Annotated in this window: 828 protein-coding genes, 13 tRNA genes, 3 rRNA genes, 1 other RNA gene, 12 pseudogenes and 3 riboswitches (2 of these 860 running past the window's edge); of the genes and pseudogenes, 518 read left to right on the top strand and 339 right to left on the bottom strand. The window is 73.5% G+C overall.

Annotation, left to right across the window (positions count from 1 at the left end; translation table 11 throughout):
• From ACQP12_RS32550 to ACQP12_RS32510, 9 genes are all read right to left on the bottom strand, one after another.
• Positions 1-1,774, bottom strand: partial view of a malectin domain-containing carbohydrate-binding protein gene (locus ACQP12_RS32550; RefSeq protein ID WP_433283887.1) — the 5' portion only. Its footprint begins 1,268 nt before the window's first position; only the first 1,774 of its 3,042 coding nucleotides appear in the window; it begins with the start codon at positions 1,772-1,774; the stop codon falls past the left edge of the window.
• Positions 1,775-1,991: 217 nt separating this feature from the next.
• Positions 1,992-3,041, bottom strand: a complete 1,050-nt coding sequence (locus ACQP12_RS32545) for a glycoside hydrolase family 26 protein (protein ID WP_433283885.1) — start codon at positions 3,039-3,041, stop codon at positions 1,992-1,994.
• A 145-nt stretch (positions 3,042-3,186) separates the two neighbouring features.
• Positions 3,187-4,119: a sulfotransferase family protein gene (locus ACQP12_RS32540; RefSeq protein ID WP_433283883.1), complete on the bottom strand. Its 933-nt coding sequence runs from the start codon at positions 4,117-4,119 to the stop codon at positions 3,187-3,189.
• A 28-nt stretch (positions 4,120-4,147) separates the two neighbouring features.
• On the bottom strand, positions 4,148-5,755 hold the full coding sequence (locus tag ACQP12_RS32535) for a polysaccharide biosynthesis C-terminal domain-containing protein (protein ID WP_433283881.1): 1,608 nt from the start codon (positions 5,753-5,755) through the stop codon (positions 4,148-4,150).
• Positions 5,725-6,588, bottom strand: coding sequence for a sulfotransferase domain-containing protein (locus ACQP12_RS32530; RefSeq protein ID WP_357944424.1), 864 nt, complete (start codon positions 6,586-6,588; stop codon positions 5,725-5,727). Before ACQP12_RS32530 ends, ACQP12_RS32535 begins: the two co-directional genes overlap by 31 nt.
• Before the next feature lie 17 nt (positions 6,589-6,605).
• Positions 6,606-7,811 carry a hypothetical protein gene (locus tag ACQP12_RS32525; protein ID WP_433283879.1) on the bottom strand — a complete coding sequence of 402 codons (1,206 nt, stop codon included), beginning with the start codon at positions 7,809-7,811 and terminating at the stop codon, positions 6,606-6,608.
• The gene (locus ACQP12_RS32520) at positions 7,811-9,298 is read right to left on the bottom strand and encodes an O-antigen ligase family protein (protein ID WP_433283877.1); all 1,488 of its coding nucleotides are present in this window, start codon (positions 9,296-9,298) and stop codon (positions 7,811-7,813) included. The genes ACQP12_RS32525 and ACQP12_RS32520 overlap by 1 nt, the downstream gene beginning before the upstream one ends.
• Positions 9,295-10,296 carry a DUF3048 domain-containing protein gene (locus tag ACQP12_RS32515; protein ID WP_433283875.1) on the bottom strand — a complete coding sequence of 334 codons (1,002 nt, stop codon included), beginning with the start codon at positions 10,294-10,296 and terminating at the stop codon, positions 9,295-9,297. The genes ACQP12_RS32520 and ACQP12_RS32515 overlap by 4 nt, the downstream gene beginning before the upstream one ends.
• Positions 10,293-12,092, bottom strand: coding sequence for a Wzz/FepE/Etk N-terminal domain-containing protein (locus ACQP12_RS32510; protein ID WP_433283873.1), 1,800 nt, complete (start codon positions 12,090-12,092; stop codon positions 10,293-10,295). Before ACQP12_RS32510 ends, ACQP12_RS32515 begins: the two co-directional genes overlap by 4 nt.
• Before the next feature lie 499 nt (positions 12,093-12,591).
• Here ACQP12_RS32510 and ACQP12_RS32505 point away from each other — a divergent pair, with 499 nt between their 5' ends.
• From ACQP12_RS32505 to ACQP12_RS32490, 4 genes are read left to right on the top strand one after another with little or no spacing between them, the layout of a single operon-like run.
• Positions 12,592-13,068: a UDP-N-acetylglucosamine--LPS N-acetylglucosamine transferase gene (locus ACQP12_RS32505; protein ID WP_091265599.1), complete on the top strand. Its 477-nt coding sequence runs from the start codon at positions 12,592-12,594 to the stop codon at positions 13,066-13,068.
• Between the two features lie 55 nt (positions 13,069-13,123).
• Positions 13,124-13,705, top strand: coding sequence for a glycosyltransferase (locus ACQP12_RS32500; RefSeq protein WP_433283871.1), 582 nt, complete (start codon positions 13,124-13,126; stop codon positions 13,703-13,705).
• Positions 13,702-14,784 (top strand): sulfotransferase family protein, encoded by a 1,083-nt coding sequence (locus ACQP12_RS32495; protein ID WP_433283869.1) that lies wholly within the window; start codon positions 13,702-13,704, stop codon positions 14,782-14,784. The genes ACQP12_RS32500 and ACQP12_RS32495 overlap by 4 nt, the downstream gene beginning before the upstream one ends.
• Positions 14,781-15,695 carry a glycosyltransferase family 2 protein gene (locus tag ACQP12_RS32490; protein WP_355636656.1) on the top strand — a complete coding sequence of 305 codons (915 nt, stop codon included), beginning with the start codon at positions 14,781-14,783 and terminating at the stop codon, positions 15,693-15,695. The genes ACQP12_RS32495 and ACQP12_RS32490 overlap by 4 nt, the downstream gene beginning before the upstream one ends.
• 58 nt (positions 15,696-15,753) lie before the next feature.
• On the opposite strand, the gene ACQP12_RS32485 is transcribed toward ACQP12_RS32490, so the two are convergent.
• Both ACQP12_RS32485 and ACQP12_RS32480 read right to left on the bottom strand, forming a co-directional pair.
• Positions 15,754-17,409: a hypothetical protein gene (locus ACQP12_RS32485; protein WP_433283866.1), complete on the bottom strand. Its 1,656-nt coding sequence runs from the start codon at positions 17,407-17,409 to the stop codon at positions 15,754-15,756.
• A 103-nt stretch (positions 17,410-17,512) separates the two neighbouring features.
• Positions 17,513-18,391, bottom strand: coding sequence for a 3'(2'),5'-bisphosphate nucleotidase CysQ (locus ACQP12_RS32480; protein WP_357944445.1), 879 nt, complete (start codon positions 18,389-18,391; stop codon positions 17,513-17,515).
• A gap of 199 nt (positions 18,392-18,590) precedes the next feature.
• Here ACQP12_RS32480 and ACQP12_RS32475 point away from each other — a divergent pair, with 199 nt between their 5' ends.
• Both ACQP12_RS32475 and corA read left to right on the top strand, forming a co-directional pair.
• Positions 18,591-19,685, top strand: coding sequence for a PLP-dependent aminotransferase family protein (locus ACQP12_RS32475; protein WP_433283864.1), 1,095 nt, complete (start codon positions 18,591-18,593; stop codon positions 19,683-19,685).
• A gap of 370 nt (positions 19,686-20,055) precedes the next feature.
• Positions 20,056-21,204: a magnesium/cobalt transporter CorA gene (gene corA / locus ACQP12_RS32470; RefSeq protein WP_433283862.1), complete on the top strand. Its 1,149-nt coding sequence runs from the start codon at positions 20,056-20,058 to the stop codon at positions 21,202-21,204.
• Between the two features lie 67 nt (positions 21,205-21,271).
• On the opposite strand, the gene ACQP12_RS32465 is transcribed toward corA, so the two are convergent.
• Positions 21,272-22,075, bottom strand: coding sequence for a hypothetical protein (locus ACQP12_RS32465; RefSeq protein WP_433283860.1), 804 nt, complete (start codon positions 22,073-22,075; stop codon positions 21,272-21,274).
• An 84-nt stretch (positions 22,076-22,159) separates the two neighbouring features.
• Here ACQP12_RS32465 and ACQP12_RS32460 point away from each other — a divergent pair, with 84 nt between their 5' ends.
• Entirely contained in the window at positions 22,160-22,690 is a 531-nt protein-coding gene (locus ACQP12_RS32460) for a peptidylprolyl isomerase (protein WP_151465136.1), read from the top strand.
• A gap of 25 nt (positions 22,691-22,715) precedes the next feature.
• Positions 22,716-23,663: a rhomboid family intramembrane serine protease gene (locus ACQP12_RS32455; protein ID WP_433283858.1), complete on the top strand. Its 948-nt coding sequence runs from the start codon at positions 22,716-22,718 to the stop codon at positions 23,661-23,663.
• 31 nt (positions 23,664-23,694) lie between these two features.
• On the opposite strand, the gene ACQP12_RS32450 is transcribed toward ACQP12_RS32455, so the two are convergent.
• On the bottom strand, positions 23,695-24,129 hold the full coding sequence (locus ACQP12_RS32450; protein WP_357944458.1) for a PH domain-containing protein: 435 nt from the start codon (positions 24,127-24,129) through the stop codon (positions 23,695-23,697).
• Between the two features lie 100 nt (positions 24,130-24,229).
• Here ACQP12_RS32450 and ACQP12_RS32445 point away from each other — a divergent pair, with 100 nt between their 5' ends.
• The 6 genes from ACQP12_RS32445 to ACQP12_RS32420 all read left to right on the top strand — a co-directional run bounded on the left by ACQP12_RS32445 (position 24,230) and on the right by ACQP12_RS32420 (position 29,916).
• Positions 24,230-25,402, top strand: coding sequence for a thiolase family protein (locus tag ACQP12_RS32445; protein ID WP_357944460.1), 1,173 nt, complete (start codon positions 24,230-24,232; stop codon positions 25,400-25,402).
• Positions 25,403-25,444: 42 nt separating this feature from the next.
• Positions 25,445-26,422: a phosphotransferase gene (locus tag ACQP12_RS32440; protein WP_433283855.1), complete on the top strand. Its 978-nt coding sequence runs from the start codon at positions 25,445-25,447 to the stop codon at positions 26,420-26,422.
• 116 nt (positions 26,423-26,538) lie between these two features.
• The gene (locus ACQP12_RS32435) at positions 26,539-27,051 is read left to right on the top strand and encodes a hypothetical protein (RefSeq protein ID WP_433283853.1); all 513 of its coding nucleotides are present in this window, start codon (positions 26,539-26,541) and stop codon (positions 27,049-27,051) included.
• Positions 27,052-27,120: 69 nt separating this feature from the next.
• On the top strand, positions 27,121-27,813 hold the full coding sequence (locus ACQP12_RS32430) for a response regulator (protein ID WP_433283851.1): 693 nt from the start codon (positions 27,121-27,123) through the stop codon (positions 27,811-27,813).
• A complete protein-coding gene (locus ACQP12_RS32425; protein ID WP_433283849.1) occupies positions 27,806-29,251 on the top strand; it encodes a sensor histidine kinase in 1,446 nt (481 codons plus the stop codon). Before ACQP12_RS32430 ends, ACQP12_RS32425 begins: the two co-directional genes overlap by 8 nt.
• Positions 29,252-29,307: 56 nt before the next feature.
• Entirely contained in the window at positions 29,308-29,916 is a 609-nt protein-coding gene (locus ACQP12_RS32420; RefSeq protein WP_433283847.1) for a hypothetical protein, read from the top strand.
• 49 nt (positions 29,917-29,965) lie between these two features.
• On the opposite strand, the gene ACQP12_RS32415 is transcribed toward ACQP12_RS32420, so the two are convergent.
• Positions 29,966-31,564 (bottom strand): ricin-type beta-trefoil lectin domain protein, encoded by a 1,599-nt coding sequence (locus ACQP12_RS32415; protein ID WP_433283845.1) that lies wholly within the window; start codon positions 31,562-31,564, stop codon positions 29,966-29,968.
• A gap of 241 nt (positions 31,565-31,805) precedes the next feature.
• Between ACQP12_RS32415 and ACQP12_RS32410 the strand changes: the two genes are divergently transcribed.
• A complete protein-coding gene (locus tag ACQP12_RS32410) occupies positions 31,806-32,513 on the top strand; it encodes a glycosyltransferase family 2 protein (protein WP_091316602.1) in 708 nt (235 codons plus the stop codon).
• 70 nt (positions 32,514-32,583) lie between these two features.
• Here the strand turns inward: ACQP12_RS32410 and ACQP12_RS32405 are convergent, their stop codons facing one another.
• Both ACQP12_RS32405 and ACQP12_RS32400 read right to left on the bottom strand, forming a co-directional pair.
• Entirely contained in the window at positions 32,584-33,477 is an 894-nt protein-coding gene (locus ACQP12_RS32405) for a transketolase family protein (protein ID WP_433289558.1), read from the bottom strand.
• A gap of 2 nt (positions 33,478-33,479) precedes the next feature.
• Entirely contained in the window at positions 33,480-34,178 is a 699-nt protein-coding gene (locus ACQP12_RS32400; protein WP_433283842.1) for a transketolase, read from the bottom strand.
• A 46-nt stretch (positions 34,179-34,224) separates the two neighbouring features.
• On the opposite strand from ACQP12_RS32400, the gene soxR reads away from it, so the two are divergent.
• The gene (gene soxR, locus ACQP12_RS32395) at positions 34,225-34,683 is read left to right on the top strand and encodes a redox-sensitive transcriptional activator SoxR (protein ID WP_357944485.1); all 459 of its coding nucleotides are present in this window, start codon (positions 34,225-34,227) and stop codon (positions 34,681-34,683) included.
• Between the two features lie 4 nt (positions 34,684-34,687).
• On the opposite strand, the gene ACQP12_RS32390 is transcribed toward soxR, so the two are convergent.
• Positions 34,688-35,662 (bottom strand): NAD(P)H-quinone oxidoreductase, encoded by a 975-nt coding sequence (locus ACQP12_RS32390; RefSeq protein WP_433283839.1) that lies wholly within the window; start codon positions 35,660-35,662, stop codon positions 34,688-34,690.
• Positions 35,663-35,671: 9 nt separating this feature from the next.
• A complete protein-coding gene (locus ACQP12_RS32385; protein ID WP_433283837.1) occupies positions 35,672-36,211 on the bottom strand; it encodes an AAA family ATPase in 540 nt (179 codons plus the stop codon).
• 97 nt (positions 36,212-36,308) lie between these two features.
• On the opposite strand from ACQP12_RS32385, the gene ACQP12_RS32380 reads away from it, so the two are divergent.
• Positions 36,309-36,397 (top strand) — tRNA-Ser (locus ACQP12_RS32380).
• Positions 36,398-36,618: 221 nt separating this feature from the next.
• On the opposite strand, the gene ACQP12_RS32375 is transcribed toward ACQP12_RS32380, so the two are convergent.
• Positions 36,619-37,068 carry a hypothetical protein gene (locus ACQP12_RS32375; protein WP_433283835.1) on the bottom strand — a complete coding sequence of 150 codons (450 nt, stop codon included), beginning with the start codon at positions 37,066-37,068 and terminating at the stop codon, positions 36,619-36,621.
• Between the two features lie 127 nt (positions 37,069-37,195).
• Between ACQP12_RS32375 and ACQP12_RS32370 the strand changes: the two genes are divergently transcribed.
• Positions 37,196-37,729: a YbhB/YbcL family Raf kinase inhibitor-like protein gene (locus tag ACQP12_RS32370; protein ID WP_357944494.1), complete on the top strand. Its 534-nt coding sequence runs from the start codon at positions 37,196-37,198 to the stop codon at positions 37,727-37,729.
• 39 nt (positions 37,730-37,768) lie between these two features.
• Here ACQP12_RS32370 and ACQP12_RS32365 read toward each other — a convergent pair whose 3' ends face one another.
• Positions 37,769-38,479: a class I SAM-dependent methyltransferase gene (locus tag ACQP12_RS32365; protein WP_357944497.1), complete on the bottom strand. Its 711-nt coding sequence runs from the start codon at positions 38,477-38,479 to the stop codon at positions 37,769-37,771.
• Positions 38,480-38,689: 210 nt separating this feature from the next.
• Between ACQP12_RS32365 and ACQP12_RS32360 the strand changes: the two genes are divergently transcribed.
• Positions 38,690-40,501, top strand: coding sequence for a hypothetical protein (locus ACQP12_RS32360; protein ID WP_433283832.1), 1,812 nt, complete (start codon positions 38,690-38,692; stop codon positions 40,499-40,501).
• 12 nt (positions 40,502-40,513) lie between these two features.
• Here the strand turns inward: ACQP12_RS32360 and ACQP12_RS32355 are convergent, their stop codons facing one another.
• Positions 40,514-41,239, bottom strand: a complete 726-nt coding sequence (locus ACQP12_RS32355; protein WP_433289556.1) for a hypothetical protein — start codon at positions 41,237-41,239, stop codon at positions 40,514-40,516.
• Between the two features lie 379 nt (positions 41,240-41,618).
• Here ACQP12_RS32355 and ACQP12_RS32350 point away from each other — a divergent pair, with 379 nt between their 5' ends.
• Positions 41,619-43,148, top strand: a complete 1,530-nt coding sequence (locus tag ACQP12_RS32350) for a peptide deformylase (protein ID WP_357944502.1) — start codon at positions 41,619-41,621, stop codon at positions 43,146-43,148.
• Between the two features lie 119 nt (positions 43,149-43,267).
• Here ACQP12_RS32350 and ACQP12_RS32345 read toward each other — a convergent pair whose 3' ends face one another.
• Positions 43,268-44,389 carry a globin domain-containing protein gene (locus tag ACQP12_RS32345; RefSeq protein WP_433283830.1) on the bottom strand — a complete coding sequence of 374 codons (1,122 nt, stop codon included), beginning with the start codon at positions 44,387-44,389 and terminating at the stop codon, positions 43,268-43,270.
• A gap of 144 nt (positions 44,390-44,533) precedes the next feature.
• Here ACQP12_RS32345 and ACQP12_RS32340 point away from each other — a divergent pair, with 144 nt between their 5' ends.
• Complete coding sequence (locus ACQP12_RS32340; RefSeq protein ID WP_357944506.1) at positions 44,534-45,307, top strand: CPBP family intramembrane glutamic endopeptidase; 774 nt, start codon at positions 44,534-44,536, stop codon at positions 45,305-45,307.
• Positions 45,308-45,344: 37 nt separating this feature from the next.
• Here ACQP12_RS32340 and ACQP12_RS32335 read toward each other — a convergent pair whose 3' ends face one another.
• Positions 45,345-46,910 (bottom strand): hypothetical protein, encoded by a 1,566-nt coding sequence (locus tag ACQP12_RS32335; protein ID WP_433283827.1) that lies wholly within the window; start codon positions 46,908-46,910, stop codon positions 45,345-45,347.
• 133 nt (positions 46,911-47,043) lie between these two features.
• On the opposite strand from ACQP12_RS32335, the gene ACQP12_RS32330 reads away from it, so the two are divergent.
• The 3 genes from ACQP12_RS32330 (at position 47,044) to ACQP12_RS32320 (ending at position 48,908) form a co-directional block, all read left to right on the top strand.
• Positions 47,044-47,134: transfer RNA gene (locus ACQP12_RS32330), tRNA-Ser, on the top strand.
• Positions 47,135-47,169: 35 nt separating this feature from the next.
• Positions 47,170-47,242, top strand: a tRNA-Arg gene (locus ACQP12_RS32325).
• Between the two features lie 445 nt (positions 47,243-47,687).
• Complete coding sequence (locus tag ACQP12_RS32320) at positions 47,688-48,908, top strand: low temperature requirement protein A (RefSeq protein WP_433283825.1); 1,221 nt, start codon at positions 47,688-47,690, stop codon at positions 48,906-48,908.
• A 208-nt stretch (positions 48,909-49,116) separates the two neighbouring features.
• Here the strand turns inward: ACQP12_RS32320 and ACQP12_RS32315 are convergent, their stop codons facing one another.
• The gene (locus ACQP12_RS32315) at positions 49,117-49,824 is read right to left on the bottom strand and encodes a helix-turn-helix transcriptional regulator (protein ID WP_433283823.1); all 708 of its coding nucleotides are present in this window, start codon (positions 49,822-49,824) and stop codon (positions 49,117-49,119) included.
• Between the two features lie 50 nt (positions 49,825-49,874).
• Between ACQP12_RS32315 and ACQP12_RS32310 the strand changes: the two genes are divergently transcribed.
• Both ACQP12_RS32310 and ACQP12_RS32305 read left to right on the top strand, forming a co-directional pair.
• Entirely contained in the window at positions 49,875-50,567 is a 693-nt protein-coding gene (locus ACQP12_RS32310; RefSeq protein ID WP_433283821.1) for an alpha/beta fold hydrolase, read from the top strand.
• A gap of 56 nt (positions 50,568-50,623) precedes the next feature.
• Positions 50,624-51,244: a hypothetical protein gene (locus ACQP12_RS32305; protein ID WP_433283819.1), complete on the top strand. Its 621-nt coding sequence runs from the start codon at positions 50,624-50,626 to the stop codon at positions 51,242-51,244.
• 56 nt (positions 51,245-51,300) lie between these two features.
• On the opposite strand, the gene ACQP12_RS32300 is transcribed toward ACQP12_RS32305, so the two are convergent.
• A complete protein-coding gene (locus tag ACQP12_RS32300; RefSeq protein ID WP_433283817.1) occupies positions 51,301-51,828 on the bottom strand; it encodes an SRPBCC family protein in 528 nt (175 codons plus the stop codon).
• A 27-nt stretch (positions 51,829-51,855) separates the two neighbouring features.
• Positions 51,856-52,458, bottom strand: coding sequence for a hypothetical protein (locus ACQP12_RS32295; RefSeq protein ID WP_433283815.1), 603 nt, complete (start codon positions 52,456-52,458; stop codon positions 51,856-51,858).
• A 141-nt stretch (positions 52,459-52,599) separates the two neighbouring features.
• On the opposite strand from ACQP12_RS32295, the gene ACQP12_RS32290 reads away from it, so the two are divergent.
• From ACQP12_RS32290 to ACQP12_RS32260, 7 genes are all read left to right on the top strand, one after another.
• Positions 52,600-53,592: an ABC transporter permease subunit gene (locus ACQP12_RS32290; RefSeq protein ID WP_433283813.1), complete on the top strand. Its 993-nt coding sequence runs from the start codon at positions 52,600-52,602 to the stop codon at positions 53,590-53,592.
• A 141-nt stretch (positions 53,593-53,733) separates the two neighbouring features.
• On the top strand, positions 53,734-54,651 hold the full coding sequence (locus ACQP12_RS32285) for an ABC transporter ATP-binding protein (RefSeq protein WP_433283811.1): 918 nt from the start codon (positions 53,734-53,736) through the stop codon (positions 54,649-54,651).
• A complete protein-coding gene (locus tag ACQP12_RS32280; protein ID WP_433283809.1) occupies positions 54,648-55,667 on the top strand; it encodes an ABC transporter permease in 1,020 nt (339 codons plus the stop codon). Before ACQP12_RS32285 ends, ACQP12_RS32280 begins: the two co-directional genes overlap by 4 nt.
• A gap of 60 nt (positions 55,668-55,727) precedes the next feature.
• On the top strand, positions 55,728-56,747 hold the full coding sequence (locus ACQP12_RS32275; protein ID WP_433283807.1) for an ATP-binding cassette domain-containing protein: 1,020 nt from the start codon (positions 55,728-55,730) through the stop codon (positions 56,745-56,747).
• Positions 56,744-57,553, top strand: coding sequence for an ABC transporter permease (locus tag ACQP12_RS32270; protein WP_433283805.1), 810 nt, complete (start codon positions 56,744-56,746; stop codon positions 57,551-57,553). The genes ACQP12_RS32275 and ACQP12_RS32270 overlap by 4 nt, the downstream gene beginning before the upstream one ends.
• Positions 57,554-57,619: 66 nt before the next feature.
• A complete protein-coding gene (locus tag ACQP12_RS32265) occupies positions 57,620-57,964 on the top strand; it encodes an ArsR/SmtB family transcription factor (RefSeq protein ID WP_357944543.1) in 345 nt (114 codons plus the stop codon).
• Positions 57,961-58,401 (top strand): SRPBCC family protein, encoded by a 441-nt coding sequence (locus ACQP12_RS32260; RefSeq protein ID WP_433283803.1) that lies wholly within the window; start codon positions 57,961-57,963, stop codon positions 58,399-58,401. Before ACQP12_RS32265 ends, ACQP12_RS32260 begins: the two co-directional genes overlap by 4 nt.
• Before the next feature lie 24 nt (positions 58,402-58,425).
• Here the strand turns inward: ACQP12_RS32260 and argS are convergent, their stop codons facing one another.
• From argS to ACQP12_RS32245, 3 genes are all read right to left on the bottom strand, one after another.
• Positions 58,426-60,144: an arginine--tRNA ligase gene (argS, locus tag ACQP12_RS32255; RefSeq protein ID WP_433283801.1), complete on the bottom strand. Its 1,719-nt coding sequence runs from the start codon at positions 60,142-60,144 to the stop codon at positions 58,426-58,428.
• A gap of 282 nt (positions 60,145-60,426) precedes the next feature.
• On the bottom strand, positions 60,427-61,485 hold the full coding sequence (trpS, locus tag ACQP12_RS32250; RefSeq protein ID WP_357944551.1) for a tryptophan--tRNA ligase: 1,059 nt from the start codon (positions 61,483-61,485) through the stop codon (positions 60,427-60,429).
• A gap of 89 nt (positions 61,486-61,574) precedes the next feature.
• A complete protein-coding gene (locus ACQP12_RS32245) occupies positions 61,575-61,742 on the bottom strand; it encodes a hypothetical protein (RefSeq protein WP_167364291.1) in 168 nt (55 codons plus the stop codon).
• A 339-nt stretch (positions 61,743-62,081) separates the two neighbouring features.
• Here ACQP12_RS32245 and ACQP12_RS32240 point away from each other — a divergent pair, with 339 nt between their 5' ends.
• From ACQP12_RS32240 to ACQP12_RS32210, 7 genes are all read left to right on the top strand, one after another.
• Positions 62,082-62,549 carry a hypothetical protein gene (locus ACQP12_RS32240; protein ID WP_433283798.1) on the top strand — a complete coding sequence of 156 codons (468 nt, stop codon included), beginning with the start codon at positions 62,082-62,084 and terminating at the stop codon, positions 62,547-62,549.
• Positions 62,550-62,619: 70 nt separating this feature from the next.
• A complete protein-coding gene (locus ACQP12_RS32235; protein ID WP_433289554.1) occupies positions 62,620-63,180 on the top strand; it encodes an alpha-ketoglutarate-dependent dioxygenase AlkB in 561 nt (186 codons plus the stop codon).
• 40 nt (positions 63,181-63,220) lie between these two features.
• Entirely contained in the window at positions 63,221-63,475 is a 255-nt protein-coding gene (locus tag ACQP12_RS32230) for an SCO4848 family membrane protein (protein WP_433283796.1), read from the top strand.
• Between the two features lie 812 nt (positions 63,476-64,287).
• Positions 64,288-65,802: ribosomal RNA gene (locus tag ACQP12_RS32225) — 16S ribosomal RNA — on the top strand.
• A 375-nt stretch (positions 65,803-66,177) separates the two neighbouring features.
• Positions 66,178-69,286 (top strand): 23S ribosomal RNA (locus tag ACQP12_RS32220).
• Positions 69,287-69,361: 75 nt separating this feature from the next.
• A 5S ribosomal RNA gene (rrf, locus tag ACQP12_RS32215) occupies positions 69,362-69,478 on the top strand.
• The 16S, 23S and 5S rRNA genes sit together here, the layout of an rRNA operon.
• A 249-nt stretch (positions 69,479-69,727) precedes the next feature.
• Positions 69,728-70,354, top strand: a complete 627-nt coding sequence (locus ACQP12_RS32210) for an NADPH-dependent F420 reductase (protein WP_433283794.1) — start codon at positions 69,728-69,730, stop codon at positions 70,352-70,354.
• Between the two features lie 76 nt (positions 70,355-70,430).
• Here the strand turns inward: ACQP12_RS32210 and ACQP12_RS32205 are convergent, their stop codons facing one another.
• On the bottom strand, positions 70,431-72,245 hold the full coding sequence (locus ACQP12_RS32205; protein WP_433283792.1) for a VanW family protein: 1,815 nt from the start codon (positions 72,243-72,245) through the stop codon (positions 70,431-70,433).
• 193 nt (positions 72,246-72,438) lie between these two features.
• Here ACQP12_RS32205 and nudC (ACQP12_RS32200) point away from each other — a divergent pair, with 193 nt between their 5' ends.
• The 3 genes from nudC (ACQP12_RS32200) (at position 72,439) to ACQP12_RS32190 (ending at position 76,018) form a co-directional block, all read left to right on the top strand.
• A complete protein-coding gene (gene nudC, locus ACQP12_RS32200) occupies positions 72,439-73,362 on the top strand; it encodes an NAD(+) diphosphatase (RefSeq protein WP_433283790.1) in 924 nt (307 codons plus the stop codon).
• 452 nt (positions 73,363-73,814) lie between these two features.
• Positions 73,815-74,366 carry a DUF6230 family protein gene (locus ACQP12_RS32195; protein WP_357942017.1) on the top strand — a complete coding sequence of 184 codons (552 nt, stop codon included), beginning with the start codon at positions 73,815-73,817 and terminating at the stop codon, positions 74,364-74,366.
• Positions 74,367-74,446: 80 nt separating this feature from the next.
• On the top strand, positions 74,447-76,018 hold the full coding sequence (locus ACQP12_RS32190) for a DUF6114 domain-containing protein (RefSeq protein WP_433283788.1): 1,572 nt from the start codon (positions 74,447-74,449) through the stop codon (positions 76,016-76,018).
• A gap of 72 nt (positions 76,019-76,090) precedes the next feature.
• On the opposite strand, the gene ACQP12_RS32185 is transcribed toward ACQP12_RS32190, so the two are convergent.
• Positions 76,091-77,761, bottom strand: a complete 1,671-nt coding sequence (locus ACQP12_RS32185) for a DUF885 domain-containing protein (protein WP_433283786.1) — start codon at positions 77,759-77,761, stop codon at positions 76,091-76,093.
• Between the two features lie 151 nt (positions 77,762-77,912).
• On the opposite strand from ACQP12_RS32185, the pseudogene ACQP12_RS32180 reads away from it, so the two are divergent.
• Positions 77,913-79,066, top strand: a pseudogene (locus ACQP12_RS32180) (DMT family transporter); the annotation flags it as partial.
• Here ACQP12_RS32180 and ACQP12_RS32175 read toward each other — a convergent pair.
• On the bottom strand, positions 78,949-80,019 hold the full coding sequence (locus ACQP12_RS32175; RefSeq protein ID WP_433283784.1) for a PHP domain-containing protein: 1,071 nt from the start codon (positions 80,017-80,019) through the stop codon (positions 78,949-78,951). The pseudogene ACQP12_RS32180 and the gene ACQP12_RS32175 sit on opposite strands and share 118 nt — an antisense overlap.
• 70 nt (positions 80,020-80,089) lie before the next feature.
• Positions 80,090-80,842, bottom strand: coding sequence for a M23 family metallopeptidase (locus ACQP12_RS32170; RefSeq protein WP_433283782.1), 753 nt, complete (start codon positions 80,840-80,842; stop codon positions 80,090-80,092).
• A gap of 209 nt (positions 80,843-81,051) precedes the next feature.
• Here ACQP12_RS32170 and ACQP12_RS32165 point away from each other — a divergent pair, with 209 nt between their 5' ends.
• The 4 genes from ACQP12_RS32165 (at position 81,052) to ACQP12_RS32150 (ending at position 82,869) form a co-directional block, all read left to right on the top strand.
• Positions 81,052-81,348 carry a hypothetical protein gene (locus ACQP12_RS32165; RefSeq protein WP_433289552.1) on the top strand — a complete coding sequence of 99 codons (297 nt, stop codon included), beginning with the start codon at positions 81,052-81,054 and terminating at the stop codon, positions 81,346-81,348.
• Between the two features lie 72 nt (positions 81,349-81,420).
• Positions 81,421-81,594, top strand: coding sequence for a hypothetical protein (locus tag ACQP12_RS32160; protein ID WP_167364313.1), 174 nt, complete (start codon positions 81,421-81,423; stop codon positions 81,592-81,594).
• Between the two features lie 119 nt (positions 81,595-81,713).
• Complete coding sequence (locus ACQP12_RS32155; protein ID WP_433283779.1) at positions 81,714-82,241, top strand: tRNA adenosine deaminase-associated protein; 528 nt, start codon at positions 81,714-81,716, stop codon at positions 82,239-82,241.
• Positions 82,242-82,419: 178 nt separating this feature from the next.
• Positions 82,420-82,869, top strand: coding sequence for a nucleoside deaminase (locus tag ACQP12_RS32150; RefSeq protein WP_192580001.1), 450 nt, complete (start codon positions 82,420-82,422; stop codon positions 82,867-82,869).
• A gap of 10 nt (positions 82,870-82,879) precedes the next feature.
• Here ACQP12_RS32150 and ACQP12_RS32145 read toward each other — a convergent pair whose 3' ends face one another.
• From ACQP12_RS32145 to deoD, 3 genes are all read right to left on the bottom strand, one after another.
• Positions 82,880-83,332 (bottom strand): acyl-CoA thioesterase, encoded by a 453-nt coding sequence (locus ACQP12_RS32145; RefSeq protein ID WP_433283777.1) that lies wholly within the window; start codon positions 83,330-83,332, stop codon positions 82,880-82,882.
• A complete protein-coding gene (locus ACQP12_RS32140; protein WP_433283775.1) occupies positions 83,329-83,967 on the bottom strand; it encodes a TetR/AcrR family transcriptional regulator in 639 nt (212 codons plus the stop codon). The genes ACQP12_RS32145 and ACQP12_RS32140 overlap by 4 nt, the downstream gene beginning before the upstream one ends.
• A gap of 112 nt (positions 83,968-84,079) precedes the next feature.
• Positions 84,080-84,787, bottom strand: coding sequence for a purine-nucleoside phosphorylase (deoD, locus tag ACQP12_RS32135; protein WP_357941931.1), 708 nt, complete (start codon positions 84,785-84,787; stop codon positions 84,080-84,082).
• Between the two features lie 75 nt (positions 84,788-84,862).
• Here deoD and ACQP12_RS32130 point away from each other — a divergent pair.
• Positions 84,863-84,952, top strand: a tRNA-Ser gene (locus ACQP12_RS32130).
• Here the strand turns inward: ACQP12_RS32130 and ACQP12_RS32125 are convergent.
• Genes ACQP12_RS32125 through ACQP12_RS32110 form a run of 4 tightly spaced genes read right to left on the bottom strand, consistent with a single transcriptional unit; the run spans position 84,931 to position 88,857 of the window.
• Positions 84,931-87,081, bottom strand: coding sequence for an NACHT domain-containing protein (locus tag ACQP12_RS32125; RefSeq protein ID WP_433283773.1), 2,151 nt, complete (start codon positions 87,079-87,081; stop codon positions 84,931-84,933). The genes ACQP12_RS32130 and ACQP12_RS32125 overlap by 22 nt on opposite strands.
• Positions 87,082-87,140: 59 nt before the next feature.
• The gene (locus ACQP12_RS32120; protein ID WP_357942012.1) at positions 87,141-87,635 is read right to left on the bottom strand and encodes a hypothetical protein; all 495 of its coding nucleotides are present in this window, start codon (positions 87,633-87,635) and stop codon (positions 87,141-87,143) included.
• Between the two features lie 32 nt (positions 87,636-87,667).
• Positions 87,668-88,282, bottom strand: coding sequence for a hypothetical protein (locus ACQP12_RS32115; protein WP_433283771.1), 615 nt, complete (start codon positions 88,280-88,282; stop codon positions 87,668-87,670).
• Positions 88,283-88,335: 53 nt separating this feature from the next.
• Positions 88,336-88,857: an ArsR/SmtB family transcription factor gene (locus tag ACQP12_RS32110; protein WP_433283769.1), complete on the bottom strand. Its 522-nt coding sequence runs from the start codon at positions 88,855-88,857 to the stop codon at positions 88,336-88,338.
• Positions 88,858-88,953: 96 nt separating this feature from the next.
• Here ACQP12_RS32110 and ACQP12_RS32105 point away from each other — a divergent pair, with 96 nt between their 5' ends.
• On the top strand, positions 88,954-90,183 hold the full coding sequence (locus tag ACQP12_RS32105; RefSeq protein ID WP_433283767.1) for an MFS transporter: 1,230 nt from the start codon (positions 88,954-88,956) through the stop codon (positions 90,181-90,183).
• On the opposite strand, the gene ACQP12_RS32100 is transcribed toward ACQP12_RS32105, so the two are convergent.
• Positions 90,173-90,916, bottom strand: coding sequence for an SDR family NAD(P)-dependent oxidoreductase (locus ACQP12_RS32100; RefSeq protein WP_433283765.1), 744 nt, complete (start codon positions 90,914-90,916; stop codon positions 90,173-90,175). The genes ACQP12_RS32105 and ACQP12_RS32100 overlap by 11 nt on opposite strands.
• A gap of 114 nt (positions 90,917-91,030) precedes the next feature.
• Positions 91,031-91,115: transfer RNA gene (locus ACQP12_RS32095), tRNA-Ser, on the bottom strand.
• An 82-nt stretch (positions 91,116-91,197) separates the two neighbouring features.
• Here ACQP12_RS32095 and ffs point away from each other — a divergent pair.
• From ffs to ACQP12_RS32050, 9 genes are all read left to right on the top strand, one after another.
• An RNA gene (gene ffs / locus ACQP12_RS32090) (signal recognition particle sRNA small type) lies at positions 91,198-91,288 on the top strand.
• A gap of 107 nt (positions 91,289-91,395) precedes the next feature.
• Positions 91,396-94,245 (top strand): DNA polymerase III subunit gamma and tau, encoded by a 2,850-nt coding sequence (locus ACQP12_RS32085; RefSeq protein WP_433283763.1) that lies wholly within the window; start codon positions 91,396-91,398, stop codon positions 94,243-94,245.
• Between the two features lie 108 nt (positions 94,246-94,353).
• On the top strand, positions 94,354-94,662 hold the full coding sequence (locus tag ACQP12_RS32080) for a YbaB/EbfC family nucleoid-associated protein (RefSeq protein WP_357942010.1): 309 nt from the start codon (positions 94,354-94,356) through the stop codon (positions 94,660-94,662).
• Positions 94,663-94,670: 8 nt separating this feature from the next.
• The gene (recR, locus tag ACQP12_RS32075) at positions 94,671-95,264 is read left to right on the top strand and encodes a recombination mediator RecR (RefSeq protein ID WP_091316841.1); all 594 of its coding nucleotides are present in this window, start codon (positions 94,671-94,673) and stop codon (positions 95,262-95,264) included.
• A 334-nt stretch (positions 95,265-95,598) separates the two neighbouring features.
• Complete coding sequence (locus tag ACQP12_RS32070; RefSeq protein WP_357941913.1) at positions 95,599-97,269, top strand: ABC transporter substrate-binding protein; 1,671 nt, start codon at positions 95,599-95,601, stop codon at positions 97,267-97,269.
• Positions 97,270-97,371: 102 nt separating this feature from the next.
• Positions 97,372-98,379: an ABC transporter permease gene (locus ACQP12_RS32065; RefSeq protein ID WP_357941911.1), complete on the top strand. Its 1,008-nt coding sequence runs from the start codon at positions 97,372-97,374 to the stop codon at positions 98,377-98,379.
• Complete coding sequence (locus tag ACQP12_RS32060) at positions 98,376-99,416, top strand: ABC transporter permease (protein ID WP_433283760.1); 1,041 nt, start codon at positions 98,376-98,378, stop codon at positions 99,414-99,416. The genes ACQP12_RS32065 and ACQP12_RS32060 overlap by 4 nt, the downstream gene beginning before the upstream one ends.
• A 43-nt stretch (positions 99,417-99,459) precedes the next feature.
• A complete protein-coding gene (locus ACQP12_RS32055; RefSeq protein ID WP_433283758.1) occupies positions 99,460-100,446 on the top strand; it encodes an ABC transporter ATP-binding protein in 987 nt (328 codons plus the stop codon).
• Complete coding sequence (locus tag ACQP12_RS32050; protein ID WP_151462318.1) at positions 100,443-101,549, top strand: ABC transporter ATP-binding protein; 1,107 nt, start codon at positions 100,443-100,445, stop codon at positions 101,547-101,549. The genes ACQP12_RS32055 and ACQP12_RS32050 overlap by 4 nt, the downstream gene beginning before the upstream one ends.
• A gap of 102 nt (positions 101,550-101,651) precedes the next feature.
• Here ACQP12_RS32050 and ACQP12_RS32045 read toward each other — a convergent pair whose 3' ends face one another.
• Together ACQP12_RS32045 and ACQP12_RS32040 are read right to left on the bottom strand one after the other, a co-directional pair.
• On the bottom strand, positions 101,652-102,131 hold the full coding sequence (locus tag ACQP12_RS32045) for a hypothetical protein (protein ID WP_357941904.1): 480 nt from the start codon (positions 102,129-102,131) through the stop codon (positions 101,652-101,654).
• On the bottom strand, positions 102,113-102,739 hold the full coding sequence (locus tag ACQP12_RS32040) for an HNH endonuclease family protein (protein ID WP_357942006.1): 627 nt from the start codon (positions 102,737-102,739) through the stop codon (positions 102,113-102,115). The genes ACQP12_RS32045 and ACQP12_RS32040 overlap by 19 nt, the downstream gene beginning before the upstream one ends.
• A 139-nt stretch (positions 102,740-102,878) precedes the next feature.
• On the opposite strand from ACQP12_RS32040, the gene ACQP12_RS32035 reads away from it, so the two are divergent.
• Positions 102,879-104,357 (top strand): MFS transporter, encoded by a 1,479-nt coding sequence (locus tag ACQP12_RS32035; protein WP_433283755.1) that lies wholly within the window; start codon positions 102,879-102,881, stop codon positions 104,355-104,357.
• Between the two features lie 39 nt (positions 104,358-104,396).
• On the opposite strand, the gene leuA is transcribed toward ACQP12_RS32035, so the two are convergent.
• Together leuA and ACQP12_RS32025 are read right to left on the bottom strand one after the other, a co-directional pair.
• Positions 104,397-106,148: a 2-isopropylmalate synthase gene (leuA, locus tag ACQP12_RS32030; RefSeq protein WP_433283753.1), complete on the bottom strand. Its 1,752-nt coding sequence runs from the start codon at positions 106,146-106,148 to the stop codon at positions 104,397-104,399.
• Positions 106,149-106,386: 238 nt separating this feature from the next.
• Positions 106,387-107,658 (bottom strand): MFS transporter, encoded by a 1,272-nt coding sequence (locus tag ACQP12_RS32025; RefSeq protein ID WP_433283751.1) that lies wholly within the window; start codon positions 107,656-107,658, stop codon positions 106,387-106,389.
• A 78-nt stretch (positions 107,659-107,736) separates the two neighbouring features.
• Here ACQP12_RS32025 and ACQP12_RS32020 point away from each other — a divergent pair, with 78 nt between their 5' ends.
• A complete protein-coding gene (locus tag ACQP12_RS32020; protein ID WP_433283749.1) occupies positions 107,737-108,723 on the top strand; it encodes an ArsR family transcriptional regulator in 987 nt (328 codons plus the stop codon).
• A 24-nt stretch (positions 108,724-108,747) separates the two neighbouring features.
• On the opposite strand, the gene ACQP12_RS32015 is transcribed toward ACQP12_RS32020, so the two are convergent.
• Positions 108,748-109,278: a nitroreductase family protein gene (locus ACQP12_RS32015; RefSeq protein ID WP_433283747.1), complete on the bottom strand. Its 531-nt coding sequence runs from the start codon at positions 109,276-109,278 to the stop codon at positions 108,748-108,750.
• A gap of 85 nt (positions 109,279-109,363) precedes the next feature.
• Positions 109,364-110,146, bottom strand: a complete 783-nt coding sequence (locus tag ACQP12_RS32010) for a hypothetical protein (protein WP_433283745.1) — start codon at positions 110,144-110,146, stop codon at positions 109,364-109,366.
• A gap of 240 nt (positions 110,147-110,386) precedes the next feature.
• On the opposite strand from ACQP12_RS32010, the gene ACQP12_RS32005 reads away from it, so the two are divergent.
• On the top strand, positions 110,387-111,652 hold the full coding sequence (locus ACQP12_RS32005; RefSeq protein ID WP_151462326.1) for an aspartate kinase: 1,266 nt from the start codon (positions 110,387-110,389) through the stop codon (positions 111,650-111,652).
• Positions 111,653-111,657: 5 nt separating this feature from the next.
• Complete coding sequence (locus tag ACQP12_RS32000) at positions 111,658-112,716, top strand: aspartate-semialdehyde dehydrogenase (protein ID WP_433283743.1); 1,059 nt, start codon at positions 111,658-111,660, stop codon at positions 112,714-112,716.
• Positions 112,717-112,765: 49 nt separating this feature from the next.
• On the opposite strand, the gene ACQP12_RS31995 is transcribed toward ACQP12_RS32000, so the two are convergent.
• The gene (locus ACQP12_RS31995) at positions 112,766-114,184 is read right to left on the bottom strand and encodes a diguanylate cyclase (protein WP_433289549.1); all 1,419 of its coding nucleotides are present in this window, start codon (positions 114,182-114,184) and stop codon (positions 112,766-112,768) included.
• A 218-nt stretch (positions 114,185-114,402) separates the two neighbouring features.
• On the opposite strand from ACQP12_RS31995, the gene ACQP12_RS31990 reads away from it, so the two are divergent.
• On the top strand, positions 114,403-115,182 hold the full coding sequence (locus tag ACQP12_RS31990; protein WP_433283741.1) for a phosphodiesterase: 780 nt from the start codon (positions 114,403-114,405) through the stop codon (positions 115,180-115,182).
• Between the two features lie 305 nt (positions 115,183-115,487).
• Here ACQP12_RS31990 and ACQP12_RS31985 read toward each other — a convergent pair whose 3' ends face one another.
• Complete coding sequence (locus tag ACQP12_RS31985) at positions 115,488-116,291, bottom strand: alpha/beta fold hydrolase (RefSeq protein ID WP_433283739.1); 804 nt, start codon at positions 116,289-116,291, stop codon at positions 115,488-115,490.
• 285 nt (positions 116,292-116,576) lie between these two features.
• Between ACQP12_RS31985 and ACQP12_RS31980 the strand changes: the two genes are divergently transcribed.
• A complete protein-coding gene (locus ACQP12_RS31980) occupies positions 116,577-118,319 on the top strand; it encodes a bifunctional metallophosphatase/5'-nucleotidase (protein WP_433283737.1) in 1,743 nt (580 codons plus the stop codon).
• 71 nt (positions 118,320-118,390) lie between these two features.
• On the opposite strand, the gene ACQP12_RS31975 is transcribed toward ACQP12_RS31980, so the two are convergent.
• From ACQP12_RS31975 to ACQP12_RS31965, 3 genes are all read right to left on the bottom strand, one after another.
• Positions 118,391-119,671 carry an MFS transporter gene (locus ACQP12_RS31975; RefSeq protein WP_357941876.1) on the bottom strand — a complete coding sequence of 427 codons (1,281 nt, stop codon included), beginning with the start codon at positions 119,669-119,671 and terminating at the stop codon, positions 118,391-118,393.
• Between the two features lie 88 nt (positions 119,672-119,759).
• Positions 119,760-122,270, bottom strand: coding sequence for a hypothetical protein (locus ACQP12_RS31970; protein WP_433283734.1), 2,511 nt, complete (start codon positions 122,268-122,270; stop codon positions 119,760-119,762).
• Positions 122,271-122,274: 4 nt separating this feature from the next.
• Positions 122,275-122,964, bottom strand: coding sequence for a hypothetical protein (locus ACQP12_RS31965; protein ID WP_357941872.1), 690 nt, complete (start codon positions 122,962-122,964; stop codon positions 122,275-122,277).
• 217 nt (positions 122,965-123,181) lie between these two features.
• Between ACQP12_RS31965 and ACQP12_RS31960 the strand changes: the two genes are divergently transcribed.
• A complete protein-coding gene (locus ACQP12_RS31960) occupies positions 123,182-123,655 on the top strand; it encodes a hypothetical protein (RefSeq protein WP_433283732.1) in 474 nt (157 codons plus the stop codon).
• Positions 123,656-123,722: 67 nt separating this feature from the next.
• Here ACQP12_RS31960 and ACQP12_RS31955 read toward each other — a convergent pair whose 3' ends face one another.
• The 3 genes from ACQP12_RS31955 to ACQP12_RS31945 form a co-directional block, all read right to left on the bottom strand.
• Positions 123,723-124,823 carry a calcium:proton antiporter gene (locus ACQP12_RS31955; RefSeq protein WP_357942004.1) on the bottom strand — a complete coding sequence of 367 codons (1,101 nt, stop codon included), beginning with the start codon at positions 124,821-124,823 and terminating at the stop codon, positions 123,723-123,725.
• Between the two features lie 289 nt (positions 124,824-125,112).
• Positions 125,113-125,189, bottom strand: a tRNA-Pro gene (locus tag ACQP12_RS31950).
• Between the two features lie 134 nt (positions 125,190-125,323).
• Entirely contained in the window at positions 125,324-126,217 is an 894-nt protein-coding gene (locus ACQP12_RS31945; RefSeq protein ID WP_433283730.1) for a metallophosphoesterase, read from the bottom strand.
• A gap of 25 nt (positions 126,218-126,242) precedes the next feature.
• Here ACQP12_RS31945 and ACQP12_RS31940 point away from each other — a divergent pair, with 25 nt between their 5' ends.
• Complete coding sequence (locus ACQP12_RS31940) at positions 126,243-126,698, top strand: GatB/YqeY domain-containing protein (RefSeq protein WP_357941867.1); 456 nt, start codon at positions 126,243-126,245, stop codon at positions 126,696-126,698.
• 67 nt (positions 126,699-126,765) lie between these two features.
• Here the strand turns inward: ACQP12_RS31940 and ACQP12_RS31935 are convergent, their stop codons facing one another.
• On the bottom strand, positions 126,766-129,216 hold the full coding sequence (locus ACQP12_RS31935; protein WP_433283728.1) for a penicillin-binding protein: 2,451 nt from the start codon (positions 129,214-129,216) through the stop codon (positions 126,766-126,768).
• Between the two features lie 402 nt (positions 129,217-129,618).
• Between ACQP12_RS31935 and ACQP12_RS31930 the strand changes: the two genes are divergently transcribed.
• Positions 129,619-129,939: a WhiB family transcriptional regulator gene (locus ACQP12_RS31930; protein ID WP_091266889.1), complete on the top strand. Its 321-nt coding sequence runs from the start codon at positions 129,619-129,621 to the stop codon at positions 129,937-129,939.
• A gap of 25 nt (positions 129,940-129,964) precedes the next feature.
• Here the strand turns inward: ACQP12_RS31930 and ACQP12_RS31925 are convergent, their stop codons facing one another.
• The 3 genes from ACQP12_RS31925 to ACQP12_RS31915 are packed head-to-tail and all read right to left on the bottom strand — an operon-like array spanning position 129,965 to position 132,759.
• Entirely contained in the window at positions 129,965-131,116 is a 1,152-nt protein-coding gene (locus tag ACQP12_RS31925; protein ID WP_433283725.1) for an ArsA family ATPase, read from the bottom strand.
• Between the two features lie 54 nt (positions 131,117-131,170).
• Positions 131,171-132,145 carry an ArsA-related P-loop ATPase gene (locus tag ACQP12_RS31920; protein WP_357941861.1) on the bottom strand — a complete coding sequence of 325 codons (975 nt, stop codon included), beginning with the start codon at positions 132,143-132,145 and terminating at the stop codon, positions 131,171-131,173.
• A gap of 26 nt (positions 132,146-132,171) precedes the next feature.
• Complete coding sequence (locus tag ACQP12_RS31915; RefSeq protein ID WP_433283723.1) at positions 132,172-132,759, bottom strand: Rv0361 family membrane protein; 588 nt, start codon at positions 132,757-132,759, stop codon at positions 132,172-132,174.
• Between the two features lie 344 nt (positions 132,760-133,103).
• Here ACQP12_RS31915 and ACQP12_RS31910 point away from each other — a divergent pair, with 344 nt between their 5' ends.
• The 7 genes from ACQP12_RS31910 (at position 133,104) to ACQP12_RS31880 (ending at position 140,896) form a co-directional block, all read left to right on the top strand.
• Complete coding sequence (locus tag ACQP12_RS31910) at positions 133,104-133,550, top strand: hypothetical protein (protein ID WP_433289546.1); 447 nt, start codon at positions 133,104-133,106, stop codon at positions 133,548-133,550.
• Positions 133,551-133,612: 62 nt separating this feature from the next.
• The gene (locus ACQP12_RS31905) at positions 133,613-133,777 is read left to right on the top strand and encodes a hypothetical protein (RefSeq protein ID WP_357941855.1); all 165 of its coding nucleotides are present in this window, start codon (positions 133,613-133,615) and stop codon (positions 133,775-133,777) included.
• Positions 133,774-134,235 (top strand): RidA family protein, encoded by a 462-nt coding sequence (locus ACQP12_RS31900; RefSeq protein ID WP_357941853.1) that lies wholly within the window; start codon positions 133,774-133,776, stop codon positions 134,233-134,235. The genes ACQP12_RS31905 and ACQP12_RS31900 overlap by 4 nt, the downstream gene beginning before the upstream one ends.
• A gap of 118 nt (positions 134,236-134,353) precedes the next feature.
• Positions 134,354-135,181, top strand: coding sequence for an MBL fold metallo-hydrolase (locus ACQP12_RS31895; RefSeq protein ID WP_433283720.1), 828 nt, complete (start codon positions 134,354-134,356; stop codon positions 135,179-135,181).
• The gene (locus tag ACQP12_RS31890; protein WP_433283718.1) at positions 135,178-138,759 is read left to right on the top strand and encodes an adenylate/guanylate cyclase domain-containing protein; all 3,582 of its coding nucleotides are present in this window, start codon (positions 135,178-135,180) and stop codon (positions 138,757-138,759) included. The genes ACQP12_RS31895 and ACQP12_RS31890 overlap by 4 nt, the downstream gene beginning before the upstream one ends.
• 109 nt (positions 138,760-138,868) lie before the next feature.
• Positions 138,869-139,351, top strand: a complete 483-nt coding sequence (locus ACQP12_RS31885) for a hypothetical protein (protein ID WP_433283716.1) — start codon at positions 138,869-138,871, stop codon at positions 139,349-139,351.
• A gap of 30 nt (positions 139,352-139,381) precedes the next feature.
• Positions 139,382-140,896 carry a serine/threonine-protein kinase gene (locus ACQP12_RS31880; protein WP_433283714.1) on the top strand — a complete coding sequence of 505 codons (1,515 nt, stop codon included), beginning with the start codon at positions 139,382-139,384 and terminating at the stop codon, positions 140,894-140,896.
• Here ACQP12_RS31880 and ACQP12_RS31875 read toward each other — a convergent pair.
• Positions 140,883-141,350 carry a hypothetical protein gene (locus ACQP12_RS31875; RefSeq protein WP_357941843.1) on the bottom strand — a complete coding sequence of 156 codons (468 nt, stop codon included), beginning with the start codon at positions 141,348-141,350 and terminating at the stop codon, positions 140,883-140,885. The two genes, ACQP12_RS31880 and ACQP12_RS31875, sit on opposite strands and share 14 nt — an antisense overlap.
• A 410-nt stretch (positions 141,351-141,760) precedes the next feature.
• Between ACQP12_RS31875 and ACQP12_RS31870 the strand changes: the two genes are divergently transcribed.
• Both ACQP12_RS31870 and ACQP12_RS31865 read left to right on the top strand, forming a co-directional pair.
• Positions 141,761-143,392, top strand: a complete 1,632-nt coding sequence (locus ACQP12_RS31870; RefSeq protein ID WP_433283711.1) for an alpha/beta hydrolase — start codon at positions 141,761-141,763, stop codon at positions 143,390-143,392.
• A 243-nt stretch (positions 143,393-143,635) separates the two neighbouring features.
• Entirely contained in the window at positions 143,636-144,838 is a 1,203-nt protein-coding gene (locus ACQP12_RS31865) for a GH25 family lysozyme (protein WP_433283709.1), read from the top strand.
• A 51-nt stretch (positions 144,839-144,889) separates the two neighbouring features.
• Here ACQP12_RS31865 and ACQP12_RS31860 read toward each other — a convergent pair whose 3' ends face one another.
• Genes ACQP12_RS31860 through ACQP12_RS31830 form a run of 7 tightly spaced genes read right to left on the bottom strand, consistent with a single transcriptional unit; the run spans position 144,890 to position 153,967 of the window.
• Entirely contained in the window at positions 144,890-146,053 is a 1,164-nt protein-coding gene (locus tag ACQP12_RS31860) for an acyl-CoA dehydrogenase family protein (RefSeq protein ID WP_433283707.1), read from the bottom strand.
• Positions 146,050-148,083, bottom strand: coding sequence for a biotin carboxylase N-terminal domain-containing protein (locus tag ACQP12_RS31855; protein ID WP_433283705.1), 2,034 nt, complete (start codon positions 148,081-148,083; stop codon positions 146,050-146,052). Before ACQP12_RS31855 ends, ACQP12_RS31860 begins: the two co-directional genes overlap by 4 nt.
• An 11-nt stretch (positions 148,084-148,094) precedes the next feature.
• Positions 148,095-149,696, bottom strand: coding sequence for an acyl-CoA carboxylase subunit beta (locus ACQP12_RS31850; protein WP_433283703.1), 1,602 nt, complete (start codon positions 149,694-149,696; stop codon positions 148,095-148,097).
• Positions 149,693-150,832, bottom strand: a complete 1,140-nt coding sequence (locus ACQP12_RS31845) for an acyl-CoA dehydrogenase family protein (protein ID WP_357941831.1) — start codon at positions 150,830-150,832, stop codon at positions 149,693-149,695. Before ACQP12_RS31845 ends, ACQP12_RS31850 begins: the two co-directional genes overlap by 4 nt.
• The gene (locus tag ACQP12_RS31840) at positions 150,829-152,514 is read right to left on the bottom strand and encodes an acyclic terpene utilization AtuA family protein (RefSeq protein WP_433283701.1); all 1,686 of its coding nucleotides are present in this window, start codon (positions 152,512-152,514) and stop codon (positions 150,829-150,831) included. Before ACQP12_RS31840 ends, ACQP12_RS31845 begins: the two co-directional genes overlap by 4 nt.
• A complete protein-coding gene (locus ACQP12_RS31835; RefSeq protein ID WP_433283699.1) occupies positions 152,511-153,305 on the bottom strand; it encodes a TIGR03084 family metal-binding protein in 795 nt (264 codons plus the stop codon). The genes ACQP12_RS31840 and ACQP12_RS31835 overlap by 4 nt, the downstream gene beginning before the upstream one ends.
• Positions 153,306-153,322: 17 nt before the next feature.
• Positions 153,323-153,967 carry a TetR/AcrR family transcriptional regulator gene (locus ACQP12_RS31830; RefSeq protein ID WP_357941825.1) on the bottom strand — a complete coding sequence of 215 codons (645 nt, stop codon included), beginning with the start codon at positions 153,965-153,967 and terminating at the stop codon, positions 153,323-153,325.
• 148 nt (positions 153,968-154,115) lie between these two features.
• Here ACQP12_RS31830 and ACQP12_RS31825 point away from each other — a divergent pair, with 148 nt between their 5' ends.
• Positions 154,116-155,555 carry an APC family permease gene (locus tag ACQP12_RS31825; protein ID WP_433283696.1) on the top strand — a complete coding sequence of 480 codons (1,440 nt, stop codon included), beginning with the start codon at positions 154,116-154,118 and terminating at the stop codon, positions 155,553-155,555.
• A complete protein-coding gene (locus ACQP12_RS31820; RefSeq protein WP_433283694.1) occupies positions 155,552-156,568 on the top strand; it encodes an acetamidase/formamidase family protein in 1,017 nt (338 codons plus the stop codon). Before ACQP12_RS31825 ends, ACQP12_RS31820 begins: the two co-directional genes overlap by 4 nt.
• A 104-nt stretch (positions 156,569-156,672) precedes the next feature.
• Here ACQP12_RS31820 and ACQP12_RS31815 read toward each other — a convergent pair whose 3' ends face one another.
• Entirely contained in the window at positions 156,673-157,416 is a 744-nt protein-coding gene (locus ACQP12_RS31815) for a metallophosphoesterase family protein (RefSeq protein WP_357941818.1), read from the bottom strand.
• A gap of 151 nt (positions 157,417-157,567) precedes the next feature.
• Positions 157,568-158,245 (bottom strand): Crp/Fnr family transcriptional regulator, encoded by a 678-nt coding sequence (locus ACQP12_RS31810; RefSeq protein ID WP_007073398.1) that lies wholly within the window; start codon positions 158,243-158,245, stop codon positions 157,568-157,570.
• Positions 158,246-158,464: 219 nt separating this feature from the next.
• Here ACQP12_RS31810 and ACQP12_RS31805 point away from each other — a divergent pair, with 219 nt between their 5' ends.
• The 6 genes from ACQP12_RS31805 (at position 158,465) to ACQP12_RS31780 (ending at position 163,811) form a co-directional block, all read left to right on the top strand.
• Positions 158,465-159,127, top strand: coding sequence for an adenosylcobinamide amidohydrolase (locus ACQP12_RS31805; protein ID WP_433289544.1), 663 nt, complete (start codon positions 158,465-158,467; stop codon positions 159,125-159,127).
• 85 nt (positions 159,128-159,212) lie between these two features.
• On the top strand, positions 159,213-160,415 hold the full coding sequence (locus ACQP12_RS31800; RefSeq protein ID WP_433283692.1) for a CapA family protein: 1,203 nt from the start codon (positions 159,213-159,215) through the stop codon (positions 160,413-160,415).
• A gap of 62 nt (positions 160,416-160,477) precedes the next feature.
• Positions 160,478-161,257: an endonuclease III gene (gene nth, locus ACQP12_RS31795; protein ID WP_433283690.1), complete on the top strand. Its 780-nt coding sequence runs from the start codon at positions 160,478-160,480 to the stop codon at positions 161,255-161,257.
• A complete protein-coding gene (locus tag ACQP12_RS31790) occupies positions 161,254-161,856 on the top strand; it encodes a TlpA family protein disulfide reductase (RefSeq protein WP_433283688.1) in 603 nt (200 codons plus the stop codon). Before nth ends, ACQP12_RS31790 begins: the two co-directional genes overlap by 4 nt.
• The gene (locus ACQP12_RS31785; RefSeq protein ID WP_357941808.1) at positions 161,853-162,545 is read left to right on the top strand and encodes an NUDIX hydrolase; all 693 of its coding nucleotides are present in this window, start codon (positions 161,853-161,855) and stop codon (positions 162,543-162,545) included. The genes ACQP12_RS31790 and ACQP12_RS31785 overlap by 4 nt, the downstream gene beginning before the upstream one ends.
• An 87-nt stretch (positions 162,546-162,632) precedes the next feature.
• On the top strand, positions 162,633-163,811 hold the full coding sequence (locus ACQP12_RS31780) for a MarP family serine protease (RefSeq protein WP_357941806.1): 1,179 nt from the start codon (positions 162,633-162,635) through the stop codon (positions 163,809-163,811).
• A gap of 11 nt (positions 163,812-163,822) precedes the next feature.
• Here the strand turns inward: ACQP12_RS31780 and ACQP12_RS31775 are convergent, their stop codons facing one another.
• The 4 genes from ACQP12_RS31775 to eccCa form a co-directional block, all read right to left on the bottom strand.
• The gene (locus ACQP12_RS31775) at positions 163,823-164,545 is read right to left on the bottom strand and encodes a phosphatase PAP2 family protein (RefSeq protein WP_433283685.1); all 723 of its coding nucleotides are present in this window, start codon (positions 164,543-164,545) and stop codon (positions 163,823-163,825) included.
• Positions 164,546-164,575: 30 nt separating this feature from the next.
• A complete protein-coding gene (locus ACQP12_RS31770) occupies positions 164,576-165,373 on the bottom strand; it encodes a phosphatase PAP2 family protein (RefSeq protein ID WP_433283683.1) in 798 nt (265 codons plus the stop codon).
• Positions 165,374-165,473: 100 nt separating this feature from the next.
• A complete protein-coding gene (mycP, locus tag ACQP12_RS31765) occupies positions 165,474-166,808 on the bottom strand; it encodes a type VII secretion-associated serine protease mycosin (RefSeq protein WP_433283681.1) in 1,335 nt (444 codons plus the stop codon).
• Between the two features lie 62 nt (positions 166,809-166,870).
• Positions 166,871-170,824 (bottom strand): type VII secretion protein EccCa, encoded by a 3,954-nt coding sequence (eccCa, locus tag ACQP12_RS31760; RefSeq protein WP_433283679.1) that lies wholly within the window; start codon positions 170,822-170,824, stop codon positions 166,871-166,873.
• A gap of 100 nt (positions 170,825-170,924) precedes the next feature.
• Here eccCa and eccD point away from each other — a divergent pair, with 100 nt between their 5' ends.
• Complete coding sequence (eccD, locus tag ACQP12_RS31755; protein WP_433283677.1) at positions 170,925-172,322, top strand: type VII secretion integral membrane protein EccD; 1,398 nt, start codon at positions 170,925-170,927, stop codon at positions 172,320-172,322.
• A 63-nt stretch (positions 172,323-172,385) separates the two neighbouring features.
• On the opposite strand, the gene ACQP12_RS31750 is transcribed toward eccD, so the two are convergent.
• Positions 172,386-172,892 carry an inorganic diphosphatase gene (locus ACQP12_RS31750; protein WP_091266984.1) on the bottom strand — a complete coding sequence of 169 codons (507 nt, stop codon included), beginning with the start codon at positions 172,890-172,892 and terminating at the stop codon, positions 172,386-172,388.
• A 582-nt stretch (positions 172,893-173,474) separates the two neighbouring features.
• Between ACQP12_RS31750 and dacB the strand changes: the two genes are divergently transcribed.
• From dacB to ACQP12_RS31730, 4 genes are all read left to right on the top strand, one after another.
• Complete coding sequence (gene dacB / locus ACQP12_RS31745) at positions 173,475-174,983, top strand: D-alanyl-D-alanine carboxypeptidase/D-alanyl-D-alanine endopeptidase (protein WP_433289542.1); 1,509 nt, start codon at positions 173,475-173,477, stop codon at positions 174,981-174,983.
• An 80-nt stretch (positions 174,984-175,063) separates the two neighbouring features.
• Entirely contained in the window at positions 175,064-176,131 is a 1,068-nt protein-coding gene (locus ACQP12_RS31740; RefSeq protein WP_357941794.1) for a zinc-dependent metalloprotease, read from the top strand.
• Between the two features lie 5 nt (positions 176,132-176,136).
• Positions 176,137-177,117, top strand: coding sequence for a tRNA lysidine(34) synthetase TilS (gene tilS, locus ACQP12_RS31735; protein WP_433283674.1), 981 nt, complete (start codon positions 176,137-176,139; stop codon positions 177,115-177,117).
• A 210-nt stretch (positions 177,118-177,327) separates the two neighbouring features.
• A complete protein-coding gene (locus ACQP12_RS31730) occupies positions 177,328-178,956 on the top strand; it encodes a gamma-glutamyltransferase family protein (RefSeq protein WP_433283673.1) in 1,629 nt (542 codons plus the stop codon).
• Here the strand turns inward: ACQP12_RS31730 and ACQP12_RS31725 are convergent, their stop codons facing one another.
• On the bottom strand, positions 178,957-179,919 hold the full coding sequence (locus tag ACQP12_RS31725) for a GlxA family transcriptional regulator (RefSeq protein WP_433283672.1): 963 nt from the start codon (positions 179,917-179,919) through the stop codon (positions 178,957-178,959). It abuts the gene before it with no gap.
• Positions 179,920-180,069: 150 nt separating this feature from the next.
• Between ACQP12_RS31725 and ACQP12_RS31720 the strand changes: the two genes are divergently transcribed.
• The 4 genes from ACQP12_RS31720 to folE all read left to right on the top strand — a co-directional run bounded on the left by ACQP12_RS31720 (position 180,070) and on the right by folE (position 183,971).
• The gene (locus ACQP12_RS31720) at positions 180,070-180,207 is read left to right on the top strand and encodes a hypothetical protein (protein WP_357941786.1); all 138 of its coding nucleotides are present in this window, start codon (positions 180,070-180,072) and stop codon (positions 180,205-180,207) included.
• A 99-nt stretch (positions 180,208-180,306) separates the two neighbouring features.
• Positions 180,307-180,882, top strand: coding sequence for a hypoxanthine phosphoribosyltransferase (gene hpt, locus ACQP12_RS31715; RefSeq protein ID WP_357941784.1), 576 nt, complete (start codon positions 180,307-180,309; stop codon positions 180,880-180,882).
• 378 nt (positions 180,883-181,260) lie between these two features.
• Complete coding sequence (gene ftsH / locus ACQP12_RS31710; protein WP_091267614.1) at positions 181,261-183,270, top strand: ATP-dependent zinc metalloprotease FtsH; 2,010 nt, start codon at positions 181,261-181,263, stop codon at positions 183,268-183,270.
• A 35-nt stretch (positions 183,271-183,305) separates the two neighbouring features.
• Positions 183,306-183,971, top strand: a complete 666-nt coding sequence (gene folE, locus ACQP12_RS31705) for a GTP cyclohydrolase I FolE (RefSeq protein WP_357941998.1) — start codon at positions 183,306-183,308, stop codon at positions 183,969-183,971.
• 57 nt (positions 183,972-184,028) lie between these two features.
• Here the strand turns inward: folE and ACQP12_RS31700 are convergent, their stop codons facing one another.
• Together ACQP12_RS31700 and ACQP12_RS31695 are read right to left on the bottom strand one after the other, a co-directional pair.
• Entirely contained in the window at positions 184,029-184,730 is a 702-nt protein-coding gene (locus tag ACQP12_RS31700; RefSeq protein WP_433283671.1) for a hypothetical protein, read from the bottom strand.
• Between the two features lie 49 nt (positions 184,731-184,779).
• Entirely contained in the window at positions 184,780-187,290 is a 2,511-nt protein-coding gene (locus ACQP12_RS31695; protein ID WP_433283670.1) for an FtsK/SpoIIIE domain-containing protein, read from the bottom strand.
• Between the two features lie 257 nt (positions 187,291-187,547).
• Between ACQP12_RS31695 and ACQP12_RS31690 the strand changes: the two genes are divergently transcribed.
• Positions 187,548-188,105 (top strand): hypothetical protein, encoded by a 558-nt coding sequence (locus ACQP12_RS31690; RefSeq protein WP_433289540.1) that lies wholly within the window; start codon positions 187,548-187,550, stop codon positions 188,103-188,105.
• Positions 188,106-188,109: 4 nt separating this feature from the next.
• Here the strand turns inward: ACQP12_RS31690 and ACQP12_RS31685 are convergent, their stop codons facing one another.
• Genes ACQP12_RS31685 through ACQP12_RS31655 form a run of 7 tightly spaced genes read right to left on the bottom strand, consistent with a single transcriptional unit; the run spans position 188,110 to position 196,679 of the window.
• Positions 188,110-188,709 (bottom strand): hypothetical protein, encoded by a 600-nt coding sequence (locus tag ACQP12_RS31685; RefSeq protein ID WP_433283669.1) that lies wholly within the window; start codon positions 188,707-188,709, stop codon positions 188,110-188,112.
• Positions 188,710-188,722: 13 nt separating this feature from the next.
• Positions 188,723-189,898 carry a M23 family metallopeptidase gene (locus tag ACQP12_RS31680; protein ID WP_433283668.1) on the bottom strand — a complete coding sequence of 392 codons (1,176 nt, stop codon included), beginning with the start codon at positions 189,896-189,898 and terminating at the stop codon, positions 188,723-188,725.
• The gene (locus ACQP12_RS31675) at positions 189,895-190,455 is read right to left on the bottom strand and encodes a hypothetical protein (protein WP_433283667.1); all 561 of its coding nucleotides are present in this window, start codon (positions 190,453-190,455) and stop codon (positions 189,895-189,897) included. Before ACQP12_RS31675 ends, ACQP12_RS31680 begins: the two co-directional genes overlap by 4 nt.
• Positions 190,452-192,386, bottom strand: a complete 1,935-nt coding sequence (locus tag ACQP12_RS31670) for an MFS transporter (protein ID WP_433283666.1) — start codon at positions 192,384-192,386, stop codon at positions 190,452-190,454. The genes ACQP12_RS31675 and ACQP12_RS31670 overlap by 4 nt, the downstream gene beginning before the upstream one ends.
• Position 192,387: 1 nt before the next feature.
• The gene (locus tag ACQP12_RS31665; RefSeq protein WP_433283665.1) at positions 192,388-195,939 is read right to left on the bottom strand and encodes an ATP-binding protein; all 3,552 of its coding nucleotides are present in this window, start codon (positions 195,937-195,939) and stop codon (positions 192,388-192,390) included.
• Between the two features lie 49 nt (positions 195,940-195,988).
• The gene (locus ACQP12_RS31660; RefSeq protein WP_091317037.1) at positions 195,989-196,351 is read right to left on the bottom strand and encodes a hypothetical protein; all 363 of its coding nucleotides are present in this window, start codon (positions 196,349-196,351) and stop codon (positions 195,989-195,991) included.
• A 13-nt stretch (positions 196,352-196,364) separates the two neighbouring features.
• On the bottom strand, positions 196,365-196,679 hold the full coding sequence (locus ACQP12_RS31655) for a hypothetical protein (protein WP_151465372.1): 315 nt from the start codon (positions 196,677-196,679) through the stop codon (positions 196,365-196,367).
• Between the two features lie 362 nt (positions 196,680-197,041).
• Here ACQP12_RS31655 and folP point away from each other — a divergent pair, with 362 nt between their 5' ends.
• The 7 genes from folP to ACQP12_RS31620 all read left to right on the top strand — a co-directional run bounded on the left by folP (position 197,042) and on the right by ACQP12_RS31620 (position 201,643).
• Positions 197,042-197,908 (top strand): dihydropteroate synthase, encoded by an 867-nt coding sequence (gene folP / locus ACQP12_RS31650; protein ID WP_433283664.1) that lies wholly within the window; start codon positions 197,042-197,044, stop codon positions 197,906-197,908.
• Positions 197,905-198,264: a dihydroneopterin aldolase gene (gene folB, locus ACQP12_RS31645; RefSeq protein WP_433283663.1), complete on the top strand. Its 360-nt coding sequence runs from the start codon at positions 197,905-197,907 to the stop codon at positions 198,262-198,264. Before folP ends, folB begins: the two co-directional genes overlap by 4 nt.
• Positions 198,261-198,788 carry a 2-amino-4-hydroxy-6-hydroxymethyldihydropteridine diphosphokinase gene (gene folK, locus ACQP12_RS31640; protein WP_357941763.1) on the top strand — a complete coding sequence of 176 codons (528 nt, stop codon included), beginning with the start codon at positions 198,261-198,263 and terminating at the stop codon, positions 198,786-198,788. The genes folB and folK overlap by 4 nt, the downstream gene beginning before the upstream one ends.
• Positions 198,789-198,849: 61 nt before the next feature.
• Positions 198,850-199,335 (top strand): DUF3180 domain-containing protein, encoded by a 486-nt coding sequence (locus ACQP12_RS31635; protein WP_433283662.1) that lies wholly within the window; start codon positions 198,850-198,852, stop codon positions 199,333-199,335.
• Between the two features lie 119 nt (positions 199,336-199,454).
• Positions 199,455-200,684: an ABC transporter permease gene (locus ACQP12_RS31630; protein ID WP_433283661.1), complete on the top strand. Its 1,230-nt coding sequence runs from the start codon at positions 199,455-199,457 to the stop codon at positions 200,682-200,684.
• A 68-nt stretch (positions 200,685-200,752) separates the two neighbouring features.
• Positions 200,753-201,061, top strand: coding sequence for a hypothetical protein (locus ACQP12_RS31625; RefSeq protein WP_151465377.1), 309 nt, complete (start codon positions 200,753-200,755; stop codon positions 201,059-201,061).
• An 81-nt stretch (positions 201,062-201,142) separates the two neighbouring features.
• The gene (locus ACQP12_RS31620; RefSeq protein WP_357941756.1) at positions 201,143-201,643 is read left to right on the top strand and encodes a hypothetical protein; all 501 of its coding nucleotides are present in this window, start codon (positions 201,143-201,145) and stop codon (positions 201,641-201,643) included.
• A gap of 58 nt (positions 201,644-201,701) precedes the next feature.
• Here ACQP12_RS31620 and ACQP12_RS31615 read toward each other — a convergent pair whose 3' ends face one another.
• Positions 201,702-202,688 carry an ABC transporter ATP-binding protein gene (locus ACQP12_RS31615; protein WP_433283660.1) on the bottom strand — a complete coding sequence of 329 codons (987 nt, stop codon included), beginning with the start codon at positions 202,686-202,688 and terminating at the stop codon, positions 201,702-201,704.
• Between the two features lie 2 nt (positions 202,689-202,690).
• On the opposite strand from ACQP12_RS31615, the gene ACQP12_RS31610 reads away from it, so the two are divergent.
• The 4 genes from ACQP12_RS31610 to ACQP12_RS31595 all read left to right on the top strand — a co-directional run bounded on the left by ACQP12_RS31610 (position 202,691) and on the right by ACQP12_RS31595 (position 207,433).
• Positions 202,691-203,377: an ABC transporter permease gene (locus ACQP12_RS31610; RefSeq protein ID WP_357941752.1), complete on the top strand. Its 687-nt coding sequence runs from the start codon at positions 202,691-202,693 to the stop codon at positions 203,375-203,377.
• Positions 203,374-204,096 carry an ABC transporter permease gene (locus ACQP12_RS31605; protein WP_357941750.1) on the top strand — a complete coding sequence of 241 codons (723 nt, stop codon included), beginning with the start codon at positions 203,374-203,376 and terminating at the stop codon, positions 204,094-204,096. The genes ACQP12_RS31610 and ACQP12_RS31605 overlap by 4 nt, the downstream gene beginning before the upstream one ends.
• A gap of 157 nt (positions 204,097-204,253) precedes the next feature.
• Positions 204,254-205,258: a glycine betaine ABC transporter substrate-binding protein gene (locus ACQP12_RS31600; protein WP_357941748.1), complete on the top strand. Its 1,005-nt coding sequence runs from the start codon at positions 204,254-204,256 to the stop codon at positions 205,256-205,258.
• A gap of 147 nt (positions 205,259-205,405) precedes the next feature.
• Positions 205,406-207,433 carry a hypothetical protein gene (locus tag ACQP12_RS31595; RefSeq protein WP_433283659.1) on the top strand — a complete coding sequence of 676 codons (2,028 nt, stop codon included), beginning with the start codon at positions 205,406-205,408 and terminating at the stop codon, positions 207,431-207,433.
• Positions 207,434-207,441: 8 nt separating this feature from the next.
• Here the strand turns inward: ACQP12_RS31595 and ACQP12_RS31590 are convergent, their stop codons facing one another.
• The gene (locus ACQP12_RS31590; protein WP_357941744.1) at positions 207,442-208,611 is read right to left on the bottom strand and encodes an NADH-quinone oxidoreductase subunit D; all 1,170 of its coding nucleotides are present in this window, start codon (positions 208,609-208,611) and stop codon (positions 207,442-207,444) included.
• 98 nt (positions 208,612-208,709) lie between these two features.
• Positions 208,710-209,858 (bottom strand): SAM-dependent methyltransferase, encoded by a 1,149-nt coding sequence (locus ACQP12_RS31585; RefSeq protein ID WP_433289538.1) that lies wholly within the window; start codon positions 209,856-209,858, stop codon positions 208,710-208,712.
• Between the two features lie 225 nt (positions 209,859-210,083).
• Here ACQP12_RS31585 and ACQP12_RS31580 point away from each other — a divergent pair, with 225 nt between their 5' ends.
• The 6 genes from ACQP12_RS31580 to nadC all read left to right on the top strand — a co-directional run bounded on the left by ACQP12_RS31580 (position 210,084) and on the right by nadC (position 216,087).
• Positions 210,084-211,031 carry a Rossmann-like and DUF2520 domain-containing protein gene (locus tag ACQP12_RS31580; protein WP_433283658.1) on the top strand — a complete coding sequence of 316 codons (948 nt, stop codon included), beginning with the start codon at positions 210,084-210,086 and terminating at the stop codon, positions 211,029-211,031.
• 56 nt (positions 211,032-211,087) lie between these two features.
• Positions 211,088-211,936 carry a pantoate--beta-alanine ligase gene (gene panC / locus ACQP12_RS31575; protein ID WP_433283657.1) on the top strand — a complete coding sequence of 283 codons (849 nt, stop codon included), beginning with the start codon at positions 211,088-211,090 and terminating at the stop codon, positions 211,934-211,936.
• A gap of 30 nt (positions 211,937-211,966) precedes the next feature.
• Positions 211,967-212,395, top strand: coding sequence for an aspartate 1-decarboxylase (gene panD / locus ACQP12_RS31570; RefSeq protein ID WP_433283656.1), 429 nt, complete (start codon positions 211,967-211,969; stop codon positions 212,393-212,395).
• A 96-nt stretch (positions 212,396-212,491) separates the two neighbouring features.
• On the top strand, positions 212,492-213,385 hold the full coding sequence (locus ACQP12_RS31565) for a septum formation family protein (protein WP_433283655.1): 894 nt from the start codon (positions 212,492-212,494) through the stop codon (positions 213,383-213,385).
• Between the two features lie 61 nt (positions 213,386-213,446).
• On the top strand, positions 213,447-215,135 hold the full coding sequence (locus tag ACQP12_RS31560) for an L-aspartate oxidase (protein WP_357941734.1): 1,689 nt from the start codon (positions 213,447-213,449) through the stop codon (positions 215,133-215,135).
• Positions 215,136-215,190: 55 nt separating this feature from the next.
• Complete coding sequence (gene nadC, locus ACQP12_RS31555) at positions 215,191-216,087, top strand: carboxylating nicotinate-nucleotide diphosphorylase (RefSeq protein ID WP_433283654.1); 897 nt, start codon at positions 215,191-215,193, stop codon at positions 216,085-216,087.
• 3 nt (positions 216,088-216,090) lie between these two features.
• On the opposite strand, the gene ACQP12_RS31550 is transcribed toward nadC, so the two are convergent.
• On the bottom strand, positions 216,091-217,194 hold the full coding sequence (locus tag ACQP12_RS31550) for a hypothetical protein (protein ID WP_433283653.1): 1,104 nt from the start codon (positions 217,192-217,194) through the stop codon (positions 216,091-216,093).
• A 118-nt stretch (positions 217,195-217,312) separates the two neighbouring features.
• Between ACQP12_RS31550 and ACQP12_RS31545 the strand changes: the two genes are divergently transcribed.
• Entirely contained in the window at positions 217,313-218,071 is a 759-nt protein-coding gene (locus ACQP12_RS31545; protein WP_357941728.1) for a type III pantothenate kinase, read from the top strand.
• A 3-nt stretch (positions 218,072-218,074) separates the two neighbouring features.
• Here ACQP12_RS31545 and ACQP12_RS31540 read toward each other — a convergent pair whose 3' ends face one another.
• On the bottom strand, positions 218,075-218,815 hold the full coding sequence (locus ACQP12_RS31540; RefSeq protein WP_357941726.1) for a class I SAM-dependent methyltransferase: 741 nt from the start codon (positions 218,813-218,815) through the stop codon (positions 218,075-218,077).
• Between the two features lie 121 nt (positions 218,816-218,936).
• The gene (locus ACQP12_RS31535; protein WP_433283652.1) at positions 218,937-219,677 is read right to left on the bottom strand and encodes a class I SAM-dependent methyltransferase; all 741 of its coding nucleotides are present in this window, start codon (positions 219,675-219,677) and stop codon (positions 218,937-218,939) included.
• A gap of 91 nt (positions 219,678-219,768) precedes the next feature.
• Between ACQP12_RS31535 and lysS the strand changes: the two genes are divergently transcribed.
• The 3 genes from lysS to ACQP12_RS31520 all read left to right on the top strand — a co-directional run bounded on the left by lysS (position 219,769) and on the right by ACQP12_RS31520 (position 224,761).
• Positions 219,769-221,277: a lysine--tRNA ligase gene (gene lysS, locus ACQP12_RS31530; protein ID WP_433283651.1), complete on the top strand. Its 1,509-nt coding sequence runs from the start codon at positions 219,769-219,771 to the stop codon at positions 221,275-221,277.
• Positions 221,278-221,389: 112 nt separating this feature from the next.
• Positions 221,390-221,740, top strand: coding sequence for a histone-like nucleoid-structuring protein Lsr2 (locus ACQP12_RS31525; protein ID WP_433283650.1), 351 nt, complete (start codon positions 221,390-221,392; stop codon positions 221,738-221,740).
• Between the two features lie 483 nt (positions 221,741-222,223).
• A complete protein-coding gene (locus tag ACQP12_RS31520) occupies positions 222,224-224,761 on the top strand; it encodes an ATP-dependent Clp protease ATP-binding subunit (RefSeq protein ID WP_151462168.1) in 2,538 nt (845 codons plus the stop codon).
• A 216-nt stretch (positions 224,762-224,977) separates the two neighbouring features.
• Here ACQP12_RS31520 and ACQP12_RS31515 read toward each other — a convergent pair whose 3' ends face one another.
• Entirely contained in the window at positions 224,978-225,883 is a 906-nt protein-coding gene (locus ACQP12_RS31515) for an A/G-specific adenine glycosylase (RefSeq protein WP_357941718.1), read from the bottom strand.
• 96 nt (positions 225,884-225,979) lie between these two features.
• On the opposite strand from ACQP12_RS31515, the gene ACQP12_RS31510 reads away from it, so the two are divergent.
• From ACQP12_RS31510 to ACQP12_RS31500, 3 genes are all read left to right on the top strand, one after another.
• Positions 225,980-226,492: a glycine cleavage system protein R gene (locus ACQP12_RS31510; protein ID WP_357941716.1), complete on the top strand. Its 513-nt coding sequence runs from the start codon at positions 225,980-225,982 to the stop codon at positions 226,490-226,492.
• Positions 226,489-227,052: a peptide deformylase gene (locus ACQP12_RS31505; RefSeq protein ID WP_433283649.1), complete on the top strand. Its 564-nt coding sequence runs from the start codon at positions 226,489-226,491 to the stop codon at positions 227,050-227,052. The genes ACQP12_RS31510 and ACQP12_RS31505 overlap by 4 nt, the downstream gene beginning before the upstream one ends.
• A 130-nt stretch (positions 227,053-227,182) precedes the next feature.
• Positions 227,183-227,938, top strand: a complete 756-nt coding sequence (locus ACQP12_RS31500; protein ID WP_433283648.1) for a hypothetical protein — start codon at positions 227,183-227,185, stop codon at positions 227,936-227,938.
• A 6-nt stretch (positions 227,939-227,944) separates the two neighbouring features.
• Here ACQP12_RS31500 and disA read toward each other — a convergent pair whose 3' ends face one another.
• The 4 genes from disA to ACQP12_RS31480 form a co-directional block, all read right to left on the bottom strand.
• Complete coding sequence (disA, locus tag ACQP12_RS31495; protein ID WP_091267634.1) at positions 227,945-229,129, bottom strand: DNA integrity scanning diadenylate cyclase DisA; 1,185 nt, start codon at positions 229,127-229,129, stop codon at positions 227,945-227,947.
• Between the two features lie 142 nt (positions 229,130-229,271).
• Complete coding sequence (gene radA, locus ACQP12_RS31490) at positions 229,272-230,723, bottom strand: DNA repair protein RadA (protein WP_357941708.1); 1,452 nt, start codon at positions 230,721-230,723, stop codon at positions 229,272-229,274.
• 106 nt (positions 230,724-230,829) lie between these two features.
• Positions 230,830-231,636, bottom strand: coding sequence for a hypothetical protein (locus ACQP12_RS31485; RefSeq protein ID WP_433283647.1), 807 nt, complete (start codon positions 231,634-231,636; stop codon positions 230,830-230,832).
• Positions 231,637-231,777: 141 nt separating this feature from the next.
• On the bottom strand, positions 231,778-232,617 hold the full coding sequence (locus ACQP12_RS31480; RefSeq protein ID WP_433283646.1) for a UbiA family prenyltransferase: 840 nt from the start codon (positions 232,615-232,617) through the stop codon (positions 231,778-231,780).
• Between the two features lie 45 nt (positions 232,618-232,662).
• Here ACQP12_RS31480 and ACQP12_RS31475 point away from each other — a divergent pair, with 45 nt between their 5' ends.
• From ACQP12_RS31475 to ACQP12_RS31460, 4 genes are all read left to right on the top strand, one after another.
• Positions 232,663-233,418 (top strand): methyltransferase domain-containing protein, encoded by a 756-nt coding sequence (locus tag ACQP12_RS31475; protein WP_433283645.1) that lies wholly within the window; start codon positions 232,663-232,665, stop codon positions 233,416-233,418.
• A 43-nt stretch (positions 233,419-233,461) separates the two neighbouring features.
• Entirely contained in the window at positions 233,462-234,628 is a 1,167-nt protein-coding gene (locus tag ACQP12_RS31470; protein WP_433283644.1) for an acyl-CoA dehydrogenase family protein, read from the top strand.
• Positions 234,629-234,767: 139 nt separating this feature from the next.
• Positions 234,768-235,817, top strand: a complete 1,050-nt coding sequence (locus ACQP12_RS31465; protein WP_433283643.1) for a type III polyketide synthase — start codon at positions 234,768-234,770, stop codon at positions 235,815-235,817.
• A 40-nt stretch (positions 235,818-235,857) separates the two neighbouring features.
• Positions 235,858-236,430 carry a hypothetical protein gene (locus tag ACQP12_RS31460; RefSeq protein ID WP_433283642.1) on the top strand — a complete coding sequence of 191 codons (573 nt, stop codon included), beginning with the start codon at positions 235,858-235,860 and terminating at the stop codon, positions 236,428-236,430.
• A gap of 7 nt (positions 236,431-236,437) precedes the next feature.
• Here ACQP12_RS31460 and ACQP12_RS31455 read toward each other — a convergent pair whose 3' ends face one another.
• Positions 236,438-237,139 carry a hypothetical protein gene (locus tag ACQP12_RS31455; protein ID WP_433283641.1) on the bottom strand — a complete coding sequence of 234 codons (702 nt, stop codon included), beginning with the start codon at positions 237,137-237,139 and terminating at the stop codon, positions 236,438-236,440.
• A 327-nt stretch (positions 237,140-237,466) separates the two neighbouring features.
• Here ACQP12_RS31455 and ACQP12_RS31450 point away from each other — a divergent pair, with 327 nt between their 5' ends.
• Entirely contained in the window at positions 237,467-237,952 is a 486-nt protein-coding gene (locus ACQP12_RS31450) for a CarD family transcriptional regulator (RefSeq protein ID WP_007073334.1), read from the top strand.
• Positions 237,953-238,005: 53 nt separating this feature from the next.
• On the top strand, positions 238,006-238,701 hold the full coding sequence (gene ispD / locus ACQP12_RS31445; RefSeq protein ID WP_433283640.1) for a 2-C-methyl-D-erythritol 4-phosphate cytidylyltransferase: 696 nt from the start codon (positions 238,006-238,008) through the stop codon (positions 238,699-238,701).
• A gap of 15 nt (positions 238,702-238,716) precedes the next feature.
• On the opposite strand, the gene ACQP12_RS31440 is transcribed toward ispD, so the two are convergent.
• A complete protein-coding gene (locus ACQP12_RS31440) occupies positions 238,717-239,823 on the bottom strand; it encodes a hypothetical protein (RefSeq protein WP_433283639.1) in 1,107 nt (368 codons plus the stop codon).
• Positions 239,824-240,006: 183 nt separating this feature from the next.
• Between ACQP12_RS31440 and ispF the strand changes: the two genes are divergently transcribed.
• Positions 240,007-240,489 carry a 2-C-methyl-D-erythritol 2,4-cyclodiphosphate synthase gene (ispF, locus tag ACQP12_RS31435; RefSeq protein WP_357941687.1) on the top strand — a complete coding sequence of 161 codons (483 nt, stop codon included), beginning with the start codon at positions 240,007-240,009 and terminating at the stop codon, positions 240,487-240,489.
• 35 nt (positions 240,490-240,524) lie between these two features.
• Here ispF and ACQP12_RS31430 read toward each other — a convergent pair whose 3' ends face one another.
• The gene (locus tag ACQP12_RS31430; protein ID WP_433283638.1) at positions 240,525-241,052 is read right to left on the bottom strand and encodes a hypothetical protein; all 528 of its coding nucleotides are present in this window, start codon (positions 241,050-241,052) and stop codon (positions 240,525-240,527) included.
• 187 nt (positions 241,053-241,239) lie between these two features.
• Here ACQP12_RS31430 and ACQP12_RS31425 point away from each other — a divergent pair, with 187 nt between their 5' ends.
• Both ACQP12_RS31425 and ACQP12_RS31420 read left to right on the top strand, forming a co-directional pair.
• Complete coding sequence (locus ACQP12_RS31425) at positions 241,240-242,595, top strand: BTAD domain-containing putative transcriptional regulator (protein WP_433283637.1); 1,356 nt, start codon at positions 241,240-241,242, stop codon at positions 242,593-242,595.
• 53 nt (positions 242,596-242,648) lie between these two features.
• Complete coding sequence (locus ACQP12_RS31420; protein WP_433283636.1) at positions 242,649-243,686, top strand: tetratricopeptide repeat protein; 1,038 nt, start codon at positions 242,649-242,651, stop codon at positions 243,684-243,686.
• Here ACQP12_RS31420 and ACQP12_RS31415 read toward each other — a convergent pair.
• Positions 243,683-244,849, bottom strand: coding sequence for a homogentisate 1,2-dioxygenase (locus tag ACQP12_RS31415; RefSeq protein WP_433283635.1), 1,167 nt, complete (start codon positions 244,847-244,849; stop codon positions 243,683-243,685). The genes ACQP12_RS31420 and ACQP12_RS31415 overlap by 4 nt on opposite strands.
• A 94-nt stretch (positions 244,850-244,943) precedes the next feature.
• On the opposite strand from ACQP12_RS31415, the gene ACQP12_RS31410 reads away from it, so the two are divergent.
• The 5 genes from ACQP12_RS31410 to ACQP12_RS31390 all read left to right on the top strand — a co-directional run bounded on the left by ACQP12_RS31410 (position 244,944) and on the right by ACQP12_RS31390 (position 249,331).
• Positions 244,944-245,801, top strand: a complete 858-nt coding sequence (locus ACQP12_RS31410; RefSeq protein ID WP_433283634.1) for a hypothetical protein — start codon at positions 244,944-244,946, stop codon at positions 245,799-245,801.
• Positions 245,798-246,997 (top strand): fumarylacetoacetase, encoded by a 1,200-nt coding sequence (gene fahA, locus ACQP12_RS31405; RefSeq protein WP_433283633.1) that lies wholly within the window; start codon positions 245,798-245,800, stop codon positions 246,995-246,997. Before ACQP12_RS31410 ends, fahA begins: the two co-directional genes overlap by 4 nt.
• A gap of 142 nt (positions 246,998-247,139) precedes the next feature.
• On the top strand, positions 247,140-247,349 hold the full coding sequence (locus ACQP12_RS31400; RefSeq protein ID WP_357941673.1) for a DUF397 domain-containing protein: 210 nt from the start codon (positions 247,140-247,142) through the stop codon (positions 247,347-247,349).
• A 111-nt stretch (positions 247,350-247,460) separates the two neighbouring features.
• The gene (locus tag ACQP12_RS31395) at positions 247,461-247,943 is read left to right on the top strand and encodes an SRPBCC family protein (protein ID WP_433283632.1); all 483 of its coding nucleotides are present in this window, start codon (positions 247,461-247,463) and stop codon (positions 247,941-247,943) included.
• A 134-nt stretch (positions 247,944-248,077) separates the two neighbouring features.
• On the top strand, positions 248,078-249,331 hold the full coding sequence (locus tag ACQP12_RS31390; protein ID WP_433283631.1) for a PQQ-binding-like beta-propeller repeat protein: 1,254 nt from the start codon (positions 248,078-248,080) through the stop codon (positions 249,329-249,331).
• Positions 249,332-249,447: 116 nt separating this feature from the next.
• On the opposite strand, the gene hisC is transcribed toward ACQP12_RS31390, so the two are convergent.
• The 4 genes from hisC to hppD are packed head-to-tail and all read right to left on the bottom strand — an operon-like array spanning position 249,448 to position 253,522.
• Positions 249,448-250,551, bottom strand: a complete 1,104-nt coding sequence (gene hisC / locus ACQP12_RS31385; protein ID WP_355346367.1) for a histidinol-phosphate transaminase — start codon at positions 250,549-250,551, stop codon at positions 249,448-249,450.
• Positions 250,548-251,573, bottom strand: a complete 1,026-nt coding sequence (locus ACQP12_RS31380; RefSeq protein WP_433283630.1) for an RDD family protein — start codon at positions 251,571-251,573, stop codon at positions 250,548-250,550. The genes hisC and ACQP12_RS31380 overlap by 4 nt, the downstream gene beginning before the upstream one ends.
• 19 nt (positions 251,574-251,592) lie before the next feature.
• A complete protein-coding gene (locus tag ACQP12_RS31375; RefSeq protein ID WP_433283629.1) occupies positions 251,593-252,306 on the bottom strand; it encodes an RDD family protein in 714 nt (237 codons plus the stop codon).
• Between the two features lie 10 nt (positions 252,307-252,316).
• Positions 252,317-253,522: a 4-hydroxyphenylpyruvate dioxygenase gene (gene hppD / locus ACQP12_RS31370; protein ID WP_366648716.1), complete on the bottom strand. Its 1,206-nt coding sequence runs from the start codon at positions 253,520-253,522 to the stop codon at positions 252,317-252,319.
• Positions 253,523-253,662: 140 nt separating this feature from the next.
• On the opposite strand from hppD, the gene ACQP12_RS31365 reads away from it, so the two are divergent.
• The 3 genes from ACQP12_RS31365 (at position 253,663) to ACQP12_RS31355 (ending at position 257,405) form a co-directional block, all read left to right on the top strand.
• Positions 253,663-254,154, top strand: coding sequence for an Lrp/AsnC family transcriptional regulator (locus ACQP12_RS31365; protein WP_262282752.1), 492 nt, complete (start codon positions 253,663-253,665; stop codon positions 254,152-254,154).
• A gap of 72 nt (positions 254,155-254,226) precedes the next feature.
• The gene (locus ACQP12_RS31360) at positions 254,227-255,660 is read left to right on the top strand and encodes a hypothetical protein (RefSeq protein ID WP_433283628.1); all 1,434 of its coding nucleotides are present in this window, start codon (positions 254,227-254,229) and stop codon (positions 255,658-255,660) included.
• Between the two features lie 77 nt (positions 255,661-255,737).
• A complete protein-coding gene (locus ACQP12_RS31355) occupies positions 255,738-257,405 on the top strand; it encodes a fumarate hydratase (RefSeq protein WP_433283627.1) in 1,668 nt (555 codons plus the stop codon).
• Between the two features lie 66 nt (positions 257,406-257,471).
• On the opposite strand, the gene ACQP12_RS31350 is transcribed toward ACQP12_RS31355, so the two are convergent.
• Complete coding sequence (locus ACQP12_RS31350; RefSeq protein ID WP_433283626.1) at positions 257,472-259,868, bottom strand: hypothetical protein; 2,397 nt, start codon at positions 259,866-259,868, stop codon at positions 257,472-257,474.
• A gap of 317 nt (positions 259,869-260,185) precedes the next feature.
• On the opposite strand from ACQP12_RS31350, the gene ACQP12_RS31345 reads away from it, so the two are divergent.
• The 3 genes from ACQP12_RS31345 (at position 260,186) to ACQP12_RS31335 (ending at position 265,149) form a co-directional block, all read left to right on the top strand.
• The gene (locus ACQP12_RS31345; protein WP_433283625.1) at positions 260,186-263,029 is read left to right on the top strand and encodes a BTAD domain-containing putative transcriptional regulator; all 2,844 of its coding nucleotides are present in this window, start codon (positions 260,186-260,188) and stop codon (positions 263,027-263,029) included.
• 52 nt (positions 263,030-263,081) lie between these two features.
• Positions 263,082-264,491 (top strand): class II fumarate hydratase, encoded by a 1,410-nt coding sequence (locus tag ACQP12_RS31340; protein ID WP_433283624.1) that lies wholly within the window; start codon positions 263,082-263,084, stop codon positions 264,489-264,491.
• Positions 264,492-264,552: 61 nt separating this feature from the next.
• Positions 264,553-265,149, top strand: a complete 597-nt coding sequence (locus ACQP12_RS31335) for a GNAT family N-acetyltransferase (RefSeq protein WP_433283623.1) — start codon at positions 264,553-264,555, stop codon at positions 265,147-265,149.
• On the opposite strand, the gene ACQP12_RS31330 is transcribed toward ACQP12_RS31335, so the two are convergent.
• On the bottom strand, positions 265,116-265,661 hold the full coding sequence (locus ACQP12_RS31330; protein ID WP_433283622.1) for a CGNR zinc finger domain-containing protein: 546 nt from the start codon (positions 265,659-265,661) through the stop codon (positions 265,116-265,118). The two genes, ACQP12_RS31335 and ACQP12_RS31330, sit on opposite strands and share 34 nt — an antisense overlap.
• An 82-nt stretch (positions 265,662-265,743) precedes the next feature.
• On the opposite strand from ACQP12_RS31330, the gene ACQP12_RS31325 reads away from it, so the two are divergent.
• Both ACQP12_RS31325 and ACQP12_RS31320 read left to right on the top strand, forming a co-directional pair.
• Positions 265,744-266,706, top strand: a complete 963-nt coding sequence (locus ACQP12_RS31325) for an EamA family transporter (protein ID WP_433283621.1) — start codon at positions 265,744-265,746, stop codon at positions 266,704-266,706.
• Positions 266,703-267,401: an HAD family hydrolase gene (locus ACQP12_RS31320; protein ID WP_433283620.1), complete on the top strand. Its 699-nt coding sequence runs from the start codon at positions 266,703-266,705 to the stop codon at positions 267,399-267,401. Before ACQP12_RS31325 ends, ACQP12_RS31320 begins: the two co-directional genes overlap by 4 nt.
• A gap of 219 nt (positions 267,402-267,620) precedes the next feature.
• Here ACQP12_RS31320 and ACQP12_RS31315 read toward each other — a convergent pair whose 3' ends face one another.
• Both ACQP12_RS31315 and ACQP12_RS31310 read right to left on the bottom strand, forming a co-directional pair.
• Positions 267,621-268,799, bottom strand: coding sequence for an endonuclease domain-containing protein (locus ACQP12_RS31315; RefSeq protein ID WP_433283619.1), 1,179 nt, complete (start codon positions 268,797-268,799; stop codon positions 267,621-267,623).
• Between the two features lie 337 nt (positions 268,800-269,136).
• Positions 269,137-269,784 (bottom strand): IclR family transcriptional regulator, encoded by a 648-nt coding sequence (locus tag ACQP12_RS31310; protein WP_357941637.1) that lies wholly within the window; start codon positions 269,782-269,784, stop codon positions 269,137-269,139.
• A gap of 62 nt (positions 269,785-269,846) precedes the next feature.
• Between ACQP12_RS31310 and cysS the strand changes: the two genes are divergently transcribed.
• Positions 269,847-271,262, top strand: a complete 1,416-nt coding sequence (gene cysS, locus ACQP12_RS31305) for a cysteine--tRNA ligase (protein WP_433283618.1) — start codon at positions 269,847-269,849, stop codon at positions 271,260-271,262.
• A complete protein-coding gene (gene rlmB, locus ACQP12_RS31300; RefSeq protein WP_357941633.1) occupies positions 271,262-272,383 on the top strand; it encodes a 23S rRNA (guanosine(2251)-2'-O)-methyltransferase RlmB in 1,122 nt (373 codons plus the stop codon). The genes cysS and rlmB overlap by 1 nt, the downstream gene beginning before the upstream one ends.
• 58 nt (positions 272,384-272,441) lie before the next feature.
• On the opposite strand, the gene ACQP12_RS31295 is transcribed toward rlmB, so the two are convergent.
• Positions 272,442-273,533 carry an ABC transporter ATP-binding protein gene (locus ACQP12_RS31295; RefSeq protein WP_357941631.1) on the bottom strand — a complete coding sequence of 364 codons (1,092 nt, stop codon included), beginning with the start codon at positions 273,531-273,533 and terminating at the stop codon, positions 272,442-272,444.
• A gap of 365 nt (positions 273,534-273,898) precedes the next feature.
• On the opposite strand from ACQP12_RS31295, the gene ACQP12_RS31290 reads away from it, so the two are divergent.
• Positions 273,899-273,975: transfer RNA gene (locus ACQP12_RS31290), tRNA-Thr, on the top strand.
• Between the two features lie 26 nt (positions 273,976-274,001).
• Here ACQP12_RS31290 and ACQP12_RS31285 read toward each other — a convergent pair.
• The gene (locus ACQP12_RS31285) at positions 274,002-274,502 is read right to left on the bottom strand and encodes an HIT family protein (RefSeq protein ID WP_433283617.1); all 501 of its coding nucleotides are present in this window, start codon (positions 274,500-274,502) and stop codon (positions 274,002-274,004) included.
• Between the two features lie 9 nt (positions 274,503-274,511).
• The gene (locus tag ACQP12_RS31280) at positions 274,512-275,150 is read right to left on the bottom strand and encodes a TetR/AcrR family transcriptional regulator (RefSeq protein WP_433283616.1); all 639 of its coding nucleotides are present in this window, start codon (positions 275,148-275,150) and stop codon (positions 274,512-274,514) included.
• A gap of 140 nt (positions 275,151-275,290) precedes the next feature.
• Between ACQP12_RS31280 and ACQP12_RS31275 the strand changes: the two genes are divergently transcribed.
• Positions 275,291-276,028: an SDR family NAD(P)-dependent oxidoreductase gene (locus ACQP12_RS31275; protein ID WP_433283615.1), complete on the top strand. Its 738-nt coding sequence runs from the start codon at positions 275,291-275,293 to the stop codon at positions 276,026-276,028.
• 69 nt (positions 276,029-276,097) lie between these two features.
• Positions 276,098-276,784, top strand: a complete 687-nt coding sequence (locus ACQP12_RS31270) for a TMEM175 family protein (RefSeq protein WP_433283614.1) — start codon at positions 276,098-276,100, stop codon at positions 276,782-276,784.
• An 89-nt stretch (positions 276,785-276,873) separates the two neighbouring features.
• Here the strand turns inward: ACQP12_RS31270 and ACQP12_RS31265 are convergent, their stop codons facing one another.
• Positions 276,874-277,338, bottom strand: a complete 465-nt coding sequence (locus tag ACQP12_RS31265) for a carboxymuconolactone decarboxylase family protein (protein ID WP_357941605.1) — start codon at positions 277,336-277,338, stop codon at positions 276,874-276,876.
• Between the two features lie 142 nt (positions 277,339-277,480).
• Here ACQP12_RS31265 and ACQP12_RS31260 point away from each other — a divergent pair, with 142 nt between their 5' ends.
• The 4 genes from ACQP12_RS31260 to ACQP12_RS31245 all read left to right on the top strand — a co-directional run bounded on the left by ACQP12_RS31260 (position 277,481) and on the right by ACQP12_RS31245 (position 279,888).
• A complete protein-coding gene (locus tag ACQP12_RS31260; protein ID WP_433283613.1) occupies positions 277,481-278,332 on the top strand; it encodes a sigma-70 family RNA polymerase sigma factor in 852 nt (283 codons plus the stop codon).
• Positions 278,329-278,751: a helix-turn-helix domain-containing protein gene (locus tag ACQP12_RS31255; protein ID WP_433283612.1), complete on the top strand. Its 423-nt coding sequence runs from the start codon at positions 278,329-278,331 to the stop codon at positions 278,749-278,751. Before ACQP12_RS31260 ends, ACQP12_RS31255 begins: the two co-directional genes overlap by 4 nt.
• Positions 278,752-278,786: 35 nt before the next feature.
• Positions 278,787-279,206, top strand: a complete 420-nt coding sequence (locus ACQP12_RS31250; protein ID WP_357941599.1) for a VOC family protein — start codon at positions 278,787-278,789, stop codon at positions 279,204-279,206.
• A 70-nt stretch (positions 279,207-279,276) separates the two neighbouring features.
• Positions 279,277-279,888, top strand: a complete 612-nt coding sequence (locus ACQP12_RS31245; RefSeq protein ID WP_433283611.1) for a histidine phosphatase family protein — start codon at positions 279,277-279,279, stop codon at positions 279,886-279,888.
• Positions 279,889-279,975: 87 nt separating this feature from the next.
• On the opposite strand, the gene ACQP12_RS31240 is transcribed toward ACQP12_RS31245, so the two are convergent.
• Positions 279,976-280,428 (bottom strand): protealysin inhibitor emfourin, encoded by a 453-nt coding sequence (locus tag ACQP12_RS31240; protein WP_433283610.1) that lies wholly within the window; start codon positions 280,426-280,428, stop codon positions 279,976-279,978.
• Between the two features lie 169 nt (positions 280,429-280,597).
• Here ACQP12_RS31240 and ACQP12_RS31235 point away from each other — a divergent pair, with 169 nt between their 5' ends.
• Both ACQP12_RS31235 and ACQP12_RS31230 read left to right on the top strand, forming a co-directional pair.
• Positions 280,598-283,000 carry a M4 family metallopeptidase gene (locus ACQP12_RS31235; RefSeq protein ID WP_433283609.1) on the top strand — a complete coding sequence of 801 codons (2,403 nt, stop codon included), beginning with the start codon at positions 280,598-280,600 and terminating at the stop codon, positions 282,998-283,000.
• A 99-nt stretch (positions 283,001-283,099) separates the two neighbouring features.
• The gene (locus ACQP12_RS31230; RefSeq protein ID WP_433283608.1) at positions 283,100-283,867 is read left to right on the top strand and encodes an enoyl-CoA hydratase/isomerase family protein; all 768 of its coding nucleotides are present in this window, start codon (positions 283,100-283,102) and stop codon (positions 283,865-283,867) included.
• A 69-nt stretch (positions 283,868-283,936) separates the two neighbouring features.
• On the opposite strand, the gene ACQP12_RS31225 is transcribed toward ACQP12_RS31230, so the two are convergent.
• From ACQP12_RS31225 to ACQP12_RS31215, 3 genes are all read right to left on the bottom strand, one after another.
• Entirely contained in the window at positions 283,937-284,377 is a 441-nt protein-coding gene (locus ACQP12_RS31225; protein ID WP_313724169.1) for an HNH endonuclease, read from the bottom strand.
• A gap of 312 nt (positions 284,378-284,689) precedes the next feature.
• On the bottom strand, positions 284,690-286,216 hold the full coding sequence (locus ACQP12_RS31220; RefSeq protein WP_433283607.1) for an FAD-dependent oxidoreductase: 1,527 nt from the start codon (positions 286,214-286,216) through the stop codon (positions 284,690-284,692).
• Positions 286,217-286,255: 39 nt separating this feature from the next.
• On the bottom strand, positions 286,256-286,747 hold the full coding sequence (locus ACQP12_RS31215) for an MSMEG_6728 family protein (protein ID WP_433283606.1): 492 nt from the start codon (positions 286,745-286,747) through the stop codon (positions 286,256-286,258).
• 141 nt (positions 286,748-286,888) lie between these two features.
• Between ACQP12_RS31215 and ACQP12_RS31210 the strand changes: the two genes are divergently transcribed.
• Positions 286,889-288,619 carry an NAD-binding protein gene (locus ACQP12_RS31210; protein WP_433289536.1) on the top strand — a complete coding sequence of 577 codons (1,731 nt, stop codon included), beginning with the start codon at positions 286,889-286,891 and terminating at the stop codon, positions 288,617-288,619.
• Positions 288,620-288,625: 6 nt separating this feature from the next.
• On the opposite strand, the gene ACQP12_RS31205 is transcribed toward ACQP12_RS31210, so the two are convergent.
• Positions 288,626-289,807, bottom strand: coding sequence for an APC family permease (locus ACQP12_RS31205; protein WP_433289534.1), 1,182 nt, complete (start codon positions 289,805-289,807; stop codon positions 288,626-288,628).
• A 69-nt stretch (positions 289,808-289,876) separates the two neighbouring features.
• Positions 289,877-290,644, bottom strand: a complete 768-nt coding sequence (locus ACQP12_RS31200; protein ID WP_433283605.1) for a phosphatase PAP2 family protein — start codon at positions 290,642-290,644, stop codon at positions 289,877-289,879.
• Positions 290,645-290,748: 104 nt separating this feature from the next.
• Between ACQP12_RS31200 and ACQP12_RS31195 the strand changes: the two genes are divergently transcribed.
• The gene (locus tag ACQP12_RS31195) at positions 290,749-291,966 is read left to right on the top strand and encodes a DUF4032 domain-containing protein (RefSeq protein ID WP_433283604.1); all 1,218 of its coding nucleotides are present in this window, start codon (positions 290,749-290,751) and stop codon (positions 291,964-291,966) included.
• Positions 291,967-292,091: 125 nt separating this feature from the next.
• Here ACQP12_RS31195 and ACQP12_RS31190 read toward each other — a convergent pair whose 3' ends face one another.
• Positions 292,092-292,607, bottom strand: coding sequence for a hypothetical protein (locus ACQP12_RS31190; RefSeq protein WP_433283603.1), 516 nt, complete (start codon positions 292,605-292,607; stop codon positions 292,092-292,094).
• Positions 292,608-292,780: 173 nt separating this feature from the next.
• Between ACQP12_RS31190 and ACQP12_RS31185 the strand changes: the two genes are divergently transcribed.
• Positions 292,781-293,767: an ArsR/SmtB family transcription factor gene (locus ACQP12_RS31185; protein WP_357941577.1), complete on the top strand. Its 987-nt coding sequence runs from the start codon at positions 292,781-292,783 to the stop codon at positions 293,765-293,767.
• Between the two features lie 38 nt (positions 293,768-293,805).
• Here ACQP12_RS31185 and nagA read toward each other — a convergent pair whose 3' ends face one another.
• From nagA to ACQP12_RS31170, 3 genes are read right to left on the bottom strand one after another with little or no spacing between them, the layout of a single operon-like run.
• The gene (gene nagA, locus ACQP12_RS31180) at positions 293,806-294,915 is read right to left on the bottom strand and encodes an N-acetylglucosamine-6-phosphate deacetylase (protein ID WP_433283602.1); all 1,110 of its coding nucleotides are present in this window, start codon (positions 294,913-294,915) and stop codon (positions 293,806-293,808) included.
• Positions 294,912-295,844 (bottom strand): ROK family protein, encoded by a 933-nt coding sequence (locus ACQP12_RS31175; protein ID WP_433283601.1) that lies wholly within the window; start codon positions 295,842-295,844, stop codon positions 294,912-294,914. The genes nagA and ACQP12_RS31175 overlap by 4 nt, the downstream gene beginning before the upstream one ends.
• Entirely contained in the window at positions 295,841-296,770 is a 930-nt protein-coding gene (locus ACQP12_RS31170) for an SIS domain-containing protein (RefSeq protein WP_433283600.1), read from the bottom strand. Before ACQP12_RS31170 ends, ACQP12_RS31175 begins: the two co-directional genes overlap by 4 nt.
• Before the next feature lie 199 nt (positions 296,771-296,969).
• Between ACQP12_RS31170 and ACQP12_RS31165 the strand changes: the two genes are divergently transcribed.
• The 16 genes from ACQP12_RS31165 (at position 296,970) to ACQP12_RS31090 (ending at position 307,683) form a co-directional block, all read left to right on the top strand.
• On the top strand, positions 296,970-297,755 hold the full coding sequence (locus ACQP12_RS31165) for a DeoR/GlpR family DNA-binding transcription regulator (RefSeq protein WP_357941569.1): 786 nt from the start codon (positions 296,970-296,972) through the stop codon (positions 297,753-297,755).
• 229 nt (positions 297,756-297,984) lie between these two features.
• Entirely contained in the window at positions 297,985-298,905 is a 921-nt protein-coding gene (locus ACQP12_RS31160) for an ATP-binding cassette domain-containing protein (RefSeq protein WP_433289532.1), read from the top strand.
• Entirely contained in the window at positions 298,902-299,918 is a 1,017-nt protein-coding gene (locus tag ACQP12_RS31155) for an ABC transporter permease subunit (RefSeq protein WP_433283599.1), read from the top strand. The genes ACQP12_RS31160 and ACQP12_RS31155 overlap by 4 nt, the downstream gene beginning before the upstream one ends.
• Positions 299,919-300,024: 106 nt before the next feature.
• Positions 300,025-300,435, top strand: a complete 411-nt coding sequence (locus tag ACQP12_RS31150; protein WP_433283598.1) for a DUF3263 domain-containing protein — start codon at positions 300,025-300,027, stop codon at positions 300,433-300,435.
• Between the two features lie 88 nt (positions 300,436-300,523).
• The gene (locus tag ACQP12_RS31145) at positions 300,524-301,426 is read left to right on the top strand and encodes a hypothetical protein (RefSeq protein ID WP_433283597.1); all 903 of its coding nucleotides are present in this window, start codon (positions 300,524-300,526) and stop codon (positions 301,424-301,426) included.
• A 151-nt stretch (positions 301,427-301,577) separates the two neighbouring features.
• Positions 301,578-302,087 carry a GNAT family N-acetyltransferase gene (locus ACQP12_RS31140; protein WP_357941559.1) on the top strand — a complete coding sequence of 170 codons (510 nt, stop codon included), beginning with the start codon at positions 301,578-301,580 and terminating at the stop codon, positions 302,085-302,087.
• Positions 302,088-302,375: 288 nt separating this feature from the next.
• The gene (locus ACQP12_RS31135; RefSeq protein WP_357941557.1) at positions 302,376-302,840 is read left to right on the top strand and encodes a hypothetical protein; all 465 of its coding nucleotides are present in this window, start codon (positions 302,376-302,378) and stop codon (positions 302,838-302,840) included.
• Positions 302,841-302,842: 2 nt separating this feature from the next.
• The gene (locus tag ACQP12_RS31130; RefSeq protein WP_433283596.1) at positions 302,843-304,084 is read left to right on the top strand and encodes an SRPBCC family protein; all 1,242 of its coding nucleotides are present in this window, start codon (positions 302,843-302,845) and stop codon (positions 304,082-304,084) included.
• Entirely contained in the window at positions 304,081-304,509 is a 429-nt protein-coding gene (gene gvpJ, locus ACQP12_RS31125) for a gas vesicle protein GvpJ (protein WP_433283595.1), read from the top strand. The genes ACQP12_RS31130 and gvpJ overlap by 4 nt, the downstream gene beginning before the upstream one ends.
• A 1-nt stretch (position 304,510) precedes the next feature.
• Positions 304,511-305,266 (top strand): GvpL/GvpF family gas vesicle protein, encoded by a 756-nt coding sequence (locus ACQP12_RS31120; RefSeq protein WP_357941553.1) that lies wholly within the window; start codon positions 304,511-304,513, stop codon positions 305,264-305,266.
• Between the two features lie 3 nt (positions 305,267-305,269).
• Positions 305,270-305,614: a gas vesicle protein GvpG gene (locus ACQP12_RS31115; RefSeq protein ID WP_433283594.1), complete on the top strand. Its 345-nt coding sequence runs from the start codon at positions 305,270-305,272 to the stop codon at positions 305,612-305,614.
• A complete protein-coding gene (locus ACQP12_RS31110; protein WP_357941549.1) occupies positions 305,611-305,958 on the top strand; it encodes a gas vesicle protein in 348 nt (115 codons plus the stop codon). Before ACQP12_RS31115 ends, ACQP12_RS31110 begins: the two co-directional genes overlap by 4 nt.
• Position 305,959: 1 nt before the next feature.
• The gene (locus ACQP12_RS31105; protein ID WP_433283593.1) at positions 305,960-306,337 is read left to right on the top strand and encodes a gas vesicle protein; all 378 of its coding nucleotides are present in this window, start codon (positions 305,960-305,962) and stop codon (positions 306,335-306,337) included.
• On the top strand, positions 306,321-307,121 hold the full coding sequence (locus ACQP12_RS31100; RefSeq protein WP_433283592.1) for a GvpL/GvpF family gas vesicle protein: 801 nt from the start codon (positions 306,321-306,323) through the stop codon (positions 307,119-307,121). Before ACQP12_RS31105 ends, ACQP12_RS31100 begins: the two co-directional genes overlap by 17 nt.
• A complete protein-coding gene (locus ACQP12_RS31095; protein WP_433283591.1) occupies positions 307,112-307,333 on the top strand; it encodes a gas vesicle protein in 222 nt (73 codons plus the stop codon). The genes ACQP12_RS31100 and ACQP12_RS31095 overlap by 10 nt, the downstream gene beginning before the upstream one ends.
• Positions 307,330-307,683: a gas vesicle protein K gene (locus ACQP12_RS31090; protein ID WP_355665971.1), complete on the top strand. Its 354-nt coding sequence runs from the start codon at positions 307,330-307,332 to the stop codon at positions 307,681-307,683. Before ACQP12_RS31095 ends, ACQP12_RS31090 begins: the two co-directional genes overlap by 4 nt.
• A 6-nt stretch (positions 307,684-307,689) precedes the next feature.
• On the opposite strand, the gene ACQP12_RS31085 is transcribed toward ACQP12_RS31090, so the two are convergent.
• Genes ACQP12_RS31085 through ACQP12_RS31055 form a run of 7 tightly spaced genes read right to left on the bottom strand, consistent with a single transcriptional unit; the run spans position 307,690 to position 316,074 of the window.
• Entirely contained in the window at positions 307,690-309,912 is a 2,223-nt protein-coding gene (locus tag ACQP12_RS31085) for an AAA family ATPase (protein ID WP_357941541.1), read from the bottom strand.
• Positions 309,913-309,956: 44 nt separating this feature from the next.
• On the bottom strand, positions 309,957-310,430 hold the full coding sequence (locus ACQP12_RS31080) for a hypothetical protein (RefSeq protein ID WP_433283590.1): 474 nt from the start codon (positions 310,428-310,430) through the stop codon (positions 309,957-309,959).
• Positions 310,431-310,473: 43 nt separating this feature from the next.
• Entirely contained in the window at positions 310,474-311,241 is a 768-nt protein-coding gene (locus ACQP12_RS31075; RefSeq protein ID WP_433283589.1) for a GTP-binding protein, read from the bottom strand.
• The gene (locus ACQP12_RS31070) at positions 311,219-311,668 is read right to left on the bottom strand and encodes a DUF742 domain-containing protein (RefSeq protein ID WP_357941535.1); all 450 of its coding nucleotides are present in this window, start codon (positions 311,666-311,668) and stop codon (positions 311,219-311,221) included. Before ACQP12_RS31070 ends, ACQP12_RS31075 begins: the two co-directional genes overlap by 23 nt.
• Entirely contained in the window at positions 311,665-312,129 is a 465-nt protein-coding gene (locus ACQP12_RS31065) for a roadblock/LC7 domain-containing protein (RefSeq protein ID WP_151463027.1), read from the bottom strand. Before ACQP12_RS31065 ends, ACQP12_RS31070 begins: the two co-directional genes overlap by 4 nt.
• Positions 312,126-314,909, bottom strand: coding sequence for a nitrate- and nitrite sensing domain-containing protein (locus ACQP12_RS31060; protein WP_433283588.1), 2,784 nt, complete (start codon positions 314,907-314,909; stop codon positions 312,126-312,128). The genes ACQP12_RS31065 and ACQP12_RS31060 overlap by 4 nt, the downstream gene beginning before the upstream one ends.
• Complete coding sequence (locus tag ACQP12_RS31055; protein ID WP_433283587.1) at positions 314,896-316,074, bottom strand: hypothetical protein; 1,179 nt, start codon at positions 316,072-316,074, stop codon at positions 314,896-314,898. The genes ACQP12_RS31060 and ACQP12_RS31055 overlap by 14 nt, the downstream gene beginning before the upstream one ends.
• Before the next feature lie 376 nt (positions 316,075-316,450).
• On the opposite strand from ACQP12_RS31055, the gene ACQP12_RS31050 reads away from it, so the two are divergent.
• The 3 genes from ACQP12_RS31050 (at position 316,451) to ACQP12_RS31040 (ending at position 320,761) form a co-directional block, all read left to right on the top strand.
• A complete protein-coding gene (locus ACQP12_RS31050) occupies positions 316,451-319,321 on the top strand; it encodes an alpha/beta fold hydrolase (RefSeq protein ID WP_433283586.1) in 2,871 nt (956 codons plus the stop codon).
• Positions 319,321-320,199: an ABC transporter permease gene (locus tag ACQP12_RS31045; protein WP_433283585.1), complete on the top strand. Its 879-nt coding sequence runs from the start codon at positions 319,321-319,323 to the stop codon at positions 320,197-320,199. Before ACQP12_RS31050 ends, ACQP12_RS31045 begins: the two co-directional genes overlap by 1 nt.
• A 118-nt stretch (positions 320,200-320,317) precedes the next feature.
• On the top strand, positions 320,318-320,761 hold the full coding sequence (locus tag ACQP12_RS31040; protein WP_433283584.1) for a DoxX family protein: 444 nt from the start codon (positions 320,318-320,320) through the stop codon (positions 320,759-320,761).
• 80 nt (positions 320,762-320,841) lie between these two features.
• Here the strand turns inward: ACQP12_RS31040 and ACQP12_RS31035 are convergent, their stop codons facing one another.
• Together ACQP12_RS31035 and ACQP12_RS31030 are read right to left on the bottom strand one after the other, a co-directional pair.
• Complete coding sequence (locus ACQP12_RS31035; RefSeq protein ID WP_433283583.1) at positions 320,842-321,492, bottom strand: DUF4232 domain-containing protein; 651 nt, start codon at positions 321,490-321,492, stop codon at positions 320,842-320,844.
• A gap of 52 nt (positions 321,493-321,544) precedes the next feature.
• Positions 321,545-321,850: an ArsR/SmtB family transcription factor gene (locus ACQP12_RS31030; RefSeq protein ID WP_357941521.1), complete on the bottom strand. Its 306-nt coding sequence runs from the start codon at positions 321,848-321,850 to the stop codon at positions 321,545-321,547.
• A gap of 90 nt (positions 321,851-321,940) precedes the next feature.
• Here ACQP12_RS31030 and ACQP12_RS31025 point away from each other — a divergent pair, with 90 nt between their 5' ends.
• The 4 genes from ACQP12_RS31025 to paaN all read left to right on the top strand — a co-directional run bounded on the left by ACQP12_RS31025 (position 321,941) and on the right by paaN (position 327,474).
• Complete coding sequence (locus ACQP12_RS31025) at positions 321,941-322,906, top strand: DMT family transporter (protein ID WP_433283582.1); 966 nt, start codon at positions 321,941-321,943, stop codon at positions 322,904-322,906.
• Between the two features lie 91 nt (positions 322,907-322,997).
• A riboswitch (SAM riboswitch) is annotated at positions 322,998-323,130 on the top strand.
• Positions 323,131-323,142: 12 nt separating this feature from the next.
• On the top strand, positions 323,143-324,432 hold the full coding sequence (gene thrC, locus ACQP12_RS31020) for a threonine synthase (RefSeq protein ID WP_433283581.1): 1,290 nt from the start codon (positions 323,143-323,145) through the stop codon (positions 324,430-324,432).
• Positions 324,433-324,728: 296 nt separating this feature from the next.
• Complete coding sequence (locus ACQP12_RS31015) at positions 324,729-325,748, top strand: N-acetyltransferase family protein (protein WP_433283580.1); 1,020 nt, start codon at positions 324,729-324,731, stop codon at positions 325,746-325,748.
• A 52-nt stretch (positions 325,749-325,800) separates the two neighbouring features.
• Complete coding sequence (gene paaN, locus ACQP12_RS31010; RefSeq protein WP_433283579.1) at positions 325,801-327,474, top strand: phenylacetic acid degradation protein PaaN; 1,674 nt, start codon at positions 325,801-325,803, stop codon at positions 327,472-327,474.
• Between the two features lie 60 nt (positions 327,475-327,534).
• On the opposite strand, the gene ACQP12_RS31005 is transcribed toward paaN, so the two are convergent.
• On the bottom strand, positions 327,535-328,053 hold the full coding sequence (locus ACQP12_RS31005; RefSeq protein WP_357941511.1) for a GNAT family N-acetyltransferase: 519 nt from the start codon (positions 328,051-328,053) through the stop codon (positions 327,535-327,537).
• Positions 328,054-328,277: 224 nt separating this feature from the next.
• Between ACQP12_RS31005 and ACQP12_RS31000 the strand changes: the two genes are divergently transcribed.
• The 3 genes from ACQP12_RS31000 to groL (ACQP12_RS30990) all read left to right on the top strand — a co-directional run bounded on the left by ACQP12_RS31000 (position 328,278) and on the right by groL (ACQP12_RS30990) (position 332,000).
• Positions 328,278-328,481: a cold-shock protein gene (locus ACQP12_RS31000; RefSeq protein WP_067305333.1), complete on the top strand. Its 204-nt coding sequence runs from the start codon at positions 328,278-328,280 to the stop codon at positions 328,479-328,481.
• 116 nt (positions 328,482-328,597) lie between these two features.
• The gene (locus ACQP12_RS30995; RefSeq protein ID WP_433283578.1) at positions 328,598-330,103 is read left to right on the top strand and encodes a hypothetical protein; all 1,506 of its coding nucleotides are present in this window, start codon (positions 328,598-328,600) and stop codon (positions 330,101-330,103) included.
• A gap of 274 nt (positions 330,104-330,377) precedes the next feature.
• Positions 330,378-332,000: a chaperonin GroEL gene (gene groL, locus ACQP12_RS30990; RefSeq protein WP_091317388.1), complete on the top strand. Its 1,623-nt coding sequence runs from the start codon at positions 330,378-330,380 to the stop codon at positions 331,998-332,000.
• Between the two features lie 67 nt (positions 332,001-332,067).
• Here the strand turns inward: groL (ACQP12_RS30990) and ACQP12_RS30985 are convergent, their stop codons facing one another.
• The 3 genes from ACQP12_RS30985 to ACQP12_RS30975 all read right to left on the bottom strand — a co-directional run bounded on the left by ACQP12_RS30985 (position 332,068) and on the right by ACQP12_RS30975 (position 335,960).
• Complete coding sequence (locus ACQP12_RS30985) at positions 332,068-332,310, bottom strand: hypothetical protein (protein ID WP_433283577.1); 243 nt, start codon at positions 332,308-332,310, stop codon at positions 332,068-332,070.
• Positions 332,311-332,395: 85 nt separating this feature from the next.
• Positions 332,396-333,325, bottom strand: a complete 930-nt coding sequence (locus ACQP12_RS30980; protein ID WP_433283576.1) for a GNAT family N-acetyltransferase — start codon at positions 333,323-333,325, stop codon at positions 332,396-332,398.
• Between the two features lie 43 nt (positions 333,326-333,368).
• Positions 333,369-335,960, bottom strand: a complete 2,592-nt coding sequence (locus tag ACQP12_RS30975; RefSeq protein ID WP_433283575.1) for a S8 family serine peptidase — start codon at positions 335,958-335,960, stop codon at positions 333,369-333,371.
• A gap of 79 nt (positions 335,961-336,039) precedes the next feature.
• Here ACQP12_RS30975 and ACQP12_RS30970 point away from each other — a divergent pair, with 79 nt between their 5' ends.
• A complete protein-coding gene (locus ACQP12_RS30970; RefSeq protein ID WP_433289530.1) occupies positions 336,040-337,851 on the top strand; it encodes a glycerol-3-phosphate dehydrogenase/oxidase in 1,812 nt (603 codons plus the stop codon).
• A 62-nt stretch (positions 337,852-337,913) separates the two neighbouring features.
• On the top strand, positions 337,914-338,423 hold the full coding sequence (locus ACQP12_RS30965; protein WP_433283574.1) for a hypothetical protein: 510 nt from the start codon (positions 337,914-337,916) through the stop codon (positions 338,421-338,423).
• A 3-nt stretch (positions 338,424-338,426) separates the two neighbouring features.
• Here the strand turns inward: ACQP12_RS30965 and ACQP12_RS30960 are convergent, their stop codons facing one another.
• A complete protein-coding gene (locus ACQP12_RS30960; RefSeq protein ID WP_433283573.1) occupies positions 338,427-339,827 on the bottom strand; it encodes an FAD-binding oxidoreductase in 1,401 nt (466 codons plus the stop codon).
• Positions 339,828-339,884: 57 nt separating this feature from the next.
• Here ACQP12_RS30960 and ACQP12_RS30955 point away from each other — a divergent pair, with 57 nt between their 5' ends.
• Positions 339,885-340,223 carry a DUF4031 domain-containing protein gene (locus ACQP12_RS30955; protein ID WP_357941499.1) on the top strand — a complete coding sequence of 113 codons (339 nt, stop codon included), beginning with the start codon at positions 339,885-339,887 and terminating at the stop codon, positions 340,221-340,223.
• Here ACQP12_RS30955 and ACQP12_RS30950 read toward each other — a convergent pair.
• Positions 340,195-340,830 (bottom strand): HD domain-containing protein, encoded by a 636-nt coding sequence (locus ACQP12_RS30950; RefSeq protein ID WP_433283572.1) that lies wholly within the window; start codon positions 340,828-340,830, stop codon positions 340,195-340,197. The two genes, ACQP12_RS30955 and ACQP12_RS30950, sit on opposite strands and share 29 nt — an antisense overlap.
• A 74-nt stretch (positions 340,831-340,904) precedes the next feature.
• Here ACQP12_RS30950 and ACQP12_RS30945 point away from each other — a divergent pair, with 74 nt between their 5' ends.
• Positions 340,905-342,164: an FUSC family protein gene (locus ACQP12_RS30945; RefSeq protein ID WP_433289528.1), complete on the top strand. Its 1,260-nt coding sequence runs from the start codon at positions 340,905-340,907 to the stop codon at positions 342,162-342,164.
• Between the two features lie 7 nt (positions 342,165-342,171).
• Here the strand turns inward: ACQP12_RS30945 and ACQP12_RS30940 are convergent, their stop codons facing one another.
• Complete coding sequence (locus tag ACQP12_RS30940) at positions 342,172-343,434, bottom strand: aminotransferase class V-fold PLP-dependent enzyme (RefSeq protein WP_433283571.1); 1,263 nt, start codon at positions 343,432-343,434, stop codon at positions 342,172-342,174.
• Positions 343,435-343,486: 52 nt separating this feature from the next.
• Positions 343,487-343,607, bottom strand: a riboswitch (SAM riboswitch).
• A 23-nt stretch (positions 343,608-343,630) separates the two neighbouring features.
• Here ACQP12_RS30940 and ACQP12_RS30935 point away from each other — a divergent pair.
• Positions 343,631-345,115, top strand: a complete 1,485-nt coding sequence (locus ACQP12_RS30935) for a PrsW family intramembrane metalloprotease (protein WP_357941493.1) — start codon at positions 343,631-343,633, stop codon at positions 345,113-345,115.
• Positions 345,116-345,136: 21 nt separating this feature from the next.
• Here ACQP12_RS30935 and ACQP12_RS30930 read toward each other — a convergent pair whose 3' ends face one another.
• A complete protein-coding gene (locus ACQP12_RS30930) occupies positions 345,137-345,304 on the bottom strand; it encodes a hypothetical protein (RefSeq protein WP_262282836.1) in 168 nt (55 codons plus the stop codon).
• Between the two features lie 70 nt (positions 345,305-345,374).
• Complete coding sequence (locus tag ACQP12_RS30925) at positions 345,375-345,722, bottom strand: GroES family chaperonin (protein WP_357941490.1); 348 nt, start codon at positions 345,720-345,722, stop codon at positions 345,375-345,377.
• A gap of 170 nt (positions 345,723-345,892) precedes the next feature.
• Between ACQP12_RS30925 and ACQP12_RS30920 the strand changes: the two genes are divergently transcribed.
• Entirely contained in the window at positions 345,893-347,158 is a 1,266-nt protein-coding gene (locus ACQP12_RS30920) for an AI-2E family transporter (RefSeq protein ID WP_433289525.1), read from the top strand.
• A 53-nt stretch (positions 347,159-347,211) separates the two neighbouring features.
• Here ACQP12_RS30920 and ACQP12_RS30915 read toward each other — a convergent pair whose 3' ends face one another.
• Positions 347,212-349,350 (bottom strand): ATP-dependent DNA helicase, encoded by a 2,139-nt coding sequence (locus tag ACQP12_RS30915; RefSeq protein WP_433283570.1) that lies wholly within the window; start codon positions 349,348-349,350, stop codon positions 347,212-347,214.
• 124 nt (positions 349,351-349,474) lie between these two features.
• On the opposite strand from ACQP12_RS30915, the gene ACQP12_RS30910 reads away from it, so the two are divergent.
• Positions 349,475-349,981, top strand: a complete 507-nt coding sequence (locus ACQP12_RS30910) for a DUF402 domain-containing protein (protein ID WP_151463380.1) — start codon at positions 349,475-349,477, stop codon at positions 349,979-349,981.
• Between the two features lie 9 nt (positions 349,982-349,990).
• Here the strand turns inward: ACQP12_RS30910 and sigJ are convergent, their stop codons facing one another.
• Positions 349,991-350,944, bottom strand: a complete 954-nt coding sequence (gene sigJ / locus ACQP12_RS30905; RefSeq protein ID WP_433283569.1) for an RNA polymerase sigma factor SigJ — start codon at positions 350,942-350,944, stop codon at positions 349,991-349,993.
• Positions 350,945-351,060: 116 nt separating this feature from the next.
• On the opposite strand from sigJ, the gene ACQP12_RS30900 reads away from it, so the two are divergent.
• From ACQP12_RS30900 to ACQP12_RS30890, 3 genes are all read left to right on the top strand, one after another.
• Entirely contained in the window at positions 351,061-352,050 is a 990-nt protein-coding gene (locus tag ACQP12_RS30900; RefSeq protein WP_433283568.1) for a PPK2 family polyphosphate kinase, read from the top strand.
• 120 nt (positions 352,051-352,170) lie between these two features.
• On the top strand, positions 352,171-352,797 hold the full coding sequence (locus tag ACQP12_RS30895; protein WP_387108511.1) for a DUF47 domain-containing protein: 627 nt from the start codon (positions 352,171-352,173) through the stop codon (positions 352,795-352,797).
• A 4-nt stretch (positions 352,798-352,801) separates the two neighbouring features.
• Positions 352,802-353,806: an inorganic phosphate transporter gene (locus ACQP12_RS30890; protein ID WP_357941481.1), complete on the top strand. Its 1,005-nt coding sequence runs from the start codon at positions 352,802-352,804 to the stop codon at positions 353,804-353,806.
• 42 nt (positions 353,807-353,848) lie between these two features.
• Here the strand turns inward: ACQP12_RS30890 and ACQP12_RS30885 are convergent, their stop codons facing one another.
• Positions 353,849-354,817 carry a Gfo/Idh/MocA family protein gene (locus tag ACQP12_RS30885; RefSeq protein ID WP_433283567.1) on the bottom strand — a complete coding sequence of 323 codons (969 nt, stop codon included), beginning with the start codon at positions 354,815-354,817 and terminating at the stop codon, positions 353,849-353,851.
• A 59-nt stretch (positions 354,818-354,876) separates the two neighbouring features.
• Positions 354,877-355,464: a DinB family protein gene (locus tag ACQP12_RS30880; RefSeq protein ID WP_433283566.1), complete on the bottom strand. Its 588-nt coding sequence runs from the start codon at positions 355,462-355,464 to the stop codon at positions 354,877-354,879.
• A 217-nt stretch (positions 355,465-355,681) separates the two neighbouring features.
• Here ACQP12_RS30880 and ACQP12_RS30875 point away from each other — a divergent pair, with 217 nt between their 5' ends.
• Positions 355,682-356,509, top strand: a complete 828-nt coding sequence (locus tag ACQP12_RS30875) for an NUDIX hydrolase (RefSeq protein ID WP_433283565.1) — start codon at positions 355,682-355,684, stop codon at positions 356,507-356,509.
• 51 nt (positions 356,510-356,560) lie between these two features.
• Here ACQP12_RS30875 and ACQP12_RS30870 read toward each other — a convergent pair whose 3' ends face one another.
• Complete coding sequence (locus ACQP12_RS30870) at positions 356,561-357,517, bottom strand: helix-turn-helix transcriptional regulator (protein ID WP_433283564.1); 957 nt, start codon at positions 357,515-357,517, stop codon at positions 356,561-356,563.
• A 63-nt stretch (positions 357,518-357,580) separates the two neighbouring features.
• On the opposite strand from ACQP12_RS30870, the gene ACQP12_RS30865 reads away from it, so the two are divergent.
• Positions 357,581-358,771: an epoxide hydrolase family protein gene (locus tag ACQP12_RS30865; protein ID WP_433283563.1), complete on the top strand. Its 1,191-nt coding sequence runs from the start codon at positions 357,581-357,583 to the stop codon at positions 358,769-358,771.
• 77 nt (positions 358,772-358,848) lie between these two features.
• Here the strand turns inward: ACQP12_RS30865 and pstB are convergent, their stop codons facing one another.
• The 7 genes from pstB to ACQP12_RS30830 form a co-directional block, all read right to left on the bottom strand.
• The gene (gene pstB / locus ACQP12_RS30860; protein ID WP_433283562.1) at positions 358,849-359,625 is read right to left on the bottom strand and encodes a phosphate ABC transporter ATP-binding protein PstB; all 777 of its coding nucleotides are present in this window, start codon (positions 359,623-359,625) and stop codon (positions 358,849-358,851) included.
• A gap of 20 nt (positions 359,626-359,645) precedes the next feature.
• Positions 359,646-360,734, bottom strand: coding sequence for a phosphate ABC transporter permease PstA (pstA, locus tag ACQP12_RS30855; protein ID WP_433283561.1), 1,089 nt, complete (start codon positions 360,732-360,734; stop codon positions 359,646-359,648).
• The gene (gene pstC, locus ACQP12_RS30850; protein WP_433283560.1) at positions 360,731-361,816 is read right to left on the bottom strand and encodes a phosphate ABC transporter permease subunit PstC; all 1,086 of its coding nucleotides are present in this window, start codon (positions 361,814-361,816) and stop codon (positions 360,731-360,733) included. The genes pstA and pstC overlap by 4 nt, the downstream gene beginning before the upstream one ends.
• Before the next feature lie 41 nt (positions 361,817-361,857).
• Positions 361,858-362,961 (bottom strand): phosphate ABC transporter substrate-binding protein PstS, encoded by a 1,104-nt coding sequence (gene pstS / locus ACQP12_RS30845; protein ID WP_433283559.1) that lies wholly within the window; start codon positions 362,959-362,961, stop codon positions 361,858-361,860.
• Positions 362,962-363,259: 298 nt separating this feature from the next.
• The gene (gene mshD, locus ACQP12_RS30840) at positions 363,260-364,186 is read right to left on the bottom strand and encodes a mycothiol synthase (RefSeq protein WP_433283558.1); all 927 of its coding nucleotides are present in this window, start codon (positions 364,184-364,186) and stop codon (positions 363,260-363,262) included.
• Positions 364,187-364,252: 66 nt separating this feature from the next.
• A complete protein-coding gene (locus ACQP12_RS30835; RefSeq protein WP_433283557.1) occupies positions 364,253-365,122 on the bottom strand; it encodes a polysaccharide deacetylase family protein in 870 nt (289 codons plus the stop codon).
• A 156-nt stretch (positions 365,123-365,278) separates the two neighbouring features.
• Positions 365,279-365,992, bottom strand: a complete 714-nt coding sequence (locus ACQP12_RS30830) for a winged helix-turn-helix transcriptional regulator (RefSeq protein WP_091267462.1) — start codon at positions 365,990-365,992, stop codon at positions 365,279-365,281.
• A 251-nt stretch (positions 365,993-366,243) separates the two neighbouring features.
• Between ACQP12_RS30830 and ACQP12_RS30825 the strand changes: the two genes are divergently transcribed.
• The 6 genes from ACQP12_RS30825 (at position 366,244) to ACQP12_RS30800 (ending at position 370,699) form a co-directional block, all read left to right on the top strand.
• On the top strand, positions 366,244-367,284 hold the full coding sequence (locus ACQP12_RS30825) for a hypothetical protein (RefSeq protein WP_433283556.1): 1,041 nt from the start codon (positions 366,244-366,246) through the stop codon (positions 367,282-367,284).
• Positions 367,285-367,355: 71 nt separating this feature from the next.
• On the top strand, positions 367,356-368,141 hold the full coding sequence (locus ACQP12_RS30820; RefSeq protein ID WP_433283555.1) for an LmeA family phospholipid-binding protein: 786 nt from the start codon (positions 367,356-367,358) through the stop codon (positions 368,139-368,141).
• Between the two features lie 71 nt (positions 368,142-368,212).
• Positions 368,213-368,290, top strand: coding sequence for an Ms5788A family Cys-rich leader peptide (locus ACQP12_RS30815; protein ID WP_311202345.1), 78 nt, complete (start codon positions 368,213-368,215; stop codon positions 368,288-368,290).
• Positions 368,291-368,495: 205 nt separating this feature from the next.
• Complete coding sequence (locus tag ACQP12_RS30810; protein ID WP_433283554.1) at positions 368,496-369,371, top strand: sulfurtransferase; 876 nt, start codon at positions 368,496-368,498, stop codon at positions 369,369-369,371.
• A 5-nt stretch (positions 369,372-369,376) separates the two neighbouring features.
• Positions 369,377-369,700, top strand: coding sequence for a DUF1416 domain-containing protein (locus tag ACQP12_RS30805; RefSeq protein WP_357941451.1), 324 nt, complete (start codon positions 369,377-369,379; stop codon positions 369,698-369,700).
• 135 nt (positions 369,701-369,835) lie between these two features.
• Positions 369,836-370,699, top strand: a complete 864-nt coding sequence (locus ACQP12_RS30800) for a hypothetical protein (protein WP_433283553.1) — start codon at positions 369,836-369,838, stop codon at positions 370,697-370,699.
• Between the two features lie 9 nt (positions 370,700-370,708).
• Here the strand turns inward: ACQP12_RS30800 and ACQP12_RS30795 are convergent, their stop codons facing one another.
• The 3 genes from ACQP12_RS30795 to ACQP12_RS30785 form a co-directional block, all read right to left on the bottom strand.
• A complete protein-coding gene (locus ACQP12_RS30795) occupies positions 370,709-372,763 on the bottom strand; it encodes an amylo-alpha-1,6-glucosidase (protein WP_433283552.1) in 2,055 nt (684 codons plus the stop codon).
• Positions 372,760-373,140, bottom strand: a complete 381-nt coding sequence (locus ACQP12_RS30790) for an SCP2 sterol-binding domain-containing protein (protein ID WP_433283551.1) — start codon at positions 373,138-373,140, stop codon at positions 372,760-372,762. The genes ACQP12_RS30795 and ACQP12_RS30790 overlap by 4 nt, the downstream gene beginning before the upstream one ends.
• 85 nt (positions 373,141-373,225) lie before the next feature.
• On the bottom strand, positions 373,226-373,600 hold the full coding sequence (locus ACQP12_RS30785; RefSeq protein WP_357941443.1) for a DsrE family protein: 375 nt from the start codon (positions 373,598-373,600) through the stop codon (positions 373,226-373,228).
• Between the two features lie 12 nt (positions 373,601-373,612).
• Between ACQP12_RS30785 and mtfM the strand changes: the two genes are divergently transcribed.
• Together mtfM and ACQP12_RS30775 are read left to right on the top strand one after the other, a co-directional pair.
• Positions 373,613-373,717: a small membrane protein MtfM gene (gene mtfM, locus ACQP12_RS30780; RefSeq protein ID WP_046570768.1), complete on the top strand. Its 105-nt coding sequence runs from the start codon at positions 373,613-373,615 to the stop codon at positions 373,715-373,717.
• A gap of 114 nt (positions 373,718-373,831) precedes the next feature.
• Positions 373,832-374,419 carry an FABP family protein gene (locus ACQP12_RS30775; RefSeq protein WP_433283550.1) on the top strand — a complete coding sequence of 196 codons (588 nt, stop codon included), beginning with the start codon at positions 373,832-373,834 and terminating at the stop codon, positions 374,417-374,419.
• 175 nt (positions 374,420-374,594) lie between these two features.
• On the opposite strand, the gene ACQP12_RS30770 is transcribed toward ACQP12_RS30775, so the two are convergent.
• Positions 374,595-375,443, bottom strand: coding sequence for an aminotransferase class IV (locus ACQP12_RS30770; RefSeq protein ID WP_433283549.1), 849 nt, complete (start codon positions 375,441-375,443; stop codon positions 374,595-374,597).
• Positions 375,444-375,510: 67 nt separating this feature from the next.
• Here ACQP12_RS30770 and ACQP12_RS30765 point away from each other — a divergent pair, with 67 nt between their 5' ends.
• The 4 genes from ACQP12_RS30765 (at position 375,511) to ACQP12_RS30750 (ending at position 379,047) form a co-directional block, all read left to right on the top strand.
• The gene (locus ACQP12_RS30765; RefSeq protein ID WP_262282865.1) at positions 375,511-375,939 is read left to right on the top strand and encodes a Fur family transcriptional regulator; all 429 of its coding nucleotides are present in this window, start codon (positions 375,511-375,513) and stop codon (positions 375,937-375,939) included.
• On the top strand, positions 375,936-377,048 hold the full coding sequence (locus ACQP12_RS30760) for a YgfZ/GcvT domain-containing protein (protein ID WP_357941437.1): 1,113 nt from the start codon (positions 375,936-375,938) through the stop codon (positions 377,046-377,048). Before ACQP12_RS30765 ends, ACQP12_RS30760 begins: the two co-directional genes overlap by 4 nt.
• A gap of 117 nt (positions 377,049-377,165) precedes the next feature.
• Positions 377,166-377,993: a 3-keto-5-aminohexanoate cleavage protein gene (locus tag ACQP12_RS30755; protein ID WP_357941436.1), complete on the top strand. Its 828-nt coding sequence runs from the start codon at positions 377,166-377,168 to the stop codon at positions 377,991-377,993.
• Between the two features lie 94 nt (positions 377,994-378,087).
• Complete coding sequence (locus ACQP12_RS30750; protein ID WP_433283548.1) at positions 378,088-379,047, top strand: asparaginase; 960 nt, start codon at positions 378,088-378,090, stop codon at positions 379,045-379,047.
• 9 nt (positions 379,048-379,056) lie between these two features.
• Here ACQP12_RS30750 and ACQP12_RS30745 read toward each other — a convergent pair whose 3' ends face one another.
• Positions 379,057-379,854, bottom strand: coding sequence for an alpha/beta fold hydrolase (locus ACQP12_RS30745; protein WP_433283547.1), 798 nt, complete (start codon positions 379,852-379,854; stop codon positions 379,057-379,059).
• A gap of 111 nt (positions 379,855-379,965) precedes the next feature.
• Here ACQP12_RS30745 and ACQP12_RS30740 point away from each other — a divergent pair, with 111 nt between their 5' ends.
• The 6 genes from ACQP12_RS30740 (at position 379,966) to ACQP12_RS30715 (ending at position 384,273) form a co-directional block, all read left to right on the top strand.
• The gene (locus tag ACQP12_RS30740) at positions 379,966-380,580 is read left to right on the top strand and encodes a helix-turn-helix domain-containing protein (protein ID WP_433283546.1); all 615 of its coding nucleotides are present in this window, start codon (positions 379,966-379,968) and stop codon (positions 380,578-380,580) included.
• A complete protein-coding gene (locus ACQP12_RS30735; RefSeq protein WP_433283545.1) occupies positions 380,577-381,254 on the top strand; it encodes a hypothetical protein in 678 nt (225 codons plus the stop codon). Before ACQP12_RS30740 ends, ACQP12_RS30735 begins: the two co-directional genes overlap by 4 nt.
• Before the next feature lie 72 nt (positions 381,255-381,326).
• Complete coding sequence (locus tag ACQP12_RS30730) at positions 381,327-381,647, top strand: DUF2516 family protein (RefSeq protein WP_357941426.1); 321 nt, start codon at positions 381,327-381,329, stop codon at positions 381,645-381,647.
• Positions 381,644-382,531, top strand: a complete 888-nt coding sequence (locus ACQP12_RS30725) for an alpha/beta fold hydrolase (RefSeq protein ID WP_357941424.1) — start codon at positions 381,644-381,646, stop codon at positions 382,529-382,531. Before ACQP12_RS30730 ends, ACQP12_RS30725 begins: the two co-directional genes overlap by 4 nt.
• Before the next feature lie 11 nt (positions 382,532-382,542).
• Positions 382,543-383,280 (top strand): alanyl-tRNA editing protein, encoded by a 738-nt coding sequence (locus ACQP12_RS30720; RefSeq protein ID WP_433283544.1) that lies wholly within the window; start codon positions 382,543-382,545, stop codon positions 383,278-383,280.
• Positions 383,281-383,358: 78 nt separating this feature from the next.
• Complete coding sequence (locus ACQP12_RS30715; protein WP_357941420.1) at positions 383,359-384,273, top strand: SDR family oxidoreductase; 915 nt, start codon at positions 383,359-383,361, stop codon at positions 384,271-384,273.
• On the opposite strand, the gene ACQP12_RS30710 is transcribed toward ACQP12_RS30715, so the two are convergent.
• Positions 384,264-385,253 (bottom strand): helix-turn-helix transcriptional regulator, encoded by a 990-nt coding sequence (locus tag ACQP12_RS30710; RefSeq protein WP_433283543.1) that lies wholly within the window; start codon positions 385,251-385,253, stop codon positions 384,264-384,266. The genes ACQP12_RS30715 and ACQP12_RS30710 overlap by 10 nt on opposite strands.
• 65 nt (positions 385,254-385,318) lie before the next feature.
• On the opposite strand from ACQP12_RS30710, the gene ACQP12_RS30705 reads away from it, so the two are divergent.
• On the top strand, positions 385,319-386,113 hold the full coding sequence (locus tag ACQP12_RS30705) for an EI24 domain-containing protein (protein WP_433283542.1): 795 nt from the start codon (positions 385,319-385,321) through the stop codon (positions 386,111-386,113).
• A 1-nt stretch (position 386,114) separates the two neighbouring features.
• On the top strand, positions 386,115-386,630 hold the full coding sequence (locus ACQP12_RS30700; protein WP_433283541.1) for an O-acetyl-ADP-ribose deacetylase: 516 nt from the start codon (positions 386,115-386,117) through the stop codon (positions 386,628-386,630).
• On the opposite strand, the gene ACQP12_RS30695 is transcribed toward ACQP12_RS30700, so the two are convergent.
• From ACQP12_RS30695 to ACQP12_RS30660, 8 genes and pseudogenes are all read right to left on the bottom strand, one after another.
• Positions 386,627-387,532 carry a GNAT family N-acetyltransferase gene (locus ACQP12_RS30695; protein ID WP_433283540.1) on the bottom strand — a complete coding sequence of 302 codons (906 nt, stop codon included), beginning with the start codon at positions 387,530-387,532 and terminating at the stop codon, positions 386,627-386,629. The genes ACQP12_RS30700 and ACQP12_RS30695 overlap by 4 nt on opposite strands.
• 41 nt (positions 387,533-387,573) lie before the next feature.
• Positions 387,574-387,978, bottom strand: coding sequence for a RidA family protein (locus tag ACQP12_RS30690; protein WP_433283539.1), 405 nt, complete (start codon positions 387,976-387,978; stop codon positions 387,574-387,576).
• 59 nt (positions 387,979-388,037) lie between these two features.
• Positions 388,038-389,045: a LacI family DNA-binding transcriptional regulator gene (locus tag ACQP12_RS30685; protein ID WP_357941410.1), complete on the bottom strand. Its 1,008-nt coding sequence runs from the start codon at positions 389,043-389,045 to the stop codon at positions 388,038-388,040.
• 19 nt (positions 389,046-389,064) lie between these two features.
• Positions 389,065-390,430, bottom strand: a pseudogene (locus ACQP12_RS30680) (GH1 family beta-glucosidase).
• Positions 390,427-391,260: a carbohydrate ABC transporter permease gene (locus ACQP12_RS30675; protein ID WP_357941406.1), complete on the bottom strand. Its 834-nt coding sequence runs from the start codon at positions 391,258-391,260 to the stop codon at positions 390,427-390,429. Before ACQP12_RS30675 ends, ACQP12_RS30680 begins: the two are co-directional and overlap by 4 nt.
• Complete coding sequence (locus ACQP12_RS30670) at positions 391,257-392,246, bottom strand: carbohydrate ABC transporter permease (RefSeq protein WP_433283538.1); 990 nt, start codon at positions 392,244-392,246, stop codon at positions 391,257-391,259. Before ACQP12_RS30670 ends, ACQP12_RS30675 begins: the two co-directional genes overlap by 4 nt.
• 70 nt (positions 392,247-392,316) lie before the next feature.
• Positions 392,317-393,627, bottom strand: a complete 1,311-nt coding sequence (locus ACQP12_RS30665) for an ABC transporter substrate-binding protein (protein WP_433283537.1) — start codon at positions 393,625-393,627, stop codon at positions 392,317-392,319.
• 198 nt (positions 393,628-393,825) lie between these two features.
• Entirely contained in the window at positions 393,826-394,581 is a 756-nt protein-coding gene (locus tag ACQP12_RS30660) for a maleylpyruvate isomerase family mycothiol-dependent enzyme (protein ID WP_433283536.1), read from the bottom strand.
• A 127-nt stretch (positions 394,582-394,708) separates the two neighbouring features.
• Here ACQP12_RS30660 and ACQP12_RS30655 point away from each other — a divergent pair, with 127 nt between their 5' ends.
• Positions 394,709-395,743 (top strand): UDP-N-acetylmuramate dehydrogenase, encoded by a 1,035-nt coding sequence (locus ACQP12_RS30655; RefSeq protein WP_433289523.1) that lies wholly within the window; start codon positions 394,709-394,711, stop codon positions 395,741-395,743.
• Between the two features lie 198 nt (positions 395,744-395,941).
• Here the strand turns inward: ACQP12_RS30655 and ACQP12_RS30650 are convergent, their stop codons facing one another.
• Together ACQP12_RS30650 and ACQP12_RS30645 are read right to left on the bottom strand one after the other, a co-directional pair.
• Positions 395,942-396,724: a class I SAM-dependent methyltransferase gene (locus tag ACQP12_RS30650; RefSeq protein ID WP_433283535.1), complete on the bottom strand. Its 783-nt coding sequence runs from the start codon at positions 396,722-396,724 to the stop codon at positions 395,942-395,944.
• 56 nt (positions 396,725-396,780) lie between these two features.
• On the bottom strand, positions 396,781-397,545 hold the full coding sequence (locus ACQP12_RS30645) for an SDR family oxidoreductase (RefSeq protein WP_357941394.1): 765 nt from the start codon (positions 397,543-397,545) through the stop codon (positions 396,781-396,783).
• 171 nt (positions 397,546-397,716) lie between these two features.
• Between ACQP12_RS30645 and mshA the strand changes: the two genes are divergently transcribed.
• Both mshA and ACQP12_RS30635 read left to right on the top strand, forming a co-directional pair.
• Positions 397,717-399,078, top strand: coding sequence for a D-inositol-3-phosphate glycosyltransferase (gene mshA, locus ACQP12_RS30640; RefSeq protein WP_433283534.1), 1,362 nt, complete (start codon positions 397,717-397,719; stop codon positions 399,076-399,078).
• Positions 399,079-399,127: 49 nt separating this feature from the next.
• Positions 399,128-399,661 carry a YbjN domain-containing protein gene (locus ACQP12_RS30635; RefSeq protein WP_357941390.1) on the top strand — a complete coding sequence of 178 codons (534 nt, stop codon included), beginning with the start codon at positions 399,128-399,130 and terminating at the stop codon, positions 399,659-399,661.
• A gap of 81 nt (positions 399,662-399,742) precedes the next feature.
• Here the strand turns inward: ACQP12_RS30635 and ACQP12_RS30630 are convergent, their stop codons facing one another.
• Positions 399,743-400,549 carry a hypothetical protein gene (locus ACQP12_RS30630; protein WP_433289585.1) on the bottom strand — a complete coding sequence of 269 codons (807 nt, stop codon included), beginning with the start codon at positions 400,547-400,549 and terminating at the stop codon, positions 399,743-399,745.
• Between ACQP12_RS30630 and ACQP12_RS30625 the strand changes: the two are divergent.
• Positions 400,506-400,865, top strand: a pseudogene (locus ACQP12_RS30625) (hypothetical protein); the annotation flags it as partial. The gene ACQP12_RS30630 and the pseudogene ACQP12_RS30625 sit on opposite strands and share 44 nt — an antisense overlap.
• Positions 400,866-401,245: 380 nt before the next feature.
• Here the strand turns inward: ACQP12_RS30625 and ACQP12_RS30620 are convergent.
• Both ACQP12_RS30620 and ACQP12_RS30615 read right to left on the bottom strand, forming a co-directional pair.
• Positions 401,246-402,502, bottom strand: a complete 1,257-nt coding sequence (locus tag ACQP12_RS30620) for an MFS transporter (protein WP_433283533.1) — start codon at positions 402,500-402,502, stop codon at positions 401,246-401,248.
• 104 nt (positions 402,503-402,606) lie between these two features.
• Positions 402,607-403,932: an MDR family MFS transporter gene (locus ACQP12_RS30615; RefSeq protein ID WP_357941386.1), complete on the bottom strand. Its 1,326-nt coding sequence runs from the start codon at positions 403,930-403,932 to the stop codon at positions 402,607-402,609.
• 151 nt (positions 403,933-404,083) lie between these two features.
• Between ACQP12_RS30615 and ACQP12_RS30610 the strand changes: the two genes are divergently transcribed.
• Positions 404,084-404,851, top strand: a complete 768-nt coding sequence (locus ACQP12_RS30610; protein ID WP_357941384.1) for a phosphoglyceromutase — start codon at positions 404,084-404,086, stop codon at positions 404,849-404,851.
• A gap of 49 nt (positions 404,852-404,900) precedes the next feature.
• On the opposite strand, the gene phoU is transcribed toward ACQP12_RS30610, so the two are convergent.
• Complete coding sequence (phoU, locus tag ACQP12_RS30605; RefSeq protein WP_262282901.1) at positions 404,901-405,554, bottom strand: phosphate signaling complex protein PhoU; 654 nt, start codon at positions 405,552-405,554, stop codon at positions 404,901-404,903.
• Between the two features lie 210 nt (positions 405,555-405,764).
• Here phoU and ACQP12_RS30600 point away from each other — a divergent pair, with 210 nt between their 5' ends.
• The 3 genes from ACQP12_RS30600 to ACQP12_RS30590 all read left to right on the top strand — a co-directional run bounded on the left by ACQP12_RS30600 (position 405,765) and on the right by ACQP12_RS30590 (position 409,155).
• On the top strand, positions 405,765-407,057 hold the full coding sequence (locus ACQP12_RS30600) for a sensor histidine kinase (protein ID WP_433283532.1): 1,293 nt from the start codon (positions 405,765-405,767) through the stop codon (positions 407,055-407,057).
• Between the two features lie 23 nt (positions 407,058-407,080).
• Positions 407,081-407,764 carry a response regulator transcription factor gene (locus tag ACQP12_RS30595; RefSeq protein ID WP_357941378.1) on the top strand — a complete coding sequence of 228 codons (684 nt, stop codon included), beginning with the start codon at positions 407,081-407,083 and terminating at the stop codon, positions 407,762-407,764.
• 842 nt (positions 407,765-408,606) lie between these two features.
• A complete protein-coding gene (locus ACQP12_RS30590; protein WP_433283531.1) occupies positions 408,607-409,155 on the top strand; it encodes a hypothetical protein in 549 nt (182 codons plus the stop codon).
• 122 nt (positions 409,156-409,277) lie between these two features.
• Here the strand turns inward: ACQP12_RS30590 and ACQP12_RS30585 are convergent, their stop codons facing one another.
• On the bottom strand, positions 409,278-409,931 hold the full coding sequence (locus ACQP12_RS30585; protein ID WP_433283530.1) for an NADPH-dependent F420 reductase: 654 nt from the start codon (positions 409,929-409,931) through the stop codon (positions 409,278-409,280).
• A gap of 173 nt (positions 409,932-410,104) precedes the next feature.
• Between ACQP12_RS30585 and ACQP12_RS30580 the strand changes: the two genes are divergently transcribed.
• A complete protein-coding gene (locus ACQP12_RS30580; protein WP_433283529.1) occupies positions 410,105-410,677 on the top strand; it encodes a TetR/AcrR family transcriptional regulator in 573 nt (190 codons plus the stop codon).
• Between the two features lie 27 nt (positions 410,678-410,704).
• Here ACQP12_RS30580 and ACQP12_RS30575 read toward each other — a convergent pair whose 3' ends face one another.
• Positions 410,705-411,379 (bottom strand): response regulator, encoded by a 675-nt coding sequence (locus tag ACQP12_RS30575; protein WP_357939051.1) that lies wholly within the window; start codon positions 411,377-411,379, stop codon positions 410,705-410,707.
• Positions 411,376-413,022 carry a sensor histidine kinase gene (locus ACQP12_RS30570; protein WP_357939049.1) on the bottom strand — a complete coding sequence of 549 codons (1,647 nt, stop codon included), beginning with the start codon at positions 413,020-413,022 and terminating at the stop codon, positions 411,376-411,378. Before ACQP12_RS30570 ends, ACQP12_RS30575 begins: the two co-directional genes overlap by 4 nt.
• A 99-nt stretch (positions 413,023-413,121) precedes the next feature.
• Between ACQP12_RS30570 and ACQP12_RS30565 the strand changes: the two genes are divergently transcribed.
• Genes ACQP12_RS30565 through rraA form a run of 6 tightly spaced genes read left to right on the top strand, consistent with a single transcriptional unit; the run spans position 413,122 to position 418,306 of the window.
• A complete protein-coding gene (locus ACQP12_RS30565) occupies positions 413,122-414,129 on the top strand; it encodes a Bug family tripartite tricarboxylate transporter substrate binding protein (RefSeq protein ID WP_433283528.1) in 1,008 nt (335 codons plus the stop codon).
• Positions 414,126-414,734 (top strand): tripartite tricarboxylate transporter TctB family protein, encoded by a 609-nt coding sequence (locus ACQP12_RS30560; protein ID WP_357939045.1) that lies wholly within the window; start codon positions 414,126-414,128, stop codon positions 414,732-414,734. The genes ACQP12_RS30565 and ACQP12_RS30560 overlap by 4 nt, the downstream gene beginning before the upstream one ends.
• On the top strand, positions 414,735-416,237 hold the full coding sequence (locus tag ACQP12_RS30555; RefSeq protein WP_433283527.1) for a tripartite tricarboxylate transporter permease: 1,503 nt from the start codon (positions 414,735-414,737) through the stop codon (positions 416,235-416,237). It abuts the gene before it with no gap.
• A complete protein-coding gene (locus ACQP12_RS30550; RefSeq protein ID WP_148430790.1) occupies positions 416,234-416,626 on the top strand; it encodes a universal stress protein in 393 nt (130 codons plus the stop codon). Before ACQP12_RS30555 ends, ACQP12_RS30550 begins: the two co-directional genes overlap by 4 nt.
• Entirely contained in the window at positions 416,627-417,811 is a 1,185-nt protein-coding gene (locus ACQP12_RS30545; RefSeq protein WP_357939041.1) for an MFS transporter, read from the top strand. It abuts the gene before it with no gap.
• Between the two features lie 18 nt (positions 417,812-417,829).
• Entirely contained in the window at positions 417,830-418,306 is a 477-nt protein-coding gene (gene rraA, locus ACQP12_RS30540) for a ribonuclease E activity regulator RraA (protein WP_433283526.1), read from the top strand.
• On the opposite strand, the gene ACQP12_RS30535 is transcribed toward rraA, so the two are convergent.
• Entirely contained in the window at positions 418,307-419,116 is an 810-nt protein-coding gene (locus ACQP12_RS30535; RefSeq protein WP_151460874.1) for a hypothetical protein, read from the bottom strand.
• A gap of 74 nt (positions 419,117-419,190) precedes the next feature.
• On the opposite strand from ACQP12_RS30535, the gene ACQP12_RS30530 reads away from it, so the two are divergent.
• Together ACQP12_RS30530 and ACQP12_RS30525 are read left to right on the top strand one after the other, a co-directional pair.
• Entirely contained in the window at positions 419,191-420,135 is a 945-nt protein-coding gene (locus ACQP12_RS30530) for a Ppx/GppA phosphatase family protein (protein WP_433283525.1), read from the top strand.
• A gap of 75 nt (positions 420,136-420,210) precedes the next feature.
• A complete protein-coding gene (locus ACQP12_RS30525; RefSeq protein WP_433283524.1) occupies positions 420,211-421,017 on the top strand; it encodes a sugar phosphate isomerase/epimerase family protein in 807 nt (268 codons plus the stop codon).
• Positions 421,018-421,036: 19 nt separating this feature from the next.
• On the opposite strand, the gene ACQP12_RS30520 is transcribed toward ACQP12_RS30525, so the two are convergent.
• The 3 genes from ACQP12_RS30520 to ACQP12_RS30510 are packed head-to-tail and all read right to left on the bottom strand — an operon-like array spanning position 421,037 to position 423,072.
• Positions 421,037-421,612: a CGNR zinc finger domain-containing protein gene (locus ACQP12_RS30520; protein WP_151460872.1), complete on the bottom strand. Its 576-nt coding sequence runs from the start codon at positions 421,610-421,612 to the stop codon at positions 421,037-421,039.
• A gap of 19 nt (positions 421,613-421,631) precedes the next feature.
• A complete protein-coding gene (locus ACQP12_RS30515) occupies positions 421,632-422,798 on the bottom strand; it encodes a glutathionylspermidine synthase family protein (protein WP_433283523.1) in 1,167 nt (388 codons plus the stop codon).
• A 1-nt stretch (position 422,799) separates the two neighbouring features.
• On the bottom strand, positions 422,800-423,072 hold the full coding sequence (locus ACQP12_RS30510) for a hypothetical protein (protein WP_357939029.1): 273 nt from the start codon (positions 423,070-423,072) through the stop codon (positions 422,800-422,802).
• A 118-nt stretch (positions 423,073-423,190) separates the two neighbouring features.
• On the opposite strand from ACQP12_RS30510, the gene ACQP12_RS30505 reads away from it, so the two are divergent.
• On the top strand, positions 423,191-424,111 hold the full coding sequence (locus ACQP12_RS30505; protein ID WP_357939027.1) for a proline dehydrogenase family protein: 921 nt from the start codon (positions 423,191-423,193) through the stop codon (positions 424,109-424,111).
• A 1-nt stretch (position 424,112) separates the two neighbouring features.
• Here ACQP12_RS30505 and ACQP12_RS30500 read toward each other — a convergent pair whose 3' ends face one another.
• Complete coding sequence (locus ACQP12_RS30500) at positions 424,113-424,517, bottom strand: VOC family protein (protein WP_433283522.1); 405 nt, start codon at positions 424,515-424,517, stop codon at positions 424,113-424,115.
• 77 nt (positions 424,518-424,594) lie between these two features.
• On the opposite strand from ACQP12_RS30500, the gene ACQP12_RS30495 reads away from it, so the two are divergent.
• The 11 genes from ACQP12_RS30495 to ACQP12_RS30445 all read left to right on the top strand — a co-directional run bounded on the left by ACQP12_RS30495 (position 424,595) and on the right by ACQP12_RS30445 (position 434,482).
• Positions 424,595-425,389, top strand: coding sequence for an alpha/beta fold hydrolase (locus tag ACQP12_RS30495; RefSeq protein WP_433283521.1), 795 nt, complete (start codon positions 424,595-424,597; stop codon positions 425,387-425,389).
• On the top strand, positions 425,382-425,951 hold the full coding sequence (locus tag ACQP12_RS30490) for a TetR-like C-terminal domain-containing protein (protein WP_357939021.1): 570 nt from the start codon (positions 425,382-425,384) through the stop codon (positions 425,949-425,951). The genes ACQP12_RS30495 and ACQP12_RS30490 overlap by 8 nt, the downstream gene beginning before the upstream one ends.
• Positions 425,948-426,283, top strand: coding sequence for a YrdB family protein (locus ACQP12_RS30485; RefSeq protein WP_433283520.1), 336 nt, complete (start codon positions 425,948-425,950; stop codon positions 426,281-426,283). The genes ACQP12_RS30490 and ACQP12_RS30485 overlap by 4 nt, the downstream gene beginning before the upstream one ends.
• Before the next feature lie 131 nt (positions 426,284-426,414).
• Complete coding sequence (locus ACQP12_RS30480) at positions 426,415-427,896, top strand: hypothetical protein (protein ID WP_433283519.1); 1,482 nt, start codon at positions 426,415-426,417, stop codon at positions 427,894-427,896.
• Between the two features lie 29 nt (positions 427,897-427,925).
• Complete coding sequence (locus tag ACQP12_RS30475) at positions 427,926-429,320, top strand: efflux RND transporter periplasmic adaptor subunit (protein WP_433283518.1); 1,395 nt, start codon at positions 427,926-427,928, stop codon at positions 429,318-429,320.
• The gene (locus tag ACQP12_RS30470; protein ID WP_433283517.1) at positions 429,317-430,186 is read left to right on the top strand and encodes an ABC transporter ATP-binding protein; all 870 of its coding nucleotides are present in this window, start codon (positions 429,317-429,319) and stop codon (positions 430,184-430,186) included. Before ACQP12_RS30475 ends, ACQP12_RS30470 begins: the two co-directional genes overlap by 4 nt.
• Positions 430,183-431,367 carry an ABC transporter permease gene (locus ACQP12_RS30465; protein ID WP_357939011.1) on the top strand — a complete coding sequence of 395 codons (1,185 nt, stop codon included), beginning with the start codon at positions 430,183-430,185 and terminating at the stop codon, positions 431,365-431,367. The genes ACQP12_RS30470 and ACQP12_RS30465 overlap by 4 nt, the downstream gene beginning before the upstream one ends.
• Positions 431,368-431,566: 199 nt before the next feature.
• Positions 431,567-431,776 carry a helix-turn-helix domain-containing protein gene (locus ACQP12_RS30460; protein WP_046564428.1) on the top strand — a complete coding sequence of 70 codons (210 nt, stop codon included), beginning with the start codon at positions 431,567-431,569 and terminating at the stop codon, positions 431,774-431,776.
• A 220-nt stretch (positions 431,777-431,996) separates the two neighbouring features.
• A complete protein-coding gene (locus ACQP12_RS30455; protein ID WP_007465623.1) occupies positions 431,997-432,098 on the top strand; it encodes a 30S ribosomal protein bS22 in 102 nt (33 codons plus the stop codon).
• Between the two features lie 120 nt (positions 432,099-432,218).
• Complete coding sequence (locus ACQP12_RS30450) at positions 432,219-433,292, top strand: NAD-dependent epimerase/dehydratase family protein (protein ID WP_433283516.1); 1,074 nt, start codon at positions 432,219-432,221, stop codon at positions 433,290-433,292.
• A gap of 332 nt (positions 433,293-433,624) precedes the next feature.
• Entirely contained in the window at positions 433,625-434,482 is an 858-nt protein-coding gene (locus tag ACQP12_RS30445; protein WP_433289521.1) for a lysophospholipid acyltransferase family protein, read from the top strand.
• Positions 434,483-434,502: 20 nt separating this feature from the next.
• Here the strand turns inward: ACQP12_RS30445 and ACQP12_RS30440 are convergent, their stop codons facing one another.
• The 3 genes from ACQP12_RS30440 to ACQP12_RS30430 form a co-directional block, all read right to left on the bottom strand.
• Positions 434,503-435,435 (bottom strand): HAD family hydrolase, encoded by a 933-nt coding sequence (locus tag ACQP12_RS30440; RefSeq protein ID WP_433289519.1) that lies wholly within the window; start codon positions 435,433-435,435, stop codon positions 434,503-434,505.
• 57 nt (positions 435,436-435,492) lie between these two features.
• Positions 435,493-436,353, bottom strand: coding sequence for a DUF5667 domain-containing protein (locus ACQP12_RS30435; RefSeq protein WP_357939005.1), 861 nt, complete (start codon positions 436,351-436,353; stop codon positions 435,493-435,495).
• 291 nt (positions 436,354-436,644) lie between these two features.
• Positions 436,645-437,625: an ECF subfamily RNA polymerase sigma factor, BldN family gene (locus ACQP12_RS30430; protein WP_433283515.1), complete on the bottom strand. Its 981-nt coding sequence runs from the start codon at positions 437,623-437,625 to the stop codon at positions 436,645-436,647.
• A 616-nt stretch (positions 437,626-438,241) separates the two neighbouring features.
• Between ACQP12_RS30430 and ACQP12_RS30425 the strand changes: the two genes are divergently transcribed.
• From ACQP12_RS30425 to ACQP12_RS30415, 3 genes are read left to right on the top strand one after another with little or no spacing between them, the layout of a single operon-like run.
• The gene (locus ACQP12_RS30425) at positions 438,242-439,873 is read left to right on the top strand and encodes an AMP-binding protein (RefSeq protein WP_433283514.1); all 1,632 of its coding nucleotides are present in this window, start codon (positions 438,242-438,244) and stop codon (positions 439,871-439,873) included.
• The gene (locus ACQP12_RS30420; RefSeq protein ID WP_433283513.1) at positions 439,863-440,117 is read left to right on the top strand and encodes a glutaredoxin family protein; all 255 of its coding nucleotides are present in this window, start codon (positions 439,863-439,865) and stop codon (positions 440,115-440,117) included. Before ACQP12_RS30425 ends, ACQP12_RS30420 begins: the two co-directional genes overlap by 11 nt.
• Positions 440,118-440,138: 21 nt before the next feature.
• On the top strand, positions 440,139-440,786 hold the full coding sequence (locus ACQP12_RS30415) for an HAD family hydrolase (RefSeq protein ID WP_433283512.1): 648 nt from the start codon (positions 440,139-440,141) through the stop codon (positions 440,784-440,786).
• 15 nt (positions 440,787-440,801) lie between these two features.
• Here ACQP12_RS30415 and ACQP12_RS30410 read toward each other — a convergent pair whose 3' ends face one another.
• Positions 440,802-441,464 (bottom strand): response regulator transcription factor, encoded by a 663-nt coding sequence (locus ACQP12_RS30410; protein WP_357938995.1) that lies wholly within the window; start codon positions 441,462-441,464, stop codon positions 440,802-440,804.
• A 98-nt stretch (positions 441,465-441,562) separates the two neighbouring features.
• Positions 441,563-442,867: a sensor histidine kinase gene (locus ACQP12_RS30405; protein ID WP_433283511.1), complete on the bottom strand. Its 1,305-nt coding sequence runs from the start codon at positions 442,865-442,867 to the stop codon at positions 441,563-441,565.
• Positions 442,868-443,257: 390 nt separating this feature from the next.
• On the opposite strand from ACQP12_RS30405, the gene ACQP12_RS30400 reads away from it, so the two are divergent.
• Genes ACQP12_RS30400 through hemB form a run of 5 tightly spaced genes read left to right on the top strand, consistent with a single transcriptional unit; the run spans position 443,258 to position 448,892 of the window.
• Entirely contained in the window at positions 443,258-443,995 is a 738-nt protein-coding gene (locus ACQP12_RS30400; RefSeq protein ID WP_357938991.1) for a redox-sensing transcriptional repressor Rex, read from the top strand.
• A complete protein-coding gene (locus tag ACQP12_RS30395) occupies positions 443,992-445,353 on the top strand; it encodes a glutamyl-tRNA reductase (RefSeq protein ID WP_433283510.1) in 1,362 nt (453 codons plus the stop codon). The genes ACQP12_RS30400 and ACQP12_RS30395 overlap by 4 nt, the downstream gene beginning before the upstream one ends.
• Complete coding sequence (hemC, locus tag ACQP12_RS30390) at positions 445,350-446,318, top strand: hydroxymethylbilane synthase (RefSeq protein WP_433283509.1); 969 nt, start codon at positions 445,350-445,352, stop codon at positions 446,316-446,318. Before ACQP12_RS30395 ends, hemC begins: the two co-directional genes overlap by 4 nt.
• Positions 446,315-447,895: a uroporphyrinogen-III synthase gene (locus tag ACQP12_RS30385; protein WP_433283508.1), complete on the top strand. Its 1,581-nt coding sequence runs from the start codon at positions 446,315-446,317 to the stop codon at positions 447,893-447,895. Before hemC ends, ACQP12_RS30385 begins: the two co-directional genes overlap by 4 nt.
• A 13-nt stretch (positions 447,896-447,908) precedes the next feature.
• Positions 447,909-448,892 (top strand): porphobilinogen synthase, encoded by a 984-nt coding sequence (gene hemB, locus ACQP12_RS30380; RefSeq protein WP_357938983.1) that lies wholly within the window; start codon positions 447,909-447,911, stop codon positions 448,890-448,892.
• Here hemB and ACQP12_RS30375 read toward each other — a convergent pair.
• Both ACQP12_RS30375 and ACQP12_RS30370 read right to left on the bottom strand, forming a co-directional pair.
• Positions 448,886-450,070 (bottom strand): hypothetical protein, encoded by a 1,185-nt coding sequence (locus ACQP12_RS30375; protein ID WP_433283507.1) that lies wholly within the window; start codon positions 450,068-450,070, stop codon positions 448,886-448,888. The genes hemB and ACQP12_RS30375 overlap by 7 nt on opposite strands.
• Before the next feature lie 2 nt (positions 450,071-450,072).
• Positions 450,073-450,606, bottom strand: coding sequence for an RNA polymerase sigma factor (locus ACQP12_RS30370; RefSeq protein WP_357938979.1), 534 nt, complete (start codon positions 450,604-450,606; stop codon positions 450,073-450,075).
• A gap of 568 nt (positions 450,607-451,174) precedes the next feature.
• Here ACQP12_RS30370 and ACQP12_RS30365 point away from each other — a divergent pair.
• Positions 451,175-451,747, top strand: a complete 573-nt coding sequence (locus ACQP12_RS30365; protein ID WP_357938977.1) for a helix-turn-helix transcriptional regulator — start codon at positions 451,175-451,177, stop codon at positions 451,745-451,747.
• A 32-nt stretch (positions 451,748-451,779) separates the two neighbouring features.
• On the opposite strand, the gene ACQP12_RS30360 is transcribed toward ACQP12_RS30365, so the two are convergent.
• The 3 genes from ACQP12_RS30360 to ACQP12_RS30350 all read right to left on the bottom strand — a co-directional run bounded on the left by ACQP12_RS30360 (position 451,780) and on the right by ACQP12_RS30350 (position 457,540).
• Entirely contained in the window at positions 451,780-455,052 is a 3,273-nt protein-coding gene (locus tag ACQP12_RS30360) for a lamin tail domain-containing protein (protein ID WP_433283506.1), read from the bottom strand.
• 94 nt (positions 455,053-455,146) lie between these two features.
• On the bottom strand, positions 455,147-456,163 hold the full coding sequence (locus tag ACQP12_RS30355) for a GNAT family N-acetyltransferase (protein ID WP_357939107.1): 1,017 nt from the start codon (positions 456,161-456,163) through the stop codon (positions 455,147-455,149).
• A gap of 72 nt (positions 456,164-456,235) precedes the next feature.
• Positions 456,236-457,540, bottom strand: coding sequence for a lytic murein transglycosylase (locus tag ACQP12_RS30350; protein WP_433283505.1), 1,305 nt, complete (start codon positions 457,538-457,540; stop codon positions 456,236-456,238).
• Positions 457,541-457,578: 38 nt separating this feature from the next.
• Here ACQP12_RS30350 and ACQP12_RS30345 point away from each other — a divergent pair, with 38 nt between their 5' ends.
• On the top strand, positions 457,579-457,800 hold the full coding sequence (locus tag ACQP12_RS30345) for an FmdB family zinc ribbon protein (protein WP_357938970.1): 222 nt from the start codon (positions 457,579-457,581) through the stop codon (positions 457,798-457,800).
• Between the two features lie 156 nt (positions 457,801-457,956).
• Positions 457,957-460,755 (top strand): ATP-binding protein, encoded by a 2,799-nt coding sequence (locus ACQP12_RS30340; RefSeq protein ID WP_433283504.1) that lies wholly within the window; start codon positions 457,957-457,959, stop codon positions 460,753-460,755.
• 69 nt (positions 460,756-460,824) lie between these two features.
• Here the strand turns inward: ACQP12_RS30340 and ACQP12_RS30335 are convergent, their stop codons facing one another.
• Together ACQP12_RS30335 and ACQP12_RS30330 are read right to left on the bottom strand one after the other, a co-directional pair.
• A complete protein-coding gene (locus ACQP12_RS30335; RefSeq protein WP_357938966.1) occupies positions 460,825-461,364 on the bottom strand; it encodes a phospholipase in 540 nt (179 codons plus the stop codon).
• Positions 461,365-461,599: 235 nt separating this feature from the next.
• Positions 461,600-463,258, bottom strand: a complete 1,659-nt coding sequence (locus tag ACQP12_RS30330) for a glycoside hydrolase family 10 protein (protein ID WP_433283503.1) — start codon at positions 463,256-463,258, stop codon at positions 461,600-461,602.
• 296 nt (positions 463,259-463,554) lie between these two features.
• Between ACQP12_RS30330 and ACQP12_RS30325 the strand changes: the two genes are divergently transcribed.
• Positions 463,555-465,048 carry an amino acid permease gene (locus ACQP12_RS30325; RefSeq protein ID WP_433283502.1) on the top strand — a complete coding sequence of 498 codons (1,494 nt, stop codon included), beginning with the start codon at positions 463,555-463,557 and terminating at the stop codon, positions 465,046-465,048.
• Positions 465,049-465,115: 67 nt separating this feature from the next.
• Here ACQP12_RS30325 and ACQP12_RS30320 read toward each other — a convergent pair whose 3' ends face one another.
• Genes ACQP12_RS30320 through ACQP12_RS30300 form a run of 5 tightly spaced genes read right to left on the bottom strand, consistent with a single transcriptional unit; the run spans position 465,116 to position 470,810 of the window.
• Complete coding sequence (locus tag ACQP12_RS30320; RefSeq protein WP_433283501.1) at positions 465,116-466,129, bottom strand: glycoside hydrolase family 43 protein; 1,014 nt, start codon at positions 466,127-466,129, stop codon at positions 465,116-465,118.
• Positions 466,126-466,950 carry a carbohydrate ABC transporter permease gene (locus tag ACQP12_RS30315; RefSeq protein ID WP_433283500.1) on the bottom strand — a complete coding sequence of 275 codons (825 nt, stop codon included), beginning with the start codon at positions 466,948-466,950 and terminating at the stop codon, positions 466,126-466,128. The genes ACQP12_RS30320 and ACQP12_RS30315 overlap by 4 nt, the downstream gene beginning before the upstream one ends.
• Before the next feature lie 10 nt (positions 466,951-466,960).
• Positions 466,961-467,923, bottom strand: a complete 963-nt coding sequence (locus ACQP12_RS30310; RefSeq protein WP_357938956.1) for a carbohydrate ABC transporter permease — start codon at positions 467,921-467,923, stop codon at positions 466,961-466,963.
• 6 nt (positions 467,924-467,929) lie between these two features.
• Positions 467,930-469,261 (bottom strand): ABC transporter substrate-binding protein, encoded by a 1,332-nt coding sequence (locus tag ACQP12_RS30305; RefSeq protein ID WP_433283499.1) that lies wholly within the window; start codon positions 469,259-469,261, stop codon positions 467,930-467,932.
• Between the two features lie 37 nt (positions 469,262-469,298).
• On the bottom strand, positions 469,299-470,810 hold the full coding sequence (locus ACQP12_RS30300; protein ID WP_433289517.1) for an alpha-N-arabinofuranosidase: 1,512 nt from the start codon (positions 470,808-470,810) through the stop codon (positions 469,299-469,301).
• Positions 470,811-470,959: 149 nt separating this feature from the next.
• Between ACQP12_RS30300 and ACQP12_RS30295 the strand changes: the two genes are divergently transcribed.
• A complete protein-coding gene (locus ACQP12_RS30295; protein WP_433283498.1) occupies positions 470,960-471,961 on the top strand; it encodes a LacI family DNA-binding transcriptional regulator in 1,002 nt (333 codons plus the stop codon).
• Between the two features lie 121 nt (positions 471,962-472,082).
• Here ACQP12_RS30295 and ACQP12_RS30290 read toward each other — a convergent pair whose 3' ends face one another.
• From ACQP12_RS30290 to ACQP12_RS30280, 3 genes are all read right to left on the bottom strand, one after another.
• Complete coding sequence (locus ACQP12_RS30290) at positions 472,083-472,808, bottom strand: methyltransferase domain-containing protein (protein WP_433283497.1); 726 nt, start codon at positions 472,806-472,808, stop codon at positions 472,083-472,085.
• Between the two features lie 161 nt (positions 472,809-472,969).
• Entirely contained in the window at positions 472,970-473,287 is a 318-nt protein-coding gene (locus ACQP12_RS30285) for a hypothetical protein (RefSeq protein ID WP_433283496.1), read from the bottom strand.
• 38 nt (positions 473,288-473,325) lie between these two features.
• Positions 473,326-474,963 (bottom strand): ABC-F family ATP-binding cassette domain-containing protein, encoded by a 1,638-nt coding sequence (locus tag ACQP12_RS30280; RefSeq protein ID WP_433283495.1) that lies wholly within the window; start codon positions 474,961-474,963, stop codon positions 473,326-473,328.
• A gap of 79 nt (positions 474,964-475,042) precedes the next feature.
• On the opposite strand from ACQP12_RS30280, the gene ACQP12_RS30275 reads away from it, so the two are divergent.
• The 4 genes from ACQP12_RS30275 (at position 475,043) to ACQP12_RS30260 (ending at position 477,753) form a co-directional block, all read left to right on the top strand.
• Complete coding sequence (locus ACQP12_RS30275; RefSeq protein ID WP_151465423.1) at positions 475,043-475,813, top strand: ROK family protein; 771 nt, start codon at positions 475,043-475,045, stop codon at positions 475,811-475,813.
• Between the two features lie 91 nt (positions 475,814-475,904).
• A complete protein-coding gene (locus tag ACQP12_RS30270; protein ID WP_151465422.1) occupies positions 475,905-476,270 on the top strand; it encodes a tetratricopeptide repeat protein in 366 nt (121 codons plus the stop codon).
• A gap of 59 nt (positions 476,271-476,329) precedes the next feature.
• Positions 476,330-476,584 (top strand): Smr/MutS family protein, encoded by a 255-nt coding sequence (locus tag ACQP12_RS30265; protein WP_046564396.1) that lies wholly within the window; start codon positions 476,330-476,332, stop codon positions 476,582-476,584.
• An 83-nt stretch (positions 476,585-476,667) separates the two neighbouring features.
• Positions 476,668-477,753 carry an acyltransferase family protein gene (locus tag ACQP12_RS30260; RefSeq protein WP_433283494.1) on the top strand — a complete coding sequence of 362 codons (1,086 nt, stop codon included), beginning with the start codon at positions 476,668-476,670 and terminating at the stop codon, positions 477,751-477,753.
• A gap of 480 nt (positions 477,754-478,233) precedes the next feature.
• On the opposite strand, the gene ACQP12_RS30255 is transcribed toward ACQP12_RS30260, so the two are convergent.
• Positions 478,234-478,941: a DUF4386 domain-containing protein gene (locus ACQP12_RS30255; RefSeq protein ID WP_433283493.1), complete on the bottom strand. Its 708-nt coding sequence runs from the start codon at positions 478,939-478,941 to the stop codon at positions 478,234-478,236.
• A gap of 213 nt (positions 478,942-479,154) precedes the next feature.
• Between ACQP12_RS30255 and ACQP12_RS30250 the strand changes: the two genes are divergently transcribed.
• Both ACQP12_RS30250 and ACQP12_RS30245 read left to right on the top strand, forming a co-directional pair.
• Positions 479,155-480,330 carry a low temperature requirement protein A gene (locus tag ACQP12_RS30250; protein WP_433283492.1) on the top strand — a complete coding sequence of 392 codons (1,176 nt, stop codon included), beginning with the start codon at positions 479,155-479,157 and terminating at the stop codon, positions 480,328-480,330.
• 299 nt (positions 480,331-480,629) lie between these two features.
• Entirely contained in the window at positions 480,630-481,040 is a 411-nt protein-coding gene (locus tag ACQP12_RS30245) for an FxLYD domain-containing protein (protein WP_357938936.1), read from the top strand.
• A gap of 93 nt (positions 481,041-481,133) precedes the next feature.
• Here ACQP12_RS30245 and ACQP12_RS30240 read toward each other — a convergent pair whose 3' ends face one another.
• On the bottom strand, positions 481,134-483,557 hold the full coding sequence (locus ACQP12_RS30240; protein ID WP_433283491.1) for a M28 family peptidase: 2,424 nt from the start codon (positions 483,555-483,557) through the stop codon (positions 481,134-481,136).
• A 268-nt stretch (positions 483,558-483,825) separates the two neighbouring features.
• Here ACQP12_RS30240 and ACQP12_RS30235 point away from each other — a divergent pair, with 268 nt between their 5' ends.
• The 7 genes from ACQP12_RS30235 to ACQP12_RS30205 all read left to right on the top strand — a co-directional run bounded on the left by ACQP12_RS30235 (position 483,826) and on the right by ACQP12_RS30205 (position 492,565).
• A complete protein-coding gene (locus ACQP12_RS30235; protein ID WP_433283490.1) occupies positions 483,826-485,064 on the top strand; it encodes a PP2C family protein-serine/threonine phosphatase in 1,239 nt (412 codons plus the stop codon).
• On the top strand, positions 485,061-486,800 hold the full coding sequence (locus ACQP12_RS30230; RefSeq protein ID WP_433283489.1) for a sensor histidine kinase: 1,740 nt from the start codon (positions 485,061-485,063) through the stop codon (positions 486,798-486,800). The genes ACQP12_RS30235 and ACQP12_RS30230 overlap by 4 nt, the downstream gene beginning before the upstream one ends.
• Positions 486,797-487,249, top strand: a complete 453-nt coding sequence (locus tag ACQP12_RS30225; protein ID WP_433283488.1) for a response regulator — start codon at positions 486,797-486,799, stop codon at positions 487,247-487,249. The genes ACQP12_RS30230 and ACQP12_RS30225 overlap by 4 nt, the downstream gene beginning before the upstream one ends.
• Entirely contained in the window at positions 487,242-488,051 is an 810-nt protein-coding gene (locus ACQP12_RS30220) for an inositol monophosphatase family protein (RefSeq protein WP_357938926.1), read from the top strand. Before ACQP12_RS30225 ends, ACQP12_RS30220 begins: the two co-directional genes overlap by 8 nt.
• 192 nt (positions 488,052-488,243) lie before the next feature.
• Positions 488,244-489,284, top strand: coding sequence for a coiled-coil domain-containing protein (locus tag ACQP12_RS30215; protein WP_433283487.1), 1,041 nt, complete (start codon positions 488,244-488,246; stop codon positions 489,282-489,284).
• Between the two features lie 36 nt (positions 489,285-489,320).
• Positions 489,321-490,874 carry a fused MFS/spermidine synthase gene (locus ACQP12_RS30210; RefSeq protein WP_433283486.1) on the top strand — a complete coding sequence of 518 codons (1,554 nt, stop codon included), beginning with the start codon at positions 489,321-489,323 and terminating at the stop codon, positions 490,872-490,874.
• A 71-nt stretch (positions 490,875-490,945) separates the two neighbouring features.
• Positions 490,946-492,565 (top strand): serine/threonine-protein kinase, encoded by a 1,620-nt coding sequence (locus ACQP12_RS30205; protein WP_357938920.1) that lies wholly within the window; start codon positions 490,946-490,948, stop codon positions 492,563-492,565.
• 47 nt (positions 492,566-492,612) lie between these two features.
• Here ACQP12_RS30205 and ACQP12_RS30200 read toward each other — a convergent pair whose 3' ends face one another.
• Complete coding sequence (locus ACQP12_RS30200) at positions 492,613-493,281, bottom strand: potassium channel family protein (protein ID WP_433283485.1); 669 nt, start codon at positions 493,279-493,281, stop codon at positions 492,613-492,615.
• A complete protein-coding gene (locus ACQP12_RS30195) occupies positions 493,271-494,605 on the bottom strand; it encodes a TrkH family potassium uptake protein (RefSeq protein WP_357938917.1) in 1,335 nt (444 codons plus the stop codon). The genes ACQP12_RS30200 and ACQP12_RS30195 overlap by 11 nt, the downstream gene beginning before the upstream one ends.
• A gap of 107 nt (positions 494,606-494,712) precedes the next feature.
• On the opposite strand from ACQP12_RS30195, the gene ACQP12_RS30190 reads away from it, so the two are divergent.
• Complete coding sequence (locus tag ACQP12_RS30190; RefSeq protein WP_433283484.1) at positions 494,713-495,828, top strand: glycerophosphodiester phosphodiesterase; 1,116 nt, start codon at positions 494,713-494,715, stop codon at positions 495,826-495,828.
• A gap of 737 nt (positions 495,829-496,565) precedes the next feature.
• On the opposite strand, the gene ACQP12_RS30185 is transcribed toward ACQP12_RS30190, so the two are convergent.
• Positions 496,566-496,796: a GntR family transcriptional regulator gene (locus tag ACQP12_RS30185; protein WP_433283483.1), complete on the bottom strand. Its 231-nt coding sequence runs from the start codon at positions 496,794-496,796 to the stop codon at positions 496,566-496,568.
• Positions 496,797-496,984: 188 nt separating this feature from the next.
• On the opposite strand from ACQP12_RS30185, the gene ACQP12_RS30180 reads away from it, so the two are divergent.
• The 8 genes from ACQP12_RS30180 to ACQP12_RS30145 all read left to right on the top strand — a co-directional run bounded on the left by ACQP12_RS30180 (position 496,985) and on the right by ACQP12_RS30145 (position 504,472).
• The gene (locus ACQP12_RS30180) at positions 496,985-497,239 is read left to right on the top strand and encodes a hypothetical protein (RefSeq protein WP_433283482.1); all 255 of its coding nucleotides are present in this window, start codon (positions 496,985-496,987) and stop codon (positions 497,237-497,239) included.
• 139 nt (positions 497,240-497,378) lie between these two features.
• Positions 497,379-498,632, top strand: a complete 1,254-nt coding sequence (locus ACQP12_RS30175) for a DUF7507 domain-containing protein (RefSeq protein ID WP_433283481.1) — start codon at positions 497,379-497,381, stop codon at positions 498,630-498,632.
• Between the two features lie 276 nt (positions 498,633-498,908).
• The gene (locus tag ACQP12_RS30170; RefSeq protein ID WP_433283480.1) at positions 498,909-500,111 is read left to right on the top strand and encodes a substrate-binding domain-containing protein; all 1,203 of its coding nucleotides are present in this window, start codon (positions 498,909-498,911) and stop codon (positions 500,109-500,111) included.
• A 3-nt stretch (positions 500,112-500,114) separates the two neighbouring features.
• On the top strand, positions 500,115-500,858 hold the full coding sequence (locus tag ACQP12_RS30165) for an ABC transporter ATP-binding protein (RefSeq protein WP_357938905.1): 744 nt from the start codon (positions 500,115-500,117) through the stop codon (positions 500,856-500,858).
• On the top strand, positions 500,855-501,583 hold the full coding sequence (locus ACQP12_RS30160; RefSeq protein WP_433283479.1) for an ABC transporter ATP-binding protein: 729 nt from the start codon (positions 500,855-500,857) through the stop codon (positions 501,581-501,583). The genes ACQP12_RS30165 and ACQP12_RS30160 overlap by 4 nt, the downstream gene beginning before the upstream one ends.
• On the top strand, positions 501,580-502,470 hold the full coding sequence (locus ACQP12_RS30155; RefSeq protein WP_357938901.1) for a branched-chain amino acid ABC transporter permease: 891 nt from the start codon (positions 501,580-501,582) through the stop codon (positions 502,468-502,470). Before ACQP12_RS30160 ends, ACQP12_RS30155 begins: the two co-directional genes overlap by 4 nt.
• Positions 502,467-503,588 (top strand): branched-chain amino acid ABC transporter permease, encoded by a 1,122-nt coding sequence (locus ACQP12_RS30150; RefSeq protein WP_433283478.1) that lies wholly within the window; start codon positions 502,467-502,469, stop codon positions 503,586-503,588. The genes ACQP12_RS30155 and ACQP12_RS30150 overlap by 4 nt, the downstream gene beginning before the upstream one ends.
• A gap of 134 nt (positions 503,589-503,722) precedes the next feature.
• Positions 503,723-504,472, top strand: coding sequence for an SDR family NAD(P)-dependent oxidoreductase (locus ACQP12_RS30145; RefSeq protein ID WP_433283477.1), 750 nt, complete (start codon positions 503,723-503,725; stop codon positions 504,470-504,472).
• Between the two features lie 91 nt (positions 504,473-504,563).
• Here ACQP12_RS30145 and ACQP12_RS30140 read toward each other — a convergent pair whose 3' ends face one another.
• On the bottom strand, positions 504,564-505,385 hold the full coding sequence (locus ACQP12_RS30140; RefSeq protein ID WP_433283476.1) for a hypothetical protein: 822 nt from the start codon (positions 505,383-505,385) through the stop codon (positions 504,564-504,566).
• Between the two features lie 142 nt (positions 505,386-505,527).
• On the opposite strand from ACQP12_RS30140, the gene ACQP12_RS30135 reads away from it, so the two are divergent.
• From ACQP12_RS30135 to ACQP12_RS30120, 4 genes are all read left to right on the top strand, one after another.
• Positions 505,528-507,528, top strand: coding sequence for a BTAD domain-containing putative transcriptional regulator (locus tag ACQP12_RS30135; RefSeq protein WP_433283475.1), 2,001 nt, complete (start codon positions 505,528-505,530; stop codon positions 507,526-507,528).
• 239 nt (positions 507,529-507,767) lie between these two features.
• Positions 507,768-509,888, top strand: a complete 2,121-nt coding sequence (locus ACQP12_RS30130) for a RecQ family ATP-dependent DNA helicase (protein WP_433283474.1) — start codon at positions 507,768-507,770, stop codon at positions 509,886-509,888.
• Between the two features lie 109 nt (positions 509,889-509,997).
• Positions 509,998-510,228, top strand: a complete 231-nt coding sequence (locus tag ACQP12_RS30125) for a heavy-metal-associated domain-containing protein (protein WP_433283473.1) — start codon at positions 509,998-510,000, stop codon at positions 510,226-510,228.
• Complete coding sequence (locus ACQP12_RS30120; RefSeq protein WP_433283472.1) at positions 510,221-511,237, top strand: hypothetical protein; 1,017 nt, start codon at positions 510,221-510,223, stop codon at positions 511,235-511,237. The genes ACQP12_RS30125 and ACQP12_RS30120 overlap by 8 nt, the downstream gene beginning before the upstream one ends.
• 8 nt (positions 511,238-511,245) lie before the next feature.
• On the opposite strand, the gene ACQP12_RS30115 is transcribed toward ACQP12_RS30120, so the two are convergent.
• On the bottom strand, positions 511,246-511,665 hold the full coding sequence (locus ACQP12_RS30115) for a helix-turn-helix domain-containing protein (protein ID WP_151465319.1): 420 nt from the start codon (positions 511,663-511,665) through the stop codon (positions 511,246-511,248).
• A gap of 194 nt (positions 511,666-511,859) precedes the next feature.
• Between ACQP12_RS30115 and ACQP12_RS30110 the strand changes: the two genes are divergently transcribed.
• Positions 511,860-512,291: a hypothetical protein gene (locus tag ACQP12_RS30110; RefSeq protein WP_433283471.1), complete on the top strand. Its 432-nt coding sequence runs from the start codon at positions 511,860-511,862 to the stop codon at positions 512,289-512,291.
• On the opposite strand, the gene ACQP12_RS30105 is transcribed toward ACQP12_RS30110, so the two are convergent.
• Both ACQP12_RS30105 and ACQP12_RS30100 read right to left on the bottom strand, forming a co-directional pair.
• The gene (locus tag ACQP12_RS30105; protein WP_433283470.1) at positions 512,288-513,436 is read right to left on the bottom strand and encodes a class I SAM-dependent methyltransferase; all 1,149 of its coding nucleotides are present in this window, start codon (positions 513,434-513,436) and stop codon (positions 512,288-512,290) included. The genes ACQP12_RS30110 and ACQP12_RS30105 overlap by 4 nt on opposite strands.
• 101 nt (positions 513,437-513,537) lie before the next feature.
• Positions 513,538-515,217, bottom strand: a complete 1,680-nt coding sequence (locus ACQP12_RS30100; RefSeq protein WP_433283469.1) for a DEAD/DEAH box helicase — start codon at positions 515,215-515,217, stop codon at positions 513,538-513,540.
• A 297-nt stretch (positions 515,218-515,514) separates the two neighbouring features.
• Here ACQP12_RS30100 and ACQP12_RS30095 point away from each other — a divergent pair, with 297 nt between their 5' ends.
• Positions 515,515-516,156 (top strand): ferritin-like fold-containing protein, encoded by a 642-nt coding sequence (locus ACQP12_RS30095; RefSeq protein WP_433283468.1) that lies wholly within the window; start codon positions 515,515-515,517, stop codon positions 516,154-516,156.
• Between the two features lie 81 nt (positions 516,157-516,237).
• Here the strand turns inward: ACQP12_RS30095 and ACQP12_RS30090 are convergent, their stop codons facing one another.
• Positions 516,238-516,465 (bottom strand): DUF3107 domain-containing protein, encoded by a 228-nt coding sequence (locus ACQP12_RS30090; RefSeq protein WP_091317774.1) that lies wholly within the window; start codon positions 516,463-516,465, stop codon positions 516,238-516,240.
• A 65-nt stretch (positions 516,466-516,530) separates the two neighbouring features.
• Positions 516,531-517,169: a TetR/AcrR family transcriptional regulator gene (locus tag ACQP12_RS30085; protein ID WP_262282994.1), complete on the bottom strand. Its 639-nt coding sequence runs from the start codon at positions 517,167-517,169 to the stop codon at positions 516,531-516,533.
• A gap of 149 nt (positions 517,170-517,318) precedes the next feature.
• Between ACQP12_RS30085 and ACQP12_RS30080 the strand changes: the two genes are divergently transcribed.
• The 6 genes and pseudogenes from ACQP12_RS30080 to ACQP12_RS30055 form a co-directional block, all read left to right on the top strand.
• Positions 517,319-520,348: a hypothetical protein gene (locus ACQP12_RS30080; protein WP_433283467.1), complete on the top strand. Its 3,030-nt coding sequence runs from the start codon at positions 517,319-517,321 to the stop codon at positions 520,346-520,348.
• A 39-nt stretch (positions 520,349-520,387) separates the two neighbouring features.
• The gene (locus ACQP12_RS30075; protein ID WP_433283466.1) at positions 520,388-521,431 is read left to right on the top strand and encodes an alpha/beta fold hydrolase; all 1,044 of its coding nucleotides are present in this window, start codon (positions 520,388-520,390) and stop codon (positions 521,429-521,431) included.
• A gap of 5 nt (positions 521,432-521,436) precedes the next feature.
• Positions 521,437-522,306, top strand: a complete 870-nt coding sequence (locus ACQP12_RS30070) for a DUF3152 domain-containing protein (RefSeq protein ID WP_433283465.1) — start codon at positions 521,437-521,439, stop codon at positions 522,304-522,306.
• Positions 522,307-522,393: 87 nt separating this feature from the next.
• The gene (locus ACQP12_RS30065) at positions 522,394-523,278 is read left to right on the top strand and encodes a DUF3152 domain-containing protein (protein ID WP_433283464.1); all 885 of its coding nucleotides are present in this window, start codon (positions 522,394-522,396) and stop codon (positions 523,276-523,278) included.
• Between the two features lie 41 nt (positions 523,279-523,319).
• On the top strand, positions 523,320-524,567 hold the full coding sequence (gene moeZ, locus ACQP12_RS30060) for an adenylyltransferase/sulfurtransferase MoeZ (protein ID WP_433289515.1): 1,248 nt from the start codon (positions 523,320-523,322) through the stop codon (positions 524,565-524,567).
• A 71-nt stretch (positions 524,568-524,638) separates the two neighbouring features.
• Positions 524,639-525,508: pseudogene (locus ACQP12_RS30055) on the top strand (hypothetical protein); the annotation flags it as partial.
• Between the two features lie 211 nt (positions 525,509-525,719).
• Here the strand turns inward: ACQP12_RS30055 and ACQP12_RS30050 are convergent.
• Both ACQP12_RS30050 and proB read right to left on the bottom strand, forming a co-directional pair.
• Positions 525,720-526,961, bottom strand: a complete 1,242-nt coding sequence (locus tag ACQP12_RS30050; RefSeq protein ID WP_433283463.1) for a glutamate-5-semialdehyde dehydrogenase — start codon at positions 526,959-526,961, stop codon at positions 525,720-525,722.
• A 10-nt stretch (positions 526,962-526,971) separates the two neighbouring features.
• Entirely contained in the window at positions 526,972-528,129 is a 1,158-nt protein-coding gene (gene proB / locus ACQP12_RS30045; RefSeq protein ID WP_433283462.1) for a glutamate 5-kinase, read from the bottom strand.
• Between the two features lie 13 nt (positions 528,130-528,142).
• On the opposite strand from proB, the gene ACQP12_RS30040 reads away from it, so the two are divergent.
• Genes ACQP12_RS30040 through ACQP12_RS30020 form a run of 5 tightly spaced genes read left to right on the top strand, consistent with a single transcriptional unit; the run spans position 528,143 to position 533,368 of the window.
• The gene (locus ACQP12_RS30040; RefSeq protein WP_357938865.1) at positions 528,143-528,454 is read left to right on the top strand and encodes an MGMT family protein; all 312 of its coding nucleotides are present in this window, start codon (positions 528,143-528,145) and stop codon (positions 528,452-528,454) included.
• A 32-nt stretch (positions 528,455-528,486) separates the two neighbouring features.
• Positions 528,487-529,857 (top strand): MFS transporter, encoded by a 1,371-nt coding sequence (locus tag ACQP12_RS30035; RefSeq protein ID WP_433283461.1) that lies wholly within the window; start codon positions 528,487-528,489, stop codon positions 529,855-529,857.
• Positions 529,858-529,908: 51 nt separating this feature from the next.
• Positions 529,909-531,381, top strand: coding sequence for a pyridoxal phosphate-dependent decarboxylase family protein (locus ACQP12_RS30030; RefSeq protein WP_433283460.1), 1,473 nt, complete (start codon positions 529,909-529,911; stop codon positions 531,379-531,381).
• 59 nt (positions 531,382-531,440) lie between these two features.
• The gene (locus ACQP12_RS30025) at positions 531,441-532,016 is read left to right on the top strand and encodes an NADH-quinone oxidoreductase subunit B (protein ID WP_433283459.1); all 576 of its coding nucleotides are present in this window, start codon (positions 531,441-531,443) and stop codon (positions 532,014-532,016) included.
• Between the two features lie 35 nt (positions 532,017-532,051).
• On the top strand, positions 532,052-533,368 hold the full coding sequence (locus ACQP12_RS30020; protein ID WP_433283458.1) for a DUF2252 domain-containing protein: 1,317 nt from the start codon (positions 532,052-532,054) through the stop codon (positions 533,366-533,368).
• A 39-nt stretch (positions 533,369-533,407) separates the two neighbouring features.
• On the opposite strand, the gene ACQP12_RS30015 is transcribed toward ACQP12_RS30020, so the two are convergent.
• Positions 533,408-534,454 carry a glucose 1-dehydrogenase gene (locus ACQP12_RS30015; RefSeq protein ID WP_433283457.1) on the bottom strand — a complete coding sequence of 349 codons (1,047 nt, stop codon included), beginning with the start codon at positions 534,452-534,454 and terminating at the stop codon, positions 533,408-533,410.
• A 114-nt stretch (positions 534,455-534,568) separates the two neighbouring features.
• Between ACQP12_RS30015 and ACQP12_RS30010 the strand changes: the two are divergent.
• A pseudogene (locus ACQP12_RS30010) lies at positions 534,569-535,192 on the top strand (NADH-quinone oxidoreductase subunit C); the annotation flags it as partial.
• Positions 535,193-535,527: 335 nt separating this feature from the next.
• Positions 535,528-536,490, top strand: coding sequence for an NADH-quinone oxidoreductase subunit NuoH (gene nuoH, locus ACQP12_RS30005; protein ID WP_357938853.1), 963 nt, complete (start codon positions 535,528-535,530; stop codon positions 536,488-536,490).
• 12 nt (positions 536,491-536,502) lie between these two features.
• Here nuoH and ACQP12_RS30000 read toward each other — a convergent pair whose 3' ends face one another.
• Positions 536,503-537,558 carry a glutathione S-transferase family protein gene (locus tag ACQP12_RS30000; protein WP_433283456.1) on the bottom strand — a complete coding sequence of 352 codons (1,056 nt, stop codon included), beginning with the start codon at positions 537,556-537,558 and terminating at the stop codon, positions 536,503-536,505.
• A 95-nt stretch (positions 537,559-537,653) separates the two neighbouring features.
• On the opposite strand from ACQP12_RS30000, the gene ACQP12_RS29995 reads away from it, so the two are divergent.
• The 8 genes from ACQP12_RS29995 to htpX all read left to right on the top strand — a co-directional run bounded on the left by ACQP12_RS29995 (position 537,654) and on the right by htpX (position 545,577).
• Positions 537,654-538,076: an ester cyclase gene (locus tag ACQP12_RS29995; RefSeq protein WP_433283455.1), complete on the top strand. Its 423-nt coding sequence runs from the start codon at positions 537,654-537,656 to the stop codon at positions 538,074-538,076.
• Between the two features lie 78 nt (positions 538,077-538,154).
• On the top strand, positions 538,155-538,739 hold the full coding sequence (locus tag ACQP12_RS29990) for a NuoI/complex I 23 kDa subunit family protein (RefSeq protein WP_433283454.1): 585 nt from the start codon (positions 538,155-538,157) through the stop codon (positions 538,737-538,739).
• The gene (locus ACQP12_RS29985; protein ID WP_357938845.1) at positions 538,736-539,317 is read left to right on the top strand and encodes an NADH-quinone oxidoreductase subunit J family protein; all 582 of its coding nucleotides are present in this window, start codon (positions 538,736-538,738) and stop codon (positions 539,315-539,317) included. The genes ACQP12_RS29990 and ACQP12_RS29985 overlap by 4 nt, the downstream gene beginning before the upstream one ends.
• Positions 539,314-539,661: an NADH-quinone oxidoreductase subunit NuoK gene (nuoK, locus tag ACQP12_RS29980; protein ID WP_357938843.1), complete on the top strand. Its 348-nt coding sequence runs from the start codon at positions 539,314-539,316 to the stop codon at positions 539,659-539,661. The genes ACQP12_RS29985 and nuoK overlap by 4 nt, the downstream gene beginning before the upstream one ends.
• Complete coding sequence (locus ACQP12_RS29975) at positions 539,658-541,583, top strand: NADH-quinone oxidoreductase subunit 5 family protein (RefSeq protein WP_433283453.1); 1,926 nt, start codon at positions 539,658-539,660, stop codon at positions 541,581-541,583. The genes nuoK and ACQP12_RS29975 overlap by 4 nt, the downstream gene beginning before the upstream one ends.
• Positions 541,580-543,088: a complex I subunit 4 family protein gene (locus ACQP12_RS29970; protein ID WP_433283452.1), complete on the top strand. Its 1,509-nt coding sequence runs from the start codon at positions 541,580-541,582 to the stop codon at positions 543,086-543,088. The genes ACQP12_RS29975 and ACQP12_RS29970 overlap by 4 nt, the downstream gene beginning before the upstream one ends.
• Entirely contained in the window at positions 543,085-544,551 is a 1,467-nt protein-coding gene (locus ACQP12_RS29965; RefSeq protein WP_433283451.1) for an NADH-quinone oxidoreductase subunit N, read from the top strand. The genes ACQP12_RS29970 and ACQP12_RS29965 overlap by 4 nt, the downstream gene beginning before the upstream one ends.
• 147 nt (positions 544,552-544,698) lie before the next feature.
• Positions 544,699-545,577: a zinc metalloprotease HtpX gene (htpX, locus tag ACQP12_RS29960; RefSeq protein ID WP_433283450.1), complete on the top strand. Its 879-nt coding sequence runs from the start codon at positions 544,699-544,701 to the stop codon at positions 545,575-545,577.
• A gap of 51 nt (positions 545,578-545,628) precedes the next feature.
• On the opposite strand, the gene ACQP12_RS29955 is transcribed toward htpX, so the two are convergent.
• Positions 545,629-546,825 (bottom strand): MFS transporter, encoded by a 1,197-nt coding sequence (locus ACQP12_RS29955; protein ID WP_433283449.1) that lies wholly within the window; start codon positions 546,823-546,825, stop codon positions 545,629-545,631.
• Positions 546,825-547,664 carry a DUF6065 family protein gene (locus ACQP12_RS29950; RefSeq protein ID WP_357938831.1) on the bottom strand — a complete coding sequence of 280 codons (840 nt, stop codon included), beginning with the start codon at positions 547,662-547,664 and terminating at the stop codon, positions 546,825-546,827. The genes ACQP12_RS29955 and ACQP12_RS29950 overlap by 1 nt, the downstream gene beginning before the upstream one ends.
• A gap of 199 nt (positions 547,665-547,863) precedes the next feature.
• Between ACQP12_RS29950 and ACQP12_RS29945 the strand changes: the two genes are divergently transcribed.
• A complete protein-coding gene (locus tag ACQP12_RS29945; RefSeq protein WP_433283448.1) occupies positions 547,864-549,123 on the top strand; it encodes an MFS transporter in 1,260 nt (419 codons plus the stop codon).
• A 150-nt stretch (positions 549,124-549,273) separates the two neighbouring features.
• Here ACQP12_RS29945 and ACQP12_RS29940 read toward each other — a convergent pair whose 3' ends face one another.
• Together ACQP12_RS29940 and ACQP12_RS29935 are read right to left on the bottom strand one after the other, a co-directional pair.
• On the bottom strand, positions 549,274-549,573 hold the full coding sequence (locus tag ACQP12_RS29940; protein WP_357938827.1) for a putative quinol monooxygenase: 300 nt from the start codon (positions 549,571-549,573) through the stop codon (positions 549,274-549,276).
• Between the two features lie 70 nt (positions 549,574-549,643).
• Positions 549,644-550,138 carry a YajQ family cyclic di-GMP-binding protein gene (locus ACQP12_RS29935; protein ID WP_357938825.1) on the bottom strand — a complete coding sequence of 165 codons (495 nt, stop codon included), beginning with the start codon at positions 550,136-550,138 and terminating at the stop codon, positions 549,644-549,646.
• Between the two features lie 147 nt (positions 550,139-550,285).
• On the opposite strand from ACQP12_RS29935, the gene ACQP12_RS29930 reads away from it, so the two are divergent.
• The 3 genes from ACQP12_RS29930 (at position 550,286) to ACQP12_RS29920 (ending at position 551,866) form a co-directional block, all read left to right on the top strand.
• Positions 550,286-550,369: transfer RNA gene (locus ACQP12_RS29930), tRNA-Tyr, on the top strand.
• 129 nt (positions 550,370-550,498) lie between these two features.
• Entirely contained in the window at positions 550,499-550,996 is a 498-nt protein-coding gene (locus tag ACQP12_RS29925; protein ID WP_433283447.1) for a hypothetical protein, read from the top strand.
• Positions 550,997-551,218: 222 nt separating this feature from the next.
• Positions 551,219-551,866: a class I SAM-dependent methyltransferase gene (locus ACQP12_RS29920; RefSeq protein WP_433283446.1), complete on the top strand. Its 648-nt coding sequence runs from the start codon at positions 551,219-551,221 to the stop codon at positions 551,864-551,866.
• Between the two features lie 12 nt (positions 551,867-551,878).
• On the opposite strand, the gene ACQP12_RS29915 is transcribed toward ACQP12_RS29920, so the two are convergent.
• A complete protein-coding gene (locus ACQP12_RS29915) occupies positions 551,879-552,259 on the bottom strand; it encodes a VOC family protein (protein WP_357938819.1) in 381 nt (126 codons plus the stop codon).
• A 64-nt stretch (positions 552,260-552,323) separates the two neighbouring features.
• Here ACQP12_RS29915 and ACQP12_RS29910 point away from each other — a divergent pair.
• From ACQP12_RS29910 to truA, 58 genes and pseudogenes are all read left to right on the top strand, one after another.
• Positions 552,324-552,476 (top strand): annotated as a pseudogene (locus ACQP12_RS29910) (epoxide hydrolase); the annotation flags it as partial.
• A 459-nt stretch (positions 552,477-552,935) separates the two neighbouring features.
• The gene (locus ACQP12_RS29905; protein ID WP_192579813.1) at positions 552,936-553,079 is read left to right on the top strand and encodes a hypothetical protein; all 144 of its coding nucleotides are present in this window, start codon (positions 552,936-552,938) and stop codon (positions 553,077-553,079) included.
• 49 nt (positions 553,080-553,128) lie between these two features.
• Positions 553,129-555,657, top strand: a complete 2,529-nt coding sequence (locus tag ACQP12_RS29900) for a putative bifunctional diguanylate cyclase/phosphodiesterase (RefSeq protein WP_433283445.1) — start codon at positions 553,129-553,131, stop codon at positions 555,655-555,657.
• 96 nt (positions 555,658-555,753) lie between these two features.
• Positions 555,754-555,826 (top strand) — tRNA-Thr (locus ACQP12_RS29895).
• Positions 555,827-555,851: 25 nt separating this feature from the next.
• A tRNA-Met gene (locus ACQP12_RS29890) sits at positions 555,852-555,924 on the top strand.
• Between the two features lie 131 nt (positions 555,925-556,055).
• Positions 556,056-556,223: a 50S ribosomal protein L33 gene (gene rpmG / locus ACQP12_RS29885; RefSeq protein WP_067301359.1), complete on the top strand. Its 168-nt coding sequence runs from the start codon at positions 556,056-556,058 to the stop codon at positions 556,221-556,223.
• A 119-nt stretch (positions 556,224-556,342) separates the two neighbouring features.
• Positions 556,343-556,789: a MaoC family dehydratase N-terminal domain-containing protein gene (locus ACQP12_RS29880; protein WP_357938813.1), complete on the top strand. Its 447-nt coding sequence runs from the start codon at positions 556,343-556,345 to the stop codon at positions 556,787-556,789.
• Between the two features lie 3 nt (positions 556,790-556,792).
• Positions 556,793-557,185, top strand: coding sequence for a MaoC/PaaZ C-terminal domain-containing protein (locus tag ACQP12_RS29875; RefSeq protein WP_357938811.1), 393 nt, complete (start codon positions 556,793-556,795; stop codon positions 557,183-557,185).
• A 127-nt stretch (positions 557,186-557,312) separates the two neighbouring features.
• A tRNA-Trp gene (locus tag ACQP12_RS29870) sits at positions 557,313-557,385 on the top strand.
• 214 nt (positions 557,386-557,599) lie between these two features.
• Positions 557,600-557,992: a preprotein translocase subunit SecE gene (secE, locus tag ACQP12_RS29865; RefSeq protein ID WP_357938809.1), complete on the top strand. Its 393-nt coding sequence runs from the start codon at positions 557,600-557,602 to the stop codon at positions 557,990-557,992.
• A gap of 35 nt (positions 557,993-558,027) precedes the next feature.
• Positions 558,028-558,750 (top strand): transcription termination/antitermination protein NusG, encoded by a 723-nt coding sequence (gene nusG / locus ACQP12_RS29860; protein WP_357938807.1) that lies wholly within the window; start codon positions 558,028-558,030, stop codon positions 558,748-558,750.
• A gap of 186 nt (positions 558,751-558,936) precedes the next feature.
• Positions 558,937-559,368 (top strand): 50S ribosomal protein L11, encoded by a 432-nt coding sequence (gene rplK / locus ACQP12_RS29855; protein WP_091570017.1) that lies wholly within the window; start codon positions 558,937-558,939, stop codon positions 559,366-559,368.
• An 85-nt stretch (positions 559,369-559,453) separates the two neighbouring features.
• A complete protein-coding gene (rplA, locus tag ACQP12_RS29850; RefSeq protein WP_433283444.1) occupies positions 559,454-560,170 on the top strand; it encodes a 50S ribosomal protein L1 in 717 nt (238 codons plus the stop codon).
• A 78-nt stretch (positions 560,171-560,248) separates the two neighbouring features.
• Positions 560,249-561,274 (top strand): ATP-binding cassette domain-containing protein, encoded by a 1,026-nt coding sequence (locus ACQP12_RS29845; RefSeq protein WP_433283443.1) that lies wholly within the window; start codon positions 560,249-560,251, stop codon positions 561,272-561,274.
• Positions 561,271-561,960: a hypothetical protein gene (locus ACQP12_RS29840; protein WP_433283442.1), complete on the top strand. Its 690-nt coding sequence runs from the start codon at positions 561,271-561,273 to the stop codon at positions 561,958-561,960. The genes ACQP12_RS29845 and ACQP12_RS29840 overlap by 4 nt, the downstream gene beginning before the upstream one ends.
• Before the next feature lie 311 nt (positions 561,961-562,271).
• Positions 562,272-562,817, top strand: coding sequence for a 50S ribosomal protein L10 (rplJ, locus tag ACQP12_RS29835; RefSeq protein ID WP_091198320.1), 546 nt, complete (start codon positions 562,272-562,274; stop codon positions 562,815-562,817).
• A gap of 54 nt (positions 562,818-562,871) precedes the next feature.
• The gene (rplL, locus tag ACQP12_RS29830; protein WP_357938798.1) at positions 562,872-563,258 is read left to right on the top strand and encodes a 50S ribosomal protein L7/L12; all 387 of its coding nucleotides are present in this window, start codon (positions 562,872-562,874) and stop codon (positions 563,256-563,258) included.
• Between the two features lie 573 nt (positions 563,259-563,831).
• On the top strand, positions 563,832-567,263 hold the full coding sequence (locus ACQP12_RS29825) for a DNA-directed RNA polymerase subunit beta (RefSeq protein WP_357938796.1): 3,432 nt from the start codon (positions 563,832-563,834) through the stop codon (positions 567,261-567,263).
• A gap of 81 nt (positions 567,264-567,344) precedes the next feature.
• Positions 567,345-571,232: a DNA-directed RNA polymerase subunit beta' gene (locus tag ACQP12_RS29820; protein ID WP_357938794.1), complete on the top strand. Its 3,888-nt coding sequence runs from the start codon at positions 567,345-567,347 to the stop codon at positions 571,230-571,232.
• A 110-nt stretch (positions 571,233-571,342) separates the two neighbouring features.
• On the top strand, positions 571,343-571,711 hold the full coding sequence (locus ACQP12_RS29815; protein ID WP_357938792.1) for a hypothetical protein: 369 nt from the start codon (positions 571,343-571,345) through the stop codon (positions 571,709-571,711).
• Positions 571,712-572,232: 521 nt separating this feature from the next.
• Positions 572,233-572,655: a hypothetical protein gene (locus tag ACQP12_RS29810; RefSeq protein WP_357939101.1), complete on the top strand. Its 423-nt coding sequence runs from the start codon at positions 572,233-572,235 to the stop codon at positions 572,653-572,655.
• A gap of 537 nt (positions 572,656-573,192) precedes the next feature.
• Positions 573,193-573,567, top strand: coding sequence for a 30S ribosomal protein S12 (rpsL, locus tag ACQP12_RS29805; protein WP_007465318.1), 375 nt, complete (start codon positions 573,193-573,195; stop codon positions 573,565-573,567).
• Position 573,568: 1 nt separating this feature from the next.
• Complete coding sequence (gene rpsG / locus ACQP12_RS29800) at positions 573,569-574,039, top strand: 30S ribosomal protein S7 (RefSeq protein WP_088647009.1); 471 nt, start codon at positions 573,569-573,571, stop codon at positions 574,037-574,039.
• A gap of 75 nt (positions 574,040-574,114) precedes the next feature.
• Positions 574,115-576,211: an elongation factor G gene (gene fusA / locus ACQP12_RS29795; RefSeq protein ID WP_357938790.1), complete on the top strand. Its 2,097-nt coding sequence runs from the start codon at positions 574,115-574,117 to the stop codon at positions 576,209-576,211.
• Between the two features lie 222 nt (positions 576,212-576,433).
• The gene (tuf, locus tag ACQP12_RS29790) at positions 576,434-577,627 is read left to right on the top strand and encodes an elongation factor Tu (RefSeq protein WP_433283441.1); all 1,194 of its coding nucleotides are present in this window, start codon (positions 576,434-576,436) and stop codon (positions 577,625-577,627) included.
• Positions 577,628-577,980: 353 nt separating this feature from the next.
• A complete protein-coding gene (gene rpsJ / locus ACQP12_RS29785) occupies positions 577,981-578,289 on the top strand; it encodes a 30S ribosomal protein S10 (RefSeq protein WP_007073037.1) in 309 nt (102 codons plus the stop codon).
• 11 nt (positions 578,290-578,300) lie between these two features.
• Positions 578,301-578,966 carry a 50S ribosomal protein L3 gene (rplC, locus tag ACQP12_RS29780; RefSeq protein WP_433283440.1) on the top strand — a complete coding sequence of 222 codons (666 nt, stop codon included), beginning with the start codon at positions 578,301-578,303 and terminating at the stop codon, positions 578,964-578,966.
• Positions 578,963-579,613 carry a 50S ribosomal protein L4 gene (rplD, locus tag ACQP12_RS29775; protein ID WP_355638003.1) on the top strand — a complete coding sequence of 217 codons (651 nt, stop codon included), beginning with the start codon at positions 578,963-578,965 and terminating at the stop codon, positions 579,611-579,613. The genes rplC and rplD overlap by 4 nt, the downstream gene beginning before the upstream one ends.
• Positions 579,610-579,912, top strand: a complete 303-nt coding sequence (rplW, locus tag ACQP12_RS29770; protein ID WP_091317975.1) for a 50S ribosomal protein L23 — start codon at positions 579,610-579,612, stop codon at positions 579,910-579,912. Before rplD ends, rplW begins: the two co-directional genes overlap by 4 nt.
• A gap of 12 nt (positions 579,913-579,924) precedes the next feature.
• Positions 579,925-580,764 carry a 50S ribosomal protein L2 gene (rplB, locus tag ACQP12_RS29765; protein WP_088976123.1) on the top strand — a complete coding sequence of 280 codons (840 nt, stop codon included), beginning with the start codon at positions 579,925-579,927 and terminating at the stop codon, positions 580,762-580,764.
• Positions 580,765-580,776: 12 nt separating this feature from the next.
• The gene (gene rpsS, locus ACQP12_RS29760) at positions 580,777-581,058 is read left to right on the top strand and encodes a 30S ribosomal protein S19 (protein WP_007073032.1); all 282 of its coding nucleotides are present in this window, start codon (positions 580,777-580,779) and stop codon (positions 581,056-581,058) included.
• 40 nt (positions 581,059-581,098) lie between these two features.
• The gene (rplV, locus tag ACQP12_RS29755; protein ID WP_073834929.1) at positions 581,099-581,554 is read left to right on the top strand and encodes a 50S ribosomal protein L22; all 456 of its coding nucleotides are present in this window, start codon (positions 581,099-581,101) and stop codon (positions 581,552-581,554) included.
• Positions 581,554-582,426, top strand: a complete 873-nt coding sequence (gene rpsC / locus ACQP12_RS29750; RefSeq protein WP_091262800.1) for a 30S ribosomal protein S3 — start codon at positions 581,554-581,556, stop codon at positions 582,424-582,426. Before rplV ends, rpsC begins: the two co-directional genes overlap by 1 nt.
• Before the next feature lie 3 nt (positions 582,427-582,429).
• Positions 582,430-582,855, top strand: a complete 426-nt coding sequence (gene rplP, locus ACQP12_RS29745; RefSeq protein ID WP_073834927.1) for a 50S ribosomal protein L16 — start codon at positions 582,430-582,432, stop codon at positions 582,853-582,855.
• On the top strand, positions 582,855-583,091 hold the full coding sequence (gene rpmC / locus ACQP12_RS29740; RefSeq protein ID WP_013288628.1) for a 50S ribosomal protein L29: 237 nt from the start codon (positions 582,855-582,857) through the stop codon (positions 583,089-583,091). Before rplP ends, rpmC begins: the two co-directional genes overlap by 1 nt.
• The gene (gene rpsQ / locus ACQP12_RS29735; RefSeq protein WP_091262798.1) at positions 583,088-583,363 is read left to right on the top strand and encodes a 30S ribosomal protein S17; all 276 of its coding nucleotides are present in this window, start codon (positions 583,088-583,090) and stop codon (positions 583,361-583,363) included. Before rpmC ends, rpsQ begins: the two co-directional genes overlap by 4 nt.
• Positions 583,364-583,461: 98 nt before the next feature.
• Entirely contained in the window at positions 583,462-583,830 is a 369-nt protein-coding gene (rplN, locus tag ACQP12_RS29730) for a 50S ribosomal protein L14 (protein ID WP_007073026.1), read from the top strand.
• Entirely contained in the window at positions 583,827-584,147 is a 321-nt protein-coding gene (gene rplX / locus ACQP12_RS29725; protein ID WP_192579888.1) for a 50S ribosomal protein L24, read from the top strand. The genes rplN and rplX overlap by 4 nt, the downstream gene beginning before the upstream one ends.
• A complete protein-coding gene (gene rplE, locus ACQP12_RS29720; RefSeq protein WP_357938785.1) occupies positions 584,147-584,716 on the top strand; it encodes a 50S ribosomal protein L5 in 570 nt (189 codons plus the stop codon). Before rplX ends, rplE begins: the two co-directional genes overlap by 1 nt.
• A gap of 1 nt (position 584,717) precedes the next feature.
• On the top strand, positions 584,718-584,903 hold the full coding sequence (locus ACQP12_RS29715; RefSeq protein ID WP_007073023.1) for a type Z 30S ribosomal protein S14: 186 nt from the start codon (positions 584,718-584,720) through the stop codon (positions 584,901-584,903).
• A 96-nt stretch (positions 584,904-584,999) separates the two neighbouring features.
• Positions 585,000-585,407, top strand: coding sequence for a 30S ribosomal protein S8 (rpsH, locus tag ACQP12_RS29710; protein WP_013288624.1), 408 nt, complete (start codon positions 585,000-585,002; stop codon positions 585,405-585,407).
• Positions 585,408-585,423: 16 nt separating this feature from the next.
• A complete protein-coding gene (gene rplF, locus ACQP12_RS29705) occupies positions 585,424-585,966 on the top strand; it encodes a 50S ribosomal protein L6 (protein WP_357938783.1) in 543 nt (180 codons plus the stop codon).
• Positions 585,963-586,352, top strand: a complete 390-nt coding sequence (gene rplR / locus ACQP12_RS29700) for a 50S ribosomal protein L18 (protein ID WP_151463669.1) — start codon at positions 585,963-585,965, stop codon at positions 586,350-586,352. Before rplF ends, rplR begins: the two co-directional genes overlap by 4 nt.
• Before the next feature lie 33 nt (positions 586,353-586,385).
• Positions 586,386-587,000 carry a 30S ribosomal protein S5 gene (rpsE, locus tag ACQP12_RS29695; RefSeq protein WP_091262790.1) on the top strand — a complete coding sequence of 205 codons (615 nt, stop codon included), beginning with the start codon at positions 586,386-586,388 and terminating at the stop codon, positions 586,998-587,000.
• Complete coding sequence (gene rpmD, locus ACQP12_RS29690) at positions 587,000-587,182, top strand: 50S ribosomal protein L30 (protein WP_013473693.1); 183 nt, start codon at positions 587,000-587,002, stop codon at positions 587,180-587,182. Before rpsE ends, rpmD begins: the two co-directional genes overlap by 1 nt.
• Complete coding sequence (gene rplO / locus ACQP12_RS29685) at positions 587,182-587,625, top strand: 50S ribosomal protein L15 (protein ID WP_355347940.1); 444 nt, start codon at positions 587,182-587,184, stop codon at positions 587,623-587,625. Before rpmD ends, rplO begins: the two co-directional genes overlap by 1 nt.
• 235 nt (positions 587,626-587,860) lie before the next feature.
• Positions 587,861-589,186: a preprotein translocase subunit SecY gene (gene secY / locus ACQP12_RS29680; RefSeq protein WP_357938781.1), complete on the top strand. Its 1,326-nt coding sequence runs from the start codon at positions 587,861-587,863 to the stop codon at positions 589,184-589,186.
• Positions 589,187-589,840, top strand: coding sequence for an adenylate kinase (locus ACQP12_RS29675; protein WP_357938779.1), 654 nt, complete (start codon positions 589,187-589,189; stop codon positions 589,838-589,840).
• A 90-nt stretch (positions 589,841-589,930) separates the two neighbouring features.
• On the top strand, positions 589,931-590,782 hold the full coding sequence (gene map, locus ACQP12_RS29670; protein WP_357938777.1) for a type I methionyl aminopeptidase: 852 nt from the start codon (positions 589,931-589,933) through the stop codon (positions 590,780-590,782).
• A gap of 166 nt (positions 590,783-590,948) precedes the next feature.
• Positions 590,949-591,467, top strand: coding sequence for a DUF1707 SHOCT-like domain-containing protein (locus ACQP12_RS29665; RefSeq protein WP_357938775.1), 519 nt, complete (start codon positions 590,949-590,951; stop codon positions 591,465-591,467).
• Between the two features lie 274 nt (positions 591,468-591,741).
• Positions 591,742-591,963 carry a translation initiation factor IF-1 gene (gene infA, locus ACQP12_RS29660; protein ID WP_007073013.1) on the top strand — a complete coding sequence of 74 codons (222 nt, stop codon included), beginning with the start codon at positions 591,742-591,744 and terminating at the stop codon, positions 591,961-591,963.
• A 92-nt stretch (positions 591,964-592,055) separates the two neighbouring features.
• Positions 592,056-592,169 carry a 50S ribosomal protein L36 gene (gene rpmJ, locus ACQP12_RS29655; protein ID WP_043965539.1) on the top strand — a complete coding sequence of 38 codons (114 nt, stop codon included), beginning with the start codon at positions 592,056-592,058 and terminating at the stop codon, positions 592,167-592,169.
• A gap of 263 nt (positions 592,170-592,432) precedes the next feature.
• Positions 592,433-592,813 (top strand): 30S ribosomal protein S13, encoded by a 381-nt coding sequence (rpsM, locus tag ACQP12_RS29650; RefSeq protein ID WP_154228713.1) that lies wholly within the window; start codon positions 592,433-592,435, stop codon positions 592,811-592,813.
• A gap of 18 nt (positions 592,814-592,831) precedes the next feature.
• Positions 592,832-593,239: a 30S ribosomal protein S11 gene (gene rpsK / locus ACQP12_RS29645; protein WP_148430066.1), complete on the top strand. Its 408-nt coding sequence runs from the start codon at positions 592,832-592,834 to the stop codon at positions 593,237-593,239.
• A gap of 13 nt (positions 593,240-593,252) precedes the next feature.
• Positions 593,253-593,879, top strand: a complete 627-nt coding sequence (rpsD, locus tag ACQP12_RS29640; RefSeq protein WP_262283046.1) for a 30S ribosomal protein S4 — start codon at positions 593,253-593,255, stop codon at positions 593,877-593,879.
• Positions 593,880-593,975: 96 nt separating this feature from the next.
• On the top strand, positions 593,976-594,998 hold the full coding sequence (locus ACQP12_RS29635; RefSeq protein ID WP_007073009.1) for a DNA-directed RNA polymerase subunit alpha: 1,023 nt from the start codon (positions 593,976-593,978) through the stop codon (positions 594,996-594,998).
• A 34-nt stretch (positions 594,999-595,032) separates the two neighbouring features.
• Entirely contained in the window at positions 595,033-595,599 is a 567-nt protein-coding gene (gene rplQ / locus ACQP12_RS29630; RefSeq protein ID WP_357938773.1) for a 50S ribosomal protein L17, read from the top strand.
• Positions 595,600-595,666: 67 nt separating this feature from the next.
• Positions 595,667-596,500, top strand: coding sequence for a tRNA pseudouridine(38-40) synthase TruA (truA, locus tag ACQP12_RS29625; protein ID WP_433283439.1), 834 nt, complete (start codon positions 595,667-595,669; stop codon positions 596,498-596,500).
• 57 nt (positions 596,501-596,557) lie between these two features.
• Here truA and ACQP12_RS29620 read toward each other — a convergent pair whose 3' ends face one another.
• Positions 596,558-597,772 carry a hypothetical protein gene (locus tag ACQP12_RS29620; RefSeq protein WP_433283438.1) on the bottom strand — a complete coding sequence of 405 codons (1,215 nt, stop codon included), beginning with the start codon at positions 597,770-597,772 and terminating at the stop codon, positions 596,558-596,560.
• Between the two features lie 126 nt (positions 597,773-597,898).
• Between ACQP12_RS29620 and ACQP12_RS29615 the strand changes: the two genes are divergently transcribed.
• The 10 genes from ACQP12_RS29615 to thiC all read left to right on the top strand — a co-directional run bounded on the left by ACQP12_RS29615 (position 597,899) and on the right by thiC (position 607,541).
• On the top strand, positions 597,899-598,504 hold the full coding sequence (locus tag ACQP12_RS29615; RefSeq protein WP_357939099.1) for a class I SAM-dependent methyltransferase: 606 nt from the start codon (positions 597,899-597,901) through the stop codon (positions 598,502-598,504).
• A 41-nt stretch (positions 598,505-598,545) separates the two neighbouring features.
• Complete coding sequence (locus tag ACQP12_RS29610; RefSeq protein WP_433283437.1) at positions 598,546-600,225, top strand: ABC-F family ATP-binding cassette domain-containing protein; 1,680 nt, start codon at positions 598,546-598,548, stop codon at positions 600,223-600,225.
• Positions 600,226-600,246: 21 nt separating this feature from the next.
• Positions 600,247-601,209 carry an aldo/keto reductase gene (locus ACQP12_RS29605; protein WP_433283436.1) on the top strand — a complete coding sequence of 321 codons (963 nt, stop codon included), beginning with the start codon at positions 600,247-600,249 and terminating at the stop codon, positions 601,207-601,209.
• A gap of 410 nt (positions 601,210-601,619) precedes the next feature.
• A riboswitch (TPP riboswitch) is annotated at positions 601,620-601,730 on the top strand.
• Positions 601,725-602,351 (top strand): thiamine phosphate synthase, encoded by a 627-nt coding sequence (gene thiE / locus ACQP12_RS29600; RefSeq protein WP_433283435.1) that lies wholly within the window; start codon positions 601,725-601,727, stop codon positions 602,349-602,351. It overlaps the preceding riboswitch by 6 nt.
• A complete protein-coding gene (gene thiO / locus ACQP12_RS29595) occupies positions 602,345-603,433 on the top strand; it encodes a glycine oxidase ThiO (RefSeq protein ID WP_433283434.1) in 1,089 nt (362 codons plus the stop codon). Before thiE ends, thiO begins: the two co-directional genes overlap by 7 nt.
• A complete protein-coding gene (gene thiS, locus ACQP12_RS29590) occupies positions 603,424-603,624 on the top strand; it encodes a sulfur carrier protein ThiS (protein WP_433283433.1) in 201 nt (66 codons plus the stop codon). Before thiO ends, thiS begins: the two co-directional genes overlap by 10 nt.
• A complete protein-coding gene (locus tag ACQP12_RS29585) occupies positions 603,621-604,400 on the top strand; it encodes a thiazole synthase (protein ID WP_433283432.1) in 780 nt (259 codons plus the stop codon). The genes thiS and ACQP12_RS29585 overlap by 4 nt, the downstream gene beginning before the upstream one ends.
• A 140-nt stretch (positions 604,401-604,540) precedes the next feature.
• On the top strand, positions 604,541-605,146 hold the full coding sequence (locus ACQP12_RS29580) for a thiamine phosphate synthase (RefSeq protein ID WP_433283431.1): 606 nt from the start codon (positions 604,541-604,543) through the stop codon (positions 605,144-605,146).
• Positions 605,143-605,931: a bifunctional hydroxymethylpyrimidine kinase/phosphomethylpyrimidine kinase gene (gene thiD, locus ACQP12_RS29575; protein WP_433283430.1), complete on the top strand. Its 789-nt coding sequence runs from the start codon at positions 605,143-605,145 to the stop codon at positions 605,929-605,931. The genes ACQP12_RS29580 and thiD overlap by 4 nt, the downstream gene beginning before the upstream one ends.
• Positions 605,932-605,948: 17 nt before the next feature.
• The gene (thiC, locus tag ACQP12_RS29570; protein ID WP_433283429.1) at positions 605,949-607,541 is read left to right on the top strand and encodes a phosphomethylpyrimidine synthase ThiC; all 1,593 of its coding nucleotides are present in this window, start codon (positions 605,949-605,951) and stop codon (positions 607,539-607,541) included.
• A gap of 45 nt (positions 607,542-607,586) precedes the next feature.
• On the opposite strand, the gene ACQP12_RS29565 is transcribed toward thiC, so the two are convergent.
• From ACQP12_RS29565 to ACQP12_RS29550, 4 genes are all read right to left on the bottom strand, one after another.
• Positions 607,587-611,186: a hypothetical protein gene (locus ACQP12_RS29565; protein WP_433283428.1), complete on the bottom strand. Its 3,600-nt coding sequence runs from the start codon at positions 611,184-611,186 to the stop codon at positions 607,587-607,589.
• A gap of 75 nt (positions 611,187-611,261) precedes the next feature.
• Complete coding sequence (locus ACQP12_RS29560; RefSeq protein WP_357938748.1) at positions 611,262-611,570, bottom strand: cupin; 309 nt, start codon at positions 611,568-611,570, stop codon at positions 611,262-611,264.
• Entirely contained in the window at positions 611,567-612,517 is a 951-nt protein-coding gene (locus tag ACQP12_RS29555) for an LLM class F420-dependent oxidoreductase (protein ID WP_433283427.1), read from the bottom strand. Before ACQP12_RS29555 ends, ACQP12_RS29560 begins: the two co-directional genes overlap by 4 nt.
• 2 nt (positions 612,518-612,519) lie before the next feature.
• Positions 612,520-613,302, bottom strand: coding sequence for an ABC transporter ATP-binding protein (locus ACQP12_RS29550; protein WP_357938744.1), 783 nt, complete (start codon positions 613,300-613,302; stop codon positions 612,520-612,522).
• A 287-nt stretch (positions 613,303-613,589) separates the two neighbouring features.
• On the opposite strand from ACQP12_RS29550, the gene ACQP12_RS29545 reads away from it, so the two are divergent.
• Both ACQP12_RS29545 and ACQP12_RS29540 read left to right on the top strand, forming a co-directional pair.
• Positions 613,590-614,618 (top strand): ABC transporter substrate-binding protein, encoded by a 1,029-nt coding sequence (locus ACQP12_RS29545; RefSeq protein ID WP_357938742.1) that lies wholly within the window; start codon positions 613,590-613,592, stop codon positions 614,616-614,618.
• A gap of 142 nt (positions 614,619-614,760) precedes the next feature.
• Complete coding sequence (locus ACQP12_RS29540; RefSeq protein WP_433289512.1) at positions 614,761-615,558, top strand: ABC transporter permease; 798 nt, start codon at positions 614,761-614,763, stop codon at positions 615,556-615,558.
• A 55-nt stretch (positions 615,559-615,613) separates the two neighbouring features.
• Here the strand turns inward: ACQP12_RS29540 and ACQP12_RS29535 are convergent, their stop codons facing one another.
• Complete coding sequence (locus ACQP12_RS29535) at positions 615,614-616,795, bottom strand: ABC transporter substrate-binding protein (protein WP_433283426.1); 1,182 nt, start codon at positions 616,793-616,795, stop codon at positions 615,614-615,616.
• Positions 616,796-617,242: 447 nt separating this feature from the next.
• Between ACQP12_RS29535 and ACQP12_RS29530 the strand changes: the two genes are divergently transcribed.
• The 4 genes from ACQP12_RS29530 (at position 617,243) to ACQP12_RS29515 (ending at position 621,703) form a co-directional block, all read left to right on the top strand.
• Positions 617,243-620,272: a nitrate- and nitrite sensing domain-containing protein gene (locus ACQP12_RS29530; RefSeq protein ID WP_433283425.1), complete on the top strand. Its 3,030-nt coding sequence runs from the start codon at positions 617,243-617,245 to the stop codon at positions 620,270-620,272.
• Entirely contained in the window at positions 620,269-620,676 is a 408-nt protein-coding gene (locus ACQP12_RS29525) for a roadblock/LC7 domain-containing protein (RefSeq protein WP_151463699.1), read from the top strand. Before ACQP12_RS29530 ends, ACQP12_RS29525 begins: the two co-directional genes overlap by 4 nt.
• A gap of 66 nt (positions 620,677-620,742) precedes the next feature.
• Complete coding sequence (locus ACQP12_RS29520) at positions 620,743-621,105, top strand: DUF742 domain-containing protein (protein WP_433283424.1); 363 nt, start codon at positions 620,743-620,745, stop codon at positions 621,103-621,105.
• Positions 621,086-621,703: a GTP-binding protein gene (locus ACQP12_RS29515; RefSeq protein WP_151463698.1), complete on the top strand. Its 618-nt coding sequence runs from the start codon at positions 621,086-621,088 to the stop codon at positions 621,701-621,703. The genes ACQP12_RS29520 and ACQP12_RS29515 overlap by 20 nt, the downstream gene beginning before the upstream one ends.
• A 19-nt stretch (positions 621,704-621,722) precedes the next feature.
• Here ACQP12_RS29515 and ACQP12_RS29510 read toward each other — a convergent pair whose 3' ends face one another.
• The 5 genes from ACQP12_RS29510 to ACQP12_RS29490 all read right to left on the bottom strand — a co-directional run bounded on the left by ACQP12_RS29510 (position 621,723) and on the right by ACQP12_RS29490 (position 629,331).
• Positions 621,723-622,811: a uroporphyrinogen-III synthase gene (locus ACQP12_RS29510; RefSeq protein WP_357938735.1), complete on the bottom strand. Its 1,089-nt coding sequence runs from the start codon at positions 622,809-622,811 to the stop codon at positions 621,723-621,725.
• The gene (gene nirD / locus ACQP12_RS29505) at positions 622,811-623,158 is read right to left on the bottom strand and encodes a nitrite reductase small subunit NirD (RefSeq protein ID WP_433283423.1); all 348 of its coding nucleotides are present in this window, start codon (positions 623,156-623,158) and stop codon (positions 622,811-622,813) included. Before nirD ends, ACQP12_RS29510 begins: the two co-directional genes overlap by 1 nt.
• Positions 623,155-625,668, bottom strand: a complete 2,514-nt coding sequence (gene nirB, locus ACQP12_RS29500) for a nitrite reductase large subunit NirB (RefSeq protein ID WP_433283422.1) — start codon at positions 625,666-625,668, stop codon at positions 623,155-623,157. Before nirB ends, nirD begins: the two co-directional genes overlap by 4 nt.
• Before the next feature lie 67 nt (positions 625,669-625,735).
• Complete coding sequence (locus ACQP12_RS29495; protein ID WP_433283421.1) at positions 625,736-627,226, bottom strand: FAD-dependent oxidoreductase; 1,491 nt, start codon at positions 627,224-627,226, stop codon at positions 625,736-625,738.
• Positions 627,223-629,331 (bottom strand): molybdopterin oxidoreductase family protein, encoded by a 2,109-nt coding sequence (locus ACQP12_RS29490; RefSeq protein ID WP_433283420.1) that lies wholly within the window; start codon positions 629,329-629,331, stop codon positions 627,223-627,225. The genes ACQP12_RS29495 and ACQP12_RS29490 overlap by 4 nt, the downstream gene beginning before the upstream one ends.
• A gap of 146 nt (positions 629,332-629,477) precedes the next feature.
• On the opposite strand from ACQP12_RS29490, the gene ACQP12_RS29485 reads away from it, so the two are divergent.
• From ACQP12_RS29485 to glmM, 8 genes are all read left to right on the top strand, one after another.
• Positions 629,478-630,173, top strand: coding sequence for a class I SAM-dependent methyltransferase (locus tag ACQP12_RS29485; RefSeq protein WP_433283419.1), 696 nt, complete (start codon positions 629,478-629,480; stop codon positions 630,171-630,173).
• Positions 630,174-630,251: 78 nt separating this feature from the next.
• Positions 630,252-630,512 (top strand): DUF6364 family protein, encoded by a 261-nt coding sequence (locus ACQP12_RS29480; protein WP_355348026.1) that lies wholly within the window; start codon positions 630,252-630,254, stop codon positions 630,510-630,512.
• On the top strand, positions 630,502-630,795 hold the full coding sequence (locus ACQP12_RS29475; protein ID WP_357938722.1) for a hypothetical protein: 294 nt from the start codon (positions 630,502-630,504) through the stop codon (positions 630,793-630,795). The genes ACQP12_RS29480 and ACQP12_RS29475 overlap by 11 nt, the downstream gene beginning before the upstream one ends.
• Before the next feature lie 81 nt (positions 630,796-630,876).
• Positions 630,877-631,833, top strand: coding sequence for a sulfotransferase family protein (locus ACQP12_RS29470; protein ID WP_433283418.1), 957 nt, complete (start codon positions 630,877-630,879; stop codon positions 631,831-631,833).
• 139 nt (positions 631,834-631,972) lie between these two features.
• Positions 631,973-633,346: a nitrate/nitrite transporter gene (locus ACQP12_RS29465; RefSeq protein WP_433283417.1), complete on the top strand. Its 1,374-nt coding sequence runs from the start codon at positions 631,973-631,975 to the stop codon at positions 633,344-633,346.
• 191 nt (positions 633,347-633,537) lie between these two features.
• Positions 633,538-633,981, top strand: coding sequence for a 50S ribosomal protein L13 (gene rplM / locus ACQP12_RS29460; RefSeq protein ID WP_357938716.1), 444 nt, complete (start codon positions 633,538-633,540; stop codon positions 633,979-633,981).
• 20 nt (positions 633,982-634,001) lie between these two features.
• Complete coding sequence (rpsI, locus tag ACQP12_RS29455; protein ID WP_088991922.1) at positions 634,002-634,466, top strand: 30S ribosomal protein S9; 465 nt, start codon at positions 634,002-634,004, stop codon at positions 634,464-634,466.
• Between the two features lie 116 nt (positions 634,467-634,582).
• Positions 634,583-635,938: a phosphoglucosamine mutase gene (gene glmM, locus ACQP12_RS29450; protein WP_357938714.1), complete on the top strand. Its 1,356-nt coding sequence runs from the start codon at positions 634,583-634,585 to the stop codon at positions 635,936-635,938.
• Between the two features lie 60 nt (positions 635,939-635,998).
• On the opposite strand, the gene ACQP12_RS29445 is transcribed toward glmM, so the two are convergent.
• Positions 635,999-636,748, bottom strand: coding sequence for an ABC transporter ATP-binding protein (locus tag ACQP12_RS29445; RefSeq protein WP_433283416.1), 750 nt, complete (start codon positions 636,746-636,748; stop codon positions 635,999-636,001).
• Positions 636,749-636,753: 5 nt separating this feature from the next.
• On the bottom strand, positions 636,754-639,579 hold the full coding sequence (locus tag ACQP12_RS29440; RefSeq protein WP_433283415.1) for an FtsX-like permease family protein: 2,826 nt from the start codon (positions 639,577-639,579) through the stop codon (positions 636,754-636,756).
• 98 nt (positions 639,580-639,677) lie between these two features.
• On the opposite strand from ACQP12_RS29440, the gene ACQP12_RS29435 reads away from it, so the two are divergent.
• Positions 639,678-640,283, top strand: coding sequence for a helix-turn-helix transcriptional regulator (locus ACQP12_RS29435; RefSeq protein ID WP_433283414.1), 606 nt, complete (start codon positions 639,678-639,680; stop codon positions 640,281-640,283).
• Between the two features lie 163 nt (positions 640,284-640,446).
• On the opposite strand, the gene ACQP12_RS29430 is transcribed toward ACQP12_RS29435, so the two are convergent.
• The 3 genes from ACQP12_RS29430 to ACQP12_RS29420 are packed head-to-tail and all read right to left on the bottom strand — an operon-like array spanning position 640,447 to position 643,859.
• Positions 640,447-641,556 carry a threonine aldolase family protein gene (locus tag ACQP12_RS29430; RefSeq protein ID WP_433283413.1) on the bottom strand — a complete coding sequence of 370 codons (1,110 nt, stop codon included), beginning with the start codon at positions 641,554-641,556 and terminating at the stop codon, positions 640,447-640,449.
• Complete coding sequence (locus tag ACQP12_RS29425; RefSeq protein ID WP_433283412.1) at positions 641,553-642,740, bottom strand: pyridoxal phosphate-dependent aminotransferase; 1,188 nt, start codon at positions 642,738-642,740, stop codon at positions 641,553-641,555. Before ACQP12_RS29425 ends, ACQP12_RS29430 begins: the two co-directional genes overlap by 4 nt.
• A 60-nt stretch (positions 642,741-642,800) precedes the next feature.
• Positions 642,801-643,859, bottom strand: coding sequence for an MmpS family transport accessory protein (locus ACQP12_RS29420; RefSeq protein WP_433283411.1), 1,059 nt, complete (start codon positions 643,857-643,859; stop codon positions 642,801-642,803).
• Between the two features lie 279 nt (positions 643,860-644,138).
• On the opposite strand from ACQP12_RS29420, the gene glmS reads away from it, so the two are divergent.
• Positions 644,139-646,052, top strand: coding sequence for a glutamine--fructose-6-phosphate transaminase (isomerizing) (glmS, locus tag ACQP12_RS29415; RefSeq protein ID WP_357938700.1), 1,914 nt, complete (start codon positions 644,139-644,141; stop codon positions 646,050-646,052).
• Between the two features lie 65 nt (positions 646,053-646,117).
• Here the strand turns inward: glmS and ACQP12_RS29410 are convergent, their stop codons facing one another.
• Together ACQP12_RS29410 and ACQP12_RS29405 are read right to left on the bottom strand one after the other, a co-directional pair.
• Positions 646,118-647,752, bottom strand: coding sequence for an alpha/beta hydrolase (locus ACQP12_RS29410; RefSeq protein WP_433283410.1), 1,635 nt, complete (start codon positions 647,750-647,752; stop codon positions 646,118-646,120).
• A 149-nt stretch (positions 647,753-647,901) separates the two neighbouring features.
• On the bottom strand, positions 647,902-648,198 hold the full coding sequence (locus tag ACQP12_RS29405; protein WP_433283409.1) for a type VII secretion target: 297 nt from the start codon (positions 648,196-648,198) through the stop codon (positions 647,902-647,904).
• A gap of 163 nt (positions 648,199-648,361) precedes the next feature.
• Between ACQP12_RS29405 and ACQP12_RS29400 the strand changes: the two genes are divergently transcribed.
• The 12 genes from ACQP12_RS29400 to ACQP12_RS29345 all read left to right on the top strand — a co-directional run bounded on the left by ACQP12_RS29400 (position 648,362) and on the right by ACQP12_RS29345 (position 660,237).
• Positions 648,362-648,730, top strand: a complete 369-nt coding sequence (locus ACQP12_RS29400; RefSeq protein WP_357938694.1) for a holo-ACP synthase — start codon at positions 648,362-648,364, stop codon at positions 648,728-648,730.
• Between the two features lie 64 nt (positions 648,731-648,794).
• Positions 648,795-650,264, top strand: coding sequence for an NAD(P)H-hydrate dehydratase (locus ACQP12_RS29395; RefSeq protein ID WP_433283408.1), 1,470 nt, complete (start codon positions 648,795-648,797; stop codon positions 650,262-650,264).
• A gap of 72 nt (positions 650,265-650,336) precedes the next feature.
• The gene (gene alr, locus ACQP12_RS29390) at positions 650,337-651,455 is read left to right on the top strand and encodes an alanine racemase (protein ID WP_433283407.1); all 1,119 of its coding nucleotides are present in this window, start codon (positions 650,337-650,339) and stop codon (positions 651,453-651,455) included.
• Between the two features lie 224 nt (positions 651,456-651,679).
• Positions 651,680-652,771: an alpha/beta fold hydrolase gene (locus tag ACQP12_RS29385; protein ID WP_433283406.1), complete on the top strand. Its 1,092-nt coding sequence runs from the start codon at positions 651,680-651,682 to the stop codon at positions 652,769-652,771.
• Between the two features lie 26 nt (positions 652,772-652,797).
• Positions 652,798-653,280, top strand: a complete 483-nt coding sequence (gene tsaE / locus ACQP12_RS29380) for a tRNA (adenosine(37)-N6)-threonylcarbamoyltransferase complex ATPase subunit type 1 TsaE (protein WP_357939093.1) — start codon at positions 652,798-652,800, stop codon at positions 653,278-653,280.
• A 62-nt stretch (positions 653,281-653,342) separates the two neighbouring features.
• Positions 653,343-654,044: a uracil-DNA glycosylase gene (ung, locus tag ACQP12_RS29375; protein ID WP_433283405.1), complete on the top strand. Its 702-nt coding sequence runs from the start codon at positions 653,343-653,345 to the stop codon at positions 654,042-654,044.
• 212 nt (positions 654,045-654,256) lie between these two features.
• Positions 654,257-654,934: a tRNA (adenosine(37)-N6)-threonylcarbamoyltransferase complex dimerization subunit type 1 TsaB gene (gene tsaB / locus ACQP12_RS29370; RefSeq protein ID WP_433283404.1), complete on the top strand. Its 678-nt coding sequence runs from the start codon at positions 654,257-654,259 to the stop codon at positions 654,932-654,934.
• Positions 654,931-655,383 carry a ribosomal protein S18-alanine N-acetyltransferase gene (gene rimI, locus ACQP12_RS29365; protein WP_355348082.1) on the top strand — a complete coding sequence of 151 codons (453 nt, stop codon included), beginning with the start codon at positions 654,931-654,933 and terminating at the stop codon, positions 655,381-655,383. Before tsaB ends, rimI begins: the two co-directional genes overlap by 4 nt.
• 5 nt (positions 655,384-655,388) lie before the next feature.
• Positions 655,389-656,435: a tRNA (adenosine(37)-N6)-threonylcarbamoyltransferase complex transferase subunit TsaD gene (gene tsaD, locus ACQP12_RS29360; RefSeq protein WP_433283403.1), complete on the top strand. Its 1,047-nt coding sequence runs from the start codon at positions 655,389-655,391 to the stop codon at positions 656,433-656,435.
• A gap of 17 nt (positions 656,436-656,452) precedes the next feature.
• On the top strand, positions 656,453-656,707 hold the full coding sequence (locus ACQP12_RS29355) for a hypothetical protein (protein WP_151464624.1): 255 nt from the start codon (positions 656,453-656,455) through the stop codon (positions 656,705-656,707).
• 72 nt (positions 656,708-656,779) lie between these two features.
• Entirely contained in the window at positions 656,780-658,486 is a 1,707-nt protein-coding gene (locus ACQP12_RS29350; protein WP_433283402.1) for an ABC transporter ATP-binding protein, read from the top strand.
• Positions 658,483-660,237 carry an ABC transporter ATP-binding protein gene (locus ACQP12_RS29345; protein ID WP_433283401.1) on the top strand — a complete coding sequence of 585 codons (1,755 nt, stop codon included), beginning with the start codon at positions 658,483-658,485 and terminating at the stop codon, positions 660,235-660,237. Before ACQP12_RS29350 ends, ACQP12_RS29345 begins: the two co-directional genes overlap by 4 nt.
• 51 nt (positions 660,238-660,288) lie before the next feature.
• Here the strand turns inward: ACQP12_RS29345 and ACQP12_RS29340 are convergent, their stop codons facing one another.
• From ACQP12_RS29340 to map (ACQP12_RS29310), 7 genes are all read right to left on the bottom strand, one after another.
• Entirely contained in the window at positions 660,289-661,026 is a 738-nt protein-coding gene (locus ACQP12_RS29340; RefSeq protein WP_433283400.1) for a DUF4142 domain-containing protein, read from the bottom strand.
• Between the two features lie 124 nt (positions 661,027-661,150).
• Complete coding sequence (locus tag ACQP12_RS29335) at positions 661,151-662,332, bottom strand: ROK family protein (RefSeq protein ID WP_433283399.1); 1,182 nt, start codon at positions 662,330-662,332, stop codon at positions 661,151-661,153.
• A gap of 26 nt (positions 662,333-662,358) precedes the next feature.
• A complete protein-coding gene (locus ACQP12_RS29330; RefSeq protein WP_433283398.1) occupies positions 662,359-663,618 on the bottom strand; it encodes a sugar ABC transporter permease in 1,260 nt (419 codons plus the stop codon).
• Positions 663,615-664,430: an ATP-binding cassette domain-containing protein gene (locus ACQP12_RS29325; RefSeq protein ID WP_357938668.1), complete on the bottom strand. Its 816-nt coding sequence runs from the start codon at positions 664,428-664,430 to the stop codon at positions 663,615-663,617. Before ACQP12_RS29325 ends, ACQP12_RS29330 begins: the two co-directional genes overlap by 4 nt.
• A 107-nt stretch (positions 664,431-664,537) precedes the next feature.
• Complete coding sequence (locus tag ACQP12_RS29320) at positions 664,538-665,638, bottom strand: sugar ABC transporter substrate-binding protein (protein ID WP_433283397.1); 1,101 nt, start codon at positions 665,636-665,638, stop codon at positions 664,538-664,540.
• A 222-nt stretch (positions 665,639-665,860) separates the two neighbouring features.
• Positions 665,861-666,340 carry a Cys-tRNA(Pro) deacylase gene (gene ybaK / locus ACQP12_RS29315; RefSeq protein ID WP_433283396.1) on the bottom strand — a complete coding sequence of 160 codons (480 nt, stop codon included), beginning with the start codon at positions 666,338-666,340 and terminating at the stop codon, positions 665,861-665,863.
• 10 nt (positions 666,341-666,350) lie between these two features.
• Entirely contained in the window at positions 666,351-667,166 is an 816-nt protein-coding gene (gene map, locus ACQP12_RS29310) for a type I methionyl aminopeptidase (protein WP_433283395.1), read from the bottom strand.
• 64 nt (positions 667,167-667,230) lie between these two features.
• On the opposite strand from map (ACQP12_RS29310), the gene ACQP12_RS29305 reads away from it, so the two are divergent.
• The gene (locus ACQP12_RS29305; RefSeq protein ID WP_433283394.1) at positions 667,231-667,497 is read left to right on the top strand and encodes a helix-turn-helix domain-containing protein; all 267 of its coding nucleotides are present in this window, start codon (positions 667,231-667,233) and stop codon (positions 667,495-667,497) included.
• Between the two features lies 1 nt (position 667,498).
• Here ACQP12_RS29305 and ACQP12_RS29300 read toward each other — a convergent pair whose 3' ends face one another.
• Entirely contained in the window at positions 667,499-668,725 is a 1,227-nt protein-coding gene (locus ACQP12_RS29300; protein ID WP_433283393.1) for a THUMP-like domain-containing protein, read from the bottom strand.
• A 312-nt stretch (positions 668,726-669,037) separates the two neighbouring features.
• Between ACQP12_RS29300 and groES the strand changes: the two genes are divergently transcribed.
• The 3 genes from groES to ACQP12_RS29285 all read left to right on the top strand — a co-directional run bounded on the left by groES (position 669,038) and on the right by ACQP12_RS29285 (position 672,867).
• On the top strand, positions 669,038-669,352 hold the full coding sequence (gene groES, locus ACQP12_RS29295) for a co-chaperone GroES (RefSeq protein WP_018222648.1): 315 nt from the start codon (positions 669,038-669,040) through the stop codon (positions 669,350-669,352).
• Positions 669,353-669,422: 70 nt separating this feature from the next.
• The gene (groL, locus tag ACQP12_RS29290) at positions 669,423-671,066 is read left to right on the top strand and encodes a chaperonin GroEL (RefSeq protein WP_433283392.1); all 1,644 of its coding nucleotides are present in this window, start codon (positions 669,423-669,425) and stop codon (positions 671,064-671,066) included.
• Positions 671,067-671,190: 124 nt separating this feature from the next.
• Entirely contained in the window at positions 671,191-672,867 is a 1,677-nt protein-coding gene (locus tag ACQP12_RS29285) for a molybdopterin-dependent oxidoreductase (RefSeq protein WP_433283391.1), read from the top strand.
• A gap of 366 nt (positions 672,868-673,233) precedes the next feature.
• Here the strand turns inward: ACQP12_RS29285 and ACQP12_RS29280 are convergent, their stop codons facing one another.
• A complete protein-coding gene (locus ACQP12_RS29280; protein WP_357938651.1) occupies positions 673,234-673,617 on the bottom strand; it encodes a WhiB family transcriptional regulator in 384 nt (127 codons plus the stop codon).
• A 256-nt stretch (positions 673,618-673,873) separates the two neighbouring features.
• Between ACQP12_RS29280 and ACQP12_RS29275 the strand changes: the two genes are divergently transcribed.
• Positions 673,874-674,689: a helix-turn-helix transcriptional regulator gene (locus tag ACQP12_RS29275; RefSeq protein ID WP_357938649.1), complete on the top strand. Its 816-nt coding sequence runs from the start codon at positions 673,874-673,876 to the stop codon at positions 674,687-674,689.
• Between the two features lie 9 nt (positions 674,690-674,698).
• On the opposite strand, the gene ACQP12_RS29270 is transcribed toward ACQP12_RS29275, so the two are convergent.
• Complete coding sequence (locus ACQP12_RS29270; RefSeq protein ID WP_357938647.1) at positions 674,699-675,103, bottom strand: DUF5319 domain-containing protein; 405 nt, start codon at positions 675,101-675,103, stop codon at positions 674,699-674,701.
• Positions 675,104-675,300: 197 nt separating this feature from the next.
• Between ACQP12_RS29270 and guaB the strand changes: the two genes are divergently transcribed.
• The 4 genes from guaB (at position 675,301) to ACQP12_RS29250 (ending at position 681,029) form a co-directional block, all read left to right on the top strand.
• Positions 675,301-676,863 carry an IMP dehydrogenase gene (gene guaB / locus ACQP12_RS29265; RefSeq protein ID WP_357938644.1) on the top strand — a complete coding sequence of 521 codons (1,563 nt, stop codon included), beginning with the start codon at positions 675,301-675,303 and terminating at the stop codon, positions 676,861-676,863.
• 30 nt (positions 676,864-676,893) lie between these two features.
• Positions 676,894-678,012, top strand: coding sequence for a GuaB3 family IMP dehydrogenase-related protein (locus ACQP12_RS29260; protein WP_357938642.1), 1,119 nt, complete (start codon positions 676,894-676,896; stop codon positions 678,010-678,012).
• Positions 678,013-678,085: 73 nt separating this feature from the next.
• Complete coding sequence (locus ACQP12_RS29255; protein WP_433283390.1) at positions 678,086-679,480, top strand: M1 family metallopeptidase; 1,395 nt, start codon at positions 678,086-678,088, stop codon at positions 679,478-679,480.
• 91 nt (positions 679,481-679,571) lie between these two features.
• A complete protein-coding gene (locus ACQP12_RS29250) occupies positions 679,572-681,029 on the top strand; it encodes a M1 family metallopeptidase (protein ID WP_433283389.1) in 1,458 nt (485 codons plus the stop codon).
• Position 681,030: 1 nt separating this feature from the next.
• On the opposite strand, the gene ACQP12_RS29245 is transcribed toward ACQP12_RS29250, so the two are convergent.
• Complete coding sequence (locus tag ACQP12_RS29245; RefSeq protein WP_433283388.1) at positions 681,031-682,143, bottom strand: LCP family protein; 1,113 nt, start codon at positions 682,141-682,143, stop codon at positions 681,031-681,033.
• 142 nt (positions 682,144-682,285) lie between these two features.
• Between ACQP12_RS29245 and ACQP12_RS29240 the strand changes: the two genes are divergently transcribed.
• Both ACQP12_RS29240 and guaA read left to right on the top strand, forming a co-directional pair.
• Positions 682,286-683,983 carry an FAD-dependent oxidoreductase gene (locus tag ACQP12_RS29240; RefSeq protein WP_433283387.1) on the top strand — a complete coding sequence of 566 codons (1,698 nt, stop codon included), beginning with the start codon at positions 682,286-682,288 and terminating at the stop codon, positions 683,981-683,983.
• 68 nt (positions 683,984-684,051) lie between these two features.
• A complete protein-coding gene (guaA, locus tag ACQP12_RS29235; protein WP_433283386.1) occupies positions 684,052-685,605 on the top strand; it encodes a glutamine-hydrolyzing GMP synthase in 1,554 nt (517 codons plus the stop codon).
• 7 nt (positions 685,606-685,612) lie between these two features.
• Here guaA and ACQP12_RS29230 read toward each other — a convergent pair whose 3' ends face one another.
• A complete protein-coding gene (locus ACQP12_RS29230; protein WP_433283385.1) occupies positions 685,613-685,993 on the bottom strand; it encodes a PspC domain-containing protein in 381 nt (126 codons plus the stop codon).
• A 144-nt stretch (positions 685,994-686,137) separates the two neighbouring features.
• Between ACQP12_RS29230 and ACQP12_RS29225 the strand changes: the two genes are divergently transcribed.
• From ACQP12_RS29225 to ACQP12_RS29215, 3 genes are all read left to right on the top strand, one after another.
• Positions 686,138-687,085: an NUDIX hydrolase gene (locus tag ACQP12_RS29225; protein ID WP_433283384.1), complete on the top strand. Its 948-nt coding sequence runs from the start codon at positions 686,138-686,140 to the stop codon at positions 687,083-687,085.
• Positions 687,086-687,230: 145 nt separating this feature from the next.
• Positions 687,231-688,142 carry an NUDIX domain-containing protein gene (locus ACQP12_RS29220; RefSeq protein ID WP_433289509.1) on the top strand — a complete coding sequence of 304 codons (912 nt, stop codon included), beginning with the start codon at positions 687,231-687,233 and terminating at the stop codon, positions 688,140-688,142.
• Positions 688,143-688,487: 345 nt separating this feature from the next.
• Positions 688,488-689,426, top strand: a complete 939-nt coding sequence (locus tag ACQP12_RS29215) for a CDP-alcohol phosphatidyltransferase family protein (RefSeq protein ID WP_433283383.1) — start codon at positions 688,488-688,490, stop codon at positions 689,424-689,426.
• 57 nt (positions 689,427-689,483) lie between these two features.
• Here ACQP12_RS29215 and ACQP12_RS29210 read toward each other — a convergent pair whose 3' ends face one another.
• The 3 genes and pseudogenes from ACQP12_RS29210 to ACQP12_RS29200 form a co-directional block, all read right to left on the bottom strand.
• Complete coding sequence (locus tag ACQP12_RS29210; protein ID WP_357938624.1) at positions 689,484-690,731, bottom strand: phosphatidylserine decarboxylase; 1,248 nt, start codon at positions 690,729-690,731, stop codon at positions 689,484-689,486.
• 663 nt (positions 690,732-691,394) lie between these two features.
• Positions 691,395-691,578, bottom strand: a pseudogene (locus ACQP12_RS29205) (hypothetical protein); the annotation flags it as partial.
• Positions 691,575-693,386 carry a PspC domain-containing protein gene (locus ACQP12_RS29200; protein WP_433283382.1) on the bottom strand — a complete coding sequence of 604 codons (1,812 nt, stop codon included), beginning with the start codon at positions 693,384-693,386 and terminating at the stop codon, positions 691,575-691,577. The gene ACQP12_RS29200 and the pseudogene ACQP12_RS29205, both read right to left, overlap by 4 nt.
• 189 nt (positions 693,387-693,575) lie before the next feature.
• Here ACQP12_RS29200 and ACQP12_RS29195 point away from each other — a divergent pair, with 189 nt between their 5' ends.
• Positions 693,576-694,817, top strand: a complete 1,242-nt coding sequence (locus ACQP12_RS29195) for a PspC domain-containing protein (protein WP_357938620.1) — start codon at positions 693,576-693,578, stop codon at positions 694,815-694,817.
• Between the two features lie 2 nt (positions 694,818-694,819).
• Positions 694,820-695,500, top strand: a complete 681-nt coding sequence (locus ACQP12_RS29190; protein WP_357938618.1) for a response regulator transcription factor — start codon at positions 694,820-694,822, stop codon at positions 695,498-695,500.
• Between the two features lie 21 nt (positions 695,501-695,521).
• On the opposite strand, the gene ACQP12_RS29185 is transcribed toward ACQP12_RS29190, so the two are convergent.
• Entirely contained in the window at positions 695,522-696,256 is a 735-nt protein-coding gene (locus tag ACQP12_RS29185) for a PIG-L deacetylase family protein (protein ID WP_433283381.1), read from the bottom strand.
• Between the two features lie 431 nt (positions 696,257-696,687).
• Between ACQP12_RS29185 and ACQP12_RS29180 the strand changes: the two genes are divergently transcribed.
• The 5 genes from ACQP12_RS29180 (at position 696,688) to ACQP12_RS29160 (ending at position 702,448) form a co-directional block, all read left to right on the top strand.
• Entirely contained in the window at positions 696,688-698,331 is a 1,644-nt protein-coding gene (locus ACQP12_RS29180; RefSeq protein WP_433283380.1) for a peptide ABC transporter substrate-binding protein, read from the top strand.
• 148 nt (positions 698,332-698,479) lie between these two features.
• The gene (locus ACQP12_RS29175) at positions 698,480-699,406 is read left to right on the top strand and encodes an ABC transporter permease (RefSeq protein WP_433283379.1); all 927 of its coding nucleotides are present in this window, start codon (positions 698,480-698,482) and stop codon (positions 699,404-699,406) included.
• Positions 699,399-700,385 (top strand): ABC transporter permease, encoded by a 987-nt coding sequence (locus ACQP12_RS29170; protein WP_433283378.1) that lies wholly within the window; start codon positions 699,399-699,401, stop codon positions 700,383-700,385. Before ACQP12_RS29175 ends, ACQP12_RS29170 begins: the two co-directional genes overlap by 8 nt.
• 25 nt (positions 700,386-700,410) lie before the next feature.
• Positions 700,411-701,439, top strand: coding sequence for an ABC transporter ATP-binding protein (locus ACQP12_RS29165; protein WP_433289507.1), 1,029 nt, complete (start codon positions 700,411-700,413; stop codon positions 701,437-701,439).
• Positions 701,432-702,448 (top strand): ABC transporter ATP-binding protein, encoded by a 1,017-nt coding sequence (locus tag ACQP12_RS29160; RefSeq protein ID WP_433283377.1) that lies wholly within the window; start codon positions 701,432-701,434, stop codon positions 702,446-702,448. The genes ACQP12_RS29165 and ACQP12_RS29160 overlap by 8 nt, the downstream gene beginning before the upstream one ends.
• Positions 702,449-702,531: 83 nt before the next feature.
• Here ACQP12_RS29160 and ACQP12_RS29155 read toward each other — a convergent pair whose 3' ends face one another.
• The gene (locus ACQP12_RS29155) at positions 702,532-702,885 is read right to left on the bottom strand and encodes a chorismate mutase (RefSeq protein ID WP_433283376.1); all 354 of its coding nucleotides are present in this window, start codon (positions 702,883-702,885) and stop codon (positions 702,532-702,534) included.
• A 289-nt stretch (positions 702,886-703,174) separates the two neighbouring features.
• Between ACQP12_RS29155 and pcrA the strand changes: the two genes are divergently transcribed.
• Complete coding sequence (gene pcrA, locus ACQP12_RS29150) at positions 703,175-705,619, top strand: DNA helicase PcrA (protein WP_433283375.1); 2,445 nt, start codon at positions 703,175-703,177, stop codon at positions 705,617-705,619.
• Positions 705,620-705,680: 61 nt separating this feature from the next.
• On the opposite strand, the gene ACQP12_RS29145 is transcribed toward pcrA, so the two are convergent.
• Positions 705,681-706,457, bottom strand: a complete 777-nt coding sequence (locus ACQP12_RS29145) for a M23 family metallopeptidase (RefSeq protein ID WP_433283374.1) — start codon at positions 706,455-706,457, stop codon at positions 705,681-705,683.
• A 250-nt stretch (positions 706,458-706,707) separates the two neighbouring features.
• A complete protein-coding gene (locus ACQP12_RS29140) occupies positions 706,708-707,418 on the bottom strand; it encodes a M23 family metallopeptidase (RefSeq protein WP_357938602.1) in 711 nt (236 codons plus the stop codon).
• A gap of 386 nt (positions 707,419-707,804) precedes the next feature.
• On the opposite strand from ACQP12_RS29140, the gene ACQP12_RS29135 reads away from it, so the two are divergent.
• The 3 genes from ACQP12_RS29135 (at position 707,805) to sucD (ending at position 711,565) form a co-directional block, all read left to right on the top strand.
• Complete coding sequence (locus tag ACQP12_RS29135; RefSeq protein WP_357938600.1) at positions 707,805-708,209, top strand: cobalamin B12-binding domain-containing protein; 405 nt, start codon at positions 707,805-707,807, stop codon at positions 708,207-708,209.
• A 1,287-nt stretch (positions 708,210-709,496) separates the two neighbouring features.
• Positions 709,497-710,675, top strand: a complete 1,179-nt coding sequence (sucC, locus tag ACQP12_RS29130) for an ADP-forming succinate--CoA ligase subunit beta (RefSeq protein ID WP_151465740.1) — start codon at positions 709,497-709,499, stop codon at positions 710,673-710,675.
• Between the two features lie 2 nt (positions 710,676-710,677).
• The gene (sucD, locus tag ACQP12_RS29125) at positions 710,678-711,565 is read left to right on the top strand and encodes a succinate--CoA ligase subunit alpha (protein WP_357938598.1); all 888 of its coding nucleotides are present in this window, start codon (positions 710,678-710,680) and stop codon (positions 711,563-711,565) included.
• A gap of 57 nt (positions 711,566-711,622) precedes the next feature.
• On the opposite strand, the gene ACQP12_RS29120 is transcribed toward sucD, so the two are convergent.
• Entirely contained in the window at positions 711,623-711,892 is a 270-nt protein-coding gene (locus ACQP12_RS29120; protein ID WP_357938596.1) for a DUF4190 domain-containing protein, read from the bottom strand.
• Between the two features lie 159 nt (positions 711,893-712,051).
• On the opposite strand from ACQP12_RS29120, the gene ACQP12_RS29115 reads away from it, so the two are divergent.
• Positions 712,052-713,380 (top strand): cell division protein PerM, encoded by a 1,329-nt coding sequence (locus ACQP12_RS29115; protein ID WP_433283373.1) that lies wholly within the window; start codon positions 712,052-712,054, stop codon positions 713,378-713,380.
• Positions 713,381-713,440: 60 nt separating this feature from the next.
• Here ACQP12_RS29115 and ACQP12_RS29110 read toward each other — a convergent pair whose 3' ends face one another.
• The gene (locus ACQP12_RS29110) at positions 713,441-714,025 is read right to left on the bottom strand and encodes a DUF4190 domain-containing protein (RefSeq protein WP_357938592.1); all 585 of its coding nucleotides are present in this window, start codon (positions 714,023-714,025) and stop codon (positions 713,441-713,443) included.
• A gap of 250 nt (positions 714,026-714,275) precedes the next feature.
• On the opposite strand from ACQP12_RS29110, the gene purN reads away from it, so the two are divergent.
• The 4 genes from purN to ACQP12_RS29090 all read left to right on the top strand — a co-directional run bounded on the left by purN (position 714,276) and on the right by ACQP12_RS29090 (position 719,921).
• Positions 714,276-714,896, top strand: a complete 621-nt coding sequence (purN, locus tag ACQP12_RS29105; protein WP_433283372.1) for a phosphoribosylglycinamide formyltransferase — start codon at positions 714,276-714,278, stop codon at positions 714,894-714,896.
• Positions 714,893-716,464, top strand: coding sequence for a bifunctional phosphoribosylaminoimidazolecarboxamide formyltransferase/IMP cyclohydrolase (gene purH / locus ACQP12_RS29100; RefSeq protein WP_433283371.1), 1,572 nt, complete (start codon positions 714,893-714,895; stop codon positions 716,462-716,464). Before purN ends, purH begins: the two co-directional genes overlap by 4 nt.
• Before the next feature lie 255 nt (positions 716,465-716,719).
• A complete protein-coding gene (locus ACQP12_RS29095) occupies positions 716,720-717,109 on the top strand; it encodes a hypothetical protein (RefSeq protein ID WP_433283370.1) in 390 nt (129 codons plus the stop codon).
• Positions 717,110-717,287: 178 nt separating this feature from the next.
• On the top strand, positions 717,288-719,921 hold the full coding sequence (locus tag ACQP12_RS29090) for a glycosyl hydrolase (RefSeq protein ID WP_433283369.1): 2,634 nt from the start codon (positions 717,288-717,290) through the stop codon (positions 719,919-719,921).
• 69 nt (positions 719,922-719,990) lie between these two features.
• Here ACQP12_RS29090 and ACQP12_RS29085 read toward each other — a convergent pair whose 3' ends face one another.
• The 5 genes from ACQP12_RS29085 to ACQP12_RS29065 form a co-directional block, all read right to left on the bottom strand.
• Positions 719,991-721,019, bottom strand: a complete 1,029-nt coding sequence (locus ACQP12_RS29085; RefSeq protein ID WP_433283368.1) for an ABC transporter ATP-binding protein — start codon at positions 721,017-721,019, stop codon at positions 719,991-719,993.
• Positions 721,003-722,040, bottom strand: a complete 1,038-nt coding sequence (locus ACQP12_RS29080; protein WP_433283367.1) for an ABC transporter ATP-binding protein — start codon at positions 722,038-722,040, stop codon at positions 721,003-721,005. Before ACQP12_RS29080 ends, ACQP12_RS29085 begins: the two co-directional genes overlap by 17 nt.
• A 7-nt stretch (positions 722,041-722,047) precedes the next feature.
• The gene (locus ACQP12_RS29075) at positions 722,048-723,004 is read right to left on the bottom strand and encodes an ABC transporter permease (protein ID WP_357938578.1); all 957 of its coding nucleotides are present in this window, start codon (positions 723,002-723,004) and stop codon (positions 722,048-722,050) included.
• Positions 722,997-723,935 carry an ABC transporter permease gene (locus tag ACQP12_RS29070; RefSeq protein WP_433283366.1) on the bottom strand — a complete coding sequence of 313 codons (939 nt, stop codon included), beginning with the start codon at positions 723,933-723,935 and terminating at the stop codon, positions 722,997-722,999. Before ACQP12_RS29070 ends, ACQP12_RS29075 begins: the two co-directional genes overlap by 8 nt.
• Positions 723,936-724,081: 146 nt before the next feature.
• Complete coding sequence (locus ACQP12_RS29065; RefSeq protein WP_357938574.1) at positions 724,082-725,689, bottom strand: peptide ABC transporter substrate-binding protein; 1,608 nt, start codon at positions 725,687-725,689, stop codon at positions 724,082-724,084.
• Positions 725,690-726,100: 411 nt separating this feature from the next.
• On the opposite strand from ACQP12_RS29065, the gene ACQP12_RS29060 reads away from it, so the two are divergent.
• Positions 726,101-726,964, top strand: coding sequence for a bifunctional methylenetetrahydrofolate dehydrogenase/methenyltetrahydrofolate cyclohydrolase (locus ACQP12_RS29060; RefSeq protein WP_357938572.1), 864 nt, complete (start codon positions 726,101-726,103; stop codon positions 726,962-726,964).
• A gap of 100 nt (positions 726,965-727,064) precedes the next feature.
• Positions 727,065-728,015, top strand: a complete 951-nt coding sequence (mdh, locus tag ACQP12_RS29055; protein ID WP_433283365.1) for a malate dehydrogenase — start codon at positions 727,065-727,067, stop codon at positions 728,013-728,015.
• A gap of 136 nt (positions 728,016-728,151) precedes the next feature.
• Here the strand turns inward: mdh and ACQP12_RS29050 are convergent, their stop codons facing one another.
• The gene (locus ACQP12_RS29050; protein ID WP_433283364.1) at positions 728,152-728,967 is read right to left on the bottom strand and encodes an MBL fold metallo-hydrolase; all 816 of its coding nucleotides are present in this window, start codon (positions 728,965-728,967) and stop codon (positions 728,152-728,154) included.
• A 135-nt stretch (positions 728,968-729,102) separates the two neighbouring features.
• Between ACQP12_RS29050 and ACQP12_RS29045 the strand changes: the two genes are divergently transcribed.
• Complete coding sequence (locus tag ACQP12_RS29045) at positions 729,103-730,320, top strand: NADP-dependent isocitrate dehydrogenase (protein WP_151464737.1); 1,218 nt, start codon at positions 729,103-729,105, stop codon at positions 730,318-730,320.
• Positions 730,321-730,579: 259 nt separating this feature from the next.
• On the opposite strand, the gene galT is transcribed toward ACQP12_RS29045, so the two are convergent.
• From galT to cysC, 3 genes are all read right to left on the bottom strand, one after another.
• Complete coding sequence (gene galT, locus ACQP12_RS29040; RefSeq protein WP_357938565.1) at positions 730,580-731,653, bottom strand: galactose-1-phosphate uridylyltransferase; 1,074 nt, start codon at positions 731,651-731,653, stop codon at positions 730,580-730,582.
• On the bottom strand, positions 731,650-732,438 hold the full coding sequence (locus tag ACQP12_RS29035) for a DeoR/GlpR family DNA-binding transcription regulator (RefSeq protein WP_433283363.1): 789 nt from the start codon (positions 732,436-732,438) through the stop codon (positions 731,650-731,652). Before ACQP12_RS29035 ends, galT begins: the two co-directional genes overlap by 4 nt.
• Positions 732,439-732,588: 150 nt before the next feature.
• Positions 732,589-734,118 carry an adenylyl-sulfate kinase gene (gene cysC, locus ACQP12_RS29030; RefSeq protein ID WP_357938561.1) on the bottom strand — a complete coding sequence of 510 codons (1,530 nt, stop codon included), beginning with the start codon at positions 734,116-734,118 and terminating at the stop codon, positions 732,589-732,591.
• A gap of 250 nt (positions 734,119-734,368) precedes the next feature.
• On the opposite strand from cysC, the gene ACQP12_RS29025 reads away from it, so the two are divergent.
• From ACQP12_RS29025 to ACQP12_RS29005, 5 genes are all read left to right on the top strand, one after another.
• Positions 734,369-735,283 (top strand): ABC transporter ATP-binding protein, encoded by a 915-nt coding sequence (locus ACQP12_RS29025; RefSeq protein WP_151464732.1) that lies wholly within the window; start codon positions 734,369-734,371, stop codon positions 735,281-735,283.
• Positions 735,276-736,157, top strand: a complete 882-nt coding sequence (locus ACQP12_RS29020; protein ID WP_355330078.1) for an ABC transporter permease — start codon at positions 735,276-735,278, stop codon at positions 736,155-736,157. Before ACQP12_RS29025 ends, ACQP12_RS29020 begins: the two co-directional genes overlap by 8 nt.
• On the top strand, positions 736,154-737,107 hold the full coding sequence (locus tag ACQP12_RS29015) for an ABC transporter ATP-binding protein (protein WP_433283362.1): 954 nt from the start codon (positions 736,154-736,156) through the stop codon (positions 737,105-737,107). The genes ACQP12_RS29020 and ACQP12_RS29015 overlap by 4 nt, the downstream gene beginning before the upstream one ends.
• A gap of 67 nt (positions 737,108-737,174) precedes the next feature.
• A complete protein-coding gene (locus ACQP12_RS29010) occupies positions 737,175-737,885 on the top strand; it encodes an ABC transporter permease (RefSeq protein WP_433283361.1) in 711 nt (236 codons plus the stop codon).
• Between the two features lie 171 nt (positions 737,886-738,056).
• Positions 738,057-738,533: a hypothetical protein gene (locus tag ACQP12_RS29005; protein WP_433283360.1), complete on the top strand. Its 477-nt coding sequence runs from the start codon at positions 738,057-738,059 to the stop codon at positions 738,531-738,533.
• Between the two features lie 78 nt (positions 738,534-738,611).
• Here ACQP12_RS29005 and valS read toward each other — a convergent pair whose 3' ends face one another.
• On the bottom strand, positions 738,612-741,176 hold the full coding sequence (gene valS / locus ACQP12_RS29000; RefSeq protein ID WP_357938551.1) for a valine--tRNA ligase: 2,565 nt from the start codon (positions 741,174-741,176) through the stop codon (positions 738,612-738,614).
• Positions 741,177-741,321: 145 nt separating this feature from the next.
• Here valS and ACQP12_RS28995 point away from each other — a divergent pair, with 145 nt between their 5' ends.
• Positions 741,322-743,106: a hypothetical protein gene (locus ACQP12_RS28995; RefSeq protein WP_433283359.1), complete on the top strand. Its 1,785-nt coding sequence runs from the start codon at positions 741,322-741,324 to the stop codon at positions 743,104-743,106.
• 124 nt (positions 743,107-743,230) lie between these two features.
• On the opposite strand, the gene ACQP12_RS28990 is transcribed toward ACQP12_RS28995, so the two are convergent.
• The 6 genes from ACQP12_RS28990 to ACQP12_RS28965 form a co-directional block, all read right to left on the bottom strand.
• Positions 743,231-745,177, bottom strand: coding sequence for an ABC transporter ATP-binding protein (locus tag ACQP12_RS28990; protein WP_433283358.1), 1,947 nt, complete (start codon positions 745,175-745,177; stop codon positions 743,231-743,233).
• Positions 745,174-746,988: an ABC transporter ATP-binding protein gene (locus tag ACQP12_RS28985; RefSeq protein WP_433283357.1), complete on the bottom strand. Its 1,815-nt coding sequence runs from the start codon at positions 746,986-746,988 to the stop codon at positions 745,174-745,176. Before ACQP12_RS28985 ends, ACQP12_RS28990 begins: the two co-directional genes overlap by 4 nt.
• A 37-nt stretch (positions 746,989-747,025) precedes the next feature.
• Complete coding sequence (locus tag ACQP12_RS28980) at positions 747,026-747,538, bottom strand: methylated-DNA--[protein]-cysteine S-methyltransferase (RefSeq protein ID WP_433283356.1); 513 nt, start codon at positions 747,536-747,538, stop codon at positions 747,026-747,028.
• Positions 747,535-749,022: an AlkA N-terminal domain-containing protein gene (locus ACQP12_RS28975; RefSeq protein ID WP_433283355.1), complete on the bottom strand. Its 1,488-nt coding sequence runs from the start codon at positions 749,020-749,022 to the stop codon at positions 747,535-747,537. The genes ACQP12_RS28980 and ACQP12_RS28975 overlap by 4 nt, the downstream gene beginning before the upstream one ends.
• 378 nt (positions 749,023-749,400) lie before the next feature.
• On the bottom strand, positions 749,401-749,895 hold the full coding sequence (locus ACQP12_RS28970; RefSeq protein ID WP_433283354.1) for a hypothetical protein: 495 nt from the start codon (positions 749,893-749,895) through the stop codon (positions 749,401-749,403).
• Positions 749,892-750,401, bottom strand: a complete 510-nt coding sequence (locus tag ACQP12_RS28965; RefSeq protein WP_433283353.1) for a SigE family RNA polymerase sigma factor — start codon at positions 750,399-750,401, stop codon at positions 749,892-749,894. The genes ACQP12_RS28970 and ACQP12_RS28965 overlap by 4 nt, the downstream gene beginning before the upstream one ends.
• Before the next feature lie 175 nt (positions 750,402-750,576).
• Here ACQP12_RS28965 and ACQP12_RS28960 point away from each other — a divergent pair, with 175 nt between their 5' ends.
• Positions 750,577-751,041, top strand: a complete 465-nt coding sequence (locus ACQP12_RS28960) for a hypothetical protein (RefSeq protein ID WP_433283352.1) — start codon at positions 750,577-750,579, stop codon at positions 751,039-751,041.
• Between the two features lie 215 nt (positions 751,042-751,256).
• Here the strand turns inward: ACQP12_RS28960 and ACQP12_RS28955 are convergent.
• A pseudogene (locus tag ACQP12_RS28955) lies at positions 751,257-751,982 on the bottom strand (EamA family transporter); the annotation flags it as partial.
• Positions 751,983-752,124: 142 nt separating this feature from the next.
• On the opposite strand from ACQP12_RS28955, the gene ACQP12_RS28950 reads away from it, so the two are divergent.
• From ACQP12_RS28950 to ychF, 3 genes are read left to right on the top strand one after another with little or no spacing between them, the layout of a single operon-like run.
• Positions 752,125-752,637: a MarR family winged helix-turn-helix transcriptional regulator gene (locus tag ACQP12_RS28950; protein WP_357938535.1), complete on the top strand. Its 513-nt coding sequence runs from the start codon at positions 752,125-752,127 to the stop codon at positions 752,635-752,637.
• Between the two features lie 30 nt (positions 752,638-752,667).
• A complete protein-coding gene (locus tag ACQP12_RS28945; protein WP_433283351.1) occupies positions 752,668-753,414 on the top strand; it encodes a Type 1 glutamine amidotransferase-like domain-containing protein in 747 nt (248 codons plus the stop codon).
• A gap of 36 nt (positions 753,415-753,450) precedes the next feature.
• Positions 753,451-754,536 (top strand): redox-regulated ATPase YchF, encoded by a 1,086-nt coding sequence (ychF, locus tag ACQP12_RS28940; protein ID WP_357938531.1) that lies wholly within the window; start codon positions 753,451-753,453, stop codon positions 754,534-754,536.
• A 32-nt stretch (positions 754,537-754,568) separates the two neighbouring features.
• Here the strand turns inward: ychF and ACQP12_RS28935 are convergent, their stop codons facing one another.
• A complete protein-coding gene (locus ACQP12_RS28935) occupies positions 754,569-755,600 on the bottom strand; it encodes a tyrosine-type recombinase/integrase (RefSeq protein ID WP_433283350.1) in 1,032 nt (343 codons plus the stop codon).
• A 117-nt stretch (positions 755,601-755,717) separates the two neighbouring features.
• Positions 755,718-756,242 (bottom strand): hypothetical protein, encoded by a 525-nt coding sequence (locus tag ACQP12_RS28930; RefSeq protein ID WP_433283349.1) that lies wholly within the window; start codon positions 756,240-756,242, stop codon positions 755,718-755,720.
• A 156-nt stretch (positions 756,243-756,398) separates the two neighbouring features.
• On the opposite strand from ACQP12_RS28930, the gene ACQP12_RS28925 reads away from it, so the two are divergent.
• The 6 genes from ACQP12_RS28925 to ACQP12_RS28900 all read left to right on the top strand — a co-directional run bounded on the left by ACQP12_RS28925 (position 756,399) and on the right by ACQP12_RS28900 (position 764,436).
• Entirely contained in the window at positions 756,399-756,602 is a 204-nt protein-coding gene (locus ACQP12_RS28925; RefSeq protein WP_433283348.1) for a helix-turn-helix domain-containing protein, read from the top strand.
• Positions 756,599-756,772 carry a hypothetical protein gene (locus tag ACQP12_RS28920; RefSeq protein ID WP_433283347.1) on the top strand — a complete coding sequence of 58 codons (174 nt, stop codon included), beginning with the start codon at positions 756,599-756,601 and terminating at the stop codon, positions 756,770-756,772. Before ACQP12_RS28925 ends, ACQP12_RS28920 begins: the two co-directional genes overlap by 4 nt.
• Positions 756,769-757,851 (top strand): hypothetical protein, encoded by a 1,083-nt coding sequence (locus tag ACQP12_RS28915; protein ID WP_433283346.1) that lies wholly within the window; start codon positions 756,769-756,771, stop codon positions 757,849-757,851. The genes ACQP12_RS28920 and ACQP12_RS28915 overlap by 4 nt, the downstream gene beginning before the upstream one ends.
• A gap of 1,358 nt (positions 757,852-759,209) precedes the next feature.
• The gene (locus ACQP12_RS28910) at positions 759,210-762,548 is read left to right on the top strand and encodes a type ISP restriction/modification enzyme (protein ID WP_433283345.1); all 3,339 of its coding nucleotides are present in this window, start codon (positions 759,210-759,212) and stop codon (positions 762,546-762,548) included.
• 211 nt (positions 762,549-762,759) lie between these two features.
• On the top strand, positions 762,760-764,232 hold the full coding sequence (locus ACQP12_RS28905) for a phage major capsid protein (RefSeq protein WP_433283344.1): 1,473 nt from the start codon (positions 762,760-762,762) through the stop codon (positions 764,230-764,232).
• A gap of 12 nt (positions 764,233-764,244) precedes the next feature.
• Complete coding sequence (locus tag ACQP12_RS28900; RefSeq protein ID WP_433283343.1) at positions 764,245-764,436, top strand: hypothetical protein; 192 nt, start codon at positions 764,245-764,247, stop codon at positions 764,434-764,436.
• Positions 764,437-764,855: 419 nt separating this feature from the next.
• Here ACQP12_RS28900 and ACQP12_RS28895 read toward each other — a convergent pair whose 3' ends face one another.
• From ACQP12_RS28895 to ACQP12_RS28880, 4 genes are all read right to left on the bottom strand, one after another.
• Complete coding sequence (locus ACQP12_RS28895) at positions 764,856-765,374, bottom strand: hypothetical protein (protein ID WP_433283342.1); 519 nt, start codon at positions 765,372-765,374, stop codon at positions 764,856-764,858.
• A 303-nt stretch (positions 765,375-765,677) separates the two neighbouring features.
• Positions 765,678-766,241, bottom strand: a complete 564-nt coding sequence (locus ACQP12_RS28890; protein ID WP_433283341.1) for a dihydrofolate reductase family protein — start codon at positions 766,239-766,241, stop codon at positions 765,678-765,680.
• 195 nt (positions 766,242-766,436) lie between these two features.
• Entirely contained in the window at positions 766,437-766,895 is a 459-nt protein-coding gene (locus ACQP12_RS28885) for a hypothetical protein (RefSeq protein WP_433283340.1), read from the bottom strand.
• 150 nt (positions 766,896-767,045) lie between these two features.
• Entirely contained in the window at positions 767,046-768,011 is a 966-nt protein-coding gene (locus ACQP12_RS28880; protein WP_433283339.1) for a phosphotransferase enzyme family protein, read from the bottom strand.
• Positions 768,012-768,149: 138 nt separating this feature from the next.
• Between ACQP12_RS28880 and ACQP12_RS28875 the strand changes: the two genes are divergently transcribed.
• Positions 768,150-768,935, top strand: coding sequence for a pentapeptide repeat-containing protein (locus ACQP12_RS28875; protein WP_433283338.1), 786 nt, complete (start codon positions 768,150-768,152; stop codon positions 768,933-768,935).
• On the opposite strand, the gene ACQP12_RS28870 is transcribed toward ACQP12_RS28875, so the two are convergent.
• The 4 genes from ACQP12_RS28870 to ACQP12_RS28855 are packed head-to-tail and all read right to left on the bottom strand — an operon-like array spanning position 768,927 to position 771,629.
• The gene (locus tag ACQP12_RS28870) at positions 768,927-769,862 is read right to left on the bottom strand and encodes a hypothetical protein (protein WP_433283337.1); all 936 of its coding nucleotides are present in this window, start codon (positions 769,860-769,862) and stop codon (positions 768,927-768,929) included. The two genes, ACQP12_RS28875 and ACQP12_RS28870, sit on opposite strands and share 9 nt — an antisense overlap.
• Positions 769,863-769,911: 49 nt before the next feature.
• Positions 769,912-770,460 (bottom strand): GNAT family N-acetyltransferase, encoded by a 549-nt coding sequence (locus ACQP12_RS28865; protein WP_433283336.1) that lies wholly within the window; start codon positions 770,458-770,460, stop codon positions 769,912-769,914.
• Positions 770,461-770,509: 49 nt separating this feature from the next.
• On the bottom strand, positions 770,510-770,878 hold the full coding sequence (locus tag ACQP12_RS28860) for a hypothetical protein (RefSeq protein WP_433283335.1): 369 nt from the start codon (positions 770,876-770,878) through the stop codon (positions 770,510-770,512).
• A gap of 34 nt (positions 770,879-770,912) precedes the next feature.
• Positions 770,913-771,629 (bottom strand): SanA/YdcF family protein, encoded by a 717-nt coding sequence (locus ACQP12_RS28855; protein WP_433283334.1) that lies wholly within the window; start codon positions 771,627-771,629, stop codon positions 770,913-770,915.
• Positions 771,630-771,689: 60 nt separating this feature from the next.
• Between ACQP12_RS28855 and ACQP12_RS28850 the strand changes: the two genes are divergently transcribed.
• The gene (locus ACQP12_RS28850; protein WP_433283333.1) at positions 771,690-772,145 is read left to right on the top strand and encodes a hypothetical protein; all 456 of its coding nucleotides are present in this window, start codon (positions 771,690-771,692) and stop codon (positions 772,143-772,145) included.
• 12 nt (positions 772,146-772,157) lie between these two features.
• Here ACQP12_RS28850 and ACQP12_RS28845 read toward each other — a convergent pair whose 3' ends face one another.
• The 4 genes from ACQP12_RS28845 to ACQP12_RS28830 all read right to left on the bottom strand — a co-directional run bounded on the left by ACQP12_RS28845 (position 772,158) and on the right by ACQP12_RS28830 (position 774,117).
• Positions 772,158-772,883 carry a class I SAM-dependent methyltransferase gene (locus ACQP12_RS28845; protein WP_433283332.1) on the bottom strand — a complete coding sequence of 242 codons (726 nt, stop codon included), beginning with the start codon at positions 772,881-772,883 and terminating at the stop codon, positions 772,158-772,160.
• Position 772,884: 1 nt separating this feature from the next.
• A complete protein-coding gene (locus ACQP12_RS28840; protein WP_357938509.1) occupies positions 772,885-773,247 on the bottom strand; it encodes a PH domain-containing protein in 363 nt (120 codons plus the stop codon).
• Between the two features lie 97 nt (positions 773,248-773,344).
• Complete coding sequence (locus ACQP12_RS28835) at positions 773,345-773,677, bottom strand: hypothetical protein (protein ID WP_433283331.1); 333 nt, start codon at positions 773,675-773,677, stop codon at positions 773,345-773,347.
• A gap of 131 nt (positions 773,678-773,808) precedes the next feature.
• A complete protein-coding gene (locus ACQP12_RS28830; RefSeq protein ID WP_433283330.1) occupies positions 773,809-774,117 on the bottom strand; it encodes a 4a-hydroxytetrahydrobiopterin dehydratase in 309 nt (102 codons plus the stop codon).
• Between the two features lie 184 nt (positions 774,118-774,301).
• Here ACQP12_RS28830 and ACQP12_RS28825 point away from each other — a divergent pair, with 184 nt between their 5' ends.
• A complete protein-coding gene (locus ACQP12_RS28825; protein ID WP_433283329.1) occupies positions 774,302-774,739 on the top strand; it encodes a (deoxy)nucleoside triphosphate pyrophosphohydrolase in 438 nt (145 codons plus the stop codon).
• 143 nt (positions 774,740-774,882) lie between these two features.
• Here the strand turns inward: ACQP12_RS28825 and ACQP12_RS28820 are convergent, their stop codons facing one another.
• From ACQP12_RS28820 to ACQP12_RS28795, 6 genes are all read right to left on the bottom strand, one after another.
• On the bottom strand, positions 774,883-775,986 hold the full coding sequence (locus ACQP12_RS28820; protein ID WP_357938501.1) for a succinate dehydrogenase/fumarate reductase iron-sulfur subunit: 1,104 nt from the start codon (positions 775,984-775,986) through the stop codon (positions 774,883-774,885).
• A gap of 3 nt (positions 775,987-775,989) precedes the next feature.
• Positions 775,990-777,900 carry a fumarate reductase/succinate dehydrogenase flavoprotein subunit gene (locus tag ACQP12_RS28815; RefSeq protein ID WP_433283328.1) on the bottom strand — a complete coding sequence of 637 codons (1,911 nt, stop codon included), beginning with the start codon at positions 777,898-777,900 and terminating at the stop codon, positions 775,990-775,992.
• 11 nt (positions 777,901-777,911) lie between these two features.
• Complete coding sequence (locus ACQP12_RS28810; RefSeq protein WP_357938497.1) at positions 777,912-778,718, bottom strand: hypothetical protein; 807 nt, start codon at positions 778,716-778,718, stop codon at positions 777,912-777,914.
• 241 nt (positions 778,719-778,959) lie between these two features.
• On the bottom strand, positions 778,960-780,354 hold the full coding sequence (locus tag ACQP12_RS28805; protein ID WP_433283327.1) for a TldD/PmbA family protein: 1,395 nt from the start codon (positions 780,352-780,354) through the stop codon (positions 778,960-778,962).
• On the bottom strand, positions 780,351-781,787 hold the full coding sequence (locus ACQP12_RS28800; protein ID WP_433283326.1) for a TldD/PmbA family protein: 1,437 nt from the start codon (positions 781,785-781,787) through the stop codon (positions 780,351-780,353). Before ACQP12_RS28800 ends, ACQP12_RS28805 begins: the two co-directional genes overlap by 4 nt.
• A 33-nt stretch (positions 781,788-781,820) precedes the next feature.
• Positions 781,821-782,369 (bottom strand): Uma2 family endonuclease, encoded by a 549-nt coding sequence (locus tag ACQP12_RS28795; RefSeq protein ID WP_433283325.1) that lies wholly within the window; start codon positions 782,367-782,369, stop codon positions 781,821-781,823.
• A 237-nt stretch (positions 782,370-782,606) separates the two neighbouring features.
• On the opposite strand from ACQP12_RS28795, the gene ACQP12_RS28790 reads away from it, so the two are divergent.
• The 5 genes from ACQP12_RS28790 (at position 782,607) to ACQP12_RS28770 (ending at position 788,578) form a co-directional block, all read left to right on the top strand.
• Entirely contained in the window at positions 782,607-783,710 is a 1,104-nt protein-coding gene (locus tag ACQP12_RS28790) for an ABC transporter ATP-binding protein (RefSeq protein ID WP_433283324.1), read from the top strand.
• On the top strand, positions 783,707-784,741 hold the full coding sequence (locus tag ACQP12_RS28785; RefSeq protein WP_433283323.1) for an ABC transporter ATP-binding protein: 1,035 nt from the start codon (positions 783,707-783,709) through the stop codon (positions 784,739-784,741). The genes ACQP12_RS28790 and ACQP12_RS28785 overlap by 4 nt, the downstream gene beginning before the upstream one ends.
• Complete coding sequence (locus ACQP12_RS28780; RefSeq protein ID WP_357938487.1) at positions 784,738-785,739, top strand: ABC transporter permease; 1,002 nt, start codon at positions 784,738-784,740, stop codon at positions 785,737-785,739. Before ACQP12_RS28785 ends, ACQP12_RS28780 begins: the two co-directional genes overlap by 4 nt.
• A 13-nt stretch (positions 785,740-785,752) precedes the next feature.
• Positions 785,753-786,739 (top strand): ABC transporter permease, encoded by a 987-nt coding sequence (locus ACQP12_RS28775; RefSeq protein WP_357938485.1) that lies wholly within the window; start codon positions 785,753-785,755, stop codon positions 786,737-786,739.
• Between the two features lie 93 nt (positions 786,740-786,832).
• Positions 786,833-788,578 (top strand): ABC transporter substrate-binding protein, encoded by a 1,746-nt coding sequence (locus ACQP12_RS28770; protein WP_357938483.1) that lies wholly within the window; start codon positions 786,833-786,835, stop codon positions 788,576-788,578.
• Between the two features lie 70 nt (positions 788,579-788,648).
• On the opposite strand, the gene ACQP12_RS28765 is transcribed toward ACQP12_RS28770, so the two are convergent.
• On the bottom strand, positions 788,649-790,793 hold the full coding sequence (locus ACQP12_RS28765; RefSeq protein WP_433283322.1) for a prolyl oligopeptidase family serine peptidase: 2,145 nt from the start codon (positions 790,791-790,793) through the stop codon (positions 788,649-788,651).
• 87 nt (positions 790,794-790,880) lie between these two features.
• On the opposite strand from ACQP12_RS28765, the gene mshB reads away from it, so the two are divergent.
• The 3 genes from mshB to ACQP12_RS28750 all read left to right on the top strand — a co-directional run bounded on the left by mshB (position 790,881) and on the right by ACQP12_RS28750 (position 792,850).
• Entirely contained in the window at positions 790,881-791,807 is a 927-nt protein-coding gene (gene mshB, locus ACQP12_RS28760) for an N-acetyl-1-D-myo-inositol-2-amino-2-deoxy-alpha-D-glucopyranoside deacetylase (protein WP_433283321.1), read from the top strand.
• A gap of 17 nt (positions 791,808-791,824) precedes the next feature.
• On the top strand, positions 791,825-792,298 hold the full coding sequence (locus ACQP12_RS28755; RefSeq protein WP_433283320.1) for a hypothetical protein: 474 nt from the start codon (positions 791,825-791,827) through the stop codon (positions 792,296-792,298).
• 87 nt (positions 792,299-792,385) lie between these two features.
• Positions 792,386-792,850: a hypothetical protein gene (locus ACQP12_RS28750; protein ID WP_357938475.1), complete on the top strand. Its 465-nt coding sequence runs from the start codon at positions 792,386-792,388 to the stop codon at positions 792,848-792,850.
• A gap of 117 nt (positions 792,851-792,967) precedes the next feature.
• Here ACQP12_RS28750 and ACQP12_RS28745 read toward each other — a convergent pair whose 3' ends face one another.
• Together ACQP12_RS28745 and ACQP12_RS28740 are read right to left on the bottom strand one after the other, a co-directional pair.
• Positions 792,968-794,005, bottom strand: coding sequence for a hypothetical protein (locus ACQP12_RS28745; protein WP_433283319.1), 1,038 nt, complete (start codon positions 794,003-794,005; stop codon positions 792,968-792,970).
• Between the two features lie 67 nt (positions 794,006-794,072).
• Entirely contained in the window at positions 794,073-795,023 is a 951-nt protein-coding gene (locus tag ACQP12_RS28740; RefSeq protein ID WP_433283318.1) for a GNAT family N-acetyltransferase, read from the bottom strand.
• Positions 795,024-795,101: 78 nt separating this feature from the next.
• On the opposite strand from ACQP12_RS28740, the gene fdxA reads away from it, so the two are divergent.
• Both fdxA and dapC read left to right on the top strand, forming a co-directional pair.
• Positions 795,102-795,428: a ferredoxin gene (gene fdxA / locus ACQP12_RS28735; protein WP_007464872.1), complete on the top strand. Its 327-nt coding sequence runs from the start codon at positions 795,102-795,104 to the stop codon at positions 795,426-795,428.
• A complete protein-coding gene (gene dapC / locus ACQP12_RS28730) occupies positions 795,425-796,534 on the top strand; it encodes a succinyldiaminopimelate transaminase (protein WP_357939080.1) in 1,110 nt (369 codons plus the stop codon). The genes fdxA and dapC overlap by 4 nt, the downstream gene beginning before the upstream one ends.
• Positions 796,535-796,585: 51 nt before the next feature.
• Here dapC and ACQP12_RS28725 read toward each other — a convergent pair whose 3' ends face one another.
• A complete protein-coding gene (locus ACQP12_RS28725; protein ID WP_433283317.1) occupies positions 796,586-798,427 on the bottom strand; it encodes a M48 family metallopeptidase in 1,842 nt (613 codons plus the stop codon).
• A 147-nt stretch (positions 798,428-798,574) separates the two neighbouring features.
• On the opposite strand from ACQP12_RS28725, the gene ACQP12_RS28720 reads away from it, so the two are divergent.
• The 4 genes from ACQP12_RS28720 to ACQP12_RS28705 all read left to right on the top strand — a co-directional run bounded on the left by ACQP12_RS28720 (position 798,575) and on the right by ACQP12_RS28705 (position 801,940).
• Positions 798,575-799,543: a DUF4034 domain-containing protein gene (locus ACQP12_RS28720; RefSeq protein WP_433283316.1), complete on the top strand. Its 969-nt coding sequence runs from the start codon at positions 798,575-798,577 to the stop codon at positions 799,541-799,543.
• Positions 799,544-799,620: 77 nt separating this feature from the next.
• On the top strand, positions 799,621-800,646 hold the full coding sequence (locus ACQP12_RS28715) for a prephenate dehydrogenase (RefSeq protein WP_433283315.1): 1,026 nt from the start codon (positions 799,621-799,623) through the stop codon (positions 800,644-800,646).
• A 5-nt stretch (positions 800,647-800,651) separates the two neighbouring features.
• Positions 800,652-801,293, top strand: coding sequence for an SIMPL domain-containing protein (locus tag ACQP12_RS28710; protein WP_433283314.1), 642 nt, complete (start codon positions 800,652-800,654; stop codon positions 801,291-801,293).
• A complete protein-coding gene (locus ACQP12_RS28705; RefSeq protein ID WP_433283313.1) occupies positions 801,293-801,940 on the top strand; it encodes a nucleoside/nucleotide kinase family protein in 648 nt (215 codons plus the stop codon). Before ACQP12_RS28710 ends, ACQP12_RS28705 begins: the two co-directional genes overlap by 1 nt.
• Here the strand turns inward: ACQP12_RS28705 and ACQP12_RS28700 are convergent.
• Together ACQP12_RS28700 and ACQP12_RS28695 are read right to left on the bottom strand one after the other, a co-directional pair.
• On the bottom strand, positions 801,917-804,505 hold the full coding sequence (locus ACQP12_RS28700; RefSeq protein ID WP_433283312.1) for a hypothetical protein: 2,589 nt from the start codon (positions 804,503-804,505) through the stop codon (positions 801,917-801,919). The genes ACQP12_RS28705 and ACQP12_RS28700 overlap by 24 nt on opposite strands.
• 85 nt (positions 804,506-804,590) lie before the next feature.
• Positions 804,591-805,157 carry a sugar O-acetyltransferase gene (locus ACQP12_RS28695; RefSeq protein WP_433283311.1) on the bottom strand — a complete coding sequence of 189 codons (567 nt, stop codon included), beginning with the start codon at positions 805,155-805,157 and terminating at the stop codon, positions 804,591-804,593.
• Positions 805,158-805,299: 142 nt separating this feature from the next.
• On the opposite strand from ACQP12_RS28695, the gene ACQP12_RS28690 reads away from it, so the two are divergent.
• Positions 805,300-808,647, top strand: a complete 3,348-nt coding sequence (locus ACQP12_RS28690) for a S8 family serine peptidase (protein ID WP_433283310.1) — start codon at positions 805,300-805,302, stop codon at positions 808,645-808,647.
• Between the two features lie 89 nt (positions 808,648-808,736).
• On the opposite strand, the gene dapD is transcribed toward ACQP12_RS28690, so the two are convergent.
• Positions 808,737-809,696 (bottom strand): 2,3,4,5-tetrahydropyridine-2,6-dicarboxylate N-succinyltransferase, encoded by a 960-nt coding sequence (gene dapD / locus ACQP12_RS28685; RefSeq protein WP_433283309.1) that lies wholly within the window; start codon positions 809,694-809,696, stop codon positions 808,737-808,739.
• 24 nt (positions 809,697-809,720) lie between these two features.
• Between dapD and dapE the strand changes: the two genes are divergently transcribed.
• Positions 809,721-810,794: a succinyl-diaminopimelate desuccinylase gene (gene dapE, locus ACQP12_RS28680; protein ID WP_357938451.1), complete on the top strand. Its 1,074-nt coding sequence runs from the start codon at positions 809,721-809,723 to the stop codon at positions 810,792-810,794.
• 50 nt (positions 810,795-810,844) lie between these two features.
• On the opposite strand, the gene ACQP12_RS28675 is transcribed toward dapE, so the two are convergent.
• A complete protein-coding gene (locus ACQP12_RS28675; protein ID WP_357938449.1) occupies positions 810,845-811,006 on the bottom strand; it encodes a hypothetical protein in 162 nt (53 codons plus the stop codon).
• A 156-nt stretch (positions 811,007-811,162) separates the two neighbouring features.
• Between ACQP12_RS28675 and ACQP12_RS28670 the strand changes: the two genes are divergently transcribed.
• From ACQP12_RS28670 to ACQP12_RS28645, 6 genes and pseudogenes are all read left to right on the top strand, one after another.
• Positions 811,163-812,029 carry a TIGR00730 family Rossman fold protein gene (locus ACQP12_RS28670; RefSeq protein ID WP_357938446.1) on the top strand — a complete coding sequence of 289 codons (867 nt, stop codon included), beginning with the start codon at positions 811,163-811,165 and terminating at the stop codon, positions 812,027-812,029.
• A 2-nt stretch (positions 812,030-812,031) separates the two neighbouring features.
• Positions 812,032-812,577, top strand: coding sequence for a TIGR00730 family Rossman fold protein (locus ACQP12_RS28665; protein ID WP_433283308.1), 546 nt, complete (start codon positions 812,032-812,034; stop codon positions 812,575-812,577).
• Positions 812,578-812,728: 151 nt separating this feature from the next.
• Positions 812,729-816,340, top strand: a complete 3,612-nt coding sequence (locus ACQP12_RS28660; protein ID WP_433283307.1) for an ATP-dependent helicase — start codon at positions 812,729-812,731, stop codon at positions 816,338-816,340.
• Positions 816,337-819,933 carry a UvrD-helicase domain-containing protein gene (locus ACQP12_RS28655; protein WP_433283306.1) on the top strand — a complete coding sequence of 1,199 codons (3,597 nt, stop codon included), beginning with the start codon at positions 816,337-816,339 and terminating at the stop codon, positions 819,931-819,933. Before ACQP12_RS28660 ends, ACQP12_RS28655 begins: the two co-directional genes overlap by 4 nt.
• Positions 819,934-820,133: 200 nt before the next feature.
• A complete protein-coding gene (gene cspE / locus ACQP12_RS28650; protein ID WP_013288421.1) occupies positions 820,134-820,337 on the top strand; it encodes a transcription antiterminator/RNA stability regulator CspE in 204 nt (67 codons plus the stop codon).
• A 211-nt stretch (positions 820,338-820,548) separates the two neighbouring features.
• Positions 820,549-821,947: pseudogene (locus ACQP12_RS28645) on the top strand (DEAD/DEAH box helicase); the annotation flags it as partial.
• Here ACQP12_RS28645 and ACQP12_RS28640 read toward each other — a convergent pair.
• From ACQP12_RS28640 to ACQP12_RS28625, 4 genes are read right to left on the bottom strand one after another with little or no spacing between them, the layout of a single operon-like run.
• Positions 821,921-822,364, bottom strand: a complete 444-nt coding sequence (locus ACQP12_RS28640; RefSeq protein ID WP_357938435.1) for an RrF2 family transcriptional regulator — start codon at positions 822,362-822,364, stop codon at positions 821,921-821,923. The pseudogene ACQP12_RS28645 and the gene ACQP12_RS28640 sit on opposite strands and share 27 nt — an antisense overlap.
• A gap of 4 nt (positions 822,365-822,368) precedes the next feature.
• Positions 822,369-823,253 carry an ABC transporter permease gene (locus tag ACQP12_RS28635; RefSeq protein WP_357938433.1) on the bottom strand — a complete coding sequence of 295 codons (885 nt, stop codon included), beginning with the start codon at positions 823,251-823,253 and terminating at the stop codon, positions 822,369-822,371.
• The gene (locus ACQP12_RS28630; protein WP_433283305.1) at positions 823,243-824,022 is read right to left on the bottom strand and encodes an ABC transporter ATP-binding protein; all 780 of its coding nucleotides are present in this window, start codon (positions 824,020-824,022) and stop codon (positions 823,243-823,245) included. Before ACQP12_RS28630 ends, ACQP12_RS28635 begins: the two co-directional genes overlap by 11 nt.
• Positions 824,019-825,083 carry an ABC transporter substrate-binding protein gene (locus ACQP12_RS28625; protein ID WP_357938429.1) on the bottom strand — a complete coding sequence of 355 codons (1,065 nt, stop codon included), beginning with the start codon at positions 825,081-825,083 and terminating at the stop codon, positions 824,019-824,021. The genes ACQP12_RS28630 and ACQP12_RS28625 overlap by 4 nt, the downstream gene beginning before the upstream one ends.
• Positions 825,084-825,312: 229 nt before the next feature.
• Here ACQP12_RS28625 and ACQP12_RS28620 point away from each other — a divergent pair, with 229 nt between their 5' ends.
• From ACQP12_RS28620 to nudC (ACQP12_RS28610), 3 genes are all read left to right on the top strand, one after another.
• Positions 825,313-826,623, top strand: coding sequence for a M16 family metallopeptidase (locus ACQP12_RS28620; RefSeq protein WP_433283304.1), 1,311 nt, complete (start codon positions 825,313-825,315; stop codon positions 826,621-826,623).
• A 175-nt stretch (positions 826,624-826,798) separates the two neighbouring features.
• Positions 826,799-828,136, top strand: coding sequence for a M16 family metallopeptidase (locus ACQP12_RS28615; protein ID WP_433283303.1), 1,338 nt, complete (start codon positions 826,799-826,801; stop codon positions 828,134-828,136).
• Complete coding sequence (gene nudC / locus ACQP12_RS28610) at positions 828,133-829,080, top strand: NAD(+) diphosphatase (RefSeq protein ID WP_433283302.1); 948 nt, start codon at positions 828,133-828,135, stop codon at positions 829,078-829,080. Before ACQP12_RS28615 ends, nudC (ACQP12_RS28610) begins: the two co-directional genes overlap by 4 nt.
• A gap of 241 nt (positions 829,081-829,321) precedes the next feature.
• Here nudC (ACQP12_RS28610) and ACQP12_RS28605 read toward each other — a convergent pair whose 3' ends face one another.
• The 3 genes from ACQP12_RS28605 to ACQP12_RS28595 all read right to left on the bottom strand — a co-directional run bounded on the left by ACQP12_RS28605 (position 829,322) and on the right by ACQP12_RS28595 (position 831,081).
• Entirely contained in the window at positions 829,322-829,591 is a 270-nt protein-coding gene (locus ACQP12_RS28605) for a hypothetical protein (RefSeq protein ID WP_357938420.1), read from the bottom strand.
• Positions 829,592-829,800: 209 nt separating this feature from the next.
• Positions 829,801-830,031 (bottom strand): DUF397 domain-containing protein, encoded by a 231-nt coding sequence (locus ACQP12_RS28600; RefSeq protein WP_357938418.1) that lies wholly within the window; start codon positions 830,029-830,031, stop codon positions 829,801-829,803.
• 69 nt (positions 830,032-830,100) lie between these two features.
• A complete protein-coding gene (locus ACQP12_RS28595) occupies positions 830,101-831,081 on the bottom strand; it encodes a helix-turn-helix domain-containing protein (protein ID WP_433283301.1) in 981 nt (326 codons plus the stop codon).
• Positions 831,082-831,223: 142 nt separating this feature from the next.
• Here ACQP12_RS28595 and ACQP12_RS28590 point away from each other — a divergent pair, with 142 nt between their 5' ends.
• The gene (locus tag ACQP12_RS28590) at positions 831,224-832,489 is read left to right on the top strand and encodes an MFS transporter (RefSeq protein ID WP_433283300.1); all 1,266 of its coding nucleotides are present in this window, start codon (positions 831,224-831,226) and stop codon (positions 832,487-832,489) included.
• Between the two features lie 58 nt (positions 832,490-832,547).
• Here the strand turns inward: ACQP12_RS28590 and ACQP12_RS28585 are convergent, their stop codons facing one another.
• A complete protein-coding gene (locus ACQP12_RS28585; RefSeq protein WP_433283299.1) occupies positions 832,548-832,790 on the bottom strand; it encodes a mycoredoxin in 243 nt (80 codons plus the stop codon).
• A gap of 91 nt (positions 832,791-832,881) precedes the next feature.
• Between ACQP12_RS28585 and ACQP12_RS28580 the strand changes: the two genes are divergently transcribed.
• The 3 genes from ACQP12_RS28580 (at position 832,882) to ACQP12_RS28570 (ending at position 835,927) form a co-directional block, all read left to right on the top strand.
• Positions 832,882-835,041, top strand: coding sequence for an ATP-dependent DNA helicase UvrD2 (locus ACQP12_RS28580; RefSeq protein ID WP_433283298.1), 2,160 nt, complete (start codon positions 832,882-832,884; stop codon positions 835,039-835,041).
• Positions 835,042-835,172: 131 nt separating this feature from the next.
• On the top strand, positions 835,173-835,427 hold the full coding sequence (locus ACQP12_RS28575; protein WP_357938408.1) for a hypothetical protein: 255 nt from the start codon (positions 835,173-835,175) through the stop codon (positions 835,425-835,427).
• A gap of 134 nt (positions 835,428-835,561) precedes the next feature.
• A complete protein-coding gene (locus tag ACQP12_RS28570) occupies positions 835,562-835,927 on the top strand; it encodes a WhiB family transcriptional regulator (protein WP_357938406.1) in 366 nt (121 codons plus the stop codon).
• Positions 835,928-836,222: 295 nt separating this feature from the next.
• Here ACQP12_RS28570 and ACQP12_RS28565 read toward each other — a convergent pair whose 3' ends face one another.
• From ACQP12_RS28565 to ACQP12_RS28555, 3 genes are all read right to left on the bottom strand, one after another.
• Complete coding sequence (locus ACQP12_RS28565) at positions 836,223-837,569, bottom strand: ABC1 kinase family protein (protein WP_433283297.1); 1,347 nt, start codon at positions 837,567-837,569, stop codon at positions 836,223-836,225.
• 10 nt (positions 837,570-837,579) lie between these two features.
• Positions 837,580-838,692 carry a TOMM precursor leader peptide-binding protein gene (locus ACQP12_RS28560; protein ID WP_433283296.1) on the bottom strand — a complete coding sequence of 371 codons (1,113 nt, stop codon included), beginning with the start codon at positions 838,690-838,692 and terminating at the stop codon, positions 837,580-837,582.
• A 180-nt stretch (positions 838,693-838,872) separates the two neighbouring features.
• Positions 838,873-839,040, bottom strand: coding sequence for a DUF5679 domain-containing protein (locus ACQP12_RS28555; protein WP_012014940.1), 168 nt, complete (start codon positions 839,038-839,040; stop codon positions 838,873-838,875).
• Between the two features lie 478 nt (positions 839,041-839,518).
• Between ACQP12_RS28555 and ACQP12_RS28550 the strand changes: the two genes are divergently transcribed.
• Positions 839,519-840,049 (top strand): M48 metallopeptidase family protein, encoded by a 531-nt coding sequence (locus ACQP12_RS28550; RefSeq protein WP_357938400.1) that lies wholly within the window; start codon positions 839,519-839,521, stop codon positions 840,047-840,049.
• A gap of 370 nt (positions 840,050-840,419) precedes the next feature.
• Positions 840,420-841,022 (top strand): hypothetical protein, encoded by a 603-nt coding sequence (locus ACQP12_RS28545; protein WP_433283295.1) that lies wholly within the window; start codon positions 840,420-840,422, stop codon positions 841,020-841,022.
• Positions 841,023-841,275: 253 nt separating this feature from the next.
• On the opposite strand, the gene ACQP12_RS28540 is transcribed toward ACQP12_RS28545, so the two are convergent.
• Positions 841,276-842,478 carry a zinc-dependent metalloprotease gene (locus ACQP12_RS28540; protein ID WP_357939078.1) on the bottom strand — a complete coding sequence of 401 codons (1,203 nt, stop codon included), beginning with the start codon at positions 842,476-842,478 and terminating at the stop codon, positions 841,276-841,278.
• Between the two features lie 184 nt (positions 842,479-842,662).
• Between ACQP12_RS28540 and ACQP12_RS28535 the strand changes: the two genes are divergently transcribed.
• The 7 genes from ACQP12_RS28535 to ACQP12_RS28505 all read left to right on the top strand — a co-directional run bounded on the left by ACQP12_RS28535 (position 842,663) and on the right by ACQP12_RS28505 (position 849,045).
• The gene (locus tag ACQP12_RS28535; protein WP_433283294.1) at positions 842,663-843,676 is read left to right on the top strand and encodes a YlbL family protein; all 1,014 of its coding nucleotides are present in this window, start codon (positions 842,663-842,665) and stop codon (positions 843,674-843,676) included.
• A 123-nt stretch (positions 843,677-843,799) separates the two neighbouring features.
• Positions 843,800-846,787 carry a UPF0182 family membrane protein gene (locus tag ACQP12_RS28530; protein WP_433283293.1) on the top strand — a complete coding sequence of 996 codons (2,988 nt, stop codon included), beginning with the start codon at positions 843,800-843,802 and terminating at the stop codon, positions 846,785-846,787.
• A 151-nt stretch (positions 846,788-846,938) separates the two neighbouring features.
• Positions 846,939-847,448 (top strand): SigE family RNA polymerase sigma factor, encoded by a 510-nt coding sequence (locus tag ACQP12_RS28525; RefSeq protein WP_433283292.1) that lies wholly within the window; start codon positions 846,939-846,941, stop codon positions 847,446-847,448.
• Positions 847,438-848,355: a hypothetical protein gene (locus ACQP12_RS28520; protein WP_433283291.1), complete on the top strand. Its 918-nt coding sequence runs from the start codon at positions 847,438-847,440 to the stop codon at positions 848,353-848,355. Before ACQP12_RS28525 ends, ACQP12_RS28520 begins: the two co-directional genes overlap by 11 nt.
• 59 nt (positions 848,356-848,414) lie before the next feature.
• Positions 848,415-848,488: transfer RNA gene (locus tag ACQP12_RS28515), tRNA-Met, on the top strand.
• Between the two features lie 125 nt (positions 848,489-848,613).
• A tRNA-Met gene (locus ACQP12_RS28510) sits at positions 848,614-848,687 on the top strand.
• 109 nt (positions 848,688-848,796) lie between these two features.
• A complete protein-coding gene (locus ACQP12_RS28505; protein WP_357938388.1) occupies positions 848,797-849,045 on the top strand; it encodes a hypothetical protein in 249 nt (82 codons plus the stop codon).
• Positions 849,046-849,090: 45 nt separating this feature from the next.
• On the opposite strand, the gene ACQP12_RS28500 is transcribed toward ACQP12_RS28505, so the two are convergent.
• Complete coding sequence (locus tag ACQP12_RS28500) at positions 849,091-850,410, bottom strand: ABC transporter substrate-binding protein (RefSeq protein WP_433283290.1); 1,320 nt, start codon at positions 850,408-850,410, stop codon at positions 849,091-849,093.
• Positions 850,411-850,547: 137 nt separating this feature from the next.
• Between ACQP12_RS28500 and ACQP12_RS28495 the strand changes: the two genes are divergently transcribed.
• Entirely contained in the window at positions 850,548-851,381 is an 834-nt protein-coding gene (locus ACQP12_RS28495) for a phosphoribosylaminoimidazolesuccinocarboxamide synthase (RefSeq protein ID WP_357938382.1), read from the top strand.
• A gap of 53 nt (positions 851,382-851,434) precedes the next feature.
• The gene (locus ACQP12_RS28490; protein WP_357938380.1) at positions 851,435-852,373 is read left to right on the top strand and encodes a ribose-phosphate diphosphokinase; all 939 of its coding nucleotides are present in this window, start codon (positions 851,435-851,437) and stop codon (positions 852,371-852,373) included.
• 21 nt (positions 852,374-852,394) lie between these two features.
• Here ACQP12_RS28490 and ACQP12_RS28485 read toward each other — a convergent pair whose 3' ends face one another.
• Positions 852,395-852,859 carry an ATP-binding protein gene (locus ACQP12_RS28485; RefSeq protein ID WP_433283289.1) on the bottom strand — a complete coding sequence of 155 codons (465 nt, stop codon included), beginning with the start codon at positions 852,857-852,859 and terminating at the stop codon, positions 852,395-852,397.
• Positions 852,860-852,974: 115 nt separating this feature from the next.
• On the opposite strand from ACQP12_RS28485, the gene macS reads away from it, so the two are divergent.
• Together macS and ACQP12_RS28475 are read left to right on the top strand one after the other, a co-directional pair.
• The gene (gene macS, locus ACQP12_RS28480) at positions 852,975-854,099 is read left to right on the top strand and encodes a MacS family sensor histidine kinase (RefSeq protein ID WP_433283288.1); all 1,125 of its coding nucleotides are present in this window, start codon (positions 852,975-852,977) and stop codon (positions 854,097-854,099) included.
• Between the two features lie 11 nt (positions 854,100-854,110).
• On the top strand, positions 854,111-854,743 hold the full coding sequence (locus ACQP12_RS28475) for a response regulator (protein WP_433283287.1): 633 nt from the start codon (positions 854,111-854,113) through the stop codon (positions 854,741-854,743).
• A gap of 3 nt (positions 854,744-854,746) precedes the next feature.
• Here the strand turns inward: ACQP12_RS28475 and ACQP12_RS28470 are convergent, their stop codons facing one another.
• From ACQP12_RS28470 to ACQP12_RS28460, 3 genes are all read right to left on the bottom strand, one after another.
• Positions 854,747-855,319 (bottom strand): DUF5709 domain-containing protein, encoded by a 573-nt coding sequence (locus ACQP12_RS28470; RefSeq protein WP_433283286.1) that lies wholly within the window; start codon positions 855,317-855,319, stop codon positions 854,747-854,749.
• Positions 855,320-855,399: 80 nt separating this feature from the next.
• Positions 855,400-856,128 carry an ATP-binding protein gene (locus ACQP12_RS28465; RefSeq protein ID WP_433283285.1) on the bottom strand — a complete coding sequence of 243 codons (729 nt, stop codon included), beginning with the start codon at positions 856,126-856,128 and terminating at the stop codon, positions 855,400-855,402.
• A gap of 59 nt (positions 856,129-856,187) precedes the next feature.
• Positions 856,188-857,186: an SDR family oxidoreductase gene (locus ACQP12_RS28460; protein ID WP_433283284.1), complete on the bottom strand. Its 999-nt coding sequence runs from the start codon at positions 857,184-857,186 to the stop codon at positions 856,188-856,190.
• A gap of 235 nt (positions 857,187-857,421) precedes the next feature.
• On the opposite strand from ACQP12_RS28460, the gene ACQP12_RS28455 reads away from it, so the two are divergent.
• The gene (locus ACQP12_RS28455) at positions 857,422-858,675 is read left to right on the top strand and encodes a glycosyltransferase (protein WP_357938366.1); all 1,254 of its coding nucleotides are present in this window, start codon (positions 857,422-857,424) and stop codon (positions 858,673-858,675) included.
• On the opposite strand, the pseudogene ACQP12_RS28450 reads toward ACQP12_RS28455, so the two are convergent.
• The 4 genes and pseudogenes from ACQP12_RS28450 to aroA form a co-directional block, all read right to left on the bottom strand.
• A pseudogene (locus ACQP12_RS28450) lies at positions 858,570-859,543 on the bottom strand (hypothetical protein). The gene ACQP12_RS28455 and the pseudogene ACQP12_RS28450 overlap by 106 nt on opposite strands.
• 60 nt (positions 859,544-859,603) lie before the next feature.
• The gene (gene hisN / locus ACQP12_RS28445) at positions 859,604-860,422 is read right to left on the bottom strand and encodes a histidinol-phosphatase (protein ID WP_433283283.1); all 819 of its coding nucleotides are present in this window, start codon (positions 860,420-860,422) and stop codon (positions 859,604-859,606) included.
• Positions 860,423-860,482: 60 nt separating this feature from the next.
• On the bottom strand, positions 860,483-861,418 hold the full coding sequence (gene rsgA / locus ACQP12_RS28440) for a ribosome small subunit-dependent GTPase A (protein WP_433289505.1): 936 nt from the start codon (positions 861,416-861,418) through the stop codon (positions 860,483-860,485).
• 162 nt (positions 861,419-861,580) lie between these two features.
• A complete protein-coding gene (gene aroA, locus ACQP12_RS28435; RefSeq protein ID WP_433283282.1) occupies positions 861,581-862,882 on the bottom strand; it encodes a 3-phosphoshikimate 1-carboxyvinyltransferase in 1,302 nt (433 codons plus the stop codon).
• 102 nt (positions 862,883-862,984) lie between these two features.
• Here aroA and ACQP12_RS28430 point away from each other — a divergent pair, with 102 nt between their 5' ends.
• The 5 genes and pseudogenes from ACQP12_RS28430 to rsrA all read left to right on the top strand — a co-directional run bounded on the left by ACQP12_RS28430 (position 862,985) and on the right by rsrA (position 866,371).
• Positions 862,985-863,692 (top strand): SOS response-associated peptidase, encoded by a 708-nt coding sequence (locus ACQP12_RS28430; protein WP_433283281.1) that lies wholly within the window; start codon positions 862,985-862,987, stop codon positions 863,690-863,692.
• 209 nt (positions 863,693-863,901) lie between these two features.
• Positions 863,902-864,294, top strand: a complete 393-nt coding sequence (locus ACQP12_RS28425) for a WhiB family transcriptional regulator (RefSeq protein ID WP_357938358.1) — start codon at positions 863,902-863,904, stop codon at positions 864,292-864,294.
• Positions 864,295-864,394: 100 nt separating this feature from the next.
• Positions 864,395-865,037 (top strand): annotated as a pseudogene (locus tag ACQP12_RS28420) (alpha/beta hydrolase family protein); the annotation flags it as partial.
• Positions 865,038-865,274: 237 nt separating this feature from the next.
• Positions 865,275-866,081, top strand: a complete 807-nt coding sequence (locus ACQP12_RS28415) for a sigma-70 family RNA polymerase sigma factor (RefSeq protein ID WP_357938354.1) — start codon at positions 865,275-865,277, stop codon at positions 866,079-866,081.
• A 2-nt stretch (positions 866,082-866,083) separates the two neighbouring features.
• On the top strand, positions 866,084-866,371 hold the full coding sequence (gene rsrA / locus ACQP12_RS28410) for a mycothiol system anti-sigma-R factor (RefSeq protein WP_357938352.1): 288 nt from the start codon (positions 866,084-866,086) through the stop codon (positions 866,369-866,371).
• 104 nt (positions 866,372-866,475) lie between these two features.
• On the opposite strand, the gene ACQP12_RS28405 is transcribed toward rsrA, so the two are convergent.
• Positions 866,476-866,550: a 50S ribosomal protein bL37 gene (locus tag ACQP12_RS28405; protein ID WP_369700219.1), complete on the bottom strand. Its 75-nt coding sequence runs from the start codon at positions 866,548-866,550 to the stop codon at positions 866,476-866,478.
• Positions 866,551-866,778: 228 nt separating this feature from the next.
• Between ACQP12_RS28405 and ACQP12_RS28400 the strand changes: the two genes are divergently transcribed.
• Positions 866,779-866,994, top strand: a complete 216-nt coding sequence (locus ACQP12_RS28400) for a biotin/lipoyl-binding carrier protein (protein WP_089012714.1) — start codon at positions 866,779-866,781, stop codon at positions 866,992-866,994.
• Positions 866,991-867,503: a GNAT family N-acetyltransferase gene (locus tag ACQP12_RS28395; protein WP_433283280.1), complete on the top strand. Its 513-nt coding sequence runs from the start codon at positions 866,991-866,993 to the stop codon at positions 867,501-867,503. The genes ACQP12_RS28400 and ACQP12_RS28395 overlap by 4 nt, the downstream gene beginning before the upstream one ends.
• Here the strand turns inward: ACQP12_RS28395 and ACQP12_RS28390 are convergent.
• Positions 867,401-868,113 (bottom strand): annotated as a pseudogene (locus ACQP12_RS28390) (TetR/AcrR family transcriptional regulator). The gene ACQP12_RS28395 and the pseudogene ACQP12_RS28390 sit on opposite strands and share 103 nt — an antisense overlap.
• Before the next feature lie 113 nt (positions 868,114-868,226).
• On the opposite strand from ACQP12_RS28390, the gene ACQP12_RS28385 reads away from it, so the two are divergent.
• Positions 868,227-869,813 carry an MDR family MFS transporter gene (locus tag ACQP12_RS28385; protein ID WP_433283279.1) on the top strand — a complete coding sequence of 529 codons (1,587 nt, stop codon included), beginning with the start codon at positions 868,227-868,229 and terminating at the stop codon, positions 869,811-869,813.
• Between the two features lie 57 nt (positions 869,814-869,870).
• On the opposite strand, the gene ACQP12_RS28380 is transcribed toward ACQP12_RS28385, so the two are convergent.
• Positions 869,871-871,580, bottom strand: a complete 1,710-nt coding sequence (locus ACQP12_RS28380; RefSeq protein ID WP_433283278.1) for a tetratricopeptide repeat protein — start codon at positions 871,578-871,580, stop codon at positions 869,871-869,873.
• Positions 871,581-871,764: 184 nt separating this feature from the next.
• On the opposite strand from ACQP12_RS28380, the gene ACQP12_RS28375 reads away from it, so the two are divergent.
• Both ACQP12_RS28375 and ACQP12_RS28370 read left to right on the top strand, forming a co-directional pair.
• Complete coding sequence (locus ACQP12_RS28375; RefSeq protein ID WP_433289502.1) at positions 871,765-872,796, top strand: SIS domain-containing protein; 1,032 nt, start codon at positions 871,765-871,767, stop codon at positions 872,794-872,796.
• 25 nt (positions 872,797-872,821) lie between these two features.
• Positions 872,822-874,369 carry a histidine kinase N-terminal domain-containing protein gene (locus ACQP12_RS28370; protein ID WP_433283277.1) on the top strand — a complete coding sequence of 516 codons (1,548 nt, stop codon included), beginning with the start codon at positions 872,822-872,824 and terminating at the stop codon, positions 874,367-874,369.
• A 16-nt stretch (positions 874,370-874,385) separates the two neighbouring features.
• On the opposite strand, the gene ACQP12_RS28365 is transcribed toward ACQP12_RS28370, so the two are convergent.
• A complete protein-coding gene (locus ACQP12_RS28365; RefSeq protein WP_433289500.1) occupies positions 874,386-875,888 on the bottom strand; it encodes a glycosyltransferase family 39 protein in 1,503 nt (500 codons plus the stop codon).
• Between the two features lie 420 nt (positions 875,889-876,308).
• Between ACQP12_RS28365 and ACQP12_RS28360 the strand changes: the two genes are divergently transcribed.
• From ACQP12_RS28360 to ACQP12_RS28345, 4 genes are read left to right on the top strand one after another with little or no spacing between them, the layout of a single operon-like run.
• A complete protein-coding gene (locus ACQP12_RS28360; RefSeq protein WP_357938340.1) occupies positions 876,309-878,021 on the top strand; it encodes a nitrite/sulfite reductase in 1,713 nt (570 codons plus the stop codon).
• Positions 878,018-878,176, top strand: coding sequence for a hypothetical protein (locus ACQP12_RS28355; protein WP_357938337.1), 159 nt, complete (start codon positions 878,018-878,020; stop codon positions 878,174-878,176). Before ACQP12_RS28360 ends, ACQP12_RS28355 begins: the two co-directional genes overlap by 4 nt.
• Complete coding sequence (locus ACQP12_RS28350) at positions 878,173-878,937, top strand: phosphoadenylyl-sulfate reductase (RefSeq protein WP_433283276.1); 765 nt, start codon at positions 878,173-878,175, stop codon at positions 878,935-878,937. Before ACQP12_RS28355 ends, ACQP12_RS28350 begins: the two co-directional genes overlap by 4 nt.
• Positions 878,919-879,680: a sirohydrochlorin chelatase gene (locus ACQP12_RS28345; protein WP_433283275.1), complete on the top strand. Its 762-nt coding sequence runs from the start codon at positions 878,919-878,921 to the stop codon at positions 879,678-879,680. The genes ACQP12_RS28350 and ACQP12_RS28345 overlap by 19 nt, the downstream gene beginning before the upstream one ends.
• Positions 879,681-879,792: 112 nt before the next feature.
• On the opposite strand, the gene ACQP12_RS28340 is transcribed toward ACQP12_RS28345, so the two are convergent.
• On the bottom strand, positions 879,793-880,050 hold the full coding sequence (locus ACQP12_RS28340; protein WP_088975879.1) for a WhiB family transcriptional regulator: 258 nt from the start codon (positions 880,048-880,050) through the stop codon (positions 879,793-879,795).
• Positions 880,051-880,499: 449 nt separating this feature from the next.
• Entirely contained in the window at positions 880,500-881,450 is a 951-nt protein-coding gene (locus tag ACQP12_RS28335; protein WP_433283273.1) for a diacylglycerol/lipid kinase family protein, read from the bottom strand.
• A 43-nt stretch (positions 881,451-881,493) separates the two neighbouring features.
• Here ACQP12_RS28335 and ACQP12_RS28330 point away from each other — a divergent pair, with 43 nt between their 5' ends.
• A complete protein-coding gene (locus ACQP12_RS28330; protein WP_357938329.1) occupies positions 881,494-881,883 on the top strand; it encodes a hypothetical protein in 390 nt (129 codons plus the stop codon).
• Between the two features lie 20 nt (positions 881,884-881,903).
• On the opposite strand, the gene ACQP12_RS28325 is transcribed toward ACQP12_RS28330, so the two are convergent.
• From ACQP12_RS28325 to sodN, 3 genes are read right to left on the bottom strand one after another with little or no spacing between them, the layout of a single operon-like run.
• Positions 881,904-882,311 carry an ATP-binding protein gene (locus ACQP12_RS28325; RefSeq protein ID WP_357938327.1) on the bottom strand — a complete coding sequence of 136 codons (408 nt, stop codon included), beginning with the start codon at positions 882,309-882,311 and terminating at the stop codon, positions 881,904-881,906.
• Between the two features lie 24 nt (positions 882,312-882,335).
• Positions 882,336-882,923: an N-acetyltransferase family protein gene (locus ACQP12_RS28320; protein WP_433283272.1), complete on the bottom strand. Its 588-nt coding sequence runs from the start codon at positions 882,921-882,923 to the stop codon at positions 882,336-882,338.
• Entirely contained in the window at positions 882,920-883,324 is a 405-nt protein-coding gene (sodN, locus tag ACQP12_RS28315) for a superoxide dismutase, Ni (protein WP_151464170.1), read from the bottom strand. Before sodN ends, ACQP12_RS28320 begins: the two co-directional genes overlap by 4 nt.
• A gap of 84 nt (positions 883,325-883,408) precedes the next feature.
• On the opposite strand from sodN, the gene ACQP12_RS28310 reads away from it, so the two are divergent.
• The 3 genes from ACQP12_RS28310 to ACQP12_RS28300 all read left to right on the top strand — a co-directional run bounded on the left by ACQP12_RS28310 (position 883,409) and on the right by ACQP12_RS28300 (position 886,107).
• Positions 883,409-883,753 (top strand): S24 family peptidase, encoded by a 345-nt coding sequence (locus tag ACQP12_RS28310; protein WP_433283270.1) that lies wholly within the window; start codon positions 883,409-883,411, stop codon positions 883,751-883,753.
• A 140-nt stretch (positions 883,754-883,893) separates the two neighbouring features.
• Positions 883,894-885,069: an NAD(P)-dependent malic enzyme gene (locus tag ACQP12_RS28305; RefSeq protein ID WP_355635328.1), complete on the top strand. Its 1,176-nt coding sequence runs from the start codon at positions 883,894-883,896 to the stop codon at positions 885,067-885,069.
• 75 nt (positions 885,070-885,144) lie between these two features.
• A complete protein-coding gene (locus tag ACQP12_RS28300; RefSeq protein WP_357938323.1) occupies positions 885,145-886,107 on the top strand; it encodes a zinc-binding dehydrogenase in 963 nt (320 codons plus the stop codon).
• Positions 886,108-886,133: 26 nt separating this feature from the next.
• Here the strand turns inward: ACQP12_RS28300 and ACQP12_RS28295 are convergent, their stop codons facing one another.
• From ACQP12_RS28295 to ACQP12_RS28285, 3 genes are all read right to left on the bottom strand, one after another.
• Positions 886,134-887,099: an alpha/beta hydrolase family protein gene (locus tag ACQP12_RS28295; protein ID WP_433283268.1), complete on the bottom strand. Its 966-nt coding sequence runs from the start codon at positions 887,097-887,099 to the stop codon at positions 886,134-886,136.
• A 66-nt stretch (positions 887,100-887,165) separates the two neighbouring features.
• Positions 887,166-887,693, bottom strand: coding sequence for a nucleotidyltransferase domain-containing protein (locus ACQP12_RS28290; RefSeq protein WP_433283267.1), 528 nt, complete (start codon positions 887,691-887,693; stop codon positions 887,166-887,168).
• Positions 887,694-887,733: 40 nt separating this feature from the next.
• Positions 887,734-888,711: an alpha/beta hydrolase family protein gene (locus ACQP12_RS28285; protein ID WP_433283265.1), complete on the bottom strand. Its 978-nt coding sequence runs from the start codon at positions 888,709-888,711 to the stop codon at positions 887,734-887,736.
• A gap of 137 nt (positions 888,712-888,848) precedes the next feature.
• Between ACQP12_RS28285 and ACQP12_RS28280 the strand changes: the two genes are divergently transcribed.
• Positions 888,849-889,025: a hypothetical protein gene (locus tag ACQP12_RS28280; protein WP_433283263.1), complete on the top strand. Its 177-nt coding sequence runs from the start codon at positions 888,849-888,851 to the stop codon at positions 889,023-889,025.
• A gap of 111 nt (positions 889,026-889,136) precedes the next feature.
• Here the strand turns inward: ACQP12_RS28280 and ACQP12_RS28275 are convergent, their stop codons facing one another.
• Both ACQP12_RS28275 and pta read right to left on the bottom strand, forming a co-directional pair.
• Entirely contained in the window at positions 889,137-890,249 is a 1,113-nt protein-coding gene (locus tag ACQP12_RS28275; RefSeq protein WP_433283262.1) for an acetate/propionate family kinase, read from the bottom strand.
• Positions 890,246-892,019, bottom strand: partial view of a phosphate acetyltransferase gene (gene pta / locus ACQP12_RS28270; RefSeq protein ID WP_433283260.1) — the 3' portion only. It continues 293 nt past the right edge of the window; only the last 1,774 of its 2,067 coding nucleotides appear in the window; its start codon lies beyond the right edge, outside the window — the gene reads right to left on this strand; its stop codon occupies positions 890,246-890,248. Before pta ends, ACQP12_RS28275 begins: the two co-directional genes overlap by 4 nt.

Genomic DNA, 892,019 nt, shown 5'->3' with positions numbered 1-892,019 from the left:
CGCGGTCGGTGCCGCCGGCGCTGGCCACCGGGTCGAAGTCGTTCAGCTTGAGCACGCCGTCGATGCTGACGTCGAACTTGCGTGCGCCGACCACGCCGGTCCTGGCGTACCGGTTGGCCAGGTAGAGGCGCACGTCGACGCGGGTGCCCGCGGCGATCGGGATGTCCCACTGCATGTCCGGGGCGGTCGCCGCGTCCCAGCGCTCGGCGTTGAACAGAGTCGCCGGGGTGCTCGCCGGCACCGTGGCGTCGAACGTCGCGTTCGTCGGGTAGGTCGAGACGCTGTTGCCGGTGTTGTGGTGCGGGCTGGGCGCGGCGGCGGTGTCGCCGGCCCAGTCCGGGCCGCCGTCGGTCGCCGGGATGGCCGGACCGCCGGCGTTGACCCGGTAGAGGACCTCGCTCTGCGCCGCGCGGCCGGCCTGGTAGACGTTGCCGGGCAGGCCCTTGGTGCTGGTGGAGTGCGGGGTGGCGCCGTCGCTCAGCGGGAAGAAGGCGAGCCGCTTCCGCTGGTAGTCGAAGTCGCCGATGTATTCCTGGTCGCTGCCCAGCCAGAGGCCCTGCGGGGTCACCAGCATCTCGGTGACGCCGTAGCCGCGGGGGTGGCGGCCCGGGTTCCAGGACAGGGGCAGGCCGCTGACCGGGTCGAGGGCCGCGATGCTGGCCCGCGGCACCGCGCCGGGGCCCGCCTTGTCCCGCGCGAGCGGGTTGTTCGACCAGCGGAAGTGGCCGCCGACGTAGATGGCCTCCTCGCTGATCCCGGTGGAGAGGAAGGTGTCGCCGCCGCTGTAGTTGACCCAGGTCGGCTGCTGGCCGTCGCCGCTGGCGCTGGTCTCCCAGCGGGCCGCCGAGTCGCAGAGCGTTCCCGGGTACGACGCGCCGGTGGTCACCACGACGAAGTACTTGCCGTTCGGGGAGAACTGCACGTCCCGCACGTACGAGTCGAACGAGGTGTACTTGCAGGCCGCCGAGTAGCGGTCGGTGTTCCAGTCGGCGATGGTCGCCGCGCTCTCGCCCAGGTCGATCCGGACGATCTGGTCGTGGACGACGCCGTCGGCCTTCTTGAAGTTGCCGATGACCACGAGGTGCTTGCCGTCCGGCGAGACGGTCAGCTTCTCCACACCGACGCCGGCCTTGGCGCCGCCGTTGGTGCTGGTCCAGTTGTGGTTCTCGGTCAGCGGCACGGTGAGGTAGTCGGTCACCGCGCCGGTGGTCGGGTTCAGCGAGGCCAGCCCGTTACGGGTGGTGCCGAGCACCGTGCTGAAGATGCCGCCCACCAGGAGGTGGCCGTCGACCAGGGCGATGTCGGTGACCGTGCCGTTGAACGCCTGATTCTTGAAGGTGTCCACCGGCGTGCCGTCCGCGATGTTCAGCAGGACCAGCTTCCGGAAGTTCTTGTCGCCGACCTTGTTGAAGGTGCCGGCCACGTAGACCGTGCCCGGCGTCGGCCCGGCGATCACCGCGGTCACATCGCCGTCGAGCACCGGGGCGAAGGAGTCGTCGAGCTTGCCGGTGGCCTTGTCGAAGGCCAGCACTCCCCTGCGCGCGACCTCGGTGGTCGCGGAGCCGCGGTTCTGCGCCTTGGTGAACGAACCACCGACGATCACCTTGCTGCCGGCGTCGTAGATGGCCACGACGTTGCCGTCGTTGATGTTCGGCGTCTTGTCCGTCGGCACCTCGCTGACCAGCGTGGTGTGGTCCGGGGCGGGTGCGGCGAGCGCGGGTACGGGGGTGAAAAGGGTGGCGATGCCGAGCACGGCGGCGCCGAGAGCGGACACCGAGCGGTGTCTCAGGATCGAGGAAGGCACAGGCTACTCCGGGGGAAACGTCGGAGGCGCTGCGGTGATGGCCGGTGCCGGCGCGAGGTGGGGCGCCGCACGGCCGACCGCAGACGTGAGAGCAATACCTTCTCGCATCCGGCCGTCGCCCGTCCACCCGGGATCGGCGTTTTTGACCGAGCAAACGCACCAGGTCACACGAAAAGACGAGGGAAGATCATCGACCCGGTACGGAGGGTGGTGTCGAGGAGACACTGAGGTCCGGCGGCGGCGGGTTGAAGTACGGGTCGGTGGCCATCTCGCGGAACACCGCCTCGCTCTCCGGGTCGTTGCCGAAGGTGCTGTCGTACAGGGGTTTCGTGGTCTGCCGGGCGGCGAAGTAGACGGCGGCCTTGATCTGCGGGTGCTTCTTCAGGTACGGCCCGACCTCGCGCATCCAGTCGGCCCGCTGGCCGGGCCGGCCCTCCTGGGTGAGCCCGAACTCCCCGATCACCACGGGCCGCGGGTGCTTCTGGGCGAAGGCCATGAAGTGGTCCATCCGGTCGGTGAAGCTGTTCCACTCCGGGCCGGGGTAGACGTCGGCGCAGAGCCAGTCGACCTGGTCGTCACCGGGGTAGTAGGCGGCGGCGTCCCGGTCGGGCTCGGCGAAGCCGTCCGCGTGCGGGCACCACACCCAGGCCGCGTTGGTGACGCCGGCCTCGGTGAAGATGGCCCGCACGTGCTTCCAGGCGGCGACGTAGTCCTCCGGGGAGTGCATGCTGGCGGCCAGGTTGGGCCGGTCCATCTCCCACCGGTAGCGCAGGAGCACCGGCACCCCGAACGCCTTGACGTCGGCGGCCCGCTGCCGGATCAGGGTGTCGTAGACGCCGCTGACCGTCGACCGGGTGTCGGTGCCCTGCCAGGAGATCATCTGGAGCTTCCCCTGGGACTGGAAGGCCCGCTCCGTGGCGCCCGGGAAGGCCTCGTTCCACTCGTGGAACATGTGCGCGATGGCCAGTTCGCCGCCGGCCGCGCGGTTGAACTCGTCGAACGCGGCGGCCCGCCCGGTGGCGTTGTGGAACTGCGGCTTGACCCAGGCGCCCACCCAGGCGCCCTTCTCCGGCAGCTCCGGCCCGCGCCCGGTGGTCCGGACCGGGCCGGTCCGGGGCGTCACCGTGGGTGGGGGCGGCGCCGCCGCCGTCGTCGCATCGTCCGGCCCGTCCGTGGAGCCGAAGTCACAGCCGGCCACCGCCGGCACGAGACAGGCCAGGGCGAACACGGACGCCATCGTCCGTCGTAACCGTCGTACCACCGCAACCTCTCCCCAGGATGGTCGCCGGCCCCACGGTCGTCGGCCCCGGCGGCCCCGCGTCAGCGGAGCGGCGCGCCGGGACGGGCGGGCGACCCCTGGCACTCTACCGCTGCGACGGACCTCACGCGGTGTAGCCGAGGTCCCTGAGCAGCGGCCCAGCCTCGGCGAGCACGTCGGCCAGGTCCTGTTCGGTCAGTCGCTGCCGCCAGCGGCCGACCGAGTTCGGCCGGGCCTTGGCGAACCGGGCGTGCAGCGCCTGCCGGCCGGCCGGGTCGTCGACCGCCAGGAAATCGGCGACCACCTCGGCCGCCTCGGCCGGCCGGTTGACGATGTCCTCGTAGCGGAGGTGCCGGACGCGCTCCGCCGGCACCTCGGCGAGCTGGGCCAGCGCGCTGCCGGTGAAGCGGCGCCACATCCACGCGGACCGGCCCAGGTCGGAGACCCGGCTGAACTCGTCGCGCCGCTCCGGCTCCACCCAGAACCGGGGTGCGGCGCCCCACGGCGTGCCGCCGCGGCCGCTCTGTCCGCTGCCCGTCGAGGCCGCGTTCAGCCACGGCTGCTCGGCGTGCGACACCGCGACGTCCCGGCCGTCCCGGTAGACGTGCAGGAAGACCGCGTCCGGGAAGACCTCGGTCAGGAACGGCACGATGAAGCAGTTCTCCGGGTCCTTCTCGGCGAACCGCAGCCCGCCGTGGCCGGAGGCGGCGAGCAGCGCCCCGTAGTAGCCGCGGAAGTAGCGGGCCGCCCGCTGCGGGGTCCAGCTTCCCTCGTACACACAGCGGGCCACGGCCTTGGTGAGCCGGGGCTCGAAGTGGTACGACACGTCCGGCAGCGCGCCCACGCAGCTGCCCAGGAACGTGGTGCCGGAGCGGGGCGCGCCGAGAATGAAGATCGGCCGCTCGACCTTCAGGCTGAGCTTGCGGTTCGCGGCCTCCACCGGCCGCTCCAGCTCCCGGCGTTCCTTCCGGTCCGCCAGCAGGCCGACGGCGGCGAGCTTCGCGGCCTTCACGGTCGACAGGCCGGAGTGCGGGGAGAGGGGCGTGCTGCTGGTCATCGGGGTCCCATCGGTACGCAGGAACGGGTCAGGCCGGGTTCGCGCCGGCGCGGTTGCGGCCCCGCCGCAGCGCGCGCAGCGCGTCGAGGTGCAGGGTGGTCCGCCAGCGCCAGGCGCCGGCCAGGTACGCCGCCGCGCCGCCGACCGCCACCAGCGCGAGCACCGGCGCCGGGGCGTCGAGCAGGCTGGCCAGCCCGAGCGGCAGGCCGAACGCGGCGACGGCCAACGCCATCGCGGCGCGGGTGCCGGCCCCGAACGGGTGCAGCCGCATCGACCACCAGAGCTGGGTCAACGGCACCAGGTTGGTCAGGAGGATGGAGACCGTCCAGGCCAGGGCCGCGCCGAGGATGCCGTAGCGCGGGATGAGCAGGACGTTGGCGACCACGTTGAGCACCGTGCCGGCCATCGCGTTGTAGAACGTCCAGGCGGTCCGGCCGGCCATGTTCAGCACCATGTCGACCATGCCGCAGCCGGTGGCGACCAGCATGGTCAGCGCGAGCAGCACCACCACCCGGTGACCGTCGCCGTAGCCGGAGCCGAACAGCGCCAGCATCGGCGTGGCGAACGCCGCGAACACCAGGTAGGCCGGCCAGGAGAGCAGCACCAGCCACCCGGTGGCGGCCTGGTAGAGCTGCCGCGCCTCGGCGCGGTCGTCACGGGCGAAGGCGGCGGCCAGCCGGTGCTGCACCGAGCTGGAGAGCGCGACGCTGGAGAGCTGGCCCAGCGCCAGGAACCGGGTCGCCGCCGTGTAGACAGCCGCGTCGGCCGGGCCGCGCAGGGCGCTGAGCAGCACGATGTCCAGCCGCTGCACCACGATGGCGGCCAGGCTGCTGACGGCGCGCGGCCCGGTGAACCGCCAGAACGGCCCGACCAGCTCGCCCGCGGGCACCGGCCGGGTCACGTTCCGGCCGGCACGGCGGACCAGCTTGCCCAGCCAGGCCAGGGCGACCGCCGCGGCGATCAGGTAGGGCACCACCCAGGCCAGCGGCAGGGCGACGGTGGCGGAGAGCCCGAGCCAGGCGGCCACCGCCACGGCCAGGAACTGCACCAGCGTGCGGCCGAGCCGTTCCACGGTGAGCAACGGCCGCATCTGGCCGAACCCGCGGCAGGCGGCGAGCGCGTAATCGTTCAGCGCGGCCAGCGGCACGAAGGCCAGCAGGATGCGCAGCGCGGTCACCGCGCCCGGACCGGCCTCCGGCATGGTGGCCTCGGCCAGCGCCGGGGCGGCCAGCCAGCCGGCCAGGCCGAGCAGCACGCCCACCGCCAGCACCGGCAGCAGCCCGGCGAGGATCGTGCCGCGGATCCGGTCCCGCTCGTCGAGGGTCCGGTGCCGGCTGACGAAGTAGACGGTCCCCACGTCGGTGCCGAGCCGGGCCGCCGAGGCGGCGATCATGAAGGCGCTGGTCGCCGCGAAGAACATGCCGGCCTCGCGGACCGACCAGCCCCGGGCGATGACGATGTTCAGGCCGAAGCCGGCCACCGCGGCAAGGCCCACCCCGACCAGGTTGGCGAAGCCCTGCCGGGCCGCGCCGCCCAGGCCCGCGCCCGCACCGGGGCCGCCGGCCGGTGCGGTCAGCGTCGGGGTGGCGCCGGCGTCCGCCCGGGTCACCGCCGCCACGACGGCACGCGTCCCCACCAGGAGGCCAGCCGCTCGTCGTACGGTGCGAAGTGGTCCTCCAGCCGGGCCCGCAGCTCGGCCGACATGGGCGAGCGGGACCGCGAGTTGTGCTTGCCGAAGGCGATGTCCGCCCACCGGGGCAGGCCGAGGAAGTCGCAGACCGCGTCGAAGGACGGGCGCGGATCGGCGAAGAAGTCGTCGCTGTCGATCACGTGCAGCCGCTCCCGGCCGACCAGCGCCTCCAGCCGCTCCACCTGCTCGATGTAGCGCCCGCGGGCCAGGTAGGCGTTGTGCTGCAGGTGGTGGCTCGAGTACGTCGGGTCGGCGGTCATCCGCTCCCGCTCACCGGCCGTCCGCTGCTCCTCCAGCGCCAGCGCCCGCTCGAAGTCCCGCTCGGTCTCGTAGCCCCGGGCCAGCTCGTGCGAGTGCGCCGAGTAGGCCCGCTCCACCGGGTCGCGAAGCAGCACCAGCAGCTTCACCGAGGGCAGGTCCCGGGCGATCCGCTGCGCGGCCAGCGGGTGGAACATGTAGTAGGGGCTCGACTCGCCGGTGATCCCGCGTACGCCGAGCTGCGCCTTCACCGCCTCCGCCTTGCCGGTGGTGGGGAAGTGCCCGAGGTACCAGCTCATCCCCCGGTGGTAGTCCATGTCGAAGTAGTGCACGCCCTTGTGGTAGGCGGGCGGCAGCATCCCCGGATGCTGCGAGAGCGTCTTGAACAGCGAGGTGGTGCCGCAGCGCTGCGCCCCCACGATCAGGAATCCCGGCACCATCCGCGACCCGGCGGTCAACCGACCGACCGTCCGGCTCACCGACTTCACCGCGCGGAGCGCCTGCTCCTTGGCCAGCGTCACGTCCCCACTCCTCACTCTCACCGGGCCCGACGGGCCAGGTGCTCCTCCACGGCGGGCAGCAGCCAGGTGTCGACGTGCCCCAGTCGCGCACCCGCCTCCGCCTGCCGGTCCCGCAGATAGCGTGCCGCCAGCTCCACGAGGTAGAGCACGGCGACCAGGTCGGCGTCCCGGCCGTCGGCGTCGAACGGCGCCAGGTTCCGCTCCGCCCCGGCGATCAGCGCCCGCGCGGCCTCGGTCGGCTCCACCCCGTCGTTGCCGATCGCGGTCTGCACCACCCGGTGCAGCGCGTCGTAGCCGACCGGCACGTCCGCCTCGAACCGCTCCCAGTCCCAGACCAGCACCCGGCCGTCGGCCAGCACCGCGCTGTTGCCGCCGTTCCAGTCGCCGTGCCAGGCGCCGAACGCGACCGTCGGGTCCAGGTCCGCGACCGTCTTCAGCACCGCGCGCAGCCGCCCGGCCTCCGGGCGCGCGCCGAGCGCGTCCACCGCGTCGGCCAGCCGGGCCGCGTGGTCGCTCCCGGCCCAGGACCGCCGGCGTACGCCCAGACAGCCGGCGACCGCCACCATGGCCGCCCGCTCGGCCGCCTCGGCGGCGGCCGGGGTGGCCCGGGGCAGCCGCACCGGCAGCGCCTCCTGCACCAGCAGCGCGTGCCCGTGCCAGTCGCCGTGGTGGCGTACCCCGGCCACGGTCACCGGGCCGAGCGGCAGGCCGGCAAGCCGGGCCAGCGCGGCGGCCTCCGCGTCGACCAGCGCGCGGGTCAGCGGGTCGACGCCCAGCTTCGCGTACCCGAGGGCCCGGCCGTCCGGGGCGAGCAGTTGCAGCACCGGCTTGCGGTTCGCCCGGGCCGGCCCGATGTGCAGGCTGACCAGCGCCCGCTCGCCCAGCACCTCGGCCAGGTACGCGTCCAGCCCACCGCCGGTCACCACCAGCCGGTCGCGGAACACGAGCGGCCCCAGCCCGAGCCGGAACGCGGTGGCCAGGCCCTGCCGGACCAGCCTGGCCTTGCGGCCGACCGCCTCGGTGGAGTGCCGGACGGCGCTCGCCGCGGCGCGGCCGGAGCCCGTCGGGACCAGCAGCCGGGGGCGGGACGCCGACGGCACCACCACCCAGCCGGCGCCGCCCCTGCGCAGGGCGGGTTCCGCCGGCTCCGGCCAGATCAGCCCGGCCAGCTCACCGAGGTAGGCGGAGCGGCCGTCGCCGTCCGGGGGTACGCGGAACACCATCAGCGGTCACCGGCTGCTTCCAGTCGGGCCCGTAGCCCGGCCACGGTGCCCCGGGGCGGCGCCGGCGCGAGCGCCCGGCGGAGCCGGTCGTTGCGGGCGAGCAGGGCGACCGAGATCAGGCCGTAGGCGAGGGTGGCTTCCAGTGCGCCGTAGGTGAACTGGAAGAAGAGCATGAGGATGAGCACGAGACTGCCGGCGATCCCGATGGCGCTGTGGTCGCGCCGGTAACGCCAGAGGCAGTAGAGGAAGAAGCCGTTGTAGGCGATCGCGCCCACGTAGCCCTGGCCGACCAGCAGCGCCCAGAGCTGGCCGTTGCTGCCCAGCTCCCGGTTGCCGCACTGCTTGCAGTCGTCGGACTTGCCGATGGCGATCGACCGGTTGCTGCCGATCAGCGCCCGGTTGCCGCCGTAGCCGAGGATCGGTGAGTGGTTCGCCGCGGTGACCGCACCCTCGGAGAGGGTGGTGCGGATGTCGTCGCTGTGCCCGTTCTGGAGTCGCTCGTCGAAGGTGCGGCCCAGCGGTGTGGCGACGATCAGCACCCCGATCAGACCGACCGCCAGGGCGAGCCCGCCGAGGACCACCATCCGGCCGCGCAGGGCGAGCCGGATCGCCACGTAGACCGCGGAGATGCCGAGGCCGATCCAGAGGCCGCGGTTGAGCGAGTAGATGATCGGGAAGATCGCGGCCAGCGCGATGGCCACGCCGGCCACCCGGCGCAGCGGCTTGCCCAGCACCACCCAGCCGACGATCAGCCAGACGAGCAGGATCGCCGTGTTCTCGCCCCAGGAGTTCGTGTAGGTGAACGGCGCGGACGGCCGGGGCGAGCTGGCCTCGCCCTCGATCACCTGCTGGACCTGGGCGAACTTCACGTCCATGAGCGAGGCCACGAAGGGCTGGCTGGCGATCGAGTGCGGCAGGATGAACCGCAGCGGCGCGACGAAGCCGAGGGTCGGGAAGAGCGAGCCGAGCCAGCCGCCGATCACCACGACCACGCCCATGAACCCGAAGAGCCGGACGACCCGGCGCCGGGACAGCTCCCGCTCGCCCAGGTTGTAGACGTAGAGCATGACCACGGTCATGCTGACGAAGTTGGCCAGCCGGATGGCCCAGCCGATGTACCGGCCGCCGCCGCCGGGCGGCAGCGTGTTCGGCGCCGTGAGGCCGAGCATCGCGGCGGAGAGAACCAGCCAGAGCAGCAGGAGCAGCCAGATCCCGAAGCCCGGAGGCACCCGGAGCGGGCCCCGGCGGACCATCTGCACCAGCATCGGCACCGCGAAGATGACGAAGACGAAGCTGGACACCCCGAGCGCCCACCACAGCGGGTAGAGCACGAAGAGCGCGATCAGCGGCCACGCCGTGGGCAACCGCAGCGACCAGCCCTTCGGCCGCACCGCGGCCGGCGGGAGCCGGTTCCCGGCGGGCGGCGGTCCCGCCGCGTCGACCGGGGCCGACCCGCGCGCCGGGCGGGGCGGGGTGACGGTGCTCATTTCACGGTGACCTTGGCGGTGGTCGGCGCGTAGATCACCCAGGCGTTGCCGGGCTGCGGGTGCAGGAGGTCGCCGCCGGCGTCGGCGAGGGTGCAGACCATCCCCAGACCCGGCTTGCGCCACCGGCCCTTCGCGCTGGACGGCCCGGAGACCGCCACCACCGCGCCCTCACCGAAGACGTTCGCCGACGGGAGCGACCGCGGCGACGGGTTCCGGACGTCGAGGGTCCGGTATTCCATGGTCAGCACGATCACCGACGCGGCGGTCACCTTCGCGGTGCCCACCTTGCCCACCCAGAGCGACTTCTGCTGGTCGTACCGCCAGACCATGGGCGGGCCGCCGGAGACGGTGACCGACAGCTCGGTGGCCGGGACGAGGTCCCGCCCGGCGAGTACGGCGCCGTCGGTGGCGTGGTCGAGGGGTGGCGTGGGCGGCTGGCCGCCCTTCGGCGCGGCCTTGAGCAGCGCGGCCGTCGAGGTGTACCCGTCGTCGATGGCGTCGCCGTCGTCCGGGGTGATCCCGGCCAGCCCGGACTTCTCGAACTGGGTCAGGAAGCCGGTGGGGCCGCCGGCGTAGCCGACGACCGGGCGCAGCACGGCGACCGACCGGATGTCGACCGGGCGGATCTCGGCGACCGGGCCGACCTTGGCGGCGTCACGGGAGTGGAACACCGCGGTCAGGTGCAGCGTGTCGGACTCGGCGAACTCGGCGTAGACCAGGTCGGCCGCGTCCAGCCCGGCCGGGGTCGTCGAGGGGCTGACCCGCAGCGGCACGGCGACCGCCTGGCGGCCGGCCAGCGGCGCCGCGCTCACCGGCGCGCCGGTCAGCGGGCCGGCGGGCAGGCTCGGGGTCGGGCTCGGCGCGGGCGTCGCCGGGGCGTTGCCCGGGTCGACCACGTCGACGCTGCCCGCCTCGGGCTGGGGCTCGCTGCAGGCCGTGCCGAGGCCGACCACGAAGGCCGGGGCGAGGGCGGCGCGAAGCAACTGCCGACGCTTCACCCCAGGTCCTCGCCGGAGTCGAGGGCGTAGCTGCGACCGTCGCCGTCACCCCGGGACCGGTAGGTGCCGCCGCTGCCGTTGACCGGCAGCGGCTTGCCCGGCGCGGGCGGCTTGACCGACGCCTTGCCCGGGGCCGGCGGTTTCGCCGACCCGGAACCGGATCCGGCGGAGGCGCCCGACGCGGACGGGTGCATGCGGGGCAGCACCATCGTGGACTCGGCGGACGGGCCGGGGCTCGGCCGCGGCTTGGGCCGGTTGGCCGGGGCCGCCGGGCGGGTGGCGCCGGGGGTCGGTGCGGGCAGGCGCGGGGCCAGCACGGCGCCGATCACCGGTGCGTTGACCTGCTCGAACTGCTGGAGCGCGGCGGTGATCTCGCCGCTGCGGGTGCGCCCGCTCTCGGCCACCACGATCACCGCGTCGACGTGCCGGCCCAGCGCCTGCGCCTCCACGGCGAGGGTCGGCTGGGCGGTCTCGATGATCACGTGGTCGAAGCGCGCGGACAGCTCGCGGAGGATCTCCAGCAGGCCGGAGACCGGCAGCTCGACCTCGGCGTCCAGGTCACCCGGGACGAGCACCCGGAGCTGGCCGAGGCCGGGCAACGGGGCCAGCGCCTTGAGCGCCGGCACGTCCCGGCGGAGCACCGACGCCAGGCTGTGCCGCCCCTCGGCCACCCCGGTGATGCTGCTCAGCGCCGAGTCCGGCTTGGTGGTGATCAGCGCGACCTGCTGGCCGGTGCGGGCGTACGCGGCGGCCAGGTTGGCGGCGACGAACCCGGCGGCCGTGCCGGCCGAGCCGTCGCAGAGCAGCAACTGGCGCCCCCGGCCGGCCTGCGCCGGCTCCGGCACCGCGGAGAGCAGCACGTTGCGCAGCCGGCCCAACTCGCGGGAGATCTTGTGGGTGGCCGGCAGCACCGTCAGCGACGGGGTGCGCGCGGGCAGCTCCTGCAGCAGCGGCAGGCCGACCCGGTCGGAGATGTCGCGCCCCCGGCGGATGCGGGTGTCCAGCCGGTCCAGAACCAGCGCCAGCACGATGCCGAGCAGCAGGCCGGCGCCCATGCCGCTGGCCAGGTTCAAGGTCCGGTTGGGCGAGCTGGGGCTCTCCGGCAACCGGGCGTCCGAGATGATCTCGCCCGGGTCGCTGTCGGCGGAGAGCAGCGGGCTGAGCCGGTTGTTCAGCGAGGTGAGCTGGTTGGTCAGCACGCTCCGGTCGGCCTCGGCGCGTTCCCGCTCGGGGCTGTTGGCCGGCGCCGCGGCGATCCGCCCGGCGACCGCGCTGAGCTGCTTGTTCACGTCGGTGATCTGCTGCTTGAGCGCGGTGGTCTCGTTGTCCAGCGCCTTCTGCGCGGTGGCCTTGCGCAGGTCGAGGTAGGCCTGCGCGAAGGCGTGCGACCCGGACTGCGCCTGGGTAGGGCTGTCGGCCTCGTAGGCCACCTGGAGGATCTGGCTGTTCGGCGGGACGGTGACCGTCACCGACTTCACCAGCTGGTCGGCTCCGGTGTCGACCTTCATCAGGCCCTTGGCCCGCTCGGCCACGACCAGCGAACGGATCACCTGCGCCTCGGTGTCGAGGTTCACCTTGGCGTTGGGGTTGCTCTCCGCGCCGGCGCTGAGCGGGCGCACCAGCAGCGACGTGCCCGACGTGTAGCGCGCATGCTGGAGCTGGCTCACCGCCAGGCCGCCGGCCAGACCGAGAACCGCGGCGAGGAGCAGGATCCACCAACGGCGGCGCAGCCAGCCCAGGTAGGCCATCAGGGCAAGCCCGTCGGAGTCGCTCTCGGCCAAATGGGGTGAGGGCATCAGAGTCTGTCGCTCCCTTTCGACCGAGCCGGGCAGTCCACGGCACAGCTGGACCTGACCGTGACCTTGAGTGTCCCCGATCCGAACGATGAGGGAAAGTCTGCTCACGTTCCGGTAAGCCTGCCCAGGTGTAGGCAGCCCGCGTAGATATGGCCGATCGGCGCTGGCCATTCGGCGGGTTTCCCGGTGTCGGGCCCGACCTGCCCCCGGGGTCGGCGTCGCCGTCGGCCCTCGTGCGGAGCGGTGACGGAATCCTGACACATCATCGGCCGGCGCGGTTGGCCCGGCCCGCCACGGCGGTCGTACGCGGCCTGACCTCGGTCCTCGCGGCCTCCGCCGGATCCCGTTCACGGGAATCCCCGGGTGACCCGACCGGCCGGTGGGGATCCGTCCAACGGCCCCTTCAGTTGTCCACCCCTGCGCCAGTAGGTTGTCATGACGCGTCCGAGGGTCATTCACGAAAATCCGGACGTGGTCGCGGCGTACGGGGAGGAACATTCTGGTGAGCGGGTCAATCGACGACTCGGGGCAGGTCCTGCTGGTCGGCTCCAGTGGCGGGCATCTGGCCCAGCTCCTGGCGCTGGAGCCGTGGTACCGGGAGCGGCGTCGGGCGTGGGTCACCTTCGACACCCCGGACGCGCGCTCGCTGCTCGACGGCGAGGACGTGGTCTGGGCCCACCACCCCACCACCCGGAACGTCCGGAACCTGGTCCGCAACGCCTTCCTGGCGCTGAAGGTGATCCGCCGGCGCCGGGTCGACGCCGTGGTCACCACCGGCGCCGGGGTCGCCCTGCCGTTCGTGGTCGCGGCCCGGCTGCGCCGGATCCCGACGGTCTACATCGAGGTCTACGACCGGATCGACAGCGCGACGCTGACCGCCCGGCTCTGCCGTCCGTTCCTCTCCGCGATGCTCGTGCAGTGGGAGGAGCAGCGCCGCATGTACCCGGAGGCGACCGTCGTGGGGAACCTCCTGTGAGCGCGAGGAGTGAGCCGGTTCTGCGAGCCCCGCAGTCGCGAACGAAGGTGGTGCTGTGAGCGCCCAGTTGCCCCGGCAGCGTGACGGGCGGACGGCGCCGTACGTGCTGGTCGTCGTCGGCACCGACGTGCACCGGTTCGACCGGCTGGTGGGCTGGCTGGAGCGGTGGCACGCCGGCCGGCCCGGCGTCCGGCTCGTCCTCCAGTACGGCCACAGCCGCCCACCGGCGCTGCCCGAGGCCACCGCGTTCCTCGGCCACGAGGAACTCCAGCTGGCGATGGCCGAGGCGACGCTCGTGGTGAGCCACGGCGGCCCGGCCACCATCACCGAGGCCCGGCGCACCGGCCACCTGCCGATCGTGGTGCCCCGCGACCCGGCCCACGACGAGCACGTCGACAACCACCAGCAGCTGTTCTCCCGGCGGCTGGGCGCGGCCGGCATGGTCCACCTGTGCGAGTCCGAGGCCGCGCTGGTCGCCGCCCTCGACGAGGGCCTCGCCGACCCGGCCCGGTTCGTCCTGGCCGCGGACCCGGACCGGCCCGATCCGCGCGCCGAGGCGGTGGCCCGGGTGGGCGCGGTGATCGACGGCCTGGTGGCCCGCCGGGTGCACCAGCGCGCCGGCGGGCGGCGCCGGTGAGCGCCCCGGAGCCGGCCGAGCCCCGCGTCCTCTTCGTCGGCGGCCTCGGCCGCAGCGGCTCGACGCTGCTGGAGCTGCTGCTCGCGCAGAGCGCCGACGTCTGCGCGGTCGGTGAGGTCGTGCACCTCTGGGAGCGCGCGCTCGGCGCCGACGAGCGGTGCGGCTGCGGCGAACGCTTCACCGCCTGCCCGTTCTGGCAGCAGGTGGGCGAGCACGCCTTCGGCGGCTGGTCCGCCGTCGACCGGGACGACGTGCTGGCCCTCAAGGACCGGGTCGACCGGACCCGGCACATCCCCCGGCTGGCCAAGAACTCGCTCTCCGCCGAGCAGCTCGCCGATGTCCGCCGCTACGCCGACCTCTACACCCGCATCTACCGGGCCGCCCTCGCGGCGACCGGCGCCCGGGTGGTGGTCGACTCCAGCAAGCACGCCTCGCTCGCCTTCGCGCTGCGCTGGGCGGAGGGGCTCGACCTGCGGGTGCTGCACCTGGTCCGGGACAGCCGGGCGGTGGCGTACTCCTGGGGCAAGCAGGTGCGCCGGCCGGAGGTGGTCGACGGCGAGGACTTCATGCCGACCTTCTCGCCGTTCGAGGTGAGCAAGCTGTGGACCGCGCAGAACGCCGCGTTCCACCTGCTCGCCGCCCGGGCACAGGTGCTCCGGCTGCGCTACGAGGACTTCACCGCCGACCCGGCCGGCACGGTCCGCCGGCTGCGCGAGTTCGCCGGCCTGCCGGACGACCCCGAGGCGCTGCGCATCCTCACCTCCGACCACTCCAGCTCGGCGCGTCTGACGCCGCGCCCCGACCTGGAGCGGTCGTCCGACGAGTCCAGCTCGGCGCGTCCGACGCCGCACCCCGACCTGGAACCGTCGCCCCCCGCCGCCCCGTTCCGGGCGCACAGCGTCGCCGGCAACCCGCTGCGGTTCAGCGGCGGGCCGTTGACCGTGCGGCGGGACGAGGCGTGGCGGGATCGCCTGCCGCGCCGCAGCCGGGCCGTGGTCAGCCTGGCCACGCTGCCCTTCCGAGTCCGCTACGGCTACCTGGGCCAGCGGGGTTCCGACGAGTCCGTGGAGAAAGCATGAGTGGGCCGAGCATCTCGGTCGTCGTACCGACGCGGGACCGTCCGGAGCTGCTGCGCGCGGCACTCGACGCGATCCTCAGCCAGGCGCATCCCGGCCTGATCGAGGCCGTCGTGGTCTACGACCAGTCCGAGCCGGACCGCTCGCTGGAGCTGGACCGGGGCGACCGGCGGGTCCGGGTCATCACCAACACCCGCAGCCCGGGGCTGGCCGGGGCGCGCAACACCGGCATCGAGGCGGCCACCGGCGACCTCGTCGCGTTCTGCGACGACGACGACGAGTGGCTGCCGGGCAAGCTCGCCGCCCAGCTCGGCGCGCTCGACGTGCACCCGGACGGCGCGCTGGTCAGCTGCGGCATCCGGGTCAGCTACGACGACCGCACGGTGGACCGGTCGCTGGACCGGTCCCGGGTGTCGCTGGAGGCGCTGCTCCGCGACCGGCTCACCGAGCTGCACCCGTCCACGTTCCTGATCCGCCGGGCCGCCCTGCTCGACGCGATCGGGCTGGTCGACGAGCAGATCCCGGGCAGCTACGCCGAGGACTACGAGTTCCTGCTCCGGGCCGCCCGGTACGCGCCGCTGGTCAACGTCGAGAGCCCTTACGTGCTGGTGCGCTGGCACAAGCGCTCGTACTTCGCGCAGCGCTGGGAGACCATCTCGACCGCGTTGCAGTGGCTGCTGCGCCGCTACCCGGAGTTCGCCACGGTGCCGCACGGCGAGGCGCGGGTGGCCGGCCAGATCGCCTTCGCCCAGGCGGCCATGGGCAACCGGCGGGACGCGGTGCGCTGGGCCCGGCGCACCCTCGCCCGCAACCCGCGGGAGCCGCGCGCCTACCTGGCGCTGGCGGTGGCGAGCCGGGCCGTGCAGGCCGACCGGGTGCTGCGCACCCTGCACAAGCGCGGCCGGGGCATCTGAGCCGTACGCGGAACGGGCGGGCGACCAGCCGGTCGCCCGCCCGTTTCCCTGCGCGGGGTCAGGCCACGCAGAAGGACTTCCACGCCTGGATGCTCGGCTGGTCGAGCAGCCGGAAGTCGCCCTGGCTGACCACCTGGTTGTAGTAGGCCACGAACTCCGGCCGCTGGCCGTTGAGGAAGCCGGTCATCGAGCGGATCCAGGTCGCCCGCCCGCTGCCCGAGTCGCCCGGCACCAGGTCACTGCCGGTCTCGGCGACGCCCCAGGGCTTGCCCAGCGCCTTGGACTTGCTGATCATCTCGCCGTAGATCTCCTGCGGCGAGGCGTACCGCTTCCACTTGGCGCCCCAGTTGTAGCAGTCCCAACCGAGGGTCTCGATCACGTCGCCGCCGGGATAGAAGGCGTCGAAGCTGCGCCCGGACTTCGGGTCGAGCGTCCAGCACATCAGGATCAGCGTGTTGATCAGCTTGGGGTTGCCGGCCCGGTTCGCCAGCCCGGCGACCCGCTTCCACGCCGTCCGGTACGCCGCCGTGGTGAACGCGCCGCGCTCGACGTCGTCCTCAGGCTCGTGGAAGTAGGACCAGTACACGTTGTGCTCGCGCGGGATCGAGGCGAACCAGGAGGCGAGCCGCGAGTCGTACTTGCCGGAGTTGATGTCCTGCGGCGAGGCCTTGAAGGAGACGACCACGGTCCGGTCCACGACGTCGGCCCGGCTGCCGTTCCAGGCCGGCGGCAGCCCGGGGAAGAACACGCGGGCCATCCGCAGCTTGCCGAAGGTGCGGTCGGAGCGGCTGAGCGCCTGGCCGAAGCTCTCCCCGTTCTGCACGCCGATCGACGCGCCCGGGAGGGTCAGCCGGGTGCCGGCGAAGCCCGGTGTGGTGCCGGCGGAGGTCGACGGCGACACGGCTGGCTTGCCGCCGAGGCCCTGTTCGGCGCTCGGGGTGGCGGCGCCGGGCGTTGCCGCGCCGCTCGGGCCGGCCGACTGCGCCGGCCCGCCGGTCCGCGGCGCCTCGCCGGCCTGCCGGGTCTCGTCGGGGCGGAGGGTCGCCACGGCGACGCCGCCGCCCGCGACGGCGAGCACGAGGGCCGCGGCGAGGGCGACCCGCCAGCGCCGGCGGGAACCCCCGGGCGGCGTCGGGGTCGGCGCGACCGGCGGCGGTGGCGGCTGGTCGGCGCCACCGGCGCCCGGCCCGGTCCAGGCGCCCTCCGGGGGCGGCCCGGGCAGGGTGGCCGTGGCGGCCGGCGCGCCCTCGGCCCAACGGGCCTCCGGGCCGGTCCCGGCGGGCGGCGGTCCCCAGCCGCCGTGCCCGGCCCGGTCGGTGTCCCCGCCCTGTGGCGGCCAGTCGTGCTCCCCGCCCGGTGGCGGCCAGTCGTGATCCCCGCCCCGCGGGGGCCAGTCGTGCTCCCCGCCGTGTGGCGGCCAGTCGGCGTCCGCCGCCTGAGGTGCCGGGTCGGCGTCGGGATGTCCAGCCGGGGCGGCCTGCCGCGCCGGCCAGGCGGGTCCCCGGTCGGCGCCGGCCCACCGGGGGTCGGCGTGGCCGGCGTCCGGCCCGGTCTCCGGCCAGGGCAGGCCGGATCGGGCCTCGGCCGGTGGCACCGGCGGCGCGGCCTCTGGCCAGGGCAGGCCCGGCGCGCCCTGCTGGCGCGGGACGTCCTGCCCCGGCCAGAGGCCGGTCGGCTGTCCGAAGGCGTTGTGCTGGTCTCGCTCGGCCGGCATGACCCTCCCTGGCTGGCGGTGGCCCGTCTCTCGGGGCTCAGGTCGGACGTGCATTCCGACCGACGATATCCTCCGGTCACCTGAGCCGTGCGTACCGCAACACTCAGCCGAACGCCCCACCCGGGGTGTCGGTGACGGTTGAAGCGGGCATCTCGACCCCGGTGCGGGCGATCGCGTCGAGCAGCCGGTCGGCCAACTCGGGGCGGCAGACCAGCAGATCCGGCAGGCGCGGGTCGGCCCGGTTGTAGCGCAGCGGCGACCCGTCGACCCGGGACGCGTGCATCCCGGCGCCCAGGGCCACCGCCACCGGGGCGGCGCTGTCCCACTCGTACTGGCCGCCCGCGTGGACGTACGCGTCGACCTCGCCGGTCACCACGGCGCACACCTTGACCCCGGCGGAGCCCATCGGCACGGCCTGCGCGCCGAGCAGCTCGACCAGCTCGCCGACGAACGCCGGTGGGCGGCTGCGGCTCACCGCGATCCGGATCGGCCCGTCGACCGCCTTCGGGGTCGGGCAGGCGGTGCCGAGGATCAGCTGGTCACCGTCCACCGTGGTCCGGGCCGGCATGCCCACGGCGCCGGCGACCAGGGCGCCGTCGGGCGCGGCCGACCGCTGCCAGAGCGCCACGTGCACCGCCCAGTCGTCCCGCCCGGCCTCGGAGAACTCCCGGGTGCCGTCCAGCGGGTCGATGATCCAGACCCGGTCGGCGTCGTGCCGGGGCGCCCGCTCGCCGTCCGCCCAGGCCCGGCGCGAGTCGGCCTCCTCCTCGGAGAGCACCGCGTCGGCGGGCCGCCAGCGGGCCAGCGCGGCGGTCATGAGCTCGTGCGACGCGCGGTCGCCGGCGTCCTTGAGCGCCTTCGGGTCGGCGAAGCCCTGCCGGTCCCGCAGCGCGGTGAGCGCCTCGCCCGCCCGGCCGGCCAGCCACTGCGCGAACTGCTGGTCGTCGAGCCGTCCGGCGTCGTCCTCGGTCACGAGCCTCACCACCTGTCTCCCCGGGCCTGCCGCGACCCGCAATCCTTCGGCGGCCGGTGGTCCCGGCGCCAGCTTCCGGTCGGATGGTAGACAGCCGTGAAATCGTTTCGAATCCGCGTCGGCCCTGGTGGACGGAGCGGCCGCCCGCATGTTGAACTTCGCGTGTATGGCGGTCGGACCCGGCGGGCCAGGCCCTAGGCTCGTGCGCATGACCGCCGAGCAGCTGATCTCCTTCGCCCGTGGGGCTCCCTCGCTGGACATCATCGATGTCGAGGGGCTCAAGGCCGCCGCCGTCCGCGCCTTCGACGCCGACCCCGCCGGGATCACGGCGTACGGCACCTCCGTCGGTTACCCGCCCCTGCGGAAGTGGATCGCGGCGAAGCACGGCGTCGAGGCCGACCAGGTACTGATCACCAACGGCTCGCTCCAGGCCGACGCGTTCCTCTTCGACCACCTGGTCCGCCGGGGCGACGCGGTGGTGGTCGAGCGCCCGACGTACGACCGGACGCTGCTCAACCTCCAGCAGATGGGCAGCGAGATCCACGGCGTGACGATCCAGCCGGACGGCCTGGACACCGCCGAGCTGCGCAAGCTGCTGGAGTCGGGGGTCCGGCCGCGGCTGGCCCACGTCATCCCGAACTACCAGAACCCGGCCGGGGTGACCCTCTCCCTGGAGAAGCGTCGCGAGCTGCTCGACCTGGCGGCCGAGTACGACTTCACGATCTTCGAGGACGACCCGTACGCGGACATCCGGTTCCGGGGTGAGCCGCTGCCCTCGATGCTGTCGATGGACACGCGGGGCGTGGTGGTGCACGCCTCCAGCTTCACCAAGACGGTCTGCCCGGGCGTCCGGGTCGGCTACCTGGTGGGTCCGGCCGACGTGATCGCGAAGATCGCCAAGCGGGCCACGAACCTCTACATCTCGCCGGGCATGGTCTCCGAGGCGATCGTGCACCAGTTCTGCGTCTCCGGCGAGATCGACCGGTCGATCCAGACGGTGCGCACGGCGCTCGGCGAGCGCGCCGTGGTGCTGGCCGAGTCGCTGCGCCGGCACATCCCCGAGGCCCGGTTCGTGGAGCCGGACGGCGGTTACTTCCTCTGGATCGAGCTCCCCGAGGACGTGGAGGTCGACCGGCTCGCCCCGGCGGCGGCGGAGCGCGGCGTCGCGGTGGTCAAGGGCAGCGACTTCATGATCGACGGTGGTCGGCACGCGCTGCGGCTGGCCTTCTCCGCGGTGACGGCCGACCGGATCGACGAGGGCGTCCGGCGGCTCGCCGAGGCGATGGCGGCCGTCCGAGGCTAGCTGTCTGTCGGGTTTCCGACAGAAAGGCGATACCGACCGGTCCGGCTCTCCCGCTGGGCCGGTCGGCGACCCACAATGCTGCGAGCGCCGCTCACCTTTCCTCGGTGACCGGTCCGCCGACCGGGGAGCCACGGGCTGCCCCGTCCGGGCCGTCGGCGCGCACAGCACAACTCCCGCCCCCAATGGGTGCCGGGTGGGCCGTGTCGCCCCTCACCCCCCTGACGCGGCCGGCCCGCCCGGCGCCGTCACCGCTCTCTCGACCTGGCGTGACGCGGATCGCAGTCCGGCCGCCCGCCCCGTGCTCGCCCGCGCTGCGCCTCGTCCCGACCGGCGTAACCTGCAAGCCGCAGCTTCGTGGAGAGGGGGCGAGATGACGGACCGGGTGGCACGCGACCGCGGCGCCGCGCAGAACAGCGACCGGGCGCCCAGACCACGGGCCTGGGCGGCGCCGGTACGCGCCATGTCCCGCATCCTCAACGCCGACGGCTCCCCGCGTACGACGATGCCGGCCGACCGGGGCCGGAGCGGGATCGTCGACTGCGGTCTCTACGTCGACGGCGAGCGCCGGCCCGGCGAGTGGACCTACGCCGACGCCCTGACCGCCGCCCGCCAGGAGCGGAACGGGTTCGTCTGGCTCGGCCTGCACGAACCGGAGCTGGACGAGATGACCGCGATCGCGGCCACCTTCGGCCTGCACGAGCTGGCCGTCGAGGACGCGGTCAAGGCCGAGCAACGCCCGAAGCTGGAGCGCTTCGGCGACGTGGCCTTCCTGGTGCTGCGCACCGCCCGCTACTGCGAGCACACCGAGCTGACCGAGAACTCCGAGGTGGTGGAGACCGGCCAGGTGATGCTCTTCATCGGGCCGAACTTCCTGATCAGCGTCCGGCACGGGGACGCCTGCCGGCTGTCGCCGGTCCGGGCCGACCTGGAGGCGAAGCGGGACCTGCTGCTGCACGGCCCCTGGGCCGTCGCGTACGCGGTCACCGACCGGGTGGTGGACCTCTACCTGGAGGTGGCCGACCGGCTGGAGGACGACCTCGACGTGCTGGAGGCGGACGTCTTCGACCGGCAGGGCAGCGGCCGGATCCAGCGGATCTACCAGATGAAGCGGGAGCTGGTGGAGTTCAAGCGGGCCGTGGTGCCGTTGCAGCGGCCGCTGCTCACCCTCACGTCGCAGGTCAACCGGGAGGTGCCGCAGGAGGTGCGGCGCTACTTCCGGGACGTGCAGGACCACCTGAGCCGCACCGTCGAGCAGGTGAACTCCTACGACGACCTGCTCAACTCGATCCTCCAGGCGCGGCTGGCCCAGGTCACCGTCGACCAGAACAACGACATGCGCAAGATCGCGGCCTGGGCCGCCATCGGTGCGGTGTGGACCGCCATCGCGGGCATCTACGGCATGAACTTCAAGAACATGCCGGAGCTGGGCTGGACCTACGGCTACCCGGGCGTGTGGGCACTGATGCTGATCTCGTCGTTCACGCTCTACCGGCTGTTCCGCCGCAACGGCTGGCTCTGACCGGCAGACGGAAGCGCCGGCCACGCGGGGTTATCCCCGCACGCCGGCGCTGTCCGTGACCGTCGGGTCAGCGGCGACCGCTGGACTTGGCGGTGCTCCGGCCGTTCTGCGTGGCCTTGGTGACGTCGTCCGCCGGGCGGCCGGAGACGTCCTTGGCGCCCTCGGCGACCGAGGGGACCTTGTCGGTCGGCTGGATCACCGGCTGGCTGCTCGACGTGGCGGTCGAGGCGCTGCCGCTGCCGGCCACCGCCGAGCTGCCGGCGCCGGTCGGGCCGGCCTGGGTGACCTTCGCGGTCGCGTCGGGGGTCTCCACCACGATCGTGTCCACGTCCTCCCGCATCGGCTCCAGCTTGCCGGTCGGGTCGTACTCGGCCCATTCCTGCTGCTCGCGGCGGCGGCGCATGGCCATCGCGCCGGCCAGGCCGGCGACGGTCCCGGCGACCAGCAGGCCGGTCGTCATGCCGCGGGACCTCTTCCGCTTCTTCTTCGCGGCCTTCATGTTCTTCGCCTTCACCTTCTTGCTCGTCGCGGCCTGCTTGGCGGCGGCGGCCTTCCGGCCGGTCAGGGCCTTGCCGGCGGCCTCGGCCTGGGCATTGCGCATCGCCATGAGCAGCGGCGCGAGTGCGGCGACCGTCGACGCGACGCCGCTCGACGCCCGGTCCCGGACGACGATCGCGGTGGGCGCGACGGCGCCCCGGGCTGCCTGGACGCGCGGGCCGACCGTGGCGCCGGCACCCTTCGCCGCGTGCGCGGCGGCCTGCCTCAGGTGACCGATGCCCTGGTTCAGCTCGACCTTCGCGAGCTGCCCCTGGGTCTTGCGCCGCCCGATTCCAAACACGGTCCCACCTCCTGGGAGTTGTTCCTCCGTCATCCTCCACCTTCGGATGCCTCCGCATGACCAGATCGGGCACATGGGAGGATCCGCATGGAACTGACCAACGAGTGAGGAGTACCCGTGGCCGAGGCTGTCTACGCCACCTTGCACACCAACGCTGGCCCGATCCGGTTGGAGCTCTTCCCGAACCACGCGCCGAAGACCGTCCGCAACTTCGTGGAGCTGGCCGAGGGCACCCGGGAGTACATCGACCCGCGCACCGGCCAGCCGGGCAGCGGGCCGTACTACGACGGCACCATCTCGCACCGCGTGATCAGCGGCTTCATGGTCCAGATGGGTGACCCGACCGGCACCGGTCGCGGTGGCCCGGGCTACAAGTTCGGCGACGAGTTCCACCCGGAGCTGCGCTTCGACCGGCCGTACCTGCTGGCGATGGCGAACGCGGGGCCGGGCACCAACGGCTCCCAGTTCTTCATCACGGTGGGCCCGACGCCGCACCTGAACAACCGGCACACCATCTTCGGTCAGGTCGCGGACGAGCAGTCGGCGAAGGTCGTCGACTCGATCGCGAACACCCCGACCGGCCCGAGCGACCGGCCGCTCCAGGACGTGGTCATCGAGCGCGTCGAGATCGAGCGCAAGCCGGCCTGAGCGCGACGCGGGTACCTTTGCTCGCATGACTGAGCGCTCCGGGCAGGCAGGCGACGCCACCGGCGGGCCGGCGCCGACCACTCCGGTCTGCTACCGGCACCCCGATCGGGAGACGTACGTCCGGTGCACCCGCTGTGACCGGCCGATCTGCCCGGAGTGCATGCGCGACGCCTCCGTCGGCCACCAGTGCCCGGAGTGCGTCAGCGAGGGACGCCGCAGTGTGCGGCCGGCGCGTACCGCCTTCGGGGGCGGTGCCGCCGGCCGCCAGGGCTATGTCACCAAGACCCTGATCGCGCTGAACGTGTTGGTGATGGTGCTTTCCATCGCCTCCGACCGGGGTGGGGACGCCGCCGCCGGCGGGTCCGGCTTCGGCGGCCTCATGGGCGGCTCGACGCCGCTGACCAACTGGGGCGCGGTGCTGGGCTACGCCCCGTATGCCGCCTTCGGCGAGCCGCACGGCGTCGCCGCCGGTGAGTGGTACCGGCTGGTCACCGCGATGTTCCTGCACTACGGCGTGGTGCACCTGCTGCTCAACATGTGGGCGCTCTGGGTGCTCGGCCGGACCCTGGAGGCGGTGCTCGGCCCGCTGCGGTTCCTGGCGCTCTACCTGATCGCCGGGCTGGGCGGCAACGTCGCGGTCTACCTGTTCAGCGCCCCCAACCAGCCCGCGGTCGGGGCGTCGACGGCCATCTTCGGCCTCTTCGCCGCGATCTTCGTGATCATGCGCCGGCTGGGCCGGGACACCTCGGCCATCGTGCCGATCCTGGTGATCAACCTGATCTTCACGTTCACCGTGCCGGGCATCTCGGTGGCCGGGCACCTCGGCGGGCTGGTGATCGGCGCGCTGATGGCCCTGGTCCTGGCGTACGCCCCGCGGATGCGGCGCACCGCCTTCCAGGTGGCCGGCGGGGCGATCCTGCTGGTGGCGCTGCTCGGAATGGTCCTCGTCCGCACGGCCGCGCTGACCGGCTGACCGGGCGCGGCGGGCTCAGCCGGCGGCCGGCTCAGCGCGCGGCGGCGCGGGCGGCCTCCAGGGCGGCGGCGACCTCCTCGGGCGGCGCGTCCAGGTCGTAGCGGCCGAACAGGTGCAGCGACTCGCCCGCGTCGATCTCCAGCGTCTCGGCGGTGAGCCCGCGCCGGGTCCGCCGTTCCACCCGGACCGCCTCCACGGCCGCCCAGGGCAGCCGCCGCCGGCCGGCGTAGCCGTGGATCACGGTGATCCCCTCCCCGTCGGCGGCCAGCCGGACCGGCGCGACCAGGTCGCGCAGCGCCCAGCCGAGCAGCGCGGCGGCGGCCAGCGCGGCGAGCACCAGCTGGACCCGGTCCTCGGCGGCGAAGAGCAGGCCGAGAGCGACCAGGACGAGCGCGCCGAGCGCCTTGACCGCCGGCAGCACCGGCGACACCCGCCACTGGCGGGCCGGGGACGACTGTGGAGTCACCGCCCCAGCATGCCAGCCGGGCGGGCCCGGAACCGGGGGGAGGACGACCGGCCGGGTCAGCACGTAGGATCGGGGCAAGCCAGGTTACCGGGGAGTAGACATGAGTGACGCGGTCATCGTCGGTGCGGTACGGACCCCGGTCGGGCGGCGCAAGGGCAGCCTCGCCGGCGTCCACCCGGTCGACCTCTCGGCGCACGTGCTGCGGGCCCTCGCCGAGCGGACCGGCATCGACCCCGAGCAGGTCGACGACGTGGTCTGGGGCTGCGTGTCGCAGGTCGGCGAGCAGTCGTGGAACGTGGCGCGCAACGCCGTCCTGGCCGCCGGCTGGCCCGAGTCGGTCCCCGGCACCACGCTCGACCGGCAGTGCGGGTCCAGCCAGCAGGCGCTGCACTTCGCCGCCGCCACCGTCCTGTCCGGCCAGGCCGACCTGGTGGTCGCCGGTGGCGTCGAGTCGATGACCCGGGTGCCGATGGGCTCCAGCGTGGCGGGCGGGATGCCGTTCAGCGCCGCGATCCTGGAGCGCTACCGCGGCGTCGAGGGCGTCGCTGAGGACAGCCCCCTCCCGTTCAACCAGGGCGTCGGGGCCGAGCTGATCGCCCAGCGGTGGCGCTTCTCGCGCACCCAGCTCGACGAGTTCGCCCTCGCCAGCCACGAGAAGGCGGCCGCCGCGCAGGACGCCGGGGCGTTCGACCCGGAGCTGGCCCCGGTGGCGCTGGCCGACGGCGGCAAGTTCACCGCCGACGAGGGCATCCGGCGGGACACGTCGCTCGCCAAGCTCGGTGAGCTGCCCACCCCGTTCAGGGCCGACGGCGTCGTCACCGCCGGGTCCGCGTCGCAGATCTCCGACGGGGCCGCGGCGCTCGCGGTCACCACGAGCGAGTGGGCCAGCAGGCACGGCCTGCGACCGTTGGCCAGGGTGCACACCGCCGTGGTCGCCGCCGACGACCCGGTCACCATGCTCACCGCCCCCATCCCGGCCACCGCGAAGGCGCTGCGCCGCGCCGGGCTGGGCATCGAGGAGATCGGGGTGTACGAGGTGAACGAGGCGTTCGCCCCGGTGCCGCTGGCCTGGCTGGCGGAGACCGAGGCGGACCCGGAGCGGCTGAACCCGCGCGGCGGGGCGATCGCGCTCGGCCACCCGCTCGGCGGGTCCGGCGCCCGGATCATGACCACGATGCTCCAGCACATGCGGGACAACGGGATCCGTTACGGCCTGCAGACCATGTGCGAGGGCGGCGGCATGGCCAACGCCACCATCGTCGAGCTGCTCTGAAATCGCTGGCCGCTGTCCGGGGCAGCGCCTAGCGTCCCGACCGTGACGACACCCGACTGGTCCGATCCGCTGTGGCGGGACGCCGCGCTGGCCTGGATCGCTGACGCGCTGGGCCGGCACGGCCGCCGGGTGGCCGGCCCGGTGGAGCCCCGGGTGCGCCCGTGGTCGCTGGTCTGGCGGGTGCCCACCGACGCCGGCCCGGTCTGGTTCAAGGCCAACAACGCGGGCACCCGCTTCGAGGCGGCGCTCCTGGCCGAGCTGGCCCGGCTCGCCCCGGGGGCGGTGCTCGACCCGCTCGCCGTGGACGCCGCGCGCGGCTGGTCGCTGCTGCCCGACGGTGGCCCGAGCCTGCGCGACGTGCTCGCCGGAGACCTGACGCGCTGGGAGCGGGTGCTGCCCGCGTACGCGGCGGTGCAGATCGCGGTCGCGCCACGGGTCGACCGGCTGCTCGCCGCCGGGGTGCACGATCACCGGCCGGAGCTGATGCCGGAGCTCCTCGACGGGCTGCTCGACGACTCCGACGCCCTGCTGCTCGGCGAGCCGAACGGGCTGACCCCGGAGCTGCACGCGCGGCTGCGCGCGTACCGACCGGAGTTCGCGGCGACCTGCCGGCGGCTGGCGGAGTTCGGCGTCCCGGCCAGCGTCCAGCACGACGACCTGCACGACGGGAACGTCTTCGTCACCGACGCCGGCTACCGCTTCTTCGACTGGGGGGACGCCTCGGTGGCCCACCCGTTCGCCACCCTGCTGGTGACGCTCAACTCGGTGGCGCACGGCGCCGGCCTGCCGCCGGGCGACCCGGTGCTGGGCCGGTTGCGGGACGCCTACCTGGAGGCGTGGACCGACCGGCACGACCGGGCCGCCCTGCGGGAGGCCGCCGGCCTGGCCATGACGGTCGCCACGGTGAGCCGGTCGCTGTCCTGGCGGCGGGCGCTGGCCACGCCCGACCCGGCCCGGGCCGAGTACGCGGCCGCGGTTCCCGGCTGGCTCGGCGAGGTGTTCGCCGCCCCGCCGGCCTGACGGGAGCCGCAGGGCCGGAGCGGATGTCGCACCGGCGGTGCGATTTGCACGGGTGGAAGTTCCAGAAATCGGGAGTGACCCATATCACCCCTGCTCGCCTGCTCGTTGCATCTTGCATGGACGTGTTCTCGCGAACGTTCCTTCCGGCCGCCGCCGAGACCGGCCTGGCGACCCAGACCGTCAGCCGGCACATGCCGGTCTTCCGCCGGTGCGTCGGCTCCGGCGACGCGACCATCCTGGTCACCCGCTGCAGCCGCCCGGACCACCCGATCGGCGGCGACTACCTCATGCTGCTCACCCACCGCCGCCTGGTGGTCACCCAGCAGACCCGGGTGCTGCACCGACTGCGCCTGCACCTCAACACCGAGCTGCGCGAGCTGAGCAACGTCACCTGGAGCCCCGACCCGCGGTCGCACAGCCTGGAGCTGGCGGCCACGGCGATCGACGGGGTCCGGGAGCGGTTCCTCATCCGGACCCACCACCCGAAGCAGGTGTGGCAGCTCGACACCCTGCTCAACCACGCCTTCCGGACCCGGCTCCGGACGCCCGCGGAGCGGCTGGTCGCCACCATCGGCCAGCCGCCGGCCGCCACCCGCACGGCCGTGCTGCGTCCCGCGACGGTCCGCTGACCGGCTCCTTACCGAACCCGAACATTCCGCCGGCCGCCCGACCGGCCCCCGGTCGGTAATCATGGGCCGGTGACCGCCGACGCCGCGCCGCGCGGGCTCGTCCTCGTGGTGGAGGACGAGCCGGCCATCGCCGACCTGGTCCGGCTCTACCTGACCCGGGACGGGTTCGGCGTACACCTGGAACGGGACGGGGCGGCCGGGCTGGCCGCCGCGCGGCGGCTGCGCCCGGTGGCCTGCGTGCTCGACATCGCCCTGCCCGGCCTGGCCGGCACCGAGGTGTGCCGGCGGCTGCGCGAGGCCGGCGACTGGACGCCGGTCATCTTCCTCACCGCCCGCGACGACGAGGTGGACCGGATCGTCGGCCTGGAGCTGGGCGCCGACGACTACGTGACCAAGCCGTTCAGCCCGCGCGAGCTGGTCGCCCGGGTCCGGGCCGTGCTGCGCCGCACCGCCGGCGCGCCCGCCGCGGCCGAGCAGCCCCGGGTGATCGGCGCGGTCACCCTCGACCCGGCCCGCCGCACGGTCACCGCCGCCGGCGCCCCGGTGCAGCTCACCTCCACCGAGTTCGACCTGCTCGCCCACCTGATGGCCCGGCCCGGCCGGGTCTTCACCCGGGAGGAGCTGCTGGCCGGCGTCTGGGGGTACGCGGCACACGCCGGCACCCGGACCGTCGACGTGCACGTGGCGCAGGTCCGGGCCAAGCTCGGCCCGGCCAGCGTCATCCGCACCCACCGCGGCGTCGGGTACGCGGCCGATGCCTGAACAGCCCACGGTCGCGCTGCCGGTCATCGGGTCCGGGCCGCCGGCACCACCCCGGCGGCGGTTCGCGCACACCCTGACCGCCCGCGCGGTGCTGGTCACCTGCGCGGTGGCGCTGGTGTCGGTGCTGGTCACCGCGCTGGTCGCGGTGCCCCTCGCGGTGCGCGGGGCGGAGCGGCGCGACCAGGAGGCCCTGGCCGCCCAGGCCCGGCTCGCCGCCGACGTGCTCCGGGTCCGCGCGGTGCGCCAACGGGACAATGCCGGGGACCGGCTCATCCGCCAGCTCCGCCAGCAGCAGATCCAGGTGTACCTGATCCGGGCCGGTCAGGCCGACCACGCCGGCCTGCCCCCGCAGGTGGTGAAGCGGGTGGCGGCCGGCCGGGACGTCTCCGGCCGCCGGCTGGTCGGCGGCGAACGGGCCCTGGTCGAGGGGCGCGCGCTGCCCGGCGGGGACGGTGTCGTGCTGGCCCGGCCGACCCGGAACGGGCCATGGCGGCAGGTGCTGCTCAGCCTCTGGCTGCCGATGCTCGCCGGGCTCGCCGCCGGGGTGGCCGCCGGCCTGCTGCTGGCCCGCCGGCTGGCCCGGCCGATCCGGAGCGCGGCCACCGCCGCCGCGCGGCTGCGCGCCGGGGATCGGGCGGTCCGCGTGCCGGTCGAACCGCCCGACGAGGTGGCCGACCTGGCGTACGCGCTGAACGGGCTGGCCGCCGCGCTGGCCACGAGCGAGGGACGGCAGCGCGAGTTCCTGCTCTCCGTCTCGCACGAGCTGCGGACCCCGCTCACCGCCATCCGCGGCTACGCCGAGGCGCTGGCCGACGGGGTGATCGACGCCGACGGGGTGCCGGCCACCGGCCGGACCGTGCTCGCCGAGGCCGAGCACCTGGACCGGCTGGTCAGCGACCTGCTGGCGCTGGCCCGGCTGGAGGCCGCCGACTTCCCCCTGGAACCCGGGCCGGTCGACCTGACCCGGCTCGCCGCCGACGCGGCCCGCACCTGGTCCGACCGGTGCGCGGCGGTCGGCGTGCCGTTCCGGGTGGAAGCGCCGGACGGGCCGGTGCCCGCGTACACCGATCCGGGGCGGATCCGGCAGGTGGTGGACGGGCTGCTGGAGAACGCGCTGCGGGTCGTACCCCCGGGGGCGCCCGTGGTGCTCGCGGTCCGGCCGGCCGGCGCGGACCCGGCGGCGGGCGGCCTCGTCGAGGTCCGGGACGGCGGACCCGGCTTCACCGACGACGACCTGGCGGTGGCGTTCGAGCGCGGCGCGCTGCACCAGCGGTACCGGGGGGTCCGCAAGGTGGGCAGCGGCCTGGGACTGGCGCTCGCCGCCGGGCTGGTCCGGCGGCTCGGCGGCGACATCACGGCCGGGCACGCCCCGGAGGGCGGCGCGGCCTTCACGGTCCGGCTGCCCGGCGATCCTTACCTGACCCGAACATCGGCCTGACGATCCGCTCGCGTGCGCGGGGGAGGCTGACGGCACCACGGACGAGAGGAACACTGATGGCACGTCAGGGAATCGTCACCGGCGTCACCGCGCTGCTCGCCGCAGCCGCGCTCGGGCTCGCCGGATGCGGCCCGGCCCAGGTCGCCCAGGACTCGGCCAAGGAGACCGCCGTCGAGGTGGCCGCCGCCCTCGGCGCGGACGGCCAGGCGCTGGCCGCGCTCGGCGTCGACGCCGGCGACCTGGACGTCGACCCGGTCGCCGCCCCGGCGCCCTCGGCCTCCGGCGCGCCCGGCGAGCAGGCCGGCCCGCAGGGCAAGCGGGGCGAGCGGGCGCAGGAGTGGCGCAAGCGGCACCGCGCCCGGGTGCTGCTGCGGAAGAACACCCTGCACGGCGAGGTCGTGGTGCAGACCAAGGACGGCGGGACGAAGACCGTCGCGGTGCAGCGCGGCCAGGTGACCGCGATCGACGCGAAGTCGATGACCGTGAAGTCGACCGACGGCTTCTCGATGACGTGGACCTTCGACGAGAAGCTCCGGGTGGTCGAGCGGCGCACCACCGTGCAGTCCAGCGACATCAAGGTCGGTACGACGGTCGGCGTGGCCGGCGCGAAGGACGGCGACAACGGGGTGGCCCGGCTGATCGTGGTCCCGTTCAAGCAGAAGTGAGGCGGGAGCACCGGGGCCGGCGCCACCGCGCCGGCCCCGGTGCCGTTCCTCAGTAGACGCGGGACCCGATGAAGTCGTCGTGGCCGTAGCCGACCGGGTTCGCGAAGGACCGGGACTCGAAGGACCACTGCTGGCGTGTGCTCGACGAGCAGGTTGCCAGCCGCAGCCGCGGGGTGCCCAGCCAGGGGTTGTCGAAGGCGACGCAGAGGTTGGTCGCGCCGGCCGGCTTGAGCTGGTTGCCGGCGAAGACGAACCTCTGGTCGGCCCCGCCGTGGCAGTCGTAGATGTTGACCGCGGTGTTGGCGGTGAGGCTGCCGCCGCTCACGTCCAGGCAGCGGTCGTGGGACAGCTCGGAGTGCAGCGACTGCCGGGCCGGGTCGTACCAGAAGCCCTGGTTGCGGCCGCCGTGACAGGCGTACGACTGCTGGACCGTGCCGTTGCGGGAGTCGTAGCCCTTACCGTCCACACAGGTCCCGGTGGCCGCGTTGCGCAGTTGCCGGAACTCCAGCAGCCCGTCGACCAGGCCGCCCTGCCCGGTGCTGGCCGGGTCGACGCAGGTGGCCCGCTGGGCGCCCGCGTTCCAGAACTGGGTGACGCACTGGGCGAACATGCCGTGCCCGCGGTAGTTGGGGTGGAACGACTGCCGGGCCGCGTTCTCGTCCCAGATCCCGACCTCGATGTAGAGGCCGCGGACCGAGGTGTTGTCGGTGCACACCTCGTGGCCGTGGAAGAGCCGGCTGGCGTCCAGGTAGCGGGTGCCGGTGTTGGTGGCGGCGGCCCGCAGCGCCGACTCGAACATCGGCACCGCCTTGTTGCGCGCGAACGCCATGTCGGCCAGGTAGAGCAGGCAGCCACCCGAGTACCAGCCGGGGAAGTTCGGGTTGTCCTCCACGTCCGGGCTGCCCGGGCTCGGGTAGGACATGAGGACCAGTTCGTAGTCGGAGCGCAGGTAGCCGGCGGCGGTCATGGTCTGCCGGATCGAGTTCAGGGCGGCCTCCACCGCGAGGCGGCTGCCGTCGGTGCGGATGGTCCACTGGTCGGTGTAGGTGGGCCAGCACGCCCCCTGGAAGAAGACCCGGCGGATCGCGCAGTCGGTGGCCACCGGCCCGAACTGGATGGTGCCGTCGCCGTTCGCGCCGACCACCACCCAGATGAGCCGGACGTGCGTGTTGCGCGCCTTGATCGCCAACTGGTCGCCCTGGTTCAGCTCGTTGTGCTGGGTCGGGCCGCCGGCGATCAGGTTCCACGGGGTCGCCCCCGAGCAGGCCAGGTTGTATTTCTGGTCGGCCGGGATGCCGGTGCGGAAGACCGCCTGGTCGTACGAGCGGTCGCACCAGTTTCCGTCGGTGTGGGTGCCGGGCACGTAGTTGCCGACGCCCTCACCGGAGATCTCGCTGTCGCCCATCGTGATCAGGGCGGTGCGCCGCTGGTCGAGCGGCCGGATGTCGGGGGAGCCGTAGAGGGCGGTGGCCTCGGCGGCGCGGACGGTCTCCAGCGCGGCGGGGAGCGGCTGGACGGCGGGCCGGTCGGCGGCGGCCGCGGTGGCGGCCGGTCCGACCAGCATCGGCAGGGCGAGGGCGGCGGCGGACAGGACAGCCAGGCTGCGGCGTCGGGTCGTCCGTGCGCGCCTGGTGGGGGTACCAGACATCGACGCACTCCTTTCGCCTCAATCGCGGGGTGTCGATTGAGTTACCAGAAGGTAACCGCCGCGTCGCAGGATGTGAATGCGTCTCGGAAACGTTGCGGCCGGGTGCGGAAGGGCACTTGTCCGGCAGATCGGGCGGGCGGCGCCGGGGTGTCCGGCCAGGCCGGGGGCAGGCTGTGGTGACCTCGGCGAGCAGCCGGGTTAGGCTAGGCCCGACTTGCCGTCGCCACCGTGGAGAACCCCCGTGAAGCTCTCGATCCTCATGCCGGTCTACAACGAGGAAGAACGCATCGCGGATGCCCTCAAGCAGGCACTGGCGGTGGACTACCCGTGCGAGATCGAACTCGTCGTCGTGGACGACGGCAGCCGCGACGGCACGGGCGAGGTGCTCGGCCGGGTGGACGACGCCCGGCTACGGGTGATCACCCACCAGCGCAACGCCGGCAAGGGCGCCGCCATCAAGACCGCCGTCGACAACGCCGAGGGTGAGTACATGGTCATCCTCGACGCCGACCTCGAGTACGACCCGCAGGACATCCCGCGGCTGCTCGAGCCGGTGCTCGACGGGCGGGCCACCGTGGTCTACGGCAACCGCACCTTCGGCAGCCACAGCTCCTACAGCTTCTGGTACGTGATGGGCAACAAGGGCGTGACGCTCGCCGCCAACGTGCTCTACAACTCGTACATCGGCGACCTGGAGACCTGCTTCAAGCTGATGCCGCTGGAGCTCTACCGCTCGCTGCAGGTCCGCTCGCGCGGCTTCGGCATGGAGGCCGAGGTCACCGGCAAGCTGCTCCGCCAGCGCATCCGCCCCTACGAGGTCCCGATCAGCTACCGCGCCCGGGGCCGCGAGGAGGGCAAGAAGATCACCTGGAAGGACGGCGTCGAGGCGATCTGGATCCTGGCCCGCGAGCGCGCCCGGCGCCGCCCGGTCGGCCCCGCCGCCCGCTGACGCCCCCGCACGACACGGACCCCGCACCCCCGGCCCAGGCCGGCGAGGCGGGGTCCCGTCGTTTCCTCGGTCAGGCGGCGGCCCGGGCCGGGGTGAGGAACGCGTCGATCGAGCGGCGCAGGCCGGCAGCGTCCAGGCCGTGCCAGCGGTCGTGGTCCTCGGGAGTGCCGTAGCGGCGCAGGTCCGACCGCCCCACCCCGAGGGTCAGCAGCCGGTGCGGCCGGTCCGCCAGCGCTGCGCCCACCACCCGGGCCGAGGTGCCCGCCAGGTACGGCTCCACCAGGATCACCTCGGTGCCGGCGAGCGCCCGCAGCCCGGCCGTGTCGAACGGGCGCGGCCGGTGGGTCCAGGCCACCGTGACCGGCCGGTCGGCCACCGCCGCGAGGGCCGCGTCCAGCAGCGGCCCGACCGCCACCAGCAGCGGCGCGCCCGGCCCGGCGTCCCGCATCACCCGCAGGTCACCCGCCTCGGGGTACGCCCGGGCGTTGGTCTGCGTGGACAGCCGCAGGTAGGCCGATCCCCGCCCGCACACGGCGTCGCGCAGCAGCCCCCGCACCTCGTCCGGGTGGCCGGGCACGTGCACCGTCCAGTCGTTCAAGGTGTCGATCAACGTCACGTCGGCCGGGGCGAGATGGGTCCGCCCCGCCGCCGCCCGGTCGTACGACGCGCCGACGCTGACCAGCACCGCGCCGACCCCCTGGTGGTCGAGATCCAGCTTGATCTGCTCGTACGCCCGCTCCACGAGGAACGGCGCGTAGCTGTGCACGATCGGCCGCTGCCCGGCCAGCGCCAGCCCACCGGCAACGCCCACCATCAACTGCTCCCGGATGCCGACGTTGACGACCCGGCCCGGGTAGCGCGCGGCGGCCGGGGCGAACGCGGCGGCCGAGATGTCGGCGAGCACGACCGTGGTACGGGGGTCGGCCAGCACCTCCTCGGCCGCGGTCACGAAGGTCTCGCGCATGGTCATGCCCACTCCCCGTCGGTGACGACCGCGACGACGACGTGCGGCCGGTGGTGGTCGTGCCCGGACAGGGCGGTGTGCAGGGCCTCGTGGTCCCGGCCGTCGACGGTCGCGGCGGTCCACCCGTTGACGGTGAACCGGCTCGCCGCGCCGCCCGGCCAGCCGTGGCTCGCCGACCGGTTGTCCAGCACGATCGCCGTCAGGTTGCCGAGGCCGGTGGCGCCCGCGTACGCGATCGCCTCGTGATTCGAGCCCTCGTCCAGCTCGGCGTCGCCGAGCAGCACGTACACCCGGGGGCCGGTGCGGCCCTGGGCCCGCAGGCCCAGCGCGGTGCCCACGCCCAGGCCGAGGCCGTGGCCGAGCGACCCCGAGCCGATCTCCACCCCGGGCACCAGCAGCCGGTCCGGGTGGTCGCCGAGCCGGCTCTCCGGGCCGCCCTGGCCGTCCAGCCAGGCCACCGAAACGAAGCCCCGGGCGGCGAGCAGCGCGTAGTAGCCGGCGACCGCGTGCCCCTTGGAGAGCAGGAATCGGTCGCGGTCCGGGTCGTCCACGGTCTCCGGGGTGATCCGGAACACCCGGTCGTAGAGCACCTGGAGCACGTCCAGCGTCGAGTACACGTTGGGGCCGAACTCGCGACCGGCGCGTACCCGGTCGAGCAGTGCCCGCAGCACGGCGGGGTCGGTGGCGGTCGTCGTCGTCATGCGGATAGCCTCGGAGTTGAAGCGCACTTCAACTCAAGGCCCTGTGATGCATGAAGCAACCCTGACCATCGGCCAGCTCGCCGACCGCAGCGGCGTGGCGCCCTCGGCGCTGCGCTACTACGAGCGTCTCGGGCTGATCCGCGCCGAGCGGACCGGCGGCAACCAGCGCCGCTACGCCCGCACCGAGCTGCGCCGGGTGGCCTTCATCCGGATCTCCCAGCAGGTCGGCGTCTCCCTGGAGGAGATCCGGGAGGCGCTGGAGTCGCTGCCGTCGGGGCGGACGCCCACCCCGGACGACTGGGCCGCCCTCTCCCGCGCCTGGCGGAGCCGGCTGGACGAGAAGATCCGGCTGCTCGGCAAGCTCCGCGACGACCTCGACGGCTGCATCGGCTGCGGCTGCCTGTCGTTGCAGCGCTGCACCCTCTACAACCCGGGGGACGCGCTCGCCGCCGAGGGCTCCGGCGCCCGGCTCATGCTTCCCCGCCCCGGGACGGGCACCGCCTGACCGGTCAGCGGACCAGCAGCACCTTGCCCACGTGGTCGCTGGTCTCCACCAGCCGGTGCGCGTCGGAGGCGTCGGCCATCTTCGCCCGGGCGTGGATGATCGGCCGGACCTTCCCCGACTCGACCAGCGGCCACACCTGCTCGCGGACACCCCGCACGATCTCCGCCTTCTCCGCCAGCGGGCGGGAACGCAGCGCCGTCGCGTGCACCGAGGCGCGCTTCGCCAGCAGCATCCCCAGGTCCAGCTCGCCCTTGCGGCCACCCTGCATGCCGATCACCACGAGCCGGCCGCCCGTGGCCAGCGCCGCCACGTTGCCCGGCAGGTAGGCCGCGCCGATGATGTCCAGGATCACGTCGGCGCCCCGGCCGTCGGTGAACCGGCGCACCTCCTCGGCGAAGTCCTGCTCCGCGTAGTCGATCGTGTGGGCGGCGCCCAGCTCGCGCAGCCGCTCGTGCTTCGCGCCCCGCGCGGTCACCACCACGGTCGCGCCGAGCGCCACCCCGAGCTGGATGGCGAACGTGCCGATCCCGCTGCCGCCGCCGTGCACCAGCAGCGTCTCGCCCTCGGCCAGCCGGGCGAGCTGCACCACGTTCGACCAGACCGTGCAGGCCACCTCGGGCAGCGCCGCCGCGTCGACCAGGTCCACCCCCGCCGGCACCGGCAGCAACTGGCCGGCTGGCACCGCGACCCGCTCGGCGTACCCGCCGCCGGCCAGCAGCGCGCAGACCTCGTCGCCGACCGCCCAGCCGGTCACCTCCGGCCCGACCGCGGCGACAACCCCGGCGCACTCCAAACCGGGGTACGCCGGCGCGCCCGGCGGCGGCGGGTAGTGCCCCTGCCGTTGCAGCAGGTCGGCCCGGTTCACCGCGCTGGAGCACACCTCGACCACCACCTCACCCGGGCCGGGCTCCGGGTCGGGCACCGCCGCCCAGACGAGCGCCTCGGGTCCACCGGGTTTCGGGATCGTGATCGCGTGCATGAACCAGTCTTACCCGATCCGGCCGGCCGTCCACGCCCGGGCCACGATCTCGTCCACCGTCTCCTCCGGGGTCTGCGCCGAGGTGTCCAGCCAGAGCCCGATCCGCGGCGTGGTGGCCCGGAAGTCCGCGTCCAGGTCGGCCACCGGCCAGTCGCCGTACCCCTGCTTGGGTCGGTCCCGCTCCCGCGCGGCGACCACGTCGGCGCGGGGCGCGAGCACCACCACGGCCAGCGGCCGGTGCCGGATCCGCTCGACCAGCGCCGGCAGCTCCGGACCGAGCACCACGTCCTGGAGCACCACGGTGAAACCCGCGGCGGCGTAGCGGTCGGCCGCCGACGCGGCGAGGTCGTAGCGGAGCCGGAGCTGCCGCCACGCCTCGTCGGTGAGTTCAGCGGTCATCTGCGCCCGTCCGCTGACGATCATGCGGCGGAACACGTCACCGCGCAGGTGCACCGCGCGGGACAGCCGCCGGGCCAGCAGCTCGGCCACAGTGGACTTGCCGGCCGCCATGATTCCACTGATCAGCACCACCGCCGGGGTTTCCCACACGGGAGCATCCTGACAGCAGGGGTGGGACGGCGGCTCGCCGGTTTCACCGGCCGTGGCAGACTAGGCACGGCCGCGTACCCCGTCGGGGACGTGGCAGGGAGGGTTCGCCTAGTGGCCGATGGCGCTGGTCTTGAAAACCGGTAAGGGCAGCGATGTCCTTCGTGGGTTCGAATCCCACACCCTCCGCCCCTGACCGGCCGCTCACCCCTCGGTCGAGCCAGGTCACACCGTCCGGCCCGGGCAGTCGCTTCGCGGCGAGCATCGAGTCGAGCGCGGACGCCAACCGGACCAGGCCGGCACGGGTCCGGGGGAAGCGCCGCGCCGAGACGAAGCGAGCACGTCGTGGCCCTGGTCCCGCAACCTGCGGGCCAGTGCCGGTGGATACATCTCGTCGAGAAGCAGTCGCGTCATGCCGGCGGGCGCCCGAGCAGGCCCTGCTCCGCCTGCCAGAGTCGTTCCTCCCGCTCAGCGGCTTCGTGGTTCGCTCTGACGAGCAGGTCGATCTCCGCCGAGTAGGTGGCGTAGTAGCGAAGCGCCGTCCCGATCTGCTCGCGGCCGAGCCCGGTGACCTCCATTAGCTCCGCGGCCAGCTCCTCGCCCTGCAGGTCGGGGGATTCAGCGCGCACCGCGTGCAGGGCGTCGATCACCTCCCAGACGTCGGGGCCGCCGTTCAGGGCGGCGCGCCGGCCGGCCGGCCCCGCCCGGAAGACCACCCCGGGATGTTCGTAGGTGCGGAGCGACTCGTCGACGAACATGTTCGCCACCGCCGAGGACGAGGAGCCGGGATGCTCGCGCACGTAGCGGTCCAGGCGAGCGAGGACGCCCTCGTCGAAGCGGACACTCCGTGGACTAGTCATGACTACAGTGTAGTCACGGTCGGCGGGGGCCGGTGGGACCGGACACCGGGCGCTTCCGGTTCGATCCGGGCCGCGGAGGGGGTATGAAGGTGCAGGACATTCGCGCGCACCCGGAAGGACCGTTTCGATGAGCCTGGAACGACCGATCGCCCCGGACCCGTACGAGCTGCTGCCGACGGTGCCGTCGTTCAACCTGACCAGTGACGACGTGCACAACGGCGAGCCGATGGATGCCCGGTACGCGCACGGCAGCGCCGGCGGCGAGAACGTCTCCCCGCACCTGGCCTGGTCGGGCTTCCCGGACGAGACCAAGAGCTTCGTGGTCACCTGCTTCGACCCGGACGCGCCGACCGGCAGCGGCTTCTGGCACTGGGTGCTGGTGGACGTGCCCGCCTCGGTCACCGAGCTGCCGACCGCGGTCGCGGAGGGCGACCTCGGGGGTGCGTTCAGCATCCGCAACGACTACGGCGACACCGGCTACGGCGGCGCCGCCCCGCCGGCCGGCGACCGTCCGCACCGCTACGTCTTCGCGGTGCACGCCGTGGACGTGGAGCGGCTCGACGTGGGCAGGGGCGCCAGCCCCGCGTACGTCGGGTTCAACCTGGCCTTCCACACGCTGGCCCGGGCGGTCATCCGCCCGACGTACCAGATCAAGGAGTGAGGTGACGGGGCCTCCGCACCCGCGGAGGCCCCGTTCCGGTCAGTTCGGGACGCGGGCGACCGCGAAGACCGACTGGCCGAACGGCGGCCGGAGCCGCTGCTCGGCGGCCTTGGTGGCCGGGAGGACAAGGGTGTCGTAGACCTTCACCATGGGGCCCTCCTTCGGCATGAGCCGGAAGACCTTGGTGGCCATGAAGTAGCCGATCAGGCCGAGCGCGTTCGCATAGTGGATCTTCTCCACGGCGAGGCCGGCCTCGGTCATCGCCGCGGCCAGGCTCTTCTTGGTGTAGCGCCGGACGTGGCCGGTGGCGATGTCCGCCGGGCTCATCGCGAACTGGAACGCGGGCACGATGATGATCACCGCGCCGCCAGGGCGGACCAGGTCGCGCATGCTGCGCAGCGCGCCCACGTGGTCGTCGATGTGCTCCAGCACGTTGTACGAGACGGCCGCGCTGTAGTCGCCGCGCTCGGAGTGCGGCAGCAGCATCTGCCGGACCTCGATGGCCGGGTGCTCGGCGAGCCGCTCCTTGAGCCGGACCAGCCGGTCCGGGTCCGCCTCCGTGGCCGTGATCCGGGGCAGGTGCTCGGCCCACTCGAGGGCGTAGTCGCCCAGCCCGCTGCCGATCTCGATGGGGTTGTCACCGAGGTAGGGCACGGCGAGCTCGACGAACCAGCGACGGTGGTTGACGGCCGTCGCGAGGCCCTCGAGCACCTCCGACTGGACGCGCTGATCCCCAGTGATATCTGCCATGCGTCGATTCCTCACGATATGACTGACCCGCGCCTGGACCGACAGAGTCAACCATCCGGATGGACGGCGGGGGAATCGGGGCACCGGGGGTGGCCGAATTGCGGTCGGGGGTGGGCACGTGATCGGCGGTCGGCGAACCCGGCACATAGTACGCCAGTACCCCGAAACATGTCACGGCCCTGCCATACCCTGACTACGCTCTGAATTGTCATGACTACTCCTGAATCGGACGCCGCCCCGAGTGGTGCCACCGAGGACGGGCCCGACGAGGGCGGACGGCCGGGGCTGGGCAGGTGGGTCGACGTCGTCGCCGTGCTCAGTTTCGTGCTGCTCGCCTTCTGGATCACCGCCCGGCTCTGGCTGGACCCGGCCAACGGGGTCCGGGACAACCGCACCGATCAGGCGCAGTTCGAGTGGATGATGGCGCACGGTGCGCGAGTCGTGACCGATTTCGCCTATCCGTTCACCTCGGACCGGATGAATGTTCCGGACGGCGTCAATTTGATGGCCAATACGTCCGTATTATCCATTTCCCTGCCAATGACGCCGGTCACCGTCCTGTTCGGGCCACGCTGGTCGTTCCTGCTCTTTCTCACCCTCGGAATGGCCGCCACCGGCGCCGCCTGGTATTTCGTCCTCTCCCGGGTGCTGATCCGCGCCCGCGGCCCGGCCTGGCTCGGGGCCGGCTTCTGCGCGTTCGCGCCGGCCATGGTCTCCCACGCCAACGCCCACCCGAACATCGTCAGCCAGTTCGTGGTGCCGCTGATCGTGTGGCGGACGCTGCGCCTCACCGAGCCGGGCCGCTGGCTGCGCAACGGCCTGCTGCTCGGCGTGCTGATCGTCTGGCAGGCCTTCCTCAACCTGGAGATCCTGCTGATGACCGCCATCGGCCTGGGCGTCGTGGTGCTCGCGCTCGCCCTGGGCCGGCCCGAACTGCGTGCGGCGGCCCGACCCTTCGTCGCCGGGCTCGCGGTGGCCGCCGTGCTCTCCGGGGTGCTGCTGGCGTACCCGCTCGCCGTGCAGTTCTTCGGGCCCGGCGCCTACCGGGGGCTCTCCACGCTGATCCGGGGCTACCGCACCGACCTGGCCTCCTACGTCGCCTGGTCCCGGGAGTCCCTGGCCGGCGACGCGCGCGGCAGCGTCTGGCTGGCCAAGAACGCCACCGAGGAGAACGCCTTCTTCGGCTGGCCGCTCGCCGTCCTGGCGGTCGCGCTGGTCTGGTGGCTGCGCCGCAACGTCGTGGTGCTCGGCCTGGCCGCCGTCGGCGCGGTCTTCGTGCTGTTCTCGCTCGGCCGGGAGATCCGCTTCGACGGGCGGGACACCGGCATCCCCGGCCCCTGGGCGGCGCTGGAGCACCTGCCGATCCTGCACTCGGTGGTGCCCACCCGGTGGTCGCTGGCGCTCACCCCCATCGTCGGCATCCTGCTCGCGCTCGGCGCCGAGCACGTCCGGCGGCTGGCCGGGCGGCACCCGGCCTCCCGGAGGCAGATCCGGTTCGCCACCGCCACGGTGCTCACCATGGCGCTGCTGCCGCTCCTGCCCACCCCGCTGCCCTCGGTACGCCTCGACCCGACCCCGACCTTCGTCACCTCCGGCGCCTGGCGGCCCTACGTGGCCGGCGGGCGCAGCATCGTCACGCTCCCACTGCCCGACACCACGTACGCCGTCCCGCTGCGCTGGTCCGCCGAGACCCGGCTGGACATGCCACTGGCCCGCGGCTACTTCCTCTATCCGGACACCCGGCCCGGCGCCGGCCGGGTCGCCCTCTTCACCGCACCACCCCGCCCCACCAGCACCTTCTTCACCACCATCCGGAAGACCGACGGGGTGCCGCCGATCACCCCGCAGGACCGGGTGGCCGCTGTCGACGACCTGCGGTACTGGCGGGCGGGCGCCGTGGTCCTCGACCCGCGGCTGGCGCAGGCCGGCTCGCTCTACCGGGGGATGACCGAGCTGACCGGGATCACACCGACCTTCACCGGCGGCGTCTGGCTCTGGGACGTACGTCCCCTTGTCGACTGAACCGGGGGCGGTTCAGGCCTGGCGGACGCAGCAGCCCTGGCAGACCTTCGGCCGGGGCAGGGTGAAGGCCAGGCAGCAGGTGCGCCGCTGCACGGTCGGCTCGCCCGCCGGGCCCGGCACCAGCTCGACCAGATCGCTCAGGTCGAGAGCGTCGAGCAGCGTGGTGATGGTCGCGGTGGAGGAGCCGGGCAGCGCGTCGGAGGCACGCAGGATGCCGTGCGCGATGCCGGAGGCGACCGAGCCGAGCAGGGTACGGGTGCCGATCCGGACCTCGCCCTGGATGGCCGCGATCAGCGGGGCGAAGTGGGCGTCGAGCAGCGTGGCGCGCAGCGCGTCGAGCAGCGCGGCCTCGTCGTCGACCACGCGGACGCCCGGGTCGCCGGCCAGCGCCAGCGGGTCGCCGGGGAGCACCGCGACCCTGGTCGAGCTGCGCAGGCCGAGGGTGAGCAGCTGGTGGTGATCCTCGAAGTGGACCAGCACGTCGGCCGGGTCGAGCAGCGGCACCCGCCGGGCCGAGGCCCAGCCGAGCACGGCCGGCAGCGCCGTCCAGTAGCTGTAGGACTTCCAGGCCAGCGCCGCGCAGGCGTGCGGGGTGCCGCCCCAGCGCCGGCCCGCCGCCCGCAGGAAATCGGGAAGCAGGGTGCCGTCGACCAGCCGGGTGGCCGGGATCCAGCGGGGCGCGCCGTCGGTGACCAGCAGGCCCGGCGCGAGACCGGGCAGGTCGTCGGTGCCGAACATGGCGCGCAGGGTCGCCGTGACCGGGGCGAACGGGGTGGCGACGTCCCGCCCCGGCAGCACCGCAGTCACCTGGTCGTCCCCTGTCTGGTCGCCCCACCGGCCGCCGTCCGCCGCCGATCCGAACTAAGGCTAGCCTAACCACAGATCCCCGGTGAGGGGAAGTGGGTCCGTGGGCTCCGGGGAGAGGTCCCGCTCACTCCGACGCCGCTCGCGTACTACCCGGCGGGATGGGCGGAAAACGCCGCCGAGCGGGGCGGCGGGCCGCGCAAGCATCGACGGATGCCGCTGAATTGTCAAGGTGAGTGTCGAATACGAGGCAGTTTCCGTACACGTTCGGCCACTGAACGTGAAAATGGTCTTCCCGCGTACGAGGAAGCCGATGACGACCTCACCCATCGAGCGTGCCGCCGACTCGTTCGCGGCCGAACTCGCCCGGCACCGCACCGGCCGAGGGCTGTCCAAGAAGCAGTTGGCGACGCTGATGGGCTTCGACCCGTCGTACGTCAGCCACGTCGAGGGGCGCCGGCACCGGCCCACCGAGGACTTCGCTCGCCGCGCCGAGGCCGTCCTGGAGGCCAGCGGCGCGATCTGGCAGCGCTTCCGGGAGTACGACGAGCTGCGGCACGGCCGCTCCGGCGGCGCACACCGGGACCCGCCCGTGCCCGGCCAGTGGCTGCCGCCCGGCACCGGGCTGGTGGTCGAGCGCGAGATCGCCACCCTCACCCACAGCGAGGACGGCTACCACTGCGCGATCCGGCGCGAGCTGTACAACGCGGGCACCGAACCGGTCACCCGCTACCTGGTCCGCGTCGCCGTCGACCGCTACCCCAACGACCCGGGCCGCTCCAACCGGCACCACCGGGAGCACCCGCTGACCTTCGCCGAGCTGCAACTCACGGCCTACCGGGACGACGGGGGCGCGCGGGAGCCGATGCACTGGCGGGCCAAGCACGACCGGGACGCGTTCAAGGAGATCTGGCTGCTCTTCGAGAACGACGAGGGGCGCTTCCCGCTCTACCCCGGCGACCGGGTCACCATCGAGTACGCGTACCGGGTCGGGCGGGACAAGTGGGGCCCCTGGTTCCAGCGCGCCGTACGCCTGCCCACCCGGCACCTCGCCGTCCGCCTCGACCTCCCCGCCGACCTCGACCCCAAGGTGTGGGGCGCGGAGACCTCGCTCTCCGCCGAGGAGGGGCCGCTGCGTACCCCGATCCAGCGCGGCGACGACGGTGGCCGGGCCATCTTCGAATGGGCGACCGACGACCCGCCACTGAACGCCCGCTACCGGATGCAGTGGCGGTTCCGCAGCCAGCCGCCCGACGTCGAGCCCGAAGGCCCGGCACCCGGCACCCGGATCCGGGCCAGCGACCGGATGCGTGCCGTCGGCATCGTGCAGCGCGGCGACGACCTGCTCCGGCAGCAGGCCCGCCCGTTCGACCTGCCGCGCGAGGAACAACTCGCCCGGGACGTGGTCGACCGGCTCTCCGGCCTGCTGGCCCGCCTCGACGAGCTGCACCCGTTCAGCAAGGGCGTCGGCATCGCCGCGCCGCAGCTCGGGCTCGGCTGGGCCGCCGCCCTGGTCCGCCCCGCCGACCGCGTGGCCGAACCCGTCGTGCTGCTCAACCCCCGGGTGGTGGACAGCTCCCCCGACACCGACGAGCAGTACGAGGGGTGCCTCTCCTTCTTCGACCACCGTGGCCTGGTGCCCCGACCGCTGCGGATCGACGTGGAGCACGCCCAGTGGGACGGCAGCCGGGTCATCACCTCCTTCGAGTACGCGATGGCACGGCTGGTTGCCCACGAGATCGACCACCTGGAGGGGCGCCTCTACGCCGACCGGATGGCCCCCGGCGTGCCGCTGGTGCCCGTCGAGGAATACCGGGAGAGCGGCAACCCCTGGCGCTACTGACCCGCGGGGACTCCGGTACGCGGGCCGGTTGCCGGCCCGACCCGCGTACCGGTGAACGGGGGCCGGGTCGCGTGCCCCAGGGGGCAGGGGCACGCGACCCGGCTCGGGGGGAGCAAGGTCTACAGGTTGCCGAAGGTGTCGTAGCGGACGTTGTCCGGCGGCACGTCGTCGGCGGCCAGCGCGCGCAGGGTCGCCCGGACCATCGCCGCCGAGCCGGAGACGTAGCAGTCGTGCGTGGTCCACGGGCCGTACCGGGTGACCACGTCGGAGATGTCGCCCAGCTCGCCGTCGAAATCCGGGTCGTCGCTGCACGCCGGGGTCACCGACAGCCACGGATGCGCGGCCACCAGCTTCTCCAGGCCCGGCAGCGCGTACAGCTCCGCGGGCCGGCGGGCCCCGTAGAAGACGTGCACCCAGCGCGTCCGGTTGACCCGGGTCAGCTCCTCCACCAGCGCCTTGATCGGCGCCAGGCCGACGCCGCCGGCCACACAGAGGATGTCCCGGGTGGAGGCCCGGTCCAGGGTCATCGAACCCATCGGCGCGGCCACCCGCAGCAGATCCCCCGGCCTGGTCCGGCGGACCAGCGCACCGGACACCCAGCCCGCCGCCCCGGCCGGCGTCCGCACGTGGAACTCCAGCACGTTCTCCTCGTTCGGGGCGTTCGCCACCGAGTACGTCCGCCACACCCGTGGGTGGTAGCGGGGCGTCTCGATGCTCACGTACTGGCCGGCCCGCCACGTCATGGGGTGCTGGAGGGCGCGCACGGTCAACACCGCGGTGTCCGGGCCGTGCCGCTCGTGGGTGAGCACCTCGGCATGCCAGAACGGCGGGTTGTCGTCGGCCGCCGCACCGGCGAGCATCCGCTCACTGATGCTGGCGTACGCCTCCCGCCACGCCTGGTCGTACTCCAGGTTCCAGCCGTCCCCCGCGGTGCTGCGCAGCGCGTCCAGCAGGGCGACGCCCATGGTCTCGTAGTGGCTCGCCTCGACATGGAACTTCCGGTGCTCCCGGCCCAGCGCGCGCAGGTACTCGTCGAAGCTCTCCGGGTCGTCCACCGTCTGGGTGGCCGTGACGATCGCCTCCAGGATCCGGTCGCCCTGGCCGTTCATCTGCACCGGGAAGAGCATGCGCAGCGCCGGGTCGAGGAGGAACAGCCGGGCGTAGAAGTGACCGCTGAGCCGCTCCCGGTCCTCCTCGACCAGGGTCCAGCTCTCCTTCAGTAACCGCGCGAAGTTCTCCACAGGGGCACGCTCCTTCTCCGGACGGGCGGATCGGCCCCCATAGAATCTCCACGGAGCGTGCCGGCCGGTCGCACAGAATGTGCGATCGGCTCACCTGGCCGCAGGCGCGTGCCGACCGCCCTCCGAGTGGGGCACAGTGGTCCGGTGACGGTTGACGAGCTCACCCGCCCGGTCTCCCGCCGGACCCTGGGCACCGAGACGTTGCTGGTGCTCGGCCTCTCCCTCGGCCAGTCGGCCGTGTACGCCCTGGTCTCGCTGGTCGCCAAGCTGACCGCCACGGGCGGGCTGTCGAAGCAGACCGCCGCGCTGAACACCTCCGTGTCGGCCCGGCCGTACCTCGACCTGGCGTACCAACTCCTCGGGATCCTCTTCGCGCTGCTGCCGGTGCTCCTCGCCGTACACCTGCTGGCGCGCGACCCCGGCGACCCGGCGCGGACCCTCGGCGCCGACCTCACCCGACCCGGATCGGACCTGGCCCGGGGCGCCGGTCTGGCCGCGCTGATCGGCCTGCCGGGGCTGGCCCTGTTCTGGGTGGCCGCCCACCTCGGGATCAACGCCACCCTCGTCCCGGCCGCCCTGCCGCACCTCTGGTGGGCGGTGCCCGTGCTGATCCTGGCCGCCGTGCAGAACGCCGTGCTGGAGGAGGTGATCGTGGTCGGCTACCTGGTCACCCGGCTGCGGCAGCTCCAGTGGCGGCTCGGCGCGGTGCTCGCGGCGAGCGCCGTGCTGCGCGGGTCCTACCACCTCTACCAGGGCTTCGGCGCGTTCCTCGGCAACGCCGTGATGGGCGTGATCTTCGGCCTGTTCTACCTGCGTACCCGGCGGGTGGGGCCGCTGATCGTGGCGCACACCCTGCTCGACGTGGTCGCCTTCGTCGGCTACGCCCTCCTGCCGAAGTCCTGGTTCGGCTGGCTCTGACCGGGCGCCCCACCGCCGCCTGCAGGGAGTAGGTGAATCACCGGCGGGGCGGGCGGTAGAGGCTCGTCGCGCGGGCGGCCAGGCGCTCGGCAGCGGTGGCGTCGCCGGTCGCCGCGGCGAGCGCCGCCGCGCCGGGGAGCAGCCGCGCGGCGAGCCGCAGGCCCAGCCAGCCGGCGGCCTGCGCGGCCAGCGGAGTCGCCAGCCGCCACGCCGCCTCGGCCGCCCGGGACAACGAACCCTCCGCCGGAGCGCCGGCCGAGCGCACCCCGTCCAGCGCGGCGCGGGCCGTCCCGGCGTCCGGATGCACCTGGGTCAGCACCAGCAGCTCGACCACCCGGTCCGGATGAGCCGGATCCCGGCCGTAGACGGCGGCCAGGTGCAGCACCAGGTTGGCCTGGGTCCACAGCACCGCCGTGAGCTCCGCCACCGGCGCGAACAGCCCGGCACCAGCCGCGAGCGCGCCACCCGTGCCGGCCAGCCGGACGAACCGCCGGGTCACCAGCCGGGCCAGCCCGTCGGCGTCGGCGTCCGGGTAGGCGTCGCGGGTCCGCTGCACCCAGTCCGCGGCGCGCGGCCCGAGCGCGTCCACCGCCGCGAGGGCCAGCAACTCCGGCGCGAAGCCCGGGTGTTCGAGTACGCGTACGCCGACCGCCCGCCAGTCCTGCGCCTCCACCGGCCGGCCGACGTGAGCGGCCGGCGCGGGAACGACCTCCCCGGCGACGGCCGATCGGGCGGCGGACCCGGTCGCGGCCGCCTCGACCTCGGCCTGCGGATCGGGTGGGCCGACCTGCGCGGCGGATGCCCGCTTCGCCGGGGCGGTCTTGTCCGCCGGGGCGGCCCTGGTGCTCTTCCGCGTCCGTCCGGTCCGCGCCGCCGTGACGGTCTCCGCCGCCGGCGCGGCCGGCTCGGCCGACCCCGGCTCGGGCCCGACCGTCCCGGCCGCCTCGGTGCCCGCGGGTGCGGTGGTTCCGAGCGCCGCCGGAGCCTCGGGCGCCGTCCTGGGCTTCCGCGCTGCCGGCGCTTGGGTCGCGGTCGTGGGCTTCCGTGTCGTCGGCGCTTGGGTCGCGGTCGTGGGCTTCTGCGCTGCCGGAGCTTGGGTCGCGGTCGTGGGCTTCCGTGCTGTCGGGGCTTGGGTCGCGGTCGTGGGCTTCCGTGCTGCCGGGGCTTCGGGCGCCGTCGTCGGCTTCCGCGCCGCCGGGGTGGCCTTCTTCGGCGGGGTGGCCTTCTTCGCGGCCGGAGCACGGCGGGCCCGCTTCGGGGGCTCCTCGATCACCGGCTCGTCGGCGGGAGCCGTGGCCGGCGGCGGCGCGGCGGCCGGCGTACCCGGATCGGTCGTGGTGGCGATCTCGGCAGGCGGGCGCGGGCCCGGGGTCGCCGGAGCGCCGGCGGCGGACGGGGTGGGCTGCACGGGGTCGGGTGGCTGGAACAGGACGCTCGGTGCGGCCTTGGCCCGCCGGGGCCGCGGTGGTGTGCCGTCGGCCACCTCGACCGGGGCGGGCTCCGGCGTGGGTGGCGGGGTGAAGGTCGGGCGGGGGGAGCGGCTCCGCCGGCCCTGGGCGGCGGGCTCGCGACGGGGCTGATCGCTCGGCGGCTGCTCCTGCATATCGATGGAGCGTAGACCCGAGCGTGACATGGCACACGACGAAAACGCGGGGGGTGGGAGCTTCCCGGTAGTCGCTTTGCCCCGGGTGGGTGTGGGCCTGTATCCTCGGGCGCGGTGGTCTCCGGGCCACCAGGGAGACTTCGCCTAGTCTGGTCTATGGCGCCGCACTGCTAATGCGGTTGGGGTTTTAAAGCCCCTCCCGGGTTCGAATCCCGGAGTCTCCGCGCGAAAGCCGGTGTGTAGACTGGCCGAGCAGCAAGCGCCCGTAGCTCAATGGATAGAGCATCTGACTACGGATCAGAAGGTTAGGGGTTCGAGTCCCTTCGGGCGCACATAGGTAAACACTCAGGGCCGGTCGCTTGCGACCGGCCCTGAGTGCAACCGGTGACTACCACGTCATTTCTTGGGCTCCTCATCAAGGCGGCCCGCCCGGTCCGGCTCCCGCCTGCTGGCGACCTCCGGCCGACATCGGCCCGGCCGGCCGGCCCGGATTCATGACGACGAGGGCTCCGAAGACCTCGGGGCTTCGGCCCGAACCCCGGTCCTCAGAGAGGCCGCCGCGGATCACCTCGCCGGGCACCACGAGGTCTGGTTGGGTCCACGACTGCCCGACGGGGAGATCCGTATTCAGCAGAGCTCGGCGCCCACAAACGCAGACAGATCGGCACAGGTGTAATCCGTGTCTGGCTCGCGCCAGCGTCTACCGCCGTCACCGCCTAGGTCGATGGGACGGCCAAATCGGTGCGCGCGGGGCAATGCTCTGGCGAGCATGGTGGGATGGGGCGACCATCGAAGCCGGCGCAGGCTGGGGGCATCCTGCGTGGCGAGGAGGACGCCCAGCAGGTCAGCTTCCTGGAGCTGTTCTTCGACCTGGCGTTGGTCTTCGCCCTGGTCGGGGTCGTCAGCCGGATGGTGCCGGACCTGCTCTCCCCCAACCTGGGCCTGCGCTGGCGGTCGCTGCTGTACACGGTCGTCTTGGCCCTGCCGTTGCTCTGGCTGTGGACGACCACCACGTACATAACCAGCCGGTTCGACTTCCGCAACCGCTGGATTCAGCTGCTGGTCCTGGTCAGCGCGTTCGGCCTGCTGATCATGGCGACGTCCCTGCCGTACGAGTTCGAGCCACGCGGCGCCACCTTCGCCGTGGTGTACGTGGTGCTGCATGTCGGACGCCCTTTGCTGCTCCGGCCGTTGTTACGGGAGCACGACGAGGTACGGGCGCTCTACACCCGCCTGGCCATCTGGGCCAGCGTCTCCGGCGTAATCTGGCTGGCCGGGGCGGTGATGCGCGGAAACTTCCGGGTCGTGCTGTGGTTGATCGCCATCACTGTGGACCTGGTCGCGGCGCGGTTCAAATGGCCGATACCCGGCATCCACCGAGCGCCCACCAGCGCGTGGGCGATGGCCAGCAGCCGACACCTGCCCGAGCGCTACCAGCAACTGTTGCTGATCGCGCTCGGCGAGACGGTGCTGTCCATCGGCCTCACGTACACCAAACACCCGGCCACGTTCGCCGCAACGGCGGCCCTGGTGATCACGTTCCTGTCGTCCGTGCTGATGTGGCGGATCTACTTCTATCGCGCTGGCGAGGTGCTGGCCGAGGCGGTCGAGATGTCGTCGAACCGGGCGGCTGCCGGTGGGATCGTCGGCGTGGCCCATCTGCTCATGGTGCTCGGCATCACCGCCGTCGCGGCTGGCGCGGAGGTCGTGCTGGCGCATCCCTCCGGGTCCTCCGTGCCGGCCTGGCTCTTCGTCATCCTCGGCGGGCCGGCGATCTTCCTGTTCGGCCGCAGTCGGTTGGAACGGGTCGTCTTCAACCGGCTCGCCGTGCGCCGGCTCGTCGGCATCGCCGCCCTGGTGCTGCTGGCGCCGCCGCTGTTCTTCGCTCCGCCGTTGCTCGCCGCCATCGCCGCTGCCGTCGTGCTGCTCGGCGTCGCCGCTGCGGACGCTCGACGCGCCGCCGGCCGCCCACCCGAGGCCCCGTCCCCGTCCGCCTAGCGGTGGCGGTCCGCATCCACGCACATGCCGTCGGAGCGGGCCGGGCGGTAGCTTGCCTCCGTGCGTGCGGAGGTGCGGTACGTCCGGTTCCCGGACCTCGAAACTGCCCAATCCTGCGATAACAAGGTGCAGCTCGCCGAGGTGTACGTCGGCGTCGTTGGCGAGCCGGGCGAGGAGCGGAGCGAGCCTCGCACCTCCCTCGTCGGGATCACATCGCAAGTCGTACTCGGACGGAGGCCGCCGTCGAGGGAGGTGTGCCCAGCTCTTCGACGGGCATGTCGATGGCAGGTTGAGTGGTGAGACTTGCGCGCTCGATCCGGTCGAGGCGGAACCACCGGATCGCCTCGCGGCGGTGACAGCGCGCCACGAGGAACCAGTGGCCGGCCGTGAACGCGAGTAGTTGGGGGTCAACCCGGCGGGTTGTCGGCGCACCGTGGCGATCGCGGTAGTGCAGCACCAGGACCTTGCGCTCCTGAAGGGCATGTTCGATCGCGCTGCGCCGGCGCGGATCAGCTGCTTCGGTGGGGCTCTGGTCGATCCAGACGCGCTCGGTCAAGCCGTCCGCGTGCCGCCGCGCCTGCGGGTCCATCACCGCCAGCACCTTCACCAGGGCGGCTCGGGCCTGCCTGTCGAATGGTTGTCCACGGTGTGCTGCGATCGCCGCGGCGAGCGCGGAAGCTTCGGCGGCGGTGAAGTTCACCGGCGGCAAGGTGGCGGCATGGTCGACGACGTATCCGCCGATCCGGCCCGTGCGCGCCCAGACGGGGAACCCGCCCTGTTGCAGAGCGGAGATGTCGCGCTTGACGGTGCGGACACTGATCTCGAACGTGGCGGCGAGCTGTTCCGCGGTGCGGCCTCGGGGACCGGCACGGCGGAGATCTTCCCGGATCGCATAGAGCCGGTCGGTGCGGTTCATGCGTGAACGGTGCCATAACGGTGACATCCAGCGCGTCCACAATCCGGCGCATGACACAGTCGCAGGAACCCATCCTGTTGTTGAGCGGCGCCGGTCTTCCCACCTGGATCTGGGATCAGGTGCGCGAAGAACTGGCCCCGTCGCACCGGACGGTGGTCGCTGAGCGACCGCGTCATGATCGCGCTTCGCTCACGGAGTACGCCACTGCGGCACTGGATTCGGCACCGTGGGAGCGTTTCGCGGTCGTGGCGCACTCCAGTGGCGGGACTGTCGCAGCGGAACTCGTCACCCGCGCACCTGACCGGGTGGGCGCGTTCCTGGCGGTCACGGCGGTCGTGCCGAAGCCGGGACGCAGCTTCCTCGCCTCGATGCCGTTGCCGAACCGGGTCGTGCTGAGCCTGGCCATGCGGCTGGCTGGCACCCGACCGCCCGATGCCGCCATCCGGCGAGGCGTGGCCAGCCGGGTTGACACGGAGACGGCCGATCGCCTCGTGGCGGAGTTCAACCCCGAGTCCGTGCGCCTCTACCGGGACGCGCCGGAAGGCGGCGGCTTTCCCGAACGTCGGGGCTACCTCTCCGCCAGCCGGGACGCTGCACTCCCGATCGGACTGCAGCAGCGATTCGCGCGCAACCTCGACACGAGCTGGAATGAATCTTTCGACAGCGGACACCTACCCATGCTCGAAGCGCCCGACGCTCTCGCCCGGCGAATCAAGAGCTTCCTCGCCAACAGACCCAGTTGACCGCAGTCGGCTACTGCGGACGGACCGGATCACGTCCCCTGGCTAAGCTCTCCGCAATGCAGGCCGAGCAACAGCCGCAGGTCGGATCTGTCCAGGCGCGGAACAACCAGCCGGGGGACGCCCAGGTCGCCTACGCGACCGGGTCAGCGCCCTCGGCACCCCGCCGTCGACCGTGGCGGCGCCCGTTCCTGATGGCGGCCATTGTCCTCGCGGTCCTGGCAGCCGCCGCGGCCGTGCTCACCTACGTTCGGGGCGGCTTCAACGACGACGGTCGTTTCCGCGCGGTGCCACCGCCGTGCGCGGCGCTCGAGCCGAGTGTGCATCTGCTCGGCACCACCTACACCTTGCAGCAGGCCGGCTCCAACAATTGCCAGCTCATGCTTCCGCAAAATCATCCCGACTACGTCGCGGCTCCCAAGATCGAGGTCTACTACAAAATCATCACCTCCCCCGGGAAGGATGCGCCGGATGCCGCCAGCCGGGAACTACGGCGGGTGATGAGGGAGCCCCGGCCACTGCCCGGCGTGGGCGACGAGGCGTACCGCTGGAGCGGGGGCCTTGCCCTGCGGGTGAGCAACCTCGTGGTGGGCATCGTGGTCTACCCACGGCAAGCCAGCACGGAGGGCCAAATCCAGGCCTTCGCCGCCGACCTTGCTGACCGCCTGGGCGAAAGCTGAGTTGTCAGCGGCGGAGCCGCGTACCCGGAAGCGATCTTGGGTTCGCGCGGCCCTGGTCAGTCGGGGTGGTGGTGATCGCCGACGGATCTCCGCCCGAACTTGCCGGCGACCGCGTGCGCGGTGTCGGTGACCTCCCCTGTCTCCAGGAGTTGCTTCAGCCGGCGCAGGTTCGCCGCGACCTCCGCGGCGGGTGGCTTCCCGGCCAGGGTCAGCGCGATGCGGCCCAGTCTCCCGAAGGGTGTCTCCAGCACCTCGTGAACCTCGGTCCGGCCCGGGTCGGACCCGGGGGCGAACCGCACCGTCCAGTGACTTCTCATCCCGGGCGCGGCAGTGGTCTCGTACCGGAGCAATGTGTTCGTGCGCTCCTCGGTGAGCCTTACCGTGGAGCGGAGTCTCACGCCGAGGGGTCCCCGAATTGCCCATCGGAACGTTGCCGGCCTGATCTGTTCACAGGCCATGACGTCGCCCAGGAAGCGGGGCAGGTTCCGGAAGTCGCGGTAGAAGTCGAAGACGTCCGCCACCCGGCGCTCTATCGTCACTCTCGCCTCGGCCGGGTGGTCGCGGCGCGGTGGTGAGTGGCGCATCGCTGCCTCCCGCGGATGCTTCGCATGTCAGCCCTGCTGCGATCCACGCCGCTTGCCCGAGTGCCCGTCCACTAAACCCCGGCTCGGGTCCCACTGCCGGTTGGCCTCCTCCGCCGCCCGTCGGCGCTTGTCGGCGACACGCCTGCCCGCGTCGAGTCCGCGCATCGACGCGCCGACCGTCACGGCGGCGAGCCAGGCAAGGGTGCCCAGCACCGCGACGGCCCGGAAGCCGCCGGTCACCCAGCAGGCGAGGATGACGGCGAGCCCGCCGGCCGCGATGCCCCGGCCCGGTGTGGCGGGCAGGTGTCGCAGCGCCGAGCCGATGAGCACGGCCAGCGCCAACGAGGCGATGGGGCTGGGCTCCTGCGGCAGGTCGGCGACCTGCGAGCCGAGGACCGCCATCGCGACCACGGCCAGGCCGGCGACGGCCGTCCAGGTCCGGTTGATCCGGCGACCCAGCGCGAGCAGGGACACCACCGCGGCCACGGCGGTGTCGGGGACCGCGTAGCCGCCGCCCCAGCTGTCGCTGATCATGTACGCGGTGAAGGCGGTGCCCAGTAGGGCCGCCACGGCGAAGGCGACGTCGAAGGCCATTGCAGCCCCGCGGGCCGACCGGTCCGAAGTGTCCATGCGACGGACGCTAGGTAGTCGCCGGGGGCCGCCGAACCGGTCAAAAGTACGGTCCGAGGCGCGTCGAGCCGTGCTTTGGGCCGATGTTGCCGGGGGACCGCCTCCCGAGGATGGGCTCATGCCTACCGAAGAGATGCCGCGATGCTCTGGTTGAGTTGGCGGCAGTTCCGCACCCAGGCCCTCGTCGGCGTCGTCGCGCTCGCGCCGCTGGCGGCCCTTCTCCTGTTCACCGGTCTGGACATCCGGCAGGCCTACGACCGTTACCGGTCGCGGTGCGCGGTCGCCGACCGGTGCCTGGACGCGATGAGCCAGTTCCAGGACGACTACCGGACCCGGCTGCTCCTTCTCGCCCTGCTGCTGGCGGTCCTCCCGGCCGTGCTGGGCGTGTTCTGGGGCGCGCCGCTGATCGCCCGGGAGTTGGAGACGGGCACCCAGCGGCTGGTCTGGAACCAGAGCGTCACGCGGCGCCGCTGGCTGGCGGTCAAGCTGCTCGTCGTCGGGTTGGGCAGCGTGCTGGTCGCGGCCCTGGCCAGCCTGCTGCTGACCTGGGCGGCGAGCCCTTACGACGAGGTGTCGGGGGAGCGGTTCGGCGCGCTGGCGTTCGGCGCCCGCAACCTGACGCCGGTCGCGTACGCGGCGCTGGCCTTCGTGCTCGGCGCGGTCGCCGGGCTGCTGGTCCGGCGGACGGTGCCGGCCATGGCGTTGACCGTCCTCGCCTTCACGCTGCTCCAGCTCCTGATGCCGAACCTGGTGCGGCCGCACCTGGTGGCGCCGGTCACCGTGACCAGGCCGATGACCGCCGGCGCGTTCCGCGAGCTGCGCGGGGTAGGCGCCGATGCCACGGTGAAGGGTCTGAGCGTCCCCGACGCCTGGGTCACCGGCACCAGCAAGCTGCTCACGGCCGGCGGACGGCCGGTCGACGCCAGGACGGTGGACACCTGCCTGACCCGGCCGCCGCGGGGCGCCGGCGACACGGCGGACTGCCTCGGCGCGTTGAACCTGCACGTCACGGTCGCCTACCAGCCCGACAGCCGCTACTGGTCGTTCCAGTGGATCGAGTCGGCGGGCTGTCTCGCGCTCGCGGGGCTGCTGGCGGGCTTCGGCCTGTGGCGGATCCAACGGCAGGTCTGCTGATCGCCGCCCGCCGGGGCGGTGCCGGGGAACCGCGGCCGCCGCGCGCCGTCCGGAAAACCGGTCAAAAGTACGGTGACCGGAAGCGCCCGACCCGACTTTGGACCGATGCCGCGGCACACCCCGATCCGCAGGATCGATGCCATGCCATCGGAGAACCCCTTTCCCGCACTCCAGGCCGAGGGCCTGACGAAGCAGTACGGCAAGCGGCCGGCGCTGGCCGACTGCGACCTCGACGTCCCCCGCGGACGGGTCGTCGGCCTGGTCGGGCCGAACGGCGCCGGCAAGTCCACGTTGCTGAACCTCGCCTGCGGCCTGATCACGCCGACGGCCGGGACCCTGCGGGTGCTCGGTTCGCCCCCGGCGGCGGACGCCGCACACCTGGCCAGGGTCGGGTCCGTCGCCCAGGACACCCCGGTCTACGGCGCGTTCACCGTGGCGGACCACCTGCGGATGGGCGCGAAGCTGAACCCGTCCTGGGACCGGTCCCTGGCGGACCGGCGCATCGCGCAGGTCGGGCTCAACCCCAAGCAGAAGGCGGGCCGGCTCTCCGGCGGCCAGCGCGCCCAGCTGGCGCTGACCATCGCCGCCGCGAAGCGCCCCGAGCTGCTGATCCTCGACGAGCCGGCCGCCGCGCTGGACCCGCTGGCGCGGGACGGGTTCATGCAGAACCTCATGGAGTTCGTCGCCGAACTCGGCGCCAGCGCGATCCTCTCCTCGCATCTGCTCGGTGACGTGGAGCGGGTCTGCGACTACCTGATCGTGCTCTGCGCCTCCCGGGTGCAGGTCGCCGGCGAGGTGAGGGACCTGCTGGCCCGGCACCACCGGCTGGTCGCCCCGCGCCACGAGCTGGACCGGCTGCCGGCCGGGGTGGAGGTCATCCGGGTGCGGCACACCGACGAGCGCAGCGAGGCGGTGGTGCGGGTGGCCGGGACGCTGCCGCGTACGCCCTGGAGCGTCGAGCCGGTCTCGCTGGAGGACCTGGTCCTCGCCTACATGACCCGGGCGGCCGGGGTTCCCGCCGGCCCGGCCGGCGCCCCGGCGGGGGAGGTCGTGCGGTGATCTGGTTGACCTGGCGGCAGTTCCGCGGGCCGGCCCTGGCCGGCGTCGTCGCCCTGGCCCTGCTCGCCGCGTACCTTCTCCATCTCGGGTTCGACATCCGGGAGTCCTACGACAACCACCGGGCACAGTGCGCCGGCCTGGCCGACTGCGGTCCGCAGCTGAGCCGGTTCAGCGCCGACCACGAGAACAACCTGCTCTACCTGGCCGCGGTGCTCGGGCTCATCCCGGGGCTGGTCGGCATGTTCTGGGGCGCGCCGCTGGTGGCCCGGGAGGTGGAGGCCGGGACCCAACGGCTGGTCTGGAGCCAGAGCGTGACCCGGCGGCACTGGCTGGCGGTCAAGCTGGCCCTGGTGGGGCTGGCCGGCATGGTGCTGACCGGCGCGGCCAGTCTGCTGCTGACCTGGGCGGCCGGCCCGGTCGACCAGGTGGCCGACAACCGGTTCAGCACCATCCTGTTCGGTGCCCGGAACGTCGCGCCGATCGCGTACGCGGCCTTCGCCCTCGTGCTCGGGACGATCATCGGGCTGCTGGTGCGCCGGACGGTGCCGGCCATGGCGCTGACCATCCTGACCTTCGTCGTCGTCCAGTTCCTGGTGCCCAACGTGATCCGGCCGCACTTCCTGCCGCCGGAGCACCGGACCGTGCCGATGACCGCGCAGGCCATCAACCAGGCCCGCAGCCTGGGCAGCATCACCGGCGCTCCGGTGGTGAAGGGCCTGACCGTGCCGGACGCCTGGGTCACCGACGTCAGCGAACTGCTCACGAGGACCGGCGAGCCGCTGGACGAGGGGATCTTCGACGGGTGCTTCACCGACGCGCCGGAGACCGGCACGGCCGAGGGCCCGTACGGGGACACCGCGGTGTGCCTGGCGGAGCACGACCTGCACGTGACGGTCGCGTACCAGCCGGACAGCCGGTACTGGTCCTTCCAGTGGCTGGAGTCGGCGTTCTACCTGCTGCTCGCGGGGCTGCTGGCCGGCTTCGGGTTCTGGCGGCTCCAGCGCCGTCCGAGCTGAGCGCCGGACTTGACCGGTAGGAATTTCCCTACCTATTATCGTCGCCATGGGAGAGCGCCGATGCCACTGATGATCGAGGCCGTGGGCCTCAGCAGGTCCTTCGGAAAGGTCGCCGCCCTCAACGGGCTCGACGTGCGCCTGGAGTCCGGCCAGGTCGCCGCGGTCCTCGGACCCAACGGCGCCGGCAAGACCACCTTCCTGCGCATGATCTCCACGCTCGTTCGGCCGGACGCCGGCACGCTGCGGGTCTGTGGCGTCGACGTGACCGCCGAGCCGGCCCGGGTCCGCCAGCTGATCGGCCTCGCCGGGCAGCACGCCACGGTCGAGCCCGCGCTGACCGGGCGGGAGAACCTTCAGCTGATCGCCCGGCTGTTCGGGCAGGACCGGCGCAGCGCCCGGGCCAACGCCGAGGAGATGCTGGAGCGGCTGCGCCTCGGCGAGGCCGGCGACCGGCTGGTCCGCACCTACTCCGGCGGCATGCGGCGGCGCCTCGACCTGGGCGCCAGCCTGGTCGGCCGTCCGCAGGTCCTGCTGCTCGACGAGCCCACCACCGGACTCGACCCGCGGAGCCGGATCGAGCTGTGGGACACCATTCGCACGCTCACCACCGACGGCACCGACGTCCTGCTCACCACGCAGTACCTGGAGGAGGCGGACCGCCTCGCCGACACCATCCTGATCATCGACCATGGGCAGGTGGTCGCCTCCGGCACGGCCAAGGAGCTCAAGAGCCGGGCCGGCCGCGACATCGTGGAGATCCACGTCCGCGACCGTGCGGATCTCGATCCGGCCGTGCGGGCGCTGGCCCGGATCGGCGCCGAGACGCCGGTGGTCGACCAGGGCTCGCTGATGGCCTCGGTGGCGGTCGACGCCGGCCCGGAGCGGCTCCGCGAGGCGTTGCGGCAGGTCGGTGAGCTGGGCGTGCACGTCGAGGAGGTGGGCCTGCGCCGGCCCACGCTCGACGAGGTGTTCCTGTCGCTGACCGGGCCGGCCGAGCCCCGTGGCGGCGAGCCGCAGCCGCCCGGGTCCTCCGCGGGCACCGAGCCCGAGCCCGAGACCGTGTCGAGGAGTGCCCGATGACCGCCGTGACCGCGCCGCACCCGGCCAACAACGCCCGCCTGCTGCCCAGCGTCGGTGTGCTCACCGGGCGCGCCCTGCGCATCTACCGGCGTACGCCCCAGCTGCTGTTCCTGCGGATCGTGCAGTCGGTGGCGTTCCTGCTGATCTTCCGGTACGTCTTCGGCGGCGCGATCGGCACCGGCACGATGCGCTACGTCGACTTCATGGCGCCCGGGCTGCTCACGGTGGGCATCATGTTCGCCACCATCGGCACCGCGCTCGGGGTGGCCGAGGACCACGTCGGGGGCCTCTTCGACCGGCTGCGGTCGCTGCCCATGCCGCGCAGCGCGGTGCTCACCGGGCGCGTGCTGGCGGACCTCGCCATGACCGTCGCGGTGCTCGTCCCGACCATCGTGATCGCGTTCGCGGTGGGGATGCGGGTGCACACCGGCTGGGCGTCCGCGCTCGGCGCGCTGGGCCTCCTGGTGCTGTTCGGGTTCGCCTTCGTCTGGGTCTTCGTGGCGGTCGGGCTGCTGGCCGGCAGCGTCCAGGCGGCGCAGGGCATCTCGTTCATCGTGATGCCGATCAGCTTCGCGTCCAGCGCCTTCGTGCCCACGTCCAGCATGCCGGGCTGGCTCCAGGCGTTCACCGAGCACCAGCCGGTGACGGTGGTGGTCGACGCGGTCCGCACCCTCACCCAGGGCGCGCCCGCCGAGGCGCTGCTCGGCCACGGCACCGGCTACTACGTCACCCGGGCGTTGATCTGGATCATCATGCTGACCGTGGTCTTCGCGGGCCTGGCCATCGCTCGCTACCGGAGCCGCTGACCGGCGGCTATCGTTCCGGTGCCGGGTCGCACCGGTTTCCGGGCCAGGTGACCTCCAGGGGGTGCGGTGTCCTCCGCCACGGGAGTGGACGTCTTCGCGGCGCTGGCCAGCCCGGTCCGCCGCGACCTCATCCGGCTGCTGCGCGACGGCGGCCCGCAGTCGGTGCAGGATCTGGCCGCCTCGTTCGACATGCGCCGGCCCAGCGTCTCCGAGCACCTCAAGGTGCTCCGCGACGCCGGCCTGGTGACCGAGCGCCGTAGTGGCCGCAAGCGGCTCTACCGGCTGGAGCCGGAGCCGCTCATGGACCTGCGCGACTGGCTCACCCCCTACGAACGGTTCTGGCGCGAGCGGATGAGCGACTTCGCCGCGCTGGTGGCCGAGGAGTCCGCAACCGAGGGGGAGCCGGAGTGAATGAACCGGACAAGATCGAGGTCGACCAGTTCCTGCCGTATCCGCCGGCGCAGGTGTGGCGGATCCTGGTCGACCCCGATCTGATGGCCCGCTGGCTGATGCCCAACGACTTCAAGCCGGTGGTCGGCCACCGGTTCACCTTCCAGGGCAGGCCCATGCCGGCGTTGCGCTTCGCCGGCACCATCCACTGCGAGGTCCTCGCCGTCGAGCCGGAACGGCTGCTCCGGATCACCTGGGTGGACCGCGGCGGCAGCGGCCTCGACTCGGTCGTCACCTGGCGCCTGGAGCCCGAGGGCCGGGGCACCCGGATGCTGATGGAGCACTCCGGGTTCGACCTCGACAGCCCGTTCCAGTCGGTCGCCCACCGCACCATGGGCAGCGGCTGGCGCTCCTCGGTGGTGCGCTCCATGCTCACGGTGCTGGAGCAGGAGGCCTGACGGCCCGCGGGCGCCGCCCCGCCCTTACAGCCGCTCCGGGGTGCGGATGCCGAGCAGGTGGAGGCCCTGCCGGAGCACCCGCGCGGTCAGGTCGCAGAGCACGAGCCGGCTCTCCCGGACCGGCTCGTCGGCCCGCAGCACGGGGCAACGCTCGTAGAAGGCGCTGAAGGCGGCGGCGAGCCGGGACAGATAGCCGGTCAGGTGGTGGAACTCCAGGTTCTCCGCCACCTCGCCGACCATCGGGCCGAAGCCGACCAGCTCGAAGGCGAGCGCCCGCTCGGCCGGCTCGGCCAGCGAGATCCCCGCCTCCGGCCGCGCCGCCACCCCGGCCCGCCGGAAGATCGACCGGATCCGGGAGTACGCGTACTGGAGGTAGGGCGCGGTGTTGCCGTCCAGGGACAGCATCCGCTCCCAGTCGAGCACGTAGTCCTTCTGCCGGTCGCTGGACAGGTCGGCGTACTTGATCGCGCCGATGCCGACCGCCCGGCCCACCTCGGCCGACTCCGCCTCGCCCAGCTCCGGGTTCCGCTCCCGGGCCAGCGCGGTGGCGCGGGCCACCGCCTCCTCCAGGAGCCCGACCAGCTTCACCGACCCGCCGGCCCGGCTGCGCAGCATCCGCCCGTCCGGCCCGAGGATCGAGCCGAACCCGACATGCTCGGCCCGGGCGGGCGGGGCCAGCCAACCGGCCTGCGCGGCGGCGGCGTAGACCATCTCGAAGTGCCGCCGCTGCGGCAGCCCGACCACATAGAGCAGTCGGGTCGCGCCCAGCGTGCCGGTCCGGTGCCGGATTGCCGCGAGGTCGGTCGCCGGATAGCCGTACCCGCCGTCGGACTTGCGCACGATCAGCGGCAGCGGCTCGCCGTCCCGGCCCACCGAGCCGGGCGGGAACACGCAGGCCGCGCCGTCGCTGGACCGCAGCAGCCCGAGCCGGTCCAGCTCATCGACCACCGGGCCGAGCAGGTCGTTGTAGCTGCTCTCGCCGTGGAAGTCCCGCTCGGTGAGGGTGACGTCGAGCAGGTCGTAGACGGTGAGGAAGTAGCGCTCGGACTGCTCCACGAGCAGCCGCCACAGCCGCAGCGTCGACGGGTCCCCGCCCTGCAACGCCACCACGCGCAGCCGGGACCGCTCGCGGAACGCCTCGTCCGCGTCGAACTTGGCCCGGGCCGCCTTGTAGAACGAGTCCAGGTCGCCCATCGACAGCTCCCGCGCCGCCTCGGTCTCGCCCAGGTCGGCCAGGTGCTCGATCAGCATGCCGAAGGGGGTGCCCCAGTCGCCCAGGTGGTTGGCCCGCAGCACCCGGTGCCCCAACCACTCCAGCAGCCGGGCCGCGGCGTCGCCGATCACGGTCGAGCGCAGGTGCCCGACGTGCATCTCCTTCGCCACGTTGGGCGCCGAGTAGTCGATCACCACGGTCTCCGGGGCGGTGGTCGCCGGCACCCCGAGCCGCGGGTCGGTGGCCAGCGCGGAGACCAGCCCGGCCAGGACCTCGTCGGCGACGGTCAGGTTGAGGAAACCCGGACCGGACACCTCCGCCACGCTGCACAGGTCGGCCAGTTCCGCGCGCTCCAGCACCTCGGTGGCGACGGCCCGCGGCGGCCGGCCGATCCGCCGGGCCAGCGCCAGCGCCGCGTCGGACTGGAAGTCCGCCCGCTGGGAGCGCCGCACGACCGGGTCGACCGGCACGCCGGCCACCGTCGCGAACGCCGGCGCCAGCCGGTCGGTCAGCAGTTTCTCCAGATCCATGGGTACGCCGATCTCGCTCGGATCCGCCGCAGGCGGATCACCGGACGGGGATGCGGGCGGACCGAGGACGATCGGCGATGACCGGCGGCTCGATCCGCCGGTCGCAGTGAGGAATGCTCAGCGCAGGCGGTCGCGGGACCGCCGGCGTCGCAGCGCGCCGAACAGGACGTCGGAAGACGCCGTCGGGTACGCGTGCGAGCTGGTCATGCCGGCAGCCTAGCCGGTCGGCCCGGGGGCGGCGCAAGGCCGTTCCCGGGCCGACCGGCCGGCGTACCCGGGAACTCAGGCCGGCGTGCCGGCGGTCTTGCGGTAGCGCTCGGCCCGCCGCCGCACCTGGGTGTACGCGCTGGTCAGACCCATCGCCCGGCGGACCTCGACAAGGGTGCGGCGCACCTCGGCGCGGGTCCGCTCGGTGCCCGCGACGATCAGCTCGTCGACCAGGCCGGGTTGCCCCTCGAACCGGGCCCGCCGCTCGCGGACCGGGTCGAGGAACCGGTTGAGCGCGCCCGCCAGTTCCTCCTTGACCTCGACGTCACCGACCCGGCCGGCCCGGTAGCGCGTCTTCAATTCCTCGACGGTCGCCCGGTCCGGGTGGAACACGTCGAGGTACGCGAAGACCGGGTTCCCCTCGACCGTGCCCGGCACGTCGGCGCGGATCCGGTTCGGGTCGGTGTACATGCCCAGCACCTTGCGCCGCACCGTGGCCGGGTCGTCGGAGAGCGCGATGGCGTTCCCCTTGCTCTTGCTCATCTTCCCGGCGCCGTCGGTGCCGACCAGGTTGGGCGTCTCCGACATGATCATTTCGGGTACGGGGAAGACCTCGCCGTAGAGGTGGTTGAAGCGCCTTGCGATCTCCCGGGTCACCTCCACGTGCGCGGCGTTGTCCTTGCCCACTGGCACGACCTGCCCCTTCACGCAGAGGATGTCGGCGGCCTGGAGGACCGGATACCCGAGCAGCCCGTACGGCATCTCCTCCTTGCCGGCGTCGCGGCTCATCTCCTTGAGCGACGGGACCCGTTCCAGCCGGGGCACGGTGATCAGGTTCTGGAACAGGGTGTTCAGGTCGCCGACCTCGGGGATCGCCGACTGGAGGTAGAAGGTGGCCCGGTCCGGCTCGACACCGGCGGCGAGGATGTCGGTGACCATCTCGCGGGCGTTGCGGGAGACCTGCTCGATGTCCTCGCGGCTGTTCCGCGTGGTGAGCATGTGCAGGTCGGCGATGATGAAGAAGCTCTCGTAGCGCTGGTGCAGCTTCACCCGGTTGGCGATGCTGCCGACGTAGTGGCCCAGGTGCAGCCGCCCGGTCGGGCGGTCACCGGTGAGCATCCGTGCTGAGGACATGGTCGTACGCCTCTCGTGGCTGTGCGGTGAAGGACGCGCGGGCGCGCGGAAGAGACCCGGGGTGTGCCCGGATCAGTGGGGTTGGCTCGTCAGTGCGAGCGCCGCCATCGCCCGCCGGCGCGGAACCGCAGCCCACCGGCACGGAGGACGTCGAGGATCTGCTCCCGACCGTCGTCGACGCGGGCCGGGAGAACCGGAGCGGCAGCCGCCGGGAGACCGTCGAGGGTCTCCGGGGCGCAGGTGCTCGGCCGGACCATGCCTGACACGGTAGCCGGTCCCCGGCCCACCGCGCAGACCGGAACGGCCTGCTCAGTCCCGCCGGTAGCTCTGGGCGTAGTAGTCGCCGACAGTTCCCGGTCGGCGAATCGGGGGAAACACGAATGCAATTCCGAATTCACGTGGGATCGGTTCTGCGAGATACCTCATAATCGACTTCCACCCATCGACCGGACCACTCCCGCGCAGGTGGGAGGCGGTGTCGCGGTCGTCCGGCACACCGGAGCGCGGACCGGAGTGTCCAGCGCGCACATTCGGTGGGGCCGCCGTCCACACCATTCTGATCCCGCATCCGATCGGCATCAGGAAAGGGAATTCACATGCAGCGAGCCATTGGACGAATCGGGATGGTGGCGGCCGGGGCGGCCGTGCTGGTGGCGGTGGCGGGCACCGGCGCGGGGGCCGCCGTGGTCAACCCGTACACCCCGCAGGCGCTCTGCGGGCTCGGCTTCACCGCCGTGGACCAGGACCCGATCCACGACGCCGCCACCGGCGCGCGGCTCGGCACCGTCCACCTCCTCCGCAATCCCCTCACGGGGTACGGCTGCACGGTCACCCTGAAGTCCGCGTACGTCGGCACGCTCACCGGGACCAGCGTCTACCTGGACCCGGAGTGGACGACCCACCGGGCGGACGAGGGCAACCGCCTCTACGCCGCCGGCCCGGTCCACCTCTATGTCGGCACCGGCTGCGCGATCTGGGGCGGCTCGATGACCGACCCGGCGGGTGTCGTCCACCGCCACGACCGGGCGAACCCGGCGATCGGCGGGGCGGTCACCTGCTTCTGACCATCGAGCGGTGGGCCGGATTCGCGCGGCGCGTGGGCCGGCCCGCCGTTACGGTCGCCGGGTGGGCAGGATGCGGGGAATCCACGAGCGGCCGGTGGGGCTCACCTACCAGCCGGACCTGGTCGACGACGACGAGGAGCGTTCCCTGGTCGCCACCCTCGACGCGCTCGACTTCCGCGAGGTCCGCATGCACGGGCAGATCGCGCGGCGCACCGTCCGGCACTTCGGCTACGACTACGACTACGGCTCCTTCCAGCTCACGGCCACCGAGGCGCTGCCGGTGGCGCTGCGCTGGGTGCGCGAGCGGTGCGCGGCGCTCGCCGGGGTCGAGCCCGAGGCGCTCGCCCAGACGCTCGTCACCCGCTATCCACCGGGCTCCGTCATCGGCTGGCACCGCGACGCACCCGCCTTCGGGCCGACCGTCGTCGGCCTCTCGCTGGGCTCCGCGTGCCTGCTGCGGTTTCAGCGCGGCACCGGAGAGAACCGCCGGGTGTACGAGCTGGAGCTCGGGCCCCGCTCCGGGTACGCGCTCACCGGGGCGGCCCGGACCGCGTGGCAGCACAGCATCCCGCCGGTGCCGGCGCTGCGGTACTCGCTGACCTTCCGCATGCTCCGGTCCTCGGGCTCCTGACCCGACCTGCGGCGACCTGCCGCTGGCATACTGGCCAGCCATGGTGCTGTCGCGCGGCTGGTCGCTGTTCCTGGTCGGGGTCGGGGTCTGGACCTGGGTGATCTGGCCGCGGTTCGCGGTCGCCATCTGGAACGACCCGCGGGCGTGGTCGGCCGGCGCGGTCGGCGAGGGCAGCCCGACCAGCTTCCTCTGGGTGCACGCGCTGCTCATCGCGGCGTCGCTGGTCATCGGTACGACCGTCGGAGTGCTCGGCATCCGGGGCTGGCTCGCGGCCCGCCGCCGGCCGACCGCCTGAGCGTCGCCTCCCGACGCCGCCGGTCCAGGGCGGGATGTCCGCGGCTGCTCGGGAATGGAGCGGCGCCCAGGAGCGCTGTGTCCCCGGTACGCGGGCCGCCCGGCCCTGGCCGGGAGCGGGGGAACCTTCGCCGCGGCGTCGTTGAGCAGGGAAGATAGCCCTGCGGTGATGATGTGACGCGGGACGCTACCCCTGGATTTGACGATCAAACCCGAATCCGCGTAACTTTCTCTCTGCCAGCGCGGAACGGGGCAAACGGGACGAAGGTCCTGGGGCCCGGAACCGGGACTGGCGCCGGCGCCGACGAGGTTCTACCTCCACGGAGCTGGACCCGGGTGGGGCTCGCCGAAAACGCCGCAGGGCGGATTTGGCGCAGCGGAACCGACCGGGTAAGGTTGACGACCGGCAGGGCACCGGGCGAGCTGGCGGGAAACCGCAAGCGGCCGGCCTGCCAAATCCGATGACCAAGCACAGCGGTCCGCCGCTGCGCGTGTTCAACGGCGCCGACCCGTACGAAGCGTGACAGACCGGGACACACGGTTTGACACGGCAGAGACGGTGAGGTAACGTAGTAAAAGTGCCCGGCGCGAGAGCGGCGGGTGTGGTGCAACGAAATGCCCCGGACGGGGGCTCCACGGTGTGGGGTTTCTGGACGGTGTGTGGTTGTTCTTTGAGAACTCAACAGGGTGCTTGATAAGCCAGTGCCAAATTGATTTATACCCCGGACTGGCAGCTCTTCTTTGGGAGGGTTTGCTGGTTGGGATTCCTTTGGCAACACTTTTGTTGTCAGGATGATTGTTCAACAAAGATTTTTGTTGGAGAGTTTGATCCTGGCTCAGGACGAACGCTGGCGGCGTGCTTAACACATGCAAGTCGAGCGGAAAGGCCCTTCGGGGTACTCGAGCGGCGAACGGGTGAGTAACACGTGAGCAACCTGCCCTAGGCTTTGGGATAACCCCGGGAAACCGGGGCTAATACCGAATATGACCTTTCCTCGCATGAGGTTTGGTGGAAAGTTTTTCGGCCTGGGATGGGCTCGCGGCCTATCAGCTTGTTGGTGGGGTGATGGCCTACCAAGGCGACGACGGGTAGCCGGCCTGAGAGGGCGACCGGCCACACTGGGACTGAGACACGGCCCAGACTCCTACGGGAGGCAGCAGTGGGGAATATTGCACAATGGGCGGAAGCCTGATGCAGCGACGCCGCGTGAGGGATGACGGCCTTCGGGTTGTAAACCTCTTTCAGCAGGGACGAAGCGTAAGTGACGGTACCTGCAGAAGAAGCGCCGGCCAACTACGTGCCAGCAGCCGCGGTAAGACGTAGGGCGCGAGCGTTGTCCGGATTTATTGGGCGTAAAGAGCTCGTAGGCGGCTTGTCGCGTCGACTGTGAAAACCCGCAGCTCAACTGCGGGCCTGCAGTCGATACGGGCAGGCTAGAGTTCGGTAGGGGAGACTGGAATTCCTGGTGTAGCGGTGAAATGCGCAGATATCAGGAGGAACACCGGTGGCGAAGGCGGGTCTCTGGGCCGATACTGACGCTGAGGAGCGAAAGCGTGGGGAGCGAACAGGATTAGATACCCTGGTAGTCCACGCTGTAAACGTTGGGCGCTAGGTGTGGGGGGCCTCTCCGGTTCCCTGTGCCGCAGCTAACGCATTAAGCGCCCCGCCTGGGGAGTACGGCCGCAAGGCTAAAACTCAAAGGAATTGACGGGGGCCCGCACAAGCGGCGGAGCATGCGGATTAATTCGATGCAACGCGAAGAACCTTACCTGGGTTTGACATGGCCGCAAAACTGTCAGAGATGGCAGGTCCTTCGGGGGCGGTCACAGGTGGTGCATGGCTGTCGTCAGCTCGTGTCGTGAGATGTTGGGTTAAGTCCCGCAACGAGCGCAACCCTCGTTCGATGTTGCCAGCGCGTTATGGCGGGGACTCATCGAAGACTGCCGGGGTCAACTCGGAGGAAGGTGGGGATGACGTCAAGTCATCATGCCCCTTATGTCCAGGGCTTCACGCATGCTACAATGGCCGGTACAATGGGCTGCGATACCGCGAGGTGGAGCGAATCCCAAAAAGCCGGTCTCAGTTCGGATCGGGGTCTGCAACTCGACCCCGTGAAGTCGGAGTCGCTAGTAATCGCAGATCAGCAACGCTGCGGTGAATACGTTCCCGGGCCTTGTACACACCGCCCGTCACGTCACGAAAGTCGGCAACACCCGAAGCCGGTGGCCCAACCCTTGTGGAGGGAGCCGTCGAAGGTGGGGCTGGCGATTGGGACGAAGTCGTAACAAGGTAGCCGTACCGGAAGGTGCGGCTGGATCACCTCCTTTCTAAGGAGCACCATCCGTCGAAAGACGGTATGGAGCCCGCACTGCCCGAATGTGGTGGTGGGGTGCTCAATGGCGGAGACACTGGCGAGTCCTTTCCCTGGCAACGGCCGGGTTCCTTCTAGTACGGCCACCTTCGCGGGTGGTGTGGAACGAAGTCCTGGTGCGGCTGGGGAGGATGGAGAGCACCCTGTTGGGTCCTGAAGGAACAACCACTGGTTGTCTTTCAGAGCCTTGGAGGCGGGCGTGAGCTCGTCGAGGCGCCAGGCATGGCCTGGCCTCGCATACCGCCGGCGGATGTCGGGTTTGGTGTGGGGCGTGTCGGGTTGTGGGTTGGTCGTTTGTTGAGAATTGCACAGTGGACGCGAGCATCTTTGTGGTCAAGTTGTCAAGGGCGAACGGTGGATGCCTTGGCACCAGGAGCCGATGAAGGACGTGGGAGGCCGCGATAGGCCTGGGGGAGCTGTCAACCAAGCTGTGATCCCAGGGTGTCCGAATGGGGAAACCCGGCACCAGTCATGTGGTGTCACCCACACCTGAACACATAGGGTGTGTGGAGGGAACGCGGGGAAGTGAAACATCTCAGTACCCGTAGGAAGAGAAAACAACAAGTGATTCCGTGAGTAGTGGCGAGCGAAAGCGGATTGAGGCTAAACCGGCTGCGTGTGATACCTGTCAGGGGTTGCGTGGTCGGGGTTGTGGGACCCTGCTGAGTGTGCTGACACACGCTCGAGAAGTTACAAAGTCAGTGGCTAGTCGAACAGTCTGGAAAGGCTGACCGTAGACGGTGATAGTCCGGTAGGTGAAAGTTGCTGACCTTCTGTGGGTGTTCCCGAGTAGCGGCGGACCCCTGAAATCTGCCGTGAATCTGCCAGGACCACCTGGTAAGCCTAAATACTTCCTGGTGACCGATAGCGGACGAGTACCGTGAGGGAATGGTGAAAAGTACCCCGGGAGGGGAGTGAAATAGTACCTGAAACCGTTCGCCTACAATCCGTCGGAGCCTTGCGGGGTGACGGCGTGCCTTTTGAAGAATGAGCCTGCGAGTTAGTGGCATGTGGCGAGGTTAACCCGTGTGGGGGAGCCGTAGCGAAAGCGAGTCTGAATAGGGCGTATTCAGTCGCATGCTCTAGACCCGAAGCGGAGTGATCTAGCCATGGGCAGGCTGAAGCGCGGGTAAGACCGCGTGGAGGGCCGAACCCACCAACGTTGAAAAGTTGGGGGATGACCTGTGGTTAGGGGTGAAAGGCCAATCAAACTCCGTGATAGCTGGTTCTCCCCGAAATGCATTTAGGTGCAGCGTCGCGTGTTTCTTGCCGGAGGTAGAGCACTGGATGGTCTAGGGGGCCCACAAGCTTACCGAAATCAGCCAAACTCCGAATGCCGGTAAGTGAGAGCGCGGCAGTGAGACTGCGGGGGATAAGCTTCGTAGTCGAGAGGGAAACAGCCCAGATCACCAGCTAAGGCCCCTAAGCGTGTGCTAAGTGGAAAAGGATGTGGGGTCGCATAGACAACCAGGAGGTTGGCTTAGAAGCAGCCACCCTTTAAAGAGTGCGTAATAGCTCACTGGTCAAGTGGTTCCGCGCCGACAATGTAGCGGGGCTCAAGCACACCGCCGAAGCTGTGGCATTCACATTTTAACCTCGCTTGGACTTGATTCCTTGTGCAGGTGTGTGGATGGGTAGGGGAGCGTCGTGCCGCGAGTGAAGCAACGGGGTGACCTAGTTGTGGACGCGGCACGAGTGAGAATGCAGGCATGAGTAGCGAAAGAAGGGTGAGAAACCCTTCCGCCGGATGACCAAGGGTTCCAGGGCCAGGCTAATCCGCCCTGGGTGAGTCGGGACCTAAGGCGAGGCCGAGAGGCGTAGTCGATGGACAACGGGTTGATATTCCCGTACCCGCGAAAGAGCGACCCTGACGAACCTCGTTGTGCTAACCACCCGAACCTCGGGAGGTCTTCGGACCGAACGAGGCGAGCGTGGGAACCTGGCGGGTAGTAGTCAAGCGATGGGGTGACGCAGGAAGGTAGCTGAGCCCGGCCGGTGGTTGTGCCGGGGTAAGCGTGTAGGCCGTGCCGTAGGCAAATCCGCGGCGCATGAAGGCTGAGACGTGATGCCGAGCCGATTCAGGTGAAGTCAGTGATCCTATGCTGCCGAGAAAAGCCTCTAGCGAGTTCTTAGCGGCCCGTACCCCAAACCGACACAGGTGGTCAGGTAGAGAATACCGAGGCGATCGGGCGAACTGTGGTTAAGGAACTCGGCAAATTGCCCCCGTAACTTAGGGAGAAGGGGGGCCGGAGACGTGAAGCCCCGCGCGGGTGGAGCGTTGTATGGCCGCAGAGAGCAGGGGGAAGCGACTGTTTACTAAAAACACAGGTCCATGCGAAGAAGTAATTCGATGTATATGGACTGACGCCTGCCCGGTGCTGGAACGTTAAGGGGACCTGTTAGCTCTTCGGGGCGAAGCGGAGAACTTAAGCGCCAGTAAACGGCGGTGGTAACTATAACCATCCTAAGGTAGCGAAATTCCTTGTCGGGTAAGTTCCGACCTGCACGAATGGCGTAACGACTTCCCCACTGTCTCAACCACAGGCCCGGCGAAATTGCACTACGAGTAAAGATGCTCGTTACGCGCGGCAGGACGGAAAGACCCCGGGACCTTTACTATAGCTTGACATTGGTACTTGAGTTAGCTTGTGTAGGATAGGTGGGAGCCGGTGAAGTCCATACGCCAGTATGGGTGGAGGCAATCTTGAAATACCACTCTGGTTGATTTGGGTATCTAACTTCGGACCGTTATCCGGTTCAGGGACAGTGTCTGGTGGGTAGTTTAACTGGGGCGGTTGCCTCCTAAAGGGTAACGGAGGCGCCCAAAGGTTCCCTCAGCCTGGTTGGCAATCAGGTGTTGAGTGCAAGTGCACAAGGGAGCTTGACTGTGAGACTGACAGGTCGAGCAGGGACGAAAGTCGGGACTAGTGATCCGGCACTGGCATGTGGAAGCGGTGTCGCTCAACGGATAAAAGGTACCCCGGGGATAACAGGCTGATCTTCCCCAAGAGTCCATATCGACGGGATGGTTTGGCACCTCGATGTCGGCTCGTCGCATCCTGGGGCTGTAGCAGGTCCCAAGGGTTGGGCTGTTCGCCCATTAAAGCGGTACGCGAGCTGGGTTTAGAACGTCGTGAGACAGTTCGGTCCCTATCCGCCGTGCGCGTAGGATACTTGAGAAGGGCTGTCCCTAGTACGAGAGGACCGGGACGGACGAACCTCTGGTGTGCCAGTTGTCCCGCCAGGGGCACGGCTGGTTAGCTACGTTCGGAAGGGATAACCGCTGAAAGCATCTAAGCGGGAAGCTCGCTTCAAGATGAGGTATCCCACCCACTTTGTGGGGTAAGGCCCCCAGCTAGACGACTGGGTTGATAGGCCGGAAATGTAAGCCCGGTAACGGGTTCAGTTGACCGGTACTAATAGGCCGAGGACTTGACTACCAAGCTGCTACGCGTCCACTGTGCAACTCTGAACGAGCGAACAACCTGTTGGTTGTTTTGACATGTTCATAGAGTTACGGCGGTCATGGCGGAGGGGAAACGCCCGGTCACATTCCGAACCCGGAAGCTAAGCCCTCCAGCGCCGATGGTACTGCACTCGGGAGGGTGTGGGAGAGTAGGACACCGCCGGACAATCTTCCAGTCAGGGCCACCCTTCGGGGTGGCCCTGACTGCGTTTGTGGCCCGCTTCGGTGAATCGCCCCGAGCACGCCGCCGCGTCTCGTACCGTCGGTGCGGGAACCGCCCGCGCCTGCCCCGTCAGGCGGGCGGAAAACGTGACGTGGTGTACCCGCCGTCCATGATCGGGACGGACCGCTGGGGGTACCTGCTGATGGTTCGGCCGGAACTGACCGCCAGGCGCTGGCGGAGGCAGGAGTGGTCATGAAGATCGGAATCATCGGGTCGGGGCACATCGGAGGCACCCTCACCCGGCGGCTGCGCACCCTGGGCCACGACGTCACGGTGGCGAACTCGCGCGGACCGCAGAGCCTGACCGACCTCGCCGCGGAGTCCGGTGCCACGGCCGGCACCCTGGAGGAGGCCGTCCAGGGCGCGGAGCTGGTCGTCATCGCCATCCCGCTCAAGGCCGTGCCGGAGCTGCCGGCGGCGCTCTTCGACGGCAAGCTGGTCGTCGACGCGGACAACTACTACCCCGAGCGGGACGGCGACATCCCCGAGCTGCTCGACCGCAGCCTCAGCTCCAGCCGCTGGACCGCGGACCACCTCAAGGGCGCCCGCGTCGTGAAGGTCTTCAACAACATCCAGGCCGCGTACCTGATGGACGGCGGCAAGCCGGCGGGCATGCCGGACCGCATCGCGTTGCCGGTGGCCGGGGACGACGCCGAGGCCAAGCGGATGGTCATGGAACTTGTGGACGAGCTGGGGTTCGACCCGGTCGACGCCGGCACGCTCGACGAGAGCTGGCGGCAGCAGCCGGGCACCCCGGTCTACGGCACCGACCGCGACGCGGACGGCGTACGGCAGGGATTGGCCGCGGCGCGGCCCTGAGCGGGCGTACGACAGGAAAAAGCCCCGCTGGCCAGGTGGCCGGCGGGGCTTTCCCGTGCGTGCGCTCGGCGGGCCGTCAGGCGGGCGGCTTGGCGCAGATGAAGCGCGGCTCGGGGTCGTAGCGCCAGCTGAACTTCTCCCGCTTCACCACCTTGCCGTCCTTCTTGATGACCCGGTAGGCGTCCTGGGCGAAGCCGACGCTTCCCGCGGCGGAGATGCAGCTCGGGCCGGGATCGAGGTAGACGGTCTTCGGCTGGGTGATGTTCCGGCGCGGCCCGTACTCCGTCTTGACGCTGTCGTAAATCTTGGTGCTCCACATCGACACGGTGATCGTGCTGGAGGTGTAGGACGTGTCGATCAGGACGCCGTGCGGGGTGTTGTTGCGGAACTTGAAGTCCAACTGCGGCCAGAAGATGGTCGACTCGATGACCGCGGGGTAGCGGCTGAAGTAGAACGAGTGCGGCTTGTGCTCGACGTCCTGCAGCCCGGCGTAGTAGCTGGCGTTGAAGAGCGTCGTGGTGAACTGAGAGACCCCGCCGCCCACGCCGGGCACCAGCTTGCCGCCGACGATGGTCGGCGCGTCCTTGTAGCCCTGGTCGTAGCCGCGCTCGCCGGTGTGGCCGTTGAGCGAGAAGGTCTCCCCCGGCCGCACGATGGTGCCGTCCACGTCCTTGGCGGCCTGGACGATGTTCTGGCTGCGCGGCGAGGAGAGACCGCCGGGGAACCGGGTGGTGAAGGTGGAGACCCGCTCCTTGATGCCCAGCTCGGCGAGCTTGGCCTCGGTCAGCTCGGGCTCGGCCGGCTTCAGCGCGGCGGTCACCGTGCGACCGTCCGCCCTGGGCAGCACGGCGAGCAGGTCCCGGCCGAGCGCCGCGGCGTCGACCTGCCGGCCGGCCCGGCCGGGCACCACCTTCGGCTTGCCGCCGCTGATGGTCAGCCCGGCGTCCTTCGGCGCGACCTCCAGCTTCGCCAGCCCGTCGCCCAGCGCGGTCCGCAGCCGCTTGACGTCGACGCGGGGGGTCAGCTTGCCGGTGTCGTCGGCGGCGAAGCGCAGGCCCCGGGCGATGGCGGTGGGCGGGATGGTGACCTTGCCGCCGTCGGTGGTGAGCGTGACGGGCGCCGCGACGGCCGGCCGGGCCAGCTCGGCGACGAGCCGGTCGACCTCCTCCCGGCTGGTCGCCGGCCACTTCTCGACCAGCGGCACGGTCACCGGCTCGCCGGCCAGCCAGCCGGCCTTCACGACGTGGGCCGCGCCGGCCGCGTCGACGGTCAGCGCCGGCTTCGGGTAGACCGGCTTGGGGGTGGTGCCGGTGAAGATGATGGCCGGCATGGTCATCTCGCGGCCCTGGTCGCCCATCGCCGTGCGCAGCGCGGTCTCCAGGCGGGCGGTGTCGACGGTCACCACCGGCTCGACCGTGCGGGAGCCGACGAGGCGGCTCACCGGGCGCGCCTCGGCGGCGGCCGCGGCCGCCACGGTGGCGTCCACGTCGATGGCGAGCCCGATCTCGGCCGGCTTCAGCTCGGCCTTCTTCTCCCCCACGGTGACGGTGACCGGTGCGTTCAGCGTCGCGGCGCGGCGCGCCAGCTCGGCGTGGAGCGCCCGGGCCGCCTCGGCCCGGCTCCGACCGCCCAGCTCGGCGCCGAGGACCGTGGTGCCCCGGGGGACGTCGCCGGCGTACGCGTAGGCGCCCAGACCGGTGCCGGCGGCCAGCACGGCGGCGACGATCCCGCCGGCGAGCAGCATCCGCCCCCGGGACCGCCCCGACTTCCCGGGCCCGCCCGCGGCGGGTGCGGCGGCCGGTTCCGGCTCGACGTCCGGCCAGCTCACCGCGGCCACCTTCACGGTGGGCCGGTCGTCGGCGGAAGGCACTTTTTCGCCGTACAGCGTCACAGCAACCTCGATCGGAAGTACCACGTGGGGACCGCTTCCCCCACGGGAGACACCTACGGTAACCAACGCCCGAGCCGGCCGGGAGTCTCCGCCCCGGGGGTCGTCGGGACCGTGCCGTCCGCCGCTCCCGGGTGTCGCGGTCATCACCCCTGGCCGGGCCCCGCTCCGGTCCGGATCGTGGGACGGTGGCCGGGTGCGGACGGATGAGCGGACCCTGGCGTACGGCGGTGGCTGGCTGGACCGGGCGAGCGCGCTGCGCGCCGACCCGGGGTGGGTCGCCGCGCGGCTGACCGACCCGGAGAGCGCGCTGCTGCCGCTGTGGCGGGACCGCTGCCTGGTCTCGGCCGACCGGGTGCCGGTGCGCCGCTCCGTGGCCGAGGCGGCCGCGCTGGTCGCCGCGGCCGACGAGACGGTGTTCCTCGGGCTGGACGCCGGCCGGGCGGTGTTCGCCGTGGACGTTTCCGGCCGGGGTGAGGCCGAGGCGTGCGACCTGGCCGGCGCGGCCGGGGCGGTGGACGTCCGGGCGCTGGTGGGCGGCCTGGCGCCAGCCGAGGCGGCCGTCCAGGCGTACGCGAAGGGGTTGCTGCACTGGCACCGGGGTCAGCGGTTCTGCGGCGGCTGCGGGGCGGCCACGGTGGCGGGCGACGGCGGGCACACCCGGTCCTGCACCGGCCCCGGTTGCGGCCGGCTGCTCTTCCCCCGGATCGAGCCGGCGGTCATCGTGCTGGTCGAGGCGCCCGGTGAGCCGGAGCGCTGCCTGCTGGCCCGGCACCGGGGCGCGGCGGAGGACTCCTGGTCGACCCTGGCGGGCTTTGTGGAGGTCGGCGAGAGCCTGGAGGACGCGGTCCGCCGGGAGTTGGCCGAGGAGGCCGGGGTGGCGGTGGTCGACGTGGCGTACCAGGGCTCGCAGGCCTGGCCGTTCCCGGCCGGGCTCATGGTGGGCTTCCGCGCGACGGCGGCCTCGACGGAGGTGCGGGTCGACGGCGAGGAGCTGGTGGACGCGCGCTGGTTCACCCGGGCGGAGCTGCGGGAGCGGGTGGCGGCGGGGCGCCCGCTGGGTCGGATCGACTCGATCGACCACCATCTGCTCGGGTCCTGGTTGGACGGCCGGAGCTGACCGGCCGCCGGACGGTCAGCCGGGCCGGCCGGACGGGTGAGCGGCGCATCACCCTCAGCGGTCTGTCAGCTCTCCGTTACCGAACTGTGACGTAGGTCCGTGATGGCTACCACAGGTGAAACGTCTCTGTCTTCCTGTCGTAATAGGGCCGTTTTGCCCTGAGCCCCTTGCTGTCGGGATGTTAACCGATGGTAACCGTGGGCGATCTTGATACCACGGCTGTGTTACCCGTCAGTAGCAAGGGGCTTGTGAGGTCTGTCGCTTCGCGAGAGCATCCAATCCGCGTACCGCGCAGTCCGTCGGCACAACGGGCCCGCGCCGCCCCGCAGCTTTCCCCCGTCCCGCGTCGCGTCCCGCGCCGGTGACGCACCCCCGTCGAGGAGGACCTTGTGAGTGAATCGGAGAACCGCCAGCTGAGTGGCGGCACCCGCTGGCGTCGTTTCGCCGCCGTGATGGTGCCCGCCACCGTCGTGGCCGGCGGCATCGTGCTGGGCATGGCCAACGGCGCCATCGCGGCCTCGTTCGCCGTCTCGGGCTCGACCTTCAAGGTCGGCGCCTCGAAGCTGGAGGGCAACGGCTTCAAGCAGTACGGCGGCCTGGTCAAGGAGAGCGACGGCACCCAGCACCCGGTGGCCGTCTCCGAGATCGCCGACGCCAAGCTCTACGACCTCTGCCAGTCGGTCAACGCCAGCCTTCCGGGCATCCCGATCGTGCTGACCATCAACGCCGGTGGCAACGGCAAGCCGGCGACCGCCACCGACCTGCTGATCGACATGGACTCGCTCGAGGGTGACGCCACGTTCGAGAAGATCAAGATCGGCCGCGACGCGGGCGACATGAACCCGGCGCAGCCCGTCCTGCCCAAGTCCTTCGGGCAGAGTGCGGACAAGGTGACCATCACCGACCTGGAGCAGGTGGCGCGGTCCACCAGCGCCGGCGTCTTCACCCTCAACGGCCTGAAGCTGAAGGTCAACGTGGGCAAGGACGCCAAGGAATGCTTCTGATCTGATGTCGAGGCCCGCGGAGGGCGCCCTCCGCGGGCCTCGTCCTTGTCTCACGCCGTCAGCACCGCCAGGAGGAGTACGTGACAACCGCCGAGACGCAGCAGGCCGAGCCCGGTCGGGCCGGCCAGGCGTGGCGTAACTTCCGCCGGTGGCGGCGGACGCGGCCGTTCTGGGGCGGGCTCTTCACCGCGCTGGCCGGTCTCGAGATCTTCGGCACCACCCAGATGAGCCTCCACGGCCTCACCTTCCAGATGGGGCCCACCGGCTTCCTGTCCTGGCTGATCCCGGTCATCCTCTTCACCTGCGGCATGCTGCTCTGGTTCAGCCCCCCGCAGCGCATGTTCTACGCGGTGGTCGCCGCGGTCACCGCGCTCTACTCGATGATCGGGGTGAACCTCGGCGGCTTCTTCATCGGCCTGCTGCTCGGCATGGTCGGCAGCGCCCTCGGCTTCGCCTGGGTGCCGCAGAAGCAGCCGGCCGCCGAGCCCGTCGCGCCGGTGGAGCCGGCGGAGGAGGACGACGCGACCGGGGAGCCGGAGCCGGCCCTCGTCGACGAGCTGCTGCCCCGGCAGCGCGAGGACGAGACGACGGGCGTCCTGACCGACACCCTGCCCGAGCCGCGTAACCCGCTGCGCGAGGCCGCCCCGGCGGACCCGCCCGGCGCCACCGACAGCACCCAGGTGCTGCCGGCCGTCGGACCGGACACGCCGCAGGGCGGCAGCCACCGGGACCCCAGGGCGTACGCGATCCTGTTCGTGGTCGCCACCGTCTCCGCGGCCGGCCTGTTCGCGCTCCGCGGTCAGGAGCCGGCGGTCGCCGCGCCGTCCGCCTGCCCGACCGCCACGGCCCCGGCCCCGAGCGCGTCGGCCTCCGCCTCCGCCTCGGCGTCGCCGTCGGCCACCCCGAGCACCCCGCCGGCCGAGGAGAAGAAGGACTCGGACGGCAACCTGCTGACCGACATCGTCGACGGCATCACCAACCTGTTCACCGGGGGCGACGACCCCGAGCCGTCGCCCAGCCCGAGCACCTCGTCCGCCCCGGCCGCGGCCGAGGCGCCGGCGGCTGCCCCGACCGGGAGCGCCACCGCCACGCCGAAGCCGAGCGGCAGCGCCACGACGAAGCCGTCCGCCCCGGCGAAGCCGGACGCCGACTGCGACAAGCCGGCGCCGACCAAGCCGAAGCCGGTCGAGGAGGGCAAGCCGCTGCCGAAGCTGGCCGCCGACCCGGACCAGCCGATCGTCGCGGACCCGCCCTCCAAGCTCACCGGCTCCAAGGTGACCATGACCGGGCTGCGGTTCGAGGGGATCGTCGAGCTGCCCACCCGGGACGGCACGCTCAAGTGCCTGAAATTCACCATGGACAAGGCCGTGACGGACGACTTCACCCTCCTGGCCAGCGGTCCGGCGGGCAAGCACCAGCGGTACGTCACCGACCGGCTCACCGTCGAGGGCGACGTCGCCTTCTACGCCACCCGCTTCGTCGGGCACCTGCTCGGCATCAAGATCACGCTCACCCCGGACCTGCCGTTCCCCGACGGCCTCCCGATCACCTCGCCGATCCCGATCAGCTTCACCGACCCGGTGATCGATCTGGCCTACGAGAACTCCAAGTCGCTCACCGCCCGGCCGGTGCTCAAGCTTGACCTGACCTGACCTGACCCGGACAGACAAGCGAAACGGCCGGGAGCCGGAGGATCCCCTCCGACTCCCGGCCGTCGTCGTCGTTCAGAGCCGGGCCAGCGCCCGGCGCAGCGGGTCGAGCCCCAGCGAGCCCAGGTCGAGTGCCTGGCGGTGGAACTCCTTGAGGTCGAAGTCGGCACCCTTGCGGGCCTTCGCCTCCTCTCGGGCCTGCAACCAGATCCGCTCGCCCACCTTGTACGAGGGCGCCTGCCCCGGCCAGCCCAGGTAGCGGTTCAGCTCGAAGCGCAGGTTCTCGTCCGGCACCCGGCAGTGCGCGCGCATGAACTCCCAGCCCAGCTCCGGCGTCCAGCGCTCGCCCGGGTGGAAGCCGAACGGGTTGTCGGCGGGGATCTCCAGCTCCAGGTGCATGCCGATGTCGACGATCACCCGGGCGGCCCGGAACGCCTGCCCGTCGAGCATGCCGAGCTTGTCGCCCGGGTCCTCCAGGTAGCCCAGCTCGTCCATGAGCCGCTCGGAGTAGAGCGCCCAACCCTCACCGTGCCCGGAGACCCAGCAGAGCAGCCGCTGCCAGCGGTTGAGCAGGTCGGCCCGGACGGCGGTCTGGGCGACCTGGAGGTGATGGCCCGGCACACCCTCGTGGTAGACCGTGGTCACCTCGCGCCAGGTGGAGAAGTCGGTGATGCCCTGCGGCACCGCCCACCACATCCGCCCGGGCCGCGAGAAGTCCTCGCTCGGGCCGGTGTAGTAGATGGCGCCGTCGCTGGTGGGGGCGAGGCAGCACTCGATCCGGCGGACCTGCTCCGGGATGTCGAAGTGGGTGCCGTGCAGCTCGCTCATCGCCTTCTCGGCGAGCGCCTGCATCCAGTCCCGGAACGCCTCCTTGCCCTGGATGGTCCGGGCCGGGTCCGCGTCCAGCGCGCGCACGGCCTCATCGACCGTGGCGCCCGGACCCACGATGCGCCCGGCGACCGTCCGCATCTCACTCTCCAGGCGGGCCAGCTCGGCGAAACCCCAGGCGTACGTCTCGTCGAGGTCGACCCGGGCGCCGAGGAAGTACTGCGAGGCCAGCTCGTAGCGCTCGCGGCCGGCGGCCTGCTTCTGCCGGCCCCGCGGGGCCAACTCGGTGCGGAGGAACTGCCCGAACTCGGCGGTGGCGGCCGTCGCGGCGGCCGCGCCCTTGCGCAGCTCCGCACCGAGCGCGCCCTCGGCGCCGAGCCGCTCGGCCAGGCCGTGGAAGAAGTTGTCGCCGTTCGGGTCGACCCAGATGTCGCACTGCTTGGCGACCTCGACCAGCTGCACCTGCGAGCTGACCTGGCCGGCCGCCGCGGCCTCGCGCAGCGTGCGCTTGTAGCCCTCCAGCGCGCCGGCGAAGCGGTTGAGCCGGGCGGCCACGTTCGCCTTGGCGTCGTCGCCCTCCGTCGGCATGAGGTCGAAGACCATCCGCAGGTCGTGCAGCCCGCTGGCGATCACGTTGACCTCGCTGCCGGTCTCGCCGGCCTCGTAGCGCGCGAGCTCCAGGCCGAGGCGCTCCTGCATCGCCTCCTTGGCGGTCCGCTCCGCCTCCGTGTCCGGCTCGGTCACGTCGAGGTCGGCCAGGGTGCGCCGGGTCAGGTCGGCGCGGGCCGTGTAGCCCTCCGGGGAGAGGTCGTCGAGCTGGTCGTCGTAGCCGGCGATGCCGACGTAGGTGGCCCCGGTCGGGCTCAGCGGAGCCCAGTCGGCCACGTATCGGTTGGCGAGGTCATCGATTCGTCCCACCAGGCGACCCTACGTGACCGCACCACCCCGTTGTCGACGCTGTTCACCGAGTTCGAGGGGAGCAGTCCGGTGTGGTCGGGCGGCTGTGGCGGTCGACACGGCGTCCGAATTTCGCGGGACTTCGTCGTACCCCTGCGGCAGAGTGTCAGGGGTGACAGCGGATATCACTCCTGACCGGGCACCTCTGCGGAGTTGGCTGCCCGGATTCGTCGCACTCGGCGTGATCTGGGGTTCCAGCTTCCTCTTCATCAAGGTGGGAGTGGCCGAGCTGCACCCGCTGCACCTCACCCTCTACCGGGTGGCCACCGGTGCGGTGACGCTGCTGGTGGTGCTGGCCGTGCTGCGCGATCGGCTGCCCCGCGAGCCCCGGGTCTGGGCGCACCTGCTGGTGGTGGCAGCCTTCGGCGTCGCGCTGCCGTTCACCCTGTTCGGCTTCGGTGAGCAGCGGGTCGAGTCGATGCTCGCCGGGATCTGGAACGCCACCACGCCGCTGATCGTGCTGCCGCTGGCGGTGCTGGTGTTCCGCACCGAGCGGCTGACCGTGCGGCGCGCGGTCGGGCTGGGGCTGGGCTTCGCCGGTGTGCTCGTGGTGCTCGGCGTCTGGGAGGGCGTGGGCGGCTCGCACTTCACCGGCCAGCTCATGTGCCTCGGTGCGGCGGCCTGCTACGGGGTGGCGATCCCGTACCAGAAGAAGTTCATCGCGGGCAGTTCGTACTCCGGGCTGTCGCTGTCGGCGGCGCAGCTGCTGGTGGCGGCGGCGCAGCTCGCGGTGGTCGCGCCGCTGGTGGCGGGCGCGCCGCCGGCGCCCACCGGGCTCTCCGCGAAGGTCGTGGGCTCCGTGCTGGCGCTCGGCGCGCTCGGCACCGGGCTGGCCTTCGTGATCAACCTGCGCAACATCCGCGTGGCGGGAGCGAGCACGGCGTCCACCGTCACGTACCTGATCCCGGTGTTCGCGGTGCTGGTCGGCGCGGTGGTGCTCGGCGAGCGGATGAACTGGCACCAGCCGGCGGGCGCCCTGGTCGTGCTGCTCGGCGTGGCCGTCGCGCAGGGCATGCTGGGCCGGCGCCGGCCCGCGCGGACCCCCGCCGCGGCCACCCGTCCGGCGGTGCCGGCGGGCCGCTGAGCGCCGGATCGGCGAGCTGGCGGGGTCCGGGGCTCCCCGATGCCGCCACCACGGCGAGGGGCGTTCAGCCGCGGCCGGCCGTCCACTTCACCAGGCGGTCGGCCTTCCAGGTGTTGACCACCCGGTCCGCCGGCACCCCGCAGAGCGCCGCGCGTTCGCAGCCGAAGCGCTGCCAGTCGAGCTGGCCGGGGGCGTGCGCGTCGGTGTTGACGGCGAACCGGCAGCCGGCCTCCAGGGCGCGGCGGATCAGCCGCTTCGGCGGGTCCTGCCGCTCCGGCCGGGAGTTGATCTCGACGGCCACGTCGTGCTCCGCGCAGGCCGCGAAGACCGCCTCGGCGTCGAAGTCGCTCTCCTTGCGGGTACGCGCCCGGTGCCCCCGGTCGCCCGGGCCGGTCACCCCGGCCGGCCGGGAGGAGACCATCCGCCCGGTGCAGTGCCCGAGGATGTCCAGGTGCGGGTTGGCGATCGCGGCCAGCATCCGGCGGGTCATCTTCGCCCGGTCGTCGCTGAGGCCGCTGTGCACCGAGCCGACCACCACGTCGAGCCGGGCAAGCAGCTTCTCGTCCTGGTCCAGCGAGCCGTCGGCCAGGATGTCCACCTCGATGCCGGTGAGGATGCGGAAGCCCTTCGGCAGCGCCTCGTTCACCGCGGCCACGTGGTCGAGCTGCTTGCGCAGCCGGTCCGCCGTGAGCCCCCGGGCCACCTTCAGCCGGGGCGAGTGGTCGGTGAGCACCACGTACTCGTGCCCCAGCTCGACGGCCGCCAGGGCCATCTCCTCGATCGGTGAGCCGCCGTCGGACCAGTCCGAGTGGGTGTGGCAGTCCCCGCGCAGCGCGTCCCGCAGCTTCGCGGCGGCCTCGTCCAGGTCGGTGCCCTCGGTGGCGACCAGCCGGCGCAGGTAGACCGGCTCCTCGCCGGCCAGCGACTCGGCCACGCAGCGGGCCGTGACGTCGCCGACCCCGGACAGCTCGGTGAGCTTGCCGGTGCGCGCCCGCTCGGCCACCTCGCCGGCCGGCAGAGCGCCGAGCGCGTTGGCCGCCGACCGGAACGCCCGGACCCGGTAGGTGGCCTCGTTCGCCCGTTCCAGCAGGAACGCGATCCGCCGCAGGTCGGCGATGGGGTCCCGGGCAGTCATGCCCTGCAACCTACGCGCCCGCGTCGTCCGCCGCGCGGTGTCGCCCGGGGGTGTCGGGAGTGGACGCCGGTCAGCCGGCGGCCGCGGAGCCGCTCGGCGCCTTCGGGCAGCCGTGCCGGCGCTGCCAGGCGGTCACCTCGGCGGCCGGCGCCCGGTTGCCCCGCTTGCGCCACGAGTCGAGGTACTTCGCCGGCCAGACGACACCCCGCCGGATCCACCAGTCGTCGTGGCCCGTGCACTTCGGGGACAGCCCGAAGTGCAGGTGGCAGACGTTGTTGGCGTTGCCGGTGTGGCCCACCTTCCCGAGTTGCTGGCCGGCCCGGACGCGGACGCCGGCGTCGACGCCGGTGGCGATCGCGCTCAGGTGCGAGCCGTAGTAGCGGACCCCGTCGTCGCCGAGCAGCGACACCGACAGTCCGCCGTTGTTCGGCCCGAGCGGCCCCCGCTTGCTGAACCGGTCCACCCGGCTCACCTCCAGGATCACGCCGTCGGTGACCGCCACCACCGGCTCGCCGCAGTCGGCGAAGATGTCCGTCCCCGGGTACGCGGAGTGGGTCGGGTGGTAGTCGACGTTGCCGGCGCGGACCGGGAAGACGTGCCGCGACGCGGCGCGGCTCGGTGACGGGGACGGCGTGGGCGGGGCGGCCGACGTGGCGGGACCGGTCGGCTGGGACCCCGTGGCCGGCGCGCTCGGGCTCTGCCACGAGTTGCCCGGCGCCGCGGTGGGGCCGGCGTCCGTGGCGCAGCCGGCGGCCAGCGCCGCCACGAGCAGCAGGACCGGGTACGCCGGGCGCGCGCGGCGTCCGATCGATGACGAGCGCATCCGGTCATCCTGGCAGACCACTACCGTAGGGACGAACGCTGCGACGGCTCGGTCCGGGTCCGTCGCTCTGCGTGACCTCGGTACGTCTACGGTCCGTGAAGGGGGCAGCGGTGACGAACGGGTGGCACGACGTGGCCGGTGAGCCCGGCGCGGGTCCGGTGCGCCCGCTGCCGCGGACGCCGTCGGGGCTCTTCCCGTCCGGTGCGCCGATGCGGCCGAGTTACCGCGAGCCGCACCCGGTGACCGGCGCCGGTGTCGCGACCGGCGCGGCGACCGCGTTCGTCTGGTTGCTGCTGTTCGGCCTGCTCGGGCGGGACGTACCCGGCTACGCCTGGTGGACGCTGCTCGCCGGCGGGCTGGCCTGGCTGGCCGCCGCGGTGCTGGTCCGCCACGGCGACCGGGGGGTGGCCACGGGGGTCGCGATCGTCACGGCGGGTGGCTGGAGCATCGCCGCCGCGATCGTCGCGGTGCGCTGGGCGCAGAGTGGCGACTGGCCGCTCTGGTGACGGTGAGTGCCGGTTTCGCTGCGTAGCGAAGACCGTCTTGACGTACGCGCGGTGACGGTCCACGCTCGCCGTATGGCCTGGATCACCCCGCCGCGGCTCGACCCGGAACGGAGCCGCCGCCGCCTGCAACTCCTCGCCGAGTTGGCCGGTGCCCGCACGGTCCGGCAGCGCGAACGGCCGCAGCAGCGGGCCCGCTCCGAGCGCCTCCGCGAACTCATCGCGACCCGCCGGCGCATCGCCGGCTGACCGACTTTCTCCAGGTTCGACCGGCCCTTCGGGGCGTTGACCGGTCGCCTGCCGACCCGACCGGTTAACGTGCATCGCGTGACGAGTCGGCGTGCTGCCGAGGCCAATTTGGGGGGACCGTGTCGTACTTCGCTGCTGCCGTGGCGCGCGTCGAGGGCGCCTGGACCGCCGACGAGGTGAACCTGCGGGGGGTCACCGACATCGAGGAGGTGGCCGACCGGCTGCGCGACGTCGAGCCGGACGCCGACCTCTCCCTGCTGTTCGTCGAGGCCGACGACACGTACCTGGTGATCCTGCGCCTGGACGAGGGGGAGGACCTGCGGGTCTTCGGCTCCGACTCGGCGTACGCGGAGGAGTCCCGGCTGGGCGCGCTGCTGGTCGGGGACCTGAAGACCTCGGTCACCGGGTTGGAGGACGCCGACGAGCCGCGGCCGGCCACCGGTGGCGACGAGGAGAGCGAGCAGCCGGCCGTGGACCCGGAGGCCGACCCCGTGGGCGACGCGGACCTCCTCGCCGACCTGGGCATCCCCGCGCCGAAGCTGCTCGCGCTGTGCGGGCACGAGGGGATGATGCCGGCCGACGTCACCGCCGAGATCTGCCAGGTGCTCGGTTGCGCCGACGAGGTCGAGGAGCTGCGTGAGGTCTGAGCCGCCCGGCCCGCAGTGGACCGGCGGGGCGGAGCCGGCCGACGCCACCGACCCGGCCCTGGAGACCGTACGCCCGGGGCAGCCCACCCCCGGCCGCCCGGCACGGGTCGGACCCGGCGCGGACGAGGGCCTGGCCGACCCGGGCGGCGTGGGCCGCCGGCAGCGGCACGAGCTGTGGATGCGCCGGGCCCTGGAGGTCGCGGTGACCGGTCCGGACGGGGTCCCCGGGGACGGCGAGGACGCGGTCGAGGACGTCCCGGTCGGCGCCGTGGTCTACGGCCCGGACGGCGCCGAGCTGGCGATCGGCCGCAACGAGCGGGAGCTGACCGGCGACCCCACGGCGCACGCCGAGGTGCTGGCGCTGCGCCGGGCCGCCGAACGGCTGGGCCGCTGGCGGCTGGAGGGGTGCACCCTGGTGGTGTCCCTGGAGCCGTGCACGATGTGCGCGGGCGCGATCGCGCTGGCCCGGATCTCGACGGTGGTCTTCGGCGCGTGGGAGCCGAAGACGGGCGCCGTCGGCTCGCTCTGGGACGTGCTGCGCGACCGCCGCCTCACGCACCGCCCCGAGGTGTACGGCGGGGTGCGGGAGGCGGAGAGCGCCGCCCTGCTGCGCGCGTTCTTCCGCTGACCGTCTCCGCTCAGACCGGGGCCGGTGCCGGGCGCAGCAGCGTCGCGGCCACCGCCCGGGCCGCCTCGGTCCACGCGGTCGGGCGCAGGGTGGCGGGGTCCAGCCGGACGATTGACCGGGTGCCGTCGGCGTGCAGGACCGTGCCGTCGATCGAGCGGAACTCGAAGGCGTAGCGGGCGCTGCTGGTGCCGAAGTGGTCCAGCCAGAAGTGCACGGCCACCGGGCCGACCCCGGTGACCGGGGCGCGGTAGGTGATGGTGAACTCCCGGACGGCGTGGAACACGTCGGGGGCGGCGTGCACGTCGCCGCGGAAGGCGACGCCGCGCTCGGCCCAGTACGGCGTCAGGGCGCGCTCCAGCAGCACCGCGTAGCGGGCGTTGTGCAGGATGCCCATGGCGTCGAGGTCGTCGAAGTGCACCGGGACGTGCTCGACGTGCCCGAACTCGACGGTGGTCTGGCTCATGACGGGCCTTCCGGTAGCAGGGTCGGGTCGGGGCAGAGTGCCCGCAGCCGGTTCAGCAGGCCCTGGCGGGCGTGCCGGTAGGTGACGTCCGGGTCGAGCAGCCGGGACCGCATGGCCGCGCTGATCCCCAGCGCGTCGATCTCGTACGCCAGCAGCGGCACGTCCAGGTCGGCGGGGAGTTCGCCGAGCTCGACGGCCTCCCGGACGAGGCGTTCGAGGAACGTGCTCCACCGGCTGAACGCCTCGGCGAGCCGGTCCCGGACCGGGCCGGGGCGGGCGTTGTACTCGAACTCGGTGTTGGCGAAGAAGCAGCCGCCGGGGAGGACCCGCGCGGCGTAGAACCCGATGCGTGCCTCGTGCAGCGCGCGCAGCCGGCGGACGCCCCGGGGAGCGCGCAGGGCGGGGGCGACGATCAGCTCCTCCCACTGCGTGACGGCGCGGTCGACGGTGGCGAGTTGCAGCGCCTCCTTGGAGCGCCAGTGCGCGAAGAGGCCGGACTTGCTGACCCCGAGCCGCTCGGCGAGCTGGGCGAGGGAGAGCCCGTCCAGGCCGACCTCGGTGGCCAGCGACACGGCGGTGTCCAGCACCGCGGTGCGGGTGCGGTCGCCGCGGGCGACGCGGCCGTCGGAGGTCATGCGGGCAGCGTAACGAAAATAAGAACGACCGGTCGTATTTATTGATGTGACCCCGGTAACGCCGACCGCCCCGCCACCGAACGGTGACGGGGCGGTCGTGGATCGGGTCGGGTCAGGCGACGGCGGTGTCGAGGGCGATCTCGACCATCTGGCCGAACGTCTGCTCGCGCTCCTGCGACGTGGTCTTCTCGCCGGTCTTGATGTGGTCGCTGACGGTCAGGACGGTCAGCGCGCGGGCCTTGAACCGGGCCGCGATGGTGTAGAGCGCCGCCGACTCCATCTCCACCGCGAGCACGCCGTAGTCGGCGAGGGCGTCGTAGAGATCCGGCCGGTCGGTGTAGAAGGCGTCCGCCGCCAGGATCGGACCGACCCGCATGGTGATGCCCCGCCGCTCGGCCACCTCGACCGCCGTGCGCAGCAGCCCGAAGTCGGCCACGGGGGCGTAGTCGATCAACCCGTCGAACCGCATCCGGTTCATGTTCGAGTCGGTGGACGAGCCGATCGCCGCCACCACGTCGCGCAGCTGGAGGTCCTCGGTCAGGGCGCCGCAGGAACCGACCCGGATCAGCGTCTTCACGCCGTACTCGTTGATCAGCTCGTGGGCGTAGATGGAGGCGGACGGCATGCCCATGCCGGAGCCCTGGACGGAGACCTCGACGCCGTTCCAGCGGCCGGTGAAGCCCAGCATGCCGCGAACCGTCGTGTAGCAGCGGGCATCCTCGAGGTAGGTCTCCGCGATCCACTTGGCCCGCAGCGGGTCACCCGGCATCAGGACCCGCTCGGCGATCTCTCCCGGCTCAGCGCCGATGTGCGTACTCATGGCAAGGATCCTGCCAGGCCGGGCACGGGGATACCGGTTCGGCGTCCAGACCCGGGGTCCTGTACCCTACTCGGCGGTGGCGTGTCCGAGTGGCCTAAGGAGCACGCCTCGAAAGCGTGTGAGGGTTTACGCCCTCCGCGGGTTCAAATCCCGCCGCCACCGCCAACCGTCGAAGCGCCCGGGAGGTCCCGGGCGCTTCGCCGTATCTGCCCCCTCCGGACCCGCGCGGTAGCGCCGGACCGCAGCAGCGGCACGTCGCCCTCCGCGCGCTCGGCGAAGTGGTCGAGCAGTTGCCGGTGCACGAAGATGTAGCCGTCGCCGACCTGGCGCAGGAAGAGGCACTGCGCCGCGTGGTCGAGGAACGGCAGCAGCGGGTAGGGCACCAAACCCTCCCGGGCGAGTCGCCGCCGGACCAGGGCCTGCTCGATCATCGGGGCGAACGCGACCACGGTGAACAGCAGGAGTGCGGTGCCGCCACCGAGCAGCACCGCGAAGCGGAGCGCCTCGGCCGCGCCCCGGGCCAGCGCGACCGGCACGAAGCCGAGCACGCCGACAATCACGCCGAGCGTGACGAGATCGGCCGCCATGACGGTCAACCGTTGCCGCAGCAGCGGGCTCGGCAGCTCGCGGCGGCCCGTCCGGGGCGGCAGCGGTCGGAAGCCGAGCCGCACCTGGGCGCTGTCGAGGCCGATCAGGGCGACCACCGTGGCGAGGAAGAACCCGGCGCCGTAGCCGAGGCCGGCGGTCCAGCTCGGCCCGCCGGGGCTGAACCAGCCGGTGAGCCCGCCGACGGCCACGCCGGCGACGAGCGCCGAGACCTGGATGAGCCGTTCCAGCTCCGCGACGCTCGTGGTCCAGGCGGCCACCCAGCTCTCCGGGGGCCGGTCGTCGCGGTCGCGGATGGTCGAGGTCAGCTCGAAAAGGCCGTCGTATTTGACGGCGTACATGAGCACGGCCAGCGCCAGCAGGCCGCCGGCGACCACCACGCCGGCCACCGAGCCCAGCGCCCAGCCCGCCGCGCCGAACACCGCGGCGAGGGCGGCGCAGCCGAGCAGCCGGGCGAGCGCCGTCGAGGTCCACGGCGCGGCTGGACGCCGGGCCGACCAGGACTCATCGATCATGTCCAGCACGAAGACCGTCTGGTCGCGCAGGCGCAGCATCCGGGCGAGGGTGGCGAGGTGGCCCGCGGTGCGCTCGGGGCGGTACCGGGGATGCGGCCGGCGCCGCAGCATGGTGTCGACGTAGCGGGTGAAGAGCCGTTCGCGTCCGGAGCCGGCGCGGGCCGGGGTGGCTCCGGCGTCGCCCGGGTCCGCGTACGCCAGGGCCATGATGCTGAGCATCAGCGGCGAGTCGGCGAGCTGCCACAGCTCGGGGTCGGCGTCGAGCCCGTCCCGCAGCCCACTCAGCCCCGGCCGGTCGAGGTACCGCTCGATCTGGGACCGGTCCAGGGGCTGGATGGCGACGCTGCCGTAGAGGGGCAGTTCCGACCGGAGCCGGGCGTACTCCGCCTGGCGGCAGCAGACGGCGATCGGGGTGAGCGGCTGCCGGTGGTGGAACGCGGCGATCGCCTCCGCGCACTCGTCGCGGTGCTGCTCGCCGACCTCGTCGAGGCCGTCCAGCAACGGCAGGATCTCCCCGGCCGCCACCCACGCGTCCGCCTGCTCCGCCGGGATGCCGTACCGCTCGGTGAGCTGCTCGACGAGCCACCGGTCGAGGGGCCGGCGGAGGGTCGCCCAGGAGGACAGGTTGAACACGGCCGGGATCGGGGCGTCCGGGTCGCCGTCGGCGCGGTCGAGCAGGTCCCGGGCGAGTTCGAGCAGGGTTGTCGTCTTGCCGGCGCCCGGTGCGCCGACGATGACCACCGCCTGGTCGAGCTGGTCGAACAGGGCCGACATCGAGGTCCGCTCGTCCAGCGAGCCGGTGAAGCCGTCCCGGTGGCTGGCCCGCAGGCTCCACGGGTGCCGGCGGTCGTCGGCGGTCGCGGCGATGCCCAGCTCGATCCGCGCCTCCTCGTACAGGGACCGGTCCAGGACGCTGGTCACCCAGTAGCGGCGGACCCGCTCCAGCAGCACCTTCCGGGCCCGCGCCGCGCCGGCGGTCCCGGCCCGCCGCGGCTCCCGGCCGCGGTGCACCTCGATGGCCACGAGGACCGCCACCAGCAGCAGCACCAGCGGCCAGGCCAGCCAGAGGTACGGGGACCAGCGCGTGGGCAGCGCCCCGGTGGCGACGTTCGTGGCCACGCCGAGCAGGGCCACGACGATCACCGACAGGCAGATCATGACCACCCGACGCATGCGTCGTCTCTACCGTCCCACCCGGGGGCCGCACAACCCGCGTCCGGTGGGCGGGCCGGTCAGCAGGGGCCGTAGCCCTCGTCGAAGAGGCGGCGGGCCCAGTCCGCGTACCCGGCGATGATCTTCCGGACCGTGGCGCCGTCGTGCAGGAAGAGGTACGCCCGGTCGCCGCTGCGGGCGAGCAGCCCGTCGAACCGGTGCATCTCCTGTGGAGCGTCGAGCGGGACCACCTCCGGGTACGCCGCGTGCACGGCGTCGACGGGGGTGCCGACCGTGATCCCCTCCGGGGTGCTCATCGGGTCGTCGAGCCAGAGCAGGACGAGCCGGTCGTCGACGAAGATCGGGCTGACGGCGCCGTGCCCGGCCAGCGTCGGCCCGCACGCGTCCTCGTCGGTGCGCAGCACGCCGCGGCGGGTCAGGTCCTCCTCGGTGGCGCCGAACTCGGCGTTGCCCAGCCCGTGGAGGCTGACCACCTCGGCGGCCCCGACCGGCCGCGCCGGCACGTCCGGCCCCTGTGGACGGACGCCGCTGCCGGCGATCGAGGCGGCCGTCATCAGCGCGGCGATGAATCGGAATTGTCGCAGTTTCATGCAATCCCCCAGTCCCCAACGGGACCGGGGCGTTTGGGTTGCTGGTGCTGGTCGGATTGGCGCAGTTCCCATTCCTCCGCCAGCTCGTCCCAGTAGTCGGCGGACAGCCCGCGCCGCCCGTGCGCCAGCCAGCCGGCCGTGTCGCGCTCCAGGTGCAGGCCCAGTTCGGCGAACGGGTCGATCCACGGCCCCGGCTCGGCGCCCAGCCGGGCGAGCGCCGCGTTGATCGGCCACTCGGCGCGCGGGCGGTCCAGCCGGTCGTCGAAGCAGGGCCCCCAGCTCGGCCCGCCGCCCAGCCAGACCGCCGCGGCCTGGTGGCCCAGCCCGCCGGCGAACTCCGCCTCCAGGTAGGCCACCGGCCCCCGCCGGGACCAGCGGGCCAGCAGCTCGTCCAGAGCCGGTGCCAGGACGAGCTGGAACGGGTGCTCCGCCGACGGCTCCCCGGTGGCGAAGTCGGGCAGCCGGCCGGTCAGCTCCTCGACCAGCTGCGGGGTGACCGGCAGCAGCGCGAAGTCCTGGCGGAGCGCGGCGAGCACCGCGTGGTCCAGCCCGGCGGTCTGCTCGCGCAGCAGCTCGACGTCGGCGACCACCGCGCTGAGCTGGTAACTCATCCGATCCCCTCGGCGTCCACAGGCTGTGGATGGAACATGTGTACGACGGTCGGTCAGTCCTCGGCGGCCGGCGTCGGGTCGGTCATCTCGAAGGCCATGAGGGTGGCGCCCACCCGGACCGTACCGGGAGCGTGCGGCGGCTGGGCGGCGTCGTGCAGCTCGGTCATGATCGCGTGCAGCCGCCGGCGCGCCGCCGCCCACGCGTCGGGGGACACCCACAGCTCGGCGTCGGTGGTGACGCCGGACGTCCCGGGGGCGCGACCGGCCACCCGGTCGAGCAGGTTGCGGGCCAGCGACTCGGCGAGCAGCGGCTGCCCCTCCTGCTGCTCGGTGAGCCAGGGGCCGCGCACCGCGCGGTAGCGGCGTTCCCGGCCGCCGCGCCGGGCGCGCACGTCGGCCAGCTCGACCAGGCCGGCCGCGTCCAGCCGGCGCAGGTGCTGGCTGGCCAGGGCGTGCGAGATGGCCAGCTCCCGGGCCAGCGCGGCGGCGGAGAGCGGCGCGCTCCACAGCAGCGAGAGCATGCGCAGTCGTACCGGGTGGGCCAGCGCGCGCAGGCGTGGATCGGTGGTGCTCACGGCCGCCATTGAACCGCACCCACCCATCGCGCCCACCCCCAAGCATTGACTTGGGGGTCGGGTGTGGACAGAATCGCACCGCACGGGGGAGGTGCCATGAGCTGGGGTACGACCAGGGTGCTGGGCAACCGCGACGCCGGCCGCTACCTGGCCGGCGTGCTGGTGTCCGGCTTCGGCACGGCCGCCATGCTCCTGGTGGCCGGCATCTGGGTGAAGGACCTGACCGGGTCGAGCAGCCTCGCCGGGCTGGTCACCCTCGGCACCTGGGGGCCCACCCTGGTCGCCCCGCTCATCGGGGTGCTCGCCGACCGGTTCCGCCGCCGGCCGCTGCTGATCGCCCTGCACCTGGCCATGGCCGCCCTGCTGCCGGTGCTGCTGCTCGTCGACTCCGCCGCCCGGGTCTGGCTGATCTTCGCGGTGATGGTCGCGTACGGGGTGAGCTTCGTGCTGATCGACTCGGCCGAGGCGGCGCTCGTGCCGGCCGTGGTCCCGGGCGAGCTGCTCGGCGACTTCAACGGGCTCCGGACGACGGTCAACGAGGGCATGAAGCTGGTCGCCCCGCTGGCCGGCGCCGGCCTCTTCGCCGCGTACGGCGGGCCGCCCGTGGTGCTGCTCGACGCCGCCACCTTCGCCCTCGCCGCGCTGCTGCTCGCCCTCCTCCGGGTACGCGAGGCGCCCCCACCGCCGCCCGAACCCTGGACCCGCCAGCTCGCCGAAGGACTCGGGCACCTACGCCGGCACGCGGCCCTGCGCCACCTCGTCGCCTGCGCCGGCGCGACGCTGCTGCTGACCGGGATCAACGGTGCCGTCGCGTACGCCGTCGTGGACGCCGGCCTGCACCGGCCGCCGGAGTTCAACGGGGTGCTCGCCACCGTGCAGGGCGTCGGGGCCCTGGCCGGTGGCCTGGCCGCCGGGACGCTGCTGCGCCGGCTCGGCGACCGCCGTCTGACCGCGGTGGCGGTCGCGGCCCTCGCCGCCGGGCTGGCGCTGCGTGCGGTGCCCGCCCTCGTGCCGGTGGCCGCCGGCACCCTGGCGGTCGGGTTCGGGGTGCCGCTCGTGCTGATCACCGTCTGGACCGCCGTGCAGCGGGAGACGCCGAACGTGCTGGTCGGGCGGGTATCCGCGACGGTGAACACACTGACCTTCGGCCCCGGCACGCTCGCCGTCCTGGCCGGCGCCGGCCTGCTGGAACTGGTCGACCACCGGGTGGTCCTGTCGGCCGCGGCGGCCGGCGCGGTGCTGGTCGCCGGCTGGGCGCTGCGCGTACCCCGGCAGGGGCCGGCCGAGGTGGAGCCGGCCCCTGCCGCGACGCCGGTCAGCTCGTGAAGCCGCCGTCCGCGTTGATCGTCGCGCCGGTCACGTACCCGCCGTCCGGCCCGGCCAGGAAGGCCACGACGGCGGCGATCTCGGCCGGGGCGGCGTAGCGGCCCAGGGCCGTGAAGCCCCGGATCGCCTCCGCGTTCGGCCCGTCCGCCGGGTTCGCGTCGGTGTCGGTCGGCCCGGGGTTGACCAGGTTCGCGGTGATCCCCCGGCCGCCCAGCTCCCGGGCGAGGCCCCGGGTCAGGCCGAGCAGGGCGGTCTTGCTCATCGAGTAGAGCGCGAGACCGGGGAAGATCGCCCGCTCGGCCACGTTGCTGCCGATGTTCACGATCCGCCCGCCGTCGGTCATGTGTGGGACCGCCGCCTGGGCGAACACGAACGGCGCCCGCACGTTGACCGCGATCGTCCGCTCGACCTCGTCCGTGCCCAGCTCGCCCAGCGGGCCGGTCAGGAACACCCCGGCGTTGTTGACCAGCACGTCCAGCCGGCCGAACTCCCCGGCCACGCGGTCGACCGCCGCCCGCACCGCCGCCGGGTCGGCGCTGTCGGCCGGCACCGCCAGGGCGCGCCGGCCCACCGCCTTGATCTGCTCCACCAGCTCGGCCGCCCGGTCGGCGCGCCGCTCGTAGGTCAGCGCCACGTCGGCGCCCTCCCGGGCGAGCCGTAGCGCCACCGCCGCCCCGATACCCCGGCTGCCGCCGGTCACCAATGCCACTTTTCCGTCCAGAACTCCGTTCATGCCACAAGCCTGGTCGGCGGCGGACGGAGAGTCTGGCGGCGATCAGACGCCGCGTTGGGCGACCGGGAAACGGCGAAGGGCCAGCCCTGAGCGGGGCCGGCCCTTCGTCGACGGCGGAGGATACGAGATTCGAACTCGTGAGGGTGTTAACCCAACACGCTTTCCAAGCGTGCGCCCTAGGCCTCTAGGCGAATCCTCCGCGAGCCAGGATACAGGTCTCCGACCGGCGAGCCACCCCACCACCCCCTGAAGATCCACCCCGCGTCGGGTAGGCTTGGCGGCACCCCCCGTGCGGCGTGCATCTCGTGAACCTCCCCAGGGCCGGAAGGCAGCAAGGATAAGCGGGCTCTGACGGGTGCACGGGGGGCCTTTCTGTCTCCGGGTCCCGGTAACGTCGCTGCGGGTCGGGTCACGGGGTGGTGGGTGGTCACCCGGGGCCGACCGGCGCAGAATGGCTCGGTCGAGAGGAGGCGGGACGGGTGGCACTGGCCCTTTACCGCAAGTACCGGCCGCGTACGTTCGCCGAGATGATCGGCCAGGAGCAGGTCACCGAGCCGCTGTCACAGGCGCTGCGCAGCGGCCGGCTCAACCACGCCTACCTCTTCTCCGGTCCGAGAGGCTGCGGCAAGACCTCCAGCGCCCGGATCCTGGCCCGCTCGCTCAACTGCGATCAGGGCCCCACCCCCGAGCCGTGCGGGCAGTGCTACTCGTGCCGCTCGCTGGCCCCCGACGGCGGCGGGTCGATCGACGTCATCGAGATCGACGCGGCCAGCCACGGCGGCGTTGACGACGCCCGGGAGCTGCGCGAGAAGGCGTTCTTCGCGCCGGCCCGCAGCCGCTTCAAGATCTATATCATCGACGAGGCGCACATGGTCTCGTCGGCCGGCTTCAACGCCCTGCTCAAGCTGGTCGAGGAGCCTCCGGAGTACGTCAAGTTCATCTTCGCCACGACCGAGCCGGAGAAGGTCCTCGGCACGATCAAGTCGCGGACCCACCACTACCCGTTCCGGCTGTTCCCGCCGAAGGTGGTCCGGCCCTACCTGGAGCAGCTCTGCGAGGCGGAGGGGGTCAAGGTCGAGCCGGCGGTCTTCCCGCTGGTGGTGCGCGCCGGCGGCGGCAGCATGCGGGACAGCCTCTCCGTGCTCGATCAGCTCATCGCGGGTGCCGGCCCCGAGGGCGTCGGCTACGCCCGGGCCGCCGCGCTGCTCGGGGTCACCGACGCCGCGCTTATCGACGAGATGTGTGACGCGCTCGCCGCCGGGGACGGCGCCGCCGCGTACGCCACCGTCGACCGGGTCGCCGAGGCCGGGCACGACCTGCGCCGGTTCGCCTCCGACCTGCTGGAACGGCTGCGCGACCTGATGGTCATGCAGCAGGTGCCGGACGCCGCCGCCAAGGGCCTGATCGACGGCCCCGACGACCAGATCGAGCGGATGGCCGCCCAGGCCCAGCGGCTCGGCCCGGCGACCCTGTCCCGCTGCGCCGACATCGTGCACAACGGTCTGGTCGAGATGCGCGGCACCACCGCGCCCCGGCTGCTGCTGGAGCTGATCTGCGCCCGGATGCTGCTGCCCGGCGTCGACGACTCGTCCGGTGGCCTGCTCCAGCGTCTGGAGCGCATGGAGCGCCGGCTCACCCTGGGTGGCGCCGAGCCGCCGCCGGCCGCCGCCGGCTCCGCGCCGGCCGCCGTCGTCCCGGAGGTACGCCCGGCGTCTCCCGCCCCGACCGCGGCTGCCGCCGCGCCCGACCCGGAGTCCGCCGGCACGCCGGCGGCTGCCGGCGCTCCCGGCGGGGCGGCCGCCGCCCGCGCGGCCGCCGCGGCGGCCGGTGCCCGCTCGACCCCGGCTGCCCGCCCCGCCGACCCGGCCGAGAGCGGTCCCGCCCAGCCCGGTCCGGAGGCCCGTCCCGCGGCCCGGCCCGGCCCGGCCCAGCCGGCCCCGGGTCCGACCGACCGCGCGCCCGGCGGCCCGACGGCCGGCGGCCCGGCGTCCGGTGCTCCCGCCCGGCGTCCGGTCCCCGCCTCGGCGGTGCTGCCCGATCCGGCTACCCCGGAGCCGCCGCGCCCCGGCGCGGCCCCGGCCGGCGCGCTGGACGCCGTCGCGGTGCGCCGGGTCTGGCCCGAGGTGGTCGGTAAGGTCAACCGGAGCAACAAGCGGATCGCGGCGCTGATGCGCGACGCGGTGGTCCGCGACCTGGACGGCGACACGCTGGTGCTGACCGTGAAGTCGACGGTGCTGGCGAAGATGATGGCCGACCACGCCGCCGTGCTCACCGACGCGCTCTACGAGGAGCTGGGCGGCCGCTGGCAGATCCGGTGCGAGGTGGCCGGCGAGCGGGGCGCGGCCTCGCTCGGCGGCCCGGCCCGCCCCTCGGGCTCGTCCCGCGCGGCGTCCTCCGACCCGGCTCCGGCGGCCGGGGTGGATGCCGCACCCGCCCGTTCCGCCGCTGGCCCGGCCCGCTCGGCCGACCCGGCCGACGCACCTGGGAACCACGCCGGGGATCGGTCCGGGGACACCGCGGGCCCGTCCGGCTCCCCGGCGAACCTTGCCGGTGGCTCGGCCGGGAACGCCGCCGGCCCGTCCGGCGAAGCCGCCCAGCGGTCGGAGCAGGGCCGGCGCGGGACCGCCGGCCCGTCCGGCGGGGCCGCCCGCGGGTCGGAGCCGTCCGGTGGTTCGGCCCGCCGGCCGGCCGGCCCGGCTACGCCCGGGACGGGTGCCGGCGGGGACGACGGCGAGGAGGACTGGCCGGAGCCGGCCCGACCCGGTGGTTCCGGACAGCCGGCGGGGAACGACGCGGCCTCGCCGGCCGGCACGGGCGACGACTGGCCCGAGCCCGCCCGTCCGGGCGGGGCGGCAGCCGTGGCCACGGCCACCGCGCCGGCCGCCGGCTCGACGGCCGCCACCGCGCCGGGCGTCGCCACGCCGGCCGTACCGAAGCCGGCCCGCCCGCCGGGCACGGCGCCGTCGCCGGCGGGCGGTGGCACGCCGAAGAACAGCGCGATCGCGGCGGCCCGGGCGGCCGCGGCGGCGGCCGCCGCCGGTGGCGGGCCGAGCAAGGGTCCGCGCGCGGTGCAGGCGACCCGGAAGACCGCGGACGCCGACTGGGCCGGGGAGCCGCCCTACGACCCCGACTACGACGGTCCGGTCGGCGGGCGGTCGGCGGCCCCGGCCCCGGCGGTGCCCGCCTACGAGGGCTTCGACCCGGGCGACGAACCGCTGGACGACGTTATCGACGAGCGGACCGCCCGGCAGTCCAGCGAGGAGCAGGCGGTGCAGTTGCTCCGCGAGGCGTTCGGGGCCGAGAAGATCGACGAGGTCGACGCGCGCTGAGCGCGCGTCGACCGCGAAGGAGCAGTGCCGCCGCCCGACTAGGCTGGGCGCGGCCGATCAGACGAGTGCGAGAAGGAGCCATCCGTGCGCCCAGGTGGACAGCCGAACATGCAGCAGATGCTGAAGCAGGCGCAGAAGATGCAGCAGCAGATCGCCAAGGCGCAGGCCGAGCTGGCCGAGACCGAGCTGACCGGCACCGCCGGTGGGGGCCTGGTCACCGCCACCGTCGCCGGCACCGGTGAGCTGAAGGCGATCAAGATCGACCCGAAGGCGGTCGACCCGGAGGACGTGGAGACGCTGGAGGACCTGGTCGTCGCCGCCGTGCACAACGCCGCCGAGGCGGCGAAGGAGCTGACCGAGAAGAAGATGGGCCCGGTCGCGGGCGGGATGGGCGGCCTCGGCCTGCCCGGTTTCTGAGCCGGCAGATGTACGAGGGTGCCATCCAGGACCTGATCGACGAGCTGGGCCGGCTGCCGGGCGTCGGCCCGAAGAGTGCCCAGCGGATCGCCTTCCACGTCCTGTCGGCGGATCCCGCCGACGTGAACCGGCTGGCCGGCGCGCTGCGCAAGGTCAAGGAGCTGGTGCGGTTCTGCACGACCTGCTACAACGTGGCCGAGTCGGAGCAGTGCCGGATCTGCCGTGACCCGCGGCGCACGGACGAGGTGCTCTGCGTGGTCGAGGAGCCGAAGGACGTCGTGGCGATCGAGCGGACCGGCGAGTTCCGGGGCCGCTACCACGTGCTCGGCGGCGCCATCAACCCGCTGGAGGGCATCGGCCCGGACAACCTGCGGATCCGGGAGCTGATGACCCGGCTGGGCGGGGGCGCGGTCCGCGAGCTGATCCTCGCCACCGACCCGAACACCGAGGGCGAGGCGACCGCGACCTATCTGGCGCTGATGGTGAAGCCGATGGGCATCGCGGTGACCCGGCTCGCCAGCGGCCTGCCGGTCGGCGGCGACCTGGAGTACGCCGACGAGATCACCCTGGGCCGCGCGTTCGAGGGCCGCCGGGCGATCTGACCGGAGCGAACGAACAAGCCGGCCGGTCCCGTGAAGGGGCCGGCCGGCCTTGTTCGCGTATCCGGAATGTGGGATGCGTGCGATTCGCCACGTGCACGCCACCCGGCCGGCGACTGGCCGGTTTTGCGGTGATCCGTCCGATCCCACTATCTGCTCTCGGCTGTGACAGTCCTGTTTGTCGGGAGATCGGAAGCTGTCAGACCCGGCCACTTGGTGTCGGCTTGATAGCGATTGCCTCGCGGGCGTTCCGCATTCTGTGTGTCGTGTCATAGCCTCCCGCACACGGACTGAGTCACAGCTCGGCGTGGACACATGCGCATGACAGAGGTGAGAGATGCAGGCGAGCAGGCTTAAAGCGGCCGTGGCCCTCGCGGCCGCCGCCGCTCTGGCGGTCGGGGCGTCCGGCTGCGCGAAGAGCGAGCGCGACGACGACAGCAGTGGGGCCAAGACCGGCGGCACGTTCGTCTTCGCGGGCGCCGGTAACCCCAAGAACTTCGACCCGATCTTCAACGACGACGGTGAGTCCTTCCGGCCGATCCGCCAGATGTACGACACCCTCGTGCAGAACAAGCCGGGTACGGCCGATCTGCAGGGCGCCCTGGCGGAGAGCTGGGAGCACGACCCCGACGGCAAGGTCTGGACCTTCCACCTGCGCAAGAACGTGAAGTTCCACGACGGCACCCCGTTCAACGCCGCCGCGGTCTGCTTCAACTTCGACCGCTGGTTCAACATGAAGGGCGCCGCCGCGCAGTCCCAGATGATCTACTACTCGGACGTCTTCGGCGGCTTCGCCAAGAACGAGGCCGAGGGCGTCGGCGAGCCGGTCTACAACAAGTGCGAGGCCAAGGACGACGGCACCGCCGTCGTCACGATGAACCGGTACAAGGGTGCCTTCCCCGGCGCCTTCGCGCTGACCGCGCTCTCGATCGCCAGCCCCGAGGCGCTCAAGAAGTACGACGCCGACACGGTGAAGCAGAACGGCGACTCGTTCGAGTACAGCGCGTTCGCCAACGAGCACCCGGTGGGCACCGGCCCGTTCACCTTCGGTGGCTGGGACAAGGCCAAGGGTGAGATCACCCTGAACCGGAACCCCGACTACTGGGGCGAGAAGGCCAAGGTCGACAAGCTCGTCATCAAGATCATCGAGGACGAGAACACCCGCAAGCAGGAGCTGCGGGCGGGCACCGTCCAGGGCATCGACTTCCCGGCTCCGGCCGACCGGAAGGCGCTCTCCGGCGAGGGCTTCCAGGTCCTCGACCGCCCGGCGTTCAACATCCTCTACCTCGGCTTCAACCAGAAGAACCCGAAGCTGAAGGACCTGCGGGTGCGCCAGGCGATCGCCTACGCCCTCAACCGCCAGCAGCTCGTCCAGACCAAGGGCCCGGGTGGCACCAAGGTCGCCGACGAGTTCATGCCGGACACGGTGCTCGGCTACGCCCAGGACGTGCAGAAGTACGACTACAACGTCGACAAGGCCAAGCAGCTGCTCAAGGAGGCGGGCGCCGAGAACCTGACGCTCAACTTCTACTACCCGACCGACGTCTCCCGGCCGTACATGCCGAACCCGCAGGAGATCTTCACCGTCCTGGCCAACGACCTGCAGGCCGTCGGCATCAAGGTCAACGGTGTGGCCCGCCCGTGGAACGGTGGTTACAAGGACGACGTGCAGCAGTTCGGCAAGCACGACCTGCACATCCTCGGCTGGACCGGTGACTACAACGACCCGGGCAACTTCGTCGGCACCTTCTTCGGCCGCGCCAAGGTCGAGTTCGGCGACCAGGCGATGACCGAGATGTTCGACGCCATCACCAAGGCCGACGGCACGGTCGACGAGGCCGGCAAGAAGGCCGCGTGGGAGCAGGTCAACCGCGACATCGCCGCCAAGTGGCTGCCGGCCGTGCCGGTCTGGCACGCCCCGCCGGCCATCGTGGTCACCAAGGACGTCAAGGGTCTGGTCGCCAGCCCCCTGACCGACGAGCGGTTCAACACCGTCAGCGTCGGCTGAAGCGCTACTGACCGCTGACGCCGTACGCGGAATCGGCCCGGGCCGGGCTCTCTCTCCCGGCCCGGGCCGACCCGCTGTTACCGAGAATCTGGTGTGTGAGAGATGTTGCGAGTCATAGTCCGCCGCCTGCTGCAGCTGGTGGTGACCCTGATAGGGCTGTCCGCGCTGGTCTTCATCTGGCTGCGGAACCTCCCCGGCGGCCCGGTCGAGGCGCTGCTCGGTGAGCGGGCCACGCCGGAGCGGCGCGCCCTGCTGATCAAGGCACTCGGCTACGACCAGCCGATCCTGGTGCAGTACGCCAAGTTCATGCAGCGCCTGCTGACCGGCGACTTCGGCAACTCGATCCGGAGCGGCGACCCGGTCACCGAGGTGATCGGCCGCGCCTTCCCGGCCACCATCGAGCTGGCCGCGGCCGCCATGATCATCGCCATCGGTCTCGGCGTGCCGCTCGGCTACCTCGCCGCCCGGCACCGCGGCCGGCTGCTGGACAACATGAGCATCGCCGGCACCCTGCTCGGCATCTCGATCCCGATCTTCTTCCTGGGCTACCTGCTCAAGGACGTCTTCACCCAGAACATGCACTGGTTCCCGCCCTCGGGCCGGATCAGCACCGGGGTGGACAACACCGACGTGACCGGCTTCTTCATCCTCGACGGGCTGCTCACGCGGGAGTTCGACGCCGTCGGCGACGCGCTCTGGCACCTGATCCTGCCGGCGCTCACCCTGGCCACCATCCCGCTCGCGGTGATCGTCCGGATCACCCGGGCCAGCGTGCTCGACGTGCTCAACGAGGACTTCGTCCGCACCGCCGAGGCGAAGGGCCTGCGGCACAAGACCATCCGGGGCCGGCACATCCTGCGGAACGCCCTGCTGCCGGTGGTCACCACCATCGGCCTGCAGACCGGCGCGCTGCTCTCCGGCGCGGTGCTTACCGAGCGGGTCTACAACTGGGGCGGCCTCGGCACGCTGATCTACAACTCGATCAGCGGCGGCCGCGACTACCCGGTGCTCCAGGCGCTGATCCTGCTGGCCGCGCTGGTCTTCGTGCTGGTCAACCTCCTGGTCGACCTCTCCTACGCCTTCATCGACCCGAGGGTGCGTGTGCGATGAGTGACCCGATCACCCGGCCCACGGTGGGCACCCCACGCGAGAGCGTGGACCCCGCCGCCGTCGAGGAGAAGCGCGAGGGGACCCTGCCGCGCGGCATCGACCGGCTCGGCGAGCGCAAGCGCGCCCGGCTGGAGCAACTGGCCCAGGCCACCGCCGACAAGGGCGGCGTGAGCCTGGTCCGGGACGCGTTCCGCCGGCTGCGGCGCAACCCGACGGCGATCGTCGGCGCGTCCATCGTGGCGCTCTTCATCCTGATCGCGATCTTCGCGCCGCTGCTCGCGCCGCACGACCCCGCGCAGCGCTTCGACGAGCTGACGAAGAACCTCACCGTCGACAACATCCCCGGAGCCAGCAGCGAGTTCCCGCTCGGTTCCGACCCGCTGGGCCGGGACTTCCTGTCCCGCATGATCCACGGCAGCCGGCAGACCCTCTTCGTCGGCGTGCTCGCCACGCTCATCGGGTTGGCCCTGGGCGTGCTGGTCGGCGCGATCGCCGGCGCCTTCGGCGGCTGGGTCGACAACATCCTGATGCGCTTCACCGACGTGATGCTGGCGCTGCCGGCCCTGCTGCTGGCGATCAGCCTGGTGGCCATGGCGAGCCGGTCCAGCCAGTGGACGGTGATCCTGGCGGTGGCCATCGTCAACGTGCCGATCTTCGCCCGGCTGCTACGCGGTTCGATGCTCGCCCAACGGGAGAGCGACCACGTGCTGGCCGCCCGGGCGCTCGGCGTCAAGCAGGGGTCGATCGTGCTCCGGCACATGCTGCCCAACGCGATGACCGCCGTGATCGTCCAGGCCACGCTGACCCTCTCCACCGCGATCCTGGAGGCGGCGTCGCTCTCCTTCCTCGGTCTCGGTGACCCCGACATCAACCGCGCCGAGTGGGGCCTGATGCTCGGTGTGGACGGGCAGCGCTACTTCGAGGTCCGGCCGGAACTGGCCTACTTCCCGGCCGTCGCGATCATCGTGGTCGCGCTGGGCTTCACCCTGCTGGGTGAGGGCATGCGCGAGGCGATCGACCCGAAGAGCCGGCGGTGACGGCGATGCGGACCAAGGACCAGCACCGTGAGGAAGTGACCCGATGAGCCTGCTCGACGTACGCGATCTGAGCGTGGTGTTCCAGCGTCGCGGTGAGCGGCCGTTCACCGCGGTCGACAAGGTCAGCTTCAGCGTGGAGCCGGGGCAGACCGTGGGCCTGGTCGGCGAGTCCGGCTGCGGCAAGAGCGTGACCAGCCTGGCGATCATGGGCCTGCTGCCCCGGCGGGGCAACAAGGTCACCGGCGAGGTCAACTTCGACGGCGCCGACCTGCTGAAGCTGCGCCCGGACGACCTGCGGGACCGGCGCGGCCGGGACATCGGCATGATCTTTCAGGACCCGCTGTCCTCGCTGAACCCCGTCATTCCGATCGGCATCCAGGTGGCCGAGGTGCTGGAGCGGCACCGCGGGATGGACCGCAAGGCGGCCATGAAGGAGGCCCGGGAGCTGCTCGACGCGGTCGGCATCCCGGACCCGATGCGGCGGCTCAAGGAATACCCGCACCAGATCTCCGGCGGCATGCGGCAGCGCGCGCTGATCGCCATCGCGCTGGCCTGCAAGCCGCGGCTGCTCATCGCGGACGAGCCGACCACCGCGCTGGACGTGACCATCCAGGCGCAGATCCTCACCCTGCTCAAGCAGCTCGTCGACGAGACCGGCACCGCCCTGATCATGATCACGCACGACCTGGGCGTGGTGGCCGGCCTCTGCGACACCGTCAACGTGCTCTACGGCGGCAAGGTGGTCGAGCGGGCCGCGCGGCACGAGCTGTTCGCCCGGCCGCGGCACCCGTACACGCACGGGCTGCTCAACTCGGTGCCACGGCTGGACTCGCCGCGGGGCGAGCGGCTGCACGCCATCCGAGGCTCGGTGGCCGACAACATCCCGTGGGTCGAGGGCTGCGCGTTCGCCCCCCGCTGCGACAACGTGGTGGACGCCTGCCTGGAGGGCACCCCTCCGCTCGAACCCACCGCGACCGGCGGCGACCTGCGCTGCAACAACCCCGTTTCCGAGGAGGTGGCGGTGCCGTGACCGAGTCGACCGAGCGGACCGGACCACTTGTCGAACTGCGCGACGTCAAGGTCCACTTCCCGATCAAGAGCGGTGTGCTCTTCGACCGCACCGTCGGTCACGTCTACGCCGTCGACGGCGTCTCGCTCTCCATCAACAAGGGCGAGACGTACGGGCTGGTGGGCGAGTCGGGGTGCGGCAAGTCCACCCTGGGCCGGGGCCTGCTGCGGCTGGTCGAGCCGACCGACGGCGAAATCGTCTTCGACGGCACCGACATCCGCGCGCTCAAGGGCGAGTCGATGCGCCGGATGCGCCGCCGCATCCAGATGATCTTCCAGGACCCGCTGTCCAGCCTCGACCCCCGCCAGTCGGTGGAGTCGCTGCTGGTCGAGGGGCTCAAGGCGCACGGCCTGGCCAAGGACAAGGCGGCCACCGCCAAGCGGCTCCGGGAGGCGCTCGCCGCGGTCGGCCTGCCCGCCTCGGCGCTGAGCAAGTACCCGCACGAGTTCTCCGGCGGTCAGCGGCAGCGCATCGGCATCGCCCGGGCGCTGGTGCTCGACCCCGACCTGATCGTCGCCGACGAGCCGGTCTCCGCGCTGGACGTGTCGATCCAGGCGCAGGTGATCAACCTGCTGGAGGAACTGCAGAACGAGCACGGCCTGACGTACCTGATCATCGCCCACGACCTGGCGGTGGTCCGGCACATCGCCGACACGGTCGGGGTGATGTACCTCGGCGGCCTGGTGGAGGAGGCGTCCAGCGACGACCTCTACCGGGAGCCGATGCACCCGTACACCAAGGCGCTCATGTCGGCGGTGCCGGTGCCGGACCCGCAGGTGGAGGACCGGCGGGAGCGGATCCTGCTCGCCGGCGACCTGCCCTCGCCGACGAACCCGCCGGCCGGCTGCCGCTTCCACACCCGCTGCCCGTGGGCACAGCCGACCCGTTGCGCCGAGGAACGGCCGGCGCTGCGCGAGGTGCTGGGCGGGCACCGGGTGGCCTGCCACTACGCGGAGGACATCGCGGCCGGCCGGATCCGGCCGCACGAGGTGGAGCCGGAACTGGTCCGGCCCGACGACGGCGCCGCGCCGGGCGACACCGGAGAGCTGATCCCGACGCCGTGACGTGAGCGGCGCCGCGCCGGGCGGCTGATCCCGACGCCGTGACGTGACGACGCGAGGCCCCTTCCCTGGGCGGGGAAGGGGCCTCGTCGCGTGCGGAGCGGGTCAGCCCTCGGGGCGGTGGAGCAGGGCCACCGCGACGGTGTGCACGGCGTCCAGCGCGGCCGGGTCGGCCAGCGGCACCCGGCCACCGGTCACCGCGTACCACTCGTCGGCGTCCTTGTACTGCACCCGCAGGGTGACGTGCCCGTCGGCGTACTCGGTGCGCAGCGTCAGGTCGCCGGTCACCACGCCGACCTCGTCGGTCATCACCCCGCCCGGGCCGGCGGTGATGTCGCTGGTCCGTTCCGGGGCGCCGGGCGCCGGCGGGGCCGCCGCGGGCGCCGTCGGGGTGGCGTCGGCGGACATCCCGGCCCCGGAGACGTCGGCGGGGGCAGCCGGCGTGCCGTCGGCCGTCATGCCGGCCGAGGTCGGGCCGGGCGCGGTCGCGCCGCCGGCGGCCGCCGCGGCGTCCCCGCCGGTGGTGTCCGGCGTTCCCTCCGGCGCCGGCGCGCCGCCGGCCCCGGTCACGGCTTGTTCGCCCATGTGCAGCCCTCCAACATGTCGGTGAGGGCGGCCTTCTCGGCAGTGGTCACCGTCAGCCGCCAGTAGTGCTTGACCGTCACCCAGTCCGCGGCGTACTGGCACCAGAACGACCGGTTCGCCGGCTTCCACTGGGACGGGTCCTGGTCACCCTTTGCCCGGTTGGAACGGAGGGAAACCGCGATGAGCTGCGGCCGGGTCAGGTCGTTGGCGAAGTCGCCGCGCTTCGAGTCGTCCCACTCGTCGGCACCGGAGCGCCAGGCGTTGGCCAGCGGCACCATGTGGTCGATGTCCACGTCGGCCGGATCGGCCAGCGTGAGCCCGTCGTACGCGCTCTCCCAGCGGCCGCCCACCACGTTGCAGCCGGAGAGCTTGATGCCCTCGCCGTCGCGCTGCAGCACGCTGTCCCGCACGTCGCAGTTCTTGCCGGTGTCCCGCCAGTGCGGGAAGCGGGTCCGGCTGTAGCCCTTCATCGAACCGGCGGCGGCGACGGTCAGCTCACCGAGCTGCTGGTCGACGTTGCCGGCGCTGCTGGGCGGCGTGTCCGGCTCGTCGACCGGCACGCATCCGGTGGCGCCGAGGGCGAGCACCGCGGTGAGCGCGGCGGCCATCCCGGCACGGGCTCCTGATCTCGTACGCACAGACGACACCTCTCCAGCTTGCGTGCTCCCGGCGAGTCCGCACAGTACCCGGCGACGGTTTCCCAGATTCGTGGCGTCGGAAGTGGAGGGCCCGGCAGAGTGGTTACCCATGACCGCACCCGCTCCCGCGCTGCGTATCGGCACCGCCGCCGGGCGCGGCACCCTGCTCGCGGCGATCCTCGCCTCCGGCATGGTCTTCCTGGACAGCACCGTCGTCAACGTGGCGCTGCCCCGGCTCGGCGCCGAACTCGACGCCACCGTCGCCGGTCTGCAGTGGACGGTCAACGGGTACCTGCTCATGCTGGCCGCCTTCGTGCTGCTCGGCGGCGCGCTCGGCGACCGGTTCGGGCGGCGGCGGGTCTTCCTGCTCGGGGTGGTGTGGTTCGCCGTGGCGTCGATGCTCTGCGGGTTCGCCCAGGGCACCGGCTGGCTGATCGCCGCCCGGTTCCTCCAGGGCGCCGGCGGGGCGCTGCTCACCCCCGGCTCGCTCGCCGTGCTCCAGGCCAGCTTCCACCCGGACGACCGGGCCCGGGCGATCGGCACCTGGTCCGGGCTCTCCGGGGTGTCCACCGCGCTCGGCCCGCTCCTCGGCGGCTGGCTGATCGACACGCTCTCCTGGCGGTGGATCTTCTTCGTCAACGTGCCGCTGGCCGTCGGGGTGGTGTTCGCCGCGCTGCACTGGGTGCCGGAGAGCCGGGACGAGGCCGCCTCGCGTACCGGAGCCGGCCGGACGTTCGACGTGGCGGGCACGCTGCTCGGCGCCCTGGCCCTCGGCGGCGTCACGTACGCCCTCATCGACGCGCCGGCGCGTGGCGCCGGCTCCCCGGCGGTGCTGGCCGCGGCGGTGGTCGGGGTGCTCGGCGCGGTGGTTTTCGTGCTGGTGGAGCGGCGCCGCGGCGACACCGCCATGCTGCCCACCGGGCTGTTCGGCAGCCGGCTCTTCTCGGTGTTGAACATCTTCACGGTGGTCGTCTACGCGGCCCTCGGCGGCTTCACCTTCTTCCTCGCCGTCTACCTGCAGAACGTGGTCGGCTGGTCGGCGCTGCTCACCGGCCTGGCCACCGTGCCGATGACCCTGCTGCTGCTGGTCGGCTCGGCCCGGGCCGGTGCGCTCGCCGCGCGGATCGGCCCCCGGCTGCCGCTCACCGTCGGCCCGGTGGTGGCCGCGGCCGGCCTGCTGCTGCTGCGCCGGGTCGGCCCCGGGGCGTCGTACTGGGTGGACGTGCTGCCCGGGGTCCTCCTGTTCGGCGCGGGGCTCACCCTGGTGGTCGCCCCGCTGACCGCGTCCGTGCTGGCCGCGGTGGCGGACCGGTTCGCCGGGGTGGCGAGCGGCTTCAACAACGCCGCCGCCCGGGCCGGCGGCCTGCTCGCGGTGGCCGCGCTGCCGCTGCTGGTCGGCCTCTCCGGCGGCGGCTACGAGCAGAAGGCCGCGCTGGCCGGCGCGTTCCGCGGGGCGATGCTCTGGTGCGCCGGCCTGCTGCTGGCCGGGGCGGTGCTGGCCGGGCTGCTGATCCACCGGCCGGAGCGGACCGCACCCGGCGCCCAGCCCTGCCCGTCGCTGCCCGCCTCGACGCCGCCGGACAAGTGAGAGGCCCCCCGTCGACGGGGGGCCTCTCGCTCGACGAACTCAGGCGCGGGCGCGGTTGACCGCGCTGGTGACCGCCTTGATGGAGGCGGTCACGATGTTGGCGTCCATCCCGACGCCCCAGACGGTCCGGCCGTCCACCTCGCACTCGACGTACGCGGCGGCCTGCGCGTCACCGCCGGAGGAGAGCGCGTGCTCGTGGTAGTCGAGCACGCGTACCGCCACGCCCAGCGACTGGAGCGCGTTGACGTACGCGTCGATGGGGCCGTTGCCGACCGCGGTGAGCGGGTGGACCTCGCCGTCGTAGCCGACCCGGGCCTCGATCTCGACCTTGCCCTCGGCGGTGCCGATGGCGTAGCCGGCCAGGGTGACCGCCGGGTCGACCTGGTGGTCGACCAGATAGTTGCGGGCGAAGATCTCCCACATGGTGCCCGGCTCGACCTCGCCGCCGTCGTGGTCGGTGACCTGCTGGACCACGCCGGAGAACTCGATCTGGAGGCGGCGCGGCAGGTCGAGCTGGTGCTCGGACTTCATGATGTACGCGACGCCGCCCTTGCCGGACTGCGAGTTGACCCGGATGACCGCCTCGTAGGTGCGGCCCAGGTCCTTGGGGTCGATCGGCAGGTAGGGCACGGCCCAGGTGAACTCGTCGACCGGCACCCCGGCCGCCGCCGCGTCGGTGTGCAGCGCGTCGAAGCCCTTCTTGATCGCGTCCTGGTGCGAGCCGGAGAAGGCGGTGTAGACCAGGTCGCCCGCGTACGGGTGGCGCTCGTGCACCGGCAGCTGGTTGCAGTATTCGACGGCGCGCTTGACCTCGTCGATGTTCGAGAAGTCGATCATCGGGTCGATGCCCTGCGAGAACAGGTTCAGCCCCAGGGTGACCAGGTCGACGTTGCCGGTGCGCTCGCCGTTGCCGAACAGGCAGCCCTCGATCCGGTCGGCGCCGGCCAGCAGGCCCAGCTCGGCGGCGGCCACCCCGGTGCCCCGGTCGTTGTGCGGGTGCAGGCTCAGCACCAGGCTGTCCCGGCGGGGCAGGCGCCGGTGCATCCACTCGATCGAGTCGGCGTAGACGTTCGGCATGGCCATCTCGACGGTCGCCGGCAGGTTGACGATCAGCTTCCGGTCCGGGGTGGGGTCGACCACCTCGATGACCTTGGCGCAGACCTCCAGCGCGTACTCCAGCTCGGTGCCGGTGTACGACTCCGGCGAGTACTCGTAGTGGATGTCGGTGTCCGGGGTGTGGATCTCCGCGTACTTCTGGCAGAGCCGGGCGCCGGTCGTGGCGATGTCGGTGATGCCGTCCCGGTCCAGGCCGAAGACCACCCGGCGCTGCAGCGTCGAGGTGGAGTTGTAGAAGTGCACGATGGCCCGGCGCGCGCCGCGCAGCGACTCGAAGGTCCGGTCGATCAGGTGCTCCCGGCACTGGGTCAGCACCTGGATGGTGACGTCCTCCGGGATGAGGTCCTGCTCGATCAGCTGCCGGACGAAGTCGTAGTCGGTCTGGCTGGCCGAGGGGAAGCCGACCTCGATCTCCTTGTAGCCCATCTGCACCAGGAGCTGGAACATCCGGCGCTTGCGCTCCGGCGACATCGGGTCGATCAGGGCCTGGTTGCCGTCGCGGAGGTCGACGGCGCACCAGCGGGGCGCGGCCTCGACGCGGCGGGTGGGCCAGGCGCGGTCGGGCAGCTCGAAGCGGAACTGCTGGTCATAGGGCAGGTAACGCTGGAACGGCATCCGGCTGGGGCGCTGGCGGGCGATCGGATCGGTCTCGGCGTCGGTGACAGGTTGAGCCATCTCGGAGTGCTCCCTGGGAACATGTGGCGTCAGCAGATCGGAAGGTGTCGGCGAGATGCCGGGCGACGGTGCGCGGCGGTGCCGAGAAGAAGTTCGGATGTGCTGGACGGCGCGGTTCAACTCCGCGACGAGGTGCCGGCCGGTCAGGCCTCGTCGCGGCAGCCAAGAAGAAGGTACGCGCGCCACATGACAGGGTCACCCTACGTGGTGGGACGGGTGGTGGGAAGGCAGGTCCGGACTATGGGACCGGTGTCACGGTCTTTTCCGGTGCCACGGCGCCCAGCCGCGGCGTCCGGCCGGCCCAGGCCACCACGGGCACGATCGCCAGCCCGACCAGCGCGAAGACCGCCGCCGTCGGGTACCAGCCCCAGCCGCCGGTGGTCACCCCCAGGGCGGTGAGCCCCGCCGGGGCGATCAGGTACTGCAACTGCGTGCCGAGCCGGAACGCCCCCACGTACGCGCCGCGCTGGGTGGCGGGCGGCAGGGTGGCGGTGAGCCCCCAGGTGCCCGCCGACTCGACCAGCTCGGCCACGATCAGCAGCAGCGCGGCGGCCACCAGCACCACCACCGTGAGGGTGCCCCGGGTCACCCCGGACACCGGCAGGACCAGGCAGAACAGGGCGATCAGCAGGGCGCCCCGGCGGGACGCCCGGGCGGCGCCCGGCGCGGTGTCGGCGCCCCGGCTGGCCCGTACCTGGAGCAGCACGATGAGGACCGTGTTGAGCAGCACCAGCCCGGCGATCACCGTCTTCGGCGCGTCGGTGTGGGTGAGGATCCAGAGCGGCATCACCGTCAGGTAGAGCGTCTGGTGCGCGGTGAGCAGTCCCGAGAGCAGGGACACCGCCATGAACGGGCGGTCGCGCAGCACGGCGAGCCGGCTCATCGGCTCGGCCGGCCGGGCCACCTCGGGCAGCCGGGGCAGCCGCCGCACGAAGAGCGACGTCACCAGGAAGACCGCCGCGATGAACCAGACCATCCCCCGGTACGCCGCGATCGTGTCCACCGCCAGCACCAGGCCGCTGATCGCGGCGCCGAGCCCGAACCCGACGTTCAGCAACGAGCGTTGGTAGGCCATCGCGGTGACCCGTTCGGCCGGTGGGAGCGCGTTGATCGAGTAGACCTGCCGGGCCACGCCGGCCGCGGCGTCCACGGCGGCCAGCGCCACCACCACGGCGAGGAACCCGGCGAACCCGCCCACGAACGGGTACGTCGCGAAGAGCGCCCCGTCCAGCACCAGCGCGACAACCCAGACCCGCTGCGGCCCGTACCGGTCGGTGAGCCCGCCCAGCGGCACCGTGCCCAGCAGCGACACCCCGGCCGCGATGGACAGGCCCAGCCCGACCTGGGCGGCGCTGAGCCCGAGCGCCCGGGTGAAGAAGACGGCGCTGCCGGCCTGGAACAGGCCGTTGCCGACGGCGTAGACCATGGCCTGCACGGCCAGGGCGCGGGTCAGCCCGGCCGGCGGTACGACGTGCCGGACGGCGGTGCGGATGGTGTCTCTGGCCCCCATGGCCGGTGAGTGAACCGCGCCCCCCACGTTCCGGTCGAGCCTTTTAGGCTGGGCCGAATCCTGCGTCCGGGGGTGCGCGTGTCCGAGTTGCGGTTCAGCCTGGCCGACGTCGCGGGAGTGCGGTTCGCCGTCTCGCCGGCCAACGAGACGGTCATGAGCATGTGGGCGCTGGCCGATCCGGTCCGCTACGCCGTGCACCTGCCGTGGATCGACCGGGCCCGGCTGACGCTGCGCCGTCCGGAGGTGGCTGAACAGGTCCGCCCGCTGGTGGAGCTGACCCGGCCGCGCCGCTGGCTACCCGACTTCCTCACGCCGGCGGCCCGGCCGGGCATGGAGATGACCGACCAGCTCGACCAGATCGCGTCGACGCCGCCGGACGTGGTGGTCCAGGACCTGCTCGCGACCACCCCGCGAGGGCCGCTGAGTCCGTTCGGGCTGGCGCTGCTCGCCGATCCTCGCGGGCTGCTGCCGCAGCTCGTCGACGCGGTGCGGATCTGGTACGACGAGGCGATCGCCCCGGACTGGACGCGGATGCGGGCGCTGCTGGACGCCGACGTCGCGTACCGTGCCGCCCAGCTCGCCGAGGGCGGCGCCGGTCGGCTGTTCGCGCAGTTGCACCCGAGCCTGCGCTGGTTGGGCGACCGGGTGGTCAGCGACGACCCGTTCGAGCGGGACTTCGACCTCCGTGGGCGCGGACTGGCGCTGAACCCGAGCGTGTTCACCGACCGGCGGGTGCTGTGGAACCTGCTGGAGGACTCGCTGCCGGCCGGGGCGTACCCGGTCCGGGCAGTCGGGACGCTCTGGGAGCAGGCCCCGACCCCACCCGGGGATCCGCTGGTCCGGGTGGTCGGCGTCGGCCGGGCCGCGCTGCTGCACCGGCTCGACTCGGCGGTGACCACCACCGACCTGGCCCGGCTCACCGGGATGTCCGCCGGGAACGTCTCCCAGCACCTCTCCGCGCTGCACGCCGCCGGGTTGATCGCCCGGTCCCGGGCCGGGCGGCACGTGCTCTACCGCAACACCGAGGTGGGCGCCGCCCTGCTCCGCGCCGCGCGCGGCACCTGACCCGGCCGCGCCTGCCGCACGGAGTCAGCGCAGCAGCAGGGCGGCGAGCGGCCGGCGGCGGCGCAGGGCGGTCTCCCGGTCCCGCAGGTCCTCGGGAAGCGCGGCCGGGTCCCCGAGCCGGCCGATCGCGGCCACCACCAGGGGCCGGACCTCGACCGCCAGGTCCAGCTCGGCGGCGAGGCCGGCGCGGTCGAAGCGGGTGAGCTGGTGCACGTGCAGGCCGAGCGCGGTGGCCTGCACGGTCAGGTGGGCGACGGCCTGGCCGAGGTCGTACGCGGCCCGTTCCGGGTCGCCCCCGGTGTGCGCGCCGACGACCAGGGCGGCGGCGTGCCGCACCCAGCGCTGGTCGCCCTCGGGCAGGTTGACCAGGACGCGCTTCCACGTCTCGTCCTGCCGGTGGCCGAGCGCGAAGCGCCACGGCTGGGCGTTGCCGGCCGACGGCGCCCAGCGGGCGGCCTCCAGCAGGGAGGTGGCTTCGTCGCCGGTCAGCTCGGCGGCGGGGTCGAAGGCGCGCGGGCTCCAGCGGAAGGCGAGCAGCGGGGTGAGGTCGGGCATGCGGGGAAGCATCCCAGATGGGCGTTTTGCCCGCGTCGGCCGCCCCGGCAGATGTGGTCAAGGGCACCCGTAACGGACATGAAGGTCAGGACGTTCCCGCGCCCGGGCTGTCGGTCGGCGACGGCGCGTCCCGGCTCACCGGCTCGCCCTCGGTGACCGGCCCCGCCAGCGGCACGGTGGCCGGCGCCGCGCCCGGCTCGCCGGCCAGCTTCAGTGTGCCGAAGGCGGCCCGGACCGCGGCCGGGGTGCCGTCCGGCAGGTAGCAGTAGATCCCCACGTCCAGCGGGGCGTTCAGCGAGGCCGAGGTCGACTCGACCGAGTAGCACTCGCCGCTCACCCCGGGCAGCGGCGCGGCCGGCGAGACGGCGAGCGGGGCGCGCCGGTCGGTGAGCACGTCCAGCCAGTCGGTGAACGGGTGCTGCACCCGAGGATCCAGCCTGCGGGGGACGGCGTCGTCGGCGTCGCCGAGGCGTACGCAGCCCGCCGGCTGTGCCCAACCGGCCGAGGGCAGGGCGCACTGGAAGAGCCCGTCGCCGGTGGCGGCGAGCGAGACGTCGACCGTGCCGCCCTGCCCCCAACCGGGCACGTCCACCCGCCAGGTGCCGTCGTTCGCGCTGGTCACCGTGACCGTCCGGGTCGCGCCGTCGGCCGGTTCGAAGGCGTACGTGGCGGTGAGGTGCCGGTCCTGGGCGGCGGCGGCCAACGCGGCGAGCTCGTCCCGGGCCGCGTCCGCCTCGGCCGGGACCGGATCGGCGGTGCTGGTCGGGGCCGGGCTCGGCGGGTCGGCGGTGCAGGCGACCAGGAGCGCGGGCAGGGTGAGCGCCAGGGCGCCGGTCAGTCGCCGGGCCGCGCGTCGGTGTGCGTGCACCGGGACATTCTGCGGTGCCGGCCCGGCTCCCGGGAGCCCCCCGTGCGGGTGTTCCGGCCGGCGTGTCGCGCGGCCGGGCCGGTGCCGGTGACCGGCCCACGCCGGGCCGGATGGTGGGATCACCCGACCCGGCGCCAACCGCCGCCCGATACCCTGGGGAGGTCTGACACGCGCCGCCGGACCGAAGAAACCGGCGGCGCCGGCACGCTCAGGGTCGTCGCTGGGAGGGAGTGCACCGTCGTGGCACTCGTGGTGCAGAAGTACGGCGGGTCCTCCGTCGCCAACGCCGAGCGGATCAAGCGGGTGGCCGAGCGCATCGTGGCCGCCCGCAAGGCCGGCGACGACGTGGTCGTGGTGGTCTCCGCCATGGGAGACACCACCGACGAGCTGCTCGACCTGGCCAACCAGGTCAGCCCGCTGCCGCCCGGCCGCGAGCTGGACATGCTGCTCACCGCCGGCGAGCGGATCTCCATGGCGCTGCTCGCCATGGCCATCCACAACCTGGGGTACGAGGCGCGCTCGTTCACCGGCTCGCAGGCCGGCGTGCTCACCACCTCGGTGCACGGCCGGGCGCGGATCATCGACGTCACCCCGGGCCGCCTCAAGGGCGCGCTGGACGAGGGCGCGGTGGTCATCGTGGCCGGCTTCCAGGGCGTCTCGCAGGACACCAAGGACGTCACCACGCTGGGCCGGGGCGGGTCGGACACCACCGCCGTGGCCCTCGCCGCGGCGCTCGACGCGGACGTCTGCGAGATCTACACCGACGTGGACGGCGTCTTCACGGCCGACCCGCGGATCGTGCCGAACGCCCGGCACATCAAGCACATCACCTACGAGGAGATGCTGGAACTGGCCGCCTGCGGCGCCAAGGTGCTGCACCTGCGCAGCGTCGAGTACGCCCGGCGCGCAGGGTTGCCGATCCACGTCCGTTCGTCATACTCGACCAACACCGGCACGATGGTCACCGGATCGATGGAGGACCTTCCTGTGGAACAGGCACTGATCACCGGGGTCGCCCACGACCGCAGCGAGGCGAAGATCACGATCGTCGGGGTGCCCGACGAGCCGGGCGCCGCCGCGCGGATCTTCGACACCGTGGCCGGCGCCGAGATCAACATCGACATGATCGTGCAGAACGTGTCCACCGAGGGCACCGGCCGCACGGACATCTCCTTCACGCTGCCCAAGACCGACGGCCCGACGGCCATGGCCGCGCTCAGCAAGATCCAGGAGCAGGTCAAGTTCAAGGGCCTGCTCTACGACGACCACGTCGGCAAGGTCTCCCTGATCGGCGCCGGCATGCGCTCGCACCCGGGTGTCGCGGCCGGCTTCTTCGCCGCCCTCGGCGCGGCCGGGGTGAACATCGAAATGATCTCCACCTCGGAGATCCGGGTTTCCGTGGTCTGCCGGGACACCGACCTCGACAAGGCGGTCCGGGCCATCCACGACGCCTTCGAACTGGGCGGTGACACCGAAGCCGTCGTCTACGCCGGCACCGGGCGGTAGCGCGGATGTCGTCGCTGCCCACCCTCGCCGTGGTCGGGGCGACCGGCGCCGTCGGCACGGTGATGTGCCAGATCCTGTCCTCCCGGCGCAACGTGTGGGGCGAGATCCGGTTGCTCGCCTCCGAGCGCTCCGTCGGCCGCCAGATCCAGTGCCGGGGCGAGTCGCTGACCGTCCAGGCGCTCACTCCCGAGGCGTTCGACGGGGTGGACGTGGCGATGTTCGACGTCCCGGACGAGGTCTCGGCCGAGTGGGCGCCGGTCGCCGTCGGCCGGGGCGCCGTCGCCGTGGACAACTCGGGCGCGTTCCGCATGGACCGCGACGTGCCGCTGGTCGTCCCCGAGATCAATCCCGAGCAGGTGCGCAACCGGCCGAAGGGGATCATCGCCAACGCCAACTGCACCACCCTGGCGATGATCGTGGCGATCGCTCCGCTGCACCGCGAGTACGGGCTGCGCGAGCTGGTGCTCGCCTCGTACCAGGCGGTCTCCGGGGCCGGGCAGGCCGGCGTGGACGCGCTGCACGCCCAGCTCGGCAAGATCGCCGGGGACCGGGTGCTCGGCTCCCGGCCGGGCGACGTCCGGCAGGCGGTCGGCGACGAGCTGGGCCCGTTCCCGGCGCCGCTCGCGCTCAACGTGGTGCCCTGGGCCGGCTCGCTCGCGGACGGCGGCTGGTCGTCCGAGGAGCTGAAGATGCGCAACGAGTCGCGCAAGATCCTCGGGCTGCCCGACCTCAAGGTCTCCGCGACCTGCGTCCGGGTGCCCGTGGTGACCGGTCACTCGGTCGCCGTGCACGCGGTCTTCGCCACCGAGGTCGACGCCGAGGGCGCCCGTGAGGTGCTGCGCAACGCGCCCGGCGTGATCCTTGTCGACGACCCGGCCGCCGGCGAGTTCCCCATGCCGATCGACGCGGTGGGCACCGACCCGTCCTGGGTCGGCCGGATCCGCCGCGCCGTCGACGACCCGCGCGCCCTCGACCTCTTCGTCACCGGCGACAACCTGCGCAAGGGCGCCGCCCTGAACACCGCCCAGATCGCCGAACTGCTGGCCAGGGAGCTGACCCGCTGATCGCCGGCCGGCGTCCGCTCCGCCAACCTGGTGCGGGTGGCCGTGCCGGTCAGGCGGCGGAGAGCTGCACGCCGTCGCGGCCGTCCCGCTTGACGGCGTAGAGGGCCTGGTCGGCGCGGCGCAGGGTCCGCTCCGGGGTTTCGCCGGGCCGCGGGAGAGCGACGCCCACGCTGATCGTCCGGCCGGTGCGGCGGGCGGCCTCGGTGAGCCGCTCGGCGATCCGCACGGCCTCCTCCGGGCGGCTCACCTCGATCACCGCGACGAACTCGTCGCCGCCGGTGCGGTACAGCTCGTCGCCCTGGCGCAACGCACCCTCCAGCGCCCGGGCCAGCCCCACCAGCAGCTGGTCGCCGGCCTGGTGGCCGTACGTGTCGTTGACGTCCTTGAAGCCGTCCACGTCGATGGCCAGCAGCGCGGTACGCCCCGGCGTGGCGCTCGCGATCCGCTGCCCGAACGGCCCGGTGTGGCGCAGCCCGGTGAGCGGATCCGAGCTGGCCTGCTCGCGCAGCCGGGCGAGCGTACGCAGCCGGTCGAGGCAGATCCACGCCTGCCCGGCCAGCAGCTCGATGAGGTTCACCGTGGTCGGGTCCGGGCGCAGCAGCCGCTCGTCCGCGACCAGCAGCACGCCGCCGCCCTCCGCCGGGCCGACCGGCACCGCCACGAGGGTGCGCGCGCCGGCCCGGGTCAGCGGCAGGTAGTCCTCGGTCGGCGGATGCCCCTCCTCGCCCAGCGTGTACGCCGAGCCGTGCCGGTGGGCGCGGGCGATCATCCGGGCGAGCGCCGCCGGCCCGGCCTCGGCCAGCTCGGCCCGGATCCGGGTCTCCAGCGCTCCGGGGGTGCCCGTCGGCGTGCCCAGCCGGGGTTCGCGCGGGCCGGGGAGGATCAGCACGGCGGCGGAGAGCGCCGAGACGTCCCGGGCCGCGGCGATCGCGGCGGTCATCAGGTCCCAGTCGGTGGGTGCGGTGGTCATCGCGGCGGCGTGCCGGAGCAGCTTCTCGCTGCGGCTCTCGGCCGGCGGGCCGTCGAGCGCGGCGATCCGGGCGCCGAGCCGGTCGGCCAGCCGCTGCGCGGTCTTCCGCCACCGGTCGATCTCGACCGGGCCGCTCCACTGGAGGTCCAGCACGCCGAGCGGCCGGCCGGCCCGGTCCCGCACCGGCACGCAGATCTCGGCGGTGACGTCGGGGCGTACCGGGAGGTAGTCGGGGTCGGCGGTCACGTCGGGGACGGTGGCGGGCTCGCCGGAGTCGTACACCCGGGCCACGATCGACCGCTCCTGGTCCCGGCGCGGCGGGCCGGGGTTGTCGCTCGGGTTCTTCAGCGGCACGGTGGAGAAGACCTGCCACGCTCCGGTGGCGGCGACGCAGCGCAGCCGGTCGTGGACCTGGAGCAGGATCGAGATCGTCGCCGGGGTGTGCCGGGCCAGCGCCGCGACGGTCCACTGGCACGCCTCCAGCGCGGTCGACGCCATCGGAAGGCGGACCGTGACGTCCCGGACGACTCGCTCGTGATCCACGTCGTTCCTGCTCGGAGGGGGCGGGGCGCGATCAAGGGTACCCAGCGGGGGAGCCGGCGACCTTCGTACACATGTGCTATCCACAGGCTGTGGACGCGGCCTGTGGGTGACGGGACCCCGCGGCGGGGGCGGCGACGATAGCGTGAGGATCCCGGGCTCGTCAGGAGGCGCCGATGCTCATCGCCCAACTCAGCGACCCGCACGTGACCACCGGCCTGCTCGCCGCCGAGCAGGCGTCGGGGCTGCACCGGGCGCTCGGCCGGGTGCTCGCCCTGCGCCCCCGGCCGGACTGCGTGGTGATCACCGGCGACCTGGTGAACAACGGCCGGCCGGACGAGTATCTCGCGCTGCGCGAGATCATCGGACGCTTCCCGCTGCCCGTCCATCTCGCCGCGGGCAACCACGACGACCGGGAGTCGCTGCTCGACACCTTCGGCGGCACCCCGTACCTGGGTGGCGGCTTCTCGGCCTACTACCACGTGGACCAGCCGGACGGCACGCTCGTGGTGCTCGACTCGCTCGCCCCCGGCAGCGATGCCGGGCGGCTCGGCGACGAGCAGCTCGGCTGGCTCGACGGCGTGCTCGCCGGCCGTGCCGAGGTGCCCGCCGTGGTCTGCCTGCACCATCCGCCGGTCGCGGTCGGCGTCCCGGCCATGGACGCCATGGGGCTCACCGACGCCGCCGCCCTCGCCGAGGTGATCGGGCGCCACCCCCATGTGGTCCGGGTCGCCGCCGGGCACCTGCACCGGCCGGTGACCAGCGCGTTCGCCGGGACGGTGCTGACCACCGCACCGAGCACCTGGATGCAGGTCAGCCTGGCCATGACGGAGGAGGAGGAGATCGGTTGGGTCGCCGAGCCGACCGCCTTCCTGCTGCACCGGGTGGCCGACGGGGGCTGCGTGACGCACACCGTCCAGGTCAGCCACGCCGCCGGGCGGACCTGCTGGTTCTGAACGTCGACGCGCCGGAGCGTCGGCCGGGAGCGCTACCGGGCGGACCGGCAGAACCGGTCACCGTTCGGTCGGGATCAGCCACCCGGTGGTTGTATTTGCCTGCGCAGAGGTTGTCGACGCAAGCGTTTCTCGGTGACATTGGCAGCGTCGACGGCGTGCCCGCTCGACACCTGATCGTGGATCAGCAGGTGCCGCACCCTCCTGCTGGTCCGCCCCGCGCACGGCGCCGGCTCCCTGGTCCCTGGGAGCCGGCGCCGTGGGCGTGAACGGGGTCCCTCGACGCCGTCCCGTCGGCCCGAGCGGGTTCAGCCGAGCAGAGCGTCGCGCAGCGCGGGAGCCAGCACCTCCGGCGGCACCTCGTGGAAGCCACCCGCCAGGCTGAGGTGGGTGGCCCCGGGGATCGCCTCGGCGGTTGCCACGGCGGCGTCCCGCAGCCACGGCGGGCTGCCGGTGCTGTCCACCACCACGGTGGGGGCGGCGATCGCCGCGAGCCGGTCGGCGGGCAGGCCCCCGTAGCCGGTGACCGTGGTGTCATAGGCCAGGGTGTGCGCCAGCCCTGCCATCCAGCCCCACTCGGGGGCGTCGCGCATCCCGCCGACCGCCCCGGCGGGCACGCCGACCGCGTCGGTCAGGAAGAGGGCGACCGCGTCGTCGCGCCGGCCGGCCGACACGAGCTCGCTCAGCCGCCCAGCCAGCCCCGCCTTCCGGCCGCCGTGCGGGCCGGCCTGGAACGGCGGTTCGAAGAGGGCCAGCCCGGCGACCGGGACCCCCTCCGCCGCCACGTACGCGGCGAGGATCGCCCCGGAGGAGAGGCCGTAGAGGTGGGCCCCGTCGCCCGCCCGGTCGATCAGGGCCGCCACGTCCTCGATCTCGCGCTGCACCGCGTAGGGCCCGGTGTCACCACTGTCGCCGCGACCCCGGCGGTCGTAGCCGTACACGGTGAAGTCGGCGCTCAGCGCGGCGGCCAGCGGGCGGGTGGTGCCCCGGTCGTTGAAGGCCCCGCCGACCAGGATGATCGGCGGCCCGTCGCCCGCCGTCTCGTAGGCGATCGTGGTGCCGTCCGCGGAGCGCACCGAGTCCACGGTCCAGGTGGTGCCGTTCGACGTCATGGCTCCCTTCCTACTGCACGCCGGTGACAGCGGAGAGCCGTGAAGGATTTCACCTGCCCGTCATGTCCGACTCGTCGGGCAGACCGGTACAGGTCGCCGTCCATATTCACCATTCCTTGTGCCGCTCCGGTCGACCTCTCGTCCCGCGGATGAGAAGCTTGCCCCCGGCGGGGCGGTGTCCCCCGACTGCCGCCTTCCGCGATCGACCCCTGTCACGGCACGGATCAGGGTCACCGGGCGAACCATCGTCCGGACACCACGCGCCGGTATCTCACGAGGAGTTCCATGTCCGTCCCCGGGATGCGCCGCCGGGCCGCCGTCGGCCTGGCCGCACTCGCCGCCACCGCGTTCACCGCGGTCGCCGTACACCCCGACCAGGCCGAGGCCCGCCCGAAGCCGATCGACGTCAAGCTGCTCGCCATCAACGACTTCCACGGCAACCTGGAGCCGCCGACCGGTTCCAGCGGCACCATCGACGGGCAGTTCGCCGGTGGCGCGGCATACCTGGCCGCCCACCTCGACGCGCTGCGCGGCACCACGAAGAAGGAGCGGGACCACACCGTCACGGTCGCCGCGGGCGACCTGATCGGCGCCTCCCCGCTGCTCTCCGCCGCGTTCCACGACGAGCCCACCATCGAGGAGATGAACCTCGCCGGGCTCGAGTTCACCAGCGTCGGCAACCACGAGTTCGACGAGGGCGCCACCGAGCTGCTCCGGATGCAGAACGGCGGCTGCCACCCGGTCGACGGCTGCGCCGACGGCACCCCGTTCAAGGGCGCCGAGTTCCAGTACCTCTCGGCGAACGCCTTCAAGACCGCCACCGGCAAGCCGCTGCTGCCGCCGTACGGCATCAAGAAGATCGACGGCGTCAAGATCGGCTTCATCGGGATGACCCTGGAGGGCACCCCGCAGATCGTCAGCCAGCAGGGCGTCGCCGGGCTGTCCTTCGCCGACGAGGCGGACACCGCCAACAAGTACGCCCGCATCCTGCGCAAGCAGGGCGTGGAGGCCATCGTCGTGCTGCTGCACGAGGGTGGCGTGCAGAACGGCGGCGGCATCAACGACTGCACCGGGTTCAGCGGTCCGATCGTCGACATCGCGAACCGGATGGACCCGTCCATCGACGTGATCGTCAGCGGGCACACCCACGCCGCCTACAACTGCAACATCAACGGCAAGCTCGTCACGAGCGCCAGCTCCTTCGGCCGCCTGGTCACCGACATCGACCTGAAGATCGACCGGCGGAGCAGGGACATCGTCAGCGCCTCGGCGAACAACGTCGTGGTGACCCGGACCATCGACCCGGACGAGGCCACGAACGACCTGATCACCCGCTACAAGACCGCCCTCGGCCCGGTGGCCGACAAGGTGGTCGGCGAGACCACGGGCGTGCTCACCAAGACCCAGGAGAACCTGTACCAGACCGGGGTCGACGTCAACGGCAAGCCGACGTACCAGACCGGTGAGTCGCCGCTCGGCAACGTGATCGCCGACGCCCAGCTCGCCGCCACCGACAACGAGCAGAACGCGGTCGCCGCGTTCATGAACCCCGGTGGTGTCCGCGCCGACCTCGACGCCGGCCCGGTCACCTACGCCGAGGCGTTCACCGTCCAGCCGTTCGCCAACAACCTGGTGACCCTGGACCTGACCGGCGCCCAGCTCTACTGCATGCTGGAGCAGCAGTTCACCACCGCCAAGGTGCTGTACGCGTCCTCCACCGTGCACTACGTCGTCGACGTCAACGGCACCACCGCGCCGGCCGCGTCGCCGTGCACCGGCACCCGCGTGGTCCGGGGCAGCCTCACCATCAACGGCACCCCGGTCACCGACACCGCGACCTACCGGGTCACGGTGAACAACTTCCTCGCCGGCGGTGGCGACGGCTTCAGCGTCCTCACCGGTGGCACGAACGCCGTCACCGGCCTGATCGACCTGGACGCCTTCACCGCGTACCTGACCGAGAAGTCGCCGGTCTCCGCGCCGGCGCTGGACCGGATCCAGACCACCGCGGAGGTTCCGGCCGCCTGACGGCCGACCCGCACGACCGACGGGCCCCGGAGCGGATGCTCCGGGGCCCGTTCGTGTGCCGCGACAGGCGCTCAGGCGTGCGCCGGCTCCGGCTCGGGGACCACGGCGGCGACGCGGCCGTCCTGGGCGCCGGTGAGCAGCCGGCGCAGCGACAGGGCCAGCACCGAGGCGGTCAGGCACCCGCCCACCACGACCGCCACCCAGAGCCGGCCGTGCGCCGCCCCGATCAGCGGCCCCGCGGTGACCGGGCCGATGACGCCGCTGATCCCGAAGATCATCGAGCTCATGGCGTTGTAACGGCCGCGCAGCTCGTCGGTGGCGAGCGCGTTGGTCAGCGCCGGCATCACCGGCGACAGCATCGTCTCGCCGAACCCGAAGATCGCCGAGCAGGCCACCACGCCGAGCGCCGCGAGCAGCGCGTTGCCCGTGCCCACCAGGCCGGCAGCGCCGAGGACCAGCCAGGCGGTCGCGAAGACCGCGCCCACCGCCGCGAGGGCGCCCGTCCGGCTCCGGCCCTCCATCCGGCGGATCACCAGCAGCTGGGAGAGCACGATCATCACGGTGTTGCCGGCGAGCGCCCACGCCACCACCCGAGGTGACACCTCCACCACCCGCACCGAGTACGCGGCGAAGCCCACCTCGATCTGCGCGTAGCCGCAGGTGGTGAGGACCAGGCCGAAGATGACCAGCCGGCGGAACGGCCGGTCCCGCAGCACGGCGAGGTAGCCCCCGGCCCCCGGTGCGGCATCCGCCGACCGGTCCTCGACCAGGCGGTGGCCGACATGCGGCAGGGTCAGCAGGATCAGGCCCGGCATCAGGTAGCTCAGCGCGTCCAGCAGGTAGATGGCCTGGAAGGTGACCGGCCGGGCCACGTCGATCACCGCGCCGGAGATCAGGCCGCCCACGCCGATGCCCAGGTTGAGCAGCGCGAAGTTCAACCCGAACACCCGCTGCCGCTCACCGTCGCCGGTGAGCGAGGCGAGAATCGTGTTCTGGCCGGACCAGATCGCCGAGCTGCCGATGGCGATCAGCGTCATCACGCCGAACGCCGACGCCGTCGAGTCGACAAGCGCCAGCGAGCCGGTGCCGACCGCCTCGATCGCCAGGCAGGGCAGCACCACCCGACGCGCGCCGAACCGGTCGATCAGCGTGCCGCCCAGCGGCGACAGCGCCAGCGTCACCGCGCCGAACCAGCCGATCACCAGACCGGCGCGGGCGTCGCTCAGCCCGCGTACGTCGGTGAGGTAGATGAAGAGGAACGGCAGGGTGAGGCCGCGCCCGACGGCCGACAGCAGCGTGCCGATCAGGATCCGGCGGGCTTCGGGACGGGCGGGCAGGGCGCGGCGCAGCATGCCTGGATTCTGTTGCCGGGGTACGACAGGCGGCGAACGGTTTTCGGGTGGCTCACCTCACCCCGTTGCTCACGGGGTGAGGTGGGTCTCAGCCGATCGGCGTCGGTGCCGGCATCTCCGACCCCTCGACCGTGGCGGTCGACGGCGACTCCTCGACCGTGGCGGTCGACGGTGACCCCTCGACCGGCGTGGGCGACGGCGCAGCCTCCGGAGCCGTACCCGACGACGTGGCTCCCGGCACGGTGGACGCGGAGTCCGCGGGCGACGGGGTCTCGGCCGCCGGCGTGGTGGAGCCGGCGGGCGCCGACGGCGCGACGGACGGCGTGTCGGTGGGGCCGGGGGTCAGGCCGGTGGCGGGCATCGGGACCGCCGCGGTCGGGGAGGGCGTGCCGCCGGCCGTCGCCGCGACTGCCGGGTCCGTCCCGATGATCGCCACGATCTGCGCCTTGAACCCCTCCAGGCTGGCCTGGATCTCCTGCGGACCGAGCCCTCGGATGTGCTGGCCGAACCGCTCGATCTCCCGCCACAGCGCGGTGATGCGGTCCTTCGTGTCGTCGCTCAGCCCCTCGGGCACGGTGAACACGAGTTGCGAGGCCACCGCGTACGTCAGGCAGTCCCGGCAGGAGTAGTTCACGGCCGCCGACACGTTCTCCGGCACGATCACGTCGGCGGGCCCCACGACGAGCACCACCTGGAACGAGACCGCCACCGTGCGGCAGTCCCGGCAGCTCGCCAGGGCGTACGCCTCGTTGCGGTTGTCGACGTCGCCCTCGGCCCCGTCGGCCCATACGAGAGCGAACGCCACGTCGTAGACGGTGGAGCCGTCCCGGGTGTTGACCGCCAGGGCCTGGTTGTCTCCCGGGCCCGGCGCCTCGGGCGGGTTGAACGGAAACACCCAGGTCGACCGCGGGCGCCCGCCGGCCGCGGGCGAGGCGGGTTCCCGGGGCACCAGGACGAGCGCCAGTCGCTGCTCGCCCGGGGTGGGCGGCGTGGTGGCGCCGGGCCAGACGGTGGTCACCGTCCGCCGCTCCCCGACCCGGAGCGTCGGCTGGACCGCCGGCACGGCGGAATGCCGCTGCCCGGCGGGCAGTGCGTCGGCGACGGTGCCGCGCTCGTGCTCCTGCACCGGCCGGTACGTCGCCGGGTCCGGCCACCAGGCCCAGACCAGCGCCGCCACCAGCGCGCCGCCGGCCACCACCGCGCCGACGCGGTGCAGCCGCCGGCCCGCCGTGGCCCGCCAGACCGAGCGGACCGTCCGCCGCACCAGCCGGATCAGGAGGTACGCCGTGCCGAGCAGGGGCAGGCAGATGGCGAGCACGGACAGCAGCCGGACGCCGATGCTCGGGACGTCCCCGTCCACCCAGTTCGCGACCAGGAGCACGGACTGGCGCTGCAGGCCCTGCCAGGCGGTCGCCACGACCCGGGGCAGGGCCGTCACCATCAGCACCAGCGTGATCAGGAGCAGGGGCACCACGATCAGCACCCACAGGGTCACCACCACCCGCGCCCACGGCTTCAGCACCTTGGACTCCGGGCGGTTCCACCGGGTCGGAAGCAGGCCGAGCAGCGTCGGCTTGATGCGGGCGTAGAGGTCCGGCACCCCGGTCAGGTCCGCCAGGATGTGATAGCCGTCGAAGCGGACGAACGGCGCCAGTTGCCGGAGCATCTGCAGGACCTGGGCGACGATGACGAGCAGCAGCGCGTCCCACCGGGTGACCGCCCAGGTGGCGAAGATCGCCACCGCGACGATCGCGTTGAAGTACAGGCCGCCGAGGTCGACGCGGATCCGGCCCGCCCGTCCCAGGCGGTAGCTGTCGTCGACGTTGGTGTAGAAGGCGGGCCAGACCAGGTACAGGCCCACGCCCATGGTGCCGGGGGTGGCGCCGCCGTACCGGCAGGCCGCGGCGTGCCCGAACTCGTGGAAGCCGGCCGAGACGATGGTGATCGCGAAGACCAGCAGCAGCAGACCCGGCCTGTCGAACACCTGGTGGGTCGCGGAGGCGAGCCCCTTCTCGAACAGCACCCATCCGGTGGACAGCAGGAACGCGACCAGGACGAGGGCGACGACCAGGGGGCGGAACAGGACCGCGAACGGCCGGGTGATCCGTCGGGTCACCCGGGGGTTGGAGACCACGAGCCGGAACCGCAGCGCCAGCAGCGGATTGGCCTTACGTGCCGTCGGCGCGGAGCCGTCGGATCGCCGGATGAGCCCGAGCGGGCGCAGCTTCTGCTCGGTCAGCATCCGGACGTTGTCCGCGGTGACCAGACGGTCGATCCTCCGGCTGACCACCGCCGCGATCTCCGGGTAGCCGCGCCGGCCGTCCATCGCCTCGAGAACGAGGTACAGCAGGCGGGTGAGCTGGCAGGTCTGGCCGTCGGCCCGCCGTACCAGCCCGGGTGGTTGGCGGTACCCGGAGCCCGGCAGTTCGCCCAGCAGTTCAAGTCCGGGCGCGTGGGCGGGCACGACCTCCCGCGCGCCGGATCCGGTGGCCTCGGCGGTGTCCGGGTCCGGTCGGGGACCCCCCGCGGGGCGGAGCACCGTGCTGACGGTGCCCCGCCCCGGCGAGGTGATCGGGCCGGACGGCGAGATGACAGTCATCGCGCTACTGGGTGATCTCGGCCTGCTGGTCGGCCGTGGCCCGCGCCGTCACGTCGTCGAGGTGCTGGGTGATGATCGCGTCCTGCTGGGAGATGGCGGTGGCGCTGGAGTCCACCGACGCGACGTTCGCGGAGACGGCGGCGTCGATCGGGGCCGCGACGTTGGCGTTGGCGGCCACCGCGCCGGCGACCGGCGCGGCGAGGTCGGCGTCGAGGGCCACGTTGACGTCGACGTTCAGCAGGTCGCCGTCGAGGATCGAGGCCGGGTCGGTCGGGACGGTGACGTCCCCGTCGGTCGTGTCACCGGTGCCCGGGTCCGTGGTGCCCGGGTCCGTGGTGCCCGGGTCGGTCGTGCCGTCGTCGATCACGTCGTTGGACTGGTCGATCGCGCTGTCCTGGGGAGCGGTGGCGATGGCGTGGCCGGAGATGGTCTGGTCGATGAGGACGCCCTGGTCGGACAGGGCGGCCGCGGTCGAGCCCGTGGAGAGGATGTTGGCACCCACGGCGGCGTCGATCGGGGCGGCGACGTTGGCGTTGGCGGCCACCGCGAGGTCGATCGGCGCCGCGAGATCCAGCCCGAGGTCGAGGTCCACGTTGAGGTCGAGGAGGGAGATCACCTCCTTCGTGGGCAGTGCGGTCGCCGCCTCTGCGGCCAACTCGTCGAGGGACAACGGTGTGAGTTCCGGTGTGCTCACGGTCAGCTCCAATTCCGGTACGCGCGTCGCGTGCCACGGTCCTGTCATGACGTACGACCGAGCGCATCCGGCATCTCGGGCGCCGCGTGCCGCTCGATCAACAGTGCGGATCTCGGTGCCCTGGATATAGGGGGTCGAAACATCCCGGCCGGCCGGGAGGGGCACCCCTGGTGCGGCTCACCGGCGACCTGTCGGTGCGGTCTGCCATGCTGGCCCGGTGACCACGACCTGGCGCCACCTCCCCGCATCCGCCCGGGAGATCGCCGAGGCCGCCACGGAGGCCGTGACCGCCGCCGTCGAGCGCGACGGTGCGGCGTACGAGCCGGCGGTGGAGCGGCTCACCTCCGCCGACCGGGCCGGGCTGGTGCTCGGCGGGGTGGTCCGGCTGCTGCTGGAGGAGAGCCACCCCGACGGGCTGGACGGCGACGACGTCCGACAGGTGCTGGAGCGGTGCGTCCGGTCCACCGCGGCCTGGCGGCCCGACGTCGACCCGCACGTGCTGCTGGTGCTGCTGGCGGGCGCGCTCGGCGTCTACGACCCGGGCGACGACGACGCGCCGCCGGATCCGGCCGCGATCGCCCGGCACGCCCCGCTGCTCGTCGCCGACCTGCTGGCGGCCACCGGCCGGCCCCTGGCCGACTACCTGACGGCCGCGCTCGCCGAGGTCGCCCGCACCGAGCTGCACGACTGACCGCCGCTGGCGACGGTCACGGGCCGGCGACGGTCACGGGCTGGCGACGGTCACGGGCTGGCGACGGTCACGGGCTGGCGGCGAGGAAGACGAACGCGGCGAGCAGCACCAGGTGGACCCCGCCCTGGAGCACGGTCGCGCGACCCGGCACCACGGTGAGCACGCCGGTCACCGCGGTCAGCGCGAGCAGCGTCATCTGGGTGCCGCCGAGGCCCAGCAACAACGGGCCCTCCAGCCAGATCGAGGCCAGCGCTATGGCCGGGATCGTCAGGCCGATGCTGGCCATGGCCGAACCGAGCGCCAGGTTGAGGCTGATCTGCACCCGGTCCCGGCGGGCCGCCCGGGCGGCAGCGAGGGTCTCCGGCAGCAGCACCAGCAGGGCGATGACCACGCCGACGAACGCCTGCGGCAGGTTCGCCGCCTCGACGCCCGCCTCGATCGCCGGGGAGATGGTCTTCGCGTCGCCGACCACCGCGACCAGCGCCACCACCAGCAGCACCAGACTGGCCAGGGCGGTACGCCCGGACGGCGGGTCGGCGTGCCCGTCGCCGTCGGCGTCCTCGGGAATGATGCTGCCCTCCTGCGTCACCGGCAGGAAGTAGTCGCGGTGCCGGCCGGTCTGCACCATCACGAACAGGCCGTACAGGGCGAGCGAAGCGACCGCCGCGAAGGCGAGCTGTGCGGGGGAGAACTGCGGGCCGGGCCGGCTGGTGAAGGTCGGCACCACCAGGCTGAGGGTGGCGAGCGTGGCCACGGTGGCCAGCGCCCCACCCGTACCCTCCGGGTTGAACACCGCCACCCGCCGGCGCAGCGCGCCGAGCAGCAGGGACAGGCCGAGTATCCCGTTGCAGGTGATCATCACGGCGGCGAAGACGGTGTCCCGGGCCAGCGCCTGTGTCTTGTCGCCGCCGCTGATCATCAGGGTGACGATGAGACCGACCTCGATCACGGTGACCGCCACCGCGAGCACCAGGGAGCCGAGCGGCTCGCCCACCTTGTGCGCCACCACCTCGGCGTGGTGCACGGCGGCGAGCACCGCCCCGGCGAGCAGCGCGGCCACCACCACGATCAGCGGACCGGGCAGCTCCCGGCCCCAGGTGGCCGCGAGCACCAGGACCGCGATCAGGGGTAGGAGGGTGGTCCAATCGGTCAGGCGGGATCGGATCATGGCGGCCATGACATCAACCTTGCCAGGAAGAACGATCAACTGCCCGTGGCGGGACGCTTGTGATCTGTCACCGGTTCGGCTACGGGGCCGTGCCGGGTGCCTCGTGAGCCCCGGCGGAACTGGGGCATCACCGGCACCGAGCTGGCCTCCGGCACGGCGCTCTTCCTGCGCACGCCGGCACGACTGTCCTGACCGGCGGAGGGCGGGCCGCCATCCCGCGGCGCAGGAGAGGGCCCAGGGCATGACAAAAGGCCAGGTGAGATTACTTCTCACCTGGCCTTTTGGCCTCTGGTCGGGGTGGCCGGATTCGAACCGACGACCTCTTCGTCCCGAACGAAGCGCGCTACCAAGCTGCGCCACACCCCGAGGCGTGCCGACAAATAGTAGCCCACCCGCTCCGATGGTCAAACTCGGTACCCCCCGCGCCGACCCGGCCGCAGATCTTGGTAGCTGGAGGCCCCTCCAGGGGCCGTTTCGTACCAAGATCTGCGCGGTGGAGGTCAGCGGGGGATCAGGGTGAGGATGGTCGCCTCCGGGGGGCAGGCGAAGCGCACCGGCGCGGTGGGATGGGTGCCCAGGCCGGCCGAGACGTGCAGCCACGAGTCGGAACCGGGCCAGCGGTGCAGCCCGCGCGCCATCGACCGGGGCAGCCCGCAGTTGGTGACCAGCGCGCCGTAGCCGGGCACGCAGACCTGTCCACCGTGGGTGTGCCCGGCGAGCAGGAGCCCGAAGCCGTCGGCGGCCATCCGGTCCAGCACGGCCGGCTCCGGGGAGTGGGCCAGGGCGATGGAGAGCGCGGTGCCCGTGCTGACCGGCCCGGCCACGGCCGCCCAGTCGTCCCGCTCGATGTGCGGGTCGTCCACGCCGGCCAGCTCGATCTCCCGGCCCCCGGCCTTGAGGGTGGTCCGCGCGTTGTTGAGGTCCACCCAGCCGGCGCCGGTGAAGACGTCGCGCAGTTCCTCGTACGGCAGCGGCACGCCCTCGGTGTACTCCCGGTCGGGTAGGAAGTAGGTGAACGGGTTCTTCAGGACCGGCCCGGTGTAGTCGTTGGAGCCGAAGACGAAGGCGCCGGGCAGGTCGAGCAGCGGTTGCAGGGCGCGCAGCACACCCGGCACCGCGCCCGGGTGGGCCATGTTGTCCCCGGTGACCGCCACGAGATCGGGGTCGAGGGCGGCCAGCGAGGCCACCCAGTCCTGCTTGCGCCGCTGGTCAGGCATCATGTGCAGGTCCGACAGGTGCAGTACGCGCAGCGGTTCGGCGTCGGTCGGGAGCACCGGTACGTCGTACCGGCGCAGGGTGAACATGTTGCGCTCGATGAGCGACGCGTACGCCAGGGTGGCCGCCCCGGCGGCGACGGTGCCGGCCGCGAGCCGGAATAGTGTGCGCTTTCGCATGGCGTTCAGGGTAGTTTGACCGTCCATGAGCACGCTGAAGGACCGCCTCACCGCAGACATGCGCGCCGCCCTCAAGGCCCGCGACGAGCTGACCACCTCCACGCTGCGGATGGCCCTCGCGGCCGTCGGCAACGCCGAGGTCGCCGGTAAGGAGAAGCGCGAGCTGAGCGACGACGAGGTGCTCGCGGTGCTGACCAAGGAGGCGAAGAAGCGCCGCGAGGCGGCCACCGCCTTCGCCGACGCGGGTCGCGCGGAGCAGGCCGGCAAGGAGACCGCCGAGGGTGAGGTGCTGGACCGCTACCTGCCGAAGCAGCTCTCCGACGACGAGTTGGCCGGGCTGGTCTCGGGGGCGCTCGCCGCGGGCGGCTTCACCGGCAAGGCGCAGATGGGCCCGGCCATGAAGGCGGCCCAGGCCGCGGTGGCGGGCCGCGCCGAGGGCGGCCGGGTCGCCGCGGAGGTACGCCGCCAGCTCGGTCTCTGACCGCACCCCTCAGACGACGAAGCGGGCGGGCACCCGGTGGGGTGCCCGCCCGCTGGCGTTGCTCGGGTCAGCCGCGCGGTCGGCCCGGGCGGCCCTGGTTGGGCGGCGGTGGGACCACCGGCCCGCCGGGGCCGGTGCCGGTGCCGGGCTTCGGCTGGCCGCCGCCGGCGCTCACCTCGATCATCACCACGCCGCCCTTGATGGTGCGCCCGTCCGGGCTGGTGCCGGCCGCGGTGCCCACCGGGCACTCCGACGGGACCTTGCTGTCGGAGACCACCGGTTCGAAGCCGGCGCCGCGCAGCCGCGACTTGGCGGTGTCGACGGACTCGCACTTCACGCCGGGGATGGAGCGCTGATCGCCCTCGATGATCTTCCCGCTGGGCGGGGTGAAGTTGATCCGTTCCTTGCCCTTCATGGCGTCGCGCAGCGTCTGGTAGACCGCCGGGTTGATGCCCCAGGGCACCTCGTTGTGCCTCATCCGCTGGTTGGTCTGCGGCCAGTCCGGGTCGGCCTCGATGCCGGCCACCGCGTACTGCTTGGTCATGGCGACCAGGGCGGAGGTCTTGTCCCCGTCGGTGGTGCCGGACTTGCCGGCCACCGGGGCGTTGACGATGCCCCGGACGTTGCTCGCGGTGCCGTTCTTGCACTTGGACGTCGACGAGCGGTCACCCAGCGGGCAGCGCGCCGCGTCCACGGCGGCCCGGGCCACCTGCGTGCTGATCCGCTGCTCGCAGCGCGGGTTGGCGATGTCCAGCTTCTCGCCGTCCGGGCCCCGGATCTCCTGCACCGGGATCGGCTCGCAGTATTTCCCGTCGGCCGCCAGCGTGGCGTACGCGTTGGCCAGTTCCAGCGGAGTGGTCTGCGAGACGCCCAGGGTGAACGCGCCCCACTGGTGCGCGGCGTCCTTGTTCGCGGCGAAGCTGGCGTCGTTGGAGGCCCGGAAGGTGATGCCGAGCTTCTCGGCGGCCTTCACCACGTTCTCCGCGCCGACCCGCTGCTGCAGTTCGACGAAGAAGGTGTTGACCGAGGCGCCGAAGCCGCTCCACATGGTGTGCACGCCCGCCATCGACTTCCCGGCGTTCTGCGGGCAGTAGAAGTGCGTGCCCTTGCACGCCGCCGGGTTGCCGGAGTCGATGATGTATTCCGACCTGAACTGGTGCTGCGCGTTGATGGTGTAGCTGAGCGGGTAGCCCTTCTCCAGGGCCGCCACCAGCGTGAAGATCTTGAACGTCGAGCCGGCCTGGTAGCCGGTGATGCCGCCGCCGCCGGTGACCAGGGGGTTCACCGTGTTCGGGCGGTTGCCCCGGATGTTCTTCTTGGCCTTCTTCGGGTCGCTGGAGATCTTGTTCTGCGGGTGGTCCGGGTCGTCGAGCTTGAAGTTCCGGTTGACCGCGACGGCGCGGACCCGCCCGCTGCCCGGCTCGACGACGGCCACCATCCGGGCGGCCGTGGCCGACTCGCTCAGTTGGTTGCGGACCGCCTTGTCGGCGCCCTTCTGCGCCTGCACGTCCAGGGAGGTGGTGATGGTGTAGCCACCGCTCTTCAGCCGCCGCTCCCGGTCGTACGAGGTGGAGCCGAAGGTCTCCTGCTGGAGCCACCAGCGGTAGAAGTAGTCGCAGAAGAAGCCCCAGGACCGGGTGTTGGTGGCGACGCAGCCGTTCGGGGTGCGCTTCTTCGCCACCTTGAGCTTGATCTGCTTGGCCTGGTCGGCCTGCTCCTTGGTGATGGCGCCGATCTGCACCATGTTGTCGATGACGTAGTCACGCCGGCCGACCGCGTCGTCGTAGCCGGCCGTGGTGGTCGGGTCGAACGCGGTCGGCGCCTTCACCAGGCCGGCGAGCATCGCCGACTCCTGGATGTCGAGCTTGCTCGGCGGCTTGTTGAAGTAGACCTGGCTGGCGGCGTAGATGCCGTACGCGCCGTTGCCGAAGGCGGCGATGTTCAGGTAGCGCTCCAGGATCTCGTCCTTGGAGAGCTCCTTGTCGATCTGCAGCGCGTAGCGCATCTCGCGCAGCTTGCGGGCGCTGGTGTCCTCGGTCGCGGCCACCACGTCGGCCGGGTGCGTCGCCGAGTACGAGATGGCCAGCCGGACGTACTGCATGGTGAGCGTCGAGGCGCCCTGCCGCGAGTTCGTCCCGGACTGGTTGTTGACGAACGCCCGGGCCACACCGTTGAGGTCCACGCCGTTGTGCTTGTAGAAGTCGTGGTCCTCGGCCGCGATGATGGCCTTCTGCATGATCGGCGCGATGTCCTTGAGCTTCACGTCGCGCCGGTTTTCGTCGTACATCGTGGCCAGCGGCGTCTTGCCGTCGGAGGCCAGCAGGTAAGTGATCTGCGGGGCCCGGGCCACCGTCAGTTCGGTGGGGAGCGCGCCGAAGGTTTCGGCCCCCGCCTTGGCGGCAAGTCCGGACATCGCCACCGCGGGGAAGGCCGCCGCGGCGACCACCACGCCGGCCAACAGGCCACAGATGAGTAGCGATGCGGCGTTGGTCAGCACGTTGTGGTCACGTTTCCGCATCCAGGTCACCTCGACAGGGTACGCGAGTAGGGAACGAGGGGCGCGCGGGGAAGTTTCCCCATTTCCTGCGCGCGCCGGCCTCGTTGTGCTAAACGCACGAACCCCGGTGCGTGGTTGCGTGAAACCTGGCAGAAGTCTCCCCCGAACGGGGGAGTGGCGCAGCGTTTTCACCTACTCCGCCGGGGTAGACGGCGGGCGAAAGCCCGGGAAGCCGGGAGTGTCCGGAATGATGGATTTCGCCGACAACGTTGCGTAATCAGGCGACTACACAGCATGATGGTGGCGGCGACAGCAGCCACACGTCGTCCGCGCCGCCCTGGGGAGGCCGGCCCGGACGACCGGGGGGAACCGGACGGCTGGTCGCGCGAAGTCGGTAGGCACAGCAAGGGGGGACGTGTACAGATGGGCATGATCACTGACTGGCCGTCACTGGCGGCGTGTCAGAACGGGGACCCGGACGCGTTGTTCGTACAGGGCGCCGAACAGAACGTGGCGAAGAGGATCTGCCGGAGCTGCCCAGTTCGGTACGAGTGCCTGGCCGACGCGCTCGACAACCGGATCGAGTTCGGTGTGTGGGGTGGCATGACCGAACGCGAGCGCCGGGCGTTGCTGCGGCGGCACCCGCAGGTCACCAGCTGGCGCAAGATGTTCGAGGCGGCCATGAAGAAGAACGCCAAGGAGAAGGCCGGCCGGGACAAGGTCCTCGTGACCACGGCCAACTGACCGACGCGCCGGTCGGCCGCGCCGCTCAGCGCCGGCTGATCGCCTCGCCGATCGTCCGCAGCCCGTCGACGTCGTGCACGTCGGCGGGCTGCGCCGTCACCGACACCGCCGGCACCGCCGGGAACGCCTCGGTGAACCGGGCCGCCACCCGCTCCTCACGTGCCGCCTGCTCGGCGAGCGTGGCGTGCGCCCGCAGCACCTCGGCGGTGCGCTCGTGCCCGCCCGCATCGGCCAGCCGCTCCGCGGCGGCCAGACTGTCCGCCGCGGACAGGTCCGGCACCGCCGGCCGGTGCACCCGGTTGAGCACCAGGCCGGCGAGCGGCATCCGCTCGGCGCCCAGCCGGCCGGCGAAGTAGGCGGCCTCCCGGACCGCGTCCGGCTCCGGTGCCGCGACCAGCAGGAACGCCGTCTCCCGGGCCTGGAGGATGCGGTACGTCTGCTCGGCCCGCTGGCGGAACCCGCCGAACATCGAGTCCAGCGCGGCGACGAAGCCGGACAGGTCGGTGAGCAACTGGGCGCCGATCACCTTCTGCACCACCTTCGAGAACATCCCGAAGCTGGCCGTCACCAGGCTGAACATGCTCCGCCCGCCGCTGCGGGCCGGGGCGAGCAGCAGCCGCAGCATGCGCCCGTCGAGGAAGCGGGAGAGCCGGGCCGGCGCGTCCAGGAAGTCGAGCGCCGAGCGGGACGGCGGGGTGTCGACCACGATGAGGTCCCACTCGCCCCGCGCGTGCAGCTGGCCCAGCTTCTCCATCGCCATGTATTCCTGCGTGCCGGCGAAGGTGGAGCTCATGGCCTGGTAGAAGGGGTTGGCGAAGATCTCCGCCGCCTTCGCCGGATCGGTGTGCTGGAGCACCACGTCGTCGAAGGTGCGCTTCATGTCGAGCATCATGGCGTGCAACTGACCGCCGCTGGACTCGACGTCGATGCCCTTGACCTGGCGTGGGGTGTTGTCCAGCTCGGTCAGGCCGAGCGACTGGGCCAGCCGGCGGGCCGGGTCGATGGTGAGCACCACCGTCCGCCGGCCGTGCCGCTCGGCCGCCCGCAGCGCCAGCGCCGCCGCGGTGGTCGTCTTGCCCACTCCGCCCGCCCCGCAGCAGACCACGATCCGTACGCCCGGATCGGCGAGGATCTGGTCGACGTCCAGCGGTGGCGCCGCGTCTTCGGAAGGCACCAATCGAGCGTATCGGTCGAGAGGGTCTCTCTGCTCCGTGCCGGCCGCAGGTGTGAGTCAATCCGCCCGGACGAGCGTCTCGGCAAGCGTCTCCAGCCCCGCCCGGTCGACCCCGCCGGGCAGCAGCGGCAGCTCGGTCAGGGGCCGGCCCAGCTCCTCCAGGTCGGCGCGGAGCGAGTCCTCCAGCTCCCGGCGTACCTGCTGGTCACGGGCCTCGGAGGCGAGGCCGGCCACGGTCCGGGCGTCGGTCGGCAGGCCGGCGGCGGCCAGCCCGCGCTTCAGCTCGGCGGCGGTCACCGGACGGTCGGCGGGCACCGGAGGCCGGGCCCCGTTGACGATCACCCGGCCGACCGGGAAGCCGAGGTTGGTCAGCTCGGCGATCGCGTCGACGGTCTCCTGGACCGGCATCTCCTCCAGCAGCGTGACCACGTGCACCGCGGTCATCGGCGACCGGAGCAGCGCTGAGACCCCCTCGCTCTGGGTCTTGATCGGGCCGACCTTGGCCAGCCGGGCGGTCTCCGCGGTCACGTTGAGGAAGCGGCCGATCCGCCCGGTCGGCGGCGCGTCCAGCACCACCGCGTCGTACGCCCGGCGTTGCCCGCTGGTCCGCGTGGTCGCCTCCTTGACCTTGCCGGTGAGCAGCACGTCCCGCAGGCCCGGGGCGATGGTGGTGGCGAAGTCGATGGCGCCCAGCTTGCGCAGCGCGCGGCCGGCCGCGCCGAGCTTGTAGAACATGTCCAGGTACTCGAGGAGCGCCTCCTCGGCGTCGACCGCCAGGGCGCGCACCTCGCCGCCGCCCGGTGCGTCGGCCAGGTGCCGCTCCTCGTAGGGCAGCGGGTCGGTGCCGAAGAGCTGGGCGATGCCCTGCCGCCCCTCCACCTCGACGAGCAGGGTGCGCCGGCCGCCGGCGGCCAGCCCGAGGGCCAGCGCCGCCGCCACGCTGGTCTTGCCCGTGCCGCCCTTGCCGGTCACCACGTGCAGGCGGGCCGGCCATCTGCCGGCGGACTCGGCCGGCTGCTCAGTCGCTGCCACCCGTCGAGCCTATCCAGCCGCCGCGGTCAGGCGACCTCGCAGACCCACCAACCCGTCTTCCGCACCACGGTGAAACGCAGTTCCTGGTCGGCCATCTTCTCGTCGGCGGTGGTCATGGTGACCCGGGTGCTGACCGTGGCCCGGTCCCCGGTCTGGTTGTCCACCTTCGGGGTGGTCCAGCGGAACCGCGCGTTCTGGTACTGCCCGGCGTACTTCCGCACCTCGGCGACCTTGGCGGCGATCTTCTCGTCGTCGCGGGACGCCGAGCAGACGAAGGTGGCCGCCGCGCGGGCGTCCCGGTCCTTGTAGACGGCGGTGAGGAAGCCGTCCACCGCGACCGTCGGCTCCTTGGCGCCCTGGCCGTCCTCGGCCTGGCGCAGGGCGAGGAACGCGGCCGTGCCGCCACCGCCGCAGAGCAGGATCGCCGCGGCCAGCACGATCGAGGCGATCAGCAGGCCGCGCCGCTTCTTCGGGGCGGTCGGCTGCGGGTACGGCGGGTAGCCGGGCGCCGGTGCGGGCAGGGCGCCGGGGGCCGGCGCGGCGCCGGCGGGCGGCTCCGGGTGGGCGGGACCTCCGGGCGAGCCGGCGGCGCCACCGATGGGCGGTTGGGTCATGTCGTTCCCCCGGGGTGCGGCGCGCCGACGCCGCCCCAGGCGACGGACACGTGATCGAGCGTGGCGGGCGAGCACGGGCACTCATCCAGACCGGAAGGGTAGCGGTCGGCGGACGGCTTGCCAGCCCCGCGTACGCCGCGCCGCGCCGGGCCGGACGTGAGCCCGCCGCCGCCTTCCGGATCGGGAATGTGTCGCATATGTGACTGCGGGTGACCGGTTGTGCGCGTCCCGTTGCCGGGACTCCCCGCAGGTCCTACGTTCGTCGCGACGCGGGGGCCGGACCGGGGACGGTCCCGAGCCGAATGGTGGTGACTGTGAACAGGTACGAGGCCCGGAGGCAGCGGATGCGCGACGAGGAGAACACTCCCCGAGCCCAGTTCCCCGGCGAGCGGGCCGGGCGGCCCGGCGACGCCGAGGGGTCCGGCGCGGGAGCGCCGTTCAACGAGCGGTCCTACCGCCCGCCGACCGAGGTGGTGCGCACCCTGGTCCGGCCGGCCGGGCGGGGCCGCGACGAGGAGGAGCCCGGCTACGTCATCCACCTGCCGGTCCGGGTCCCCGACCTGGCGGCGGCCACCGCGCTCGCCGGCACCGTGGCCACCTCGCTGGGCTTCCTCGGCGAGCTGGACGCGGGCGAGACCACGGTCTCCACCGCCGACGACCAGAACAACCGGCACCGGGTCTTCTGCGACCTGCTGCTGCCCGACCGCACCCGGTGCCCCCAGCGGTACGAGCACGAGGGCCCCTGCGGCGAGCCGCCCGCTGCGCCCGAGCAGCGTCCCGCGTCCCCGTAGCGGCGCCGGACCGTAGGCTGTGCCTGACCGAAGTCCATGCCAGGCAAGGGAGCCTTGACTCGATGCAGAAGTGGGAATACGCCACGGTCCCGCTGCTGGTCCACGCGACCAAGCAGATCCTCGACAACTGGGGCGAGGACGGCTGGGAGCTGGTCTCCGTGGTTCCCGGCCCGAATCCGGAGCAGCTCGTCGCCTACCTGAAGCGCCCGAAGGGCGGGGCGGCATGAGCAACGGACCGCACGCGAAGCTCGCGGAGCTCGGCCTGACCCTGCCCGAGGTGGCGTCGCCGCTGGCCAGCTACGTGCCGGCCGTCCAGTCCGGGCAGCACGTCTACGTCTCGGGCCAGCTCCCGATCGTCGAGGGCAAGCTGCTCGCCACCGGCAAGGTCGGCAACGGCGTCTCCGCCGAGCAGGCGAAGGACCTGGCGCAGCGGTGCGCGCTGAACGCCCTCGCCGCGGTCGACGCGCTGGTCGGGCTGGAGAACGTGGTCAAGATCGTCAAGCTGAGCGGCTTCGTGGCCAGCGCCCCGGGCTTCACCGGCCAGCCCGGCGTGGTCAACGGCGCCTCCGAGCTGTTCGGCGCCGTCTTCGGCGAGGCCGGCCGGCACGCCCGCAGCGCGGTGGGCGTCGCCGAGCTTCCCCTCGACGCCCCCGTCGAGGTCGAGGTCATCGTCGAGGTCGCCTGACGCTGCGTACCCGTGATCTTGCCGGTGTCGGTGGGGCAGAGGGCTCGCAAGGGGACATAACCCCTGGCGGCACCGCAAGATCGCGGGGAGTGGCGGGCGGGGTCGTACGATCGCTGCCATGGGGCCTGTGACCGGAGCCGCAGGGGCGCTCGCGGACGAGCTGCCGGGGTGGGTGACGCTGGTGCGTGCCCCGAACCCGGGGCCGATGACGCTCGACGGCACGAACACCTGGGTGCTGCGCGCCCCGGGCGCCGAGCACGCCGTGGTGGTCGATCCCGGCCCGGCCGACGAGGAGCACCTGGCCGCGCTCACCGCGCACGGCCCGGTCGGCTTCGTGCTGATCACCCACGGGCACGCCGACCACACCGAGGGCGCGCCCCGGCTCAGTGAACTGCTCGGCGGGGCGCCCGTCCTGGCCGTCGACCCGGCCCACACCGTGGGCGGCGCGCCGCTCACCCCGGACACCGCGCTCGACGCCGGCCTGGACATCCGCCTGCTGAGCACCCCCGGGCACACCGCCGACTCGGTCTGCTTCCTCGTGGGGCACGGCGACGAGCGGGTCGTGCTCACCGGTGACACCATCCTCGGGCGGGGCACCACCGTGGTCGCTCACCCGGACGGGCACCTCGGCGACTACCTGTCGAGCCTGGAACTGCTCGCCACGTACCGGGGGATCCCGGCGTTGCCGGGGCACGGCCCGGCGCTGGCCGACTGCGGTGTGGCGGCCGACTTCTACCTGGCCCACCGGCGGGCGCGGCTCGACCAGGTCCGCGCGGCGGTCGCCGCCGGCGCGACCACCGCGCCGGAGGTCGTCGAGCGGGTCTACGCGGACGTCGACCGGTCGCTGTGGTGGGCAGCCGAATGGTCGGTCCGGGCCCAGTTGGAGTACCTCGGGGTGAGCACCCGGGAATCCGGCGCCGGGGGTACGGGGTTGGAGCAGCCGTGACCTGCCCGGTGTGTGGAACCGTCGCCGTACCCGGCGCGCGGTTCTGCCACAACTGCGGAGCCGCCCTGCCGGCCGCCGCCACGCTGCCCGCCGCCGAGCGGCGGGTGGTCACCGTGCTCTTCGGTGACCTCTCCGACTTCACCTCCTGGTCCGAGGACCTCGACCCGGAACGGGTCGGCGCCGTCACGGACCGGGTGCTGGCCGCCCTGGCCGGCGCGGTCAAGACCTTCGGCGGGCACGTCGACAAGCTCACCGGCGACGGGATCATGGCGGTCTTCGGCGCGCCGGTGGCGCACGAGGACGACGCCGAGCGCGCCGTCCGGGCCGCGCTCTCCATGCAGCGTGCGGTCCGCCGGGTGCTCGACGACGAGCGGGGCGGCGGCGCGCCGCTCGGCCTGCGGGTCGGGCTGAACACCGGCGACGTGATCGCCGGCATCCAGGCGGCGATCGAATACACGGTCATCGGCGACACGGTGAACACCGCCGCCCGGCTCGCCGACGCCGCCGCCGTCGGCGCGGTCTACGCGGGCGGGCGCACCTCCGCGGCCACCCGGCACGTCGCCTCCTGGCGGGCGCTGCGCCCGCTGCGGCTCAAGGGCAAGCGCGAGCCGGTCGAGGCGTACGAGCTGCTCGGCCTGCTGGACGCGCCGGGCACCCGGTCGGGCCTCGGCGACGAGGCGCCCTTCGTGGGCCGGGAGACCGAGATCGGCCGGGTCGCCGGCCGGCTCGCCGAGGTGATCGACCGGGGCGAGCCCCGGGTGCTGCTGATGACCGCCGAGGCGGGGATCGGCAAGTCCCGGTTCGCCGCCGAGGTGGAACGCCTCGCCGCCGGCTACGACGTCGGCGCCGGCCGGTACGCCGCGCACACCGGCGCCCGGGTGCTCTCCGTGCGCTGCGCCGCCTTCGGCGAGCGGCGCCGGCTCGCACCCCTCGCCGACCTGGTCCGGGCGGCGGTCGGCCTGCCCAACGACGCCGCCACGGCGCTCACCCGGCCGGCGGTCGAGGAGCGGCTGCGCCGGCTCGGGCAGCGCCTCGGCCGGCTCCCCGGCGACACGCCCCCGATCGCCGTGGACCAGCTCCTGGCCCTGCTCGGGTACGCCGAACTCCCCGCCGCCACCGAGAACGGCGAGTGGAACGCCGCCGCCCCGCCGCCGGACGCCGAGGCGGTGCCCAACGCCGTCGCCGAGCTGCTCAGCGCGCTCGCCCTGGAGGCGCCGCTGGTGATCGTGGTGGACGACCTGCACGACGCCACCGCCGAGACGATCAAGGCGCTCGCGCTGACCCTCAACCGGCTCAGCGGCCCGGTGCTGGTGCTGCTGCTCGGCCGGCCCGAGCTGGTGCGGACCGCCGGCGCGCTGACCCGCGTCGCGGACGCCGAGGTGCACGCGCTGCCCCCGCTGCGCGGCGCCGACGCCTCCCGGCTGCTCACCAGCTATCTGAGCGGCGGCAAGCTGTCCACGGCCGACGCCGACCGGCTGCTCGCCACCGCCCAGGGCAACCCGTTCTACCTGGCCGAGCTGGTCACCCTGCTGATGGAGCGCGGCGCGCTGACGGCCGGCCCGGGGCGGGACGCCAACGTCGGCTGGCGGCTCGCGCCCGGCTCGCTGGGCAGCCGGCTGCTCTCCCGCGACCTGGCCGCCGTGCTCGCCGCGCGTATCGACGCGCTGCCGCCGGACGCCCGCTCGGTCCTGCGGGACGCCGCGGTGGTCGGCGACATCGTGCCCGACGGCGCGCTGGAGGCGCTGCGCGAGCAGCGCGTCGGGCGGGACGGCCGGCCGGCCGCGGTGGCCGCGGTCGAGCTGGACCGGGCCGTGGAGGAGCTGCTGCAACGCCGCATGCTGCACCGCACCCGCACCGGGTTCGCGTTCGCCACCCCGCTCATGCGGGAGGCCGCGTACGCCGGGGTGAGCAAGGCCGAGCTGGCCGAGCGGCACGCCGCGCTGGCCCGCTGGGCCGCACCGGAGAGCACCGGCGGCGCCGGCACGCCGGCCGGCGGGTTCACCGAGTCCGCCCGGGACGACTTCGTGGCCGAGCACGTCGAGCGGGCCGCCGCGCTCGCCGACGCGGTCAAGCTCCGCCCGGACGCGCCGGCCCGGGCGGTGGCTCCGCTGGGCGTGGCCGCGCTGGGCCGGGCCGCCCGCCGCGCGCTGCGGTCGGGGGAGCCGGCGATGGCCGTCGAGTACGCCGAACGTGCCGCCGAGCTGGCCCGTGACGGGGTGCCGCTGGCCGACCGGGTGGTGCACGCCCGGGCGCTGCTCCAGATCGGCCGCCCGGCCGACGCGCTCGCCTTCGCCGAGAAGATCGCCGCGAACGCCGGGGACGCGGCGGCCACCCGGACCAGCGCGCTGTTGCTGGCCGGGCAGGCCCACCAGACGCTGGGTGACGCGGCCCGGGCCGAGCGGAGCTGGCAGGAGGCGTTGCAGGTGGCCACGGCGGCCAACCTGCCGACCATGCGCGCCTCGGCGATGCGCCGGCTCGGCATGGCCGACTTCATCGCCGGGCGGCTGGGCCAGGCGAGCAGCCGGCTGGCCGCCTCCTACCAGGTCAGCCTCGCCGCGAAGGACCCGCGCGGGCAGGCCTGGTCGTTGCAGAACCTCGCCTGGGTGACCACCACCCGGGGCGACTTCGCCGGCACCGACGCGGTGCTCGGCCGGGCGGCCCGGCTCTTCGCCGAGCTGAAGGACCCGTACGGGCGGGCCTGGCTGCGCGGCACCACCGCGTTCGCGCGGCTGCTCGCCGGCCGGCTCCGCGAGGCGTGCCGGATGGCGCAGGTGTTCCTGCCGTTCGGCGAGCGGGTCGGCGAGGCGTGGGCGGTGGGCACGTTGCGCGCCGTCGAGGCGTACGCCACCGCCGAGCTGGGCGAGCTGGCCGAGGCGGACCGGGCGGCGCGCCGGGCGTACCGGGAGTTCGCCGAGGTCGGCGACGACTGGGGGCAGGGCTTCGCGCTGGTGGTGCGCGGCGTGGTGGCGCGCGGGCTGGGCGAGCCGGAGCACGCCGCCGACCTGCTCACCGACGCCCTGGCGTACGCCGACCGCACCGCGCACCCGCTGCTCACCGGGATGGCCGGAACACTGCGCGGCTTCCTGGCGATGGACATGGGCGACGCCGAGACGGCCGAGCGGGAGGCCCGGTCGGTGCTGACCACCGTGGAGCCCCACAACCCGCAGGCCCCCGCCCAGGTGGCGCCGCGGGTGCTGCTCGCCGTGGCCCGGCTCGCCGCCGGCGACTCCGCGACCGCGGTGGGGCTGCTCGCCCCGGTCGCCACCGCCGCCGCCAACACCCCGTCGCTGCTCTTCTCCCGCCGCCAGACCATGGCCCGGTACGCGTCCGCGCTGCTCGCCCACGGCCAGCGCGAGCAGGCGCTGGACTGGGCGCAGCGGGCGGTGTCCGCCCCGGCCGAGGACGTGCGCAGCCAGGTCATCGCGCGGATGGTGCTGGCCGAGGCGTTCGCCGCCTGCGGCCGCCCGGCCGAGGCGCTGGCCAGCGCCGAGGAGGCGGTGCGCCTGGCGTACGCCACCGAGCAGCGCAGTGAGCGGGCCGTCGCCGACGCGCTCCGCGCCCGCCTCGCCGCGCACTGATCGATCCCCGGCCCGGTTCTGCCGGTTCCGGGGATGTGCCCGTCGGAGGGGGCGGTTAGCGTGGGGGGTGAGGGCCGCCCACGCCGGCGGCCACGGTTGGGGAGGGACGATGAGGCTGCCGCGCTCCGGCGCCGGCTGGACGATCGCGGTCTTCGGGCTCCTGGCGCTGCTGCTCGGCGCGCTGGGGCTGATCTGGCCGGAGACCCAACTCCGCCTGCTCGGCTTCGAGGTGCCCGCCGAGCGCGCCCCGGGTGACTACACCGGCACGTTCCTCACGGCGTCCTCGATGGCCTCGTTCAACATGGGGGTCTACTACCTGCTCGCGGTGGCCACCGAGTGGCGGCCGTTCTACCGGTTCACCGTCTGGTTCCGGCTGGTCACGTTCACCGTCTTCAGCATCGCGGTGCTCTCCGACGTCGCCCCGGACCGGTTCTTCGGGGTCGCCGCCTGGGAGGGCCTGGGCGCGGTCGCGACCGCCGTCGGCCTGTGGTGGGACGCCCGCCGGGCGGCCGCCGGGCCGGGCCGGCCGGCTGCGGCGGACGACACCGCTCCGGGCCCGGGCCCGGTTCCGGCGACCGACGCGGTGCACTGAGCGACCGGGACCGTTGGGTATTTTCGAGTCGTGACCGAGACCCCGCCCGGCGCCCTGCGGCTGCCCATCGTGCCCGGTCTGACCGACCTGGAGGTCTTCGCCCGGGGCGGCTACGCCACCGTCTACCGGGCCACCCAGATCTCGGTGGGGCGCGAGGTCGCGGTCAAGGTGGAGAACCGCACGCTGGACAGCGACCGGGACCAGGCGCGCTTCCTGCGCGAGGCGCGGGCGGCCGGCAAGATGTCCTCCCACCCGCACGTGGTGGACCTCTTCGACGTCGGGGTCACCGTCGACCAGCACCCCTACCTGATCATGGAGCTCTGCGACGGCTCGTACGCGGAGCGGATGCGCCGGCGCCCGTTGGGCGCGGTGGAGGCCCGCGACCTCGGCGTGAAGATCGCCGACGCGCTGGCCCACTCGCACGCGGCCGGGGTGCTGCACCGCGACGTCAAGCCGGCCAACATCCTCTACTCGCACTTCAACTCGGCGGTGCTGGCCGACTTCGGGCTCGCGGTGCTGGCCGAGGTGCGCGACGCCTCGGTCACCCTGGAGGTGCTCACCCCGGCCTACGCGCCGCCGGAGATGTTCAGCCACAGCCCGCCCAGCCCGGCCGTCGACGTCTACGCGCTCTGCGCCACCCTCTACGCGGTGATGCACGGCCGCCCGCCGCGCTGGCAGTCCGAGCGCAACCCGAGCCTGGTCACCGTGCTGGAGATGTTCCAGCAGCCGATCCCCGGCCTGCCCGGCGTGCCCGACGAGCTGATCGACGTGCTGCGGTTGGGCATGGCCAACGACCCGGGCGAGCGGCCCTCCGCCGTCGAGCTGGGCGGCATGCTCGCCGCCATCCCGCTGGACCCGGGCGCCGCGCCGGTGAGCGGCGCGCCCTATCCGGGGGCTCCGGTCAGCGGCGGCCCGACCACCGGCGGCCATCCGCTGACCCGCGCCGGCCAGCCGAGCCCGCGCCCGCCGGCCGAGGACGCCCACCCGACCGTGCCGACCCGCGGCCGGCGCTGGCCGCGGCGCTGGTTCCTCGGCGGGGCGGGGGTGCTCGCGCTGGCCGCCTCGGCCGGGGCCGGTGCCTGGCTGGCCGACGGCGCGCCCGCCGTGGTGTCGCCGACGCCGGTGGCCAGCGAGGCGGTCGAGCCCTCCGGGGCGAGGGTGGCGCCCGGCTGCGCGGCGGGTGACGTCCGCCTGCCGGCGGGCGCCCACTGCGCGTCCGAACTGGAGTGTTACGGCCCGGTGCGGTTGCGCCGCGACCGGGCCGAGGCCACCCGGGTGCCCTGCGACGGCCGGCACACCTGGGAGACCTACGCCGAGGGTGACCTGCCGGCCGCGCTGGTCGGTGCGGGCCACGGCGCGGTGGTCGCCGATCCCGCCGTCCAGCAGGTCTGCAGCGTGAGCACGTTCCAACTGGCCAGCGGCGTCCGGAAGATGGCCGGCTGGAACCTGGAGGTGCTGCCGCCGGCCGGCGCCGACCGCACCTACCGGTGCCTGGCGGGGCGGGGCGTGGACGCGCTGGCCGTGCCGACCCTCACCGGTCGCTGACCCCGTTCGCCGTCCGCTGCTGCCGCACCGCCCGCGGGTCGAGCGCGCCCAGGGTGTCGGCGTCGCCCGGGTAACCGCCGGCGGTCGCCCGCAGGTCCCGGACCGCCCGCGGGTCGAGGGCCTCCAACGTGTCGGCGTCGCCCGCGTAGCCGCCGACCGGCGTGCGGAGCTGCCGGACCGCCCGGGGGTCGATCGCCTCCAGCGTGTCGGCGTCCACCCCGTACGCGGTGGGGAGCGGCCACTCGTCGGCCGGGGCGTCGGCGCGGGGAGGAGCCTGCCGGGCGGCGGTGACCGTCACCCCGGCGATCATGCCGAGCAGCACGCAGACCAGGGCCAGCACCACCGACAGGATGCCGGCCGGCCGCCACACCACCAACGTCACCAGCGCCGCCACCGCCGCCACCGACGCGACGACGGCCTTGACCCGCGCATCGGGCTTCGGGAACGAACTCACCCGACAAGCATGGCTCAGGGCGTCGAACTGTCAACCGCCGGACCCGGACGGCTTCCCGTCAGTAGGTGCGCCGGGCCGGTCACCCTCCACTCCGGAGAGCCGCTAAAAGCGTCGATCAATAAACTTTCGTTACATCAATCGGCAATCTGTCGCTTCCGTCCGCGTTTGACGGGCCACTCCGGTGGGCCTTGATCCCTAAAGTGACGGATGTCGAGGTCTCCTCGACGGACCCCGTTCCCCACCGGAAGGCAGCCACATGCCACGTGCAATCCGGTCCCTCACCGCAACAGGGATCGCCGGCCTCGTCCTCGCCGGATCGGCGGTCGCGCCCGCCGCGGCCGCGGCCGCGACGCCGCAGCCTCCCGGCGTACGACCGGACCAGCGCCGCCGAGGCGCGCCGGGTCGACCGCGTGCCCACGCCGAAGCTCGACTGGTACGCCTGCTACGACTACGCCGAGTGCGCCACGGTCCGGCTCCCGCTGGACTACGACAACCCGAAGGGCGCCACCACCGAGGTCGCGCTGCTCCGGGTCAAGGCCCGCGACCAGCAGCACCGCATCGGCAGCCTGTTCCTCAACCCGGGTGGCCCGGGCGGCTCGGGCACCAGCATCGCGCTCGCCGCACCGTACTTCCTCGGCGACGATCTGCTCGACCGCTTCGACATCGTCGGCGTCGACCCGCGCGGGGTCGCCGCCAGCGACAACGTCAGGTGCTTCCCGTCGGTGAAGGAGCAGACCCGGGCGTACGCCGGGCTGAACGTCGCCTTCCCGTTCACGAAGGCCGAGGAGAAGGCGTACGTCGCGGCGTCGAAGGCGGTCGGCAAGGGCTGCTCGACCACCGGCAAGCCCCTGACCGGGGCGGCGTCCACCGCCGAGGTGGCCCGCGACATGGACGTGCTGCGCCGTGCGGTCGGCGACCGGAAGCTGAGCTACCTGGGCTTCAGCTACGGCACCGCGCTGGGGCAGTACTACGCCAACATGTTCCCGGACCGGTTCCGCGCCCTGGTGGTCGACGGGGTGCTCAACCCCGACGCCTGGATCGGGCAGGGCAAGGCCCGCAACCAGCTCCAGGAGACCCGGCTGCGCAGCGCCGACGGCGCGTACCGCGCGCTGCACGAGATCCTGGCCCGGTGCGCGAAGGCCGGCGCGGAGAAGTGCACGCTGGCGTCCGGCGGCGACCCGGTCGCCGCCTACGAGACGGTGGCGCAGCGGCTGCGCAAGAAGCCGCTGGTGGTGGACGACCCGGACGCCGGGCGGTTCACCGTCACCTACGCCGACTTCGTCGGCGCCACCCTCAGTTACCTCTACGACCCGAGCGGCTGGCAGTACATCGTGGACCTGACCGGCGAGCTGCTGGTGCTGACCGACCCGGCCGCGGCCGCGCCCGACCGGGCGGAGGCGCGCACCGCCGTGGCACAGCGGGCCGCCCAGGCCCGCCGGCAGCGGGGCTACGACTTCCCGTACGACAACGGGCTGGAGACGTTCCTGACGGTGGACTGCACCGACGCCTACCACCCGAAGAGCGCGGACGCCTGGCCGGCGCTGTCGGCCAGGGAGGACAAGCGGGCCCCGTACTTCGGCCGGGCCTGGGCCTGGGGCACCGCGCCCTGCGCCCGCAACACCTGGACCGTGCGGGACTCCGACGCCTTCACCGGCCCGTTCGACCGGACCACCGCCGCCCCGGTGCTGGTGGTCGGCAACTACTGGGACCCGGCGACCAACTACCAGGGCGCGGTCAGCTCGGCCCGGCTGCTGCCGAACAGCCGGCTGCTGAGCAGCGACAGCTGGGGGCACACCGCCTACGGCACCTCGGCCTGCGTGACCGGCGCGGTCGACGCGTACCTGCTCGGCGGGACGCTGCCCGCCAGGGGCACGCTCTGCACGGGTGACGCGCAGCCGTTCCAGGACGAGCCGGCGGCCACCCGGGCGAAGGCCTCGAAGAGCGACCTGGCCCGGGCCGGTGAGCCGGGCCGGGGCGAGCCGAAGCGGCTGCCGCCGGTGGTGGCGCCGCTGCCGGCGGTCGGCACGCTGACCGTCCGCTGACGGACCCCCGGGGTACGGCGGGCGATCGGGCGCCCGCCGTACCCCGGGCCGCGGACGGAGCGATCGGGGCAGCGTGCGGCCGGTTCGGCGGGTTAGAGTACGGCCGCACCCCGCTCCCGCCGATCCCGGCCCGAATGCGGGGGCGCTGCGCCGCCGTGATCCGCCCCCTGGCGAACGGTGGCCCTCGACCTCCCGACCAAGGAGCTCTCCACTTCCATGTCTCGTAGATGGATCTCTGCCCTGATGTCCGCGGGGCTCGCGCTCGGCGCGCTCGGCATGGCCCAGCCGGTCAGTGCGGCCGGCTCCGCACCCGACGGTGGTGGCCGGGCGAACGCCGGCCTCAAGCCGGGCGCGCGCACCAGCTCGGCGTCCACGAGCGCCGCGACCCCGCCCGGCTACACGATCCGCGGCATCGACGTCTCCAGCCACGACCACAACCTCGGCCCGATCGACTGGCCGGCGGTGGCGGCCGGTGGCTACAAGTTCGCGTACGTCAAGGCCACCGAGGGGCACACGTACCTCAACCCCTACTTCGCCGAGGACTACGCCGCGGCCAAGGCGGCCGGCCTGCTCGTCGGCGCCTACCACTTCGCCCGCCCGGACGGGGGTGACCCGGTCACCGAGGCGAACTTCTTCGTCGACAACGCCCAGTTCGCCAAGGACAGCCAGACGCTCGTGCCCATGGTGGACATCGAGTGGCCGTACTGGTCCGGCGCGCCGACCTGCTACGGGCTCACCCCAACGGAGATGTCCAGCTGGATCCGGTCCTTCACCGACCAGGTCAAGGCGCGCATCGGCCGGCCCGTGATGATCTACACGAACACCAACTACTGGAACCCGTGCACCGGCAGCGACGCGTCCTTCGGCGCCAACCCGCTGGACATCGCCGGCTACACCGAGACCCGCCCGCCCCTGCCGGCCGGCTGGACGACGGAGACCATCTGGCAGTACGCCGCCGGTGACGCCAGCAAGCCGGGGAACTACAGCCAGAACGTGTTCAACGGCGACTACGCGGCCCTCACCCGGCTCACCGGCGCTCCGGCGGCCGCGGCCCCGATCGCGATCCGGGCCCGTGCCAACAACCGTTACGTGGTGGCCGAGAACGCCGGCGCCAAGCCGCTGATCGCCAACCGGACCTCGGTCGGGCTGTGGGAGCAGTTCGACCTGGTCGACGCGGGCGGCGGCTTCGTGGGCATCCGGGCCCGTGCCAACGGCCGGTACGTGACGGCGGAGAGCGCGGGCTCGCAGCCGCTGATCGCCAACCGCACGTCGGTCGGCGCCTGGGAGAAGTTCACGGTGGTCGACAACTCGGACGGCACCATCAGCCTCCGGGCCAACGCCAACGGCCGGTACGTGACGGCGGAGAGCGCGGGCACCCTGCCGTTGATCGCCAACCGCACGTCGGTCGGTCCGTGGGAGAAGTTCGACCGGATCGCCACCTCCTGAATCGCCGCCGTTGCCCGGCGCCCCGACGAGGGGTGTCGGGCAACGGCGTTTTCAGTAGGACTTGTCCTGGCCGAGGACGTGCTGGGCGACGAAGTTGAGGATCATCTCGCGGCTGACCGGGGCGATCCGGCCCGCCCGGACCGCGCCGAGCAGGGTCGCCACGCCGTACTCCGTGGTCATGCCGGCGCCGCCGAGCGCCTGGACGGCGGTGTCCACGGCGAGCGCGGCGGCCTCGCCGGCCGCGTACTTGGCCATGTTGCCGGCGACGCCGGCCTCCAGGTCGCGGCCGGCGTCGTAGAGGGTGGCCGCCTTGTGGATCATCAGGCGGGCCAGTTCCACCTGCACCGCCGCGTGCGCGAGCGGGTGGGCGACGCCCTGGTGCGACCCGATGCTCTTTCCGCCCCACACCGTCCGCTTGGCGGTGTACTCGCTGGCCCGCTCGATGGCGTACCGGCCGGTGCCGGCGCCCATCGCGGCGACCGTGATCCGCTCGGGGTTGAGACCGGAGAAGAGCGCCGGAAGCCCGGCGTCCAGGGACTCGCCGACCAGCGCGTCGGCGGGCAGCCGGACGTCGTCCAGGTAGAGCAGGAACTGGTTCTCCGGGGAGAGGATCTCCATGTCCAGCTTGGACAGTTCCAGTCCGGGGGCGTCGGTCGGCACGATGAACAGGGCCGGCTTCAACTTGCCGGTGGAAGAGTCTTCGGTACGTGCCACGACCAGCACGTGCCCGGCCTCGTCGACGCCGGAGATGTAGCACTTGCGGCCGGTGAGCAGCCAGTCGTCGCCGTCGCGGCGGGCCACCGTGCCGAGCCGGTGGAAGTTCGAGCCGGCGTCCGGCTCGGTGATCGCGAAGACGATCTTCTGCGAGCCGTCGGCGAGGCCGGGCAGGTGGCGCTTGCGCTGCTCGTCGGTGCCGTGCTTGTTGATGACGGTGGCCGCGATGGCGGGCGAGACCACGAGCAGCAGCAGCGGGCAGCCGGCCGCGGCCAGCTCCTCGCAGACGATGGCCAGCTCGGTGATGCCGCCGCCCCCGCCGCCGTACTCGGTGGGGATGTTGACGCCCAGGTAGCCGAGCCGGCCGGCCTCCTGCCACAGCTCGGTGGTGTGTCCCCCCGACTTCGCCTTCGCCACGAAGTAGGAGTGACCGTACTTGCGGCCCAGTGCCCGGACGGCGTCGCGGAGCTGGTCCTGCTCGGGGGTGAGGTCGAAGTTCATCGCGGGTCCTCCTCTGGATTCGACGGCTCCAGGTCGCGGCGCGCCGAGCTGGAGTTGTCGACAACGGCCAGCACGGCCCCGGTGTCGACCTGGCCGCCGGCCGGCACGGGCAGCTCCGCCACCACGCCGTCGGTCGGGGCGAGCACGGGGTGTTCGAGCTTCATCGCTTCGAGGGTCAGCAGCAGGTCGCCGGCGGTCACCCGCTGGCCGACCTCGACGTGCACCCGGGTCACCGCGCCGGGCAGCGGCGCGAGCAGCGACCCGGCCGCCAGCTCCGCGGTGGGCAGGGGGAAGCGGGGCAGCTCGGTGAGGCTCGCCGCCCCGTCCGGGCCGTCCACGAAGACCTCCGATCCCACCCGGTGTACGCGGAACGCCCGCCGCACCCCGTCGACGTCGAGCACGACGCGGTCGGGTGCGGCCTCGACCAGGGCCACGGCCGGCGCGGCGCCGGACGTGGTGCCCCCGCCGGCCGGGGACGCCGACCAGTCGGCGAGCGCGCCCGTGCGGTCCAGCCGGTACCGGACCTCGATCTCGGCGCCGTCCGCCCCGCCGAACCGGGCGACCTGCGGGAACGCCGGCACGTTGCGCCACCCGGACGGCAGTCCGGCCAGCACGGTGGCCGCGGCGCGCCGCCGCACGGCCGACGCCAGCGCGGCGGCCAGCGCGACAAGGGGGAGCTGGTCGGGCGGCAGCAGCGGGGCGAAGACCTCGGGATGCCGGTCCAGGAAGCCGGTGTCGACGTCGGCGGCGCCGAACTCGCGGCTGCGCAGCACCCGGACCAGCAGGTCCCGGTTGGTGGCGACGCCGTGCAGCTCGGCCCGGGCCAGCGCGCCGGCGAGGGCGCGGACCGCCTCGGCCCGGGTCGGCGCCCAGGCGATCAGCTTGGCGAGCATCGAGTCGTAGTGGACGCCGACCGTCGAGCCGTCGGTCACGCCGGAGTCGAGTCGCAGGCCCTTCGCCGTGGTGAACCCGCTGGCCACGCCGGGGATCGCGAACCGGTGCAGGGTGCCGGTGGCCGGGCGGAAGCCCTGCGCCGGGTCCTCGGCGCAGAGCCGCACCTCGACGGCGTGGCCGTCGGCCGGCGGGGTGGCGTCCAGCGGCAGCGGCTCGCCCTCGGCGACCAGGAGCTGCAACCGGACGAGATCCAGCCCGGTGGTCAGCTCGGTGACCGGATGCTCCACCTGCAGGCGGGTGTTCATCTCCAGGAAGTGGACATGCCCGTCGGGGGCGAGCAGGAACTCCACGGTGCCCGCGCCCACGTAGTCGACCGCCCGGCCGGCGGCCACCGCCGCCTCGTACAGCCGCTCGCGCACCTGCGGGGGCAGGACGCCCGGCGCCTCCTCGACGATCTTCTGGTGTCGGCGCTGGATCGAGCAGTCGCGCGCCCCGAGGGCCACCACCGTGCCGTGGCTGTCGCCGAAGATCTGCACCTCGACGTGCCGGCCGCGCTCGACGTACCGCTCGATGAAGACCGTGCCGTCGCCGAAGGCGGCGGCCGCCTCGCGGCGCGCGCCCGCGACGGCCTCGGCGAGCCCGGCGGCCTCGCGGACCACCCGCATGCCCCGGCCGCCGCCACCCGCGGCGGCCTTGACCAGCACCGGGAAATCGGTCACCTGGTCGGCGTCGGTCCAGGTGGGCAGCATCGGCACGCCCGCGTCGGCGAGCAGCGCCTTGGCCGCCATCTTGTCGCCCATGGCGGCGATCGCCTTGGCGGGCGGGCCGACCCAGGTCAGCCCCGCGTCGGTGACCGCGGCGGCGAACTCCGCGTTCTCGGCCAGGAACCCGTATCCGGGGTGGACCGCGTCCGCGCCGGACCGGCGGGCCGCGTCCAGGACCAGGTCGATCCGCAGGTACGTCTCGGCCGGCGCGTTACCGGGCAGCCGGACGGCCTGGTCGGCCTCGGCCACGAAAGGCGCGTCGGCATCCGCGTCGGAGTGCACGGCGACCGTCTCCACGCCGAGCGCCCGGCAGGTGGCGAAGACCCGGCGGGCGATCTCGCCCCGGTTGGCCACCAGCAGTCGATTGATCATGATGGCCCCTCTCACATCCGGAAGACGCCGAAGCCGTCGGCGCCCCTCACCGGTCCGCTGTGGATCGCCGACAGGCAGAGCCCGAGGACGGTACGGGTGTCCCGGGGGTCGATCACCCCGTCGTCGTAGAGCCGGCCGGAGAGGAAGAGCGCTCCGGACTGGGACTCGATCTGCTGCTCGACCATCATCCGCATGGCGGCGTCGGACTCCTCGTCGTAGTCGCGCCCCCGGGCGGCGGCGGCCTGCCGGGCGACGATCGACAGCACCCCGGCGAGCTGCGCCGGCCCCATCACCGCCGATTTGGCGTTCGGCCAGGTGAACAGGAACCGCGGCTCGTACGCCCGGCCGCACATGCCGTAGTTGCCGGCCCCGTAGGAGGCGCCCAGGTTGACGGTCAGGTGGGGGACCGTCGAGTTCGACACCGCGTTGATCATCAGGGCGCCGTGCTTGATGATGCCCCGCTGCTCGTACTCCGTGCCGACCATGTAGCCGGTGGTGTTCTGGAGGAAGACCAGCGGGGTGTCGGCCGCGTTGGCGAGCTGGATGAACTGGGCGGCCTTCTGCGCCTCCTCGCTGAACAGCACGCCCCGGGCGTTGGCCAGCACCCCGACCGGATACCCGTGCAGCTCGCCCCAGCCGGTGACCAGGGCGGTGCCGTAGGTGGGCTTGAACTCGTCGAACTCGCTGCCGTCCAGGACCCGGGCCAGCACCTCGCGCGGGTCGAACGGCACCTTGAGGTCGGCGCTGGCGATGCCGAGCAGCTCGTCGGGGTCGTACCTGGGTGGCGCGGGGGCCGGGTTGCGCGGCGGCGGCCCCTGCTTGCGCCGGTTGAGCCGGCGTATGCACTGCCGGGCCAGCCGGATGCCGTCCCGCTCGTCCTCGGCCAGGAAGTCGGCCAGGCCGGACTTCGCGGAGTGCATGACCGCCCCGCCCAGCGACTCGTCATCGGTGACCTCGCCGGTGGCCATCTTCACGAGCGGCGGCCCGGCCAGGTAGACCTGGGACCGGTCCCGGATCATGATCGTGTAGTCCGACATGCCGGGCACGTAGGCGCCACCCGCCGTGGCGTTGCCGAAGACCACGCTGACCGTGGGGATCTTCGCCGCGGAGAGCCGGGTCAGGTCGCGGAACACCCGGCCGCCCGGGATGAAGATCTCGGCCTGGGTGGGCAGGTCCGCACCGGCGCTCTCCACCAGGTTGACCATGGGCAGCCGGTTGGCCAGGGCGATCTCGCCGGCCCGGCGGGTCTTGGCGAGCGCCCACGGGTTCACGGCGCCGCCGCGTACCGTCGGGTCGTTGGCGACGACCAGGCACTCCACGCCCTCGACCACCCCGATGCCGGTCACCGTGCTGGCGCCGACCGGGAAGTCGGTGCCGTACGCGGCCACCGGCGACAACTCCAGGAACGGGCTGTCCTGGTCGAGCAGCAACTCGATCCGCTCCCGGGGGAGCAGCTTGCCCCGCTTGTGGTGGCGGGTCACGTACTTCTCGCCGCCGCCGGCCCGCGCCTGGTCGAGCGCGGTCTCCAGCTCGGCGAGGCGCTCCAGCAGCGCCTCCCGGTTGGCGCGGTAGGCCGGTGCGGCTGGGTCGATCGCGCTGTCGAGTGTGGTCAAAGGCCCATGCCCTTCGCGATGATCTCGTTCATGATCTCCGTGGTGCCGCCGCCGATGCCGAGGATCCGGGCGTCGCGGTAGTGCCGTTCCACCTCGGCGTCGCGCAGGTAGCCGAAGCCGCCGTGCAGTTGCAGCGCCGCGTCGACGACGAAGTCGCAGGCGGCCACCGCCACGTTCTTCGCCATCGCCACCTCGGTCACGACGGGCTGGCCCGCGACCACGCGCTCGGCCACGTCGTGCACGTACGACCTGGCCGCCTCGGCGCGGGTGTGCATCTCGGCGAGCCGGTGCCGGACGAGCTGCCGGCTGGCCAGCGGGCGGCCGAACGTGGACCGGTCCCGGCACCAGCGGGTGGCCAGCTCCACGCAGCGCTGCGCGGTGGCGTAGGCCTGGGTGGCCAGGGACAGCCGCTCGGTGGCGAACTGCTGCATGATCGCCAGGAAGCCGGTGTCCTCCGGGCCGACCCGGTTCGCCACCGGCACCCGGACGTCGACGAAGGAGAGTTCGGCGGTGTCCGAGCAGTGCCAGCCGAGCTTCTCCAGCCGCCGGCCGACCGTGAACCCGGGCGTGCCCTTGTCGATCACCAGCAGGCTGAGCGCGCCGCTGCCCGGCAGCACGGTGCAGACCGCGGTGGTCACGAAGTCGGCCCGGATCCCGCTGGTGATGTAGGTCTTCGACCCGTTCACCACGTAGTGGTCGCCGTCCAGCCGCGCGCAGGTGCGGATGCCCGCCACGTCGGAGCCGCCGTCCGGCTCGGTGATCGCCAGCGCGCCGATCATCGTGCCGGCGAGGGTGGGCCGCACGTACCGGTCGATCAGGCCGTCGTCGTGGGAGGCGACCATGTGGGGCAGCGCGATGCCGTGGGTGAAGAGCGCGGCGATCAGCCCGGACGAGCCACCCGAGCGGATGATCTCCTCGGTGACCAGGATCGAGTCGAGCAGGTCGCCGCCGCTGCCGCCGACCGACTCCGGGAAGCCGATGCCGAGCAGCCCGACCTTCGCAGCGGTCTCGTGCAGCGAGCGGGGCACCGCACCGGCCCGCTCCCAGTCGTCCAGGTGGGGTAGGACCTCCCTGGTCACGAAGGCCCGGGTCAGCTCGCGGAGCTGCCGCCGCTCGGGAGTGTCCACGATGGTCATGACGGCACCCCCGGGTCGAGGTCGGCGGGCAGGTCGACCGGCCGGGAGCGGAGCAGCTCACCGAGCGCCTTGGCCTGCGGGTCGAAACGGGTGGAGGCGGCCACACCCTGGCCGAGCAGCCCCCGGATCACGAAGTTGACCGCGCGCAGGTTCGGCAGCTCGTACCGCTCGACGGTCAGCGGGGCGGTCTCCGGCAGCAGTTCGGCCAGCCGCGCGACGGTCAACCAGCCGCGCAGCCAGGCCCAGCCGGCGTCCGACCGGGCCCAGACGCCGAGGTTCGCGTCCCCGCCCTTGTCGCCCGATCGCGCCCCGACCAGCTCGCCGAGCGGCGCCCGCCGGGTCGGGTGCGAGGACGGGCCCCCTGTTGACGCCTCGGGTTGTGCAGGGGCCCCCGGCACACACGTGACGGCGGGTGGCGGGATCGGCACCCGGGTCCCGTCCGGCAGCACGGCCACGTGCGCGACCGCGTCCTGCGGCACGGCGTCGGCCGTGAACACCCCGTACGGGGTGGCGTCGCCGGGCAGCGTGGTCAGCGTGCAGCCCGGATAGGAGGCCAGCGCCAGCTCGACGGCGGCCGCCGAGAAGGCCCGCCCGGCCCGCGCCTTGTCGCCGTCCCGCAGGTGTACGTGCAGCAGCGCGCTCGCCGCCTCGGTGTCGGTGGCGTCCGGGTGGTCGGTCCGGGCCAGCGTGAACTCCAGCCCCTCCTTGCCGACCGCCTCCTCCAGCTGGCCCCGGACCAGGGCCGCCTTGGCCGGGATGTCCAGCCCGCAGAGCACGAACGTCATGGAGTTGCGGAAGCCGCCCAGGTTGTTGACGCCCACCTTGAGGGTGTCCGGCGGGGGGTTGCCCCGGACACCGGAGACCCGCACCCGGTCCGGCCCCTCCTGCGCCAGCTCCACCGTGTCCAGCCGGGTCACCACGTCCGGCCCCAGGTAGGCCGGCCCGCCCACCTCGTACAGCAGCTGGGCGGTGACCGTCTCGACGGTGATCGCGCCGCCCGTGCCCGGGTGCTTGGTGAGCACCGACGAGCCGTCCGCGTGGATCTCGGCGATGGGGAAGCCGGGCCGGTGCCCGCCGTCGGGCAGCTCGGTGAAGAAGCTGAAGTTGCCGCCGGTGACCTGCGCCCCGCACTCGATGAGATGCCCGGCGACGGTGGCCCCGGCCAGCGCGTCGAGGTCGTCCCGGCTCCAGCCGAAGCGGGAAATGGCCGGGCCGACGGCCAGCGAGGCGTCGGTCACCCGCCCGGTGACCACCACGTCCGCCCCGGCGTCGAGGCAGGCCGCGATGCCGAACGCCCCCAGGTACGCGTTCGCGGTCAACGCGTCCGGCCGGGCCAGGGCGTCGCCCTCGACGTACCCGATCCGGACGGTGAGACCGAGCCGGTCGGCGAGGGCGCCGATCGCGGCGGCCAGCCCCGCCGGGTTGAGCCCGCCCGCGTTGGTGACCAGCCGGACCCCGCGCTCCAGCGCGGTGCCGAGGGTGCCCTCCAGCTGGCGGAGGAACGTCCTGGCGTAGCCGAGCGAGGGGTCGCGCATCCGGTCCCGGCCGAGGATCAGCATGGTGAGCTCGGCCAGGTAGTCGCCGGTCAGCACGTCCAGCTCGCCGCCGTCGAGCATCTCCCGCCAGGCCGTGAGGCGGTCGCCGTAGAAGCCGGACGCATTGCCGACCCGCAGCACGGTCACCGGACCACCCCGCTGCCCGCCGCCTCGCGCTTGCCGCCGGGCGGCCCCGCGAACGCCTGGGCCACGTCCAGCCACTCGTCGGCGACCGGCCCGGTGGCGACCAGCGCCAGGTCCGCGCGGTGCCGGCGCTGGGTGACCAGCAGGCAGAAGTCGAGCGCCGGGCCGGTGACCCGGTCGGCCGCGTCCGCCGGCCCGAAGGCCCAGGTGTCCCCGTCGGGCGCCACCAGCTCGACCCGGACCGGCGCCGTCGGCGCCGCCCGGCCGTGGGCCGCGAAGCTGTGCCCGAGGGTACGGAAGCCCAGGTGCGCGATGTGCCGCAGGCGGGCCGTCGGGGCACGCCGGACGCCCAGCGCGTCGGCCACGTCCGCGCCGTGCGCCCAGGTCTCCATGAGCCGGGCGGTCGCCATCGAGGCGGGCGACATCCGGGTGCCGTACCAGGGCAGCTTCTCCCCGGCCGGGAGGGCGGCGAGCGCCGTCGCGAGCGCGGCCCGGCCGGCCCGCCAGCGGGCCAGCAGCGCGGCGGCCGGGGCGAGGAACGATTCGGCGCCGTCGTCGACCAGCCGGGACGGGTCCGGTGCGGAGGTGACCGAGGCGAAGAACGCCGCCGCGTCGGTCGCCGCGAGGTGGGCGACGTGGTCGGTCCAGGCCAGGTGGGCGATCTGGTGCGCGATGGTCCACCCGGGGGCCGGGGTCGGCCGCTCCCAGGCTTCCGGCGGCAGCGGCGCGACGAGGGCGTCGAGCTGCTCGGACTCGGCGGCCAGGTCCGCGAGCAGGGCTGTCAGGTCGACCATGGTGCCTCCGGGGGGAATCAGTGCGGCCGTGCGCTCCCGGGCGTCGGTGCTCCGGTGTCGGGGGTGAGCAGGGCGGCGAGCTGGCGCTTCCAGGTGTGCAGCAGGGCGGTGCGGCGGGTCGAGTCGTCGCTGAGCAGGTTGGCCACGCCGAGGCCGCGGAGCAGGTCGAGGGTTGCCTGCACCGCCTCGCGGACGCCGGGTCGCCGCTCGTCCACACCGAGCAGCTCGACGGTCAGTCGGTGCATCTCCCGGCCGACGCGGGCTTCGAGGGGGACCAGGGCGTCGCGCAGCTCGGCGTCGGTGCGGGCGGCCACCCACAGCTCCAGCGCCGCGACGAAGAGCGGGCCGGTGAAGGCGGCGGCGAGCAGGTCGACCACCCCGTCGAGGCGCCGCGAGCCGGCCGGCAGGGCCGCGGCCTCGGTGCGCAGCTCCACGGCCCGGCGCTCGGTGAGGTGGGTGACGGCGGCGGTGACCAGGGCCGCCTTGGTCGGGTAGTGGTGCAGTTGGGCGCCGCGGGAGACGCCGGCCCGGGCCGCCACCACGGTCGTCGTCGTGCCGGACCAGCCGTGCTCCACCAGGCACTCGACGGTCGCCTCCAGCAGCCGGGCCTGGGTGGCGCGGCTGCGCTCCTGCTGAGGGACGCGGGTCGATGCGGCGGGCACGGTGACAGCGTGCCGCCCCCGAAACAAACAGTCAAGACTGACTTTTTCTGGATCCTGACCGAGCGATGTATACAATCCATGCGCATGGATCTAGCTGTCCGTCGATGGCAGGACTAACGTGCGCCTCACCAGATCAAGGAGGCGTGCCGTGACTCAACCTCCCGACCCATCCGCGACAGCCGTCCAGGTCGAACGGTTCGGCTACCGGCAGGAACTCAACCGGACCCTCAGCTTCACCGACCTGCTCATCTACGGCCTGATCTTCATGGTGCCGATCGCACCCTTCGGCATCTTCGGCAGCGTGTACGCCGGCTCCGGCGGCATGGTCGCGCTGGCCTACATCATCGGCATGGTGGCGATGATGTTCACCGCGCTGTCGTACGCGCAGATGGTCCGCGCGTTCCCCATGGCCGGCTCCGTCTACAGCTACACGGGTCGCGGCATCGCACCGCCCGTCGGCTTCCTCGCCGGCTGGGTCATCCTGCTCGACTACGTCCTCGTGCCCGGCCTGCTCTACCTGGTGGCCAGCGTGGCCATGCACTCCCTCGTGCCCGGCGTGCCGGTGTGGGCGTGGCTGGCCGCCTTCGTCGTGCTCAACACCGCCGTCAACTACTTCGGCATCCGGATGACCGCCCGGGTCAACCGGGTGATGCTCGCCGCCGAGCTGGTCATCCTCGCGATCTTCCTGGTGGTCGGCGTGGTCGCGCTGGCGCAGGGCAAGGGCGCCGGCTTCTCGCTCCGCCCGCTGTTCGACGCGGACACCTTCTCCTGGCCGCTGGTCTTCGGCGCGGTGTCGATCGCCGTGCTCTCCTTCCTCGGCTTCGACGGGATCTCCATGCTGGCCGAGGAGAGCCGCGAGGAGGCCCGGCAGATCGGCCGGGCGATGGTCGCGGCGCTGCTGCTGGCCGGCGCCCTGTTCGTCGTGCAGACCTGGGTCGCGGCCCTGCTCGTGCCGGACGCGCCCGGCCTGCTCGACAACGGCGACCCCGAGGGAACCGCGTTCTACGACGCGGCCCGCGCCGCCGGCGGGGGCTGGCTGGCCGCGCTCACCGCCCTGGCCACCGCGATCGCCTGGGGCTTCGCCAACTCCCTGGTCGCGCAGGCCGCGACCTCCCGCCTGCTGTACGCCATGGCGCGCGACCGGCAGATGCCGCGCTTCCTCGCCCGGATCAACCCGAAACACAAGGTGCCGGCCAACGCCACCCTGCTCGTCGCCGCCATCTCCCTGGCGCTCGGCCTCTACATGGCCAGCCGGGACGACGGCATCTCGCTGCTGTCCACACTGGTCAACTTCGGCGCCATGACCGCGTTCCTGGCGCTGCACGTCTCCGTGATCACCCACTACGTCGTGCGCAACGGCAGCCGGGACTGGTTGCGGCACCTGGTGGTGCCGGTGATCGGGTTCCTGATCCTGCTCTACGTCGTGATCAACGCCAAGGTCGCCGCCCAGGTGCTCGGCTTCGTCTGGTTGGGCGTCGGGCTGCTGGTCCTGCTGGCCTTCTACCTGACGGGCCGGCGTCCCGAGCTCGCCGCGCTCGCCGACGTCGCCCACGAGAGCACCGACGAGCCGGTGAAGGAGCCGCAGTGAACACGGACGTGGTGAAGTACCAGCCGGAGCCGGACGAGCTCTCCTACACCTTCGGTGGCCGCGAGGCGGTGCTCCGGGTGCGCCCGGGCACGATCCTCGAGCTGTACACCGAGGACTGCTTCGGCGGCCGGGTCCGGAGCATCGACGACCTGCCGTCGCAGGTCTGCCAGTTCCCCTACCTCAACCCGGTGACCGGGCCGATCCACGTCGAGGGCGCCGAACCCGGTGACACCCTCGCCGTGCACTTCATCTCCATCGAGCCGGCCCGGGACTGGGCCGTGTCCACCACCTTCCCGCACTTCGGCGCGCTCACCGGCACCCACACCACGGCGACCCTGCAACCACCGCTCGACGAACTGGTCTGGCGGTACGACGTCGACGTCGCCGCCGGCACGGCGACGTACCGGGCCCGCCGGGGCGACTACACCGTGGCGCTGCCGCTGGACCCGATGCACGGCACCGCCGGGGTGGCACCCGGCGCCTTCGAGGCGCGGATGACGATCACCCCGGACGCGCACGGCGGCAACATGGACACCCCGGAGCTGCGGGCCGGAGTCACCGCGTACTTCGGCGTGAACGTGTCGGGGGCGCTCTTCGCCCTCGGTGACGGGCACTGCCGGCAGGGCCACGGCGAGGTGTGCGGCACCGGTATCGAGGCGGCCATGAACACCACGGTCGTGGTGGACGTCGTCAAGGGGGTCGGCACCCCGTGGCCCCGGCTGGAGTCGGACGACGCGCTCATGTCCACCGGCTCGGCCCGCCCGCTGGAGGACGCCTACCGGATCAGCCAGCACGACCTGGTGACCTGGACGGCCGAGCTGGTGGGGTTGGACCAGCTCGACGCGTACCAGCTGGTCAGCCAGGCCGGTGAGGCGCCGGTCGGCAACGTGTGCGACACGAACTACACGATGCTGGCGAAGGTGGACAAGCGCTACCTGGGCGGTGTCGCCGCGTTTGGCGGGGTGCACGCCCGGCTGCGGGAGACGGCCCGCCACTACCTGAGCCACCGCTGACCGTCGCGCGGGACCGGTCGGGTCTTCCCCGGCCGGTCCCGCCGCCGCGGCGCCGCCGTCGAAATGTATTCACAAACTTCAGGATCCCGTGCGGGCGTGCCCGGTCAGCGGCCGTCGCGCGGGCCGAAGACGGTGAGGGCGTCCGCGTCCGAGTGACGGGAGCGCAGGTACTCGTCGGCCCAGGCGGCGGCGTCCGGGAAGCCGGACTCGGCGGCCACCCGGGCGCACGCGGCGTCCACGTCGAAACCGGTCCGGCGCAGCTGCACGCCCGGCCCGAGCAGCGCCCACCAGGCGCCCGCGCCCCCGTACGGCATGCCGACGCTGCCCGGGTTGACCACCAGGCGGCGGTCGACCAGCCGGGTGAACGGCATGTGGGTGTGGCCGCAGACCACCGTGCCCACCTCGGCCGGCAGCCCGGCGAAGACCTCGGCCCACCGTTCCAGCCGGGAGTCGACCAGCACCACCTCCTCGTCGTCCCGGGGTGTGGCGTGGCAGAAGAGCACGTCGCCCAGGCCGGCGACCGGCAGCGTGACGGTCGGCGGGAGCGCGGCGAGCCGGGCCACCTGGTCGTCGCGGAGCTGCGTCGCGGCCCAGTCGGACACCTCGATCCGGGCCGGTCGCCCGGCCCGCGCCTCGACGAGCTCGCGGTCGGCGTTGCCGCCCACCCAGCAGGCCCGGTCGCCCAGCGAGGCGAGCAGGTCGAGCACCTCGACCGGCTGCGGGCCGGCCGCGATGTCGCCGGTGAGCACGATCAGGTCGGCGGCGGCCACGTCCGGCTCGGCCAGGACGGCCTCCAGCGCCGGCAGCGCGCCGTGGATGTCGGAGAGAACAGCTACCCGCTCGATCATCGGCCCAGCCTCCGCCGGGCCGGCCGGCTGGTCCAGCGATTCTGCGCCGGGCAGAGACGAAACCGGCCCGGACTCCGCACCCGGCCCCAGAACAGAACCGGCCCGGACCGCGTGAGCGGGCCGGGCCGGGCCGGGACGTTTGGCGCAGGGGTCAGACCCGCGCGCGGCGGGCCAGGCGCTCCGGGTCGAGGATGATGATGCTCTTGCCGTCGAGCCGCAGCCAGCCGCGCGAGGCGAAGTCGGCCAGGGCCTTGTTGACGGTCTCCCGGGAGGCGCCGACGAGCTGGGCGATCTCCTCCTGGGTCAGGTCGTGGGTCACCCGCAGCACGCCGCCGTCGCGGGTGCCGAACCGGCCGGCCATCTGGAGCAGGTTCTTGGCGACCCGCCCGGGCACGTCGGTGAAGATCAGGTCGGCCAGCGAGTCGTTGGTCCGGCGCAGCCGGCGGGCCAGCACCCGCAGCAGCTGCTCGGCGATCTCGGGCCGGTTGTTCAGCCAGGGCCGCAGGGCCTGCTTGCGCAGCCGGACCAGCCGGGTGTCGGTGACCGCCGTGGCCGTCGCCGTACGCGGGCCGGGGTCGAAGAGCGACAGCTCGCCGACCATGTCCGACGGGCCCATCACGGCGATCAGGTTCTGCCGGCCGTCCGCGGCACGGCGACCCACCTTGATCTTGCCGGACAGGAGGATGTAGAGACTGTCGCCGGGCTCGCCCTCGTTGAACACGACCTCGCCCTTACGGACCTCGATCGTCTCCATCTCCTTGGCGAGCGCCTCGGCAGCCTCCGGGTCGACACCCTGGAAGATCCCGCTGCGGGCCAGTACCTCGTCCATCGCGCACCTCCGCTTGCGCGTGCCGTCCGTCGGCCGGGTCCGCCGTCCGCTGATCCCTCGCGCGCCGCCAGTCTAGGCGCACATGAGCACGAATCAGAGGTGCACCCCTGGAATCTTGATCGTTGGGCGTAACCTGCCCGACCCGGACAACGACTAGGATCCCGCCTCCGGTGCGGGTGGGCGCCACCCGCCCCTACCTGTGATCGTAGGGTGACCGGCGTGCTGAGCGAGCCGTTCCTGACCAGCCGGCCCGAGGACGGGTCGGACATCCCGCTGCTGGTCTGGCGGGCCGAGGCGCCGCTGCTGGCGGTCGGCTCCGCCCCGCTGGGCGGGGGGATCGGCGCACGCGGCTGGGTGGTCAACGCGACCGTGCCGATGTCGTACGACCGGGAGGACCCGGCCGCGCACCTGGCCGAGCTGGCCGACGGCCTCGGCCTGGCCGGGCCCGGCGTCGGGCTGCTGACCGGCGTCGACGTGACCGAGGTGGTGGCCCGGACGGACGGCGGGGTGCGGGTCTGGGCGACCGTCGGCCTCGGCATGCCGGTCTGGGCCGCCGCGCCCGCGCCGGCCGCCCCCGCCCAGCGGGTCGGCACGGTCAACATCGTGGTGTACCTGCCGGCCCGGCTCGGCGACGCCGCTCTGGTCAACGCGGTGGCCACGGCCACCGAGGCGAAGGCCCAGGCGATCTGGGAGCTGGGACTGCCGGCCACCGGCACCCCCACCGACGCGGTCACCGTCCTCTGCCCGGCCGACGGCGAGCCGGCCCCGTACGGCGGCCCCCGCTCGGCCTGGGGCGCGCCGCTGGCCCGGGCCGTGCACGCGGCCGTCCTGGCCGGCGGCGCCGGCACCGTCGTGCCCTGGTCCCACCGGCGGGAGGGCTGAGCGTGGACCGGCCCCCGCCCGGCCGACGGGTTTCCGACCGATCGGCCCTCGTCGCCGCGTTCCCGGGACGGTAGCGTCGCCCCCGATGTACGCTCCCGCCCTCTCCGTGCCTCGTCCCCGACGCCGCCGCTCCGCCGGCCTCCGCACGCGCCTGGCCGGCGCCCTCGGCGCCGTGCTCGTCGTCCTGCTCGCCGCCGGCTGCGGTGACGCCGGTTCCGGCGACGGGCCGATCTGGCAGGCGGGCCAGGGCGGGGGATCGGCCGCATCCGGGGAGCCGGCCGAGGGCGACCAGGCCGCCGAGCCGGGCGGGTCGACCGAGAAGTCCATCTCGCTGACCGCGACCGGCGACGTGATCATGGGCAACGCCCCGTCCCGGCTCCCGGCCAACGGCGGGAAGGGCTTCTTCGACGACGTCAAGGCGGCGCTCAAGGGTGACCTCGTGATGGGCAACCTGGAGGAGCCGCTCACCGACGACACGGGCGCCGGCAAGTGCGGCCCGAAGCCGAAGAACTGCTACCAGTTCCGGGCGCCGCCGGGCTGGGCGGCGCACCTGCGCTCGGCCGGGTTCCAGCTGCTCAACCAGGCCAACAACCACGGCTACGACTACGGCCAGCAGGGCTACGAGAACACCCAGTCGGCGCTGGAGGCGCACGGGCTCAAGCACACCGGCGCGCCCGGCGAGATCACCGTGGTCGACGTCAAGGGTGTGAAGATCGCCGTGGCGGGCTTCTCGTCGTACCCGTGGTCCAACAGCCTGGTCGACATCAACGCCGCGAAGCAGGTCATCACCATGGCCAAGGGCATGGCCGACCTGGTCGTGGTGCAGGTGCACATGGGCGCCGAGGGCGCCGACCGCACCCGGGTGAAGCCGGGCACCGAGATGTTCTTCGGGGAGAACCGGGGCGACCCCATCCGCTTCTCGCACGCCGTGATCGACGCCGGCGCCGACCTGGTGATCGGGCACGGTCCGCACGTGCTGCGCGGCATGGAGTTCTACAAGGGGCGGCTGATCGCCTACAGCCTGGGCAACTTCGCCGGCGGCGGGAAGTCGCTGAACAGCTCCGGCCGGCTGGGCTGGGGTGGCGTGCTGAAGGTCTCGCTGACCGCGAAGGGCCGCTTCGTCGGGGGCCAGTTCACCTCGACCGCGATGAACAGCGTGGGCCGGCCGGCCGTCGACGGGCAGGACCGGGGCCTCGGGCTGGTCCGCGAGGTGAGCCGGGCCGACTTCCCGACCAGCGGAGCGAAGCTCGACGGGAGCGGCAAGATCAGCGCTCCGGCGGGTGGCTGAGCGGCACCGCCGCCCGCGTGGGGCCCGACGGGACGTCGTCCCCGCGACGTAGGCTGACCGGCGTGACCACGCCCTCCCCCGAGACCGACCTCGGTCGCACGCGCCGTGCCCGGCGGATCGGCCGGGTGCTCACCGAGACCCACCCCGACGCGCACTGTGAACTCGACCACTCCAACGCGCTGGAGCTGGCCGTCGCCACGATCCTGTCGGCGCAGTGCACGGACAAGAAGGTCAACGAGGTCACCCCGAAGCTGTTCGCCCGCTACCGCACCGCGGCGGACTACGCCGGGGCCGACCGCGGGGAGCTGGAGGAGCTGATCCGGCCCACCGGCTTCTACCGCAACAAGACCAGCTCACTGATCAACCTGGGCCAGGCTCTCTGCGAACGCTACGACGGCGAGGTCCCCGGCCGGCTGGCCGACCTGGTCACCCTCCCGGGCATCGGGCGCAAGACCGCCAACGTGATCCTCGGCAACGCCTTCGACGTTCCCGGCATCACCGTCGACACCCACTTCCAGCGGCTGGTGCAGCGCTGGCGGCTGACCACCGAGACCGACCCGGTCAAGATCGAGCACGCGATCGGCGCGCTCTACCCGAAGCGCGACTGGACGATGCTGTCGCACCGGATCATCTTCCACGGCCGGCGGGTCTGCCACGCCCGCAAGCCGGCCTGCGGCGCCTGCACGCTGGCGAAGCTCTGCCCGTCGTACGGCACCGGGCCGACCGATCCGGTGGCCGCGGCCAAGCTGCTCAAGGGGCCCCGCGCCCGGGATCTGGCGGCGGCCGTCGGCATCGACCCCGACCTGGTGCCGCAGCAGGCGGTCGCGGCGGAGGTGCCGTGACCCGCCGGCTCGCCTACCTGCTCGTCCCGCTGCTGCTCGCGGTGGCCGGCTGCACCGGCACGACCGAGGAGCCGGCGGGCCCGGCGCCGGCCACCCGCGCCGAACGCCCCTCGCCGTTCGCCGACTGCGCCCCGCTGACCGCCGCGCCGGCCTCCGGCCCGGCCCCGTCCGGCACCCCCGGCGATCCGCTGCCCGACCTGGCGCTCTCCTGCTTCACGGGGGGCGCCCCGGTGAACGTGCGCGACATCCGGGGGCCGGCGGTGATCAACGTGTGGGCGTCCTGGTGCCCGCCGTGCCGCAAGGAGCTGCCCGCCTTCCAGCGGCTCAGCGAGCGGGCCGGCGGCCGGTTCCAGGTGATCGGGGTCAACAGCCGGGACAGCCGCGGCGGCGCCCAGTCCATCGGCGAGGACTTCGGCGTCCGGTTCCCCGTGCTGGTCGACCAGGGGGACGCCTTCGAGCGGGCGCTCGGCCGCAACGCCTTCCCGCTGACCGTCCTGGTCGACGCCGACGGGCGGATCCGGCACACCGACTCGACCGGCGCGCTGGACGACGCCCGCCTGGCCGAGCTGGTCCGTACCCATCTCGGGGTTCGGCTGTGACCCGACGGCCGCCCGACTGGTTCGACCCGCTGCTCGGCCGGCTCGGCACCGCGCGGGCCGAGGACTTCACCCGGCTCACCACCCCGGAGAGCGGCGGCCGGGAGAGCGCAGTGCTGGTGCTGCTCGGCGAGGAGCCGGGCACCGGCCCGGACGTGCTGGTCCTCCAGCGCGCCGCCACCCTGCGCAACCACGCCGGGCAGCCGGCCTTCCCCGGTGGCGCGGCCGACCCGGAGGACGCCGACGCCAGAGCCACCGCGCTGCGCGAGGCGAACGAGGAGGTCGACCTCGACCCGGCCAGCGTGACCGTGCTGGCCGAGCTGCCCAAGCTGTGGATCCCGGTCAGCGACTTCCTGGTCACCCCGGTGCTCGCCTGGTGGCACGACCCGCACCCGGTGCACCCGCGCGAGCCGGCCGAGGTGGCGCACGTCGCCCGGCTGCCGGTCGCCGAGCTGGTCGACCCGGCGAACCGGATGCGGGTACGCCACCCGAGCGGCTGGATCGGCCCGGCCTTCTCGGTGCGCGGCATGCTGGTCTGGGGCTTCACCGCCGGGGTGCTGAACACCCTGCTGGAGATGGGCGGCTGGGCCCGCCCGTGGCCCCGTTCCCGGGTGGTGGACCTGCCGCCACCCGGCGCCGCCCCGGCCCCCTCGGCCGGCACCGACGCGGTCGACGAGAGCCCGGTCCGCTGAGCCGGCGCCGATCACCGGCGCGGATCCGAAGGTCACGTTCAGCGAGCGGTCAGCCTCTGGCGGGCACGGTGCCCGTACCCTGGGGGCGTGTCCGCCGTGGATCTCGTACTGCTCCTGCTCATGCTCGTGTTCGCGATCAGCGGATACCGTCAGGGTTTCGTCATCGGGGCGCTGTCGTTCTCCGGTTTCTTCCTGGGCGCGCTGCTCGGCCTCCAGGTCGGGCCGCTGATCGCCCGGCAGTTCACCGACAGCGGCACCCGCGTGCTGATCTCCCTGGCGGCCATCTTCGGGCTGGCCGTGCTGGGGCAGGCGCTGGCCGGCTGGCTCGGCTCCAACCTGCGGGCGGCGATCACCGATCCGGCCGGCCGGAAGATCGACGACGTCGGCGGCGCGATCATCTCGGTCTTCGCGGTCATGCTGGTGGCCTGGCTGGTCGCCGTGCCGCTGGGCTCCTCGTCGGTGCCCTGGCTGGCCTCCTCGGTGCGCAACAGCGCGGTGCTCACCGTGGTCGACCGGGTGCTCCCGGACCAGGCGCAGGAGCTGTCCACGGCGCTGCGCGACACGGTCGACACCAACGGCTTCCCGGACGTCTTCGGCGACCTCGCGCCGACCCGGGCCCGGCAGGTCTCCCCGCCCGACCCGGCGCTGGCCAACTCCCAGGTGGTGAAGAACAGCCAGCGGGCGGTGGTGAAGGTGCTCGGCTCCGCGCCGAGCTGCGCCCGCCGCATCGAGGGCTCCGGCTTCGTGTACGCCGACGACCGCGTGATGACCAACGCGCACGTGGTGGCGGGCACCCGATCGGTGGCGGTGGAACTGCGCGGCGAGCGCTACGACGGCGAGGTCGTCGTCTACGACCCCGCGCGGGACCTGGCCGTGCTGCACGTGCCGGGGCTGCCCGGGCCGTCGCTGCGCTTCGCCGCCGGTGAGGCCGGCAGCGGGGCCGACGCCATCGTGCTGGGCTTCCCCCTCGACGGCCCGTACGACGCCCGCCCGGCCCGGATCCGGGACGTCGACCGGATCACCGGGCCGGACATCTACTCGTCCGGTGACGTGACCCGGGAGATCTACACGATCCGGGCGCTGGTCCGCAGCGGCAACTCGGGCGGCCCGCTGGTCTCCTCGAACGGGCTGGTGCTCGGCGTGATCTTCGCGGCCGCCGCGGACGACCCGAACACCGGCTTCGCGGTGACCGCCGCCGAAGCCCGGTCGGTGGCACTGGCCGGCGCGGAACGCACCCGGGGAGTGGCCACCGGCGACTGCACCTGAGCCACCGGCGGTCAGCCGGCGGCGGTGCTCGCCGGGGTCACGTCGCCGCCGGAGCGGCCCAGCGGCAGCTTCGCCCGGCCCCAGGTGAGCGTGCGGTCCAGCACCGCCCGCGCCATGATGGCCACGCAAGCGCCGCCGTTGAGGAAGGACGCCACCACGTCGCTCGGGTGGTGCATGCCCCGGTACATCCGGGTGAGCGCGACACCGACCGGCACCAGCACGAGGAGGGCCCACCAGCTGACCTTGGCCGGTGTGCTGCGCGCCCGGAGCGCGAGCAGCACCGCGATGCCGACGTAGAGCGCCATCGCGGCCGAGGTGTGCCCCGAGGGGAAGCTGGAGGTCGGCGGCGAGTCGTCCATGTGCTCGACGGCCGGCCGGTGCCGGTCGATGACCATCGTGGTGAAGAGGAAGACGAGCGCCTGCGCGCTCACGGCGGCGCAGAGGAAGAGCGGCTCCCGCCAGCGGTGCAGCACCAGCCGCAGCACCAGCGCCACGAGCACGGTCACCACGACGATCAGCTGGGTGCTGGCCAGCGTGCTGAACACCAGCGAGACGTCGTTCCAGCCGGCGCTCCGGTGCGCGGCGAACTCGCGGTTGACCGTGTCCTCCACGGTGAACGGCCAGGTCGTCGACAGCACCCGGGTGACCAGCAGGCCCAACGCCACCAGGAGGGCGAAGAGCAGGGCGACCGGCAGCAGCACCCGCCGGGCGATCTGGACCGCGACATCGGACATGAGCCGCCCTTTACCCCAGCCGGCGCAGGACTACGCGTGGCGGCCGTCCGGCCCCGGCTCGGCCACCTCCGGCTCGACGCCCTCCCGGACCGTACGCGCCGGCCGCCGGCCGACCCGGGTCCGCCAGGTGGAGAACGCGGCCGCGGTGGCGGCCACCACCGCCACGCCGAGCAGCCAGCCGCCGACCACGTCGCTGGTCCAGTGCACGCCCAGCGCGATCCGGCTGAGCCCGGTCAGCACCGCGATCAGCACGGCGGCCGCCCAGAGCGCCCCGCGCCACGCCCGGCTGTGCCGGGCGAACGGCAGGAAGACCAGCAGGAGCACCCCGGCGGCCAGGGTGGCGTTCAGCGCGTGCCCGGACGGAAAGGAGTAGCCGGCCGCCCGGGCCACCGGGTCGAGCAGGTCCGGCCGGTGCCGGCCGACGAGCAGTTTGAGCAGCGCGCCGAGCAGCCCACCGACGGTCATGGTGGTGACCACCCAGAGGGCGAGCCGGGGCGCGCCGCGCCACAGCAGCCACACCACCGCCCCGGCGGCGGCCACCCGGAGCGGGCCGGGCCCGAAGACGTGGGTCCAGACCTCCGTGACCCGGACCCAGGCCGGGTGGTCGACGGCATACCCGTGCAGCGCGTCGGTGATCGCGGCGTCCAGCCGGGACAGCGGCGGCCACGCGCCCAGCACCAGCAGCGCGAGCAGGGCGAACGGCACCAGCACCAGGAACGCGGCGGCGGCGGCCAGGGTAAGCCGGAGCCCCAGCGAATGGTCCGGGTCGAGGCGGCGGCGCCGCCAGGACCGCTCGCGGGTGGAGATCAGGCCGCCGGGCGTGTTCATGCGCTGTTCCCTACCCACGGTGGGGCGCCGTCAGACCGGCGGATCGACGACCCCAGCGCGGCGCGTCCTCGCCGCGCCGCGACCTGGCGCCGTCGCCGGGTCAGCGGCGGGACTGGCGTAGCCGGCGGACCGCCAGCGCGGCACTGGTCACCAGGGCGACGAACAGGGCGAGCCCGGGCCAGAGCCGCTCCCGCGCCGAGTCGGCGACCTGGCCGGCCGGGTGGGCCGCCCACGGGGTCTGCTGCTCCGGTGCGGCGACACTGAAGGGATCGCCGCCCGCCCCGGCGGCGGCCCTGGTGTCCGGACCCAGGCCGGGCGCCCAGCCGAAGCCCACGGTGCCAGGGGTGTCGTTGTCGTCGAGCGGGTTGCGCTGCACGGGGGGCACGTCGGAGGTCAGCGCCGCCACCGGATCCACCATGCCGTAGCCGAACCGGTCGTCGCGGCCGGTGGGCCCGAGGTCCCGGGCGGTCGTGATGATCCGGTTGACCACGTCCGCGGCCGACATCTGCGGGTACTTCGCTCGGATGAGGGCCGCCGTCGCCGCGACCAGCGGAGCCGCGAAGCTCGTGCCCTGCACCAGCCAGTAGCCGCCGGGGCGGGCCCCGTTGATCGCGGTGGCCGGGGCGCTGAGCACCGTCTCGTGACCGGTGATGGCGCCGGACCACAGGTTGTCGTTCCCGTCCAGCCCCGTGACCGCCAGGACCCCCGGCTCACGGGCCGGGTACCAGACCTCGCGGCTCTTCGAGGTGGCCAGGTTGCCCGAGCAGGCGACCACCACGACGTTGCGGGCGAAGGCGTAGTCGATGGCGGCGGCAAGGGAGTCGCTGGTGTCGCTGCCACCCAGGGAAAGGTTGATCACACGAGCGCCGTGGTCGACCGCCCAGCGCACCCCGTCGGCGACGGTGCCCGCGTCGTCGTAGCGGTTCTCCTGGTCGAGCACCCGGACCGGAAGGATCTTGGCGTCCGGCGCCAGCCCGACCGCGCCGCGGTCGTCGTCCCGGCGCCCGGCGATGAGGCCGGCCACCGTGGTGCCGTGCCCCACCGGGTCGGGCCCGTCGGCGCCGCCGGAGACCAGGTCGACGCCGGGCAGCACCTGGCCGGCCAGGTCGGGGTGGGAACCGTCCACCCCGGAGTCGACCACCGCGACGATGACACCGCGACCGGTGGAGGTCTGCCACGCCGCCTGTGCCCGCAACGCGGCGAGTTGCCACTGGCCGTCGCGGGTCGGGTCGGCCCCCGTGAACTCGTCCGCCGGCGCCAGCCGGGCGGCTTCCGGCACGGTGGTGGCCGGCGCGGCGTGGGCGGGCGGGGCGAGTGGACCGGCCACGGCGGCCGCGACCGCCACCGCGGCGAGCAGCCCGCGGCCGGCGAGACGCCGGGGAGGCGCGGTGGGAACTCCCTGCCGATCCCTGGTCACATTCCCCAGCCATTTCATCGCGTCAGACACATGCTGCTCGGAGATTACCGGTTTTCCCGCGCGCCACGGTGCAACTCCGGTCACCCCGATGGGAGATGAGCCAACTGGACCAGGCGTACGCCCTCGCGCCGGGTCACCAGCCGGCCGCGGCCCGGTGGCAGCGGGCCGGCCTTCACCTGACCGACGAGCGGTCCCTCCTCGGGGCCGCCCGACATCACCAGCCCGGCCGTGGACAGCTCCCGCAGCCGCTGGATGATCGGCTCGAACGAGGTCCGGCCCGCGCCCCCGGAGCGGCGGGCCAGCACCAGGTGCAGGCCCACGTCCCGGGCGTGCGGCAGGTGCTCCTCCAGCGCCCGCAACGGGTTGGTCGGCCCGCCGGCCACCAGGTCGTAGTCGTCCACCAGGACGAACAGCTCCGGCCCGGTCCACCACGACCGGGTACGCAGCTCGGCCGGGGTGACATGCGGCCCCGGCAGCCGTCCCTGGAGGTAACTGGCCGCCGACTCGACCAGCTCGGCCGTGTGCGGCGCGGCGGTCCCGTAACCGATCAGGTGCGCCGTCTCGATCGTGCCCATCAGGCTGCGCCGATAGTCGACAAGGATCACCCGGGCCTGCTCCGGGGTGAACCGCTGGACGATCGAGGTGGCCAGCGCGCGCAGGAACGAGGACTTGCCGCACTCGGCGTCGCCGAAGACCACGAAGTTGGGCTCGGTGGCGAAGTCCAGCACCACCGGGCGCAGGTCCGCCTCGGCCACGCCGATCGGGAAGGCCAGCCCGGTCGTCGCCGCCTGGTCCAGCTCGGCGTAGGGCAGCACCGGCGGCAGCAGCCGCACCCGGGGCGCGGCCGGCCCCGCCCAGGCCCCCGCGACCGCCTTGACCAGGTCCCCGGTCTCGTCGCCGAGGCCGGCGACCCGGGGCGCGGCGGCGAGGAAGTGCAACCCGCCCGCGGTGATCCCCCGCCCCGGCCGCTCCTCCGGCACGGTCGCCGCGAGGGCGCGCTTGACCACCACCGAGTCGGCCGGGTCGCCGAGGCGCAGCTCCAGCCGGGAGCCGAAGAGGTCGCGGATCGCCGGCCGGAAGTCCGACCACCGGAGCGCGCTCGCCACCACGTGCACCCCGTACGCCAGGCCCCGGGTGGCCAGCTCGGTGACCAGCGGTTCCAGGTCCTCGTACTCGCCGCGCAGGGTGTTCCAGCCGTCGACCACCAGGAACACGTCGCCGAACGGGTCGGTGGCCGGGTGGCCCCCGGCCGGCGCCGCGGCCCGTCGCCGCCGCCAGGCCGCCATCGACTCCACCCCCGCCTCGGCGAACCGCCGCTCCCGTTCGGCCAGCAGGGTGGCGATCTCGCCGACGGTCCGGCGTACCGCGGTGTCGTCGGTCCGGCCGCTGACCCCGCCGACGTGCGGCAGGTCGCGCAGCGCGCCGAGCGTTCCGCCGCCGAGGTCCAGGCAGTAGACCTGCACCTCCGCCGGGGTGTGGGTGAGCGCCAGCGCGCAGACCAGGGTGCGGAGCAGGGTGGACCGGCCGCTGCGCGTGGTGCCGACCACCGCGACGTGCCCGGCCGCCCCGTCCAGGGCCAGCCAGAGCAGGTCACGGCGCTGCTCGAACGGCTTGTCCACCACGGCCACCGGCACCTGGAGGGCGCCGTGCAGCTCCGGGTTGGCCACGGTGAGCCCGCGCGCCGGGTCGGCGCCGACCGGGCCGAGCAGCTCGTCGAGCGAGGGCGCGGAGTCCAGCGGGGGCAGCCACACCTGGTGCGCCGGCGGCCCCTGCCCGGCCAGCCGCCCCACCATCAGGTCGAGCAGGGTCTCGCCGGTCTCCTCCTCGGCGGGCAGGGCCGGGGTGACCGGCTCGGGCACCGGCACGAGGTGGGTGGAGAAGGCGAGCAGCCGGGGGCCGGCGGCGCCGGCCGCGCCCGCCTGGCCGCCGCGCCGGCGCACCGCCCCGGAGACGTACGCGGCCTTGAACCGGACCAGCGGGTCGGTGCCCGAGCGCAGGTAGCCGTGCCCCGGGCTGCGGGGCAGCTCGTGCGCGTCCGGCACGCCGAGCACCGTCCGGGACTCCAGCGCCGAGAAGGTGCGCAACCCGATCCGGTACGACAGGTGCGTGTCCAGCCCGCGCAGCCGGCCCTCCTCCAGCCGCTGTGAGGCGAGCAGCAGGTGCACGCCGAGCGAGCGGCCCAGCCGGCCGATCTGCACGAAGAGGTCGATGAAGTCGGGCTTGGCGGAGAGCAGCTCGGAGAACTCGTCGCAGATCAGCAGCAGCGACGGCAGGGGAGCGAGCGGGGTGCCGGCCGCCCGGGCCCGCTCGTAGTCGCGCACGCTCGCGAAGTTGCCGGCCCGCCGCAGCAGCTCCTGCCGGCGCATCAGCTCGCCGTTGATCGCGTCGACCATCCGGTCGACCAGCGGCAGCGCGTCCGCCAGGTTGGTGATCACCGCAGCCGTGTGCGGCAACCGTCCGAACGGCGCGAAGGTGGCGCCGCCCTTGAAGTCGACGAGCACGAAGTTGAGCTGCTCCGAGCTGTGTGTCGCGGCGAGCCCGAGCACCAGCGTGCGGAGCAGCTCCGACTTGCCCGACCCGGTGGCGCCGATGAGCAGCCCGTGCGGGCCCATCCCGTCCTGCGCCGACTCCTTGAGGTCCAGCTCGATCGCCCCGCCGTCGGCGCCCACCCCGATCGGCACCCGGAGCCGGTCCCGGGCCGCGCGGGGCGTCCAGCCCTGCTCGGCGGTGAAGCTCTCCGGCTCGCCGAGGCCGAGCAGCTCGGGCAGGCCGAGCTCGGCGCCGGGCGGGGCGTCGGGTCCGCGTGCCGTGCCGGCCAACCGCAGCGGGGCGAGCCGGCGGGCGACCGCCTCGGCGTCGGCCGGCTCCAGCGCGTCGGCCGCGCCCACCTCGGCGTGCCCGTCGGCGGAGTGCGAGTGCAGCCGGCCGTCGACCAGGTCGAGCAGGAGGGCGTACCGGTCGAGCAGGCGCGGTGGCGGGCTGTCCAGGTCGAGCACGGTGACCGCGTCGATCCCGCCGTCGCCGGCCAGGTCGGTGGCGCCGGTCAGGTCGCCGCCGTCGAGCACCACCACCACGTGCGGCCCGTCGGTGGCCGGACCGGCCGGGCTGAACCGGGACCGGCTGCCCAGCACGTCGTCGAGGAGCCGTTCCAGCTCGGCGGCGGAGCTGGTGACCAGCCGGGCCGGGCCGAGCGCGTCGGTGCGCGCCGGGTGGTGGGCGTGCGGCAGCCACTTGACCCACTCCCATCCCGTCCGGCGTTCCGGCCCGGCGCAGACCGCGACGAGCAGCTCGTCCGGGGCGTGGAAGACGGCGAGCTGGGTGAGCACCGCCCGGGCCAGCGCCTGGGCGGCCGGGGAGCCGGCCCCGCGCACGTCGCCGGCCGGGCCGCGGACGAAGACCCGGGCGAAGCTGCGCAGCGAGAGCGCCACGGGCAGGTCCGGCACCACCGAGTACGCGTCCAGGAAACGCCGCAGCGCCCCCGCGGTCATCGGCTCCAGCTCGTCGAGCGGCCGGGTGACCGGCGGGAGCAGCGGGGTGGCCAGCGTCTGCGGCCCGACCCCCACCCGGACCACGGCGAAGTCCGGGTCGCCCGGCCGGCGCTCCCAGACCCGGTGGCTGTCCACCGTCGACCAGAGCCGCCCCGGGTCGGGGTGCCGGTAGTAGAGCCCGGCCCGCTGCGCCCCGGCGGTCTCCCGGACCCGGCGGCGCAGCGCGGCGAGGTGCCGGAGGTATTCCCGGCGGGCGGCCATCATCTCCGACTTCCTGGGGCCGGCGCCGCCCCACGAGGTCACCAGCATCGCCACCGAGGAGAGGCCGAACATGCCGCCCACCACGTACGAGTAGGCCCCGCCGCCCCGGCCGAACATCATGGCCATGGCCACCGTCCCGCCGAGCATCGGCAGCACCATCAGCGCCTGCTGCCAGCGCCCGCCCGCCACCGCGGGGATCTCCGGCGGCGCCTCCACGGGCAGCTCACCGGCCGGGATCTCCGGCGCCGGGCGGCGCGGCGGCCGCTTGATGACGACAGTGGACACTCGGCCTCCCCATGGCTCTCGGTAACCCGAGCCTGGCTCATCGTAGGTAAAGTCCACTCGTCCGTCAGCCACCGTTCCCGCTCGATATGGAGAAACATCGATGACAAGCGGGCTGGCCCGGGTCACGATCAGCGCCCCCCGACGGCGGGTCGACGTGGCCCTGCCGGAGCAGGTTCCCCTCGCCGAGCTGCTGCCCGAGGTGCTCCGGCACGCCGGGGAAGGGCTGGCCGACGACGGCGAACGGCACGGCGGCTGGGTGCTGCGGCGGACCGACGGCGCGGTGCTGGCCACCGCGCAGGCGCTGCTGCCCCAGGGCGTCCGCGACGGCGAGGTGCTGCACCTCGTCCCGGCCCGCGCCCAGTGGCCCGAGCTGGAGTACGACGACGTGATCGAGGCCATCGCCGACGCCGCCCGCCGGCGCGGCGCCGCCTGGTCGCCCCGGGCCACCCGGGCCGCCGCCCTGGCCGGCGCGGGGGTGCCGCTGGCCGTCGGACTGCTCGCCGTGCTGGCCGCCGGCCCCGGGCCGGGCGGCGGCTGGCCGGTCGCGGCCGTGGTGGCCCTCCTCCTGGTGCTCGCCGCCACCGCCGCCTCCCGGGCCTACGGCGACGGGCCGATCGGTGCCACGCTCGGCGGGTACGCGCTGCCCTGGGCCGCCGCGGCCGGCGCCCTGGCGGTCGGCTCCGGCGACCCGGTCGGCCCGTTCGGTCCGCTGCCCTGGGTCGGCGCGCCCGAACTGCTCGCCGGCGCGGCGGCGCTGCTGCTGGTGTCGGTGCTCGGCCTGCTCGGGGTGGCCAGCCGGTCCCGGGTCTTCCTGGCCGGCGCGACCACCGGCGCGGCCGGCGCGGCGGCCGGCCTCGGCGGGCTGTTCCTCGACCCGGCCGGCACCGCCGCCGTGCTGCTGTGCGCGCTGGTCTTCGCGCTCGGCGGGCTGCCGTTGCTGGCCATCCGGCTCGGCAAGGTGCCGCTGCCGCCGATCACCCTGCCCGCGCCGGCCGGCAACCCGCCCGGCGTCCGGGACCTGCCCGACCGGGGCCGGGTGCACGCGGCCGTGGCCCGTACCGAGGAGATGCTGACCGGGATGCTGCTCGGGCACGCGGTGCTGGCCGTCGCGGCCACCGCGGTGCTCGCCGCCACCGGCGGGCTCGCCGGTCGGCTGCTGGTGGCGGTGGGCTGCGGGGTGCTGCTGCTGCGCTCCCGGCTCTTCGTGGCGGTCCGCCACCGGGTGCCCGCCGTCGCCGCCGGGCTGGCCGGGTACGCCCTGCTCGGGGCGGTGCTCGCCGACCGGGCCGGTCCCGCCGGCCGGCTGGCGTTGACCGTCGGCGGGCTGGTCCTGGCCCTGGTCGCCGTCGCGGCCGGCGCCACGTACGCCCGGCGGCCGGTGTCCCCGTACCTCGGCCGGCTGGCCGACCTGACCGACACCGCGCTGGTGGTGGCGGTGGTCCCGGTGGCCTGCGCGGTGCTCGACCTCTACGACCGGGCCCGCGGCCTGCTCGGCTGACCCGCACGCACGCGGGCCCGGGTCGCTCGGTGGAGCGGCCCGGGCCCGTCGGCGCGGATCAGGTCAGTGCAGGGTCTCGCCGCGCTCGGCGGCCTCCTTGGCGCGCTGGTACGAGGCCACGATCTCGGCCTCGGCCTCGGTGCGACCCACCCAGGTCGCGCCCTCGACCGACTTGCCCGGCTCCAGGTCCTTGTAGACCTCGAAGAAGTGCTGGATCTCCAGCCGGTCGAACTCGCCCAGGTGGTGGATGTCCCGCAGGTGCTCCTGGCGCGGGTCCTCGTAGGGCACGCAGAGGACCTTGTCGTCGCCGCCCTTCTCGTCGGTCATCCGGAACATGCCGATGGTGCGGCAGCGGATCAGGCAGCCCGGGAAGGTCGGCTCGGGGACCAGCACCAGCGCGTCGAGCGGGTCGCCGTCCTCGCCCAGGGTGCCCTCGATGAAGCCGTAGTCGGCCGGGTACTGCGTGGAGGTGAAGAGGGTGCGGTCCAGCCGGATCCGGCCGGTCGCGTGGTCCACCTCGTACTTGTTGCGGTGACCCTTGGGGATCTCAACCGTGACGTCGAAATCCATCTTCCACGCTCCCTCGTTTGCCCACGCTGGCTGACGGAAACCAGTGGCGCCGCCCACCGGACGGGGTGAACGCCCCCCGCCGGCTCCGGCCGCCGCATAGTGTTCGGACCGAAGTAGTGTCACCCAAGGCGCTTTTGAGCGGGGGAGGAGGGGGTCGTGGGGAGGGAAGATTCACACTACCGCCCCGACGGAGTTGACGGGCGCGCATCCGCCGGTTCCGCCTCCGGCGGGGCCACCGGCCGCGTCTCGGTCCCCGGCACCAACCCCGCCCACCGCCCCGGGCCCGCCGCCGGGTCCGCCCCGGTCGGCCGCGCCAACCCCGGCGAGTACGGCCGCCCCGGCCCGGCAGAATACGGCCGCGCCGCGCCGCGGGACCACGGTCACGCCGACCCCCGCCAGTACGGCCAGGCCGAACCCCGGCAGTACGGTCACGCCGACCCTCGGCAGTACGGCCAGGCCGCCCCACGGGAGTACGGCCGCGCCGCCCCGCGCGACCACGGGCAGGCCGGCCCGCAGGACCACGGCCCGGGTCCGGCCGCACCGGTGAGCTGGCCCGGGTACGACGCGCCCGGCGGCATCCCGGTGAGCCCGCCGGTGCCCCCGATCGGCGCGGCCCCGCTGCCGCCGTCGCCCCCGCCACCACGCCGGCGCCGGCCCCCGCTGATCGCGGTGCTGGCCGGCGTGCTGGTCCTCGCCCTGGCCGTGGTCGGGCTGGCTGTCGTCCGTCCCGGCCCGGTGGCCGGCTGGCTGGGCGGCGGAGATTCGCCGACCGCCGCCGCGCAGTCGCCCGAGCCGGCGCCGCCCGCCGTGCTGGCCGGCGCGGACGGCAACGCGCCGCTGCCCACCCCCGAGGGCGTACGCGCCGCGCTCGAACCTCTGGTCCGCGCCGCCGCGCTCGGCGACCGGGTGAACGTCTCGGTGGCCGACGTGGCCACCGGCCAGGCGCTCTACGGCAGCGGGCAGGACAGCCCGACCGTGCCCGCCTCGGTGACGAAGCTGGCGACCGGGGTCGCCGTGCTGGCGGCCCGCGGCCCGGCGTACCGGATCCCCACCCGGGCGGTCGCCGGCGCGGCCCCCGGCGAGGTGGTCCTGGTCGGCGGCGGCGACCCGACCCTCGCGGTCGACAAGAACGGCTTCTATCCCGGCGCGGCCCGGCTGGACGACCTCGCCGCGCAGGTGCGCAAGGCGCTCGGTGGCACCGCCCCGACCAAGGTCACGGTCGACTCGTCGCTGTTCAGCGGCCCGGTGTACGAGCCGGGCTGGGACTCCGACATCCCCACCGGCGGGTTCGGCGCGGCGATCACCGCGCTGATGACCGACGGCGCGCGGCGGGACGCGGCGGAGGCCCGGCGCACCGAGGAGGCCATGAACCACGCGGCCGAGCGGGTGCCCCAGCCGGACCTCACGGCCGGCCGGCAGTTCGCCAAGCTCCTGGGGCTCTCCGGCGCCGCCGCCGAGGTGAAGCGGGGCACCGCGCCCGCCGACACGGGTGCGACGGCGACCGGCACGCCCGCCCCCGGCTCCGAGCTGGGCAAGGTCCAGTCGCTGCCGATGGTCCGACTGGTCGACATCATGATCAGCGACAGCGACAACGTGATCGCCGAGGCGATGGCCCGCCAGGTCGCGCTCGCCAAGGGCAAGCCCGGCTCGTTCGCCGGCGGCGCGGCCGCCACCGACCAGGTGCTCGGCGAGCTGGGCCTGCCGGCCGACGAGATCAGCCTGGCCGACGGCAGCGGGCTGTCTCGCACCAACCGGATCAGCCCGTCCCTGCTCACCGACCTGATCACGCTCGCCGGCAACGGCAGCCATCCCGACCTGGCCGCGATCTTCGGCGGCCTGCCGGTGGGCGGCTGGTCCGGCACCCTGGACGAGCGCTACCAGGCGGCGGCGACGAAGGCCGGCGCCGGCGTGGTCCGGGCCAAGACCGGGACGCTCAGCGGGGTGAACGCCATCGCCGGGCTGGTCAGCACGGCCGACGGCCGGCTGCTCACCTTCGCCGTCCTCACCGACCGCACGCCGGACACCCTCGACGAGACCCGGCAGGCCCTCGACCGGATCTCCTCCGCGCTGGCCGGCTGCGGCTGCCGCTGACCGTCCCGCCCGCTGCGACCGGCGTCGATCGGCGCTCGTGAGCCCGGGTGGGGGTGTCGCGGCGCGGGTACGGTGGGTTCATGGCGCAGTTCGTGGACTGGGATCTGGCCGCCGCGACCGCGGGGGCACTGGGCAAGTCGGGCCCCCGGGTGTCGTACGCCGAGGCCACCGACGTGGTGGGCGAGCTGCGCCGGCTGACCGAGGAGGCCGCCGGCCACGTCGCCGACTACACCGGCCTGCGCTCCCAGGTCAGCCACCCGCCGGTCCGCGTGGTCGACCGCCGGGACTGGGCGGCCGCCAACATCGCCGGCCTCCGCGAGGTGATCACCCCGCTGGTGGACCGGCTCTCCGGCGACAAGCGGCCCGGGCCGCTCACCGAGGCGATCGGTTCCCGGCTCACCGGGGTGCAGGCCGGCACGGTGCTGGCATACCTGTCCGGCCGGGTGCTCGGCCAGTACGAGGTCTTTGCCGGTGACCCCGGCCAGCTGCTGCTGGTCGCGCCGAACATCGTCGAGGTGGAACGCAAGCTGGGGGCCGATCCCCGGGACTTCCGGCTCTGGGTCTGCCTGCACGAGGTGACCCACCGCACCCAGTTCACCGCCGTGCCGTGGATGCGGGCGTACTTCCTCAGCGAGGTGCAGGCGTTCGTGGACGCGTCGCAGGGCGGCGAGCACCTGCTGGAGCGGCTGCGCCGGGGGGTGGCCACGCTCTCCGACGCGGTGAAGGACCCGGACAGCCGGGCCAGCGTGCTGGACATTGTGCAGACCCCGGCACAGCGGGCCGTGCTGGACCGGCTCACCGCGCTCATGACCCTGCTGGAGGGGCACGCCGAGTTCGTCATGGACGGCGTCGGCCCGCAGGTCATCCCCAGCGTCGAGTCGATCCGGGCGGCGTTCAACCGCCGCCGCGAGTCCGGCAACCCGCTGGAGAAGGCGATCCGCCGGGTGCTCGGCATCGAGGTCAAGATGCGCCAGTACGCCGAGGGCCGCAAGTTCGTGCACGGGGTGGTGGACCGGGTCGGCATGGCCGGCTTCAACAAGATCTTCTCCTCGCCGCTGACCCTGCCCCGGCTCGACGAGCTGGGCGACCCGGACGCCTGGGTGGCCCGGGTGCACGGCGGGCCCGCGAACATCCCCCCGGCCGGCTGAGCCTGGTGGCCGCGCTGGCCCCGGCGGTGGCCGCGGTGCGGCTGGCCGTACGCCGGGCGCTGACCGGGCTGCCCGGAACCGGGCCGGTGCTGGTCGCCTGCTCGGGCGGCGCCGACTCGCTGGCCCTGGCCGCCGCCACGGCCTTCGTGGCGCCCCGGCTCGACCGCCGGGCCGGCCTGGTGACCGTCGACCACGGCCTGCAACCCGGCTCGGCCGAGCGCGCCGAGCGGGTGGCCCGCTGGGCGTGCGAGGCCGGTCTCGACCCCGTCGAGGTGGTTCCGGTGACCGTCGCCGGCCGGCCCGGCGGCCCGGAGGCGGCCGCCCGCGAGGCCCGGTACGACGCCCTGCTGGCCACCGCCCGCCGGCACGGCGCGGCCGGGGTGCTGCTCGGGCACACCCGGGACGACCAGGCCGAGACGGTGCTGCTCGCGCTGGCCCGGGGCGCCGGCCCGCGCGGCCTGTCCGGCATGCCGCCCCGCCGGGAGTGGGACGGCGTGCCGCTGCTGCGCCCGCTGCTCGACGTCTCCCGCGACGACACCCGCGGGGCGTGCGCCGCGCTCGGGCTCACGCCCTGGGCGGACCCGCACAACGTCGACCCGGCGTACGCCCGTTCGCGGGTCCGCGCCGACGTGCTGCCGGCCCTGGTCGAGGCGCTCGGTCCCGGGGTGGTGGGCAACCTGGCCCGGACCGCCCGTCTGCTGGCCGCCGACACCGCCGCGCTGGACGATCTCGCCGCCGCCGCGCTCGCCGAGGTCCGGGCGGCCGAGGGCGGGCTCTCGGTCGACGGCCTGGCCGCGCTGCCGGCGGCGGTACGCACCCGGGTGCTGCACGCGTGGGCCCGGGAGCTGGGCGCCTCGCCGGCCGCCCTGTCGCACCGGCACGTGGCGGCGCTGGATGCCCTCGTCACGGACTGGCACGGGCAGGGCCCGGCGCACCTGCCGGGCGGCCTCCCGGTCCGCCGCCGGGACGGCCGCCTCACCACCTGACCCCCGGTGGCCCCGCGTCGAATCGCCAGCTCGCCGGGATGGCGGTGCCGGCCGCGCGGGATGCCGCCATATCGCCGGGCTGGCGTTGCCCGCCACCACTTCGCCGAGGTGGCGGCATCCGACAGCACGGGTTGCCGCCAGGTCGCCGAGCCGGCGGCAGGGGGAGGGCCGAGGGTCGCCGGGAGCCGCCGGAGGCGGTAGACAGGGCTCATGGCGTACCCCCGACAGCCGTTGCTGGCCCCCCACGGCGCCGTCGCGACCAGCCAGCCGCTCGCGGCGGCCGCGGGCCTGGCCGTGCTGCGGCGCGGCGGCAACGCCGTCGACGCGGCGCTGGCCACCGCGATCACCCTGACCGTGGTGCAGCCGCCGTCCAACGACATCGGCGGCGACCTGTTCGCCATCGTCTGGGACGGCGAGCGGCTGCACGGGTTGAACGCCTCCGGCCGCTCCCCGGCGGCGCTCACGCGCGAGCTGGTGCTGGCCGCGACGGGCGGGCGCGGCGCGGCGCCGGTCGACGCGCTCGGCGGGGCGCAGGGCCGGGGGCCCGCCGTGCCGGCCCGGGGCTGGCTGCCGGTGACCGTGCCGGGCGCCCCGGCCGGCTGGCGCGACCTGCACGAGCGGTTCGGCTCGCTGCCCTTCGCCGAGCTGTTCGCCGACGCGATCGGCTACGCCGAGCACGGCTACCCGGTGGCCCCCGGCACGGCCGCCGCCTGGGCCCGTGGTGTCGCCGCCCACGACGGGCTGGCCGGGGCGGAGCACGCCGAGTTCCGCCGGGCGTTCACGGTGGACGGGCGCGCGCCGGGGCCCGGCGAGTGGTGGCGCAACCCGGCGGCCGCCGGCACGCTGCGGCGGATCGCGGAGAGCGGGGCGGCGGACTTCTACCGGGGGCGGATCGCGGCGGCGATCGACGGCCACGCGGCCCGGACCGGCGGGTTCCTGACCGGCGACGACCTGGCCCGGCACGCCTCGACCTGGGTGGACCCGGTCCCCGTGCGCTACCGGGGGCACGAGGTGTGGGAGCTGCCGCCCAACGGTCAGGGGATCGCCGCGCTGCTGGCGCTCCAGGTGCTCGACGGGGTGGACCTGGCCGCGCTGTCACCCGAGGAGCGGGTGCACTGGCAGATCGAGGCGGTGAAGCTCGGCTTCGCCGACGCGCACGCCCACGTTGCCGACCCGGAGCGTGCCGACGTACCCACGGCGGCGCTGCTCGACCCGGGCTACGCGGCGGCCCGCCGGGCGCTGGTCACCGGGCGCGCGGGCGAGCCGGTGGCCGGCGAGCCGGAGCGCGGCGGCACCGTCTACCTCTGCACCGCCGACGCCGGCGGCATGATGGTCAGCCTGATCCAGTCGACCTACCTGGCGTTCGGCTCGCACGTGGTGGTCCCCGGGCACGGCTTCGCGTTGCAGAACCGCGGCCTCGGCTTCCGGCTCGACCCGGACCACCCCAACGTGGTGGGGCCGGCGAAGCGGCCGTTCCACACGATCATCCCGGGGTTCCTGACCCGGGACGGGGCGCCCATCGGCCCGTTCGGGGTGATGGGCGGGCACATGCAGCCGCAGGGGCACGTGCAGCTCGTCTCGGCCACCGTCGACGCCGGGCGCGACCCGCAGGCGGCCCTGGACACCCCGCGCTGGTACTGGCACGCCGGCCGGACGGTGCTGGTCGAGCCGGATCTGGACCCGGACCTGGTCGCGGGGTTGCGCTCGCGCGGGCACGAGATCACCGTCGCGGCCGAGCCGTCGGTCTTCGGGTACGGCCAGGCGATCTGGCGGGCGCCCGGCGGCGGCTACATGGCCGGGTCGGAGTCCCGGGTCGACGGGGCGATGCTGGGTTGGTGATCAGGCGTCGACCCGCTCCCGGAACGTGGTCCGGTAGGCGAGCGGGGTGGTGCCGACCCGGCGGGTGAAGTGGTGCCGCAGCGCCGCCGCGTCGCCGAATCCGGCCCGGTCGGCGACGCTCTCCACGCTCAGCCGGGTCTCCTCCAGCAGCCGCCGCGCGAGCAGCACCCGCTGGTTGGTCAGCCAGTCGTGCGGCGTCGTGCCGGTCTCGGCCCGGAACCGGCGGGCGAAGGTCCGTGGCGCCATCCCGGCCCGCGCCGCCAGTTCGTCGACGCTCACGGTCCGGTCCAGGTGTCCCATGAGCCACTCCAGCACCGGCTCCAGGGTGGGCGCCTCGGGCGCCTTCGGAATGGGTGCCTCGACGTACTGGGCCTGGCCGCCGTCGCGGTGCGGCGGCACGACCATCCGGCGGGCCAGCCGCGTGGCCGTGGCGGAGCCGTGCGCCTGGCGGACCAGGTGCAGGCAGGCGTCGATGCCGGCCGCGGTGCCGGCGCTCGTGAGCAGCCGCCCGTCCTGCACGTAGAGCGAGTTGCACTGCACCCGGGCCGCCGGGAACCGCTCCTGGAGGTCGTCGACGTGCCGCCAGTGGGTGGTGCAGTCGCGCCCGTCGAGCAGCCCCGCCTCACCGAGCACGTACGCACCGGAGCAGACGCTGAGCAGCCAGGCGCCCCGGCCGGCGGCCCGGCGCAGCGCGGCCAGCACCGGCTCGGGGACCGGCGTCGTCCCGTCGCCGTGTGCGGGCACGGCCACCAGGTCGGCGTCCTCGATGGGGGCCAGGTCGGCGGTGGGGGTGATCAGGAAGCCGGAGCGGCTGCGGACCGGCCCGCCGTCCACCGTGCAGACGTCGAACCGGTAGCCGGGGAAGCCGTCGGCCGTGCGGTCGGTGCCGAACACCTCGGCGACCACACCGAGTTCGAACGCCGCGACCTCCTGGAGGGCCACGACGGCGACGGATCGAAGCATGTGACGAGGGTAACCCGACAGGTGGCAGGAAATCGAGGCCCACTGGCATTCCTGCCACTGTCCGAACCGTACGGCGGGTCGCAAACTTGATGGTGTCCGGTGCGCACCGGCGGCGAAAACCGCATCAACCACGCGAAAGCGAGCGCCGCCATGACCGTTCTGCTGCTCCTGCTCTTCCTGCTCCTCCTCGTCGGCGCCAGCGCCTTCGGGCTGACCGCCGACACCCGGGACTCGGCCGACTGGAAGCCGACCGAGGACGGGCGCCGCTGGCACTCCCGTACCTGCTGAGGTGATTTGCTCCGTCTGCGCCGTTAATCCTCGGCGGGACCGCGCCAAAAGGGGCGGCCCCGCCGACGGAGGCCATCCGGCGTACGGCAGGCTAGGAGCATGGCTGACGGCTCCTGGTACGACGCCGACATCGACCACGTGATCATTTCCGAGGCGCAGATCCGTGAGAAGACCGCGGAACTGGCCAAGCAGGTCTCGGCGGACTACGCCCACGTCGACGACGGTCTCCTGCTCGTCTGCGTGCTCAAGGGCGCGGTCATGTTCATGGCCGACTTCGCCCGGGCCCTGGGCCGCCAGGGCCCGCCCGCCGAGCTGGACTTCATGGCCATCTCGTCGTACGGCCAGGGCACCACTTCCTCCGGCGTGGTGCGGATCCTCAAGGACCTGGACCGGGACATCGCCGGCCGGCACGTCGTGGTCGTCGAGGACATCGTCGACTCCGGTCTGACCCTCTCCTGGCTGCTGCGCTACCTGGAGTCGCGCTCCGCGGCCAGCGTCGAGGTGGTCGCCCTGTTCCGCAAGCCGGACGCGGTCAAGGTGCCGGTCCCGGTGAAGTACGTCGGCTTCGACATCCCGACCGAATTCGTGGTCGGCTACGGCCTCGACTTCGGTGAGCGCTACCGCGAGGTGCCCTACGTCGGGGTGCTCAAGCCCGAGGTCTACGCCCGGGCCTGACCCCGGCGCCCGGCCGGTCGTCAGCCGACGTTCAGCGGGCTCTCAGCCTTCCGGTCTACGGTAGAGGCCGGTGACGTGGAGGCACTCTCCACGCCCGACCCCTCGAACCGCGTGACCGGGCGGTCGGGTGGCCGGGTGGGGAGCTCCCCGCCACGCCGGCTCAAACCCGGGTTCGCCGTACGCGTAAGTGCCGGGCTCGCAAGCTCACATCTGGCGCGAACGGTGTACCGTCGAATGACCGCGGCGCGGCAGTTGAGGCGCCTCGGGGTCGGGGCCGGCCCGCACGGCGGCTGCGGCCGCCGCCCGAGGCGGCGACACCAATCAGACGGTCAGGACGTCGATCAGGAGGATGCGGGCGCCTCGGTGCCCGACAACAGTATGGAACGTACGCGTTTCTTCCGCCGACCGGTGGTCTGGATCATCCTGGTCATCCTCGGCGCCGTTGTGCTCAGTCAACTCTTCACGGCTGGCCCGAGCTACCACCGCGTGGACACGTCGGTGGCGCTCGACCAGCTCCACACCGCAAAGATCAACAAGGCGGTCTTCCAGGACAAGGAGCAGACGCTCCAGCTCGACCTGGCCCAGAAGACGAAGTTCGGCGACACGACCACCGACCGGATCGAGGCCCAGTTCCCCTACGAGGTGGGCGGCCAGGTCTGGAACGAGGTCCTGGACGCCAAGGCGGCCAACCGGGTCACCGGTCCGGCCGACACCAAGGTCTCCTCGGACAGCATCTGGGTGAGCCTGCTGGTCAACCTCCTGCCCATCGCGCTGCTCGTGCTCCTGCTGCTGTTCTTCATGTCGCAGATGCAGGGCGGCGGCTCGCGGGTGCTCAACTTCGGCAAGTCCAAGGCGAAGATGATCACCAAGGACACGCCGAAGACGACCTTCGCGGACGTGGCCGGGGCGGACGAGGCCGTCGAGGAACTGCACGAGATCAAGGACTTCCTGCAGAACCCGGCGAAGTACCAGGCTCTGGGCGCCAAGATCCCGAAGGGCGTGCTGCTCTTCGGCCCGCCCGGCACCGGTAAGACCCTGCTCGCCCGCGCGGTCGCCGGCGAGGCCGGCGTGCCGTTCTACTCGATCTCCGGCTCGGACTTCGTGGAGATGTTCGTCGGTGTCGGCGCCAGCCGGGTCCGCGACCTCTTCGAGCAGGCCAAGTCGAACGCGCCGGCGATCGTCTTCGTCGACGAGATCGACGCGGTCGGCCGGCACCGCGGCGCCGGCATGGGCGGCGGGCACGACGAGCGGGAGCAGACCCTCAACCAGCTGCTGGTCGAGATGGACGGCTTCGACACCAAGGGCGGCGTCATCCTGATCGCCGCCACCAACCGGCCGGACATCCTCGACCCGGCGCTGCTGCGCCCGGGCCGCTTCGACCGGCAGATCCCGGTCGACGCCCCCGACATGGAGGGCCGCAAGGCCATCCTGCGGGTGCACGCCAAGGGCAAGCCGTTCACGCCCGACGTCGACCTCGACTCGGTCGCCCGGCGCACCCCCGGCTTCAGCGGCGCCGACCTGGCCAACGTGATCAACGAGTCCGCGCTGCTCACCGCCCGCAAGGACCAGCGGGCGATCACCAACGACTCCCTGGAGGAGTCGATCGACCGGGTGATCGCCGGTCCGCAGCGCCGGACCCGGGTGATGAGCGACCAGGAGAAGAAGATCACCGCGTACCACGAGGGTGGGCACGCGCTGGTCGCCTGGGCGCTGCCGCACGCCGCGCCGGTGCACAAGGTGACCATCCTGTCCCGGGGCCGGTCGCTGGGCCACACCCTGGTCCTGCCGACCGAGGACAAGTACACCCAGACCCGGGCCGAGATGATCGACACCCTGGCGTACGCGCTGGGCGGCCGGGCCGCCGAGGAGCTTGTCTTCCACGAGCCCACCACGGGCGCCGGCAACGACATCGAGAAGGCCACCCAGCTGGCCCGCGCGATGATCACCCAGTACGGCATGAGCTCCAAGCTCGGCGCGATCAAGTACGGCACCAGCGGCGACGAGCCGTTCCTCGGCCGCAACATGGGCCACGAGCGGGACTACTCGGACGCGGTGGCCGCCGAGATCGACGGCGAGATGCGGGCACTGATCGAGCTGGCCCATGACGAGGCCTGGGAGATCCTGGTGGAATACCGGGACGTCCTGGACAACATCGTGCTCGAGCTGATGGAGAAGGAGACCCTCTCCACGGCCGACATGGCCCGGATCTGCGCCCGGGTGGCGAAGCGCCCGCCGATGGCCCCCTACCACGGCTTCGGCAAGCGTCAGCCCTCCACCGAGCCGCCCGTGCTCACGCCCGCCGAGAAGGAGACCCTCAAGGCGCAGGCCCAGGCCGACGGCGCCTCGGTCGGCGGGTCCCCCTCGAACAACTCGGACGGTACCCACTGACCACCGACCCGACGGCCAGCTCCCGCGACCGGGAGCTGGCCGTCTCCGCGACCGAGCCCGACGGGGACGACGCGCTCGACTACGTCGCCGCGCGCCTGATCAGCGGCAAGCTGACCGGGCGGCCGGTGGAGGAGAGCGTCGACCTGGCCCGCATCGAGAAGGCGGTCCGGGAGATCCTCATCGCGGTCGGGGAGAACCCGGACCGGGACGGCCTCCAGCAGACGCCGGCCCGGGTCGCCCGCGCGTACGCCGAACTCTTCGCGGGCCTGCGGGTGGACCCGGCGCAGGTGCTCAGCACCACCTTCGAGGCCAACCACGAGGAGTTGGTGCTCGTCCGGGACATCGACGTGATGAGCCTCTGCGAGCACCACCTGCTCCCGTTCCGGGGCAGCGCGCACATCGGCTACATCCCCGGGCCGGATGGCCGGATCACCGGCCTGTCCAAGCTGGCCCGGCTGGTCGAGGTGTTCGCCCGGCGCCCCCAGGTGCAGGAGCGGCTCACCTCCCAGGTCGCCGACCTGCTCATGGACAAGCTGGCGCCGCGCGGCGTCGTCGTGGTGCTCGAGTGCGAGCACATGTGCATGGCGATGCGCGGCATCCAGAAGTCCGGCGCCAAGACGATCACCTCGGCGGTCCGGGGCACCCTCCAGCACGACCCCAAGTCGCGCGCCGAGGCGATGGCCCTGATCATCCCGCGCTGACCACACCGCCACCGGGCCCTTCCCTCACGGGAGGGGCCCGGTGGCGTGTCCGGTCGCTCAGTCCGCCAGCATGGCCAGCAGCAGGCCGGCCGTGGTCAGCACCGCCGGCACCAGGCAGACCAGCGCGCCGAAGCGGGGCGTCCGGTCCACCCGGTCGGCCGGGCGCGGCCGGAACAGCCGCCCCACCGCGAGCCAGCCCAGCATGAACGCGACCGCCGGCAGCGGCAGCCCCACCACCAGCGCGACCACCGTCACCGGGCCGGTGCCCGTGGCGAGGAGGAGCGCGAGCTGGATGAGCGGCACCACCAGCGCCAGCGGCCCGTAGACCAGCAGATTGCGGGGGTACGCCGGCCAGCGGGCCAGCCGGGGCAGGCCGCGCGCGGCGAGGCTGTCGTCCGCCGCGTCCGCCCAACCCCGGGCGGTCCGCAGGGCCGCCAGCACCGCCGCCGGCCCGGCCGCCATCGGCCGGGCCGCCTCGGACACCTCCGGGGGCGTCGGCACCAGCGAGATCGCCGGCACACCCAGCTCCCGGAGCCGGGACTGCTGCGGGGCGAGCCGTTCGCGAACCGCGGTCAGCTCCTCCCGGGCGGCCGCCACGGACCGGGCCTGCTCACCGGCGGCGGTCGCCGCGGCCCGGCGTACGCCGTCGAGCTGCCGGGCGGCGGCCACGTAGTCCGCCCAGGCGGCGCCGGCCGGATCCGCGTCGACCGTCGGGCCGCCGGACCGGGGCGCGGGCACAGCCGTGCCGGCTTCGCTCATGCTGCCTCCCCGGTTGGCGACTGCGGGGCTCGCAAGACCGGCTCACCCCTCACGGGTCCTCCCCGAACGGCACCAGCACCGTGCCCTGCTCGCCCGGGCCGTCCCAGAGCACGGCCCGGCCCGGCCGGGGCCGCCAGAGCACCGGCCGGTCGAAGAGCTGCTCCAGACGGCCGCCGGGCACGTCGGTGACCACCACGGCGGTCAGCTTGTCCACCTCGCCCTCCGGGCCGAGCAGCCCGGCCAGCGGCGCCACCGTGCGCCACCAGCCGAGCAGGTGCCGGCCGGCCGGCGGACCCTCCAGCAGCAGCGCGCGCAGCAGCTCGGGCGGCAGCTCGGTCCCGTCCGGCACGTCCAACCCGAACACCACGAGGTAGCCCGGCTCGTCCGCCGCCATCGCCGCCCGCAGCCCGGTCACGTCGACGGTCTCCACCCGGTGCCGCCCGGCCAGTTCGGCGGCGAGCACACCCGCCGGCTCGGCCGACCCGTTGGCCAGCGGCGCCAGCACGAACCGCGCCGTGCCGGGATGGGCCGCCGCCGCGCTGCGGACCGCCGTGACCAGCAGCCGCTCGGCCTCCTCGTCCCGGCCCAGCACCGCGAGATTCCGGCCGGCGGCCGGCCCGAGCGGCACGGCCACCGTGGAGCGCCGGACGTCCACCGCCCGGCCGAGCAGCGCGGCCGGCGCGTGCGCCCGGCCGGCCAGCGCCGCCCGGTGCCGAGGATCGTTGGCGAGCAGCGGGCGGGCGAACCCGGCGAAGACCACCGGCGGGCCGGCGCCCTCGGGCCGGGCCGACCAGAGCCGGTGCCGCAGGTCGGCGAGGACCGCGGGGTCCTCGTGCGGGTCGGGGAACCGGATCATCCGCTCGTGGCCCCGGGTCGCGCCACGCGGGCCGCCCAACCCGCCGGCGGTGTTCACCACGGCGCTGCCCACCGGCAGGCCGGCGGCCGCGTCGTTCGTGGGCTCCAGCACGGCCGAACCGCCCGGCAGCGCCACCCGGACCGGGAACTGGCCGAGCAGCGGGTCGCGCGGGCCGCCGATGCCGAGGTCGCCCTCGCCGGCCAGGACCAGGTGGATCCCGTACGACCGGGCGGCGCGGGCCAGCCCGTCGAGCCGGGCCAGCAGGTCGGCGGCGAGCCGGTCCCGCTCGCGCAGCAGCAGCGGGAAGTTGTCGATGACACAGACGATCCGGGGCAGCGACTGGTGCTGGCGCAGCTCGGCGTAGCGCTGGCCGCCGGCCCGCCGGGCCGCCTCCTCCCGGCGGTGCAGCTCGGCCTCCAACTCGCCGAGCAGGTCCGCCACGTACTCCCGGTCGGCGGCCATCCCGGCGGCCCGGACCTGCGGCACCCAGGACCGGTCCCGCTCGGTCTGGAGGAACTCCACGAAGGACTCGCCGTCGTCGAGGTCGGCCAGGTAGAGGACCAGCTCGTCCGGGCCGTAGCGGGCGGCCAGGCCGAAGAGCGCGTCGGTGAGGAACGCCGACCGCCCCGCCTGCGACCGCCCACTGACCAGCCAGTGCGGGGTCAGCTCGGTGAAGCCCAGGCTGACCGGCCGGCCGGCGGCGTCACCGACCGTCGTGGTGAGCCCGTCGACCGAACCCTCCGCCCAGAGGTCACCCTCGGGCAGCAGGTCGGTGAGGGCCAGCCGGGAGCCGTCCTCGATCTGCCGGACCAACCGCCGGCACACCCCGGCGACCAGCTCGGCGGGCGGATCCTCGTCGAGGAAGACCGGGCAGTTCAACCCGCCCGGCGACTCCGCCCCGGGGCTGCTGAACCCGGCGGCGGGCGGGTCGCCGACCAGCGCGTACGCGGTCCGCACGGCGAGCGGGGTGGCCTGCGGCAGCGGCGAACCGGCGGGCCAGCCAGCCAGCACCAGGTGCAGCCCGGCCCGGGGCCCCTGGGCGGCCAACTCGGCGAGCCGGTCCAGATCGGACCGGGTGGCGCCGTCGGGTAGGGCGGCCACCATGAGCAGCAGTGTGCGGTCGTGCCCGCGCTGGCGCGCGGTGCCGGCGGCCACCCACTGCTCGGCCTCGGCCAGCACCGCCCGGAGCCCGCCCAGGTCGGTGGCGGGCGGCGGCAGCAGACCCGCGTCGGCCAGCGCCGCGTAACCGGCGAAGGCGTCGCCCGGGCCGCCGTCGACGGCGCGGGCCAGCAGGGCGCCGGCCGGGCTGGCCGCGAACAGCCGCAGCAGCAGGGCCCGGAGCAGCCCGGCGACCCGCGGGTCGCCGGCGTCGGCGTCGATGCTCAGATGTCCACTGCCGAGCAGCGGCACCAGCGCGGGGAACCGGGCGTCGTCCAGCGGCGCGGCGGCACCCACCCGGACGAAGGCGGGCGGGCCGTCGCCGGGCGGGGCCGTCGGGGCCAACGTCTCGATGGGCTCGCCGGCCCAGCCCGGCGCCGCGACCGCCGCGGCGGCACGGAGCCGCTCGGCCAGCTCGTACTGCCGGTGGTGGTCGGCGGGGGCGGGCCGGATCTCGTCGAGGATCCCGGCCGCCGCGGTAGCGGTGGCCTCGGCCCTGCGTTGCAGCGCGGCGGCCCGGCCGGCGCGCGCCTTCGGACTCGCCACCCGTCCACCTCTCTTCCCGAGGCTGACATCTCCTCCCCGGTGGTGACGGTATCCCAGCCGGGGGCCGTCCTCCGGGATGTCGGTCGGCGCGGTGACCGGCTCAGCGGTGAGCAGCCTCACCGGCCGGCGGTTCGCCACGGCCTCCGTTCGGACCGAGCGCCGCCCGGCGCCGGAGAGGCCGAATTATGCCGCAGATCCGCCAGTTCTGAGGCATTGGGTACGCGGCGCGCAGCCGATAGCCTCAGGAGGTGGAATCAGTGCAGCCCCCCGCCGGTTCCCAGGTCTCCCGCGTACCGGCGCAGCGGACCCCGCCCGAGCAGTTGGCGCCGCCCGCGCCCGCTCCGGCGCCGGTACGCCCGAAGCGGCGGCTGCGGACCGTCCTCGCGGTGGTCGCCGGGGTGCTGGCACTTGTCTGTGCGGGCGGCGGCATCGTCGGATTCGTGCTGTACGACCGCGCCACCGCTCCCGACCGCAGCGCGCCGGACGTGGTGGTAGCCAACTACATCCAAGCATTCATGGCCGACCGCAACGACACAAAGGCGCAGGAGTTCACTTGCGAGGGCAAGACCGATCTCGCCAGCTTGCAAGCGCTGCGCGATGATCTTGTCGCGCGCGAGAAGAAGTTCGACACGACGATCTCGGTGAGCTGGGGCGCGTTGAGCACCGAGAAGTCAGGTGATGAGGCCCTCGTCCAAGTCGACCTCATCATTTCGGCCTACGTCGACGGGATCTCCCAGAGCGATCGGCAGGCCTGGCGGTTCAACACAAGAAGAAGCGACGGCTGGGGGGTCTGCACGGCCGAGCGCGTCGGGTGAAGTCCTACTCCAGCCAGAGCAGGTGCACCGGCACCTCCATGGTGGTCGGCGCTTGGCCGCGCCAGGCCCAGCGGTACCACTCCAGTTCCGGGGCCACCCGGACGCAGATGTCCCCGTCCGTGCCGGAGTAGGTTTCGGTGACCGCGCGCAGGTCGCGCTGCTCGGTCGACCCGTTCACATGCACCACGCGCCGGCCGGTGACGGAGTCGGCCTCGAAGACCGGAGTCGGCGGGCGGCAGGTGGGCGCGTCGAGCGAGACCAGCCGGATGCCCGACTCGGTCGGCCCGGCCGGCGGCCGTCGCTCGCCCACGGTCTCCACCCAGACCCGCTCCACCGGCACCAGCGGTGCGAAGACCTCCACCTGCTCGGACTCGGCGCGGTACCACTCGTGCTCCGGGATGACCGGCACGTAGGTCCGGCTGCCCTGCACCACCCGCTCGTCGGCGCGCAGGTCACCGCGCCAACCGAGTCCGGGCAGGCCGACCAGCACGCGGCGGCCGCGCAGCTCGATCCGGCCGGTGGCCGGCACGATCTCGACCGGGCGGGGTGGCTGCGGGGCCCAGTCGGGCCGGTCCGCGAAGGGGTCGGGCAGCGGGTCGCTCATGGGCCGGTGCGCCTCACGCGGTCCCGTCCACGGGCGCACCCCGCTCGCGCATGAACGGCACCGGGTTGATCGCGCCCCGGCTGGACCGGTCGCTGTCCACATGCACCTCGAAGTGCAGGTGCGGGCCGGAGGAGTTGCCACTGGTGCCGGAGAGTCCGATCACCTCGCCCGCCTCCACGGACTGGCCGGGCACCACCCGGGGGCGCTCGATCATGTGGCAGTAACGGGTGATGTAGCCGCCCGCGTGCAGGATGTCCACGAACCAACCGCAGCCGCCCTTGTCCGGCCAACCGTCACGGTCGCAGTCGCGCTTCCCCGAGTGGTCGGGGTCGCAGCGGGCCACCAGCACGCGGCCCGCCGAGGCGGCGTGGATCGGGGTGCGCTTGTCCGCGGCGAGGTCGACCCCGTTGTGGCTGGGCCGCTGGGTGGTGCGGAAGCCGGAGACGACGCCGCCGGGAAGCGGGGCGGTCCAGCCGGAGGCGGCGATCCTGGCACCGGCGGCGGCGTCGCAGACCGCCTTGCCGGCGATCTCGACGGTCCGGGCGGCCCCGCCGGCGAGCGTGTCCACGATCCGGCCGGCCAGGTCCTCGTGCTTGGCGTAGGCGTCCGGGAAGGCGCTGACCTGCACCCGCTGGGCCACCACGGTCAGCGGCCGGTCCTGCCAGTTCCGCACCTTGACCATTTTCTCGTAGAACTTCCGGGCCGTGTACGAGGGCGTCATCCGCTGCTCGACGCTGCCCCACCCCGGCCGCTGCTGGAACAGCCCGAGCGAGTCGTGGTCGGCGCCGACGCCCTCGTGCGGCAGGGCCAGCGACGCCGGCACCTTGCTGTTGGCGAGGTTGCGCAGCCCGGACTCCTGCATCGCGGTGGCCAGCGCGATCACCCAGCCGCGGGCGGGCACCTTCAGGTCCTGGCCGACCTTGATGATGACGGCGGCGTTGCGGAGCTGGCCGTCGCCGTACTCGGTGAAGCGCGGCATGTCCCCGGTGAGGTTGACCTGGTAGGCCGGGTCACAGTTGAGGCCGGCGAGCGCGCCGTCCTTCTGGTCGCCGCCCAGTTCGGTGAGGAGGAACGCGCCCGCGCCGCCGACGCAGCAGAGCAGGGTGAGCACCGTGGTGACCGCGGTGAGCAGCACGCCGACCCGCAGCTTGCGACGGACCGGCGCGATGACGCCGGAGCCGGCGCTCACTGCCGCTCCCAGTCGACCGCGTCCACCAGCCACCGGCCGTCGGTGGCCACCAGTTCGAGCCGGAGGCGGCCGTCGTCGAGCGGGACCAGCACCTCCACGAAGGACTCCGTCCGGGGGCGGAGGGTCACCGCGCCGGCCACCCGGCCGGCGGGCACGCTCTCCGGGTCGGCGCCGGTCATCTTCTCGACGAGGGCGGGTGTGGAGAGCGGCCGCAGGCGCGACAACCACGCCTCGCCGCTGCTGCCCGGGCCGGTCAGCCAGGCGGTGGTGAACCGGCTGGCGGTCTGCTCCGGGGTGGCCTCGCCCGGCCGGGTCTTCGGTGAGACCGCCGCCGGAGGGCTCGACAGCATCCCGTCCTCACCGGCGTGCGGGTCCACCGTGCTGATCGGCTGGCTCGGGCGGGTGCTCAGACCGAGAGTCGAGTCGACCGGGCCGGAGACCAGCCGGGCCGCGCCGATCACGCCGAAGACCAGGACGGCGATCACCAGCGCGACACCGAGGCGGGACCGCAGTACGCGGGTGACGAGGAATTCCAGTGCCCGCCGCACCGGCCTCACCGTGCCTCGGAGCGGATCCGCGGCGCCGGCTTCGGCGCGGCGGTGCGCTCGGCCGAGTCCGGCCGGTAGACGGCGAAGGAGGGCGCCTCCTCGGGCACCTCCGGCCCGGTCCAGCTCCCCGGCGCGCGGCGGGGTCGGGGCGCGGCCGTGCGGCCGGACCCGCGCTCGGCCGGTGGGGCGTCCTCGGGCCGAACCCGCCCGTCGGGCCGCTCCCGCTCGACCACCGTGACGGTGTGCGCCGGATCCTCGTGCCGGGCCTCCGGCCGCAGGCTGCGCTGGTCGGCCGTCACGCCGCGCCGCCGCCCCATCGCCGGCTCGGCGGTGCCACCCGGCTCGGCCACGTCGAGGCGGGCCGCGACCCGCATGTCGCGGAAGAACCGCCGGTGCCAGGAGCCGGCCGAGCTGACCGCCTCGCTGCTGTCCTTTCCGCCGAGCTGAGTGATCCGCCGGTACGGGCGGAGCAGCAGCCAGCCCACCACGCCGCAGAGCCAGACCAGGACCACCTGGAGCCAGCCGGGCAGGGTCGGCGTGTTCATGATCAGATCCACGGCGAACAGGTAGATGGCCGCGCCGGTGCCGAAGATGGCGATGTTGAACACCGCGGCCACCACGGCGTTGGCCAGCCGCCGGAGGCCGGCGCTCGCGGGGCGCATCAGCCCGACCGTGCCCAGGATCGGCGCGGCGATCACCGCCCAGCGGAAGATCAGGAAGCCGAGCAGCACCAGCACCGACGCGGTCAGGTCGAACATCGCGAAGAGCAGCGAGGCCAGCACCGCGATGAACCCGGCCCCGATCCGATCCATGTCGCGGACGCCCTGGAGGTACTCGTACGCCTCCGGGTCCTCCGACTTGATCTGCTCGGCCACCCGGGCCCACTGCTGCTGCTTGGCCTTGATGACCACATCACGGGTGCCGGGGTTTGCGCGGATTGATTCAGCCTCGTCCCAGGTCAGCGACTTGGCGTCGTAGAGCGCCGGGCCGTACTTCTTGGCGGTCTCGCTGTCGGCGGAGCCGAGCACGCCGCGCAGCCAGTTGCGGTAGAGCATTGTCTCGGTCGCCGTGTCGCTGGCCCGCACGGCCGGCGGGCGCTTGTCGACACAGGCGTTCGGATTCGGCAGAGCGCACCTGTCCGGGGGGATGTCCTTGGAAGCCGGGCCGACGGCGTCGTGCACCACGCCGAGGGTGGTGATCAGGGTGCTGTCGGCGATGTTCGCCGACTTGACCGGCCACGCGGCCAGGGCGGTCACCGCCACCATCACCAGGATCGCCCAGCCGGCCGTGGTCATGGCGTTGCTCATGTCCGACTGGCGCGAGCGCCAGAGCAGGTAGAGGCCGACCACGCAGATGGTGATGATGCCGAAGACGCTGAACACCTTCTGGTAGACGGCCTTGGTGGCCTGCTCCACCAGCGGGTCGGCCCAGCGCCACATCGTCCGCGGATCCCAGGCGCGCTCGCGCAGGGCGTTCGACGCGCCGATGATCGCGTTGGCGAACATGAACTCGCCGTTCGCGACCATCGTGGTGAACCGGTAGTCCGGATGCAGCACCGAGGACGCGCAGCCGCCGTCGACGTCGTACGTGGTGTAGCTGTATCCGGCGTAGCCGTAGTCGCTGTAGAGGCCCTTGGGGCCGGGCTCCTTGGCGGAGTCGGGGCGGGACGCGAACCAGCCGGCCAGTCCGGAGTCCGGTGCGCCGGGGACCGGCGCGTTGCGGCACTCGACCTGGTCCTCGCTCACGGCCTTGAGCTTGGCGACGCAGGCGCGGAAGTCGGCCTGCCACTGCTTGGTGCTGCACAGCTCGGCCCGGGCCTGGGCGGCCGGCACGGCGGCGTACGCGGGTGTCGCCCCGACCAGCGGCCAGGCGATGGTGGCCCCGGCCAGTAGGCCGAGTGCGAGGAGGAGCGCCGCGATCCGTGCCCGGGCCCTCGCCATGTCACGCCTCCAGATCAGCCAGGACGGTCGGCAGTTGCCCGGCGGCCTGGGCGACCGCGGCGGGGGTGGTGTCCAGGTGCTCCAGCAGCCCGTCGACGTACGACACGTCGACCCGGACCTTCTGCACGCGGCCGTCGACGTCGCGCATGACGAACTCGCGGAAGCCGAGCCGGGCGGCCGAGCCGCTGTCGGCCTGGGACAGCGAGGCGAGGGTGGCCTCGTAGCCGTCGTTGACCGGCACCCGGAGCAGCCGCAGCGCCTCGGAGGCGATCTCGGTGTCCTCGGCGATCCGGCCGACGAAGACGGTGGAGACCAGGTTCTGCACGTCGAGCCCGAGGATGTCCTTCGGGTTCTGCGAGGCGACGAGCGCGGCCAGGTTCCACTTGCGGGAGTCGCGGGCGAGGCGGACCAGGAACGACCGGCCGGAGCGCCAGCCCTCCATGAAGTGCGCCTCGTCCAGGCCGACCAGCTTGCGGGAGGACATCGAGCCGCCGTAGCAGCGGCGGACGGCCAGCCGGTGCGCGGTGTGCAGCATCGGCAGGGCCAGCGCCTCCTCGGCCGACCAGTACTCCCGCTCGATCTTGAGGTCGGGCAGCCGGAGCCCGGCCATGGTGATCACGGTGAGCGCCGCGTCGGCGCCGAGCAGCCCCTCCGGCGGCCGGCCGAAGAAGAGCATGGCCAGCGGCATCTCGGCGGTGTCGAGGAGCAGGTTGGCCAGCTCCCGGCCGGCGTCGTCGTCGAGCCCCTGGAGGCAGGCGACCACGTCGTCCAGCGTGGAGGTCTCCTCGGCCGGCACCTGGCGTACGGCGTGCCGGAACAGGGTGGCCGTGGACGCCTCCCGGGCGACCTGTGGCGGCACCAGCATCATGCAGATGTCCTGCACCAGCATCCGGCGCTCGGCGCGGGCGTTGGAGACCGCGATCTCGAACTCCCGGTCGCCGGCCGCTCCGGCGCCGAACTCGCTGCGCAGCGGCGTGGGGATCAGCGCGTACGGTGCCAGGGTGCCCTGCTCCGAGCCGGTCAGGTTGAGCACCCGCGAGTACGGCGCCAGCTCCGGCATGGCGCAGAGCCGGGCGAGCGGGCCGGACGGGTCGAGCAGGGTCACCTGCACGCCGCGCCGGGCTGACAGGTAGCCGAGCGCGCCGAGCAGGGTGGACTTGCCGCCGCCCGGCTCGGCCACGAAGACGGCGAGGCCGGAGCGCTCGCGGACCTCCATGGGGAAGTGCAGGTCGAGGAAGACCGGGCGGCGGCAGGTGCCGGCGGTCCGGCCGATCAGGTCGCCGCGCCGGTCGCCGACCGTGGAGGCGGCCTGGGGCAGCGCGGCGGCGAGCAGGTTGACCGGCATCCGCCGGACGTAGCCGGTGTTGGCGATCGGCTCGCCGGGGATGAACTCGCGGGCCAGCCAGTCCTGGTTCTTCGGGTGCTGGAGCGAGATGCGCAGCTCACGCGAGTAGAGCTGGATGAGCCGGCGGGCCCGTTCCAGGCACTCCTCGCGGGTGCGGCCGCCGACGGCGATCCGGTGCCAGCCGTGCGCGCGGGCCGAGTCGACCGGCAGGCCGGTGGTCATCTCGTCGCCGATGACCAGTGCCCGCTTGGCCAGCCGCTCCAGCTCGGGTGGGGCGTCGATGCCGTGCTCGGCGTAGTCGAGCTGCTGGGAGCGGATCATCCGGAGCCGGTGTTCGAGGTTCCGGAAGGAGTCGCCGGGGCCGAGGATGTCGACCCGGGTGGAGAGTTCCATCGGCCACGGCAGCCGCTCGTGGAAGTGCAGCCAGGGCTCGTGCCGTTCGGGGATCTCCAGCGGTTCCATCCGGCCGACCGCGAGCACGGCCACGTGCCGCTCCTCGCCGGTCATCCGGTTGACCAGCTTGACCGTCGAGCCGTACGGGGTGCGGTAGCGCTCGACCTGCTCGGTGAGGGCCAGCAGATCGCCGCGTTCCCACCGCCCGTTGGTGATCGGGGACAGCACGCCGGGCGGCGCCATGCAGAGCGCCACCGAGCGGTAGAGGAGCCACTCCAACTCCTGCGCGGTGACCCGGCGGCCGCGCATGCCGAACGCGCCGAGCACCTCGTCGAACTGCTCGACGGTGCGGCCCAGCCGGCGCCGCTCGCCGTCGGCGGTGCCCCGGCCGAAGGTGCGCAGCAGCCGCTCGGTGAGCGAGTCGCCGAGCGATCGGCGGGCGAAGGTGACGCCGAGGTAGGTCTGCCCCTCGGCGTGGTTGACCGCCATGAGGTGCCGCTGCGCCGCGACCAGATGGTCGGCCCAGCCGGTGGTGCCGGGCACGTCGGGCAGCGGCGCGGCGGTGTGCGCGTCGATGGTGCGGGCCCACTCGTCGGCCGGGAACGGCCGGGTGGTGCGGCGCAGGTGCAGCCGGAAGCCGGCCAGGCCGGCGTACTGCTCGGAGATCGCCGAGAGCAGCGCCTCGCGCTCGGCGTCGGGGCGGAACGCCCAGCGCACCTCGGGCAGCCAGTACCACGCGGTGACCGTGTTGGGGGTGAAGGTGAGGTGGCCGGCGATCTCGGTGATGGCCAGCTCCACCGCGGGGTCCCGATCCCCGAACTTGATCTTCGGGGCCCGGACCCGGACCGGCTTCGCGGGCTTGCCGCCGCGCTCCGGCGACCGCTGCCGGGGCGCGGCCACCTCCCGGCCGGACGGGGTGGCCAGCTCGCGCGTCTCCGGCCGGGGCTCCGCCGGCCGCCGGTCGCGCCGGCGGGCAGGGCGCTCGACCGGGGCCTCGGGCTCGGCCGGCTCGGGCTCGGACCGGAGCGCCGGGAGCCGGTCGCCGACCTGGTGCGGCACCCGGGTACGGGTGGCCGGCGGCGGTTCGAGGGCGGGCTGCTCCGGCGCTTCGGGGACGACGTGCGCCGCCGGGCGGGCGGCCTCGACCGCCTCGCGGGGCCGGCCCACGGGGCGGACGCCGGGCGCGCTCTCCCGGAATCGGGCGGCCGGCGGCTCGTCCTCGGGCCGGGCGGGCAGGGCCGGTGGCGGCAGGGGCCGCTCGACCGGCTCCACCGCAGCGGCGTGCTGGTGCGGGATCGGCAGGGGCGGCTCGACCGGAGCGGCGTGCTGCGGCGGGACAGCCCCGGGCGGCTCGACCGGCTCGACCGGGCCGGTGTGCTGGGACGGGACCGTCCGAGGCGGCAGGGCCGGCTCGACCGGAGCCGCGTGCTGGTGCGGGATCGGCGGCGCCTCGCGGCCGATGCCGCGCCGGGGCGGCGCCACCACGGGCTCCACCGGGACGGGCGGGCCGGCAGGCGGGCTCGCCGGCCGGCGGACCCGGGGCTGCGCGCCGCCGAAGAGGTCGAGGAAGGGAGAGTCGATGTCGCCGCCGTCGGCGACCACCGGCTCCCGCTGCTCGGTGCTGCCGCGGGGAGCCAGCGGCCGGGGCGGCTGGAAGACCCCGACGCGACCGTGCTGGGGGCTGGTCACCAGGGCCGGGTCGAGGGTGGCCTCGTCCAGCTCCTCGTCCGGTGGGTAGTCGAACGATCGCGCACGGTTACCGTGGGGTCCGGCCGGGCGCCCGGCCGGGGAACCCGGCGTGGAAGAGCGACTCATGCGACCGCCTCACCCGCGTCGTTCGTCTGCGCCGTCTGCGTACGCCCGGTCATGCCAGTTCCTCCCGGATCCTGATCCGGCTCGCGACGAGGCGCGGGTCGCGCAGCTCGGCGGCCGGCTCCCGGGTGCGTCGCCAGTCCGTCAGCGCGGTCCGGATGACCATGCGCGCCGGCCGGTCCGGGTCGACGTACCGGAAGATGAACGAGGTCGTCACGATGGCGAGCGAGATCTCCCAGGCGGGAAAGAGCTCGACCTGGAGCGTGAACAACCAGTGGATGAACATGTAGAGGGGTACGAGCAGCATGAACAGGCCGTACTGGGCGTACGGCAGGTGGACGGGAAGGGTGTACCCGGGCGGCCCCAGGTAGACGAGGCGTGCCCGGTAGATGTCGTCGTCGGTGCGCAGCCGCATCGTCGCCCAACGCCTATTCGAAGATCAGGTTGATCAGGTAGTCGCCGACGAAGAAGAGTGTGGCCGCGCCGGCGATGAAGGCCAGCCCGATGATCGCGATGGCCGAGCTGGTCAGCACCTTGGAGATCTCACCCCGGCTGGCTCGGCCGATGAAGATCACGCCAAGCACCGCGAGCAGGATCGGCGCGATCTTGCTGGCGAAGAAGGAGACGACATTGTTGGTGTCGATGCCCTTCGGAGCCGGCTCGGCGAGTGGAGTCGACGCCAGGGTGTGGAGCGCGTGGTCGACAGCGGCGGACGCCGTCCCCATGAGCTCGATGGCGATCACTGGAAAACCTCCCCAAGGTCGCGGCCGGCGGCGCCGCGGTGGTGCATGTGGGCAAAGCCTGGCGGGATTGGTGCTCGCTGCACACAGCGTCGGCGACGCTGCGTTCGTCACCCACCACGGAGGGTGGTGAGCTTTGGGAGGATCTGTCCCGCTTCGGCCCTCCCTCCAGGCTTCGCCATCTCGATGCTGGGCAATTCCAAAGCGTACGGCCCGGCCACCTTTGCGACAACCCGCGAAGAGTCGACCCGGAACGGGCCCGAAGACCGATCGTACACCTGTTCCAATCGGCACGTCAGGGCCGTCGTCCGGTGGGGTCGCCCGGGCCGCCGGAAGCCCTGCTGGCGACCGGTACTGTCGGGTCCGTGACCGATCTGGTACGGGCGGAGGCCCCGGTGGTGATGGGCGTCCTCAACGTCACGCCCGACTCCTTCTCCGACGGCGGCAGATACGCCGACCTGGACGCCGCAGTCGCACACGGAGTGCGACTGCGGGCGGCCGGCGCGGACCTGGTCGACGTCGGCGGCGAGTCGACCCGGCCGGGCGCCGACCGGATCGACGCCGAGACCGAGATCGCCCGGGTGCTGCCGGTGATCCGCGAGCTGAGCGCCGCCGGCATCCCGGTCAGCATCGACACCAGCCGGGCCAGGGTGGCCGAGGCGGTCCTCGCCGCCGGCGCGGACGTGGTCAACGACGTCTCCGCGGGCCTCGCCGACCCGGACATGGCCCGGGTGGTCCGCGACGCCGGCTGCCCCTGGGTGCTGATGCACTGGCGGGGACACTCGCGCGAGATGCGGGACCTGGCCCGGTACGCCGACGTGGTGTCCGACGTGCGCGCCGAGCTGAGCCGGCGCGTCGACGAGGCCCTGGCCGCCGGGGTGGCCGCCGACCGGATCATCGTCGACCCGGGGCTGGGCTTCGCCAAGACCGCCGCGCACAACTGGGAGCTGAGCGCCCGCCTGCCCGAGCTGGTCGACCTCGGCTTCCCGCTGCTGTTCGGGTCGAGCCGCAAGTCCTACCTGGGCCGGCTGCTGGCCGACCACGAGGGCAACCCCCGCCCGACCGCGGAGCGGGAGGCCGCCACCGTCGCCACCAGCGTGCTCGCCGTGGCCGCCGGCGCCTGGGGGGTCCGCGTGCACGACGTCCGGGGCACCGCCGACGCGCTCGCCGTCTGGCGGGCCACCGGCCGCCCTCGCCTGGCCCGGCCCACCACGCACGAGGGAGAGCAATGACCGACCGGATCGAGCTGACCGGCCTGCGCGCGCACGGCCGGCACGGCGTCTACGACTTCGAACGCGCCCAGGGGCAGGAGTTCGTGGTCGACGCCGTGCTCGAACTCGACCTGGCCCCGGCCGCCCGCTCGGACGAGGTGACCGACACCGTGCACTACGGCGAGCTGGCGGAGAAGCTGGTCGCGGTGGTCACCGGCGAGCCGGTCAACCTCATCGAGACGCTCGCCGACCGGCTGCTCGCGGTCTGCCTGGCCGAGCCGCTGGTCACCGCCGCGACGGTCACCGTGCACAAGCCGGAGGCCCCGATCCCGCACACCTTCCGGGACGTGGCCGTGACCATGCGGCGTACCCGATGAGCCGGGCCGTCCTGTCGATCGGCAGCAACCTGGGCGACCGCCTCGCCCACCTGCGCGCCGCGGTGGCCTCGTTCGGCGACACCGTGCTGGTGGTCTCCGGCGTCTACGAGACTCCACCGTGGGGGGACGCCGACCAGCCCGCGTACCTCAACGCCGCGGTGCTGGTGCGGGACGCGGCGGCGACCCCGCGCGACTGGCTGGCGCGGGCCCGGGCCGCCGAGGCGGCGGCCGGGCGCACGCGCGACCCGGAGCGGCGGTACGGGCCGCGCACCCTGGACGTGGACGTGATCGCGGTCTGGGACGCGGCCGGTGAGCCGGTGCTCAGCGCGGATCCGGAGCTGACGCTGCCGCACCCCCGGGCCCACCTGCGCGCCTTCGTGCTGCGGCCGTGGATCGACATCGAGCCGCACGGCCGGCTGCCCGGGCACGGCTGGCTGACCGACCTGCTGAACGCCGAGCCGCTGGCCTCCGACGCGCTGGAACTCGGTCCGCGCCCCGATCTGGCGTTAGAGTCGGACACATGACCCTGTGGAGCCGGACGGCATGAGCCAGGCGCAGCCCCCGCGCGACCCCGACCGTTTCCGGATGGGTCCGACCCGGATCTCCACGCTGGTGGTGGCCGCGCTGGCCGCCGCCGCGCTGGCCTGGCTGCTGATCAGCAGTTTCTACGGGGCGGCCCCCGACCTGCCCTGGCTGCCGGTGGTCACCCTGGCGGGCCTGGCGGTGCTGGAGGGGTACGCGGCGGTCAACACCCGGGGGCGGATCGAGCGGCGCCCCGGCCGGGACCCGGTGAACCCGCTGCTGGTCGCCCGGTTCGTGGCGCTGGCCAAGGCGTCCGCGCTGGCCGGGGCCATCTTCGCCGGCTTCTACGCCGGGCTGACCGGCTGGCTCTTCCTGGAGCCGACCAACGCCGCCATGGACGACCGGCCGGCCGCCGGGGCGGGCCTGCTCGCCTCGCTCGCCCTGGTCGCGGCGGCGCTGTGGTTGGAGCGGGCCTGCCGGGTTCCCGAGCAGGAGGACGACGAGGACCGCGAGCCCGGCGACCGGGAGACTCCGCGCGGCCGCCTCTGATCAGGGGGTTCCCAGCACCTCCCCCCGCAGGTACCGTGCCTGGCGACCGGAGAGCAACGGCCGCCGCCGGTCCGCCCGCGCGTCGGACCACACGGCCGGCCATGTGGGAGGCGCGGGCCATGGGGTACGACGAGACGGGCCGGACTGCGCCGGTGGAGACGTCGTCCGGGGTGCCCGCGGCCGTGCTGGAGAACGTCTTCGACGACCCCTCCCACGGCGAGCCCGGCCGGGACCGGATCGCCGTTCACGTGGTCTGGGAGTTCCTGCTGCTGCTCGGGCTGGGCGCGGTGACCTGGCTGCTCTGGCGCGAGGACGCGGACGCGCTGCGCGGCGCCGCGCTGAAGACGCTGTTGGTCGACGTGGCCGGGCTCGGGCTGCTCACCCTGGCCGCCGGGCTCAGCATGCGGACCGCCGCCGTGAACCTGGCGGTCGGGCCGGTGGCGCTGGCCGCCGCGCTGCACTTCGCCGAGCAGGGCGACCGCGGCGTACGGGAGGCGCTGCTCCCGGCGCTGGCGGTGGCGGCGCTCGGCGGGCTGGCGCTCGCGCTGGCCGTGGTGGTGCTGCACGTGCCCGCCTGGGCGGCCAGCCTGGCCGGTGCGGCCGGCGTGATCGTGTACATCGAGCGGCGGACCACCCCGGTCGTGGTGCAGGGCGGCTACGACCCCCGGGGCACCGCCCTCTACCTCTTCGTCGGGTTCGCCGCCGTCGCCGTCCTCGGCGGGCTCTTCGGCGCGATCAAACCGGTCCGCCGGCTGGTCGGGCGGTTCCGGCCGATCGCCGACCCGGCCCGGCGGCGGGGTGCCGCGGCCGCCACGGTGGCCGCGCTGGCGCTGGTCGGCTCGACGGTCCTGGCCGTCCTCGGCGGCGTGCTCATCGCCGCCAACGGGGACGGCCCGGTGGCACCCAGCACGGGCTTCGACTGGTCGGTGCTGGCGATCGGCGCGGTCATGCTCGGCGGCACCAGCGCGTACGGGCGGCGGGGCGGGATCTTCGGCACCCTGCTGGCGGTCTGCACCGTGGAGGTCTTCCTGGCCTGGGCCGTGGCACAGGACTGGACGATCAGCCGGTGGGCCGTCGGCGGGGCCACCCTCGGCGCCGGGCTGCTGGTCACCCGGCTGGTCGAGACGTTCGGCCGGCCCCGGCCGGCGCCACCGAACGCGCTCCCGGCCGGCCCGACCGGTCCCGGCGGCGACGGCGCGACCAGCACCGGCTGGGCGCTGACCCCGTCGCCCGAGCCGGCCGACGCCTGGCCGTCGGTGCTGCCCGTGCGGAACACCGACACCGTCGACTCGTGGGAGTCGCCGCGCTGGGAGAGCGAGCCGCGCGGCTGGGACGCCGGAGACCGCTGATCGGCCCGACCGGCGCCTGCGCCGCGTCCGTCCGGCCGGAGCTGATCTCGCCGGTTAGGCTCGGCGGCATGACGGACACTCCTGCCCCCGGCGGCCGTACCTTCGACGAGCTGGACAAGCTCTCCACCGAGGACCTGCGCGAGCAGGCGTTCCACCTGGCCCGGGAGCGCCGCGACGTCGAGTTCTTCTGGTCGGTGCTGCGCCACATGCCCAACGCGGACGAGGCCGCGATCCTGGACGGCGCCCCCAACTCGATCGGGCCGATCGTCGACGAGGCCAACGCCCTGTGGCGGGAGATGACCGGGCACGGCTACGAGGAGCCGGAGTCCACGCCGCTTCTGCGGGCCGCCTTCATCGACTACCTGATGAAGCACTGAGCGATGCCCGCCCGCCGGCCCTCGGCGGTGGACCGGGTACGCAGGTTTGCCCGGCGCGGTGGGCCGGGAACTGACCGCTCCATGGCCCTCACCAACCGCCCCCGCACCGTCGCCTCGTACGGCACGGCCGCCGGCACCGGCACGCTCGCCGTGCTCCTGCTCGTCGCGGTCTGCGGCAGCCCCATGTACGTGGGCTGGGTGCAGGACCACACCGACCCGACCGGGGCCGGTGGTTGGTTCCTCCGGCTGCTCGCCTGGCCGGCCTGGCGGCTGCACGCCGACGACCCGTCGCAGGGCGTGCTCGCCACCAACCTGCGGGCGATCCTGCTCATCGTGCTGGCCGCCGCGCTGCTCTACCTGCTGCCCGGCCCGCAGGTGGCCCGGGTGGAGAGCTCGGGCAGCCAGTTCTTCTCCGGCTGGGGCGCGTACGCCCTGGCCGCCGGGTGCACGGCCCTGCTGGCCACCCTCCTCGGGCCGCACGGCTCGCTCTTCGCCGCCTTCCAGTCCGCCAGCACCGGCGTCACCTACGGCTTCTTCGCCGGCTGGATCGTCGGCCTGGCCAGCCTGGGGGGACGGGCCTGACCGCGGCCGGATCGCCGGCCTGGCCAGTCCGGTCCGCCCCGCGGCCGGGCCGCACCGCTCAGTCGAGCACGCCGAGGCCGAGCACCCGGGCCCGGCTGAGCAGCCCCACCGGCCGGCCGTCCTCGGTGACCACCGCGTGCTCGGCGCGCGAGGTGAGCAGCCCGCCCAGCGCGTCGTACGCCGAGCCGCCCAGCGGCACGGTCGGCAGGCCGGCCCCGCCGTCGGCCGGGAGCGGGTCGAGCACCTCGCGGGTCACCGGGGTGACCGCCAGCCGGCGGATGCCCCGGTCGGCGCCGACGAACTCGCGGACGAACGGCGAGGCGGGCGACCCGAGCAGGGCGGCCGGGACGTCGTACTGCTCCAGGCGGCCGCCCTCGGAGAGCACCGCGATCCGGTCGCCCAGCCGGACCGCCTCGTCGAGGTCGTGGGTGACCAGCACGATGGTCTTGCGGACCTCGGCCTGGAGCCGGAGGAACTCCTCCTGGAGGCGGGTCCGGACGATCGGGTCGACGGCCGAGAAGGGCTCGTCCATGAGCAGCACCACCGGGTCGGCGGCGAGCGCGCGGGCCACGCCGACCCGCTGCCGCTGGCCGCCGGAGAGCTCGTGCGGGTAGCGGCGGCCGAACTGCCCGGGGTCGAGGCCGACCAGCTCCAGCAGCTCGTCCACCCGGGCCCGGGTCCGCTCCCGGGACCAGCCGAGCAGCCCCGGCACGGTGGCCACGTTGGCGGCGACCGTCTGGTGCGGGAAGAGGCCGACGTTCTGGATGACGTACCCGATGCGGCGGCGCAGCGTCACCGGGTCGACCTGGGTGACGTCCTCGTCGCCGAGCAGGATCCGCCCGTCGGTGGGCTGGATCAGCCGGTTGATCATGCGCAGCACGGTGGACTTGCCGCAGCCGGACGGGCCGATGAGCACCACCAGTTCGCCGGCCTTCACCTCCAGGCTCAGCTCCCGCACCGCCTCGGTGCCGTCCGGGTAGCGCTTGCGGATGCGCTCCAGGGTGATCGAGGCCGCGCCGTGTCCGGCAGCCGGGGTAACGTCCACGTGTGTCCCTCCACCTGAGCTACCGGGCCGCGCCCGGTAACCCGTGGTTCTCCTGGCAGTACGTGCGGGACAACTCTGACACGATCCTGGCCGCGCTGCGTGAGCACACCTGGCTCACCGCCCGGGCCGTGCTGATCGCGGCGCTCGTGGCGCTGCCGCTGGCGGTGGCCGCGTACTGGTTCCGCTCGCTGGCCGGGCCGATCCTGGCGCTGACCGGGGTGCTCTACACGGTCCCCTCGCTGGCGCTGTTCGCCTTCCTCGCGCCCTACCTGGGCATCGGCGCGATCACCGTGCTCACCGTGGTGGCGCTCTACGCGCTGCTGGTCATCGTGCGCAACGCGCTGGCCGGCCTGAACCAGGTGCCTCCCGAGGTGCGGGAGGCCGCCGAGGGCATGGGCTACGGCCGCTGGGGCCGCCTGTTCCGGATCGAGCTGCCGCTGGCGCTGCCCGGCATCCTCACCGGCCTCCGGCTGGCCACGGTCTCCACGGTCGCGCTGGTCACGGTCGGCGTGGTGGTCGGCCGTGGCGGCCTCGGCCAGCTCATCTTCGCCGGCTTCCAGAACAACTTCTACAAGGCCCAGATCATGACCGGCACGGTGCTCTGCGTGCTGCTGGCGCTGGTGCTCGACCTGATCCTGGCGGGCATCGGCCGGGTGCTCACCCCCTGGCTGCGGGGGCGGAGCTCATGAACCCGGTGCAGCAGGCGGTCGTCTGGCTGAACGATCCGCTCAACTGGACGAACCCGGGCGGCATCCTGGACCGGCTGGGCGAGCACCTGAGCCTGTCCGGGCTGGCGGTGCTGCTCGGCTGCCTGGTGGCCTGGCCCATCGGGCTCTGGCTCGGGCACACCGGCCGGGGCGGCGGCCTGGTGCTGCTGGTGTCCAACGTCACTCTCGCCATCCCGACCCTGGCCCTGCTGACCATCCTGCCGCTGACCTTCCTGGGCTTCGGGCGGCCGGCCGTGGTGGTCGCGCTTGCCGTCTTCGCGGTGCCGCCGCTGCTCGCCACCGCGTACACCGGGGTGCGGCAGGCCGATCCGGAGGCCCGGGACGCGGCGCGCGGCATGGGGCTCTCCGGCAGGCAGGTGCTGCGCCGGGTGGAGCTGCCGCTCGCGGTGCCGTACCTGGCAGCCGGGTTCCGCACCGCCGCCGTGCAGGTAGTGGCCACCGCGGCGCTGGCCTCGTTCGTCAACGGCGGCGGGCTCGGGCAGATCATCCGGGCCGGTTTCGGGCTGGACATCGCGGCCGGCGGCGGCCAGATCATCGCCGGCGGCGTCCTGGTGGCCGGGCTGGCGCTGCTCGTCGAGGGGGTGCTGGCGCTGGTCGAGCGGGCGGTCACGCCGCGCCCGCTGCGCCGGGCCCGGCGGGCGGCGAATCGCCGCGCGGCCGACGCCACGGCGGGCACCTGAGTCCCACCGATGACGATCCGGTGACGAATCTCGCTCGGAGTTTGTCGGTCGGGTCCGGAAGATATTGGCTGGAAGTCGCGGGCGTTCGATCGGATCGCCCGTCGGACACGCGGCCGGCCCGACACGGGTCGCGCCGGGACACGGAAGGCGGGCACTGATGCACGCACGTTCACGTTTGGCCGTGGGGGCGCTCGGCGCGCTCGCCGCGGCGAGTCTCCTCACCGGTTGCGGTGGCGCCGGTTCCTCCGGCACCGACGCGCCCCAGCAGGGCGCCTCCGGGGCCGGTTGCGCCCCGGTGGCCGGCGACAAGCTGGTCGTCCTCACCGACGACAAGAAGCTCCAGAACACCGACAACGTCATCCCCGCGGTCAACGCGAAGGCGGCCACGCCGCAGCTCGTCGCCGCGCTCGACAAGGTCTCCGCGAAGCTCGACACGCCCAAGCTGATCGAGCTGAACCGGGCGGTCGACGTCGACCGGAAGACCCCGCAGGTCGCGGCGAAGGAGTTCGCCGACGCCAACGGTGTGACCGACGGCGTCGAGAAGGGCCCCGGCGGCCAGGTGACGGTCGGCGCCGGCAACTTCAGCGAGAGCCAGACCATCGCCGAGCTCTACAAGATCGCGCTCACCGCGGCCGGCTACCAGGTCAAGGTGCAGACCATCGGCAACCGCGAGCTCTACGAGCCGGCCCTGGAGAAGGGCCAGGTCCAGGTCGTTCCCGAATACGCGGCGACGATGGCCGAGTTCCTCAACACCAAGGCCAACGGCAAGGACGCCCAGCCGGTCTCCTCGCCGGAGCTGGACAAGACGGTCGGCGCGCTGAAGGCGGCCGGCGACAAGGTCGGCATCAGCTTCGGCCAGCCCGCCCAGGCGCAGGACCAGAACGCCTTCGCGGTCACCACGGCGTTCGCCGACAAGTACCAGGTCGCCAGCCTCTCCGACCTGGCGGCCAAGTGCTCCGGCACGGCCACCGTGCTGGCCGGCCCGCCCGAGTGCCCGCAGCGGCCGAAGTGCCAGGCCGGCCTCGTCGAGGTCTACGACTTCAAGGCCGGCTCGTTCAGCTCGCTCGACGCGGGCGGCCCGCAGACCAAGAACGCCCTGAAGACCGGCGCGGCCAGCGTCGGCCTGGTGTTCTCGTCGGACGCCGCGCTCGCCGCGAGCTGACCACCGCCGCCGCGCCGGCGGACCCCCGGGTCCGCCGGCGCTTCGGGGGCAGCCGCCGTGGCCGGGAGGGAAGCCCTGGTCACCGGCTCTATATCGATGCTTTCGGCCCGTTCCCTACCGGGACAACTCTCGGTAGTCTGCTCAGCCATGCCCGCCTCGGTCGCCCCCGCCGAAAAACGCAGTCCGCAACTGCTGACCGTCCTGTTCTGGATCGGAGTGGCGCTCGCGCCCCTGGCGGCACTCATCCTGCTGGTCGCCGACGGCAACGGCCCGCTCCGGTTCGGCGCCGTGCTGGCCATCCTGGCCGTGGTGCTGATCGGCCTCTCCGTGGCGCTGCGTGCGGAGAGCGGCGGCAGGGCGGCCGGCGCCGAGGAGTTGCGTGACGAGATCGAGCAGCTCCGCCGGGAGCTGCGCGGCGAGATCGTGGCCGCCGCCCAGCGCGGCAACCAGGCGCTCGACCAGGCCCAACGGACCCAGGAGTCGGTCGCCGCGATGCGCCGACGGCTCGACGCCGCGGCCGCCGGCATCGCCGCCGCGGCGGGCCTGACCACGGCCGCCGCCGAGGAGCCGGCCGGCGGCCGCGCCCGGGTGCCGGCCACCGAGCCCTACGACGAGGGGCGCGCCCGCACCGAGCCGGGTCGGGCGCAGCCCGCCCGGGACGAGGACGAGGCGGTCCGCCGCCCGCAGCCCGCCGCCCGCTACGCCGCCGACCCCGCCGACGACCACCCCGGCCCTGCCGCCGACCGCCCACAGGCGGGTGTCTACGGAGCCGACCGCCCGCAGGCGGGTGTCTACGGCGCGGACCGCCCGCAGGCCGGGGCCTACGGCGCCGATCGTCCCCAAGCGGGTGTCTACGGCGCCGATCGTCCCCAGGCCGGGGTCTACGGTGCGCCCCGCGCTCCCGAGCCGGAGGTCCGGGCGGAGAGCCGGCAGGTCGGGGTGGTGCACCACACCGAGACCGTGCACGTCACCACCCGCCACACCATCGTCGACGGTGGCGCCGACCCGGCCGGCACCCGCTACGGCGGCTACGCCGGCCGCTGGAATCCGGCGCCGGAGGAGCGTTCGTGGAGCGGGGCGGAGCCGGAGGAGCGCCCCCGCGCCGGGTACCGGAACGCCGACGACGAACACATCCGGCCCGGTCGGGACGAGCGCTCCCGATCCGGGCAGGCCGGCGCCGGCTGGTCCGGGCCGACCGGCTCCCGGGACGACGCCTCCTGGCCCGGGACGCCGGGCGGCGAGCACCCGTGGGCGGGTGTCGGCCGCGCATCCGGCGACGACCGTGGCTGGTCCGCGCGGGAGGACGACTCCCGGGGCCGGTCCGCCCGCGAGGGCGACGACCGTGGCCGGTCCGCCCGCGAGGGCGACGACCGTGGCTGGTCCGCGCTGGAGGGCGAGGACCGGGGCTGGTCCGCGCGGGAAGCCGGCGACCGGGGCTGGTCCGGTGACCCGGCCGACGACCGGTCCTGGTCGGCAGGCCCGGGCGAGCAGCGATCCGGACCGGCCGGTGACCGGTCCTGGCGACCGGGCCAGGAGGGGCCGGCCGGCGACCGGTCCTGGCCGCCGGGACCCGGCGGTCGCGAGGAGGCGGGCTGGGCCGCCGCTCCGCGCGACGAAGCAGTCCGCAGCGGCCAGGTCGGCTGGGCGGGCCAGAGCGACCGGACCGGGCCGGGCGCCTGGGCCGATCGGGGCGACCGGAGCGGCTACGGCGAGCGGTCGGCCGACGGCTGGGCGGGGACCGATGCGGGCCGGGCGCCGGAGCAGCCCGGCCGGGCGGTGGCCGACGACCCGGACGGTGACTACTGGTCCGAGCTGCGCACCGGCAACCGGTGGGCCGCGGTCCGCGACGACGAGCACGGCCGGGAGATCCGGGTCGGGGAGCGCCGGGCCGCGGTGCACGCCGACGGCGGCGGCACCGAGTACCGGATCGAGGACCGCTGGGCGTCCGTCCGCGGCGGGGCCGGTGGCGAGGTGGGCGGCGGCTGGGCGGAGGAGGGCCGGCCGGCGCTTCCGGCCGGCGGGGTGCCGGTGCCGGACGAGTGGCGGCCCCCGACGCAGCGCAGCGGCCAGCCGGAGTGGCGCCAGGTCGAGCCCGAGCCGGCCCGCTACGGCTACCCGCCGCGCGACGACGTCCCCCGGGCCGGGGGCGCCGGGGCCACCGACCGCTGGCGCTGAGCCGCGGGCTACTTGTCGATGTCGCCGACCACGAAGAACATCGAGCCGAGGATGGCGATCAGGTCCGGCACCAGGCAGCCCGGGAGCAGGGTCGCCAGTGCCTGCACGTTGGCGTACGAGGCGGTGCGCAGCTTGAGCCGCCACGGGGTCTTCTCGCCCCGCGACACCAGGTAGTAGCCGTTGATGCCGAGAGGGTTCTCGGTCCAGGCGTAGGTGTGCCCCTCGGGCGCCTTGACCACCTTGGGCAGCCGGGTGTTCACCGGCCCGCTGAGGCGGTCCACCCGGTCCAGGCACTGCTCGGCGAGGTCGAGCGAGGCGTACACCTGGTCGAGCAGCACCTCGAAGCGGGCGTGGCAGTCCCCGGCGGTCTTGGTGACCACGGGCACGTCGAGCTGGTCGTACGCCAGGTAGGGCTCGTCCCGGCGCAGGTCCAGGTCGAGCCCGGAGGCCCGGGCGACCGGCCCGGAGGCGCCGAACGCGGCGGCGTCGGCCGCGGACAGGACGCCCACGCCGACGGTGCGGGCCAGGAAGATCTCGTTGCGCCGGATCAGGTTGTCCAGGTCGGGCATCCGGCGGCGGACCTCGCCGATCGCGGCCCGGGCCCGCCCGGTCCAGCCGGCCGGCACCTCCTCCTTGAGCCCGCCGACCCGGTTGAACATGTAGTGGATCCGGCCGCCGGAGACCTCCTCCATGACCGCCTGGATGGTCTCCCGCTCCCGGAACGCGTAGAACATCGGCGTGATCGCGCCGATCTCCAGCGGGTAGGAGCCGAGGAACATCAGGTGGTTGAGCACCCGGTTCAGCTCGGCGAGCGCCATCCGCAGCCAGACCGCGCGCTCCGGCACCTCCATGCCCATCAGCCGTTCGACGGCGAGCACCACGCCCAGCTCGTTGGAGAACGCGGAGAGCCAGTCGTGCCGGTTGGCCAGCACGATGATCTGCCGGTAGTCGCGTACCTCGAAGAGCTTCTCCGCGCCCCGGTGCATGTAGCCGACGATCGGTTCGGCCGAGACGACCCGTTCGCCGTCGAGCACCAGCTTCAGCCGGAGCACGCCGTGCGTCGACGGGTGCTGCGGCCCGATGTTGAGCACCATGTCGGTGCCGAGCTGCTCCCCGCCGGCCCCGGTGCCGACGGTCAGTTCGCGGAGGTCGCCGGCGTCGGTGGTCATGTCCGTCATCGTGCCACGGGCGGCGATCGCGCCGGCAGGCCCAGCGGTGATCGTTGGCAGCCCAGCGGCTCGACACGCCGGGTGAGCCGCAGCCGGTCCGTCAACGATCACGGCCCCACATCGACCGGCTGCAGCAGCCACCAGTGCCCGCCGAGGCCGGCCGGGTCGGTCAGCTCGGCCACCGCCGACGCGGCGGCGAGCGCCCGCACGTAGCCGGCCGGGTCCCGGGAGGCCAGGCTCAGCGGCGGTCGCCCGCCGTCGGCCCCGAGCTCCCGCAGCCCCTCCCGCTGCGACACCAGGGTGTACGCACACCGCCCGGTCCGCTCACCGGCAGAGGCGACCGAGTCCATGGCCACGTGCGCCGTCACGTCACACGACCCGTCCGGCACCGGCGGCACCTGCCGCCCGTCCCGATACCCGGTCAACGTCCCGCCGACCGGCCGGTCCGCCCGCAGGTGCCCGTAGTCCACGGCCAACGCGAGCCCTCGGTCGAGGTGTCCCACGGCCTCCGCCCAGGCGTCGTCGCGGGTCCGGCCGATCTCGGCTCTCGCGCCGGTGGGGGGTTCCGGGCGGCCCGACCGGCTCCGGGCGGTCAGGCGTGATCCCTCCGCCGGCCGGACGGCCCGTAACCCCTCGGTGGTCGCCTCTGGATCGGCAGGAGACCACCACCGGGCCAGCCACTCGGCGTCCTCGTCGCACACCGGCTCACCGGTCGACTCCTCACCCGTCGCCGGGTCCACCAGCACGTACCGCCAGCCCGCGGGGGTGTACTCCGCAAGGTCCAGTGGGACGTTGTCCAGCCACTCGGTGCCCACCAGCAGCCCCGTGACGCCCTGGGGGATCTCGTCCACCCACCCGATCTCCGTCGGCAGGTCATCCGGCCGGGGCGCCTTCTCGACCGCGATGAGGCGTACCCGCTCGGCCAGCGGAACCGGCGACGGGCGGGCGGCGGCCGTGGTGGTCAGGGTCTCGGGGGAGCCCGGCCGCGGAGGGATTAAGCCTGACCGCCCGGAGCGGGCGGGCTCCCCCGAAACGCCCACGGCGGCCGAGAACGACCGCAACAGCTCACCCCGACCGGCGCCGACGTCCACCACGTCGAGCCGGGCGGGATGGCCGAGGGCGGCATCGAGAGAAGACAGCAGCCGAAGCAGGCACGACGCGAAGACCGGGGAGGCGTGGACGCTCGTGCGGAAGTGGGCGGCCGGCCCCGGGCCGGAGACGAAAAAGCCGGCCGGGCCGTAGAGGGCCGAAGACATGGCCTCGCGCCAGCGGAGCGGACGGTCAGGGGACGTCACCGTGCCGACCCTACGGTCGGCACTCCGGTGACATGCGCCGGCGTACCAGAAGGGGCCGTTCGGCGCCGCCGGAGCGACCCCTTCGCGCCGTCGGTGAAGGTTTTCACACATCCTTGTTTCGGCTCTGTGGCCCCGGCGCATACTTGCGATCGACCGGTACCCCCTTCGAGGACTGGATCGATTGCCATGAGCGCACCCCTGCGTTCGCGTCCGGCAGCCCCGCCCCGGGCCGCCGACGCCCCGCTCGTCTTCCCGCGCACCCTCACGGTCGGCGTGCTCGGCGCCGGCCGAGTCGGCGCCGTGCTCGGCGCGGCCCTCGCCGCCGCCGGCCACCGGGTGGTCGCCGCCGCCGGCGCCTCCGGTGCGACCAGGGCCCGGATGGCCCTGCTGCTGCCGCAGACCCCGACCCGCTCCGCCGCCGCCGTGGCCCGCGCGGCCACCGACCTGCTGGTCGTGGCGGTCCCCGACGACGCCCTCGCCGGCGTGGTGGCCGGCCTGGCCGAGGCCGGCGCGCTGCGCCCCGGCCAGGTGGTCGCGCACACGTCCGGCGCGCACGGGCTGGCCGTCCTGGCGCCGGCCGCGGCCGCCGGCGCCCGGCCGCTCGCGCTGCACCCGGCCATGACCTTCACGGGTACGCCGGACGACCTGACCCGCCTCGCCGGCATCTCTTACGGGGTGACCGCCCCGGCCGAGCTGCGCGCGTTCGCCGCCCGGCTGGTGGCCGACCTGGGCGGCGTGCCGGAGTGGGTGGCGGAGGGCGACCGGCCGCTCTACCACGCGGCCCTGGCCCACGGCGCGAACCACCTGGTGACCCTGGTCAACGAGGCCGCCGACCGGCTGCGCGACGCCGGGGTGGACCGGCCGGAGAAGGTGCTGGCCCCGCTGCTCCGGGCCGCCCTGGAGAACGCGCTGCACCTCGGCGACGACGCGCTCACCGGCCCGGTCTCCCGGGGCGACGCGGGCACCGTACGCCGGCACCTGGAGCGGCTGGCCGCGACCGCCCCGGAATCCGTACCCCCCTACCTGGCGTTGGCCCGACGGACGGCGGACCGGGCGATCGCGTCGGGCCGGCTGCGGCCGGCCGACGCGGCGCCGCTGCTGGACGTGCTGGAGGGGATGCGGGTGTCCGCGTGAGGGCGAGGAGTGAGCCGATTTCGGGAGCCCCGCAGTCCCGAACTGAGGAGGCACTGATGACGGAGCTGGTGCACACCCGCAAGGAGCTGGCGGCGGCCCGCGAGGGTCTCACCGGCACGGTGGGTGTGGTGATGACCATGGGCGCGTTGCACTCGGGGCACGAGACCCTGCTGCGGGCCGCCCGGGAGCGGGCCGACCACGTGCTCGTGACGATCTTCGTGAACCCGCTTCAGTTCGGCCCGAACGAGGACTTCGACCGCTACCCGCGCACGCTGGACGCCGACCTGGAGATCTGCCGGCGGGCCGGCGCGGACGTGGTCTTCGCCCCCGCCGTGGAGGACATGTACCCGGAGGGTCAGCCGAAGGTGCGGCTGAACCCCGGCCCGCTCGGCGAGGACCTGGAGGGGTTGAGCCGGCCCGGCTTCTTCCACGGCGTCCTGACCGTGGTCATGAAGCTGCTCCAGCTCACCCGCCCCGACCTGGCCTTCTTCGGCGAGAAGGACTACCAGCAGCTCACCCTGGTCCGGCGGATGGTCCGTGACCTGGACGTGCCGACGGAGATCGTCGGCGTCCCGACCGTACGCGAACCGGACGGGCTGGCCCTGTCCAGCCGCAACCGCTACCTGTCGGCGGAGGAGCGGCGGGCCGCGCTGAGCCTCTCCGCCGCGCTGCGGGCCGGCGTCGAGGCCGCCGACCGGGGCGCGGACGCCGGCGCGGTGCTGGCCGCCGCCCACCGGGCCTTCGACTCGGGTACGCCCGGCGCCCGCCTGGACTACCTGGTGCTCACCGACGCCGACCTGGAGCCCGGCCCGGTCTCCGGCGCGGCGCGGCTGCTGGTCGCCGCCTGGGTGGGTGCCACCCGCCTGATCGACAACACGGCGATCCACCTCGCCCCGCGTTCCTGACCCGACCAGATCCCTCGGAAAGGCACCCCGATGCTCCGCACCATGCTCAAGTCGAAGATCCACCGGGCCACGGTGACCCAGGCCGACCTGCACTACGTCGGCTCGGTGACCGTGGACGAGGACCTGCTCGACGCGGCCGACCTCATCCCCGGCGAGCAGGTCGCGATCGTGGACATCACCAACGGCGCCCGGCTGGAGACGTACGTGATCCCGGGGCAGCGGGGCAGCGGCGTGATCGGCATCAACGGCGCCGCGGCGCATCTCGTGCACCCGGGTGACCTGGTCATCCTCATCTCGTACGGGCAGATGGACGACGCCGAGGCGCGCGCCTACCAGCCCCGGGTGGTGCACGTCGACGCCGACAACCGGGTCATCGACCTGAACGCGGACCCGACGACGGCCGTCCCGGGCACCGCCGGCGACCCCGTCCCCAACCCGCTGGCCGCCGCCCTCAACTGACCCCGGGCCGCACGTACGGTCTGTCACCGGAAGGTCATTTCCCGCTACCCTGGTCGGACCGTCGGAATCGACGGTCGTCGGGCTGGGGGAGGCGCGATGGGCCGGGCGATGCGGAGCCTCGTCGCCGCGTTGGTCGCGGGGGCGGCGCTGGTCGGGTGTGCCCCGCCGGGCGGGCTGGACGGGGATCTCACCGACGACTGGGGCGCCCTGCCACCGGCCGGCGCGTTCACCCCGGCCGCCGGGGTCTGCCAGGTCGCCGACTTCACCCCCACCGTGGGCCTCTCCGGCTACGACCCGGTCGGCTGCGACCTGCCGCACCGGGTGGAGACCGTGCACGTGGGGACGTTCGCCGTGGAGCGGTCGACCCCGCCGGCGCTCGGTTCGCCCGAGCTGCGGACCGCGTTCGGCGACTGCGACACCCGGGCCGGGGGCTACGTCGGCGACAACTGGCGGGCCGGCCGGCTGCGGCTGGCCGTGGCGCTGCCCACCGGGCCCGGCTGGGTGGCCGGTTCCCGCTGGTACCGCTGTGACCTGACCGAGGTGACCACGGTCGAGGCGGCGGCGACCGTGGTGACCCGGACGGGCAGCCTGCGCGACGCGCTCAAGGGCCCGTCCCCGCTGCGGCTGGGCTGCCAGCGCACCGGCCGGGACGCGCGCCGGGTGCAGACGCTCACCCCGGTCGACTGCCGCACCGCGCACGACGCCGAGTTCGTCGGGGTGTGGGCGGCGCCGGACCGCCCGTACCCCCGGAAGGACGCCGACTGGGCGCCCCTCTACACCGGCTGCAACACGGTGCTGGCGGCGTACGCCGGCGTGCCCGACGACCCGACGCTGCGGTTCCGCAGCGGCGTGGTGGTCCGCCCGCCCGGTGCCGGCCGGTGGGCGGTCGGCGACCGGGGCGTGCGCTGCTACCTCTGGCTCAGCGACCGCACGGTGACCGCCTCGCTCAAGGGGGCCGGCCCGAAGGGCCTCCCGGTCCGGACGAGGTAGCCGAAACCACTCGTCCCGCCCCCGCTGCCCGGGACGAGAGCCCTTCGGGTTGACTGTGCTCATGGACCTTCCGACCCTCGACCTGCCGGCCCTGCCGAGGCTGCTCGCCGCGCCCGCACCCGGCTGGGTGGAGACCACCGACGTGATCGTCGTCGGCTCCGGGGTCGCCGGGCTGACCGCCGCGCTCCACCTGCGCGAGGCCGGCCTGCACGTCACCGTGGTCACCAAGGTCAACATCGACGAGGGTTCGACCCGCTGGGCGCAGGGCGGCATCGCGGCCGTGCTCGACCCGGCGGACACGCCGGCCGCGCACGCGTACGACACCGAGGTGGCCGGCGTCGGCCTCTGCGACCCGGCAGCGGTCCGGGTGCTGGTGGAGGAGGGGCCGACCCGGCTGCGCGAGCTCATGCGGATCGGGGCGGAGTTCGACCGCAACCTCGACGGCTCGCTGATGCTCACCCGGGAGGGCGGTCACCGGGCCGACCGGATCGTGCACGCCGGCGGCGACGCCACCGGGGCCGAGGTGCAGCGGGCGCTGCACGCCGCGGTGCAGCGCGACCCGTGGATCCGGCTGGTCGAGCACGCCCTGGTGCTGGACCTGCTGCGCGCCCCCGGTGACGGGCCGGACGGGCTCGGCCCGGCCTGCGGGATCACCCTGCACGTGCTCGGTGAGGGCAGCGAGGACGGAGTGGGGGCCATCCTGGGCCGGGCCGTGGTGCTGGCCACCGGCGGGATGGGGCAGATCTTCGCGGCCACCACCAACCCGGCGGTCTCCACCGGCGACGGCGTGGCGCTCGCGCTGCGGGCCGGCGCGGCGGTCACCGACCTGGAGTTCGTGCAGTTCCACCCGACCGCGCTGATCGTGCCGGCGGGTGAGCCGGGCGCGGGCCTCGCCCAGCAGCCGCTGGTCTCCGAGGCGCTGCGCGGCGAGGGCGCGTACCTGGTCGACGGCGACGGCAAGCGGTTCATGGTGGGCCAGCACGAGCTGGCCGAGCTGGCTCCCCGCGATGTGGTGGCCAAGGGCATCCACCGGGTGCTGCTGGCCACCGGCGCCGATCACGTCTGGCTGGACGCCCGCCACCTCGGCGGCGACTTCCTGGCCCGGCGTTTCCCGACCATTGTGGCCTCCTGCCTGGCCATCGGGGTGGATCCGGCCACCGACCTGATCCCGGTCGCCCCGGCCGCTCACTACGCCTCCGGCGGCGTCCGGACCGACCTGCGCGGGCGCACCTCGATCCCCGGCCTGTACGCCTGCGGCGAGGTCGCCTGCACCGGCGTGCACGGCGCCAACCGGCTGGCCAGCAACTCGCTGCTGGAGGGGCTGGTCTTCTCCCGCCGGATCGCCGAGGACATCGCCGCCGGGCTGCCCGAGCAGGCGAAGCCGGCCGAGGTCGGCGCGTGGGTGGGCGGCCAGGGCTGGCTGGTGCCGGCCGGGGTCACGCCGACCCTGCAGCGGGCCATGACCCGGGGCGCGGGCGTGCTCCGGTCGGCGCCGACCCTCGCCGGGGCCGCCGGCGCCCTCATCGAGCTGGCCCAGGCCCGGGGCGTGCCGCGGACCGCAGACTGGGAGGCGACGAACCTGATCACCGTGGCGTCGACGCTGGTCGCCGCCGCGTACGCCCGCCGGGAGACCCGGGGCTGCCACTGGCGGGAGGACTTCCCGACGGCCGACGAGCGGTGGCGGGGCCACCTCGTGGCGGCGGTCGGGGCGGAGGGTTTGCTTACCGAGCGCTGGGAGGAACAGCAGTGAGCGCGAGGAGTGAGCCGGTTCTGCGAGCCCCGCAGTCGCGAACGAAGGAGGACCAGTGAGGGAGTCGACGGAGCGGGTGCTGCGGGACGGTGGCCTGGACCCGGAGCAGGTCCGGCGGGTGATCATCGACGCGTTCACCGAGGACCTGGGCCCGGACTTCCTCGACGTGACGAGTGTGGCCACCATCCCGGACGCGCAGAACGACACCGCCGACCTGGTCGCCCGCGCCGACGGCGTGGTGGCCGGGCTGCCGGTGGCCGCCGCCGTGTTCGAGCTGGTGGGCGAGGTGACCGGGGCGGGCCGTACCGTCGAGGTGTCGCTGGTGGCCCACGACGGGCAGCGGGTGGCGCGCGGCGACGTGCTGGCCACGGTGACCGGCCCGACCCGGCTGCTGCTCACCGCCGAGCGGACGGCGCTGAACCTGCTCTCCCGGATGTCCGGGGTCGCCACCCACACGCGGGCCTGGGCGGACGCGCTGGCCGGCACCAAGGCGACAGTGCTCGACACCCGCAAGACCACCCCCGGCCTGCGCGCGCTGGAAAAGTACGCGGTCCGCGCCGGCGGCGGCACCAACAAGCGGATGGGCCTGCACGACGTCGCCATGATCAAGGACAACCACAAGGTGGCCGCGGGCGGGATCGGGGCCGCCTTCCGCCGGGTCCGGGAGGCGTTCCCGGACGTGCCGGTCCAGGTGGAGGTGGACACCCTGGCCGAGGCGGTGGAGGCGGTCGAGGCGGGCGCCGTGTTCCTGCTGCTGGACAACATGACCCCGGCGCAGCTGCGCGAGGTGGTGGCCGCGGTGGGCGACCGGGCGGAGCTGGAGGCGACCGGCGGGCTGACCCTGCCGGTGGCCGCCGAGTACGGGGCGACCGGCGTCGACTTCCTCTCGGTCGGCGCGCTGACCCACTCCTCGCCGATCCTGGATGTCGCGCTGGACCTGCGGGAGGAGTGACGGTCAGGCCAGCCGGGCGGTGAGCGCGGTGGCCGGCACCAGGTTGAAGATGACCTGGCTCTCGGTGTCGTCCCGGGCGTCCAGCCCGTACTTGGCGCGGAAGAGCTGGAGCGCCCGGTGGTAGATCTCGGCCTCCAGTTCGTCGGCCTCGGCGAGGGCGAACGCCTGGCCGGCCGTCTCCGGCCGGTCCAGCAGCACCACGGTCAGCCCGGCCAGCCCGTGCCGGGCGACGTTGCGGACCAGGTCGCCGCCGGCGATGTACCAGGTGCCGTCCAGCCGGACGTAGCGGGCGTCGCAGGACTCCAGCTCGGTGTCGCCGCGGCGGAGGCAGACGTTGAGCGTGAGGCAGGCGTCGAGGTCGCGTACGGGGGCGGTCTCCCACAGCTCGCCGAACCGGTCGTCGACGAACTCCCCGAGCGGGGTGGAGACGAAGGCCTCCAGCTGCTGCGCGTCGAAGGTCTTGCCGTGCACGGGGAAGAACGAGATGAACGCCTTGTCGTCCCAGCGGTACATCTGGACCGACGGGGCGGTGGCGTAGATCCGTACCCGGAGGCGCGAGCGGGCGGCCGGCGCGAGCTGCTGCTGGAGCCGGCCGAAATGGTAGAGGTTGTTCATGATCGCGACGGCCGTGTCGGCGCGGCGGAGTTCCTCGGCGCGTAGCCGGACGGCGGGGGAGTCCGGATCGAGCAGCAGCACCTTGACCGTGGCGCCGTTGGCCAGGGCGAAGCGCAGCGCGGCGAGGAACCGGGTGGTGTACGGGCCCTCCAGCATGCTGGTGAAGGTTTCCAGGATGGCGACCACCTCGCGGGACTGCGCCACCCGCTGGATGAGCGCGTCCCGGTCCAGCCGCGGGTGCTCGATGATGGTGGCGGTCCTGAGCTCCCGGAAGAGCGGGTTGAGCACCAGATAGGTCAGGAGCGTCATGATCAGGGCGGCGCCGATGTTGAGGTAGAGGTCGCCGCGGAAGGTCTGCCCGTGGCGTTGCCACGACAGCCTGGCCTGGACGATCATCCAGAGCGCCCCACCCGCCAGCACCGCGAGCACCAGCACGTGCCGGCGTCGTCGCAGCAGGGCGCTGCGTTGACGGACCCACCACGTCCTCGACATGTCCGCTCCCCGTCCGGCCGTGCCGTGGATAGAACCATGTTCATGCCGCGATGTGTTCAGGATACGGTTCGGCCGCCGCTGCGCGCCCGCCCGCACGGCGGTTGTCTAGGCTGCGATCGTGCTGCTCTGCATCGACATCGGGAACACCAACACCGTGCTGGCGACCTTCGACGGCGACAAGCTGGTGCACAACTGGCGGATCAAGACCGACGCCCGGTCCACCGCGGACGAGCTGGGCCTCATGTTCCGCGGGTTGCTGGCCGGCGACGCCGTGGAGATCACCGGGGTGGCCGCCTGCTCGACCGTGCCGGCCGCGCTGCGCTCGCTGCGTACCATGCTGGCCCGCTACTACGCCGACCTGCCCAGCGTGATCGTCGAGCCCGGCGTGCGCACCGGCGTGCAGCTCGCCATCGACAACCCCAAGGAGGTCGGCGCGGACCGGGTGGTCAACACCCTGGCCGCGTACACCCTCTACGGCGGGCCGTCGATCGTGGTGGACTTCGGCACCACCACCAACTTCGACGTGATCAGCGACCGGGGCGAGTTCCTCGGCGGCGCCTTCGCGCCGGGCATCGAGATCTCCTTCGACGCGCTCGCCGCCCGCGCCGCCCAGCTCCGGAAGGTGGAGGCCACCCGGCCCCGCTCGGTGATCGGCAAGAACACCGTCGAGTGCCTCCAGGCCGGCCTCTACTTCGGCTTCGCCGGTCAGGTGGACCGGATCGTCGAGCGGATGACCGAGGAGCTGGGCGAGGTGAAGGCCGTGATCGCCACCGGCGGCCTTGCCTCGCTGGTGCTCAGCGAGTGCCACACCATCACCCACCACGAGCCGATGATCACCCTGATCGGCCTGCGGATGGTCTACGAGCGCAACACCTGAGCCTCAGCGTCGCCGGGAGCGCAGGACGAAGGTGCGGTAGGGCAGCTCGACCGTGGCCCGGCCGGCCAGCTCGGGGTGGGTGGCGAAGAGTTCGCCCAGCTCACCGTCGATCCGCGCCCGCTCGTCCGGCGTGGCGGTCAGCCAGTACGAGCGGGTGTGCAGCATGCCGATGACCTCGTCGGGCGTGAGCGTGGTCGCGTGGGCGAACTCGCCCAGCTCGACCGGCGCGAAGGTGGGGCCGAAGTCGCCGTACTTCTCGGTCACGTCGCCGGCGTTGTCCCCGAGGCGGGCGATGCGGGTCAGCTCCGCCACCCAGGCCACCCGCTCGTCGCGGACGTTCCAGATCGGCGCGAACGTGCCGCCCGGCCGCAGCACCCGGGCGATCTCGGCGTGCGCCGGCTCCCGGTCGAACCAGTGGTAGGCCTGGCCCACGAGCACCGCGTCGGCCGACCCGTCCGGAAGCGGCAGCGACTCGGCGCTGCCGGCCAGCGCCGTCGTGCCCGGGGTGGCGGCCGCCAGTTGCGCCCGCATCCCCGGATCCGGCTCCACGGGTACGACCTGACATCCGAGCGCGAGCACCCCGCGGGTGAGGATGCCGGTGCCCGCGCCCAGGTCCACCACCCGGGCCGGGGCGACCAGCCCATCCAGGGCCCAGCGCAGCGCCTCCTGCGGATAGCGGGGACGGAACCGGTCGTAGTCGGCGGCGGCGCTGCCGAAGGAGAGTGCCGGGATGACGTCGGCCATGAGGTGAGGCTAGTGCGGCGGCTGGCCGCGCGGGGGGCCGGCAGCGCCCCACCGGGCGGACCAGGGTGCACGTGCTCCTGCCCGTTCCGCTGGCGCGGCGGCGGCCCGGTCGCGCGAGGGGTCAGCTACGTCGCGCCCGGGCGACCAGCGTGCGGTAGGGGAGGGCGATCGTGTCCCGGCCGGCCAGGTCCGGGTGGCCGGCGAGGAGGTCGCGCAGCTCCGCGTCGACCTCGCGGCGGCGGTCCGGCCCGGCGGTCAGGTAGTGCGAGCGGGTGCGCACCATGCCGAGCAGCTCGTCCGGGGTCAGCGGCGTGGCGTGGTCGAACTCGGCCCACTCGGGCGCCGCGAACCGGGTACCGAAGCCGGTCACGCTCTCGCGCAGGTGGTCGACGGTGTCGCCGATCTCGGCGATCCGGTTCAGCTCGGTCACCCAGCCGACCCGGTCGTCCCGGAGGTTCCACACCGCCGCGAAGATCCCGCCGGCCCGCAGCACCCGGGCCAGCTCCGGGTGCGCCCGCTCCCGGTCGAACCAGTGGTACGCCTGGCCGACCAGCACCGCGTCCGCGTACCCGTCGGGCAGCGGGACCGACTCGGCGCTGCCGGCCCGGGCGGCGACGCCGGGCGTGGCTGCCTCGAACTGGGCGCGCATCCCCGGGTCGGGCTCGACGGCGGTCACCTCGTGCCCGAGGGCGAGCAGGCCGCGGCTGGCGATCCCGGTGCCGGCGCCCAGGTCGACGGTGCGGGCCGGCGGGGTGAGGTCGTCGAGCGCCCAGCGCAGCGCGGCCCCCGGATAGCGGGGCCGGTAGCGGTCGTAGTCGGCGGCGGCCGCGCCGAACGAGAGGGCCTCAGTGGGGTCGGTCATGGCGGGCAGGTTATCCCGTAACGCCTCGGCAGCCCCTTGAGTACGCTCGGGGCCTGACCCCGCCCGAATTCTCCTTCTGAGGAAGCGTGCCGTGACCGAGCAGAACGCCCTGCCAGTAGACCCCGCCGACGACCTTCCGGAGCAGATGAAGGTCCGCCGGGAGAAGCGGGACCGGATGCTCGCCGAGGGCGTCGAGCCGTATCCGATCGGTTTTCCGCGGACCAGCACGCTGGCGAAGATCCGCGAGCGGTACGCCGAGCTGCCCACCGACACGGCCACCGGCGACCGGGTCTCGGTCACCGGCCGGGTGATCTTCGTGCGCAACACCGGCAAGCTCTGCTTCGCCACCCTGCGGGACGGCGACGGCACCGAACTCCAGGCGATGCTCTCGCTGGACCGGGTCGGCGCGGAGCGGCTGGACGACTGGAAGCGCCTGGTCGACCTCGGCGACCACGTCGGGGTGACCGGTGAGGTGATCACCAGCCGGCGCGGCGAGCTGTCGGTGCTCGTCGAGGAGTGGGCGGTCACCGCGAAGGCGCTGCGCCCGCTGCCGGTGGCGCACAAGCCGCTGAGCGAGGAGGCGCGGGTCCGCCAGCGCTACGTGGACCTGGTGGTCCGCCCGCAGGCCCGGCAGATGGTCCGCACCCGGGCCGCCGCCGTGCGGAGCCTCCGGGACACCCTGCACGGGCAGGACTTCATCGAGGTCGAGACGCCGATGCTCCAGTTGCTGCACGGCGGCGCGGCGGCCCGCCCATTCGTGACCCACAGCAATGCGTTGAACACCGATCTGTATCTGCGAATCGCGCCGGAACTGTTTCTCAAGCGCGCCGTCGTCGGCGGCGTCGACCGGGTCTTCGAGATCAACCGCAACTTCCGGAATGAGGGCATCGACTCCTCGCACTCGCCGGAGTTCGCGATGCTCGAGACCTACCAGGCGTACGGCGACTACAACACCATGGCCGAGCTGACCCGAAATCTCGTCCAGCAGGCCGCTCTCGCGGTCGCCGGCTCGACGGTGGTCACGCACGCCGACGGCCGCGAGTTCGATCTGGGCGGCGAGTGGCGCTCGGTGACGCTGTTCGGTGTTCTTTCCGAAGCGCTCGGTGAGGAGGTCACCGTCCGCACCGAAAGGTCACGCCTGGTCGAGTACGCGGACAAGGTCGGCCTCTCCGTCGACCCGAAGTGGGGTCCGGGCAAGCTGGCCGAGGAGTTGTTCGAGGAGTTGGTGGTCCCGTCGCTCCAGGCGCCCACCTTCGTCCGCGACTACCCGGAGGAGACCAGCCCGCTGACCCGGGGCCACCGCAGCGAGCCGGGCCTGGCCGAGAAGTGGGACCTCTACGTGCTCGGTTTCGAGTTGGGCACCGCGTACTCGGAGCTGGTCGACCCGGTGGTGCAGCGGGAGCGGCTGGTGGCCCAGGCGCAGCTCGCGGCGCGGGGCGACGACGAGGCCATGCGGCTGGACGAGGACTTTCTCCGGGCGATGGAGTACGGAATGCCGCCGGCCGGCGGTATGGGAATGGGAATCGACCGGCTCCTGATGGCGTTGACCGGCCTGGGAATTCGGGAAACCATCCTGTTCCCGTTGGTCCGGCCCGAGTAGCACACAAGCTTCTCCGGGTCGTTACCGCGTCCTATTGACGGAGCGAGCGGCGGGCGGGCTATTGTGCTCTTGTATTGCAGGAGCACAACCCTGCTCGAAAGGAATGTGGGACGTGGCCAAGCAGATCATTCACAAGCTGGTCGATGACCTGGACGGCGGGGACGCTGACGAGACCGTCAAGTTCGCGCTCGACGGTGTGCAGTACGAGATCGACCTCTCGGCTTCCAACGCTGAAAAATTGCGCGACGTATTCGCGCAGTACATCGCCCACGGCACGAAGGTCGGCCGTGGCGGTGTGGTCGTGGGTGGCCGGGCGGCCCGGGGTCGCGGCGGCGCGACCGCCGACCGCGAGCAGAACAAGGCCATCCGGACCTGGGCCAAGAACAACGGCAAGGACATCTCCGACCGGGGGCGCATCCCGCAGGAGATCGTGGACGAGTACCACGCGAAGGCGGGGCACTGACCCCGACGAACCCCGCAGCGGGCGACACGACGCCGGACCGGAGTGCCACTCCGGGCCGGCGTCGCCGTTTCCGCCCGCCTGCGACGTCTGTCCGGTCCGCGTCGGGGCGCGGCGCGGCGCCGCCGGGCGCGGGAAGAAACCGGCGCCCGGGGCCGTTGTCCACAGGCGGTGGAGATTCTGTCCACAGGTTGTGGAAGACCGCGGCCGGGCGCCGACGCCCCCGCTCCAGCCCCTCGACCGGGCTTTTCCACCGGCGGTCGAATTTCGCTCTGCGCGTACAGGCAGGGGTACCGGAACACCTCCTGAGCGCGGACGGTTGTCAGAAACGACGCGTGAACGGCCATTCGCGGGGACACACGACCTCAGCGGAGTCGGTCCGCGGCGATAGAGTAAGGAGGCACGGACGCCCGTCCCGGACGTCCGCGCACCGGCCCCGCCGAGATCTGACCATCAAGGCGCACGGCACGTGAGGAGCACGAGGGCATGTTCGAGCGGTTCACCGACCGAGCGCGACGGGTTGTCGTCCTGGCCCAAGAAGAGGCCCGGATGCTCAACCACAACTACATCGGTACGGAGCACATCCTGCTGGGCCTGATCCACGAGGGTGAGGGTGTCGCGGCAAAGGCCCTGGAGAGCCTCGGCATCTCCCTCGAGGGCGTCCGTCAGCAGGTCGAGGAGATCATCGGCCAGGGCCAGCAGGCGCCGAGCGGGCACATCCCGTTCACGCCGCGGGCCAAGAAGGTGCTGGAGCTGTCGCTGCGCGAGGCGCTGCAGCTCGGCCACAACTACATCGGCACGGAGCACATCCTGCTCGGCCTGATCCGTGAGGGCGAGGGCGTCGCCGCCCAGGTGCTGGTCAAGCTCGGCGCCGACCTCAACCGGGTCCGCCAGCAGGTGATCCAGCTGCTCTCCGGCTACCAGGGCAAGGAGCCGGCCGCGGCGGGCGCCGCGCCGGGCGAGGCCGCGCCGTCGACCAGCCTCGTGCTGGACCAGTTCGGCCGGAACCTGACCCAGGCCGCCCGCGAGGGCAAGCTCGACCCGGTCATCGGGCGCGAGAAGGAGATCGAGCGGGTCATGCAGGTGCTGTCCCGCCGCACCAAGAACAACCCGGTCCTGATCGGTGAGCCCGGCGTCGGCAAGACCGCCGTGGTGGAGGGGCTGTCCCAGAAGATCATCAAGGGCGAGGTGCCCGAGACGCTGAAGGACAAGCAGCTCTACACGCTCGACCTCGGTGCCCTGGTCGCCGGTTCCCGCTACCGCGGTGACTTCGAGGAGCGCCTCAAGAAGGTGCTCAAGGAGATCCGCACCCGCGGCGACATCATCCTGTTCATCGACGAGATCCACACCCTGGTGGGTGCGGGTGCCGCCGAGGGCGCGATCGACGCCGCCAGCATCCTCAAGCCGATGCTGGCCCGCGGCGAGCTGCAGACCATCGGCGCCACCACCCTCGACGAATACCGCAAGCACCTGGAGAAGGACGCCGCTCTCGAGCGCCGCTTCCAGCCGATCCAGGTGGGTGAGCCCTCGCTGGCCCACACCATCGAGATCCTCAAGGGCCTGCGGGACCGCTACGAGGCGCACCACCGGGTGAGCATCACCGACGCGGCTCTCGTGGCTGCCGCCACCCTGGCCGACCGCTACATCTCCGACCGCTTCCTGCCGGACAAGGCGATCGACCTGATCGACGAGGCCGGTGCCCGGATGCGCATCCGCCGGATGACCGCGCCGCCAGACCTGCGTGACTTCGACGAGCGGATCGCCCAGGTCCGCCGCGACAAGGAGTCCGCGATCGACGCGCAGGACTTCGAGCGGGCCGCGCAGCTCCGTGACAAGGAGAAGCAGCTCCTCGGGCAGAAGGCCCAGCGGGAGAAGGAGTGGAAGGCCGGTGACCTGGACGTCGTCAGCGAGGTCGACGACGAGCAGATCGCCGAGGTGCTCGGCAACTGGACCGGCATCCCGGTCTACAAACTGACCGAGGAGGAGACCTCGCGCCTGCTGCGCATGGAGGACGAGCTGCACAAGCGCGTCATCGGCCAGGAGGACGCGGTCAAGGCGGTCTCGAAGGCGATCCGGCGTACCCGGGCCGGCCTGAAGGACCCGAAGCGCCCGTCGGGCTCGTTCATCTTCGCCGGCCCGTCCGGCGTCGGTAAGACCGAGCTCTCCAAGGCGCTCGCCGAGTTCCTGTTCGGCAGCGAGGACGCCCTCATCCAGCTCGACATGTCCGAGTTCCACGACCGGTACACGGTGTCCCGGCTGGTGGGTGCCCCTCCCGGCTACGTCGGCTACGACGAGGGCGGGCAGCTGACCGAGAAGGTGCGCCGTCGGCCGTTCTCGGTGGTCCTCTTCGACGAGATCGAGAAGGCCCACCCGGACGTGTTCAACACGCTCCTCCAGATCCTGGAGGACGGGCGGCTCACCGACGGCCAGGGCCGGATCGTGGACTTCAAGAACACGGTCATCATCCTGACCACCAACCTCGGCACGCGGGACGTCGCCAAGGCGGTGTCGCTGGGCTTCCAGGCCTCTGACGACTCCGAGTCGAACTACGACCGGATGAAGCAGAAGGTCAACGACGAGCTCAAGCAGCACTTCCGGCCCGAGTTCCTCAACCGGATCGACGACACCATCGTCTTCCACCAGCTGCGCGAGAACGAGATCCTCCAGATCGTGGACATCATGATCGCCCGGATCGAGACGCAGCTGAGGAACAAGGACATGGGCCTGGAGCTGACCGACAACGCCAAGAAGTACCTGGCGAAGAAGGGCTTCGACCCGGTGCTGGGCGCGCGGCCGCTGCGTCGCACGATCCAGCGCGACATCGAGGACAACCTGTCCGAGCGGATCCTCTTCAACGAGCTGACCCCGGGTCAGATCGTGGTGGTGGACTGCGAGGGCGACCCGAGCGACATCGACAAGTCCAAGCTCGTCTTCCGGGGCGCCGACCGGCCGGTGGCCGTGCCGGACGCGGTCCCGGCGGACCTCGGCGGCACCGCCGCCACGGGCGCGGACGACGCGGCGTAGGTTCGGGCAACAGATCGAGGGCGACGGCCCCGGCAGGCGAGAGCCGCCGGGGCCGTCGCCTTTCCCGTGCAGGATCGACTCCAGCTCGCCGGGCCGCAGGCCCGCCCCGGTTGATCGACTCCGCCTCGGCGAAGTGGCGGTATCCGAGCGGCCGGGATACCGCCAGGTCGGCGAGCTGGCAACCGCCTCGGTGAGCTGGTGCCCAGCGGGGCCGGGTCAGGGGCGGGGGAGCGGGACCGGAGGGCCGTCGCCCGCGAGCCGGAACGACTCCTCGCCGACCGGCTCGACAAGGCCGTCGGTGACCAGCCCGGCGAGCGCCCGGGCCCGCTGCACGTCGTCGTGCCAGACCTGGTCCAGCCGCTGGTGCGGCACCGGCCCGGTGGCGTCGCGGAGCACCGCGAGGAGCAGGCCGCGCACCTGACGGTCGGTGCCGGCGTAGCGCTGGGGCCGGCGGGTCGGGCCGGCCGGGGCCGCCTGGCCGGAGGCCCGCCAGGCGCAGCTCGACTCGACGGGGCACACCCCGCAGCGCGGGGCCCGGGCGGTGCAGACCACCGCGCCGAGTTCCATGAACGCCGCACTGGCCAGGGCCGCCGCGGCCGGCTCGATCGGCAGCAGTTCCTCGGTGGCGACCAGGTCGGCGGGGCGGGTGGCGGGCCCGGCGTCGGGCTCGCCGGCGATCGCCCGGCACACCACCCGCCGGACGTTGGTGTCGACCACCGGGTGCCGCTGCCCGTACGCGAAGGCCGCCACCGCCCGGGCCGTGTACGTGCCGACCCCGGGCAGCGCCAACAGCTGGTCGAGCCGCTCCGGCACCTCGCCGCCGTGCCGTTCCACGACGGCCACCGCGCAGTCGCGCAGGCGTACGGCCCGGCGCGGGTAGCCGAGCCGGCCCCACATCCGGATCGCCTCGGCGGGCGTGTCCTCCGCCAGCGCGGCCGGCGTCGGCCAGCGGGACAGCCACGCCTCCCAGGCCGGCAGCACCCGGACCACGGGTGTCTGCTGGAGCATGACCTCGCTGACCAGGATCGCCCAGGCGCCGATCCCCGGCTGGCGCCAGGGCAGGTCGCGGGCGTTGCGCTCGTACCACCGGCTGACCTGGGTGGCGAAGGTGGGCTCAGACATCGCGCCGCCAAGGATGTCACGGGCGGCTTTCCCGCGGGTTGGGCGGGGCGGGCGGGCCGTCGCGGCCGGCCGGCGGTGACGGGGCAGAATGTCCGGATGAACGAGCTCGCGATCACCGTCATCGGCCGGGACCGGCCGGGCATCGTGGCCGACGTCGCCGAGGTCCTCGCGCGGCTCGGCGCGAACCTCACCGACTCGACGATGACCCGGTTGCGGGGACACTTCGCGATGACCCTGATCTGCGTGGGCCCGGCCGCCGCCGACGTCGAGGCCGCGCTGGCCCCGCTCGCCGCCGAGGGGCAGCTCCTGGCCACCGTACGCGCGGTCACCCCCGACGGGCAGGCCGCGCCCGGCGGCGAGCCCTACGTGATGGCGGTGCACGGCGCGGACCGGATGGGCATCGTCGCGGCGATGACCCGGGTGCTGACCGACTCGGGCGGCAACGTGACCGACCTGAGCACCCGCTTGACCGGCTCGCTGTACGTGGTGGTCGCCGAGGTCGAGTTGCCGCCGGGCAGCGCCGACGAGGTGGCCGGCCGGCTCGCCCGTACCGCCGCGGAGTTGGGCGTGGGGGTCAGCCTCCGCCCGGCGGACACGGACCTGCTGTGACGGCGGAGGAGTACGCCGGCCTGGGCGGCTGGACGCCGGAGAAGCTCGGCCTCCCCGGGGCGGTACGCCCGGTCGTGGCCGCGCCCGACCCGGTGCTCAGCCGGCCCGGTCCGGCCGTCGACCCGACCTCGGCCGAGGTGGTCCAGCTGGCCGCCGATCTGGTCGCCACCATGCGGGTGTCGCCGGGCTGTGTCGGTCTGGCCGCGCCGCAGGTCGGGGTGAGCGCCCAGGTGTTCGCGGTGGACGTGACCGGGCACCCGAAGGCGGTCACCGTGCACGGCGCCTTCGTGCTCTGCAACGCCACGGTGGTGGAGTCGAGCCGCTGGAAGGCCGGGCGGGAGGGCTGCATGTCGGTACCCGACCTGACCGGTGACGTGAAGCGGGCCGGCCGCCTGGTGGTCGAGGGTGTGCTGCCGGGCAGCGGGGACCCGGTGCGGCTGGTGACCGACGGGTTCGAGGCGCGGGCGCTCCAGCACGAGATCGACCACTGCGCCGGCCTGCTCTTCCTCGACCGGGTGGCCGGGGCGCACGCCGTCTACCAGCGCAAGGTCTACCTCTGACGGGCAGTGGTCCGGCGGTGCCGTTCGGTGGTCGGGGCCGTCCACTGTGGATCGGCGGGACGGCGGGGCGAAGGACCCTCGGCGCGTCGGACGGGCGGGCCGGGCGTCGCGCCGTTACGGTGAACGCATCATGCGTATGACGGTCGGCCCGCTGCCTCCCGCCGTGTACTGGCGGCGTCGAGCCGTCGTCTTCGGAGCCGGGCTGCTTTTCCTGATTGTCCTGCTCTATTCGTGCACCGGCACGGACCGCAACGACAACCCGTCGGGCAAGTCGGGGGGCAATGCGGGCGGCTCGCCGTCGGCGGCCGCTCCCGGCCCGACCGGTTCGCTGCTGACTCCGCGGTCCACCAGCCCGTCGCCCACCCCGGGTGACTCGGGTGGGGGCAGCGGGACGAGCGACGGCGGCGGCACGGGCACCGACAACGGCGGCGGCCAGAACGGCGGCGGCACGAACGACGGTGGCGCGCCGGTCAACCCGGTCGTCGACGAGGGCACCTGCGCCGATTCGGAGCTCCAGGTGACCCCGGTGGCGTTGCCGGCCTCCGCGCAGCGGGGCACGGTGGTCACCCTGCGTCTCAAGGTCAAGAACATCTCGGAGCGCACGTGCACCCGGGACGTCGGGGCCGACCTGCAGGAGCTCTACATCAAGGCCGGGGCGGCGAAGGTCTGGTCCTCGGACACCTGCGGCACCGGCAAGGGCTCCGACCCGCAGTCGTTCACGCCGGACTTCGAGCGCTCCTACGAGCTGGGCTGGAACGGGCGGGACGTGAGCCGCTGCGCCAACGGCGTGGCCGCCGGCCCGTACGCCCCGATCGGCACGTACCAGCTCTTCGCCCGGGTGGGCACCAAGCTCAGCGAGCCGGTGAAGCTCACCATCACCGGCTGACCGCGGTCAGACGTAGCGCTCCAGGATGGACGCCTCGGCGAGCCGGGACAGCCCCTCGCGGACGCCCCGGGCGCGGGCGTCGCCCACCCCCTCGACCGCCTGGAGGTCCTCCACGGTCGCGCCCAGCAGCCGCTGGAGGCTGCCGAAGTGCACCACCAGCCGGTCGACCACGGCCGCGGGGAGCCTCGGCACCTTGGCCAGCAGGCGGAAGCCGCGCGGGCTCACGGCGGCGTCGAGCGCGTCGGAGGCGGACGGGTAGCCGATCGCCTTGGCCACCGCGACCAGGTCGATCAGCTCGGTGGCGCTGAGCAGGTCCAGCTCGACCAGCGCCTCGTCGAGGGTGCGGGACTTCCGGCCCACCGGCAGGTAGTCCCGGATGACCAGGGTGCGGTCGGCGTCGACGCCCGCCATCAGCTCGTCCAGCTGGAGGGCGAGCAGGCGGCCGTCGGTGCCCAGCTCCACGACGTAGCCGGCGATCTCGTCGGCGATCCGGCGGACCATCTCCAGCCGCTGCACCACGGCCACGGCGTCGCGGACGGTGACCAGGTCCTCGATCTCCAGGGCGGAGAGCGTGCCCGAGACCTCGTCCAGCCGGAGCTTGTAACGCTCGAGGGTGGCCAGCGCCTGGTTGGCCCGGGAGAGGATCGCCGCCGAGTCGTCCAGCACGTGCCGCTGGCCGTTGACGTAGAGGCTGATGATCCGCATGGACTGGCTGACCGAGATCACCGGGTAGCCGGTCTGCCGGGCCACCCGCTCGGCGGTGCGGTGCCGGGTGCCGGACTCCTCGGTGGGGATCGACGGGTCGGGCATGAGGTGCACCGCCGCCCGGACGATCCGGGTGCCGTCGCTGGAGAGCACCACGGCGCCGTCCATCTTGCACAGCTCACGGACCCGCGTCGCGGAGAACTCGACGTCGAGCGGGAAGCCGCCGGTGCAGATCTGCTCGACGATCTTGTCGTAGCCGAGCACGATCAGCGCGCCGGTGCGGCCGCGCAGGATCCGCTCCAGGCCGTCGCGCAGCGCGGTGCCCGGCGCCATGAGGGCGAGGTTGGCCCGCAACGGGTCGCCGCCGGCCCCGCCGACGCTTCCGGTGACGCTCACGCTGATGGCACGGGCGGGGGAGCCCACGGCGCCGGTGCGGGCGTGCGGCGTCGTCGCGGCGGGCTTGGTGGCATCGCGGTCGATCGGCACGGGCACAGTCTACGGACTGCGGTGCGGTGGGTGCTCTCGTGGTTACTGTGATGTGTCACGATGTCCGGCTCCCCCGATCGGCGACCGGTTGCGCCGGCTGTCCGGAATCGCCCGGCCGGTCCCGCCCCACGCCTACGGACCGTCACTCCGCCGACGCGCGCGCGGCAGCCTGGAGGGCCGCCCGCACGTCGGTGACCTCGGTCACCCGCATGTTCTCCGGGGCGCCCACTCCACTGCTGCCCGGGCCGCAGCCGGGCGGCACGAGGGCCACCCGGAAGCCGAGCCGGGCCGCCTCGGCCAGCCGGCGGGGCACCGCCCCGACCCGGCGCACCTCGCCGGTGAGGCCGACCTCGCCGATGGCCACCAGCTGCGGGTTGAGGGCCAGGTTGAGCCCGCCGGAGGCGACCGCCAGCGCCACGGCCAGGTCGGCCGCGGGCTCGACCACCCGGATGCCGCCCACCGTGGCGGCGAAGACCTCGCGGTCGTGCAGGGTCAGCCGCTCGGTGCGCCGCTGGAGCACCGCGAGCACCATGGCCAGCCGGGCGCCGTCCAGCCCGGAGACGGTGCGCCGGGGGGAGCCGGCGACCGTGGCGCCGATCAGCGCCTGCACCTCGGTGACCAGGGCGCGCCGCCCCTCCATGGCCACCGTCACGCAGGTGCCCGGCACCGGCTCGGAGTAGCGGGTCAGGAAGAGGCCGGACGGGTCGGCCAGGCTGCTGATGCCACCCTCGTGCATCTCGAAGCAGCCCACCTCGTCGGCCGCGCCGAACCGGTTCTTCACCCCGCGGACCATGCGCAGCGAGGAGTGCTTGTCGCCCTCGAAGTGCAGCACCACGTCGACCAGGTGCTCCAGCACCCGGGGGCCGGCGACCTGGCCGTCCTTGGTGACGTGCCCGACCAGCACGGTGGCCACGCCGCGCTCCTTGGCGACCGCGACCAGCGCCGCGGTGACCGCCCGGACCTGGGTGACCCCGCCGGGAACGCCCTCGGTGCCGGTCGTCGAGATGGTCTGCACCGAGTCGAGGACCAGCAGACCCGGCTTGACCGCGTCGAGGTGGCCGAGCACCGCCGACAGGTCGCTCTCGGCGGCGAGGTAGAGCTGGTCGTGCAGGGTGCCCATCCGCTCGGCGCGCAGCCGCACCTGGCTGACCGACTCCTCACCGCTGACCACCAGCGACGGGCTGCCCGCGTTGGCCGCCCACTGCTGGGCGACGTCGAGCAGCAGGGTGGACTTGCCGACCCCCGGCTCGCCGGCGAGCAGCACCACGGCGCCGGGGACCAGGCCGCCGCCGAGCACCCGGTCGAGCTCGCTGACCCCGGTGGCCCGGGCCCGGGCGGGCGCGGCGCTGATGGTGGCGATCGGGCGGGCCGGCTCGGCGGGCATCCGGGAGCTGACCACCCGGCCGGAGACCAGCGGGCCGCTCACGGTGCACTCGACCACCGAGCCCCACTCGCCGCACTCGGGGCAGCGGCCGACCCACTTGGGGGGCTGGTGGCCGCAGGCGTCGCACTCGTAGGCCGGGCGGGGCTCACGGGCGGCGGCGCGGCCGCGGCCGGCAGCGGCGCGGGGCGAGGTCGATCGGGGCGTGCTCACCCCAGGACGCTAACCGGACGGTACGACGAAAGCCCACCCGGAAACGGCGACACCGCCGGCGTGGCGCTGGCCACGGCGGCGGTGTCGACGACGATCGCGGGGTCGGTCAGCTGTGGCCGCCGCCCTCGTTGCCGCCCTCCTCGAGGCCACCGGGGTGCCCGGCGCCACCCTCCTCGCGCGGCTGGACCACCGGCGAGGGCGGCGCGGCCGGGGTCAGCGGGACGCCGACGGCCGCACCGGTCTTGATCACCTTGCCGTCGCCGAAGTCGAAGGTCAGGTTGACCGGCTCGCCGACCCGCAGGTCCTGGTTCAGGCCGACGAGCTGGAGGAACCGCGGGCTGGAGCCGGTGAGCTGCACGTAGCCCAGGGCCGGGATCTCGAACCGCGCCGGCTGACCGGCCGGGGCCGAGCTGGCGGACGGCGACGGGTTGGCCGAGGCGGAGCCGCTGGCCGAGGCGGAGCCGCTGGCGGACGGCGACTCCCCGGTGCCGAGCGACTGGCTCGGCGAGGCGCTCGGGTCGGTCGCGGTGGGCGACGCGGAGGCCGGCTCGGTCGGCGAGCCGGTCGGGGTGGCCCCGTCGCTGCCCGCACCGGCGCCGCTGAGCAGGACCTCGCGGGCGCTGTCGGTGGTGACGGTCACGGTCACGGGCTGCTGGCTGTCGTTGTAGAGCACGACGTTGACCCGCGCGTCGGCGCCCGCCTTGTAGCCCTCCGGGCCGGGGAACTCCAGGTAGAGGCCGCGCACCTTGTAGAGGTTGTCGGGGGTCTGGACGTTGATGCCCTGCACCGACGGGATCTTGTTGGCGGTCTCGGCCACCTGGCCGGCGCCACACCCGCTCAGCAGCAGGCCCGCCGCCGCCGTACCGGCCAGCAACAGGGCCGCCCGCCGGGAACCCCTGATCGAGCGCGTCACGTCGGTCCTCCTCGTCACGATCCCCACCCGGCCGGACGCCGGACACGGGGTGGCCATACCCGCGCAGACCGCGCTCCAGGGTAGTTGGAGCTGATCGAGGGCCGCACGCCGACCCGGTAATGCCACCTACGAGGGGACCGGTCAGACCACCCGACCGCTCGCCACCAGCAGCACCACATCGATCAGCGCCACGACCATCACCGCCCGGAAGGCGGCCACCGGCCGGGCGGCGGCCCGGGTCGCGGCGCGGCCGGCGTACCAACCCAGGGCCGGCACCGCGACGGCGGCGGCGATCGCCGACAGGCCGGCCCACGACGGCGGCCCGGGCGGCCCGACCACCAGGGCGACGGTGGCCGCGAGGAGCAGCCCGGCGGCCGCCACCCGGCTGCCCGGCGCCCCCAGCCGGTGGGGCAGGCCCCGCACCCCGGTCCGCGCGTCGTCGGCCAGGTCCGGCAGCACGTTGGCGAAGTGCGCCCCGGCGCCCAGCAGCGCGGCGGCCGCGACCAGCCACACCGGGGGCGCGGGCGCGCCCGGCAGCGCCAGCACCACGAAGGCCGGCAGGGCGCCGAACGAGACCGCGTAGGGCAGCACCGAGACCGGGGTCGACTTCAACGGCCAGTTGTAGAGCAGTGCCGAGACCAGGCCGAGCGTGGCGCAGAGCGCCGCCGCCGGACCGGCGGTCAGCGCCAGCAGGGGAGTGGCCGCGGCGGCCGGCACGGTGGCGCGGGCCAGGACCCGCCGCGAGACCGCGCCGGTGGTCAGCGGCTTGTCGGTACGCCCCACCGTGGCGTCCCGGTCGGCGTCGATCAGGTCGTTGCTCCAGCCCACGGCGAGCTGGCTGGCCAGCACCGTGAGCGACACGGCGGCGATCCCGCCCGGACCGTGGCCGACGGCCCGGGCGAGCAGTCCGGCCACCACGGTCACCGCGGCGGCCGGTTCCGGGTGGCTCGCCCTGACCAGCCCTAACACCGACATCGACATAAGGGAAGTCTGGTCGTTACCGGGGAGTCGTGCCACGCTCGGTCCATGCGAGACGCGGCAGCGGTGTCCACCCCGCCCCGGGTGCTGCCGCCCAACGATCCCCGCCAGTACGACGACCTGGCCGGCGAGTGGTGGCGACCGGACGGCGCCTTCGCGATGCTGCACTGGTTGGCCCGGGCCCGTGCGGCCCTGGTGCCAGCGGCGTCCGAACCGGACGCACTGCTGGTCGACCTGGGCTGTGGCGCCGGGCTGCTCGCCCCGCACCTGGCCGGCAAGGGCTACCGGCACGTCGGGGTGGACCTGACCCGCTCGGCCCTCGACCAGGCCGCCGGCCACGGCGTGACGGTGGTCCAGGGCGACGCCACGGCGGTCCCGCTCGCGGACGGCTGCGCCGCCGTGGTCTCGGCCGGTGAGCTGCTGGAACACGTGCCGGACTGGCGGCGCGCGGTGGCCGAGGCGTGCCGGCTGCTGCGGCCCGGCGGCCTGCTGGTGCTCGACACCCTCAACGACACCCTGCTGGCCCGGCTGATCGCCGTGGAGCTCGGCGAGCGGCTGCCCACCGTGCCGCGCGGCATCCACGATCCACGGTTGTTCGTGGACGCCCGCGCGCTGGTGGCCGAGTGCGCCCGCCACGGCGTGGCGCTGCGGCTTCGCGGGATCCGCCCCGAGCTGGGTGGGACGCTGACGTGGCTGCTGCGTCGGCTGCGCGGCGGTGACCGTCCCGTGGGGGCGGAACCGCGCATCGTGCCGACCTGGTCGACCGCGGTGCTCTACCAGGGCCGCGGGCACCGGAGCGGGTAGCGGGGGCCGCCCGGGGTAAAGGGGACGCCGAGAAGGGGGCTACATGACTGTGCACGCGCTGGAGGCGGCCCGCAGGCTGGCGCCGCGACTGGCCGCCCGCGCGGCCGACCACGACCGGGACGGCTCGTTCCCGGTCGACGACTTCGCCGACCTCCGGGAGGCCGGCCTCTTCGGGCTGATGGTGCCGCGCGAGCTGGGCGGCCTGGGCGCCACCTTCGCCGAGTACGCGGCGGTCGCCACCGAGCTGGCCCGGGGCAACGGCGCGACGGCACTGGTGTTCAACATGCACGCCTCGGTCACCGGCGCGCTGGGCGCGGTGACCGAGGAACTGGCCGAGGCTCTGGGCGTACCGGACGAGGCGCTGACCGCCCGGGACCGGCTGCTCCGCGCGGCGGCCGAGGGCGCCTGGTACGCGGTGGCCATGAGCGAACGCGGCGCCGGCGCACGGCTGTCGCAGCTCAGCACGGTCTACGAGGCGGCCGAGGGCGGCTGGCATCTCAAGGGCAGCAAGACGTTCTGCTCCGGCGCGGGCCACCCGGACGGCTACCTGGTGGCCGCCCGCAGCGCCACCGACCAGTCGGTGGTCTCCCAGTTCCTGGTCCCGGCGGGGGAGGGGATCACGGTCGAGCCCACCTGGGACTCGCTGGGCATGCGCGCCACCTCCTCGCACGACCTGCACCTGGACGTGACCGTGCCGGCCGACCGGCTGCTCGGCGGGGTGGAGGGGCTGGCCCTGGTGGTCGCCCAGCTCATGCCGCACTGGCTGGTGGCCAGCTACGCGGCCGTCTACGTCGGGGTGGCCCGGGCCTCGATCGACGCCGCCGCCGAGCACCTGAACGCCCGCAACCTGGCCGGCCTGCCGGCGGTCCGGGCGAGGCTGGGCCGGGCCGACGCGGCCGTCGCGGCGGCCGAGCTGGTGGTGGCCGAGGCGGCGCGCCGGGTCGACGAGGCGCCCGGCGACGCGGAGACGAACCGCTGGGTGTGGCGCGCCAAGCTGCTCGCCGGCACCACCGCGGCCGATGTGGCGGCGTCCATGCTGGAGGCCGCCGGCACCTCCGCCACCCGGCGGGGGCATCCGCTGGAGCGGCTCTACCGGGACGCCCGGTGCGGCTCGCTGCACCCGGCCACCTCCGACGTCTGCGCCGACTGGCTCGGCATCGCCGCGCTCGGCGGCGACCCGGACCGCGACGGCTCGACGCCTCGTTGGTGAGTGCGAGAAGTGAGCCGGTCTTGCGAGCCCCGCTGTCGCGAACGACGGGCGGTTTGGTGAATCGGCTTACGAGCCCCGCAGTCGCGAACGGACGGTGCTCGTTGGTGAAGCGTGGGGTTGGGGACGAGAGGTGGGGGACATGGGCGTGCCGGTGATCGCGGGCCTGGGTACGGCGCAGCCGCCGTCCGCCGCGCAGGACGAGCTGTGGGCGGGCTTCTTCGCGAAGCACTTCTCGGGGACCACCCGGGCGTTGGCCGAGCGGATCTTCGCCAACTCCGGCGTGTCCCGGCGCCAGGCGGCGGTGAACCCGCTGCTGGAGGACGTCTCCGAGTGGCCCACCGAACGCCGGATGCGGCGCTACCAGGTCGAGGCGCTGCCGCTCGGCAAGGAGGCGGTCGGCCGGGCGCTGACGGCCGCCGGCCTGGACGCCGGTGACGTCGGCCTCTTCGTGGTCTGCTCCTGCACCGGGTACGCCACCCCGGGGTTGGACATCCTGCTCGCCCGGGACCTGGGCATGGCCCCGGACACCCAGCGCATGTTCGTCGGGCACATGGGCTGCTACGCGGCCCTGCCGGGGCTGGGCGCGGCGAGCGACTTCGTCACGGCCCGGGGCCGCCCCGCGCTGCTGCTCTGCGCGGAGCTGACCAGCCTGCACATTCAGCCGCCCGGCTCCCGGGTGGACACCCAGCAGATCGTCTCGCACGCGCTCTTCTCGGACGCCGCGGTCGCCGCCGTGGTCGTCCCCGGCGGCCGGGGGTACGCGCTGCGCGAGGTCACCTCCGTCACCGACACCTCCACGGCCGACCACATGACCTGGGACGTCACCGACACCGGCTTCCGGATGGGCCTGTCGCCGAAGGTGCCGCAGGTGCTCTCGCACCACGTCCGGGGCCTGGTGGACGACCTGCTGACCCGGCACGGGTGGCACCGCGACGAGGTGGACGGCTGGGCGGTGCACCCGGGCGGCCCCCGCATCCTCAACGTGGTGGAGCGGGAGCTGGCCCTGCCGCCGGCGGCGCTCGCGGCGTCCCGCGCCACGCTGGACGAGCACGGCAACTGCTCGTCGCCGACGGTGCTGCTGATCCTGGACCGGCTGCACCGGGCGGAGACGCCCCCGGAGCGGGTGGTGATGCTGGCCTTCGGGCCGGGCCTCACCCTCTACGCGGCCCTGCTGGAGCGCACCGCCTGACGGGACGGTGGCCGCCGCCCCGCGCCGATACGCTCTGCGCGTGGCTCCCGACGAGCGGATCCGGCGCACGGTCCTGGCCGGCCTGACGGTGGTGGTGCTGGCGGCCGGCGTGGGCTGGTGGCAGGCGGCGGCGCCGGCGCTGGGGCGGACCGGGCCTGACCCTGCCCCGTCCACCGGCGCTTTCCGTCAACCCGGCCTCCGGGTGACGCTCGACGCGGAGACCGGGCGGGTGCTGCCGGGGCCCGAGGCGGATCCGGACGCGCCGGTGGTCGTCCACGAGGATCCCGGCGGCGTGGCGCGGCGTCTCGAGGTCTGGCAGACGGTGTGGCGGGAAAAGTCCCTCCTGATGCCGGACGGCGCACCGGTGACGCGCCGCGCGAGCGCCTCGGACGGCGCCCAGTTCCTGCTCGTGGTCCGCTGCTCCGGCTCGGGCGCGGTCGCCGTCCGGTTCACCGGCTCGTCCGACGACGAGACGGAGCGGATGCTGAACTGCGAGGGGCCGGACGCCGTCTCGTTCTCGGTGGTGGACGCCCGCGGCGGGCCCCTCCTGGTGCGCTTTGTCGCCGTCCGCGACCAGGTCGACCTCGACGCCCGGCTGGACGCGCTGGGCTGAACGGCGGTCAGCCCGCCAACCGGGCGAGGTCGTCGCGATAGTCCGTCACCGGCCCCAGCTCGGGCACCACCCGCACCAGGGCGCCCTGCCGGTCCACCAGCAGGGCGGCGGCCGTGCCGGGATGGGCGGACAGGTGCACGTAGGAGCGGAGGCCGCCGGCCGGGTCGGCGAGCGGGCGTACCCCCGGTGCGGCGGCGGCCCCGGCGGCGCGGTCCTCGGTGACGGTGACCACGGTCACGCCCGGCGGCGCGGCGGCCGCCGCGGTGCTGACCTGCTCCGGGCAGGCGCACGCGTCCACCAGGATGATCATGGCGGGCAGCAGGCTGCGCAGCGGCACCGGTGCGTCGTCGGCGCCGACCAGGTCGAGCGCGGGCAGCGGCCCGACGGGGGCCGTCGGGTACGGCAGCACGGTGGGCGCGCCCCCGGAGCGGCTCGCCCGGGGCCAGGTGACGGCGGCCAGCCCGGTGAGAGTGATCAGCACGGCGACCAGGAGGGCCAGCACCGGCAGCCCGACCGACGGCCGGACGGCCGGACCGAGACGTGGCCCCTGGCTGCCCCGGCGGTCCGCCCGGCGCAGCTCGCGGCGGACCTGGCGGGCCTCCTCGGCCAGCGCCGAGGCGTCGTCGGGTACGACCACCCGGCCCCACTCCGGAGGCAGGTCGGGAAGCCCTTCCGGTGGCCCGTGGCCCTCAGCGTCAGGCATGCCCATCGGACCCCCAGGAACCGTCTCGGTGAGCGGACGTCAGTCCACTCCAAGGGTCCCGCACCGGTCGTCGTACCGCCACACCTGGGCGGAGGTGGAATTCCGGAGCTACCATGGAAGGAGCGCATAGCCCTAGATATGAACGCTTCCGTCACTCTTACCGGGTTGTCATCCGATGGTCACGGAGCGTGTCGAAACCATCGGCTTGACCGCCTGTCAAGCTGAAGAAATACCTCTCACAGGGCCCCTGAGCTGCGCCAACGGTCAGGACAGCGGTGAGACATCGGTGCCTGAGCGTGTTACCCTAGACACAGCGAAAGGGGTTTCGAACCTATGGTTTTCAGTGTCGGCGAGACCGTTGTTTACCCCCACCACGGGGCCGCACTCATCGAGGCAATCGAGACTCGGGTCATCAAGGGCGAGCCTAAGCAGTACCTCGTCCTGAGGGTCGCGCAGGGTGACCTGACGGTCCGGGTGCCCGCCGAGAACGCCGAGATCGTGGGTGTGCGAGAGGTGGTCGGCGAAGAGGGCCTGGGCAAGGTCTTCGACGTGCTCCGTGCACCGCACACCGAGGAGCCGACCAACTGGTCGCGGCGTTACAAGGCGAATCTGGAGAAGCTGGCCTCCGGTAACCCGCTGAAGGTGGCCGAGGTCGTCCGCGACCTGTGGCGCCGGGAGCGGGAGCGGGGTCTCTCCGCGGGTGAGAAGCGCATGCTGGCCAAGGCACGCGACATTCTCGTCGGCGAGGTCGCGCTGGCCGAGAAGAGCACGAAGGACGAGGCGGAGACGCTGCTCGACAAGGTGCTGACCGAGGCCTGATCCACAGCAGTCGTCGTACCCACCCCGTAGCAAACGAATCCGAGGACCGCGACGTGACCGCGCAGCTCAACCCGCGCGGTGACGTCGCGGTCCTCGTTCCTGCGGCCGGAGCCGGGGTACGCCTCGGCCCGGGTGCTCCCAAGGCCCTCCGGCTGCTCGCCGGGGAGCCGCTGCTGGTGCACACGGTCCGCCGGGTCGCCGCCGCACGCTCGGTGCACACGATCGTGGTGGCCGCCCCGGCCGCCGACGTCGAGTCGGTCCGGCTGCTGCTCGCGCCGGTTGCCCCGGTGACCGTCGTCCCCGGCGGCGCCGAGCGCCAGGCCTCGGTGGCGGCCGCGCTGGCCGCCGTCCCCGCCGGGCCGGAGATCGTCCTCGTGCACGATGCGGCGCGGGCGCTCACCCCACCCGAGCTGGTCGAGTCGGTGGCCGCGGCGGTCCGCGGCGGCCACGACGGGGTGATCCCGGTGCTGCCGGTGGTCGACACCGTCAAGGAGGTCGACGCGGGCGAGCGGGTCCTCGGCACGGTCGACCGGGCCGCCCTGCGCGCCGTGCAGACCCCGCAGGGCTTCCGCCGGTCGGTGCTGACCGCCGCCCACGAGGCGGCCGGTGACCCGCTCACCGACGACGCCGGCCTCGTCGAGAAGCTGGGCGTCCCGGTGGTCTGCGTACCCGGGTCGGAGCTGGCCCTGAAGATCACCCGCCCGTTCGACCTGGCCCTGGCCGAGCACCTGCTGGCCACCGGCGCCTGACGCGTACCCGGGCGTTCACAGGTCGGCTGTCGACGACGCCCGGCGCAGCCGGTCCCGGACGACGTAGCGCTGCCCCTGCGTGAAGGCGCTGCCCCTGCCTCGCGCGTGGTGTGGGACCGGTGCGGGCAGGGTGAGATGGCCGGCCGAGCCTGGCGCGCTGAGTCCGAACACCTGGTACCGGCCCTCGGTCCAACCATGCTTCCAGCTGGTTTCGATGATGTCGGCCAACTGCGCGTCCCGGGTCAACCCGGTGGTGCGTAGCCGGTTCACCTCACCGGCCGTCCAGTCGACGTTGTCCAACCGGAAGAGGATCTTCGGAACCTCGGGGTGGATCTGTCGCTGCGAGTAGAACGCCAGGTGGTCGACCGGCTGGAACGACCGACCCGGCTGGCAGACGTAGGCGCGTGCCGACTGGTAGAGGCCCCAGGCGTCCCGGGCGGGCACCACGACGGTGTCGTTCCGCGCGGCGGGTCGGCGGCCGTGCACCTCGGTGACCCGCTCGTTCGCCGCCAGCCAGGCGGCGGCATCCGGGTCGGCCCAGCGCACCACGTCGAGCATCTGGGTCAGGCGGAACGGTACGTCCGTCGCCAGGAGCGAGTCATGGTGTGCGAGCCGGTTGCGGAACACCCGGAGGGCGTTCAGCGCGCTGGCGACGTCGTGTCGCTTGCCGGAGGAGTGGGGAAACGCGCGGTGCAGCGCGTCGCGCCACAACTGTTCGTGCTCCGAGCCGAAGAGGCCGACCCAGAATCCGAAGCTCAGCCCCGCGATGATCTGGTCGCGGGTCTCCTTCCTGGGATGTTCCCGGCGGAGCCGGGTGCGGACCTCGCTCACGTTCCGATCGATGCGCTCCTGCGTCTCCTTTCTGCCGCCCATCGGCAGAAGGAACCATGGGATGCCGCGCTCGGCCTCGTTCAGGTGCTCCCGCAGCACCCGGTCGATCGTGTTGCGGGTGACCACCTCGACGTAGTGGAAGGCCTCGAAGGAAGCGGCGGTCAGGGCGGCGCTCCACTCGTAGAGCTCGCAGGCCTTGCTGTCGTCGCCGCCCGCGGCTGCCAGGTAGGTCTGGAAGCGCCCCGGCGAGAGCCAGTGGCGGATCGTTCGTGCGTAGGGGTGGAGCGTCACGGAGGGATGCTAGGCGCAGCCGGAGCGTGATGGCGGCAGCACACGCCGCAACGAAAGGAGCCCCAGGCGCGTGCACGAGGCAGAGGCGACACTGGGGCGTACGACAGAAAGTTAGCTCGGCTCGACCGGGCAGTCAAGGACGCGGCACGACTCCGACAGCCTCGTGCCGCGTACCCTCGGGCCATGATCGTTCCTCGGGTGGCCATCGGCACCGACGTGCACGCCTTCGCGGCCGGGCGGCCCTGCTGGGTGGCCGGCCTGCACTGGCCCGACCAGGACGGCCTGGCCGGCCACTCGGACGCCGACGTGGCGGCGCACGCCGCCTGCAACGCCCTGCTCTCCGCGGCCGGCCTCGGCGACCTGGGCGCCAACTTCGGGGTGGACCAGCCGGAGTGGGCGGGTGCGTCCGGGGTGGCCCTGCTGACCGAGAGCGCCCGGCGGGTCCGGGCGGCCGGTTTCGAGATCGGCAACGTGTCGGTCCAGGTGGTCGGCAACCGGCCCAAGATCGGCCCGCGCCGGGAGGAGGCGCAGCGGGTGCTCTCCGCGGCGGTCGGGGCACCGGTCACCGTCTCCGCCGCCACCACCGACGGCCTGGGTTTCACCGGACGCGGCGAGGGGCTCACCGGCATCGCGGTGGCGCTGGTGTACGAGGCGCCGGCGGTGTGACGCGGCGACCGGGGTGGCCCGGTCGCCGCGCCCGATCAGTCGACGTCCGTGCAGACGTTGTGGGTCGTGCCGTGAAGCATCGTGATGGTCTTCTCGAAGGTGGGCGTGAACTCCACGGCGAACTGGCCGTCGACGATCCACAGCCCCTTCGGCAGCGAACCCGCGTTCTCCCGGAAGCCGAGCAGCACCGGCCCGGTCACGTACCAGGTCATCGAGCCGTCCGTGCCGTAGACGACCAGCGACGTGCCGCTCGCGTCCGCCGTGGACGTGGCTCCGGTCTCCAGGTTGGTCACCCGGTCGATCAGGGCCCCGGTGAACAGCTCCCGCTTCGGTGAGCCGTCGGGGTAGGTCGCCAGGGTCAGCTTCCGGACCTCGTCGACGATCGGTTCGACCCGCACCGCGAAGTCGCACCGGGCTCCGGCGGGCAGCTCGAACGCCTCCTGCGGGGCGGGTTCCCAGGCGCCGGGGGCGCTGCCGCCGCTCGCGGCGGACGCCGAGCCCGGCAGGGCCGTGACGATCGCGGCCACGACCGACGCCACCGCGACGCTCATCTTGAAACGCATGGTCACTCCATCCGTGCTTCTGGTCAGGGCGGGACCAGGATCGCCGGCCGCGCTCACCACGGACTCACCACGCGTCCTGCTCCGGCGGGCCCGAGCCCGCCCGGGCGCCGGGCCGGTCGCCGGGGCACTCACCATCCGCTCACCCCCGGATGACAACCGGCGGCCCGCGCCAGGCTGTCTGTTCGGTATGGAGTTTCGCCTGCTCGGACCCTTCGAGGCCCGCCACCAGGGCCGGCCGGTCGAGGTCGGCAGCCGCCGCCAGGAGCGCTGCCTGCTCGGTGTGCTGCTGCTCGACGCGGGACGGGTGGTCCGCACCGACCGCCTCATCGACCTTCTGTGGAACGGGCGGCCGCCGGTGTCGGCGCGCGGTGCCGTGCAGACGTACATCGGTCGGTTGCGGGGGGCGTTGACGCCCTACGGGGTGCGGATCAGCACCCGGGGGGAGGGTTACCTCGTCGAGGCGGACGGGCACCGCGTCGACGTCGACGATTTCGGCGAGCTGGTGCGGGCTGCCGGCGCCGCCGCCGACCCCGCCGAGCGGGTGCGGCTGCTCGACCGGGGGCTGGCCCTCTGGCGGGGGCCGCTGCTCGCCGACGCGGCGGACGGCGAACTGCGGGACCGGCTGCACGGCACCGTCGAGGAGCTCCGGCTGGTCGCTGTCGAGCTGCGCGCCGAGGCGCAGCTCGCGCTGGGCCAGCACGCCCGGGCGATCGCCGAGCTGATGCCCCTGGCCGCCCGGCATCCGGCCCGGGAACAGCTCGTCGCCGTGCTGATGACCGCGCTGTACCGGGGTGCCCGCCAGGCCGACGCGCTGCGCCTGTACGGGACCACCCGGGAGTTGCTCGTGGACGAGCTGGGCGTCGAACCGGGGCCGCGCCTGCGGGAGGTGCACCGCCGCATCCTGCGGGGCGACGACCGGCTGGACCGGCCCGGGCGGCCCGTCTACGAGGTCCGGGTGCGCGACGAGTGCCTGCCCTGGAGCGTCGGGGGTCACCCGGCGTTGGACTTCTGCAACACCTTCGCCGGGTGGGGGCACGAACCGCCGTTGCCGGGCGCCGAGTGGCTGCGCGGCTACCGCACCCTGGCCGTGTGGGCCGGGCACGTGGGGCTTGTCGACGACGTCTCGGTGAGCCGGCTGCTGCACCTGGGCCGGCGGCGCCCCGGCGAGGCCGAGGCGGTGCTCGCCGAGGCCCGGGGCCTGCGACAGGCGCTGTACGGATGCCTGACCGACCCGGACGACCGGCCCGCGTTCGAGGTGGTCGCCCGGCACGCGGAGGCCGCCGCGAAGGAGCTGGCGTTCCGGCGCGAGACCGACGGTCGCGGGCGCTGGTGGCCGGAGCTCGCGGCCGGGCTCCGGATGCCCCTGCACGCGGTCGCGTGGAGCGCCGCCCAACTGCTCGCCGATCCGCGCCGGCTCACCCTGCGGACCTGCCCGGACGAGCGGTGCGGCTGGCTGTTCCTGGACGAGAGCGGGCTGCGGCGCTGGTGCAGCCTGGGGACCTGCGGACGGTCGCTGGACCGGTCCCGCTGCCACAGCGCCTGACCGGCGTTCGCGCCAGGCGGCGGGGGCGGCGGCCGGCGGTTACGCTCGCCGGGATGCCGAACGACGCCGCCCCCGACCAGTCCGCCGCCGACGGCTACGTCCAGCGCGCGCAGCTCCTCGCCGAGCTGGGCCGGTACGACGAGGCCGCCGAGGAGCTCGACGGCGCGCTCGCCACCGATCCGGGCAACGCCGAGGCGTTGACCATGCTGGCCCGGGTGCACCTCGCCGCCGGCCGCCCGGCGGAGGCGCTGCCGGTCGCCGAGGCCGCCGTGGCCGCCGCCCCCGGGGCGCTGTCGCCGCTGGTGGCGCGCGGTTTCGCCCTGACCGACCTGGGGCGGTGGAAGGCGGCCGCGAGCGCCGGGGACGACATCCTGGCGCGCGGCCCCGACGACGCGTACGCCCAGCGGAGCGCCGCCGCGATCCTGGCCGGCGCGCGCAACGGGCAGCCGGCGCTCAACGCCGCCTGGCGCGGTGTGGAACTGGCTCCGGAGACCGCCCAGGCGCATCTGGTGCTCGGCCTGGTCGCGGCCCGGTTGGAGCTGTACGACCTGGCCGAGCGGGCCTACCGGGAGGCGTTGCGGCTGGACCCGGAGCTGGCCGGGGCGCGGCACGACATGGGCGTGATCCGGCTGGAGCAGCGCCGCTACGCGGCGGCGCTGGAGCAGCTGGTCGAGTCGGCGGCCCTGGACCCGGCGGGCGGCGGCACCCGCCGGACCGTCGGCGACGGGTTGCGCGAGCTGGTCGTCCACGGGGCGGGCTGGTCGCTGGTGGCCACCGTGCTGGTCGCCTTCCTGGCCCCGGTCGCGCCGGGCCCGTCCCGGGTCCTCGCCGTGCTGGCCGCGCTCGGCGGGGCTCTGCTGGCCTGGCGGCGGGCGGCCCGGCTGCCCGGCCTGCTGGACACCGTCCTGCCCGGGCTGTTCCGCACCGACCGCGGGCTGGCCCTGGCGGTGTGCGCGGTGGCCGTCGCCCCGGCGCTGCTGGTGTTCTACGCGCTGGCCGGCGGCCCGTGGCCGCTGGTCGCCGGGATCACCGTGACGGTGGTGGCCGAGTTCATCGTGCTCGCCCGGACCGGCCACCACCCCCGGCGTTAGGCGCGGCGCGCCCAGGTCCAGGCGTACGCGTCGTCCTCGCAGGCGGTCGCCGCGTCGCAGAGGTCCAGGGGGCGGAAGGTGTCCACCATGACCGCCAGCTCGTCGAAGAACTCCGCCCCGATCGACCGCTCCGCGGCGCCCGGCTGGGGGCCGTGGGTGAAGCCGGACGGGTGCAGCGAGATCGAGCCCTGCTCGATGCCGGAGCCGCGCCGGGCCTCGTAGTTGCCGCCCGTGTAGAAGAGCATCTCGTCGGAGTCGACGTTGTGGTGGTTGTAGGGCACCGGGATGGCGCCCGGGTGGTAGTCCACCTTGCGCGGCACGAACGAGCAGATCACGAAGTTCGGGCCCTGGAAGGTCTGGTGCACGGGTGGCGGCTGGTGGATCCGGCCGGTGATCGGCTCGAAGTCGTGGATGGAGAACGCCCACGGGTACATGTGCCCGTCCCAGCCGACCACGTCGAACGGGTGGTTGGCGTACACGTACCTGGTCCAGCCCCGCCGGTGCCGGACCAGCACCTCGACGTCGGTCTCGTCGACCAGCAGCGGGCTGTCCGGCCCGCGGACGTCCCGCTCGCAGTAGGGGGAGTGCTCCAGGAACTGCCCGCGTACCGAGAGGTAGCGCTTGGGCGGGCCGACGTGGCCGGCGGCCTCGATGGCGAGCAGCCGGGTCGGTTCGTCGCCGGTGGGCACGAGGCGGTGGATGGTCGAGGTGGGGATGACGACGTAGTCGCCGGCCACCGCCTCCAGCACGCCGAACGGGGACTCCACCCGCAGCGTCCCGGACTCGACGTAGAGGCAGTGGTCGCCGGTGGCGTCCCGGAACAGCGGCGACGGCCGGTCGGCCAGCACGTAGGCGATCCGGACGTCGTCGTTGGCGAGCAGGTACTGCCGGCCGAGCACGGGGTCGGCGCCGGGCCCGTCGAGCTTGTGGGTGCGCAGGTGCCGCGGCTTGAGCGGCAGGTTGGGCACCCGGGTGAAGGCTGGTGGGGCGAATTCTTCGGCGGCCACGATCGCGGTGGGCGCGTGCCGGTGGTAGAGCAGCGACGAGTCGGAGGAGAAGCCCTCCTGTCCGACCAGTTCCTCGGCGTAGAGGCTGCCGTCGGGCTGGCGGAACTGGGTGTGGCGCTTGCGGGGCACCTCGCCGACCCTGCGGTAGTACGGCATCTCGCCTCCCGTTATGTCCCGTTCTCCGGCCGGTGACGTCCGATAATCGGACGCTGTTGTCCGTTCCTTGTAGCGTCCCGTAGATTCTTGTCTCGTGTCAACGCAGGTGCCTCGTCTCTTCGCCGGCCTGGTCGACGACGCGGCGGTCTTCCCGCCCGGCAGCGCCGCGCTGCCGGACGCCGTGACCGCGCATCACCAGCACCGGACCGGGTGGTACGCCGACCTGGTCGGCCCGCTGCTGCTGCCCGCCTCGACCCTGCCCGACCTGCCCGACCTGCTCGCCCCGGAGGCGACCCTGGCGGTCGGCGTGATCGGCGACGTGCCGGTCGGCCGGCTGGAGGCGGCCCTCGCCGAGGCGGACGCCCGGCTGGCCGTCCGCCAGGTCGAGGCGCCCGTCGCCAAGCGCGGCGAGGACCCGCGGCCCGGCCTGGCCGACCTGCTCAAGCTCGCCGAGCGCCTCGGCGGTACCACGGTCTACGCCGAGATCCCGCTGACCTTCGGGCTGATGGGCGCGCTCGACACCCTCGCCGAGGCGCGGGCCGGCGGGCTGCCGGTGGCCGCCAAGTTCCGCACCGGCGGGCTGGCCGCCGAACTCTTCCCGACCCCGGTCGAGCTGGCCGCGGTGATCTGCGCCTGCCGGGACCGGGAGCTGCCGTTCAAGCTGACCGCCGGGCTGCACCAGGCGATCCGGCACCGGGACCCGGAGACCGGCTTCACCCACCACGGGTTCGTCAACGTGCTGGCGGCGACGCTGGCCGCGACCGGGGGCGCCGAGGTCGACGGGGTGGCCGAGCTGCTCGCCGCCACGGACCCGCTCCGGCTGGTCGAGCCGGCCCGGTCGCACCAGGAGGCCGAGCGTCCGCTCTGGGTCGGCTACGGCTCGTGCAGCATCTCCGAACCACTGACCGATCTGATCCGGCTGGGGCTGGTGAACGGGGGCTTTGAGGAATGAGTTGGGTGACGGGTGCGGCGGGCTCCGCGTACGGGGTGACCAACCTGCCGTACGGGGTGTTCCGGCAGGGCGACCGCGAGCCGCGGATCGGCGTACGCATCGGCGACTTCGTGCTGGACCTGGCCGGCGCGGAGGCCGCCGGGCTGGTGCTGGCCGCCGGCGCGCTCGGCCGGCACACCCTCAACGACTTCATGGCGCTCGGCCGTCCGCAGTGGACCGCCGTGCGGCAGCGGGTCACCGAGCTGCTCTCCGACCCGGCGCACCGGCCGGCCGTGGAGCCGCTGCTGGTGCCGCTGCGCGAGGTGGAGCTGCAGCTCCCGTTCGAGGTCGCCGACTACGTCGACTTCTACTCGTCCGAGCACCACGCGTCGAACGTCGGGCAGATCTTCCGCCCCGGTCAGCCGCCGCTGCTGCCGAACTGGAAGCACGTGCCGATCGGCTACCACGGCCGGGCCGGCACGGTCGTCGTCTCGGGCACCCCCGTCGTGCGCCCCACCGGCCAGCGGGCCACCGCGCAGGGCCCGACCACGGGCGCCTCCGTCCGGCTGGACATCGAGGCCGAGGTCGGCTTCGTGGTCGGGGTGCCGAGCCGGCTCGGTGACCGGGTGCCGATCGCGGACTTCGCCGACCACGTCTTCGGCGTGGTGCTGGTCAACGACTGGTCGGCGCGGGACATCCAGGCCTGGGAGTACCAGCCGCTCGGGCCGTTCCTGGGCAAGTCCTTCGCCACCTCGGTCTCGGCCTGGGTCACCCCGCTGGACGCGCTGGCCGACGCCTTCGTGCCCGCGCCCGACCAGGATCCGCCGGTCCAGGACTACCTGCGCGACACCCCGCACCTCGGGCTCGACCTGACCCTGTCGGTCGAGTGGAACGGCGAGCGGGTCGCCGAACCGCCCTTCGCCACCATGTACTGGACCCCGGCCCAGCAGCTCGCCCACCTCACCGTCAACGGCGCCTCGCTGCGGACCGGCGACCTCTACGCCTCGGGCACCGTCTCCGGTCGGGAGCGCGGGCAGGTCGGCTCGTTCCTGGAGCTGACCTGGGGCGGGGCCGAGCCGGTCAAGTTCGCCGACGGCGCCGCCCGCACCTTCCTGGAGGACGGCGACACGGTGACGATCACCGCCACCGCGCCCGGCCCGGACGGCACCACGGTCGCCCTCGGCGAGGTCACCGGCACCATCCTGCCGGCGCGCTGAGTCGCTTCTGCTCACTCTCCGTCCCCGGTCGCACCCGCTGTGCGACCGGGGACGTTTCCTTGGCCGTTGATCGTCGCGGATTGCGTACGCCCCGGCGGTGCGGGCCGGGGCGCACCCGAGTGGAACAGGAAGGACCGCGAGGATGACCGAGTTGACCGGCGCCGTCTGGCGCACCAGCAGCCGCTCCAACGATCAGGGCCTCTGCGTCGAGGTGGCGACCAACGTGGTCGCCGCGCACGGCGTGGTGGGCGTACGCGACTCGAAGGACCCACAGGGTCCGGCGCTCGCGGTCAGCCCACCGGGCTGGACGGCGTTCGTCGCCGCGATCCGGGGTGACGCCTTCCGCTCCTGACCGCTCACCGGGCGCCCGGTGCCCCGTTCGGGGCACCGGTGGTGGAAATGTCACCGCAAGGCTCCCCTTACCCCGTGACGGCCCGTACCGTGGACGACACGGGAGGTGCCCATGTCGACGGTGACGGTTTCCGCATTCATCGAAGCGCAGGACGTCGACGTCTGGCGGCTCCTCACCGACCTCCCGGCGCGGGCCGACTGGCTCTCCGCGGTCGGCACGGTCGACGTTCTCAGCCCGGGCGACTTCGGGCCCGGCACCGCCTGGCGGGAGACCCGGGTCCGGCCCGACGGCGTCGCCGAGCCGGAGGAGTTCCTGGTGGTCGAGGCGGCCGTCCCGGCCCGGCTGGTGCTCAGTTCGCGGGGCGCGGGTGCGGACTACCGGATCACCTGGACGCTGCGCACCGTCGAGCGCCGGCGGCGCGGCTGCACCGAGGTCACGGTCGAGCACGAGGCCGCGCCGACCCGCCCGTACGGCCGGGTGCTGGCCCTGATTCTCGGCGGCCTGGCCGCCCGTGCGGTGGAGGGCGCCATCCGCCGCGACCTGGCCGACCTGGCGCTGGCCGTCGGGCCCACCCGGTCCGCCGAGGCCGCCTGAGCCGATCCGGGCAGCGGGAGCGGGGCCTCGTCCGTCGGCGCCTCCGCAGGCCGCCGCAACTCCACCCCGACGCGGCTGACGCCGCGCGGTCGACGGGGGCCGCCGCTGGGTAGGGTGCCGGGCGGAGGTGCGGCATGGGCAAGCCCGCGGGGCGGCGGATCCTGGTGGCGGTCGTGGCGGTGCTGGCCGTCGCGGCGTCGGTCGCCGTGGTCCTCCGGGTCCTCGCGCCCGCCGAGGTCGAGACCGTCGCCCGGGGCGCGTACCCGGCCGCGCCGACCCCGCCTGTCGGCGTGATCGGCCGGCTGCCGGTGGCGCCGCTGGTCGTGGACGGCCGCCTCCGCGTCTACGCGGGCGCCCGCCAGGTGTACGCGGACCAGCCCGTCTCCGGGAAGCACCGGGTCACCCCGTTCTGGTCGTACCGCCGCTGGCCGGCCAGGCTGGTCGGGGTGCTCGCCGAGGGGACCACGGTGGTCAGCCGCTGGTCGGACGGGAAGCTGGTGGCGCTGGACGCGCGTACCGGACGGGTCGCCTGGCGGGCCGAGGGCCCGGAGCCGGGCGCGGTGCCGAAGCCCCGCCGCACCTACGCCGCCACGGTCTGGGATCCGGCGGGCCTGCACGTCACCCGGGCCGCCGACGGCCGTGCCGTCCTGGTCGCGGTGGGCGCCGACGCGATCGGCGGGTACGCGCTGGCGGACGGCCGCCGGCTGTGGCGGGCGGAGGTGGCCGGGGACTGCCGTGCCGACCTGGGCACCACGGCCGCCGGCGAACTGGTCGGGGTGGACTCCTGCGCCGGGCCGGCCACGGTCGAGTTCCGGGACGCCGCGACCGGCGCGGTACGGACCCGCTGGCGACCGCCGGACGCCCCGGAGCAGCTCGTGGTGACCCCGGTCGGCTGCCGGGACGGCCACTCGGCCTGCCGTGGGCTGCGTACGTCGGGGCGGGGCGACGAGACGGGCCGGGGCTGGCTGGTCCCGAGCGAGGGTGAGCCGGTGGCCGCCCCCGCGCTGGACGGCCCGGACGCCGAGCTGGACGGCGAGCACGCGGTGTCCACCGCCGGCGGTGTCGTCACCGGACGGTCCGCCCGGACGGGCGCCGAGCTGTGGCGCCGGGCCGACCTCGGTGCGGTCCGGATCCTGGCGGTCGAGCCGGGCCGGGTGTACCTGCTGACCGAGGGACGGGCTCTGATCACGCTGGACCCGGCCACCGGCGCGGAGCGGTCCCGGTTCGTCCTGGACATCGGCCGGGACGGGGTCGGCTGGCAACCCGGCCGGGCGCACGCGGCGGACGGTTACGTGGCGGTGGAACGGCTGCGCGAGGGGGCCCGCGCGGACGACGACGACCAGGGGTACTTCCTGATGGCCGAGTCGGTGCTCCTCGCGCATACCTGACCGGCAAACAGGCCATAAAACGGACAAAACGGTATTAGAGTGACCATATCACCGAAGGGTGAGGTGTCCGGGACCGGTCCGTAGGGGGTTGACGGACCGGCCCCGGACCTGCGCCGTCAGGCCAGCGCGGCCTCGGCGGCGGCCAGGAAGGCGTCGTTCTCGGCCGGCGTGCCGATGGTGACCCGCACCCCGTCGCCGGGGAACGGCCGCACGATCACGCCGCGCGCCTCGCACGCCCGGCCGAACTCGACGGCCCGGTCGCCCAGCGGCAGCCAGACGAAGTTGGCCTGGCTGTCCGGCACGTCCGGGACGAACTTGCGCAGGGCCTCGGTGACCCGGTCCCGCTCGGCGACGACCAGCGCGCAGCGCCGCTCGACCTCGTCGGCCTGTGCGAGCGCGGCCAGCGCGCCCGCCTGGGCGGCCATGCTGGTGGAGAAGGGCGTGACCACCTTGCGCACGGCGGCGGCCACGGTCGGCTCGGCGACCAGCCAGCCGATCCGCAGGCCGGCCAGACCCCACGCCTTGGACAGGGTGCGCAGCACCGCCACGTTCGGCCGGTCCAGGTAGCTCAGGCCGTCCGGCACCTCGGGGTCGGTGACGAACTCCCGGTACGCCTCGTCGATCACCACGAGCACGTCGTCCGGCACCGCGTCGAGGAAGCGGTCCAGCTCGGCCTTCCGGACCGCGGTGCCGGTCGGGTTGTTCGGGTTGCAGACCAGGATCATCCGGGTCCGGTCGGTCACCGCCGCCGCCATCGAGGCCAGGTCGTGGCCGTGGCCGGCGTCGTTCGGCACCCGCACGCTGGTCGCGCCGCTGGTCGCCGCGATGATCGGGTACGCCTCGAAGGACCGCCACGAGTAGAGCAGCTCGTCGCCGGGCAGGCACGTGGCCCGCACCAGGTGCTCGGCCAGCGCCACCGAGCCGCAGCCGGTGGCGATCCGGTCGGCGTCCACGCCGTACCGCTCGGCGAGGGCCTGCCGCAGCGCCACCACGCCCATGTCGGGGTAGCGGTGCGAACCGGCGACCGCCTCGGCGACCGCCTCCACGACGCCGGGCAGCGGGCCGTACGGGACCTCGTTGCTGGCCAGCTTGATCGCCTCGGGCAGGCCCAGCTCACGGGCCAGGTCGGCCGGGCTGCGTCCGGGTACGTAGTTGGGCAGCGCGTCCAGGTCGGCGCGGGTGAGCCGCAGCGGAGGCTGGTGACGTCCGGTGTCGGTCATGGGGTGTCTCCCGGGGGGTTGGCGCGGTCGCGCGTGGTGGTACGGGTGTCGGGCCGGACGCGGGGGAGCTGGACCACCACGGTCTGCGCCCGCTTGTCGTGCAGAGCCTGGCGCAGCGGTTGGTCGAAGAGCGGTGAGACCGCGTCCACGAACTGGAGCAGCAGGCCCAGGCCGCAGCAGTACCAGAGCAGGGTGGGCAGGCCGAGGGTGCTCCAGCGCCGGGTGGCTCGGCCGAAGCCGAGCGGCTGGTCCGCCTCGACCGGCAGGGCGCGGATGCCGACGAGCCGCTTGCCGAAGGTCTGCCCGCGGGCGGCCATCGAGGGCACCTCGTAGGCGAACCAGAGCGCGGTGGCGATGAGCAGGATGGCGATCTGGAGCCCGGCGGCCTGCTCGCCCGGCTGGGGCAGCCCCTCGGTGGAGGTGTCCCCGGCCAGCGACCGGCGCAGCGACTCGCGCAGGTACGGCGAGATCTCCTCGACGTAGCGCCAGACGAACCAGCCGTTGACCACGGCGTTGAGCAGGAACACGACGCCGAAGTCGATCAGGCGGGCGACCAGCCGGGCGCCGTACGACGCGAGCGGCAGCCCGTGCGGGCGCGGCGCCGGCGGCCGCCCCGGCCAGCCGGGGTACGGCCAGCCCGGCGGCGGTCCCTGCGGGCCCGGTTGGCCCGGCTGTCCCGCCCACGGGGCGGGCTGTCCCGGCTGTCCGGGCTGTCCCGGCTGTCCGGGCCACGGGCCGCCCTGCCCCGGCCACACCTGTCCCGGGCCACCGGCCGGCGGGCCCGGGTACGGCCCGGGGGCCGGCACGCCGGGGTGCGTGCCCGGCGCCGGGGCCGGCTGGCCCGACTGCGGCGCGGCCGCGGTGGCGGCCGGTGCGGAGACGGGGGCCGGCTCGGGCGGCGGTGGTCCGTCGGGTGGGGTGGCGTCGACCGGGATCGGCGCGCCGATCCACCCCTCGCCGTCCCAGTACCGGCGGGTCTCGGTGTCGGCGGGGTCGACGTACCAGCCGGGTTGCACACTCACGGCCGTGCCTCGCTGTGCTTCACGGTGCAACCTTAACGACGACCGTTCCGGCGACCTTGTCGTGCAGGGTCTGCTGCCAGGGCTTGTCCCAGAGCTGCCAGAACCCGTCGAGGTAGTTGGCGAAGGGCACCAGGGAGCCGGCGACGAACTCCACGAGGTACCGCCGGCCGAGCACGCCCCGGGTCAGGGGCGCGGTCGGGTCGAGCGGGACGATGCGCAGCTTCATCACCTTCTTGCCGAGCGTCTGGCCGGTCCGGCGGGCGTACTCGACGTGGTAGAGCCAGTAGAAGACGAACATCAGCAGCAACAGCCCGGCCTCGGCGAGCAGCAGGGGCAGGAAGAAGTCGGTCAGCACGGTGGCCGGGTCGGGCTCGGGCACCGTCCCGTCCGGGGCGACCGCCATCAGGTCGCTGAACATCCGGAACCAGAGCCAGAGGAAGACCGGCAGGAACAGCACCATGGCCACCGCGCTCGCCACCGCGGTGTCGATCAGCCAGGCCACCAGCCGCTCGCCGAAACCGGCCAGGGGCTGGCCGTTGGGGGCCAGGGTGGGCGGCACGAAGGCGGCGCGCGGGGCGTGCCCCGCAGGTGGCGGCGGATAGCTCGGCGGCCCGGCGTACGCGGGCGGGGTGCGCTGCGGCGGCGGCAGGTACGGCCCGGACGGCGGCGCGAAGCCGCCGCCCGCGGGCGGGGGCCCGGCGGGCGGCGGAGACGCTGGTTGAGGCTCGGTCACGCGGACAGTGTTACAGGTTCCCGCGCTTCTCCTGCTCCCGCTCGATGGCCTCGAACAGGGCCTTGAAGTTGCCCTTGCCGAAGCCCAGCGAGCCGTGCCGCTCGATCAGCTCGAAGAAGACGGTCGGGCGGTCCTGCACCGGCTTCGTGAAGATCTGGAGCAGGTAGCCGTCCTCGTCCCGGTCGACAAGGATCTTGCGGGACTTCAGCTCCTCGATGGGCACCCGCACCTGGCCGATCCGGGCGCGCAGCTCCGGGTCCTCGTAGTAGGAGTCCGGGGTGTCGAGGAACTCGACTCCGGCGGCCCGCATGGCGTCGACGCTGGCCAGGATGTCGTTGGTGGCCACGGCGATGTGCTGGGCGCCCGGGCCCTGGTAGAACTCCAGGTACTCGTCGATCTGCGACTTCTTGCGGGCGACGGCCGGCTCGTTGAGCGGGAACTTCACCTTGCGGGTGCCGTTCGCGACCACCTTGCTCATCAGCGCCGAGTAGTCGGTGGCGATGTCGTCGCCGATGAACTCGGCCATGTTGCTGAAGCCCATGACCCGCTTGTAGAACTCGACCCACTCGTCCATCCGGCCCAGCTCCACGTTGCCGACCACGTGGTCGACGGCCTGGAAGAAGCGCTTCGGCTGGATGCCGGCGTCGATCATCGGCTGCCGGTCCACGATCGGGCCGCGGGCCACGAAGCCGGGCAGGAACGGGCCGGTGTAGCGGGAGCGGTCGACCAGCGTGTGCCGGGTGTCGCCGTACGCGGCGATGGCCGCCATCCGGACGGTGCCGTGCTCGTCGCTCACATCGTGCGGCTCGACCAGGCCGGTCGCGCCCTGCGCGGTGGCGTGGGCGTACGCGGCGTCCACGTCCGGCACCTCCAGCGCGATGTCGGAGACGCCGTCGCTGTGCTTCGCCACGTGCTCGGCGCCGTCGGCGTCCGGGCGGACCGCGCCGGTCAGCACGAACCGGGCGGAGCCGCTGGTCAGCACGTACTGGGCGTGGTCCCGGTAGCCCTGCTCAGGGCCGCGGTAAGCCACGCAGGTCATGCCGAAGGCGGTGGAGTAGTAGTGGGCGGCCTGCTTGGCGTTGCCCACCAGGAAGTGCACGTGGTCGAGGCCCTTGACCGGGAACGGGTCGCGGGTGATGTCGTGGTCGACGGCGCCGACGAGCGCGTCGACGTCGACCTCCTCGGTCGACTGGGGTCGGTCGATCGCCTGGGTCATGAGGGCCTCCCTTGCGTACCGGCCGGCCTCGTGGGCCGCCGTTGCTCTGCTGTTGTGGCGAGGATCGCTGCGCCGCCGCCGGTTGGGCAATAGTCGGCGGAAACTCTGGTCAGGTTGTGCATTCGGTAATATGAAACCCCATGAACACTGGTCAGGATGTACAGCTCGACGCGCTGGACGCTCGCTTGATCGATCTGCTCGCCGAGGAACCCCGGATCGGGGTGCTGGAGTGCTCGCGGCGGCTCGGCGTGGCCCGGGGCACCGTCCAGGCCCGGCTCGACAAGCTGGTCGAGCGGGGCGTGGTCGCCGGGTTCGGGCCGGACATCTCGCCGGCCGCCATCGGCTTCGGGGTCACCAGCTTCGTGACCCTGGAGATCAGCCAGCGGCACGGCCACGACCCGGTGACCGCGCACCTGGCCGCCATCCCGGAGGTGCTGGAGGCGCACACGATCACCGGCTCCAGCGACCTGCTCTGCCGCATCGTGGCCCGGTCGAACACCGACCTCCAGCGGGTCATCGACCAGATCGTCGCCTCGGAGGGCATCCGCCGCGCCTCCACGATCATCGCCCTCGCCGAGCAGATCCCCTACCGCACCCTGCCCCTGGTCCGCTCCGCCGCCCGCGGCGCATAACACGGCGGCCAGCCGAGAAAGCGGCGCGACACGGCCGTTCGGGGGGCCGGCGCACCGGTGATCGTCGCTACCGTGTGCGGTGTGAAGGGCCTTGGCGTACGCGGCTGGTTGCTGCTGGGGCTCATCACCGTGGTCGTGCTCGCCGCCACCGGCGTGTGGAACCCGTTCCCCGCCGTGTGGGACTGGGTCGACCGGAGCAAACCGATCTCCGAGCCGGACGTGGTCTGGCAGCAGCGGGTCGGCGGCACCCCGAAGAGCGTCACCATCGCCGGCGACACCGTGATCGTCGAGCAGCGCACCCGGGTCGAGGCCCGCAGCCTGGCCAACGGCGCGCAGCTCTGGGAGCGCAAGGCCGACTGGGCGGCGGTGGCCGGCGGCGACCGCGACCCGGTCGTCGCCGTGGGCAAGCTCCTGCACAAGGGCTACGAGGTGCTCGACCCCACCACCGGTGTGGTGCGCCGCCGCGACGAGCGGGCGGTGGCCGTCTGGACCTACCGCAACCTGCTGCTCGACGCCTACTGCGTGCAGTCCACCGACTGCACCCTGCGCGCCTGGGAGCCGCGCGGCACCGCGCCGCGCTGGAGCGCCTTCCTGCCCGGGGTGAACAGCGGGGTGCTCGCCGACAACCCCGAGCTGCTGGGCACCCGGCGGCTCGGCGCGCCGCGGATCGACGGCGGGGTGGCCGGGCCGGAGTCGGTCCCGCCGCTGCTCGGCTTCCCGGTCGACGGCCGGGTCCACGTGGTGGACACCGCCACCGGCCGGGTGCTCCAGAACGTCGAGCCCGGCCGCGAGGAGCGGCTCGCCGTGGTCGGCGGGCGGCTGCTCCGGATCGCCGCCACCTCCCGCGACGGGACCTGCTACTTCGCCCTCACCGCCGTCGACCCGGCCACCGGGCAGCAGGTGTGGCGGCGCAACGGGGTGAACCTGCGGACCGCCGACTACGCCGGCTGCGTGCAGCGGGAGGACCCGCAGGGCGCCCGGAACGTGCTGATCGGGGTCGCGCCGGACGGGCGCGAGGCGGTGCTCGACGGGTACGACGGCCGGCTGCTCCAGGTCGGCGCCGAGGGCGAGAAGCTGCTCGCCGTCGACGACCGCTACGCGCTGGTGCGCAGCGCCGACAAGGGCTCGCTCCTCGGCCGGGAGCTGTCGGTCGACCGCACCCGCTGGACCCGCCCGGCCGGCGGGAAGACCGGCGCGGCGCTCACCCCGTACGCCGCGCTGATCGCCGAGGAGAAGCCGTCCCGGCTCATCGCGGTCGAGCCGCGGAGCGGTCGGGAGCTGGTGCTGTTGCGGACCTCCGCGAACGCCCTGGCGGTCGGTCCGAACGGCATGATCATCGGAGAGGGCCGGGAGATCGGGTACGTCCGCTGGGGCGCCGGCGCCGCCGGGGTGCCCCCGCCGGACGAGGGCGCGGTGCCCGCGCCGGACCCGGGCGACACCTGGCGACCCCCGAACGACCAGGGCAGTTGCGGTCCGAAGAACGAACTCTGTGCCGGCGGCAAGTGACGCCGGGTGAGAGCGGCGTCCCAGGACGCACCCGGCGGGTGCCACCGATCGAAGGCTCTGCCCTAGGCTTTTCGGTCATGAGCAGTGCCGCCGCCTTCTCGTACGCCCCCCTGCTGCCGACCGGACCCGACCAGACGGACTACCGCCTGGTCACCGATGAGGGCGTCGACGTCGTCGACGGCCCGGGTGGCCGTCGGTTCCTCACCGTGGAGCCGGCCGCGCTGACCGCGCTGACCGCCGAGGCGATGCACGACATCGCCCACTTCCTGCGCCCGGCCCACCTGGCCCAGCTCCGGTCGATCATCGACGACCCGGCGGCCTCGCCGAACGACCGGTTCGTCGCGCTGGACCTGCTGCGCAACGCCAACATCGCCGCCGGTGGCGTGCTGCCGATGTGCCAGGACACCGGCACCGCGATCGTCATGGGCAAGCGCGGCCGGCACGTGCTCACCGACGGCACCGACGCCGAGGCGATCTCGCGCGGCGTCTACCAGGCCTACACCCGGCTCAACCTGCGCTACTCGCAGCTCGCCCCGCTGACCATGTGGGACGAGCGGAACACCGGCAGCAACCTGCCCGCCCAGGTCGAGCTCTACGCCGAGGACCCGGACGGGCACCCCGACGCGTACAAGTTCCTCTTCATGGCCAAGGGCGGTGGCTCGGCCAACAAGTCCTACCTCTACCAGGAGACCAAGGCGCTGCTGAACCCCACGCGGATGATGCAGTTCCTGGAGGAGAAGCTGCGCCTCATCGGCACCGCGGCCTGCCCGCCCTACCACCTGGCCATCGTCATCGGCGGCACCTCCGCCGAGTACGCGCTCAAGACCGCCAAGTACGCCTCCGCGAAGTACCTGGACGCCCTCCCCATGCAGGGCTCGATGAGCGCGCACGGCTTCCGCGACCTCGAGCTGGAGGCCGAGGTGCTGGAGCTGACCCGCAACTTCGGCATCGGCGCGCAGTTCGGCGGGCGCTACTTCTGCCACGACGTGCGGGTGGTCCGGCTGCCCCGGCACGGCGCGTCCTGCCCGGTGGCCATCGCGGTCTCCTGCTCGGCCGACCGCCAGGCGGTCGCCAAGATCACGCCGTCGGGCGTCTGGCTGGAGCGCCTGGAGACCGACCCGGCGCGCTACCTGCCCGACGTCACCGACGCCCAGCTCGACAGCTCCGAGGTGGTCCGGGTCGACCTCAACCGGCCGATGGACGAGATCCGCGCCGAGCTCTCGAAATACCCGGTGAAGACCCGGCTGTCGCTGACCGGCCCGCTGGTGGTGGCCCGGGACATCGCGCACGCCAAGATCGCCGAGCGGCTGGACGCCAGCGAGCCGATGCCGCAGTACCTGCGCGACCACGCCGTCTACTACGCCGGCCCGGCCAAGACCCCCGAGGGCTACGCCTCGGGCTCGTTCGGCCCGACCACGGCCGGCCGGATGGACGCCTACGTGGAGAAGTTCCAGGCGGCCGGCGGCTCGATGGTGATGCTGGCCAAGGGCAACCGCTCCGCCCAGGTCACCCGCTCCTGCCAGACCCACGGCGGCTTCTACCTCGGCTCGATCGGCGGCCCGGCCGCCCGCCTCGCCCAGGACTGCATCAAGCACGTCGAGGTGCTCGAATACCCCGAGCTGGGCATGGAGGCGGTCTGGAAGATCCAGGTGGAGGACTTCCCCGCCTTCATCGTGGTCGACGACAAGGGCGAGGACTTCTTCGCCGAGGTCACCAAGCCGGTGCTCACCGTCGGGCGGCGCTGACCCTCGACGTACGCGAAAAAGGGCGCCGGGTGGGATCGCACCCGGCGCCCTTGTCGGTGTCCTCGGTCAGGTCGGGTCGGCCACCGGGAACCAGTACACGCCCTCTCCGGAGGTGATGCCGGACTCCGTCCGGCTGAAGAGGTACAGGTAGTTGTCGCCCGCCTCGGTCGGGGTGAGGGTGATCGTGGCGGTGCCGTCCGGGCCTGCCGGGACCGTCTTCTCCTCGGTGCCGAAGCGGTAGACGAACTCGGTGCTGCCGGGTACGTGGGCGGTCAACGTGAAGGCGCCGGCGATCCCCGGGCCGCCCGCACCGCCGCCCGACGGGTAGTCGTCGCTGGTCACCGTGGGGGCGAGCCGGCCGATGACCAGGGCGTACTCCGTCTCGTCGGAGACAACGTCACCGATCTTCTCGCGCACCTTGAGCCGCACCCAGCCGCTGGTGTCGCCCGGGTACGACCGCGGCGTCCAGTTGACGGTGGCGGTGCCGTCGGCCGCCGCCGCCACCGTCTGCGGGCCGTCCCCGAAGTCGTAGACGTAACCGGTGACGCCGTCGCGGGCGGGGTGGAAGCTGAACTGGCCGGTCACGCCCGGACCGCCGGCCTCCTGGTACATGGGGTAGTCGGTGGAGCTGACCTCCGGCGCGTGTGAGAAGACGACGAAGTACGCGGAGGCGGTCTCCGACTCGATGCCGTCGGCGGTCCGGCTGAACACCTCGATCCACTGGAACCCGGCTTCGCTCGGGGTGTACGTGACCGTGGCCGTCCCGTCCTCCCTCGCGGCCGCCGTGTGCTGCTCGCCGCCGTTGACCGACCAGACGTACCCGGTCACGCCCGGCATGCCGGGGCTGAAGGTGAAGGTGCCGGACGTGCCGGCGAGCGGGCCGTCCCCGCCGTCGAGTGGGAAGTCCGTCGAGGAGATGGCCGGTGCGCTGGCCAGGTAGAAGTGGTACTCGCCGGTGCCGCTGGGCAGGTCGTCCGAGGTGCGGCTGGTGACGGTGACCTTGTTGGAGCCACCCTTGCGCGGGGTGATCGTCACCGTCGCGGTGCCGTCCGCGCCGGCCCGCACGGTCGCCGGCTCCCCGTCGTTGAGGCGCCAGGTGTACTCGACCACGTTCTCCATGCCGGGCGCGAAGGTCAGCTCACGCGGCTCACCGAGGCCGCCGGTCGGGTTCCCGTCGGTGACCGTCGGCGCGGTGTTGCGCACCCGGAACTCGTAGCTGGTCTGCGGGGAGCGGTTGCCGGTCCGGTCCACCGCCTGGACGTACAGCTGGTTGGTGCCGTAGCTGGTCGGCGTGGCCGAGATGGTCGCCGTGCCGGCGGCGTCGGCGCTCACGTAGGTGAGCGCGCCGAAAAGGCCGTACCGGAAACCGACGACGTCATCGGCGCCCGGTGCGCTCAAGGTGAACCGGCCGGGGACGCCCGGCCCGCCGTGACCCGGCCAGCCCCCTTCGGACGGGTAGTCGGTGGAGGTCACCGTGGGCGCAGGCGGCACCTTCGTGTCCACGGTGAACCGGCACTCCGGCGACCAGGCCGAGCTGTCGCCGTCCTGGTCGGTGGCGCGGACGCTGAACGCGTACGTGCCGCCGTCCGTCATCACGCCGTCCGGGACGGTGTACTGGAACCGGGACCCGGAGGGCAGCGTGTAGGAGAACTCGAACTCGGTCCGCTCGCCGGGCCGGTCGGCCGGCCACCAGGCGAAGGCCGCCTTCAGCCTATCGCCGCTGCCGGTGTCGTTGACGTCCGGGTCGGTCACGACGGCCTGGAGCTCCGGCCGGGTGGTGCCGATGAAGAGGTCGTCCCGGCAGGCGACGCCACCGGCCGCGAGCCGGGTGGGGACGTCCGGCGCCCGGTTGTGCTCCAGCGAGACGCCGAGGGTCGTCACCCGCCGGCTCCAGTGGAGGCCGTTCTCGTGCTCGCCGATGCGGAGCATGAGCGTGAGCCTGTCCTGCTTGGCCGCGACCGCCTCGCTCACCGCGTCGGTGATCGCCGTGCTCAGGTAGCTGGCGGGGCAGGCCGGGCCGGACACGGTGAGGTCGGCGAGCTTCTCGACGGCCCTGGGCGCGGTCTTCCAGGTGGGTGCGGCGGTCGGGTTGTCGGTCCGCCAGAGCTGGAGCTCGCGCGGCTTGTCGCAGTCGGCGACCGACCGCTCGCCGGTCACCGTGCGGGCGCTGATGATCCGCTGCCCGTGATAGGGCGTGAGGTCGAAGGTGAAGTACGCCCGCGAGGTGTGCTTGTCGCCCGAGGCGCCCTGCCACGTGCCGACCGGCAGGGTGCCGTCCTCGGGCGGGAAGGAGCGGGTCGGCTCGGCGTTGTCGGTCCAGGCAGCCTGGACGGGCTGGACGAAGTCCTGCACGGCTGACGCCGGCTGGGCGGCGACCGTCAGGGCGCCGGTGGTGGTGAGCAGGGCCGCCAGGCCCGTGCCGAGAAGACGGCGCGGTACGCGCCTCCGGCGTGCCGTGGACACGCCGGTGGTACCCCCGTTGAGATGCAAGGTGGCTGCCTCCGATGAAGGTGGTCGGACTCATGCAGCTCAGCGAAGGCCGGCCCGCGGACGTTACGCCGTTTCCGCGCTCGGCGGCTCGATCGACATCGGTGCGCCCGCCCGGGCGCGGAGCCCGGGCGGGCGCACCGCCCCCGTCGGATGTCGTCATCGACAACCACGGTCAGTCTCCGGGCCGGTGCTGTCGATCCGCTATCAGATCGCTATCGTCTGCCCGAGGCGATCCGTGACCGTCGGGTTACGCTGCTGGAAGTTGCACAGGAAGGCGTGCGGGGGCGTAGATGCGGTTCGCGATTCTGGGGCCGCTGCGGGTCGGCGGTGGCGAGGCAACCATCACCGCTGGTCGGGATCGGACGGTCCTCGCCGTGCTGCTGCTGCGCGCGGGCCGGGTGGTGCCCGTCGAGGAGCTGATCGACGCGGTCTGGGAGGACCGCCCGCCGGCCACCGCGCGCACCCAGCTCCAGATCTGCGTGTCCCGCCTGCGACATCGGCTGGCGACGCTCGGGCCACCGGCGGAGATCATCATCACCGACCCGGTCGGCTACGGCGTCCGGATCGAGCCGGACGACCTCGACGCCGAGGTCTTCGCCCGCGGCGTGGAGGCGGGCCGGGTGGCGGCCGCCGCGCTGGAGGAGTGCGTCGACGTCGAGCTGCGCCTGCGCCGGGCGGCCGACGTCATCGACGAGCTGACCGAGAACGTCGAACGGCATCCGCTCCGCGAGCGGCTGCGCGGCCAGCTCATGCTCGCCCTGTCCGCGGTGGGCCGGCAGGCGGACGCGCTCGCCGTCTACCGGGAGGGCCGCCGCATCTACGCCCAGGAGCTGGGCATCGAGCCCGGTGCGGCGCTGCAGGAGCTGCACCAACGGGTCCTGGCCGGCGACCTGGCGCTCGCCGGTGCGGACAACCGGACGATCGTGCCGGTCCGCTCGCTGCCCCGGGCGATCAGCGACTTCACCGGCCGCCAGGAGACGGTGGCCCGCCTCGTCAAGGAGATCGAGGGGGACGGCGTCCGGATCCAGCTCGTCGACGGGATGCCGGGAAGCGGCAAGACGACCCTCGCCGTGTATGTGGCGACCGCCCTCGGCGAGCGCTTTCCGGACGCGCACCTGTTCGTCGACCTGCACGGCCACAGCGAGCGCACGCCGCTCACGCCGGCGGCGGCGATGGCCACCCTGCTGCGCCAGCTCGGGGTGCCGCCGGAGCGGGTGCCGCTGGACGTGGACGACCGGTTGGCCCTGTGGCGCACGGAACTGGCCGGCCGGCGGGCGGTGGTGGTGTTCGACAACGCGGCGAGCACCGCGCAGGTGGCGCCGCTGCTGCCCAACGGGCCGGACAACGTCGTCCTCATCACGAGCCGGCGTCGGCTGGTGGGGCTCGACGACGGCCGGCCCTCCTCACTGACCGTGTTGGAGCGGGACGAGGCGGTCGAACTCCTGGGGCGGGTCGCGGGCGCGGGCCGGATCGAGGCGGAACCCGTGGCGGCCGCCGAGGTGGCACGCCGCTGCGGCTACCTGCCCCTGGCCCTGCGACTGGCGGGCGCCCGGCTGGCGCACCGCCCCGGCTGGCGCGTCTCCGACCTGGCCGAGCGGCTGGCGACCGGCAGCGACCCGCTCGCCGAGCTGGCGGCGGGGCAGCGGTCGGTGGGGCAGGCGTTCGCCCTGTCGTACGCGCAGCTTCCGCCGCCCGCCCAGCGACTGTTCCGGCTCCTCGGCCTCCACCCCGGCGCCCGGTTCGACAACGGGGTGGCGGCCGCCCTCCTCGGCGTGCCGATGCCCGCGAGCCAGCACCTGCTCGACGAGCTTGTCGACGCACACCTGGCGGAGGAGGTGCAGCCGGGGCGGTACCGGCTGCACGACCTGATCCGGGAGTACTCCCGCACCATCTCGGGCCAGCCGGAGCACGCGACGGAGCGCCGGCTGGCACTCGAGCGACTGCTGGATCACCACATGCACGTGGCCGCCGCCATCGCCCGCACGATCGAGCTCGTGGGGAGCCCGTCACTCTCCCGGCTGCCCGAGCCGACCCGCCTCGACCTGGTGACCGCGACCGCCGCCCAGGGCCGCTCGTGGTTCGACGAGAACCGCGCCGCGCTCACCGCCCTGGTCCGGCTGGCCGAGGCGGAGGGTCTTCTCCGGCACTGCTGGCAGCTGGCCCGGGCCACCTGGCGGGCCAACTTCGACGGCGGGCACCTCGACGAACTGCTGGAGACCCACACCATCGCCCTGCGCGCCGCCGAGGCGCTCGGCGACGACGAGGCGATCGCCACGACCCTGAACTACCTGGCCTCCGCGCACTACCGGTTGGCCCGGTTCACCGAGGCGATCCGACTCATGGAGGTCGCGCTCGTCCACCGGCGCCGGCTCGGGCGTGCGGCCGAGATCGGCTCGACCCTGGGCAACCTCGGCGTGGCAGCCCTGACCAACGGCGACTACCGGCGCGGCAAGGAGTATCTCGATGAGGCCCTCGCCCTCAAGCAGCACTCGAACGGCGCGCACGCGAGCTTCCTGAACAACCTTGCCTACGGCCTGCTCTGCTGGGGCCGCTATCCGGAGGGTCTGCGGGTGGCGCGGCACCACCTGTTCCTGGCGCAGCAGCATCGGGACACCCGCCACGTGGCCCTGGCGATGGGCCACATCGGGATGATCCGGCACCGGCTGGGGCACACCGAGCCGGCCCGCCGGCTGTTGCGGGTCGCCCTGCGCTTCAAGCGCCAGGCCGCCAACCGCTTCGGTGAGGCCGAACTGCTCAACGAGCTGGGGATGATCGAGCAGGAGACCGGCCGTCCCGAGCGAGCCGCGGAGATGCACCGCGAGGCGCTGCTGATCATGATCGAGGCGGCGGATCGGATCGGGCAGTGTTCGTCCCGGAACCTGCTGGCCCGGGCGATCCTCCAGCAGGGCGATGTCGCGAGCGCGCTCGATCTGCACCGCCGGGTGCTCGAGGACGCCACCCGCCTGGGTTCCCGCCACGAGCAGGCCCGCGCACTGGACGGGATGGCCCGCTGCGTGCGCGGCAGCGATCCGGGCAGGGCGCGGACGTACGCCAGCCGGGCTCTGGCGCTCTTCCGGCAGATCGAGTCACCCGATCAGCACCCGACCGCGGCGCTGCTCGCCGAGCTGGGCTGAGCGGGGCGGCCGGCAGCGCTTTCCGCTGCGTGCCGGCGACCAGCGCGGCAGGATGGTACGCGTGACGACTCCAGAGGCGACCGGTTACCGGATCGAACGCGACTCGATGGGTGAGGTGGAGGTGCCCACCGAGGCGCTGTGGCGGGCGCAGACCCAGCGCGCGGTGCAGAACTTCCCGATCTCCGGGCGGGGCCTCGAACCGGCCCAGATCAAGGCCCTGGCGCAGATCAAGGGGGCGGCCGCCCAGGTCAACGCCGAGCTGGGTGTGATCGGCTCGGACGTGGGTGAGGCGATCGCCACGGCCGCCGCGCACGTCGCCGACGGCGGATACGACGACCAGTTCCCGGTCGACGTCTTCCAGACCGGCTCCGGCACCTCGTCCAACATGAACACCAACGAGGTGATCGCCACCCTGGCCGGCCGGGAGCTGGGCCGCAACGTGCACCCGAACGACGACGTCAACGCCTCCCAGTCCAGCAACGACGTCTTCCCGTCCTCGATCCACCTGGCCGCCACCCAGGCGGTCGTGGAGGACCTGCTGCCCGCGCTGAAGCACCTGGCCGGCGCGCTGGAGGAGAAGGCCGCCGAGTTCGAGACCGTGGTGAAGGCCGGGCGTACGCACCTCATGGACGCCACCCCGGTCACCCTCGGCCAGGAGTTCGGCGGCTACGCCGCCCAGGTCCGCTACGGCGTCGAGCGGCTGGAGGGGGCGCTGCCCCGGCTGGCCGAGCTGCCCCTCGGCGGCACCGCCGTGGGCACCGGCATCAACACCCCGCTCGGCTTCGCCGCGAGGGTGATCGAGAAGCTGCGCGCCTCGACCGGGCTGCCGTTGACCGAGGCCCGCAACCACTTCGAGGCGCAGGGTGCCCGGGACGCGCTGGTGGAGACCTCCGGCCAGCTCCGCACCGTCGCCGTCGGGCTCTACAAGATGGCCAACGACATCCGCTGGATGGGGTCCGGCCCCCGCGCCGGCCTGCGCGAGCTGCGCATCCCCGACCTCCAGCCCGGCTCCTCGATCATGCCCGGCAAGGTGAACCCGGTGGTCGCCGAGGCGATGCGGCAGGTGTGCGCGCAGGTGATCGGCAACGACGCCGCGGTGGCGTTCGCCGGCTCGCAGGGCGACTTCGAGCTGAACGTGATGCTTCCGGTGATGGGCCGCAACCTGCTGGAGTCCATCCGGCTGATCTCCGCGGCGAGCCGGCTCTTCGCCGACCGCCTCGTGGTCGGCCTGGTCGCGGACGCCGAGGTCTGTCTCGCGTACGCCGAGGGCTCGCCGTCGATCGTCACCCCGCTCAACCGCCACCTCGGGTACGACGAGGCCGCCTCGATCGCCAAGGAGGCGCTGGCCAGGCAGGTCTCCATCCGTGAGGTGGTGATCTCCCGCGGGCACGTCGACTCGGGCAAGCTCAGCGAGACCCAGCTCGACGAGGCCCTGGACCTGCTCCGGATGACCCACCCCTGAGCGGCCCCGCCGCGCGGATATCCGCTCGACCCGGGCGCGGGCGGGCCGGCATCATCCGCCCATGGCCGGAGATGACGAGGTGTTCCTGCGGACCGCGCGGCTGCGGCTGCGCCGGGTCACCATGGACGATGTCGACCACCTGGTCGAGCTGGACGGCGACCCGGAGGTCATGCGGTTCCTGACCAACGGCCGCCCGACCCCGGCCGAGGTGGTCCGCGGCGAGCACCTGCCCCTGCTGCTGAGCCAGTACACCCGGCATCCGGGCCTCGGCCGGTGGGCGGCGCTCGACCGGATGACCGACGAGTTCCTCGGCTGGCTCGCGCTCGATCCCTCGGCGGACGGCGCCGAGGCGGAGCTGGGCTACCGGCTGCGCCGCGCCGCGTGGGGGCACGGGCTGGCCACCGAGGGCGCGCGGGCGCTGGTGCGGCACGCCTTCGACACGGTCGGCGTCCGGCGGGTGTGGGCCCAGACGATGGCGGTCAACGACCGCTCGCGCGCGGTCATGGCCCGGGCGGGGCTGCGCTACGTCCGCACCTTCCACCTGACCTTCGACGACCCGATCCCGGGCACCGAGCACGGCGAGGTGGAGTACGAGCTGCGCCGCGAGGACTGGCCCGGGGTGCGTCAGGAGTGGGACGCGGCCTTGCGGGCCCGGTAGGCGCTGACGGCGGCCCGGTTGCCGCAGCCGGCGTCGCAGAACCGGCGGGACCGGTTCTTGGACAGGTCGACCAGCACGTTCTCGCAGTCGGGGTGGTCGCAGAGACGCAGCCGGCTCAGCTCGTCCGTGCGGACCAGGTCGGCCAGCGCCATGGCGGCCTCGACCGCCATCCGGGTGGCCAGCGGCGCGTCCCGGGGCACGGCGTGCAGGTGGTACGGCTCGTCGTCGTGCCGGACGAGCTGCGGCAGCGCCTGCGACTCCCGGAGCAGCCCGTTGACCACGGCCACCACCTCGTCGATGTCGGCGTACCAGATCCGACGGAGCCGGGGCCGGAGCGCGCGGACCTCGCGCAGCTCCGCCTCGGTGTGCTCGTGCCGGCCGGTCCACCCGTACGCGGTGAAGAACTCGTCGAGGGCGGCCACGTCGGGCAGCCCCTCCCGGTCCGGGCCGGCCGTGTTGACCAGTGCCGCGGACGCGATCAGGCCGCATTCGGTGTCATGAGCAAACAGCAACTTGACTCCTGTCGGGGTGTCGGCCTAGCGTCATCAGCATAACCCCGTTTGACTCATGTCCGGCCGATCCAAGGAGCTGTCGATGCGTGAACGGCCCGGCGTCGGCCTCGGCCTGGCGCTGCTCTCCGCGCTCACCTTCGCCACCTCGGGCACCTTCGCCCGACCGCTGATCACCGGCGAGTGGTCCGCCGAGGCGGTGGTGCTCGCCCGGGTCGGCATCGCCGCGCTGGTGCTCGCCGTGCCCGCCCTGCTGGCACTGCGCGGCCGGTGGCCGGTGCTGCGCCGCAACGCCGGCACGCTCGTGGTGTTCGGGCTGCTCGGAGTGGCCCTGGCCCAGGCGTGCTTCTTCAACGCGGTCCGCTACCTGCCGGTCGGCGTCGCGCTCCTGCTCGAATACCTGGGCATCGTGCTGGTGGTCGGCTGGATGTGGCTGGTCCACGGCCAACGGCCCCGGCTGCTCACCGTGGCCGGTTCTCTGGCCGCCCTGTGCGGCCTGGTGTTCGTGCTGGACCTGACCGGCGCCGGCAGCCTCGACCCGGTCGGCGTCCTCTGGGGGCTCGGCGCCGGGGTGGGGCTGGCCGGCTACTTCGTCATCGCCGGACGGGTCGATCCCGCGCTGCCGTCGGTGGTGATGGCCAGCGGTGGCATGGCCGTCGGCGCCGTGGTGCTGCTCCTGCTCGGGCTGGTCGGGGCGCTCCCGCTGCACGCCGGCACGGCCGACGTGAGCTTCGCCGGGCACGAGATGAGCTGGCTGGTGCCGATCGCCGGCCTGTCGCTGATCGCCGCGGTGGTCGCCTACCTCACCGGCGTCGCCGGGGCCCGGCTGCTCGGCGCGCGGCTCTCCTCCTTCGTCGGGCTGACCGAGGTGATGTTCGCCGTGCTGATCGCCTGGCTGGTGCTGGACGAGCTGCCGAGCACCGTGCAACTGCTCGGCGGGGCGCTCATCGTGGCCGGTGTGGCCCTGGTCCGGGTGGACGAGCTGCGCTCCGCGCCGGAAGCCGTCCCGCCGGCCCCGGCCGAGCCGGCCCTGACCGCCGAGCGATGAGCGGACCGCCCCGCGCCGTCGTCTTCGACGCCGACGAGACCCTGGTCGACCTGCGTCCGGCGGTCACCGGTGCGCTGGCGGCCGTGCTCGACGAGATGCGGCGGCGGACCCCGGCGGCGGCCGGGGTGTCGCTCGCGGACCTGGAGGCCGACTGGGGCGCGGTCTTCGGGGCGCTGAGCGCCGCGCCCGTGCAGGAGATCCGGCGGGCGGCGCTGGCCCGGTCGCTGGCCCGCGCCGGGCTGGACGCCCACCTGGACGAGTTCGCCGCGCTCTTCTTCGCCCGCCGGTTCGCCCTGACCCGGCCGTTCCCGGATGCGCTGCCCGCGCTGGCCGCGCTGCGCCCCCACCACCTTCTGGGCCTCGCCACCAACGGCAACAGCCGCGCCGAGCGCTGCGGACTCGCCGGCGAGTTCGCCTTCGAGCTGTACGCGCACGAGAACGGCCTGCCCAAGAAGCCGGCGCCGGACTTCTACGCCGCCGTGGTGGCGGCCGCCGGGCTCCCCGCCGAGCACGTCGTGTACGTGGGGGACTCGCCGGAGCACGACGTGCTCGCGGCCCAGCGCGCCGGGCTGCCGGCGATCTGGCTGAACCGGGGCCGCCTGCCCCGCCCGCGGGGGCTCGCTCCCGACGCCGAAGTGTCCACTCTGGCCGACCTGCCCGACGCGCTCGCCCGTCTCGGAACGGCGAAAGCCTGATTGCGGTCTATACCGGACGGTCGTCTGGCGAGACCTCCTCCCGTGCTGTGGGATGACTGCCACGTCCCTCAACGAGAGGATCTGATGTGGTGAGAAAGCGCTTCACCGCCAGCGCGACCGCAGCCGCGCTGGCACTCACGGTGACCGGACTGGCCGTGCCGGCGCGGCGTGGCGGCGTCTGGAGTTCCCGGAGCCGCCATGTCGGCGTCGGGCCGGGCCTCACGGCCGCCAGCCCCGGGCCACCAGTGCTGCGCGGATCTCGCGGACCAGGGCCGGGAACTCCCGGTGCAGACGGCGACCGGTCACGTGCAGCACCAGCCAGCCCGCCGCGACGAGCTGGTTGCGCCGGTAGCGGTCCCGAGTCAGCTGATCCGAGTCGGCGTGCCACTGGCCGTCGTGCTCCACGGCGACACGGAACTGCGGCCAGGCCAGGTCGGGGTGCAGGACGGTCCCCGAAAGACCGCGCACCGGGTGCTGCGCCACCGGGCGGGGCAGGCCGGCCAGCACGAGCCGGACCCGCAGGTGCGACTCGGGCGGGGACTGCGCCCCCGGGTCGGCCAGGCCGAACACCCACCGTGCCCGCCGGCCCCCCGGTCGTCCGGCGCTCCGGTCGGCCACCTCGGCGAGATCCGTCCGGCTGACCAAGCCCATCCGAAGCAGGGCGTCGATGATCCCCACGGCCCGCACCGGGTCGGACCAGACCGCCGTCTCCCAGGCGCAGGCAGCCGGCGCGCTGCGGAGCAACCTGCCTGCCCCGCTCGGTAGGCCGGACCCACCGCCCACCCCCACGGGACCACGGGCCGCCGATCCGGCAACCGCCTTACCCAGCCCGGCGGCCCTGCCGTCCCGGCCGGGCGTGGTGCTCCACAGGCCGATTTCGTGGCCGTCTCGACCCGGCGTGGTGTTTGCCGAGGACACCCGCAACGAGCTGGCCGTGCTCGCCGGGCCGGTGGCGGGGCGGTCCGGGCCAGGGATGGTGCCGACCGCGCCGGCCGGGCCGCTCGGGCCGAGGCCGGCGCTGGCCGAGCATGCTGCGACGGCGGCCTGGGGCGACGACGGGGCCTGGTGCACCCGGACGCCGGGCTGGGCATCGGCCCGGACCGTCGCCGGCAGCAGGACGTGCACGTCGTCCCGGAAGCCGGCGGCGTGCTCGACCCCGAGCAGGTACGCCGCCGACGGCCCGGCGAGCAGTGTGCCTGGCGGCAGGCGGAGCAGCGCCCCGCGACAGGCCAGCGCGTGGTCGCGGTCGAGACGGGCGTCGGCGTAGACGTCCTGCCGGAGCCGGATCCAAGAGGCGCCCCGGAGTTGGTGGCGGGTCAGCAGGCCGCGCCGGATCACATCCGAGCCGCGGAAGACCTGCCAGGCCAGTTCGGGCGGTCGATGAGGATGAGGTGGCATGCCGACCAGCCTGGCTGCGACGGACTGGCACCGGGCACCCCTGTGGACAACCCACAGGTGCCCACGACCGATGGCCTGTGGACAACCACCACCGCCCTCGACCGCTGTGCTAACGGTAGGCGGCTGACGAACGAGCGCTGCCGCCACCCCAGGGCATCGCCACCGTGCACCTGGCCAGTTGTCGGGCCAGGGGGCGGAGATCCCAACCACCGCCACAACGACGAGCGCCCTTGCTCGGGCGTCGTCTCCAGCTCGCCGATCTGGCGGTATCCGCTGCCCGCCGACACCGCCACCTCGCCGTGCTGGCGAGGTGACCCGCCGACCGCCGGCGGCCGCCTCAGGACAGCGCCGCGGTGATCGACTCGGCGGCGGCGGCAACCTGGGTGCCGACCTCGGTGACGTCGAGCGGGGTCAGCGAAACCACCCCGACGCTCGCCTCCAGGCCCGGCACGCCGAGCACCGGCGCGGCCACCCCGTACGCCCCGGACTGCAGCTCGCCGCTGGTGCTCACCGGGGCGGTGGCGCCCGCGCGGCCGGCCAGGATGGCCCGTCCGGCCGCGCCCCGCTCCAGCGGGTGCCGCGATCCGGTCCGGTACGCCACGTGGAACGAGGTCCAGCTCGGCTCGACCACCGCGAGGGCCACCCCCTCGCCGCCCTCGACCACGGTCAGGTGGGCGGTCGCCCCGGCCTGCTCGGCGAGCCGGCGCAGCGCGGGCAGCGCCCCCTCGGCGAGCAGCGGCTGGGCCCGCCGGGCCAGGTGCAGCACGCCGGCGCCGAGCCGGAGCCGGCCCTCGCCGTCGCGGCGCAGCATGCCGTGGTCGGTCAGCGCGCCGACCAGCCGGTAGACGGCCGCCCGGCCGATGCCCAGCCGGTTCGCCGCCTCGGTGACGGTCAGCCCGCCCGGCGCGTCGGCGACCAGGTGCAGCAGGCGCAGCCCCCGGTCCAGGGTCTGCGCCGTCTCTCCCGCACGTGCCGCCGTGTCCACAGCACGCAGCGTACGACCGGCTCCGGGATACCTCGAAATGCGCGGACGGCTACCCTTGTACGGTGACGCTACGCCTGTATGACACCGCCACCCGTTCGGTGCGGGACTTCGTCCCGCGGGAAGCCGGCAAGGTGGGGGTCTACCTGTGTGGTCTCACCCTCCAAGCCCCGCCGCACATCGGCCACCTTCGTTCCGGTGTCAACTACGACGTGCTGCGCCGCTGGCTCACCGCCTCCGGTTTCGAGGTCACCTTCATCCGCAACCTGACCGACATCGACGACAAGATCCTGGTCAAGGCGATGGAGCAGGGGCGGTCGTTCTGGTCGATCGCCTACGCCAACGAGCAGATCCTCACCAACTCCTACCGGGCGCTGAACGTGCTGCCCCCGACCTACGAGCCGCGGGCCACCGGTCACATCCCGGAGATGCACGAGCTGATCGCCCGGCTCGTCGAGACCGGGCACGCCTACCCGGCCACCGACGGCTCCGGCGACGTCTACTTCGACGTGGCCTCCTGGCCGGCCTACGGGTCGCTGTCGGGCCAGTCGCCGGAGGACATGCAGTCCGCCGGGGACGCCCCGGAGCGGGGCAAGCGCGACCCGCGTGACTTCGCGCTCTGGAAGGGCGCCAAGCCGGACGAGCCGGCCGACGCCTACTGGCCCTCGCCGTGGGGCCGGGGGCGGCCGGGGTGGCACATCGAGTGCTCGGCGATGTGCTGGCGCTACCTGGGGCCCGAGTTCGACATCCACGGCGGCGGCCTCGACCTGACGTTCCCGCACCACGAGAACGAGATCGCCCAGTCGCAGGCCGCCGACCTGCCGTTCGCCCGCTACTGGGTCCACCACGGCCTGCTCGGCATCGGCGGCACCAAGATGGGCAAGTCGCTGGGTAACACCCTCGACCTCGACTACGTGGCGTCCCTCGGGGTGCGCCCGGTGGAGCTGCGCTACTACTACGCCGCCGCCCACTACCGGTCCCGCATCGACTACTCGGAGGACGCGCTGCGCGAGGCCGCGGTCGCCTACCGGCGGATCGAGGGCTTCGTGCAGCGGGCCACCGAGCGGGTCGGCGCGGGCCAGCTCGGCGAGCTGCCCGCCGGCTTCGTGGCGGCGATGGACGACGACCTCAACACGTCGGCCGCCCTGGCCGTGCTGCACGAGGTGGTCCGGGACGGCAACACCGCCCTGACCGGCGGCGACGATGTGACGGTTCGCACCACGCTGGCCGCCACCCGGGCGATGCTGGATATCCTCGGCGTCGACCCCCTGGACCCGGCCTGGACCGGCGGCGGCCGCGCGGACGACCTGCGCGGCGTGGTGGACTCCCTGGTCGCGCTCGCTCTGGAGCAGCGTGCCCAGGCCCGCAGCCGCAAGGACTGGGCCGCCGCCGACGCCGTACGCGACCAGCTCAAGCAGGCCGGCGTGGTCGTCGAGGACACCGCCCAGGGCCCGCGTTGGACTATTGGAGAGCAGGACTGATGGCCGGCAACTCGCAGCGCCGTGGCCGGCGACTGACGCCGAAGGCGGGTGCCCAGAAGGGCTCCGGCGGCAAGAACAAGGACTCCCTCGCAGGTCGGGGCCGCACCCTCCCCGCCGACGAGCGGCCCTGGCACAAGGCCTACTCGGGCACCGAGAAGCTGCCCCAGCGCACCGCCTGGAAGCAGGACAAGGAGCGCCGCGCGGCGGCCGAGGAGGGGCGTGCCCCCAAGATCGGTCAGCCGGGCACCAAGGACACCACCTGGGGCAAGGGTGGCGGCCGGGGCGTCCCCGCCGCCGCGAAGGGCCGTGGCGGCAAGCCTGCCGGCCGGTCCGGGCCGCGGGTCGCACCCGGCCGCAAGTCGAACCCGGTCAAGGACAGCCCGGAGCTGCTGGTCGGGCGGAACCCGGTGCTGGAGTCGCTGCGCGCCCAGGTGCCGGCGACCGCTCTCTACACGGCCCAGGGCATCGACATCGACGACCGGGTCAACGAGATCATCCGCACCGCCGCCGACCGGGGCATCGCGATCCTCGAAATCAGCCGGGCCGAGCTGGACCGGATGACCGGCGGCGTGCTGCACCAGGGCGTCGGCCTCCAGGTGCCGCCGTTCGCCTACGAGCCGTTCGAGGACCTCATGGCGGCGTCGCTGGAGCAGGCCGCCCCGCTGCTGGTCGCGCTGGACGGGGTCACCGACCCCCGTAACCTCGGCGCGGTCATCCGGTCGGCCGCCGCGTTCGGTGCGCAGGGCGTCTTCGTACCCGAGCGGCGGGCCGCCGGGATCACGGCGACCGCCTGGCGGACCAGCGCCGGCGCGGCCGCGCGGGTGCCGGTGGCCCAGGTCACCAACCTGACCCGCTCGCTGAAGGCGTGCAAGGACGCCGGCTTCATCGTGGTCGGCCTGGACGCCGACGGGCAGACCGACCTCTACGACCTGGAGGCCGCGGTCGGCCCGCTGGTCGTGGTGGTCGGCTCGGAGGGGCGCGGGCTGTCCCGCCTGGTCGGGGAGACCTGCGACCTGACCGTGAGCATCCCGATGGTCTCCGACGTCGAGTCGCTCAACGCCAGCGTCGCCGCGGCGGTCACCCTCGCCGAGGTCGCCCGCCGCCGCTCCGTCGAGGCGTAACGACAGCACGAGAAAGGGGCGGTCCGCCGTGGCGGGCCGCCCCTTTCTTTCGCGTACGTCAGATCCGGTTGCCGGTGGCGGCGTGGAAGACGTGGCTGCGGCCGGTGCGCGGCTTGACGAACACGGTGTCGCCCATGTTCGGCATCGAGCGCCGGTCGGTGCGGACCACGAACCGCTCGTTGTGGCCCTCCAGCGCGGCGTGGCCGTAGACGTTGGCGTCGGAGCCCAGGTCCTCGACCAGCTCGACCACGACCGGCATGCCGCCCTCGGTCGGGCTGACCAGGTCGCAGTCCTCCGGACGGAAGCCGACGGTCACCTTGCCGTCGCCGCCCTCGCCCCGGGCCGCCTCGACCTGCTCGCGGGTCAGCGGCACGTTCAGCTCGGCGAACGCGGCGCCGCTGTCGGTCAGCGGCACGGTCTTGATGTTCATGGCCGGGGAGCCCATGAAGCCCGCGACGAAGACGTTGGCCGGGGTGTCGTAGAGCGCCCGCGGGGTGTCCACCTGCTGCAGGACGCCGTCGAGCATGACCGCGACCCGGTGACCCATGGTCATGGCCTCGACCTGGTCGTGGGTGACGTAGACCGTGGTGACGCCCAGCTTGGCCTGGAGCGACGCGATCTGCGTGCGGGTCTGCACCCGGAGCTTGGCGTCGAGGTTCGACAGCGGCTCGTCCATGAGGAAGACCTGCGGCTCGCGGACGATCGCGCGACCCATGGCGACACGCTGGCGCTGACCACCGGAGAGCGCCTTCGGCTTGCGGCTGAGGAACTCCTCCAGCTGGAGCAGCCCGGCTGCCTCCTTGACCCGCCGGTCGATCTCCGACTTCGAGGTCTTGCGCAGCTTGAGGGCGAACGCCATGTTCTCGTACACCGTCATGTGCGGGTAGAGGGCGTAGTTCTGGAAGACCATCGCGATGTCGCGGGCCTTCGGCGGGAGGTGGGTGACGTCCCGGTCGTCGATGTAGATCGCGCCGTCGTCGACGTCCTCCAGGCCGGCGAGCATCCGGAGGCTGGTGGACTTGCCGCAACCCGACGGGCCGACCAGGACGAGGAACTCCCCGTCGCCGATCTGGAGGTCGAGCTGGTTGACCGCGGGGCGTTCGGTGCCCGGGTAGATCCGGGACGCCTTCGCGTAGGTGACCGTAGCCATGGTGAAGCGCTTCCTTTCACCGGCAGGAACGTGCCGGACGATCCGAGTGGAAGGAGCGACCGGCACCCGAGGTGCCGGCCAACGGGCGGTCGACCGGGCAGCCGAGGCCAGCCGGAGTGTCGTCCGTGTCACTGCACCGTAAACGGGTTTCGCGAGCCTGCCAAGACGGGATGCGGCCGGTGGGACCGAGGGCATAACGCATAACGGTCAGGCGGGCACGGGGAGGCATCAATCTCCACGGTCCCCGGCCGGCATCGGTGTCGATCCGGTGGTGTCGAGGTCGGGAAATTGACGTTTTCCGTGCTCGGGAGGCCTGCGGAACGGGATTTCCGCCCCCCAGTCGCTATGCTGACCCCGAACCACACGCCCCTGTAGCTCAGCTGGCCAGAGCACTCGCCTTGTAAGCGAGATGTCGCCGGTTCGATCCCGGCCGGGGGCTCCATTTCCACCAGCGTTTCGCGGCGGCGTTCAGCCGTGGAGGCGACCGCGGATGTCGCGGGCGACGGCTTCCTGGCTGTCGTCGTCGACCTCCAGGACGCCGTTCTCCGCCATCACCGCGTGGAACTGCTGCCGGTCGTAGGGAATCCCCGGGGGCAGCGGTGCGAGGTGCCAGTGCAGGTGGGCGTTGCCCTGCTGGCTGCCGAGGCTCATCGAGTACATCCGCTCGGTCGGCAGTGTCGCCGCGATGGCCCGCGCGACCCGGTGCACGACGCCCTGGAAGCGGAGGAACTCGGGCGACTCCATGTCGTGCACCCAGCTCTCCAGGTGGCGCTTCGGCGCAACGAGGCAGTAACCCAGCAGCGTCGGGTAGCGGGCGAGGAAGGCGACGGTGTCGTCGTTCTCGTAGACCACGTGGTGGTGGTAGTCAGGCTCGCCGGCCACGAAGGCGCAGACGAAGCAGGGCCCTCCGCTCACCCGGCGGGCGTACTGCTCGACGTCGAACGGGGCCTTCCCGGGCTGGTTCGTCATGCGGGACGGCTAGGTCGGTTCGGGAACGTGACGTGGCAGGCGGCAGGGTGGCTGCTCCGGAAGTGCGCCGGCGTTCGGCACGTGCAGCCCGTCGAGGGCCAGTTCGAGGTAGCGGCGCCAGGCCTGCGGCTGTGCGGCCAGCAGAGGCGCCGCCGTCTGGTGGATCCCGCCGAGGAGCAGCACGACGTCCGTCCCCGTGACGTCGTCGCGGACGGCGCCCCGCTCCCGTGCCCGAGCCGTAAGGGCCTCGGCGACGTCGCAGAGGTGGTTGATCGCGTCCCGTACCTCGGGGTGTTGCAGTGACGGGCGCCCGACCACCTCGCAGAACGCGCGGTCGGCGGCGAGTGCCTCGACGCCGGTGGTCATGAACTCGCGAAGCGCCGCCGCCGCGTCGTCGGCGTGGAGGAGCCGGTCGGCCGTGCTGGTGAGCCGGTCGAGCAGTTGGAGCATGATCGCCGCGAGCAGGTCCTCCTTGGAGGCGAAGTGCCGGAACACCGTCCCCTTGGCGAGGCCGGCGCGTTGGGCGATCTCGCCCATCGACACCTCCACCCCGAGCTCGGCGAAGGCCGCGGTCGCGGCTCCGAGCAGGAGGCGCCGGTTGCGCACCATGTCCGCCCGCTGGCCCGCGCCGGCTGCTGTCCCGGTCATCAACCCCTCCCTCCCTGTGGACCCTAGCACAACATGACCGGCTGGTCAGGTTAGCTGCTACGGTTAACCTGACCGGCCGGTCACCTTCGGCTCCACCCGCGCCGTCGAAGCGGGTCGCGCAACGAATCCTGGAGGAACACGTGGGCACCACTCTGGAAGGAAAGATCGTCCTGGTCACGGGCGCGTCCTCGGGCATCGGCCGGGCCACCGCGCTCGCCCTGTCGGAGGCGGGCGCCCGGGTTGCCGTCGGCGCTCGGCGCGTCGACCGGCTGCGGTCCCTCACGCAGGACGCCCCGGGCGAGATGCTGGCCCTTGAGCTGGACGTCACCGACCGCCGGTCGGTGGGTGACGCGGTCGCGGCTACTGTGGCGCGCTTCGGCGCCCTCGACGTGCTCGTGAACAACGCGGGCGTCATGCTCAGCGGCCCGATCCTCGGGGCGGACACCGCGGAGTGGACGCGCATGGTCGAGACCAACCTGCTCGGATCGATGTACGCGGTCCACGCCGCCCTGCCGCACCTGCTCGCGTCCAGGGGCGCGGTGGTGCAGATCTCGTCCACCTCGGGCCGTACGGCATCGGCGGCGAGCGGTGTCTACGCGGCCACCAAGTTCGGCGTCAACGCCTTCGCGGAGGCGCTGCGGCAGGAGGTCACCGCGCAGGGGGTGCGGGTCGTCGTCATCGAGCCCGGATTCGTCGCGACCGAGCTGACCAGCCACCTCACCGACCCGGCCATGCGGGCCGCGGCGCGGACCATGGCGGACTCCATGCGGACCCTGCGGGCCGAGGACGTCGCCGCCGCGGTCCGGTACGCGGTCACCCAGCCCGAGCACGTCGCCGTCAACGAGATCCTGATCCGGCCGACGGACCAGACCCGCTGAGCGAGCCCGGGACGGGGACGTTTCGGTGATCGATCCCGCCCACGGTCCCCTCGCTGTTAGCGTGCGGCAGTGTCCGCAGGTCCCGAGCAGGCTCAGCCGAGCGGCCCCGCTCGCCTGGCCGACATCAACCGGCTGGCGGCGTTCAGCGACGGTGTCTTCGCCATCGTCATCACCCTGCTCGTGTTGGACCTGCGGGTGCCGGAATACCACCAGGGCGAGCTGCTCGCGTCGCTCCTCAGGGAGGGCCCGTCCTACCTGGCGTTCGTGGTGTCGTTCGTCTACATCGGCGTCCTCTGGCTCAACCACCACGCACTGCTGCGGTTGGTCCGCGGCACCACCCTCGCGCTCAGCTGGATCAATATCGCCATCCTCTTCGGCGTGGTGATCATCCCGTTTCCGACCGCGGTTCTGGCGTCGGCGCTCGTCGACGGCGACACCGACGACCTGCGGGTGGCTGTCGTCATGTACGCGCTCGCGGCGGCGCTGATGTCGGCGCCCTGGTTGGTGTTCTTCGCCTATTTGCGCCGCCACCCGACGCTGCGCGCCGGCCACGTCGACCAGGACCACGTGCACGCGCAGGAGGCTCGCCCGATCACCGGCCTCCTGCTCTACGGACTGGCCGGGCTGCTCGGCTGGATCGTGAACCCGCTACTCGGACTGCTCGGCATCATTGTCATGATCATCTATCACGGTCTCACCAGCGAAGGTCTCCGCACCGGACCGTTGCGATGGGCTCGGATCGGCCGCCGAGGCTGAGGCGCCGCCGGCCCACCATGGGTTCGGCCGCGTGCTGAACCCGATGCGGGGCGGAGGTGCGCACACCTCCGCCCCGCGCAGGTCCTCGGTCAGCCCCAGTTCTGCGGGGCAGGCTGCCGGGTGGCGGCGTTGATCCGGTTGAAGAAGTTGGTGGTGGCGATCCAGAGCACCAGCGCCGCCAGTTCCTTCTCCCCGAAGTGCCGGGCCGCTTCGTCCCACACGGCGTCCGGCACCGCGTCGGGCCGGTCAGCGAGCCGGGTCGCGTGCTCGGCCAGGGCGAGCGCGGCCCGCTCGGCGTCGGTGAAGTACGGCGTCTCCCGCCACACGGCCACCGCGAAGAGTCGCTCCTCCGTCTCGCCGTTCTTCCGGGCGTTGCGCGCCCCGGAGTCGACGCAGGCGCTGCACCCGTTGATCTGGCTGGCCCGCAGGTGGACCAGCTCCAGGGTGGTTGCCGGCACGCCGGCCGAGTGCGCCGCCTTGTAGAGGAAATTGACCGCCTTCACGGCGTCGGGGAGGAGAGCCGCCGGGTTCTGGATGCGAGCCTCGAGAGACATGTCCGTCCGTCCTGTCCTGTTACGCTGGCCGGCGTTCGCCGCGCGGCCGCTGTCGTCGTCCGTCATCCGGTTGTCGGCGCCCGGACCGGCGGCGTGACAGATGTGACCGCGGTCACCAGAGGCCGCGGGGAATGGCGAGGCCGTGAGCGACACCGACCTGTTGGTCCGCAGCTTCGAGGAGCAGCGCCCACGGCTGCGCGCGGTGGCCCACCGGATGCTCGGTTCGGCCGCCGAGGCCGACGATGCCGTGCAGGACACCTGGCTCCGGCTGAGCCGAGCCGACGTCGACGCCATCGACAACCTGCCCGGGTGGCTGACCACCACGGTCGGCCGGGTCTGCCTGGACCGGCTGCGGTCGGCCAGCGCACGACACGAGGAGGCCACCGAAGAGGCGGCGGAACCGGCCGGCGGGCGCGACCCGGAGCAGGAGGCGCTGCTCGCCGAGTCGGTCGGCCGGGCGCTGGAGGTGGTGCTGACCACTCTCGGCCCCACCGAGCGGCTGGTGTTCGTGCTGCACGACATGTTCGCCGTCTCCTTCGAGGAGATCGCGCCGGTGGTGGACCGCACCGCTCCCGCGGTGCGGCAGATCGCCAGCCGTGCCCGCCGCCGGGTGCAGGCCCGCTCGGCCGACCCGGTCACCGATCCCGCCCGGCAGCGCCGGGTGGTCGAGGCGTTCCTCGCCGCGTCCCGGGAGGGTCGCTTCGACGACCTGGTCAGCCTCCTCGATCCGTACGTGGTGATGCGCGCCGACGCCGCCGCCGTGCGGTTGGGCGGGACCGCCGAGTCGCGGGGCTCCTCGGTGGTGGCGGACTTCTTCAACGGCCGGGCCCGGGGCGCGGTCCCCGCCTTCGTCGACGGGCTGCCGGGTGCGCTGGTCGTCGTCGACGGCCGGACCCGGCTCGTGCTCAGCTTCACGATCACCGACCGGATCATCGGCATCGAGGTGGTGGCCGACCCCGAGCAGCTCCGCGAGCTGGATCTGGTGGTCGGGTGAGCCGGGCCGTCGAGGAGTCGAACCGGGCGATGCTGCGCGCCCGGGACGCCATGGACCGGGCGTACGCGGAGCCGCTCGACGTGCCGGCGCTGGCCCGGATCGCGCACGTCTCGCCGGCGCACTTCATCCGTACGTTCCGGGCCACCTTCGGCGAGACACCGCACCGCTACCTGCAACGGCGGCGCGTCGAGCGGGCCATGTACCTGCTCGTGCAGACCGACGAGCCGGTCACCGAGATCTGCCATCTGGTCGGCTTCGGCAGCCTCGGCACGTTCAGCCGGACGTTCCGCGACATCGTCGGCGAGCCACCGTCGGCCTACCGGCGACGCAAGGCGGCGGCGGTGAACGTGCCGAGTTGTTTCACCAAGGCGTGGATGCGGCCGAGCGCGGCCGCCGGAGAACCCGTCAGTTTTGGATAAGCAGCACGTCAACGGGCTGCCCTAACGTTCCAGGCATGACGATGACCTCGATTTCCCGCTCCCAGATCTACGTCCTCGACCAGGACGAGGCGCTCGACTTCTACGTCGGCAAGCTCGGCCTCGAGGTGAACACCGACCAGGACCTCGGCTTCATGCGGTGGCTCACGGTCAACGTGCCGGGCGACCCGGAGCACGAGATCCTGCTGGAGAAGCCCGGTCCGCCGGCCCTCGACCCGGCCACCGCCGAGCGGGTCCGGGAGCTGCTGACCAAGGGCGCGATGAGCGGCTGGCTCTGCCTGACCACCGACGACGCGCGCAAGACGTACGAGGACCTGGTGGCGAAGGGTGTGGACGTCACCGACGAGCCGACCGAGCGGCCGTACGGGATCGACTTCGGGATCCGCGACCCGTTCGGCAACCGCATCCGCATCGGCCAGATGAACCCCCGCGCCTGACCGGCGGGCCCCCCGGGTCGGGAGCGGAGGGCTAGTCTCGCCTTTCGTTCCGACCCCGGAGGTGCCCCGGATGCCCAGCCGCCTGCTCTATCTGGTCCGCCACGGCGAACAGGACCGGCCGGAGGAGGAGGCGGACACCGGCCTGTCGGCGCGTGGCCGCCGGCAGGCGACGCTGCTGGGCGAGCGTCTGCGCGGCACCGATTTCGCCGCCGTCCACCACGGGCCGGCCCGCCGCGCCGCGGAGACCGCCGCGCTGGTCGCCGCCGCACTGCCGGGTGTCCCGGTGTACGAGGACGACCGGGCCGGGGACCACATGCCGCACGACACCGACCCGGCCGGCCTGCCCGAGCGGTACGCGGCCTTCCTCACCGGGTTCACCGAGCGGGACCGACTCGACGGGCCGCGCGTGACGGCGGAGGCCGCGGCCCGCTTCGCGACCGCGCCCGCCGAGGGCGACGTACGCGAGCTGGTCATCACCCACAACTTCCTGGTCGCCTGGCTGGTGCGGCACGCGCTGGAGGCCCCGGAACGCCGCTGGATCGGCCTGAACCACCAGAACGCCGGCCTGACCGTCATCCGCTACGCCCCCGCTGTGCCGCCGGCCCTGGTCGCCCTCAACGACGTCGCCCACCTGACCCCGGACCTGCGCGCCACCGGCCTTCCGGAGCACTACCGCCTCTGACCCGCACCGTGCGGCCGATCGTGAGGTTGGCGGCGCGGAAGCGGACTTTTCGCGCCGCCAGCCTCATGATCGCCGAGGAGGCGTGCGTCAGCCGGTGACGCGGGTGAGCAGGTCGACCACGGCCGCGGTGGCGGGCGGCGGGGTCGCCTCGGGCGGGCAGTCCACGTAGCCGGTGGTGGTGGCGCCGACGGTCAGCCGGTAGCTGAACGCGTCCGCGCAAATGGTCGCCGGCACGGTGGCGGTGGCCTCGGCGGTCAGCCGCGAGTCGGTGGCGAGCTGCCGCAGGCGGTCGAGGTCGGCGTCGCTGAGCCGGCCGGTGCGGGAGGCGCCGGCCCGGTCGACCCGGGTCCACCGGCCGTCGGGCTGCACCGTGACGGTGTCCTCGAGCCCGACGAAGCCGCCGGACTTCGTGAGCACCACCGGCACGTCGATGGCCGGTGCCGGGCTGTCGGACGCGGGCGCGTCGCCGGCCTGGGCGCAGCCGGCCAGTGGGGTGAGAAGCGCGGCGAGGAGGGTCGCCGCGACGGGGGTGGCTCTCATGGGGATCGGACGCACGGCGGGGCCACCCGGTTCCGACACGCTGCGCCGCCTCATCCGAACGGTCAGTGTCGCCGGCAGGAAAGCGCCGCCCTCTTTCACGTTCTTCGATGTATCGCTATATCTACATCAGTGACTACCCCCGTCACAACTCCCCCCTTCAGGAGGGCCCGTGAAAAGATCTCTCGCCGCCGTCAGCGCAGCGCTGCTCACCAGCGGCGTGCTGGCCTGCGTCACCACCACGGCGCACGCGGCAACCCCGAGCGCCCCGTCCCCCGAGTCCGCCGCCGCCGCCCGGGCGGAGAGCCTGCTCCGCGCCAACCCCGGTGCCGTCCAGGGTGCCGCCGGTGAGGCGTACCAGGTCGTCCGCACGAAGGTCGACGCCTCCGGGGCCACCCACACCCGCTACGCCCGGACCTACCACGGCCTGCGCGTCTACGGCGGGGACTTCGTCATCCACACCGCCCCGAACGGGACGATGGCCGGGACGTCGGTCGGCCTGGCCGCGCCGCTCACGCTGGGCACCACCGCCAAGGTGGGCGCGGCCGCGGCCAAGGCCAGCGCGCGCAAGGCGTTCGCCGGCACGCTCACCTCGGTGGGCACCCCGGAGCTCTTCGTCGACGCCAGCTCCGGCAAGGGCCGGCTGGCCTGGGAGACCGTCGCCACCGGCTGGCAGGCGGACAAGCAGACGCCGTCCAAGCTGCACGTCGTCACGGACGCGACCACCGGCAAGGTGATCGGCTCCTACGACGAGATCGAGATGGTGGTCGGCAGCGGCCAGGGCATCTACACCGGCACGGTCAGCATCGACACGACGCTCTCCGGCAGCACCTACCAGATGGTGGACCCGTCGCACGGCAACGGCCGCACCTGCGACATGAACAACAGCACGGGCGGCACCTGCACCACCTTCACCGACCCCGACAACAACTGGGGCAACGGCACCAACTCGAACCGGCAGTCCGCCGGGGTCGACGCCCACTTCGGCGCCGCGAAGACCTTCGACTACTTCAAGAACATCCACGGCCGCAACGGCATCTTCGGCAACGGCGCGGGCGTGCCGAGCCGGGTGCACTACGGCAGCAACTACGTCAACGCCTTCTGGGACGGCGCCCAGATGACCTACGGCGACGGCTCGGGCAACTCCCGCCCGCTGGTCTCGCTCGACGTCGCCGGGCACGAGATGAGCCACGGTGTCACGGAGGCCCTCTCCGGTCTCGTCTACTCCGGTGAGCCCGGCGGTCTCAACGAGGCCACCAGCGACATCTTCGGCAACATGGTGGAGTTCTACGCCGCCGCGCCGAGCGACCCGGGTGACTACCAGGTCGGCGAGAAGATCAACATCAACGGCAACGGTACGCCGCTGCGCTACATGTACAACCCGTCGCTGGACGGCTCGTCCGACTCCTGCTGGAGCACCAGCACGAAGAACAAGGACGTGCACTACTCCTCCGGCGTGGCCAACCACTTCTACTTCAACCTCGCCGAGGGCACCGGCTCCACCGCGTACGGCACGTCGCCGGTCTGCGGCTCGGCGCCGGCGGTGACCGGCATCGGTCGCGCCAAGGCGGAGAAGATCTGGTACCGGGCGCTCGACGTGTACTTCACCTCGAACACCTCGTACGTCAACACCACCACCCCGTCGAACACCGCCCGCGCCTACACCCTCCGGGCGGCGACCGACCTGTACGGCAACTGCTCCACCGAGTACAAGACCGTCCAGGCGGCGTGGACCGCGGTGAACGTGGCCGGCAACGACGCGCCCTGCAGCTCCACCGGCAACGACTTCTCCGTCTCGCTCTCCCCGACCTCCGGCTCGGTGACCGCGGGCGGTTCCACCTCCACCACCGTCGCCACCGCCACCACCAGCGGGACCGCGCAGACCGTGACGTTCTCCGCCTCGGGCCTGCCGAGCGGCGCGACCGCGTCGTTCAGCCCGTCCTCGGTGACCTCGGGCGGCTCGTCCACGCTCACCATCGCCACCTCGGCGAGCACCCCGGCCGGCACCTACTCGGTGTCGGTGAGCGGCAGCGCGACGTCGGGCACGAAGACGGCGACGTACACGCTGACCGTGAACGGCACCGGCGGTGGCTGCACCGGGGCCGGCCAGAAGCTCGGCAACCCGGGCTTCGAGTCGGGCCGGACGGTCTGGACGTCCAGCTCGGGCGTCATCGGCCAGTACGGCTCCAGCGGCCAGCCGCCGCGTACCGGCACCTGGAACGCCTGGCTGGACGGCTACGGCAGCACCCACACCGACACGCTCTCCCAGTCGGTGAGCCTGCCGAGCGGCTGCACCTCCTACAACTTCACCTTCTGGCTGCACATCGACTCGGCCGAGACCACCACCAGCGTGCAGTACGACAAGCTGACCGTGCAGGTGCTCAACTCGTCCGGCAGCGTGCTGGCGACCCTGGCGACCTACTCGAACCTGAACAAGGCCACCGGGTACAGCCAGAAGTCCTTCTCGCTGGCCTCGTACGCCGGCCAGACCGTCACCCTGAAGTTCACCGGCACCGAGGACGTCTCGCTGCAGACCTCCTTCGTGATCGACGACACCGCGGTCAACGTCTCCTGACCTGACCGCCCGACCCCGAGGCCCGGCGGCCACCCCACGCGGGTGGTCGCCGGGCCTCGCCCGTTACGGTCGCGGCAGGACCGGCGGCGAGGGGGAGACATGTCGGACGCGGAGCTGACCGTCACGGTGAGCGGACCTGTGGCGACCGTGGTGATCCGGAACCCGGCCCGCCGCAACGCCATGACGCCGGCCATGTGGCGGCAGCTCCCGGTGCTGCTCGACGGCCTGGAGGCGGACCCGGCGGTGCGTGTGCTGGTGCTCACCGGCGCGGGCGGCACCTTCTGCGCCGGAGCCGACCTGGGTGACCTGGACGAGCTGCTGGAGGCCGGTGACGGCAGCATCGCGGTGGCCGCCGAGGAGCGGCTGGCCGCGTTCGGCCGGCCCACCGTGGCCGCGATCGAGGGCGCCTGCGTGGGCGGTGGCTGCCAGCTCGCCGCCGCCTGCGACCTGCGCCTCGCCGCGGCGGACGCCCGGTTCGGCGTACCCCCGGCGCGGCTGGGTCTGGTCTATCCGGCGCCGACCACCCGGCGGCTGGCCCGGCTGGTCGGGCCGTCCGCGGCCAAGCACCTGCTCTTCACCGGCGAGCTGGTCGACGCCGAGCGGGCGCTGCGGATCGGGCTCGTCGACGAGGTGCTGCCGGCCGACGGGCTCCCGGCGCGGGTGGCGGCGCTGACCGCCACCATCGCCGAGCGTTCCCGGCTCACCGTGGCGGCGGCCAAGGAGATCGTCGACGGGCGCGCCGACGACGATCGCATCGCCTGGTGGCACGGGCAGGTCCGGGAGAGCGGCGAGGCCCGCGAGGGGATCGCGGCGGTCACCGAACGCCGGCCGCCGCGCTTCGACTGGACCCCACCGGGGGTTGGCTGACGGGGGACCGGCGGGCGCCGCGCCGGAGGCGTACCTCCGACGCGACCCCCTGTGCCCGCCGGCCGTCCGTCACCGCGCCAGCGAGGCCCAGCTCGGCGTCACCGGCTCCCGCCGCAGCGGCATGCCCGCCTCGGCCGGGGTCCGGTCGCCCTTGCGCTGGTTGCACCCGTAGCAGGCGGCGGTGGTGTTCCCCCAGGTGTTCCGGCCTCCGCGCGAGCGGGGCAGGATGTGGTCGATCGTGCTGGCCGGCCCGTCGCAGTAGGCGCACCGCCGGCCGTCGCGGCGCAGCACCCCGCCCCGGGACCAGGCCGGGCCGGCGCTGAACCGCCAGCGGGTCACCACGTACCGGACGAGGCGGACCACCCGCGGCATCGGGAAGACCCCGATGACCTGGTCCGGCTCGGCCTCGTGGATCTCGGCGACCCGCCGGCAGAGCATCCGGATCGCGTGCTGGACGGTGACCCGGTGCAGCGGGCCGAGGTCGGCGTTAATGACGAGGACGGCGTCCACCGGGCTCTCCCTTCCCGATCGGTGGCTACGGCATCGGTGGTACGGCAGCAAAAAGCCGCCCGGTCCGGTGTGGACGGGCGGCGGCGACGCGGACGCGCAGGCGCGTTCAGTCGGGCCACCCGGCACGGGGACCTTCGGCTCGGCAACCGTTGCTGAGCAGCCACGACGGCATCGTGGTGGCGTGTCGCAGCGACATCGACGGCTCCCGGAGCGGTGGTTGACCTTGCGCGCTCACGGTAGATCCACGCCGGAAAGTCGGGCAACGCATTTCGATCCCTCCGGCGCTGCCCGAAACTGCGAGAGTGCCCTTCCTTACCGCCCGGCCAGCAGGCCGCGCGGGCGGACCGAGTGGACCGGCTCGGCCGCCGCACCCTCCGCCCGCAGGATGTGGTTGGCCGCCACGATCCCGGTGGCCGCCGACCGTTCCATGAGCGCGCTCGGGAACGCCGTGCGGATCCCGTCGCCGGCCAGGTAGAGGCCGTCCGCGTCGGTGCGCACCCCCGGCCGGTCCGCGTGGCTGCCCGGAGTGAACGCGGGGGCCTGCGCCTCGACCCGGGCACGCAGCTCGCGTACGCGCAGGCCGGCCGCTTCCGGCCAGAGCCCGATCAACTCGGTCCGCATCCGCTCGGCCAGCTCGCCGGCCGGCACGTCCGGCTCGCAGGCGTACGCGTGCAGCTCGACCACCGAGCCGCCAATCCGCTGCGCCCAGCGTCGCGGCTCGTCCTCCAGCCGGTGGTAGAGGGTCACCGAGTCCAGGGTGGGCTGCCGGGACACCCCGCTGAAGACGGCCCGGTCCGGCCGCACGTCGCCGTCCATCCAGTAGCGCGCCACGGCGTACGGGGGACCGGGCCGGCCGAACGCGGGCATCCGCGCCACCAGCCCGGGCGCCGCCGCGAGCAGGCCGGGAGAGGCGGCGACCAGCGCGGCGAGCGCGGGCGGGTCGACGGCCAGCACCACGTGACCGGCCTCGTGGGCGTCACCGCCGGCGGTGATCACCCGCCAGCCGTCCGGCGTCCGGTCCAGCCGGGCGGCGGCCGTGCCGGTGCGGACGCGGGCGCCGTGCCGCTCGACGTGCCGGGTGAGCGGCTCCCAGATCGCGGTCGCGTAGTCCCGGTCCGGGCAGTCGAAGGCCAGCCCCTCCGGGTTGCCGAGCAGGTAGAAGTGGAACTGGGCGATCATCTCGGCGGCCGACATCTCGGCCTCGTGGTTGAAGAACGAGTGCGAGAAGACCTCGAAGAGCATGGCCCGGGCCCGGTCCGGCAGCCGCAGCGAGGTGAGCAGCTCGTCGGCGGTCCGGGTGTCGAACTCGGCGTAGGTGCGCACCGGGTCGTAGGCCAGCAGCGGCAACGCCGCGTCCCGGTCCATCGCCCGCAGGTCGGTCAGGCGCACGCTCGGGCTGCGCAGCAGCAGGGCGAGCAGGTTGGCCGGCGGCGCGGGCGGGAGCCGCCCGAACTCCTCGGCCGGCCACTGCGCGGAGAGGATCGGGTAGCCGGGCACCGGCTTGAGGAAGCCCAGGGTGGGGTCGGCCCGGCGCAGGATGTTCCGCCAGTTCCAGTACTGCCGGAAGAAGGCGTGGAAGCCGTGCTCGTTGCGCTGGGCGCCGTCCGGCAGCTCCTCCGGCCAGGCGCCGAGCCGGCCGCCCAGGTGCGGCGCGGCCTCCAGCACGGTCACCCCGACGCCGCGTTCGGCCAGCACCACGGCCGCCGACATGCCGGCGATGCCGCCGCCGACCACCACCGCCCGCACCGGCCGCGGCACGCGCGGGGCGCCACCGCCGCCGGGGTCCACCAGGTGCCGGCGTACGCCGATGAGCCGGCCGACCACTCGCGACAGTGCCACGCGCACCTCCGACCTGACGGGAGCCTCCAGTCTGCCCGGTCACCCGGCGGGCGGCAGCAGACAGCGGCGCGGCCGGTCCGACGCCGGCCAGACGTACTCCAGGTCGGGCGGGACGTCGCCGAACTGCGGGCCGTAGTGCGCCGGGTCCTTGCGCAGCAGCGACGACCGGTGGCTGAGGTGCAGGTCGTCCCGGCCCAGCCAGGGCGGCAGCTCGCCGGCCTCGGCCAGCTCGGCCTGGGTGCGGATGAGGGTGATGGCGCAGGCGGAGGCCAGGTCGGTGGCCATGGTGGCCGCGCAGGTGTCCGCCCGTCCCGGCTCGCACCACACGGCGCACATGTCCAGGCCGTACCGGGTGAGCGCCTCCTCGTACCCGGCCCACATCTTCACCGCCGGGTGGTTGCGCCAGCCGTAGTCCGGCCGGGTCAGCCCGCGCAGCACCTGGATGGTCTCCACCCGCTGCTTGCCCAGCCGCTTCTGGTCCAGCGTCCGGGCGCTGGCCAGGAAGTCCGGATACGGCAGGAACGTCTGCATGCCGGTGCTCTACCCGTACTGGCGGGCGCCATGCGTTCATGATCGAGGGGGCTGCGCGCACTGCGAGCGACTGACTACGATCCGGGCATGGCCGAGCCCCTCCGCGACCGCGCGCGCCGGGCGACCGGATGGCGGCTCAAGATGAACGGTGACGTCCGTCCGCACTACGTGGTCTGCGGCTCGGACCCGTTGGCCTACTGGGTGGTCCGGTCCCTGCTCGCCACCGACCCGCCGGCGGGCCGGGTCCGGGTGACCCTGGTCGTGCCCGAGCGCCGCCGCTCCGAGGGGCCGGACGGGCGGGACCTCCCGGGCGTCCAGGTCGTCCGGGCCGACCGGCTCGACGAGGCCACCTTTCGCCGGGCCGGGCTGGCCGGGGCGGACGGGCTGGCCCTGCTGCACCAGGACGACGTGGGCAACATGCACGCCGCGCTCTGCGCCCAGGAGGTCGAGCCCCGGCTGCGCCTGGTGGTCCGGATGTTCAACACCAGCCTGGCCAACGGCGTGCGGCAGCTCTTCCCCGACTCGGCGGTGCTCTCCGACGCCTCGATCTCCGCCCCGGCCTTCGTGGCCGCCGCCCTGGGTGAGCTGGCCCCGACGCACTTTCGGCACGCCGGCCGCACCCTCTACGTGGCCCGCCGAACCGACGTACGCCCGCAGGACGTGGTCAGCGGGCTGGCCGTCACAGGCGACCCGGACCTCGTCCGGGTGCTGCCCGCCGACGAGGCCTCCGCCGACGTGGTGCTGGCCGAGGCGACCGGCCGGCCCCCCGGCACCGAGCTGGCCGCCCGCCGGCTGGTCCGGGCCCGCCGTCGCCGGCAGCCGGTCGCGGTGCTGCTCCGGGCGCTCCGCAGCTTCGCCACCCGCAAGATCGGCGTGGCCGTCCTGGTGCTGCTGGCGGTGATCGCCGTGCTCGGCTGGCTCAACGCCCGGGCGGCCGACGTGACCTGGTCCGAGGCGCTGTACCTGACGCTCGTCACCACCCTCAGCGGGCAGGACCCGGACGTCAACAAGCCGCTCGCCGCCCAGATCATGCAGGTGGTGCTCAACCTGGCCGGGCTGGCGCTGATCCCGCTGATCACGGCCGCCGTGGTCGACGGCATCGTCAACGCCCGGCTCGCCCTGCACGCCGGCCGGATCCAGCCCGACCGCTCCGGGCACGTGGTGGTGGTGGGGCTGGGCAACATCGGCACCCGGGTGATGGCCCAGCTGCACGACTTCGGGGTCGAGGTGGTGGCCATCGACAAGAATCCGGACGCGCGCGGCGCGCCGCTGGCGCACCGGCTCGGCGTGCCGCTGATCGTCGGGGACGCCGGTCAGGAGGAGACCCTGCGGGCCGCCTCCGTCGACACCAGCCAGGCGCTCGTGGTCGTCTCCACCGACGACGGGATCAACCTCCGCGCCGCGCTCAACGCCCGCTCCCTCGACCCCGACCTGCGGGTGGTGCTGCGCCTCTTCGACGGCGACTTCGCCGAGCGCATCCAGCAGGCGTTCGGCATCGGCATCTCGCGCAGCGTGTCGTACCTGGCCGCGCCGGCGTTCGCGGCGGCCATGCTGGACCGCGCGGTGATCGCCACCATCCCGGTCGACCGGCACGCGCTGCTGGTCACCGAGGTGCCGGTGGTGGCCGGCTCCCCGCTCGACGGCCGGCCGCTCGCCGCGGTGGCCCGCCCCGGCGAGGTCCGCCTGCTGGCACACACCAGGGCCGGGCAGAAGACGGAGTGGTCGACCGACCCGCGCATGGTGATCCACTCGGGGGACCGGCTGACCGTGGTGGCCCGGCGGGCCGGGCTGACCGCCCTGCTCCGGGAGACCACGCCGGTGCCGCCGCCCGCCCCGGCCGGCGCGCCCGCCCCCCGCCAGCCGGACGAGTGACCCGGGTCAGGTCGTGCGGGTGGCGTGGCGGAGGGCGTACCAGAGCGCGCCGAGGGCGAGCACGCCGAAGCCGCTGAGCACGCTGGCGACCGGCAGGTTGACCGCGAGCAGCAGGCAGCCGACCAGCCCCAGCACGGCGAGGAGCTGCACCGGCAGCTTCCGGGCCGGATCCCGGCCCAGGCTGAGCGCCGAGGCGTTGGCGATCGCGTAGTAGACCAGCACCGTGCAGCTGGAGAAGCCGATGGCGCCCCGCACGTCGGCCAGGGCCACCACGACGATCACCACGGCGGCCACGGCCAGCTCGGCCCGGTGTGGCACGCGGTGGCGCGGGTGCACGGCGGCCAGCGCGACCGGCAGGTCCCGGCGGCGGGCCATCGCCAGCGTGGTCCGGCCGATCCCGGCGAGCAGGGAGAGCAGCACTCCGGTCACCGCCACGGTCGCCCCGGCCCGGACCAGCCAGGCCAGGCCGGGCAACCCGGCGGCGGTCACCACCTCGGCCAGCGGCGCGGTGGAGGCGGCCAGCCGCTGCTGGCCCAGCACCCCGAGGGCCACCACGGCCAGCACCAGGTAGATCGCCAGCACCACGCCGAGCGCCAGCGGCACCGCTCGCGGGACGGTGCGTTCCGGGTCGCGGACCTCCTCGCCGAGGGTGGCGATCCGGGCGTAACCGGCGAAGGCGAAGAAGAGCAGGCCGGCGGCCGTGAGCACGCCCCGGACGCCGGTGTCGGCGAAGCCCGCCAGCCGGGCCGCCTCCACGTGCGGCGTGCCGGTCACCGCCACCACGGCCAGCACGGTGAGCACCACGCCGACCAGCACCCGCGTGGCCGTCGCGGTCTTGCCCACCCCGCGCAGGTTCACGGCGGTCACCGCCACCACCGCGAGGACGGCGACGAGCCGCGCCCGCCCCGGCCAGAGGTACGCCCCGATGGTCAGCGCCATGGCCGCGCAGCTCGCGGTCTTGCCGATCACGAACCCCCAGCCGGCGAGGAACCCGGCGAACGGGTGCAGCCGCTCCCGGCCGTAGACGTAGGTGCCGCCGGACTCCGGGTAGCGGGCGGCGAGGCGGGCCGAGCTGGTCGCGTTGCAGAAGGCGATGAAGCCCGCGACGGCCAGCGCGGCCAGCAGGCCGGCGCCCCCGGCCGCCGCCGCGGCGGGGGCGAAGACCACGAAGACGCCCGCGCCGAGCATCGACCCCAGCCCGATGACGACCGCGTCGCGTACGCCCAGCCGGCGCGCCAGTTCAGCCACGAGCGCAGGTTAGGGGATGGAGGTGAACGGGCGGTCCCGATGGCGCAGCGGGCCGGGCAACGGCAGGTCGTCCCAGGGCACCCGGCGCAGCAGCCGGTCCAGCAGCAGGCCGAGCATCAGCCCGGCGACCGAGTCGGTCAGCCAGTGCCAGCCCAGGTAGATGGTGGTGCAGAAGACCACGAGGGGCGGCACCACCCGGACCACGGTGACCAGCCGGGGCGGCATGGTCCGGCCGAAGGTGCGCAGCAGCGGGGCCAGCAGCAGGGCGAGCACGCCGTACCAGACGATCGCGTTGGCCACGTGCCCCGACGGGTAGGACTGGGCGAAGCGCACCGGCAGGTCCTGCTGGAACAGCGGCAGGGTCTGGTCGGGCGCCAGGAACGGCTCCTTCACGCTGGCGCTCGGCGCCGGCCGCGCGGTCCACACCTTCAACGGCCCGATGGTCAGGTAGGTGAGCACGAACGCGGTCACCGGCGGCAGCACCGGGCGGACCGAGCGGAGCCGGACCGCCAGCAGCACGCCGAGCCCGGCCGCGAGCAGGGTCAGCGGGGTGCCCTGGCCGAGCAGGTTGAGCCCCATGGCGGCCCACCGGGCGGCCGTCGGCCGGTGCGCGGCGGACCAGTCGGCGACGGGCCGGTCGAGCCCGAAGAGGTGCCCCTCGGCCAGCGCCACGGTGAGCGCCACCAGGGCGGCGAGCAGCAGCCCGTCCCACCACCAGCCGGCCGGCCGGACGGGCCGGAGCCGCGGCTTCCGGCGTACCCCCGTGGTCTCCCGCACGCGACCACGCTACCGGCCGCCCGCGGCGCCGGGCCGGTGCGGGCGTCGGCGGCTGTGTGCCGGCCCACGAAGGGAAGCGCTCCGCCGGGTGAGCGGTCACACTTGTGGCCGTGCGGATCACCTCGGCCCTCGTCGACCCGGCGCTGCTCGACCTTCCCTGGTCGACCCCGCTGGAGGAGTGGCCTGCCGAACACCTGGTGGCGCTGCCCCAGGGCATTTCGCGGCACATCGTGCGTTTCGTCCGGCTCGGCGGCTACGTCTACGCGGTCAAGGAGACCGGCGAGCGGGTCGCCGAACGGGAGTACGACCTGCTCCGGGCGTTGGAGCGGATCGACTTCCCCTCGGTGGAGGCGATCGCGATCGTGGCCGACCGGCAGACCGACGACGGCGAGCCTCTCGACCCGGTGCTGATCACCCGGCACCTCCAGTTCTCGCTGCCCTACCGGGCGCTGTTCTCCAACACGTTGCGCCCGGAGACGATGAACCGGCTGCTGGACGCGCTGGCCGCGTTGATCGTGCGGATGCACCTGACCGGTTTCTTCTGGGGCGACTGCTCGCTGTCGAACACGCTGTTCCGGCGGGACGCGGGCGCCTTCGCCGCCTACCTGGTCGACGCGGAGACCGGGGCGCTGCACCCGTCGCTCTCCAACGGGCAGCGCGGCGAGGACCTGGAGATCGCCCGGGTCAACATCTTCGGCGAGGCGCTGGACCTCCAGGCCGCCGGCCTGCTGCACGAGTCGATCGACCCCGAGGTGGTGTGCGAGGAGGTCGTGCGGCGCTACGAGCGGCTCTGGCACGAGATCACCTACGAGCAGCAGATCGAGCGGGAGGCCCGGCACGACATCGAGGGCCGCATCCGCCGCCTCAACGAGCTGGGCTTCGACGTCGCCGAGGTGGCCATGTCGACCGTCGACAACGGGCGCTACCTGGTCCGGCCCAAGGTGGTCGACGCCGGCTACCACACGCGGCGGCTGCTCCGGCTCACCGGCCTGGACGCCGAGGAGAACCAGGCCCGCAAGCTCCTCAACGACCTGGACGCGTACCGGGTGGAGAGCGACCTGACCGACGAGCAGCAGGCCGCGCACCGCTGGCTGACCGAGGTGTTCGAGCCGGTGGTCCGGGCGGTGCCGGCGCACCTGCGCCGCAAGTTGGAGCCGCAGGAGCTGTTCGCCCAGATCATCGAGCACAAGTGGCTGCTCTCCGAGCGGGCCGGCCGGGACGTCGGGATGCGCCAGGCGGTGCAGTCCTACCTGGCCGACGTGCTGGTGCACCGCCCCGACGAGCAGGCGGTGCTCGGCGTCGAGGTGCCGGCCGCCGGCTAGGCCGCCCGAGCGACCGGCGGTAGGTCACCCGCCCTTCGGCGAGGTGACCTACCGCAGGCGCAACGTGGTCGACCGCTGCTTCCACAGGGCCGAGCCGTGTTGCACCCCCCCCGTTCCGGTCCAGCTCAGTCGAACGATGGCCAGAGATCGGTGTCGGGCGTCCAGAGCCCGTAACGGTGGTAGTACCCCGTGTACTGGTAGGGGGTGCCAGACCAGGCCTCGCCCTGGTCGACGTCGAGGGCCCAGATGTCGGAGGGCGCGCTGACCTGGACGCCGTAGTAGCAGTCGGCGCGGTCCTTGAAGTAGCCGAGATCCTTGCTGGAGTTGCTGCCGTACTTGACCATCAACCGGAGGACGACGCCCCGGCCGTTGGCGAGTTCGTCGTGGACGCAGAGGTTGGTCACGTGCATGATGCGCGGGGTGGAAACCTCGGCCCACAGCTCGTACGAGCCGATGACCTGGCCGCTGGAGTTCTTGACCGAGCGGTTTCCGGTTCCCGGCGGTTGGTTCTCCAGATATCGGCGCTGGAGATAGTCGCCCGACTTCAGGGTGGGCAGCGCGGCGTAGGCGGTCGGTGCGAGCAGGGCCAGGACGGCGAGGTACACGCCTCCGGCCACTGTGGCGCGCAGCAGGGTCTTCATAGCCGTCGATGTTGACGGTGGCCGATCACGGGCGGCAATGTCTTTGCCCTCTGCGGAAAACACCCTGGTCCGATGGTGGCCCCGGAGCCAGCCGTCATGATCCGGTCGGCGGAACCGGGACGGTTGGACGATCGCCAGACTGGACGCACGTCCAGCCGACCCGGGGACCCGTCATGCTTCGGATCCACTTCACCGCTGCCGACCTCGCCCGCACCCGGATCGCGCCGGCACCTGATCCGCTGTGGGAGAGCATGCTCAGCATGCACTGGCTGCGGGGCCGGTGCCCGGATCCGCTGCTGGCCGGGTGGCGGCGACGGATGGTGGGGTTGCTGCACGCGCGCCACGGCCACCGGGCCGAGCTGGGGTTGCCGCTGTCGATCAACCCGCCGCTGGGCTACTTTCCGGACTTCCTGACCCCCATCGAGGCCGGCGGCGGGTTCGAGCCCGGGCTGGACGCCCTGCTGCGCACGCCCAGGGCCAGACTCGCGGCCGACCTGGCGACGCTCCGCTCGACGGGGATCCGCCCACCGTCGGCCGTCGCCGACCTGGCCGCCGGTGACGTGACCGCCCTGCGCCAGCTCGGGGCGGGCCTCCAGCTCTACCACCGGCTCGCGATCCGGCCCCTGTGGCACGCGATCCGCTCCGCGTTCGACGCCGATCGCGCGTTGCGGTCCCGGCGGCTGCTGAACCAGGGACTGTCGGTGCTGCTGAACGATCTGCACCCGAGTGCCAGGTTCGACGGCGGCGTCCTGACGATCACCGGCTACATCGCCGAGCGTGACCTCCACCTGGACGGTCGGGGGCTGCTGCTCGTGCCGTGCTATTTCAAACAGCACGCGAAGCCGATGGTGCTCGCCGATCCGCTGCTGCCGCCGGTGCTGGTCTACCCCATCCACCCGCACGCCCGCGTGGTGTCCACGGCGGCCGCGGCGGGATCCCTGTCGGCCCTGCTGGGCGGCACCCGGGCCGCCATCCTCGTGCTGGCCGCCGAAGGTGGGACCACCTCCGAGGTCGCCCACCGGCTCGACATCAGCGTCCCGTCGGCGAGCAGGCACCTGGCCGTGCTGCGCTCCTCGGGACTGGTCACGAGTGCCCGCGACCGCAACGCGGTGCACCACACGCTCACCCCGCTGGGCCTGGCGCTGCTCAACCGCGGTTGACCCGGGCCCCTACCGGGCCAGCTAAGCCCGGGGCGGCGTCACTCCACCCAGGCGCCGGCGCGCATCACCCGGAGCACGTTGAGGTCGTCGTCGAGGACGACCAGGTCCGCCCGGAGGCCGGTCTGGAGCGCGCCCACCCGGTCGCCCAGCCCGATGGCCCGGGCCGGGGTGGTGGCGACCATCCGGCAGGCGTCCGGCAGGGCGATCCCCGCGGCGACGGCGTGCCGCAACGCGGCGTCCATGGTCAGCGTGCTGCCGGCGATCGCGCCGTCCCGGCTGAGCCGGGCCACCCCGTCGGCCACCGTGACGGCCTGGCCGCCCAGCTCGTACTCGCCGTCGGGCATGCCGGCGGCGGCCATCGCGTCGGTGATCAGGGCGGCCCGCTCCGGGCCGGCCACCGAGGTGGCGAAGCCGAGCATGCCGTCGTGCAGGTGAACGCCGTCGGCGACCAGCTCGCAGACCACGTTCGGGGCGTCCAGCAGGGCCACCACCGGCCCCGGCTCGCGGTGGTGCACCGGGCGCATCCCGTTGAACAGGTGGGTGCCGACGCTCGCGCCGGCCGCCACGGCCGCCCGGGTCTGCTCCCAGGTGGCGTCGGTGTGCCCGACGGCCGCCACCACGCCCTGGCCGACCAGCAGCTTGATCGCCTCCAGCGCGCCGTCGCGCTCCGGGGCCAGGGTGACCATCCGGACCGCGCCGCCGCCCAGCTCGATCAGCTCGGCCAGCTCCTCGGTGGACGGGTCGCGGAGGAACTCCGGGTTCTGCGCGCCGCACCGCGCCGCGGACAGGTAGGGCCCCTCGAAGTGGACGCCGGCCAGCACCCCGGACTCGACGAGCGGCCGGTAGGCGGCGGTGGCCTCGCGCATCAGCGGGAACGGGGAGCTGACCAGGCTGGCCAGCAGCGTGGTGGTGCCGTGCCCGAGGTGGAAGTCGGCGGCCTGCCGCGCCGACTCCGGGTCGCCGGTGGTGAAGGTGTGCCCGCCCCCGCCGTGGGTGTGCATGTCCACGAAGCCCGGCACGATCCAGTGCCCGTCGCGCACCGTCGGGTACTCGGCGACGGCCCGGATCCGGTCGCCGGCGATCTCCACGCAACCCTGCCGGATCACGCCGGCCGGGGTCACCACCTTGCCGGTCACGCGCAGGGTCATCGGCTCTCCTTCGCCAAAGTGTCCAGGGCCAGCAGGGCGGCGCCGAGGCAGCCGGCCTCGTCGCCGAGGGCCGCCGCGACCAGGCGCGGCTCCCGGTGGAACGTCAGGCGCTCGCGCAGCGCCGCGCGCAGCGGGTCGAACAGCCGGGGGCCGGCCTGGGCCAGCCCGCCGCCGATCACGATGGTCGCCACGTCGAACAACGCCTGACCGGTGGCCAGGCCGTCGGCGAGCGCCTCGACGGCCTCCCGCCAGACCCGGCCGGCCAGCGGCTCACCCGCCGCCGCCCGGTCGGCCACCTGGGCGGCGGTGGCCGGGGCGCCGGACAGCTCGGCGTACCGGCGGCCGATCGCCGAGGCCGACGCCACCGCCTCGAGGCAGCCGGGGCGGCCGCAGCCGCAGTGCGGGCCGTCGGGGCGTACCAGGATGTGGCCGATCTCCCCGGCGGCGCCGTGCGCGCCGACGGCGGCCGATCCGTCGACCACGTGGGCGGCGGCGATGCCGGTGCCGATCGCCACGAAGAGCACGTGGCCGGCGTCCCGCCCGGCACCGAGCCGCGCCTCGGCCAGGCCGCCCACCCGCACGTCGTGGCCGAGCGCCGTGGGCAGGCCGAGCCGCGTCCGCGCCAGCTCCCGCAGGGGTACGTCCCGGAAGCCCACGTTCGCCGACCAGACCGCGACCCCGCGGGCCTCGTCGACCACCCCGGGCACGGCGATGCCGCACGCCACCGGGGTGAGGCCGTCGGCGCGGGCCTTGCCGGCGAGCCCCTCGGCCACGTCGAGGATCGTGCCGACCACCGCCTCCGGGCCGCGCGCCGCGTCGGTGGCGTGCCGCTCGGCGTGCACGGTCGTGCCGTCCGGGCGGACCAGGGCGCACTTCATCCCGGTGCCGCCCACGTCCAGCGCGACGACGACATCGCCGCCTGGGGTCATGCGAGCACCACGGAGCGGGTCAGGTGCCGGGGCGCGTCGGGGTCGAGGCCGCGGCTGGTGGCCAGGGCGACGGCGAAGCGCTGGGCGAGGATGAGGTCGGCCATCGGGTCGACCGGGTTGCGCCCGGCCGCCCAGCTCGTCAGGACGGTGTGGCAGCCGTGTGTGCGGCTGTGCACGAAGGCGGCGCCGGTCGCGGCCACGTCCTCCGGCAGCCCCTCCGGGATGCCGCCGAACGCCCAGACCAGCCGCCCGGGGGCGGCGATCGAGATGGGGCCGTGCCGGTAGTCCATGGCCGGGTACGCCTCGGCCCAGAAGGTGGCCGCCTCCCGGCACTTCAGCGCGGCCTCCTGGGCCAGCCCGACCGTCCAGCCGCGGCCGAGGAACGTGACCTGCTCGATGGTGGCCGGGTCGATCGGCAGCGGGGCCCGGACGGCCACCTCCGCGTCGGCGGCGAGCCGGCCCAGGTCCTCGCTGAGGTGGGCGCGGAGCAGCGCGAGCGCCGTGGTGGCGAAGCGGGTCTGCACCACCGAGCGCTCGTCGGCGAAGGGCAGCGGCACCGCCGCGTCGGCAAGCTCGACGGCCGGTGAGGCCGGGTCGCCCACGAGGACCGTCGTGGGCAGCTGCCCGCGCAGCGCGGCGAGCAGGTCGAGCACCTCGGTGGTGGTGCCGGAGCGGGTGATGGCGATGACCCGGTCGTAGCGGCGGCCGGTGGGGAACTCGCTGGCCTGGAAGGCGTCCGTCTCGCCCTGGCCGGCGCGCTCGCGCAGGCCGGCGTACGCGGCCGCCATGAACCAGGACGTGCCGCACCCGACGACGGCGACCCGCTCGCCGGGGCGCGGCAGGCGGTCGGCGACGGCCGGGGCGAGCCGCGCCGCCTCCCGCCAGCAGTCGGGCTGGCTCGCGATCTCCGCGTGCACGTACGCCATGACAACTCCTCGGCAGGGGGAGACCTTGCGCAATACGGCGCGATACGGCCGCCTTTCGCGCGTCATTCTGCGCGATTCGGGGTGGCCGTGGCAACCGGCTCCCAGATCGCGCAGGACAGGGTTTTGCGCCTTGCCAGTTTCGCGCACTACTGTGCACGCAATCAATCACCGTTCGTGCAGAGTCAGTGGAGGCCCCGCGGTGGACCGCTACGCCCGATGGAACGCGCTGCTCGAGATGCTGACCAACAGCGGCCGGGTCAGCGTCGAGGAGGCGGCCGAGCGCCTGGACGTCTCCCAGGCCACCATCCGGCGTGACTTCGACCAGCTCGCCCAGCAGCAGATGATCACGCGGACCCGGGGCGGCGCGGTCGCCAACGGCGTCTCCTACGACCTGCCGCTGCGCTACAAGACGGCCAAGCACTCGGCGGAGAAGCAGCGGATCGGCGCGGCCGCCGCCGCGCTGGTCTCCCCGGGCACGGTGGTGGGTCTGAACGGCGGAACGACCAGCACCGAGGTGGCCCGGGCGCTGGCCGTGCGCCCCGACCTGAACACCAGCGCCGAGGGCGCCCAGCTCACCGTGGTCACCAACGCCCTGAACATCGCCAACGAGTTGCTGGTGCGCTCGCGGATGAAGGTGGTGGTGGCCGGCGGCGTGGTCCGGCCCAAGTCGTTCGAGCTGGTCGGCCCGCTGGGCGGGGCGCTGCTGCGCGAGGTCACCCTGGACGTGGCGCTGCTCGGCGTGGACGCCATCGACCCGCAGCTCGGCGCGGCCGCCCACCACGAGGGCGAGGCGGCCATGAACAGCCTCATGGTGGCCCGGGCCAAGCGGGTCGTGGTCATCGCCGACTCGTCCAAGCTGGGCGGACACGCGTTCGCCCGGATCTGCCCGGTGGACCGGGTGGAGACGCTGGTGACCGACTCGGGCGCGTCCCCCGCCGTGGTGCAGGCGTTCCGCGACGCGGGCGTGCACGTCGTCTGCGCCTGACCGGCCTCCTCGGCGCGCCTGACGCGGCTCGCCGGCGCGCCTGACGCGAATCCGGGAAAACCCCGATGCATACCGGGTATTGTCTGCGGCTGCATACCGCGTATGGTGTCGAGCTGACACCTACTTATCGGGGGAGGTCAGCTTGTCGGCTGTCCTGGAGATCGAAGGTCTCCGCAAGACGTACCGGAGCCGGAAACGCGGGGTCCGCCACGCGCTCGACGGCTTCGACATGCGGGTCGAGGCCGGCCAGGTGCACGGCTTCCTCGGCCCCAACGGCTCGGGCAAGACCACCACGCTGCGTACGCTGCTCGGCCTGATCCGGCCCAACGGCGGCCGCATGGCCATCCTCGGCCAGGAGCTGCCGCAGGCGCTGCCCGCGGTCGCCGGCCAGGTCGGTGCCATCGTGGAGAGCCCGCAGTTCTTCCCGCACTTCTCCGCCCGGGACACCCTCGGGCTGCTCGCCCAGGCCGGTGAGCTGCCGCGGCAGCGGGTCGACGAGGTGCTGGAGTTGGTCGGGCTGCGCGACCGGGCCGGCGAGCGGGTGAAGACCTACTCGCTCGGCATGAAGCAGCGGCTCGCGGTCGCCTCCGCGCTGCTGAAGAACCCGAAGCTGCTGATCCTGGACGAGCCGGCCAACGGCCTCGACCCGGGCGGCATCCGGGAGATGCGCGGGCTGATGCGCGACCTCGCCGCCGTCGGGATGACCGTGGTGCTCTCCAGCCACATCCTCGGCGAGATCCAGCTCATCTGCGACTCGGTCACCATCATCTCGCTGGGCCGGCGGGTCGCGTACGGGCCGGTCGACGAGGTGCTCGCCGCACACTCGCAGGGCGCGGTGCGGGTCCGCCTGGAGGCGGTCACCGACCTGCCGCAGGCGGCCGAGACCCTGACCCGGGCCGGGATCCGGGTCGCCGCCGAGCCCGACCACCTGATGCTCGCAGGCGTCGACAAGCCGGCCGCGGTCAGCCGCGTCCTGGCCGAGCAGGGCCTCTACGTCAGCGAGCTGACCCCGGTCGCGGTCGACCTGGAGAGCGTCTTCCTCGAACTGACCGCCACCGCGCCGGTTCCCGGCCAGCACCGGCAGGTCGACCAGTCCACGAAGGTCGGTGAGCCGGGCAGCGGCGCCACCACGGGAGGTTGGGGCGCATGAGCCTGTACGTGACCGAACTGCGCCGGCTCAGCAAGCGCCGGCTCACCCGGCTGCTGCTGGTCCTGCTGCTGCTCGGGCTTGCAACGGTGGCCACCGCGTTCAGCTTCTCCAGCCACCAGCTCTCGAAGGAGACGGTGGCGGCCGCCCAGGTCGAGTCCGACGCCCAGTACCAGCGGGCGCTCGGAGACTGGAAGAAGAGCGTCGCCGACTGCGACGCCGCCAAGGCCAGGGGCGACCAGGACACCGAGGACCGGTACGGCCCGAACTGCGGCCGGGACTGGCAGCCGCAGCCGGAGATGTTCGACCCGAAGTGGAACCTGCCCTACCAGTTCGACTTCCGGGCCGAGTTCCCCATGTTCATCGCGGTCTTCGCCGGGGCGGTGGCGCTCTTCGCGTTCATCGTCGGCGCCTCCTACGTGGGCGCCGAGTGGAGCACCGGCGGGATGATGAACCTGCTGCTCTGGCGGCCGAAACGGCTCGCCGTGCTGGGCACCAAGCTGGCCGCGCTGCTCACCACGGTGCTCGGCGTGAGCCTGGTGCTCGGCGCCTTCTGGACGCTCGCCTTCTGGCTCATCGGCCGCTACCGGGGGACCACCGCCAAGGTGACCTCCGGGGTGTGGCAGTCCATCGGCCTCGACGGCCTGCGGGCGGTCGGGCTCATCCTGCTGGTCGGCGCGGTCGCCTTCGCGCTCGCCTCACTGGGGCGGCACACCGCGATGGCGCTCGGCGCGGCCGTGGCGGTCTTCGCGATCAGCGAGATCGGCATCCGGATCGCGGTCGCCGTGCTCTCCGTGCCGTTCGGCGACCGCTACGTCCTGTCCACGTACGCCCAGTCGTGGTTCATGAAGAAGGTGGAACTCTTCGACTACGACACCTGCCAGTTCGCCAAGGGCGCGTGTGAACCGGCCAAGCTGGTGGTCACCTGGCAGCAGTCCGCGCTGGTGCTCGGGGTGGGCGCCGCCGCGGCGCTCCTCGCCTCGTTCTGGTCGATGCGCCGGCGGGACATCGCCTGACCGGCGCGGACCCCGCGTCCGATGCGGGCCGGGCGGACCCTGGTTAGGCTGGGGTCCCCCGGCCGGCGTCGTCGCGCCGGCCGCCCCGTCCCGCTGAGGAGCGCCATTGCCCGCCGACGCCACGGAGCGGGCCGCCACCGACCGGCCCGAGCCGTCGGGGACCACCGACGTCGCCCGCCGGGAGGCCGGCCGCACCGTCCCGCCACCCCGCTCCGCACCCGCGGTCGAGGCCGCACCGCCGGACGACGGACCGGCGGATCAGGCTCCGGAGGCGCCCGGTGAGACCGACGGGCTGACCGAGCGGGAGCGGCAGATCCTCGCCTTCGAGCAGCAGTGGTGGAAGCACGCGGGCGCCAAGGAACAGGCCATCCGGGACACCTTCGGGCTCTCCGCGACCCGCTACTACCAGCTGCTCAACGCGCTGCTGGACCAGCCGGCCGCGCTCGCCGCGGAGCCGGTGCTGGTCGGCCGGCTGCGCCGGCTGCGCTCGTCCCGGGCCCGGAACCGGAGACGCTGACCGGCGGCGCCGCCCCCGGTTCCGGCCGCACCGGCATGGGCTCCGGCGCTCCGGGTAGGCGGCGGACGGCGACGGAGGGAGCAGACGGATGGGGGCACCAGACCGCCGGTACCCGATCGGCAGCCGGCCGGCCCGGCCGGTCGGGACGGCGCCGATGATGCGGGTACGCTCCGCCTCCGATCCGGCCCCGGACCGGCTGGAGAACGAGGACCTGGTCTTCCGGTTCGGCCCGCTGGTCGGCGTCCTCGACGGGGCGACGGTGCCGGAGGGGTTCGACACCGGGTGCGTGCACGGCCCGGCCTGGTACGTCCGGCACCTGGCCGCCCGGATCGGCCTGGCCGTCGCGGCCCGCCCGGCGGCCACGCTGATGAGCAGCCTGGCCGCGGCGATCCTGGCCGTGCGGGCCGACCACGGCGGCGACTGCGACCTGGACCACCCGGGCACCCCGTCCTCCACGGTCTGCCTCCTCCGGGAGGGTGGCGACCAGGTGGACTACCTGGTCCTCTGCGACAGCCCGCTGGTGCTCGACAGCGGGGACCGGATCGATGTGGTCTCCGACGACCGGCTGGACACGGCGCTGGAGGACCTGCGCCGCACCGCCGCCGCCCTGCCGGACGGGGGCGTCGACGCGGCGACCCGGTTCCACCGGGCGGTGACCGTGCAGCGCACCCTGATGAACCGGACGCACGGCTACTGGGCGGCCGCCAGCGACCCGGACGCGGCGTACCACGCGGTGACCGGCACGCTGCCGCTGCGTGGGGCGGGTGCGCTGCGACGGGCCGCGCTGCTCACCGACGGCGCCTCCTGCGCGGTCGAGCAGTTCGGCCTCTTCGACTGGGCCGGCCTGCTCGACGTGACGGCGGCCGAGGGCCCGGAGGGGCTGATCGACCGGGTCCGGGCGGCCGAGCGGGACCATCCGGACCGGTTGCGCCGGCACAAGCGCAGCGACGACGCGTCGGTGGCGCTCTGCGAGTTCGCCCCGGCGGAGTGAGCACCCTCACCGCCGAAACGGACCGGTCGGCTGACAACGGAGCGTGAGGCGGAACACCCGGGGGGTACGACCGGCCGACCCCCTCCGCCGGACCGGCAGTCCGGGCCCAAAGGGGTGGACTTGGGCCGGTACGACCGGCAGACTGCGCCTCGTGAAGGGTGCCGTACGACTGGAGCCGGTGGACGAGCGAAACCTGGAGCCGTTGCTCTCCGTAGCGGCTGCCGAGGCGGAGCCGGAGGACGTCATGCCCCCGGTCCAAGCCCCGGCCGGGTGGTCGCTGGCCCGCCGGGAGGCCTTTCGCGAGTTCCACCGGGCGAGCTTCGGCGGCCTGGACGGCCCGACCCGCACCCTTATGTACGCGATCGTGGCCGGCGGCGAGGTGGTCGGCATGGTTCGGATGACCCGCTGCGGCGAGCCGGGGACGGTGGAGACCGGGATGTGGCTGGGCCGCTCGGCGCGCGGCCAGGGGCTCGGCGCGGCGGCCCTGCGGGAGCTGCTCCACGCCGCCGCGGCGGCCGGCATGCGCACCGTCGTGGCCGAGACGACACCGGACAACCACGGCGCTGTCTCGGTCCTTCGTAAATGTGGCGCGGAATTGCGCGAGAAGGACGGCAAGCTCCGCGCGGAAATGTGTCTCGATTCGGCTTTGCCGACGCACTGAATTGCTGATTGCCCTCAGTCAAGCGATTTGACTTCTCCCTGGTCAGCTCGGCCCGTCTGCCCGTTTTGCGCGGTCTGACCGTCACGCTGCCGGTTATCCAATTCTCCAGTTACACGCGTCTCCCTGACCCTGCCGGAATGTTTTGCCGGTGGGGTGACGGGTACTGCCCGCCGGGTCCGCTGATACGGAACTCGGTCGCAGGCCCGTTTCCGCTGATCCCCGGCAGCTGTCATTCCGGGCCTGCTCCAGACGAGGTGTCCGCTTCCGCCGGGGAGCGAAGGAGAACAGATGAAGAGCGGAGCACGGGTGGCGCTGGCGGTGGGCTTCGGCTACCTCCTCGGGCGCCGGAAGAAGATGCGTACGGCCCTCACCCTCGCAGCCGCCGTGGCGGCTGGGCGGGCCAGCCAGCGGCCGGGCGGGCTGAAGCAGCTCGGCGCGGACCTGATGAACGTGAACCCCCAGCTCGGCGGCCTCGGCAAGCTGGGCGGCCCGCTGGCCACCGCCGGCAAGGCCGCGGCGACCGCGGCCGCGGGCAGTGGCATCGACGCGCTCAGCGGCAAGCTCCGCGGCAGCGCCGACGCGCTGCGGCGGAAGACGGCCGGTGACGGCGGCGGCCGCGCCGACGAGGAGCCGACGGACGGCGAGCGCTCGGCCGCCGACGACGAGGAGGAGTTGGACGAGCAGCCCGCCGCGGAGGACGAGACGGACCGGGGCGGGCGCCCGGTCGTCGCACGACGGCAGCGGGGGCGGTGACCATGGCGACCAGCAACCTCACGGACCGGGCCCGGGAGCAACTCGGCAGCGAACTGCGCAACCTCGCCTCGGCCATCGGTGAGCGTGCCGTGCACGCGGTTACCGAGCGGATCACCGGCGCCACTGGGCGGCTCAGCGACTACGCCAAGGAGGGCGGTGGCCCCGGCCTGGTCGCGGCCGCCACCGGCGCCCAGAAGCTCGCCGAGGGCAACTCCCCGGTCAAGGCCATGTTCCATGCCGGCCTGGCCGGCGGTAAGGAGAAGTTGATGGCGGCATTCGGCGGTGGCAAGGGCGGCAAGGGCGGCGGCAAGAAGCTCAAGGTCACCAACATCGTCGAGACCATCGAGGTCGGCGTGCCGGTCCGGGTGGCCTACAACCAGTGGACGCAGTTCGGCGACTTCCCGAGCTTCATGAAGAAGGTCGAGCAGGCCGACTGGGACTCGGACGGGAAGATGACCTGGAAGGCGCAGGTCTTCTGGTCGCACCGGACCTGGGAGTCGACCATCGTCCGGCAGATCCCGGACCGGCTCATCCACTGGCGGTCCAAGGGCGAGAAGGGCTCCGTCGACGGCACGGTCAGCTTCCACGAGGTCGGCCCGGAGCTGACCAGGATCCTGGTCGTGCTGGAGTACCACCCGCAGGGTCTCTTCGAGCACACCGGCAACCTGTGGCGCGCCCAGGGCCGCCGGGTCCGGCTGGAGCTGAAGCACTTCGTCCGGCACGTGATGACGCAGACCGTGCTCGACCCCGACTCGGTCGAGGGCTGGCGCGGTGAGATCGAGGACTCCCAGGTGGTCAAGGACCACGAGACCGCGCTCCGCGAGGAGCAGGAGGGCCGCGAGGAGCAGGAGGGCCGCGAGGAGCGGCCGGGCCGCGAGAAGCAGCGGGGCCGCGCCGGGGAACCCGAGGAGGAGCCGGAGGAGGAGGCCGAGGAGGAGCCGGAGGAGGAGCGCCGGCCCGCCGGACGCGGCCGCCGCCGGCCACCGCCGCCGCGCCGCCGGCCCAGCCCCGAAGAGGAGGAGTACGCGGACTACGACGAGGGCGACGACTTCGACGACGACGAGTACGCCGAGGAGCCCGAGGAGGAGGAGCCGCCGCGCCGCCGCGCCCCCGAGCGGGCGCGCCGCCCCCAGCCGCGCGAGGAGCGGGAGGCGCGCCCCGAGCGGCCGCGCCCGGTCCGGCGGGCTCCCGAGACACCACGACGGCCGGTGGTGCGCCGCCGGCGAGAGGAGCGTGACGAATGACCGTGTCCACCACGACGGGACAGTCGGGCAGCGCCCTGGAACGCACCAGCGGCGGCGGTGGGGGCACCCTCGCCGACGTCGTGGAGACCGTGCTCGACAAGGGCGTGGTGATCGACGCCCAGGTGTCGGTCGCCGTGGTCGGCATCCAGCTCCTGGAGATCAACGCCCGGATCGTCATCGCCAGTGTCGAGACGTACCTGCGGTTCGCCGAGGCGGTCGACCGGCTGAGCATCGTGCCGAAGGACCAGAAGGGCCTGCCGGACCTGGTCGGTGACGCGGCCGGCGCGGCCACCAAGGGCAAGGCGGTCTCCGGGCTCGGCAAGGCGGCCCAGGAGATCAGCGGCGCGGTGGCCGATTCGCTCCGCGACCGGGGCGACGAGCGGGAGCGGGAGCGGCCGCGCCGGCGGCGGGACGAGGAGCGCTGAGATGGCTGAGGAGAACGGGCTGTTCATTTACGGCATCGTGCCCTCCGACGTGGAGCCGACCCCCGAGGCCGAGGGGGTCGGCTCCCCGCCGGGCGAGGTGACCGCGATCCGGCACGGTGAGCTGGCGGCGCTGGTCAGCGAGGTCGGGCTGGAGGAGCCGCTGGGCCGGCCGGCCGACCTGACCGCGTACGAGCGGCTGTTGGACGGGACGGCGGTGGTCGCGCCGGTGCTGCCGGTGCGGTTCGGCACGGTGGTGACCGGCGAGGACGCGGTCGAGGACCTGCTCGCGGCGCACCACGACCGGTTCGCCGCCGCCCTCGACGAGTTCGAGGGCCGGCTCCAGTACACCGTGCACGGGCGCTTCGACGAGCAGGAGTTCATCAGCGGCTTCCTGGCGGAGAACGCCGCCGCCGGTGCCCTCGCCGACGAGGTGCGCGGCCGGCCGGAGGTCGAGAGCCGGGAGCAGCGGATCCGGCTCGGCGAGATGATCAGCCAGGCGGTGGAGCTGCGCCGGGAGGCGGAGAACCGCGACCTGATCGACGCGGTGGGCCGGTACGTGGTGGCCGACGTGCCACTCCCGCCCAGCAACGAGCTGGACGCGGTGCGCGTCTCCTTCCTGGTGGAGGGCGACGACGAGGACGAGTTCGTCCAGGCCGTGGAGGACTTCGCCGAGCAGCGGCGGGACCTGATCCGGATGCGGCTCATCGGACCGCTCGCCCCGTACGACTTCGTCAGCGCGCACCAGCTGGTGGAGTGACACGTGGACATCCTGTGGACGCTGCTGACCCTGCCGTACGCGCCGGTGCGGGGGCTCACCGCGCTGGTCAAGGTGGTGGCGCGGGAGGCGGAGTCGCAGCAGTACAACCCGGTCAACATCCGGCGTGAGCTGGAGGAGCTGGACCGGGCGGCGGCGGCCGGCGACATCACGCCGGAGGAGCGGGACCGGGGGCAGCAGCAGGTGCTGGACCGGTTGACGAGGCCGGCCGCCGGCGCCGGCCGTACCCCGCCGGGGCGTAACGGCGCGCCCCGGCGGCCGGCGCCCGCCCGGCGGGGGACCGGCGGCCGCCGCGGCGAGCCGCGTGGCGGACGAGGGGGAGGGCGATGACAGCACGGATCCGGGGTGACGGCGACCGCGAGCGGTGGCGGGACCGGGGCGGTCGGGCCGAGGAGCGGTACCTCGACGAGGACGACGAGGAGGCGGTCGGCGCGGCCGAGGCGGCCCAGGAGGGGCTGCGCCTGATCGTCGCGCTGACCGGCAAGGACCCGCTCGGGATCACCTCGATCCAGCCCACCGACGACGGGTGGCGGGTCGGGGTGGAGGTGGTCGAGGACCACCGCATCCCGGCGTCGACCGACCTGCTCGGCCTCTACGAGGTCGAGCTGGACATGACCGGCAGCCTGCTCGGCTACCGGCGGACGCGCCGCTACCAGCGCGGCAAGGGGGACTGAGATGACCATTGGGCGGGCGCCGTCGGTCGTGCAGAACTCCGGTCAGGTGCTGCCGGCCGGCCACGAGCCGGCGAACCTCGGCGACATCCTGGAACGGGTGCTCGACCGCGGCATCGTGATCGCCGGTGACATCCGGGTCAGCCTGCTCGACATCGAGCTGCTGACGCTGAAGCTGCGGCTGGTCATCGCCTCGGTGGACACCGCGCGGCAGATCGGCATCGACTGGTGGGAGCACGACCCGTGGCTGAGCTCCAAGGCTCGGCCGCCGGTCGAGCCGGGCCCGCGTGACCCGGAGGAGGTCGAGGCGTCCCGCCGGCCGCGGGTGGCCGCCCGGGCCGAGCGGGACGAGCGGGAGGGCTGGCATGACCACGACCTCTGACCCCACCCCGGACACCGGGACCGCGGTCTGGCTGCACGGCGTGGTCGCCGGCACGGCCACGCCCGCCGGGCTGCCCGGCATCGCCGGCACGCCGGTCCGGGCGGTGGCCGCCGCCGGCCTGGTCGCCGTGGTCAGCGACGCCCCGCTCAGCGAGTACGGCGAGGCGGCGCTGCGCCGCAACCTGGAGGACCTGGCCTGGCTGGAGCGGGCCGCCCGGGCCCATCACGCCGTGGTGGACGCGCTGTCCCGGTCCGGCACGGTGGTGCCCGCCCGGCTCGCCACCGTCCACCGGGACGACGACCGGGTGGCCCGGGTGCTGGTCGAGCGGCACGACGAGCTGGCCGGCACGCTGGCCCGGCTCGACGGCCGCGCGGAGTGGGGAGTCAAGGGCTACGTGGTGCCCGGGGCGACCCCGACGGCCGAGGAACCCGTCGACGGGGGCGGGGCCGGCGCGGCGTACCTGCGGCGGCGCCGGGCCCAGCTCACCGCCCGGGAGGAGGGGCAGCGGGTCGCCGCCGACGGGGCCGCCGCCGTGCACACCGCCCTCGCCGGGTACGCGGTCGCCGCCCGCCGGCACGCCCCGCAGGACCGGCGGCTCTCCGGCGCGCCCACCGCCATGGTGCTCAACGGGGCGTACCTGGTCGACCGGGACCGCTGGGACGGCTTCGCGGGGCTGGCCCGGGAGCTGGCGGAACGGCACCCGGAGCTGCGGCTGGAGCTGACCGGCCCCTGGCCGCCGTACTCCTTCGTGGCGGAACCGGAGGCGGAGCCGGCATGGGCGTGAGCACGCTGGCGCCCAGCAGCGCCGACGATCCGCTGACCTACCGGCCGGTGGCGCTGGTCGACCTGCTCGACCGGGTGCTCGCCACCGGCGTGGTGATCACCGGGGACATCACCCTGGCCATCGCGGACATCGACCTGGTCCGCGTCTCGCTGCGGGCGCTCATCGCCTCGGTCGGCGCGCTCGCCCCGCCCGAGCCGGAGGTCGCGCCGTGACCGGCCGGGACGAGGCGGCCGACCTGGCGGCGGCGCTGGGCGAGCCGCGGTGGACGGCGCCCCGGGTCCGGCCGCTGGACCGCAGGCTGGCCGTGGACCAGGACTCGGTCGAGCGCGGGCTGGCCAGCCTGGTGCTCACCGTGATCGAGCTGCTCCGGCAGCTCATGGAACGGCAGGCGCTGCGCCGGGTCGACCTGGGCGACCTGACCGAGGAGCAGGTCGAACGGGTCGGCGCCACGCTGATGGCGCTGGAGGAGCAGATGACCCAGCTCCGCGAGTACTTCGGCCTGGCCCCCGAGGACCTCAACCTCGACCTCGGCCCGCTCGGCCCGCTGCTGCCCACCGACTGAGCCGGCTCAGCGCCGGGTGGCGGCGTAGGCCTCCAGGAGGGCGAGCTGGATCGGGTCCAGCGAGGGGCGTACGCGGGTGCGGGCCGCCTCGACGTGCGCGGCGGTGACCGTGCTGGCCGCCAGCGACTCGCGCATCGCGGCGAGCGCCGCCTCCCGGATCAGCGCGGCGCAGTCGGCCGCGGAGAAGCCGTCCAGCTCCGCGCCCAGCGCGGTGAGGTCCACGTCGGGTGCGAGCGGGACGTGCCGGGCGGCCGCGTGGAGGATCTCGGCGCGGGCCGGGCCGTCCGGCGGCGGCACGTACACCAGGCGCTCCAGCCGCCCGGGGCGGAGCAGCGCCGGGTCGACCAGCTCGGGACGGTTCGTCGCGCCGACCACCACGACGTTGCGCAGCGCCTCCACCCCGTCCAGCTCGGTGAGCAGGGCGGCGACCACCCGGTCGGTGGTGCCCCCGTCGCTGGCCTGGCCGCGGACCGGGGCGAGGGCGTCCACCTCGTCGAGGAAGACCAGCGTGGGGGCCGCCTCGCGGGCCCGGCGGAACAGCTCGCGGACCGCGCGCTCGCTCTCACCGACCCACTTGGAGAGCAGCTCCGCGCCCTTCACCGACAGCACGTTGGCCCGGCCCGAGCCGGCCAGCGCGGTGACCAGGTAGGTCTTGCCGCAGCCGGGCGGCCCGTAGAGCAGCACCCCGCGCGGCGGCGTCACGCCCAGCCGGGCGAACGTGTCCGGGTAGGTCAGCGGCCAGAGCACCGATTCGGTCAGCGTCTGCTTGACCTCGTGCAGGCCGCCGACGTCGTCCAGGGTCACCGAGGCCAGCTCCAGGGTGGACGCGGCCATCGTGGTCGGCCGGACCACCTCCAGGGCGGCGGCGAAGTCGGCCATCGCCACGGTCGGCGTCTCCGCCGCCTTCTGCCGCAGCGCGGCCCGCACCCCGGCCTCGCGGACCAGCGCGGCCAGGTCGGCGGCCACGAATCCCGGCGTACGGGCGGCCACCTCGTCCAGCCGGACGTCCTCGGCCAGCGGCACCTGCCGGGTGAGCACGGTCAGCTGCTCCCGGCGCAGCGCCGCGTCGGGCAGCGGCACGGTGATCCGCAGCGAGAGCAGGTCCGGGGCGCGCAGCGCCGGGTCCACCGCCTCGGGGCGCCCGGTCGTGCAGACCACCGCCGCCCCCGATTGGACCGTCTCGGCGACCACCTGCCGGAACACCGTGGCCAGCGGGCCGGGCTCGTCGGCCGGGGCGACCGCCTCCACGTCGGTGACCAGCAGCACGGCCGGCCCGTTGGCCCGGACCTCCGCGGCGGCCTCGCGCAGCCGGCGGGCGGCGGCGTCGTTGCCCAGCGCGGCCAGTTCCGGGCCCCACAGCGGGCGGACCCGGGCGCGGACCCGGGCGGCGACCGCGCGGACCAGCGCCGACTTGCCCGAGCCGGCCGGGCCGCCGACGAGGACGCCGAGCGAGACGGTGGTGCCGAGCCGGCCCAGCACCTCCCCGTGGTGGAAGCCCAGGTCGAGCAGTTCGGTCAGCTCCTCGGCCTGGGCCCGCAGCCCGGGCAGCTCGTCCACGTCGGGAGCGTCCTCGGGGCCGAGCAGGCCGTCGGCCGGTGCGGGGGCGGCCGGGGTCGCCGGGCCCGTCCCGCCGGCCGGGCCGGAGCCGCGGGTGGCCGCGCCGTGCTCCCAGCCGACCACGGTGTCCATGGTGACCAGCGCGCCGGTCGCCGGCTCGGCCGCCACCACGGTGAGCAGGGTGCTGGTCCAGGCGTACCCGACGGTGGTGGCCAGGCTGCGGCGGGCGGCCTCGACCAGGCCGCGGAGCGCGGCGTCGGGGAGCACGTCCTGGGGCAGCAGCGAGACATCGTCCCCGGCGGTGACCACCTTGCCGAGCAGGGCGAGCCGGAGCATCTCCGGGGAGACGGCGGCGACGACGCCGACCGGGCCGGCGAGGGTGAGCCGGCGGGCCGGGACCGCCGGCAGCGGGCTCACCGTGACCTGCCCGCCGTCGCGCAGGCCCAGGTTGCCCAGCAGCAGGTCGTCGGCGTAGAGCAGGGCGCTGCTCGCGCCCGGGTCCGCTGGCGCGGCGATGCCGGCGGTCACCCGCCGGCCGGCCAGCCGCACCGGGTCGCCGGGGCGCAGCGCCAGCGCCGTCAGCACCTCGGGGTGCAGGCGGACGACGCCGCGCCGGGCGTCCAGCGCCGCCGGCCGCAGGATCGCGGTCAGGGTCAGGTCGGGTTCCGCCACCCGCCCGACAGTAGCCGCCGGCACCACGTCGTGCCGGCGGGCCTCTACAGCGGGCCGGTGTCGTCCAGCAGGGAGGGATCGCGCCGGATCATCTCGGCGAGCCGGGCCGCCGGGTCGGCGACCATCCCGTCCTGCCCGGGGGCCGGCACCGTCTTCACCGACATGGGCCAGGCCGGCGGGGGCGCGGGCGCGGCAGCGGCACCGACCGTCACCTCCGGGCCGGACCAGGCGACCCGCAACGGGTACGCCTGCCCGCCCAGTTCCACCCGCACGACGACGGCCAGGCCGGGGTGCTCGGCGACCACCCGGCGGACCGCCTCGGCCACCTCCTCGACCGGGTCCCGCCGCTCCGGCCGGTCGCCCCCACGCAACCGGTACGCGCCGTGCCCCGCCCGCTCGTCCGCCGACCCGTCGCGCGCGGCCTCCTCGGCCGGCTCGCCGGGCAGTGGCGCCCGGCGGCGCAGCGCCTCATCGCGCCGCGCCAGCCGGGCCAGGGTCTCGTCCAGATCGCCTCTCATCACGTGCACCCCTTCCGTGACACGGGTCGAACCGGCGGCCGGTTCAGGCCCCTTTCTCCCGAGTCGCCCGGTAGAGCGCCCGGTCCAGGACCACCAGCAGTGCGTCCCGTGCGGAGAGCCGGTCCCGGGCGTCGAACTGCACCAGCGGCACGTGTTCGCCGATCGCCAGCGCCCAGCGGATCGAGGGTAGGTCGAGGGCCAGCCGGCCGTCGAAGGCGTTCACCCCCACCGCGAACGGCAGCCCGGCCCGCTCGAAGAAGTCGATCGCCGGATAGCAGTCGTCGAGCCGGGCGCTGTCCACCACCACGAGCGCGCCGAGCGCGCCCCGGGCCAGGTCGTCCCACATGAACCCGAAGCGGGCCTGGCCGGGCGTGCCGAAGAGGTAGAGCTTGAGGCTGCGGTCGATGGTGACGCAGCCGAAATCCATGGCGACCGTGGTGGTGGTCTTGTCCGAGACCGCGCCCGGGTCGTCGACGCCGATCCCGGCGGTGGTCATCTCCGCCTCGGTGGTCAGCGGCGCGATCTCGGAGATCGCGCCCACCGTGGTGGTCTTGCCCACCCCGAAGCCACCGGCGATGAGGATCTTCACCGGGATCGGCGGGCGCGGCGCGGGCACCGGGCTGACCGTCGGGGCGGCCATCTCCGGCGGCCGGTACGGCGGCGGCGGAGCCGGTGTGGCGGTCCGCCCGGCCGGCGGGGCGGCGGCCGGCCCGGCGCCGGTGGGCGGGGCGGCGTACCGGGTGGCGGCGCTGTTCGCGGCGGGACCGCCCGCGGCGGCCGCCGGCCATTCAGGAGATCGCACGGAGTCCATCAATCACTCGCAGGATGAGGTCGGGGTCGAGGGCGTCGTCGGCGTCCCCGACGTGCACGTCGAGGTGCCCGGCGGCGCGGAGGTCGCCGACGAGCACCCGGGTCACGCCGAAGTGCATCCGCGCCCGGGCGGAGATCTCGGCGACCGAGATCGGTTCGGCGCAGAGCGCCACGATCGTCGCCAGTTCCGGGGCGAGCTGGGCGATGACCGCCCAGGAGCCGCTCTCCGGCCGGGCGGTCACCTGGGTCTCCAGGCCGATCGCCGGATCGCCGTCCACCCGGCCGGCGGTCAGTACGAACGGGCGCGGGCCGGCCGGCTCCCCGCCGCCCGCGTCCGACCCCGGGCCGGGGGAGGGCGCGTGCAGGAAGGGACGGATCCGGGTGCCGGGCTCCGGCTCCGGGTCCTCACCGGCCGCCTCCGGGGTCATTGCTGGACGGCGTTCTTCAGTTCGGCGATCAGGCGGGGGGTCAGGGCGCCGCCGGCGCGGCCGGCGAAGAGCGTCATCTCGTACGCCACGGTGCCCAGGTTGGCGGAGCGGTCGGCGACCACGCCGAGCACCGAGCCGCTGCTGATCGCGCTGATCAGGAGGTAGCCCTCGGCCATGTCCACGATCACCCGGTTCAACCCGCCGAGCGCGTACCAGCTGGCCGCGCCCCCGGCGAGGCTGGTCATGCCGGAGACGACCGCGGCCAGCCGCTCCGCGTTGGACCGGTCCTTGATGGCGGACATGGCCATCAGCAGTCCGTCCGAGGAGACCGCGATCGCCTCCATGACCCCGGCCGTGCTGGAGGTGAACGAGTCGAGCAACCAGTTGAAGGTGCGCGCCTCGGGGCTGAGGCCGCCGGTGGTGGTCTGGTCGGCGTTGTCGTGCAGGAACGGGCTGGTCACCGTGATGCGTCCTCTTCGTAGCGTCGGTCTGGACTGACTTCGCGCAGAGCACGGGCGACGCCCGCCTCGAAATCGGTGATGAGGTCGCGGACCTCGGCCGGGTCCCCCGGCGGCGGGCTGGCCGGCGGGGCGGGCCGCACCGGCGACACGGCCAGGTTCGCCCCGGGCACCCGCCGGCTGAGCAGGGGCCGGCCGGGGGTGGGCACGGCCGGGGCGGTGTCGTCCTCGGCCCGGCGTACGCCGTCCTGGAACGCCTCGACCAGGGCCCGGACGGCGGCCGGGTCGGCGGTGGTGGCGGTGACCGGCCCCGGCGCCGGCCCGGCGGCGGGCAGGCTCGCCCCGGGCACCCGCTGCCGGATCAGCGGGCCTGTCCCGGCCGGACCGGCGGTCGGCGGCGCGAGCATCGGCCCGGCGGGGCCGGGGGACGGCGGCGCGGGGGCCGGTCGCGCGGGCAGGGGTGCGAGGGCCGGCCCGGCCGGCGGGAGGCCGGTCGCCGGCCCAGCGGCCGGGGGAGCGGCCGGTGCCGGGCCGACGACCGGGGTCGGCGGGTCGGAAAGGCCCGGGCCGGGGGTGGCCGGCGCCGGGGTGGCGGGCGCCACGGCGGGCGGCCAGGCGAGCGGCGGTCCGCCGGCGGGCGTCCTGGGCGCGACGGCGGGCGCCCAGGGCTCGATGGCGGGCGTCCCGGGCTCGATGGCGGGCGTCCCGGGCTCGATGGCGGGCGTCCCGGGTGCGACGGCGGGCGTCCCGGGTGCGGCCGGGTTGCCGAAGGCGTTCCAGGACTGGCCGGCCTCCAGGCTGCGGGTGGCGCGGCTCAGCAGCGCCGCGTCGAAGCTGGCGGGCTCGCCGGCGGTCGGCGTCCGGGCGGGTTCGGGCAGCGCCCGCCGCTCCCGGGACGGCACGGAGGCCCGCGCCACGGTCGCACCGGCGCGCTCGGGGCGGCGGACCACCAGCAGGGCGGCCGGGATCTCCAGGTGGGCGGTCACGCCGCCACCGGCGGTCGCGGCCAACCGGACGCTCCAGCCGTGCCGGCGGGCCAGCCGGCCCACCACGAAGAGCCCGAGCACCTCGGTCGGCGCCAGGTCGAGCCGCTCCCGGCGGGTGAGCCGGGCGTTCTCGGCGGCGAGGCGCTCCTCGGTCATGCCGATGCCCCGGTCCACCACGGTGAGCCGGGCGCCGCCGTCGGTCTGCTCGCCGGCCACCAGCACCCGCGTGTGCGGCGGGGAGAAGCTGGTGGCGTTCTCCATCAGCTCGGCCAGCGCGAGCACCAGGTCGCCGGCGGTCGCGGGCCCCGCCGACACCCCGGACGGGACCTGCACGTCCACCCGGGTGTAGTCCTCGATCTCACCGAGCGCGAGCCGGACGAGGTCGGCGAGCGGGACCGGCGCGACGTGCCCGTCCGATCCGGTCGCGCCGGAGAGCACCACGAGGCTGCCGGCGTTGCGGCGCAGCCGGCTGGAGATGTGGTCGAGGCGGTACAGGTGCTCCAGCCGTCCCGGGTCGGTCTCCTGCCGCTCCAGCCGGTCGATCAGGGCGATCTGCCGGCCGACCAGGTTCTGCGTACGCCGGCCGACGTGGCCGAACATCTGCGCCACGTTGCGGCGGCCGGCCACCTGCCGTTCGACCAGCCGGGCGGCGGTGCGCTGCACCCGCTCGAACGCCCGGGCCAGGTCGCCGATCTCGTCGCGGGCGCCGACGTCGATCGGGTCGAGGCGGACCGGCGCGACGGTTTCGGCCTCGTCGTCGACCACCCGGGTTAGCTCCGCCTCGGCGACCCGGGCGACCCGGTCCGCGGAGCGGGTGAGCCGGGTCAGTGGCCGGGCCACGGTCCGGGCCACCGCCATGCCGAGCAGCACCACGCTCAGCAGGATGAGGGCGGCCGCCGCGCTGACCAGCCAGGCGGCGACGAGCGCGCCCCGCTGCTCGCTCCGGGTCTCGGCGATGACGTCCGCGACGATCTTCTTCTCGACGAACTGGCCGAGGGTGATCATCGAGCGGACCGAGGGGAACAGCGCGTCGATCGGCACGGCCGCGATCGCCGCCACCGGGTCCTTGACGCTGTCGACCAGGAAGGTGGGGCTCGTGCGCGCGGCGACCGCAGCGTCGTCCAGCATGGCCAGCCGGTACTGCTCCGGCGTGATGAGGCTGCGGAACCGCTGGTTGTCCACCTGGAGCGCGGCCATGCAGGCGATGTACGAGCCCGCCACCTTCGGGTCGCCGGTGGCCTTGACGAGCACGATCAGCGTGGCGCAGGCGCCCAGCCCCTCGTCCGCGCGGAGCAGCGCGTCCAGCGCCAGCACCTGCCGCCCGGCCGAGGTGCCGGTGTCCACCTGGAACGGCAGCCGCAGCGCCTCGATCAGCGCCATGTCGACCGTGCGGAACGCACCCATGATCTCGTCCGGCGTGGCCTTCCCGGCGAGCACGGCGGTACGCAGGTCGGCCAGCGTGCGTACCCCGTCGAGGGCCGCCCGGACCGGCGCCGGCAGCGACTCGGCGCGCAGGTCGGCGACCCGGTCGTCCACGGTGGCGGATTTCTGGATCAGCTCGGAGCGGGTCACCCGGCCGAGCAGCGACCCCACCGAGAGCAGCCGTTCCTGCTGTAGATCCTGCACGAGACTGCCGATGCGGCTGGCCGCCCGGACGGTGTCGGCGATCTCGGCGGCCCGCTGGGCGGCGGCGACCCGGTCGAGGACGACCGGCACGGCCAGCCCGACCATGCTGAGCAGCGGGATGATCACCAACAGGGCGAGCCGGCCCCGGATCCGGAGCCTACCGAGCAGCATCGAACGGCCTCCACCGCTCGGATTCGCCGGCCCGTCCGCCGCCGACCGCCAGGAGTTCGCCGTTCCCGGGCGACAGCGGCGGGTCCGGACGGGTGGCCGCCGGGTACGCGGCGGCGTCGGCCGGTTCGCGGTCCGCCTCGGCGGCCCGGCGGCGGGCTCGCCGCAGCGCGGAGAGCAGCACCCCGGCCAGCACGGCGAGCAGCACCCCGGCCGCCGCGACGGCGCCCCGGGCCAGCCAGCGGTCCCGGTCGAGCCGGTCGAGCCGATCCGCCAGCAGCGCGTCGAGCTGGTCGAGGATGACCTGCCGGAGCTGGGTGGCGGCCGACTGCGCGCCCCGCCGCGCGGCGCCGAGCTGGACGGGATCGGGCCCGGCCGCACCGGCGGGCGCCGAGAACGCGGCCAGCGCCTCCACCGCGCGCTGGTAGGTGTCCAGCGGGGTGAGCACGGTCGGGCCGAGGTCGGTGCTCTCCGAGCTGTCCACGGCCGCCCGCAGGTCGTCCACCAGGTCGGTGGCGGGCCCGAGCGCGGCGACCCGGAGTTCGGCCAGCTCGGCGATCGTCCTCGGGCGGTCCGCCGCGGGCCGGTTCGGGGCGAGGGTGGCCACGTCGGCGAGGCGGCCGGCGGCGACCATGGCCGCGGGCAGGTCCGCGCCGATGGCGTCCTGCACGAAGAACGAGTCGGAGCGCGGGTCGCGGACCAGGCCGGAGGCTTCCCGGACCTTCCGGTGCAGGGCCAGCAGCAGGTCGGTGACCTCGCCGTACGCCTGGAAGGCCGCCTCCGGGTCGGCGAGCCCGCGCTCGGGCAGCGCCTCCAGCTTGGCGCGTACCCCCGCCCAGCGTTCCCGGGTGCGGAGCTGGTCGCCGATCGCGCCGTCCACCTGGGCCGCCTGCTCGACGGCGGCGGTGAGCGCCGCCCGGGTGACCGGCCGGCCGGCGACCGCCGTGGTCTGCGCGTCGGTCAGCGCGTCGGTGACCGGCCCGAGCGCGCGCAGGTAGCGGACGCCGAGCCGTTCCCGGGCGGCCAGGTCGCGGTCGTCGCCGGTGTGCCCGTCGGTCTGGGCGAAGAGCAGTCCCAGCGGGGCCAGCAACGCCAGCACGAGCAGCAGGGGCAGGGTGCGGCCCGGTGCGGAGGGCCGCCGGCGGACCCGCGGCGCGGGGACGGTCATGGTCTGTCTCCTCCGGCGACGGCGGGGGACGGTCCGGAGCCGGGGGTCGCCGTTCACGCAGTCCCGTGCACCGGACCGGAAAAGTAATCGAACCGGGCGCGGGTGGCAGCGTGGTCCGCGAGTCGGCTTCACGTCACTTGGGGTCCCGTCACGTGCGGTTGACCTTGCACCTACGGAGCGTCCGATATGACCGGGGGGAAGGTGGCATCGGCGGCATTTGCGAGCGTAGATGTGAATTCACGGAATCAGAATTCATCCCGCTGGGACGCTCTGGACCTTCCACGGTCGACGGGACCCGGACAACGAACGGCCCAGCCGGACGGACGTACGGCGGATCTCAGGGAACGCTCAGCCGGCGGCCCGTACCGTGTGCCGCATGAGATCACCGCTGCCCGTCGCGCGGATCCGGCGCGCCCTGGCCGGCCGCCCTCGCCGGCTCGTCGCCGCGGTGGTGGTGCTCCTCCTGGTCGCCGCCGCCGTGGTCTGGGCGGCCCGCCCGGGCCGCCCCGGCTTCCGCACCGAGTCGGCCCTGGTGACCGTCCGTTCCGGACCGGCCGGCGACCAGCCGGTCGACCTGGACACCACGCTCTACCTCCCCGGCGACGCCTCGGCCCGGCACCGGGTCCCGGCGGTGCTGCTGGCGCACGGTTTCGGCGGCACCAAGGAGTCGGTCCGCTCCGACGCCGAGGACCTGGCCGACCGGGGGTACGCGGTGCTCACCTGGACGGCCCGCGGGTTCGGCCGCAGCGGCGGCGAGATCCACCTGGACAGTCCCGACTACGAGGTGCGGGACGCGCAGCGCCTGCTGGACCGGCTCGCCGCCCGCCCGGACATCCGCCTCGACGCGGCCGGTGACCCCCGGGTCGGCGTGGTCGGCGGCTCGTACGGCGGCGGTCTGGCCCTGCTGCTGGCCGCGCAGGACCGCCGGGTCGACGCGATCGTCCCGATGATCACCTGGAACGACCTGTCCCGCGCCTTCCTGCCGGAGAGCACCGGCAGGGCGCCCACCGAGGGCGTGTTCAAGAAGGGCTGGGCCGGCATCTTCTTCGGCGGCGGCGGCAACGCCGGTTCCGGCCCGGCCGGGCTCTCCGGGACCACCGCGGCCCAGCCGGAGGGCGCCCCGGCGTCGGCCGGCGCGCCCAGCCCGCAGCCCGGCTCCGGTCCGGGCTCCGGCCCCGGTCGCGCCCCGGCCGGCGCCGCCGACCCGTCCTGCGGCCGGTTCGCCGCCGACGTCTGCGCCGCGTACCTGCGGATCGCCACCACCGGGCGGGCCGACGGCCCGGCGGTCGACCTGCTGCGCCGCTCCTCGCCGGCCGGGGTGCTCGACCGGATCACGGCACCCACCCTGCTGGTGCAGGGCGAGGCCGACACCCTCTTCCCGCTCACCGAGGCCGACGCCAACGCCCGGGGCATCGCCGCCGCCGGCACCCCGGTGCGGGTCGCCTGGTTCACCGGCGGCCACGACGGCGGCGCGGGCCCGACCTCCGACTCCGACCGGGTGAAGTTCCTGACCGCGCAGTGGCTCGACCACTACGTCAAGGGCGAGGGGGAGGCGCCCGGCGACAGCTTCACCTTCTCCCGGATCGCCGGGTTCGACGCGCTCGACCGGGGCCTCGTGGCCACCGGCTACCGCACCGCCGACTACCCGGGCGTGACCGGGCAGGGCCGCCGCGAGGTGACGCTGGCCGGGCCGGCGCAGCCCGTCGCCAACCCGCCCAACGGCAACCCGGCGGCGATCTCGTCGGTGCCGTTCGCCGGGGCGCTCGGCTCGCTGCTGGACGGGGTGGCCGGCGACATCCCCGGCCAGCACGCCCGGTTCGAGTCCGCGCCGCTGGCCGACCCGGTCGACGTGGTCGGCGCGCCGGCCGTGCGGATCCGGGCCGCGTCCGCGACCGGCGAGGCGGTGCTCTTCGTCAAGCTCTACGACGTCGACCCGCAGGGCGGGGCCACCCTGCCGGACGGTCTGGTGGCGCCGGTCCGGCTGACCGGCCTGCCGCGGACCGTCGAGGAGTCCCGGCCGGTCACGGTCACCCTGCCGGCGATCGTCCGCCGGGTCGAGGCCGGCCACCGGCTGCGGGTCGTCGTGGCCACCTCCGACCAGGCGTACGCCACCCCGGCCGAGCCGGCCGTGCACACCGTGACGCTCGGTGACGGCCCGCTGGTGCTGCCCACGGTCGACGCCACGCCCATCCCCACCACCGCCACGGTCTGGCGCTGGGTGCTGGCCGGCCTGCTCGCCGCGATCGCGGTCGGGCTCGTCGTGGTCGTCCTGGTCGCCCGCCGCCGGCACCGCCGCCAGGACAGCTCGATCCACCCGGCGTACGCGGGCGTCCCGCTCGCCGTCCGCAACCTGCGCAAGGAGTACGCGGACGGCTTCGTCGCCGTCTCCGACGTGGACTTCGAGGTGCACCCGGGCCAGGTGGTCGGCCTGCTCGGGCCGAACGGCGCCGGCAAGACCACCACGTTGCGGGTGCTCATGGGGCTGACCCAGCCCACCGCCGGCGAGATCTACGTCTTCGGGCACCGGCTGGTGCCCGGCTCGCCGGTGCTCTCCCGGATCGGCGCGCTGGTCGAGGGGCCGGGCTTCCTGCCGCACCTGTCCGGCATCGAGAACCTGCGGGCGTACTGGCGGGCGACCGGCCGGCCGTGGGCGGACGCGCACTTCGACGAGGCGCTGGAGATCGCCGGGCTGGGCGACTCGGTGCACCGGCGGACGAAGAACTACAGCCACGGCATGCGCCAGCGGCTGGCCATCGCGCAGGCCATGCTGGGCCTGCCCGAACTGCTGGTGCTCGACGAGCCGACGGACGGGCTGGACCCGCCGCAGATCGCCGAGATGCGCCGGGTGCTCCAGCGCTACGCCACCGACGGCCGGGCCGTCCTGGTCTCCAGCCACCTGCTCGCCGAGGTGGAGCAGACCTGCACCCACGCGGTGGTGGTGAACAAGGGGCGGATCGTGGCGTCCGGCCCGGTCGAGGAGATCGTCGGCGAGTCGCCGAGCGTCCTGTTCGACGTGAGCGACCCGGACGCGGCGCGTGGCGTGCTCGACCGGCTGGCCGGCGTACGGGTGCTGCCCGACGGCGACGGCGGGCTGGTCGTGGACACCAACGGCACGGCCCGCAGCGAGGTGGTGGCCGAGCTGGTGCGGGCCGGCATCGGGGTGGACCGGGTGGTGCCCCGGCGGCGCCTGGAGGACGCGTTCCTCGCCCTGGTCGGCGAGAACTCTCGGGGAAGCGGGGACCGGTGATGGCTCAGTCGTCTTCTGTGGGGCCGGTCGGGGCGGCGACCGGTTACCGGCCGTCGGCCACCCTGCCGTTCCTGGCGGAGTTCCGCCGGCAGGCGGCGCGCCGGCGTACCCAGCTCGCGCTGGGGTTCATGGTGCTGCTGCCGCTGATCATCCTGATCGCGTTCCAGTTCGACTCGGGCGGTGACGACGACAACGGCCGGGGCGAGTTCGCCAGCCTGGTCGACCTGGCCACCTCGGGCGGGCTGAACTTCACCCTCTTCTCGATCTTCGTGTCGTCGTCCTTCCTGCTCGTCGTGGTGGTGGCGCTGTTCTGCGGTGACACGGTGGCCAGCGAGGCGAGCTGGGGCAGCCTGCGTTACCTGCTGGCCGTGCCGGTGCCCCGGGCCCGGCTGCTCACGGTCAAGCTGGTGGTCGCGCTCGTGTACTCGGCGCTGGCGCTCGTGCTGCTCGCCGGCACCGCCCTGCTCGCCGGCACCCTCCGGTACGGCTGGTCCCCGCTGCGCAGCCAGGTCGCCGCCGAGTTGGCCCCGGCCGAGGGCCTGGTCCGCCTGCTCGGCGTGCTGGGTTACCTGGCGGTCGTCCTGCTGGTGGTGGCCGGCCTGGCGTTCCTGCTCTCGGTGACCACGGACGCCGCGCTCGGCGCGGTCGGCGGCGCCGTGCTGCTCTGGATCCTCTCCAGCATCCTCGACCAGATCACCGCGCTGGGTGGGCTGCGCGCGTTCCTGCCCACCCACTACAGCAGCGCCTGGCTCGGACTGCTGTCCACCCCGGTGCAGACCGACGACGTGGTACGCGGCGCCATCTCGGCGATCGCCTACGCGACCCTGTTCTGGGGGCTGGCCTACTGGCGGTTCACTCGCAAGGACGTCACGAGCTGAGCGGGCCAGGTAGTATGGGAGCGTTCCCAAAAAGTCTTCTCACCCACAAGGAATAGCTAACCATCGATAGAACGGTGCCTCATGCTGGGGATATCCATCCCTATCTATGGAGGCTTCGATGGTCCCGGCGCAACTGAACGGTCCCGTGCTCTCCCTGTTCCGCATGGTCACCGGCCTGCTCTTCCTCTGCCACGGCGCGGCGTCCCTCTTCGGCGTCCTCGGCGGCAACCCGATGACCGGCGAGGCGCTGCCGGTCGGCGAGTGGCCGGGCTGGTGGGCCGCGCTGATCCAGCTCGTCTGCGGCGCGCTGGTGCTCGTCGGCCTGCTCACCCGGCCCGCCGCGCTGCTCGCCTCCGGTTCGATGGCGTACGCGTACTTCGTGGTGCACCAGCCGGACGGCCCGCTGCCGCTGCGCAACGGCGGCGAGCCGGCCGCGCTCTTCTGCTGGTCGTTCCTGCTCGTCGCGGTCCTCGGCCCGGGCACCTGGGCCCTGGACGCGCTGCTTGCCCGCCGCCGCGCACCGGTCACCACCGCGACGACGCGCCCCTCGGTCCCCGCCTGACCGGATCCGTCCCGAGATCTTGGTAGGAAGTGGCCCTCCCAGGGGCCGTTTCCTACCAAGATCTGATGTCGGGACGACCCTCAGAGGCGGCTGTCGGGGGTGGGTGCGGTGGAGGGTGGGCCGCTCGGGGCGGGTGGTTGCGTCGACGTTGCGCCGTTGTACCGCTTCCAGGCGCTCACGCCGAGCCGGCCCGTGTTGCCGAGGTCGATGGGTCCGTCCAGCTCGACCGGGTGCGCGGGCCGGCCCGGCAGCGGGGCGACGTCGAGGTAGGCGCCGTTGCTCGCCACCACCGTGGCGTCGGTGACCAGATTGCGCCAGAGCAGCGCGGCGCTGGCCCGCTCGCCGGGGCGCAGGACGATCCGCGTGGGCGGCTGGTCGAAGCCGGAGGTGATCGGGCGCGCGCCGGGGATGATCTGGACCGCCAGCGGGTCCCGGTCGGCGTCCCGGAGGCTCGGCACGGGATAGCCGCGCAGCACGTATGGGCGGTCGCCGCAGTTGACCAGCTCCAGGCCCATGGCCCGCAGGCCCATGGCGGCACTCACCCCGAGTTCGGTGATGCGGATCCCCTCAGGCGAGCAGGCCGGCGGGGGCGGCGACGTGCTGGCGGCCGGGGTCGGCCGGGCCGGCGTGCCGGGGCGGCCGGACGCGCTCTCGGGTGTCGGCCCGGGGGCGCAGGCGGCGAGCGCCGTGACGCCCGCGAGGACTCCGATCCGCGCCGCCGCTGTCCGCATCCGGCCGATCATTCCAGCCCGCGGCCGTCCGGCGCTGCCCGGGGCGCGGGGGTCAGGCGCGGGCGGGCGCGGCGAGGACCGCGTCGAGCAGCCCCGGGTAGAGGCGCTCCAGCTCCTCGCGGCGCAACCGGACGTAGCGGCTGGTGCCGGCGACCCGGGTCCGGGTGATGCCGGCCTCGCGCAGCACCTTGAGGTGGTGGCTGCGGGTCGCCTTGGAGACGCCGAACTCGAAGGTGCCGCAGGCGTACTCGCCGCCCTCGGCCAGGGCGCGCACGATCTGCAGCCGGACGTCGTCGGCCAGGGCGGCCAGCACGGCGGTGACGGGCACCTCGCGCAGCTCGGGTTCGTGCAGCTCCATGTGACCAGCGTAACCCATGTTCGACAACCGTCGAACAACCTCCTAGAGTCGGCTCCGCTGGTTCGACGATACTCGAACATTGGAGTCGCGATGCGTTCCCGTTCCGCCGCCTTCCCGCTCTTCGCCGTGGTGAGCTGGGGCGTCATGTTCCCCGTGCTGGCCAGCGCGCTCACCCGGGTGGACGCGCTCAACCTGACCACCGCCCGGTACGTGCTCGCCACCGCCGTGCTGGTGGCCCTGCTCCTGGCCCGGGAAGGAGTGGCCGCACTGGGCACCGCGCGGCGCGGGACGGAGGTGCTGCTGCTCGGCGCGCTCGGCTTCGCCGGCTTCAACACGCTCACCAACCTCGCGCTCGGGATGGCCGCCCCGCAGCAGGTCGCCCTGTTCGCCGCCACCGTGCCGGTGGTCACCCAACTGGTCCGCTGGGCGCGGGACGGCGTACGGCCCCGGCCCGCGCTGCTCGGCCTCTCCCTGGTCGCGCTCGTCGGCGTCGGCCTGGTGATCACCCGCGGCCGGCTCGACGGGCTGGGCGAGTTCGGCCTGGGCGGGCTGCTCATGGTCGGCGCGGTGCTCGGCTGGGCGTTCTACACCCACGGGGCGAGCCGGTTCCCCGAGTGGTCGCCGCTGCGCTACACCACGCTGACCTCCGTCGCCGGCGCGCTCGCCCTGCTCGCCGTCAGCGCGGTCGCCGACCTCACCGGGCTCCAGCACGCGCCGGCCGCCGCCGATCTCGTCGCGGTCTCGCCCCAGCTCGCGTACGCGGTGCTGATCGCCGCCGTCGTCGCGGGCCTGGCCTGGAACACCGGCGTGCGCCGGCTCGGGCCCGCCGACGCCGCGCTGTTCATGAACCTGGTGCCGGTGACCACGTTCGCGGTCCAGCTCCTGCGCGGCTACCGGCCGGGCGCGGTGGAGCTGGTCGGCGCCGGGCTGACCGTGGCCGCCCTGGTGGCCGCGAACCTCGTCACCCGTACCCGGAAGGCTCCCGCGGCCCCGGCGGCGGTCGCGGTGACCGACCGCGTCGCGGTGATCGAGCCGGTCGCGGTCGTCGCGCGCTGATCCGCGGGGCCGGCGGGGCCGGGGCTCACACCGTGGGAACCCGGCTCCGCCGCGCCCCGGCACCCGCATAGACTCGGCGGCACAACTGCATACCTCATCCAGAGGGGCTGAGGGATACGGCCCGATGACGCCCCGGCAACCACCCGCGCGCTCGACGACGAGCGACCGCGGGCAGGTGCCAATTCCGTCCCCGCCGCACCCGGCGATGCGGGGAAAGATGAGAGGAAACCCTCGACATGACGTCGACGATTCCCGCCGCCTCCGGCATCGACACCAGCCTCAGCCCGGCCCGCGCCCTGGTCTGCCGCGCCTGTTCCGCGCGCTACCCGCTGGCCGCCCAGCACGCCTGTTACGAGTGCTTCGGCCCGCTGGAGGTCGACTACGACACCGCGGCCCTGTCCGCCGTGACCCGCGAGCAGATCGAGGCCGGCCCGAAGAACCTCTGGCGGTACGCCGCCCTGCTCCCCGCCGGCCAGGACCCGGCCACCCGGGTCACCCTCGACCCGGGGCTGACCCCGCTGGTCGCCGCCCCGCACCTCGCCGCCGAGCTGGGCGTCACCGGCCCGCTCTGGGTCAAGGACGACAGCGGCAACCCGACCCACTCGTTCAAGGACCGCGTGGTCTCCGTGGCGCTGACCGCGGCCCGCGCGCTCGGCTTCACCCGCTACGCCTGCGCCTCCACCGGCAACCTGGCCAACTCGGTGGCCGCCCACGCGGCCCGGGCCGGGGTGCCCTCGGTGGTCTTCATCCCCGGTGACCTGGAGCAGGGCAAGGTGGTGACCACCGCCGTCTACGGCGGCGAGCTGGTCGCCATCGACGGCTCGTACGACGACGTGAACCGGCTCTGCGGCGAGCTGGTGGAGACCGACGAGTTCGAGGACACCGCGTTCGTCAACGTGAACGTGCGGCCCTACTACGCGGAGGGCTCGAAGACCCTCGGCTACGAGGTGGCCGAGCAGCTCGGCTGGCGGATCCCGGCCCAGGTGGTGATCCCGATGGCCAGCGGCGAGCTGCTCACCAAGATCGACAAGGCGTTCCAGGAGCTGGTCGAGATCGGGCTGGTCGAGGCGCCGGCCGGCGGCTGGAAGGTGTTCGGCGCGCAGTCCGCCGGCTGCAACCCGATCGCCACCGCGCTGCACGCCGGCACCGACACGATCGTCCCGGTCAAGCCGACCGGCATCGCCAAGTCGTTGAACATCGGCGACCCTGCCGCCGGCCTCTACGCGCTGGAGGCGGTGCGCCGCACCGGCGGCTGGATGGAGTACGCCGACGACGACGAGATCCGCGCCGGCATCCGGCTGCTCGCCCGCACCGCCGGCGTCTTCGCCGAGACGGCCGGCGGCGTCACCGTGGCGGTGCTGCGCAAGCTGGTCGAGTCCGGCCGGCTCGACCCGGCGGCCGAGACGGTCGTCTTCAACACCGGCGAGGGCCTCAAGACCCTCGACGCGGTCGCCCCCGAGGTCGGACCCACCCACCGCATCCGGCCCAGCCTCCGCGCCGCCCGCGACGCGGGCCTCCTGTCCTGACCCCGGCCCCGGACTCATCCGGGCGGGGGATGGGCGGATCGCCCGGGCGGGGGATTGGGGTGATCCGTTGGGTAACTGGCTTTTCGCTGTGAGTGTGGAAAACGCGCCGACAAGGACTTGACGGCAGGAATTGGACGGCGCAAGATGCTCCGTGCGGGAGGGCATCCGCCGGAGACTTTTCAAGTTCTTGCGACCCAACGCCGGAGGCGTTGTGCGGACGTCCCTCCCGACCAACGTCCGAAGGGGCCAGCGGAAAACCGCTGGCCCCTTCGCTGTGCGGGGGCCACGCTCGGGGCATGGGCATCTCCGTCTCCCCCCTCGATCCGGCCGACCAGGCGACCCTCGACGCGGTCCACCGGACGGCGGTCGCGGCCCAGGCCGTTGACGAGCCGGACCTCCCGCCGCTGTGCCGGCGGCGGTTCGAGGCGCCGCTGCGGCACCCCATGCCCGGCGTCGACACCCACTGGTGGGTGGCCCGCCTCGACGGGGTGCCCGCCGGCTGGGCCCGGCTGTATCTGCACACGCTGGACAACACCGAGAACGCCAGCGTCGAGCTGATGGTGGACCCCGCGTACCGGCGGCGCGGGGTCGGGCGCGCCCTGCACGAGCACGGGCTGCGGCTGCTGCGCGAGCACGGCGGCAAGCGGCTCGTCGGTTCGACCGTCACCGCGCTGCCCGGGGATGAGGGCCGGGAGTTGCCCGGAGCCGCCTTCGCGGCGGCCGTCGGCGCGAAGCCGGCGCTCGCCGATGTCCGCCGCCGGCTGGACGTCACCGCGCTCGACCGGCCCCGGCTGGCCGGCCTGCTGGCCGAGGCCCGGGAGGCGTCCGCGGGCTATCGCGGCGTCCGCTGGTCGGACCACACCCCCGAGGAGTACGTCGCCGACGTCGCCTACCTGGAGGGCCGGCTGCTGCTGGACGCGCCCCTCGGTGACCTCGAATGGGAGCAGGAGAAGGTCGACGCCGAGCGGATCCGGGGCACCGAGCGGGCGCTCGACGCGCGCGGGGTCCGCCGGTACAGCGCCGGGGCGGTGCACGAGGCGTCCGGCCGGCTGGTGGCCTGGAGCATGGTCAGCCTCGACGCGAGCAGCACCTGGCACGCCTGGCAGCAGATCACCATCGTCGACCCGGACCACCGCGGCCACCGGCTCGGCCTGCTCACCAAGATCGAGAATCTGGAGCACGCGCTCGCCCATGAGCCGGAGCTGCGCGTGATCGACACCTACAACGCGGCGGCGAACACCCACATGATCGCGATCAACGAGCAACTCGGCTACCGGCCGGCGGCCGGCTCGACCGACTGGCAGCTGACGATCTGACTTGTGACACGCCACTACTGATCTGGTGGCTCGCTGTTGCATGATGGCGGGCATGACGGAGACCCCGCACCCCCTGTACGACAGGCACGCCGAGACCCTCAACCGGGCGCTGACCGCGATCACGGAGCGCGGGTACTGGTCCGCCTATCCCGAGTCGCCCAGCCCCCGGGTGTACGGCGAGACCGCCGCCGCCGACGGCAAGGCCGCCTTCGAGGCGTACCTGGGTGGCGACTTCCCGCTCGACCAGCCGGGCGACGGCGGCACGGTCGCCACCGAGGTCAGCCCGTTCGGCCTGGCGCTCGACGTGCGCTACCCGCACGCCACGGCCGACCAGCTCGTGACCGCCGCCACCGCCGCGCTGCCGGCCTGGCGCGACGCCGGCCCGCAGGCCCGGGTGGGCGTCTGCCTGGAGATCCTCGACCGGCTGCACAAGAACATCTTCGAGCTGGCCAACGCGGTGCAGTTCACCAGCGGCCAGGCCTTCGTGATGGCCTTCCAGGCCGGCGGCGCGCACGCGCTGGACCGGGCGCTGGAGGCGATCGCCTACGCGTACGCCGAGATGACCCGGCACCCGGGCACGGCCGGCTGGGAGAAGGCCGCCGGCAAGGGTGACCCGCTGCGGATGAGCAAGACCTTCCACGTGGTGCCTCGCGGCGTGGCCCTGGTGATCGGCTGCAACACCTTCCCGACCTGGAACTCCTACCCGGGGCTGTTCGCCTCGCTGGCCACCGGCAACCCGGTGGTCGTCAAGCCGCACCCGCGCGCGGTGCTGCCGCTCGCCATCACCGTGAAGTACGCCCGCCAGGTGCTCGCCGAGGCCGGCTTCGACCCCAACCTGGTGCAGCTCGCCCCCGAGGCGGCCGGCGAGAAGCTCGCCTCGACCCTGGCCCTGCACCCGGCCGTCAAGATCGTCGACTTCACCGGCTCCACCGAGTACGGCGACTGGCTGGAGGCCAACGCCCGGCAGGCCGCCGTCTACACCGAGAAGGCCGGCCTGAACACGGTGGTGATCGACTCCACCGACGACTTCGCCGGGCTGTGCCGCAACCTGGGCTTCACGCTGACCCTGTACAGCGGCCAGATGTGCACCACCTCGCAGAACCTGCTGATCCCCCGGGACGGCATCGAGACCGACCAGGGGCACAAGAGCTTCGAGGAGGTGGCCGCCGGCATCGCCGGTGCGGTCGCCAAGCTCACCGCCGACCCGGCCCGGGGCGTCGAGCTGACCGGCGCGATCGTCAACGACGGCGTGCTGGAGCGGCTGGAGGAGGTCACCAAGGTCGGCGAGCCGGTGCTGGAGTCGCGGACCGTGGCGCACCCGTCCTTCCCGGACGCCGTGGTGCGGACGCCGACCGTGGTGAAGCTCGACGCGGCCGACACCGCGACCTACTCCCGCGAGTGGTTCGGCCCGATCTCGTTCGCCATCGCGACCGACTCGACCGCGCACAGCCTGGAGATCCTCCGCTCGACCGTCGGCGAGAAGGGGGCCCTGACCGCCGGCGTCTACTCGACCGACGAGGCGGTGCTGGACGCGGCCGAGGCGGCCGCTGTCGACGCCGGCGTGCACCTCTCCTGCAACCTGACCGGCGGGGTGTTCGTCAACCAGTCCGCGGCGTTCTCCGACTTCCACGGCTCGGGGGCGAACCCGGCGGCGAACTCGGCGCTGACCGACGGCGCGTACGTGGCGAACCGGTTCCGCATCGTGCAGAGCCGCCGGCACGTCTGACGCTCGCCGCGTCCGGGTGCGTCTGTTGTCGCCGGAGCGACGACAGGCGCACCCGAACCGTCAGGCGGGACGGCGCATCTGGAGTTCGCGGAGCGTCGGGATCCTCGGGTGCGGGACGCGCACGCCGGTGTCCACGAAGCCCAGCTTCTCGTACGCCCGGCAGGCGCGGTCGTTGCCGACCACCACCTCCAGCATCAGCTCGGGCCGGCCGCACGCCCTGGACCAGGCCGCCACCTCGTCCACCAGCGCGCCGAGCAGCCCCCTGCCCCGCCAGGCCGGCGTCACGTAGACGGCGTAGATCACGGTCAGCCCCGGTTCCCCCGGATCGACCGTGCCGCCGGCGTGGCCGACCAGCCGGCCGCCCGGGTCGGCCACGAACTGGGCGTTCTGCTCGCCCTGCGAGACGGCGGCGATCCGGGCCGCGTACTCGGCGTGCGGCCGGGCGGCGGCCTCGGCCACGGTCTCCAGGAAGGCCAGCGGGGAGTCGGCCAGCATCTCCAGCCGGAGCGCCCGCATCCGGGCGGCGTCCGCCGGGCGGACCCGCCGGACGGTGGTGGTCGTGGTGGGCGCGCTGGTCATGTCGCATGCATACCGGAAGGGCCGCCACCCGCGCCCGGCCGGGCCCGGACTGCGACCGGAATATGCCCGATTTGTGGTCGTGCGCGGTCGTCACGCCTCGTGTAGCGTGCGATTTCGGTCACACGATTCAGCGGCCGTCGCCGATCGCTGAGCCGGTGGCCCACCGGTGCCGGTCCGCCGGTTCCCGGGGTCGTGGAACGCCGCGCAGAGTGAGGAAGTGCACCGTGGCACAGGGCACCGTGAAGTGGTTCAACTCCGAAAAGGGCTACGGCTTCATCGCCGTCGACGGCGGGCAGGACGTCTTCGTCCACTTCTCCGCGATCGAGATGGACGGCTACAAGGCGTTGGACGACGGCCAGCGGGTCGAGTTCGAGATCGCCCAGGGCCAGAAGGGCCCGCAGGCCGAGCGGGTTCGCGTCATCGCCTGATCCTCCGTGGCCGCCGCCCGATCGGCGGCCGCGTCACCCCGACGAGGGGGCTGCGGCGCAGGCCCGCGCCGTGGAAGATCATGGACCGTTCCAGCCGCCGCTGCTGAGGAGGGTTCATGTCCGACCTGCCCCCGTCGGGTTCCACCGAGCCGGTGCCCCCGGCGTCGCCCGGTGTCCCGGTCGACCCGACCCGGTCCACGCCGCCGGCCGCCGCGCCGGCCCCGGCGTCGGGGCATGCGGTCGACCCCACCGCGCCCGGCTCGACCACCCCGACCGATCCGGCCAGCCCCGCGACGCCGGCTGATCTGATCCGGCCCGCCACTCCGGCCGGCCCCGCCGTGCCGGCGCAACCCGGCCCGTCGACCGACCCTGCGGCTCCCGCCCAGGCCGGCCCGTCGACCGACTCTGCGGCTCCCGCCCAGGCCGGCCCGTCGACCGACCCTGCGGCTCCCGTCCAGGCCGGCCCGTCCGGCGATGCCGTCGCGCCCGCCCAGCCCGCCTCGCCGGCCAGCCCGGGCGGGTTCGCCGTTCCGGGGCAGCCAGGGCCCGAGGGGTGGGGCGGCGTCGCCGGCCAGCCGGGAGTCGGCGGGCAACCCTGGGACGCGGACCCGGCCGGGCCGCCGCAGGGCTGGGCCTGGCCGGCCGGTGGCCCTCCGCAGCCCGGGGCGCCCTACCCCGGCTACCCGCTTCCCGGGGCGGCCTACCCCGGCCACCCGCTGCCCGGGGCGGCCTACCCCGGCTACCCGCTGCCCGGCCAGCCGTACGGCTGGCACCCGGGTCTCGACCCGCAGGATCCGCTGGTCACCCCGCCGCACGCGGGCGTCGGCGGCTGGTTCAGTCGGTGCGGGGGCGCGCTGCGGCGCGGCTGGCGGCAACTCCTGCCGATCATGCTGCTCACCCAGACCGTTCCGGCGGCCGTGATCGCGGTGATCTCGCTCGCCCTCGCACCGACCGAGCAGCCGGTCACCGGCGCGGACGGCGCCCCGGTGCTGCCGAGCGGCTACTTCGAGCACGTGTTCGCCTTCTACGGCGCCGTGCTCCTCGCCGCGCTGATCTTCGGCCCACTGCAGAGCGCCGGCTGGGCCGCCGGCACCTGGGTGGTCGCCCGCCAGGCGGCCGGTGAGCCGGTCGGGGTCGGGGCGGCGCTCCGCTACGGGCTGCGCCGCGCCCTCGGCCTCTGGGGCTGGACCATCGTGGCCTCGTTGCTCATCACGGTCGGCGCCTGCTTCTGCCTGCTGCCCGGCCTGTACGCGGCGTTCGCATTTGCCCTGTTCGGCCCGATCTACCTGTTCGAGCGGCAGGAGCCGATCGGCCGGGCCTGGCGGATGTTCCACCAGCGGTTCGGCATGGTGCTCGGCCGGGTGGCGCTGGTCATCGGCGTGCTGATCGCCGCCGCGGTGCTGGACGGCGCGCTCGGGCTGGTCAACCAGCTCGTCTTCGGGGTGGACCCGATGGCCGCTCCGGGCACGGCCGCGGGCGCCGTGACGCTGGCCGTGGTGGGCGCGGTGCTGGCGACCCCGGCCTATCTGGCGCAGCTCGTCGGGCTGGTCGCCACGTACGCCGAACAGCGGGCCCACGAAGGCCCGGTGAAGGCCGCCCGACTGGCCGCGGAACTCGGCTGAGCGGGGGCAGCGTGCTTGCACTCGGCTAGGGAGAGTGCTAAACAAGTCATTGGCACTCGCGTACGGTGAGTGCCAATGGTCGGGACGGTAGGGCCACGGTCGTGCCGGTGTCGAGATGGCGCCGGAGCGGCACGGGCCGGTCGTCGCGGGCTGTCCGGCCCGACCGAGGAGACGTCGTCGTCGCCAGGTGGCGACGTCCCCAAGGTGCGTACACCAGACGGCCCATCCGGGGAATCCCCGGGTGGCCCGTGAGTGTCCAGGAGGACAACGCCGTATGGCCAAGATGATCGCGTTCGACGAAGAGGCGCGCCGCGGCCTCGAGCGGGGCATGAACCAGCTCGCCGACGCCGTGAAGGTGACCCTCGGCCCCAAGGGCCGCAACGTCGTGCTCGAGAAGAAGTGGGGTGCCCCCACCATCACCAACGATGGTGTGAGCATCGCCAAGGAGATCGAGCTCGAGGACCCCTACGAGAAGATCGGCGCCGAGCTGGTCAAGGAGGTCGCGAAGAAGACCGACGACGTGGCCGGTGACGGCACGACGACGGCGACCGTCCTGGCCCAGGCCCTGGTCCGTGAGGGCCTGCGCAACGTGGCCGCCGGCGCCAACCCGATGGCCCTGAAGCGGGGCATCGAGGCGGCCGTGGCCAACGTCTCGGAGGAGCTGCTGAAGCTCGCCAAGGACGTGGAGACCAAGGAGCAGATCGCCTCCACCGCCTCCATCTCCGCCGCTGACCCCAGCGTCGGTGAGATCATCGCCGAGGCGATGGACAAGGTGGGCAAGGAAGGCGTCATCACCGTCGAGGAGAGCAACACCTTCGGCCTCGAGCTCGAGCTCACCGAGGGCATGCGCTTCGACAAGGGCTACATCTCCGCCTACTTCATGACCGACCCGGAGCGTATGGAGGCCGTCTTCGACGACCCGTACCTCCTGATCGTCAACAGCAAGATCTCCTCGGTGAAGGACCTGCTCCCGATCCTGGAGAAGGTCATGCAGTCGGGCAAGCCGCTGCTGATCATCTCCGAGGACATCGAGGGTGAGGCCCTGGCGACCCTGGTGGTCAACAAGGTCCGTGGCACCTTCAAGTCGGTCGCCGTCAAGGCGCCGGGCTTCGGTGACCGCCGCAAGGCCATGCTGGCCGACATCGCCATCCTCACCGGTGGTCAGGTCATCAGCGAGGAGGTCGGCCTCAAGCTCGACGCCGTCAGCCTCGACATGCTGGGCCGCGCCCGCAAGGTCGTGGTGACCAAGGACGAGACCACCATCGTCGACGGTGCCGGCGACGCCGACCAGATCCAGGGCCGGGTCAACCAGATCCGGGCCGAGATCGAGAAGAGCGACTCCGACTACGACCGCGAGAAGCTGCAGGAGCGCCTGGCCAAGCTGGCCGGCGGTGTTGCGGTGATCAAGGTTGGCGCGGCCACCGAGGTCGAGCTGAAGGAGCGCAAGCACCGCATCGAGGACGCCGTCCGCAACGCGAAGGCCGCCGTCGAGGAGGGCATCGTCCCGGGTGGTGGCGTCGCGCTGGTGCAGGCCGGCAAGACCGCCTTCGACAAGCTGGACCTGGCCGGCGACGAGGCGACCGGCGCGCAGATCGTCAAGATCGCGCTGGACGCCCCGCTGCGGCAGATCGCCGTCAACGCCGGCCTCGAGGGTGGCGTCGTCGTCGAGCGCGTCCGCAACCTCGACCCGGGTCACGGCCTCAACGCCGCGACCGGCGAGTACGTGGACCTGCTGGCCGCGGGCATCATCGACCCGGCCAAGGTGACGCGTTCCGCCCTGCAGAACGCCGCCTCGATCGCCGCGCTGTTCCTCACCACCGAGGCCGTCGTGGCGGACAAGCCGGAGAAGACCCCGGCCGCCCCGGCTGGCCCGGGTGGCGGGGAGATGGACTTCTGAGTCCAGCTTCACCAGCACGCCGAAAGGGGGCGGGCCGCGTCAGCGGTCCGCCCCCTTTCCGTCTGTCTCAGGTCGGCAGTCGGCGCTGGTTGCGCCGCTTGTGCGCCCGGTCGTAGGGCGGCGTGAGCCGGATCGGTTCGTCCACCGGTTGCAGTGGTTCCTCGGCGGAGGGTCCATCCGCCGCGGTCATTTCCGCGAGCTGTTCGGCGTCGCCGAAGTCGAGCCGGTCGAACGGCAGTTGGCCGGGAAGCTCGCCGACCGGTCGCCAGCTCGCCGGCTGGTCGTCGGTCCGTTCGTCGTCCGTGGTCATGCCCGCCTCCTCTAATTCCCGACCGTAGGGGCCGGTCGATGGCCGAGGAGGCCGAACGGCATTATTGCCGTCTATGTCACTTTAGTTACTTCTGTCCGTTCAGTGCCTTCCGGTACAGGAAGAACACCCGCTCGATCCGCGCGCCCGCCGCCCCCGAGTAGAACGGCACCGGGCCCACCCAGCCGATCTGCGCCGCCCCGATCCCGGCCGCCGCCTGGTCGCGCAGGCAGCGCCGCAGCAGCACCCCGCCGATCCCCGAACCCTCGGCCGCCGGCGCGGTTCCCATCGGGCCGAACCAGCTCGGCCGCGACGAGCCGTAGGCGGCGAAGCCAAGGATCTCGCCGTCCCGCTCGGCCAGGTGCGCGCCGGCGTCCGGCCGCCCGACCGAGCCGGCCAGCTCGCCGTCCCAGGCGCCGCCGAAGGTGGCGCGGGCGAACTCCGCCAGCGCCGGCAGGTCCGCCGGCTCGGCCCGGCGTACGGTCACGCCCCGCCCGGCCAGCCGCCGCTCGGCAGCCTCGGTGGAGCGCAGTGCCGCCGAGCCCTCGCCCAGGTCGGCGGTCATGTTCCAGGCCGTCCGGTCCTGGCGGTAGCCGAGCCGCAGCGCGGCGCAGACCGCCGGGGTGTAGCGCACGTCGATGCCGGGCCAGGCGTAGTGCGGGGGGTTCCCGGCCAGCAGCAGCTCGGCGGCACCGAGCCCGGCGAGCCGGGCCTCCGCCCCGGCCAGCAGCGACCCGCCGATCCCCTGTCGGCGCTCCTCCGGCGCCACCGCCACCAGGTCGACGTGACCGACCCGCGGATCCCGCGCGGACAGCGAGCCGACCAACACCCCGACCAGCGTGCCGCCGCGGACCGCGCCGAGCCGCAGCACCGACCGGTCGGCCGCCGCGCGGTCGGCCAGGGTGGCCACGATCGCCGGCGCCTCGGCGGCGTCCTCCGGCAGGTCCAGGGCGCGCCGGCAGAGGTCGACGACCTCGGGCAGGCGGTCCGGGCCCAGCTCGATGATCTCCACGTCCATGGACGCCGACCCTAGGCCATCCGCCGGGCAATGGACAGGGTTGTTAACCGAGGTCGGCGGCGCGGGCGGCGCGGACCGCCGCGTACGCGTCGACCAGCCCCGCACCGGCGAGGTTCCGGGTGCCGCCGCAGGGCGCGTCCGCGGGTGTCACGGCCGGCGTGGCGGTGTCGGTCAGGATGCGCCGGGTGCGGTCCAGGTCGCCGACCAGCGCCGGGTTGGCCGACCACATGAGCGCCACCACGCCGGCCACCTGCGGGGTCGCCATCGAGGTGCCGTCCAGGGTGGCGTAACCACCCCCGGGGTACGCCGACGGCACCCCGGCTCCCGGCGCGACCAGGTCCGGCTTGGCGGCACCCCCGGCCACCGGCCCCCGGCTGGAGAACTCGGTGAGCCGGCGGGCCCGGTCGACCGCGCCGACCGTGAGCACGTCCGGGTACGGCGCCGGCGGGTCGGCGATGGAGCCGCAGTACGGGCCGGTGTTGCCGGCGGCGGCCACCACCAGGATGCCGGCCGCGGCCAGCGCGGCGGTCGCCGGGCGCAGCGCCCCCGGGTCGCAGCCCTCGACCGGCGGGCAGCCCCACGAGTTGGTCAGCACCTCCGGGGCCCGTTGCGGCCGCCCGTCGGTGAGCGGATTCCCGCCGGGCGGGAACGGGGCCAGCATGAACTGCAGGCAGTCCAGGTAGCGCGCCGGGCTGCCCAGGTTGCGGTCGAGGTTGACGCAGCCGACCCAGCTCGCGCCGGGAGCCACCCCGATCCCGTTGCGGCCCACCGCGCTGCCCACCGTGTGCGTGCCGTGGCCACCCCGGTCGGCCGGCGTGGGGCGGTGCTCCCAGGGGTCGTACCAGGAGTCGTCGCCGCCCCGGAAGCCGGCGGCCAGGGCCGGGTGCCGGCCGTCCACTCCGGAGTCCGAGCTGCCCACCACCACGCCGGCGCCGGTCACACCCAGCTCCGACCAGACCCGGTCCGCGCCGATTAGCGAGACGTTCCAGGCCGGACCGGTCGGCGCCGGCACGTCGCCCCGGGTCGGCGGCGCCGCCGCGGGCAGCGGGCGCAGCCGCTGGCTGACCAGCACCCGCGCCACCTCCGGTCGACCGGCGAGCCAGGCCCGGACCGCCGGCCCACCGTCCGTCTCGATGGCGTTGACCAGGTAGTACGGCGTCGGGTGCAGGCGCAGCCGGTCCAGCTCGCGGCGCAGGTCGCCCTGGCTACGTTCGGCCGTGGCCACCAACCGCCGGTAGACCTCGGCCGCCCGGGCGTCCCGGCCGGCCCGGCCGGGCGCCCCCGCGGGGATGCCGGACAGATCGGCCTGCTCGCGGAGCACCACCAGAAGCCGTTCCCCGTGCAGGCCGGGTTGCCCGGGGACGGCGTACACCACGACGAGGGCGGCGAGCAGGGATGCCGCGGCGAGCCCGGCCAGGCCGCGCCGGGGCGCGCGGGCGCGGGGCCGGGCGAGCAGCACGCCGTACCCGACGGCGAGCAGGACCGCGACGGCGAACGCCGCGCCGGCCGCGACCGCGACCCAGAACGGGACGTCGCGGGTGGTCGCCAGCAGGACGGTGACCTCCTCCGGGTCGGTGAACGCCAGCGGCCCGAGCAGCGCGAGCCCGACCAGCCAGCGCACCGGCCCGCGCCCGGCCGGACGGCCGGCGTGCCGGGCCGCCGCGTCCAGCGCGCCCAGCACGAAGCCGAGCGGCGGCAGCAGGAGCAGCCCCGGCAGTTGGGCGCCGGACTGACCGGCCCCGGCACCCAGGAGCGCCAGGGTCACCCCGGCGACCAGCCCGCCGACCAGCACGAGCCGGGCCGGCCGGGGCGGCGCGCCGACCGCGAAGGCCGCCCAGAACGTGGGGCCGAGGAGCACGCCGGCGAGCGCGCCGAGCGCGGCCGCGGCCAGCCCGGCGAGCAGGGTCTCCAGCGCGCCGCCCAGCGCACCCACCCAGGCCCACGGCAGCAGCGACGCCAGCCCGGCGGCCACCGCCAACAGCGTCACCGGCCCGAACCGCCCACCCCGTCCACCGGGACCGGCCGCGCCGCTACCGGGACCGGCCGGCGTGCCGCCCGGCACCGGCGCCCCCTCGGGCGCCGACGGGACGGACGGCGCCGGGCCGCCGCCGGGTGCCGGCGGGACGGACGGCGCCGGGCCACCGCTACGCGCTGGCGGGATGGACGGCGCCGGGCCACCGCCGGGCGCCGGCGGGGTGGACCTCCGGCGGGTCAACCAGGCGAGGACCAGCGCGAGCAGCGCGGCGGTCGCGGCCAGCGCCGCCAGGTACGCCTCGTGGTGCACCGGCGGCAGCGCCCGGAGCAGGGTCAGCGCCCCGAGCGCGAGCGTGCCGGCCAGCCAGGCGCGGCCGGTCGCCCGGATCGCGGGGGAGCGCGGGAGCAGCGCGAGCGCCAGTGTGGGCGCGCCCACCAGCAGCACGGTGACCAGCGCGACCACCGGCCAGACGGCCACCGTGCGGTCCAGGCCGGAGACGAGGACCAGCTGGTCGAACACCCAGCCGACGAGCTGGCCCGGCACGGTGACCAGCACGGCCCAGACGCCGGTCACCACCGCGGCGACCACCGGCCACGGCCCGGCGCCCGGGCGAGGGGGATGGGACGGAGGGACGGGAGCGGTGGGTGGGCCGGCCTGCATGGCCCTCACCGTACGGCCCGGCGGGTACCTGCCGCCGGAGTGCGGCGCCGGTTACGGTGGACACGTGCGCGACCCCAACGTGTCCCGATCCGCGGCCGGTCAGCTCTCCGCCGAGCGCCGCGCCGACGACCTGCGCCGACTCCGCGCCGAGCGGTTCGACGTGCTGGTCATCGGCGGTGGCGTGACCGGTGCGGGCGCCGCGCTCGACGCCGCGTCCCGCGGCCTGAAGGTGGCTCTGGTGGAGGCGCGCGACCACGCCGCCGGCACCTCCAGCCGGTCCAGCAAGCTGATCCACGGCGGCCTTCGCTACCTGGAACAGCTGGAGTTCCACCTGGTGCACGAGGCGCTGACCGAGCGCGGGCTGCTCGCCACCCGGCTCGCCCCGCACCTGGTGCGCCCGGTGCCGATCCTGGTTCCGCTCCCCGCCGAGGGCGGGCTGCGCGACCTGCCCCGCCGGTTCTTCCGCCGCTCCTACTACGGCGCCGGCGTGGCCGCGTACGACGTCTTCGCCGGGCTGTTCGGGGGCGGGCGCGGCATGCCGCTGCACCGGCACCTGAGCCGGGAGGGCGCCCACCGGATCTTCCCGAGCCTGCGGCCCGACCGTCTGGCCGGGGCGATCCGCTACTACGACGGCCAGGTCGACGACGCCCGCCTGGTGGTGACCCTGGCCCGCACCGCGGCGAGCCTCGGCGCGACCGTGGTGACCAGCGCCCGGGCGGTCGGCCTGGTCCGGCAGGCCCGGGAGGTCACCGGGGTCCGGGTCCGTGACCTGGAGGCGCCCGCCGGCTCGCCGGACGCCGAGTTCGAGGTACGCGCCCGCACGGTGATCGCCGCGACCGGCGTGTGGAGCGACGACATGTCCCGGATGCTCAATGACGTCGGGCTGCGCCCCGGCTTCCGGGTCCGGGCCTCCAAGGGCGTGCACCTGGTGGTGCCCCGCTCGGCGATCACCGGTGAGGCCGGCCTCATCCTGCGCACCGCCACCAGCGTGCTGTTCGTCATCCCGTGGGGCGGCCACTGGATCATCGGCACCACCGACACCGACTGGCGGCTGGACCGGTCCCACCCGGCGGCCACCGCGAAGGACATCGACTACCTGCTGGAGCAGGTCAACGCGGTGCTGGACCGCCCGCTCACCACGGCCGACATCGAGGGTGTCTACGCCGGGTTGCGCCCGCTGCTGGCCGGCGAGGCGGATTCCACCTCCAAGCTCTCGCGGGAGCACGCGGTCATCGAGCCGATGCTCGGGCTGCTGCTGGTGGCCGGCGGCAAGTACACGACGTACCGGGTGATGGCCTCCGACGTGGTCGACCGGGCGGTGCACCGGCTGGGCTGGACCCGGCCGTCGCGCACGGCCGACCTGCCGCTGCTCGGCGCCGACGGGTACGCGGCCATGTGGCGGGACCGGGCCGACCTGGCCCGCCGGCACGGGGTGCCGGTCGGGGTGGTGGAGCACCTGCTGGAGCGCTACGGCACCCTCACCCTCGACCTGCTCGCCCTGGTCAACGCCGATCCGCTGCTCGGCTCCCCGCTGGCCGGCGCACCGGAATACCTGGCCGCCGAGGTGACCTATGCGGCCCGCGCCGAGGGGGCGCTGCACCTGGAGGACGTGCTGACCCGGCGTACCCGGATCTCCATCGAGACCAGTCACCGCGGCCTGGAGTCGGCGGAGCACGCCGCGGAGCTGATGGGTGCGGTGCTCGGCTGGGACGAGGCGACCCGCGCCCGCGAGGTGGCCAACTACCGGGCCCGGGTGGAGGCCGAGCGGCAGTCGCAGCTGATGGCGGACGATGTGGCGGCCGACGCGGCCCGGCTGGGCGCGCCGGACGTGCGCGGGTTCGCGGCGGATCGGGGCGGCGACGGCGACAGCGTCGGACTGCCCTCGCGGTGACCCGCCGGTAACGTCGTTCCGGAGGGTTCCGGGCTTACCTACGGAAGTGTAGGTTTCCCCGCGTGGTTCGCCCATCCTGGTCGCGCGTCCGTTCTTTGTCCGTCGGCGTCCTGTTGGCGGTCGCCCTGTCCGGCTGCTCGCTCTTCGGTCGGGCCGAGGGCGCCACCACACCGGGCAAGGCGGACGCCCCCTCGCCGACACCCGAGGGGCGGCGGGTCTCCCTGGTGCAGCAGGTCGGGTCGGGCGGGCCGCCGCGCACCCTGGAGGTGGAGCCGACCGGGCGGTGGCAGTGCCGCGACTGCGCGGGCGACGGTGTCGACTCGACCGGGGCGTTCACCCCCGATCAGACGCAGCGGTTGCAGCGGATGCTCGCCGATCCGGCCCTGGCGCAGGAGACCGACGAGGCCCGGCACTACAAGCAGGGCTGCATCGACGCGCTGACCTCGACGCTGCTGATCCCGCCGGGGCTGACCGTCACCATCCAGGACTGCCCGGGCGAGCCCAAGCCGCCGGTGGCCTACCAGGTCCTGCTGCTGATCACCCAGTCCACCCCGGCCGAGGACAAGGGCTGAGCCTCAGCAGACCTTGCCGGGGTTGAACAGCCCCGCCGGGTCCAGCGCGGCCCTGATCGCCTGGTGCACCCGGACGCCGACCGGGCCGATCTCCCGGGCCAGCCAGTCCCGCTTGAGCAGGCCCACGCCGTGCTCGCCGGTGCAGGTGCCGCCCAGCTCCAGCCCGAGCCGCATGATCTCGTCGAACGCCCGCCGCCCGCGCGCCAGGCTGGCCGGGTCGGCCCGGTCGACCACGATGTTCGGGTGCATGTTGCCGTCGCCGGCGTGTCCCACCACGCCGATCGGCACGGCGCACTCCTCGGCGATGCGGGCCACCCCGTCCAGCAGCGCCGCGAGCGCGCCCCGCGGCACCGCCACGTCGTCGATGACCAGGCCGCCGTTGCCGCCGGGGAAGGCGTCCGCGGCGAACTTCTCCATGGCCGGGTGGGCCAGCCGCCGGGCCTGGAGCAGGGCGGCCGCCTCGGCCGCGTCGGTGGCGGCGTAGACCTCGTCGGCCCCCGCCGCCGTGCACACCTCGGCGAGCCGGGCCAGGTCGTCGGCCGCCCGGGAGCCGGTGTCCACGGCCGCCAGCAGCAGCGCCTGGGCGTCGGTGCGCAGCCCCATCGGCCGGTACGCCTCGATGGCCCGCAGGTGGGTGCGGTCGAGCAGTTCCAGCAGGCTGGGGGTGAGCCCGCGCGCGGCGATCCCGGCCACCGCCGTGCCGGCCGCGGCCGTGGTGGGGAAGACCGCGACCAGGGTCAGCGACTCCTCGGGCGCCGGGCGCAGCGCCACGGTCACCTCGGTGATCACGCCGAGGGTGCCCTCCGAGCCGACGAAGAGCCGGGTCAGGTCGTAGCCGGCGACGCCCTTGGCGGTGCGCCGGCCGGTGCGCAGCACCTCGCCGGAGGCGAGCACCACCTCCAGCCCGAGCACGTACTCGGTGGTCACGCCGTACTTCACGCAGCACATGCCGCCGGCGTTCGTGGCCACGTTGCCGCCGATGGTGGACGACTCCCAGGAGCCGGGGTCGGGCGGATACCAGAGGCCGTGCTCCCGGACCGCCCCGGCCAGGGTCGCGTTGACCACGCCGGGCTGCACGACGGCGATCCGGCTGACCGGGTCGACCTCCAGGATCCGGTCCATTGCCACGGTGCTCAGCACCACCGCGCCGTCCACCGCGTTCGCCGCGCCGGCCAGCCCGGTCCGCGCCCCCTGCGGCACCACGGGTACGCCGTGCCGGGCCGCCGCGCGGACCACCGCCACCACCCCCGCGGTGTCGCGCGGGCGGACCACCACGAGCGGGGTGCCCGCCTCGCACAGGTCGGCCTCGTCCCGCGCGTGGGTCGCCAACAGGTCGGGGTCGGTCAGCACGGCGGCGTCGCCGAGAGCGGTCCGCAGGTCGTCGAGGAGGGGATGGCCGGCCATGCCGGGAAGGCTAGGTCGTGCCGGCGGGGATGACCAACCGGCGTACCGTTGGTCGCCATGCTCTACCTCGACCCGCCCTCGGTGCCCTCGCGGGGGCGGCTCTGGTCGCACCTCGTGAGCGATGTCTCGTACGCCGAGCTGCACGCCTTCGCCGAGGCGCTGGGCCTGCCCCGGCGCGGCTTCGACCGGGACCACTACGACCTGCCGGCCGAACGCGTCCCGGTGGCCGTCTGGCTGGGCGCCCGGCTCGTCCCGTCCCGCGAGATCGTCCGCCTTCTCCGCGCCGCCGACCTGCGCCGCCCCAAGCCCCGCGCGGTCCCCGAGCCCCCTGCGGTCCCCGCTCCGGCCGGGCCGCGGGACGCCGGGATCAGTTCAGGGTCGCGAGTTCCCGGGTGAGGTTGGCGCGGGCGCGGGGCTCCCAGCGGGTGTGCGGCTCGGGCAGCCGGTAGAGCGCGGGCAGGGCCAGCAGGCCGGTCAGCACGGCGGCCCGGCCGGCGCGGAAGTCCGGGTCGGGGACGTGGGCGTACTCGCGGCGGACCGCGGCGGCGTAGCTGTCGTAGTCGGCGGGCGGGGCGGCCAGGACCGCCAGGTCGGCATCGCAGAGCAGGGCCCCGTCCGGGTCGTCCCGCCCGACCGCGTGGCCGGCCGTGAGCAGCACCAGCCGGCGTACCCCGGTCACCGCGTCCGCCGGCAGCCCGGCGGCGGCGAGCAGGTCCCCGGCCAGCTCGGCGCTGGCCCGCTCGTTGGCGTCACCGCCGGCCCGCGGGTCGTAGACCGCGTCGTGGCACCACGCCGCCAGCCGGACCAGGTCCGGGCGGCGGGCCGACCCGGCGTACGCGTCGACCACGTCGAGCACCGCCCGCAGGTGCGTCACCGTGTGGTAGTGCCGGTGCGGCTCCCGCCAGCCGGCCAGCAACCGCGCCCCGGCCCGCTCGACGCCGGCCGGGTCGGTCGCACCCGCCGCCCGGGCCGCGTCCCGCCACCGTTCGATCAGCTCGTCCACCCGGTGCAGTCTGCCCCACCGTGGCCGGTGCGCAGGATTCACCGGGGGTGGGACGGGTAGTCCCGGCCATGGCCGTGGCCCGGGACCGACGACCGCCGTTCTTCCGGCGTACCGCGCTGCGCCAGGGACTGGTCGACGTCGACGGGGCCCGGATCTCCGAGGCCGTCGAGCAGCTCCGGCACCGGAGCAGGGCCACCCTGCACGACCGGCTGCACCGGGTGCGCACGGCGGGCGGCCTGGCGGTCCAGGCGGGTCTCGCGGCCGGCCTGGCCTACCTGATCTCCCATGTGGTGCTGAAGAATCCGCAGCCGGTGTTCGCGCCGATCTCGGCGGTGGGCACCCTGGCCGCCTCGGTCGGCCAGCGGTTCCGCCGCACCGTCGAGCTGATCCTCGGGGTGGCGGTCGGGGTCGCCGTCGGCGACCTGCTCATCTACTTCCTCGGCACCGGCGCCTGGCAGCTCGGCCTGGTGGTCACCGCGGCGATCCTGCTGACCGTCTTCGCCGGGGCCAGCGTCGCCATCGTGATCCAGGCGGCGGCCACCGCCGTGCTGATCGTGACGCTCAGCCCGTCGACGCAGAACCTGGAGATACCCCGCTTCGTCGACGCCTTCATCGGCGGCGGCATCGCGCTGCTGGTCACCGCGATCCTGCTGCCGCTCAACCCGCTACGCGTGATCAACCGGGCGGCCCGGCCGGCGCTGGACCTGCTCGCCGGGCAGCTGGACATCTGCGCGGAGGCGCTGCGTAGCAGGGACCGGGGCACGGCCCAGCAGGCGCTGTTCCGGCTCCGGGAGAACAAGGACGAGCTGGCCGCGCTCTCCGAGGCCATCGAGGGCGCCAAGGAGACCATCACCATCTCGCCGGCGCGCTGGCACCGGCGGGACGAGCTGACCCACTACGCCGAGGCGGCGGACCCGATCGACCGGGCCATGCGGAACAGCGGCACGCTGATCCGCCGCTCGGTCACCATGATCGAGGACGAGGAACCCGTGCCGGAGCCGATGCCCGACTCGATCGCCCACCTGGCCGAGTCGGTACGCCTGCTGCGGCACGAGTTCGCCGCCGGGGAGGAGCCGGAGAAGGCCCGGGAGCGGTCACTGCGCGCCGTCAGCGAGGCCGGCCGGGCGTACGCCGAGGGGGTGGGTTTCTCCGGCAGCGTGGTGATCGCCCAGGTGCGGACCACGGCGAGCGACCTCCTGGTCGCCTCCGGCGTCGACCAGGAGGACGCGAACCGCCTGGTCCGCGAGGCGTTCGGCGACCGCGAGCAGCGTTCGGGCGAGACCACCGAGCAGAACGGCGATGCCAAACCCCCCACGGCGCCCCCGGTCGGCTGACCTCGACTCAGGGGAGGGTCGCCAGGGCGGTCAGGAGGGTGTCGACGTCGGCGCGGGTGGTGCCCAGGCCGAGGCTGGCGCGGAGAGCGGTGGGGGGCAGGTCACCGCGGCCGCTGCGGGTTGCCGCCTCGGTCAGCAGGCGGCGGGCGAGCGGGTGGGCGCAGAACAGGCCGTCCCGGACGCCGATCCGGTGCGCGGTCGCCAGATGGGCGGCCACCTCGGCGGAGTCCCGGCCGGCGACCACGAAGCTGACGATGCCCACCCGGGGTGCGTCCGGGCCGAAGGTGCGCAGCTCCACCACGTGCGGCAGGGCGGCGATGCCCGCCCGGAGCCGGGCCAGCAGCGCCTGCTCGCGGGCGTGCAGGGCGTCCCGGTCGGCGTCGGCCAGCGCCGCGCAGACCGCCGCCAGGGCCACCGCGCCGAGCAGGTTCGGGGTGCCCGCCTCGTGCCGGGCCGGGCCGGTCGCCCACCGCACCTCGTGGGTGGCCGCCCCGACGTGGCTGGTGGCCCCGCCGCCGGCCAGGTACGGCGGTGCCGCGTCCAGCCAGTCGGAACAGCCGACCAGCACGCCGGCGCCGAACGGGGCGTACAGCTTGTGGCCGGAGAGTGCCAGGTAGTCGACGTCCAGCGCGGCCAGGTCCACGGGGGCGTGCGGGGCGAGCTGCGCGGCGTCGACCAGGATCCGGGCGCCGTGCCGGCGGGCCACCCGGGCCAGGTCGGCCACCGGCCAGCGCTCCCCGGTCACGTTGCTCGCGCCGGTCACCGCGACCAGCACCGGCAGCCCGGGCCGGGCGTCGCGGGACAGTTCACTCAGGGCGGCGTCGAGGGAGCGGACCGCACCGCCCGGGCCGTCCGGCACCGGGAGCCGGACCGAGCCGCGCGGCCAGGGGAGCAGGTTCGCGTGGTGCTCGCCCGCGAAGGTGACCACCGTGGTGCCGGCGGGCAGGGCCCGGGCCAGCAGGTTCAGCGCGTCGGTGGTGTTGCGGGTGAAGATCACGTGATCGTCGGGGCGGGCGCCGAGAAAGTCGGCGACCGTCTCCCGGGCCCGCTCGTAGGCCAGTGTGCAGCGCCGCGACAGCGCGCCGGCGCCGCGGTGCACGCTCGCGTACCAGGGCAGCAGCTCGGCCACCGCGTCGGCCGCGGCCCGCGCGCACGGCGCGCTGGCCGCGTGGTCCAGGTTGATCTCCCCGGGTACGCCGAGCACGCCGAGCGGGTCCGGCCGGCTCGGCGTCGAGATGGTGGGCAGCGACGGTGCGAGGGTGACGGTCATGCCGGAGCCTCCCGGGTCCAGGGGGACCCCGGGTGGGTGGGCACCGGGACGGGGTCCGCGCTTGCCCAGCACGCGGTTCGGGCTGGGCCCGGTCATCACCCGGGGCACCCCACCGCGAACTCGACGAGGGTTGCCGGCCAGCAAGCCGGGGCTTGACGCTGGCACTCGTGACCTGTCCGGGAGCATAGCGGCCGCGATGCGACCGGACCAGTGGGTCCCGGGTGACTACGCTGACCGCATGGCCGTCACCCCGCCCGGCGGAGCCCTGCCGCCGCCGCCGACCGCGCCCGCCGTCCCGCCCGGGTCGCCGGCCCCCCGGATGCCGCTGCGCCGGCTCGGCTGGCGGCGGTTCCTGGCGCTGGCCGGTGTGGTGCTGCTGATCGCCGCGGGCGCGGTCTTCATGGTCTTCACGCTGGGCGAGAGCCTCGGCGCGGAGGCGCTGCTGGTCGGCGTCATCGCGGCGATCCTGCCGGTGCCGGTGCTGGTCTCCTGCTTCCTCTGGCTCGACCGCTACGAGCCGGAGCCGCTGAAGTACCTGATCTTCTGCTTCGCCTGGGGCGCGTTCGTCTCCACCGCCATCTCGCTGCTGGTCAACGAGACCGGCGCCCGGCTGTTCGACAGCTGGGGGCTGCCCTCGGCGCTGACCGCCGTGCTGGTCGCCCCGTTCATCGAGGAGCTGACCAAGGCCGCCGGCCCGCTGCTGCTGCTGATCTTCCGGCGCCGGGAGTTCTCCGGGATCACCGACGGCCTGGTCTACTGCGGGCTCTCCGCGGTCGGCTTCGCCATGGTGGAGAACATCCTCTACCTGGGCGGCTACGGCTACCGCACGGGCGTCGAGGAATACGGCCCGGCGACCGGCGCGCGCCAGGTGATCGCCATCTTCATCGTGCGGATCCTGCTCTTCGGCTTCGCCCACCCGCTGTTCACCTCGATGACCGGTGTGGGCCTGGGCGTCGCCGCGCGGACCGCCGACCGGCGGGTGCGGATCCTCGCCCCGATCGCCGGTCTGCTGCTGGCCATGATGCTGCACGGCACCTGGAACCTGCTGCCCTCGCTGGCCGCCGCCACCGGGCAGCCGCTGATCGCCCTCTACGGCTACATCGGCGTGATGGTGCCGATCTTCTTCGGCATGGTCGGGCTGGCCATCTGGCTGCGCGCCTGGGAGGGGCGGCTCACCGAGCGCACCCTGCCGGACTACGTCCGGGCCGGCTGGCTCACCCCGCCGGAGGTGGCCGCACTGGGCAGCCTGGGCCGGCGACACGCCGCGCGCACCTGGGCCCGGCGGGTGGCCGGGGACGGCGGGGTCAAGGCGATGCGCGGCTACCAGTTCGCCGCCACCCGGCTGGCCCTGCTGCGCGACGGGATGCGCCGGGGCCTGGACCGCAAGCCGGCCGAGCGGGACCGGACGGCGCGGGAGGAGCGGGAGCTGCTGGACGCTATCGGGGCGTACCGGGCGTTCTTCGTGGGTCGGGACCCGCAGGCGCCGGTCGGGGTCTGGGACGGGCAGCGCTACCACCTGCGCTTCCCGGACGGGTCGCGGCGCGCGGTCGAGGCTCCCGACGAGCCGGTGGTGCCGATCCCGGTGGTGCTGGCCCCGCCGCCACCGCCGGCCTTCCCGCCCGGCTACGGCCCGTCCGGCTGGCACGGCCACCGGTCGGCCGCCCCCTGGCCCCCGGCCTGACCTCGCCGTGCGCGGGGTGCGTCAGGTCATCAGGCCGGTGAGGAAGTCGCCGAGGCCCTGTGCGATGGCCATGAGGGCCACCCCGATCCCCTTGAACAGCTGGGCCGCGCCGTCCGGCCGGAAGGCCATGAAGTAGATCAGGAACGCGAGGAATCCCCAGGCGAGAATCTTCTTCACGACTACCGGCATGGTCCCTCCCCAGGGCGCGGTCGTGCCTGGGGCTTCCCGCCGGGCGGCGGCGCAAACGGCGGGGCCGCGCCTACAGGTAGAGGCCGGTCGAGCCGGTCGGCTCCCGCTCCACCCGCTCGGCCGCCACGGCGTGCACGTCCCGCTCGCGGAGCAGGACGTACGCGCGGCCGTGCAGTTCGACCTCCGAGCGGTCGTCGGGGTCGAAGAGCACCCGGTCCCCGGAGACGATGGAGCGGACGTGCGGCCCGACGCCCACGGCGGTGGCCCAGGCCAGCCGCTTGCCGACCGCCGCGGTGGCCGGGATCACGATGCCGGCGGTGGAACGGCGTTCCCCCTCGCCGTTCTCGGTACGCACCAGCACGCGGTCGTGCAGCAGGCGGATCGGCAGGCCGGCGTCGAGATTCTGGTCGGCGGTCACGCGAAGACGCTACCGCGTGCCCGAGGGTCGATCCCGGTGTGGTTGGGCCGGGCGACAGGGGGCAATGTGTGGCGGAGTCGCCCTAGGGTGGGGCGGACGGACGTATCCTGTCCACCCTGTGCCCCGGGGTGGACCAGTTGCGGGAGGTGCGCTTGAGCCGCTTCGAGCGGATGCGTGGACGGCTCCGCCGCGCGTACGAGTCCGGCCGCGAGTCGGCGCGGGCCCGGCGGACCGACCCGGACGAGCGCGTGGCCTCGCCCGCCTCGCCCGGCCCGGTGGCGCCCCCGACGGCGACCGTGGTGGCCGCGGAGCCCTCCGCCCCCGTGTTCGCCTCGACGAACAGCCAGGACGACGGGGAGGTGCCGCACGCGCTGCGGCTCGCCGCGGCCTGGTGCTGGCGGCTCATCGTCATCGGCATCGTCACCTGGTCACTGCTCAAGATCGTCGGCACGATCCGCATCGTGATCATCCCGCTGGCGGTCGCGCTGCTGCTCTCCGCGCTGCTCGCCCCGGCGGTCGGCTGGCTGCTCAGGGCCCGCCTGCCGCGCTCGCTGGCCACCGGCGTGGTGCTGGTCGGCGGCCTGGCCGCGGTGATCGGCACGCTGACCCTGGTGGTGAACGAGTTCATCCAGGGCGTGCCGGAGCTGAGCGAGAAGTCGTCGCAGGGCGTCCGGCAGATCCAGGACTGGCTCAAGACCGGGCCGCTGCACCTCTCCGACGGCCAGCTCAACCGCTACATCGACGAGGCGCAGAGCTGGATCAACGGCAACACCGAGAAGTTCACCAGCGGGGCGCTCAACACGGCGGCCACCCTGGCCGAGGTGCTCACCGGCACGGTGCTGGTGCTCTTCGCGACCTTCTTCTTCCTCCGGGACGGCAGCAACATCTGGCGGTTCCTGGTCCGGCTGCTGCCGGTGAACGCCCGCTGGAAGGTGGACGACGCCGGCCGGGCCTCCTGGGCGACGCTCGGCGCCTACGTCCGGGCCACCGTGCTGGTCGCCTTCATCGACGCCGTGGGCATCGGCATCTTCCTGGTCATCTTCGACATCCCGTTCGCGTTCCCGCTGGCCGCGCTGGTCTTCCTGGGCGCGTTCATCCCGATCGTCGGCGCCTTCCTGTCCGGCGTGGTGGCCGTTCTGGTGGCGCTGGTCGACAGCGGCCCGGTGACCGCGCTGATCATCCTGGGCGTGGTGATCGGCGTGCAGCAGGTCGAGGGGCACGTGCTCCAGCCGCTGATCATGGGCCGGGCGGTGGCCATCCACCCGCTCGCCGTGATCATCGGGATCGCCGCGGGGGTGGTGCTGGCCGGCATCGCGGGCGCGCTGGTCGCGGTGCCGCTGATCGCCGTGCTCAACACCGCGGTCCGCCGGCTCGCCGCGCGGACCGTGCCGGACACCCCGCCCGACGCCGTGGTGGTCGCCTCCCAGGCGCCCTGACCCGAGCTAGCCCTGGACGCCCGCGTCGCCCCCGCCCGGGGGAGGCGCGGGCGTCAGCTCTTTCCGAGCCGCTCCAGCGCGCCCCGGGCCACGTCGGGGCGGGTGGTGTACCAGAACGGGGGCAGCGAGCGGCGCAGGAACGGGCCGTAGCCCCGGGCGGTCTCCAACCGGGAGTCGAGCACCGCCACCACGCCCCGGTCGCCGGTGGCCCGGATCAACCGGCCGACCCCCTGGGCCAGCCGGACGGCCGCGATCGGCACGCTCACCGCCGCGAAACCGGAGCCGCCGCCGGCGTCGACGGCCGCCGCCCGGGCCGCCGCGAGTGGCTCGTCGGGCCGGGGGAAGGGCAGCCGGTCGATCACGACGAGCTGGCAGGAGTCGCCCGGCACGTCCACCCCCTGCCAGAGCGACATCACCCCGAACAGGCAGCTCTCCCGCTCCTCCCGGAACCGGCGGACCAGCAGCGGCAACGCCTCCTCGCCCTGGAGCAGCACCGGCAGGTCGGTGCGCGCGCGGAGCAGCTCCGCCGCCTGCTGCGCGGCCCGGCGGGAGGAGAAGAGCCCGAGGGTACGCCCACCGAGCGCTCCGACCAGCGCCAGCAGCTCCTCGCCCGCCGCCTCGGGCAGCCCCGAGACGCTGGGCCGGGGCAGGTGCGCGGCGACGTACAGGATGCCCTGCCGGGCGTAGTCGAAGGGCGAGCCGACGTCGAGCGACGTCCAGCCGGGCCCCTCGGTGGCCGGGACGGTGCCGGTCGCCGCCCGGCTGCCGTCGGTGCTCGCCACCGGCGGCGTGGTGCCGGCGCGGCCGGCGGCGGACGCGGTGGCCAGCGCGGCGGCGGCCGGGGACGGCGGGGCGGGCGGCGGCGCGTCCAGCCCCAGCGCCCGGGCCACCGTGTCGAACCGGCCGCCCAGCGCCAGGGTGGCCGAGGTGGCGACCACGGTGCGTTCGTCGTAGAGGTGGGTGGCGAGGGTGCCGGCGACCGAGAGCGGCGCCACCACGAGCGCCCGGCGGCTGCCGTTCTCCGGCTTCTCCACCCAGGCCACGTCGTGGTCGGCCTCCTCCAGCAGCCGCTGGGCGGTGGTGGAGAGCTCGTCCAGCACGGACTTGGCCTGCTGCTTGCGCACCGGGTCCGGGTCGTCGGCCTTGATGTCGCCGATCGCCTCCAGCGCGGCCCGGGTGGCGCCGTCGAGCAGGGTGCACGCCTCGCGCAGCGCGGGCGGCAGGCCGGCGGTGAGCCGCCCGGCCGGCGCCTCGGCCAGCCCCACGGCGAGCGCGTCGCCGGCCTCGGTGAGGCGTTCGGCCACCTCGGGGCGGAGCAGCGGCCGGGCCCGACGGGCGGACCGGTCGATGAGCTGGGGCTCCAGCTCGGCCTGCGCCGCCGACGAGACCCGGTCGGCCAGCTCGTGCGCCTCGTCGACCACGAGGAGCTTGTGCGGCGGCACGATGTGCCGGCCGGCGAGCATGTCGACGGCGAGCAGGCTGTGGTTGGTCACCACGATGTCGGCCTCGCGGGCGCGCGCCCGGGACGCCTCGGCGAAGCACTCCTGGCCGAACGGGCAGCGGGTGGCGCCCACGCACTCCCGGGCCGGCATCGAGATGCTCCGCCACACCTGGTCGTCCACGCCCGGGTCCAGCTCGTCGCGGTCGCCGGTGGCGGTCTCCTCCGCCCAGTCGCGCAGTCGCTGCATCTGCTTGCCGAGCCGGCCCGCCTCGCCGAGCCACTTCGTGCCGCCGGTGGGGCGCGGCGTGTCGAAGAGGGTGTCCTCCGGTTCCTCCTCGACCGAGCTGTCCAGCCGGGCCAGGCAGAGGTAGTGGTGCCGCCCCTTGAGCACGGCGAAGGTCGGGCGGCGTTTGAGCACCGGCTCGACGGCGTCGGCCAGCCGGGGCAGGTCGTGGTCGACCAGCTGGGACTGCAGCGCCAGGGTGGCGGTGGAGACCACCACGGGGCCGTCCACGGTGAGCGCCGGGGCCAGGTAGGCGAGCGACTTGCCGGTGCCGGTGCCGGCCTGCACCAGCAGGTGCTCGCCCGAGGCGATGCTCCGCTCGATCGCCTCGGCCATCTGCTGCTGGCCGGGGCGGGCCGCGCCGCCGGGGACCGCGCCGACCGCGGCGGCCAGCAGCTCGCCGCCGCCGGGCCGGCCGCCCCGGCGCTTCTTGGGAACGGGGCCGGTGGCGGTGCGGGGCGCGGTCACCGTGCGACCGTACCCGCCTCGGCCGACAGGGGGTGGGTCGCTCCGCCGCGTGGCGTGGGCGGCAGGTCGCGACCGGTTACCTGCCGATCGCGTCGCGTGGCCGGAATCGGTTAGGGTGCCAGTCATGCCGAGCGACGTGGTCCGCGTGATCTACCGCAAGTACGACGGCAGCGCACACCGCGACTACCCGGCCCGCCGCCTCGCCGAGGACGATCTCGGTGTCTGGCTCGGCGTCCCGGCCGGCACCGAATCGGTCTACCACGGCCGGCCCTCCGTCGAGCGGATCCCCTTCGTCCTGCTGGTGCCCCGGCAGGGCTGGTGGACCGGCATGTTCAACCCGCCCCCGCGCACCAGCGAGGTCTACTGCGACATCGCCACCCCGGCCCGCTGGGAGGGCGAGGAGACGGTCCACCTGGTCGACCTCGACCTGGACGTGGTGCGCCGGCGGGAGACCGGCCTGGTCGAGCTGCGCGACGAGGACGAGTTCGCCGAGCACCGGGCCCGCTGGGGCTACCCCGACGACGTGGTGGCCGAGGCCGAGGCCGCGGCCCGTTGGCTGCTCGGCGCGCTCGACGACGGCACCGAGCCCTTCGCCACCTCCTACCGGAAGTGGCTGGCCCTGGTGGTCTGAGCCGGGCCTTCACAAGCGCGGCGGCCAGTCCTCGCCCTCGATGCCGCTCAGGTGTGTCACCTTCTCCGGGTTGAGCTGGTTGAACACGCCGGTGACCCGCCCCTCGTGCACGGCGAACGAGGTGACCATCCGCAGCGGCCGCCCGTCCCGGAACACCGTCTCCGCCTGCCAGCCCAGCGTGCCGTCGACCAGCACCGGCCGGGCGTGCAGGGGGCCGCCCCAGCGGGCGGCCTGGCCGAAGAGGCCGAGGATGAACCGGCCGGCCAGCTCGGCGCCGACCACCGGCCGGCGGGCGGCCGGGAAGTGGCCGCCGCTGTCGCCGACCACCACCACGTCCGGTGCGAGCACCTCGACCAGCCGGTCCAGCTCCCCGGACTCGACCGCCGCCACGAACGCGGCGAGCACCTTGTGCTGCTCGGCCAGGTCGGCCGTGTGCCGGGGGACGTCCGGCGCGGTGACCGCGCGGCGGCCCCGGGAGGCGAGCTGCCGGGCCGCCGCGGGGCTCGTGCCGAGCACCTCGGCGACCGTCGCGAACGGCACGGCGAAGACGTCGTGCAGCACGAACGCCACCCGCTGCTCGGGGGTCAGCCGCTCCAGCACCACCAGGAGGGCGGTGCCGAGCTGGTCGGCCCGGACCGCCCGCTCGGCCGGGTCGGGGGCGAACCCGTCCGCGGTCGGCGCCGCGCTCACCACCGGCTCCGGCAGCCACTGACCGGGGTACGCCTCACGGCGCACCCGGGCGGACCGGAGCACGTCGAGGCAGATCCGCGAGCACGTGGTGGTGAGCCAGCCGCGCAGGTCACGGACCTGTTCGCGGGCGGCGGGGTCGGCGAGCGCGCCCGCGTAGCGCAGCCAGGTCTCCTGGACCGCGTCCTCGGCCTCGCTCCGGCTGCCCAGCATCCGCTGCGCCACCGCCAGGAGGTGCCCACGTTCCGCCTCGAACTCCGCCGCCCGCTCGTGCACGTCGCGCTCCTCCCGCCCGGAGTTCCCATTCTCCCCGTACCCCTGGATGCGCCGCCGCCCCCGGGTGTGACATCGCTCGGGAGGCGGGGGCGGGCGGGGTGGGTGAGGATCGTGGGATGAGCGGTGTCGACGAGGTGGTGCGACCCGAGGGCGGGTCGATGCGGGAGCTGCTCCGGGCCGGCCCGGGCGCGGTGGACCTGGCGGCGATCGACCCCCGGTCGACGCCGGGACTGCCCGCGGCGGCCGGGCGCGGCAAGGCGCGCAAGGAGTGGGCGCGCGGGCAGGTCGAGCTGCTCGGCGCGGAGCTCGGCCGGCAGCAGGAGATGCTGTACGCGTCCGCGAAGGTCGCGGCCGGCCCGGACAGCGCGACCAGCGCGCCCACCCAGGCCGGCGCCCACCTGTCCGGTGACCGCCCGCGCCGGGTGCTGCTGGTGCTCCAGGCCATGGACTGCGGTGGCAAGGACGGCACGGTCAAGCGGGTGGCCGGGGCCATGAACCCGCTCGGGCTGCACATCCGCTCGTTCGGCCCGCCCACGGAGGAGGAGCGGCGGCACGACTTCCTCTGGCGGATCCGCCGGGCCCTGCCGCCTCCCGGCTACGTGGGCGTCTTCAACCGCTCGCACTACGAGGACGTGCTCATCGCCCGGGTCGAGGGCCTGGTCGACGAGGCCACCTGGCGGGGCCGCTACGACCTGATCAACGACTTCGAGCGCGAGCTGGCCGGCAACGCGGTCACCGTGGTGAAGGTCATGCTGCACATCTCGCACGCCGAGCAGGGTGAGCGGCTGATGGAGCGGCTCACCGACCCGACGAAATACTGGAAGTACAACCCGAGCGACCTGGACACCCGGGCACGCTGGGACGAATACCAGGCCGCGTACGCCGAGGCGATCGAGCGGTGCGGCCCGGACGCCGCGCCCTGGTTCGTGGTCCCGGCGGACCGGAAGTGGTACCGCGACTGGGCGGTGGCGCACCTGCTCAGGGAGACGTTCGACGGGTTGGATCTGGGGTATCCGCCTGCCGATTTCGACCTCGCCCGGGAGCGGGACCGGCTGCGGAGCGAGGGCGGGACGGGGCAAGGTGAACAGCAGGTGAACGAGCGGTGAATCGGGCCTGACCAGGGGTGGGCCGGGCGTTGCCCGGTTCCACGGGGTACCTAGCATGCGCAGAGCAGACGCCTTCCGGGGCGACGGCCACCCTTCCACCGACACGACGAGGTCCGTGCTGTGAAGTTTTCCTTCCGTCCCACCGAGGGCGCCTTCTACGAGCTCTTCACCAGGGCCGCGCAGAACCTGGTGAAGGGGACCGAGCTGCTCAACGAGCTGGGCCTGCCGGATGTTGAGATCCAGTCGGTGAGCGAGCGGCTCACCGAGGTCGAGCACGACAGCGACCAGATCACCCACGCGCTCTACAAGAAGATCAACTCTACCTTCATCACCCCGTTCGACCGGGAGGACATCTACCGTCTGGGCTCGCTGCTCGACGACGTGATGGACCACCTGGAGGCGGTGGGCAACCTGCTCTACCTCTACGGCCTCACCAAGCTGCCCTCGCTGCCCCGCGAGATGCACGAGCTGGTGAACGTCCTCGACCAGCAGGCCAAGCTGACCGCCGAGGCGATGCCCCGGCTGAAGTCGATGAAGGATCTCGAGGACTACTGGATCGAGTGCAACCGGCTCGAGAACGACGGTGACCAGGCGTACCGGATGCTGCTGGTCCGCCTCTTCAGCGGTGAGTACGACGCGCTCACGGTGCTGAAGATGAAGGAGGTGGCCGACGAGCTGGAGGCCGCCTGCGACGCCTTCGAGCACGTGGCCAACACCGTCGAGACCATCGCGGTCAAGGAGTCCTGATCCCGTGACCCCCGAACTCATCGCCGTGCTGGCGGTGATCGTGGTCGCCATGGCGTTCGACTACACGAACGGCTTCCATGACGCGGCGAACGCGATCGCCACCAGCGTGTCCACCCGGGCGCTGACCCCCCGGGTCGCCCTCGCGCTGGCCGCCGTGGGCAACTTCGTCGGCGCGCACTTCGGCGCCGGGGTGGCCAAGACGGTCGGCGACGGCCTGGTGACCCTGCCGCCCGGGGTGGCCAGCCTCGGGGTGGTCTTCGCCGGCGTGCTCGGCGCGATCGCCTGGAACCTGATCACCTGGTACTTCGGCCTGCCGTCGTCCTCCTCGCACGCCCTCTTCGGCGGCCTGGTCGGCGCCACCCTCTTCGCCTCCGACGGCGTCGTGCAGTGGGGCAACATCCTCGAGAAGGTCATCATCCCGATGGTGCTCTCGCCGGTGGTCGGCCTGGTGCTCGGCTTCCTGCTGATGCTGGCGATCCTGTGGCTGTTCCGGAAGGGGCAGCCCGGCAAGCTCAACCGGGGCTTCCGCTGGGCGCAGACCCTCTCGGCCGCCGCCATGTCGGTCGGCCACGGCATGCAGGACGCCGCGAAGACCATGGGCATCATCGTGCTGGCCCTCTACACCGGCGGTTTCCAGGAATCCAAGACGCACATCCCGCAGTGGGTGTTCTGGACCTCGGCGGCCATGCTGGCGGCCGGCACCTACGCGGGCGGCTGGCGGATCATCCGGACCCTGGGCCGGAAGATCATCGACCTGGGCCCGCCGGAGGGCTTCGCGGCCGAGACCGTGGCCAGCGCCGTGCTCTACTTCAACGCCCTGGTGCTCAAGGCCCCCATCTCCACCACCCACACGATCACCTCGGCGATCATGGGTGTCGGCGCGACCAAGCGGCTCTCCGCGGTCCGCTGGAACGTGGCCGGCAACATCGTCATCGCCTGGATCATCACGTTCCCGGCCGCCGCGGCCATCGCCTGCCTGGCGTACCTGCTGGTCCGCCCGCTGTTCTGAGCGACCGGCGTCGAGGGGTTCCCCGCCGTGGCGGGGGACCCCTCACGCGTAGGAGACGCCGATCCGGGCCTTGATGTCGTCCAGCAGGCCCATCACCTCCAGGGTGGCGGCGTGCGGCACCAGCGGGCTCTCGATGAGCCCGGCCGCCAGGCAGCGCTGCACCTCGACGGCCTCGTGCTGATAGCCGCCGCCGGTCAGGTCGGCCGGGATGGTCTCCGGCTCGGCGCCGAGCCGGTGCAGCACCGCGGCGCCGGGCCGGTAGAACGGCTCCGGCAGGTCGATCCGCCCGGTCGTGCCGGTGATCGCGGCGGTGATCGCGGTGGCCCCGACCATCCCGCAGCTCAGCGTCGCCACCGCCCCCGAGTCCCAGCCCAGGACGATGCCCGTGTTCTCGTCCACGTCCTCCGGGCTCAGCTTCGCCCAGGCGTGCACCTGCTGCGGCACGCCGAGCACCAGGTGGGCCAGGCTCAGCGGGTAGACGCCGAGGTCGAGCAGGGCGCCGCCGCCCAGCGTGCGAGCCCGCATCCGGTGCTCCGGCGGGAACGGGCCGGCCGCGCCGAAGTCCGCCCGGACGTGGGTCACCGCACCGATCGCGCCGTCCCTGATCAGCTCCAGCACCCGCAGGATCAGCGGGTTGGTGCGCATCCACATGGCCTCCATGAGGAAGAGACCCCGGGCGCGGGCCGTCTCGACCAGCTCGGTGGTGGTGGCCAGGTCGAGCGTGCAGGGCTTCTCCACCAGCACGGCCTTGTCGCCGGCCAGGCAGGTGAGGGCCGCCTCGTGGTGGGCGGCGTGCGGGGTGGCGACGTAGACGACGTCCAGGTCCGGGTCCGCGGCCAGTTCCGCCCAGGAGGCGTACGCCCGGGGGATGTCGTGGCGCCGGGCGAACAGCTCGGCGCTCTCCCGGGTACGCGAGCCCACCGCCACCAGCTCGGCCCCCGGCGCCAGTCGCAGGTCCTCGGCGAAGCGGGCGGCGATGTTTCCGGTGGCCAGGATTCCCCAACGCGTCATGCCGGCACGCTATCCCGCGCCGTCGCGCCGCCGGGAAGAAGATCCACCCGTCGGGAAGCTCAGTGCGGTGCGCCGGCGGCGGCTGCTCTGGCGGCCCGCTCGATCGCCGCACACCGTGCCGCCCGGGTCGCCTCGTCGGGTTCCAGGTGCGCGTACTCGGCTGCCGCCCCGGTGGAGCCGTCGAGCTGTTCGCGCAGGATGTCGGCGTGTCCGGCGTGCCGGCTCGTCTCGGCGAGCACGTGCACCAGGATGTTGAACAGCTTCACGTTCGGGCGCGGCCACCAGGGCACATGGCCGGGCGAGTCGATGGCGAGGGCGGCGATCGTCGCGTCCGAGTGCTCCCACACCCGCCGGTAGCGGTCGATGATCTCCTCGCGTGTCTCGTGCTCGCTCGCCCACATGTCGGTGCCGTCGTCGGCGGCGTCCCACCGGGGCAGGGGCTCGGGGAACGGCCGGTCGAAGACGTCGCCGAAGTACCTGGCCTCCGTGATCGACAGGTGCTTGACCAGGCCGAGAAGGTTGGTTCCCGTGGCGGTCAGGGGGCGGCGGACGTCGTACTCGGGCAGCCCGTCGAGCTTCCACAGCATCGTCTCGCGGATATCCCGCAGGTCGTGGTGCAGGTAGTCCTTCGCGAACTCATCGATCATGGGCCCCGACCCTGCCACGCGCCGTCGATGAGCGCAGCCCCGCGAGCCCGCTCACCGAGCAGCGCCAGAGCCGGCGAGATCTTGGACAGTTGCCGTTCGTCACGAACGGAAACTGTCCAAGATCGGGTTGCGGTGAGGGGGTGGCGGTGGCCGGTCGGCCTCGTCGTGGCCGTCCTGCCGGGCTGATGATCGACTGGTCGGGAACTAGGCTCGGGGCATGACGATCGACGGCTTCGCCGCACCCCCCGCCCTGGTGGAGCACGCGCGCCGGTTCCGCGCCGAGGGCGGTGTGCCGGCCGTGCCGCGGGTAGCCGCCACCGTGCTGCTGCTCCGCCCGGCCGACGCGGAGTTCGAGGTGTACCTGATCCGCCGGGTGGCCGCCATGACCTTCGGCGGGATGTACGCCTTCCCCGGCGGCGGCGTGGACCGCTCCGACTCGCAGGCCCACCTGGACTGGGCCGGCCCGGCGCCCGCCGGGTGGGGCGAGCGGCTCCGCCTCGACCCGGCCGCCGCGCAGGCGGTGGTCTGCGCCGCCGCCCGGGAGGTCTTCGAGGAGGCGGGCGTGCTGCTGGCCGGCCCGGACGGCGGGACCGTGGTGGGCGACGTGAGCGGGGACGACTGGGAGGCGGCCCGGCAGGACCTGGTGGCCCGGCGGACCGGCTTCGCCGACCTGCTGGCCGGTAAGGGCCTCACCCTCCGGTCCGACCTGCTGCTGCCGTGGAGCCGGTGGATCACCCCGGAGTTCGAGCCGCGTCGCTTCGACACGTACTTCTTCGTCGCCCTGCTGCCAGAGGGGCAGCGGACCCGGGACGTCTCCGGCGAGGCCGACCACACGCTGTGGCTGCGACCGGCGGACGCCCTGGCCCGGGCGGAGGCCGGCGAGCTCACCATGCTCCCGCCCACGATGGTCACCCTCGGCGAGGTGGCCGCGGCCGGCGACCTGGCCGGCGTGGCCGGCGCTTCGGCGAAGCGCGACCCCGGCACCCCGGTCACGCCGCACCTCGACCTCTCCGACGCCGAGGCGCCCCGCTTCCGCTTGTCCTGAGGCCCCGCTGGCCGCGGCGGGGACGACGACCTCCGTCGTGACCCGGACCGGTCAGCCGGTGGCGCGGAGGTAGCGGGCCGCCAGGGCGCGCAGGAGGTCGGCCAGTTCGGGCGGGTCCTCGACGGTGAAGTCGAGGTCGAGCAGGCCGAGCCAGACCGCGATCGTCTCCAGCCGGTCGGCGCCGGTGTGCAGGAGGCAGGTCCCGTCGCCGGCCGGCTCGACCGTGCCGACGGCGGCGTTGATCCGGTCGGCCACCACCTCGGCGGGGGCGTGCACCCGGACGCGCGCCCGGTGCCGCCAGGCGGCGGAGGAGACCCCGTGCCGGACCCGGTCCACGACGTCCCCGGGCAGCTCGCGCGCCGCGAACCGGGGGCCGGTCGGGGTACGCGGCGTGATCCGGTCCACCCGGAAGGTGCGCCAGTCGTCCCGCGCCGGGTCGAAGGCCACGAGATACCAGCGCCGGCCCCAGTTGACCAGGCGGTACGGCTCGACGTCCCGCCGGTCCGCGGTCCCGTCGTGGCGGACGTAGTCGAACCGCAGCCGCTCCCGGTCGCGGCAGGCGGCGCTGAGCACGCTGAGCGTTTCGGCGTCCACGGTCGGGCCGGGCTGGTCGTGCGGCACCCGGACGGTGTGCGTGTGCAGGGCCGTGACCCGGCGGCGCAGCCGGTGGGGGAGCACCTGCTCCAACTTGGCCAGCGCCCGCAGCGAGGTCTCCTCGATGCCGGCGACGCTGCCGCCCGCGGCGGTGCGCAGCCCGACCGCCACGGCCACCGCCTCCTCGTCGTCGAGGAGCAGCGGGGGCAGGGCCGCTCCGGCGCCCAGCCGGTAGCCGCCGACCGCGCCCCGCGTCCCGTGCACCGGGTAGCCCAGCTCGCGCAGCCGCTCCACGTCGTTGCGCACGGTCCGGGTGCTCACCGCGAGGCGCTCGGCCAGCTCGGCGCCGGTCCAGTCGCGCGGGGTCTGCAACAGCGACAGCAGGCGCAGCAGCCGCGCCGAGGTCTCCAACATTTCCCGGATTCTGCCAGCGTATTAGGAACGGAACGTTCCTAATCCCTTCCTAGGCTCATGGTCATGGCAGACAACACCGCGATCGTCCCGTTCCGTATCGACGTCCCACAGGCCGACCTGGACGACCTCGCCGACCGGCTGGCCCGGACCCGCTGGGCCGAGGAGCTGCCCGCCGACCCGGACCCGGCCGCCCCCGCCGGCCCGATCCCGCCCGGCTGGGAGTACGGCGTCCCGCTGAGCTGGGTGCGGCGGCTGGCCGAGCGCTGGCGAACCACCTACGACTGGCGGGAGTGGGAGGCGCGGCTCAACGCGTACCCGCAGTTCACCACCGAGATCGACGGGCAGCGGGTCCACTTCCTGCACGTCCGCTCGCCCGAGCCGGACGCCACCCCGCTGATCCTCACCCACGGCTGGCCCGGCACCGTCGCCGAGTGGCTGGACGTGATCGGTCCGCTGACCGACCCGCGGGCGCACGGCGGCGACCCGGCCGACGCCTTCCACCTGGTCATCCCGTCGGTGCCCGGGTACGGCTTCTCCGGGCCGACCCGGGAGCGCGGCTGGAACCGCCACCGGGTGGCCCGCGCCTGGGCCGAGCTGATGCGCCGCCTCGGCTACGAGCGGTACGGCGCGGCCGGCAACGACCTGGGTGCGTTCGTGTCGCCCGAGGTGGGCCGGGCCGACCCGGAGCACGTGCTGGGGGTGCACGTCACGCAGGTCTTCTCCCTGCCGTCCGGTGATCCCGCCGAGCTGGCCGCGCTCAGCGAGGAGGAGCGGGGCAAGGTGGCGTTCGCCGACTGGTTCGTGCAGCGGCGGGGCGGCTACGACAAGCTGCACTCGACCGAGCCGCAGAACGTCGCGCACGCGCTGGCCGACTCGCCGGTGGGCCTGCTCGGCTGGCTGGGCCAGCTCATGGGGGATCAGATCGACGTCGACCACGTGCTCACCAACACGACCATCTACTGGCTGACCAACACGGCCGCCTCGGCGGCCCGCTACTACTACGAGGACGCCGAGGCGGTGCACCCGACGCAGAAGGTCAACGGGCGGGGCACGGAGGTGCCGGAGCCGACCACGGTGCCGCTCGGCCTGGCCAACTTCGCCTGGGACTTCCAGTCGATCCGCACCCTCGCCGAGCGCGACCACAAGAACATCGTCTCCTGGCACACGTACGACCGGGGCGGGCACTTCGCCGCCCACCAGGCGCCCGACCTGCTGGTGGCGGACCTGCGGGAGTTCTTCGCCGCGCTGCGCTGAGCGGAGCCGGTACGCGGACACGCCGAGGGCCCCGGTCGGGATCGACCGGGGCCCTCGCGGACCGGCTTGTCAGCGGCTCAGCCGAAGCGGCCGGTGATGTAGTCCTCGGTCTTCTTCTGGCTCGGGTTGCTGAAGATCTTCTGGGTGTTGTCGTACTCGATGAGCCGGCCCGGGTCGCCGGTCTTCTCGATGGAGAAGAAGGCGGTCCGGTCCGACACCCGGGCGGCCTGCTGCATGTTGTGCGTGACGATGATGATCGTGAACTTGTCCTTGAGCTGGAACATCAGGTCCTCGATGGCCAGCGTGGAGATCGGGTCCAGCGCCGAGCAGGGCTCGTCCATGAGCACCACCTGCGGCTCGACCGCGATGGTGCGGGCGATGCAGAGCCGCTGCTGCTGACCGCCGGAGAGGCCCGCGCCCGGCTTACCGAGCCGGTCCTTCACCTCGTCCCACAGGTTCGCCGAGCGGAGCGCCTTCTCGGCGGCCTCCTCCAGGATCGGCTTGCGCCGCACGCCGTTGAGCCGCAGGCCGGCCACCACGTTCTCGAAGATGCTCATGGTGGGGAACGGGTTCGGCCGCTGGAAGACCATGCCGATCATCCGGCGGACGGCGGTGACGTCGACGTCCCGGTCGTAGATGTCCTGGTTGTCGATGGTCAGGCTGCCCTCGACCCGGGCGCCCGGGAGCACCTCGTGCATCCGGTTGACCGATCGCAGGAAGGTGGACTTGCCGCAGCCGGACGGCCCGATGAGGGCGGTCACGGTCTTCGGCTCGACGGTCAGGTTGATGTTCTCGATCGCCTTGAACCCGCCGTAGTAGGCGGTGACGTCGGTGGCTTCGATGCGCTTGGCCATGGTGGTGGTACCTCCGGGGTTCATCGGCCGAGCCGGTTGCGACGGGCCAGCAACTTCGCCGCGACGGTCAGGACGAGGACGAGGGCGACCAGGGTCAGCGCCGCGGTCCACGCCCGTGCCGGCGAGTACTTCGAGGCCTCGCCGGCCTGCTGGTAGACGAAGAGGGCCAGCGACGACTGGTTGTTCTCGAACGGGTTGAAGTTGATCGCGGCGCCGCCGCCGGCCACGAGCAGCACAGGCGCGGTCTCGCCGGCCGCCCGCGCGATGGCGAGCATGATGCCGGTGACGATGCCGGGCAGCGCGGTCGGCAGCACGACCCGCAGGATGGTCTTCCACTTCGGTACGCCGAGGGCGTAGGCGCCCTCGCGCAGGGGGGCCGGCACGAGGCGGAGCATCTCCTCGGTGGACCGGACCACGGTCGGCAGCATGAGCACGCTCAGGGCCAGCGCGGCGGCGAAGCCGGAGAAGCCCGGCCGGCCGTCGTTGAACCACGGCGACACGATCAGCACCCAGAAGGCCAGCACGAACAGGCCCGTGACGATCGACGGGATGCCGGTCATCACGTCCACGAAGAAGCGGATCGTGAAGGCGAACCGGCCCCGGCCGTACTCGACCACGTAGATCGCGCAGAGCACGCCGAGCGGGACGGTGATCAGCGTGGCGATGCCGACCTGCTCCAGGGTCCCGATGATGGCGTGGTACGCGCCGCCGTTGGCGTCCCGGGCCCCGATGTTGTTCATCGAGGTGCCGAAGAAGTTGCCGTCCAGCCGCTCGGAGCCCTTGCTGACCAGGGTCCAGACCACCGAGGCCAGCGGCAGCACCGCCAGCACGAAGGCGGAGTGGATGAGCGCGCTCCAGGTCCGGTTGCGGGCCGCCCGGCGGCCCTCCACCGCGTTCGCGGCGGCGTAGAGGCCGGCCAGGTAGAGCAGCGCGCCGACGACCACGACCAGGACCGGGCCGCCGATGCCGGCGCCGTAGACGACGCCGGCCGAGACCAGCAGCGCCACGACGGCGATGACGGGCGCGGCGTACGCGGGAAGTCGCCGGGCCCGCAGCGTGAGCGGCTGGGTCGGCGGCTGGGGGCGGTGAGAGGTGACGGTGGTGGTCATGCGGCCGACTCCGTGAACTCGCGGCGGCGGTAGATGATCGCGCGCGCGGTGATGTTGACGATCAGCGTGATCGCGAAGAGCACCAGGCCGGAGGCGATCAGGGCGCCCCGGCCGGTGTCGTTCGCCTCGGCGAACCGGTTCGCGATGTTCGCGGCGATCGAGTTCCCGCCGCTCTGCAGGACGTTGAACGAGATGGCGTACGTGGAGCCGAGGGTCAGCGCCAGGGCGATGGTCTCGCCGAGCGCCCGGCCCAGGCCCAGCATCACCGCGGCGATCACGCCGGGCCGGCCGTAGGGCAGGACGGCGGTGCGGACCATCTCCCAGCGGGTGGCGCCGAGGGCGAGGGCGGCCTCCTCGTTGGCGGTCGGGGTCTGCCGGAACACCTCGCGGGACAGCGAGGTGACGATGGGCAGCACCATGATCGCCAGCACCACCGAGCCGAGCAGGATCGAGTTCCCGTACGGGCCGTCGCCGAAGATCGGGATCCAGCCGAAGTACCGGTGCAGCCAGGCCGACAGGTCGGCGACCGGCTGGGCGAAGTAGTCGCGGCCCCAGAGCCCGAAGACCACGCTGGGCACGGCGGCCAGCAGGTCGATCAGGAAGCCGAGGGCGTTGCCCAGCCGGCGCGGGGCGTAGTGCGACAGGTAGAGGGCGATGCCCAGCGCCACCGGCACCGCCATGAGCAGGGCGAGCAGCGCGGTGAGCACGGTGCCGAAGGCGAGCGCCCCGATGCCGAACTTCGGCGGGTCGTCGTTCGGGAACCAGCCCTCGAAGGTCCAGAAGGACTCGGTGTTGTCCCGCAGCGCAGGCACGGCCTTGGCGATCAGGAAGATCGCGATGGCCGCGATGACCACCAGGACGGTGGTGCCGGCGGCCAGGGTCAGGCCGCGGAACGCGCGTTCCGCGCCGAAGGCCCGGGCCCGGGGCAGCCCGCCGCCGCCACCCAGGCCGTTGTCGGGGATGCCAGGGATGCCGGAGGGCTCGGCCACAGGCGCCGAGGCACCGGCGGGCCACTCGTGGCTCGTGGCCACGCGGGTCCCGCCGGTGCCGGCGTGCGCCGAGCGGTGAGGGGTGTCACCCATCTGCTCGCTCGCTTCGGTAGAGGAGGTGTGTGGTCAGTGCGTCAGGAGAGGCTCTTGACCGCGGTCTCGACCTTGGCGCGGACGGTCTCGGGCAGCGGGGCGTAGCCCAGCTCGACCAGGTCCTGCTGGCCCTCGGCGCTGGCGGCGTGGCTCAGCAGGCCCTTGACCAGCGGCAGCTTGTCGGCCGCGAGGCCCTTGCTGCAGACGATCTCGTAGGTCGCCAGGACGATCGGGTACGCCCCGGCCTCCTTGGTGTTGTAGTCGATCGACATCTTGAGGTCGTTGCCCTGGCCCTCGATCTTGGCCCCGGCGATGGTCTTGCCGGCCGACTCGGCGGTCAGCTCGGCGAACTCACCCGCGCCGTTCTTGACCTTCGCCTTCTTCAGGCCGCCGTTCTCGGCGTAGGACCACTCGACGTAGCTGATGGTGCCGTCGGTGCTCTTGACCTTGCTGGCCACACCGTCGGACTTGGCCGCGCCGACGCCGCCCGGGGCCTTCCAGGCCTTGGCGTTGCCGAAGGTCCAGTCGGTCTCGGCGGTCTTCGACAGGTACTTGGTGAAGTTGTCGGTGGTGCCCGACTCGTCGGAGCGGTGCACCGCCTGGATCGCGGTGGACGGCAGCTTGGCGTCCGGGTTGTCGGCCTTGATGGCCGGGTCGTCCCACTTGGTCACCTTGCCGGCGAAGATCTTCGCCAGGGTGGCCGGGGTGAACTGGAGGTCGTCCGCGCCGGTGACGTTGTAGACGACGGCGACCGGGCCGATCACCATCGGCAGGTTGAGGGCCTGGCCACCGCTGCACTTGGCGTCCGCCTGGGGCTGCTCCTCCGGCTTGAGCGCGGAGTCGGAGCCGGCGAAGTCGGCGGTGCCGGCGATGAACGCCTGGATGCCGGCGCCCGAGCCGGTGGGCTCGTAGTTGATCGTCGTGCCGGCGCACTTCTGCTGGTACGCCTTGATCCACTCGGACATGGCGTTCTTCTGCGCGGAGGAGCCCTGCGCGTTCAGCGTGCCCTTGCCGCAGTCGACCGCGGCGGCGGAGCCGGAGGCGGAGGTGCCGGTCGGCTCGTTGTTGTCCGAGCCGCAGGCGCTGAGACCGAGCACCGCGGTAAGAGCGAGGCAGGCAATGGCGCCGTGCCGCTGGAGCTTCACCTGAGGGGTTTCCCTTCACGTCTTTGTCAGGTCGCCCGGTCTCCCGGGTGCCGGCGCTGACCGGCTGAAAGGAAAGGTAGAAGTGCCAGGTAGACGGTTCGCCGGTCGGAAGTGAACGACAGATGAACAGGCGCGGCCGGCCCGGTGGCCGTAGCCTGAGGGCGCGTTGTCCATTTCGTGAACGGGCGCGCCACTATCGCTAATAGTACGATTTTTCCGGGCACCCGTTATCCGGTCGAGTCCACCGCGTGACGCGGCCGTGACCGCCGTCCCGGGGCGGGGAGGTGGCGTCGAGCGGTCAGCCGAGGTGGTAGTTGACGTGCGCCGACCAGCGCGCGAAGCCGAGCCGCTCGTAGAGGGCCACCGCGGCGGCGTTGGAGTCGTCCACGTAGAGCATCACCCGGTCGAGCCCGCGCTGGTCGCGCAGGTAGGACAGGCCCGCCGTGGTGAGCGCCCGGCCGAGGCCGCCGCGGTGCGCGGACGGGTCCACCCCGAGCACGTAGACCTCGCCGATCCGCGCCGAGCCCGGACGCTCGTGCACCTTGGTCCAGTGGAAGCCGAGCAGCCGGCCGGTGGCCGAGTCCTCCGCGAGCAGGAATCCGGCCGGGTCGAACCACGGCTCGGCGAGGCGTACCCGCAGGTCGTCCGGGGTCCACCGGCCCTGCTCGGGGTGCTGGGCGAACGCGGCGTTGTTGACCGCCAGCCAGGCGTCGTCGTCCTCGCCCGGGCGGAACGCGCGCAACCGCACCCCCTCGGGCAGGGCGGGCTCCGACAGCGCGGCGGTCAGCGGCCGGCGCAGCTGCCAGAGCACGCGGGCACGGGTGAAGCCCAGGTCGACCGCGAGCGCGGCGGCCGACGGGTGGTCGCCGTGCGCCCAGGCCCGCAGCGGTCCGGAGGCGGCGGCCAGCACGCCCCGGGCGAGGGCCCGGCCGGTGCCGCGCCGCCGGTACGCCGGGTGCACCACCAGCTCCACCCCGATCCCCTCCGCCGGGTCGGTGGTGTCGAGGTGGGCGTACCCGGTCAGGGTCTCGTCGGCGGCCCGGGCCGTGAGGTGCACGGCGGGCGCCTCGGGGTCGCGCAGCCGGAGCAGCACGTGCTCGTCGAGCGGGTCCGCGCCGTCGGCGTCGCCGGCCGTGCGGGCCAGCGCCAGCACCTCGGCGACCTCGACCGGCGCCAGCCGGTCGGCGCGGGCGACACGGTCGGCGGTCGGCGTGGTGCTGCTCATCCCGCCACCGTAGCGGCCGGCGGGCCGCCGATCATGCCGGACGCGGGCACCGGGCGGTGGCGGTGGTCACGTGGTGCCGGTGGGCAGCGCCTCAAGCTGGAAGCGGTGCAGCAGCTCGGGGAGCAGGCGCTGCAACGCGTCGACCGTGCCGGAGCGGTCGCCGCCCGCGTCGTGCATGAGCACGATCGAGCCCTGCCGGGTCTCGGTCAGCACCGTCTCGACGATCTTGTCGGCGCCGGGCACCTGCCAGTCCGTCGGGTCCACCGCCCAGTGCAGTGGCGTCATGCCCATCTCCTCGCAGACCGACACCACCGGATAGGTCCAGGCGCCACCCGGCTGCCGGAAGTACGCGATCCGCGCGTCCGGCGCCGCCGCCAGGATCGCGTCGTTGGTGCGCGTCAGGTCGTCCCGGATCGCCTCGGCCGAGCGTTTGCCCAGGGTGACGTCGTGGTTCCAGGAGTGGTTGCAGATGCTGTGCCCGTCGGCCACGATCGACCGGACCAGGTCCGGGTGGGCCTCCGCGTTCTCGCCGACCACGCAGAAGGTGGCCCGCACGCCGTACTCCTTGAGCAGGGCGAGCACCTGCGGTGTCCACTGTGGGTCGGGACCGTCGTCGAAGGTCAGCGCGATCCGGGCGGAGCCGGTGCTGACCAGCGCGCCGTACGGGCCCTCGCTGTCGTCGGCCTGGGGGCCGTGGCCCGAGGCGCTCGGGCTGGCGGAGGGGCTCGGCTCGCCGTGGTCGCCGGCCGGCGGGCCGGGGAACTCGGTGCTGGGTGGCTGGTCGCCGTAGTGCGGAGCGTGGACGCTGGCCGCCATCCCGGAGCCCCGGTGCGGGTGCTCGGGCATCAGGCTGCGCCCGAGCGCGAACGCGGAGCCGAGCAGCGCGGCCACCACCACCGTCACCAACACGGCCGCGCGTAGCGTCGACGCCGACATCAGCCGGCCCGGCCGTTCTTCGCCCCCGCGGTCAGCACGCGCACGTCGCCCCCTTCGCCCGGCAGATCCGGCAGTCAGAGTAGGTCTGACTGAGTGGGCAAAAAGGGCAAAACCGGGTAAGCCTCCCCAATGGGGGACGAGGCAGAATTTGTTGGATCAGACGGGCAGCGGGGCGGGCTCCGACTCCGGCAGCGAGCGCGACGGCGGCACGACGAACTTGTAACCCACCTGGCGCACCGTGCCGATCATCGACTCGTACTCCGAGCCGAGCTTGGCGCGCAGCCGCCGGACGTGCACGTCGACCGTGCGGGTGCCGCCGAAGTAGTCGTAGCCCCAGACCTCGCGGAGCAACTGGTCCCGGGTGAACACCCGACCCGGGTGCTGGGCGAGGAACTTCAGCAGCTCGAACTCCTTGTAGGTGAGGTCGAGCGGGCGGCCCTTCAGCTTGGCCGCGTAGGTGTCCGGGTCGATGGTCAGCTCGCCGGCCCGGATCGAACCGCCGGCGCCCGCCGTCGCGTTGCTCAGCCGGCCGACCGCGAGCCGCAGCCGGGCCTCCACCTCGGCGGGACCGGCGCCGGCGAGGATCACGTCGTCCACGCCCCAGTCGGCGTTGAGCGCGATCAGCCCGGCCTCGGTGACCACCGCGACCAGCGGAACGCCCAGCCCGGTGGCGTGCAGCATCCGGCAGGTCGCGCGGGCCTCGCTCAGCTCGGCGCGGGCGTCCACCAGGACGGCGTCCGGGGTCGGGCCGGAGACCAGCGTGCGCACGTCGCGCGGCGCGGTGCGGACCGAGTGCGGCAGCAGGTCGAGCGCCGGCAGCACCGCCGATGGTTCACCTGCGCGCGCGGTCACCAGCAGCAGGAGCTCCACACGATCACCTCCGTCCCGGCGGCGCTCAAGGCCGCGCGCGACCAGCGGCACTCCGTCGAGGGAGGCGCTGAGAACTTGCGTGGGTCCCGGCGTCGCTGACGGGCGGGTAACGGCTTGAGCGTAACCGATCGCCCGGCCGTCACCTCCGTACCCTTTCCTGTTTGTCTGGTCTGCCCCTGATCGGGGCTCAGGTTTTAACGTTGCCGAAACCGTGACTCCGCCCGGCCGGCCGGGTCTGGCACGATCGGGGCGTGTTTCCCTCCACCTCGCCCGAGACCGGCCGTGAACCGTGGTCCGACGACGCCGCCTCCGGGCCCGCCCGTGGCTACCCGCCGGCCCCGCGCACCGGCCCCGCCGACGCCGACGGGGGCGGGCGGGAGCGGAAGGGCCCCCGCCGGCTCCGCAAGGGCGGGCCGGGCCGGCGCCCCGACGACGAGGCCGACGAGGCGCCCGAGGAGGAGGTGCCTCCGGTCCCGGTGCGCCGCCCGCTCGCGCTGACCGTCGCGGGCTTCGCCGCGCTGCTCGGCGTGGGCCTGGTGCTCGGCGCGCAGACCGCCGGTCCCGGGCACCGGCTGCCCTTCGCGTTCATCATCTTCGGCGTCCAGCTGCTCTTCGTGCTGGCCTGGACGATGGCCATGCGGCCGCCCGCGCTGCTGGTCGTCGCGCTGGTCAGCGCCGCTACGGCCGGGATCGCCGACGCTGCCGCCGTGCAGTCGGACATCGCCGGCCTGGCCCCCCTCGGCTACGCGGCCGCCGCCGGCTTCGTGCTCGCCGTGCTCGGCCAGCTCTTCCGCCGGGTGGACCGGGTCCGGGTGACCGACTCGCTGGGCAGCACCCTGCTGATCGTCGTGGGGGTGGTCGCGTTCGCCACGCTGATCGTGCTCAGCCGGATCCCCAAGGGCACCCAGGCGATCACCGTCTGCCTCACCGCCGCCGGGGTGGCCCTGCTGGTGGCCCGGCTGACCGACGCGGTGGCCCCCTGGCCGCGGCTCGCCCCGCAGGTGCCCCGGGGCGCCTCCGGCGTGGTCGCCGGCGCCATGCTCGGCACCCTGACCAGCGCCGTGCTCGGCATCTACCTGGTCGGCTTCACCCCGACCAGCGCCGCGCTGGTCGGCCTCGTCACCGCGGGCACCGCCGTCCTGGCCGACCTCGCCGTGGGGTACGCCGAGGCGGGCCGGCTGATGGCCGGCGAACCGCCGACCATGTGGGTGGCCCGGCACATGCAGGGCCCGCTCGGCGGCTTCGCGCTCGCCGCGCCGGCCGCGTACGCCATGTGCGTGCTCTTCCTCTGAGCGCGCGGTTGGGGAATCGGCGCTCCGGGTAAGTACGGTTGCGGCGATCAGCGGCGAGGGCAGGAGGCGGCGTGGCAGAGGCGTACCCGGCAAACGAGGGCCGTCCCCGGCGGCGGGGCCGGAAGGTGCTGGTCGGTTTCGTCGTCCTGCTGCTGGTCCTGGCCGGCCTCCTGGTCGTCGCCGACCGGGTGGCCGCCGGCGTCGCCGAGCGCGCCATCGCCGACCAGGTGAAGAAAGAGGTCGCCAAGCAGGACGCGCAGTCCGCCGCGCCCCAGGTCGAGGTCGGTGGCTTCCCGTTCCTCACCCAGGTGCTCGCCGGGAAGTACGAGCGCATCTCCATCGTGCTGACCGACGTGCAGGGCAACGTGCAGGGCGGTGCCGTCAGCGTGCCGCGGCTGGACGTGGACGCCCGCAACGTCAAGGCGTCCCTGGACACCCTCCGCTCCGGCCAGGGCGACGTGGTGGCCGAGACCGTCGACGGCCGGGGCACGGTGACCTACGACAGCCTGGCGAAGCTGCTCGACCGCCCCGGGCTCACCCTCGGCGAGCGGAACGGCAAGCTCGCGGTCACCGCGCCGGTGGACATCCTCGGCGCCAAGCTCACCGTGAACGGCACCGCCGACGTGACCGTCGCAGGCGGCAAGGTGGCCCTGCGCTTCAACGACGTGACCGCCGAGGGCCTGCCCAACCTGCCGCTCGCCAAGACGCTGCTGGCCAACTACGCCAAGGGCATCTCCGTCGACGTGCCCCTGCCGGAGCTGCCCTTCCAGCTCAACGTGCGCAAGGTGCAGCCGACGCCGGAGGGCCTCGTGGTCGACGCCGACGCGCGGAACGTGCCCATCAACTCGGCCCGCTGACGCCCCGCCCGTGTCCCGGATGCTGGTCGGCCCGGTGGCAGCCACCGGGCCGGCTGGTAGTCTCCCTCTCCATGGGGACGCTCCTCACCAAACGGCGCGCGGTCGACCTGTGCCGCGTGGCCACCTGCCTGTGTCGCCCCGTCATCTGACGGCGGGGCTGTCCTCGGCCGCTTAGCGGCCACCGGCACACAGGGTCCGCGTTACCCTCCGGTTTCCCCCCTGATCGCCCGGCAGCGGCGCCGTCGCACGTACCCGTGATCCGTTCCTAGCTCTGGGTCCCGCGCGTGGTGCGACAATCACCGACTTCGATCTCCGCGCGCTGGCTCACCATCCATCCTCACAGGGAGTGATCTGATGAGTCGCGACACCGCACTCGTCTCGGCCGAGTGGGCCGAGAAGAACATCGACGCCCCGGGCGTCGTCTTCGTCGAGGTCGACGAGGACACCTCGGCCTACGACACCGGCCACCTCGCGGGCGCCGTGAAGCTCGACTGGCGCACCGACCTCCAGGACCCGGTGCGCCGGGACTTCGTCAACCAGGACCAGTTCGCGGCGCTGCTCTCCGAGCGGGGCATCGGCAACGACGACACCGTCATCCTCTACGGCGGCAACAACAACTGGTTCGCCGCGTACGCGTACTGGTACTTCAAGCTCTACGGCCACCGCGACGTCAAGCTGCTCGACGGCGGCCGCAAGAAGTGGGAGCTGGACGCCCGTCCGCTCGTCACCGACGCGGTGCGGCGCCCGGCGACGCAGTACGTCGCGCAGGCGCCGGACACCTCGATCCGTGCCTTCCGCGACGAGGTGGTCGACGCCATCGGCACCAAGAACCTGGTCGACGTGCGCAGCCCCGACGAGTACGCCGGCCGGCTGCTCGCCCCCGCCCACCTCCCGCAGGAGCAGGCCCAGCGGGCCGGCCACGTGCCGACCGCGATCAGCGTCCCGTGGTCCAAGGCGGCCAACGAGGACGGCACGTTCAAGTCCGACGACGAGCTGCGCAAGATCTACGCCGACGCGGGGCTGGACGACAGCCGGGAGACCATCGCCTACTGCCGGATCGGCGAGCGTTCCTCGCACACCTGGTTCGTGCTCCAGGAGCTGCTCGGCCACCGCAACGTGAAGAACTACGACGGCTCCTGGACCGAGTACGGCTCGCTGGTCGGCGTGCCGGTCGCGCTCGGCGACACTCCCGGCGAAGCCGGGTCGGACAGCTCTGTCGGGGAGGCCTGATCTTTATGACTGCTCCCACCGCCGCCGGCTGCGCCGCTCCGGACCAGGCCGCCCCCCTCCCGGCCAGCCTGGACCTGGAGAAGGAGACCGTCATCACCGGCCTCGTCACGGCCGAGTCCGGCGAGGCAGTGCCGGGCGCGTACGTCCGGCTGCTCGACTCGACGGGCGAGTTCACCGCCGAGGTGGTGACCTCCCCGGCCGGCCAGTTCCGGTTCTTCGCCGCGCCGGGCAACTGGACCCTGCGGGCGCTCTCCCGGCACGGCAACGGCGACACCGCCGTCACCGCCGCTCGCGGGATCAACGAGGTGACCGTCACGGTCGCCGCCTGACCCACGCTCTGACCGTGGCCCGTCGCCCTCAGGGGGCGACGGGCCACGAGCCGTTTCCGGCGGTCCGTCACGGCGGATCGACGGGCGGGCCGAGGTGCGGCCCGGCCGGTCGTCACGGCGTGACACCATGGCCCGGTGAGTGAGGCCGTCCAGGCGGGATACGCCCCGCCGACCCGTCCCGACCAGCCGGGCCCCGGCCGGCGTCGGCTGCGCTGGCTGGTGGCCGCCACGGCGGCGTGGGCGGTGCTGCTCGCCGGCCTGACCTGGTGGTCGGTGCGGCACGACCCGCCGACCGTCAAGGAGCAGCGCTCGCTGGACCAGGCCGGCCCCGTGGTGGACCGGGCGCTCGGCCGGCTGACCGCCGCGGTCGGCCGGGACGGGGTGCCGGCGCTGCTGCCGGACCGGATCGAGCGGGGCTGCCGGGTCACCCCGCTGGACGACGGCATCGAGCTGGAACGCGGCGTGGCGGTCGCCGTGGCCGGCGACGACGTACGCCAACTGCTCCAGCGGGTGGCCGACCGGTTGCCGGCCGACTGGCGCGCGGGCGTCTCGTCGTTCGGCGGCGAGCCGCGGCTGCGCGCCGACGCCGGGGAGTTCGTCGCGGTCGAGGGCCGGTCCGCCGGGCCCGGCCGGGTGCTGCTGACCGCCACCACCGGCTGCCGGCCGGTGGGGGCGGGCTACCGGCCTCCGGCGGCCGACGCCGCAGCCGAGACCGCCGAGGCGGACCGGGCCGTGCGCCGCTGGGGCGGCGCGGCCGGGCCCGTCCAGGTGCTCGCGGCGCCCTGCCCCGGGGGCGGAACCGCACGCACGGCCCGCGCCGAGACGGCCGCCGGGCCGGCCGGGACCCCGCTCGCGGCGGCCTTCCGGGAGGCCGCCGGCGGCTCCCCGGTGCTCCGTGACTCCGCCGAGGAGTACGCCCTGCGCGGCAGCTTCGCGGTGCTGGCCGAGCGGGTCGACGACCGGGTCCGGGTGGCCGTCACCACCCCCTGCCCGGCCTGACCCGGCCGGTCAGTGCCCGTGGCGCTGGTCGTGCGGCTCGCGACTGCGCCCCAGGGCGTCCACCCGGCCCCAGCGGCCCGGGATGTCCAGCAGTTCCACCCGGCCCATCCCGGTCGGAACGGCGGGATCGATGATCAGGTGCTCGCCCTGCGGCTCCAGGCCGAGCATCACCCGCAGCAGCAGCAGCGGGGTGCCGGCCGACCAGGCCTGCGGGCTGCACGCGGTCGGGTACTCCACGGGATAGTCGGTGAGGTCGCGCTCGTAGCCGGCGAACGACTCGGGTAGCCGCCCGTTGAAGTAGCGGGACGCGCTCAGCATCGCGTCGCAGATCTGCCCGGCCTCCTCCCGGAAGCCGTACTTCCACAGGCCCCAGGCGATGATCGAGTTGTCGAACGGCCAGACCGTGCCCACGTGGTAGCCGATCGGGTTGTAGCGGCTCTGGTCGTCGGCGAGGGTCCGCACCCCCCAGCCGGAGAAGAGCCGCGGCCCGAGCAGGTGCCCGGCGACGGTCGCCGCGCGGGACTCGTCGACGATGCCGCTCCAGAGCAGGTGACCGATGTTGGAGCTGAGCGTGTCCACGTGCCGCCCGTCCGGGTCCAGGGCGAGCGCGTAGTACTCCCGCCCGGGGATCCAGAAGTCCCGGTTGAACCGCTCCTTCAGCGCCGCCGCCTCCCGCTCCAGCCGGTCCGCGTACGCCGGGTCGTTCCAGAACGTCCGGGCCAGCCGGGCGCCCCGCAGCTTGGCGTCGTACGCGTAGCCCTGCAGTTCGCAGGTGGCCCGGGGGAAGCCCGGCAGTCGGCCGTCGGAGTAGGAGATCGAGTCCCAGGAGTCCTTCCAGCACTGGTTCGCCAGGCCGGTCTCCGGGTTGCGGGTCATGTACCAGATGTAGCCCGTGCCGAGCAGGTCCCCGTACGTGTCGAGCCAGGCCAGCGCCGCCCGGGTCTCCTGCTCCAACTGCCTGACCAGCTTCGTGTCCCCGGTCCACCGCTCGTACTCGTCGAGCAGGATCACGAACAGCGCCGTGGTGTCGGCCGAGCCGAAGTACGGCGAGTGCGGCTGCTCCTCGAAGCCGGCGGTCTCGCCGTAGCGCAGCTCGTGCAGGATCTTGCCGGGCTCCTCGTCCCGGAAGTCGTCCACCCGGCTGCCCTGGAGGCCGGCCAGCATGAGGATGGTCGGCGGGACCAGCTCCGGCAGGAACGGCAGCACCTGGAGCGAGGTGAAGATGCTGTCCCGCCCGAACAGGGTCATGAACCAGGGCAGGCCGGCGGCGAGCAGCCGTACGCCCAGCGCGATCGACTCGTACCGGAGGGCGGCCAGGTCGTTCAGGCTGCGCCGGTACGCCCCGGCCAGCGGCTGACAGTCGCAGCCGAGCTTCGGAGCCCGCTCGATCAGCTCGTTCTGCTCGGCGTGGATGGCCTGCACCGAGCGCTGCCCGCCGAGCGGCAGGGTGGCCCGGATGTCCTCCCCCCGGGCCCCGTAGATCTTCGTCTCCACGTGCAGCCGGGTGGTCCACTCGCCGTGCGGCCCCACCCGGACCCGGAAGGTCAGCCCCTCCCGGTCGACCTCGGCGGGCTCGCTGCTGGTCACCACCGCCTCCCGGTGGAATCCCTCCCGCCGGTAGGTGAGCCGCAGCTGGTTCTCGCTGACCGTGGGCCTGGTGTGCCCCTTCTTCTGCCGCTGGTGCTTGATTTCGAACAGGTCGGCGAAGTCGGAGCCGATGTCCAGCCGGAGCATGAACTCCACCTCCTGACCGGAGTGGTTGAGCAGCGTCAGCTCCTCGTCGAAGCTGCCACCGATCGACCGGCTGCGGATCAGCGAGACCTTGGCGTCCAGGTAGTGCGTCGGCTCCCCCGGCACCAGGAAGAACCGGGTCCGGTACGACAGCGAGTCGTCGATCGAGAGCGCGTGCAGCCGCTGCCCGTTCAGGGTGAGCAGCCAGGTCGAGATGAACCGGGTGTCGAAGGAGAAGAGCCCGGTGGGGAAGTCGAACGACGGCTCGATGTCGCCGCGCCGGTCGCTGACCAGGAAGGTGTTGCCGTCCAGGATGCTGACGCGTTCCCTCATGCCGACCGCCGGATGTGTTCGCGGGCGCTCTCCCGGGGATCCCGGACGCCGGGCGGGTCGGGGAAGAACCGGCGGAACATCAGGAAGAGCACCACGTTGCCGCTGAACGTGGCCTCGTTGCGCAGCACCGCCGCCATGGCGGCCTCCCGGCCGGTGACCAGCTCCTCGAACAGCTCGGCGCTGATCGTGAAGACGGCGTCGGCCGGCAACTGCTCCCGGGACACCTGGATGGTCCCCGGCGCGATCTCCAGAAGCCAGTGCTCGGTGCGGTTTCCGGTGGTCAGGTCCAGCTGGAGGCGGCCGCGGGTGGGCCCGCGCAGCACCGCCGGGGCACGCGCCGGCAGGGATGCGAAGAACCGCTCGATCGCCTCGCCCACATCAGGATCGTAGGCAGTGGCCGGACATGTCGGGCCAGGATCGGCAGTCCGCGCGTAACGGACATTCGCCGCGCGGCCGGGTCGGTCAGTAGACCAGGGCCTGGGCGCCCTCGGCCATCGCCTCCTCGACGAAGACCGCCGCCCCGGCGATCCGCACGCCGGGGATGACGTCGTCCTGGCCGATGTCGCGGCGGGCCGCGCACTGGGTGCAGGCGGTCACCCTGCCGGTGGTCAGGATGACGTGCAGCAGTTCGGCCAGCGGCGCGGAGTGCGGCAGGTCGAAGGTCTGCGCCCGCCCGGGCAGCGCGAACCAGGTCGACTCCCCGGTGAGCCAGAGCGACACGTCCACCCCGGCGGCGGCCGCCGTGGCGGCCACGGTGAAGGCCTGGGCGCAACGCTCGGGGGCGTCGGCTCCGGCGGTGGCCTTGACGACGAGAGTGCGGGCCATGACGCCCAGCATAGGATGGCCGGGATGGTTACCGAGATCGGGTTCGTCAGCCTGCTGGTCGCCGGCCTGGGCGCGCTCGCCGGTGGCCTGGTCTACCTGGCCGTACGCATTTCGAGAGGAAAATGGTGAGCGCGAGGAGTGAGCCGGGTTTGCGAGCCCCGCAGTCGCGAACGAAGGTGGCGCGGTGAGCGCGAGGAGTGAGCCGGGTTTGCGAGCCCCGCAGTCGCGAACGAAGGTGGCGCGGTGAGTGAGAACCCGCTTCAGCCGCCGTGGCTGAACGCGCCGCCGGTCGACCCGTATCCGTACGAGGAGAGCCACGACCTGCGCGTCGGCCCGAAGCTGCACCGGAGCCTGGACGGCCTGCTGCCGTACATCGGGGTGTGGCGCGGGCGGGGTCGCGGCGGGTTCCCCACCATCGAGGACTTCGACTTCGCGCAGGAGATCCGGATCAGCCACGACGGCCGGCCGTTCCTGTTCTACGAGTCCCGCGCCTGGATCCTCGACGAGCAGAGCCGCCCGGTCCGCCCGGCCGGCCGTGAGGTGGGCTGGTGGCGTCCGGTGCTGGACGGGGACCGGGTGACCGACGAGCTGGAAGCGCTCATGACCACGCCCACCGGCGTGATGGAGCTGCACATCGGCAAGCGCAAGGGCACCCAGATCGAGTTCGTCACCGACGCGGTGGTCCGCACGGCCACGGCGAAGGAGGTCACGGCGGGTGCCCGCCTCTTCGGCATCGTCGAGGGCGCCCTCCTCTACGCCCAGGAAATGGCCGCCGTGGGCCACCCCCTGAGCCCTCACCTGTCGGCCCGCCTGACCCGCGTAGCCGGCTAACCCCACCCCACCCACCCCACCTCACCCGTTGATCATGAAGTTATTGCCCGCAGCAGCGGCGTGTCGGCGCAATAACTTCATGATCAACGCTGCCAGAGGCCGGGAGGCCGGGAGGCCGGGAGGCCGGGAGGCCGGGAGGCCGGGAGGCCGGGAGGCCGGGGGGCCGGGAGGCCGGTCAGGGGTGTGGGTGACCCAGGAGGGACTGGGCTGTGGCGGTGTGGGGGGACAGGGGGCGGGGGGTTTTGTCGAGCGAGCGCACCTCGGCCAGGCCGCGGAGTGATGACGTGAGCCAGATGGCGTCGGCCCCGTGCAGGTCGGCCAGGGTGGGCAGGCGTTCGTCGGCACGGAAGCCCAGCTCGTCGGCATGGTCGAGAAGCCAGCCTGCGGTGACGCCGGGGAGGATGCCGGTGGCCGCGGCCGGGACCGTGCACAGGGTGGCGTCGGTCAGCCAGACCACGTTGGCGGTCGGCGCCTCCAGCACGTAGCCGTCGGTGGAGACCCAGAGCACGTCGTCCACCCCGGCCCGCTCGGCCCAGCGGCGGGCGGCGGTGCTCAGCGCGTACGAGGTGGACTTCACACCGTTGGGGAGCCACCCCAGTTCGGGCCGGGACCGGGCGGCCACCCCGAGCGGCAGGGTGGCGACCGTCACCCCGTCGCGCCGGGCCCGCCGCGCGGCGGCCGGCACCTCGCCCAGCGTGGCGTAGACCGTCGGCGCCCCGCCGCCCTCCGGCCCCCGGGTGCAGACGAGCCGCACCGCGCCCTCGACCTCCGGCGGCCAGCCCGCGCGGACCGTGTCCAGCAGCTCGACCAGCACGTCGGTGGGCGGCAGCGCCAGCCCGATGGCCGCCGCGCCGCCCCGCAGCCGGGCCAGGTGGGCGTCCCGCAGCCACGGCTCCCCACCGCGCAGGTGCATCGTCTCGAACAGGCCGTCGCCGTGCAGCACACCCCGGTCGTCGCCGCGCAGCACCGCCTCACCGGCCGGCACGACGCCCCGGCCCGGCACGGCCACCCGCGTCGCCACCACGAGCGCAGCGTAGTGGCGTACCCCGCCGGCGGGCGGACCGGCGCGGCGGCCGAACTATGATCGGACGGTGTCCGAATCCTCCCTGGCGGAACTGCTCCGCTCCCGTGGGCTGCGGCTGACGGCGCAGCGGCAGTTGGTCCTCCAGGCTGTCCTGGACCTGGGGCACGCCACGCCGGAGCAGGTCCACACGGCGGTGCGCGAGGTGGCCGCCGGTGTCAACATCACGACGATCTACCGGACGCTGGAGCTGCTGGAGCGCCTCGGTCTGGTGACACACACCCACCTTTCGCACGGCTCGCCGACCTACCACGCGGCCGGTGAGCACCAGCACGTCCACCTGGTCTGCCGGGAGTGCGGTGCGATCGACGAGATAGACCCCGAGCTGCTCCGGCCGCTGGCCGACCAGTTGGCCGCGCAGCGGGGATTCCAGGTCGACATCGGGCACGTGGCGCTGTTCGGCGTCTGCGGCCAGTGCGAGGACGGGGAACGCAAATGATCGACATCGCGGGCGCGGTGACCGCCGAGGCCATCGACGAGGAGACCCGGGAGCAGCCCGAGCCGGCCCACCGGGCGGCCGGGGTCGGCCCGGTGGCCGCCCACTACGGCGACCCGATGCGCGAGCAGCGCACCCTGGCCACCGGCGTCGGCCTGGTGGACCGCTCGCACCGGGGCGTGATCGCGGTCCCCGGCGAGGAGCGGATGACCTGGCTGCACACGCTGACCAGCCAGCACCTGGCCGCGCTGCGCCCGTGGCAGGGCAGCGAGCTGCTGGTGCTCTCCCCGCACGGGCACGTCGAGCAGCACGCCCTGGTCGCCGAGGACGGCGAGACCACCTGGCTGGACACCGAGCCCGGGATGACCGGCGGCCTCCTGTCCTATCTGGAGCGGATGCGGTTCTTCAGCAAGGTCGACCCGCGCGACGTCACGGCCGACCACGCGCTGCTCTCGCTGGTCGGGCCGGAGGCCGCCGGCGCGCTCGGCACCCTCGGGGTCACCGGGCTGGCCGCGCCCGACGTGGTCGCGGTGCCGGGTCCGAAGTTCCGCTCCGGCGAGCTGCCGTCCCGGCCCTCCGTCGTGTACGACGTGAAGCCGCTGCCCGTCGGCGGCTGGGCCCGGCGGGTGCCGCTCGGCGTCGACCTGCTGGTGCCCCGCGCGGCGATGACCCAGGTTGTCGACGAGCTGCGCGGCGCCGGTGTGCCGGTGGCCGGGCTGTGGGCGTACGAGGCGCTGCGGGTGGCCGCCCGGCAGGCCCGGGCCGGGGTGGACACCGACCACCGGACCATTCCCGCCGAGGTGGGCCTGATCGGGTCGGCCGTGCACCTGGACAAGGGCTGCTATCGCGGCCAGGAGACGGTGGCCCGGGTGCACAACCTGGGCAAGCCGCCGCGCCGGCTCGTCCTGCTGCACCTGGACGGGGTGACCACGGACCAGCCGCCGGCCGTCGGCACGCCGGTGACGCTGGACGGCCGGGCGGTCGGCTTCGTGGGCACCGCGGTGCACCACTTCGAGCTGGGCCAGATCGCCCTCGCCGTGGTCAAGCGGAACGTGGCCGACGACGCTCGGCTGATGGTGGGGGAGACGGCCGCCGCCATCGATCCGGCGTAAGGGATGCCGCCCAGGCGGCGCTGAAGCGGAAAATCTTCTGCTTCCGGCGGCCATGGCGGCCGATTCTGCTGCTTCCGGCTGTCGACCGGAAGGGAGTCGGCGGTTTAGGATCCCGACATGACCACAGGGACGTTGATCACGGTTGCCCCCACCGGCGCGGAGTCGGCCAAGGCGGAGGTGCCGGCGTTGCCGGTGACCCTCGACGAGCTGCTGCTGACCGCCAAGGAGTGCGAGGCGCTCGGCGCTGCCGTGATCCACGTCCACATCCGTGACGACGAGGCGAGGCCCACCCTCGACCAGGGCCGGCTGCGGGAGACCGTGGCGGCGCTGCGGCAGAGCACCGATCTGATCGTGCAGCTCTCCTCCGGCGGCGCGGTGACCGACCCGGAGGCCGCCCGGCTGGCCGTGCTCGACGCCGCCCCGGACATGGCCTCCTGCACCATGGGCACGGTCAACTTCGGCGACGACGTGTTCCTCAACCGCTGGGAGTTCATCGTCGACCTGCACACCCGGATGCAGGAGCGGGGCGTCGTCCCCGAGTACGAGATCTTCGAGCTCGGCCACCTCACGGCGCTCCAGCGCCTGCTCGGCAAGTACGGGCTGCCGCACGGCGGGCACGTGCACGTCGACTTCGTGATGGGGGTGCCGGGCGGCATGCCGGGCACCACGGCCACGCTGGTGGCCGCCCACCAGATGCTGCGCGACCTCCCCGAGGGCACCACCTTCTCGGCCACCGGCATCGGGCGCACCACCATCCCCGTGATGCTGGCCTCGCTCTCGGCCGGCGGTCACCTCCGGGTCGGCATGGAGGACACGGTCACCTACGCCAAGGGCCGGCCGGTCGAGTCCAACATGCAGCTGGTCGCCCGCGCCGTCGGCTTCGCCCAGCTCGCCCAGCGCCCTCCGCTGACTACCGCCGAGGCCCGGGCGCTGCTCGGCCTTTAAGCGACGGCCGGCCCGCCGTCCCTGTACGCCGAGCGCCGACGTCCCTGGTCACCCCGGTGCCGGCCCCGTCGAGCCCGTCGGTACCGTCCACTGCGTGGGAAAGACGTACGAGGGCGGCGTGCCGCTCGCCGAGGTGGTCCGGTCCGGGTTCGTGGAGGGCTTCCACCGTGGGTCCGTGGCGGTGCTCGACGCTGCCGGCGCGCCGGTGGCCGGGGCGGGTGACGCCACCTCGCCGGTCTTCCCCCGGTCCTCGAACAAGCCGATGCAGGCGATCGGGATGCTCCGGGCCGGTCTGCCGCTGACCGACCCGGCCGACGTGGCGCTGGTCTCGGCGAGCCACGCCGGCGAGGAGTTCCACATCGAGCGCGTCCGCGCCCTGCTGCGCGGCGCCGGCCTCGCCGAGGAGGCGCTGCACTGCCCGCCGGACCTGCCGGTCGGCGAGGCGGCCCGGGAGGCGGTGCTGCGCGCCGGAGGCGCCCCGTCCCGAATCCAGATGAACTGCTCCGGTAAGCACACGGGCATGCTGCTCACCTGCCTGGCCGCCGGCTGGCCGCTGGACGGCTACTGGCGCCCCGAGCACCCACTCCAGCAGCGGCTCACCGCCGCGATCGAGGAGTTCACCGGGGAGAAGGCGGCGGCCGTCGGGGTGGACGGCTGCGGGGCGCCGGTGCTCGCCGTCTCGCTGACCGGGCTGGCGCGGGCCTTCCTGCGGCTGGTCTCCGCCGAGCCGGGCACCGTCGAGCGGACCGTGGCCGACGCCATGCGGGCGTACCCGGAACTGGTCGGGGGCACCCAGGCCGACGACACCCGGCTGATGCGCGGCGTACCCGGACTGCTGGCCAAGGTCGGCGCGGAGGGTGTGATCGCGGCGGCGGTGCCGGAGGTCGGCGCGGTGGCCCTCAAGGTCGACGACGGCGCCGGGCGGGCCCGGATGCCGGTGCTGGTGTCGGCGCTGCGCCGGCTCGGCGTCGAGGCCCCGGTGCTGACCGAGTACGCCGAGATCCCGCTGCTCGGCGGCGGCCTGCCGGTCGGGGCGGTCCGTCCGGTCTGGTAGCCCGGTCGGTCAGCGGAGGAAGTCGAGCAGCGCGGCGTTGACCGGCTCGGGGCGCTCCAGCGGCAGCAGGTGACCGGCGTCCGGCACGTCCGGCATCCGCACGCCCCGGGGGGCCTCGGCGGCGATCCGGTCGGCCAGCCGGCGGATGTCGGCCAGGTCGTCCGCGCCCGCGCCGGCCAGCACCGGCATCCCCAGCTCGGCCAGCCGGTCGATCGCCGGCGGGTCCAGCTCGCCCGCCTCGACCGCGCTGAGCGCCTGCTCGGCGGCGAGCGCCCGGCGGTCCATCTCCTCGGCGAACCGGATCAGCTCCGGGTCGACGCCGGCCGGCTCGCGGGTCGGGCCGACCACCCAGAACCGCACCTCGCCGGCCGCCGTCGCGGCGAAGTCCTCCGGGTCGACGTCGCCGACCAGCTCGTCCCAGAGCTGCTCGGTCTCCTCGGACCACTCGTTGCCGGAGACCGGTGCGCCGAAGAGGGCCAGCGCGGCGACCCGCTCCGGGTACGCCAGCGCGGTGTCCACCGCGACCTTGCCGCCGAAGGAGCAGCCCACCAGCGCGGCCTGTGTCACGCCCAGCGCGTCGAGCAGCCCGATCACGTCGTCGTGGTGCGCGAAGGGAGAGGGTGGCAGCTCGGAGTCGCCGTAGCCGCGCAGGTCCACGGCGATGACCCGGTGCCGGGCGGCGAGCGCGGGCACCTGCCCTCGCCACATCCGCCGGTCGGCGATGCCGGCGTGCAGCAGCACCACCGGGCTACCGCTGCCCATCTCGTCGTACGTGAGCAGGGCACCGTTGACTTCGATCTTCGCCACGGGGGCACCGTACGGATCCGGCACCCGGCACGCAACCGGCTATCCGTGACATCGCTAACTCTGGCAAGCATTTTGCTTGCAGCAGCTAGCAGCGCGAGCTAGCGTGGAGTCATGGCCACCAGCAAGGACCTTCCCGACGTCGGCGGGTTCATTCGCGACCTGCGCCGCAACGCGAAGATCTCGCTGCGGCAGCTCGCCGAGCAGGCCGGCGTCAGCAACCCGTACCTGAGCCAGATCGAGCGCGGCCTGCGCAAGCCGAGCGCCGAGGTGCTCCAGCAGCTCGCCAGCGCCCTGCGCGTCTCCACCCCGGCCATGTACCTGCGGGCCGGGCTGCTGGACGACAAGGAGGGGCAGGGCGTGCTCGCGGCGATCGCCGTCGACCCCGAGCTGACCATGGCCCAGAAGCAGTCGCTCACCCAGATCTACGAGACGTTCCGCCGGGAGAACGCGCGTCTCGCCGAGGCGACCGCGACGGCCGCCGAGGCGACCGCGACGGCCCAGGCGGCCACCGAGCCGGCCACTGCGCCGGAGGCCCCGGCCACCGTCGCGCCGGCCGCGACCGGCCCCACGACACCGGACGGCACCCCGACCGAGGCGGTCCTCGAGTCGGTCGCCGTCACCGAGGCGGGCCACGCGCCCGCCCCGACCACCGCCGTCCCCCAGAAGAAGACCGCCCGCAGGGTGGTCCGGAAGGCCGCCGGTGCGGCCGAAGAGGAGCAGTCATGACCCAGCCGAAGACCAACCGCATCCCGGCCCCCGTCTACGCGGCCGCCGGCGCCGGCGAGCTCGCCCTCCAGCAGCTGCGCAAGCTGCCCACCGTGGTCGGTGGCCTCGGCACCCGCGTCGTCGCCGACCTGGGCGGCAAGGCCGTCCTCACCGGCTTCGAGCTGCGCCAGAAGGCGACCGAGACGCTGAAGACCGCCAACCTGACCGCGACGGGGCTGCGGGAGAAGGCCGGCTCGGCCGACCTCGACCTCGACAGGCTGCGCGAGGCCGCCAACCTGGACAAGCTGCGCGAGGCCGCGAACCTGGACAAGCTGCGGGAGGCCGCCGGCCGCAACGCCGCCGCCGTGCTGGCCGGCGCGCAGGCCGCGCAGGAGCGCGCCCTGGCCGCGTACGCCGAGCTGGTCGCCCGCGGTGAGCGGGTCGTCGGCGCGGGCGTGCTGGAGGCCGCCGACACGGTGAACGCCGACATCGAGGCGACCGAGGCCGACACCACCCCGGCCGCGCCGGCCGCCCAGCCGGCCGAGGTGCCGACCCCGGCCGAGGTGGCCGAGGTCGTCGAGGCCAAGCCGGCCGCCGTGAAGCGGACCCGGGCCACCAAGGCGACCGCCGCCAAGGCCACCCCGTCGGCGAAGCTGCCGAGGACCACGAAGCGGACCCGCCCGGCCGCCGAGTGAGTCGAAGCTGGACCGAGACCCCGGACAGCGTCCTGTCGGACGTTTCCGGGGTCTCGGCATAAGCTTGCCGACATGGCCTACGCCGCGCCGCTCTTCTTCGACGACGTCCGCCTCGTGATCGAGCTGATCCTGCTCGTCTTCGCTCTGGTCATCGAGGCTGTCTCCCTGGTGCACGCGATCACCCAACGCTCCGACGCCTTCGCGGCCATCGGCACCCTTCCCAAGGGCGGGTGGATCGCCATCCTGGCGGTCTGCATGGTGCTGACCCTGCTCGGTGTCGGGGGTGGTGTGCTGAGCATCTTCGGCCTGATCGGCGTCGCGGCGGCCCTGATCTACCTGCTCGACGTCCGGGTCGGGCTGCGCGACCTGCACGACGGCCGAGGCTCCTGGTGAGAGGTTTCCGCTGGCCACCGCCGCCCGACGGCGGCCCCCGCACCTGGGGCCCCGGGCCCGGCGCGCCCCGCACCGGCCGGCCGGCCCTGCCGGAGCCGGAAACCGAGCTGGTCACCACGCCCCACGGCGTACGCCTGGAGCGGCTGGTCACCGGCACCGGTGACCCGGTCACCGTGTTCGCGCACGGGCTGGGCAACGGCATCGCCACCACCCGGCCGTTCGGCAGCGGGGTCACCGGCCGGCGGATCTTCTTCCAGTTCCGCGGGCACGGCCGCTCCGACTCGCCGCCCGGCCCGTGGAGCTACCTGGACCTGGCCCGTGACCTCCGCGCCGTCGCCGACCTCGGCGGCGCCACCCGGGCCTTCGGGGCCAGCCTCGGCGCCGGGGCGCTGTGCCGGCTGCTCGTCGAGAGCCCGGAACGCTTCGAGAAGCTCGTCTTCTTCCTGCCGGCCGTGCTGGACACCCCGCGCGGCGAGGTGGCCCGGGCCCGGCTCACCGACCTGCTCGACGCCGTGGCCGACGGGGACGCCTCCGCCCTGGCCGACGTGGTGTCGCTGGAGCTGCCGCCCTCGGTCCGCAACACCCCGGCCGGCTGGGCCTACCTGCGGCAGCGGCTCGACCAACTGCTCCGCGACGGGCTCGCGCCGGGCCTGGCCGGCCTGCCCGAGCAGGCCCCGCTGCGCGACGCCGGGGTGCTCGCCGGGGTCACGGCGCCGGCCCTGGTGATCGGCTGCGCGGGCGACGACCTGCACCCGGTCACCGTCGCCGAGCAGTTGGCCGCCGCGCTGCCCCAGGCCACCCTGCACGTGTACGACCGGCCGGGCGTGCTCTGGACGGAACGCGCCGACCTGCGGGAGCGGATCTCGACGTTCCTCAACGGGTAACGTCGCGGGTCATGGGCGTCACACACCACGGCCGCACCCACCGCCTCGACCTCGCCGACCCCACCCTGCGGGAGTGGCGGTGCACGGTGCTGGCGGCCGATCCCGAGCAGGGCATCGTGCTGGACCGGTCGGCCTTCTATCCGGGCGGCGGCGGGCAGCCGCCGGACCACGGCGTGCTGCTCTGGCAGGGGGTGCGGACCCGGATCGTGGGCACCCGCAAGGGTGACGACCTCTGGCTCGTCCCGGCCGAGGGTGACCCGGTGCCGCCGGTCGGCACGGCCGTCACGGGCGCGGTCGAGGACACCCGGCGGACCATGCTGATGCGCACCCACTCCGGCCTGCACGTGCTCTGCGGTGTGGTGTTCCGTGACTTCGGGGCGCTGGTCACCGGCGGGAACATGGAGCCGGGCGAGGCCCGGATGGACTTCAACCTCCCCGAGGTGCCGCCGGACTTCAAGGCCCGCATCGAGGACCTGGTCAACGCCGAGGTGGCCGCCGACCGGTCGGTCGCCGTCCGGGTGCTGCCCCGGGCGGAGGCGCTGGCCCTGCCGGACATCATCCGTACCCAGTCCAACCTGATCCCGCCGGAGGAGCAGGAGGTGCGGATCGTCGACATCGTCGGGCTGGACGTGCAGGCCGACGGCGGCACCCACGTCGCCTCCACCGCCCAGATCGGCAAGGTCCAGGTGGTCAAGGTGGAGAGCAAGGGCCGCGCCAACCGCCGGGTGCGGGTGCGCCTGGTCGGCTGAGCCCGCCGGCCGGCGCGGTTCGCGTGACGCCGCCGAATCCGGACCTCCGCTGTCAGGTATCGGTGCCACGGTGGTCCCATGACGACACCGCTGACAGGGAAGATCGCGCTCGTCGCCGGCGCGACCCGGGGTGCCGGGCGGCAGATCGCCGTCCAGCTCGGCGCCGCCGGGGCCACCGTCTACGCCACCGGCCGTTCCACCCGCGAGCGACGCTCCGAGATGGGCCGGCCGGAGACCATCGAGGAGACCGCAGAGCTGGTGACCGCCGCGGGCGGCACCGGCATCGGCGTCGCCGTCGACCACCTCGACCCCGAGCAGGTCCGCCGCCTCGTCGCACGGATCGACGCCGAGCAGGGCCGCCTCGACGTGCTGGTCAACGACATCTGGGGCGCCGACCCGCTGATCACCTGGGAGAAGCCGGTCTGGGAGCAACCCCTGGACGCCGGCTTCCGCACCCTCCGGCTGGCCGTGGACACCCACATCATCACGAGCCACTTCGCCCTGCCCCTGCTGATCCGCAACCCCGGTGGCCTGGTCGTGGAGATCGGCGACGGGACCAAGGAGTACAACGACACCGAGTACCGGCTCTCGGTCTTCTACGACCTGGCCAAGGTGTCGGTGAACCGGCTCGCCTTCAGCCAGGCGCACGAGTTGGCGCCGCACGGTGCCACGGCGGTCGCGCTCACCCCCGGCTGGCTGCGCTCGGAGGCGATGCTGGAGCACTTCGGCGTCACCGAGGCGACCTGGCGTGACGGCGCGGCGACCGACCCGCACTTCGTCATGTCGGAGACGCCGGCCTTCGTCGGGCGCGCCGTGGCCGCCCTGGCCGCCGACCCGGACCGGGCCCGGTGGAACGGGAAGTCCGTGGACAGCGGCGGGCTCGCCCAGGTGTACGGCTTCACCGACCTCGACGGCACCCGCCCGCACTGGGCGCGCTACTACGAGGAGGTGGTCCGGCCGGGCAAGCCGGCGAACGACGCCGGCTACCGCTGACCGGTTCCGTCCCCGGCGTAGAGCGCGGCCGCGCGGCAGGCCGCCTCGGCGCAGCGGGCCCGCAGCTCGGGCGGGTCGAGCACCTCCACCTCGGGGCCGAGGGACAGCAGCTGGGCGTACGCCACCTCGACCGACTCGACGGGCAACCGGAGCACCACCCGGCCCTGCCCGTCGGGCCGGCCGGCGGCGGCGACCGCCTCGGCGTGGACGAACGGGGCGTCGACCAGGTGCCGCAGCGCGCGCAGCCCGGCCGGGCTGAGCCGCACGGTGACCTCGGCCCGGAGGATGTCCCGCAGGAACGCCTCGGCCTGCTCCCGCCAGTACGCCCCCAGGTCGAAGCCCTCGTCCCGCTCGAAGCCCTCCCCGCCGACCTCGACGCCGACCACCCGGTCCACCCGGTACGTCCGCCACCCGGCACCGACCCGCCCGACCAGGTACCAGACGCCGTTCTTCAGCACCAGCCCGTACGGCGCGACCGACCGGGTCACCTCCCGGTCGCCGCGCCGGTAGCGCAGCTCGACCTGCCGGTCCCGCCAGACCGCCCGGGCCAGCTCGGCCAGCCACGGCGGCGGGTCGGACTCCCGGAACCAGCCCGGCACGTCCAGATGGAACCGCTGGCCCGTGCGGGCCGGCGCGTCCCGCAGGCTCGGCGGCAGCGCGGCGAGCACCTTCAGCTCGGCGCCGGCCACCGCGTCGGCCAGCCCCATGTCGCCGGCCGGGCCGGGCAGCCCGGCCAGGAAGAGCGCCTCCGCCTCGTCCCGCGTCAGCCCGGTCAGCCGGGTCCGGTAGCCGCCGAGCAGGCGGTAGCCGCCGGCCCGGCCGCGGTCGGCGTAGACCGGCACCCCGGCGGCGGAGAGCGCCAGCACGTCCCGGTAGACCGTGCGCTCGGAGACCTCCAGCTCGCGGGCCAGCTCGGCCGCGGTCATCGTCTCCCGCGCCTGAAGCAGCAGCACCAACGAGATCAACCGGGACGCGCGCACCCACCCATCCTGCCCTCCGGCGCGGGACCGGACCGGAATGCGATCGGCCACTAGGCTGTGCCGTCGTGGACGCACCCCGCCTCGCCGCGCCCGTGACCGGCGCCGTCACCCGTTTCCTCGCCGGCGCCGGCCTGCTGCTGCGCGGTCTCGGCCTCTACGTCCGCAGCCCCGGCCTGATGCTGCTCGGGATCGTGCCGGCGCTGATCACCGGCGCGCTGTTCGTGGCCCTGTTCGCCACCCTGCTGTACTTCGTGGACGACCTGGCCGCGCTGGTCACCCCGTTCGCGGACGACTGGTCGGAGACCTGGCGCAGCCTCATCCGGGTGGTGGCCGGGCTCGCCGTCGTCGGGCTGGCCGGCCTGCTCGGGGTGCTCACCTTCACGGCGGTCACCCTGGCCGTGGGCGACCCGTTCTACGAGAAGATCTCCGAGCGGGTGGAGGACCGCCTCGGCGGCACGCCCGGGGCGGTCGAGGTGCCGTTCTGGGCGTCGCTGCGGCGCAGCATCCTCGACTCGTTGCGCCTGGTCGCCATCTCCGCGCTGGTCGGCGTACCCCTCTTCGCGGCCGGCTTCATCCCGGTGGTCGGTCAGACGGTGGTCCCGGTGGTCGGCGCCCTGGTGGGCGGCTGGTTCCTCGCCCTGGAGCTGGTCGGCGCGCCGTTCTACCGGCGCGGCATGCGACTGCCGGAGCGGCGGTCGTTGCTCAGGGCGGACCGGCCGACCACCCTGGGCTTCGGGGTGGCGGTCTTCGTCTGCTTCCTGATCCCGCTCGGCGCGGTGCTGGTCATGCCGGCCGCCGTGGCCGGGGCCACCCTGCTGGCCCGCCGGTCGCTCGGGCAGTCCGTCGTCGAGGAGGGGTGACATGGAGACGGTCCTGATCGAGGGGGACATCACCACGCAGCAGGTCGACGCCATCGTCAACGCGGCCAACTCCTCGCTGCTCGGCGGCGGGGGAGTGGACGGCGCGATCCACCGCGCAGGCGGGCCGGCCATCCTCAAGGAGTGCCGGGCGCTGCGCGCCTCCCGCTACCCGGACGGCCTGCCGACCGGTCAGGCAGTCGCCACCACCGGCGGTCACCTGCCGGCCCGCTGGGTGGTGCACACCGTCGGGCCGGTCTTCTCCCCGCGCGAGGACCGGTCGGTGCTGCTGCGCGACTGCTACGCCAGCAGCCTCCGGATCGCCGACGACCTGGGCGCGGCGCGCGTCGCCTTCCCGCTGATCTCCGCCGGCATCTACGGCTGGCCGGTCGAGGACGCGGTCGCGCAGGCGCTGGCCGCGCTGCACGCGGCCACCCCGGCGTATGTCGTCGAGGCCCGGCTCGTGCTCTTCGGCGCGGACACCTACGCGACCGCCGTCCGGGTCGCCGCCGGGCGCTAGTCGAGGTCGCGCAGGCAGGACCACTGGCTGCCCACCGGCCGGTAGCCGAGCCGGGCGTTGATGGCCAGCATCGGCCCGTTCGCCTCGTCGTTCGAGGTGTACGCGGTGCGTACCCCGGAGGTGGCGGCCCGATGCAGCGCCGCCTGCTTCGCCAGCCGGGCCAGGCCGCGCCCGCGGTGTGCGGGGACCGTGCCGGTGAAGTCCGACCACATCCGGTCGCCGTCCCGCTTGACCAGGCTGACGGTGGCCAACGTGCCGTCCACCTCGACCAGCGTGCTGGCGGCCCGGTCCAGGCCCACGTTCTCCCAGACCTCGTGGTGCCAGATGTCATAGCCGAGCGCGTCGGTCGGTACGTCGCCCGGCTCGTCCAGCGAGGCCTCGGCGTCCACCCGGTGGATCCGGCGCGGGTCAACCTCGGCGGCCGACAGCAGCCGAACGCCGGGCGGCGGCTCGGGCATCGGTGGGGCCGGCTGGAGGTCGAGCGCGGAGTAGCGCAGCTCGCGGCTGGGCGTGAAGCCGTGCCGGCGGGCGAACGCCAGCGACCCGGGCTGGGACCAGGTGAGCAGCCGCTTCACGTCGAGCAGGCGCAGGTGGTCGAGCGCGGCGTCCAGGAGGGCCGTGCCGATTCCCCGGAGCCGGTGCGCCGGATGGACGTGCAGGGTCGCGACCTCCCCGACGCCCGCCGTTGAGGTCTGGGTGTTCCGGTACGCCGACACCCAGCCCACCACCTGCCCGTCCACCTCGGCCACCCAGGCGGCCCAGTCCTCACCGGGCGGCGGCTGGGCGATCATGCGTCGGGTCGACTCGACGCCGCGCACCAGGTAGGGGTGGACGAGGGCGCGCAGCGCCACCACACCGGGCGCGTCCTCGGGGCGGGCAGGTCGGATCAGGTCGTCGGTCATCCGGCCGACCCTAGAGCGGTCGCCCGCCACCGGCGAGGGGTTTACCGGACGGCGGCGACCGCCTCGACCTCCACGAGCTGGTCCGGGTAGCCCAGCACGGCCACCCCGAGCAGGGTGCTGGGTGGATCGTGGTCGCCGAAGGCGTCCCGGACGACCTGCCAGACGGACACCAGGTCGCTGCGGTCACCGCTGGCCACGTACACCGTGGTCTTGACGACGTCGGCGAGCCCGGCGCCGGCCGCGACCAGCGCCGTCTCCAGGTTGGCCAGCACCTGCCGGGCCTGGCCCGCGGGGTCGCCGGGCGCGACGGTCCGCCCGTCGGCGTCCAGCGGGCAGGCCCCGGCCGTGAAGATCAGCCGCGCGGGCGGCGCGACCTCGGCCGCGTACGCGTACTCGGCGACGTCGGAGAGCTGGGGCGCACGGATCAGACGCACGATGCCGGTCACCGGGCGACCGTAGCGCCCGGCTGCCGCCGCCCGCGACGGGTTAAGCGGGGTCGGTCCGCTCAGGCCGAGTCGCGGACCACCAGCTCGGTGGGGAGCAGCAGCGCCTGCTCGACGTGCTCGCCCGCGGCGATCCGGAGCAGTTGCCGGGTCATGGCCCGCCCCAGCTCCACTATCGGCTGCTTCACCGTTGTCAGCGGCGGCTCGGTGTACGCCGCCGTCTCGATGTCGTCGAACCCGATCACCGCCACGTCGTCCGGCACCCGCCGGCCCGCCGCCCGCAGGGTGCGCAGCGCGGCGTGCGCCATCAGGTCGGACGCCGCGAACACCGCGTCCAGCCGGGGGTCGGCGGCGAGCAGTTGCCGCATGGCCGCCGTGCCGGACTCCCGGGTGAAGTCCCCGTACGCGATCAGCTCCGGCAGGCCGGCCGCGGCGACCGTGTCCCGGTAGCCGATCAGCCGCTCGATGCCGGCGACCATGTCCTGCGGCCCGGCGATGGTGGCGATCCGCCGCCGACCGTTCGCGATCAGGTGGCGGACCGCCTCGGCCACACCGCCCACGTGGTCGACGTCGACGTACGGCACCTCGGCGCCGTCCAGCGGGCGACCGCTGCACACCACCGGGATGCCGAGCTGGGCCAGCCGCCCGGGGAGCGGGTCCTCGCCGTGCAGGGAGGCGAACAGCACGCCGTCGACGTGCCGCCCGGTGGTGTAGCGCTCGACCCGCTCGTGCCCGGCCGGCGAGCCGGCCAGCATCAGCACGAGCTGCTTGTCGGCCGCCTCCAGTTCCTGGGCGGCGCCCCGGATGATCCCGGGAAAGACCTGGTCGTCGGAGAAGACGCGGGTGGCCGCCTCGGGCAGGACCAGGGCGATCGAGTCGGTGCGCTGGGTGACCAGGCTGCGGGCGGCGAGGTTCGGGACGTACCCCAGTTCCTCGACGGCCCGGCGGACCGCCTGCTGGATGGGCTCGGCCACGGTGGTGGAGCCGTTGACCACGCGGGAGACCGTGGCCCGGGACACCCCCGCCCGTCTGGCCACGGCCTCCAGGGTCGGTCGCTGTGCCGTCGTCATCCCCGTCACCACCACTTCGTCACAGCCCGTTCCGGGAGATCACCTCCTGGTACCACCGGGCACTCTCCTTCGGTGTGCGCCGCTGGGTCAGGTAGTCGACGTGGACGATCCCGAACCGCTTCCGGTAGCCCTCGGCCCATTCGAAGTTGTCCAGCAACGACCATACGAGATAACCGCGCAGGTCGACCCCGCGGGCGACCGCGTCGTGCGCGGCGCGCAGGTGCCCGTCGAGGTAGGCGATCCGGTCGGCGTCGGCCACCCGGCCGGTCCCGTCGGTGTCCCGGTCGGGGAAGGCCCCGCCGTTCTCCGTGATGATCAGCGGTAGCCCCGGGTGGTCGGCGGACACCCGTTCCAGCAGCCGGGTGAGGCCGGCCGGCTCGATCCTCCAGCCCATGTCGGTGAGCGGCCCGGCCGGCGGCAGGAACTCGACGCTGCCCTCGGTGCCCGGGTACGCGGTGTTCCCGGCGCCGCCCGCCCGGCCGGCCACGTAGGTGGGCGAGTAGTAGTTGATCCCGAGCAGGTCGAGCGGAGCGGCGATCAGTTTCTCGTCCCCGTCCCGGAGGTAGTCCGGTTCGACGATGCGGCTCAGGTGGGCCAGCACGTCGTCGGGGTAGCCGGCGCCGGTCAGCGGGTCCAGGAAGATCCGGTTCTGCAGACCGTCGACCAGCCGCGGCGGCGGCGTCCGCCGCGCTCCCGGCGGCCGCCGGCCGCACGTCGGCCAGGTTGAGGGTGATCCCGACGACCTCCGCGCCGGCCGCGCGCAGCGCCCGGGCCGCCAGGCCGTGCCCGAGCAGCAGATGGTGTACGGCCCGGAAGGCCGCCCCCGCGTCCCGCCCGCCGGGCGCGTGCACCCCGTTGCCGTAGCCGAGGTAGGCCGAGCACCACGGCTCGTTCAGCGTGGTCCAGGTGCGGACCCGGTCGCCGAGGCGGTGGTGCACGGCCAGGGCGTAATCGGCGAAGTGCTCGGCGGTCTCCCGGACGGTCCAGCCGCCCCGGTCCTCCAGCGCCTGCGGGAGGTCCCAGTGGTAGAGCGTGACGAACGGGTCGATGCCCCGGGCCAGCAGGGTGTCCACCAGCCGGTCGTAGAAGTCCAGGCCGCGCGGGTTGACCGGGCCGGTGCCGTCGGGCCGGACCCGGGGCCAGGCGACCGAGAAGCGGTAGGCCCGAAGCCCCAGCTCCGCCATCAGCGCCACGTCCTCGGCGTACCGGTGGTAGTGGTCGCAGGCCACGTCGCCGGTGTGCCCCTGGAACACCCGGCCCGGCGTACGGCTGAAGGTGTCCCAGATGGACTCGCCGCGCCCGTCCTCCCGGGCGGCGCCCTCGATCTGGTACGCGGCGGTGGCCGCCCCCCAGACGAAGCCCTCGGGGAACCGCAGCTCGGTCATGCCTTCACCGCGCCTTCCATGATGCCGCCGATGATCTGGCGGCCGAACGCGACGAACACCAGCAGCAGGGGCAGGGTGGCGATGGCGGTCCCGGTGAACACCTGGGACATGTCCTGGTAGTAGCCGTCGGACAGGGCCCGCAGCGACAGCTGCACGGTCGGGTTCTCCGGATCGTTCAGCACCGCGTACGGCCACAGGAAGTCGTTCCAGGTGGTCATGAAGGTGAGCAGGCCCAGCACGGCGGCGGCCGGGCGCAGGGCGGGCAGCACCACGTTCCAGTAGATCCGCGCGGTGTTGCAGCCGTCCATCCGCGCGGCCTCGATCAGCTCGGTGCTCACCGCCTGGCCGGCGTACTGCCGCATCATGAACACGCCGAATCCGGTGACCAGGGCCGGCACGATGACCGCCGGCAGCCGGTCGTTCCAGTTCAGTTTCGTCATGAGCAGGTACAGCGGGATCACGCCGAGCTGGGTGGGCACCATCATGGTGGCCACGATGACCAGCAGCAGCGCGTTGCGCCCGCGGAAGCGCAGCTTGGCGAAGGCGAACCCGGCCAGGGTGGAGAAGAAGACCACGGAGACGGTGACCGTGCCGGCCACGATCGCCGAGTTGATCAGCCCGGTGAGGAAGTACGCGTCGGTGTTGGTGAACAGCCGGGCGATGTTGGCGCCGAGGTTGCCGCCCGGGGTGAGCGGGGGCGGGACCTGACCCATCGCGTCGCTGGTCCGGCTGGCCACCACGAACATCCAGTAGATCGGGAAGATCGACATCAGGGCCGTGACGGCCAGCGCCAGGTAGGTGAGCCGGCCGGCGGACCAGAGGCGGGTCATCGGGGGTCCTCCTTGCGCGCGCCGCCGCCCAGCCGGCGGAGGAGCAGGACGTTGACGGCCGCGACCACCGCGATGAGCGCGAAGAGCAGCCAGGCGATCGCCGAGCCGTAGCCGAAGTTGTAGTGCGGCGCGAAGGCGTTCTCGAACATGTACATGGTCACCGTCTGCGACTCGCGCAGCGGCCCGCCGCGGATGGCGTTGGTGCCCGAGTTGAACAGGCGGGGCTCGGTGAAGAGCTGGAGGCCGCCGATGGTGGAGATGATGACCGCGAAAATGATCGTCGGCTTGAGCAGCGGCACGGTGATCGACCAGAACTGCCGGGCCCGGCCGGCCCCGTCGATGGCCGCGGACTCGTAGAGGTCGCGCGGGATGGCCTGCATGGCGGCCAGGAAGATCAGGGCGTTGTAGCCGGTCCACCGCCAGTCCACCATGGCGGAGATGGCCACCCAGGAGGCGAGCCGGTTGGCCTTCCAGTCGATCGCGTCGACGCCGACGTGGTCGAGCAGCCAGTTGATCATCCCGAAGTCGCGGCCGAAGAGCACCGCGAAGACGATCGCCACCGCGGCGGTCGAGGTGACGTTCGGGATGAGCACCGCCATCCGCCAGGTGGTCCGGGCCCGGAGCTGCCGGTTGAGCAGGTTGGCCAGCCAGAGCGCGAGCAGCAGCTGGGGGACCGTGGAGATGACGAAGATGCCGAGGGTGTTGACGACCGAGTGCCAGAAGTCCGGGTCGGCCAGCAGCTCGCTGTAGTTGTCGAGCCCGACGAACGGGTGGTCGGCGCCGAGCAGGTCCCAGTCGTGCAGCGAGACCCAGAAGGTGTAGGCCAGCGGATAGATCCCGAAGACCCCGAAGAGCAGGAAGAACGGGGCGATGTACAGGTAGGGCGAGTACCTCGTGTCGAACCGGCTGAGCCGGACGCCCCTCCAGGGGCGGGTGGTGCCGGGCGTCGGTGCGACCGGCGGGCGGGCGTCGAGCTGGACTGCCATGGCCCGGGACTCCTTTCCGCCGTGCGGGCGGCACCCGTCGACCGGGGACCGCCCGCACGCCTGGCTCGGGTTACTTGGCAGCGGCCTTCGTGGCGTTACCGACCGCGTCGGTCCAGCCCTGCTCCGGGCTGCGCTTGCCCAGCTCCACCGAGCGGACCGCGTTCTCCACCTCGGTGCGGACGGCCTGGTTCTTCGGGCCCATGTAGACCGGCTTCAGGTTCTTGGCGCCCTCGGCGAAGATCCGGCCGACCGGTGCCGTCGAGAAGTACGCGTTCGTCGAGTCGACGATGGCCGGGTCCGCCAGCGCCTGCGGCGAGGAGGGCAGCGGGCCCTTGGCCTTGAACGCGCCGATCTGGCCCTTGGCGCTGGTCAGGAACTTCGCCAGCTCGATCGCCTCGGCCTGGTGCTTGCTCTGCTTCGGCACCGCGAGGAAGGAGCCGCCCCAGTTGCCGCCGTTGCCGGGGACCTGGGCGATGTCCCATTTGCCCTTGGCGCCCGGGCCGGCGTTGCCCTCGATGACACCGGTCATCCAGGCCGGGCAGGCGATGGTGGCGAACTTCGACTGCTTGAACGCGGAGACCCACTCCTCCGACCACGACCCGTAGCGGCCGGACAGGCCGGAGTCGATGATGTCCATGGTGGTGTCGTACGCCTGCCGGACCGCCGGGTTGCTGTCGACGACCAGCTTGTCGCCGGTGTCGTAGTAGCTGTAGCCGGTGGTGTTGCCGGCGGTCTGGAGCAGGATGGTGTTGAACGTGTTGGTCGCCGCGTCGAGGAACGACGCGCCGGTGTTCTTCGCCTTGAACTGCTCGCCGACCCTGATGTAGTCCGACCAGGTGGGCCAGAGCTTCGAGACGGCCTCGCGGTCGGTGGGCAGCCCGGCCTTGGCGAACAGGTCCTTGCGGTAGCACATGGCCATGCCTCCGACGTCGGTGCCGAGGCCGATGAGCTGCTTGCCGTCGGCGGTGAGCCCCTGGTTCCACTTCCAGTCCAGGAAGTTGCCCTTCAGGTCGGCGGCGCCGTGGTCGAGCAGGTTGACGAAGTTCTGCGGGTTGGCCTTGTACTCGACCAGCAGACCCTCCTCGATGGCGACGATGTCGCCCGCGCCCTTGCCCGCGGCGAGCCACTGGGTGAGCTTCGGCGAGTACTCGTCCAGGTTGCTGCCGGTGCCCCGCTCGACGATCTTCACGTCGGGGTGGCTGGCCATGTACTCCTTGTAGAGCTCCTCGTAGCCGAACTGGCCGAAGACGTCGACGGTGAGCGTGACCGGGCCACCGGCGGCGGCCTCGTCGTCACCGCCCCCGCAGGCGGTGGCGCCCAGCAGCGCGGTGGTGGCGACCAGGGCCACCGCAGCCAGGCGGCGGCGCGTGAAGGTGACCATCTCTTATCTGACCCCTCTAGGTGTATCGGGTGGTGGCGGGCGGTTCCGGTACTCAGAGAGCGCTCTCACGACAGGGTGGTGGCTACCTCCGACCGTGTCAAGAGAGCGCTCTCAGAGCGTCCGGAAAAAGGCGGAGAGTGGCGCTCCGGTCGGAAACGCCGCTCTCCGCCCGATGTCCCGCACGACCCCCCGGTGGGGTCAGCCCACCCGCAGACCGTCGAGCAGGCGGCGGTCGCCGGCCACCCCGAGGGCGTCGAAGCTGATCCGGCCCATCACCGCCAGCAGCAGGTCACTGGCCGTGCCGGTGACCTGCGCGCGGGCGTGGTGCTCGTCGTGGTCGAGAATCGTCGCGGTGTCCAGCAGGGCCATCCCCTCGCCGCGCAGCCGCAGGTACCACTCCTGGGCGGCGTCGGTCGCGGTCAGCTGGACCACCCCGTGCCACTGGCCGGGCTGGATCCGCCGGCCCGCCGGCAGCCAGGTGTCCAGCACCTCGCTCACCCCGTCGGCCGCGAGCTTGGCCTCGATGGGCTCACCCGCGCCGATGGCGAGCTGGGCGTCCCAGCGGTGCACCGCGGTCTCGTGCGCCGCCCGGCGCGGCCAGAAGGCCGCCTTCTTCGGCTGCGGGGCGAAGTTCCACGCCGGGGCCTCCGGGTCCAGCCCCTCGAAGAGCGCCATGAGCCGCTCGTACTCCTGGCCGTACCACTGCGCCGGGGTGAGGCCGGCCGGCGGCTCCGGGTCGTGCCGCTCCGGGCGGCTGGCCGTCCCGGCGGTCAGCACCGTGCGGGCCCAGACGTACATCCGGGTGAGGTGGTGGGCGAGGTCGGAGACCGTCCAGCCGGGACAGGACAGCACCGGTGTCTCGGGGGGCGCCTCCGCGACGGCGGCGGCGAAGGCGGGACCCTCCGTCCGCAACGCGCCGATCCAGAAGTCCTTCGTGCCGTGCAGTCTGCTCATCGCAATCCTCCCGGGGGTGACCGGGCCACCAGTGGGTGCCGCGGCTACCCCTCAGCCTAGGGTGAGAGGCGTGTCAGACGTCTACGCCGAACCGACGACCGGAGCCGACCCGACCGACCCGGCCACCCTGGCGCGCTACACCACGCTGCGCCTCGGCGGCCCCGCCGGGCGGCTGGAGATCGCCACCAGCGCCGACGAGATCGTCCGGAAGGTCCAGGAGGCGGAGGCCCGGGAGCAGGCCGTCCTGCTGCTGGCCGGCGGCAGCAACGTGGTGATCGGCGACCAGGGCTTCCCCGGCGCCGTCGTGCTGATCCGCTCCCGGGGCTTCCAGGTGGTCGCCGAGGACGCCGACACCGTCACCGTACGTGTCGAGGCCGGCGAGCCCTGGGACGACCTGGTCGCCGCCACCGTCGAGCGCGGCTGGTCCGGGCTGGAGTGCCTCTCCGGCATCCCCGGCTCCGCCGGCGCCACCCCGATCCAGAACGTCGGCGCGTACGGCCAGGAGGTGGCCGAGACGATCACCGCCGTGGAGGCGTACGACCGCACCCGGCGCGCCGTGGTCCGGATCCCGGCGGCGGACTGCGGGTTCGCCTACCGGGGCAGCATCTTCAAGTACAGCGACCGCTGGGTGGTGCTCTCGGTCGACTTCCGGCTCACCCGCTCCCCGCTCTCCGGCCCGGTGCGCTACGCCGAGCTGGCCCGCGCGCTCGGCGTCGAGGTGGGCGACCGGGTGCCGCTGGCGGACGCCCGGGCCACCGTGCGGCGGCTGCGCGCCGGCAAGGGCATGGTGCTCGACGCGGAGGACCCGGACACCTGGTCGGTGGGCTCGTTCTTCACCAACCCCGTGCTGGAGCGGGAGGCGTACGAGCGGCTGCGGGAGCGTGCCGCCGACCTGGGCGAACCGCCGTCCTGGCCGTGCCCGGGGGACACGGTCAAGCTGAGCGCCGCCTGGCTGATCGACAAGGCCGGCTTCGGCAAGGGCCACACCGGCCCCGAGGGCGTCGCCATCTCCAGCAAGCACACCCTGGCCCTCACCAACCACACGGGCGCCGCCAGCACGGCAGCCCTGATCACCCTGGCCCGGGAGATCCGCGACGGCGTCCAGGCCCGCTTCGCGGTAACCCTCCACCCCGAACCCGTCCTGATCAACTGCGCCATCTGACCCCCTCCCCGGGCTGGCCCCACCCCGTCCCTCGGTCCGGTGATCATGAAGTTAGCGGCGACAAACAGGACAGAAAATGCCGCTAACTTCATGATCGCCGGTGCGGGCGCGGGCGGTGCGGGCGCGGGCGGCGCGGGCGCGGGCGGGCGTCGGGGGCGGCGCGGGCGTCGGGGCGCGGGGGCCGGCGAGGGCGCGGGGTCAGGTGGGCGCGATGGTGGGCCAGGGGACTGTGAGTTCGCCCAGGCGCCAGCGGCGGGGGCGGTCCAGGACCGGCCAGCCGGCCGCCCGCACCGCGGCTACCGTTCGGGTCCAGCGGTCGCGGGGGCCGAAGGGGGCGTAGCCGGCGGTGGAGTGCCAGGCGCTCTCCAAGGCCTGGATCAGGTCGTGGATCGGCTCGCCGGGAACGTTGCGGTGGATCAGCGCCTTGGGCAGCCGCTCGGCGAGCTGGGCCGGGCTCTCCAGGGTGGTGAGCTTCGCGGCCAGGGTCAGCGTGCGCGGGCCGGTGGCGTCGAGCAGCACCCAGGCGCCGAGCCGCCCCAACTCGTCGCAGGTGCCCTCGACCAGCAGCCCGCCCGGCGCGAGCCGTCCGGTCACCGCGCGCCAGGCGTCGGCCACCTGGCTCTCGTCGTACTGGCGCAGCACGTTGAACGCGCGCACCAGGGCGGGGCGCAACCCGGCCAGCTCGAAGCCGCCCCGGGCGAAGGTGAGCCCGGGCGGGTCGGCGGCCGGTTGGGCGGCGGCCACGCGTACCGGATCGATCTCCAGCCCGACCACCCGGACGTCGGCGCGGACGGCGGCGGCCAGCCGGGCCCGCAGCTCGACGGCGGTCACCGGGGTGGCGCCGTAGCCCAGGTCGACCACGAGGGGGTCGGCGGCGGAGCGCAGCGCGTCGCCGCAGGTCGCGGCGATCCAGTTGTCGACCCGCCGGAGCCGGTTCGGATTCGTCGTGCCCCGGGTGACAGCCCCGAGCGGCCGGACCATCAGCACCTCCCCGTTCGCGACTGCGGGGCTCGCAGGCCCGGCTCACTCCTCGCGCTTCACGCGGTCCGGTGCACCTTGTGCTGGGCGGCCTGGGCCAGCGGGCGGACCACGAGCTGGTCGATGTTGACGTGGTGCGGTCGGGTGGCGCACCAGGCGACGCAGTCGGCCACGTCCTCGGCGACCAGCGGTTCGGCCACCCCGGCGTAGACGGCGTCGGCCCGATCGGCGTCGCCGCCGAAGCGGACCAGGCCGAACTCCTCGGTCCTGACCATGCCCGGGTCGATCTCGATCACCCGGACCGGGCGGCCGCACAGCTCCAGCCGGAGGGTGCCGGCGATCGCGGTCTGCGCGTGCTTGGCCGCCGTGTAGCCGCCGCCGCCCTCATAGACGACGTGCCCGGCGGTGGAGCTGACGATCACGATGGTGCCGGCGCCGGACTCCTCCAGCGCCGGCAGCAGCGCCTTGGTGACGCGGAGCGTGCCCAGCACGTTGACGTCGTACATCCACTGCCAGTCGCCGACGTCGGCGGACTCCACCGGGTCCAGGCCGCGCGCCCCACCGGCGTTGTTCACCAGCAGGGTGACCGGGCCGGGCGCGGCGGCGGCCGCGGCGGCGAGGCCGGCGACCGACCCGTCGGAGGTCACGTCGCACTCCACCGCGGTGGCCGCGCCGCCGGCCGCCTCGATCTCGGCGACCAGGCCGGCCAGCCGGTCGGTACGCCGCGCGGCGGCGAGCACGTGGAAACCCTCGGCGGCCAGCCGGCGGGCGGTGGCCGCGCCGATCCCGCTGGACGCGCCGGTGACGATGGCGACTGAGGTCATCCGGTCATTCTCACCCGGCGCACCGCTCCGCGCGGTGATGAGGTCCGTCACGCCCGGGACCCGCCGCGACGCATTTCCGAAGCCCGATGGGGAAGATGACATCCGGCGCGGAGGTTGACCGAGAAGCGCCGGTCGTGCGGGACGGCATCAACCGTGACAGAGGGAGCGGACGTGGCGGAATTGCACACCGGTATCGGTCGTCAGCGAGGTGCCCTGCCGTGGCCGCGGCCGCGCCGGATCGCCACCCTCTCCGTGCACACCTCGCCGCTGCACCAGCCCGGCACGGGCGATGCCGGCGGCATGAACGTCTACATCCTTGAGGTCGCCCGGCGGCTGGCCGAGGCGGACGTCGAGGTGGAGATCTTCACCCGGGCCACCTCCGGCGACCTGCCGCCGGTGGTCGAGATGGCGCCCGGGGTGAGCGTCCGGCACGTCACCGCCGGCCCCCTGGAGGGGCTGACCAAGGAGGAGCTGCCCGGCCAGCTCTGCGCCTTCACCGCCGGGGTGCTCCGCGCCGAGGCGGCCCGCCCGCCGGGCCACTACGACCTGATCCACTCGCACTACTGGCTCTCCGGGCAGGTGGGCTGGCTGGCCAAGGAGCGTTGGGGCGTGCCGCTGGTGCACACCGCGCACACCCTGGCCAAGGTCAAGAACGCCCGGCTCGCCGCCGGGGACCGGCCCGAGCCCAAGGCGCGCGTCATCGGCGAGGAGCAGGTGGTCGCCGAGTCCGACCGGCTGATCGCCAACACCCGGGTCGAGGCCCGCGACCTCATCGACCGGTACGACGCCGAGCCGGCCCGGGTGACCGTGGTGGAGCCCGGCGTGGACCTGGACCGGTTCCGCCCGGCCCCGGGCGACCGGGATGCGGCGATGCTGGCGGCCCGCCGCCGCCTCGGCCTGCCGACCGGCGGCTACGTGGTGGCCTTCGTCGGCCGGATCCAGCCGCTCAAGGCCCCGGACGTGCTGATCCGGGCGGTCGCGGCACTGCGCGAGCGGGAGCCCGCACTCGCCGACGAGGTGACCGTGGTGATCTGCGGCGGCCCGAGCGGCACGGGGCTGGACCGGCCCACCGCGCTCATCGAGCTGGCCGGCTCGCTCGGCGTCGCCGACCGGGTGCGGTTCCTCCCGCCGCAGACCGGCGACGACCTGCCCTCCCTCTACCGCGCGGCCGACCTGGTCGCGGTGCCCTCGCACAACGAGTCGTTCGGGCTGGTCGCCCTGGAGGCCCAGGCGTGTGGCACGCCGGTGCTGGCCGCCGCCGTGGGCGGGCTGGTCACCGCCGTCCGGGACGGCGTCAGCGGAGTCCTCATCGACGGCCACGACCCGGTCGACTGGGCCCGTACGCTGGCCCGCCTGCTGCCCGAGCGGCTGCGCCGGGCCACCCTGGCCCGGGGCGCCCAGCGGCACGCCCGCGACTTCTCCTGGCAGCGCACGGTCTCCGGCCTGCTCGCCGTCTACGGCGAGGCGATGGCCGAGCACCGGGTGCGGCTGGCCGGCCGGCTCGGCGATCCCGCCCTCACCTGTTCCTGGTGAGCGTCGCCGTGCCCGGCGGCCTCCGGTGGCCGGCCGTAGAGTGGGTGCGATGAGCCGCAGGAGTGAGGTCGCCGCGCTGATCGAGGCCGTCTGCGCCGAACGCGAGCTGGAGTGGGAGTCCACCGGCGAGACGTCGTACGCGGTCACCCTGCCGGGCACCCACAAGCTCAAGACGATCTGCAACCTGATCGTCGGCGAGCACGCCCTGCGGGTCGAGGCGTTCGTGATGCGCCAGCCCGACGAGCGCCGCGAGGAGCTGTGGGCCTGGCTGCTCCAGCGCAACGCCCGGATGTACGGGGTGTCCTTCTCCATCGACGCGGTCGGCGACGTCTACCTGACCGGGCGGGTCAACCTCACCGGGATCGACGAGGACGAGCTGGACCGCCTGCTCGGGGCCGTGCTGACCTACGCCGACGAGTCCTTCGACAGCATGCTGGAGATCGGCTTCGGCACCGCCATCCGCCGGGAGTGGGAGTGGCGGGTCAAGCGGGGCGAGTCGACGGCCAACCTGGCCGCGTTCGCCCACCTCTTCGAGCCCTCGGCCCCGGCCGGCTCGGCCGCCGGAGGTTCGGACCCGTCCTGACGGGTATGCCGCACCGCGCGGTGCGGCACTTGGGACCCACCGCGTGCCGAGGACGGACTGTCGAGGAGCGTGTCCCATGGCTCAGCGCAACAGCTCAAGTCGCGGCACGACTGCGACCAAACGCAAGCCGGGCAACCAGACGGCGAACACCCCGGGCATCAACGAATCCGAGATCTCCCGGATGAAGGTCGACGACATCCGGGGCCAGCTGCGTCGGCGCGGGGTCTCGGGGATCTCCGCCATGCGCAAGCCGGACCTGGTGAAGACCATGGTCCGGACGCTACGGTCCGAACAGGGCGGGGCGGCCCGGAAGAGCACCGGCCCGGCCGGCCGGCCGGCGGCCAGGAAGAAGACGGCCGCGGCGAAGAAGACGACCGCGGCGCGCCGGACCGCACCGTCGCGGGCCAAGGCGGCACCGGCCGCGAAGGCCACCGGCGCCCGCGCGAAGGCGGCGCCCGCGAAGAAGGCAGCGGGCGCTCGGGCGAAGGCGGCGCCGGCGAAGAAGGCGGCGGGCGCCCGGGCGAAGGCGGCGCCGGCGAAGAAGACCGTAGGCGCGCGGGCGAAGGCGGCCCCGGCGAAGAAGGCGGCGGGTGCCCGCGCGAAGGCGGCCCCGGCGAAGAAGACCGTAGGCGCGCGGGCGAAGGCGGCGCCGGCGAAGAAGGCGGCGGGCGCCCGCGCGAAGGCGGCCCCGGCGAAGAAGACCGTAGGCGCCCGGGCGAAGGCGGCCCCGGCGAAGAAGACGGCGGGCGGCCGCGCGAAGGCGGCGCCGGCGAGGAAGGCGGCCGTTGCTCCCGGGCCGGCCCTGGCACGGGGTACGGCCGCAGCGGCCACCCAGATCCGGAGTGGCCGGTCGGCGTCGCGATCGGTGGGTTCGTCCCAGCAGATCATGTCGCTGGACGATCGCCCCGAGCGTCCCGGGCGGAGCCTGGTGACGACCAACCACGAGGTCATCCAGCGCTGGGCCCGGGCCCGCAACGCGAAGCCGGCCACGATCGCCGGTACCGAGCGTGGCGACCGCCCCGGCGTGCTGACGTTCAACATCCCGGGATACCGGGAGAGCAGCCGGATCCGCGAGGTGAGCTGGGACGACTGGTTCCGGACGTTCGACCTGCGCGGCCTGAACCTGATCTACCAGGAGCAGCTGCGAGACGGCCGGCAGAGCAACTTCTTCCGGACCGAGAACCCGAATCGCGAGGACGGCTGAGGTTTAGGGGAATGGCCGGCGGGGATTCGCTTGTTGGCCATGGAAGAGACCGGAGCAGGGACAGCCGGATTTCCGACACGGGTGCTGTGACGGGCAAGACAGCAATCGAGGTTGAATCCGGAATCCGGGCGAACTAACTTTATTGCACCGCGCCACGCTTGGAATCGTTCGGGGGAGCGGCGGATCGATCAGATCCGCGCAAGCGAGGTGCGAGGGATCGGGTGGAGCCCACCGTTGGGGGACGGTGCCACCCGAGGAACCGGCGGCGCGAGCGGGCGACGCTTACGGGGGTGAGGGTCGCCCGCCGCCGCCGGGCGTACGGTGCGAGCGCCCATCACGACGGGGGTCGTGGTGGGCGCTCGAGCCGTTTCCGGGGACGCTCAGCGCCCCGCCGACACCGCCTCCGACCGTTCCGCCGCGGCCCGCAGCGCGGCGACCCGGCGTTCCCGCGGCGGCCCGGCCAGCAGGTGACCGGCCGCCGCGACCAGGCCCAGGGCGCCCACCACCAGCCAGTGCCGCTCACCGAGGTGCTGGAGGCTGAGCCCGCCCAGCGCCGGCGCCACGAAGGACGCGGCCGGGAAGGTCAGGTAGAACACCGACTGGTAGCGGGCGCGCAGCTCGGGCGGGGCGAGATCCGCGTTGATCTGCGCGTTCGGCGGCGCGGCGAGCATCTGGCCGACCGTCCACACCACTGCCGCGCCCAGGTAGAGCGACAGGCCGTCGGCGACGGTCAGCGCCCCGAAGCCGAGCGCCATCAGGCCGGTGGAGACCGCCAGGACGGTCGACTTCCGGTAGGGCTCGATGAGCCGGGGCACGAAGAGCTGCCCGACCACGATCAGCGCCCCGCCGACAGCCACCACCAGCCCGTACGCCGAGGGGCGCAGGCCGTCGGCCCGCATCGCCAGCGGCATGATCGTCGAGGTCTGCATGGTGAGCACGGCCAGCAGGAAGGTCAGCCCGACGAAGGCGAGGAAGGTGCGGTCGGTCAGCGCGGTGTGCAGCCCGGGCCGCCGGCCCGCCACCGCGCGCAGGGTGACCGCCGGGCGGCGGCTCAGGGTCTCCGGGACCTTCAGCGCGATGACCACGGCCGCCGCCAGGGTCGCCGCCGCGTCGACCAGGAACAGCGCCACGAAGCTGGCCTCGGCGAGCACCCCGGCCAGCAGCGAGGCCACCGCCATGCCCAGGTTGAACGCCCAGAACTGCAGGTTGAACGCGCGGGAGCGGCGAGCCTCGGGCACCACGTCCACGATGGCGGCGACGAACGCCGGGCTGGGCATCGAGTGCACCATCCCGACCAGCGCGGCCAGCACGGCGATCACCGCCAGGTCCCGGCTGAACGCCAGCGCCACCATGAGCCCGGCCGCGGCGAGGTGAGCGGCGAGCAGGGTGGCCCGCCGGCCCCACCGGTCGGCCAGCACCCCGCCGAGCAGGGTGCCGGCCGCGCCACCGGCCCCGTACGCACCGACGACCAGGCCGGCGAGCGACGCCGAGGCGCCCCGCGCGGCGGTCAGGTAGAGCGACAGGAAGAGCATGGCGAACGCGCCGGCCCGGTTGATCAGCAGGCCGGACCAGAGGTACCAGAAGGTGGCGGGGAGCCCGCCGGCCGTGTCGTCCCACCAGCGCCGCAGGCCGCGCACCCGTCCTCCTGGGAAAGTTTGTTAACCGATCCGCCCTGCTGACCGTAGTGGCCCGCCCCGGCGTTCGCCTGGTGGCGCTGGTCACCACCGCCGGATGGCGTACCTCAGGAGGCGGCGCGGACCGGCTCGGCGGGCGCGGTGGCCGCGGCCTCGGCCGCCTCCGGCACCGGGGTCCGGACCACGGTGACCGGCGTGACGAGGGTGCCCGCGGTGCGGAGCCGCGCCGCGCGCCGCTCCCGGGCCGGACCGGAGATCAGGTGGGCCACCGCCATGACGGCGCCGATCACGGCGCAGCCGAGCCAGAGCGCGGTGTTGCCGGCGTGCTCCCGGACCAGGCCGCCGAGGATCGGCGCGGTGGCGCCGGCGAGCTGCCAGGAGAGCGAGAAGGCGCCCTGGTAGCGGCCGCGCAGCGCGGCGGGGGACAGTTCGGCGATGAGGGTGGCGTTGGACGGCGAGTTGAGCATCTCGCCCACCGTCCAGATCAGCACGGTGAGGCCGTAGAGCCAGGCCGTCTCGGCGAACGCGGTCAGCCCGAACCCGGCGCCCATCACCAGCGCGGCGAGCGCCAGCACGTGCGACCGGCTCCGGCCCTTGATCAGCTTGGGTACGAAGAGCTGGCCGACCACGATGAGCACCCCGTTGAGCGCGATCACCGAGCCGTACGTGGCCGGGCTCAGCCCGGAGTCGCCCATGGCGATCGGCAGCATCGAGATGTGCTGGAGGAAGACCAGCGCGCCGAACAGGTTGAGCGCCACGAAGCCCAGGAACACCCGGTCGCCGAGGATCGTGCGCAGGGCGCCCGGGGGAGCCGCCGCGCCCTTGCTCACCGGGCCCGCCTGCGGCGACCTGGTCTCACCGACCCGGGTGAAGATGATCAGCGCGGTGACCAGCGTGGTCGCCGCGTCGACCAGGAAGAGCAGCAGGTAGCCGGACTGGGCGGCGATGCCGGCCAGCACCGCGGCGCAGGCGAAGCCCAGGTTGATGGCCCAGTAGTTGAGCGAGAAGGCGCGCAGGCGGTCCTTCTCCGGCACGACGTCGACCATCATGGCGCCGAACGCGGGCCGGGCGGCCTCGGCGAAGGTGCCCAGCAGCAGCGCCCCGAGCGCCACCGCCCAGAGCGGCCGGGCCAGACCGAGCGCCACCATCATGGTGGCCGCGCCGAGGTGCGCCGTGAGCAGCGTGGGACGGCGTCCCCACCGGTCGGTCAGGGTGCCGCCGACCGTGGTGCCGACCGCGCCGCCCACGCCCCAGAGCCCGATGACCAGGCCGGCCTGCGAGGCGGAGAAGTCGCGCTCCTGGGTGAGGTAGATGGCCAGGAAGACAAGGACGAACGAGCCGAGGCGGTTGATCAGGGTGCCGGTCCAGAGGTACCAGAAGGTCCTCGGCAGCCCGCCTGTGGTGTCCCCGAACCAGCCCCGCACCGACCGCATCCCCGCGCCCCCGTTTAGGTAATGACCGATCTATCTCCAGCGCCTTACAACCTAGTGCCGCCCCGGAACGCCGGTCATCAGCTTTTCCACGTGGCGGTCGTCACGACCCGTCCCCGCGTGTCCGCCGGCGAGGTACGGCAGGATGATCCGCATGACTGCGAGCGAAGGGCCCACCGTCGGGACGCTGGTCCTGCTGCGGCACGGCGAGAGCGACTGGAACGCCAAGAACCTCTTCACCGGCTGGGTCGACGTCGACCTGACCGCCAAGGGCGAGACCGAGGCGCGGCGCGGCGGCGAGCTGCTCCGCGAGCACGGCCTGCTGCCCGACGTCGTGCACACGAGCGTCATGCGCCGCGCCATCCGCACGGCCGAGCTGGCGCTGAACGCCGCCGACCGGCACTGGATCGCGGTGCGCCGGTCGTGGCGGCTCAACGAGCGGCACTACGGCGCCCTGCAGGGCAAGAACAAGAAGCAGACCCTGGACGAGTACGGCGAGGAGCAGTTCATGCTCTGGCGCCGGTCCTACGACACCCCGCCGCCGCCGATCGACGACGCCGACGAGTGGTCGCAGGTGGGCGACCCCCGCTACGCGCTGCTGCCGACCGAGCTGATGCCGCGTACGGAGTGCCTCAAGGACGTCGTCGACCGGATGCTGCCCTACTGGTACGACTCGATCGTGCCGGACATCCTGGCCGGCCGGACCGTGCTGGTGGCGGCGCACGGCAACTCGCTCCGCGCCCTGGTCAAGCACCTCGACGAGATCTCCGACGAGGCGATCGCCAAGCTGAACATCCCCACCGGCATCCCGCTGCGCTACGACCTGAACGCGAACCTGCGCCCGCAGGTCCTCGGCGGGACCTACTTGGACCCGGACGCGGCCAAGGAAGCCGCTGCCGCGGTCGCCAACCAGGGCCGCTGAACCGACGACGAAGGCCCCCGGGCGACCGGGGGCCTTCGTCGTGTCCAGCTCAGCTCGCCGAGGGCGCCGTCTCGCCGGTGATCAGGTAGACCACGTGCTCGCCGGCGTTCACCGCGTGGTCGGCGAAGCGCTCGTAGAAGCGGCCCAGCAGGGTCGCGTCGATCGCGGTCTCCACCCCGTACGGCCAGTCGTCGCCGAGCAGCACGCCGAAGAGGCTCTTGTGCAGGTCGTCCATGGTGTCGTCGTCGCGGTCCAGCTCGGCGGCCAGGTCGGCGTCGGGCTTCGCCAGCACCGAGGCGATCTTCTCGGCCATCCGGTCGGCGATGGCAGCCATGTCGGTGAAGACCGGGCGCAGCTCGGCCGGCACCGCCGGCGAGGGGTGCCGGCGCAGCGCCGTCTTCGCGACGTGGTCGGCGAGGTCGCCCATCCGCTCCAGGTCGGCGGCCACGTGCAGAGCGGTGATCATGGCGCGAAGGTCGGAGGCGACCGGCGCCTGCCGGGCCAGCAGGTCGCAGACCCGCTCCTCCACGTGCCGGTACAGCTCGTCGATCTCGGCGTCCCGCGCGATCACCGTCTCGGACGCGGAGCGGTCCGCGGTGAGCAGGCCCCGGGTGGCCTGTCGCATGGCCGCCCGCACCCCCTCGGCCATGTCCACCAGCAGCTGGCTGACAATCTGCAGGTCGGCCCGGAACTCGTCGCGCATCGTCACTTCCTGGGGTCGGTGTTCGCCGCTCCGACCGGATGGGCGGATACGGCGTGAGCAGGTGCGCGACCCACGGTAGGCCCGGGGAACCGGCGTCAAGATGAACGCGGGTGAACGACGCGGGACCCGCGAGTGAACATTCCCGAAAGTGAGAGTGGTTCGTCCTGTTATGCCCGATCGCCGGGTTAACAATGACCCTACGATCGCCGGGTGGAATGGGCGGTGGCGGTCGCGGTGGCCGTGGCGCTGGTGACCGGGCTGGTCGCCGGCCTGCTGCTGTCCGGACGCGTCCAGGAATGGCGACGCCGGTCGGCGCCGCCGGGAGGCCAGACCTCCCGTCGCAGTTCAGGGAGGCTCGCGATTCCCGACGACCAGCAGGGCGGGCTCTCCGGGCTCGGCCGCAAGACGGTCGACGCGCTGCGCGCCGGCGTGGTGGTGCTCGACCCGGACGACATGCCGGTGCTGGTGAACCCGGCCGCCCGGGCGATGGGCCTGCTCCGCACCGGGGCCACACCCGGCTCCATCGCCGCGCACCCGTTGATCCGTACCCTCGCCGGGCAGGTCCGCCGCACGGGCGTGCGCCGCGAGATCGAGCTGGACCTGCCGCGTGGCCGCGACAGCGCGGGGGACAACCCGCTCGGCGTGCACCTGCGTGCCATGGGACTGGGTGCCGGCTACATCTCGATCGAGGCGGCCGACGTCACCGAGTCACACCGGCTGGCCCGGGTCCGGCGCGACTTCGTGGCCAACGTGAGTCACGAGCTCAAAACCCCGATCGGCGCCCTCCAACTGCTCGCCGAGGCGCTGGTGGACGCCACCGAGCCGGCCGGCGACGGACCGGCCGAGCTGTCCGAGGACATGATCGCCGCCCGGCGGTTCGCCGAGCGGATCCAGCACGAGTCGACCCGGCTCGGCCGCCTGGTGCAGGAGCTGCTGGAACTGACCCGGCTCCAGGGCGCCGAGCCGCAGCCCGCGCCCGAGCCCGTCTCGCTGGACTGGGTGATCGCCGAGGTCGTCGACCGGACCCGCACCGCGGCCACCGCCCGGCACGTGGAGATCGTCGTCGACGGGCAGCGCGGGCTCACCGCGTACGGCAGCGACAGCCAGCTCGCCACCGCCGTGGCGAACCTGGTGGAGAACGCCGTCAACTACTCGGCCGAGGACACCACAGTCCGGGTGACCGCCCGGGCCACCGACGAGCACGTCGAGATCGCCGTCGCCGACCAGGGCATCGGCATCGCCCCGAACGAGGTCGACCGGATCTTCGAGCGGTTCTACCGGGCCGACCAGGCCCGCTCCCGGGCCACCGGGGGCACCGGCCTCGGCCTGGCCATCGTCAAACACATCGCCAGCAACCATGGCGGCCGGGTGGATGTGTCGAGCACTCTTGGTGGGGGGTCGACGTTCACCCTCCGGCTGCCCGCCCGCCCACCGGACGACCTGGAGGCGACACTCTCCTCCGCTGAGATCGAGGCCGGCCCGGCCGAGCTCCGGCAGGTCTGACCGACAGGAAAGGAAACACCCCGTTGAGCCGCGTACTGGTGGTGGAGGACGAGGAATCGTTCTCCGACGCCCTGTCCTACATGCTCCGCAAGGAGGGTTTCGAGGTCTCCGTCGCCGCGACGGGCACTTCCGCCCTCACCGAGTTCGACCGGACCGGCGCCGACATCGTGCTGCTCGACCTGATGCTGCCGGAGATGTCGGGCACCGAGGTCTGCCGCCAGCTCCGGCAGCGGTCCCACGTGCCGATCATCATGGTCACCGCCCGGGACAGTGAGATCGACAAGGTGGTCGGCCTGGAGATCGGGGCCGACGACTACGTCACGAAGCCGTACTCGCCCCGCGAGCTGGTCGCCCGGATCCGGGCCGTCCTGCGCCGGCAGAGCGCCGACGCGACCGAATCGGGTGCGCCGACCCTGGCCGCCGGGCCGGTCCGGATGGACATCGAGCGGCACGTGGTGACCGTCGACGGCGCCGCCGTGCAGCTCCCGCTCAAGGAGTTCGAGCTGCTGGAGCTGCTGCTCCGCAACGCCGGCCGGGTGCTCACCCGCGGGCAGCTCATCGACCGGGTCTGGGGCGCCGACTACGTGGGCGACACCAAGACGCTGGACGTGCACGTCAAGCGGCTGCGCTCCAAGGTCGAGCCGGAGCCGTCCGCCCCGCGCTACATCGTCACGGTCCGCGGCCTCGGCTACAAGTTCGAGCCGTGACCGCCGCTCCCTGACCGCACGGCAGAGGCCGCGTGCGTCTCCCGGCACCGGCCGGCGGAGCGGAACGCCCCGTGCGTCTCCCGGCCCCGGCCGGCGGAGCGGAACGCCCGTGCGTCTCCCGGCCCCGGCCGGCGGAGCGGAACGCCCGTGCGTCTCCCGGCCCCGGCCGGCAGAGCGGAACGCCCCGTGCGTCTCCCAGTCCCGGGAGACGACCATGCCGTCCCCTTGGCCACGCCTGCGTGGCGGATTGTCCGGTTCGCGACGGCCACGGTCCGACGGGTGAAGCGCGATGCCTGTCTCCCGGGGCCCGGATGACCTCCATACCGTTCCGCCGACCGCCGCCGGCGCGGCAGAACGTCCGGTTCGCGCATGGCCCCGGCCTGCTGAGTGGAACCTCATGCATGTCTCCGGGGCCGGGATACCTCCATACCGTTCCACCGACCGTCCGCGTCTGGGCGCGGTGTCCGTTTCGCGGGTGACGGGCGGCATCCCGGCGGCGGAATGGCGGGCGGGCTGGGGTCGTTGTATCCGGGTGAACGACCGAGGACCACGCCCCGCCCGGCGGGGTGACCGGCCCGCGCGAGAGGGCCCCGCCCGACGGGGTGACCGGGCCGCGTGACAGCCCGCCCCCGCGTAACAGGCCCGCCGAGGCGGGACCGCCCGGCCGGGAATGATGGTGGCCCGCCGGTCGTTGTACATGGTCCCGGCGCGACGAAGAGGCTCCGCCCCGCGCGCCGGAGGATCCCCCAAGACTTTCCTTGAGCGCCTGACGGTGCTTGCGCACGCCAGTTAGAGCCGACCCCCGTCGGCGTGTGCGCCGACCCCCGAATGGAGCTACCCCCATGAACACGATGCTGCGTAAGAGTGTGCTGGGTATTGCTGGTCTGGCCTTCACCGGTGGGATCTTCGCCGGTCCGGTCGCCGCCCACGCCGACGCTGCCCCCGTGCAGGACACCAAGCCGGTGGCGGTGAGCGTGCAGGGCGCTCAGTCGAAGATTGAGCTCAACGGTGAGCAGCTGGCCAACGCCAAGGCGATCATCGCCGCGACGAAGAAGGCCGGCCTGCCGGAGCGGGCCGCGGTCATCTCGATCGCCACGAGCCTGCAGGAGTCGAAGCTGGAGAACCTGGGCCACCTCGGCGACGCCAACGACCACGACTCGCTGGGCCTGTTCCAGCAGCGCCCGAGCTCGGGTTGGGGCACGCCGGAGCAGATCACCGACCCCGAGTACTCCACCCTGTCCTTCCTCAAGGGCCTCAAGCAGGTCGACGGCTGGGACAAGATGCCCCTGACCGACGCCGCGCAGACCGTGCAGGTCTCGGCCTACCCCGACGCCTACGCCCAGTGGGAGCAGCAGGCCACCGACATCGTCACCCACAACTGGAACAGCTGAGCCGATCCGCTGGCCGGTACCCCGCGAACGGGGTGCCGGCCAGCGGCGTATCCGGATCTTGGACAGTTTCCGTTCGAGGCGAACGGAAACTGTCCAAGATCTCGGGTCGCAGGATGGGGGCGTCAGCGGACGACCTTGACGTTGAAGAGGGCGGTGCCGAGCCGGCCGTACAGGCGCAGCCAGATCGGCAGCAGCATCTCGGTGCCCCGGGCGGTGGTGATGTCGCCCAGGTCGATCACGTCGGTGTGGCCGAAGCTGGTCAGCAGTTCGGTGACCACCTTCTTGGCCTCCGCGTCGTCGCCGGAGACGAAGACGCTGTGGTCGCCGTCGGCGAGCTGCCGGGGGTACGCCATCAGATCGGCGGTGAGCGTGTTGAGCGCCTTCACCACCCGGGTGCGGGGGAACGCCCGCTGGATCTGCTCGCCGAGCGAGTCGTCGTTGAGCACCGACAGGGTGGGCGGGAAGCCCTTGCTGAAGTCGAGCGGGTTGGCGATGTCGAGCAGGACCTTGCCGGCCAGGTTCTCCTCGCCTGTCGCGGTGAGGGCGGGGAGTGCCCCGTCGCCGCTGGTCGCGTTGACCACCAGGTCGGCGTCGGCGGCGACGTCCGGATAGCTGGCGAGTGCCACGCCGGGGTGGGCGCTGGCCCAGCCGGCCCAGTCGCCGGCGCTGGTGGCCGCCACGTCGCGGGTGCCGACGGTGACCTCGTGCCCGAGCTCGGCTGCCCGGGCGGCGATCGTCCGGCCGACCATGCCGGTGCCCAGTACTGCGATGCGCATGTCGTTCCGTCCTCCGGTGATCGCGCGACGCCGATGCTCCGCGCTCGATGCGGGGAGACTAACAGACAGGTCTGTCTACTGCACCCGAGCGCGGCCCGACAAGCGCGGTCCCGCGCTCCCCGGGCGGTGGACGGACCAGTCTGTAGACTCTGCTGGTCACGAGGGAGGGACTGATGTCGCGTACGGCCCCTGGATCCGCCCGGGAGCGCATCCTGGACACCGCGTTCCGGCTCTTCTACGCCCACGGGCCGCGCGGGGTCGGGGTGGACACCGTCATCGCCGAGTCGGGCGTCGCCAAGGCCACCCTGTACAAGCACTTCCCGAGCAAGGACGACCTCGTGCTGGCGTACCTGGACAAGGTCGACCAGGCGTGGTTCGGTGCGCTGCGGGCCGCCGCCCGGGAGGCCGGCGACGATCCCCTGGAGCAGCTCGTCGGCATGTTCGACGCGCTGGTCGGGGCCTGCCGCCGGGAGGGGTACCACGGCTGCGCGTTCATCAACACCGCCGCCGAGTCACCGACCGGCAGCCCGGTGCACGCCCGTACGGTCGAGCACAAGAACGTGGTCCGGGCGTGGGTGACCGACCTGGCCCGGCGGGCCGGGGCGGCCGAGCCCGAACTGCTGGCCCGCCAGCTCACCCTGCTGCTCGACGGCGGCCTGGCCAGTGGGGTGCTGGACGCCGACCCGGCGGTCGCCGAGGCGGCCAAGCGCACCGCCCGCGCCCTGGTCGACGCCGCCACCGGCTGACGCGGCCGGCGTCAGCTCGGACCGGGGTCAGGCCAGCCAGGTGTAGCGGCGCTCGGGGCGGCCGGCGGCGCCGTACTTGAGGGTCACCTCGGCCCGTCCGCTGCCGGCGTAGTGCTCCAGGTAGCGGCGGGCGCTGACCCGGGAGATGCCGACCCGGTCGGCGCACTCGCTGGCCGAGAGCGTCCCCGCGTGCTCGCGCAGGGCGCGTTCCACCAGCTCGGCGGTCTCCGGGCTGAGGCCCCGGGGCAGGCTCGCGATGGCGGCCGGCGAGCCGCTGCGGGACAGCACCCGGTCGACGTCGGCCTGGTCGGCGACGACCGCCGCGCGCAGCGCGGTACGGCGGGCCGCGTACTGCTCCAGCCGGGTGCGCAGCTCGTCGAAGCCGAACGGCTTGAGCAGGTAGTTGACCGCGCCGTAGCGGACCGCCCGGCGGACCGCCTCCGCCTCCCGGGCGGCGCTGATCACGAGCACGTCGCAGTCGTGCCGGGCGGCCCGGAGCCGGGTCACCACGTCGAGGCCGAACATGTCGGGCAGGTAGAGGTCGAGCAGGACCAGGTCGGGGCGGAGCCGGTCGACCGCGGCGACCGCCTCCTCACCGGTGCTGGCCGTGCCCACCACCTGGAAGCCGGCGATCCGCTCCACGAAGCCGCGGTGGATCCGGGCGACCATGAAGTCGTCGTCGACGACGAGTACGTCGATCATCGCGCCCCCTCCGGCACGCTGCTCAGCCCCGACATCCGGGCGGTGAACATCGCGCCCTCGTCGGTGTTGGTCACCGCGACCTCGCCCCCGCGACGGTGGCAGACCAGCCGGGTGAGCGCCAGGCCGATGCCGCGCTCGCCGCCCTCGGCCGCCTTGGTGGTGAAACCGTGGGTGAAGACCTCCTGGGCCAGCTCCGGTGCGACCCCCGGTCCGGAGTCGCGGACCACGATCTCCACCGAGGCGGCGTCCTGGCGCAGCTCGACCTCGACCCAGGCGGGGCGGTCGGACAGGTCGCCACCCACCGCCTCGACGGCGTTGTCCAGCAGGTTGCCGAGCACGGTGGCCACGTCCGCGGCCAGCTCCGGCGGCAGCCGGTCCAGCCCGGTCCGTTCAGAGACCCGCAACTCCACCCGGCGCTCGGCGGCCAGCGCCGACTTGGCCATGAGCAGCGCCGCCACCGCCGTGTCGTGGATCCGGCTGGTCACCGTGAGGTCGAGCGAGGCGCGGTGCCGGCTCAGCGCGTCGACGTACCGGACCACCTCGTCGTGCTCGCCGATCTGGATCAGCCCGGAGATGGTGTGCAACTGGTTGGCGAATTCGTGGGTCTGCGCCCGGAGCAGCTCCGTGGTGCTGCGGAAGCCACCGATCTCCTGCTCCAGGCGGGCCAGCTCGGTCCGGTCCCGCAACGTGGTGACGGAACCGAGCCGGCGACCGTCCTTGCGGACCGTCATCCGGTTCATCACGAGCACCCGGCCGCCCCGGACCACCACCTGGTCCCGGGCCTCGGGCCCGCTGCCCGCCCCGGCCAGCACGTCCCGCAGCCGACCGTTGATCCGTAGCTCGGCGAGACTGCGGCCGAGGCAGTGTTCGGGCAGGTCGAGCAGGCGCCGACCGACCGCGTTGACCAGGGTGATCCGGTGCTGCGGGTCCAGCGCGATCACCCCTTCGGCGATGCCGTGCAGCAACGCCTCCCGGTGCTCGGCCAGGCCGGCGATCTCCCGGGGCTCCAGCCCGAGGGTCTGCCGCTTGATCCGGCGGGCCAGCAGCCACGACCCGACCACCCCGAGGCCGCAGGCGATGCCCAGGTAGGTGAGCAGGTAGGACGAGGCTCCCACCAGCCGCTCCGACCAGGTCGGTGCCACCTCGCCGACCACCACCACGCCGAGGTACCGGCCGAGGTTCTTCTTCGTCTTCGGGTCGTCGCCGAGCACCGGCACCTGAGCCACCAGCTCCCGCGACCCGTCGATCTCCAGCTCGCCGTACCAGCTCCGGCCCTGCGCCACCTGGGGGTCGCCGAGCTCCACCAGGCTGCCCACCAGGGTCGGGTTCGTCGAGGCGACCACCCGGCCCCGCGCGTTCGCGACGGTCACCGACGTGACGCCGTACTGGTCGAGGATGTTCCGGACCAGCGGGGCGATCGCCTCGCCGGGTGCGGGCTGGTCGAGCTGGTCGCGGAGCAGGGGGCTGCCGCCGAGCCGTTCGCCCAGGTTGGCGACGCGGCGTCCCTCGACCCGGTTGAAGGTCGCCGCCGACTGCGCCAGCGACACGGCGGCCACCGCCACCAGCACCACGACGATGATCGCGAGCTGGAGGATCAGCAGCTGCCCGGCGAGCGTACGGCGCCGGGACGTGACCGCGACCACAAAGACCTCAACTTCCGCTGGTGACACAACGCAGACGGGCGACCCGCCTGAAGGCCATCATCTTGCCGCCGGACTCATTCGAAACGGAAGAGAAACATGATGGCAACTAGGAGAAACCTGCTGGCCATGGGCGTGGCCGCCGCGACGGCCCTCGCCCTGGGAGCCTGTGGTGCCACGGCCGACAAGGACGAGGCCGGCTCCGGAAGCGACGGCAAGCCGGTCAGCGGACTGCGGATCATGGTCCCGAACACCCCCGGTGGCGGGTACGACACCACCGCCCGGACCGCCGCGAAGGTCATGGAGGACGCCAAGATCGCTACCGGCGTGCAGGTGTTCAACCTGCCCGGCGCGGGCGGCACGGTCGGCCTCCAGCGGACCGTGAACGAGAAGGGCAACGGCAAGCTGGCCATGCAGATGGGCCTGGGCGTGGTCGGTGCCTCGTACACCTCCAAGTCGTCGGCGACGCTGACCCAGACCACCCCGCTGGCCAAGATGATCGAGGAAGCCGGCGCCATCGTGGTGCCGAAGGACTCCCCGTACAAGACCATCAACGACCTGGTCGCGGCCTGGAAGGCCAACCCCAAGGGCATCGCGGTCGGCGGCGGCTCCTCGCCCGGCGGCCCGGACCACCTGCTGCCCATGCAGCTCGCCAAGACCGTCGGCATCGACCCCCGCCAGGTCAACTTCGTCTCGTACGACGGCGGCGGCGAACTGTTGCCCGCCGTCCTCGGTGGCAAGGTCGCCTTCGCCGCCAGCGGGTTCGGCGAGTTCCTCGACCAGGTCGAGGCCGGCCAGATCCGGGTCCTCGCGGTCACCAGCGAGGCGCCGATCGAGGCGCTCAAGGACGTGCCGACCCTGAAGTCCGCCGGCATCGACCTGGTCTTCACCAACTGGCGGGGCATCGTGGCGCCGCCCGGCATCAGCGACGCCGACAAGAAGGTCTGGATCGACGTGCTGACCAGGATGCACGAGTCGGAGGAGTGGAAGGCCGAGCTCAAGAAGCGCGGCTGGACCGACGCGTTCGTCACCGGCGACGAGTTCGGCAGCTTCCTCACCGAGCAGGACAAGGCCGTGGCCGACGTACTCAAGCAGCTCGGGTTGGCATGAGCGACCTGACGACGCGTCCGGACCGGGACGGCGACCTGCCGTCCCGGCCCCCGGCCGTACCGGACATCCCGGCGCAGCCGGGCCCGGAGGCCGCCGCCGACGGAGCGGAGCCGGCGCCGCGGCCCGACCGGGCCCAGTACGGCGTCTGTGCGTTTCTCGCCCTGGTCGGCGCGTTGGTCATCGTCGACGCCACGACCCGGATCGGGAGCGCGATCAACACGGCCGACCCGATCGGCCCCAAGCCGGTGCCGATCCTGCTCGGCGTGCTGCTGCTCGTCATCGCGACGATCTACGCGGTGGACGTGGCGCGCGGCGGCGCCGGCGAGCCGGAGGCCGGCGAGGACGTCGACCTGAGCCTTCCGATCGACTGGCGCACCGTGCTGCTGCTGGTCGGCGCGTTCCTGGTCAACGCCGTGCTCATCGAACGGCTCGGCTGGGTGATCAGCGGGACGATCCTCTTCTGGGGATCCGCGTACGCGCTGGGCAACCGGCACTACGTGCGCAACCTGCTGATCGCCGTCGCGCTGTCCTTGATCACGTTCTACACCTTCGCCATCGGGCTCGGCGTCGACCTGCCCGCCGGCGTGCTGCAAGGGATCCTGTAGATGGACAACTTCGCCAACCTGCTCGACGGGTTCGCCAACGTGCTGACCCCGATGAACCTGCTGTTCGCGCTGATCGGGGTGACCATCGGCACCGCCGTCGGCGTGCTGCCCGGCATCGGCCCGGCGATGACCGTGGCGCTGCTCCTGCCGGTCACCTACGGCATGGAGCCGGCCCAGGCCTTCATCATGTTCGCCGGCATCTTCTACGGCGGCATGTACGGCGGCTCGACCACCTCGATCCTGCTGAACACCCCCGGCGAGTCCTCGTCGGTGGTGACCGCGATCGAGGGCAACAAGATGGCGAAGGCGGGTCGCGCCGCACAGGCCCTGGCCACCGCCGCAATCGGCTCGTTCGTCGCCGGCACCATCGCCACCGTGCTGCTGGTGGTGGTCACCCCGCCGGTGGTGCAGTTCGCGATCAGCCTCGGCGCACCCGACTACTTCGCGCTGATGCTGCTGGCGTTCGTGTCCGTCACCGCGGTGCTCGGCGCGTCCCGGGTACGCGGCTTCGCCTCGCTGCTGCTCGGCCTGGTGATCGGCGTGATCGGCATCGACCAGTCCGGCCAGCAGCGGCTCACCTTCGGCGTGCCGCAGCTCGCCGACGGCATCGACGTGGTCGTGGTGGCGGTCGGCATCTTCGCCGTGGGCGAGGCGCTCTGGATCGCCGCGCACCTGCGCCGCAGGTCCGGCGAGGTGATCCCCGTCGGCCAGCCGTGGATGGGCAGGCAGGACTGGAAGCGGTCCTGGAAGCCGTGGCTGCGCGGTACGGCGTTCGGGTTCCCGTTCGGCGCGGTGCCGGCGGGCGGGGCGGAGATCCCCACCTTCCTGTCGTACGTCACCGAGAAGAAGCTGACGAAGCACCCGGAGGAGTTCGGTCGGGGGGCGATCGAGGGCGTCGCCGGGCCGGAGGCCGCGAACAACGCGTCGGCCGCCGGCACCCTGGTGCCGATGCTGGCGATCGGCCTGCCGACCAACGCCACCGCCGCGGTGATGCTGGCCGCCTTCGAGGGGTACGGCATCCAGCCCGGCCCGCTGCTCTTCACGCGGGAGTCCAGCCTGGTCTGGACGCTGATCGCCAGCCTCTTCGTGGGCAACCTGCTGCTGCTGGTGCTCAACCTGCCGCTCGCCCCGGCCTGGGCGCGGCTGCTGCGGATCCCGCGCCCCTACCTCTACGCCGGGATCCTCTTCTTCGCCTCGATGGGCGCGTACGCGGTCAACGCGCAGCCGTTCGACCTGTACCTGCTGCTCGCCCTCGGCCTGCTCGGCTTCGGGATGCGCCGCTTCGGGCTGCCGATCCTGCCGCTGATCGTCGGGATCATCCTCGGCCCGCGTGCCGAGCTGCAGGGCCGGCGCGCGTTGCAGCTCTCCGGCGGTGAGCTGCACGGGCTGGTCGGCGGCTGGGTGTCCTGGCTGATCTACGCCACGATCGCCGTGGTGCTCCTCTGGCCGCTGATCGGCCGGTTCGTGGTCCGACCGCTGCGCGGAAGGTTGGTGACGGCATGACGGTGCTGGTGGGGTACGTCCCCTCGCCGCTGGGCGAGGCGGCCCTGCGGGCCGCGATCGAGCAGGCCCGGTTCCGCGACGAGCCGGTGCTGGTCGTGAACACCTCGCGCGGCGACGCGTACGTCGACCCGCGGCTCGCTCAGGAGCCGGACCTGGACCGGGTGGTCCGCGAGCTGGTCGCCGCCGGGGTGCCGCACAACGTCCGGCAGCTCATGCGGGGGCGGGACGCGGCGGAGGAGATCGCCGAGATCGCCGAGCGGGAGGACGTGTCGCTGGTCGTGATCGGCATCCGGCACCGCACCCCGGTCGGCAAGCTGATCATGGGTTCGACCGCGCAGGAGATCCTGCTCCGGGTGCCCTGCCCGGTGCTCGCCGTGAAGGCCGACTGAGTGGCGCCCGGGGTCCCCGGGCGCGCCCAGACCGGCCTTCTGCTCACGCACACCGTCGCGGTGCAGGCGGTCACCTTCATGCTCCGGCCGGCGTCCGCGTACCGGGCGTTGGAGCTGGACGTGCCGGGGGCGTGGCTGGGCGTGCTCGGGGCCAGCTTCGCCGTCGTACCCCTGGTGCTGGCCGTGCCCTCCGGGCACGCCGTGGACCGGCTCGGCGAGCGCCGCGTCGCGCTCGCCGGGTCGGCCCTGCTGGTCGCCGCCGGCCTCGGCTTCGTGCTGCTCGCCGGCTCGGTGGCCGGCCTGGTCCTGGCCAGCATGGCGCTCGGCACCGCGCACCTCTGCGCGGTGGTCGCCCAGCAGGCGCTGGTCGCCAACCGCACGCCGGCTCACCGGTACGACGCCGCGTTCGGCTACTACACCTTCGCGGCCTCGCTGGGGCAGGCGCTCGGCCCCGGCCTGATCGTGCTCTTCGGCGGGGACCGCACGATCCCCGACACCCGGGCCATCTTCCTCGGCGCCACGGTGGTGGCGCTGCCACTGCTGGTCGTCGCGCTGTTCCTGCGCCCGTCCGGGCACCACCGGCAGGCCGCCGACGGCCCCGGCGCCGGTGGGCTGCGCGACCTGCTCCGCGAGCCCGGCCTGGTCCGCGCCCTCACGGTGAGCTGCGTCGTCCTGGCGGCCGTCGACATCACCCTGGTCTACCTGCCCGCGCTCGGCGCGGAACGCGGCATCGCCGCCGGTGCGATCGGCATCCTGCTCGGGGTCCGGGCGGTCGCCTCGATGGCGTCCCGGCTGCTGCTCGGCCGGCTGGTGGCGGCCCTCGGCCGGCGGGTCGTGCTGGTCGGCACCGTGGTGCTCTCCGCCGTCGGGCTGGCCCTGCTGCTGCCACCGCTGCCGTTCGCGGTCCTGGTGGTCGTGGTCGCGGTGGCCGGGCTCGGGCTGGGTGCGGGCCAGCCGCTGACCATGTCGTTCCTGGCCGAGGTGGCCCCGCCCGGGCTGCGCGGCCGTGCGATGTCGCTGCGGCTCACCGGCAACCGGCTCGGTCAGGTTGTCATCCCCAGCGCGGCCGGCGCGCTCGCCGCCGGCACCGGTGCGGCCGGCGTCCTCGGCTGCACCGCGGCCGGCCTGGCCGGCGCGGCCGTCGCCGCCACCCGCCTGCACCGGCCCGCGGATCCGAATCCCTGAGTGAAAGAAGGTACGACCATGGAGACCCCCACGACCGCCGACCTCTACGACCGGCACGGCGACGCCCTCGGCTCGTGCGACACCCAGCTACGCCAGTTCGGCGGTGTCCGGGCCTTCGCGGGCCGGGCCGTCACGGTGCGCTGCTTCCAGGACAACGCCCTGGTCAAGTCGATCGTGGCCGAACCCGGGGAGGGTCGGGTGCTCGTAGTGGACGGCGGCGGCTCGCTGCACACCGCCCTCATGGGTGACCTCATCGCCGGCACGGCCGCGGAGAACGGCTGGGCCGGCGTGGTGATCAACGGCGCGGTCCGCGACGTCGTCGCCCTCGGTGCCCTGCCCATCGGCATCAAGGCGCTCGGCACGAACCCGCGCAAGAGCGCCAAGACCGGTGCCGGCGAGCGGGACGTGCCGGTCTCGTTCGGCAACTGCGTCTTCCCGCCCGGAGCCGAGGTGCACAGTGACGACGACGGCGTCGTCGTGCTGCCGGTCGCCTGACTAGCCCTCGGTGGCCGGGTGCGGGGCGACCTGGCCCTGGCGGAGCCGGGCCGCGCAGAGTTCGGCCAGCTTCGCGTACGCGGGAGCGCCGATCAGCGCGGTCAGCTCGGGGCCGTACGAGATGTACATGGGCTCGGCCCCGACGTGCGCGTCGGTGGAGGAGGTGCACCACCAGTCCAGGTCGTGACCGCCCGCGCCCCAGCCGCGCCGGTCGAACTCGGCGAGCGTGGAGATCAGCACCTTGGTGTTGTCGGGGCGCTTGTGCCAGTCCTGGTCGCGGCGGATCGGCAGCTGCCAGCAGACGTCCGGCTTGTATTCCAGCGGGTGCACCCCGTCGCGCAGCGCCTGGGCGTGCAGCGCGCAGCCGCCCCCGCCCGGGAAGTCGGCGTCGTTGAGGAAGACGCATGGCGCGTCGACGGCGCGGGTGGCCGTCCGCCGGGCGGGGTTCTTCCCGTCGATGGTGTCGTTCTCGGTCCAGTTCTTGAAGCCCCGGCGGAAGTGCTGCCAGGTCTCCGGGGTGAGCCGCTTGACCGCCGCCCGGACCCGCTTCTCGTCGTCGCCGTCGGTGAAGAACGCGCCGTGCGAGCAGCAGCCGTCCGCGGCGCGGCCCGCGACGATGCCGTGGCAGCCCCGGCCGAAGATGCACGTCCAGCGGGAGAGCAGCCAGGTCAGGTCGGCCCGCACCAGGTGCTTGGCGTCGGCGGGGTCGACGAACTCGATCCACTCCCGGGGGAAGTCCAGCCCGACCTCCCGGCTGCGCGGGTCGTCGGGGTCGTCCACCAGCACGTGAAGCTCGATCTGCCCAGTCACCCGGACCAGCGTACGCGGGGTGACCCCGCCCGGCTGGCGAGCCGGCGAAACGTGTTGGCCCTAGGGTCGTCACCATGCGACTGGGTGTTCTCGACGTCGGCTCCAACACCGTGCACCTGCTGGTGGTCGACGCCCATCACGGCGCCCACCCCTGGCCCGCGCACTCGGAGAAGGTGGTGCTCCGGCTGGCCGAGCAGATCGGCCCGGACGGCGCGCTGACCGACGTGGGCGCGGACGGGCTGGTCAAGGCCGTCAGCATGGCCCGGGCGGCGGCGGACGGGCTGGAGGCCGACGACCTGCTGGCCTTCGCCACCAGCGCGGTCCGCGACGCCACCAACGCCGGCGAGGTGCTGGCCCGGGTCCGGGACGAGTCCGGCGTACGCCTGGAGGTGCTCTCCGGCGCGGACGAGGCGCGGATGACCTTCCTGGCGGTGCGGCGCTGGTTCGGGTGGTCCGCCGGCCGGCTGCTCGTCATGGACATCGGCGGCGGCTCGCTGGAGCTGGCGGCCGGCATCGACGAGGGCCCGGACGTGGCGGTCTCGCTGCCGCTGGGCGCGGGGCGGCTGAGCCGGGAGCGGCTGAAGATCGACGCGTCCGGCACCGTCCCGCCGTCCCCCGAGGCCGTCGAGGAGCTGCGGGAGTACGTCGACGCCCAGCTCGATCCGGTGGTCGAGCAGCTCACCGAGGTCGGTTGGGAGCGTCCGGTGGCCACCTCGAAGACGTTCCGGACGCTGGCCCGGCTGGCCGGCGCGGCACCCTCCGGAGCCGGGCTCTGGGCGCGGCGCAGCCTCACCCGCACCGGGCTGCGGCAGGTGCTCGGGTTCATCCGGCACATCCCGCCGGCCCAACTGCCCGAGCTGGAGGGGGTCAGCGCCCAGCGGGCCCACCAGCTCCTCGCCGGAGCCGTGGTGGCCGAGGCGGTGCTGCGCCGGCTCGACGTGGACAGCGTGGACATCTGCCCGTGGGCGCTGCGGGAGGGGGTCATCCTGCGCCGGCTTGATCAGCTGGCGCCGGTGTGATCTCGGCGGCCGTTTTACGTCTTTCGCGGCTGCTCGTCCCGATGCGCGGTGGCGGGTGCGGCTACCCTGAGGGGTGTGACTTCCCGCGTTCCGGTGCTCCTGTCCACGTCCTCGGTCTTCCCTGAGCGGACCGCGGCGGCGTTCCAGCTGGCCTCGACGCTCGGATACGACGGCATCGAGGTGATGGTCTGGACGGACCCGGTCAGCCAGGACCCGGGCGCGCTGCGCGGCCTCGCCGACCACTACGGCGTCCCGGTCCTGTCGGTGCACGCGCCCTGCCTGCTGGTCACCCAGCGGGTGTGGAGCCCCGACCCGTGGGAGCGGCTGCGCAAGGCCGCCGAGCTGGCCGAGACGCTGGAGGCGCCCACCGTCGTGGTGCACCCGCCGTTCACCTGGCAGCGCGACTACGCCCGCAACTTCGCCGACGGCCTCGACCGGATCGCCGGCCGGTTCGGCGGCCTGCGCTTCGCCGTCGAGAACATGTACCCGGTGCGGATGGCCGGCCGCCAGTTCGTCCCGTACGTCCCGGGCTGGGACCCGACCGACACGGGCTACGCCGCGTACACGCTGGACCTGTCGCACTGCGCGGCCTCACACACGGACGCCCTGGCCATGGCCGACCGGATGGGGCCCGCGCTGGCCCACGTGCACCTGGGCGACGGCACCGGCGAGGGGCGCGACGAGCACCTGGTGCCCGGGCGCGGCGGCCAGCCCTGCGGGGAGCTGCTCCGCTCGCTGGCGGGCCGGGGCTTCGCCGGCTCGGTGGCGGTCGAGGTCACCACCCGGGGCGCGAAGAGCCGCGCGGTCCGCGAGGCGGACCTGCGCGAGTCCCTCGAGTTCGCCCGGGCCAACCTGACCGCCCCCTCCCCGGTCGACGCCTGACGCCGGGGAGCGTCGGAGGTCAGCTGACCGGGGTGAGTGGTTCCGGCTGGGTCGGAACGGTCACCTGGTCGCCCACGGCCGCCCGCTTGCGGGCCCGGTGCGCGGCCACGTGCGAGCGGGTGGCGCAGCGCTCCGAGCAGAACCGCCGGCAGCAGTTCGACGAGGTGTCCAGGTAGACGTTGCCGCAGCGCTCGTCGGCGCACACCCCGAACCGGGCGCTGCCGTACTCGCAGAGCCAGACCGACAGCCCCCAGACCGCGCCGGCCAGGTATTCGGAGCTGACCGAGGCGCCCCGGCTGGTCACGTGCATGTGCCAGTCGGAGGAGTCGTGGCCGGAGATGCGCGGCTGGACGGGGAACGCCTCCAGCAGCGTGTTCAGCTCCGTCACCGCCTCCGCGTCCCGGCCCGAGGTGCCGTACTCGAAGACGTCGCGCAGGCGCTTCTGCGCCCGCCGGAAGATTGCCAGGTCCCGGTCGGCGACCTCGTCGCGCATCCACGCGTTGTCGTCGGGGAAGATGGCCCGCAGGTCGTCGAGGTCGTCCAGGCGGGCGTTGACGAGATCAACACCGGTCCGGGCGTACGCGTCGAAGTTCACGGCACCAACGGTAGACGACTCACGGGGTACGCGGCGCGTCGATGTAGTGGGGCAGGAACCGCGCGTAACCGTCCGTGATGAGGCTCTCGCTCTCCCGGAGGCCCGCCCCGGCCGACTCGCCGTCCACGATCCAGCTGCCCAGGACCATCCGGCTGCCCGCGAACTCGGGCAGCGCCCGGAACTCCTGGTAGCAGAAGCCCTCGTCGCCGTAGATCCCCGGATTGGTGATCTCGGTGCCGCCGGTGACGATGCGCACCGAGCCGCCCTCCCGCCCGAGCAGCGGCTTGGCCACGTACCCGGTCATCCCGCGGGGCGAGTCCAGGTAGGCGGGGAGCAGGTACTCGTGCCCCGGGTAGAGCTCCCACAGCACCGCCAGCAGCGCCTTGTTCGACAGCAGCAGCTTCCAGGCCGGCTCGATCCAGGTGGTCGGGGTGCCCGGCGCCAGCGCCGGCGGCCCGTACGGCTCGGCCAGCATCCACTCCCAGGGGTAGAGCTTGAAGCAGGTGCTGATCGGCCGGTCGGCGGCGTCGACGAAGCGCCGCCCGTCCCAGCCGACCCGCTGGATCGGCAGGAGCGTGACGTCCAGCCCCGCCTGGCGGGCGGTCTCGGCCAGGTAGCCGGCGGTGATCTGGTCCTCGCCCGACTCCTCCTCCGCGGACCACACCACGTGCACCCGCGGGTCGTGCAGGCCGGCGCCGATCTTCGCCCAGGCGCCGACCAGCCGCTCGTGCAGGCTGTTCCACTGGTCCGCGTCCGGCCGGGTGTGCTCCAGCCAGTACCACTGCACGATGCTCGCCTCGACCAGCGCTGTCGGGGTGTCGGCGTTGTACTCGAGCAGCTTCGGCGGCCAGCTGCCGTCGTACCAGAGGTCGAAGCGGCCGTAGAGGGTCGGCGGGCCCTCCCGCAGCGACCGGGCGACCGCCTCGGCGGCCCACTCCGGGATGCCGAACTCGGCGTATCGGTTGCGGGCCACCACGTGCTCGGCGGCGGCCACCGACATCCGGTGCAGTTCCTCGGTGGCCTCCTCCAGCCGGAGCACCTCGTCCAGCTCGAAGGCGTACGCGGCGGTCTCGTCCCAGTACGACATGACCCCGCCGTCGGGCAGCTCGGTGTCGACGTACACCAGGCCCTGGGCCCGGACGGTGGCGTCCCAGTCCGGGCGCGGCGTGCTGGCCTCCCGCCGCACGTCAGCCCCCGCAGGAGGCGAGGTGGGTGCCGAAGCCGCCGCGCTCGGGCAGCGCCGCGCCGACCGGCGCCGCGATGTCCCGGGCGGCGGTGACCGGCGCGGGGACCCGCAGGGTGACGGCGACCGTGTCGCCGCCCCCGCCCGCCGGACCCAGGGCGCAGTCGTCATCGTCGTCGTAACCGTTGTTGCAGCCGGACAGGGCGAGGGCCAGGGCGGTCAGGGCGCCGAGCTGCACGGTGGCCGACCGGAGCCGGCGTCGGGGGCGTCGTTCCACGTGATCGTTTGTAACGGATCGCCGCCAGCCGGGCCGCCCCGCGGCCCCGCCGGAACGCTGCGTGACGTTGCCCGCCGCCCCCCGGCGCGGGCCCACCGCCGGGCGTTACGCTCGGCTCATGCTCCGTTCCGTCATCCTCGCCGCCTCCCGGTCATCCCAGGTCGAGCGGCTCGTCGCGACGGCCCCGTTCACCCGGGACGTCGTCCGCCGGTTCGTCGCCGGCGCCGGCACCGACGACGCGCTGCGCGCGACCCGCGCGCTCGTCGCCGACGGCCAAGCGGTCACCCTCGACAACCTCGGTGAGGACACCGTCACCCCGGAGCAGGCGAACGCCACCCGGGACGAATACCTCAAGCTGCTGCGACTGCTGGGTGCCGCCGGGCTCACCCCGGCCGCCGAGGTCAGCGTCAAGCTCTCCGCGCTCGGGCAGATGTTCGACGAGCAGCTCGCGTACGACAACGCACGGGCGATCTGCGCGGCGGCCGACGCGGCGGGCACCACGGTCACTCTGGACATGGAGGACCACACCACCACCGACTCGACCCTGGACATCCTGGCCAAGCTGCGCAAGGACTACCCGTCGACCGGCGCGGTGCTCCAGGCGTACCTGCGGCGGACCGAGTCGGACTGCCGTGAGCTGTCCGGCGCCGGTTCCCGGGTGCGGCTCTGCAAGGGCGCGTACAAGGAGCCCGAGTCGGTGGCGTACCAGTCCGCCCGCGAGGTCGACAAGTCGTACGTGCGCTGCATGAACGTGCTGATGTCCGGCGACGGCTACCCGATGCTGGCCACCCACGACCCGCGCCTGATCGCCATCGGCGAGGACCGGGCCCGCTGGTTCGACCGGGGCCCGGAGCGGTTCGAGTTCCAGATGCTCTTCGGCATCCGCCCCGAGGAGCAGAAGCGCCTCGTCGGCGACGGCTACACCGTGCGCACCTACGTCCCCTACGGCGACCAGTGGTACGGCTACCTCATGCGCCGGCTGGCCGAGCGCCCGGCCAACATGGTGTTCTTCGGCCGGGCGCTGATGTCGAAGAAGTGAGTCAGTCGTTCGACCAGGTCCGGGTGCAGAGCACCAGCCGGTAGCCGTCCGGATCGGCGAACGTCACCCCCCACAGGTCCCAGTACGGGCCGGCGGAGACCCTGGTCCCGCCGGCCCGTTCCAGTCGGTCGGCCAGTTCGTCGTCGACCGGCCCGTCGAGGTAGAGCACGAACAGGTCCTCCTCGGTGGGGCGCGGCGCGACGGCCGGCTGGGCGCCGCCGACCAGTTCCAGGTGCCAGCCCGCGCCCGGCCAGCCGAGCATCACGAGGTCGTGCGTGCCGGGCCCGTCGGCGGTGCTCCGGTAGAGCACGTCCAGGCCGAGGCCGTCGGCCCAGAACCGTTCGGCGGCGGCCAGGTCGCGGCTGGGGCGGGCAAGGCGTACGTGGGTGTCTGCGGAGAGCGGCATGGGCGAGATCCTCTGACCTCCACCCGACTTGAGGTCAATCCTTGACAGCCAAAGCTAATGCCATTAGCTTTATGGCTATGACGATTAGCCAGGTGGCGCGGGACGGCGGAACCATCGCGTACGAGGTGCACGGCGACGGGCCGCTCGTGGTCCTCTCGCACGGCATGGGGGAGAACCGGGCGACCTTCCGGCACCTGGTGCCCCGGCTGGTGTCGGCCGGCTACCGGGTCGCGTCCGTCGACGTGCGCGGGCACGGCGACTCCAGCCCGCACTGGCCCAGCTATGCCCCGGCCCAGGTGAGCGGCGACCTGCTCGCCGTGGTCCGGGCGCTCGGCGGCGGCCCGGCCACCCTGGTCGGCAGCTCGTCCAGCGCCGCGCCCGTGGTCTTCGCCGCCGCCGACGCCCCCGAGCTGGTCAACGGCATCGTGCAGATCAGCCCGTTCGTCGCCCCGCCGAAGCCGAACCCGGTGCTGCGGGCGGCCCAGGCGGTCGTGCTGCGCAGCCCGCGGCTGTTCGGGATGTTCCACCGCACCCTGTTCCCGTGCGGCCGGCCGGCCGACGACGCCGCGTACCGGAAGGAGATGGTCGCCAGGCTGCGCGGCCGCATGGACGCGGTGCGCGGCGTGGTGGCGCCGGTCGACCCGCACTGGACCGCGCGGGCGCGGGAGGTGCGGCAGCCGGTGCTGGTCCTCATGGGCACGAAGGACCCGGACTTCCCGGACCCGGGCGCCGAGGCGCGGGCCGCCCGCCGGCAGTTCACCACCGCCGAGGCGCGCATGATCGCCGACTCCGGTCACTACCCGCACGCCGACCAGCCCGAGGCCACCGCCGGTGACCTGCTGGAGTTCCTGGCGGTGACCACCCGTGCCTAGGGCCGGCCTGACCCCGCAGACCGTGGTCCGCGAGGCGGCCGTGCTCGCCGACGAGGTCGGTTACGACCGGCTCACCCTGGCCGCGCTCGCCGCCCGGCTGGGCGTCGCGCTGCCCAGCCTCTACAAGCACGTCAGGGGCGTGGACGCACTGCACCAGAAGCTGGCCGTGCTGGCGACCGCGGAGGTCGCCACGGAGCTGACCACCGCCGCCGCGGGCCGGGCCGGCGGCGACGCCCTGCGCGCCACCGCCGCCGCCTTCCGGGAGTACGCCCGCCGGCACCCCGGCCGCTACCCGGCCACCCAGCGGGCCCCGGACCCCGACGACCCCGAACACCTCGCCGCCGCCGAACGGGCCGTCGGCGCCATCTACGCGATCCTGCGCGGGTACGACCTCAGCGGCGACGCCGCGGTCGACGCCACCCGGATGTTCCGGGCCGCCGTGCACGGCTTCATCACCCTCGAGGCTGCCGGCGGGTTCGGGCTGCCCCGGGACATCGACCGTTCCTTCGACGAGATGGTGGCGGCGCTGGACACCGCGTACCGCAACTGGAGGTCCCGGTGAAGGCAGCCCTGGCCGCGCTCATCTTCCTGCTGGAGTTGGCCCTGCTCGCGGCGGCCGGCTGGTGGGGCTTCACCCTCGACGCCGGCTGGCCGGTGCGACTGCTCGCCGGGCTCGGCGCGCCGCTGGCGATCACCGTCGTCTGGGGGCTGTTCTGCTCGCCCCGGGCCAGCGTGGCGCTGCCCGCGCCGGCCAAGCTGGGCGTGCAGGCCGCCTGCTTCGTCACCGGCGGGGTGCTGCTCGCCCTGGCCGGGCGGCCGGTGCCGGGCGCGATCCTGGTGGCCCTCTGGGCCCTGGACAAGGCCCTCCTCACCCTCTCCGGCGAAAAGATCTGACCCGCCCCGGCCGCGGGATCTTGGACGATTTCGGCCCCCATCGGGGCCACTTCCTACCAAGATCTCCCGCGGCGACCGGGGTGGCGCGCGGGGCGCTTCCCGGATCGCCCGATTGGTCGTACCCTTCGCCGGTGACCGACGGTGACGAGCAGCCCGCCGGGCCGGCGGCGAGCGGCGACGACCAGCCGGCCACCGCGCCGCGGGACGGTGACCGTTCGGCGGAGCAGCCGACCGCTGTCGAGGCCGGCGATGCCGCCACCGGGACGCGCCCGACCGATGACCTGCCCACGGCGGCCGGCGTCCACCCGCTCGTCGGCGGTGACGGGCCACCGCCGGAGACCGTGCCGCAGCTTCCGGCCACGCGAGGCCGGCGGTGGCGGCTCTGGGCCGCCGTCGGGCTGGTTCTCGTGCTGGTGGCGTGCGGCGTTCCCGGCGTACTCCTGCTCGGGCTGGTGCGGGACGCGGCCGGGCGGCCGGCGGCGGAGCGGGACGGCCGCGGCACAGCGGCCGAGCGCCGCCTCGGCGAGCGGATGGCCGCCCAGCTCGACCGGCAGGCCGCCGCGCTGCTCGACGGTGACCGGGCCGGCTTCCTCGCCGTCGCCGAGCCCGCCGCCCGACCCGCGCTGACCCGCCGGTACGCGGCGCTGCGCGCGCTCTGGGTCACCGCGTGGCGGCCGGCGGCCGACGGGGTGCCGGTCGCGGTGGACCGGCGGCCGGGGGAGTGGCGGCTGGCGGTGACGGTCGGCTACTGCTTCGTGGTGCCGGGCTGCACGCCGGGCAGCGTCGAGCTGGGCACCCGGTGGCGGGTGACGGGCGACGAGGCGGAGCCCCGGCTGGTCGCCGTCGAGGAGTCCGGGGCGACCCCGGCCGGCGCGCGGCCCTGGGAGGTCAGCGACCTGGCCGTGGCGGTCGGGAAGCGGGCCGTGGTCGCCACCACCCCGGCGCTGCGGGCCAAGCTGCCCGGCCTGCTCGCCCAGGCCGAGGCCGCCGCCAAGGTCGCCGACCTCTACGCGGTGGCCGGCGCGCCCCCGGACCGCTACCTCGTCTACTACGCCGGCCGGGCCGAGTGGCAGCGGTGGTACGGCGGTGGCCGGCCGAAGTGGACCGCCGGCTACGCGGTCGGTGTCGGGGGCGGGCACCACGACGTCGTGCTCAACGCGCAGAGCCTGACCCCGACCGGCGTCGACGACCTGCTCCGGCACGAGCTGACCCACGCCGCCTCGCTGCCCGACCGGGGCTACGCGGACCGGTCGAGCTGGTGGCTCGTGGAGGGGCTGGCCGAGTACGCGGGCGCGGACGGCCAGCTGGTCGACCGCTACGAGGGCCTGGCCGAGGTCCGCAAGCTCGTCCGCGGCGGGTGGAACGGCCGGCTCGACGCCCTCGCCCCGGCCGACGACGCCGCCGACGACCGGGTCGGCGGGGCCTACGGCATCGGCTACCTGGCGGTGCGCCACCTGGTCGACCGGTACGGGGAGCAGCGGGTCCTGGACTTCTTCCGGGCCGTGGTGCACGAGCGGCGGTCGATGGCCGAGGCCGCCGACGAGGTGTTCGGCGACCCCTGGTCCGGGCTGCACGACGACTGCGTCGCCTACCTCCGCGCGGCCGCCGGCTGAGACGTCGACGCTGGTCGACGGGTCGTAGCATGGGCCGGGTGGCCCGCACCCCCTCGCCGCGGCTGCCCGCGGCCCGCCGCCCGCGCCTCCTCGTCGCCCTGCTCGCCGTCGTCGCGCTGACCGGCACCACCGCCGCCTCGTGCGCCGACGACCCGCCCGCGGTCACCGTGGCCGAGGTGGGCCGCTCCCCGGTTGCCGAGGTCATCGACGCGCCGGCCACGGTGACCGCCCGCGCCGCCGCCACCCTCACCGCTCCCGCCGACGGCACCCTGGCCAGCCTGCGCGTCCAGCCCGGACAGCGGGTCACCCGGGGGCAGGTGCTCGCCGTGATCGACTCCCCGGCCGCGCGGGACCGGCTGAAGCAGGCCCGCGAGGCGCTGCGCGCGGCGAAGCGGGCCGGCCGGGGTGTCGGCGCCGGCGACCTGGGCGGGAGCCGGCGGGACACCGACCGGGCCGCCGACGAGGCGTTCGCCGCCGCCCGCAAGGCGGCCGGGAAGGTCGGCGATCCCCAGCTGCGGTCCGCGCTGCTGCTCCAGGTCGAGTCGGCGCAGCAGCAGTACGCGTCGGCCGCCCGCGCCGCCGACCGGGCGGTCAGCGCCGTGCAGCGCGGGGTGGCCGGGCTGAACAGCGCCGTCGGCGCGCTGTCGACCGCGCAGCGCCTCCAGGCCCAGCAGGCGTACGACCTGGCGAAGGCGACGGTGGACGCGTTGACCCTGCGCGCCCCGGTCGCCGGGGTGGTGCAGCCGGGCGGGACCCGGGCGGCCACTCCGACCGACCTCAGCGGGCTGCTCGGCGCGGCCGGGGGCGGGGTGCCCGGTCTCGACCCGTCGGCCCTGGGCGCGGCCGGGCAGGGCGGCCCGCCGGCCGGGGTGGACGACGCGGTGCCGGCCGGTGGCCGGGTGACCGCCGGCACGCCGGTGCTGACCGTGGTGGATACCGGGCAGCTGGGCCTGCTCGCCGAGGTGGACGAGACCGACGTGCTGCTGGTCCGCGCCGGGCTGACCGCATCGGTGGAGCTGGACGCGGTGACCGGCGCGACGTACGACGCCACGGTCCGCTCGGTGGACGTGCTGCCGACCAGCTCGGCCCGGGGCGGGGTCACCTACCGCGTGCGCCTCGGGCTGGGCGCCGGGCGGCTCGGTGAGGGGGAGGCCGCCCCGACGCCCCGCCCCGGCATGAACGCCGTGGTCCACCTCCGGGTCCGTGAGGCGGCCGACGCGGTGGCCGTGCCCGCCTCGGCGGTCTTCTCGGCCGACGGGCGGGACGCGGTCTGGCTGCTGCGGGACGGGAAGGCCGACCGGGTGCCGGTGACCGTGGGCGTGCAGGGGCAGGATCTCGTGCAGATCGTCAGCGGCGTGCGGGCCGGTGACCGGATCGTGGTGCGCGGCGCCGACCAGGTCCACGTCGGCCAGGAACTCCGGTGACCGTCGCCGCGGTCGAGGCGGTCGACGTGTCCCGCACGTACGAGCTGGACGGGGTGTCGGTGCCCGCGCTGCGCGGGGTGTCGCTCACCATCGGGCCGGGCGAGTACGTGGCGGTGATCGGGCCCTCCGGCTCGGGCAAGTCCACGCTCATGCACCTGCTGGGCGGGCTGGACCGGCCCACCGGCGGCCGGCTCGTGATCGGGGGCCGGGACGTGGCCACCCTGACCGCGCCGGAGCTGGCGACACTGCGCAACGAGACCATCGGCTTCGTGTTCCAGGCGTTCCACCTGCTGCCCCGCACGTCCGCGGTGGACAACGTGGCGCTGCCCCTGGTCTACCGGGGCGTCGGGGCGCGGCAGCGGCGGGAACGGGCCGCGGCGATGCTCGGCCGGGTCGGGCTGGGGCACCGGCTGGGCCACCGCCCCAACCAGCTCTCCGGCGGCGAGCAGCAGCGGGTGGCGATCGCCCGGGCCCTGGTCACCGATCCAGCGGTGCTGCTCGCCGACGAGCCCACCGGCAACCTGGACAGCGCCACCGGCGAGGCGGTGCTGGAGCTGCTGGAACAGCTCAACGCCGAGTCCGGTGTGGCCCTCGTGATGGTGACCCACGACCCGGAGGTGGCGGCGCGGGCCCGCCGGCGGATCGCCGTCCGGGACGGGCTGATCCGCTCCGACACCGTTCATGATCGACCGCTGTCGGGCGGCGACGGTCGACCTGCGACACTGGACGCCGCTCCCAGCGCGGAGCCCCGGTCCGCGTCCGGAAGCGGCCCGGGGCACCCGTCCGGTGGCTCCGGTGGCGCCACCGGAGCCACCGGACGCCTTCCGCGGGACGGCGGGCCGGGCGCGCCCGGGGGTGCCGCGTGAGGCTGGCCGAGGCCTGGCGGGTGGCGCTGGACGCGCTGCGGGCCAACCGCATGCGCAGCGCCCTGACCATGCTCGGCGTGATCATCGGGGTCGCCTCGGTGGTGCTCCTGGTGGCCATCGGCACCGGCACCAAGCAGAAGGTCGAACAGCAGGTGGAGGGCCTCGGCTCGAACCTGCTCCTCGTGGTGCCCGGCAAGCTCGACGTCGGCACCGCGCCGGTGGTGTCGCCGCTGGACCTCAAGGACGTGGACGCCGTCTCCCGGGTGGTCGGCGACCCCGGCCGGGTGGCCGTCACCATCGCCTCCGGCGCGACCGCCCGGGCCGGCACCCGGTCCGACTTCACCACCGTGCAGGGCGTGCTGGAGACCACCCCCGCGGTCTTCACCCGCTCGCTGGCCCGCGGCCGCTACCTGACCGGGGCGGACGTGGACACCAGCCGCCGGGTGGCGGTGCTCGGCGCGTCCGTGGCCCGGGCGCTCTTCCCCGACCGGGATCCGCTCGGCCAGCAGGTCACCCTGGCCGGGGTCCGGTTCCGGGTGATCGGCGTCTTCACCCCGCTGGGCCAGAGCCTCGGCGTGGACCGGGACGACGAGGTGCACATCCCGGTGACCGCCGCGCAGCGGCTCTGGGGCACCCAGCGGATCGACGGCATCGCGGTCAAGGCGCCCGACCGGGAGCGGATCGACCAGCTCGGCGACCGGATCGTCGCCGAGCTGTCCCGCCGGCACCCGGACACCGAGTTCAGCGCGGTCACCCAGCAGCAGATCCTCGGCGTGCTCGGCGACATCCTCGGCGTGCTCACCGGGGTGCTGGCCGCCATCGCCGGCATCTCGCTGCTGGTCGGTGGCGTCGGCGTCTCCAACATCATGCTGGTCTCGGTGCGCGAGCGGACCCGCGAGATCGGCCTGCGCAAGGCGGTCGGCGCGCGCCCCCGGGACATCGGCGTCCAGTTCCTGCTGGAGGCGGTGCTGCTCACCTCGATCGGCGGGCTGACCGGGATGGCGCTCGGCGTGGGCACCGCGCTGCTGGTGGACGCGGTCTCGCCGATCCCGGCGGCCATCACCTGGTGGTCGCTGGCGCTCGCCTTCGGGGTCTCGGCGGCCGTCGGGATCGTCTTCGGCGTGGTGCCCGCCCAGCGCGCCGGCCGGCTCGACCCGGTGGTGGCGCTGCGCGCCGAGTGAACGGGACGGGCCACCCGTCCGGGCGAAAAAGACCAGCTCAACACGGGGTGAACGGGGCACCTTCCATGATCAAAGGGAGGAAGGGATCGCGCCGGTCACAGCCGTCCCGCTACCGTACTGGTAACACGCGCGTCGCTCGTCGTGGCGGGAGCAACCTGTCCGGCGGCACGCGCCGGGCATGGGAATGGGTCGGTGAGCCATGGCCGGGTCGCAGTCCGACGCTCGACTGTCGGATGTCAGGTTCCTGACCGTCGCCGAGGTGGCGACGGTCATGCGGGTGTCGAAGATGACGGTCTACCGTCTCGTGCACAGCGGTGAGCTGACCGCCGTGCGGGTCGGCCGGTCGTTCCGGGTGCCCGAGCACGCCGTGCACGAATACCTCCGGGGCGCCTTCCAGGAGACCGCCTGACACGTCGCCGGCCAGGCCGGCGAGTGCGACGTAACGGGCATCGACGGGGGCGCGTTGGTCCTGCTGACGCACTCCGGCTACCCTGGACCCCGACCGTGACCGCACCCTGGTGTGCCCTGCCCACTACGCTGGTCCGGTCCGTTGTCCGCAAGCGGTCACCGACACCACCCCCCGTGGTGTCTTCCGGTCCGCCCCGCACGTTGCATCGAAAGGCTGTCGTATGGGCTCGGTGGTCAAGAAGCGCCGCAAGCGCATGGCTAAGAAGAAGCACCGCAAGCTGCTGCGCAAGACCCGCGTCCAGCGTCGCCGTCTCGGCAAGTGACCGGGGCCGGGCCTCGGCCCGGCAACCGGCACCACTTGCCTTCTGTCGACCCCCGGAGGCTCAGGTGATCAGGCCGCGGACGTCCCGGCTCGATCCGGCCTGCCGGCCAAGGCGCACGGCATGACCCCCGGTGGCACCCCAGGTGCTCCGGGGGTCGTCGTCGTGACCGGGGTCGGCCGCTATCTCGGCGCGCACGTTGCCGCCCGGCTCGCCGCCGACCCGCGCATCGACCGCGTCATCGGGGTCGACCCGGCCACCCCCAACCCCGAGCTCGCCGACCTGCTGTCCGGGGTCGAGCGGGTCCGCCTCGACCTCGACTCGCTCGGCGGTCTCCTGGCCGACCTCGACGTCGACGCCGTGGTGCACCTGGCGCTGGTCACCGCCCCCGACCCCCAGCAGGGCGGCCGGGCGGCCATGAAGGAACAGAACGTCATCGGCACCATGCAGCTCCTCGCCGCCTGCCAGCGGGCGCCCCGGCTGCGCAAGCTCGTGGTCCGCTCGTCGACCGCCGCGTACGGGGTGTCGTTCCGGGATCCGGCCGTCTTCACCGAGGAGACCGAGCCACGCGAGGTGCCGCGCGGCGGTTTCGGCCGCGACATCCTCGACATCGAGGGGTACGTCCGCGGGTTCCGCCGCCGCCGGGCCGACGTCACCGCGACCGTGCTGCGCTTCGCGCCGTTCATCGGCTCGACCGCCGACACGACGCTCACCCGATACTTCGCCCAGCCGGTGGTGCCCACCGTCTTCGGCCGTGACCCGCGCCTGCAGTTCGTCCACTTCGACGACGCCCTGGAGGTGCTGCACCGGTCGGTCGCCGAGGAGCACGCCGGCACCTACAACGTCGCCGGGCCGGGGGTGCTCTCGCTGTCCCAGGCCATCCGCCGGTCCGGCCGGGTGGCCCTGCCGGTGCTGGAGCCGGGCCTCGCCGGGGTGGCCGCGATCGCCCGCAGCATGGGCTTCGGCCGCTACGGGCTGGACCAGGTCGACCTCTTCGTGCACGGTCGGGTGGTGGACACCACCAGACTCGAGCGCGAGTACGGCTTCACGCCCCGCTCGACCGCGGCCGCCTTCGACGACTTCATCCGTGCGCACCACGGCGGCGTGGTCGTGACCCGGGACCAGCTCGCCACCGCCGAGCAGTTGGTGCTGGAGGGCATCCGGCAGGTCCGGGCGGCCGTGCGGGAGCGCCCGTGAGCGCGGCCGAGGAGCGGGGCGACGCGCGCTACGACGTACCGCTGACCGTGCCCGGGCCGGACGCGGAGCCGGCGCGGCGCAACGGGCACCGGCGGGCCGCGGCGGCCGCCGCCGAGCCGGCGATGACGGCGGCGCCGGCGGCCGGCGACGAGCCGGACACCTCCACCGACGAGCCGGCGCCGGCCCCGAGGGCGGGCGATGCCGCCCCGACGAAGCCGGTCGCGAAAAAGGCCGTCGCCAAGAAGGCCGTCGCGAAGAAGGCAGCCGGCGAGAAGCCGGCGGACGGGCCGGCCGAATCGGAGGCGGGCGATCCGGCCCCGCCCGGGCCGGCGGTGGCCGACCGGCCGGGGGACCACTGGGACCGGAAGGTCGCCAAGGGGCTCGCCTTCCTGCGGCGGCGGCTGGCCGGCGACTACGAGGTGGACGAGTTCGGCTTCGACCCGGATCTGACCGACGCCGTGGTCCACCCGCTCGTCCGGCTGCTCTACCGGGACTGGTTCCGCACCGAGGTCGGCGGTGTCGAGCACGTGCCCGCCGAGGGGGCCGGCCTCGTGGTCGGCAACCACTCCGGCACGGTGGCGCTCGACGCGCTGGTGCTCGCCACGGCGCTGCACGACCAGCACCCGGCGCGCCGCTACCTGCGGTTGCTCGGCGCCGACCTGGTCTTCCGGATGCCGGTCGTCTCCGAGATCGCCCGCAAGACCGGCGGGACGGTGGCCTGCAATCCCGACGCGGAACGGCTGCTCGGCAACGGTGAGCTGGTCGGCGTCTTCCCCGAGGGCTTCAAGGGGGTCGGCAAGCTCTACGCCGACCGCTACAAGCTCCAGCGCTTCGGGCGGGGCGGCTTCGTCTCGGCGGCGCTGCGCACCGGCACGCCGATCGTGCCGGTGGCGATCGTCGGCGGCGAGGAGATCTATCCGATGCTCGCCGACATCAAGCCGCTGGCCCGGCTGCTCAAGCTGCCCTACTTCCCGGTCACGCCGACCTTCCCGTGGCTGGGGCCGCTGGGCATGGTGCCGCTGCCGAGCAAGTGGCTGATCGAGTTCTGCCCGCCGATCCCGACCGCACACCTGCGCGACTCGGCCGACGATCCGCTGGTCGTTTTCAACCTCGCCGACCAGGTGCGGGAGACCATCCAGCAGACCCTGCACCGGCTGCTCGAACGCCGCCCGGACCCGTTCGGCCCCTGACCCGCGCGCCGGGGCCGGCGTCAGTCGACGCGCTGGCGGCGGCGGTGCAGGGCCAGGCCGGCGGTGACCGCGCCGGCGAGCAGCCCCGCGGCGGCCGTGGATGGCACGGCGATCTTCACGGCCCGACGCCCGGTGCGGAAGTCGCGGACGTCCCAGCCCCGCTCGCGGGCCTGCCGGAGCAGCGCCGGATCCGGATTGACCGCCACCGGGCGCCCCACCGTGGAGAGCATCGGCAGGTCGTTGGCGGAGTCGCTGTAGGCCGCGCAACGGCTCAGCTCCAGCCCCTCCACCGCGGCGAGCTGGGTGATCGCCTCGGCCTTGGCCGGCCCGTGCATCAGCTCACCGACCAGCCGGCCGGTGTAGGCGCCGTCGACCACCTCGGCCACCGTGCCGATCGCCCCGGTCAGGCCGAGCCGGGTGGCGATGACCCGGCCGATCTCCACCGGTGCGGCGCTGACCAGCCACACCCGCTCACCCGCGTCGAGGTGGCGCTGGGCCAGCTTGCGCGTGCCGGCCCAGATGCGCGGGGCCATCAGCTCGTCGAAGATCTCCTCGGTGAGGCGTTCCACGTCGTCCACCCGCCAGCCCTGGACGAACGCGAGCGCCGCCTCCTTGGCCTGCGACATGTCCCCGGCGTGCTCGGTGGCGAGCAGCCGGAACTTCGCCTGCTGCCAGGCGAACCGGGCCAGGTCACCGGTGGTGAAGTATTTCCGGGCGGCCAGCCCGCGGGCGAACCAGTAGATCGACGCGCCCTGCATCATCGTGTTGTCCACGTCGAAGAACGCGGCGGCCGTCGGGTCGGGCGTGGCGGTGGCCGGGGGCGCCTCGGGAGTCTCCGCCCAGCCGGCGGTGTGCCCGTGGACGTCGGTGCTGACCGTCACCTTCCGGTCCCGGGTCACGACGACCTCCCCTCGACGACCACGTACGCCAGATCCGAGCCTATCCGGCGGGATGTGACGGACGGGTGTCCGGCGGGAGAAGTGTGGCGTGGACGGCTCTTCCGCCCGGATTCAGCGGTCGACGGGGCAGGCGGCCGGCGCGGGCCCGAGCGCGTCGCTGGCCGTCGGGGCCGGCAGCCCGCAGGCGATCGCCTCGCGGAGCGCGTCCGCGCGCCGGCCGGCCGCGTCGAGCAGGGCGAGCGAGCGGCGGGTGCGGTCCCGGTCGGCGTGGTCGGACCGGTCGAGCAGCCCGCTGACCGCCCGGCGCTGGCCGCCGAGGAACGTGTCGACGGCGTCCAGCGCCGCCGGGTCGGTGCGCTGCGCGGCCACGGTGGTCAGCAGGCGTACGCCCTGGCGGGTGTCGGCGTCCATGTCGTCGAGCACGGCGCTGAAGCCCAGCCGGTCGTCGCGGACCGTGGCGGCCTCGTCGAGCCGGGTGCGGGCGAAGTCGAGGAAGAGCTGCCCCCGGCTGATGTCGGAGCTGGTCAGGGCGAGCTGGGCGCGCTCGGTCGAGCGCTTCATGCCGTAGAGGGCGTCGCCGGGCAGCGCGTTCTCGCTGGCGGCGGAGATGCCGGAGAGGGCGATCGCGCCGGCGGCCACGCCGACCAGGATCGCGCCCCGGGCCCGGGCCCGTCGCCCGGTCATCGCCGGCAGCAGCGAAGCGCGGACGCCGGTGGCGGTGCCGGTCTTCGCCGGTGCGCCGACGCCCTCGCGCTCGGCGGTGGCCACGAGCATCGCCCGCAGCCCGGTGCGGAACTCGCCGTCCACCTCGACGTCGGGCCGGTCGGCGGTGAGTCGCCGGCTCACCGCGACGAGCGCCGTGAGTTCGTCGTCGGCCCGGGAACGGACGTGGTGCCGCCGGCCGCCGTTGGCCTCGTCGAGGAGCTGCGCGAAGCGCTCGGCACGCCGACGGGAGAAGAGGTCGCTGTCCACCGCAGGCACCCCCTCTCGCTGGTCACGGCCGCGCTGGCCGTCGTCGTCACCAGCGACCGGTGGCAGCGTGAGGCCGAGGGTCGACCGGGACGGCCGACCTGACCCGCCGGACCGGGTGGCCCGGGGGACGCCGGGACAACCACTGGTCGCACCCGGAGAAACGGTTCGCGACGGTCGCCGGTTACGGCCCGGTCGGTGGCGAAATCACCAAGAGTGATCGCGGTCACGAGCTGCGGAGGGCGCGTTCGTCCGCGCCCGGACGGGGTCGCCGGGCGGGTGGGACGGGTCGGGTCAGGGCTGGAAGCCGTCGGGCAGCAGCCGGGCCAGGGCCCGTACCGCCCGGTACTGGAGGGCCTTGATGGCGCCCTCGTTCTTGCCCATGGTGCGGGCCGTCTCGGCCACCGAGAAGCCCTGCAGGAAGCGGAGCACGATGCACTCCTGCTGCTCCGGGTTGAGCTGCTTCACCGCGGTGAGCAGGGCGACGTTGGTGATGTGCTCGACCACGGCGGCCTCGGGGCTGCCCTCGGGCCCCCGGTCCTCCCGGTCGGCGTCGAGCACGTCGCCGGTGGTCACCTCCAGCCGGTAGCGGCCGGACTTGAAGTGGTCGGCGACCAGGTTGCGGGCGATGGTGACCAGCCAGGCGCCCAGGTCGCGGCCCTGCCAGGTGAAGCTGCCGATCCGCTTGAGCGCCCGGAGGAAGGTGTCCGAGGTGAGGTCCTCGGCGAGCTGCCGGTTGCCGACCCGGAAGTAGACGAACCGGAAGACGGTGTCGACGTAGCGGTCGTAGATCAGGCCGAACGCCTCGGCCTCGCCGGCCTGCGCCCGCTCGACCAGCGCCCAGACCTCGGTGGCCGGGTCGGACGGGTCGGGGCGGCTCGGGAAGCCGGTGGCCGGGACGGCGGTGGCCGGGACGGCCGGCAGCACGGCCGTGTCGCCGGCGGTCACCGCGGGCAGCACGGCGGTCTCGGCGGCCGAGGGTTCGCTGTTCGCCGCGGCCTCGCCGCGCCGGCCCTGGGCCGGCATGGTCGGCCGGGACGGGGCGCCGAGGCGGCCGGCGGCGGGCTTCGCGTTGCCGCCGGGCACCGCCGGGCGCGGGGGCGCCTCGTTGTGGTGCGTGCGGTTGCGGACACGCCGTCCCTCACCGCGTACGGCGAGACCGCGGGTGCCGTCGGCGGCCGCCCGTGGAGCGGGCTCCAGGCGCTCGTTGAGGGGTGTTCGCTGGGTCGGGCCGGTCACTCCGGCCGGCCGCTCCGCGTAACCGAAGGTGGTCACCGCGCCTCCCCGATCCAGACGGGGCAGGGCCGCACCGGCCGCCGCGGCGTCGCGGCGGGACCGGGTACGCCCCGGCCGGGCGCGGCGGTTCCGGGACGTGCCGACGGGCGGCACGTCCGCTTGAGGTGCTGGTCCAATGCGCTCACAGGCACGGGGGCCTCCTCGGGCTGAGGGGTGTCGACTCACGGCAAATGGGGTGAGCCGACCCGAGTGATGATAGGGCCAACGTCACCCGCGCGTGGCAAGTCCGTTACACAGAGCGGAAGTATTTCCGGTCCCGTCGCACAGATGGCGGACGCCTTGTCCGTCGTGTGTGGTTGACTTTCGCGCCGATTCCTGGTCCGGAGTGGAAAGTCCTGGTCGGAGCCAACTTTCTTGCGCCCTCGGCGTGTCGTGGCGGCGGCCCGGCCGGGGCGGTTCCGGCTGCCCGGGGGACCCCCTCGGCCGACCGGTGGAGGCCACCTTCCCACATTCGGGAATCCCGAGTGCCGGGGTGGACAGTCCCGTGCAGGGGACGCGTGTCCGGCGTGTCCGGCGGGCGGGTGCGCCGCCACGCGGCACCGGCCCGCCGTTCGGGCGTGGCCGGGCGGACGCGGCTGTGCCAGACTCAGCCACCGTGCAGGACGCAGCCGACAGCTCCGCGCCGAACCTCGCCGACCGGCTCCGCCGGGCGGCCGCCGCCCACGGTGACCGTCCCGCGCTGCACTGGCGCGACCGGACGCTGACCTGGTCGGCCCTGGACACCTCGGTCACCGCGACCGCCCGGGCGCTGGCCGCGGCGGCGCCGCCGTCCGCTCCGGACGGCCGGCCGGCCCGGGTGGCGATCGCCTTCGGCAACACCCCGGACTTCGTGATCACCTACCTGGCCGTGCTCCGGGCCGGCCTGGTGGCGGTGCCGGTCAACCCGGGCTTCACGGCCCGGGAGCTGCGGCACGTGCTCGCCGACTCCGGAGCCGCCGTGCTGGTCGCCGCCCCGGAGGTGGCCGGCCGGGTGGCCGCCGGCGACCTGCCCGCCCTCACCGCCGTGCACACCACCCCGCCGGTCGCCGACGGTGACGGGGCGGCCGGGTTCCCGGCCCGGGGCGGCGACGACCTCGCCGTCCTGCTCTACACCTCCGGCACCGAGGGCCGGCCCAAGGGCGCCATGCTGTCGCACCGGGCCCTGGCCGCCAACCACACCCAGGTCGACCGGATCGACCCGCCGGCGGTCGGCCCCGACGACACCGTGCTGCTCGCCCTGCCGCTCTTCCACGCGTACGGGCTGAACTCCGGGCTCGGGGCCGTCGTGCACCACGGCGCGACCGGGGTGCTCGTTGACGAGCCGGGCCCGACCGGGGCGCTCGACGAGATCGCCCGGCACCGGGTCAGCGTGCTCGTCGGCGTACCGTCGATGTTCCTGGCCTGGGCCGACACGGCGGGCGACCGGCCCGCGGCGCTGGATACGGTGCGGGTGGCGGTGTGCGGCGCGGCGCCGCTGCCGCCGGCCGTCGGGGCACGCTTCACCGAGATGACCGGGCACCCGGTGCACGTCGGCTACGGGCTCACCGAGACCGCCCCGGTGCTCACCTCCACCCTGGTCGGCGGCGAGCCGAAGCCGGGTTCCATCGGCCGCCCGCTGCCCGGCGTCGAGCTGCGCCTGGTCGGCGCCGACGGCGCGGAGCTGTGGCGCGACGGGGTACCCGCGGCCGAGGAGGACGACGACGAGCTGGACCTCTCCGACGACCCGGCCGGCACCGACCCGGGGCAGATCGTGGTGCGCGGCGCCAACCTCTTCGACGGCTACTGGCCGGACGGGCGCGGCGGCCCCGACCCCGACGGCTGGTGGCCCACCGGCGACGTGGCGTACGCCGACTCCGACGGGGACCTCTTCCTGGTCGACCGGCTCGGCGAGCTGATCCTGGTCAACGGCTTCAACGTCTACCCGCACGAGGTGGAACAGGTGCTCCAGGCGCATCCCGGGGTGGCCGAGTCGGCCGTCCTGGGGGTGCCGCACCCGCGGACCGGCGAGACTGTCCGGGCGTACGTGGTGCGGGCGGCCGGCTCGACGGTGACGACGGAGGAGCTGCTCGGCCACTGCGCGCGTAACCTGGCCCGGTTCAAGTGCCCGACCGCCGTCGAGTTCGTCGACGACCTGCCCCACTCGGCGATCGGCAAGGTACGCAAGACCGAGCTCCGCACGGCGGCGCGTCCGGTGCCCGCGCCCGCGTCGCCGACCCAGATCCGCACGGAGGTATCCGATGTCCAGTGACCCCCGGCTCACCCTCATCACCCGGCCCGGCTGCCACCTCTGCGAGGACGCGAAGGCGGCGCTCGACCGGGTGGTGGCGGTGACCGGCGACCGCTGGGTCGAGAAGGACGTGACGGGCGACCTCGAACTGGAGCGGGACTACGGCGACCGGCTGCCCGTGGTGCTGCTCGACGGCAAGGAGCACGGCTACTGGCGTGTGGAGGAGGAGCGGCTGCTGCGGGACCTGACCACCCCGCAGCTCTGAACGGCCCCTTACAGTGCACCGATGACCGCTGCGCGCCGCCACCTGGTGTGGGACTGGAACGGAACCCTCCTCGACGACCTCGACCTGGTGGTGCGGGCCACCAACGTCGCCTTCGCCAGTGCCGGTGGCCCGGCGGTCACGGCCGACGAGCACCGGGTGCGGTTCCGCCGCCCGATCGCCGACTACTACGCCGAGATGCTCGGCCAGGTCATCGACGACGACGCGTTCGGCCGGCTCGACCGGGTCTTCCACGAGGCGTACCGGGCCGGGTTGACGAGCTGCGCGCTGGCCGCCGACGCCACCGCCGCGATCGCCTCCTGGCCGGGCAGCCAGTCGCTGCTGTCCATGTGGTTCCACGACGAGCTGGTGCCCACGGTGCGGACCTACGGGCTGACCCCGCACTTCACCCGGGTGGACGGTCTGCGCGCCGCGGTCGGCGGCGGCCCGAAGGCGGAGTGGCTGGAGAAGCACCTCGCGGAGCTGGGTCTCGACGGCCGGCACGTGGTGCTCATCGGCGACTCGCTCGACGACGCCGACGCCGCGCTGTCCGTCGGCGCCCGCTGCGTCCTCTACACCGGCGGCCTCTCCGACCCGGCCCGCCTGCGCACCTCCGGCCACCCGGTGGCCGACACGCTCACCGAGGCGGTCACCCTCGCCCGGGCGCTCTGATCGGCGCGGGCGGCCTCAGGCGCGCAGGTGGGTGAGGACCGCCAGGACCCGGCGGTGGTGGTTGGTGGCGTCCGGCGGCAGGTCCAGCTTGGTGAAGATGTTGCGCACGTGCTTCTCGACGGCCCCGTCGCTGACCACCAGGGCGCGGGCGATCGCGGTGTTGGAGCGGCCCTCGGCCATCAGGGCGAGCACCTCGCGTTCGCGCGGGGTCAGCTCGGCCAGCGGGTCGTTCCGGCGGCGCCGGACCAGGAGCTGGCTGATCACCTCCGGGTCCAGCACCGTGCCGCCGCCCGCCACCCGGGCCAGCGCGTCCAGGAACTCGTCGATCGCGGCCACCCGGTCCTTGAGCAGGTAGCCGATCCCGCCCCCGCCGGCCCCGCCGCCGGTGGTGGCGAGCAGGTCGTCGGCGTACGACACCTCGACGTACTGGGAGAGCACCAGGACCGGCGTACGCGGCACCCGCCGGCGGGCCTCCACTGCCGCCCGCAGCCCCTCGTCGGTGTGCGACGGCGGCATCCGCACGTCCACCACCGAGATGTCCGGCCGGTGTGTCACCACCGCCTCGACCAGGGCGTCCCCGTCACCGACGGCGGCCACCACCTCATGTCCCGACTCGGTCAGCAGCCGGACCAGCCCCTCCCGGAGCAGCACGGCGTCGTCCGCGATCACCACCCGCATGGGTCCGGTGTCTATCACGTCCTGGATCCACGAGGCGGCCCTTAACGGGTCCGGAGCGCCGTACGGCGGCGCGGCGGCCGGGTTTCGGCCGTCCGGCGTCACCGGGGCAGTTCCGCGTGGATCCGGGTCGGCCCGCCGGTCGGGCTGGCCACCTCAAGGGTCCCGCCGGCGGCCCGGACCCGGTCGGCGATGCCGCTCAGTCCGTGCCCCTTGGCCAGGTGGGCGCCGCCGATCCCGTCGTCGACCACGGTGATCTCCAGCCGGCCCACCTTCCGGGTCACCTCGACCCGGCAGGCGTCCGCCCGGCTGTGCTTGGCGACGTTGGTCAGCGCCTCGGCCACCACGAAGTAGGCGGTGCTCTCCAGCGCCGGGTCGAGCCGCCCGCCGCTGGTGCCCAGCTCGTCGTCGACCAGCAGCTCCGTGGGGACCAGGGCGCGGGCGGCGAGCGCGGCCAGCGCGCTGGGCAGGCCCCGGTCGACCAGGATCGGCGGGGCGATGCCCCGGGACAGGGCGCGCAGCTCGTCGAGGGTGTCCCGGGTCTGGCTGACCGCCTCGTCCAGGGTCCGCCGGGCCGCCTCCGGGTCGGCGGCGAGCTGCTGGCGGGCCCGGCTGAGGTCCATGGCGAGGCGGACCAGGCGCTGCTGCGGCCCGTCGTGGATGTCCCGCTCCAGCCGGCGCAGGGCGGACGCCTCGGCGGACGCGGCGGCCCGCTTCTGCTCCTCCAGCGTGGTGATCCGCTGCCGCATCTCAGCCACCCCGGTCAGCAGCGAGTACGCCACGGCGCCCTGGATCCGGGCGCAGGCCCGGGCCACCAGGGGCAGGGTGAACAGGGCGAACAGCCCGATCGCGGTGTTCAGGGCGATCCGTGCCCCGGCCCCGTCGCCCATCCCGAGGAGCTGGCTCAGGTCCTGGTCGCCGGGGCCGCGCGGGATGGCCCAGTCGTACGCGCCGTAGAGCGTGCCGGTCAGCGCCAGCGCCCACCAGACCAGCACCACCACGAAGGTGGGCAGGGTCACCAGCAGCCGGACGAAGGCGTGCAGCAGGTCGAGCCAGGACTGCGTGTCGCGCATCGGAGTGAGGACCCGCCGCCAGAAGCCGGCGCCCCGCTCCGGCGTCAGGTAGACCGGGCGGACCCGGGGCTGGCGCAGCACGGCGCGCAGGCGCAGCCGCTCCAGGTCGGCCAGCCCCCGGGCCACGTACAGGGTGCCGGCGAGGACCGGCAGGCCGAGCGTGGTGACCAGCAGGCCGGCGGTGAGCGAGATCCCCGTCACGGCCAGCACGAAGCCGACGAGCGCCAGCGGGAGGCTGAAGAGCACGTAGCCGGAGTCGCGCAGGAGTTGGCCGACGAGGCCCCGGACGGGTGTGGTGGGGGTGGGCGCGGCGCCCAGCGGTACGGCGGTCATGCTCCGAGGCTATGAGCCCGGGGCGGCCCGACCCATCCCGTGCGCGGGTCTCTCCGGGGTGGGGTTCTCCCTACCGTCCGAGTGATGCGCGCCTCTCCCCGGCGGTGACACAGCGCTACCGGGCGCGCGCGATTGGTCAGAGAAGTCGGGATTGAGTAATAATCGCCACGCGGTGCCGAGGGAGCTCCGTCTATCGATCTTGCGGGAATGGAGTGGCAGGTGGAGGCGCGTCGCGAGCTAGCAAGATCGCGATTTGTGCACCTCTTCACAAGCGCCTACTCTGTAGTTCCGACGCGCCCTGCTAGCACAGCCGGCAACAACGGTCGCCAGCGGGAGTCCCGGAACGACCGGTCACCGTCGCTGGTCGAGGATCGCACCGCACGGAGTCTCATGAGTCAGCACCGTCACCCAGGCGCGCCCGGCCGCGCCGGTGCCGTACCGGCGCTCCCGGACCTGCCCGAGGCGACCGTCGCGCGGCTTCCGGAATACCTCCGCGCCCTGCACGCGCTCGCCGACACCGGCCACGAGACGGTGTCCAGCGAGGGGCTGGCCAACGTCGCCGGGGTCAACTCGGCGAAGCTCCGCAAGGACCTCTCCCACCTCGGCTCGTACGGCACCCGGGGCGTCGGCTACGACGTCACGCTGCTGATCGAGCAGATCGAGTCGGTGCTCGGCCTCACCCAGTGCCGCGCGGTCGCGCTGGTCGGCGTGGGTAACCTCGGTCACGCCCTGGCCGGCTACGACGGCTTCGCCAGCCGTGGCTTCCGGATCGCCGCGCTCCTCGACGCCGACCCGTCGCGCGTCGGCGAGGAGATCAACGGGCTGGTCGTCCGGCATGTCGACGAGCTGCCCCGGGTCGCCGTCGAGGAGTCGATCTCGATCGGCGTGATCGCCACCCCGGCGCCGGCCGCCCAGGCGGTCGCGGATCAGCTCGTCGCCGTCGGCGTGACGAGCATCCTCAACTTCGCACCCTGCGTACTCTCGGTTCCGGAGGGGGTCGACGTGCGCAAGGTCGACCTCGCGATCGAGCTGCAGATCCTGTCCTTCCACGAGCACCGCAAGGCGTCGCTGACCGCGCTACCCGGCGGGCTCGCGGCCACCGACACCCAGGAGGCGATCGGCACGTGAAACTGCTCGTCGTCGGCGCGTCCTACCGCACCGCCCCGGTCGCCACGCTGGAGCAGCTGGCGGTCCCGCCCGCGGACCTCACCCGCACCCTGGACCGCCTGGTCGCCCAGCCGTACGTCGCCGAGGCCGTGCTGGTCTCCACCTGCAACCGCGTCGAGGTGTACGCGGCCGTCACCGGCTTCCACGGCGGCCTCGGTGACATCTGCGCGGTCCTGGCCGACCAGGCCGGCGCCCCGCCAGCGGCGCTCGCCCCCTACCTCTACGTGCACTACGACGCCGCCGCCGTGGACCACGCCTTCCGGGTGGCCACCGGGCTGGACTCGATGGTGGTCGGCGAGGCGCAGATTCTCGGCCAGCTCCGCGACGCCTACCACTCGGCCAGCGGCGCCGACTCCGCCGGGCGGCTGCTGCACGAGCTGATGCAGCAGGCGCTGCGCGTGGGCAAGCGCGCGCACGCCGAGACCAACATCGACCGGGCCGGGCAGAGCGTGGTCACCGCCGCCCTCGACCTGGCCGCCGACCTGCTCGACGGCGACCTGACCGGCCGGCCCGCCATGGTGGTCGGTGCGGGGGCGATGGGCTCGCTGGGCGTCGCCACCCTCTCCCGGCTGGGCGCCGGCCCGCTCACCGTCACCAACCGGGGCGCCGACCGGGCCGTCCGGCTGGCCGAGTCCTACGGCGCGTCCGCCGTGCCCATGGCCGGGCTGGTCGACGCGCTCACCACAGTGGACATCGTGGTGGCCGCCACCGCGGCCACCGAGCCGGTCCTCACCCGCGAGGTGGTGACCCGGGCGCTGGCCCGCCGGGACGTCGCCCGGGGCCCGCTGGTCCTGCTCGACCTGGCCGTCCCGCGCGACGTCGAGGAGGGCGTGGCCGAGCTGCCCGGCGTCGAGGTGATCGACATCGACCGGATGGCGGGGATCCTCGCCGACGGCCCGGCCGCCGCCGACGCCGCCGAGGTGGCCCGGATCGTGGCCGGTGAGGTCGAGGCGTTCCTGAGCTGGCTGCGCGGCGCCGACGTCGCGCCCACCGTGGCGGCCCTGCGCGGGCGCGCCGACGACGTGGTCGCCGCCGAGCTGCGCCGGCTGGCCCAGCGCCGCCCCGACCTCACCGACGACCAGCGCGCCGAGGTCGCCCGCACCGTGCACCGGGTGGTCCAGCGGCTGCTGCACCAGCCCACCGTCCGGGTCCGCCAGCTCGCGGCCGAGCCCGGCGGCGACCAGTACGCGGCCCTGCTGCGTGAGCTGTTCGACCTCGAGGTGCCGCAGACCTCCCCGGTCGACACCGTCCCCGACGTGGTGGAGGCGGAGATCGTCCTGCCGGCCGACACCACCCCGCCCACCGGAGGTGCGCGATGACCGCCCCCCTGCGCCTCGGCACCCGGGGCAGCGCCCTGGCAACGGCCCAGTCCGGCCACGTCGCCGAGGCGCTCACCGCGGCCACCGGCCGCCCGGTCGAGCTGGTCGAGGTGGTAACCGCCGGCGACCGCTCCACGGCCCCGGTGCACCGGCTCGGCGTCGGCGTCTTCGTCTCCGCGCTGCGGGACGCGCTGACCGCCCGGGAGATCGACTTCGCCGTCCACTCGTACAAGGACCTGCCCACCGCGGGAGCGCCCGGCCTGCACATCGCCGCCGTGCCCGTCCGGCAGGACCCGCGGGACGCGCTGATCGCCAAGGACGGCCGCACCCTCGCCGAGCTGCCGCCCGGCGCGCGGGTCGGCACCGGCGCGCTGCGCCGCATCGCCCAGCTGCACGCCCTCGGCCTGCAACTGGAGGTCACCCCGATCCGGGGCAACATCGACACCCGCCTCGGCCGGGTGCTCGGCCCGGACGCCGACCTCGACGCCGTCGTGCTGGCCCGGGCGGGGCTCGCCCGCATCGGCCGGACCGACGCCATCACCGAGACGCTCGATCCGATGCTGATGCTGCCGGCGCCCGCCCAGGGCGCGCTGGCCGTCGAGTGCCGGATCGACGATCAGGACCTGGTCGAGCTGCTCGGCGTGCTCGACCACGCACCGTCCCGCGCCGCGGTCGTCGCGGAGCGGGCACTGCTGGCCACCCTGGAGGCCGGGTGCAGCGCACCCGTCGCCGCCTACGGCGAACTCGCCGAGGGGGACGCCGGTGAAGAGATCTACCTGCGCGGGGCGGTGATCAGCCCGGACGGCACCCGTGACCTCCGGCTGTCCCGCACCGGAACGCCCGCCGACGCGGCGGAGATCGGCAAGGCACTCGCAGCCGAACTCCTCGAACTCGGCGCCGACTCGATCCTCGGCCAAGAAGGACACGCCGGCCCGGGGACCCAGCAATTTGGGAGCACAGAATGACCCGCACCCGTAAGCCCGTAGGCCGGATCGCGTTCGTCGGGGCCGGTCCCGGCGACCCGGGCCTGCTGACCCGCCGGGCGCTGGACGCCCTGGTCGACGCCGACCAGGTGGTGTACGACCGGGGAGTCCCCGAGTCGCTGCTCGAGCACGTCCGCGCCCAGGCCAGGCCCGACGCCGAGTTCAGCCCCGCCGAGGGTGTGCCGGGGGATGTGGCGAAGGTGCTGATCTCGGCGGCCCGGTCCGGCCAGAACGCCGTGCACCTGGTCGCCGGTGACCCGTTCGGCCACGACTCGGTGGTCAAGGAGGTACAGGCGGTCGCGCGTACCGCCGCGCACTTCGAGGTGGTGCCGGGCGTCGGCCAGGCCGAGGGTGTGGCCACCTACGCCGGTGTGCCGCTGCCCGGGGTGCGCACCGCCGCCGACGTCGAGGACGTCACCACGCTGGACTTCGACGCGCTGGCCGCCGCCGTGGCCCGGGGCTCCCTGGCCGTCGCCGTGGACGCCGGTGACCTGGCCGCCATCCGGGACGGCCTGCTGGCCGCCGGGGTGGAGGGCACCACCGCCGTCGGGGTGACCGGTGACGGCACCGGCGAGACGCAGTACACCACCACGTCGACCGTCGACTCCTTCGTCGCGGCGGCGCTCGGCTTCACCGGCCGGGTCGTGCTCACCGTCGGCGCGGGCGTCTCCGAGCGGGACAAGCTGAGCTGGTGGGAGAACCGGCCGCTGTACGGCTGGAAGGTGCTCGTCCCACGCACCAAGGAGCAGGCCGGCGCCATGAGCGCGCGGCTGCGCGCGTACGGGGCGATCCCGTGCGAGGTGCCGACCATCGCGGTCGAGCCGCCGCGCACCCCGGCCCAGATGGAGCGGGCGGTCAAGGGCCTGGTCGACGGCCGGTACGCCTGGGTGATCTTCACCTCGGTGAACGCGGTCCGGGCGGTCTGGGAGAAGTTCGCCGAGCACGGCCTGGACGCCCGCCACTTCGGCGGCGTCAAGATCGCCTGCATCGGCGAGGCCACCGCCGAGGCGGTCCGCGCCTTCGGCATCCAGCCGGAGCTGATCCCCTCCGGGGAGCAGTCCTCCGAGGGCCTGCTGGCCGAGTTCTCGCCGCACGACGAGATCCTCGACCCGGTCGGCCGGGTGCTGCTGCCGCGCGCCGACATCGCCACCGAGACCCTGGCCGCCGGGCTCACCGAGCGGGGCTGGGAGGTCGACGACGTGACCGCGTACCGGACCGTCCGGGCCGCGCCGCCGCCCGCCGAGATCCGCGACGCGATCAAGTCGGGCGGTTTCGACGCGGTGCTCTTCACCTCGTCCTCGACCGTCCGGAACCTGGTCGGCATCGCCGGGAAGCCGCACGCGCGTGCCGTTGTTGCGGTTATCGGGCCCAAGACGGCGGAGACCGCGACGGAGTTCGGCCTGCGGGTCGACGTGCAGCCGCCGCACGCCTCGGTTCCCGACCTGGTGGAGGCGCTCGCCGCCTACGCCGTCGAGCTGCGCGAGAAGCTCGCCGCCATGCCGGCCAAGCAGCGCCGGGGCTCGAAGGTGCAGGGCCCGACCGCCCTGAGGTTCCGCTGACAGGAGGCTCCTCATGTCGTACCCCGAGATCCGGCCCCGCCGGCTGCGCCGTAACGCGGCCGTGCGGCGGCTGGTCTCCGAGACCCGCGTCGACCCGGCCGAGCTGGTCGTGCCGATGTTCGTCAAGGAGGGGCTGACCGAGCCGCGTGCCGTGGCGTCGCTCCCGGGGGTGCTCCAGCACTCCCGGGACTCGCTGCGCAAGGCCGCCGTCGAGGCGGTCCAGGCCGGGGTCGGCGGGATCATGCTCTTCGGGGTGCCGGCGACGCGGGACGAGACCGGGTCGGGCGGCATCGACCCGGACGGCATCCTCAACGTGGCCATCCGGGACGTGATCGCCGAGGTCGGCGACGCCACCGTGGTGATGAGCGACCTCTGCCTGGACGAGTTCACCTCGCACGGGCACTGCGGCGTGCTCACCCCCGACGGCGCCGTGGACAACGACGCCACCCTCACCGAGTACGCCCGGATGGCGGTCGCCCAGGCCGACGCCGGGGTCCACGTGGTCGGGCCGTCCGGGATGATGGACGGCCAGGTCGGCGTCGTCCGCCGGGCCCTGGACGCCGCCGGGCACCAGGACGTCTCGGTGCTCGCGTACGCCGTCAAGTACGCCTCCGCGTTCTTCGGGCCGTTCCGCGACGCCGTCGAGTCGGCCCTCGAGGGCGACCGGCGCACCTACCAGCAGGACCCGGCGAACCTGCGGGAGTCGCTGCGCGAGGTCGAGCTGGACGTCGCCGAGGGCGCCGACATGGTGATGGTCAAGCCGGCCCTGCCCTACCTCGACGTGGTGGCGGCCGTCCGGGCCGCGGTCGACGTCCCGGTCGCCGCCTACCAGGTCTCCGGCGAGTACGCGATGGTCGAGGCGGCCGCCGCGAACGGCTGGATCGACCGCGAGCGGACGATCCTGGAGACGCTCACCTCGATCCGCCGGGCCGGCGCGCAGATCATCCTCACCTACTGGGCGGTCGAGGCGGCCCAGCTGCTCCGCCAGCGCTACTGAACGCTGACGGTCACCACCCGGGCCAGCTCCGCCACGCGGTAGACCTTCCGGGGCGGGTCCGGTAGCTGCGCCCACACCACACGCACCGTGGTGTCGTCGACCCAGGCGGCGCCCCAGGTCCCGCCGCCCGTCAGGCCGTAGGTCGGGCTGGCCGTTCCGAGTGGCTGGTCGGCCCGGCGCTGACCGGTAGCCGTGTCCAGGATCGCCAGCCGGTAATCGAGGTTCCGGCCGTTCGGGCGGCGGTAGGGGACCGCGACGAGGCTGCCGTCCGGGGAGAGCCGGACCGACGGGGCACACTCGCCGGCCACCGTCAGCCGCGACATCCGGCTCCCACCGGCCAGCCGGCGTACGTCGAGCTGGCAGCGGGTCATGTCGGCTGGCCCGGTCACCGACACCACGCGGCCGGCCGCCACGTCGGCCTCGCGGAACGGCAGCTCGCCGTCGACCTTCCTCGGCACCCGGATCAGGGTCTTCTCTCGGCCGGTGGCCAGCTCGTGGGACACCAGGCCCACCTCGTCCCGGACCAGGTAGGCGTACCGTGCGTCGGCGCCGGCCAGTCCGAGGGCCTGGCCCCTGACCCGGACCTCCCGGCTGACCTCGGCGCGTCCGTCGGCGGTGAGCACCACGAGCTTGATGGAGAGGCCGGCCACGCCCGGGCCGTCCGTCCGCCGTACGCCGGGCATGAGGTCGGTGAGCTTGAGGCCGACCAGCCGTCCGTCGGGCAGTGCCACGGTCTCCTCCCAGCCGGCGGGCACCCGGTGCCGTACCACCGAGCCGTCGCCGCGCAGCTCGTCCGCGACGCCGGGGACCAGGCCGATCTCCGGGGTGGCCCGGTGCGGTCCCACGGTGCCGCCATCGCCGCTGAGCAGCAGCCGCTGCGCCGGCCTGGAGGCCGGCGGCGGCGAGCCGGAGACGGTGGGCGACGGCGCGCCGGGAACGGCCGGCGACGGGGACGGCGCGGCCAGGGGTGCGGCCGCCCGGTGCCCGCCGGCAAGCAGCGGCACGGCGCCGCCGGTGAGCGCGACCAGGACCACCAGGCCCGCCACGGCCGTCGCGGTCCGCCGGCGCCGGCGGACCCGCGCCCGCTGGCGCAGCGCCGCCAGATCCGCGGGGTACGGCGCGGTCGCGCGAGCGGCGCGGTGGACCAGCTCGGCCAGGTCCTCGGGTACGACGTCCACGGTCACTCCTCCTCGGCCAGCGCGGCCCGCAGCTCGGCCAGCCCACGGGAGAGGCGGCTGCGGACGGTGCCCTCGGTCAGGTCCAGCACGGCGGCGGTCTCGGCGGTGGAGAGGTCCAGCAGCACGCGGCAGACGACCACGGTGCGCTGGCCGACGGGCAGCCGCTCCAGGGCCGACCGGGCGGCAAGCCCGGCCGGGTCCGGCGCCGCCGTCGCCGGGTGCCGGTCCTCGGCCGGCGGCCGTTCCCGGCGCACCTTCCGCCACCACGAGGTGGCCCAGTTGAGCCCGACCCGGAAGACCCAGCCGCCCGGGTTGTCCAGCCGGCGCACCCGGTCCCACCGGGCGTACGCCCGAACCATCGCCTCGTCGGTCGCCTCCCGGGCCACCGCGGTGTCCCCGACGGCCAGCGCGAGCGCGCGGTGGATCCGGTCCACGTGGTCCCGGTAGAACTGCTCGAACGGCAGGTGCGGGGACGTGTCGCGGTCGCGCGGCAGCACGTCCGGCGGACCGGGCGGGGCCGAGAGGTGGCTTCCCATGTCCGGTACACGCTCCGGAGGCGGATTTCGTTCCCGGGTTGTCGCACGGAGGGATCGGCCGGTGCCCGTATCCGAGCCGGTTCGCTCGGCGCCGCCGCGCGCCATTGTCACTGTGCGTACCGAGCCTGCGCGACCCCGACCGCCCACCGATGCCGGCTTTGCTCTGCAGCCACGGGCGCAGCAGCAACCGTCCGTGTCCGGTGCCTATATGGCTGCAGAGCAAAGCGGGGTGGAGGGGGTGCGGCCGCCGCGGCGCCCGTGCCTCCTTTGTCCGTAGAGAGGGCTTTTCTTCGCCGGGGCTGCGCCGACCGGCAGCGAGGTCGAGTTACGTTGAGTGACGCGCCGCTCCCCTTACGCTCGGTCACGGCATCCGGCCTCGCCAGAGGAGCCGGGACTACTGGCGCCCGCCGGCCCGCCCGCCTCGCGCGGCCACGCGAATGAGCATGCGTACCGGCAGGGGACGGCACAGACCGCCGGCGAGGCGCGACCTGTCCACAGGCGCCTCGGCTGTCCACAGCCGGGCCGGTCGGGGTTGCCGCGTTCAGGCGCGTGGAAAGAGCCTGGGTCCATGAGCGCCCCGGCCACCCCTGACGAACCGGCGGTCACGACCGATGAACCTGTCGAGCCGCCCACGATGCTCACCGAGCCCTTCAACATCCCGTGGCCCGCGTCGGGCATCGTCCGCGCGGTCCGCCGCCGGGCCGACGTCAGCCAGCGGGAACTCGCCCGGGTCGCCCGGGTGCATCCCACGACCATCGGGCGGATCGAGGCCGGCACGCTGACCCCGAGCATCGCCATGCTGCGCCGGATCATCGGCGTGGCCGGGTTCCGGCTCGCCGTGGTCGACGAGTTCGGCCGTGTGCTCAGCCCGATGCGCGACCGCGACGACCTGCGAGACGGCGCCGAGCGCCGGTACCCGTCCCACCTGGACGTGATCGCCGATCCGGAGCCGGGGGAGTGGTGGGCCGACCGGTACGGGCTGGCCCGGCCACCGGAAACCTTCTACCGGGACCGGGCGCACCGCGACGACCTCCGCCGGCGGAGCCAGTGGGAGGTGCGGGTGGCCAAGTACCGGGGCGTGCCGCCGCCGCCCGACCGGCAGCGGTGCGGCTACCGCAACGGCCCGCCGCCCGGCTGGTGAGCCGGGCGACGGGCCGCTTCGCGATACCGCCGTCAGTCGTCGTTGCGGATGGTGCCGACGCCGGTCACGTCGGCGAGCCGGAGCCCCGGCACGCCCGCCACGTACAGCTTGAGCTGCTCGTCCGCCTCGCGCTTCCGGTCACCGCGGACGGTCACCGGGAAGGTCAGCGACGTCTGGCCGGCGGCCAGCACCTTGCAGCCCACGTACGGGTCGTAGTCCGACCCGGCCTGCGCCGTCGTGCCGTAGGTGGTGGCGCAGATCAGGGCCGGCGCCGAGAGCGGGCGGGAGACGGTCACCGTGAACGTCATGGTGGTGTCGCCCTTGTCGCCCTCGGCCACCGCCGCGTCGGAGACGCGCAGCGACGCGCGGGAGCGGAACCTTGCCACCTGCGGGTCGTGGTCGCTGGCACCTCGGTCACCCAGGCCCTCGGCGTCGGTGGGGTAGTCGGCGTTGATGTGGGCCGTGCGGACCTGGACCAGGTCCTCGTGCAGCGGGCCGTTGACGAAGAGGTTGTCCAGCGTCTGGGCCTGCCCGTCGAAGGTGTACGAGTACGCCGCCGCCGGCACGTCCGCCACCAGGTCGTCCCACAGGTTGTGCAGGCCGGCCTGGTACAGCGGAGCGAGCTGGTCCGACGGCGTCGGGTTCGCCGCCGTGGCGATCGGGTCGTCCGGGCGCGGGAAGACGTTCAGGTCACCGCCGTAGATCACCCGTGCGTTCGGGTCGGCCGCCTCGACGGCCTGCACCAGCGCCGCGCCGTACGCGGCCTGCTCCCGCCGCTGCCCGACCCGGCTGTCCGGCCCGGACGAGAAGTGGTTGGTGGCCGCCCAGAGCGTGAAGTGCTCCGCCGAGCCGGGCGCTGCCGCCACGGTGAACCTGGCCAGCTGGACGGCCCGGGTGTAGACGTTGTTGCCGTCCACCCCGGTCGAGCGGTCGACGTCGGCCGGCAGCACGGCGTTGAACCCCTTCGGGTTCTGCACGTCGGTGTTCGACGGCAGGGCCGCCGAGCGGTACTGCACGGTCGGCGTCGAGCCCAGCAGCGGGTCCGCGGCGCTCGCCTGGTCGAGCGTCAGCCGATCGGTGCGGTAGAGGAACGCCGAGGCGATGCCCCGGGCGTCCGCGCCCGTCCGGTCGTACGCCGCCGCGTAGGCGGGGCCGCCGGCGGCCGCGATGGCCAGCGCCAGCTCCTGGACGGTGTCCGGCGCGCCGTCGGCGTTGTTCGTGTCGCCGCAGACCAGCTTGCCGTCGGTCACCGTGCAGATGTCCTGGTCCTCGGCCTCCTGCACGAGCACCAGGTCCGGGCTGTGCAGGGCGCCGGTGATCTGCCGCGCCTGCACACCCAGCTTCTCGGTGTACGCCGCCTCGCTGGCCGGGACGTAGTCGAACGGCGGGTTGACCCCGGTGCAGCCCGAGTTGCCGGCGAAGTCGCAGCCGTCGAACGGGTCGTCCCGGTAGTCGTACAGGTTCTCCACGTTGTAGGTGGCGACCGCGACCTCGCTGCCCCGGTCGGCCGGCCGCGGCGGGTTGTTCTCCGCCGGGTCCGCGCCGCCGGTCAGCGTGAGCTGCTCGGGCTGCACGCTGTACTTGCTGAACGCGTACGAGATGGCGCCGTAGGCGTCCTCGGTCAGCGTGTCGTAGGTGCGTGCCTCGGGCAGCAGCGCGGTCGACTCCCCGGCGGTCGCCTTCACCCCGCCGGCGCCCAGCAGGATCCGCTGGTTGTTGCCGTTGTCGAAGAGCGTGCCCGGGATGTCGTCCAGCGGGTGCGCGTCCCGGAACACCCGGCGGGCGTACGGGTCGGACCGCTTCATGATCGGATCCTCGCGGTCCAGCACGTAGATCTCGGAGTCCAGGGTGGACGCGAAGATGTGCCGCGGGGCGGACACCCCGCTGCCGGAACGGACGCGCATCCGCTCGCCCTCGTGCCGCTCCCAGAACAGCCCGGCGGCGGCAGCGTCGGCCGGCGGCCGGGCGTCGTCCACCCGTACGGCGCTGTCCACGTCCAGCCCGGAGTCGAGCTTGCGCACCAGCGAGGCGCTGGAGAGCTGGGTCTGGTTGAAGTACTCGGAGACCCGGCCGCGCAGCACCACCTCGTCGCCGACGGTCGGGGCGTAGCCGCCGATCAGCGTGGTGAACGAGCCCATGAAGACGAAGATGGCGTCCGAGGTGAGCGCGTCGCCGTCCTCGGTGCCGGTGCGGCTCTGCAGGTAGAAGCCCCACTGGTCGGCCCCCGCGGAGGTGCGGGTCAGCGACTTCTGGCTGATGACGCCGCGGACGTCGTAGAGCGTGGAGCTGGTGCCGTTGCCGCTGGCCGGGGCGAGCGGCGACCGGTCGGTGCGGCCGTCCTCGTCGTCACCGGTGCGGCCCTGCACCTCGCCCACCGACAGCACGGTGGTGGCCTGCACGGTCAGCGTGCAGGTCGCGGTGCCGCCCTCGGCGTCCGTCGAGGTCACGGTGACCGAGTAGGCGCCGGCCGGGAGGCCGGTGGCGGTCAGCGTGGCGGTGGCCGAGCCGCCGGCCGCGGCGGCCGGCGTGAACGCGGTACGACTGATCGAACCGCTCGCCGGCGCCGGGTCGACCGCGGTGACCGCGAGGTCGGTGACGGTGTCGTCGGCGTCGGTGGCGGTGACCTGGCGGGTCGCGGTGGCGCCCGCCTCCAGGACCAGCGTGCCGCCGCAGTTCAGCGTCGGCGCCTGGTCGACCGGGCCGCCGTCGTCGATGCGGTGGCTGCCCAGCCCGTCGAAGGTGTCGGTGGCGAAGCCCTCCCACTGCACGGCCGGGTCGAACGCGTTCGACGGGTCGGTGTCGCCGGCGCTCACCGAGGGCAGCCGGCGCAGCGTGTTGTCGGCGGTGCTCGTGAGCCCGGTGCCCCACTCGCTGCCCGGGTCGACGCCGACCTGGCCGATCGAGTCGACCACCGTCGTGCCCTTGCGCAGCACGATCGCGTCGTCGCCATTGTAGAGCGAGCCGCTGTAGGTCTGGTCGGCCTGGGCGAGGATCGCCGGCACGGCCGCCGAGGCGGCGAAGACGAAGACGTCGCCGGTGGCGACCGTGCCGGTCAGCGGCACGTTGGTCGACGTGGTGGCGCCGTTGAAGAAGAGCTGGAGCTGGTAGCCGGCGGCGGCCAGGTCGATCGGTGCGCCGGTGCCGTTGTAGAGCTCGACGGCCTTGTTGTTGGACGAGCCCTCGACGTACTCGGAGATGAACAGGTCGGTGGGCGCGGCGCTGGCCGCGGGGGGTGCGATCCCGATGGCCGTGACGGAGACGGCGGCGGTGGTCGCGAGCGCGGCGAGGGTGCGGCGCGGGCGCATGGAGCCTCCACGATGGGTGGACAGGAACTAACGCACGTTAAGTGCCCTCCCGGTCCGCCGTCCATCCCCCGGGCAGCCGTTTGATGAATATCCGTCAGCGCTGGCTGTCGAGCCGGTGCACCAGCTCGGCCACGTCCACGCTGTATTCGCACCAGTCCCGGTCGGGGCGGTAGCCCAGCTCCGCGTTGACCTTCAGCATCGCCTCGTTGGCCTGCGCGTTCCAGGTCTGCACCTCGGCCAGCTCCGACTCGGCGGAACGCAGCTCCAGCAGCATCCGGGCCTTGATGGCCCGGTCGATGCCGTAGCCCCGGTGATCGCGGACCACGATGGTGTCGTACTGGTCGGCCCGCGTCGGGTGCTGCGCCGGCACCACCACCTCGGTCAGCCCGGCCACCTCGCCGGTCTGCTCGTGCAGGGCCAGCACGATGTACGGCTTCATGCCCCGCCGGTGCAGCGTGTCGAGGCTGTCCCGCAGCCGCTGGGGGTCGTAGGAGCTGGGCCGCAGCTCGCCGTCGTCCACGTCGCGCACCTCGGCCTTGGCCCGCGCGTACGCCTCGATGAGGTCGTCCGGCGGCCCGCCCGGGCAGAACTGGACGTGGTAGCCGGCGCCCACCTCGGTGGCCATCTCGGCCAACACCGGCCACTCCACCGCGCCCAGGTCGAGCACGCTGCGGGTCTCGACGTATTCCCTGGTGAAGCCGAGTGCCTCGTAGAACGCCACGGCCGGGGTGTCGCCGACCACCTCGACGCCGATCGACTGGAAGCCCTCGTCCCAGACCCGGCGGGCGGCCACCCGCACCAGCTCACGGCCGAGCCCGGTGCGCCGCAGGGCGGGGTGCACCAGCACCTCCAGCACGCCGATGCCGCCGAGCAGCAGCACGTGCACGTGGCCCAGGATCGCGCCCGGCGTGCCGTCGGGGGCCGGATCGCCCTGGTAGACCCAGGAGATCCGTCGCTCACCCGGCATCACCTCGGAGAGATATTCCCGCATGGAACTCTCCCGCCAGGGCGGATCCTGCGGCAGGTCGGTCGCCAACACCGCGTTCAGCGTGTCCAGGAGCGACGCGATCTCGGCGGACGACGCGGTCCGAGGGTCCCACTCGCGCACCATCACCCGTCTAGCTTGCCGTCAACGGCAGCCCGGGGGAAGGGTTCAGTCCGCGAATGTATGCAACCGGTCACGTCACGTACCGCTCAGCCGTCCGTACTCGTCGGCCTTGTTGAACACGTCCTGGGCGTAGCGGCGTACATCGTTGTAGGAGAGGATGGCGCCCCACCAGTCGCCCGGGATGGTCATGTTCCGGCCGCCCTTGCACAGGTAACGGCCGGCGGCCAGGGCCGCGTCGTCGATGTCGTGCGGGTTCTTGACGCCGTCGTTGTCGGCGTCCGCGCCGATCTCCTGCCAGGTGCTCGGGATGAACTGCATGGGGCCGAGCGCCTTGTCGTAGACCGGGTCGTGGTCGAGCTGCCCCTGGTCGGTGTCGAGGATCCGGGAGCGGCCGCCCTGCCCGTCCAGCGGGGCGCCGACGATCTCCGGCGCGGCGACGCCGTCGGGCCGGAGGGTGGCCTTGTTGGCCGCCCCGTGCCGGGACTCGACGTAGCCGATCGCGGCCAGCGTGGTCCAGCTCAGCTGGCAGCTGCGCTGCGTCTGGGCCAGCACCAGCTCGGCGTAGCCGTACGCCTGCATGGCGACCGGCGGGATCCCGGTGGTCGCGCTGACCTGCTGCGCCCAGCCGGCCAGCGCGTCGGCCGGGCGGGCGGGGACTGCCGGGCCCACCGGGCCGGTCGGCGTGCCGCCGGGTACGCCCGTGCCGGTCGGGCCGAGGGTGCCCGGCACGCCGGTCGCGCCCGGGCCCACCGGCACGCCGGTCGCCCCGGGCACCACGCCGGCCTGCGGCACGCCCTGGACCGGCGCGTTCGTGGTGACATCGACGGCCACCGGCTGCGGCTTGCGGACCGCCGCGGGCACCAGCAGAGCGCCGGCCGCGGCGGTGGCCGCGACCAGAACGAGCAGGAAGAGACCGGGCAGGGTCGTGCGCCCGCTGGGACGGCGCGACCAGGCGCGGGTGGCCCGGGCCGCGCCGACGGCGAGCTGCCGGGGCGGCGGCATCCGGACCGCGTGCGCAAACGGCACCCGCCGCCGCCGACCCGCCGCCGGCTCAACCGCCGCGTCCGCGCCGCCCGACTTCGCCTCCGCGCCGCCCGGCTCCGCCTTCGCGTCGCCCGGCCCCGCTTTCGGGTCGCCCGGCTCCGGCTTCGCGTCGACCGGCCCCGGCTTCGCCTTCGGATCACCGGGCTCCGCCTTCGCGTCGACCGGCCTCGGCTTCGGGTCGGTCGGCTCGGCCCTCGGGGCGGCGGCCGGGTCGGGGGCGGCGTCGCGGCGGGGGCGGGGGACGGGTCCGGCGCCGCCGTCGGGCGGCGCGGCCGGTCGCAGGGGTCGAACCGTCGATCGCTGCTCGCCGTCCACCACCCGTCGAGTATCACCCATGACTGCCGTGGAGTCAGGCCCGGCCGTACGCTGACGGCATGCCCCGCTACGAGTTCCGCTGCCGCGCCTGCGGCGACACCTTCGAGGTCAACCGCCCCATGGCCGACGCCGGCCAGCCGGCCTCCTGCCCGCAGGGACACGCCGACACGGTGAAGCTGCTGTCCACCGTCGCGGTCACCGGCCGGGGCGGATCCGGTCCGGTGGGCGGGGCGTCCGCCCCGGCCGGTGGTGGCTGCTGCGGCGGCGCCTGCGGCTGCTGACCGGCCGCCCGGCCTCGGCCCGCCGGGTGATCCGGCTTGCCGCCCGTGTGATCCTTTGCCACCTTGGGTCGGAATCTGCCCGGCCGTTCTCACGATGCGTGACCGCGTGACCATAGGGCAGCATGAAGCCGACGTCACGGGGCGGAGGTTCCACGCATGTCGCCACGGATCCACCTCCCGAGCGGCTGGGTGACCTTCGTCTTCACCGACATCGAGGGCTCCACGCGACTGGCCCAGCTGCTCGGTCCGGGCTACCGCCCGGTTCTGCGGGAACACCGCCGGTTGCTGCGCCACACGCTGGCCGGCACCGACGGCGCTGAGCTGCTGACCGAGGGCGACTCGTTCTTCCTCGCCTTCCCGGACGCGGGCGCCGCGGTGCACGCCTGCCTCACGGCGCAACGCGCGCTGACCGACCACGACTGGCCCACCCCGGATGCCGCGCCGCGGGTCCGGATGGGCCTGCACACCGGCTACGCCGAGCCCCGCGACGGCGAGTACGCCAGCCCCGAGGTGCACCGGGCCGCCAGGGTGGCCGCCGCCGCCCACGGTGGACAGGTGCTCTGCTCGGCGGCGACGGCCCGGCACGCCGACCCGCTGCCCGACGGAGCGTCCCTGTTGGACCTCGGGCTGCACCGGCTGCGGGGCTTCGACGACCGGGAACGGCTGTTCCAGCTCGTCGCGCCCGGTCTGGAGCGGAGCTTTCCGCGGCCGCGTACCGCCGACGCGGTGGCGCACAACCTGCCCACCCAGGTCACCTCGTTCGTCGGCCGGCAGGCCGAGCGGGCCGAGCTGCGGCGGCTGGTCGAGACGTACCGGCTGGTGACCGTGCTGGGGGCGGGCGGGGCCGGCAAGACCCGGCTGGCCGTGGAGCTGGCCTCCGGGGTGGTCGAGGCGTACCCGGACGGGGTGTGGTTCGTCGACGTCGCCGCCGTGACCGACCCGGGGCTGGTGGCGTTCGAGATCGCCGCCGTGCTCGGGCTCCGCCCGGAGCCCGGCCGTCCCATGGTGGACACCCTTGTGGAGTACGCGGCGGCCCGGCGGATGCTGGTCGTGCTGGACACCTGCGACGCCCAGCCGGCCGCCTCGGCCGAGGTGATCTCCCGGCTGCTGGCCGGTGGCCGGGGTGTGCGGGTGCTGGCCACCAGCCGCGAGTCGTTCGGTGTGCCCGGCGAGGTGGTGTGGCGGATCCCGCCGCTGTCGGTGGACCCAGGCCCGGACGGTGGGGCGAGCGACGCCGTGGCCCTGCTGCTGGACCGCACCGCGGCGGCCCGCGGCGGCCGGGCGCCGGAGCCCGCCGAGCAGGCCGACCTGCGCCGGGTGGTCCGCCGGCTGGACGGGCTGCCGCTCGCCATCGAGCTGGCCGCCGCGCGGCTGCGGGTGCTGTCGGCCGGGCAGCTCGCCGAGCGTCTCGACGACATGCTGGGCACGCTGGACGCCGGGCGGGAGGAACTGGAGCCGCCCGTGGTGGAGGTCGGGTGGACCGGCAACCAGCAGGACACCGTCGACCTGGTGGCCGCCGCCACCGGGGCCGCTCCGGCCACCCCGGCCAGCCGCGCCGTGCAGCGCTCGGCGAACGAGCGGCACCTGACCATGCAGGCCACCGTCACCTGGTCCTACCGGACGTTGGGGGCGCGCTCGGCCCGGCTGCTGCGCTGGCTGGCCGTCTTCGCCGGCCCGGTGGACCTGCGGACCGTGCAGTGGCTGCTCGACGACGACCCGCTCGACCCGCTGTCGGTGCTCGTGGACAAGTCGATGGTGCTGGCCGAGCCGCACGTCTCGGGCAGCACCTACCGGATGCTGGACCCGATCCGGGCGTACGCGGCCCGGCGGCTCATCGAGGCCGGCGAGGAGCAGACCGCCCGGGACCGGCACGTCGCCTGGTCCCGGCACGCCCTGGAGCGCGCCCACCTGGGCCCGGACGGCCGCCCGGTCACCCTCTCCCTGTACGCGCTCGACCCGCTCGCCGGTGAGCTGCGGGCCGCGCTGCGCTGGTGTGCCACCGGTGGCAGCGCGCGGTCCGGCCTGCGGCTGGCCGGCGGGCTGGACCAGTGGTGGCGGGAGCGGGGGCTGGCCCGGGAGGGGCGGCTCTGGCTGTTCCGGCTCTACGGCCGGATCGCCGAGACTGGGGAGTCGATCCCCGAGGCCGAGCTGGCGGCGGCGTACCACATGCACTCGTTGCACGCCGGTGCGGACGGCGAGTTCGCCGAGGAGCTGCGCTACTCGCAGCGGGCCGAGGCGGCCGCCCGGCAGGCCGGCGACCTGGGGTTGCTCGCCCGGGTGCTGGCGGGCCGGGCCGCGCCGCTGGTCGACATGGGACAGTTCGTCGAGGCGGAACGGGTCTGCCGGGAGGTCATCGACTGGGCGTACGCCCAGGACGTGGTCTCCGACGCGCTGCTCGCCGTCTACAACCTCGCCGAGCTGCTCTGGCGGCGGGGCGCGCTGGACGAGGCGGCCGAGGTGCTCGGCGCGGCCCGCCCGGTGGAGGCGGCCCGCCCGGTCGAGCGGGGCCGCCGCTCGGTGGACATGCTGCTCGGCCTGGTCGCGCTGGCCCGGGGTGACCTGGTGGCCGCGCACGAGCACCTGCTGGTGGCGCTCCGCTCCCGGATGAGCCACGGCTACCTGGGCCGGGCCTGCGACACGTTGAACGCGATCGCGGTGCGTTGCGCGCTGGGCGGCGAGCCGGTGACGGCGGCCCGGCTCTTCGGCGCGGCCCAGGCCACCCGGGCGAGCCTGCGCGCCACCCCGGGCATCTACGGCCCCTACTGGCTGGCCCGCCAGGTGGACCTGCGCCGGGCCCTCGGCGACGCCGCGTTCGACGCCGCCTACGCCACGGGTGCGGCCCTCCGCCTGGAGGAGGCCGCCGCCCTGGCCCTCGACCTGGAACACCCCGATCTGACGACCCCCGATTCCCCTCGCTTCACGGCGCCCGCGCCGCGCCGCTCCACGGCGAGTTGACCAGGAGGTTCGCGTCGGGGTCCGGGCTCGCCGGCGACGGGAACCTCCTGGTCGGCGAGGGGTAGGGGGTCAGTGCCGGGCGGCCGCGCGTTCGGCGTTCGCCTTCATCCGGGCGGCGCGGTCCAGGTCGGACTGTTGGACGGCGGCGACCGAGCCGAAGACGCTCACCGCCTGGTAGTAGGTCCAGGCCAGGCTGTAGCAGGCCGGCCGCACCACGCTGTTGTAGGTGGTGCAGACCCGCTTCAGGTCCTCGTAGAAGGCGCTGTCGAGCCGGGACTTGTTGGCCGGGAACACCCCCATCGCCTTGTGGTTGCGGTAGCCGAAGTCGTGCCGGTAGCAGGAGAGGCTGAAGTTGAAGCCGAGCGGGTTGTCCGGGCTGGAGGAGCAGTAGTCGGTCGACCAGTCGAAGGCGTACTCGGTCCAGGGGGACCTGTTCACCCGGGCGGAGTTCCAGGCGTTGTAGCTGCTGGCGCTGGTCTGGGTCCAGCTGGAGAGCACGGCGAGCTTTTGCTCGCGGCTCACCGCGGCGGCGGCGGGGGTGGCCACGCCGATGGCGGTGAGCAGGGCGATCGTGCCGGCGGCGAGCAGGGTGGTGAGACGTCGGGACACGGATACCTCCCCGGGGATGTGGGGCTAGATGTCGATGATTTTCGATCGCTCACCGAGCCGGGGGCGATGCCTCGGGCGACGTGTTGGTGACATGCGTCGAAACAGACGAATGCCGTCGGCGGCGCCGCGGTCGACCGGGACGGGCTGATCGGGCTGGAGGTGCGGCCGCGCAGGACCGCCCGAAGACGCCGGGACGCCCGGGGCGTGAGCCCCGGGCGTCCCCTGTCGTGACGGGTCAGCGCACGAAGCGCGGCGGGCTCGCCGGGCTCTCGTTCCAGAGCCGGTCCAGCGCGGTCACGTAGTAGGTGTACCGCGCGCCGGACTCCGCCGTGGTGTCCACCCAGGACTGCACGTCGCCGTCCGCCCGGACGGTGGCGACCAGGTGGGACGCGTCGGCGAAGTCGCACCGGCCGGCCAGGCCGGCGCCGTCGAACCGGTAGATCGCGTACGACGTGGCCTTGCCGAACGGGCCCTTGCCGTCGGCCGGCTGCCGCCAGCTCAGCCGCACCCCGTCGGCCTGCCGCTTGGCGCCGGTCACCACCGGGAAGAGCAGCGGCTTGGCCGGGAGCTGCGACATGGTCGGCACCAGCGCCGGCCGGGAGTAGTGCTCGGCCGCGTAGATGTCGGTGGCGCCGAGCCGGTTCGCCCGCACCTGGACGGCGGAGAAGTGCACGTTGCCGAGCACCTCCGGGTACGACCGGTTGAGCGTCAGGTGGTTCGACAGCTCCTGCGGGTTCATCCAGAACGAGCCGTACACCGGGTCACCGCTCTTGTAGTCGGCCTGGCCGATGTAGAGCTGGACGTTGGTGCCCCGCACGGTATCCGCCCACCACGGCACGAGCCGGGCGTAGTCGGCGGCCGGGTACTGGCCGATGTACCAGTAGAGCTGCGGCACGATGTAGTCGATCCACTCCTCCTTGACCCACTTGCGGGTGTCGGCGGAGATGATGTCGTACGACTGCGAGCCGGTGGTGTCCGAGCCGTTCGGGTCGGCCGACTTGTTGCGCCAGATGCCGAACGGGCTGACGCCGAACTTCACCCACGGCTTCTCCGCCTTGATCTTGGCGTTCATCTCCTGGATCAGCAGGTTGATGTTGTCCCGCCGCCAGTCGGCCTTGTCCGTGAAGCCCCGGTTGTACTGGGCGAACGTGGCGTCGTCCGGGTACTGGTAGGTGCCGCTCGGGTACGGGTAGAAGTAGTCGTCGAAGTGCACGCCGTCGATGTCGTACTTCTTGACCGCGTCCATCATCGCGGTCTGCACGAACTCGCGGACCTCGGGAATGCCGGGGTTGTAGTAGAGCCGGCTGCCGGCGACCCCGGCCGGCGGGTAGGCGAACACCCAGTCGGGGTGCCGGCGCACCGGGTGGTTCGGGGCGAGCTTCGAGATGTCGGCGCCCGCGCCGCCGGGGGCCGGCATGGAGACCCGGTACGGGTTCATCCAGGCGTGGAACTCAAGGTTCCGCTTGTGCGACTCCTCGACGAGGAAGGCCAGCGGGTCCCAGCCCGGGTCCTGGCCGCGGACCCCGGTCAGGTACTCCGACCAGGGCTCGACGGGCGAGGGCCAGAACGCGTCGGCGGTCGGGCGGACCTGGACCACGACGGCGTTGTGGTTGAGCTTCTGGGCCAGGTCGAGCCAGGCCAGGTATTCGGCCTTCTGCTTGGCGACCTGGTCCGGTGCGGTCCAGGAGTCCTTGCTGGGCCAGTCGATGTTCGTCACCGAGGCGATCCACATGGCCCGGAACTGCCGCTTCGGCACGGCCGGGTCGGTGACGCAGGTGGTCGCGGTGGAGTCGGTCGCCGTGTTGCTCTCCGCGGCGCTGGCGGGGGCGCCGGCGACGAGCGCGCCGAGCAGCGCCACGGCCAGCCCGGCGGCTCCGAGCCGAGTTGCCTTCATGCGGTGCGGTCCCTTCGTTGGGGCTCACGTCGGATGGCGGCGGACGTGCGGCGCGTCTGGCAAGATTCGCCGCACATTATCTGTCCCCGGTAGAAAACTTTCATCAATCCGGATACGGCGCAAGACCTGCGGACGGATCGATGCGCAGGTGGGGCCGAACGTCCGAGGGTGAGCCGGACCACAGTCCGGTGCGTGACCTTCCCGACACGTGCCGTACCGGATTACGGGGGTGGTGGCCTGGGTAGCTTGCCCGGTCACGGACCGCCGCCGTGGTGGTCGCACGGTGGGAGGTGATCATGTCCGTCCTGCGGACGAAACCGATCCGGGACGTGCTCGCCCAAGGGGAGGCCGACGGCGAGGACGGGCGGCCCGGGCTGCGCCGCCGCCTCGGCGCGATCGACCTGATGGGCTTCGGCATCGGCATCGTGATCGGCACCGGCATCTTCACGCTGACCGGCATCGAGGCGAAGAACCACGCCGGCCCCGGCGTGGTGATCTCGTTCGCGATCGCCGGCGTGGTCGCGCTGCTCGCCGCCCTTTGCTACGCGGAGCTGGCGTCCAGCGTGCCGACCGCCGGCAGCGCCTACACCTACGCGTACGCGACCATGGGGGAGATCGTCGCCTGGATCATCGGCTGGGACCTGCTGCTGGAGTTCGCGCTCGGCTCGGCGGTGGTCGCCCGCGGCTGGTCCGGTTACCTCGCCGAACTCTTCAACCTGCCCAGCGCCTGGTTCGCCGAGGAGGGCAGCGTGGTCAACCTCGGCGCGATCGCCATCGTGCTGATCCTCGGGGCGATCGGCATCGTCGGCATCCGCGAGTCGGCCCGGGTGACCAACCTGCTGGTCCTGGTCAAGGTCGCCATCTGCGTGTTCATCGTGGTCGCCGGGGCGTTCTTCGTGAAGGCCGCCAATCTCAGCCCGTTCATCCCGACCGCCGAGCCGGCCGGGAGTGGCGAGGACGGCATCCGGCAGCCGGTCACCCAGGCCGTCTTCGGTCTGGAGCCGTCGATCTTCGGCTTCGCCGGGGTGCTGACCGCCGCCGCGGTGGTGTTCTTCGCGTACACCGGTTTCGAGGCCGTGGCGAACCTCGGCGAGGAGACCCGCAAGCCGCGCCGCGACCTGCCGCTGGGCCTGCTCGGCACGCTGGGCATCTCCACCGTGCTGTACATCGGCGTCTCTCTGGTGCTGGTCGGCATGGTGCGCTACACCGACATCGACGAGGGCGCCCCGATCGCCTCGGCCTTCGAGGCGGTCGGCGCGGGCTGGGCCGCCATCCTGGTCTCGATCGCCGCCGTCGCCGGCCTGACCAGCGTCATCCTGGTCGACCTGGTGGCCATGGGCCGGATCGGCTTCGCCATCGGGCGGGACGGGCTGATCCCGCCGTCCATCGCCAAGATCCACCCGCGCTGGGGCACCCCGTACCGGATCTCGGCGATCATGACGGTCGGCGTGGCCCTGCTCGCCGGCTTCCTGCCGCTGTCCGCGCTGGCCGATCTGGTCAGCATCGGCGCGCTCTGCGCGTTCGTGCTGGTCTCGATCGCGGTGCCGATCCTGCGCCGGCGGCGCCCGGAGCTGGAGCGGCCGTTCAAGGTGCCGTTCTCGCCGGTGCTGCCGATCGTGTCCGCGCTGGCCTGCCTCTACCTGATGTTGAACCTGTCCGTGGAGACCTGGCTCCGGTTCCTCGCCTGGATGCTGCTGGGCGGGCTCATCTACTTCGGCTACGGCCACCGGAAGAACCGCCTGGCCCGCCGCGAGCAGCAGGCGGACGCAGAGCCGGCCGTGACGAGCTGACCGACCGCCGAAAGACGACATCGCGGTATCCCGGCACCCGGGATACCGCGATGTCGCGTCTACCGGCTCAGGGGCGCGGCTGGGGCTCCGCCGTCGGGCCCTTCACCACGGGCCGGCCGTCGGTCCAGACCACCTCGTCGAGCCAGACCTGGCGGCCCGGGTCGGTGCTGCCCTCCTGGCCGGGCGGCCAGGCGTGGTACAGCAGCCAGGTGCGGCCGTCCTTGGAGACCATCGACGCGTGACCCGGCCCGGAGGCGACCGCGTTCGACTTCAGGATCGGGTTCTCGGCGGCCTTCACGCACGGCCCCGTGGGGCTCTCGCAGACCGCGTAGCCCTCGGCGTAGGTGTCCCGGTCGTAGGCGTTGGCGGCGAAGAAGAGCAGCAGCTTCCCGTCGTGCCGGTGGAAGAACGGCCCCTCGATCAGCGTGCCCTCCCAGGGCTCGGTCTGCTTGAGCAGCTTCGTCGGCGCGCCGACCAGCCGGAGCCCGTCGGGCGAGAGGCGCTGCGACCAGAGCCAGGTGTCCACCCCGATGGCGTTGCCGTCGTTCTTCCAGAGCAGCCAGAGGCTCCCGTCGGTGTCCCGGTACGGGCTGGCGTCGATCGAGCCGCCCAGCTCCGCCTGGCAGACCAGCGGCCCGTCCGCGTCGTCCCGGTACGGCCCGAGCGGGGTGGTCGCCACCGCCCGGCCGAGGCACTGCCGGCCGGAGTCACGGTCGGCCACCGTGTAGTAGAGGACGAACCGGTCCGCCGCGAGCTGGATGACCTCCGGCGCCCAGGTCTTCCCGGCGTCGGCCCAGGCCGGCAGCTCCGGCAGGGCGTCACCGGCCTCGGTCCACCCGACCAGGTCGGGCGAGGTGAGCACCGGGACGTTCCGGCCGCCCGAGTTGGTGTGGAACAGGTACCAGGTGTCGCCGACCCGGATCGCCTGCGGGTCGGGGGCGTCGGTCCTGATGACCGGGTTGGTGTACACGCGTGCGCCCTCCGGCGTACTCGACGGGGTTTCTCCGCTGCCGCAACCGGCGACGAGCAGCGCGGCGGCCAGGGCCGCCGCGCCGCGTCGGCGTATCCGCCGGCCGGTCATCCCTTCAGACCGCTGCGCGACACGCCCTGGATGACGTGCCGCTGGGCGAGCACGAAGAGGATCAGCACCGGCACGCTGGCCAGCACCGCCCCCGCCATGATCACCGGGTAGTCGGTCACGTAGGCGCCCTGGAGCAGGCCCAGGCCGGCCGGCAGGGTCAGCCGCTCCGGGCTGAACAGCACGTAGACCGGCCACAGGAAGTCGTTCCAGTTGGTCAGGAACGACAGCACCGCCAGGGTGGCCAGCGCCGGCTTCGACAGCGGCAGCAGCACCCGGGAGAAGACCTGCCAGTGGTTCGCCCCGTCCAGCACCGCCGCCTCCTCCAGCTCGGCCGGGACGGAGAGGAAGAACTGGCGCAGGAAGAAGACCCCGAACGCGCTTGCCGCGCCCGGTACGACGATCACCGTCAGGGTGTCGATCCAGCCGAGGCGATCGGCGATCACGAAGTTCGGAATGATCAACGAGGTGGGCGGCAGGAACAGCGTCCCGACGATCAGCGCGAAGCTCACCTTCCGGCCCCGGAACCGCAGCCGGGCCAGGGCGTACGCGGCCATCGACGCGGTGGCCAGCACCAGCAGCGTGTGCAGGCTGGCGGCGAGCATGCTGTTGAGGAACCAGCGCAGCACCGGGTTGGCGGTGTTGTTGAGGATCTGGTCGAAGCCGTACGTGGAGAACGGGTGCGGCAGCCAGCTCGGCGGGTCCTGCTGCGCGTCCTCGTACGTCTTCAGCGAGGTGAGGGCCATCCAGACCAGCGGGGTCACGAACACCGCGGTGATCAGGAGCAGCGCGCCGTAGCGCGCCACCCGACGCACGTTCGTCATGGTCGTCCCCTCAGTCTTCCCGGTAGCGGAACAGCCGGAAGTTGACGATGCTGACCACCGCCAGCAGCAGCGCGAAGAGCACGCTCATCGCGGACGCTTGGCCGACGTCGTAGTTGCGCAGCCCCTCGTCGACGATCCGCCAGACCACGGTCCGGGTCTGCTCGCCCGGCGCCCCCTGGGTGATCAGGAAGGACTGCCCGAAGACGTTCGCCGAGGCGAGGATCGTCGTGGTGAGCACGAAGAGCAGCACCGGGCGCAGCCCGGGCAGGGTGACGTGGCGGAACCGGTCCCAGGCGCTCGCGCCGTCGACCTTCGCCGCCTCGTACAGCTCGGCCGGGATGTCCTGGAGCCCGGCCAGGTAGATCACCGCGTTGAAGCCGCAGGTCCACCACACCGTCACGCCGACCAGGGAGACCCAGGCCCACGGCACGTCGGTCACCCAGGGGGTGTCCGCGGGCAGCCCGACCGCGCCGAGCAGCCGGTTGACCAGGCCGAGGTTCGCGTCCAGCAGGAAGCGCCAGAGCAGGCCGATCACCGCGACGCCGAGCACGTACGGGGCGAAGAAGGCGGCCCGGAAGAACGTCCGGCCGGGGAACTTCTCGTTCAGCAGCAGGGCCAGGCCCAGCGGGACGACCACCAGCAGCGGCACCGACAGCACGGTGAAGATCGCGGTCGCCCGGACGCTGGACCACCAGTCCGCGTAGTCGGCCGAGTCACTGGAGAACAGGTCCCGGTAGTTCTCCAGCCCGATGAACGGCCGGTTCGGCAGCTGGAGGTCCCACTGGTGCAGGCTGATCCAGACGCCGAACACGATCGGCGCCAGGCCGAAGACCAGGAAGAGAACCAGGTACGGCGCGAGGAAGAGGTACGGCGTCGCCCGGTGCCCCCGTTCCGTCGCGCCCCGACGGCGGGCGCGGCCCGCCGGGGGCGGCGCGTCACCACGCGCCGCCCCGACCTCGATCACGTCCGCCACGGCGGATCAGCTCCCGTACTTCTTGCGGTTGTCCTCGAGCTGCTTGTTCGCCTTGGCCACCCCGTCGTCCAGCGCCTGCTTCGGCGACTTCTTGCTGAGCGCCGCCTCGTTGAAGGCGTTGTAGAAGGTGGTCATGACCTCGCCGAGGCCGGGCGCGGCCGGCGGGAAGGCCGCGTACTCCAGCTCCGGGGCGAGCGCGCTGATCTCCGGCAGAGCCTTGAACTCGGCGCCCTCCCGGACCTCCTTGCGGGCCGGGATCTGGCCACCCTTGGCCCAGTCGAGCGAGTGCTGGCTCAGCCAGTTGATGAAGACCTTCGCCCCGGAGACCTTGTTGTTGTCGGCGCTGCGCTGCTTGACGATCGTGAAGTTGTGCGAGTTCGCCCAGGTCGCCTTCTGGCTGCCGATCTGCGGCAGGGGCGCGACGCCCCACTGCACCTGGGGGCTCTTCTTCAGGTCGTTGATCTGCCAGATGCCGTTGAAGTTGAACGCGTTCTTGCCGCTCTTGAGCGCCAGGTAGTCGGCGTCCTGGCCGACGTTGGCGGGGGAGAAGCCCTGCTTGATCATGTCGACCAGCCAGGTGCACGCCTCGACGGCCGGGTCCGAGTTGAAGGTCGCCTTCGCCACCTCGGCGTCGAAGAGCGTCCCGCCCCACTGGTGCAGCAGGCTGTAGAAGGTCATGCCGCCGGTGAACTGGAACGGGCTGACCCAGAAGCCCTGCACGCCGGCCTTCTTCAGCTCGGTCAGCGCCGCCGTGTACTCGTCCTTGGTCGTCGGCGGCTTGTTCGGGTCGAGGCCGCCCTTCTGCATGACGGCCTTGTTGTAGTAGAAGCCCATCGGGTGCATGTCCAGCGGGATGCCGTACCGCTTGTCGTGGTAGATGCCGCCCTTCCACACCGTCGGGGCGAAGTCGCCCTCGCTCAGCCCCAGGGCCTTGGCCACGTCGTCCAGCTCGGTGATCACGCCGCGGGCGGCGAAGGTGGCGAGCTGGTCCATGTGCATGACCGCGATGTCCGGGCCGTTGCCGCTGGTCACCGCGCCGGGCAGCTTGCTGTAGTAGTCCTGCCACTCGTACGTGATCACGCTGACGGCGATGTTCTGGTGCTCGCTGTTGAACTGCTCGACCAGTTTCTTGAAGATGTCGCCGTCGCCGCCGGTGAAGCCGTTCCAGAGCTTCAGGTCGACCTTCGGGCCGGTGTAGTCCTTGCCGCCGTTGCCGGCCGCGGTGGAGCCCTTGGTGCTGCTGCCGCCGCCGCAGCCGGCCAGCGTCAGCGTGGCCGCCGCGCCGAGCCCGACACCGAGGCCGAGCAGGCGGCGCCGGCTCATCTCGTTCTGGATCATGCTCACTCCTTGGGGGACGGGATGCAGTATTGCCTGGTCACGGCTGAGTCGCGAAGCGCAGCAGGTTCCAGGAGCAGGCGGGCAGTGCCACGGAGCACCGGCCGCCGTCGAGGGTGGGGGTGGTGATCTCCCGAGGCGTCACCCGCTCGGGCTCCGCCTCGGTGTTCGTGGCGGCCGGGTCGGCGCCGGCCGCGAGGGTGGTGTGTCCGACGGCGCGCAGGCCGGGCAGCCCGCGCAGGTCCAGGTCGAGGGCGAGGCCGTTCGGACCCCGGTTGACCGCGAAGACGGCCAGCCCACCGGTCTCCTCGTCGTGCACGGCGACGGTGTCGAGCACCGGCACCTCGCCGTACCGCTTCGTCTCGTACGTGGGACCGACCGGCTCGGTGCGCAGCACGGTGCCCCGGGCGTGCCGGGCGGTCAGGGCGAACGGGTGGAAGATGCTCTGCCGCCAGGCCGGCCCGCCGTTGCGGGTGCGGATCGGGGCGATCACGTTGGCGAGCTGCGCCTGGCAGGCCACCCCGACCCGGTCGGCGTGGCGGAGCAGGGTGATCAGCAGGTCGCCGACCACCACGGCGTCGACGGCGTTGTAGTCGTCCTCGATGAGGGCCGGCGCCTCGACCCAGCCGCGCCGGTCGAGGTCGGCCTGGAGGCGGGACTGGTACCAGACGTTCCACTCGTCGAAGGAGATCTTCAGCTTGCGCTTCTGCCGCTGCTTCGCGGCCACGTGGTCGGCGGTGGCGACGACCTCGCGGATGAAGTTGTCCATGTCCACGGCCGAGGCCAGGATGCTGGCCCGGTCGCCGTCGGACGGGTCGTAGTAGGTGTGGGCCGAGATGTAGTCGACGTGCTCGTAGGTGTGCTCCAGCACGGTCGCCTCCCAGGAGGCGAAGGTCGGCATCCCCCGGTTGGAGCTGCCGCAGGCGACCAGGCTGATCGAGGGGTCGATCATCTTCATGGCGCGGGCGGTCTCGGCGGCGAGCCGGCCGTACTCGTCGGCGGTCTTGTGGCCGACCTGCCACGGCCCGTCCAGTTCGTTGCCGAGGCACCAGAGCCGGACCCCGTACGGGTCCTCGGCGCCGTGCTTGCGGCGCAGGTCGGACAGCTGGGTGCCGCCCGGGTGGTTGGTGTACTCCAGCAGGTCGCAGGCTTCCTGGACGCCACGGCTGCCGAGGTTGACCGCCATCATCGGCTCGACGCCGGCCTCGGCCGCCCAGGTCATGAACTCGTCCAGGCCGAACGCGTTGGTCTCGATGGTCTTCCAGGCCAGGTCGAGCCGGCGCGGACGGTCGCCGACCGGGCCCACGCCGTCCTCCCAGCGGTAGCCGGAGACGAAGTTGCCACCCGGGTAGCGGACCACCGACACACCCAGCTCGCGGGTCAGCTCCAGCACGTCGCGCCGGAAGCCGCGCGGGTCGGCGTTCGGGTGGCCGGGTTCATAGACACCGCCGTAGACGCAGCGGCCCATGTGCTCGACGAACGAACCGAAGAGGCGCCGGTCGGCCGCGCCGATGGTGAAGGTCGGGTCGATCGTGAGCTGCGCGTTCGGCACGGGTGCCACCCTTTCCTCGGTGCTGTCCCGGGTGACCTCGGTCACCCGTGTCCCTGGTTTGTACAACGTTGTAACCAACGATGTAAAGGGGTCGTTACGTCGTCGTGACGCGGTAGAGTGCGCCCCAGCAGCCACCGGGAGGAAGCGCAGTGCGGCACAGGCTCAAGGACGTGGCGGAACGGGCCGGCGTGTCGGTGAAGACCGTCTCCAACGTGGTCAACGGCTACCAGCACGTCCGCGCCGACACCCGGGCCCGGGTCGAGGCGGCCATCGTCGAGCTCAACTACCGCCCCAACCTCTCGGCCCGCAACCTCCGCAAGGGCCGCACCGGGGTGATCGCCCTGGCCGTGCCCGAGCTGGACATCCCCTACTTCGCCGAGCTGGCCCGGCACGTGGTCACCGCCGCCGCCGAACACGGCTGGACGGTGCTGATCGACCAGACCGGCGGCGGCCCGGAGCAGGAACGCAAGGCGGCCAGCGGCATCGGCGACCACATGATCGACGGGCTGATCTTCAGCCCGCTCGCACTCACCGCCGACGACCTCGCCGGCCTCGACGGCATGCCCATGGTGCTGCTCGGCGAGCGGGTCGACCACGGCCCCGCCGACCACGTCGTGGTCGACAACGTGGCCGCCGCCCGGGAGATCACCGCCCACCTGGTCGGGCTCGGCCGCCGCCGGATCGCCGCCATCGGCTCGCAGCGCACCCCCGAGGGCGCCAGCGCGCGCCTGCGCCTCACCGGCTACACCGCCGCGCTGGCCGAGGCCGGCATCGCCTACGACGACCGCCTGGTGGCGCCCGCGCCGGCCTGGCACCGCGCGGACGGCGCGGCCGCCATGCGGCACCTGCTCTCCGCCGGGGTACGCCCCGACGCCGTCTTCTGCTTCAACGACACCCTGGCCCTCGGCGCGCTACGCGCCCTGCACGAGTCCGGCCTGCGGGTGCCCGACGACGTCGCGGTGGCCGGCTTCGACGACATCGAGGACGGCCGCTTCTCCATCCCGACCCTGAGCACCGTCGCCCCCGACAAGGAGCGCATCGCCCGCCTGGCGGTCGAACTCCTGGCCGACCGCCTGACCGCCGACCGGGACGCCCCGCCCCGCGAGTTGGTCGCCCCCCACCGCCTGGCCCTCCGCGAATCCGCCCCCTGACCCCCACCTGGCCCCGCGCCGCCCCGGCGCGCCCTCGGCGGTCGATCATGAGGTTGACGGCGAAGTCGATCTCCTGGAGTGCCGCCAACTTCATGATCGACTGCGCGACCCATGGCGGGGGTCAGTCGAAGAAGCGGGCCAGGTGGGAACTGGACGGGGGTGGCGCGTCCGGGGGGAGCGGAGTCAGGTCGGCGAAGATCGAGGCGCCGTCGCAGCCAACGTGCAGCGGATACCAGCGCGGGGTCCCGGGCGGGCGCTGACCGCAGATGCCCTTGAAGGTCTGCACGTCCAGCAGGCGGACGTGGGTCGGGTCGGCCACCGCGTTCACGTGCCGCCACCAGGGGCTCATCACGTGCAGCACGCCGCCCGGGCGCAGCGCCCGGTGGCACTCGTCGAGCAGCGGCAGGAAGTCGATCAGGTGCTCCAGGATGTGCACCGCGAAGAGCACGTCCACCGAGTCGTCGGCCAGCGGGAGCGAGGCGGACAGGTCGGCCACCGCGTTCACCCCGGGCGCCGGATAGATGTCCAGGCCCAGGTTGCCCGGCCACTGCTTGGTCGCCCCGCAGCCCAGGTCCACCACGACCGGCGCCCGGCCGGCGACGCTCACCCGGCACCAGACGCCCAGCACCCCGTCGAGCCGGCCCACCAGGTCCCGGACCAGCCGCAGCTGCGCCGGGTCGGCCACCGCGCCGTCGAGGTGGGCCACCCCCCGGTCGAAGCGCACCTCCACGGTCAGCCCGCGCAGCCGCTCGTCGTGGCGGGCCTGATCGGCCCACGCCTCGGCGAGGAAGCCGTCGACCTCCCGCAGCCGCTCACCCGAGAGTGCGGATTGCCCCACCGCCACCATGCGCCCACCTCCGGGCGGCGCGATACCCGCATCCCCGCCCGGTATGCCTGACCTGCCCCAGAAGCCGGCACCCGGCGGTTGATCCACTTCACCTCGCCGAGCTGGCGGTATTCGGCACCCGTCGATGGCGCCACATCGGCGAGCTGGAGTGGATCAAGGAATCAGCCGGCGATGGTGCGGCGTGCGCCGCGGGAGCCCCGCATCCGCTGGCGCGGCTGCGGCGCGGCCGCCTTCGGCCGTTTCAGGTGGTAGCGGTGCAACTCGTTGTTGCCCGGCAGGGACGGGTCCTCGCTCATCGCGACCAGTTCCCAGCCCTGGTCACCGGCCCGGTTCAGGTGGGCCAGCGCGGTGTCGCCGTACGGCGTGACGTCGATCATGGAGCCGTCCGGGCCGTACCAGATGAAGACGACCTCCCACCCGATGTCGGTGGTGGCGGCCTGCCGCCGGCGGACCAGCAGCGCGTACTCCCACTTGAGCATGGAGTCATTCTCACCCCGCGCGACCGGGTCGGCACGGATCAGTCTTCGACGATCCGTCCGTCCGCCACCCGCAGCCGCCGGTTCACGCTCACCGCGTCCAGCATCCGCCGGTCGTGGGTCACCAGCAGCAGCGTCCCCGGATAGCCCGCCAGGGCCGATTCGAGCTGCTCGATCGCCGCCAGGTCCAGGTGGTTCGTCGGCTCGTCGAGCACCAGCAGGTTCACCCCGCGCCCCTGCAGCAGGGCCAGCGCGGCCCGGGTGCGCTCGCCGGGGGAGAGGGTGGCCGCCGGCCGCAGCACGTGATCGGCCCGGAGGCCGAACTTGGCCAGCAGCGTCCGCACGTCCGCCGGGCTCAGCTCGGGTACGGCGGCGCCGAACGCGTCCAGCAGGGGCTGGTCGCCGAGGAAGAGCCCCCGGGCCTGGTCCACCTCGCCCACCACCACGCCCGGGCCGAGCGCGGCGTGCCCCTCGTCCAGCGGCAGCCGGCCGAGCAGCGCGGCCAGCAGCGTGCTCTTGCCGGAGCCGTTCGCCCCGGTGATCGCCACCCGGTCGGCCCAGTCGATCTGGAGGTCCACCGGGCCGAGGGTGAAGTCGCCCCGGCGTACCCGGGCGTTTCGGAGCGAGGCCACCACGGCGCCGGCGCGGGGCGCGGCGGCGATCTCCATCCGCAGCTCCCACTCCTTGCGCGGCTCGTCGACCACCTCCAGCCGCTCGATCAGCCGCTCGGTCTGCCGGGCCTTGGCGGCCTGCTTCTCGCTGGACTCGGAGCGGAACTTCCGGCCGATCTTGTCGTTGTCGGTGGCCTTGCGGCGGGCGTTCTTCACGCCCTTCTCCATCCAGGACCGCTGCGTCCGGGCCCGCGCCTCCAACTGGGCCCGGGTGCCGGCGTACTCCTCGTACTCCTCGCGGGCGTGCCGGCGGGCCACCTCGCGCTCCTCCAGGTAGGCCGCGTAGCCGCCGCCGAAGTGGTTGACCTGGCCCTGGTGCAGGTCCAGCTCCACCACCCGGGTGACTGTCCGGGTGAGGAACTCCCGGTCGTGGCTGACCACCACGGTGCCGGCGCGCAGCCCGGTGACGAAGCGTTCCAGCCGGTCCAGGCCGGCCAGGTCCAGGTCATTGGTGGGCTCGTCGAGCAGGAAGACGTCGTAGCGGCTGAGCAGCAGCGAGGCCAGCCCCGCCCGGGCCGCCTGGCCGCCGGACAGGCCGGTCATCGGGTGGTCGAGGTCGACGCGGAGCCCCAGCTCGGCGGCGACCTGCTCGGCCCGCTCGTCCAGGTCCGCCCCGCCCAGGTCGAGCCAGCGCTCCAGCGCCGTGGCGTACGCGTCGTCCGCGCCCGGAGCCCCGGCCGTCAGCGCCTCGGTGGCGGTGTCCAGCGCCGCCTGCGCCGCCGTCACCCCGGTGCGCCGGGCCAGGAAGTCGCGGACCGTCTCGCCCGGCCGGCGCTCCGGCTCCTGCGGCAGGTAGCCCACGGTGGCGGTGGGCGGGCTCGACACCACCGACCCCTGCTCCAGCGGCTGGAGCCCGGCGAGGGTACGCAGCAGCGTGGACTTGCCGGCGCCGTTCACCCCGACGAGCCCGACCACGTCGCCCGGTGCGACCACCAGGTCCAGGTCGGTGAAGAGGAGACGGTCGCCGTGCCCGGCGGTGAGGTCCTTGGCGATCAACGTGGCGCTCATGAGGAGATCGAGCCTACCGGCGCGCCGAATCGGTTGACCCGGGCTCGGGGCCCGACCGAGGTGAGGGAGACTCACAGCCGTGGTGACCACTCTGGCGATCGACTGCGGGGGCGGTGGGATCAAGGCCTCCGTGCTGGACGCGGCGGGGACCATGCGGGCCCGGCCGCTGCGCGTCCCCACGCCGTACCCGCTGCCGCCCGCCCTGTTCGTCAAGACGCTGCTGGACCTCGGCGGCCGGCTGCCCCCGGCGGACCGGCTCACCGTCGGGATGCCCGGCATGATCCGGCACGGCGTGGTGGTGGCCACCCCGCACTACGTGACCCGCTCCGGCCCGCGCAGCCGGGTCGACCCCGACCTGGTCGCCGAATGGTCCGGGTACGACGCGCGCAGCGCCCTGGCCGAGGCGTTCGGCGTGCCGGCCCTGGTGCTCAACGACGCCGAGGTGCACGGCGCGGGCGTCGTCGCCGGGACCGGCTGCGAGCTGGTGCTGACCCTCGGCACCGGGCTGGGCAGCGCGCTCTTCGACGGCGGGGTGCTCGCACCGCACCTGGAGCTGTCGCACGCGCCGGTGCGCTGGAACACCACCTACGACACGTACGTCGGAGAGCCGGAACGGCGGCGCCTCGGCGACGCGTTCTGGTCCCGGCGGATCCGCCAGGTGGTGGACGGCCTGCGGCCGGTCTTCCGCTGGGACCGGCTCTACCTGGGCGGCGGCAACTCCCGCCTGATCCGCCCGGACCAGCTGGCCCGGATGGGCGACGACGTCGTGGTCGTCCCGAACACGGCCGGAATCGTCGGCGGTGTCCGCGCCTGGGAGCTGGTCGGAGACCGGTACGACCCGACCTCCTGAGCACGATCTTCCCCGAAGGAACACTCGCGGTACGGCTGGTGTTGTGCCAGCGTCGGAGAAAGGGCTGGCGCGACACGAGGAGGTGGGTCGAGTGGATCTTCTGGCGGAGTACCGGCGGGCGACCATGTTCTTCGAAGCGGGTGACCCGACCGGAGCGGCCCGGCTGCTCGAACCGATCGTCGAGGCCGAGCCCGGCAACTCCTCGGTCCGGCAGTTGCTGGCCCGGGCGTACTTCCAGTCGGCCCAGCTGAACCGGGCCGAGGAGCAGTTGCGCGAGCTGGTCGACCGGGACCCGAGCGACCACTACGCGCACCACGTGCTGGGCCGGACGCTGGAGCGGATGAACCGCCCCGTCGACGCGCTGCGGCACCTGCGCATCGCGGCGGCCATGTACTCGACCAACGCCGACTACACCACGGCGCTGCGCCGGGTGGAGGGCAAGGTCGGCGGTCGCTGACGGTTGACCACGAAGGGCAGCCCCTCGGGGCTGCCCTTCGGCGTACCTAGGATGGGCTGGTGAAGCTCAAGCTCGACCTCCACGACATCTACAACCGGGGCCACGACATCGACCGGGCCCTGCGCGGGATCATGGACGAGGCGGTGGCGAAGAAGGCCACCCTGGTGGAGATCATCCCTGGGAAGGGCTCCGGCCAGCTGAAGAAGAAGGTGCTGCGCTTCCTCGACCAGAAGGACGTCAAGCAGCTCTACCACCGCGTCGAGAAGGACTCGAAGAACTTCGGCCGCCTCTTCGTGCATTTCCGCTGGAAGTAGAGCCTGCGGAATAGTTCCGGCCGCTTTGGTGATCCTGCTCACCCCGGCTGGATCGGGTATTGGCCGACCGGCAGCCTGGCCAGGTGTCAACCACGGTGATGCCGGAGAGCCCTGCGGTCGCTGTCGCGCCCATCAGGCGTGACCCGTACATCGACAACGTCAAAGGGCTGTTGATCGTCCTGGTCGTGCTTGGCCACTTGCTGGCTCAGACGCTCGGCTCCTCGCCAGGTGGCAAGACGATCTACACATTCATCTACCTGTGCCACATGCCGGCCTTCGTCATGCTTTCGGGGATGCTCTCGTCAGCGGAACTCACCGGCCGTCGCGCCGCGTCGCTGATCCGGGACCTGCTCGTGCCGTACGTGGTGTTTCAGCTGCTCTACATGACCTTCTACACCGTCATGGACAAGCCGATGCACTGGACGGTCAACGGGTTCCTCTCCCCGATCTATCACCTGTGGTTCCTGCCCGCTCTGTTCATCTGGCGGATGCTCGCTCCGCTCTTCGCCCAACTCCGTGGAGCGGTCGTCATCGCGATCGTGGTGTCCCTCGCCGCCGGAGCCGCCACGGTGCTCGGTCGCGCCCTGGCCTTGGACCGGGTGGCAGGAATGCTGCCCTTCTTCGTCCTCGGTGTCTGGCTCGGTCGCGGCCGGCTCGCGTACCGCCCATCTCCGCGTGTGCGGCTGGCCGCGATCGCCGTGCTCGTCGCTGCCGCGCCGCTCGCCTATCTGGTCGCCTCGCGCCTGTCGGGCCTCTGGGTGTACTGGAACCGCGCTTACCAGCAGCTCGGGGTGGGGCTGACCGAAGGCGTCCTGATCCGGCTTGGACTGCTGGCCGTCGGGTTGGCGATGACCTGGGCGATCATGATGCTCGCTCCGCGCCGCCAGACGTTCTTCACGGGTTGGGGAGTCAACTCCATGTACCCGTATCTGCTGCACGTGTTCGTCGTGATGGCCCTCGCGTGGTCACCCCTCGCCGACCAGGTCGACAACATCCCGGCCTTGCTGGTGCTCGTCGTCGCGGCCGTCGCGCTGGTCTGGCTCACCGCCAGCCGGCCCGTGGTGTGGGCGTTGCGTCCGCTGGTCAGCCCTCCGGTCCGCTGGCTGCTCAGGGACGTCGTCCCAGCGGGGAGTCACCAGTCCACGACGGGCCGGCGCCCGCTGCGGTGAGTTCCGTATCCTGCCGCAATGCGTCAGACGTGGCGGGTGTCGTTGCTGGGGCGGGTTTTCGGCATCGCCGTTCTCGTGGTGGCGGGCCTCGTCGCCCTGGCCATCGTCGTCAGCCGGCTCGATCTCGCCTCGAAGGTTCTTTCTGTGGTGCTGCTCGGCGGCCTGGCGGCGTTCGTCTACGCGAACGCGCTGCGCCCGTCGATCACGTTGACCGACTCTGAGCTGGTGATCCGGAACAGGTTCGGGACGTACCGGATCGATCTTTACACGATCGTGCGGGTGGACGCCGGCTATCACGGCATAGGCGTGCGGACGAGGCGCGGTCAGGTGGTCCACGGTTGGGCTGTCCAGAAGTCGAACCTCGCCCGCTGGCTCGGCCGGCTCACCCGCGCGGACCTCGTGGTCGAGGCCATCGAGAAGCAGGTGAAGGCGCGCGTGGGACGGGCCGTGCCTCCGATCGCGCGGCGGCGCCCCCGATGGTCAGACGGCGGCGCTCCGGGCGGGCCGGGCGCTGGCGGCGGTGACCATTCCCGCGGTGACCGGGGAGGGCCGGAAGCCTTTGACGATCAGGTAGACGCCCAGCGAGAACTCCCACACGGCGATGGGGATGGCCGCGATCGCCGCCACCGGGGACAGGCGGTCCCAGAGGCCGAACAGTGTGCCGGCGTCGGAAACGACGAGCAGGGGCGCCCCGAGCAGGCCGAGCACCGGAAGAACCCGCGGTACGAGGCGTGACTGGTACAGCAGGGAACCCAGCAGCAGGGCGTTCACGGCCGGAAGGAAGCCCTGGCTGATCAGGAAGATCGAGTCGTAGAAGGCGACCAGCGCCTGACCGGTGACCAGGGCATCTGTTCCGGCTTCGGCCCGCCGCAGGGCCACGACCGTCAGGAGGCTCGCGACGCCGACGAAGATGCCGGCGGCTTCGAGAACCCGGGCGCCGATGAAGCCCAGCGCGCGGGCCTCCCCCTGCCGTTTGACCACCGGGTACAGCGCGACGGCGGTGCCGATGCAGGCGAGGGCAACGATCACCTCGAGGACGCCGCCGATGACGACCGGGGTTTCCGACGTGGTGCCGACGATGTAGTCCGCGTCGTGCACCGCACCGTACAGGCCGACGGTCGGGATCGAGACAAAGGTCAGCACGTAGAACCCGCCCGCGACCAGCGAGGTCCTCCTCAGTGAGTCCATCGGGGCTCCTTTCGTTGCTGGCGTTCAGTCGACGGTGGTCATGAGGTCACCCTCCTGCCGATCGGTGCGACGGCGAATCGGCCGCTCGGGCAATCCTCGCGGCGTCGGCCCGGTGCCCCGGTTGGTGCACTTCCGCGGGAAGCGGCCCGGCGGAGCCGCGCTGCCCGGACAATTGCCGGAAAGGCAGCGGCCCGGGGCGGCGGGAGGCCCGGCATGACGACCGGAGGCGGCAGCGAGCTGGTGCGCCCGCCGGGAGGCTCGACCCGCGCCACCCTGCTGGAGTTGCTCTTCGACGTCGTCTTCGTGGCCGCGCTGGCGTTGGTTTCGATGCTGATCGCGGACCGGGCCTCGTGGACCGGCGTCGCGCCGGTCGTGATCATGCTGATGGCGGTGTGGTGGACCTGGTCGATCACCTCGACGACCACCGACTTCTACGACCCGGACCAGCGACCCATCCAGACCATCCTCATGGTGACCATGTTCGGTGCCGTGGTGACGGCGGCGGGGCTGGCCGTCGATTCGCACGCGCTGGTCTTCGCGATCGGCTACGTGACCCCGCACCTGGTGCGCGGGGTGGTGCTGGTGGCCGTGCTGCACCCGCGCCAGCGCATGGCCGAGCAGCGGGCCGCCCGCTTCCTCTTCTGGTTCGTGGTCTCCGGCTTCTTCTGGATCGGCGGGGCGCTGCTGCCGGACGGGTGGGCGTGGGCGCTGTGGGTCGTCGCCGTGACGATCGACTACGTCTCGGCCGGCGCGCGTTACCCGACGCCCGGTCTCGGCCGGGTGCCGCTCGCCCAGTACGAGAAGACGACCGAGCACCTGGGCGAGCGCTACCAGCAGTTCGTCATCCTGGCGCTCGGCGACGTCATCCTGGTGCCGACCCTGGAGATCAGCCGGTCCGACTTCACCCTGGCCCGGTCGGCCGCCTTCGTGACCGCTTTCTGCACCATGCTGCTGCTCTGGCAGATCTACGTTCTGGGTGCCGGTTCGATCGTGCGGACCACCGCCCCGCAGGTGCTCCGGCGCGCGACCCGGCTGGCGCCGTACACCCACCTCGTCATGCTGGCCGGCATCGTCTGCACGGCCGCCGCGTTCGACCTGGTCCTCGAACGTCCCACCGGCGACACGCCGCGACGGTGGATCGCGCTGATCTTCGGCGGTCCCGCCCTCTTCCTGGTGGGCCGCACCCTGTTCACCTACAAGATCATCGGCACGGTCCCGTGGCGTCGGGTGTTCTGGCTGGCGGTGATGCTGGCCGTGATGCCCTGGGTGGGCGGGTGGCACCCGGTGCTGGTCGCCGCCCTCATCGTGCTGGTGCTGTCCGGGGTGGTGGTCACCGACACCATGAGCCGGCGGTCGAGCCGCCCACTGCTGCGGGGGCGGCCCGGTTGATCATGCTCAGCCGAGCGGTGGGGCTCCGATCAGCCAATTAGTTGCTTCGAGTAACTGGTTGTCCGGAGGCAATCACCGGGCTGGTTGATCTTGCGGGGGCCTCGGCTGTGCCACTCTCTGCCGGGCGCCGCTTCCGTTCCGGATCGTCGCCATGACCTGCGAAAACAAGCACAGGCGGGCCGCCGGCGGGAACGACCGCCGGCGGTCTCGCGATCATCGATGAAAGGCACAACGAAATGTCGCAGCCGACCCCGCCCCCGCCTCCGGGATACGCCCCCGCGCCCCCGCCGAAGAAGGGGATGTCGACGGGGCTGAAGGTCTTCCTCATCATCGCCGGCCTGGCCGTCGTGCTCTGCGGCGGCGGCCTCGTGGCGTGCACCGCGCTGGTCGGCAAGGCGGCCGACGACATCAGCAAGAGCCAGGATGCGAAGGCCGGGCACGTCGAGCTCAAGTCGTGCGAGGCCGAGTCGGCCGGCGACGAGTTCCTGGCGAACGTGAAGTTCGACGTCGAGGTGAACAACACCAGCAAGGACCAGAACACGTACCTGGTCGACGTGTTCGTGCTCGACGCCAAGGGCACCCGGGTGGGCAACACCACCGCCATCGTCTCCGACGTGCGGCCCGGCCAGAAGGCCGTCGAGGAGGGCATGGTCGTCCTGAGCCAGAAGGTGACCGGTGACGTCACCTGCAAGATCGACAAGGTCTCCTGACCTAGTCGCCGTGGCCCCCGGGCGATCCCCCGGGGGCCACACGGCTCACCAACGGGATGCCGTCGCCGAGCAGGACCGGGACGAGATCGCGGGCTACAGGGGATAGGTCCGGGCCACCGCCAGCATCTCCGAGCTGTGCGAGCCGACCACGCCGACGTCCGCGGGCCGGGCCCGGAACCCGGGCAGCCCGCCCAGGCCGTCGCTGGCGTCCATCGCCCGCAGGTTCACCTGCCCGGCCTTCGGCACCAGCGTCAGGGTGACCTCGACACCCTCCGGCGGCGGGGCGTGGAAGACGACGCCGAAGCCCCACCGGCCGTCGCGCGCCTTGACCGGCACGTCCCGCCCGGCCACCGTCGCCGACCGCACCTCGGCGGTCGAGGTGTCCACGTGCAGGGAGAGCAGCCGGACCGGCCGCTGGGGCAGCACCCGCACCCGCAGCACCCGCTGGTCGCCCGAGCGGGTGTCGGAGAGGGTCTCCAGCTTCGGGGCGGGCAGGTTCGCCGCCTGGGCCGCTCCGGCCCGCAGCTCCGCGTCACCCAGCCCCGGGAAGTCGTCGGCCACGGAGACGGCGCGGTCCACGTACCCGTCGGTCCAGGGCTGCGGGTCGTCCTCGTGACTGAGCCACTGCGCCTTCCCGGTGCCCGCGTCGAGGGCGTACATGAGGTGGGTCGGCACGGGGTGCGCGGCGTCGAAGCGGTCCACGGCCAGGCCGACCCCGGCGAGCACCACGGCCGCGAGCGCGGCGGCGCCGGCCGGCAGCGCGCCGAGCCGGCGGGCCCGGAGCGCGAGCAGGCCGCGCTGGCCGCCGGCCTGCGGGTGCAGCAGGTCCACGACGGGCAGCGCGGCCAGGCCGAGCAGCACCGCGAAGAGCGCCGCCACGCCACCCATGCCCATGCCGAGCGCCGGGAAGAGCAGCACCACGGTGGGCAGCAGGATCACCACGGCCACCGCGCCGGCCAGGGTCACGGCGACCACCGGCCAGGGGCCGTCGCGGCGGGTGGCCAGCGCTGCCAGGCCGGCCAGCGCGCCGGCGAGGGCGGGCAGGGTGGTGAGGTACGCGCCACCGGGCACCAGCACGGCGAGGAGCACCCCGAAGAGGGCCAGCCACACCAGGCCACCGAACGCCAGGGCGGCCGGGCCGGCCCAGCGGCGGGTCAGCGCGTACCAGGCGAACAGGATCGCGGCGGCGAGCGCCACCACGGCCAGCCGGTACCAGACCGGGCGGTACGGGTCGAGCAGCTCGGCGTAGCCGGGGCGGACGGTGGTGACCGCGGTCCAGAGCAGCCACGCGCCGAGCGGGGCGGCGACGACCGGCACGAGGGCCAGGCCGGCGCCGGCCACGAGCCGCCCGGTGGTGGCCCGGCCGCGCCGGCGCAGCAGAGCGCCGAGCACGCCGACCGCGAGCAGCGCGGCCAGCGCCAGCGGCAGCGTCAGCCAGCCGGGATAGCGGACCAGCCCGCCGGGCACCGGGAAGTAGGTGTCGTCGTGGCCGGAACGCAGGTCGCGCAGGTCCGTCCGGCCGAACTCGCGGGCCAGGCCGAGCGCGTTGTCCCCGTGCATCTGGAGGCTGCCCCGGTCCATCGCCGCCGGCACGTCGAGCGGGGTGTGGTAGACCGCGCCCCCGTCGATGTACGCCGAGTTCAGCCCGACGAACCGGTGGTCGAGGAAGGCGGTGAAGTCGGTGTCGTTGGGCAGCGCCCGGTAGATCTCCACCGCGAACGAGGTGCCCACCGGGTGCGGGGCGGCCCGGCCGAACGCCTCCACGAGCTTCGCGTTGTTCCGGGACGTCTCGAACATGATCACCGGGCCGGTGGAGCCGCGCGCCTCCAGGTTGAGGACCACGCCGCCGTCGGCGGCCAGCGGGTGGTCGGCGGCGAAGCCGGCGGCCCCGCACAGGCACGCCTCCTCCGCGTCGGTGAGCACCAGGACCACGTCGTTGCGGGGACGCGGGCCGGCGCTCAGCGCCCGGGCCACCTCCAGGATGGTGGAGGTGCCGGCGGCGTCGTCGTTGCCGCCGGGCCCGGACTGCACCGAGTCGTAGTGGGCCACCAGGAAGACCCGCCCGGTCGGGTCGGTGCCGGGCAGCCGGGCCACCACGTTGCGGACCCGGGCCAGGGTCGCGCCGCCGGCCGCCCCGCTGAGCTGCCCGGCCTCCGGGGCCACCGTGTCCTGCACCTCGGTCTCCAGGCCCAGCCCGCGCAGCACGCCCACGACGTGCTCCCGGACCTGGTCGTTGGCGGCGCTGCCGGCCACGTGCGGCCGCGCCGCGATGACCTTGACCTGCTGGTACGCCCGCTCGGCGCTGAACGCGTCCGCCGGCGCGTCGGCGGGGCGGGGCGCCGGGGTGGCCAGGTCGACAAGGACGCCGGCGCCGACGGCGAGCAGCGCGGCGAGCGCGGCCAGCGCGGCGGGCAGCCGCCGGCGCGGCCGGGCCAGCGCCCGGTCGGCCGGTCGGGTGGGAGGCGGGCCCGGCCGGGCCGGCGCGCGGTCGGCGGGGCGGGTAGGGGGTACGCCCACGGGTACTCCTCGGGGTGCTTCGGGGGTGGGCATCATCCTGCACCCCCGCGGCCTGCGGCGGCACTCCCACCGGCCGGTGCGCTCCCGGCCGGAGCACCGTCGCGGCGTAACATCGGGCGTCAGCCGTGCCGCTGTTCGTCGGGTGGATCCGCTCGCCCCGCCCGCGCCGACTCCGGTCGTGTTGTGTGCGACCGTTGTCTGATACAGGATCAGCAGCGCACTCGGAAGGAGCCCCGACATCACCAGCGAACTCCCGCGTCTCGCGGCGGTGACCCGGCCGCACCGGGGCACCGGTCTGCCCGGTGTCCCCGTCGCGCCGCAGGTCGGGCTCGGGCACTACGGCCGTGTGCCCCCGGGCGAGCGGCTGCGGGTTCTGCTGGTCGAGGACGACGAGGGTGACGCCTTCCTGGTCGGCGAGCTGCTCGCCGAGACCAACTCGATGATCGACCTGCTGGTCGCCACCAGTCTCAGCGAGGCCCGGCAGCGGGTGATGGGGGTCGACTGCGTCCTGCTCGACCTGGGCCTGCCCGACGCGCAGGGCCTGGACGGGCTGCGCCAGGTGCTGGAGATGGCCAGCGGGGCGGCGGTCTGCGTGCTCACCGGCCGCTCCGACGAGCACCTGGGCATCGTCGCGGTCGCCGAGGGCGCGCAGGACTACCTGGTCAAGGGGCAGGTCGACGGCGTCCTGCTGACCCGTGCCCTGCGCTACGCGGTGGAGCGCAAGCGCGCCGACGAGAACGCCCGCCGGCTGCGTGAGGTGGAGCTGCGCCAGGCCGAGTCGGCCCGCCTGGAGCGCGGCCTGCTGCCCCAGCCGCTGATGACCACCGACCAGGTGGCGGTGCACACCTTCTACCGCCCCGGCCGGCACGCCGCGCTGATCGGCGGCGACTTCTACGACGTGGTGCAGACCCGGCCGGACCGGATCGACCTGATCGTCGGTGACGTCTGCGGCCACGGCGTGGACGAGGCGGCTCTCGGGGTCGAGCTGCGGGTGGCCTGGCGGGCCCTGGTCCTGGCCGGGGTGCCGGACGACGAGGTGCTGCCCGCGCTGGAGCAGGTGCTGATGAGCGAGCGCCGGCTTCAGGAGATCTTCGCCACGGTGGCCACCGCCCGGCTCGACCTGGCGGCCAACCGGGCCACCGTGCGACTCGCCGGCCATCCGCCGCCGTTGCTGCTCAGCGGGGGTAAGGTCGCCCCGGTGCCGGCCCGGGGCGGTCTGCTTCTGGGCGTACGGCCGCGCCGACCCGTTGCCTTCGACCTGGAGTTCGACACCGATGACTGGTCCCTGCTGATGTACACCGACGGCCTCATCGAGGGTCGGGTGGACAGCGGTGACGACCGGCTGGACGTGCCGGGGCTGACCGACCTGCTCGCCGACCCCGCCAACCGCGCGGTGTCCCTTGCCGAGCTGCCCGCCTGGCTGGTCGGCCGGGCCGAGCAGCTCAACGGCGGCCCGCTCGCCGACGACGTCGCCATGCTGCTGGTCACCCGGGGTAGTGGCCGATGAAGGCGTACCAGCAGGGTTGGACCCTGCGGCGGCGCGTCGGCGCGCTGCTCGGCGTGGTCCTGGTGCTGCTGCTCGGGCTTGCCGCGGCCGAGGCGACCCTCGCCGCCAAGAACCGGCAGAACATCGACGCCGTGCTGCTCAAGACCGGCCCGTTGCGGGTGCAGGCGCAGGAGCTGATGAGCGCCCTGCTCGACCAGGAGACCGCGGTCCGCGGCTACGCGGTGAACGCCGACCGCAACGACCTGGAGCCCTACCAGGACGGCCTGCGGCGGGAGCAGGACACGGTCGTCGAGATGCGGAAGCTGGCCGTCGACTATCCGGACGTGCTGCGCGAGGTCGGCGTCGTCGAGCAGCGGGCCGCCGAGTGGCGGGCCGCCGTCGCCGAGCCGGTGATCACCACGACCGAGCGCAGCGGCCCGTCCGCCGGCCAGGCGCTGATCACCGACCAGACCCGGCAGCAGTTCGACAGCATCCGGTCCGCGGTGGACGCCCTCCAGGGCGAGATCCTGGAGGTCCGGAAGGAGACCGCCGACAAGGTCAACGCGACGAGCAACGTGCTGGTGGTGCTCCTGATCATCGCGGCCCTGGTGGTGGCGGTGGCCGGCGCGGTCATGCTGCTCTCGCTCGACCGGATCCTGATCCGGCCGCTGGCCGGCCTCGTCAGTCAGGTGCGCGAGGTGGCCGAGGGCGACTACCGGCACCACATCGAGGGGTCCGGCCCGCCGGAGTTCCGGCTGCTCGCCGACGACATCGACCTCATGCGGCAGAAGATCGCCCGGGAGCTCGACGAGGTACGCGAGGCACGTGAGCGCATCGAGTGGGTCAACAGCCAGCTCCAGAAGCAGGCCGAGGAACTCACCCGGTCCAACCGTGACCTGGAGCAGTTCGCGTACGTCGCCTCGCACGACCTCCAGGAGCCGCTGCGCAAGGTGGCCAGCTTCTGCCAGCTCCTCCAGCGGCGTTACGCGGGCCAGCTCGACGAGCGGGCCGACCAGTACATCGCCTTCGCGGTTGACGGCGCGCAGCGGATGCAGCGGTTGATCAACGACCTGCTGGCGTTCTCCCGCATCGGCCGGCTCACCACCGGTTTCACCGAGGTCGACCTCAACAAGGTGATGGGCGACGTGGCCGGGCAGACCGAGGCGGCCCGGCAGTACGCCGACGCCGAGCTGACCTGGGACAGGCTGCCGGTGATCCGCGGCGAGGAGCCGCTGCTGACCAACCTGCTGGCCAACCTGGTCAGCAACTCGATCAAGTTCCGCCGGCCCGACCTGCCGCCGAAGGTGCACGTCTCGGCCCGCCTGGTCGACGACGAGTGGGAGATCAGCTGCCGGGACAACGGCATCGGGATCGAGCCGGAGTTCGCCGACAAGATCTTCGTGATCTTCCAGCGGCTGCACTCCAAGGACGCCTACCCGGGCACCGGCATCGGGCTGGCCATCGTCAAGAAAATCGTCGAATACCACGGCGGCCGGGTCTGGGTGGACACCGACACCGCGGAGGGGACCACCATCCGGTTCACGCTCCCGGCCCTGCCCGAGGACGTCGCGGCGGCGCGGGCGGCGGAGCCGGCCGGGGTCGAGGAGTCGACCGGGGACGGGACGGCGGCCGGGGACGGCGCCGAGGACGCCGCGGTGAGCGTGGCCCGGCAGCCGGACGGCACGGCCCGGGAAGAGACGCCCGAGGGGGCGGCCCGAGACACTGAGACGGGTGGCATGAAGGAGACCGTGGGATGACCGCGCCGGCGGACGGCAAGAGCCCGATCGAGGTCCTGCTCGTCGAGGACGACCCGGGCGACGTGCTGATGACCCAGGAGGCGTTCGAGGAGCACAAGCTCCGCAACCGCCTCACCGTGGTCTCGGACGGCGCCGAGGCGCTGGCCTACCTGCGTCGCGAGGGCCCGTACGGGGACGCCGTCACCCCCGACCTGATCCTGCTCGACCTGAACCTGCCCCGCCGGGACGGCCGGGAGGTGCTGGAGGAGATCAAGAAGGACGAGCAGCTCTGCCGGATCCCGGTCGTGGTGCTCACCACCTCCCAGGCCGACGAGGACATCCTGCGCAGCTACCAGCTGCACGCCAACGCCTACGTGACCAAGCCGGTGGACTTCGAGCGCTTCATCTCGGTGGTCCGCCAGATCGACGAGTTCTTCGTCAGCGTGGTCAAGCTGCCGCCGCGTGGCTGACCCGTTGCTGGAGGAGGTCGGCGCGCTGCTGCGGGAGGCCGCGGCCGACATCGTGGTGCCGCTGTTCCGCCGCCTCGACGACTCCGACATCTCCGAGAAGGCCCCCGGCGAGGTGGTCACCGTCGCCGACCGGAAGGCCGAGGCGCTGATCTCCGCCGGGCTGCGGCGGCTGCGCCCCGGCTCGGTGGTCGTCGGTGAGGAGGCGGTCGCCGACGACCCGTCCCTGCTGCGGCACCTGCGCGGCGCCGGTGACGTCTGGCTGGTCGACCCGGTGGACGGCACCTCCAACTTCGCCGCCGGCCGGCGCCCCTTCGCCCTGATGGTGGCGCTGCTGACCGACGGGGTGCCGGTCGCCTCCTGGGTCTACGACCCGCTGGACGGCGCGCTGGCCAGCTGCCGGGTGGGCGACGGCACCCGGCTGGACGGCACGACGGTGCGCACCGCCGGGCGGGTGCCCGAGGTCGGCGCGCTGCGCGGCACGGCGATGACCCGCTTCCTGCCCCCGGACTTCCGGCGGAGCGTCGAGGCGGGCGGCGAGCGGCTCGGCGAGCTGCTGCCCGGCCAGCACTGCGCCGGCCGGGAATACCTGGACGTGCTCACCGGCGCGCAGCAGTTCGTGCTCTTCTGGCGCACCCTGCCCTGGGACCATGCCCCCGGCACCCTGCTGGTCCGGGAGGCCGGCGGGGTGGCCCGCCGCTTCGACGGCACCGACTACCACCCGGCCGACGAGGGCAAAGGCCTGCTGGTCGCGGCCAGCGAGGAGAGCTGGGAAGAGGTCCGGGCGGCCCTGCTGGGCGGCTGAGCGAGCGGTCCGCGACGGCCCCGGCACGCTCCGTCGACGATCCGCGTCGTCCGAGGTCGGGGGCGTGGCGCGCGGCCGGTGGTCCGGTATCGTGACCGGCGGTCTCCGCCAGCAGGCCGCCGCCCGGCGCCGGTGGAGCCGCCGCCGCGCAAGGTCGACTCGGGGGCCGGCGGTCGACGGAAGGACCCTCACGTGCCCAGGACCAGGCTCACCCGCCGGCCCGTCCGCCGGTCGCTGCTAGCCCTGCTCGCCGCGACGGCCCTGCTGCTGGGCGCCAGCCTCGCCCCCGCCGGGGCGGCCGCCGCCGCACCCACGCCGAACGCACCGGACGAGGGCGGCACCAAGCAGCTCCGCGCGGCCCTGGACGCGGCGGCGAGGGGCCACATCGAGGCCAAGAACCGGCTCGACAACTCCAAGCGCCGGCAGGTGGCGCTGACCGCCCAGCTCAAGCAGGTCGAGGCACGCCTGGTCGAGCTGTCCGCGCAGGTCGGCGAGGTGGCCGCGCAGTCCTACCGGCTGGGCCGGTTGACCCCGGTGTCGATGCTGCTGGGCAGCTCCGACCCCGACGCGTTCCTCAAGCGGGCCGCCGAGCTGGACGTGATGGCGCAGCGGGACAGCAAGCGGCTGCACGACCTCAACGAGGCGAAGGCGCAGGCCGCCGAGGCGAAGGTGGCCATCGACACCGAGGTGCGGGAGCAGCAGAAGCAGCTCGCCGTGCTGGCCAGGAAGAAGCGGGACGCCGAGGTGGCGCTCGCCAAGGTCAGCTCCGGTGCCGGCTCCGGGTTCAGCGGCGGCTCGTCGTCGGCCAAGCCGGCGCCGCGCAACTCGGACGGCTCGTGGCCGTCGGAGTCCTGCTCGGTGAACGACCCGACCCCGGCCTCCGGCTGCATCACCCCGCGCACGCTGCACATGCTCGAGCAGGCCAAGGCCGCCGGCTACAAGCGCTACGCCTCCTGCCACCGCAGCGGTGGCGGTGGCGAGCACCCCAAGGGCCGGGCCTGCGACTTCGCCGCCGCCACCGGCGGCTTCGAGGACAAGTCCGCTACCGGCGGCGACAAGGCGTACGGGGACAGCCTCGCGAGCTGGGCCAAGAACAACGCCAGCCGGCTCGGCATCATGTACGTCATCTGGTACCGGCAGATCTGGATGCCGAACACCGGGTGGCGGGCGTACAGCGGGGGCGGCAGTCCCGCCGCGGACCACACAAACCATGTTCACATCTCGATGTATTGACCTCCCGCGCCGGGAACGCTGCGTAGCATCGCCACGGTGAGCAGCACATCGTCCGACGTCGTCGCGGAGCCGGCGCCGAGCGCGCCGGTCCCGCCCCGGGCCCTGCCGAACGGGCTCGCCGCGTTCCTGGTCTTCCTCTCCAGCGGTGCGGTGCTGGTGCTGGAGACGGTCTCGCTGCGCCTGGTCGGCCCGTACGTCGGGGTGACCCTCCAGGTGACCAGCTCGGTGATCGGCATGGCCCTGGGCGCCATCGCGTACGGGGCGTGGATGGGTGGCTGGCTGGCCGACCGGCGGGACCCCCGCACCCTGCTCGCCCCGGCCCTGGTGCTGGCCGGCATCGCCACCGCGGTCACCCTGCCGGTGGTCCGGTACGCCGGTGAGGCGCTGCGTGGCGGCGCGGCGAGCGCCGTGCTGCTGCTGACCGCGCTGGCGGTGCTGCTGCCGGCGGCGTTGCTGGCCGGGGTCACTCCGCTGGTGGTGAAGCTCCAGCTCGCCGACCTGCGCCGCACCGGGCAGGTGGTCGGGCGGCTGTCCGGCATCGGCACCCTGGGCGGCATCACGGCCACGCTGGCCACCGGCTTCGTGCTGGTGGCGGCCCTGCCCAGCACGGTGATCGTGCTGGCGCTGGCCGGCGTGCTGGGGGTGACCGGGCTGGTGCTCGGGGCGTACCTGCGCCGGCAGGCGGGGGCGGCGCTGCCCGGTCCGGCCCGGGCCAGGGCCGCCCTGGCGGTGCTCGGCCTGGCGGCGGCCGGCCTCTCCGCGGTCGCCCCGAACCCGTGCGACGTGGAGACCGCCTACCACTGCGCCCGCGTCGAGGTCGACGCGCAGCGGGCCCAGGGGCGGACGCTCTACCTGAACTCCGCCGAGCACTCCTACGTGGACCTGGCCGACCCGACCCACCTGAAGTACGCGTACACCCAGTGGATCGGCCTGGTCGCGGACCTGGCGCGGCCGGCGAAGCAGCGGATGGACGCGCTGCATCTGGGCGGTGGTGGCTTCACCGTGCCGCGCTACCTGGCCGCGACCCGGCCGGGCAGCGACAACCTGGTCTTCGAGATCGACGGCGGGCTGGTCGACCTGGACCGGCGGGAGCTGGGCGTGCGCACCGGGCCGCAGCTGCGCGCCCGGGTGGGGGACGCGCGGGTGCTGCTCGGCGACGAGCCCACCGACAGCCGGGACTTCATCGTCGGCGACGCCTTCGGTCACCTCGTGGTGCCCTGGCACCTGGCCACCCGGGAGATGGCCGCCGACATCCGCCGGGTGCTCCGCCCGGACGGGATCTACGTGCAGAACGTCATCGACTATCCGCCGGACCGGTTCATCCGGGCCGAGCTGGCCACCGTGGCGGCCGAGTTCCGCCACGTCGCGCTGATCGCCCCGCCCGGCGCGATCGCCGGCCAGCACGGCGCGAACTTCCTCATCGTGGCCTCGGACGCGCCGCTGCCGCTGGCCGACGTGCCGGCGCGGCTGCGCCGGCTTGCCGAGCCGGCGAAGCTGCTGGACGGCGGGAAGGTGACCGCGTTCGTCGGGGACGCGCTGGTGCTCACCGACGACTACGCGCCGGTGGACCAGCTCCTCGCGACCGCCTGATCGGGTGACTTCCCTGACCGATTTCGACCCATGAGGTGTACGGGGGCCGCCCACGGGCAACTGGACCGACCATGGGTGCAGCGGTCAGGAAGGGCGCGCAGCTGGTCGGCGAGCGGTATCGGCTGATCGAGCAGCTGGGCGCGGGGGGCATGTCGGTCGTCTGGCGCGGCTACGACGAGGTGCTGGGTCGGCAGGTGGCGATCAAGGTGCTGGCGTCGCGGCTGGCCAGCGACAAGGCGTTCCGCCACCGCATCCGGGTCGAGGCGCAGGCCGCCGCGCGGCTCTGCCACCCCAACATCACCAACGTGTACGACTACGGGGAGTCCGAGCAGGTCGGGCTGACCGTCCCGTACGTCGTCATGGAGCTGGTCGACGGCGGGCCGCTCAGCAGCCGGCTCGGCCGGGGCGGGCAGCTGCCCTGGCGGGAGGCGTTGACGATCGGCGCGGAGGTGGCCTCGGCGCTGGCCGCCGCGCACGCCCGGGGCGTGGTGCACCGCGACGTCACGCCCGGCAACGTCATGCTCACCTCGACCGGCGTGAAAGTCGTCGACTTCGGCATCTCGGCGCTGGTGGGGGAGAGCGAGAAGGGCCCGGACGGCGCGCTGCTCGGCACGCCCGCGTACCTGGCGCCGGAGCGGCTGGACAACGGCCAGGTGTCGCCGGCCACCGACGTCTACGCGGTCGGCCTGCTGCTCTACCGGATGCTCACCGGCCGGCTGCCCTGGCAGGCCAGCACGACCACCCAGATGCTCCGCGCCCACATGTACAACGAGCCGGACCCCATGCCGCCGGTGGTGGGTCTTCCCGACGAGGTCGCCGAGCTGGTCCGGCGCTGCCTGGCGAAGCGCCCGGAGGACCGCCCGGCCACCGCCGAGGTGGCCCGTACGCTCGCCGAGGCCGCCGGGATCGCGCCGATCGTGCCGGTCTCCCCGGCGCTCGGCCAGTTCGACCCCGCGCTCATGGAGAACGCCGGCACCACCATCCTGCCCTGGTCGGCGGCGACCGACGCGCTGCCCTTCTCGGCGATCCGCACGAAGACCCGCCGAGCGGCCGCCCGCCGGCGCAGGGTGGAGGCCGGGGTGGCCGCCGCCGGCCTGATCGCGGTCACCGCCACCCTGTGGGGGGTCACCTCGAAGAGCCCGGCCAGCGGCGGGGTGGAGCCCACCGAGGCCCGGATGGCCCTGCCCGAGCCGACCCCCTGCGCGGTCGACTACGTGCTGCGCCGCGACTCCGGCAAGGACTTCACCGCGGACCTGACCCTCACCAACACCGGCACCCGCGAGCTGGGTGACTGGACCATGAGCTTCACCTTCCCCGGCAGGCAGACGGTCAGCGCGGCCCAGCCGGCGGTGCGCCAGCAGGGCAAGACGGTGCTCGTCAAGGCCGCGGCCACCGACGCCGCGCTGGCGCCGGGCGCCTCGAAGAAGGTCTCGCTGACGGGCAGCTACACCGGGGGCAACCCGCTGCCGGTGGAGTTCAAGGTCGACGGGAGCACCTGCGGCGTGCAGGTGTCCGGCGTCGCCGGGTCCGTGCCGACCACGGCGCCGCCGCCCGCCGCACCGCCCGCGAAGCCGCCGGCCGCCAAGGCTCCGGCGAAGGCGCCCGCGAAGGCCGCCCCGAAGACCGCCGGCAAGCCCAAGCCGCCCAAGTCCGGCAAGGGCAAGGAGAGTGGCAAGGGAAAAGCAAGGTAGACCGGCCGAAGGGGGGTGGGCACGGCAAGGGCAAGAAGAAGTGACGGTCAGCCCAGGGCGGCGAACTGCTGCACCCGGTCGATCGGCCCTTCCACGATGAGCACGCTGCCGGGCTGGAGGACGGTGTCCGGGTCGGCGTAGCGGAACGGCTCGTCGGGGAGCTTCGCGCCGACCACCATCACCCCGTACCGGTCGATCGGGGCCAGCTCGCGCAGCGCCCGGCCGACCAGCGACGCGGGCACCCGGACCTTGGCGATCGCGAAGTCGTCGCCGAACTCCATGAAGTCGAGCATCCGGCTGACGATCAGGTGCGCCACCCGTTCGCCGGTCTCCGCCTCGGGGAAGATGACGTGGTGCACGCCCACCGAGCGCAGGATCTTGGCGTGCTTCTCCGAGGTGGCCCGCGCCCAGATCTGGGGGATCCCCAACTCGGTCAGGGCCAGCACGGTGAGCACGCTCGCCTCGACCGACGCGCCGATGGCCACCACCACCCGGCGGAAGTCCGCGACGCCCAGCTGGCGCAGCACGTTCTCCTCGGTGGTGTCCGCCTGCACGACCCGGTCCAGCCGGGATGCCCAGCGCTGCACCCGATCCTGCTCGTGGTCGATGGCGAGCACGTCGTGGTCGAGTTGCAGCAGCGAGCCGGCCAGCCGGGAGCCGAACCGGCCCAGGCCGATCACCACGACGCTGCTGTCGTCCGTCCTCCTAGCCGACAACGGGTTGCTCCTCCGGGTAGCGGTACAGGTGTCGCCGGGTGTTCAACGCGATCGCGGACCCGAGGGTGAGCGGGCCGACCCGGCCGATGAACATCAGCACGATGAGCACGTACTGGCCGGGTCTCGACAGCTCCGGGGCGAGGCCGGTGGAGAGGCCCGTGGTGCTGAACGCCGAGGTCACCTCGAAGAGCGCGGCGAAGTTGCGCAGGTGGTCGGTGAACACGATCAGCAGGATCGTGCCGAGGACCACCAGCGCCACGCTGAGCAGTGTCACGGTGAGCGCCTGGCGCTGGCTGGCGGTGGCGACCCGCCGGCCGCCCACGTTGACGTCCGGCTCGCCGCGCAGCTCGGCCCAGATCACGAAGCCGAGCAGGAAGAAGGTGGAGACCTTGATGCCGCCCGCGGTGCTCGCGCTGCCGCCGCCGATGAACATGAGCACGATGAGCAGCGGATAGCTCTCCTCGCTGAGCCGGTCGACGTTGATCACGTCGAAGCCTCCGGTGCGGCTCAGCGCGATCTGGGTGAACGACGCCAGCACCTTGCCGGGCGCGTCGTAGGTGCCGATGGTGGCCGGGTTGGTCCATTCGGCGAGCAGCAGGAACCCGAAGCCGGACCCGATGAGCACAACGCTGCCCCAGATGGTCAGCTTGGTGGCGACCGCCCAGCGGCGCGGCCGCCGCCAGAGCCGGACGGCCTCGAACAGCGCCGGGAAGCCGAGACCGCCGATGATCGCGCCGAGGCCCAGCGGCAGCGACACCCACGGGTCGCGGGAGAAGGCGACCAGCCCGTCGGAGTAGAGGGTGAAGCCACCGTTGTTGAACGCCTGGATCGCGTGGAAGACGGCGGTCCACAGCGCCCGCCCCGGGTCGTAGTCGTAGACCAGCCAGAGCCGGCCGGTGATCACCGCGGTCATCACCGCTTCGGTGGCGAAGACGGTCGTGACGATCCGGACCAGCAGCCAGCGCACGTCGCCGATGCCGAACTCGGCGGTCTCGGCCTGCACGAGCAGCCGGTTGCGCAGGCCGAGCTGCCGGGAGACCACCAGGATCACCAGGGCCGCGACGGTCAGGATGCCCAGGCCGCCGAGCTGGGTGAGCACCGTGATCATGACCAGGCCGAAGTCGTTCCAGTAGTTCGGCGTGTCGTTGACGGCGAGGCCGGTGACCGAGACCGCCGAGGTCGAGGTGAACAGCGCCGTGACGAACGGGGTGTAGCGGCTCTCGCTGGTGGCCCAGGGCAGCATCAGCAGGCCGGTGCCGAGCAGGATCACCGCCAGGAACCCGAACGGCACCAGCCGTACGGGGTTCCGGAGCAGACGGCGCACCAGGTCATCTTCCGTCCGGAGATTCACCGGCAGGCCAGGAACCGACCAACTGGCGGCCAACCGGAACCGGTCTGCTGTGCGTACCCCCTCGACGACAGGAGACGGCGTTGCGACGTACCCTTTCCGCCCTCGGCGTGGCCGGCGCGCTGCTCGCGGCGGCCGTGGTGGCCCCGGCGGTGGCCGCCCAGGCCGACCCGGAGCCTCACGCCGAGCGCTCCCGCGCGGTCCAGCGGCCCATCGTGATCGGGCACCGCGGCGCCAGCGGCTACCGTCCGGAGCACACCCTGGAGGCCTACCGGCTGGCCATCCGCCAGGGCGCCGACTTCATCGAGCCGGACCTGGTCTCGACGAAGGACGGTGTGCTGGTCGCCCGGCACGAGAACGAGATCTCGGGCACGACCGACGTCGCCGCCCACCCGGAGTTCGCCGCCCGGAAGGCGACGAAGACCATCGACGGGGTCAGGGTCACCGGCTGGTTCACCGAGGACTTCACCCTGGCCGAGCTGCGGACGCTGCGCGCCAAGGAGCGGCTGCCCCAGGTGCGGGTGACCAACACGGCCTTCGACGGCAGGTTCCAGGTGCCGACCTTCCAGGAGGTCATCGACCTGGCCCGCGCCGAGTCGAAGGCCCGGGGCCGCACCATCGGCGTCTACCCGGAGACCAAGCACCCCAGCTACTTCGCCTCGATCGGGCTGGCGCTGGAGGAGCCGCTGGTCGCCACGCTCAAGGCCAACAAGCTGACCCACCGCGACGACCCGGTCTTCGTGCAGAGCTTCGAGACCGCCAACCTGCGCAAGCTGGACCGGATGATCGACGTGCGGCTCGTCCAGCTCATGGACGCCACGGGCGCCCCCTACGACTTCACCGCCACCGGCGACCCGCGCGGCTACGCCGACCTGGCCACCGCCGCCGGCCTGGCCTGGGTGGCGCGGTACGCCGACGGCGTCGGCCTCAACAAGAACCTGATCGTGCCCCGGGACGCCGCCGGCAAGCTGCTCGCGCCCACCTCGGTGATCCGGGACGCGCACCGGGTGAAGCTGCTGGTGCACGCCTGGACCTTCCGCGCCGAGAACCAGTTCCTGCCGGCCGACTTCCGGATCGGCGCCGACCCGAACGCCCGCGGCGACATCACCGCCGAGTACGAGCTCTTCTACGGCCTGGGCCTCGACGGTGCCTTCGCCGACCAGCCCGACACGGCCGTGGCGGCGCGCGCGGGACGCTGACCGGCGTCCGCGCCGGGGCGGCTCGGGGCCCCGGCGCGGACGCCGTCCTCGTGTGGGGTGACCGGTCGCGGCCGGTCACCCCACCGGCTTTTCCCGGAGTACGCGGCCCTGGGCGGGCCCTCCGCCGCCCTCCGCCGATCGGCCGGCCGGGGGTGCTGCTGCCGGGGGTCGGCGGTGGGTGCTCCACGGCTTCGCGGAGCCAGGGCGCCGAGGCGTTGCGCCGCCGGGGGGTCGGGGCGTCGGGTCGTTGGGCTGCTGGGCTGCTGGGCTGCTGTGCCGCTGTGCCGCTGTGCCGCTGGGGCGTCGGGGCGTCGGGTCGTTGGGCCGCTGTGCCGCTGTGCCGCTGTGCCGCTGTGCCGTCGGGCCGCTGGGGCGTCGGGCCGCTGGGGCGTCGGGGCGTTGGGCCGTCCCCGCGACGGCCCGAGATGTTGGTGTGAGCCGCTACAAACTTGATGACGTGGATGGATCGGACGGACTGCCCGTGCCGATGCCGGCCTCGCTGCGGGTGACGGCGGCCGTGTCCCTGCGGGTGCCCGCCGAGCTGATGTCGGAAACGACTCAAGACGAGCTGATGTCGGAAATGACTCAAGAACGGACGGCTGAGTCTGTCGACCGAGCCGACCGGGCGGGCCCCGCTGTGCGAGAACGCCTGCTCGCGGCGGCCGTCAGCGGCAGGCCGAGTGGGGCAAGGACGGGCGTGAGTCGTTCACGACATCAAGTTTGTAGCGGCTCGGGGACTAGTGCCCGGGTCGCTCGGCCACGTAGGTACCGCGTCCCGGCTGGCCGGTGATCAGCTCGCGATCGTGCAGCAACGACAGGGCGCGCGAGGCCGTGTTCATGTGGACGCCGTAGGTCTCGGCCAACTCCCGGGTGGAGGGCAGCTTGTCACCCGGCTTGAGCTCACCGCTTCTGATCTTCGCGGCTAGGTCGTTGGCGATCCGGCGGTATGGAGCTTCGGCTGTGGGCATGGTGAGGACTCCGGTTGGTTCGGCTCCTCGATCATGCCGGGCCTACACCAGTAACTGCAACAGGTCTTGGTGTCGCGCTGCTGAGGGTCGACCTACACAAGCATTTGGTGTAGCTTCGATGTGTCCGGCTCCGGTTGGTTCGGCAAGCCGCGGGGCCGGACCTCGACGGATCCCGGTGGGAGGGCATCGTGGACAAGGAGCGCTTCGTCGTGCACCTGCCGGTGCTCGCGACGGACCTCGACCGGGCGCGGCGTTTCGCGCGGGTCATCTGCCGGTCGCTCGGCTTCCTCGCCGACGTGGACCGGCTGGGCACGACGGTGTCGGCCGAGGACGCGCAGTGCGTACGCCACTGGGTATGGTGCGATCGGCTGCTCGACGGGGGCCGGCGGTGCCCGCTCCCGGCGGAACACGACGGCGAGTGCGCAACGGCCCGTCTCCGGTGAGAATCCGAGGACGTTCCATCGTCCGAGGGATTCGTGTCCGCTATGCGTAACATGTCCTATTAGCGGTCGTTTCGTCCCGTGTCAAGGATCCACGACACGGGGGATGTACATGAGAAGGACCTCTGCGCCGAGCAGGCGAATGAGCATCGGCGTGCGGTTGGCGGCCTTCGGGTTGCTGACCGGCGCTCTGGTGCTGGGTGGCACGCCGGCCCTGGCCGCCCAGACGATCAGCATCGATCCGGACGACGTGCCGACCAGGGCGGAGGACGCGCCCCAGTTCTGCTACCCGGGCGGCGGGCCCTTCCCGGACGAGGAAACCTGGGTGTTCGACCTGTCCGGCGACCCGCAGACCAGCGGCGTCTTCCAGTCGCTGTCGACGACCTTCAGCACGTCCGGCGGCACCGTCACGCGGCCGATCCCCGGCACGGCGAACAGCGAGATCGTCGACTTCGAGGGCGTGAGCCGGGCGTTCATCCGGCTGCCGGCCGGCTGGACGCTCACCGGCGCCACCGCGGTGATCTCCGGGACGGCCGAGAACTTCGTGCTCGCCCACACCTGCGCCGCCTCCGACACCCCGGGCGACCCGGGCGACCCGGGCGACCCGGGCGACCCGGGCGACCCAGGGGATCCGGGCGACCCGGGGGATCCGGGAGATCCGGGAGATCCGGGAGATCCGGGCGACCCAGGGGATCCGGGAGATCCGGGCGACCCAGGGAACCCAGGGGACCCAGGCGACCCGGGCGACCCGGGGAACCCGGGATACCCCGGCGGTCCGGGATACCCGGGGTACCCGGGAGAGCCGCAGGTCGGCCTGTCGATCGACAAGAAGGCCCGGGTCGAGTCGGACTGCCGCGAGCATTGTGAGAACGACGGCTACGCCGCCGAGGGCGACAAGATCTTCTACACCTACCGGGTCGCCAACACCGGAACCGTGCGGATCACCGACGTCTCGGTCGACGACCCGACCGCCGGGTACGTGGTCTGCAACAACACCACGCTCGCCCCGCGCACCAGCACGGACTGTCACGCCGTGCATCCGCACGAGGTGGACTGGCGCGACGTCAAGGAGGGCAAGGTGGTGAACACCGCCCGTGCTGTCGGCAAGTACCGCTACCGGACCGTGGTCTCCGACCCGGCCACCGTCACGATCTGCATCCGGGACGGCAAGTACGACCACCGCAAGGACGACAAGGACTGGCAGGACGGCAAGGACGGCAAGGACTGGCAGGGCGGCAAGGACGGCGAGGACTGGCGGAAGGGCAAGGACGACAAGCTGCCGGTCACCGGCAGCAGCTCGATCCAGGCCGCCTCGCTGGGTGGCGGCCTGCTGGCCGCCGGCGGCCTCCTGGTCGGCCTGAGCCGGCTGCGGCGGAGGATGCGCGTCAACGTCTGACTCGTACCTCCGAAACGCTCCGGGCACCGCACGTGGTGCCCGGAGCGTTCCGTGTTTCGGGCAGTTTCGATGGCGGGGCGCGACACAGTGGCGCCCCGCCCGGTGGTGCCGGCGGCCACCGCGTTCGGGGCGACGATCCACGGGCTGGAGGCAGTTGTTACGGTCGGCCACCCCACCCTGGTTACTTGTGTGTTTCGGCCACATAGCCCGTGCGTGACGTCACTTCTAGCGTGAGCCGACAACTGACACTTCCCCCTGTCCCCACCTGGAGTCGCAATGACGATCCGGCACACGCGACGGGTGTTCCTTTCCGCCGCCACGGTGATGGCGGCCGCGCTCGCGGCCACGGCCTGTGGCAGCCCGCAGGACACCGCCTCCGGCGGCGGCGACGCCGCACCGGTCAAGGTCGGCCTCGTGTATTCCCAGTCCGGCCCGCTGGCCAGCTACGGCAAGCAGTACATCGAGGGCTTCAAGGCCGGCCTCGACTTCGCCACCAAGGGCACCGGCAAGGTCGGCGACCGGAAGGTCGAGCTGACCGAGGTCGACGACGCCGGCGATCCGGCGAAGGCGGTCTCCGCGGCCAAGGACCTCATCGGCAAGGGCACGAAGATCATCGCCGGGTCAACCTCGTCCGGCGTGGCCCTCCAGGTCGCCCCGATCGCGGCGCAGAACAAGGTGCTGTTCATCTCCGGTCCGGCCGCCACCGACGCGGTGACCGGCGCGAACAAGTACACCTTCCGCTCCGGCCGGCAGTCGTACCAGGACGTGGTGACCGCCAAGTCGTTCATCGGTGACGCCGCCGGCAAGAAGGTGGTCGTCTTCGCCCAGGACGGCGCCTTCGGTGACGCGAACGAGGCCGCCGTCAAGGCCGTCATCGGTGGCGCCGGCGCGACCGTGAGCAGCGTCCGGGCCCCGGCCAGCGCGACCGAGTTCACCCCGTTCGCCAGCCAGATCAAGGCCGCCAAGCCGGACCTGCTCTTCGTCGCCTGGGCCGGCACCACCGCCCCGGCCATGTGGCAGACCCTCGACCAGCAGGGCGTGCTCTCCTCCACCACGGTCGTCACCGGCCTGGACATCCGCGCCTCCTGGGCCACCTTCGGCGCGGCCGGCAGCAAGATCTCCTTCCTGTCGCACTACTTCGACGGGGCCAGCGACACCGAGGCCGCCAAGGCCGCCAAGGCGAAGATCCCGGGCGGCACGCTCGACCTGTTCCACCCGGACGGCTTCGCGGCCGCCCAGATGGTCGTCCGCGCCGTGCAGGAGGGTGGCGACGACGTGGACAAGATGGTCAAGGCGCTGGAGGGCTGGCAGTTCGACGGCGTCAAGGGCAAGATGACCATCCGCGCCGAGGACCACGCGCTGCTCCAGCCGATGTACCAGGCGAAGCTCTCCGGCAGCGGCACCGCCTTCACGGCGGCCGCGCAGAAGACCCTGACCGGTGACGAGTCCGCGCCGCCGGTCGCGCAGATGAAGGGCTGACCAGTGCTCGCCACCCGCGGTCTGACCTGGCGGATCGGTGAGGTCGCCATCGTCGACTCCGTCTACCTCGACCTCGCGCCCGGGGAGTTCCTCGGCGTGATCGGGCCGAACGGCGCCGGCAAGACCTCTCTGTTCAACCTGATCACCGGCCTGCGCCGGCCCACCGAGGGGCGGATCCTGCTGGACGGGGCGGACGTCACCGACCTCCCCCCGCACCGGCGGGCCCGCCTCGGGCTGGGGCGCACCTTCCAGGCGTCCTCGGTCTTCGGGTCGCTGACGGTCCGGGAGAACGTCCGGCTCGCCGTACAGGCGCACCGGGGTGGCTCGATGAAGCTGTGGCGGCGGGCGGCGGCCGACCGGGAGGTGGCCGCCGCCGCCGACGCGGCGCTCGACCGGGTGGGCCTCGCCCACCGGGGTACGGCGCTGGCCGGCAACCTGGCCCACGGCGAGAAGCGCAAGCTGGAGATCGCTCTGCTGCTCGCCGGTGAGCCCCGGGTGATGCTGCTGGACGAGCCGATGGCCGGGGTCAGCGCCGAGGATGTGCCCGAACTGGTCAGCGTGATCAAGTCGCTGACCGGGGACAGCGGCCGGTCGGTGCTCATGGTGGAGCACCACATGGACGTGATCCTGGAGCTGGCCGACCGCATCGCCGTGATGCACCACGGCGCGCTGCTCGCCTGCGACACCCCGGACACGGTGATGGCCAACGCCACCGTGCAGGAGGCATACCTGGGGGAGTCGCTGTGAGTGTCGAACCTGTTCTGAGCGTCGAGAACCTGTCGGTGCGGATCGCCGGGCTGCACATCCTCCAGGGGGTGTCCTTCGAGGTGGCGCCGACCGGGGTGACCGTGCTGCTCGGCCGCAACGGCGTCGGCAAGACCACCACGCTGCGCGCCGTCGTCGGGCTCACGCCGCGCAACGGCGAGGTGCGCGGCACCGTCCGGATGGGGGCGCAGAGCCTGCTGGCCCGCCCCACCCACCGGCTGGTCCGCGGCGGGCTCGGCTACGTGCCGGAGGACCGCTGCGTCTTCGCCGGACTCACCGTCACGGAGAACCTGCGGCTGGCCGAGCGGCGGGGGACCACCCCCGCGTACGACAAGGTCTATGCCCTTTTCCCCGAGCTGGACCGGCGCGGACGGCAACGGGCCGGCTCGCTCTCCGGCGGGCAGCAGCAGATGCTCGCGATCGGCCGGGTGCTGCTCAACGACAACCGGCTGCTGCTGGTCGACGAGCCGACCAAGGGGTTGGCGCCGAAGGTGGTGACCGAGGTGGCCGAGGTGCTGGAACGGGTCGCGGAATCCGTGCCGGTGCTGCTGGTCGAGCAGAACCTGGCCGTGGTGCGGCGACTGGCGAAGGATGCCGTGGTGCTCTCCGCCGGCCGGGTCGCCTGGACCGGCAACGCGCAGGACCTGCTCCTGGAGACCGCGCTGACGAAGTCGCTGCTGGGCGTGGGCGCGGAGGTCAAGGCATGAGCACGGTGATCCTGTTGACGCTGACCGGGCTGGGCCTGGCGGCGCTCTACTTCCTGGTCGCCTCCGGCCTCTCCCTGGTCTTCGGCCTGGCCGACGTGCTCAACTTCGCGCACGGCCTCTTCCTCGGCGTCGGCGCGTACGCGACGTGGTGGGCGGCGGGCAACCTGCCCGGGGCGGGCTCCGACGGGCTCGGGTTCGTGGTGGCCGCCGCGTTCGGCGTGCTCGCCGGGTCGGCCGTGGCCGTGCTGGTCGAGCTGGTGCTGATCCGCCCGCTCTACTCCCGCACCATCGAGCAGGTGCTGGTCACCGTCGGCCTGTCGCTGGCCGGGGTGGCGCTGCTCCAGGCCACCTGGGGCGCCGACGCGCGGCCGTTCCCGCGCCCCGGCTGGACCCGGGACGTGACCTCGGTGCTCGGCGCCCAGGTGCCGAACGCCGGGCTCCTGCTGATCGTCGCCGCCGCGGTGGTGCTCGGCGCGCTGCTCGCGTTCCTGCGGTTCACCCGGTACGGCCTGATCATCCGGGCCGGCGTGGAGAACCGGGAGATGGTGACCGCGCTCGGCATCGACGTGCGCAAGGCGTTCACGCTGGTCTTCGCGATCGGCGGGGCGGCCGCCGCGCTGGCCGGCGCGCTCGGCTCGGTCTACTTCGGCACCGTCTCGCCCGGGCAGGGCGGCTCGCTGCTGATCTTCGCGTTCATCGTGGTGGTGATCGGCGGCATGGGCTCGGTCGTCGGGTCCGCGTACGCGGCGGTCGCGGTGGGGCTGCTGCAACAGTTCGTCAACTACTACGGCACGTCCGGGCTGGGTGACCTCTGCGTGGTCGGCCTGCTCGCCGTGGTGCTGCTGCTGCGTCCGCAGGGCCTGGCCGGAAAGGTGGCTCACGCATGACCGAGGTCAAGAGTGCCGAGGTGGCGGCGCCGCCCGCCGCGGTGCCCGACGAGCTGACCCCCGGCCACGCCCGCTGGCACGGCCTGCGCCCGTACGTGCCCCTGGCCGCCCTGGTGGTGGCGGCGGTCCTGCCGTACTCCACGGTCAACCTGCCGGGCATCTTCGAGGGGCCGCTGAACTCGCCGGGCACCCTGCAGCTGCTCGCCATCTGCCTGGTCTTCGGCGGCCTGGCGGCCGGCTACGACCTGCTCTTCGGGCGGACCGGGATGCTCTCCTTCGGGCACGCCCTCTACTTCGCCGCCGGCGTCTACGGCACCGACGTGCTGGTCACCCGGGCCGGGCTGCCGCTCTGGCAGGCCGCGCTGCTGACCGTCACCAGCGGGACGATCCTCGCCGCGCTGCTCGGCGCGGTCGCGCTGCGCACGGTCGGCATCGCGTTCGCCATGGTGACGCTCGCCTTCGCCCAGGTCGGGGCGATTTTGGTGGCCCGGGACTTCGGCGGGCTCACCGGCGGCGAGGAGGGGCTGCCGCTGGACGTCTCCGGGCTGCCGGCCGCCCTGGTCGGGGTCACCAACACGGTGAACCTCTACTGGCTGGCGCTGGCGTACCTGGCCCTGGTGGTCCTCGTGGTGCACCGGGTGAGCGGCTCGCCGACCGGGCGGGTGCTGGCCGGCCTGCGCGACGACGAGCGGCGGATCGGGGTGCTGGGGCTCGACCCGTACCGGTTCAAGCTTGTCGCGTTCACCCTCTCCGGCGGCCTGGCGGCAGCGGGTGGGGTGGTCTACTGCCTGATCGTCGGCGGCGCCAGCCCGCACATCACGTCGTCCGAGCTGACCCTTTCGCTGCTGGTCATGGTGGTGCTCGGCGGCCCCGGCACCCGCTGGGGCCCGGTGCTCGGCGGCGTCCTGTACATGTACCTCGACCACCGCCTCACCGCCTTCGGCACCAGCGACGCGGTCAACAGCCTCCCGGCGTTCCTCAGCCACCCGCTGTCCCAGCCGCTGTTCGTCCTCGGCACGGTGTTCATCCTGGCGGTGTACTTCTTCCCCGGCGGCCTGGCGAGCCTCCGCACCCGCCTGCACCCCCTCCTGACGGCCCTCCCCCGCCGCCGCCCCTGAACCGCGCCACCCCCCGCGTTCCCCTCGCCCTCGTTGCCTCGACCCCGTTGATCATGAAGTTATTGTCACGACGCGCCGTGCTCGATGGCGATAAGTTCATGATCGACGGGGTCTGAGCGCAGGGGGGAGCGGGCATGGGGGAGAGCAGGTTTGCCGTTGTCAGTGGGGGCGGGACCGGCATCGGGGCCGCCGTCGCCCGGGGGCTCGTGCTCGACGGGTTCGAGGTACTGATCGTGGGGCGGCGCGCGGACGTGCTGCTGGACACCGCGTCGCGGATCTCGGCGGAGTGTGGACTTCCGTCGGCGGTCAGCGCGGTGACCGCCGACCTGACCGACCCGGCGCAGCTCGCCGGGGTCGTCTCGGCGGTCGGGGAGCGGACCGTCGACGCGGTGGTCAACAACGCCGGGGGCTACCTCGGCGGGCCGACCGACACCCTCGCCGACGTGGCGGGCTGGTGGCGGGCCAACCTGGACGCCAACGTGCTCACCGCGGTCCTGCTCACCGAGGCGCTGCTGCCCGCCCTGCGCCGCCCCGGCGGCCGGGTGGTGCTGCTCAGTTCGATCGCCGCCCAGCGGGGCGGGGCCGGGCCCTACTCGGCGGCGAAGGCCGCGCTGCACGGCTGGGCGTACGACCTGGCCGGCCAGCTCGGTCCGGATCAGATCACGGTCAACGTGGTCAGCCCCGGGTACGTGGCCGAGACCGAGTTCTTCGGCGACCGGATGACCCCGGAGGGGCACGCCAAGCGGGTGGCCGCCACCCTGGTGGGCCGGGCCGGCGTGCCGGACGACATCGCGGCGGCGGTCCGCTATCTGGTCGGCCCGTCCGCCGGCTACGTCACCGGGCAGGTGCTCGGCGTCAACGGCGGCTCGGTCCTCGGCCGCTGAGCCGCTGAGCCGCGGAGACGCGGACAACGCGGAGACGGGAGAAGGGGCGGCGGCCCCCCGTGTGGCCGCCGCCCCTTATCGCATCGTTGGATCAGCCGTTCAGCACCTCGTACGCCGACGGGGGCGCCTTCTGCACCTGGTTCCCGGTGGGCGCGGTGAGCTTCGGCGCCTTGCCGAAGTCGTAGTACCGGGTGACCAGCTTCATGGCCTTCTGCTTGCCGCCGGCGGGGACGTCCAGCGTCAGCGAGGCGAGGTTGCCGTCCGGCCCGACCACCGCGGTGAACGGCACTTTCTTCGCCGCCTCGCCCAGCGCCGCCACGTCCACCCCGTCGAAGGCACTCTGCACGTCGGCGTTGGCGGTCAGGTCGGCGACGCCGGTGTACGTCCCGTTGCCCTTGTCCGCCACCGTGTCCGCGGTCCGGATGATCGCGGCGGTGTTCGCCGGGTCGGCGTTCTGGTAGACCGGCGCCTCCGTCTCGTCGTCGAGCTTGGTCCGGTCCACCGCCATCCAGCGCTTCGGCAGCTTCAGCATGTCGTGCAGGCCGGGGATGCCGGTCAGCTTGACCCGCATCCACAGGTCCTTGTCGATCACGCGGAACGTCATGTCCATGGTGAACTCGGGGTCGTCGTTCTTCTCGGTCATCCCCAGCTCCATGGCCTGCGCGGCCGGGTCGACCACGCCGACGAACCTGTCGGTGCCGTCGAGGGTGGAGAACCGGAAGGCCGGGTCCTTCTCGTCCGGCACGGCGGCCAGCAGCGCGGCCTTCGGGTCGGCCGACGGGGCCGCGGTGGGATCGGATCCGGTGCTCCCACCGGTGCCGCATCCCGCGGACAGGGCGGTGGCGGCCAGCACGGCGGTCGCGAGGGCCGCGACCCGCCGGAACGTCGCGGCGGTGCCGGTACGCTGCGTCATCTCGTTTGACTCACTTTCCCAGGTGACTGTTGCAGCGAGATATTCGCAGGCCGCCACAGCCGTTCCGCTGCCGTTATGCTGCCGTCCGACTGCCGTGGGGCGCCGCGGTGGGCGGCCAGGGGGTACAGGAGCGGAAACTCGCATGTCAGAGGCGTTGCGCTTCGAGATCCTCGGCCCGCAACGGGCCTGGTACGCGGACCGCCCGCTCGACCTCGGCCCCGGCAAGCAGCGGGCCGTGCTGGCCGTACTGCTGCTCGCCGGTGGCCGTCCCGTCCCGACCGGGCAGATCGTCGACGCGGTCTGGCCCGAGGAGCCCCCGGCGAACGGCCCGAACGTCGTGCAGAAATACGTGGCGGGGCTGCGGCGGGTGCTCGAACCCGACCGGTCGCCGCGTACGCCGGCGCAGGTGCTCGCCCTCACCGACGCCGGGTACCTGCTGCGGATCCCACCCGACGCGGTGGACGCCGTCCGCTTCGAGCGCGGCGTGCAGCGGGCCCGGCAGTGGCACACGGCCGGGCGTATCGAGGACGCCCTGGCCGAGGTGACCACCGCCCTGGAGCGGTGGCAGGGGGAGCCGTTCACCGGGTTCGGCGGCCCGTACTTCGACGCGGCCCGGCACCGGCTGGTGGAGCTGCGGGCCGTGGCCCTGGAGACGCGCACCGAGCTGGAGCTGGCCGGCGGCCGCCACGGCGAGCTGGTCGGCCGGCTGGTCGAGCAGGTGGCCGAGTTCCCGGTCCGGGAGCGGCTGCGCCACCAGCTCATGCTGGCACTGCACCGCAGCGGCCGGCAGGCCGAGGCGCTGGCCGCCTACCGCGACTTCGCCGACCTGCTCCGCGAGGAGTACGGCATCGAGCCGGGCGAGGCCCTCCAGAACCTGCACCGGCGCATCCTCCGCGCCGACCCGGCGCTCCTCCCACCGTCCCCACCCGCGCCCACCGCGCCCTCGCCCGCGCCCGCCGCGCCCTCGCCCGCGCCCGCCGCGCCCTCGCCCGCCGCGCCTTCGCCCTCGCCCGCCGCGCCTTCGCCCGCGCCCGCCGCCGCCTACGCGCCCCCCACCGTCTCCGCGCCGCCCGCCGCGCCCGCCGCTCCGACACCTGTCCAGCCGGATGCTCTGCCCACCGAGCCCACCTCGCCCACTGCAACACCGGCCGCCATGCCGTCCGCGTCGGAGGCGGTGCCGTCCGTGTCGGCGGTTGTGCCGTCCGCGCCGGAGGCTGTGCCATCCGCGCCGGACGCTGTGCTGGCTCCCCGTGTCGGCGGCGTCGGCGGGACGGGCCTGCCGCACGCGCCGACGGCCGCTGAGCCGGAAGGCGTCGCCACCCGCCCAGCGTCCGCCGCCACCGGACCGGTCCCCGCTCCCGCCCCGATCCCGCCGGCCGCACCACCCTGGGGCGGGTCGGCGATCCCGCACGCCCTCCTGGTCGCCATGAGCGCGCCGCCCGAGGCTGCGGGGGCCCGCCGTTCGCCCGGGTGGGTCCGGATCACTGCGACCCTCGTCGGCACGGCCACCGCGCTGCTGTCGTTCGGGTCGCTCACCTGGGCGGTGATCCTCGGGTACGCGCTGTGGCGGCGGAGCTGGCGGCTGGCGGTGGCCGGCCTCGGCTACTTCCTGCTCGTTCTCAGCGTGTTCGTCCTCGCGGTCAGCGCTCCGGAGAGCGAGGAGCCGACCGACGGGGAGACGTTGTACTTCGTCGTCGTGCTGGGCATCTGCTGGCTGCTCGGCGCGGTGCACGTGCTCCTGCTCAACCCCACGGTCTGGGCGGCCGTCGGCGGGCTGTTCTGGAGTGGCCGGCAGCGCACCGCCGAGCAGCGGCGGCTGCGCCGGGAGCAGGCCCGCTACCTGCTGCACCACTATCCGGCCGCCCGGGCGGAGTTGCGTATCGGCCGTCCGGACTTGCTCCGCAGCTACGACGACGGTGGCCTGGTGGACGTCAACGCGGTGCCCGATCCGGTGTTGGCGTCGCTGCCCGGGCTGACCGCCGACCAGCGCCGCCAGATCGCGGTCGACCGCTGGCTGCGTGGCCCGTACGGGTCGATCGAGGAGTTGGCCGCGCGGTGCGCGCTGCCGCTCGCGGCCGCCGAACCCCTCCGCGACGTGCTGCTCTTCCTGCCGCCCGAACCGCCGGCCGCCCGGCCGTCGTAACTCGGCCCGAACCGCGGACCGCCGACCCTCGTGACTCGGCCCGAGCCGCCGGCCGCCGGCGGTCGTGACTCGGACTGCCGACCCTCGTGACTCGGCCCGAGCCGCCGGCCGCCGGCCGTCATGACTCGGACCGCCGACCCTCGTGACTCGGCCCGAGCCGCCGGCCGCCGGCCGTCGTCACTCGGACCGCCGGCCCTCGTGACGCGGGCCTCACGGCGGTCGCCTGGTAGAAATGCCGGATGGGTCAGGATCGGATGGCCGTCCGGGAACGGGCCGAGGCGGTGCTGCGGCGGCTGGCGGGTGAGCACGCCCGGCTTCGCGAGGACCAGTGGCGGGCCATCGAGGCGCTGGTGGTCGACCGGCGGCGGGTGCTCTGCGTGCAGCGGACCGGCTGGGGCAAGTCGGCCGTCTACTTCGTGGCCACCGCGCTGCTGCGCGAGAGCGGCGAGCACGGCCCCACGGTGATCGTCTCGCCGCTGCTGGCGCTCATGCGCAACCAGGTCGAGTCGGCCGCGCGGGCCGGCATCCGGGCCCGCACCATCAACTCGGCCAACCTCGACGAGTGGGACGAGATCACCGCCGAGATCCACGCCGGGGCGGTGGACGTGCTGCTCATCAGCCCGGAACGCCTCAACAACCCCGACTTCCGCGACGGCGTGCTACCGAAGCTCGCGGCCACCACCGGGCTGCTCGTGGTCGACGAGGCGCACTGCGTCTCCGACTGGGGCCACGACTTCCGCCCCGACTACCGCCGCCTGCGCACCTTCCTCGCCAACCTGCCCGAGCGGACCCCGGTGCTCGCCACCACGGCCACCGCCAACGCCCGGGTCACCCAGGATGTCGCGGAGCAACTCGGCGACGCCCTGGTGCTGCGCGGCACCCTCGACCGGGAGTCGCTGCGGCTCGGCGTACTGGATCTGCCGAGCCCGGCGCACCGGCTGGCGTGGCTCGCCGACCACCTGGACCGCCTCCCCGGCTCGGGGATCATCTACACGCTGACCGTGGCGGCGGCCGGCGAGACGGCCGAGTTCCTGCGCGCCCGCGGCTGGTCGGTGGCCGCCTACACGGGCCAGGCCGAGGACGCCGACCGGCGGGCCGCCGAGCAGGACCTGCTCGACAACAAGATCAAGGCGCTGGTGGCGACCAGCGCGCTCGGCATGGGCTTCGACAAGCCCGACCTCGGCTTCGTGGTGCACCTGGGCGCGCCGCCGTCGCCGATCGCCTACTACCAGCAGGTCGGCCGGGCCGGCCGGGCTGTCGAGCACGCCGAGGTGCTGCTGCTCCCCGGCGTCGAGGACGCGGCCATCTGGCGGTACTTCGCCTCGCTCGCCTTCCCGCCCGAGGAACAGGTCCGGGCCGTGCTCGCCGCCCTTTCCACCGAACGGCCGATCTCCACCCAGGCCCTCGAACCGGTGGTCGACCTGCGCCGGGCCCGGCTGGAGCTGATGCTCAAGGTGCTCGACGTGGATGGCGCGGTCCGCCGGGTGCGCGGCGGCTGGCTCGCCACCGGCGAGCCCTGGGTCTACGACGAGGCCCGGTTGCGCCGCGTCGCCCAGGCGCGCACCGCCGAGCAGCAGGCCATGCGGGAGTACGCGGCCACGACCGGCTGCCGGATGCGCTACCTGCGGGAGTGCCTCGACGACGCCGGGGCGGGGGACTGCGGCCGGTGCGACACCTGCGCGGCCCCGCTGTTCGGGGCGGAGGTCTCCGACGCGGCGCTCACCGCCGCGCAGACCTTCCTGGGCCGCCCCGGCGTGGAGATCGCGCCCAAGAAGCTCTGGCCGACCGGGTTGGAGGCGGTCGGCGTACCCCTGAAGGGGCGGATCCCCCCGGCGGAGCAGGCGCTGCCCGGCCGGGCCGTGGGACGCCTCTCCGACCTGGGCTGGGGTGGGCGGCTGCGCGGCCTGGTCGGGCCGGACGCGGCGGACGGCCCGGTCCCCGACGACGTGGCGGCGGCGGTGGTCGAGGTGCTGAAGGCGTGGGCGCACGGCGACGACCCGTGGCCGCGCCGCCCCGCCGGGGTGGTCGCGGTCGGCTCCCGCACCCGGCCGCTGCTGGTCGGCTCGCTCGCCGAGCGGATCGCGGCGGTGGGCCGGCTGCCGCTGCTCGGCCGGGTCGACCCCACTGGCCCGTCCGGGGCCGGCGGACCGCGCGGCAACAGCGCCCAGCGGGTACGCGCGCTGCACGACGCCTTCGCGGTGCCCGCCGACCTGGCCGGCGCGCTGCCCGGGCTGGACGGGCCGGTGCTGCTCGTCGACGACCTGGTCGACTCGGGCTGGACCATGAGCATGGTGGCCCGCCTGCTGCGCCGGGCCGGCGCGCCCGACGTGCTGCCGCTGGCCCTCGCGGTGGCCGGTTGAACCGTCGCTCCCCGGGGACGGAAAGTTCCCGGCCGCTGGGGAATGCGAGCGTCGCCACCGTCCGCGGACCGTCGGCGGGCCGGGCGCCCGACGGCGGTACCGTGGGCGCATGACCGAGCAGCGACCCGTCGTCCAGACGTACGCCGTCACCGGGATGACCTGCGAACACTGCGTCCGGGCGGTCACCGAGGAACTGTCCGCCCTGCCGGGCGTCGAGGAGGTGCGGATCGACCTCGCCGCCGGCACGGCCACGGTCACCAGTACCGCCGCGCTGCCCGTCGAATCCGTCCGCGCCGCCGTCGACGAGGCGGGTTACGAGCTGGCCTCCGGCGTTGCCTGAGTCACCGCCCCTCGCCGGCCCCGAAGCGCCCCCGCCCGGGACCGACCTGGCCGGGTCCACGGCCCCTGCCGGCGCGCCCGCCCCGGCCGGGCCCGTCGAGGTGGACCGGGCGACGCTGCGGCTCGCCCTGGTGGTGGGCGGGCTGGTGCTCGCCGTGCTGCTCGGCTTCGGTCTCGGCCGGCTGAACCCGCCGCCGGTTCCGGCCCGCACCGGGGCCGCGGCGGTGGCCGGCGAGCACACCCACGCACCCGGCACCGGGGCGCACTCGCACGGCGGGGCCACCGTCACCCAGGGCGGCGACGCCGACGCGGCCGGGCTGTCGATCACCTCGGCCGGCTACACGCTCGCCCCGTCGACCGTGGAGTTCACCCCCGGCAAGGCCGGTGAGCTGCGGTTCCAGATCAGGGACGAGCGGCGGCGGGCGGTCACCCGGTTCGCCGTCGTGCACGACAAGCCGATGCACCTCGTCGTCGTGCGCCGCGACCTCACCGGATTCCAGCACCTGCACCCGACCATGGCCGCCGACGGCACCTGGTCGGTGCCGCTGACCCTGCCCGAGCCGGGCGCCTGGCGGGCGTACGCGGACTTCACCGCTGTCGCCGACGACGGCCGGCAGACCGCCGTGATCCTCGGCGCCGACCTGGTCGCGCCCGGCGGGTACGCGCCCCGGCCGCTGCCCGCGCCGGCCACCTCGACCACGGTCGGCGGGTTCACCGTCGGCTACACGGGCACCCCGGCGGTGGGCCAGTCGGTGCCGCTGCGGTTCCGGGTCACCGGGGCCGACGGCGCGGCCGCGCCGCTGGAGCCCTACCTCGGCGCGTACGGCCACCTGGTCGCGCTCCGCGAGGGCGACCTCGGCTACCTGCACGTGCACCCCGAGCCGGTGCGGGACGGGGACGCCGTGACCTTCTGGCTGACCGCGCCCGGGCCGGGCCGCTACCGGATGTTCCTGGACTTCCAGGTCGGCGGCGTGGTGCGCACGGCCGCGTTCAGCGTGACGGTGGCCTGAGCGGCCGATCAACCCGCCCGGCGGACCGGCCGGCGGGCCAGGTAGCGGAGCAGGTCGCGGATGTGGTGCTTCTCCTCGGCGGGGACGTTCGGGTCGGCCAGGCGTTCCAGGATCACCCGCACGTCGGCCTCCACCGGGCCGTCCTCGGCGCCGCGGCGGCGGGGCACGGCGCCGGCGTCGGGCAGGCCCAGCGCGCGGAACGCGGCCGCCACCGGCAGGTCGAGGGCGGCACAGAAGCCGCGCACCTTGGCCAGCTCGGGATAGTCCTGCCAGTCACCGGCCAGCCAGCGGAACACGGTCGACCGCCCCACCCCGGTGTGCGTGGCGAGATCGGTCACCGTCCAGCCGCGCTCCTCGCGGGCGTCATCGATGGCACGTCGCACGAAGCGCGCGAAGGCCATCTGCGGCGATACCTCTGCGGAGCCCATCCCCGGGGTCTGTCCCTTTCCGCCGGAGCACCCGACTCTGGGCACCGAGCCTAGTACGGCCGCACGCATAAGTAACTGACTGATCGGTCGGAAGGTCCCATGGGCGGGACCGCCACGGGGCATCGACAGTTGTGAGCTGTCAATTAAACTCGACCGACCCGCTGAGCAGTGCATAGTCGACGACGAGGAGCAGCATGGCCGAGCCGGACCGTCCCGTGCCCCACCGCCCGGGCGCGATCAGCCTCTTCTTCGTGGCCAAGGCCGGCGTCTTCGCCCTCGGCTTCTGGATCTGGCTGCTGGTGCTGGCGGTGCTCGGCGGCCCGGCGACCGGGGTGCACCTCATCGCCGCGACCGGGGCGGCCACCACGACGCTGGTCGGCGTGGTGCTGGGCGCCCGGATGGCGCTCCAGCGCGACGCCGCCGTCCGGCACGCCGAGCTGAAGCGGCTGCTGGTCGACATCTCGTGGAACGCGTTCGCCGCCGCCGGCAACGCCGACGAGTCGGGGAAGGTGGTGCCGTTCCCGACCCCGTCGCCGGAGGGCGACCGGTCCACCAACCGGGGGCCCGGCGACCGGGTGCCCGCGGTCGAGCGGGGGGAGCGCAACCGGGGCGACCGCCGCCGCTAGGAGCGGCCGGCGAGCAGCGTCTCCAGCCGGGGCGTGACGCCCCACTGGTCGACGAGCTGACGGTATTCGGCGCGCTGGTCGCCGGTCGGCGCGCTCCCGGTGCGCCGGGCCCGGATCAGCAGGTTGCGCGGGGTGTGCCGGGAGTCGACGAACTCCACCACCTCGGCGCGGTAGCCGTGCAGCCGGAGCAGGCCGGCGCGCAGCGCGTCGGTGAGCACGTCGGCGAACCGCTCGCGCAGGATGCCCTGCCGGGTGAGCAGCTCGTACGGCGCCGGCGCGGGTCGGGCCCGCAGCTGGGCGGCCACGTCGTGGTGGCAGCACGGCGCGGCGAGCACCCAGCGGGCGTCCCAGCGCAGCGCGCGGGCCAGGGCCTCGTCGGTCGCCGTGTCGCAGGCGTGCAGCGCCAGCACCAGGTCCGGGGCCGGCTCGACCTGAGCGTCGGCGATGGTGCCGGCCACGAAGCTCACCCGGTCGGCCCAGCCCAGCCGCTCGGCCAGCTCGGTGTTCCGCCGGCGCTGGTCCTCGCGGACGTCCACCCCGACCAGCGTCACGTCCAACCCCCGCTGCGTCAGGTAGCGGTGCGCCGCGAAGGTCAGGTAGGCGTTGCCGCAGCCCAGGTCGACCACGCGCAGCGGCCCGGTGAGGTCGTCCGGCAGGGTGGCCGCCAGCGCCCGGAGGAACGCGTCGACCTGGCGGCGCTTGGCCGCCGAGCCGCCGATCTCGGCGAAGATCGGGTCGCCCGGGTCGAGCAGCCAGTCCTTGGCCCGGTCGTGGCCGCCCGGCTCCGGGGCCGGCCGGCTGGCCGCCGCCCGGTGCACCTGCGCCTCGCCCGACTTGGTCACCCGGAGCTGGAGCGTGCTGCCGGCGGTCTCCACGTGCCAGTTGCCGAAGGGCTCGGCCAGCAGCGCGTCGACCGCCACGTCGGCCTCCGCGCCCGGTGCCACGTTCCGGGTGTACGGCCGCGCGCCGTCGGAGGTCGAGATCTGGAGCCGCGGGCCGCCCTTGAGGGTGACCGGGCGCAGCTCGGCGCGGACCACGGAGGGGCGCTGGCCGCGGCGGCGTCCCGCGGCGACCGCCCGGGTCAGGGCGGGGTCGAGCAGCAGGGCCCGCACCTCGCTCAGCGCGGCGTCCAGCGGTTCCGGCATGGCTTCCTCTTCCTCGACGGGCTCGGCCCAGCGGCCGTGGTGGAACGGGGACGTCCCCCGCACCGGATGACCGGTACGGGGGACGTCGGATGTCTCGCGGGTCAGTCGGCGGTCGCCTCGGCCGGCGTACCGGTGCCCCCGCCACCGCCACCACGGCGGCGCCGGCGGCGGCGCGGCTTGCCGGCCGACTCGCCCTCGGCGGCCGCGGCGACCGGCTCGGCGCCACCCTCGGTGGAGATCACCGCGGTGGGCTCGCCGGCGACCGACTCGCCGGCCCGGCGGCGCCGGCGGCGACGCGGGCTACGGGTGCCCTCCTCGGCGGAGGCCTCGGCGGACGCCTCGGTGGGCGCGCCCTCGGCGGGGGTGTCGCTGTCGCCGCCGCGACCCCGGCGGCGCTCCCGGCCCCGGCCGTCGCCCCGGCCCTCGCCCCGGCCGTCGCCGCGCCGCGAGCCGCGCTCGCCGCGCCGCGACCGGCCACCGCCCAGGTCCTCCTCGACCTCGGCCGACAGGCCGGCGCGGGTGCGGTCGGCGGTCGGCAGCGTGCCGCTGACGTCCCGGGAGATGTCCAGGTCGGTGTAGAGGTGCGCGGAGGTGTGGTAGGTCTCCGGCGGCTCGGGCATGTCGAGCCCGAGGGTCTTGTCGATGATCCGCCAGCGGGGCATGTCGTCCCAGTCGACGAAGGTCACCGCGACACCGGACGCCCCGGCGCGGCCGGTGCGGCCGATCCGGTGGGTGTAGGTGTCCTGGTCCTCGGGGCAGTCGTAGTTGATGACGTGGGTGACGCCGGTGACGTCGAGCCCGCGGGCCGCCACGTCGGTGGCGACCAGGATGTCGATCTTGCCGGCCCGGAACGCCCGCAGCGCCCGCTCCCGCGCGCCCTGACCCAGGTCGCCGTGGACGGCGGCGACCGCGAAACCGCGGAAGTCGAGGTCCTCGGCCACCCGGTCGGCGGCCCGCTTGGTGCGGGTGAAGATCATGGTCAGCCCGCGACCCTCCGCCTGGAGGATGCGCGCCACGATCTCGACCTTGTTCATCGAGTGGGTGCGGTAGACCAGCTGCTGGGTCTGCGGCGACGGGCCGGTCTCGGCGGTGTGCCCGGCGTGGATCGTCACCGGCCGGCGCAGGAAGCGCCGGGACAGCGCGACGATCGGGTCCGGCATGGTGGCCGAGAAGAGCATGGTCTGCCGGTCCTCCGGCAGCATCGCCAGGATCTTCTCGACGTCGTCGAGGAAGCCCAGGTCGAGCATCCGGTCGGCCTCGTCGAGCACCAGCGCGTGCACCCGGTCGAGCCGGAGGTGCTTCTGCTTGGCGAGGTCCAGCAGGCGGCCGGGGGTGCCGACCAGGATCTCGACGCCCTTGCGCAGCGCGTCGATCTGCGGCTCGTACGCGACGCCGCCGTAGATCGGCAGCACCCGGACACCCCGGGTGCGGCCCGCGGCGTCGAGGTCCTTGGCGACCTGGAGGCCCAGCTCGCGGGTGGGGACGACGACCAGCGCCTGCGGCACGCCGTCGCTGCCCTCGGAGGGCGCGAAGACGCGCTCCAGCAGCGGGATGCCGAAGCCGAGGGTCTTGCCGGTGCCGGTCGGCGCCTGACCGATCAGGTCGACGCCGCGCAGCCCGATCGGCAGCGCGTACTCCTGGATGGCGAAGGCGCGGGTGATGCCGGCGGCGGCCAGCGCCTCGACGGTCTCCTGGCGGGCGCCGAGTTCGGCGAAGGTGGGAGCCTCCGGACGGACCGGAGCGGTGGGGGCCAGTTCGTGGCCCTGGATCTGCTCGCTCATATGGATTTGGGGGTGCCCTCTCGTGGTGCGCCCCGTCATGTCCTCAGGGCGCGAACGGTATGGCGCGGGCCACACGGTCGGCGGCGGTTTTCGCCGAGCCGGACCGGGCCGCACGCGCGCCGGGGACCGGTGCTGATCAGCTGAGCTGACCGAATCGGTGCCCACGGCAACTGTCTCATCCTACCTGAACTGCCTCGGAGCCGTCCTGATTCCGGGTGACGGTGCCGCGCCCGGGGGTGATCGGTGTGACCCGGGTCACCTTAAGGCGTCCTTGCGTGCGGGCGGTAGCCTGCGCTCGTGTCCGCCCCCGACCCCGCCCTGGTCGACCTGCTCGGCCTCGTCGCCTACGGCGAACTGCTCGCCTTCGACCGGCTGGCCGCCGACGCCCGCCTCGCCCCCGACCTGCGCCGCCGGGCCGCGCTGAGCGAGATGGCCGCCGCCGAGATCGCGCACTACCGGTGGATCGCCGACCGGATCACCGCGCTCGGCGTGACCCCCGACGAGGCCATGGGGCCCTACGTCGAGGCGTTGCAGGCCTACCACGACTCGACCGAGCCGAAGGACTGGCTGGAGGCGGTGACCAAGGCGTACGTGGGCGACGCCATCAGCGACGACTTCCTGCGCGGGATCGCCGGCGGCCTCGACGGGCCGGACCAGCGCCTGATCCTCGACGTGCTGCACGACTCGCGGTACGCCGGGTTCGCCGCCGCCGAGATCCGGGCCGCCATCGAGGCCGAACCCCGGGTGGCCAACCGGCTCTCCATGTGGGCCCGGCGGCTGGTCGGCGAGGCGCTCTCCCAGGCGGGCCGGGTCGCGGCCGCCGACCGGGGCGCGCTCACCGCGCTGATCTCCCGGGAGGGCGTGGACGTGCCGGCGCTCTTCCGCCGGCTGACCGACGCGCACACCGCCCGGATGACCGCCGCGGGGCTGAACAACTGAACGCCGGGCGCCGCCGTGACGGGCTTCCCGCCACGGCGGGCCGGCCGGGGATGGCGGCCCGCGGAGGCGGGCCGACCGGTATCAGCGGACGGTGAACCCGACCGCGCGGGGCGAGGCCTCCGCGATCTCGACGTAGGCGACCTTCGTGACCGGCACGATGACCCGCCGGCCCTTCTCGTCGGTCAGGGAGAGGGTGCCCTCACCCTTGGCGACGGCGTCGGTCACGATCTGCTCGATCTCGGCCGGCGACTGAGCGCTCTCCAGGACCAGCTCCCGCGGCGCGTACTGCACGCCGATCTTGACCTCCACTGTGCCTCCTCAACTGGGGCGAAAAAGCCACCGTGGGAAGGCTATCCGATCTGGCGGCCCGATGTTCAGGCTGACTCACCTTGCAGCGGGAAGCTGGCGATGCCCCGCCAGGACAGGGCCGCGACCAGCGCCTCGGCCTCGGCCTTGGGCACCTGACGGCCGCCGGCCAGCCAGAACTGGGCGGCGGTCTCGGCGGCGCCGACCAGGCCGGAGGCGAGCAGCTCGGCGTGCGCCCGGCTCACCCCGGTGTCCGAGATGATGGTGTCGGTGATCGCCGCGATGCAGCCCTGCTCGACCCGCTCCACGCGCTGCCGCACGGCCGGGTCGTTGCGCAGGTCCGACTCGAAGACGAGCCGGAACGCCTCGCTCTCGTGGTCGACGAAGTCGAAGTACGCGCGCACCGAGGCGCCGACCCGTTCCTTGTTGTCGTTGGTGCCGCGCATCGCGTCGTGCACCTTCGCCACGATGGCGTCACAGTGCGTGTCCAGCAGCGCCAGGTAGAGCTCCATCTTGCCCGGGAAGTGCTGGTAGAGCACAGGCTTGGAGACACCCGCCCGCTCGGCGATGTCGTCCATCGCGGCGGCGTGGTAGCCCTGCGCGACGAACACCTGCTGAGCTGCGGCGAGCAGCTGCTTGCGCCGCGCCGAGCGGGGCAGGCGGGTGGGCCGGCCGGCGGTCTGCGCACCGTTCCCCACAGCGGTCATGGGAACCTCCGAGTTTCTCTGTACGAGCCGGCACTTATCACCCGAACCGGTCCGGGTTGGTGAACCCGTCGCGGAATTGGCCCGCCGCTGTAACTTATCGCCACTGTCACCACACGGTAGCCTCAGCGGGGGCGACCAAGGAGCGCGCGGTGAGTGAATCAGGGCAACCCGGAGCCGCCACCCCGGGAGAGCACGGCGACGGCACGGGTCAGCAGGACGACCTGGCCCGCGCCGGCAGCGGGTGGGCGCCCCCGGCGACCGGCTGGGCCCGCGGCGCTCCGGCGCCCGGCAGCTGGCCCCGCGCCGACCTCACCACCGGCTGGGGCGCCTCGTCCCCCCGGCACGGCGACCTCCCGGCCCCACTGCCCGGGCTGACCGCCGAGGAGCCGCCCGGGCGGGTCAACGGCCGCCACGTCAACGGCGTGCACCACGCCGGGGAGGAGCCGCCCGTGACCCGCGAGGCGCCGGTGAGTGCCCCGCCCGCGGACGAGCCCCGCCGGGAGACCGGCGCCGACCGGCTCATCGTGCCGGCCCAGCGGCCCGCGCCCGCGGTCGAGCAGCCGACCGCCGAGGCGGATCCCGGTGCCTCCCGGCACGCCCCCGACGACCCGCCGCCGGGGCGCGCCGCGCGCTGGGCGGAGAGCGGCCCGACCTCCGGGCCGCCGGCCCTCCAGGTGCCCCCGGTCGGCGCCACCGCCTCCGGCTTCGAGGTGCCCCCCGGCTTCCACGCGCCGACCGCCGAACGGTCCGAATCCGCACCGTCGCTCTCCCGCGGCTGGGCTGACCGCCGTCCGCCGGAGCGGCCTCCAGCTGAGGCGCCGCCAGTCGCCGGCCGGGCCGACCACTTCCCGGCGGAACAGCCCCCGGCCGAGGCGCCGTCGCTTTCCCGCGGCTGGGCCGACCGGCCGACCTCGGCCCCGCCCGCGGGCCCGGACGCCGGTGCCGCGCCGGAGCGACGGCCCGCCGCCGAGCAGCCGCGCGCCGCGGCCGACGAGCGGGGCGCCGGGCCGGCCGGGGAACCGCCGTGGTCCGGCCCGGCCTGGAACCGCCAGAGCTGGGGCGGGGGCTGGGCCCCGCCGTGGGCGCGCGAGGACGAGTCGACCGGCCGCCCGGCCGGCGAGGAGGAGCCCGCCGGCCGCCGCGCCGCCCGCGAGGACGAGCCGGTCGGCCGCCGGGCCGCCCGCGAGGAGTGGGCGCCCGAGCCGGTCCGGCCCTACGAGCCGGCCCGGGTCGAGCCGCCCGCCGGCTACGACCCGCCCCGACCGGAGCCGGTCCGCCCCTTCGAGCCGGTCCGGGCCGAGTCGCCCGCGGGCTACGAGGCGCCGCGCTCCGAGCCGTCCCGGCCGTCCGAGGTGCCCGAGTCCCGCCCTGGGCACGAGCCGGCCGCCCGGGAGATCCCCGACCGGCCTACCTGGGCCGGGCCGCCCGTGCCCGTGGCCCCGTTCAGCGCACCCCCGCACACCACCCCGACCAGCGCGCCGCCCGTGCCCCACGAGGCGCCCACCGGCCCGCCACCCACCGGCTACCCGCCCGCGCCGCCCGTCCGCGCCGCCGAGGAGCGGGAGGCCAGGCCGGACCGGCTGCCGGGCGGCGCGGAGTGGTTGCCGGCCGGCCCACCGCCCGCCCCTGTCGACCGCGCGCCCGCGCCCACCCCGACGAGCGCACCTCCCTACGCGGCCCGCCGGTCCGCCCCGGAGCCGCCGCCGGCCGCCGAGGCGGCCGAGCTCACTCCGGTGCTGCCGCAGCGCGTCCCCGCCGAGCCGGATGTGCCCGTCGTGCCGGAGCCACCCGCCGTGGAACCACCCGCCGAGACCCCGGAACTCGCCCGCATCGCCACCCACCTGCGCCGGGACGACGAACCCGCGCCGCTGCGCGAGCGGCCGGAGGGCTTCGACGTCAACGCGATCCTCGACGCCGTCCGCGAGGTGGCCGGCGTCCGGGACGCGGCGCTGCGCCGCACCCCGGCCGGGGCGCACAGCCTCCGGCTGGACCTCGCCGACGGCGCGGACCCGGCCGAGGTGAGCAGGGTGGTCGCCCGTCTGCTCCAGGAGCGCATGGGGTTGGCCGCCGCCCCGCAGAACCTGCCCGGCGCCCCGGCGACCCCGCCGCCCCCGGTGCGCCGCCGGTCGGCCCAGCCGCGCGCCGACCGTCCCGCCGAGCCCCGCCCGGCCGAGGACCTGCCCGGCCCGGCCCGGTCCGGCCCGCAGTCCCGCCCGGCCGAGGAGGTGCCGGCCCCCGCCTGGTCGGCTCCGCAGTCCCGCCCGGCCGAGGAGGTGCCGGCCGCGGCCTGGTCCGCCTCCCAGTCCCGTCCGGCGGAGGACGTGGCCGGCCGCCAGTCCCGTCCGGCGGAGGACGTGGCCGGCCTTGAGCCCCGTCCGGCCCAGGACGTGACCGGCGCGCGGTCCGGCCCGGCGGAGGACCTGACCGGCCCGCGGTCCCGACCGGCCGGGGACCCGGCCGGTCCGAGGTCCGGCCCGAACCGGCCGGCGGAGAACCGGTCCGGCGAGGGTCGGTTCGCGGCGCCCGAGGCGCGCGCCGGCCGGCTCGCCGAGGCGCCGGCCGAGGGCGCCGACCCGGGGGCCGAGCCGCCGCGCCGCCGCCGGCAGGCCGGCGGCCACCGGGGCCGGGCCGCCGTGGAGGAGTCCTCGCTCGCCACCGCCCCGGCCGGCACGGCCACCGGCAGCCCGGCCACGCTCGGCACCTCGTACTCGGGCGGGCAGATGAGCACGACGGAGACCGCGCCGTCGCGACCGCTGGACACCGGCGGGCTGCCGGGGCCCCGGGTGGTGATCGACCACGTCCAGGTGAGCACCTTCGGCCTCGACGCCACCGTGGAGGTCCGCCTGCTCGCCGGGGACCGGACGGCGGAGGGGCACTCCACCGGGCCGGCCGTCGACGGCTACGTGCTGCGGCTCTGCGCGGTGGCCGCGGCCGCCGCGGTGGACGAACTGCTCGGCCAGGCCGCGTCGCCCGGGGACCGGGGGCGGTGCTTCGTCGAGCACACCGCCGTGGTGCCGTTCGGCAACTGCGAGGTGGCGACCGTGGTGGTGCTGCTGGTCTGTGACGGCTGGGTGGAGCAGCTGGCCGGGTCCGCCCTGGTCGCCGGGGATCCCCGGCAGGCCGTGGTCCGGGCCACCCTGGCCGCGGTGAACCGCCGGCTGGAGGCGCTGCTCGCCTGAGCCGGTGTCGGGCCGCGCCGGTCCGGGAAGACTGGAGCCATGAAGCCCGCCGCCCTCTGGCCGGAGCACCTCCTGCCCGCGCACCACGTCCCGCCGCCCTGGCCCGGCCGCAACGTCCGTCTCGACGGCACGGTGACGTACGTGCGCGACACCCCGGCCACCGCCCGCGGCGCGGAGCCGGCGCTGTACGTGCACGGCCTCGGCGGCTCGTCACAGAACTGGACGGATCTGGCCGGCCTGCTCGCCGACCGGCTCGACGGCCAGGCGATCGACCTGCCGGGTTTCGGGCGCAGCGAGCCGGGCCGGCGCTACACGGTGCCGTCGTTCGCCGACCGGGTGGTGCGGTGGATCGAGCACAGCGACCGGGGGCCGGTGCACCTGTTCGGCAACTCGCTCGGCGGCGCCGTCTGTGTCCGGGTGGCGGCGCTGCGTCCGGACCTGGTCCGGACGCTGACCCTGATCTCCCCGGCCCTGCCGTTCCTGGATTTCCGGCGCTCGCTGCAGGGCCGGATGCTGCCGCTGCTGGCGATCCCCCGGGGCGAGCGGCTGGCCGCCTGGCGGCTGGCCCAGGTCGCCCCCGAGGTGATGGCTGAGCAGGTGATGGAGGCGTGCATCGCCGACCTGACCCGGATCAGCGAGCAGCGCCGGCAGGAGGCGATCGAGGAGATTCGGATCCGCTACGAGGCGGCCCACTACGCCGCCGCCTACGTCCGCACCTTCCGTGGCCTGGTCTCCAGCTTCCTGCGGTCGTACCTGCCCGGGTCGGGGTCGCTGTGGCGGCTGGCGGCGCGGGTGCGGGTGCCGACGCTCGTGGTGGGTGGGCGGCAGGACCGCCTCGTCGACGTGCGGGTGGCGCCGCAGGCCGCCCGGGTGATCCCGGACAGCCGCCTGCTGTCGCTCGACGGCGTTGGGCACGTGGCCCAGTTGGAGGTGCCCCGGACCGTGGCGCGGGCGGTGCTGGCGCTGCTGGCCGAGGCGTCCCCCGACGGGTCGCCGCCGGGTGGGGAACGGCCGGATGCGCAGGCCAGGGCACTGATCACCGAAACGGGGGAGAGCGGGCGGCGCCGCGACATGGCAGGCTGAGCCGGATGCCCACCTCCGTCCGTCCGCGTGCCGCGCGGCCCACCGCCCCGCCCGCCGGCCGCTGGCGGTCCGCCGTGGTGGTCTGCGCCTTCCTCGTCGCCGCCGCGGTCGGCATCGGGGTCGCTCTGCAACATCCGTTGGTCGGGGCCGAGGCGCTCGTCAGTTCCGGCGCGGCGACCGAGCCACCTCAGCCGGCCGGGGGGCCGGCGCCGTCGAGCGCGTCGCCGTCGCCCTCACCGTCGCCGGATCCGGTGCCGAGCACGCCGGTGCTGCGGATGCCCGGTCCGGTGCCCGCGCACGGCCGGGGGAGCTTCGGCTACGACGACCGGACCGGCGGGGTGCTGGGTCGGGCCGGCGTGCTGCGCCGGTTCCGGGTGGCGGTGGAGAACGGCTCCGGGGAGGACGCGCACGCCTTCGGTGACGCCGTGCAGCGGGCGCTGGCGGGGCCGGGGAGCTGGGTGGACAGTGGTCGGCTGCGGCTGCAGCGGGTCGGGCCGGGCAGCCGGTCGGACTTCACGATCTACCTGGCGACCCGGGACACCGCGGGCCGCCTCTGCCGCGCCGGCGGCATCGACATCCGGGTGGGCGGCGTGCCGTACACGTCCTGCCGGGTCACCGGCAAGGTGGTGATCAACCTGGACCGGTGGCGGATCTCGGTGCCGCACCTGGTCGCGGCGAAGCTCCCGCTGGACACCTACCGGCTCTACGTCATCAACCACGAGGTCGGTCACCAGTTGGGGCACCACCACGAGGCCTGCCCGGGGAAGGGCCGGGTGGCGCCGGTGATGCAGCAGCAGACGCTCTTCCTGAACGGCTGCCGGCCGAATCCGTGGCCGTACGTGGACGGGAAGCGGTACACCGGTCCGCCGGTCTGAAAGACCTGATCGTGGCGATGAGAAGTATTCCGTGGGAGAAGCAGCAAAAAGGGCTAATTGCCCGAATTTACGTGGCACGCTGAGGGCATGACGTCGTCGTCCCCTTACGACCCGCCTGACGATCCCCGCCCGCCCCGGCTCGACTTCGCCCGCCCGCCGGCCCACCCGGGAACCGCCCCGCCGGCCCGTCCCGGCCTGCGCCGGATGCGGCGGCGCCGCCGGCGGGCCGTGCTGCTCCTGGTGGCGCTGCTCGTCGCGGTGGCCGGCGCGGCCGGGGTGACCCGGCTGGCCGGGCCCGGCGCGCTGGTGCACCTGTCCGGCCGGCATCCGCTGTCCGCAGCCAACCCCTCCCTGGCCAACGGCGCCGGCGACGGGCCCCGGTCCGAGCCGGGCGGATACCCCACCGCCGGCCCGGGCAGCTTCGCCGCCGCCGACGGCCGCTCGCCGGTACGCGGTTACGACGGCCCGCTGCGCCGCTACCGGGTCGAGGTCGAGCAGGACGCCGGGCAGGACGTGGACGAGTTCGCCGCCACCGTGGACGCGGTGCTCGGCGACCCGCGCAGCTGGATCGCCTCGGGCGAGCTGCGGGTGCAGCGGGTGCCCGAGGCGGCGGTCGCCGACTTCACCATCTACCTGGCCACCCCGGCCACCTCGGAGCGGATGTGCGCCGAGGGCGGGCTGAGCACCGAGCGGTACACCTCCTGCCGGCTGCCCGGCCGGGTCGTCATCAACCTGGCCCGGTGGATGGAGGCGGTGCCCGACTACGGCGCCCCGCTGGACGTCTACCGGACGTACGTGGTGAACCACGAGGTCGGGCACGAGTTCGGCGAGCTGCACCAGGCCTGCCCCGAGCCCGGCGCCGCCGCCCCGGTGATGCAGCAGCAGACGTACGGGCTGGACGGCTGCGTGGCGAACGCCTGGCCGTACGTCGACGGCGTTCGCTACTCCGGCGAGCCGACCGACGGGGTCTGAGTTATTCCCGCTCCCGCATGTCGGGCGACGTGGCCCTCATCATGGCCGATCCCCACCGGGGCGAGCGACAATGGCGCGGTCCCACCGCCGATCCCGGGGAGTCCACCGTGTCGTTGCCCCCGCTCGTCGAGCCCGCCGCCGAGCTGACCGTAGACGAGATCCGCCGCTACTCCCGCCACCTGATCATCCCGGACGTCGGGGTCGAGGGGCAGAAGCGGCTGAAGAACGCCCGGGTGCTCTGCGTCGGCGCCGGTGGTCTCGGCTCGCCGGCCCTGATGTACCTCGCCGCCGCCGGTGTCGGCACCCTCGGCATCATCGACTTCGACACCGTCGACGAGTCCAACCTCCAGCGCCAGATCATCCACGGCGTGTCCGACGTCGGCCGGTCCAAGGCCGAGTCCGCCGCCGCCTCGATCCGCGAGATCAACCCGCTGGTCAACGTGGAGATCCACAACACCGCGCTGGACCGGGACAACGTCCGGGAGATCTTCTCCGGCTACGACCTGATCGTCGACGGCACCGACAACTTCGCCACCCGCTACATGGTCAACGACGCGGCGGTGCTGCTCGGCAAGCCGTACGTCTGGGGTTCGATCTACCGGTTCGACGGCCAGGCGTCGGTGTTCTGGGCCGAGCACGGTCCCTGCTACCGCTGCCTCTACCCGGAGCCGCCGCCGCCCGGCATGGTCCCGTCCTGCGCCGAGGGTGGCGTGCTGGGCGTGCTCTGCGCGTCCATCGGGTCGATCCAGGTCAACGAGGCGATCAAGCTGCTCGCCGGCATCGGCGAGCCGCTGGTCGGCCGGCTGATGGTCTACGACGCCCTGGAGATGAGCTACCGCAAGATCAAGGTCCGCAAGGACCCGAACTGCGTGCTCTGCGGCGAGAACCCGACGGTCACCGATCTGCTGGAGGACTACGAGGACTTCTGCGGCGCGGTCTCCGACGAGGCGCAGGAGGCGGTGGTCGACTCGACCATCACCGCCCTGGAGCTGAAGGAGTGGCAGGACGCCGGCAAGGACTTCTTCCTGGTCGACGTCCGCGAGCCGGCCGAGTACGAGATCGTCCGGATCCCCGGCGCCACCCTGATCCCCAAGGGCGAGATCATCTCGGGCGAGGCGCTGGCGAGGCTCCCGCAGGACAAGCAGATCGTGCTGCACTGCAAGTCCGGTGTCCGCTCCGCCGAGGCGCTCGCCGCGCTCAAGGCGGCCGGCTTCAAGGACGCCGTGCACGTCCAGGGCGGCGTGCTCTCCTGGATCAAGCAGATCGACCCGGCGCTGCCGGCCTACTGAGGTCGCGTCGAAGGGCCCTCCCGGGTGTGCCGGGAGGGCCCTTCGCGTACCGCCGGTGGGCCGGGCCACCCCTGGCCGAGCTACCGAGGCGTAACCACGTTTGCGCCGGTAGCGTGACTGCCGTGGTGGATCTGGACGCGGCGATCGGCTTCGTCGTGGCGCACGGCGACGCGGTGGACCGCGCCCGCCTCTCCCGGCTGCGCACCGGCGCCCCGGTGCCGCCCGACCTGCTCGACGCGGCCGAGGCCGGGCAGGCATCCGGCGGTGGGTGGCCGGCCGTGCTCGACGGCGAGGTCGCCTCGGTCGACGCCACCTGCTACCGCCTGTCCGAGCTGGACGACCTCGGGGCGCTGGGCCGCCCGGCCGCCCGGCACGCCCTGGACTGGCTGGCCGCCCGCCAGCTCGCCGACGGCGGCTGGGACGAGGACCCGTCGCTGGCCGGGTTCGCCCCCGAGTGGGCCACCCCGGGCGACCCGGAGGCCCGGCTCTTCCTCACCGCCAACGCCGGGTTCTGGCTCACCGTGGCCGGGCTGGACGCCCGCGCCGCCGGGCCGCTCGACCACCGGGTCGGCGGGGCGTACGCCGGTGTGGTGCAGGCGGCGGCCCACGCGCTCGCCGCGCAGCTCGCACCGGACGGCAGCTGGCCGTCGTTCCTCCCGGCCGGCTGGCTCGCCGCGGCCGTGCTGCACCGCCAGCAGCTCTACTACGAGTCCGCCCGGATCCAGGCCGTGCTGGCCGAGCGGATCCCGCAGATGTCCCCGGCCGACGTGGCCTGGCTCGCCGCCACGCTGCGCCGGGTCGACGTGGGCGAGGAGCAGTGGCTGCTCGTCTCGGCCCGGCGGCGGCTGGCCGAGACCCAGCGCAGCGACGGCGGCTGGGACAGCGACGACGGCCACCAGTTCGACGTGCACACCACGCTGCGGGCGATCCGGGCCTGCCGCCCCACCACCCCGGAGGCCCCGGTCTCCGGCGCGCCGTTCGTCGCGCCGCAGCCGGCCGCGCCGCCGCTGGTGCCCGCGCCACGCCCGGCGCCCTCGGGCGACCTGGTCCTGCCGCCCGTCGTGCCGCTGCCGAGGCCGGCCCCGCCGTCCGCTCCGCCACCGGAGTCGGCGCCACCGGAGCCGGCCGCGCCCACCCCCTGAGCCGGCCCGCTCAGCGCAGGTGGCCGTCGCCGGTGACGACGTACTTGGTGCTGGTCAGCTCGGGCAGCCCCATCGGGCCGCGGGCGTGCAGCTTCTGCGTGGAGATACCGATCTCGGCGCCGAAGCCGAACTCGCCCCCGTCGGTGAACCGGGTGGAGGCGTTCACCATCACCGCGGCCGCGTCCACCCGGGCCACGAACTCGCGGGCCGCCGGCTGGGAGTCGGTGACGATCGCCTCGGTGTGGCCGGTGCCGTGCCGCCGGATGTGCGCGACCGCCGCGTCCAGCGAGTCGACAACGGCGACCGAGATGTCGGCGGAGAGGTATTCGGTGTCGAAGTCCTCGTCGGTGGCCGGCACCACCGCGTCGGAGTAGGTGGCGACCCGCGCGTCGCCGTGCACGGTCACCCCGGCGTCGGCGAAGGCGGCCAGCACGGCCGGCAGGAATGCGTCCGCGACGCCCGCGTGCACCAGCAGGGACTCGGCCGTGTTGCAGGTGGACAGGCGCTGGGTCTTGGAGTTCAGGGTGACCGCCACGGCCTTGGCCAGGTCGGCGGCGGCGTCCACGTAGACGTGGCAGTTGCCCACCCCGGTCTCGATCACCGGCACGGTCGACTCCTCGACCACGGTCCGGATGAGCGACGCGCCGCCGCGCGGGATCAGCACGTCGACGAGGCCCCGGGCGCCCATCAGCTCCTTGACCGAGTCGCGGGTGCTGGCGTCGAGGAGCTGCACCGCGTCGGCCGGCAGGCCGGCCCCGGCGACCGCGTCGCGGAGCACCGCGACCAGGGCGGCGTTGGAGTGCGCCGCCGAGGAGGAACCGCGCAGGAGCGCGGCGTTGCCGGACTTCAGGCAGATCCCGGCCGCGTCGACGGTCACGTTGGGGCGGCCCTCGTAGATGATGCCGACCACCCCGAACGGCACCCGGACCTGGCGCAGCTCCAGCCCGTTGGGCAGGGTCGCGCCGCGGACCACCTCGCCGACCGGGTCGGGCAGCGCGGCCATCTGCCGCAGCGCGTCGGCGATGCCGGCGACCCGGGCCTCGTCGAGGGCCAGCCGGTCCAGCACGGCCGCGCTCAGCCCGGCCTCCCGGCCGGCCGCCAGGTCCGCCGCGTTCGCGGTCAGGATCTCGGGGGTACGCGCCACCAGCGCGTCGGCCATCGCGTGCAGCGCGGCGTCCTTGACCGTACGGGTGGCGACCGCGAGGGCCTCCGCCGCGCCCCGGGCCCGGCGGGCCTGCTCGACCACACTCATCGCGTACTCCTCACAGCAGGACGAGGTCGTCGCGGTGGACGACCTCCCGTTCGTACGCCGGGCCGAGCGCCGCGGCGAGTTCCGAGGTGGAGCGGCCGAGCAGCCCGGGCAGCTCGACCGCGTCGTAGTTGACCAGCCCGCGGGCGACCGGCGCGCCCTCGGTGTCGACCAGGTCCACCGGGTCCCCAGCGGTGAACGCGCCGTCGACCGCGGTGATCCCGGCCGGGAGCAGGGACTTGCGCCGCCCGACCACGGCCTGCACCGCGCCGGGGTCGAGGTGCAGCCGGCCGCGCGGCGCGGTGGCGTGCGCCAGCCAGAAGAGCCGGGCGGCCGGGCGTCGGCTGCTCGGGTGGAAGAAGGTGCCGACCGGCTCGCCGGCCAGCGCCGGCCCGGCCAGGGGCGCGGCGGTGAGCACCACGGGTACGCCGAAGCCGGTGGCGATCCGGGCCGCCTCGACCTTGGTGACCATGCCGCCGGTGCCCACCCCGGCCCGCCCGGCGCCGCCGATGTCGACGCCGGCCAGGTCGCCCTCGCCGTGCACCTCGCTGATCCGGGTGCTGCCGGCGCGGGTCGGGTCACCGGTCCACAGCGCGTCCACGTCCGACAGCAGCACCAGCAGGTCGGCGTCGACCAGGGCGGCCACCAGCGCGGCGAGCCGGTCGTTGTCGCCGAACCGGATCTCCTCGGTGGCGACCGTGTCGTTCTCGTTGACGATCGGCACGGCCCGCAGGTCGAGCAGCTTGCGCAGGGTCCGGTACGCGTTGCGGTAGTGCGCCCGGCGGGTCACGTCGTCGACGGTGAGCAGCACCTGCCCGACGGTCAGCCGGCGCCGGGCGAAGGCCGCCGCGTACCGGCCGATGAGCAGGCCCTGCCCGACGCTGGCGGCGGCCTGCTGGGTGGCCAGGTCGCGGGGGCGCCGGGGCAGCCCGAGCGGGGCCAGGCCGGCGGCGATCGCGCCGGAGGAGACCAGTACGACCTCGCGCCCCGCGGCGGCGAGCGCGCCGAGCGTGTCGACCAGCCCGTCGACGCGGGTGTCGTCCAGGCCGCCCGCCGGGGTGGTCAGCGAGGACGAGCCGATCTTGACGACGATCCGGCGGGCCGAGGTGACTGCTTCGCGCACCGGACCATTCTGCGCGCTGCGGTCCGCCGCACCCCGGCGCGTTCCCATATCGTGGCAGCCCGTGACACCTGACGAGTACGTCGAGGCGGTGCTGGACCTGGTCGAGCGGATCCCACCGGGCCGGGTGATGTCGTACGGGGCGGTGGCCGATGCCCTCGCCGAGCGGTCGGGGCGGGCGTCGGCCCGGCTGGTCGGTTCGATCATGGCCCGGCACGGTGGCGGGGTGCCGTGGCACCGGGTGGTGAACTCGGCCGGCCGGCTGCCGCCGGGGCACGAGGTGGAGGCCCGGGCCCGGCTGCGTGCCGAGGGCTGCCCCCTGCGCCCCTCGGGAGTGGACATGGCGGCGGCCTGGTCGCCCGACGAGGGGATGTGACCGCCGACATAACGTGAGTAGCATTCGGCTCCATGACAGGAACGGGCGGGAGCCTGCCTCGCCGGGTGCACGCCGGATACGCGCTGGGCTCGCTGGTCACCGGCGCGTTCGGCACGGTGCCCGGGCTGCTCCTGCTGCCGTACCTCACCGACACGCTGGGCGTCGCGGCCGGGGTGGCCGCCCTGCTGGTGCTCCTGCCGAAGGCGTGGGACGTGCTCGTCAACCCGGTCGCCGGGCGGATCTCCGACCGGACCCGGTCCCGCTGGGGCGCACGCCGGCCCTGGCTGCTCGGCGGCGGGCTGGCGCTGGCCGCGCTCTTCGCGTCGATCTTCGCGGCGCCGTTCGGGTCCGGCCCGGCCGCCGGGACGTACGTGGCCGTGGCGTTCCTGGCCACCGCGACCGCGTTCGCCTTCTTTCAGGTGCCCTACGTGGCCATGCCCGCCGAGCTGACCGACGACCCGGCGGAGCGTACCCGGCTGATGAGCTGGCGGATCGCGGTGCTGGCGCTGGCCATCCTGGTCTCCGGGGCGGTGGCCCCGGCCGTGGTGACCGCCGGCGGCGACGGCGTGCCCGGGCACCGCTGGATGGGCCTGTTCGTGGCGGCGCTCATCGTGGCCGGCACGATCGGCGCGTTCCTCGGCACCCGGTCCGCGCCGGCCGGCACGGTGGGGGAGAGCGAGCCGAGCCTGCGCGCCCAGCTCGCGGTCGCCGGCCGGAACCGGCCGTTCCGCGTGCTGCTGGTCTGCTTCGTGATCCAGTCCGCCGGCGTGGCGACCGTGCTGGCCGGGGTGAAGTACTTCGCCGGCCAGGTGCTCCGCGCCCCGGACAGCGGCCCGACCCTGCTCTTCGCCTGCTTCGTCGGCCCGGCGCTGCTGGTCATGCCGCTGTGGACCCGGGCCGGCGCCCGGCTGGGCAAGCCCGCCTCGCTGGTCGCCGCCTCGCTGATCTTCGCGGCCGGCGCGCTGGCCCTGGTCGCGGCCCCCGCAATCCCGCCCGCCGGGGTGTACGCCGTGGTCGCCCTCATCGGCGTCGGCTACGCCGGCCAGCAGGTCTTCGCGCTGGCCATGCTGCCCGACTGCATCGCCTACGACACCGCCCGCACCGGCCGGCGGCAGGCCGGCGTGTTCACCGGGTTGTGGACCGCCGGGGAGACCTTCGGCCTGGCCCTCGGCCCCGGCATCTACGGCCTGGTCCTCCAGCTTTCCGGCTACGTCTCCTCGTCGACCGGGGTCGCGGCGGCCCAGTCGGCGACCGCCCGGCTCGGCGTGCTGCTCGGCTTCACCGTGCTGCCGGCCCTGCTGGTCGCCGCCCCGGTGGTGCTGCTGCGCGGCTACACCCTGACCCCGGCCCACCTGGCCGCCGCGTCCGCACCCGGCGGGGTCGCGCCGGCGGCGCGGGCCTGAGGCACGCGCGTCCGTCCGCCCGGACCGTCACGAGAGGAAACCCCGAGCACGATGACCGACACGGCAGGTACGGGCGCGCTGCCCGTCGAGGGGGTGCCCGCGGCGCGGGTGCTCGACGAGATCCGGGCCCTCCGGGCGGCCGACCGCCCGACGCACGGCGGGCGGCTGTTCGCCTACGTCTACGACCCCGGAGTGGCCGGGCTGGACGAGCTGGCGCAGGCCGCACACGCCGAGAGCGCCCACGTCAACGGCCTGGACCCGACCGCCTTCCCGTCCCTGCTGGCCATGGAGAACGCGGTCGTCGGCGCGGCCGCCCGGCTGCTCGGCGGGGGCCCCGGCACGTCCGCGCCGGACGTGGTCGGCAGCGTCACCAGCGGCGGCACGGAGTCGCTGATCCTGGCCGTCAAGGCGGCCCGGGACGCCCGGCCCGACCTCGCGGAGCCGCGCATCGTGGTGCCGGTCAGCGGGCACGCCGCGTTCGCCAAGGCGGCCCACTACCTGCGGGTGGCCCTCGACCCGGTGCCCGTGGACCCGGTGACCCTGCGCCCGGCGGTCGCCGACGTGGCCGCCGCGATCCGGCCCGAGACCGTGCTCGTGGTCGCCTCCGCGCCGTCGTACGCGCACGGCGTCGTCGACCCGGTGGCGGAGATCGCGGCCGTGGCGGCGGCGGCCGGGGTGCGGTGCCACGTGGACGCCTGCTTCGGGGGCTGGACGCTGCCCTGGCTGCGCCGGCTCGGCACCTCGGTGCCCCCGTTCGACTTCGCCGTGCCCGGGGTCACCTCGATCTCCGTCGACCTGCACAAGTACGCGTACGCCCCGAAGGGCGTGTCGGTGCTGCTGCACCGGGACGCGGGGCTGCGCGCGCCCCAGTTCTTCGCGTACGCCGACTGGCCCGGCTACACGATGGTCAACCCCGTGATCGCCTCGACCCGATCGGGTGGGCCGATCGCCGCCGCGTACGCCACCCTGCGGCACCTCGGCGAGGACGGCTACCTGCGGCTGGCCGCGCTGACCCGGGACGCGGTCGCCGGGCTGGCCGATGCGGTCCGCGCGGTCGACGGGCTGCGGCTGCTGGCCGAGCCGGAGTCGACGGTGGTCTGCTTCACCGCCGACGACCCGGGGCTGGACCTGTTCGTGCTGGTCGACGAGCTGACCGCCCGGGGCTGGCACACCCAGCCGCAGCTCGCGTACGCCGGCCTGCCGGCCAGCGTGCACCTCACGGTGACCGCCGCGGTGGCCCCGCGGGTCGCCGAGTTCGGCCCGGCGCTGGCCGAGGCCGTGGTGGCCGCCCGGGCCGCGGGACCGGTGCAGCTGCCGCCGGAGCTGCTGGCGCTGGCCGGCAGCCTCACCCCGGAGGCGCTCACCCCCGACCTGATCGCCGGGCTCGCCGCCGGCCTGGGGCTGGGCGCCGGGCCGGCGGACCGGATGGCGGCCGTGAACACCCTGCTCGAGGCGGCCCCGGTCCGGCTGCGGGAGCGGCTGCTCGTGGAGTTCGTCGGGCTGCTGCAACGACCGACCTGGTGAGGCCACCTTCGTGCTGTGATTGACTGTCACGTCAGGGGGATCTGCGAGGGAGGCCCGAGGTGCAGGTGCCGGCCGTGCTCGGCGAGCCGATCCGGTTCGTGCTGAACTGGGGCCGCCGCTACTCGCTCTGGGTGTTCAACTTCGGGCTGGCCTGCTGTGCCATCGAGTTCATCGCCACCAGCATGGGCCGGCACGACTTCATGCGGCTCGGCGTGATCCCGTTCGCCCACGGCCCCCGCCAGGCCGACCTCATGGTGGTCTCCGGCACGGTCACCGACAAGATGGCCCCGGCCGTCAAGCGGCTCTACGACCAGATGCCCGAGCCGAAGTACGTGATCTCGTTCGGCGCCTGCTCGAACTGCGGCGGACCGTACTGGGACTCCTACTCGGTGACCAAGGGTGTCGACCAGCTCATCCCGGTCGACGTCTACGTGCCCGGGTGCCCGCCCCGCCCGGAGGCGCTGCTGCACGGCATCCTCCGCCTCCAGGAGAAGATCGCCGCCGAGCAGTCCGGCGTCGGCGGCGTGCCGCGACCGGACCGGCTCGCCCCACCGGTCGACCCCCGGCCCGCGGAGAGCACCCCCCGGCCGGTGGAATCCCTCACCACGCCACCGGTACGTCCCCCGGCCGGCTGAGCCGCGGGGTGGCGGCGCGGGGCTAGCCTGCGATCATGACCCAGTCCGCGGACAAGCGTTCCGCCTTCATCGTCGACGTGCTCTCCGCGGAGTTCGGCGCGTCGATGGCGATCGACCCGGCGGCGTTCCGCCGCAAGTTCCGCAAGATGGCCGCCTCCCCGTTCGCCTTCTACCGGGGCAGCGCCTCGCTCTTCTACGCCGACCAGCGCGGCGACTTCGCCAGCGACCGGTTCCTCGACGACCGGACCAGCCGGGTGTGGATCCACGGCGACCTGCACGCGGAGAACTTCGGCACCTACATGAACGGCTCCGGGCAGCTCGTGTTCAACGTCAACGACTTCGACGAGGCGTACGTCGGGCCGTTCTCCTGGGACCTGAAGCGCTTCGCCGCCAGCGTGGCCCTGCTCGGCTACGCCAAGGCGCTCTCCGACCGGGTGATCGGGGAGCTGGTGGCCGGCTTCGCCCGGTCGTACCTGGCCGAGCTGCGGGCCATCGCGGCCGGCGGCGACGACGCCATCGGCTCGATCACCCTGGAGAACGCCGACGGGGTGCTGCGCCGGGTGCTCCAGCAGGCCCGGCTGAACACCCGGGTCGACCTGCTCGCCACGCAGACCACCATCGACAACTACGAGCGCCGGTTCTCCCTCGTCGACGGGGTCTTCGAGGTCGACGCCGCGACCCGGGAGCAGGTCTGCGCCGCGTTCCAGGACTACCTGGGCACCCTGCCGACGGCCACCGCCCGGCTCCGCCCGCTCGCCGCGAACATCAAGGACGTCGTGCTGCGCAAGGGGGTGGGCATCGGCTCCGCCGGGCTGCCCTCGTACAACCTGCTGCTGGAGGGGCACACCCAGGCGCTGGAGAACGACGTCGTCATCTACATGAAGCAGGCGCAGGTGCCGGCGGTGGCGCGGCACATCGACGACGAGCGGGTCCGCTCGTACTTCCGGCACCAGGGGCACCGGACCGCCGAGTCGCAGCGGGCGTTGCAGGCGCACGCCGACCCGTGGCTGGGCTTCACCGAGCTGGACGGGACCGGCCAGCTCGTCGCCGAGGTCTCCCCATACGCGGCCGACCTCAACTGGGCCGACGTCAACGAGCCCGAGGAGCTCGCCGGGGTGCTCACCGACCTGGGCCGGGCGGTGGCCCGGATGCACTCGGTGGCCGACGACGAGTCCAGCCACGACCTGGTGGACTACTCCACCGAGGAGGCGATCGTCGCGGTCGTGGACGCCGACGCGGAGCGCTTCGTCGACTACCTGATCGACTTCGCGCACACCTACGGCATCCGGGCCCGCGAGGACCACCAGCTCTTCGTGGACCTGTTCCGCAACGGCCGGCTGCCCGGCATCTGAGGTCGCGGGGCGCCGGAGCCCGCGCTCCGGCGCCCCGCCTCACTGCTCGAAGTCGAGCACCACCTTGATGTCTTCGCCCGTGGAGGCGTAGGCGTCGGCGTACGAGGAGAGCGGCACCCGGCGGGTGATCAGCGAGCTGAGCCAGGACTGGTCGGCGCGGGCGAGCGCCTCCGCCGCCAGCTCCCAGTGCCGCCGGTTGGCGTTCACCGAGCCGAAGACCACGTTGTTCTCCAGCACCAGCTCCCGATTCAGCGCCCCCGCGTCGAGTTCGATGGTCCGGCCGCCGCTGGACACCCCGGTCAGGCAGACGATGCCGTTGGTCCCGGCCTTGGTCATCGCGTCCAGCACCACCACCGGGGCGCCGGTGCACTCCACCACCACGTCCGGCGCGAAGTCCAGCTCCGCGACCGTCGTGGTGTGGTAGGTCGCGCCGAGCGCACGGACCAGCTCCGGCTTCGGACCGGTCTTGTTCCGGTCCAGCACGTGCACCGACAGCCCGCGCTGGATGCCCAGCAGGGCGGCCAGCAGCCCGATCGGGCCGGCCCCGGTGACCAGCACGCTCTGCGGCTGCCACACGGCCCGGCTGCCGATGCGCTCGATGTGGTTCCACGCCTTCGCCAGTACGCTGGTCGGCTCCAGCAGCATCCCGACCGGGGCGAGCGCCGGGTCCAGGCGTACGGCGAACCTCGGCTGCACCCGCCAGCGCTCCCGGGCGAAGCCGGGCAGCCCCTTGATCCCGTGCTCGGTGTAGCGGCCGTTGCGGCACATGTCCCACTCGCCGACGGCACAGTTCGGGCAGGGCACCGGGTCGGGGTGCCGGACGATTCCCGCCACGAGGTCACCGGGCTGGAGGGTGCCCGACGGGTCCTCCAGCACCCGGCCGAGCGACTCGTGCCCGAGCACCAGCCGCTCCTGGCCGGGCGGGGCCTCGCCGTACTCGCCCGCGATGATCTCCTGGTCGGTCCCGCAGATGCCGACCGCGACGGCCTGGACCAGGATCGCGCCCTCCTCCGCGGCCGGCTCGGGCCAGTCGTCGTCGAGGCGCAGCGAGTCGCGAACTCCGGGAGCCACAGTGACAGCGCGCACGATGTTCATCCTTCCCCGCCGCGGGCCCGCTCGCCCGGCAAAGCGGCGGATCCGGCCCGGGGGAGCGCGGACGGCCCGACACGCCTCCCGGCCGGCGGCCCTAGGATCAGCGGCATGACTCCGGAAGAGGTCGGCCAGCGGGTGGTCGCGCTGCTCGTGCCCGTGGCGGCCACCGTGTCGGTCTCCGGCGGTCAGGGCCACGCCCGCGCCACCGTCGACGTACCCCTGGCGAGCTGGCGCGACGCGGTGCGCGCGGCGCGCGACGACGCCGAGCTGGACTGCGACTTCTTCGACTGGCTGTCGGCCGTCGACGAGCTGGCCGACGGCTTCGACGTGGTGGCCCACCTCTGGTCGATCCGCCACCGGCACGGGTTGCTGCTGCGCACCCGGGTGCCGCGGGAGACGCCGGTCGTGGCCTCCGTGGTCGACGTCTTCCCCGGCGCGGCCTGGCACGAGCGGGAGACCCACGAGATGTTCGGCATCGGCTTCGACGGGCACGGCGAGCTGCGGCCGCTGCTGCTGCCGCCGGAGTTCGAGGGTCACCCGCTGCGCAAGGAGTTCGTCCTCGCCTCCCGGGTCGCCAAGCCGTGGCCGGGCGCCAAGGAACCCGGCGAGTCGGAGGCCGGCGGCGGCCGCCGGCCGATCCGGCCGCCGGGCGTCCCGGCGCCGGGGGAGTGGGGGACGACGCCCACGCCGGCCGGCGCGGCCGGGGTGGGCGAGGGCCCCCGCGGGGGTACGCCGGCCCGCCCCACCCGGGAACGCCCGGCGCGCCCCGCACCGGGCGAGCGTCCGGCCCGTCCCACGAGCGAGCGTCCCGCGCGTCCGGGACCGGGCGAGCGTCCCGCGCCGGGAGAGCGTCCCGCGCGTCCGGGACCGGACGAACCCGCCGCGAGCCGGCCGACCGGTCCGGCCCGCCGGGAGCCCGCCCCTCCGCCGCAGGAGCCCGGCCCGCTCGGGCGTCCGGTGCCCGGCGAGCGGCCGGCGGGTCCCGCGCGGCAGGAGCCGGCGGGGGAGCGGCCCACCGGGGCCGACCGGCCGGCGCCGGGCACCGACGCCGAGGAGGGGAAGGCCTGATGCCGGACTGGTTGGAGCTGGTCCTCCGGGTGGTGGGCGTGCTCGTCGCGTTCCTCACCCTGCCGCTGATCGTGGGCCAGGCCGAGCACAAGGTGATGGCCCACATGCAGGGCCGGCTCGGCCCGATGTACGCGGGCGGCTTCCACGGCTGGGCGCAGCTCGTCGCCGACGGCATCAAGTTCGTGCAGAAGGAGGACGTCACCCCGCGCGAGGCGGACCGGCCGGTGTTCCGGCTGGCCCCGGCCGTGGCCCTGGTGCCCTACCTGCTCGCCCTGCTGGTCATCCCGCTCGGTCCGGGCGACCTGGTCGGGCAGCCGCTGGACATCGGCCTGTTCTTCGTGCTGGCCGTGGTCGGCATCGGGGTGCTCGCGGTGCTCATGTCGGCCTGGGCCTCGGCCAACAAGTACAGCCTCCTCGGCGGCCTGCGCGGGGCGGCCCAGCTGCTCGGCTACGAGCTGCCGCTGGTGCTGGCCGCCGCCTCGGTGGCGATGGCGGCCGGCACGCTCAGCCTGCCCGGCATCGTGGAGGCGTGGCGCCCCTGGTGGCTGCTCTGGCAGGCGCCGGCCATGGTGATCTTCTTCGTGGCGGGGCTGGCCGAGATCCGCCGGCCCCCGTTCGACATGCCGGTGGCCGACTCCGAGCTGGTCTTCGGCTACATGACCGAATACACCGGCCTGCGCTTCGCGTTCTTCCTGCTCGCCGAGTACGTGGGCATCGTGGTGATCGCCGCGCTGACCACGGTGCTCTTCCTCGGCGGCTGGCAGGGTCCGTTCGCCGACGCCCAGCTCGGCTGGCTGTGGACCCTGCTCAAGGTGTTCGCCGTCGCGTTCGTGATCATCTGGCTCCGGGTGAGCTACCCGCGGCTGCGCGAGGACCAGCTCCAGCGCCTGTGCTGGCTGGTGCTCGTCCCCCTGGCCCTGGCCCAGCTCGTGCTGACCGCCGCCGTCCGCCTGGCGATCTGAGGACGGGCGGGTTCAGGCGGCGTCGCGCAGCGGGGTGTGGTCGGGGTCGACCCGCTCGTCCGGCGGTGCGGGCAGCGGCGGCGTGCCGTCGCCGAACGGGCGGCCGCCGAGCTGCTCCCGCCCGTGCGGGGTGAGCCAGTTCGCCAGGTCCGGGCCGAGCGGCACCACCCCGGTCGGGTTGATGTCCAGGTGCACCTCGTAGTAGTGCCGCTTGATGTGGTCGAAGTCGACGGTGTCACCGAAGCCCGGGGTCTGGAACAGGTCCCGCGCGTACGCCCAGAGCACCGGCATCTCGGTCAGCTTCTGCCGGTTGCACTTGAAGTGGCCGTGGTAGACCGGGTCGAAGCGGACCAGCGTGGTGAACAGCCGGACGTCCGCCTCGGTGATCGTGTCACCGACCAGGTAGCGCTGCCCGGTCAGCCGCTCGGTCAGCCAGTCCAGTCGGTCGAAGAGCCGGTGGTACGCCCGCTCGTACGCCTCCTGGCTGCCGGCGAAGCCGCAGCGGTAGACGCCGTTGTTCACGTCCGCGAAGACCGCCGCGTTGACCTCGTCGATCTCGCCGCGCAGCCGCTCCGGGTAGAGCTCCGGCGCCCCCGGCCGGTGGTGGGCGGTCCACTCCGTCGACAGGTCCAGGCTCATCTGCGCGTAGTCGTTGGTGACCACCTGACCGGTCGGCACGTCGACCATGGCCGGCACGGTGATGCCCCGCTCGTAGCCGGGGAAGCGCGCGAAGTAGGCGTCGGCCAGCCGCTCGATGCCGAGCACCGGGTCCCGGCCGCCCGGGTCGAGGTCGAAGGTCCAGCTGCGCTTGTCGTGGGTGGGCCCGGCCACCGCCATCGAGATGGCGTCCTCCAGCCCGAGCAGCCGCCGGACGATGATCAGCCGGTTCGCCCACGGGCAGGCCCGGCTGACCGCCAGCCGGTAGCGGCCCGGCTCCACCGGCCAGCCGCTCGAACCGTCCGCGGTGATCCGGGTGGCGATGTACCGCTGGTCCCGGGTGAACTCGCCGCCCGGCTCGACGTACTTGCCGCCGGTCCGGTCGAGGATCTCGTCGCCGTTGCCGCCCACGCCGCCTCCCGAGGATGTCGCTGTCCGGTCCCATCATGGTCGCTCCGCCGGCTTCCGGCAGGCCGAGTCGGCACGACCGGGGCTAGGCTGCCGCGGTGACGGATGTGGAGGCGGCGGCCCGACGCTTCATCGCCGACGTGTGGAACGCCGGCCGCGAGGAGAGCGCGTACGACCTCGTCGCCGAGGCCTGCCCGGGGCTGGGCGGGACCGGCCCGGAGGCCACGCTGGCCTGGCACCGCGACCGGCGGGCGTCCTTCCCGGACCTGCGTTACAAGGTCGTCGAGGTGGTGGCCGCCGGCAACCGGGTGGCCGTGCACTGGCGGGCCGCCGGCACCCAGGCCGGGCAGTTCGGTCCGGTGCCGCCGACCGGCCGGGTGGTCAGCTACTCGGGGGCGAGCTTCCTCCGCTTCGACGAGACCGGCCGGATCGCCGACGTGTGGAGCGTGAACGAGCTGTTCCAGCTCCTCCAGCAACTCGGCGTCGAGATGCTCCCGCCGCTGCCGGCCACCGACGCCTGACCGGCCCGGCGGTGTGCCGGCGGGCGATCGGCCGGGTGGTGGTCGCGCGCGCGTGGGGCACAGGGCAGGATGGGCGGCATGAGTGAGCGCAGCGGCGTGCCCGGCGAGGGGCTGGTGAAGGGCCTGGCGGTCACGCTGAAGACGATGACCCGCCGCTCGACCACGCAGCAGTACCCGGACGTCGTCCCCGAACTGCCGCCCCGCTCCCGCGGCGTGATCGCGCTGCTGGAGGAGAACTGCACGGTCTGCATGCTCTGCGCCCGCGAGTGCCCGGACTGGTGCATCTACATCGACTCGCACAAGGAGGAGGTGGCGGTGCCCGGCGCCGCCCGCCCCCGCCAGCGCAACGTGCTCGACAAGTTCGACATCGACTTCTCGCTCTGCATGTACTGCGGCATCTGCATCGAGGTCTGCCCGTTCGACGCGCTCTACTGGTCGCCCGAGTTCGAGTACGCCGAGTACGACATCAAGGACCTGCTGCACGACAAGGACCATCTCGGCGAATGGATGGTCACCGTCCCGCCGCCGCCGGCCCACGACCCGCACGGCGACCCCTCGAAGGAGGAGACCACCGCCGCCCGCAAGGCCGCGGCCCCCGCCGCGCGTCCGGCCCCGGCCCGCCCGGAACCCGGCGCCGAGCAGGGCGGAGGCGACCCGTCATGACGGGTGCGGACGTGCTGCTCCTCGCCCTCGGCGCGGTGGCCGTGGGCGCGGGCGCGCTGGTGGTGGGCACCCGGCACCTGGTCCGGGCCGGGCTCTGGCTGGTGGTCTGCCTGGGCGCGCTGGCCGGGGACTATCTCGTGCTGAGCGCCGAGCTGGTGGCCTGGGTGCAGGTGCTCATCTACGTCGGCGCGGTGGTGGTGCTGCTGCTGTTCGCGGTGATGCTGACCCGGGCCCCGATCGGCCCCTCCGACGACCTCGACCGGCCCGGCTGGCCGGCCGCGCTGATCGGCGCCGGCAGCGGTCTGGGGCTGGCCGTGCTGCTGGTCGACGCGTTTCGCTGGTCCCGGGTGGACCTGCCCGCCGCGGGCACCGCCGAGCGCCTCGGTGAGCAGGTGTTCCGCTCCTGGGTGCTGCCCTTCGAGGTGCTGTCGGTGCTGCTGCTCGCCGCCCTGGTCGGCGCGATCGTGCTCTCCCGACCCGACATCGGCCGCCCCGGCGCGGCCCCGGCCGCCGGGCCGGCCGGGGGCGTCGAGCCGGCCCGCCCGGTCGTCGCCGCCGACGAGGGCGGGCGCGCGTGAGGCCGGTCATCCCGTACGTCACCGCCGCGTTGCTGTTCGGCCTCGGCGTCTACGGCGTGCTGCGCCGCCGCAACGCCGTCCTCGTGCTGATGGCCGTCGAGCTGATGCTCAACGCGGTCAACCTGATCCTGGTCACCGCCGACACCACGGTCCGGGCCGCCCTGCCGCACTCCGGCCAGGTCTTCGCGCTCTTCGTGATCGTGCTCGCCGCCGCCGAGATCGGCGTGGGGCTGGCCATCGTGCTCCAGCTCTACCGGCTGCGGGCCAGCGTCACGGTGGACGACGTGCCGCTGACCGAGGCGCCCGCCGGGGTCGCCGCCGACCGGGGCGAGGGGGACACGTGACCGGACTGCTCGCGGTGGCGCTGCCCGGCGTACCCCTGGTCGCCGGCCTGCTCGGGCTCCTGCTGCCGCCGTCGCCGCGCGGGGCGGCCACCGGGGAGGGCCCGGCCCGGCGGGCGGCCGTCGCGCTCGGCGTGGCCGGCGCGGCGCTCGCGCTGCTGGCGGCGGTGGGCCTGCTGCTCCGGGTGGACGGGCCGGTCGAGGGCGGCACCGACTGGGTCGACCTGGGCGGGCTGCGGGTCACCCTCGGCTACCGGCTGGACGGCGTGGCCGTGCTGGTCGCCGTGGCGGTGGCCGCGGTGGCCCTGGCCGTGCAGGTCTACTCGATCGGCTACCTGCGGCGCGGCCCGCACGACGACGTCGAGGTGGACCACCGCTACCCGCCCTACGCGGCCCAGATCAGCCTGTTCACGGCCGCGATGCTGACCGTGGTGGTCTCCGGCGACCTGATCCTGCTGCTGGTCGGCTGGGAGGTGATGGGCATCTGCTCCTACCTGCTCATCGCCCACGACCGGCGGCTGCCCGAGGCGCCGGCCGCCGCCGTGAAGGCGTTCCTGGTCACCCGGGTGGGTGACGTCGGCTTCCTGCTCGGCATCGCGCTGCTCGGCGTCGGCGCGGGCAGCTTCCGGATCGCCGACGTGCTGGCCCACGACTACTCCACCGGCACGTTCACGGCGGCCTGCCTGCTGCTGCTCGCCGGGGTGGCCGGCAAGAGCGCGCAGTTCCCGCTGCACACCTGGCTCCCGGACGCCATGGCCGGCCCCACCCCGATCTCCGCGCTCATCCACGCGGCCACCATGGTCGCCGCCGGGGTCTACGCGGTGGCCCGGCTCTTCCCGCTGTTCGCGCAGGCCCCGGCTGCCTTGGCCGTGCTCGGGGTGATGGCGGCGGTCACCCTGCTGCTCGGCGCGTTCGCGGCCACCGCACAGGACGACATCAAGCGGGTGCTGGCCTGGTCGACGGTCTCCCAGATCGGCTACATGACCGGCGCGCTCGCCATCGGCGCCCCCGCGGCGGCCCTGTTCCACCTGCTCACCCACGCCGCCTTCAAGGCGCTGCTGTTTCTCGCGGCCGGCGTGGTCATCCACGCCGTCGGGACCACCCTGATGTCGCGGATGGGCGGGCTGCGCGCCGCCATGCCGGTGACCTTCTGGTGCATGCTGATCGGCCTCGGCGCGCTGGCCGGGGTGCCGCCGCTGTCCGGCTTCTGGAGCAAGGACGGGGTGCTCGCCGCCGCGCAGGCCGCCGCGCTGGACGGCGCCGGCCCGGCCCCGGCCTGGGTGGGCTGGCTGGTCTGGCTGGCCGGGCTGCTCGGCGTCGCGGTCACCGCCTGGTACGCGACCCGCCTGCTCCTGCGGACCTTCTTCGGCGCGACCCGCATCCCGCTGGCGCATCCGCACGACCCGCCGGCCGTGCTGCGCTGGCCGGTGCTGCTGCTCGCGGTGCCCGCCGCCCTGCTCGGCCTGGCCGCCTTCGCGCCGTGGTTCGCCGACCGGCTGCGGGTGCCCGCCGACTCCTCCGGCGAGGCGGTCGAGCTGGTCCACCTGGCGCCGAACCTGGTCCTGCCGTTCCTGCTGCTGCTGGCCGGCGCGGGCGTCGCCTGGGCCGGCTGGCGCCGCGACCCGGCCGCCGACCCGGCGCGCTACCTGGGTCCGCTGCGGCCGGTCTTCGCCCGGGCGTTCCGGCTCGACGACGTCCAGCAGGCCCTCGTCGTACGCCCGACCACCGCCCTGGCCCGGGTCGTGCGGACCGGTGACGAGCTGGGGGTGGACGGCCTCGTGGAGGGCAGCGGCCGGGCCGCGGTCGAGCTGGGCGGCGGGCTGGCCGCGCTGCACCGGGCCGCGCTGCCCCGGGCGGCGGCCGGGGTGCTGGCCGGCGCGCTGCTGATCGGCCTCGCGGTCGCCCTGATCGGAGTGACCTCATGACGTTCGGGCAGTTCCTGCTGGTCGCGGTCCTCGCGATCCCCGCACTGGGGGCGGTCGCGGCCGCCGCCGTCCCCGGCGACCGGGCCGGCCGGGTGGTCGGCACGGCCGCCGCCGCACTGACCCTGCTCGCCACGCTGCCGCTGGTCGGCGGCGACCACGGCTGGTTCGGCTACGGCCCCCGGCCGGCCGTGCAGGCCTGGCACCAGGTGGACGTGTCCTGGGTGCCCGGCCTCGACCTGCGCTTCCACCTCGGGGTGGACGGCATCTCCTGGCCGCTGGTGGTGCTCACCGCGCTGCTCACCCTGCTCTGCTGCGGCTACACGCTCTGGCGGGTGCCCGCCGGGGGCGGCAGCGGGCGGGCCCTGGTGGCGCTGCTGCTGGTGGTCGAGGTGGGCATCCTGGGCACCTTCCTCGCCCTCGACCTGGTGCTGTTCTTCCTGTTCTTCGAGGTCGTCCTGCTGCCCATGTACGCGATCATCGCTGGCTGGGGCGGCGAGGACCGGCGCCGGGCGGCCCGCAAGTTCGCCCTCTACACCCTCTTCGGCTCGGTCCTGCTGCTGGTGGGCGTCTACGTGGTGGTCGCCGCCGCGGGCACCGCCGACCTGGTGACGCTGACCGGTGGCGCCGGGCTGTCCCGGGGCACCCAGCTCGCCGCGTTCACCCTGCTGGCGCTGGCCTTCGCCGTGAAGAGCCCGCTCTGGCCACTGCACTCCTGGCTGCCCGACGCGCACACCCAGGCCCCCACGGTCGGCAGCGTGATCCTGGCCGGGGTGCTGCTCAAGATGGGCACGTACGGGCTCATCCGGGTGGCGGTCGGGGTGGCCCCGGAGGGCGCCCGCTGGGCCGCGCCGGTGCTCGGCGTGCTCGCCGTCGCGGCGATCGGCGTCGGCGGCCTGGTCTGCCTCGCCCAGGACGAGCTGAAGCGGCTCATCGCCTACTCCAGCGTCGGGCACATGGGCTTCGTGCTGCTCGGGGTCGCCACGCTCACCGCCACCGGCCTCCAGGCCGCGCTGATCGGCAACATCGCCCACGGCGTGATCACCGGGCTGCTGTTCTTCCTGGCCGGGGCCGTCAAGGACCGGACGCACACCGGGTCGCTGGCCGAGCTGTCGGGGCTGCGGGAGACCGCGCCCCGGCTGGCCGGGTTGCTCGGCTTCGCGGCGGTCGCCTCGCTCGGGCTGCCCGGGCTGGCCGGCTTCTGGGGCGAGGCGTTCGCCGTGGTGGCCGCCGTCCGGCGGGGCGGCGGGCTGTGGACCACCCTCGCGGTGCTGGCCGCGCTGGGCGGGGCGCTGACCGCCGCGTACCTCCTGCGGTTGCTGCGCCGGGTCACCCACGGGCGGCCCAGCCCGGCGGTGGCCCCGCTCGCGCCGGGCCTGGCCGGGGCGGAGCTGACCGCCTGGGCGCCTCTGGTTCTGCTCGCCCTCGCCGTCGGCCTGGCCCCGGCACTGGTCCTGTCCTATGCGTCCGGCCCGGTCGAGGCCCTCGTGGGAGTGGTGACCAGATGAGCGTCGTGCAGAGCGTGGACAACGTGGCGCTGCTGCCGGCCTACCTGGCCGCCGGCACGGCCGTGCTGGTGCTCCTGGTCGACCTGCTGGCCGCGCGGGCCGCCGCCACGGTGACCGTGGCCGCCCTCGGCGCGGCGGGCACGGCGCTCGGCGCGGCGCTGGTCGGCGCGGCCGGCGAGCGCAGCACGTTCTGCGTCGGGGCGGCCTGCTCCTGGCTCTGGACCGGGCGGGCCGCGCTGGTCGCGGTGGTCATCGCGCTGCTCACCCTCGGCGTGCTCGCGCTCTCCGGCCCGCTGCTGCGCGCCGGCGGCGTCCCGGTCGGGGAATACTGCTTCCTGCTCGCCTGCGCGATGACCGGCGGCGTGGTGCTCGGCGCGGCCGGTGACCTGATCACCCTGGTCGTGGCGCTGGAGACGCTCACCCTGCCGCTCTACGTGCTGGTCGGGCTGCGCCGGGGCAGCCTGGCCGGTGCCGAGGCGGCGGTGACCTTCTTCGTGGTCAGCGTGGTGGCCACCACCGTCACCCTGCTCGGCGCGGCGCTGCTCTACGCGGTGACCGGCACCGTCCACCTCGACCGGCTCGGCGCGGCCTTCGCCGCCGACCGGGGCGGCCTGCTCGACCTGCCGCTCACCACGGTCGCCGTGGCGCTGGTGGTGGCCGGGCTGGCGTTCAAGGTCGCCGCGGTGCCGTTCCACGCCTGGGCGCCGGCCACCTACGACGGCGCGCCCATGCCCGTGGCGGCATACCTGTCGACCGCCTCGAAGCTGGGTGGCGTGGTGGCGCTGCTCGCCGTGGTGCAGCGGGCGCTGCCGGCCACCGTGACCGGCCCGGTCCTGGCCCTGCTGGCGGTGCTCACCATGACCGTGGGCAACCTCGTGGCGCTGCGCCAGCGGCGTACGGTCCGGCTGCTCGCCTGGTCGTCGGTGGCCCAGGCCGGCTACATCCTCGCCCCGCTGGGCGCGCTCGCGCTGGCCGCCGGGCGCACCGCCGATGCCCGGACCGGGGCGTACGCCGCGGCCGTCGCGTACACCGTCTTCTTCGTGCTGCTGGAGCTTGCCGCGTTCGCCGCGGTGGTGGCGCTGCGGCCGGCGGACGGTGACGGCGGCACCCTGGCCGACCTGCGCGGTGCGGCGCGCCGGCATCCGTGGGTGGGCGGCGCGTTCGCGCTGGCCCTCATCGGGCTGGCGGGGCTGCCACCCGGCCTGGCCGGCCTGTTCGCCAAGGTGACCGTGGTCCGCGCGCTGCTGGCCGGGCACGCCGGCTGGCTGGCCCTCGTGGTGGCGCTGAACGCGGTGCTCGGCCTGGCCTACTACCTGCGCCTGGCCGCCACCCTCTACGCCGCTCCCGGCGGGGTCGCGGTCCGCCCGGCCCGGATCGTGGTCGTCGCGCTCGGGGTCGCCACCGCGCTGGCCGTGGTGCTCGGGTTCGCCCCGCAGCTGGTGCTCGACGTGGCGGCCCGCTGACGGGTTCGTCCCCTGGTGGGCGTCCGGCACAGCGCGCTCACAGGAATCCCCAGCCAACTTTCAGCCATGAGCAGGATGGTTGGCGGGTACCGGTGTTGTTGAACCGGTCAGCGGGCCCGCGCGGTCCGCGGCACCGAAGGAGCGATCGTGCATCACAACCGTCTCAAGACCGTAGCGCTGCTCGGCCTGTTGACCTCGCTGATCCTCGCGGTCGGCTACTGGTTCGGCGGTAGCGGCGGTCTCGTCATCGCCGTCGTCGTCTCGTTGCTGATGAACGGCGTGACCTACTTCTACTCCGACAAGCTCGCGTTGCGCTCGATGCGGGCGCAACCGGTCAGCGAGGCACAGTTCCCCGACCTGTACCGGATGGTCCGTGAGCTCTCCACCCAGGCGGGCAAGCCGATGCCCCGGCTCTACGTGAGCCCGACGGCACAGCCCAACGCGTTCGCCACCGGGCGTAACCCGGAGCACGCGGCGGTCTGCGTCACCCAGGGGATCGTCGAGATCCTCGACTACCGCGAGCTGCGGGGCGTGATCGGCCACGAGCTGTCGCACGTCTACAACCGGGACATCCTGATCTCCAGCGTGGCGGCCGGCCTGGCCGGCATCATCACCGCGCTGGCGAACATCGCCTGGTTCATCCCGTTGGGCTCCTCCGACGACGAGGACGGCCCGAACCCCGCGGTGCTGCTGCTCACCCTGATCCTCGGCCCGATCGCGGCCACCCTGATCCAGCTCGCGATCAGCCGCAGCCGGGAGTTCCAGGCCGACCAGTCCGGCGCCGAGCTGAGCCGGGACCCGCTGGCCCTGGCCAGCGCCCTCCGCAAGATCCACCTGGGTACGCAGGCCCGCCCGCTGCCGCCGCAGGGCCAGCTCGCCAGCACCGCGCACCTGATGATCGACAACCCGTTCAAGCGGGGCGGCGGCATCGCCGCCATGTTCGCCACCCACCCGCCCATGGAGCAGCGGGTGGCCCGGCTGGAGCAGTTGGCCCGCAACTCCGGGCCGGTGCAGTTCCAGCGCTGACCCGCTCCGACCGCCTCCGCCCGCGTCCAGCCGGACGCGGGCGGACGCGTCTCAGGAGGTGGCCTCGGGCAGCCGGTCGGGCCGGGCGAAGAACACGACCCCGAGCAGCAGCACCCCGGCGACCAGGTAGGCGGTGGCCGGACCGAACAGCTCGGCGGTGGTGCCGAGCAGGAAGATCCCGCAGCCGGAGACGACGATGTTCCCGGCCACGATGGTCGCCTCCACCTGCCCCATCCGCTCCCTGGGCGCCAGCCGGGCGAAGGTCGCCTGCGCCCCGATGAGCCAGCCGCCACCCGCGCCGATCAGCGCGTTCGCCCCCGCCAGCGCCCAGGCCGGGGCGTGGACCGCGGCGAGCAGGCCGGCGAGCAGCAACGCGCCGGCCAGCGCGGCGGCCGCCGCCACCTGACCGGCCACCCGGGCCAGCCAGGCCCGCCGCGCCGCCACCAGCACGAAGACCGCGCCGCCGAGCGCCGAGGCGGCCAGCACGACCGGTCGCCACCCGCCGCCGGCCAGGTCGGGAGCCAGGGTCTCCGGCAACGCCCCGGAGAGCACCGTGCCCAGGGTGAGCAGAGCCACGCCGCGCAGCACCGGGTGGCCGGCGATGATGCGTACGCCGGCGGTGGCCGGCGGGCGGGCCTTCCGGCGCTCCCCGCGGCCGCCCGGAAGCCCGGCCAGGACGACCGCGGCCAGCAGGAACGACCCCAGGTCGATCAGGAGCGCCGCCCGCGGGCCGAGCGCCACGGTCACGCTGGCCCCCGCGAGCAGGCCGGTCACCTGGCCGAGCTGGTTCGCGAAGGCGGAGAGACCGAACAGCGGCAGCCGCAGCGGGCCGTCCACCGCCTCGGCGGCGATCGCCACGTTGACGCTGGAGTACGCGGCCCGGACCGCACCCAGGAGGCCGGCCGCGACGATCGCCGGCAGCGGCCGGGGCGCGGCGGTCGGCACCGCGATCAGCGCCGCGCCTGCCAGCGACAGCCCGACCAGCATGGTGCGCCGAGCCGGCACGTCCAGCCAGCCGCTGAACACGGTGGCGACCAGCAGGGCGGGCAGCGTCCGGGCGGCGTACACGGCGGCCGGGCCGAGCACCGACTGGGTCTGGTCGTACGCGAGCAGCAGCAGCGCGGCCAGCCCGACGAAGTCACCCAGCTCGGAGATGCCGCGGGCGATGACGAGCCGGGAGGCGACCGGATGGCGGAACAGGGCTCGGTAGCCGGGCGGGGGCGCGAGCCGTTCGTCGGCGTCGGTCATCAGCTTGGCCGGTCCCCTTCGTCCACCCCGATCGGCTGGTAGGTGGCGTGCTCGCGCAACCGGCGCGCCTGCTCTCGGCGGTAGCTGCTGCGGATCTCCGGGTCCTGGCGGCGGCGGCGCAACGCCACGAAGTCCTCCCACACGTCGTCCGGCCACTCGCCGAGGCCCTGCCCGGTCACCAGCTCGGCCCGGCCGGCGGCCTCCAGCACCGAGCGGTGCACCGGCTGCAGGCACATCAGCGGGAGCCTGCGGTAGAAGCGCACCACCCGGCCGGGTTCGGTCAGCCGCAGGATGGTGGGCAGGAGCGACGTGTACCAGTCGGTCTCCACCACGCCCTCGTAGACCTGAAGCCCGGCCGGAGCGGGCCAGTTCGGCGCACCGCGGGCCAGCAGGCACCAACCCGGCGACGTCCGGGCCACCACGCCGGTCACCAGCTCGACCATGTTCGCCGCCCGCGGGTCGACGTCGACGAACGGGATCTCCCCGCCGTACCTGTCGAAGATGTCCAGGCCGTCGCGGAACTTCTCGGGCGCCTTCGCGAGGTGGGCGGCGGCGTCCGGCAGCTTGCCGTCGTATCCACCGGCCAGCGAACGCCAGCGGACCGGCTCGTTCTCCTCCAGCAGGCTCCACTCGGTCTCGTGCCCGTCCCAGCGCAGGGCGAAGTCGGCGGGCGGGTGGACGTACCAGCCGAGACCGGACCCGACGGCCACCGGCGGGCACTGCCGCACGGCCCGCACCGGGAGCGAGCCCCCCAGGCTGGGCGAGGCGGCCTCGGCGGGGCGGGCGTCGGCGTACAGCGAGTAGATCTCGACCCGCAGCGGTTCCACGGTGCCGGTCATCGGCCCTCCGTACGGCGATGGGCGGAGTCCGCGAGAGACATGGACCTGATTCGATCAGCAACCTACCCGTTCTTCGCCGGCCGGTCAGCCCCGCCCGGCCGCTCCTGTGTGAGCGAGGCGACCACCCCCACGGCGGCCTGCGGCGTTAGGGTCGGAGGGGAATTCACTCGTTACCTTTCCCGTACCCGGAGGTGCACCCTTGGCCGCACTGCGCCAGTACCTGGGCGTCTGGCGGATCCCCGGCGCCCCGATGCTGCTGATCCTCGGCGTCATCGGCCGGCTCGGGATCGGCATGACGCCGCTGGCGCTGCTGCTGGTGGTCGCCGAGGTCACCGGCCGGTACTCGCTCGCCGCCGTCGCGGGCGGCATCTACGCGCTCTCCGGCGCCGCGCTCAGCCCGATCGCCGGGCGTGTCGCCGACCGGGTCGGCCCCACCCCGGTGCTGCTGGCCACCGCCGTGGCCCATCCGCTCGCCCTCTTCGGGCTGCTCGGCGCCAGCCGGTCGGGCTCCGGCAGCCTCGCCCTGATCTACCTGGCCGCCGGCGTCGCCGGTGCCACGTACCCGCCGCTCACGGCCGCCATCCGGGGCGCCTGGAACGACCTCACGGCCCCCGCCACCGGCCGGGCGCACCTGCGCAACACCGCGCTCGCCGCCGAGACCTCCCTCTTCGAGGTCGTCTTCGTGCTCGGCCCGCTGCTGGTGGCCGGCTTCGTCCTGGTCGCCGACGCCGCCGCCGCGCTGGTGGGCGCCGCCGTGGTCACCCTGGCCGGCACCACCGCCGTGGCACTCGGCCGGGTCATGCGCGGCTGGCGGCCGCACCCCCGCGAGCACCACGCCAAGGGTCTCGGCCCGCTGCGGGTCGGCGGCTTCCCGGCCCTGCTGTTCTGCGTCGCCAGCATCGGCATCGCCTTCGGCGCCGCCGGCGTGATCGTGCCGGCCTTCGCCGGGAACGCCACCGCCGACGACCCGGAGAGCCTCGCCGGCGTGCTGCTCGCCGTGTGGGGCATCGGCAGCGCCCTCGGCGGGTTCTGGTTCGGGGTACGCAAGCCCGCCGCCAACATGACCCGCCAGTTCGCCTGGCTGCTCGGCGCGGTCGCGGCCAGCTTCGCCGTCTTCGCCGTGATGCCCACCCCGGCCGCGCTCGGCGTCGCGCTGGTGCTCGGCGGCGCCACCATCGCCCCCGCGCTGACGCTGGAGAACACCCTGGTCGGCCGGATCGCCCCGGCCGGCATGCTGAACGAGGCGTACACCTGGGTGGTGACCATGTCGGTGGCGGCGAGCGCCGCCGGGGGAGCGGTGGCCGGGCTCATCGTCGACCACGCCGGCGGCGTGCCGTGGGCCTTCCTCTTCGCCGGGGCGGCGGTCGCCGTCGGTGCCGCGGTCGCCGCGCCGCCGGCCGGGCCGATCGCCCGCGCCGAAGCCACCGCGGTACGCGCCGAGCAGTCGCTCGTGGCCTGAGCCGCGGGGATCAAACCGGCGGGGGCGGGTAAAGCCCCCGAATGTTCCTCTTCTTCTCGAACCGGGTCGGCTGTCTCGGCTCGATCCTGGTCAGCGCGGTCGTGACCGTGATCCTGCTGCTGATCTTCGCGCGCTGACCGCGACCGGCGCTCAGACGCCGAGCCCGCCGACCACCGTGAGTTCCTGACTGGTGAACTCGCCGGTGAGCATCGGCATGGCCCGGCCGATGGCGGCCCTCGTCTCGGGAAGCCGCAGGGAGGCGTCGTGGTGTTCCTTGCTCCGCCACACCTCGGTGACCCAGATGGTGACGTCGTCCTGGTCGGAGACGCCCACCACGTACAGCTCGCAGCCGACCTCGCGCAGCCCGTCGACGCCGCTCAACAGGATCGCCACCACGTCGTCCCGGCAACCCGCCCGGGTCTTCATCGACCCGAGGTAGCCGTAGGGCATCTCCGCTCCCCGCTCTCGGTGCGTCGGACCGCCGCCGGACGTGGATCCCCGCGGCGGCCCGGCGTGTGTCCTACCGGTAGTTGGTGAACTGGAGGGCGACGCCGAAGTCCTCGCCCTTGAGCAGCGCGATGACGGCCTGCAGGTCGTCCTTCTTCTTACCGGTGACCCGGAGCTGGTCGCCCTGGATCTGCGCCTGGACGCCCTTCGGGCCCTCGTCGCGGATCTTCTTGCTGATCGCCTTGGCCTTGTCCGAGTCGATGCCCTGGATCACCTTGGCGTCGATCTTGAAGACCTTGCCCGACGAACGCGGATCCCCGGCGTCGAGCGACTTCAGCGAGATGTTCCGCTTGATCAGCTTCTCCTTGAAGACGTCCAGCGCTGCCCGGACCCGCTCCTCGGTTTCCGCCTGGAGGCTGATCGCCTCCTCGCCCGACCAGGAGATCTCGGTGCCGGTGCCGCGGAAGTCGAACCGCGTCGAGAGCTCCTTCTCCGCCTGGCGGAGGGCGTTGTCGACCTCCTGCCGGTCGACCTTGCTCACGATGTCGAACGACGGGTTCGCTGCCATGATCATGCTCCTGCTGTCCGGCGGTCTGTCCTGATCCGTCCCTCACTGACCAGCGTGGGACCCCCTGACGGTACCCGCTTGCGGCGGCCCGGGGGACAACCGCTATCCTTGCTTCCGCCGCCGCGTCGCGACGCGGTGGGGTGCCCTGGCGGGTTGCCCGAGCGGCCAATGGGAGCGGACTGTAAATCCGTCGCGAAAGCTACAGAGGTTCGAATCCTCTACCCGCCACCAGGGAATGGCAAGGCCCTTGACCTGCGGAAACGTGGATCGAGGGCCTTTGTCGTTCCGGCTGCCGTTGACCGCCGTTGCCCCTGATCGACTGCGTCATCGGGCACGCAACGGGCACGCCTGGAGGTCCCGATGGCCCGTTGGTGGGAACTTTCGATCCCGGTTGCCGGCACGTTGGCCGGCGGCGGTCTCGGTGCATGGCTGCAAGGCCGCAACAGTCATCGGATCTTCAAGGCTCAGGCCGAGCGTGAGGACGCGCATCGGGCCGAGGAGGCTCGCAGGGCTGCCTATGGCCAATTCCGGTTCAAGGCTGTCGAGGCAATGCACGCGGCGCAGGACCACGCAGAGAGCCCTGACGGCGGTGAGCGGGCCCGTTTGGCGAAGAAAGCACAGGGTCTGGTCGCCGAGTGTTTCGAGATACATGCCGCCCTGGTGTTCCTGTCGCCACCAGAGGTCGTGCGCGCAGCTGCCAAGGTGGGCGCTGGCCTTGAGGCGAACCCCTTTGACATGGAGGAGGTGAAGGCCGCCATACGCGCGTTTTCCGCGGCTGCCCGCGAGGACCTGGGCCTGCCGGAGCTTGAGCACGAGGACGAGACGGATCTCGATCAGCACAGCGACGCCTCGGGATGATCGCCGGTCCGCCCCCATCCCCCGTATAGATGCAAGGACTGCGGCGCCGCGGTCGGGGTCAAGGGTGGCCGGGGCCTGACGACCGTCCCATCCATGGTCATCCGTCTCGTCGGGCACGTGCCGGACACGCATCGAGGCTAGGGTGGGCGGCCAGCACGGTGAGGCCCTTCGCGCCGGTTCGACGCCACGGGTCCAGGGCTTCCCGGAGGCGAGGAGGCGTACGTGCACGACAACGATCTGACCCACCGGTCTTCGGCCGTCGCCGAGGGCGATCCGACCGGCCGGTTCGAGCGGCTCTACGCCGACGCCGAGCGGGGCGAGGCTGTCGTCCCGTGGGACCTCGACCGGGCGCACTCCCTGCTCAGCGAGTGGACCGACCGGACCCGGCCGGACGGAGCCGGCCGGCGCGCCGTGGTCGTGGGGTGCGGCTTCGGCCGCGACGCCGAACATCTGGCCCGCCTCGGCTTCGCCACCGTCGCCTTCGACATCTCGCCCACGGCCGTGCGGGCGGCGCGCCGCCGCCACCCGGACTCCCCGGTCCGGTATGAGACCGCCGACCTGCTCGACCCGCCGCACGAGTGGCTGGGCGGGTTCGATTTCGTGCTGGAGAGCATGAACGTGCAGGCGCTGCCGGCCGAGCTGCGGCAGCGGGCGATCCCGGCGGTCGGCCGGCTGGTCGCGCCGGGCGGGACGCTGCTGGCGATCGCGGCCGGCCGGCGGGACGACGAGGTCGTCGAGGGGCCGCCCTGGCCGCTGGCCCGGGCCGAGGTCGACGCCTTCGCGGCCGGCCCGCTGACCCCGGCCCGGATCGAGGAGATCGTGGCCCCGGACGGTGGCCTCCGCTGGCGCGCGGAGTTCCACCGCGCCTGAGGCCGGCGACGCCTATGCGGTTGTCTCACGCTCGGCGTCGCTGCGCAGCACGCAGAACTCGTTGCCCTCCGGGTCGGCCAGCACCACCCAGCCGCTGCCGTCCGGTTCGCGCCGGTCGGCGACGACGGTGGCGCCGAGGGCGCGGACACGCTCGACCTCCTGGTCGCGGAGCACTTCAGGCTGCAGGCAGATGTGCACACGGTTCTTGACGGTCTTCGGCTCCGGTACCCGCTGGAAGTAGAGCCTGGCGCCGGCGGGCGGCTCGATGGCCACCTCCTCGTCGTCGGGCTTGAACTGCGCGTCGACCGGGCAGTCGAAGACCTTGCCCCAGAAGTGCGCCAGTTCGTACGGGTCGGCGCAGTCGAACGCGATGTTGCGGATGGCAGTCCCCATCCGGTCAGCCTTGTGCCCGCGCGACGAGCAGGTCAACTCATATCGACAGGCGAAGGCCCACGCCTGGGCTGCCCCGCGCAGCTGGGCCGAGGCGGTCTATCCCGGCCTCACGTACTTTAACGAGGTTGACAAGGGTGGCCACTTCGCCGCCTGGGAGGAGCCCGACCTGTTCGCGGCCGAGGTGCGGGCCGCGTTCCGGCCGCTGCGCGAGTCCTGACCCGACCACCTGGCCCGCTGCGGGGCCGGACGCCGCCGCCACCGGACGGGCGCGTCGGATGCCCGACCGATCGCCCGGGACGGCTCGCCATTTCGATGGAATTGACCTGGATCATCCTCTGGCGTTCCGGCGGGAGAAAGGTATGGTGGTCTATGCCCCGGGGTGGATGCCGTCCTCCGGGCGTACCGAGTGGTGTCGTGGCGTCGCAGCGGGTGAACGGGGCTTTCGGGGTGGCTTGATCGGTTCGCGGTGAAGGTCGGAATCCGCAGTGGACGGAGTGGTCGACTGTCTGTCACACCTCTGATCTGGCTAGGCGTCCCCCGCGGTCTGGACCGAACGGCGGAACCTTGGCGACGGTCGGATCTGGGCTGCTCCCGCGACTTTTCTGGGTGCCGGCCCTGTGGCACGATCGTGGAACCTCCACCATCCCTGTGAACGATCCCCGACAGGAGAGCGGACATGTCTGGTCGAAAGCTGGGCCGGCTGCTTGGCTCATTGCTGGCAATCGCCGCCGTGGCGAGCGGCATCCTCATCGGCGCTGGCCCTGAGCTGGGAGACGCGCAGACCGCCGACGTCATCTGGAACATGCCCGCCGCCCGCTGACGGTCACGGTCCGAGCTGAGCCGGACGACGGGTCGACGGAAGGGGCGGCATGTCGGGACAGCCCCCCAAGGGCTCGCGCTCGAACGACCACGCCTGGCTGATCACAGCTCCGCTGGTTCTCTTCGCCGTCGTCTGCTCGACGGTCACCGGGCTGGCCAACGACCAGCCGTTCGGCGGCTGGCCGCTGGCGATCCTGCTGCTGATGGCCATGGTGGCCGCCGGGCTGCCGGTGCTCAACTTCACCGTCCGGCGCCAGTCACTCGGCGTCACCCTCACCGAGATCCCGCTGGTTCTCGCGTTCTACCTGACCCGCCCGTTGACGGTCGTGATCATCTACACCGTGGCGGCGGCTCTCACCCATCTGTGGCACCGGATGGGCATGACCAAACTCTGGTTCAACGTCGCCCGCGCGGCCGCGGGCTCGTCGCTCGCCGTGCTGGTGCTGCAGGCCCTCCCGCCGGTCGAGGGGATCGGGCCCCGCACCTGGCTGACGCTCTTCACCGTCGCGATCATGGTGAATCTGGTCAGCATCACCTCGGTGGCCGGCGTCTACACGCTGCTGCAGGGGTGGCAGACCGGCCGGGACGCGTTCCGCAGGTCGCCGTCGGCGCTCCTCTCCGCGTCCATCAACATCGTCGCGGGTCTGATCATCCTGATCCTGATCACCTCCACCTGGTGGTCGCTGCTTCTGCTCGCGGCGCTGATCACCGCGCTGACGCTGGTCTACCGGGCGTACACGCAGTTCTTCCGGCAGCACCGGACCCTCGCCGACATGTACGAGCTGAGCCGGGCGGTCAGCGGCAGCGGGCAGGACGGCACGCTCGCCGACGCCCTGCTCGGCCGGGTCCGGGCCCTGCTCCAGGCGGAATACGCGACCCTCTGGCTGCCCGCCCAGGGCCGGCACCCGGAGGTCCTGCTGACCTCCCGGATCGCTGACTCGGGGCTGCTCGACGTGGCTCCCACCCCGCCGGCGCTGCGGGAGCGGGTCCGGCGGGAGGGTCACACGCTCGTCCTCGGCCGGGGCCCGGTGCCCGACGCGGAGCTGCGCACCGCCCTCTCCGAGCAGCGGGTGAAGGACGTCATCGCGGTCCCGCTGCGCTCGGGTCCCGTGGTCATCGGCACCCTGGAGGTGGCCAACCGGCTCGGTGCCAGCAACTCCTTCGGCCGCACCGACGTTCCGCTGCTGGAGACCGTCGCCGCGCACGCCGCCGTCGCCCTGGAGAACTCCCGGCTGGTCGACCGGCTGCGGCACGACGCCGAGCACGACACGCTCACCAAGCTGCCCAACCGCCGGCGGATCACCGCGGCGGTGGCCGAGGCGGTCCGGATCGCGGCGCCCGGCGAGGTGGTGGCACTGCTGCTCTTCGACGTCGACCGGCTGCGCCAGGTCAACGAGTCGCTCGGCCACGCGGCCGGCGACAAGGTCCTGGTCGAGGTGGCCGAGCGGCTGCGCGCCAGCGCGCCCTCCTCCGCCCTGGTCGGCCGGGCCGGTGGCGACGAGTTCCTGGTGACGTTGCGGCTGGAGAGCACCGAGGCGGCGCTGGAGCTGGCCGGTCAGCTGCGCGAGCAGATCCGCGACGAGATGGTCTTCGACGCGCTCACCCTCGACGTCGACACCGCCGTCGGGGTGGCCGTCCACCCCGACCACGGCAGCGACGCGGTGACCCTGCTCCAGCGGGTCGACCTGGCCGCCACGGCCGCCAAGTCGGTGCCGGGCAGCGTCCAGCTCTACAGCCCGGTCCTGGAGTCCCGATCACTGCGCCTGCTGGGCCTCGCCGGCGACCTGCGCCGGGCGCTGGACGACGGCGAGCTGGAGGTCTACTTCCAGCCCAAGGTCACGCTGCGGGACCGGCGTCTCGTCGGGGTGGAGTGCCTGGCCCGCTGGGAGCACCCGGCGCACGGGACGGTGGTCCCGGACGACTTCGTGGCGGTGGCCGAGCACACCGGCCAGCTCGGCCGCCTCACCGAGTTCGTGCTGCGGGAGAGCCTGCGGCGCAGCCGCGACTGGAGCCACGGCGAGCAGGCGCTCGCCATCTCGGTCAACCTGGCCGCCCGGACGCTCACCGACCAGCACTTCCCGGCCCTGGTGCGGGACCTGCTCGAGGAATACGGTGTGCCGCCGCAGCGGCTCACCCTGGAGATCACCGAGGCCGGTGTGCTGGACGGCACCGAACGTCCCATTCCGACCCTGAAGCGCCTCGGCGAGCTCGGTGTCCGGCTCTCGGTGGACGACTTCGGCACGGGCAACTCGTCCCTCGCCCAGCTGCGCCGGCTGCCCGTGCACGAGGTCAAGGTCGACCGCTCGTTCGTGCAGGGGATGGCGACCGACCCGGGTGACCTGGCCATCGTCAACGCGGTGGTGACGCTCTCGCAGCAGTTCGGCCTGACCGTGGTGGCCGAGGGTGTGGAGAGCGAGCTCACGCTGGAGCTGCTCCAGGACATCGGCTGTGAGATCGGCCAGGGCTTCCTGTTCAGCCGGCCCCTGCCGTACGAGCGGCTGGAGGCGTGGTTCGGCGCCCAGGTCGACCCGGAGACGATCGTGGCGGGTGAGCTGCCGCGCCTGCGCGTCGTACCCTGAGCTGCGGGAACGCGACAACCGGGGATCCGATTTCACCTCGACGGCGGGGTCGTGTACTGTTTCCTCTGCGCGACACCCCACGGGGTGATCGGGTAGGCCCCCTTAGCTCAGTCGGCAGAGCGTCTCCATGGTAAGGAGAAGGTCTACGGTTCGATTCCGTAAGGGGGCTCAGAGGGTCCGGCTGGACCCGCCACGGCGGTGTAGCTCAGATGGCAGAGCAAGCGGCTCATAATCGCTGTGTCGCCGGTTCAAGTCCGGCCACCGCTACTCTCGTCCTCCGGGCCCGCCCGGTGGTCGGTGGGATGGGCGCCGTAGGCGCCCACTTTGCATGTCCGCGTATTCAGCGCGTAGTCTGATGCGCCGTAGTTGTTACCCGTGAGCGAGGAAGGCACTCCGCCGTGGCGAAGGCGACCGATGTCCGGCCGAAGATCACTTTGGCGTGTGTGGAGTGCAAGGAGCGCAACTACATCACGCGCAAGAACCGCCGCAACGACCCGGACCGCATCGAGCTGAAGAAGTTCTGCCCCCGGGACGGCAAGCACACCATCCACCGCGAGACCCGCTGACCCGCGGCCGGCCCGGCCGGTCCGCAGACAGCTTCCGAACGCCGATCCGCACGGACGGCGGCCTCCGAGCCGCCCGACCGTACGGATCGGCGTTCGTGCTTTCCGTGTAGGTTCGCGGCATGTCCCTGGACCCGTCCTTCGTCGGCCGGAGCTATCCGCCGACCGCCCCCTACCAGGTGGGCCGAGAAAAGATCCGTGAGTTCGCCGCCGCCATCGGCGCGACCGATCCGGCGCACCACGATCCGGCGGCCGCCCGGGCGCTCGGCCATCCCGACGTGGTGGCCCCGCCGACCTTTCCGGTGATCGTGACCATGGCTGCCAGCCAGCAGATCGTCGAGGACCCGGCGCTGGGCGTCGACTACAGCCGGGTGGTGCACGGCGACCAGCGCTTCGCGTACACCCGGCCGGTGGTGGCCGGGGACGAGCTGGTCTGTGTGAACACCATCGAGGAGGTCACGAACCGGGGCGGGCACGGCTTCCTCACCACCCGCACCGACGTGAGCACTGTCGCCGGCGAGCCGGTGGTCGCGGTCTGGTCCAAGATCGTCGTACGCGGGGAGGCCTGAGAGATGGAACTGCCCACCCAGACGTTCCGGGTGACCCGCGCGGACCTGGTCCGCTACGCGGGCGCCTCGGGCGACTTCAACCCGATCCACTGGAGCGACCGGACGGCCACCAAGGTCGGCCTGCCCGGGGTGATCGCCCACGGCATGTTCACCATGGCCCTGGTCGGGCGGGCGGTGACCACCTGGGCCGGTGCGCCGGACGCGGTGGTCGACTTCAACGTCCGCTTCACCCGTCCGGTGGTCGTGCCGGACACCGACGAGGGCACTGAGGTCGAGGTCGCCGCGGTGGTCAAGGAGGTCACCGAGGACGGCCTGACCAGGCTCGACATCACCGCGACCTGCCTGGGGGAGAAGGTGCTGTCGCAGGCCCGGGCCGTCATCCGGACGCCTCGCTGAGGATCCGTTCGACGCGCGAGGGGTGGACCGGTTGGGAAAGTCGCACGACTACCCGTACACTGGTCCGCCGTGGGGCAAGTGACCCCTGCTCGGCACATCGTGTCCGCGTGGGGGTGAGTTGCCGCACAGGGGTGTAGCTCAATTGGCAGAGCAGCGGTCTCCAAAACCGCAGGCTGCAGGTTCAAGTCCTGTCACCCCTGCGCCTCAGGCCTGACCGTTCCCGTGGGTCGCGCCGCCGCACGGCGGCGCCCGGCCCGTGGTGGTGGCATCGGCGGGGTTGGTTCCGAGGCATTCGGGGCCCTCCCGGTCGGTCCGCCGGCCGCGGCCCGTCGCGGGACGGTTGGTCCGGCCGGCGTGACCACACGCCGCGCACGCCGCCCGGCGTGCGACCCGATATCCCGCACGGAGGGCGAAGTGGCCGAGAGCAAGCGGCGCGGCGAGGACGACGGCGACGAGCGTCTGAACGACGACGCTACTGTCGACGGCGTGGCCGACGACGACGCCACCGACGCGGACGAGCCGGTCTCCCGGGGCGGCACCGCCACCCGCAAGCGGGCCCGCGCCGATTCGACCGAGGGCCGGAAGACCCGGAAGGACTCCGAGCGGATCGGGCTGTTCGCCCGCATCGCGCGGTTCTTCCGCGAGGTCGTGGCCGAACTGCGTAAGGTCATCTGGCCGACCCGCAAGGAGCTGCTGACCTACACGGCCGTGGTGGTCACCTTCGTCGCGGTGATGTTGGCGATCGTGGCCGGCCTGGACTACGGCTTCGCGAAGGCGGTGCTGTGGGTCTTCGGCAACCCCAGCTGACCTGCGGACAGCGATAGTGACGGAAGTGAGCGAGCGTGCCTGAGTACGACGAGACCGCCGAGACCACGGACGAGCAGTCCACGGTCGCGACGGCGGCCAACGATGAGTCGGTCGAGGCCGCCAGCGAGCCGGAGTTCCCGACCACCGAGCCCGCCCCGGACGAGGACTTCGACCCGGTCGCCGAGCTGCGCCAGAAGCTGCGCTACGCCCCCGGCGACTGGTACGTGGTGCACTCCTACGCCGGCTACGAGAACAAGGTCAAGACCAACCTCGAGACCCGGATCACCTCCCTCGACATGGAGGACTTCATCTACCAGGTCGAGGTGCCGACCCGGGAAGAGGTCGAGGTCAAGAACGGCAAGCGGTCGCAGGTCCAGGCGAAGGTCTTCCCGGGCTACATCCTGGTCCGGATGGAGCTGACCGCCGAGTCCTACTCCTGCGTTCGGAACACCCCGGGGGTCACCGGCTTCGTCGGCGCGACCGACCGGGCCGACCGTCCGGCGCCGCTGAGCCTCGACGAGGTGCTCAAGTGGCTGGCCCCGGCGGTCGAGACCGAGCAGAAGAAGGCCAAGCCCGAGGTCAGGGTCCTCGACTTCGAGGTCGGCGACTCGGTCACCGTCACCGACGGCGCCTTCGCCTCGCTGCCTGCGACGATCAGCGAGATCAACGCCGACCAGCAGAAGCTCAAGGTCCTGGTGTCGATCTTCGGCCGGGAGACCCCGGTCGAGCTCAACTTCAACCAGGTCGCCAAGATCTGACGCACGTCCGCACCGGCGGTGGGCCTTCCGGCCGGCCGCCGGTGCGCCTTTTTCGCCGTCCGCCGGACCTCGGCGGGGAGGGTGGCGCAAGGCTGCGCTACCCTAGAACGTCGGCTGTCCGCACCGCGCTGACCGTGCGCGCCCGCGGGCCGGCGAAAATCCCAGTTCCAAGCCCCAGGAAGAGACATGCCTCCGAAGAAGAAGCTCGTCAAGACGTTCACGCTTCAGCTGCCGGCTGGCCAGGCCACCCCGGCGCCGCCGGTCGGCCCCGCGCTCGGCCAGCACGGCGTGAACATCATGGAGTTCTGCAAGTCCTACAACGCGCAGACCGAGTCGCAGCGGGGCGACATCGTCCCCGCCGAGATCAGCGTCTACGAGGACCGCACCTTCACCTTCGTGCTGAAGACCCCGCCCGCCGCCCGGCTGCTGATCAAGGCCGCCGGCGTGCAGAAGGGCTCGGGCGTCCCGCACACCCAGAAGGTCGGCTCGGTGACCCGTGCCCAGCTGCGCGAGATCGCCGAGAAGAAGATGGCGGACCTCAACGCCAACGACATCGACCAGGCTGAGAAGATCATCGCCGGCACCGCCCGGTCGATGGGCCTGACCGTCGCCGACTGACCTCGGTCAACCGCTCCACCCGGATCAGTTCGTGGGAGGGCCGCGCAGGACGCGGGCCCGCCATAGACCACAGGAGTTACGAGAAATGCAGCGCAGCAAGAGCTACCGCAAGGCCGCCGAGGTCATCGACCGGTCGAAGCTCTACTCTCCCGCCGAGGCCGTGAAGCTGGCCAAGGAGACCACCAACGTCAAGTTCGACGCCACGGTCGAGGTCGCCATGCGCCTCGGCGTCGACCCCCGCAAGGCGGACCAGATGGTCCGCGGCACGGTCAACCTGCCGCACGGCACCGGTAAGACCGCCCGCGTGATCGTCTTCGCCGCCGGCGCGAAGGCCGAAGAGGCCGCCGCCGCGGGTGCGGACGAGGTGGGCACCGACGAGCTGGTCGCCCGCATCCAGGGCGGTTGGCTGGACTTCGACGCGGCGATCGCCACCCCGGACCAGATGGCCAAGATCGGCCGGATCGCGCGGATCCTGGGCCCGCGCGGCCTCATGCCGAACCCGAAGACCGGCACGGTGACCATGGACGTCACCAAGGCCGTCTCGGACATCAAGGGCGGTAAGATCACCTTCCGGGTGGACAAGCACTCCAACCTCCACCTGATCATCGGCAAGGCCTCGTTCTCCGAGACCCAGCTGATCGACAACTACGCGGCGGTGCTGGACGAGGTGCTGCGCTCGAAGCCGTCCGCGGCCAAGGGCACGTACCTGAAGAAGGTCACCCTCACCACCACCATGGGCCCGGGTGTCCCGGTCGACCCGAAGCTGGTGAAGAACCTCAGCGAGGCCCCGACCGAGGCCTGAGCACTGCTGCCCTGACGGGGCCCCGCCACCACCGGTGGCGGGGCCCCGTCCGTCTGTCCGGTGTGGCAGGCTCGGCGCATGCGGCTGGAAGGCGTCTGGCTGCGGTACCACCGGCGGGGCCCGTGGGTGCTGCGGCAGACCGACGTGGCGATCGGCCCCGGCGAGGTGGCGGTGGTGCTCGGGCGCAACGGGGTGGGCAAGTCCACCCTGCTCCAGCTCGCCGCCGGCGTGCTCCGGCCGACCCGGGGCCGGGTGGTCGACCGACCCGCGGCCGTCGGCTGGGTGCCCGAGCGCTTCCCCGCCGACCAGCCCTTCACCGTGGGGGCCTACCTCGCCGCGATGGCCCGCGTGGCCGGCCTCCGGGGCGCGGAGGCCGACGGGGCGGTGCGGCGCTGGGTCGACCGGCTCGGTCTGGCGCGCTTCCACGGGGTGCGGCTGCCCCAGCTGTCCAAGGGCACCGCGCAGAAGGTCGGGCTGGCCCAGGCGCTGCTCCGCCCGCCCGGCCTGCTCGTCCTCGACGAGCCCTGGGAGGGGCTGGACGCCGCCGCCCGTGAGCTGGTGCCCGAGGTGATCGACGAGGTGCTGGCCGAGGGCGGCGCCGTGCTGGTCAGCGACCACCGCGGCGAGACGGTCCGGCTCCCCGGCGCCCGGCACTGGTCGGTCGCTGACGGCATGGTCACCGAGTCGGCGCCGTCCGGGGCCGCGGCCACCGTCGTGGTGGAGCTGTCGGTCCCGGCCGCCGGGGTCGCGGCCGCCGTCGCCCGGTTGCGCGCCGACGGCCACCACGTCCTCCGGATACGCGACCACGCCGCCCCGCCCTCCACCACGCGACCCGGTTCCGACTCCCCGTCCGCCGCCGCGGTCCCGCTGCCCGGAGAACCCGGTCTCGCTCCGGACGGTGCCGCGGCGCCCGGTGTGCCCGGCCGCCCTCCGGACCCGGCTCCGCTGCCCGGAGCGTCCGGTCTCGCTCCGGACGGAGCTGTGGTGCACGGTGTGCCCGACACCGGTCCGGACCCGGCCCCGCTGCCCGGAGCGTCCGGTCTCGCTCCCGACGACGCCCCGGTGCCCGGCGTGGCCGGTCCCGCTCCTGAGGTGGCCCGGTGACCGCCCTGGTCCGGCTGCGGCTGGCCGGCTTCCTGCGTACCGGGCGGGCGCTGGCCCCGGTGCTGGCCGGCCTGCTGGCCCTCGGGGTCCTCTACGGCGGCGGCCGGGCCCACCCGGCGGAGGCCTACGGCGTCTCGGCGGTGGTGCTCTTCCCGGTGCTGGCCTGGCAGACCAAGATCCTGCTCGACGTCGAGCCCGACGTGCAGCGCCGGCTGGCCCGGGTGGTGGTCGGCCCGGCCCGGGAGCGGGCCGCCGGCCTGCTCGCGGCGGCCGTGGCGGGCCTCGGCACGATCGCCGTCGCGCTGGTCTTCCCCTGGCTGGTCGGCGGGGTGACCGGTCCGACCGGGCCGGGGGACCGTCCGCTGGCCGAGGGGCTGGCGCTCGGCCTCTGGGCCCACCTGCTGGCCCTGCCGGCGGCGGTGGCGCTGGGCGCCCTGGCCAGCCGGGCGATCACCCGCAGCGCCGGCTACGGCGTCGCCGTGCTCACCCTCGGCGCGGTGGCCGCGCTGGTCCTCGGGCTCTCCCGCTCGGTGGCGCCCTGGCTGGTGCCGCCGGTGCTGCCCACCGCGCGGGCGCTGGCCGGCCCGCTGGCGGCGTCCACCGGCCTGTTCCTGACGGCCTGGGCGCTGGCCTGGGCGGCCGTGGCGCTCGCCGGCTATGCCTGGGGGCGCCGGAGCCGCGCGTGAGTGACCGGGCGCACTCCGGGGGCGATTTGGCGGTTCGGGACGGGTCGCGTAACCTAGGCGCGTAGTTCCACCCAAAGACCGCTGGTCACCGTGCCCTGGCACGGTCGAAGGTCCCGCGACAACGGGCGACCCGCGCAGGGCGGCAAGCGAAAATCGGTGCAGTGCGTGGTCCGCCGACCGCGTCCCTCGCGCCGGCCCTCGCCCCGTGCGCCCTGCGCCGGGGCTTTTCTCGTTGTCGTGATGCCTCCGCCGCCGTCGCGAGCCCTGCTCGTCGCCGGCGTACCAGCTCCGAGCAACGAGAGAGGAGGGACATGGCGGACAAGCCGATCCGGGCCGACAAGGCCACGGCCGTCGCCGAGCTGACCGAGAGCTTCCGCAACGCGGGAGCGACCGTGCTGACCGAGTACCGCGGGCTCACGGTTTCGCAGCTCACCCAGCTGCGGCGCTCGCTCGGCAAGGAGACCAGCTACACGGTCGCGAAGAACACGCTGGCCAAGCGTGCCGCGACCGAGGCGGGCATCTCCGGCCTCGACGAGCTGTTCACCGGTCCTACCGCGCTGACTTTCGTTTCGGGCGACGTCGTCGAGGCGGCGAAGGGGCTTCGCGAGTTCGCGAAGGCCAACCCGAAGCTCGTCATCAAGGGCGGTGTCTTCGAGGGCAAGGCCATTTCCGCGGCCGAGGTCACGAAGCTCGCCGACCTGGAGTCCCGCGAGGTGCTGCTGGCGAAGCTGGCCGGCGCCATGAAGGGCAACCTGAGCAAGGCCGCGGCCCTGTTCCAGGCTCCGCTCGCCAAGACCGCGCGTCTGGCGGCCGCTCTGCAGGACAAGCGCGAGAAGGAGGGCGCCGAGGCGGCCTGAGGCCACCCGGCGCACCCACGTTCTTAGTTTTCACTTTCAGAAAGGACGCCAGACATGGCGAAGCTCAGCACCGACGAGCTGCTCGACGCGTTCAAGGAGATGACGCTGATCGAGCTCTCCGAGTTCGTGAAGCAGTTCGAGGAGACCTTCGAGGTCACCGCGGCGGCTCCGGTCGCCGTCGCCGCCGCCGGCGGCACCGCGGGCCCGGCCGCCGAGGCCGAGCCGGAGAAGGACGAGTTCGACGTCATCCTCGACGCCGACGGTGGCAAGAAGATCCAGGTCATCAAGGTCGTGCGCGAGCTGACCGGCCTGGGCCTCAAGGAGGCCAAGGACCTGGTCGAGGCCGCTCCGAAGGCCGTCCTGGAGAAGGCCAACAAGGAGACCGCCGAGAAGGCCAAGGCCAAGCTCGAGGGCGAGGGCGCCAAGGTCACCCTCAAGTGACCTTGCGCTTGACCTGACGCGCGTCCGGCTCACGTGAGCCGGGGCACACGGCGTTCGCAGCGGGCGGTGATCCGGGAACGGATCGCCGCCCGCTGTGGTTGGTGCCAACGGTGGCAGCGGCCTGAGCAGGGCGTCCAGGCTGCTCGTACCGGCTTCACAGCAACGCCTGTCGGTAGCCCGTCGGTGGGAAAGACACCCCGAGCGGTAACCGGCCCTTGACGCGACACCCGGCTGACAGGCACGCTGACACCAGCAAGACCTTCCGCGCTTGCAACGGCCACCTCTCGGGTAAGGCAACGGCAGCACCACCGCCGCTGCACCCGAGCGGACCGGCAGGGACATCGCGTTCCGAGCAGCCCGGTTGACCCGGTTTTCCGAGGTCCCGAGGCAAGTTCCGCGATGACCTGCGGGGTGGGCTGGACAGCGGTTAGCCTCTCGGCTACACTGCTAGTTTGCGCTGCCTTCCGACTTGACCCCTGCTCGGAAATGTCCGTTTACGGATAATTCTGGTGGGGTCATTGGAGTGCACGCGTACCAGCCGTTCTGCAGCACCGGTCCTCGGAAGGACGCATCTTGGCAGCTTCCCGCCCTGCGAAGACCAGTCGTACGTCGAGCGCTTTCGCGCCCCGCCGAGTTTCTTTCGGTCGGATTACCGAACACCTCGAGGTCCCCAACCTCCTCGCCATCCAGAACGAGTCCTTCGACTGGCTCGTCGGCAACGAGGCTTGGCAGGGCCGGTCGTCGGACGACCCGCACGCACGCTCGGGTCTCGCGGAGATCCTCGAGGAGATCAGTCCCATTGAGGACTTCTCCGGCACCATGTCGCTCTCCTTCTCGGCTCCGCGCTTCGACGAGGTCAAGGCCTCGATCGAGGAGTGCAAGGAGAAGGACCTGACCTACTGCGCCCCGCTGTTCGTGACCGCGGAGTTCACCAACAACACCACCGGCGAGATCAAGAGCCAGACGGTGTTCATGGGTGACTTCCCGATGATGACGCCGAAGGGCACCTTCATCATCAACGGCACCGAGCGCGTCGTGGTCAGCCAGCTCGTCCGCTCGCCGGGCGTCTACTTCGACAAGCAGCCGGACAAGACCTCCGACCGCGACCTCTCCAGCGTCAAGGTGATCCCGAGCCGGGGTGCCTGGCTGGAGTTCGACATCGACAAGCGCGACACGGTCGGCGTTCGCATCGACCGCAAGCGCCGGCAGGCCGTCACCGTCCTGCTCAAGGCCATCGGGTGGTCCGCGGAGCAGATCCGCGAGAAGTTCGGCTGGTCCGAGCTGATGATGACCACGCTCGAGAAGGACCACATCGCCGGGCAGGACGAGGCGCTTCTCGACATCTACCGGAAGCTCCGCCCTGGCGAGCCGCCGACCCGTGAGAACGCCCAGACCCTGCTCGACAACCTCTTCTTCAACCCGAAGCGGTACGACGTCGCCAAGGTCGGTCGTTACAAGTTCAACAAGAAGCTCGAGCTGGACGTGCCGATCACCACCGGCACGCTGACCGAGGACGACATCGTCGCCACCGTGGAATACCTCTGCCGGCTGCACGCCGGTGAGGACGGCTACGAGGCCGACGACATCGACCACTTCGGCAACCGGCGCCTGCGCACCGTGGGCGAGCTGATCCAGAACCAGGTCCGGGTGGGTCTCTCCCGGATGGAGCGGGTCGTCCGCGAGCGGATGACCACGCAGGACGTCGAGGCGATCACGCCGCAGACCCTGATCAACATCCGCCCGGTGGTGGCGGCGATCAAGGAGTTCTTCGGCACGTCTCAGCTGTCCCAGTTCATGGACCAGACCAACCCGCTGGCGGGCCTGACCCACCGGCGCCGGCTGAGCGCGCTCGGCCCGGGTGGTCTGTCCCGGGAGCGGGCCGGCTTCGAGGTCCGTGACGTGCACCCGTCCCACTACGGCCGGATGTGCCCGATCGAGACGCCGGAAGGCCCGAACATCGGCCTGATCGGCGCGCTGTCCACCTTCGCCCGGGTCAACCCGTTCGGCTTCATCGAGACGCCGTACCGGAAGGTCATCGACGGTCGGGTCACCGACCAGATCGACTACCTGACCGCGGACGAGGAGGACCGGTTCGTCAAGGCGCAGGCCAACGCCCCGCTGAAGTCGGACGGTTCGTTCGCCGAGGACCGCGTCCTGGTCCGCCGTAAGGGCGGCGAGACCGAGGACGTGGCGCCGGGTGCCGTCGACTACATGGACGTGTCGCCGCGGCAGATGACCTCGGTCGCGACCGCGATGATCCCGTTCCTCGAGCACGACGACGCCAACCGCGCGCTCATGGGCGCGAACATGCAGCGCCAGGCGGTGCCGCTGGTCAAGGCCGAGGCGCCGCTGGTCGGCACGGGCATGGAGTACCGCGCGGCCGTGGACGCCGGTGACGTCGTCGTCGCCGAGGTCGGCGGTGTGGTCGAGGACCTCTGCGCGGACTACATCACGGTCCACCAGGACGACGGCCACCGCCGGACCTACCTGCTGCACAAGTTCCGCCGCTCCAACGCCGGCTCCTGCGTCAACCAGAAGCCGGTCGTCTTCGAGGGCGACCGCGTCGAGGCCGGCCAGGTCATCGCCGACGGTCCGTGCACCGACGAGGGCGAGATGGCACTCGGGCGCAACCTGCTGGTGGCGTTCATGTGCTGGGAGGGCCACAACTACGAGGACGCGATCATCCTGTCGCAGCGCCTCGTGCAGCAGGACGTGCTCACCTCGATCCACATCGAGGAGCACGAGGTCGACGCCCGGGACACCAAGCTCGGCCCGGAGGAGATCACCCGCGACATCCCGAATGTCAGCGAGGAGATGCTCGCCGACCTCGACGAGCGCGGCATCATCCGGATCGGCGCCGAGGTCGTCCCCGGCGACATCCTGGTCGGCAAGGTCACGCCGAAGGGCGAGACCGAGCTGACCCCCGAGGAGCGGCTGCTCCGCGCGATCTTCGGTGAGAAGGCGCGCGAGGTCCGGGACACCTCGCTGAAGGTGCCGCACGGCGAGACCGGCACGGTCATCGGTGTGCGTACCTTCTCGCGCGAGGACGGCGACGAGCTGCCCCCGGGCGTGAACGAGCTGGTCCGGGTCTACGTGGCCCAGAAGCGCAAGATCCAGGACGGTGACAAGCTCGCGGGCCGCCACGGCAACAAGGGCGTCATCTCCAAGATCCTGCCGATCGAGGACATGCCGTTCCTGGAGGACGGCACCCCGGTCGACATCGTGCTGAACCCGCTCGGTGTGCCGTCCCGGATGAACATCGGCCAGGTCCTGGAGACCCACCTCGGGTGGGTGGCCAAGACCGGCTGGAGCGTGGACGGCGACGACGAAGAGTGGAAGCGCCAGCTCCGCTCGATCGAGGCGCACGAGTCCGAGCCCGACACCAACGTGGCCACTCCGGTCTTCGACGGTGCCCGCGAGGAGGAGATCTCCGGTCTGCTGTCGTCGACCCTGCCCAACCGGGACGGCAAGCAGCTGATCGGCGCCACCGGCAAGGCGCAGCTGTTCGACGGTCGCTCCGGCGAGCCGCTGCCGGACCCGATCGCGGTCGGCTACGTCTACATCCTCAAGCTCAACCACCTGGTCGACGACAAGATCCACGCCCGGTCGACCGGCCCGTACTCGATGATCACGCAGCAGCCGCTGGGTGGTAAGGCGCAGTTCGGTGGCCAGCGCTTCGGTGAGATGGAGTGCTGGGCCATGCAGGCGTACGGCGCCGCCTACGCCCTGCAGGAGCTGCTGACCATCAAGTCCGACGACGTCCTCGGCCGGGTGAAGGTCTACGAGGCGATCGTCAAGGGCGAGAACATCCCCGAGCCGGGCATCCCGGAGTCGTTCAAGGTGCTGCTCAAGGAGCTGCAGTCGCTGTGCCTCAACGTCGAGGTGCTCTCCAGCGACGGCGTTGCCCTGGAGATGCGTGAGACCGACGACGAGGTGTTCCGGGCCGCGGAGGAGCTGGGCATCGACCTGTCCCGGCGCGAGCCGAGCTCGGTCGAAGAGGTCTGAGGTGAGCGGTCGGGAGCCGGTTCGCCGGCTCCCGATCTCACCCGTTAGCTAAGCAGTACAGACGACGACATAGGGGACATAGTGCTCGACGTCAACTTCTTCGACGAGCTGCGCATCGGTCTCGCCACCGCCGACGACATCCGTCAGTGGTCCCACGGCGAGGTCAAGAAGCCCGAGACCATCAACTACCGCACCCTGAAGCCGGAAAAGGACGGGCTCTTCTGCGAGAAGATCTTCGGTCCGCAGCGGGACTGGGAGTGCTACTGCGGTAAGTACAAGCGGGTTCGCTTCAAGGGCATCATCTGCGAGCGCTGCGGCGTCGAGGTGACCCGCTCCAAGGTCCGCCGGGAGCGGATGGGTCACATCGAGCTGGCCGCTCCGGTGACCCACATCTGGTACTTCAAGGGCGTGCCGAGCCGGCTGGGCTACCTGCTGGACCTCGCCCCGAAGGACCTCGAAAAGATCATCTACTTCGCCTCGTACGTCGTGACGAGCGTGGACGCCGAAGCGCGTCACCGCGACCTCTCGACCATCGAGAACGAGATCCTGGCCGAGAAGCGGCAGGCCGAGAACAGCCGCGACTCGGAGATCGAGAAGCGGGCCGCCAAGCTCGAGGCCGACCTGGCCGAGCTGGAGGCCGAGGGCGCGAAGGCGGACGTCCGGCGCAAGGTCAAGGAGGGCGGAGAGCGCGAGATGCGCCAGATCCGCGACCGGGCCCAGCGCGAGATCGACCGCCTCGACGAGGTCCTCGACACCTTCCGCAAGCTCGAGCCGAAGCAGCTGGTCACCGACGAGCTGCTCTACCGCGAGCTGCGCGACCGCTTCGGTGAGTACTTCACCGGCAGCATGGGCGCCGAGGCCATCAAGGCACTGGTCCAGAACATGGACCTGGAGGCCGAGGCCGAGAACCTGCGCGAGACCATCCGCTCCGGCAAGGGCCAGCGGAAGATCCGGGCGCTCAAGCGGCTCAAGGTCGTGGCGGCGTTCCAGAACACCCGCAACTCGCCGCTCGGCATGGTGCTGGACTGCGTCCCGGTCATCCCGCCGGACCTGCGTCCGATGGTGCAGCTGGACGGTGGCCGCTTCGCGACCTCCGACCTGAACGACCTGTACCGCCGGGTGATCAACCGGAACAACCGCCTCAAGCGGCTGATCGACCTCGGCGCGCCCGAGATCATCGTCAACAACGAGAAGCGGATGCTCCAGGAGGCCGTCGACGCGCTGTTCGACAACGGCCGTCGCGGCCGGCCGGTCACCGGTCCGGGCAACCGCCCCCTGAAGTCGCTCTCCGACATGCTCAAGGGCAAGCAGGGCCGGTTCCGCCAGAACCTGCTCGGCAAGCGCGTCGACTACTCCGGCCGTTCGGTCATCGTGGTCGGCCCGAAGCTCAAGCTGCACCAGTGCGGCCTGCCCAAGCAGATGGCGCTGGAGCTGTTCAAGCCGTTCGTGATGAAGCGGCTCGTGGACCTCAACCACGCGCAGAACATCAAGTCCGCCAAGCGGATGGTCGAGCGGCAGCGGCCGGTCGTGTGGGACGTGCTGGAAGAGGTCATCGGCGAGCACCCGGTCCTGCTGAACCGGGCGCCGACCCTGCACCGCCTGGGCATCCAGGCATTCGAGCCGCAGCTGGTCGAGGGCAAGGCCATCCAGATCCACCCGCTGGTCTGCACCGCGTTCAACGCCGACTTCGACGGTGACCAGATGGCGGTCCACGTGCCGCTGTCCGCCGAGGCCCAGGCCGAGGCGCGGATCCTGATGCTGTCGTCGAACAACATCCTCAAGCCGGCCGACGGCAAGCCGGTCACCATGCCCACCCAGGACATGGTCATCGGTCTCTACCACCTCACCCACCTCACCCCCGGTGGGCAGGGCGAGGGCCGGGCGTTCAGCTCGGACGCCGAGGCGCGGATGGCGTACGACAACCGTGAGCTGCACCTGCAGACCCCGGTCAAGATCCGTCTGCGCGGCATCGTCGGGGTCGACAACGGCGCCGGCGCCGAGCCGTGGGTCGCGCCCGAGGGCTGGGTCGAGGGCGAGCCGGTGACGGTGGAGACCACGCTGGGCCGGGTCCTGTTCAACGAGACGCTGCCGCAGGGCTACCGCTTCGTGAACTACGAGATCCGCAAGGGCCAGCTCTCCGCGATCGTCAACGACCTCGCCGAGCGCTTCCCGAAGGTGGCCCTGGCGGCCACCCTCGACGGGCTCAAGGAGGCCGGTTTCCACTGGGCCACCTGGTCCGGCGTGACGATCGGCATGGAGGACGTCATCGCGCCGCCGCGCAAGGCGGAGATCCTGGCCCGGTACGAGAAGGAAGCCGACCAGATCGACAAGCAGTACCAGCGTGGTCTGATGACCCCGGAGGAGCGCCGCGGCGAGCTCATCCAGATCTGGACGCGGGCGACCAACGAGGTCGCCAAGGAGATGGACACCGCGCTGCCGCAGGAGAACCCGCTGTGGAAGATGATCAACTCGGGTGCCCGCGGTAACCTGCTCCAGCTCCGGCAGATCGCGGCGATCCGTGGTCTGGTGGCCAACCCCAAGGGTGAGATCATCCCGCGGCCGATCAAGGCCTCCTACCGGGAGGGTCTGTCCGTGCTGGAGTACTTCATCTCCACGCACGGCGCCCGCAAGGGTCTCGCGGACACCGCCCTGCGTACCGCCGACTCGGGTTACCTGACCCGTCGTCTCGTGGACGTGTCGCAGGACGTCATCATCCGCGAGGAGGACTGCGGCACCGACCGCGCCATCCCGATGCAGGTCGGCGAGCGGCTCGACGGCAAGCTGGTCGTGCACGAGCACGCCGAGACCAGCGTGCACGCGCGGACCCTGGCCGACGACATCAAGGGGCCGGACGGCACCGTGGTGGCCCACCGTGGGCAGGACATCAACTCCATCCTGGTCGACGCGATCGTCGCGGCCGGGGTGGAGACGGTGCGGGTGCGCAGCGTGCTCACCTGCGAGTCGAAGCTGGGCGTCTGCGGTGCGTGCTACGGCCGCTCGCTGCCGACCGGCAAGACCGTGGACGTCGGCGAGGCGGTCGGCATCATCGCCGCCCAGTCGATCGGTGAGCCGGGTACGCAGCTGACGATGCGTACCTTCCACACCGGTGGTGTCGCGGGTGAGGACATCACCCAGGGTCTGCCCCGTGTCCAGGAGATCTTCGAGGCCCGGGTCCCGAAGGGTAAGGCGCCCATCGCCGACACCCCGGGTCGGATCCGGATCGAGGACGGCGAGCGGTCCCGCAAGATCGTCGTCATCCCGGACGACGGCAGCGACGAGATCGTCTACGACAAGATCTCGAAGCGGGTCCGGCTCCGGGCGCACGACGGCGACCACGTCGAGGTCGGCGAGAAGCTCACCGAGGGCACCATCGACCCGCACGAGCTGCTGCGCATCCTCGGCCCGCGCGCGGTCCAGGTCCACCTGACCCAGGAGGTCCAGGAGGTCTACCGCTCGCAGGGTGTGCTCATCCACGACAAGCACATCGAGATCATCATCCGCCAGATGCTCAAGCGGGTGACGGTCATCGACTCCGGCTCGACCGAGTTCCTGCCGGGCGTGCTGGTCGACCGCGCGCTGTTCGAGTCGGAGAACCGCCGGCTCGTCGGCGAGGGTGGCGAGCCCGCCGCCGGTCGTCCGGTCCTGATGGGTATCACCAAGGCCTCGCTGGCCACGGACTCCTGGCTCTCGGCGGCCTCCTTCCAGGAGACCACCCGGGTGCTGACCGACGCGGCGATCAACTCGCGCAGCGACTCGCTGGTCGGCCTCAAGGAGAACGTGATCATCGGTAAGCTCATCCCGGCCGGTACGGGCATCAGCAAGTACCGCAACGTCCGGGTCGAGCCGACCGAGGAGGCGAAGGCCAAGGTCTACTCGATGACCGGCTACCCGGAGACCGACTACGGCTTCGGGCCGGCCAGCGGCCAGGCCGTGCCGCTGGACGACTTCGACTTCGGGTCGTACCGCTAAGCAGTAGTGACGATGAGGCCCCCGGCATCCGCCGGGGGCCTCATCGCGTCCACGGGCGGGTCGAGCGGCCGTGGAACCCTCGGGCGGCGCGGCGGGGCATGATGGTGGGCATGACGACCGTGCCCGGGCAGGTGCCCGTCATCCAGCAGGGGCACCGCCATCCGCTCGACCCCGAGCCGGTCCGCTCGACCAAGGCCCGCGCGGTCTTCGCCCTCGGGCTGATCGGGGCGCTCACCGGCTTCTTCGTCGGCGGGGTGGTGCCCGCGACCATCGCGCTCATCCTCGCCCGGCAGGCCCGCCGCGAGGCCTACGTCTCGGGTGGTTTCCTGACCGGCGCCGGCTGGCTGCGCCGGGGGGAGCAGCTGGCCTGGACGGGCCTGCTGCTCGCGGCCGTCGCGATCGTGGCAGCCGTGGTGATCGGCCTGGTCCGGCTGGCGGGAACCCCGTTCGGGCACGACTTCGCCCCGAACGTCGACTGACCGGGCGGGGGAGCGGCCTCGCGCCCGACCCCGCCGGCGGGACGCGCGACGGTAGCCTGGCCGGTGTCCGCCGCGCGGCGGGCGAGCCACGTCGACAGGAGGACCCCGTGACGGAACCGGCCTCGCCGCCGGGAGGCGACCCGGCCCGCCCCGGCGCCGGGCCGGACGCCGGCGGGCCGCCGCAGCCGGCCGCGCCCGGGGCCTGGCCGCCCGCCGGGCCGTATCCGCCCGCGCCGCCCGGCTCCCCGTCACCCCACGCCGGGCATCCCGCTCCTCCCGCCGCCGGACCGTCGGTTCCGCCCGGCTCGCCGTCGCACCACGCGGGGTACGCCGCCGGCCCGTCCGGCTCGCCGTCGTATCACGCCGGGTACCCGGCTCCTGGCGCCCCGGGACCGTCGAACCCGGCCGGCTGGCCGGCGTCCGGGGCGTACCCGGGGAACCAGCCGGCGACCGGCGGTGGGTGGGCGGCGCCGGGAAGCGCGCCGGCCGGCGGTGGCTGGGGTCCGGTGCCCCCGGCGTCGGTGCCACCGCCCCCGCGCGAGGCGCCGCGCCCGCCGAAGCGCGTCGACGCGGTCGCGGGCACCCCGTTCGGGGTGGTCCACCTGGACGTGCCGCCGGTCACGTCGGGGCTCGCCATCGGCTCCCTGGTGATCGGGATCGCCTCGATCCTGGTGTCGCTGCTGGTCCTCTGCTTCGGCGTCGCCGGGCCCAACTACGGCGGCGCCTGGGCCGCCGGGGCGTTCACCGTGCTGGGCGTGATCGCCGGCACGGCGGCCGTCGTGGCGGGGCTGCTGGCCCGGCGGCAGATCCGGCGGCCGGCGCCGCCGCCGGCCGTCCGGTTCACGGGGCGCGGCCTGGCTGTCGCCGGGCTCAGCTGCGGGGGAGTGGGCCTGCTGGTGAGCCTGGCCGGCCTGGTGCTGGCCCTGGTGGTGCAGATCACGTGACCCGGTGCGCCCGGTGGCCCCGCGCATTGACCAGTTACGACCGGTTTGCCGGGAACTCCGGTGCGCGGGTGGAACCGGGGCCGCCGGGCCGACTGCTGCGGAAGCCGGTACACTTGTCACCGTAGGTGCCCATGACGGGCGCGCGGGCACGATGCGATCGGCCGGCGGACCGCGACGCGGTTCTCCCGGACCGCTCCGTTTTGACCTGCGCGGCTGTGGTAGGTACTCTTTCCCCTTGTGCCCGGGCCAGCCCGGGCAATGCGTGCGTGCGCCGGAACCGGTTGACCCGGTGATCGCGCGGCCGCACGACTAGAGCCGCAAGACCTGGCGTCGGGAGTTTCCTGCGCCGGTGACAAAAACCCCGGTGGGACACGCGAGTGACCGGGCCGGGACCGTGACTCGGGCGACACGCCCGACCGCGGGTGCTGGGACCCCCGTCAGGTGGCCCTGGTTGGAATGTAGGAGAGCCGTCCATCAGGCCGGCTGGAGCAGACAGCGCGGTCGCCTCGCAGCGGCCGAAGGGAGCGGAGAAACCCGGTGCCCACCATTCAGCAGTTGGTCCGAAAGGGCCGTCAGGCCAAGACGACCAAGACCAAGACCCCGGCGCTCAAGGGGTCTCCCCAGCGGCGCGGCGTGTGCACCCGCGTGTACACCACCACCCCCAAGAAGCCGAACTCGGCGCTGCGCAAGGTCGCTCGTGTCAAGCTCAGCAGCCAGATCGAGGTGACCGCCTACATCCCGGGCGTCGGCCACAACCTGCAGGAGCACTCGATCGTGCTCGTCCGCGGCGGCCGTGTGAAGGACCTCCCCGGCGTGCGGTACAAGATCGTTCGCGGCTCGCTGGACACCCAGGGTGTCCGCAACCGCAAGCAGGCTCGCAGCCGTTACGGCGCGAAGAAGGAGAAGAGCTGACATGCCGCGTAAGGGACCCGCTCCGCGGAAGCCGCTGGTCGCTGACCCGGTGTACAACTCGCCCCTGGTCACCCAGCTGGTGAACAAGATCCTCATGCGCGGCAAGCGTCAGCTCGCCGAGCGCATCGTGTACGCCGCCCTGGAGGGGTGCCGCGAGAAGAGCGGCACCGACCCGGTCGTCACGCTCAAGCGCGCCATGGACAACGTGAAGCCCACCCTCGAGGTGCGCAGCCGCCGGGTCGGTGGCGCCACCTACCAGGTGCCGGTCGAGGTTCGTCCGGCCCGCGCGACCACCCTCGGCCTGCGCTGGCTGGTGACGTACTCCAAGGCCCGTCGCGAGAAGACCATGGTCGAGCGGCTGATGAACGAGCTGCTGGACGCGAGCAACGGCCTCGGTGCCGCCGTCAAGCGGCGCGAGGACACGCACAAGATGGCCGAGTCCAACAAGGCCTTCGCGCACTACCGCTGGTAACACCCTGGTTCCGGCGCCCACGAGGCGCCGGAACCGCCACCAGTTGTGTCTAGACGACGATAAGTAGGGATTGAAGTGGCCGCCGCAGACGCGCTCGCCAACGTACGCAACATCGGCATCATGGCGCACATCGATGCCGGTAAGACCACGACCACCGAGCGGATCCTGTTCTACACCGGTATCACGTACAAGATCGGTGAGGTCCACGAGGGCGCTGCCGTCATGGACTGGATGGAGCAGGAGCAGGAGCGTGGCATCACCATCACCTCCGCTGCTACCAAGTGTGAGTGGAAGGGCCACACGATCCAGATCATCGACACGCCCGGTCACGTCGACTTCACGGTCGAGGTCGAGCGGTCGCTGCGGGTGCTGGACGGTGCGGTCGCGGTCTACGACGGTGTCGCCGGCGTCGAGCCGCAGACGGAGAACGTCTGGCGGCAGGCCGACAAGTACCACGTCCCGCGGATGTGCTTCGTCAACAAGCTCGACCGGACCGGTGCCGACTTCTTCCGCTGCGTGCAGATGATGATCGACCGGCTCAACGCCACCCCGCTGGTGCTCCAGATCCCGATCGGGCTCGAGGGCGACCACATCGGTGTCGTCGACCTGGTCAACATGCGCGCGCTCACCTGGCGCGGGGAGACCCAGAAGGGTGAGGACTACGCGATCGAGGAGATCCCGGCCGACCTGGCCGACTCCGCGGCCGAGTGGCGCGAGAAGCTGATGGAGACCCTGGCCGACGTCGACGACTCGGTGATGGAGAAGTACCTGGAGGGCGACGAGATCTCCGTCGAGGAGATCAAGGCCGCCATCCGGCGCGCCACCATCGCCAGCAAGGCCAACCCGGTGCTGTGCGGCTCGGCGTTCAAGAACAAGGGCGTGCAGCCCATGCTCGACGCCGTGGTCGACTACCTGCCGTCGCCGCTGGACGTCCCGGCCATCGAGGGCACCGCCACCGACGGCGAGACGCCGATGCAGCGGAAGCCGTCGAAGGCCGAGCCGTTCTCGGGCCTGGCCTTCAAGATCCAGACCGACAAGCACCTCGGCAAGCTCACCTACGTCCGGGTCTACTCCGGTGTGGTCGAGACCGGTACCCAGGTGGTCAACTCCACCAAGGACCGCAAGGAGCGGATCGGCAAGATCTACCAGATGCACGCCAACAAGCGGGAAGAGCGCGGCTCGGCCCAGGCTGGCGACATCATCGCGGTGCAGGGTCTCAAGCAGACCACCACCGGCGACACGCTCTGCGACCCGGCCAACCCGGTCATCCTGGAGTCGATGACCTTCCCGGAGCCGGTCATCGAGGTCGCGATCGAGCCGAAGACCAAGGCCGACCAGGAGAAGCTCAGCACCGCCATCCAGCGGCTGGCCGAGGAGGACCCGACCTTCCGCGTCAAGCTGGACGAGGAGACCGGTCAGACGGTCATCTCCGGCATGGGCGAGCTGCACCTGGACATCCTGGTCGACCGGATGCGCCGCGAGTTCAACGTCGAGGCGAACATCGGTAAGCCGCAGGTGGCGTACCGCGAGACGATCCGCCGCAAGGTGGAGAAGATCGAGTACACCCACAAGAAGCAGACCGGTGGCTCCGGCCAGTACGCCCGGGTGATCGTGAGCATCGAGCCGCTGCCGCTGGACAACGACTCGCCGACCTACGAGTTCGCGAACGCCGTCACCGGCGGCCGCATCCCCCGGGAGTTCATCCCGTCGGTGGACGCGGGCGCCCAGGACGCCATGCAGTACGGCATTCTCGCCGGCTTCCCGCTGGTGGGTGTCAAGCTGACGCTGCTGGACGGCCAGTACCACGAGGTCGACTCGTCGGAAATGGCATTCAAGATCGCCGGCTCGATGGTGATGAAGGAGGCGGCCCGCAAGGCCGACCCCGCACTGCTCGAGCCGATGATGGCCGTTGAGGTCACCACCCCTGAGGAGAACATGGGTGACGTCATCGGCGACCTCAACTCCCGGCGGGGCATCATCCAGGCGATGGAGGAGCGCAGCGGCGCTCGCATCGTCCGGGCCCTGGTGCCGCTGTCGGAGATGTTCGGCTACGTCGGCGACCTGCGGTCGAAGACCCAGGGCCGGGCTAGCTACAGCATGCAGTTCGACTCCTACGCGGAGGTTCCGCAGAGCGTCGCGAAGGAGATCATCGCCAAGGCTACGGGTGAGTGACGCTCACCTGAGCTGATCCGTTGATCCGGGGCGGTCGCGGGAGGGTTCTCCCGCCCCGCGGCCACCTCGGTCGGATTGTGTGATTCCGGGCCTGTAGGCTTCATCGCCGCAGAACCCACCAAGGCTCTCCGGCCGTCAGGTCGGAAAGGCTGTCGACAGAGTCCTAAGCGCCGACCGGCGCACCGGGGCGAACGAACCAAGAAAGTCCACAGGAGGACACCAGTGGCGAAGGCGAAGTTCGAGCGGACTAAGCCGCACGTCAACATCGGCACCATTGGTCACATCGACCACGGTAAGACGACGCTGACGGCGGCCATCACCAAGGTCCTGCACGACCAGTACCCGGACCTCAACCCGTACACGCCGTTCGACGAGATCGACAAGGCGCCGGAGGAGAAGGCCCGCGGCATCACGATCTCGATCGCGCACGTCGAGTACCAGACCGAGGCGCGTCACTACGCGCACGTCGACTGCCCCGGTCACGCCGACTACATCAAGAACATGATCACCGGTGCCGCGCAGATGGACGGCGCGATCCTGGTGGTGGCGGCGACCGACGGCCCGATGCCGCAGACCCGCGAGCACGTGCTGCTGGCCCGTCAGGTCGGTGTGCCGTACATCGTCGTGGCGCTCAACAAGAGCGACATGGTCGACGACGAGGAGCTCCTGGAGCTCGTCGAGCTCGAGGTCCGCGAGCTGCTCTCGTCGCAGGAGTACCCGGGTGACGACCTGCCGGTCGTCCGGGTCTCGGCGCTGAAGGCCCTCGAGGGCGACCCCGAGTGGACCGGCAAGCTCATGGACCTCATGAACGCTGTCGACACCGCGATCCCGCAGCCGGAGCGCGAGACCGAGAAGCCGTTCCTGATGCCGATCGAGGACGTGTTCACGATCACCGGTCGTGGCACCGTCGTCACCGGTCGCGCCGAGCGCGGCATCCTCAAGCCGAACGAGGAGGTGGAGATCGTCGGCATCCGCGAGAAGTCGATGAAGACCACCTGCACCGGCATCGAGATGTTCCGCAAGCTGCTCGACGAGGCCCGGGCCGGCGAGAACGTCGGTCTGCTCCTCCGCGGCATCAAGCGCGAGGACGTCGAGCGCGGCATGGTCGTCATCAAGCCGGGCACCACGACCCCGCACACGGAGTTCGAGGCGACGGTCTACATCCTCTCCAAGGAGGAGGGCGGCCGGCACACCCCGTTCTTCCAGAACTACCGTCCGCAGTTCTACTTCCGGACCACGGACGTTACCGGCGTCGTCACGCTGCCCGAGGGCACCGAGATGGTCATGCCGGGCGACAACACCACGATGTCCGTGAAGCTGATCCAGCCCATCGCGATGGAGGAAAACCTCAAGTTCGCGATCCGGGAGGGTGGCCGCACGGTCGGCGCTGGTCGCGTCACCAAGATCGTCAAGTGAGCTGGGTAACCCCGATTAGCGTCGCCGCCGGTCGTGCGGCATACTAGTCAGGTTGCGTAACGACGGTCAGTCGCCTGCGTCCGGTTAACGCTGGACCTCCGGGTGTCAGACAGTCTCGCGTGGGGTGGTTGATCGCCACTGGCGGTCAACCACCCTCGCGCGGCGTCCAGGTCGCGGTCACCGCGATCGGCGCCATGACCCACCGCGTGGTCGGAAATCGCTCCGGAGTCCCGGGGCGGAGCCCGGCCCACGGGCGCGACACGCCCGACCGCGGGGGTCGGCGAAGTGGGCCTGTACCAGCCGGTACAGGCGCCCGCAACACAGCGGCATCGAGAGAAGGAACAGAAGCCACCATGGCGGGACAGAAGATCCGCATCCGGCTCAAGGCCTATGACCACGAGGTCGTCGACTCCTCGGCTCGGAAGATCGTCGAGACGGTGACGCGTACCGGGGCGCAGGTCGCTGGCCCGGTGCCGCTGCCCACGGAGATCAACCGTTTCTGCGTCATCCGCTCGCCGCACAAGTACAAGGACTCGCGCGAGCACTTCGAGATGCGCACGCACAAGCGTCTGATCGACATCATCGACCCGACCCCGAAGACGGTCGACTCGCTCATGCGCCTCGACCTGCCGGCTGGCGTCGACATCGAGATCAAGCTGTAGGGACCGGACAAATGGACAGGCAAGTCAAGGGGATCCTGGGCGCAAAGCTCGGCATGACCCAGGTCTGGGACAACAACCGCGTTGTTCCCGTGACCGTGGTTCAGGCCGGCCCGTGCGTCGTGAGCCAGGTTCGTAGCGCCGACAAGGACGGTTACTCCGCGGTCCAGCTGGCGTACGGGGCCATCGACCCGCGCAAGGTCAAGAAGCCGATCGCCGGGCACTACGCCAAGGCGGACGTCGCGCCGCGCCGGCACATCGTCGAGCTGCGCACCGTCGACGCCGCGGACTACTCGCCGGGCCAGGAGGTCACGGTCGAGGAGTTCCCGGTCGGCGTGACCATCGACGTCACCGGCAAGACCAAGGGCAAGGGCTACGCCGGCCCGATGAAGCGGCACGGCTTCCACGGTCTGCGCGCCAGCCACGGTGTGGAGCGCAAGCACCGCTCGCCGGGCTCGATCGGCGCCTGCGCGACCCCGGGTCGCGTCTTCAAGGGCACCCGGATGGCGGGTCGGATGGGTGGCGTTCGCTACACCGTCCAGAACCTGACCGTCCAGGCGGTGGACACCGACAACAACCTCCTGCTCGTCCGCGGCGCCATTCCGGGCCCGAAGGGCGCGCTGGTCCTGGTCCGCACCGCGGCCAAGACCAAGGTGAAGAAGGGCGGTGCGGCCAAGTGACCACCGTTGACGTCCTCAACGTCGAAGGCAACAAGGCCGGCTCCGTCGAGCTGCCCGCCGACATCTTCGACGCCCAGGCCAACATCCCGCTGATGCACCAGGTCGTGGTGGCTCAGCTGGCGGCGGCCCGGCAGGGCACGCACAAGGTCAAGACCCGCGGCGAGGTCTCCGGTGGAGGCAAGAAGCCGTACAAGCAGAAGGGCACCGGTCGTGCCCGCCAGGGCTCGATCCGCGCGCCGCAGTTCGCCGGCGGTGGCGTGGTCCACGGCCCGGTGCCGCGCGACTACAGCCAGCGCACCCCGAAGAAGATGAAGGCCGCCGCCCTGCGTGGCGCCCTCTCCGACCGGGCCCGCGCCGGCCAGGTGCACGTCGTCGAGGCGTTCGTCTCGGGCGAGAAGCCGTCGACCAAGGCCGCGCTGGCCACGCTGGCGAAGCTGACCGAGGCCCGTCGGGTCCTGGTCGTGCTGAGCAGCACCGACGAGCTGAACTGGGTGTCGCTGCGCAACGAGCCGCGGGTGCACCTGATCGAGGCCGGCCAGCTCAACACGTACGACGTGCTGGTGGCCGACGACGTGGTCTTCACGAAGGAGGCCCTGGACGAGTTCCTGGGCGTTCCCGCCGAGACCACCGAGGAGGGTGGCAAGTGAGCACGATCGCCGATCCGCGCGACATCATCGTCGCTCCGGTCGTCTCGGAGAAGAGCTACAGCGAGCTGAACCGGAACTGGTACACCTTCCTGGTGCACCCGGACGCCAACAAGACCGAGATCAAGATCGCTATCCAGCAGATCTTCAACGTCCGCGTCCTGACGGTCAACACGCTCAACCGCGAGGGCAAGCGCAAGCGCACCAAGACCGGCTTCGGTCAGCGCAAGTCGACCAAGCGGGCGATCGTGAAGCTGGCTGACGGTGACCGTATCGAGGCCTTCGGCGGCCCGGTCAGCTGAGGGGTGTAGACAATGGCTATCCGTAAGTACAAGCCGACGACGCCGGGCCGGCGTGGCTCGAGCGTCGCCGACTTCGCCGAGATCACCCGGTCGACGCCGGAGAAGTCGCTGCTGGCTCCGCTGCCGAAGAAGGGCGGACGCAACGCCCACGGCCGGATCACCACCCGGCACCACGGTGGCGGACACAAGCGGCAGTACCGTCTGATCGACTTCAAGCGGGTCGACAAGGACGGCGTGCCGGCGAAGGTCGCGCACATCGAGTACGACCCGAACCGCACCGCGCGCATCGCGCTGCTGCACTACGCCGACGGCGAGAAGCGCTACATCATCGCGCCGAAGGACCTGAAGCAGGGCGACCGGGTGGAGTCGGGGCCGAGCGCCGACATCAAGCCGGGCAACAACCTGCCGCTGCGCAACATCCCGGTCGGTACCACCATCCACAACGTGGAGCTGCGTCCGGGCGGCGGCGCCAAGCTGGCCCGCTCGGCCGGCGTCGGCATCCAGCTGCTCGGTCGTGAGGGCGCGTACGCGACCCTCCGCATGCCGTCCGGCGAGATCCGGCGGGTGGACGTGCGCTGCCGCGCCAGCATCGGCGAGATCGGCAACGCCGACCAGTCGAACATCAACTGGGGTAAGGCCGGCCGGATGCGGTGGAAGGGCAAGCGCCCGACCGTCCGTGGTGTCGCCATGAACCCGGTGGACCACCCGCACGGTGGTGGTGAGGGTAAGACCTCCGGTGGTCGCCACCCGGTCAACCCGCAGGGTAAGCCCGAGGGCCGCACCCGTCGTAAGGGCCAGCCGAGCGACCGGCTGATCGTCCGCCGCCGCTACGCCACGCGTAAGCGCGGCTGAGGGAGATAAGACATGCCTCGCAGCCTGAAGAAGGGCCCGTTCGTCGACGACCACCTGCTCAAGAAGGTGGAGACGCAGAACGACAAGGGCTCGAAGAACGTCATCAAGACCTGGTCGCGGCGCTCGACGATCATCCCGGAGATGCTGGGTCACACGATCGCCGTGCACGACGGACGCAAGCACGTCCCGGTCTTCGTGACCGAGGCCATGGTCGGGCACAAGCTCGGCGAGTTCGCGCTGACCCGCACGTTCAAGGGTCACGAGAAGGACGACCGGAAGAGCCGCCGGCGCTGACGCCGCGGGCATACGGATAGAGGAACAAGGGGTTACAGCGATGCCAGGAAAGGGCGACGCTCCGGTGCTTCCGGGCGCGCGGGCGGTTGCGCGGCACGTGCGCATCTCGCCGATGAAGGCGCGCCGGGTGGTCAACCTCGTCCGCGGCCTGCCCGCGAAGGAGGCGCTCACGGTGCTGCAGTTCGCGCCGCAGGCTGCGAGCGAGCAGGTGTACAAGGTGCTCGCGAGCGCGATCGCCAACGCGGAGAACAACGAGCGGCTGGACCCCGACGCGCTGCTCGTCAGCGAGGCGTTCGTCGACGAGGGCCCGACGATGAAGCGGTTCCGGCCGCGGGCGCAGGGCCGGGCGTACCGGATCCGCAAGCGGACCTGCCACATCACCGTGGCGGTCGAGGCGGTCGCGCCGGCCGCGCCGAAGAAGTCGGCGAAGAAGGCCGCCCCGGCCAAGCAGGCCGAGGCCGCTGAGGGGCAGAGCACGACGGAAGGTGCCGAGTAATGGGTCAGAAGGTTCACCCCACTGGGTTCCGGCTCGGCATCTCGACCGACTGGAAGTCCCGCTGGTTCGCGGACAAGCTCTACAAGGACTACATCGGCGAGGACGTCAAGATCCGCCGGATGATGTCCAAGGGCCTCGAGCGCGCCGGGATCTCCAAGGTCGACATCGAGCGCACCCGGGACCGGGTCCGCGTCGACATCCACACCGCCCGGCCGGGCATCGTCATCGGCCGTAAGGGTGCGGAGGCCGACCGGATCCGCGGCGAGCTGGAGAAGCTCACCGGCAAGCAGGTTCAGCTGAACATCATCGAGGTGAAGAGCCCCGAGTCGGACGCGCAGCTGGTCGCCCAGGGCGTCGCCGAGCAGCTGTCCAGCCGGGTCAGCTTCCGTCGGGCCATGCGCAAGGCGATGCAGTCCGCGATGAAGAACCCGGTCTGCAAGGGCATCCGGGTCCAGGTCTCGGGTCGCCTCGGCGGCGCCGAGATGAGCCGGACCGAGTTCTACCGCGAGGGCCGGGTCCCGCTGCACACGCTGCGGGCCAACATCGAGTACGGCTTCTTCGAGGCCCGTACCACCTTCGGCCGGATCGGCGTGAAGGTGTGGATCTACAAGGGCGACGCCGTCCCGGGCCGTGAGGCCCCGGCCGAGGCCGCCCCGTCGCGCGGCCCGCGCCGCGACCGTGGCGACCGGCCGGAGCGGCCGCGCCGTGGCCGGTCGGGTTCGTCGGGCACGACCGCCGGTGGCACCGAGGCCGGCCGGGCTGCCGCGACCACCATCGCGCAGCAGGCGGAGACGCCGGCCGGTGAGCCGGTCGACGCCGGAGCCGTGGCCGCGGCCGCGACCCAGCCGGCAGAAACGCAGCAGGAGGGCTGACAGATGCTGATGCCGCGCAAGCCCCCGAAGGGCTTCCGCAAGCCGCACCACCCGGACCGCCACGGCGCGTCCAAGGGTGGTAACCGGGTGGTGTTCGGCGAGTTCGGGATCCAGGCTCTCGAGCCGGCGTACGTGACCAACCGCCAGATCGAGTCGGCGCGTATCGCGATGACCCGTCACATCAAGCGTGGCGGCAAGGTCTGGATCACGATCTTCCCGGACCAGGCCCTCACCAAGAAGCCGGCCGAGACCCGGATGGGTTCCGGTAAGGGTTCGCCCGAGTGGTGGGTCGCCAACGTCAAGCCGGGGCGGGTTCTCTTCGAGATGTCCTTCCCCAACGAGCAGATCGCGCGAGAGGCGATGCGTCGCGCGATCCACAAGCTCCCGATGAAGTGCCGCATTGTTACGCGCGAAGTGGGTGAATCCTGATGGCAGCTGGCGTCAAGCCTTCCGAGCTGCGTGAGCTCTCCGAGGAGGAGCTGGTCACGAAGCTGCGCGAGGCCAAGGCGGAGCTGTTCAACCTCCGCGTGCAGGCCGCAACCGGGCAGCTGGACAACAACCGGCGGCTGCAGGTCATCCGTCGGGAGATCGCCCGGATCTACACGATCATGCGTGAGCGTGAGCTGGGTCTCTCGGCCGCGCCGACTGAGGTGACTGCATCATGAGTGAGAACACGACCGCCGCCGCGCGGGCCCGTCGCAAGGTTCGCGAGGGTCTCGTGGTCAGCGACAAGATGGAAAAGACCGTCGTGGTCGAGGTCGAGGACCGGGTCAAGCACGCGCTGTACGGCAAGATCATGCGCCGGACCAGCAAGCTGAAGGTCCACGACGAGCAGAACTCGGCCGGCATCGGCGACCGGGTCCTGATCATGGAGACCCGGCCGCTGTCCGCCACCAAGCGGTGGCGGCTCGTGGAGATCCTCGAGAAGGCCAAGTAGCGAAGGCTCGAGCTCGGCCGGCTTTCGGTCGGGCGCAGGTTCCGCCAGGCTCCGGCCGCCCCCGGCGGCCGGAGAACCGGCAGACATAGGAGATAGACGTGATTCAGCAGGAGTCGCGACTGCGCGTCGCCGACAACACGGGTGCCCGGGAGATCCTGTGCATCCGGGTTCTCGGTGGCTCCGGTCGGCGCTACGCGAGCATCGGCGACGTCATCGTGGCCACGGTCAAGGACGCGATCCCCGGTGCCGGTGTGAAGAAGGGCGACGTCGTCAAGGCCGTCGTCGTTCGCACCGCCAAGGAGAAGCGGCGGCCGGACGGCTCGTACATCCGCTTCGACGAGAACGCCGCCGTCATCATCAAGGACGGTGGGGACCCGCGCGGTACCCGCATCTTCGGCCCGGTGGGCCGCGAGCTGCGGGACAAGCGGTTCATGAAGATCATCTCTCTCGCGCCGGAGGTGTTGTGACCGTGAAGGTCAAGAAGGGCGACACGGTCGTCGTCATCGCCGGCAAGGACAAGGGTGCCAAGGGCAAGGTCATCGCGGCCTACCCGCGGCAGGACAAGGTCCTGGTCGAGGGCGTGAACCGGGTCAAGAAGCACACCCGCATCAGCACCACCCAGCGTGGCGCCAAGACCGGCGGCATCGTCACCCAGGAGGCCCCGATCCACGTCTCGAACGTGCAGGTCCTGGACTCCGACGGCAAGCCGACCCGCGTCGGTTACCGGGTCGACGACAACGGCCAGAAGGTCCGCATCGCGCGTAGCACCGGTAAGGACCTCTGATGACCACGGCTACCGAAACCAAGACCCTGCCGCGCCTCAAGGAGCGGTACCGCAACGAGATCGTGGCGAAGCTGCAGGAGCAGTACAACTACGGCAACCCCATGCAGGTCCCGGGGCTCGTCAAGATCGTCGTGAACATGGGCGTCGGCGAGGCCGCTCGGGACGCCAAGCTGATCGACGGCGCCGTCCGCGACCTGGCCACCATCACCGGCCAGAAGCCGCTGGTGCGGCGGGCGACCAAGTCCATCGCGCAGTTCAAGCTGCGTGAGGGCATGCCGATCGGCGCGAAGGTCACCCTGCGGGGCGACCGCATGTGGGAGTTCCTGGACCGGCTGCTCTCCATCGCGCTGCCGCGTATCCGCGACTTCCGCGGCCTGGACGGGCGCAAGCTCGACGGCCACGGCAACTACACGTTCGGTCTGACCGAGCAGTCGGTGTTCCACGAGATCGACCAGGACAAGATCGATCGCCAGCGGGGCATGGACATCACGGTGGTCACGACCGCCACGACCGACGACGAGGGCCGGGCGCTGCTCAAGCTCCTGGGCTTCCCGTTCAAGGAGAACTGAGATGGCCAAGAAGGCGCTGATCCTCAAGGCGGCCGCGAAGCCGAAGTTCTCGGTTCGCGCGTACACCCGCTGCCAGCGGTGCGGGCGTCCGAAGGCGGTCTACCGCAAGTTCGGTCTCTGCCGGGTGTGCATCCGGGAGATGGCCCACCGCGGTGAGCTGCCCGGCGTGTCCAAGGCTTCCTGGTAATAGCCCGGCGCGCTTCGCGCGTCAGCTGAACTGTCTCTTCGCCGTAGGCCCCGGGCCTGGCCCGGGGAACCCCGGCGAGAAAGGTTGACGAATTTCATGACGATGACCGACCCGATCGCAGACATGCTCACGCGTCTGCGTAACGCCAACCAGGCGTACCACGACCGGGTGACGATGCCCTACTCGAAGATCAAGGCGAACATCGCCGAGGTCCTCAAGGCCGAGGGTTACATCGCCACCTGGTCGGTCGAGGAGCCCGAGGAGGGCGCCGTCGGCAAGCGACTGGTCGTCGAGCTGAAGTACGGCCAGAACCGGGAGCGGAGCCTGGCCGGCATCAAGCGCGTGTCCAAGCCCGGTCTCCGGGTGTACGCCAAGTCGGACGGGCTCCCGCGGGTGCTCGGCGGGCTGGGCGTGGCGATCATTTCGACGTCCCAGGGGCTGCTCACCGACCGGCAGGCCCGCAAGCGGAGCGTTGGCGGGGAAGTCCTCGCCTTCGTCTGGTAACGGGAGACAGGTAGAAATGTCGCGTATTGGACGTAAGTCGATCCCGGTGCCAGCCGGCGTCGACATCACCATCGACGGCCAGACCGTCAAGGTCAAGGGCCCCAAGGGCGAGCTGAGCCACGTACTGGCCGAGCCGATCACGGCGGAGCGGGGCGAGGGCGGCGAGCTGCACGTCAACCGGCCCAACGACGAGCGCAAGGCCAAGGAGCTGCACGGCCTGAGCCGTACGCTGGTGGCCAACATGATCGTCGGCGTGACCGAGGGCTACCGCAAGAGCCTCGAGATCGCCGGTACCGGTTACCGCGTGACCGCCAAGGGCAAGGACCTCGAGTTCGCGCTCGGGTTCTCGCACCCGGTGCTGGTTCCGGCCCCGGAGGGCATCACCTTCACGGTGGAGCGGCCGACGCTGTTCCACGTGGCCGGCATCGACAAGCAGCAGGTCGGCGAGGTCGCCGCCAACATCCGGAAGATCCGCCCGCCGGAGCCCTACAAGGGCAAGGGCGTGAAGTACCAGGGCGAGGTCATCCGCCGCAAGGCTGGAAAGGCAGGTAAGAAGTGAGCGCCACGCTGCTCAAGCGCCGCCGCGGCGTCGCCGCCAAGCGGGCCGTCGGGCGTGCGCGCCGGCACTTCCGGGTCCGCAAGAACGTCAGCGGCACCACCGAGCGTCCCCGCCTGGTCGTCACCCGGTCCCTGCGGCACATCGTCGCCCAGATCGTGGACGACACCAAGGGTCACACCCTGGCGTCGGCCTCGACCATGGACGCCTCGCTGCGCGGCGCCGAGGGCGACAAGAGCGCCCTGGCCGGCAAGGTCGGCGCCCTGCTCGCCGAGCGCGCCAAGGCCGCCGGCGTCTCGAAGGTCGTCTTCGACCGCGGTGGCAACCGGTACGCGGGGCGGGTCGCCGCGCTTGCCGCAGCCGCCCGCGAAGCCGGGCTCGAGTTCTAGAAACCCCGTCACGAGAGAGAAGGAAGGCTGCTGATGCCAGGTCAACAGCGCCGTGGCGGCGGGTCCGGTGGCAACGAGGGTGGTCGCCGCGACAACCGCCGTGAGGGCGGCCGCGGAAACGCGCCCGTCGAGAAGACCCCGCACCTCGAGCGGGTCGTCGCGATCAACCGCGTCGCCAAGGTCGTGAAGGGTGGTCGTCGCTTCAGCTTCACCGCCCTGGTGATCGTGGGCGACGGCGACGGCACCGTCGGTGTGGGCTACGGAAAGGCCAAGGAGGTGCCCGCGGCTATCGCCAAGGGTGTCGAGGAGGCCAAGAAGCACTTCTTCAAGGTGCCGCGGATCGGCCAGTCGATCCCGCACCCGGTGCAGGGCGAGGACGCGGCCGGTGTGGTGCTGCTCAAGCCGGCCTCGGCCGGTACGGGTGTCATCGCCGGCGGTCCGGTCCGTGCCGTGCTGGAGTGCGCGGGCATCCACGACGTGCTCTCCAAGAGCCTCGGCTCGTCGAACCCGATCAACATCGTGCACGCCACGGTGGCGGCCCTGAAGGCGCTCGAGTCGCCGGAGCAGGTCGCGGCCCGTCGTGGTCTGCCGGTCGAGGACGTCGCGCCGGCCGCCATGCTGGCGTCGCGGGCGGGGGTGGCGTCCTGATGGCACGCCTGAAGGTCACCCAGGTCCGGTCCGAGATCGGGACCAAGAAGAACCAGCGTGACTCGCTGCGTTCGCTCGGTCTCAAGCGGATCAACGACGTGGTGGTCAAGGAGGATCGGCCGGAGATCCGGGGCATGATCTTCACGGTCAACCACCTCGTGAAGGTCGAGGAGGTCGAGTAATGACGATCAAGGTGCACCACCTGCGCCCGGCGCCCGGAGCCAAGACCGACAAGACCCGTGTGGGTCGCGGTGAGGGCTCGAAGGGCAAGACCGCCGGTCGCGGTACCAAGGGTTCCAAGGCCCGGAAGAACATCTCGGCGGCGTTCGAGGGTGGGCAGATGCCCATCCACATGCGCCTGCCGAAGCTGAAGGGCTTCAAGAACAAGTTCAAGGTCGTCTTCCAGGTGGTCAACCTGGACCGGCTCGCCGAGCTCTTCCCGAACGGCGGCCAGGTCGGCCCCGTCGAGCTGGTCGAGGCCGGCGCGGTCCGCAAGGGCCACCCGGTCAAGGTGCTCGGCACCGGCGACCTCGGCGGTGTGGCGCTCCAGGTGTCGGCGCACGCGTTCAGCGCGTCGGCCAAGGAGAAGATCACCGCGGCCGGCGGCTCGGTCACCGAGCTGTAAGGCACGCTCGTGGCGCCCGCTCAGTTGTCCGCAACTGGGCGGGCGTCATGCTCTACCGGGCGAAACTGCGCCGGGTAACATCGGATTCGTTTTATGTAGCCGGGCACATCTGCCCGGACCCGGGTCGGGCTGTTAGAGTCCCTTCCCAGCTATGGATATCGGGCGGTCCGCCCGGCACCCACCCCGCTCCGCCAGGGATAATCACCGGCGGCCCGCGTCGCGCAGGAGGAAGAAGTTGCTGTCCGCCTTTCTCAGTGCGTTCCGTACGCCTGACCTGCGCAAGAAGCTGCTGTTCACAGTAGGCATCATCGCGGTCTACCGGCTGGGCGCCACGCTGCCCAGCCCAGGTGTCTCGTACGGCAACGTGCAGAAGTGCCTCGACACCGTCCAAGGCGGGACCGGTGTGCTGGGCCTGCTGGACCTCTTCTCCGGTGGGGCGCTGCTCCAGCTGTCGGTCTTCGCGCTGGGCATCATGCCCTACATCACCGCGTCGATCATCCTGCAGCTGCTGACCGTGGTCATTCCGCGTCTGGAGCAGCTCCGCAAGGAGGGGCAGGCCGGCCAGGCGAAGATCACCCAGTACACCCGCTACCTCACGCTGGGCCTGGGCATCCTCCAGTCCTCGGCGTTCGTGGCGCTGGCGCGCTCGGGTCAGCTCTTCAACAACCAGTGCGACCAGTTCCCGATCGTCCCGCGGGGCACCGGCATCCCGGACTGGCTGACGCTGACCATCCTGGTCATGACGATGACCGCCGGCACCGGCATGGTGATGTGGCTCGGTGAGCTGATCACCGACCGGGGCGTCGGCAACGGCATGTCCGTGCTGATCTTCACCTCGATCGCGGCCCGGCTCCCCAGCGAGGGCTGGAAGATCAAGACCACCAAGGGCTGGGGGATGTTCCTCCTCGTCATCGCCCTGGTTCTGCTGGTCATCACCGCGGTCACCTTCATCGAGCAGGCCCAGCGCCGGATCCCGGTGCAGTACGCCAAGCGCATGATCGGCCGGCGGATGTACGGCGGCACCTCCACCTACATCCCGCTCAAGGTGAACCAGGCCGGCGTCATCCCGGTCATCTTCGCCTCGTCGCTGCTCTACCTGCCGCAGCTCGCGCTCCAGTTCTTCGACCAGAACAACCCGGGGAAGACCCAGGCCTGGATCCAGAACCACATCGTGAAGGCCGCCGCGCCGGAGCACATCGCGATCTACTTCCTGCTGATCATCTTCTTCACGTACTTCTACGTGTCGATCACGTTCAACCCGACCGAGGTCGCGGACAACATGAAGAAGTACGGCGGCTTCGTGCCGGGCATCCGCCCCGGCAAGCCGACCGCCGAGTACCTCGACTTCATCCTCAGCCGGATCACCCTGCCGGGCGCGCTCTACCTGGGCATCGTCGCGATCCTGCCGAACTTCTTCTTCATCTGGCTCGACAACCAGCAGTTCCAGAACTTCCCGTTCGGCGGCACCGCTGTGCTCATCATGGTCGGCGTCGGTCTGGAGACCGTGAAGCAGATCGAGAGCCAACTCATGCAGCGGAACTACGAAGGGTTCCTGCGGTAGATGCGACTCGTTCTGGTTGGCCCGCCGGGCGCGGGCAAGGGCACACAGGCGGAGTTCATCGCCGCTCACCTCTCGGTGCCGAAGATCTCCACCGGGGACATCTTCCGGGCCAACGTCACCCAGGGCACGCCGCTGGGGGTCGAGGCGAAGCGCTACATGGACGCCGGCAAGCTGGTCCCGGACGACGTCACCATCAACATGGTCAGGGACCGGCTCGCCGAGCCGGACGCCGGTGAGGGTTTCCTCCTCGACGGCTTCCCGCGGACCACGCCGCAGGCCGCCGAGCTGGACAAGCTCCTGGCCGACCTGGGCACCGCGCTGGACCTGGTGCTGGAGCTGGTCGTCGACGACGACGAGGTCATCCGGCGGCTCTCCGGCCGGCGCACCTGCCGTGGCTGCGGCAAGATCTGGCACGTCGAGTTCGACGCGACCACCCGGGACGGCATCTGCGACCGCTGCGGCGCGGAGCTGTTCCAGCGGGACGACGACAAGCCGGAGACCATCGCCGCCCGGCTCCGGGAGTACGCCGAGAAGACCGCGCCGCTGGTCGACTACTACGGCGCCCAGGGCAAGCTCGTCGGCATCGACGCGACCGGCCCGGTGGAGGACGTCACCGTCCGCGCCATCGACGCCCTCCGCTCGTACGGCGGCTGACGTCCCGCCGGAGCTCCGGCGGATAGAGTGCGAACAGCGGGGTACGTGCGACGTGCCCCGCTGTTCCGCGCAACGAAAGGTATCGCCTCCATGCGTCGTCCCCAGCTGGACATCCAGCTGAAGACCCCCGAGCAGATCGAGCTGATGCGGGCCGCCGGTCTGGTGGTCGCCCGCGCGCTGCACCGGATGCGGGAGGCGGTCGCCCCCGGCGTGAGCACCGCCGATCTCGACGCGATCGCCGAGGCCACCATCCGGGAGGCCGGCGCCGTCCCGTCGTTCAAGGGCTACCACGGCTTCCCGGCGTCGATCTGCTCGTCGGTCAACGAGCAGGTGGTGCACGCCATCCCGTCGCCGGAGCAGGTGCTCCGCGAGGGCGACCTCATCTCGATCGACTGCGGCGCGGTGCTCGACGGTTGGCACGGCGACGCGGCCATCACAGTCGGCGTCGGTGAGGTCGAGCCCGCCCTGCTGAAGATGGCCGCGGTCGCCGAGGACGCCATGTGGGCGGGCATCGCGGCCGCCGCCCGGGGCGCGGCGAGCGGCAAGGGCCGGCTCACCGACATCTCCCACGCGGTGGAGACCGCGGTCCGCAAGGGCGGCCGGTACGGCATCGTCGACGGCTACGGCGGGCACGGCATCGGCACGGAGATGCACCAGGATCCGCACGTGCTGAACCACGGACGCCCGGGCAAGGGCCCGCGTCTGGTGCCGGGCCTGGCGCTGGCCATCGAGCCGATGATCACCATGGGTTCCGCGCGCACCGAGGAGCTGGCCGACGGCTGGACCGTGGTGACCCGCGACCGCTCGATGGCGGTGCACGTTGAGCACTCGATGGCGCTGCTCGACGACGGCGTCTGGGTGCTGACCGCCGAGGACGGCGGCCGGGCCCGGCTCGGCGATCTGGTCACGTCCCGCCAGACGGCCGGTTCCCCGGCGGTCTGACCGGTCCGTGCCCGTTTCGGCGCGGCGCGGCGATTTCCGGCCCTACGCGGGCAGCACGGGCCGGGGCGTGGCGCTGCTCGCCGGGGCGTCTCCGGCAGCCGCCCGTCGCCGTAGGCGGGGGGCAGGGGTTACCGGGCGGTGGCACACCGGTGGCATGCTTGCCGTCATGGACGGGCGGAGCGGGATGCGGGCGGCCGACGCCGACCGGGAGGCCACGGCGGAGCGGCTCCGGGTGGCGCTGGAGGAGGGCCGGCTCGGCCTGCACGAGTACGACGAGCGGCTGGGCCGCGCGTACGGGGCGAAGACCTACGCCGACCTGGACGAGGTGGTGGCCGACCTGCCTGGGACGACGCCCGCCCAGCGCGCCGCGGTGGCACCGGCGACGCCGCCCGCCGCGCCCGAGGCCGGCGCCCCGGTGGTGGACAGCGGGCGCGGCAGCGGCCGGCTGCTCGCGATCTGGTCGCCGTGGCTGCGGGTCGCCGCGATTCTCACCGCGATCTGGCTGTTCGCCTCGCTCGGCTCCGGGCACCTCGGGCACTACTGGCCGGTCTGGGCGATCGGCCCGTGGGGCTTCTTCCTGCTGATGCGCACCGTGGGCGGCCACGACCACGGGTGGCGCCCGGCCGAGCGGCGTGTCCGCGCCCGGCGGGACCGGGCCCGGCGGGACCGGCGCCGGCACCGCTGATCCACCGCCGACCGGCTGTGGTCGGCGTCACAGCCGGCCGCCGAGGCGTGCGAATTTCCTCCGTCACGGTGACCGGCCCGGTGGTCGGTTTGGCGACGGCCCGCAGGCGGGCGTACACTTTCAGATCGGCGCACAGCGTCCACTCCGGCATGCCCACCCTGCGCTTCGGTGGGAGTTCGGAGCCGCGGCTGGCTCGGGCTCGGCGATCTCCGCCGGAGCCCGTGTAAGACGTTGTGGGCCGTCCGGAGCAACCGACGTCAGGACAGCGGAGTACATGCCGAAAAAAGACGGAGCCATCGAGATCGAGGGTCGGGTCATCGAGCCCCTGCCGAACGCCATGTTCCGGGTGGAGCTCGCGAACGGCCACAAGGTGCTGGCTCACATCAGCGGCAAGATGCGGCAGCACTACATCCGCATCCTGCCGGAGGACCGGGTCGTCGTCGAGCTCTCGCCGTACGACCTGACCCGCGGGCGCATCGTCTACCGCTACAAGTAAGCCTGACGACGGCCGGGACGTCCCCGTGTCCGTCTTCGACGTCCGGGTCGCGCACCGTCGCGTCTCCGGGCCAGATGGGAAGTAAGGCAACCGTGAAGGTCAAGCCGAGCGTCAAGAGGATCTGCAACAAGTGCCGGGTGATCCGCCGGCACGGCCGGGTCATGGTCATTTGCTCTGACCCGCGCCACAAGCAGCGCCAGGGCTGATCCGTTCCCGCCGACCGTGACGAGCGGCGGCGGAACCGGCCCGGGTGGCAGATCCCGCACACACATCACCAGCTCGTCCCAGCCGCGAGCGGTACGCAGCGCGTACTTCCTCGTGGTTGACCCCCGGTCGGAGGCCGGGGCCCGCTCGGGCAGCGACCGATCCCGGTCGCCGGCGCTGAACGCGCCGGAAGGACAGGGACGGTCGGTAGCGGGGTGGGACGGGTCCACACCTCCGCACAACATCACGAGGAGTACGCCCGCACATGGCACGTCTAGTCGGCGTCGACCTCCCCCGCGACAAGCGGATGGAGATCGCGCTCACCTACATCTTCGGGGTCGGTCGCACCCGCGCCCTGGAGACGCTCGCCGCCACCGGCATCTCGCCGGAGAAGCGCGCTCGGGACCTCACGGACGAGGAGCTCGTGCAGCTCCGCGACCACATCGAGGCCAACTACCAGGTTGAAGGTGACCTTCGCCGCGAGGTCGCCGCAGACATCCGCCGCAAGGTCGAGATCGGCTGCTACGCGGGTATCCGGCACCGCCGGGGCCTGCCCGTCCGTGGCCAGCGGACCAAGACCAACGCGCGGACCCGGAAGGGCCCGAAGCGGACCGTCGCCGGCAAGAAGAAGCCCGGCAAGAAGTAACTAGGAGCGCACAGACTTATGCCACCGAAGGCTCGTGCCGGAGCCGCTGTCAAGAAGGTCCGGCGCAAGGAACGCAAGAACGTCGCCCACGGGCAGGCGCACATCAAGAGCACCTTCAACAACACCATCGTGTCCATCACGGACCCGACCGGTGCCGTCATCTCCTGGGCCTCCTCGGGCCAGGTGGGCTTCAAGGGCTCGCGCAAGTCGACCCCGTTCGCCGCTCAGCTGGCCGCCGAGGCCGCCGCGCGCCGGGCCATGGATCACGGCATGCGCAAGGTCGACGTGTTCGTCAAGGGCCCCGGCTCCGGCCGGGAGACCGCCATCCGTTCGCTGCAGGCCGCCGGGCTGGAGGTCGGGCAGATCTCCGACGTCACCCCGCAGCCGCACAACGGGTGCCGTCCGCCGAAGCGTCGTCGGGTCTGAGAGGTAGAGAGAGATGGCTCGTTACACCGGTGCTGACTGCCGCCGTTGCCGGCGGGAGAAGATGAAGCTGTTCCTCAAGGGCAGCAAGTGCGATGGCCCGAAGTGCCCGTTCGAGTCCCGGCCGTTCCCGCCCGGGCAGCACGGCCGCGGCCGCACCAAGGAGACGGAGTACCTGCTCCAGCTCCGTGAGAAGCAGAAGGCTCGCCGGGTCTACGGCGTGCTGGAGAAGCAGTTCCGCGGTTACTACGAGGAGGCCGTGGGCAAGCAGGCGAAGACCGGTGAGGTCCTCCTGCAGATCCTCGAGTCGCGGCTGGACAACGTGGTCTACCGGGCCGGCTACGCCGGTTCCCGGGACATGGCCCGCCAGCTGGTCAAGCACGGTCACTTCACGGTGAACGGCAAGAAGGTCGACATCCCGTCGTACCGCGTCAAGGAGCACGACATCATCGAGGTCCGGGAGAAGAGCAAGCAGCTCACCCCGTTCGTGGTGGCGCAGGCTCAGGCCGGTTCGCGGTCGGTTCCGGCCTGGCTCGAGGCGATCCCCAGCCAGATGAAGATCCTCGTGCACTCGCTCCCGGCCCGCCAGGTGATCGACACCCAGGTCCAGGAGCAGCTGATCGTCGAGCTCTACTCCAAGTAAGGGCTCGTTGCGGTGGCCCGCCCTCCGGGGCGGGCCACCGGAACAGTTTGTGTCGTGGGCGTCAAATAGCGGGCGCCCCGGAAGAGAAGAGAAAAGATGCTCATCAGCCAGCGACCGTCTCTCTCCGAAGAGTCGATCAACGAGACCCGCTCCCGGTTCACCATCGAGCCGCTGGAGCCGGGCTTCGGCTACACCCTGGGCAACTCGCTGCGGCGCACGCTGCTGTCGTCCATCCCGGGTGCGGCGGTCACCTCGATCAAGATCGACGGTGTCCTGCACGAGTTCACCACCATCCCCGGTGTCAAGGAGGACGTGGTCGAGCTCGTCATGAACATCAAGGAGCTGTGCGTCAGCTCCGAGCACGACGAGCCGGTCAGCATGTACCTGCGCAAGCAGGGCCCGGGCGACGTGACCGCCGGTGACATCCAGCCCCCGGCCGGTGTCTCGGTGCACAACCCGGACCTGAAGCTCGCCACCCTGAACGGCAAGGGCCGGCTCGACATGGAGCTGACCGTCGAGCGGGGTCGCGGCTACGTCACCGCGGCGCAGAACAAGCAGGCGGGCGCCGAGATCGGCCGGATCCCGGTCGACTCGATCTACTCGCCCGTGCTCAAGGTGACCTACCGGGTCGAGGCGACCCGTGTCGAGCAGCGGACCGACTTCGACCGGCTGATCATCGACGTCGAGACCAAGCCGTCGATGGGCCCGCGTACCGCGCTGGCCTCGGCCGGCTCGACGCTGGTGGAGCTGTTCGGGCTCGCCCGGGAGCTGGACGAGACCGCCGAGGGCATCGACATCGGGCCGTCCCCGCAGGACGCCCAGCTGGCGGCCGACCTGGCCCTGCCGATCGAGGAGCTGGACCTGACCGTCCGCTCCTACAACTGCCTCAAGCGCGAGGGCATCAACTCCGTTGGTGAGCTCATCGGGCGTACCGAGGCCGACCTCCTCGACATCCGCAACTTCGGTCAGAAGTCGATCGACGAGGTCAAGATGAAGCTCGCCGGGATGGGCCTGGGGCTGAAGGACTCGGCTCCGAACTTCGACCCGGCGCACGTCGTGGACGCCTTCGGCGAGGCCGACTACGACACCGACGACTACCGCGAGACCGAGCAGCTCTAGTCCGCGCTGCCGCCACACCTGAGGAGCACCAAGCATGCCCACGCCCACCAAGGGCCCCCGCCTCGGCGGCAGCCCCGCGCACGAGCGGCTGATGCTGGCCAACCTGGCCACTGCGCTGTTCCAGCACGGCAAGATCAAGACCACCGAGACGAAGGCCCGGCGGCTGCGTCCGCTGGCCGAGCAGCTCATCACCAAGGCCAAGCGCGGCGACCTCGCCGCGCGGCGCCGGGTGCTGGGCGTCGTCAAGGACAAGGACGTGGTCTACGCCCTGTTCGACCAGATCGCGCCCCGGTACGCCAACCGCAACGGTGGCTACACCCGGATCGTGAAGACCGGTCCGCGCAAGGGTGACGCCGCTCCGATGGCGATCATCGAGCTGGTGGAGGAGCTTCAGGTCGCCGAGCCGAAGGCGAACAAGAAGACCGCCGCCCGCAAGGCCGCGCAGCAGGACAAGGTCGAGGCCCTGGCCCCGGCCGAGGAGACCCCGCGCTCCAGCGAGGCCGCCGACCAGGACGCCGAGGCTCCGGTCTCGGCCTCCGGTGACACCGCCGAGGCCCGCGAGGACAGCGACCTCGCGACCGAGGAGAACGGCAAGGCCTGATCATCGGGCTTGGCCGGGCCCGGCACCCCTCGGGGTGCCGGGCCCGTTCCGTCACAGGAGGTACGAGGTGGACGAGCGGACCCGGCTGCGGCTGGACGTCTCGTACGACGGCACCGATTTCTCCGGCTGGGCCGCCCAGCCCGCCCGGCGCACGGTCGCCGGGGTGCTCATGGAGGCCCTGGACCTGGTCCTCGGCGCGGGCACCGCGACCGGGCTGACCGTGGCCGGCCGCACCGACGCCGGCGTGCACGCCACCGGGCAGGTCTGCCACCTCGACCTGCCGACCGAGGTGTGGCGGCAGCACGACGGCAGGCTGCTGCGCCGGCTGGCCCGGCTGCTCCCGCCCGACGTGCGGGTACGGGCCATGACCGAGGTGCCGGCCGACTTCGACGCGCGCTTCTCGGCCACCTTCCGCCGCTACGAGTACCGGGTGACCGACGCGCCGTGGGGCGCCGAGCCGCTGCGCCGCACCGACACCCTGGCCTGGCCGAAGCCGCTGGACCTGGCGGCGCTGAACGCCGCGGCGGCCGGCCTCGTGGGGGAGCACGACTTCGCCGCGTACTGCCGGCGCAAGGAGAACGCCACCACGCTGCGCGAGGTGACCCGGCTGGACTGGCGGCGCGAGCCGGACGGCATCCTGGTCGCCACGGTGCGGGCCGACGCGTTCTGCCAGAACATGGTCCGCAGCCTGGTCGGCGCCATGCTGGTGGCCGGGGACGGCCGCCGGCCGGTCGAGTGGCCCGCGGGCCTGCTGAGCCGCCGGGAACGCGCCAGCGAGGTGACCGTGGCGCCCGCGCACGGGCTGGCCCTCGTCGAGGTCGGCTACCCGGCCGACCCCGCCGAGTACGCCCGCCGCGCCGACCTCACCCGCCGGCTCCGGGTGCCGGTCGCCGAGGGCTGAGCACAAGGGAACGGCCCGCCGCCCCGGTGTGGGAGTGACGGACCGTGGTGGCCGATCTCAGTTGCGGGTGCCGTCCTGGCCGGCGCTGCCGTCGGTCGGGCCGTCGGTGGGCTGGCTGGCCACCCCGCCGCTGGCCCGGCGCTCCAGCACGCCCCGGTTCAGGTAGACCTCGATCATGTCGTACAGGATGTCCCGGGCCTTCGTGTCGCCGGAGCTGATCCGTTCCCCGTCGGCGCGGGTGACCACGCAGTAGGCGAGGTAGTGGCCGCGGACCTGCCAGCCGACCCGGGCGGCGGCCGTCGCCACCGCCTCGGTGTCCTCGCTCGCCGCCATGCCGCGGAACCGACCCTGCCGTTCGTCCAGCATCGGCCGGATCCGGTCGCGCGCCCGCTGGGCGCTGGCCACGTCGGTCAGGTTGAACAAACCCGCGGTGAGCAGGTGGTCGCCGTCGGGGGAGCGGAGGGTCGCCCGGACCACCTGGTTGCAGCCGAGGCGGACCAGCAGGTCGGCGATCTCGCCGGTGGCCGCGACCGCGCAGCTCGCGCTGGAGTGCGTCTTCAGCACCCGGTACGCCGGTTGCCCGTCGGCCACCACCACCTGCTGGCCGGGGAAGACCTCCTTGGCGGTGAGCGCCGCCTGGTCGGTGTCCCGGGAGTCCAGGTCGTGTCCGTCGGCCGCGGGGGACTGCTCCACCACCGGCTGGCTGCTCTGCTGGCTGGCCGGTGGCGTGGCGGTCCGGTCCTCCAGGAGGGCGGCGACGGCCAGCCCGGTGAGGGCGAGCAGCATCAGCACGGCGGCGCCGCCGATCAGCACCTGCCAGGCCCGGCCGCCGCCGCGCCGGCGTTCGGCGTGGCGGGACCGGGCCAGGTCCAGCGGATCGGTGGTCCGGACGACGGGGTCGGCCGGGGCCGACATTTCGGGTCGGGGCGTCGAAGGGGCCGACATCTCCGGTCGGGGCGCGGCGGCGGGCGTCGGCTGCGGCACCGGTGGTGCGGGCGGCGCCACCGGCGTGGGCTGCGGCACCGGGGCGGGCTCCCGGGGCGGGGCGGGCCGGCTGGGCGCCGGTGCCGGGGCCGGGGGCGGCGGGGCCGGCGCCCGGGCGGCCTCGACCGCCGGGGCGGGCCGGACCGGTGGCGGCAGCGACGGGGTGGGGAAGCGGGACGGCGAGGGACCCGCCGGCGGAGCCGCCACGTCCCCGGGCACGGACGGGTCCGACCCGGGCCGCGGGTACTCCAGGAAGGCGTCCTCATCGGACTCGTACCGATACACCATGTTGGCTACAGTAGGGGCCATTGTCCCTTTCGTGGGTAATATCGGCAAAATCCGGCGGAGTGGCGTTCCGTCCTGCCCGCCGCACCGTCGCGGGCGCCGCTCCCGGGCGGTGCGACAATGCCCGACGTGACCGGCGACCACTACTTCACCGCTGAACCCGCGACCCCCGCCCAGCCGCGCGAGGTCGAGTTCTCCGTCGCCGGGCGCGACTACACCCTCGCCTCCGCCGCCGGCGTCTTCTCCGCCGCCCGGCTGGACCCCGGCACGGCGGTGCTGCTGCGCAAGGCCGAACTGCCGGCGCACGACGCCACCGGCCCGCTCCTCGACATCGGGTGCGGCTTCGGGCCGATCACCTGCGTGCTGGCCGGCACCGCCCCGGCCGCCACCGTCTGGGCGGTCGACGTCAACCAGCGGGCCCGCGACCTCACCGCCGCCAACGCCGCCCGGGTCGGGGCCGCCGACCGGGTCCGGGTGGCCGCGCCGGACGACGTACCCGCCGACCTCGCCTTCACCCAGATCTGGTCCAACCCGCCCATCCACATCGGCAAGCCGGAGCTGCACGAGCTGCTGCGGCGCTGGCTGCCCCGGCTCACCCCGGACGGGGTGGCCTGGCTGGTCGTCGCCCGGCACCTCGGCGGCGACTCGCTGCACCGCTGGCTGGTCGAACAGGGCTGGCAGGTCGAGCGGCACGCCAGCCAGAAGGGCTACCGGGTGCTCCGGGTCACCCGGTAATCGGGTGTCGCCCGCGCCCGCCCCTCGGGCAGGATGCCCGCGTGGGATACGTGGACGTGGCAGGTGTCGGGCACATCCTCCCGGACGGCCGGGAACTCTTCGCCGAGGTGTCGTTCCGGGTCGGTGAGGGCGCCAAGGTGGCCCTCGTCGGCCCCAACGGCGCCGGCAAGACCACCCTGCTGCGCATGGTCGCCGGCGACCTGCCGGTGAAGACCGGCGCCGTCGCCCGCTCCGGCGGGCTCGGCGTGATGCGGCAGTTCATCGGCATGATCGGCGACGAGTCGACCCTCGCCGACCTGGCGCTGTCGCTCGCCCCGCCCGCGCTGCGCGACGCCGGTCGCCGCCTCGCCGACACCGAGGCGGCCATGCGGGCGGCCGAGGTCCGCGGCAAGTACAGCAGCGCCGCCGGCAAGGCCCAGCTCGCGTACGCGGACGCGCTGGCCGCCTGGGGCGAGACCGGCGGGTACGACGCCGAGGTGCTCTTCGACACCGTCGCCACCATCGTCCTCGACCTGCCGTGGGACGCCGCCCGGGAGCGCCCGGTGCGGACCCTCTCCGGCGGCCAGCAGAAGCGGTTCGCCCTGGAACTGCTGCTCCGCGGCCCGGACGAGGTGCTCCTTCTCGACGAGCCCGACAACTTCCTCGACGTGCCCGGCAAGCGCTGGCTGGAGGCCCGGCTGCGCGAGTCCGGCAAGTCCGTGCTCTACGTCTCGCACGACCGGGAGCTGCTCGCCCAGACCGCCGACCGGGTGGTCGCCGTCGAGGGCGGCAGCGCGTGGGTGCACCCCGGCGGCTTCGCCAGCTGGCACGAGGCCCGGGTGGCCCGGCACGCCCGCCTCGACGAGCTGCGCCGCCGCTGGGACGAGGAGCACCAGAAGCTGCGCGAGCTGGTGCTCATGTACAAGCAGAAGGCCGCGTACAACGACGGGATGGCCTCCCGCTACCAGGCCGCGCAGACCCGGCTGCGCAAGTTCGAGGAGGCCGGGCCCCCGCCCGTACCCCCGAAGGAGCAGGACATCCGGATGCGCCTGACCGGCGGGCGGACCGGCAAGCGGGCGGTGATCGCCGAGCAGCTCGAACTGGACGGCCTGACCTACCCCTTCGACCTGGAACTCTGGTACGGCGACCGGCTCGCGGTGCTCGGCGCGAACGGGACCGGGAAGTCGCACTTCCTGCGCCTGCTGGCCCGCGGCGGCACCGACCCCGACCCGGCCAACACCCCGGTCGACGGCGCGGCGGCGCTCACCCCCGTCGCGCACGGCGGCCAGGTACGCCTCGGCGCCCGGGTCCGGCCCGGCCACTTCTCCCAGACCCACGACCGGCCCGAGCTGATGGCGAAGACGCTTGTCGACATCCTGTGGCGGGGCGACGAACACCGGGCCGGCATGGACCGGCACGCCGCCATGGCGGCGCTGTCCCGGTACGAGCTGGCCGGGCAGGGCGACCAGCGGTTCGGCACCCTGTCCGGCGGCCAGCAGGCACGCTTCCTCGTGCTGCTGCTGGAGCTGTCCGGGGCGACCCTGCTGCTGCTCGACGAGCCGACCGACAACCTCGACCTGGCCTCCGCCGAGGCCCTCGAAGCGGGCCTGGACGCGTTCGCCGGGACGGTCGTCGCGGTCACCCACGACCGGTGGTTCACCCGCTCGTTCGACCGGTTCGTGCTGTTCCGCGGCGACGGCGAGGTGGTGGAGACCCCGGAGCCGGTCTGGGACGTCAGGTGACGCCGGGCGCGGCGGCATAGGGTGGATCTCGTGACTGAGATGACCTACCGCCGGCTCGGCGACTCCGGACTCGTGGTGTCCGTCGTCGGCATCGGCTGCAACAACTTCGGCCGCAAGCTCGACCTCGACGGCACCCGCGCCGTCGTCGACGCTGCGCTCGACGCCGGAATCAACTTCTTCGACACCGCCGACATCTACGGTGAGCCGCAGGGCGGCTCCGAGGAACTCCTCGGGCAGGCGCTCAAGGGGCGCCGGGACGACGTGGTGGTCGCCACCAAGTTCGGCATGGACATGCACGGGCTCAACGGGCCGGACCACGGCGCCCGGGGCGCCCGCCGCTACATCGCCCGGGCGGTCGAGGCCTCGCTGCGCCGCCTCGACACCGACCACATCGACCTCTACCAGATGCACGAGCCCGACCCGGGCACCCCGATCGACGAGACCCTCGCCGCGCTGGACGACCTGGTCACCGCCGGCAAGGTGCGCTACCTCGGCAACTCGAACTTCGCCGGCTGGCAGATCGCCGACGCCGACTGGACCGCCTCCTCCCAGGGCCGCACGCGTTTCATCTCCGCGCAGAACCACTACTCGCTGCTGGAACGGTCCGTCGAGGCCGAGGTGATCCCGGCGTGCGAGCGGTTCGGCCTCGGCATGCTGCCGTTCTTCCCGCTGGCCAACGGCCTGCTCACCGGCAAGTACAAGCGGGACGAGACCCCGCCCGCCGGCAGCCGGCTCTCCGGCGGCGGCCGGTACGCCGAGCGCCTCGCCGCCGCCGACTGGGACACCATCGAGGCCATCGAGGCGTACGCGGCCGAGCGCGGGATCAGCATGCTCCAGGTGGCCATCGGCGGGCTCGCCGCCCGCCCGGCCGTGACCTCGGTGATCGCCGGCGCCACCACGCCCGAGCAGGTACGCGCCAACGCCGAGGCGGGCACCTGGCAGCCCACCGACGAGGACCTCGACACCCTCGACGCGATCCTCTGACCGACCCGCTCGCTGCCCCGGCCCGCCTGCCCGGCCGCCGGGGCAGCATGCTGTCCGCGCCGCGCCGCGCCGCGCCGTCCGCCCCCGGCAGGCGTAACGCCACGGCGTCGCACCACATGCGATGGTCGTCCGGGCGGTGGCCGTCGCGGTGCACGTACACGTCGGGCAGGAGGCGGCACCAGGCTGGGCCCTGCAGCATCGCCCAGGTCAGGAGGCCCTCGGCGACTGCGGCGCTGCCTCGGAACGGTAGGAAGGCCAGCCGGCGGGGAACGTGGGCGGACGAGGGCATCCCGACAGCATGACGTGACCGGGAGATCACGTGCTGTCTCCGTCCTCCACTCGGGACGGTCGGTGGGAAATTCCCCACGTGCCCCTTGGCGGATGCGCGCGCACGTCGTACGGTAGGCCCGCAAGTGACCCACGGGAGCCCGGTGCCACCGGGCTGAGAGGGGGGCTGGAAGCCCCCGACCGTCGAACCTGATCCGGGTAATGCCGGCGCAGGGAGGAGAGTTGCCGTGCCGTCCCTGGGACGACTGCATCTGATCACCGACACCCGGCCGGGGCGGGACCCGCTCGCCGTGCTGCGTGCCGCCCTGCCGGTGGCCCGCGCCGAGCTGGTCGTCCAGGTCCGGGTCGAAGACGACGCCAGCGACCGGGAGGCGTACGAGCTGGCCCGGCGGGTGGTCGGCCTGTGCCGGCCGTACGGGGCGACGTGCCTGGTCAACGACCGGCTGCATGTGGCGCTGGCGGTCGACGCCGACGGCGGGCACGTCGGCGCGGAGGACCTGCCCGTAGCGGCCGCCCGCCGGGTGCTCGGCGCCGGCGCCGTGCTCGGCGCGACCGCACGGGAGCCGGGCGGCGCCGTCGCGGCGGTCGCCGCCGGGGCGAGCTACCTGGGCGTGGGCCCCTGCCACGCCACCACCACCAAGTCGGGCCTCCCCGATCCGATCGGCCCCGCCGGGCTGCGCGCGGTGGCCGGTGCCGTGGACGTGCCGGTGATCGCGATCGGCGGGGTGACCGCCGCGTCGGTGCCGGCGCTGCGAGCCGCTGGGGCGTACGGGGTGGCGGTGGTGGGTGCGCTGTCCGCCAGCCCCGATCCCGCCCGCACGACCGCCGAGCTGATCGCGGCGCTGACGTGCTGACCCGACCGGACGTCGCCATCGTGGGGGCGGGACCGGTCGGGCTGGCGATCGCGTGGCGGTGCGCCTCCCGCGGGCTGCGCGTGACCGTCCACGATCCCGCTCCCGGCTCCGGGGCCTCGCACGTCGCCGCCGGGATGCTCTCCCCGGTCGCCGAGGCCTACTTCGGCGAGCACGAGCTGACCGGCCTGCTCGCCGAGTCCGCCGCCCGCTGGCCCGGCTTCGCCGCCGACCTGGCCGAGGCGGCCGGCGCCGACGTCGGGTACCGGGCCGACGGCACCCTGGTGGTCGGGCTCACCGCGGACGACCTGGCCGAGGCGCGGCGGCTCTGGTCGTACCAGCGGGGGTTGGGACTGCCGATCACGCCGCTGCGCCCCTCGGAGCTGCGCGACCGCGAGCCGGCGCTGGCCCCGCGGGTGCGCGGCGGCGCGGTCGCCCCCGGCGACCACCAGGTCGACCCGCGCCGGCTGGTCCCCGCGCTGCGGGCGGCGGCCGGGCGGGCCGGCGCGGTGCTGAACCCGGCCCGGGTCGGCGCGCTGTCCGAGGTGGACGCCAAGGTCACCGTGGTGGCGGCCGGCTGCGGCGCCGCCGCGCTGACCGGGCTGCCGGTCCGGCCGGTCAAGGGCCAGGTGCTCCGGCTCCGCGCGCCCGGTCGCGGCGCGCCGGACTTCCGGCACGTGATCCGGGGGTACGCCGACGGCGAGTCGATCTATCTGGTGCCCCGGGACAGCGGCGAGGTGGTGGTCGGGGCGACCGTCGAGGAGCGCGCCGACACCGAGGTGACCGCCGGGGCGGTGCTCCGGCTGCTCCGCGCCGCCGTGGACCTGGTGCCGGAGCTGGCCGAGTACGACCTGGTCGAGGCGACCGCGGGGCTGCGCCCCGGCACCCCGGACAACGCGCCGATCATCGGGCGGCTGCCCGGCCGGCCCGGCGTGCTCGTCGCCACCGGGCACCACCGGCACGGCATCGTCCTCACCCCGGTCACCGCCGACCTGGTCACCGAGTGGATCGTCACCGGCGAGCCGGATCCGCTGCTCGCCCCCTTCACCCCGGACCGGTTCGGGAAGGAGCCCAGGTGGAACTGATCGTCAACGGCGCGGGACGGGAGCTGCCCGGCGGCTCGACCGTCGCCGACGTGGTCCGCGCGGTCACCGCCCAGGAGCGCGGCCTCGCGGTCGCGGTGAACGGCGAGGTGGTGCCGCGCGGCGGCTGGTCGGCGACCGTGCTGCGCGCCGGCGACCGGGTCGAGGTGCTCAGCGCCGCCCAGGGCGGGTGAGCCGGATGTCCTTCGAGATCGGCGGGGTCGGCTTCGGCTCCCGGCTCATCCTCGGCACCGGCGGCGCGGCCAACCTGCACGTGCTGGAGCAGGCCATCCGCGCCTCCGGCACCGAACTGGTCACCCTGGCGCTGCGCCGGGTGGACACCGCACCGGCCGCCGCCGGCGGCCTGCTCGACCTGCTGGACCGGTGCGGGGTACGGCTGCTGCCGAACACGGCGGGCTGCTACACCGCGTCCGAGGCGGTGAAGGTGGCCCAGCTGGCCCGGGAGGCGTTCGACACCGACTGGGTGAAGCTGGAGGTGATCGGCGACGAGCGCACGCTGCTGCCCGACGGGGTGGAGCTGCTGCGCGCCGCCGAGGAACTGGTGGCCGACGGGTTCACCGTGCTGCCGTACACGTCAGACGACCCGATCCTGGCCCGGCGGCTGGCCGACGTGGGCTGTGCGGCCGTGATGCCGGCCGGCGCGCCGATCGGCTCCGGGCTGGGGGTGACCAACCCGCACCACATCCGGCTGATCCGGCAGGGCGTGGACGTGCCGGTGATCCTCGACGCGGGGATCGGCACCGCGTCCGACGCCGCGCTCGCCATGGAGCTGGGCTGCGACGCCGTGCTGCTGGCCAGCGCGGTCACCCGGGCCGCCGACCCGGTGGCGATGGCCACCGCCATGCGGCACGCGGTCGAGGCCGGGCGGCTGGCGTACGGGGCCGGCCGGATCGCCCGCCGCTTCCACGCCCTCGCCTCCACCCCCGACGAGGGAAGGCCCGAGCTGTGACGGCGGGCTCCCCGGTCGATCTCAGCACGAGAACGCCGGCCGAAGCGCCGCCCAGCACCGGGATCGCGGTCTGCTCCGCAGCTCTTGGCGCGGAATGGCCCGTGGAGGGGCCGGAACCTTGCACGATCTCCGGCAAGGCCGTGCCGTCGGGCGTGGTTCTGCTGACCGACCGGCGGGTGGCGCGGCGACCTCTGGTCGAGGTCGTGGAGGCGGCCGTGGCCGGGGGAGTGCGCTGGGTGGTGCTGCGGGAGAAGGACCTGTCCCGGGCCGAGCGCGCCGCCCTGGCCACCGAGCTGCGCGCGATCCTCGCCGAGGCCGGCGGCACCCTGGTCGTGGCCGGGCCCGACCCGCTCGGCGGGGACGCCGTCCACCTGCCGGCCGCCGGCCCGTACCCGCCGCCGGCCGCCGGGCTGGTCGGCCGTTCCTGCCACGACGCCACGGAGCTGGCCCGGCTCACGACGGAGGACTACGCGACCCTGTCGCCGGTCTTCCCGACGAGGACCAAACCCGGCTACGGCCCACCCCTGCACCCCGACGGGCTGCGCGAGCTGATCGCGGCCAGCCCCGTGCCGGTGCTCGCGCTCGGCGGCATCGAGACCCCGGAACAGCTGGCGGCCTGCGTCGCGGCGGGAGTGGCCGGGGTGGCCGTGCTCGGCGCCCTGATGCGCGCCGAGGACCCCACCGAGGTCGCCGCCACGCTGACGGCGGCCCACCAGCCCTCAACCGCAACCAGGAAAAAGCCATGACGCCGAAAACACTCCTCACGATCGCCGGATCCGATTCGGGCGGCGGCGCCGGCATCCAGGCCGACCTCAAGGTCTTCGCCGCCCTCGGCGCCTACGGCACCAGCGTGATCACCGCGGTCACCGCGCAGAACACGCGGGGCGTGGACGCCGTGCTGCCCCTGCCCCCGCAGACCGTGCGCGACCAGCTCGACAGCGTGCTCGGCGACTTCGACGTACGGGCCGTGAAGACCGGCATGCTCGGCACCCCCGCAGTCGCCGAAGCGGTGGCCGAGGCGGCGAAGGCGGGCCGGCTGCCCCATCTGGTCGTCGACCCGGTGCTGGTCGCCACCAGCGGGCACCGGCTCGGCGTGGCGCCGGCGGTCGAGCGGCTGCTCCCGTACGCCGAGGTGGCGACGCCGAACTGCGCGGAGGCCGCGGCCCTCACCGGGCGCCCGGTGACCACGGTCGAGGAGATGGTCGCGGCGGCCGAGGCGCTGGCGGCCGCCGGCCCGGCGTACGTGGTGGTGACCGGCGGCGACGTGGACGCGGCCGGCGAGTCGGTGGACGTGCTGGCCGGCGGCGGCGCGACCACGCTGCTGCGCGCGCCCCGGGTGCCGACCCGGCACAACCACGGCACCGGCTGCTCGTTCTCGGCGGCGATCGCCGTCCGGCTGGCGGCGGGCGACCCGGTGCCGGTCGCGGTGGCCGCCGCCAAGGAGTACGTGACCCGCGCGCTGACCGGCGCGCGGCACTGGGAGATGGGGGCGGGACGCGGCCCGCTGGACCACTTCGGCTGGTCCGCTTGAGCGACAGGGAGGCTGTCATGCACGCACGTCGCAAGGTCTGGGTCGAGGGATCCCGCCCGGACATCCGGGTGCCGTTCGCCGAGGTCGAGTTGACCGGGGACAACCCGCCGGTCCGGCTCTACGACACGTCCGGTCCCGGCTCGGAGCCGGAGGTGGGGCTGCCGCCGCTGCGCGGGCCGTGGATCGCGGCGCGCGGGGACGTCGCCCCGGTGCGCGGCGCCGGCACCCCGCTGGCCGGCGTGGACGGTCGCCGGCCCACGCAGCTCGCGTACGCCCGGGCCGGGACCGTCACGCCGGAGATGGAGTTCGTGGCGATCCGGGAGGGGGTCGCGCCGGAATTCGTCCGGGACGAGATCGCGGCCGGGCGGGCCGTGCTGCCGCTCAACGTCAACCACCCGGAGTGCGAGCCGGCCATCATCGGCAAGGCGTTCCTGGTCAAGGTCAACGCCAACATCGGCACCTCGGCCGTGACCTCCTCGGTCGCCGAGGAGGTGGAGAAGCTGACCTGGGCCACCCGGTGGGGCGCGGACACCGTCATGGACCTGTCCACCGGGAAGCGGATCCACGAGACCCGCGAGGCGATCGTGCGGAACTCGCCGGTGCCGATCGGCACCGTCCCCATCTATCAGGCGCTGGAGAAGGTCGGCGGCGACCCGGTGAAGCTGAGCTGGGAGGTGTTCCGCGAGACGGTGGTCGAGCAGGCCGAGCAGGGCGTCGACTACATGACGGTGCACGCCGGGGTGCTGCTGCCGTACGTGCCCCTCGCCGTGGACCGGGTGACCGGGATCGTCTCCCGCGGCGGCTCGATCATGGCGGCCTGGTGCCTGGCGCACCACGAGGAGAACTTCCTCTACACCCACTTCGAGGAGCTGTGCGCGCTGCTCGCGTGCTACGACGTGACGTTCTCGCTCGGCGACGGGCTGCGGCCCGGCTCGATCGCGGACGCCAACGACGAGGCGCAGTTCGCCGAGCTGCGTACCCTCGGCGAGCTGACGAAGGTCGCCTGGGCGCACGACGTACAGGTGATGATCGAGGGTCCCGGCCACGTGCCCATGCACAAGATCAAGGAGAACGTGGACCTCCAGCAGGAGTGGTGCCACGAGGCGCCGTTCTACACGCTCGGCCCGCTGACCACCGACATCGCGCCCGCGTACGACCACATCACCTCGGCCATCGGCGCCGCGATGATCGGCATGTTCGGCACGGCGATGCTCTGTTACGTCACCCCGAAGGAGCACCTCGGTCTGCCCGACCGGGACGACGTGAAGGCGGGCGTGATCGCGTACAAGATCGCGGCGCACGCGGCCGACCTGGCCAAGGGGCACCCGGGGGCGCAGGCCTGGGACGACGCGCTCTCCAAGGCGCGGTTCGAGTTCCGCTGGGAGGACCAGTTCAACCTCGCGCTGGACCCGGAGACGGCCCGGTCGTACCACGACGCGACGCTGCCGGCGGAGCCGGCGAAGACCGCGCACTTCTGCTCGATGTGCGGGCCGAAGTTCTGCTCCATGAAGATCACCCAGGAGCTGAAGGAGTACGCGGCGCGCGGCATGAAGGACAAGTCCGAGGAGTTCGTGGCCGGCGGCTCGCGGGTCTACCTGCCACTCGCCTGAGCGCCGCCGCGGGCCGGGCCGCTGGTCGGCCCGGCCCCGCGGGGCTCAGTCGCGGTGGTGCCGGCCGGTACGCAGCGACCGGGCGTCGTCCGCGTTGTCGTCGGAGGCGAGGCCGGCGACCCAGTCGACGTACTCCTCGTCCTGCGCGGCGAGCGGCTCGGACTCGCGGTCGACCTCGGCCGCCTCGCTGCCCTTGCCCCGGTTACGCCGGAACAGGCTGCGCCGGGCCTTGGACTTCCCGCCGGCGGCCTCGGTGCTCCCGTCCGCCCCGGACACGTCGGCGTGCCGTCCGCCGGTCGCGCTGCCGGCGGCCCCCGTGGTCGGACCGTCCCAGGCCGCGAGTATCGAACGGGTGACCTCCGGTGTCCGGTCGGCCGCGCCGGTGCTCTCCGGTGCCGTACCGGGGGATTCCGGTGCCGTGCCGGTGGTCTCCGGTGCTGTGCCGGTGGTCTCCGAGGCCGTGCCGGTGGTCTCCGGGGCCGTGCCGGTGTGGGCGGCGGCTGCCGGGAGCCGGCCGGTGTTTTCCGGGGTGCGGCCGGTGGTGTCGCTGTTCTTCGGGGTCCGGCCGGTGGTGTCGGTGACCTCCCGGACCGGGCCGGTGGGGGCGGTGTGGTCCGCGGTCCGGCCGGTGGGCGGTGGAGCGGGCGGGTCGGCGGGGCGGGCGTTGGCAAGGGCGTCCCAGCCGGTGCTCCGGCCCAGGTCGGGCAGGGCGCGGTGCCGGGGGCGCGGTGCCGGCTCGGGCCGGGTGGCGCCGCCCGTCGTGGTGCCCTCGGGGTCGGCGTCCCGGCCGGCGGTCGGGCCGTCCGGCGCGGCCGGCCCGGTGCCACCGCGCGGGGTGACCGGCCAGTTCGCGGCGGGGGCGACCGGCCAGGCCGGCCGGACGTTCCCCGGCGCCGTGTCCTCGAAGATCGGGATCCGGGGCCGGGGCGACGCCGGGGGCTCGGGCAGGTGGGCCGGCGCCGGCTCCGGATCGAAGAAGAATCTCCGCCGCTCGCCGGCGGTCGGCGTGCCGCCGCCCGGGCCGGCCTCGGCCGGAGCCGGTGCTTCCGAGGCCCGCGTCTCGCCGGCCGGCTCGGCGCCCTTCGGCGGGAGGTGCGGAGTGGCCTCCGGGCCGGTGGCCGGGATGCTCCCGGCCGGCGCGGAGGCACCGTCCGGCGTGCTCCCGGCGGCAGGCGCGGAGGCGCCGTCCGGTGTGCTCCCGGCCGGCCCGGAGGTGTTGTCCCGCGTGGTTCCGGCTCGCACGGAGGTGCCGTCCGGCGTGGTGGCGGCGGCCTCCGCCGTGGTGGCCGCTCTGGTCGCGGCCGGCTCGGCGGTGCTGTCCGGTGTGGTGCCGGTCGGCTGGTCCGGGGTGGCCCGGGTGGCCCGGGACTTGCGGGTGCGCTTGGCGCGGCCGGCCGGAGCCGGCGGGGCCGGGGTGGATCCACCCGTCTCGGCCGCTGCCTCCGCGGCGGTGTCGTCCGCCGGTCGACCCGCCGACGGAGCGTCGTCCACCGGTCGGGTCGTCGGGAGCGCACCGTCGAGCGTCCGGGCCTGCGAGGGCTCCTCCTCCGCCGAGCGCATCTTCGGGCGCGTGTCCTCCGTCGGGCGGGGCTTCGGGGATGCGTCGTCTGCCGGCCGGGGCGTGGGCGTCGAGGCGGCGGCGCGGCTCCGCCTGGATCGCGTCGGCCGCGTCGCAGCGGCCTCCGTCTCAGGCTCGGTGGGGGAGGCTTCGGCCACCGCGCGTTCCGCCGCCGCCGCCGGGGCCGACGCTTCCGCCCGGTCCAGCGCGGGCCGCGGCATGGCCGACTGCGCTTCCGCCCGGCCGGTGACCCTCGTAGCCTCGGTATCCGCTGCCGCCGGCTTCGCCACCGGGTCGGGGCGCGTGACCGGGAGCGGCGCAACGGGCGCGGCTTCGGTCCGGCCGGTCGTCTTCGGGGCCCCGGCGCGCGGTGCCACCGGGTGAGCCGGCTCGGTCGTCGGGGCGGGGCGCGTGACCGGCTCCGGCGCGACGGACCCCGCTTCCGCCCGGCCGGTGGTCCTCGTGGCCTCGGCGTGCGATGCGGTCGGGTGCGTCGGCTCCGCCGCCGGGGCAGCGCGCGTCGCCCGCTCCGGCTCGGCCGGCGGGGTCGGGCGGCCGGCGGCGAGCACGTCGATGGCCGAGGTCCGCCGCCCCGGGGGAGGCGACCCGGGAAGCTGACCGAGGCTCGTCTCGTCGGACGGCCGGTCCGGAGGTGCGACGTCCGGGCCCGGCTCCGGGGTGAAGACCGACCTCGGCGGGTCGAACCCCTCGCTGTCCTCGGGGGCGACGCCCGGTGCCGCGCCGGCCGTCGCGGGCCGGCCGTCCGGGTCCGGGGCCAGGTGCCGCGCCGTGATCCCGTCGGCCGTGCCGGGCCTCGCCGTGGTACCCGGGGCGGCCGGCAGTTCCGCACCGTGCGCGTCCGGGGCCGGATCGGTCGCTTCGCCGGCGACGACGGTGGAGGGCGCCGCGTCGGACCGGTGCCCGAGGAAGCCGGGCCGGGTCGCCTCGCGCTCGCCGGTGGGGCCCGACCCGTGCGCCGGGATCGGCTCGTCCCGGTCCGCCGGCCGCTCGGGGGCCGGGCGACCGGGGGACCGGCGGGTGAGCCCGGCTGGCACGGGCGCGGGGGTGACCCCTCCGGCGGCCGGCCAGTCCCAGTGGGCCGGGCTGGGCGCCCCGGCGGGGCGCAGGGCCACCGGTGCGGTGGGGACCGGGTCGGCCGTGCCGGGGGTGGCCGGCGACGACGGCAGGGGCTGGAGGATGTCGGTGGGTTCGATGGCGTCCGGCCCGGTGGCCGTGGTCACCGGTCGGGGCAGCACCGTGGTGGCGGTCGAGCCGAGCGCTCCGGCGGCGACCGCGATGAGCGCGCCGTAGTAGGGCGCGAGCTGGTAGCGGTCGGCCGCCGTGCCGGGGCCGGCCGTCAGGTAGGCGAAGGCCAGCAGGACCGGGCCGGCCGCGCCGGCCGCGCCGCCGACCAGCGGCAGGTAGCCGGCCCGGCGGGCCAGCACGCCGACGGCTGCGCCGGCCAGCAGGGCCAGGGTGGGCAGCAGCAGCATGGCGAGGCGCTGGGCCGCGGCCGGGTCCAGCCAGGACGGTTCGAGGACCCCGAGGCGTACGGTCGGCAGCGTGCCGGTCGACGCGACCGACGGCGCGACGGAGATCAGGGCGAGCAGCCAGACGGCCGCGGCGCTGAGCGCGATGCTCCACCCGAACGGCGGCTTGAGCAGCACGGCGATCGCCGTGCCCGCCCCGACCACCGCCCCGAGGACGGCGCAGATGCCGACCGCCCACACCGGGTCGACGGTGCCACCCAGCTCGGCGGCGCGGGCCGGCTGCATGCAGAGCGGGGCGACCACGATGGCGCCCAGCCCGCTGACGCCGGCGATGGAGAGCAGCTCGGTGGTGCCGGCCGGGGAGGCGTCCCGGCGGGCGAGGCGTTCGGTGAGGACGGCCCCGGCGACCGTGGCGACCGCGGCGAACCAGCCGACCCAGGCGAGCTGGGCGGGCCACCGGTTCACCGAGTCGTCGACGAACGCGCCGTCGAGGCGTACGACGCCGAAGCCGTACGCGATGCCCAGCTGGCCGGCCCCGGCCAGCACGCTCACGCCGAGCGCCGTGAGCAGCAGCCTGCCCCACGTCCGAAAGGCCATGTCGGGCACGTTACGGCCCGGTGCACCCGATCGCCACCTTGCCACCCGTGGCGCGGCGAGATGGCGTCGGCGTGGCTACTTCAGCTCGACGAGCCGGGCCAGGTAGGTGGTGTCACCGACGTTGGTCAGCATGTGCACGGCGCCGGGGTCGCGGTAGACCACCCCGCCGGTCGGCTCGTCGGCGTCGATGGTGGTGCCGTCGATGGTCTGCACCACGTTCTTCGCGCCCTGGACCGCCACCACGAGGTAGGGGTGGTCGTGCCGGTGCAGCGGCTGCCGCTCGCCCGGCTCCAGGCGGATGTGCCAGACGCGTACCCGGTCGTTCTCGAAGACGATCTCCTGGCCCACTGGGCCGAGTTCGAGGTCGGCGGAGAGTTCGGTCATCGTGGCCCGTCCAGTTGGGGGAGCACCTCGGCGGCGATGAGCTCCACGTGGTCGAGGTCGTCGAAGTCGATCAGCCGCAGGTGCACCCGGGTGGCCCCGATGGCGGCGAACTCGCCGAGCCGGTCGACGAGCTGGGTGGGGGAGCCGACCACCGGGTCCTCCGGCGGGAGCGCGCTCTTGACGTGCAGCGGCGCGGCCCGGCGCTGCGCCTCGGCGTCGGTGCGCCCGATGGCCACCACGATGCCCGCGGAGAGCACGAGCGGCGCCCGCCCGGACGCGGTGCGGCCGGTCCGGTCGCACGCCTCGGCGACCCGCTCGTACGCGGCGGCCGTCTCGGCGACGGTCTTGAACGGCATGTTGAACTCGTCGGCGTACCGGGCGGCCAGTTCGGGGGTGCGCTTCGGGCCCCGGCCGCCGACGATCACGGGCGGGCCGGGCTGCTGGACCGGCTTGGGCAGCGCGGGCGCGTCGACCAGCCGGTAGTGGTCCCCGGTGAAGCTGTAGGTCTCGCCGGGCGGGGTGCGCCACAGCCCGGTGATGATCTCCAGCTGCTCGGCCAGCCGGTCGAACCGTTCGGTGACCGCCGGGAACGGGATGCCGTAGGCGGTGTGCTCGCGCTCGTACCAGCCGGCGCCGATGCCGAGCTCGACCCGGCCGCCGCTCATCTGGTCGACCTGGGCGACCATCACGGCCAGAGGTCCGGGCAGCCGGAAGGTGGCCGAGGTGACCAGGGTGCCGAGCCGGATCCGGGAGGTCTCCCGGGCCAGCGCGGCGAGCGTCAGCCAGGCGTCGGTGGGGCCGGGCAGACCGGGCTTATCACCCATGGCGCGGTAGTGGTCGGCCCGGAAGAAGCCGTCGAAGCCGGTCTCCTCCACCAGCCGGGCGAACCGGAGCTGGTCGTCGTAGCTCGCCCCGCGGTGCGGCTCGGTGAAGACGGACACCCGCATGGTCAGAGTCCTCCCGCGACGACGCCGCCGGCGTCGCGCTCCATGAGTAGTTCGTGCAGTTCGGCGCTGATCCGGGCCACCTCGGCCAGGTGCGCGTGGCGGCCCAGGGTGCGAGGCCGGGGCACGGCCACCTCGACCACCTCGCGGATTCGGCCGGGGCGCGGGCTGAGCACGACGACCCGGTCGGCGAGCAGCACCGCCTCGTCGATCGAGTGGGTGACGAAGACGATGGTCGCCTTCGTCTCCATGTGCACCCGCTGGAGCTCACCGGAGAGCTCCTCGCGGGTGAGCGCGTCGAGCGCGGAGAAGGGTTCGTCCATGAGCATCACCCGCGGCTCGCCGATGAGCGACCGGCAGAGCGAGACCCGCTGCTGCATGCCGCCGGAGAGCTCGTGCGGGAGGCGCTTCTCGAAGCCGCCAAGCCCGGCCATCTCCAGCAGCTCGCGGGCCCGGTCGCGGTGCTTGGCCCGGCTCCAGCCGAAGATCTCCACCGGAAGCAGGACGTTGTCCAGCACCGTGCGCCAGGGCAGCAGGGCGGGCCGCTGGAACAGCATGGCGATGTCCTGGCGGGGCTTCGTGATCGGCGTGCCGGCCACGGTGATCTCGCCCTCGGTGACCGGGAGCAGCCCGGCGACCATGCGGAGCAGGGTGGACTTGCCGCACCCGGAGCGGCCGAGGATAGCGACGAACTCACCCTCGGCGACGTCGAGGTCGATGCCGCGCAGCGCCTCGACCCGCCCCGAGCGGCCGTCGAAGGTGCGGGACACCCCGGACAGTCGGATCATCGCCCGCCGGCTCCCTTCCACAGTCGCGATCGTGAGCCGGGCTAGCGTAGCGGGCGGCCGTCCTTATAGCACCATCCAGGGTGGACGTCAGTCTCCTTTCCGTCAGGCAACTTCGTTTCCGTTCCGCAACCCGTACGCCCGCCGGACGTCATCGGCCTTCTCGTACGCTGTTGCGCGCGAAGAGTCCCCTCACGACGGTCCTGTCGGCTTCCCCCTCCTGCCGACACCGTCGGACCCACGACCCGACCGGGCGAACATGCCCTGGTCGGAAAGGACATGGTGCACTGATGAGAAGGCTGACCCGTACGGTCGCCGCCGCAGCGCTGGCCACCGCCCTCGCCCTCGTCGGCGGTTGCAGCAGCGACTCGGACAAGTCGGACGATGCCAAGGGCGGCAACGGCGCGGCGCTGGAGAAGGTGACCTACCTCACCTCGTTCGGCAACTTCGGCCGTGACTCCTACGCCTGGGTGGCGAAGGACAAGGGCTTCTTCAAGGAGGCCGGCTTCGACGTCGACATCAAGCCCGGCCAGGGCACCGGTGGGGTGGTCCAGGTCGCCGGTGGGCAGGCGGACTTCGCCCCGGTCGACCTGACCGGCGCCATCCTCCTCCTCGCCAACGGGCAGGCCAAGGACTTCGTCGCCGTCGCCGCGATCCAGCAGCGCACCATGGCCGCCATCGCCACGGTCGAGGGCAAGAACATCGCCACCCCGAAGGACCTCGAGGGCAAGAAGCTCGCCGACACCCCCACCTCCGTCGTGCGCATGCTCTTCCCGACGTACGCCAAGCTGGCCGGCATCGACGCCAGCAAGGTGACCTGGGTCAACGGTGACGCGCAGGGCCTGATCGGGTTGCTCGGCTCGGGCGCGGTGGACGGCATCGGCCAGTTCGTGGTCGGCCAGCCCACCATCCAGACGGTGACCAAGAAGACGCCGGTCGTGCTGCCCTACAGCAACGTGATGCAGGACCTCTACGGCAACGTGCTGGTCACGTCCAGCAAGATCGCCAAGGAGAAGCCGGAGATGGTCAAGCGCTTCACCACGGCGCTGCTGAAGGGCCTCGAATACTCGCTGGCCCACCCGGACGAGGCGGGCGAGATCCTGAAGAAGAACGTGCCGGCCGCCAACCCGGCCGCGGCCGCCGCCGAGCTGCAGCTGATGGCCGCGTACGTCCGTTCCAACAACTCCGGCACCGCCATCGGCACCGTGGACAACGAGCGGGTCGCCAAGACCATCGCCCTGCTCCAGGGCGCGGGCGCGCTCAAGCAGAACCTCACCCCCGACCAGATCATCGACTTCAACCTCGCGCCGAAGGCCTGACGGTCGGCTCGGGCAACGGGGGTGCGGCCCGCCGGGACACCCGGTGGGGCGCACCCCCTTCGCGTGCCGGTCGTCGCGCCGGCCCAGAGAGGAGGACACGTTGACGCAGTTGACCGGGACCCGGGCCGAGGCGCCGGCCACCGTGGAGGCCGCCGCGGATGCCCGCCGGCTCGTCGTACGCCCGGCGGCGGTGGGTCTGCCGGCGCTCGGGCTGGTCATCGCGGTGGCCGCCTGGTGGCTGGTCACGTCGGGGCTGCACCTGGTCCACCCGGCCGCGCTGCCCCCGCCGCAGGCGGTGTGGCGTTCGCTGGTCGACACCACCGACGTGCTGCTGCCGGCACTGGGCATCACCACCTGGATGACGCTGCTCGGCTTCCTGCTCTCGTCGCTCGCCGGTGTGCTGATCGGCATGGCGCTGGCCGCGTCCGGCCGGGTGGAGCGGATGTTCGCCCCGCTGCTCGTGGCGGTCAACGCGGTGCCGAAGATCGCCTTCGGCCCGCTGTTGGTGATCTCGGTGGGCTGGGGACAGAAGCCCATCCTGACCATGGTGTTCCTGCTCTGCTTCTTCCCGATCGTGCTCTCCACGGCGACCGGGCTGACCACCACGCCGGCGGACCTGGCCGAGCTGGGCCGCTCGCTGAACGCGTCCTGGTGGCAGGCGTTCCGGAAGGTCCGCTTCCCGGCCGCGCTTCCGCAGATCTTCGTCGGGTTGAAGGTGGCCATGCCGCTGGCCGCGATCGGCGGGGTGATCGGGGAGTTCTACTCGGACCAGCCGGGGCTGGGCTACCAGATCCTGCAGTACAACGGCGCCGGCGACACCCCGACCGCGTGGGCGGCGATCGTGCTGGTGGCGCTGATGAGCATCGTGCTCTACTCGGCCCTCAGCCTGGTCGAGCGCCTGGCCCTGCCGTGGGTCCGCGCCACCACCTCGGCCCGCTGACGGCTGCTCCCGGCAGGAGACGTCTCCCGCCTCCCGCCGGGAGCAGCCGCGACCACTAACCGGCCAGGCGCCAGCGGCCGCCGCGCGCCACGAGCGTGGTCAGCGCCTGCGGCATCAGGCCGGAGTGGTTGTCCGGGGTCATCCGGATCGGCCCGGAGAGGCCGTCGAGCTGCGCGGTCTCCAGGACCTCGCGCAGGGCGCCCCGGTCCACCTCGCCCGGCTTGCCGCCGGCCCGCAGCTCGGCGTCGGCGATGAGCTGGACGGCGTCGGCGGCGAACGAGGAGAAGCCGTTGTAGCCGCCGAACCGGGCCGTGTACTCCTGGAACCACTGCCGCCGGGCGGCCTTGGCCGGGGTGGTGGCGATGACGTCGTCGATCACCATGGTCTGGGTGAAGATCAGCGTGGTCTGCTCGGTGGATCGGGCGGAGGCGCCCAGGAAGAGGTCACCGGCCGCCGAGGCGTCGAAGAAGAGCGCGCCCGTGTAGCGGCTCTGCCGGGCCGTGGCGGCCGCCAGCGACGCCTGCTCCGGCGGGGTCCAGACGACCATCGCGTCGGGCTTCTTGGCGACCAGGCTGCCGATCTGGGTGCTGACCTCCGTGTCGGTGGTCCGCACCGACTCGGCACGGGTCAGCTTGATGTCGGCCTTGGCGAACTGGCTGACCAACGCGGCCAGCCCCTCCTCGCCGTACTTGTCGGCGCTGTGCAGCACGGCCACCTTGCGGATGTTGCGGCGGACCATCTCGGCGGTGAGGGCCGCGGCGCTGTCCGCCGCATTCGGTGCCAGCTTGAAGACATAGCGGCGTTCGGCGACGGGTTCCGTGACCTCCCCGGAGGAGGCGAGCGCGATGGTGGGAATGCGCTTCTCACCGATCGTGCGAGCGGCGCCGATCGCACATTCGTTGCAACCGCCCATGATGATGGCGCTGACCCGTGAGTCAGCGCTGAAATCGTTGATGTTCCGCAACGATTCAGCGGCGTCGGAGCGGTTGTCCTTCACCTTCAGTTCGATCTTCCGGCCACCCAGTGCGCCGGAGGCGTTCAACTGCTCCTTCTTCAGTTCCAGGGCCCGCTGGTAGACCTTCCCGATCGACGCGGAGGCACCGGACAGTTCGAGGTCCGCGGCGATCACGATCGGACTGGTGTCCTGCGGTTCCCCGCCGATCCCGCAGCCGGTGAGCGTGGTGGCCAGCACGGCCGATGCGAGCACCGCGATGCTCGCGGAGCGGATGGGGCTCAACTCAGTCCTCCAGGTGCGGCGCGGGCCAGCGCCCGACCACCGCCGCTCGTCCGTCCTCAGTAGAGGATCGGGATTGGTGTGCCGTACGGTGTGCGCGAAGCCTGCAAAACCTTGCCAATGCCGGGCCCTGTGGTCAAGCGCGGATGTCGGGAGTCGTTTCGGGACAGCCGTCCCACATGCTGGGGACACAGAACGTTAACCGACAATTACTGCGCAGATACGTCCGACCACTCTGGAGTCACATGCCCTGTTCAGGGGGCTGGAGAAAAGAAGGTATTAGGTGATCGGATCACGGGTTCCGTCGGCCCCGACCGTTTTCTGCCTCACTGCCGCTTCCCAAACAGGATCTCGTCTGATGAAATCGCGGCCGTGCCGCGCGTGGCGCTGGCCGCTGCACCAGGCACGGGTCGGCGGGTCAAGCGTGGAAGAAACGACGGAGGCGATGTCGTGAGCACCGGACCTACGACCCTGCCCGAGAGCCCCGACGCCGATCAGCGGAACCGGCGACGGCGACTGCCTCGGCTGCGTGACGCGCGGATCCGCTCCAAGCTCGCCCTCATCCTCGTCGTTCCGGTGGCGGCCGTCATCGCACTGGCAACTATCCGACTCGTCTCGGTCGGCGAGGGCGCGTACGAGGCCAACCGGATCCGGTCGCTGACCGCGCTGTCGATCGACGTCTCGGCGCTCACCCAGGACCTGCACAAGGAGCGGATGGCGGCGGCGTCCTTTCTGGTCGCGCCCAACCAGAAGCCGGACGCCTACAACCTGCGGGTCCGGAGCACGGACGAGCGGATCGCCGCGTACCAGGAGGAGCGGGGCAAGCTCGGCGACGTGCCGGCCTCGGTGCGCGACCGGCTCAAGGTGATCGACGATCACCTGGGAACGCTCAACGGGACCCGCCAGGAGGTGCTGGACCGGCAGCAGATGCCGGTCTCCGAGGCGAGCCTGCGCTACGGCATCATCCTCGACGACCTCGTCGCGTACGGCGACACGCTGGCCCAGCAGCCCGGTGCGGAGGCCCTTGCCGACGCCCGCCGCGCGGTGGCCGCCTTCGCCCACGCCAAGGCGGAGGTGGCCGAGGAGGAGGCGGTCGCCTTCACCGCGCTCTCCACCGGCCGGATCGACGAGGAGCAGTTCTCCTCCTTCGTGGCCACTTTGACCGGCCAGCAGGAGGCCCTGCTGTCCTTCTCGCGGGCCGCCGAGCCGGCCCAGCGGTCCCTGGTGGACCGCACCGTCTCCGGCGACGCCGTGCAGCTCTCCGACCGGGTCGCCAACGACATCTCCCGCTCGGTCGGGCAGGCTCCGCTGGTCAACCAGAACGAGGCCGCCGCGGCCGTCGGCGCGGTCGGCGACCTGATGCGGTGGGCTGAGATCGAGCTGCTGAACCAGCTGCTCGCCGACGCCGACGCGGTGCGCACCGACGTCATCCGGCAGGCCGTCGTGGAGAGCCTGCTGGTGCTGCTCACCCTGGCCATCGCCGTGACGCTTGCCGTGGTGCTGGCCCGCTCCCTCAACGACTCGCTGCGCCGGCTGCGCGAGGGCGCGCTGGCGGTGGCGAACCACGACCTGCCCGACGCGGTGAGCCGGTTGCAGAACGTCAACGCCATCGGCGACGGCGGCGTCGACGAGATCGTCCAGCAGGTCCGGGACCCGATCAAGCTGACCAACCGCGACGAGGTCGGCCAGGTGGCGTCGGCCTTCAACGTGGTCCACCGGGAGGCGGTCCGGGTGGCGGCCGAACAGGCCGCGCTGCGGACCAGCGTCTCGGCGATGTTCCTCAACCTGGCCCGCCGCTCGCAGAGCCTGGTCGACCGGATGATCGGCGAGCTGGACGCGATCGAGCGCAGCGAGGAGGACCCGAAGCGGCTGGCCCAGCTCTTCGAGCTGGACCACCTGGCCACCCGGATGCGCCGCAACGACGAGAACCTGCTGGTGCTGGCCGGCGCCGACTCGGCCGTGCCGCGCCGCGACGACGCGCTCCTGGTCGACGTGCTGCGCGCCGCCCAGTCCGAGGTGGAGCTCTACAACCGGATCGAGTTCGGCACGGTCGACACCGACATCTCGGTCGCCGCGCACGCGGTCAACGACGTGGTCCGGCTGGTCGCCGAGCTGCTGGACAACGCCACGCGGTTCTCGCCGCCGAACACCATCGTGGTGGCCGACGGCCGCCGGATCCGCGACTACGTGCTCATCCAGGTCGAGGACCGCGGCCTCGGGCTCAGCGACGAGCAGCTCGACTCGCTCAACCGCCGGCTGGCCGCCCCGCCCACGGTCGACGTGGCCGCGTTCCGGCTCATGGGCCTGGCCGTGGTCAGCCGGCTCGCCTCCCGCTACGGGATCCGGGTCGAGCTGCGCCGCAACGTCGAGGGCGGCACCGTCGCCCAGGTCACCCTGCCGAACGCCACCGTGGTGCTGCCGGCGAACCGGGGCCAGGCCCCGCTGACCCGCCCGCGCCAGCCGCTCGCCGTCGAGCAGTCCCCGCTCAGCCAGCTGGGCGCCGCCGACGCGCTCGCCGGCGCGGGCCGGGCCGGCACGGCCACCCTGGCCGACCAGTGGCGCAGCGCCGCCACCCCGCCGCCCGCCCGCTGGCAGGCGCCCGCCGAGGCCCGGGACACCACCCCGGCCGTGCAGTTCGGCGCGACCGGCGCGCTGCCCACCGTGCCGGCTCCCGCGCCGGTCGCCGCCGCGCCGCCCGTCCCCGTCGCCCCGGCCCCGGTCTCCGGCGCCGGCTGGTCGGCGGGTGGGCAGACGGTCGGCCAACCCGCCCTCGATCCGCTGCCGCACCGGACCCCGGGCGGCGAGGCGGCGACGGCTGCCCCGGTGGCGCCGCCGGCCTACCAGCCGGCCGCGCCGGCGGTCGAGCCCGCCCCGGCCGCCCCGGTGGTGGCCCGGTCGGCCCGCCCGGCCGAGGCGCCGATCTTCCGGGAGATGGAGGCGGTCTGGTTCCGCTCGCACGGCGAGGACGAGACCACCATCTTCACCCGGCCCCGGTTCGACGAAGAGCCACCGGCCCCGGCCCAGCCCGCCGCGACCGCGCAGCCCGTCGGCGCGCCGCCGCTGCCGCCGCTGCCGACCCGGACCCCGGGCGCCCGGGCGGCGGGGTTGACCACACCTCCGCCGTACACCCCGCCGGCGGTCCCGTCCCCGGCGCCCGCCGCGGCCGTGCCCGAGCCGGCGCCGGCACCGCCGCCGATCGACCCGGAGGCCTGGCGCACGGCGGCCGACGAGGGGTGGTCGCGGGCCAGCAAGGCCGCGGAGCCCAGCAACGCCGGCACCACCCGTTCCGGCCTGCCCAAGCGGGTGCCGCAGGCCCAGCTCGTGCCCGGCGGCATCGAGCCGAAGGGCAGCCGGGCGGCCGCCCGGCGCACCCCGGACGAAGTACGCGGCCTGTTGTCGGCCTACCACCGCGGTGTGCAGCGGGGTCGGACGGCCGGCGCGGACCTGAACAGCACCTCGACCAAGGAGACGAACCGATGAACAGGCCAGCGGCCATGCAGGACATGGGTTGGCTGCTCACCAACTTCGCCGACAGCGTGGCGGGCATCGCCCACGTGGTGGCGGTGTCCGCGGACGGGCTGCTGCTCGCCTCCTCCCGCGACCTGCCGACGGATCGGGCCGACCAGCTCGCCGCGATCACCTCCGGCGTGGTGAGCCTGACCGAGGGCGCCGCCCGGATGTTCAGCGCCGGCGGGGTGCTCCAGACCGTCATCGAGATGGACAGCGGATACCTCTTCCTCATGTCGATCAGCGACGGCTCGTCGATGGCCGTGCTGGCCGCGCGGAGCTGCGACGTCGGACAGGTGGGCTACGAGATGGCGCTGCTGGTGGAACGGGTCGGCCAGGCGCTGGTCCCGCTTCCGAGGGACGCCGTCCGGCCCTGACCGGCCGTCCGGTGACCTGGTGACCCGGAGCCCGTCCGGCTCCGTACGAGGGGAGGTGATCGCGAGATGGAACCACGACGAGACCCGCGTGGCGCGCTGGTGCGGCCGTACGCGGTCACCCGCGGCCGCACCGAGCCGTTGCAGAACATCGCGCTCGAGGCGGTGCTGTCGTGCACGCCCACCCAGTCGGCCGAGGCGCGGTTCGCCGGGCACGACAAGTACCGCATCGCCTCGGTCTGTGAGGGCCGGGCACAGTCGCTGGCGGAGATCGCCGCTTACACCCGGATGCCGCTGGGCGTCACCCGGGTGCTGGTCGCCGACATGGTGGCCGACGGCCTGCTGACGCTACACACCGCCGCTCCCGCCACAGGGTTCGCGGCGCGGATGAACCTGCTTGGAAGGGTGCTAAGTGGACTTCGCGAACTATGACCCCGCGGGGGCGAACCGCAGCCGGGAGATCATCTCCGCGAAGATCGTCATCGCGGGCGGCTTCGGGGTGGGCAAGACCACCCTGGTCGGCGCTATCTCCGAAATCCAGCCGCTGACCACCGAGGCGCTGATGACGGCGGCCGGCGTCGGCATCGACGACCCGTCGAAGGTGCCCGGCAAGGAGACCACCACGGTCGCCATGGACTTCGGCCGGATCACCATGGCCGAGGACCTGATCCTCTATCTCTTCGGCACACCGGGCCAGACCCGCTTCTGGTTCATGTGGGACGAGATCATCCGGGGCGCGGTGGGCGCCGCCGTGCTGGTGGACACCCGCCGGATCACCGACGCCTTCGCGCCGCTGGACTACTTCGAGAACCGCAACCTGCCGTACGTGGTGGCGCTGAACCGGTTCGACGACGCGCCGCAGTACGAGCTGGAGGAGGTCCGCGAGGCGCTGGCCATCTCGCCGGACGTGCCGCTGGTGATGTGCGACGCGCGGCGGCGCGAGTCGGTCAAGCAGGTGCTCGTGACGGTGGTCGAGCACGCCATGCTCCGGCTCCAGGCCGAGCACGGCTTCGCGGCCCCGGTCGGCTGACTCCCGGCCCGGCGGCGGGTCAGTCGACCCGCAGCCGGTAGCCGCGCTTCACCACGGTCTGCACCACGCGGGGGGCGTCGAGCCCGACCCGCAGGCGGGCGACCGCCATCTCCACCGCGTGCTCGTCCGCGCCCCGGGGCAGGGTACGCAGCAGGGCGGTGCGGGACAGCACCTTCCCGGGCGCGGCCGCGAGCGCCCGCAGCACCGCCATCGGGGCCGGCGCGAGCGGGCGCAGGTCGCCGTCCACCACCGCGGCGTGCCCGCGCAGGGTCAGCAGGTGACCGCCGGCCTTCACGGTCACCGTCCGGCGGGGCAACTCGTCGACGATCGTCCGCACGAGGGCGCCGAGCCGGGCCCGGGTCGGGGCGCTCACCGGCACCCCCCGCCGCACCAGCGGCTCGGCCGTCACCGCACCGACGCACCCGGCCAGCACGTCCCCGCGCAGCGCCGCCAGCACCGTCTCGGTCCGGTCCCCGGCCGCCCGCAGCAGCGCCTCGGCCGCCGGGGCGGAGGTGAACGTGACCGCGTCGACCATCCGCCCGGCGACCAGGTCGATCAGCCGGTGCAGCGGCGCCGGGTCGGTCGGCGGCGCCCAGCGGTAGACCGGCACCTCGATCACCGTGGCCCCGGCCGACTCCAGCGCCTCGGTGCACTCCGGCTGCCGCTCGCCGTGCAGTTGCAGCGCGACGACCAGGCCGGCCACCCCGCGCCGGACCAGGTGCTCGACCACCTCGTCGCAGCTCTCCGAGGCGGGGGACCAGTGCTCGCGCAGCCCGGCCGCGCGGATCGCCCCGGTGGCCTTGGGACCGCGGGCCACCACGTACGACCGGGACAGCACGCCGCGCAGCGGCTCGGCGAGCCCCCAGCCCTCGGCCGCCTCCAGCCAGCCGCGCATCCCGATGCCGGTGTTGGCCATCAGCACGTCCGGCGGGCGCTCCAGGCAGGCCCGGGTGGCCTCGCGCAGGTCGGTGTCGTCGGCCAGCGGCACGATCCGCAGCGCCGGGGCGAGCACCACCCGCGCGCCGCGCCGCTGGAGCAGCGCGGCCAGCTCGTCGCGCCGCCGGTCCGCGGTGACCCCGATGGTGAAGCCGGCCAGTTCCTCCCGCATCACCCCTCCTGTCGTACCCGCACCTCGACGAGGCCGTCCCGGCAGCGCACCTCGTGCCGCCGCAGCGCCACGTCCGGGAGGTCCAGGCACCGCCCGGTGGTCAGGTCGTAGACCTGCTTGTGCAGCGGGGAGGCGAGCGTCGGCAGGCCGCCGCGGCTGCCCACGATCCCCCGGGACATCACCTGCGCGCCGCCGACCGGGTCGAGGTTGTCGACCGCGTACAGCTCGCCGCCGGTCCGGAAGAGGGCCACCTGCACCCCGTCGACCAGGGCGGCCACGCCCCGGTCCGGGTCCAGCCGGTCGAGCGGGCAGACGGCCGTCCAGGCCAGCATCGTCGGGGCGCTCATCGCCGTACCTCCGGAACGCCCAGCGCGACCGGCGGGCGGCGACCGTCGGCCCCGCGGGCGGGCACCGGCTGGCCGCGTTCGACGGCGAACGTGATGGACGGGTCGGGCACGTCGGGGGCGTTCACGAAGGAGGTGAAGCGGCGCAGCCGCTCCGGGTCCTCCAGCACGTCCCGCCACTCGTCGGAATATCCGGCGACGTGCCGGGCCATGGCCGCGTCGAGGTCGGCGCAGAGCCCCAGCGCGTCGTCCACGAGCACCGAACGGAGGTGGTCCAGGCCGCCGTCCATCGCCTCGATCCAGGCGGCGGTGCGCTGCAGCCGGTCGGCCGTGCGGACGTAGAACATCAGGAACCGGTCGATGAGGGTGACCAGCTCGGCGGTGCTCAGGTCGGTGGCGAACAGGTCGGCGTGCCGGGGCCGGAAGCCGCCGTTGCCGCCGACGTAGAGGTTCCAGCCGCTCTCGGTGGCGATGACGCCGAAGTCCTTGCTCCGGGCCTCGGCGCACTCCCGGGCGCAGCCGGAGACCGCGGACTTCAGCTTGTGCGGGGCGCGCAGCCCCCGGTAGCGCAGCTCCAGCGCGACGGCCAGGCCGACCGAGTCCTGCACCCCGTACCGGCACCAGGTCTCGCCGACGCAGGACTTCACCGTGCGCAGCGCCTTGCCGTACGCGTGGCCGGACTCGAAGCCCGCGTCCACCAGCCGGCGCCAGATCTGCGGGAGCTGTTCGACGCGGGCGCCGAACAGGTCGATCCGCTGCCCGCCGGTGATCTTGGTGTAGAGCCGGAAGTCCCGGGCCACCTCGCCGATCACGATGAGCTTCTCCGGCGTGATCTCGCCGCCGGGGATCCGCGGCACCACCGAGTAGCTGCCGTCGCGTTGCAGGTTGGCCAGGAAGTGGTCGTTGGTGTCCTGAAGGGACGCCTGCTCGCCGTCGAGCACGTGCCCGGTGCCGAGCGAGGCGAGGATCGAGGCCACCACCGGCTTGCAGATGTCGCAGCCGCGCCCGCGCCCGTGCTCGGCGATGAGCTGGGAGAAGGTGCGGATGCCCCGGACCCGGACGATGTCGAACAGCTCCTGCCGGCCGGCGTCGAAGTGCTCGCAGAGCGCGCGGGACTGCCGCACGCCGGCCGCGTCGAGCAGTTGCTTGAGCATCGGTACGCAGGAGCCACAGCTCGTCCCGGCCCGGGTGCACGCCTTGAGCGCCGGCACGTCCGTGGCCCCGCCGGCGATCGCCGCGTCGAGGTCGGCCCGGGTCACCGCGTTGCAGGAACAGACCTGCGTGGCGGCCGGCAGCGCGCCGGCCCCGGCGCCCGCGCCGCCCGCCGGGGCCAGCAGCGCCAGCGGGGGAGCGGGCAGCGGCCCGCCGACACTCGCCCGCAGCGTGGGGTACGCGCTCGCGTCGCCCACCAGCACGCCGCCGAGCAGCGTCCGCGCGTCGTCGGAGAGGACCAGCTTCGCGTACGCGCGGGTGGCCGGGTCGGTGAAGGTGACGTCCAGGCAGCCCGGGGTAACGCCGTGGGCGTCGCCGAACGAGGCCACGTCCACCCCGAGCAGCTTGAGCTTGGTGGCGGTGTCCGCGCCGGGGAAGGTGGCCGCCCCGCCCAGCAGCCGGTCGGCGACCACCTCGGCGGTCGCGTAGCCGGGGGCGACCAGGCCGTGGCAGGCGCCGTCCACGGCGGCGCACTCGCCGACCGCCCAGATCCGCTCGTCCACCGTCCGGCAGCCCGCGTCGACCAGCACCCCGCCGCGCGGCCCGAGCGGCAGCCCGGCCGCCCGGGCCAGCTCGTCCCGCGGCCGGATGCCGGCGGCCACCACGACCAGGTCCGCCGCGACGGTGCGCCCGTCGGAGAGTTCCAGCGTGCCGACCGCCCCGTCCGCGCCGGGGCGCAGCGCGCGGGTGGCCACCCCGAGGTACGTGGTGACGCCCAGTTCCTCGACGTAGCGGCGGAGCATCGCCCCGCCCGCCTCGTCCACCTGCGCCGGCATGAGCCGGGGCGCGAACTCGACCACGCTGGTGGAAAGGCCCAGCAGGCGCAGCGCGTTCGCCGCCTCCAGGCCGAGCAGCCCGCCCCCGATCACGGCACCGGTGCGGCGGCCCCCGGCGTGCGCCCGGATCGCCGCCAGGTCGTCCAGCGTCCGGTAGACGAAGACGCCCGGCAGGTCCGTGCCGTCGACCGGGGGTACGAACGCCGACGAGCCGGTCGCCAGCACCAGCGCGTCGTACGGGTGCTCGCCGGCCGCGGTCCGCACCACCCGACGCGCCCGGTCGAGCGCCAGCGCCGGATCGCCCAGCCGCAGCTCCACCCCGTCGTCGGGGGTGTGCAGGTTCAGCTCCTTGGCGCCCACCCCGTCGAAGAAGGCGGAGAGCCGCACCCGGTCGTACGCCGGCCGCCGCTCCTCGGCGAGCACCGTGACCCGCCAGCGCCGCTCCCGGTCCCGGGCCCGCAATGCCTCGACGAAGCGCTGCCCGACCATGCCGTTGCCGACGACCACCAGCCTGTCGCCGCTCATGCCGGCACTCCGCTTCGCTGCGTGCCGTCATGAGGCACCGTCGCACTGAGCTTCCTGATTCGCTCGCTCATCGCGTCACCTCCACCGTGTCGCGGTCCATCCCCGCGTCCCGTTCCTGGTGTCCCGCCGCCGGATCGACCTCGGCCAGCCATCCCGCGATCCCGGCCACCGCGTCCCGGCAGCCGCCGCAGCCGGTCGCGGCCCGGGTCGCCGCGGACAGCTCCGCGACGGTCCGGGCGCCGGCGCGCCAGCACGCCACCAGGGCGCCCTTGCTGACGTCGTTGCACTGGCACACCGTGGCCGCGTCCGGCATCAGCGCCGGGGACGCGGCGGGGGTGGCCGGGGCGGCCCCGAACGCCCGCCCGAGCAGCAGCGAGCGCCGGTCCGCCGGCACCGGCGCGCCCCGGTCGAAGAGCTGCACCACGGTGCCGACCGCCGGGTTGTCGCCGAGCAGGATCGCCCCGGTCAGGCGCTCGTCGCGGATCCGCAGCCGGGCGTACGTGCCCCGGGCCGGGTCGGCGAAGGTCAGCTCCTCGATCGGCCCGCCCCCGGCCGGCGCGCCGGCGGCGTCGCCCATGGCGGCCAGGTCGATCCCGGCCGCCTTGAGCCGGGTCACCACGGGACGCGGCCGGTAGCGGACCAGCGGGTCGTCGCCGGTCAGCACCTCGGCGACCACCCGGGCCTGCGCCCAGGCCGGGGCGACCAGCCCGGTCAGCGTCCCGTCGTGCTGGGCGCAGTCGCCGACGGCCGAGATGCGCCGGTCGCTGGTGCGCATCCGGTCGTCCACCACCACGCCCCGGTCGACGGCCAGCCCGGCGGCGGAGGCCAGCGCGGTGTCCGGGCGTACGCCGCAGGAGAGGACCAGCAGGTCGGCCGCGAGCGGGTCGCCGTCGCCGAGGTCGAGGCGGACGCCGTGCGCGTCGGCGGTCACTCCGGTCGCCGTGACCCCGAGCCGGGTGCGTACCCCGAGCCCGGCGAGGGTGCCGGCGAGGACCGCACCGGCCGGCTCGTCGAGCTGCCGTTCCATCAGGTGCCCGACCGGGTGGACCACGGTCACGTCGAGGCCCCGGGCGGCGAGCCCGCGGGCCGCCTCCAGCCCGAGCAGCCCCCCGCCGAGCACCAGCGCGCTGCGGGCGCCCCGGGCGGCGGCGAGGATCCGCCGGCAGTCGTCCAGGGTGCGGAACGGGACCACCCGGTCGGGGAGCGGGTCGAGCTCGGGCAGCGGCGGCACCAGGGCCCGGCTGCCGGTGGCGAGCACCAGATGGTCGTAGGCGTGCCGGTCGCCGTCGGCGGTGCGTACCTCCCGGGTCGCCCGGTCGACGGCGGTGACCTCGGCGCCGATGCGCACGTCCGCGCCCTGCCCGGCGACCTCGACCAGCTCCACGTCCGGTTCGTCGATCTTCCCGGCGAGCAGGGTGGAGAGCAGGATCCGGTTGTACGCCCGGTGCGGCTCCGCCCCGAGCACGGTCACCTTCCGGTCCCCGCCCCGGGCGTGCAGCTCGGCGGCGAGGCGGGCGCCCGCCATGCCGTATCCCACGATGACGATGCGCTCGGTCATGCCCTCTCCACCCGGACGGCGCAGATCTTGAACTCGGGCATCCCGGAGACCGGGTCGACGGCGTCGTTGGTCACCGAGTTGGCCCGCGCCGCGCCGGGCCAGTGGAACGGCGCGAAGACGGTGTCCGGCCGGATCGCCGGGCTGAGCCGGGCCGGTGCGCGCAGCTCGCCCCGGCGGGAGACCACCCGGACCTCCTCGCCCTCGGCCACGCCGAGCCGGCCGGCCAGGTCGGGGTGCAGCTCGACGAAGGCGCCGGGGGCGGCCCGGCGCAGGGCGGCGACCCGCCGGGTCTGCGCGCCGGACTGGTAGTGGGCGAGCACCCGGCCGGTGGTGAGGTGCAGCGGGTAGTCGGCGCAGACCGGCTCGGCGGCCGGCCGGTGGGTCACCGCACGGAATCGGGCGCGGCCGTCCGGGGTGGGGAACCGGTGGGCGAAGAGGTGCGGGGTGTCCGGCCCGTCCTCGTCCGGGCAGGGCCAGAAGACGCCCGTGTCGGCGTCGATCCGGTCCCAGCTGACCCCGGCGTAGTCGGCCGGCCCGCCGGCCGAGGCGCGGCGCAGCTCCTCGAACACCGCCGCCGGGTCGGCGGGGAATGCGCCGGGGGCGTCGAGGCGGGCCGCGAGGGCGGCGAGGACCGCCAGGTCGGTGCGGACGCCGGGGGGTGGTTCGCGCAGCGCGCGGCGGCGCAGCACCCGGCCCTCCAGGTTGGTCATGGTGCCGTCCTCCTCGGCCCACTGGGCGACGGGCAGCACCACGTCGGCCAGGTCGGCGGTCTCGGAGCGCAGGAAGTCGGCCACCACCAGCAGGTCCAGGTCGCGCAGGCGGGACTCGACCCGGGCCGCGCGGGGCGCGGACACCACCGGGTTGGACCCGAACACCAGCAGCGCCCGCGGGCCGTGCGTGGTGCCGAGCGAGTCGAGGAGCTGATAGGCCGGTACGCCCGGACCGGGCAACACCGCCGGGTCGACGCCCCAGACCGTGGCCACGTGCTCCCGGGCGGCCGGGTCGTCGATCCGCCGGTAGCCGGGGAGCTGGTCGGCCTTCTGCCCGTGCTCCCGGCCGCCCTGCCCGTTGCCCTGCCCGGTGAGGCAGCCGTATCCGGATCCGGGGCGACCGGGCAGGCCCAGGGCGAGCGCCAGGTTGATGAACGCGGTGACCGTGTCGACGCCCTTGGCGTGCTGCTCGGCGCCCCGGGCGGTGAGGATGACCGCGCGGTCCACGGTGGCCAGAGCCCAGGCAGTCGCCTCCAGGTCGGCCACCGGCACCCCGGAGAGCCGTTCCGCCTCGGCCGGCCAGCAGCCCGCAACGGTCCGCCGGACCTCGTCGAAGCCGGTGGTCCGGTCGGCCACGTACGCCCGGTCGATCCAGCCCTCGGTGAGGGCGATGTGCAACAGCGCGTTGGCCACCGCCAGGTCGGTGCCGGGCAGCGGTTGCAGGTGCAGGTCCGCCTGGCGGGCGGTGGCGGTGAGCCGGGGGTCGACCACGATCAGCCGGCCGCCCCGCGCACGCTGGTCGGCGAGGTGGCGCATGAGCGGCGGCATGGTCTCGGCGGGGTTGGCGCCGACCAGTAGCAGGGTGTCCGCCCGGCCCAGGTCGGCGAGGGGGAAGGGGAGCCCCCGGTCGACGCCGAAGGCGCGCATCCCGGCCGCGGCGGCCGAGGACATGCACCAGCGTCCGTTGTAGTCGATGTGCCGGGTGCCCAGCGCCACCCGGGCGAACTTGCCCAGCGCGTACGCCTTCTCGTTGGTCAGCCCGCCGCCGCCGAAGACCGCGACGGCGTCCCGCCCGTGCCGCTCCTGGATCGCCCGCAGCCCGCCGGCGACCCGGTCGAGCGCCGCGTCCCAGCTCGCCGGGCGCAGCTCACCGCCGGGCCGGTCGCGCAGCAGCGGGGTGGTCAGCCGGTCCGGGTGGTCGAGCAGGTCGGCGGCTGTCCAGCCCTTCTGGCACAGCCCGCCGCGGTTCGTGGGGAAGTCCCGGGGCGTGACCTCGACGCGTCCCGCGGTCTCCCGCAGCACCATGCCGCACTGGAGCGCGCAGTACGGGCAGTGCGTGGCCGCCTCCCGAGGCCGTACCCCCGGTTGCGTCGCCAGGCGTGCACCGTCTGTCATGTTCGGGAAGCGTGCCGGCCGGCGGTTTCCGCTCCGGGTCCCCTCTGTTTCGGTCCTGTCAAGAGCACCTCACACCGCGCGGGAGTGACGAGCCGGTCGCCAGGATCTAGAATGTGAGACAAGATTCTCGGATAATGGGAGGCGCGATGAGTGTGGCGGACGCTTTCGACGCGGTGGCGGGGAGCTACGACGCGGCCCGGCGTCGGCTGGTGCCCTGCTTCGACGCCTTCTACGGCACGGCCGTCGAGGTGGCCGCCCCGCCGCTGCGGGCGGCGCTCGCCGCGGGGCGTACCCCCGAGGTGCTGGACCTGGGCGCGGGCACCGGCCTGCTCTCCCTGCTGCTGGCCGCGGCGGTGCCCGGGGTCCGGCTGACCCTGGTCGACGGCGCGCCCGGCATGCTCGCGGTGGCCGCCGGCCACCTGGCCGCGCGCGGGGTGCCGCACCGCACCGTGCTCGCCGACCTGGCCGATCCGCTGCCCGCCGGCCGCTACGACGCGGTGGTCTCCGCGCTGGCCATCCACCACCTGGACGACGACGGCAAGCGGGCGCTCTACCGGCGGGCGGCCGAGGCGCTGGTGCCGGGCGGCGTCTTCGTCAACGCCGAGCAGGTGGCCGGCCCGACCCCGGCCCTGGACCGGCGCTACGACGAGGTCTGGACGGCCCGGATCACCGAGCTGGGCTCGGACGCCGCGGAGATCGCCGGGGCCCGGGAGCGCATGCGGCACGACCGGCCGGCGCCGGTGTCCGACCAGTGCCGCTGGCTCGCCGACGCCGGCCTGGCCGACGTGGACTGCTTCTTCAAGGAGTGGCGGTTCGCGGTGTTCGGGGGGCGCCGTCCCTGAGCGTGACCGGGTGTCCGGTTCAGCGACCGGTGCGAGCGGGGATGACTGGCGGTCATACCAGTGGGTAATCTCTCCGGCATGACCGCCAAGGTGACACTGTCGTTCTCCGACGAGACGATCGAGGAGGCGCGCCGGTTCGCCAAGCGGGAAGGGCTCTCCCTCTCCGCCTGGATGGACCAGGCCGCCCGGGAGAAGGCGCTGCGCGAGGTCTTCACCGCGCACGCCGAGGCGGTCGCCCGCGCCGGCCTCGACCTGGAGTCCGCCGCGCTGGCCGACGCCCAGGAAGCCGCGCTCGTCGACGACGCGTTGTTCGGCGGCGGGCGCCCGCGTGTTGCGTAGGGGAGAGGTCTGGCGCATCTCCGGCGCCCGGGAACGGCTCGGCCTGGTCATCAGCTCCGACGTCTACAACTCCACCGCCGTGCCGATCGTGATCGTGGTCGAGGTGGTCGAGGAGTCGCTGCTGCGCGACTCGCCCCTGGCCGTGTCGATGGGCGGCTACGTGGTGATGCCCGACCGGCTCTCCTCGCCCATGAAGAAGTGGTTCACCGAGTGCGTCGACGTGGCCGACACCGAGACCATGCAGCGGGTCGGCCGCGCGCTGCGCATCCTCCAGGAGATCTGAGCCGGCGGCGCCGCCAGCAGGTCGCCACACCGGTGGGTATTTCCGTTGCGTGGGCGCGGCGCCGGGACTTGACTGATCGCCATGTCCGCCCCCTCGCCGGTCTTCGTAGCGGGTACCGGCCGTTCGGGAACGTCGCAGCTCGCGGACATTCTCGGGGAGCACCCGCAGATCCACCGGATTCCGATGGAGACGCGGTTCATCGTCGATCCGGGTGGCCTGCGGGACCTGGCGGACGCACTCACGGTCCGGTGTGACCCGATCGTGGGGGAGGACGCCCTGCGCAGGCTGAGCGACCTCCTGACGGTGCGGGTGCCCGGCAGGCGCGACGATCGGGGCAGGACCGTGCCCGAGGTCGTCGGCGAGCGGCGCTACCGGGACGCGGTGGGACGGCTGTGGCCGCAGCTCGTGGCGTGCGCGTTCGACGAGTCCGCGCCCGCGGCAGGGGCCGGGCATTCCGACTGGCCGGCCGGGCCGTTCGAGCCGCGGAGCCACCGGCGGGTGATTCCGAGGTATTTCAGCGATCGGCGCGAACTGCTCGAGATCCTTCGTCGCGTGGTCGACACGATGTTCGGTGGAGCCGCCGCCGACGCGGGAAAGCCGACCTGGTGCGAGAAGACACCGTTCAACCTTCTGTGCATGGACTTCCTCTGGGAGCTCGTCCCCGAGGCCACCATCGTCCACATCAAGCGCCACCCGGTCGCGGTGGTCGCGTCACACGTCGACCAGCCGTGGGCCCCGCCCACGGTCGACGGCGCGCTCGCCTGGCTCAGACCGGTCTATGAGCGATGGCTCGCCTGGAAGGCCACGGCCGATCTCACGGACAGGCGGTATGTGGAGGTGCGCGCCGAGGATCTCGCCGCCGACTGGCCCGAGCAGCGCCGCGCTCTGTTCGAACTGCTCGGTGTCGACGACTTCGCGACCAGGTCGACGTTCCAGTCACACCGGGTGGAACATCGCAACGACCAGTTCGACCCCGGGACCCGCGACTTCGTCGAGCGGGCGCTCGACGGTGTCATCCCCGCCATGGGATACGTCTAGCGGCCGCCAGATCCCGACCTCTTCACACGCGCACCGAAACGGCCGTGCGATCTTCGTTCCCCCACCGACGCGCGGCGGGCACGGCGGGGAAACCGCCCGTTCCTAGCGTCCCCCTCGTCACCGACGAGGAGGAGTCCCCGTGAGCACGCTCGCTTCCCCCACCGCCCTGGCGCCGGCCGCTGCCGGGCGCCCGGGACGGATCACCGAATGGCGCCCGGAGGACCCGGAGTTCTGGGCCACGACCGGGGCGCCGGTCGCCCGCCGCAACCTGTACGTCTCGATCTTCGCCGAGCACGTCGGTTTCTCCGTGTGGAGCCTCTGGTCGGTCATGGTGCTCTTCCTGGGCCCCGAGTACGGCATCGACCCGGCCGGGAAGTTCCTGCTCACCGCCGTGCCGGCCGCCCTGGGGGCGGTGCTGCGGCTGCCGTACACCCTGGCGGTGGCCCGGTTCGGTGGGCGGAACTGGACCGTGGTGAGCGCGCTGCTGCTGCTGGTGCCGGCGGTGCCCATGGCGGTGCTGATCGAGCCCGGCGTGTCGTACGCCACGCTCATGGTGCTGGCCTGCCTGACCGGCGTGGGCGGCGGCAACTTCGCCTCCTCCATGGCGAACATCAACCTGTTCTTCCCCGAGCGGCTCAAGGGCCGGGCGCTCGGGCTCAACGCCGGCGGCGGGAACCTGGGCGTGCCGGCCGTGCAGCTCGTCGGCCTGGCGGTGCTGGCCACCGCCGGAGCGGTGTACCCCCGGCTGGTGCCGGCCGTCTACCTGCCGCTCATCGTGCTCGCGGCGCTGGTCGCGGCGCGCCGGCTGGACAACCTCCCCGGTGCGCGCAACGAGCCGGGCGCGCTGCGCGCGGCGGCCCGCGACCCGCACACCTGGGTGATGTCCCTGCTCTACATCGGCACCTTCGGCTCGTTCATCGGCTTCGGCTTCGCCTTCGGGCAGGTGCTCCAGCTCCAGTTCCACGACCGGTTCCCGACCCCGGTCGACGCCGCCTGGCTGACCTTCCTCGGGCCGCTGATCGGCTCGCTGGTCCGGCCGTTCGGCGGCCAGCTCGCCGACCGGCTCGGCGGGGCCCGCGTCACGTTCGGGAACTTCGTGGCGATGGCCGCCGGCGCCGGTCTGGTGCTGTACGCCGCCCGGGACCGGTCCTTCCCGCTCTACCTGGCCGGGTTCCTGGCGCTCTTCGTCTTCTCCGGCATCGGCAACGGGTCGACGTACAAGATGATCCCGGCGATCTTCCGGGCCCGGGCCGCCGCCGAGGCGGAGCTGACCGGGGACCGGGAGGCGGCCGAGCGGCGGGCCCGGCGGCTCTCCGGGGCGCTCATCGGGATCGCCGGGGCGGTCGGCGCCTCGGGCGGGGTGCTGGTGAACGTGGCGTTCCGGCAGTCGTTCCTGGCCGCCGGCACCGCCGACGCCGCCTACCTGGCCTTCGTCGGCTGGTACGCGCTCTGTTTCGTGGTCACCTGGGCGGTGTACCTGCGGCCGGGGCCGCGTAAGCTGTCCGGCGTGTGACCCGCGCCATGGGAAAGGCGCAGGCCACGCGGGGCGAGACCCCGTTTTGACCTGCCGCCGCACGGCCGGGTATCGTTGCCTGCTGTTGTACGACATTCTTAGGCGTGCCGCATCAGGTACGCTTGGTCGTTCGTGCGCGCCTGGTCACCTCGGCGCGCGACCCCAGACCGACGACGAGACAAGGTAGACCTGTGCGTACGTACAGCCCGAAGCCGGGTGAGATCGAGCGTCAGTGGCACGTCATCGACGCCTCTGATGTCGTGCTGGGCCGCCTCGCGACCCACGCCGCCACGCTGCTGCGTGGTAAGCACAAGCCGACTTTCGCGCCGCACGTCGACACGGGCGACTTCGTCGTCATCGTGAACGCGGGCAAGGTCGCGCTGACCGGCAACAAGCGGCAGACCAAGATCGCTTACCGCCACTCCGGCTACCCGGGTGGTCTGAAGCGGGTCGGCTACGACGAGCTGCTGACCAAGCGGCCCGAGCGGGCCATCGAGCTGGCCGTGAAGGGCATGCTTCCGCACAACAAGCTGGGCCGTCAGGTTCTCAAGAAGCTGAAGGTCTACGCCGGTGCCGAGCACCCGCACGGCGCGCAGCAGCCGGTGCCGTTCGAGATCAAGCAGATCGCGCAGTGAGCGCGGGCGAAGGAAGCAGCATGACCGACATCACCGCCACCGAGGTCGCCCCCGAGGCCACCGAGGCGCCGGCGCCCGTCGCGCGCGCGCCTCGTGGCGACCGCCCGATCCAGACCGTGGGTCGGCGCAAGGAAGCCATCGTCCGGGTCCGCATCGTTCCGGGCAGCGGCAAGATCACCTGCAACGGCCGCGACCTCGAGGCCTACTTCCCGAGCAAGGTGCACCAGCAGCTCATCAAGGACCCGCTGGTCACCGCCGAGAAGCCCGAGGCGTTCGACGTGATCGCCAACCTGCGGGGCGGCGGCACCACCGGCCAGGCCGGCGCGCTGCGGCTCGCCATCGCCCGGGCGCTGATCGTCAGCGAGCCCGACGACCGCCCGGCCCTGAAGAAGGCCGGCTTCCTGACCCGTGACGCCCGGGTCAAGGAGAGCAAGAAGTACGGCCTCAAGAAGGCCCGTAAGGCTCCCCAGTACTCGAAGCGCTGATCACCACCAGCGCCTTGTACTTCTGACGGACGGCCGGGTCCGCCTCCCACTCCGGGAGGTGGCCCGGCCGTTCCGCTTTCTCCTCTCAACGGCAGTTCCATCGGAGGTTGGCGGGTATGGGCCGGTTGTTCGGCACGGACGGTGTACGCGGGCGGGCGAACGCGGATCTCACCCCGGAGTTGGCGCTCGCGGTGGCGGTGGCCGCCGCCCACACGCTGGCCGAGACCGACAAGAGCCATCCGCCGCTCGCCGTGGTGGGCCGGGACACCCGGGCCAGCGGCGAGATGCTGGAAGCCGCCGTGGTCGCCGGGCTGACCAGCGCCGGCGCCAACGTGGTCCGGGTCGGCGTGCTGCCCACCCCCGCGGTGGCGTTCCTCACCGCCGAGGCCAAGGCCGACCTGGGCGTCATGCTCTCCGCCTCGCACAACCCGATGCCGGACAACGGCATCAAGCTCTTCGCCGCCGGAGGGCACAAGCTGCCCGACGAGATCGAGATGCGGATCGAGGCCGCCGTCGAGGCGAACGCCACCACCGCCTGGGAGCGCCCGATCGGCGCCGGGGTGGGCCGGGTGCACGACCTGCTCGACGGCGCCGACCACTACGTCCAGCACCTGGTGGGCACCGTGCCGCACCGGCTGGACGGGATCAAGGTCGTGGTCGACTGCGCCAACGGCGCGGCCGCCGAGGTCGCCCCGGTGGCCTACCGGGAGGCCGGCGCCGAGGTGATCGCCATCTACGCCGAGCCGGACGGCCTGAACATCAACGACGAGTGCGGCTCCAACCACATCGAGGCGCTGCGCGCCGCCGTGGTCGAGCACGGCGCGCACCTCGGCATCGCCCACGACGGCGACGCCGACCGCTGCGTCGCGGTCACCGCCGACGGCGAGGAGGTCGACGGCGACCAGGTCATGGCGATCCTCGCCCTGGCCATGCGCGAGGCCGGTGAGCTGACCCAGGACACCCTGGTCGCCACCGTGATGAGCAACCTCGGCCTGCGGTTGGCCATGTCGGCGCAGGGCATCCGGCTGGTCGAGACCAAGGTCGGCGACCGGTACGTGCTGGAGGAGCTGCGGGCCTCCGGCCTGGCGCTCGGCGGCGAGCAGAGTGGACACATCGTGATGCCGGCGTACGCGACCACCGGCGACGGTGTGCTCACCGGCCTGCACCTCATGTCGCGGATGGCCGCCACCGGCACGTCCCTCGCCGACCTGGCCGCCGTGGTCACCAAGCTGCCGCAGGTGCTGATCAACGTGCCGGTCGGTGACCGCACCGTCGGCGCCGCCGCGCCGGCCGTCCGCGCCGAGGTGGACCGGGCCGAGGCCGAGCTGGGCGAGACCGGCCGCGTGCTGCTCCGCCCGTCGGGCACCGAGCCGCTGGTCCGCGTCATGGTCGAGGCGGCCACCGAGTCGACCGCCCGCTCGGTGGCCGAGCGCATCGCCGAGCAGGTGCGCACGGCCAGCCCGGTCGCCTGATCCGGCCGCTCGCGCGGCCGTCACCCGCCCGGCCCGGCCGGGCACCCGGTGAATCCGGGTTCACAGGCGCAGCGTGCTGGCCCGGGCGTACGTGGTGGACGGGTCCTCGCCGTCGGTGAGGTCGACGTCCTCCACCACCAGGCCGTCGCCGAGCCGGATCAACCGGTCGCAGCGGGCGGCGACGGCCCGCTCGTGGGTCGCCAGCAGGATCGTCATCCCGTGCCGGTCGCGGAGGCCGAGCAGCAGGTCGAGGATCTGGGCGCCGGTGGCCGAGTCCAGGTTGCCGGTGGGCTCGTCGGCGAGCAGCAGGCCGGGCGAGCCCATCAGGGCCCGGGCGATCGCCACCCGCTGCTGCTGGCCGCCGGACAGCTGCGCCGGCAGCGCCCGTTCCCGGCCGGCCAGGCCGACGGCGTCGAGCAGCTCCCGGGCCCGGCTCACGTGATCGGCGCGGCCCCGGCTCGGCAGGACCGGCGCGATCACGTTGTCCAGCACGGTGAGCGCGGGCAGCAGGTGGTAGCGCTGGAAGACGAACCCGACGCGCTGCCGGTAGCGGGCGAGCGCGGCCCGGCGCAGGCCGGTCACGTCCACCCCGTCGACCGTCACGGTGCCGTCGTCGGCCTGCTCGATCGCGCCGATCAGGTGCAGCAGCGTCGACTTGCCCGAACCGCTCGGCCCGGTCAGCGCCACCACCGAGCCGGCGGTGATCTCCAGCGCGACCCCGTCGACCGCGGTGATCCGTTCCGCGCCGGCTCCGAACCGTTTCACCAGGCCCGCGACCTCGACGCGGCTACCGGCGGTGCTCTCGTCCATGGCTCTCACTCCTCTGCCAGCAGTCGTGCGGTGGGTAGCCGGCGCAGTAGCGCGGCCGGCGCCAGGGCCGCGCCGGCGGTGAGCAGCACGCCGCCCGCCGCCGTCAGCGCGGCGACCAGCACCAGCGCGCCCGGGACGTCCCCGACCAGCCAGGCCGCCCCGCCCGTGCCCAGCCCCGCGCCGGCGAGCGCGCCGAGCCCGCCGAGCAGCAGCCCTTCGTAGCCGACCAGCCGGCCGAGCGCGAGGTCGGTCCAGCCGGTGGCGCGCAGGGTGGCCAGCTCGGCCGCCCGGTCCCGGATGTTGAGGTAGAGCACGTCCGCGACCGCGGCGGCGCCGAGCAGCACGGTCGCGCCGGCGGCCAGCGCGTCGGCGCCGCGCACGCTCAGCGCGACCGTGTCACCGAGCAGGGTCCCGACGATCGCGCCCCGGAACGCGTACCCGACGGCGGCCACCAGGGTCAGCGCCGCCACACCGATGGCCAGGGCGCCGGCGCCGAGCAGAGTCCGCCCGGGGGTGCGGACCAGGTTGGCCAGGGCCAGCCCGAACAGGGTGCGGGGCCGGCGTATCCACCGGGCGGTGGCGACCTGCGGGCGGAGCGCGGCGGCCGGGTGGGAGCGCGCCGCCCGCAGCGCGGGCGCCAGGCCGGCGGCCAGCGCGAGCAGCAGCGCCACCGGTACGGCGAGCGACGCCCGCCGCCAGTCGACGCCGATGCCGAGGGCGGCGCCGAGCGGTACGGCGAGCCCGAGCGACAGCAGCCCGGCGGCGAGGCCGAGCAGGGCGACCTCGCCGAGGACGAGTGCCCCGATCCGGCGGGCCGGCCACCCGAGGCAGGACAGCACCGCCAGTTCGGAGCGGCGGTCCCGGACGGCGGCGGAGACGGCGTTGCCGAGGAAGAGCACACAGACCACCAGCACGAGCAGGAACAGCACGGCGCTCTTGCGGTCCACCGCCTGGACGATGGTCGAGGCGACACCCAGCGCCGACCAGTTCTCGGTCAGCCGCAGGTCGGGGCGGCCGAACGCGCCGCCCGGCAGCTCCACGGTCCGCGGGGCGGCGGACGAGCCCAGCGTGATGTCGACGTCCAGGCCGCTCGCCCGGTTGATCTGCTCGGCGATCAGCCGGACCCGCTCGGCGGCGCGCTCGCTGTAGCCGTCCACACCGGCGACCCGGACCCGGATCGCGCTGATCGGCGCGCTGCGTTGCGGGCTGTTGCTGCCCTCCAGCAGCTTCGGCACGCTGGCGAGGTTGGTGAGCACCAGCGGCGGCACCGAGAGGTAGCCGGCCGGATTGCCGCTCGGCTCCAGGGGCCGTCCGCCGAGCGCGGCACGGCTGCGGTCGTCCGCGCCCTCGGCGCGCGGCGCCGCGTACGTCTCCAGCGGGACCGTGCCCGCGTCGCCGAAGCCGGCCAGCTTCTCCGGGTCGAACACCCCGACGGCCTGCCACTGGTGGAGTTGCGTGGCCGCGCCACCTTCCTTCCCGGCGAGGGCCCGGACCGGCCGGGAGCCGGTGTCGTCGGCCAGCCAGGGCCGGGGCAGGTAGTTGTAGGTGGCCCGGTTGCCGTACACCTCGGGGTCCGCGGGCGGCACCGCGTCGGCACGCAGGGTGCCGTCGGGCAGCTCGTGGTAGGTCACCGGCCCCGCCTGGATGACCCGCTGGAACTGGCCGCGGCAGCAGTTCTCCTCGTCGATCCCCTTCGTCAGCTGGGCGCGGTAGCCGGCGCCCGCGTCGACCTCGGCGGAGCCGGCCGGGATCCCGGTCGCGCCGCCCAAGGTCTGCTCGAGGTCGATGGCCGGCACCGTGGCCGGCCGGGCCGTGGGCAGCCGGGTGAACCGGACGCGCATCGTGCTGTCGAAGAAGGGACGGTTGGTGAGGAGCGCCGGTGCGGTCCGCATGATCATGGTGCCGCCGCGGCGCTCGGTCACCGCGTCGTCGGCCCGGACCGGCCGCCCGCTGACCACGGCGGCGTCCAGCCCCACGAGCCGGTCCTCAGCGGCGGGGTCGACGGCGGCGATCAGCAACGGCACGGTCAGCTGGTAGGTGAGCACCAGGCGGTCGGTGGTGCTGGGGGCGGTGCCCGGCGTGAGCAAGCCGTTGGCCGCCTCGAACCGGCCGTCCGGCAGCAGCCGCACCGTGTCCAGGCTCCACACCTCCCGTTCGGAGAGGGTGGCGGGGCTGCCCTGCAGGCCGCCGAACATCGGATCGCAGATCGGGCGGCTCGCCCCGCCCGGGAACACCTCCCGCGGGACGGGCCCGCACACGTCGTCCCAGGCGTACGAACTGCCGTCGGTGTAGGGCACCTGCTCGGACAGCTGGCCGTCGAAGCGGGGGTAGATGAGGCGGTGTTTCGTCACGTACACGTAGCGCGGCTTGGCCGGCGCGGTGGAGAGGCCGCGTTCGGCCACGAAGGTGGGGTCGACGCGGATCACCTGCCGGTCCAGACTCCGGTCGACGGCGTCGGTGACGTCGAACGACATGGGCACCGGTGCGGTGGAGTGGCCCAGCATCGCGATGGGCGCGGCCACGTCGACGCCGTCCACCGCCTTGACCTGCTCGTACTGGGCCGTGGTGATGCCACCGAAGAGACCGGAGAGGTAGTTGGGGCGGACCAGCCGGCGCTCGACCTCCAGCGGGGTGCGCGTCCCCTTCGGACGGACGAGGATCTGGTACGCCGCCTCGGTGTTCCGCTCGACGGTGCCGGTGACGTCCAGTCGGGAGGTTGTGGTGGCCCCGGTCAGGACGACGAACCCGGTGGTCGCCACCAGTACGCCGACCAGCAGGGCCACCGACCGCCCCGCACGGCCGCGAAGCTGCCCCCAGATGACGTGGAACATTCGCGCCTCCCCGTGTGCTGACTCACACTGTGCGCGATACATTGTGACAATGCAAGGCCCCTCCGGGGCGCCTGTCCGGAACCGGATCGGAGGAGACGGTGGCGATCCAGCACGCGGTCCTGGCCCTGCTCGCCCGCGGCCCCAGCTACGGCTACGAGCTCAAGAGCGCCTTCGAGGCGGCGGTCGGCCCGCAGTGGGGGCCGCTCAACATCGGGCACCTCTACCAGATCCTCGACCGGCTGTCCCGGGACGGGCTGGTGGTCGCCGAGCGGCACGCCCAGCCGGTTAAGCCGGACCGGGTGGTCTACGAGATCACCCAGGCCGGCCGGACCGACCTCGATCGCTGGCTCGCCGAACCCAGCCCGCGCAGCGGCGGCTTCCGGGACGACTTCTTCCTCAAGGTGACCGCCGCCGCCCGGTCGGGCGAGGCCACCACCGTCCGCACCGTGCTGGCCAACCAGCGCGGCCACCTCATGCGGGAGCTGCGCAACCTCGACGGGTTGCGCCGCCGCTCCGAGGACCCGGTGGTCCGGCTGCTGCTCTCCGCCGCCGCCCGGCACGTCGAGGCGGACCTCGCCTTCGTCGACGACGCCGAGTCGGCGCTGCTCGCGGACGGGGGTGCCGCGCTCCGGGCCCTGGCGGCAGACCGGCCGGGCCCGGCGACGCCGGCAGCCGACGCCGGCCCGGCCCGTTCCGCGGGGTGACCCGCCGGGCGGCGGCGCTCCGCCGAACCGGGGCGCCGCCCGACTCGCAGGGTGCGCCGGCGGGCGTCACGGGCCAGGCGCTGCCCGGCGCCGTAGGTGAGGCGCGTCCGGGGTCAGGCGCTTCCCGGCCCCGCAGGTGGGCCGGCGGGCCGTCAGGCCGGCGTCAGCGGCGCGCCACCCGGCGCAGGAACCGGTCGGCCAGGTCGAGGACCTGGTCGCGGCCCAGCTCCAGGGCCGGGCCGGCCACCGTCACCTCGGTCAGCGCCAGGCCGGGCACCTCGGTGTCCCGCCAGCCGCCGGCGAACCACGCCTTCTCCTCCTCGGCGAGCGCGAGGTTGGCGGCGTCCAGCGCTTCCGCCGGGTGCGGCAGCCAGAGCCGGAACTGATGGGTGTGCGGCGGGGCCGGGTGGACCCGGGCGCCCGGCAGGGCGGCCAGCGCCTCGGCCACCACCTTCGCGTGCGCCACGTAGCCGGCCAGCCGCGGCAGCTCCCCCTCCAGCCCAGCGAGCGCGGCGAGGGCCGCCGGCCACTGCTGGAAAAGGGTGCCGCCGTAACGGTGCCGCCAGGCGCGGGCGTACCGCACCAGCTCGGCGTCGCCGGCCAGCGCCGCGCCGGAGTGGCCGCCCAGGGACTTGTAGAACGAGACGTACGTGCTGTCCGCCAGAGCCGCGATCTCGGCCGCCGAGTGCCCGAGGTGGACGGTGGACTCCCAGAGCCGGGCCCCGTCCAGGTGCACCCGGGCGCCCCGCTGCCGGGCCGCGCCGGCCACCGCCACCAGCTCGTCCCAGGCCGGCAGCACGAACCCGGCGTCCCGCAGCGGCAGCTCCAGGAAGAGCGTGCCGATCGGCTCGTCGAGCGCGGCCACCTCCTCGGCCGTCGGGTTGCGCGGCGCCGCCGTGGTGCGCACCGCCCGCAGGCCACCCAGCACCGCGTACGCGTCGCGCTCGTGCACCAGCGGGTGGCTGAGCGGGTGCAGGCCGACGGCGTCCCGACCGGTCAGCTCGGCGCCGTAGCGCATCGCGACCTGCTGGGCCATGGTGCCGGTGGGGAAGAAGGCCGCCGCCTCGACGCCGAGCAGCTCGGCGACCCGCCGTTCGAGCTGCTCCACCGCCCCGCCCTCGCCGTAGAAGTCCGGCAGCAGGTCGTCGGGGACGGCCGCACCGAGCGCCGCGAGCTGCTCCCGCACCGAAGCCGGCCGGACGCCGGAGAGCACCGTGTCGCAGTCGCGCTGGGCGGCGAGCCGGCGCATCCGCTCGGCGTACGCGTCGGTCATGCGTCCTCCTTGAGCCGGCGCAGCCGGGTGACCGCCTCGGTGAGCACCTCGGGCCGCTTGCAGAACGCGAACCGGACCAGCCGCCGGCCCGCCTCCGCGTCGTCGTAGAAGACCTGGGTCGGCACCGCCACCACGCCGCAGCGTTCCGGCAGCGAGCGGCAGAACTCCACCCCGTCCCGCCCGCCGAGCGGGGTGACGTCGGCGGTGACGAAGTACGTCCCCTCGGGCGCCAGCACCCCGAACCCGGCGTCGGTGAGCCCGGCGACGAGCTGGTCCCTCCGCCGCTGCATCCCGTCCCGGAAGCCGGCGAAGTACGCGTCCGGCAGGCCGAGCGCGACCGCCACGGCCGGTTGCAGCGGCCCGGCGTTGACGAAGGTGAGGAACTGCTTCACCCGCAGCACGGCGGCGACCAGCGGCGCCGGGCCGCTCACCCAGCCGACCTTCCAGCCGGTGCAGGAGAACGTCTTGCCCGCCGAGGAGATGCGCAGCGTCCGCTCGCGCATGCCGGGAAGCGTCGCCAGCGGCAGGTGCGGGGCGGCGGCGTCGGTGAAGACCAGGTGCTCGTAGACCTCGTCGGTCACCGCGTACGCGCCGTGCTCCTGGCACAGCTCGGCGACCAGGGCCAGCTCGTCGGCGGTGAACACCTTGCCGGTCGGGTTGTGCGGAGTGTTCAGCAGCACGAGCCGGGTACGCGGCCCGAACGCGGCGCGCAGCTCCGCCGGGTCGAAGGCGTACCGGCCGTCGGCGCCGGGACGCAGGGTCACCGGGCGGCGGACCGCGCCGGCCAGGGCGATCGAGGCCGCGTACGAGTCGTAGTAGGGCTCGAAGCAGACCACCTCGTCGCCCGGCTCGCAGAGGGCGAGGATGCTCGCCGCGATCGCCTCGGTGGCGCCCGCCGTCACCACGATCTCGCCGTCCGGGTCGTACTCCAGGCCCCAGAACCGGCGCTGGTGTGCCGCGACGGCCGCGCGCAGCGCCGGGATGCCCGGGCCCGGCGGGTACTGGTTGTGGCCGGAGAGCAGCGCCTCGGCGGCCGCGGCGAGCATCTCCGGCGGGCCGTCGGTGTCGGGGAAGCCCTGCCCGAGGTTGACCGCGCCGGTGCGCACGGCCAGCGCGGACATCTCGGCGAAGATGGTGGTGCCGAACGGCCGCATCCGGGCCACCAGCGGATCGGTCGTCGTCACGCCGGCCAGCCTACGGCCCGGTGCTGGCGCCGCAAGACCACCGCCCACCCGCCGCCGGTGTCACCACCCGAAGCAGGTCGCGATCCCTCCCGTGGCGCTCGAATCCCGGGAGACGACCTTCCCGTCGATGGTGATCCGGCAGGTCAGCCCGTCGCGACGTTGGTCGTCGGGCAGGGCGACGATCTGCACCCGCTTCCGGTCGTCGGCGGTGAACGCCAGCCGCCACGGTGGCTGCATCCCGTCGACGTGGAGGAAGTCGCGGTTGGCGTCGTAGAAGTCGACGTTCGCCGCGCCCGTGCCGGTGACCTCGTACACCACGGTGAAGCGGCCCCGCCCGCCCGAGGGGGTGGTGGCGGGGACCGGCGGCGCGGCCTCCGTGGGCGTGGGTTCCCCGCCGGGGCCGAATCCCGGCTCGCCGAATCCCGGCTCGTCGAAGTCGGGCTCGTAGGGCTGGCCCGAGGTGGCCGAGTCGTCGACGAAGCTGCCGAGCACGCCGAGGCCGACGCAGCCGCAGAAGGCGAGCACCAGGGCGATGACCACGGTCACCACGACGGCCACGATCCACCCGCCGGGCGACCGGCGTGGCGCCCCCGTCGGGTACGCGTACGGCGGCGGGTAGCCGGCCGGCGGCCATCCCGACCCGGGAGAGCCGCCGGGCCAGGGCGGTGCGGGCGCCGCCCCCGGGGCGCCGGCCGGATGCCCCGGCGGGGCGGGCAGGCGCACCGTGCCGCCCGGGGCGTGCGGACCGGGGAACGGCGGCTCTGCTCCCGGGGTGGCCCAGCCGGCCGGGCCCGGCGTTGCTCCCGGCGTCGTGCCACCAGCCGGGCCCGGCGCTGTCGTCGGGTCCGCACCCGGCCCCGGGGGAGCGGGTGCCCCGGCGGCGCCCGGCGCGGCGTACCCGGGCTGGGACCACGGGCCCGGCGGCCCGCCCGGCGGAGCGGATCCGGGCGCGGCCCACGGGCTGGGGGTCCAGGGCTCGGGGGCCCAGGGGGCGGGTGGCGCCCAGGGCTGCGGAGCGGCGAGCGGGTCCGGCGGGCTCCAGGTCGTGGGCTCCGGAGCGGTCGGGTCGCTCGGGCCGCCGCTGTGCCCCGGTTCGGGGGTGGGGGTCGTCTCGGACATCGTTCAGCTCGCAGGGGCCGGCGCGGACGACCGCGGGACGGGCGTGGTCGGAGGCGTCGCACCGACCGGGGGCCCTCAATGTACGGCCCGACGACCAGACCCGGCGTCCCCCGTGCGCGCGGTCCTCCCGGACCCGTGCATCGATGGGCCAGGGTGGCCGCGGCCGATGCGAGGTTTGTCCGATCCTCGCCATCCGCTCACCGGTTCGCTCAAATTCAGTGATCGTTTACCCGGCTTCCGAGCACACGTGGTGAGCGAAACTGGGTTAGGCTGCGGACCATGTGTGGAATCGTGGGTTACGCCGGTGCGCGCCCGGCGCTCGGCATCGTGCTGGACGGACTGCGGCGGCTGGAGTACCGCGGCTACGACTCGGCGGGCGTCGCCGTCGTCTGCGACGACGAGCTGCTGATCGAGAAGAAGGCCGGCAAGCTGGCGAACCTGGAGAAGGTTCTCGCCGAGCGCGCCGCGGCCGACCCCGAGTCCTGCGCCGCCAGCCCGATCGGCATCGGCGACGGCACCACCAGCATCGGCCACACCCGGTGGGCCACCCACGGCGGCCCGACCGACCGCAACGCCCACCCGCACCTCTCCCCGGACGGCCGTGTCGCCGTGATCCACAACGGCATCATCGAGAACTTCGCGAAGCTCCGCGCCGAGCTGGAGGCCGACGGCGTCGAGTTCACCAGCGACACCGACACCGAGTGCGCCGCGCACCTGCTCGCCCGTTCGCTGGCCGACCTGCGCTCGGCCGGCGAGGTCGACAGCCCGCAGCTGCTCGCCTCCGCCATGCGGCTGGTCTGCCAGCGGCTGGAGGGCGCCTTCACGCTGCTCGCCGTCGACGCCGGCATCCCCGGCGCGGTCGTCGGCGCCCGGCGCAACTCGCCCCTCGTGGTCGGCCGCGGTGACGGCGAGAACTACCTGGCCAGCGACGTGGCCGCGTTCATCGAGCACACCCGCGACGCGGTCGAGCTGGGCCAGGACCAGATCGTCCTGATCACCCCGGAGAGCATCGAGATCACCGACTTCGCCGGCCAGCCCGCGACCGGCAAGGACTTCCACATCGACTGGGACTCGTCGGCCGCCGAGAAGGGTGGCTACGACTGGTTCATGCTCAAGGAGATCGAGGAGCAGCCCCAGGCCATCGCCGACACGCTGCTCGGCCGGCTCACCGAGAGCGGTGAGATCGCCCTCGACGAGGTCCGCCTCAGCGAGCAGGACCTGCGCGACGTCGACAAGATCTTCATCGTGGCCTGCGGCACCGCCTACCACTCCGGGCTGGTCGCCAAGTACGCCATCGAGCACTGGACCCGGATCCCCTGCGAGGTGGAGCTGGCCAGCGAGTTCCGCTACCGCGACCCGGTGCTGGACCGGTCCACGCTGATCGTGGTGATCTCGCAGTCCGGCGAGACCATGGACACCCTCATGGCGCTGCGCCACGCCAAGGAGCAGAAGGCCCGGGTGCTGGCCATCTGCAACACCAACGGCTCGACCATCCCGCGCGAGTCCGACGCCGTGCTCTACACCCACGGCGGCCCGGAGATCGCGGTCGCCTCCACCAAGGCGTTCCTCACCCAGCTCGTCGCCTGCTACCTGATCGGCCTGCACCTGGCCCAGGTGCGCGGGATCAAGTTCGCCGACGAGGTAGGCGCGGTGGTGTCCCAGCTCCAGGAGATGCCGGGCAAGCTGCGCGAGCTGCTCGACCGCATCGAGCCGGTCCGCGAGCTGGCCCGCGACCTGAAGTCGGAGCCGACCGTGCTGTTCATCGGCCGGCACGTCGGCTACCCGGTGGCCCTCGAAGGCGCGCTGAAGCTCAAGGAGCTGGCGTACATGCACGCCGAGGGCTTCGCCGCCGGCGAGCTCAAGCACGGCCCCATCGCGCTGATCGACAAGGGCACCCCGGTCATCTGCATCGTGCCGTCGCCGGTCGGTCGGGGCATGCTGCACGACAAGGTCGTCTCCAACATCCAGGAGGTGCGCGCCCGCGGCGCCCGCACCATCGTGATCGCGGAGGAGGGCGACGAGGCGGTGGTCCGCTACGCCGACCACCTGATCTACGTGCCGCGCACGCCGACGCTGCTGGCGCCGCTGGTGACCACCGTGCCGCTCCAGGTGCTCGCCGCGGAGATCGCCGCCGCCCGCGGTCACGACGTCGACCAGCCCCGGAACCTGGCCAAGTCGGTCACCGTCGAGTAGTCGACCCGATCGCGGCCCCTCCGTCCCACGGCGGAGGGGCCACGCCGTTTCCGGCCCCGGTGCGGTCATCGGCCCAGCACGATCCGGGCCATGCCGTCCAGCGCGGGGTTGCCGGGGTCCCAGTAGCCGGCGTGCCCGTGGCGGCCGCTGGGGAAGCGCCGGCCGCCGAAGCCGGGAGAGCTCGGGTCCTCGCCGAACCAGAGCCGGTCGTCGTGCGGGTCGAGCAGCGCGGCCGCCGGGCCGAGCGGCGTGCCGGCCAGCACCGCCCGGCGGGCCAGCTCGTCGGGCGGCCGGGCCAGCCGGATGACGTCGTCCGGCGCGGTGGCGGCCCACACCTGGCCGGGCGGCATTCGCAGCTCGGCCGCGTGGTCGACGCCCACTCCGGGAGAGCCCACGAAGACCAGGGCGTCGGCGCTCAGCCCGTGGTCACGGGCCGCCGTGCCGACCACCACCGAGCCGTAGCTGTGCCCCAGCACGGTCTGCCGGGCGGGCGGCCCCTCGTGCGAGGCACGCAGCCCCTCCTGGAACCGGTGCAGGGCCGGCCCGGCGTCCTCGGCCTGCCGCCCGCGCGCCGCCTCGGGCAGGAAGTCCGGCGCGTCGTAGTCCAGCCAGAGCACGGCCGCCGCCTCCGTGCCCGGGTCGAGCGCTGCGCACCGGTCCAGCACCCGGGCGGCCCGGCCCAGCTCGCCCGGGGCGTCGGCGAGGTCCGCGGTCATCCCCGGCACGTAGGTCAGCACCGCGCCGGCCCGGTCCGGGTTGCCGAGCGCCACCACGGCCCGCCCGTCCCCGGCCGGATCCAACCCCAGGAGGTACGCCCGCGGCGCCCCGGGCGCGGCCAGCCGCTCGCCGAGCCCGTCGAGGCCGCGCAGCGCCGCCTCCACCGCGGCGAGCCGGGCCAGCCGGGCCAGTTCGAGCGGCCCGGCCGGCCGCGCGCGCAGCAGCCCGGCGCGCCGCTCCACGAGCTCCGCCCGGCGCCGGGCCAGCACCAGCCGGTTGGCCTGGTCGCGGGCCGCCACGGGCACCCCGTCGAGGCGGCCGACCCGGTCCGGTTCGCGGCTCACCAGCCACCGGCGCTCGGCCGGGGTGAGGCCGGCCCACCAGCGGCGCACCTCGGCCGGCCCGGCCCCGGCCGACGGTCGCCAGGCCGGCGGGACGCTCACCCAGCCGGTCACGGCCCCCGCCGCCAGCTCCGCCAGCCGGCCGGCCGCCTCCCGGTCGGCCGCCCCGGCCAGCGCCAGCGCCCCCCGGATCTCGGCGCCCACCTGCGCCACCGCCGGACCGACCAGCCAGGCGGGCCGGGGTCGGGCCGGATCCGGCCGGACCGCCCCGGCCCGGTCCACGAGCAGGCCGCCGGCATCGGCGTGCGCCACGGCGGCGCCGAGCCGGGCCCGGGCCGCGGCCACCCGGGCGGCGAACTCGGCGAGCACCTGGTCGACCTCGATGAGCGCGGGCAGCACGTCGGTCAGCGCGGTGCGCAGCTCGCCGATCCGCCCCTGCGCGGTGCCCGAGGCCGCGCCCGACCAGCCGGTCCGCAGCGCGCCGAGCCGGGCGCTCAGCCCGTCGGCCCGCCGCCGGACCGGGCCGGTCAGCCCTCGCCACGCCGCACCCGCCGCGGCCCAGGCCCCCGGGTCGGCCCGCCAGAGCTGCGCGTAGCCGACGGGGTCCTCCGCGGCCCGCTGGCGGAGCCCGGTCGACGGCACCTGCGCCGCCTGCCGACCGAGTCCGGCAGGCGGGCGCGGTCGCCCAGCCGGGGGCGCGATGGTGCCGGCCGGGGAGCGCGGCGGAGCCGCCACGGTCCCGCGCGGCGTTCGGCCGCCCCGCCCCGCCGCCCGGGAGCCGGCCGCGGTGCTCATCGGGGGAGCCCGGCGAGGCGGCGGGCGGCCCGCTCGTCGACCGCCTCGTAGCCGTCGGCGGCGGCCCGGAGCGCCTCGGCGGTGGCCGCCACCCGCGCGGCGAGCGACCCGCACCAGCGCTGCACCGCCGCCTCCAGCTCGGCCAGCGTCACCCCGGCCCGCCAGCCGTCGGCCGGCACCACCAGGCCCGGCTCGGTGGCCGGCCCGCGGGCCAGCCGGTAGGCGTCGTCGGCCAGCTCCCGGGCCACCCCGCGCAACAGCTCCGGCTCGACGCTGAACGGCTCCTCGCCCATCGGCGACCTCCCTGCGACCTGGCGGACGGACAGCCGGGACGCTACGGATCGGCGGACCCCCCGCGCCGGCCCTGTGGACAACGGGCGGTCGGGCGTATCGCGGGTTTTCCACAGGGGTTGTCCACGACCGATCCACGGCCCGGCGCGCCGGTAGGGTGAGTCCATGATCGTGGCTGTCGGCATCGACGTCGTGCTGGTGGACCGGTTCGCCCGGTCGCTGGCGCGCACGCCGTCGCTCGCCGGCCGCCTCTTCACGGACGCCGAGCGGTCCACCCGCTCCGGCGGTCCGCGCTCGCCCGAGTCCCTGGCGGCCCGGTTCGCGGCCAAGGAGGCGGTGGCCAAGGCGCTCGGCGCGCCGGCCGGGCTCCAGTGGCACGACTGTGAGGTCGCCTCCGATCCGGAGGGCCGCCCCTGGCTGACCGTGTCCGGCACGGTGGCCGCCGCGGCGGCCGAGCGCGGGATCAACCGCTGGCACCTGTCGTTGTCGCATGACGGCGGGATCGCGTCGGCCATGGTGGTCGCGGAACAGTGAGCCGACCCGGCGGGTCGGTCGGCCGGTCCGGGACGAACGGGACAGACGGACGGGACGGGGTGGCATGAGACCGGTGTGGCGGGTCGCGGACGTACGCGCGGCGGAGGCGGGCCTGATGGCCACCCTGCCGCCCGGGGCGCTCATGCAGCGGGCCGCCGCCGGGCTGGCCCGCCGGTGCGCGCTGCTGCTCGGCGAGCGGGGCGGCGTCTACGGCGCCGGGGTGCTGCTGCTGATCGGCTCCGGCGACAACGGCGGCGACGCCCTCTACGCGGGCGCGCACCTGGCCCGCCGGGGAGCGGCGGTCGCCGCCCTGCTGCTCACCCCCGGCCGGGCGCACGCCGAGGGGCTGGCCGCGCTGCGGGCCGCCGGCGGGCGCGTCGTCGACCGGCCACCGGCCGTGGTCGACCTGGTGCTCGACGGGATCGTCGGGATCGGCGGCACCGGCGGGCTCCGGGAGACCGCCGACCAGCTCGCCGCGAGCCTGGCCGAGCGGATCGGGCGGGACGGCACGCGGGCCACCGTGGTCGCGGTGGACGTGCCGAGCGGCGTCGCCGTGGACACCGGGCATGTGCCGCTCACCGCCTCCGGCCGGCCCTGCGCGGTGCGCGCCGACGTGACGGTCGCCTTCGGCGCGCTGAAGCCGGCCCTGGTGGTCGGCCCGGCCGCGCCGCTCGCCGGGCACGTCGAGCTGGTCGACATCGGGCTGGGGCCGTGGCTGCGCGGCACCCCGGCGCTGCGCGTCACCGAGTGGTCCGACCTGGTCGACTGGTGGCCCCGGCTCGGCCCGTCCTCGGAGAAGTACAGCCGGGGCGTGGTCGGGGTGGCGACCGGCTCGGCCACCTACCCGGGCGCGGCGGTGCTGTCGGTCAGCGGCGCGCTGGCCGGCCCCACCGGCATGGTCCGCTACGCGGGTGGCGCCCGCGCGGAGGTGCTGCACCAGCACCCGTCGGTGATCGCCACCGACCGGGTCGCCGACGCCGGCCGGGTGCAGGCCTGGATCTGCGGCTCGGGGCTGGGCACCGGCGAGGAGTCCGCCGCCGCACTGCGCGCGGTGCTCGCCGCGCCGGTGCCGGCGGTCCTCGACGCCGACGCGCTCACCCTGCTGGTCGACGGCAAACTGGCGGACCGGCTGCGCGGGCGGGACGCGCCGATCGTGGTGACCCCGCACGACCGCGAGTACGCCCGGCTGTGCGGCGAGACCCCGGGTTCGGACCGGGTCGGGGCGGCGCTGCGGCTGGCCGCCTGGATGAACGCGGTGGTGCTGCTCAAGGGCGACCGCACGATCATCGGCACCCCCGACGGCCGCGCGTACGTCAACCCGACCGGCACCCCGGTGCTGGCCACCGGGGGGACCGGGGACGTGCTGGCCGGGCTGCTCGGCTCGCTGCTCGCCGCCGGGCTGGCCCCGGAGCGGGCGGCCGCCGCGGCGGCGTACCTGCACGGGCTGGCCGGCCGGGAGGCGGCGCGGGGCGGTCCGGTGACCGCACCCGACGTGGCTACCGCGCTGCGACCGGTGCTGGCCCGACTGCCCTGACCGGGGCGGCGGCCGACGGCCGGTCGCGCGGCTCGCGACCATGGTGATCACCGGCGGAAGTAGGCTGAGGGCATGTGGCAGTCGGAGGTACGCGTCGACCTGGACGCGATCCGGGAGAACGTGGCCCGGCTCAAGTCGGGCACCAGCGCCGAGCTGATGGCGGTGGTCAAGGCCGACGGCTACGGCCACGGCATGGTTCCGGCGGCCCGCGCGGCGCTCGACGCCGGGGCGGACTGGCTCGGCGTCTGCACCCTCGACGAGGCGCTCCTGCTGCGGCAGGAGGGGGTCACGGCGCCCGTGCTGGCCTGGCTCCTCGACCCGGGGCTGCCCCTGCACGACGGGGTCGCGGTCGGCGTCGACCTGGGCTGCGCGAGCCTCATCCAGCTCGACGAGATGATCGAGGCGGGCCGGCGGGCGGACCGTCCGGCCCGGCTGCACCTCAAGATCGACACCGGGCTGTCCCGCGGCGGGGCCACCGTGGCCGACTGGCCGGCGCTGCTGGAGGCCGCCGCGAAGGCTCAGGCCGACGGCCTGGTCGAGGTGGTCGGCGTGTGGAGCCACTTCGTCTACGCGGACTCGCCCGGCCACCCCACCACCGACCGGCAGCTGGCGGTGTTCCACGAGGGGCTGGAGATGGTGGAGCGGGCCGGGTTGCGCCCCCGCTACCGGCACCTCGCCAACTCGGCGGCCACGCTCACCCGCCCGGACACCCACTTCGACCTGGTCCGGCCCGGCCTGGCCGTCTACGGCCTCTCGCCGATCGAGGGGGAGCAGTTCGGCCTGCGCCCGGCGATGACCGCCCGGGCCCGGGTCATGCTGACCAAGCGCGTCCCGGCCGGCACCGGCGTCTCCTACGGCCACACCTACCTCACCGAGCAGGAGGCGAACCTGGCGGTCGTCCCGCTCGGCTACGCCGACGGGGTGCCCCGGCACGCCTCGAACACCGGCCCGGTGCAGCTCGGCGGCAAGCGGCGGACGATCTCGGGGCGGGTCTGCATGGACCAGTTCGTCGTCGACTGCGGCGAGGACGAGGTGGCCGCCGGGGACGTGGCGACCCTCTTCGGCAGCGGCGCGGACGGCGAGCCCACCGCCGACGACTGGGCCGAGGCGGTCGGCACCATCAACTACGAGATCGTGACCCGGTTCGGCGGCGTCCGGGTGCCGCGCGTCTACGACGGCGAGCGGCCGTGAGCGCGAGGAGTGAGCCGGGGCTGCGAGCCCCGCAGTCGCGAACCGAGGCTGCACTGTGAGCGCGAGGAGTGAGCCGGGGTTGCGAGCCCCGCAGTCGCGAACCGAGGCTGCACTGTGAGCGCGAGGACGCGCATTCCGCGGCGGCTCGCGTGGGACGCGGCCGAGCCGGAATGCGCGCACGAGCCGGGGTTGCGAGCCCCGCAGTCGCGAACCGAGGCTGGACAGTGAGTCAGCGGTTCCGGATTCCCCGGCCGCGGACCGCCGCCGGCCGGGTCGCCGGGGTGGTCGGCGCCGCGCTCGGTGTGGCCGCCGCCGGGCTCGCCGCCGGGGTGGTGAGCGAGCGGGTCCTGGTCCGCCGCCTCAAGTCCGACCCCGCGGATCCCTGCGCCGACGAGGTCTTCGGCGATCTGCGCCACGACGCCGCGTACCTGCTGGAGATGCCGGACGGCACCGACATCCACGTGGAGGTGGTCGAGCCGACCCCCCCGGTCGCCGGGCACCCGACCGTGGTGCTGGTGCACGGCTTCTGCCTGGACATGGGCACGTTCCACTTCCAGCGCAAGATGCTCGCCGCGCGTGGCGACTACCGGATCGTCGCGTACGACCAGCCCGGGCACGGCCGCTCCGGGAAGCTGGAGGGCGGCGACTACGACCTGGCCGCGCTGGGCCACACCCTGCGGCGGGTGATCGACGAGGTGGCCCCGGAGGGGCCGCTGGTGCTGGTCGGCCACTCGATGGGCGGCATGACGATCATGGCGCTGGCCGAGCTCTATCCGGAGCTGTTCGGCGACCGCGTGGTCGGCACGGTGCTGATGGCCACCTCGGGTGGGCTGCTCGCGGAGACGAAGCTGGTGGCGCCCGCGCTGCTCGGCCGGGTCGGCGCGCCGGTGATCTACATGATGAGCAACGCCACCCGGTACGGCGGCACGGTGATCGACAAGGCCCGCAAGTCGACGTCCAACGTCGCCTGGCTGCTCACCCGCCGGTACGGCTTCGGCACTCCGAAGCCCAGCCCGGCCCTGGTGTCGTACGTCGAGACGATGAACTCCCGCACCTCGGCCGACACGGTCACCCGCTACCTGCGCACCCTGGCCACCCACTCCCGGTTCCCGGCGCTGGCGGCGCTGGCCGGCACGCCGGTGCTGGTGATCGTGGGGGACAAGGACATGATCACGCCGGTGACCCACTCCGAGGAGATCGTGCGGCGGCTGCCGCACGCCGAGTTCGTGAAGATCCACGACAGCGGGCACGTGGTGATGCTGGAGCACGCCGACGAGGTGAACGCGGCGCTGGAGAGGTTCCTGGAGGCGCTGTGAGCGCGAGGAGTGAGCCGGGTGACGCGGTGAGCGTGGTGGTGGAGCTGAAGACGATCGACGACACCCACGAGTTCGGCCGCCGGCTGGCCGGTGTGCTGCGCGCCGGTGACCTGCTGCTGCTCAGCGGCCCGCTGGGCGCCGGCAAGACGGCGCTGACCCAGGGCATCGGCGCCGGTCTCGGGGTGCGCGGCGACATCACCTCGCCGACCTTCGTGATCGCCCGGGTGCACCGGCCGGATCCGGCGCGGGGCGGCCGGGTGTCGCTGGTGCACGCCGACGCGTACCGGCTGGGGGAGTCGGCCGATCCGCGCGCCGAGATCGACGACCTGGACCTGGACGCCTCGGTGGACGAGGCGGTCACCGTGGTCGAGTGGGGCGAGGGGATGGTCGAGCAGCTGGTCGACGCCCACCTGCGGGTGCGCATCGACCGGCGGGACGACGACACCCGGGTGGTCAGCCTGGAGCCGGTCGGCGGTGACTGGGCCCGGCGGCTGGCCACCCTGGACTGACCGGCTGTCACACCCGCTGCCTACAGTGCCGGGGACCGATCCGACGCGGTGAAAGGTTGCCGATGCCCGACGACGCTCCGACCCTCGACCTGCTGGCGCTCCTGCCGGACGCCTGGCGGGCGGCGCTCACTCCGCACCTCGACCCGGCCCGCACCGCGGCGCTGGCCGAGTTCGTCGCCGGGGAATACGCCGCCCGCACCGTCTTCCCGCCGGTCGAGGACCTGTTCTCCGCCTACCGGCTGTGCGGGCCGGCGGAGACCCGGGTGCTGATCCTCGGGCAGGACCCCTACCACCGGGTGGGGCAGGCGCACGGGCTGAGCTTCAGCGTGCGCGAGGGGGTCACGGTGCCGCCGTCGCTGCGCAACGTCTTCAAGGAGCTGGGCGAGGACCTGGGCGTGCCGAAGCCGGCCGGCGGCAACCTGAGCGGCTGGGCGGCGCAGGGCGTGCTGCTGCTCAACGCGGTGCTGACCGTCCGGCAGGCCACCCCGGGCTCGCACGCCAATCGGGGCTGGGAGGAGTTCACCGACGCCACCATCCGGGCCCTGGACGCGCTCGACCGGCGGGTGGTCTTCCTGCTCTGGGGCGGCTACGCGCGCAAGAAGGCGGCCCTCGTCACCAACCCGCACCACGTGGTGCTGGAGGCCGGCCACCCGAGCCCGATGAACCCGCGCGGCTTCCTGGGCAGCCGCCCGTTCAGCGCGGCCAACAAGGCCCTCGCCGACGCCGGCCTGCCCACCGTCGACTGGGAGCGCACCGCCGGCTGACCGTCGGCGCGGTGCTCGCCGGCCGGGCCCGCGGCGCAGTCCTGCCGTCCTGGCGGGAGAGCGGCTGACCGTCGGCGCGGTGCTCGCCGGCCGGGCCGGCGGCGCAGTCCTGCCGTCCTGGCGGGAGAGCGGCCGGACGGCGACCGAGCCGAGTCGCGAGGCGGGAGGGGCGTCACCGCCGGTAACCGGGGCGGCGACTAGGCTGGCATACCGTGCTCGTACTCGTGGTGGACTCCTCGACGCCCGCGGTGACCGCGGCGCTGGTCGAGGTCTCGGCGGACGGCGTCGCGGCCCGCGCGCAGCGGTGCACGGTCGACGCGCGGGCCCACGGCGAGCTGCTCGCCCCGCAGGTCGACGCGGTGCTGGCCGACGTCGACGCCCGCCCTGCCGACCTGGCCGCGATCGTCGCCGGGCTCGGCCCCGGGCCGTTCACCGGGCTGCGGGTCGGCCTCGTCACGGCCGCCACCATGGGCCAGGTGCTCGGCATCCCCACCTACGGGGTCTGCTCGCTGGACGGGATCGGTCATCCGGCGGCGGCCGGCGAGCCGGTCCTGGCGGCCAGCGACGCCCGGCGCCGGGAGGTCTACTGGGCCGTCTACGACGGCGCCGGCCAGCGCATCGCCGGGCCGAACGTGGACACCCCGGCGGTCGCCGCCGAGCGGGCCCGGGACCTGGCCGTCACGGTGGCCGTCGGTGACGGCGCGCACCGGTACGCCGACGTCCTCGGCCTGCCGGTGCGGGAGGAGCCCCGGTACCCGGACGCCGTGGCGCTGGCCCGCCTGGCCGCCGAGCGGATCCGCGCGGGCGCCCCCGGCGAGCCGCTCACCCCGCTCTACCTGCGCCGCCCGGACGCGGTCGCGGCCACCGGCCACAAGCCGGTGCTGCAATGAGCCAGGTTCGCCTGGGCCGGTTCCGCTGGTGGCACGTCGATGAGGTGCTGCCCCTGGAGGCGGACCTGTTCGGCGCCGAGCGGTGGTCCCCGGCGATGTTCTGGAACGAGCTGGCCAACGGCCATCACTACCTGGTCGCCACCGACGACGACGGCACGGTGCTCGGCTACGCCGGGCTGATGGTGGCCCCGCCCGACGAGGCCTGGGTGCAGAACATCGCGGTCCGCCGCGACGCGCAGCGCCGGGGGATCGGCCGGCTGCTGCTGGAGGCGCTGCTCGCCGAGGCGGCCCGGCGCGGGGTGCGCAGCACGCTGCTGGAGGTCGCCGCCGACAACGCCCCCGCCCAGCGGCTCTACGCGATGTACGGCTTCGAGCCGATCGGCGTGCGCCGCGGCTACTACCAACCGAGCAACACCGACGCGCTGGTCATGCAGCGCAACGAGGATTGACGCGCATGGCTGACGAACCACTGATCCTCGGCATCGAGACCTCCTGCGACGAGACCGGGGTGGGCATCGTCCGCGGGCACACCCTGCTGGCGGACGCGCTCGCCTCCAGCGTCGAGGAGCACGCCCGGTTCGGTGGCGTGGTGCCCGAGGTGGCGAGCCGCGCCCACTTGGAGGCCATCGTGCCGACCATGGACCGGGCGCTGCGCGAGGCCGGGGTGACGATCGCCGACATCGACGCGATCGCCGTGACCTCCGGGCCGGGCCTGGCCGGCGCGCTGCTCGTCGGGGTCGCCGCCGCCAAGGGGTACGCGGTGGCCGCCGAGAAGCCGGTGTACGGGGTGAACCACCTCGCCGCGCACGTGGCCGTGGACACCCTGGAGCACGGCCCGCTGCCCGAGCCGGCCATCGCCCTGCTGGTCTCCGGCGGGCACTCCTCGCTGCTGCGCGTCGACGACCTGGCCCGGGAGGTCACGCCGCTCGGCGCGACCATCGACGACGCGGCCGGTGAGGCGTTCGACAAGGTGGCCCGGCTGCTCGGGCTGCCCTTCCCGGGCGGCCCGTTCATCGACCGGGAGGCGCGGGCCGGTGACCCGGCGGCGATCGCGTTCCCGCGCGGGCTGACCGCGCCCAAGGACCTGGCCGGGCACCGTTTCGACTTCTCCTTCTCGGGCCTGAAGACGGCGGTGGCCCGCTGGGTGGAGGCGCGGCAGCGGGCCGGCGAGCCGGTGCCGGTGGCCGACGTGGCCGCGTCCTTCCAGGAGGCGGTCTGCGACGTGCTGGTCGGCAAGGCCCTGGACGCCTGCCGCAGCAGCGGCATCGACACGTTGGTGATCGGCGGCGGGGTGGCGGCCAACTCGCGGCTGCGGGCGATGGCCGAGCACCGGGCGGCGAAGCACAGCGTCCGGGTGCGTACGCCCCGGCCGAAGCTCTGCACCGACAACGGCGCCATGGTGGCCGCGCTCGGCTCGCACCTGGTCGCCGCGGGCGTCGCCCCGAGCCGGCTGGACCTGCCGGCCGACTCCGCCATGCCGCTGACCGTGGTCAGCGTCTGAGGCGGGAGGGGACCGACGTGATCGTCCGGATGTGGGAGGCGAAGGCGGAGCCGTACGGGTTCGCCGACCTGATCACCTGGGTGTGCGAGACCGCGCTGCCCGAGTTCGAGCATGAACCGCTGCACCTGTCCAGCGAGGTGTTCTCCTCGACGGACCACCGGGTGGTGGTGATCTCGAAGTGGCGGAGCAGCCCGCGGGAGCTGCCCGAGCCGCCCATGCGGCTGGTCGCCCGGCCCCCGCACAGCTGGGACTTCACGCAGGTCGATCGCTGACCCGGCGGGCCGCCTGACCGGCGGGAAACTGGTTGGCGTCCACCCCGGCGCGGCACTTAGCGTCGGGTGGTCATGCGTTTCTCACCCGCCGGCGATCCCGGCGCCCCCGACACCCGGTCCGCCACCCGTTACCTGGTCTGGCTCGCCGGTCGGCACCCCCTGCTCTTCGGCGGCGCCATCGCCCTCGGCGTCACCTGGATGGTGGCCCAGGCGCTGATGCCGGCCGCCGTCGGCCGGGCCATCGACGCCGGCCTGGCCCACCGCGACCCGGACGCCCTGCTCCGCTGGGGTCTCGTCCTGCTCGGGCTGGGTGTCGTCCAGGCGACGACGGGCATCCTGCGGCACCGCTGCGCGGTGCACAACTGGCTCGGCGCCGCCTACCGGACCGTGCAGGTCACCGTGGACGCCACCAACCGGCTCGGCGCCGCGCTGCCCCGCCGGGTCGCCGCGGGTGAGGTGGTGAGCATCGGTACGGCCGACATCGAGCACATCGGCAGCGCGGTCGACATCACCGCCCGGGGCACCGGCGCGGTGGTCGCCATCGCCACCGTGTCGGTGATCCTGCTCACCGCCTCCGTGCCGCTCGGCCTCGTGGTGGTGCTCGGGGTGCCGCTGCTCATGGGGCTGGTGGCGCTGCTCATCCGGCCGCTGCACCGGCAGCAGGCGGCGTACCGGGAGTCGACCGGTGAGCTGACCGCCCGGGCCGGCGACATCGTGTCCGGGCTGCGGGTGCTGCGCGGGGTGGGCGGCGAGCCGGTGCTGGGCGCCCGCTACCGGGAGCAGTCCCAGGCGTTGCGGGCCGACGGCCTGCGGGTGGCCCGGGTCGAGTCGCTCATCCAGGCCGCGCAGATCCTGCTGCCCGGCGTCTTCGTGGTGCTGGTGACCTGGCTCGGGGCGCGGTTCGCGCTGCGCGGCGAGATCAGCGCCGGCCAGTTGGTCTCCTTCTACGGCTACACGGCGTTCCTGGTCAGCCCGCTGCGCAACCTCACCGAGGCGGCCGACAAGCTGACCCGGGGGCACGTGGCGGCCCGGCGGGTGGTGCGGCTGCTCCGCCTCGCCCCCGAGTTCACCGACCCGGCGCGCCCGGTGCCGGTGCCCGAGGGGCCGGGCGAGCTGGTGGACGTGCGCTCCGGGCTGGTGCTGCGGCCGGGCCGGCTCACCGCGCTGGCCGCCACCGCGCCCGAGGACGCCACTGAGATCGCCGACCGGCTCGGCCGGTACGTCGACGGGGACGTGACGCTGCACGGCGTACCGCTGCGGGACGTGGCGCTGGCGACGGTGCGCGAGCGGATCCTGGTGGCCGACAACGACGCGCAGCTGTTCAGCGGCGCGCTCCGCACCGAGCTGGACCCGCACGACCGGGCGGACTCCCGCGCGGTCGAGGCGGCGCTCGTCGCGGCGAGCGCGACGGACATCGTCGAGGCGCTGCCCGGCGGCCTGGACGGCCCGGTCGCCGAGCGCGGCCGCGAGTTCTCCGGCGGGCAGCGGCAGCGGTTGCGGCTGGCCCGGGCGCTGGTCGCCGACCCGGAGACGCTGATCCTGGTCGAGCCGACCAGCGCGGTGGACGCGCACACCGAGGCGCGCATCGCCGACCGGCTGGCCGCCGCGCGACGCGGCCGGACGACGCTGGTCTGCACCACCAGCCCGCTGGTGCTCGGCCGCGCCGAGCACGTGGTCTTCGTGGAGGACGGCAAGGTGGTCGCCGAGGGCCGCCACGACGAGTTGCTCGCCGCCGAGCCCCGGTACCGGGCCACGGTGAGCCGGGAGGAGGACCGGTGAGCAACGCCCTGCCCGTCGCCGACGCGCAGCAGGTCCGCCGGTACGCGCGGGAGCTGTTCCGCCGCCACCCGCGCGGCCTGGCCGCCGCGCTCGGCCTGCACGCGCTCGCCGCGGCCGCCGGCCTGGTCGCGCCCCGGCTCCTCGGCGACCTGGTCGAGGGGATCTCGCGCGGGGTCGGCGCGGTGACCGTCGACCGGATCGCCCTGGCCATCGCCGGCTTCGTGGTCGCCCAGTCGGTGCTGGTCCGCTTCGCCCACCTGGCCTCGGCCCGGCTGGGCGAGCGGGTCCTCGCCGAGCTGCGCGAGGAGTTCGTCGACCGGGTGCTGGCCCTGCCGCTGTCCACGGTGGAGCGCGCCGGCACCGGCGACCTGCTCACCCGCACGTCCCGGGACGTCGCCGCGCTGTCCCGGACGGTCCGGTTCGCCGCACCGGAGACGCTGATCGCGGCGGTCACCGTGCTGCTGATCCTGGGCGCGCTGGTGCTGACCGGCCCGCTGCTGGTGCTGCCCTGTCTGCTCGCGGTGCCGATGCTGGTCGCCGGCACCCGCTGGTACCTGCGCCGGGCGCCCGCCGGCTACCTGCGGGAGAACGCCGCGTACTCCGACATCACCGACGGGATCAGCGAGACGGTCGAGGGCGCGCGGACCACCGAGGCGCTGCGCCAGGCGGCCCGCCGCCGGGCCCGCACCGACACCGACATCCGCCGGTCGTACGCGGCCGAGTACTACACCCTGAACCTGCGGACGGTGTTCTTCCCGATCGCCGAGATCGGCTACGTGCTGCCGGTGGCCGGCACGCTGCTGCTCGGCGGCTGGTTCTACCTGAAGGGCTGGGCCAGCCTCGGGCAGGTCACCGCGGCCACCCTCTACGCCCAGCAGCTGGTGGACCCGGTCGACCGGCTGCTCTCCTGGCTGGACGAGTTCCAGGTCGGCGGCGCCTCGCTGGCCCGGCTGCTCGGCGTGGCCGCCGAGCCCGCCGACCGGCCGGCCGGGGGCGCGTCGCCCGACCGGCGGCCGGTCAGCGACGACGGGCGGCTCGCCGCCCACGACGTCCGGTACGCGTACCGCGCCGGCCACGACGTGCTGCACGGGGTGACCCTGGTGCCCCGGCCGGGGGAGAAGCTGGCCATGGTCGGCCCGTCCGGCGCGGGCAAGTCCACGCTGGGCCGGCTGCTGGCCGGGGTGCACGAGCCGCGCGCCGGGACGGTGACCGTGGACGGCCGGCCCCTGTCCGGGTTGCCCCTGGCCGAGCTGCGCACCCACGTCGCGCTGGTCAGCCAGGAGCACCACGTCTTCATCGGCACGCTCGCCGACAACGTGGCGATGGTCCGCCCGGACGCCGGGCCCAACGAGGTGCGGGCGGCGCTGGCCGCGGTCGACGCGCGGGACTGGGCCGAGGCGCTGCCGGACGGGCTGGACACCCGCGTCGGCGCGGGCGGGCACCCGCTCTCGCCGGCCCAGGCGCAGCAGGTCGCGCTGGCCCGGCTGGTGCTCGCCGACCCGCACACCCTGGTGCTGGACGAGGCCACCTCGCTGATCGACCCGCGGGCGGCCCGGGCGCTGGAACGCTCGCTGGCCGCGGTGCTCCAGGGCCGGACCGTCATCGCCATCGCGCACCGGCTCTTCTCCGCCCACGACGCGGACCGGGTGGCGGTGGTCGAGGACGGCCGGATCACCGAGCTGGGTTCGCACGACGAGCTGGTCGCGGCGGGGGGCTCCTACGCGGCCCTCTGGCGGTCCTGGCACGGCTGAGCGGAAGGCCCCCACCGGCACACCGGTGGGGGCCCCGTGCGGGCGGCGCGGTCAGGAGCGGCGCAGCAGCCGCCAGGTCGCGTAGCCGCCGGTGGTCAGGGCGAGCAGGAAGACGGCCCACACGACGGTGGTGCTGACCTGGATCCCGCCGTTGCTGCCGACGTTGGCCCCGGCCGCGGCGATCAGCGAATCGCTCTGCGCCGGGGGCATCGCGGGAGGCGGGAGCTGCTGCCAGCGGACCAGCCCGGTGCTCTCCAGCATCAGCATGTGGTTGGTGACGAAGGTGTTCGTCTGGTCGGCGAGCTTGCGCACGATCGGATCCCGGGTGCTGGCCCGGACGGCGCCGATCACCGGGAAGATGTTGCCGTGCGCGACCCGCAGCCGGGTCACGAAGATCTGGTCGAACTGGGCGCCGGTGGCGTTCTGCATCTCGGTCAGCCAGCCCTGCTGCTGGGTGGTCGGTGTGGTCGGCAGGGTGGCGCCCAGCTTGTTCGCGGCCTCGACCACGAGCTGGTCCAGGACGCCGTGCTGTCGCGCGATCTCCGCGCCGATCTCCCGTACCCGCTTCGACTGGCCCTTCTCGGCGGCCATCTGCCCGGCCGGCATCTCCCAGAGCCCGGCCAGTCGTACGCCGTTGAGCAGCGTCATGTCGGCGGCGTTGAGCTGGACAACGGGGTTGGGTGCGGCCTGTGCCGCGCCGGGAAGGACGCCGATCCCCGCGCCGAGCGCGACGAGCAGCAGGATCACCCGGTGCGCCAGCCGGCGGCGTGCGGATTCCAGCGGTGCCATGGTTGCGGTGCCTCCTCGGTCCGGACCGGTACGCGGGATGGCGCGGACGGCCGCCCCCGCGGCCGTCCGTCCGACCACTGGTACGGATCACGAGCCCTTTCAGTTCACCGGTTCCGGCAGGCGGTCAGCCGACGTCGAGCGGGTCGGCGAGGAGGCGTTCGAAGGCCAGCTCGGCGGCGCCGATCAGCGCCGCGTCGTCGCCGAGCTTCGGGGTGCGCAGCCGCACGTGCTCCAGGCAGGCGGGCAGCCCGTTGGAGTTGAGCCGGCTGCGCACCTGGGCGGCGGCGGCCAGGTAGAGGTCGCGCATGGTGCCGCCGAAGATGACCATCTCGGGGTTGAAGATGTTGACCAGGTTGGCCACGCCGAAGCCGAGCCAGTCGCCGGCCTGCCGCACGGCGGTTTGGGCCCGCGCGTCGCCCCGGTCGGCGGCGTCGAAGACGGCCAGCAGCGCCTCCCGGCCCCGGGCGTCGGAGCGGCCGGCGGCGCGGAGCAGCCCGTGCTCGCCGATCTCGGTCTCCCAGCAGCCGCGCCGCCCGCAGTCGCAGCGCATCCCGTCGCGGACCACCACCATGTGGCCGACCTCGCCGCTGTAGCCGCCGTGCCCGGTGAGCCGCCGCCCGCCCGCGATGATGCCGGCACCGACACCGACGTCCCCGTAGAGGTAGATGACGTTGTCGCAGCCCGCGGCGACACCCCGGGCGTGCTCGGCGAAGGCGGCCACGTCGGCCACGTTGCCCACGGTGATGGGCACGTCGACGCCCAGCTCGGTGGCGAGCGCCGCGCCGATCGGCTCGTCCACCCAGCCGGTGGTGGGGCTGAGCCGGACCAGCCCGTCCTCGCGGCGGACCATGCCGCAGACCGCCAGGCCGACCCCGACGCACATCGAGTCGGGCGGCACCGCCCGGTGCATCTCCCGGACCGCGTCGGCCAGCAGCGGCGCGGCATCGCCGGCAACCAGGTTCCGCGGCCGTTCCAGCTCCCGGCGGTCGAGCACCTCACCACCGAGCCCGACCCGCGCGGCCCGAAGCCGGTCCACCTCGACGCTGTACGCGTACGCGTAGACGCGCGCCGACTCGGGCCGGACGACCAGCGACGGTCGTCCGGCCCGGCCGGTCTCCTTCGGCGTCCCCTCGCTGACCAGACCGGCGCCGGCCAGGTCGGCGGTCAGCGCGCCGATGGTGCTGCGGTTGAGGCCGAGCGCGGTGGTCAGCTCCGCGCGGCTGGTGGCGCCGCGCACGTGCACGTACCGGAGCAGTGCGCCCAGGTTCTGCCGGCGGATCTCGTCCTGGCTCGGTCCCGCGCGCATCGCCACCGTCATGTTCCGTGCCGGGTTCAGCGGGTGCCGGTCGCGGCGGCCCGCCGGCGGGACAGCGCGTCGATGGTGGCGGCGGCGAGCAGCACCACGCCGGTGACCACGTACTTCACGCCCGAGCTGTAACCCATCAGTCCCATACCGTTGTCGATGACCGCGACCACCGCGCCGCCGAGCACGGCGTCGAGGACCCGGCCCTTGCCGCCGAAGAGGCTGGTGCCGCCGATCACCGCCGCGCCGACGGCGTAGAGCAGTACGTTACTGCCACCGGTGTTGGGGTCGACCGAGTTGGCCCGGCTGGCCGCCACGATGCCGCCGATCGCCGCCATCGTGGAGCAGATGACGAAGACGGAGATGCGGATCCGGTCGACGTTGATGCCGGCCCGGCGGGCCGCCTCGGCGTTGCCGCCGACCGCGTAGACGTGCCGGCCGTAGCTGGTGCGCTGGAGCACGAAGGTCCAGACGACCAGCAGCACCGCGATGATCGGCACCACGATCGGCACGCCCTTGAGCGAGACGACCAGCACGTTGCGGCTGCGCTCCAGGTTGAGCACGTAGACCGCGGCGCCGAGGATGACCGCGAGGCCGGCGATCCGGGCCACCACCACCGCGAACGGGTCGGTGAGCAGGCCGCGGGCGGCCCGGTTGCGGTGGCGGAGCAGTTGCACGGCCGCGTACCCGGCGACGGCCACCGCGGCCAGCGCCCAGCCGAGCGCGGTGGGAAGGTTGCGGTTGGCGATGGCGAGGAGGACGTCGTCCCGCACCGAGATGTTGGAGCCCTCCTTCATGAGCATCAGCACGATGCCCTGGAAGGCGAGGAAGCCGGCCAGGGTGACCACGAAGGAGGGAATGCCCACCTTCGCGACCAGCAGGCCGAGCCCGATGCCGATCGCCAGGCCGGTGGCGACGGCGGCGAGCACCGCGACGTACCACGGGTAGCCGAGCTCGGTCACCACGTTGGCCAGGATGGCGGCGCAGACGCCGCTCGCGAAGCCGGCGGAGAGGTCGATCTCGCCGAGCAGCAGGACGAAGACCAGGCCCATCGCGATCAGGGTGACCGCGGCGCCCTGGGTGAACAGGTTGGCGAAGTTGCCGGCCGTGAAGAACGTCGGGCGGGCGATCGAGAAGCCGGCGGCGAGCGCAAGGAGCATGAACACGGCGGGCAGCGCGCCGATGTCGCCACCGCGTACCCGGCGCCAGTAGTTGCTGAGGTGGGTGCCGACGGTGGGCGCTGGCGTGACCGCGGCGGGGCCCTCCCTCTTGACGGCGGTGGTGGTCATCGGACGGCTCCTGGAGTCGTGTCGGCGGGCGCGGCGCCGGTGCCGTTGCTGCCCGAATCGGCGAGGCCGAGGTCGCCGGAGCGACCGGCGGTGATCAGCTCGACCACCTGCGCGTGCGTGATGTCGCTGGTTTTCACCTGGGCGACCATCTGGCCGAGGTAGAGCGCGGCGATGCGGTCGGAGACCGCGAAGACGTCGTTCATGTTGTGCGAGATGAGCACCACGGCCAGGCCGTTGTCGGCGAGCCGGCGGACCAGCTCCAGCACCTGGGCGGTCTGCGCGACGCCGAGGGCGGCGGTCGGCTCGTCCAGGATGACCAGCCGGCTGTTCCAGAGCACCGCCTTGGCGATGGCCACGGTCTGGCGCTGGCCGCCGGAGAGGCTGGACACGTGCTGGCGCAGCGACTTGACGGTCCGCACGCTCAGCCCGGCCAGGGTCTCGGCGGCCATCTGCTCCATGGTCGGCTCGTCGAGCACGATGCCGCTGCGCTTCTCCCGGCCGAGGAACATGTTCTGCACGATGTCGAGGTTGTCGCAGAGCGCGAGGTCCTGGTAGACGACCTCGATGCCCAGCGCGGCGGCGTCCCGGGGGCTGTTGATGCTCACCGGCCGGCCGTCGAAGTGGAACTCGCCGCCGTCGGTGGGATGGATGCCGCTGATGCACTTGACCAGGGTCGACTTGCCGGCGCCGTTGTCGCCGACCAGCGCGGTCACCTCGCCGGGGTACGCGGCGAAGGCCACGTCGCGCAGCACCTGGACGGGACCGAAGCTCTTGTCGATCCCGCGTAGCTCCAGCAGGGGGGTTGCGGACACGGGGTTCTCCTTGGGAACGGAGGGGAGGTCTCGGATCCCGTCCGGCGTGGGCGCCGCCCGGCACGGGTGTCCGTGCCGGGCGGCGCCGCCTGGTGCGGGGGGATGGGTCAGCTGATGCCGGCGTCGGTGCAGAGCTTGGCGAAGTTGCCGGTGCAGAGCTCGTCCTTGGTGACGTAGCCGTCCGTCACGACGTCCTTCACGTTGTCCTTGTAGATCGCCTTCGGCTCCAGCAGCACGGCCGGGACGTCCCGTCCGCCCTCCGGGTCCTTGACGGTCTGGCCGGTGTCCTTCTTCTGGCCCTTGGCCAGCCCGATGGCCAGCTCGGCGGCGGCGTCCGCCTCCTTCTTGACCGCCTTGTAGACCGTCATGCACTGGTCGCCCAGGAGGATGTTCTGCAGGCCCTCCTTGGTGGCGTCCTGACCGGTCACCGGGACCTTGCCGTTGAGCTTGTTCTTCTTCAGCACCGAGATGGCCGCGTTGCCGAGGCCGTCGTTAGCGGCCAGCACCCCGTCGATCTTGCCGCCGGCCTTGGTGAGCTGCTGCTCGAAGATCGTGGCGGCCTGCGCGTTGTCCCAGGCCGGCACCGAGTCGTCGGCGACCTTGGTGTACTCCTTCGAGTCGAACTTCGGCTTGAGCACCGAGTCGTACCCGTTCTTGAACAGGGTCGCGTTGTTGTCGGTCGGCGAGCCGTTGAGGTAGGCGATCGACGGGTTCTTGGCGCCCTTGTCGGTCAGGCACTTGCTCAGGCCCTCGCCCTGGAGCTTGCCGACCGCCTCGTTGTCGAAGCTGACGTAGTACTGGGCGGAGCCGCCCAGGGTCAGCCGGTCGTAGTCGATGGTGGCGACGCCCTGCGACTTGGCCTTGTCGAGCACGGCCTTGCCGGTGCCGGAGTCCAGGTTGACGATCATCAGCACGTTGACGCCGTTGGTGATCATCTGGTCGGCGATGGTCTGGAAGGCGTTCTTGTCGTTCTGGGCGTTCTGGATGTCCGACTCCACGCCGGCCGCGTCGAACGCCTCCTTGAGGTACTTGCGGTCCGCGCCCTCCCACCGGGCGGAGGACTTGCTGTCGGGGAGGATCACGCCGATCTTCGGCTTCTTGTCGGTCGAGCCGCCGGACTGGTCGGAACCGCCGTTGTCACCACAGGCGGCCATGCTGCCGGTCGCGAGAAGACCGACGGCCGCGAAGGTGAGGAAGCCCTTGCGCATATGCATGGGTCCTTTCGGGGGTTGGGGGAGTTGTTGTCGGTGTTTTGTTGTGCCCGGCAACGTATTCCTCCCCGCCGAAGTCGCGCAAGGGAGCCGAGGTCAGAAGTTTGTTGGCGGCAGTAACAATTCAGCAACGCAAGTGACACCCCGCCGTCACCCTGTGGAGAGCGCTCCCTGGGGTGGCGTGCGGAAACGCTCCCAGCCGACCCGGGGGAAGGTGGCTCAGCGGGTGGCGATCGGCGCCGTGACGGCAGCGGTCAGCGCGACCAGGTCGGCGGGCGCGAGCTGCAGTTGCAGGCCGCGGCGCCCCGCCGAGACGTAGACCGTCGGATGCTCCAGCGCGGAGGCGTCGACGACCGTGGGCAGCCGCTTGCGCTGGCCGAGCGGGCTGATCCCGCCGCGGACGTACCCGGTGGCCCGCTCCGCCACCGTCCGGTCCGCCATGGCCGCCCGCTTGCCGCCGGCCGCCGCGGCCAGGGCCTTGAGGTCCAGCTCGCCGGTGACCGGCACGACCGCCACGGTCAACGCGCCGTCGACCTCGGTGACCAGCGACTTGAACACCTGGGCCGGTGGCACCCCGAGGGCCGCCGCGACCAGGGCGCCGTAGTTCGGGGCGTCCGGCGAGACGTCGTACGGGTGGGTGCTGTGCGCGATCTTCCGCTTGGTCAGCAGTGCCGTCGCCGGAGTGCCCTGTCCCGCCATGAGCGACAAACTAACCCGCGGCAGCCTGCCCGGTACGGTCGCCCGGCCTGCTGCCGTGCCCGGGGCGGCGGGTCAGCACCTGGGGGCCGGCCTCGGTGATCGCGACGGTGTGCTCGGAGTGGGCCGAGCGCGAGCCGTCCGCGGACCGGATAGTCCACCCGTCCTCGTCGAATCTGATCTTGTCGGTGCCGCGGCACAACCACGGCTCGATCGCGATCGTCAGGCCGGGCTTGAGCTTCATGCCCCGGCCGGAGCGGCCGGTGTTGGGCACGTGTGGGGCCTCGTGCATGGTGCGGCCGATGCCGTGGCCCCCGAACTCGTTGTTGACCTGGTAGCCGTAGCGGCCGGCGACCCCGGCGATGGCGGCGGAGATGTCGCCGATCCGGTTGCCCGCCTGCGCCGCGTCGATCCCGGCCTCCAGCGCGACCTCGGTGGCCTCGATCAGCTTCAGGTCGTCCGGGGCGGGAGTGCCGACGATGACGGACAGCGCGGAGTCGGCGACCCAGCCGTCGATCCCGACCGCCATGTCGATGCTCAGCAGGTCACCGTCGCGCAGGGCGTAGTGGTGCGGCAGGCCGTGCAGCACGGCGTCGTTGACCGAGAGGCACAGGACGTTGCGGAACGGGCCGCGGCCGAACGACGGCGTGTAGTCCCAGTAGCAGGACGCCGCGCCACGCTCCTTGATCCGGCGGCGGGCGTGGTGCTCGAGGTCCATCAGGTCGACCCCGACGGCGGCGACCTCACGCAGCTCCGCCAGCAGCTCGCCGACGAACTGGCCGGTCACGGCCATCCGGTCGATCTCCTCGGCGGACTTGAGTTCGATCACGATCAACCCTCCCCTTCTCTTGCGGTATTTTTATACCACGGCGCTCGGGGTCTATCCTGCTGGCATGGTTCGCCCACCGCTCACGCCGGAACAGATCGCAGCGGGGCAACGCCTCGGGGTGGCGCTTCGGGTCGCGCGAGGCGACCGCAGCCTCGTCGAGGTGGCCGTGGCGGCCGGCATCTCGCCGGAGACGCTGCGCAAGATCGAGGTGGGCCGGCTTCCGGCGCCCGCGTTCGGCACCGTGGTCTGCCTCAGCGAGGTCCTCGGCGTCGCGCTCAGCGACCTGGCCGAGGTGTGGCTGGCCGACCTGCGCGTCCGCGAGGCGTCCTGACTCAGCCGGGCACCGGGCGGCAGAGCAGCACGGTCGGCGCGCCGGCCACCCGGGTCAGCACCAGGCTGGCCGCCGCGTCGCCGGCCAGCCGCAGATCCCGGCGCAGCTTTTCCGGCTCCAGCGCCGAGCCGCGCTTGAGGATCTCCACGCGCCCGACCCGGCGCTCCCGCAGCAGGGCGCGCAGCCGCTTCAGCGAGAACGGCAGGACGTCGGTGACCTCCAGGCAGCGGGCGAACGGGGTCGGCCGGGCCTCGTCGCCGTACAGGTAGGCGATGCTCGGGTCGGCCAGCGTCGCGTCCAGCTCGCCGGCCAGCTCGGCGACCAGGTGCGCGCGCACCACCGCCGGGTCCGGGTCGTACAGGAAGCCGCGGGGCCGGCCCACCGGCGCCTCGGCGTCACCGGCGCCGGTGAGCTGGTAGGAGGCGACCCCTGCTCCGCCGGAGGCGTCGGGTGGGTGCCCGTCCTTCTCGCGGAGCACGGTGGCGCGGCGGGGCACCGCCGCCAGCGCGCCGCACCAGAGCGCCGCCTCGACCAGGTCGCCGTCGACGCTCACCCACTCCGCCTCCGCGCCCGCCGGGATCAGCGCATGGTCCAGTCCCGGGGCCACCTTCACCACCGTGTGCGGCACCCGCTCGGCCAGCCCGGTGACGAAGTCCCAGGGCGGCGAGTAGGCGTTCGGGTCGAAGATGCGCCGGCCGGTGCCGGCCTTCCGGCGGGCCGGGTCGCAGAAGACCCCGTCGACCCGGCCCACGTCGAACGCCGTGGCGTCCCCACACTCCACCGTGAACAGGTCGCCCAACCCGGCCGCCTCGGCGTTCGCGGCGGCCATCGCGGCGGTCACCGGGTCGGCCTCGACGCCGTACACCCGGATGCCGGCGCGGGCCGCGGCGAGCGCGTCCGCCCCGAGGCCGCACCCCAGGTCGGCGAGGGTGGCGATGCCCGCGGCGCGCAGGCGCTCCGCCCGGCGCCGCGCCACGACCCCCCGGGTGGCCTGCTCCAGGCCGGCCCGGGTGAGGAACATCCCGGCCGCCGCCGGGCCGAACTTGCCCACAGCACGGCGGCGCAGCTCGGCCTGGGTCAACGCCGCCGCCGCGAGCCCGGCCGGCACCCCGGCGGAGCGCAGCGCCGCCGCCGCCGTCAGCGGGTCGCCGCGGGCCACCCGCGCCGCCGCGTCGAGCGCGGCCGACCCCTCGGGGGTACGCAGGGCGGCGAACTGTTCCAGGTCCACCCGGGCATTCTCCCGGCCACCCCCGGCCGACCGCCCCGGACCCCTCGTGGCCCGTCGCCGTCGACTCCGGTCCGGCCGGATGATGCGACACGGGGCGCGGCGCGTTGGCACTCTCCTTGACGGAGTGCTAGCCGAGGAATAACCTGCGATTAGCACTCTCACCCTGAGGGTGCCAACGCCCGGGCCCTGGTGTCCGGGGGTTGAGCGCCAGGCGGACCGGCACCCGCGACGACGGCCCCGCCCGGTGGCATGTGGCAGATTGACGCTGGTCGGCGTGCCGACCGGCAACGACACCAAGTACCCCAGGAGGGTATGCCCGTGACTACCGCGACCAAGGTTGCGATCAAGCCGCTCGAGGACCGCATCGTGGTCCAGGCGAACGAGGCCGAGACCACCACCGCCTCGGGCATCGTGATCCCCGACACCGCCAAGGAGAAGCCGCAGGAGGGCACCGTCCTCGCTGTCGGCCCGGGCCGGATCGACGACAAGGGCAACCGCGTGCCGATCGACGTCAAGGTCGGCGACACCGTCCTCTACTCGAAGTACGGCGGCACCGAGGTCAAGTACGCCGGCGAGGAGTACCTGGTGCTCTCCGCCCGCGACGTCCTCGCGGTCATCGAGAAGTAAGCAACCGATCAGTGTCGTTGCCCCGGTCCGGCTCGCCGGGCCGGGGCAACGTCGCTTCGAAGGGATACAGATGGCGAAGATCCTGAGCTTCTCGGACGACGCCCGGCACCTGCTGGAGCACGGTGTCAACGCCCTCGCGGACGCGGTCAAGGTCACTCTCGGCCCGCGCGGGCGCAACGTCGTCCTGGACAAGAAGTTTGGTGCGCCCACGATCACCAATGACGGCGTGACGATCGCCAAGGAGATCGAGCTCACCAACCCGTACGAGAACCTCGGCGCGCAGCTGGTCAAGGAGGTGGCGACCAAGACCAACGACGTCGCCGGCGACGGGACCACCACCGCGACCGTGCTGGCCCAGGCCATGGTCCGCGAGGGCCTGCGCAACGTGGCCGCCGGGGCCAACCCGACCGGCCTCAAGCGGGGCGTCGACGCGGCGGCCGCCAAGGTCTCCGAGGCGCTGCTCGGCCGGGCCGTCGAGGTGGCCGACAAGGAGTCGATCGCGCACGTCGCGACGATCTCCGCGCAGGACAGCACCATCGGCGAGCTGATCGCCGAGGCGATGGAGCGGGTCGGCCGCGACGGTGTCATCACCGTCGAGGAGGGCTCTGCTCTGATCACCGAGCTGGAGGTGACCGAGGGTCTCCAGTTCGACAAGGGCTTCATCTCGCCGAATTTCGTCACCGACGTGGAGGGGCAGGAGTCGGTCCTGGAGGACCCGTACATCCTGATCACCACGCAGAAGATCTCGGCGATCGAGGAGCTGCTGCCGCTGCTGGAGAAGGTTCTCCAGAACAACAAGCCGCTGCTCATCATCGCCGAGGACGTCGAGGGCCAGGCCCTGTCCACGCTGGTGGTCAACGCGATCCGCAAGACCATCAAGGTCTGCGCCGTGAAGGCCCCCGGCTTCGGCGACCGCCGCAAGGCGATGCTCCAGGACATGGCGATCCTGACCGGCGCCGAGCTGGTCGCCCCGGAGCTGGGCTACAAGCTCGACCAGGTCGGCCTGGAGGTGCTCGGCACCGCCCGTCGCGTCGTGGTCGACAAGGAGAACACCACGGTCGTCGACGGTGGCGGCCAGGCCGCCGAGGTCGCCGACCGGGTCGCCCAGATCCGCAAGGAGATCGAGGCCTCCGACTCCGAGTGGGACCGGGAGAAGCTGGCCGAGCGGCTGGCGAAGCTCTCCGGTGGCATCGCGGTGATCAAGGTCGGCGCGGCCACCGAGGTCGAGATGAAGGAGCGCAAGCACCGCATCGAGGACGCCATCGCCGCGACCAAGGCCGCGGTCGAGGAGGGCACGGTCCCGGGTGGCGGCGCCGCCCTGGCCCAGATCCTGCCGGTGCTCGACGACGACCTGGGCTTCACCGGCGACGAGAAGGTCGGCGTCTCGATCGTGCGCAAGGCGCTGGTCGAGCCGCTGCGCTGGATCGCGCAGAACGCCGGCCACGATGGCTACGTCGTGGTGCAGAAGGTCGCCGGCAAGGAGTGGGGCAACGGCCTCGACGCCGCCACCGGCGAGTTCGTCGACCTGGTCAAGGCCGGCATCCTCGACCCGGTGAAGGTGACCCGCAACGCGGTGACCAACGCCGCCTCGATCGCCGGCCTGCTGCTCACCACCGAGAGCCTGGTGGTGGAGAAGCCGGAGAAGGCCGAGCCGGCCGACGCCGGTCACGGCCACGGCCACGGGCACGGCCACCAGCACGGCCCGGGCTTCTGATCCCGAGCCGTACGGCCTGACGTCAGGGCACACCGCCAGCCGGCGGTGTGCCCTGACCCGTATCTGCTTACGGAACGCTGACGAGGTTGGCGGTCGCCCGCTCCGACCGACGACACTGGTCGCCGTGAGCAACATGTCGCGCGGTCGAGCCGCGCTGGCCGGGGTGACCGCCGCGGCCGTCGCGATCGGCGTCGCCGAACCGGTGGCCGTCCTCACCGGCCCCCGGTCCGCCCCGCTCATCGCGGTCGGCGGGCTGGTCGTCGACGTGGTGCCGGAGCCGCTCAAGCAGTTCGCCATCGCGGTCTTCGGCACGTACGACAAGATCGCCCTCCTGGTCGGCTCGGCGGGGCTGCTGGCCGCGATCGCGGCGCTGATCGGCGTGCTGGCGGCCCGGCGGCTCCGGATCGGCCTGGCCGGCATCGCCGCGTTCGCCGCCCTCGGGGTGGCCGCCGCGCTCAGCCGGGCCGGCGCGAACGCCTTCGACGCGCTGCCTTCCCTGGTCGGCGGCCTGCTGGGGGCCCTGACGCTGTGGGCCTTCGTGGCGGGTCCGCTCGGAGAGGGCGCCGGGCCGCGGCCCTCGCCGGCCGCGCCGGAGCCAGGGCCGTCCGCATCCGCGCCGTCCGCACCCACGCCCTCCGCGCCGAAGCCACCCGCGCCCGAGCCGCCGCCGGCCGTCGCCGCGCTCGCGCGGGACGAGACTCCAGCCGGGTGGGAGCCGCTCGACGGCGGCGACCACGAGTCGCGCCGCCGGTTCCTGCGTGGCGTCGGCCTGCTGGCCGGCACGGCGGCGGTGGCCGGGCTCGGCGGGCACTGGCTGGCCGGGCGGCGGGGCGTCTCGGCGGCCCGCGAGGCGGTGCGGCTGCCCGCCCCGGCGGCGCCCGCCCCACCGGTGCCGGCGGGCGCCGACCTGTCCGTGAGCCGGCTCGCCCCCTTCGTCACCCCGAACCGGGAGTTCTACCGGATCGACACCGCGCTGGTGGTGCCGCAGGTCGACCCGGCGACCTGGCGGCTGCGCATCCACGGCCGGGTACGCAAACCGATCGAGCTGAGCTTCGACGACCTGCTCGCCCGGCCGATGGTCGAGCGCTACGTCACCCTGGCCTGCGTCTCCAACGAGGTGGGTGGGGACCTCATCGGCAACGCCCGCTGGCTGGGCGTGCCGATCCGAGAACTGCTGGACGAGGTCGAGCCGGAGGAGGGAGCGGACCAGGTGGTCGGCCGTTCGGTCGACGGCTGGACCTGCGGCACCCCCACGGCGGTGCTGCGGGACGGGCGGGACGCGCTGCTCGCGGTCGGGATGAACGGCGAGCCCCTGCCGGTCGAGCACGGCTTCCCGGCACGGGTGGTGGTGCCCGGCCTCTACGGGTACGTCTCGGCCTGCAAGTGGGTGACCGAACTGGAGCTGACCAGCTTCGCCGACTTCGACGCGTACTGGGTGCCGCGCGGGTGGTCGGCACAGGGGCCGATCAGGACGCAGTCCCGGATCGACACGCCGCGCCGGCGCAACCCGCTCACCGCCGGCCCGGTCACGGTCGCCGGGGTGGCCTGGGCGCAGCACCGGGGCATCCGCAAGGTCGAGGTACGCGTCGACGGCGGCCCCTGGCGGGAGGCCACCCTGGCCCCGACCGTCTCGGTGGACACCTGGGTGCAGTGGTCGTGGCGGTGGGACGCCACCCCGGGCGACCACACGCTCCAGGTCCGGGCCACTGACGCCTCCGGGGAGACGCAGCCGGAGCAGCGGCGCCCGGTCGCACCGGACGGCGCCACCGGCTGGCACACCGTCCCCGTCAAGGTCGGCTGATCCGCGCCCCCTCAACGCTGTGACAGGGCGGCCACGGTGAACCCGCCGACGCGCGGCCCCGCGGTCACCGCCCGACGGGTCGGCAGGGTCCTCGTCGCACGCTACGAACTTGATGTCGTGAACGACTCAGACGCGCGGACATCCACTCCACCGGCGGACTCATCGACGTCATCAGGTTCGTAGGACGGCGGGCGTGGTCGTCCCGGTCGGGCGAGTCACCTACGTCATCAAGTTCGTAGTCTCCGGCAGGTCCTCCGGGGCCGGCAGCGGGGCAGGGCGGATGACGCCGGCAGGACCGCTCGCCGGTGACGCGGCGACGCCGCGCCCCGGGAGAGGAGCGCGGCGTCGCGGTGGTCGGGGTCGCCGTCAGGCGATCTTGCGCTGGTCCGGGACGGCGGACTTGTGCGGCCGGCCGAGGCGGGCCTCCAGCCGGGCGACGTCCACCCGGGCCTGCCGGCGGTCGGCCAGGTCCTCCCAGCCGAGGGCCAGCAGCCGCAGCCGCTCCGACTCGCTGAAGCCGCCCCACACGCCGTAGGGCTCGCGGACCGAGAGGGCGTGCGCGGCGCACTCGGCGCGCACCGGGCAGGCGCGGCAGACGGCCTTGGCGCCGGACTCGCGGCGCAGCCGCGACGAGCCGCGCTCGCCGTCCGGGTGGAAGAACTGCGCGCTGTCCCGGCCGCGGCAGGCACCGAGCCGCTGCCAGTCCCAGAGGTCGACAATGGGTCCGGGCAGCCTGCGTACGTTCGACATCAGCACCCCTCCTCCCGCGCGGCACCGCGGAGAATCTTCGTGGCCAGCTCCTACCGGTGCGGTGGTCCGCGCGGGACACCGTCTCCGGAGTGACCCCTCGGTACCCGGGCTTTCCCGCGCTCACACATCTGTGATCGAAAACCTCGGACAGTTGGCGGCATATGCCCCATCTGCCGGAAAAGTTCGGATGATTGCCCGGAACCTCCTCCCGAGCACACCCCGTCGTGGTCTGCTCTGAGTCGGAGAGGAGACCACTGTGCGTAGCGTTCTCGTGTGCGTTCGGACACCACTCGCGGCCCAGCATTTGACCTCCGCGGCGGCGCGGCTCGGGCTGTCCGGCGTGCTCCGGACGGCCGTCTCCGATCCCGAGGTGATGCTGCGGCTCGCCGAGCGCCAGGTCGACGTGGTGCTCGCCGACACCGCCCTCACCCGGCCGGACAGCGCCGGCTTCGTCCGCCGGGTGCTCGCCCGCGCCCCGCAGGCCACCGTGCTGCTGCTCGGCGCCGAGGAGTCGGAGGCCGCCGCGGCCACCATCAGCGCCGGGGCGCGGGGCCTCATCCAGAATGCCGACCACGACCTGACCAGCGCGGTTGCCAAGGCGCTGCTGCTGCTCTCGGCCCCCGGGCGCACGAACCGGCACCGGGTCACCGACCCGGCCCGGGACGCCGCGGCGGTCGGTGGGCCGGCCCGGTCGGCCGCGCCGGGGCGTACTCCCGCGGGGGCCGCGTGGCCGGCGGGGTCGGCGGAGGGTCCCGGTGGAGGGCCCACGGTGGTCCCGGTGCAGCGCGGCGAGGACCCGGCCGACCCGGCGGCGGCCGAGGCGGAGCCCGCGCCGGCGGGTGGCCCGCAGCGACCGGCGCGCACCCCGCGCAGCGCCATCGGCCTCACGGAGCGTGAGCTTCAGGTGCTGCTCGGCATGGCCGAGGGGAAGAGCAACGCGGAGATCGGGCGGGAGCTGTTCGTCTCGGAGGACACCGTCAAGACGCACGCCCGCCGGCTGTTCCGCAAGCTCGGCGCGCGCGACCGGGCGCACGCCGTGGCCGCCGGCTTCCGGGCCGGCCTGGTCGCCTGAGCCGGCCGCTCACTCCTCGGCGGAGTCGTCGGTGCCCTCGGTGAGGGTGTCGTGCACGCCGTCGGCGTAGCCGCGGGCGTAGTCCCAGCTCACGTAGTGGTCGGGGTCGGGGTCGTAGGCCGGCTCGTGCACCCGGGGCCGCCCCGAGTCGAGCAGGTGGCGCAGGTTGCCGCGGAGGAGGTCCCAGTCGAAGTAGTGCGGCTCCCGACAGTCCTCGCACTCGATGACCAGGCCGCGGACACCGATCGGCTGCAGCAGGGCCTGGTAGATCTCCAGGTCGGCAAGATCCTCAAGGACGTCCTGCCGCTCGACCTCGGTCAGCGGGTCGAGCGCGTCGTCCTCGCGCGGGTCGTGCAGACCGGCAGCCGGATCGGCCGGGTCGCCGTTGAACGGGTCGATGGGCTCGTCGTGCACCCCCTCACCGTAGTCCCCGACCCACCGGAAAGTCCGCCCCCGGGACTCCCTGTGGCGCCGCCTACCCCGGCCCGCCGCTGCCGGGGGCGGACCAGCTCAATGGGTACGATGAAGCGACGCGCCGTCATGCCGGCGTGCGCCGGTGCCCGCGCGCGCCGCCTCGCTGCAGCCCGTCCGACCAGCTCAGGGGAGCAATCGTGGAGAATTCGCCCAGCACCGAGATCCCGGCCGGCCGCGACGGCGGTGAGCTGGGCGGTCACCTGCCCGAGCTGCCCGCCGGCTCGGCCCGGGTGGTGCCGCTCGGGTTGACCTTCGACGACGTGCTCCTCCAGCCGGGCGAGTCGGACGTGGTGCCGAGCCGGGTGAACACCCGCACCCGGCTCACCCGCAACGTCGAGCTGACCATCCCGTTGCTCTCCAGCGCCATGGACACGGTCACCGAGGCGCGCATGGCGATCGCCATGGCCCGGCAGGGCGGCATCGGCGTGCTGCACCGCAACCTCTCCGTCGAGGACCAGGCGCTCCAGGTCGACCTGGTCAAGCGCTCCGAGTCCGGCATGATCACCAACCCGGTGACCGCCAGCCCGGACGACACCCTGCGCGAGGTCGACGCGCTCTGCGGGCGCTACCGGATCTCGGGCGTCCCCGTGGTCGACGGGCAGGGCCAGCTGGTCGGCATCGTGACCAACCGCGACATGCGCTTCGTCTCCGACCCGGCCACGCCGGTCCGCGACATCATGACCCGGACCCCGCTGATCACCGCCCGGGTCGGGGTGAGCAAGGACGAGGCGCTGGGTCTGCTGCGCCAGCACAAGGTCGAGAAGCTGCCGATCGTCGACGAGTCCGGGAAGCTGCGCGGGCTCATCACGGTCAAGGACTTCACCAAGAGCGAGCAGTACCCGGACGCCACCAAGGACGACGCCGGCCGGCTCCGGGTGGCCGCCGCGATCGGCGTGGGCGAGGACGCGTACAAGCGGGCCCGGACCCTGGTCGACGCGGGTGTCGACGTGGTGATCGTGGATACCGCGCACGGCCACCAGCGAGCCGTGCTGGAGATGGTCGCCCGCCTCAAGAAGGACGTCGCCGTCGACATCGTCGGCGGCAACATCGCCACCTACGCCGGCGCGAAGGCGCTGGTCGACGCGGGCGCCGACGGCGTCAAGGTGGGCGTCGGCCCGGGCGCCATCTGCACCACCCGCATCGTCGCCGGGGTCGGCGTACCGCAGATCACGGCCATCATGGAGGCCGCCCGGGCGGCCCGTCCGGCCGGCGTCCCGGTGATCGGCGACGGCGGCATCCAGTACTCGGGCGACATCGCCAAGGCCATGGTGGCCGGCGCCGACACCGTGATGCTCGGCGGCCTGCTCGCCGGCTGCGAGGAGAGCCCCGGCGAGCTGCTCTTCATCAACGGCAAGCAGTACAAGGCGTACCGGGGGATGGGTTCGCTCGGCGCGATGCAGTCCCGCGGCCAGGCCAAGTCGTACTCCAAGGACCGCTACTTCCAGCAGGACGTGACCAGCGACGAGAAGCTGGTCCCGGAGGGCGTCGAGGGCCAGGTGCCGTACCGGGGGCCGCTCGCCCAGGTCGCCCACCAGCTCGTCGGCGGGTTGCGGCTGGCGATGGGGTACGCCGGTGCCGAGAGCATCCCCGAGCTGCACCAGCGCGGCCAGCTCATCCGGATCACCGCGGCCGGCCTCAAGGAGAGCCACCCGCACGACATCCAGATGACCGTCGAGGCGCCCAACTACCACTCCCGCTGACCCACCACCCCCAACCACCTGGAGTCCCCCATGCGTGACGTGGTCGAGATCGGGCTGGGCAAGACCGCGCAGCGCGGCTACCACCTGGACGACATCGCCATCGTGCCGAGCCGCCGCACCCGGGACGTCGACGACGTCTCCACGGCGTGGCAGCTCGACGCCTACCAGTTCGGCATCCCGTGCGTCGGGCACCCCTCCGACGCGACCATGAGCCCCGCCTCGGCGGTGCGGCTCGGCCAGCTCGGCGGCCTCGGCGTGCTCAACGTCGAGGGGCTCTGGACCCGCTACGAGAACCCGGCCAAGGTGCTGGAGGAACTGGCCGGCCTGGACGAGGACGCCCGGGCCACCAAGCGGCTCCAGGAGGTCTACGCGGAGCCGATCCGACCCGACCTGATCGCCGAGCGGGTCCGCGAGCTGCGCGACGGCGGCGGCACGGTGGCCGTCCGGGTCTCCCCGCAGCACACCCTGGCGCTCGCCCCGGTGATCCTCGACGCCGGCGTGGACATCCTGGTCATCCAGGGCACCATCGTCTCCGCCGAGCACGTCTCCACCACGGACGAGCCGCTGAACCTCAAGGAGTTCATCGCCGACCTCGACCTGCCGGTCATCGTCGGCGGCTGCACCGACTACAAGACGGCGCTGCACCTCATGCGCACCGGCGCGGCCGGCGTCATCGTCGGCATCGGCGGCGACGACTGGTCCACCACCGAGTCGGTGCTCGGCATCCGGGTGCCGATGGCCACCGCCATCGCCGACGCCGCGGCGGCCCGCCGCGACTACCTCGACGAGACCGGCGGCCGGTACGTGCACCTGATCGCCGACGGCGACATGCAGACCTCCGGCGACATCGCCAAGGCGCTCGGCTGCGGGGCGGACGCCGTGATGCTCGGCGAGCCGCTGTCGCTCTGCGAGGAGGCCCCGGCCGGCGGCGCCTGGTGGCACTCGGCCGCCAGCCACCCGTCGCTGCCGCGGGGCGCGTTCGAGGCGGCCGGTGAGCCGCTCGGCTCGATGGAGAAGCTGCTCTTCGGCCCGGCCGACGAGCCGGACGGCCAGCTCAACCTCTTCGGCGGGCTGCGCCGCGCGATGGCCAAGTGCGGCTACCGCGACCTCAAGGAGTTCCAGAAGGTGGGCCTCGTCCTCGACCGCTGACCTGGTGAGCGACGCGACGGCGCGGGTGGGCGTTCCGGTCCCACCCGCGCCGTCGCGCGTCTAGGCTCGGCGGATGACGCGGGGCCGGCGGTGGGGCGCGGCGGTGCTCGCCGTCGCGGTGCTGACCGGCGGCTGCACGGGGGACGACGACGGGCGGTTCCGCCCGGGCGCGGCGGACGTGGGCGACCCGTACGTGCCGGGGTCCGGCAACGGCGGCTACGACGTCGGGCACTACGCGCTGAAGGTGCGCTACGACCCGGCCGACGACCGGCTCACCGGCGAGGCCGTCCTGACCGCCACCGCCACCAGGGCCCTGTCCCGGTTCCAGCTCGACCTGGCCGGCCTGACCGTCGACCGGGTACGCGTCGACGGCGCCCCGGCGAAGCACCGGCGCGACGGCGCCGAGCTGGTCGTCACCCCGGCGCACGGCCTGCCCGCCGGGCAGCGGTTCAGCGTCGAGGTGACGTACGGCGGGGTGCCCGAGCCGCTGCCCAGCGCGGAGCTGGGCGACGGCGGCTTCCAGGCCACCGGGGACGGGGCGATCGCGCTGGGCCAGCCAGAGTCGGCGAGCACCTGGTACCCGGTCAACGACCACCCCTCCGACAAGGCCACCTACGAGATCGAGGTGACCGTCCCGGACGGGCTCGCCGCGCTGAGCAACGGGGTGCCGAGGGGGACCGCGAGCAGGGACGGCTGGACCACCTGGCGCTGGTCCGAGGCCAGCCCGATGGCCAGCTACCTGTCCACACTGGTGATCGGGAACTACCGGGTGGCGACGGGCACCCACGCCGGGAAACCGATGATCACGGCCGTCGCCGCCACGCTGCCGGCTGACGGGCCGGCCGCCGCGTCGGTGGCCCGCACCGGCGAGATCGCCGACTTCCTGGCCGGCCGTTTCGGGCCGTACCCGTTCGACGCGTACGGCGGGATCGTGGTGGCCGACGACCGCATCCGGTACGCGCTGGAGACCCAGTCCCGGCCGGTCTACGGGCCCGGCTTCTTCCGTGGCACCCGCCCGAACACGGAGGTCGTCGCGCACGAGCTGGCCCACCAGTGGTTCGGTGACAGCGTCTCGGTGGCCCGGTGGAGCGACCTCTGGCTCAACGAGGGCTTCGCCACGTACGCGGAATGGCTCTGGGTGGAGCACGACGGCGGGCGCGCCGTCGAGCGGGCCTTCACCGACCGGTACGCGGTCACCGACTGGAGCAAGCCCACGGTGGACCCGGGCCGCGCTGCGATGTTCGGCGACGCGGTCTACCAGCGTGGCGCGCTGGCCGTGCACGCGCTGCGCCGCGCGGTCGGCGACGCGACCTTCTTCCGCATCCTGCGCGGCTGGCTCGCCGAGCGCCGGAACGGCACCGCCACCACGGCCGACTTCATCGGGTACGCCGAGCGGACGGCCGGGAAGCCGTTGCGCCCCCTCTTCGACGCCTGGCTGATCGGCGCGAGCCCGCCGGCCCTGCCGTGACGCGGACGTGATCGATCCTGGGTAGGCTGCCGCGGGCGGAGCGGCCCCGGGCAGGGCCGCCACGGTACCTGCTCCGGGAGGGATCGAAGCGATGGCGCGGCGCGGCGGACGACGATGGCTCGGGCTGCTGCTCTGTGGAGCGTTGCTGCTCGCCGGCTGCGGTGCGACCGGATCGGACCGGGCGACGCCGGGGGTCACGGCGCCCAGCCCGACGGCCGAGCGCAGCTTCGCGCCCGGCGCGCCGGGCGCCGGCGACTCCTATTTCCCGAGCTACGGCAACGGCGGCTACGACGTCGCCCACTACACCGTCCAGGTGCGCTACGACCCGGCGACCGACCGGCTCACCGGCACCACCACGCTGCGGGCCACGGCGACCGCGAACCTGTCGGCGTTCAACCTGGACCTGGCCGGGCTGACGGTGCGGTCGGTCACCGTGGACGGAACCAGGGCCGGTCACAGCCGGTCCGGCGACGAGCTGGTCGTCACGCCGGCCACCGGCCTCACCTCCGGCAACGGGTTCGTCGCCGAGATCCGGTACGACGGCCAGCCGGCCGCCCTGGACAACGAGGTGCTCGGTGAGGGCGGCTGGCTGCACACCGCCGACGGCGCGATCGCGCTGGGCCAGCCGGAGTCGGCGAGCACCTGGTACCCGGTCAACGACCACCCCTCCGACAAGGCCACCTACGACTTCGAGATCACCGTGCCGAAGGGGCTCACCGCCGTCAGCAACGGGGTCCCGAAGGGGCGGAGCACCAAGGGCGGCTGGACGACCTGGCGTTGGTCCGAGGGCTCCCCGATGGCCAGTTACCTGACCATGGTGGCGATCGGGAAGTTCCGGGTCACCACCGGCGAGCACCGGGGACGGCCGGTGTACAGCGCGGTCACCACCCGGGTGGCGGAGGGCGCGCCGGACCGGTCGATCGCGCGGACCGTCGAGGTGGCCGACTACCTGGAGAGCATCTTCGGGCCGTACCCGTTCGACGCGTACGGCGGGGTGGTGGTCGCCGACGATCGGATCCGGTACGCGCTGGAGACGCAGGGCCGCCCCGTCTACTCGGCCGGGTTCTTCCGGCAGGGCGACAACACCGGCGTGGTCGCGCACGAGCTGGCCCACCAGTGGTACGGCGACAGCGTCTCCGTCCAGCGCTGGCAGGACATCTGGCTCAACGAGGGGCTGGCCACGTACGCCGAATGGCTCTGGGCCGAGCACGCCGGTGAGGCCACCGTCCAGCACACCTTCGAGCAGAAGTACGGGACCACGTCGAGCCAGGTCTGGCGTACGCCGCCGGGCAAGCCGGGGGTCGCGAACCTGTTCGGCCGGTCGGTCTACGAGCGGGGCGGGATGTCCGTGCACGCGCTGCGGGTGGCGGTCGGCGACAGCGCCTTCTTCACCATCCTGCGCACCTGGGCGGCGGAGAAGAAGAACGGCAACGCCACCACCGACGAGTTCGTGGCGCTGGCCGAGCGGGTCTCCGGCAAGAAGCTCGGCAAGCTCTTCGACGCCTGGCTCTACGGCACCGAGCGCCCGCCGACCCCGAAGCCGCTCTGAGTCAGTTCTTCACCCGCAGCGTGGGGTGCGCGGCCAGGAAGTCGTCGGCGCCGCCGCCCCGCAGCGCGGCGAGGAACTGCCGGCCCACCGGGCGCAGCTGCTCGCCTCGGTAGGACGCGCCGCTGCCCACCCCGTCGCCGGGGAGGCCGACCAGGACGAACTTCTCCGGCGGCAGGCCGCCCAGGGCGTACGCGAAGTCGACGAGCCGGCGGCCGCCGCCCACGTACACGAGGGTCTTGCCCAGCGCGGCGACCACCTGCTCGACCCGGTCCGGGTCGCGGGCCAGCCCCTGGTCGAGGATCTTCCGGGCCAGCGCCCGGATCAGCTGCTGCTGGTGCCGCTGCCGGGTGTAGTCGCCGCCGGCCGTGTAGCGCTGGCGGGCGTAGTCGAGCGCCTGCCAGCCGGTCAGGTGCCGGTTGCCGGGCTGGTAGACCATCTGCGGCCCGGTGTAGGTGCTGCCGGCCCGGTCCCGGTAGCGCCCGTCCGGCCGGCGGTGGATGGAGGCGACCCGCTGGTCGACGTAGAGGTCCACGCCGCCGAGGGTGTCGACCAGCTTGTCGAAACCGCCGAAGGTGATCACCGCGCCGGCGTCGATGCGCAGCCCGGTGTACCGGCTGACCGTGGTGCGCAGCAGCTCGTACCCCTGCGCCGTGCTGGGGTGCTTCTTGTCGCCGGGGACCCGGCTGCCGTAGCTCATGGCGTGCGTGAGCTTGGTGCGGCCGCCCCGGTAGCCGGCCTTCGGGTAGGCCGGGATGTCGACCACCAGGTCGCGGGGGAGCGAGAAGAGGTACGCGCGGTCCAGGCCGGCCGGCACGTGCAGCACCAGCACGGAGTCGGCGTGCGGCTCCCAGCCCGGCACGCTGATCCGGGTGTCCACCCCGACCAGCAGCAGGTTGAGCGGCCCCTTCAGGTCGGCGCCGGGCGGCGGGGTGGGGCTGGAGGTCACCGGGGTCGGGGTGGTCGGCGCGGCGGTGGAGGGGCTCGGGGTGCCCGGCCCGGCGACCGGGCCGGGCGACGGGCGGGAGACCAGCCGCGTGGTCACCACCGCGCCGGCGGCGACCAGCACCACGGCCACCAGGGCGGCCAATCCCAGCAGCAACCGTCGACGCGTCATCGTGGTCTCCTTCCCCCGTCTTCCACTCGACGCGCGACGGAGGGCTGTTGGTTGCGCGGGAATCCCGTGTCATCGAGCGCTCTGCATGATCTGCGAAAAACTCTCGCTGGCGCTATAGCTACCGGTCGGTAATGATGCGTGCATGCGGTACGACGTGGTCGTCATCGGGTCCGGTTTCGGCGGCAGCGTCACCGCGCTCCGGCTGGCCGAGAAGGGTTACACCGTCGGGGTCCTGGAGGCCGGCCGGCGCTTCGCCGACGAGGAGTTCCCCCGCACCTCCTGGCAGGCGCGGCGGTTCCTGTGGGCCCCGAAGCTCGGCTGTTACGGCCTCCAGCGCATCACCCTGCTCCGCTCGGCCGACCGGAAGGCCGGCGGCGGGGTGCTGGTGCTCGCCGGCGCCGGGGTGGGCGGCGGCTCGCTGGTCTACGCGAACACCCTCTACGAGCCGCTGGACGCCTTCTACGCCGACCCGCAGTGGCGGGACATCACCGACTGGCGCGACGAACTGGCCCGCCACTACGACCAGGCGAAGCGGATGCTCGGCGTCACCACGTACCCGGTGCACACCGCCGCGGACCGGGCCATGCGGGCGGTGGCCGAGCGGATGGGGGTGGGCCACACCTTCCACTCGACGCCGGTGGGCGTGCACATCGGCCGCCCCGGCGAGCGCGTGCCCGACCCGTACTTCGGCGGGGTCGGGCCGGACCGGACGGGGTGCAGCCACTGCGGCTCGTGCATGACCGGCTGCCGGCACGGCGCCAAGAACACCCTGGTCAAGAACTACCTCTGGCTGGCCGAGCGGCTCGGGGCACAGGTCCACCCGCTGACCACGGTGACCGCGGTACGCCCCGCCGGCGACGGCGGCTACGAGGTGCACACCGAGCGCACCGGCGCCTGGGCGCGCAAGCGCCGCCACGTGATCCACGCCGACCAGGTGGTCTTCGCGGCCGGCGCGCTGGGCACCCAGCGCCTGCTGCACGAGATGAAGGCGACCGGGGCGCTGCCCCACCTGTCGCCCCGGCTCGGCGAGCTGACCCGCACCAACTCGGAGGCCATCCTCGGCGCCTCGGTCGGGCCCGGCCAGGCCCGGCGGCGCGGTCTCGACTTCACCGAGGGGGTGGCGATCACCAGCTCGTTCCACCCCGATCCGCAGACCCACATCGAGCCGGTCCGCTACGGCCGGGGCTCCAACGCCATGGGGCTGCTCCAGTCGCTGCTCGTCGACGGCGGTCCGCGCCGGGTCCGGCGCTGGCTGGGCAGCATCGTCCGGCAACCCGGGCTGGCGGCCCGGATGCTCTCGGTGCGCGGCTGGTCCGAGCGCACCGTCATCGCCCTGGTCATGCAGTCGGCCGACAACTCGCTCACCACCCGCTACCGGCGGGGCCGGTTCGGCCGGCGGCTGGTCTCCGGCCCGGGGCACGGCGCGCCCAACCCGACCTGGATCCCGGCCGGCAACGAGGCGGTCCGGCTGCTCGCCGACGAGATCGACGGCACGCCCGGCGGGGCGGTCACCGAGCCGTTCAACATCCCGATGACCGCCCACATCCTGGGTGGCGCGGTGATCGGCGACGGCCCGGAGCGCGGGGTGATCGACCCGTACCACCGGGTGCACGGTCACCCGGGGCTGCACGTGGTGGACGGCGCGGCGGTTTCGGCGAACCTGGGCGTCAACCCGTCGCTGACGATCACCGCGCAGGCGGAGCGGGCCATGTCGTTCTGGCCCAACCGGGGGGAGGAGGACCCCCGGCCGCCGCTCGGCGCGCCCTACCGCCGGCTCGCCCCGGTGGCGCCGAAGCAGCCCGCCGTGCCGGCCCACGCCCCCGCCGCGCTGCGTCCCTGAGCGGTGCGGGACACGACACGGCGGGGCGCGGCCCGCCACGGCGGTGACTGTCGGTAGGGTTGCTGCACATGAGCACGCCTCGCCCCGTCCTCGTGGTGGACTTCGGAGCCCAGTACGCCCAGCTCATCGCGCGCCGCGTCCGCGAGGCGAAGGTCTACTCGGAGATCGTCCCGCATTCCATGCCGGTGTCCGAGATGCTGGCGAAGGACCCGGCCGCGATCATCCTGTCCGGCGGCCCGTCCAGCGTCTACGCGCCGGACGCCCCGCAGATCGACGCCGGGATGTTCGACGCCGGGGTGCCGGTCTTCGGCATCTGCTACGGCTTCCAGGCCATGGCGCAGGCGCTCGGCGGCACCGTGGCGCGCACCGGCAACCGCGAGTACGGCGGCACCCCGCTGCACGCCCGCCCCGAGGCCGGCGTGCTGCTCCGCGACCTCCCCGACGACCTGCCGGTGTGGATGAGCCACGGCGACTGCGTCACGGAGGCCCCGGTCGGCTTCGCGGTCACCGCCGAGTCGGCGGGCGCGCCCGTCGCCGCCTTCGAGGACCTGGCCGGCCGCCGGGCCGGGGTGCAGTTCCACCCGGAGGTCGGGCACACCGCGCACGGCCAGGAGATGCTGGCCCGCTTCCTGCACGACATCGCCGGCCTCGCGCCGACCTGGACGCCCGAGAACATCATCGACGAGCAGGTGGCCCGGATCCGGGCGCAGGTCGGCGACAAGGAGGTCATCTGCGGCCTGTCCGGCGGCGTCGACTCGGCGGTCGCCGCGGCGCTGGTGCACAAGGCCGTCGGCGACCAGCTCACCTGCGTCTTCGTGGACCACGGCCTGCTGCGCGCGGGTGAGGCCGAGCAGGTGGAGAAGGACTACGTCGCCGCCACCGGGATCAAGCTCAAGGTGGTCGACGCCCGCGAGCGGTTCCTCGGCGCGCTGGCCGGGGTGATCGACCCCGAGCAGAAGCGCAAGATCATCGGCCGGGAGTTCATCCGGGTCTTCGAGGCCGCCGCCCGGGAGATCGCCGCGCACGGCGACGTCGAGTTCCTGGTGCAGGGCACCCTCTACCCGGACGTCGTGGAGTCCGGCGGCGGCACCGGCACCGCCAACATCAAGAGCCACCACAACGTCGGCGGGCTGCCGGAGGACCTGAAGTTCGCCCTGGTCGAGCCGCTGCGCACGCTGTTCAAGGACGAGGTCCGCGCGCTCGGTCTGGAGCTGGGGCTGCCCGAGGCGATGGTCTGGCGGCACCCGTTCCCCGGCCCGGGCCTCGCCATCCGGATCATCGGCGCGGTCGACGAGGAGCGCCTCGCGGTGCTCCGCAAGGCCGACCTGATCGCCCGGCAGGAGCTCACCGCGGCCGGCCTCGACCGGGGCGTCTGGCAGTTCCCGGTGGTGCTCCTGGCCGACGTGCGCAGCGTCGGCGTGCAGGGCGACGGGCGCAGCTACGGGCATCCCGTGGTGCTGCGCCCGGTCTCCAGCGAGGACGCGATGACCGCCGACTGGTCCCGGCTGCCCTACGAGGTGGTGGCCCGGATCTCCACCCGGATCACCAACGAGGTCGCCGAGGTCAACCGGGTGGTCCTGGACGTGACCAGCAAGCCGCCGGGCACCATCGAGTGGGAGTGACGCCGGGTCAGGCCGCCGGCGGGACCGGCGGCATCGGCGGCATCGGCGGCTGAGGCGCCGGCCGGGGCGTCGGCGCCGGCGTGGCCGGCGCCGCGTGCGGCCCCGGGGCCGTCGGCGGGACGGGCGGCCAGCCGGGCGCGGTGCCCGGGGGGTGCGGCCACGCGGGCGCGCCCGCCGGCTCCTCGGGCATCAGGAACCACATGATCGGGTACGCCAGCGCGGCGATCCCGCCGGTGAGCACGGTGGCCACCGCGAAGGCCACCCGCACGAGGGTGGGGTCGACGGCGAAGTAGCGGCCGAGGCCGCTGGCCACGCCGGCCACCATGCGGTCGGTGACCGGCCGGCGGAGCTGCTTGTACGGGGCCTGGGAGGGGTTCGTGAAGGTCATGTGTCCACGGTCCCGCGCGGTCCGGCGGGCGACCTCGGTGACCGCCCGGACTCCTACCCTGACGCGTCCCTGAGGCGCCAGCCAAGAGTCAGGAATCTGACTCTTTTCGATGTCGGTCACGGCATCCGGGGAGAATTTCCTCCCGTGACCACCTTGCTGGAGCCGCTCCGCAGGATCGCGGCATACGCAGTTTGTGCTGATTCAGACGGCCGAGTGTTGCTGGTCCGCGCATCGGAGCGCTCCGGCACCCCCGGCACGTGGTCGCTGCCCGGCGGGGCGGTCGACCACGGTGAGGACCCCAAGCACACCGTCGTCCGGGAGACCGCCGCCGAGACCGGGCTCTCGGTCGCCGTCGCGGCCCTGCAGGACGTCCTCGCCGACATGCGGGCGCTGCCCGAGCGCGGCATCACGATCCACACCGACCGGCTGCTCTACACGGTGTCGGTGCGGGGCGGGACGCTCGCCGACCGGGTCGACCGCCCCACCGACCTGGCCCGCTGGTTCACCCTCGACGAGGCCCGGGAGCTGCCGCTGCGCTCGTTCGCCGCGCGCGCCCTGGGCCTGCCCACCTCCACCGACGACGTCGTGCCGGAGGAGGTCCCCGAGTTCCCCTCGTTCTACGCCGTCCCCGGCCCGGACGGGCTGCACCGGGCGCAGCGCTTCGCCGCGTACGCCGTGGTGACCGACCCGGAGGAGCGGGTGCTGCTCACCCGGGTCTCCGACGGCTACCCGGGCGCCGGCTGCTGGCACCTGCCCGGCGGCGGCACCGACTACGGCGAGCAGCCGGGCGCCGCGCTGATCCGGGAACTGGTCGAGGAGACCGGGCAGACCGGCCGCCTGGTCGAGCTGCTCGGGGTGGCCAGCCACCGCGACGCCGCCTCGCTCGGCCCGGAGGGTTACCCGATCGACTGGCACGGCGTACGCGCCTTCTACCGGGTGGTCGTCGACCAGCCCGCCCCGCCCACGGTGGCCGACGTCGGCGGCTCCACCTGCGAGGCCCGCTGGTTCCGCCGCGAGGAACTGGGCGCCCTCCCCACCGACCGCCTGACAGAGGTAACAGCCGAAGCCGTCCACGCGGCCCACCTCCTCTAACCCCACCCCACCCCCCCACCCACCCCCGGCCCCCCGGCCCCCGCTCGGTGATCATGAAGTTATTGCCAGGACACGCCGATCCGGCGGGCAATAAGTTCATGATCGACGGGGTGAGTGGACGAGGGGACGAGGGGAGCGGGTGCGGGTGCGGGAGCGGCGGCGGATCGGGGCTTACGGGGTGCTGCGTGACGGCGGCGGGCGGGTGTTGCTGGCGCGGGGGTCGGAACGCGGCCCGTACCCGGGGGTGTGGCAGTTGCCGGGGGGTGGGATCGAGCACGCCGAGCACCCGGCGCGGGCCGTCGAGCGCGAGTTCGCCGAGGAGACCGGGCTGGCCGTCGCGGCGGGCCGGGTCCGGGCGGCGGTCGCCGACGTGGCCGTCTTTCCGTCCGACGGTGTCGCGATGCACACCGACCGGCTGATCTTCGAGGTCGAGGTGCGCGGCGGTGACCTGCGACCGGAGGTGACCGGCGGCAGCGACGAGCTGGGCTGGTTCACCCCGGACGAGGCGGCGGCCGTGCCGCTGATGCCGTTCACCGCCGAGCTGCTCGGGGTGCCGGTGTCGCCCCTGCCCGCGGGCCTGCCCCGGGAGCTGCCCCCCGGTCCCGTCGCCCCGGACGCCGACCGGCGGCAGCGCTTCGCCGCGTACGGGCTGGTCACCGACCCGGCCGGGCGGGTGCTGCTCACCATGATCGCCGACGACTACCCGGGCGCCGGGAGCTGGCACCTGCCCGGCGGGGGGACCGACCACGGCGAGCAGCCGGCCGCCGGCCTGCTCCGCGAACTGGTCGAGGAGGCCGGCCAGCTCGGCCGGGTGGTCGACCTGCTGGCCGTCAACAACCTGCACAACCCGGCGGCGCTCGGTCCGGAGGGGCGGCCGCTGGACTGGCACGGCGTACGGGTGGTCTATCGCGTCCGGGTGGATGCTCCGACCGAGGCCGTGGTGACCGAGCTCGCGGGCGGCTCCACGGCGCGCGCCGCCTGGTTCGCGCCGGACCAGGTCAGCGGCCTGCGGATGACCGAGGTGGCCGCCCGGGCAACCGGACATCGGGGTAGGTGACACCCGCTCGCCGAGCCGCCGTGGGCCGCCTCCGGTACAGTCGGTGACAGGGAATGGCCGACGAAAACGGGCGATGAGGCCCGAGATGGGAATAACTGAGCGGTTCGCGCGGTTAAGAGAGTTATAAGTACCGCCGGCAGCTATCGCCAACCCCCTATCCCCTGTGCAATGGTGTACTCCGCAAATGGGCTGCCGGGCCCGAAAGGTCCGGCACGAGACAGCCGGACACCCGCCCGCGTGGCGGTCACCCGATCCGGTGATGGAGGAAACGTGCCGAGAGCCCCATGGCGCCGGCGTCGTACGACTGACAGTCCGCGCCCCGCAGGGCGTCGCTGGGCGGGCCGGTTGCGCCGCAGCAGCACGTTCGCCCGCCAGGTGCTGCTGGTCCGGGTGGGCCGCCGGGACGGCGCCGCCGTCACCGGGACCGACCTGGTCACCCCCGACCACCGCTGGTCCGACCGCCAGCGTCGCCGCTACGGCCGCTACGACGCCGAGGTCGAGGCCGTCCGCTACGACGCCGAGGTCGAGGCCGTGATGCCGGTCAGCCCGGCGCTCGGCCCGGCCACGCCGGTCGACGAGTCGCCGGCCATGTCGATCCCGCTGCTGCCGGGCGAGCGCACCGCCGCCCGCCGGGCGAAGTTCGCCCTGGTCAACGCCTGCACCCTGAGCAGCCTCATGCTCGGCATGCTGGCGATCTTCCTGGCCATGCAGAGCGAGGTCCGGGTCGCGGCGATCTGCCTGATCGCCTGTGTCGCGTTCGACGGCCTGGACGGGGCGCTGGCCCGCAAGCTCAACGTGGCCAGCCCGTTCGGCGCGCAGATGGACTCGCTGGCCGACATGTGCTCGTTCGGCCTCGCCGCACCGGTCGTGGTCTACGCGTCGCTGGCCGGCTCGGTGCCGGCGGCGGCCGCCGCGGTCGCCTGCGCCCTGGTCGCGGCCTGCGCCGCCATCCGGCTGGCCCGGTTCAACGTCTCGCCCAAGGACGGCCGCTTCTTCTGCGGCGTGCCGACCACCATGGCGGCCGCCGTGCTCGCCCTGACCGTGGCGATCGGGGTGCCGGTCTCCGGCCTGGTCATGGTCGCCGGCGTGGCGCTGCTCGCCTTCGCCATGGTCTCCAGCTTCCCCTACGCGAAGCTCGCCCGGCTGGTGAAGCTGCCGCCGTGGCTCTGGCTGGCCCCGGTGGTCGGCGCGCTGGTCGACATCCGGCTCACCTTCGCCCTCGTGGTGGTGGGCTACCTGGTCAGCGGCCCGGTTCTCTGGCTGCGCCAGCGCCGCACCGCCTGACCCGTACCACCGAAAAGGGGCGCCGCGAAAGCGGCGCCCCTTTTCGCGTCCGTGGGATCAGCTCCAGCGGGCGATGACCGTCGAACCGCCGACCACCTTGTCGCCCGGGCCGACCAGCGGCTCGGCGGCGTCGGCCGGCAGGTAGACGTCGGTGCGCGAGCCGAACCGGATCAGGCCGAACCGCTCGCCCCGGGCCAGCAGCGCGCCCACCGGCGCCCGCTGCACGATCCGGCGGGCGATGAGCCCGGTGCGCTGCGCCACCACGACCGTGCCGTGGTCGGTGTCCAGCACCGTGTACGCGGCCACGTTGTGCTCGGCGTCCGGCTTCATGGCGTTGACGAAGCCGCCGTCGGCCACGAAGTAGTCGACCACCTTGCCGGCCACCGGCGAGCGGTTGACGTGCACGTCCAGCACGGACAGGAAGACCGCGATCCGCAGCCACTCGCCGTCGCCGAAGCGCTCGTCGTGCAGCCGCTGCACCGAGAGGACCTGACCGTCCGCCGAGGCGACCACGGCCGACGGGTCCTCCGGCACATCCCGCTCCGGGTCCCGGAAGAACGCCGCCACCGGGGCGGCGGCCAGCGCGGGCAGCAGCCAGAGCTTGGACTTCGGCCGGGCGGCCCGGGCCAGCGCGGCCAGGCCGAGGGTGATGCCGGCGGCGGCCACGCCGTTGGAGTCGATGTGCATGCTCCGGGTCAGCGGCACGCTCGACGGCCGGTACGCCGGGGAGAGCGACGCGGCCAGCGCCGCCGGCGCCGGAGTGGAGCGCAGGTGGTGCACGCGTACCGGCGGGGAGTTGCGCAGCACCAGGTCGGTGCGGACGCCGTGCAGCACGCCCTGCCGGTCCAGCTCGGCGCCGGCGCCCTCGGTGCGGAACAGTGGCGCGGCCACGCTCAGCACGGCCCCCTCGGCGAGGTACTTCGCCAGCCCGTCGACGGCGGTGCGAGCCTCCTCGGCGGTGCCGGTGAACGGCTCGGCCGCGATCACCACCGCGGCGGCGTCCGCCTCGGCGAGGGTGTCGACCACGCGTACCCGGTCGGCCACCCAGCGGCCCTGGGCCGTCACGTGCGCGCGGAGCGCGGCCGCGGAGGCGCCCTCCGCCGGCACGACCGTGAGCCGGTCGCCGGGAAGCAGCGCCTCGATCGCCGCGGCCAGCACCGCGGACTCCGGGGTCGCGCCGACCAGCAGGCCGGCCTTCGCGTCGTTGCGCCGGGCGAACTCACTGACGAGGGTGCGGGCGGCGCGCTCGCCGACGCGGACCGCACCGGCGGGACCGGTGACGCGTACGGCGGGGGACTGGGTCATCTCGGACGGGCTCCTGACGAGGTAGAGACGGAAGGCGGCGGAACCGACCCGGGCGACCCGGCCGACCGGGCGCCCCGGCCGCGACCGGGGCGCCACGGTTGGGCCGGCCGGCGGAGGCGAGATCTCCACCAGCCAGCATAGGCGGCGCCGGCGACGGCCCGCACCGCCGCGGTCAGCCCGGTCCGTCCCCACCGGTACGCGGGCCGGCCCCCGGCCGGTCCGCCGCCTCGTCGACCACCGGCAGCTCCCGGGTGGCCGGCCCGGCCGTGCCGTCCCGGCCCTCGGCGGCGGACAGCTCGCGGGTCGTGCCGTCCCGTTCTTCGGCGGCGGGCAGCTCGCGGGTCGTGTCGTCGCGCTCCTCGGCGGCGGGCAGCTCGCGGGTTGCCGGCTCGGCGCGGTCCTGCGGCGCCGGCTCGACGGGGGGCAGCTCGCGGGTCACCGGACCGCTCCCGACCTCCGGCGCACCGGGCGACCAGCGTGGCTCCTCGTCGAACGGGCGGTCCTCCCGCGCCGCGAGCGGCGCGTCGGCCACGGCGTCCGTGGCCCACTCGTCCGCCTCCTCGCCGGTGGGGGCGACGGCCTCGCCGGCCGGTCCAGCACCGGCCGGCGTGCCGGTCTCGTAGGGGGCGGACACGGTCGACTCCGCCGGTGCCGCCTCGGTGTGCCGGCCCGAGCGCAGCGCGCCGACCAATCCGAGCAGTCCGATCAGGATCAGCGCGCCGGCCAGGAACCAACCCACCGGGGGCAGTGCCAGCCCGAGGATCCGGGCCAGCAGCCACCAGGCGGACAGCCCGAGGAAGGCCAGCCCGAAGGCGAACGACACGATGTCGGTGCGGTGAGCCTTCACCGGGTCACCTCCAGGTTTCCGGCGTTCACGTGGACCAGCAGGCGCAGCGTGCCGCCGCCGCGGCCGTCCGGCCCGAGGTCGGTGTTCTCCCACTGGCGGCCGTTCAGCCCGCCGGTCCGCCGGCCGAAGACGTTGGCGTCACCCGCGTTCACGTCGGCCACAGTGGTGACGTCGACGTTCGGCGGCACGACCACCGTGGCCTTGCCGAAGTTGACCTCGACGGTCACCTGGGTGTCCTTCTTGTCGAAGTCGACCGCGCGCAGGTCGAGCACGGCGTCGCCGAAGTTGTTCTCGTACCGGTCGGCCAGGTCGCGGTAGTCGGCCGGGGCCCACGTGACGTTTCCGTCGATCCCGCGGACCCGGTCGTAGGAATCGGCGACGGTGGCGATGCCGAGCGCCGCCGCGGTCACCAGGCCGAGTGCGATCAGCCAGCGGGCCCGGCCGAACCAGGTCCCCACGAGCAGTCCGAGCCCGATGGTGGCCAGCACCGCGGCGAAGTAGCCGGCCGCGCCGACCGGGAAGACGTCGAGCAGGTCGAGCATCGCGACCACGCCCAGCGCCAGGAAGATCAGCGAGAAGGTGACCGCGCCGAGCGCGGAGCGCTCCTTCGGCCGCTTCGGCGGCCGGGCCGGGCGCGCCGGCGCCGGCGGGGCGGGCGGGGTCGAGCCGGCGTACGGGCCGTGCGGGGCGAACGGTGGCCGGTAGCCACCCGGCGGCAGTGGCGCGCCCACCGGGGCGGGCGGCGGCACGGCGCCGGGCTCGCCGTAGGGACGGCCGGCCGTCGGCGCGGCGGACCACGCCGCGGTCGCCTCGGCGCCGGGCCACGCCTCGCCGGCCCGGCTGCCCGGGACGGCCGGCGGCCGCGCCGCGGTGGGCTCCGGCTCGGACCAGGCGGGCCGGGCGACGTTCGCCGTCGGCCAGCCCGCCGCGGACACCGGCGCGGGCGGGTACCCCGGCTCGGGGCGGGCGGCGGGCGGGGCGGTGACCGGCGGCTCGCCGGACCACGGCGACGCCCCGGCCGGCTCGTTCGACCACGGGGCCGGCGCGGCCGACGTCGGCGCGCCGGGCCAGGGTGCCGACGGGGCCGCGGGCGGCGGGACCGGTCCGGCGGCGGCCGGCACGTCGGGAGCGGGCGCGGCGGCCGGCGGCGCCGGCCAGGCCACCGGGGGAACCGGCCCCGGCGGCGGGCCGGGGGGTGCGCCGGGCGCCGCCATCCGGGTCGCCGGGCCGCGCTGGTCGCGGTTGAGCAGCAGCGCGCCGCCGATCAGGATCACCGCCCCGAGCAGGATCGCCCGGAACCCGTTGGTGACGACGTAGCCGAAGCCGACCGCGACCACGATGCTGAGCACGATCACGGTGATCGGGGACATGCTGGACCGGCCGCGGCCGAGCATCGACTCGACCGGTGAGGCGGTGTCGCCCTCGCCGGGGATGATCAGCCATGCGGTGACGTAGACCAGGATGCCGATGCCGCCGAAGAAGCCCAGCACGGCCAGGAGCACCCGCCACAGCACCGGGTCGGTATTGGTGGCTCGGCCGATCGCCGCGCAGACGCCGGCCAGGTAGCGGCCCTCGCGGGGGCGGACCAGCCCGTACCGCGAGGTGAAGCCGGCGGCGCCGGGCGGTGGGGCGTACCCGGTGGGTGGCGGGTCGGCGAACGGCGCGCCGCCGGTGGGCGGCGGGGTCGACCCGAACGGCGGGGACGCCGTGGCGCCGGCGGCGGTGGGCGCCGGCCCCGGCGGGGGTGGCGGTGGCCCGTCCTGTGCTGCCGCCCCGGGGCGGGGCGGACGGGCAGCTTCCTCGGTCATGCCTCCGATCCTGCTGCCCCGGCCGCCCGAGCGTCCTCAGGACCCGACCCTGACCCCACCCTGAGATCCCGGGGCCGAGGATGTCCGGGGCGTCCCCGTGGTCCCCGGCGGTCCGGCCGTGTGACGATCGGTTCGTCGGCCGCCGCCGGCACGCCGTCCGCGACCCGGGAGCCTCCGATCAGCAGCACCGTGACCCCGCACCCCCCGCGCCTCTACCGGGCCACCGAGCACCGGCTGGCCGCGGGGGTGGCCGCCGGGCTCGCCGAACACCTGGGCATCTCGGTGCTCCGGGTCCGGGTGGCCTTCATGGTGCTGCTCGGGCTGAGCGGGCTCGGGCTGCTGCTCTACGCGGCCTTCTGGGCGGTCGTCCCGCCCCGGCCCGGCGACACCGCCGTCCCGCCCCGCCGCGACCTCGCCCAGCTGCTGCCCTTCGTGGCGATCGGGCTGGGCGTGCTGCTGCTCCAGGTCGTCGCCTTCGACTCGGTCGGCGCGGCCGGCACCGCCGGTTGGCTGGTCGCCATCATCGCGGTCGGCGCCGGGGTGATCTGGCACCAGTCCGCGCCCGAGCGTCGCCGGCAGTGGGGCGGCTCGATGGCGGTGCCCTGGCTGGGCGCGGTGGTGGAGGAGAGCGACCGGCGCTCGTTCGTGCTGCGCTTCATCGGCGGCGGGGTGCTCGTCGCGGTCGGCATCATCGGCGTGGCGGCGGTCTACTCGCCGGCGCAGAACTTCGACGCGGTGCTCAACGGCATCATCTTCGCGCTCGTCGGCCTGGCCGGGGTGGGCGTGGTGACCGGCCCGGTGCTCTGGCGCACCTGGAACCAGCTCCGCTCGGAGCGCGAGGGGCGGATCCGGGAGCAGGAGCGGGCCGAGTTGGCCGCCATGGTGCACGACCAGGTGCTGCACACCCTCGCCCTGATCCAGCGCAACGCCACCGACGTCAAGACGGTGCAGCGGCTGGCCCGGGGCCAGGAGCGGTCGCTGCGGAACTGGCTCTACAAGCCGACCGCGTCACCGACCGAACGCTTCGCGGCCGCCCTGGAGCAGGCCGCCGCCGAGGTGGAGGACACGTTCGCCATCACCGTGGAGACGGTGGTGGTCGGCGACCGCGAGACCGACGAGCGCGTCGGTGCGCTGGTCGCCGCGGCCCGTGAGGCGCTGGTCAACGCGGCCCGGCACGCCGAGGTGACCACCGTGTCGCTCTACGCCGAGGTGGAGCCGGAGCAGGTGAGCGCCTTCGTGCGGGACCGGGGCAAGGGCTTCGACCCGGATACGGTGGAGGATCACCGGCACGGTGTCCGGGGTTCGATCATCGGACGGATGAAGCGGCACGGCGGCCGGGCGGAGATCCGGTCCGAGCCGGGAGAGGGGACCGAGGTCCGGCTGATCCTGCCGATCAGCGGCTCCGGCTCCACGGCGGAAAGGGACAGATGATCATGGCCGAGCAGGAACCGGTCGAGGGCGCGGCGCCCCGGGACGGGCGGCTGAGGGTGTTCCTCGTCGACGACCACGCGATGTTCCGGGCCGGCGTCCGCGCCGAGCTCGGCGCCCGCGTCGAGGTGGTCGGCGAGGCCAGCACGGTGGCGGAGGCGGTCAGCCGGATCGCCGCGATGCAGCCGGACGTGGTGCTGCTCGACGTGCACATGCCCGACGGCGGCGGCCGGGCGGTGCTGGAGGCGATGCGGCGTACGCACCCGCAGGTGCGGTTCCTCGCGCTGAGCGTGTCCGACGCCGCCGAGGACGTGATCGGGCTGATCCGGGCGGGCGCCCGGGGCTACGTCACGAAGACCATCTCGCCGGAGGAGCTGACCGACGCGATCCGGCGGGTGGCCGACGGGGACGCCGTGTTCAGCCCGCGGCTTGCCGGCTTCGTGCTGGACGCCTTCGCGGCCCGGCCGGACGCGCCGGTGGCCGACCCCGAGCTGGACCAGCTCACCAACCGGGAGCGCGAGGTGCTCCGGCTGCTCGCCCGGGGATACGCGTACAAGGAGATCGCCCGGGAGCTGTACATCTCGATCAAGACGGTCGAGACGCACGTCTCCAACGTGCTGCGCAAGCTGCAGATGTCCAACCGCTACGAGCTGTCCCGCTGGGCCGCCGACCGCCGCCTGGTCTGACCGTCGCGCCGGGCCGGGGCGTCACTCGGTGCGCAGCACCGTGAACGCCTCGGCCAGCCGGCCCGACGGGAGGCCGGCGTTGTCGGCCACGGTAGTGAGCCGGTCCCGGATCCAGGTCGGCACGTCCAGGTGGGCGGTCTGCGACCGGTGCGCCTCCATCGCGGCTGTCTTGCGGTCGATCCGGTCGGTCACGTCGACGGCGTGGTCCGGGTCGGGCCCGCCCGCGTACCAGATCTCCCGGACCACCCACGGTTCCAGCCCCTCGTCGAGCAGCTCCGGGAAGGCGAAGCGGTTGCGCGAGTCGGGATAGACCGCGCAGGTGGCCGCCTCGCCGACGGCCAGGTGGTCGGGGTGGCTCGGGCCGGTCAGGTGTTCCCAGCGCCGCAGCGGCGAGCTGGTCAGCACCCGGTCCGGCCGGAACCGGCGGATCGCGGCGCTGATCTGCCGGCGCAGCTCCAGGCTGGCGGTGAGGATGCCGTCGGTGTGGCCGTCGAGGAAGTCGACCCGGTGCACGCCGACCGCGGCGGCCGCGGCCCGCTGCTCCGCCTCCCGCCGGGCCGGCATCTCCGCGCGCGGCGTGTCGTCGAAGCCGCCGGAGTCACCCCGGGTGGCGATGAGGTACGCCACGTCGATACCCTCATCCACCCAGCCGGCTATGGTGCCCGCACAGCCGAAGTCGACATCATCCGGATGGGCAAAAACTGCGAGGACGCGACGGACGTCGGGCAGGGCCGGAGCGGACGCAGGGAAGCTCACAGCGCCGAGCCTACGCGGGTGGTCTCGCCCCGTCTGGCCGTGTCTTACCTGTTCAGAGCGGTCCGATCCACGCCTTTCATGATCTTTTCTCAAGTATCGGCAACGTGGCGACCAACTAACGGCTTGATAACGGCACCTTCACGCAAAGGGCCGGTGGGTGTCACAGTGGCAACACCTCACCCCCCGGTGTGAGGCACCCCGTCGGGCCCGCCGACCACGTGACGCCGCCTCCAGGCTCCGGCGCGTGGCTGTCGACTCTGCGCGGTGTCCTCGTCGAAGGGTGTGGCGCCCGGCGGATCGGTACCCCTGGGGTGTCCCGATTTCCTCTGCGGTAAACCGGCGACCTGTGGTTCGGGTCGTCGGCGGTGTCACCCCCCACACGTGCGTGAAACTCACGACGGAACCAGGTTAGAAAGAGGAGGCCCCTCGGAATGAGAGTCTCGAAGCGGGCGAGCGGCGCGCTCGCGGTGGGCGCGGCATTCGCGCTCGTCGCGTCCGGCTGCTCCAGCGGCAACGACGACGGCGGCGACGCCAGCGCCAGCAAGGACGGCGCGATCGTCATCGACGGCACCCAGCCGGAGAACCCCCTGGTTCCGGCGAACACCACCGAGACCGGTGGCGGCAAGATCATCGACTGGATGTGGAGCGGTCTGGTCGAGTACCCCAACAACGGTGGGGCGCCGCAGAACCTGCTGGCCGAGTCGATCGAGACGAGCGACTCCAAGGTCTTCAAGATCAAGATCAAGCAGAACACCAAGTTCCACGACGGCACCACCGTCAAGGCCGAGAGCTTCGTCAAGGCCTGGAACTGGGCGGCGTACGGCCCGAACGGCGCGCAGAACGCCTCCTTCTTCGCCGACATCCAGGGCTTCGGTGACACCTACACCGAGGACCCGGACGGCCCGGACGGCCCGAAGAAGGCCCCGGAGCCGAAGGCCAAGGAGCTGTCCGGCCTGAAGGTCGTCGACGACTGGAACTTCGAGGTCACGCTCTCCGCGCCGACCGCCGTGTTCCCGACCAAGCTCGGCTACAGCGCCTTCATGCCGCTGCCCGACGCCTTCTTCGCCACCACCCCGGCGGAGTTCGGCAAGAAGCCGATCGGTAACGGCCCGGTCAAGCTCGTCTCCTGGCAGGACGACGTCGAGCTGAAGCTCACCCGCTTCGACGACTACAGCCTGCGCGACAAGATGAAGATCAAGGACGTCACCGTCAAGATCTACCAGGACGACACCGCGGCCTACAACGACCTGGTGTCGGGCAACCTGGACTTCCAGCAGCAGGTCCCGGTCTCCTCGCTGGCCGGTGACAAGTGGAAGACCGACCTGGGCGAGCGGGCGATCGCGTCGACCACCCCGTCGACCGGCATCATCGCCTTCCCGATCTACGACGCGCGCTTCAAGAACGCCAAGCTGCGCAAGGCGATCTCGCTGTCGATCAACCGGCAGGAGATCACCGACAAGATCTTCTTCGGTAACCGGAAGCCGGCCGACAGCTGGGCCAACCCGCTGACCCCGGGCGCCGAGCCGGGCAACTGCACCTCCTGCAAGTTCGACCCGACGCAGGCCAAGCAGCTGCTCCAGGAGGCCGGTGGCTTCACGGGCAAGCTGACCCTGTCGTACAACGCGGACGCCAGCCACAAGGAGTGGATGGAGGCCGTCGCCCAGCAGATCAAGACCAACCTGAACATCGACGCGGTCGCCGTTGGTGTGCCGACCTTCGCGGTCTTCCGGGCGAACATCAACGCCTACAAGATGACCGGCATGTACCGCGCCGGCTGGCAGCAGGACTACCCGGACGTGGAGAACTGGATCAACCCGCTCTACGTGACCGGCGGTTCCTCGAACGACGGCAAGTACAGCAACCCGCAGGTGGACGCCCTCGCGAAGGAGGCCTCCGCGGCCCCCGACCTGAAGGCTGCCCACGCGAAGTTCGCCGAGGCCGTCAAGCTCATCGACAATGACGTGCCGACGGTGCCGATCTACTTCGGCGGCCAGCAGTCCGGCCACTCGGAGAAGATCAAGAAGATGGAGCTGACCAACGTCGGCGAGCTCGACATCACCTCGGTCGAGCTCTGATCCGAACGGTCTGACCCCGGGTCGGGCTCGCCTACCGGTGAGCCCGACCCGGGGCCGTTCCGCGAGGGGGTGTACAACAAACCCCTCGCACGTTGTCACCATCCGTGTCGGCCGTCCGACGCGCGCCCCCTGTCAGGAGGACCACCCCATGGGCCGTTATCTTGTGAGACGGCTGCTGCAACTCGTGCCGGTCTTCATCGGCACGACGTTCCTGATCTACTGGCTCGTCTGGTCGGTGCCCGGTGACCCCTTCGCCGGCAAGTGCGGCGACCGCGGTTGCCCCCCGAACTACCGGGCCATGATGACCGAGAAGTACCATCTCGACGATTCGATCTGGGTGCAGTACGCCAGCTACATGAAGAACCTTTTCCAGGGCGACTTCGGTATCACGTTCGGCGGTCGCGAGATCAGCGACATCATCGCCACGTCGTACCCGAACACCCTGAAGCTGGCGGTGGTCGCCCTCGCCATCGAGGCCGTCATCGGTCTCGGCGCGGGCGTCCTGACCGGTCTCCGGCGCAACGGTTTCCTGGACAACCTGGTCCTGATCTCCACCCTGTTCCTGATCGCGCTGCCGGTCTTCGTCATCGGCTTCGTGCTCCAGTGGCTCCTCGGTGTCAAGTGGGGCATCATCCACCCCACCGTCTCCAACGAGATGCGGTTCAGCGAGCTGATCGTGCCAGGCTTCGTGCTCGGTAGCGCCTCGATGGCGTACATCGCCCGGGTGGCGCGGACCAGCATCGCCGAGAACCGGCGGGCCGACTACGTCCGCACCGCCATCGCCAAGGGCCTCCCCATGCGCCGGGTCGTCGGCGTGCACCTGCTGCGCAACTCGCTCATCCCGGTCGTCACCCTGCTCGGCACCGACCTGGGCGCCCTGATGGGCGGCGCGATCGTGACCGAGGGCATCTTCGGCATCAACGGCATCGGCCGCCAGGTGCTCCGGGCGATCGTCACCAAGGAGAGCGCTACCGTTGTCGGCATCGTGGTGGTGCTGGTGGTCGTCTATCTCGTGATGAACCTGCTGGTGGACCTGCTCTACGCCGCCCTGGACCCGAGGATCCGCTATGAGTGACCCGAGTACCGCATCGATCGTCTCGACGCCGCCCGCGACCATGCCGACCGAGGCCGGGTCCGGCGCGCCCGTCAACGCCGGCCTTCCGGAGAGCGCGCAGAAGCGGGAGAAGCCGCGCGGCCTGCTCGGCGACGCCTGGCGCGACCTGCGCCGCAAGCCGCTGTTCTGGATCTCCGCCGCGTTCATCCTGCTCTTCGTGGTGATGGCGGCGTTCCCCTCGCTGTTCACGTCCGGCGACGCGGTCAACGGCGCACTGTCCCGCAGCCGGGTCGAGCCGTCGGCCGACGCCTGGTTCGGCTACGACGTGCAGGGCCGCGACGTGTACGCCCGGACCATCTACGGCGCCCGCGCCTCGATCGTGGTGGCGCTGCTGTCGACCATCGGCACCCTGCTGATCGGTGGTGCCATGGGCATCATCGCCGGCTACCGCGGCGGCTGGGTGGACGCGCTGCTCTCCCGGATCGCGGACATCTTCTTCGGCCTGCCGTTCGTGCTCGGCTCGATCGTCATCCTGACCACGTTCAACGGGTCCGGCACCGACAACGGCGAGTGGACGATCATGGGACTGGTGATCATGTCTCTGGTCGTGCTGAGCTGGCCGGTCGTGATGCGGCTGATGCGCTCCTCGGTGCTCGCCACCAAGGAGGCCGACTACATCGTGGCGGCGCGCGCGCTCGGCGCCGGCACCGGCCGGATCATCCTCAAGCACCTGCTGCCGAACTGCCTGGCCCCGCTGCTGGTCTACGGCACGATCATGGTCGGCTCGTTCATCGGCGCGGAGGCCACGCTGTCCTTCCTGGGCATCGGCCTGAAGACCCCGGTGGTCTCCTGGGGCATCATGATCAGCGAGGCGCAGAACTACATCCGCGTCTCGCCGTTCCTGCTGTTCTTCCCCTCCGCGTTCCTCGTCACCGCGGTGCTGAGCTTCGTCATGCTCGGCGAGGCGGTCCGCGAGGCCCTCGACCCGAAGCTTCGATAGGGGAACTGAGTTGTCCGACATTCTCGTGTCCGAGCAGTCCGCGCCGGGCGCCGACGGATCCGGCCGCCCCTCGGGCCGCCTGCTCGAGGTCGACGACCTGCGGGTGGAGTTCCGCACCCGGGACGGTGTCGCCAAGGTCATCAACGGGGTGACGTACCACGTCGACGCCGGTGAGACCCTTGCCGTGCTCGGCGAGTCCGGCTCCGGCAAGAGCGTCACCGCGCAGACCATCATGGGCATCCTCGACACCCCGCCCGGCTTCGTCACCGGGGGCCGGGTCCGCTTCCACGGCAAGGACATGCTCAAGATGTCCGCCGAGCAGCGGCGCCGGATCCGGGGTGAAGGCATTGCGATGATCTTCCAGGACTCGCTCTCCGCCCTCAACCCGGTTTTCACCGTCGGCTTCCAGATCGCCGAGCAGTTCCGCATCCGGCGCGGCATGAGCCGCTCGGACGCCAAGAAGCGCGCGATCGAGATGCTCGACCAGGTCAAGATCCCGAACGCCAAGGGCCGGTACAGCAACTACCCGCACCAGTTCTCCGGTGGTATGCGGCAGCGCGCCATGATCGCCATGTCGCTGGCGCTCGACCCCGAGGTGCTGATCGCCGACGAGCCCACCACCGCGCTGGACGTGACCGTGCAGGCCCAGATCATGGACCTGCTCGGCGAGCTCCAGCGGGAGCGGCAGATGGGCATGATCCTGATCACCCACGACCTCGGCGTGGTCGCCGACGTCGCGGACCGGATCGCGGTCATGTACGCCGGCCGGATCGTCGAGGAAGCCGACGTGTACGACCTGTACGCCAAGCCGGCGCACCCGTACACCCTCGGCCTGCTCAACTCGATCCCGCGGATGGACGAGAAGGGGCAGGAGCTCCGTACCATCAAGGGCCTCCCGCCGAACCTGATGAACATCCCGCCGGGCTGCGCCTTCAACCCGCGCTGCCCCATGGCGCAGCCGGTGTGCCGGGAGAAGGTGCCACCGCTGCTGCAGTTGGGCCGCGGGCGGGCCAGCGCCTGCCACTTCGCCGAGGAGCTCGTGAACCGTGACTGAGAACATCATCGAGGTCCGTGACCTGGTCAAGCACTACCCCGTGACCCGGGGTGTGGTGTTCAAGAAGACCATCGGTCAGGTCAAGGCGGTCGACGGCGTCTCCTTCGACCTGAAGGCCGGCGAGACCCTCGGCGTGGTCGGCGAGTCCGGCTGCGGCAAGTCGACGCTGGCCCGGGTGCTGATGAACCTGGAGAAGCCGACCGCCGGCCAGGTGCTCTACAAGGGCCAGGACATCTCCAAGCTCTCCGGCGGCGCGCTGCGGCGCCTGCGCCGGCAGATCCAGCTGGTGATGCAGGACCCGTACACCTCGCTGAACCCGCGCATGACGGTCGGTGACCTCATCGGCGAGCCGTTCGAGATCCACCCCGAGGTGGCCCCGAAGCGGTCCCGCCGGGACAAGGTCAAGGAGCTGCTCGACCTGGTCGGCCTCAACCCGGAGCACATCAACCGGTACCCGCACCAGTTCTCCGGCGGCCAGCGGCAGCGCATCGGCATCGCCCGGGCGCTGGCCCTGCGCCCCGAGGTCATCGTCTGCGACGAGCCGGTGTCGGCCCTGGACGTGTCGATCCAGGCGCAGGTGATGAACCTGCTGGAGAAGCTCCAGGGCGAGTTCGGCCTCTCGTACGTCTTCATCGCCCACGACCTGTCGGTCGTGCGTCACCTCTCCGACCGGGTCGCCGTGATGTACCTGGGCAAGATGGTGGAGGTCGGCACCGAGGACGAGATCTACGAGCGCCCGACCCACCCGTACACCCAGGCGCTGCTGTCGGCGGTGCCGGTGCCGGACCCGACCGTGCGGGAGAGCAAGGCGATCATCCGGCTCCAGGGTGACGTCCCCTCGCCGGTCAGCCCGCCCTCGGGCTGCCGGTTCCGCACCCGGTGCTGGAAGGCGCAGGACGTCTGCGCCCAGGAGGTGCCGCTGCTCCAGATCCGGCGCGGCTCGGACCACCCGAGCGCCTGCCACTTCGCGGAGAAGCGGGAGATCGTCGCCACCCACGAGGCGGCCTGACCCACCCCGGACCGCCTGCCGGCGTCAGCTCGACGCCGGCAGGCGGTTCGTCGTATCCGGCGACTCCGCGCCGCTGGGACCCCTCACAGCGGTCCGCGGCCGGCGCGCAGCAGCAGGAGCGCGAGCTGGGTGCCGTCCGCGCCGAGCGCCTCGCGGAACCGCTCCAGGATCTCCCGCTCCCGGGAGAGCACGAGCCGGGTGCCGCCGGAGGCCATCCGGGTGGCCCCGACCTCCTGGGAGAGCGCGGCCCGCTCCTGCCAGAGCGCGATGAGGGTGCGGTCGATCTCGTCGATCCGCTCCCGGATCTCGCTGATCCGCTCGGCCGCCGCCGAGTCGTCGGTGCCGGTCCGGGCCGCCGCGGCCCCGGTCGGGTCACCGCCGGCGGGCCGGTCGCGCGGCGCCAGGCTGCCGCTGGACTCCACCACGTCAGTCATCATCGTCGTACCCCTCGGGGCTCGGGCCCGGTACCCGGATCCCGGGGACGGAAAAGCCCCGGGCTCCAGGAGCCCGGGGCTTTCGTAGGTCTGTGATCAGGCGCGACCCACGGCTGCCGGACTCCCGGTGCCGTAGTAAAAGTAGAAGCGCTGACCGAACACGCCGTCGAGTATGCCGACCTCCGGGCCCGCGGCGCAAGGAAACCCGCCAACAGGTGGGACGTGACGCCGCCGTCCCGGCGGGGCCGCGCGGGCGGGAAGTGTCCGGCGGTCGGCATAGACTTCCGGTGCGATGCATCCTCTCTTCGACATCCCCGCGTCCCCGCCCGCGCCGGAGCCCGGGGCGACCCCGCCGCACCGGCCCGGGGCCCACGACGACTCCGGCCCGTCGCCGCGCCGCGCCCCGAGGCCGTCGGCCCGGCCGGACCCGCAGGCCCTCCTGGCCGGCCTGAACGGTCCTCAGCGGGACGCGGTCACCCACGCCGGTTCGCCGCTGCTCATCGTGGCCGGCGCCGGCTCCGGCAAGACCCGGGTGCTGACCAACCGGATCGCCTACCTGCTCGCCGCGCGGGACGTGCACCCCGGCGAGATCATCGCGATCACCTTCACCAACAAGGCCGCCGGTGAGATGAAGGAGCGGGTGGCCGCCCTGGTCGGCCCGCGTGCCCGGTTGATGTGGGTGTCGACCTTCCACTCGGCCTGCGTCCGGATCCTGCGCGCCGAGCACGAGCACGCCGGCCTCAAGTCCACCTTCTCGATCTACGACGCCGACGACTCCCGCCGGCTCATGCAGCTGGTCGCCCGCGAGCTGGACCTGGACCCGAAGCGCCATCCGGCCCGCGGCCTGGCCGCCCAGGTCTCCAACCTGAAGAACGAGCTGGTGGACCCGGAGGAGTTCGCCGGCCGGGCCAAGGGCCCCAACGAGCGGGCGCTGGCCGAGGCCTACACGCTCTACCAGCGGCGGCTGCGCGAGGCGCACGCGCTCGACTTCGACGACCTGATCATGACGACGGTGCACCTGCTCCAGTCGCACCCGCACGTCGCGGAGAGCTACCGGCGCCGGTTCCGGCACGTGCTGGTCGACGAGTACCAGGACACCAACCACGCCCAGTACGTGCTGATCAAGGAGCTCGTCTCCGGCACCGAGGGCATCCCGCCGGCCGAGCTCTGCGTGGTCGGTGACGCCGACCAGTCGATCTACGCGTTCCGTGGCGCCACGATCCGCAACATCCTGGAGTTCGAGCGCGACTTCACCGACGCCCGGACGATCCTGCTGGAGCAGAACTACCGCTCCACCCAGACCATCCTCAACGCCGCCAACGCCGTGATCGACCGGAACACCTCCCGCAAGCCCAAGCGGCTGTGGAGCGACGCCGGGGCCGGCGAACAGATCGTCGGCTACGTGGCCGACACCGAGCACGCTGAGGCGGACTGGGTGGCCCGGGAGATCGACCGGCTGGTCGACGCCGGCGACACCCGCCCGGGCGACGTGGCCGTCTTCTACCGCACCAACGCCATGTCCCGCGTCTTCGAGGAGGTGTTCATCCGGGTCGGCCTGCCCTACAAGGTGGTCGGCGGGGTGCGCTTCTACGAGCGCAAGGAGGTCCGCGACGCGCTGGCCTACCTGCGCGCGGTGGTCAACGACGACGACACGGTCAGCCTGCGCCGGATCCTCAACACCCCGCGGCGCGGCATCGGCGAGCGCGCCGAGGCGTGCGTGGAGGCGCTGGCCGGCCGCGACCGGATCTCCTTCGGCGCCGCGCTGCGCCGGGCCAAGGACGCCCCGGGCATCTCCACCCGGGCCGCCAACGGCATCGCCGAGTTCGTCGCGCTGCTCGACGAGGCGCGTGAGCTGGCCGCCACCGGCACCCCGGAGGAGGTGCTGGAGGCCGTGCTGACCCGTTCGGGCTACCTGGCCGAGCTGGAGGAGAGCCTCGACCCGCAGGACGCCGGCCGGGTGGACAACCTCCAGGAACTGGTCAGCGTCGCCCGCGAGTACACCGAGCGGATCGAGGCGTTGGGCGAGGAGGACGAGCGGGCCACCCTGGCCGGTTTCCTGGAGCAGGTGGCGCTCGTGGCCGATGCCGACCAGATCCCCTCCGACGACCCGGACCACCAGGGCGTGGTGACCCTGATGACGCTGCACACCGCCAAGGGGCTGGAGTTCCCGGTGGTGTTCCTGAGCGGCCTGGAGGACGGCGTCTTCCCGCACCTGCGCTCGCTGGGCGACACCCGCGAGCTGGAGGAGGAGCGGCGACTGGCCTACGTGGGCATCACCCGCGCCCGGCAGCGCCTCTACCTGTCCCGGGCGGTCACCCGTTCGGCCTGGGGTGCACCGGCCTACAACCCGCCGTCGCGCTTCCTCGAGGAGCTGCCGACCGAGTTGGTCCGCTGGGAGCGCACCGAGGGGTCGTACACCTCGTGGGGTGGCGGGGGCGGCGGCGTCGGCGGCCGGGCGGACCGCGCGCCCGGTGGGCGGGGCGGTTTCACCGGGGGGACGCCCAAGGCGACCCAGCTCGCCAATCGGCTCGGGGTGGACGCGAGCCGGCTGGCCACCGCGAGCGAGCTGAAGCAGGCGCCCAAGGTCTCGGTGGGCGACCGGGTCAACCACCAGCGCTACGGCCTCGGCCGGGTGCTGGCGGTGGAGGGGCACGGTCCGGGCGCGCGGGCGCAGATCGACTTCGGCGACCAGACCATGTGGCTGGTCCTCCGGCACGCCCCGATCGACAAGCTCTGAGCTGAGTGGGGCCCGGCCCGGCGACGTGCCGGACCGGGCCCCTCCCTCGTGCCGTGGCCCGTCAGCAGGCCACGCTGATGCCCCGGGCGCGCAGGAACGGCGCCGGGTCGATCTGGTTCCACATGGCGCCCTTGTGCACCTCGAAGTGCAGGTGCGGGCCGGTGGCGTCACCGGTGGCGCCCTCGTAGCCGATGACCTGGCCGGCCTTCACCTTGTCACCGACGCCGACGATCAGGCGTCGCTGGTGGGCGTAGTGGGTCAGGTAGCCGTTGGCGTGGTCGATGAACACCGAGTTGCCGTAGCCGTCCCCGACGTCGCCCGCCTTGACCACGGTGCCCGCCGCGGCGGCGTGGATCGGGGTGCCCGACGGCATGGCGAAGTCGATGCCGGCGTGCAGGGTGCCCCACCGCTGCCCGTAGCAGGAGGTGATCTCGGCGCCCTTCATCGGGATGACCCAGGCCGGCTTCGGCTTGGTGGTCTTCTTCGGCTTCGGCTTGGCCGGGGCGGCCTTCGTCGGCTTCGGGCTGGCCGCGCTCGGGCTCGGCGACGCGCTGGCCGAGGGGGTGACCGGGGCGGTCGACTCGCGGACCGAGCGATCGGCGCGGGCGGCGGCCTCAGCGCGCGCCTGGGCGTCGAAGTCGACCGCGGCGGGGGTCGGGGCACCGTGCCCGGCGGTGGCGACGGAGACGCCGCCGACGCCGAGGCCCAGCAGGGCCACCGCGCCGAGGACGAGATATGCGGTACGCCGGGCCGGGCGCTGGCGCCGGTGCCGGGCGGGAGCGATGTCCGGGGTGTTCTCGTTCTGGATGGAGCTGTCTTCCTGCACGGAAACCTTCATCAGTCGAGGGGCACGTGACCTCGAAATACTGGTGTCGGCCCGGGTCGCGCCGGGTACGGGGTTCCGGAGGACGGGCGAGGCGCGTGACCACACCTGCCCGGGTTTGCGCCGAGCTGGGCGATTTACCGCCAAAAAGGATCATGCGGCGCTGTGGCGCCGCCCACATTCTTCGCTGTGACCCAGCAGACTTCGGCGCAGACGAAACCGCCCGGATCAACTGATCCGGGCGGTCAACGGGCGATGCGGAGCGTCAGGAGGCGGCTACCTCGCTGTAGATTGCCTCGACTTCGAGCTGGATGTCCACTCCGCGCTCCTTGAGCCACGGCACCGGGTCCCGCGGCTCGCCGTTGACATGGATCTCCAGGTGCAGGTGCGAACCGTAGGAGTGGCCGGTGTTGCCGACCAGGCCGAGCTGGTCGCCCGCCTTCACCTGCTGGCCCTCCTTGACGCTCACCGCCGAGGAGTGGCCGTAGATGGCCTCGCTGCCGTCCGCGTGCTGGACGATCACCGCGTAGCCGTAGCCGCCGAACCAGCCGGCCTTGGTGACCTGGCCGTCGTGAATCGCCCGGTACGGCGTGCCCTCGGGCGCGACCAGGTCGATGCCGGTGTGCAGCTTGCCCCAGCGCATGCCGTAGGGCGACTGGAAGTCGTAGCCGTGCAGGGGGAGCAGCCAGGTGTCCTGCTCGGCGGCCGTCTTGCCGGCGCGCTCGTCACGGCTGGCGCGGTCCGCGCTGTCGGCCCGGGCCGCGGCGTCCTGGCTGGTGATCGAGGCCTGCTTGAGCTCGTCGAGGACCGACGGGCTGACGCTCTTGGCGTCGGGGAGGGCGTTCGCGCCGAGGGCGACGATGCCGGCTCCCACGAAGGCGGTGGTCACCACCGCCGCGTAGCGGCTCCGCGGGGGGGTGGGTACGCGGCGGCGGCCGCGATATCTATCGGGCTCAGACGACAGGCGCTGGCGCACGCACACCCTCCGTTGTCGGGGATCCGATGCGACCTCGGACCGTTCGGTGAAGCTCGGTCGAACCTCCGGTGTCGCGTCGTCACCCGTCCGTGGACCTGATGACAACCGTGGACACGTTAGCCAACTGCCACTCCCGTCACAAGCTGAAGCGCCGAATTGGCGTTTCGTTCTGTCCGTTTCCATCCCTTCTTGTCATAGCTCGTGCCGCCGGTCGGGTGGCCCGACAACCGCCCGTTCGTCGCGGACAGTGACCGTTCGGCGGAGGTGTCCGGCTTCCCGCGCGACGGGCCGGGCGGTAAGGCGCAGCCCGGGTTCCCGGCGCCGGGCGGGGCGGGTTACCGTTCGTTCAGGTCAGGAGTGCCGGAGCCGGTGAAAGGTGTGCGCTGATGAGCTCTCGTATCCGGGTCGTCGTCGCGAAGCCCGGCCTGGACGGCCACGACCGGGGCGCGAAGGTGGTCGCCCGTGCCCTGCGCGACGCGGGCATGGAGGTCATCTACACCGGCCTGCACCAGACCCCGGAGCAGATCGTGGAGACCGCGATCCAGGAGGACGCCGACGCGGTCGGCCTCTCGGTGCTCTCCGGCGCGCACATGACCCTCTTCAAGCGTGTCCTCGAGCTGCTCGCCGAGCGCGACGCGACTGACATCGTCGTCTTCGGCGGCGGCATCATCCCGGACGCGGACCTCCCGGAACTCCAGCGGCTCGGCGTCGCCAAGATCTTCACGCCGGGCGCCACCACCCAGTCGATCGTGGAGTGGGTCCGGGAGAACGTCGCCCAGCCGGTCGCCTGACCCTTTCGCCCGGACGCCCCCTGACGGTGTCCCCTCCCCGCGGGGCGTCTCCTCTCGGAGGTGGCGTCCCGCGTCTCCCGCCGGTGGCGTCTGCGTCCGCGCTGGCGTCCCCCGATGCCGGCGCCCGCGCGCGACGTCCGGACTGACCTGCTGCTCGGCCGACGACGGCCTGCCCAGGATGCTCGCCTTTCCTGCTGGCGTCCGGCGTCTGTACTGGCGTCTCCTGCTGGCGATGTCCCTCCCCAGCGGTGCGGATGCGGCTTCGGAGGAGTTGACTCCCCATCCCGCTGCCGCTGGGGTGCGTGCCCCTGCCCCTGCCGGCCCGGCAGGCCATGCCGTCGACCCGCTGCCGCTGGGGTGCGTGCCCCTGCCGGCCTGCCGGCCTGGCGGGCCATGCGGTCGGGTGCAGGCCGTCGGTCGGCCGCTGCCAACTTCAGGCCGTCGCTCGGCCGCTACAAACTTGATGACGTGAACGGATCGGGCGCGGTGGCTCTCCTTCGCGGCCTTTCGAGCTGACGTCATCGACGATTCAGGCGGTCCGCGGGCGATCCGCGCGTGAGCCGATGGGCCACCACGTGTGTCAACGGGCCTGAGCTGATGTCATTCGGCTCGGCTCGGCGCCGTCGGCGGGCGATCCAGGCGTGAGTCGTTTACGACATCAAGTTGGTAGCGGCTCAGGAGCTGATGCCGAAGCCGCCAGGCTCGGTGAGGCCCCACTTCGCGGCTGCGGTCGGCGATGTGCGGCGATGTGCGGCCGGGTCGGCGGTAATGCAGACAGGGGGAGGGGCCGGACGCACCCCTCACACGTCCGGCCCCTCTATGCACGATGCCCCGCCGCCACCCCTCGACCGACAGGGCATCGGCCGCTCCCGTCGTCGCGCCTTACCAGCGCTCCGACATCAGACTCAACGACGCCCTGAACAGGGGGTTACGCCCGTTCCCCAACATCCCCCGGACGGCTGACGGCCCGCGTTCCGGGGGCCGGCCCGCCACGGTCGACCACGCCGAACGGAGCCCGGACGAGCAACCACGCCGACCGGACCGAGGACGATGATGCGAGCCCTGGTCGGGTATCCGGCCGGTCGCTGCCGGGTGGGCTGACCCCGGTGCGAGGCAGTGGTGGTTGTGCATTACCGCACACCGTGCACCCGCTCGGTTGCCGCCGGTTCCCATCTCGTTAGGCTGCGGCAAATGGCCTGTCTCATCTGATGACAGGCGTCAAACTGATTTTCCAACGCTGGTGGCGGCGCGACGGCGCGCCGCGGAGACGGGACGGGACGCGCAATCGTGGACCTGTACGAGTACCAGGGGCGGGACCTGTTCGAGCGGCACGGCTTGCCCGTGCTCGCCGGCGGCGTCGCCACTACCCCGGAGGAGGCCCGCGCGATCGCCGAGCGCCTCGGCGGCCGGGTTGTCGTCAAGGCGCAGGTGAAGGTCGGCGGCCGCGGCAAGGCCGGCGGCGTGAAGCTGGCCGAGGGCGCGGAGGAGACGGTGGCCCGCGCCACCGACATCCTCGGCATGGACATCAAGGGTCACACGGTCCACAAGGTCATGATCACCGTGACCGCGGACGTGGCCGACGAGTACTACTTCTCGTACCTGCTCGACCGGGCGAACCGCACCTTCCTCTGCATCGCCAGCGTGGCCGGCGGCATGGACATCGAGCAGGTCGCCGCCGAGACCCCCGAGAAGGTCGTCAAGGCTCCGATCGACGCCAACACCGGCGTGGACGAGGCCAAGGCGCGCGAGATCGTCAGCGCGGCCGGCTTCCCGGCCGAGGTCGCCGACCAGGTGGTCGAGGTCGCGGTCAAGCTGTGGCAGGCGTTCGTCGCCGAGGACGCCACGCTGGTCGAGGTCAACCCGCTGGCCACGACCAAGGACGGCAAGCTGCTGCTGCTGGACGCCAAGGTCACCCTCGACGAGAACGCCGCGTTCCGGCACCCGGACCACGAGGCGCTGGTCGACCAGGCGTCGGTGGACCCGCTGGAGCAGGCCGCCAAGGAGAAGGACCTCAACTACGTCAAGCTCGACGGCGAGGTCGGCATCATCGGCAACGGCGCGGGCCTGGTCATGTCCACCCTCGACGTGGTCGCGTACGCCGGTGAGCGGCACGGCGGCGTCAAGCCGGCGAACTTCCTCGACATCGGCGGCGGCGCGAGCGCCGAGGTCATGGCGAACGGCCTGGAGATCGTCCTCTCCGACCCGTCGGTGAAGAGCGTCTTCGTCAACGTCTTCGGCGGCATCACCGCCTGCGACGCGGTCGCCAACGGCATCGTCCAGGCCCTGGCGCTGCTCGAGCAGCGCGGCGAGAAGGCCACCAAGCCGCTCGTCGTCCGCCTCGACGGCAACAACGCCGAGGCCGGTCGGGCGATCCTCGACGGCGCGAACAACCCGCTGATCCAGCGGGTCGACACCATGGACGGCGCGGCCGAGCGGGCCGCCGAGCTGGCAGCTGCGGGGGTCTGACAATGGCTATCTGGCTGACCAAGGACTCCAAGGTCATCGTGCAGGGGATGACCGGTTCCGAGGGTTCCAAGCACACCCGGCGGATGCTCGCCGCCGGCACCAACGTCGTCGGCGGCGTCAACCCGCGCAAGGCGGGCCAGAAGGTCGACTTCGACGGCGCCGAGCTGCCGGTCTTCGCGTCCGTCGCGGACGCCATGAAGGAGACCGGGGCCGACGTCACGGTCATCTTCGTGCCGCCGCAGTTCACCAAGGCCGCGGTGGTCGAGGCGATCGACGCCGGCATCGACCTGGCCGTGGTGATCACCGAGGGCGTGCCGGTGCACGACACCGCCGCGTTCTGGGCGTACAACGTGGCGCAGGGTGAGCGGACCCGGATCATCGGCCCGAACTGCCCGGGCATCGCCTCGCCGGGCGCGTCCAACGCCGGCATCATCCCGGCCGACATCACCGGCTCCGGCCGGATCGGCCTGGTCAGCAAGAGCGGCACGCTGACCTACCAGATGATGTACGAGCTGCGGGACATCGGCTTCTCCACCTGCGTCGGCATCGGTGGTGACCCGATCATCGGCACCACCCACATCGACGCGCTGGCCGCCTTCGAGGCGGACCCGGAGACCGACGCGATCGTCATGATCGGTGAGATCGGCGGCGACGCCGAGGAGCGGGCGGCCGAGTTCATCAAGGCCAACGTCACCAAGCCGGTGGTCGGCTACATCGCCGGCTTCACCGCCCCGCCCGGCAAGACCATGGGCCACGCCGGCGCCATCATCTCGGGCTCGGCGGGCACCGCCGACGCCAAGAAGGCGGCGCTGGAGGCGGTCGGCGTGAAGGTCGGCAAGACCCCGACCGAGACCGCCAAGCTGATGCGGGAGATCATGTCCGGCCGCTGAGCGGTCGCCTGACGTGCCGAGGGGGTCGACCGGGTCCGGTCGGCCCCCTCACGCTTCCTACCGGTACCAGTAGGGCGAGTAGTAGTTGCCCCGGGACCGGATGATGGCGCTGGCGATGAGGTTGATGACGCCGAAGGCGATGGCCAGCCAGCCGAGCAGCGGGGACTTGCCGAAGCGCTTCGCGTCCCGGATCGACAGGTAGCCGAAGACGATGCCCAGGATGCCGCAGCAGAGCAGGCCGGTGATGATCCCCAGGACGCCCCAGAGGGTGGTGCGGTCCCGGCCGGCGGCCGGTGGCGGCTGGGGCGGCGGATACGGAGCGTTCACGGCTTCCTCCGAGCGGTCTGTGCCGCGACAGGAAAGGTCGCGTCCTGGGCCGAGGCTAAACCGGATCGGCGCCGTCGAGCCGGTGGATCAGGGAACTCGCCGCGGTCCCGGGGCGGTATCGGACTGCCGTTGCCCGCGCGGCATGCCAGAGTAGAGCCGATGTCACGCGTCACCCCTGACCAGCCCCGCCACCCCGCCGACGAGGTCGTCGCCGGCGCCCGGCCGAGCGGCCGTGCCCGGCCGGCGCCGCGGGTGCCCGCGCCCCGGTCGGGGGAACCGCCGCGCGGCCGGGCCCCGCTGCCCGTCGCCGCCGGGGTGGCGGCCCTCTGGGCCGCCGTGACGTCGTGGCTGCCGGTCACCCTGGTGCTCGGCCTGGCCCAGCTCAGCGAGGACGCCGGCTCGCTGCCCGGCGCGCTGCGCGCCGGCCTGGTCGGCTGGCTGCTCGGGCACGGGGTGCCGCTGGAGACCTCCGCCGGGCCGCTCGGCCTGGCGCCGCTCGCCCTCACCGCGCTCGCCGTCTGGCGGCTCACCCGCGCCGGAGTGCACGTGAGCAGGGCCATCGGCGCGCGGGGTCACCGCTCGCCGGGCCGGGCGCTCACCGTCGCGGTCGCGGTCGGCATCGGGTACGGGGTGCTCGGCGCCCTCGCCGCGCTCGCGGTCGGCGCGGGCGGGCTGCGGGTGTCCCCGCTCCGGGCCGGGCTGACCTTCGCGGTCCTCGGCGGGCTCGCCGCCCTGGTCGGCGCGCTGCGGACCACCGGTGTCTGGGTGCTGCTGACCCGCCGGTCCCCGGCAGCGCTGCGCGACGGCGTGCGCACCGGCCTGGTCGCCGTCCTGCTGCTGCTCGGCGCGGGCGCCGGGGCGGCCGGGCTGGCCGTGGCCACCGGGGGCGGCGACGCCGCCGACATGATCGGGGCGTACCGGACCGGGGTGGCCGGCCAGGCGGGCATCACCCTGGTCAGCCTCGCCTATGCGCCGAACGCCACCGTCTGGTCGGTCAGTTACCTGCTCGGTCCCGGGTTCGCGGTCGGCACCGACACCGCCGTGCGCACCAGCGAGGTCTCCGTGGGCGCGCTGCCGGCCGTACCGTTGCTGGCCGGCCTGCCGCGCGGCCCGGTGGACGGGCTGGGCGCCGCGCTGCTCGCGGTGCCGGTGCTGGCGGCCATGGCGGCCGGCTGGCTGCTGGCCCGGCGGCTGCTGCGGCTCGCCGCCGAGGACCGCGCGCCGGTCCGGTGGTCCGCCCTGCTGGTTCCGGCGGCGCTCGCCGGCCCGGTCGCCGGGTTGCTGCTGGGCCTTGCCGCGGCGGCCTCCGGCGGCCCGCTCGGCGGCGGCCGGCTGGCCGAGATCGGTCCGGCGGCCTGGCCGGTGGCGGGCGTGGCCACCGTGGTGGTCGCCGTCGGCGCCCTCCTCGGCGCCGCGGCCGGCCGCAGCCTCACGCGCACCCCCGCCCCGCCGCGTCCGAAGGCGCCGCCCCGCCGCGACGAGCACTGACCGCGCCGGGAACGGCGAAGGGGCGACCGGCGGTGCCGGACGCCCCCTCGTGGAGCCGGTTCAGGAACCGAGGTTGCTCAGGTTGATCGCGGCGCCGGCGATGGCGTTGATGATGCCGATGATCACACCGATGCCACCGCAGATGAGGGCGGCCTTGGCCTGGCCGGCGTTGCTCGCCTCGCCCGCCTGGACCTTCTTCTGGCCCATCACGCCGAGCACGACGCCGGCGATGCCGGCCGGGATGCCGATGATCGGGCAGCAGAGGCCGAGCACGATCGAGGCGATACCGGCGATCATGCCGATCAGGCCGAGGGTGTTGTTCTGGCCGCCCTGGCCGGTCGGGTAGCCGGCCTGCGGGTACTGCGGCGCGGCGCCGTACGGCTGCTGCTGCTGCGCGTACGGGTCCTGCCCGTAGGGCTGGCCGGAGGTCGGCTGGCCGTAGGGCTGGCCCGAGGTCGGCTGCCCGTACTGCGGCGCCTGCGGCGGCTGGGCGTACGGGTCCTGCCCGTACGGCTGCCCCGAGGTGGGCTGCTGCCCGTACTGCGGGGCCTGCGGCTGCTGGCCGTACGGGTCGTACTGGGGGGAGGTCGGGTCCTGGTTCGGCTGCTGGCCGTGCGGGTCCTGACCGGGGTAACCGGGCTGCATGTGCGGAGCGCTCCTCAAACTGGGGGTCGACGGTCCATGGTCGGGTTGTAGCCGCTCATCATTCCGCCCGGACACGGGACGCCGCGGCACACGGGCCCGGGACCAGGGTCAGTCACGATGCCGACGCCCGGCCGGGCGTACGCACGGCACCGGGCGACGGCAGCGTATCGTGCCGGCGCCACGAGGGAGATCACCAGCGGCTGCGCCGCCCGAGCGTCGGACGCCCCCGCCTGCCCGATAGGGTTGCCGCGTGACCGAGCCCGCGTCCGTCGCCCGCCTCGTCGTCCTCGTCTCCGGCTCCGGCAGCAACCTCCAGGCGTTGCTGGACGCCGCCGCCGACCCCGCGTACGGGGCCCGGGTGGTCGCCGTGGGCGCCGACCGCGACGGGATCGCCGGTCTGGACCGGGCCGCCGCGGCCGGCGTGCCGACCTTCGTCGAGCGGCTGAAGGACCACCCGACCCGCGAGGACTGGGACAAGGCGCTGACCGCCCGGGTCGCCGAGCACCGGCCGGATCTGGTCATCAGCGCCGGCTTCCTCAAGCTCGTCGGCCCGCAGTTCCTGGCGGCGTTCGGGGACCGCTACCTCAACACGCACAACACCCTGCTGCCGGCGTTCCCCGGCATCCACGGCCCTCGGGACGCGCTCGCGTACGGCGTGAAGGTCACCGGGGCCACCCTGTTCTTCGTCGACGCCGGAATGGACACCGGCCCGATCGTCGCCCAGGTCGCCGTGCCGGTGCGGGACGACGACGACGAGGAGACGCTCACCGAGCGCATCAAGTCCGCCGAGCGGCGCCAGCTCGTCGAGCACGTTGGTCGGCTGGTCCGTGAAGGTTGGACGATCACCGGCAGAAAGGTCACGATCCCGTGAGTGCCACTGAGGACGTTCGGCGCCCGATCAGGCGGGCGCTGGTCAGCGTCTACGACAAGACCGGGCTGGTCGAGCTGGCCCGGGCCTTGCACGAGGCGGGGGTGGAGATCGTCTCGACCGGCAGCACCGCGTCGACGATCTCCGGCGCGGGCGTGCCGGTGACCCCGGTCGAGCAGGTGACCGGTTTCCCGGAGATCCTCGACGGCCGGGTGAAGACGCTGCACCCGAAGATCCACGGTGGCCTTCTCGCCGACCTGCGCAAGGACGCGCACGCCGCCCAGCTCGACGAGCACGGCATCGCCGGCATCGACCTGCTGGTCTCCAACCTCTACCCGTTCCAGGCCACGGTCGCGTCCGGCGCGAGCCAGGACGAGTGCGTCGAGCAGATCGACATCGGCGGTCCGGCGATGGTCCGGGCCGCGGCGAAGAACCACGCATCGGTGGCCGTCGTGACCGACCCGGCGGCGTACCCGGCGCTGCGGGCCGCGCTCGCCGACGGTGGCTTCACCCTGGCCCAGCGCCGGGCCCTCGCGGCCCGCGCGTTCGCCGACATCGCCGACTACGACGTGGCCGTCGCCGAGTGGTTCGCCCGGGATCTGGCGCCGGCCGCCGACGGGTGGCCGGCGTTCGCCGGGCTGGCGCTGCGCCGCCAGTCGGTGCTGCGCTACGGCGAGAACCCGCACCAGGCGGCCGCCCTCTACGCCGACCCGGCCAGCCCGGCCGGCCTCGCCCAGGCCGAGCAGCTGCACGGCAAGGAGATGTCCTACAACAACTACGTCGACGCCGACGCCGCCTGGCGGGCCGCGAACGACTTCCCCGAGCAGCCGGCGGTGGCGATCATCAAGCACGCCAACCCGTGCGGCATCGCGGTCGGGGCGGACGTGGCCGAGGCGCACCGCCGGGCGCACGCCTGCGACCCGGTGTCCGCGTACGGCGGCGTCATCGCGGTCAACCGGCCGGTCTCGGCGGAGCTGGCCCGGCAGGTCGCGGAGATCTTCACCGAGGTGCTGGTGGCGCCCGGCTTCGACGAGGGCGCCCTGGAGATCCTCCGGGCCAAGAAGAACATCCGCCTGCTGCGGGCCCCCGAGTTCGACCCGCTGCCGGCCGAGTGGCGGCAGGTCACCGGAGGGGTGCTGGTGCAGTTGCGGGACCGGATCGACGCCGCGGGCGACGACCCGGCGAACTGGACGCTGGCCACCGGCGAGGCGGCCGACGAGGCCACACTCCGCGACCTGGCGTTCGCCTGGCGGGCGGTCCGGGCGGTGAAGAGCAACGCGATCCTGCTGGCCCGGGAGGGCGCCACCGTCGGCGTCGGGATGGGCCAGGTCAACCGGGTCGACTCGGCGCAGCTCGCGGTGAGCCGGGCCGGCGCCGAGCGCGCCCGCGGCTCGGTCTGCGCCTCGGACGCGTTCTTCCCGTTCGCCGACGGCCCGAAGATCCTCATCGAGGCCGGCGTCCGGGCCATCGTCCAGCCCGGCGGCTCGATCCGCGACGAGGAGACCATCGCCGCCTGCAAGGAGGCCGGGGTGACCATGTACCTCACCGGCACCCGGCACTTCTTCCACTGATCTGCGACCCGGAACAGGGGCGCGGCCGGCCGCGCCCCTGTTTCATGTGTTGCCCGCCCCGGTCCGAGCGATGTCACGAGTGGACGGCTGACCAGCCGAAAGGACGACCGTCCACCGTTGCCGGGTGGTGAGAGTTGTTGCTAGCGTTGTCCCGCAGCAAGCGATCGATCCTTCCCGTTCTCTGCTCGATTCGCTCCCGCCCCGCGGCCGTCGCGCCGCCCGCTCGAGCGGCCTCCGCCTCGGACAGGTTTGCCCATGCGCGCACTCGACCGGTTGAGCACCGTCGTCGCCGCGTTGGCGTTCGTCCTGGCCGGTCTGGGCGCGCCCGCCTGCGCGGAGAGCCACCACCCCGGCGCGGTGGTCACCGCCGCGCACCGGTCGATCCACCACGGCGGCCACGCCGTCCTCCCACCGGACGGCCACGCTCCGTCGGAGCTGCGGACGGAGTTCTCCGGCGGACCCTGCGGTGACCACCGCGCCGGCGTCACCGCCGGCGACGGACCGGACGACGTCCTCCCGGCCGAGCCCCCGCGAGTCGGTGGCACGCCCGAGCGGGTGGCCGTCGCGATCGCCTGCCGCCAGCCGGCCCTCCCGTTGCCGCCGCGCGGCACCCTGGCCACCCGCGGCCCACCGGCTTCCGCCTGACCCTGCCCGCGCCGCCCACCGGACGTGACCCGAGGTCCGTCCGGGCGTTCCGCCGGGCCCGGGGTCCCTCGCGGACGCGACCGTCCGACCGCGGTAGGCGCCGGAGCGCGCCACCCATCCATCGTCTTCGGTCCCGGGCCGCCGGCCCGGCACCCCCCTCGAATCCGGGAGGATTCACATGTCCACATCCCGCTGGCGGAAGCCGGCGACAATAGCGGGCGCGCTGGTGCTCACCGCCGCGCTCGGTGGCGTGGTCGCCACCAACCACGAGGTGCAGGAGAAGCTGGGCCTGGCCGACGAGCCGGGCGCCAACATGCCCTGGCACCCCAGAGAGTTCATGGAGATGGCCGCCGGCGAGTCGTCGGAGGAGGCCGGCGAGGAGGCCTTCGAGGCCCGCACCATCGCCGAGCAGTTCGCCCAGGCCCGCTACGCCCCGGGCATCGTCGCGCCGGGGGCGTACGCCAACGCGTTGAGCCAGCTCAACGCGCTGCCCACCACAAAGGGCAGCTGGCGCGAGGTCACGAACATCAGGTACGACGGCGACGACCCGCGCTACCGCGACTACGCGTCCAACTCGTCCGGGGGCGCGGGCCTGGTCACCGGCCGGATCACCGGCCTCGCGTCGGACAACAGCGGCCACGTGTACGCGGCCGGCGCCGACGGTGGCGTGTGGCGTTCCTCGATCGGCGGCGGGAGCTGGACGCCGATCACGGACGCGCTGCCCACCCTGTCGAGCGGCGACATCGTGCTGGCCGGCGACGGCTCGCTCTGGTACGCGACCGGCGAGGGGAACACCGGCGGCACCTCGTACGTCGGTGCCGGCGTCTACCGGCTGGCCAACCCGAAGTCGGGCGCGTTCAAGGCGACCGACCGGGTCGGCGGGACCGAGCTGGAGAGCACGGTCATCAACAAGCTGCGCTTCTTCGACGGTAAGGTCTGGGTCGCCACCAACCGGGGCCTGTTCTCGCACGCGATGGGCAGCACGTCGGGCGCCTGGAAGCTGGAGTTCGCGCCGAACCCGAGCTACCTGCCGGGCGGGGCGAACGCGGGCGACGCGAACGCCGCGTACAAGAACATCGTCAACGACGTGGCCCAGGACCCGCGCAACCCGAAGCACGTGGTGGTCGCCTCGGCCTGGCGCTCCGGTGACACGTACAACGGCTTCTACGAGACCGCCGACTACACGGCGGGCGGCTGGGCGAAGGTCAACCCGACCGGCGCCATGCCGGCCGACGACATCGGCTACGTGACGTTCGCCTTCTCCGCCGACGGCGGCAAGCTCTACGCGATCAACCAGTCGCCGAAGCTGCTGAACAAGCCCGCCGGCAACGTGAACAGCTACCTCGACGGCATCTACGTCTCCAACACCGGCAACCCGGCCGGCCCGTGGAACAAGATCGCCGACTCGTCGAAGCTGGGCAACTCCGGTTCGGCGCTCAAGCAGACGGTGATGGGCAAGGGCTACGGCCCGGGCATCCAGGCCTGGTACAACCAGTTCCTCGCGGTGGACCCGGCCAACCCGAACCACCTCTGGGCGGGCCTGGAGGAGGTCTACGAGTCGACCGACGCCGGTGCCAACTGGAAGACGGTCGGCCCGTACTGGAACTTCAACTTCGCCTGCTGGAACATCCACGACGCCCAGAACACCTGCAGCGGGACCACCCACTCCGACCAGCACTCGGTGGCCGTGGGCAACGGCTTCGTCTACGTCGGCAACGACGGCGGCGTCTACCGGCGGCCGATCAACGGGAAGACCGACAAGGACGGGCACGCCACCGACTGGCAGAGCCTCAACGACGGCACCATCGACGCCCTCCAGTACTACTCGGTGGCGCTGGGCAGGGACCCGGCGAAGGCCGGCACCGTCGTCTCCGGCGGTCTCCAGGACAACGGCACCTCGATCCTGCGCCCCGGGGACACCGTGATGGGGTCGCACTTCGGTGGTGACGGCGGCGACTCCCAGGCCGACCCGGCGAACGGCTGCCGGCAGGTCCAGGAGTACACCAACCTGGCCATGCGGGTGACCGAGAACTGCAACGCCAACACGGGCTCGGGCACGCCGGCGGACTCCACCTCGCGGGACATCCAGCCGTACACCAACGCGCCCGGCGACGAGCTGGCCCGGTTCATCGCGCCGTTCGCGCCCGACGACCACGACGCGAACGTCTGGGTCGCCGGCGGCCAGCACGTCTGGGTCAACACCAAGGGCTACGCGATCCAGGACGGCAGGGGCTGGACCAACGTCTTCGACCTGGGCGCCGGCCACACCGCCACCTCGGTGGCGGTCTCCGGCGGCACGGCGTACGTCGGTTGGTGCGGCCCGTGCAACAACGCCGGCTTCGCCCGGGGCCTCGCGGTCGGCAGGGTCACCGACCCGGCGAGCTGGCACCAGGTCGCCCTGCCGGGTGACTTCCCCAACCGGTTCCTCCAGGGCGTCGGGATCGACCCGGCGAACCCGTCGCACGCCTACCTCGCGGTGAACGGCTTCTCCCGCCGGTTCACCGAGGGGCCGGGCGCCGGCATCGGCCACGTCTTCGAGACCACCGACGCGGGCGCGACCTGGAAGGACGTCTCGGCGAACCTGCCGGACGTGCCGGCCAGCTCGATCAAGGAGCTGTCCACCGGCGCGCTGGTGCTCGCCACCGACCTGGCCACCTTCTACCGCGCTCCCGGCGCCACCGGCTGGCAGCGGCTCGGCTCCGGCCTGCCGCTGACCGTCGGCATGGACGTCGAGTACAACGCGGCCGACAACTCGGTCTACGTCGCGACCCACGGCCGCGGCATCTGGACGTTCCCCCTCGCCCAGCTCTGACCGGGCACCCCGTGCGGAGGCCCCGTCCCCCCTTCCTCCGGGGGACGGGGCCTCCGTCGGGAGGGGAGCTCAGGCGCCGGGGCGTACCTCGGCGAAGTGGCAGGCCGACGGGTGCGGGTCGGCCGCGCGGCGCACCGTGAGCGGCTCCTGGGTGGCGCAGACCTCCTGCGCCTTCCAGCAACGGGTGCGGAACCGGCAGCCCGAGGGCGGGTCGGCCGGGCTGGGCACGTCGCCGGCGAGCCGGATGATGGTCCGTTCCTCGCGGGCGTCCGGGTCGGGCACCGGCACGGCGGAGAGCAGCGCCTGGGTGTACGGGTGGGTGGCCCGGTCGTAGATCTCCTCCTCGGTGCCGATCTCCACGATCTTCCCGAGGTACATGACCGCGACCCGGTCCGAGATGTGCCGGACCACCGACAGGTCGTGCGCGATGAAGATGTACGACAGCCCGAACTCGTCCTGGAGCTGCTCCAGCAGGTTGATGACCTGGGCCTGGATGGAGACGTCCAGGGCGGAGACCGGCTCGTCGCAGACGATCACCTCGGGGCGCAGGGCGAGCGCCCGGGCGATGCCGATGCGCTGCCGCTGGCCGCCCGAGAACTGGTGCGGGTAGCGGTTGACGTGCTCGGGGTTGAGCCCGACCACGTCCAGCAGCTCCTGCACCCGCTTCCGCTTGCTGCCCTTCGGCGCCGCGTCCGGGTGGATCTCGAACGGCTCGCCGATGATGTCGCCGACCGTCATCCGCGGGTTCAGCGAGGTGTACGGGTCCTGCATCACCATCTGCATGTTGCGGCGCAGCCGGCGCAGCTCCGAGCCGGACGCCTTGAACAGGTCCCGGCCCTCCAGGGTGGCCCGGCCCGACGTCGGCGTCTCCAGCCGCATGAGCAGCCGGGCCAGGGTGGACTTGCCGCAGCCGGACTCGCCGACCACGCCGAGCGTCTCGCCGCGGCGCAGCTCGAAGCTGACCCCGTCGACCGCCTTGACGGCGCCGATCTGCTTCTGGAACAGCACGCCCCGGCTGATCGGGAAGTGCTTCACCAGGTTGTCGACGGAGAGGATCGTTTCGCCGCGGACCTTGGTCGGGCTAGCGGGCGCTGTCATCACGGACCTCCTGCGCGAAGTGACACGCGCTGGTCCGGCCGTCGCCGAGGACCAGGTCGTGCGGCACCACGTCCAGGCAGACCTGCTGCACGTACGGGCACCGGGGGTGGAACGGGCAGCCGGAGGGGATCCGCATGAGGTTCGGCGGCAACCCCTTGATCGTCGACAGCGCCTGGCCGCGGACGTCCATGCGCGGGATCGACTCCAGCAACCCCTTGGTGTACGGGTGCGCCGGCGCCCGGTACAGCGAGCGCACGTCGGCGTGCTCGATGATCCGTCCGGCGTACATCACGGCGATCCGGTCCGCGACGCCGGCGACCACGCCGAGGTCGTGGGTGATCAGGATCATCGCCATGTTGAGGTCGCGGCGCAGGTCGGCCAGCAGGTCCATGATCTGGGCCTGCACGGTGACGTCGAGCGCCGTGGTCGGCTCGTCGGCGATCAGCACCTTCGGGTCCAGGGCGAGCGCCATGGCGATCATGACGCGCTGCCGCATGCCGCCGGAGAACTGGTGCGGGTAGTCGCCGAGGCGCTTCGCCGCGGCCGGGATCTTCACGAGGTCCATCAGCTCGACGGCCCGCCGCCGGGCGTCGCCCCGGGACATCCCCTCGCGCTGGCGCAGCGTCTCACCGATCTGCCAGCCGACCGGGAAGACCGGGTTCAACGCGGAGAGCGCGTCCTGGAAGATCATGGCGATCTCCTTGCCGCGCACCTGCCGGCGCTGCTCCTCGGACTGGGTCAGCAGGTCCCGGCCCTGGTAGAGGATCTGGCCGGAGCGGACGAACGCCGGGGGCGTGTCCAGGATGCCCATGATCGCCTGGGCGGTGACCGACTTGCCGGAGCCGGACTCGCCGAGCACGGCCAGGGTCTCGCCCGCGTCGAGGTGGTAGGTCACCCCGTTGATCACGTTGGCCACGCCCTCGGTCGTGCGGAACTCGACGTGCAGGTCCCGTACCTCGAGCAGGTGGCCACCGGGCGGGGTGGGGGAAGCCGGCGTGGGGTGGACAGCGGACTGGGTCATGAGGGTCTCACCGCAGCTTCGGGTCGAAGGCGTCGCGGATCGCGTCGCCCAGCATGATGAAGGCGAGCACGGTCAGCGCCAGGAAGGCCGAGGGAACGATCAGCGGGGTCGCCGCCTCCCGCATGTGGATGCGCCCGCCGTCGATGTCCTGGCCCCAGGAGATGGTCGGGGCCTTGAGGCCGATGCCGAGGAAGCTCAGCGTCGCCTCGGCGGCGATGAACGAGCCGAGCGCGATGGTGAGCACCACGATCGCCGGGGCGAGCGCGTTCGGCAGGATGTGCCGCCACATGATCCGGCCGTTGCCGGCGCCGAGCATCCGGGCCGCGGCCACGTAGTCCTGTTCCTTGGCCGTGATCACCGAGGAGCGGACCACCCGGGCCGCCGTGGTCCAGCCGAGCACCGCCAGCACGAAGATCACCGCGAACAGCCGGACGTTGTCGCTGCTGGTGCTCAGCCGCTTGAGCAGCACGATCGCGGCGAGCAGCAGCGGGATGCCGAGCACGATGTCGATCACGCGGGAGAGCACCGCGTCCACCCAGCCGCCGAAGTAGCCGGCGACCATGCCGACGACCAGCGCGATCACGCCGGTGGCCAGCGCGGCGAGGGCACCGACCAGCAGTGAGGCCCGGGTGCCGTAGACCGCCCGGGCGTAGACGTCGCAGCCCTGGAAGTCGTACCCGAAGATGGCCCCGCCGGACGGCCCGGCGTGCTGCCGGGAGAGCAGGCAGTCACGCGGGTCGTTGGCGGTGAACAGCGACGGCACGGCGGCCATCGCGGTGATCAGCACGACCAGGCCCAGGCTGATCCAGAAGATCGGCTTGCGGCGCAGGTCCCGCCAGGCGTCGCCGGCCAGGCTGCGCGGCTTCTGCGGCGCACCGACCTGGTTGGGCGCGCCCGGCTCGCCGGAGACGCCCCGCCGCGCGGCCTGGTTCTCCGTGGCCGCCACAGTCTCAAAATCACTCATAGCGGATCCTCGGGTCGAGTACGGCGTAGAGCACGTCCACCACCAGGTTGGAGATCAGGTAGACCACGACGAGCACGCTGACGATGCCGACCACCAGCGGGCCGTCCTCGGTGCGGATGCCGCGGAAGAGGTTGAAGCCCACGCCGGGGATGTTGAACACGCCCTCGGTGATGATCGCGCCGCTCATCAGGTTGCCCAGCTCGACGCCGAGGAAGGTCACCACCGGGATGAGCGAGTTGCGCAGCACGTGGACGCTGACGATGCGCCGCTTGACCAGGCCCTTCGAGCGGGCGGTCCGGACGTAGTCGGCGCGCAGGTTCTCCGCCACCGAGGTGCGCGTCAGCCGCAGGGCGGTGGCCAGCGACAGCGAGCCGAGCACGATGCCGGGCAGCAGCAGGGCGTAGAGGCTCGGTTGGGCCCCGGCGGTGGGCGGGAAGAGCTGCCACTTGACGCCGAGGAAGTACTGCGCGATCGGTGCCAGGACGATGGTCGGGATGCCCAGCACGAGCAGGGTGAGCACCAGCGTCGAGTTGTCGAAGATGCTTGCCCGCCGGATGCCGGCGACCACGCCGGCGGTGACGCCGAAGATGATGGCCACGCCGAGCGCGATGAGCGCCAGCCGCACGGTGACCGGCCAGGCCTGCTGAAGGATGTCGCCGATCTGCCGGCCGGTGAGCGACTGGCCCAGGTCGCCCTGGAGCAGGTTCTTGACGTAGTCGAGGTAGCGGTAGAAGAAGCCGCCCACGCCGGTCTGGTCCAGGTGGTACTTCTGCGTCAGGTATGCCCGCTGGGCCGCCGTCACCGGCCGCTCCCCGGCGAGGGCCTGGATCGGGTCGCCCTGCCCGGCGAACATCAGCGCATAGACGATCAGCGTGGTCCCGAAGAACGCGAGGACCATCTGCAGGAGGCGCCGCAGGATGAAGCGGAACATGCTTGCCAGTCTCTCCGGAAAAGCGCGAAAGGGGCGCAGGATGACATCTCTGGCGTACCGGAAGTTGGCGGCCGGTGCCCTCCGGCCCCGGCGGCCACGTGCTCGGGCCACCCGGATCGCTCCGGGTGGCCCGTGCCGTGGTCAGCTCAGCTGGCCGCCTCGATCTTGACGAGGTTGACCCGCTGGAACAGGTCCATCTGGACGTTCTGGACCTTGCTGGAGTGCCCGTACACGTTCTCGCCGAAGCGGAGCGGGATCACCGGCATGTCCTTGGCCAGGATGTCCTCGGCCTGCTGGTACTTCTTGATCGCCTCTGCCTGGGTGGGCGCGGCAGCGCCCTCCTTGACCAGGCGGTCGAACTCCGGGTTGCTGTAGCCGTAGTAGTTCGACGAACCGTTGGTGCTGTACAGCGGGCCGAGGTAGTCCTCCATGGACGGGTAGTCCATGACCCAGCCCATGCGGAACAGACCCACCGGCTGCTTCTTCTCGACCTTGGTCAGCAGGTCGGCGAACTTCGGCTCGGCCGAGCCGACGCAGTCGACGCCCAGGTTGGCCTTGAGCTGGTTGCAGGTCGCGTCGACCCAGTCCTTGTGACCGCCGTCCCCGTTGTAGGAGATGGTGATCTTCGACGGGCCGCCGGCGGCCTGGTAGAGCTTCTTGGCCTCGGTCGGGTTGAACTGACCCGCGGCACCGGTGGTGTTGTCCCGGTAGCCCGGCAGGACCGGCGAGACGAACGAGCGGGCCGACTGCTGCGAACCCTTGAAGATCGACTTGGTGATCTCGTCACGGTCGATCGCCATCGAGATCGCCTTGCGCACGTCCGGCTTGCTGTAGTCCTTCTCGAAGGTGGGGAAGGCCAGGAACTGGAACGACGACATCGGGCTGGTCTGGTAGTTGTCGCCCAGGTCGCTCTGCGCCGTGCTCAGGTTCTCGGTCGGGATCGTCGGCAGCACGTCGAGGTTGTCCGACTGCAGGTCCGAGTACGCCGCGGTGAGCTGCTGGTAGACCCGGAACTCGACGTCCTTGACCTTGGGCTTCTCGCCCGGGTACGCGTCGTAGCGCTCGACGTCGAGCTTGCTGTCGTGCTGCCAGGTGCCCTTCATCTTGAACGGGCCCTGGCCGATCGGCGCCTGCTCGTAGGAGTCCTTGAGCACGCCCGGCCCGGAGAACGCGGCCTCCGGCAGCGGGTAGAACGCGGTGTAGCCCAGCATGGACTTGAAGTCGATGTACGGCTCGGAGAGCGTCACCTGGAAGGTCAGGTCGTCGACCTTCTTCAGGCCGGACATCGTCTTGGCCTTCGGCTTGTCGCCCTGCAGGTCCTGGTAGCCGGCGATCTTCTCGAAGAAGTAGCTGGCGCCCTGACCGTTGGGCGCGTACGCGCCGTAGTTCCAGGCGTTGATGTAGTCGTCGGACGTGACCTTCTCGCCGTTGTGGAAGGTGAACCCGTCCTTGAGCTTGATCGTCCAGACCTTGTTGTTGTCGGACGGCGTCACCGACTCGGCCGCGACCTCGTACGGCTTGTTCTGCGCGTCGTAGTCGACGAGCGGGCTGAACAGACCGGCGAGCACCTGCGAGCCGGACGTTTCGGTGGTGTTGGTCGGAACCAGGTGCTGCGGCTCGGAAATCTGGATGCTGACCGCCGAATCCTGGCCGCTGCCGCTCGATCCGCCGTTCCCGCCGCTGCCGCAGGCCGCCAGGCCAAGCGTCACCGCGAGCGGGAGGGCTGCCCAGGCGGCGAGTCTACGAACACGCATGAACTCTCCTCATCTCCTCACGCTGCGCAGTCAGGCCCGGCGCTGGGTGACGCTGCGCAACGAGCGGTAACGGTAGGTCGCGATCGACCCGATCGACAACGAGAGCGTTGCGAACCGATAACAGAACGTGCGGGCGGGGGTTGTCGTCGGCGGACCGGCCTGCTACGCGATACCTCGCAGACCGGCTGCCAGGGCTTCTGCTGCCGCCCGGCCGCGCCGTCCGGTGCGGTCGCGGTGCGCTCAGGCGGATCCGCAGGCGCTGTCCGGGCCGTCCCGTCCGGTCCCGGCCGCCCGATCCGGCGTGTGGTGCGAACCACAATTGGTGACTGTCCGTGACTTAGCCCACGTCACAGTTCGTCACCCTTCGCTGTCGTCGGCCGGCCCGGGTGCGGGGCGTGAGACGATCCATTCGTGACGGCGACCATCCTGGACGGCAAGGCCACCGCGGCGGAGATCAAGGACGAACTGCGGGCACGGGTCAAGGCGCTGGCGGAGCGCGGCATCACCCCCGGGCTCGGCACGGTCCTGGTGGGCGAGGACCCCGGCTCCCAGGCGTACGTCAACGGCAAGCACCGCGACTGTGCCGAGGTGGGCATCGCCTCGATCCGTCGCGAGCTGCCCGCCGACGCCACCCAGGAGCAGCTCGACACGGTGCTCACCGAGCTGAACGCCGACCCGGGCTGCCACGGCTACATCGTCCAGCTGCCGCTCCCGGCCCACCTGGACACCCAGCGGGCGCTGGAGATGATCGACCCGGACAAGGACGCCGACGGCCTGCACCCGGTCAACCTGGGCCGGCTGGTGCTCGGCTACGACGCCCCGCTGCCCTGCACCCCGCGCGGCATCGTCGAGCTGCTCCGCCGGCACGACGTGCCGCTGCGCGGCGCGAAGGTCGCGCTGGTCGGCCGGGGCAACACCGTGGGCCGGCCGCTCGGCCTGCTGCTCACCCGGCGCAGCGAGAACGCCACCGTGACCCTCTGCCACACCGGCACCCTGGACCTCGCGGCGCAGACCCGCGAGGCCGACATCGTCATCGTCGCGGCCGGCGTGCCGGGGCTGCTCACCGCCGACATGGTCAACCCGGGCGCGACAGTGGTCGACGTGGGCATCACCCGGGTGATCGGGGCCGACGGCAAGGGCCGCTACACGGGCGACGTCGACCCCGAGGTGGCCGGGGTCGCCGGCAAGCTGGTGCCGATGCCCGGCGGGGTCGGCCCGATGACCCGGGCCATGCTGCTGACCAACGTCGTCGAGCGGGCCGAGCGGCAGGACTGAGCCGCCCAGGCACGTCATAACCGTCCGCCCCTGGCCCGATCGGTGCCAGGATGGCTGATACGGTCCGGAAAACCGACTGGTATCAGGGAGTGGGACGACCATGGGTAAGAAGGTCACTGTCGTCGGGGCCGGCTTCTACGGCTCCACCACCGCACAGCGCCTGGCCGAGTACGACGTCTTCGACACCGTCGTGATCACCGACATCGTGGAGGGCAAGCCGGCGGGTCTCGCGCTGGACCTCAACCAGTCGCGTGCCGTCGAGGGCTTCGAGACCAAGGTCGTCGGTGTCACCACCGGGCCGAACGGCGAGGGCTACGAGGCCATCGAGGGTTCCGACGTCGTCGTCATCACCGCCGGCCTGCCCCGCAAGCCGGGCATGAGCCGGATGGACCTGCTGGAGACCAACGCCAAGATCGTCCGTCAGGTCGCCGAGAACGTCGCCAAGTACGCCCCGAACGCCGTCGTCATCGTGGTCTCCAACCCGCTCGACGAGATGACCGCCCTGGCCCAGCTCGCCACCCAGTTCCCGAAGAACCGGGTGCTCGGCCAGGCCGGCATGCTGGACACCGCCCGGTTCACCAACTTCGTGGCCGAGGCGCTGAACGTACCGGTGAAGTCGGTGAAGACCCTGACCCTGGGCTCGCACGGCGACACCATGGTGCCGGTCCCGTCGAAGAGCACCGTGGACGGCAAGCCGCTGCGCGAGGCCATGCCGGCCGAGCAGATCGAGGAGCTGGTCGTCAAGACCCGCAACGGTGGCGCCGAGGTCGTCGCGCTGCTGAAGACCGGCTCGGCGTACTACGCCCCGTCGGCCGCCGCCGCCCGGATGGCCAAGGCCGTCGCCGAGGACTCCGGCGACGTCATGCCGGTCTGCGCCTGGGTCGACGGGCAGTACGGCATCTCCGGCGTCTACCTGGGCGTCGAGGCCCAGATCGGCGCCGAGGGTGTCAAGCGGGTCGTCGAGACCGACCTGGACGCCGACGAGCTGGCCGCCCTCAAGGAGGCCGCCGAGGCCGTCCGCGCGAAGCAGGCCGACGTAGCCAACATGTGACCCAGAACCACCGCCGAAGGGCGGGCCGGCTGACGCCGGCCCGCCCTTCCGCACATCCAGGCCGGCCCCCGCCCCACGGCGTTGATCATGAAGTTATTGCCGTCCGCACCGGCATGTCGCGGCAATAACTTCATGATCAACGCGGGCCGGGGTGGGCGGGCGGCGCGGGGACGGGGTGGGGGGTGAAGGGGGTGCCCAGGTGGGGGGTGGCCAGGGTTACCGGGGCCAGGGTGTTCAGGAGGTTCGTGCGAGAGGTGGCCGCCGTTGCGGGGTCCTCCTCGTGGGCGTACGCCAAGGTGGGGTCGATCAGTTGCAGGGTGTGGACCAGGAGGTCGCCGGTCACCAGGAGGCGGTCGTCGCCGTCGTCGACCAGCACCGACTGGTGGCCGGGGGTGTGCCCGGGGGTGCTCAGCACGCGTACCCCGGGGGTCAGGGTGGTGTCGCCGTCGACCACCCGGAGTTGGCCGGCGGCGCGCAACGGCCCCAGGAGCCGGGCCGGCAGCTCGGGGTGGAACAGCTCCAGCGCGGCCAGCTCGGCGCGCTGCACCAGGTGGTCCGCGTTCGAAAAGAGCGGGCCCGCCCAGCCGATGTGGTCGGTGTGCAGGTGGGTGAGCACCACGGTGCGGACGTCGGCCGGGTCGATGCCGGCGGCGGCCAGCTCGGCCGGCAGCCGGCCCGGCACCGGCGCCCAGCTCGCGGCGAGCGCGTCGGCCGGGCCGATCCCCGCGTCGACCAGGGTGACCGGCCCGTCCCCGGTACGCAGCGCGAACGCGCGGAACGGCAGCCACCAGCGACGGTCCGGGGTGACCGTGTCGGGGTCCCGCCGGTCGGCCTCGCGCCACTGCTCCGCGGTGGCGTCCGGGAACGCCTCGACGCGCGGCTGGAAGAAGGGACCCGCCCCGTCGACCAGGGCGGTGACCGTGATAGACCCGACCGTGTGAGTGAGCGGCATCCGGGAAGGATGTCACCGCGGCCCGTCCCGGGCGACCCCGTTCTCCGGCGGGGTGAGGCCGGCTGGGGAGCCCCGGTCAGTTTCCAGTACGCTCGTACTGCTTGAGCACGTGTCCCCCGAGAGGAGCGCCGGCCGATGGCGAAGATCAAGGTAAACAACCCGGTCGTGGAGATCGACGGCGACGAGATGACCCGGATCATCTGGAAGCAGATCCGGGAGCAGCTGATCCTGCCCTACCTCGACGTCGACCTGCACTACTACGACCTGTCGATCCAGCACCGCGACGAGACCGACGACCAGGTCACCGTCGACGCCGCCAACGCCATCAAGGAGCACGGCGTCGGCGTCAAGTGCGCCACCATCACCCCCGACGAGGCCCGGGTGGAGGAGTTCGGCCTCAAGAAGATGTGGCGGTCGCCGAACGGCACCATCCGCAACATCCTTGGTGGCGTGGTCTTCCGCGAGCCGATCATCATGTCGAACGTGCCGCGGCTCGTCCCGGGCTGGACCAAGCCGATCATCATCGGCCGGCACGCGCACGGCGACCAGTACAAGGCCACCGACTTCGTCGTGCCCGGCCCCGGCAAGGTGACCGTCACCTACACGCCGGCCGACGGCGGCGCGCCCATGGAGATGGAGGTCGCCAACTTCTCCGGCGGCGGCATCGCCATGGGCATGTACAACTTCGACGAGTCGATCCGGGACTTCGCCCGGGCCTCGTTCCGGTACGGCCTGGACCGCGGCTACCCGGTCTACCTGTCCACCAAGAACACCATCCTCAAGGCGTACGACGGCCGGTTCAAGGACATCTTCGCCGAGGTGTTCGAGAACGAGTTCAAGGCCGAGTTCGACGCCGCCGGCATCACCTACGAGCACCGGCTGATCGACGACATGGTCGCCGCCGCGCTCAAGTGGGAGGGCGGCTACGTCTGGGCCTGCAAGAACTACGACGGTGACGTGCAGTCCGACACCGTCGCGCAGGGCTTCGGCTCGCTGGGTCTGATGACCTCCGTCCTGCTCTCCCCGGACGGCCGCACCGTCGAGGCCGAGGCCGCGCACGGCACGGTCACCCGGCACTACCGGCAGTGGCAGAAGGGCGAGAAGACCTCGACCAACCCGATCGCCTCGATCTACGCCTGGACCCGGGGCCTGGCCCACCGGGGCAAGCTGGACGGCACCCCGGCGGTCACCGAGTTCGCCAACACCCTGGAGCAGGTCATCGTGGAGACCGTCGAGGGCGGCCAGATGACCAAGGACCTCGCGCTGCTCATCTCGCGGGACGCCCCGTGGCTGACCACCGACGAGTTCATGAACGCGCTCGACGAGAACCTGGCCCGCAAGCTGTCGGCCTGACCCGCACGCTCGCACCGGAGCCCGTCGGCACCTGCCGGCGGGCTCCGTCGTGTCCGTACGGTGGCGTCACCCGGGGCGGGCACGCCTCGTTGAGCAGGGTGGACGTGATGCCAGTCCCGTCCAGGAAGGTTGACCGCGGTCGCCTCGCGGCTTGAGCGCCGATCAGCCAGCCTTCCCGGCTGTCACGCACAGCCAGCCGTCCCTTCCCTTGCGGGGGGCCCTGTCCCGGGCCCCCCGCGCCCTGTTGTGGGGCGGGAAGTCAAGCGGCCCGGAGCAGTTCCGCGGCCCGCTCGGGGGCGATGTCGTTGATGAACACGCCCATCCCCGACTCGGAGCCGGCCAGATACTTCAGCTTGTCCTTGGCCCGCCGGATGCTGAACAGCTGCAGGTGCAGGTGCCCCAACTCCCGGTCGACGTGCACCGGGGCCTGGTGCCAGGCGGCGATGTAGGGCATCGGCAGGTCGAACAGCCCGTCGAAGCGGCGCAGCACGTCCAGGTAGAGCGGCCCGAAGGCGTCCCGCTCGGCGTCGTCCAGCGCCGGGATGTCCGGCACCGGGCGGTGCGGGGCCACGTGCACCTCGAACGGCCAGCGGGCCGCCGCGGGCACGTACGCCGTCCAGTGCTCGTTGCTCGCCACGACCCGGTCGCCGGCCGCGCGTTCGGCGGCGAGCACGTCGGCGTAGAGGTTGCCCCCGGTGCGCTCGAAGTGCCGGCGGGCGGCGGCCAGCATGGTCCGGGTCCGCGGCGTGACGAACGGGTACGCGTAGATCTGGCCGTGCGGGTGGTGCAGGGTCACGCCGATCTCCACGCCCCGGTTCTCGAACGGGAAGATCTGCTCCACCCCGGGCAGTTCGCCCAGCGCGGTGGTGCGGTCGGCGATGGCGTCGAGCACGGTCCGCACCCGGCCGGGGGAGAGGCTGGCGAACGAGGCGTTGTGGTCGTCGGTGAAGCAGACCACCTCGCACTTGCCGCGCCCGGGGCGGACCGGGGTGAACGGGGTGATCTCGGCCGGCTCCTCGGCGACCCGCTGGCTCAGCGACGGGAACCGGTTCTCGAAGACGACCACGTCGTAGTCGGGGGCGGGGATCTCGCTGAGCCGGTCGCCCCGGGACGGGCAGAGCGGGCACTGGTCGGCCGGCGGGAGGAAGGTGCGGGTCTGCCGGTGCACCGCGACCGCCACCCACTCGTCGGTCAGCGGGTCGTACCGGAGCTGCGACGCGTGCGGGGGCGGTGGCAGCTCGCGCCGATCCGGCTGGTCGCGGACCGCGTCGTCCCGCTCGTCGAAGTAGATCAACTCGCGGCCGTCGGCCAGCTCGATCTGCGTACGCTTCACTCCGCCCCCTCCATGCCCGGCACGATCACCAGTTCGCCCACCCTGTCCTCGAGTACCCGTCGCGCGTCGGTGCCCAACCGGTCGTCGGTGACCAGCACGTCCGCCGCGTCCAGGCCGACGATCGAGGAGATGCCGACCGTGCCCCACTTGGTGTGGTCGGCGAGCACCACCAGCCGGTCGGCGGCCGCCACCAGGGCCCGGTCCGTGTCCGCCTCCATGAGGTTGGGGGTGGTGAACCCGGCCCGCTCGCTGATGCCGTGCACGCCGAGGAACAGCAGGTCCAGGTGGAGCGCGCCGATCGCGGCCACGGCCAGCGGGCCGACCAGCGCGTCCGAAGGGGTGCGCACCCCGCCGGTGAGCACGACGGTCTGGTCCGGCCGGCCCCCGACGTGCAGGATCTCGGCCACCGGCAGGGAGTTGGTCACCACGGTCAGGCCGGGTACGTCCGTCAGGCGGCGGGCCAGCTCGGCGGTGGTGGTGCCGGCGGAGAGCGCGATCGCGGCGCCGGGGCGGACCAGCTCCGCGGCCCGGCCGGCGATGGCGGCCTTCTCGACGGACTGGCGGACCGACTTGGCACGGAAGCCGGGCTCGTCGGTCGAGCCGGGGCCGGCCAGCGTCGCCCCGCCGTGGACCTTGGCGAGCAGGCCCTGGTCGTGCAGCGTCTCCAGGTCGCGCCGGATGGTCATGTCCGAGACGCCGAACTCGGTGGCCAGCTCGGTGACCCGGACGCCTCCGGCGGCGCGGACCCGTTCCAGGATGACCGCCTGCCGCTGTCGCGCCAGCACCCCGCCGTCACCCCCCGAATCCCGACCCGTCTCCACGTGGTCGAACGTGTTCCAACAAAGACGAACACTACCGCGCAGCGGGGGACAACGGAAGCGAACGCCGAACCGCCGCCGTCCCGGGGCGGGACGGCGGCGGTCGGTCGGGCCGGATCAGGCCGGCTGGAGGCGGGGCTCCACCCAACCCGTCTCGGTGAGGTGCTCCATGACCCGCTGGACCGCCTCCTCGACGGTCATGTCGGTGGTGTCCACCACCAGGTCGGCGTCGGTCGGCTCCTCGTACGGGTCGTCGATTCCGGTCATCCCGGTGAGCAGGCCGGCCCGGGCCCGCGCGTACAGGCCCTTGCGGTCGCGCTGCTCGCAGACCTCCAGCGGGGTGGCCACGTGCACCAGCAGGAAGCCGGCCCCGGCGGCGTGCGCCATCTCCCGGGCGGTGGCCCGAGCGGCGGCGTAGGGGGCGATCGGGCAGCAGATGCCCACCCCCCGGTGCCGGGCGATCTCGGCGGCCACCCAGCCGATCCGGCGCACGTTGAGATCCCGGTCGGCCTTGCTGAAGCCCAGCCCCGCCGAGAGCTCCCGGCGCACCACGTCGCCGTCGAGCAGCGTGATGGTGCGGTCGCCGCCCTCGCGCAGATGGTCGGCCAGCCCGCGGGCGATGGTCGACTTGCCGGAGCCGGAGAGACCGGTCAGGAAGATCACCAGACCCCGGTGCCGCCGCGGCGGGCGGGCCCGGGCCAGCTCCTTGGCCACCGCCGGCGGGGTGTGCCACTCGGGCAGCGGGAAGCCCCGGTCCAGCAGGTCGTCGATCTCCGCCTGGCTGAGCGCCAGCTTCCGGTTGCGCGGCGGGATGTCCTCCCGCCAGCGCCACTGCCCGTCGCGGCTGTCGTAGGCCAGCTCACGGGGCACCAGCACCCGCAGGCCCGCCCCGGAGAGCATGCCCTCGGTGGAGAGCAGGTGGGTCACCCCGTAGGCGGCGGCGACCCGGGCCCGGAGCAGCGCGTCGCTGATCTCGTCGCGCCGCTTCGCCAGCGGCACCGCCACGAGGGTGGCCGGGGGCATCCGGTCCCGGGCGGCGAACACGCTGCGGACCAGCGCCTCGGCCGGCAGCCCTCCGGTCGCCTCCTCGCCCACCGGGATCAGCACCAGCAGGTGCGCGCCGAGCGTCCGGGCGGCGTGCGCGATCTGCGCGAGCTGCGGCCGGTGCAGCGGACGGTCGGCGAAGACGCCGAGCACCCGCCCCGGGGGCAGCAGCCCCCGGACCTCCTCCGGGCTGCGCCGCAGCCGCTGGAACGGCCCGTGACCACCGTCGCCCAGCCGGCGTACGGCGCCACCCACGCCGGCCGCGCCCTCGCGGACCGGCCAGACGTCGGTGACGTCCATGGCGGCCACCGGGGCGCCCTCGCCGTCGGTGAGCACCAACGCCCGGCGCAGCGGGTCGTCCAGCACCAGCCCGTCGGCGAGCGCGGCCGGCACCTGCAGCGTCACCGGCACCGGCCACGGCGTGCCGTCGGCGAGCCGGCCCCGCCGGCCCAGCGAGGCCAGGTCGGCCCGGCTCATGAAGCCGGCCAGCGGGGCGTACGCCCCGGTCAGCAGCAACTCCAGATCGGCCAGCTCACCGGGCCTTGGCGCGTACGCCGGCGCATCCCGCAGAACGTCCTCGGGCAGCACCCACCCGTTGCTCATGAAACCCCCAACTCACCGGCCGGCACACAGTTTCTCAGCCCACCGGCAATCGGTCGAGAGCGCCACTCCACCTCCCGGTCACCGGCCGGTAAACCGGCCGTCCCGGTGCGGTACCGGCGGCCGTCCTCGGCGCTCCGCCGGCCGGACGGACCGGTCCGTCCGGCCGGTCGGCCCCCGTCGGGGCGGAATCAGGGGCAACCCCGAGCGTTTCCCGATACCAGGAGGGCCGCGTGCTCCCTACGCTTGCCGGGTGACACTGCTCGCGACCGAGTCGCTGACCAAGACGTACGGAGGCCGGGTCACCGCGTTGGCCGACCTCACGGTGTCGGTCGAGCCGGGGATCATCGGGCTGGTGGGCGCGAACGGCGCCGGCAAGTCCACCCTGATCAAGATCCTCCTGGGCCTGCTCGCCCCGACCAGCGGTCGGGTCTCCGTGCTCGGCCTCGACCCCACCACCGACCCCGCGGCCGTCCGCGCCCGGGTCGGCTACATGCCCGAGCACGACGCCCTCCCGCCCGACCTCTCCGCCGCCGAACTGGTCACCCACCTCGGCCGGATCAGCGGGCTGCCCCGCACGGTCGCCCGCGAGCGGGCCTCCGAGGCGCTGCGCCACGTCGGGCTGCACGAGGAGCGGCACCGGGCCGTCGGTGGCTACTCCACCGGCATGAAGCAGCGGGTGAAGCTCGCCCAGGCCCTGGTGCACGACCCCGACCTGCTGCTGCTCGACGAGCCGACCAACGGCCTCGACCCGGCCGGCCGGGACGCCATGCTCGCCCTGATCCACCGGATCGGCACCGAGTTCGGCATCTCGGTGGTGGTCTGCTCGCACCTGCTCGGGGAGGTGGAGCGGATCTGCGACACCCTGGTCGCGATCGACGGCGGCCGGCTGCTGCGCGCCGACCGGATCTCCGCCATGACCACCGCCACCGACGTGCTCGCCGTCGAGGTGAGCGAGGGTACGGACGAACTGGCCGCCCGGCTCGCCGCGCTCGACCTGCCGGTGTCCCGGGAGGGGCGGCTGCTGCTCGTCCCGCTCGCCGACGACGCCACCTACGACCTGATCATCGGCGCGGTCGCCGAGCTGGACCTGCCGCTGCACCGGCTCGACCAGCGGCGGCACCGGGTGGCCGAACTCTTCGCCACGAGGGAGCCCAGCCATGTCTGAGCCGACCGGCGTCATCCACGACATCGGCTACCAGCGCTACACCGGCCCGCGGCTCGGCCGCCGGCACGTGTTCGGCGCGCTCTACCTGCACGGCCTGCGCACCGCCTTCGGGCTGGGCCGCTCCGCCAAGGCGAAGATCTTTCCCTGGCTGGTGATGGGCATCGTGCTGATCGTCGCCGCCGGGCTGACCGCCGTACGCACCCAGACCGGCCAGGTCGTCATGACGTACGCCCAGTTCGCCGACGCGATGAGCTGGCTGGTCATCTTCTTCGTCGCGGTGGTCGGGCCGGAGCTGGTCTCCCGCGACCTGCACAGCGGCGTGCTGCCGCTCTACTTCTCCCGCCCGCTGCCGCGCGGCGACTACGCCCTGGCCAAGCTCGGGTCGCTGGTCACCGCGCTCTGGCTGCTGCTCGGGGCGCCGCAGCTGGTGATGTTCCTGGGCGCCGCGTTCACCACCAAGGACGGGCTGGGCGGGGTCTGGGACGAGCTGCTCGACCTGCTGCCCGGCCTGCTCTACGCCGCCCTGTGGGCGGTGGTCTTCGCCTCGGTCGGGCTGCTCATCGCCTCGCTCACCGGCAAGCGGGCGTTCGCGGCCGGCGGCATCGTGGCCGTGTTCCTGATGACCGCCCCGATCGTCGGCATCCTGTCGATCATGCCGTCCCGCACGGTCAACGAGCTGTCCATGCTCGGCTCGCCCACCGCCCTGATCCACGCCGTCGGCGAGTACACCCTCGGCGACCTGCTCGTCCCCAACGGGGGGGCCGATTACAAGATCGGCGGCTTCGGGCCGGTCTACGTGGCCGCCGCCGTGCTGCTGGTGGCCGGCTGCGTCACCCTGCTGCTGCTGCGATACCGGAAGGTGGCCGCCCGATGACCACGATCAGCGCGGAGCCGGCGGCCCCGGCCACCCCCGCCTCCACCCTCGACCTGGCCGGCGTCTCCCGCTGGTACGGCAACGTGGTGGCGGTGAACGACGTCACCATGCGGCTCGGGCCCGGCGTGACCGGCCTGCTCGGCCCGAACGGCGCCGGCAAGACCACCCTGCTGCACATGATGGCCGGCTTCCTCTCCCCGTCCCGGGGCGAGGTCACCCTCGACGGCGCGCCGACCTGGCGCAACCCGGAGGTCTACCGGCGGCTCGGCCTGGTCAGCGAGCGGGAGGCGGTGCACAGCTTCCTCAGCGCGTACGAGTTCGTGCTGGCGAGCGCCAAACTGCACCGGCTGCCCGACCCGGAGGCAGCCGCCCGCCGGGCCATCGCGCTGGTCGAGATGGAGGCCGCGCAGGACCGGAAGATCGGCACCTACTCCAAGGGCATGCGGCAGCGCACCCGGGTGGCCGCCGCCCTCGTGCACGACCCGCAGGTGCTGCTGCTCGACGAGCCGTTCAACGGGATGGACCCGCGGCAGCGGCTGCACATGATGGCCCTGCTGCACCGGCTCGGCGACGCCGGCCGGACCATCCTGTTCAGCTCGCACATCCTGGAGGAGGTCGAGCAGGTCTCCGGCACCGTGCAGGTGATGGTCGCCGGCCGGCTGGCCGCCTCCGGCGACTACCGCACCATCCGCCGGCTGATGACCAACCGGCCGCACGTGTTCCGGGTCCGCTCCACCGACGACCGGGCCCTCGCGGTCGCGTTGATGGCCGAGGAGTCGGTGACCGGCGTGGAACTGGGCCGGGACGGGCTGACCGTACGGGCCGGCGACTACGGCGCCTTCACCCGGGCGCTGCCGAAGATCGCGCTGGCCCGGAGCCTCCGGGTCCGGTCGCTGACGCCCGAGGACGAATCGCTGGAGAGCGTCTTCTCCTACCTGGTGGGGAGCTGACCGGTGAGTGCGAGGAGTGAACGAGCGCAGCGAGTGAGCCCCGCAGTCACGAACGAAAGAGGCTGAGATGTCGACCGTTACCTGGATCACCGCGCGCGGCCTGTTCGGCCGGCGCCGGTTCCTGCTGCTCCTCCCGCTGCCCGCGCTGCTGCTGGCGCTGGCGATCCTCTCCCGCTCGCTCGGCGTCGACCCGGGCGAGTGGGGGCCGGCGGTGCTGGTCGGGCTCGGCCTGGCCGTCGTGCTGCCGGTCGTCGCGCTGATCGTCGGCACCGGTGTGCTCGGCGCGGAGATCGACGACGGCACGGTGGTGCACATCCTCACCAAGCCGCTGCCGCGCTGGCAGATCATCCTGCCGAAGCTGGCCGTGGCCGCCGGCGTCACGGCGGTCACCGTCGCCGTGCCGCTCTACGTCGCGGGCGTGCTCGCCCATTCGGTACGCCTCGGCCTGGCGCTCGCCGTCGCCGCGTCGATCGGGTCGCTGGCGTACTGCGCGTTCTTCGTCGCGCTCAGCCTGCTCACCCGGCGGCCGGTGCTGCTCGGCCTCGTCTACGTGCTGATCTGGGAGGGGCTGCTCGGCAACTTCGTGAGCGGCACGAAGGTGCTCTCCATCCAGCAGTACGTGATCGCCCTCGCCGACCGGATCGCGCCGAGCGAGATGCTCGCCACGGACGTGTCGGTGCCGGTCGCGGCCGTGATGAGCGCGCTCATCGCGGTCGGCTTCACCGCCCTTGCGGTGGACCGGCTCCGCTCGTTCAGCGTGGCCGGCGAGACGAGCTGACCCGCACGACGGGCCCCGCCCGACGCCGTCCACCCGGGCGCGTCGAGCGGGGCCCCGCCGTGTCGGCGTCCGAAGTGGACGCGGGTCGGCCGTCGATATCCCGCACCGCGACGACCTCGGCGTCTGGTAGCTTCCGGCGGGCGAAAGCACGAGACCAACGGGGAGAAACGAATGCGCTCAACTCGGTTCGCACTGCTGATTCCGGCCGCGGTGGCGGCGCTCGTCATGACCGGCTGCGACGACGGCGACAAGCCCGCGGCGTCCGGCGGCGCCGGCGCGGCGACCACGACGCCGGCCGCCGTGCCGAGCGCCACGGCGGCGGCGCCGGGCATGGACGCCGCCACGAAGGCCGCCTGCGCCGCCGTGGACAAGGACATCAAGGCCGCCCTGAAGAAGGTGGCCTCGGCCGAGAAGATCGGGCCGCCGGCCGGGCACTCCGCGGTCAGCGCGCAGTACTCCGCGGGCGCCGCGTCGCTCTATGCGAACGCCTTCACCACCAGCGACACGGTCAACGACGCCGTGAAGCAGGTCGCGACCGAGATGTCGGACCTGGCCGACACCTGGGCGAAGGCCCCCGGCAAGGCGCCGAGCAAGGCCCCGCTCACCACCGCCGTGAAGGAACTCGAAACCGCCTGCTCGGCCACCTGAGCCGGGTGTCGCCGGGACGGAGCGGCTGTTCGCGATGCGACAGCCGCTCCTTCCGGTCGTGCGGTCGGTGCGGCGGTTTCAGAACGCGCAGGCGATGACGAGTTCGGTTGTGCGGTCGGGGAGCATGTCGAGCTTGGCGATCCGGCCCGCCGCCCGCACGTCGTCGGCCACCAGGGTCAGCCGGTCGAGCAGGGCGGCCGGCCCGAGTGCCTCGGCCAGCGGCACCTCCGCCTTCATCGACAGCTTCCGCTCCGACTTGGCCCGGCGCACCTGGCCCAGCGCGTCCGCGGCCAGCCGCAGCAGTTCGGGGTCGCCCGGCCCCTGCACCGCCCGGCCCACCTCGTAGGTGGTCGGCCAGGGGGCCCGGTGCACCGAGCCGTAGCGCCACCACGACCAGACCTCCTCGGTGACGAACGGCAACACCGGGGCGAAGAGCCGCAACTGCACCGAGAGCGCGGTGGCCAGAGCGGCCCGGGCCGAGTCGGCCCCCGGCCCGGTGCCGTAGGCGCGCTCCTTCACCAGCTCGATGTAGTCGTCGCAGAACCGCCAGAAGAACGACTCCGTGGCGATCAGCGCGGCCGTGTGGTCGTACGCGTCGAAGGCGCTGGTCGCGGCGGCGACCACGCCGGACAGCTCGGTGAGCATGGCGGTGTCCAACGGAGAGGTCGCCGGGGCCCGCAGCGCGTCCGCCGCGCCCAGCCCGAGGGCGAACTTCGACGCGTTGAGCAGCTTCGTGGCGAGCCGCCGACCCACCTTGATCTGCGCCGGGTCGAACGCCAGGTCCATGCCGGGCTTGCCGTTGGCGGCCCAGTAGCGGACCGCGTCCGAGCCGTGCTGCTCCAGCAGGCCCATCGGGGTGACCACGTTCCCCTTGGACTTGGACATCTTCTTCCGGTCGGGGTCGAGGATCCAGCCGGAGAGCACCGCGTCCCGCCAGGGCAGCACGCCCTGCTCCTGGTGCGCCCGCACCACCGAGGCGAAGAGCCAGGTCCGGATGATCTCCTGGCCCTGGGGGCGCAGATCCATCGGGAAGACCCGCCGGAACAGGTCCTCGTCGGTCTCCCAGCCGCCGACGATCTGCGGGGTCAACGACGAGGTGGCCCAGGTGTCCAGCACGTCCGGGTCGCCGACGAAGCCGCCCGGCATCCCACGCTGCGCCTCCTCGTAGCCCGGCGGCGGGTCGCTCGACGGGTCGACCGGGAGCAGTGACTCATCCGGTGTGAGACGCTGGGACCAGTCCGGCTCGCCAGCGTCGTCGAGCCGGTACCACACCGGCACCGGCACGCCGAAGAAGCGCTGCCGACTGACCAGCCAGTCACCGGTGAGGCCCCCCACCCAGTGCTCGTAGCGGTGCCGCATGTGCTCCGGCACCCAGCGCAGCTCGCGCCCCCGGGCCAGCAGCTCCTCGCGCAGGTCCAGATCCCGGCCGCCGTTGCGCAGGTACCACTGCCGGGTGGAGACGATCTCCAACGGCCGGTCGCCGCGCTCGTAGAACTTCACCGGGTGGGTGATCGGCCGCGGCTCGCCCACCAGGTCGCCCGCGTCGGCCAGCAGCTCGACGATCGTGCGCCGCGCGCCGTTCACGGTCTGCCCCGCCAGCGCCGCGTAGGGCCCGGCCGGCACGCCGGCCGGCGGCTCCGGCAGCAGCCGCCCGTCCCGCCCGATCACCACCCGCGTGTCCAGCCGCAGCTCCCGCCACCAGGTCACGTCGGCCAGGTCGCCGAAGGTGCAGACCATCGCGATGCCCGTGCCCTTGGCCGGGTCGGCCAGCGGATGCGCGTGCACCGGCACCTCGACCCCGAAGACCGGGGTGCGCACCGAGCTGCCCACCAGGCCCGCGTAGCGCTCGTCGTCGGGGTGGCAGACCAGCGCCACGCAGGCCGGCAGCAGCTCCGGCCGGGTGGTGTCGATCAGCACCTCGTGACCGCCCGGGCCGTGGAAGCGCAGCCGGTGGTAGGCGCCGGGCCGCTCCCGGTCCTCCAGCTCGGCCTGGGCCACCGCGGTGGCGAAGCCGACGTCCCAGAGTGTCGGCGCCTCGGCCTGGTAGGCCTCGCCCCGGGCCAGGTTGCGCAGGAACGCCCGCTGGCTCGTCGCCCGCGCCAGCCGCCCGATCGTGGTGTAGGTCAGCGACCAGTCCACCGACAGCCCGAGCCGCCGCCACAGCGCCTCGAAGACCTTCTCGTCCTCCGCGGTGAGCACCTCGCACAGCTCGATGAAGTTGCGCCGGGAGATCGCCACCGGGTCCTTCCGGGCCGCCTCGCTCACCGGCGCGGCCGGCGGCCGCCAACCCGGGTCGTAGGGCAGCGCCGGGTCGGGGCGCACGCCGTAGACGTTCTGCACCCGCCGCTCGGTGGGCAGGCCGTTGTCGTCCCAGCCCATCGGGTAGAAGACCGTGCGGCCACGCATCCGCTGGAAGCGGGCCACCGTGTCGGTGTGCGTGTAGGAGAAGACATGCCCCATGTGCAGCTCGCCCGATACGGTCGGCGGCGGGGTGTCGATCGCGTAGACGTCCGATCGCTCCTTCGAGCGGTCGAACGCGTACGTCCCGTCCTCCTGCCAGCGGCGCGCCCAGGTCTCCTCGATGCCGTCCAGGGTCGGACGCTCGGGGACGCCGGCGCGGGCCGTCCTCGCCGTGTCGGTCATCCGCTGATCGTAGGCAGCCGGCCCGTGTCGCTCCACGACTTTCGCCCTCGTGGCGGTATCCGGCACCCCCGCTCCGAGGGGACAGCGGGCCGGCGCGGCGTGTGACAGCATCGGCCCCGTCCACGGACGCGGGGGAGGCATCGCCATGGACGACATCGCGCGCACACCGTCGGTGGTGCGGTCCACAGTGGCCGGCACGGTCGCGGCGGTCGCCGTCGGGGCCTTCTTCGGGACACGCGGGCTCGCCGTGGCCCGGCAGACCGGCTTCGCCGACCTGACCCAGGGCTTCCCGTTCGGGCCCTCGGCATTCACCGTGACGCTTGTCGCGCTGACCGGCGGCGCGCTGCTCGCCGTCGTGCTGGCCGGCGTCACCGTGTTCGACCGGCTGCCCGGCTGGCCGGTCGTCGCGGTCGGCCTGGCGCTCGACTACCTGGCCGGCGAGTTCGCCCTCGACCACGGCGTCGGGCTGGTGCCCCGCCAACCGCCCACCACCGGGCAGGTGCTGACCGTGCTGGCCGGCGCCGTCGGGGCCGGGCTGGCGCTGGGTGGGGCGCTGCTGGCGCTGTCCCGGCCCGCCCGGTCGCTGCGCTGGCCGCTCGCCGCCGGGTTGGCTGCCGGTCTGGTGCTGCACTCCGCCGTCGAGGACCTGTTCCGCCTCGTGGCCGGGGAGGGCCACCCGGACGGCGGCCGGGCCTGGCCGGCCCAGGTCGGGGTGACCGTGCTGATCGCGGTGGTCGCCGCGGTGCTCGCCCACCTCGACCGGCCCGGCGCGGGCGCGCCCCCCGGCCGCCCCCGGATCGGCCCGCTGGTGGCGACCGCCGTCGCGGCGCTCGTCACCCTGGGCGGGCTGGTGATCCGCTGGTGGGTGGTCGACGTGTTCCGGATCAGCCAGGACGGCCTGGTCGGGCCGCGCCGGGAGCAGTTCCTGGAATCCTTCGCCTACTTCTCGCCGGTGGCCGTCGCCGCCGTGGCCGCGCTGGTTCTGCTCGGCTACGCCTACCGGACCGGCCGGGCGGTGGCCGCCCGCTGGGTGGTGCTCGGCTTCGCCGCGGGACCGCTCCTGCTCTTCGGGCTGCGGCTCACCTTCGTCGGCGACCGGGCGCAGGCCTACCTCGTCGTGCTGGTCGGCCTGGTGGCGGTCGCCGCCGGCGCGGCGCTGGCCCGCTTCACGCCGGGCCTGCTGCCGTGGGACGCGGCCGGCCTGCTGCTGGCCGCGCTGGCGCTGCCGCTCGCCGCGCCGGTCGTCCGCGCCGAGCTGCCGGCCGCCGGGCAGGTGCCGTCGCTGCTCTCCGCGATCGGGCTCGGCCTGGCCCTCGGCTTCGGCCTGGTGCTCGCCGCCACCGCCACCAACGACGCCGCCACCAACGACGCCGCCGCCGAAGGCGTCACCGCCGCCACCCACAGTCACTCCGCACCGGCCGCAACCGCAGCACCTGCCGGCGTGGCGTCCGCTGCCGTGGAGGAGTCGGGGCGGGTGGCGGGGGTGCTGGCGCTCGGAATGGCCGCGCTGGTGCTGTCCGCCCTGGCGTTGGCGGCGCCGCTGCTCTGGGGCTGGGGCGCCACCCGGGGTGGCGGGCCACCACTGACCATCCCGGTGCTCACCGGGGTGGCCGCGCTGGTCCTGGTGCTGCTCTTCGGCTTCGGCCGGGCGGTCGACCGCATCCGCCGCGACCTGCGCGCCGAGGCCGCCCTGCTCACCGCCCACGCCCCGCTTCCGGCACCCGCCGCCCCGACTCCGGCCGGCGCACAACCCTCTCCCGGTCCGGCCCCCACCGGCCCGACGAAGCCACTTCCGGACACCACCGGCCCGACGAAGCCACTTCCGGACACCACCGGCCCGACGAAGCCAGGTCCGGATGCTGCTGGGGATTCCGCACCCGGCCGGGCGGCTGCCGGACCGGCGGAGCGAAAAGAACCCGACGCCGACTGACGGTCCGAACCCCACGTGCCGGCGAGACCCGCCGGCACCCGTCGAGATCTTGGAAGCTGGTGGCCCCTCCAGGGGCACTTTGCTTCCAAGATCTCTGCGGAAGCCGTCCCGTGGAGCGGGTTGGTCAGATCAGGGAGTCGCGCCACTGGCGGTGCAGGGCGGCGTAGCGGCCGCCGGCGGCGGCCAGCTCGGTGGGGGACCCGTCCTCCACGATCCGCCCGCCGTCGAGGACCAGCACCCGGTCGGCGATCTCCACGGTGGAGAGGCGGTGCGCGATCACCAGCGCGGTGCGGTCCCGCAGGACGCTGCGGAGCGCCCGCTGCACGAGGCGCTCGGTCGGCACGTCCAGCGACGAGGTGGCCTCGTCGAGGATCAGCACCCGGGGGTCGGCCAGGAACGCCCGGGCGAACGCGACGAGCTGCCGCTGCCCGGCGGAGAGCCGGCTGCCGCGCCGGTGCACGTCGGTGGCGTACCCGTCGGGGAGCGCGGCGATGAAGTCGTGCGCGCCGATGGCTCGGGCGGCGGCCTCCACGGTGGCGTCGTCGGCGTCCGGCCGGCCGAACCGGATGTTCTCGGCGATCGAGCCGCTGAACAGGTGGTTCTCCTGGGTGACCAGCACCACCGCCCGGCGCAGCTCGGCGTCGGCCAGGTGCCGCAGGTCCACCCCGTCCAGGCTGACGGCACCGGACGCCGGGTCGTGGAACCTGGCCAGCAGCTTGGCGATGGTGGACTTGCCGGCGCCGGTCGGCCCGATCAGCGCCACGGTCTGCCCGGCCGGCACGGTCAACTCCAGCCCGGACAGGATCGGCGCCTCGGGCCGGTAGCCGAAGTGGACGCAGCGGAACATTACGGCCCCCCGTCCCGGGCCGGCGGGCAGCGGCACCGGGAGCGCCGGCTCGGCCACGGCCGGCCGCTCGTCGAGGACACCGGCCAGCTTCTCCAGCGCGGCGGTGGCCGACTGCAACGCGTTGTAGAACTGGCTCAGCTCCTCCATCGGCTCGAAGAACCGGCGCAGGTAGAGCAGGAACGCGGCGAGCACCCCGACCTCGGTCCGCCCGCCCAGCACCCGCCAGCCGCCGTAGCCGAGCACCGCCGCGGCGGTCAGGTTGCCGATCAGCCGGATGCCCGGCGAGTAGACCGCGATGAGCCGGAACGCGCGGAGGCTGGCCTGCCGGTAGTCGTCGTTCACCGCCGCGAAGATGCGCTGGTTGCGGGGCTCCCGCCGGTAGGCCTGCACCGCCCGGATCCCGCGCAGCGACTCGACGAAGTGCACGATGACCAGCGCCACCGCCTCCCGGGTCCGCCGGTACGCCCCGGCGGAGGCGCGGGCGAACCAGCGGGACAGCCAGAACAGGAACGGGAAGGCGAGCAGGGTGACCGCGGCCAGCGGCAGGTCCAGCCAGAGCAGGATCCCCGCCACCGACAGCACCGACAGGGCGGCCATCACCAGTTTGTCGATCCCGCCGTCGACCAGTTCGGCGATCGAGTCGAGGTCGCTGGTCAGCCGGGACACCATCCGGCCCGAGGTGTAGCGCTCGTGGAAGCCGACGTCGAGGCGGAGGAAGTGCCCGTACACCCGTTTGCGCAGGTCGAGCAGGACGGCCTGGCCGATGCGGGCGGCGAGGGCGAGGAAGGCGCGCCGGGTCGCGTACTCGGTGGCGGTGGCGACGACGAACGCGGCGGCGACGGCGACCAGCGGGCCGGGTTCACCGGCGCGCAGCGGCCCGATGCCCCGGTCGATGCCGAGCATCACGAGGTACGGGCCGGCCATCGCGGCGGCGTTCTGGGCCAGCAGCAGGGACACCGCCAGCCCGAGCCGCGCCCGCTGCGGGCGGAGCAGGGCGCCCAGCAGGGCGCGGCTGCGGGCCCGGAGCCGGGCCACCGCCTCCGGCGACGACTCCTCGGCCCGGCTGCGGTCGGCGTCGGGGTCGACGGCCCGCCCGCGCCACCGGGCCAGGTCGGGGTCGCCGCGCCGCCGGGACGGGTCGGGGTCGGGGTCGCCGCGCTGCCGGGACGGGTCGGGGTCGGGGTCGCCGCGCTGCCGGGGCACCCGGGGGGCGGCCCCGGTCACGACCGCACCAGGCCGACACCGTCCGCCTGCCGCTCCGGCTCGGCGGACAGCACCGCCCGGTAGGCCGGGACCCCGGCCAGCAGCTCCGAGTGGGTGCCCACGGCGACGATCCGGCCACCGTCGAGCAGCGCCACCCGGTCGGCGAGCGCCACCGTGGACGGCCGGTGCACGACCAGCAGCGCCGTGGTGTCCCGCAGCACCCGGCGCAGGGCCGCCTCGACCAGGGCCTCGGTGTGCACGTCGAGCGCGGAGAGCGGGTCGTCGAGCACGAGCAGCGCGGGCCGGCCGAGCACGGCCCGGGCCAGCGCCAGCCGCTGCCGTTGCCCGCCGGAGAGGGAGAGCCCCTGCTCGCCGACGCGGGTGGCCAGCCCCCACGGCAGGTCGTACGCGAACTCCGCCTGGGCCAGCGCGAGCGCGGCCCGGACCTCCTCCTCGCCGGCCTCCGGCCGGCCCAGTGTCAGGTTCTCCCAGACCGACATGGAGAACAGGGTCGGCTCCTCGAAGGCCACCCCGACCAGCCGGCGCAGGGAGCCGAGCCGCAGGTCGCGCAGGTCGTGCCCGTCCAGGGTGATCCGGCCGCCGGTCACGTCGTGCAGCCGGGGGACCAGGGACAGCAGCGTGCTCTTGCCGCAGCCGGTCGCACCCACCAGGGCGAGCGTCTCGCCCGGCTCCACGGTCAGCTCGACCTCGCGCAGCACCGGCGCCGGGCTGCCGGGGTAGCGGAAGCTCACCCGCTCGAAGCGGAGCCGGCCGCGCACCTCGGTGCGGTCCAGCGCGCGGGCGTGCGGGGCATCCACGATGGCGGGCGGGGTGTCCAGCACCTCCTGGATCCGGTCGGCGGCGGTCGCCGCCTCCTGCCCGTTCGCGATGATCCAGCCGAGCGACTGCACCGGCCAGACCAGCATGAGCTGGAGGCTGACGAAGGCCACCAGCTCGCCGATGCTGAGCCCGCCCCGGGCGACGGCGGCGGCGCCGGCCACCAGCACCACCGCGAGGGTCAGGTTGGGCACCAGGTCGAACAGGGCCGAGGTGCGGGCCAGCAGGCGGGCCTTGCGGATCCCGGTGTCGTGCAGCCGGCGGGCGCCGGTCGCGAACCGGGCGGCCAGTTCGGGCCCCCGCCCGTAGGCCCGCATGGTGCGCAGGCCCTGCGCGGTCTCCTCGACCAGCGTGGCCACGTCGCCCTGCTGGTCCTGCATCCGGCGGGACGCCGCGTGGTAGTGCCGGGCGAAGCGGCGGCTGATCAGGAACAGCGGGACCGCGCTGGCCCCCACGAGCAGGCCGAGCCAGGGGTGCAGCCGGATCAGCAGCACCACCACGGCGGCGTAGGTGATCAGGTTGAGCACCAGGAAGAGCAGGCCGAAGGAGAGGAACCGGCGGATCACCGAGAGGTCGCTGGTGATCCGGGAGAGCAGTTGGCCGGACTGCCACCGGTCGTGGAAGTCGGTCGGGAGGCGTTGCAGGTGGGCGTAGATGTCGGCCCGGATGGCCGCCTCCATGCCGACCGAGGAGGAGGACTGGGTCCACCGCCGGATGAAGATCAGCACTGCCTCGGCCAGGCCGAGCAGCAGGGCGAGGGCGCCGAGCCGGAGCAGCCCGGCCACGTCGTGCCGGGCCACCGGCCCGTCCACCACCCGCTGCACCACCAGGGGAACGGCGAGGCTCGCCGCCGTGGCGGTCAGGGCGGCGAGCAGCAGCCAGGCGAACTCCGCCGCGTAGGGGCGCAGGTAGGGCCGCAGTCGCCAGAGGTTGCGCAGCGGGTGGGGACGGGCGTCGGGACACGCCACGCGGTTGCCGTCGCTCAGCGCAGGCACTACCCGACGGTAGCGTCAGGGGGCGACACCACCGCTGTCAGCTAGCCGTCACGCGTCCCTCATGCCCGAGAAGCCACTTCTTCACGTCCAGCCCCCACCGGTAGCCGCCGAGCGTGCCGTCGGTGCGCAGCACCCGGTGGCAGGGCACGAAGAGCGCGGCGGCGTTGCGGGCACAGGCCGCCGCGGCGGCGCGGACCGCCGCCGGCCGTCCGGCCAGCGCGGCGAAACCGGTGTACGTGACGGGGTCGCCCGGCTTGACGTCGCGCAGTACCTGCCAGGCCTGTGCCATGAAGGTGCCGCCGGTCCGCTGCTCGACCGGGACGGTGTCGATCGCGGTCAGGTCCCCGGCCAGGTAGGCGCGGACGGCCGCGGTCACCGGCCCGAGGTCGGCCCGCTCGCGCAGCGCGCCGCGCAGTGCGGGATGGACAAGGGGTACGAGGGTCGCCGGGTCGGCGGTGAAGCCGGCCGCGCGTACCGCCCCGTCGGGGCCGGCGAGCACGCTCAACGGGCCGGCGGGGGTGTCGATGACGGTGCTGTCCAGTGTGGTCATGCCGCTCTCCAGAGTCGGATCACCGCGTACGACCGCCAGGGGCGCCAGCGGTCCGCGTACGCGTTCAGGGTCTTCGGGTCGTCGGGCAGGCCGAGCGCGGCGGCGCCCCGGCGTACGCCCAGGTCGGTGGGGAGGAGGACGTCGGGGTCGCCGAGCGCGCGCATGGCCACGTAGCCCGCGGTCCACGGCCCGACCCCGGGCAGCGCGACCAGCCGCCGCACCGCCTCCTCCCGGTCCCCACCCGGTGCCAGGTCCAGGTCCCCGCCGGCGACGGCCCGCGCCACCGCCCGGATCGTCTCCCGCCGCGCGCCCGGCATCCGGAACGCGCTGTCGTCCACCGCGAGCACCTCCTCGGCGCTCGGGAAGGCCCGCAACCCCCACGGTCGATCATGAGGTTGGCCGCCGTGCAGGAGATCGACTTCGCCGTCAACCTCATGATCGGCGGGCGGGGTGGCGGCCGACAGGAGGTGGGTCAGGGTCGTTCGCGCCGACTGGAGGGAGATCTGCTGGGTCGTGATGGCGCGGACGGCCATCTCGAAGCCGTCCACGGCGTGCGGGAGGCGGACGCCGGGTTCGGCGGCCACCGCCGGGGCCAGGGCCGGGTCCGCCGCCAGGGTGGCGTCGACCGCGGCCGGGTCGGCGTCCAGGTCGAGCAGGCGGCGGCAGCGGGCCACCGCCGGTGCCAGGTCGCGCATGTCGGCCAGCCGCAGGGTGGCGGCCACATGCCCGTCGGCCGGGGCCAGCGAAACGGTGCCGGGCCCGTGCGGCAACCGCAACCCCCGGTGGTACGCCCCGTCGCGGACCTCCTCGACGCCGGGCAGCGCGCGCAGCGCCAGGAAGTCCAGCAGCGCCCCGGCGTGCAACGGCGGCCGGTACGCCAGCCGCAGCGTGATGGTGCCCGCCCCGCCGACCGCGCGCCGGCCGCCCCGGCTGGCCCGCAGGTCGGACGGGGTGGCCCCGTACACCTCGCGGACGGTGTCGTTGAACTGCCGGACGCTGCCGAACCCGGCGGCGAACGCCACCTCGGCCAGGCCGAGCCCGGTGGTCTCGATGAGGATGCGGGCGGTCTGCGCCCGCTGCGCCCGGGCCAGCGCGAGCGGACCGGCGCCCAGTTCGGCCCGGAGCATCCGGTGCAGGTGCCGCTCGGTGTAGCCGAGCCGAGCCGCCAGCCCCGGTACGCCGTCCCGGTCGACGACCCCGTCGGCGATCAGCCGCATCGCCCGCCCGACCACGTCGGCCCGGACGTCCCACTGGGGCGAGCCCGGGGCGGCGTCGGGGCGGCAGCGGCGGCACGCCCGCAGCCCGGCGCCCTGCGCGGCGGCGGCCGACGGGAAGAACCGGACGTTCTGCCGCTTCGGCGTCGTCGCCGGGCAGGACGGCCGGCAGTAGATCCCGGTCGACGTCACGCCGGTGTAGAACCAGCCGTCGAACCGCTGGTCGCGGCTGTCGACGGCCCGGTAGCACCGCTCGAAGTCGAGTTCCATGACACCGATCCTGCCTCGCAGGTCGGGGCCGCGGCTGGCGGGATTCGGACGCGGGCGTGCGCGACCGCCGCCGGCCCTCCGAACCGGGCCCGGAGAGACCGGCCCGGCCGCCTCCCGCCGCGACCGCACATGGTGGGTGGAACGCCATGGAGGTCACCGGGGCCCGGATACCTCCATGGCGTTCCACTCACCGGCGAGCGAGCGGCCGGACGGGGCCGGCGGGACGGTCCGGGACCTGTGACACGCGTCCGGACGGGGTGCGGAAGATCCGGCCGGCGCCGTCGGGGGCGGGGCGGCGACGGCGCCCGGCCAGGGTACGGGCGACCCGGCGGGAAGCCGTCGGGCGGGGCGGCGACGGCGTCCGGCCCGGTCGTCGGGTCAGCGGCTGGGGCTGGGGGACGGGGTGGGCCAGGGGCCGGGTACGCCCGGACCGCCGCCGGGGCCGGAGGGGGAGGGGACCACGGTGGGTTCGCCCGGCCGGCTCGGCACGGGCCGGCCCGGCCGTCCCGGCGGCGAGGCACTGGGCCGGCCGGGCGCGGCCGTCGCATCGCCGGACGGGCTGGGAACCGCGGTGGGCGGGCCGCTGGGTGACGGGACCACCGTGGGTTCGGCGGGGGACGGGGACGGGCCGACGGGGGTCGGCGGCGCCGACGGTGCCGCCGGGCGGGGGGCGTCCGCCCCGCCGGCCGCAAGCGCGAACGGTGCGCCGATGAGCACGGCGGCCACCACACCCGCCGCGCCGAGCGTCACGGTGGTCCGCCGGCGGTTCCGGAACCGGCGCTCCGCCGGGGTCAACTGGTCCTGCACTCTGGGTGCCTCCTCGGCAAGGTCGGAGAGGGTGGCGCGGATGAGGTCCTCGAAGGGCGTGTTCACCGCCGTACCTCCAGGAGTTCGACGTCCGGCATGAGCTGGCGCAGCCGGGTCACCGCCCGGTGGGTCCGGCTGCGGACCGTGCCGACCGTGCAGCCCAGCGCCTCGGCGACCTGGGTCTCGGTGAGGTCCTCGTAGTAGCGCAGGACCAGCACCGTGCGCTGCGCCGGCGGCAGCAGCCGCAGCGCCGCCCGCATGGCCAGGCGTACGTCGGTGCCGCCGCTCGGGTCCGGCTGGACCGCCTCGTCGGCTCCGGTGAGCGCCGTCTCCCGGCGCCGCCGCAGCCGCCGCCACCAGCTCACCTGCTCCCGGTACATGACCGCGCGCAGGTAGCCCTCGGGGTCGGCGTGCCGCAGTGTCCGCCACCTCGGGATGGTCTTGGCCAGCGCCGACTGGAACAGGTCCTCGGCCGCGTGCCGGTCGCCGGTGAGCAGGTACGCGACCCGCATCAGCGCCGGCGTGCGGCTGGTCACGAACTCGGCCAGTCGGGCCCGGTCGTCCTCCTCCACCCACCCTCCCGCTCGTCGTCGTCACCAATACAGACGCCCCAGCTCACGTCAGCTATCCCTGGCGTGGCAACGGATTCCGCCGGCGAAAGTGTCGGTAGTGGTCGGTACCGTCGCGCCACCAACTCAAGAAAAGGTGCAGGGGCATGGCGAGCGTGGCCGGGCGGGGTGTCCGCTGATGCGGTCGGGGCGGGCACGGCTGGACGCCGCGGTGGTGCAGGGCTTCTACGACCGGATGCGGGTGGTGGCCCCGGCAGCCTACGGGGCGATCGAGCGGGACCGGGCCGACGACCCGGCGCGGGCCTTCGCCGACACCGCGTGCGGCCGGCTGGTCGGCTCCCTCGACCCGGCCGGGCTTCGTGCGCTCGGCATGTGGGCCCACCACTGGTGCATGCGCTTCTACGACGACGACACCCGGGTCGGCCTGCGGCTGGTCCGGGAGCTCGCCGGCCGGGCCGGGCTGGGCTGGACGGTCGACGAGGTGCGCTGGCTGCTCGACCAGTCGCACGCGGCCGCGCCGTCCGCCGCGCACCGCTTCACCCTGCCGCTCGCGGCGGCGGCGGACCTGCCGTCCGGGGCGCTGCCCGAGGGCCTGGCCGCCGACGTCCCGCTCGACGACTGGCGCCGGCTGCGCGCCGGCTGACGCGCGCCTTCACCAGACGCGGCCGCTCGCGGCAGCCGGCTCGGCGGCGCCGGCTGAGGAGCGCCCGCACCGGGCGCGGCCGCTCGCGGTGGCTGGCCGGGCTCCGCCGGCTGATCGCCCCGCTCACCCGGGGTGGCTCGTCCGGGCAGCTGGCCGAGCACCATGGCGGCGACCGCCACCGCGAACCCGGCGAGCTGGGTCGGGCTGAGCGCCTGCCCGAGCACCAGCCAGCCGAGGGTCGCGGCGGTCAGCGGGCTGAGCGCGCCGAGCACCGACACCCGGGTCACCGGCAGCCGGGCCGCGCCCCGGAACCACAGCACGTACGCCAGCGCCGTGCCGACCAGCCCGAGCCACGCGTACCCGAGCAGGGCCGGCGCGTCCGGCGCGGGCGGCGCGCCCTCGACGGCGGCGGCGACCGGCACGACCAGCAGGCCCCCGGCGACGAGCTGCCAGCTGGTGGCGGCGAGGGTGCCCACCCCGGGCGGCCGGCCCCAGCGGCGGGTGAGCACCAGGCCGGCGGCCATCGCGGCGGTGCCGGCCAGGCCGGCGGCGACGCCCAGCGGGTCGAGGCCGGCGCCCGGCCGCAGCACCACGAGGGCGACCCCGGCCGGGGCGGCGAGCGCGGCGAGCAGGGCCGGCCGGCCGGGCCGGTCCCCCAGCAGGGCGACGGTGAGCGCGGCGACCAGCAGCGGCTGGGCGGCCCCGAGCACGGCCGCGGTGCCGCCGGGCAGCCGGTACGCGGCGACGAAGAGCAGCGGGAAGAACGCCCCGATGTTGAGCGCGCCGAGCAGGGCGGCCCGCCCCCACCAGGCGCCGTGTGGCCGGCGGCGGGTCAGCGCGAGCAGCAGCAGGCCGGCCGGCAGGGCGCGGATCGCTCCGGACCAGAGCGGCCGGCCGGCGGGGAGTAGCTCGGCGGTGACCAGGTAGGTGGTGCCCCACACGGTCGGGGCGGCGGCGGTGAGCGCGATGTCGGTCCAGCGGCGGGCCACGACGACCTCTTTTCCTCGGTGCTAAGTAGCTTAGCCCTAAGCTAATCAGTACCGAGTGAAAGTGGAAGTGGGAGATGGGGCACAATCGACAGCCGTGGCAACCGACGACGTGGACGTGATCGTCGAGCAGTGGCGCCGGGAGCGGGCCGGCATGCGACCCGAGCCGATGGCCGTCTTCGGCCGCATCTACCGGCTGGCCCGGCTGGTCGGCGACCGCCAGGAGAAGGTGTACGCCGGCTGGGGCATCGGCCGGGGCGACTTCGACGTGCTCGCCGCGCTGCGCCGGTCCGGCACGCCGTACACCCTGGCGCCCAAGGCGCTCGCCGCCTCGCTGATGCTCACCTCCGGCGGGATGACCGGCCGGCTCGACCGGCTGGAGCGGGCCGGGCTGGTCCGGCGCTCACCCGACCCCGCCGACCGGCGGGCGCTGCGGGTCAGCCTCACCGACACCGGCCGCCGGGTGGTCGAGGAGTCGGCCGAGGCCGGGCTGGAGGTGCAGCGGCGCATCCTCGACGCGCTGCCCCCCGCCGACCAGGACCGGCTGGCCGATCTGCTGCGCACGCTGCTCGCCGCGGTCGAGGCGGAGCCGCCGGATCGGGCAGGATGATCTCCATCAGCACCGACCGGAAGGACGAGCATGCCCGCCAGTGAACCGACCATCGTCGCCACCAGCATGGGTTTCTTCAGCCGGCACCGCGGCCCGTGGGACGCCCGGCCCAGCCAGCTCTTCGACCTCATGGCCGACCTGGCGCAGGCCGGCGACGCGCCCCGGGTCTGCTACCTCAACCAGGCGGTCGGCGACCAGCCCACCTCGTTCACCGTCTTCTACGGCGCGTTCGCCGGCACCCGGTTCCGCCCGTCCCACCTGGCGCTCTATCCGATGCCCAACGTCGAGGACATCCGCGCCCACCTGCTCGCCCAGGACATCATCTGGGTCGGCGGCGGCAGCGTCGCGAACCTGTGCGCGGTGTGGCGGGTGCACGGCCTGCCGGACATCCTGCACGAGTGCTGGGAGGCCGGCGTCGTGCTCGGCGGGGTCTCCGCCGGGTCGATCTGCTGGCACCTGGGCGGCGCCACCGACAGCTACGGCCCCACCCTGCGCCCGTTCACTGAGGGCCTCGGCTGGCTCCCGTACGGCAACGGCGTGCACTACGACAGCGAGGACCAGCGCCGGCCGCTCATGCACCGGCTGGTCGCCGACGGCACGCTGCCCACCAGCCACTGCACCGACGACGGGGTCGGGCTGATCTACCGGGGCACCCGGCTGGCCGAGGCCGTCGCCGACCGGGAGGGGGTGGCCGCGTACGAGCTGGCCCGCGCCGAGGACGGCACCGTGCGGGAGACCCGGATCGAACCCCGGCTGCTGCCCGCCCGGCCCGCCTGACCGGTACCGGCGGCGAACCGCGTAAGCTGGCTCGTCGTGAGTCTCACCATCGGCATCGTCGGCCTGCCCAACGTGGGCAAGAGCACCCTGTTCAACGCGCTGACCAAGAACGACGTGCTCGCGGCGAACTACCCGTTCGCCACCATCGAGCCGAACGTCGGCGTGGTCGGGCTCCCCGACGAGCGGTTGGCCACGCTCGCCGAGATCTTCTCCTCGCAGAAGGTGCTGCCCGCGCCGGTCTCGTTCGTCGACATCGCCGGCCTGGTCCGGGGCGCCTCCAAGGGGCAGGGCCGGGGCAACGCGTTCCTGGCCAACATCCGCGACGCCTCGGCGATCTGCCAGGTGGTGCGGGCCTTCTCCGACCCGAACGTGGTGCACGTCGACGGCAAGGTCTCCCCGGCCGACGACATCGAGACGATCAACACCGAGCTGATCCTGGCCGACATCCAGACCCTGGAGAAGGCGCTGCCCCGGCTGGAGAAGGAGGCCAAGCTTCGCAAGGACCGGGCCGCCGCCGTCGAGGCCGCCAAGAAGGCCGTCGAGGTCCTCGACGGCGGCACCACCCTGTACGCGGGCGCCGCCGCCGCCAAGATCGAGCTGGAGCACCTGCGCGAGCTGCACCTGCTCACCACGAAGCCGTTCCTCTACGTCTTCAACGTCGACGAGGCCGAGCTGGGCAACGCCGAGTTCCTCGACGAGCTGCGCGGTCTGGTCGCCCCGGCCGAGGCGGTCTTCATGGACGCCAAGATCGAGTCCGAGCTCGTGGACCTGCCCGAGGAGGAGGCCCGCGAGCTGCTGGAGTCGATCGGGCAGTCCGAGCCGGGGCTGGACCAGCTCGTCCGGGTGGGATTCCGCACGCTGGGGCTCCAGACGTACCTGACGGCCGGCCCCAAGGAGGCGCGGGCCTGGACCGTCCCGGTCGGCGCCACCGCGCCGGAGGCCGCCGGGGTCATCCACAGCGACTTCCAGCGCGGCTTCATCAAGGCCGAGGTGGTCTCCTACCACGACCTGGTCGAGGCCGGATCGATGGCGGCCGCGAAGGCCGCCGGCAAGGTCCGGATCGAGGGCAAGGAGTACGTCATGCAGGACGGCGACGTGGTGGAGTTCCGCTTCAACGTCTAGGTGGACCGCCTTTTCGCAGGTCAGGGGGCATCTCATGCCTCCCGAGTCCGCAGGTAGTCCGCAGAACTGTCAACCCCTGCCAGCGTCTCGGCCATCAACGCCGCCGCAGCCTTGCGGGTCTTGTCCTCCGCCGTCGGCCACAGGTGGCTGTACGTCTTCAACGTCACCGCCGGGTTGGCGTGGCCCAGCGCACGCTGCACGGTCACCACGTCGCACCCCTGGGCGATCAACCCGGAGGCGAAGTAGTGCCGGAGGTCGTGCAGAGTGAAGCCCGCGACACCGGCGTCCCGGCAAGCCTTGCGCCACCAGTAGCCGACAGTGTTCTGGTGCGGCGGGTTGCCCGCCTCGCCCTCGAACAACCATCGCTGCGGATCGCTGCCCGGTCGGTGCTGGGCTACGTGGTGCGAGAGGATCTCCACCAGGTCGGCGGCCAGGTAGATGGTGCGCTCGCTGCCGTACTTCGGCGGGGTGATCTCCACGCTGCCCCCCGAGCCGCGCTGCACCTGCCGCCTCACCCGGAGGCTGCGACCGAGGAAGTTCACGTCACCGACCTGGACTGCGGCCGCCTCACCGAGGCGTAGCCCGGCGAACGCGGCCAGGGCGACGAAGGCTACGAAGCGCGGACCGGCGGCGTCCAGCAGCGCCCGCACCTGCGCCGGGTTGGGGATCTCCATCGCCGCCTCGGCGCGCCGGGTCCGGGGCAGCGTCACACCCTCACTCGGGTCCGACGGAATCACCCGGTCGCGGACCGCTGCCCGAAGCACCGACCGGACGTTGTTGTACCGGGTCCGGATGGTGCCCGGCGCGAGCCCGCGCGGCTTGCCCTCACCCCGGTCGGCGGTCTGCATCGCCTTGACCCACTGCTCGATATGGGATCGGCGCAGCGCCCCGAGCTGAACGTCGGCGAAGGTCACGCACCGGGCGGCGAGCCGCATCGCCTTGTCGGTGCCCGTTGCCCACACCTGCCGCGACGCCCACTCATCGAAGTAGCGGGCGAAGGTGATCTTGCCCGCCTCGGGGGCGGCGAACTGGCCGGTGATGATCGCGGCGGTCTGCTCGTCCAACCATCGCTGCCCGTCAACGCGGCGGGTGAAGTGCTTCGCGTGCTCACGGCCGGTTTCGTCGCGGTACCTCGCCCGATACCTCCCGTCGGGCCGTTTCTTGATGCTCGCCATCGTGTTCTACTCCGTGGTCTTGGTCGCGCGGGGATCGGTGACGGTGAGGTAGCCCCGGTCGCGGGCTCGCGTTACCCACCTGCCTGCGGTCGAGCGGGGCACCTCCAGCGACTCGGCCACCCGTGCGGTTGGCGCGTCGCCGACTAGCAGCGCCAGCCGGTAGACGCGGGCGACGTGCCGCAGGGTGGAAACAGCCGGGCCGGGCTGTAGGACCTCGGCCTGATCAAGCGGCCCCTGGGATGCCGTTAGGAGTGGGACGACCTCGCGCGTCACCGCTCGGCGCACCATGCTGGCGACGGGGATGTTGCGGAGGCTCTCGCCGGTGACCTCATGCTCGCGGATGGCTCGCACCGACACCTCCCTGGCGATGTAGCGACCAACCCTGGCGTCGTACTCCGCTGTGAGGTCGACGTACTGGCCGTCGATGTCTTTCCATTCGGCGTGGATCTTCTCGGGGATCGTCAGGCCGTCATCGAGAACTACCTGACCACTGGTGCTAGAGGTCGCCGGGGCGCGGCTGCTGTCTGCCATGTCACCGATGGTGCCCGCTCTTGACCGGCTCCGTCAAGACGAGTGAGTCAGTGTTGACAGAGCCGATCCACACATTGATACTCGTCCCCGTGATACAGCTCCGACAAAGCTGACTCACTCTACATCGCGGCTATCCCCTGGAAGGGAAGAGTGATCATGGGCGAGGACTACCTGACCACCGTCGAGGTCGCCGAGATCGTGCGCACGTCGCCCGAGACGCTGCGGTACTGGCGCCACATCGGCACCGGGCCGACGTCCTTTCGCGTCGGGCGCCGGGTGCTGTATGCCCGCAGCGACGTCCAGAAGTTCATCGACGACGCTCGCGCTGCCGCCACCGCCCGAAAGGACGGCGGACGGTGATGCACAAAGAGCCGGACCGGCGGGTTATGAGCCGCTGCGCCCGTAACACCATCGACTTGAGCGGCAACGCGCCGGCGTATCCGCGCGGTGGGGACCCGCGCCGCCGCATGCGTCTGCATCACCTGCTCGTGAAGCGCCGCCGCTGGTCCAACGAGTTGGACGCCCTGTGATTGACGACGACGGTGTGGTGAACCTGGTGCTCGCGGCGGGGGCTGCTGTTCCTCAGGCTGGGGGTGAGGAACAGCGGAACGGGCTCTACCTCAACGTCGCCGCGTTACTGGACGGCGGGCTGCCGGAGCCACCGCAGCCGGTCCTGCTGCGTCGCGAGGACGGGAACGCCATCTTCTACAACCGCCAGGTCAACCTGATCTTCGGCGACCCCGAGAGCGGGAAGACCCTGGTGGCTCAAGCCGCAGCCAGCGAGGCCCTGAAGGACAGCCGGAAGGTGCTGTTCATCGACATCGACCACAACGGGCCGCAGGCCACGATCTCCCGGTTCCTCGACATGGACGTACCCGAGGAAGTCCTCCGGGACCCGGAGTTGTTCCGGTACGTCGAGCCCGAGGACAAGAACCACCTGATGGCGGTCGTCGCCGACGCCAAGCAGTGGCACCCGGCCGTGGCCGTCGTCGACTCGGTCGGGGAGTTGCTGCCGCTGCTGAGCCTCAGCAGCAACTCGCCGGACGACTTCACGCTCGCCCACAGCGGGGTGCTCAAGCCGCTGGCGCTCGCCGGCGCCGCCGTCCTGGCCATCGACCACTTGCCAAAGAACACCGACAGCCGCGCGGCGGGGCCGACCGGTACGGCAGCAAAGCGCCGAGCGGTCGGCGGGGTTTCTATCCGCGTCACCATCAAGGAGCCGTTCACGCCCGGCCGGGGCGGGTCGGCATACCTGAACATCAACAAAGACCGCCACGGCGGGCTGCGCCGGAACAGCCCCTTCGAGGGCAAGGAGCCGAGCGCCGGCACGTTCAAACTGCGCAGTGGCACCGACACCATCTCGTGGTCGGTCAGCGCACCGAAGCTCGGCGATGCCGCCGCCGCAGTGCGCGTCAGTGTCGACGACCTTGCGGCGCTGAACGACCTGGAACCGCCGCCGACCTCCGTCCGGGACGTCAAGACCCGGCTCGGCTGGAGCAGTGACCGGGCCACCGCCACGCTGAAGGAATGGCGTACCCGGCGTTCCCAGAGCGTTCCTGAGGAACAGGGAACAGGCAACGAACAAGTAGTTCTCCGTTCCTCCCCATAGGTGTGGCGGAACGCGGAACGCCACGTCGAACAGCTTCTACGTCACCCCAACCACCGGAAACGGAAGGTTCAACAAACATGCCCAAGATCAGTTCGGGTGACCTGTGTGAGGACTGCCCGGCCACCGGCACCGTGGCCCAGCACCGGGGAATCCTCGGTCCGGTGCTCGCCGTCACCGTGCTACACGACCACACATGCCCATGGCTCCGCCGAGTCGCCGGGGCCGCCGAAACCGCGCTGGTGCCAGGCCCCGGCGGCGTCGTCATCCATGGCAGGCGCGTGGAGTAGAAGATGGCTTTCCCGATCAGACGGGGCCAGACGAAAGGGCGTACTGAAGATCATTTTGCAGGGGGCTCGCGCAGGCGGGCGGCTAGGTTTTTCATCGGGGGTGGCCTCGGCCGGGGGCGGGGTCTGCGTGATGACGGGGGTGGGGTCGACCGGGGGCGGGTCTGCGCAAGCGACGGGGCGGGCCAAATCGGGGGGCCGCCCTGAGCGTCCACTCCAACCATGAGCCGCCAGGCGCACATCGCCACCACCCATCACCACCACGGCCCGCGCTTGGAGTTCGGGCATCCCCAGGCCGCCATCGATGCGGTGACCCAGACGTGAGCGGTTGGCGCCTTACCACCGACGCACGTACGCACAGGGTTGGGAGTACAGGGTTGGGAGGTGGGTGGCTGGTCGCCACCATCACGACGACCACGATGAACATCACGACGACCACGATGAACATCACGACGATGAACAGCAGGATCATGATCGAACATCACCATGAAGATCAGAGGGATGGGGGGGGGGTGATCACGCGAATGGCGTGATCACCGGACCCTCGCTGTCTTGAACTTGTTTATCCCCCCGGCACCCCCCACACCCCCCTTGCGGCCCGTTGAGCGGCCGGTTGGCGGGCCGTGGGTCACCGGTAACATCACTCCCCACGGTCTCGTGGTCGCCGCCCGTGAATTCGCCGATCTGCCGGTGCGACCAGCCCCGCCCGGCCACGGGGCAGGCTGACAACCACTGCCAGGGGCAGACCGGGCCGACACCATCATGGAGGGGTGGACCTTTGAGGATCGAAAACTTCGAATTCGCGGTAGAGGGTACATATTCCCGGACAGTAATCGGGCTGGTCTGCCCCGACCCGCACTGCGCGGAGCCGTGGATCGACGCCGGGTGGTTCATGGGCGCCGCGATGGAGGCGGCCCGGCGACACATCGAAGTGCTTCACGCCGATGCCGACGAGGGGCGCCGCGGTGACCGTCCGAAGGCGAGGATCCGGCGTAGCTGAGACGGCGCACTGGCGTCGAGTCCGGTAGTTTGTCGGCACACTGCTGAAGCACTCATCGATCGTGGGGGTTACGAGTGCAGGGGCCATGGCTGAACAACGCTGTCCGGGTCTTCGGCGAATCCTGCGCCGCAAAACTCGCTGGGCCAGGCGAGCGGGAAGCGGCGATCCGCACCCCCATCGAGATGCTTCTTGGTGCTGCTGGCAGACACCTGGGCGTACCAGCTGTCTTCCATGATGAGGTCCGCGACACCGAGCGTCAGGTCCGGCCGGACTACGGGGTCAGCGTAGCCGGGGCCATCACGGGCTATGTCGAGGTCAAGGCCCCCGGCAAGACGGTTGACCCGAACGGGCTGCGGGGTCACGACAAGACACAGTGGGAGCGCCAGCGCGATCTGCCGAACCTGCTCTACACCAACGGCACCGAGTGGCGGCTCTACAGGGATGGCGAGCTCGTCGACTCGCCTGTCTACTTCACCGGCGACCTGGACAGCGGCAGCGTCGTTGCCCCGGCGACCTTCGAGATGCTACTTACCACGTTCCTGACCTGGAAGCCGGCGCCGATCACCAGCGTCAACGCATTGGTTCGCGCCGTCGCCCCGCTCACTCGCCTACTGCGCGGCGACGTCCTGGATCAGCTTGCTGCGGAGCGCAAGGCCGTCCGGGGTGGCGCGGACCGCGACGTCCAGCCGTTCCTGGGACTGGCGCAGGACTGGCGCAAGATGCTGTTCCCTCAGGCCAACGACGCCACGTTCGCCGACGGCTATGCCCAGACCGTGACGTTCGCGTTGCTGTTGGCCCGCACCAACGACATCTCGGTGGCCGGGCGGTCGCTGCACACCATCGGTGAGGAGTTGGGTGCGGAGCACTCACTCATGGGCCGGGCGTTGCAGCTGCTCACCGACGACCTTGCGGCCGACTTCAAGGTCACCCTCGACCTGCTCGCCCGCATCGTCGACGCCGTTGACTGGCGGAGGGTGCGCCGAGGTCGGCGCGACACGTACCTGCACCTGTACGAGCATTTCCTCGACGAGTACGACGCCGAGCTGCGGAAGGCGTCCGGCTCGTACTACACACCGGCCGAGTTGGTCGAGGAGATGGTCCGACTAACGGAAGACGTGCTTGTCGCCCGGCTGGACAAGCCGCGAGGCTTCGCGGACCCCGACGTGGTCACCGTCGATCCCGCAATGGGCACCGGCACGTTCCTGCAAACCGTGCTCGAACGCGTTGCGAAGACGGCTGAGGCCCACGACGGGCCGGGCATGAAGGCAGGGGCAGTCACCCTGGCCGCCGAACGAACGATCGGCTTCGAACTCCAGATGGGCCCGTACGCGGTCGCCGAGCTACGCGCTGCGGACCTGCTCGCGCTGCACGGTGCCAACCCGCCGCCTGGGGGGTTGAAGCTTTTTGTGACCAACACGCTCGACGACCCGCACGGGGAGAATATTGAGCTCGGGAGGGGATTGCAGCTCCTCGCACGCGCCCGCCGCAGGGCCAACGAGATCAAAGCTCGTGCCAACGTCACCGTCGTCATTGGCAACCCGCCGTACGCGGAGCTTGCGAACGGCGACGGCGGGTGGGTGGAGAACGGCACCGTCGGTCTTGATGGCCAGCGCAAAGGTGCACCGGCGATCCTGGACGACTGGTACGTGCCCGGCATGGGCCGGTTCAAGGCGAAGTTGAAGAATCTCTACGTCTACTTCTGGCGCTGGGCCACCTGGAAGGTGTGGGGACCCAATCCTGAGCAGGTCGGCGGCGACGACACGGGAGTAGTTTGCTTCGTCACTACCTCCGGCTACCTGACCGGGCCGGCGTTCACCGGCATGCGCAAGTACCTGCGCCGGTACGCCTCCGAGGGGTGGATCATCGACCTGACGCCCGAGGGGCAGACGCCGGACATCCCGACTCGGATCTTCCCAGGCGTGCGGCAGCCGCTCGCGATCGGCATTTTCGTCCGTAGGGCCGACGCCACCCGCGACAAGCCGGCGCTCATCCATCACCGGAGCCTGACGGGACGCCGAGCGGACAAGCTGGCAGCGTTGGCCGAGGTCCAACTGGACGACGACGGCTGGCGGGAATGCCGCACGGAGTGGGATGCCCCGTTGACCCCGGCCGCCGAGAGTAGCTGGGACGCCTACCCCGCACTTGACGACCTGATGCCCTGGTATACCCCAGCGATCTTCCCCACGCGCACCTGGGTCTATGCCCCTAGCCAAGAGATTCTCATGCGGCGATGGGCGGCGCTGATCGGCGAAACGGACCGTGAGCGGAAGGCCAAGCTGTTCAAGGAAGGCAACGACGCGAACCTGGTCAAGGTGAAACCCCGTCTGCCAGGCGACGACACCCACCGGAACCCGGGCGTCAGGGTCATCGACGAAGCCGACCCCGCCACCGCCGTCGTGCGCGTCGGGTACCGGGCCTTCGATCGGCAGTGGCTGCTGGCCGACCCTCGCCTGATGGACAGACCCCGTCGCGAACTCTGGTCCGCCCGCCGGCCAGGCCAGGTGTTCGTCATCGAGCAGCACCGAAAGGTCATCCAGTCCGGCCCGGCGCTCGTTTTCACGGCCCTGATTCCCGACTTCGACTACTTCAAGGGATCGGAAGGCGGCCGGACGCTGCCTTATCTCCACCCCGGCGGAACACCGAATATCGCTCCGGGCCTGACCGCGGCGTTGTCGACGCGGCTCGGCGTCAATGTCACCGCAGCGGACGTACTCGCCTACGTGGCAGGGGTGACGGCTCATCCGGCGTTCACCGCCACCTTCACCGACGAGCTGACCACGCCTGGCGTCCGGGTGCCGATATCTAGCGATACCGCGTCCTGGCAGATCGGTGTCGAACTCGGCGAACAGGTGCTCTGGCTGCATAGCTACGGTGCTGCCTTCACCGCCTCCGACCGACCGGCCGGTTCCGTCCGCTTCCCCAGGGGCGACTCCCGGCAGCCGCTGTCCTTGACCCCGGTCACCTCGATGCCCGAGACGCTCACGTACGACGCGGAGCGCGGCGCCATCTTCCTCGGTGACGGGGAATTCGGGCCGGTGCCAGCGGCGGTCTGGGAGTACGCCGTTGGTGGGCGGAACGTCGTGAAGTCCTGGTTCAACTACCGCAAGAGGGAACCAGGCGGGCGGCGCGGCTCCCCGCTTGACGACATCCATGCAGACACGTGGCAGCCAAGCTGGACCAGCGAGTTCATCGATCTCCTGACGGTCCTCGCACGGTTGGTTGAGCTGGAGCCAGCCCAGGCGGAACTGCTCGCACTGGTCCTGTCGGGCGAGCTGATTACCCGCGACGAACTCACGGCTGATGGGGTCCGCTGGCCTGCCGGCCCATTGGACCGCAAACCCGTCTACAGCAACGAACTGCCCAATGACGGACGGGACATGGACTCCGAGGTGCCGACCCTGCCCTCGCTGTAGCCCCTCTGAAGCGCGCCATCGTATCGAAGATTGTCGTATGATCGACTAGCCACCGGGCTGCGCGTGGTGATAGGCGCGGGAGCCGCCGACAGGGCCTCTCTCGCAGCCGTCGCTAACCGGCACAGCATCCGACCTCGGGCCGCCCGACAGGGCCTCCTGCGGAGCAAACGGCAGCTTTCTATCCGTGTGCCTTCGCAAGGAGTAAATGATCATGGGCACGAACACGACCTGGCATGAGCGCCAGATGGAGATCGACCGGCTCGGCAAGAAGATGGCCAGCATCTCCGCCGAGATGGATCGGCTGGGCGAGCTGGACGAGCTAGACGAGGGACAGCAGGAACGCTTCGCCCGACTGGAGCGGGGCTTCACCAGGGCCGCTGCCGAGCGCCTGCGGCTCCAGGACGAGATCCGCTCCGAGGCAGTAAACGCCGGGCGTCCGGGCAGCCAGCTCATTGCTGTCCCCGGCACGCAGTACGGCTACGGCGGTTCAAGCAATCGCGGACCGCAGGTCAGCCGGAACCTCGACCCGTGGGACTTCGAGCGGCCGAGCGAAGGACGTAACGAGCTGCGTTCCCGCGCGTTGACCGCCATTGAACGGTGCGAGCGGCTGCCTGACGCCGCCCGCGAGGTCGCCGCCCGCAACGTCGAGCGGGACCCGGACCCGGACTCTCGGCTCGCCCGGTACACCGCCGTGGCATCCGACCCGGACTACTTCACCGCGTTCGCCGCGTGGTTCCGTGACCCGCTGTCCGGGCAGTACGAGTGGACCCCGCAGGAGCGAGCAGCGTTCATCCGGGTGCAGTCGATGACTCGCGCGATGGGGCTGGGCACCGGCAGCGCGGGTGGCTTCCTCGCACCGTACGAACTTGACCCATCGTTGATCATCTCTTCGGCTGGCTCGGTCGACCCCATGCGCGACGTGTGCCGGGTGACCCAGACCGCGTACAACGAGAAGCGGTTCATCACCACCGCTGGCGTGACGGCCTCGTGGGACGCGGAAGCCGCCGAAGTCTCGGACGACTCGCCGGCCCTCGCGCAGCCGCCCGTGGTGGCGTTCAAGGGCGCCGCCTACGTGCAGGCGTCGTACGAGCTGGACGAGGACACCGACATCGCCCGCGAGGTCGGCGCGCTGTTCGCCGACGCCAAGGCGCAGCTCGAATCGAACGCCTTCACTCTCGGAAGCGGCGTCGGCCAGCCCAAGGGCGTGATTACGAGTGTCTCTGCGGTCGGCGGCAGCGTCATTGCCACCGGCACCAACGTGCTGGCTCAGGCCGACCTGTTCAACAACCAGGCCGCCCTGCCCGCCCGGTGGCGTCCGCGTGCCCGCTTCATGATGAACCTGTCCATCCTGAACGGCTACCGGCAGCTTCCGCAGGCGACCGGCCTGAACTACAGCATCATCAATGACTCGACCACCCCGCCGACCGCCCTCGGGTGGCAGATCCGGGAGAACTCCGCGATGGACGGCACCCTCGGAGCCTCGGCAGCCGACTACACAGTGCTATCCGGTGACTTCAACCAGTACGTCATCGTTGATCGCGTCGGCACGATCGTCGTGCCGATCCCGGCCGTCATCGGCCCCAACCGGCGGCCGACCGGCGAGCGGGGCTGGTACCTCCACTGGCGGGCAGGCGGGGATGTCCTGGTTGCCGACGCATTCCGGCTCACGAACCACAGCGCGTGATCGGGGCGAGTGATGGCATCGAAGCCTGGGAGCGCGTTCGAGGTGCTGGTCGAGGCGGCCAACGGGCACCGCACGGTGTACCGGGTGACAGCCGCCGACGCCGCAGCGGCCAAGGTAGTCGTGACGGCGATGGTCGACGTCGGCAGCGCCGGGCTCGACGCCGCCGAGCCCGGCAACGGCATCGGTAGCAGCGACGGACGCTGACGACGATCTATATGATGCGGGCTGGCGCCGGCCGTGAATGCAGCGACACGGCCGGTGCCAGCCATCGATGCCTGCCTGCCCTGTCGCGGTCCGCAGCTAGTCCGCAGCTAGTCCGCAGGATAGGCGTCTGGCACCAACGGTTGCCAACGGTTGCCAACGGATAAAATCGCAGGTCAGAGGGCCTCCGGCGGCAGTTGGCGCAGGTCAGCGGCTTGCCCTCAGAAGTTCCGCTTCAACGTCTGAATCCGGCCCGTTTCCGCAGGCCGCCCGAGGAACGGTGGTCAGGCGATAACGACCCGCTCCGTCCAGTGGGGGCGGCGTGCCGGCCGGCTGCCGGCGATGCCGCATCTCAGGACGTGCGTGACAGTCCAGTCTCAGGACGTGGGTGGCACCTCCGGCTAGACGATCCTCTCCCGCGCCTAACCGGCGAGCGGGTGTTGCAGCCACCCCTGACCGGGTGGGTCGAACTGCAGACCGTTCTCGTCCAAGGCGTTGTAGACCGTCAGCTGCGCGCTGGTGAAGATGAAACGGATAGCGAGACTGCCGTCTGCCATGGTTCCCCCGACCCACTCAAGCAGTTCGACGTGGTCGAGCTGCTGGCCTGGAAGCGCAGCAAGCGTCGGCAGCGGCTCGGCACGCCAGGCGAGCGAGAAGCCGTCGGAGGTCGGCCAGACAACGGGCTGAGCAGGGTCGATCTGATTGAAGGTGACGGAGAGGTCGTCAAACTTCTGGTGGTTGATTTCCACCTGGTCGTCGTCGAAGGCGAGCAGGACTGGGCAGTCGGGAAACCACTCATCATCGTCGAGGTCCCAGACCAGCCAGACCTGATGCAGGGTCTGACCGGCCAGGGCTGCCGAGCGGCGCCCGTGGGCGGCGGCTATCGCACCGCGGTCGTGTAGCCAGTGCGGCTGGTAGCCCGAGATACCGAAGTCGAACACCGAGTGATTGTGTCTGCAAGCCTGCCTCCAGGCACCCACGTTTGCCGTGCCGTTCAGGCCGCTCTCGCTCGCCAGCCCCTCGAGGTGTCACGCAGGTCCTGGTGCCGATCCGTCAGGTGCCCATGGCCCGTGACGCTGGTGTGCCAGTCGTCCGCTCTGCCGAGAAGGGTTCACTCGGTCGTGCGATGGGCCTCCGATGCTTGGGAAACAGCCTGCGAGCGCGCACGGACTCACATGCGGCGGATGGGTGGGCGGGCGGCCGTCACACAGGCCGCAGCGCCCAGGTCAGGGTGGTAACCCTGGTTAGTCGCCGAGAGGGCGGTAACGGAGGTGAACGACGCCGTTTTGGAATCGGCGCTCGTCGAGGAGCGCGAAGTCGGTGCGCACGTCGGTGGGCAGCCCCGGCTTGCCACCTCCGACGGCCGTGGGCCAGACGAACAACTGACACTCGTCAACCAGTCCAGCCCGCATGGCTTGCGCCGCCAGGTTGGCGCCTCCAACGGTGATGTCACTGCCGGCCGTGGCCTTCAGCTGGTGTACGACGGCGGGGTCGAAACGGCGCTCCAAGCTGGTGAGGGCCGTTGACACCGCGGTGAGAGTCGTGGAGTAGACGACCTTGTCCGCCGCTTGCCAGGCGCTCGCGAAGTCAGCCATGAGGCCGGACTGGGCGGCTAGAGCAGGGTCGGTTTCCCAGACAGCCATCGATTCGTACAGGCGCCGCCCGTACAGGAACGTACCCACCGACTTCAGGAGGTTGGTGGTGAACGCGAATACCTCGTCGTCAGGCGGGAACCAGGCGAAGGCTCCGCTTTCGTCCTCGATGTAGCCGTCGAGCGACACATTGGTCACGTAGATCAGCTTTGCCATGCCTCTACCTCCGGTGCACGTAGGACCCGATTGGGATGTCACCCTCGCCGGCTAGCTGGTCGAGCAGCACGGGTCGGGCAGACGTCTCCGCCTCTCGCCCGTTCTACGAACGACTCGGCCCGGATCCGACACCATCCCGAGAGAAAGTTCCACGGGATCGTCGGCTGGTCGGCGCACGCCAGCGGTGTCGGCTTCTCAGGCTGGACGGTCGCGAAGGAACGACTGCGCCGCTGCCTTCAGGGCCGCTACCGCTTCCTCCGCCTGGTCATGCGTTGTGCCCCACCCGGCGTACAGCTCCAGGAAGCGATCGCCCACCGCTCGCAGCTCCGGCAATCCGGAGTAGCACGCCTGCCAGTAAATCTCGTGGGCCAGGTCCTCGGGGTCGCCCCTTCCCGCCACGATGTCCGCCGCCGCGGCACGCATGAGGTGTAGCCGGGCGCCACTCTCGTCCGGGACGGGACAGCCGAGATCGTTCATCGCCTGCCGGAACAGGTCGACGGCTTCTCGTGACTGGCCCTTCGAAAGGCCGGCGAGCTCACGCAAGCTCGGAGAGTCGACGCCTCGGGTCAGAGCGTGAGCAGCGGCCATCGGCAGGTCGTCGCCGACCGGCTCGTCCATCGCCAGCCGGATGGCGAGGTCGCGCAGCTGCTCCATGCCGAAGAGGCTAGGCGCTGCCGGATCGCCGGCCAAGGCGTCATAAGCAGGCGTCGAGGGCCGATCCCGCTGGTTGCGAGCTTGCGGCTTGTAGTTCGGCTTCAACGTCTGAGCCTGTCGATGCTGACCCTGCCGCCGGTCCGGAGAGGGTCAGGGCGCGTAGCCGGGGGCGGCGACGGTCTCGGCGATGCGGGTGAGCCAGTGCAGGTCGTTGGCGCGAGATTCCGGGCTGGCCCCGGAGTTGAGGATGCTGTCCAAGAACGCGACGACGTCGTCGAGGTGCCGTTCGCCGCGGTAGTAGCTCAGCACGGTCCGGTCCGGCTCCAGCGGCCCGTAGCCCCTGCGGAACAGCGCGGCGCGGTGCGCGTTGACCGGGTGGTCGCCGAAGTCCCGGCTGAAGACGAACATGAGATCCCGCTCGGGCGGCGCGAGGATCGGCGCGTCCCAGTCCACGACGTGCAGTGGACCGTCTCCCTCGGCGATCAGGTTGCCGGGATGGATGTCGGCGTGGCACACGACGTGTCGACCGGGCGTCACGCGGCCGGCGAGGTCGTCGACGGTTGCGGACAACCGCCGCAGCGCGGCGCCGTACCGGTCCCAGAACGTGCCGAGAAGCTCGCTCGCCGCGGCCTGCTCGCCGAGGGCCCGCAGCCGCTCGCCCGCGGTCGACCGCCAGGTCTCGACGGGCAGGACCGCGGCCATGTCGGCGCTCGGCGTGACCGCGTGCAGCCGGCCCAGGAACTCGCCGTACTCGATCCACTGGCGGTCGGTGAGGCCGCGGCCCCACAGGCTGCCGCCGTCGTGGAACGGGTAGAGCAGCAGCCGGTGGTCACCGAACCCGCGAACGGCCCCGCCGCCGGGCAGGTCGATCGGCGCGACGACCTGCCGGACGCCCTGCGCTCGGAGGAAGCCGGGCAGCAGGACGGCGGCGTGGGTGTAGTCGCCGCGGCGCAGCTTCAGGAAGTAGCGCTCGCCGTCGGCGGTGTCCACCCGGTACGCCCAGGCGTGCCCATCGAGCCCGACGGGCATGAAGACGAGGCCGGCGACGTCCACGCCCCAGGCGGCGGCGACCTCCGCCGCCAGCAACCGCTCGTCGACGCCCGGTTTGTCGATCACGGTCGGAGCGTCGCAGCCGGCGGTCCGCCCGGCAAGACCATTTCGCCTGCCGTCACGGCCCGCGCCGGGCCACGACAGCGGCGGGCGTGGCCACGCCTTCCGGACGCGAGTGTCGGGCGTCGCGGCTAACCTGCTCGCGTGGCTGAATTCACTGACGCCGATCTGCGCGGCTCCCGGTTCGAGCACGTGGACCTCACCGGCGCCGAGCTCCGCGACGTCGACCTGTCCGGCGCCCGGTTCCGTGGCGTCGACCTGAGCGGGGTCACCATGCGCGGCGTCGAGCTGGCCGGCGTCGACATCCATGGTGAGATCGAGGATCTCACGATCAACGGCGTCGACGTGGGGCCGCTGATCCAGGCGGAGCTGGAACGCCGGCATCCGGACCGGGCCAGGATGCGCCCGACCGACCCGGCCGGCTTCCGTGCGGCGTGGGACATCCTGGAGCGGCTCTGGGGCGGCACGGTCGAACGGGCCGGCCGGCTGCGCCCCGAGCTGCTGCACGAGTCGGTCGACGGTGAGTGGTCCTTCATCGAGACGCTGCGGCACCTGGTCTTCGCCACCGACTCGTGGGTCAGGCGGGCGATGCTGGGCGACCCGTCGCCGTGGGACGCCCTGGACCTGCCGTGGGACGAGATGCCCGACACGCCGGGTGTGCCGCGGGACCGGGAGGCCCGGCCCTCGCTCGACGTGGTGCTCGCGCTGCGCCATGACCGGATGTCCACGGTGCGCCAGGTCATCGAGGGGCTGACCCACGAGTCACTCGACGGCCACACCGAGCCGGTGGACGGCCCCGGCTGGCCGCGACCCCGCAACTACCCGGTCCGGGAGTGCCTGCTGGTCGTCCTCAACGAGGAGTGGGAGCACCGGCTCTACGCGGAGCGCGACCTGGCCGTGCTGGAGGCACGCGGCGCGGGTTCAGGCTGACCCGTTGACCAGCTTGCGGAGCGCGGCGACGGCGGCCCGGTCGCTGACCTCGGCGTAGATCTTCTTGTCCGGGCCGGCCAGCACGACGTACGGGCACGCCTGGTCGTCGCCGGTCATCGGCTTGTCGAGCAGCTTGCGGCCCGTCGACACCTCGTACACCCGAAGACGCCAGCTCGCCCGCAGCAGCGTCAACGTCAGCGGCTTCGGGTCGTCGTACTTGCAGCGGCGGATCGTCGTGCCGCTCTTGACCCGGTCCAGGCAGGCGACCATCTGCACCTTCGCGGGTGACTCCGGCGCCCAGGTCTGCTCCACCTTCTTCGACAGGCCCTGGGAGAAGTAGTAGGTGCCGTTCTGGTAGCGCAGGCCCGAGCCGTCGCCGATGAGCAGCACCAGCGGGTGCGGCGCCTTGCCGGCGCGTTTCGGCGACTGCGGGTAGTGGACGCCGTCGTCGCACACCCGGTTCAGGTCGGAGATCTCCTCGGCCGGGTACGCGCTGGCCTGCGGCCCCTCCTGCACCGGCTCCTCGCTGACCCCGGGTGCGGCGGTCGCGGCCGGGCTGCGGTCGGTGGCGGGCGTCGGGGCCGCCTCCCCCGCCGGTCCGGATGCGGTGGTCGTCGCGGAGCGCAGCAGGAGCACGCCGCCGGTCAGGCCGAGGCAGCCCACCAGCAGCACCACGCCCACGATCACGGCGGCGACCACGAGGGTGCGGTTGCGCGGGCCGGGCGGCGGCGCCCACGGCGCCGGCGGCTGCGGTGGGAAAGGCGCCTGCGGCTGCGGTGCGAACGGCACCGGCTGCTCCGGCGCGGGTGGCGGGTACGGCGGCGAGCCGTAGCTCGACGGGTGAGCCGCGGGAGGATCGGCTGGTCCGGTGCCCGGCGCCGGCTCCATCGCCGGTCCCACGCCCGATTCGGCCCCCGTGCCGGTCATGCGCAGGTCCTCTTTCCAACGAGGCGAAGCGCGAAATGTACCAGGACTTTCAGCTCGGGTGGGGGCGGGTGCGCGGCGCCTCGAGCGTGATCCAGTAACGCCGGGCGGCGCCCAGGTCGGTGTCCCGGATGCCCTCGAGGACGCCACCCTGGCGTTCGATGGTGCGCGCCGAGGCGGTGTTGCCGTCGGCGCAGACGAGCAGCACCCGCTCCAGGCCGAGCCCGCGCGCCTCGTCGAGCATCCGGCCCAGCGCCCAGGTGGCCAGGCCCCGCCGCCGCGCCGACGGCCGGATGCCGTAACCGATGTGGCCGGCGACCCGGAGCAGGAAGTCGTCGAGTTCGTGCCGCAGCGCGATCCCGCCGAGGACCGTCCCATCCTCGACGATCCACCGGTACGTGCACCGCACGCCGCCGTCGTCCGGCGCCCGCTCCGACTCCTCGGTCAGCCGGGCGACCCAGGCCGCGAACCCGGCAGGGGAGACCACCTCGTCGGTCGGGCGCAGCCCGAAACCGTCCTCGTGGCGGCCGGGACCCCACTCCCGGTGGGCCGCCAGCCAGGCGGGGTGCAGCCGGGTGGTGGGCGCGATCAGTTCGGGCATCCGGCGACGATAGCGGCCGCGGGCGACCGCCACGGAACCTTGGCCTCGGCTAGTCGGTCCCCTGCGGAACGAGGATCCGGTCGTGCAGGGCGTCCCGGCAGCGCAGGAGCCGCGCGGTGATCTCGTCGAACAGCGCCGGGTCGGTCCGGCCGCCGCGCCACACGGCGCGCAGCGCGGCCTGGCCCACGGCCAGCTGGGTGGCCGCCCCCTCGACCAGGCTGGCGTATTCCGCGCGGATCGCCGGCGGGGCGGACCGCGCCGCCTCGCGGGCCGCGAGCAGCGGCGCCCCGGCCCGCGCGAAGATCTCGTCGGCGTCCGCCTCACCCGCCCCGAGCCGGGACAGCACGTGCTCCAGTTCGGTCGCCGCGACGGTCATCCGACCGACCGCCGCCAGGGTCTCCTCGGCCAGCTTCACCACGCCGCGACCCTACCGCCGGCGGGCGGGCGGCACGTCATCCCGCGCGCAGGGCGTCGTCCACCCCGGTCTCCCGGCGGCCCAGGTGCACGGGGTCGCGGCCGGAGAACACGTCCACCGTGGCCTTGACGCAGGCGCCGTACTCCCGGGTGGCGCTGACCCGCCAGCGTTCCGCGTACCGGCGGGCGGTGTCGTCGCCCACACCGTTGGCGGCCACGCCGAGGTGCCGGCAGACCGACACGGCCCGGGGCAGGTGGAAGGACTGGGTCACCACGGTCGCCCGCTCCACCCCGAAGATGCGCCGGGCCCGGGCGCAGGAGTCGTAGGTGTCGAAGCCGGCGTGGTCGAGCACCACCTTCTCCGCCGGCACGCCCCGGTCGACCAGCCAGCGCCGCATCGCGTCGGGCTCGTCGTAGTCGTCGTTCATGTGGTCGCCGGAGACCAGGATGACCCGGACCTTGCCGGCGGCGAAGAGCCGCTGCGCGATCTCCAGCCGGGCGGCGAGGAACGGCGACGGGGTGCCGTCGGCCTCCACCTTGGTGCCCAGGACCAGGGCGACCGGGGCCTCCGGCACGTCGGCCTCGGTGAACAGGTGGCCGTCCGCGCCGCCGCGGACCCACGCCACGCTGGCCCCGGTGCCGGCGGCCAGCAGCGCCGCGCCGGCGACGAGCACCACCACGGTACGGCGGATCCGGCGTACGGTCGGCCTGCGGTCGGTGCGCCATCCCCTGACCCTCGCGAACAGCCCCCGCATGCGGGCGATTCTGTCAGGCGGCGGCGCCCACCGGGTTCCCGGCGGCAGGAGGAGGACACCATGGGGCAGCGGCATCCGGCGCTCGCGCGGCTCGACGTGCTGGTCGGACGGTGGACCGTGCAGCCGGAGGTCGAAGGGCTCGGCGCCGGCTGGACGGAGTTCGCCTGGGTGGAGGAGGGCCGGTTCCTCCGCCAGCACAGCGACGCCGATCCGGTGCCGGAGACGGCGCCGCCCGCCTGGCGGGAGAACAACCCGCTCCCGGCCACCCAGCTGATCGGCCTGGACGACACGGAAGAGGAGTTCGCGGTGCTCTACGCCGACGCGCGCGGCGTGCACCGGGTCTACCAGATGACGTTCGCCGACGGCGTCTGGCGGATGTGGCGGGAGGCGCCCGGCTTCCACCAGCGGTTCATCGGGACGCTGCGCGAGGACGGCACGGCGATCGACGGCCGCTGGGAGCGGTCCGCCGACGGCACGGACTGGGCGCTCGACTTCAAGCTGGCGTACCGGCGCTGACCACCGGCCGGGTCACCGTGCCGCGCGGGCGAGCACGATCAGCTCGCCGTCGTCGCTCCCGCCGACCGGCTCCCCGGCCCAGCCGCCGAGCACCCGCTCGACGGTGAAGCCGGCCCCGGCGAGGGCGGTCCGCAGCTCGGTCTCGGTGCGGAAGCGCAGCGTGCCCGGGGTGCGCAGCTCCGCACCGTCGGGCAGCAGGTAGTGGTGCCGGAAGCTGACCAGGCCGTCGCGCACGGCGGTCAGCTCGGTCCAGGCGTCCACCGTCGTGCCGTCCGGCAGGGTGAGCCGGCGGAGGGAGTCCGTCGGGTTCCAGCGCTCCCAGCGCCGCGCGGCCGGGTCGCGGGAGTCGAACGCCAGCCGGCCGCCGTCGACCAGGGCCCGCCGCAGGTGGTGGAGAGTGGCCGCCCACGCCCCGTCGTCACGGATCTCCTGCGCCACGTGGCTGGTCAGCACGGCCACGTCGTACGCCGCGTCGGGCAGGCCGGCGGCGGTGCCGGGGAGCCAGGTGACCCGGTCACCGCCGGGCTTGGCGCGCGCCGCCGCGAGCGACCCCGGCTCCGGGTCGACGCCGGTGACGCGGTGACCGGCGGCGGCCAGGGCCAGGGTGAGCCGGCCGGTGCCGCAGCCCAGGTCGAGGACCCGGGCCGGCGCCCGCCCGACGAGGCGCAGGAAGAAGTCGTCGTCGCGTCCCCACGCGTTGTCCGCGTCGTAGAGCGCCGCCGGCAGGCCGACCGGCACGTCAGGAGATGTGGTGGAGGATGACGTTGTGCACGTGGTGGCTCTTCTGCGCGCCCCGGAACTCCACCTCGTAGGTGTGCGTGCCGACGTGGATGGCGATGGCCCCGGTGGAGAAGAACGAGCCGCCCCACGACTTGTTGCTCACCACGCTCACGCTGGTGATCTTCGCATAGGGGATGCTGGTGATCGCGTACCGCTTCCCGACGAAGGAGCGGTCCTGGATGATGACCCGGCGGTCGGTCAGGCCGATGAACCCGGTGCCCGTGCCGACGGCGTCGTAGACGGCGATGACCTGCTCACCGGGCAGGAGCCCGCTCTGGATCTGCTGGAACTGTTCCCTGCGGTCGTACGTCGGATCGGCCATGCCCCCGACGGTAGGTGGGGCTCGCCAGCCGGCCGGAGCCCCGGATGGACGACGGCAGCCCCGTCCACGTGGACGGGGCTGCCTCGGTCCGGAGGGGTCAGTGGTCGACGCGCGGGTCGTGGTCGCGGCTGCGGCTGCCGGCCTTGGCCAGGCCCCGGCTGATCAGGTAGCCGACGGTCAGCAGGGTGATGTACCACCAGGCCTTGTCGGCGGCGAAGTAGTCGCCGCCGTTGTCCGCGGCGCCGTCGCCGACGGCGTTCGAGGCGATCAGGACGCCGATGACGGCGAGCAGGTAGACGGCCAGCTCGGTGGTCTTCCACGCCGGCTTGGTCTCCTCGCCGTGCCGGTGCAGGTGCCGGGCGTCGCGTTCGACGTGGCCGGTGTGCACGTGGTCGGTGGCCCGGTCGGCGGCCGTGGTGGGCGTCGTCATGGTCAGCTCCTCAGGGGGTTATCGCACATTCCGTCGCTTTCGGGAGCCTTGCGGTTCCCTGTCCACGGAAGTCCTACCCCGGAGGATTTGGGGGCTAACCAGAAACGTTCAGGTTTCTTTCAGGAGAGCGTTCAGGGCTCGGTGACCGCGCGGACCGCGTCCTCGATGCGCGCCGCCAGCAGGACCTCGCCCTCGGTGAGCGGCTCGCCGTCGCCGTGACCCACCCTGATCTGGGTGCGGTCGGCCCGGCGGCTGATCTCCGGCCGCAGGCGCAGCGCGTCGGCGACCACGGCGACGCGCTCGGTGAGCGCGGCGTGCTGGGTGTCGTCGATGACAAGCGTGCGGCGGATCTGTTCGCCCTCGCGGGTCCAGCCGGACAGCAGGGCGAGCGCGTCGCTGAGGTAGTCGTGTTTCGCCCGGCCGTTGAACAGCACGCGCATCACCGCACCTCCCAGGCGTCGTTGCCGGCTTGTGGCCTAATCGTCGCCATCCCGTGTCCGAGTCGACGCCCTCTAGTCTGTCGTCGCACAGATGGTGTGTCCACGCCCACACTTCCGTGTTCTGCTGACCTGACGGTCGACTCAGCTACCCAAACCGCCGATTGATCTGGCACGCTGGACGCCCGTGCGGACCGAACGGGTTAGCGGGAACGGGCAGGACCGGCGGGAGCCGAGGGTTGTCGTCGGGGCGGCGATCATCGTGGACGGCAGGGTCCTGGCCTGCGCGCGCTCCGCGCCACCCGAGGTGGCCGGGCGCTGGGAGTTCCCCGGCGGCAAGGTGGAGCCCGGGGAGACCGAGACCGACGCGCTGGTCCGCGAGTGCGCCGAGGAGCTCGGCGTCCGGGTGGAGATCGGCGCGCGGGTCGGCCGCGACGTGCGGATGGCCCACGGCCGGTCCGTCCTCCGGGTGTACGCGGCCCGCCTCCTCCACGGTGACCAGCCGAAGGCCCTGGAGCACCTGGAGCTGCGCTGGCTCGCGGCCGGCGAGCTCGACACCGTCCCCTGGTTGCCGGCCGACGTGCCGATCGTCGCGGCCCTGCCCCCGCTGCTCGCCGGCGCCTGACCGGCGGAAGCGGACCGGGGGAGTCGCGGCCCTGCCCCCGCTGCTCGCCGGCGCCTGAGCGGCGGAAGCGGACGCGGGGACGGAAACGGGACGGGGGCCGGCGGCATGTGCCGCGGCCCCCGTCGTCGTTGTCGGTGTGCTGCTCAGTGCTTCGGCTCGTCCTGCTGCGGGTGGGCGAAGTTCAGGTGCTCCGGCGGCAGCGGGAAGGTCACGTCGTCACCGAACGGCGACGGCGCGGCGGCCCGGTCGAAGGTCAGTTCGGTCAGCGGCAGCTTGCCGTTGACGTCGACCGCGGGGGCGGTCGGGTGCGGCACCTCGCGGTGCCAGTTGACGCCCTGCTGCGCCTGCCGCTCGGCCGCCGTGTCGTGCGAGCCGCCGGCGTGCGAGTGCACCCCGCCGTGCGCCGCGCCGGCGGTCACGGCGCCGCTCGAATGCCCGCTGGTCACGCTGGTCTGAGGCACCTGACCCCTCCGGAAGATCTTGCTACCAAGCCACACAAGGGGATCGTACCTGCGGTCGACGACCCGCTCCTTCATGGGGATGATCCCGTTGTCGGTGATCTTGATGTGCTCGGGGCAGACCTCGGTGCAGCACTTGGTGATGTTGCAGAAACCAAGCCCCATCTCGGACTGCGCGTACTCCTTGCGGTCGGTCTTCGCGTCGAGCGGGTGCATGTCCAGCTCGGCGGCCCGGATGAAGAACCGAGGACCGGAGAACGCCTGCTTGTTCTCCTCGTGGTCGCGAATCACGTGGCAGACGTTCTGGCAGAGGAAGCACTCGATGCACTTCCGGAACTCCTGCGAGCGCTCGACGTCGACCTGCTGCATCCGGTAGTCGCCCGGGGCCACGTCGACCGGCGGCGCGAACGCCGGCGTCTCCCGCGCCTTCTCGTAGTTGAACGAGACGTCGGTGACGAGGTCCCGGATGACCGGGAAGGTGCGCAGCGGGGTGACCGTGACGGTCTCCCCCTCCTCGAAGGTCGACATCCGGGTCATGCAGCTCAGCCGGGGCTTGCCGTTGATCTCCATGGAGCACGAGCCGCACTTGCCGGCCTTGCAGTTCCACCGGCACGCCAGGTCGGGCGCGTCGGTGGCCTGGAGGCGGTGGATCACGTCGAGGACGACCTCGCCCTCGTTCACCTCGACGGTGTAGTCGCGCAGCTCGCCGCCGTTCTCGTCGCCCCGCCAGATGCGGAATGGCCGCTTGGCGCCCGGCTTGCCGGTCGCCTGAGTCTTGTCAGTTCCCATTCCTCAGCGCTCCTCCTCGGTGAGGGCGTCGAACTCGGCGAGTTCCTCGTCGGTCAGGTACTTGGCCAGCTCGGCCCGGTCGAACAGGGAGATCAGCTCCGCCCGCATCTTCGGCAGCGGCTTCCGGGTCAGCCGGACCGTGTCGCCGTCCAGCGCGCAGACCAGGTTCACCCGCCGCCACTTCGGGTCCATGGCGGGGTGGTCCTCCCGGGTGTGCCCGCCGCGCGACTCCTGCCGCTCCAGGGCAGCCTTCGCGGTGCACTCGGAGACGACCAGCATGTTGCGCAGGTCGAGAGCCAGGTGCCAGCCCGGGTTGTAGCGCCGGCCGCCGGCCGCGCTCACCTTCGCCACCCGTTCGCGCAGCTCGGCCAGTCGGGCCAGCGCGTCGACCAGCTCACCCTCCCGGCGGATGATGCCGACCAGATCCCCCATCACCGCCTGGAGGTCCTGCTGGAGGGTGTAGGGGCTCTCGCCGGTGTCCCGCTGCAGCGGGGCCAGCGCCGTCTCCACCGCGGCCTCCACCGCCGCCACCGACACCGCCGGGCGCGCGGTGAGCTGGTCGGCGTACGAGGCGGCGTGGCCGCCCGCCCGCTTGCCGAAGACCAGCAGGTCCGACAGCGAGTTGCCGCCGAGCCGGTTGGAGCCGTGCATGCCGCCGGAGACCTCACCGGCGGCGAAGAGCCCGCGCACCGTGCCGTACGCCGCACCGGAGTCCGGGTCCACCTCGACGCCGCCCATCACGTAGTGGCAGGTCGGGCCGACCTCCATGGGCTCCTTGGTGATGTCGACGTCGGCCAGCTCCTTGAACTGGTGGTACATCGACGGCAGCCGGCGCCGGATCTCCTCGCCCGGCAGCCGGGAGGCGATGTCCAGGAAGACGCCGCCGGCCGGCGTGCCCCGACCGGCCTTGACCTCGCTGTTGATGGCCCGGGCGACCTCGTCGCGGGGGAGCAGCTCCGGTGGGCGCCGGTTGTTGTCCGGGTCCTTGTACCAGCGGTCCGCCTCGGCCTCGTTGTCCGCGTACTGCTTGCGGAACACGTCCGGGACGTAGTCGAACATGAAGCGCTTGCCCTCGGAGTTCTTGAGCACCCCGCCGTCGCCGCGGACCGACTCGGTGACCAGGATGCCCTTCACCGAGGGCGGCCAGACCATGCCGGTCGGGTGGAACTGGAGGAACTCCATGTTGATCAGGGTCGCCCCGGCGCGCAGCGCGAGGGCGTGACCGTCCCCCGTGTACTCCCAGGAGTTCGAGGTGACCTTGTAGGAGCGGCCGACGCCGCCGGTCGCGAGGACCACGGCCGGGGCCTCGAAGAGGACGAAGTCGCCGGACTCGCGGAAGTAGCCGAATGCGCCCGCGACCCGGTCGCCGTCGAGCAGCAGCTCGGTGATGGTGGTCTCGGAGAAGACCCTGATCCGGGCCTCGTAGTCGCCGTGCTCCCGCTTGTCCTCCTGCTGGAGGGAGACGATCTTCTGCTGGAGGGTGCGGATCAGCTCGAGGCCGGTCCGGTCGCCGACGTGCGCCAGCCGCGGGTACTCGTGGCCGCCGAAGTTGCGCTGGGAGATCTTCCCGTCCTTGGTGCGGTCGAAGAGCGCCCCGTACGTCTCCAGCTCCCAGATCCGCTGCGGCGACTCCTTCGCGTGCAGCTCGGCCATCCGGAAGTTGTTGAGGAACTTGCCGCCGCGCATGGTGTCCCGGAAGTGCACCTGCCAGTTGTCCCGGGAGTTCACGTTGCCCATGGCGGCCGCCGCGCCGCCCTCGGCCATCACCGTGTGCGCCTTGCCGAACAGCGACTTCGAGATGATCGCCGTCTTCTTGCCGGCCAGCCGGGCCTCGATCGCCGCGCGCAGGCCGGCGCCGCCGGCGCCGATCACGACGACGTCGTAGTGGTGTCGTTCGATTCGCGTCTCAGTCATGTCAGGGGCCTTCAGTTGATGAACCGCAGATCGGGGAACCACTCGGCCGCGACCGCCATGACGTAGAAGTCGGTCAGCGCCAGGGTGCCGAGGGTGATCCAGGCGAGCTGCATGTGCCGGACGTTCAGCCAGGACACCCCGGTCCACGCGCGGTAGCGCAGCGGGTGCTTGGAGAAGTGCTTGAGCCGCCCGCCGATGATGTGCCGGCAGGAGTGGCAGGAGATGGTGTACGCCCAGAGCATCACCACGTTGACCAGCAGGATGACGTTGCCCAGGCCGAAACCGAAGCCCTTCGGCGAGTGGAACGCGTAGATCGCGTCGTAGGTGTTGATCAGCGAGATGATCGCGGCGAGGTAGAAGAAGTAGCGGTGCAGGTTCTGGCCGAGCAGCGGGAACCGGGTCTCACCGCTGTACGCCTGGTGCCCGTCCGGTACGGCGCAGGCCGGCGGCGACAGCCAGAACGACCGGTAGTAGGCCTTGCGGTAGTAGTAGCAGGTGAGCCGGAACAGCAGCAGGAACGGCAGGGTCAGCGCCGCGTCCGGGATGATCCACCAGCCCGGCAGGAAGCTGCCGAAGTGCGAGGACCCCTCGACGCACCGCTCGGTGACGCAGGGGGAGTAGAACGGCGTCAGGTAGTGGTACTGGTCCACCCAGTACCACTTGTGCATGAAGACCCGGACCGTCGCGTAGATGACCCAGGCGCTGAGCCCGACGACGGTGATCAGTGGCGCGAACCACCAGCGGTCGGTCCGCAACGTCTTGGCCGCTATCGCGGCGCGTGCCCGCGCCCCTCGCGGCCTCGTTGCCGTTGATGTCATTCGAGTCGTCTCCCTGACGGCGCCCTTCGCGAGGGCGGCGGATCACACCTTCCGTACCGGTCAGCGGACCGGGCGAGACCGCGTCCACTGCCACGTCTTGCGCACGTACAGGCCGCACCGGCGAACCGGCGCAGCTAAGTGACACACGTTACGCCGATCTTCGCGGCCCGGCCGCGCAACGCAGTGTCCCGTGTGTCCGGGAGGTTGGAAAGACCCGAACCAAGATCAATATCTTGGACCGTCAGCCGGACGCGCCACCGGTGAAGTTCCAGGACGCCAGCCGCAGCGCCGGAGCCTCCCACCAGGAGCCGTCCATCCGGTCCGGCTGGCGGACCGGCGCCCGGCCGAGGCCGAGCACCCGATCCGGGCCCATCGCCCGCGGGTAGGACTCGGTGAACCGGAAGTCGCGCACCGCCCGGGTGGGCACGCCGTCCTCCACGAGCCAGACGCCGTTGCGGGTCAGGCCGGTGACGACCAGTTGCTTCGGGTCGAGCACCCGGGTGTACCAGAAGTCGCTGACCAGCAGGCCCCGCGCCATCCCGGCGACCAGGGCGGCGGTGTCCGGGTCGGCCACCGCGCCCGTCACCCCGGCGCTGAGCTGCCCTGCGGCCACCTCCGTCGGGCCGCCCGTCGGCAGCAGGCGGAGGTTGTGCGGGATCGGGCCGAACGTGGACGCCCCGGCCATCCCGTGCCCGGTGGACCCGGTGCCCGCCTCGGCGCCGCTGCGCCGGTCGTGCGCCACCGCCGCCGTGGTGCCCGCCTCGACCAGGGTCAGCACCCGCCGGGGCGTGCCCTCCAGGTCGTACGGCAGCCCGGAGGCGTGCAGCGGATCGTCCACGAGGGTCACCGCCGGGTCGAACTGGACGGTGCCCGGCTCGGCGAAGGACTGCCGCTCGGCGTGCCGCTTGCCGTTGAAGCCGTACCAGGCGAGATTCTGCAGGAGATCGGCCACGGCGGCCGGTTCGAGCACCACCTCGTAGCGCCCCGGCGGCAGCTCGACGGGGTCGGCCGCGGCCCGCGCCTTCGCCGCCGCCCGCGCGCCCAGGGCCCCGCCGTCCAGGTTGGCGAGGCGGTCGGCGGCCTGCCGGGCCACCCCGTCGGCGCCGCCCGTCCGGGCGATGCCGTCCATGGCCGCCTCGGCCGACCGCCCCACCGCCGACTGCCCGGCCGAGTTGGCGAACGCCCCGGACCGGTGGGCCGTCCGGCAGTAGCCCGCGGCCTCCAGCCCCTCGACCGCGTCCACGAAGGCGCGCACCCGGGCGGCCCGCTCGTCGGGCGAGGCGGCCGCGGTGGCCTCGTCGACGGGCGCTCCCGACGGGACCGGCGCGGGCGGGGTGAGGCCCGGCCAGGCCGGATCGGGCGGCGCGAGCCGGGTCGCGGCCAGGGTCCGCTCGACCAGCGCGGTCAACCCGTCGGGGTCGACCAGGCTGCCGCTGCCCGCGGCCGTCCGCCCGTCGGCGTGCACCCGCAGCCGGACCGTGGTGCCCGACTCGGCGACGTTCTGGTGGATGAACGAGTTGGCGAACCGGGTCAGCGCCAGGTCGGCGCGGGTCACCACCACCTCGGCCTGGGCCTCCGACCCGGCCAGCCGGCGGATCAGCTCGATCACCCGGCCGGCGAGATCCAGCTCGCTCATGCCCGCACCCCCACCCGGACGTTGCGGAAGCGGGCCGGTGCGGCCGGGTGGCCGGTGTGCCCGGTCTGGCCCGGTTGCCCCTTGCCGCAGTTGGGCGTGCCCCACGGCACGATCTCCGACGAGAGCATGTCCATCGAGCGCCAGAAGACCGGCCCGATCCCCGTGTAGGTGGGGTTGCGCAGCATCCGCCCCCGGCGGCCCTTCTTCACCTCCCAGCCGACCTCGCAGCCGAACTGGAAGTTGAGCCGTTTGTCGTCGATGGACCAGGAGCGGTTGAGGTCCATGAGCACCCCGTCGTCGGTGGCCGCGATGATCTCGTCGAGCGTGTGCGGGCCCGGTTCCAGGCCCACGTTGGTCATCCGCACCATCGGCAGCCGCGCCCAGCCGTCCGCCCGTACGCTGCCGCCGTAGTCCAGACCGGCGACGGCGGCCGAGTCCCGGCCGGCGAGCACACCCACCCAGCGACCCTCGCGGACCGCGTCCCGCCTGACCGCCGGCGAGCCCTCGTCGTCGAAGCCGAAGCTGCCCAGCGCGCCGGGGATGGTCGGGTCGATGGTGACGTTCATGAGCTCGGAGCCGTAGCGCAGCGAGCCGAGCCGGGTCAGGTCCAGCCAGGACGTGCCGGCGAACGCGGCCTCCCAGCCGAGGATCCGGTCCAGCTCGATGGCGTGCCCGACCGACTCGTGGATCTGCAGGGCGAGCTGCTCGCCGCCGAGGATCAGGTCGGTCTCGCCGGACGGGCACTCGGGGGCGGTCAGCAGCTCCCGGGACTCCTCGGCGATCCCGGCGGCGTGCGCGGCCAGGTCCAGCGACGTGACCAGCTCCCACCCGGTGGTGCCGTACTGGCCCCGGTAGCTCGGATAGGAGCGGCGCTGGGTCTCACCGTCGCCGATCGAGGTGGCCGAGATGCCGCCGCCGCACTCGCGGATGCGCTGGTCGATGCGGTGCCCCTCGCTGGAGACGAACCACTTGGCGGTGTCCCAGATCTGGTAGAGCCCCTCGGCCAGGTCGGCGCCGTGCTCCCGCATCGTCGCGGTGGCGCGGGTCAGCAGGTCGCCCTTGTCGGAGAGCGGCACGCCGAGCGGGTCGACCGCGCAGGCCGAGGCCCAGCTCGCCACCGTCGCGTCGACCGGGACGAGGTCGATGGGCGGGCCGGGGACCCGCGCGCTCGCCGTGGCGATCGCCGCGGCGCACCGGCCGGCGTCGCGGGCCGCGGCGTCCGACAGCTCGGGTACGGCGTGGAAGCCCCAACTCGACCCAACCAGGGCGCGGACGCCGAGCCCGATGCTCTCGTCCTGGGTCAGCTCCTCGATGTCCCCGTTGCGGGCCGACATCGACTCGTAGCGGCGGTGCATCACCCGGGCGTCCGCGTACCGGGCTCCCGCGTCGAGGGCGGCCTGGACGGCGGCGGTGGCCGCGTCGAACTCGGTCATGCGCCCGACCCTAGGCGACCCGACCGACATCCGTCAGGGGACGAGATCCTCCGGCCGGATCGTCGCCCGGACGGGCTCGGTCAGCATCAGCGCCTCACCCGGTTTGGTCACGGAGTGTTCGCTGTAGTGCTGGCCGTGCCGGCGGTAGAGGTGCAGGGTTCCGTTCTCTTGTTCGACCAGCAGATACCACTCGATGCCCGCGGCGGCGTAGTAGTGCATTTTGAGCACCTTGTCGGTGGCCGCGTTGCTCGGCGAGATGATCTCGCAGACCAGACGGACGTCCTGTGCCTCGACCATCGGTTCGTCGAAGTCGATCGGCTGGGTGACGACCAGGTCAGGGATGGGGATCCGGCCCGGTTTGAGCCGGACGTTGACCGTCTCCAGCAGTTCCAGCCCGGCGCTCCGCGCCGCCTCCTCGAGGAGGTTGCCGAGGTTTCGCTGGATGCGCTGGTGCCGTGGGGTGGGGGCTGGCGTCACGTGGAGGCTCCCGTCGAAGAGTTCGACGCGTTGCTGCGTCTCGCCGAGGGCGAGGTACTCCTCTTCGGTCCACGGGCCGTCGTGGCCGAACACCGCCGCGGTCATGGTCACCTCCACCTCGTGTCGGCGGGAATCTTCGCTTGGTCGCCACGGCCATGGTCGCACCTCGCGTGCGAGGGCGAGGCGGGCGATGCCCAGTCGCAACCATGAATGTCCAGGTGAGGGCTGTTCAGGTTGGAAACCCAGTCGTTACGCTCGGGCCGCTGACAGGCCGCGGTTTGTAGCTTATTTTCGCCTCCAGAAGTTTGTTGTAAGTTCTCTTCGTCACTGAGGGAGGCGGTCATGGGCAGGTCGGAGACGGTGCCGTCCGGGGAGCCGGACCGCCCCGAGGTGCCGGCGCAACGCACCGGCGAGGGCCCCTATCTGCAGGTCCGCGACCTGCGGGTGCGGTTCGACACCGAGGACGGCGTGGTGAAGGCCGTCGACGGGGTCTCGTTCGCCGTCGAGCGCGGTCGGACGCTGGGCATCGTGGGCGAGTCGGGGTCGGGGAAGAGCGTCACGTCGCTGGCGGTCCTCGGCCTGCACAACACCAAGCGGGCCACCATCACCGGGGAGATCTCGGTGGGTGGTCGTCAGCTGGTCGGGCTGCCCGAGGAGGAGGTGCGGCGGCTCCGGGGCCGGGACATGGCCATGATCTTCCAGGATCCGCTGTCGGCGCTGCACCCGTACTACACGGTCGGCAAGCAGATCGCCGAGGCGTACCGGGTGCACCATCCGCGGGCCGGGAAGCGGGAGGCGCGCACCCGGGCCGTGGACATGCTGGGCCGGGTCGGCATCCCGCAGCCGGCGAAGCGGTTCGACCAGTACCCGCACGAGTTCTCCGGTGGCATGCGGCAGCGGGCGATGATCGCCATGGCCCTGGTCAACGACCCGGACCTGCTGATCGCCGACGAGCCGACCACCGCCCTGGACGTGACGGTGCAGGCGCAGATCCTGGACCTGCTCAGCGACCTCCAGGAGGAGTTCCGCTCCGCGATCATCCTGATCACCCACGACCTGGGCGTGGTCAGCCAGGTGGCGGACGACGTCCTCGTCATGTACGGGGGGCGGGCGGTCGAGCACGGCAGCGTGGAGCAGGTGCTGCGGCGGCCGCAGCATCCGTACACCTGGGGGTTGTTGTCGAGCGTGCCCTCGCTGCACGGCGACGCGGACGCGGACCTGGTGCCGATCAAGGGCAACCCGCCGTCGCTGATCAACCTGCCGTCGGGGTGCGCGTTCCACCCGCGCTGCCGTTACGCCGACCGCAACGGCGACCGCTCCCGCACCGAGGTGCCCGAGCTCCGGGCGGCCGGGGAGGCGGGCCATCTGGTCGCCTGCCACCTGCCGGCCGAGGAGCGCACCCGGCTCTACCAGCAGGACATCGCCCAGGTGGGAGTGGCCCGATGAGCACCGAGACCGAGTCGCTGCTGCGCGTGCGGGGGCTGACGAAGCACTTCCCGGTGCGGGAGGGCTTCCGCGCCAAGGGCGCCGTCCGGGCGGTCGACGGCCTGGACTTCGACGTGCGGCCGGGGGAGACCCTGGGCCTGGTCGGGGAGTCCGGATGCGGGAAGACCACCACCGGGCGGATGCTGGTGCGGCTGCTGGAGCCCACCTCCGGCACCATCGAGTTCGCGGGCCGGGACATCACCCACGCCCGTCGCGGCGCGCTGCGGCCGCTGCGGCAGGACCTCCAGATCATCTTCCAGGACCCCTACGCCTCGCTGAACCCCCGGCACACGGTCGGGCGGATCGTGGCCATGCCGTTGCAGGTCAACGGCATCAACCCGCCGGGCGGCATCCGGAAGCGCGTGCAGGAACTGCTGGAACTGGTCGGGTTGAACCCGGAGCACTACAACCGCTACCCGCACGAGTTCTCCGGCGGGCAGCGCCAGCGCATCGGCATCGCCCGCGCCCTCGCGCTGCGCCCGAAGCTCATCGTCGCCGACGAGCCCGTCTCCGCCCTGGACGTCTCGATCCAGGCCCAGGTCATCAACCTGCTGCGTGACCTGCAACGCGACCTGGACCTGGCGTTCGTGTTCATCGCCCACGACCTCGCCGTGGTGCGGCACTTCTGCCACCGGGTCGCCGTCATGTACCTCGGCAAGATCGTCGAGATCGGTGACCGCGACGACATCTACCAGCGGCCGCAGCACCCGTACACGCGCGCGCTGCTGTCGGCCATCCCGGACGTCACGGCGCTCGGGCCGGCCGGGCGGATCCGGCTCACCGGCGACGTGCCCACCCCGCTCAACCCGCCGTCGGGCTGCCGCTTCCGCACCCGCTGCTGGAAGGCGCAGGAGCGGTGCGCCACCGAGGAGCCGGCGCTCGTTTCCCGGGACGGCGGCAACCAGGCCACCGCCTGCCACTTCCCGGAGACGGGAACGATCAGCCAGGGCGCCGGACCGGCCGCCGCGACCGCCGAGGAGGTGTCGAAATGAGCCTGTCCCCGGTCGAGGGCGTGGCGCTTGCCGAGATCGAGTCCACCGGTGCGGGCCCCGAGGAGAAGGGTCTCGTCGGGCGCTCGCCCGGCCAACTCGTCTGGAGCCGGCTGCGCCGGGACCGCACGGCCCTGGTCAGCGGCATCGTGCTGGCCGTGTTCATCCTGGCGGCACTGGCGGCGCCGCTGCTCCAGCGGCTCTACGGCATGTCGCCGAGCCAGCAGTTCGGCGACCTGCTGGACAGCACCGGCATGCCGCTCGGCTACGTGGGCGGGGTCAGCGGCGACCACTGGTTCGGGCTCGAACCGGGCCTGGGCCGGGACATCTTCATCCGGATGATCTACGGCATCCGCACCTCGCTGCTGATCGCCCTGGGGGCCGCGCTCGTCACCACCACGATCGGCGTGGTGCTCGGGATCGTCGCCGGCTACCTCGGTGGCGTGGTCGATTCCGTGATCATGTGGATCACCGACGTCGCCCTGGCGATGCCGTTCCTCATCTTCGCGCTGGCCGTGGTCCCGACGTTCTCCCTGCGCTTCTACGGCCCCCGGGACGCGGTGCCCACCTGGTTCGCGGTGACCACGTTGATCGTCGTGTTCGCCGCGTTCGGCTGGACCGGCACGGCGCGACTCGTCCGCGGGCAGGTGGTGTCGCTGCGCGAACGGGAGTTCGTCGAGGCGGCCCGGGCCAGCGGCGCCGGGCTGGGGCACATGCTCTTCCGGCAGCTGCTGCCGAACATCTGGGCGCCGATCCTTGTCGCGTTCTCGCTGGCGGTGCCGTCGTACGTCACCGGTGAGGCGGCACTGTCCTTCCTCGGCGTCGGGCTGCCCGAGTCGGTGCCGAGCTTCGGCCGGATGATCTACCGCAGCATCGACTACCTGCAGACCGACCCGGCGTACGTCTTCTTCCCGGGCATCACCATCTTCGCGCTCGTGCTGGCGTTCAACCTCTTCGGCGACGCGCTGCGCGACGCGCTCGATCCGAAGTCGTCACGGTAAGGGGTTCGGCGCCATGGTGCGGTTCCTGCTGAAGCGAGTGCTGCTTGCGGTCTCGGTGCTGCTCGCGGTGAGCATCGTCAGCTTCCTCATGTTCTTCGCGCTGCCCCGCGATCCGGTGACCGGCATGTGCCCGAAGAACTGCAACGCCGAGCGCCTGGAGCGGGTGCGGACGGAGCTGGGGCTCAACGACCCGAAGCCGACGCAGTACGCCAACTACATGAAGGGCATCTTCGTCGGCCGCGACCTGGGCAGCGCGCAGGGCGGCAAGTGCGAGGCGCCCTGCCTCGGCTACTCCTACGTCAACAGCGAGGCGGTCACCGACACGTTCGCCCGGGTGCTGCCCGTGACGTTGAACATCGTGCTCCCCGCGGCGGTGCTCTGGCTCGCGCTCGGGGTGGGGCTCGGCATGATATCGGCGCTACGGCGGGGCTCGCTGCTCGACCGGGTCTCGATCGGGCTCACGCTGACCTTCGCCTCGTTGCAGCTTTACTTCGTCGGCGCCGTGCTGTTGCTGATCTTCGTGTACTCGTTGAAGATCTTGCCGACGCCGCGGTACGTGCCCTTCCTCGAGAACCCGGTGGAGTGGGCGCGCGGGCTGGTGCTGGCCTGGGTGACCCTGGCCCTGCTCTTCTCCGCCATCTACGCCCGGCTGTCCCGGGCGCAGATGCTGGAGACGCTCTCCGAGGACTTCGTGCGGACCGCCCGGGCCAAGGGCGTGGCGAAGCGGAAGGTCTACGGGCGGCACGCCCTGCGGGCGGCGATCACCCCGATCGTGACCATCGCCGGCATCGACGTGGGCGCGGCACTGGGCGGGACGGTCATCACCGAGACGACCTTCGGCATCCAGGGGCTGGGGCGTACCGCCGTGGAGGCGGTCCGCCAGGGCGACCTGCCGACCATCATGGCCACCGTGCTGATCTCCGCGCTCTTCGTGGTCGTCGCGAACATCGTGGTCGACCTGCTCTACGCGTACATCGATCCGCGGGTGCGCCTCGGCTGACCTCGCGTTCGCCGTCTATTCGTTATCTGCTCGAAATTTACCGCGGATGAAAGCTGAGCGAAGCTTTCTTTCATCGGACCCGGAGGAGTGAGTATGCGAGCAAGACTCGCCACCGCCATGGGCGGTGCGATGGCACTGGTGGTCGCCCTCAGTGCATGCAGCAAGAACACCGGCGACAACGGCGACAAGGTGGACACCAACAAGCCCCGCAGCGGCGCCATCGCGACCGACCCCAAGGACTCGCTGGGTCCGGCGGCCGAGGTGCCCGGCGCGGCCAAGGGCGGGACCTTCTACATCCTGCGCGAGAACAAGATCTCCCACCTGGACCCGCAGCGGGTCTACTCGTTCGCCGGTTTGATGGGGAGCCAGCTCTACGCCCGCTTCCTCACCACGTTCAAGGACGACGGCAAGGGCAACGTGACCCTGGTCGGCGACCTGGCGGAGACCCCCGGCAAGAACGTCAACAACGACTGCAAGGTCTGGGAATTCAAGATCAAGCAGGGCGTCAAGTTCGAGGACGGCCGTCCGATCACCTCCAAGGAGATCGCGTACGGGATCGCCCGCTCGTTCGACCCCGACCTGACCGGCGGCCCCACCTACCTGCAGGAGTGGCTGGCCGACAGCCCGCAGTACGACACCAAGTGGAACTTCAAGGCGAACAAGACCTCGCTGCCGCCGGGCCTGAGCACCCCGGACGCGCAGACGCTGCGCTTCGAGTTCAACAAGCCGCGCTGTGACCTGCCGTTCGCCGTGTCGCTGCCGGCCACCGCGCCGCTGCCGGCCGACAAGGACACCGGCGTCAACCTGGACAACCAGCCGTTCTCGTCCGGGCCCTACAAGTTCACGAAGATCCAGCCCGGCGTGGAGATGGTGCTGGAGCGCAACCCGAACTGGGACCCGGCCACGGACCCGGTGCGGCACGCGTACCCGGACAAGTTCATCTGGTCGCTCGGCTCGGACCAGGCCACCCAGACCAACCGGGTCCTCGCCGGCACCGGCAACGACTCGGCGGCGGTGGCCACCGGCGGCGTGCCGTCCGAGCTGATCGCGAAGGTCACCGGCGACGCCAAGCTCAAGGAGCGGATGATCGTCGCCGCCACGCCGAACGCCTACCGGCTGAGCATCAACACGACGCGGGTCACCGACCTGGCCGTGCGGCAGGCGATCAACTACGCGATCGACCGCAGCAGCATCACCAAGAACCTCGGCGGACCGTACGGCGCCGTGCCGCTCACCACCCTGCTGCCGCCCACCACGCTCGGCTACAAGCAGTTCGACGCGTACCCGGCCGGCGAGAGCGGCAACCCGGCGAAGGCCAAGGAGCTGCTCGCCGGCAAGTCGGCGAACCTGGTGCTCGGCACCGGCGACGAGACCTGGCAGCAGGAGACCGCCACCCAGGTCAAGGCCGCCCTGGAGAAGGCCGGCTTCACCGTCACCATCAAGCCGATCCCCGCGGACGGCTACCTCGACTTCGTGAAGAAGAAGAGCAACCCGTGGGACCTCTGGGTCGACTCGTGGGCCGCCGACTGGCCCAGCGGCGCCGCGATCCTGCCGGTGCTCTTCGACGGTCGCGCCATCAAGGACGAGGGCAGCAACAACACCTCCCAGCTGAACAGCGCCGCCATCAACGCCGAGTTCGACCGGGTGCTCGCGGAGGACCCGGCCAAGCAGGCCGAGGAGTGGAGCGCGCTGGACGAGAAGCTCATGAAGGAGTCGGCGCCGGCGGTGCCGCTCTACAACGAGGTCATCTCCATCGCGCACGGCGAGAAGGCCGGTGGTGTCTTCATCGGCAGCATCTTCGGCTGGCCCAGCTTCGTGGACGCCTACGTGAAGCAGTGACAGCCTGACCCCGCGGGGGCCCCGGTCCGATCCGGCCGGGGCCCTCGCGCGTTCACAGGTGGCGGCGCGTTCACAGGTGGCGGCGGAGGAAGTCCAGCTCCAGCCGGAGCAGCCGCTCGGCCACCCCGCCGGCGGCCATGTGGCTCGCCCCGGTGAGCGGCAGCACCGCGTGCGGCCGGCCGGCGGCCAGCAGCGCCGCCGAGAGCCGCAGGGTGTGCGCGGCCAGCACGTTGTCGTCGACCAGGCCGTGCACCAGCAGCATGGGCCGGGCCTGCGCCGGGTCGCCGACCGGCTCGGCGGCCAGCTCGACCAGCGAGTGGTGGGCGTAGACGTCCATCCCGTCGTCCGGCATCCCCAGGTAGCGCTCGGTGTACGCGGTGTCGTACAGGGTCCAGTCGGTGACCGGGGCGCCGACGACCGCGCACCGGAACAGCTCCGGGTGGCGCAGCACCGCCAGCCCGGCCAGCCAGCCGCCGAACGACCAGCCGCGCACCGCCACCCGTTCCAGGTCCAGGTCCGGGTGCTTCCCGGCGAGCGCGGTCAGCGCGTCCACCTGGTCGGTCAGGATCACGTCGGCCATCCGCCGGTGGATCGCCTTCTCGAAGGACGGGGCGATGCCGGGGGTGCCCCGGTTGTCGATGGTCACCACGGCGAAGCCCTGCTCGGCCCACCACTGCCGTTCCAGCCAGGCCGCCCGCGCCGCGATCACCTCCTGGTGGCCCGGACCGCCGTAGATGTCGAGCAGCACCGGCAGCTTCGTGCCCTTCACGTGCTCGCCCGGGTAGAGCACCGCGCTCGGCAGCCGCCGGTCGGTCACCCGGACCAGCGTCGGCCTCGGCGCGTACGGCGGGGTCGCGGCGCGCGAGGCCAGCTCGCCCACCTCGCGGTCGCCGTGCCAGACGCGCCAGCGGGTGCCCGGATGCTCCAGCGAGGCCACCCCCACGGCCAGGGTGCTGCCACCGATCGCGGCCGTGTGCCAGCCGGGATCGGCGCCCATCCGGCGGGCGTCCACCCCACCGCCGATCGCCGTGCGCACCCGGTAGAGGTGGCGCTGGCTCGGCTCGCCCTCGCTCGCCTCGACCAGCAGGTCCGCGGCCGTGTTCGCCCCGGCCGGCAGCCGGCCCACCACCCGCCGCACGTAGAGCGAGGGCGGGGTGAGCAGGGTGCCGTCGGCGAACAGGCAGCGGGCGTCGTACCCGTCGTGGGCCAGCTCGCCGCCGACCAGCACCCGCCCGTCGGGCAGGTGCGCCGGGGTGCCCGGGATCGGCTCCACCCAGCGCGGGTCGGCCAGCTCCGCGTGCACCTGCGTCTCCCCGGTGCGCGGGTCGACCGCCAGCACCAGGCCGTGCTGCTGCGACCGGCGCAGCACGGTGATCAGCGGGCCGCCGTCCGCCCAGTCCACCGACGTCAGGTACCGGTAGGTCTCCCGGTCCCAGTGCACGTCGACCCAGCCGCCGTCGAGGTCCAGCAGGTGCAGGCTGACCTCCGCGTTCGGCCCGCCCGCCCGGGGGTACGCCACGGACGTCGGCGGGCTCGCCGGGTCTGCCGGGTCGTGCAGGTGCCAGCGGTCCAGCCGGGACTCGTCCACCCGGGCGGCCAGCACCGAGCGCCCGTCCGGGGACCACCAGTAGCCGCGGAACCGGTCGAACTCCTCCGCCGCGATGTGCTCGGCCAGCCCCCAGGTCACCCCGCTGTCCTCGCCGGCCAGGAGGTTGTCGGCGCCGTCCGGCTCGACCACCCGCAACTGGCCCCGGCGCACCCCCTCGGCGGCGTCGGTGACGTAGGCCAGCCGCTCGCCGGTGGGATCGGGACGCGGGTCGATCACCGGGCCGACGGCGGCCACCTCGACCACGTCGCCGTGCACCAGGTCCGCGCGGAACAGCCGGCCGGCCAGCGCGAAGGCGGCCACCCGGCCGGCGGCGTCCAGGGCGTACGACCCGATGCCGGCGGCGCTGAGCCGCAGCCGCTCCCGCAGCGCCCGCTCACCCGGCGCCAGCGCGGCGGGTTCGCCGTCCGCGCCGAGCAGCACCGCCGGGTCGGCGACGAGGTGCTCCTCGCCGGAGGCGACGTCGAGCAGCCAGAGCGCGTCGGCCGGGTCCTCCGGTCCCGACGAGCGCAGGAAGATGACCCGGGAGCCGTCGTCGGCGACGGAGACGGAGCGCGGCGCCCCGTGGCTGAACCGACGGGTGCGGGCGGCCAGCTCGGGAAAGTCCACGCCTGTAGAGAGTAGGCGCGGGCCGGGCGTGATGTGGCCGACCTGGGCGGACGCGTAAGCATCGGGCAGGCAGGACCGCCGGTTAGAGTGACGGGCGTGACGACCCTGCCCGACCGACGCCTGCTGCTGGTCCACGCGCACCCCGACGACGAGTCCATCGGCACCGGCGCGACCATGGCGCACTACGCCGCCGCCGGCGTCCACGTCACCCTGGTGACCTGCACGCTGGGCGAGGAGGGCGAGATCCACGTGCCGGAGCTGACCCAGCTCGGCGCGGCCGAGGCCGACCAGCTCGGCGGGTACCGGATCGGCGAGCTCTCGGCCGCCTGCGCGGCGCTCGGCGTCACCGACCACCGCTTCCTCGGCGGCGCGGGCCGCTACCGCGACTCCGGGATGATGGGGCTGGCCACCAACGAGCACCCCCGCGCGTTCTGGCAGGCCGACCTCGACGAGGCCGCCGGGCACCTCCTGGCGGTCATCCGCGAGGTCCGCCCGCAGGTGATGATCACGTACGACCCGAACGGCTTCTACGGCCATCCCGACCACATCCAGGCGCACCGGGTCGCGATGCGCGGCGTGGAGCTGGCCGCCGCCGAGGGGATCGCCCCGGCCAAGGTCTACTGGACGGCCATGCCGCGCGGCGTGCTGGAGGCCGGCCTGGACGCGTTCACCGAGTCGTCGGACAACCCGTTCGCCGGCATCGACAGCATCGACGAGCTGCCCTTCGGCACCCCCGACGAGGGGATCGCCGCGCGCGTCGACGCCACCGACCAGCACGCCGCCAAGGAGGCGGCCATGCGGGCGCACGCCACCCAGATCCCGGCCACGTCCTGGCTCTACTCGATCGCCGGCAACTTCGGCGCCGAGTTCATGGGCGTCGAATACTTCACCCTCGCCGTCGGTGAGAAGGGGCCGGGCACCGGCCCGTACGGCTGGGAGGACGACCTGTTCGCCGGGTTGGCGCCGGACGCGCCGGACCGGTCACCGGTCACGGCGGCGGCCGGCCTCCGGTGACGCTGCCCGCCGTACCCATGTCGGTCGCCCCCGAGCAGGAGCCCGCCGCGCCGCCCGAGCCGTCGGGCCGCGCGGTCGACGTCGCGCTGCGCGTCGCCGGCGGGGTGGTGGCGGTCTGGGCCGGCGTGCTCGTCGCGGTGCTCGACCTGCTCTACGCCACCTGGGCCTGGGAGGTGGTCAAGGGCCGTCCCGGCGGCGCCGCCGAGGCCCTGGTCGGCACCGCGCTCGCGCTGGGCGGGATCGCCGCGGTCGTGGCGCTCACAATGCTGGTGAGCGGGTTCGCCCACCGGGCGGTGGGCGCCCGCTGGGCGGTGGCGCTGGCCGCCCTGCCCTGGTTCGTGGTGATCGTCGCGGGCGGCTTCCGCACGGTCGAGGGCGATCTCGCGCTCAGCGGCGACAACGTGCTCGGCCTCGGGTTGATCGTCACCGGCGCCGTCACCTTCGCGGTGCTGGGCTTCCGGCAACTCGTGGTGCCGCCGGCCGTCCGCTGAGGGTGCAGACGCCGCCCAGGTTGCGGTGGTAAGTATTCCTGCCAGGAGCCCACCCGCGGGGGCGGGCGGTACGGCGGGAGGCGTGCGATGTTTCAGCGGTGGCGTGCGGTCGGCGTGCTGGTGGCCGCGCTGTTCGTGGTGAACGTGGTGGCCCGGTTGGTCATCCGGTTCGCCTACCCGGACGACGACACCGCCGCGGGCCGGGTCTCGCTGGTGATGTTCCTGGTCATCGGGCTGATCCTGGCCGGCACGGCGTTCCGTTGGGGCGCGGACCGGCCGGCCGCCCACTGGACCGGCGACCTGGCCGTCGCCCTGGTCGCGGCGCTGGCGCTGACCGTCTTCGTGGGCCCGCTGCTGGTGGGCGAGAACCCGTTCGAGGGGGGCGCCGGCCTCTTCTTCGCCCAGATCTGGCTCTACCTCGCGGCCACCCTGGCCGGCGTGCTGGTCGGCTACCTGATCCTCACGGCGCTGGGCCGCGACCACCGCTCCCGGCAGCTCAAGCGGTACGCCGAGCTGAAGGCGGCGAAGCCCCGCAAGATCGTCCGTCGCTGAGGCGGCTCGCGACCCCGCGGCGTGCCGGCGGCGGGTGACCCCGCCCGGGCGCCGTCCCTCGGGGAACGGCGCCCGGGCGGGACCGGCCCCGCTCGCGGTGGGCGCGGCCCTTCGCGGTCAGTCCCGGCCGGCCGGCTGCCCGGTGGCGGGCAGGGGCGGCGTGTCGACCGACTCGGCGCCTCCGCTGATCCTGGTGCCCTCCGGGGTGACCACCTCGTCCACCGCGTCCACCTGCGGTGGCACCATGGCGGCCACCACCCGGTCCGCCCGGTCGATGGTCAGCGTCCGGCCCGCGCGGGACTCGTCGGCGACCCGGACGGGCTGCGGGCCGCCGGCCTCCCCGGCACCGACGTGGGCGCCGGAGCGCTGCCGCGGGACCGTGCCGCCCGTGTCCCCGTCCGGCCGGGCCGGCGCCGCCGGCAGGGCGGGCAGCTCGCTCGACTCCGTGCCCGGCGCCTCCAGCTCCGCGGCCCGGCGCTCAACCTCCTCGACCTCCGGGGCCTGCGGTGCGACGTCGGCCAGCTCCGCGGCCTGTCGTTCCAGTTCCGCCAGCTCCGTCGCCGCGGGCTGCCGCCCGGTTGCCGGTCGCGAGCCGGCGGGCCGGCCACGGCCGGAGGCGGAGCCCTTCGTGTCGTCGCGCAGCGCGCGGATCAGGGCGTCGACCAGTTCGGGCTTGCGCATGCCGGCCGTGCCGGTGACGCCGCGCCGGCGGAGGCGGTCGCGGAGCTGGTCGACCTTGAGGCGGGCGATCTCGCTCTCGTTGACCTCGGGGGTGTCCGGAGTCTGGTTGCCGGGCTGCTCCGCACCCTTGCCGCGACTGCGGGGCGCGGAACCCGCGCCGGAGCGGCCGCCCGTGCCGCGTCGACCGGGTCCGGAGGTGGACGAGGCCCGGTCGCGCCCGGAACCCGAGCCAGCGCGTGAACGGGTGGTCTTCCGGCCCTCGCGCAGGGCCTGGATGAGCGCGTCGACCAGTTCGGGCTTGCGCATGTCCGCCGTGCCGGTGACGCCGCGCCGGCGGAGGCGGTCGCGGAGCTGGTCGACCTTCAGGCGGGCGATCTCGCTCTCGTTGATGTCGGGGGTGTTCGGCGTCTGGTTGCCGGGCTGGTTCTTCGTCGCCGCGCCGCTGCCGCGCCGCGCCGTGTGCTGCTTGGCCATCGAGCAGGTCCTTCCTCACCGGGTACGGATGTTTCCGTACCCCGGACGACCTGCCGGAATCCTCCGATCAGGCCGGGGCCACCCGGGTCAGGTAGGTGTGGTGGGTGGTGAAGCCGAGCCGCTGGTAGAGGGCCACCGCGGGGGCGTTGCGCTGCTCCACCTGGAGGAAGGCGTGCGTGGCGCCCTCCGCCCGGCCCCAGTCGGCCAGTGCCCGGACGACCGCGCCGGCGAACCCGCGCCGGCGGGCCTCCGGCAGCACCTCGATGAGGGTGAGCCCGAGCCGGCGGCCCTCGCCGGTGACCGTGCCCCGGCCCACCGCGAGCAGCTGTCCGTCGACGTGCAGGTGGGCGAAGCGGATCCGGTCCACGGCGGTGAGCACGTGCCGGGCCGCGTCCGGCAGCCCGCCCTTGCGGCCGGCGGCCACCGCCAGCCACTCCGTCGAGGGCGTCGGCGAGAGGCCGACCGGGGGCAGGTCGGGGCCACCCGACGGGAGCGCGGTGAGCGGCGCGGTCTGCACCAGCACCGGCGGCCGGGCGGTCCAGCCGCGCGCGTCCAGCTCGGCGCCGACCGGCGCGGCCAGCGGCAGCGGGGTGTTCACCATGGCGGGCTGGCCGCGTTCGGCGTACCAGCGCTCCACGGCGTCGAGCGCGGCGGGCAGCGGGCGGTCCGGGTCGCCGACCGGCAGGGCGCTGTTCGCCCGGCCGGTCCAGCCGTCGGCGCTGCGCAGCAGCCAGTCGCCGAGCCGCTCGCGTACCGGGGCGGGCCACGCCTCGTCGGCGGCCAGCTCCAGCGCGACCACGGCGGCGGCCGTCGGCCGGCGGGCCGGTGGCACCCGCTTCGCGCGGTGCACCTCGTCCACCGGCACCCGCAGCCGGCCCCGGTCGGTGGACAGAGTGATGTGTGTCTCGCTCAACTCGACCAGCTCACCGAGCGCGTCGGAGAAGAGCGGCCGGCCTTCGCGAATCCCCACAATCCGCCGGACCACGATCCGGTGTCCCACGTCCTGCTGTCGGAGCACGATCGACCCCCTCCCCGGCGAGATACTAGGCTCATACCGTCGCGGATGATCGCGACGAGTCTTGCGGAGGAGAGACCGGTGACCTACATCATCGCCGAGCCGTGCGTGGATGTGCTCGACAAGGCATGCATCGAGGAGTGCCCGGTCGACTGCATCTACGAGGGCAATCGGATGCTCTACATCCACCCCGACGAGTGCGTCGACTGTGGTGCCTGTGAGCCGGTCTGCCCGGTCGAAGCGATCTTCTACGAGGACGACGTCCCGGAGCAGTGGAAGGACTACACCGGGGCGAACTACGAGTTCTTCGAGGACCTGGGCTCGCCGGGCGGCGCCTCCAAGATCGGCAAGGTGGAGAAGGACGCGACCTTCGTGGCCGCGCAGCCGCCGCGCGGAGAGGGCCACTGAACCGGCGCGCGCCGGTCTCGTCGCGGCTGCCCGAGTTCACCTGGGACACCCTGGACGCCGCGGGCGCGACGGCCGCGGCGCACCCGGACGGTCTCATCAACCTCTCGATGGGCACGCCGGTCGACCCGGTGCCGGCGCTGATCCGGCAGGCGCTCGCCGACGCGTCGGACGCGCCGGGCTACCCGCTCACCGCGGGCACGCCCGCGCTGCGGGCCGCCATCGCGGCCTGGGTGGCCCGCGCCTGCGGGGCGGGCGTCGACGGGCTCGGGGTGCTGCCCACGATCGGCTCCAAGGAACTGGTCGCCTGGCTGCCCACCCTGCTCGGCATCGGCCCCGGTGACGTGGTCGTGGTGCCGTCCATCGCCTACCCGACGTACGAGGACGGGGCCCGACTGGCCGGCGCCACCACGGTGCGCACCGACTCGCTGACCGCCCTCGGCCCCGACCCGCGGGTCCGGCTCGTGTGGGTGAACTCGCCCGGCAACCCGACCGGGCGGGTGCTGCCCGCCGGCCACCTGCGCAAGGTGGTCGACTGGGCGCGGGAGCGCGGCGCGGTGGTCGCCAGCGACGAGTGCTACCTGCCGCTGGGCTGGGACGCCGAGCCCGTCTCGGTCCTCTCGCCCGAGGTCTGCGGCGGGTCGTACGAGGGTGTGCTGGCGGTGCACTCGCTCTCCAAGCGCTCCAACCTGGCCGGCTACCGGGCCGGTTTCGTGGCCGGTGACCCGGCGCTGGTGGCGGAGCTGCTCAAGGTCCGTAAGCACGCCGGCATGATCGTGCCCGCCCCGGTGCAGGCGGCCATGGTGGCGGCGCTGGGCGACCAGGCGCACGCCGACGCGCAGCGGGAGCGCTACCGGGCCCGGCGGGAGAAGCTCCACGCCGCGTTCACCGGCGCCGGCTTCACCGTCGAGCACTCCGAGGCGGGGCTCTACCTCTGGATGACCCGGGACGAGGACTGCTGGGACACCGTCGACTGGCTGGCCCGGCGGGGCATCCTGGTCGCCGCCGGGGTCTTCTACGGCCCGGCCGGCGCCCGGCACGTCCGGGCGGCGCTCACCGAGTCCGACGAGCACGTCGACGCGGTCGCCGCCCGGCTCGCCGAAGTCTGATCACCCGCGCCGCGCCGGCCGTCCCGAGAAGGGCCGGCCGGCGCGACCGTGTCAGTCGTTGATCTGCTCGAACACCCGCAGCAGCGTGTCCCGGCTGTGCTTCTCCAAGAACTCGCTGGCCATCAGCTCCTGCACCTGCACGCTCCGGCCGTCGTGAAGGGTGATGACCGCCTTCAGCGGCACCCGCTTGGTCACCTCGACCGAGCGGATCTCCTCGTACGGCAGGAACGGGTTCCGGCTGGCCACCTCGGCGACCGGCGCCGCGCTCAGCACCTCCTTGAGCCGCTTCTCACCCTCGTGCGCCTTGCCCGGGTCGGGGACCAGGACCAGGCCGTTGTCCAGCACGTACACGTCGTGCTCCCGGCCGTCGATCTTGATGTTCGCGAGCGCGGCGATCAGGTCGGCGTTCCGCGCCGAGGCCCGGGCCTGGAGCACCGTCGACTGCCGCACGTCGACGCCCAGCTCCGCCAGCCGGGCGAGCGCCTCGTCCAGGGTCTCCGGGGCGACCGCCAGCTTGGCGATCTCGGCCAGGTCCCACGGCTCGCCGGAGCGACCGACCAGCCGGGCGGGTTCAGACCAGGAGAGCTGCCAGTACGCCCGGCCCGAACGGACCGCCGCGTTGTCGAGCAGCGTCTCCATCGGGCCGGCGAAGGCGGCCGCCGCCTCCCGGCGGGTGGCGTTGGTGAAGAACTGCTCGGCGAACTCACCGAGCCGGCCGGCGCGGACCAGGTCCAGGACAGCGGGCAGGCCCGGCTCCGGCGTGCCGGTGAACCGGCCGGCCGCGCGGTAGATCCGGTCCGCCCGCTGCTGCACTCCGGCGGCGATCGACTCGGCGATGAACTCCGGCCAGGGCAGCAGGCGGCGGGAGCCGTGCGCGACGATCAGGCTCTGGAGCGCCCGGCCGGCGCCCACCACGTCGGCGAGCAGGGTCCAGGCCGGCCGGTCGTCCGGCGTGACGTGCACCGGAGGGATCTGGTCCATCGCGGCGACGCGTGCGCCGATCGGCGGGTGGGTGTCCCAGCGGGACGCCGGGCCCTCCGGGGCGTTCTCCCGCAGCTCGTCGATCTCGTTCCGACGCGCCTGCAGGAGATGGCCGAAGCCGCCGAAGAAGTCGTCCGGCGCCAGCCCGACCGACCAGCCCGGGTCGACGTACCGGGTCTCGTAGAAGCGCCAGGCCGCGTCGAGTGCGGGCAGGGTCCGCAGCGCCGAGGCCGCGGCCTGGTGCCCGGCGATCTGCACCGAGGCGCGGTCCGCCTCCAGTTCCTGGCGGCGGGACGCGGCGTTGTCGACCAGCAGGTAGAGCTTCGCGTACTGCTTGAAGACCCAGCCGATCGGGTTGCGCGGGCTGATCCGCTCGATGGTCTCGCCGATGGCCAGCCGGCCCCGGTAGGCGACGCCGCCCAGCCGGGTGTGCTGGCCGGAGTAGTGGCCCAGCTCGTGCGCCAGCACCGAGCGGAGCTGGTCGATCCGCATGGCCTGGAGCAGCGGCAGTCCGACGTAGAGGGTCCGCCGGCCGCCGATCAGGCCGAGCAGCCGGCTCTGCTCGCCGACCGCCGCGTTCACCTCGGGCACCAGGCGGATCTCGTCGGGCGCGCGGGTGCCGACCGCGGTGGCCAGCTCCCGCACCGTGGCCCAGAGCCACGGCGCCGCCCGATCGTCCAGGATCAGCCCGGGCGCCGGCTCGTTCTTCGTACGGATCGCCTTCCACAGCCCCACCCCGACGGCGCCGAGGGCGACGACCAGCGGCAGCAGCAGCTTGCCGGTGATCACGCCGCTGGTGTGGCTGAACAGCCAGACGCCGAGCGCGGCCACGGCGGCGAGCTGGAGCAGCGCGACGACGTAGAAACCGATCAACATGGCCACCGAGGCGAGCGCCCGGTACGTGGCGGACATGTGCTTCCTTTCCCCCGTTGAGACCGGCCCGTCCGGTCGGGCCGCCGGGGGACCGTACGACGCGAGCGCGACTCGGACAACCCCCTTCCGTGCCCATCCGGCCCGCCCCTACGATCTGCGTCGACGCGCACGGGGGAGGACGAGGACATGTGGCCGCTCCGGCGGAGGACGAAGCAGCAGAGTGGACCGGCGCTGCCGGTCGACCCGGCGATGGGTGATCCGGCCGCCCGGGCGCTCTCCGAGGCACTGGCCCGGCGGGACTGGCGGGCCGCCCGGGACGTGCTGGTCACCGTGACCGACCCCGACCACCAGGCGTTCTGCCTCTCCGCCGCCGGCCGGGTGCCGGGCGTGCAGGAGTGGATCGGTGAGTGGGCCGACGCCGAGCCGCGCAGCACTCTCCCGTTGCTGGTCCGGGGCACCCACGCCGTGAACTGGGCGTGGGAGGCCCGGGGCGGCGCGTCCTCCTCCCTGACCAGCCAGGAGCAGTTCCGCGAGTTCCGCAAGCGGCTGACGTTCGCCGAGAACCTGCTCGACGAGGTGGCCGCGCGGGACCCGGACGACACCACGGCGCGGGCCTTCCTGGTCACCTCGGCGCGGGGCCGCCAGGTGGACCGGGACGAGGCGGCGCGGCGCTTCGCCGAGGTGGTCGCCCGGCACCCCTGGCACCGGCTGGCGCACGTCCAGATGCTCCAGTACCGGTGCGCCAAGTGGTTCGGCAGCGACGAGGAGATGTTCGAGTTCGCGCGGTCGGCGGCGGCGAAGGCGCCCGCGGCCAGCGGCCTGGCCCACCTGGTCGCGGCGGCCCACCTGGAGATGTGGCTGAAGCTGCCGTCCGGCGAGGACGACGCCCACCTCCGCGATCCCGAGGTGCTCGCCGAGCTGCGCGCCGCGGCCGACCATTCGGTGCGCCACCCGGAGCACGGCCGCTACCCGGGCTGGCCGCAGCCGCACAACAACTTCGCCATGTGCTTCGCCGTGGGCGGCGACCACGCCGCCGCGGCGGAGCGCTTCCAGGCGCTCGGTGACCTGGTGACCGAGCTGCCGTGGACGTACTTCGGCGACCCGGGCACGGCGTTCGCCCGGTGGCGGCGGACGGTGACGGAACGCCAGGCCTGAGCCGCGGACGGTATCCTCGGCGGGACTTCCAGCGGGGCCGGGCCGGCCCCGCGACGACGGGACGCCGAGGTGGGCCGATGGTGGGCGGGGCCGGCGAGCAGGCGCGCGCGGCGGTGGTCGGCACCGGCCTGATCGGGGGGTCGGTGCTGCTCCGGCTGCGGGACGCCGGGTTCGACGTGGCCGGCTGGGACCCGGATCCGGCGATCCGGCGGCGGGTCCGGGAGCTTGGCGTCGCTGCGCCGGACACGGTCGAGGAGGCGGTCGCCGGCCGGGACGTGGTCTTCCTCTGCGGTCCGCTGCCCACCCTGCCCGCGACGGCGGCCCGGGTGGCCGCGGCCACCGACGACCGGTGCGTGCTCACCGACGTGGGCAGCACCAAGGCCGACGTGGCCACCGCCGCCGTCACGCAGGGGCTCGGGCACCGGTTCGTGCCCGGCCACCCGATGGCCGGCGCCGACCGGGCGGGCCTCGACGCGGCCACCCCGGCGCTGCTCGACGGCGCCGCCTGGGTGCTCTGCCCCGGGCCGACCGGGATGCCCGCGTTCCGGCGGCTCGCCGCGCTGCTCATCGACATCTTCCACGCCCGGGTGGTGCCCATGTCGGCCCCGGAGCACGACGGCGCCGCCGCGCTCGCCTCCCACCTGCCCCACCTGCTCGCCGGCGCGCTGGCCGGCACGGTGCAGCGCTCGGCGCTGCGCGACGCGGTGCTCGCGCTCGCCGCCGGCAGCTTCTCCGACGGCACCCGCGTGGCCGGTGGGCCGCCCGAGCGGACCGCGAACATGGTGCTCGGCAACCGGGAGCGGGTGCTCGCCGAGCTGGACGCGGTCCGGGCCTACCTCGACGAGCTGGCCGAGGCCCTGCGGGCCGGCGACCCCGGAAAGCTGGCCGGCCGGCTCGCCGAGGGCCGCGCCGCCCGGGCCGCGTTGCGCGGCCGCGCGTTCACCGCCCACCAGCGCGAGTTCCCGGCCGCCGCCGACCACGCGGGGGAGCTGGCCTACCTGCGGGAGCTGGGCGCGGCCGGCGGTCACCTGACCGGCTGCCGGCCGGCGGGCGGCGCGGTCACCTACACGGCCCACCTTCCGGCAAACCCGCCACTAGGCTGAGCGGCATGGCGGACGCACCGGTCGTGGCGGTACGCGGCGAGGCGTACCGGGAGGTCGCCCCCGAGCTGGCCCGGTTCACGGTGACCGCCACCGCGCGGGACCGCGACCGGGAGACCACGCTGACCAGGCTGGCCGAGCGCGCGGCCGCCGTGCGGGTGCTGCTCGACGCGGCCGAGCCGGCCGTGGAGCGGCGCGAGACCGGCCAGCTCCGGGTCTGGCCGGAGACGAAGCGCTCGGGTGAGCGGGTGGTGGCCTACCACGGCAGCGTGACCACCACGGTCACCGTTGTCGACTTCACCGCGCTCGGCGAGCTGATGCTCCGCCTGGCCGACCAGGATCAAGTCGAGCTGGCCGGCCCGTGGTGGTCGCTGCGGCCGGACAGCCCGGCCTACCGGGAGGCCCGGCACGCCGCGATCGCGGACGCCCTGGCCCGCGCCCGGGAATACGCGGAGGCGCTCGGCGCCCGGGTGACCGCCCTGGTGGAGCTGGCCGACACCGGCCTGACCACCGCCCCGCCCATGCTGGCCAAGGCGGGCTTCGCGCGGGGCGCGGAGGCCGCGCCCGAGCTGGAACTGGATCCGCAGCCGCAGCCGGTGCAGGCGGCGGTCGAGGCCCGGTTCACCATCAGCGAACCGGTGCTCGGCTGATGCCGCCCGCGCAGTCGCTCCCGCTCGGTGAGCTGCTGGCCCGGGCCCGGGCCCTCGCCGGGGACGGCCCGCGGCAGCTGCTCGGCATCGCCGGCGCGCCGGGAGCGGGCAAGTCGACGCTGGCCGAGCGGATCGTCGCCGAGGTCGGTCCGACCGCCCGGCTGGTGCCCATGGACGGCTTCCACCTGGCCCAGTCCGAGCTGACCCGGCTGGGCCGGGACGCGCGCAAGGGCGCGCCGGACACGTTCGACGCCAACGGCTTCGTCTCCACCCTGCGGCGGCTCCGCCGGCTGGAGCCCACCTCGGTGTGGGCGCCCGCGTTCCGCCGCGACCTGGAGGAGCCGGTCGCCGGGGCGATCGAGGTGCCGCCCGAGGTGCGGCTCGTGGTGACCGAGGGCAACTACCTGCTGCTGCGCGACGAGCCGTGGGAGGAGGTGCGGACGCTCCTGCACCAGATCTGGTTCCTCGACCTCGACGCCGAGCTGCGGGTGCGCCGCCTCACCGCCCGGCACGAGGCGTACGGGAAGACGCCGGAGCAGGCCCGCGCCTGGGCGCTCGGCAGCGACGAGGCCAACGCCCGGCTCGTCGCCGGCACGGCCGACCACGCCGACCTGGTGGTCCGGCTAGCCGACCCGCTGCCGGGGTGACGGCACGGCCCGGCGCAGCAGCCGCGCCACGACGGCCCGCTCCCGGGTGAACTCGGCCGCATCCGGATAGCCGCTGTGGTTGCGGATCGGGGGGTCGGCCACCTCGCCCCCGACGGGGTGCAGCGCCTCCGGGTCGACCACCGGCACGTCTCGTTCCCCGGCGCTGACCGGCCAGCCCAGCGGGTCGGTGTCGCGCCAGAAGTTGGTCCACGACACGTGCCCGCCGGGCCAGGTGAGCGCCCGGGCCAGGGTGCGCAGCCGTTCGGGCCCGAAGTACGCGGGGAAGACCCGGCCGTAGAGGCGCGTGAGCTGGCAGCCGTAGGAGAAGAACCAGATCCGCCGCCGCCAGCGGCGGGGAAGCTGCAGCAGCATGGCGGCGCAGATGACGGTGCCCTGGCTGTGCCCGGAGAGGATCACCCCGTCCATCCGGTCGGGGTGCAGCGGGGGGAGCGCGAGCAGCCCGGCGACCCGGGTCTGGAGTTCCGGTACGGCACGCTCGGCGTAGCTGGGCGGGGCGAGCGGGTGCGCGGCGCGGGGCCAGAAGGTGCCGACGTCCCAGATGACGCCGACCGAGCGGCGCACCGTGTCGGTGCGGTAGACCAGCAGCCCGAGCGCGCTCATCACCACGGGCAACCAGCCGAGCATGGTGTCGCCCCGGTTCGCCGCCCAGTGGATGACGGTCTGCCAGCCGGAGGGCGAGAGCGGGCTGGGCCGGCCGCGGGAGAGCGCGGCGACGCAGCAGAGCGTCACCAGCACCACGGAGACGGTCGCGTAGCAGCCGACCAGCCGGACCGCGTGCTCGCCGACCAGCCGGTGCAGCGCGCGGAAGGTGCTGACGTCGCGGCAGCGGCGCAGGTCGTGCGCGGACAGGCCGGCGCCGTCGGCGGTGAGGGCGGCGTACTCGGCCCGGCGGAGGGACTGGAGCAGGATGCCGGCGCGGACCAGCAGGGCGAGCAGGGCGAGCAGGCCGACCACGCAGGCCAGCCCGGCCCAGAAGACCGCGAGTGGGGGCACCACCCGGCTGTCGCCGCTCGGGTCGGCCCGGCTGTCGAGCCGGTCGCTGACCCAGTAGAGGAGGCCGGCGCAGTAGGCGATCGCCATCATCCAGCCGAATCCGGCGATGAGCGCCGGGGCGCGTCCACCCCAGGCGAGGTCGGTGTGCGCGCCGAGCGGCTGCACCGGCACGGCCGGCCGGGTCCGTGGCAGCAGCAGCCCGGTCAGGGCGATCGCGATGGCCGGCCCGGCGAGCATCCAGCTGCTCAGCGCGTCCGGCGCGTCCGGGACGCCGGGCAGGCCGCGCTCGGCCCAGGCCACCCCGAGCGGCAGCAGCAGGCTGCCGGCCACCGGCCCGGACAGGGCGCGGCGTCCGGAGCGGTTGACCGCGCCGATGGTGATCAGCAGCAGCACCTGGTACGTGGCGAGCCAGGCGACTGCGGTGTCGTACCCGGGCAGCGACCGGTCGGTGCGGCAGCCGGGAATGCCCGGGTCGGCGACGCACCCGATGGGCGGCCGGTACGCGGACAGCGGCCGCCCGGCGGGACCGTCCGGCAGCAGCAGCAGGGTGAACGTCCCGGCCAGCCCCAGCCCGGTGAGCAGCGCCACGGCCGCGCTCCACCGGCCGAGTGGCGTGGCGCCCTGCCGCCGGCTCAGCCAGGGCCGGCCCAACGCCACGACGGCGATCGCCACCACGGCCGCGAGCACGGCGACGGTCGGCCAGGCGACCGCGGCCCGCAGCCCGCGCGGCGGGTCCATGACGATCACCGCGGCCACCGGGACGGCCGCCGCGATCACCGCCCCGGTGCACAGGTGCAGCACGGCGGCCCGGCGCAGCTGCCCCTCGCCGTTCCAGAACGTCGGGTCCTGGAGCGGGTTCTCCAGCGGCTCCGGCCGGTCCGGCGGGTCGGCGGGCGGGCCGTCCTCCCGGGCGGCGGGGCGGGGGTGCGGTTCGGCGGGCATCTCCGCCTCGTACTGGTAGGTGCGCCAGGCGACCAGGCCGAGCCCGGCCAGCAGGAGCAGCGGCACCAGCAGGCCCGCGGCCAGCGCCCGGGTGTCCTGGCGCCACCAGGCGTTGCCGAGGAACTCCATGGGGCCGGGGAGGTGACCGAGGCAGTCCAGGCCGACGCACTGCCAGCCGATCAGGTCCACCCCGATTCCCGTCGCCGTGATGACGAGGGTGCCGGTGAGGCTCAGGCAGAACAGCCGGATGAGCCAGGCCGTGACGCCGGAGCGGCTGGCCCAGCGTTCCCGGTCCGGGTCCGGCGGGATGCCGGTGCGGGCGTAGAGCGCCACGTTGGCCAGGGTGAAGGGGAGCAGGAGCGTCCACAGGGCCCGCTCGACGTCGCGCCGGGTCCGCGCGCCGGAGGTCAACTGCCCCCAGCTGTACGCCTCGACCGTGATCGGGTCGTCCCGGCCGGCCGTGCTGGCGCGGTAGAAGCCGGTGACCGCGCCGCCGGCGACCAGGTCGGGCTGCGCGCCGTCACCGCCGGGGGCGGGGCGCAGCCCGAGCAGTTGGTCGGGCGGGGTGTTCGACACCCCGTGTACGCGCAGTTCGAGCACCCGTTCCATGACGCCCCCTGGGTGAACCGGTCACTACCCAGAGTGCACCCTCCGGCCGGGATCCGCACCCCGGCGAAGGTGTTGTTTCAGCAGCTCAGACGGTCTCTTCGAGGCTCCGGACCGGGCGAGCGGGGTTACCGACCGCCACCACATTGGGGGGTAGGTCCCTGGTCACCACCGCGCCCGCGCCGACCACGGTGTTCTCCCCGATGGCCACGCCGGCCAGCACGATGACCCCGCCGCCGAGCCACACGTTGTCACCGATGGTGATCGGCTGGGCGGCCTCCCACTTGGCCCGCCGGGCCGCCGGCTCGACCGGGTGGGTGGCGGTGAGGAGTTGCACGTTCGGTCCGATCTGGACGTCGGCGCCGATGCTGATCCGCGCGACGTCGAGGAAGACCGTGTTGAAGTTGACGAAGGTGCGTGGCCCGATGTGGGTCTGGTAGCCGTAGTCGCAGTAGAGGGGCGGTCGGACCCAGGCGTCCTCGCCGACCGAGCCGAGCAGTTCGCGGAGGGCGGCGAGCCGCCCCTCGGGGTCGTCGGCGGAGCTGCGGTTGAAGCGCTCGCTGAGCCGGGCGGCCCGGTCCAGATCGGCGACGATCTCGGGGTCGTCGGCGATGTACGGCTCGCCCGCGAGCATGCGGTCCTTCATGGCGGTCACCGGCCGATCATGCCCCGCTCGGCTGCGGGGTTGGCGCCGGTTCCGTCGGATTGACGACTTCCGATTGCATACGCGGTATGTAATTCTGACGGTCCCCGTCGATGTGTCCCCATCGATGAAGACGCTTGACGAAGGAGGAACGTTGCGTCGAAACCGAAGAAGAATCGCCGCCCTCGGCCTCACCCTGGGGCTGGCGCTGGGCGCGCCCCTGCCCGCCTCCGCCGCTCCGGCGGCGGTCCCCGACGCCGACAGCGCTCCCGCCCGCGCCGCGGCGGCGCGCGCCGGCCAGCCGGTCACCGTCACCCTCATCACCGGCGACCGGGTCACCGTCACCGCCGCCGGCCACGCGGCGGTCCGCCCCGGCACCGGCCGCGCCGGAGTCGGCTTCCTGGTCGGCCGGGAACGCGGCCGTCTCACCGTGCTGCCGCAGGACGCGCTGCCCCTGGTGCGGTCCGGCCGGGTCGACCGGCGGCTGTTCGACGTCACCGGCCTGATCGCGGCCGGCTACGACGACGCCCGGCGGGACACGCTGCCGCTGCTCGTGTCGTACCGGCCGGGGTCGGCCCGACGGGCGGCGGCCCCGGTGGCCGGCACCCGGGTGACCCGCGACCTGCCGGCGATCGGCGGCGCGGCGCTGGTCGCGACGAAGGCCGCCACCGGTGCGGTCTGGGGCGCGGTCACGGCCGACCGGGCCGGCGCCCGGGTCGACGCGGCGGGGGATGTCGACCGGATCTGGCTGGACGGCCGGCGGCGGGTGACCCTCGATCACAGCGTGCCGCAGATCGGCGCGCCCACCGCCTGGGCCGCCGGCTTCACCGGCAAGGGGGTCAGCGTCGCGGTGCTCGACACCGGCGTCGACCTCACCCACCCGGACCTGGCCGGCCGCGTCGCCGACTCCCGCAACTTCAGCGAGGCGGCCGAGTCGGACGACATGGTCGGGCACGGCACCCACGTCGCCTCGATCATCGCGGGCAGCGGGGCCGCCTCCGGCGGGAAGTACCGCGGCGTCGCCCCCGACGCCACCCTGCTCTCCGGCAAGGTCTGCGAGAACCAGGGCTGCACCGAGTCGGCGATCCTCGCCGGCATGCAGTGGGCCGCGGTCGAGAAGCACGCCGGCGTGGTCAACATGAGCCTCAGCGGCACGGACTTCCCCGAGGTCGACCCGCTGGAGCAGGCCGTCGAGACGCTGACCGCGCAGACCGGCACGCTGTTCGTGGTGGCCGCCGGCAACGACGGCGCGGACGGCTCGGTCGGCTCGCCGGCCACCGCCGACGCCGCGCTGGCCGTCGGTGCCGTCGACCGGGACGACGCGCTCGCCGACTTCTCCAGCCGGGGGCCGCGGGTCGACGGCGGGCTCAAGCCCGACATCACCGCGCCCGGCGTCGAGATCGTGGCCGCCCGGGCCGCCAACGGCGCCATCGGCGACCCGGTCGGAGACCGCTACGTCTCCCTCTCCGGCACCTCGATGGCCACGCCGCACGTGGCCGGCGCGGCGGCGCTGCTCGCCCAGCAGCACCCCGGCTGGACCGCGGGGCGGTACAAGGCCACGCTGATGGCCTCGGCGAAACCGCACCCCGACCAGACGGCGTTCCAGCAGGGCGCGGGACGGGTCGACGTGGCTCACGCGATCACCGAGCAGGTCACCAGCGACCCGCCCAGCGTCTCGTTCGGGGTGACGACCTGGCCGCACGGTGACGACCAGCCGGTCGCCCGAACGGTCACCTACCGCAACGGCGGGACCGGCCCGCTCACCCTCGACCTCACCGCCGAGGTCACCGGCCCGGACGGGCGCGCCGCCCCGGCCGGCATGTTCACCCTCGGCGCGTCCCGGCTCACCGTGCCGGCCGGCGGGACGGCCCAGGTCACCGTCACGGCGGACACCCGGCTCGGCGGACTGGACGGCTACTGGACCGGCCGGCTGGTGGCCCGCGGGGGCGACGCGGTCGCGGTGACCCCGCTGGCGGTCAACCGCGAGGTGGAGAGCTACGACCTGACCGTCACGCACCGGGACCGGTCCGGGAAGCTCACCGGCGACTACTTCACCACGCTGATCGGGCTGGACGGCGTCGTGTACCGGGACGTGTACGACCCCGACGGCGAGGCGCGGATCCGCCTCCCCAAGGGCCGGTACGGCCTGAACAGCCTGGTCTACGTGCCAGGGGACGAGGGCTGGACCGAGGTCTCCATGCTGGCCCAGCCCGAGCTGGTGGTGAGCGGCGACCAGCGGCTCACCGTCGACGCCCGGCGGGCGAAGCCGGTCCGGTCCACCGTGCCGCAGCGGGGCGCCGCCCCCCTGCTGATCGACCTCTCGGCCAACTGGTCCACCGAGGACATGTCCGCCGGGTTCGGGCTCTGGACGTTCAGCTTCGACGGCCTCTACAGCGGCCAGCTCGGGCGCGGCGTCTCCGACTCGCTCTTCGTCGGCGCCCTGGCCAGCCAGTGGCTCGAACCGACCGCGCCGGAGCGCAGCCCGTACTTCTACGCCCTCAACGAGGTGTTCCCGGGGCGGATGCCGACCGGGTTCGTCCGGCACTACCAGCCGGGCGACCTGGCGACCGTCACGCACCGGTTCGCGGCCGGCTACGCCGGGCTGGAGAACGAGCGGATCGTCTTCCCGGAGTCCGACTACAACATCGGCGGCTCGGCGATCGTCGTGCCCGTTCCGGTGCCCGGGAAGCGGGTCGAGCACTACAGCACGACCCGCACCGGCTGGAGTTCCGAGCTGGACTTCGGCCAGCGGGGCGAGGACGGCTGGCTGGAGGTGCGGGCGGTACTGGAGTCGGTGCCCACCCGGTACCGGGCCGGCCGGACCTACCGGGAGGACTGGAACAGCGCGCCGTACGGGCCGTCGTTCCCGCAGCCGCGCTGGCCGGAGCAGGGCATCACCCGCAACGGCGACACCCTCGTGGTCGCCCTGCCGGTGCACAGCGACGCGGCCGGCCACCCCGGCGGCTCGCTCAACGACACCGAACGGACCGCGCTCTACCGCAACGGGAAGCTGCTCGCCGAGCAGCCCTCCGCGGGGTACGGCGAGTTCCAGGTGCCGCCGGGCCTCGCGAGCTACCGGCTGGAGACCTCGGCCACGCGGGACTTCACCGACCTGAGCACCGAGGTGTCGGCGAGCTGGACGTTCCGCTCCAAGCGGGTCCCGGGTGACGACTGGGTGCGGCTGCCCGCCATGGCGGTCCGCTTCGCCCCGCCGCTGGCCGTGGACAACAGCGCACCGGCCGGCCGGACCTTCACCATTCCGGTCACGGTGCAGCGGCAGCCCGGCGCGCCGGCCGCCTCGGTCGCGGCGCTGACCGTCGACGTCTCGTACGACGGCGGCAAGACCTGGCGAAAGGCGGCCCTGCACAAGCAGGGCGCGGGGTGGGCGGCCACCGTCCGGCACCCGGCCGGCCCCGGCCACGTCTCGCTGCGGGCCGCCGCCCGGGACAGCGCCGGCAACACGGTCACCCAGCGGATCATCCAGGCGTACCGCCTGCGGTGAACCGGTCGTCCGGGTCCACGGCCGTCCGGCCGTGGGCCTGGACGGCGGACGCGCCGGGGCTTCCGCCCCGGCCCGTCCCGCGTCGTCGCTCAGTCGTTGGCGTGCAGCGCCGCGTTCAGCTCGATGCCCCGGCCGGTGCGCGGCTTCGCCTCCAGGGCGCCGGTCACCGAGTTGCGCCAGAACAGCAGGCCGTCCACCCCGGAGAGCTCCCGGGCCTTGACCACCCGGCCGTCCGGCAGCGTGATCTTCGAGGCGGCGGTGAGGTAGCAGCCGGCCTCCACCACGCAGTCGTCGCCCAGGGTGATGCCCACGCCCGCGTTCGCGCCGACCAGGCTCCGCTCGCCGATGCGCACCTTCTCGGTGCCACCGCCGGAGAGCGTCCCCATGATCGACGCGCCCCCGCCGATGTCGGAGCCGTCGCCGACCACGACGCCCTGCACGATCCGCCCCTCGACCATCGAGGTGCCCAGCGTGCCGGCGTTGAAGTTGACGAAGCCCTCGTGCATGACGGTGGTGCCGGCGGCCAGGTGCGCGCCGAGCCGGACCCGGTCCGCGTCGGCGATGCGCACGCCGGCCGGGACCACGTAGTCGGTCATCCGGGGGAACTTGTCCACCCCGTACACGGCCAGGTGGCGGCCGGCGGCCCGCTCGATGACCCGCAGCTCGTCGACCCGCTCCGGCGGGCACGGCCCGGCCGAGGTCCACGCCACGTTGGCCAGCTTGCCGAAGATGCCGTCGAGGTTGAGCTCGTTGGGCCGCACCAGGCGGTGGGAGAGCAGGTGCAACCGGAGGTACGCGTCCGCGGCGTCCTTGATCGGATCGTCCAGCGAGCCGATCACGGTGACCACCTGGACCGTGCGCAGGCCGGGCAGCGCCCGCTCGCCGACCGCGCCCGGCGGCAGGTCCAGCACGTCGGCCTCGTCCTCACCGGCGACCAGTGGCAGCTCGCCGAGCCCCAGCTTGCCGGTCGGGTACCAGGTGTCCAGCACCTGGTCGTCAGCGGTGATCGTGGCCAGGCCGATGCCCCAGGCAGACTGTGCGGTCGTCACGGTGCTGACGGTACCGTGCGAGACATGCAGAACCCGTTGACCCCCGAGGTCTTGGCCGATCCGGTGGCGCTGACCCGCGCGCTGGTCGACATCGAGTCCGTGTCGCTCAACGAGAAGGCGATCGCCGACTGCGTCGAGGAGGTGCTGCGGGGCGTGCCGCACCTCACCACCTACCGGCACTCCAACACGGTGATGGCGCGTACCGACCTGGGCCGGGCCCAGCGGGTGGTGCTCGCCGGCCACCTGGACACCGTGCCGCTCAACGACAACTTCCCGTCGACCATGCGCGGCGACCTGATGTACGGCTGCGGCACCTCCGACATGAAGTCCGGCGTGGCCTTCGCGCTGCACCTGGCGGTGACCCTGCCCGACCCGCGCTACGACGTCACCTACTTCTTCTACGAGGCCGAGGAGATCGAGTCGAAGTACAACGGCCTCACCCTCGTCTCCCAGGCGCACCCGGAGTGGCTGGCGGCCGACTTCGCGTTGCTGCTGGAGCCGACGTACGGGATCGTCGAGGCCGGCTGCCAGGGCACCATGCGGGCGATCGTCACCACGCACGGCGAGCGGGCCCACGCGGCCCGGTCCTGGCACGGGGTCAACGCCATCCACGGCGCCGGCGAGGTGCTGCGCCGGCTGACCACGTACGAGGCGCGCCGGGTGACCATCGAGGGTTGCGACTACCGCGAGGGCCTGAACGCGGTGCGGATCACCGGCGGGGTGGCGGGCAACGTCATCCCGGACCGCTGCGAGATCGAGATCAACTACCGGTACGCCCCGGACCGGGACCCGGCCGCGGCCGAGGCGCACCTGCGCGAGGTCTTCGCGGGCTTCGACCTGGCGGTCACCGACGCGGCGGCCGGCGCGGCCCCGGGGCTGGACAACCCACCCGCGCAGGAGTTCGTGGCCGCGGTCGGCGCGGCCCCGATCGGCAAGTTGGGCTGGACGGACGTGGCCCGGTTCGCGGCCATGGGCATCCCGGCGCTGAACTTCGGTCCCGGCGACCCCAACCTGGCCCATCACAAGGACGAGCACGTCGAGCTGACGAAGATCCGCGATGGGGCGGCCACCCTGCACCGCTGGCTCGCCTCGTCCTGAGTACGCGACCGGGGGCCCGCGTCGGTGACGCGGACCCCCGGGCCGGACCGTCAGAGCGTGGTCGTCAGCGGGGTGTCCGTCTCGGTGGTCTCGCCGGTGAGGTCGGTGTGGTGGGCTTCCATCATCCGGGCGCGGCGGCGCTCGGCCACCACGTCGCGGATCCGCCGCTGCATCTGCCGGCGAATCCGGATCATCTCGCTGTTGCTGATCAACGCTGGCTCCTCCCCCGAAGGCGCGTCGCCGGGGCATACCCGGTATGTGAATAGTAAGACGTACGAGCGAGCCATTTAGTTGCCCATGATCACGAAGAATTTCTCCGCGTCGCCCGCCTCCGCACCGCGCCGCCCCGGCTCCACTACGGTGGCCCCATGAGCCAGAGCAACGGGCGGCCACCCGGCCGCGGGCCGAGCGGGGTGCGGCACCGGGGCGCCGTCACGCTGCGCAACCAGGCCATCCCGACCAGCACCGCGGACCAGCGGCTGCTCGACTCCCGGGGCCGGGGCGACTGGAAGACCAAGGACGCCTGGCGCGCGCTGCGCATCCTGTCCGAGTTCGTCGAGGGCTTCGACACCCTCGCCGACCTGCCGGCCGCGGTCAGCGTCTTCGGCTCGGCGCGCAGCAAGCCGGACAGCCCCGAGTGCCGGCTGGCCGAGGAGTTGGGCGGCGCGCTGGCCCGGGCCGGCTACGCGGTGATCACCGGCGGCGGGCCGGGTGTGATGGAGGCGGCCAACCGGGGCGCCGGCGAGGCGGGCGGGCTCTCCGTCGGGCTCGGCATCGAGCTGCCGTTCGAGCAGGGCCTCAACGACTGGGTCGACCTGGCCATCGACTTCCGCTACTTCTTCGCCCGCAAGACCATGTTCGTCAAGTACGCCCAGGCCTTCGTGGTGCTGCCCGGTGGCTTCGGCACCATGGACGAGCTCTTCGAGGCGCTCACCCTGGTGCAGACCGGCAAGGTGACCCGCTTCCCGGTGGTGCTGATGGGCGTCGACTACTGGCGGGGGCTGCTCGACTGGCTCCGGGACACCATGGCCGCCGAGGGCAAGATCGGCCCGAACGACCTGGACCTGATCTGCCTCACCGACGACGTCAACGAGGCGGTCCGGCACATCGTGGAGGCCGAGGCGGTGCTCTCCGCCGAGCAGGAGGCGATCCGCGAGGAGGCGGTCGCCCGGGTCGCCGCCGACCAGCAGGCCGCCGCCGAGGCCGCCCCCGGCGGACCGGCGGAGCAGGGCTGACCGTGGCCAACGTCTGCGTGTTCTGCGCGTCCTCGCGTACCCTCGACGCCCGCTGGCTGGACCTCGCCACCGAGACCGGCGCGGAGCTGGCCCGGCGCGGGCACACCCTGGTCAGCGGCGGCGGGTGCGTGGGGATGATGGGCGCGGTGGCCGACGGGGCGCGGGCCGCCGGCGGCCGCACCCTGGGGGTCATCCCGCAGGCCCTGGTCGACCTGGAGGTCGCCGACCTGGCCTCCGACGAGCTGCTGATCACCGACGGGATGGCCAGCCGCAAGACCCTGATGATCGACAAGTCGGACGCGTTCGTGGCCCTGCCCGGCGGGCTCGGCACCCTGGACGAGCTGTTCGAGGTCTGGACCACCGCCACCCTGGCCATGCACGCCAAGCCCATGGTGCTTGTCGACGCCGACGGCTTCTACCGCCCCCTGCTCGACTGGCTGCGCACGCTGGCCGACCACCACTTCCTCAAACCCGCCGGCCTGGACCTCCTCCTGGTGGCGGAAACGGTCCCGGAAGCCCTCGACCTCCTGGACACCCGCCTGACCTGATCCCGCCGGGCTGGCCCGCGCCGTCGATCATGAGGTTGACGGCGAAGTCGATCTCCCTGAGTGCCGCCAACTTCATGATCGACGGGAGCTGGGGGTGCGGGGGACGGCGGCGGGTTTTCTGGTGTCGTACCGGCGTGGTGGGATGTCGGGGATGCAGGCGTATCGGCTGGTGCGCCGGGCCGGTGACGCGGGGACGGGGGTCTCCCGCGACGCCGGGGCGGGGCAGGGGGGTGGTCGGTCCGACGGGCCGGCCGAGGCGGAGCCGCGATCCGGGGGGTCCGCGGGCGATGCCGCACACCCGCCGTCGCCCCGGCCGGATCCCGTGCAGGCCGAAGTTGTCGCGCACACCGACGGGCCCATGCTGGTCGTCGGCGGCCCCGGCACCGGCAAGACCGCCACCCTGGTCGAGGCGGTCGCCGCCCGGGTGGCCGAGGGTGTCGACCCGGAACACGTCCTGGTGCTCACCTTCGGCCGGCGGGGCGCCACCGACCTGCGCCACCGGATCGAGGCGCGGATCGCCGGCGACGGTCACCGCGTGGTCCGCGAGCCGCTGGTCCGCACCTTCCCGGCGTACGCCTTCGGGCTGCTCCGCCGGGCCGCCGCCGAGCGCGGCGAACCCTCGCCCCGGCTGCTCACCGGCCCCGAGCAGGACCTCATCATCCGCGAGCTGCTCGACATCGTGGGCGAGGAGCCGGCCGACGACCCGGTCGGCTGGCCGGAGGACCTGCGCCCGGCGCTGCGCACCCGGGCGTTCGCCCAGCAGCTCCGCGACCTGCTGATGCGCGCCGCCGAGCGGGGCGTCGGCCCGGTCGAGCTGGCGCGGCTGGGCGAGAAGCTGGGCCGCGCCGACTGGCCGGCCGCCGCCCGCTTCCTCCGGGAGTACGTGGCCGTCCTCGCCCTGCGCGACGTGAGCAACCGGGGTTCGATCGCCTACGACCCGGCCGAGCTGGTCCGGGCCGCCACCGGCATGCTGCTCGACGACCCGGAGCTGCTGGCCGCCGAGCGCCGCCGGCTCGCCCACGTCTACGTCGACGAGCTTGCCGACACCGACCCCGCCCAGCTCGACCTGCTCGCCGTCGTGGCCGGTGGCGGCAAGTCCCTGGTCGCCTTCGCCGACCCGGACTCCTCCACGTACGCCTTCCGCGGCGCCGACCCGGCCGGGGTCACCACCTTCCCCCACCGGTTCCGCACCGCCTCCGGCGCACCGGCGGCCCAGGTCACGCTGACCACCTCCTACCGGGCCGGCCCGGAGCTGCTGGCGGCGACAGCCCGGCTGGCCCGCCGGCTGCGCGGCCCGGCGGCGCACCGCCGGCTGCGCCCGCTCCCCGACGCTCCGCCGGCCACCGTGGACGTCCGCACCTTCCGCTCGGCCACCAGCGAGTCCGCCTGGCTGGCCCACGCGCTGCGCGAGGCGCACCTGCTCGACGGCGTGCCCTGGTCCCGGATGGCGGTGCTGGTCCGCTCCACCGGCCGGCAGCTGCCCTCGCTGCGGCGCGCCCTGCACACCGCCGGGGTGCCGACCGTGGTGCACGGCGAGGACCTGCCGCTGCACCTCCAGCCCGGGGTTGCCCCGCTGCTGCTCCTGCTCCGCTGCGCGCTCGACCCCGACCGGCTCGACGAGGAGTCGGCGGTCGCCCTGCTGCACTCGCCGCTCGGCGGCGCGGACCCGCTCGCCGAGCGGCGGCTGCGCCAGGGGCTGCGCGCGCTCGCGCTGGCCGCCGGCGACCGCCGCCCCTCCGGCGAGCTGATCGTGGAGGCGCTGCGCGATCCGGCCGAGCTGGCCGCCGTCGAGCGGCGCTGGGCGGCCCCGGCGCAGACCGTGGCGCACCTGCTGGACACCGCCCGGCAGGCCGCCGCAGCGCCCGGCGCGACCGCCGAGGACGTGCTCTGGGCGGTCTGGCGGGAGAGCGGCCTCGCCGAGCGCTGGGCCGGGGCGATCACCCGGGGCCGGGCCGCCACCGGCGAGCACGAGACCGCGCAGCGCTGGCGTGCCGAGGCCGCTGACCGCGACCTCGACGCCGTCATGGTGCTCTTCGACGCGGCGGCGCGGTTCACCGACCGGCTGCCCGGCGCACGCACCGAGGTCTTCCTCGACCACGTGCTCGGGCAGGAGCTGCCGGCCGACACCCTCGCCGCCAGCGCCGACCGGGGTGAGGCGGTCCGCCTGCTCACCGCGCACGCGGCCAAGGGCCTGGAGTGGGACCTCGTGGCGGTCGCCGGCGTGCAGGAGGGCGTCTGGCCCGACCTTCGGCTGCGCGGCAGCCTGCTCGGCTCGGAGCGGCTGGTCGACGTGCTCGCCGGCCGCGCCGACGGCGCCGGGCTGCGGGCCAGCCTGGTGGGGCAGACCTCGGCACTGCTGGACGAGGAGCGCCGGCTGTTCCACGTCGCCGTCAGCCGGGCCCGGCGGCGGTTGCTGGTCACCGCGGTCGCCTCGGCGGCGGTCGGCGGCGACGACCACGAGGAGCAGCCCAGCCGCTTCCTGCACGAGCTGGCCGCCACCGACCCGCCCGCCGTGGGCGGAGGCGGCACCGTCCCACCCGGCCCGGACCCGGGACCCCGCCCGGACGGCCCGACCAGCGGCGGCGCCTCGACCGGTGCAGCCGGTCGGGGACGGGACCGGCGTGCCGGCGACCGCGCCGCCGCGATTCCCGCCACCGTGGCCGGACGACCTGGCGACGGCGCCGCACTGAGCGTGCCGGTGTCGGATGGGCCGGTGCCCGCCGGGGACGAGGACCCGCAGGACGGGGCGCCCGGCGCGCTGCCGGTCACCCTGCCGCCGCGCGGGCTCACCCTGTCCGCGCTGGTGGCGGAGCTGCGTACCGCGATCACCGACCCGGCGGCGCCGGTCACCCGGCGGCGCGCGGCGGCGGCCGAGCTGGCCCGGCTGGCCGCCGCCGGAGTACCCGGCGCACACCCGGACGACTGGTGGGGGCTGCGCGGCCTCTCCGACGACCGGCCGCTGGTCGACGAGGGCGAGCCGGTCCGGGTCACGCCGTCGGCCATGGAGAGCGCGTTGCGGTGCAGCCTGCGCTGGCTGCTGGAACGGCACGGCGGCAGCGCCCCGGCCAGCGCCGCGCAGGGGGTCGGCAACCTGGTGCACGCCGCCGCCATGCTGGCCGAGGACGCGAGCGTCGACCGGACCGCCCTGCTGGAGTACGTGGCCGCCCGGTTCGACGCCATCGAGCTGGCCGCCCGCTGGATGGTCGGCCCGGAACGGTCCCGCGCCGAGGCCATGGTGGACAAGCTGCTGCGCTGGCTGGCCGGCAACCCCCGGCGGCTGCTCGCCATCGAGCACGAGTTCGCGGTCCGCCTCGACGACCCGCGCCGGCCGGTCGAGCTGACCGGCCGGGTCGACCGGCTGGAGGTCGACGCCGACGGGCGGCTCGTGGTGATCGACCTGAAGACCGGCAAGTCCACCGCGGTCACCGAGCGGGAGGTGGCCGAGCACCCGCAGCTCGGCGCCTACCAGGCGGCCGTGGAGGCGGGAGCGTTCGCCGAGTTCGGCGAGGAGTCCGGGGGCGCCGCGCTCGTGCAGCTAGGCACCGGCGCGAAGGACGCCAAGGAGCAGTCCCAGGCGGCCGCCGGGGAGGGCCCCGAGGCGGGTTGGGCCACCGCGCTGGTCCGGCGCACCGCCGACACGATGGCCGCCGCCACCTTCGCCGCCGTCGCCAACTCGAAGTGCCGGGTCTGCCCGGTGCGCACGAGCTGCCCGGTCTCCGGGCAGGGCCGCCAGGTCGTCGAGCCCCCCGCGGAGCACACATGACGACCCAGCCGACGCTTTTCGGCGCCACCGCCACCCCGACGCCCCGGAGCGCCGACGCGGGCCCCCGCTACACCCCGGTCGAGCTGGCCCGGCTGCTCCGGCTGCCGGCGCCCACCCGGGAACAGGCGGCGATCATCGCCGCGCCCGTGGAGCCGCTGCTGGTCGTCGCGGGCGCCGGCTCGGGCAAGACCGAGACGATGGCCGCCCGGGTGGTCTGGCTGGTCGCCAACTCCTACGTCCGCCCCGAACAGATCCTCGGCCTCACCTTCACCCGCAAGGCGGCCGGCGAGCTGGCGCACCGGGTACGCACCCGGCTCGACCAGCTGATCCGCCGGCTCGGCCGGCAGGGCCGGGACCCGCACGAGGACCCCCTGGCGGGCGAGCCGACCGTCTCCACCTACCACTCCTACGCGGGCCGGATCGTCACCGAGCACGGGCTCCGGGCCGGCTACGAGCCGACCACCCGCCTGCTCACCGAGGCGTCCCGCTGGCAGCTCGTCGACCTGCTGGTACGCAACTACGACGGCGACATGTCCGAGGTGGACCGGATGCCGTCGACCATCACCGACGCGGTCCTCGCCCTGGCCGGGGAGCTGGACGAGCACCTGGTCGACCCGGACGAGCTGGCCGCCTGGACCGGCCGGTTCTTCGCCGCGGTGCAGTCTCGCCCGGGGCGGGTCTACGCCGACGTGCGTAAGGCCCTCCAGCTCCAGCAGACCCGGCTGAAGCTGCTGCCGCTGGTCCGCGCGTACGCCCGGCGCAAGGACGACTTCGAGGCGATGGACTTCGCCGACCAGTTGGCCCGGGCCGCGCGGGTGGCCCGCGACCACCCCGGCGTGGGGGTGATCGAGCGGGACCGGTTCCGGGTGGTGCTGCTCGACGAGTACCAGGACACCAGCCACGCCCAGGTGGTGCTGCTCAACGCGCTGTTCGGCGGCGGCCACCCGGTCACCGCGGTGGGCGACCCCTGCCAGTCCATCTACGGCTGGCGCGGCGCCAGCGCCGGCACGTTGGACCGGTTCCCCACCGAGTTCGCCCGCACCGACGGCGCCCCCGCCGAGGTGCTCAGCCTCACCACGAGCTGGCGCAACCGCCCCGAAATCCTCGGCGTCGCCAACGCGCTGTCGGTGCCGCTGCGGGCGGCCGGCGCCCGGGTGCCGGAGCTGCACGCCGCGCTCAGCGTCCGCGACCCGATCCCGCACCGCAGCCCCGGCGGGCGGGCCGCCGGCACCGTGCACTGCGCGCTGCTGGAGACGTACGCCGACGAGGCCGACTGGATCGCCGACAGCGTGCTGGCCGCCTGGCGCGGCGCGGCCGGGATGCCGGACGCGCTGCCCGAGCACATCCCGGCGCGCCGGCGCCCCACCACCGCTGTGCTGGTCCGGCTGCGCAGCCAGATCCCGGCCGTCGAGGCGGCGCTGCGCGCCCGCGGGCTGCCCGTCGACGTGGTCGGACTGGGCGGCCTGCTGGACACCCCCGAGATCCGGGACGTGGTCTGCACGCTGCGGGTGCTCGCCGACCCGACCGACGGGGCGGCGCTGCTGCGGCTGCTCACCGGCGCCCGCTGGCGGATCGGGCCGCGCGACCTGGTCGCCCTGCACCGGCGGGCCCGGGCCATCGCGCGGGCCCGCCGGGAGGTGACCGGCGACGACGGGCCGGAGATCACCGTGGACGCGCTGGACGAGGCCACCCTCGTCGAGGCGCTGGCCGACCTGGGGCCGGCGCAGGCGTACTCGGCGGAGGGGTTCGCGCGGCTGCGGTCGTACGGGATGGAGCTGGCGCTGCTGCGCTACCGGCTGGACCAGTCGCTGCCGGAGCTGATCGCGGACATCGAGCGGACCATCGGCCTGGACGTGGAGGTGGCGGTCCGGGCCGGCCGGGACGGCGCCGGCGACGCCGGCCTGGCCCGTGCCCACCTGGACGCGCTCGGCGACGTGGCCGCCCGGTTCAGCGGCGAGACGCCCGGCGCCACCCTCGCCGGGTTCCTCGCCTACCTGGCCGCCGCCGAGGACGAGGAGCGCGGCCTCACCCCGGGTGAGGTCGAGGTGGTGGAAGGCGCGGTGCAGATCCTCACCGCGCACGCCGCCAAGGGCCTGGAGTGGGACGTGGTGTCGGTGGCCGGGCTCGCCCGGGGCGTCTGGCCGGGGCCGGTGCGCAACTCCGATCACTGGCTGGGCGGGCTCGGCGTGCTGCCGTTCCCGCTGCGCGGCGACGCCGACGGGCTGCCCGAGCTGGGCCTTGACGGGGCGGAGGACCAGCGCGGGGTGGCCCGGGCGGTGGAGGACTTCACCGACGCCTGGCGGGCGCACGACGAGCGGGAGGAGCGCCGGCTGGCGTACGTGGCGGTGACCCGTCCCCGCCGGCTGCTGCTCTGCTCCGGCTACTGGTGGGGGGAGGGGACGAAGAGGTTCCGCGGCCCCTCGGTCTTCCTCCGCGAGGTGCACGACGCCTGCCTGGCCGGCGCGGACGGCCACCTGGTCGACGCCTGGGCGCCCGAGCCGGCCGGTGACGCGGTCAACCCGACCACCGAGACGGTGCTGCGGGCGGAGTGGCCGGCCGACCCGCTCGGCGCCCGCCGTCCGGCGCTGGCCGAGGCGGCCGCCCTGGTCCGCCGCTGCCTGGCCGACCCCGAGGCGGCCCGCCGCGAGGAGGCCCTGCTGGCCCCGGCGCCCGCGCCGGCACCCGCCGAGGACGCCGACACCTCGGCGCCCGCGGAGGACGCCGACACCTCGGCGCCCGCGGAGGACGCCGACACCTCGGCGCCCGCGGAGGACGCCGACACCTCGGCGCCCGCGGCGGACGCCGGCACCTCGGCGGACACCGGCACCTCGGCGCTCGCCGAGGCCGCCGGCACTTCGGCGCCCGTCGAGGATGCCGAGGTGGCCCGCTGGCGGCGGGAGGCGGACCTGCTCCTTGCCGAACGGGCCGAGCTGGCCCGGCGGGCCGAGGCGGTCGAGGTGGAGCTGCCCGGACACCTGTCGGTGACGCAGCTCGTGGCGCTGCGCCGTGACCCGGAGGCCCTGGCCCGGACGCTGCGCCGGCCGATGCCCACCGAGCCCAACCCGTACGCCCGGCGGGGCACCGCCTTCCACACCTGGCTGGAGCAGCGCTTCGGCGCCGACCGGCTGCTCGATGTGGACGAGCTGCCCGGTGCGGCCGACGAGGACGCCGCCCCGGACGACGCGCTCACCGAACTCCAGGAGCGCTTCCTGGCCAGTGAGTGGGCCGACCGGGTGCCGGTGGAGGTGGAGGTGCCCTTCGCCACAGTGATCGCCGGGGTGGTGGTCCGGGGTCGGATGGACGCCGTCTTCGCCCGCCCCGGCGGCCGCTACGACGTGGTGGACTGGAAGACCGGCCGGCAGCCCGGCGGGCGGGAGGCCGAGGCGGCGGCCGTGCAGCTCGCCGTCTACCGGCTGGCCTGGGCGGAGCTGGCCGGGGTGCCGGTCGAGCGGGTCGGCGCCGCCTTCCACTACGTCCGGGACGGTGTGACCGTGCGCCCCGCCGACCTGCTCGACGCCGCCGGGCTGACCGCGCTCGTCGCCGCCGTGCCGGAATTTCCGACAGAGGGCGCGGCGTTGCGGAGATCGTGGTAGGTTAGGCGCGTTGCAGTTTTGGTTTCCAGAGACTCTGTGTGCGCCTGGCGGATTGTGGCCCCAGGCGCTCTTTGTTGTGTCCGGAGTTCTCCGGGCGGGGCGACCAGCAGCGACAGGCATGCCGCGCACCACGCGTGGTGTGCTCCTCTTCGGTCCGCAACAGGTGCGGGTCCGAACGTTCCGTCAAGGAGACGAAACACATGGCAATTGGCACCGTCAAGTGGTTCAACGCTGACAAGGGCTTCGGCTTCATCACCCCCGACGACGGCGGCGCCGACGTCTTCGCCCACTTCTCGGCGATCCAGACCTCCGGCTACCGGAGCCTGGACGAGAACCAGCGGGTCGAGTTCGAGGTGACCCAGGGCCAGAAGGGCCCGCAGGCGGAGAACATCCGTCCGCTCTGATCTTCGGATCAATCCGTAACACCCATCGCGCCCCCCGGGCGCGGTGACGGGCCGGTCCGCCGCGCAGCCCACCCGCTCTGCGGGAGGTGGCGTGCTGCGGCGGGCCGGCCCGTACCTTTCGGTTCGTGCTTGTGACCACCGGTGACGCCGGTGACGCGCCGCCCCGCGGCGCCCTTCCTCGACACGTGCCGCGTCGAGGAAGGCTTTCCGCATGACCATGACCGTCCCCACCTTCGCCGCCACCGGCCTGGCTCCGGCGCTGGTCACCGAACTGACCGCGCAGGGCATCACCGAGCCGTTCCCGATCCAGGCGGCGACCCTGCCGGACTCGCTGGCCGGCCGTGACGTGCTCGGCCGCGGGCGCACCGGCTCGGGCAAGACGCTCGCCTTCGGGCTGCCGCTGCTGCACCGCACGGCCGGCCACCGCGCCCGCCCCGGTCGCCCGCTGGCGCTCGTGCTGGTGCCCACCCGCGAGCTGGCCCAGCAGGTCACGGCGGCGCTCACCCCGTACGCCCGGGCGCTCGGGCTGCGCTGCGCCACCGTGGTCGGCGGGCTGTCCCTCCAGCGGCAGGCGGACGCGCTGCGTTCCGGCGCCGAGGTGCTGGTGGCCACCCCGGGCCGGCTGCACGACCTGATCGACCGGCGTGACGCCCGGCTGGACGACGTGGCCGTCACCGTGCTCGACGAGGCCGACCAGATGGCCGACATGGGCTTCCTGCCGCAGGTCACGAAGCTGCTGGAGCAGGTCGCCCCGAACGGGCAGCGGATGCTCTTCTCGGCCACCCTGGACGGCGGCGTGGACAAGCTGGTCCGCCGCTTCCTGAACCGCCCGGTCTCGCACTCCGTCGACCCGGGCACCGCCACGGTGACCGCGATGACCCACCACGTGCTGCACGTCGAGGCGGAGGACAAGCCGGCCGCGCTGGCCCACATCGCCGCCCGCGAGGGACGCACCATCCTGTTCATGGCGACCAAGCACCGCGCCGACCGCGTCGCCCGCCAACTGCTCGCCAAGGGCGTACGCGCCGCCGCGCTGCACGGCGGCAAGACCCAGCCGCAGCGCACCCGGATCCTGGAGCAGTTCCGCACCGGCCAGGTCACCGCCCTGGTGGCCACCGACGTGGCGGCCCGGGGCATCCACGTCGACGGGCTGGACCTGGTGGTCAACGCCGACCCGCCCAGCGAGGCGAAGGACTACCTGCACCGGGGCGGTCGGACCGCCCGGGCGGGGGAGTCCGGCACCGTGGTCACCCTGGTCCTGCCGGAGCAGCGCCGGGACGTCTCCCGGCTGATGACCGTCGCGGGCATCACCCCGCAGACCGCCCGGGTACGCCCCGGCGACGAGGAACTGGCCCGCGTCACCGGCGCCCGCCAGCCCACCGGCGTCCCCGTCACCCTCGCCGCGCCGCCCGCGCCCCACCCGGCTCAGGCCTCGCGGCCGGCCCGGTCCCGCCGCCCGCGTCGCCGCTGATCCGCCGCCCTCGGCTCGGCGAGGTGGCGCCGTCCGGCCCACCGGACACCGCCACCTCGCGGAGCTGAGGCCGGGCCGCGTCGCACCCGCGGCCCGATCCCGGCCGGTTCGGTCAGGACGCCGCCGCGCGGTCGGCCAGCAGGTCGGCGAGGGTGGTCCGGTCGACCACCAGGGCGATGGCGCCGTCCACCGCCAGCCAGACGTCCCGCAGGCCGGCGGCCACCCCGTGGTAGCCGGCCCGGTCGGCGGGCATGCCTCGCACGCTGGTCAGCGCGCCGCCGACCGCCCGTAGCACGTCGCCCACGCTGATCTCGGCAGGCGGGCGGGTGAGCGCGTACCCGCCCTCGGTGCCGCGGTGGCTGTGCAGCAGCCCGGCCCGCCGCAGGTCGAGCAGGATGCCCTGGAGGAAGCTGAGCGGGATGCCCTGGCGCTCGGCCAGGCTCGCCGCCTTGACCAGCTCGCCGCCACCGAGCCCACCGTCGCCGGTGGACCCGGCGTTGTCGGCGACGGCGAGCATGGCCCGGAGCGCGTAGTCGGCGCGCGCGGAGACGTACACGGCGTCAGTTGCCGGCCTGGTCCAGCACGCCCCACCGGCGGCGGATCGCCTTGTCGGCGGCACCGAACGCGGCGTCCACCGCGATGCCCACCACCAGGATGACGATCATGATGGCCATCAGCCGGGTGGCCTCGCTCAGCTCCCGGGCGTAGGTGAGCTGCGCGCCGATCGACGTGCGGGTGGCGATGACCACCAGCAGCTCGCCGGCCATGAGGCTGCGCCAGGCGAACGCCCAGCCCTGCTTGAGCCCCGCCACGATGGCGGGCAGCGCGGCCGGCGCGATCACGTACCGGTAGAGGTTCAGCCCCCGGGCGCCGAGGTTGCGGCCGGCCCGGACCAGCAGCGGCGGCACGTAGTCGACGCCGTGAATGACGCCGTTGGCGACCGACGGCGCCGCCCCGAGCACCACCACGAAGAAGATGGCCTGCTCGCTGAGCTGGAAGAGCAGGATCGCGAGGGGGAACCAGGCGATCGACGGCATGGTCTGCAACGCGGTGATCATCGAGCCGAGCGCGGCGCGGAGCACCTTCACCCGGGCCACGGCCAGGCCGAGCAGCAGCCCGACGGCGACCGCGGCGGCGAAGCCCACGGCGGCCCGGCGCGCGGTGGTGGCCAGACCCTCCCAGAGCGCCGAGCTGAGCGCGTAGTGGCCGAGGTCCGCGAAGACCGGCGCCGGGCCGGGCAGTGCCCACGGGTCCTTCCAGCCGCTCCAGACCACGGCCTGCCAGAGGGCGATGGCCAGGGCCAGCGCGGCCAGTTTGGGCCAGGTGGCCGACCAGAGCCGGCGCAGCCGGGACGGCGCCTTCTCCCGCCCGGCGATCTCCAGGGCGTCGAGGCCGGAGATCTCCGCGTCGGTGCGCGGCGCCCCGGCGAGGGTGTCACTGGCCATGGCGGCCCACCTCCGTACGCAGCCGGTCGGTGACCTCGGCGGCGATGGCCGCGATCTCCGGCGAGTCGATCCGCCGGGGTCGCGGCACCTCGACCTCGGTGGAGTAGATGATCCGGCCGGGCCGGCTGGACAGCAGGATGATCCGGTCGGCGAGCCGGGCCGCCTCGCGGACGTTGTGGGTCACGAAGAGAACGGTGAGCTTCCGCTCGGACCAGATTCGTTCCAGCTCGTCGTGCAGGATGTCCCGGGTCATCGCGTCGAGCGCGCCGAACGGCTCGTCCATCAGCAGCACCGGGGTGTCCAGGGCGAGGGTGCGGGCCAGCGCGACCCGCTGCCGCATGCCGCCGGAGAGCTGGTGCGGGCGCTTGCGGCCGAAGTCGGACAGGTGGACCGTGCGCAGCAGCTCGGCGACCCGGGCCTTGCGCTCGTCCCGGGGCAGCCCGCGCAGCTTGAGCGGCACCTCGACGTTGGCGTCGACGGTGAGCCACGGGAACAGCGCCGGCTCCTGGAACATCAGGCCGGGGTTCACTCCCTCGCCCAGCTCGATCCGGCCGCCGCTGGCGCGGTCCAGGCCGGCGACGAGGTTGAGCAGTGTGCTCTTGCCGCAGCCGGACGCGCCGACCAGGCAGACGAACTCGCCGGGGGCGACGTCCAGCGACACCCCGTCCAGCGCCAGGACGGCCTGCTCGCCCTGGCCGTACACCTTGGTCACGCCGCGCAGCGCGACCGAGCCGGTCGCGCTGCGCGGAGTCGTCGTGGTCGACGTCACGGCTGGACGACCTCGGTCTTGCCCTGGGCCTTGAGCACCTCGTTGAGGTACTTCAGGTCGTAGAGGCCGTTCAGGTCGACCGGCTGGGTCAGCCCGACGGCGACGGCGTGGTCCAGGCCGGTCTTCAGCGACGACGGGATCGGGTCGTTGGTGAACTCCAGCGTCGGCCAGGCCTGCTTGATCAGCTTGAGGTCCAGCGGCTTGCCGGTGATCTTGCCGATGTGGTCGGAGATGGCCTGCTGGGCCTCGTCCGGCTTGCTGTTGACGAACTCGTTCGCCGCGACCTGCCCCTCGACCAGCTTCTTCACCACGTCCGGGTGCGCCTTGAGGAACTTGGTGCTGACCAGCAGGTTGGTGATGACGAACTTCTTGTCCGGCCAGAGGTCGCGCTCGTCGACCAGCACCTTGCCGCCCGCGTTGACCAGCCGGGAGACGAAGGGCTCGGGCACCCACGCGCCGTCGATGGCGCCGCTGGCGAACGTCTCGATGGTCTGCGCGTTCTCCTGGGGGACCACCTTGACGTCGCCGCCGCCCTCCTTGGTGGTCTGCAGGCCCTTCTCCTTGAGCCAGTAGCGCAACGCGACGTCCTGGGTGTTGCCGAGCTGCGGGGTGGCGATCTTCTTGCCGCGCAGCTGCTCCGCCGAGGTGATCTCCGGCTTCACCACGAGCGCGACGCCGCCGGATGCGGCGCCGGACACCACCCGGACCGCCTCGCCCTTGGACTTCGAGAAGGCGTTCACGGTCGGGTTCGGACCGATGTACGTGGCGTCGAGCGCGCCGGAGAAGACCGCCTCGATGGCCGCGGGCCCGGCGTTGAAGGTCTTGGTCTCCAGCGTGACGTCGCCGCCCAGCTTCTCCTTGAAGATGCCCTTCTCCACGCCCACCACGGCGGGCGCGTGGGTGATGTTCGGGAAGTAGCCCAGCCGCAGGGTGACCGGACCGGAGCCGCCGGCCGCGTCGTCGCTGTCGTCGCCGCAGGCCGCGGTGGCGCCCAGGGTGGCCGCGCCGACCACGGCGAGGGTGGCCAGGGTGACCAGGCGGCGGAAGGGGAGCCGTCTCATCGTGTATCCAATCCGCAGTATTCCTACTTAGTTGGTAGGAAGACTGGGGCAGGCCGTGGGCGGCGTCAAGACCCGTCCGCGATCCGGGACGCGCGACCTGGGGATTCTCTGCAATTCCCACCTGTTCGGTGGAGATGGCCAGACCGGTCGGCCCCCGGCCGACACCGCCGTCCGGTGGGCCCGCCCACACCGCCGGTGCGGGCGCTGCCGACGCGTTAGGGTCGATCACGTGCCGACGCGGAGAGCGAGAATTCCAGCGACGAAATACCCGGTCGAGCGGTTCACCCTCGACAACGGCCTGCGGGTGGTGCTCACCCCCGACCGCAGCGCCCCGGTCATCGGGGTGGCGGTGGTCTACGACGTCGGCATCCGCTCCGAACCGGAGGGCCGCACCGGCTTCGCGCACCTCTTCGAGCACCTGATGTTCCAGGGCTCCGAGAACCTCGAGAAGCTGGCCCACTTCCGGCACGTCCAGGGCGCCGGCGGCACCTTCAACGGCTCCACCCACCTGGACTACACCGACTACTACGAGACCCTGCCCAGCAATGCACTGGAGCGGGCGCTCTTCCTGGAGGCCGACCGGATGCGCGGCCCTCGGCTGACCGAGGAGAACCTGCGCAACCAGGTCGACGTGGTCAAGGAGGAGATCCGGGTCAACGTGCTCAACCGGCCGTACGGCGGGTTCCCCTGGCTCACCCTGCCACCGGTCATGTTCGACACCTTCCCCAACGCGCACGACGGCTACGGCTCCTTCGACGACCTGGAGTCGGCCACCGTCGGCGACGCGGCCGACTTCTTCCGCCGCTACTACGCCAGCGGCAACGCTGTCCTGGCCGTGAGCGGGGACGTCGACGTGGCCGAGGCGACCGCGCTCATCGAGCGACACTTCGGCGACGTGCCGGCCCGCCCCGCCCCGGAGCGGCCCGACTTCACCGAGCCCGACCTCACCGCGGAGCGGCGCACCTCGTACACCGACAAACTGGCCCCGCTGCCGGCCGTGGCCGGCGCCTGGCGCGTGCCCGACCCGGTGACCGACTTCACCGGCTACCTGCCGTACGTGGTGCTGGCCGAGGTGCTCACCGACGGCGACGCCTCCCGGCTGGTCGAGCGGCTGGTCCAGCGGGACCGCTCGGTCACCAGCCTCGGCGGCTACCTCGGCTTCATGGGCGACCCGTTCGACGTGCGCGACCCCACCGCGCTGCTGCTCCAGGCGCACCTGCCGCCGGGCGGCGACGTGGACAAGGTGCTGCGCACCGTCGACGAGGAACTGGATCGGCTGGCCACCGACGGGCTGACCGAGGGGGAGCTGGCCCGGACCCAGGCGCGGATGGCCACCCACCTGCTGCGGGACACCGACGCGGTGCTCGGCCGGGCGCTCGGGATGGCCGTCCTGGAACAGCAGCGCGGCGAGCCGGGCCTCATCAACGAGCTGCCCCGCCTGGTCGGCGAGGTGACCGACGAGCAGGTCCGCGCCGCCGCCGCCACCCTGCGGCCGGAGCGCCGCGCGTCCATCGAGGTCATCGCCGGCGGTGCCCGGTGAGCGCGAGGAGTGAGCCGGGGTTGCGAGCCCCGCAGTCGCGAACGGAAGAGGGCCCGGTGAGCGCGAGGAGTGAGCCGGGGTTGCGAGCCCCGCAGTCGCGAACGGAAGAAGGCCCGGTGAGCGCGAGGAGTGAGCCGGGGTTGCGAGCCCCGCAGTCGCGAACGGAGAAAGCTCAGTGACGGCAACCGTGGAGACGGGCAACCGGCCGCTGCCGGCGCTCGGCCCCAACCGCAGGCTCAAGCTCCCGCAGCAGGCCCAGCGCACGCTCGGCAACGGCCTCACCGTGATCGCGGTGCGCCGCAGCGCGATCCCGCTGGTCGAGGTGCGGCTCTGGATGCCGTTCGGGCGTACCCACCTGGCCCGCGGCGGGATGCTCGCGCAGACCCTGCTCTCCGGCACGGAGACCTACACGGCGACCCAGCTCGCCGCGGAGTTGCAGAAGGTCGGCGGCGGCCTCTCCGCCGGCATCGACCCGGACCGGCTCATGCTCTCCGGTGCGGGCCTGGTCACCGGGCTGGACCGGATGCTGGAGCTGCTCGCCGAGGTGCTCACCGGGGCCACCTACCCGGCCGACTGGGTGGAGACCGAGCGGGACCGGCTGGTCGACCGGATCCAGGTCGCCCAGAGCCAGCCCGCCCACCTGGCCCGCACCGCGCTGCTCAAGCGGATCTACGGCCGGCACCCGTACGCGGTGCAGACCCCCGAGCCGGACCAGGTGCGCGCGGTGAAGCCCCCGGTGCTGCGGCGGCTGCACGCCGAGCGGGTGCACCCGGCCGGCGCGGTGCTGGTGCTGGTCGGCGACGTGCAGCCGGAGAAGGCGCTGGACGCCGCGGAGCGGGCGCTCTCCGGCTGGAAGGGGGAGGGGCGGCCGGCCGAGCTGCCGCCCGCGCCGCCGCTGGAGCCCGGCCCGGTGCTGCTGGTCGACCGGCCCGGCTCGGTGCAGTCCTCGCTGCGGATCGCCCTGCCCGCGGTGCCCCGCACCCACCCCGACCACGCCGCGCTGCAGCTGGCCAACCTGCTCTTCGGCGGCTACTTCTCCTCCCGCTGGGTGGAGAACATCCGCGAGGACAAGGGCTACACGTACGGGCCGCACTCGCTGGTCGAGCACTCGGTGGCCGGGTCGGTGCTGGTCGCCGCCGCCGAGGTGGCCACGGAGGTGACCGCGCCCGCCCTGCTGGAGACCATGTACGAGCTGGGCCGGCTGGCCGCCCTGCCGCCCAAGCCGGACGAGTTGGAGCAGGCCCGCCAGTACGCCCTCGGCACGCTCCAGCTCGGCATGTCCACGCAGGCGGGGCTGGCCTCGCTGACCAGCGCGTACGCCGGCAACGGGCTGCGCCTGGACTTCCTCGCCGAGCACGCCGCCCGGCTGGCCGCGGCGACCGTGGACGACGTGGCCGCGGCGGCGGCCCGCTACCTCGCGCCGGCGCAGGCGGTCACCGTGGTGCTCGGCGACGCCGAGCGGGTCGCCGACGGCCTCGCCGCGCTCGCCCCGGTCCGCACGGAGTCCACATGACCGGCGAGCCCGCCCCACCGCTGGCGCGGACCGCGCTGGACCGGGCGGCGCACCGGCGGACCGACCCGGGCTGGCTCGCCGAGGCCTGGGAGCAGGCGCGGGTGCTCGTGCTGGACTCGGCCGACGAGGGTCGCGCGCTGGTTCGCGGCGCGACGGCCCCGCCGGAGCTGGTGCTGGTCGGCTCCGGCGAGCTGCCCGAGGTGCCCCGGTCGGTGCCGATGTTCCTCGGCGTCGAGGCGGACGGCGTGCCGGTCTTCGCGGTGGACGGGCCGCTGCCCGAGCTGGCCGGCACCCGCCGGGTGAACCTGCGCGAGGTCGGCCACCTGCTGACCGACCGCGACGCCGGGATCTTCACCACCGCGCTGGCGCTGCTCAACTGGCACGTCCGGCACGGCTATTCCTCGTCCAGCGGACAGCCGACCGAGGTGGACGAGGCCGGCTGGTCCCGCGTCGACCCGGCCGGCGGCCGGATCTGGCCGCGCACCGACCCGGCGATGATCGTGCTGGTGCACGACGGCGTGGACGGCCCGGACGGGCGCTGTCTGCTGGGCAACAACGCCACCTGGCCGAGCACCCCGGGTGAGCGCCGCTACTCCTGCCTGGCCGGCTATGTGGAGCCGGGGGAGTCGGCCGAGGCCGCCGTGCTGCGCGAGGTCCGCGAGGAGGTCGGCGTCGCGGTCGAGGAGATCGGGTACGCCGGCAGCCAGTCCTGGCCGTTCCCCGGCTCGCTGATGCTCGGCTTCCTGGCCCGCGCCGACGCCGACGCGCCGATCCGGGTGGACCCGGCCGAGATCGCCCACGCCCGCTGGTTCGCCCGGCGGGAGATCGGCGCCGCACTGGCCGGCCAGCCGGTCCGGGTGGAGGGCGGCGACCGCCTGGTGCTCCCGCCACCGTCGTCGATCGCCCTCTTCCTGGTCCACCGCTGGCTCGACGGCCACTGCTGACCGGCGGTCCGCCGCCGGCGGACCCAACGGGCCGGACGCGGTCCGGCGCGGACGAAGGCGCGGAGGCGCGGAGGCGCGGAGGCGCGGTCTGCTGGCCGTTGGGGGACACCGTTGGACGCGGTCCCGGCCCGGACCGTCGTTGCCGCGGCGGTCACGGGCCGGGAACACGGGCCGTCGTGACCGGTAAGGCGTGGAACGCGGCGGGGGAGCCGGTCCGGTCGCGACGGACGTCAGTGGCGGGTCAAGCGCCGCCCCAGTGGTAGGGGTGACCCGGGTGCAGTTCCTCGATGGGCAGCACCTTGACCCGGTGCCGGCCGGCGCGGACGGCTCCCACGGTGGACAGCGCCCGGGCGAGCAGCAGGGCGGCGTCCCGGTCCTCGGCGTGGACGACCTGGCGGCGCGGTTCCGGCGCGCTGGTCTCGTCCCGCAGCCGACCTCCGCCGGCCCAGGCGGCGGCGATGTCGGTGTCGGCGGCGGTACGGATCTCGGTGCGGACGATCAGGAACCGCATGGTGGCCCCCGGTGCGGACGGACGGATGCAGACTGCAACTTCCACGTCACTCTTGCGTCATGTTACGCCCGTGCGTCGTCCCAGCAAGTGAAACCCGCCTATCGTTCGCGGCGTCGACCGATCGGGTGACCCGAGGTCGGCACGTTGTCGGGGACGGACGCGCAAGGGGCCGCCGGCGCTGCGCCGACGGCCCCCGGAAGCTCGCCGGATCAGTTCAGGTCGAACTGGCCGTTCTTCGCGCCGGCGATGAAGCCGAGCCAGCCGGCCCGGTTGAACAGCAGCACCGGACCGCGCGGGTCCTTGCTGTCCCGCAGGGCCACCGCCTCCGGTCCGGTACGCAGCGGTGCGACCTCCACGCAGTTCGAGGTCTGGCTGCGGGTGCTCTTGCGCCAGGCGGCGCCGGCGAGCTGCTCGGACGAGTTGTTGCGGATCTCGTTCATGGTTCTGCTCCTGGTCTGGAGTGCTCCGATGGGGACGAGTGACGCCGCAGGCCGGACCGTCCCCGTGGATCACCGGTCCGTCGTCAGGCGCCCCGAGTCGCGGCGGCGCTGGGTCGGCGCCGTTGCCGGCCCGAGCGCCACTGTGGACTCGACTGCCGTGCCGGTCAGCCGTCCCGTCGCCTCGATCAGCCAGGAGAGGGTGTCCGATGCGGAGAGTGCCGCCGAGCTCAGCCACTCGAACACCACTTTATAGCGATTTAGGGTGTTTGCCTCGGTCGACATGACGTCGGTGAACCCACCTTCGATGGCCAGCGTCTCCGGATCGAGCGGATCGGCGAACCGGTAGACCGAGAAGGCGGTCGGCGGGAGGTACCAGTCACCCACCCGGGTGTCCCGCAGCAGCAGGCGCAGCGTCACGTTGGGCAGCAGGGCCAGCTCGCAGAGGTGGACGATCTGCTCGTGCAGCACCTCGGGCGGGCCGGCCCGGCGGCCGAGCGCCGCCTCCTCCAGCACGGCCGTGTAGCGCGGCGCGTCGGGGGAGCGGGTCAGCAGCGACTGGCGGGCCTGCCGGGCGCGTACCTCGGTCTCCGGGTCCTCGGTCTCCGGGTCGCTGGCCTCCTCGGCCACCTGGGCCGCGGACATGATGCGGTGCCGGGCGTACCCCGGGGTCTGCAACAGCCCCGGCACCAGGACCGGGTTGTACTCGGAGATCTCCGCGCAGCCCGCCTCCAGCTCGGCGAAGCCGCGCTGCTGCTGGGTCATCACCGGGAAGTTGCGCAGCCAGCCGCGCATGTCGCCGGCGTCCTGGGTGATGCCCAACAACTCCTCGCGCAGCTCATCCTGCGCGCCGTAGAGGGTCAACAGGACGCCCACGTCGTCCGGGTCGGGACGGCTGCGGCCGTTCTCCAGGCGGGACAGCTTGGACGCGGAGGCCCAGCCGATCCGCTCGATGACCTGGTCGCCGGTGAGGCCGGCCTGTTCACGGAGTCGGCGCAGCTCGATGCCGAGCCTGCGACGGCGCAGGATCGGGCCTGGTGCGGCAGGAGGCACGGTGTCCTCTTTCCCGTCGACCGTCGCAGGACGCGACGGTAACTGTATGAAATTCGCCCCCCACGGTCAGTATGGACGGCGCGACCGGTGTCGGAGGGTCCGGCGGGGGCGTGTCACGCGACAAAAACCCGGAGGGAACCCGATGCGCACCGTCCTGCGCCGCCGCGACTTCCGCCTGCTCTTCGTCGCGCTGCTGGCGAGCATGGCGGCCGAGTCGATCCTGCTGCTGGCCCTGGCCGTCTGGGTCAAGGACCTGACCGGGTCGGACGGCATGGCCGGGGCGACCATCTTCGCGGTGATCGCCCCGATGGTGCTGGCGCCGTTGGTCGGGTGGGTGGTCGACCGGTGCCGCCGCCGGCCGTTCTTCGTGGCCGCGAACCTCGGCACGGCCGTGCTGCTCTGCCCGCTCTTCGCGGTCCACGACCGCGCCGACGTCTGGGTGATCTACGTGGTGGCGGGGTTCTACGGGCTGTCGTACATCACCCTGAGCGCGGTGCTCAGCGGGCTCATCCGGCACCTGGTGCCGAGCGACCTGCTGGCCGACGCCAACGGGGTGCTGCAGACCGTAAGGCAGGGGCTGCGGCTGGTCGGCCCGCTGGCCGGGGCCGGGCTCTACGCCGCGGTCGGCGGCTGGCTGCTGGTCGCCCTGGCCATGGCCGGCTTCCTCACGGCCGCCGCGGTCGTCGGCGTGCTCCCGGTCACCGAGACCACCCCGGCCGGGTCCGCGCCCCGCTGGCCGGCGGGGCTGGGCGCGGGGCTGCGGCACCTGGCCGGCGACCCCGCGCTGCGCCGGGCCCTGCTCGGGTACGGGCTGGGCTCGCTCATGATGGGCTTCACCGAGTCGCTGATCTTCGCGTACGTCGACCTGGGGCTGGGCCGGGAGGCCGCGTTCGTCGGTGTGCTGGTCACCGTGCAGGGGGTCGGCGGGCTGGTCGGCGGGCTCGTCTCGGCCGCCGTGGTGCGCCGGGCCGGTGAGGTGGGGGCGCTCGCCGCCGGGGTGACCTTCTTCGGGCCGGCCGCGCTGGCGCTCGCGTACCCCGGGCTCTGGCTCGGTGTGGTGGCGCTGCTGCTGGCCGGGGTCTCCCTGCCGCTGACCATGGTCGGGCTGAACACGCTGATCCAGCGGCGGACCCCGCCGGGGCTGCTCGGTCGGGTCGCCGCCGCCGCGGAGGCGCTGGTCAGCGGCCCCCAGGCGGTCTCCATCGGCGCGGGCGCGCTGCTCGTGGGCGTCTTCGACTACCGCCTGCTCTTCGCCCTGGTCGGGGTGACCACCACGGCCGCCGGCCTCTACCTCTGGCGTGGCCGCCGGCTCACCGCGCCCCGGCCCGTCCTGGTCCACGTTCCGGCCCCCCGCAGCCCGCTCGACCACGAGGTGCTCGCGGCGACGCGCCGGCGTCGGGCGCCCTGAGACGCGACAGCGGCCGCCCCGGGTCGGGGCGGCCGCTGGTCACAGCGTGCGGACCGGGTCAGCCGGCGATGGTGGTCAGGTGCTGCTTGACCTGGGTGATCGAGGGGTTGGTCAGGGCGGTGCCGTCGTCGAACCGCAGCGTCGGGACGGTCTGGTTGCCGCCGTTGACGCTCATCACGAACTCCGCGGCCTTCGTGTCCTGCTCGATGTCGACCACCTCGTACGCGATGCCCTCCCGGTCGAGCTGCGACTTCAGCCGGTGGCAGTAGCCGCACCACGGGGTGGAATACATCGTCAACATGGTCAGGTCCTCCAAGGGGTGACTCGCGCCCGGTCCGATCAGGCCAGGCTAATCGCTGCAACATCGCCGGAGGCTGGAATGATTCCTGGCTGTGGTGGTTCACTCAGCGGCGGAACGGGTGCTGGCCGGCCTCGACCCGGAGCAGCGGTCCGCGGTGACCGCCCCGGCCGGCCCGGTGTGCATCCTCGCCGGCGCCGGGACCGGCAAGACCCGGGCGGTGACCTCCCGGATCGCGCACCGGGCGCTCACCGGTGACATCTCCCCCCGGCACGTGCTGGCCGTCACATTCACCGCCCGGGCCGCCGCCGAGATGCGGGCCCGGCTCACCGGGCTGGGCGTGGGCGGTGTGCAGGCGCGCACCTTCCACGCGGCGGCGCTGCGCCAGGTCCGCTACTTCGCGCCCCGGCTGCTGGAGGGCCGGGCCATGCCCGAGTTGCTGGACAGCAAGGTCCGGGTGGTGACGCTGGCCGCGGCCAAGGTGGGCCTGCGGGCCGACCGGGCCGCCGCCCGCGACCTGGCCGGTGAGATCGAGTGGGCCAAGTCGTCGCTGGTCGAGCCGGGCGAGTACGTGGTGGCAGCCGCCAAGGCGCTGCGCGAGACCCCGCACGAGCCGGCGAAGGTGGCCGAGGTCTTCGACGCGTACGAGCGGCTCAAGCGCGGCAACGGGGTGATCGACTTCGAGGACATGCTGCGCGCCGCGGTCTGGGGGATCGAGGAGCACGCCGACGTGGCCGAGCAGGTCCGGGGGCAGTACCGGCACTTCGTGGTCGACGAGTACCAGGACGTGAACCCGCTGCAGCAGCGGCTGCTGGACGCCTGGCTCGGCGGCAGGGACGACCTCACCGTCGTCGGTGACGCCAGCCAGACCATCTACTCGTTCACCGGGGCGACCTCGTCCTACCTGATCGACTTCCCGCGCCGGCACCGCAACGCCACGGTGGTCCGGCTGGTCCGCGACTACCGCTCCACCCCGCAGGTGGTCGGGCTGGCCAACGCGGTGATCTCCCAGGCCCGGGGCGCCGAGGCCCGGCTCCGGCTGGAGTTGCACGGCCAGCGCCCGCCCGGCCCCGAACCCGAGCTGCGGATCTTCACCGACGAGCCGGCCGAGGCCAACGCGGTGGCGACCCGCTGCCGGGCACTTGTCGACGGCGGCACCCCGGCCCGGGAGATCGCGGTGCTGTTCCGCACCAACGCGCAGTCCGAGGCGTACGAGAAGGCGCTCACCGAGGCCGCGGTGCCGTACGTCGTGCAGGGGGCGGAGCGCTTCTTCGAGCGCCCCGAGGTGCGCCAGGCCATGATCGCGCTGCGCGCCGCCACCCGGTCCATCCCCGGCGAGACCCCGCTGCCGGCCGCCGTCGTGGAGGGGCTCGCCGCGGTCGGCTGGGCACCCGACGCGCCCCCGGCCGGCGGGGCCGCCCGCGAACGGTGGGAGGCGCTCGCCGCCCTGGTGCAGCTCGCCGAGGAGTACGCGGCGACGCCCGAGGTGGTGCCGATCGGCGAGGCCGCCGCGATCGAGCGCCCGGTCACCCTGGGCGACTTCAACGAGGAGCTGGCCCGGCGGGCCGCCCAGCAGCACGTGCCCACCGTGGAGGGGGTGACGCTCGCCTCACTGCACTCGGCCAAGGGCCTGGAGTGGGACGCCGTCTTCCTGGTCGGGCTGGCCGAGGGCACGCTGCCCACCACGTACGCGAAGACGCCCGAGCAGGTCGAGGAGGAGCGGCGGCTGCTCTACGTCGGGATCACCCGGGCGCGGGAGTGGCTCTGGCTGTCGTACGCGGCGGCCCGCTCGCCCGGCGGCCGGGCCCGGCGGCCGTCCCGGTTCCTGCCCCAGCTGGACCGCTCCGGCGGTGGCGAGCGGGCCGGCGCGGGCGCGGGCGCGGGCCGGCGCACCGAGCGGCGGCGCCCCCAGGTGGTCTCCTGCCGGATCTGCGGGGCCACTCTGCTCGCCGGGGCGGACCGGAAGCTGGGCCGCTGCCCGACGTGTCCGTCCGACCTGGACGAAGAGCTGTACGAGCGGTTGCGCGAGTGGCGGCAGCGGGTGGCCGGGGCGCAGAAGGTGCCGGCGTACGTGGTCTTCACCGACGCCACGCTCACCGCGCTGGCCGAGCGGAAGCCGGGCCGCACCGAGGAGCTGATCGCGATCGCCGGGATCGGCCCCCGCAAACTGGGACTTTACGGCGATACGGTGCTGGCCCTGGTGGCCGGTGCGGGGGTGGACGATGTCTGCCCGCAGAAAAGTTTCGAAATCTAGCCGTAAATCGTTTGCCCTCGCCCCGAGGCGAGGAATAGCCTCATGACACACCTCGCGAGCGGCGCCATTCTGGCTGCTCACGGGGGATGAGTCCAAGGTCGGCACGAGGAACGTTGAGGGAGGTGGCACCCGTGGAGATCTTCACCTATGAGCGTCTGGCGGCGATGCCAGCTGCCTGCGCTCCGCTGTCGTCCGTCCGGGTGGCCCTTGCCGCTCGACCGTCGGCTCCGCAGGTGCACCAGGCCCAGGTTCAGGCCGAGCTGAACCTGACCGTTGCGCCGCTCGCGGAGATCGAGGGGACCAGTGGCTTCACGGGCATGGGCATCGGTGACGTCAAGAAGCGCACGGATGTCCGCGGCGTTCCACCTCGAGGTAGACCGGTCTGATCCACCAGACCACCGGCTCACCTCGAGGCCGCGGAACCCGCATACCGGGATCCGCGGCCTCAGTTTTTTTGCACTGCCGTAGTGCCGAACGAATGCGATCCACGAGATCGAAGTGAGAGAGAGGTGACCGGAGGATGAGTCTGGCGTTGGCCCCGCTCGACGTGAGCGTCGAGGTGGAGGCGAACCTGCCCTGCCGGAAGTTCGACCCCGACCTGTGGTTCTCCGACTCGCCTGCCGAGCTCGAGCTGGCCAAGTCGCTCTGCGGGGACTGCCCGCTGCGCGTCGAGTGCCTCGCCGGCGCGGTGGAGCGGTCCGAGCCCTGGGGCGTCTGGGGCGGCGAGATCTTCGAGCGTGGCGCGGTCGTCCCGCGTAAGCGGCCCCGTGGCCGTCCGCGCAAGGAGGACCTCGCCCGTGACGCCCAGCTCCGGGTCGAGGCGGAGGCGCGACTGGCGGCCAGTGGGCTGTCCGAGTCGCGTAGCTCCGTCCGGCTGGCAGCCTGACACAACCCCGTTCCAACGTCCCCGCCGGTGATCCTCACCGGCCACGAGAAAGCCGAAACGATGCTGCACCTGCCGAATGGAACCGAGATGCAACTACTTCACGAAGCGTTGTCCCGGGCTCGAATGCGCCGGCCTCAGGCTGGCACCACCACGAGCACTGAGGCAACCCGTTCCGCCCGTACCGTCGCCATGCGTAGCCGTAGCCAGTCGGCCCGCGACCTGGGCGTTCTCTAGATCCCTACACCACGGGAGGGGCGGTGACCGTACGGTCACCGCCCCTCCGGCGTACGCGCGGTCAGGCCACCGGGGCGAAGCCGGGCAGCCAGCGCTCCAGGATCGCCCGGTAGGGCGCCTTCGCCTCCAACTGGCAGAGCACCCCGATCGAGCCCAGCGTCACCCGGTGGATCATCAGGTACGACGGCGGCAGGTTGAGCTGCCGGCTGAGCTGGTAGGTGGGGGAGCGCGGGCTTGCCAGCCGGGCCGCCTGCGCGCGTAGCCAGGCCCGGGTGAACCGGAACTCGTCCACGGCGATCGGCTCCAGCATCGGCCGGAGGAAGTCCAGCACCCCCTCGGCGTCGATCGGCTCGGTGGGGCTCACGAAACCCTCGTCGCGCAGCCCGGCGACCACCGCGTCCGCGTCGTCGCGCAGCGCCAGCGCGGCGATCCGGCCGATCGGCTCCGGGGTCCCCTCCGGCATCCGGGCCACCGCGCCGAAGTCGATGACGCCGAGCCGGCCGTCGGGGAGCAGCCGGAAGTTGCCCGGGTGCGGGTCGGCGTGCAGCAGCCCGGCCCGCATCGGCGCGGAGAGGTGCAGCTCGGCCATCAGCCGCCCGGCCTCGTCGCGCTGCTCCTCGGTGCCCTCCCGGATGATCTGCGACAGCGGGGTGCCCTCGACCCATTCGGTGATCAGCACCCGGGGCGCGGCGTCGAGCACCTCGGGGATGTAGATGTCCGGGTCGCCGGCGTACGCGGCCGCGAAGGCGCGCTGCGACTCGGCCTCCAGCTCGTAGTCCAGCTCCTCGGTGATCCGCTCACGCAGCTCGGTCAGGAGCGGCTTGACGTCCAGCCCGGGCTGGATCGCGCGGAACATGCCGCCCAGCCGGGAGAGCTGCTTCAGGTCGGCGAGCAGGGCGTCCCCGGCGCCCGGGTACTGGATCTTCACGGCCACGTCCCGGTGCCGTGGGCCGCCGTTCGGCCCGTACCCCGGGTCGCGCCAGACCGCGCGGTGCACCTGGCCGATGCTGGCGGCGGCGGCCGGGGTGTCGTTGAACTCCACGAACCGGTCCCGCCAGTCGGGCCCGAGCTGCTCGGCGAGCACCTTGTGCACGGTCGCCGCGGGCAGCGGCGGGGCGGCCTCCTGGAGCTTGGTGAGCGCCTGGCGGTAGGGCGCCGCGATCTCGTCCGGCAGCGCCGCCTCGAAGACCGACAGGGCCTGCCCGAACTTCATGGCCCCGCCCTTGAGCTGCCCGAGCACGCTGAACAGCTGCTCGGCGGTGCGCTGCTGGATCTCGGCGGAGATGACGTCGGACGCGAGCCCGGTGACCCGCTTGCCCATGCCGAGGACGGTCCGACCGGCGAAACCGAGCGGCAGAGCGGCGAGCTTGGCGGTCCGGGACACGGCCCGGCGCGGGATGTCGGTCACCCGGTCATTGTTACCGACTCGGCGGGCCCACTGCTGCCGTGCGGCCGGGAGCGGGTGCGGCAGACCGGATCGGGCGACGCCCGGAGCATCCGCAGGAGGGGTGCGGCGGCCACCGGCGATGCCGGAACCGGCCCGGCTGCCCGATTTCGACCGCGCAACCGAGCGTCTCGGGGGTGCCCCCGTCGAGGTGGGCCAACACCTCGGCCGCCGCGTAGGCCGCCGCGGCCAGCCGGGTGGTGGCCGCGCAGGCCCGGTCGCCGTCGCCGGCCGCGAGCTGGGCGGCGAGCGCCGGCCAGTCCGGGTCGCGGTCCGTCCGGTGCAGGTCGAGGCAGCGCAGGCAGGGACCCACCGGCGGGCGGACCAGCGGACCGACCACCGGCACGCCGCCGCGCAGGTCGACCAGGAGGTGGGGCTGGCGGCGGCGCGCGTAGCCCGCGGCGAGCAGGGCCGCCGGGCGGTCGGCGCCGAGCTGGACCACCAGGTCGGCCCGGCCCGGCCGCAGCGGCGCGGTAGCGGTGCCCGGCGCGCACCGGGCCAGCGCCGCCCGCACCGCGGGCGCCAGCGGACGGCCCAGCTCCGCGCCGGTCAGTCCGGTGCCCACCAGGTCACCGGGACGGACCGGGCCGGCCAGGTCGGGTACGACGTGCCCGACGCCGGCCTGCGCCAGCGCGACGGCGATGGACGCGCCGAGCCGCCCGGCCCCGGTGACCAGCACGCGCGCCGCCCGCCGGCGGCGCAGCAGCCGGGCCGGCGTGCCGGGCAGGGCGGACGCGGCGAGGGCCAGGGCGTCGGCCTCCCCGCTGAGCCGCGCGCGGACCGGCCCGGTGAGGTCGCGGGGAAGCAGGGTCTGCGCGGGTACGACGAGAGCGGCGGCCCGGAGCGTGTCGAGCAGCATCCGGGCCTCGGCCGGCGGCACCCGCGCGGCGGTGGCGGCGGCGAGCACGGCCCGCTCGCTACGGGTGCCGTCGAGCAGGTCGAGCAGGCGGGCGACGCCCGGGCTGGTCAGCTCCAGCAGGACGGCCGGGCCGGGTTCCACCCCGAGCTGGAGGGTGTGCCGGTCCCGCCACAGCCGGGTGAGGCCCGGCAGCAGCGTCGGACGGGGGAGGGGCACCGGTTCGGTCACACCACGAATCGTGACCGTGTCCGCGCTCTCCGTCGATCGTTGTCCACAGGTGCGCCGGCCCGTGGCCAGCGTTGTCCACAGGAAAAGCCGGGTTTTCCACAACCCGCCGGTAGCCGGTGTCGGCTATGCGACGGGGGAGGGGCGGCTGTCGCCACCCCTCCCCCGTGCGACCCGAAAGGGTCAGACCTTGGCCTTGCCGAGGATGCGGTTCACTGTTGTGCCGCATACCGGGCACTTGCCCTTGGCCATGTTCATGCCGGTCTTCGAGACCTCCACGCGGCCCTCGAAGTCCCGCTTCTCCTTGCACTTCACGCAGTAACCGTTGTAGGTCTGGGCCTGGTCGGCCACGGTAGCCCTCCTCGTCTCGTCCGCCGGACGCCTCCGGCGGGTTTCCCTGCGGCGGGCCACGGGTGGCGCCGGCGCCGGGGGGTTCTCCGCGGTCACGCACGTGACCGCTGGTTGGCGGACCCTACCCAGGTCTGGGCGGTTCCATGTCAGCTGTGCGTCGACTCTGTGAGCAAGTTGACGTCGAGAGTGTGCATGCCGCATTACGTCGGATAAGTCAGTTTCGGGGGGACACGCCGGGTGAATGCCCTCAGATCCCCCTTCGGGGCGGCCCCACCGCGACAGCTCGTCCGTAGATCACCTAACGTTGACAGGGGCCGGCAGGTGATGGTCAACTGCCGCCGCAAAGAAATTTTTCAGGACTCCTGACGACCAACCGCCATTTTCCGGGCGCGTGTCGTCGTGTTGACTCTTGCGGACTCCTGGTCAGTACGCATTAGCTTTCCCTCGTGACAGTCATCCGAGGCTGCGCGGACCAGTGATGGCCGGGACGCGGAAGCCCGTCGTCGAAGTGCGGCGCAGCCAGCGCCGGCGACGCACGGTGTCCGCGTACCGCGACGGTGAGCGCGTCGTCGTGCTCATTCCGGACCAGTTCTCCCGTGCCGAGGAGAGCGAGTGGGTCGACCGGATGCTGGCCCGGCTCGCCGCCCGCGAGGGCCGGCTCGCCCGCTCCGACGCCGAGCTGCTGGCCCGGGCCGCCCGACTGATCAGCCTCTACCTGCCCGAGCACGGGCGGGCCGCCGCCCCGGCCAGCGTCCGCTGGGTGACCAACCAGAACGGCCGCTGGGGTTCCTGCACCCCCGCCGACCGCACCATCCGGATCTCCCACCGCATCCAGGACATGCCCGACTGGGTGATCGACTACGTGCTGCTGCACGAGCTGGCGCACCTCATCGTGCCCAGCCACAACGCCGCCTTCTGGGCCCTGGTCGGCCGCTACCCGAAGAGCGAGCGAGCCCGCGGCTACCTGGAGGGCGTGGCCGCCACCTCCGGCGTCCCCCTAACCGACTGACCCCCCGGCCCCCCGGCCCCCCGGCCCGCCGCCCCCCCCCAGCTCGCCCCAGCGACGTCGATCATGAGGTTGGCGGCGCGATTCGCCCCTTTTGCCGCGGCCAACTTCATGATCGACCGCGCCCGATGGGGGATCTTGGAGAGTTGCCGTTCGCGGTGAGCGGTAAGTCGCCAAGATCGGGAGAACCTGGAGGCGTCCCGCGTGGCGGGCGGACGTCGCCGGGGAGGTGGATGTTGAAGGCGATCAGGTGGTGAGTGGAACGTCATGTAGGTCTCGCGGCGCCTGAGACCTACATGGCGTTCCACTGACGGGTGGGCGCGGCGCTACCGCGTCGTCCGGGCGTGGGTGGGCCACGGGTTAGGGTCGTCGGGTGGCTCGACGTGTGGTGGTGGCGTTGCTCGGCCCGGTGCGGTGGACGCCGCCGGGGATCGATCCGGCGCGGTGGCGGAGCGCGCTCGCCGAGGACGTGGTCGACCTGCTCGCCACACTGAACGAGGTCGAAACCGCCGTGGCCGTGACGCCGGAGGACCGGTGGCTGGCCGACGCGGTGGTCTGGCCCGGCACGGCGGTCTACGAGGTGCCGGAGCCCACCGCCGCCGCGGTGTTCGCCGCGCTGACCGGGTACGACCAGGCGGCCGTGGTGGTCGCCGACGCGCCCGACGTGCCGGGGCTCACCCTCGGCAAGCTGCTCCGGCCGCTGACCAGCCGCCTCGTCGCGGTCGCACCCGTCGAGGGGAGCGGGGCGGGGCTCCTCGGGGTGGCCACCCGGCTGCCCGTGCCGGAGTGGTTACCGGCGCTGGACCTGGACACCGCCGCGCCGGCCGAGGTGCGTGCCGCCGCCCCGCGCCCCGGGGACGTGGCGGTCACCGCCGGCTGGCGCCGGCTCCGCGGCCCCGCCGACCTGGCCACCCTCGACCCGGCCTTCGAGGGCTGGGAGGCGACCCGGGCGCTGCTCTCCGGCCAGCCCGGCTGACAGGAGCGACACGCCGCGCCCCGACCACCGCCGCCCGGCCCGGCACGGCGGGCGCTGTCCGGTGCGCCCGTGGGAGGCGCGGCGGGCGCTGGCCGGTGTGTCCGTGGGCGGCGCGGCGGGCGCTGATCGGTGCGCCCGTGGCGGCGCGGCGGGCGCGGAACGGTGCGCCCGAGGGGCGGCGCGGCGGGCGCGGGCTGGTCGAACGCGGCGGGGCCCGCACGAGTGCTCGTGCGGGCCCCGGCGACGTGCGGCGTCAGGACTTGTCGTCGTCCTCGCCCGGGGCCTGCTCCTCCGGCGCGCCGGGCGCGGTGAAGTCGAAGTTCGCCAGCTCCTCGTCCAGGTCGCTGGTGGTCGCGGCGAACGCCTCCGGGTTGGCGAAGTCCTCATCCGACGGGAGCAGGTCGGGGTGGCCCCAGACCGCGTCCCGGCCGGCGATCCCGCGGTGCTCGGTGAGCGCCGACCAGAGCACGGTCGCCTCGCGCAGCCGGCGCGGCCGCAGCTCCAGGCCCACCAGGGCGGCGAAGGTCTGCTCGGCCGGGCCGCCGGCGGCCCGGCGGCGGCGGAACGCCTCGCCGAGGCGGACCACGTTCGGCAGCCGGTCGCCCGCGGCGCTGTCCACCACGTGGCACACCCAGCCCTCGACCAGGGCGAGCACCGTCTCCAGCCGGGCCAGCGACGCCTTCTGCGCCGGGGTGTCCTCGGGGGTGAAGATGCCCTCCAGGGCGATGGCCTGCATCGACTCCGGGTCGGTCGGGTCGACCCGGCCCATCGCCTCCTCGATCGCCTCCCGGTTGACCCGGATGCCCGCGGCGTAGTTCTCCACGGCGGCGAGCACGTGCCCGCGCAGCCACGGGACGTGCTGGAAGAGCCGCTGGTGGGCGGCCTCGCGCAGGGCCACGTAGAGGCGGACCTCGTCCTCGGGCAGTTCCAGGCCCTCGCCGTACGCCCGGATGTTGGCCGGGACGAGCGCGGCGGTGCCGGCCGGGCCGAGCGGCAGGCCGATGTCGCCGGCGGAGAGCACCTCGGCGGCGAGCGAGCCGAGCGCCTGGCCGAGCTGGCCGCCGAAGAGCGCGCCGCCCAGCGTGGCGACCATCGACTGCATCGGGCCGAGCTGGGCCCGGGCCTCCGGCGGCACCAGGTCGCCCATGGCGCCGACCATGCGGCTGGCCACCGGGTCGCAGAGCTTGCGCCACACGTCGAGGGTCTTGAAGATCCACTCGTTGCGGTTCCAGGCGACCGAGGTGCGGATGCCGGTGGGCCACGAGGTGGCCGGCTCCAGCCAGAGGTCGGCGATGCGCAGCGCCTCCTCCACCGCGTTGCGTTCGAACGGCGAGACCGCCGGGTCACCGGCGGCGGCGAGCTGGCTCGCGGCCACCTGCCGGGCGAGGTCCCAGTTGACCGGCCCGCTGCCCGGCGCGGAGAGCAGGTGCTGCAACTGCGACATGAACTGCTGCATCTGCGCGGGATCGTTGGGGTCTGGTGGTTGCCCACCCGGGAGCGCGAAGCCGAACGGAATATCAGGCACGACCTCTACGGTACGCGGGCCGCGCCGCAGGTCGTGCGCGTCGGCGTTGCGCTGAGGGCGAAGTCCTGCGGTCACCGCGCCGGACGTTCCGGGCCGGATCGGTACGCTCTGGCGCATGAGACGTCGCGGCGTGACCGTACTCCTCGGTGCACTGCTCACCGCCCTGCTCAGCGTCGGCGTGCTGAGCGTGCCGATCCCGTACGTGGTGCTCGGTCCCGGCCCGACCGTCAACACCCTGGGCAGCGAGGACGGCAAGGAGATCATCCAGGTCACCGGCCGGTCGACGTCCACCTCGGCCGGGCAGCTCCGGCTGACCACGGTGGGTGTGCAGCCCACCGTCCGGCTGCGCTCGGCGCTGGCCGGGTGGTTCTCCTCCGACGAGGCGGTGGTGCCGCGCGAGCTGGTCTACCCGCCGGGGGAGTCGCAGGAGGAGGTCGAGCAGCGCAACGCCGAGGACTTCCAGAACTCGCAGACCAGCGCCGAGACGGCGGCCCTGCGCGAGCTGGGCTACCCGATCCGCGTGCTGGTCAAGACGGTCACCCCGGGCGGCCCGTCGGTCGACGTGCTCAAGCCCAACGACGTGATCACCTCGGTCGACGGGCAGCCGGTGACCAGCGCGGCCCGGCTCACCGAGCTGATCCGCGCCAAGCCGGCCGGCACCGCGTTGAAGATCGGCTACACCCGTGCCGACGCGCCGGCCACGGCCACGGTCACCAGCCGGGAGCAGGACGGCCGGCCGCGCATCGGCATCGAGATCGACCAGCAGCAGCCGCACCCGTTCACCCTGAAGATCGACCTCGGTGACATCGGCGGCCCCAGCGCCGGGCTGATGTTCGCCCTGGGCATCGTCGACAAGCTGGAGCCGGCCGACCTGACCGGTGGGAAGGTCATCGCCGGCACCGGCACCATCGACGACGAGGGCCGGGTCGGCCCGATCGGCGGCATCGCGCAGAAGCTGGTCGGCGCCAAGCAGGCCGGGGCGAAGGTTTTCCTGGTGCCCGCCGACAACTGCGCCGAGGCGGTCCGCAACCCGCAGCCCGGCCTGCCGTTGCTCAGGGTGGCGTCGCTGGACGACGCGTTGACGGCCCTGGAGAAGCTGCGCGCCGGAGGGCAGCCGACCCGCTGCTGACCGGCCACGCGGGGTCACCGGACGATCGTGACGTGACCTTGACCCGACGTGTTCAGGAACACCCCGTACTCTGGGTGCCTGGTCGGAGCCGATCACATCGAGCGTGCGGAGCCAACAGTGGTCATGCGTAGCAGCCCCCTGCCGAGGATGAGCCGGCGCGGACGCGTCACCATCGGAGTCCTGATCGGGGTGTTCGTGCTCTTCACCCTGCTCGGGTGGGGGGTCAACGCGTGGACCGACTGGCTCTGGTTCGAGGAGGTCCGCTACACCCAGGTCTTCACCGGCGTGCTCGCCACCCGCCTGCTGCTGTTCCTGGTGATCGGGCTCGGCATGGCGGTGATCATCGCCGGCAACCTCTGGCTGGCCCACCGGGTGCGCCCGCAACTGCGCCCGCACTCCGCCGAGCAGGCCACGCTGGAGCGCTACCGCATGCTGCTGAGCCCCCGGCTCGGCACCTGGATCGCCCTGACCTCCGCGGTCATCGGGCTCTTCGCCGGCCTCTCCGCGCAGAGCCGCTGGAGCCAGTGGCTGCTGTTCCGCAACGGTGGCAGCTTCGGCGTGAAGGACCCGGAGTTCGGCGTCGATGTCGGCTTCTACGTCTTCCAGCTCCCGTTCTGGCGCTACCTGCTCGGCGTCGGCTTCACCACGGTGGTGCTCGCCCTGCTCGGCGCGCTGGCCGTGCACTACATCTTCGGCGGGGTGCGGCTGCAGGGCGTCGGGGACCGGATGACCAACGCCGCCCGGGCCCACCTGAGCTCGCTGGTCGCCGTCTTCGTGCTGCTCAAGGCCATCGCGTACGTGCTGGACCAGCGGGCCATGCTGTTGGAGTACAACGAGGGCGCCAAGCTCTACGGCGCCGGCTACGCCGACATCAACGCGCTGCTCCCGGCGAAGGAGATCCTCGCCTGGATCGCCGTCGTGGTGGCCGTCGCGATCATCGTGTTCTCCAACGCGTGGATGCGGAACCTGGTCTGGCCGGGCATCGCGCTCGCCCTGCTCGGCGTCTCGGCGGTGGCGATCGGCGGTATCTACCCGTGGGCCGTGCAGACCTTCGAGGTCAAGCCGAGCGCCCGGGACAAGGAGGCGCCGTACATCGAGCGCAGCATCAAGGCGACGAGGGCCGCCTTCGGTCTGGCCGACACCAAGAGCAAGGGCTACGCGGCGAACAACCTTGTCCCGCCGGCCAGCCTGGCCACCGACACCTCGGTGGTGCAGAACGTCCGGCTGCTCGACCCGCAGCTGGTGTCCGAGACGTACACGCAGCTCCAGCAGGTCCGCGGCTTCTACGACTTCGGCCCGAAGCTGGACATCGACCGGTACGCGGTGGGCGGCAAGACCTCCGACTATGTGGTCGGCGTCCGTGAGATCAACTACGGCGAGCTGACCCCGCAGCAGAGCAACTGGATCAACCGGCACACCGTCTACACCCACGGGTACGGGCTGGTCGCGGCGCCGGCCAACCAGGTCTGCGGCAACGGCACCCCGTTCTTCGTCTCCGGTTTCCTCGGTGGGGCCACCAAGGAGGAGGTGCAGGCCTGCACCTCGCCGTCCGAGCAGATCCCGGCCCAGCAGCCGCGGATCTACTACGGCGAGCGGATGGAGGCCGACGACTACGCGATCGTCGGGCAGACCGGCGACCGCGACGTCGAGTTCGACAAGCCGACCTCCAGCGGCGGCGAGCAGTACTACACCTACACCGGCGAGGGTGGCGTCGAGATCGGCTCGTTCCCGCGCCGCCTGCTGTACGCGATCAAGGAGCAGGAGTCGAACTTCCTGCTCTCCGAGGCGGTCAACGACAAGTCCAAGCTGCTCTACGTGCGCAACCCGCGTGACCGGGTCGAGAAGGTGGCGCCGTTCCTCACCCTGGACGGCGACCCGTACCCGGCGGTGGTGAACGGCCGGGTCCTGTGGATCGTGGACGGCTACACCACGGCCGCGACCTACCCGTACGCCGAGCGGGTCAACCTCCAGGCCGAGACGGCCGACGAGCTGACCGGCCGTGGCACCTTCCAGCTGGCCCGGGAGAACGTCAACTACATCCGCAACTCGGTGAAGGCGACGGTCGACGCGTACGACGGCACGGTGAAGCTGTACGCGTTCGACGACTCCGACCCGGTGCTCAAGGCCTGGAACAAGGCCTTCGGCGGTGAACTCGTGCTGCCCAAGGGCGACATCCCGCCGGAGCTGGCCGAGCACTTCCGCTACCCGGCCGACATGTTCAAGGTGCAGCGCAACCTGCTCGCCCGGTTCCACGTCACCGACCCCGGCGACTTCTACTCCGGCCAGGACTTCTGGCAGGTCCCGAACGCGCCGGACGCCCCGGACGGCGGGGTGAAGCAGCCGCCGTACTACCTGTTCACCCAGTTCCCCGGGCAGGAAGGGCCGCGCTTCCAGCTCACCTCGGCGGTCACCCCGAACCGCCGGGAGAACCTGGCCGCGCTGATCTCCGGGTCGTACGTGAACGGGCGGCCCCAGCTGGAGGTGCTGGAGCTGCCGGACCAGACCCGGATCTCCGGGCCGGTCCAGGTCCACCAGCAGATGACCAACAACGGCGACATCCGGCAGCAGCTCAACCTGCTCTCGTCGGGTCAGTCCCAGGTGCAGTACGGCAACCTGCTGTCGCTGCCGTTCGGCGACGGGATGCTCTACGTCGAGCCCGTCTACGTGAAGAGCAACAGCCAGAACGCCTTCCCGCAGTTGCAGAGGGTGCTGTTGTCGTACGGCGACGGCGGCTCGTACGTGGTGCTGGCGAACAACCTCAGCGACGGCATCAAGCAGCTCGTCGAGCAGGGCAAGCGGGCACCCGGCGGCGCGCCGCCGCCCAGCTCGGGCGGGACCAACCCGCCGCCGAGCGCCAGCCCGCCGGTGCTCAACGGGGAGCTGGCCCAGGCGGCCGGCCGGGTGCAGAGCGCGATCACCGAGGTCAAGGCCGCGCAGGCGTCCGGCGACTTCGAGCGGTACGGGCGGGCGCTGAAGGCGCTCGACGAGGCCATGGCCGCGTTCCAGGAGGCGCAGACGGCGGCGAACCCGTCGCCGGCCCCGGGCGCCAGTGGCAGCCCCCCGGCGTCGCCGCCGGCCTCGCCCTCGTCGTCGCCGACGCCGAACGGCTGACGCCGAGCCGACCACGCGAGCCCGTGGTCCGCGACCCGTAGCGGTCGCGGGCCACGGGCTCTGTCGTATACCGGTCGGAACACCCGCAACCCGGTGACCGCTTCCACCGTCATCAGAGCAGGTGGGCGTGAGGGGGGAGGCGGGAGTCCAGATGCGCGATGTGCACACGTTCGACGACTTCTACCGCAGCACGTCGGGGCGGGCGCTCCGGTACGGCCGCGCGGTGGCTGACGACGTCGGTGACGCCCAGGACCTGGTCCAGGAGGCGTACGCCCGGGCCTGGCGGCAGTGGGGGAAGCTGGCCACCCATCCCGCGCCCGAGGCGTGGCTCCGCCTGGTGATCAGCCGGCTGGCCACGGACCGCTGGCGGCGGTTGCGCGGCTGGCGGCTCGCGGCCAGCCGCACCGGCCCGCCGGCCGACGTCGGGCCGCCCGGCGAGGACACCGTGCTGCTGGTCGGGGCGCTGCGGCAGCTACCGGCCCGGCACCGGCAGGCCCTCGCCCTGCACTACCTGTTCGACCTGTCGGTGGAGGAGATCGCCCGGGAGGCGGGGGTCCCCACCGGCACCGTGAAGTCCTGGCTGTCCCGGGGCCGGGCCCGGCTGGCCGAGCTGCTGCCCGGCGTGGCCGCCGAGGAGCTGGAGGTCAACGATGTCGCGTGAACTGACCCGCCTCTACCGGGCGCTCGCCGCGGACACCGACGAGCGGGCGCTCCCGGCCCCGGACCGGGTGCGCCGGGGTGCCGACCGCCGGGCGCGGCAGCGGGCCGCCGTCGGCGCGCTGGCCGTCGCCGCTCTGGTCGCCGGCACCGCCGCCGGGGCGCAGCTGGTGCTCGCCGCCGGGCCGGACGTCGACCCGGCGCCGGCCACCACCACCGGCAGCCCGTCGCCGTCGCCCACCGCGGTCCCGCCCTCGCCGGGGCGCACCACCCCGCCGCCCTCCGCGCGTACCCCGGACGCGCCGCCGCCGACCAGCGCCCGGCCGCCGGCCGCCGGCCCGACGAGGATCCCGGACCGGGCGTTCTTCACCCTGGCGGCCGCCAACGACGCTGGCACCGGCAGCACGTTCGGCTCGGGACGGGTGCTGCCGGCGCTCTGCGGCGCCACGCCCGGCGAGTCGGGGATCGTCACCCGCCGCGCCCGCAGCCTGGCGTTCAAGCTGGCCGGCACCCCGGAGGGATATCTCCCGGACGGGAGCTACCGGCACACCATCACCGTCTACCGGCCCGGGCGGGCCGACGACGCGCTGGCCGAGCTGCGGCGGGCCGTGCGGGACTGCCCGACCCGGACCGGGTCGGACGGCGGCGAGGGACTGACGTCGACCCAACGGCTGCTCCCGGACGCCGGGTACGGCGACGAGTCGGTGCTGTTCGAGGTGCGCCGGCCGGCCACGGACTACGAGGGCGCGCCGACCGTGAAGGAGGTCGTCCGGCTGGTCCGCGCGGTGCGCATCGGGAACGTGGTGACGGTGCTCTGGGAACTGGGCTGGGAGGGGACCTCCACGCCGCGGTCCCAGCTCGACAGCGACAGCCGGCGGGCGGTGCTGGCGATCCGCGACTGGTTGCGCTGACTGCGCCCCGGGCCCGTTTTGCGGGTCCGGGGCCCCGTACGCTACGGTTAACGAGCCGACGCGGGGTGGAGCAGCTCGGTAGCTCGCTGGGCTCATAACCCAGAGGTCGCAGGTTCAAATCCTGTCCCCGCTACTTGCACGAAGGGCCCCGGAGGGAACTCCGGGGCCCTTCGCCGTGCGGGGTGTGTGGCTCGGCCGGCGGGTTCGGGGAACCCGGCTGATCTCCACGGCGGACATGAGATAGGCTGTACAAGCCGACGCGGGGTGGAGCAGCTCGGTAGCTCGCTGGGCTCATAACCCAGAGGTCGCAGGTTCAAATCCTGTCCCCGCTACTTGCATGAAAGGCCCCGGAGGGAACTCCGGGGCCTTTCGCTTTTTCCAGGCGACGTGATCCGGCCCGTCCGTCCTGCCGTGGTTGCGCTTCTCGGCGAGGATGGGGGCATGTCTGGTTGGAACAGATGGTGGGGCCGCCTCAGCGCGGTCCTCGGTGCGGTCGCGCTCTCGGTGTTCGTGCCGGTCGCGGCCTGGGCCTCCACGGGTACGGGCGAGCTGGTGGTGGAGGCCGCCCGGCGGCGGTCCCGGGGCGGCTTCGGCTTCCTCGGGCTGCTCTGCTGCCTGGTGGTGGTCGTGGTGATCGTGCTGCTGGTGCTGCGCCTCATGCGTGGCCGGCGCGGCGGCCCGCCGCGCTGACGGTAACCGGTCCGCCCGCCGCGCCCCTGGCGCGGCGGGCGGCCTTCATTCGGCCAGGGCGGCGGTCGCCTGCGCCATGAACCGCGAGGTCGCCGTCCGGGCGCCCGAGCGCTTGGCGCGGATGCTCTCGGCCGCGTCGATGAGCAGGGTGCGCACCTTGGCGTGCCCCTTCGGCGGTGGCGCGGGCGCCGGCCCGGCCAGCTCGTCCAACTCGGCGCCGAGAGCCACCACCCGCTTCTCGGTGCGGTCGGTGACGCCGTCCACGACGAACCTGCGGACCGGCACGGCGGCGTTCAGGCCGCGCTCGATGCCGAGGATCCGGCCGGCGGCCACATTGGTGGTCAGGAAGTTGATGACGTCGACCACCACGCCGGGGTGGCGGGTGCCCCGGTAGGCGGCCCAGTACATCGACGCCCGGGGCCACTGCGCCGCCGGCGTGCCCGGGAAGGCGGCCAGGCCCAGCTCGTCGTCGGTGAGCCGTTGCAGCTCCGGCAGTTGGTGCGACCAGGCGAACGACGCGGCCGCGTGCCCGGTGACCACGAGCTGGCGGGCCAGCTCGCCGCTGTCCGCCTGCTCGACCAGGGCGGCGCTGGGGGTGGCCCGGTCGTAGCGGGCGACCTCCCAGAACTCGAACCAGGCGAGCAGTTCCCCGGAGCTGAAGCCGAGCTGCCGCCCCTGGTACAGCTCGCTGCCCTGGCCGCGCAGCCAGAGCCACAGCGCTCGGTAGTCGCCGGACGGGTCCATGGTCCCGGCCACCCGGTTGCCGGAGGTGCGGGTGACGCGGGCGGCCCATCGCGCGTACTCCCGCCAGGACATGTCGGTGCGCGGCTCGGGCAGCCGCAGCCGGCGCAGCAGGTCGCGGTTGTAGACAAGTGCGGCGTTGGTCTGCGCGGCGGGCACCGCCACGGTCCGCTCGTCCACCCGGCCGTACCGGGCCAGGTGCTCGGGCAGGCCGCGCAGGTCGAGACGGTTGTCGGCGACCCAGTCGCTGAGGTCGAGGACGATCTGCCGGCGGGCGTACTCGGTGAGCAGGGTGTCGTCGATCTGGAACAGGTCCGGCACGTTGCCCCCGGTGGCCTGGGTGGCCAGCCGGTCGTAGTAGCCGGTCAGCCCCTGCCAGGTGACGCGGAAGCTCACCCGGGGGTTCTGCTGGGAGTAGAGGCGTAGCGCCTTCTCGGTGGCCTCGGCCCGGCCGGCCCCGCCCCACCAGAACACCGACAGCTCGATGGGGCCGTCCTCGACCGGGGTCTCCTCCTCCGGCCCGCAGCCGGCCAGCCCGCCGGCGAGCAGCGGCAGCCCGGTCAGCGCGCCGAGCAGCCGCCGCCGGCCGATGCCGGGGCGGGGTACGGACTGCGGTGCGCGCACGGGTCTCTCCCGGGGTACGGGCGGCTGCTGCGGACGGATCATTTACACAGTCCCCGGGCGGGGGTGTCAACGCCGGCGGGGGCGGGACGGCCGGTGGCCGGACCGGGCGCCGCCTTCACGCATGGTGTACTAGCGCCGTGGAACTTCTGCACTCGGGCAAGGTTCGGGACGTCTACGCCGACGGCGAGGACCTCATCCTGGTCGCCTCCGACCGCGTCTCCATCTACGACGTGGCGCTGCCGACCCCGATCCCGGACAAGGGCCGGCTGCTCACCGCGCTGTCGCTGTGGTGGTTCGAGCAGCTGGCCGACCTGGTGCCGAACCACGTCATCTCGGCCACCGACGTGCCGGCGGAGTTCGCCGGCCGGGCGATCCGCTGCCGGCGGCTGGACATGGTCCCGGTCGAGTGCGTGGCCCGGGGTTACCTCACCGGGGGCGGCTTCGCCGAGTACCGGCGCACCGGCGCGGTCTCCGGCGTCGAGCTGCCGCGCGGCCTGGTGGAGGCGTCGATCCTGCCCGAGCCGATCTTCACCCCGTCGACCAAGGCGCCCAAGGGCGAGCACGACGAGCCGATCACCTACGCCGAGGTCGTCGACAAGGTGGGCGCGGAGACCGCCGAGCGGCTGCGGCAGATCACCATCGACGTCTACCGGCGGGGCGCGGAGATCGCCGCCGACCGGGGCATCCTGATCGCCGACACCAAGATCGAGCTGGGCTGGGCGCCGGACGGCACCCTGATCCTCGCCGACGAGCTGCTCACCTCCGACTCGTCCCGGTTCTGGCCGGCCGAGTCCTACCAGCCGGGCCGCGCCCAGTTCTCCTTCGACAAGCAGTACGTGCGCGACTGGGCCACCGGCAGCGGCTGGGACCGGCAGCCGCCGGCCCCCGAGGTGCCGGCCGAGGTGGTCGAGGCGACCCGGGCCCGCTACGTCGAGGTCTACGAGAAGCTCACCGGCAACCGCTGGGCCTGAGGCACGCGGGAGGTCCACCGCCGCGCCCCGACCCACCCGTACGATCGGCAGACGTGCGTGACATTGCCGTGTTCAGCGGGACCGCCCATCCGGACCTCGCCGCCGAGATCTGCGCCCACCTCGACGTTCCCCTCCACCCGGTGCGCGTGTCCCGGTTCGCCAACGACTGCCTGGAGGTGCAGTTGCAGGCGAACTGCCGGGAGCGCGACGTCTTCCTCATCCAGCCGCTCGTGCCGCCGGTGCAGGAGCACCTGGTCGAGCTGCTGCTCATGATCGACGCGGCCCGCGGCGCGTCCGCCGGCCGGATCACCGTGGTGCTGCCGCACTACGCGTACGCGCGGTCGGACAAGAAGGACGCCCCGCGCATCTCCATCGGCGGCCGGCTGGTCGCCGACCTGCTCACCTCGGCCGGCGCGCACCGGGTGCTCGCCATGACCCTGCACTCGCCGCAGGTGCACGGCTTCTTCAGCGTGCCGGTGGACCACCTGCACGCGCTGCGCGAGCTGGCCGCCCACTTCCGGGGGCGGGACCTGAGCAACACCGTCGTGGTCTCGCCGGACCTGGGCAACGCCAAGGAAGCGGCCGCGTTCGCCCGGATGCTCGGCACCCCGGTGGCGGCCGGCGCGAAGCAGCGGTACAGCGACGACCGGGTGCAGATCAGCACGATCATCGGTGACGTGGCGGACCGGGATGTCATCGTGCTGGACGACGAGATCGCCAAGGGCAGCACGGTGATCGAGCTGATGAGCCACCTGCGCGAGCGGCAGGTCCGCTCGATCCGGCTGGCGTGCACCCACGGCCTCTTCTCCAGCGGCGCCCTGAAGCGGCTGAGCGAGCAGGACGGGGTGCTGGAGATCGTCTGCACCAACACGGTGCCGATCCCCGAGGAGAAGCGGGTGCCGAAGCTGGAGGTGCTGTCGGTGGCGCCGGCCCTGGCCGAGGCGATGCGGCGGATCCACAACGGCGAGTCGGTGAGCGCCCTCTTCGCCTGAGGCCGGGCGTGGCCCGCCCGGTCAGTCGTCGGTCGGGCGGGTGACGGGCCGGGCGGCCAGCGCCGTGGTGATCCGGACGATCGTGCCGGCCTCGCCGGTCTCCACCGCCATGGTGTCGCTCAGCTCCCGGGCCAGCCAGAGCCCCCAGCCGCCGGCGGTGTCCGGGGCGGGCCGGGCGCGGTCGCTGAGCTGCCGCACGCTGATCCCCTGGCCGTGGTCGGCGACCTCGCAGACCAGCTCGCCGGGGCGGCGCCACAGGCGCAGCCGGCCCTGGCCGCCGCCGTGCCGGACCGCGTTGGTGATCAGCTCGTTGACCGCCAGCACGAAGTCGTCCAGCCGTTGCCCGGTCAACCCCGCCGCATGCGAGCACGAGGTGACCGAGTGCCGAAGCTGGGTCACCTGGGCCTGGTCGAAGGCCTCGGCGATGAGGAGGGAAGGTTCGATGGGCACAACCGTACGCGGTGCGGGGGGTTCTGCGTTTGTCATGGCCCCGTCCCGGCGATGGATCTCGGTGATTTTCGCGGCATTTCCACCGTACGTCAGGGTTTCCCGCGCCGCACCTCACGGCCCGCCGGTGCCCGGCTGTGGCAGGGTGTCCGGCATGCCGTCGTCCCCGGGGGGCCTGGAGGTCCCGCTCTGGCGGTCCATCGCGGTGTTCCGCTTCGCCTCGCTGGCGTACGTGGGTGTGCTGGTGCTCCGCGACGCCGACCGCTACGCGCACCCGGTGGCCGCCGGCGGCGTACTCCTGGGCATGCTGGCCTGGTCCGGGGTGACCACCGCCGGCTACGCACGCCCGGCCGGACGGCGCTGGCCGCTGCTCCTGGCCGACCTCGGCGTGGTGCTGGCGATCATGCTGGCCACGCCGTGGGTGGTCGGCCGCGCGGCGCTCGCCGCCGGCGTGCCCACCCTGACCGTCGCCTGGCTGGCCGGGCCGGTGCTGGCCTGGGCGGTGTCCGGCGGCCGGCGGCGCGGGGCGGTGGCCGCGCTGGTGCTCGGCGGGGCCGACCTCGCCACCCGGGAGCGGATCAGCCAGTCCTCGCTCACCGGGGTGACCCTCATGCTCCTGGCCGGCGTGGTGGTGGGGCACGTGGCCCGGCTCGCCGTGGAGGCCGAGGCGCGGCTGCAGCGGGCGGTGGAGCTGGAGGCGGCCACCCGGGAGCGGGAGCGGCTGGCCCGGGACATCCACGACTCGGTGCTCCAGGTGCTGGCGCTGGTGCGGCGGCGCGGCGCGGACCTGGACGGCGAGGCCGCCGAGCTGGCCCGGCTGGCCGGCGAGCAGGAGGCCGCGCTGCGCACGCTGATCGGCCGGGCGGGCGCCGCGCCGGACGGGCCGGGCGACGCCCGGGACCTGCGCGACCTGCTCGACCGGTACGCCTCGACGACGGTCCAGGTGGCCGCGCCGGCCACCCCGGTGCCGCTGCCCGCGCGGGTGGCCGGCGAGCTGGCCGCCGCGGTCGGGGCGACGCTGGACAATGTGGCCCGGCACGCCGGCGGGCGGGCCTGGGTGCTGATCGAGGACGAGGGCGAGACGGTGACCGTCTCGGTACGCGACGAGGGGCCGGGCATCCCGGACGGGCGGCTGGCCGAGGCCGCCGTGCAGGGCCGGCTCGGGGTGGCGCAGTCGATCCGGGGCCGGGTGACCGACCTGGGCGGCGAGGTACGCATCGTCTCCGGCCCGGGCGCCGGGACCGAGATCGAGCTGACCGTGCCGCGGGCCGGCCGGTGAGCATCCGGGTGATGGTGGTCGACGACCACCCCATGTGGCGGGAGGGCGTGGCCCGCGACCTCACCGAGGCCGGTCACCTGGTCGTGGCGACCAGCGGGGAGGGGCGGCAGGCCGTCCGGGTGGCCGCGGCGGCCCGCCCCGACGTGGTCGTGCTCGACCTGCAACTGCCGGACGTCTCCGGCGTCGAGGTGATCCAGGGGCTGCGCGCCGCGCTTCCCGAGGTGCGGGTGCTGATGCTGTCGGCCAGCGGCGAGCCGCAGAGCGTGCTGGACGCGGTCAAGGCCGGCGCCACCGGCTACCTGCTGAAGTCGGCCGCCCCGGCCGAGTTCCTGGACGCGGTACGCCGTACGGCGGCCGGCGAGCCGGTCTTCACCCCGGGCCTGGCCGGGCTGGTGCTGGGGGAGTACCGGCGGCTGGCCGCCGCGCCGGACGCCCCGGACGACGAGGCACCCCGGCTCACCGAGCGGGAGACCGAGGTGCTGCGCCTGGTGGCGAAGGGCCTGTCGTACAAGCAGATCGCCGAGCGGCTCGGGCTGTCCCACCGGACGGTGCAGAACCACGTGCAGAACACGCTCGGCAAGCTCCAGCTGCACAACCGGGTCGAGCTGACCCGGTACGCGATCGAGCGGGGCCTGGACGGCTGAGGCTCAGCTCGCCTCGGGCGGCCGGGTCTCGTGGATGGCCAGCTCCTCCGCGGTCGCCCCGCCACCGGCCGCGCCCGCGTCGTACGCGACGTTGTCGGTCTCCTGGTCGGTGTGCGCGCCCTCGTCCGGTTCGACCAGCCGCCCGACCTGGTGGTCGGCGACCGAGCCGAGCTGGCCGTGGTCGTAGAGGGAGACCGGGGAGTGCGGGTCGGAGGTCGGGCCCGGGTCCATCACGTCGGCGTCGAGCTGGGCCTGCGCGGCGGCCTCCTCGCTGTCCGCCTCGGCGGCGATGTCCGGGTCGACCGTGCCGGCCAGCGGGTCGTCGGCGGGCCGCTCGTACTGCTCGCGCTCGAGTTTGTAGTCCAGCGACTCGCCGTCGAGCTGCTCCTCGGCGGTGGTGCCGAAGCGGTCCACGGCCACGGGGGTGCGGTCGCTCGGCAGCGGGGCCGGCTCCGGCCCGTCCGCCTCGCGCCCGGTCAGGACGTCGTCGTTGGCGCTCGAGTCGTCGTCGGCGGTGTCGGGCAGGCCCTCCGCCTCGGGGTCGGACAGGGGGGTGGGGAACTCGTTGTCGCGCATGACGGGGAACTACCCACTGCGCAGGCCCGACTAACCGCAGCCGACGGGGTGGATCGGGAGGAACGGGGCGAAGAGGGCGGTCAGTTCCGGAGCCCGGCCTCGTCCTCGGCGTGCAGCACGCACCAGACCACCTTGCCGTCCGGAAGCGGGGTGCTGCCCCAGCGCCGGGCCACCGTGTCGATGAGCAGCAGCCCCCGGCCGCCGGTGGAGGTGACCGGGGCCAGCCCCGCGTACGCCGGGCGCCGCCCGGAGTGGTCCCGCACCGCCAGGTGCAGGGCGCTGTCCCGGGGCGCCACCCGGACCGTCATGGGCGTCCCGGCGTGCGCCACCACGTTGTTGACCATCTCGGTGACCGCGATGGAGGCCGGCTCGGCCAACTCCGGCACGCCCCACCGCGCGCAGCCCTCGGTGACCAGCGCCCGCGCCTCCCGGGCCGCCGCCACCACCGGGGGCAGGTCGGCGGCGAGCACCGCGGCCAGCGGCGCCTCGCGCAGCGCGGCCTGCGCCGCGTCGAGGGACCGGAGGACCGGCGCCGAACCGTCCGGCTGGCCGGCCGGGTCGCACACCAGCAGGCCGGCGGCGGGCCAGTCGGCCGCCACGCGCCGCACCTCGTCGAGGACGCCCCGGGCCGCGGGGTCGGCGATCCGCACCCGGGACAGGTCGACGATCGCCGCGCCCGGCCGCTGCCAGAGCCGCGCGAGCAGCGCGCCCCGGACGGCGTCGAGCCCGGCCAGGTCCAGCACACCGGTCAGCCGGACGACCGCGGACGACTCGTCGGTCTCCACCAGGCAGCGCACGTCCGTCGGCATGATCGTCCCATTGTGCATGGCCGCCCCCCGTCGCGCATCAGTCCGGTCGGCGGGACTCATCAGCGGTCCGTCCGGGAACGCCGGCTCATCGCCGCCATGGTGCCGACGGCGGTGCCGGCCGCCGCCAGACCGAAGGCCGCCGTCAGGCGGATCAGCTGCGCCCGCCGGCCCTGCCAGCCGTCGGTCCGCTCGGCCGCCGCGTCGGCGTGGAACACGTTGCCGGTGGCGTCCAGGCGTACGCCCGGGCCGAACTGGGTGCGCGCCGTGTACCAGCCGAGCGCCCGCTCGGCCAGCGCCGGGGCGAGCCGCCACTGGAGCCCCATGAGCCGGGCCGCGCCGCCGGCGTACGCCTCGCGGCGCGGCCGGCGCAGCAACCGGACGATCGTCTCCGCGACCAGGTCCGGTGGGTAGACCGGTGGGGGCGGGGTCAGCTCCCGCCCGCTGTGGTTGGCGGCGTGCCGGAAGAACGGCGTGTCGATGCTGGCCGGCAGCACCGTGCAGAGCGAGATGTGGCCCCGGCCGGTGACCCGCAGCTCCTGCCGGACCGTGTCGGCCAGTCCCCGGATGGCGTGCTTCGTGGCGTTGTACGCCGACTGGTACGGCATGGCCACCTCGGCCAGCACCGAGGCGTTGTTGACCAGCACCCCGCCGCCGGCCGCGTCGAGCCAGGGCAGCGCCGCCCTCGTCCCGTGGACGGTGCCGAGCAGGTTCACCTCGACCACCCGGCGGAACTCGGCCACCGGGATCTCGTCGAAGAGCCCCACCGTGCCCACCGCCGCGTTGTTGACCCAGGCGTCGATCCGCCCGAACTCGGCCGCCGCCCGCGCCGCGAGCCGCTCCACCGCCTCCGGGTCGGTCACGTCGGTCGGCACCACCAGGGCCCGCCCGCCCAGCTCCCGGCAGCGATCGGCGACCCGGCGCAGCGCCGCCTCGGTCCGGGCGGCCAGCACCACGTCGGCACCCCGGCGGGCCAGCGCGTACGCGGTGGCCGCGCCGATCCCGCTGGAGGCGCCGGTGATCACGACGGTGGCGTCGTCGAGGCTGCGGGTGAGAGGCATTCTCCGCCGGTACCCCCGGTCCGGCCGGGTCATGCCGCCGGAGTCGGCCGGATCACGGTTGCCGCGCGTCCGGGCGGGGCAGATTGTCACCAACCCGACGGGGCCGCGCTGTCCCCATCGTGCGACGGTCCGCCGGTCCGGTCCCGATCTGCCAGGTTTCGGCGCACCGGGGTCGGGTTAATGGGACCCTCTGACCGGAGGACCCACCGCTCGCGAGAACGCATGGAGGTGCACCATGCGCGTCGGCCTTGTGTGCGCGCACGCCGGCCCGTCCGTCGACGGTCCCACCGTCGGGACGCACCAGCACATCGCGCGGGTGGCGGCCGAGCTCGCCGCACGGGGCCACGACGTCCGGGTGTACGAGCGCCGCGACGCGCGGGGCCAGGAGTCCGTGGACGTGGACGGCTACCACCTGGAGCGGGTCCCCGTCGGCCCGCCCGCCCCGCTGCCCACCGCCGAGCTGGTGCCGTTCGTCACCGAGTTCGGCCGCTGGCTGGCGCAGCGCTGGGCCGACGACTGGGCCCCCGAGGTGGTGCACGGGCACTACTGGGTCGGGGGGCTGGCCGCCGCCCACGCCGTCCGCGAGACCGACATCCCGGTGGTGCAGACCTTCCACTCCCTCGGCGTCGAGCAGCTGCGCCACCTCGGCGGGCGCTACGACGGACCGGGGGAGCGGATCCCGCTGGAACGGGCGCTGACCCGGGCCGTCGACATCGCGGTGGCCCAGTGCAACGACGAGGTCGACGAGCTGACCCGGATGGGACTCCAGCGCACCTCGGTGGCCATGGTGCCGACCGGGGTGGACACCGCCCAGTTCCACCCCGACGGCGAGGCGGCACCTCGCGACCAGCGGGCCCGCATCCTCTCCGTGGGCGGGCTCGCGGCCGGGCACGGCCAGGAGGACCTGATCCGGGCCATGCGGCTGGTCGGCGACGCCGAGCTGGTGATCGCCGGCGGCCCGCCGGCCGAGCAGCTCGCCGACCACGCCGAGGCGCGCCGGCTGCGCGAGCTGGCCGAGCGGACCGGGGTGGCCGATCAGGTGAAGCTGGTCGGCGCGGTCCCGCACGACCAGATGGCCACCTGGTACCGCTCCGCCGACGTGGTCGCCTGCACCCCGCACTACTCGTCGGCCGGCCGGGTGTCGCTGGAGGCGATGGCCTGCGGCGTCCCGGTGGTCGGCTACGCCATGGGCGGCATCGCCGACGCCGTGGTCGACGAGGTGACCGGCAAGCTGGTGCCGCCCGGGGACGTGCGCACCCTCGGGGTCGCCCTGCGCCGGATCCTCGCCGACAACGCCGGGCGGTTCGCGTACGGGCACGCCGCCGTGGACCGGGTCCGATGCAGCTACACCTGGGAACGGACGGCCGGCGCGCTGGAGCGGCTCTACGAGCGGGTGATCGGGCGCCGGAAGCCGGCCGAGCCGCCGGTCGAGGTCACGCGCCCCGTCGAGGTCGCCGCCGACCAGCGCGGCCCCGTCGAGGCGGCCTGACTCAGCGCCGGGCGCGGACGGCCGAGCCGGCGCCGATCATGGAGGGCTCCCGGTTCCGGGCGACCGCGTGGTGGTGCTGCGGCTCGGCGTACCGGGTCAGGCCGACCACCGCGACCAGCGTGGCCAGGAAGCCGACCCCGGCCAGCCACTCCCGGCCCGGCCAGATCCGGTCGTTGAGCAGCAGCAGGCCGATGATCGCCGCGGGCACCGCGCCGGCGGCGTCCATCGCGGCCACGGCGGCCGTGGTCGAGCCGCGCTGCATGGCCAGGCCGAGCAGGAGCTGGCCGACCACCGAGTGGGCGATCAGCAGGTAGAGCAGCGGGTCGCGGACGAACGCCTCCGCCGAGTCGGCCGAGGCGAGCGGCCGGGCCGCCACCGCGGCGGCGGAGAACGCCATCCCGGCCAGTGAGCCCAGCGCCACCGAACCGGGCGCGCCGTGCAGCCGGGCGGCGAAGAAGCCGAGCACGGCGATCACCCCGAGCGCCACCGCCAGGCCGACCAGCCCGGCCGTGCCGAGCTGCCGGGACGGCGCCGGCTGGGCGGCCAGCACCAGCGCGATGATCCCGCCGAACAGGAGCACCAGCAGCGCCACCTCGGCGGCCGGCAGGCGCCACTTGAGCACCAGCACGCCGAGCACGGCGGTGACCCCCAGCCCGGCCGCCACGCTGGCCTGGACCAGGAACAGCGGCAGGTCCCGGCGGGCCAGGAAGGCCAGCACGAAGCCGACCACCTGGCAGGAGAGCCCGACCAGGTAGGTCCGGTGGCCGGCAAGGCGGAGCAGCAGCCCCGGGTCGAAGGTGTGGTGCACGGTGGTGCGCGCCGCGGCCACCGACTGGAGGAGATTGGCGAAGCCGTACGCGACGATCATCGCCGCGAGGAAGCACCAACCGGAGGACACCACCTGGCGAGGATAGAGGTTACCGGCGGGTCAGCGCTCGGCCGGCCGGCCGAGCCGGGCCAGGATGTCGTCGTGCAGTGCGCCGTTGCTGGCGACGGCGCTGAGGTCGGCCGAGCCGTCCCCCGCCGGGGCCGGCCGTCCGGCCAGGTCGGTGACCGTGCCGCCCGCTTCGGTGACGATCGGGACCAGCGCGGCGATGTCCCAGAGCGACAGCTCCGGCTCCACCATCACGTCCAGCGCACCCTCGGCCAGCAGCATGTAGCCGTAGAAGTCGCCGTAGGCCCGGCTGCGCCAGGCGTCCCGCATGATCTGGAGCACCGCGTCCAGCCGGCCGGCCTCCTCCCAGCCGGTCAGCGACGAGTAGCAGAAGCTGGCGTCGGCCAGCGTGGTCACCCCGGAGACCCGGATCGGCGCGCCGGAGGCCGCGTCGGGGCCGGCGAAGGCGCCCGCGCCGCTGGCGGCCCACCAGCGCCGGTGCAGCGCCGGGGCGGACACCAGGCCGAGCACCGGCCGGTCACCCTCCAGCAGCGCGATCAGGGTGGCCCACACGGGTACGCCCCGGACGAAGTTCTTGGTGCCGTCGATCGGGTCGACGACCCAGCGCCGCCCGTCGGGGCCGGTGGCGGGCTGCTCGCCGTACTCCTCGCCGAGCAGTCCGTCGCCGGGACGGTGGGTGGCCAGCAGGGCGCGGATCTCCCGCTCCACGGCCGTGTCCGCGTCGGAGACCGGGGTCAGGTCGGGCTTCGACTCGACCCGCAGGTCGAGAGCGCGGAACCGGGCCGTGGCGACCGCGTCGGCGGCGTCCGCGAGCCGGTGGGCGAGGGCGAGGTCGTCGGCGTACCCGGTCATGCCGGACACGCTAGCGACGTCTTCACGGCCGTCACCGGCGGGTGGCCCGGGTTCCGCCGGTCAGGAACCGGCGAGCGGGTCGCCGGGGTTCCGCTCCGGCTCGCGCGCGTCGCCCTCGCCGCTGCGGGAGGCCAGCAGCCGGCGGTACGAGGCCAGCCGGCGCTGGTCCGCCTTGCCGGCGGCCACCCACGCGTCCAGTGCGCAGTCCGCCTCCTCGGCGGTGTGCTGGCAGTTGGCCGGGCAGTCGACCGTCGCCTCCACCAGGTCCGGGAAGCCGTGCAGCAGGCTCTCCGCGGAGACGTGCGCGAGCCCGAAGCTGCGGACGCCCGGGGTGTCGATGATCCAGCCCGGATCGTCCTGTGCACCGGGTTGCGGGGGCAGCCCGAGCGCCACGGCGCTGGTCGAGGTGTGCCGGCCCCGGCCGATCGCGCTGACCGTGCCGACCGCCCGGTCGGCCTCCGGCACGAGGCGGTTGACCAGCGTCGACTTGCCCACCCCGGAGTGCCCGACCATGACCGAGATCCGCCCGGCGAGCAGTGCGCGCAGCGCCGCCAGGTCGGAGTCCGGCCGGATCAGCACGTACGGCAGCTCCAGCTCGGTGTAGTAGCCGAGCACCGCCTCCGGGCCGGCCAGGTCGGCCTTGGTGAGGCAGAGCAGCGGCTCGATGTCGGCGTCGTACGCGGCCACCAGGCAGCGGTCGATGAACCCGGTCCGCGGCGGCGGGTCGGCCAGCGCGCTGACGATCACGAGCTGGTCGGCGTTCGCCACGACCACCCGTTCCAGCCGTCCCTCGGCGGTGGTGGCGTCGTCCTCCGCGGTCCGGCGCAGCACCGAGCGGCGCTCGGCGATCCGGACGATCCGGGCCAGGGCGCCCGGGGCGCCCGAGGTGTCGCCGACGAGGCCGACCCGGTCGCCCACCACCACCGACTTGCGGCCCAGCTCGCGGGCCCGCATCGCGGTCACGGGCGGGGAGTCGGGCCCGGCGTCGGGGAACACGCAGGTGTAGCGCCCCCGGTCGACGGCGATCACGAACCCGTCCACGGCGTCCTCGTGCCGGGGCCGGGTGCGCGTACGCGGGCGCGACGACCTGCCGGGTCGGACCCGGACGTCGTCCTCGTCGTACTCCCGCCGCTTCGTCGCCAGGACGTCCCCCCGTCGTCAGCTCTTGCCGGTCACCATTCCCGACCATAGTGCCGGGAACTCCGGCATGGTCTTCGAGGTGCACGACACGTCGTCGACCTCGATCCCGGGGACCGCCAGCCCGGCGACCGCCGCGGCGTGCGCCATCCGGTGGTCGTCGTACGTGCGGAAGGTCCCGCCGCGCAGCGGGCGGGGCCGGATCTCCAGCCCGTCGGTGGTCTCCGTGAGGTCCGCGCCCAGCGCGGCGAACTCCTTGGCCAGGGCGGCGACCCGGTCGGTCTCGTGCCCCCGGATGTGCCCTACGCCGGTCAGCCGGGACGGCGAGTCGGCGAGCATGGCCAGCGCGGTGAGCACCGGGGTCAGCTCGCCGACGTCGGAGAGGTCGGCGTCCAGCCCGCGGACCCTGCCGGTGCCCCGCACGGTCAGCCCGGCCGTGCTCAGCGTCACCTCGCCGCCCATCCGGTGCAGCAGCGTCCGCAGCTGCTCGACCGGCTGGAGGCTGCTGCGCGGCCAGCCCTGGAGGGTCACCTCACCGCCGGTGACCAGGGCGGCGGCGAAGAACGGCGCCGCTCCGGAAAGGTCCGGCTCGATCTCCCAGCCGCGCCCGGTCAGCGGGCCGGGCTCGACCGCCCAGACGTCGGGCGTGGTGTCGTCGACCGCCGCCCCGGCGGCGCGCAGCATCTGCACGGTCATCCGCAGGTGCGGCGCGGAGGGCACGGGCGGCCCCTCATGCCGGACCACCACGCCGCGGTCGAAGCGCGGCCCGGCCAGCAGCAGCCCGGAGACGAGCTGGCTGGAGGCGGAGGCGTCGATGACCACCTCGCCGCCGGTGACCCGGCCGGCGCCGAGGACGACCAGCGGGAGGCTGCCGGTCGGCGGCGCGTCGATGCGGACGCCCAGGGAGCGCAGCGCGCCGATCAGCGGGCCGAGCGGGCGGGTCCGGGCGTGCGGGTCGCCGTCGAAGGTGACCCGGCCCTCGGCCAGGCCGGCCACCGGCGGCAGGAACCGCATCACCGTGCCGGCCAGGCCGACGTCGACGTGCGCCGGACCGACCAGCGGGTGCGGCCGGACCAGCCAGCGGTCGTCGTCGGAGACGGACATGTGCGCGCCCAGTTCGCGCAGGCCGCCGGCCATCAACTCGGTGTCGCGGGCGCGCAGCGGCCGGTCGAGCGTCGACGGGCCGCTGGCCAGCGCGCCGAGCACCAGGGCCCGGGCGGTCATCGACTTGGAGCCGGGCAGGCGCAGCGTCGCGGCGACCGGGTCGCTCGCGGTCGGCGCGGTCCACGGCAACGGCGGCCGCGTCGCGGTCAGATTCCCCACGCTTACATTCTGCCAACTCCGCAGGCCGGTGGAACCGCCCGTCGCGCCTGCTCCCGGTTGGCGGGACAGCCGGAACGCCGGCGGCGGGTTAGCGTTGGCGCCATGTGCGGGAGGTACGCGACGACCCGGAGCGCGGGCGACCTGAGCGCGCTGTTCGAGTCGTCCGACGAGACCGGCGGGGTCGGCCCGGACTTCAACGTCGCCCCGACCGATCCCGTGCCGCTCGTTCGGCTGGCCCCGGAGGGGCACCGGCTCCTCTCCGTCGGCCGCTGGGGGCTGGTGCCGCACTGGTCCCGCACCGCCACGGGCGCCGCCCGCATGATCAACGCGCGGGTGGAGACGATCGCCACCAGCCGGGCGTACGCCCCGTCGTTCGCGCGCCGGCGCTGCCTCGTCCCGGCCGACGGCTGGTACGAGTGGGTCCGGCAGGCCGACGGCCGGCGGCAGCCCTACTTCATGACCCCGCGCGACGGCTCGGTGCTGGCCTTCGCCGGCATCTGGTCGGTCTGGGAGCCGGCCGGCGAGGCCCGGCTCACCTTCAGCGTGCTGACCACCGCGGCGGTCGGCGAGCTGGCCGAGGTGCACGACCGGATGCCGCTGCTGCTGCCGCGGGAGCGCTGGGCGTCCTGGCTCGGCGCCGCCGCCGAGCCCGCCGAGCTGCTCGCGCCGCCCGCCCCGGCCTGGCTGGCGGAGCTGGAGATCCGCCCGGTCTCGCCGGCGGTCGGCGACGTCCGCAACGACGGCCCGGAGCTGACCGCCCGGGTTCCCCTGGCGCGTGCGGAGGCCGAGACGGAAATGACCCTGTTCTGATCACGCTCAGCACATTGGCGTGTGCTGATTTGCCGGGTTGCGCCTGAAACGTCGCCCGGCCGTTTAGCCATGTTTGCCGAAGGCCCTTGTCCCCGCCTGCGCAAGTGCGATAGAACACAGCGCCGGTGTTGGGCGTCTGTTCGCACGGGGCGGACGACACCCATCGATCATTCATGATCGTTGCCGGTCCCACGGGGGAGGTGGGTGTATTGACACGGGCACGCATGCCCCGCCCGCACGAGGTGGCCGCCGCGCGGCGAGATCCGCGACTGCTGCGGGCCCTGCGCGAGCGGCGCCACGACGAGGCGTGGCGGACCAGAGGAACCTGCCAGAGCGTGGATCCGGAGACGTTCTTTCCGGCGCCCAACGAACCGGCCGACGCGGCCGTGGCGCTCTGCCGCAGTTGCGACGTCCAGGGGTCCTGCCTCGCCTGGGCGCTGGAGGTGGGCGACTGCCACGGCGTCTGGGGCGGCACGACACCGCGCGAGCGGCGGGCCATGCTGGTGGCCTGGCGCAGCGAGGTGCAGCCGGATCCCGACGCGCTCGACGAGGCCGGCCCGCCGGTCCGCGACCGCCTGCTCACGCTGGTGCCGTCGGGCTGATTCCGTTTCGCCGTCGCCCGCGTTTCCGCACCGGAAACGCGGGCGACGCGTTTTGCGGACCGGCGACCGTCGCGGCGAGGGCCGGACGCAGAATGGGCCGGTGCGGCACAGCGACGAGATCGGAACACCCCGCGGGCCGGCCCGGGTCCACATCGACCGGCCGGCGGCCGGCGGCGCCACCATGCTGGTGCTCGGTCACGGTGCCGGCGGCGACGTGGACGCCCCGGACCTCGTGGCGGTCCGGGACGCTCTGGCCGGCGCCGGGGCCGGCGTGGTCCGGGTGACCCAGCCGTACCGGGTCGCGGGCCGGCGCGCCCCCGCCCCGGCGGGACACCTCGACGAGGCGTGGACGGCGGTGCTGGCCGAGCTCCGGGCCCGCCACCCGGAGGCCGCCCGGTGGGTGGTCGGCGGCCGGTCCAGCGGCGCCCGGGTCGCCTGCCGCACCGCCCACGCGGTCGGCGCGGCCGGCATCGTCGCCCTGGCGTTTCCGCTGCACCCGCCGGGGCGGCCGGAACGCTCGCGGGCCGAGGAACTGCGCACCGGCCTGCCCACGCTGGTGGTCAACGGCGACCGGGACCCGTTCGGGGTGCCCGAGCCCGGGCCCGGCGTCGAGGTGGTGACCCGTCCCGGCGAACGGCACGACCTCCGCGGCGACCCGGCGGCCACCGCGGCGGTCGTCCGCGACTGGCTCCGGGCCCGGGGCTGGCTTCCCGCCTGACCGTCCCGGCCCGCCCAGGGGCGGAGGCGCGACACGCGGCGGCAGCGGGCTCGGCGTGACCGTCGGTGGCGGCGGGTCGTTGCTACGGATGGTGTCGGGCGTCCGGTTCGGGCGTCCGGGGCCACCCTCCCAGGCCCTTCCTGGTCCCAGCGTCGGTCGCGGCCGAGCCGGGACCAGGAACGGGTGGGGCGGCGCGGAATGTCCGGCCCGGCGGCGAGCGTTACTACCTCCGGATGACTTTTCCAGCCGAGGGGGGTGACCGGTGCCGACCGAGACACGGAGCCGGGAGCGGGACGAACGGGACGCGCGGCAGCTCAAGCGGCTGCTCGACGCGCCGAACTGGCCCGCGACGGCGTCGGCCGTGAGCACCAGCACACAGTCCGGAAGTGAATCTGCCGGCAGGTGGGTACGCGTATCCTCGGCGGGAAAGCATCCGACGCGAGGGGACGTGCGGTTGACGACCGAGAAGACGGACGAGCGCAGGGCCCGCTTCGAGCGGGACGCGATGCCCTTCGTCGACCAGCTCTACGCTGCCGGACTGCGGATGACCCGCAACCCGGCCGATGCCGAGGACCTGGTTCAGGAGACCTACCTGAAGGCGTACGCCGCCTTCCACCAGTTCGAGCAGGGCACGAACCTGAAGGCCTGGCTGTACCGGATCCTGACCAACACCTACATCAACTCCTACCGGAAGCGGCAGCGCCAGCCCGTGCAGGCGCCCACGGACGAGATCACCGACTGGCAGCTCGCCGAGGCCGAGTCGCACACGTCCAGCGGGCTGCGGTCGGCGGAGACCGAGGCGCTGGACCGGCTGCCGGACAGCGACGTCAAGGAGGCCCTCCAGCAGTTGCCGGAGGAGTTCCGCATGGCGGTCTACCTGACCGACGTCGAGGGCTTCTCCTACAAGGAGGTCGCCGACGTCATGAACACGCCCATCGGCACGGTGATGTCGCGGCTGCACCGCGGCCGTCGTAATCTGCGCAAGCTGCTCGAGCAGTACGCGGCGGAGCGGGGCTTCACGGCCGCGCCGTCGAAGGGCTCGACCGCCGCCGCCAGCCGGGAGGTGTGACCGTGAGCTGTGGAGAGGCGCACGAGACGGACTGCCGTGAGGTGCTCGCGGAGGTCTACCTCTACCTGGACCTGGAGTGCGGTGAGGAGCGCCGCGTCCTCATCCGGGAACACCTTGAGGAGTGCGGGCCCTGCCTGCACGAGTACGGCATCGAGCAGGAGGTGAAGGCGCTGGTCGCCCGCTGCTGCGGCAACGAGACCGCGCCGGAGCAGTTGCGCGAGCGGCTGCGGGTCCGCCTGAGCGAGTTGGTGGTCTTCGAGACCACCGAGTCCCGCGAGCTGGCCGACTGACGGCAGCGGGCACGAGCTGAAGACACCGGTGGCCCGGGTCCCTGCGGACCCGGGCCACCGGTGTGTCCGGCCCCGGAGGGCCGGCGCCGACTCCGATCCGGGGATCAGGAGTTGGGGCGCTTGCCGTGGTTGGCGCCGCTCTTCTTGCGGGCCTTCTTCTTGCGGGCCTTCTTCGCCATGGTGTGCCTCCTTGTGCTGGTCACGGTCCGGCCGCGGGCGAGCGCGGCGGAGGTCGCGTGCCGGTTCCCGGGCGCCGGGAGCCGACCGCGCTGATGCTAGTGCCGACGGCGGTCGCGGGGGACCGGCGGGGGCGGAACCGGCGTGCCGGGCGCGCTGTGCCGGGACGTGAGCGGGCTCATGATTGGATACCGTTCGCAGGAACAGCGGTGGAGAGGGAGGGCCCGGAGATGGCCGAGGAGATCCGCGCCGAGATGGTGGCGAACGTCTGGAAGGTCGTCGCGTCGGCCGGGGACACCGTGTCCGAGGGGGACACGCTGGTGATCCTGGAGTCGATGAAGATGGAGATCCCGGTGATCGCCGAGTCCGACGGCGTGGTGCAGCAGATCGCGGTCAACGAGGGCGACGTCGTGCAGGACGGTGACCTCATCGCGGTGATCGGTTGAGCGGGCTGCGCGTCCGTCGGGCCGAGCCGGCCGACTTCCCGGCGGTGGCCCGCCTGACGGTCGCCGCGTACGAGGCCGACGGGCAGCTCAAGGGCGAGACCGGCTACGCCCCGGTGCTGGCCGACGTGGCCACCCGGGCGGAGACCGGTGAGGTGCTGGTCGCCGTCGACGCGGCCACCGGCGAGGTGGTGGGCGCCGTGACGTTCGTGCTGCCCGGCACCCCGTACGCCGAACTCGCCGGCCCGGGTGAGGCCGAGTTCCGGATGCTCGCGGTCGACCCGGCCGCGCAGGGCCGGGGCGCCGGGGCGGTCCTGGTCGGGGCGTGCGTGGCGCGCGCCACCGAGCTGGGTTGCTCGGGGGTCGTGATCTGCGTACGCGGTGGGATGGCCGCCGTGGCGCAGCGGCTCTACGGGCGGCTGGGCTTCGTGCGGGCGCCGGAGAAGGACTGGGCCCCGCTGCCCGGGGTGGACCTGCTCGGCCTGCGCCTGGACCTGACGCGCCCGGCCTGACCCTGGCCGGCTCCGCCGGCGGCCGTGGCGGCGGCTCCGGTCAGGAGGCGTCGGCGATCTTCGCGAGCAGCTCGTCGGCGACCTCGAGGGCGATCTTCTTGCGCTCCTCGTCGCTGATGCCGGGGGTGCGGACCGCGAACCAGCTGCTGTGCACGGCGAACAGGGTCAGCGTGGCGCGCAGCTGGGCGGCGGGGGAGTCGTCGCCCCGGCACAGCTCGTGCGCCAGCCGCATCATCCGGTCGCGCATCTGCTGACCGGCGGTGAGGCTCTTGAGGACCGTCTGGTTCTGCTCGAAGAACCGCATGACCGTGGGCAGCTCACCGGCGAACATGGCGTCCGCGTACCGGCTCAGCAGCGCGCGCCGGGTCGCCAGCGTGGCCGGCTGGGTGCCGGCCCACTCGATCAGCTCGTCCATCCGGCGCAGCCGGTCGTCGACGAAGCTGCTGACGATCTCGTCCTTGCTCTTGAAGTGGTAGTAGAGGGCGGCCTTGGTCACGCCGAGGCGCTCGGCGATCTCCCGCAGCGAGGTCTTCTCGTACCCCTGCTCGGTGAAGAGCTCCAGCGCGACGGCCTGAATGCGTTGCCGCGTGCCGCCTGTGCTCTCCCTCACCCGTGTTCCCCAATTCGCTTGACGGTTCCTACTGACCAACTTACCGTCCGGCTAGTAAGGTAACTAGCCGGACGGCAAGTAAGTTGGTCACAGATCTTCGGGGGAGCTTACCCATGAGTCAACCAGCCCAGGTGGCGGCGAGGCCCAATGTCCGCGTTGTCCTCTTCGGCCTGATGATCGCGATGATGCTCGCGATGCTCGACAACATGATCGTCAGCACCGCGCTGCCCCGGATCGTCTTCGAGTTCGGCGGGGCGGACCACTTCACCTGGGTGGTCACCGCCTACGTGCTGGGCACCACGGTCTCCACCCCGATCTGGGGCAAGCTCGGCGACCTCTACGGCCGCAAGGCCGTCTTCCTGACCTCGGTGGTCGTCTTCCTGGTCGGCTCGGCGCTGTGCGGTATGTCCGGGTCCGGCATCTTCGGCGGGGTCGACACCGGCATGATCGAGCTGATCGCGTTCCGGGCGGTCCAGGGTCTCGGCGCAGGCGGGCTCATGGTCGGTGTCATGGCGATCATCGGTGACCTGGTCCCGCCCCGCGAGCGGGGTCGCTACCAGGGCATGATCGCCGGCATCATGGCCATCGCCATGGTGGCCGGCCCCCTGGTCGGCGGCTTCATCACCGACCACCTCTCCTGGCGTTGGGCGTTCTACGTCAACCTGCCGCTCGGCGGCGTGGCCCTGCTGGTGCTCGCCACCACCATGCACCTGCCCAAGTACCGCACCGAGCACAAGATCGACTGGCTGGGCGCCGCGCTGCTCTCCGTCGGCATCACCGCGATCGTGCTGGTCACCACGTGGGGCGGCAACGAGTACGACTGGACCTCCCCGCAGATCCTCGGCCTCGCCGCGCTCGCGCTCGTCGCCCTGGTGGCCTTCGGCCTGGTCGAGCGCCGCGCCCCGGAGCCGATCCTGCCGCTGAGTCTGTTCAGCAACCGGAACTTCGCCCTCATCTCGGTCATCGGCTTCCTGCTCGGCTTCGCCATGTTCGGCGCGATGAACTTCCTGCCGCTCTACCAGCAGACCGTGCAGGGCGCCTCGGCCACCAACAGCGGGCTGCTGCTGCTCCCGCTGATGTTCGGCATGCTGGTGGTCTCGCTGGTCGTCGGCCGGACCATCACGAAGACCGGGCGCTACCGGGCCTTCCCGATCGTCGGCGGCGTGGTGATGGCCGCCGGCATGGGCCTGCTGACCCAGCTCGACCTGGGCACCAGCAAGACCGTCTCCTCGCTCTACATGGTCGTGCTCGGCGTCGGCATGGGCTTCCTCATGCAGACCTCGATGCTGATCGCGCAGAACAGCGTGGAGCAGAAGGACCTGGGCGCGGCGAGCGGCGCGGCCACCTTCTTCCGGTCCATCGGCGGCTCGTTCGGCGTCTCGCTCTTCGGCGCGATCTTCGCCAACCGGCTCGCCGACTCCGCCGCCGGCCCGGCCTTCGCGGGCGGCGGTGAGGGCGGCGCCATGAACCTGGAGAAGCTCAAGGAGCTGTCCGGGCCGGTGCGGGAGGTCGTGCTCGGCGCGCTCTCCGACGCCATCTCGCACGTCTTCTTCTGGGCGGTCTTCTTCACCGTGGCGGTCCCGGTGCTCGCCTGGTTCATCAAGGAGGTCCCGCTGCGTTCGGCGAACGAGGCCCCGCCGGCCGACACCACCCCGGAGGACCAGGCCGAGGCCGCTCTCGGCAGGTCCCCCGTCGCCTGACCCACCCGCCGCGGCCACGCCGACCCGTCCTCGGGCACGGCGTGGCCGCGCCGTGTGTCAGCGGTGGAAGAGGGCGGTGAGCCGTCGCCAGAGGCGGCGCAGGGCGCCGGGCGGGGCCTGCGGCGCCGGGCCGGTGAGCAGGCTGTCGGCCACGGCGCGGGTGGCCGGGTCGAGGTCCGGGGTGGCCAGCGCCAGATGGGCCAGCGACACCGCGACCGGCACCCGGCGCTCGCGGGCCACGGCCGCCACGTCGGCGAGCCGCTCGGCCACCACCCGGGCCACGTCGGTACGGACCGCCGGATCGACCCAGGCGGCGGTGACCAGGGCAAACAGCGCCGCCTCGGCGACCCAGTCCGCGGCGCTCCAGAGCAGTTCCAGCAGCACGCGGCGCCGGGTCGACTCGGCCCACGGCTCGTCGGTGCGGTGGTGCAGCAGGCCGAGGCAGGCCCAGACCTGCACGGAGCGCACCCAGAGCGACGGGTCCTGCCCGGCGAGCACCTGCCCGAGGGCCGTGGCCGGCGCGGCCGGCGGGTGCACCAGCACGCCCAGCAGGTCGGCGAGGTCCAGGGTGGCCAGTCCCACCGCGGCGTCGTACGCGGCCGGCGGGTGCGGCCAGGCCGGGTGGGCGAGCTGCCGGATCCGTTCCGCCGCCTCGGCCGAGGGGGTGGGCAGGGTGGGCACGGCCACCGTGCCGTCGTACCGCCAGAGCTGGCAGGTGGTGGCCCGGCGGGGTTCGCGCGGGTCCGCGTCGGCCACCTCGGGCGGCCGCGGCGCGTCCGGCGCCGGCCCGCCGGCCGGGGTCACCTGGCCGAGCCAGGGGCGGCCGCGGCAGCACTCGGCCAGGTCGCCGTGCTCGTGGGTGTCGTCGGGGTGGTCCCGCACGAAGTCGGCGAGGGCCACCAGGTGGGCCACGTCCCCGTCGCGCTGGAAGCGCAGCCGGTGGGCGGTGTGCACGGCGCAGTCGAAGGTCGGATCCCTGGCCAGGGCGCGGTCGATCCAGCCGAGCGCCTCGTCGAGCCGGCCGTTGTCAGCGAGGGTGCCGGCGATGTCGGCGTAGACGGCCAGGTCGTCGGGGTCGAGGGCGACGGCCCGTTGCAGCGCGGCGAGCGCGTCCCGGGTCCGGCCGGCGCTGCGGTACGCGTACCCGAGCCACACCTCGCCGAGTTTGGTGGGCTGTGCGCGTACCCCTCGGGAGGCCCAGGTGACGGCGAGGGCGACCTCGCCGAGGCGCCGGGCCAGCGCGGACGCCGCGCCCAGCAGCAGCGGGTGGGCCGGGTGCACGGCGACCGCGTTGCGGGCCAGGGTGAGGTACGGGCGCAGCGGGTCGCGCAGCCGGCGGGGGACCGGGTCGGGCGCGGCCGCGCAGACCTGCATGAGGATCCGGGCGGTGCGCTCGGGGTCGAGCCGTTCGGGCAGGTCGGGCGCGGTCACCCAGGGAACGGCGGCCCATTCGGCGGCGGGGGCGTAACCGGTGGCCGCGGCGAGCAAATCGAGCCCCTCGACGGGGCGGCCGGCGGCGGCGAGCAGGTGGGCGCGGGCCACCACCGCGCCGACGAAGGCGTGGTGGCCGAGCGGGAAGAGGTCCAGGTCGCCGCCGCTGGCGGCGGCGAGCCGGGCGAGCGTCTCGTGCACCTCGGGCAGCGTGGGGGCCCGGACGAGGGCGGCGGCCACATGGTCGGCGGCGTGCCGGAGGTCCCCTTCGGCCAGCGCCAGCCGGGCCAGCGCGAGTTCCTCCTCCGCCGAGAGCGCGGGGTCGTCCTCGGGCACGTCGTCCTCTCGGGTGGTCGGTCCGCCAGCCGGGCAAGCCTAGGGGATCATGCGGCCAGATGGTGATCCACTGCGCACTCCTGCTCGTTCCATTGCTCGCTGTGGCCGAAAGGTGCAAGACTGAGCATCGAACGCGCGGCAATCGCGCAGGAGGGGGTCTTCCGTGACGCGTCCAGGGGCCGGGATGGCCGCCGACATCGACGAGCAGCCGGCCGGCTACGACCGCCTGCTCTCCGCCGAGCACGCCGGGGCGATCGCCCGGGTCGCGGCGGTGATCGCCGAGCGCCGGCCCCGCCACGTGGTCTTCACCGCCCGGGGCACCTCCGACCACGCGGCGCTCTACGCGGCCTACCTCACCGAGATCCGGCTCGGCCTGCCCGCCGGGCTCGCCTCGCCCAGCACCGTCACCGTCTTCGGCGCCCGGCCCGACCTCTCCGACGCCCTGGTGGTCGGGGTCAGCCAGAGCGGCGGCTCGCCCGACCTGGCCGAGGTGCTGCGGGTGGCCCGGGAATCCGGCGCGCTCACCCTGGCCGTGACCAACAACCCCGACTCGCGCCTGGTGGGTACCGCCGAGCTGAGCGTGGAAATCGCCGCCGGGCACGAGCGGGCCGTCGCCGCCACCAAGACCTACACCGCCGAGCTGCTCGCGCTGCTCATGCTCGTCGAGGGGGTACGCGCCGGCGACGGCGTGCTCCCCGCCGAGGAGCGGGAGGCCCTGGCCCGCCTGCCCGAGCTGGCCGAGCGCACCCTGTCCGACGCCACCCCGGCCCAGCTCGCCCCGCGCTACCGGTTCGCCGGCCAGCTCGTCACCACCGGCCGGGGCTACGCGTACCCGACGGCCCGCGAGGCGGCGCTGAAGCTGATGGAGACCTCCTACCTGCCGGCGCTCGCCTTCTCCGGCGCCGACCTGCTGCACGGCCCGCTCGCCATGACCGACCCCGACGTGCCGGTGCTCGCCGTGGTCGGGTCCGGTCCCGGCGGGCGCTCGATGCGCGAGGTGCTGCCCCGGCTCGGCGAGCGCCGCGCCGACGTCGTGGTGGTCGGCTCCGCCGACGTCGAGGCGACCGCCCGGATGGCCGTGCCCGAGGTCGACGAGCGGTACGCGCCGCTGCTCGACATCCTGCCGCTCCAGCGGCTCGCCCTGGCCCTGGCCCTGGCCCGGGGCGAGGACCCGGACGCCCCGCGCGGGTTGAAGAAGGTCACGGCGACGATGTGAGGCCCGGCGTGGCACGCTGTTCAGCGTGTCCACCCTCCGTGACCTCGCCGAGGAGCACACCACGCTCCGGCCGGCCGACATCGACCACCTGCACCGGATCGCCGGCGACTGGCAGCTCCTCTCCGACCTGTCCTTCGCCGACCTGCTGCTCTGGGTGCCGGTCGACGGCGACGGCACGTTCCTCTGCGTGGCCCAGGTCCGCCCGACGACCGCGCCGACCGCGTACCTGGACGACCAGGTCGGCCGGATCGTCGGCGGGCCCGAGGTGGCGCACCTGGAGGTCGCCCTCCGGCAGGGCCGGATCTGGCGGGAGGGCGACCCGGTCTGGTACGGCGACGTGCCCGCGCGGCACGAGGCCATCCCGGTGCGGCTGCGCACCGCCGACGGGGAGTCCGGCGAGGTCGTGGCGGTGGTGGGCCGGGACACCAACCTCTCCACCGCGCGCACGCCCAGCCAGCTCGAACTCAACTACCTGACCACCGCCGACGACCTGGCGCAGATGATCGCCGACGGCACCTTCCCGCCGCACCGGCACCCGGGGGAGACCACCTCGGCGCCCCGGGTCGGTGACGGCCTGGTCCGGCTCGACGCCAACGGCAAGGTCACCTACGCCAGCCCCAACGCGCAGTCCGCGTACCGCCGGCTGGGCTATGCCTCGCATCTGGTGGGGGAGGACCTGGCCAAGCTGCACCGCCGGCTCGCGAGCGATCCGCTCGAAGGCACCGACGCGGCGAACGCCGTGCTCGCCGCCCTGCGGGGCGACGCTCCGCCCCGGCGGGAGATCGACGCCCGGGGCGCCACCATGCTCACCCGGGCCCTGCCGCTGATGCCCGCGGGCGTGCCGATCGGCGCGTTGGTCCTGGTCCGCGACATCACCGAGGTACGCCGCCGCGACCGCGCCCTCATCACCAAGGACGCCACCATCCGGGAGATCCACCACCGGGTGAAGAACAACCTCCAGACCGTCGCCGCGCTGCTCCGCCTCCAGGCCCGCCGGGTGTCCATGCCCGAGGCCCGGGTCGCCCTGGAGGAGTCGGTACGCCGGGTCGCCTCCATCGCGCTGGTCCACGAGACGCTCTCCCTGTCCAGCGACGAGGCGGTCGAGTTCGACGGCATCGTCGACCGGGTGGCCAGCGCGGCCACCGAGGTGGCGGCCACCGAGGTGTCCGTCGGCATGCGCCGCCGGGGCAGTTTCGGCGTGCTGCCCGCCGAGATCGCCACCTCGCTGGTGATGGTCCTCAATGAGCTGCTCCTCAACGCCGTCGAGCACGGCTTCCCGCCGGCCGGCGAGGAGGGTGTGCCCGGCCCGGAGGGCGCGCCGGAGCCGGCCGTGGTGGTCTCCGTGCACCGGTTCCGCAAGCAACTGCACGTCTCGGTCGCCGACAACGGCCGGGGGCTGCCCGAGCAGTTCGACGCCGAGAAGGGCGCCAACCTCGGCCTCCAGATCGTCCGGGCCCTGGTCACCGGCGAGCTGCGCGGCACCATCGAGCTGCGCAACGGGGCCGAGGGTGGCACCGAGGCCGTGCTGGTGGTCCCCCTGGCCCGCGGCACCGCCGACCGCCTCGCCGGCTGACCCGCCCGTGCCCGGGTCACCGGGTGAGCAGGGCGACCGTGAGGCCGGGGCGGGGCCACACCTGGCGGGCCGTGAACGCGCCGCGCAGGGCGTCGCCCTTCGCGCCGGGCACCGCCGCCAGCGGGTCGGCGCGCCGGCCGGTGACCACCAGCCAGACCCGGTCCACGCCGGCCAGGCACTCCGCCGGGCGGTCGCACTCGGCCGCCCAGAGGTCCGCGCGCTGCCGCTGGTCGCGCACCACCAGCACGTCGCGCGGCCGCCGCGACCCCAGGTGGTACGCCAGCCCGAGGTCCGGGAAGAGCCAGCTGTCCCGGGGCGAGTAGACGATGGCGTCACCCGGCTGCTGCCGGTCGGCGACGATCCGGGCCACGCCCGCGTAGTCCACGGGGGCGCTCCGCGGCCACTCGTGGGTCCGCCGCAGCGCCGCCTGGTCGGGCAGCCCGAGCAGGCCGGCCAGGGTGACCACGGCCAGCGCCGGCGCCAGCCGTACGCCGGCCAGCGCCGTCCCGGCCAGCAGGCAGGCGAACGGCACCGTGAAGATGAGGTACCGGGTCACCCAGAGCGGCACCGCCGTGCCGGCGGCGAACAGCAGCAGCACCGGCAGCAGGACGGCGGCCCCGGGCAGCAGCGCGCGCCGGCCGAGCCGGGCCGCCCCCAGCGCGGCGAGGCCGACGAGCAGGCCGCCGACCACTCCGCTCTGCGCCAGCGCGCCGGGCAGGGCGGCCAGGTCGTCGACGCGGACCAGGCGTACCCAGTCGAGCTGGCGGCCGCGCTGGCCCCGGGCCACCAGCACCAGCGGGGCGACCAGCACGATCGCCGGCAGCACCGCCACCAGCCACCGCCAGAACAGGCCCCGACCCGCCGCGCCGTCCTCCCGCTCTCCGGTGCCCGGGGCGTCTTCGCGCGCTCTGGCGTCGGGGGCGTTCTCCGGCGCTCTGGCGTCGTGGGTGGGGTCCGAGCCGTCGGGTGACGGCTCCAGGCCGGCCGCCGGCCGGCCCCGCACGGCCGCCAGCAGCACCACCAGGGCGTGTGCGGCGAGCAGGGTGAGGGCGATCAGGTGGAACAGCCCGAGCGCGGCGACGGCCACGGCGTACCCGGCCCAGCGCCGCCAATCCGGCCGACGCAGCGCCCCGACCAGCAGCAGCGTGGCGAGGACGGCGAACAGGGTGGCCGGCGCGTACGGGCGGGCCTCCTGGCCGTACCGGGAGGTGGCCGGCAGCACGGCGAGGAGCAGCCCGGCGAGCAGCCCGGCCCGCGGGCCGACCAGTTGCGCGCCGAGCCGGGCGGTGAGCGCGGCCGCGCCGGCCATGGCCAGCGCGGACGGCAGCCGCAGCGCCGTCGGCGAGGTCCCGGCGAGCGCGGTCCAGCCGTGCATGAGCAGGTAGTACGGCCCGGTGGCGGCATCGATCGTGCCGGCCAGCCGGACCAGATCGGGGACCGGCCGGGTGGCGGCGCTCCAGGTCGCCAGCTCGTCCCGCCACGGCTGCGCGTGCCCGACCCCGGCGAGCGTGACCACCATCGTGAGCAGGCCGGGGATCGCCCAGACCAGCCAACCCCGACGGTCGCGGGACCGTGCGGACTCGGCGGGCGGGGTCACATCCCGCAGCGTCACACAACGGAACCGCCCGCCGGGCCGGTAAGCCGATCCGCGCGCTGCCCGTGATGTGGGATCACACACTCGGTCATTGGCCGGTCATCGACGGCTGTGGGAGCATGTGGCCTATGACCGCCGCTGTCATCCGCCGCTTCGTGGCCCGTCGCCACGTCGATTACGGCCGCGTCCGCAGCGCGATCTGTCCGGCCCACTGACGACGCCCGACCCATCCGTCTCGGGCGCGTTCCGCGCCGGCCGTCATCGACATCGCCGTCCTCGGCCCTCATCCAGGGCCGGCCGCCGCGTCCGCGCTTTCAGGCACAGCAGACAACGGAGGACGCCGCGATGGCGGTCAGCAGCACCACCACGACCCGGCCCGACACCCCGGCGCCGGCCGCCCGGGCCCCCCGGCGGCCGCGCGGTGAGGGGCAGTGGGCGCTCGGGCACCGCGAGCCGCTCAACCCCAACGAGCGGATCAAGAAGGACGACGACCCGCTGAACGTGCGGGCCCGGATCGAGAACATCTACGCGCACCGGGGCTTCGCCTCGATCGACCCGCAGGATCTGCGGGGCCGGTTCCGCTGGTGGGGCCTCTACACCCAGCGCCGGGCGGGCATCGACGGCGGGCGCACGGCCGTGCTGGAGCCGCACGAGCTGGAGGACGAGTTCTTCATGCTCCGCGTGCGGGTGGACGGCGGTGAGCTGAGCCTGGCCCAGCTCCGGGTCGTCGCGGACATCTCCCGGGAGTTCGCCCGGGACACCGCCGACATCACCGACCGGCAGAACATCCAGTACCACTGGATCCGGGTCGAGGACATGCCGGAGATCTGGCGGCGACTGGAGGCGGTCGGCCTGCAGACGACCGAGGCGTGCGGCGACTGCCCCCGGGTGGTGCTGGGCAGCCCGGTCGCCGGTGTGGCCCGGGACGAGGTGCTCGACCCGACTCCCGCCGTCGACGAGATCGTCCGCCGGTACGTCGGCGACAAGGCGTACTCCAACCTGCCCCGCAAGTTCAAGACCTCGATCTCCTGGCTGGTCGACACCCCGTACGAGGCGAACGACATCGCCTTCCTCGGCGTCGAGCACCCCGACCACGGTCCCGGCTTCGACGTCTGGGTGGGCGGCGGGCTGTCCACCAACCCGATGCTGGCCAAGCGCCTCGGCGTCTGGGTGCCGCTGGCCGAGGTGCCGGACGTCTGGGCCGGGGTGGTCGGCATCTTCCGCGACTACGGCTACCGGCGGCTGCGCAACCGGGCGCGGCTGAAGTTCCTGGTCGCCGACTGGGGCGTGGCGAAGTTCCGCGAGGTGCTGGAGAAGGAGTACCTGGGCCGGGCGCTGCTCGACGGCCCGGCCGCGACGCTGCCGGCGAAGCCGGTCGACCACATCGGCGTGCACCCGCAGCGCGACGGCGGCAACTACGTGGGCGCCGCCCCGGTGGTGGGCCGGGTCTCCGGCACCCAGCTCGCCCGGCTCGCCGACGTGGCCGAGGCCCACGGCAGCGGCCGGGTGCGGCTCACCCCGTACCAGAAGCTGCTGGTGCTGGACGTGGCGCCGGAGCGGACCGACTCGCTGGTGGCGGAGCTGCGTGGGATCGGCCTGGAGGCCCGGCCGTCGGCCTGGCGGCGCGGCACCATGGCCTGCACCGGCATCGAGTTCTGCAAGCTCGCCATCGTCGAGACGAAGCGGCGCGGCGAGGAGCTGGTGGCCCGGCTGGAGGAGCGGCTGCGCGACTTCGACGCCGACATCTCCATCCACCTCAACGGCTGCCCGAACGCCTGCGCCCGCACGCAGGTGGCCGACATCGGCCTGAAGGGCCAGCTTGTCGTGGGCCCGGACGGCCGGCAGGTGGAGGGCTTCCAGGTGCACCTCGGCGGCGGCCTGGGCATGGCCGCGGGGCAGACCGCCGGTTTCGGCCGCAAGCTGCGCGGCCTGAAGACCACCGCCGACGAGCTTCCGGAGTACGTGGAACGGCTGGCCCGCCGCTACCTGGCCGGCCGGAGCGAGGGCGAGAGCTTCGCCAACTGGGTGATCAGGGTCGACGAGGAGGAATTGCGATGAGCGATGCCCGATCTGCGCCTCTCTACTGCCCCTACTGCGGGGAGGAGGACCTGCGGCCGCACGAGGCCGGGCACGGCGCCTGGGAGTGCCACGCCTGCGCCCGGGTCTTCACGGTGAAGTTCACCGGCCTGCTGGGCCGGGCGGTGGCCCGATGAGCGCCCTGCCCTCCGCCGCCGGCCTGGGCCTGGTCGGCGTCGGCGGGCCGGCCCCGGCGGACCCGGCCCGGCGTGACCCGGCGGAGCTGCGTGCGCTGGCAGAGCGGGCCGGCCGTGAGCTGGAGGGCGCGCCCGCGCTGGAGATCGCCCGCTGGGCCGCCGAGACCTTCGGCGACCGGTTCTGCGTGACCAGCTCGATGGCCGACGGGGTGCTGGCCCACCTCGTCTCCCGGGTGGCCCCCGGGGTCGACGTGGTCTTCCTGGACACCGGCCTGCACTTCCCGGAGACGCTCAAGGTCCGCGACGAGGTGGCCCGGCGGCTGCCCGTGAACGTGCGCTCGATCCGCCCCCGGATGACCGTGGGCCAGCAGGACGGCCAGTACGGCCCGCGGCTGTTCAACCGGTCCCCGGACGACTGCTGCCAGCTGCGCAAGGTGGAGCCGCTGGAGCGGGCGCTGGCCGGGTACGACGCCTGGGCCGCCGGGCTGCGCCGCGACGAGTCGCCGACCCGGGCCAACACGCCGGTGGTGGCCTTCGACGCGCGGCGCGGCAAGGTCAAGGTCAACCCGATCGCGGCGTGGAGCCAGCGGGACGTGGACGCCTATGTGGCCCGCTACGACATCCCGGTCAACGAGCTGTTCGCCCGGGGCTACGGCTCGATCGGCTGCTGGCCGTGCACCCGCCGCACCAGGGCGGGGGAGGACCCGCGGGCGGGCCGCTGGGCGATGTTCGAGAAGACCGAGTGCGGCCTGCACACCTGACCGCCGAGCCGCCGGTGGTGCTGGTCGCGCACGGCAGCCGGGACCCGCGGGCGGCGGCGGCGACCCGGGCGCTGGCCCGGGCCGTGGCGGCCGCCCGTCCGGGCGTCGCGGTGCTGCCGAGCTGGCTGGACCACACCGATCCCGGTCCCGCCGCGGTGCTGCGGGACCTGGCCGCCGCCGGGCACACCCGGGCCGTGCTGGTGCCGCTGCTGCTGACCGCCGCGTACCACCGGAAGGTCGACGTCCCGGCGGCGGTGGCGGCGGCCCGCGCGGGTGGCGCGGACATCGAGGTACGGGTGACCGACGTGCTGGGCCCGGCGGACGGGGTGGTGGACGCCCGGCTGCTGGCGGGGCTGCGCCGGCGGCTGGCCGAGGCGGAGCCGGGTGGCTTCGACGGCGTGGTGCTGGCGGCGGCGGGCACCCGGGATCCGCGGGCGCGGGGCTCGGTGGGGCGGGTCGCCGCCGCGCTCGGCGCCGAGCTGGGCGTGCCCTGCCAGGTGTCGTACGCCTCGGCGGCGCCCCCGGGGGCCGGCGTCGCGGTGTCCCGGCTGCGCGCGGCGGGCGCCCGCCGGGTGGCCGTGGCCGCCTACTTCCTGGCCCCGGGCCTGTTCCACGACGCGGTCCGCGCGACGGCGGAGCGGGCCGGCGCGGTGGCGGTCGCCGATCCGCTGACCGACCTGCCCGAACTCGCCGACCTGGTGCTGCGCCGGGTCGACGCCGTGCCGGTCGCCGGCCCGGTGTGACGCGGACCGCTTCATGATCAGCCGGCGCGGTGGCGGGGTAGTGGGGAGTCATGTGCCCGGACAGCAGAACGCCCCGGCCGGGATCCGGCCGGGGCGTGCGCGTGCGTGCGAATCAGGCGGAGTGAGCGCGCAGCACCCGGAGCCCGCCGCGGCGCTTGACCGCGCGGCGCTCCTCCTCGCTCATCCCGCCCCAGACGCCGGCGTCCTGACCGGACTCCAGCGCCCACTGGAGGCAGTGGTCGGTCACCGGGCAGCGCCGGCAGACGGCCTTGGCCTGCTCCACCTGCAGGAGGGCCGGGCCGGACGTCCCGATCGGGAAGAACAGCTCCGGGTCCTCGTCGCGGCAGACGGCATCGTGGCGCCAGTCCATGGCGGCAACACTCCTCATTCTCAAATGGGTGGCCAGATTACGCTTCGTTGCTATTCCTATATGCGTCCGCATTGCCGATCGGTGACGGTCAGCATCCATCAATTCGGCGCTGCGTGAGCAGGCTTGCGATCCCCGTGGACCTGCTGGAACAGCTCAACCTGCCGAGCATATCCAGGCAATGTCCCGGTAACACGACTTCGCTTGTGAATACTTTCACGAACTGTCGCGATGTCAAGGGTGACGCTCGGAAAAACTCCGAACAGTGAGCGGGCTCACCACCCTTTTGTCCGGGTTTCAGAGCGCTCTGGTTACCCGGCGTGCCACAGTCGAGGATCAATATAGTACGGTCTGCGTGACGTTGCTGACATTTCCGGCACCTTTCCTCGGTGTGGCGGCCCCCGCGCGAAGCGGTGCGGTGGCCCGCGTCAACCGACGGCAGTACCCGAGACCTAGCAGATTACTCTCAGTGCGGCAGGGATGGATGCGAATCTGACTTTTTCCCGCTCGCCGAGGTAGTCGCCGTCCAGCTGGAAGGCCAGCGGACGGGCCGAGAGCAGGGTGAACTCCGCCACGTCGTGCAGCCGGAGCACCTGCCGGCCGTGCGGATCCGGCTCCCGAGCGAAGAACTGGGTGACCGTGCGTGCCGTGCTGGCCACCTTGAGCTGGCGCATCGCGAGCACGTCCAGCCCGAGGTCGAACGAGGCCTCCGGGTTCGGGTTGATCTCCCGGTCGCCCAGATAGGTCCACGGCGCGGTGTTCTGGATGATGACCGTTCCCAGGTCGGTCTCGGCGGCCTCACCCGGGCGCTCCAGCGAGATCGACGGGTGCCGCCGGTCCGAGGCGAGGAAGTACTGGCTCACCGTGGACCGGAAGTAGAGCGCCGGCGTGGACACCCGGCCCCGCTTGCGGGCCCGCTCGACCCGCTGGATGACGGCCGCGTCGATGCCGAAGCCCGCGCAGAAGGTGAAGTAGCGGTCGTCCGCCCGGCCCAGCCCGATGGTGCGGGAGCGGCCCAGCCGCAGCCCCTCCAGGATCATGCTGGTCCCGTCCGGCCACTCCCGCGGCAGGCCGAGGGCCCGGGCGAAGACGTTGGTCGACCCACCCGGGACGGTGGCCAGCGCCGGCAGCCGCTCCGCCGTGGTGCGCCCGGTGCGGAAGGTCGGCGGCTCGGCGGCCATCAAGCCGTTCACCACCTCGTTGACCGTGCCGTCGCCGCCGAGCGTCACCACCAGGTCCACGCCCTCCTGGGCGGCCTCCCGCGCCAGGTCCATGGCGTGACCCCGGCGGCGGGTGTACCGCACCGACAGGTCGACTTCGCTGCGCAACGCCCGGACCAGCACGTCCCGGCTGCGCTCGCTGGTGGTGGTGGCCTTCGGATTGACCACCAGGACGGCGCGCATGGGCGGCACTGTACCGCGCCTACCCACGGGTATCGTGTCGCGCGTGACGATCGACTCCGGGCCGGTCCCCGGCACGCTCCGCACGGCGGTGCTCCTGCTGCGCGCCGAGGCCGTGGCGCTCGGCCTGGTCGCGGCATGGCTGGTCTGGTCCGACCTGACGGCGCGCACCACCCACCTGACCTCGGCGCTGCTCGTGACCGCGTTCGCGATCGCCGGGGCGGCCGCGCTCTGGGCGCTCGGCACCGCGCTGGGCCGCCGCCGGTCCGGGGCCCGGGCGCCGGCCATCGTGCTCCAGCTCATGCTGCTGCCGATCGGCTGGTACATGATCCAGGGCGGCCTCGGCTGGCTGGGAGTGCCGCTCATGGTGCTCGGCCTCGGCGTCACCGGCCTGCTGGTCAGCACGCCGACCAACCGGGCTCTCGGCTTCGACTGACGCCGCGCCGGCCGGACCGGTCAGTAGCCGGAGGCGCGGCGGGTGAGCAGGGAGATGGTGGCCCGGCCGTCCGCGGCCCGGGCGCTCGCCGCCGTGGTCAGCGCGGTGAGCACCTTCCAGGCGAAGGACGACTCCGAGGGGAGCGTGGCGCCCCGCACGGTCGGCACGGTCACCTCGACCGTGAGCGCGTCATCGGTGACCGCGAAGCGGCACTCCAGCTCGGCGTCGCGGGTGGCGATCGCGAGCAGCATGGCGCACGCCTCGTCGACGGCGATGCGCAGGTCCTCGATCTCGTCGAGGGCGAACTGGAGCCGGGCCGCGAGACCGGCGGTGGCGGTGCGCAGCACGCCCAGGTAGCCGCCGTCGGCGGGCACCGTGAGGTGCACGACGTCGTCGTCCGTCGTCGGCTGGCCGGTCAGTTGAGTCACGCCTCATCCCCCCGGTGCGGGACTCTACCCGGTCAGGCGTCCGTCCGCGTGGGGGCGACCGTCGGCCTGTGCCGCGAGATCGTGCAGAGCCGTCCCGGCCAGCCGGTACGGCACCCACTCGTCCATCGGGGCGGCGCCGATCGCGGCGTAGAAACGGGCGGCCGGGTTCCAGTTGATCATCCACCACTCGAGTCGCCGGTAGCCGCGCTCGACGCAGATCGCGGCGAGGGTCGCGAGCAGCCGCCGGCCCGCGCCGGTGCCACGGGCGGCCGGCCGGACGTACAGGTCCTCTAGGTAGATGCCGTGCACGCCCTCCCAGGTGGAGAAGTTGAGGAACCAGAGGGCGAAGCCGATCGGCTGGCCGGCGGGATCGACCGCGACGTGCCCGAACAGCGCCGGTGCCGGACTACGACTACTCCAGCTCGGCGCGTCTGACGCCGCGCCGCGACCTGGAGCAGTCGCGAAGAGCGCCTTCGTGAGCTGTTCTTCGGTGAGGTGGCACTGCTCGGGAGCGCGCTCGTAGTCGGCGAGTTCGTGCACCATCGCGACGACGGCCGGCACGTCCTCGGGACGCGCCGGCCGGATCGTCGGTGCCTGGGCGGGCAGGCTCACGCCTGCTTGGTCTCCCAGAAGATCTTGGCGATCTCGTCGATCTTCTGCAGCAGCTGGTCGGCGACGGCCGGGTCCATGCTGCCCTTGGCGCCGGCCGAGCCGGCGAGCTTGGTGGTCTCGTTGAACAGCTGGTGCAGGTGCGGGTACTTCTCGAAGTGCTGCGGCTTGAAGTAGTCGGTCCAGAGCACCCACAGGTGGTGCTTGACCAGGTCCGCCCGCTGCTCCTTGATCAGGATGGCGCGCGTGCGGTACTCCGGGTCGGTGTTGGCCTGGTACTTCTCGCAGATCATTTTGACCGACTCGGCCTCGATCCGGGCCTGCGCCGGGTCGTAGACGCCGCACGGCAGGTCGCAGTGGGCGCTGGCGGTCACACGGGGCGTAAGGATGCGGGGAAGGCGCATCAGGGTCCTCCATGGGATGTTTGCGATGATCCAAGACGACACTACTCCTGGAGATGCTCCCCGGCGGGCGGGAGGTGAAACCCCATGGGTGCGGTGGATCACCGGCTGCGCGGGCCGCTGGTGCCGGTCCTCGTCACCGGCCCCTCCATGGCCCCGACGCTGCGGCACGGCGACGCCGTGCTGGTGCGGACCGGGGGCCGGCCGGTACGCCCCGGCGACGTGGTGGTGGCGGTCTTCCGCAGCCGCCCCGACCTGCTCGTGGTCAAGCGCGCGGTCCGCCGGCAGGACGGCGGTTGGTGGCTGCGCGGCGACAACGACCTGGTCACCGACGACTCCCGGGCGTACGGGGTGGCCGACGTGCGGGGGCGGGTGGTCCTCCGGTACTGGCCGCGTCCCGGGCGGGTCACCGGCGTACCGCGTCGGATATGACCCCGATCACACCCCGGTGCGGCATGCCTGACTATGCTCGGAAAGTGCCCGGGTGACCCCCCGCACCGCCGCCCCGCTGGCCGCTGACCACGCGTGCCGAGCCGGCCGGTCCGTCTGCTCGACAGATCCTGGAGTCACCAATGCCTACGTCCACCCCGGACCCCGCTGATCCCGTTTTCCGGCTGCACCTCGGCGGCAAGATGGCCGTCGCCTCGACCGTGCCGCTCACCAGCCGGGAGGACCTCTCCCTCGCGTACACCCCGGGTGTGGCCCGGGTCTGCGAGGCGATCGCCGCCGACCCCGACCTGGCCGACGACTACACCTGGGTGTCGCACACCGTCGCCGTGGTCACCGACGGTTCCGCCGTGCTCGGCCTCGGCAACATCGGCCCGCGCGCGGCGCTGCCGGTGATGGAGGGCAAGGCGGTGCTGTTCAAGCAGTTCGCGGGCGTGGACGCCGTACCGGTCTGCCTGGACACGCAGGACGTGGACGAGATCGTGGCGACGGTGCGGGCGCTGGCCCCCTCGTTCGGCGGGATCAACCTGGAGGACATCAGCGCCCCGCGCTGCTTCGAGGTGGAGCGCCGGCTGGACGAGGCGCTCTCCATCCCGGTCTTCCACGACGACCAGCACGGCACCGCCATCGTGGTGCTGGCCGCCCTGCGCAACGCCGCCACCCTGCTCAACCGCAAGCTGGGCGACCTGCGGGTGGCGGTCAGCGGGGCCGGCGCCGCCGGTGTGGCCGTGACGAAGATGTTGGTCGCCGGGGGCGTCAATCCGGACCAGGTGGTCGTCTGCGACTCCAAGGGCATCATCGGCCGGCACCGCGAGCTGACCGGGACCAAGGCCGAACTGGCCGAGACCACCAACGCCGACGGGCGGCAGGGCGACATCACCGAGGCGCTGCGCGGCGCGGACGTCCTGGTCGGCGTCTCCGGCGGGCAGATCCCCGAGGCGGCGGTGGCCGGCATGGCGCCGGGCGGCATCGTCTTCGCGCTGGCCAACCCCACCCCGGAGGTGCACCCCGAGGTGGCTGCCCGGCACGTGGCCGTCGTCGCCACCGGGCGCAGCGACTACCCCAACCAGATCAACAACGTGCTCGCCTTCCCCGGCGTGTTCCGGGGCGCGCTGGACGCCCGGGCCACCCGGATCACCGACGGGATGAAGGTGGCCGCGGCCGACGCCATCGCCAACGTGGTGGCCGAGTCGCTGACGCCGGAGGCGATCGTGCCGTCCCCGCTCGACCCGCGGGTCGCCCCCGCGGTCGCCGAGGCGGTGGCCGAGGCGGCCCGCCGCGACGGGGTCGCCCGCCGCTGAACGTCGCGGAAGGGGACCATCCGCACGGCTTTTGTGGGGAAGGTCCCCTTCTGAACGAGGGCTCAGCTTGTTACGGTGCCGATCATGCGTGCTGCCTTCGCCTCGGCCTTCGACGCCGACAACCCGCTCGCCGCGCTCACCGTCGGCGACCGCCCCGAGCCGGCCCACCCGGAGGACGACTGGGTCACCGTGCAGGTCCGGGCCAGCTCGCTCAACCACCACGACCTCTGGTCGCTGCGCGGGGTGGGCCTCGGCGCCGACCAGCTCCCCATGATCCTGGGCTGCGACGCGGTCGGCACCGACCCGGACGGCAACCAGGTCGTCGTCTACCCCGTGGTGCCCACCCGGGGCGACCCGCGCGGGGTCTCGATCCTCTCCGAGCACTTCCCCGGCACCTTCGCCGAGCGGGTGGCCGTACCCCGGATGAACCTGCTGCCGCTGCCCGACGGCCTCTCGGCGACCGACGCGGCCTGCCTGCCCACGGCCTGGCTCACCGCGTGGCGGATGCTCACCACCCGGGGCCGGGTCGGCGACGGCGAGTCGGTCCTCGTCCAGGGCGCCGGCGGGGGCGTGGCCACCGCGGCCGTCGCGCTCGGCGTCGCGCTCGGCAAGCGGGTGTACGCGACCAGCCGCGACGCCACCAAGCGGGAACGGATCACCGAGCTGGGCGCGACCGCCCTGGAGCCCGGCGCCCGGCTGCCCGAGCGCGTCGACGTGGTCATCGAGACGGTCGGCGCGGCCACCTTCGACCACTCGCTGAAGTCGGCCGCCCCGATGGCCCGGATCGTGGTCTCCGGCGCCACCGCCGGCCACGAGCCCAAGGTCAACCTGCGCCGGGTCTTCGCCATGCAGCTGGAGATCCTCGGCACCTCCATGGGCACCCCCGACGAGCTGACCCAGCTCCTGGCGTTCTGCGCCGAGCACGAGGTGCGCCCGGTGGTGGACCGGGTGGTGCCGTTCAGCCGGATCGAGGAGGCCTTCGCCCGCCTGCACTCCGGTGACGCCTTCGGCAAGGTCGTCGTCGACCACACCGCCTGACCGGCGACGCCGCCCTGGGCGACCGGTCAGAGATGGTCGTCCAGGGTGGCCACGCCGCCGCGGGCGGCGTCGGCGGGGATCCGCTTCTTCGCCGCCGCGTCGCCGTAGAGCGTCCAGCGGAGGAACTCGACGGTGGTGTCGGCGACCACCCGCAGCGCCGGGGTGTCGGCGAGCAGGGCCTGCCCGTGGTCGCCCTTGGGCAGGCTGAGCATCGCCTTCGGCCAGGGCACCGCGTCGTAGACCGCCTTGCCGGCGGCGTAGCCCACCACCTCGTCGGCCTCGCCGTGCACGAAGAGCTGCGGCGCCGCCGCCCCGGCGAACGCGGTGCCCACGCCGAGCGCCGTGCCGGCGAGGACGATGCCGGCGTCCAGGCGCTCGTCCCGGCCCGCGGTGAACAGTCCGATCGTGGTCACCCCACCCGCGCTGTGCCCGGTCGCGGCCACCCGCTCCGGGTCCAGCCGGCCGCGCAGCGGATCGCCCGACTTCCCGTCGAGGGCGAGCACCTGGGTCAGCACGTACGACACGTCGGCCGGCTGGTTGAGCACGTCGAGCGGGTTGCCGTCACCACCGGCCCCGGTGTGCGGGAACTTCGGCGCGGCCACCACGAACCCGGCGGCCGCCCAGCGGGTCAGCAGCACCCGGTAGTCCTCCGGCCGGGCGCCCAGCCCGTGGCTGAACAGCACCACCGGGAACCGCCCGGCCGCCACCGGCGCCGACCGCTCCGGCGTGCCGCCGGCCTCGCCCCGCGCCGGGTACCAGAGGGTCACCGGCAGGGGCCGGTCGCCGTCGCGGTTCAGCTTCAACTGGCGTACGCCGACCGCGAAGCTCTCGGTGGGGGCGTGCCCGGCGGGCACCCGTGGCGCCGGGGTGGTGGCCGCCGGCGGGGCGTCGGGAGCGGATCGCCCGGCCGGGGCGCTCCCGCCCGAGCAGCCGGCCAGACCCGTGCTGAACAGGGCGGCGGCGGTGACGAGGGCGGCGGGACGACGGCGCATGAACACGATTGTGCCTCGCGCTCCCGGGTGACCGGCCGGCTTCGCACCCGGCGTGACGCGATCGCCTCAACCGGTCGGCGGCCGTCCCGCCCGCAGCCGGGCCAGGTCGGCGGCGTCCTTCGCGCGGCCGGGCCGGTCGGGCATCCAGACCGGGAACATCTCCTTGAACTCGATCTGGGCGGCCACGCTGATCACCGGGGCGGTGTGCGGGCCGATCCGGCCCGGCGCGGACTCCAGCATCCCCTCCGGCAGCGGGGTGCCGGCCCACGGCCCGGCCCCGACCACCACCCGGCCCGCCGAATCCCGGTCCAGGTACGCGAAGCTCAGCTCGACGTCGGCCCGGACGACGTCGAGCTGCATCTCCACCGGCATCCGGGGGTCGACGGCCCAGCCCTGCCCGCCGAGCCGGGCCGCCAGCGGGCCGGCGTCGCGCCGCCAGCAGTACCAGTCGACGTCCACGTGCGGCCGGCTCACCGCGCCGAGGTGGAAGTCCATGGCCCACCCACCGCGCAGCCAGACCGGGATCCCGGCCGCGCCGGTCAGGTCGACGACCTCCCGGATCGCGTCGAGTTGCCGCCCGGCCAGCCCGTCCATCCGGGCGAGGCTACCGTCCGGTCGCCTCCTCGGCTGCCCCTCACCGGGGAAGGGCGCGGGTGGTCAGGGTGGTGACGCCGGGAAGGCGGGCGTCGGCCGGCAGGCGGCTCCGGGCACGACGGTCGTCGTAGAGGATCCACCGGAGGAAGTCGGTGGTGGCGGCGAGGACCTGCGCGAAACCGGGACGGCCCGGGGTCAGGTACTCGCCGTGGCCCTGGCCGGGCAGGCTCAGGAAGGCGGCCGGCCCGAGGCTGCGCGCGTACGCGGCCCGCCCCACCGACTCGGGTACGACGGGGTCCGCGCCGCCGTGCACGAAGAGCAGGGGCGCCACCGGGCCGGCGAAGCTGCCGGCCAGCCCGCCGCCGGCGATGACGATGCCGGCGCGCAGCCGGGGCGAGTGCCCCGAGGCGAACATGCCCGCCGTGGTGAAGCCGCCCGCCGAGTGCCCGGTGGCGGCGAACCGGTCCACCGCGAGGTGCCCGGCGAGCGGGTCCCCGGGCCGGGTGTCGAGGCGGACCAGGTGGCGGATGAGCCGCCAGCCGTCGGCGGGCTGATTCCGCACGTCGGCCCGGGTGAAGTCGCGCGCCCGCAGGTTGGTCCGCGGGTAGGCCGGCGCGGCCACGACGAACCCGGCCGCCGCCCAGCGGGTCGTCAACGGAGCGTGCAGCTCGGGGAGGCTGCGCAGGCCGTGGCTGTGGACGACCACCGGGAACCGCCCGGCCGCCACGGGAGCGTCGGGCCGCGCGACGGGCCCGGCCACCACGGCACCGCCGGCCGGGCCGGCTGTCGGTCGGGTGGTGGCGGGGATCCCGGTGGCGCGCTCCGCCGGGTACCAGACCGTCACCGGCAGCGGCCGGGGGCCGTCGGGGTCGAGGACGAACTGGCGCACGCCCACGGCGTACGGCAGCGGCGGCGCCGGGCCGAAGGACGGGACCCGGTCGTCGGTGGCGGCGGCGGCCGGGCCGCAACCGGCCACCAGCGCCACCAGCAGCGCGGCGGCCAGCCGCTGCATCCTCACCCCCTCACGGTAGGCGGCCGGCAGGCCGGTCCGGCCCCGCCGAGCGGGCCGACGCACCTCCACCGCCCGGACCGGGGTGGGCCGGCGCCGGCCCGGCGGGATCATCGGCGTCGCCCGGCTTCGCTAGGGTCACGCGCATGGCTGAGAACTACACCGACCCCAGTGGCAACACCGCGCAGTTCCGCGCCTTCATGGACTCGCCCGACAGCGCGGCGACGGCCGCGGAGACACCCTCCCGCCTGCCGCTGTTCGCCGGCATCGGCGTGGCCGCCGTCGTGGTGGTCGCCCTCATCGCCTGGCTGACCCTGGGCTGACCCCCGGCCCCACGTGTCGATCATGAGGTTAGCGGCGCGAATCGCCTGATTCGTCGCCGTCAACTTCATGATCGCCGGAGAAGCCCGGACCGGGCACCCGGCGGGCGTCGGTCACACGCCGAGCACGTCCCGGGTCTGCCGGGCGATCTCGCGCTCCTCGTCGGTGGCGATCACGCAGACCGTCACCTCGGCGCCGTCGGGGGAGATGACCCGGTCGCCGCTGCCGGCGTTGCGCGCCGGGTCCACGGCGATACCGAGCCGGTCCAGGCCGGCCAGCGCCGCGGCGCGGACCGGGGCGGCGTGCTCGCCGACGCCGGCCGTGAAGGTGACCGCGTCGACCCGCCCGAGCAGGGCGTAGTACGCGCCCACGTACCCGGTGATCCGGCGGCGGTAGACGTCGAACGCGAGGGCGGCGGCCGGGTCGCCGGCATCCCGGCGGGCCAGCACCTCCCGCATGTCGTTGGCCCCGGTCAGCCCGAGCAGGCCGCTGCGGTGGTTGAGCAGGTCGTCGATGTCGTCCACGCCCATGCCGGCCTCGCGGCGCAGGTGGAAGACGATCGTCGGGTCGATGTCGCCGCTGCGGGTGCCCATGACCAGGCCCTCCAGCGGGGACATGCCCATCGAGGTGGCCACGCTCCGCCCGCCCTCGACCGCGCAGGCGCTCGCCCCGTTGCCGAGGTGCAGGGTGATCGTGTTCAGCTCGCCGTACGGCCGGCCGAGCAGTTCGGCCGTGCGCCGCGAGACGTACGCGTGCGAGGTGCCGTGGAAGCCGTAGCGGCGCACGCCGTACCGCTCGGCGGTCTCCCGGTCGATGGCGTACGTGGCGGCGGCCTCGGACAGGGTGTGGTGGAACGCGGTGTCGAAGACGGCGACCTGCGGGGTGTCCGGCAGCGCCTCCCGCGCCACCCGGATGCCGGCCAGGTTGGCCGGGTTGTGCAGCGGGGCCAGGGGAACCAGGTCCTCGATGGCGGCCACGACCGCGTCGCCGATCCGCACCGGTTCGCTGAACTTCCGCCCGCCGTGCACCACCCGGTGCCCCACCCCGGCCAGCCCCGCCAGGTCGAGCCCCTCGATGATCTGCCGCACCGTCGTCTCGTGGTCGGCCGGCCCGCCGCCCGGCTCGCCGACCCGCTCGACGGTGCCCTTGTCCCGGACCTCGGCGCCGTCGTAGAGGCGGTACTTGACCGACGAGGACCCGCAGTTGAGGACCAGGATCCGGCTCATTCCGACTCCCCGGCGGCGGCCTGGATGGCGGTGATCGCCACCGTGTTGACGATGTCCGGCACGGTGGCGCCCCGGGACAGGTCGTTGACCGGCCGGCGCAGGCCCTGCATGACCGGGCCGACCGCCACCGCGCCGGCCGAGCGCTGCACCGCCTTGTAGGTGTTGTTGCCGGTGTTCAGGTCCGGGAAGATGAACACCGTGGCCCGCCCCGCCACCGGGCTGTCCGGCAGCTTGGTGGCCGCGACCTGCGGGTCGATCGCCGCGTCGTACTGGATCGGGCCCTCCACGAGCAGCTCCGGCCGGCGTTCCCGGACCAGCTTGGTGGCCGCTGCGACCTTCTCCACGTCGGCGCCGAAGCCGGAATCACCGGTCGAGTAGGACAGCATGGCCACCCGCGGCTCGATGCCGAACCGGGCGGCCGTGTCGGCCGAGGAGACCGCGATGTCGGCGAGCTGGGCGGCGTCCGGGTCGGGGTTGACGGCGCAGTCGCCGTAGACCAGCACGCGGTCGGCGAGCAGCATGAAGAACACGCTGGAGGCGACGGAGACGCCCGGCACGGTCCGGATGATCTCGAAGGCCGGCCGGATGGTGGCCGCCGTGGTGTGGGTGGCCCCGGAGACCATCCCGTCGGCGCGGCCGGTCTGCACCATCATGGTGCCGAAGTAGTTGGGCTGGGCCACGATGTCGTGCGCCAGCTCGACGGTGACGCCGCGGTGCGCGCGCAGCTCCGCGTAGACGGCCGCGAACTCGTCCCGCCACTCGCTGGTGACCGGGTCGACCACCTGCGCGTCGCCGACGTCGATGCCCAGCTCGCGGGTGCGCCGCGCCACCTCGTCGGGGCGTCCGAGCAGGGTCAGGTCGGCGACGCCCCGGCGCAGCAGCACCTCCGCGGCGCGGAGGATGCGCTCCTCGGTGCCCTCGGGCAGCACCAGCCGCCGGCGCTGCCCGCGGGCCCGGTCGATGAGGTCGTTCTCGAACATCAGCGGGGTGACCCGCTCCGACCGGCTGACCCGCAGCCGGCGGGCCAGGTCGACGGTGTCCACGCAGCGTTCGAAGGCGCCCAGCGCGGCCTCCACCTTGCGGGGGTTCGCCACGCTGGGCCGTCCCTCGATCCGGCTGGACGCCGCGACCGTGTCGTAGCTGTCGCTGGGCACCGAGAGCACGGCCAGCCCGGTGTTCAGCGCCTCGAACAGCCGCATCGCCCGAGGGTCGGGCTGTTCGCCCAGCGTCAGCACCAGCCCGGCCAGGGAGACCTGCCCGGCCACGTGCGCCGCGCCGGCGGCCACCAGCAGGTCGTCCCGGTCGCCCGGGGTGATGACCAGCGCCCCGTCGGTGAAGTGGTCCAGCAGGGTGGGCACGTGCGCCGCGCCGACCACGTAGTCGAGCACGTCCCGATCCAGCGCGGCCTGGTCGCCGGCGAGCAGGGTGGCGCCGAGCGCCGCCGCCACCTCGGCCACCGTCGGCGCCGACACGGTCGGCACCTCCGGGATGGCGTGCGCGGGAACGGGCAGCTCGGGCAGCGTCATCGGCCCGGGGACGCGGTTGGCGACCACCGCGACCACCGTCGCCCCCAGGTCCTCCAGGTCGTGGTACGCCCCGCGCAGCGCCGCCGCGATCGCCTCGGGCGGCTGCCCGAAGCCGTCCACCACGGGCACCACCACGCTGCTGAACTCGGTCGCCAGCCGGGCGTTGAACGCCAGCTCGCGGGCGCCCGCGCCGTCCCCGTCGGCGAAGTCGCTGCCCACCACGACCACGGCGGGGCAGTGTCGT

The organism is Micromonospora sp. CA-244673, from assembly GCF_050948395.1.
Lineage (GTDB): Bacteria > Actinomycetota > Actinomycetes > Mycobacteriales > Micromonosporaceae > Micromonospora.
The sequence above is the reverse complement of the archived record's forward strand: the minus strand, read 5'-3'. Positions and strand labels throughout refer to the sequence as shown.

What these genes read in the sequence shown, in the direction of transcription:
- ACQP12_RS31035 (WP_433283583.1), bottom strand. Translation starts at nt 321,492, where the DNA reads ATGCGGACAGCGGCGGCGCGGATCGGAGTCCTCGCGGGCGTCACGGCG.
- ACQP12_RS31685 (WP_433283669.1), bottom strand. Translation starts at nt 188,709, where the DNA reads ATGAGCGACCCGCTGCCCGACCCCTTCGCGGACCGGCCCGACTGGGCC.
- ACQP12_RS30185 (WP_433283483.1), bottom strand. Translation starts at nt 496,796, where the DNA reads ATGCCCACAGCCGAAGCTCCATACCGCCGGATCGCCAACGACCTAGCC.
- ACQP12_RS32510 (WP_433283873.1), bottom strand. Translation starts at nt 12,092, where the DNA reads ATGCCCTCACCCCATTTGGCCGAGAGCGACTCCGACGGGCTTGCCCTG.
- ACQP12_RS28900 (WP_433283343.1), top strand. Translation starts at nt 764,245, where the DNA reads ATGGCATCGAAGCCTGGGAGCGCGTTCGAGGTGCTGGTCGAGGCGGCC.
- ACQP12_RS30730 (WP_357941426.1), top strand. Translation starts at nt 381,327, where the DNA reads ATGGCCTACGCCGCGCCGCTCTTCTTCGACGACGTCCGCCTCGTGATC.
- ACQP12_RS28750 (WP_357938475.1), top strand. Translation starts at nt 792,386, where the DNA reads ATGTTTCAGCGGTGGCGTGCGGTCGGCGTGCTGGTGGCCGCGCTGTTC.
- ACQP12_RS30985 (WP_433283577.1), bottom strand. Translation starts at nt 332,310, where the DNA reads ATGACCACGGACGACGAACGGACCGACGACCAGCCGGCGAGCTGGCGA.
- pstC (WP_433283560.1), bottom strand. Translation starts at nt 361,816, where the DNA reads ATGGGTGACACCCCTCACCGCTCGGCGCACGCCGGCACCGGCGGGACC.
- ACQP12_RS32415 (WP_433283845.1), bottom strand. Translation starts at nt 31,564, where the DNA reads ATGTCTGGTACCCCCACCAGGCGCGCACGGACGACCCGACGCCGCAGC.
- ACQP12_RS31450 (WP_007073334.1), top strand. Translation starts at nt 237,467, where the DNA reads ATGGTTTTCAGTGTCGGCGAGACCGTTGTTTACCCCCACCACGGGGCC.
- ACQP12_RS31480 (WP_433283646.1), bottom strand. Translation starts at nt 232,617, where the DNA reads ATGTCGATGTCGGTGTTAGGGCTGGTCAGGGCGAGCCACCCGGAACCG.
- ACQP12_RS32320 (WP_433283825.1), top strand. Translation starts at nt 47,688, where the DNA reads ATGGGGCGACCATCGAAGCCGGCGCAGGCTGGGGGCATCCTGCGTGGC.
- ACQP12_RS31565 (WP_433283655.1), top strand. Translation starts at nt 212,492, where the DNA reads ATGGGCCGGGCGATGCGGAGCCTCGTCGCCGCGTTGGTCGCGGGGGCG.
- ACQP12_RS30635 (WP_357941390.1), top strand. Translation starts at nt 399,128, where the DNA reads ATGAGCCGCAGGAGTGAGGTCGCCGCGCTGATCGAGGCCGTCTGCGCC.
- rplB (WP_088976123.1), top strand. Translation starts at nt 579,925, where the DNA reads ATGGCTATCCGTAAGTACAAGCCGACGACGCCGGGCCGGCGTGGCTCG.
- rpsK (WP_148430066.1), top strand. Translation starts at nt 592,832, where the DNA reads ATGCCACCGAAGGCTCGTGCCGGAGCCGCTGTCAAGAAGGTCCGGCGC.
- ACQP12_RS29085 (WP_433283368.1), bottom strand. Translation starts at nt 721,019, where the DNA reads ATGACAGCGCCCGCTAGCCCGACCAAGGTCCGCGGCGAAACGATCCTC.
- ACQP12_RS30320 (WP_433283501.1), bottom strand. Translation starts at nt 466,129, where the DNA reads ATGACCGGCCGGCGGATACGCCGACGCGGCGCGGCGGCCCTGGCCGCC.
- ACQP12_RS32315 (WP_433283823.1), bottom strand. Translation starts at nt 49,824, where the DNA reads ATGAACCGCACCGACCGGCTCTATGCGATCCGGGAAGATCTCCGCCGT.
- ACQP12_RS28745 (WP_433283319.1), bottom strand. Translation starts at nt 794,005, where the DNA reads ATGGCCAAGCAGCACACGGCGCGGCGCGGCAGCGGCGCGGCGACGAAG.
- ACQP12_RS29900 (WP_433283445.1), top strand. Translation starts at nt 553,129, where the DNA reads ATGTCGGGACAGCCCCCCAAGGGCTCGCGCTCGAACGACCACGCCTGG.
- ACQP12_RS31230 (WP_433283608.1), top strand. Translation starts at nt 283,100, where the DNA reads ATGTCGGACGCGGAGCTGACCGTCACGGTGAGCGGACCTGTGGCGACC.
- mshD (WP_433283558.1), bottom strand. Translation starts at nt 364,186, where the DNA reads ATGAGCAGCACCACGCCGACCGCCGACCGTGTCGCCCGCGCCGACCGG.
- ACQP12_RS28350 (WP_433283276.1), top strand. Translation starts at nt 878,173, where the DNA reads ATGAGCGCCCTGCCCTCCGCCGCCGGCCTGGGCCTGGTCGGCGTCGGC.
- ACQP12_RS32420 (WP_433283847.1), top strand. Translation starts at nt 29,308, where the DNA reads ATGGCACGTCAGGGAATCGTCACCGGCGTCACCGCGCTGCTCGCCGCA.
- ACQP12_RS28305 (WP_355635328.1), top strand. Translation starts at nt 883,894, where the DNA reads ATGCCTACGTCCACCCCGGACCCCGCTGATCCCGTTTTCCGGCTGCAC.
- ACQP12_RS28980 (WP_433283356.1), bottom strand. Translation starts at nt 747,538, where the DNA reads ATGACCACACTGGACAGCACCGTCATCGACACCCCCGCCGGCCCGTTG.
- ACQP12_RS31105 (WP_433283593.1), top strand. Translation starts at nt 305,960, where the DNA reads ATGACCATTGGGCGGGCGCCGTCGGTCGTGCAGAACTCCGGTCAGGTG.
- ACQP12_RS30755 (WP_357941436.1), top strand. Translation starts at nt 377,166, where the DNA reads ATGACCACAGGGACGTTGATCACGGTTGCCCCCACCGGCGCGGAGTCG.
- ACQP12_RS30550 (WP_148430790.1), top strand. Translation starts at nt 416,234, where the DNA reads ATGACGGTGCTGGTGGGGTACGTCCCCTCGCCGCTGGGCGAGGCGGCC.
- ACQP12_RS32055 (WP_433283758.1), top strand. Translation starts at nt 99,460, where the DNA reads ATGAGCCTGCTCGACGTACGCGATCTGAGCGTGGTGTTCCAGCGTCGC.
- ACQP12_RS30580 (WP_433283529.1), top strand. Translation starts at nt 410,105, where the DNA reads ATGTCGCGTACGGCCCCTGGATCCGCCCGGGAGCGCATCCTGGACACC.
- ACQP12_RS32115 (WP_433283771.1), bottom strand. Translation starts at nt 88,282, where the DNA reads ATGAGTTACCAGCTCAGCGCGGTGGTCGCCGACGTCGAGCTGCTGCGC.
- ACQP12_RS28280 (WP_433283263.1), top strand. Translation starts at nt 888,849, where the DNA reads ATGGCTGAGAACTACACCGACCCCAGTGGCAACACCGCGCAGTTCCGC.
- ACQP12_RS29565 (WP_433283428.1), bottom strand. Translation starts at nt 611,186, where the DNA reads ATGGCCTTTCGGACGTGGGGCAGGCTGCTGCTCACGGCGCTCGGCGTG.
- ACQP12_RS29445 (WP_433283416.1), bottom strand. Translation starts at nt 636,748, where the DNA reads ATGGACGAGAGCACCGCCGGTAGCCGCGTCGAGGTCGCGGGCCTGGTG.
- ACQP12_RS30955 (WP_357941499.1), top strand. Translation starts at nt 339,885, where the DNA reads ATGCTCTACCTCGACCCGCCCTCGGTGCCCTCGCGGGGGCGGCTCTGG.
- ACQP12_RS30410 (WP_357938995.1), bottom strand. Translation starts at nt 441,464, where the DNA reads ATGCGGGTGGTGATCGCGGACGACGCCGTGCTGCTCCGGGAGGGGCTG.
- ACQP12_RS31660 (WP_091317037.1), bottom strand. Translation starts at nt 196,351, where the DNA reads ATGCGGCTGCGCACCGACGACGACATCTACCGGGCACGCCTCGTCTAC.
- ACQP12_RS30205 (WP_357938920.1), top strand. Translation starts at nt 490,946, where the DNA reads ATGGGTGCAGCGGTCAGGAAGGGCGCGCAGCTGGTCGGCGAGCGGTAT.
- ACQP12_RS31935 (WP_433283728.1), bottom strand. Translation starts at nt 129,216, where the DNA reads ATGCGGAAACGTGACCACAACGTGCTGACCAACGCCGCATCGCTACTC.
- ACQP12_RS31595 (WP_433283659.1), top strand. Translation starts at nt 205,406, where the DNA reads ATGCCCGCCTCGGTCGCCCCCGCCGAAAAACGCAGTCCGCAACTGCTG.
- ACQP12_RS28975 (WP_433283355.1), bottom strand. Translation starts at nt 749,022, where the DNA reads ATGGAACTCGACTTCGAGCGGTGCTACCGGGCCGTCGACAGCCGCGAC.
- ACQP12_RS31720 (WP_357941786.1), top strand. Translation starts at nt 180,070, where the DNA reads ATGACCGTTCTGCTGCTCCTGCTCTTCCTGCTCCTCCTCGTCGGCGCC.
- ACQP12_RS29430 (WP_433283413.1), bottom strand. Translation starts at nt 641,556, where the DNA reads ATGACCGACGCGTACGCCGAGCGGATGCGCCGGCTCGCCGCCCAGCGC.
- ACQP12_RS29470 (WP_433283418.1), top strand. Translation starts at nt 630,877, where the DNA reads ATGTCCGCCCCCTCGCCGGTCTTCGTAGCGGGTACCGGCCGTTCGGGA.
- ACQP12_RS28710 (WP_433283314.1), top strand. Translation starts at nt 800,652, where the DNA reads ATGGCGGACGCACCGGTCGTGGCGGTACGCGGCGAGGCGTACCGGGAG.
- ACQP12_RS29145 (WP_433283374.1), bottom strand. Translation starts at nt 706,457, where the DNA reads ATGAAGGTTTCCGTGCAGGAAGACAGCTCCATCCAGAACGAGAACACC.
- ACQP12_RS28605 (WP_357938420.1), bottom strand. Translation starts at nt 829,591, where the DNA reads ATGCGGTTCCTGATCGTCCGCACCGAGATCCGTACCGCCGCCGACACC.
- sodN (WP_151464170.1), bottom strand. Translation starts at nt 883,324, where the DNA reads ATGCGCCTTCCCCGCATCCTTACGCCCCGTGTGACCGCCAGCGCCCAC.
- ACQP12_RS32520 (WP_433283877.1), bottom strand. Translation starts at nt 9,298, where the DNA reads ATGAGCACCGTCACCCCGCCCCGCCCGGCGCGCGGGTCGGCCCCGGTC.
- ACQP12_RS30100 (WP_433283469.1), bottom strand. Translation starts at nt 515,217, where the DNA reads ATGAGCGAGCAGATCCAGGGCCACGAACTGGCCCCCACCGCTCCGGTC.
- ACQP12_RS29320 (WP_433283397.1), bottom strand. Translation starts at nt 665,638, where the DNA reads ATGCGCAAGGGCTTCCTCACCTTCGCGGCCGTCGGTCTTCTCGCGACC.
- ACQP12_RS29350 (WP_433283402.1), top strand. Translation starts at nt 656,780, where the DNA reads ATGCGTTTCTCACCCGCCGGCGATCCCGGCGCCCCCGACACCCGGTCC.
- ACQP12_RS31835 (WP_433283699.1), bottom strand. Translation starts at nt 153,305, where the DNA reads ATGGTCGACCTGACAGCCCTGCTCGCGGACCTGGCCGCCGAGTCCGAG.
- ACQP12_RS28400 (WP_089012714.1), top strand. Translation starts at nt 866,779, where the DNA reads ATGGCCGAGGAGATCCGCGCCGAGATGGTGGCGAACGTCTGGAAGGTC.
- ACQP12_RS29240 (WP_433283387.1), top strand. Translation starts at nt 682,286, where the DNA reads ATGCGGTACGACGTGGTCGTCATCGGGTCCGGTTTCGGCGGCAGCGTC.
- trpS (WP_357944551.1), bottom strand. Translation starts at nt 61,485, where the DNA reads ATGTCCTCAGCACGGATGCTCACCGGTGACCGCCCGACCGGGCGGCTG.
- ACQP12_RS29880 (WP_357938813.1), top strand. Translation starts at nt 556,343, where the DNA reads ATGTCCCTGGACCCGTCCTTCGTCGGCCGGAGCTATCCGCCGACCGCC.
- ACQP12_RS31860 (WP_433283707.1), bottom strand. Translation starts at nt 146,053, where the DNA reads ATGAACTTCGACCTCACCCCCGAGCAGGACCAGCTCCGCGACGCCGTC.
- pstB (WP_433283562.1), bottom strand. Translation starts at nt 359,625, where the DNA reads ATGGCCAAGCGCATCGAAGCCACCGACGTCACCGCCTACTACGGCGGG.
- ACQP12_RS29210 (WP_357938624.1), bottom strand. Translation starts at nt 690,731, where the DNA reads ATGACCCAGTCCCCCGCCGTACGCGTCACCGGTCCCGCCGGTGCGGTC.
- ACQP12_RS31520 (WP_151462168.1), top strand. Translation starts at nt 222,224, where the DNA reads ATGTTCGAGCGGTTCACCGACCGAGCGCGACGGGTTGTCGTCCTGGCC.
- ACQP12_RS30290 (WP_433283497.1), bottom strand. Translation starts at nt 472,808, where the DNA reads ATGGTGGCGGTGGGGCAATCCGCACTCTCGGGTGAGCGGCTGCGGGAG.
- rplO (WP_355347940.1), top strand. Translation starts at nt 587,182, where the DNA reads ATGACGATCAAGGTGCACCACCTGCGCCCGGCGCCCGGAGCCAAGACC.
- ACQP12_RS29440 (WP_433283415.1), bottom strand. Translation starts at nt 639,579, where the DNA reads ATGTTCCACGTCATCTGGGGGCAGCTTCGCGGCCGTGCGGGGCGGTCG.
- ACQP12_RS32485 (WP_433283866.1), bottom strand. Translation starts at nt 17,409, where the DNA reads ATGCCGGCCGAGCGAGACCAGCACAACGCCTTCGGACAGCCGACCGGC.
- ACQP12_RS30500 (WP_433283522.1), bottom strand. Translation starts at nt 424,517, where the DNA reads ATGCCGCTCTCCGCAGACACCCACGTACGCCTTGCCCGCCCCAGCCGC.
- ACQP12_RS28340 (WP_088975879.1), bottom strand. Translation starts at nt 880,050, where the DNA reads ATGGACTGGCGCCACGATGCCGTCTGCCGCGACGAGGACCCGGAGCTG.
- ACQP12_RS29095 (WP_433283370.1), top strand. Translation starts at nt 716,720, where the DNA reads ATGCGCGCACTCGACCGGTTGAGCACCGTCGTCGCCGCGTTGGCGTTC.
- ACQP12_RS31580 (WP_433283658.1), top strand. Translation starts at nt 210,084, where the DNA reads ATGAGCGCACCCCTGCGTTCGCGTCCGGCAGCCCCGCCCCGGGCCGCC.
- ACQP12_RS32035 (WP_433283755.1), top strand. Translation starts at nt 102,879, where the DNA reads ATGACCGCACCCGCTCCCGCGCTGCGTATCGGCACCGCCGCCGGGCGC.
- ACQP12_RS31245 (WP_433283611.1), top strand. Translation starts at nt 279,277, where the DNA reads ATGCCCAGCCGCCTGCTCTATCTGGTCCGCCACGGCGAACAGGACCGG.
- ACQP12_RS30050 (WP_433283463.1), bottom strand. Translation starts at nt 526,961, where the DNA reads ATGAGTGTGGTCGAGCAGGCCCGCCGGGCCCGGGGCGCGGCGGAGGCC.
- ACQP12_RS30960 (WP_433283573.1), bottom strand. Translation starts at nt 339,827, where the DNA reads ATGGCCGGCCATCCCCTCCTCGACGACCTGCGGACCGCTCTCGGCGAC.
- ACQP12_RS28485 (WP_433283289.1), bottom strand. Translation starts at nt 852,859, where the DNA reads ATGACAAACGCAGAACCCCCCGCACCGCGTACGGTTGTGCCCATCGAA.
- ACQP12_RS30930 (WP_262282836.1), bottom strand. Translation starts at nt 345,304, where the DNA reads ATGCCGGTAGTCGTGAAGAAGATTCTCGCCTGGGGATTCCTCGCGTTC.
- glmS (WP_357938700.1), top strand. Translation starts at nt 644,139, where the DNA reads ATGTGTGGAATCGTGGGTTACGCCGGTGCGCGCCCGGCGCTCGGCATC.
- ACQP12_RS31730 (WP_433283673.1), top strand. Translation starts at nt 177,328, where the DNA reads ATGGCGTACCCCCGACAGCCGTTGCTGGCCCCCCACGGCGCCGTCGCG.
- rpsS (WP_007073032.1), top strand. Translation starts at nt 580,777, where the DNA reads ATGCCTCGCAGCCTGAAGAAGGGCCCGTTCGTCGACGACCACCTGCTC.
- ACQP12_RS31590 (WP_357941744.1), bottom strand. Translation starts at nt 208,611, where the DNA reads ATGACGGACATGACCACCGACGCCGGCGACCTCCGCGAACTGACCGTC.
- ACQP12_RS31415 (WP_433283635.1), bottom strand. Translation starts at nt 244,849, where the DNA reads ATGCCGTACTACCGCAGGGTCGGCGAGGTGCCCCGCAAGCGCCACACC.
- soxR (WP_357944485.1), top strand. Translation starts at nt 34,225, where the DNA reads ATGCATGAAGCAACCCTGACCATCGGCCAGCTCGCCGACCGCAGCGGC.
- ACQP12_RS30475 (WP_433283518.1), top strand. Translation starts at nt 427,926, where the DNA reads ATGGGCCGGGTGGCCCGCACCCCCTCGCCGCGGCTGCCCGCGGCCCGC.
- ACQP12_RS28655 (WP_433283306.1), top strand. Translation starts at nt 816,337, where the DNA reads ATGACGACCCAGCCGACGCTTTTCGGCGCCACCGCCACCCCGACGCCC.
- ACQP12_RS30085 (WP_262282994.1), bottom strand. Translation starts at nt 517,169, where the DNA reads ATGACCGCTGTGGGGAACGGTGCGCAGACCGCCGGCCGGCCCACCCGC.
- moeZ (WP_433289515.1), top strand. Translation starts at nt 523,320, where the DNA reads ATGGCCGATCCCCACCGGGGCGAGCGACAATGGCGCGGTCCCACCGCC.
- ACQP12_RS30175 (WP_433283481.1), top strand. Translation starts at nt 497,379, where the DNA reads ATGAGCATCGGCGTGCGGTTGGCGGCCTTCGGGTTGCTGACCGGCGCT.
- ACQP12_RS29155 (WP_433283376.1), bottom strand. Translation starts at nt 702,885, where the DNA reads ATGATGACTGACGTGGTGGAGTCCAGCGGCAGCCTGGCGCCGCGCGAC.
- ACQP12_RS32300 (WP_433283817.1), bottom strand. Translation starts at nt 51,828, where the DNA reads ATGCGCCACTCACCACCGCGCCGCGACCACCCGGCCGAGGCGAGAGTG.
- eccD (WP_433283677.1), top strand. Translation starts at nt 170,925, where the DNA reads ATGACAAGCGGGCTGGCCCGGGTCACGATCAGCGCCCCCCGACGGCGG.
- ACQP12_RS32355 (WP_433289556.1), bottom strand. Translation starts at nt 41,239, where the DNA reads ATGTTCGGCACCGACGACCTGCCCGGTCTCGCGCCGGGCCTGCTGGTC.
- ACQP12_RS31030 (WP_357941521.1), bottom strand. Translation starts at nt 321,850, where the DNA reads ATGGAGCTGCACGAACCCGAGCTGCGCGAGGTGCCCGTCACCGCCGTG.
- ispF (WP_357941687.1), top strand. Translation starts at nt 240,007, where the DNA reads ATGATCGTTCCTCGGGTGGCCATCGGCACCGACGTGCACGCCTTCGCG.
- ACQP12_RS29110 (WP_357938592.1), bottom strand. Translation starts at nt 714,025, where the DNA reads ATGCAGCCCGGTTACCCCGGTCAGGACCCGCACGGCCAGCAGCCGAAC.
- ACQP12_RS29245 (WP_433283388.1), bottom strand. Translation starts at nt 682,143, where the DNA reads ATGACGCGTCGACGGTTGCTGCTGGGATTGGCCGCCCTGGTGGCCGTG.
- ACQP12_RS32525 (WP_433283879.1), bottom strand. Translation starts at nt 7,811, where the DNA reads ATGGTGTTCCGCGTACCCCCGGACGGCGACGGCCGCTCCGCCTACCTC.
- ACQP12_RS31430 (WP_433283638.1), bottom strand. Translation starts at nt 241,052, where the DNA reads ATGCGTTTCAAGATGAGCGTCGCGGTGGCGTCGGTCGTGGCCGCGATC.
- infA (WP_007073013.1), top strand. Translation starts at nt 591,742, where the DNA reads ATGCCGAAAAAAGACGGAGCCATCGAGATCGAGGGTCGGGTCATCGAG.
- ACQP12_RS29545 (WP_357938742.1), top strand. Translation starts at nt 613,590, where the DNA reads ATGAGAAGGCTGACCCGTACGGTCGCCGCCGCAGCGCTGGCCACCGCC.
- ACQP12_RS30020 (WP_433283458.1), top strand. Translation starts at nt 532,052, where the DNA reads ATGACCCAGTCCGCGGACAAGCGTTCCGCCTTCATCGTCGACGTGCTC.
- hemC (WP_433283509.1), top strand. Translation starts at nt 445,350, where the DNA reads ATGACCGCCCCCCTGCGCCTCGGCACCCGGGGCAGCGCCCTGGCAACG.
- ACQP12_RS32370 (WP_357944494.1), top strand. Translation starts at nt 37,196, where the DNA reads ATGAGCCTGGAACGACCGATCGCCCCGGACCCGTACGAGCTGCTGCCG.
- ACQP12_RS30325 (WP_433283502.1), top strand. Translation starts at nt 463,555, where the DNA reads ATGTCCGTCCTGCGGACGAAACCGATCCGGGACGTGCTCGCCCAAGGG.
- ACQP12_RS31160 (WP_433289532.1), top strand. Translation starts at nt 297,985, where the DNA reads ATGCGGGTCGAGGCCGGCCAGGTGCACGGCTTCCTCGGCCCCAACGGC.
- ACQP12_RS28470 (WP_433283286.1), bottom strand. Translation starts at nt 855,319, where the DNA reads ATGCGCGACAACGAGTTCCCCACCCCCCTGTCCGACCCCGAGGCGGAG.
- ACQP12_RS32170 (WP_433283782.1), bottom strand. Translation starts at nt 80,842, where the DNA reads ATGCGCTCGTCATCGATCGGACGCCGCGCGCGCCCGGCGTACCCGGTC.
- ACQP12_RS28360 (WP_357938340.1), top strand. Translation starts at nt 876,309, where the DNA reads ATGGCGGTCAGCAGCACCACCACGACCCGGCCCGACACCCCGGCGCCG.
- ACQP12_RS30330 (WP_433283503.1), bottom strand. Translation starts at nt 463,258, where the DNA reads ATGAAGGCAACTCGGCTCGGAGCCGCCGGGCTGGCCGTGGCGCTGCTC.
- rpsE (WP_091262790.1), top strand. Translation starts at nt 586,386, where the DNA reads ATGCCAGGTCAACAGCGCCGTGGCGGCGGGTCCGGTGGCAACGAGGGT.
- thrC (WP_433283581.1), top strand. Translation starts at nt 323,143, where the DNA reads ATGACGTCGACGATTCCCGCCGCCTCCGGCATCGACACCAGCCTCAGC.
- ACQP12_RS31425 (WP_433283637.1), top strand. Translation starts at nt 241,240, where the DNA reads ATGGAGTTTCGCCTGCTCGGACCCTTCGAGGCCCGCCACCAGGGCCGG.
- rplF (WP_357938783.1), top strand. Translation starts at nt 585,424, where the DNA reads ATGTCGCGTATTGGACGTAAGTCGATCCCGGTGCCAGCCGGCGTCGAC.
- ACQP12_RS28365 (WP_433289500.1), bottom strand. Translation starts at nt 875,888, where the DNA reads ATGGTGGTCACGCTCGCCGGGGTCGGGCACGCGCAGCCGTGGCGGGAC.
- ACQP12_RS28335 (WP_433283273.1), bottom strand. Translation starts at nt 881,450, where the DNA reads ATGCGCGCCGTCCTGGTGGTCAATCCGAAGGCCACCACCACCAGCGAG.
- ACQP12_RS30405 (WP_433283511.1), bottom strand. Translation starts at nt 442,867, where the DNA reads ATGACCGCCGTACCGCTGGGCGCCGCGCCCACCCCCACCACACCCGTC.
- ACQP12_RS29480 (WP_355348026.1), top strand. Translation starts at nt 630,252, where the DNA reads ATGACCGCCAAGGTGACACTGTCGTTCTCCGACGAGACGATCGAGGAG.
- ACQP12_RS31315 (WP_433283619.1), bottom strand. Translation starts at nt 268,799, where the DNA reads ATGCCACCTCATCCTCATCGACCGCCCGAACTGGCCTGGCAGGTCTTC.
- thiD (WP_433283430.1), top strand. Translation starts at nt 605,143, where the DNA reads ATGACGCCGAAAACACTCCTCACGATCGCCGGATCCGATTCGGGCGGC.
- ACQP12_RS31995 (WP_433289549.1), bottom strand. Translation starts at nt 114,184, where the DNA reads ATGGCGTCGACCGCGCTGGAGGCGTGCCAGTGGACCGTCGCGGCGCTG.
- ACQP12_RS32285 (WP_433283811.1), top strand. Translation starts at nt 53,734, where the DNA reads ATGCCATCGGAGAACCCCTTTCCCGCACTCCAGGCCGAGGGCCTGACG.
- ACQP12_RS29845 (WP_433283443.1), top strand. Translation starts at nt 560,249, where the DNA reads ATGCGGCTGGAAGGCGTCTGGCTGCGGTACCACCGGCGGGGCCCGTGG.
- ACQP12_RS31325 (WP_433283621.1), top strand. Translation starts at nt 265,744, where the DNA reads ATGCGTGAACGGCCCGGCGTCGGCCTCGGCCTGGCGCTGCTCTCCGCG.
- ACQP12_RS29405 (WP_433283409.1), bottom strand. Translation starts at nt 648,198, where the DNA reads ATGGGCGAGGAGCCGTTCAGCGTCGAGCCGGAGCTGTTGCGCGGGGTG.
- ACQP12_RS30665 (WP_433283537.1), bottom strand. Translation starts at nt 393,627, where the DNA reads ATGGTCACCTTCACGCGCCGCCGCCTGGCTGCGGTGGCCCTGGTCGCC.
- ACQP12_RS30885 (WP_433283567.1), bottom strand. Translation starts at nt 354,817, where the DNA reads ATGACGCGTTGGGGAATCCTGGCCACCGGAAACATCGCCGCCCGCTTC.
- ACQP12_RS28700 (WP_433283312.1), bottom strand. Translation starts at nt 804,505, where the DNA reads ATGGAACGGGTGCTCGAACTGCGCGTACACGGGGTGTCGAACACCCCG.
- ACQP12_RS32145 (WP_433283777.1), bottom strand. Translation starts at nt 83,332, where the DNA reads ATGAGCCAGACCACCGTCGAGTTCGGGCACGTCGAGCACGTCCCGGTG.
- ACQP12_RS30280 (WP_433283495.1), bottom strand. Translation starts at nt 474,963, where the DNA reads ATGAGCGCCACGTTGATCGCCAAGGACCTCACCGCCGGGCACGGCGAC.
- ACQP12_RS30285 (WP_433283496.1), bottom strand. Translation starts at nt 473,287, where the DNA reads ATGCTCAAGTGGGAGTACGCGCTGCTGGTCCGCCGGCGGCAGGCCGCC.
- ACQP12_RS31865 (WP_433283709.1), top strand. Translation starts at nt 143,636, where the DNA reads ATGTCCGCGGGGCTCGCGCTCGGCGCGCTCGGCATGGCCCAGCCGGTC.
- nagA (WP_433283602.1), bottom strand. Translation starts at nt 294,915, where the DNA reads ATGACCCTGCGCGTGACCGGCAAGGTGGTGACCCCGGCCGGCGTGATC.
- cspE (WP_013288421.1), top strand. Translation starts at nt 820,134, where the DNA reads ATGGCAATTGGCACCGTCAAGTGGTTCAACGCTGACAAGGGCTTCGGC.
- ACQP12_RS28585 (WP_433283299.1), bottom strand. Translation starts at nt 832,790, where the DNA reads ATGTTGACGATGTATTCCACCCCGTGGTGCGGCTACTGCCACCGGCTG.
- ACQP12_RS28755 (WP_433283320.1), top strand. Translation starts at nt 791,825, where the DNA reads ATGTCGGTCGCCCCCGAGCAGGAGCCCGCCGCGCCGCCCGAGCCGTCG.
- ACQP12_RS29555 (WP_433283427.1), bottom strand. Translation starts at nt 612,517, where the DNA reads ATGCGGGTGTCCGTCTTCACCGAGCCGCACCGCGGGGCGAGCTACGAC.
- ACQP12_RS28785 (WP_433283323.1), top strand. Translation starts at nt 783,707, where the DNA reads ATGAGCACCGAGACCGAGTCGCTGCTGCGCGTGCGGGGGCTGACGAAG.
- ACQP12_RS28780 (WP_357938487.1), top strand. Translation starts at nt 784,738, where the DNA reads ATGAGCCTGTCCCCGGTCGAGGGCGTGGCGCTTGCCGAGATCGAGTCC.
- ACQP12_RS31885 (WP_433283716.1), top strand. Translation starts at nt 138,869, where the DNA reads ATGAGGCTGCCGCGCTCCGGCGCCGGCTGGACGATCGCGGTCTTCGGG.
- ACQP12_RS31280 (WP_433283616.1), bottom strand. Translation starts at nt 275,150, where the DNA reads ATGACCGGGACAGCAGCCGGCGCGGGCCAGCGGGCGGACATGGTGCGC.
- ACQP12_RS31625 (WP_151465377.1), top strand. Translation starts at nt 200,753, where the DNA reads ATGACGGACACTCCTGCCCCCGGCGGCCGTACCTTCGACGAGCTGGAC.
- ACQP12_RS28795 (WP_433283325.1), bottom strand. Translation starts at nt 782,369, where the DNA reads ATGACCGCGGCGGTGTTCGGCCACGACGGCCCGTGGACCGAAGAGGAG.
- ACQP12_RS31810 (WP_007073398.1), bottom strand. Translation starts at nt 158,245, where the DNA reads ATGGACGAGGTACTGGCCCGCAGCGGGATCTTCCAGGGTGTCGACCCG.
- ACQP12_RS31985 (WP_433283739.1), bottom strand. Translation starts at nt 116,291, where the DNA reads ATGACGTCGAACGGCACCACCTGGACCGTGGACTCGGTGCGCTCCGCG.
- hemB (WP_357938983.1), top strand. Translation starts at nt 447,909, where the DNA reads ATGTCGTACCCCGAGATCCGGCCCCGCCGGCTGCGCCGTAACGCGGCC.
- rpmD (WP_013473693.1), top strand. Translation starts at nt 587,000, where the DNA reads ATGGCACGCCTGAAGGTCACCCAGGTCCGGTCCGAGATCGGGACCAAG.
- ACQP12_RS30880 (WP_433283566.1), bottom strand. Translation starts at nt 355,464, where the DNA reads ATGATCGATGAGTTCGCGAAGGACTACCTGCACCACGACCTGCGGGAT.
- ACQP12_RS30630 (WP_433289585.1), bottom strand. Translation starts at nt 400,549, where the DNA reads ATGATCTGCTGGGACGAACCCACCGATCGCGACGCCGACCGGCCACTC.
- ACQP12_RS32245 (WP_167364291.1), bottom strand. Translation starts at nt 61,742, where the DNA reads ATGGTCCGGCCGAGCACCTGCGCCCCGGAGACCCTCGACGGTCTCCCG.
- ACQP12_RS31295 (WP_357941631.1), bottom strand. Translation starts at nt 273,533, where the DNA reads ATGGCTACGGTCACCTACGCGAAGGCGTCCCGGATCTACCCGGGCACC.
- ACQP12_RS30125 (WP_433283473.1), top strand. Translation starts at nt 509,998, where the DNA reads ATGACCGAGCAGCGACCCGTCGTCCAGACGTACGCCGTCACCGGGATG.
- ACQP12_RS30400 (WP_357938991.1), top strand. Translation starts at nt 443,258, where the DNA reads ATGAGTCAGCACCGTCACCCAGGCGCGCCCGGCCGCGCCGGTGCCGTA.
- ACQP12_RS30385 (WP_433283508.1), top strand. Translation starts at nt 446,315, where the DNA reads ATGACCCGCACCCGTAAGCCCGTAGGCCGGATCGCGTTCGTCGGGGCC.
- ACQP12_RS31080 (WP_433283590.1), bottom strand. Translation starts at nt 310,430, where the DNA reads ATGAGAGGCGATCTGGACGAGACCCTGGCCCGGCTGGCGCGGCGCGAT.
- ACQP12_RS30815 (WP_311202345.1), top strand. Translation starts at nt 368,213, where the DNA reads ATGGGGACGCTCCTCACCAAACGGCGCGCGGTCGACCTGTGCCGCGTG.
- ACQP12_RS32000 (WP_433283743.1), top strand. Translation starts at nt 111,658, where the DNA reads ATGTCGTCGCTGCCCACCCTCGCCGTGGTCGGGGCGACCGGCGCCGTC.
- ACQP12_RS31915 (WP_433283723.1), bottom strand. Translation starts at nt 132,759, where the DNA reads ATGACCCAACCGCCCATCGGTGGCGCCGCCGGCTCGCCCGGAGGTCCC.
- ACQP12_RS30150 (WP_433283478.1), top strand. Translation starts at nt 502,467, where the DNA reads ATGACCGAGGTCAAGAGTGCCGAGGTGGCGGCGCCGCCCGCCGCGGTG.
- ACQP12_RS31355 (WP_433283627.1), top strand. Translation starts at nt 255,738, where the DNA reads ATGAGCAGTGCCGCCGCCTTCTCGTACGCCCCCCTGCTGCCGACCGGA.
- ACQP12_RS28375 (WP_433289502.1), top strand. Translation starts at nt 871,765, where the DNA reads ATGGCCGCCGACATCGACGAGCAGCCGGCCGGCTACGACCGCCTGCTC.
- pstA (WP_433283561.1), bottom strand. Translation starts at nt 360,734, where the DNA reads ATGACCACCACCGTCACCTCTCACCGCCCCCAGCCGCCGACCCAGCCG.
- ACQP12_RS30975 (WP_433283575.1), bottom strand. Translation starts at nt 335,960, where the DNA reads ATGCAGGCCGGCCCACCCACCGCTCCCGTCCCTCCGTCCCATCCCCCT.
- tsaD (WP_433283403.1), top strand. Translation starts at nt 655,389, where the DNA reads ATGGCTGACGAACCACTGATCCTCGGCATCGAGACCTCCTGCGACGAG.
- proB (WP_433283462.1), bottom strand. Translation starts at nt 528,129, where the DNA reads ATGGGAACGCGCCGGGGTGCGGCGGACCGCAGCGCGCAGAATGGTCCG.
- ACQP12_RS32065 (WP_357941911.1), top strand. Translation starts at nt 97,372, where the DNA reads ATGTTGCGAGTCATAGTCCGCCGCCTGCTGCAGCTGGTGGTGACCCTG.
- ACQP12_RS28525 (WP_433283292.1), top strand. Translation starts at nt 846,939, where the DNA reads ATGCGCGATGTGCACACGTTCGACGACTTCTACCGCAGCACGTCGGGG.
- ACQP12_RS32105 (WP_433283767.1), top strand. Translation starts at nt 88,954, where the DNA reads ATGAGCTGGGGTACGACCAGGGTGCTGGGCAACCGCGACGCCGGCCGC.
- ACQP12_RS28590 (WP_433283300.1), top strand. Translation starts at nt 831,224, where the DNA reads ATGCGCACCGTCCTGCGCCGCCGCGACTTCCGCCTGCTCTTCGTCGCG.
- hpt (WP_357941784.1), top strand. Translation starts at nt 180,307, where the DNA reads ATGGCTGACGGCTCCTGGTACGACGCCGACATCGACCACGTGATCATT.
- ACQP12_RS28570 (WP_357938406.1), top strand. Translation starts at nt 835,562, where the DNA reads ATGAGTCTGGCGTTGGCCCCGCTCGACGTGAGCGTCGAGGTGGAGGCG.
- rpsC (WP_091262800.1), top strand. Translation starts at nt 581,554, where the DNA reads ATGGGTCAGAAGGTTCACCCCACTGGGTTCCGGCTCGGCATCTCGACC.
- ACQP12_RS29550 (WP_357938744.1), bottom strand. Translation starts at nt 613,302, where the DNA reads ATGATCCGACTGTCCGGGGTGTCCCGCACCTTCGACGGCCGCTCGGGG.
- ACQP12_RS28715 (WP_433283315.1), top strand. Translation starts at nt 799,621, where the DNA reads ATGGTGGGCGGGGCCGGCGAGCAGGCGCGCGCGGCGGTGGTCGGCACC.
- ACQP12_RS29330 (WP_433283398.1), bottom strand. Translation starts at nt 663,618, where the DNA reads ATGACCACCACCGCCGTCAAGAGGGAGGGCCCCGCCGCGGTCACGCCA.
- ACQP12_RS30245 (WP_357938936.1), top strand. Translation starts at nt 480,630, where the DNA reads ATGTCGACGGGGCTGAAGGTCTTCCTCATCATCGCCGGCCTGGCCGTC.
- ACQP12_RS30735 (WP_433283545.1), top strand. Translation starts at nt 380,577, where the DNA reads ATGACCCAGCCGAAGACCAACCGCATCCCGGCCCCCGTCTACGCGGCC.
- ACQP12_RS31980 (WP_433283737.1), top strand. Translation starts at nt 116,577, where the DNA reads ATGTCCGTCCCCGGGATGCGCCGCCGGGCCGCCGTCGGCCTGGCCGCA.
- ACQP12_RS31540 (WP_357941726.1), bottom strand. Translation starts at nt 218,815, where the DNA reads ATGGCCGACGTCATCCCGGCACTCTCCTTCGGCAGCGCCGCCGCCGAC.
- ACQP12_RS28530 (WP_433283293.1), top strand. Translation starts at nt 843,800, where the DNA reads ATGCGTAGCAGCCCCCTGCCGAGGATGAGCCGGCGCGGACGCGTCACC.
- ACQP12_RS31940 (WP_357941867.1), top strand. Translation starts at nt 126,243, where the DNA reads ATGAGCACGCTGAAGGACCGCCTCACCGCAGACATGCGCGCCGCCCTC.
- ACQP12_RS28505 (WP_357938388.1), top strand. Translation starts at nt 848,797, where the DNA reads ATGTCTGGTTGGAACAGATGGTGGGGCCGCCTCAGCGCGGTCCTCGGT.
- ACQP12_RS30935 (WP_357941493.1), top strand. Translation starts at nt 343,631, where the DNA reads ATGCGACCGGACCAGTGGGTCCCGGGTGACTACGCTGACCGCATGGCC.
- ACQP12_RS31170 (WP_433283600.1), bottom strand. Translation starts at nt 296,770, where the DNA reads ATGGCGTACGTGCACGCGGAGATCGCGAGCCAGCCCGACTGCTGGCGG.
- ACQP12_RS32375 (WP_433283835.1), bottom strand. Translation starts at nt 37,068, where the DNA reads ATGACTAGTCCACGGAGTGTCCGCTTCGACGAGGGCGTCCTCGCTCGC.
- ACQP12_RS30250 (WP_433283492.1), top strand. Translation starts at nt 479,155, where the DNA reads ATGACGACCGGAGGCGGCAGCGAGCTGGTGCGCCCGCCGGGAGGCTCG.
- ACQP12_RS28465 (WP_433283285.1), bottom strand. Translation starts at nt 856,128, where the DNA reads ATGCCGACGGACGTGCGCTGCCTGGTGGAGACCGACGAGTCGTCCGCG.
- ACQP12_RS28550 (WP_357938400.1), top strand. Translation starts at nt 839,519, where the DNA reads ATGGCCGGGACGCGGAAGCCCGTCGTCGAAGTGCGGCGCAGCCAGCGC.
- ACQP12_RS29170 (WP_433283378.1), top strand. Translation starts at nt 699,399, where the DNA reads ATGAGTGACCCGAGTACCGCATCGATCGTCTCGACGCCGCCCGCGACC.
- ACQP12_RS32360 (WP_433283832.1), top strand. Translation starts at nt 38,690, where the DNA reads ATGACTACTCCTGAATCGGACGCCGCCCCGAGTGGTGCCACCGAGGAC.
- ACQP12_RS28625 (WP_357938429.1), bottom strand. Translation starts at nt 825,083, where the DNA reads ATGAGACGGCTCCCCTTCCGCCGCCTGGTCACCCTGGCCACCCTCGCC.
- ACQP12_RS31395 (WP_433283632.1), top strand. Translation starts at nt 247,461, where the DNA reads ATGTCGACGGTGACGGTTTCCGCATTCATCGAAGCGCAGGACGTCGAC.
- rplK (WP_091570017.1), top strand. Translation starts at nt 558,937, where the DNA reads ATGCCTCCGAAGAAGAAGCTCGTCAAGACGTTCACGCTTCAGCTGCCG.
- ACQP12_RS30345 (WP_357938970.1), top strand. Translation starts at nt 457,579, where the DNA reads ATGCCCCGCTACGAGTTCCGCTGCCGCGCCTGCGGCGACACCTTCGAG.
- ACQP12_RS30350 (WP_433283505.1), bottom strand. Translation starts at nt 457,540, where the DNA reads ATGGGTGATACTCGACGGGTGGTGGACGGCGAGCAGCGATCGACGGTT.
- ACQP12_RS30870 (WP_433283564.1), bottom strand. Translation starts at nt 357,517, where the DNA reads ATGTTGGAGACCTCGGCGCGGCTGCTGCGCCTGCTGTCGCTGTTGCAG.
- ACQP12_RS32275 (WP_433283807.1), top strand. Translation starts at nt 55,728, where the DNA reads ATGCCACTGATGATCGAGGCCGTGGGCCTCAGCAGGTCCTTCGGAAAG.
- ACQP12_RS29020 (WP_355330078.1), top strand. Translation starts at nt 735,276, where the DNA reads ATGTCTGAGCCGACCGGCGTCATCCACGACATCGGCTACCAGCGCTAC.
- ACQP12_RS32270 (WP_433283805.1), top strand. Translation starts at nt 56,744, where the DNA reads ATGACCGCCGTGACCGCGCCGCACCCGGCCAACAACGCCCGCCTGCTG.
- ACQP12_RS31895 (WP_433283720.1), top strand. Translation starts at nt 134,354, where the DNA reads ATGGGGCCTGTGACCGGAGCCGCAGGGGCGCTCGCGGACGAGCTGCCG.
- ACQP12_RS28460 (WP_433283284.1), bottom strand. Translation starts at nt 857,186, where the DNA reads ATGCCTCTCACCCGCAGCCTCGACGACGCCACCGTCGTGATCACCGGC.
- ACQP12_RS31750 (WP_091266984.1), bottom strand. Translation starts at nt 172,892, where the DNA reads ATGGATTTCGACGTCACGGTTGAGATCCCCAAGGGTCACCGCAACAAG.
- ACQP12_RS32545 (WP_433283885.1), bottom strand. Translation starts at nt 3,041, where the DNA reads ATGGCGTCCGTGTTCGCCCTGGCCTGTCTCGTGCCGGCGGTGGCCGGC.
- ACQP12_RS31600 (WP_357941748.1), top strand. Translation starts at nt 204,254, where the DNA reads ATGCACGCACGTTCACGTTTGGCCGTGGGGGCGCTCGGCGCGCTCGCC.
- ACQP12_RS30920 (WP_433289525.1), top strand. Translation starts at nt 345,893, where the DNA reads ATGCGTGGACGGCTCCGCCGCGCGTACGAGTCCGGCCGCGAGTCGGCG.
- ACQP12_RS29255 (WP_433283390.1), top strand. Translation starts at nt 678,086, where the DNA reads ATGACGCGGGGCCGGCGGTGGGGCGCGGCGGTGCTCGCCGTCGCGGTG.
- ACQP12_RS32310 (WP_433283821.1), top strand. Translation starts at nt 49,875, where the DNA reads ATGACACAGTCGCAGGAACCCATCCTGTTGTTGAGCGGCGCCGGTCTT.
- ACQP12_RS28960 (WP_433283352.1), top strand. Translation starts at nt 750,577, where the DNA reads ATGCGGTCGGGGCGGGCACGGCTGGACGCCGCGGTGGTGCAGGGCTTC.
- ACQP12_RS28840 (WP_357938509.1), bottom strand. Translation starts at nt 773,247, where the DNA reads ATGGCCGATCCGACGTACGACCGCAGGGAACAGTTCCAGCAGATCCAG.
- ACQP12_RS30610 (WP_357941384.1), top strand. Translation starts at nt 404,084, where the DNA reads ATGACTGCGAGCGAAGGGCCCACCGTCGGGACGCTGGTCCTGCTGCGG.
- ACQP12_RS31190 (WP_433283603.1), bottom strand. Translation starts at nt 292,607, where the DNA reads ATGAAGACCCTGCTGCGCGCCACAGTGGCCGGAGGCGTGTACCTCGCC.
- ACQP12_RS31015 (WP_433283580.1), top strand. Translation starts at nt 324,729, where the DNA reads ATGGGCATCTCCGTCTCCCCCCTCGATCCGGCCGACCAGGCGACCCTC.
- ACQP12_RS31365 (WP_262282752.1), top strand. Translation starts at nt 253,663, where the DNA reads ATGAACACTGGTCAGGATGTACAGCTCGACGCGCTGGACGCTCGCTTG.
- ACQP12_RS28870 (WP_433283337.1), bottom strand. Translation starts at nt 769,862, where the DNA reads ATGACCGGCACGGGGGCCGAATCGGGCGTGGGACCGGCGATGGAGCCG.
- ACQP12_RS28520 (WP_433283291.1), top strand. Translation starts at nt 847,438, where the DNA reads ATGTCGCGTGAACTGACCCGCCTCTACCGGGCGCTCGCCGCGGACACC.
- ACQP12_RS31510 (WP_357941716.1), top strand. Translation starts at nt 225,980, where the DNA reads ATGAACGAGCTCGCGATCACCGTCATCGGCCGGGACCGGCCGGGCATC.
- ACQP12_RS30140 (WP_433283476.1), bottom strand. Translation starts at nt 505,385, where the DNA reads ATGACGCAGCGTACCGGCACCGCCGCGACGTTCCGGCGGGTCGCGGCC.
- ACQP12_RS30360 (WP_433283506.1), bottom strand. Translation starts at nt 455,052, where the DNA reads ATGCGCCCGCGCCGCACCCTCGCCGCGCTCGCGACCACCGCCGCCGTC.
- ACQP12_RS32070 (WP_357941913.1), top strand. Translation starts at nt 95,599, where the DNA reads ATGCAGGCGAGCAGGCTTAAAGCGGCCGTGGCCCTCGCGGCCGCCGCC.
- ACQP12_RS32175 (WP_433283784.1), bottom strand. Translation starts at nt 80,019, where the DNA reads ATGACTGCCCGGGACCCCATCGCCGACCTGCGGCGGATCGCGTTCCTG.
- nuoH (WP_357938853.1), top strand. Translation starts at nt 535,528, where the DNA reads ATGCCGGACTGGTTGGAGCTGGTCCTCCGGGTGGTGGGCGTGCTCGTC.
- ACQP12_RS28635 (WP_357938433.1), bottom strand. Translation starts at nt 823,253, where the DNA reads ATGGCCAGTGACACCCTCGCCGGGGCGCCGCGCACCGACGCGGAGATC.
- ACQP12_RS31500 (WP_433283648.1), top strand. Translation starts at nt 227,183, where the DNA reads ATGCGTATGACGGTCGGCCCGCTGCCTCCCGCCGTGTACTGGCGGCGT.
- ACQP12_RS31215 (WP_433283606.1), bottom strand. Translation starts at nt 286,747, where the DNA reads ATGCAGACGTTCCTGCCGTATCCGGACTTCCTGGCCAGCGCCCGGACG.
- ACQP12_RS28885 (WP_433283340.1), bottom strand. Translation starts at nt 766,895, where the DNA reads ATGGAGCAGCTGCGCGACCTCGCCATCCGGCTGGCGATGGACGAGCCG.
- ACQP12_RS32435 (WP_433283853.1), top strand. Translation starts at nt 26,539, where the DNA reads ATGGACGTGTTCTCGCGAACGTTCCTTCCGGCCGCCGCCGAGACCGGC.
- rplC (WP_433283440.1), top strand. Translation starts at nt 578,301, where the DNA reads ATGGACAGGCAAGTCAAGGGGATCCTGGGCGCAAAGCTCGGCATGACC.
- rplV (WP_073834929.1), top strand. Translation starts at nt 581,099, where the DNA reads ATGCCAGGAAAGGGCGACGCTCCGGTGCTTCCGGGCGCGCGGGCGGTT.
- ACQP12_RS30370 (WP_357938979.1), bottom strand. Translation starts at nt 450,606, where the DNA reads ATGGGAAGCCACCTCTCGGCCCCGCCCGGTCCGCCGGACGTGCTGCCG.
- ACQP12_RS29090 (WP_433283369.1), top strand. Translation starts at nt 717,288, where the DNA reads ATGTCCACATCCCGCTGGCGGAAGCCGGCGACAATAGCGGGCGCGCTG.
- ACQP12_RS29230 (WP_433283385.1), bottom strand. Translation starts at nt 685,993, where the DNA reads ATGACCTTCACGAACCCCTCCCAGGCCCCGTACAAGCAGCTCCGCCGG.
- hppD (WP_366648716.1), bottom strand. Translation starts at nt 253,522, where the DNA reads ATGACCCAGGCGATCGACCGACCCCAGTCGACCGAGGAGGTCGACGTC.
- ACQP12_RS29015 (WP_433283362.1), top strand. Translation starts at nt 736,154, where the DNA reads ATGACCACGATCAGCGCGGAGCCGGCGGCCCCGGCCACCCCCGCCTCC.
- ung (WP_433283405.1), top strand. Translation starts at nt 653,343, where the DNA reads ATGCCCGACGACGCTCCGACCCTCGACCTGCTGGCGCTCCTGCCGGAC.
- ACQP12_RS31910 (WP_433289546.1), top strand. Translation starts at nt 133,104, where the DNA reads ATGCGCGACGAGGAGAACACTCCCCGAGCCCAGTTCCCCGGCGAGCGG.
- ACQP12_RS31515 (WP_357941718.1), bottom strand. Translation starts at nt 225,883, where the DNA reads ATGTCTGAGCCCACCTTCGCCACCCAGGTCAGCCGGTGGTACGAGCGC.
- ACQP12_RS32125 (WP_433283773.1), bottom strand. Translation starts at nt 87,081, where the DNA reads ATGCGTCGGGTGGTCATGATCTGCCTGTCGGTGATCGTCGTGGCCCTG.
- ybaK (WP_433283396.1), bottom strand. Translation starts at nt 666,340, where the DNA reads ATGGCGGGACAGGGCACTCCGGCGACGGCACTGCTGACCAAGCGGAAG.
- groES (WP_018222648.1), top strand. Translation starts at nt 669,038, where the DNA reads ATGCCCGTGACTACCGCGACCAAGGTTGCGATCAAGCCGCTCGAGGAC.
- ACQP12_RS32100 (WP_433283765.1), bottom strand. Translation starts at nt 90,916, where the DNA reads ATGAACGGAGTTCTGGACGGAAAAGTGGCATTGGTGACCGGCGGCAGC.
- ACQP12_RS28770 (WP_357938483.1), top strand. Translation starts at nt 786,833, where the DNA reads ATGCGAGCAAGACTCGCCACCGCCATGGGCGGTGCGATGGCACTGGTG.
- ACQP12_RS28855 (WP_433283334.1), bottom strand. Translation starts at nt 771,629, where the DNA reads ATGCGGGGGCTGTTCGCGAGGGTCAGGGGATGGCGCACCGACCGCAGG.
- ACQP12_RS32230 (WP_433283796.1), top strand. Translation starts at nt 63,221, where the DNA reads ATGGTGCTGTCGCGCGGCTGGTCGCTGTTCCTGGTCGGGGTCGGGGTC.
- ACQP12_RS30585 (WP_433283530.1), bottom strand. Translation starts at nt 409,931, where the DNA reads ATGCGCATCGCAGTACTGGGCACCGGCATGGTCGGCCGGACGATCGCC.
- ACQP12_RS31100 (WP_433283592.1), top strand. Translation starts at nt 306,321, where the DNA reads ATGACCACGACCTCTGACCCCACCCCGGACACCGGGACCGCGGTCTGG.
- ACQP12_RS32445 (WP_357944460.1), top strand. Translation starts at nt 24,230, where the DNA reads ATGAGTGACGCGGTCATCGTCGGTGCGGTACGGACCCCGGTCGGGCGG.
- ACQP12_RS30835 (WP_433283557.1), bottom strand. Translation starts at nt 365,122, where the DNA reads ATGTCGGCGTCGACGCTACGCGCGGCCGTGTTGGTGACGGTGGTGGTG.
- ACQP12_RS30650 (WP_433283535.1), bottom strand. Translation starts at nt 396,724, where the DNA reads ATGGTCCGGCCGCTCGGGGCTGTCACCCGGGGCACGACGAATCCGAAC.
- ACQP12_RS31930 (WP_091266889.1), top strand. Translation starts at nt 129,619, where the DNA reads ATGGGCATGATCACTGACTGGCCGTCACTGGCGGCGTGTCAGAACGGG.
- ACQP12_RS30865 (WP_433283563.1), top strand. Translation starts at nt 357,581, where the DNA reads ATGGCAGACAACACCGCGATCGTCCCGTTCCGTATCGACGTCCCACAG.
- ACQP12_RS29620 (WP_433283438.1), bottom strand. Translation starts at nt 597,772, where the DNA reads ATGGTGTATCGGTACGAGTCCGATGAGGACGCCTTCCTGGAGTACCCG.
- ACQP12_RS32490 (WP_355636656.1), top strand. Translation starts at nt 14,781, where the DNA reads ATGAGTGGGCCGAGCATCTCGGTCGTCGTACCGACGCGGGACCGTCCG.
- ACQP12_RS29010 (WP_433283361.1), top strand. Translation starts at nt 737,175, where the DNA reads ATGTCGACCGTTACCTGGATCACCGCGCGCGGCCTGTTCGGCCGGCGC.
- ACQP12_RS29340 (WP_433283400.1), bottom strand. Translation starts at nt 661,026, where the DNA reads ATGGCACCGCTGGAATCCGCACGCCGCCGGCTGGCGCACCGGGTGATC.
- ACQP12_RS30555 (WP_433283527.1), top strand. Translation starts at nt 414,735, where the DNA reads ATGGACAACTTCGCCAACCTGCTCGACGGGTTCGCCAACGTGCTGACC.
- ACQP12_RS29280 (WP_357938651.1), bottom strand. Translation starts at nt 673,617, where the DNA reads ATGTCGAACGTACGCAGGCTGCCCGGACCCATTGTCGACCTCTGGGAC.
- ACQP12_RS28725 (WP_433283317.1), bottom strand. Translation starts at nt 798,427, where the DNA reads ATGTCCGCCACGTACCGGGCGCTCGCCTCGGTGGCCATGTTGATCGGT.
- ACQP12_RS28820 (WP_357938501.1), bottom strand. Translation starts at nt 775,986, where the DNA reads ATGGGAACTGACAAGACTCAGGCGACCGGCAAGCCGGGCGCCAAGCGG.
- ACQP12_RS30910 (WP_151463380.1), top strand. Translation starts at nt 349,475, where the DNA reads ATGCCGAGCGACGTGGTCCGCGTGATCTACCGCAAGTACGACGGCAGC.
- ACQP12_RS32140 (WP_433283775.1), bottom strand. Translation starts at nt 83,967, where the DNA reads ATGACCTCCGACGGCCGCGTCGCCCGCGGCGACCGCACCCGCACCGCG.
- ACQP12_RS32405 (WP_433289558.1), bottom strand. Translation starts at nt 33,477, where the DNA reads ATGCGCGAGACCTTCGTGACCGCGGCCGAGGAGGTGCTGGCCGACCCC.
- ACQP12_RS28290 (WP_433283267.1), bottom strand. Translation starts at nt 887,693, where the DNA reads ATGGACGGGCTGGCCGGGCGGCAACTCGACGCGATCCGGGAGGTCGTC.
- ACQP12_RS31535 (WP_433283652.1), bottom strand. Translation starts at nt 219,677, where the DNA reads ATGACCGACCCCACTGAGGCCCTCTCGTTCGGCGCGGCCGCCGCCGAC.
- ACQP12_RS31145 (WP_433283597.1), top strand. Translation starts at nt 300,524, where the DNA reads ATGGGGGCACCAGACCGCCGGTACCCGATCGGCAGCCGGCCGGCCCGG.
- ACQP12_RS31990 (WP_433283741.1), top strand. Translation starts at nt 114,403, where the DNA reads ATGCTCATCGCCCAACTCAGCGACCCGCACGTGACCACCGGCCTGCTC.
- folB (WP_433283663.1), top strand. Translation starts at nt 197,905, where the DNA reads ATGACCGACCGGATCGAGCTGACCGGCCTGCGCGCGCACGGCCGGCAC.
- ACQP12_RS28660 (WP_433283307.1), top strand. Translation starts at nt 812,729, where the DNA reads ATGCAGGCGTATCGGCTGGTGCGCCGGGCCGGTGACGCGGGGACGGGG.
- ACQP12_RS32025 (WP_433283751.1), bottom strand. Translation starts at nt 107,658, where the DNA reads ATGGGGGCCAGAGACACCATCCGCACCGCCGTCCGGCACGTCGTACCG.
- ACQP12_RS31955 (WP_357942004.1), bottom strand. Translation starts at nt 124,823, where the DNA reads ATGATCCGATCCCGCCTGACCGATTGGACCACCCTCCTACCCCTGATC.
- ACQP12_RS30660 (WP_433283536.1), bottom strand. Translation starts at nt 394,581, where the DNA reads ATGAGCAGACTGCACGGCACGAAGGACTTCTGGATCGGCGCGTTGCGG.
- ACQP12_RS29070 (WP_433283366.1), bottom strand. Translation starts at nt 723,935, where the DNA reads ATGTTCCGCTTCATCCTGCGGCGCCTCCTGCAGATGGTCCTCGCGTTC.
- ACQP12_RS31045 (WP_433283585.1), top strand. Translation starts at nt 319,321, where the DNA reads ATGGCTCAGTCGTCTTCTGTGGGGCCGGTCGGGGCGGCGACCGGTTAC.
- ACQP12_RS29485 (WP_433283419.1), top strand. Translation starts at nt 629,478, where the DNA reads ATGAGTGTGGCGGACGCTTTCGACGCGGTGGCGGGGAGCTACGACGCG.
- cysC (WP_357938561.1), bottom strand. Translation starts at nt 734,118, where the DNA reads ATGAGCAACGGGTGGGTGCTGCCCGAGGACGTTCTGCGGGATGCGCCG.
- recR (WP_091316841.1), top strand. Translation starts at nt 94,671, where the DNA reads ATGTACGAGGGTGCCATCCAGGACCTGATCGACGAGCTGGGCCGGCTG.
- rraA (WP_433283526.1), top strand. Translation starts at nt 417,830, where the DNA reads ATGGAGACCCCCACGACCGCCGACCTCTACGACCGGCACGGCGACGCC.
- ACQP12_RS32160 (WP_167364313.1), top strand. Translation starts at nt 81,421, where the DNA reads ATGGCCTGGATCACCCCGCCGCGGCTCGACCCGGAACGGAGCCGCCGC.
- ACQP12_RS30450 (WP_433283516.1), top strand. Translation starts at nt 432,219, where the DNA reads ATGACCCCCGGTGGCACCCCAGGTGCTCCGGGGGTCGTCGTCGTGACC.
- ACQP12_RS30315 (WP_433283500.1), bottom strand. Translation starts at nt 466,950, where the DNA reads ATGACGAACGTGCGTCGGGTGGCGCGCTACGGCGCGCTGCTCCTGATC.
- ACQP12_RS31770 (WP_433283683.1), bottom strand. Translation starts at nt 165,373, where the DNA reads ATGAACACGCCCGGCGGCCTGATCTCCACCCGCGAGCGGTCCTGGCGG.
- argS (WP_433283801.1), bottom strand. Translation starts at nt 60,144, where the DNA reads ATGGATCTGGAGAAACTGCTGACCGACCGGCTGGCGCCGGCGTTCGCG.
- ACQP12_RS29925 (WP_433283447.1), top strand. Translation starts at nt 550,499, where the DNA reads ATGGCCCGTTGGTGGGAACTTTCGATCCCGGTTGCCGGCACGTTGGCC.
- ACQP12_RS29990 (WP_433283454.1), top strand. Translation starts at nt 538,155, where the DNA reads ATGAGTGAGCGCAGCGGCGTGCCCGGCGAGGGGCTGGTGAAGGGCCTG.
- ACQP12_RS30995 (WP_433283578.1), top strand. Translation starts at nt 328,598, where the DNA reads ATGTCCGACCTGCCCCCGTCGGGTTCCACCGAGCCGGTGCCCCCGGCG.
- ACQP12_RS30565 (WP_433283528.1), top strand. Translation starts at nt 413,122, where the DNA reads ATGGCAACTAGGAGAAACCTGCTGGCCATGGGCGTGGCCGCCGCGACG.
- rplA (WP_433283444.1), top strand. Translation starts at nt 559,454, where the DNA reads ATGCAGCGCAGCAAGAGCTACCGCAAGGCCGCCGAGGTCATCGACCGG.
- ACQP12_RS32295 (WP_433283815.1), bottom strand. Translation starts at nt 52,458, where the DNA reads ATGGACACTTCGGACCGGTCGGCCCGCGGGGCTGCAATGGCCTTCGAC.
- ACQP12_RS31320 (WP_433283620.1), top strand. Translation starts at nt 266,703, where the DNA reads ATGAGCGGACCGCCCCGCGCCGTCGTCTTCGACGCCGACGAGACCCTG.
- ACQP12_RS31475 (WP_433283645.1), top strand. Translation starts at nt 232,663, where the DNA reads ATGCGAGACGCGGCAGCGGTGTCCACCCCGCCCCGGGTGCTGCCGCCC.
- ACQP12_RS30900 (WP_433283568.1), top strand. Translation starts at nt 351,061, where the DNA reads ATGAGCGGTGTCGACGAGGTGGTGCGACCCGAGGGCGGGTCGATGCGG.
- ACQP12_RS29395 (WP_433283408.1), top strand. Translation starts at nt 648,795, where the DNA reads ATGAGACCGGTGTGGCGGGTCGCGGACGTACGCGCGGCGGAGGCGGGC.
- ACQP12_RS31345 (WP_433283625.1), top strand. Translation starts at nt 260,186, where the DNA reads ATGCGGTTCGCGATTCTGGGGCCGCTGCGGGTCGGCGGTGGCGAGGCA.
- groL (WP_091317388.1), top strand. Translation starts at nt 330,378, where the DNA reads ATGGCCAAGATGATCGCGTTCGACGAAGAGGCGCGCCGCGGCCTCGAG.
- ACQP12_RS30760 (WP_357941437.1), top strand. Translation starts at nt 375,936, where the DNA reads ATGATCGACATCGCGGGCGCGGTGACCGCCGAGGCCATCGACGAGGAG.
- ACQP12_RS29305 (WP_433283394.1), top strand. Translation starts at nt 667,231, where the DNA reads ATGGTTCGCCCACCGCTCACGCCGGAACAGATCGCAGCGGGGCAACGC.
- ACQP12_RS30720 (WP_433283544.1), top strand. Translation starts at nt 382,543, where the DNA reads ATGGGCGTCACACACCACGGCCGCACCCACCGCCTCGACCTCGCCGAC.
- groL (WP_433283392.1), top strand. Translation starts at nt 669,423, where the DNA reads ATGGCGAAGATCCTGAGCTTCTCGGACGACGCCCGGCACCTGCTGGAG.
- ACQP12_RS30980 (WP_433283576.1), bottom strand. Translation starts at nt 333,325, where the DNA reads ATGGACGTGGAGATCATCGAGCTGGGCCCGGACCGCCTGCCCGAGGTC.
- ACQP12_RS31620 (WP_357941756.1), top strand. Translation starts at nt 201,143, where the DNA reads ATGGCCCTCACCAACCGCCCCCGCACCGTCGCCTCGTACGGCACGGCC.
- ACQP12_RS31175 (WP_433283601.1), bottom strand. Translation starts at nt 295,844, where the DNA reads ATGACCCCAGGCGGCGATGTCGTCGTCGCGCTGGACGTGGGCGGCACC.
- ACQP12_RS32350 (WP_357944502.1), top strand. Translation starts at nt 41,619, where the DNA reads ATGACGACCTCACCCATCGAGCGTGCCGCCGACTCGTTCGCGGCCGAA.
- ACQP12_RS31470 (WP_433283644.1), top strand. Translation starts at nt 233,462, where the DNA reads ATGACTGTGCACGCGCTGGAGGCGGCCCGCAGGCTGGCGCCGCGACTG.
- ACQP12_RS31845 (WP_357941831.1), bottom strand. Translation starts at nt 150,832, where the DNA reads ATGACCATCGTGGACACTCCCGAGCGGCGGCAGCTCCGCGAGCTGACC.
- ACQP12_RS28930 (WP_433283349.1), bottom strand. Translation starts at nt 756,242, where the DNA reads ATGGCAGACAGCAGCCGCGCCCCGGCGACCTCTAGCACCAGTGGTCAG.
- ACQP12_RS28275 (WP_433283262.1), bottom strand. Translation starts at nt 890,249, where the DNA reads ATGAGCCGGATCCTGGTCCTCAACTGCGGGTCCTCGTCGGTCAAGTAC.
- ACQP12_RS29955 (WP_433283449.1), bottom strand. Translation starts at nt 546,825, where the DNA reads ATGACCGACGCCGACGAACGGCTCGCGCCCCCGCCCGGCTACCGAGCC.
- ACQP12_RS28430 (WP_433283281.1), top strand. Translation starts at nt 862,985, where the DNA reads ATGTGCGGGAGGTACGCGACGACCCGGAGCGCGGGCGACCTGAGCGCG.
- deoD (WP_357941931.1), bottom strand. Translation starts at nt 84,787, where the DNA reads ATGAGTACGCACATCGGCGCTGAGCCGGGAGAGATCGCCGAGCGGGTC.
- ACQP12_RS29970 (WP_433283452.1), top strand. Translation starts at nt 541,580, where the DNA reads ATGACGTTCGGGCAGTTCCTGCTGGTCGCGGTCCTCGCGATCCCCGCA.
- ACQP12_RS29135 (WP_357938600.1), top strand. Translation starts at nt 707,805, where the DNA reads ATGAGCTCTCGTATCCGGGTCGTCGTCGCGAAGCCCGGCCTGGACGGC.
- nudC (WP_433283302.1), top strand. Translation starts at nt 828,133, where the DNA reads ATGACCGGCGAGCCCGCCCCACCGCTGGCGCGGACCGCGCTGGACCGG.
- gvpJ (WP_433283595.1), top strand. Translation starts at nt 304,081, where the DNA reads ATGACCGTGTCCACCACGACGGGACAGTCGGGCAGCGCCCTGGAACGC.
- ACQP12_RS31110 (WP_357941549.1), top strand. Translation starts at nt 305,611, where the DNA reads ATGACAGCACGGATCCGGGGTGACGGCGACCGCGAGCGGTGGCGGGAC.
- ACQP12_RS29950 (WP_357938831.1), bottom strand. Translation starts at nt 547,664, where the DNA reads ATGACCGGCACCGTGGAACCGCTGCGGGTCGAGATCTACTCGCTGTAC.
- ACQP12_RS30530 (WP_433283525.1), top strand. Translation starts at nt 419,191, where the DNA reads ATGCGACTGGGTGTTCTCGACGTCGGCTCCAACACCGTGCACCTGCTG.
- ACQP12_RS30875 (WP_433283565.1), top strand. Translation starts at nt 355,682, where the DNA reads ATGACGATCGACGGCTTCGCCGCACCCCCCGCCCTGGTGGAGCACGCG.
- ACQP12_RS30130 (WP_433283474.1), top strand. Translation starts at nt 507,768, where the DNA reads ATGGGTCAGGATCGGATGGCCGTCCGGGAACGGGCCGAGGCGGTGCTG.
- ACQP12_RS31055 (WP_433283587.1), bottom strand. Translation starts at nt 316,074, where the DNA reads ATGACCGTCCCCGCGCCGCGGGTCCGCCGGCGGCCCTCCGCACCGGGC.
- glmM (WP_357938714.1), top strand. Translation starts at nt 634,583, where the DNA reads ATGGGCCGGTTGTTCGGCACGGACGGTGTACGCGGGCGGGCGAACGCG.
- ACQP12_RS29490 (WP_433283420.1), bottom strand. Translation starts at nt 629,331, where the DNA reads ATGACAGACGGTGCACGCCTGGCGACGCAACCGGGGGTACGGCCTCGG.
- ACQP12_RS31900 (WP_357941853.1), top strand. Translation starts at nt 133,774, where the DNA reads ATGAGCAACGGACCGCACGCGAAGCTCGCGGAGCTCGGCCTGACCCTG.
- ACQP12_RS31455 (WP_433283641.1), bottom strand. Translation starts at nt 237,139, where the DNA reads ATGGGCATGCCTGACGCTGAGGGCCACGGGCCACCGGAAGGGCTTCCC.
- ACQP12_RS28835 (WP_433283331.1), bottom strand. Translation starts at nt 773,677, where the DNA reads ATGACGACGCCCACCACGGCCGCCGACCGGGCCACCGACCACGTGCAC.
- ACQP12_RS32045 (WP_357941904.1), bottom strand. Translation starts at nt 102,131, where the DNA reads ATGGGCGAACAAGCCGTGACCGGGGCCGGCGGCGCGCCGGCGCCGGAG.
- rimI (WP_355348082.1), top strand. Translation starts at nt 654,931, where the DNA reads ATGAGCCAGGTTCGCCTGGGCCGGTTCCGCTGGTGGCACGTCGATGAG.
- ACQP12_RS30575 (WP_357939051.1), bottom strand. Translation starts at nt 411,379, where the DNA reads ATGATCGACGTACTCGTCGTCGACGACGACTTCATGGTCGCCCGGATC.
- fahA (WP_433283633.1), top strand. Translation starts at nt 245,798, where the DNA reads ATGAGTTGGGTGACGGGTGCGGCGGGCTCCGCGTACGGGGTGACCAAC.
- ACQP12_RS29180 (WP_433283380.1), top strand. Translation starts at nt 696,688, where the DNA reads ATGAGAGTCTCGAAGCGGGCGAGCGGCGCGCTCGCGGTGGGCGCGGCA.
- ACQP12_RS31135 (WP_357941557.1), top strand. Translation starts at nt 302,376, where the DNA reads ATGAAGAGCGGAGCACGGGTGGCGCTGGCGGTGGGCTTCGGCTACCTC.
- ACQP12_RS28790 (WP_433283324.1), top strand. Translation starts at nt 782,607, where the DNA reads ATGGGCAGGTCGGAGACGGTGCCGTCCGGGGAGCCGGACCGCCCCGAG.
- rpsI (WP_088991922.1), top strand. Translation starts at nt 634,002, where the DNA reads ATGACCGACATCACCGCCACCGAGGTCGCCCCCGAGGCCACCGAGGCG.
- ACQP12_RS29940 (WP_357938827.1), bottom strand. Translation starts at nt 549,573, where the DNA reads ATGCCCTACGGCTACCTCGGGTCGATGAAGACCCGGGCGGGTTGCCGG.
- ACQP12_RS32080 (WP_357942010.1), top strand. Translation starts at nt 94,354, where the DNA reads ATGCAGCAGATGCTGAAGCAGGCGCAGAAGATGCAGCAGCAGATCGCC.
- rplL (WP_357938798.1), top strand. Translation starts at nt 562,872, where the DNA reads ATGGCGAAGCTCAGCACCGACGAGCTGCTCGACGCGTTCAAGGAGATG.
- ACQP12_RS29420 (WP_433283411.1), bottom strand. Translation starts at nt 643,859, where the DNA reads ATGTCCGAGACGACCCCCACCCCCGAACCGGGGCACAGCGGCGGCCCG.
- ACQP12_RS29200 (WP_433283382.1), bottom strand. Translation starts at nt 693,386, where the DNA reads ATGACCGAGGAAGCTGCCCGTCCGCCCCGCCCCGGGGCGGCAGCACAG.
- ACQP12_RS31585 (WP_433289538.1), bottom strand. Translation starts at nt 209,858, where the DNA reads ATGTCTTCGGCCCTCTACGGCCCGGCCGGCTTTTTCGTCTCCGGCCCG.
- ACQP12_RS29335 (WP_433283399.1), bottom strand. Translation starts at nt 662,332, where the DNA reads ATGCGCGCGGGACCGAGCCAGGACGAGATCCGCCGGCAGAACCTGGGC.
- ACQP12_RS29175 (WP_433283379.1), top strand. Translation starts at nt 698,480, where the DNA reads ATGGGCCGTTATCTTGTGAGACGGCTGCTGCAACTCGTGCCGGTCTTC.
- ACQP12_RS31040 (WP_433283584.1), top strand. Translation starts at nt 320,318, where the DNA reads ATGGTCCCGGCGCAACTGAACGGTCCCGTGCTCTCCCTGTTCCGCATG.
- phoU (WP_262282901.1), bottom strand. Translation starts at nt 405,554, where the DNA reads ATGCGCGACGAGTTCCGGGCCGACCTGCAGATTGTCAGCCAGCTGCTG.
- ACQP12_RS30685 (WP_357941410.1), bottom strand. Translation starts at nt 389,045, where the DNA reads ATGACGACGGCACAGCGACCGACCCTGGAGGCCGTGGCCAGACGGGCG.
- hisN (WP_433283283.1), bottom strand. Translation starts at nt 860,422, where the DNA reads ATGACCGGGTACGCCGACGACCTCGCCCTCGCCCACCGGCTCGCGGAC.
- ACQP12_RS31665 (WP_433283665.1), bottom strand. Translation starts at nt 195,939, where the DNA reads ATGAGTCGCTCTTCCACGCCGGGTTCCCCGGCCGGGCGCCCGGCCGGA.
- ACQP12_RS28535 (WP_433283294.1), top strand. Translation starts at nt 842,663, where the DNA reads ATGAGACGTCGCGGCGTGACCGTACTCCTCGGTGCACTGCTCACCGCC.
- ACQP12_RS30695 (WP_433283540.1), bottom strand. Translation starts at nt 387,532, where the DNA reads ATGACCGACGACCTGATCCGACCTGCCCGCCCCGAGGACGCGCCCGGT.
- corA (WP_433283862.1), top strand. Translation starts at nt 20,056, where the DNA reads ATGACGGACCGGGTGGCACGCGACCGCGGCGCCGCGCAGAACAGCGAC.
- guaA (WP_433283386.1), top strand. Translation starts at nt 684,052, where the DNA reads ATGAGCACGCCTCGCCCCGTCCTCGTGGTGGACTTCGGAGCCCAGTAC.
- sucD (WP_357938598.1), top strand. Translation starts at nt 710,678, where the DNA reads ATGGCTATCTGGCTGACCAAGGACTCCAAGGTCATCGTGCAGGGGATG.
- ACQP12_RS30155 (WP_357938901.1), top strand. Translation starts at nt 501,580, where the DNA reads ATGAGCACGGTGATCCTGTTGACGCTGACCGGGCTGGGCCTGGCGGCG.
- ACQP12_RS30225 (WP_433283488.1), top strand. Translation starts at nt 486,797, where the DNA reads ATGACCGCGCCGGCGGACGGCAAGAGCCCGATCGAGGTCCTGCTCGTC.
- ACQP12_RS28705 (WP_433283313.1), top strand. Translation starts at nt 801,293, where the DNA reads ATGCCGCCCGCGCAGTCGCTCCCGCTCGGTGAGCTGCTGGCCCGGGCC.
- rpsG (WP_088647009.1), top strand. Translation starts at nt 573,569, where the DNA reads ATGCCGCGTAAGGGACCCGCTCCGCGGAAGCCGCTGGTCGCTGACCCG.
- ACQP12_RS32455 (WP_433283858.1), top strand. Translation starts at nt 22,716, where the DNA reads ATGACTGAGCGCTCCGGGCAGGCAGGCGACGCCACCGGCGGGCCGGCG.
- ACQP12_RS28830 (WP_433283330.1), bottom strand. Translation starts at nt 774,117, where the DNA reads ATGCGCGTGCTGTTCAACGGCCGGGCGAAACACGACTACCTCAGCGAC.
- ACQP12_RS30675 (WP_357941406.1), bottom strand. Translation starts at nt 391,260, where the DNA reads ATGACCCGCCTCTGGTCCGCCGGCCGGCTCACCTACCTGGCGCTGGCC.
- ACQP12_RS29875 (WP_357938811.1), top strand. Translation starts at nt 556,793, where the DNA reads ATGGAACTGCCCACCCAGACGTTCCGGGTGACCCGCGCGGACCTGGTC.
- ACQP12_RS31815 (WP_357941818.1), bottom strand. Translation starts at nt 157,416, where the DNA reads ATGATCGAGCGGGTAGCTGTTCTCTCCGACATCCACGGCGCGCTGCCG.
- ACQP12_RS32060 (WP_433283760.1), top strand. Translation starts at nt 98,376, where the DNA reads ATGAGTGACCCGATCACCCGGCCCACGGTGGGCACCCCACGCGAGAGC.
- ACQP12_RS31635 (WP_433283662.1), top strand. Translation starts at nt 198,850, where the DNA reads ATGGGTCCGACCCGGATCTCCACGCTGGTGGTGGCCGCGCTGGCCGCC.
- ACQP12_RS30110 (WP_433283471.1), top strand. Translation starts at nt 511,860, where the DNA reads ATGGCCGAGCCGGACCGTCCCGTGCCCCACCGCCCGGGCGCGATCAGC.
- ACQP12_RS31340 (WP_433283624.1), top strand. Translation starts at nt 263,082, where the DNA reads ATGGTACGCGTGACGACTCCAGAGGCGACCGGTTACCGGATCGAACGC.
- ACQP12_RS30785 (WP_357941443.1), bottom strand. Translation starts at nt 373,600, where the DNA reads ATGCTGGGCGTCATGGCCCGCACTCTCGTCGTCAAGGCCACCGCCGGA.
- ACQP12_RS30355 (WP_357939107.1), bottom strand. Translation starts at nt 456,163, where the DNA reads ATGGTGCGCGAGTGGGACCCTCGGACCGCGTCGTCCGCCGAGATCGCG.
- ACQP12_RS32120 (WP_357942012.1), bottom strand. Translation starts at nt 87,635, where the DNA reads ATGACGGCCGCCTCGATCGCCGGCAGCGGCGTCCGTCCACAGGGGCCG.
- rplP (WP_073834927.1), top strand. Translation starts at nt 582,430, where the DNA reads ATGCTGATGCCGCGCAAGCCCCCGAAGGGCTTCCGCAAGCCGCACCAC.
- ACQP12_RS31155 (WP_433283599.1), top strand. Translation starts at nt 298,902, where the DNA reads ATGAGCCTGTACGTGACCGAACTGCGCCGGCTCAGCAAGCGCCGGCTC.
- ACQP12_RS29935 (WP_357938825.1), bottom strand. Translation starts at nt 550,138, where the DNA reads ATGGCAGCGAACCCGTCGTTCGACATCGTGAGCAAGGTCGACCGGCAG.
- ACQP12_RS28355 (WP_357938337.1), top strand. Translation starts at nt 878,018, where the DNA reads ATGAGCGATGCCCGATCTGCGCCTCTCTACTGCCCCTACTGCGGGGAG.
- ACQP12_RS29715 (WP_007073023.1), top strand. Translation starts at nt 584,718, where the DNA reads ATGGCCAAGAAGGCGCTGATCCTCAAGGCGGCCGCGAAGCCGAAGTTC.
- ACQP12_RS31465 (WP_433283643.1), top strand. Translation starts at nt 234,768, where the DNA reads ATGGGCGTGCCGGTGATCGCGGGCCTGGGTACGGCGCAGCCGCCGTCC.
- ACQP12_RS31630 (WP_433283661.1), top strand. Translation starts at nt 199,455, where the DNA reads ATGGGGTACGACGAGACGGGCCGGACTGCGCCGGTGGAGACGTCGTCC.
- ACQP12_RS30455 (WP_007465623.1), top strand. Translation starts at nt 431,997, where the DNA reads ATGGGCTCGGTGGTCAAGAAGCGCCGCAAGCGCATGGCTAAGAAGAAG.
- ACQP12_RS31185 (WP_357941577.1), top strand. Translation starts at nt 292,781, where the DNA reads ATGCTTCGGATCCACTTCACCGCTGCCGACCTCGCCCGCACCCGGATC.
- leuA (WP_433283753.1), bottom strand. Translation starts at nt 106,148, where the DNA reads ATGGCTCAACCTGTCACCGACGCCGAGACCGATCCGATCGCCCGCCAG.
- ACQP12_RS30170 (WP_433283480.1), top strand. Translation starts at nt 498,909, where the DNA reads ATGACGATCCGGCACACGCGACGGGTGTTCCTTTCCGCCGCCACGGTG.
- ACQP12_RS28945 (WP_433283351.1), top strand. Translation starts at nt 752,668, where the DNA reads ATGCCCGCCAGTGAACCGACCATCGTCGCCACCAGCATGGGTTTCTTC.
- ACQP12_RS31250 (WP_357941599.1), top strand. Translation starts at nt 278,787, where the DNA reads ATGACGATGACCTCGATTTCCCGCTCCCAGATCTACGTCCTCGACCAG.
- ACQP12_RS29400 (WP_357938694.1), top strand. Translation starts at nt 648,362, where the DNA reads ATGATCGTGGCTGTCGGCATCGACGTCGTGCTGGTGGACCGGTTCGCC.
- ACQP12_RS30340 (WP_433283504.1), top strand. Translation starts at nt 457,957, where the DNA reads ATGTCGCCACGGATCCACCTCCCGAGCGGCTGGGTGACCTTCGTCTTC.
- ACQP12_RS29260 (WP_357938642.1), top strand. Translation starts at nt 676,894, where the DNA reads ATGCGTGACGTGGTCGAGATCGGGCTGGGCAAGACCGCGCAGCGCGGC.
- alr (WP_433283407.1), top strand. Translation starts at nt 650,337, where the DNA reads ATGTGGCAGTCGGAGGTACGCGTCGACCTGGACGCGATCCGGGAGAAC.
- ACQP12_RS32040 (WP_357942006.1), bottom strand. Translation starts at nt 102,739, where the DNA reads ATGGCCGCCGCGCTCACCGCGGTGCTCGCCCTCGGCGCCACCGGATGC.
- ACQP12_RS30505 (WP_357939027.1), top strand. Translation starts at nt 423,191, where the DNA reads ATGCTCCGTTCCGTCATCCTCGCCGCCTCCCGGTCATCCCAGGTCGAG.
- mycP (WP_433283681.1), bottom strand. Translation starts at nt 166,808, where the DNA reads ATGAAATGGCTGGGGAATGTGACCAGGGATCGGCAGGGAGTTCCCACC.
- ACQP12_RS31400 (WP_357941673.1), top strand. Translation starts at nt 247,140, where the DNA reads ATGACCGAGTTGACCGGCGCCGTCTGGCGCACCAGCAGCCGCTCCAAC.
- ACQP12_RS31560 (WP_357941734.1), top strand. Translation starts at nt 213,447, where the DNA reads ATGGACCTTCCGACCCTCGACCTGCCGGCCCTGCCGAGGCTGCTCGCC.
- ACQP12_RS32150 (WP_192580001.1), top strand. Translation starts at nt 82,420, where the DNA reads ATGCGCCGGGCCCTGGAGGTCGCGGTGACCGGTCCGGACGGGGTCCCC.
- ACQP12_RS29815 (WP_357938792.1), top strand. Translation starts at nt 571,343, where the DNA reads ATGACGACCGTGCCCGGGCAGGTGCCCGTCATCCAGCAGGGGCACCGC.
- ACQP12_RS28295 (WP_433283268.1), bottom strand. Translation starts at nt 887,099, where the DNA reads ATGCGCCGTCGTCCCGCCGCCCTCGTCACCGCCGCCGCCCTGTTCAGC.
- hisC (WP_355346367.1), bottom strand. Translation starts at nt 250,551, where the DNA reads ATGACCGACACCGGACGTCACCAGCCTCCGCTGCGGCTCACCCGCGCC.
- ACQP12_RS30075 (WP_433283466.1), top strand. Translation starts at nt 520,388, where the DNA reads ATGAAGCCCGCCGCCCTCTGGCCGGAGCACCTCCTGCCCGCGCACCAC.
- macS (WP_433283288.1), top strand. Translation starts at nt 852,975, where the DNA reads ATGCCGTCGTCCCCGGGGGGCCTGGAGGTCCCGCTCTGGCGGTCCATC.
- ACQP12_RS31970 (WP_433283734.1), bottom strand. Translation starts at nt 122,270, where the DNA reads ATGACTGTCATCTCGCCGTCCGGCCCGATCACCTCGCCGGGGCGGGGC.
- ACQP12_RS28995 (WP_433283359.1), top strand. Translation starts at nt 741,322, where the DNA reads ATGGACGACATCGCGCGCACACCGTCGGTGGTGCGGTCCACAGTGGCC.
- ACQP12_RS30670 (WP_433283538.1), bottom strand. Translation starts at nt 392,246, where the DNA reads ATGGCAGTCCAGCTCGACGCCCGCCCGCCGGTCGCACCGACGCCCGGC.
- ACQP12_RS29065 (WP_357938574.1), bottom strand. Translation starts at nt 725,689, where the DNA reads ATGCGTGTTCGTAGACTCGCCGCCTGGGCAGCCCTCCCGCTCGCGGTG.
- rlmB (WP_357941633.1), top strand. Translation starts at nt 271,262, where the DNA reads ATGGCCGGCAACTCGCAGCGCCGTGGCCGGCGACTGACGCCGAAGGCG.
- ACQP12_RS29075 (WP_357938578.1), bottom strand. Translation starts at nt 723,004, where the DNA reads ATGAGTGATTTTGAGACTGTGGCGGCCACGGAGAACCAGGCCGCGCGG.
- ACQP12_RS28800 (WP_433283326.1), bottom strand. Translation starts at nt 781,787, where the DNA reads ATGACCGAGTTCGACGCGGCCACCGCCGCCGTCCAGGCCGCCCTCGAC.
- mdh (WP_433283365.1), top strand. Translation starts at nt 727,065, where the DNA reads ATGGGTAAGAAGGTCACTGTCGTCGGGGCCGGCTTCTACGGCTCCACC.
- ACQP12_RS30365 (WP_357938977.1), top strand. Translation starts at nt 451,175, where the DNA reads ATGAGCGCCCCGGCCACCCCTGACGAACCGGCGGTCACGACCGATGAA.
- ACQP12_RS29495 (WP_433283421.1), bottom strand. Translation starts at nt 627,226, where the DNA reads ATGACCGAGCGCATCGTCATCGTGGGATACGGCATGGCGGGCGCCCGC.
- panC (WP_433283657.1), top strand. Translation starts at nt 211,088, where the DNA reads ATGACGGAGCTGGTGCACACCCGCAAGGAGCTGGCGGCGGCCCGCGAG.
- ACQP12_RS31605 (WP_357941750.1), top strand. Translation starts at nt 203,374, where the DNA reads ATGAACCCGGTGCAGCAGGCGGTCGTCTGGCTGAACGATCCGCTCAAC.
- ACQP12_RS30305 (WP_433283499.1), bottom strand. Translation starts at nt 469,261, where the DNA reads ATGATCCAGAACGAGATGAGCCGGCGCCGCCTGCTCGGCCTCGGTGTC.
- nirD (WP_433283423.1), bottom strand. Translation starts at nt 623,158, where the DNA reads ATGAGCGCCCCGACGATGCTGGCCTGGACGGCCGTCTGCCCGCTCGAC.
- ACQP12_RS29675 (WP_357938779.1), top strand. Translation starts at nt 589,187, where the DNA reads ATGCGACTCGTTCTGGTTGGCCCGCCGGGCGCGGGCAAGGGCACACAG.
- ACQP12_RS32210 (WP_433283794.1), top strand. Translation starts at nt 69,728, where the DNA reads ATGAAGATCGGAATCATCGGGTCGGGGCACATCGGAGGCACCCTCACC.
- ACQP12_RS31670 (WP_433283666.1), bottom strand. Translation starts at nt 192,386, where the DNA reads ATGGCGAGGGCCCGGGCACGGATCGCGGCGCTCCTCCTCGCACTCGGC.
- ACQP12_RS30035 (WP_433283461.1), top strand. Translation starts at nt 528,487, where the DNA reads ATGACAGGAACGGGCGGGAGCCTGCCTCGCCGGGTGCACGCCGGATAC.
- ACQP12_RS28925 (WP_433283348.1), top strand. Translation starts at nt 756,399, where the DNA reads ATGGGCGAGGACTACCTGACCACCGTCGAGGTCGCCGAGATCGTGCGC.
- ACQP12_RS30065 (WP_433283464.1), top strand. Translation starts at nt 522,394, where the DNA reads ATGACGTCGTCGTCCCCTTACGACCCGCCTGACGATCCCCGCCCGCCC.
- ACQP12_RS30810 (WP_433283554.1), top strand. Translation starts at nt 368,496, where the DNA reads ATGAGTCGCGACACCGCACTCGTCTCGGCCGAGTGGGCCGAGAAGAAC.
- ACQP12_RS32235 (WP_433289554.1), top strand. Translation starts at nt 62,620, where the DNA reads ATGCGGGGAATCCACGAGCGGCCGGTGGGGCTCACCTACCAGCCGGAC.
- ACQP12_RS32290 (WP_433283813.1), top strand. Translation starts at nt 52,600, where the DNA reads ATGCTCTGGTTGAGTTGGCGGCAGTTCCGCACCCAGGCCCTCGTCGGC.
- ACQP12_RS32390 (WP_433283839.1), bottom strand. Translation starts at nt 35,662, where the DNA reads ATGCACGCGATCACGATCCCGAAACCCGGTGGACCCGAGGCGCTCGTC.
- ACQP12_RS31050 (WP_433283586.1), top strand. Translation starts at nt 316,451, where the DNA reads ATGAGATCACCGCTGCCCGTCGCGCGGATCCGGCGCGCCCTGGCCGGC.
- ACQP12_RS32475 (WP_433283864.1), top strand. Translation starts at nt 18,591, where the DNA reads ATGACCGCCGAGCAGCTGATCTCCTTCGCCCGTGGGGCTCCCTCGCTG.
- ACQP12_RS31070 (WP_357941535.1), bottom strand. Translation starts at nt 311,668, where the DNA reads ATGACCCCGGAGGCGGCCGGTGAGGACCCGGAGCCGGAGCCCGGCACC.
- ACQP12_RS30230 (WP_433283489.1), top strand. Translation starts at nt 485,061, where the DNA reads ATGAAGGCGTACCAGCAGGGTTGGACCCTGCGGCGGCGCGTCGGCGCG.
- ACQP12_RS32015 (WP_433283747.1), bottom strand. Translation starts at nt 109,278, where the DNA reads ATGCCCGACCTCACCCCGCTGCTCGCCTTCCGCTGGAGCCCGCGCGCC.
- rplJ (WP_091198320.1), top strand. Translation starts at nt 562,272, where the DNA reads ATGGCGGACAAGCCGATCCGGGCCGACAAGGCCACGGCCGTCGCCGAG.
- ACQP12_RS29510 (WP_357938735.1), bottom strand. Translation starts at nt 622,811, where the DNA reads ATGCGGGAGGAACTGGCCGGCTTCACCATCGGGGTCACCGCGGACCGG.
- ACQP12_RS30135 (WP_433283475.1), top strand. Translation starts at nt 505,528, where the DNA reads ATGTCAGAGGCGTTGCGCTTCGAGATCCTCGGCCCGCAACGGGCCTGG.
- ACQP12_RS29250 (WP_433283389.1), top strand. Translation starts at nt 679,572, where the DNA reads ATGGCGCGGCGCGGCGGACGACGATGGCTCGGGCTGCTGCTCTGTGGA.
- ACQP12_RS30740 (WP_433283546.1), top strand. Translation starts at nt 379,966, where the DNA reads ATGGCCACCAGCAAGGACCTTCCCGACGTCGGCGGGTTCATTCGCGAC.
- ACQP12_RS30700 (WP_433283541.1), top strand. Translation starts at nt 386,115, where the DNA reads ATGGAGACGGTCCTGATCGAGGGGGACATCACCACGCAGCAGGTCGAC.
- ACQP12_RS31240 (WP_433283610.1), bottom strand. Translation starts at nt 280,428, where the DNA reads ATGAGAGCCACCCCCGTCGCGGCGACCCTCCTCGCCGCGCTTCTCACC.
- ACQP12_RS32195 (WP_357942017.1), top strand. Translation starts at nt 73,815, where the DNA reads ATGGTGCCCGCCACCGTCGTGGCCGGCGGCATCGTGCTGGGCATGGCC.
- ACQP12_RS28775 (WP_357938485.1), top strand. Translation starts at nt 785,753, where the DNA reads ATGGTGCGGTTCCTGCTGAAGCGAGTGCTGCTTGCGGTCTCGGTGCTG.
- valS (WP_357938551.1), bottom strand. Translation starts at nt 741,176, where the DNA reads ATGACCGACACGGCGAGGACGGCCCGCGCCGGCGTCCCCGAGCGTCCG.
- ACQP12_RS30795 (WP_433283552.1), bottom strand. Translation starts at nt 372,763, where the DNA reads ATGAGGGAACGCGTCAGCATCCTGGACGGCAACACCTTCCTGGTCAGC.
- ACQP12_RS29985 (WP_357938845.1), top strand. Translation starts at nt 538,736, where the DNA reads ATGACGGGTGCGGACGTGCTGCTCCTCGCCCTCGGCGCGGTGGCCGTG.
- folK (WP_357941763.1), top strand. Translation starts at nt 198,261, where the DNA reads ATGAGCCGGGCCGTCCTGTCGATCGGCAGCAACCTGGGCGACCGCCTC.
- ACQP12_RS32540 (WP_433283883.1), bottom strand. Translation starts at nt 4,119, where the DNA reads ATGACCAGCAGCACGCCCCTCTCCCCGCACTCCGGCCTGTCGACCGTG.
- ACQP12_RS30145 (WP_433283477.1), top strand. Translation starts at nt 503,723, where the DNA reads ATGGGGGAGAGCAGGTTTGCCGTTGTCAGTGGGGGCGGGACCGGCATC.
- ACQP12_RS28310 (WP_433283270.1), top strand. Translation starts at nt 883,409, where the DNA reads ATGGGTGCGGTGGATCACCGGCTGCGCGGGCCGCTGGTGCCGGTCCTC.
- ACQP12_RS30415 (WP_433283512.1), top strand. Translation starts at nt 440,139, where the DNA reads ATGACCGCTGCGCGCCGCCACCTGGTGTGGGACTGGAACGGAACCCTC.
- ACQP12_RS31025 (WP_433283582.1), top strand. Translation starts at nt 321,941, where the DNA reads ATGCGTTCCCGTTCCGCCGCCTTCCCGCTCTTCGCCGTGGTGAGCTGG.
- paaN (WP_433283579.1), top strand. Translation starts at nt 325,801, where the DNA reads ATGACGGAGACCCCGCACCCCCTGTACGACAGGCACGCCGAGACCCTC.
- ACQP12_RS28670 (WP_357938446.1), top strand. Translation starts at nt 811,163, where the DNA reads ATGAGCCAGAGCAACGGGCGGCCACCCGGCCGCGGGCCGAGCGGGGTG.
- ACQP12_RS29190 (WP_357938618.1), top strand. Translation starts at nt 694,820, where the DNA reads ATGGCCGAGCAGGAACCGGTCGAGGGCGCGGCGCCCCGGGACGGGCGG.
- ACQP12_RS31740 (WP_357941794.1), top strand. Translation starts at nt 175,064, where the DNA reads ATGGCGCAGTTCGTGGACTGGGATCTGGCCGCCGCGACCGCGGGGGCA.
- ACQP12_RS31975 (WP_357941876.1), bottom strand. Translation starts at nt 119,671, where the DNA reads ATGCTGCGCCGCGCCCTGCCCGCCCGTCCCGAAGCCCGCCGGATCCTG.
- ACQP12_RS28385 (WP_433283279.1), top strand. Translation starts at nt 868,227, where the DNA reads ATGAGTCAACCAGCCCAGGTGGCGGCGAGGCCCAATGTCCGCGTTGTC.
- ACQP12_RS31945 (WP_433283730.1), bottom strand. Translation starts at nt 126,217, where the DNA reads ATGCGAAAGCGCACACTATTCCGGCTCGCGGCCGGCACCGTCGCCGCC.
- ACQP12_RS31120 (WP_357941553.1), top strand. Translation starts at nt 304,511, where the DNA reads ATGGCTGAGGAGAACGGGCTGTTCATTTACGGCATCGTGCCCTCCGAC.
- ACQP12_RS30615 (WP_357941386.1), bottom strand. Translation starts at nt 403,932, where the DNA reads ATGCGGTCGGTGCGGGGCTGGTTCGGGGACACCACAGGCGGGCTGCCG.
- ACQP12_RS30105 (WP_433283470.1), bottom strand. Translation starts at nt 513,436, where the DNA reads ATGCCGGAACCGCTGGACGCCGCGCTGAGCGAGGTGCGGGCCCTGCTG.
- ACQP12_RS32400 (WP_433283842.1), bottom strand. Translation starts at nt 34,178, where the DNA reads ATGACGACGACGACCGCCACCGACCCCGCCGTGCTGCGGGCACTGCTC.
- ACQP12_RS31285 (WP_433283617.1), bottom strand. Translation starts at nt 274,502, where the DNA reads ATGACGAACCAGCCCGGGAAGGCCCCGTTCGACGTCGAGCAGTACGCC.
- ACQP12_RS28905 (WP_433283344.1), top strand. Translation starts at nt 762,760, where the DNA reads ATGGGCACGAACACGACCTGGCATGAGCGCCAGATGGAGATCGACCGG.
- ACQP12_RS28810 (WP_357938497.1), bottom strand. Translation starts at nt 778,718, where the DNA reads ATGACATCAACGGCAACGAGGCCGCGAGGGGCGCGGGCACGCGCCGCG.
- ACQP12_RS30645 (WP_357941394.1), bottom strand. Translation starts at nt 397,545, where the DNA reads ATGACCTCAGTCGCCATCGTCACCGGCGCGTCCAGCGGGATCGGCGCG.
- ACQP12_RS30115 (WP_151465319.1), bottom strand. Translation starts at nt 511,665, where the DNA reads ATGGGCTCCGCAGAGGTATCGCCGCAGATGGCCTTCGCGCGCTTCGTG.
- ACQP12_RS30420 (WP_433283513.1), top strand. Translation starts at nt 439,863, where the DNA reads ATGTCCAGTGACCCCCGGCTCACCCTCATCACCCGGCCCGGCTGCCAC.
- ACQP12_RS32465 (WP_433283860.1), bottom strand. Translation starts at nt 22,075, where the DNA reads ATGACGGAGGAACAACTCCCAGGAGGTGGGACCGTGTTTGGAATCGGG.
- ACQP12_RS29520 (WP_433283424.1), top strand. Translation starts at nt 620,743, where the DNA reads ATGGAACCACGACGAGACCCGCGTGGCGCGCTGGTGCGGCCGTACGCG.
- ACQP12_RS31075 (WP_433283589.1), bottom strand. Translation starts at nt 311,241, where the DNA reads ATGGACTCCGTGCGATCTCCTGAATGGCCGGCGGCCGCCGCGGGCGGT.
- ACQP12_RS32165 (WP_433289552.1), top strand. Translation starts at nt 81,052, where the DNA reads ATGCGGCCGAGTTACCGCGAGCCGCACCCGGTGACCGGCGCCGGTGTC.
- ACQP12_RS31095 (WP_433283591.1), top strand. Translation starts at nt 307,112, where the DNA reads ATGGGCGTGAGCACGCTGGCGCCCAGCAGCGCCGACGATCCGCTGACC.
- ACQP12_RS29080 (WP_433283367.1), bottom strand. Translation starts at nt 722,040, where the DNA reads ATGACCCAGTCCGCTGTCCACCCCACGCCGGCTTCCCCCACCCCGCCC.
- ACQP12_RS32240 (WP_433283798.1), top strand. Translation starts at nt 62,082, where the DNA reads ATGCAGCGAGCCATTGGACGAATCGGGATGGTGGCGGCCGGGGCGGCC.
- ACQP12_RS30560 (WP_357939045.1), top strand. Translation starts at nt 414,126, where the DNA reads ATGAGCGACCTGACGACGCGTCCGGACCGGGACGGCGACCTGCCGTCC.
- ACQP12_RS29965 (WP_433283451.1), top strand. Translation starts at nt 543,085, where the DNA reads ATGAGCGTCGTGCAGAGCGTGGACAACGTGGCGCTGCTGCCGGCCTAC.
- ACQP12_RS31390 (WP_433283631.1), top strand. Translation starts at nt 248,078, where the DNA reads ATGGGCAAGCCCGCGGGGCGGCGGATCCTGGTGGCGGTCGTGGCGGTG.
- ftsH (WP_091267614.1), top strand. Translation starts at nt 181,261, where the DNA reads ATGGAACGTACGCGTTTCTTCCGCCGACCGGTGGTCTGGATCATCCTG.
- ACQP12_RS30940 (WP_433283571.1), bottom strand. Translation starts at nt 343,434, where the DNA reads ATGACCGTCACCCTCGCACCGTCGCTGCCCACCATCTCGACGCCGAGC.
- ACQP12_RS28455 (WP_357938366.1), top strand. Translation starts at nt 857,422, where the DNA reads ATGCGCGTCGGCCTTGTGTGCGCGCACGCCGGCCCGTCCGTCGACGGT.
- ACQP12_RS29665 (WP_357938775.1), top strand. Translation starts at nt 590,949, where the DNA reads ATGGACGGGCGGAGCGGGATGCGGGCGGCCGACGCCGACCGGGAGGCC.
- ACQP12_RS30255 (WP_433283493.1), bottom strand. Translation starts at nt 478,941, where the DNA reads ATGGACTCACTGAGGAGGACCTCGCTGGTCGCGGGCGGGTTCTACGTG.
- ACQP12_RS28865 (WP_433283336.1), bottom strand. Translation starts at nt 770,460, where the DNA reads ATGCCCGAACTGATCGCGCCCACCACCCGGCTGCACCCCGCCTGGCTG.
- rpsQ (WP_091262798.1), top strand. Translation starts at nt 583,088, where the DNA reads ATGAGTGAGAACACGACCGCCGCCGCGCGGGCCCGTCGCAAGGTTCGC.
- ACQP12_RS30715 (WP_357941420.1), top strand. Translation starts at nt 383,359, where the DNA reads ATGACGACACCGCTGACAGGGAAGATCGCGCTCGTCGCCGGCGCGACC.
- dapE (WP_357938451.1), top strand. Translation starts at nt 809,721, where the DNA reads ATGCAGAACCCGTTGACCCCCGAGGTCTTGGCCGATCCGGTGGCGCTG.
- ACQP12_RS28850 (WP_433283333.1), top strand. Translation starts at nt 771,690, where the DNA reads ATGGGGCAGCGGCATCCGGCGCTCGCGCGGCTCGACGTGCTGGTCGGA.
- rpsM (WP_154228713.1), top strand. Translation starts at nt 592,433, where the DNA reads ATGGCACGTCTAGTCGGCGTCGACCTCCCCCGCGACAAGCGGATGGAG.
- pcrA (WP_433283375.1), top strand. Translation starts at nt 703,175, where the DNA reads ATGCATCCTCTCTTCGACATCCCCGCGTCCCCGCCCGCGCCGGAGCCC.
- ACQP12_RS32305 (WP_433283819.1), top strand. Translation starts at nt 50,624, where the DNA reads ATGCAGGCCGAGCAACAGCCGCAGGTCGGATCTGTCCAGGCGCGGAAC.
- ACQP12_RS31800 (WP_433283692.1), top strand. Translation starts at nt 159,213, where the DNA reads ATGTACGCTCCCGCCCTCTCCGTGCCTCGTCCCCGACGCCGCCGCTCC.
- ACQP12_RS30805 (WP_357941451.1), top strand. Translation starts at nt 369,377, where the DNA reads ATGACTGCTCCCACCGCCGCCGGCTGCGCCGCTCCGGACCAGGCCGCC.
- ACQP12_RS30030 (WP_433283460.1), top strand. Translation starts at nt 529,909, where the DNA reads ATGACCGACACGGCAGGTACGGGCGCGCTGCCCGTCGAGGGGGTGCCC.
- ACQP12_RS28475 (WP_433283287.1), top strand. Translation starts at nt 854,111, where the DNA reads ATGGTGGTCGACGACCACCCCATGTGGCGGGAGGGCGTGGCCCGCGAC.
- ACQP12_RS32365 (WP_357944497.1), bottom strand. Translation starts at nt 38,479, where the DNA reads ATGGCAGATATCACTGGGGATCAGCGCGTCCAGTCGGAGGTGCTCGAG.
- ACQP12_RS29115 (WP_433283373.1), top strand. Translation starts at nt 712,052, where the DNA reads ATGTCACGCGTCACCCCTGACCAGCCCCGCCACCCCGCCGACGAGGTC.
- rpsH (WP_013288624.1), top strand. Translation starts at nt 585,000, where the DNA reads ATGACGATGACCGACCCGATCGCAGACATGCTCACGCGTCTGCGTAAC.
- ACQP12_RS31550 (WP_433283653.1), bottom strand. Translation starts at nt 217,194, where the DNA reads ATGTCGAGGACGTGGTGGGTCCGTCAACGCAGCGCCCTGCTGCGACGA.
- panD (WP_433283656.1), top strand. Translation starts at nt 211,967, where the DNA reads ATGCTCCGCACCATGCTCAAGTCGAAGATCCACCGGGCCACGGTGACC.
- ACQP12_RS28805 (WP_433283327.1), bottom strand. Translation starts at nt 780,354, where the DNA reads ATGAGCGAGCTGGATCTCGCCGGCCGGGTGATCGAGCTGATCCGCCGG.
- ACQP12_RS28600 (WP_357938418.1), bottom strand. Translation starts at nt 830,031, where the DNA reads ATGAACGAGATCCGCAACAACTCGTCCGAGCAGCTCGCCGGCGCCGCC.
- ACQP12_RS29050 (WP_433283364.1), bottom strand. Translation starts at nt 728,967, where the DNA reads ATGCCGCTCACTCACACGGTCGGGTCTATCACGGTCACCGCCCTGGTC.
- ACQP12_RS30460 (WP_046564428.1), top strand. Translation starts at nt 431,567, where the DNA reads ATGGCCGGGTCGCAGTCCGACGCTCGACTGTCGGATGTCAGGTTCCTG.
- ACQP12_RS28720 (WP_433283316.1), top strand. Translation starts at nt 798,575, where the DNA reads ATGTGGCCGCTCCGGCGGAGGACGAAGCAGCAGAGTGGACCGGCGCTG.
- ACQP12_RS31420 (WP_433283636.1), top strand. Translation starts at nt 242,649, where the DNA reads ATGCCGAACGACGCCGCCCCCGACCAGTCCGCCGCCGACGGCTACGTC.
- ACQP12_RS30590 (WP_433283531.1), top strand. Translation starts at nt 408,607, where the DNA reads ATGAACACGATGCTGCGTAAGAGTGTGCTGGGTATTGCTGGTCTGGCC.
- ACQP12_RS30495 (WP_433283521.1), top strand. Translation starts at nt 424,595, where the DNA reads ATGACGATTAGCCAGGTGGCGCGGGACGGCGGAACCATCGCGTACGAG.
- ACQP12_RS31205 (WP_433289534.1), bottom strand. Translation starts at nt 289,807, where the DNA reads ATGCTCGGCGCGGGCGTCTTCGTGGTCTTCGCCCCCGCCGCGGCGGCG.
- ACQP12_RS29525 (WP_151463699.1), top strand. Translation starts at nt 620,269, where the DNA reads ATGAACAGGCCAGCGGCCATGCAGGACATGGGTTGGCTGCTCACCAAC.
- ACQP12_RS29635 (WP_007073009.1), top strand. Translation starts at nt 593,976, where the DNA reads ATGCTCATCAGCCAGCGACCGTCTCTCTCCGAAGAGTCGATCAACGAG.
- ACQP12_RS31335 (WP_433283623.1), top strand. Translation starts at nt 264,553, where the DNA reads ATGGCCGGAGATGACGAGGTGTTCCTGCGGACCGCGCGGCTGCGGCTG.
- ACQP12_RS31775 (WP_433283685.1), bottom strand. Translation starts at nt 164,545, where the DNA reads ATGTCCGATGTCGCGGTCCAGATCGCCCGGCGGGTGCTGCTGCCGGTC.
- ACQP12_RS29560 (WP_357938748.1), bottom strand. Translation starts at nt 611,570, where the DNA reads ATGACCGAACTCTCCGCCGACCTCGAACTCGGCCCAGTGGGCCAGGAG.
- mtfM (WP_046570768.1), top strand. Translation starts at nt 373,613, where the DNA reads ATGGTTACCGAGATCGGGTTCGTCAGCCTGCTGGTCGCCGGCCTGGGC.
- ACQP12_RS29005 (WP_433283360.1), top strand. Translation starts at nt 738,057, where the DNA reads ATGCGCTCAACTCGGTTCGCACTGCTGATTCCGGCCGCGGTGGCGGCG.
- ACQP12_RS29905 (WP_192579813.1), top strand. Translation starts at nt 552,936, where the DNA reads ATGTCTGGTCGAAAGCTGGGCCGGCTGCTTGGCTCATTGCTGGCAATC.
- ACQP12_RS28540 (WP_357939078.1), bottom strand. Translation starts at nt 842,478, where the DNA reads ATGCAGCAGTTCATGTCGCAGTTGCAGCACCTGCTCTCCGCGCCGGGC.
- rpmC (WP_013288628.1), top strand. Translation starts at nt 582,855, where the DNA reads ATGGCAGCTGGCGTCAAGCCTTCCGAGCTGCGTGAGCTCTCCGAGGAG.
- nirB (WP_433283422.1), bottom strand. Translation starts at nt 625,668, where the DNA reads ATGAGCGGCGACAGGCTGGTGGTCGTCGGCAACGGCATGGTCGGGCAG.
- ACQP12_RS29915 (WP_357938819.1), bottom strand. Translation starts at nt 552,259, where the DNA reads ATGGGGACTGCCATCCGCAACATCGCGTTCGACTGCGCCGACCCGTAC.
- ACQP12_RS31905 (WP_357941855.1), top strand. Translation starts at nt 133,613, where the DNA reads ATGCAGAAGTGGGAATACGCCACGGTCCCGCTGCTGGTCCACGCGACC.
- ACQP12_RS31130 (WP_433283596.1), top strand. Translation starts at nt 302,843, where the DNA reads ATGGCGACCAGCAACCTCACGGACCGGGCCCGGGAGCAACTCGGCAGC.
- ACQP12_RS28890 (WP_433283341.1), bottom strand. Translation starts at nt 766,241, where the DNA reads ATGGCAAAGCTGATCTACGTGACCAATGTGTCGCTCGACGGCTACATC.
- ACQP12_RS28815 (WP_433283328.1), bottom strand. Translation starts at nt 777,900, where the DNA reads ATGACTGAGACGCGAATCGAACGACACCACTACGACGTCGTCGTGATC.
- ACQP12_RS31855 (WP_433283705.1), bottom strand. Translation starts at nt 148,083, where the DNA reads ATGATCAATCGACTGCTGGTGGCCAACCGGGGCGAGATCGCCCGCCGG.
- rpsJ (WP_007073037.1), top strand. Translation starts at nt 577,981, where the DNA reads ATGGCGGGACAGAAGATCCGCATCCGGCTCAAGGCCTATGACCACGAG.
- ACQP12_RS31060 (WP_433283588.1), bottom strand. Translation starts at nt 314,909, where the DNA reads ATGCTGCTCGGTAGGCTCCGGATCCGGGGCCGGCTCGCCCTGTTGGTG.
- rplE (WP_357938785.1), top strand. Translation starts at nt 584,147, where the DNA reads ATGACCACGGCTACCGAAACCAAGACCCTGCCGCGCCTCAAGGAGCGG.
- thiC (WP_433283429.1), top strand. Translation starts at nt 605,949, where the DNA reads ATGCACGCACGTCGCAAGGTCTGGGTCGAGGGATCCCGCCCGGACATC.
- rplQ (WP_357938773.1), top strand. Translation starts at nt 595,033, where the DNA reads ATGCCCACGCCCACCAAGGGCCCCCGCCTCGGCGGCAGCCCCGCGCAC.
- ACQP12_RS31700 (WP_433283671.1), bottom strand. Translation starts at nt 184,730, where the DNA reads ATGAGCGAAGCCGGCACGGCTGTGCCCGCGCCCCGGTCCGGCGGCCCG.
- rpsD (WP_262283046.1), top strand. Translation starts at nt 593,253, where the DNA reads ATGGCTCGTTACACCGGTGCTGACTGCCGCCGTTGCCGGCGGGAGAAG.
- ACQP12_RS30070 (WP_433283465.1), top strand. Translation starts at nt 521,437, where the DNA reads ATGCCCACCTCCGTCCGTCCGCGTGCCGCGCGGCCCACCGCCCCGCCC.
- ACQP12_RS32335 (WP_433283827.1), bottom strand. Translation starts at nt 46,910, where the DNA reads ATGCAGGAGCAGCCGCCGAGCGATCAGCCCCGTCGCGAGCCCGCCGCC.
- ACQP12_RS32425 (WP_433283849.1), top strand. Translation starts at nt 27,806, where the DNA reads ATGCCTGAACAGCCCACGGTCGCGCTGCCGGTCATCGGGTCCGGGCCG.
- ACQP12_RS31725 (WP_433283672.1), bottom strand. Translation starts at nt 179,919, where the DNA reads ATGCTTCGATCCGTCGCCGTCGTGGCCCTCCAGGAGGTCGCGGCGTTC.
- ACQP12_RS31210 (WP_433289536.1), top strand. Translation starts at nt 286,889, where the DNA reads ATGAACGGTGACGTCCGTCCGCACTACGTGGTCTGCGGCTCGGACCCG.
- ACQP12_RS31265 (WP_357941605.1), bottom strand. Translation starts at nt 277,338, where the DNA reads ATGTCTCTCGAGGCTCGCATCCAGAACCCGGCGGCTCTCCTCCCCGAC.
- map (WP_357938777.1), top strand. Translation starts at nt 589,931, where the DNA reads ATGCGTCGTCCCCAGCTGGACATCCAGCTGAAGACCCCCGAGCAGATC.
- ACQP12_RS29045 (WP_151464737.1), top strand. Translation starts at nt 729,103, where the DNA reads ATGGCGAAGATCAAGGTAAACAACCCGGTCGTGGAGATCGACGGCGAC.
- ACQP12_RS31005 (WP_357941511.1), bottom strand. Translation starts at nt 328,053, where the DNA reads ATGACCAGCGCGCCCACCACGACCACCACCGTCCGGCGGGTCCGCCCG.